A 922746-nucleotide genomic window follows, 5' to 3' on the forward strand; every position below is an offset into this window, starting at 1 on the left:
GCACGGCGGCGACCGCGATCAGGAAGATCACGCCCAGCGCCGCGCCGAGCCCGTAGTCGCCCTCGGCGATTCCGCGTTGTACGAGTACCTGGGTGATGGTGTACGTGTCGTAGCCGGGCCCGCCGCCGGTGAGGGTGAACGGCAGGTCGTACACCCTGAGGCCGTTGATGAGCAGCAGGAACTGGCTGACCGTCATGGCCGGCGCGAGCAGCGGCAGGGTGATGCGGAAGAACTGCTGGCGCGGTGTGGCCCCGTCGATGGTGGCGGCCTCGTAGTAGTCCCGGGGGACGGACTGCAGGTAGGCGAGGTAGAGGACGGCGTGCCAGCCGGTCTGCGCCCAGACCCCGACCACGATCACCGAGACCTTGGCCAGGGTGTTGTCCGACAGCCACGGCACCGGGCCGACTCCGAAGAGGCTGCCCAGTACGGAGTTGATCACCCCGGAGGACAGTGGCGACAGGACGAACGTCCACACCAGGCCGAGGATCGCCATGCTGGGCACGGCCGGGAAGGAGAACGCCGCACGGACCAGACTGCGGCCGGGGAAGCGGCGGTTGAGGATCACGGCGAGCGGGATGGCCAGGACGGTCACGATCAGGGTGGTCGCCACCGCGTACAGCAGAGTGAAGCCCAGGCCGGTCAGCACCGAGGGGTCGCTGAAGATCTGCCGGTAGTTCCGCAGCCCGACCAGGTGCCGGGTCGGTGAGGAGCCGCTGTAGTCGGTGAAGCTGTAGTACACCGACTCGGCGAGCGGCACCAGGAACAGCACCACCAGCACGAGGGCGATCGGCACCAGGAACGCCTGCGTGGTCAGCTGTTCGCGCAGCCGGCGGCGGGTGGGGCGGGCCCCGCTGGGCGCGCTGCCGGCGCGTGCCCGGGTGGGGAGGGCGGAGGTCTGTATGGCCATGAGGGCTGTCGCTTCCCGCTTACTTCGCGTCCAGCTGCTTGAGCTTCTTGTCCAGCGCGGCCGGAATGTCCTGGGGGTTGACCGACCCCTGGACCATCTGCTGCATCTGGGTGTTGAACTCCTGGATGAGCTCGTTGGAGTGGCGCGGCCAGGCGACGACGGGGAGGTAGATCTTGCCGGAGCGGGCGCCGAGGGCCTGGTTGGTGATGCTTTCGGCGAAGCTCGGCGTGTAGTTGTTGGTGGTGGTGATCGCCCCGCTGGACTTGCCGTACGCCTTGACGGCGTCGGGGGTCGCCAGGAACTCGAGGAACTTCAGGGCGGCCTCGGGGTTCTTGGCCTTGGGGTTGATCGCGTAGCCCGGGCTGGCGGCACCGGTCCAGTAGCTGGTGCCCGGGACTATGCCGGGGATGGCCTCGGTCTGGAAGGACAGGTGGGGGGCGCTCTTCTGGACCGTGGGCACGTTCCAGGTGCCGGCGCCGAACATGGCCACCCGTCCGTTGGCGAACTCGCTGACCACCTGGTCGCTGGTCAGACCCAGCACCGCCTTGGGCGTCAGCTTCTCGGTGTACAGCTTGCAGTAGGCGACCAGCGGTTCGGTCCAGGTGTCGGCGAAGGTGGTCTTGCCCGCGAAGATGTCCGCGTCCGGGAACACGCCCTTGCTGTCGAAGTACCCGCCGAGCAGGCCCCAGAGTGCCATGAAGTTGCCGTCGTGGGCGGCGTCGTAGTAGGGGGTGATCCCCTTGTCCTTCAGCTTGCGGCACAGCTTCAGGAACCCGTCCCAGCTGTCCGGCAGCTTGTCCGCTCCGACCTTGGAGAGCAGCTCCTTGTTGTACATGATCCCGCCGGCCCAGGAGGAGATCGACAGTCCGTACACCTTGCCGTCGACCGTCATGAAGTCCTTGTTGGCGGAGTTCATGGGCTCCAGGGACTTCTGGCCGGTCAGGTCCTTCACGAAGCCGCCGCCGACCAGCTGCTTGTCCTCGGCCGTGAGGATGAAGACGTCGGCGCCGGTGTGGGCCTGGAGGCGGGTCTGCAGGGTGGAGACGTACTGCGGGACCGGCGGGGCGTAGGAGAAGGAGACACCGGTGCCGGTCTGCTTGGTGAACAGGTCCAGCACCGGCTTCATGACCGTCTGCGTGTCCCAGGAGAAGAAGGACACGGAGCCCTTGCCGCCGACGCCGCTCGCCGCGGTGCTGGTGGAGCAGGCGGAGGTGCCCAGCGCGGTGCCGCCGAGGACGGCGGCCATGAGGCTGCCCTGCACGAAGCGTCGTCTGCTGAGCTGGGGGGTGCTGTTGTCGTTGTGGTTGATGGACATGGTGGTTCCTCTCGGGGAGCGCGCGGGGGGCGGGGTGACGGTGTGGTGCGCGCGGGTGTGGCGGTACGGGTGTCAGGGCCAGGCGGGAGGCCAGGGACGGGGGCCATAGGCGTCAGGGCCGGGGCAGGGCGTGGAACGGAACGGTGTCGCGGTCGAGCAGCAGCTGGTCGCCCTGGGCGGTGAGCCGGGCCAGCTGCACCACGGAGCGGCGCTGCGCCGGTCCGCCGCCGTCCGGAGATTCCGGGTCCCGGTCGGGGTGGGTGAAGTAGAAGATCCAGGCCGCGTCGGGTCCGGCGACGACGTCGGCGTGGTGTCCGACGCCCTGGTCGTCCGCACGGGTGCCGGATCCGCCGAGGATGCGGCCGGCCCGGGTCCAGTCCTCCAGGTCAGTGGAGCGGAACACGTCCTGGCCGTCCCAGCAGTCCACGATCATCCAGTAGCGTCCGTCCAGCGCAAAGACGTTGGGTCCCTCGTGCGGCCGGTGCTCCAGCACCGGGCCCCGTACCCGCCAGTCGTACAGGTCGGGTGAGTCCGCGGCCCAGGTGTGCGAGCCGTGGGCCTCGTCCTTGTACCACATGCGCCAGCCCGAGCCGTCGGGCAGCGGGTGGACGCAGGCGTCGATGACCTGGCGTGAGCTGAGTGGCACTGGTCCGGCGCGGACCCAGTGCCACAGGTCGCCGCTGGTGTAGTGCAGGATTCGCCGGTCGTGACCTTCCCAGCGGTCCGGCACGCCTCGGATGTAGCTGACGTACATGTGGAACACCCCGTCGGGCGCCCGCACGATCTCCGGGGCCCAGAAGGTGTTGGTGCCGGGCTCGAACGGGAGGCTGTCCAGCACGCCGCGGTAGAGCCAGTCGCGGCCGTCCGTGCTGGTCGCGACGCCGATCGCGGTGCCGTGCACCCAGGCGACGCCTGGCGCGGACACGTCGGAGCGGCGCTGTGTGTAGAACATCCACCACTGCCGGCCGTCGTACTGCACGACGGGATCGGTCGGGCCCGCGTGGACGGGGTCCTCGTACAGGGGCGCCGGGGCGGGGGCAAGGGAGGCCATGACGACCTTCTTCTGCCGGCGACAGCCGGCTTCGTCGGGAGGATAGGCCGAACGAACCGGATGAACCGGGTGTTACGGCTGGGTGAAGCGGGATCAGGATGTCCGTCAGGTACATCGTCGTCAACCCTCTCCGGTCGGTCCTTTTTCAGACCGACATCAAATTGCCCCCTGAACATCTCTGGCGCGTTCGTGATCTCCGCAGGTCACAGCCGCACATTTCGTCACATCCTCCAGTCCTGGGCCGTGCTGCAATGAGGTCTGCCGTGCGTCACCGGAATACCCACCCTTTGACAACGATGAATCTGCGGTGCGAAGCTCGCCTCACCCCACCCCTGCAGACGAGGAGACAGGCCCCGTGCCTCAGAGCGTCCACCGCGATCACGAAGCCACAGGTACGGCACAGCCGGCCCTCGGTGCGGGGCCCGAACGGCCCGCCGGCTACCTCTTCGCCTACTTCGCCGGCGAGCACCGCCCCGATGGCGAGCGGATCCGCTTCGCGCTCTGCGACACCCCCCGCATGGACCGCTGGACGGAACTCACCGGTATTCCTCCGCTCGCTCCCGCGCGCGGAGGCGCGCGGGATCCGTTCCTGGTGCGGGCCGCGGACGGCAGCGGGTTCCATCTGCTCGCCACCGACCTGCGCATCCACGGCAGCGCGGGCTGGGAACAGGCGATCGCCCACGGCAGCCGCGACCTGCTGGTGTGGAGCTCGGCGGACCTGCGCGGCTGGGACGGGCCGCACCGGGTCGAGGTCATGCCGGAGCAGGCCGGGTGCGTCTGGGCGCCCGAGGCCGTCCACGACCCGGGCCGGGAGGAGTACCTGGTGTTCTGGGCCTCCACCGTCTACCCGGACGACGACCCGGGGCACGAGGGCCCGTCGTACCAGCGCATGTATTGCGCGGCCACCAAGGATTTCCGCACATTCGGCGCACCACGAGTGTGGGTCGACAAGGGGTATCCCGTCATCGACTCCACGGTCGTGGAGCACGATGGCTGGTTCTACCGGTTCACGAAGGACGAGAGGCTGCCCGGCACGGCGGATGCCCCGGATGCCAAGTTCGTCTTCGTGGAGCGTTCCCGGGATCTCACCGCCCCGGACTACGAGCCCGTCGCGCAGGGCGTGGGCCGCGGCGCCGAAGGGCTGCCGGGGCTGGCGCACGCCGAGGGGCCGATCGTGCTTCCGGCACCCGACGGGCGGGGCTGGCTGCTCCTGCTGGACGAGTTCCTCGGCCGCGGCTACGTGCCCTTCCGGACCGACCGCCTGGACAGTTCCGTGTGGCTTCCCGCGGCCGACCCGGGGTTCTGCGTGCTGCCTCCAGGGCTCCGCCACGGGTCGCTGCTGCCGCTCACCGAGGCCGAGTGCGGCGGGCTGCGCAGTCTCGCCTCGGCCGGAGTCTAAGGTTCGGTCATGTCCACGATGCATGACGTGGCCAAGCGGGCCGGGGTGTCACTGAAGACGGTCTCGCGTGTGGTCAACGGCGAGCCCAACGTCAGCGAACAGACCCGGTTGAAGGTCGGCGCCGCCATAGCGGAGCTGGACTTCCGGCCCAACTCGGTCGCCCGCAACCTGCGCACCGGCCGGATCGACCTCGTGGGACTCGCCCTGCCCCACCTGTCCCAGCCCTACTTCTCCTCGCTCGCCGAAGAGATCATGCGGGAGGCGGAACGCCATGGGCTCACGGTGCTGATCGAACTCACCGAAGGAGACGCCGAGGCCGAACTCGCACTGGTTCGGGAGCACGGTCCGCACCTGGGCGGGCTGCTGATGTACCCGGTGGGTTTGTCGGACGCACAGGCCCTGACCGTGGCACGTACCGTGCCGACGGTGTTCGTCTCCGAACGTGCCTACGACGCGCCCGTCGACCGGGTCGCGATGGCCAACCAAGAAGGCGTCCGGGCCCTCGTTGGGCACATGGTGTCGCTGGGATACACCCGGATCGCGGCTCTGGGTGCCGACCACACCGGCCAGCCCGAGCGGGCTGCCGCCCACCTGCGTCTGGAAGGCTACCGGGACGGGCTGCGCGACGCCGGCCTGCCCTACGTCCCCGACCTGGTCCTCGAAGTGGGAACCCCTCACTGGAACCGCCAGGAGGGAGCCACGGGCATGCGTCGGCTGATCGAAAGTGGCATCCCCTTCGACGCCGTGGTCGCCTTCGCGGACGCCCTGGCGCTCGGTGCCCTGCACGCCCTGCAGGAAGCGGGGGTGAGGGTCCCGGCAGAGGTGGCCGTCGCCGGGTTCGACGACACGGACGACGCCCGGTACGCCCACCCGTCGCTCACCTCCATCGCCCCCGGCAGGGCCCAGATCGCACGAGAAGCCCTGGCCCTGCTGAACGACCGCATGAACGGTACGGTCGAGCGGGATTCCGGACGGCTGGTCGTCGCCGACCACCAATTGACCGTCCGTGAATCCACTCTGGGAGGGATGGCGGCATGGGGCGGAGCGTGACCATGCGTACCGTGGCCGAAAGGGCGGGCGTGTCGACGAAGACGGTCTCCAACGTCATCAACGGCACCGGCTCCTTCAGCCCGGAGACGGAACACCGCGTCCGCGCGGCCGTCGAGGAACTCGGCTACCAGATAAATCCCTTCGCCCGCGGTCTGCGTTCGCAGCGCACCGGGACCATCGCGCTGGTCCTCCCGAACGTCTACCAGCCGTTCAACGCGGAGCTGGCCGAACAGGTCATCCGGGCTCCGGAGACCCAGGGACTGAAAGTGGTGGTCGAGACCACCCGCGGAGACGCCGAGCGTGAACGAGCCGTCCTGTCCACATCCCACAAGGAACTCGTGGACGGGGTCATTTACGTGCCGCAGGCCCTCACTCCCGAGGAGTACCTGCCCCTGCCCCTCACCCAGCCCACCGTCGTCCTCGGCGAGCGCCCCGCCCAGGCGGCCGGGATGCATCTGGACTACGTCGAGATCGCCGACGAGCAAGGCGCGCACGTGGCCGTCGCCCACCTGCTCGCCCAGGGCCGGCGTCGTATCGCTGCCCTGTGCGAACAGGCGGCGCCGCGCGCCGGGGATCGACGTCTGCACGGCTACCGCAAAGCTCTCGACGACGCCGGGGTCGCCTACGACGACTCGCTGGTGATCGGCGTGGACAACGCCGATCTGTGGTCCTCCGGCGCCGGTGCGGTGGCCCGTCTGCTGCGCACCCGCGTTCGCTTCGACGCCCTGTTCTGCTACAACGACGTGGTCGCCATCGGCGCGCTGTCGGTCCTGTGCCGAAGCGGCGTCCGCGTCCCGGACGACGTGGCCCTGGCGGGTTTCGACGACATCGAGGCGGCCCGCTTCGCCTCACCGCCCCTGACCACCGTCGACCCGCTGCGCGAGTCGATCGCCCGCAAGGCCGTGTCGCTCCTGCGCTCCCGCATGGACACGGAGGACTTCCGGGATCTCCCCGGCCGCTGTGAGGGCGCCGGGTTCGTCCTGCGCGTGCGCCGGTCGTCCTCGGCCTCCTCGGACTGCTCCGGTGCAGACTGAGCGGACAGGTGCCGTTTCGCCGGCGCGGTCGCCGACGTCCAGTGCCCCTTTGGGCGCGGCCGACGTATGTCGACGACTGGTCTCGAGGCGAGTCTCTGAGCGTTGGAAGGCGGCAGGGGGGTCCGCTGAGCCCGCCTCGGGGCGCCTATGCTCATCGGTGTGCTCGCAGCGGAACCGGCTGGGCCCGTCCATCCGGGACGCGTTCGGGACGCAGGTTGGACACAAGGATCGGAAAAGGCCGACAAGGGTCGAGAAGGGCTGAGGCGCCAAACCTCGTCTGACCTGGGAAAACGACCAAGATGGGCACTGATCGACAAGGGTCGCCAAGATCCTCGAAGGATTCATAATCCGTCGGCCGTGGGTTCGAGTCTCACCCGCCCCACCTGTGCAGGTCTCTGACCGGCGGGAACGTTCATTTTTGGGTGTCGGATCGTCAACTTTGCGTGAACGGACTGAATCCGCTGCTCGTGGGTTTGGAGCCGGGCGGTGCTCGGGGGAGCTCCAACCCCTCTGACCTGCGGCTGAGTAGATGATCGAGGGTGTCGCTCGCGGTCACGGCGACTGCCTTGAGGGCCGATGCCCAGACCGAGGGGCCGTACAGGGGCCGGGACGGCGCAGACGTGTCCAGGCCGACGGTGTCTCGGGGTCGATTCGTTGTCCCATTTGACGGTGGTGCAGTCTGGGGGCAGCCATCCACGGGGCGGCCGGTTGAGCATCGGGCCGGTGGCGGAGGCAGTGCTGATACCGGCGCGGCGGGTGCGCGGACGTGGGTAGGGCGACGTCGGCTGGTGTCTGCGCTGTGGAGAGCCTGTCGCTGCTGAGGAAGTGTCCCGGCGACGGCCGAGGGGCAAGGAAACGGCCCGAAGAGGAAACGGCCCCGGTGGGGTTACTCGACCCTCTCTCGTATGGCCCCCTCGCCCGGGCGGCGGGACCGGCATGCGGGCCCGTCACCGGTGCGCCATGCCCAGCTCGCCGGTGTACCGGCCGAGGCCGTCATCGGCGGTGGGGCGGGGGCGAACAGCTGCTCCTGGCGGCGAGGGTGCTGGGCCTGGCGCCCGTCACTGCACCGGTGCTCGGCGGTGCCGTCCTGTCGGTCGGGAGCTGGCGGGCCGTCTTCGTCGTGCTCGCGATCATCGGGGTCCTGCTCTTCCTGGCCGCGCTGTTCGGTGTCAGTGAGTCCCTGCCTCTGGAGCGGCGCCAGCAGGGCGGGGTGGTCACCGGGTTCCGGGCCATGGGCCGACTGCTCGGCCACCGCGCGTTCGTCGGCTGCATGCTGGCTCAGGCGTTCAGCGCCGCGGCGCTCTTCTCGTACATCGCCGGCTCCAGCTTCGTCTTCGAGAACCTGTACGGCGTGTCCGCCACGCGGTGCAGCCTGATCTTCGCGACCAACGCGGCTGGCATGGTGCTCGCAGGCCGGACCTTCGGGGCCCTCTCCAAACGCCTGCCGGTGGGCGGCCTGCTGGCGGCCGGGGCCGCTGTGGCGCTCGCAGGCACGAGCGCCATGCTCTGTGCCGTACTCGCGCTGGCGTTCCTGAGTCGCCCCTTGCGGACCCACGGCGCACTGCCATGGGAGCGAGGCGCCACCGACTCCTGAGGCGGCACCCGGCAAGGGCAGGCAGGACAGGGCGATCCACTCATGGCAGTCGGCCAGCCGCAGGTCCCCCTCCACACGGAATCTGCCGGTACGGCAGCGACGAGAACAACCGCCAGGCAGTACTGGACAACAACTGCCTGTGTGCCCGCTGTCGGCCCAGATGAGGGCCAACAGGTAGTGTGCGCCTGCCACTTGCTCAAGCAGCACCGGGCGGCCGTGCGGTCACAGACGGGCGTGACATCACTCCCAGCAGCAGGCCGAGGGTGCCGGCCACGGCATGCCCTTTACGGCGCGGTGCCGTCCCTGTCCGTGAGATGTCCGGGCAAGCCCTCCGGCTCTGGGTGTCGGCGGCTGAAGACCCCGCTGACCAGGGATGCCGTCGTCCAGCGGAACCTCAGGGTGCCCATGCCCGACGGGACGGTGCTGCTGGCCGACCGGTGGGCGCCGCGAAAGGTCTGCGACGGCCTGTCGGCAGCCCTGATCCGCACACCGTACGGCCGTCGAGGTCCCATGGTGGCGATGTCGGCTCCGCCCCTGGTCGAACGCGGCTTCCAACGGCACCGGCCGCATCATGGCGCCGTACGTGCGCCGTCAGTGGAGCTCGTGGCGTTCTTGTCCTCGGACACGGTCAGCTTTCCACCGGCGCGGTCTACGACCTCAGCGGCGGACGGGCGGCCTGTTGAGACCGCTCGTGCGGGTCCTCCGGGCCGCGCTCGACCAGATCTGCGTCGCACAGATCCTCGCCCCGCAGCCCCCGGGCGGCACTGCTCATGTGCTGTCCGGCGTGGTGTCTTGGGTCGGTTCGGCCCTATTCGTTGAAGGCCTGACCTGCGGCAGCATCCGTAGGGGTCCTGCCGAGCCGCCTCAGGCAGGCCACATGGAGGGGATCGCCGACCGGGTAGGGGAGCCGTCTGCCAGAGGTCGTGGGCGGCGTAACGCCCCTCTGGTAGCGGGTCACGGCGGTGAGATGCCCCCCCGGCGGCGCATACCGCTTCATCGGGAGGCCAGGCTCCGGAGGACTGCTGAGGAGACCGAGGTGGGCAGGGCGCTCAGGGTACGGACCAGTGCGGTGGTCGCCCAGGGGAAGTACGCCTGTGCCGGTTCCTTCTCCAGAGCGCGTACGACATGGCGTGCCGCGCGCTCCGTGCTGACCTGGAAGGGTTTGGGCAGGCTGTCGGCGTTGACCCGGTCGGTCGCCACGAAGCCGGGGTGGATGCTGGTGAACCGGATCCCCTTGGGCGTCAGTTCGACGCGCGCGGCGTCGATGAGCGTGCGGGCGGCCGCCTTCGCGGCGGAGTAGGGGCCTTGGCGGGGGATGCCCATGAGCCCTGCCAGCGAGTTGGTGTGGGCGATCAGGCCGCCGTGCGTCTGGTTTCCCAGCTGTGCGATCAGCGGGATCAGGTAGTTGACGACGACGTCGTAGTTCAGCGCCCTGATCCGTGCCACGTCTGCCACGGTGACGTCGTCCATCGACATGTCCGGTCCCTGGCCGGCGTTGAGCAGGGCGATGTCGATCGAGCCGTACTCGGCGACGGCGGCCGCCACCACGTCGGCGGACGCCTGCGGGTCCAGGGCGTCGGCGGGAATGTCCAGGCAGGTGCTCCCGGCCGCTCGTACGTTCTTCGCCAGGGCTGCCAGTTCGGGGGCGCGTCGTGCCGTGACGACCAGACGGTTGCCACCGTGGCCGAGCCGGCGCGCGACCTCCGCGCCGATCCCTGATGAGGCGCCGACGATCAGAACCGTCCTGCCCGTGATGCTTGCCATGGTGTTCCTTCACATGCTGCCGTGGTGGTTCCGCACGGAGGGGGCAGCCAGACCGTCGTCGGCCCTGCCGGGAATTGCAGTCGGTTCGAGGTCGTCCCCTTTTTTCGCGCCGGAGCGACTGTGAGGAACTGACCTTGGCACGCCCCTATGACGTCATCATGATCGGTCTCGGCGGTATGGGCAGCGCCGCCTACCATCGCAGGCGGGTTCGGGAAGGTCCTCGGGCTGGAGCGCTTCCATCCCCTCTCTCGGCTCCAGCCACGGCGGCTCGCGCATCTACCGCCAGAGTTGCGCCGTGGCCTCAGGCTACGGACCGTTGCTCCTGCGCTTCCGCTAGTTGTGGGACGCACTGGCCTCGGACTCCGGCTGGACGTGTTCTCGACCACCGGAGGATTGGTTGTCAGTGCGCCTGACAGCCCCATGGTCGCAGGAAGTGTGCGCAGCGCCCGCGATTGCGGACTGTCTCACGAGATGCTCGACAGTGCCGAGATCCGTCGCCGATGGCGGATAGGACGACCGGGCGAGGTGCTGGAGGCGCTGCGCCGCCAGCGCGACGAGGTGCCCAGCCCGGGTTATGCGACCGCTGGCTGCGAACTGAGGGAAGGCATTGCTTGGGGCATCCGCCTGACTCGGCGAAGGGGCCGCCCTTGGTGCTGGTTCGGGTGTCGGGGCTGGGGTGCGGTGGGGGACGGTCGCGCCACAGGACCGGCTGGCCGCTGGGGAACCGAGAGGGCTCAGCAGGGGTGCCGGTGTCGGCTCGTGGGTGCCCGGAGCCTGCTGGGACCAGCAGGAGTAGGGCAGCGGACGCCTCGTCCGGTGGTGGGCCGCGGCGCCGGAGACCGTGACGCCCGCCAGGAGGGTGAACGTGCCGACACAGATCGCGAGTGGTCGCAGCCACCTGTGCGGGGGAGGCATGTCCCTCTCGCGGTCTGCGCCGAGCTGGTACGTCCCACGTCGTGGAAGAGAGCTTCCTTCCGTATCGGTTTCCGCATCAAAGGCGGGCGGCATGGTCCACGATCCCTGTGTCGCTGAGGTGCAACGCGTTCGCGGTCACTGTTCGGCGGCCTCTCGTGCGATCTGCTCGAACTGGGCGCCCATGGCCTCGGCCAGCGCCTGGGCGGCGGAGAGCGGGCGCACCATCACCGTGAAGTCGTCGATCCTGCCGTTCTCGTCGAAGTGGAGGAGATCGCAGCCCTGGAGCTTCTTGCCGGCGACGGTCGTGGTGAAGACGAAGACATAGTCGCGGCCGTCGGGCCCCGCGATCTCACGGATGTACGTGAAGTCCTCGAAGACGCGGAACACACCACGCAGGAACGCGGCGGTGATCGCCTTGCCCGAGTACGGCTTGAAGGCGATCGGGCTGGTGAAGACGACGTCGTCGGCCAGCAGGCCGACCACGGCGTCCATGTCACCGCTCTCGACGGCCTTGCGGAACGGATGCATAGACACCTCTCATACTCAACAATTTGAATAGTCTGCTTTGGGAGAGTAGGACGGGTGACCTCTCACTGTCCATAGATTTAGGTAAGGTCATTAGTCAACTAGTTGACTAGTGTCAGTAGTGCTAGCGTGTGCCCATGGCATTGCGGAACGCGGTGATGGCCGCGCTGCTCGAGGGCGAGGCGTCCGGCTACGACCTTGCAAAGGGATTCGACGCGACGGTCGCCAACTTCTGGATGTCGACGCCCCAGCAGCTCTACCGGGAGCTGGAACGCATGGAGGCCGAAGGGCTGGTCACGGCCCGCCTCGTCGAGCAGGAGCGACGCCCCAACAAGCGACTGTTCTCCTTGACGGAGACCGGGCGTGAGGCCGTACACGCCTACACGACCGGGCCTTTGGGCAAGCCGGCGGTGATCCGGGACGAGTTGATGGTCAAGGTGCAGTGCCTGGACGCGGGCGACATTCACGCGGTCCGTAAGGCCATCACCGAGCGCGTGGAGTGGGCGACCGTCAAGCTGGCCCGGTATGAGCGGCTCCGGCAGCGCCTGCTCGACGGGCGCTCCGAGGAGGCCTACTTTGCCGAGGCCGAACGTATCGGCCCCTACCTCACCCTGCTACGCGGCATGTCGTTCGAACGGGAGAATCTTCATTGGGGGGGAATCGCGGTGCGCAGGCTGGACCAGCGTGCGGCCGCTCTCCAGGCGAACCCGGCCGGCCCGGCGACAGACGCGCGTGACGACTAAGGGTCCGGCAGGGCTGCAAGGGCCAGCCGAGTCCTGCGCGTGTTGAAAAAGGGCGGTGGAATCCCAACAGGACAGCCGCAGCACGGGTGCCGCTTTCCTTGGTCGCCTTCACTCGGCGATCAGTCCCGATGAAGGCTCGTTGGGAGCGCCCGACGCGCTCCACGCTGACAACCCCACCGTGCCCCTGAGCGCCCCACCGATGCACGGAACGCGCCTGCCCCGAGTGTGTGCCCGGTGCCCCCGTGCAGCACCCGATCCCGGTTTGCCGGACCGGGGTACGCGACGCTGGCCTTGCCAACCCTTCGTATGCTTCAATCCGAATGTTCAGATGTCCAACATTTGGAGTTGTGATGGAAGGATTGCGGCAGCCACGCCGGGCGTCGACTCTGGCCGCACAGGTTGCGGACCAGCTGCGGGAGCAACTGGCTTCCGGGCGGTGGCCGGTGGACACCCGTATCCCGGGTGAGCAGGAACTGGCCGAGATGCTCCAGGTGAGCCGGAACACCATTCGCGAAGCATTGCGGGCGCTGGTGCACCTCGGTCTGCTGGAGGCCCGGGTCGGCGATGGCACCTACGTCCGGGTGACCAGCGAGTTGGAGGCGGTCCTGCTGCGGCGCACGGCCACCACGCCTCCGGCGGACGTATTGGAACTGCGGGCGGTGCTGGAGGAGCATGCCGCCGGCTTGGCCGCCGAACGGCGGTCGGAAGCGGATACCGCCCGGCTGCGGGAATTGCTGGCGGCGGCCCGCGAGAGCAACCACTCGGGGGAGATGGCGCAGATAGCGGCCGCCGATGGAGCTTTTCACCTGGCCGTCGTGCAGGCCAGCGGCAATGAGTTGCTCGCGGAGGTCTACGAACATCTAGGCGGTGCTCTGACTGCCGTGCTGACAGCGCTCCCGTGGGACGGCGACGTCGCCGCCGAACATGACCACTGGCATGGTGCACTGGTCGACGCGATCGGTGCCGGCGACGCGGTCGCTGCCCGCTACGCGGCTTCCATGCTGGTGCGAGTCACAGGCCGGCTGAGCGCGGAGGCCGCCGCTGAAAAGGGCGGTGCGGTGGGAAGCGGTCGTCATGCGGGTGCATGACCCGCGCGACGTGTCGGGTAGGACGGGCAGCGCTGTGTCGAGGGGCGCCCTGCCAGGTGTGTGGCTGCTGGTGGGCGTTGTGCTTGTCGCGGCGAACCTGCGTGCCGCACTGACCGGGGTGGGTCCACTGCTTCCCGGCATCGAGACGTCGACCGGCCTGTCCGGCACCTGGACCGGACTTCTCAGCACCCTGCCGCTGCTCACCTTCGCCGCCACCTCACCGCTGGTCGGACGGACCGCCCACCGGCACGGTGCGCCTCGCGCCCTGGTCGTCTCGCTGGCCGTGCTGGCGGCCGGGCTGCTCCTGCGCTCCCTGCCAGGGGTGTTCTTCCTGTTTGCGGGCACGGTCGTTGTCGCGGCAGCGATCGCCTACGGCAACGTGCTGTTGCCCTCCGTCATCAAAAGCACCGTGCCGGAAGACCGGATCGGGCAGGTGACCGGCCTCTATGTCACCGCGATGGGCCTGCTTGCCGCCATCTCTTCCGGAATCTCGGTCCCGCTGGCAAATCACCTGCCCGGGGGATGGCGTACCGCGCTGGCGTGCTGGGCCGTACTCGCCGTGCTGGCCTTCGGAGTCTGGATCCCGCTGTACCGGCGCACCGGCCCCGCGGCGGCAACGCCTGTCTCGCGGGCGCGCATCCCCTGGCGTTCCCCCTTGGCCTGGCAGGTCACCCTGTTCATGGGGCTGCAGTCCCTCGGCTTCTACACCACGATCGCCTGGCTGCCCAGCATTGTGCATGATCACGGAGTGGGAGAGACCGCCGCCGGGTGGCAGTTGTTCCTCTTTCAGATCGTCGGTCTCGTCTCCAGCAGTGCACTTCCCGTCCTTGCCCGCAAATGGACGGACCAACGACTCTTGGCGGCGGCTGCCTCGGTGATCGTCGCGGCGGGCTTCGCGCTGCTGGCCGTGGCCCCGCAGTTGGCCGTCGTGTCCTGTGTGCTCACGGGCCTGGGTGGCGGAGCGTGCCTGGTCCTGGCCCTGACTTTCCAGGGCCAGCGGGCGGCGGACGCCTCGCAGGCAGCGGCGCTGGCCTCGATGGCCCAGTCCGTCGGCTACCTGGTGGCAGCCATCGGACCACTCCTCCTCGGCGCACTGCACGACCTCACCGGCGGATGGACGCTCCCCCTTCTGCTCCTGGTCGCGCTCACGCTCGCCCAGGCCGCCGTCGGAGCAGGCGCCGGCCGCGACCTGCGCCTGGACACACCTTCCCAAGTTCCCACCCCTGTACGGATCGGAGACTGACTGTCATGACCATGACTGCGCCCTTCAGTTACCTGGACACGCCGACGGCAGCCCCGCTGTCGATCACCGAGCTGATGCCCGGCGCCTACAACCTCCTGGAATACGCTGCCGTCACAGCGGGAGAGCAGGTGCTGGTCCTGGCCGAGCACGGCACCGATCCGGTGGTCATCCAGGCCATCGCAGCGGCGGCCGCCTACCGCAACGCCGAGGTGCACGTGCTGTCCGTACCGCCCTTCAGCGCCGGCGGATGGGATCGCTCGACGCCCTCACCGGTGCCCTCCTCCGCCCATGCCGCCGCCGACGTGGTGATCTCACTGACCTGGTGGGGGGAGGTGCACACCGCCCGACTGTTCTTCAACGAGATCGCCAAACAGCAGGCCCGGTTCGTCTCTCTGCACCAGACGGCCACGGCCTCGGCCCTGGCCACCGGGGCGCGGTTCCCGCTTGAGCTGTACTTCGCACTGGAGACCAAGGCATACGCCCAGATCTCCGCGGCGCAGGAGATCAGGGTCACCACCGCACTGGGCACCGACGTGACCTTCCGCGACTTCACCACGGGGACGCCGGTGAGCGGCCACTCCAGCGCCCCCCTCACCAACGGCATGTGGCGGCCCTTCCCCTACGGAGGCGCCAACTTCTCCCCCGACCAGACCGCCGGCGTGGTCGTCATCGAGGAATCCACCGTCACCGGCGTCCCCGCCGAACAGACCACACTGGAGCTGGAAAACAACCGCGTCACCGCCATCCACGGCAGCACGGCGGCCGCCGAACTGCGGCGCTACGCACCGGACGGCTACTACATGCGCCACGCGCTCATCGGACTCAACCCCAAGGTCCGCGTGGCAGGTGGTACCCAGTTCGAACGTGAGAAGCACGCCGGCGCCTTCTACTTCGGCATCGACGGCCTGACCCCGCAGGGCGAAGTCGACCGCGCGAACCCCGGCCACGCCCACTGCGACTGCCAGTTCGACCAGCCCACCATCACCCTCGACGGTCGGCCCTTCGTCGACAACGGCTACCTCCTGCTCCTCGACGACCCCGAAATCCGCGAGCTGGCTGGGAAGTTCGGCCCCGCCGACATCCTTCTCGATCCCAACCCGCGCCTCGTCCTGCCGCCCCGCTACAGCCGCTGACCACAACGGGGGGGGTGACCCCGGCCAACTCGCTTGCAGACCGTTTGCCAGGCGGCAAGTCGCTCGGATGTGTTGTGGCGACCCTGTGGCCTGCGGTCCTCTGCGGTCCTCTGCGGTCATGCCCCGTGGCGAGGGTCGTCAGCTCCCTGATCACAGCGTGGCGCGCAGGTGGCTGACCGTGACGAAGTGGTAGCCCTCGGCGGTGAGGGTGCGCAGGATCTGCGGGACGGCGGCGACGGACGTCGGGTGGATGTCGTGCATCAGGACGACGCTGTTGCGCCGAGCCTTGGCGATGACCTTCTGAGCGACCTTGGCGCTGTCCTGGTACTTACCCCTGATCGCGTCATGCGGATGCCCCCACTGGAGCTCTCCCGTTCCCCCCGTCATGTCGTGACCGACTGCCTCAGCCGGCTCCGTACGTGTGGCCGCATAGCGACGGCCAGGGTGAGGTGCATCACAGAGAGCTGGCATGACCGACCGTTCGCATGCTTCAATCTAGATGTTCAAATGTCCAACATTTGGAGGTGTGATGGAGGGGATGCGGCAGCCGCGTCGGGCGTCGACTCTGGCCGCGAGGTTGTTGCCGACCGGTGCGTTCGCGACCGACGAAGACCAACATTCCAGCCGCCTCTGATTCACCCGAGCTGCCTCTCCTGCGGTTCGGGCAGCGGCCACAAAGCACAGATCTCGCGCGTCGGCATGCGGAACGCCGCGTCACCCGGTGGGTACGCCGATCACGACGTACCGAACCCCTTGCCCTGCCACCGCCGAGCCCAGCTCACGTCAGCGATGGGCCGGTTCAGGACGGCTCGACGGTTTCGCGGTCACACCGCGACCACTGGCCCGGTCCCTTTGGGACTGGCTCGGAACACACTGAACTCACTCCGGAAGGATGCCATGCGCAACACCACTCATCGCGTGAAGCTCGCGCTAGCTGCAGGGCTAGCGACCGCGGCTCTCAGCGTCGGCCTCGTCCTCATTGCCGGATCCGGCACAACCGCTGGGGCGGCCCCGGTGCCCCCACCGCTGCCGACCGGCTCGGTGGTACCCGCACCGCCCCGGTGAACGCCGGAGGTCCTGCACATCTCCTCGGAACGCGCCGGCCTAGGAGGAGGCGCGAGGGGAAGCCGAAGTGCCAGCCGGGCCCGGCACTTCGGCTGGGAATCGTTCCGGCACTCGGTTCGGCCTGTGATTGATCGAGGGCCCACCGCTGGTTGGATCCGCCGTGGCAGGTCCACAGGACTGCTTGCGTGCCGTTGGCGGTTCCGATGTCGTATGCGTCCAGGCAAAGCCCCCAACCGGGCGCTGTGATGGTGCCATTCGCGTCTTCTTCTCAGCGGTAGCCTTCGATCGTCATGAGTCCCCGTCAGCTTGCTGACGGGGACTCTGTGTGGTGGGGGGTCTTTTCTGGGGCCTTGAACCCACGGCCGGGTAGTCAGCGTGATGCCCAACTCGTCATCGCGGGCTGCACCCGTACTCCAGAAGACATGGCTGAGCGTCGTCACTATCCCAGCGATCTGTCCGACGCCCGCTGGGAGTTGGTCGAGCCGATCCTGACCGCCTGGCGGGCCGAACGCCGCGGCTGGGAACTGGACATCGGCCGCCCCCAAACCATGACCTGCGCAGTCTCCTGGACGCGATCCTCTACGTGAACTGCACCGGGATCCCCTGGCGGTTCCGCCCGCCCGAAGGCCGGGAGGACGAACCCAGCGCATGCGTCATCGACTCGCAGAGCATCAAGACCTCTGCCAACGTCCCCGCGGCCGGCCAGGGCATCGACGTCGGCAGGAACTCCGTGGGCCGCAAGCGGGCATTGTCATCGACACTCGGCCCGCTGTTGGCGGTGCTGGTCACGGCCGCGAGCGTGCAGGACTCCGTCGCAGGCCAGGCGCTCATCGAGAAGGTGGCCGCAGAGCAGAGGATTCATGGTCCTGCCCCGCCACTGGACCGTCGAGCGCACTGGGCTGGCTCATGAGGAAAACGCCCCAATACCCCTCTGTCTGCGCTGTACCGCGCAGACAGAGGTTAAAAGAGAAGCCAAGAGCCTGTTCTCATGCGACGGAGAGGAAAGGCCTCTTCCGTCGTTGCGAGGGTCAGGAGGTGGCGGCCCTCCGGGCCGGACCCGTGGTCACGGCCCGTTCGGTGTCGGTCAGCAGTGATCGGTCAGACGCGGGTCCACTTCTGGTTGGCCGCACCGCCGCAGTCCCAGATCTGGACCTTGGTGCCGTTGGCGGTGGCGCCGCCATTGACGTCGAGGCACTTACCGGAGTGGACGGCCGTGATGGTGCCGTCGGTATTGAGGCGGAACTGCTGGTTGGACTGGCCGTTGCAGTCCCAGATGTTCACGGCGGTGCCGTTGGCGGTGGCGGCGCCGACGACGTCCAGGCACTTGGCGCCGCCGTAGACCCGCAGCTCGCCCGCGCTGGTGCTGGTGAACCGCTGGTTGGCGGCGCCGTTGCAGTCCCAGATCCCAGCGAGGGTTCCGTTGGCCTGGGAGCCGCCGGTGATGTCCAGACAGCGGCCGGAGCCCTGGCCCTTCAGCGAGTAGGTGCTGCTGGGCGGCGTCCCGCCGCCGGAGACCACGTACATCGCGGCGCCGTGGGCGGGGACGGAGGCGCTGATGGCGCCGCTGGTCGTGCTGGTGGTGTGCGCCCACAGGTCGCGTACCGAGTAACTGGACGCCGAGCCGAGGCCGATCTGCGTAGCGGAAGTGGAGACGGTGGCCGTGCCGTTGCCGCGGTTGAGGAGGACCACTGCGACCGAGCCGTTGGCCATCGGCTTGGTCCACACCTCGGTGTTGCCGTTGTCGACGATGCGGTTGCCCTGTCGGCCGCCCCAGTCCTGGTTGACCCCGATGACCTCGGTGTTGGTCAGGATCGACTTGGTGGCGGCGCTCATGGTGCGCAGGTCGTTGCCCGCGATCAGAGGCGCGTTGAGCAGCGCCCAGAGGCTGAAGTGGGCTCGGGACTCGGTGTCGGACAGGCCGTTCCCGACCTCCAGCATGTCCGGGTCGTTCCAGGCGCCGGGGCGGGAGAAGCCCGCCCAGCCGGGCTGGGCGTCCAGGATGCCCATCACGGAGTTCCAGTTGGCCTGGATGTCGCCGGTGTTGCGCCAGGAGTTGCCGGTGGCGGGGCCCCAGGTGCCTACCTGGTCCTGGCCCCAGTTGCAGAGGGCGAAGAGGATGGGGCGGCCTGTCCTGGCGAGAGCGTCGCGCATGGCGGTGTAGCGTTCCTGGCCGCTGCGGCCTTGGTGGTCACCGCAGTTGTCGTACTTGAGATAGTCGATGCCCCAGGACGCCCACAGGTTGGCGTCCCGCTGCTCGTTGCCGAGGCTGGCGGGGTAACCGGCGCAGGTGGTCAGGCCGGCCGACGAGTAGATGCCGAGCTTCAGCCCCTTGCCGTGCACGTAGTCGGCGACTGCCTTCATGCCGTTGGGGAACTTGACGGGGTCCGGGACCAGGTTGCCGCGGGCGTCACGGTTCCGTGTCGACCAGCAGTCGTCGATGTTGACGTACTCATAGCCCGCTGCGGCCATGCCGCTGGAGACCATCGCGTCGGCGGTCTGCCGGATCAGACGGTCACTCACCTCGCAGCCGAAGCTGTTCCAGTCGTTCCAGCCCAACTGCGGGGTACGGGCAAGGCCGTTGTCGAGTGCCAGAGCCTGGGGGGCGGATAAGAGTGCGATAGGTATCGCGGCGGCGACCAGGGCCGCCGACAGCACCGCGCGGATGAGTCTGAGCATAGGTTTCTCCTCGATCGGTCGTGCGTATTCGAGGGCGTCGAGCGTGGGCTCGAGCCCGTTGTGCGCCGATGGCAGATGTCGTCCCCGATGATGCTGTTGTATGCGGTGACCGGCAGGTTGAACTGGGCGGTTGGTGCCTCAATGAAGCTGCCGCGTCAGTTCGGCACGGCAGGTCTGTCGGTGGCCCAGCGTCAGGCCGTTGAGGCAGACGGCGCGGGATGAGCCGGAGGAGTCAGTCCGAGCTGTTATGAGGGCCGGTGCCCCGTGCCGTTTGCGACGCGTGCTGGAATGTGACCGAGTCGGCCGTCGCCGCTGCGGACGCTGCCGGTCACTGGTCGCCGAGACGCGGCTGAGGCTGATCGGCAGAGCGGCGCGGTACCGAGCGTCACGCGTCGGACAGGCATACGACGATGCAAGCGGCGAACGACCATGCCCAACCTCCAGTACGCAGATCTGAGGGTTGCAGAGTTACGGGCCCACTCCTTCCGCCTCCGGTCGGGTTCAGTTCCTCGCTATCGGACGGTCCAGTGCTGGTTGGATCCTCCGTTGCAGTTCCCAAGGACGGTCTGGGTGCCGTTCCCGGTGCCGCCGTTGCTCGTGTCCAGGCACAGGCCGGATGGGACGCTGGTGATGGTGCCGTTGGCGTTGACGTTCCAGCGCTGGTTCTGCCCGCCGTGACAGTCCCAGATGATGACCCGGGTGCCGGCGGACGTTCCCGAACCCTCGGCGTCCAGGCACTTGTTGCTGTACACGCGCAGTTCACCGGCGCCGGTGCGCGCCCACTTCTGACTGGGCCGGTCCGTGCAGTTCCACAGTTGGGCCTGGGCGCCGTTGGTCTGCGACGAGTTCGCCACGTCCAGACAGCGACCGGAGCCGGCGCCGACGATCTGCCCGCCGCTCGGCGGGGTGGTCGATCCGCCGGGCGGCACGTACGGGCACTTGGTCTGGGACCGGGAGACCCCACTGCTGTCCGCCAGCGACGGGCACAGGAACTGGGTATAGCGGGTGTCGTTGTCGACGAAGATCTTGAGCCAGGGGATCGTACGGCGCGTCACGTTCGAGTTCCCCCAGGTGGGGAAGCCGTGGCCGCCGCTGGTGAGCTCGATGTAGGCGCTCTGCGTGGCGGCCGGCATGCCGCCGTACAGCCCGTTGAGGTAGGACGGGGTGACCGTGCCGTCGTCCCGTGCGCCCATGATCATCGTGGGCACCCGCAGGCTGGACAGGTTCTGTGAGGGGGAGAAGGGCGCGAGCGGCAGGGCCGCCTTCAGCGACGGCCGGCGTTCGGCCGCGCTGATGGCGCCGCCACCACCCATTGAATGGCCTATTACGCCCAGCCGGTTGGGATCGACCCGGTCGCGCACCGGGCTCTTCTGAGTGAGGTAGTCCAGCGCGGCGAGCAGCTGGGTGCCGCGAGCGGTGTCGAAGTCGTTGGGGCTGTTGGTGTCGATGCCGATGACGACGAACCCGAAGGACGCCAGCCACGGCCCCATCCACGCGCCTTCGGCAGACCACCGGGCGGTGTAACCGGGCACGGCCGCGACCGCACCCCACGTGCCCAGAGAGGTGTCCGTCGGGTAGTAGATCTTCCCGCCGTTGAAGCCGTTGCCGGGCGGCACGGTCACCTCCGCGGTCGCGAACGTGCCCCGCTGGGCCGCGACGCTGCTCACCGTGGGAGCCGGGCCTCGCTCGTACGGGTTCGCCGCGGTCGACGGCGATTGCGCCGACGCCGGTTGGATCGCCACCAGTGCGGTGATCAGGCCGGTTACGGCCGCGACCACGGCTGCCTTCCACGTGACCGTCCTGCTGTCGGATCTCGTAGGGCGGGTGGGGGTGTCGCCGGACACCGGGACGTCGGTGATGCTTGAGTGCATCGTCCTGTTCCTCCATACCTTTGTCGTGGCTACGGGAGTCGCGCCGAACGGGCGACGGCTCGCGTATGGCGTGCGCATGACATACATAGGTCGAGTTGCGTCACTGGTAGAGCCGGGGAACGGCCGGGGGAGTGGTGCCCGTGGCGCCGGTGGAGAAGACCGCGGCCTCCTTGGCGGTGGTGACGATGCCGTTCGATCCGTTGAACAGGCGTCGGCCCCAACTGGTGAGCTGGTTGGGGTCGAAGTCGGTGACCAGGTCCAGGTACTGCACATCGCTGCTGTTGCCGCTCCACGACCAGCCCAGATAGCCGAGGTGGAGCCGCTCGGCGGCGGCCAGGATGGCGTCCTCGTCGGGGTTGCCGTCGGAGTGGTTGTGGCCGAACTCTCCGACCACGATGGGGAGTTTCGCGGCCACGAAACGGTTGAGGTAGTCGTTGACCTTCGCGGCTGTGTTGAAGACGCCGTACATGTGGACCGAGAACACCGTGTTGCGGTCCGGGTCGGCGGCGAACACCGACCCGGCGTTGTCGCGCATCGTGAACGCCCAGTCCTGGCCCCAGTTGGGTGCGTCCACCATCAGCGTGTGGTTGAAGCCGGCGCTCCGCAGCTTCTGGACGGCTGCCTTGGTGTCGGCCGTCCACCGCGTGTAGTTGCTGTTTCCGAACGGCTCGTTGCCGATGTTGACGATGACGTACTTCTCCTGGCCGGTCAGGACACTCTTCAGGCTGATCCAGTAGTCGGCGGCGCGGGACAGGGTGGTCGCGCCGCTCTGGTCGCCGTAGCCCGTGGTGTCGTGGACTTCGAGGACGCAGATGAGCCGGTTCTGCTTGCACTGGGAGACGACGTTGGCCACGTCGGCGGCGCTGTTGCGAGTCCAGCGGTCACCGCTGGCGAGGACGACGCGGACGGTGTTGGCGCCCTTGGTCTTGATGTGGGAGAGGGAGTTGATCCGGTTCGGGTACCAGGTGTGGGCGTGGTTGACGCCCCGCATCACGAAGTCGTTGCCCGACGCTTCCAGGAGTCGGCCGTTCTGGACGCGGAAGCCGGTGGGCGCGGCCTGGGCCGGGGTGGCGAGACCGAGCAGGGGGACGAGGAGACCCAGGAGAGCTGCCAGGACGGCGGCCGTTCGTGGGGCGGTTCGCGTGCGGAATCTCATGGCGGCTCCAAGAGGGGAAGGACCGTGTGCTCAGGAGGCGGTGGCTCGTGCCGTGCAGCTGACGGCGGCGGTGCGGGTGCCGGTCGTGACGTGGGACGCGGACGTGCTGCTCATCGTCCTCGCGCCCTGGTGGTCGCCCTTTCAGGAGGAGACGGCCCCGAGGGCGGCCGGGCAGGCGGGACCACCGTTGTCCGGGCCGCTCGGCAACGCCTTCAGAGGAGAGCGGCGAGGGCGGGATACCAGCGGGCGGCGATCTTCGTGTTGCCGGAGGTGGACGGGTGTACCCCGTCGTAGGTGTCGCCTGAGGTGTTGAAGCCCGTCCACTGGTCGACCGCGGTCACCGTGGAGCGGCTGGTGCTCGTCGCCCGGGCCCAGCCGGGGATCCGCGCATTCAGGTCGACCACTCGCCGGGCACAGCCGGTGCAGTTGGTGGGGTTCATCGGAATGATCTGTGCGACGAGAATCTTCATGTTCGGGTTCGACGCCCGCATCTGTGTCACCAGCTTGGTGTAGGCGGTGAGGATGCGGTCGGGCGCGATGCTGCTCCAGACGTCGTTCGTACCGAAATGCATGACAACGATGTCGGGACGGGTGGCCGAGAGGCGGGCGGGAAGCAGGTTCTGGTTCGCCACGTTGGTCACGAGCTCACCGCCGTGGCCCTCGTTGTCGCTGTCGAACGCCTGGGGGCAGCCCTGCTGGCTGAGAGTGCCGACGAAATCGATGTTCGAGTGACCGGCACTGCGCAGACGGTTCCACAGCACCGAGCGCCAGCAGCCGGGGGAGCCGGTGATCGAGTCACCCAGCGGCATGATGCGTACCGGGGCAGCTGCGGGGGCGGCAGAGGCCGCGGGCGCGAGGGTCACGCCAAGGGCGAGCAGAAGCAGAGTCAGAAGAATTTGGAAGAACGGTAAGTGCGGGGTGATGCGCATGCCAGTCCCTTCCTGTGTGAGCGCTCTGAGAGATCTGGTCCGGTGGCTGCCCGCCTCGCCGCTGACATACCTGCGCGCGACGTCAGCGCGCCTGGTTCGTGCCTACCACTGGTCAGATGTGCGGGGTACAGGCAGTGCAGACGCTGGGGCGAGGCGGGTGGGCACGGTGTTCCCGAAGAAGCGCCCAGGGTGCGGGTCTGGTTGTCGGCGGTGTTCTGGCAGGCCGGCGCGGTGCGGTACTGGGTGTCAGGGGGCGGCGTGGTGGGGCGCGTGCCGGTCAGTGCGACATTGGTGACGCCGCCGACCAGTCGGCCTCGGGGAAACGGATCGTTGCTCTTCGCGGTGGTGGCGTGATGCCGAGGGGTGCGCCGGTCACGATGGCCTCCGATGCGTGGGGGTGCCGAGTGAACCGGTGCCCCTGAGGGCCGGACGGTGATCATTCACTCAGATGAGCATGGGAACGCTCCCATGGAGCCTAGAAAGGCGCCGAGGCGCCGTCAAGGAGTCTGTCGAAACTTGGCGTTCGACCATGCTCGAATTCGTGACTTCGGTCGTATGCGCTGATTGCCGGGCCGTCGCATGCTCTGGAAACTGCGTGAGGCGCCGACTATTGAACGATCCCAGTGAGCGAGTCGTCAGAGTTGCTGATTCACGTGTACTCGTAACGCCGTCCTGTTTCAACCCGTTCAGTCTGTGAACATACGTAACACCCGTGATCAACTGAGGCGGATCTGCCGACGGACCGGGCCGTCAGTCGGACATGGAGCGGCTTCACCGCCGCTGGCCCACTGCATCGCCCACGCCGATGGCCGATTGCGCACCGCCCGGTATGTCTCTTGTGCGGCCGGCGCGCGCAAGGAACCGCGTACAGCGCCAGTTCCCCGCCGCCTGGGTCACCGGGGACGATTGTCCGCCGGCAACGGACAGGCGGCGGGTCATGACTCCTGCCAGCGGGCAGGTTCTATGCTGTGGTCCGCGGCCATCAGCTGTTCTTCTGTCTTCACGCACCGATGATCACTGGTGGCCGTACGCATGCCCGGGCGACCCAGCCAAAATGGTGTGTCGGCAGGCATGGTCTTCCAGCGGATCACAGAGCCTCGAGAAATCCATGATCTTGGAAGTTCGCGCCTGTCAGGGACACACATGCGGCGTTAAGGCAAATTGAGTAAGCCGAGCCAAGCGCACACCCCTATTTACCCAGGTCATCCATATTTCCCTCCTGTGGGGGATGATCAATCCAAGTAAGTCAAGCCTTACTTTTGAATGGTTTCGACCGCATAGTGGTGGCTCGAACCGAGAGGAGCCCCCTGTTGTCGCAGGTGAACGACCCCGCTGTGCGCCAGGTCGAATTGGAACGAGCTCATGTGACTGCCTCGTACGAACTGCTCACCGAGCGGCTCTCCGAGGCGCGGGCGCACCGGGCGGATGCACTCAGGGCTCCGGCCGAGAGCGCCGGTGAGGTACACGAGCGAGAGGTCGCCGCTGAACGTCTGGCCAAGGAGATCGGTCGGCTTGAGGGCGCCGAGAACGGGCTGGTTTTTGGCCGCATGGACTGGTCGGACGGCACCGCTCTGCGTATCGGACGGATCGGACGGCAGACGGAGGCCGACGAGCTGCCCCTGCTCGTGGACTGGCGTGCGAGCGCGGCGCGGCCTTTCTACGAAGCGACGCCGGTTCACCCGATGAACCTGCGGCGGCGTCGGCATCTGCGCCTGGCGGATCACACAGTGGTCGCGGTGAGCGACGAACTGCTGGACGGCTCCGCCCCGACTGCCGAAGACATAGTGGGCGACGGCCCGTTGACCGAGGCCCTTTCGGCACGGCGTACGGGCCGGATGCAAGCGGCCGTCGCAACACTGCAGGCCGAGCAGGACGGGATCGTTCGCTCCGCGCACCGCGGGGTGACGGTGGTGCAAGGCGGGCCCGGCACGGGGAAGACCGTCGTCGCCCTGCACCGGGCGGCGTATGTCCTGTACGCGTTCCCGCGCGCCGCGGAGCAGGGTGTCCTGGTGGTCGGGCCGAACGCACGGTTTCTCGACTACATCTCCCAGGTCCTGCCCTCGCTCGGCGAGAACGACGTCGTCCTGGCGACCTGCCAGGAACTGGCCGGAGTGTTCCCGGACGCGGTGGAGCCGTTCGATGCGGCGCGTCTCAAGGGCAGCTCCGTCCTCGCTGACGCTCTGGACAGTCTGCTGCGCGTCCACCAGGCTCCGGACGGTGACTTCACTCTGCGGGTCGGACAGGATGTGGCTCACCTCTCGGGCGAGAGAGTCGCCGCGGCACGCGACGTCGCCGTGGCGACCGGGCTGGGGCACAACCCGGCGCGCCAGGTGTTCAAGGAGCTCCTGGTCGACGCCGTCACCGATGCGCTGAAACGCAATATGGGCGACCTCCTGGAGCAGATCGATGCCGAGGTCACCCAGCTGACGGGCAGGAACCTCGACCGGTTCACGGCGGCCGACCTGCGCCACGGCCACGACGGCGCAGCCGTCTCGGGACCGGCCGACGAGTTCGACGCGGACGCTGTCCGGGCCGATCTCCTCGACGACGCCCAGGTCGACCGAGCAGTGGAGGTGCTGTGGCCGCGGCTGGTACCCGTTGACCTCGTGAGGGCTCTGCTGATGGACCCCGTCTCTCTCGCCGAGCATGTGCCGCGACTGACCGCGCACGAGCGGTCAGGTTTGCTGCGGAGTCCGGACGACCCGTGGACGGATGCCGATGTGCCGCTGCTGGACGAGGCGGCGAGCCTGATCGACGGCCCGCCGGAGCGGACGTACGGGCATGTCGTCGTCGACGAGGCACAGGAGTTGACCGCCATGCAGTGGCGAATGATCGTCCGCCGCTGCCCGGCAAGGGCGATGACGCTGGTGGGCGATTTCGCCCAGGCCGGTCCGGTCGCGACAGCACGCGACTGGAAGGAGGCATTGAGTCCGCATGTCGGCCCGCGGTACAAACTCCACAGCCTGACCGTCAGTTACCGAACCACGCAGGAAATCCTGGAGAGTGTGCGAGACCTGCTCGCGCGGATCGCTCCGGACCAAACTCCGACACGCTCACTGCGACATGGTGAAACTCCTCGCACCGTGACCACATCTCCGGACGGGCTGGTCGCCACCCTCGCCCAGGAGATTCGTGCCCAGAACACCGCCCACCAAGGGGAGCTGCTCGGGGTGATCTGCGCGGATACGAGGGTGGGCGAGCTGATGGCCGCGGGCATCGCGCAACTCGCACGTATCGTGCCGGCATCCAAAGCGCGCGGTCTGGAGTTCGACGGGGTCGTCGTCATGAGCCCCGCGGAGATCGTCGCAGCCCGCCCCGGCGGGGAGAGGGACTTGTACGGGCCCTGACCCGGGCCACCAAGAGGCTCTGCACGATTGCCGTCCAGCTCGCCTGACGGATCACCGTCCGCTTCCTAGCGCGCATGCGCCACGGACATGCGCAAGCACCGCAAGCACCAAGACAGAGAAGGTGGCATGGCAAAGGACTTCGACGCCCCACGCAACGACGGCGTCATCGACAACCTCGAGGAGCTCAAAACCCGCAGCACGTCCACATCCGCTTCCGCCATTGACGTCGACGAGTTCGAGGCCGCCGAGGGCCTCGAACTGCCCGGCGCTGACCTCTCGAGTGAGCAGCTGACCGTCCAGGTACTTCCGCCGCTGGACGATGAATTCGTCTGTACGGCCTGCTTCCTCGTGTACCACCGTAGCCAACTTGCCGGCGGAGGCAGCGCTTTCCGTATCTGCCGTGACTGCGACCAGCCCTGACATCACAACGACTAGTAGCGCTTCGTTACGTTGAGTGATCTCGGCTGAGCGTGGGCAGCATTCCGGAGTGAGGCGCTGAAGCGAAGGACCGGTCGAGCTGTGCCAGCAGTATGCGGTGGCCACCTGTGACCGGCCCCCGTCGCACATGTCCATGGTTGCCGGGCGGGCGATGACGAGCAGGCTTCACCAACCCTGGGCGGCGCCCAGGTGCCGGCGGACCGGTCGTCAGGCCGGGTTCGACGTGCCGGTGACGACGTCCACCGCATGGCGGCGGTGGGCGGCGAAGAGCGGGAGGGCGGCCCGGGCGTCGCGGGCGCGCAGAGCAGCGGCCAGCGCAAGGTGCTCCTGGGGAATGCAGCCGAGGTAGCCCTCGGTGCTGAGGCCGATGCGGGTCAGCAGGAACAGGTGGACCTGGCAGCGGATGGTCTCCCAGGCCGCGACGAGACGCTGGTGGCCGGTGGCGGCGAACACGGCGTCGTGGAAGGCGATGTCCAGGCGGACCATGGCGTGCGGGTCCGCCGTGCGGTCCATCACGCCGGCCGCCTTCTCGATGGCCGCGAGGCCCTCGTCCGAGGCGTGCGCGATGACCTGCTGGACGGCGAGATCCTCCAGTGCGCCGCGCAGGCTGTCGAGCTCGGCGACATCCTCTGCGGACAGCGTCGTGACCACGGTGCCCCGGTGCCAGGCGCAGTGCACGAGCCCCTCGCGCTCCAAAACGCGCAGAGCCTCACGCACCGGACCCCTGCTGACCTGCAGCACGCCGGAGAGTTCGACCTCTCGCAGCGGTGCCCCGGGGGCGTATGCACCGCTGAAGATCGCCTCCCGGATCCGGTCGGCGACCTCGTCGGCCAGTCCGCGACGGCGGGCGGGGGCCACCGCACGATCTCCTGTGGCTTGCGTCTTCTCCATGTCGTGATGTTAACATTCCATCGTTGTCGCAATGTCAACATTGCGACAACAGGAGGCCGGTCGTTCGTCCAATCAGGAGAGAGGCGTTTCCCGTGAAGGTGTTCCAGATCGGTGCCGCCGGAGGTGTCGGCAGGAGGCTCGCCGGCCTGCTGTCCGAGCGCGGCGACGAGGTGAGCGGCATGCACCGCAGCCCGGCCCAGGCCGACACGATCCGCGCGACCGGTGCGACGCCGGTGACCGGCGACCTGATCGCCGACTCTGTGGACGAGCTCGCAGGCAAGCTCGCCGGGCACGACGCAGTGGTGTTCTCGGCCGGCGCCCACGGAACCGGCATGGACAAGACCACGCTCATCGACGGCAAAGGCCTGGAGAAGGCAGCCGCCGCGGCCGAGACCGCCGGAGTCCCGCGCTTCGTCCTCGTCTCCGTGTTCCCCGACGCCCTGCGCGGCGAGGGAGCGTCCGAGGGCTTCGAGCACTACGTCAAGGTCAAGAAGAGGGCCGACGTCCATCTCACCCGCACCGGCCTCAACTGGGTGATCGTCCGCCCCGGCACGCTGCTGGACGGACCGGGTACCGGGCGGGTCACCGCCGGGCCCGCCGTCGAGTACGGCGACGTACACCGCGACGATGTCGCCGCGTTCATCGACGTCGCCCTGCACGAGCCCGCCCTCAGTCGCGTCATCGTCGAGCTGACCTCCGGCGACACCCCCGTCGCAGACGCGGTCGAACGCCTCGCCTGAGCCCGGCGCTCCTGCCCACCCCGCATCCCCACCAGAGAAGGGCAACCACCTTGACTGTGATCGATTCCTACAGCCACGGCGTCTCGGGCGAGCGCGAGTTCGGCTTCGCCCAGGCCATCAAGGTCGACCACACGATCTATGTCTCGGGCCAGCTCTCTCACGACGACGAGGGCCACTTCCTCTACCCGGACGACTTCGAGGCCCAGACCGCGCAGGTCTTCGCCAACTTCGAGAAGGTCCTCGCCCACTACGGCGCCACCCGCAACCAGGTCGTCTCCGAGACCCAGTACATCGTGGACCTGCCGAAGTACAACAACGCGATGGCGGCCGCCAACCTGGCCTACTTCGGCGACCACCGCCCCACCAGCAGCACCATCGGCGTCGCCTCGCTGTTCTTCCCCGGCCAGCTCATCGAGACCAACTTCGTCATCGACACCCGTCTGCCCGCCTGATGGCACGGCGTACTGGAGCTCGGTCTTCACCAGCTCCGCAGACGCGATATGGGCCGTCGTCCGGCGCTTCAACGGCCTGCCCGACTGGCACCCGGCCATCCGGGCGAGCGAGATCGTCGGGGGCGGCAACGGGCTCACCCCCGGTGCGGTCCGGGTCCTCACCGGGGTGGACGGCAGCATCTACCGGGAACAGCTCGTGGCGCTGGACGACGCCGACCGGAAGCTGAGTTACGAGATCGTCGAGGCGCCGCTGCCGGTCCGCGGCTACCGCTCGACGCTGCACGTCCAGCCCGTCGCCGACACCGGTGGCGCCTTCTTCAGCTGGCACGCCACCTTCGATCCGGCCGAGGGCACCACCGCTCACCAAGCCGTCACGGTCCTCGAAGCGGCCTACGCCCCGGCCATCGCAGGCCTCCACACGATCATCGCCTGACACCGGACGGCAGCCGCCCCGTCCGATGACATCGAACACCGATCACGAAAGAAGCACCCCCCGTGAGTTCCCTGTTCACCCCCCTCACCCTGCGTTCCCTTCAGATACCCAACCGGGTGTGGATGTCCCCGATGTGCATGTACTCCGCCGCCCCCGAAGGCCCGGACACCGGTGCGCCGACCGACTTCCACCTCACCCACCTGACCTCCCGCGCCGCCGGCGGCGCGGGCCTGGTCATGGCCGAGGCCACCGGTGTGCGCCCCGACGGGCGCATCAGCCCCTGGGACCTGGGCCTGTGGAACGACCGCCAGCAGGAGGCGTTCACCCGCATCACCGCGGCCATCAAGGCCCACGGCGCCGTCCCGGCCATCCAACTCGCCCACGCCGGCCGCAAGGCGTCGGTGGACAAGCCCTGGCTCTCCGACCGATACGTGCCCGAGGCCGAGGGCGGCTGGCAGCCCGTCGCCCCCAGCGCCATCGCGTTCGGCGGACTGGCTGTCCCGCACGAGCTGACCGTGGAGGAGATCCAGCAGCTTGTCCGGGACTTCGCGGACTCCGCGCGGCGCGCGTTGGCCGCCGGATTCCAGGTGGCCGAGGTGCACGGCGCCCACGGCTACCTGATCAACTCCTTCCTCTCCCCGGCGTCCAACCACCGCACCGACGCTTACGGCGGCAGCTTCGAGAACCGCATCCGCTTCGCCCTGGAGGTCGTCGACGCCGTCCGCGCGGTGTGGCCCGAGGACCTGCCGGTCTTCTTCCGCACCTCGGCCACCGACTGGCTGACCGAGAATCCCGAGGACGAGCGCGTGGGCTGGACCGGGGACGACACCGTCCGCCTCGCCAAGGAACTCCAGGCCCACGGCGTCGACCTGCTCGACGTGTCCACCGGCGGCATGGTCTCCGACGCCAAGATCGTCGCCGGACCCAACTACCAGGTGCCCTTCGCCACCCAGGCACGCCAGGCCACCGGCATCCCCACCGGCGCCGTCGGCATCATCACCGAGCCGCAGCAGGCCGAGGACATCCTCACCAGCGGGCAGGCCGACGCGGTCCTCCTCGGCCGTGAACTCCTGCGCAACCCCTACTGGCCACAGCACGCCGCGCTCGCGCTCGACGCCGAGCCGACCTGGCCGGACCAGTACGCCTATGTCGTCAAGCGCCGCAAGCGCTGACCCCCCGCAATCTCATCGCTGCCGCCGTGCTGTCCCGACAAGACAGCGGCGTGCCGATCTATCTCACCGGGAGATTCCCGTGAACCACCTTCAGGGCAAGGTCGTCGTCATCACTGGCGCCTCCTCCGGTATCGGCGCCGTCAGCGCCAAGGCCCTCGCCGCCCGCGGCGCCAAGATCGTCGCCGCCGCCCGCGGCCAGGAGGACCTCGACCAGCTGGTCGCCGACATCAACAAGGCCGGCGGCACCGCCGTCGCCAGGCTCACCGATGTCGCCGACGCTGCCGACATGGAGGCGCTCGCCGACTTCGCTGTCGAGCAGTTCGGCCGGATCGACGTCCTGGTCAACAACGCCGGCCTGATGCTGTTCTCCTTCTGGAAGGACGGCGCGATCGACGACTGGAACCGGATGATCGACGTGAACATCCGCGGCTACCTCAACGGCGTCCACGCCGTCCTTCCGGTCATGCTCCGCCAGAAGTCCGGCCACATCCTCAACATGGACTCGGTCGCCGGCCACCAGGTCGGAGACGGCGCCGGTATCTACAGCTCCACCAAGTTCTTCGTCCAGGCCATGACCGAATCCATGCGTCGGGAACTCGGCGTCCGCGAAGGCATCAGGGCCTCCACCATCAGCCCCGGCGTCATCAACACCGGCTGGGCCGACAAGGTCACCGACCCCGCCGGCCGAAAGGCGGCCCAGGAACTGAACGAGGTCGCCATCAGTCCGCAAAGTGTCGCCGACGCCGTCGTCTACGCCCTCGACCAGCCCGCCGACGTCACCGTCAACGACCTGATCATCTCCCCCACCCGCCAGAACTGGTAAGCGCCAGGCACTCCACGCCGCACGGAAGGAACCCCAGACCCATGTCCGCTCTCGCCTCCCCTATCCCCCGCTTCCACCTCGCGGTCCCGGTCGACGACCTGGACGCCGCCCGCCGCTTCTATGGCGAGACGCTCGGCCTGGAGCAGGGCCGCAGCGCCGACACCTGGGTGGACTGGAACCTGCACGGCCACCAGTTCGTCACCCACCTCGCTCCGGCCCGCACCGAACAGGTACACAACCCGGTCGACGGCCACGACGTGCCCGTACCGCACTTCGGGCTGATCCTGACCATCGACGCTTTCCACCGGCTCGCCGACCGGCTGCGCGCCGCGGACACCGCCTTCGTCATCGAGCCCTACGTGCGCTTCGCAGGCGAAACCGGCGAGCAGTGGACGATGTTCCTGCTCGACCCGGCCGGCAACGCCCTGGAGTTCAAGGCGTTCGCCGACGACTCCCAAGTGTTCGCCACGCCATGACGCCGGGACCCTGCGGCGCGCCCCGGTCGTGAACTGGCAGGTATCCCAGCTCTTAACGGGCTGGTGGCTCAACGACCGGGACAGGCGTAGCACGGATCCTCGGCCAAGAGGCCGCCGCTTGCCCCTGATCCACGTCTCAACCAACCCGGCGCAAGCGCGCCGCAACCTCAGACTGGAGACACAACATGTCGAAACCGACCTATGTCGCTGACCACATCGCAATCACCGAAGTGCTGGAAAAGTACAACCAGGGCGTAGCCAAGGCCGACAGCTCGATCATGAAGCCCGCGTTCGCCGAAGAGGCGACGATCTTCGGCGTGGAGAATGGCAAGCTCTCCGGCGGTGCGATCACGGCCCTCTACCAGGGGATCGACAGGGATTTCCGCCCCTCGCCGGAAGGCCGCGCCGTGATCGCCTACATCAACGTGACCGGCACTGCAGCCAACGCGCGTGTTGATACCAACGATGTCTCCGGCCTGTGCTTCACCGACTACTTCAACCTGCTGAAAGTCGATGGCACGTGGACCATTGTCAGCAAGATCTACCACGTCAACGACGCGCCGAAATCGTAGCCGCGCACACGGCCGGGCGTGCATGAGCTTCCCCCCCCTCGCGGTGGACGTGTGGCGTGAGTTGACCTTGAGGTTGCCGGGAAGGAACCGTCCAGGCCGGCAGCACACCCGCCGCAGTTCCGTCAGAGCGTGAGCGAAGCCGGCGAGCAGTGGACGATGCTCCTGCTAGACCCGGCGGCAACGCGCTGGAGTTCAAGGCGTTCGCCGACGACTCCCAAGTGTTCGCCGCCTGACATCTTCTGTGGTCGGTGGAGGGCTTTCGGAGGGGCTGCCCGCCTATCCCATTGGGCAGCCCCTGTTTCATAGGTGGCCGCTCATGAAACACCCACCCGCCCGGCGCTCCACCTGCGGCGAGCGTGTTTCATGAGTTGTTACAAGCGGTTAGACGCCTGAAACACCCTCACAAAACAGTTTGGGGTCGTGAGTGACGACTTCAAGCGCGTGGAATCGCACGACTGCCCGATGTCCACCTGCGCCGCCCCAGCGGGCTCCCCATGCCGGACCGGGAAGGGCAAAGTGACCATCCAGTACCACACCGCGCGCTTCCGACTCGTGTCCCAACTCGCCAAGAAGCTCAGCGTCCCGCGCGAAGAAGGGTCAGCACCCGTCACCGGCGACCGTCATGCGGATGCTCCGCGAACGTGGCGAGCAGGCCGTGGTCTCGACAAGCGCATGGCCCTGGTCGGACGGCCGCAGGAGGCGCTGATGGCGCGACTCATCCGTGCCCGACCAGCACACTTCCCTTTTTGTCTATATGAGACTTTAAAGTGCATACTGTTGTATTCGGCATGTTTCTTCTACGGTCGGAAGCGACAAGAACCCCACTGAACGACAGGGATGATCTTTCGTGTCCGCACATCTTTTTGACCCGCTCACGATCCGCGACGTCACCTTCCGGAACCGGATCGCCATGTCCCCGATGTGCATGCACTCCGCGGACGCCCAAGGGCGCGCCACCGACTTCCACACGGTGCACTACGGCGCGCGTGCACTGGGCGGTGCCGGCCTCGTGATGCTGGAGACGGCGGCGGTACTGCCCAACGGGCTGATCGGGCCGGGTGACCTCGGCATCTGGAGCGACGACCACGTCGCGGGCCTGTCGGGCATCGTCGAGGTGATCCATCGTTTCGGCGCCAGGGCCGGCGCCCAGATCGGCCACGCGGGGCGGCAGCTCGGCGTGGAGTCCGAAACCGCGGTGGCCCCCTCTCCCATTCCCTTCAGCGACGGTTCACGCGTTCCCCAGGAGCTTGGCGTCGGGGACATCAAGGAGGTCATCGAGGCGTTCCGGACTGCGGCGGCACGGGCGAAGGCTGCCGGATTCGACGTGCTCGAGGTGCACACGGCGCACGGCTTCCTGCTCAACGAGTTCCTCTCACCTCTGGCCAACCACCGCACGGACGAGTACGGAGGAAGCCGGGAGAACCGCTACAGGATCGTGCGGGAGACCATCGACGCGGTGCGCGGCGAGTGGGACGGCCCGCTATTCGTCCGCGTGTCCTCGACCGACTATGCGGAGGGCGGGAACGTTCCGGAGGACTTCGTCACCTACGGCAGGTGGATGAAGGAGCAGGGCGTCGACCTGATCGACGCCTCATCCGGCGGCATCGCCCCGGTGAAGGTGCAGTCCTACCCGAACTACCAGGTGCCCGCCGCGGATCTGATTCGCAGGGAGGTGGGAATCAAGACCGGTGCTGTCGGCCTGATCGAGAGCGGTCGCCAGGCCGAGGAGATCCTGCAAAACGGCCGCGCCGACATCGTGCTGGTCGGCCGGGAGATGTTGAAGGACCCCTTCTGGGCCCGGACCGCCGCGGACGAGCTGCGCGCCGCCATCGAGGTCCCGTTGCAGTACACCCGCTACGGGTCGGCCTGGCAGCGTTCGCAGCCCCCGCTGCCCGCCGCGCCGATGGACGCCACGGTCTCCTAGCCGGTTCTGCCCTGGCCCACAACCACCCCGGGGCAAGGGCACCGAACTCGTCGCGGCCGCCCGGGGCCGGGGCGGCTGAAGCGCTCCCGGCGCCGGGCGGCGGACCGGCCCTGGGCCCGGAGGGGATGCCCCGCCGGGCACGAGATACTCGACAAGGCAGCACGACTCGGAGGTGCCCCATGCCGCGGACGCGACCGTTTGACGACCTGCCAGGCTGCGCGATGGAAGCAACAGTCAAGATCATCGGCGGGAAGTGGAAAGGTGTGATCCTTTTCCATCTGCTCGAGGGGACCATGCGGTTCAACGAGCTGCATCGCCAGGTGCCCGGCATCGCTCCGCGCCTGCTGACCAAGCAACTGCGTGAGCTGGAGGAGGACGGTCTGGTGCAGCGAACTGTCTACCCGGTCGTCCCGCCCAAGGTGGAGTACGCCTTGACCGAGGAGGCACGCTCGATGGAGCCGCTGCTGATCGGACTCAGCAACTGGGGTGAGCAGTGGTTGGCCCGACGTGGCATCGTCCTGCCGGATCCCAAGGACGCGCAGGAGGAACCCTCCTCCGCCACGCCGTCGGCACCGCCCGAGGCTTAGCTTGACTCCGTCGGGAATCCTGAGGTCTTCCGGTGCGGGTGCATGATCAGCAGGCAGGCTCACTGCCGTGGTGCAGTTCGACCCAGCTGGTGAGGCGCACGTTGTCCGTCCGTTCCCGTCCCGGTGAGCAGATCCCTCCTGACTGTGCGGGTTGCTCGGGCGAGCAACCCGAAGGGAACGACGGCGATGCGGGTGAGAAACCGCCTCGACGGGTGTGGCACGACGAGGACTTCGCCGACTGGTACCCGCGTGACGGCCGACCCGGTCTCTCGCCTGCTCAGCTGGCCACCGCCTGCTTCTGCAATTCCTGCTCGGCCTGTCGGACCGACAGGCTGCCGAGGCGGTGCGCTGCCGCAGCGACTTCAAGTACGCCCTGGCCATCGAACTGGACGATCCCAGCTTCCACCACAGCGTGCTCGCCGACTTCACCGGCGGCAAGGGTGTGCGCCTGGCCTTCGACCCGATCGCAGGCCCCGGCGTCGAAACCCTCGCCCAGGGCGTCGTCCCCAGCGGATACCTGGTTGTCTACGGCGCTCTCGACCCGCGCACCACCCCGCTTCGCAGGCAAGACCAGCCTCGCGCTCGCCGACGAGAGAATGCGGCCCCGGTGGTGCAGATCGTCGGTGTCGAGGTGTTCGCCAGCAGGGTGGCGCCCGCAGTTCTCCGGTGAGGACGGCCTGGGGCTCCCTGCCGGCCAAAGCGGCGGCCGGTCAGGCGGCGTTGACGCGGCCCGGCACTGCCAGCAGGCGCTGGGCGGGATCGGGTTCACCGCTGAACACCCGCGGCACCGGCACCTGCGCCGGGCCGTCGTCATGGACGGACTACTGGGCAGTGCACGGGAGCTGCCCCGGCTGGTGCAGCCGTGACTCACCAGGGCAGCGGACCGTCGGCGTCGAAGTAGCCCCCGGTCGGGCCGTCGGGACCGATCTGCGCCAGGCGGACGATGATCTCGGCGCCCTGCTCGACGGTCTGCGTGCCGGTGTTGTCGTTGAGGTCCGTCTTGATGAAGCCGGGCTCGACGGAGTTGATCCGCATGTCCGGGAATGCCTTCGCGTACTGCACGGTGAGCATGTTGACCGCGGTTTTGGACGCCGGGTAGGCGATGCCCGGGTAGAAGTGCGTGGGATGCTCGGGGTCGGAGAGGTTGGTCAGCGAGGCGAGGCCGCCGGTGACGTTGACCACGACCGGTGCGGCCGAGCGCTGCAGCAGGGGCAGGAAGGCGTGGGTGACGCGGACGACGCCGAAGACGTTCGTCTCGAAGGTGTTCCGCATCTGGTCGGCGGTCACGGTCTCGGCGGTGGGCACACTGTGGGCGTCGGCCCTGCTCGCGATTCCGGCGTTGTTGATCAGTACGTCGAGGCCGCCGTCGCCCGCGATGGTCTTGGCGGCGGTCTCGACCGTGGCGTCGTCGGTGACGTCGAGGAGGACGAACCGTGCGCCCAGCTGCTCGGCGGCCCGGCGTCCGCGCTCGGCGTCGCGGGCACCCACGTAAACCGTGTGACCTGCGGCGATGAGCTGGCGGGCGGTCTCGTGGCCGAGGCCCTTGTTGGCTCCGGTGATCAGTGTTGTCGTCATGCGTCCAGCCTCCGGCGCCGCGGCACGATCAGCCAGAAGCCCCTTCTTCCTGGGACTACGAGTACCAGGCACATGCGCGGCCGACGGTGTTCACTGGGCGCATGACCGCGACGGAACTCGGACAGGCACTGCGGCGCTGGCGCGACCGGGCAGCCCCGCACGCGGCGGGCCTGCCCTCCGGCGGACACCGGCGCGCGGCCGGTCTGCGGCGCGAGGAGCTGGCCCTGCTGGCGGGGATCTCGGCCGACTACATCACGCGCCTCGAACAGGGCCGCGCGGCCAACCCTTCCGGGCAGGTCGTCGAGGCGCTGGCCCGTGCGCTGCGGCTATCGGGGGACGAGCGGGCATACCTGTTCGGGCTGGCGGGGCTGATTCCGCCCGGTCCCGACATGGTGCCCGGGCACATCACGCCCAGCGTCCAGCGGCTGCTGGACCGGCTCGTCGACGCACCCGTCGCGGTCTCCGACGCGGCCATGACGCTGCTGCTGGCCAACCCGATGTACGCGGCGCTGATGGGCGACCCGTCCGGCCTGCGCGGCGTGGAACGCAACGACGCGTGGCGCACCTTCATGGATGTGCCGACCCGGGTGCGGCATACGCCCGAGGAACGCAGCGCCTGCGAGGCCGGCATGGTCTCCCAGCTACGGAGGACCGCCACCCGCTATCCGGCGGACCGCCAACTGCGGCACCTGATCGCGGAGTTGCGTACAGACAGCGAGCGGTTCGCCGAGCTGTGGGACGCGGGCGCTGTGGGACGGCTCGAAGCCTGGCACAAGACGATCGAGCATCCGCAGGTGGGCCTGCTGACGCTGGACTGCGACCTGCTCCAGCTGGAGGAGAGCGGCCTCTACATCCTCGTCTACTCGGCCGAGCCGGGCACCGGGGCCGCCGAGAAGCTGGAGCTGATCTCGGTGGTCGGCACCCAGAACCTGGTCGAGTAGTGCCTGCTTGAGCATCTTCTTCATCTCGTCAGCTTCGCGAGGATCGGGTATCCGCTGAGTGCGTTGCCGCGCCCGGTCTGGTGGATCAGCAACCTGCACCACTCCATAGCCAAGGGCCCGCATACCTCCCCCTCCACCACGTCTCCTTCGAGCTGCGCGGCATCGGCGAGTACATACGCGGCTCCGGCCGCGTGATCCGGGCCGGCTTCCAAATGATCTGGGACACCACATGGCGGGCGACAACACCTTCACCTACTACCTCGACCCGCAAGGCAACACGGTCAAGTACACGACGGAGTTGGAGCCTGGCACCCGCCCGTCTGTGATTTCTCGCAGCCCGAAGTCACTGACCAGTAGGGCACCCTCTCCCGCGTCGTCGAGGAGACGCGACGGCGGGCGAAGCACGCGCGGGTGCTCCTGGTCGACTACCTCACGGTGATCGGCCCCGACACCCGATCCAGCCGCGAAACTCCCTTCGACGAAGCCACCTTGGAGGAGTTCCGCCGACTGGGCGACCAGGTCGCCGAAGTCTTCGCCCGCACGGCGACCCGCACTGGTGCGGAGCTCGTCACCGTGGGAAAGCGCAGCCGCGAGCACGCTCTCGGATCGGCCGAACCATGGGTGACCGGACTGTCGGAACGCCTGCGCGGCTCCGCCCTTACGGGCGCGTTCCACCCCACCGGCGCCGGAATGCGCGCCGTGGCGGACGCGATTGCCGAGCACCTGAAAGGACCAGGGCTCGCTTGACGGTCGCGGGAGATTGTTGACGGCCCGATCACATCTACGACGGGTGTCGGTCGTTGTACGGGCCTGGGTGGAAACCGGAACCCCTAGGTGGCGCATCCGGCAATTGCGCACCTGCACGCCCTCCTCACCGGCCACGGCCAGGAGATCGCCCCTAACCGGTGCTCCACCGTCCAGTCTTCGTCGGCGGCGTGCTCGGCTGTGATGGTTGAGGGGCCGGGTGTGGTCACGACCTGGTAGATCTCGCGGGCGAGGTACCGCTTGAGCCAGCGGATGACTCCTTCTTGGAGAGGCACTGCGTGGTGCGGTGCTGCTGCTTGGTGCGCTCGTCCCAGCGCAGTCGGCACAGGACGATGCGGTAGATGGCCGAGTTGGCTCCTTGGTCGCCGCCCTGGTTGAGGCGGTGGCGCTGGATGCGGCCGGAGGAGGCTGGCAGTGGCTCGACGCCGCAGAGCATGGCGAAGGCGGCCTCTGAGCGCAGTCGCCCGGGGGTCTCACCGGCCATGACCAGCAGTTCCTGGCGACGTCCGTACCAACGCCGTTCGGGGCGAGCAGGGCCGAAGCGATCTCGGTGACCAGCGGGGTGATGAGCTCATCGAGCTCCTCGCCGAGTCGCTGATGGCGGGGCAAGGGTCCGCAGTGCGAGCCTGGCCGCGGCGACCGGCTCGCCGACCCGCTTCGCGTCCGGCCATGAGGCGGCGCACGGAGGGATCAGCTGCCGGTCGCTCAGGGCCCGCAGAACGCCGCGTAGTTCCTCCGGCGCCGTGATGATGAGTGTTTGCATCTGTACTGACATGTCAGCGCGTTGGCGGATCGCACTGCGGCGGGTGATGCGCAGGCTCCGCAGGGCATCACCCGGCCGTCGCGCTGCTTGAGTATGCCGGTGCGGCACTGGGCGAGGGCGGCGCGAGCCGCCGCCTCGGCGTCGACCGGGTCGGACTTGCCCTGCCAGCGGCGGGCGTTGCGGTCCGGGCGGTCGATCTCGACCACCGCGACGTACTGCTCGCGCAGGTGGCCGGCGAGTCCGGCCTCGTAGGCGCCGGTGCCCTCCACTCCGACCAGCACCAGGGCGCCGAACGAGCGGAGCCACGCCAGGGGTTTGCGATAGCCGGCGGGGCGGGGCCGACAGATCCCGTTGAGGACCCAGGGTCAGTCAGGCGGTGGGTCAGACCCCGCCGGGAGACGCTCATGAACATACTCACTGTCAGGCGGGGTCGGGTATCCAGCTGCCGTGGAAGCCGAGCGGTACGCGCGTCGGCAGGTGCACGGTGGCGATCGGGGCGCCGGTGAAGTCCTGTCCGGAGAGGATCACCAGGTCGGTGGCACCCCGCTCGGGGTCGAAGACGTAGGCGAGGACGTAGCCGTCGTCCTCCGTCCGTGCGTTCTGCGCGGGCACGAAGTACGCCTCACTGGTGTAGTGACCGGTGCCGAAGGTGCGGACCGTGGTGGTCTGCCGGTCTAGGTCGTGCTTGATCAGTGAGTCGCTGAACGCGTCGACGGGCAGGCCGTCCAGGGTGCCGGCCGGACCCATGTAGCGGATCAGGTCCAGGGTGACCGCGGAGTATCCATAGCGGTAGGCGCCGGTGACGACGGCCGGACTGACCACGGGGAACTCCTGCGGGTGGTCGTCGAGGCGCGTCTCGGTGACCTTCCCGGTGACCGTGTCGATGACCCAGCGGTCGAGCGTGGGAAAACTGTTGCCCATCAGCTCGGCCCCCGCGAACATCCGCGGGTAGCGCACGACGTCGACCACGACCGTGTCGCCCTGGTCGTAGGCGTTGAGGGTGTGGAAGACCCAGCACGGATTGACATCGAACCAGCGCACCTCGGTGCCGCTGCGGGGCAGCAGGCCGATGCGGCCGCCGCGGGCCTCGTTCCAGTTCATCGGGAACGCGTTGCCGGAATCTGCGGCAGCCTGGCTGAAGGTGACCGGGAGGTCGTACAGCACGGCGTACCTCTGGGTCAGAGCGAAGTCGTGCATCAAGGGCGCGTGCGGAGCGGGGATGGCCACGCGGCGCACAACCTTGCCGAGGGGGGAAACGACCAGGTAGGTCAGCGTGTCGCCGCCGATGACGTAGGTAACGGCGTGCAGTTCTCCGGTGGCGGGGTCCAGCTTGGGGTGGGCGACAAAGCCGTCGCGCAGGGTCCCGTCGAAGTCGCAGGCTCCCACGGTGTCCAGGTCGTAGGTGAGTTCGTAGGGCCGGGAGCCGCCTTCGACCAGGGCGAAGGTGCGGTTGGCGTGGCCGATGACGTGGGTGTTGGGTCCGGCGTCCACGCGGCGCATGGAGGCGCCGGGGCGGGGCTGTTCGCCGAGTGCCTCGGCGACGCGCGCCGAGCGCACCCAGCGGTTGCGGTACCACTCGGCCTTGCCCTCGCGCAGTCGTACGCCGTGCACCATGCCGGTTCCGGTGAACAGGTGGAGCCGGGGCTCGTCGAGGTTCAGGGGGTTGGGGCCGTTGCGCAGGTAGCGGCCGTTGAGCTCGGGGGGGATGGTGCCGGTGACCGGGAGGTCGAAGGAGGTGACCTCCTCGGCGACAGGCGTATAGGCGCCCTGGAAGCCGTTCTTGGGGTTCATTGCAGTCCTCTCACGATGGCGTGTCGTCCGGCGCTGGCGAGCCGGGCTCCGTACAACAATCACAATACTCAAGAATATGAGTAGTAGCGAAGCAGAGTAGAGTGTGAGCGTCGACACCTCGCCGACGCCCCACAGGGGCCCCGCGGCGCGACACGGACAGGAGGCCGACGACCATGGCTCTGCGACACGCGGTACTGGCCGCGCTACTGGACGGCGAGTCCAGCGGCTACGAACTGGCCAAGACGTTCGACGCGGGGATGGCCAACTTCTGGCACGCGCTGCCCCAGCAGCTGTATCTGGAGCTGGCCAAACTGGAGAAGGACGGCCTGATCCAGGGGCGCGCCGTGGTCCAGGAGACCCGTCCGACCAAGCGGCTCTTCTCGGTCACCGACGCCGGCCTCGCTGAGCTGGAGCGCTTTGCCGAATCCAGCGCCAAGCCGGCCTTCATCCGCGACGACCTTCTGGTCAAGGTACGGGCCGTGGACAGCACGTCCGCGACGGTCGTGATCGAACAGCTCGAAGAGCGGGCACTCATCGCCGCAGCCAAGATCGACATCTTCGACAGGTATATGGAACGCCAGCGCGGCGACGCCGATGAACACGCATTCCTCGAATCCGGCGACCGGATCGGACCATACCTGACCTGTCTGCGCGGCCTCCGCTACGAACAGGAGACGGCCGACTGGTGCCGACAGACCGCTCAAATCCTCCGCGAACGATGCCGGGTCAACGCCGACACGTGACCATGGTGCTGGCGCCCCCAGCGATAGCGCGCCGTCGACCTCATTGAGACACCCTTCATTCCTTTCTTCGCCCGCCCGTGCGGCATGTCAAAAAAGGTATTAGACATATACTTGAGTATCTGGAGGAGGTCATGGAGGCGGCCGCACGCTTCCGCGCCGCCGTCGAGACGGGCGAACGCAACGCACTGGAAGATCTGTTCACCCAGGACATCCGCTTCTGAAGCGCGGTGAAGTTCACCCCTTTCAAGGGCAAGCCCATGGTGCTGGGTCTGTTCAACGTACTGCTGCGCACGCCTGGTTTGCTGGGCTGCCCTCGGCAGACCTTCCGCGAGCAGGTCCCCGGACTGTTGGAGCGGTACCAGCGCCGCGTATTCCGCCTGGCCGGCCAACTCGGCTTCATGGCCAAGGAGTGAGCAGAACGGATGCCCGCCTGTCGCGACGCCCTGCCGTCGCGATCTCCCGCTCGTCCGACTGCGCGTCGCGGCTGCCCCTGGCGCCGCGGCGCGTGCCAAGAAGCGGTCGTCATGCGGGGGAATGACCCGCGCGACGTGTCGGGTCGGCCGAGGAGCGCTGCGTCGGGCGCCCGGTCCGGGGTGTGACTGCTGGTGGGTGTCGTGCTCGTCGCGGCGAGCTGCGGGCCGCACCGACCGGGGCGGGTCCGCTGCCCCCGGCATCGGGACATCGACCGGCCTGTCCGGCACGTCGACTGGACTGCTCAGCACCCTGCCGCTGCTCACTTCGCCGTCACCTCACGCACATCACCACGGTCCACCCCGCGCCCTGGTCGTCTCGCTGGCCGTGCTGGCGGCGGGGCTGCTCATGCGCTCCCTGCCAGGTCTGTTCTTCCTGTTTGCGGGCACGGTGGTGGTCGCGGCCGCGATCGCCTACGTGCTGCTGCCCTCCGTCATCAAAAGCACCGTGTCGGAAGAGGTGGAGGGGACCGGCACGCTGGTGACGCAGCGGATGTTGTCGCTGATCAGCCCGGTCATCACCGCGACCTGAGTGTGCTCGAGGCCGCGCCGTCCATCGGGCAGGGCGCAGTGAAGTCGTGCGAGGAGGGCCTCCAGGACGAGGTCTGCGGACTCGCAGGCTGCCAAGGCCACGCGCTGGAACTGCACGAGCCGCCGGACCGGCTGGACCGCACCGGCGACCTCCTGCCGCACGTACAACTGGACTACCGTCTCGCCGTGGACGGAGCCGGTGTCGGAGACTCTGACAGGAGTGCGCAGCAGGCCGTCCCGCACCTCCGCCTCACCGATGTACGCGATGTCGAACGACGTGTACGACAGGCCGTGACCGAAGGCGAGCAGCGGACTCTGGTCGGTCAGGTCCGCGTACCCGTAGGTGTTTCGCCGCTGGGGAGGTCGTACCCGCTGCCATGTCGGTGGCAATGGTAGGCGGGGATCTGGCTGAGGTGACGGGGGAGGTGCCGGGCAGCTTTCCACTGGGATTGGTCTCGCCGAACAGAACCGACGTGATGGCCCCTCCGGCCGTCTCGCCGAGCAGCGGCGCAACTAGGACCGCGTTGGACGCCCGGGTCACGTGGTCCAGGAGCAGCGGACGTCCGGAAACCACCACGGACACCACCGGCCGCTCCGTGCTGCGGCGCCAGACAGGTGACCACCTGGACGATACGTTGGGGCTGGTGCGCGCGCCCGGCGCCAGAGCCACCGCGGCCGTCGCCCTCTCGTAGTAGGTCGGTTCGGGCTGCCGATGTGTCGAGGTCCCCGCGGTCCCGGGCGCGAATTCACCGACCCCATCCGCCAGGCGGACCGGATAGCCGACTGGGGGAAGTCAGTCCCCGCACACCGAAGGGAGCGCCCGGAGTAGCCCCTTCACATGCAGCCGGTCCAGCTTATGGCCGTAGGCGGCTCGAACCGCCGCGACCTCCAGCCGCGGCTCGCACGACGGTGAGGTCCGCGGTCGTGCGGTGTCCTTCAGGGCGGCGAGCAACTCGGCGGTGATGCGGTCCAGTTGGGGCCGGACCTCCTTCACCAAGTCCGGCCGCTCGGTCGGGCGCAGCTCCGGGTGGGCGGCCCAGCGGGCGTACAGCCCGCGCTGCACCAGCTTGTTCGCCTCGATCTGGTCCCGGAAGACGGCCTGCGCGGCCTGCGGATCGAGGCCGAGCCCGACCGCCCGCGCAGCGACGTCGTCCAGGATCTGCTCCTCGCGCACCGGGTCGTCGATCGGCTTGTCGGTGCCGTACTTGGCGGCGGCGACCTTGTCGGCCAGCAGCAGCCGCTCAGCGAACAGATTGGTCAGGGGCATGAGGTCGCCCGTGACGGCGGGCGCGGGTATGGACGCCGGGCTCTGCGCGACGGCCGGCACGACACCGGTACCGGAGAGCAGCACCACGGCGGTGGTGGCGACCAACACGGATCGCATACGTCCGATTCGCACGGGACGTGTCCTTTCGGTGGGGGGTGTCGGCACCGTACCGCGGTGCTCATGCTCCCAACGTCCCGGTCCCAGGACGTTTGCCAAGTCTTTGATCATGGATCGGTGCTGGTCAGATGAGGGTGCATCGGGCCGACGGCCACTCGTGCGGGGGACCGTTTACAAGGCACGGCAGGGCGCTGCGCCGTGCCGGAAGAGCCCGCTCCTACCGCCCGCGAGATGCCGGGCATTGCGCCCGGCCGGGCGGTAGTCGGACCTCTCATCAGCGTCTCCAACGGAGCCTCCCGGCCTCGGTGACACCACCCCCAGGTCATCCCTGCGACAGGGGGGAACAGTCATGCCGGGCCCGGAGGCCAGCGGCCCTCTTGCAGGACCGCGAAAGAAGATAACTGTGAGAGTTGTTCTGCGGCCCGGGATGGGTTGCTGCCAGGCTCGGCGTTCGTGACCGGCATGACTCGCAAAATAACTGGCGTCCCGTCAGGGGCTGCCGTGCCCCCGAGATGTCTGTCGGACGCGGGCGTCGGCCTGGCCCACCCGTTGGCTTGATCAGCAGCTTGTCCGCCGCCTCACGGCGTGACTCATCACAGTTCCGCCACGTGGTGACTCCACCCAGGCCGACGCCGACCACGGCCATCCGCCCGGAGGAGAACAACAAACGCGTGACCATGCTTGCAGAACACGTCGACGGCGTCATCGGAGTCGATACTCACCGCGACACCCTCGCCGCAGCAGCCATCAGCCCCATCGGCGCCCTCCTGGAGACCACCGACGCCCCCGTCCACGACCGCGGCTACCAGCGCCTTCTCGACTTCGCCCGCTCGCATGTGCCCGGCCGCCGCTGCTGGGTACTCGAAGGCACCGGCAGCTTCGGCGCCGGCCTCGCCGCCTTCCTCGAGGATGCCGGCGAACGCGTCATCGAGGTCTGCCGCCCCAAGCGTCCGCCGGTCCGCGGCGGACGCAAGATGGACATGCTCGGCGCCATCCGCACAGCCCGCGAGGCTCTGGCCACCGAGCACGTCATCCAGCCCCGCAAACGCGGAGAACGCGAGGCCATGCGCGTGCTGCTGGCCACCGGTAAGGCGCCGTGCACGCCTCCACCGCGGCCATCAGGGCCAGGGCTCCGGGCGCTGCCTGGACATCACTGGCGGCTCCCAGGCCAACGGAGCCCTCGCCGCGATCTGGGACTGCAACGGCGCCGCCAACCAGCGGTTCACCAGCACCAGCTCGGGCGAGCTGCGGGTCTACGGCGGCGCCAAGTGCCTGGACGTCGTCGGCGCCGCTTCCGCCAACGGCACCGCCGTGAACATCTGGGACTGCAACGGACAGTCGAACCAGCAGTTCCGCCTCAATACCGACGGCACCATCACGGCCGTCCACTCCGGTAAGTGCCTCGACGTCAATGGCGGCGCCACCGCCAACGGCACGAAGGTCCAGATCTGGGACTGCGGCGGCACAGCCAACCAGACGTGGACCCGCGTCTGACCGATCGCCGCTGACCGACACCGTCCGGGCCGAGACCTACGGGTCCGGCCCGGACGGTCCCCTCCTGATCCTGGAAATGGCGGAAGGGTTTCGTACTCCACCGCATGAGAAGGCACCATCACGGCGCCGGTTGAGGCCTTTGCCTGGACACGTTGAACTCCGGCCCTCGATAAGCGCGTTGAGCTGGGTGACCTCCTCGTCGAGAGCCATCACCTCCCTGGCCAGGGCGTGGACCATCTTCGCGGCGTTCTTTTCCCCGGGAACGGCGGTGGACTGGGCTTCGGCGGCGGTGACAGCAGCTTCTGCGGCGGTCCTGGCGTGGTTGGTGACGCGGACGCCGTGGTTCTTCAGCCAGGTGGCCAGCCGGGCCCGGCCGATCCGGCGCAGGGCGGCAGGCGTCTCGTAGCCGGTCAGCAGGATGAGGGCGGTCTTGGACTCGCTGTAGTCGAAGGCCCGTTCCAGGGCAGGGAAGTACTCCAGCATCTGCGAGCGGAGCCGGTTGATCGCCCTGGTGAGGTCGGCCGACAGGTCCATCCGGCGGGCGGTGAGGATTTTCAGGTCGACCGCGATCTCGCTGGTCTCCTGGATCCTGGGTGACAACTCCGGGTGCTGGTCGCGCAGCAGCACGATGACACGCTGCGCAGCTCCGGGGGCGGTGCTCACGGTGCCGGAACTTGCGGTGCTGTCCAGGGATGATACGGGTATCCGTTCAATTCAGTCTTGCAGCGTTCGAGTACCTCGAACATGCCCGCCTTGACCTTGTGCGTCTCACGGTCGTAGTGGTGGCGGAACCAGTCGCGGCGGTCCACGTCGGCAGTCTCCCTCTGGGCTTGCTCAACTCGGCGCGGAATCCCAACATAGACCTCGGGACGCATCGCCCTACTGGTGAAGCCGAGCTTCGGGTAGCGGTGGCGCAGATCCATGTCACGGACCCAGTTGCGCGCTGTGCGCCCGTTCTTCCATCGATTGCAGTCATCGCACGCTGGCCGCGAAGTTCCACCAGATGTCTGCTCCCCGCTCTGCCACCGGCCTCTCATGATCGAGCGTGGTAGCGCGCGACCGTCCGCAATAGACACAGATCCCACGGTGTGCGGTCAGGGCCATGAGCCATACCCACGTCGGCTGAACTCCACGACTACCACGCGGTGTTGCCGTTTGCACCGTAGCAACGCCCCCCATTGTGCTGTCAGGAACCGGGGAGCGATCTTACTGATCGTTTCAGAATGAGTTGAGCTGCGGGTCTTGTGCTGGACGATCTTGGTCGGCAGGGTGTCCGAGTGCGCGCTGATCTTGTTCCGGACGACCTGTGGGAGCGGGTGGCTCCGTTGCTGCCGCCCGCTCCCGAACGACGCCACCGGCATCCCGGGCGGTTGCGTGTTCCTGACCGAACCGCACTCGCCGGCGTCCTGTTCGTGCTGCGGACCGGTGTCGCCTGGCGGGACGTCCCGGCGGAGACCGTGGGCTGTTCCGGCGTGACGGCCTGGCGCCGGCTGCGGGACTGGACCGAGGCCGGCGTCTGGCCACGCCTGCACGCCGCCCTGCTGACCGAGCTTCGCCGCGCCGACCTGCTGGACCTGGACCCATGGTGGCGTGCGAAGCGTGGTGTTGTTCACTGCCCGAGCATGGCGCGCCGGGTGTGGGCCAGGATGCAGGCCCCCGCGGAGGACAGGGCGAGGGCGGACCGTGGATGGTTGGCGAGGGCCAGCAGCGCCCCGGGCAGCGCAAGCCGTTCGTACAGGTGGAGTTCGGTGGCCACCCGGAGCCGGGAACGGTGGTGGGTGCGCGCCAGGATGAGGCAGCCGAGAGCAAGGAGGGCCCCGCTGCCGGTCAGCCCGAGGAATACGGGAGCGGGCGCACGGTCCAGGGTTGTCGGCGCCACCACTGTCAGGACGTAGCAGGCGAGAGCACAAATCTCCCTGCCTGGTCCTCCGCAGTCTCTCCCAACTCCGCCCGGACCTCCGCCGGTGCCGCATGCACTTCACGCCACGGCACCACCCACCCGGCCAACGGTGGCCGCAACAGCAGACCCAGTGCGACTCGCATCACATCAAGTGCCCCCATGGCAACAATGTCTGATGCGTCAGATACTGTCTTGTCAGATGAATGGCTCGCGTCAGCGGACCCCATCCTCGACCGGACAGCGAAGAGTCCTGATGAGCACACTCGAATTCACCGGCCTCGATCTGGACTTTCCGGTCGTCAGCAAGAACAGGACCGCCACTCTCGTCAACAGCGAGCAGGAGGCACTGCCGACCGACGCCGGGCTCACCCCCGCCGACGGCCACCGGCTCGCCTCCGACCTCCTCGACTCCGGCAAGCCTCACCGCCGGTCTGAGGCGCAGACCGTACGAGACCACCGGCTTCGCTGCTCCCGTTCCCACCCTCCCGGCCGAGGCGGTCCGTCGCCCGTGCACCAGGAACACCCCTGCCCCCACGCAGAAAGGGTTACCCCAGTGACCAGCCTTCCCAGTCGACGACGACTCCTAGCTACCGGAGCGGGCGCCGCGCTCGGCCTCGGCACGCTCGGCACTACCGCGTCCCCCGCCTCGGCCACAGCCGCACACGGCGCCGGCGCCGAGGAGACCAAGACCCTCGACGAGCTGTACCAGGCCGCCATCGCCGAAGGCGGCAAGCTCGTGATCTACGCAGGCGGCGACCTCGCCAACTCGGGCAGCGGTGCCGCCGCCCGGACCGCCTTCCGCCAGCGATTCCCGCAGATCGACCTCAACCTCATCGTGGACTACAGCAAGTACCACGACGTTCGCGTGGACAACCAGTTCGCGACCGACACCCTGGTACCCGACGTGGTGCAGTTGCAGACGCTGCACGACTTCACCCGCTGGAAGCGCCAGGGGCGGCTGCTGCACTACAAGCCCGCCGGCTTCAGCAAGCTCCACAAGAAGTTCAAGGACCCGGACGGCGCCTGGGTGGCCGGCATGGTCATCGCCTTCAGCTACCTGTACGACGTAGCGGCGGCCGGGGCCGACGCGCCGCAGACGCCCCTGGACCTGGTCGACCCGCGCTGGAAGGGCGCCATCGCCTCCTCCTACCCGCACGACGACGACGCGGTGCTCTACCTCTTCGCCCTCTACGCCGAGACCTACGGCTGGGACTGGGTGGCCGACTTCGCCGCCCAGCAGCCGCAGTTCGCCCGCGGCACCTTCTCCCCCGGCACCGCAGTCGCCAGCAAGGAGAAGATCATCGGCGTCGGCGCGGGTGGCAACCCGCTCGCCACCAGCCCGAACCGCTGGATGATGACCGACGGGCACCCGTTCATGGCGTGGGGACAGCGAATCGCGATCCTGAAACAGGCCGCCAACCCCACGGCGGCCAAGCTCTACCTCAACTGGCAGCTGTCCACCGAGCGTCAGACCTCCAACAGCTGGTCCGTGCGCACGGACATCGCGCCGCCCACCGGCCTCAAGCCGATCTGGGAGTATCCGAACGCCAACGTGGACGGGTTCCCTCGCTTCATGGAGGACCGGGCCCAGGTCGAGCGGCTGAAGCAGACCTTCGCCCTCTACTTCGGCGAGGTCAAGGGCGACCCGACACCGGGCTGGCCCGGCCTGCACCCGGGCGCCTGACCCTCCATCAGGCCCCGTACGTGGCGGATTCGACGGCCTGTCACACGGCGTGGTCGGATCGCAGCCAGCAGCGACGCGGGCGCGCCGTACGCTGGCCATAGCTCGCGCTCACCAGGTACGGGGTCCTGGTTCCAGCGACCCCCGCTGGCCATCGTCGAGTTACTGATCGTTTCAGAATGAAGTTCATTGTGGGGCTTGGCAGTTGGGTGTTGTGTCGGCAGGATTTGTTGGGTGTCTGCTGATCTTGTGCCTGATGACCTGTGGGAACGTGTGGCCCCGTTATTGCCTGCTCGTCCGCCCAGGCGGCGCCGGTATCCCGGGCGGTTGCCTGCAGATGACCGGGCTGCCCTGCGGGGCATCGTCTACGTGTTGTGCAAGGGCGTGAGCTGGCGGGACGTTCCGGCGGAACAGGTCGGCTGCAGCGGGGTGACGGCCTGGCGGCGTCTGCGGGACTGGACCGAGGCCGGCGTCTGGCCGCAGCTGCATGAGGTGCTGCTGGCCGCGGGTCTGCTGGACATGGACGACGCTGCGATCGACGGCTCGCACGTCCGGGCGCTCAAAGGGGGGATCACACCGGACCTTCGCCGGTCGACCGGGCCCGGCCCGGCAGCAAGCACCATTTGATCGTCGACCGGCACGGCACTCCGCTGGTCGTCGCGCTGACCAGCGGGAATCGTCACGATGTCACTCAGCTGATGCCCCTGCTGGACGCGATACCCCGCATCCGCGGTGTTCGAGGTCGGCCACGTCACCGACCAAGCCGACTGTTCGCCGACCGCGGCTACGACTACGACAAGTACCGTCGTCTTGTCCGGGCCCGCGGCATCACCCCGAAGTTCGCCCGGAAAGGCACCCCGCACGGCTCCGGGCTGGGGAAGACCCGCTGGGTCGTCGAGCGGACCTTTGCCTGGCTCCACCAGTTCAAGCGACTCCGCATCCGCTACGAGATACGCGCCGACCTCCACCTCGGACTCCTCCAACTCGCCTGCAGCATCATCTGCTTGAGACGACTCCGAATCGCATTCTGAAACGATCAGTTAGCGCCGACAGCTGACAGTCCAGTGATTGAGGAGAGTCTCCGCCTGCTCGCGAGGCGGGGTGTAGCTTCCGTGTGCGGGCAGATCCTCTACTTCCAGTACCCATCAAAGTCCGGGTACCTCAACCGGTCCACACGCATGTTCGGATACGCCCCCCAAGCCGGCCGAGTGGAGCTCACCGCCGAACAGCTGAATTTGGCGTGCTGGGAGTCTTCTGGTCGTGCTTGCCGGAGCCGCCGAGCGTGGGTGGAGCCGCCAAATGCTGCCGGTGGTCAGTTTCGGGTTGGTCATATCCCCGTGATGGCGATCACTACTGACAGGCGGGGAGTGAGATCGCTCCACCTTTTCGTATGGGCACGACCATCTCACGCAGCGGAAGCTGGTGGGGGCGTGATGTTGAGTTTGTGCGCCCCACCAGGGGTGATGTCCGCTGACGATCCTGCTGGCTAATTCCGTGCCCAGCGGGGCTGACGGCTCGTTGGTCAGGACAGCAGCGGCCGATTTGGCGTTCCCGGTCGCGGGTGGGGTGTGGAATGTCAATGCAGCCGAGGCCGTGGCCGAAGGTGCCTGAGCTGACCGCGCAGGTGGCGCGGGCGGTGGCGGTACGGGGCCCGTACCCGTTGGCGATGCGGGTCCGTGACGAGCTGGGCGAGTTGTTCGGGACGCCGAGTTTGCCGAGGCGTTCGAAGCCAGAGGACGGCCAGGCTGGTCACCAGGCCAGCTCGCGCTGGTGACGGTGTTGCAGTTCGCCGAGAACCTCACCGACCGGGCGGCAGCGCATCGGGTGCGGTACGGCATGGACCTGAAATGCGCGCTCGGCCTTGAGCTGGATGATCCCGGGTTCGACGCATCGGTGCTGTCCGAGTTCCGCACGCGGTTGGTCGAGCACGGGATGGAGGAGAAGGTGCTCGACCTGCTGCTGACCGCGCTCAAGGACCGGGGCCTGGTGAAGGCGGGAGGCAGGCAGCGCACTGACTCCACCCGCGTGCTGGCGGCAGTACGCGATCTGAACAGGCTGGAGCTGGCCGGGGAGACGCTGCGGGCCGCGCTGGAGACGCTTGCCTGCGCGGCCCCGGACTGGCTGACCCAGGCGGTGCCCGTTCGGGAATGGGCCGAACGCTATGGCCCACGGATTCACTCCTGGCATCCGCCGGCTTCCACGAGCAAGCGCGAGGAGATTGCCCTGGTCTACGGCCGGGACGGGTTCGCGCTGCTGGAGGTGGTGCACGCCCCAAACGCGCCGGCCTGGCTGCGTGAGCTCCCGGCGGTGCAGGTCCTGCGCACGATATGGGTGCAGAACTACCACCGAGCCGTGACCGAGGCCGGGACGGAGGTGAAGCGGCGGGAGAGCAAAGACCTCCCGCCCGGCAGACTGCGGCTGGCCTCTCCATACGACACGGACGCGCGCTACGGCCTCAAACAGGGCTCCTGGTGGACCGGCTACAAGATCCACATCAGTGAGTCCTGCGACGAAACTGATGACCAGGACTCGGCTTCCGGCGGCCAGGCGACGATCCCCGGAGCCGACGGACCGCCGCCGCGCTTGATCACTGGCATCGCGACCACCGACGCCACAGTGACCGACGCGGAAATGACCGAACCGGTCCATCACATGCTCGCCGCACGCGATCTCCTGCCCGCCGAGCACTTCCTCGACTCCGGTTACGCCTCCGCCGAGTTGATCGTGGGCATCAAGAAGAACTTCGGGATCACGCTGGTCACCCCGGTCCTGATGAACAGCTCACCCCAGGCGCGTGCCGGCGCCGGATTCGACCGCACCGCGTTCACCATCAACTGGGACAAGCGGCAGGCCACCTGCCCACGCGGGGACACCAGCACCTGGTGGAGCCCCGCCCCCCTGCGCGACCAAGGCCATCGTCATCAAATTCGACAAGGAGACATGCCGCCCCTGCCCGGTGCGCGACCAGTGCACCCGCTCGAAGACCGGCGGCTGGACCCTTTCCCTGCAACCCCGCGAGGTGCAAGAAGTCCTCGACCATGCCCGCCTCCAGCAGGGCGACGAGCAGCGGCGAGCCAAGTACGCAACCCGCGCGGGCATCGAGGGAACCATCCACCAGGCCGTCGCGGTCACCGGGATGAGACGTGCCCGCTACCTCGGCCTCCAGAAGACCCACCTGGAGCACGTCCTCTCCGCCGTTGCGCTCAACCTCATCCGCCTCGATGCCTGGTGGAACGGCCACCCGCTCGACCGCACCCGCGTCAGCCACCTTGCCCGCCTCGACAAAGGCGCACACCGAGGCGCGGGCGTCGACACGGGTTCACCGCAAGAGGTTGGTCTGCTTCTTCGAGTGGCTGGCGGCGGTGCCCACGGAGACGGCGTTGGCGGTGACAATCACGGTGATGGCCAGGCACGATGCCACACCGAGGTGCTGGTCGAGGACGAGCATGCCGATCAGAGCGGCGAACACCGGGTTGACGCTCATGAAGATCCCGAAGAAGCGGGCGGGGACCCGGCGCAGCGCGAGCAGGTCGGCGAGAAACGGCACTGCGGAGGACAGCACACCGGCAGCCAGCGCGCACAGCAGGGCGCCGACGGTGGGCTGGTGGAGCCACAGGACCGCAGCGCCGAGGGGCAGGTAGAGCAGGCCGGAGACGGCCGCGGCGGCGGCCGATCCCTGCAGCCCGGGCAGGCGCTCGCCCACGGTGCGGTTGAGCAAGATGTAACAGCCCCAGCAGACGGCGGCGATCAGGGCCAGGCCGATGCCGAGATAGTCCGTGCTGGGCCGGGGGCGGGTGAGGACCACCACGCCCACCGCGGCGGCGAGAGCACAGGCCAGATCGATACGCCGGCGAGAGCTTGCCAGCGCCACAGCGAGCGGGCCGAGGAACTCCAGAGTGACCGCCAAGCCGAGCCCGATCCGGTCGATCGCCGCATACAGCGTGAGGTTCATGGTCGCGAACACCGCGGCAAGGCCAAGGACCGGACGCCACTGCGCGGCGGTGAATGAACGCAGGTTCGGCCGGCCGGCGCTCAGCAGCACCACGGCGGCCACCCACTGGCGCACCGCCACCACTCCCGCCGGCCCCAGCACCGGGAAGGCGAGCGCGGCTATTGATGCTCCGACCTGGTTGGACAGGCCGCTGCCCATCATCAGCGCCGCCCCGGACCACCGGGGCGACGACGACTGCGCCGCGGCGGCCGAAGTCTCTGCGCGAGCTTCGAGCGTCATGGCACGACCATCCGCCAGACCGACGCATACGCAAAATGCATCCGAACCCCCAGCTATACGCTGGACGTATGGATGGTCGTACGGAACTGGAGCTGCGGCACCTGCGTTGCCTGGTCGAGATCGTCGACACCGGCAGCTTCACCGACGCCGCGATCGAGCTGGGCGTCTCCCAGGCCGCGATCTCCCGCACACTGCTCGCACTGGAGCGCATCCTCGGCGTGCGACTGCTGCACCGCACCAGCCGCACTGTCACCCCCACCACCGCAGGCGTGCAGGTTCTCGCCCGCGCCCGGAATCTCCTGGCCGACGCCGACGAACTGGTCCACCAGGCCACCACCGGCCACACCCGGCTGCACATCGGCCACGCCTGGTCCGCGATGGGCCGCCACACTGCCGAGTTCCAGCGCCGCTGGCACGACCGCTACCCCAACATCGAACTCCACCTGATCCGCCACAACACCCCCACCGGCGGCCTCGCCGAGGGACTGTGCGACCTGGCCGTCCTCCGCACCCCCGTCGACACCCGCCGCTACGCCCACGCCCTCGTGGGCCACGAACGCCGCTACGTCGCCCTCGCCTCCGACGACCCATGGACCAGACGTCGCAGCATCCGCCTGGCGGAGATCCGCGAGCGCACCCTAGTGGTGGACCGCCGAACCGGCACCACCACCTTGGAACTGTGGCCCGAAGACGCCCGCCCCGCCGTGGAGTACACCCGCGACGTCGACGACTGGCTCGCCACCATTGCCGCCGGCCGCTCTGTCGGCGTCACCCCGCAGGCCACCGTCGCCCAGTACCGCCGCGACGGCATCACTTATCGCCCCCTGCGCGACGCTGTCCCTGTCCCCGTCCACCTCATCTGGGGCCGACAGGACCCCCACCCGGCCACCCACGCCGCCGTCGCCCTGCTCACTGACCTCTACCGCGAAGACGCCTGAACGCAAGCTCGGTGCACAGATCGGTGCGGCAGGCCACGGTTCGATGCGACGGGACAGAATCGACGGCCAGCACTGAACAGTTCAGTGCGCTACTGAACTACCCACTGAACTGTTTCGTGCGCAACTGAACTACTCGCTGCGGTTCAACACACCTTCCGTCACTTCTTCTCCCGCCCCGGCAGGAACTCCTGCACCTTCGCCTTGAGTCCCTGCTTGACCATGGACCCGCGGTCAGCGTCGCCCTTGAGGACGGAGGCGGCCGTGGCCTCCATCTGGTCCCAGGTGGCGTGCGGCGGGATCGGCGGCACGGCCGGGTCGGTGAGGAACTCGATCACCGCGGGACCGTCCGCCTCCAGACCGGCCCGCCAGCCCGCCTCGACGTCCTCCGGCTTCTCGACCCGGATCCCGGTCAGACCCAGCGAACGGGCGAAGGCCGCGTACTGCACGTCCGGCAGCTGCTGCGAGGGCAGGAAGGACGGAGCGCCCTCCATGGCCCGCATCTCCCACGTCACCTGGTTGAGGTCCTGGTTGTTCCAGACCGCGACGATCAGCCGCGGGTCCTCCCACAGGTCGCGGTACTTGGCCGCCGTGATCAGCTCCGCCATCCCGTTCATCTGCATCGCGCCGTCGCCGACCAGCGCGATCGCCGGCCGGTCGGGGTGCGCGAACTTCGCTCCGATGGCGTACGGCACAGCGCAGCCCATCGTCGCCAGCGTCCCGGACAGCGAGCCGCGCATCCCGGGCCGCATCGTCAGGTGCCGCGCGTACCAGTTCGCCGTCGACCCCGAGTCGGAGCTGACGATCGCGTCGGACGGCAGCAGCGCATCCAGGACGTGCGCCACGTACTCCGGGTTGATCGGGTCCGCCGACTGCTGGGCCCGGCCCTCCATCACGCCGCGCCAGCGCGTCACGTTGTCGCACACCGTCTCGTACCAGTCGCGTTCGCCCCGCTCGGCGTCCAGCATCGGGATCAGCCGCTGAAGGGTCGCCTGCGCGTCGCCGACGAGATTCACCTCGTAGGGGTACCGCATCCCGACCATGTGCGGGTCGATGTCGATCTGCACGCCCCGCGCCTTGCCGAACTCCGGCAGGAACTGGGTGTACGGGAAGGAGGACCCGATGGTCAGCAGGGTGTCGCAGTCCCGCATCAGCTCGTACGACGGGCGGGTGCCGAGCAGGCCGATCGATCCGGTGACGTACGGGAGTTCGTCGCTCACGGCGTCCTTGCCGAGCAGCGCCTTCGCCACGCCCGCGCCGAGCATCTCCGCGACGCGTTCCACCTCGGCCCGCGCGCCGGCCGCGCCCTGGCCGACCAGGATCGCGACCTTGTCGCCGGCGTTCAGGATCTCGGCGGCCCGGCGCAGGGAGTCCTCGGCCGGAACCGCCGTCCAGGAACTGCGGTCCAGGCTGGAGGGCACCATCTTGAACTCGTGGGTGGGCGCCGAGTAGTCGAGCTCCTGCACGTCGCCGGGGATGATGACCGCCGTCGGGCACCGGCGCGCGTACGCGGTGCGGATCGCCCGGTCCAGCACGTTCGGCAGCTGCTCGGGCACCGTCACCGTCTCCACGAAGTCGGAGGCGACGTCCTTGTACAGCGTGTGCAGGTCCACCTCCTGCTGGTACGAGCCGCCCATCGCGGTGCGGTGCGTCTGTCCGACGATCGCCAGCACCGGCACGTGGTCCAGCTTGGCGTCGTACAGCCCGTTGAGCAGATGGATCGCACCCGGCCCCGAGGTCGCCGCGCACACGCCGAGACGACCGCTGAACTTGGCGTACCCGACCGCCTGGAACGCGGACATCTCCTCATGCCGGGACTGGACGAAACGGGGCTGGTTGTCGGCGCGCCCCCAGGCGGCGAGCAGGCCGTTGATGCCGTCGCCGGGATAGCCGAAGACTTGCTCCACACCCCACTCGCGCAGCCGCTGGAGGACATGGTCGGAGACCTTGATGCTCATGTACGGACCTCCCGGACATAGAGATGGGCGACACACGCAGCAGCCTTACGAGTCACCCTGCCCGCCCGCGGAAAACCTGCCCGGTGTTTGCCGCCGGGGGCCGGGGGCAGGCGCAGCCCCAGTGCTTCGGACCGGAGGCACGTCCGTGGGAGTGGCCGCTCGTCAGCCCCGGACGCGCCTGCCCGAACCCCGGACGCGCTCCCACGGTGACCGTTCCACCACCGGCAACCCAGGGAGTTGCGACGCGTATGCCCACTCATGTGAGCGCGAAGCACCACCCGCACCACCCGCACCACGACGCACCCGACACGACGACCGCCTTCCGTGAGCTCGCCGAGCTTCCTCCCGGGCCGCGGCGCGACACCCTCCGTGACGAGATCGTCGAGGCGTGGCTGCCCATGGCCAACCGCATCGCCGGCCGCTTCCGCAACCGCGGCGAGAACCTCGACGACCTCCGTCAGGTCGCGGCCCTCGGCCTGGTCAAGGCCGTCGACCGCTACGCCCCCGAGCGTGGCAACGCCTTCGAGAGCTACGCCGTCCCCACCATCACGGGCGAGATCAAGCGGCACTTCCGCGACCACATGTGGACCCTGCACGTGCCGCGCCGGGTTCAGGACCTGCGCAACCGGGTCCGCGTGGCCGGCCAGGACCTGGCCCAGACCGTCTCCGGGCGTCGGCCCACCGTCGCGGAGATCGCCGAGCACGCGGACATGAGCGAGGAGGACGTCCGTGTCGGCATGGAAGCCCTGGAGAGCTTCACCGCGCTGTCCCTGGACGCGGAGCTACCCGGCAGCGAGGACGGGTACTCGCTCGGCGACGCGCTGGGCTCGCCCGACCCGGCCCTGGACATGGTGGTCGACCGGGAGGCCGTGAAGCACCGGCTCGCCGTGTTGCCCGAGCGTGAGCGGGCGATCCTGTACATGCGTTTCTTCGACGACATGACCCAGAGCCGGATCGCCGAGCAGCTGGGCATCTCGCAGATGCACGTGTCCCGGCTGATCAGCCGGTGCTGCGGGCGGGTGCGCCAACAGGTGATGAAGGACGCCGACCGGTAGCGCTTCGCCTGCTTCGATGATCTCGGCCCTGCACGGTCCCGCCGAGTAGCCCGAGGCGTCTGCTCGGCCGGTGGCGCTGGTCGTCCGAGGGCGCTCCTCGTGTCACCCGCTCGGCGGTCCGCGTCCCGCGAATGGTGGCCGGCCGCGCGCGGCCCGGCGGTGGGCGGGCTGTGATGGCTGCGGGGGCACGACCGCCGTGTCCCCGCAGTCGGCCGAAGGAGTACACCCCATGCGCCGCAGCGCACGTGCCCTGTCCGCCGCCGTCCTGGCCGGTGCCGTCATCGGCCTCGCCGTGCCGGTCGCCTTTGCCGAACCGACAGCGGGACCGGCCGCGGAGCAGCCGGTCGCTGAGCAGCCGGCCGAGGAACCGGTCGCTGAGCAGCCGGCCGAGGAACCGGTCGAGGAGCAGCCGACCGAGGAACTGGCCGCGGAGCAGCCGGTCGCGGAGTCGGGCGAGGAGCAGCCGGCCGAAGAGCCGGTCGAGGGACCGGTCGCCGAGTCGTTCGCCGGGACGGCCGCGGAGGTCAGCCCGAGCAGCGTGTCCCCGGGCGGCAACGTCACCGTGTCCGTCTCCTGCGATCCGACCGGCGGCTCCCCGCCCGAGTCGATCACCGCCACCTCGCAGGCCGTCGACTCGGGCAGCGTCCAACTGGGACTGGTCTCCGGCAACGACGAGGCGGCCGGGCCCGCCTACAAAGGCACCGCCCGTATCGCCCCCGACGCGAGCGTCGAGGACGGCGCGGACGCCGCCGGCAAGGAATCCCCGTGGACCGTGGACGGCACCTGTCCGACGGCGCCCGGCGGACACGGCAAGAAATGGAGCGCCCCGTTCACCGTGAACCGGGGGAGCGGCACGCCGTGCACCGAGTCGTACGGCAGCTCCTGCGGCGGCGCCCGCCCCTGCACCGAGGCACAGTCGCAGACCGACCCCTGTCACGGCGCCGTCCAGCACGGGGTGCGGGCGGGTGAGGGCGGCGCCTTCACCGACTCCCCGCCCGCGCTGGTCGCCGGCGGTCTGCTGATCGCGGGCGCGCTCGGCGCCGCCGTCCACCGCCTGCGCCGCAAGGAGCCCGCCACCGACGACTGACCCTTTCCGCCGCCACCGACGACTGACCTTCTACGCCGACGCCGAGCTGACGCCCCCAACGCCCCCGACGCCGAGCCGAAACCCCCGACGGCTGACCCTCCCTCGTGTGATCCGCGCAACCCGCATCGGCGCCCATTGCACCGCGCCACCCTGGGTACTCACAGCCCGAGGGCACGACCCGCCCCACACGACCCACCCCACGAGCCGGCGGCCACGCCGGCCACGACCCACGGACGAGACGAGCAGCCCCACCGGCCCGGCAGACCCCATCGGGCCCCATACGGAGGTACGGATGCCGCGGACGGAACCGGAAGGCCACGGACCCGTCCGTTTCGGCCCGCCGATTCCCGAGGACGGGCTGCCCGTGCTGCCCGAACTGTCCGCCGTGCTCGCCGCCGCGGCCGACCACCCGGGCAGCGAGCCCGTCGGCGGCGGGCCCGCCCTGCTGGCCGCCGCCCGCGGCTACTGGGACCGGCGCGGCCTGTCCACCGGCCCCGACCGGGTGGTCGCCGCTCCCGGCGCCCCCGCCCTGCTGCTCGCGCTGACCGCCGCGCTCGGCGGCGACGTCCTGGTGCCGCGACCGTGCGCCGCCTGGTGGGCGCCGTACGCCCGTCTGCTGGGACGCCCCGTCTTCCATGTGCCGACCCCGGCCGAGTGCGGCGGTGTCCCGGACCCGTACGCCCTCCTGGAGACCGTGCGCCGGGTCCGGGCGGAGGGCGGCGACCCGCGGCTGCTCGTGCTGTCCGTCGCCGACGACCCCACCGCCACCGTCGCCCCGCCCGAACTGCTGCACGAGACCCTGGAGGCCGCCGTCGGCGAGGGCCTGCATCTGGTCAGTGACGAGACCTGGCGGGACACCCTGCACGACCCGCACGCAACCGTGCTGCTCAGCCCGGCCGAGATGCTGCCCGAGCAGGTCACCCTCGTCACCGATCTGGCCGGCGCGCTGCTCCCGACCGGCTGGCCGGCCGCCGTCGCGCGTTTCCCCGCGGGCGAGGCGAACGGCGACGGCCTCCACGCGCGCGTGCGCGACATCCTCACCGCGCTCGGCGCCCGCGTCGCCACACCCGTGGCCGCCGCGGCCGCGTACGCCCTCGAAGAACCCGAACCGGTCACCGCACGCCTGAAAGCCGCCGTACGGCTGCACGCGCGCGTGGCCGCCGCCGCGCACACCGTCGTCGTCACCGCGGGAGCCGTCGCCCGGCCCCCGCAGGCCGGCCGTCACCTCTACGTCGACCTCGACCCGCTGCGGCCGGCGCTCGGCGCGCACGGCGTGGGCGACGCCCAGGAACTGGAGGACTTCCTCACCGCCCGGCTCGGCATGCCCGCGCCCGGCGGCCACCGCTTCGGCGACGACCTCGGGGCGCTGCGCGTGCGACTGTCCACCGGTCCGCTGCTGGGCGGAGGTACGCACCAGGAGCGCGCGGAATGCCTCGATGCCCACTCGCCGTTGGAACTGCCACACGTGCACCGCGGGTTGACCCTTCTGGAATCGGTCTTCGACGATCTCCGCGACGACGCTCAGCGATGGGAGTCTCCTCGATGACGCAGCAGTCCGAGTCGAGCGCGAGCATGCCCACCAGGGAAGCCGACGCTCCGGCGGCCTCGCCTCCGTCGCCGTCTTCCCCGCCGTCGTCTCCTTCGCCTCCTTTCGCGCCGCTCGCCGCGCCCAGACCGCTGGGCGAACGCCGGGTGTGGCCGCGGACCTTCCACGACCGGCTGACCGCCCCGCTGCCCGGCCTCAAGTCGATGGCCCGCTTCGCCCGCGAGGGCTCAATCCGTCCCGGCCGCGAAGGCCTCGCCGACATCCCCAGGCTGCCCTTCGAACCGGGGCCGCCGCCCCGGGTGGACGCCCGTACGGTCGCCGTCTCCTGGGCGGGGCACGCCAGTTGGGTCGTCCAGATCGGCGGGCTGACCGTCCTCACCGACCCGGTCTGGTCCCGCCGCATCCTCGGAACCCCGGCCCGCATCACCCCGGTCGGCGTCGCCTGGAGCGAACTGCCGCCCGTCGACGCGGTCGTCATCAGCCACAACCACTACGACCACCTGGACGCGCCCACGCTGCGCCGACTCCCGCGCGAGACCCCGGTGTTCGTCCCCGCCGGACTCGGCCGCTGGTTCCACCGGCGCCGGTTCACCAACGTCACCGAGCTGGACTGGTGGGAGGCGGCCCAACTGGACGGCGTCCGCTTCGACTTCGTCCCCGCGCACCACTGGTCCAAGCGCAGCCTCACCGACACCTGCCGCACGCTGTGGGGCGGCTGGGTCCTCACCGCCACGGACGGACACCGTGTCTACTTCGCGGGCGACACCGGATACGGCCACTGGTTCGCCCGTATCGGACAGCGCTATCCCGGCATCGACCTCGCCCTGCTGCCGATCGGCGCCTACGACCCCCGCTGGTGGCTCAGTGACGTCCACTGCGATCCGGAAGAGGCGGTCCGCGCCGCACAGGACCTCGGGGCCCGGCGGATGGCGCCCATGCACTGGGCGACGTTCGTGCTGTCGGCGGAACCGGTACTGGAGCCGCTCGCCCGGGTCCGGGCGGCCTGGCAGAAGGCGGGCCTGGCCCGGGAGAACCTGTGGGACCTGCCGGTGGGCGGGTCAAGGATCCTCTAGGCCTTCGCGGGTCGGCGGATCCTCTTCCACACGCTCGGCGCCGCGCTGATCACCACGGTCAGCGCGACCGCCGCGACGACGCCCTCCCACGGCTCGCGGAACAGCGAGCCCCCCAGTATCCCGATCACCTGATACGTCACCGCCCAGGCCAGGCACGCCGGCAGATTTCCCCGGGCGAACCTCCGCATCGGCCACTCGGCCATCAGGCAGGCCAGCATCACCGGGATCCGGCCGGCCGGCACCAGCCGGGACAGCACCAGTACCGCCACCCCGTGGTCGGCGAGCTTGCCCTGAGCCTGCGTGAGCCGTTCCTCCGGCGCGCGCGAACGGATCGCCTCCAGCCAGCGCGAGCCGTTCTTCGACTTCATGCCGCGCCGCCCCAGCCAGTACAGAGCCATGTCACCGAGGAACGCGGCCGTCGACGCCGTCACGAACACCAGCGCCAGCGTGAGCGGAGCGGTCTGATGGAAGGCCACCACGGCCGCCGAACTCACCAGCGCCCCCGTCGGCACCACCGGCACCAGCGCCCCGATCAGCACCAGCAGGAACAGCGACGGATAGCCGAGCGCCTGCTGTGCGGACGCGGTCGGCACGGCCGCCGGGACCGCGGCGAGCCAGCTCACCGGGCGCCCCCCAGCCGGACGCTCTCCCCGTGCCCGAGCCGGTGCACCGCCACCCGCGGCGCGTGCGCGGCCGCGAGCCGGACGAACTCGTCGCCCGGCGTGTGGAACTCGTGCGGGCGCACGGCGTCCATCCCGATCGGCCAGTACGTGCCGTAGTGCACCGGCACCGCGCAGCGCGGCGCGATGCGGGCCAGTGCCTCCGCGGCCCGACCCGCGTCCAGATGCCCCTCGCCGAGGTACGGCCCCCAGCCGCCCACCGGCAGCAGCGCCACGTCGACCGGCCCGACCTCCTTCGCCATCTCGTCGAAGAGACCGGTGTCCCCGGCGAAGTACGTGCGGGCCTCGCCCTCGACGACATAGCCGAGCGCGGGGGAGCGGTGCGGCCCGAGCGGCAGCCGCCGCCCGTCGTGCCGGGCCGGCACGACCCGCACCACCAGGTCCCCGACCCGGATCTGGTCCCCGGGCGCCACCTCACTCAGCCGGAGATGGGTGAGCCGGCGCAGCCCCGGTACCGCACGTGGTGCGCCCCGGGGTACGAGCAGGCGCGTGCCCGGTGCGAGCCGCGTCAGCGACGGGACGTGCAGATGGTCGGCGTGCAGATGGGAGACCAGCGCCACGTCGGCCCGCCAGGCGCCGGGCGGGGGCAGCGCGCCGCGACGGCGTCGCAGATGCGCCAGCCGCCTGGTGAACAAAGGGTCGGTGAGCACGCGGATGTTCGAGTCCGTGACCGTGCAGGTGGCGTGACCCCACCAGGTGATCTCCACCGGCACCTCTTTGCCTCCTTCGCGCGACTCCCCCGAAGGGTACGGGCAGGAGTAGGGTCGGCGGCGAAACCCGGAGGTGAGGGGGGACTCCATGGGACAGGTAAGAGGTGCCGTCGGCACGCCTTTACCGCTGCGCGTCACCGCCATCGCGAGCCTGACGCCCCTGGAGGAGCTCGACGACGACCCCTTCCTGGTGGACTCCCGCAGCCAGCACGCGATGTGCGCCCGCTGGGCCGCCGAGCGAGGCCACGTCGTCACCCGCGAACTCCTCGTGTGCGCACTGCGCCCCGACCACGGCGTCCTGTGGGAGGGCGTGCGGCCCGGCCGTGACCTGTTCGTCGCACCGAGCATGCGGGTGCTGCGCTGCGCGCTGGCGTCGGTGGACGAGTTCACCGCCGAGTGCGCCCGACGCGGGGTGCGGGTGGAGATCGTCGGTCACGCGGAACCCTCGTACGACGCCCAGATGAAGGCGCGGGTGCACCGGCGGCTGTCGATGCCGACGGCCGGGTACGACGGGCGATAGCACGGCCGGAGGCGCCCGCTCCGCGAAAACCGTATGACAGTCTTGGCTCAGGGCCCGCACCGACGACGGGCCAGGGACGTGAGGTGTGCGGGGCGTGCGATCAGGGCGTTGGCGGCGGGTTGCCAGTCAGATCGGGCGAAGCATCGCGGTGTGGATGGTCTCCACCCTCACGATGCTCGTACTGGCGGGCATCCTGCCGGACTTCAGGCTCCAGTCCGCAGACGGCGACAGCGCCACCCGTATCGCCGTCACCGCCGCGTTCGGCGCCGGCGCCTTCGGTCTCCTGTCCGCTCTCGTCTGGCCCCTTCTCGTACGGCTGCTGCTGATGGTGCCCGCCCTCGTGCTGGGACTGCTCGTGTTCTTCCTCAACGGCGCGCTGCTCCTGCTCGCGCTGCGGCTGAACCCCACCGAGCAGGGCGACGCCGCACCGGAGACCGCGGTCGTGGTGGCCGCCGTGATGTCCGCCGTCGCCTCCGCGACCGGCGCCGCGCTGGCCGTCCGCGACGACGACGCCTACCGCCGCCGCCTGTACCGCCTCGCAGACCGCCGCCGATCCGGCCCGGCCTGCCCCGCGGCTCCCGGCACCGTCTTCGTCCAGCTCGACGGGGTCGGCCATGACGTGCTGCTCGACGCCGTCGACAAGGGACTGATGCCCACCGTCGCCCGCTGGCTCGCCACCGGCATCGGTGTCGGCGTCGGTACCGGACGCGGACCCACCCATCGGCTCACCCCGTGGCGCACCGACTGGTCCAGCCAGACCGGCGCCAGCCAACTCGGCATACTGCACGGCAGCAACCACGACATCCCCGCCTTCCGCTGGTACGAGAAGGACCGCGGGGAGGTGATGGTCTGCAACCGCCCGACCAGCGCCGCCGAACTCCAGCGCCGCGCCGTCGAGGCCACCGGCGACGCCGGACTGCTCACCCTCGACGGGGCCAGCCGCGGCAACCTGTTCTCCGGCGGCGCCGACGAGCAGGCCCTCGTGCTGTCGATAGCGGCCCGCCGCAGCCGCGAGACCCGTTCCAGGGCGGGTTACTTCGCCTACTTCTCCGACCCGGCCAACGCGGTGCGCACGGCCATGTCCTTCGTCGCCGAGGTCGGGCGTGAGATCGGCCAGTCCAGCCGGGCCCGCGCGCGCAAGGTGCGGCCCCGGGTGGGGCGCGGCGGCCTCTACCCGTTCGTCCGCGCCTTCGCGACCGTCGTCGAACGCGATGTCGTCGTGGCCGCCGTGACGGGCGACATGCTCGTCGGACGCACCGCCGTCTACGCCGACCTCGTCGCGTACGACGAGGTCGCCCACCACTCCGGGCCGGTCAGCCGGGACGCCGAGAAGGTCCTCGAACGCCTCGACCGCTCCCTCGCCCTGATCCAGAACGTCGCCGAGCACGCCCCTCGCCCGTACCGGATCGTGGTGCTGTCCGACCACGGGCAGAGCCCCGGCGAGACCTTCCGCACCCGCTACGGCCTTACCCTCGGCGACCTGGTGCGGGCCGGCTGCGGACTGCCCGTGCCGCGCCGGGCGCGGCGCACCCACAGCGGCACCGAGGCCCGCGCGGCCGTGCGCGCGGCACTGCGCCGGCCGGTCGAGGAGGGCGCCGAGCAGTACCGGCCGTCGAGCAGCCGCCGCTCGGAGCCCATCGTGCTGGCCTCCGGCAACCTGGGCCTGGTCTCCTTCCCGGACGTGCCGCACCGGATGAGCAAGGAGGAGATCGACGCCCGCCACCCCGCCCTGCTGACGACCCTCGCCAACCACCCCGGCATCGGCTTCCTGCTGGTGCGCAGCGAGGAGCACGGCGGGGTCGTCCTCGGTCCGTTCGGCGCGCAGATCCCGCTCGACGCACTCGACGAGAACCCCGGCCCGCTCGCCGACTTCGGGCCCGGCGCCGCCGACGCCGTCCGCCGTACCCACTCCTTCCCGCACACCGCCGACATCATGGTCAACTCCTGGTACGACCCGTCCGAAGGCGAGGTCCTCGCCTTCGAGGAGCAGATCGGCTCCCACGGTGGTCTCGGCGGCGCCCAGGCCAAGGCCTTCCTGCTGTCGCCGCTGGCCCTGTCGGAGCCCGTCGAGGACGGCGCGGACCTCGCCGGAGCCGAACACATCCACCATGTGCTGCGCCGCTGGCTCGAGGAGACGAACGGCCCCCAGGTCCCGCTGACCGAGCTCGAGGAACGACGGGCCGCCTGACCGCACGCCAGCGCGCGTGGGCCGGTCCTTCGCGTGAGCTGAGCGGGAGTGTGATCGGATGGTGCCGTAATCCCGTAACCGGGACCATACGAAAGGAATGACCGTGGCCACCACGCGCTCCGCACACACCGTCTGGGAAGGCAACCTGCTCGAGGGCAACGGCGTTGTCACCTTCGACTCCTCCGGCGCCATCGACGAACAGCCGGTGACGTGGGCTGCCCGCACCCAGGAAGCGAACGGCAAGACCAGCCCCGAGGAGCTGATCGCGGCCGCCCACTCCAGCTGCTTCTCCATGGCGTTCTCGCACGCCCTCGCCGGGGCCGGCACCCCGCCCACCAAGCTCGTCACGTCCGCCGACGTCACCTTCCAGCCCGGCGAGGGGATCACCGGCATCCACCTCACCGTCGAGGGCACGGTGCCGGGCCTCGACGAGGACGGCTTCCTCGCCGCCGCCGAGCAGGCCAAGGTCAACTGCCCGGTCAGTCAGGCCCTGAAGGCCGTACCGATCACGCTGTCGGCGAAGCTCGCCTGACCGGCACCCCGGACGGGACATCCGCCGGACGCCCCACGCCGGGGTCGTCCGGCGGATGCGCCGACTGGTGGGTGCTTCGGATGGTCGGTGCTTCGACCGGTGGACGTGCCCGGCCGGTTCACGGACACCGGCCCGGGTAAGTAGCTGACGGCGGTGGACGGACGGGGCGTTGGAAGGACTGAGCGGTGGCGGGAACCTCCAGCGGGACGACGGTGCTCGACTCCGCGACCCGTGAACTCACCCGCGCGGTCCTGCTGTTCAGCCTCGACGGCCGGGCCCGCCCGCGCGGCACCGCGTCCGGCGTGCTGGTCGACCGGCTGGACTTCGGCCGTTTCGAACCCCATCTGAGGTCCAGCGAAGCGGTCCTGCCCGTGCCGATCCTCACCGTGCACCTGGCCCCCGACGAGCTGCGGCCGCCGGACGGCGACCACGGCCTCGCCCTCGCCGCCGCCGAACTCCTGGTCCTCGCCACCCCGCGCGGCGATGTGACCCTCGTCGTGGACTGCGGCTTCGCCGCGGACACCGCGCCCGACGCCCTCGCCGCCTGGCTGGCGGACACCTGCTTCGACCGCCGGCGCATCCGGCTCGGCGACCGGTCGCTGCTGGACGTGGTCAACGAACGGCTCGCCCTGCCGACCCCCCTCACCTACGGCCAGAACGTCCACCAACTCGTCTTTCCCGGCGGGCGGTTGCTGCGTGACCTGCTGAGCGCGGACCTCGCCGACGCCACCCGCAGGCCCGCCCTGCTGAACGACATCGTCTACCGCGGCCGGCTGCCCGCGCATCGCACGTCCGACGCCGAGGACACCCTGCCGCCCAACCTCAGGAACCAGGGCGTCACGCTCTCCGCGCACGGCCGCGGCGTCTCCGTCCAGGCCGGCTGGGCCCCGCACGTCGAGAACGGCCTGATCCTGGTCGCCGTGGGCATGGTCTCCGCCCTCGCGGTGCTCCAGCGCACCCGGCTCGCCGCCTTCGAGACCATGCGCGCCAACGAGCGGGCCCCCATGACGGACTCACCGTACGAGGTCCGCTCCCTCATCTCCCGGCTGTCGGCCGGGGTGAACGAACTCCAGCTGGACCTGGCCTTCGGCGTCGAGGCGTACGTGGACAGCCTGCTGATCCCGGAGATGCTGATGGAGGCCTTCCAGTCCTCCCTGCGCGACACCCTCGGCATCCGCGACAGCCTGGAGAACTCCGCGCGCATGGTCGAGCGGCTGACCTCCGTCATCAGCGCCCGCTCCGCCGCCCTCGACGCGGAACTCGCCGAGCGCGACGACCGCCGTGACCGGACCGTCTCCGGCCTGGTCGCCGCGGCCACCCTGATCGCGCTGCCGCCGACCCTGCTGCTGACGTACTTCGGGGTCAACGGCACGAACGTGCACGCCGACCGCTCCATCCTCGACCTCGACACCTACGGCACCGCGTACGCGCTGGCCTGGCTTCCCTTCGTGGTCCTCGGCGTGATCGGATACGTCCTGCTCCGGAGGGTCAGCAGACGTTCCGGCTCCCTCCTGTCCCCGTCCGACGGCCGGCCCGCCCCGGTGCCCGCGCCCCGATCCCCGTCCGGGAGCTGACCCGCCGATGTCGCGACGACCCGCCGTGTCCGCACACCGAGGCGGATCCGAACACGCCGGCGCCGCCACCCGGGAGGCGTACGAGGACGCGATCCGCTCCGGCGCCGAGTACGTGGAGTTCGACATCCGCCGTACCGCGGACGGTGTTCTCGTCGTCTACCACGACGCCCGGGTCGGGCCCGTCGGCCCGCCCCTGTCGACGATCACGCACGCCGAGCTCTGCGAGCGGGCCGGATACGCCGTGCCGGTCGTGGAGGACATCATGTCCTTGATCGCCGGGAAACTGGCCGGGCACCTGGACCTCAAGGAGGTCGGGTACGAGCGCACCGTGATCGACCGCGCGATCGCCCTGCTCGGTACCGACGGCTTCGTCGCCACCACTCTGGAGGATCGTTCCGTCGCCGCCATCGCGCGCGGCTTCCCCCAGGTGCGCACGGCCCTGTCGCTGGGCCGCGACCGGAGGGAGATCGCTCCGGCCCGCCTCGCGGCCACCCGGCTGAGCGAGCTGCTGCCCATGCGGCGGGTCCGTGCCTGCGGAGCCGCCGGGGTCGCCGTGCACCACCGGCTGGCCCGCGCGGGTGTCCTGCGCGAGGCGGCCCGGCACGGCCTGTTCAGCATGGTGTGGACGATCAACGAGGACTTGCCGATGCGGGCGTTTCTGGCCGACCCGCGGGTCGACGTCCTGGTCACCGACCGCCCTCGGCGCGCCCTCGCCCTGCGCGGCGGACGGCACGACGAGCGCCCGGCTGGGTACCCGTCCTCCTGATCCGGGGTATCTGTCCCTTGACAGAAGCCACCCATTGACAAGGGCGCACTCAGGTTTTCTGCTGGAGTGCGGAGGCTCCCTGGTGCGGCGGAAGGGAACAGCGATGGGACGTGCGGTCGGAATCGATCTCGGGACCACGAACTCGGTGGTGGCCGTGCTGGAAGGCGGCGAACCCATGGTCGTCGCCAACGCGGAGGGCGCCAGGACCACACCGTCTGTGGTGGCCTTCGCCAAGAACGGTGAGGTGCTCGTCGGGGAGGTCGCCAAACGGCAGGCCGTGACGAACGTGGAACGCACCGCCCGCTCGGTCAAGCGGTACATGGGCGACTCGAACTGGCGGTTTCCGCAGGAGGGCTCGATCGACGGCACCCGCTACCGGGCGCAGGAACTGTCCGCGCGGGTGCTGCAGAAGCTGAAGCGGGACGCCGAGTCCTACCTCGGCGAGGACGTCACCGACGCCGTGGTCACCGTGCCGGCGTACTTCGACGACAGCCAGCGGCAGGCCACCAAGGAGGCCGGGGAGATCGCCGGCCTGAAGGTCCTCAGGATCATCAACGAGCCGACCGCCGCCGCCCTCGCCTACGGCCTCGACCGGGGCGAGGAGCAGACGGTCCTCGTCTTCGACCTCGGCGGCGGCACCTTCGACGTGTCGCTGCTGGAGATCGGCGACGGGGTCATCGAGGTGAAGGCGACGAACGGCGACACGCACCTCGGCGGGGACGACTGGGACCAGCGGGTCGTCGAGCACCTCGTCAAACGCTTCAAGGGGCAGACCGGCGTCGATCTGGGCAACGACAAGATGGCCCTGCAGCGACTGCGCGAGGGCGCCGAGAAGGCCAAGATCGAATTGTCCAGCTCCTCCGAGACGACGATCAACCTGCCCTACATCACCGCCTCCGCCGAGGGCCCGCTGCACCTCGACGAGAAGCTGACCCGCGCCCAGTTCCAGGAGCTCACCGCCGACCTCCTCGACCGCTGCAAGACCCCCTTCCACCAGGCGGTCAAGGACGCCGGCATCAAGCTCGCCGCGATCCACCACGTCATCCTCGTCGGCGGCTCGACCCGGATGCCCGCCGTCACCGACCTGGTCAGGGAGCTCACCGGCAAGGACCCGCACAAGGGCGTCAACCCCGACGAGGTCGTCGCCGTCGGCGCGGTCCTCCAGGCCGGTGTCATCCGCGGCGACGTGAAGGACGTCCTGCTTCTCGACGTCACCCCGCTGTCCCTGGGCATCGAGACCAAGGGCGGCATCATGACGAAGCTCATCGAACGCAACACCACGATCCCCACCCGCCGCTCGGAGATCTTCACCACCGCCGCCGACAACCAGCCCTCGGTGGGCATCCAGGTCTACCAGGGCGAACGCGAGATCGCCGCGTACAACAAGAAGCTCGGCGTCTTCGACCTCACCGGCCTGCCTCCCGCCCCGCGCGGCGTCCCGCAGGTCGAGGTCGCCTTCGACATCGACGCGAACGGGATCATGCACGTCTCCGCGAAGGACCTCGCCACCGGCCGCGAACAGAAGATGACCGTCACCGGCGGCTCCGCCCTCCCCAAGGACGACATCGACCGCATGATGCGCGAGGCGGAGCAGTACGCCGAGGAGGACCGCGGCCGCCGGGAGGCGGCGGAGACCCGCAACCAGGCCGAACAACTCGTCTACCAGACCGAGAAGTTCGTCCGTGAGAACGAGGACAAGGTCCCCGCCGACACCCGGACCGAGGTCGAGTCGGCGGTCGCCGACGTCAGGCAGCTCCTGGACGGCGACGCCGACACCGACGCGCTGCGCACGGGCGTCGAGAAACTCGCCTCCGTCAGTCAGAAGATGGGCCAGGCCATGTACGCCCAGGCCCAGCAGACCCCGACGGAGGGCACCGCAGACGGCCCGCACACCTCATCGCAGGACGACGAGGGCGTGGTCGACGCGGAGATCGTCGACGACGAGAGGGACCAGGGCCGCAAGGGCGGCGGCGAGGCCTGAGACCTGTCCGACGGGGTGCGGACGGCGACCTCGCGTCAGGGGGGCGTCGTCCCGGTGGGCGTGGTCGGCAACGCGGCGCACACGGCGTTCAGGACGGCCGCGTACGGCGTGCCGAAGGCGGTGAGCCGGGCGCGCAGTCGCTCCAGGCCGCCTCGGTGCTCGGTGAGCAGGCCGGTGTCGCCGGTGCGGGCCGTGAACTCCAGTACCGAGGGCAGGAAGTCGGGCAGTTCCTCGCCGGCGAACTCCAGGCCGTGTTCCCGGAAGACCTCCCTGAAACGGTCCAGCGCCATGCCGCGCCGCCAGGTGCCCTCGTCCCGCCACCAGGTCAGGTACAGGCTGTGCGGGTTCCTCATGTCGAGGCCGCCGAGGACGCCGAAGACGCGGCCGTAGTGCGCGGCCAGTTCCGGCGCCGGAGTCACCGCCGCGTGGTCGGTGAACTCCCGCAGCTGCGGGGCCGCTTCGCGCAACAGCGGCAGCCGGGCCCGGAGGTCGTCGTCCGGATAGGTCAGGCACAGTGCCGCCGCCTGATACAGCACAGCGTCCGAGGGCATCAGGCCTCCTTGACGTCGTCCGCGGTCCGCCGCCGGCGCGGCAGGTGGACGAGCGGCGTAGGCGGCGTGGGCGGTGTCCTGGAGTCGGTCCCGCGCTCCCTTGCTGGATCGGGCTGCTTCGAACATAGGGCGGGGCGGGGGAGCGCACCTGCTGACGGCACCCGTACGGGTCAGGGCGTGCGGGCGTGCGGGCGCGTGGGCGGGCCGCTCGCGCGGCGTCAGAAGTCCTCGCGGCGTTCCCTGAGAAGCTGCTTCGTGCGCTCCGCCGACGCCGCCCGCGTCGACATGTGGTCCAGGACCTCCAGATGCGTGGCGACCTCTTTGCGGGAGTCCAGGTAGAGGGCGCCGGTGAGGTACTCGGTGAAGACCATGTCGGGCAGTTCCGGCTCGGCGAAGCGGAAGAGGGTGAACGGCGCGTACGTGCCCGGGTGCGGGCCCTCCTCGAACTCCGCGACCTGAAGGGTGACCCGGTCGCTGTCGGCGAGCCGCACGAGCTTGTCCAGCTGGTCGCGCATGACCTCGCCATGGATGCTCACCGGCCGGCGCAGCACCGTCTCGTCCATGATCACCCACAGGTGCGGCGGGTTCGGCCGCTCCAGCAGCCCCTGCCGGGCCATCCGCAGCGACACATGCCGGTCGATCGTCCCCGGCCCCGTCTGCCCGATCGTCCCGGCCTCCAGCACGGCGCGCGCGTAGTCCTCGGTCTGCAGCAGACCCGGCACGAAGTGCGGCTCGTAGGAGCGGATGATCCCGGCGGCGCCCTCCAGGCTCACGTACATGCTGAACCACTCCGGCAGCACGTCATGGAACCGCTGCCACCAGCCGGGCTGGTTGGCCTCCTCGGTCAGCGCCACGAACGCGGCCGCCTCGTCCTCGGCGACGCCGTACGTCTCCAACAGGACCTGCACGTACGGGATCTTCAGCGCGACGTCGGCCATCTCCATCCGCCGTACGGTCGCGGGGGCCACCCGCAGCACCTGCGCGGCCTCCTCGCGTTTGAGGCCGGCCGCTTCCCGCAGTTCCCGCAGGCGTCTGCCGAGCACCACCTGGCCCACGGTGGGAGCAGGACGCCGCTCACTCACGCAACGCCTCCCCTGCGCGTCGAAGTCCGGATGCAGTGTGTCATGTTCCGCTTCCTGTCTCATCAGTCTCTCCGGACGGGAACCGAGGCACACGCACCACGGGTGCCGATTTGCGGCGGCGGGCCCCTTACCTCCGGGGTAATCGACGCTCTCCGCGGAGCACGGGATCGTGGTGACACCGGGTTCCGGGCCGGCGCACTCCGGTCCGGGATCCGAGTTCCAGCCACCGCCCTACTCCGGCATACCGACCTGAGGTGTCGTCAGGGAAGCAGCGAGTGAAGGTACTTGACCGTCGCCGGGTCGGCCGGGAGGAACGTCTCGATGGCCAACTCGGCGACGGTCACGTCCATCGGGGTGTTGAAGGTGGAGATGGAGGAGACGAACGACAGCGTCCGTCCCTCGTGCTCGATCCGCATCGGCAACGCGAAACAGAGGCCGGGCTCGGCCGGTTGACCGGCCTCGTCGTCCTCCTCCGGCACCGGGTACGCGGACACCTCGTCGTACAGCGCCCGCAGCCGCTCGGAACGGCGCAGGGCGATGTGCCGCCCCATCTGCGCGAGCAGATGCCCGCGCCACTCACGCAGGTTGCGGATGCGCGGTGCCAGGCCCTCCGGGTGGAGGGTCAGCCGCATCGCGTTCAGCGGCGGGGCGAGCAGGGACTCCGGGACGCCGTCCAGCAGCATGAGGATGCCCCGGTTGGCCGCGACGACGTTGTACAGCGCGTCGACCACCAGCGCCGGGTAGGGCTCGTAGCCCTGGATGAGACGCTCCATGCCCTCGCGCAGGGCCTCCAGCGCAGGGTCGTCCAGCGGGGTCTCGGGGTAGCGGGGCGCGTATCCGGCCGCAAGGAGCAGCGCGTTGCGCTCCCGGACGGGCACCTCCAAGTGCTCGGCCAGCCTGAGCACCATCTCCTCGCTCGGCCGGGAACGGCCCGTCTCGATGAAGCTGACGTGCCGGGCCGAGGAGTCCGCCCGTAATGCCAACTCCAGTTGACTCAACCGCCGTTCCTCCCGCCAGGCCCGCAGTAACGGGCCGACGCCCCGGTCCGTGGGGGCGGTGCCGGGCGCGGGGTCACCGGACGCGACAATGGTCATACGGACGACCGTAGCCGAGGAACGGTCGCCAGGAGCCGAGTCGCCGGCAGTCGAGGAGTGAATGCGTGAACGGGCCATGGACCTTGGAGACCGCTGCGGTCCACCGCGCCAGGGTGCGCGGTTGTCTGCTGGGAGGGGCGATCGGAGACGCCCTCGGCTACCCGATCGAGTTCTCCTCCCTGGACCGGATCCGCGCGTCCCACGGTGAGCGCGGAGCGACCGGGTTCGTGCCCGGCGCGCACGGAGTGCGGGGCCTGATCAGCGACGACACGCAGATGACCCTGTTCACCGTCGAAGCCCTCGTCCAGGCCCAGGAACGCGAACGGGAGAAGGGTATCGGCGGCGGCTGGCCCCTGCTGCTGCGCCGGGCGTACGAGCGGTGGCTCGAGACCCAGACCAAGCCCGGCCCGGAACAGACCGCACCGCACCCGGGCGACGCCCACGCCGGCGGTCTGGTCACCGAGGCCTGGCTGTACTCCCGCCGCGCCCCCGGCAACGCCTGTCTGTCCGGGGTCGCCCAGATGTACGCCCCCGACCCGTGGCTCGCACTCGACGGCAGGCCGGGCCAGGTCAACCCCGACTCGAAGGGCTGCGGCACGGTGATGCGCTCGGCCCCCTTCGGCCTGGTCAACTCCGCCGAAGCGGCCTTCGCCATGGCCGCCCGCGGTGCCCAGATCACCCACGGCCACCCCACCGGCTACTACGCGGCGGGCGCGTTCGCCGCGGTCGTGGCGCACATCGTCGCCGGGGACTCCCTGGAGGGCTCGGTCCTGCGCGCCCTGCGTGAGCTGGAGCGCCACCCCGGGCACGAGGAGGCCTCGGCCGCGCTGCACAGGGCCGTCGACCTGGCCGCCCTGGGAGCTCCGACGGCCGAGAAGGTCGAGTCGCTCGGCGCCGGCTGGGTCGCCGAGGAGGCCCTCGCCATCGGCGTGTACTGCGCCCTCGTCGAGCCCCATGTCGAGCAGGCCCTGCTGCTGTCCGTCAACCACTCCGGCGACAGCGACTCCACCGGCTCCGTCTGCGGCAACCTGCTGGGCGCCCGGCACGGCGACGTAGGGCTGCCGCACGCATGGGTGGCACAGGTCGAGGGACGTGACCGGATCGCCGCGCTGGCGGACGACCTCGCGGCTGCGGGGTCCCACCTCTGAGGGGGTACCCCTGCTGCGGGGGTGTCCGCGCCTGAGCTTCGGGAACCCGTCTGACCAGGGCCGAAGCGGCCTGGCTGTGGCACGCTGGACAAGCACCCGGAACCCAGGAAGGAGCGAGGCCATGCCCGTGGAACCGCTGTCGCAGAAGGAGATCGAGGACCGGCTCGCGGAACTGCCCGGCTGGTCGGTCGACAGCGACCGCCTCACCCGGTCCTACCGGCTCGGCACGCACGTCGCCGCGGCCGCGATGGTCGTCCACATCGCCCAGGTCCAGGACGAGCTCGACCACCACTCCGATCTCACCCTCGGCTACAACACGGTGTCCCTGAGCGTGAACACGCACAGCGCGGGCGGCACCGTGACCGAGCTGGACTTCGCGCTCGCCCACAAGGTGCAGGAGCTCGCCCCCGCCCACGGAGCCCAGTGACGGCGGTGCTGGACTACGACAAGGAGGCCGACGTCTACGACGTCACCCGCGGCGGCGAGCCCAGAGCCGCCGCGGCCGCCGACGCGGTGCTCGGCTTGATCCCCGACCACGCCCGGCGGCTTCTCGACGTCGCCTGCGGCACCGGGATCGTGACCCGACGGCTCGCCGCGGCCCGCCCCGGCCTACGGGTGACGGGCGTGGACCTGACGTACGGAATGGCCCGGACGGCCGCCGAACGCCTGCCCGGCGCGGTCGTCCTCGCCGACGGCAGGCGGCTGCCGTTCCCGGACGGAGCCTTCGACGCCGTCACCGGTGTCTGGCTGCTGCATCTGCTGGACGGTCCCGGCGACGTCCGCACGGTCGTCGCCGAGTGCGCCCGCGTGCTGCGGCCGGGTGGCGCGTACGTCACCACCGTCGACAAGGCCGCCGCACACGACGTGGGCAGCGACATCGACGCGGTCCTCGCGCCGCGCCCGCGCCGGCCGGCCCAGGACGCCACCGAAGCCGTCGCGTCGTATGCGGTCGCCTGTGGACTGGACCCGGTCGGCCGGGCCCGCTTCCCGGGCGTCGGTCAGGGTCGCAGCCCGCGCAGTACGGTCGCGGACCTGCGACGCGGCTGGTTCACCCGGCTCCCGCCCGGCGCCCCGCTGACCGAACGGTTCGCCGCGCGGCTGGCGACGCTCCCCGACCAGGACCGGCGGCGCGCCGATCCGGAGTTCAGGGTGCTGGGCTTCCGCAAGCCCGACCGAAGTCCATGAACCGTGCTGAGGCTGCTGGTCGACCGGCCTGATCCGCGGAGCCGTTCGGCCGCCTAGGCCTCCGTCGCGAGGGTCAGGAGACGGCGCAGCTGTACCACCCAGACGACGACTGCGGCCAGGGCGATGGAGACGACAGCCGTGGCCATGCCGGCCCGGATGCCGACGGACACGGTGATGCTGCCGGCAACCAGGGCGCCGAGCGGAACTCCCAGCCCCGAGGAGAGCATGCGGCGGGTGGTGTTGACCCGGCCCTGCAGCTCGGAGGGCGTGACCTCCTGGGAGTAGGTCATCGTGTTCACCAGCACGACCAGGTAGGCCGTCCCCCACACCGCCAGCGCCACCAGCGAGACCCGCCAGTCGGTGGTGAGCACGACGACGAGTCCGAGGAGCGCGCCGATCGGCAGCACCCCGAGGAGCAGCGGGAAGGCATCGAAGCGCCGTCGCAGCCGGGGAAGCAGCAGGGATCCGCCGATGCCGCCGGCGCTCCACGCCATGTAGAGCAAACCGATGCGACCGTCGTCGGATCCGTGGATACCGAGGACACGGTCGGCGAAGACGACGAGCTGACCGACGATGGCGCCGCCGGAGAACGACTGGAGCGTGCCGACCACGGTCATGGTCCGCAGCGTCGGATGACCGGCCAGGAAGCGGAGGCCCTCGGCCATCGATTCCCGGAAGCCCGGTCGCTTGCCTCCCGAACCGGCGGGCTGGGAGGCGACGTTGGTGACCGCCCTGATGAACAGGGCGGAGCAGGCGAAGCTCAGGGCATCAAGGGTGAGCGTGCCCACGGGGTTCATCAGCCCGATGAGCGCGCCCGCGACGGCGTTGCCGGCGATGCGGACTACGGTCTCCGCGCCGTAGATCGAGCTGTTGGCCTGGGCGAGTTGGTCCTTGCCGACGATGTCGGGGACGAGACCGTACACACCGGCGTCGAAGAAGAGCGAGAGGCTGGAGGAGAGGAACGCGACCACGACGATGTGGGTGACCGTCAGGAGGTCCAGCGCCCAGGCGGCCGGTATGGAGGCGAGGCTCAAGGCACTCAAGCAGTCGGTCACGATCATCAGGGTGCGCCGGTCCGTGCGATCCGCGACCGCACCGGCGATCAGGCCGAAGGCGAGGTAGGGCAGTGTTCCGGCAGCCGCGACCAGGGAGACCAGGACGGGTGACCGGCTCTCCTGGAAGACCAGGACGGGCAGTGCGACGGTGGTGATGGCAGATCCGAGGCCGGACACGGCGCGGGAGAGCCAGAAGTTCCGGAATCCGGTGATCCGCCGGAGCGGACGGGGTGGGGTGGTCGACATGGCGTTGTCTGTTGATCTCTCTGCGTGGGACAGGGGAGGGCGGGCGGGAAGATCAGTCCGGGGAACGGGGGGAGTGGTTCAGACGAGTTCCTGTGCCAGGTGGGACAGGAACTTCGGCAGCGGGCCGGGGTGGAGCACCTGCAAGAACCGGCTGGCCCTGGTGAGCACCACGCAAAGGTCGCTGAGGCCCCTGGCGGAGCCGTCCAACATGCCTTGGGCTTCGGCCACGATCACCGAGTCGAACTCCAGCCCCTTGGCCTGCTCGCGGGCGAGTTCGGTCGGCAGAGGCGGTTTTTCACGCGAGGAAGAGGTCATAGTGGACTCCATGGCGAAGGGCCGGCGGGTGACGTGGGCCCGTCGGTGGGCATGCCGCGGGGCCGCGGCGGGTGAAGTGGCAGGACGGCCACCGGATGGGCCTGGTGCCGGACGTGGAACAACAAAAATGGTCGACACCCGCCCGGCCGGGGCCGGGGATGTCGACCGGAAAAGACGCGCTCCCGTGCGGGAGATGGCGGATGATGCTGGGACCCGAGGGTGCTGGACGTTGACGTCCGCTGTGTGAGTCGCCCTGGGAGAGGATCCTGAGATCCAGGACCGGAAGGATCATAGCAGGGGGTGCGAGGAACTCGTCGAGGTCGACGTGGCGGACCCGCTCCACGCCTCGGGGCCTTCGCCGAGAAGTCGAGCCGCGGCGGCCGCTGTTCGTCGGCCTCGGCGGCGCCCGGCTGGTACCCGCGGGCCGACGAACCGCGCCGTTCCTGCCGGCGGTCGCCGACGCCGTGTGGAACAACCGGGTCCCGCGTGTCGTGTACCGGCGTTGGCGCGAACCCGCCGATGTGGAGCGCCGATTGGAGTCGTACGGGCTCGTGCTGAAAGCGGGCCGCTGGTACGTGGTCGCCGGCCCGGGTCCTCGCACGTTCCGCGTCGATCAGATCCTGCGACTCGTCGCTTCCCAGGACGAGTTCACGCGCCCCGACGACTTCGATCTGGCGGCCTACCGGACCGCCTACCAGCGTGACTTCCATGACCGGCTGTATCAAGGCAAGACGGTGGTACGTCTGGCGCCCGGCGTGCCACTCCCGACGGCCGTAAGGGCGAACGGCCGTACCGAGCCGAACGGTTGGACCGTGGTCACCGTCCCCATCGAGTCCGTCGACCACGCGCACGCCGAGTTCCTGCGTCCGGGCACCGGCGTCGAGGTCCTCGATCTGCCGCCCGAGCTGCGTGATCGGATCGCCGGGACGGTCGCCGAATTGGCCGGAAGACACGGCAACCCGGGCCAGCACGGCGACGACTGACAGGGAACGGAATCCGTCCGTCCCCCCAGTCCAGGAGGACCGCCCCGTGCAGCACCCGCAGCCGCACCGGCACTCGCAGCCGCATCCGCACTCGCACCCCCAGCCACCCCCGCACCCCGAGCCGCGTGCGCTCGGGCACCGCAGACGCCGCGTGCTCCTCGGCGCGTTGACCGCAGCCACGGCCCTCGTCGGTGCCGGACTCACCACGCTCACCACCCCCGACACCGCCGAGGCGGCCACCGCCCGCCAGGTCGAGAAGCTCGACCGCGGTGTGGTCAGCGTGCACACCGACGCCGGCAACCTGGTCAGCTGGCGCTGGCTCGGCACCGACCCCGGCGACGTCTCCTTCAACGTCTACCGGGCGGGCACGAAGGTCAACTCCACGCTGATCACCGGCTCGACGAACTACTTCCACTCCGGCGCGCCCGCCCAGGCCGACTACACGGTCCGCGCCGTCGTCGGTGGTGTTGAGCAGGCCGACTCCGTACACGCCGTCCAACTCCGCACCGGCTACAAGGACGTTCCGATCTCCCCGCCGGCCGGTGGCACCACCCCGGACGGCGTCGCCTACACCTACGCGGCCAACGACGCCTCCGTCGCCGACCTCGACGGCGACGGCGCCCTCGACTTCGTCCTCAAGTGGCAGCCCACCAACGCCAAGGACAACTCGCAGTCCGGCTACACCGGCAACACGATCGTCGACGGCGTCAAGCTCGACGGCACCCGCCTGTGGCGCGTCGACCTGGGCCGCAACATCCGCTCCGGCGCCCACTACACACAGTTCCAGGCGTACGACTACGACGGCGACGGCAAGGCAGAGGTCGCCATGAAGACAGCCGACGGCACGGTCGACGGCACCGGCGCGGTCATCGGCAGCTCATCCGCCGACCACCGCAACTCCAGCGGCTATGTGCTCTCCGGCCCCGAGTACCTGACCATGTTCAACGGCCAGACGGGCAAGGCGATGCAGAGCGTCGACTACGTCCCGGCCCGCGGCACGGTCTCCTCCTGGGGCGACTCGTACGGCAACCGCGTGGACCGCTTCCTCGCCGGCACCGCCTATCTGGACGGGGCCCGCCCGTCCCTGATCATGGCCCGCGGGTACTACACCCGGACGGTCATCGCCGCCTGGGACTGGCGGGGCGGCGCCTTCACCCGCCGCTGGACCTTCGACACCAACTCCTCCAGCAACAGTGGCAAGGGCTACGACGGTCAGGGCTCGCACAGCCTCTCCGTCGGGGACGTCGACGGCGACGGCAAGGACGAGATCGTCTACGGCGCGATGGCGGTCGACGACAACGGGAACGGCCTGTGGACGACGAAGACCGGGCACGGCGACGCCCAGCACCTAGGCGACCTCGACCCGTCGCACGCCGGGCTGGAGTACTTCAAGGTCTCGGAGTCGACCAGTCAGCCCGCCGAGCTGTACATCAACCCGGCGAACGGCACGGTCAACTGGAAGCTGGCCGCCTGCTGCGACAACGGCCGTGGGGTCGCCGGTGACATCTGGGCGGGCAACGACGGAGCCGAGGTCTGGTCGGCCTCCGACACCTCGATCCGCGACGAGGCGGGCGCGACGAAGGGCCGCGAACCGTCCTCGGCCAACTTCCTCTCCTGGTGGGACGGCGATCCCGTCCGTGAACTCCTCGACAACACCCACATCGACAAGTACGGCACCTCGGGCGACACCCGCCTGCTGACCGGGTCCGACGTCCACTCCAACAACAGCACCAAGGCGACCCCGTCCCTGTCGGGGGACATCCTCGGCGACTGGCGCGAGGAGGTCGTCTGGCCGACGTCGAACAACACGGCCCTGCGGGTGTACTCCACGCCCATCGAGACCGGCACCAAAATCACGACCCTGCTGCACGACCCGATGTACCGCACGGCACTCGCCTGGCAGAACACCGCGTACAACCAGCCCCCGCACCCGAGCTTCTTCATCGGCAACGGCATGGCGACCGCACCCCGGCCGTCGGTCTACACCCCGTGAGCTGCGGAAACACTCACAAACGAGCTTAAGGCGAGGCGGCCTTCCGATAAGTCCGGAGGGGTCAGTTCGGAGGGTCGCCTCAGCGTTGATCGTCGATCTCCTGGGAGGAGAAGGGGAGATCCATTTCTGCGGCCCCCTCTTCGGCGTTGTCCGCCTCCGGCAGCCGGCCGGCCATGAACCGACCGATCGCGGCACGGGGTCTTGTCGCTAAGCGCCGGTGGCTTCGCCCACACCCGGCGGTTCCGGCAACCGTGGCGGGTTGAACAACCGCTGGGCCTTACGGGCGTTCTCCTCCCGCATCGCCGTCAGCCACCGCCACAGATCCAGCGGCTCCAGACCCGGACATGCCAAGCGGTGCGCTATCCGGCACGCCATGCCCGGCGCCGGCTCGGCATCCCCCGCGTTCCAGGCAACGCCATTCTCGTCGACCATCCACCGCTGCCCCGGCGGCACGAAGTGCGACGGCAGCACCTCCACGGGATCCAACGGCTCAAGCAGCACCCACGCATCCGTATACGTGGGGAACCGATCGGCGTTCAGCCCGCACTCCGGACAGATCGGCGGCGCCGGCGGAGCAGGAGCATTCGCCCCCACACGCACAGCCTCCGCCCGGTCCTCGATCACCTCGCGCTGATCCCAGTACGCCTTGTCCAACCCAACGACCGCGTCGCCCAAATGCCCCATACTGACAGAGTCCGCAGGACAACGGCCGGTCCAACAGAGCGCCAACCGGACGGGACCCGTGCGTCCACGCGGGCACGGAGCGGCAGCCGAGACACCTCGGGACCACCCGCGGCACGCCGGTCCCAACCGCGGAGGCCGGACAGGCGGTGTAGACACGTCGACGCCCCGGCCCACAGCGGGGTTCGCATCGCCGGCCCAAGTGAAAACGGTCCGTTCGCGGTCCGTCAATCGCAGGTCGGCCCGGCGATCAGCCGTGAATGGTGTTGAGGACCGAGGCAAGCTTTTCGGGCGCACTGATCATGGCCATGTGACCGGTGTCGAGATCGACGACGTCGGGCCGAAGCAGCGCGATGGATCGCTGTTGGAGTTCCTCGACGTAGCACTGGTCCCGTGTGAGGTGCACGTACGTCCGGGGGATCTCGCGTCCGTAGCCGCTCAGGTCCACGGGCTCGCTCAGCAGGGCGGCCGAATCGTCGGCGAGCAGGTTCAGGGTGGACTCGGTGGTCGCCTCGTCCATGTCGTTGCACAGCATGGCGGCGGCGCCCTCGCGGGTCTGGTGGTAGACGCCGCCGGCGATGGACTGCTCCACCAGACCCCGCACTTCGGGATCGATCTGGTCAAGCACCCGGGATCTGTCCGTCGGCACCACGGCCGACACGAGGACGACATGGCGGATCCGGTCGGGTATGAGGTCCAGGACGCGCGGGATCGTGACTCCCGCGAAGGAGTGACCGACCAGTACGACGTCCCGCAGGTCCTTCGCCTCGACGTCCTCCCGGACCGCGTCGGCGCAGTCCGCGAGCGTGACCGTGGCCAGGTCGACTTCGGCCCTGCTCCCGCGCCCCGGAAGATCGACTGCCAACGCCTCCGCACCGAGATGGGGCATCAGCTCGTCCCAGCAGTTCGCGCCGAAACTCGCACCGTGGATGAGAACGAACGCCATGGTCGACCTCCTCGTCAACGACTGTGACCGAACCTTAAGTGAATTCAGTTTTGTTGGCGAGGTGTGCGGCAGAGCGAATGAGAACGCCGAGTCGATTCGTCATGAACACGTTTTCGTTACGAGATCTCCATATGTGCGCCTTCTCGGGGATGATTCACCCTGCGACAGCACCATCCCTGGGGGGACCATGAGTCAGCACGTCACGCCGCCACCGATGCCGGGCTTCCCGCCGCCACCGCAGCAGCCGCAGCCGCCGCAGAAGAGGGGACCCGCCAACGCGATCGTCCTCGGATCCGCCGCGGCAGTGATCGTCGCCATCGTCGCCACCGGCGTCGCGGTGGGATCCGGCCTCGACGACGAGGCGAAACCCGCCCCCACGGTCACCGTCACCAAGACCGTGTCCGCCGACGAGGCCGCTGCCGCGGCCGAGGACGCCTCCGAGGAGCCGGCCGCCGAGGAACCCGCCGCGGAGGCATCCGACGACGGCGTCCACGCGCTGGACGACACGGTCACCTACGAGAGTGACGTGGAGGTCAGTCTCTCGAAGTTCTCGCGCGGAGTCTCGGGCGAGTACGCGTCACCGGAGAAGACGTCGTACGTGAAGTTCACCGTGAAGGTCGTCAACGGCGGCGACAAGACCCTCGATGCCACCATGCTGACGGTGAACTGCTCCTACGGCCAGGACGGGAGCAGCAGCGAGTCCATCTTCGACAGCGAGGCGGGCCTCGACGGCGGCCCCGACACGAAGGTGCTGGCCGGCCGGTCCCTCAACGTGCCGTGGGGCTGCGAACTCCCCAAGGGCGAGAAGCTGTTGCAGGTCGAGGTCGCTCCCGACTTCGACTCCGAGACGGCGATCTTCACCGGCAGTGTGAAGTAGGGCCCCCGGATCAGGCCCGATTCGCCGCGGAGCCCCCGTCCGGTCCCGTGCCCGGACGGGGGCGCCCACGGCCTCAGTTCACCGCGCAGTTGCGGTCGCCCAGCTTGAACGCGGTCGGTTTCGGGTTCGTCCCCGACCAGCTTCCGGTGAAGCCGAAGCCCACCGACGAACCCGCCGCCACGGTCCCGTTCCAGCCGACGTTCTTCGCCGTCACCGCCGTACCGGACTGCGCGGTCTCGGCGTTCCACGCCTGGGTGACCTTCTGGCCGTCCGTGAAGGCCCAGCCCAGTGACCAGCCGTTCCAGGCACTCGAACCGGTGTTGGCGAGCTGCACGTCCGCCTGGAAGCCGCCGGACCACTGATTGGTGACCTTGTACGTCACCGAGCAGGCACCGGTGGGAGTGGGGTCGGGGCCCGGCCCCGGATCCGTTCCGCCGCCGGTGTCCGAGCTGTCGCCGTAGATCACCCCGCGGCCGTTCGTCGACACGTACACCCGGCCGTACACCCGCGGGTCACCGGTGATCGCCGCACCCGTCCAACCCCACTGGTGGGCGTCGTCGTTGATACGGGTCCAGGTCGCGCCCTTGTCGGTGGAACGGAAGATGCCGCGGACCCCGCCGATCTTCGCGCTGGTGTACAGCGTCTGGTACGACGCTCCCGTGGCCGCCTTGCCGAAGCCGATGGTGTCGGCCTGCTCGACACCGGAGAGCTTGGTGAAGGAGGCGCCGCCGTCGGTCGAGTGCCACAGTCCGTACGCGCCGTCGCTCGCCCCGCCGGCCAGCCACACATCGCCCTTCGTGCCGGGCAGCGCCTTGAAGCGCACGCTGTCCCCGCCGGGCAGACCGGTCGCGGAGGAGGCCGTGAAGGTGGCGCCGCCGTCCGTACTGACGTAGAACTTCCCGGACTTGAAGCCGTAGAAGGTCTTCGCGTCGACCCGGTCGGACTCGACGAGCGCGCCCGCCGGGATACCACTGGATGCCGCCCACGAGGTGCCGAAGCCGGTCGCGTACTGCACGCCGGCGCCCTCCGGACTCCACACGAACCGGCTGCCGTCGGCCGCCGCGGCGACCGTGCCGCCGCCGCTCACGCCCGAAGGGTCGGTCCCCGCGAACCAGTTCGCCCCGTTGTCCGTCGAGAACGCGACGTGCGGACCGGAGTCGAGGTTGCCGACCCGCACGACGGTGTTCGGGGTGGCCTCGGCGAAGTCCAGGCTGGTGGTCGTGGTGAAGTTCGGCGAGGTGAACATCATCGACGGGACCTTGGTCAGATCCGTGTGCCGGAAGCCGCCCACGTCACCGAGCGCGCTGAGCAGCGGGGCGCCCGACGAGGGAGAGGCCAGGTCGTTGACAGCCGTCTCCTCCAGCCCCTGCACCATCGGCCTGATGGTGAACTTGCTTCCGGCGTCCCAGTTGGTGAGGTTCTCGGTGCCGTACACCGTCGCGCCCGTCCCGTACATCATCCGGGCCGAGTTGAACGGGTCGATCTCCAACGCCTCGGTCATCCAGCCGAGTTTGGGCGCCTCCTCGGGCGGCGAGGGGTTCGCGCCCCAGGTCAGCCACGGCGAGGACGACACGTCCATGGTGTAACGGTTCGCGCGGGTGGGGTACGACGTGTAGTCCCACGCCTTCGTCCAGGTGCCGCCGCTGTCCGTGGAGCGGAAGATCTGGGTGTCCGGCCACCAGGAGCTGTACGCGGTGGCCATGACCGTGCCCGGCTTCTGCCGGTCCACCGTCAGCCCGCTGAACCCGTAGTAGGTGTCGGCCTCGGCCACCGGGCTGATGTTCGTCCAGGTGCCGGTCGCGGTCGCGTACCGCCACAGCTGCCCCTTGCCGCCGTCGTACGGCCCGCCCTTGTCGCTGTACGCCAGGTAGAGGTAGCCGTTCTTGGCGTCCAGGACGCCCTTGTGCGCGAGGTAGCCCGTCGGCTGTCCCGCGAGCCGCGTCCACGTCGCGCCCGCGTCCGTCGACCGGTAGACCGCGTTGTCCTTGTCGGCGACCCCGACGTAGATCGTCTTCGTCGCCGCGCCCGAGGTGCCCGTCGACTCGTCGAAGGTGACCCACACGATGCCCTGGTTGTCGCTGGCGTAGCCGCTCGTGTCGCTCGGATCCTGCTGGTAGTTGCCGACGTTGGGGAAGTTCGTCACCTGCGACCAGGTGACACCGGAGTCCGTCGACCGCCACAAGCCCTTGCCGCTCGGCGCGCCCAGGTACAGCACGCTGTTCCTGTTCGGGTCGATCGCGAGGCGCTCGCCCATGCCCCGGCCGGGCATGTTTCCGCCCAGCTTGAACGGCAGGTCCGTCTTCTGCCAGCTCGCACCCCGGTTGGAGGAGCGCACGACCGCCCCGTTCCCCGGGTCCCAGCTGTTGGTGTACGTGCCGACCGCCGCGTACACCTTGTTCGGGTCGACGGAGTCGGAGGCCAGGCTCACCACGCCCGTGTGCCCCCAGTTGTCCCAGCCCACCGAGTCCAGCAGCGGGGTCCAGGTCTTCGTCGACTCCTGCCAGCGGTAGGCGCCGCCGATGTCGGTACGGGCGTACGCCAGGTTCTTCTCGGCCCGGTTGAAGACGATGCCGGGGACGAAGCCGCCGCCGTCGACGCGGGCGTTCTTCCAGGTGTAGGTGTCGGCGGCGATGGCCGCTCGCTCGGGGCCGGCGGCGAGCGCGGGCGGCGTGCCCGCCAGCAGACCGGCTGCCAGTGCCAGCACGGCCGTGAGAATACGGGTTCTTCGCACGGTGGGGGACCTTCCTTTCGGGAGGGCCGTTCAGGAGGGGAGCGTGCGAGGACCGGGCGGCCCCCAGTGCGGGAGGGGGCCGCCCGGCCAGGTGGCCCCGTCGTCAGGTGACGAGACCGCGTACGCGAAGCTTTCAAGCGCCCCGTAGGGGCGCGGGGCTGCGTCCATATGCGGCTCCGCCGCGCGGGCGCGACAAGCCACAACGGACCCGGACGCAGAACCACCGCCCAACCCGCGGAGCGCCCGGCGGGGCTATTCGAGAAGCTCCGCGTACGAGCCCATGGCCAGGGCGATGTCCGCCTGGGCCCAGAACCGGTGGTACGTGAAGGAGGGCGCGGCTCCGCCCGCCAGGTAGGCCTCGATCTTCGACCAGGCCGGGTCGTCCTCGTAGAAGGAACGGATGGACTCGAAGGTCGACGACGAGTTGATCGCGTCGCCGTTGGGCATGGTGCCGGTCCAGCCGCTCGGGACGACCACGGGGTCGTCGAAGCGGTTGTAGTCGGCGCGGGTCTCCGGGACGGCGATGCCCAGGCTGTCCTGGTGGTTCTTCCACATGCCGTCGAGGAGCGCCTTGGCGGTCGTCGCCGCCTGGGTGTCACCGGAGCGGTCCGCGTAGTACGTCAGGGTCTTGGCGTACGCGGCGGCCACACCGACGTCGTTGGTGTAGTCGGCGACGGTGACGTGCAGGCCGCTGTTGGCGCCCGGGCCGGCGGCGTTCCAGGTGTCGGGCTGGCCCGACCACTGGAGCGTCGACGGGATCAGATAGGTGCCGTCCGGGTTGACCGTGGTCTTGGACAGCGCCCAGTCGACCCACTTGTCGAGGACGACCTTGGCCTTCGCGTCACCCGTCTGCTGGTAGTACTCCGCCACCCGCTCCATCGACCACGCCTGGAAGCCGAACCACTGGTTGGACGGCGGGTCGTGGTAGACGGGCTGCTGGTCGTAGTACATGCCGTAGAACGTCGACTTACCGGTCGGCGGGGTCGCGTACCGGCCCGCCCAGCTGTTGGTCGCACCGCCCGCGATGGCGCCCTCGTTCGACTGCAGCCAGCGGTAGAACTCCAGTTGCCGGTCGAGTGACTTGGCCCAGTCCGCCTGTCCCGTCGCCGACTTGGGCTTCAGGTCGGCGTAGGAGCTCAGCGCGTAGGCGGCGAGGGGGTTCTGGTAGCCGCCGTGGGTGTGGCTGGAACCGATGCGCCAGGCCCAGCCCGCCGAGGTGTCGGTGGCGCCGCCCCACGCGTAGTACCAGGACATCAGGTACATGGAGGCGTCCTTGCCGGTGCCGGCCGGGCAGGTCGACGGTCCGACGCAGTTGCCGACCTTCTTGAAGTACTTGTCGTACATCGAGTAGCGCAGGTAGTCGCCCATCTTCGCGGCCTTGCCGACGGTCGCGGAGACGGCACTGCCCTTGCCCTGCTGCTTGGCCCAGATGTCGGCCCAGTAAGCGGCCTGCACGGCACGCGCGTCGGCGTCCGGGGCGTTGGTGAACTTCCACTGCTTGGAGTAGGAGGCGTCACCGGTGAACAGGTCCAAATACCCGTTCTTGCCGCCGTACTTGAAGGCGTCGCAGGTCGGCTGCGGCACCGTCTCCCACACCGACTCCTGCGCACCGCGCTGGAAGGTGTTGATGTACGACGGTCCGGTGTCCGTCGGGCCCGCCTCGCACTTGCCCGGCGAGTTGCCGTAGCCGTAGACATTGTCGACGTCCTGCAGCCAGTGCATGCCGTAGACGTCGTCCGTGCCGTAGGCGCTCTTCAGCTCACCGGCGATCGGGTCCGAACCGACCGAGACCGACCCGTCGAGCTTCGCCGGGTACTCGTTCGGGGTGTCCAGCTCGGGCGCGTAGGTGGCCGGCTTCGAGGCGTTGTAGAAGGAGTTCGTCGGCTGGTCGGCGTGGGTGGGAATCATGTACTTCTCCATGATGTCCCAGGCGCCGTTGAACTTCGTCCAGTCGCCGGTGACCTTTCCGTACATGGCCTGGAGCCACAGGAGGTAGCTGTACGCCTCCGAAGTGGTCTGGTGGCCGTTGTCCGGCGCCTCCACGATCAGCGTCTCCACCGAGTGGTAGGGAATGCCCTCGGGGGAGAAGTAGCCGCTGGCCGGGTTGGTGATCTTGCCGTACAGCTCCAGGAACCGGGCGTCGTACTCCTTCGACGCCGCGATCTGGGTGACCGTCACCGAGGCCTTGCCGTGACCGGTGGCCGTCGACTCGAAGGTCGCCGCGCCGGTCCCGGACGAGTCCGCCGTGATCGTCACCTTCTGCGCGGTGCTCCAGTTCGACGGCGTGAAGGTCAGTGACGCCCCGCCGGTCACCGTGAGGCCCGAGTTGCCGGTGGTGCGGGCGGTGGTCACGCTCACGTTGGCGGACGGCTGCGTCGACAGCTTCACGTCGTACGTGGCCGTCTTGCCCTGCTGGACGGCCAGTTGATTGGTCGAGGCCACCACGGTGGGACCCGAGGCGACCGTGATGCCGACCGGCGTGGACTCCGCGGACGCGCCCAGGCTGTCGTACGCCTTGGCCAGCAGCGAGTGACTGCCCACGGCCAAGCCGGAAGCGGAGAACGAGTAGGGCGCGCTCGTGTCCGTGCCGAGGAGCGTGGTGTTGTCGTAGAACTCGACCTTGCTGATCGTCGCGCCGTCCGCGGCTGCGGCGGTCGCCGCGAGCGGGACCGCGCCGCCCTGTGTGTAGACCGCGCCCGCGGTGGGGCTGGTCAGCACGGTGATCGGCGGCTGGTGCGCGCCCGTGCAACTGGTGCCGTTGACCGCGAAGTTGGTCGGGGCGGCGTTGGTGCCGCTGTACGTGAACTGCGCGCCGGTGGACACGGCGGCACCGGCCGCGATCTTGGCGTTGTAGCCGGCGTTCTTCGCCGTGATCGTCTGGCCGGACTGGGACCAGGTGCCGTTCCATCCGTTCGTCAGCTTCTGGTTGCCGGTGTAACCGTAGGTCAGGGTCCAGCCGTCGATGGCGTCCGTGCCGCGGTTGGTGATCGTCAGTTCCGCGGTGAAGCCGGCGCCCCAGTCGTTGGTCTTGTAGTCGACGCTGCACTGAAGTGCCGCCGCCTGAGCAGGAGTTGAACCCGCACTCAGCATCGTGAACGGAAGCGCGAGGGCCGCCATGACAGCGGTCCACATACGCCGAGCGGCCCGGCGTCTCTTTGTGGGGGGCATGTGCTGGTTCCTCCTTGCGGCTCGGAGAAGTCAAGGCTTGAACCAGTGGGAGCGCTCCCATAGTGAGGACGGGTGTGGTAGGGGTCAAGACGCTTGAAGAGTCGAAAAGATTCGACAATAAGTGTTGAGGGAAAGTCAGTGACTCCTCTGTTCTTTGCCGTCACTTGGCGCTACCTTCCTTGACACCAGTGGGAGCGGTTCCATCAGTCGACGCGTCCGTCACGATGCGCCTGATCTGCAAGGAGTCGCTCATGCGACACCCCCCGCGTTCAGTACTTTTAGCCGTCACCGGTGCGGCCGCCCTCCTCGGGTCCGTGACGGTGCCGGCGGTCACGGCGTCCGGAGCCGTCCCTGCCTGCACGGTGGAGTACTCCGTCACCAGTCAGTGGGACACCGGCTTCCAGGGCGCCGTGAAGATAACCAACAACACGGCTGCCATGAGCGGTTGGAACCTCACCTTCGACCTCGCGGGCGGCCAGAAGGTCAGCCAGGGCTGGAACGCCAAGTGGTCCCAGTCCGGCACGACGGTCACCGCCGCCAACGAGACCTACAACGGGCAGTTGGGCAGCGGCGCGAGCGTCAGCGCCGGGTTCATCGCGTCCCGGTCGGGCGGCAACGCCGTACCGACGACCTTCAAGCTCAACGGCACCATCTGCAACACCGACTCCGGACCGACCGACCCGACGGATCCGACCGATCCGCCGGACCCCGGTGACGGCACGGCCCCTGTCCTGCGCGTCTTTGGCAACAAGCTGGTGGACGCCGCGGGCACGACCCGCCGCATGCTCGGCGTGAACCGCTCGGGCGGCGAGTTCATGTGCGTGCAGGGGCGGGGCATCTGGGACGGCCCGGTCGACGACGCCTCGGTCAGGGCGATCGCCGACTGGAAGGCCAACACCGTCCGTATCCCGCTGAACGAGGAGTGCTGGCTGGGCCTTTCCAACATCCAACCGCAGTACGCCGGCGCCAACTACGTCAACGCGGTCAAGGACCTGGTGGCGAAGGTCAGGGCGAACGGCATGACGCCGATGCTCGAACTGCACTGGACGTACGGCCAGTACACCGGCAACTCGTCCGGCTGCTCCGACGTGCACGCCAGCTGCCAGAAGCCGATGCCCGACATGCAGTACACACCCTCCTTCTGGACGTCGGTGGCGAACACCTTCAAGGATGACCCGACCGTCGTCTTCGACCTGTTCAACGAGCCCTACCCGGACCGCGCGACCTCCACGACCACCCAGGCGTGGCAGTGCTGGCGGGACGGCGGCACCTGCCCCGGCATCGGGTACCAGGTGGCCGGCATGCAGGATCTCGTCGACGCGATCCGGGCCACCGGCGCCAGGAACCTGATCCTGGCCGGCGGACTCGCCTACTCGAACGACCTGAGCCAGTGGCTCGCGTACAAGCCGACCGACCCGGCGGGCAATCTCGCCGCCGCCTGGCACGTGTACAACTTCAACACCTGCTCGAACGAGAGCTGCTGGAACTCCACACTCGCCCCGGTCGCAGCCCAAGTGCCGCTCGTGGCCGGGGAGATCGGCGAGAACACCTGCTCACACGGTTTCGTCGACCAGGTCATGAAGTGGTTCGACGACCGTGGCCTGTCCTACCTGGGCTGGACCTGGAACACCTGGAACTGCGCCACCGGCCCGTCCCTGATCTCCAGTTACGACGGTACCCCCACCGCGTACGGAATCGGGCTGCGTGATCATCTGCGCGCCCTGCACGGCTGACACCCGCAACCGAGAGGGAACCCGCACTCATGAGTCGTACCAGAACCGCGTTGCTCGCCGCCCTGGCGCTGGTCGCCGGGGCCTCCGGGACGGCGTTCGCCGTCGCCGGTGACGTCGATGTCGCCGCCGTCCCCTGCACCGTCGACTACAAGGTGCAGAACCAGTGGGACACCGGCTTCACCGCCAACGTCACCGTCACCAACAACAGCACGGCCAAGTCGAGTTGGTCGGTGAAGTGGGCGTACGCCGGCAACCAGAAGGTCACCAGCGGCTGGAGCGCCAAGATCAGCCAGAGCGGCACGGGCGTCACCGCGGCCAACGAGAGCTACAACGGCTCGCTGGCCACCGGCGGCTCGGTCAGCTTCGGCTTCCAGGGCACCTACAGCGGCACCAACGCGATCCCCGCCACCTTCACCCTCGACGGTGTGACCTGCAACGTCGACGGAGGCGGTCCCACCGACCCGGGCCCGACCGACCCGGGCACCCCCTCCAGCAAGGTCGACAACCCCTACAGCGGCGCCAAGGTGTACGTGAACCCGGAGTGGTCCGCGAAGGCCGCGGCCGAGCCGGGCGGCAGCCGTATCTCCAACCAGCCGACCGGTGTCTGGCTGGACCGGATCGCCGCGATCAACGGTGCCAACGGAGGTATGGGCCTTCGTGCCCACCTCGACGAGGCACTGAAGCAGAAGGGCTCCGGCGAACTCGTCGTCCAGCTGGTGATCTACAACCTGCCCGGACGTGACTGCGCCGCCCTCGCCTCCAACGGCGAACTCGGCCCGACGGAGATCGACAAGTACAAGACGCAGTACATCGACCCGATCAAGACGATCCTCGCCGACTCCAAGTACGCCGGGTTGCGGATCGTCACCACCATCGAGATCGACTCGCTGCCCAACCTCGTCACCAACACCGGTAGCCGGGTCACCGCCACCCCGCAGTGCGACGTGATGAAGGCCAACGGCAACTACCAGAAGGGCGTCGGCTACGCCCTGAACAAGCTCGGTGACGTGCCCAACGTCTACAACTACATCGACGCCGGGCACCACGGCTGGATCGGCTGGGACGACAACTTCGCCCCCAGCGCGGCGATCATGAAGGAGGCGGCCACCTCCGAGGGCGCCACCGTCAACGACGTCCACGGCTTCATCACCAACACGGCCAACTACAGCGCCCTGAAGGAGACCAACTTCACCATCAACGACAACGCGGGCGGCAAGTCGGTCCGCGAGTCGAAGTGGGTGGACTGGAACCGGTACGTCGACGAGCTGTCGTTCGCGCAGGCCTTCCGCAACCAGCTGGTCACCACCGGCTTCAACTCCGGCATCGGCATGCTGATCGACACCTCCCGCAACGGCTGGGGCGGCACCGCTCGGCCCGCAGGACCGGGCCCGACGACGGACGTCGACGCGTACGTCGACGGCGGCCGCTACGACCGCCGCCTCAACACCGGCAACTGGTGCAACCAGTCCGGTGCGGGTCTCGGTGAGCGCCCGAAGGCCAGCCCGGCCGCCGGGATCGACGCGTACGTCTGGATGAAGCCCCCGGGCGAGTCCGACGGCTCCAGCAGCGCCATCCCGAACAACGAGGGCAAGGGCTTCGACCGCATGTGCGACCCGACGTACACGGGCAACCCGCGCAACAACAACCACATGTCCGGCGCCCTGCCGAACGCCCCGATCTCCGGGCAATGGTTCTCGGCCCAGTTCCAGGAGCTGATGAAGAACGCCTACCCGGCGCTGTAGCGCCCTGAGGCGATGCGCCGGGGCCGGCTCTCGCGGGCCGCACCCCGGCGCATCGCGAACCCCGGTCCATGGTCCCGGTCCGGCTGCCTGGTGCGGCCGGGCGCGGGCACCTCTTTCTTGCCGTGTCGGCAACAGCGGTGGCCCTCGCGCGGTGCGTCGGCGCACCCTGGCCGTAGCGCGACGAGAGGCTGACCACCATGGCACACGCACACCACGCCCACGCCACAGGCCACGATCAGGACCACCAGGCCGGCCACGATCATGGCCACGTTCACGGCGGCACCGACATCGACTGGAGCGAACACGCTCCGATGCTGGAGTCGCAGGCGGAGCTGTTCACCCCCCTGTACGAGCGGGCTCTGGCATGGCTCGGGCACAAGCAGACCGAGCCCGGGCTCATCGTGGACGCGGGCAGCGGACCCGGGGTCGTGTCCTGCCTGCTCGCGGATGCCTTCCCCGGCGCCCGGGTCGTCGCCGTGGACGGCGCCGAGCCGCTGCTGGAACGGGCCGGTGCCCGGGCCGCCCGGCTCGGCGTCGCCGACCGCTTCGGCACCCTCGCCGGTGAACTGCCCGGCGTGCTGGACGAGTTGGACTACCCGGCCGACCTGCTGTGGGCCAGCCGTAGTCTGCACCACCTCGGCGACCAGCGGGCCGCGCTCGCCGCCTTCGCCGCGAGGCTCGCGCCCGGCGGCACGCTCGCGCTGCTGGAGGGCGGCCTGCCCGCCCGCTTCCTGCCCCGTGACATCGGCATCGGCCGACCGGGACTGCAGGCACGGCTGGACTCGCTGGAGGAGGAGTGGTTCGCGCGGATGCGCGCGGACCTGCCCGGCGCCGTCGCCGAGACCGAGGACTGGCCGGCGCTGATGGCCGCCGTGGGTCTGCGGCACACCGGCACCCGCAGCTTCCTGCTCGACCTGCCCGCCCCCACCACCGACCGGGCCCGCGCCTACGCGGCCGCCGTCCTCTCCCGCCTGCGCGACGGCTTCGGCGACCGTCTCGAGGCCACCGACCGCGCCACCCTCGACCGACTGCTCGACCCCGAGGACCCGGCGAGCGTGCACCGGCGGCGGGACGTCTTCGTGCTGGCGGCGCACACGGTGCATACGGCGGAGCGTACGGGCTGAGGCTCATCGCCGGCATCCGGCACCTCCGTCGGCCACCCGGTGACCTCCGTCGCCCTTGACTTCGAGAGCGCTCCAACTGATGGACTCCCGGCATCCGTTGAGCACGTCGAGGCACCACGGGGGACCCATGGCCGACACCCACGACACTCCGGTCGCGCTCATCACCGGCGGCGGCAGCGGCATCGGCGCCGCGGTCGCCCGGCGACTGCTCGACGCCGGCCACCGAGTGGCCGTCACCGGCCGCGGCGAGGCACGGCTGCGCGGCTTCGCCGCGGAACTCGGCCACCCGGACGGCCTGTTGACGTTCGCCGGCAACGCGGCCGACTACGACGACGTACGCTCGGCGGTCGACCGTACGCTCAAGGAGTTCGGCCGGCTGGACACGGTCGTCGCCAACGCCGGGTTCGCCACCCATGACTCGGTCGCCACGGGTGACCCCTCCGGCTGGACCGAGATGGTGCTGACCAACGTAGCTCGGCCCCGCGCTGCTCATCCGCGCCTCGATCGACGCGCTGAAGGAGACCCGGGGCCGGATCGTGCTGGTCGGCAGTGTCGCCGGATTCGTGCACACGCCGGGCAACCTCTACGGGGCGACGAAGTGGGCGGTGACCGGTCTGGCCGAGAACACCCGCCGTGAGGTGACCGAGTTCGGGGTGGGCGTGACGCTGATCGCACCGGGCCGGGTGGAGACCCCGTTCTGGGACAGCTACGGCAGTCTGCCGCCCGGCCATCTGCTCACCGCCGACCAGCTCGCCGACTCGATCGTGTGGGCCGTCGGGCAGCCCGCCGGCGTCGACGTCAACACGGTCGTCGTACGACCGATCGGGCAGCCCAACTAATCGATTCCGGCGGTCAGTTGTCCCGCAGGAACTGCTGCGCGAGGCGGTCGCCGAGGGTGACCGCCGCGCTGTGGTTCTCGATGGGGGACACCTGGGAGTTCTTGAACAGGATGTAGGTCACCCCGGAGTCGGTTCCGCCGGTCTCCGGGTCCGGGTCGATACCGAGGGCCTTCGCGGTGGCGTACGAGGCCTCGCCGATGATCTTCGTGGGGCCGGTGTCGCCGACGACGGCGTACTCGACCTTGTTGTTGTAGATCACGGCGACCACGCCGCCGCCTTTTATGCCGGCTCCGGCGTAGTTCCAGATGCTGCTGGAGCTGGGCACGACGACGTACGGCAGCGCATCGGCCTTGAGCGGCTTGCCGTTGGACTGGTGGAACGCCGTGTCGTCCTGGTACCAGGGGTCGGTGTTCTCGTTGCAGTTCGAGGTGCGCTGACCGTCGCAGTCGATGTCCATGTCGGCCTTCCAGAACACCGCGCCGTTCTTGCCGCACACGGGGACCGTGGCCGAAGCCTCGTCGTCGGTCCGGTACTTGCCGCTGGAGATCTGCGAGCAACCCGTCACCTTGGCGAGCAGGTCGGCCGCGCCGACCGTGCCCTCCTGGACGGATGCCGGTGAAGGGGTGCCGGTGGCGGTGGCGGTGGCGGGGAGCGTTCCGGCGGTGAGCAGGGCGGCCGAGCAGGCCACGGAGAGGGTCAGTGGTCGCATACGCACTGTGGGGGACCCTTCTGTTAGGAAAGTTTCCTTACCTGGCGCAACCAAGGTGCCCGCTCAACATGACCGCGTCAAGCCTGGGGTGGGGGATGCGTAAGTGTGGGGGGTGATTGCGCCAGCCGCACGGAAGGGAGCGGCTCTGCTGTCGCGTCCACCCTTCGACGCCCTGGCGCCGGGGGAGCGGTCGACGCTCGCGCGGCAGGCGGGCTGTGCGTTGATCCTGGTGAGAGCCTACGGCACCACAACGAACGGCGCGCCCCGGACGCCGCGGGAGAGCGGGTCGGGGCGCGCCGGCGCCGATAAGGGCGAGGAGACGGTCAGGCCATGTTGAACGTCGACGGGTCCGGGCCCAGGCGCCGGTCCTCGTTCAGGGCACTGATCGCCGCGAGGTCCTCGGTGTCCAGGCTGAAGTCGAAGACCTCGATGTTCTCCTTGATCCGGGACGGCGTCACGGACTTGGGGATCACCACGTTGCCGAGCTGGAGGTGCCAGCGCAGCACGACCTGGGCCGGAGTGCGGTCGTGCTTCCGCGCGATGGCCACGATCGCCGGGACCTCCAGGAGGCCCTTGCCCTGGCCCAGTGGCGACCAGGCCTCGGTGGCGATGCCCTGCTCGGCGTGGTACTCGCGGGCCGCGGCCTGCTGCAGATGCGGGTGCAGCTCGATCTGGTCGACGGCCGGGACGACGGACGTCTCGGCGATCAGCCGCTCCAGGTGCTCGGGTTCGAAGTTGGAGACACCGATCGCCCGGATCCGGCCGTCGGTGTGCAGCTTCTCGAACGCCTTGTAGGTGTCGACGTACAGGTCCCGGGACGGAGTGGGCCAGTGGATCAGGTACAGGTCCACGTAGTCCAGGCCGAGCTTCTCCAGCGAGGTGTCGAAGGCGCGGAGCGTGGAGTCGTACCCCTGGTCACTGTTCCAGAGCTTGGTGGTGACGAAGAGGTCCTCACGCGGGACGCCGGAGGCGGCGATGGCCTTGCCGGTGCCCTCTTCGTTGCCGTAGATCGCCGCTGTGTCGATGCTGCGGTACCCGGCCTCCAGCGCGGTGGTGACCGCCTGCTGCGCCTCGTCGTCCGGCACCTGCCAGACGCCGAAGCCCAGCTGGGGCATCTCGACGCCGTTGTTCAGGGTGATCGGGGGGACGTTGCTGCTCACGAGCTCTTGATCCTTACGGTTGTCGTCAGATGGCACTCCCATCGTCAACGATCACGGGCCGTGATGCATTCCTGACCGCGGAATCCATCTGAATCCATCTGGGATCCAGCGGAGCTGACTGATGAGTCAGTTTCAGGAGTACGGGACTGTCCGGAGATTGGCCGGAAACGCATCCGACGTCTTCGGTCCGGACCATTGACCATGCCGCCTTGTGCCGCAACTCTGTATGGCGCCGTCGAACGAGTCGCTGAACTCAGTGCACCCATGTGAACGCCGCGCTGTCCTGGACTTTCCACGCCCCCATCTTCCGGAAAGCGGGTACGCACCCGTGAACAAGACCATGACGCCGACCGCGTAGACGGAGGCTCCCGTTCACCAGACATCGGATGAAAGGGCCCCGGCAGGCCGGGTCCTAGTCCCAGGGCCCCAGGCCCAGGGTTCCCCTCGCAAGGCCTTTGTTCGAAAGGGAGGAACATGAGACGCCGACGCATGCCCGCGGCGCTGACGGCCGTCGCCCTGGCCGCCGTCACCCTGTCCGCTCTGCCGGCGGCCGTCCCGTCCCCGGCCGCGGCCGTGAGCGCGCGGCCCGCGGACCGCCCGGTGACGGCCCCCGACTGGTCCGTGGCCCTCGTCGACTCCACCACGGCCCGCTACACCCCGAGCACCATCGGCGGCTGGTCCTACCCGGTCGGCCTCTACCTCTACGGCCAGTACCTCACCTACCGGCGCACGCACGAGGCCCGCTACCTCACCTACATCAAGGACTACGTCGACCGCTTCGTGAAGAGCGACGGCACCATCGACCAGCCCTTCAACAGCCTGGACAGCATGCAGGCCGGCCGACTGCTGGTGATCCTGCACCGCGAGACCGGCCAGGACCGCTACCGCGAGGCGGCGAAGAAGATCCGCGACCGCCTGAACACCTATCCGCGCACCGCCGACGGCGGTTTCTGGCACGCCGACACCGCCAGTCGCGCCAACCAACTCTGGGCGGACGGCGTCTACATGGTGAACCCGTTCCTCGTCGAGTACGGCAAGGAGTTCGGCGACAGGGCGTACGCCGACGACGAGGCGGCCAAGCAACTCTCCCTCTACGGCAGCCACCTGCAGGTCGCGAACGGGCTGCTGAGGCACGCCTACGACGAGTCGAAGACCGTGAGCTGGGCCGACCCGCAGACCGGGCTCGCCCCCGAGCACTGGTGCCGGGCCGTCGGCTGGTACTCCATGGCGATCACCAACGTGCTCGACGCGATCCCCGCCGACCACCCCCGCCGGCCCCAACTCCTCAAGATCTTCCGGAGACTGGCGGCGGGTCTGGAGAGGTACCAGGACCCGGCGACCGGACGCTGGTTCCAGGTGATCGACAAGGGCGGCCGCGACGACAACTGGACCGAGACGTCCTGCTCCAGCATGTTCACCTACGCCCTCTCGCGCGGGGCCCAACGGGGCTATCTGGACCCGCACTACAGGGCCGTCGCCCGGCGCGGCTACCAGGGGGTTCTGGCAAAGCTCTCGATCGGCGCGGACGGCCTCACGAACCTCGCCGACATCTCCGTCGGCACGAACGTCGGCGACTACGCGTACTACATCGCCCGCACCCGGGCCGCCAACGACTTCCACGGGCTGGGTGCCTTCCTGATCATGAACGAACAACTGCGAGGTGATTAGTGTCATGAGCACATCCAGAAGGAGACTGCTGGGTGCCGCGCTCGGCGGCGCTGCGGGAGCCGCGGTCGGTCTGCCGGCCGCGACCTCGGCGCACGCGGCCTCCTGGCAGCAGAAGTGGGCGCCGTCCGCGAGCGGTGACGGGATGGGTGCCTTCGAGACGATCGAGGACGACCGCGCGGACTCGCACACCGCCGGACAGCCGCACATCTACACCACCGGCAACAACTGGCGCTTCAACATGCACACGGTCGACCGCGACACGTCGACCGACCGGCAGCGACAGGAGGTCACCGGTCTGCGCACCGGCAGCAGCAGCTACCTCAAGTGGACCCAGGGCCAGACCTGGCGGGTCACCTACTCCATGTACATCCCGAGCTCGCTGAAGGCGACCACCACCTTCACGCACATCATGCAGATGAAGCAGCCGGGCGCCGGCAGCTCGCCGATCGTCGTGCAGTCACTGCGCCGGGTCAACGGCAAGCAGACCATCGAGCTCAAGCTCGCCATCGACGACATCCTCATCGGCCGCACCGATCTGGACCCCCTGCACGACAAGTGGACCGACGTCGACTTCCAGATCAAGGTCGGCAACGGCTCGGCGGGCTCGGTCCGCTGGATCCTCAAGAGCGGCGGCTCGACCGTCATCGACGCGTCGAAGTCCGGCGTCGACACCTTCCTCGCCGACCGCGTGCGCCCGAAGTGGGGCATCTACCGCTCCCTCGGCGACACCTCCGGATCCCTGCAGAACACCTACCTCCTGCTCACCAATCTCCGCGGCTACCAGCTCGCGTGAGGAGCGCCCCGATGAAACCCCCCACCGTTCCCCGGCGCCGCGCCGCGGGGATCGTCCTGTTCGCCCTCGCCGTGGTCCTCGGGCTCACCCATCCCGGCGCCCTCGCGGCCCCGCGGACCGCCCCCCGCGCCGCCGCCGTCCACGACGTACGCGAGCACGGCGCCGAGGCGAACGGCTCCATCGGCGACACGCCCGTCAAGCCCCTCGACCTGGAGAGCCCCCGCCAGCAATTCCTCCGCAACTCCGTCGGCGGCCTCTTCCTGCACTGGGGCCTGCGCACCGCGCCCGCCCACACCAGCTGCACCGACTGGGAGAACGACGTCACGAACGGCGGCTGGAGCCCCGACTACTGGGTGAAGGAGGCCCAGAAGCTGCACACGCAGTACCTCGTTCTCGCCTCGTTCCACAGCCGCCTCGGCTATGCCCGCGCCTGGCCGTCGAAGATCCCCGGCTCCTGCTCCACCAAGCGGGACTTCCTCGGCGAACTCGTCACCGCCGCGAAGGCCAAGGGGATGAAGGTCATCCTCTACATGACCGACGACCCTCAGTGGCACGCAGAGGGCGGCCACGAGTGGCTCGACTCGGCCGCGTACTCCTCGTACAAGGGCAAGGACGTCGACCTGACCACCCGGGACGGCTTCGGGCAGTTCAGCTACGACAACTTCTTCGAGGTCATGGACCGCTACCCCGACCTCGGCGGCTTCTGGATCGACAACGACAACGCGTACTGGGAGAGCAACAACCTCTACGCGCAGATCTACCAGAAGCGCCCGAACTACACGATCAGCAACAACAACGAAGACACGCCGATCATGGACATGATCAGCAATGAGCAGAAGACGGGGATGACGCCGGCGTACGACTACCCCCAGGCGGTCTACACGGCCCAACCCCGCCTCACGGAGGCCGACTTCAAGCTGCCCTCCACCGGCGCCTGGTGGTACGGCGGCACCGACCCGACGGTCGACAAGATGCTCACCCTCGGCCGCCTCGTCACCAACGCCGGCTCGTCCGTGAAGGCGCTGATGGCCGAGACCGCGCAGGTCGACGGCAAGTTCCCGGCCAACCAGGCCGCCTTCAACACCTTCGCCGACTCCTACCTCGACCCCATCTGGGAGTCCCTGCACGGCACCGAGGGCGGCGGCTACATGTACGGCGGCCTCAAGCCCGGCTTCTGGAACGACGGCGCGCACGGCGTGACCACGATCAGCAAGACCGACCCCGACCGCCAGTACATCCACGTCCTGACCCCGCCGAGCACCAGCACCCTGCGCATCCGCGACAACGGCTACCGCATCGCCTCGGTCACCAACCTCCGTACGGGAGCGGCGGTCTCGTGGTCGCAGTCGGGCGGCGTACTCACCCTCACGGGCCTCGGGAACTGGGACCCGTACGACACGGTCTTCAAGGTCACCACGGCCGGCCGGCAGGGCATCCTCTCCGGCGTCAAGGTGAGCGCGAGCGCCTCGGCGAGCGGTCACACGGGCTCGGCCGCCGGCGACGGCGACCACCGCACCTACTGGGACAACAACAAGACCCTCCCGGCGAACCTCACCTTCGACCTCGGCAGCTCGAAGAAGGTCCAGTACCTCGGGCTCAACCAGCGCGAGGACTCCGTCGCCTACGCCCGCTCGGACACCGAGCAGTCGGCGCGGATCAAGGACTACAAGGTGTACCTGAGCACCGACGGCTCGACCTGGGGCAGCCCGGTGAAGACCGGCCAGCTGCCGAGTCGCCGCGGCATCCAGGGCATCGACCTCACCGCCGCCAAAGCCCGCTACGTCCGTCTCCAGGTCGACTCCACCTGGGCCGCGTCCACCGACACGACCCGCTACCAGCGGCTGCGGATCGACGAGGCGTGGATCGGCACCTCGTACGCGACTCCCGCGAAGAGGGGACACTCATGACAGGCATCACCCGCATCACCCGCGTCAGATCACTGGTCGTGGCCCTGATCGGGCTGCTGATCGCCTCGGCCGTCCCGTTACTGGCCGCCGCCCGACCGGCCGCCGCCTCCGACAACGGCCAGTCCGTGCGGCCCGCGATGGGCTGGAGCAGCTGGAGTTTCGTCCGCCGCTCGCCGACCGAGGCGAAGATCAAGGCCCAGGCCGACGCACTCGTGTCGAGCGGCCTCAAGAACCACGGCTTCGTCCACATCAACCTCGACGACTTCTGGCAGAAGTGCGACGACAACGGCTTCGTCGTCGACTCCTACGGCCGCTGGGCCGTCGACACCGCCAAGTTCCCGTCCGGCATCAAGGCGCTGGCCGACTACATCCACTCCAAGGGCCTGAAGTTCGGCTTCTACGTGACCCCCGGCATCGCCAAGAACGCCGTCACCAAGAACACGCCGATCGAGGGGACCTCGTACCACGCGAAGGACATCGCGGACACGTCGAAGACGGAGAAGAACTACAACTGCAAGAACATGTACTACATCGACTACGCGAAGCCGGGCGCGCAGGAGTTCGTGAACTCCTGGGCGCGCCAGTTCGCCTCCTGGGGGGTCGACTACCTCAAGATCGACGGAGTGGGCAGCCAGGACATCCCCGACGTCCAGGCCTGGGACAAGGCGCTGCGCGCCACCGGACGGCCCATCACCTACGCGCTGTCCAACAACCTTCCGATCGCCAACGCCACCACCTGGAAGAAGCTGGCGAACAGTTGGCGCACGCAGGGCGACGTGGAGTGCTACTGCGGCCCCGGCTCCAACGGCAGCGGCTATCCGCTCACCGACTGGTCGCACGTCTCCTCCCGCTTCAACTCGGCGGCCTCCTGGCAGCCGTACGCGGGTCCCGGCGGCTGGAACGACCTCGACTCCCTGGAGATCGGCAACGGCGACCGGGTGGGCCTCACCGCCGACCAGCGCCGGTCCCACTTCACCCTCTGGGCGATGGCCGCCTCGCCGCTGCTGCTCGGCACCGATCTGACCGACCTCGACCCGGTCGACAAGGCGATGCTGACCAACGACCGGCTCATCGGAGTCAACCAGGACGGGGTCGCCGCCAAGCGGATCGTGAACAGCGGGGTCAAGCAGGTCTGGAGCAAGAAGGAGAGCGACGGCCAGTACGTGGTGGCCCTGTTCAACACCGGTACGTCCGGCAACGCGACGGTCGCCGTGGACTGGTCGCAGGTGGGCTTCACCGGCTCCGGTGACGTCACCGACCTGTGGTCCGGCTCCCACAAGGGCGTGATCGCCGACTCCTACAGCGCGACCCTGCGGCCCGGCGAGACCCGGCTGATCCGCGTGAAACCCGTCAACTCCCTGAAGAACGCGGCCGCTTCACCGGGCATGGCGGTCGCACCCTACGAGTACCTCGGCTGGGGCAACCCGCCGAACCCCACCTCGGTGATGTCGGCGACCGGCGTCAGGTGGTTCACGCTCGCGTTCATCCTCTCCGACGGCGGCTGCAACCCGAAGTGGGACGGCACGCGCCCGCTGACCGGCGGCACCGACCAGTCGAGGATCGACGCGATCAGATCCGCCGGCGGGGATGTCATGGTCTCCGTCGGCGGCTGGAGCGGGACCAAGCTCGGCGAGAAGTGCTCCAGCGCCTCGGCGCTCGCGGGCGCGTACCAGAAGGTGATCGACGCGTACCGGCTGAAGGTCCTCGACATCGACATCGAGAGCACCGAGTGGTCGAACGCCACCGTGCGGCAGCGTGTGGTCGACGCGCTGAAGACCGTGAAGGCGAACAACCCCGGCCTGAAGACCGTCATCACCTTCGGCACCACCACCAGCGGCCCCGACTCCACCGGCGTCGACATGATCAAGCGGGCCGCGAACTCCGGCCTGGCGAACGACGTCTGGTGCATCATGCCGTTCGACTTCGGCGGCGGCACCACGAACATGGGCACCCTGACCACGCAGGCCATGGAGGGGCTCAAGGCACGGGTCAAGTCGGCGTACGGCTACAGCGACACCACCGCCTACGCCCACATCGGGCTGTCCTCGATGAACGGCAGGACCGACGACTCGGGTGAGCGCGTCCGCGTCGCCGACTTCGAGACCATGCTCGCCTACGCCCAGCAGCATCACATCGGGCGCCTCACCTACTGGTCCGTCAACCGTGACCGCGCCTGCGGCTCGGGCACCGACGGCGACGCGTGCAGCGGCGTCTCGCAGCAGCCGTACGACTTCCTCAAGGTCTTCACCCGGTACACGGGCTGAGGGGACACCATCATGAAGCGACCCACCAGAACACTGGCGTGGGGCCTCCCGCTGGCCCTCGCCGTGCCGCTCGTCGGCCTCACCGGGGGCAACGCCCTGGCGGCCACCGACTACCAGGCCGAGGACGCCACCATCTCCCAGGGCGCCGTGGCCACCAACCACACCGGCTACACGGGCACCGGTTTCGTCGACTACACCAACGTCAAGGGCTCCTTCGTGGAGTTCACGGTGAGCGCGACCGCCACCGGGACCTCGTCGTTCGCCCTCCGGTACGCCAACGGGACCGCCACCGACCGGCCATTGGACATCTCCGTGGGCGGCGCCGCGGTCGCCTCGGGCGTGTCCTTCCCGGCCACCGCCGACTGGGACACCTGGGCGACAAAGACCGTGAACGTGCCGCTGAAGGCCGGGTCCAACAAGATCCGCGCGACCGCCACCACCGACTCAGGGGGCCCCAACCTGGACCGCGTCAGCGTCGCGGCGGCGGCCGACAGCCAGGCGCCCACCCGCCCCGGTCAGCCCAGTTGTTCGGACATCGGCGAGAACGGCCTGACCCTCACCTGGGGCGCCGCCACGGACAACGTGGGCGTGACGGCATACGACATCTACGAGCACGGCAACAAAATCAGTGAGGCACCCGGGAGTTCGGTCTCCAAGGCGTTGACCGGCCTCACGCCAGGCACGACGTACAACCTCACCGTCATCGCCCGGGACGCGGCCGGCAACACGTCCTTGGCCGGCCCGGTCGTCGACTGCACGACCAGGCCGAGCTCCGACACCACACCGCCGACCAGACCCGGGACGCTGTCCGCGGCCGGCATCACGTCGAACAGCGTCGACCTGACCTGGGGCGCCTCGACGGACGGCCGGGCGGTCGTCGCGTACGACGTGCGCAGCGACACCACGGTCTACAAGACGGTCACCAGCGGTACGTCGACCACCCTCACCGGGCTCGCCTGCGACAGCCCGTACGCCCTGAACGTCGTCGCACGCGACGCGGCGGGCAACGTGTCCCCGCAGAGCAACACCGTGAGCTTCACGACCAAGGCGTGCGCCACCGACGGCGGCGTCCCGTCGTCCGTCGCCACCCTGTCCACGGGCTGGACGATCCCATGGGGCACCTCCTGGTTGCCCGACGGACAGTCTGCCCTGGTCACCGAGCGGGACGACTTCCGCGTCTGGAAGGTCACGAAGGCCGGCGCGAAAACCCAGGTGGGGACCGTACCCGAAGCCGTCACCACCAACGGCGAGGGCGGCCTCCTCGGCGTCGCCGTCGACCCCAAGTGGGCGACCAACCACCACGTCTACTTCATGCACACCGCGTCCGAGGGCAACCGCGTGGTCCGCATGACGTACGACGGCACGAAGCTCGGCGACTACACGGTGCTGCTCCAGGGCATCAAGAAGAACCGCTATCACAACGGCGGCCGCCTCGCCTTCGGCCCCGACGGCTACCTCTACGTCTCCACCGGCGAGGCCCAGACACCCGACCTCGCGCAGGACAAGAACTCCCTGAACGGCAAGATCCTGCGCATGACGGCGGACGGGAAAGCCGCCCCCGGCAACCCGTTCGGGAACTACGTCTACAGCTACGGCCACCGCAACCCGCAGGGCCTCGCCTTCGACCGCAACGGCCGGTTGTGGGAGGCGGAGTTCGGCAACAGCTCCAAGGACGAACTGAACCTGATCAAGCCGGGCGCCAACTACGGCTGGCCGACCTGCGAGGGCAACTGCAGCGTCTCGGGGATGACCAACCCCAAGGCCACCTGGAACGTCTCCGAGGCCTCGCCCAGCGGTATCGCCATCGTCCGCAACGTCGTCTACATGGCGTCCCTGCGCGGCGAACGCCTGTGGCGGATCCCGATCAACGGCGACAACGAGAGCGTCGGCACCCCGACGGCGTACTACGTCGGCACCTACGGACGCCTGCGCACGGTCACCAAGGTGCCGGGCGCCGATCAGCTGTGGCTGTCGACCACCAACAGCGACAACAACGGAGGTGAGGCGGACGGCGCGGACAAGATCTTCCGGGTCGGCATCAACTAGGCCCGGTACAGCGCCTCGACCTCGCCCGCGTACGCGTTCTCGATGGCCTTGCGCTTCAGCTTGAGGGACGGGGTCAGCAGACCGTGCTCCTCGGTGAAGGGCTGGGCCAGGATACGGAAGGTGCGGATCGACTCGGCCTGCGAGACCAGGGTGTTGGCGGCCACCACCGCCCGCCTGACCTCGGTCTCCAGGTCGGAGTCGCGCACCAGTTGGGCCGCCGACATCTGCGGCTTGTTGCGCATCGTCAGCCAGTGCTCTACGGCTTCCTGGTCCAGGGTGATCAGGGCGGCGACGTACGGGCGGTCATTGCCGACGACGATGCACTGGGCGACCAGCGGATGGTCACGGACGCGCTCCTCCAGCGCGCCGGGCGACACGCTCTTGCCGCCCGAGGTCACCAGGATCTCCTTCTTGCGGCCGGTGATCGTGAGGTAGCCGTCCTCGTCGAGGGAGCCCAGGTCGCCGGTGGCCAGCCAGCCGTCGTGCAGCGCCTCGTCGGTGGCCTTGGGGTTGTTGAGATAGCCCTGGAAGACGTTGTCGCCGCGCAGCCAGATCTCGCTGTCGTCCGCGATGTGCACGGTCATGCCGGGGATGGGCTGCCCGACGGTGCCGAAGCGGGTGCGCTCCGGCGGGTTGGCGGTGGCGGCGGCGGTGGTCTCGGTGAGCCCGTAGCCCTCGTAGATGTGCACGCCGGCGCCCGCGAAGAACAGGCCGAGCCGCCGGTCCATGCCCGAGCCGCCGGTCATCGCGTGCCGGATGCGGCCGCCCATCGCCGCTCGCATCTTGGTGTAGACGAGTTTGTCGAAGAGTTGGTGCTGCACCCGCAGACCCGCCGAAGGACCGGGCCCGATGCCCCACGCCTTCGCCTCCGTGGCCTCCGCGTACTTCACGGCGACCTCGACGGCCTTCCCGAACGGCCCGGCCTTGCCCTCCTTCTCCGCTTTACGGCGGGAGGCGTTGAAGACCTTCTCGAAGATGTACGGCACACCCAGGAAGAACGTCGGCTTGAACGCGGCCAGGTCGGGCAGCAGGGCGGCCGCGCTCATCTGCGGCTGGTGGCCGAACTTCACCTTGCCGCGGATGGTGGCGACCTCCACCATCCGTCCGAAGACGTGCGCGAGCGGCAGGAACAGCAGGGTCGCCGCCTCGTCGCCCTTCTTCGAGTGGAACACCGGCTCCCAGCGCTTGATCATCGTGTCCGCCTCGTACATGAAATTCCCGTGCGAGACGACACAGCCCTTGGGGCGGCCGGTGGTGCCCGAGGTGTAGATGATCGTGGCGACCGAGTCGGGGGTGACCGCCTGCCGGTGCCGGTGCGCCACCTCGTCGTCGATGTGCGCGCCGGCTTCGTACAGCTGCTGCAGGGCGCCCGAGTCGAGCTGCCACAGCTGACGCAGCTGCGGCAGCCGGTCGATGACCGTGGCGATCGTCATCGCGTGGTCCTCGTTCTCCACGATCGCCGCCGTGCACTCGGCGTCGTACAGCATCCAGAAGCACTGCTCCGCCGAGGAGGTGGGGTAGACCGGCACCACCTGGGCGCCGATCGTCCACAGCGCGAAGTCGAAGAGCGTCCACTCGTAGCGGGTGCGCGACATGATCGCGACCCGGTCGCCGAAGCGGATGCCCTGGGCGAGCAGGCCCTTGGCGAGGGCCAGGACCTCGTCGCGGAACTCCGCGGCGGTCACGTCGCGCCACTGGCCGTCCTCGTTCTTTCGGCCGAGCGCGATATACAGAGGGTCTTCCTGGGCATGTTGGAAGACGACATCGGCCAGACCGCCCACCGGCGGTGCCAACGCCAACGGAGGGTTGGTGAACTCGCGCAAACCCCGCTCCCGGCTTCTCGTGGCGCTCCCCGCAGCGCGGTGAAAGCTACCCCACCCGGACACAGGGCGGGAGGGGGGTCGAACACGAGCAGTGCTCACACAGGCAGCTGTCAGTGACGCGAAATGCGCTCACATGGGGAAGGGTCGGACAGAAAGCTGACGGTTCAGTAAGTTTCGGTCCCGCAATCTCCACCGAATCTGTACGACCCGATTACGCCCCTCTGTCCTGTTGGCAGGCCCTCTCGGAGGGTGCGCGGCGGCCCCCGCGTCAGCGCGTGTCCCCTCTTCCTTCAGCGCCCGGACGGCCGCATCCGTCACCGGGCCCAGGCCGCCACGGTCGGCCTGACGGGGGCCGCACCAGTGCCTCGGCGGTCACGGCCGTGGGACCGGTCACCACCGCTGCCCCGACAGCACATCTAGACCCCCCGTCGCTGCAGGCGTTCCCCGCCCGCCAGGATCGCCGCCGCCAGGGCGTCCGCCGCGCCCTGGGCCGAGGTGCGGCGGCGGCCGTGGACCAGGACGAAGTCGACGCTGCCGAGTTCCGGCAGCTCTGCTCGCTCCGGTGCCCGCACCAGGCCCGGCGGGATCAGTCCCCGGGAGTGAGCCATCACGCCGAGGCCCGCGCGGGCCGCCGCGATCAGGCCGTTGAGACTGCCGCTGGTGCAGGCGATGCGATAGGCCCGGCCCTGCCGTTCCAGGGCCTCCAGGGCGAGCGCACGGGTGATGCCGGGCGGTGGGTACACGATCAGCGGCACCGGACGGTCCGCGTCCAGCCGCAGCCGTTCCGCGCCGATCCACGACAGCTCGTCGCGCCACACCAGGCGGCCGTGCGGGTCCTCGGGGCGCCGCTTGGCCAGCACCAGGTCCAGTTTTCCCGCTGCCAGTTGCTCGTGCAGCGTGCCCGACAGTTCGACCGTCAGCTCCAGGTCGACCTCGGGATGGTCGTAGCGGAAGCCCTCCAGGATCTCCGGCAGCCGGGTCAGCACGAAGTCCTCCGACGCGCCGAAACGCAGTCTGCCGCGCACCCTGGTGCCCGTGAAGAACGCCGTCGCCTGCTCGTGCACCGCGAGGATCCGGCGGGCGAAGCCGAGCATCGCCTCGCCGTCCTCCGTCAGCTCCACCGAGTGCGTGTCCCGGCTGAACAGCTGCCGCCCAGTGGCGTCCTCCAGACGGCGCACGTGCTGGCTGACGGTGGACTGGCGCAGGCCGAGGCGCCTGGCGGCCTGCGTGAAGCTGAGCGTCTGGGCCACCGCGAGGAACGTACGCAGCTGGGAGGGGTCGTACACCACCTCAGGCTATCGCGGAACATGATGACAGTCAGAGTGGTATGCCGGATTCCCGATCAAGGGTCGAGAGAGGACGATGGAAGGGGCCCTTCCGGGCACAAGCAACGGGCACAGGCAAGTGGGCCCTTGTGGGCACGAGTACAGGACAATCAGCAAGTGGAGCACCGTGAAACGCCTGCGATGGCCGAGTTGGATGCCGATCGACCCCTACATCCTGCTGCTGCTCGGGACGGTGGGCCTCGCGGCCCTGGTCCCCGCGCGCGGGACGGGTGCCGACGTGGCCTCCGGCGCGTCCACGGCCGCCATCGCCTTCCTCTTCTTCCTCTACGGCGCCCGGCTGTCGACCCGTGAGGCCCTGGACGGGCTCAAGCACTGGCGGCTCCATGCCACGGTGCTGGCGTGCACGTTCGTCGTCTTCCCGCTGCTCGGACTGGCCGCCCGCGGACTCGTGCCGGTGTTCCTGACCCACCCGCTCTACCAGGGCCTGCTCTTCCTCACCCTGGTCCCGTCGACCGTCCAGTCGTCGATCGCCTTCACCTCCATGGCCCGCGGCAACGTGCCGGCCGCGATCTGCGCGGGCTCCTTCTCCTCCCTGGTCGGCATCGTCGTCACCCCGCTGCTCGCCGCCGCGCTGCTCGGCAGCGGCACCGGAGGGTTCTCGGCCGACTCGCTCCTGGAGATCGTGCTCCAGCTGCTGGTGCCGTTCCTCGCGGGGCAGCTGCTGCGCCGCTGGATCGGAGGGTTCGTCACGCGGCACAAGAAGGTCCTCGGCCTGGTCGACCGCGGATCGATCCTCCTCGTCGTCTACACCGCCTTCAGCGAGGGCATGGTCCAGGGCATCTGGCACCAGGTGAGCCCCGTCCGGCTGGCCGGTCTGCTGGCCGTCGAGGCCGTCCTGCTCGCCGTGATGCTCGCCCTGACCTGGTACGGCGGCAAGGCGCTGGGCTTCGGCCGGGAGGACCGGATCACGATCCAGTTCGCGGGCTCGAAGAAGTCCCTCGCCTCCGGGCTGCCGATGGCGAGCGTCCTGTTCGGCGCGCAGGCCTCGCTGGCCGTGCTGCCGCTGATGCTCTTCCACCAGATGCAGCTGATGGTGTGCGCGGTCATCGCCAAGCGCCGCTCGCGCGACGTGCCCGAGGAGGTCACACCTTCGGCGCCGGGCGCAGCGTCACGAACCGCGGTCGGTACAGGGACACGTTCCGATTGAGCTGCGCCGCGGCGCCGGTGGGCTCCAGCCAGTTCACGTCGTAACTGAGCACCAGCCGCCCGCCGTCGCTCAGTTCGGGGTGCGCCTGCGGGTTGTACGCGGCGACCTGGCCGGGCGGCAGCGCGGGGGTGAAGCCCTTCGCCGGGCCGTGCCAGGGACCGGTGGGGGAGCAGGCCCAGTACGAGGTCACCGTGGTCAGCCCCCGCGTTCCCGCGGCCATCGTGAACAGGAGATACGTACCGCCCCGGCGCACCACCGAGAACGCGCTGCCCACACCAGTGCGCCGTCCGTCCCCGAGCACGGCACCCGGACGGGCGCGCGCCGCCCAGGCGGAGCCGTCCCAGTACTCCCAGGCGGCGGGATCGCCGAGCCCGCCCGCGGGCACCCGCGCCACGTACGCGTGCGAGGTGGGCCGGGACGCGGCCTGACCGTCGTCGCCGCCGAAGACGTAGGTCCAGCCGCCCCGTTCGACCAGCGTGGTACCGAAGAGCACCCGCCGGGACGGATCCTGGACGAGCCGCTGGTCGAGCACCTCGACGACGGACTCCACCCGCAGGCCGGGCAGCGAGAGCGTGGCGACCTCGGTGGCGGTGGGCACCCCGAACACCCACGGCGCCGCTCCCGCCGTCCGCACCCACAGCAGCACCCGCAGAACCCGCTCCGAGGAGCCGGGGGAGCGGGGCTCGACCCGCGCCGCGACCGGCCAGCGCCACTGGTGGGGGCCCGGATCGGGGAAGAGAGGGGCGGGGAGCGTGCTCTCCAGCCGGCCGTCGCGCATCACGACGGCCGAGTTGCGTACCAGGGGCGCGGTGCCGTCCCGCCAGGCGTAGGACTCGCCGACCGGGTTGGGCGGGCCGTGCACCTGGCCCAGGTAGGTGTCCGAGAACAGCCACAGCAGCCGGCCGTCAGGCAGTCGCACCGAGTGGGTGCCGTCGCCGCCGGTCCAGTCGTCGGCCCGGGTGGCGTCGTCGCCGTAGCGGGCGAACTCGGTGGTGAGACGGTCGTCCGCGGACGACGCGCCGACGGTGTGCGGAGCGCAGTCGTCGGCCTTGCGCCGATCGTCGTCGGGGAAGGCGCGGAGCAGCACGGCCGCGAGAGCCAGGGCCAGCAGTATGCCGAGCCCGGCTCCCGTCCGCTGTCGCGCTCGTGTGTCCTCGGGCACCCTCCGGGACGTTAGTGGCTGTCCTCCATCTGGTCCATGGGCAGCCACCGGACGGTGTTCGACACGGGCGCCCTGTCGGCGCCGCGTTGCGCGTCGGTGCTCGCCCCGCTGTCACCGGCCGAACGGGACCAGTTCACGGGCCTGTTGATCCGGATGTCCGGTACGGAGGGCTGACGGCGACTAACGTTCCGTCATGACCGCACCCCGCACCGCCGATTCCGGCCTCGCGCTCGATCCCGCGCGCACCGCCCTCGTACTCGTCGACCTGATGGAACGCATCGTCGCGCTGCCGCTCGAACCCCGCAAGGGAACCGAAGTCCTCGCCGTGGGCGCGGAGTTGGCCGCGACCTTCCGGGCGAGAGGTGCGCACGTGGTCGTGGTGCGTGTCGAGCGTCCCGGCGTCCCCGAGCAGCCGCCCGGCAGCGGACTGGTGCCCGGTCTGGCACAGAAGGGCGACGTCGAGATGGTGAAGCGGACCATCGGGGCCTTCCACGGCACCGGCCTGGACGAGCGCCTGCGCGAACTCGGCGTCAGCACACTCGTGTTCGGCGGCATCGCCACCAACCTCGGTGTCGAGTCCACCGCCCGCGCCGCCTCGGACCTCGGCTACGACCTCGTCTTCGTCGAGGACGCCATGGCGGCACTCACCGCCGCCGAGCACGAGGCGTCGGTACGGCTCGACTTCCCGCGCCTGGGCACGGTGGTGACGGCGGCCGAGGTGCGCTTCGTCCGAAGCGCCTGACCCGGGCCCGACACCCGGGTTGAGGCGGGGCCCCCGCGGCGCAGGGGGCGCTCCCCGCCGTTCGGGGCCCCGCCGCCGTGTCGCGGGGGGAACCGGTCAGCCCTGGGCGGCCGCGGCCCGCAGGGCGATACGGTCCTCGCCCGCGTACACGTTCATGGAACTGCCCCGCAGGAATCCGACCAGGGTCAGGCCCGTCTCGGCGGCCAGGTCCACGGCCAGGGAGGAGGGCGCGGACACCGCCGCGAGCACCGGGATGCCCGCCATCACGGCCTTCTGCGCCAGCTCGAAGGACGCCCGGCCCGACACCAGCAGGATCGTGCGGGACAGCGGCAGGTCCCCGTTCTGCAGGGCGCGGCCGACCAGCTTGTCGACCGCGTTGTGCCGGCCCACGTCCTCCCGGACGTCGACCAGCTCCCCCTCCTCGGTGAACAGGGCCGCCGCGTGCAGACCCCCGGTCCGGTCGAAGACCCGCTGGGCCGCGCGCAACCGGTCGGGGAGGCTCGCGAGCAGTTCCGGGTCGACACGGACCCGGGGAGTGTCGGAGATGGGCCAGCGGGCCGTCGTACGGACGGCGTCGAGGCTCGCCTTGCCGCACAGTCCGCAGGACGAGGTGGTGTAGACGTTCCGCTCCAGCGTGATGTCGGGTATCTGGACGTCCGGCGCCGTCCGCACGTCCACCACGTTGTACGAGTTCGCCCCTCCCCCACTCTCGGCTCCGCTCGAGCGGGAGGGGCCCCCACCCGTCGCGCCCGCGCAGTACACGATGTTCAGCAGGTCGGACGCGGCGGCCAGCACCCCCTCGCTCACCAGGAAACCGGCGGCGAGCGCGAAGTCGTCGCCCGGTGTGCGCATCGTGATCGCCAGCGGTTTGCCGTTCAGCCGGATCTCCAGCGGCTCCTCCGCGACGAGCGTGTCCGGGCGGCTGGAGACCACGCCGTCCCGGATCCGGATCACCTTGCGTCGTTCCGTGACTCGTCCCATGTCCTGATCAGCCCCGGTTCTGTACGTGCTGGTAGCCGAAACGGCCCTTGATGCAGAGATTGCCGTGGGTCACCGGGTTGTCGTGCGGTGAGGTGACCTTCACGATCTCATTGTCCTGCACGTGCAGCGTCAGGTTGCAGCCCACTCCGCAGTACGCGCACACCGTGGTCGTCTCGGTCTGTGCCGACTCGTCCCAGGTACCCGCCGCCCGCATGTCGAACTCCGACTTGAAGGACAGCGCCCCCGTGGGACACACCTCGATGCAGTTGCCGCAGTAGACGCACGCCGAGTCGGTGAGCGGAGCATCGTGCTCGACGGCGATCCGGGCGTCGAAACCACGTCCCGTGACGGAGATCGCGAAGGTGTTCTGCCACTGGTCGCCGCAGGCGTCCACACACTTGTAGCAGAGGATGCACTTGTCGTAGTCGCGCACGTAGAGGTCGTTGTCGATCTTCGGTTCCTCGTTCAGGCGGGCCGCGTCCGGGCCGAAACGGTCCGGCTTCGCCTCGTACTCCTTGATCCACTCGGCCACCCGCGGGGTCGTCGACAGGTCGACCGAGGAGGCGAGCAGCTCCAGGACGATCTTGCGGCTGTGCCGGGCGCGTTCGGTGTCTGTGCGCACCTCCATACCGGGCTCCGCCGTGCGGGAGCAGGCCGGGACGAGGGTCCTGGACCCCTCGACCTCGACGACACAGACACGGCAGGCGTTCTTCGGGGTGAGGGTGTCGCCCTGGCAGAGGGTCGGGATGTCCTTCCCGGCCGCCCGGCAGGCGTCGAGGATCGTCGAACCCTCGGGCACCCTGGCCTCCTCCCCGTCGATCGTGAACTCCAGCAGACGGCGGGGGATCCCCAGCGGTGTCACGGTCATACGGCGGCTCCTGCGTGACGATGAGCGGTCATTCGAACGCCCCCAGACGGTCGATGGCGGATTCCACGGCGTTCCACGCGGTCTGCCCGAGACCGCAGATGGAGGCGTCGCGCATCGCGCGGCCCACCTCTCTGAGCAGGGCGATGTCATCGGCCGCGGCGGCGCCCGTGCGGTCCGCGATCCGGTGCAGCGCCTCCTCCTGCCGCACGGTCCCGACCCGGCACGGTACGCACTGCCCGCACGACTCGTCCCGGAAGAACTCGGCGATGCGGAGCAGCAGACGGGGCAGGGGGACCGTGTCGTCGAAGGCCATCACCACCCCCGAACCGAGGGTGGCGCCCGCCTCCCGGGTGCCTTCGAAGGTGAGCGGTATATCCAGTTCGTCCGGCCGTACGAAGCCACCGGCCGCCCCGCCGAGCAGCACCGCCCGCAGCCCCGCGCGCACCCCGGCCAGCTCCAGCAGCTCGCCCAGCGTCGCACCGAACGGCAGCTCGTAGATCCCGGGCCGCTCCACAGTGCCCGACACGCAGAACAGCTTGGGCCCGGTGGAACGCCGCGTGCCGATCGCCGCGTACGCCGGGGCGCCCATCGTGAGGACCGGCAGCACGTTGACCAGCGTCTCGACGTTGTTCTCGACCGTGGGTTTGCCGAACAGGCCCTTCTCGACGGGGAAGGGCGGCTTCGAGCGCGGTTCGCCACGGTGGCCCTCGATCGAGTTGAACAGGGCGGTCTCCTCGCCGCAGATGTACGCGCCCGCGCCGCGCCGGATCTCGATGTCGAAGGCGTAGCCCTGACCGAGGACGTCGTCGCCGAGCAGACCGCGGGCGCGCGCCTGGTCGAGGGCGTGCCGCATCCGGCGGATCGCCCGCGGATACTCACCACGGAGGTAGAGGTAGCCCTGGTGCGCGCCGGTCGCGTACCCCGCGATCGTCATCGCCTCCACCAGGGCGTACGGATCGCCCTCCATGAGCACCCGGTCCTTGAAGGTGCCCGGCTCGGACTCGTCGGCGTTGCACACCAGGTAGTGCGGGTGGTCGGGCTGGGACGCCGTCGCCTGCCATTTGCGGCCCGTGGGGAAGGCGGCGCCACCACGCCCGACCAGGCCGGAGTCGGTCACCTCGCGGATCACGCCGGCGGGACCCAGCTCGAAGGCCCGGCGCAGCGCGGTGTAGCCGCCGTGGGCGCGGTAGTCGTCGAGCGACGACGGATCCACGACGCCGACGCGCCGCAGCAGCGTCAGCGCCGGGTCGCCCGCCTGCGGCACCGCCATCGCCGCCGCCGGCTCCTCGGGTGCCGAGTCGGGTGCGCTCGCGGCGAGGACGGCCTGCTCCACGGTCGCCGGCGCCGAGACCGCCGTACGCACCGGATCGCCGGCCCTGATCGCGAGCGCCGCCGGAGCCCGTTCGCACAGCCCCAGGCACGGGCCGCGCTCCACGGAGACACCGCTGCCGAGACCCAGCCGGGACTCGATCCCGGCGCACAGCTCGGACGCCCCGGCCGCCGCGCACGCCAGGTCCGTGCACACGTGCAGCACGGTCGCGGGCCTGGGTCCGACGGAGAACATCGCGTAGAACGTGGCCACCCCGTATGCCTCTGCCGGCGGCACCGTCAGTCGTCGGCACAGATAGTCCAGGGCGCCCTCGCTGATCCAGCCGATCCGGTCGTTGATCGCGTGCAGCCCCGGCAACAGCTGGTCGCGGCGGTCCCGGGCCGCGCGGCCGCCACGGGCCCACCTCAGGTCGGCGGCCCTCATCTCGTCGCGGTCGGCACCCTCCCAGGAGGAGTCGGGCGGGCCCAGCAGCGCGTCGACCGCCGCCCTCTCCTCGTCCGTCGGTTTGCTGTCACCGAAGTGCAGGTCCACTGCCTCACCTCACGTAGGTCACGACCGGAAGCTTCTCGATGCGGATCGCCGACGCCTTGAACTCCGCCGTCCCCGCGATCGGGCAATTGGCCTCGATCGTCAGCTGGTTGGTGTCCACCTCGTCGGGAAAGTGCATGGTCATGAAGGCCAGCCCGGGACGCAGGGCGGTGTCGATCCACACCGGCGCGACGACCGCGCCGCGCCGCGAGCTGACCCGCACCTCCTCCCCGACGACGACTCCGTAGCGTTCGGCGTCCTCCGGGCACAGCTCGACGAACTCGCCGCGCCTGAGCGGGGAAGCGAAACTCCCGCTCTGGACACCGGTGTTGTACGAGTCGAGCCGTCGGCCGGTGGTCAGCCGGATCGGGTACTCCTCGTCGGTGAGGTCGACCGGCGGATCGTGCTGGACGAGCCCGAAGGGGGCGGGCCGGCCGCGTTTCGCCGGGTCGGACTCCCACAACCGGCCGTGCAGATACGTCGGTTCGATCCTGTCGGTGTCGGGGCAGGGCCACTGGATGCCCTGGTGCTCCGCCAGACGGTCGTACGTCATCCCGTAGTGGTCCGGGGAGACCGAGCGCAGCTCGTTCCAGACGGCCTCGGAGTCGGCGTACTTCCACTCGTGGCCGAGCCGTGCGGCCAGCTCGCAGATGATGTCGATGTCCTCGCGCGCCTCGCCGGGCGGGGTGACCGCCCGGCGGACCCGCTGAACGCGCCGCTCGCTGTTGGTGGTGGTGCCGTCGGTCTCGGCCCATCCCGCGGTGGCGGGCAGGACGACGTCCGCCAACTCGGCCGTCCTGGTGAGGAAGATGTCCTGCACGACGAGGAAGTCCAGCTGCCTCATGCGCCGTACGGCCTGCTCGCTGTCGGCCTCCGACTGTGCCGGGTTCTCGCCGATGCAGTAGACCGCCCTGAGCGTGCCCTCCTCCATCGCCTCGAACATCTCGGTCAGGTTCATGCCGTAGTGGGGCTGGATGACGGTGTCCCACGCGGACTCGAACTTCAGCCGGGTGCCGGGGTCGAGGATGTCCTGGAAGCCGGGGAGACGGTTGGGGATGGCGCCCATGTCGCCGCCGCCCTGCACGTTGTTCTGCCCGCGCAGGGGCTGCAACCCCGAGCCGTACCGGCCGACGTGCCCGGTCAGCAGGCAGAGGTTGATCAGGGCACGGACGTTGTCGGTGCCGTTGTGGTGCTCGGTGATGCCGAGGGTCCAGCACAGCTGGGCGCGTTCGGCGCGGGCGTAGGCGTGCGCCAACTCGCGGATGGCACGCGCCGGTACGCCGGTCACCTTCTCGGCGAGCGACAGCGTCCACGGCTCGACCAACGCCTCGTACTCCTCGAAGCCGGCGGTCGCCCGCTCGATGAACGCCTCGTTCGCCAGGCCCGCGTGGATGATCTCGCGGCCGATCGCGTGCGCCATCGGGATGTCCGTGCCGACATTCAGGCCGAGCCAGCTCTCCGCCCACTCGGCGGTGGACGTCCGGCGTGGGTCGACCGCGTACATGCGGGCGCCGTTGTGGACGCCCTTCAGAACGTGCTGGAAGAAGATCGGATGCGCGAAGCGGGCGTTGGAGCCCCACATCACGATGACGTCGGTGTGCTCGATCTCCTCGTACGAGGACGTTCCGCCGCCCGATCCGAAGGCGGCGGACAGACCGGCGACGCTCGGGGCGTGACAGGTCCGGTTGCAGGAGTCGACGTTGTTGGTGCCCATCACGACGCGGGCGAACTTCTGCGCCACGTAGTTCATCTCGTTGGTGGCGCGGGCGCAGGAGAACATCCCGAACGCGCCGCGCGCCGCCTCGATGCCCCGAGCCGCCCGGTCCAGGGCCTCCTCCCAACTCGCCTGCCGGAACGGCTCGTCGCGCGAGTCCCGGACCAGGGGGTGGGTGAGCCGGGTGTAGGTCTTCGGGGTTCGGTCGCGTTTCCTCATACGACGCTCCTCATGCGGCGCTCCTCAGCGCGAGCAGGTCCGAGATGGCGTGCACGGTGCGCAGGGTGGGCACCTGGACGCCGGTGATCTCCGCCAGTTCGACGACGGCCGCGAGCAGCACGTCGAGTTCCAGCGGCTTGCCGCGCTCCAGGTCCTGGAGCGTGGAGGTGCGGTGGTCGCCGACCCGTTCGGCGCCCGCGAGACGGCGCTCGATGGAGACACCGACCTCACAGCCGAGGGCCTCGGCGACCGAGAGCGTCTCGGCCATCATGATCTCGATGACCTTTCGGGTGCCGCCGTGCAGGCACATCTGCCGCATGGTGGCGCGGGCCAGCGCGCTGATCGGGTTGAAGGAGATGTTGCCGAGCAGCTTGAGCCAGATGTCGTTGCGCACCTCTGGCTCGACCGGGCACTTCAGACCGCCGGCCCGCATGGCCTCGCTGAAGGCCAGACAGCGTGCCGAGATGCTCCGGTCGGGCTCGCCGACCGAGAACCGGGTCCCTTCCAAGTGCCGTACGACACCAGGCCCTTCGAGCTCGGTCGCCGCGTAGACCACGCAGCCGATGGCCCGTTCGGGCGCGAGCACCGCACTGACCGCGCCGTTCGGGTCCACGCTCCCGACGCGGTGGCCGTCGTGGGGGCCGCCGTGCCGGTGGAAGTACCACCAGGGGATGCCGTTCTGAGCGGCGACCACCGCGGTGGAGTCGTCGAGGAGAGGCTCGATCAGCGGCCCGCACGCCGCGTACGAGTTGGCCTTCAGGCCGAGGAAGACGAAGTCGACGGGCCCGATCTCGGCCGGGTCGTCGGTGGCGTGGGCGCGGGCGGTGAAGTCGCCACGCGGGCTGAGCACTTGTACTCCGTGCTGCCTCATGGCCGCCAGATGCGGTCCACGGGCGACGAGATGCACGTCGGCGCCCGCGCGGTGGAGCGCGGCACCGACATAGGCGCCGATGGCTCCGGCGCCGAGCACTGCGACTTTCATGCGAGGAAGCTCCGTTCGGTCGAGGGTACCGAGGAACTGTCGAATCATGTCGACGAAATATTGTCTACAGTATGGAAGTTGGGGCAGCAAGGGTTCGCGCAGGACCGGGTCCGTCAAAAAAAGCGGTGAGATGCGAGCGTTGACCGACTCGATCGCATTCGTCGTGCGGACGAGGCGGCGGATTTCGGTGTCGAACCGCGGGAACGGAGTGATCGCCGGATACCTCCGGCCCACGCGACGGCGAACTCGGCCAGCCGGTCCAGGGAGGCCTCGCCGGTCGGCGCGGTGTGAACGGGCTTGAGGAGCCCCGCGATCCTGTCCCGGTCCTGGCGGCCGCACAGCGGAAGGCGATCGCAGCAGGTGGTGCCCCACACACTTCTGCACGATCGGCTTCGGCCGGACCGTCTCCGCCGCTTCGGGCAGGCCGACGGGCCGGGCCCAGGGCAAGGGCCTGCGCTCGACCGGCGAGGGCGGACTGCCGCGGCAGCTGACCAAGCGGCTGCCGGAGTCCGCTCTCGAGGGCGTCGACCTCCGATCACCTCGGCTGTGGCAAGCGCGATCCGGCCGACGGGGACATCGGCAACTCCCCTAACGGCAAACGCTCCAAGACCATCCCGGCCCCTATGGGGCGGTGGGGATTACCGTGCGGCGGGGACTGTCTTCAGTCGTGATCAAACCTGGGCTCGGGCCCCGGGTGGAATGCCGGTCCGGTAGGACGTCGGTGTGACGCGTGCGTCGTCTTCGTCGCGGCCATGCCGTCGAGGAGAAGGTGCAGGATCTGCTGCAGCTCTTCCGTCAGTGACCCGGTCGTGTCCGACGGCCGGCTGGCCCATCGGTAGAGGGCTCCGAGGTAGACGTCACGCAGAACGTTGCCGACGCCGATGGGTGACATGCCAGGGTTCAGCTCTCCCTGGTCCATCCCACTGACGACGATCTTGGCGAACACCTCCGCGACATACGGCTCCTCGAGGATCGGCCGGCCCGCCTTCACCCAGGCGGTGAGCATGGCGGTGGTGAGTCGCGGTTCCTCCTGGTTGATGCGAATGAGGACCGCCATGCACTGCTGAAGCCGGGCGATCGAGCTGGGCGTGAAGGTGCTGCTGTCTTCCAGGCCCGTCACGAGCGCGGCGCGCCTCCTTTCTCCCCATGCGCCGATGATGTCTTCCTTGCGCTGGAAGTAGTTGAAGAAGGTGCCACGTGCCACATCGGCCCGCTCCGCGATCTCGTCGATGGATGTCTGGTCGTATCCCTTCTCTACGATGAGCTCGACTGCGGCCAGGTAGAGACGTTCTCTGACCCGTTGCTTGTTGCGTTCCCTACGGCCGACCGGCGGCGGCGTCGTTGTCGCGTCCGAGTCCATTCCGTCCCTCCTGTTCGTGATGAGTTCGCCATATGGACGGTGGATTTTTTATACCACGGTGCAAGTTTGAATGCTGCCCCAGCTATGGCCCCGTGTCTGCCCGTGCGTCGTGCTGTGCGAGGCCCTCGCACAGGACGGCGATGCTCTCCGCACCCAAGAGCCGGCCGGCGGTGATCTCTGTGCCGTGGCTGCGGTGCAGGCGCTGCCGGAGCTTGGAGGCCATGAGCGAGTCGAGACCGAGTTCGCGCAACGACCGCCGCTCGTCGATGTCCGACGCCGGCATGCCCAGCAGCGCCGCGGAGTACTCGAGGAGGGCCTCCGCGGCACCGCCGGAGCGGGGGTGGGACGGGGCCCCGGAATCGTCGGGGGCAGCCCGCTGAAGTGTGGTCCGCGCAGCAGGAGGCGATGCGGCGGGGCGCAGGAGGCCGGTGAGGAAGCCGATGCCGAAGGGCTCCGCCACCTTTCTGACCAGGCCGGTGAGCGGCGCCGCGCACTGCTCGGAGACCGCCGAGACGAGCGCGGAGACGTGTGCCAGCGGCGTGTTCGCCGGGGACGTCCGCGCGAGGCGCCGCAGGTGGATTCCGGAGAAGCGCGCCAGGACGCGACGGTCCGGTGAGATCAGGAGAACATCGGTCACCAGTGAGGCCCCACCGTTCCCGGGTCGTACGGTGCTCACACTCCAGAACTCAGGCTCCAGCTCCGCGTAGAACCGGACCGAGTCGAAGGACACGGGAACGCAGCCTGCGTCCTCGCCGCCGGACGTGGCTCCTGTTCGGGCCGCCAGAAGTGGCAGCAGGCCCGTCTCCCAGCCGACGCGTGGCAGGGTCCTCGTCGGCCGTACGAGGGCCACGGCCTCGCCGTCGCGTCGCCACAGGTGCTCCACGGCCCGGAACGGCTCGGCGATGTCGTACCCCTGACGCCGCGCGAAGGATGTGAAGTCCTGTCCGCCCAGATAGTCCCGGCACCGTGCGAGAGCGGTGTCGAGGGCGTCCGAGGCCACGGGGGCGGCATCGTCGGTGTCCGCGACGACGACCCGGCCGGAAGCACAGAGGACGGGGTCGGGGACACCTGGGACGGAGGCTCGCACCGTCACCTCGCGGGCGTGGTCCGGGGACCCTTCCAGGGCCACCCGGAGGGTCGTGCCCCCCGCCGCGTCGACGGGTACGTGGGCGTCGCCCAGCCGCACGTCCCGTAGTTCGAACGATGTGCCGCGACCGGTCTCCCGCGCCGTGTCCAGCATCGCCTCGAGATACACGACGGGCGGCACGGGCGCGACCCCGTGGAGCGCCACGCCGTCACCCCAGTCGGCGGTCGCGGCCCAGGACGAGAGGTCGATCCGCCGGAACCGGGAAGCGCCGGACCGGCGTGCGGTCACCGGGTCGGCCGTCTCGCGTCGGTACGGCACCGCGTCCCAGGCGTACGTGGGTAGCGACGGCAGGTGCCGTGGGCCGCCGCCGTACCATCGCCGCCAGTCCACCCGCCCGCCCTGGGCGAACAGCCGGCCGGCCGCCCGGGCCAGTGCGGCGGGCTCGTCGCACGCGCGGTGCAGCGAGGCCACCGAGGAGGCGTCGATGTGATCGCCGCCCAGCGTGTCCTCCATGGCGGCGACGAGGACCGGATGGGGGCTGACCTCGAGAAAGACGCTCTGCGTCTCGTGGCCCACCTTCCGAACGGTGTCGGCGAACCGTACGGGGCGGCGCAGGTTGTCGATCCAGTACTCAGCCGTCAGCTCGGCGCCCTCGACCTCGCAGCCGTACACGGTGGAGACCATGTCCGCCGCGCCGGACACGGGGGAGAGGCCGTGCAGTTCCTTCACCAGGTCGTCGCGCAGGGAGTCCATCTGCGGCGAGTGCGAGGCCACGTTCACCTTCACCGGGCGGCACAGGACGCCGCTCTCCTCCAGTTCGGCCCGGAGGGCGGCAAGGGGCGCGGGGTCGCCCGCGAGGACGGTCGTCGTCGGGGCGTTCTCGACCGCCACGCACACCGCTTCCCCGTAGGCCTCGGTGTACTGCCGCGCCCGGGCGGCCGACAGCTCGACGGCGAGCATGGCGCCCTGTCCCGCCGTACGCTGCATCAGCCGGCTGCGCCGGCAGATCACGGCGGCCGCGTCGTCGAGCGAAAGAGCGCCGCAGACATGGGCGGCGGCGACCTCCCCCATGCTGTGGCCCATGCACCGACTGGGCTCCACGCCACGGTCGCGCCAGGCGGCGGCGAGCGCCACCTGTACGGCCCACAGGGCGGGTTGGACGACGCTCACGTCAGTGGGGAACTCGTCGCCGGACGTCAGCCGTTCCACGATCGACCAGCCGAGTTCCCTGCGCACGGCCCGGTCACAGGCGTCCAGTGCGGTCCGGAAGGCGGGCGAGGAGCGGTACAGGCCCCGGCTCATGCCGGCCCACTGCGAGCCCTGCCCCGAGAAGACGAACACAAGGTCCTTGTCACCCGACAGACCTGCCTCCCCCGTCCCTCCGTCGGGGAGGGTCTCGCCGGCGGCGAGGGCGCGCAACCGCCGCGACAGGGAGTCGTGGTCGTCGCCCACGACCCACAGCCGGTGCGGATGGGCGTCGCGCCCGGTGGCCACGGCGGAGCAGAGGTCGCCGAGCCGGTGATGGCGCCCGGCCCCGGACGGGCCGAGGTGGTCCGCGTAACGCTCGGCCAGGCGACGGAGGGAGCCGGGTGTGCGCGCGCTGAGCACCAGCAGATGGGGCCCGGTGTCCGTGGCGCGGCCCGGGGTGTCGGGCGTGGACTCGGGGACGTGGGCACCGACGACGGCATGGGCGTTGGTCCCGGACAGGCCGAAGGAGCTCACGCCGAGCAGGGCGCGGGAACCGGCCGCGTCCAAGGGCCGGTTGCGGGTGACCACACGAACCGGGAAGTCGTCCTGCGTGAGCAAGGTGTGCGGCTCGTCGAGATGCAGCGACGCGGGAATGACGCCGTGCCGCAGGATCAGCGCCGTCTTGATCAGTCCGGCGACGCCGGCCGAGGCCTCGGCGTGACCGAGGTTGGTCTTGACCGATCCGGTCAGCAACGGCCGGCCCGCCGGCCGGCCCGGCCCGGCCGCCTCGGCGAGTGCCTGGAGCTCCACGCCGTCCCCGACGTTCGTTCCGGTGCCGTGCGCCTCGACGTAATCGAGTTCCGAGGGATCGACGCCGGCACTGTTGCATGCCTCGCGCACCATGTCGGCCTGGCCCTGAGCGGAGGGACGGATCAACAACCCGCTGGCCGCACCGTCGTTGGTGACCGCGCTGCCGAGCAGGACCGCACAGACGGGGTCGCCGTCCCGGAGCGCGTCATCCAGGCGTTTGAGCACCACCACGCCCACGCCCTCGCTGCGCACGAACCCGTCGGCGCGGGCGTCGCCGAACCGGCAGCGGCCGCCGGGGGAGAGCATGTCTCCCTGGGAATAGGCGATGGCGTCGTGCGGGGACAGGATGACGTTGACGCCCGCGGCGATGCACAGGTCGCTCTCGCCGGTGAGCAGACTCTGCCGTGCGGCGTGCACGGCGACCAGCGACGAGGAGCACGCGGTGTCCAGAACCACGCTCGGCCCGCGTAAGTCGAAGGCGTAGGAGATGCGGCCGGCTGTGACGGCGCGCAGACGGCCGCCCACCATGCCGCGCACATCCGGCTCGTCGGCCCGGGGGTCGGTCTCCGCGTGTTCGGCTGTCGCCTGCCCGACAAACACACCGCCCCGGCTGCCCGCGATCCGGGAGGGGGGTATCCCGGCCGACTCCAGGGCTTCCCATACGACGTGCAGCAGGAGCCGCTGCTGCGGATCCATGGCGAGTGCCTCCACGGGCGAGACGCCGAAGAAGGCCGCGTCGAAACCGAAGGGGTCGGTGAGGAAGCCGCCGTGCCGGGACACGGTTCGGCCGGGGGTCATAGGAGTGACGTCGTGGCATTCGCCGACGTCGAAGCGCTCCCGTGGGACCGGGGTCACGGTGTCGGTGTTGGTCACGAGAGCGTCCCACAGCTCGTCGACACTCTCGGTCCCCGGGAAGCGGCACCCCATGCCGACGATCGCGAGGGGTGTCGGGCTCGACAGGTCGGTACTCATGGGCGTCTCCAGGCTCAGTCAAGGTCGATTCAGATGATCGATCGGTCGCGATACAAAAATACACTCGCGACCATTATTCGCCTGGAGTGTTCGCATGCTCTCCACGAGGACTGGGAGTGACGCAGTCATAGGCGCCCGTTTTATTCATATTTGAGGAGCTATGCTCCTCGAAAAAAACTTAGACTTGCGTTCATAAGTACGCTCGTGTTTATTCTTGACCCCCAGTTTCCGAAGTGGGTAAGGGGAAGGCTGTGGATATCGCCCAGATCGTTCAGCTGATGGGCGACGAGGAACTGGCGGCCTATCAGTTCCTCGTCGCGTCCGGCGGAGCCAAGCTCGAGAGACTAGCGAGCAGTCTTGGGTGGGGCGCGGGCCGGGCGGAGCGTGTGCTGTCCAGTCTGGGGAAGATGAAGCTGGCGCGATCCGAGGCGGAGGGCCGTAGCGACTGGGTCGCGGTCCACCCGGAAACGGCCAAGCTCCAGTACGCCAAGCCCCTCTCGGGCGCCATCGACGCGTGGCAGGCTCAACTGGACGGGATCCGCGAGCAGCTCAACGCGCTGTCCAACCTCTGCGCCGACGACACGGAGGCCGGAGGGCTCAGCCCTGTGGTCACCATCGAGGGTGTCTCCGACCTCCGCGAGGTGCTCGAGGGCTGCGCGGCACGGTGTGCCGAGGAGGTGTTCGCCGTACAGCCCTTGGGGCGGGGAGCACCGGCCCTCGCCCGCGATGTGGTCTGCGAGGACTCCGGAGTACTGACGTCGGCGGTCGAGGTGCGGGTGTTGCTCCCGCATCTGTCCCGCTACGACGCGGACGTGCGCGAGTGTGCCGAACGCATCTCGACGTCGGGAGGTGAGGTCCGGACAACCGCCGCGTCCTTGCCGCCGCTGATCGTCTTCGACCGCTCCGTGGCGTTCCTGCTGGACGGCGAGGACACGGACAAGGCGCACATGGTGAGGCATGGAGCCCTGGTGGAGTTCATCGTGCACATGGTGGTGAGCGCCTGGGCGACGAGTGTGGTCTTCCAGAGGACGGGCGGCAGCAACCGGCTCCCGGAGTCGCTGACCCAGGAGACGAAGACTGCGATCGTTCAACTGCTCGCCGCCGGCTACAAGGACGAAGTGGTGGCCAGGCGCTTGGGCATCGGTGTGCGGACGTGCCGGAAGTACATCGCCGAGATGTTCGGTGACCTGGGCGCGCAGAGCCGGTTCCAGGCCGGGTGGATGGTTCGTGACCACATGCTCGCGCCAGGCCGCGAGAAGGCGGCGGATCACAACGTGGCCTGAGGGAACGGCGGATCCTTCCGCGCCGCCGGTGCCGTGGCGGCGACTCGATGGAGTCGCCGCCCACTTGCCTCTCCTCCGTACGCTCGGATCAGCGTGCGAGGACCGCGCTCAGGGCTGCCGTCAGTTCACCCTCAGGATCGTCGACGGCCTTCTTGGCGCGCCAGGCCACGACGGCGTCGGGGCGTATCAGTGTGGCGCCGGTCGGTTCGACGCCGTAACGGTCGCACCAGGTGTGGGCGCTGTCGACGAAGCGGTCCCCCAGCCGGTACGCGGCCAGGGTGACTCCGAGATCTCGGGCGACCTTTTCGGCGGCGGCGACCCACTCGGTGGCCTCGTGCCCCGCCAGGAACACGAAACCGCGACCGAGCAGGTCATGCGTGGAGAACTCACGCAGGCCGTCGGAGAGGACGACGTGCGGGGCCCGTCCCCCCGGGCGGCCGGTGGGGTTCCACGGATCCTCCTGGAGGCTGCCGTCGTCGTCGGCCTCGATGCGGACCGCGGGGGAGTGGTACCGGGAGCCCAGGAATTCCTTGGGCATGGGGATGGGGGCGTCGGGATCGGCGGGGTTGTAGCTGGCGGGGACCCGGCCTTCGGAGATCTTCGCCAACTCGAGTTCGCGCTCGAGAGTGATGTTGACGATGGGGCGGCGCTCCATCTCGTACGTGTCCAGCAGGTCGGGGCCGGCCTGCCCGGTGAGAACCAGGGACAGCCGCCAGGACAGGTCGTAGGCGTCTTGGATGGCGAGGTTGCCGCCCTGACCTCCGTTGGGTGGGCAGGCATGCGCGGAGTCTCCGGCCAGGAAGGCGCGGCCCTCGCGGAACCGCTCCGACAGTTTGTGGTTGATGGGGAAGAAGCGGGCGTTGACGAAGGTGACGTCGATCTCGGGGTCGCCAACGGCGCGGCGGATCCGCTCCAGGCAACGCTCCTCGGTGAAGTCCTCCGGCGTCTCACCCCGCTCGGGGAAGTAGTCGACCCACAGGGTGTGCCGCTCCGAGCCGTCCAGGATGAAGCTGGATCCGCTGCCCGGCATTCCGATGACCTCGACCGACCCCTTCTTCACGTACCGGGTCAGGTCGGCCTCGAAGGTGATGATGTACATGTGGCCGATGGTTCCGCCGCCTTCGACGGGGATGCCGAGCATGTCGCGGATCTGGCTCGTGTTTCCGTCGGCGGCGACCAAGTAGTCCGCCTCGACCACGTACTCGCGGCCCGTGGCCGCCTCACGAAGGGTCGCGGTGACCTTCTCCTCGTCCTGGGTGAGGGAGACCAGTTCGGTGCCGGGGCGCAGGTCCGCGCCGGCCTCCTCGGCGCTGACCCGGAGGATCTCCTCGACCTGGGCCTGCGACACCCAGGCCAGCGGCGGCACCGACGACAGCTCCTGCGGGTCGGGCTGCCCGGCCTCCGGGTCGAGGAAGCGTCGCTCCGGGTCGGTGAGGGAGGTGCCGTGGCTCATGCGGGGCCACTGTGCCTCCCCCATGGCGCTGCGCAGTCGCCGGGCCACGCCGGGCAGTGTGTTGAGCAGTTCCTGAGAACGGGCGTTCAACCCCCATGCCTTCGGCAGCGTGCCGGGGCTCGGTCGCCGCTCCACCAGAAGCGGGCGCACGCCGCGTGCGGCAAGGCCCAACGCGGTGGTTAGTCCCGTGTAGGCGCCACCGACGACGAGTACGGGAACTCGCTGGACTGACATGGAATGTGCCTCCGTTACTGCTGTTTTCAGAGCCGGGTCGGAAGAGCGTCGGATATGGAGCCTTTTCTCGCCGCGGTTGTGCAGCAAGTTGTCAGGCATGTTCTTGCACGACTGTGCCCAGCGTGCTGCGGAAATCCGTCAATGCCAGACTGCCGTTCCGGATGGGCAGTCGGCCACCACGTCGGAGTGCAGAAAGCTGTGGTGCAGCTTGTTGCACAGTCGAAACCCGGGGCAGTGCGCGTTAGTATCGCAGCGCTACGTCCCGAGGATTATCCCGGCGTAAGTCGTCTCCCATTTGTCTGATTCCGCGGCGTCTCCGGCCAGGAATCCGGGCGCCACATTCACATCTGCCGTGGGAAGGAATACACGCGTGCTCTCGTATGCCTCGCACACCCCCGATTCGATCGCCCGGATACCGGGCTCGAAAAGCCTGACCAACAGAGCTCTTCTGCTGGCCACCGCCGCCACCGGTGTCAGCCGCCTGGGGGCCCCGTTGGCCAGTGACGACACCGTCGCGTTCCGGGCGGCAGTGGAGGGACTGGGCGCTCAGGTGGACAGCGGACCGCTGGACGCCTACTGGGACGTGTCCGGAGTCGGCCGGGGGCCTGTCGGCCCGGCCCGGCTGTGGTGTGCGGATGCGGGCACCGCGGGGCGGTTCCTTCCTCCCTTCGCCGCCACCGGGCAGGGCACCTTTCTCCTCGACGGCTCCGCGCAGTTGCGAGCACGCCCGCAAGGGCCGTTGCTCGACGCGCTGTCGCGGATCGGGGCCAAGGCGAGCGCCGGTCCGGGCGGCGGTCTGCCCTTGGTGATCGAGGCCGGTGGTCTGGACGGTGGCGAGGTCGCGGTGGACTCGTCGATGAGCAGCCAGTACCTCAGCGGGCTGCTGATGGCGGCGCCCCTGATGCGACGCGGACTGGTGGTACGGGCAGCGCAGTTGGTCAGCCAGCCCTACATCGACATGACGTTGACCCTCATGAGCCGCTTCGGCGCACGGGTCCATGCGCGGGGTGACGGTGGCTTCATGGTCGAACCGGGTTCGTACGCCGCCATCGACGTGGCGATCGAACCGGACGCGTCGACCGCCTCGTACTTCTTCGCCGCCGCCGCTGTGACCGGGCAGTCCGTGACGGTGCCGGGCCTGAACACCGACAGCCTGCAGGGCGACCTGCGATTCGTCGACGTTCTGGAGCGGGCCGGTGCCCACGTGAACGTGGGCCGGGCCGCGACCACGGTGACCGGGAGCGGTGGCCTTCGCGGCGGATTCACCGTCGACATGGGCGAGATCTCGGACACGTTCATGACCCTCGCCGCCATCGCCCCGCTGGCGGACGCCCCCATCACCATCCGTGGAATCGGCCACGCGCGGCTCAAGGAATCCGACCGGATCGCGGCCGTCGTGGCCAACCTCACGGCATGCGGAGTTCGGACGCAGGAAGGTGCCGACCGGGTCACCATCCACCCAGGTCCTCTCCGCCCCGTACGCGTCTCCTGCCGACGGGACCACCGGATCGCCATGGCGTTCTCAGTCCTTGGACTCGCCGTTCCCGGGGTGATCACCCTGGACGATCCGCACTGTGTCGCCAAGACGTTCCCGGGATTCCACAACGAGATGCGGCGGCTGTTCGCCCATTACGAAGTCCCCGTCGGCGCGGCCGACATGACGAAGGAGCACCTCTGACATGAGCAGGTTGCGCTGGCTGACCGCGGGGGAGTCCCATGGCCCCGCACTCGTGGCGACGCTGGAGGGTCTTCCCGCCGGCGTGCCGATCACCACGGAGATGGTGGCGGACCACCTGGCCCGGCGTCGGCTCGGTTATGGCCGTGGTGCGCGGATGAAGTTCGAGCGTGACGAGGTCACGTTCATCGGCGGTGTGCGGCACGGCCTCACCCTGGGTTCCCCGGTCGCGGTGATGGTGGGCAACACCGAGTGGCCGAAGTGGGAGCAGGTGATGGCGGCCGACCCCGTCGACCCCGAGATCCTGGCGGGCCTGGCCCGCAACGCCCCGCTGACCCGCCCTCGGCCCGGCCATGCCGACCTGGCCGGTATGCAGAAGTACGGCTTCGACGAGGCCCGGCCGATCCTGGAGCGCGCTTCCGCGCGGGAGACGGCGGCCCGGGTGGCGCTGGGCGCGGTGGCCCGGTCGTATCTGAAGGAGACGGCCGGGATCGAGATCGTCTCGCACGTCGTGGAGCTGGCTGCGGCGAAGGCGCCCTACGGTGTCTACCCCGAGCCGTCCGATGTGGAGAGGCTGGACGCCGATCCGGTGCGGTGCCTGGACGCGGATGCGTCGAAGGCGATGGTCGCGGAGATCGACCAGGCCCACAAGGACGGCGACACCCTCGGCGGCGTGGTCGAGGTGCTCGCCCACGACGTCCCTGTCGGCCTCGGTTCGCATGTGCACGGGGACCGCAAGCTGGACGCCCGGCTCGCGGGTGCCCTGATGGGCATTCAGGCGATCAAGGGGGTGGAGATCGGTGACGGCTTCGAACTGGCGCGGGTGCCGGGCTCCAAGGCACACGACGAGATCGTCAACACTGACGAGGGGATCCGGCGTACCTCTGGCCGTTCCGGCGGCACCGAGGGCGGGCTGTCCACCGGTGAGCTGCTGCGGGTGCGGGCCGCGATGAAGCCGATCGCGACCGTGCCGCATGCCCTGAAGACCGTGGACGTGACCACCGGTGAGGCGGCGGCCGCACACCATCAGCGCTCGGATGTGTCCGCGGTTCCGGCGGCCGGCATCGTCGCCGAGGCGATGGTGGCGCTCGTCCTGGCGGACGCGGTGGCGGAGAAGTTCGGCGGCGACTCGGTGCCCGAGACGCGTCGCAACGTGCGGTCCTACCTCGACAACCCCGTGATCCGATGAGCGGGCACGGCCGTCGGGCAGCCGTGCTGGGCTCGCCCGTCGCTCACTCGCTGTCGCCGGTGCTGCACCGTGCCGCCTACGCGGAGCTGGGGCTCACCCACTGGTCGTACGACCGGTTCGACGTGGACGAGACAGATCTCCCCGGCTTCTTCGACACGCTCGGGCCGCAGTGGGCGGGACTGTCGCTGACCATGCCCCTGAAGCGCGCGGTGATCCCGCTGCTCGACGGGCTCAGCGCGACGGCGCGTTCCGTCGAGGCGGTCAACACCGTGGTGTTCACCGAGGACGGTGAGCGCCTGGGCGACAACACGGACATCCCCGGGATGGTCGCCGCACTGCGGGAACGCGGTGTCGAACGGGTCGGCTCGGCCACGATCCTCGGCGGCGGAGCCACCGCTTCGTCCGCGCTGGCCGCCCTGGCCGGGATCTGCGCCGGCGAGGTCGTGGCGTATGTGCGCAGTGCGCGTCGTGCGGACGAGATGCGGGAGTGGGGTGAGCGGCTCGGTGTCGACGTCCGTACGGCGGACTGGGCGGACGCGGCGCGGGGACTGTGCGCGCCACTGGTGGTGTCGACCACGCCGGCGGGGGTGACGGACGCCCTCGCCTCAGCGGTGCCGCAGGCGCCCGGCACGCTTTTCGACGTGCTCTACGACCCCTGGCCGACCGCGCTCGGGGCGCGTTGGTCCGCGCTCGGCGGGGCCGTGGTCAGCGGACTCGACCTGCTGGTCCACCAGGCGGTGCTGCAGGTGGAGCGGATGACCGGCCGTGTCCGGGCTCCGCTGGACGCGATGCGGAGGGCCGGTCGGGCCACGCTCGGTCTCGGAGCGATGCGTCCGAAGGCCGTCCTGGTCGGGCCCATGGGCGTGGGCAAGTCCACGGTCGGGCAGCTGCTGGCGGAGCGACTCGGGGTCGGCTACCGGGACACCGACGACGACATCGTGCGTGAACAGGGGCGGACCATCGCGGAGATCTTCGCCGACGAGGGCGAGCCGGGCTTCCGCGCGATCGAGAAGCGGGCGGTGCGGCGGGCACTGGCCGAGCACAACGGTGTCCTGGCGCTGGGCGGCGGCGCGATCCTGGACGCTGACACGCGCGCCGCGCTGGCCGGCCTCAGCGTCGTACAGCTCTCGATGGACGCCGACGAGGCGGTTCGGCGGGCAGGGTTGAACACGGCGCGGCCCCTGCTGGCCGTCAACGCGCGTGAGCGGTGGGAGGAATTGATGGAGGCGCGGCGGCATCTCTACGCCGAGGTCGCCCGAGTGGTCGTGGCCACGGACGGCCGCAGCACCGAGGAGGTCACCCAAGCCGTCCTCGACTCACTGGAGTAGCCGAAGACCGCAACAGCCGAAGAACCCCGCGCACGCGTCGGGCGTGCCAGGCCGGTGCCTGGCACGCCCGACGCCGTCCTCAGCGTCGCGGCAGCAGGGTCGCCGCGCCCAGCGCGTTGGCCACCAGCAGGCCGGCGCCGAGCAGCAGGCTCTCCCGCATCCCCGGCGCGAAGTCGCCCGCGAGGAGCGCCCCGAAGACGGCGATGCTGAGCGCTCCGCCCGTCTGGCGGCTGGTGTTGAGCAGAGCGGCCGCCGTGCCGGCGCGTTCGGCGGCGACACTGTCGAGCATCAGGGAGGTCAGCGCCGGCATGGCGAGGGCGCCGCCGATGCCCAGCGGAATCATCAGCAGGGCAGTCACCCACGGGGGTGTGCCGGTATCTACGGCGGCCAGCCCGCCACTGCCCGCCGCGGTGATCAGCAGCCCTGTGACGACCACCTTCCGCGGGCCGTAGTGGGAGACCGCCCGCGGCGAGAAGTAGTTGAAGAAGGCGGTGACCACCGCCATCGGCACGAACATCAGCCCGGCGGAGAACGCCGACTGCCCCCGCTGCTCCTGGAAGAAGAGGCTCAGCACGAACACACCGCCGTAGAAGCCGGCGTTGCAGGCGAAACCCGCGACGACCGGCACGCTGACCCCGCGCTGCCGGAACAGCTCCAGCGGCAGCATCGGCGCGCGCCGCCGCGCCTCGACGGCCACGAAACCGGCCCCGGCCACCACCGCGGCCCCGGACGCGGCCAGCACCGTCGGGGTGAGCCCGTGGTGCCCGCCCTCGATCACGGCGAAGGTCAGCGCGGCCAGCGCCACGACCGCCGTCACCTGTCCCGGCAGGTCGAACTTGACCTGGAGGCGCGGGGAGCGTGCCGCTCGCATCAGGGTCAGCAAACCGGCAAGCCCGGCAGGCACGTTGAGCCAGAACACGGCACGCCAGCTCCACTCCGTGGTGAGCAGCCCACCCAGGACAGGCCCCGCGGCGATGGCCACCGCGCCACCGACCGTCCACAGGGCGATGCCGCGGGCCCGCGCGTCCGGATCGGGGAACGCCTGCCGGATCAGCGCCAGCGAGGTGGGCACCATCATCGCTGCCGCGCTCCCCTGCACCACTCGCGCCGCCGTCAGCGCGCCGAGCGTCGGCGCCACCGCGCAGGCCAGCGAGGCGAGGGTGAAGACAACGATCCCCCAGCCGTACGCGCGCCGCGCGCCGACCGCGTCCGAGAACGCGCCGGCGGAGAGCATCAGCGCCGCGAACATCAGGGTGTAGCTGTCAGCGACCCACTGGAGCCCGGACAACGAGCCGCCGATGTCGTGCCCCACGGCGGGCAGCGCCACATTGACACCGGAGACGTCGAGTGTGATCACGAAGAAGCCGAGGACGGCGGCGACCAGAGCCGCGGTGGCCGAGCCCGACTGCCCCGGCTCCCCCCGTATACTCGCGCCCTCCTTGGTTTCCGCGCCTGTCCCGGACTGCTTCACGCTCATCGGGAAATGCTCCTTACTGGTCATGCCTGTCGGGACCTGGAATCGGACCTGAAATCGGTCGCACGGATCGGTCGTGGAATCAGTTGTGGGTGCGGTCATGGATCGGCTCTGGGCGACACACATGGACTTCGGATACGGAAAACGGGGATGGAGCCAGCGTGCCCGGCGCGCGCGGCCTCAAGCAGACCGAGCCGTCGAAGGGGTCTAGGGCCTGTCCAGAGTGATGCGGTAGGTCTCGTGCGGGGTCTGGATGTCGTTGCACGTCAGTTCGCCGGTGGCGCCGCGGTAGGCGCCGGTGCCACCGGTGACGGCCATCCGCACCGTGTCGGCGCCCTTGGTCCACAGGGACTGCGCGGTGATCTGCCCGTCCGGCAGTTGCACCGACAGGACACAGTTGGTGGTGATCTTCTCGCCGTCCAGCTTGGTCACCTGGCAGGAACTGCCGTCCTGACCGACCTGCTTGCCGTCCTGGAAGAGCTTGTCGGCGTAGACGAACTCGTCTCCGACGCTCAACCCGTGCTTGCCGACATCGGTCTTCACCACCCCGTCGTTGCTCACGGCCAGGTCGATGACCTCCTCGGACCTGGCCTGCGCCGGAACGGTGAGCACGGCGGACACTCCCAGTGCCAGCACCGTGGTCCCCACAGCACTGAACAGGGCGAACTTCTTCTGCGACATGAGAGGAACTCCTCGGTCACGCACCACGCCCATCGCGGTGCTTCGGTTTCTTCAGGTGTTGTCGGCGAACCCGGCGGCGCGTCGCAGCGCCCCGGTCTCGATGAGGCCGATCACCGCCTCGATGTCCTGATCCAGCCGTCGATCGTGAGTCACGAAGGCGCTGTGCTCCCGGATGAGCCCGTGCACCGCCTGGATGGCCGGTGACGCCTTCTCGACGCCTCGCAGATCGATCGCCTGGGCAAGGGCGAGCAGATGGATGGCCGCCACTTCACGGACCAGGCCGCCCACGGTGCGCGCGTCACGCGCCGAGATGGTGCCCATGCTGACGACGTCCTGGTTGTGCGCCTCCGTGGAGCGCGAGAACACCGACACCGGCCCTGTCTGTTTGAGGGCTTCGGCGGTGACGGCCGAGGCCGCTATCTGCATCCCCTTGAACCCGTGGTGCAGCCCCGCCTGGGGATCGTCCGCGTGGCGTGCGACGACCAGGTTGGGCGGCAGCCCCTCGTTGAACTTCTCGTCCACAACGAGCGCGAGTTGACGGTCCATCAGGTTGGCCAGGCCGGCCACCGCGGTCTTCAGGCTGTCCATGGCCTGTCCGACATGGCCCGCGTAGAAGTTTCCGCCGAGGTGGAGTCCGGACTCGTCGACGTCGAACAGGGGGTTGTCGGTGGCGGAGTTGATCTCGGTGTCGAGCCAGCTCTCCGCCCATTCGAGAGTGTCCCGGGCGATGCCGATGATCTGCGGGGCGCAGCGCACCGAGTACTTGTCCTGGATCCTCTCCTTCAGCTGGAGGTAGCTCCGCCCGGCCGGCTTCTCGCGGCGTACCAGGATGTCGTCGAAGGACGTGGCGAGCCGCGACCCCGCCAGCAGGGTCCGGATGACCTCGGCGGAGCGGACCTGGCCGTCGTGCGGCTTGACGGCGTGGACGAAAGGATGCAGCGCGGAGGCGTTGCCGTGCAGAGCCTCCAGCGTCATGGCCGTCGCGAGTTCGGCGACGAAGGCCAACTCCCGCGCGTCCCAGGCGGCGAGGACCGCGTACGCGGCGGCGAAGGAGGTTCCGTTGATCAGCGCGATGCCCTCCTTGGGCGCGAGCCGCACTGGCGCGATGCCCTCGTCGCGCAGGGCGTCGATCGCCGGACGCACGGTGCCGTGGTGCAGGACCTCCCCTTCGCCGATCAGCGCCGCGGCCAGGTAGCACAGCGGTACGAGATCACCGCTGGCGCCCAGCGAACCGCGTTCGGGGATCAGCGGCAGAACGTCCCGGCTCAGGCACTCCAGCAGGGTCGACACCGTCTCCGGCCGGATCGCCGAGACACCCTTCGCCAGCGCGTTGGCCCTGATGATCATGGTGGCCCGGGCCACCGTCGGTACGGCCGCCGGTCCCACGCCGTTCAGGTGGTAGAGCACGAGGTTGCGCTGGAGTTCGTGCGCCTTGTCCGGCGAGATCTGCCGGACGCAGCTGTCTCCGAAGCCCGTGGTCACGCCGTAGATGGGGATCTCCTGGGCCAGCAGCGTCTTCTTGAGGCCGACGGAGGCCCTCATCCGCTCGACGGCCTCGGCACCGAGCGTCACCCCGGTGTCGCCGGCCCCACCCCGCGCGGCCGCGGCGACCGCGCGGGGTGACAGGCCGGTTCCGTCGAGTTCGAGAGGCCGGGCCGTGGACATGTGCGGCATGCGTACTGCTCCTCCCCACACCGAGGGAAGCGTCCCTAGTAGACGCCCTCGATCAGCTTCTTGCCGTCCACCTCGGCGACCGGACGAACGTTGCGCAGGGAGTCCCCGACCGCGGTGGGGCTGGGGACCCGTGTGGCCAGGTCGCGTTCGAGGCTGTTGGGCACGAGGCCGTACCTGGTGAGGTAGTTCATGACCACGGCCCCTTCCGATCCGAACTCGACCGGTCGGCCGGAGGAGGGGTCGACCACGCGGTAGAAGACGTAGGGGGCGTACGAGTCGAAGACCATGTCGCCCGTGCCCTCCGGGTCGGGGCGTTGGACCGTGCCACTGAGGACGGAGGTGCTGCCGTACGACCCGCGGAACCGCGTCTTGGGGAAGAGCTCCGTGGACAGGTAGTCCAGGGTGTCGGGGTCCATGTGCGCTCCGGTCCAGATCACCAGGCGCACCTTCTCCTCAATCAGCGCGCGGAGCGAGGCCCGTTCGGCCAACTGGGCGAGCAACGGAGGCGTCGTGATCAGGAACGCGATGTCCTGCGACCGCAGGACCAGTTCGGCCTGGTCGACGAGGTGGCTGACGTAGGCGCCCGCGCCGGCGGTGTCACCGGCGGCGATGAGGCGCTTGACCCAGCGGGGGTCCAGGTCGATGGAGAACCGGATCCCGCCCCTGGCCTGCGCGATCCTCCGGGAGTACTCGCCGAGCATGTGGGGGCCGCTGGGGGCCACGGCCAGCGTGTGCCCCTGGCCGTCGTCGGTGTAGTGGGAGTTCTCCCACGCCATGTACTGGTCGAACCAGTTCTCGAACATCAGGAAGCGCTTGGGAGCCCCGGTGGTGCCTCCGCTCTCGTAGACGGCGGACACCTTCTCGGTCGAGTCCAGGCCGCGGGGGATCAGGTCCTCGACCGGGACGTCCCGGAGCTCGTCCACCAGGTTGGGAAACCTCAGCAGGTCGTCGACGCACCGCACGTCCTCGACCGGATCGAAACCCAGCCGGTCGCGGCGCTCCAGCCAGTACCGGGAGCCCGTGGCCGGTTCGAAGTGCCAGCGCATCATGGCTCGGACGTGCGCGTCGGCTTGTTCGCGGGCGTTCATGGCAGTTCACCGTGCTTTCTCGTTCTCGAGTGGACGGGAGGAAGGAGGCGGGTCGTCAGACGCCGTGGTGCGAACCGCCGTTGAGCTGGAGAATCTGCGAGGTGACATAGCCACCGGGCTGTGAGCACAGGTAGAAGCCGAGCTCCGCGACGTCCACCGGATCTCCCGCGCGTCCCAGCGCGGTCTGCCGGACGAGCATGGTCTCCCGCGCGGCCGGGAGGCGGCCGCCGAAGAGGTCGGTGTCCGCGACGTATCCCGGCGCGATCGCGTTGGCGCTGATGCCGCGCGACCCCAGGCGCGTAGCGAGGGTGTGGACGTACGAGTGGAGGGCCGCCTTCGCGGCGCCGTAGCCACCCGTCCCGCCGGAGCCCCGGTAGGCGGCGATGGAGCTGTAGAGCACGATGCTGCCGCCGTCGGCCATGAGGGGCAGCAGGCCCTCCACGGCGACGACCGAGGTCGTGACGTTCGCCTGGTACGCGTCCTGCCATTCCGTCAGGACCGACTTCACGTCCTGCGCGTCAGTGCCTTCGGACTGCGGGACCGCGCCCGCGCAGCACAGCAGCCCGCTGACGGGAAGTCCCGTCGCCCTGACATGGCTCTGGAGGACCTCTGCCGACCCCGCGGCGGACATGTCGAGGGCGAGCGGCTCGACGTCCGCTCCCGGCACGCTCGACTCGATCTCCTCCACCGCCTGTGAGAGGCGCTTCTCCTGACGTGCGATCAGGAGCACCTTGTCGTTGTTCTCGGCGAACCGCTTCGCTGTGGCCTTGCCGATGCCGGCGCTCGCGCCGGTCACCACGATCAACCTGGACAGAGTCGAACACTCCAATGATGTGTTGTTTCGAATGATGTCTGCTTCAGAGGTGCGGAGCGGATTTCACCCGGAGTCGGGCGAGAGCTCCGCGAAAAGCGCGTTCCGGTCCGGCTTTCCGGTGGAAGTCCTCGGGATGTCCGCCAGTTCCACGATCTGCGACGGACTCGGGAAATCCCGGAGAGCTGCCCTGATGTCGGCGACGCCCACCGCGTTGCCCCGGTCGGACCAGAAGACCACGTATCCCTCGCCGGCGAGCGAGTCGTCGGGCAGGGGCAGCACGACGCATTCCGCCTGCGGCAGACGGGCGTTCAACTGCTCGTCGACCCTGGTGAGATGGACCTTGACCCCGTTCACCTTGATCAGGGAGCTGCTGCGCCCGACGAGCCGGAAAGCACGCGGTCCGGTGAATTCCACCAGGTCACCGGTGGCCCACTGGGTGAGCGGTCGCGTCCCGCGCTCCGGGCGGGCCAGGCGCGGGCCACGGATCACCAGGTCCTCCGGCCCTCGCGCCGGTGCGTCGGCGTCCCGTACGAAGGACACGTCGGGGAAGGCCTGCCAGGGACCCGCGTCGCTCCCCTCGGGGTGCAGAGGCCGGTGGGCGAGGCCTCCGGTCTCGGTCGACCCAAGGATCTCGTGCGCCCGGAGCAGCGGAGCGGATCGGCGGACGAGTTCGTGAGCCGCGGGCGGCGGGGCCGCCGAGCTGTGCAGGGCGACGACGGAGCTCGCGCGTTCCAGCACCGGCCGGCTACGGCGCAGCAGGTCCCAGGCCATCGGGATACAGACGGCCAGGACCCGCTCGCCGGGGGAGACCGGCAGGGGCGCGAACGGGTCGGCCCACGCATGGTGGACGGGGACGCCCGCCATGCGGGGCAGCCACTGACCGAACAGCGCGCCGAACAGGTGCTGGGTCGGGGCGTAGTTGACGACGCGATCGACCGGGCCGACCAGCTGCGTGCCGATCAGCTCCACCTCGCGCTCCATCTGGCGGGGGAGCCGGAACCAGCGTCGCGAGACTCCCGTGCTGCCGGAGGTTTCGAAGCGGATCTCGTCGTGGCGGCCCTCGTCCCGGGACGCGTGCGTACGAGCCACGGTCGCCGTCATGCCGCCATGTCCTCGACGCGCTCGCGCACGTAGTCCGTGGTCCGGCCGAGCGTGCTGAACCAGTAGCGCACGTCGTCGCCGACGAAGTCGACCTCGATGCCGAACTCGCCCTCGACGGCGTTGACGTACTCGAGGGCCGCCAGGCTGTCGAAGCCCGGCAGCGCGTCCGACAGATCCGCGTCCGCGGCCAGCGCGCGGGCGGCGTCGCCGAAGCGCTTCTCGAGGACCGCCCGGACGCGGTTGCTGATCTCGGTCTGGTCGATGGTGTGCATGGGGGGAACCTTTCTTTGTCAGCGGCCGGCCGGTAGCGGGTCGCCGCTCGTCATCGACCCCGACTCCAGGTAGAACACCTGGTCGGGCTGGGTGGGTTGGAACCGGACCGTCAGGTGGGCGCTGTCCGTGTCGAGACCGAGCGCCTGCCCGATCTCCTCGGCCATCGAGGCCCGGTACGCGTGGTCGCGGTCGGGATGGATGTGGCACACGACGGACGCCCACCGGGCGTGCTTGTCCTGGCCCGTGTCGTTCTCGTAGGTCGTGAGCGGCATCCCGCCGGCGAAGTACTCCATGGGTTCCGCGGTCCGGAAGGAGACCACGACGTGCGCTGCGGCGGAACCGTGCGCGGCCATCCACCGGGTGAGGCGCAGCGCGGCCTTCAATCGCGCGGAGGGGGTCATCGGGGTGCTGGTCACATCGACGGTCGGCAAGATCGCGTGCCTTTCACGAGAGGGTCAGCGGCGGCAGGGCGTGCCGTTCCGGCGACAGCCGCAGGTCCAGACGCCGTCCCAGGCAGTCGGCGAGCGGGCCCCCGCTCGTGGCCATCAGGGGGGTCCAGGCGAACCCGGCGTCCGCCGTGCGCACGCTGTCCAGGAACTTCGCCAGGTGGTCGGCGTCCCACTCGAGGCCGAACGTGTCCGCCGCGAGCACGGCTTCGTAGGTGCTCAGCAGGTCGGGGACCCGGTTGCCCTCGTTCGCGTATCCGCCGCCGCGGACCCGGTGCCGGGCGAGGGCCTCACCGACGAGGGCGCCGTCCGCCCCGACCGCCCGGTGCTGCGCCCGCAGCGCCTGCAGGGTGGCCCGCAGTGTGGACCCGCCGCCGGGCACGTTGGCGTACTGGCCGGGTGCCGTCTCGCAGGAAGCGACGTACTCGGCGATGTCCCGCAGGTGGCCGGTGACGGAGTCCCCGCCGATCCGGTGGAGGATCTCGGCGGCGGCGGCCGTCGACACCATGTCGGACGCGCGGCCCTCCCAGTAGCCGAAGCCGCCGTCGGGGTTCTGGATGGTACCGGTGAGCCAACCCGCGATTCGGGCACGGGCCGGGGCGTCCTCGTCGAACGCCCCCGCAGAAAGGGCCCAGAGCGTGCACCGCACCTCACTCCCTCGACCCGGCATGTACATGATGCCGTCCTCGTTGGGCAGCATGCAGCTCTCCGTCCACCGCAGGGCCTCGCGCTCCCCGGTTTCCGAGAAGTGGCCGGCCATCAGGTGGGCAGAGGTGGTGAGGACGTCCGAGGCGAGGTCGGGGGTGCGATAGGTGAAGCCGCCCTGTGCGGTCCGGAAGGACAGCACGGTTTCGACCACCCCATCGGCGATGTCGTCGAGCTCGGCGCCGAGTTCCCTGAGTGCTCCCACCCCGCAGAACGCGGCCCACACGTCCGGCACGGGATAGCCGTGCCACCGGGTGAACGACTCCTCCGGCCCCAGCCTGGACAGGATCCAGGCGACGCAGCCCGCGGGGTCCCGCGGGGTCTCGTCGAGGCGGCTCAGGGCACTGGTGGCCCGGAACGTCGCCCACAGACAGTCCGACTCGTCGCCCTCCTGGAAGGTGAACCCGCCGGCCGCGCTCTGCCGGCCCCTGAGCCAGCTCGTGAGCCGCTCGCGGTCCCACGGCAACGGACCCTCTCCGCCGGTGGCCGTGCGCCAGGCGGTGATGGCGTAGTAACAGGCCCGCACGTCGGACGCGCCGCCCTTCGCGTGGGCCGGACTCCAGGCCAGTCCACCGTCCTCCGCCTGAAGCGCCGCCAGCCAGTCGAACAGCGCCTGAGGCGGCTGCTCGCCGTAGATCTCCACCAGAGTGCGTACGGCGTAGTAGGTGGCCCACACGTCCGACGCCTGACCGGGAGTCATCGCGAACCCGCCGTCCGGGTGGGCGGAGCTCCACACCCACGCGGAGCTCGACCTGCGGACCGTGCCACGGCTGTCGGCCGGCAGATCGGCCAGGGCCTGGGTGCAGTAGTAGGTGGCCCAGGCGTCGGAACTCATGCCGGCCGACCACGCGAATCCGCCGTCGGAGTTCTGCCGGGAGGCGAGGAAGCCGGCGACGGTCTCGGGGGACGGCAGGTCGCCGACACGGCCGAGCCAGCGGAGGGTCCGTACGGCTGCGTACGTGCACCACAGATCGGACTCCCCGGAGACCACTCCGGACGACCTCAGCAGAGTGTCGTACGTCATGCCGGAACCACCTCGTCCACGACCCGGAAGTTGGACCGCTTCCAGCTCTTCTGGGAACCACCGCTCTTCGTCGTCACCGGCAGCCGGTTGACGAACCGGACCTCGTCCCACCGGAAGCCGAGGCGTTCGTCCGTACGCTGCTGGATGAGGTCGTTCTTCGCGGACTCGGCGTCCCGGTCGGTGCCCGGGTCCCGCTCCAGCAGCAGCCGGGCCCAGGCGCCGCGCTCGTCGACCTCGATCAGGTAGCCCATGACGTCGCGGCCCGCGTAGACGACGCCTTCGAGGTCGCGGGTGCGGACCCGGCTGCCCTTGATCTCGGTCCCGTCGCTGCCCCGGCCGTGGACTGTGACCACCGGGGTGTCCTCACCGCAACGGCAGCCGTCCGTCAGGGACACCTCGTCGCCCATGTCGAGGCGGAGCAAGGGGCGGGCGTCGTTGTTGAGCGGGGTGACGACGAGCCGGCCCTCGCGTCCGGCCTCGGCGGGCGTGATGCCGTCCTCGTCCGCGATCTCGAAGTAGTTGGCACCGCGCAGCAGGTGCAGCCGGTCGTGCGCACAGCACGCGGCCAGCGTGCCGCTCTCGGTGCTGCCGTAACTCGCGTCGTACGCAAGCGCGTTCCACCAGTGCCCCGCCATCGTGCGCAGTTCGGGGGTACTCACCTCGCCGAGCAGCATGAGGAGTTCGACGGACTCGCTCAGCCGGTCCAGCAGGCCGCGCCTCTTGACGATCTGGGAGAACTCCAGGAGCACACCGGGCGCCACGAACAGCACGGTCGGCCGGAAGACCTCCCACAGTCCGACGATGCGGTCCCAGTCGGAGATCCCGGTGGTGTACGGGTAGGCCTTGACGTGGGGAATCCCCAGGAACTCGCAGACGCCGACCATCAGGTCGGCCACCGGCACGATGTCCGAGGGCAGCAGGATCAGGGCGCGGTGACCGCTGTCCGCCAGCATGCCGCGCCAGGCCTCGGCGACGGACACGGTGTTGGCGATCATGTCCTGGGCGGTGCGTGGCGTGGGCGTGGGGGTCCCGGTCGTCCCCGTGGTCTGGTAGTACTTCAGACCCGCGTCGACCGGTACCCGCAGGAAGTCGAGGGGCCGGGACTTGAGGTCGTCCTTGGACGTCGCGGGCAGGTCGAGGAACGCCCGCGACGAGAACGCGTCGAGCGAGGCGTAGGCGGACGTCTGCTGCGCACGCTGCCAGGTCTCGGTCAGCTTCGACGTGTAGTAGGCGTCCTCGGAAGGGGATGCGCGGCGGTGAGCGGTGACCTCCTGCTGTATCCGCTCCATGAAGTCGAGGTCGCTCCTGGTGTTGATCTTCACTTGGCACTCCTTTTCTCGTTCGCGTCGGTCTGGGCCAGCCCCCTGGCGCGCATCAGGAACTCGCCGAGGAATCCGTCGTGCGGGACGTCCGGATGGGTCCACGAGGTCGGCAAGCTCCGGTACACGTTGGAGACCGAGGTGAGATCCGAGGCCGCGGCGACCAGTTCCAGGTCCTCGGTGTGCAGCGACAGCACCAGTGAGTCGTCGAGTACGTCCGTCGCACCGCGCTCGAACGGGGCGATCCACACGCACGGGAAGGGCATCTCGTACGACAGCAGCGGGTCCTTCGGGGACGCCAGTTCCACGACCGCCGGCGTCACGGTCGACAGGGAGCCCTCGCCACCGAGCCGCTCGACCCTCGGTGCCAGATGCACGATCGCGTCCTGCGCCCGGTTCATGACCGCTGACGCCAGCCGCTCGGCGTCGGCCTCCGGCATACACGGCAGAAGCGCCTCGTCGTCCAGGGGGCGGGCCGGTGCCACCTTGCCCAGCGCGGTGGCCAGTTCGGCGGCGAATCCCGACGGATCGTCTTCGACCAGCACGCCGGTGGTCGCGGTGCACGCGGTCCCCGCGTGATGGAGCGCGCCCGTGCGGGCGAGTTCGAGCCCGGTGTGCCGGTCCGCGTCGGCAGTCACGACCAGTTTCGAGCGGCCCGGGCCCTGCGGCCGGATGTCGGCGCGGCCCCGGTACGTGTCCACGACGTCCTGGCCGCCATACACCATGGCGAGATCAGAGCGCTCGATGATCAGATCCGCCGTCGCGTGGTCGCAGGGCGCCACGACCAGCTGCGTCGCCGGCACCCCGGCCTCCCGCAGCGCGGTGACGAGGCGGAGCGGGGTGAGCGGGTCCCGGTTGGAGGGGCGGACGACGACCCGGTAGCCGAGTGCCAGTGCCTCCGGCCACATGGCGTGGACCCCCGGGCTGTTGCCGGCCGCGTGCACGGCGAAGACGTCACCGGTGCGGCGCCACGCGGCGCCCGCCGGCGGCGCGTCGGACACGGCGGTGCCGACCGGGGCGCAGCCCGTGGGCCGGGCCGCGGACGGCATCCTTCCCACGTCGCGCAGGGTCGCCGTGATGAGCCTGTCGCACTCGCGCACGATGGGAACGGGTGTGCCCGTCAGCTCCGCCACTCGTTGCTCATGTGCTTCCAGATCGTCTCCCAGGATCACCTGGCTCTCGAAGACGTCGGCCGCCTTCCTGAGAACCTCCGCCGTCTGAGCGAGGGGCAGAGGCCCGCTCACGCGCAGCTGATCGATCCAGTGGGAGACGACCAGACCCGGGACCGACGCCAGTTCAAGTGCCGGGTTGCCCGAGGCGTCCGTCACGGTGGTGCGGTTCCGCGTCCGATAGGGCCCGGTCGGGCCCAGCGCGGGGATGTCCGGCATGGTTCGCTCTCCTGTTCCTTCCGGCGAGTCACGGGGCCTGGGGTGATGAGTCGCTCAGCGGGTGGCGGTCGGCGCGGCGCGTCGCCTGCGGGTCGCGGCCGCGAGGTCCCGCAGCACGTCGACGGTGGCCTCCCAGCCCATGCAGGGGTCGGTGACGCTCTGGCCGAACTCGGGCTCGTCGAGGCCGAGTTCCTGGCGCCCGGGGAGCAGGAAACCCTCCAGCATGACGCCGCGGACGTCCGTGCCGCCGGTCGCGACCTGGGCCCCGATCTCCCGGGCGACCAGGGCCTGCCGGACGTGGTTCTTGCCGCTGTTGCCGTGGCTGGCGTCGATGACCAGGCCGGTCGGCAGCGCGGCCGCCTTCAACCGGCGCGCCGTCTCGCGCACGTCCTCGGCACGGTAGTTGGGCCGGTCCGACGCGCCCCGGAGCACCACATGGCAGTCGGGGTTCCCGCTCGTGCGCTGGGTGACCGTCCCGCCGTCCGGGGCGATGCCGAGGTAGGCGTGGGAGGCGGCCGCGGACCGGATGGCGTCGACGGCAACGCCCACCGAGCCGTTGCTGCCGTTCTTCATGCCCACGGGCATGGGCAGACCGCTCGCCAACTGCCGGTGCACCTGGCTCTCCACGGTCCGTGCGCCGATGGCACCCCACGAGACCAGGTCGGCCAGGTACGCCGGAGCCGCCGGGCTCAGCCACTCCGTCGCGATGGGCAGCCCCAGTTCGGCGACCTCCAGCATCAGCGTCCGGGCCGTGCGCAGCCCCAGATTGAGATCCAGGCTGCCGTCCAGTCCCGGGTCGGTGAGCAGCCCGGTCCATCCGACCGTCGTGCGGGGCTTCTCGACGTACACCCGCATGACCACCGCCAGGTCGTCGGCGAGGTCGTCGGCCAGTTCAGCCAGGGACTTCGCGTACTCCAGACCGGCGTTCACGTCGTGGATCGAGCACGGGCCGACCACGACGAGCAGACGGTCGTCGTCACCGCTCAGCACACGGCGGGTCATCCGACGGCCGGCGCTCACCGAACGCGCCGCGTCCGCGGTCAGCGGAAGCGCGCTCAGGAGCTCCGCAGGGGTGCTCGCGAGGTGCGTACGGCATTGTCCACCGATGCGCTCCGGCGTCACTTGTTCGGTCAGGGAATCGGGTTGTGCTTCGGTCGGCATGTGAAGACTCTGCATCGTTCCTCAATTCGTTCTGCTCAGCGCAGAAATCGTGCGTCGGCAACGAATCATCCGGGTCTACCCGGATCCCTCGAGTGCCCATTCCGAAAGGCCGATCGGACTGGCACGGAGATGGTGATTTCGCGGTACAACCATCCGGCTGGCACATGAATTACCGTGCCGCATCCGCAAGTCGGGCCGCCACCTGTGCCGCGTGCAGCATGTTGTTGTGCACCTAGCTGCATCGGGGTGCGTGACGCTCGCCACCCGCGGTCTCGGGCGAGGTGACGTCTTGGCGCAAGGCACATTCCTGCCCTCGTCGTCCTCGGCCGGACGGCGCCCCCTCCATCCGCTGTCGGCCGTGTAAGGAGCGAGGGAAACCGGTCGGTCTGACCGTTCGGCGCGTCCCGGGTACCGTTCATCGCATACGGTCGACGCGCCGACTTTTCAACTCTCCACCGACTTCCTAACGTTGGGGATCATGAGTCCCCCAGTCGCACCCCCCGGGTGGAGCCGGTGGCTGGTTCCGCCTGCCGCCCTCTCGGTCCACCTCTCCATCGGCCAGGCCTACGCCTGGAGTGTGTTCAAACCGCCCCTCGAATCCGCCCTCGGCCTCAGCGGCACGCAGAGCGCGCTGCCCTTCCAGCTCGGCATCGTCATGCTGGGCCTGTCCGCCGCGTTCGGCGGCACGCTCGTGGAGCGCAACGGTCCGCGCTGGGCGATGACCGTGGCGCTGATCTGTTTCTCGTCCGGCTTCCTGCTCTCCGCCCTCGGCGCGGCCACCGAGCAGTACTGGCTGATCGTCCTCGGCTACGGGTTCGTCGGCGGCATCGGCCTCGGCATCGGCTACATATCGCCGGTCTCCACGCTGATCAAGTGGTTCCCGGACCGGCCCGGCATGGCCACCGGCATCGCCATCATGGGATTCGGCGGCGGGGCGCTCATCGCCTCGCCGTGGTCGGCCCAGATGCTGGAGTCCTTCGGCAGCGACAGCTCGGGCATCGCGCTCGCGTTCCTCGTCCACGGGCTCACGTACGCCGTGTTCATGACCCTGGGCGTGCTGCTGGTGCGGGTGCCGCGCTCCGAGAAGCCGGTCGAGGGGGCGCCGAGCGCCCTCGCGGGCCCGCAGGTCTCGGCCCGCAACGCCGTGCGCACCCCGCAGTTCTGGTGCCTGTGGGTCGTGCTCTGCATGAACGTCACCGCCGGCATCGGCATCCTGGAGAAGGCCGCGCCGATGATCACGGACTTCTTCGCGGACACCTCGACCCCCGTCACGGTGTCGGCCGCGGCCGGCTTCGTCGCCCTGCTGTCGGCGGCCAACATGGCCGGCCGGATCGGCTGGTCGTCCACCTCCGACCTGATCGGCCGCAAGAACATCTACCGCGTCTACCTGGGCGTGGGCGCCGCGATGTACGCGCTGATCGCGCTGTTCGGCGACTCGTCCAAACCGCTGTTCATCCTGTGCGCGCTGGTGATCCTTTCCTTCTACGGCGGTGGGTTCGCCACCGTCCCCGCCTATCTGAAGGACCTCTTCGGGGCCTACCAGGTCGGCGCGATCCATGGCCGGCTGCTCACCGCCTGGTCCACGGCCGGAGTCCTCGGGCCGCTGATCGTGAACTGGATCGCCGACCGGCAGGAGGAGGCGGGCAAACACGGCTCGTCGCTGTACGGTCTGTCCTTCGTCATCATGATCGGCCTGCTCGTCGTCGGTTTCGTGGCCAACGAACTCGTCCGGCCCGTCCATGTCCGTCACCACATCCCCGCGCCGAGGCAGGAGGCCGCCGATGTCCAGCGACAGCAGTCAGAGTCCGCCTGACCGGCGGGGGCTGATCGCCCTCGCCTGGCTGTGGGTGGGGGCACCGCTCGCCTACGGCGTCTACGAGCTCGTACAGAAGGCGACCCAGCTGTTCACCGGGTAACCGTTCGGGAAGTGTTCGGGCGTCCGAGGGGATGACGGAAGCTGACAACCCCGGCGCCCGTTTCCTGTTGCATCACCTGCCGTCATACCCGCGAGTCACTGACCAGACTGGTGAATCCCGCTACCTGAGGCAACGAGGGGGATCCACCCATGAACGGCTCGCGCATCACTGCCGTCGGCCACTACCAGCCCGCCAAGGTGCTCACCAACGAGGACCTGGCGGGCATGGTCGACACCAGTGACGAGTGGATCAGGAGCCGGGTCGGCATCCGCACGCGCCGCATCGCAGGCCCCGACGAACCCGTCGACGAGCTGGCCGCCCACGCCGCCGCCAAGGCGCTCGCGACGGCAGGCATCACCCCCGGCGACATCGACCTGATCCTCGTCGCCACCTCCACCGCCATCGACCGCTCCCCGAACATGGCCGCCCGTGTCGCCGCCCGGCTCGGCATCCCCTCGCCCGCCGCGATGGACATCAACGTCGTCTGCGCCGGTTTCACGCACGCGCTGGCAACCGCCGACCACACCGTCCGCGCGGGGGCGGCGACCCGCGCGCTCGTCATCGGCGCCGACAAGATGTCCGACGTGGCCGACTGGACCGACCGCACCACCTGCGTGCTCGTCGGCGACGGTGCGGGGGCCGCCGTCGTGGAGGCGGCGGCACCGGGGACGGAGCCCGGGATCGGTCCCGTGCTGTGGGGGTCCGTACCCGAGATGGGGAACGCGGTGCGGATCGAGGGGCAGCCCGCGCGGTTCGCGCAGGAGGGACAGAGCGTCTACCGGTGGGCCACCACCCGGCTGCCCCCCATCGCCCGCCAGGCCTGCGAGCGGGCCGGACTCGTCCCCGCCGACCTCGCCGCGGTCGTCCTCCACCAGGCGAACCTGCGCATCATCGAACCCCTCGCCGAGAAGATCGGCGCCGTGAACGCCGTGGTCGCCCGCGATGTCACCGAATCAGGCAACACGTCGGCCGCCAGCATCCCGCTCGCGTTCTCCAAGCTGGTGGAGCAGGGCACGATCTCCGCGGGGGACCCGGTGCTGCTCTTCGGCTTCGGCGGGAACCTGTCGTACGCCGGGCAGGTCGTGCGCTGCCCCTGAGCGCCATGTGAGTACCACGGCACGTCGAGGTGTGACGAGAACGACTCCCCGATTCCCTGGCCCCTGTGAGCCGTAGACTGTAGACGAAAGACAATCGATACTGGGTGTCCGATGACACCGGCTTCACAGCTGTGGTGCACGGCCCGCCGAGGAGGGGGACCGCGATGCTGTCGACAGGACTGCCGCAGGGTGCAGTGCCCAAGCTCGAACGACCCGGCCCGCTGCGCGACCGTGTCTACGAGGCGCTGCTCGAACTCATCACCACCCGTGCGCTGCAGCCCGGCCAGCATCTCGTCGAGAGCGAACTCGCCGGCCACCTCGGGGTCTCCCGGCAACCGGTGCGGGAGGCGCTGCAGCGGCTGAACACCGAGGGCTGGGTCGATCTGCGGCCCGCCCAGGGCGCCTTCGTGCACGAGCCCACCGAGGACGAGGCCGACCAACTCCTCACCGTACGCACGCTGTTGGAGGCCGAGGCGGCCCGGCTCGCGGCGGCGAACGCGGACAGCGCCGGCGTCTCCGCCCTGGAGGAACTGTGCGCCGAGGGCGAGCGGGCGGTCGCCGCGGACGACGTGGACGGCGCGGTCGCCATGAACGCCCGCTTCCACGCCACGATCATGGAGCTCGCCGGCAACGCGGTCCTCGCCGAACTCGCCGCGCAGGTCGACCGCCGGGTGCGCTGGTACTACACGCCGGTCGCGCGGCAGCGCGGCAGGGAGTCCTGGATCGAACACCGGAACCTGATCGCCGCGATCGCCGAGCGTGACGGGCAGCGCGCCACCGAGCTGATGCGGGAGCACACGGAGCACACGCGCCGCTCTTACCACGCGCGTCAACGGGCGTAGGTTCCATGGGCGTTGGCCTAAGTGTGGTTGCCCCCGTGAGGGCATGCCTACGGGTGTGTGACCGCGCCGTTGCGCCCAGGGGGGTGTAGGAAGCCACCCCAGCTCCGGCCGGCGCAGCCGTGCTACGCGACCTTGGGGCCGCAGCGCATCCCGATGTACACGCACCCGGTGCCGTCCTGCAGCGTGGAGAAGACCACGGGCATGTAGTCCTCGCTGAACGCCGCCCCCACCCCCGTACCGGCGAAGACCGTCTCCGTCACCGGCACCAGATCGATCTCCAGTGGTTCGGAGAAGTCCTTCATGCCGTCGACGAACTCATACACCATGTGCCCCGCACCGTCCCGCTCGGTCACGGTGATGACCACGCCCTCGCGCCGGTACGTGCCGACGAGCGGCGCGAAGTCGACCACGGGAGGCTTGGCCGGCGGGGTGAAGGCGTCCGGCATCGTCACCCCGACCAGTTCGGCGAGGAGTTCCCGGTAGAGCGCCGCGTACAGCTCACGCGCACCGCCGCCGTTGGTGAGCAACGCGACCGCGACACCCGCCGACGGGACGACGCGCAGATAGCCGTACTGCCCGATGGAGGCGCCGTCGTGGCCGTAGCCCTGGACGCCGTTCCAGTCGTAGAGGGTCCAGCCCAGGCCCCAACCGTCCGCGCTGACCGACCACTTGTCGGGGGAGTCCACGACCCGGCGCTGCATCAGCGCGACGGTCTCCTCGGAGAGCACCCGGGTACCGTCCTCCGCCACTCCGCCCGCGAGGTGCATCCGCGCGAGCCGTGCGAGGTCCCCGGCCGTGGCGATGACCCGGCCGTACGGGCCCGCCGAGCGCGGCATCAGGTCCCAGGACGGCGCCGGGTCCGGCTCCTGGCCCGGCTCACCCAGGTGGCTCATCGCCGCGCGGAACCGCAGCGCCTCCTCGGGCAGCGTCATCGTGTGGTCAAGGCCGAGCGGGGTGAAGAGCAGGTCCTTCAGCGCCTCGTCCCAGACCTTGCCGGTCACCACCTCGATGATGCGGCCGAGCACGTTGTACCCGATGCTGCTGTACGAGAGCGCCTCGCCGGGCGGGCAGTCGAGCGCCACGCCCTTCGCGGCCTCGACGTACTTGGCGAGGCAGTCGTCACCGCGCCCGCTGTCATGGGTGAAGTCGCAGGTGAGGCCGCTCGTGTGGCTGAGCAGCCGGCGCGTGGTGATCGCCCTGGCCACCTCGGGGTCGGCGACCGAGAACTCCGGCAGTACGTCCACGACTGGTGCGTCCAGGTCCAGTTGGCCCGAATCGGCGAGCTGCATGATCAGGGTGGCGGTGTAGACCTTGGCGATCGAGCCCATTTGGAAAACCGAGTCGGTCGTCGCCTCCACGCCCGTTCCGCGGTGGAGCACGCCGCTGGCCAGCTCGTGGACGGCCCCGTCGACGAGGACCGCCAGCGACGCAGCCGGTACGTGGTGCTTGGCGCGCAGCTCGTCGAGCCGGGACTGCCAGTGGGCGAGGTCCAGTTTCCGGCCCGCCGAGTCCCGGGTTCCCCACTCGCCCTTGGCGTCCCAGTTGCCCTGCTCGTCCCAGCTCACGTTCTTCGACATGTCTGCTCCCACCTGATGCGTACATCGTTCTCTCGATGCGAACACTGTACGCATGTTGGAACGACGTACGCAAGGTGCGTACGGCGTGCGCTACCGGGGGAATCCCTGAGTTACGTCAGTAGGCGGCCAAGGTCCCGACACAGGAAGAACCCCCTGACCACAGGAACAAGAGCTCAGTAGAGGTTCGGAGAACTCACGGGATGTCGCACAGACCACAGGGGTCCTCCAACTCCGCCTACGGCGTCTGGGGTTTCCCCCTCCAGCGCGGACGCGCGGCCGCGATCCGCCAGCTTGTCCTCCAGGCCCTGTGGTCGCCTGCATGCTCGGCTATCACGACGACACCACCGCTCTACTCGCTGCCGAGGCTGGAGGAACCTGGCGCCACTATGCCCCCGGCGACCACTCACGGTGAGCACGGCCTCCACATGCTGCTGAATAGGCGACTCACGATTACGCGAGGTTGCCAGTTTCATGCCCCCGTAGGTCCAGCGGTGTGTGCCCACTCCCGTAGGCCCACGGCTGTGCGCCCAACCCGGTAGGCCCACGAGTGCCGGCCGCCTGCCCCGGCGTCTCGCCGTTCAGGAAGTCCGTGTGCGGTAGCCGGCGACCGCGTTGCCCGTGTCGGCGGTTTCCGCCGGCCGGCCGGAGAGCAGGACGAACCGATTCCCCGCCCGCACCAAGGCGCGTGGTCCTCCGCAGAGCCTTTGTCCTGTGAGTGGAGAAAGTTGGCACCAATCTGTGCACAGCTTCTTCCCAGGTTCGGCAGCCGCTGCTACGTTCCCCTCGAAAGCACAACAGCAGGCGGCCGATTGAGGCGGGGAGGGGTCAGTGAGACGCATGACGGCACGACCCGCGAACGCCCACCAGGCCCGGCTGCTGAAGCTGCTGCGTGACGCCGGCCCCAACTCCCGGGCACAGCTGGGAGATCAGGTCGACCTCTCGCGCTCCAAGCTGGCCGTGGAGGTGGACCGGCTCCTGGAGACCGGCCTGGTCGTGGCCGACGGACTCGCCGCCTCGCGCGGCGGCCGCCGCTCCCACAACATCCGGCTGGCTCCGGGCCTGCGATTCCTCGGCGTGGACATCGGCGCGACCTCGGTCGACGTCGCCGTCACCAACGCCGAGCTGGAGATCCTCGGTCATCTCAACCAGCCCATGGACGTCCGTGAGGGCCCGGTCGCGGTCTTCGAGCAAGTCCTGTCCATGGCCGCGAAGTTGAGGGCGTCGGGGCTCGCGGAGGGTTTCGACGGCGCCGGAATCGGCGTCCCGGGACCGGTTCGCTTCCCCGAGGGCGTACCGGTGGCTCCGCCGATCATGCCTGGCTGGGACGGCTTCCCCGTGCGGGAGGCGCTCAGCCAGGAACTCGGCTGCCCGGTCATGGTCGACAACGACGTGAACCTGATGGCGATGGGGGAGATGCACGCGGGCGTCGCACGCTCCGTGGGTGACTTCCTCTGCGTCAAGATCGGCACCGGCATCGGCTGCGGCATCGTCGCCGCCGGTGACGTCCACCGCGGGACGACAGGCAGCGCCGGCGACATCGGGCACATCCAGGCCGTGCCCGACGGACGCCCCTGCGCCTGCGGCAACCGGGGATGCCTGGAGGCCTACTTCAGTGGGGCCGCCCTGGCCCGGGACGCCACGGAGGCGGCCCAGCAGGGGCGTTCGGCGGAACTCGCGACGCGACTGGAGGCGAACGGCGGCCTCACCGCCGTCGACGTCGCCGCCGCGGCCGCCGCGGGTGACGCCACCTCGCTCGACCTGATCCGTGAGGGCGGCGACCGCGTCGGTCAGGTCATCGCCGGCCTGGTCTCCTTCTTCAACCCCGGCCTGGTGGTGATCGGCGGTGGGGTGACCGGCCTCGGCCACACCCTGCTCGCCGCGATCCGCACCCAGGTCTACCGCCAGTCACTGCCACTCGCCACCGGCAACCTGCCCATCGTGCTGGGGGAGTTGGGTCCCACCGCCGGAGTGATCGGCGCGGCCCGCCTCATCAGCGACCACCTGTTCTCACCCGCCTAGCCGCAGGCGACGCGCGGCCGCACCAGCGCGTCCCGTACGGCACACCAGTACGGCGCCCTGCTTTGCCCTGCCTGAAAACGCCTGTCCCGCAGGCACCCTGAACCGGCCCGCACGCCCGCCGAGGGGAACCACATGGCACCAGAACCATCGCTGCTCAGCATGTCCGGCATCACCAAGTCGTTCCCCGGAGTCCGGGCCCTCGACGGCGTCGACCTCGACGTCCAGGCCGGCGAGGTGCACTGTCTGCTCGGCCAGAACGGGGCCGGGAAATCCACGCTCATCAAGGTCCTGGCCGGCGCCCACCAACCGGACACCGGCACCATCCGCTGGCGCGGCGAGGACGTCACGCTCCGCTCGCCGATCGCCGCCATGCGTCTCGGCATCGCCACGATCTACCAGGAACTCGACCTGGTGGAGCACCTCTCCGTGGCCGAGAACGTCCACCTCGGCCATGAACCCACGGCCGCCGGGTTCGTCGTACGGGGCAAGGCCGCCCGATCGTCGACGGCGGCTCTGCTCAAGCGACTCGGGCACCCGGAGATCGATCCCACCCGGCTGGTGGGGCGGTTGTCGGCGGCGCAGCAGCAGATCGTGTCCATGGCCCGGGCGCTCTCGCACGACGTACGGCTCATCGTGATGGACGAACCGTCCGCCGCACTCGACCCGGACGAGGTGGACAACCTGTTCAGGATCGTCGGCGACCTCACCGCCGACGGTGTCGCCGTCGTCTACATCTCCCACCGGCTGGAGGAGATCCGGCGGATCGGCGACCGGGTGACCGTGCTCAAGGACGGGCGGGCCGTCGCCGGCGGGCTGCCCGCCAGGTCGACGCCGACCCGCGAGGTGGTCGCGCTGATGACCGGCCGCAACGTCGAGTACGTCTTCCCCGACCGGCCCGTGTCCGCCCCGGAGGCCGCCGCGGTCCTGGAAGTCGAAGGGCTGGCCCGGGAAGGCGAGTTCGAGCCCCTCGACCTGCGGGTACGGCCAGGGGAGATCGTCGGTCTCGCCGGACTCGTCGGCTCGGGCCGCTCGGAGATCCTGGAGACGATCTACGGCGCCCGCAAACCCACCGCCGGTCGCGTCCTCGTCGACGGGCGAGCCCTGCGGCCCGGCAGCGTGCGCGCCGCCGTCCGCGCCGGACTCGGACTCGCTCCGGAGGAACGCAAGGCGCAGGCGCTGCTGATGCTGGAGTCCGTCACCCGCAATGTCTCCGTCTCGTCCATGTCCCGCTTCTCGCGCGGCGGTTGGATCGACCGGGGCGCCGAACACGGGGCGGCCCGGGCCGCGACCCGCGAACTGTCGCTGCGGCCCGACAACCCGGACGTGCCGGTGCGCACGCTGTCCGGCGGCAATCAGCAGAAGGCCGTCCTTGCCCGCTGGCTGCTGCGCGGCTGCCGGGTGCTGCTGCTCGACGAACCCACCCGTGGCGTCGACATCGGCGCCCGCGCCGAGCTGTACGCCGTCGTGCGCCGACTGGCGGACGAGGGACTCGCCGTGCTGCTGGTCTCCAGCGAGGTCCCCGAGGTCCTCGGCCTCGCCGACCGTGTCCTGGTGCTGCGCGAGGGCCGCGTCGTCCACGCGGCGCGCGCACGCGACCTCGACGAACACCGAGTACTCGACCTGGTCATGGAAGGAAGCCCGGCGACATGACGCAGCCCGTCTCCCCGCCCAGGGACAGCGCCGACAAGGTGCCGTCGACGACCGAACCCCCGGCGTGGCGTTCCCTCGCGTTCCGCGCCGACGTGCGCACCCTCTCCCTCCTCGGCGTGCTCGCCGCGCTGATCGCCATCGGCGGCATCACCAAGCCCGACGCGTTCCTCGACACCCGCAACCTTCAACTCGTCCTCACCCAGGCCTCGGTGATCGGTGTCGTCACCGTAGGAATGACCTTCGTCATCACCTCCGGGGGCATCGACCTGTCCGTCGGCGCGATCGTCGCCCTCTCCTCGGTGTGGGCGACCACGGTCGCCACCCAGGAGTACGGCTTCGCGGGCATCCTCTTCACCGCGGTGCTCGTCGGCGTCGGGTGCGGACTGGTCAACGGCCTGCTGATCGCGTACGGCGGGCTGGTCCCGTTCATCGCCACCCTCGCCATGCTGGCCTCGGCCCGCGGACTGGCCCTCCAGATCACCGACGGCCGCACCCAGATCGTCACCATCGACGGCGTCCTCGACCTCGGCGAGCGCGAGTCCTATGTGCTCGGCGTGCCGCCGCTGGTGATGGTGTTCGCGGTCGTGACGATCATCGGCTGGCTCGTGCTGAACCGGACCACCTTCGGGCGCCGCACCGTCGCCGTCGGCGGGAACGCGGAGGCGGCCCGGCTCGCCGGCATCGACGTCCGCCGCCAGCGGCTGTACCTCTACCTGCTGTCCGGGCTGTGCTGCGGCATCGCCGCCTTCCTGCTGATCATCCTGTCCGGCTCCGGCCAGAACACCAACGGCAACCTGTACGAACTCGACGCCATCGCGGCCGCGATCATCGGCGGCACGCTGCTCACCGGGGGACGCGGCACCATCACCGGATCGGTTCTCGGCGTCCTGATCTTCATGACGATCACCAACATCTTCGCCCTGAACAACCTGCAGAGCGACGTCCAGCAGATCGCCAAGGGCGCGATCATCGTCGTCGCCGTGCTGGTCCAGCGCCGTACCGCGAGCACGACCTGAGGAAAGGGTTCATCGCCATGCCAGAGCCGCTCACGAACCGCTTCACCAGTCGCAGAGGACTGCTCTTCGGGACCGCCGCCGTCTCGGCCGGTGCCCTCCTCACCGGTTGCACCAGCAACGAGTCGAAGGACGACGAGCCCGCCGCGAACGACCGGCCGGCCGCCGACGACAAGCCCGGGAAGGCGGTCACGATCGGCTTCGCCGGCCCGCAGGCCGACCACGGCTGGCTCAACGCCATCAACGACAACGCCAAGAAGCGGGCCGAGAAGTACTCCGACGTCACCCTGGAGATCACCGAGGGCTCGAACGACACCGCCCAGCAGATCGGGCAGATCGAGACCCTCATCAACAAGAAGGTCGACATCCTGGTCATCCTGCCCGCCGACGGCAAGGCACTCACCCAGGTCGGCCTCAAGGCGATGCGCGCGGGCATCCCCGTCGTCAACCTCGACCGGGTCTTCAACACCCCGCAGGCGTACCGCTGCTGGATCGGCGGCGACAACTACGGCATGGGCCTCAGCGCCGGCAACTACATCGGCGAGAAGCTCAAGGGGAAGTCGAACGCCCGGGTCATCGAACTGGCCGGCCTGGACAACCTGGAGCTGACCAAGCAGCGCACCCAGGGCTTCGACGACGCGTTGAAGAACTACCCCAACATCAAGAAGGTGGCCCGCCAGGCCGCCGACTTCACCGTCGAGTCCGGACAGGCCAAGATGGCCCAACTCCTGCAGGCTCAGTCGAAGTTCGACGCGCTGTGGAACCACGACGACGACCAGGGCGTGGGCGCGCTGCGCGCCATCGAGCAGGCCGGACGCGACGACTTCCTGATGGTCGGCGGGGCGGGCGCGCTGTCCGCCTTCCAGGCCATCAAGCAGGACAACGGCGTCCTGAAGGCGACCGTCCTCTACCCGCCGACCATGTCCGCCTCCGCGATCGACCTCGCCCGGGCCCTCGGCCAGTCCAAGGGTGCGAGCGGCCTCGCCGAGTTCGAGATCCCCTCGTCGATCACGCTCTACTCGGCGGTCGTCGACAAGAGCAACGTCGACCAGTACATGTCCACCGGCTTCAAGTGAGGCGTCCCGCCGAAGGAGCCCGGTTCATCGACGGACCGGGCTGCACCCCCCACCGCGCCACGACGACGAGGAGGACATCGCGTATGGCAGAGCCGCAGCAGTCAGAAGGGGCGGGGGCGACGCGCCCGGAGACGGCCCAGGCACAGCGTCCCCAGAGGCCTGCGGCCGAGAAGCCGTCACTCCGTGTCGGCATGATCGGCTACTCCTTCATGGGCGCCGCCCACTCCCAGGGCTGGCGCACCGCGGGCCGGGTCTTCGACCTTCCCCGGCGCCCGGTCCTGTCCGTGATCTGCGGGCGGAACGAGACCGCGGTCCGGGCGGCGGCCGACCAGCACGGCTGGGCGGCGGCCGAGACCGACTGGCGGGCCCTGCTGGAACGGGACGACGTCGATCTCGTCGACATCTGCACCCCCGGCGACAGCCACGCGGAGATCGCCCTCGCCGCGCTGGCCGCCGGCAAGCACGTGCTGTGCGAGAAGCCCCTCGCGAACACCGTCGAGGAGGCCGAGACGATGACCGCCGCGGCCGAAGCGGCGTACCGGCGAGGTCAGTTGGCGATGGTCGGCTTCAACTACCGGCGCGTGCCCGCCACCGCGCTGGCCCGCTCCATGGTCGCCGAAGGCCGTCTCGGTGCGCTGCGACATGTACGTGTGACGTACCTTCAGGACTGGTTGGTGGACCCGCAGTTCCCCCTCACCTGGCGGCTGCGCAAGGAACTCGCGGGCTCAGGTTCGCTCGGTGACCTCGGGGCGCACATCGTCGACCTCGCCCAGTACCTGACGGGTGAACACCTCGCCGGAGTCTCCGCGCTCACCGAGACCTTCGTCCGGGAACGCCCGCTGCCCGGCGGACCGACCAGCGGCCTGGCCGCCGTCTCGGCCACCGGCACCGGGCAGGTCACCGTGGACGACGCCGCCGTGTTCACCGGCCGCTTCACCTCCGGCGCCCTCGCCTCCTTCGAGGCTACCCGCTACGCCACCGGCCGCAAGAACGCCCTGCGGATCGAACTCAACGGCGAACGCGGCTCGTTGGCCTTCGACCTGGAACGCCTCAACGAACTCTCCTACCACGACGGCACGGAACCCGGAGCGCACGCCGGCTTCCGCCGCATCCTGGTCACCGAACCCGAGCACCCCTACCTGGAGGCCTGGTGGCCACCGGGCCACGGCCTCGGCTACGAGCACACCTTCGTCCACCAGGCCCGCGACCTGGTGCACGCGATCGACGAGGGCCGCCGCCCCGAACCCTCCTTCGCCGACGGGCTGCAGGTGCAGCGCGTGCTGGCGGCCGTGGAGGAGAGCGCGGAGAAGAACTCCGTCTACACACCCGTCGCGAGCTGAGGAGGCGTACGCACATGCCACGCAGATTCACCCTGTTCACCGGTCAGTGGGCGGACCTCCCGCTCGAAGAGGTCTGCCGCCTGGCCCGCGACTTCGGCTACGACGGGCTCGAACTCGCCTGCTGGGGCGACCACTTCGAGGTCGACAAGGCGCTCGCGGACCCCTCGTACCTCGACTCGCGCCATCAACTGCTCGACAAGTACGGACTCAAGTGCTGGGCGATCTCCAACCACCTGGTCGGCCAGGCGGTGTGCGACGCCATCATCGACGAACGTCATCAGGCGATCCTGCCCGCCCGGATCTGGGGCGACGGCGAGGCGGAGGGCGTCAGGCAGCGGGCCGCCGCCGAGATCGCCGACACCGCCCGGGCCGCGGCCGCCTTCGGCGTCGACACCGTGATCGGCTTCACCGGCTCCGCGATCTGGCACCTGGTCGCCATGTTCCCGCCCGCCCCCGAGTCGATGATCGACCGCGGCTACGAGGACTTCGCCGAGCGCTGGAACCCCATCCTCGACGTCTTCGACGCCCAGGGCGTTCGCTTCGCGCACGAGGTCCACCCGAGCGAGATCGCGTACGACTACTGGACAACGCACCGTGCCCTGGAGGCTGTTGGTCACCGGCCCGCCTTCGGCCTCAACTTCGACCCCTCCCACTTCGTGTGGCAGGACCTCGACCCGGTCGGCTTCCTGTGGGACTTCCGCGACCGGATCTACCACGTCGACTGCAAGGAGGCGCGCAAGCGGCTCGACGGCCGCAACGGCCGCCTCGGCTCCCATCTGCCGTGGGGCGACCCACGCCGCGGCTGGGACTTCGTCTCCGCGGGCCACGGAGACGTCCCCTGGGAGGACGTCTTCCGGATGCTGCGCTCCATCGACTACCAGGGCCCGGTCTCCGTGGAGTGGGAGGACGCCGGCATGGACCGGCTCCAGGGCGCCCCCGAGGCACTGAAGCACCTCAAGGCATTCGACTTCGAGCCGCCGTCGGCTTCCTTCGACGCGGCGTTCGGCGGCAACGACTAGACCAACACCTCGTTTCCTTATGTGAGTTCCGGGGTGACGGCGCACCCCGGCGCAAGGCACCCGCATGGAAAACCGGCCCCTTCTGGAGGCACCCGTGCACACGAACGAAGGCAGCACCAGCACCGACAGGAACAAGACCCACAGACGACGACTGTCCTTCCGTAAGACGGCCGCCCTGCTCAGCGGGGCCCTGCTGGCGGGCGCGTCCCTCACCCTCACGGCACCGCAGGCCGGCGCAGCCGTCACCGGCCCGGCCGAGGCGCCCGCCGATCCGGCCGCGGCGGCCGAGAACTTCCAGCAGGTCACCCTCGCCAAGGGCGAACCGGAGGTCGGCGAGGCCATGTCGCTCGCCGTCCTCCCGGACCGCTCCGTCCTGCACACCTCGCGCGACGGCGAGCTCCGCCTCACCGACGCGGCCGGCACCACCCGTCTGGTCGGCAAACTCGACGTCCACTCCCACGACGAGGAGGGCCTCCAAGGCGTCGGCGTCGACCCGAACTTCACAGAGAACCGTTTCATCTACCTCTACTACGCGCCCCCGCTGGACACCCCGGCCGGTGACGCGCCCGAGACCGGCACCGCGGCCGACTTCGCCCCCTTCGACGGCGTCAACCGGCTCTCCCGGTTCGTGCTCAAGGCCGACGGCACCCTCGACAACGCCAGCGAGAAGAAGGTCCTCGACATCCCGGCCTCCCGCGGCCTGTGCTGCCATGTCGGCGGCGACATCGACTTCGACGCGGCGGGCAACCTGTACCTGTCGACGGGCGACGACACCAACCCCTTCCAGTCGGACGGCTTCACGCCCATCGACGAGCGGGACGGCCGCAACCCCGCCTTCGACGCCCAGCGTTCGGCCGGCAACACCAACGACCTGCGCGGCAAGATCCTGCGCATCAAGGTGAACGCCGACGGCTCGTACGCGATCCCCGACGGCAACCTCTTCGCGCCCGGCACGGACAAGACGCGGCCCGAGATCTACGCGATGGGCTTCCGCAACCCGTTCCGCTTCAGCGTCGACAAGAAGACCGGCATCCTCTACGTCGGTGACTACGGCCCCGACGCTGGCGCGGCCGACCCGGCCCGCGGACCGGCCGGCCAGGTCGAGTTTGCCCGTGTCACCGACCCGGGCAACTTCGGCTGGCCGTACTGCACCGGCGACAACGACGCCTACGTCGACTACGACTTCGCCACCAAAGCCTCCGGCGCCGCCTTCGACTGTGCCGCCCCGAAGAACACCTCCCCGCACAACACCGGCCTGACCGACCTCCCGCCGGCCCAGCCTGCCTGGATCCCGTACGACGACGGATCCCTGCCCGAGTTCGGCACCGGCTCCGAGTCCCCGATGGGCGGCCCGGTCTACCACTACGACCCCGCGCTCGACTCGCCCGTGAAGTTCCCCGAGGCCTACGACGGCGACTTCTTCGCCGGGGAGTTCGGCCGCCGCTGGATCAAGCGGATCAGCAGCGACGACAACGGCACCGTGCAGTCGATCAACGACGTTCCGTGGACGGGCACCCAGATCATGGACATGGCCTTCGGGCCGGACGGTGCGCTGTACGTGCTCGACTACGGCCTCGCCTGGTTCGGCGGCGACGAGAACTCGGCCCTGTACCGCATCGAGAACGCCACCGACGGCTACTCCCCGGTCGCGCAGGCCGCGGCGAGCCGCACCTCGGGCCAGGCACCGCTGAGGGTGAGCCTCTCCTCCGCGGGCACATCCGACCAGGACGGCGATGCCCTCACCTACAGCTGGGACTTCGGCGACGGCGGCAAGTCGACGGCGGCGAACCCGACGCACACGTACCGGAAGAACGGCACCTACACGGCGACCCTGACCGCCAAGGACCCGTCCGGCCGCACCGGCAGCGCGAGCGTGCAGATCGTGGTGGGCAACACCGCGCCCAAGGTCACTCTCGAACTCCCCAAGGACGGCGCGCTGTTCAGCTTCGGTGACGCGATCCCCTTCAAGGTGAAGGTCACCGACCCGGAGGACGGCACCATCGACTGCTCCAAGGTCAAGGTCAACTTCGTCCTCGGCCACGACAGCCACGGACACCCGATCACCTCGGCCGAGGGCTGCACCGGCACTCTCCAGACCAGCGCCGACGGCGGCCACGACGACGACGCCAACATCTTCGGTGTCGTCGACGCCGAGTACACCGACGGCGGGGGCGGTGGCCAGGCCTCGCTCACCACGCACGACCAGAGCGTCGCCCAGCCCCGGCACCGTCAGGCCGAGCACTTCGGCGACTCCTCCGGCGTCTCGGTCATCGCCAAGGACACCGCGCACGGCGGCAACACCGTCGGCGACATCAACAACGGCGACTGGATCTCCTTCACGCCGTACGTGCTGAGCAATGCCAAGAAGATCACCGCACGCGTCTCCTCGGGCGGCGCGGGCGGCACCCTGGAGATCCGCGCCGGTTCCGCGCGCGGCACCCTGCTCGGCAAGGCGACCGTCCCGGCGACCGGCGGCTGGGACACCTTCCAGGACGTCACCGCCAATCTTTCCCGCGCCCCCAGGAGCACGACCACGCTGTTCCTGGTCTTCAAGGGAAGGGGCACCGGAGCCCTCTACGACGTGGACGACTTCGTCTTCACCACGAGCTGAGAGGAGGTGATCCTCATGCGCTCAACCGGGCGCTTCAGTACGGCGGTTGTGGGCGCGGCCCTGCTCCTGGGCTGCGTCTCGCAAACCGCGTCATCACAACCCGCCGGCGCACAGCCTGCCTCCTCGGAGGTCGCGTCCTCGGGGGCCGCCTCCTCGGAGGTCGCGGACAGCGCGAGGGTGCTGGTCTTCTCCAAGACGGCCGGCTTCCGGCACGACTCGATCCCCGAAGGCGTCGCGGCGGTCAGGCAACTGGGCGAGACGGGCGGCTTCAAGGTCGACGCCACCGAGGACGCGGGCGCGTTCACGGCGCGCAACCTGCGGCGGTACGACGCGGTCGTCTTCCTCTCCACCACGGGAGACGTCCTCGGTCCCGCCCAGCAGCGTGCCTTCGAGGGGTACATCCACCAGGGCGGCGGCTACGTCGGCGTCCACGCGGCCGCCGACACCGAGTACGACTGGGAGTTCTACGGCGGCCTCGCCGGCGCCTACTTCCAGTCGCACCCGGCGATCCAGTCCGCGACGGTGACCGTCGAGGACGGCGCGCACCCGGCGACCTCGGGGCTCCCGCGGGCCTGGGAACGCACCGACGAGTGGTACAACTACCGCTCCAACCCCCGGGAACGGGCCCACGTCCTCGCCTCCCTCGACGAGTCGTCGTACACCGGCGGCACGATGAACGGGGATCATCCGATCGCCTGGTGCCAGACCTACCAGGGCGGCCGCGCCTTCTACACCGGCCTCGGTCACACGAAGGAGTCCTACGCCGAACCGGCGTTCCGTCGGCACCTGTTGGGCGGAATCCGGTACGCGGTCGGCGAGGCCCAGGCGGACTGCCGGCCGGAGACCGGATACCGTCCGCTCTTCGACGGCAGCCAGGGCTCCCTCTCCGCCTGGAAGCAGGCAGGCCCGGGCTCCTTCACCCTTGACGCCGACGGCACGCTCACGTCGTCCGGCGGGATGGGCATGCTCTGGTACGCCGACCGCGGCTTCGGGGCGTACTCCCTGAAGCTCGACTGGAAGACGGCCGGCGCGGCGGGCGACGACAACTCCGGGGTCTTCGTGGGCTTCCCGCCCTCCGACGACCCGTGGTCCGCCGTGAACAACGGCTACGAGATCCAGATCGACGCCACCGACGTCCCGGAGAAGACCACCGGGTCCGTCTACGGCTTCCAGTCCGCGGACCTGGGCAGGCGCGACCGGGCGCTCAACCCGCCGGGGGAGTGGAACACGTACGAGATCCGGGTGGAGGGCGAACGCCTCCGCGTCTGGCTCAACGGCGTGAAGATCAACGATTTCACCAGCACCGATCCGGCCCGCAGCCTGGCTGACGGACACATCGGCATCCAGAACCACGGAGCCGACGACCAGGTCGCGTTCCGCGACATCCGGATCAAGGAACTGCCCGCGAAGTCCCCGGCACGCACGGCTTCGCAGGGCGAGTGAGCGACGGCGGGCGGGGGACGCCGGACCTCCGCCCGCCGTCATCTTCCCCACCTCGGAGTGCCCACGTCGTGGGTCGTGCGTCGTGGGTCATGCGTCGTGTGTCGTACGTCGTGTTCGAGAAGGAGGCTGCCCATGTCCGCGTCCGTTTCCGCACCACGCGTCGGTGTCTGGCTGATCGGCGCCCGCGGCTCCGTCGCCACCACCGTCGTGGCGGGCTGCGCCGCAGTGACGGCGGGCCTGCACCCGCCGACGGGCCTGGCCACCGAGACTCCCGCGTTCGCCGACAGCGGCCTGCCGCCGCTGGACTCGCTGGTCTTCGGCGGCCATGACACGGTGGATTGCCCGCTGCCCAAACGCGCGGAAACGCTCGCAGCGGGCGGTGTTCTGCCGCCCGGCCTCGTGGAGGCGGTTCAGGCCGAACTCGCCGCCGCCGACCGGGAGATCGCACCGGGCGGCCCGCTCCCCGGCGACACGCGGAGCGAGGAGGAACTCATCGCCGCCTTCGCCGCGGACCTACAAGACTTCGTACGACGACACGGACTGGCGCGGACGGTGGTGGTGAACGTCGCCTCCACCGAGCCTGTGGCCACCGGCCAGTCCCTGCCCCCGAGTTCGCTGTACGCCGCGGCCGCTTTGCGCGCGGGCTGCCCCTACGTCAACTTCACCCCCTCCACCGGACTGCACCACCCCACGCTCGCGGCCCGGGCGGCGACCAGCGGGCTGCCCTACGCGGGGCGCGACGGCAAGACCGGCCAGACGCTGCTGCGCTCGGTACTGGGCCCCATGTTCGCGCAGCGGGCCCTCGCCGTCCGCGCCTGGTCCGGCACCAATTTGCTGGGCGGCGGCGACGGAGCCGCCCTCGCCGACCCGGCCGCCGCCGCGGCGAAGAACGCGGGCAAGGAGAGGGTGCTGGCCGACACCCTCGGCACCGTCCCCGAGGGCGACGTCCACATCGACGACGTCCCCGTGCTCGGCGACTGGAAGACCGCCTGGGACCACATCGCCTTCGACGGGTTCCTCGGCGCACGCATGATCCTCCAGACCATCTGGCAGGGCTGCGACTCGGCCCTGGCCGCCCCCCTGGTCCTCGACCTGGCCCGGCTGACCGCCCGCGCCCACGAACAGGGCCTGACCGGACCACTGAGCGAACTGGGCTTCTACTTCAAGGACCCGGTGGGCAAGGGTCCGGCGGCGCTGGGCGAACAGTACGCGGCACTTCTGGGATTCGCGGAGCGGTTGCGGGGCGGAGGCTCCGGTCCGCGTCCTCGGGAGCGGGCCGGAGAGATCCCGGGCCCGGCGGCGGACGAGCGGGGGGAAGCCTGATGGGCGGCCGGACCGAACCGGAGCCCGGACACATGAACGGCGCCGTCCGGCCGATCGACTCCGCCGGCCCCAACGGCCCGCCCGACCCGCCACCTGCCGAGAGCCTGAACGACGACGGGTCGGACGCGCCGGGCGCACCCTCGGACGGTGGCGCTGGGACCGGTGTCCCGGACGCACTCCCGGCTGGTGCGGATGGGGTGGAGGTGCCGGTCGCACCGGCAGGTGTAGCGGGGGCGGGTGTCCCGGTCGTACCCCCGGCCGGTGATGCCGGGTCGGACGCGCCGGTCGCGTCGGCCGGTGTCGCCGGGTCGGACGCTCCGGTCACGTCGGCCGGTGTCACTGGATCCGGTGGTCCGGTCACACCGACCCGCGGCACCCGATCGCACGCCTCGGTCTCCCCGGGCGCCCCCGCCGGGCGGGGCGGCGCCGGGCCCTCACAGAGGGCCGGCCGGGCCGACGCCTGGGCTGCACTGCTGCGCCTCCCGGCCTTGTTCACCGTCCCCGGGGACGCCCTGGCGGGTGCTGCCGCGGCAGGCGCACGAGCCGATTCCCGTACCCTGCTCGCCATCTGCTCCTCCCTGTGCCTGTACGAGGCGGGCATGGCCCTCAACGACTGGGCCGACCGGGCCGAGGACGCCGCCGAGCGTCCGCACCGTCCCCTCCCCTCCGGCCGGATCCGTCCGACCGCGGCCCTCACGGCAGCCTGCGCCCTCACCGGCGCGGGCCTGTCCCTGGCAGCCTGCGCCGGCCGGCCCGCCCTCGCCGTGGCGGCTCCGCTGGCCGCGACCGTCTGGGCGTACGACCTCGCTCTGAAGCACACGCCGGCAGGCCCCTTCGCCATGGCGACAGCGCGTGGCCTCGACCTGCTGCTCGGCGCCGCGGCGACCACGGGAACGAGGGGGAAGGGCAAGGCAAGGGGCACGACTCGTCGTACCGGCACCGGCAGGAAGCCCGCTGCGACCGTCGGCACCAGGGGCACGGCCGGAGCCGGAAGGAACACCGCGCCCTCCGCCGTACCGTCGGCTGCCGCGAGCCGCGTGCGCCGCGCCCTGCCGTCCGCCGCCCTGCTGAGCACGCACACCCTCGCCGTCACCACCGTCTCGCGCAGGGAAACCCAGGGCGGCTCACCTCTGGCTCCCCTCGGCGCCCTGGCCACGACCGCGTTACTCACGCGACTCCTGGTACCCCCGACCACCGGGCCGAGCGACAGGCCCGACGGCAGGGAGGGCACCAGGTCCGGCACCCTCGAGCCCGCTGCCGTCGGCACCCTGCGCACCGCTCTGGCGACCACTCTCGCCACCTCGTACGCCACCACCGCTGCCCGCCCCTACTTCCACGCCACCCTCAATCCGTCACCCCCGCTCACCCAACGAGCCGTCGTCGGCGGCATCCGCGCCATGATCCCCCTCCAGTCCGCCCTCGCCGCCCGCTCCGGCGCGACCGTCACCGCGCTGCTCACCGCGGCCCTCGCCCCACTCGCGGCGCGATTCGCGAGGAAGGTGAGCGTCACATGAACTCCGAGCCCCTCCACCCGACGAACGGCGCGGGTCCCGACACCACCGCCCTCCGCTTCGGCTACGGCACCAACGGCCTCGCAGACCTCCGACTCGACGACGCCCTGCCCCTGCTCGCCGACCTCGGCTACGACGGCGTCGGTCTGACCCTCGACCACATGCACCTCGACCCGCTCGCCCCGGACCTCCCGGCCCGCACCCGTCGCCTCGCGCACCGGCTGGACCAGCTCGGCCTGACGGCTACCGTCGAGACGGGCGCCCGCTATGTCCTCGACCCGCGCCGCAAACACGGGCCCTCCCTGCTGGACCCCGACCCCGACGACCGCGCCCGGCGCGTCGACCTGCTGATCCGCGCGGTCCGTGTCGCCGCCGACCTGGGCGCCCACGCCGTCCACTGCTTCAGCGGGACCACCCCGACCGGCACGGACGAGGACACGGCATGGAAGCGCCTGGCCGAGGCGCTCGCCCCGGTCCTGGACGCGGCCACCAAGGTCGGCGTCCCCCTCGCCGTGGAACCCGAACCAGGTCACCTCCTCGCCACCCTCGCGGACTTCCACCGGCTCCGCCGTACCCTCGGCGACCCCGAGCCTCTCGGCCTGACCCTCGACATCGGCCACTGCCAGTGCCTCGAACCGCTGCCGCCCGCCGACTGCGTACGCGCCGCCGCTCCGTGGCTGCGTCACGTCCAGATCGAGGACATGCGCCGCGGCGTCCATGAACACCTCCCCTTCGGGGACGGGGAGATCGACTTCCCGCCGGTGCTCTCCGCCCTCGCCGCCACCGGCTACCAGGGCCTGACCGTCGTCGAACTGCCCCGCCACTCCCACGCGGGCCCTCACTTCGCCGAACTCTCCCTTCCGTATCTCCGTCACGCAGCCGCGCCCTCACAAGGGAGCACCCCATGACCCGAGCGCACGCCCACCCGGCGTCCGAGGCGGTCGGCATCCAGGGCACCACCCTCGCCCGCACCCTGCCGTCCGACCTGCACGACCAGGTCGTCGCCGGCCTCGACGAGGCCGCTCATGCCTGGTTGGAGCAGGCACTCGGTGAGGCCGCCGCCCGCCCCCGCACCAACGGGCCCATCTCCGTGTGGGAGCTCCGGCTCGCCGAAGCCGGACGCCGCTGTGGCCCGGAGTACGCCGACGCCGTCCGTGTCCTGATCCTCGACGCGGCCCGCGCCGACCCGGACGCCCTCTCCCGCGTCTACGCCCAGGGCACCGCCGCCGAACGCCGTGCCGTCCTGTACGCACTGCCCCACCTGGTGCCCGGACCCGAGGCGCTCCCGCTTGTCGAGGACGCCCTGCGCACCAACGACACCCGGCTCCTGGCCGCCGCCGTCGGCCCCTACGCCGCCCGGCGCCTGCCTGCCCACGCCTGGCGGCACGCCGTCCTGAAATGCCTGTTCACGGGCGTGCCCCTGGTGGAGGTGGCCGGCCTGGACCACCGCGCCCGCGCCGACACGGAACTCGCCCGCATGCTCCACGACTACGCCGCGGAACGCACCGCCGCCGGCCGCCCCGTCCCCGAAGACCTGCGCCGCGTCCTGGCCCTGACCGGCCCCACGCCCACGCCGCCCGCCGACCCCGGCACCCGCGGCCTCGACGGCAAGGAGTCCTGATGCGCCTCTTCGACCCCCACATCCACATGACGTCCCGCACCACCGACGACTACGAGGCCATGCGAGCCGCGGGCGTCCGCGCCGTCGTCGAGCCGTCCTTCTGGCTCGGCCAGCCCCGCACCTCGCCCTCCTCCTTCTTCGACTACTTCGACTCGCTGCTGGGCTGGGAGCCCTTCCGGGCCGCCCAGTACGGCATCGCCCACCACTGCACGATCGCCCTCAACCCCAAGGAGGCGAACGACCCGCGCTGCGTCCCCGTCCTCGACGAACTGCCCCGGTATCTCGTCAAGGACCAGGTGGTGGCCGTCGGCGAGATCGGCTACGACTCGATGACCCCGGCCGAGGACACCGCCCTCGCCGCGCAGCTCCAGCTCGCCGCCGACCACCAACTGCCGGCCCTGGTCCACACCCCGCACCGCGACAAACTCGCGGGCCTGCGCCGCACCCTCGACGTGATCCGGGAATCCGCCCTGCCGCCCGAACGGGTGCTGGTCGACCACCTCAACGAGACCACCGTCAAAGAGGCCAGGGACAGCGGCTGCTGGCTGGGTTTCTCCGTCTATCCCGACACCAAGATGGACGAGGAGCGGATGGTGGTGATCCTCAAGGAGTACGGCCCCGAGAAGGTGCTCGTGAACTCCGCCGCCGACTGGGGGAGAAGCGATCCCCTCAAGACCCGCGGCGTCGCCGACGCCATGCTGGCGAGCGGCTTCGGCGAGGACGACGTCGACCAGGTGCTGTGGCGCAACCCCGTCGCCTTCTACGGCCTCAGTGGCCGCCTGATCCTCGACGTGCCGGACACGTCCGGCACCCACGAGGGCAACTCCGTCCTGCGCGGAGGGGAGTGAGCGATGCGCTTCCGGCACCCCGACGGCAGCATCGTCCACCTCGCCTACTGCACCAACGTCCACCCCGCCGAGACCCTCGACGGCGTCCTCGCGCAACTGCGCGACCACTGCGAACCCGTGCGCCGCCGCCTCGGCCGCGACCGGCTCGGCATCGGTCTGTGGCTCGCCCGGGACGCGGCGCACGCCCTCGTCAGCGACCCGTCCGCGCTGCGGCGACTGCGCACCGAACTCGACCGACGCGGCCTCGAAGTCGTCACCCTCAACGGCTTCCCGTACCAGGGATTCGGCGCCGAGGAGGTCAAGTACCGCGTCTACAAACCCGACTGGGCCGACCCGGAACGCCTCGACCACACCACCGCCCTGGCCCGCGTCCTCGCCAAACTTCTCCCCGACGACGTCACCGAGGGCAGCATCTCCACCCTCCCGCTCGCCTGGCGCACCGCCCACGACCAGCGCACCGCACAGGCGGCCCGCACCGCCCTGCTCACCCTCGCCGAACGCCTCGACGCCCTGGAGGAGCTGACCGGACGCTCCATCCGCCTCGGTCTGGAGCCTGAACCCGGCTGCGTCGTCGAGACCACCCACGACGCCATCACCCCGCTGACCGCGATCGCGCACGACCGGATCGGCATCTGCGTCGACACCTGCCATCTCGCCACCTCCTTCGAAGACCCGGACACCGCCATCGACGCACTCGTCGAAGCAGGCATCCCCGTCGTCAAGTCCCAGCTCTCGGCCGCCCTGCACGCCGAGCACCCGCACCTGCCCGAGGTCCGTGCGGCCCTCGCCGCGTTCGACGAACCCCGCTTCCTGCACCAGACCCGCACCGCCACCGCCGCCGGCCTGCGCGGCACCGACGACCTCGGTGAGGCCCTCGCCGGCGACACCCTCCCCGAAGGGGCTCCCTGGCGCGCCCACTTCCACGTCCCCCTGCACGCGGCCCCCGCCGCGCCCCTCACCTCCACGCTCCCCGTCCTGAAGACCGCCCTGACCCGGCTCGTCGGCGGCCCGAACCCCCTCACCCGCCATCTGGAGGTCGAGACCTACACCTGGCAGACGCTCCCGCCCGAGCTCAGGCCACGCGGCCGGGCGCAGCTCGCCGACGGTATCGCCGCCGAACTCGCCCTGGCCCGCGACCTCTTGACCGACCTCGGCCTGAAGGAACTCCCATGAGCAGCCCCGCCTCTCCCGGTGCCGAAGGCGACACGTCCGCCCGGGCCCACCCCGACGCCGACACCGAGGGCGGCGCCAAGCACCCCGTGCCCCTCCTCGTCCTCGACATCGTCGGCCTCACCCCGCGTCTCCTCGACCACATGCCCCACCTCAAGACGCTCGGCCAGTCCGGCTCCCGCGCGCCCCTCGGCACCGTCCTGCCCGCCGTGACCTGCGCGGCCCAGTCCACCTTCCTCACCGGCACCCACCCGTCGGAGCACGGCATCGTCGGCAACGGCTGGTACTTCCGCGAACTCGGCGACGTACTCCTGTGGCGGCAGCACAACGGTCTGGTCGCCGGGGACAAACTCTGGGACGCCGCCCGTCGCGCGCACCCCGGCTACACCGTCGCCAACATCTGCTGGTGGTACGCGATGGGCGCCGACACCGACATCACCGTCACTCCCCGTCCGATCTACTACTCCGACGGCCGCAAGGAACCGGACTGCTACACCCGGCCCGCGGCCCTGCACGACGAACTCACCGACACACTCGGCACCTTCCCCCTCTTCCACTTCTGGGGACCCGGCGCGGACCTGGTCTCCAGCCGCTGGATCATCGACGCGACCCGGCACATCCTGCGCACCCGCCACCCCGACCTGGCACTGTGCTACCTCCCGCATCTCGACTACGACCTGCAGCGCTTCGGCCCCGACGACCCGCGCTCCCTCAAGGCGGCCGCCGACCTGGACGCGGCCCTCGCCCCGCTGTTGGACGACGCCCGAACCGAGGGCCGTACCGTCGTCGCGCTGTCCGAGTACGGCATCACCCGCGCGGACCGCCCCGTCGACATCAACCGCGCCCTGCGCCGCGCCGGCCTGCTCGAGGTGCACACGCAGGACGGCATGGAATACCTCGACCCGATGGCATCCCGCGCCTTCGCGGTCGCCGACCACCAGATCGCCCATGTCTACGTCCGCAGGCCGGAAGACCTGGACGCGACCAGGGACGCCCTCGACGGACTGCCCGGCATCGAGCAACTGCTGGACGACGAGGGCAAGAAGGCCCACCACCTCGACCATCCGCGCGCGGGCGAACTCGTCGCCGTCGCGGAACCGGACGCCTGGTTCACGTACTACTACTGGCTCGACGACGACCGCGCGCCCGACTTCGCGCGACTGGTCGAGATCCACCGCAAACCCGGCTACGACCCGGTCGAACTCTTCATGGACCCGCTCGACCCCTATGTGAAGGTCAAGGCGGCGACGGCGCTGGCCCGCAAGAAACTCGGGCTGCGTTACCGCATGGCGGTCGTGCCGCTGGATCCCTCACCTATTCGCGGCAGCCACGGCCGCCTCCCGGCGAGCGACGACGACGGTCCGCTCCTCATCTGCTCCACCCCCCACGCTGTCGACGGCCGAGTCGCGGCCACCGACGTGAAAGCACTGCTGCTCCACCTGGCCGGTCTGTCCTGACCGGTCCGACCCGTCTGTCCCGACTGGTCACAAGTGAAGCACTCACCACTGACAACGCCCTCCGACACCGAGGAGTTCCACGCATGAGCCGCACCTCCCAGACGGATCCCGAACTCACCCACCGCCTCACCCGACGCGGCATGCTCGGCGTGGCCGCGGGCGCCACCGCCGCCGCACTGCTCGGTGCCGCAGCCTCACCTGCCACGGCAGCCACCGCCGCCGACACCTCCGCCGCCGGCCGTGGTCGTCCCGTCCTGCCGCCCGGCAGACTCGGCATCCAGCTCTACAGCCTGCGCGACAAGGTCTCCACGCTGGGCTTCGCGCCCGTCTTCGCCGAACTGGCGAAGTACGGCTACGACGAGGTCGAGTTCGCCGGGTACACCCAGGGCTCGGCGGGCCCGATCACGCTCGCCCAGCTCAAGCGGCTGGCACGGAACCACGGTCTCAATCCGATCGGCAGCCACGTCGGCTACTACGCCGACGACCCGAACGCCTACACCTTCGCCCAGAACCTCACCAAGGTCCTCGACGACGCCCAGGCGCTGGGTCTCAAGCACATAGGCACCGCCTCCGGCCCGTTCCGCTACGGCTCCACGGTCGACGCGTGGAAGCGGGCGGCCGAGGAGTTCAACACCTACGGCGCGGCGGCGCGGGCGCGCGGCATGAAGTTCTACCAGCACAACCACTCGGAGGAGTTCTCCTTCGCCACCGACAACCCCAAGGTCCGCCTCTACGACGTGCTGCTCGCGGAGACCGACCCCGACCTCGTCTTCCTGGAGATGGACATCTTCTGGGCGTATTCGGGCCAGTTCCGCTTCTCGAAGCGGCCCGACGGCACCCCCGCCCCCTTCGAGCCGCTCGACTACGTCCTCGAGCAGCCGGACCGCTACCCGCTCTTCCACGTCAAGGACGGCGTGAGCGACCCGGCGAACCAGTACGGCTACCGGATGACCGACGTCGGTGACGGCGACATCGACTACCAGCGGTTCATCTCCGCCGTGACCCGGCTGCGCGGCGAACGCCTGGCCCACCACTGGCAGGCCGAGCACGACAACCCGACCGAGTCCCTCACCTTCGCACGCCGTTCGAGCGCCCACCTGCACTCGTTGCGGGAGAAGTGCTGACGGGAGGGTGAGCACGACGTGAGGAGGCCCTCCCCGCATCGGGGAGGGCCTCCTCACGTGGGCGACGGATCAGCCGGTCGGCTGAGGTTCCGCGGAACTGGCGACCCCGGATGTCCTCCCCGGCTGCCGCAGCAGCAGCGCGAGCGCCGCCGCCACCATCGACACACCGCCGGCCAGCGCGTACGCGCCGTTGTAGCCCCAGGCCGTGACCACCATGGAGCCCAGACCGCCGCCGAACAGACCACTGATCAGCTTGCCGCTGTACACCAGCCCGTAGTTGGTGGCGTTGTAGTTCTCCCCGAAGTAGTCCGGCGTCAGGGCCGCGAACAGCGGATAGAAGGCGCCGCCGCCGAAACCGGAGAGGAACGCGAAGAACAGGAACAGCCCTTCACTGCGGACGTCACCGGCCCAGATCACGCCGAACTGCGCCAGCCCGAGGACCACGATGACGAACACCAGGGTGGGCTTGCGGCCCCATCTGTCGGACAGCCAGCCCACCACGCCGCGCCCGACGCCGTTGATGACCGCCATGACACCCATCGACGACGCGGCGACCAGCGGTCCGAACCCGACCTCCTTGGCGAAGTCGACCTGGAAGGAGATTCCGAAGATCGACACACCGGCGGTCAGCACGATGGACAGCCACATGAGCGGCAGCATTCCCGTCCGGATGGCCTCCTTGGGCGTGTACTGCCGTACTGCCGGAGGGTTCTTTGCCAGGCTCGTGGCGTTCTTCCGGTCGCCGGAGAACGTCAGGGGGTCGACCTCCGCGGGCCACCAGTTCTTCGGCGGGTCCTTGAAGAAGAAGGCGCACGCGAAGACCACGATCACGATGTAGCAGCCGATGAGGTCCAGCACCCGGTGGTAGTTCGCCGTGTCGAAGCCGTAGTTGAAGATGAAGATGAACGGCAGCGACCCGTACGCGAACCCGCCGTTGACGAAGCCGGTCCTGGCGCCCCGCCGCTCCGGGAACCACTTGCCGACCATGTTGATGCAGGTCGCGTAGACCAGCCCGGCGCCGACACCGCCCACGACGCCGAACCCGAGGATCGCCAGCCACACGTTGTCCATGTGCGACAGGGCGAGGAACCCGACGACACACATGAAAGAGCCGGCGTACATCGCCTTGCGGGCCGTCAGGATGCCCTTCTCGCGCAGCCAGCCCGCGGGGAAGGCGATGCCGGCCTGGAAGAACACCCAGACGCTGAGGATCCAGAAGGTGTTGCTCTGCGTCCAGCCGTGGGCGTGGGACAGGGTGTCCTCCGCCGAGCCGTACGCGTATTCGAAGACGCTGATGGCCATCATGGCGATCCACGGCAGGTACACCATGAGTGTGCGGGAGTGACCGAGGATGTCCCGATCGGTCTCGCCGATGCGGTAGACGCGGCCGTGCGCGTCGGTCACCTCACGGTAGGGACGGTTCGCGGCGCCGTACTGTGCCGAGCTGTTCGGTGCGACGGGGTCAGCCGTCATGTCACGCCATCTCCTCGCCGAGCGGTTGCGGGTTGGGTACGACTCGCCGGGCCTTCGGCCTGCCCGGTGCTTTCAGGAAGAGCGCCAGAACCGCGGAGGCCAGCCCGACGGAGCCCGCTATGACGAACGCGCCCTCGTAGTCCCACGCGTCGACCACGACCGCGCCCACCCCGGATCCCACCAGGCCCGAGATCAACTTCGAGCTGTAGACCATTCCGTAGTTGGAGGCGTTGTTGTTCTCGCCGAAGTAGTCCGCCGTCATGGCGGCGAACAGCGGGAAGATCGCCCCGCCGCCGAAGCCGGAGACCATCGAGCAGAACAGGAAGAACGGCATGCTGCCCATCTGGCCGGAGACGAGCACTCCGAACTGCGCGGTCCCCAGTACCAGGCACACGATGATCAGTGTCCTGCGGCGGCCGACCCTGTCGGAGATCCAGCCGATCACACCGCGTCCCGTGCCGTTGACGATGGCCTTCAGGGACATCGCCGTGGCCACGATCCCGCCCGCGAAGCCCATGTCCTTGCCGAACGGCACCTGGAAGGCGATGCCGAAGATGTTGATGCCGGCGGTGCACAGCAGACAGAACCACATCATCCACAGGACGGGTGTGCGGGAAGCCTCCTTCGGTGTGTACTGCTTGACCGCCGGCGGGTTCTTCTCCAGTGCCCGGCGGATCTTCGGGTCGTCGGTCAGCCTGAGCGGGTCGACGTGCGCGGGCCACCAGTTCTTCGGCGGGTCCTTGAAGAACCACCCGGCGAACGCCACGACGGCGCAGCAGATCAGGCCCACCGTCACGAGGACACCCTCGTAGTTGCCCAGGTCCATGTACGAGGTGAACAGGAACACGAAGGGCACCGAGCCGTAGGCGAAGCCGCCGTTGACCATGCCGGTCTTGCCGCCCTTGCGCTCCGGATACCACTTGCCGACCATGTTCACGCAGGTCGCGTAGACGAGACCGGCGCCGATGCCGCTGAACATGCCGAAGCCGAGGTAGGCGACGATCACGTGCGGCGCGAACGCCAGCGAGAGGTAGCCGCAGATCGTGCCCAGCGCGCCGAGCATCATCGCGTACCGCGCCGGAAGCCTCCCGCTCTCCCGCAGCTGTCCGGCGGGAAAGGCGACGGCGGCCTGGAAGAACACCCAGACGCCCATCAGCCAGAAGATGTGCCCACTGTTCCAGAGGTGGGCCGCGTGCAGCGTGTCCTCGGCCGACGTGAACGCGTACTCCGAGGAGCTGATGCCCAGCATGCCCATCCACGGGAAGAGCACCATGGTCCATCGCGGCCGGCCCATGATGTCCCGGTCGGTCTCGCCGATCCGGTACACCCGGCCGTTGCGGTCCGTCACCTCCCTGTAGGGGACGGACGTCGAGAAGTCGGTGGTTGTCATGTGTTGCACCCCTTGCGTCGAAAGTGCCGGCCAGCGCCCCCTGTCCCATGCCTTTCGTGTGCGCTCGGGTCCCGGGGCGGGCCGACGCGCACCGTCGGCCCGCCCCGCGTTCACCTACGTCATGAACCGCCCCCCAACAAGCCGGCCGCTCGCGCCCACCTGTACTTCGCGCCGAGGACGGCCACCGGCTTCTCCGTCGTGTACGGGTATGCCACGACGCCTCGTTCGTAGAGGTACTGGCAGGCCTCCTCGACCTCGACGTCGCCCGCGAGCGAGGCCACCACGGGCTTCTCGATGCCGCGCTCCCGGAACTCGGCCACCACGCGCGCGGTGAGCTCCGCGAAGACCATCGGGGGAGTGACGATGGTGTGCCAGTAGCCGAGCACCAGCGCGTGGATGCGCGGGTCCTCCAGTCCCAGCCGGATCGTCGCCTCGTATGTCGACGGCGGCTCGCCCCCGGTGATGTCCACCGGGTTGCCCGCGGCCCCGAACGGCGGAATGAACTTGCGGAACGCCTCGTCCAGATCCCGCGGGATCTCCATCAGCGACAGCCCGTTGTCGGTGACCGCGTCCGAGAGCAGTACGCCACTGCCGCCGGCGCCCGTGATGATGACGATGTTGTCGCCCTTGGGTGCGGGAAGAACCGGCAGCCCGCGCGCGTACTCCAGCATGTCGTTGAGACCGGGCGCCCGGATGACACCGGCCTGCTTCAGGATGTCCTCGTACACGGCGTCGTCGCCCGCCAGCGCTCCGGTGTGCGACCCGGCGGCCTTCGCCCCCGCCGCCGTACGCCCCGCCTTGAGGACGACGACCGGCTTCTTCGGCACGGTCGCCCGGGCGGCCTCCACGAAGGCGCGCCCGTCCTTGAGGTCCTCCAGGTGCATCGCGATGCACTCGGTGTGCGGGTCCTCGCCGAACCAGGTCAGCAGGTCGTCCTCGTCCAGGTCCGACTTGTTGCCCAGACCCACGATCGCCGACACACCCGTCTTCGTGGTGCGCGCGAAGCCCAGGATGGCCATGCCGATGCCGCCGGACTGCGAGGTCAGCGCGACCCCGCCCTTGACGTCGTACGGGGTGCAGAACGTGGCGCACAGGTCCTGCCACGTCGAGTAGTAGCCGTAGATGTTCGGACCGAGCAGCCGTACGCCGTGCCGTTCGGCGATCGCCACGATCTCCGCCTGGAGTTCGTGCTCGCCGGTCTCCGCGAAACCGGAGGGAATCAGTACGGCGTTCGGGATCCCCTTGCGTCCCACCTCCTCCAGGGCCGCGGCCACGAACTTGGCGGGGATCGCGAAGACCGCCACATCCACCTCACCGGGAACGTCCGTGACACTCTTGTACGCCTTGCGGCCCAGAATGTCATCGGCCTTGGGGTTCACCGGATGGATCTCGCCGGCGAAGCCACCGTCGACGAGGTTGCGCATCACCGAGTTGCCGATCTTGCCCTGCTCGTTGGAGGCACCGATCACGGCGACCGCGCTCGGCTGCATCAGGCGGCGCATGGACGTGAGGATCTCGTCGCGGGTGTACTTGCGGCGGGCCGGCGGCTGCGACTCGGCGAGGATGACCCGGATGTCGGCGGCGACGGCACCCTCCGGCGTCGCGATCACCGGGTTGAGGTCCACCTCCGCGATCTCCGGGAAGTCCGCGACGAGTTGGGACACCCGCCGGATCTGCTCGGCGATCGCCCACCGGTCCACGGCGGGTGCGCCGCGCACCCCGCGCAGCATCTCCGCCGACCGGATCGAGTCCAGCATGGACAGCGCCTCGTCGGCGTCGACGGGCGCGAGCCGGAACGTGATGTCCTTGAGGACCTCGACCAGCACCCCGCCGAGCCCGAACGCCACGACCTTCCCGAACGTCGGATCCGTCACCGCACCGACGATGACCTCCTGCCCCTTCGGCAGCAGCTCCTGGACCTGTACACCCTCGATGCGGGCGTCCGCGTCGTACGCGCGCGCGTTGTCGACGATCCGGTGGAAAGCGGCCCGTACGTCCGCCGCCCCCTCGACACCGACGATCACGCCACCGGCGTCGGTCTTGTGCAGGATGTCCGGGGAGACGATCTTCATCACGACCGGTCCCCCGAAGCGCGCCGCGTACGCCACCGCCTCGTCGACGTCGGTCGCCAACTCCTCGCCGGGTACGGCGATCCCGTACGCGTCGGCGATCACCTTGCCCTCGGGCGCGGTCAGCGCGGTCCGTCCCTCGACCAGTACGGAGTCGAGGAGCGTGCGCACCCTCAGGGCGCGGTCTTCGGCCATCACGTCAGATCACTCCGTTCGACTTGAGCAGGCGCAGCTCCTCGTCGCCGAGACCGAGCTCGCCGACGTAGACCTCTTCGTTGTGCTCGCCCAGCAGCGGTGAACTGGTCACGTCCACGGGGGAGTCGGAGAGCTTGAGCGGGCTGCCCACCGTCCGGAACTCGCCCCGCTCGGGGTGCGGCACGGTGACGACCATCTCGTTGGCGACCAGCGACCGGTCCTCGATGATCTCCTTTGTGGACAGGATCGGCCCGCACGGGATGTTGTGCGCGTTGAGCTTCTCCAGCACCTCCCACTTCGGGAGCGTGGCGGACCACTCCTCGATCAGCTGGAACATCTTGCCCAGCTTGGGCAGCCGCGCCTCCGGGGTCGCCCACTCGGGGTCGTCGGCCAGCTCGGGCCGGCCGATGAGCTCGCTGAGCGGCCGCCAGCCGACGGGCTGCACGATGACGTACACGTAGTCGTTGGGGCCGCCCGGCGCGCACTTGACCGCCCAGCCGGGCTGACCGCCGCCGGACGCGTTTCCGGACCTGGGAACCTCGTCGCCGAAGTCGTCGTTGGGATATTCAGCGAGCGGGCCGTGTGCCAGGCGCTGCTGGTCGCGCAACTTCACCCGGCAGAGGTTGAGCACAGCGTGCTGCATGGCCACATTGACCCGCTGACCGCGCCCGGTGTTCTCCCGCTGGTACAGCGCCGCGAGAATCCCCGCCACGGCGTGGACGCCCGTGCCCGAGTCCCCGATCTGGGCCCCCGTCGCCAGCGGCGGCCCGTCCTCGAAACCGGTCGTCGCCATCGACCCGCCCATCGCCTGCGCGACCACCTCGTACGCCTTGAAGTTGGTGTACGGGCCGTCCCCGAACCCCTTGATGGAGGCATAGACGATCCGCGGATTGATCTCCTGGATGCGGTCCCAGGTGAAGCCCATGCGGTCGACCGCGCCCGGTCCGAAGTTCTCGACCATGACGTCGGAACGCCGGATCAGTTCGGTGAGGATCTCCTTGCCGCGCTCGGTCTTGGTGTTGAGGGTGATGCTCCGCTTGTTGCAGTTGAGCATCGTGAAGTAGAGGGAGTCGACGTCCGGGAGGTCGCGCAGCTGCTTGCGCGTGATGTCACCGGTCGGCGCCTCCAGCTTGACGACGTCCGCGCCGAGCCAGGCGAGCAACTGGGTCGCGGAGGGCCCGGACTGGACGTGGGTCATGTCCAGGACGCGGATGCCTTCGAGAGCCTTGGGCGGTGTTCCCGTCGTGCCGGTCATGGCGGCCACCTCACTTGTACATGGTCTGGTTCATGGTTCCGGGGGCGTACGCGTCCGGGTCGACCCAGACGTTGATCAGCGACGGCTTGCCCGACTCACGGGCGCGCCGCAGTGCCGGTCCGATGTCGGCGGGGTCGCGGACCTCCTCGCCGTAACCGCCCAGCATCTGGGCGAACTTGTCGTAGTGGACGTCGCCGAGGGTGTTGCCGACCCGCTGGCGCTCCTGGCCGTACTTCTGGGCCTGGCCGTAACGGATCTGGTTCATGGAGGAGTTGTTGCCGACGATGCCGACGAAGGGGAGGTCGTAGCGGACGAGGGTCTCGAAGTCCCAGCCGGTGAGGGAGAAGGCGCCGTCACCGAAGAGGGCCACCACCTCCTTGTCGGGCCGCGCCTGCTTGGCCGCGAGCACGAAGGGGACGCCGACGCCGAGCGTGCCGAGCGGGCCCGGGTCCATCCAGTGGCCCGGCGACTTGGGCTGCACGACCTGACCGGAGAAGGTGACGATGTCGCCGCCGTCGCCGATGTAGACGGAGTCCTCGGTGAGGAAGTCGTTGATCTCGCTGACCAGGCGGTAGGGGTGGATCGGCGAGGCGTCGGACTTCAGGCTGGGCAGCCGCTTCTCGATCGCGGTCTGCTCGGCGGCCCGCAGCTCGTCGAGCCACTCCTTGCGCCTGGACGCCCCACCGTTGATGCGCCCGGAGGCCGCCTCGGCCACCGACTTCAGCACCAGGCCCGCGTCGCCGACGATCCCGAGGTCGATGTCGCGGTTCTTGCCGACGGTCCGGTAGTCGAGGTCGATCTGTACGACGGTCGCGTCCGGAGACAGCCGCTTGCCGTAGCCCATACGGAAGTCGAAGGGCGTACCGACGATCACGATGACGTCGGCGTTGGAGAAGGCGTACCGGCGCGACAGCTGGAAGTGGTGCGGGTCGCCCGGCGGCAGGGTGCCGCGGCCCGCGCCGTTCATGTACGCGGGGATGTTGAGGGTGCGTACGAGGTCGATGGCCGCCTCGGTGCCCCGGGTCGTCCACACCTGGCTGCCCAGCAGGATCGCCGGCTTCTCCGCGTGCACCAGCAGGTCGGCGAGTTTCTCGATCGCCTCGGGGTCGCCTGCCGAGCGGGTCGAGGCGCGGTAGGCGCCCGTCTTCGGCACGCGCGCCTTGGCCACCGGCACCCTGGCGTCGAGGACGTCACGAGGGATCTCCAGGAAGGAGGGGCCGGGCGCGCCGTGGTAGCACTCACGGAACGCCATCGACACCATGTCCGCCGCCCGGGCCGTGTCCGGCACGGCCGCCGCGAACTTGGTGATCGGGGTCATCATGTCGACGTGCGGCAGGTCCTGCAGGGACCCCATCTTGTGCTGGGTGAGCGCCCCCTGACCGCCGATCAGCAGCATCGGCGACTCCGCGCGGAAGGCGTTGGCGACGCCGGTGACGGCGTCGGTCGTACCGGGACCCGCGGTGACGACCGCGCAGCCGGGCTTGCCGGTGAGGCGCGCGTAGCCGTCGGCGGCGTGGGCGGCGACCTGTTCGTGACGGACGTCGACTACTTCTATGCCCTCGTCCACGCAGCCGTCGTAGATGTCGATGATGTGGCCGCCGCACAGTGTGTAGATGCGATCGACCCCCTCTGCCTTCAGGGCTTTGGCAACGAGATGACCACCGGAAATCAGGTCCTGGGTGTCGTCGGGCATGGCGAAGTCCTGTCCCTTCGTAGGGGGTTGGAGCACTCTCGCGGTACATTGCATACAGTCGACGAATACTGTATGAAGCTTGTTATCCCGCATCCGGTGGGTGGTGTCCAGGGGGCGTGCGGCACTTTCAGTCATCGGAGTTCGGCCTCGCGATGACTTTCCAGACGGGAGCCGAGATGGACCTGTACGAACATCAGGCAAGGCAACTCTTCGAAGAACACGGCATCCTGGTGCCGCGGGCGGAGGTCACCGACTCGCCCAAGGAGGCGCGCGAGATCGCCCGCAGGCTGGGCGGGCGCGTCGTGGTGAAGGCCCAGGTGAAGACCGGTGGTCGGGGCAAGGCGGGCGGTGTCCGACTCGCCGCCGACCCGGCCGCCGCCGAGCTCACGGCACGTCAGATCCTCGGCATGGACATCAAGGGCCACACGGTCCGCACCGTCATGCTCGCCCAACCCGTGGACATCGAGACAGAGTTCTACGTCTCCTACGTCCTCGACCGCGCGGTCGGCCGCTTCCTCGCGATCGCCTCCGCGGAGGGCGGCATGGACATCGAGGAGGTCGCCGCCGGCCGGCCGGACGCCGTCGCCCGTGTCCACATCGACCCGGCCGAGGGAGTCACCTCGGCGAAGGCCGCAGAGATCGCCCAGGCGGCCGGACTGCCGCCGCGGACCGTCGACGTCCTCGTACGCCTGTGGGAGGTACTGGTCCGCGAGGACGCCGTCCTGGTCGAGGTCAACCCGCTCGTCCGGACCCGGCAGGGACAGATCCTCGCCCTCGACGGCAAGGTCACCCTGGACGACAACGCACGCTTCCGGCAGGCGCGTTGGGGCGACGACGGCACGGCGCACGACGACCCGCTGGAGGCGGCCGCCGCCGCCAAGGGCCTCACCTACGTCAAGCTCGACGGCGAGGTCGGCATCATCGGAAACGGCGCCGGCCTGGTCATGTCGACCCTCGACGTGGTCGCGGGCTGCGGCGCCCGCCCCGCCAACTTCCTCGACATCGGCGGCGGCGCCTCCGCCCGGATCATGGCCGACGGGCTGTCCGTCATCATCTCGGACCCCGCCGTGAAATCCGTCCTCGTCAACGTCTTCGGCGGGATCACCGCCTGCGACGCCGTCGCCGACGGCATCGTCCAGGCACTTCAGAGCGTGCGGTTGACCAAACCGCTCGTCGTCCGCCTGGACGGCAACAACGCGGCGCGCGGCCGCGCCATCCTCGACGAGCGCGCCCACCCGCTGGTCCAGCAGGTCACCACCATGGACGGCGCCGCCCGCCGTGCCGCCCAACTCGCCATCACAGCCTGAGGAGACGGGACATGGCGATCTACCTGACCAAGGAGAGCAAGGTCCTCGTCCAGGGCATGACCGGCGGCGAGGGCATGAAGCACACCCGCCGCATGCTCGCGGCCGGCACGAACGTCGTCGGCGGCGTCAACCCGCGCAAGGCGGGGCGCACCGTCGACTTCGACGACCGTGCGGTGCCGGTCTTCGGGTCCGTCGCCGACGGCATGCGGGCGACCGGAGCGGACGTCACCGTCGTCTTCGTGCCGCCCGCCTTCGCCAAGGCCGCCGTCGTGGAGGCAGCCGACGCGGGCATCGGGCTCGCCGTCGTCATCACCGAGGGCATCCCGGTCCACGACTCCGTCGCATTCACGGCGTACGCGAAGCGCAACGGCACCCGCGTCATCGGCCCCAACTGCCCGGGCCTGATCACCCCCGGCCAGTCCAACGCGGGCATCATCCCCGCCGACATCACCAAGCCGGGCCGTATCGGACTGGTGTCCAAGTCCGGCACGCTCACCTACCAACTCATGTACGAACTCCGCGACATCGGCTTTTCGACGTGCGTGGGCATCGGCGGCGACCCGGTCGTCGGCACCAGCCACATCGACTGCCTCGCCGCCTTCCAGGACGACCCCGACACAGAACTGATCGTCCTCATCGGGGAGATCGGCGGCGACGCGGAGGAACGAGCCGCCGCGTACGTCCGCGCACACGTCACCAAGCCCGTGGTCGGCTACATCGCCGGCTTCACCGCGCCCGAGGGCAAGACCATGGGACACGCGGGCGCGATCGTGTCCGGCTCGTCCGGCACCGCGCGGGCCAAGCAGGAGGCGCTGGAAGCGGCCGGCGTCCAGGTGGGCGGCACACCTACGGACACGGCCCGACTGGTGCTCGACCGACTGAACACCGAGCGTGACACCACCAGGAGTTGACGTGGGGTGACTGTCCCGCACCAGCCGACATCACTACCTTCCTCCCTACGATCGTCAGCGCCCGCCCGAGCGCCCCGTCGTCCACGCTCGTCGAGCGACCCGTGCGCACGACGAGCCATGCACCCCCGCCCCCGACCGTGCACCGTGAGCGGAGCTAAACGATGGCACCCACTCCCGCCCCGAACACCCACGCCGAAGCCCAAGTCCCCACCCTCACCCTCAAGTCCGGCACCTCCTGGGCCGACGCCTGGCACCGCTGCCTCGCCGTCGCCCCCGAGGCCTTCCGGGACGACCGTGTCCTCAACCTCTGGGGCTCCGTCTGGCGGGCCGAGGGACGCACCCTGCCCTCCACCAGTCCGGTCGACGGCAGTCCGATTGCCGGCCCGCCGCGACTGGACGAGGCCACCGCCCGACAGGCCGTCCGCGCCTCCCTCGACCAGCACCGCGCCTGGCGCCACATCCCCCTCGACGAGCGCCGCGCCCGCGTCGCCGCCACCCTCGACGCCCTCACCGAACACCGCGAACTGCTCGCCCTGCTGCTCGTCTGGGAGATCGGCAAGCCCTGGCGGCTCGCGCAGGCGGACGTCGACCGGGCCATCGACGGTGTGCGCTGGTACGTCGACGGCATCGAGCCCATGCTGGCGGGCCGGGTTCCGCTGGACGGCCCGGTGTCCAACATCGCCAGCTGGAACTACCCGATGAGCGTGCTCGTTCACGCAGTGCTGGTACAGGCATTGGCAGGCAACGCGGTCATCGCCAAGACCCCGACCGACGGCGGTGTCGCCTGTCTGACGCTGGCCTGCGCGCTCGCCGCCCGCGAGGGGATTCCCGTCACCCTGGTCAGCGGCAGCGGGGGCGAGCTGTCCAAGGCGCTGGTGCGCGCACCGGAGATCGGCTGCGTCTCCTTCGTCGGCGGTCGCGACACCGGCGCCGCGGTGGCCACGGCCGTCGCCGACCTGGGCAAGCGACACGTACTCGAACAGGAGGGACTCAACACCTGGGGCATCTGGAACCACACGGACTGGGACGCGCTCACCGCGGTCGTTCCCAAGCTCTTCGACTACGGCAAGCAACGGTGCACGGCGTACCCGCGCTTCGTCGTCCAGCGGCAACTGTTCGACGAGTTCCTGGCCGCCTACCTCCCGGCGGTCCGCACCCTGCGCGTCGGTCACCCGCTGGCCGTCGAGAAGCCTGACGACCCGTACCCGGAGCTGGACTTCGGACCGGTGATCAACGCGGCCAAGGCCAAGGAACTGCACGACCAGGTCGCCGAGGCCGTCGAGCGCGGTGCCGTCCCCCTGCACCGGGGCCGACAGCGCGACGCCCGGTTCCTGCCCGGACAGGACACCTCGGCGTACGTCCAGCCGGTCACGCTCCTGAACCCGCCGCCGTCCTCCCCGCTGCACCACGCGGAACCGTTCGGCCCGGTCGACACCATCGTCCTGGTCGACACGGAGGCGGAGCTGCTGGCCGCGATGAACGCCTCCAACGGCGCGCTGGTCGCCACCCTGTGCACGGACGACCGGGCGACCTTCGAACGGCTGGCCCCGCAGATCCGCGCGTTCAAGGTCGGCCACGGCACACCGCGCTCGCGGGGCGACCGCGACGAACTGTTCGGCGGGTTCGGCGCGTCCTGGCGCGGCGCGTTCGTCGGCGGCGAGTTGCTGGTGCGTGCCGTGACACGGGGCCCGGCGGGGGAGCGGCTGCCCGGGAACTTCCCGGACTACCACCTCATGCCGTGAGAAACCCGATCGTCAGCCGTGCCGCATACCTCTGTCGGTGGGTCGGCATGGCTGACGATCAGTGCCGGAGCACTGGTGGGATCCCCCACGACGAACCGCCGACGCGTCGCCTCAACCGATGCCCTGCCGGTCCGGCCGGAGGGCGAAGGCACGGTCCGCGGGCGCCGGAGTGTGGCGCTCGACGGCCTGCGCGAGCAGCGCCCGATGCCGCAGCAACGGTGCCCGCCGTTCCTCGGGGGCGAGAAGGGCCAGATCGTCGAGCCCGGCCAGCAGACGCCGTGTGACCTGCGGGCTCCCCACGGCGCAGCCCCGGATCTCGGTGAACCCCAGATCCACCAGATCGGTCCAGCCCGGCACCGGCTGCACCAGCCGCACCTTGCCCCGCCGGTCCCGGTGCAGCGACGCGTCCAGCGGGCGCCGGGACACCGCGGCGAGGAACTGCACGATCCGGTCCAGGGCCTGTACGGCGGTCGTCGGGTCGTTGACCGCGGGGGAGAGGGCCCGCAGCGCGATGTCGGACAGTTGGCGCAGCCCGAAGCCGAGGTCCTGGTGGAAGGTCCGCTCCACCCCCACGGACACCGTGTAGCGCAGGGCACGCCGGGGCGGCGTCCGGCCGCCGTGGACCGCCAGGACGGGCGTCCCCGGGACGACGAAGTCCCCGATCCGGGGGATCAGCCGCAGCACGACCTCGTGCTGCCGGGCCGTGCGCACCAGCCGCGCGATGTTCACGTCCCGCAGCACCCCGGCCCGCCCGTCGTGCGCGATCCATCCGGTCACCGGCCCCAGCGCCCCCTCGTCCGCGGACGTACCCACCGGCATCGTCGCGGCGACCCGGAAGGACTCGCCGACGATCCGGTCGATCACGTGACTGATCCTCATCAGCCCCAGCGTCGAGTTCACGTACATCACGAACAGCAGCAGGCTCAGCCCCACCATCGCGACGGTGACGCCCGACTGCACCAGCGGGACCGAGGTGACGCGCCGGGGGTCATCTTCGCTGCCGTACGCCGTCAGGACGAGCAGCGTCAGCACGAAGGTCGCCAGGAACACGGCGAACGTGGCCTTGGTGATCCGGCTCCGTACGAAGATCCGTACCACTCGGGGACTGAACTGGCCGCTCGCCATCTGCACGGCGACCAGCGAGATGCTGAAGACCACGCCGATGAAGGTCATCATCGCGGAGCTCACCGTGGTCACCACGGTTCTCGCGTCGTTGGCGAACTTCAGCAGCTCCTCGATCGTGTCGTACTCGTGCTCGTCCTGAAGGGCCCTGACGAGTGCGGCGTCGATCTCCGACGCCACCGCCCACACGACGACGACGCACAGCATGGCCGCGGCGGGCGCGAACCAGAACGTGTCCCGCAGATGTTCCCTGAGCGGAGACAGCGCCCGTGGTCGGCGTCCCGCTGCCGGGCCGTGCGTAACCATCCAGTCGCTCATGGTGAGACCTTAGGGTCACCGCCGCCGCCCGTCCGGGAGCGCCGCTCGCGCGACGGAAACGCAGGTGAAAGGCACTCCGAAAGCTTGGTATTGTTGTCCATGTCGCCGCGGGGAACACCCCCGTCCAGGCGACGGACACCTGGTCCGGGTGGCGGAATGGCAGACGCGCTAGCTTGAGGTGCTAGTGCCCTTTATCGGGCGTGGGGGTTCAAGTCCCCCCTCGGACACAAGCAACAGTCACTGACGTTACGCAGACGAGGACCCCGGCCTTACGGTCGGGGTCCTCGTCGCATGTCGCATGGATCAGTGATCATTCTTCGGATTGCTGCGCCTCGACGACCCCCACCGTCGTCGCATCCGAGCCGTCCGGCGCCGAGGCCACGACCGTCGCGCCCGCCCCATTTGTTGCCATCCGGCCCGGTCGGACATCGAACGCGCAGGCCTCCCCCGCGACCAACGTGCCGCACCGCACCGGCTCACCGTCTCCCCGGGACGGACGGGCCGTCAGGAACCCGTCGCGGAACGGCACGAACACCCCGGCCAGCCGCCCGCCCTCCAGCCGGGGGAGTCGTGACCAGAAGCCCCAGGGGGTCGCCGCCTCGACCGGGCCTGCGGTCGCGCCCACCCCGATCTCCATGGTCAGCCGCGTCGACTGCCCGGGAGTAAGGTCCTGAAGGGGGCCCAACGTCTCGCACTCCACGACCCGGTCCAGGGGACGCAAGCCCCCCAAGTGCTCCAGAGGTGCGTCCAGCGGATGCTCCAGCCACACCTCGACCCGCGAGTCGGCGTCGGGGTAACGGGCCGCGGGGGACACCTCGAACCGCTGGGTCAGCGTGCCCTGCGGAGCGACGTGCGCCAGCCACCCGGCGGCGTCGGGGAAGCCCACCTTGCCGACCACGTCCTGGTGCGGGACGTGCAGCGTGCCACGGCCGGTGCGGTGCACGTGCGGGCGGCCGGTGCCCGCGATCAGATCGACCGTCTCCGGACGCCCCGAACCGGCGGTTCCCACGTAGACACCGCCCGCGGGGTAGGACCCCGGAGCCGTGCCGGCCAGCTGGGTCACGTTCCACACCGCCCACCGGCGGGGCCGGTCCGACTCGTTGGTCAAGGTGTTCTCGAGCGTGAAGACCGTCCGCCCCGCGGTGACCTCGACGCGGCGCTCGACGCACAGCCCCGTCCGTGGCTCGACTCCGCTGGTCATGACCGCCTGGGCGGTTCGCCCCCGGACCGTGAGCCGCAGCTCGTACGGACCTGAGTCCAGGACCGGGTCCGGCGGGCCCGCCCACTGGTCGGGCCCGTCCCAGCCCTGCGGTGCGGGCCAGGTCTTGTCGCCGCCCCAGTTCAGCCAGGCCGACATCGGACCGTCGTGCGGGACCGGCCGGACACCGGGGCGCGGGCGCAGACCGGCGTCCAGCAACCGTCCGTTGCGGTACAGGAATTCGCGGCCGTGCAGCGTCAACGACAGGAGCCGGCCGCCGAGCGCCGGCACGACGGTGACCTGTATCGCTCCGGCGTCGAGGCGGACCAGTTCATAGGGGCCGACCGTGCTGCGGACCGCCTCCACCCCGTCTCCGCGCAGCGCCTGGTCGTTCGTCCGCTCAGTCATCGAGATCCGGCACCAGGACGACCTTGCCGCGACCGGCACCGGCCGCGAGCCGGAACGCCGTGTCCGCGTCGGAGAGGGCGAACCGGTCGCTGACCACGCTCTCCGGTCGCATCCCCCAACGCACCAGGCTGCGCGCCAGCTCCGACATGGCGGGCAGAGAGGTCACCCAGGACGCGTAGATCGTCACCTGCTTGTGCAGCAACGGATCCGACACTTCGGTCTCCAGCATGCCGCCTTCTCCCACCAGCGACAGCCGGCCCCACTCGGCGATGTGCTCGATGGCCGTGGAACGCCCCGGGCGGCTTCCCGAGCAGTCGATCGCGGTACTCGCGCCCCGGCCGCCGGTCAGCTCCGCGACGACCGGGCCGGCCTCCTCGGGCGCCACGGTGGCGTCGAACACGCCGAGGCCGTCCGCCCACGCACGCCGTTCCTCGGACAGCTCGACCCCGATGACGCGCCGGGCGCCGCGGCCGCGGCCGATCATGCCGGCGGCCAGCCCGACCGGTCCCAGGCCCACCACCAGCAGGTCGTCGTCGCCGCTGACGTCGATCCGGCGGATCCCCTCGTAGGCGGTGCCGAAGCCGCAGGCGATCAGCGCGCCGTCGACGAAGCTCAGCTCATCCGGGAGCGGGATCAGCGTCGACTCGTCGGCGACGAGGTAGTCGGCGGCGGCGCCGTCGCGCTGCCAGCCGTAGGCGGCCCGCTCCGGGGAGCCGCAGTTGATGAAGTAACCGCGGCGGCAGGCGTCGCACCGGCCGCAGCCGGCGATGTGGTACACCACCACCCGGTCACCGACACCGAACGCGCGCACTCCGGGTCCGATGGCCACCACGGTCCCCGACGGTTCATGACTGGCGATCACACCGCGGTAGGCGGGACCCTCGACGCCCCGGTGCGTCTTGTGCTCCCGGTAGATGTAGCCGATGTCGCTGCCGCAGATGCCGGCCGCGCCGACCCGTAGCAGGACCTGCCCCGGGCCGGGCTCCGGCACCCCGACGGAGCGCACCGCGGCGGTGCTGTCCCCGGGGAGATAGACGCCGCGCATCTCGGCGGGCAGAGAGGGTGAGGTGGGGGTGCTCATGACGATCCCTGAAGGTGTGGCGGACGTACGGAAGTACGGGAGAACGGACGGCTGTTCATGACACGCGCATGGTGTTCCCCCGCCTGCTGATGATCACGTTGGCGAGGACCGCGGCGACGATGATGGCGCCGCGTACGACGTTCTGCAGGAAGGGGTTGACGCCCAGCAGCACCAGGCCGTTGGCGATCACGCTGATGAAGATGACGCCGAGCATCGTCCCGATCAGACTCCCGCGCCCACCGGCCAGGGCCGTGCCGCCGATGACCACGGCGGCGATCACGTCGAACTCCAGCCCGGCGGCGGCGCCGCCGTTGCCCGAACCCAGCCGGGCGGCCAGGAGAATGCCGGTCAGCGCGGCCAGCACGCCGGTCGTGGCGAACAGCAGGACCCTGATGCGCCGGATCGGGATGCCGGCCAGTTGAGCGGCCGCGGCATTGCCGCCCGTCGCGTAGACGGAACGACCGTAGGCGGTGCGGCGGGCTATGAACCAGAAGACGAAGAAGAGCACGATGAAGACGACCGCCGGAGTGGGCACTCCCAACACCTTGCCGCCGAGGCTGTCGACGAAGGAGGAGGCGGGCAGCGGGACGGGCAGCGCGTCCGTCGCATACAGGGCGAGGCCGCCGAGCGCGCTCCACAACCCGAGCGTGGCGATGAAGGAGGGCACCGCGAACCGGGCCCGCAACCACCCGGCGAAGGCCCCCCACAAGATGCCCGCCACCAGGGTGAGAACCAGGGCCCCGGCGATGCCCAGATCCCAGTCCGAGGCTCCCTTGGCGAAGATGACCGACGCGAAGGCCACGGCCGGGCCGACACTGATGTCGATCTCCCCGGCGATGATCACCAAGGTCACTCCGAGCGCGGGAATGCCCACGCTCGCGGCGTCGCGGAGGATGCCCAACTGGTTCTCGGTGTCGAGGAACCCCCCGGCACTGGCGCTCAACGCGACGTACAGCACGACGATGGCGGCGAGCAGCCCCAGCTCGTTGAGGTGGAGCAGGTGCCGGGAGGCCGCGGCGCCCTTGGCGGAGGACCCGTCGGGCTTGTGGGTCACAACGGTCGAAGTAGACATGGGTTCCTCACACTTCCACTGCCATGGTGGCGGCCATGATGTTGTCCAGGGTGATGTGGGGGGCGGTGAACTCGCGGTTGATCCGCCCCCCTTGCAGCGTCACGACGCGGTCGCACACCAGGGGCAGCTCCTCCAGCTCGCCGGAGACGAAGACCACGGCTGCTCCGTTGCCGGCCAGTTCGCGGACCAACCGGTAGATCTGCTGCTTCGCCTCGACGTCGACGCCGCGGGTCGGCTCGTCGAGCAGGAGGATGCGGCTGCGGGCGTGCAGCCACCGTCCGATCACGACTTTCTGCTGGTTGCCACCGCTGAGGTTGACGATCGGCGTGGAGAGCCGGGGCGTCTTCACCGACAGTCGCTCCACCAGGTCGTGTCCGGCGCGCTCGGCCAGGGCGGGCGAGATGCTGCCGCGCCGGCTGACACCTCCGAACCACGACATCGTCATGTTCTCCCCCACGCCAAGCATCGGGACGATGCCCGCCCCCTTGCGGTCCTCCGGGGTCATGCCCAGGCCGTGTCTCTTCATCGCCGCGGCCGTGGGCCGGGCGACTCGGGTCCCGTCCACCTCGATCACCCGCTGCGCCCGGGGCTCGAATCCGGCGATGGCGCGCAGCAGTTCGCTGCGCCCGGAGCCGAGCAGGCCGCCGATGCCGAGCACTTCGCCGGCGTAGAGGTCGAAGTCGACCCCGTGCAGTTTCGGCGGCAGTTCCAGGCCGCGCACGGACAGCAGCGGGGTGCGGGCCCGGTCCACCGTCCGGGGTTCCAGCGCTGCGGCCTCCTTGACGGTGGTGCCCAGCATCAGGGCGACGATCTGCGCCGTCGTCGCGTCCCGCACGTCGACGGTGTCGATGACCCGCCCGTCCCGCACGACGGTGACGCTCCCGGCGACCTGGCGGATCTCGTCCAGCCGGTGGCTGACGTAGATGACCGCCACACCCGAGTCGGCGATCCTGCGCACGGCCGACAGCACCGTGTGGGCCTCTTCGGCCGCCAGCGCACTGGTGGGTTCGTCCAGGATGAGCAGCCGGGGGCGGCGGCGCACCGCCCGGGCGATCTCGATCAGTTGTTGCTCCGCCAGCGGCAGCGTGCCCACCAGCGCATCGGGATCGACGGGGACCGCCAGCTCGCCGAGGACCTCGGCGGCCTCGCGTCGCATGCGCCGATAGTCGATCCCGGCGGAGCCGCGCCTGGGCCATGCGTTGAGGAAGAGGTTCTCGGCGACGGTCATCTCGGGCACCAGGCTGAGTTCCTGATACACCGTGGCCACACCGAGTTCGGCCGCGCGGCGTACGCCGCCGTCGCCCAGCGGCTCTTCGCCGATGACCACCCCACCGGCGTCGGGCGTCTCGACCCCGGACAGCAGGCGGATGAGGGTGGACTTGCCGGCGCCGTTGCGGCCGAGCAGGGCCCGTACCTCGCCACGGTGGATGGTGAAGTCGACGGAGTCGAGGGCGCGGACGCCGGGGTATTCCTTGCACAGCCCGGTCGCGGTCGCCACCGGGGGGCCGGCCGGGCGGCCCGGCGCGGGGTCAGCTGAGGTCATCGGGTCTCCACGTGTGCGGTGGGGAAAGCGGATTCGGTCCTGGCCCCGGCGCGCGGCCGGCCACGGCCCGAGTGCCGGTCACGGCAGGCCGCCGGCAGCCGTGATGGTTACGGCAGGCCGTCAGCGTGCGTGGCGAGCCACTTCCGTGCCTGGCCGGGGGTGGAGTACAGCTCGACCGGTGCCGCGACGATCTGAGAGCTGAGCTTCTCGCCGCTGATCACCTGTGCCGTCGTGTCGGCGGCCATCTTTCCCACGACCCGCCCGGAGATGTCGACATCGGCCTTCAGGATCCGGTTGTCGACCAGCTCGCGGGCCAGGTCGGTGGTCATGTCGCTGCCGAAGACCACGGTCTTGCCGGTGAGGCCGTGCTGGCGGACGGCTCGGACGGCCCCCATCGTCGCGCCGCCGGACTCGCCGTAGAAGGCGTCGAGTCCGTGATGCGCGGTCAGTACCCGCTCGGCGACCTGGACCGCGGAGTCGATGGTCGTGCCCTGCTGGTTGGCGACGATGCGGGCCTGGGGAAGCTGGGCGGACAGTGCCTTCTGGAAGCCGGCCCGGCGCTGTCGGCAGACCTCTACCGTTTCGCAGTTGATGACGCCGATCCGAGGGGCGGTGATGTGGCGGGAGACGAAGTACTCCGCGGCCTTCGCCCCGGCCAGCTCCCCGAACTTGACCGGGTCTCCCAGGATCCAGGCGCTGACGTACTTGCGGGTTGCCTCGTCGGTGAGGCAGGTGTTGTAACAGATCACCTTGACGCCGCTGTTGTGGGCGAGCTTGACCGCGGGGATCGAGGCGGTGGTCGAAACCGGTGACATGACCAGTGCCTTCACACCCGCCGAGCTCACCGTGTCGACGAACCTGCTCTCCTTCGAGGCATCGCCCTGAGCATTGATCTCGAGGATCTGCACGTCCTCGCCCAGTTCCCGCGAGGAGTCCAACATGCCTTTGCGTACGCCCGCGTAGTAACCCTGGGCATCCATGTAGACCAGCCCGACGCGTCCGCCCTCACCCACGCGGCCGCCGCATCCGGTCGCAGCGATCCCTGTCAGGACCAGTGCGAAGACCCCGATGGCGTTGCGTGCCCGATGCCTGGCCAACTTCATAGCAACACTCCAGACCGAAGGGGGTGACCACCGCAAAGAGTGCAGATCGGGGCACTGCGGCGGGTGCTCCGAGTATGAGCAGCGAGTTTCAGCCACGTCAAGAATAAATACTAATTAATGTTTTTACGTCGGGGTCGTTGGCTCCGCAGATGCCGAAGCGCCGAGGTAGACGCGTGACGCCACCGCTAATTCGGTTGACCGGAGCGGCGCGGTGCGGGCTGAATACCGGACATGGCCGACATCGAGGGCGCGTACGACGATCTGTTCACGGCAGTGCCGAACGCGCTGTCCGACCTGCTGGACGCCGGAGACGTGGGGGGTTCGGTCGCCGTCTTCGTGGACGGCGAGCCGGTGGTGGACGTGTGGGGCGGGTTCGCGGACGCGGACCGTACGGTCCCCTGGCAGCGGGACACGATCGTCAACGTCTATTCCGTGACCAAGACGATGACGGCCCTGTGTGCCCTGATCCTGATCGACCGCGGCGAACTCGACCCGGACGCGCCGGTCGCACGGTACTGGCCGGAGTTCGCCGCGGCGGGCAAGGACAAGGTGCTCGTGAGGCATGTGCTCTCGCACACCGCGGGCCTGCCCGAGCTGGACGGACCACTGATCGCGGCGGACCTCTACGACTGGCCGTCCGTCACGGCGCGCCTCGCCGCCCAGGCACTCCGGTGGGAGCCCGGCACGGCGGCCGGATACCACTCGCTCACCCAGGGATTCCTGGTCGGCGAGGTCGTTCGCCGGATCACCGGCCGGGGAGTCGGTGCGTTCCTCGCCGACGAGGTCACCGGGCCGTTGAGCGCGGACTTCCACATCGGGCTGGCCGCCGAGCACGACCACCGGGTCGCCCTCACGGTCCCGCCTCCGTCGCGGGACGAGGACTACACTGCGAGCGCGCCGGGCGGCGGGCCGGCTCCCAAGGCAGGACAGGGGCTCCGGGTCCGTGACGGCAACAGCGTGGCCTGGCGCCGCGCGGAGATCCCCGCGGCGAGCGGCTTCGGCAACGCCCGCTCCGTCGCGCTCGTACAGTCGGTGATGGCGTGCGGGGGAACCCTGCGTGGTGTTTCGCTGCTGTCGGCGTCGGGCTGCGAACGCGCGTGGCAGGAACAGTTCGCGGGGGAGGACCGCTCTCTGGGTATGCCGGTGCGCTGGGGTCTGGGGTACGGCCTGTTCGGCACCACCTACGGCTGGGGCGGCTGGGGCGGCTCGCTCGTCATGATCGAACCCGAGTCCAGGATGACGGTGGCGTACGTGACGAACCAGATGCGCGAACCGGAGGACGACACCCGGGGTCTGGACATGCTGATGGCCGCCTATGACGGACTCCAGGGCCTGCGCGCCTGACGTGTGCTTTCCAGTCCACGACACCCTTCGCGATCGGACGATCGGTGACGATCAGTAGGCTCGTGGGTGTGGACGACATCCGGGTGGTGCTGATCGGCGGGACGTCGAACGTCGGCAAGTCGACCGTCGCCCAGGCAGTGGCGGGACGGCTCGGGTTCGCGTACAGGTCCACGGACCTGCTGGCCCGGCATCCCGGCCGCCCCTGGCGGACGCCGGAGCGGGAGGTGCCGCCGCACGTGGCCGAGCACTACCGGTCCCTCGACGTCGATGAACTGATCGTGTCGGTCCTCGATCATTACGAGCGGCTGTGGCCCCGCATCGAGGACCTGATCACGCTCCACGCGGCCGGAACGGGTTCAGGAACGGGCCTGGTTCTGGAGGGTTCGGCGCTGTGGCCCTCCCGTGTCGCCGAGGTGACGGTCCCACGGGCGGCAGCCGTCTGGCTCACCGCCGACTCCGCCGTCGTACGCGAGCGTGTGCACAGGTCCGGCCACTACGCGACCGCGACGGCGGAGGAACGGCATCTGATGGACAAGTTCCTTGCCCGCACGGAGCGTTACCAGACCCTCATGACCCAGTCCGTGGACCGCCTGGGCCTGCACCGCGTCGACGCGGGCCTCGGACGGTCGGTCGCGGAGCTGACGGACGCGGTGCTGGCGGCCGTAGGGGGCGGTTGACGCCAGGAATGCGGGGGAGGCCGGAGCGCGGAGAAAATACCGCGCTTCATCCCTCCCCGGTTCCCTACACTCGTCACGGATCACGCACCGCCCACCACATCGGGCCCGCGTGCGCAGACGAGGCAGACCAGCGAGGGGAGACCGGCCGTGTGCTACCGCACCGCTGTTGTCGTTCCCCTCTCCCTCCACGAGGTGATCCTCGTGTCTTCGTCCGTCCGGTGCCCGCTGCGCGGCCGGCATCGGATGCCCGTGACGACCATCTGACCGACACCATCAACGCCTGTGAAAGCAGCTTGTGTTGACGGTCGGTCACGGCACGCCTCGACGTGCCGTCACAGACACGCCGTACGGGAATCGCGCCGCCCTGTCACATCTCGTCCGAAAGGCCCCGGGCCGTGCGCACCAACCTCAACGCCCTCACCGTCGTCCGCAACCTCGGCATCCTCGCCCACGTCGACGCCGGCAAGACCACCGTCACCGAGCGGATCCTGTACGCCACCGGCACCACCCACCGGCGCGGCGAGGTCCACGACGGCACGACCGTCACCGACTTCGACCCGCAGGAGCGCGATCGGGGCATCACGATCTTCGCCGCGGCCGTGAGCTGTGCCTGGGACGGTCACCGGATCAACCTGATCGACACCCCGGGCCACGTCGACTTCGCCGACGAGGTGGAGCGTTCGCTGCGGGTCCTGGACGGCGCGGTCGCGGTGTTCGACGCCGTCGCGGGCGTGGAGCCGCAGAGCGAGTCGGTGTGGCGGCAGGCCGACCGGTACGGCGTACCGAGGATCGCCTTCGTCAACAAGCTGGACCGGGCGGGCGCCGACCTCGACACGGCCGTCGCCTCGATCCGGGAGCGGCTGCACCCGGCCCCGCTCGTCGTGCAGGTGCCCATCGGCGCGGAGGACGGGTTCACCGGTGTCGTCGACCTGCTCCGGATGCGCGCGCTGACCTGGGACGGAGATGGTGACACGGCCACCGATGGGCCGGTTCCGGACGCCCTGCACGAGGAGGCGCTACGGCGACGCCGGCTCCTGGAGGAGGCTGTCGCCGAACGCCATCCGGCCGCGCTGGAGGAGTTCTGCGACCGGGAGACGCTCTCCGCCGCGACTCTCACCGCAGCCCTGCGGGACCTCACCCGCAGCGGCGACGGCGTTGTCGTGTTGTGCGGCTCGGCCTACCGCAACCGGGGGATCGAACCGCTGCTCGACGCCGTGGTGGCGTATCTGCCGTCCCCGCTTGACGTGCCCGCCGTGCGCGGCACGCTCGACGGAACGGAGCAGGAGCGGGCCGCGGATCCGCACGCGCCGTTCGCTGCACTGGCGTTCAAGGTGCACGCCACCGCGACGGGACGGCTGACCTACCTACGCGTGTACTCGGGAACGATCGGAAAGGGGGACACGGTGCTGGACGCGAGCGCGGGGCGGACCGAGCGGATCGGGCGGATCCTGCGGGTGCGTGCCGACCGGCACGCCCAGGTGGACCGGGCGATCGCCGGGGACATCGTCGCCGTGGTCGGGCTGAAGTCGGCCCGGGCCGGCTCGACCCTGTGCGCGCCGGGTGCTCCGCTGGTCCTGGAACCGCCGACCGTGGCCGATCCGGTCGTCTCGGTGGCGGTCGAGGCCCGGGGGCCCGCCGACACGGACCGGCTGGCGTCGGCGCTGGCGCGGCTGGTCGAGGAGGACCCGTCGCTGGTGGTCCGCACCGACCCGGAGACCGGCCAGACGGTGCTGTCCGGCATGGGTGAACTGCATCTGGAGGTCGCGGTGGAGAAGGTGCGGCGCGACCACGGGCTCGCGGTCGCGCTGGGCCGTCCGGGGGTGTCCTACCGGGAGACGGTCGCCCGAGGGGTGTCCGGTCTGGTCCACCGGCACGTCAAACAGGACGGCGGTGCGGGGCAGTTCGCGCAGGTCGTCATCGATGTGGAGCCGCTGGAGGAGATCATGGGCTTCGAGTTCCGTTCGACGGTCGTCGGCGGGCGGGTGCCGCAGGAGTACGTCCGCGCGGTCGAGGCCGGCTGCCGGGACGCCCTCGCCGAGGGGCCGCTCGGCGGGCATCCGGTGACCGGGCTGCGGGTCACCCTCACCGACGGGGCGACCCATGTGAAGGACTCCTCGGACATGGCGTTCCGTACCGCGGGCCGCTTCGCCCTGAGGGAAGCACTGAGCGCCTCGACGATGACCCTGCTGGAACCGGTCGTCGAGGTCACGGTCACCGTCCCCGAGGATGCCGTCGGCACCGTCCTCGGCGACCTGGCCGCACGCCGTGGCCGCGTCTCGGGCTCGGTCACGCGGGCGGGCGCCGCGGTGGTCACCGCCACCGTGCCGCTGGCCGAACTCTTCGGCTACGCGACCCGGTTGCGCAGCCGAACCCAGGGCCGCGGCACCTTCACGACCCGCCCGACCGGTTACGCCCCGGCGCCGGCCGCGACGCCGACGCGATAACGGCGTCGGGCGGGACCAGCGGTAGGGCCTCATCCGGGCGGGGCGGCCCCACCCCATCCGGGCGGGGCCGCCACCTCGGGCGCTGTCACGGAAACGAGACCACCTCGGACGGCACCGTCGATGCCCTCGAAGTCGGCGCAAAAAGGTTCTCCGGCACACCGAACCTCTCCCGGGCATCGCGCATCTTCAGGTGCGTAGGCGCGCACTGACCTCGCGCGCCGATTCGTATTCGAGGGGAACCTGAAACTTCATGAAGAGCAAGCTCACCGCCGTGGCTCTTGCGGCCGTTGTCGTCGCGGGCACTGCCGCTGCCGCCGTCCCGGCCTCGGCCGCTTCCGCCAAGGCCGAGCCGACCCGCTGCCACACCGCCGATCTGAAGGCCGGCTTCGCCACGGGGGGTGACGCGAAGCCGGAGATGGGGCAGACCGAGAGGCAGACCCAGGCGTACATCTGGTTCACCAACCAGAGCGAACGCACCTGCACCCTGACCGGGTTCGCCGGTGTCGACATGGTCGGCGCTCAGGCGACCGACGGTACCTGGTCGCTGGTGCGCTCCTCCAAGGCGCCCGTAAGGATGATCCTGGAGCGTGGGGACACGGTGGACTTCAGCATCAACCTGCTCCCGGTGGCCAATACCACGCCGCAGAAGGAGAAGTTCGTGCCGGCGAAGTTCCTGGTCACCCCGCCGAACGAGACGGAGCACTTCACCCTGAAGTGGCCGTTCGGCGGCCAGATCCTCAAGCAGGACGGCGCCACCCACCCGGCCACCTACCTCAACCCGATCGGGATGTAACCAACTGGACAGCCCCTGAGCGTCCCCCAGCATCGCTGGGAACTGGATGCCGTCGATCAGCTGCCGCCGGTTCCGAACCGGCGGCAGCCCGGGCTTCCCGCCCATCGGTATCCGCAGCTCGGGCGCGGCCCATGGGTCGTCCGTCAGATCTTCACGCACCACGAACCAAGACCATCCCGCAGCCTTGCGCCAAGCGCGCCCCGACAAAGGTGTGCAACCTTCGGGCCGGCTCGGCTGTCTTCCGTGAAGCCGGACATTCATGGACTTGGGGGAACAGGATGAAAAGAAGCAAAGTATGGGTGGCCGCGGCCCTGGTGACCGCCACGCTGGGCGCCGTTGCGGTGCCGAGCGTGGCCGTAGCGGCCCCCGCCCCGCGTGCGGCGGCCGCCTGTCCGACCGGCTGGGGCAGCCTCGACAAGGTGGACTGGTCCAGCACGTCGGGCGAGTACATCACGAATGCCAGGACCGGACGTCAGGACTGCTATGACCGGTTTGTCGTCGACGTTCCGGGTGCGTCCGCCGACCAGCTCGGTTACACCGTGCACTACGTCGACGAACTGGTCCAGGACCCGGCCGGCACCCGCATCCCGGTCAGCGGCGGCGCCATCCTGGAGGTAATCGTCAGGGCGCCCGCCTACGACTCCGGCGCCCCCACCTACCCCGGCCAGGCGGGACAGCCCCTGCCGGGCGTGAACCTCACCGGGTACCGCACCTTCCGCGACGCGAAGTTCGCCGGCTCTTTCGAGGGCCAGTCGCAGTTCGGACTCGGGCTCCGCGCTCGTCTGCCCTTCAGGGTGTTGCAGTTGGACGGGCATCTCGTGGTGGACGTGGCCCACACCTGGTGAGCCAACCACCGCTGACCGGCGCCGCCACATCTGACTGCCAGGCCTGACCGGCCGCCTGGCATACGTGGCGGCGTCACCCGCAGCCCGGCCCTGATGTCAGCAGTCCCTGAACTCAGGCGACTGATTCAGCACCTGCGACCGCACCGACGTGAATCGCCCGTACGTCTCGACGTCCCGTGACTGAGGTCGGAAGGCCGCCACCCGGTGGCAGTTCTGGAAGGCGAGGGCGATGCCGAAGTGGCGTTCCAGGCTGCCGCGGATCGCGTCGCTGGCCAGGGCGCGCAGCAGTTGTCCGCGTTCCCGCTCGGACGGGGGCGGGGTCTGGTTGTCGGTGAACTCCGCGTTTCCGTCGCGGAGTTCGGTGGCGAGGGAGGCGACCAGGTCGTAGGCGTAGGGGAGGGAGGTGCGGACGGTGTCCACGAAGTCCTCCTCGCGGATGTCGCCTTGCTCGGCTTCGGCGAGGAGCTTGGGGGAGACGTCGAGAGACATGGGTGGGCTTCCTGTTCTGTGGGCCTGAGGTCTGGGGTGCCGTGCGGTGAGGGGTCAGGCGAGCGCGGCGGGGCCCGGAACGAAGTCCGGGTCCACCTGGGTGGCGAGGTCGAGGCCGGTGGTCGCGTCCGCCCAGGCCCGCGCGTTGCGCAGGTGGAACTCGACGGCGTGTCCGTGCAGGGCCGCCCAGTCCCGGGGGTGGGAGTCCACGGTCTCCCGGAGGACGTTCAGGGCGTGCCGGTTGGTCGGCTCCAGGGTGTCCAGGCCTGCCTCGGCCCGGCCCTGTTCGGCCGAGCGGACCCAGGGGGAGTGGACGAGGTGGGTGAGGAGGTCGTCGCCGACCTGTTCCTTCAGGAAGAGCAGGTCGTCCTCCCCGGTGACCTTGTTGCCGACCACGGCGATCCGGATGCCGAACTCCTGGGCGTGGTCCCGGTACTGGCGGTAGACCGAGACTCCCTTGCGGGTCGGCTCCGCGACCAGGAAGGTCAGGTCGAAGCGGGTGAACAGGCCGGAGGCGAACGCGTCGGCGCCCGCCGTCATGTCGACGACGACGTACTCGCCGGGACCGTCCACCAGGTGGCTGAGGTAGAGCTCCACCCCACCGAGCTTGGAGTGGTAGCAGGCCACCCCGAGGTCGCTCTCGTCGAACTCGCCCGTCACCATCAGCGGCACCTCGCCCGCGCGCCGGACGTGCCGCGTGTGCACCTCGTCGTCGCCGAGCAACCTCAGCAGACGCGAGCCACGTCCGGGCGGCGTGGTCTTGATCATCGCCTCGCGGGAGGCGATGCGCGGGTTGCCGCCCCGCAGGTAGTCCTTGATCCGGTCCAGGTGGGTGCCCAGGGGCGGGGCGTCCAAGGGGCCGTCGTCGTGGCCGAGTGCCTCGGCCAGGTGCTGGTTGATGTCGCCGTCGATGGCGAGGACCGGTGCGCCGGAGCGCGCCAGGTGCCGGGAGAAGAGCGCGGACAGGGTGGTCTTGCCGCTGCCGCCCTTGCCCACGAACGCGATCCGCACTACCGCACCGTCTTTCGCACCGTCTTTTTGAAAATGGATGTCATGTCGGTAGGTTGTAGGGGTCTCGGGTGACGGGTGTCAAATCGCCTGGGAGTTGCCCGCCGACCATCGACCCCGTGATCACTCCGAAGGCTTAATGCATATGATTGGCAAGTGCGTAACTACTGCATCAGGGCGGCAGGCCCGGACGACCTCGACGGTGCGCGAGCCGTGATGCTCGACACCGTCTACCGCGACTTCGGTACCGGCTACGTGCCCCGCTGGCATCGCGACATCATCGATCCGGCCGCCGCCTACCTCGCCCCGGCCCGCCACACCCTCCTCGTCGCCCTCGACCCGGACGAACACACCGTCGTGGCCACCGCCGCTCTCGACTCCCGCGGCCCCGTCCATCCGCCCAACCCGCGCCACATCGCCGAGCGTTATCCCTCCGGCGCGACCGCGCAGCTTCGCCGGGTGTACGTCCGCCCCGAGCACCGCCGGCGCGGCCTGGCCCGACGCCTGGTCGACGAACTGCTCGTCTTCGCCGCCGCGGACGGCGACTACCGCGCCGTCTATCTGCACACCGACCCGGCGGTCCCGGGTGCCGAACCCTTCTGGCGTTCGCTCGGAAAGGCCGTGCATGACGAGCGTGACGACCCTCGCGGCAGCGGGGTCCTCCACTTCGAGATCCCGATAGGACGGTGAACGGCGTGCGACGCCGCCACATACTCGGTTCCCTGCTGTTCGCCCCGCTCCTCACCGCCTGCTTCGCCTCCTCCGGCGGTGACTCCTCGGGCGACTCCTCGGGCGGCGCGAAGGACGGCTCCCGGCTGCGGGCCGCGCTCGCGTTCCCGCCGACCGAGAACCTCTCGCCGTACGGCGCCGACGCCACCATCCTCAGCCGCCTCGGCGTCACCGAGGGTCTGACCGCGCTGGACGCCAACGGCGTCGCCGCCCCGGCGCTCGCCGCCTCCTGGCGCCGCGAGGGCGACCGCACCTGGCTGTTCACCCTGCGCGAGGCCACCTTCCAGGACGGCTCGGACGTCACCCCGGCCGCGGTCGCCGACGCGCTGACCCACGCCACCGACGCCAAGCCCGCGCCCGCCGCCCTGTCCGGCGTCACCCTCACCGCCAAGGCCCACGGCGGCACAGGGGTCCGGATCACCACCGGCGCCCCCGACCCCGTACTGCCCCTGCGTCTGTCCAGCCCGAGCCTCGCCGTCCTCTCCTCGAAGGCCTACGACGGCAAGGGCCGCGTCGACCCGGTCGGCACCGCCACCGGCCCCTTCGAACTCACGAAGGTCAGCGGATCCACGTCCGCCACCCTCGACCGCTACGACGACTACTGGGGCGGTCGCGCCCAGGCCTCCGGCGTCGACGTCCGCTTCATCGCCGACGGCACCGCCCGCGCGAGCGCCCTGCGCACCGGCGAGATCGACCTCGCCGAGGCGATCCCCGTCGCGCAGGCCGCCACCCTCGACAAGGCCACCCGCAAGGAGACGGCCACCACCCGCACCACCAGCCTGCTGCTCAACGCGAGGTCGGGCCCCTTCGAGGACCCCGAGGTGCGCGCCGCCGCCCGCCGGGCCGTCGACACCTCCGCCCTCGCGAAGGGCGTCTACGAGGGACACGCCGACCCCGGCGCCGGCATCTACGGACCCGCCGTGACCTGGGCCGAGGGCAAGCGGCAGCAGCCGGTCGGCAGGGCGAGGGCCGCGACCCCCGACGGCACGAGGATCACCCTCGCCACCTACGACAACCGGCCCGAACTCCCCGAGGTCGCGCAGGTGTTGAAGCAGCAGCTGGAGAAGGCCGGGTTCCGGGTCACGCTGGAGGTGCGCGAGTACTCGCGGCTGGAGAGCGACGCCCTGGACGGGAAGTTCGACGCCGTCGTCCTCGCCCGCAACACCCTCGTCGACACCGGCGACCCGCTCGCCGTCCTCGCCAGTGACTACACCTGTGAGGGTGGCTTCGACATCGCCCAGCTCTGCGACCGGGACGTCGACCGGGCCGTGGCGAAAGCCGAGGGCATCGCCGACACCGCCGAACGGCAGGACGCGGCCATGACCGCCGAGGCCGCGATCCTCGGCACCGACGCCGTGGTCCCGCTGGTCCACCAGCGCGTCATCACCGGCGTCGGCACCTCGGTCAGCGGCGTGCTCCTCGACCCGTACGAGCGCACCCTCCTCGGCACCGGAACGCGGCGCTGATCCATGCGACGGCACCTGGCCACGCCCGTGTGGCGGGCACTGCTCGCGGCCGCCCTGGTGTGCGGCATCGGCCTGCTGCCCTGGCTGACCCGTACCGACCCGGCGCTCACCGTCCTCAAGGCACGCTCGGCCGACCGCGACCCCACCCCCGAGGTCCTGGCCGACATCCGCGCCCAACTCGACCTGGACCGGGGCCCGTTCTCCCTGCTCGGACAGTGGCTCGGCGGACTGTGGCACGGGGACGCCGGCCGGTCGTGGCTGTCCGGCGACGAGGTCGCCCCCGCCGTCCTCCAGGCCCTCGGGGTGTCCCTGCTGCTGATGACGGTGGCCTTCGCGGTCGCCGCCGTCACCGCCGCGCTGATCTGCGCCCGCACCCTGTGGCTCGGTGCGCACCGGCGCCTCGACGGGCGGCGCGCGGGAGGCAGCGGCTCGGCGGTCCTCGCCGCGCTGCCCGAGTTCCTCACCGCGTCCGTCCTCGCCACCATCGTCGGCGTCCAACTGGGCTGGCTGCCCGCCCTCGGCTGGTACGGCCCCCAGTGGACTGTGCTGCCCGCCCTCGCGCTCGGCCTGCCCGCAGGCGCCGTCATCGGACGGCTCCTCGACGACCTGCTGCCCGGCGCCCTCGCCGAACCCTGGGCGCTGGCCGCCACCGCACGCGGACTGCCCGGGCGGCGCGTCGCCCGCCAGGCGGTACGCCGCTGTCTGCCCGGACTGCTGCCGAACCTGGGCCTGTTCGTGGTCGGCCTGACCGGCGGGGCGGTCGCGGTGGAGCAGATCTTCGACATCCCCGGACTCGGCCGCACCACCCTCCAGGCCGCCCTTGCCCAGGACCTGCCCGTCCTCCAGGCCGGCACGCTGGTCATGGTCCTGCTGGCGGCCGTGACGGCAGGGCTGGCCTCACTCGCCACCCGGCTCCTGGCCGGCCCCGCGCTGCGCGACGGCGCGCTGCCCTCGCTCCACCGGCCCGCACCACCGGCCCGCCGGGTCCTGCCGTACGTCCACGGCGGGCTCCTCGTCGCCGTCGTCGCGCTCGGTCTGCCCCGCGATCCCCTCGCCCTCGACACCGGCGAACGCCTCCGACCCCCGTCCGGGGCCCACCCGTTCGGCACCGACGCGCTCGGCCGGGACATGCTCGCGCGAGTCGCGCACGGCGCCCTCGACACCCTTCTGCTCGCCCTGGCGATCGGCGCCGCCACCCTGCTCGGGGGTGTCCTGCTCGGGCTGCTGCCCAGGCTGTCCGGACCCCTCGTCGACACCGTCAACGCGGTACCGCCCGTCCTCCTCGCCCTGCTGGTCACCGCCGTCGTCGGCAGCGGACCCGGCACCCCCGCGCTCGCCGTGGGCGCCGTCGCCTGGGCGCCCCTCGCGGCGCACGCCTCCGCGCTGCTGCGGCAGGAACGCGCCGCCCTCCATGTGACCGCCACCCGGGGCCTCGGCGCGGGCCGGTGGCACCTCCTGCGTCGCGACCTGCTGCCCGCCGTCCTCCCGCCGGTCACCCGCCACGCCCTGCTCCGGCTGCCCGGCATCGCGCTGGCCCTGGCCTCGCTCGCCTTCCTCGGACTCGGCGCGCAGCCGCCCTCCCCGGAATGGGGTCTGCTCCTCGCCGAGAACCAGCCCTACGCCGAACGCGCCCCCTGGGCGGTCCTCGCCCCCGCCGCCTTCCTCGCCCTGCTCGGGGCGTTCGCGGTGAGCGCGGCGGGCGGCGTACGGGTGCCACGCCGGCGGACGGGATCTCGTGCACCCGCGATCGCACCCGAACAACCGTCCCCCGCAAGGGAGTTGGTGGGAACACGATGACGTCGACATCGGTCGTTCCGGGCAAGGCGTCCAGGGAACGCACCCGGCTCTCGCCCCTGCTGCGGCTGCTGATCCTCACCCAACTCGCCTTCAACGTCGGCTTCTTCGCCGTCCTGCCGTTCCTGTCCGAACACCTGGGACAGGCGGTGGGGATGGCGGGCTGGCTGGTCGGGCTGGTGCTCGGGCTGCGGACCTTCAGCCAGCAGGGACTGTTCGTGGTGGGCGGGGCACTGGCGGACCGGTACGGCATCCGGCCGGTGGTCCTCGCCGGGTGCGCGCTCAGGATCGCCGGGTTCGCCTGGCTCGGCTTCGCCGAACGGACATGGACGGTCATCGGTGCCGTCCTGCTGATCGGGTTCGCCGCAGCGCTGTTCTCGCCGGCTGTGGAGTCCGAGGTCGCCCGGCAGGCGGTGGCGTGGGAGGACGCGGGCGGCGGCCCCCGTACCCGGGTACTGGCGCTGTTCACCGTCGCCGGACAGGCCGGGGCGTTCGTCGGCCCGCTGCTCGGCGCGCTGCTGCTGTCGGTGGATTTCCGGACCGTGTGCCTGGCCGGAGCCGGGATCTTCGTGCTCGTCCTCGCCGGGCACGCGTGGCTGCTGCCGCAGCGGATTCCGGGGCGGGCCCGCGTCGAGGTCCGGGGCGGCACGCGGCTGTTGCTGCGCAACCGGCGCTTCCTGGCGCTGTGCTGCGGATACGGCGCCTACCTGCTCGCCTACAACCAGCTCTACCTCGCCCTGCCCGCCGAGGTGGAACGCGCGGCGGGTTCGCAGGCGCCGCTGGCCTGGCTGTTCGCCCTGTCCTCGCTGCTGGTGGTGACCGCCCAACTGCCCGTCACCCGCTGGGCGGGAAGCCGCCTGACGCTCCGCCGGTCCATGGCGGCCGGCCTGCTGCTGGTCGCGGCCGGGTTCGTCGTCGTGGGCGCCGCCCGGCCCGCCGGATGGACAGGCACCGCGGGGCTGCTGCCCGCGGCGGGCTTCGTCGTCCTGCTCACGCTCGGCCAGATGCTGGTCGCCCCGGTCGCCCGTGCCTGGGTTCCCGACCTCGCCGAGGAGGGCCGTCTCGGCCTGTACACGGGGGCGCTGTCCTCGGTCTCAGGTCTGATCGTCCTGGTCGGCAGCGCGGCGACGGGCACCTTGCTCGACAGCGGGCTGCCGGGTGCGGTGCCGTGGCTGGTGCTGGCGGCCGTGCCGGCCGCGGCGATCGCGCTGCTGCCGGGCCGACGGACGGACCGGCCCGGCCGATAGGGTCCGCGGCATGGATACCCAGGACGTCCGGGTGGAGATCGCCCGGGAGGCGGACCAGGAACTCGTCGACGCCTTCGGCCGGATGCTGCCGCAGCTGTCCTCGACCGCGACGCGCCTCGACCTCGCGGCGGTCGGCACCATCCTGAAGTGCGACACGAACACCGTGCTGGTCGCCCGCACCGCCGACACGATCGTCGGCACCCTGACACTGGTGATGTTCCCGGTGCCGAGCGGACTGCGGGCCCGGGTGGAGGACGTGGTCGTCGACCACGCGGCACGCGGCCACGGAGTCGCCGGGCTGCTGACCCTGGAGGCCCTGCGGCTGGCCCGGGAGGCGGGGGCACGGACCGTCGACCTCACCTCGCGACCCGACCGGGCCGCGGCGAACCGGCTGTACGAGCGGCTGGGATTCCGGGCCAGGCAGTCCACCGTGTACCGGGTGCCGCTGCGGGGCTGACGGTTCAGGAGCCGACCGGGTGCTTGCCGTAGGGCAGCCGGTTCAGGAGCCGACCGGGGCCCGCCGTACGCCAGTCGGTTCGGAGTCCACCCGGTGCCCGCCGTGCGACCGAGGGTTCAGGAACCGACCGGATGCCCGTCGTGGGCCCGTGGGTTCAGGACGCCACCGGCTCCCGCTCCGTCACCAGCTCCAGCATCTGTGCCACCGCGACCTCCTGTGACCGGTACGTCCGCCGCAGCCACAGGATGTCCCGGCCGAACGACCAGACCAGCAGGGCCAGGGCGACGGCGACGACCCCGAACGTCGCCGGGTACGGCAGGAGGTTCGAGGCGGCCAGGAGGAGCAGGACGCCCTGGAGGGCGGCCACCGTCTTGCGGGCCATGCTCGGGGGAAGGGGCGCGTTGAGCCAGGGAAGGGCGCGGGCCGCGGCGACGAAGGCGTACCGCATGGTGCCTATGAGGAGGACCCAGGGGCCCAGGGACATCGAGAGGTAGACGCTGAGCACCAGGATCAGGAACGCGTCGACCTCCATGTCGAACCGCGCGCCCAGCGGGGTCGACGTGCCCGTGCGGCGGGCGACCTTGCCGTCGACCCCGTCGAGTATCAGGGCCACCGCCGTCAGACCGACGAACAGCGTGACCGGCGGTGAGCTCTCGACGGAGTCCGCGACCAGCGCCGTGACACCGCCGACCAGCGTCGCCCTGCCGAGGGTCACCCGGTTCGCCGGGCCGAAGGAACGCGGCCGGGAGCGGTGCAGAGCCCGGGAGAGCACCGCCCAGGTGGCGACGGCGAAGGCGAGACCGGTCAGCCAGCCCGCCGGCCCCATGCCGATCGCCGTACCGAGCAGGGCCAGCAAAAGGATCTGCAGGCCCGCTCCCACCGCGGTCTCCTGCTGGACCAGCCTTGCTTCGTAAGTGTTGTTCAGGGCCACCGCACATTCCTCCGGCCAGATGACAGAGTCGATCAAGGACGCGTACTGTGCGCGACCTGTGCACACCTCGGTACGTGAACCGCTTCCCGATCGTTCAGGAGGATGCCGATGAAGCGCACCGCGCGTGCTTTCTGGCTCAGCTCACCCGGCCACGGCGAGATACGTGACCTGACCCTGCCCGACCCCGCCGCGGGCGAGGTGGTCGTCCGCTCGCTGTACTCCGGGGTCAGCCGGGGCACGGAGACCCTGGTGTTCCGCGGCGGGGTGCCGGAGAGTCAGTACGCGGCCATGCGGGCACCGTTCCAGGAAGGCGACTTCCCGGCACCGGTGAAGTACGGCTACCTCAGCGTCGGACTGGTGGAGGAGGGCCCCGAGGCACTGGTCGGCCGGACCGTCTTCTGCCTTTACCCGCACCAGACGCGGTACGTCGTCCCGGCGGAGGCGGTGACCGTCGTACCGGCGAACGTGCCCGCCCGACGGGCCGTCCTCGCCGGGACCGTCGAGACCGCCGTGAACGCCCTGTGGGACGCGGCCCCCCTGGTCGGCGACCGGATCGCGGTCGTCGGCGGCGGCATGATCGGCAGCTCGGTGGCCGCCCTGCTGGCCCGCTTCCCCGGCGTGCGAGTCCAGTTGGTGGACGCCGACCCCGCCCGGGCCAAGACCGCCGAGGCCCTCGGCGTCGACTTCGCCACCCCCGCCGAGGCGCTCGGCGACTGCGACCTCGTCGTCCACGCAAGCGCCACCGAACAGGGCCTGACCCGCGCCCTCGAACTGCTGACCGCCGAAGGCACCGTCCTCGAACTGAGCTGGTACGGCGACCGGCAGGTCAGCCTCCCGCTCGGTGAGGCCTTCCACTCCAGGCGCCTGGTCATCCGCAGCAGCCAGGTCGGCTCCGTCTCCCCGGCCCGCCGCTCCAGCCGCAGTTACGCCGACCGGCTCGCCCTCGCGCTCGACCTGCTCGGCGACCCGGCCCTGGACGCCCTCGTCACCGGCGAATGCGGGTTCGAGCAACTGCCGGACGTGCTGCCCCGGCTGGCCTCCGGCGAGATCCCCGCGCTCTGCCACCGGGTCCGTTACGACGAGCACACGTGACACACAGGTTCAATCCCGTTACGACAGGGGTGCCTGACCTGAGAAAAGAGTGAGAGTCGACTGAACAAGGGGAAGCGAAGAGCCGTACTACACGGCATCCCCCGGCAGGGATCAGCGGGGGGACCAGACGCGCCGCACCTGGAGGGTCGTCCGTTGTTCAGCATCACCGTCCGCGATCACATCATGATCGCCCACAGCTTCCGCGGCGAGGTCTTCGGCCCCGCGCAGCGCCTGCACGGAGCGACGTTCCTTGTGGACGCCACGTTCCGGCGCGAGCAGCTGGACGACGACAACATCGTCGTCGACATCGGACTGGCCACACAGGAACTCGGGGCCGTAGTCAGCGAGCTGAACTACCGCAACCTCGACAACGAGCCCGACTTCGCCGGAATCAACACCTCCACGGAGTACCTGGCGAAGGTCATCGCCGACCGGATCGCCGAACGCGTCCACAAGGGCGCGCTCGGCGAGGGCGCCAAGGGCCTGGCGGGCCTCACCGTCACGCTGCACGAGTCGCACGTCGCCTGGGCGAGTTACGAGCGTGCCCTGTGACCGACACGACGATGGAGCGGACCACCGGGCTCGGCTACGTGCCCGTGCAGCACTCCGCCCTCAAGAACGCGGAGATCATCCCGATGTCCCTGCGCTCCGTGCACTTCGTCCTGCCCGGCGGCGTGGACGACCCGGCCGCCCCCAGCGGCGGCAACGCCTACGACCGGCGCGTCAGCCTCGACCTGCCCGGCTTCGGATGGCAGGTCCACAAGCACGCCGTGGACGGCAGCTGGCCCAGACCGGGAGGTGCCGCCCGCGCGGAACTCGCCCGGGTGCTGCGGGAGCTGCCGGACGGCGCGGTCGTGCTGCTGGACGGGCTGGTCGCCTGCGGGGTGCCCGAGATCGTCGTCCCCGAGGCGGAACGGCTGCGCCTGGCCGTCCTGGTCCATCTCCCGCTCGGCGACGAGACGGGACTCGACCGGGCGGTGGCGGCGGACCTCGACGCCAGGGAACGCGCGGTGCTGCGGGCCGTCCCGGCCGTCATCGCCACCAGCGACTGGGCCGTACGCAGACTCGTCTCGCACCACGGTCTCGCCCCCGAGCGGGTCCATGCCGCCGCCCCCGGCGCCGACATCGCCCCCCTCGCCTCCGGCACCGACGGCGTCTCCCGACTGCTGTGCGTGGCCGCGGTGACCCCGCGCAAGGGACAGCACCGGCTGGTGGAGGCGCTGGCCACGGTGACCGACCTGCCGTGGAGCTGCGTCTTCGTCGGCGGACTCGGGCACGACCCGGAGTACGTCGCCGGACTGCGAACCCTGATCAGCGAGTACGGCCTCCAGGACCGCCTGCACCTCGCGGGCCCCCAGTCCGGTGCCGCACTCGACGCCAGCTACGCCTCCGCCGACCTCATGGTCCTCGCCTCCTACGCCGAGACCTACGGCATGGCGGTGACCGAGTCGCTCGCCCGCGGCATCCCGGTGCTGGCAACGGACGTCGGCGGGCTCGCGGAGGCCGTCGGGCGGGCGCCCGACGGAGGTGTGCCCGGCATCCTCGTCCCGCCGGAGGACCCCGCCGCCCTCGCCGCCGAACTGCGCGGCTGGTTCGGCGAGGCGGACGTACGACGTCGCCTGAAGGCCGCTGCCCGCGGCCGACGGGCCGCCCTCGGCGGTTGGGCGACCACGGCACGCAGCCTGGCCGGAGTACTGGGCCGACTGCCGAACGAACCCAGGAGGGCGGCATGACGGAGACGGCGATGACCAAGCAGGCGGGGACGATTCCGACACAGCCCGGCCCCCGCGAGGCGGCCGGGGGTGCCGGAGCCGGAGGAGCGGCCGAGGTGGCGAACACCGTGATCGCCGGTGCGGGCCCCACCCTCGGCCCCGGCGAGCGGCCCACCGTGCGGCTGCGGGACGCTGGCCCCGACGATCCGCCGCGGTACGCCCCCGAGTGGCTGGAGTTGCGGGAGGGGGCCGACGCCGCCGGGCGGTCGCCCGACCTGCTCGACCCGCTGCGGATCCGGCTCGCGAACCTGCCCGGGAAGGCCGGTCTGGTCATCCACGACCTGGGCTGCGGCACCGGCTCGATGGGCCGCTGGCTGGCCCCCCGCCTGGACGGCGCCCAGCACTGGATCCTGCACGACCGCGACCCCTACCTCCTGCACTTCGCCGCCGTCGCCTCCCCGCGGTCCGCCGCCGACGGCAGCCGGGTCACCGTGGAGACACGGCGCGGTGACGTCGCCCGACTGACCACGGACGTCCTCGCCGGCGCCTCGCTGGTGACGGCCTCCGCGCTGCTCGACGTCCTCACCCGCGAGGAGATCGACGCCCTCGCCGCCGCCTGCACCAGCGCCGGCTGCCCGGCCCTGCTGACCCTGTCGGTGGCCGGCCGGGTCGACCTCACCCCCTCCGACCCGCTGGACGCGGAGATCGCCGAGGCGTTCAACGCCCACCAGCGCCGCGACGGGCTGCTCGGGCCGGACGCGATCACCGCGGCGTGCGAGGCGTTCTCCGAACGCGGCGCCACGGTACGGCTGCACCCGAGCCCCTGGCGGCTCGGCCCCGCCGAGTCCGCGCTGACCGCGCAGTGGCTGCGCGGCTGGGTCGGCGCGGCCGTCGAGGAACGGCCCGAGCTGGCACCGCGCGCGGAACGGTATCTGCGCGAGCGTCTCGCGGCCTGTGAGGCGGGGGAGTTGCGGGTCGTCGTGCACCACAGCGACCTGCTGGCGCTGTCCCGGCCGACGACCGGCGGGGAGTCATGAGCGTGGAGACGGTGGGCGTGTGGGCGGCCCGGCTCACTGTCGGCCCGCGTGCGAAGAGCGCCGAGCCGCGCGAAGAGGCCGCCGAACCGCGTGCGGGGAACATCTCCTCGCGCGAGCGGGACACCACATCGGGCGAGTCGAACGCCGAACCTGCCGATCGGCAGGGGCAGTCGGTCCGGCGGTACGGCGGCCCGGTCGAGGTCTTCGCGCTCCCCGCCGGGGCGCGTGTGCTCCCGCCGGAGGACCTCGCGGCCCGCAGGAAGGTGCTCGCCGCCCGCACCGACGCCCTCGCCGCCCGCGACGAGTTGCTCGCGGCCCGGGCGGAGGGGCCCACCGCCGCCGGCGGGGCGCCGGCCGCGCGGACAGGTGCGGCCGTCTCCGAGACCCGGATCGGCGTGATCGTGGCCACGGCCAGGCCCGAGGCAGCGACTCCGGGCACGCCCCGGTGGCGGAGCGCCCTGCGCGGCGTCCTGGACCGCGTCAACTCCCGTGCCGTCCGTACCCACTTCGGCACCGTCGCCGGCGTCGTCATCCTCGCCGTCCTGCTGTGGCGCATGGGCACCGGCGTCTTCCTGGACGGACTGCGGCGCATCGACGCGCCGACCCTGCTGGTGGCCGTAGGCATCGGGCTGCTCACCACCGTGTTCAGCGCCTGGCGCTGGGCCCTGGTGGCCCGTGGCCTCGGAATCAGGCTGCCCCTGGCACCGGCCGTCGCCGACTACTACCGGGCGCTGTTCCTGAACGCCGCCCTGCCCGGCGGTGTCCTCGGGGACGTCCACCGGGCGGTCCGGCACGGGCGGAGCACCGGTGACCTCGGCCGCGGGGTCCGCTCCGTCGTCCTCGAACGGGCCGCCGGACAGGTCGTGCTGGCCGTCGCGGGCGCCGCCGTCCTGCTGACCATGCCCTCGCCCGTACTGGCCGACGCCCGGCACCTCGCCCCGCTGATCGGCCTCGCCGCGCTCGGCACCCTGGCGGTCGTCCTGGCCCTGCGCATGAACCGCGCCCCCTCCCGGCGCGGACGCGCCCTGCGGGCCGGCCTGGCCGAGGCGCGCGAGGGACTGCTGTCCCGCCGTAACTGGCCCGGCGTCGCACTGTCCTCGGCCGTGGTCCTCGCGGGCCACCTCGCGATGTTCGTCGTCGCCGCCCGCGTCGCCGGGACCGGCGCCTCCGTCGCCGTACTGCTGCCCCTCGCGATCCTCGCCCTGCTCGCGATGGGGCTGCCGCTGAACGTCGGCGGCTTCGGCCCCCGCGAGGGCGTCACCGCCTGGGCGTTCGGCGCCGCCGGCCTCGGCGCGAGCAGCGGGCTGGCGGTCGCGGTGGTGTACGGAGTGCTCAGCTTCGTGGCCGCCCTGCCGGGCGCCCTCGTGCTGGTCGCCCGGTGGTACACCGGCCTGCGCGGCACGGACGCCGGGACGGAAGACGTCGCCCGGGAACCGGCCGCGACGGTCGTGGCGGTTCCGGAACCCCGCCGCGCGCCGGACGACGACTACCCGCGCTCGTCCACCGCGGTCCTCGCGGTGCCGTCCGCGGACGTGAGCAGCGAGAAATACGTCGCGAAGGAATCGGCGAAGCCCGCCAGCAGTTCCTTCCCCTTTTCCGCGGAACCCAGGGAAGGACGGCCAATGACGCCCGAATCGGTATAGGCGGACATTCCGACGGTGAGCAGATGACGGCGGTCGTCCGCGACGAAATCGGCGGACTCGTAACCGGGTCGGACCATTTCGGGATGGGCGTGCAGCAGGATGGAGGTTTCGATTTCCCCCGCATGCATGTCGGTGAGCAGCGAAGTCGCCACCCCGGCCCGCTCCCTGGCCGCCTCCCAGTCCTCCGGGGCCGGGAAGAGCGCCATCCGCTCACCGCGTGCGGAGGACTCCTGAACCACATTGCCCAGGACGTAGTTCCCGCCGTGCCCGTTGACCAGAACCAGGGCCTCGACGCCCGAGCGGCGCAGCGACGCCGCGATGTCCCGTACCACCGCGTGAAGGGTCACGGAGGAGATGCTGACGGTTCCCGGCCAGGCCGCGTGCTCGTGCGAGCAGGCGATGGTCACCGGCGGAAGGAGGTGCACCGGGTACGCGGAGGCGATCTCCCGGGCTATGGCGCAGGCGACGAGCGTGTCGGTCGCCAACGGCAGGTACGCACCGTGCTGTTCGAAGCTCCCGACGGGAAGGACGGCCACCTGGGTTGAGACGCCCGCGCCTCGCGTCCGTACGTCTTCGGTAGTGTCCGCCGGCACCAGACCGTACGCCGCCGACCGTATTCCCGAACCACTCATCTTTTCACGGCCTTTCGTCTCTGCTTAGGAACCAGATCATGACAGATAAAATTGGCGTGCTCGGCAAGAAGTCGCCGCAGCGCACGGGTGTGGAACGCGTCGTGAATGCCCCGCTGCCCACCGTCTACGGGAAATTCCAGGCGGTCGGCTACCTCGATCACGATCGTGGCGAGGAACAAGTGGCCCTGGTCTACGGCGAGATCGGCACGGACGATGTCCTCACCCGTCTGCATTCCGAGTGCCTGACCGGTGACGCCTTCGGTTCCCAGCACTGCGAGTGCGGCGACCAGTTGGCCTCCGCGCTGCGCGCGGTCGCCGCGGAGGGCCGCGGCATCGTCGTCTACCTCAGGGGACATGAGGGCCGGGGCATCGGCCTGCTCGCCAAGCTGCGGGCGATGGCGCTTCAGGCGGAGGGCCTGGACACCGTGGAGGCGAACCTGGCGCTCGGTCTGCCGGTGGACGCCCGCGACTACGGCGTCGCCGCCGAGATCCTGCACGACCTGGGCGTGAACTCGGTCCGCCTGATGTCCAACAACCCGCGCAAGCGCGAGGCGCTGGTGCGGCACGGCATCCAGGTCGCTGAGACGGTGCCGCTACTGATACCGCCGTGCGAGAACAACATCACCTATCTGCGGACGAAGCGGGAGCGCCTGGACCACCACCTGCCCCATCTGGACGCGGTGGTCAGCTCCTCCTGAGCCCGGGCCCGGTGGCGGTCGGCCGGTGTCGCTCCGGTGCCGACCGCCGCGCCCGCAGGGAGCGTCGCACCCGAGCCGGGTCGCCGAGCGGGTGCGGGCGGCGGTCCTTGCGGGAAGCATGGGGGAGCGGAGCACACGCGGCGGCGACGAAGGGAACACGCAGTGAGCGACGACATCCACTTCCTCGCCGCCGAGCGGGTCGCCGAACTGCTGGATCCCGACACGGCGATCCGGTCCCAGCGGGCCGCGTTCACCGCCCTCGGCGACGGCGCCGCCGACCTGCCCGGCAAGATCATGCACCCGAGCCGCTTCGACGACAGCGTGGTCTTCTCGTACGTCTCCCGGCTGTCCGCGGACTCCGGGGCCGTCGCCAAGTTCGGCAGCGTCAACCCGGGCAACGCGGCGAGCGGACTGCCGACCGTGCACGCCGTCGTCACCGTGCTCGACCCGGCGACGGGCCGACTCGCCGCCGTCATGGACGGCACCACGGTGACCACCCTGCGCACGGCCGCGGCGAGCGCCGTAGCCCTCGACGTCCTGGCCGGTCCCGACGCGGCCGACCTGGCTGTTCTCGGTTCGGGCACCCAGGCCCTCGCGCACACCCGGGCGATCGCCCGGGTGCGGGACCTGAAGTCGGTGCGTCTGTGGAGCCCGACCCCACGACACCGAGCCCGCGCCGCCGACACGCTCGCCGCCGAACTGGGCCTGCCCGTCGAGCCGGTCGCCACCGCCGAGACGGCCGTGACCGGGGCGTCGCTGGTCGCGGCCTGCACGCTCAGCACCACGCCCGTGGTGCGTGGCGAATGGCTGGCACCCGGGTGCACGGTGGTCAGCGTGGGGTCCTTCGAACCCACCCGGCGCGAGGTGGACGCGGAGGTCGTACGACGGGCCCTGGCGGACGGGGCCGTCGTCGTCGACGACCCGGCGACCGCGGCCGAGCACGCGGGACCGGTCGTGGACGCCCTGCGGGAGGGCCTGCTGACCCCCGAGAGCCTGGTCCCCCTGGGTGCGGTCCTCACCGGGCGGCGCACGGCCCGCGACGGTCCCGGGGACATCGTCTACTACAACAGCGTCGGCCTCGGCGTCCAGGACGCGGCCGCCGCCTGGGCCGTCGTCGAGGCGGCGCGGCGGGAGCGCCGGTGACCGCGCGCGCCGGGGTCGTCGTGATCGGCGGCGGGGTGATGGGCACGAGCATCGCCTGCCACCTGGCCCGTGCGGGCGTACCGGACGTGGTGCTGGTCGAGCGGGACGAACTGGCGTCCGGGTCCACCTCGAAGGCCGCGGGCGGGGTGCGGGCGCAGTTCTCCGACGAGCTCAACATCCGGCTCGGGGCACGCAGCCTGGAGGCCTTCGCCCGCTTCGAGCAGGACACGGGGCACGACATCGGGCTGCACCGGGTCGGTTACCTGTTCCTGCTGTCCACGCCCGAGGAGGTCGCCGCGTTCGAGGCGGGCGTACGTCTCCAGAACTCCCTCGGCGTGCCCAGCCGCATGATCGACCCTGCCGAGGCCCGCGGACTCTCCCCGCTGATCAGCACCGACGGGCTGCTCGCCGCCGCGTTCTCACCCGACGACGGGCACTGCACTCCCGAGTCCGTCGTCCACGGCTACGCGGCCACCGCCCGCCGGCACGGCGCCCGGATCCTGCGGCACACCGAGGTCACCGGCATCGAGACGCGGGGCGACACCATCACGGCGGTGCTGACGGCCCGGGGCCGGATCGCCACCGACACGGTGGTCTGCGCGGCCGGCGCCTGGTCGAAGGCGGTCGGCGCGATGGCCGGGGTGGACCTGCCGGTGGAGCCGCTGAGGAGGCAGATCGCGGTCACCGAGCCGGTCGGGGGACTGCCGCCGGACCTGCCCATGACCATCGACTTCCACAGCGGCCTCTACTTCCACGCCGAGGGACCCGGCCTCCTCGTGGGCATGTCCGACCCGGACGAGCGTTGCGGCTTCGCCACCGACACCCACGACCGCTGGATCCCCGGCCTGTGCGCGGCCATGGAACACCGGGCCCCCGCCCTGCTCGACCTGCGTCGCACCGGCGGCTGGGCCGGCCTGTACGAGATCACCCCGGACCACAACGCGCTGATCGGCGAAGCGACTTCGGTCTCCCGTTTCCTGTACGCCACCGGGTTCTCCGGCCACGGCTTCCTGCAGGGGCCGGCCGTCGGCGAAGTCGTCCGCGACCTGTACCTGGGCCGCGAACCCTTCGTGGACGTCAGCCCGCTCGGCGCCGGCCGGTTCGCGGCCGACGCTCCGCGTCCCGAGGCCAACCTGGTGTGACCGGGGAGCGCCGGTTCCTGGTGCCGCGGCAGGCACTAGCCGGTGACCGCCTCGTGGACCAGCCGTTTGAGGTCCGGGAAGAGCGCGAGGGACCGCTTCGGCCGTAGCTGCGTCATGAACTGCACGGTCAGGTCCCGGGTCGGGTCCACCCAGAACGTCGTCGTCGCCACGCCGCTCCAGCCGAACGTGCCCAGGCCGGCGGGCGCCAGGGTGCGGGACGGGTCGGTGACCACGGAGACACCGAGGCCGAAGCCGACGCCGTCGTTGCCGGCTTCGTCGTGCGCGGGTTTGCTGCCGACCGCGCGCAGGTCGGCGCCGCCCGGAAGGTGGTTGGAGGTCATCAGGTCCACCGTCTCGGGGGCCAGAAGGCGGACGCCGTCGAGTTCGCCGCGGCGGCGCAGCAGTTCCATGAAGCGGTGCACGTCGTGCGCGGAGGCCGCCAGGCCGCCGCTGCCGGACAGGAGGCGGGGCCGGCCGCGCAGCGGAAGGCCGGGGATCGGCTCGATACCGCCGCCGTCGGCGTCCCCGTACAACTCGGCCAGTCGGCCCACCTGTTCGGGGGCGACGTGGAAGCCGGCGTCGGTCATCCCGAGCGGGCCCAGGAGCCGCTCGGCGAAGAACGTGTCGAGCGGCTGTCCGGACACCACCTCGATGATCCTGCCCAGCACGTTGGAGGCGACGGAGTAGTTCCACTGGGTGCCCGGCTCGTACTGCAGCGGCAGACTCGCGTACACGTCGACCGTCTCCGCCAGGTTCGAGCCCGGTATCACCGACGACTCCAGGCCTGCCTGGCGGTAGAGGGCGTCGACGGGGTGGCTGTGGTAGAAGGCGAAGGTCAGGCCCGCGGTGTGGGTCATGAGATGCCGTACCCGTATCGGTCCGTCGGCCGGGCGGGTCACCATGTCGGCGCCGGAGCCGCTCACGTGCACCCGCGGCTCGGCGAAGGCCGGCAGATGACGCTCGACCGGGTCGTCCAGCGACAGCCGGCCCTCCTCGACCAGGAGCAGCGCGGCGACGGCGGTGACCGGCTTGGTCATGGAGTAGATCCGCCAGATCGTGTCCGGCTCGACCGGCAGACCGGCCGCGATGTCCCGGCGGCCGTGGGTCGTGAGGTGGGCGACACGTCCGCCGCGGGCGACGGCCACGAGGAAGCCGGGCAGGCGGCCCTCGTCCACGTAGTGGGCGACATGCTGGTCGAGGCGGTCCAGTGCCTTCGCGTCCAGCCCGACCTCGCGGGGCTCCACCTCTTGCCGCAGCTGTGCCATCGTTCTCCTTCGTCACCGTTCGTCGAGGTGCGGTCCGGCATACCCAGCCGGGACGACCTCAGACATCATCGTCGCGCAGGAACAGACGAACGGGGCCCCGCATCCCCAAGATCGTCGGCAGTGTCACAGAGATCATCGACCGCCCCGGCGGCACGTCCCGGCAGCAGGCCACCGACAGCCGCACCGGCCACGGCCACCGAGGCCAGGACCACGAGCGGCAGCGCGCGCCCACCGCCGGCCCCCATGAGCACGGTCGCGGCGGCCACCCCGAGCGTCGGCCCCACGTTCATCGCCGTCTGCTTGGCCCCGCCCGCCACGCCGGCCGACTCGACGGCACTGTGCCGTACGACGACGTGGGTCGCGGCCACCATCACCGTGCCGAATCCGGCCCCCAGCAGCCCGAAGCCGGCACACAGCGCCAGGGTGCCCGAGGCCCGGATCAGCAGCAGGATCCCGAGGGCGAGTACGGCCATCGCCGTCACGGTCGTACGACGGGCGCCGGCGCGCGGCAGAAGGACGGCGCCGGCGGGCGCGGCGGCCACCATCATGACCGCCAACGGCAGGCTGCGCAGGGCACTTTGGAAGGCGTCGAGGCCGAGGGTGTACTGCAGGACGTACGCGCCGACGAACAGCGTGCCGTGCAGGGCCGCCGAGGCCGCGACGAGAATACCGAGCGCCGAGCCCACGGTCGCCGAACCGACCACGTCCGGCGGGAGCAGCGGGCTCGCGGTGCGCCGCTCGTGCCGGACGAACGCGGCGGCCGCGACCAGCACCGCACCGGCCTCGCCCGCCGTCGTCCAGCCGGCGTCCGGGAGCGCGACGAGGGTGTGGACGAGGCCCGCCAGAGTCAGCGCGAGCAGCAGCGCGCCGGGCACGTCGAGACGAGCGGCAAGGGTCTGCTTCGGCGCCTGCCTGGACGGGAGTTGACGCGGCCCCTGCCCCGCCATGGCCCAGCGGTGCCCCGGCCCGCACAGGGCGAGCCCGCCGAGGACGACGGCGGGCGCCACATTGAGGAAGAACACCGACCGCCAGCCCGGCCCGGCCACCAGAGCACCGCCGACCACCGGACCGACGGCGGCCGCCACCCCGATGGCGGCGGTCCGTACGGCAATCGGCTTCCGCAACCGGTCGGGCGGGTACGCGGCACGCAGCATCCCGAGCGTCGCGGGCTGCAACAACGCCCCGAACACGCCCTGTACGACCCGCAGTCCGATCATCCAGCCGATCCCGGACGCCAGGCCGATACCGGCCGACGCGGCCCCGAAGCCGAGCATCCCCACCGCGAAGAGCCGCTGGTGCCCATACCGGTCGCCGAGCCGCCCCGAGAACACCAACAGGCTGGCCACCGCGATCAGATAGCCGGTGCTCGTCCACTGCACCTGGGCGAACGACGCCCCCAGAGCGCGCTGCAGAGCGGGCTGCGCGACAGTGAGGGCCGTACCGTCCAGAGCGACGATGACCGCCCCGACCACGCTGGCCGTCAGCGCGAGACGACGGTGAACGGTCATCCGGTTACCTCCGGACCCAGATGGGCGTTCAGGACGGTGTGCAGCAGCGGGCCGAAGTCGTCGGCATCGGTGGCGAGTTGGAGGCTGCCCCAGCCCCACAGCTGGGCGGCGCCGTGCAGGTTCGCCCACAGCGCGCCCGCGACCAGCCGGGCGTCGGCGTCCGGACGGGCCCGGCCGACCAGCTCCACCAGGCGCGCGAACAGCGGAAGGCTGGTGTCCCGCAGCCCCAGATGACCGCTCTCCAGCAGATCATGACGGAACATCAGCTCGTACATGCCCTGGTTGTCCAGCGCGAACTCCAGATAGCAGCGCCCCAGCGCCGTCAGCTGGACGCGCGGGGCGGCGGTACCGTCACCGGTCGCCTCGGTCGCCTCGGTCGCCTCGGTCGCCTCGGTCGCCTCGGTCGCCTCGGTCGCCTCGGTCGCCTCGGTCGCCTCGGTCGCCTCGGTCGCCTCGGTCGCCCGCGCCGCCAGCGCGTCGAATCCGCGCCGGGCGATGGCCGACAGCAGCTCCAGGTGCGTCGGGAAGTAGCGACGCGGCGCCCCGTGCGAGACACCCGCCCGGCGCGCGATCTCCCGCAGTGTGAGCGCCTGGGCGCCCTCCCGCGCGACGAGTTCCACCCCGACATCGACCAGACGGGCACGCAGCCCGGGTTCGGACTCATCCCTTTCAGCCATAGACAGTGTCTACCAGGTGGTCGTAGACACTGTCTACCGGGAATGTGCGGGGCGTCCGGGCAGGTTGAGAGACGTATGACTCAGGACGCGAAGGACGCCCAGGACCCGGCACCGGACGCACTGCTCCGGTTGCTCTCCGACGGCCACGGCGGGGTGCTGGTGACCCTCAAGCGTGACGGCCGGCCCCAGCTGTCGAACGTCAGCCACGCCTACTACCCGGACGAGCGGATCATCCGGATCTCGATCACCGACGACCGCGCCAAGACCCGCAACCTGCGCCGCGATCCGCGCGCCTCCTACCACGTGACCAGCGCCGACCGGTGGGCGTACACCGTCGCCGAGGGCACGGCCGAGCTCTCGCCCGTGGCCAAGGACCCGCACGACGAAACCGTTACCGAGCTCGTCCGCCTCTACCGCGACGTCCAGGGTGACCACCCGGACTGGGACGACTACCGGGCCGCCATGGTCCGCGACCGTCGCCTGGTGGTGCGGTTGAAGGTGGAGCGGGCGTACGGGATCCCGGCGCGCGCCGACCAGGGCTGAAACTCTCCCGCCGGTCACTGCGGGCGGCGGGATCCGCTGACCCCGCGTCCAGCGAACGCCGGAACGGAGACCTAGGTCCCGGGGCGCAGGACGGACGGCCGATGGTCCCGCGATCAACGGCTGCCTAGGCTGCGAACACGTCACCACCCGTGAGGCGCCACGAGGAGAGGTCACCATGCCCGTCAACGGCCGCAGTCACATCCGTATCGCCCGTCCGTCGCGGGACCTGGCCGCGGCCGAGCGGTTCTGGACCGAGGGGCTCGGGCTGGACGTCGTCTGGCGGGCCGAGGGCGGGGCCGAACCCGGCGAGCACGACCTGCTGATGCTCGGTCTGCCCGACGCCGGCTGGCACCTGGAACTCGTGCACGAGTCCGCCCGCCCCGTCGAGCCCCGGCCCACCGAGGAGGACCTCCTGGTGATCTACGTCGACGGGCCCGTGCCGGATGACCTGGTCGCCCGGCTGGAACGGCACGGCGGGAAGCGGGTCGCGTCGCCCAATCCGTACTGGAACGAGTGGGGCGTCACCGTCGAGGACCCGGACGGCTATCGGCTGGTGCTGTGCCGACGGTCCTGGTCGAACTCCTAGCGCCCGGCTCTCCCGCCCACTGCGAGGGGCCGCCCCGGCCGTCCCGGCTCGACCGTCAGTGGTGCGCAGTACGGTCCTGTCATGGCAGCCACTTTCGATCTCACGCTCGACTGCGCGGACGCGGTCCTCGTCGCCGCGTTCTGGAAGACGGCCCTGGGGTATGTCGACGAGCCGCCACCGGCCCCCTTCAGCACACGCGAGGAATGGCTCGCGCAGTTCGACCTGGCGGAGGACGACTCGGCGGACGACGGTGCCTGGCTCTGCGACCCGGACGGTGTCGGCCCCCGCCTGTCCATCCTGAAGGTGCCGGAGCCGAAAACCGCCAAGAACCGCCTCCACTTGGACATCCGGGTACCGGGCCACGGCAGCCCCGAGGAGCGATGGGCGCGGGTCAGGGCGGAGTCCGAGCGTCTGGTGGAGGCGGGCGGCACAGTCCTCGCCGAGGCCGACGAACACCACGTCGTCATGGCCGACCCGGAGGGCAACGAGTTCTGCGTGGCGGCGGCCTCCGCCTGACTCGTCCTGGGGCACACCGCCACGCCTGGACCGACCTGGGGCCCACCGGCACCCTGCACCAAGGGGCCAACGGGCCGAACAGGTCAGGCCGACACCTTCTCGGGCCGCGTCTCCTCGCGACCACCGTGCTCACCCAGCCGCTCCGTCGGCACCGTGTGGGTCTCGCGCGCCGTGAGGACGGCGATCACCGGCGGGACGCACAGCGCAGCCGTGAACAGCGCGACCGCCGACCAGTCGTCGCCGTCCGGACCCGCGATCTGGGCGGCGAAGGTGACCGCGAACCCGGCCACGGCGAAGCCGATCTGCGTGCCGATCGCCATGCCGGACAGCCGGACCCGGGTGGAGAACATCTCGCCGTAGAAGGACGGCCACACACCGTTCGCGGCGCTGTAGACGACACCGAAGGCGACGATGCCCAACACGAGGATCAACGGGTAGTTGCCCGTGGAGATCGCCCAGAGGTAGGCGAACATCGCCACCGCACTGCCGGCCGCGCCGATCAGGTACACCGGGCGGCGGCCGACGCGGTCCGACAGCGTGGCCCACAGCGGGATCGCGCCGAGCGCGACCAGGTTGGCGAGCGCGCCCACCCACAGCATCGAGGAGCGGGACATGCCGACCGAGTCGCTGGTGGCGTACGACAGCGCCCACACCGTGAAGATCGTGCTGACCGAGGCGATGAGAGCACCCGCGATCACCCGCAACACGTCCGCCCAGTGCTCGCGCATCAGGATCACCAGCGGCATCCTGACGACGCCCTCCGAGGCGGTCTGCTGGGCGAAGACCGGCGTCTCCTCCAGACGGCGGCGGATGACGAAGCCGACGACGGCGACCGCGACGCTCAGCCAGAACGGCACGCGCCAGCCCCAGGACAGCAGTTGGTCGTCGGGCAGCGCGGCGACGGGAATGAAGACCAGGGTGGCGAGCAGTTGCCCGCCCTGCGTACCGCTCAGGGTGAAGCTGGTGAAGAAGCCACGCCGGTCCGGCGGCGCGTGTTCCAGGGTCATGGAGTTGGCGCTGGCCTGCTCACCGGCCGCCGAGATGCCCTGCAGCACCCGGCACAGGACCAGCAGGACCGGGGCGAGCGTGCCGACCTGGTCGCGGGTGGGCAGACAGCCGATGAGGAAGGTCGACAGGCCCATCAGGATCAGCGTGAAGACCATGATCTTCTTGCGGCCGAGCCGGTCCCCGTAGTGACCCAGGAAGAACGCGCCGACCGGACGGGCGGCGTACGCGACGCCGAACGTGGCCAGCGACAGCAGGGTCGCGGTGGCCGGGTCGGACTCGTCGAAGAACACGTCGGGGAAGATCAGCGCGGCGGCGCTGCCGTAGATGAAGAAGTCGTAGTACTCCAGAGCGCTGCCGATCCAGGCCGCCAGGGCGGCTTTCTTCGGCTGGCCGGGTGGTGCTGCGGGGACGGGCACGGCGTGCTCCTTCGGGGCTCCGGCTGAGGGGGAGTGAGCGGCGGGGAGAGGGCCGGATCGCGGCTAATTAACCCACTGGGTAGTTAGTGGCGGTGGGTGGGATGTTGCGCTCACGTTTCCCGGGTGTCAAGGGGCCCTGTCGAAGGATCTTCCTCCCCGCGGCGGGGGATCAGTCCGTCGCGCGGTCGGCCGTCAGGTACGCGATCACCATGTCGCCGAGCATCGCGCGGTAGTGCTCACGCTGGGCGGGATCGACCAGGTCACGTCCGAACAGGGCGCCGAAAGTGTGCCGGTTGGCGACCCGGAAGAAGCAGAACGAGCTGATCATCGCGTGCAGGTCCACGGCGTCCACGTCCGCCGTGAACAGACCGGACTCCTGCCCCGACGCCAGGATCCGGCGGATCACGTCGAGCGCGGGCGAGCCGATCCTGCCTAGCTTCTCCGAGGCCGCGATGTGCTCCGCCCCGTGGATGTTCTCGATGCTCACCAGGCGGATGAAGTCCGGGTGCCGCTCATGGTGGTCGAAGGTGACCTCGGCCAGCCGGCGGATGGCCGCGACCGGGTCCAGATGCTCGACGTCGAGCTGCTGCTCGGCCGCGCGGATCACCGCGTACGCCCGCTCCAGGACGGCCGTGAACAGCTGCTCCTTGCCGCCGAAGTAGTAGTAGATCATCCGCTTGGTGGTGCGGGTGCGGGCGGCGATCTCGTCCACCCGGGCCCCGTCGAAGCCGGCCCGGGCGAACTCCTGGGTCGCCACGTCGAGGATCTCGGCCTGGGTGCGGGCGGCGTCACGGATGCGCCCGTTCGGTCGTGCCGGTTCTTCGACGCTGGTCATCGGGTTCCTTCGCGCGAGGTGCCAGTGCCGAGATTCTAGAAGGCGGGGCGTCGCGCCGGTTCCGCGTTTCCCGGCCGAGGGCTTCCCGTGGTTCCGCGACCCTGATATAGCTAACGTACTAGTTCGTACATTACTGAGCCGCTCAGGAGGTCGCCGGTGCCGTCCCAGCACAAGGACTCGTATCTCGTCGGACTGATCGGCTCCGGCATCGGCCAGTCGCTCAGCCCCGCGCTGCACGAGCGCGAGGCGGATCGTCAGGGCCTGCGCCACCTGTACCGGATCATCGACATCGACACCCTGGGCGTCGGCCCCGAGGCGGTGGGCGATCTGCTGCGGGCAGCCCGTGACCTGGGCTTCGACGGGCTCAACATCACACATCCGTGCAAGCAGCACGTCATCCGGCACCTGGACGCGCTCGCCCCGCAGGCCGAGTCCCTCGGCGCGGTCAACACCGTCGTCTTCGAGGAGGGCGGCCGGGCCGTCGGCCACAACACGGACGTCACCGGCTTCGCGGCGTCCTTCGCGCGCGGTCTGCCCGACGTGGCACTGGAGCGGGTCGTGCAGCTGGGCGCCGGCGGCGCCGGTGCCGCGGTCGCGCACGCCATGCTCACCCTCGGCGCCGAACGGGTCACCGTCGTCGACGCGCTGCCCGAGCGGGCCGCCGCTCTCGCCGACTCGCTGAACCAGCGTTTCGGAGCGGACCGGGCCACCTCCGCCACCCCGGACCGGCTCGCGGACCTGCTCGCCCGGGCCGACGGGCTCGTGCACGCCACCCCCACCGGCATGGCCGCCCACCCCGGGCTGCCCCTCCCCGCCCAGCTCCTGCACCCCGGGCTGTGGATCGCCGAGGTTGTCTACCGCCCGCTGGAGACCGAACTGCTGCGCACCGCCCGCGCGATCGGCTGCGCGACCCTCGACGGCGGCGGGATGGCCGTCTTCCAGGCCGTCGACGCGTTCCGGCTGTTCACCGGCCGGGAACCCGACAGCACCGCGATGCTGGCGGACTTCGCCGACCTCACCGGGGCCGTGAAAGCCCACCCGTAGCGGACCTGCGGAGAGCCACAGGGACCTTCAGAGAAACAGAGGTACCGACGTGCGTACGTCCATCGCCACCGTCTCCCTCAGCGGATCCCTCACCGAGAAGCTCACGGCCGCCGCCCGGGCCGGCTTCGACGGCGTCGAGATCTTCGAGAACGACCTGCTCGCCAGCCCCCTCACCCCCGAGGAGATCCGCGCCCGCTGCGCCGACCTCGGTCTCACCGTCGACCTCTACCAGCCGATGCGCGACATCGAGGCCGTGCCCCGGGACGAGTTCGGACGCAACCTGCGGCGCGCCCGGCACAAGTTCGAGCTGATGGGCCGCCTCGGCGCCGACACCGTCCTGGTCTGTTCCAGCGTCTCCCCGCTCGCCCTGGACGACGACGCGCTCGCAGCCGGGCAGCTGAGCGAACTGGCCGACCTGGCACAGGACTTCGGCATCCGGGTCGCCTACGAGGCGCTGGCCTGGGGACGGCACGTCAGCACCTACGACCATGCCTGGCGCATCGTCAGGACGGCCGGTCACCCCGCCCTCGGCACCTGCCTGGACAGCTTCCACATCCTGTCCCGGAGCTCCGACCCCAAGGACCTCGAAGGCATCGCGGACATCCCCGGGGAGAAGATCTTCTTCCTCCAGCTCGCGGACGCCCCGCTGCTCGCGATGGACGTCCTCCAGTGGAGCCGCCACTACCGCTGTTTCCCCGGCCAGGGCGGCTTCGACATCGCCGGGCTCCTGCGCCACGTCCTGAGCACCGGCTACGCCGGCCCGCTCTCCCTGGAGATCTTCAACGACGTCTTCCGGCAGGCCGAGGCGGGTCCCACGGCCGTGGACGCCCGGCGTTCGCTGCTGGTCCTCCAGGAGACGGTGGGCATCGCCGCACCGCCCGCCCCGGTCGTGCCCACGGGAGTGGCCTTCGCCGAACTGGTCACCCCGGACGCCGAACCTGTCTCCGCCCTGCTGGGCGCGCTCGGCTTCGCCCGCACGGCACGGCATCGCAGCAAGCCCGTCGACCTGTGGCAGCAGGGCGAGGCCCGCGTCCTGGTCAACACCGGCACGCCCGTACGCCGTGACGGCACCCACCTCGCCGCGATCGGACTGGAGTCACCGGACCCCGCGGCCGCCGCCCGCCGCGCCGAGGCACTGCTCGCCCCCGTGCTGCCCCGCCGTCGCGGCCCCGCGGACGCCCCGCTCGACGCGGTGGCCGCGCCCGACGGCACGGAACTGTTCTTCTGCGCCACCGGCCATCCCGAACTCCCGGACTGGCGGGCCGACTTCGAAGGCGTCGAACACCCCGAAGCCGCCCACGACGTGTCCGGCGTCGACCATCTCGCCCTCACCCAGCCCTGGCACCACTTCGACGAGGCGGCCCTCTTCCACCGCAGCGTGCTCGGGCTCCGGGCCCAGGAGAGCGTCGACGTCGCCGACCCCTACGGACTGCTGCGCAGCCGCGCCGTCACCACCCCCGACGGCAGCGTGCGCATCGCCCTGTCGGTCGGCGCGGCCCCCACCGACGACCCCGTCCACGCCCAGCACATCGCGCTCGCCACCGACGACGTGATCGCCGCGGCCCGCCGCTTCGTCGACGCCGGTGGCCGACTGCTGCCGATCCCCGCGAACTACTACGAGGACCTGGCGGCCCGGTACGAGTTCGCCGACGGGGAGCTGGAGACGTACCGCGAACTCGGCATCCTCTACGACCGGGACGCGTACGGCACCTTCCGCCACTGCTACACCCGCACCGTCGGCCGGGTCTTCTTCGAACTCGTCCAGCGTGACGGCGGCCACCGGGGCTACGGCGCCCAGAACGCGCCCGTGCGGCTGGCCGCCCAGCACGCGGTCAGGCGGCTCACTGGCGGCTGACGGTGCGGGTCACGCCGGCGAAGACCGTCGTGGCCAGGATCCAGCCGGCGATGACGAGGGCGTACGACAGCGTCTGGTACCAGCCCTCCGGGGCGAACGCGCCCTCCTGCCCGAAGGAGATCACCGGCAGCAGCAGGTCGAGGGTGTAGAACACCGCGTCGAAGTCCGGTGCCTCGGACGGTTTGAGCGGACGCGGGTGGTGCAGGGCGTAGGCGAGCGAGCCGACCGCGAGCAGCGACAGCAGCCAGCCGCAGGCGCGCAGCGGGCGGAAGCCGTAGCCGACGGTGGCGTCCTGGACATGGCCCCACAGCCGGCCGTACCAGGGCAGCGTCCTGCGATGGCGGCGCTGCTTCGCGAGCTGGACCAGTCGGGCCGCGCGGTCGTCACCGATGCGCACGTAAGAGGCGGTCAACTGCTCGTAGGAGTGCGGGACATAGCCGTCGCCGTCCCGCTCCAGCATCGGCAGGCGACGTTCGGCGGGCTCGTGAGGGGTGAGCGTCGTGTAGACGAGGTCGTTGAGCAGCACCTCGTGCGGCACGACCTCCGGTTCCAGGAAGAGGACGTCCGTCTGGGTGCGGCGCAGGTTGAGGGTGCCCTCCATGGGGGTGCCTCTGCGCAGCCACAGCTCCCCTATCGTGCAGCTGCTCGCCCGCAGCGCCGCGTCGCCGGGGTTCACCAGATGCGCGTACGACAGGTCGAGGCGACCTGCGACCCGGGCGCCCCGCAAACCGATCCAGCCCCGCACGCGCGCGTTCCGCATGAGGACGTCGCCCTCCACGGTGAGGGTCTCGGCGTCGAGGACGGGGTGCCCGGGGCGGCTGAGCCGCGCCTCGTTCAGGTTGACCGATCCGGCGACATGGGCACCGTTGAGCCGCATCTCGCCGTCGATCCGCAGCCCGGGAGCCCACACGTCGTCGCCGGTGGTCATCTGGTTCAGCTGGAGCACCGGCTCCGTGGCCTCCCCGACCACGAGGTGGGCGCGTTCCATGAACAGGGCGTTCGCGATCTGGGCGCCGCCGAGCCGCACCGGTCCGCGCACCACACAGTCCGACATCCGCAGGACGCCCTCCACCCGCAGCGCGCCGGCCGTCAGGCCGGGCAGGACGGAGGAGCTCAGGTTCAGCTGCCGCAGCCGGGCACCGTACAGCTGGGGGACTCCGGCGAAGTGACAGTGGCTCAGCCGTACGGCGTGGTCACAGGTCCCGTACCGCAGGTCGAGAGTGCCGGTGATCCGGGCGCCCGACAGTTTCAGGGCGGGTATCTCCCCGTCCACCCGCGGCCCGTTGAGCAGCAGAGCCCGCAACACGGCCGCCCGGACGGTCCGTTCGGGACCCCACTCGCGGCCCTGGGCCATGTCCTCGTCGTCCGCCTCGCGGAAGTTCACGGACTCGCCGCGCGGAAAGGCACGCCACACCCGCAGTTCGGCCGGGGTCAGGTTGTCGATCTCCATCAGCGGGGACTCTGACGCGCCCACGGCGGGCTGTCAACCACGGGAAAGCCGGCCCGAGTAGGCACTCGGGCCGGCTTCTGTCACTGCCGCTGTGCTACGGCCGGGTGTTCCACTCCGCGATGACCGGCCGGTCATGCTCCGTCGACAACCGGCTGACGGTGCCCGTGGCGAGCTGGAACAGCCGCCCCTCGGCCGGGGCCAGACCCAGCCGACGGGCCGTCACGACCCGCAGGAAGTGGCCGTGAGCCACCAGGATCACATCGCCGTCGGGGAGCGCTTCGTCCACCCGGGCGAGCACCCGGTCGGCGCGCCGGCCCACCTCCTCGGGCGACTCGCCGGGGCGGCCCTCAGGGCCGGGCGGGACTCCGTCGGTCCACAGGTACCAGTCGGGACGGGTGCGGTGGATGTCGACGGTGGTGACACCCTCGTAGCCGCCGTAGTCCCATTCATGCAGGTCGGGGTCGGGTACGGCCCCGGTGACGCCCGCCAGTTCGGCGGTGCGTATCGCGCGGTCCAGCGGGCTGGTCAGCGCGCGGGCGAAGGTCCGCGACGAGAGGAGCGGAGCGAGGGACTTGGCCTGTTCCTCGCCGCGCCGGGTGAGGGGCAGGTCGGTCCAGCTGGTGTGCTGTCCCGATCTGCTCCACTCCGTCTCACCGTGGCGGACCAGCAGAAGGTCCCCCACGGCGCGCCTACTTCTTCGCCGACTCGACGGCGTGGCCGCCGAACTGGTTGCGCAGCGCCGCGATCATCTTCATCTGCGGCGAGTCCTCCTGACGGGACGCGAACCGCGCGAAGAGGGAGGCCGTGATCGCCGGGAGCGGCACCGCGTTGTCGATGGCGGCCTCGACGGTCCAGCGGCCCTCGCCGGAGTCCTGCGCGAAGCCCTTCAGCTTCTCCAGGTGCTCGTCCTCGTCGAGGGCGTCGACGGCCAGGTCGAGCAGCCAGGAACGGATGACCGTGCCCTCCTGCCAGGAGCGGAAGACCTCGCGCACGTCGGTGACCGAGTCCACCGACTCCAGCAGCTCCCAGCCCTCGGCGTACGCCTGCATCATGGCGTACTCGATGCCGTTGTGGACCATCTTGGAGAAGTGCCCGGCGCCGACCTTGCCCGCGTGGACATAGCCGTACGGGCCCTCCGGCTTCAGCGCCTCGAAGATCGGCTGGAGCCGGTCGACGTGCTCCTTGTCGCCGCCGACCATCAGGGCGTAGCCGTTCTTGAGGCCCCACACGCCGCCGGAGACGCCGGCGTCGACGAAGCCGATGCCCTTGGCGCCGAGCTCCTCGGCGTGCTTCTCGTCGTCGGTCCAGCGGGAGTTGCCGCCGTCGACCACGGTGTCGCCCGCGGACAGCAGGTCGCCGAGTTCGTCGACCACGGACTGGGTGGCCGCGCCGGCCGGCACCATGACCCAGATGGTGCGCGGGGCTTCGAGCTTGTCGACCAGTTCGGCCAGGCTGCTCACGTCGGAGACTTCGGGGTTGCGGTCGTAGCCGATGACGGTGTGACCGGCGCGGCGGACCCGCTCGCGCATGTTCCCGCCCATCTTGCCGAGGCCGATGAGGCCGAGTTGCATCGCTGTCATGTCACTTCACTTCCTTGAGGCCGCGGTAGGCGGCCACGAGAGCGGCGGTGGAGGAGTCGAGGCCGGGTACGTCGGTGCCTTGGGTGAGGGCGGGTTCGACGCGCTTGGCGAGGACCTTGCCGAGTTCGACGCCCCACTGGTCGAAGGAGTCGATGTTCCAGACGGCGCCCTGCACGAACACCTTGTGCTCGTAGAGCGCGATGAGCTGGCCCAGCACCGACGGGGTGAGTTCCCTGGCCAGGATCGTGGTGGTGGGATGGTTGCCCTGGAACGTCTTGTGCGCCACCAGCTCCTCGGCCACACCCTCCGCGCGTACCTCGTCGGGGGTCTTGCCGAACGCCAGCGCCTGCGTCTGCGCGAAGAAGTTCGCCATCAGCAGGTCGTGCTGCGCCCGCAGCCCCTCGCTCAGCCCGTCGACCGGGCGGGCGAAACCGATGAAGTCCGCCGGGATCAGCTTGGTGCCCTGGTGGATCAGCTGGTAGTAGGCGTGCTGCCCGTTGGTGCCGGGCGTGCCCCACACCACCGGCCCGGTCTGCCACTGGACCGGGTGCCCGTCCCGGTCCACCGACTTGCCGTTGGACTCCATGTCCAGCTGCTGCAGATACGCCGTGAACTTCGACAGGTAGTGGCTGTAGGGCAGCACCGCGTGCGACTGCGCGTCGTGGAAGTTGCCGTACCAGATGCCCAGCAGGCCCAGCAGCAGCGGCACGTTGGACTCGGCGGGCGTGTTGAGGAAGTGCTCGTCGACGATCCGGAAACCGTCCAGCATCTCCCGGAAACGGTCCGCCCCGATCGCGATCATCAGGGACAGACCGATCGCCGAGTCGTAGGAGTAACGACCCCCCACCCAGTCCCAGAACTCGAACATGTTCGCCGTGTCGATGCCGAACTGGGACACCTTCCCCGCGTTCGTCGACAACGCCACGAAATGCTTCGCGACAGCCTTGTCCTCACCGAGGCCGCCGGGGCCGTTGAGCAGCCAGTCGCGGGCCGAGGTCGCGTTGGTGATCGTCTCGATCGTGGTGAACGTCTTCGACGCGACGATGAACAACGTCTCCGCCGGGTCCAGGTCGTGGATGGCCTCGTGCAGGTCGGCCCCGTCCACGTTCGACACGAACCGGAAGGTCAGCGACCGGTCGGTGTACGCGCGCAGCGCCTCGTACGCCATCGCCGGACCCAGGTCCGAGCCACCGATACCGATGTTGACGACATTGCGGATCCGCCTGCCGGTGTGCCCCGTCCACTCACCCGAACGCACCCGCCCGGCGAAGTCACTCATCCGGTCCAGCACGGCGTGGACCTGCGGCACCACGTTCTCACCGTCGACCTCGACCACCGCACTCGCCGGAGCACGCAACGCCGTGTGCAGCACGGCCCGGTCCTCGGTGATGTTGATCCGGTCACCGCGGAACATGGCGTCCCGCAGCCCGAACACGTCGGTGGCGACGGCCAGTTCCTGCAGCAGGGCCAGCGTCTCGTCGGTGACGAGGTTCTTGGAGAAGTCGACGCGCAGGTCCCCCACGCGCGCGACGTACCGCTCCGCGCGCCCGGGGTCCGCCGCGAACAGGTCACGCAGATGCGCGTCCCATTCGGCGCGGTGGTCCGCCAGGGCGGTCCACTCCGGCCGCCGGGTGAGGACCGGGGCGTCGGAGGGGGCGGAAGGGTCGGAAGGGGCGTCAGACATGAGAAGGAATCTCCTTGGTGCCCTCGCCGCGCAGGGCGACGGCGTACATCTCGTCCGCGTCGAGGCGCCGAAGCTCCTCGGCGATGAGTTCGGAAGTGGTGCGGACCTTCAGCGCGAGGGTGCGCGAGGGCTGGCCGGGCAGGGTCAGCGTGGCCAGCGGGCCCTCGGGGCGGTCGATGACGATCTCGCCGTTCTCGGTGCCGAGGCGCACGGCCGTCACCACCGGTCCCGCGGTCACGACCCGGTCGACGGTGACGCCGAGGCGGGCCTCCAGCCAGCGGGCCAGCAGTTCCGCCGCCGGGTTCTCCTCCTCGGCCTCCACGGCCGCCGAGTTCACCTTGACCCGGGCCTGGTCCAGGGCCGCGGCCAGCATCGAGCGCCACGGGGTCAGCCGGGTCCAGGCGAGGTCGGTGTCGCCCGGCGCGTAGGAGCGCACCCGGGTCCTGAGCACCTCCAGCGCGTTCTCCACCGCGTACAGGTCGGTGATCCGGCGCTGGGCCAGCGCGCCCAGCGGGTCCTTCGCCGGGTTGTCGGGCGCCGCCACCGGCCACCACACCACGACCGGGGCGTCCGGCAGCAGCAGCGGCAGGACGACGGAGTCGGCGTGGTCGGACACCTCGCCGTAGGTCCGCAGGATCACCGTCTCGCCGGTGCCGGCGTCGGCGCCCACCCGTACCTCGGCGTCGAGGCGGGAGCTGGTGCGGTCGCGCGGGGTGCGGGCGTGCCGCTTGATGACGACCAGGGTGCGCGAGGGGTGCTCGTGCGAGGCCTCCTCGGCCGCCTTGATCGCGTCGTAGGCGTTCTCCTCGTCCGTGACGATCACCATCGTCAGGACCATGCCCACGGCCGGTGTGCCGATGGCGCGGCGACCCCGCACCAGCGCCTTGTTGATCTTGCTTGCCGTGGTGTCGGTCAGGTCGATCTTCATGGCCTGCGCCAGCTCCGTCCGTCTCGTGCGAGCATCTCGTCGGCTTCCTCGGGTCCCCAGCTGCCGGACGCGTACTGCGCCGGACTGCCGTGGTTCGCCCAGTACTCCTCGATCGGGTCGAGGATCTTCCAGGACTCTTCCACTTCCTGGTGGCGGGGGAACAGGTTGGCGTCGCCGAGGAGGACGTCCAGGATGAGGCGCTCGTACGCCTCCGGGCTGGACTCCGTGAACGACTCGCCGTAGGCGAAGTCCATCGACACGTCCCGGATCTCCATCGAGGTGCCCGGCACCTTGGAGCCGAAGCGGACCGTCATGCCCTCGTCGGGCTGGACGCGGAAGACGATCGCGTTCTGCCCGAGCTCCTCGGTGGCGGAGGAGTCGAAGGGGGAGTGCGGGGCCCGCTTGAAGACGACCGCGATCTCGGTGACCCGGCGGCCCAGCCGCTTGCCGGTGCGCAGGTAGAAGGGGATGCCCGCCCAGCGGCGGTTGTCCACCTCCAGCTTGATGGCCGCGTAGGTGTCGGTCTTCGACTGCGGGTCGATGCCCTCCTCCTGGAGGTACCCGGCCACCTTCGCGCCGCCCTGCCAGCCCTCCGCGTACTGCGCCAGCACGGTGTGCTCGCCGATGTCCTCCGGAAGCCGCACCGACTTGAGCACCTTGAGCTTCTCGGTGAGCAGCGAATCGGCGTCGAAGGCGATGGGCTCCTCCATGGCGGTCAGGGCCATGAGCTGGAGGAGGTGGTTCTGGATGACGTCACGGGCGGCGCCGATGCCGTCGTAGTACCCGGCCCGGCCGCCGATGCCGATGTCCTCGGCCATCGTGATCTGCACGTGGTCGACGTACGACCGGTTCCAGAGCGGCTCGTACATCTGGTTGGCGAAGCGCAGTGCCAGGATGTTCTGGACGGTCTCCTTGCCGAGGTAGTGGTCGATGCGGAACACCTGGTCCGGCTCGAACACGTCGTGCACGAGCGCGTTCAGCTCACGGGCGCTCTTCAGGTCGTGCCCGAAGGGCTTCTCGATGACCGCCCGCCGCCAGGAGCCCTCCGGCGCGTCGGCCAGCCCGTGCTTCTTCAGCTGCCGGACCACCTTCGGGAAGAACTTCGGCGGGACGGAGAGATAGAAGGCGTAGTTGCCGCTCGTACCGCGCGAGGCGTCCAACTCATCGACGGCGGAACGCAGTTGCTTGAACGCGGTGTCGTCGTCGAAGTCGCCGGGGATGAACCGCATGCCCTCGGCGAGCTGCTGCCAGACCTCCTCGCGGAACTCGGTGCGCGCGTGCTCGCGGACCGCGTCGTGCACGACCTGCGCGAAGTCCTGGTCCTCCCAGTCCCGGCGGGCGAACCCGAGGAGTGAGAAGCCGGGCGGCAGCAGACCGCGGTTGGCGAGGTCGTAGACGGCCGGCATCAGCTTCTTGCGGGACAGGTCACCCGTGACGCCGAAGATGACGAGCCCGGACGGGCCGGCGATCCGCGGCAGTCGGCGGTCCTGGGTGTGCCGGAGCGGGTTGGACCAGTCGGCGGGCGGTGCGGCCGGGAGGGTGGTCACGGCCTCGGCCGCCTCGGACAGTTCGTTGCTCATTCCTCGTCAACCCCCTTGCTGTTAAGGGACTTCGTCACGGCGTCCAGCAGCTCCTGCCAGGCCACCTCGAACTTCGCGACACCCTCGTCCTCCAGCTGCCGCACGACCTCGTCGTACGAGATCCCGAGCCGCTCCACCGCCGCGAGGTCGGCGCGGGCCTGGGCGTAGCCGCCGGTGATGGTGTCGCCGGTGATGTCGCCGTGGTCGGCGGCGGCGTTCAGCGTGGCCTCCGGCATGGTGTTGACCGTGCCGGGGGCGACCAGGTCGTCGACGTACAGCGTGTCCTTGTACGCCGGGTCCTTCACCCCGGTCGAGGCCCACAGCGGACGCTGCTTGTTGGCCCGGGCGCCGCCGAGGGCCGTCCAGCGCTCACCGCCGAAGACATCCTCGTACGCCGCGTAGGCGAGCCGCGCGTTGGCGAGGGCGGCACGGCCCTTCAGCGCCAGGGCCTCGTCGGTGCCGAGCAGGGTCAGCCGCTTGTCGATCTCGGAGTCGACACGGGAGACGAAGAAGGAGGCCACGGAGTGGATCCCGGAGAGGTCCAGGCCCTTCGCCCGGGCCTTCTCCAGGCCGGCGAGGTAGGCGTCCATGACCTCGAGGTAGCGCTCCAGGGAGAAGATCAGCGTGACGTTGACACTGATGCCGAGACCGATGACCTCGGTGATCGCCGGGAGACCGGCCTTCGTCGCCGGAATCTTGATCATGACGTTCGGGCGGTCCACCAGCCAGGCCAGCTGCCTGGCCTCGGCGACGGTGGCCCGGGTGTCGTGGGCCAGCCGCGGGTCGACCTCGATGGAGACCCGGCCGTCCCGGCCGCCGGTCGCGTCGTACACCGGCCGCAGGACGTCGGCGGCGGCACGCACGTCGGCGGTCGTCATCATGCGCACGGCCTCGTCGACCGTGACGCCCCGCACGGCGAGGTCGGTGAGCTGCTCCTCGTAGCCTTCGCCGGAGCCGATGGCGGACTGGAAGATGGACGGGTTCGTGGTGACGCCCACCACGTGCCGTGTCCGGACGAGTTCGGCGAGGTTGCCGGACTCGATCCGCCCGCGGGAGAGGTCGTCAAGCCAGATGGATACGCCCTCGTCGGACAGGCGCTTGAGTGCTCCCGCGGTCGCGGTCGCTTCGGTCACTGTGATCATCTTCTTTCTGGCGATCTGATCAGCCGCGGGCGGCGGCCGGGCCGGTGGTCGAATCGAGCACGGCCCGGGCGGTCGCGGCGACGTTCTCGGCGGTGAAGCCGTACTCGGCGAACAGGGTCTTGGCGTCGGCGGAGGCGCCGAAGTGTTCGAGGGAGACGATGCGACCGGAGTCCCCCACGAACCGGTACCACGTCAGACCGATCCCCGCCTCGACCGCGACGCGGGCCTTCACCGACGGCGGCAGGACACGGTCGCGGTACTCCCGCGACTGCTGCTCGAACCACTCGACCGACGGCATCGACACCACCCGCGTGCCGACCCCCTCGGCCTCCAGCCGCTCCCGCGCGCCGACGGCGAGTTGCACCTCGGAGCCGGTGGCGATCAGGACGACGTCGGGGGTCTCGGTGGAGGACTCCGCCAGCACGTAACCGCCGCGCGCCGCATCCGGGTTCGGTGCGTACGTCGGTACGCCCTGGCGGGTGAGCGCGAGGCCGTGCGGGGCCGGGTCGGTGGCGTGCCGCTTGAGGATCTCGGCCCAGGCGATCACGGTCTCGTTGGCGTCGGCCGGGCGGACGATGTTCAGGCCCGGGATGGCGCGCAGGGACGCGAGGTGCTCGACCGGCTGGTGCGTGGGCCCGTCCTCGCCGAGACCGACGGAGTCGTGCGTCCAGACGTAGGTGACGGGCAGCTGCATCAGCGCGGACAGCCGGACCGCGTTGCGCATGTAGTCGGAGAAGACGAGGAAGGTGCCGCCGTAGATACGGGTGTTGCCGTGCAGGGCGATGCCGTTCATCTCCGCGGCCATGGAGTGCTCGCGGATGCCGAAGTGGATGGTGCGGCCGTACGGGTCGGCCTCCGGCAGCGGGTTGCCCTCCGGCAGGAAGGAGCTCGTCTTGTCGATCGTGGTGTTGTTCGAGCCGGCCAGGTCGGCGGAGCCGCCCCACAGTTCGGGGATGACCGCGCCGAGCGCCTGGAGCACCTTGCCGGAGGCGGCGCGGGTGGCGACGGCCTTGCCCTGCTCGAAGACCGGCAGGGCGTCCTCCCAGCCCTCGGGGAGCTGACCGGCGACCACGCGGTCGAAGAGCTTCGCGCGCTCCGGCTGGGCGCCGCGCCACTTGTCGAGCTGCTTGTCCCAGGCCGCGTGCGCCTCGGCGCCCCGGTCCAGGGCCTGACGGGTGTGGGCGAGGACGTCGTCGGCGACCTCGAAGGTCCGCTCCGGGTCGAAGCCGAGGAGGCGCTTGGTGGCGGCGACCTCGTCCTCGCCGAGCGCGGAGCCGTGCGCGGCCTCGGTGTTGCGGGCGTTGGGGGCGGGCCAGGCGATGACGGTGCGCATCGCGATGATCGAGGGCCGCCCGGTCTCGGCCTGCGCGGCCCGCAGCGCCGCGTGCAGCGCCTGGACGTCGATGTCGCCGTCCTCGCCGGGCTCGACACGCTGCACGTGCCAGCCGTAGGCCTCGTACCGCTTCAGCACGTCCTCGGAGAAGGCGGTCGCGGTGTCGCCCTCGATGGAGATGTGGTTGTCGTCGTAGAGGAAGACCAGGTTGCCGAGCTTCTGATGGCCGGCCAGCGAGGACGCCTCGGCGGAGATGCCCTCCTCCAGGTCGCCGTCGGAGACGATCCCCCAGATGGTGTGGTCGAAGGGCGAGGTGCCCTCGGGGGCCTCGGGGTCGAACAGGCCGCGCTCGTAGCGGGCCGCCATCGCCATGCCGACGGCGTTGGCGACGCCCTGCCCGAGCGGCCCGGTGGTCGTCTCGACGCCGGCGGTGTGCCCGTACTCGGGGTGACCGGGCGTCTTCGACCCGTGCGTCCGGAAGGCCTTGAGGTCCTCGAGCTCCAGCTCGTACCCGGCGAGGAAGAGCTCGGTGTAGAGGGTGAGCGAGGTGTGTCCGGGGGACAGCACGAAGCGGTCACGGCCCGTCCACTCCGGGTCGGCCGGATCGTGACGCATCACCTTCTGAAAGATCGTGTACGCGGCCGGGGCCAGGCTCATCGCGGTGCCGGGGTGGCCGTTGCCCACCCGCTGTACGGCATCCGCCGCCAAAAGGCGGGCGGTGTCGACGGCACGCCGGTCGAGTTCGGTCCATTCGAAGCTGTCCGGTGTCTGCGTGCTCATCTTCAAGAAGTCCTCGATCGGAGCGGGGTAGCCGGTCTGACGCGTTCAAACTTAAAAGTCTGACTTTTACGAGGGAAGGTCGAGGTGTGTCAGCCTGTGGTGAAAGTGGGACACCGGGCGCGTGATCGAGGCGGCACGAGAAGGACATGGTGGACAGAACCATCCAAGCCGGAGACGGTGACGGCGACATTGACGCGATCAGAACGTTCCCCTTCCCGGTCGAGTTGAGTGTCGGAGGTGTCGGCGTGCAGGTCGGCCCCATGGGAACCGGCCGTACCTGGCACGCCGACGCGCCCCTGCACCGCGTCCACCGCATCGACTTCCACGTGGTGATGTTCTTCGACGGCGGCCCGGTGCACCACATGATCGACTTCGCCCAGTACGAGGTGACCGCCGGCGACCTGCTGTGGATCCGCCCGGGGCAGGTCCACCGCTTCTCGCCCACCAGCGAGTACCGCGGAACCGTCCTGACCATGCAACCCGGCTTCCTGCCCCGGGCCACGGTCGAGGCCACCGGGCTCTACCGCTACGACCTGCCGCCCCTGCTGCACCTCGACGAGCCCCGGTCGGTCGGCCTGCGCGCCGCCCTCGCCCAACTCCAGCGCGAGTACGAGGACACGACCCTTCCGCTGAGCGTGCACACGTCGGTCCTGCGCCACACCCTGACGGCGTTCCTGCTGCGCCTGGCCCATCTCGCGTCGAGCTCCGCGGAGGCCACCCGGCAGTGGTCGGACACCACGTTCACCCTCTTCCGCGAGGCGGTCGAGAAGGACTTCGCCACCAACCACAGCGTCAGCGCGTACGCCGACGCCCTCGGTTACTCCCGCCGCACCCTCGTCCGCGCCGTCCGCGCCGCCACCGGCGAGACCCCCAAGGGCTTCATCGACAAACGCGTCGTCCTGGAGGCCAAACGCCTCCTCGCCCACACCGACATGCCCATCGGCCGGGTAGGCGCCGCCGTCGGCTTCCCGGACGCGGCCAACTTCTCCAAGTTCTTCCAGCAGCACACGGACATGACACCGGCGGTGTTCCGGTCGGAGCTGCGCTGAGCGGTGCCGGCACGCGTCGGCACGGACCTGTCGGCACGGAGAAGGGGCCCCACGCGCGCGTGGAGCCCCGGTGCGGAAGTCGCCGATCAGTGACCGAAGTTGAACCAGTTCACGTTCACGAAGTCGGACGGCTGGCCGCTCGTGAAGGTGAGATACACGTCGTGCGTCCCCGTCACGGAGCTGATGTTGGCCGGGACCGTTCTCCAGGACTGCCAGCCGCCCGTGCTGGCGAGGGCGAAGCTGCCGACGGGGGTGGCGGTACGGCTGTCCAGGCGGACCTCGACCAGGCCGCTGGCGCCGCCCGACACTCCGCTCGCGACCCGGGCCACGAACTGCCTGGCCGCCGTGGAGCCGAAGTTGACGCCCTTGTAGAGGGCCCAGTCGCCGTTGGCGAGAGCCCCGAGGTTCTGGCCGCCCCCCGTGTCGGACGTGGTCTCGGTGGTCGTACCGGACTGGGTGTCGTACGACTCGGCCTGGATGGTGCCGTAGGCGTCACGGTTGCCGGCGGGCGGGGGAGTGGTGCCGCCCCCGCCGGACGACAGCACCTGGACGTAGTCGACGACCGTCGGGGCGCCGGAGCGGGTGTCACCGTCCAGACCGCCGCCGAAGGCATCCGGGAAGGCGCCGCCCATCGCCACGTTCAGGATGACGAAGAAGCCGTGGTTGGTGGCGTTGGTCCAGGTCGTCGCGTCCACTTGGTTCGCGGTGACGGTGTGGTAGTTGACGCCGTCGACGGAGAAGCGGATCGCCTCCGGGCTCGCCGAACGGTCCCACTCCATCGTGTAGGTGTGGAAGCCGGACTGACAGGTCGTGTTCGGGCAGGCGGTGGAGTTGCCGAGGCCCGTGGTCTCGTTGCAGGGGCCGCCCGGGTTGCTGCCGCAGTGCATCGTGGCCCACACGGTGTTGCGGCCCTGGACGTTCTCCATGATGTCCAGCTCGCCGACGCTCGGCCAGTTCTGGTAGTTGCCGCGGTAGGGCGCGCCCAGCATCCAGAACGCGGGCCAGTACCCCTCGGCGGCGGTGCCGGTGACGTTCGGCATCTGGACGCGGGCCTCGACGCGCAGCTTGCCGCCCGAAGGGGGCTGGAAGTCGGTGCGGTTGGTCTCGATGCGGCCCGAGGTCCACTTGCCGGCCGCGTCGCGCAGGGGGGTGATGCGCAGGTTGCCGTTGCCGTCGAGTGAGACGTTGCTGGTGCTGTTCGTCATCGTCTCGACCTCGCCGGTGCCCCAGTTGGCGGGGCCGCCCGGATACGAAGTCCCGGTCGCATACTGCCAGTTGGAGGTGTTCACGCCGGTGCCGGCACTGCCGGTGAAGTCGTCGAGGAAGACCTGCGTCCAGCCCGCCGGGGGCGTGGGCGCGGCGGCGTCGGCGGACGGCGAGGCGACCGCGGCGGCCGCCGCGGCGAGCCCCAGCGTGCTGACGACGGCGACGAGTGCCCGTCGAAGCGGGCGGCGCCGTCTGCGGGGTGTGCCGGAGCTGTCATTCATGGGGGGCCTCTCGGGTGCGAGGGGAATGCGCGGGTGCCTACGAGAGCCCTGCCCCACTGTCTTGAGAGCGCTCTCACGGCGCGGCCAATGTGCTCCTCGTCACCCCGGGCGTCAAGACTTGAAACAGGTAAAGTCCTTGCGTCGCAGGTGACTTCAACGAAAAAAGACGGCGAGCGGTTCTCACCGGTGCGAGGGGTGCCCTCCGGCCCCCCTCGACCCGCTCCGGGGCCGGCTTTCGTCGGGCTGCCATCCCAGCGCCCTGGAGATCCCGCGCGCCGCGAGCCGCACCGCCGGGACGAGTGCCGGCACCTGGGCGTCCGCCTGGGGCACCACGACCGACACCGCCGCGACGAGCGTGCCGCCCGGTCCGCGCACCGGCGCCGCCACCGACAGGGCGTCCTCGGTGACCTGACGGTCGCTCACCGCCACGCCCGAGCGCCGCACCTCGGCCAGCGTCCGGCGCAGTAGTCCGGCGTCGGTGAGGGTGTACGGGGTGAGGGAGGTGAGCGGGCCCGCGCAGTACTCCTTCTGGAGTTCCGGATCGCCGTACGCGAGCAGGACGAGTCCCACGCCGGTGACGTGCAGCGGCCAGCGGGCGCCGACGCGGATGTGCACGCCGACCGACGAACGGCCCGCGATCCACTCGGTGTAGACGACCTCCGCGCCGTCGCGCACCGCCAACTGCACGTTCTCGTGCGTGGCTTCGTACAGGTCCTCCAGGTAGGGCAGCGCGGCCTGGCGCAGCGCGAGCCCGCGGGGCGCCAGGGCGGCGACCTCCCACAGGCGCAGTCCGACGTGATACACGCCCGACTCGTCCCGCTCCAGGGCGCCCCACTCGGTGAGGGCGCCGACGAGCCGGTGGGTGGTGGTCAGGGACAGTCCGGCCCGGCGGCTGATGTCCGTCAGGCACAACGCCGGGTGGTCGTGGTCGAACGCGGCGAGGACCGACAGCAGCCTGTCGGGCGCGGAACGCCCCGCCTGCGACAGGGCGGCGTCGGCGGTCGTCGGCACGGTGTCACCCCAGCCCGGTCTCGGCGATTCTCTGCAGCAGCGAGTGGAGCACGTCGCGCTCGGCGGGGTCGAGGGGCTGGAGCAGCTCGTTCGTGACCCGCAGTCCGGCCTCGTCCGTGTCGCGCAGGAAGGCGCGGCCGTCCGCGGTGAGGACGACGATGCGGCTGCGCCGGTCGTCGGGGGAGGGGCGGCGCTCGGCGAAGCCCAGCTTCTCCAGGTCGTCGACCAGTCCGACGATCGCGCTCGGGTCGTAGCCGAGGGAGGTGCTCAGTTCGCGTTGCAGCACGCCCTCCGACGTGGCGAGGAAGCGCAGCAGCGCGTAGTGGCGCAGGCGCAGACCGGACTCCTGGAGGGAGGAGTTGAACAGCTGCCCCGAGCGCAGTCCGAGCCGGTAGAGGAGGTAGCCGGTGTCCGCGTGCAGCCCACGCATCCACGGCTCGTAGGCGTCGATCGGAGCGGGGCCCGCGGCGGGCGGCGTCGGGTGCGGCTGGCGGGCGATGGCGATCTCCCTGGTCGGGGCCCCGGGCGGGGCGTGGTGCGTGGTGCGTCGGTGTGCCGATCGGGTGTGCCGTTTTCGGCCTCGTGTTTCGGCGTCGGCGTCGTGCGCCGGTCTGCTGTCGCGTGCGTCGTGGGTGGTGCGTCGTGCCTGGTGCTTCCAGTCTGGCGCACAAGCCGGGTCGACAACAACTATTGACGTCAACAATTATTGCTCTTAGCTTCGATCTCGTGGCCGCGTCACGCTGCCATCAAGCGCACCAAGCCGCATCACTCGCGTCAGTTTGTGAAGGGACCCGCCCGTGCCCAGCATCGATCTCACCGGCAAGGCCGCCGTCGTCACCGGCAGTGGCCGGGGCCTCGGCCTCGCCTACGCGCACGCCCTGGCCGCCCACGGCGCCTCCGTGGTCGTGAACGACATCGACGAGGCCGTGGCCGAGCAGGCCGTGAAGTCCATCACCGCGGCCGGCGGCACCGCCGTCGCCGAGGTGGTCCCGGTCGGAACCACCGAGGCCGCCGACCGGCTGGTGGGCCGCGCCGTCGAGGAGTTCGGGCGCCTCGACGTCCTGGTCACCAACGCCGGCATCCTGCGGGACAAGGTGCTGTGGAAGATGACCGACGAGGACTTCGACGCGGTGATCACCACCCACCTCAAGGGCACCTTCACCTGCGCCCGTGCCGCCGCCGTCCGGATGCGCGAGCAGGGCGAGGGCGGAAGCCTGATCCTGGTCGGCTCCCCGGCCGGGCAGCGCGGCAACTTCGGTCAGACGAACTACTCCGCGGCCAAGGCGGGCATCGCCGCGATGGCCCGCACCTGGTCCATGGAACTGGGCCGCGCGGGCGTCACCGTCAACGCGATCGTGCCGGTCGCCGCGACCGCGATGACCGAGACCATCCCCGCCTTCGCCCCGTACATCGAGGCCATGAGGAACGGCGAGCCGCTGCCCGCCTTCCTCCGCAAGGGCGAGGGCTTCGGCACCCCCGAGGACTGCGCCGCGATCGTCCCCTTCCTCGCCTCCGAGGCCGCCCGTGGCATCACCGGCCAGGCCATCGGCATCGGCGGCGACAAAGTGGCACTCTGGTCGCATCCGCAGGAGATCAGCGCGGCCTACGCAGACGGCGGCTGGACCCCTGAGACGCTGGCGGACGCCTTCCCCACGTCGGTCGGCGCCGAACTCCAGACGGTCGGCATCCCGGCCCCCAAGTTCCCGGAGGCCTGACCATGACGACCCTCAATGTCGAGGATCTCGTCGCGATCGACGTCCACACCCACGCGGAGGTGTCCTCGAAGGGCCACTCCTCGCTGGACGACGACCTGCACGAAGCCTCCTCCGCCTACTTCAAGGTCGAGGGGAAGCGGAAGCCCACCCTGGAGGAGACGGCCGCCTACTACCGCGAGCGGAGGATGGCCGCCGTGATCTTCACGGTGGACGCGGAGTCCGCGACCGGCACGGCGCCCGTCCCCAACGAGGAGGTCGCCGAGGCGGCCGCCGCCAACGCGGACGTGCTCATCCCGTTCGCCTCCATCGACCCCTTCCGGGGAAAGGCAGGGGTCAAGCAGGCCCGCCGCCTGGTCGAGGAGTACGGGGTGAAGGGCTTCAAGTTCCACCCCAGCATCCAGGGCTTCTTCCCCAACGACCGGTCCGTGGCGTACGAGCTCTACGAGGTGATCGAGGAGACCGGCACGATCGCGTTGTTCCACACGGGCCAGACCGGCATCGGCGCCGGAGTGCCCGGCGGGGGCGGGATCCGGCTGAAGTACTCCAACCCCCTCCACGTGGACGACGTGGCCGCCGACTTCCCGCATCTGAAGATCATCCTGGCGCACCCGTCCTTCCCCTGGCAGGACGAGGCCCTCGCCGTCGCCACACACAAGCCGGGCGTGCACATCGACCTGTCCGGCTGGTCGCCGAAGTACTTCCCGCCGCAGCTGGTGCAGTACGCCAACACGCTGCTCAAGGACAAGGTCCTCTTCGGCTCCGACTTCCCCGTCCTCACCCCCGACCGCTGGCTCGCGGACTTCGAGAAGCTGTCGATCAAGGACGAGGTCAAGCCGAAGATCCTCAAGGAGAACGCCGCCCGCCTGCTCGGGCTGACGAAACCGTAAGGGGCGTCACGATGCGCAACGAGGGACTGGGGTCGTGGCCCGCACGCCGGGCCCGCAAGACCCCGCACCGCACCGCCCTGGTCCACGGTGAGCAGTCGACGGACTACCGCACGCTGCACACCCGCACCACCCGCCTCGCGCACGCCCTGCGCGCCCGGGGGGTCCGGCGCGGCGACCGCATCGCCTACCTCGGCCCCAACCACCCCTCCTACCTGGAGACACTGTTCGCGGCGGGCACCCTCGGCGCGGTCTTCGTCCCCCTCAACACTCGCCTCGCCGGCCCGGAGATCGCCTACCAGCTGGCCGACTCCGGCGCCAGGGCCCTCGTCTACGGACCCGCGTTCCAGGGGCTGGTCGCCGGACTGCCGGGCAACAGCGACGTCCGGACCTACGTCGAAGTCGGCGCCGAGTACGAGCAGGTGCTCGCCGAGGCGCCGGCCGAGCCGATCGACGAGCCGGTCGCGCCCGACGACACCTGCATCATCATGTACACCTCGGGCACGACCGGCCGCCCCAAGGGCGCGATGCTCACCCACGGCAACCTGACGTGGAACGCGATCAACGTCCTCGTCGACACGGACCTGATCGCCGACGAACGCGCCCTGGTCTCCGCCCCGTTGTTCCACACGGCCGGCCTCAACATGCTCACCCTGCCGGTGCTGCTGAAGGGCGGCACCTGTGTCCTGGTCGAGGCCTTCGACCCGGAGGCCACCTTCGACCTGATCGAACGGCACCGGATCACCTTCATGTTCGGGGTGCCGACGATGTTCGACCAGGTGGCCCGGCATCCGCGCTGGAAGGACGCCGACCTGTCGTCGCTACGGATCCTCACCTGCGGCGGCTCCCCGGTGTCGAGCCCGCTGATCGCCGCCTACCAGGAGCGCGGGCTGACCTTCCTCCAGGGCTACGGCATGACGGAGGCGGCACCCGGCACGTTGTTCCTGGACGCCGAACACGCCGTGAGCAAGGCGGGCTCGGCCGGGGTGCCGCACTTCTTCAGCGACGTGCGGGTCGTCGGGCCGGACCTCGCTCCGGCGGACGTCGGCGAGACCGGCGAGGTCGTGGTGCGAGGGCCGCACGTCATGCCCGGCTACTGGGGACTGCCCGAGGAGACGGCCGCGGCTTTCGCCGACGGCTGGTTCCGCAGCGGGGACGCGGCCCGGACCGACGAGGACGGCTATGTCTTCATCGTCGACCGCATCAAAGACATGATCATCTCTGGCGGGGAGAACATCTACCCCGCCGAGATCGAGGACCTGCTCCTCTCCCACCCCGACATCGTCGAGTGCGCGGTCATCGGCGTGCCCGACGACAAGTGGGGCGAGGTGCCGCGCGCGGTGGTCGTGCCGCGCGCGGACTCCTCGCTGGACCCCGACGAGGTGCTGGCCGCGCTGGCCGGACGCCTCGCCAAGTACAAGATCCCGAAGTCGGTCGTCCTCGCGGACGAACTCCCGCGCACCGCCTCCGGCAAGCTCCTCAAGTCCCGGGTGCGCAAACGCTTCGGCACCGACTCCCAGTGAAGGAAAGCCATATGAGCATCACCGTGAACGGCATCGACGAGCTCAAGAAGCTCGCGGGCACCGACCTCGGCGCGAGCGAGTGGATCGAGGTCACGCAGGAACGGATCAACACGTTCGCCGATGCCACGGGGGACCACCAGTGGATCCACGTGGACCCCGAGCGCGCGAAGGAGGGCCCGTTCGGCGCGCCCATCGCCCATGGATACCTGACGCTTTCCTTGTTCATCCCGCTGTTCACCGAGCTGCTGGATGTCGAGGGCGTCTCGACGAAGGTCAACTACGGGCTGAACAAGGTGCGTTTCCCGTCCCCGGTGAAGGTTGGGTCGAAGATCCGGCTGGTGGGGAAGCTGGCCTCGGTCGAGGATGTGCCGGGCGGTGTGCAGATCACCGTGGACGGCACCATCGAGATCGAGGGTGGCGCGAAGCCCGCGGCCGTGCTGCAGAGTCTGTCGCGCTTCTACGCGTAGCGCTCCGCGGATGGCGCCATGAGCGCTGTAGGGGTGCGTGACGGTGGGGACCTGCGGGCCGCTTGTGGCTGCTCGCGCCCACGCGGCGGGGCCGCATGTCGATGCGGCCCCGCGCCCCTTACGGAGCCCTCCTCAGTGGCCCACCACGTCCACGAAGATCGGGTTCGAGTAGAACCACGTGTCGGCCCACGGGTCGCCGTCTCCGGGCACGTGGGGGATCGGGCCGTGCGGGTCGATGGAGGCGCCCAGGTAGCCGGCGCCGTTGCGCTTGCCGTCGCTGCCGCGGAGGCGGACGTAGAAGGACTCGTCCCCGGCGGTGACCGGGATGCGCAGGGTGTACGTCCCCTTCCGGCCCGAGACGTCCTTCGTCTGGACGACCTTCGTGTCGGGAGCCTTCCAGGTGTCGCGGTCGGCCACTGGGCCGCGCACCGCGCCCCGGATCAGGTCCACGTGGGCCAACTCGGGCAGGATTCCCTGGGTGTTGGGCCGCGAGGTGGTCGTGACGGTGACGTTCAGGGTGAGCTTCTCGCCCTTGCGGACCCGCACCCGGCCGCCCAGGGTGACGCCCCTTCCGTGGTCGCGGTCCCGCGTCAGCCGCACGTCGAGTCCGTCGAGCAGATGCCCGTGGTCGAGCCAGACCCGGCCCGCGCGCAGGCCCGCCATCACCGACCGGTAGCCGTAGCGGGTCACGCCCACATGGGTGCGGCTGAACTGGCCGGGCCAGAAGTCGCCGCCGGGCTGAGGGGAGTCCGTGTTCACCGGGTCGGGGATGTGGCCGGTGTTGTCGAAGTTCTGGCCCGGCAGCCAGTCGCCGTTCTTCCAGGTGTCGAAGACGACGCGGTGCACGTCCGAGTTGGTGGTGATGGTGAACAGCTTGCCCTCGGCGAGCATCGAGTCCCACATGCCGCCGACGGTCGCCGTCATCCAGTCGAAGCCCCCGTACAGGACGTACGCGTCCTCCGCATAACCGGGCCAGGAGTTCACCGACGGCTTGTTGGTGTACTCGCCTCGCTGCGAGTCGGGTCCCTCCCAGCCGGGGATGCCCCCGCCCTGGGCGCCGGGCGCCCCCTCCATCCCGATCATGATCTCGGGCGCCGCGTCCCGCCAGTTGCGCATCTCGTGCGGTGAGTCGATGCCCAGCCGCAGTGGGTGGTTGGCGAGGACCAGGACGTCATCCACGTAGCCCGAACGCCGTTGGTCGGCCAGCCACTTGATGGCCTTCACGGCGTGTGCCTCGTTGCGGGCCGTGTTCGGGTTGTCGGCGGCGCCGTCGGTGTAGTTGAGCAGCTTGCCGTCGTACGCGAGCTCGAACTGCGTGAGCAGGTCCACCTCGTGCGGGCCGGGCGGCGAGAAGATCGTGCAGTGCTCGGCGGCCGGGATGTACCACTCCAGGCCCTGGAAGATCAGCTGACGGGGGTTCTCCGCCCGTGCCTTGAGGATCTCCTGGTGCTCCAGCGCGGCGCCGTAGTAGGCGTGCCCGAAGTTGGAGTGCTCGTTGAAGACCATCCAGTCGAGGCCGTACTTGGCCGCCGCGGTGGCCAGTTGGGAGAACGTGTACTTCGCGTCGTGGCTGTAGACGGAGTGCACGTGGTGGTCGCCGACGAGGTAGGCGAGGCCGGGGTCTGCGCCACCGAGCGCTCTGTCGTCCGCCGTTGCCGCCACCGCGGGCGTGGCCGCCGAGCCGAGAGCGAACGCCGCGCCGAACAGGCCCGCGCTGCGCAGGAGCCCGCGCCGGGAGACGCCCTGCGCGTCGAGGTCGGAAGGGGGGACGGACGGGTCGGCCCAGGAGGGAAGCTGCTGATCGGTCATCGTGCCTGTCCTCTGCTGATGCTGCTGATGCTGCTGATTCAGTGGTTCATGAACGAGGTGACGGGCAGTGCCCGTTCGACGATCCGGACGTCGCCGAGCCGTCCGTGCAGGATTTGGTCGATCTTTCCGGCGTACTCGTAGCCCCCGAGCAGCCACGGCAGCCCGACAGAGGTGATTCCGACGGCGGTGGCGTGCGGATTGCGGGCGACGGGGCAGCCCTGGACGTACATCGTGGTGTGGGAGCCGTCGTTGACGACGGCGACGTGCCACCACACCTCCCGGGCTGTCTCGTCGCCCCAGTTCGTGGCGATGCCCTGCTGGTTGAGTGGGCGGACGGCCCACTGCGGGCCGGGCCCGTCGGACAGGGAGAGCGTGGCGAGCGGCTCGTCGGGGTCGTCGGCGGTCTTGCCGGCGGCGCCGCCCGTGCCCGTCCGGCTGACCAGTCCCGACCAGGCGTTGTGGTCGGGGTCCCAGTCGGCCGGGACGCGGTAGAAGGCCTCGATGGTGTAACCGGCCTTGAATGTGGCGGAGTTGAGGGGAGCGCCGTCGACCGTGCGCAGGTAGGCGCCCTTCAGCGGCGACTTGTAGCCCTGGAACTCCAGGCTGCCGTGGCCGGGCTGGTCGGGGTGGTGGTCCGAGGACCAGCCGAGCGTGCCCCCGCCCACCGACACCAGGGTGAGGTCGTTGCCGCGGCCGGACAGGTCACGGACCGTGCCGGACGCGGGTGACTCGAAGCGCCAGTACGCGACCGTGCCCGGGAGCAGCATCTTCGAGACGGGGCGGGCCGGGCGCGGGGTCACCGGGGCGAAGCCGGAGAAGCGGTCGGCGAAGTCGATGTCGACGGAGAACCGGTCGGCGTCGCCGCTCAGCTCGATCTCCTGTCGCTCCAGCTCGTTGAGCCCCTTCGCGGCGCGGCCCAGGATCCACGGGGAGACCGTCTCGACGTCGATGACGTCACGGTCCAGGTCGAAGTGGTAGAGGCGGATCATCGCCGCGCCGCCGAAGTACCGGTTCTGGTAGTTCGTCAGGTGCAGGTGGACGTCGTTGCCCGCCGCGTTCTTGCGCGTGGCCCGGCCGGCCGGCCAGTAGTGCCCGTTGAGGGTGAGGAAGATCTGGTCGTGGTCCGCGATCAGCTGGTCCCACAGCTGCTGTCCGTAGTCCGACAGGGTGTCGTCCTCGACGACCAGTTCGTGCGTGGTGAGGACGACGGGTGTCTTCGGGTGCTGGGCCAGGACACCCTTGGCCCAGTCGTAGCCCTTCGCCGACAGGCGCCAGTCCAGCGCGAGCACCATCCACTCCCGGCCGGCCGCCTTGAAGAGGTGGAAGGTGTTGTAGCCGTCCGGGGAGGCGCCGCCGAACGTCGGCTTGTCCTGGAACCGCTGCGGCCCGAAGGTGTTCAGGTACGGCGTCGGGCCCCGCTGGTCGTCGGTCGACGACTTCACGTCGTGGTTGCCGGCCAGGACGCTGTAGCCGACGCCGCGCCGGTCCAGCAGGCCGAACGCCTCGCTGATCGCGGTGACTTCCGCCTGGGCGCCGTTCTCGGTGAGGTCGCCGAGGTGGGACAGGAAGACGATGTTCTCGTCCTTCCCGTGCTCCAGGAGGTAGCGCAGGGACGCCTCGATGGGTGCCTTGTCGATGCTCGGCCCGTCGAAGAGGTACTGCGTGTCGGGCATGACGGCGAGCGTGAATCGGCGGCTGTCGGGATCGGGCCGCCAGCTCGCCTCGGAAGCCGGCGCCGCCTCGGCGGCCGTCGGCAGCGCGAGGCCGGCCGTGGCCGCAGCGCCCAGCAGCGCGGTCGCCCGCAGGAAACCGCGTCTGCCGGCACCGGCCTGCGAGGCCTCGCCCTGGTCGTGATCATGCGAAACGCACACGTGTGCTCCGTAACACTGCGTAAAGGTGACAGAGGAGGCGTGGGGGGCTAGAGGGCGCGCAGGGTCCAGCTCCAGCGATGGGTGCCCGGTGCGACGAGGAAGGAGGGTGAGGTGTCCGGGCCGCACGAGGCGGTGCCCAGGCCCCGGTGGGCGGCGTCGAGGTGGACGACGCAGCCGGACCGTGGAACGAGTTCGTCGTGGTGGGCCACGGAGGTGAGGTCCTCGGCGCGGTAGCGGGTCACCGAGACCTGGCGCGGCTCGTCGAGCGCCACCGTCAGGCCGGTGGCGTCCGGTGCCGTAAGGGTGAAGCGCCGTACGCCGTGCCGCCCACCGCTCTCCTGCGGACGCAGGTAGGGGGTGAACAGCTCGTCCACGGGTACGGAGTGATGGCCGACCGGTGCCCCGAAGGCGCGGTCCGGATACGACTCCCAGGGGCCCTGCCCGTACCACTCCATCAGGTCGAGCCCCGGGACCGTCTCGAACACGGAGCCGACCCGCGCCACATCGGTGAGCGCGTCCGGCAGTTCGGCGGCCTCCTCGACCTGGATGCCGCCCTCGACCGGGGTGAACACCTGCGTGTGCCGGATGACACCGGCGGCAGCGGCGTACTCCGCGGACACCGTGACGCGGCCGTCCGCCCGGCGCACGTCGACGACCTTGCGTACCAGCGTGTCGAGCCCCCAGGACCGCCAGCGAGGTGCCATCCCGCCGAGTTCGTCGTTGTCGGTGGGCGCCCGCCACAGCGAGAGCGTCGGGGCCGAGGTGAGCAGCGGGTGGAGGAGCAGGCCGTCGCCGTCGACCTCGACGAAACGATCCTGCACCGCCGGGGCGGACCTTGCCGGAGCGGCCGCCCGCAGCCGTACCTGCGGAACACACATCACCGTCCCGCGCGGCGCCCACGGCTCGTCCCCGGCGGTGGTCACGCGCAGGGTCAGCCACGCCTCCCCGCCGTCCTCGGGCAGGTCGAAGGGCAGCGGCACCGCCGCGGTCTCGCCGGGCCGCAGATCGGGCAGCTCGGCCGGCGCGGTCAGGGTGCCACCGTCGGCCAGGGACAACCGCCACTCGGCGGACAGCCAGTCCAGGCCGCGGAAGTGCTGGTGGTTGCCGACGACGATGCCCTCGTGCCGGAAGCACTCCAGCCGTACCGGCGCCGCGAGCTCCCGGTGCTCGTACATCACGGGCTTGGGAGTGCGGTCCGGGAAGACCACCCCGTCGGCGATGAACGCGCCGTCGTGGATCGCCTCGCCGAAGTCGCCGCCGTACGCCCAGCGGTGTCCGGGCGCCGCGACACCGTTGTCATAGAGCCCGGCGCCCCCTCGCCCGACCGGTCTGCCGTCGTTCACACGCTGAAGGATTCCGTGGTCCCAGAACTCCCAGATGAAGCCGCCCTGAAGACCTGGGGTGGACTCGATGGCCGCCCAGTGATCGGCCAGCGTGCCGTTGCTGTTGCCCATCGCGTGGGAGTACTCGCACTGGATCAGCGGCTTGGTCTGCTCCCCGGACAGCGCGTGCGCGACGCAGTCCTCCAGCGGCGCGTACATGGGACAGGCGATGTCGGAGGCGAGCTCCGGGTCGGCCCAGCCGAGCTTGGCGGCGCCCTCGTACTGGATCGGCCGGGTCGGGTCGTGGCGGCGCACCCAGCCCGCCGCCGCGTCGTGGTTGGCGCCGTAGTCGGACTCGTTGCCCAGCGACCACACGGTGATCGAGGGGTGGTTCTTGTCCCGCAGCACCATCCGGGAGACCCGGTCGACGAAGGCGTTCAGATAGCGCGGGTCGTCGGCGATCTCGTGGGCGTGGTCGTGGGACTCGATGTCGGCCTCGTCCACCACGTAGAGACCGAGCTCGTCGGCCAGGTCGTACAGCGCCGGGTCGTTGGGGTAGTGGGAGGTGCGGACCGCGTTGAAACCGAAGCGCTTCAGCAGCGCCAGGTCCGCGCGCATGTCGTCGTACGTCACCGTCCGCCCGGTCAGCGGATGGAAGTCGTGCCGGTTGACACCCCGGATGTACACCCGCTCCCCGTTGACCAGCAGGTCCCGGCCGACGATCTCGACGTCGCGGAACCCGATCCGGTGGCGCGAGGTGTCGGCGACCGTGCCGTCGGCGCGGTGCAGCCGCACGGTCAGGTCGTACAGCTCGGGCTCCTCCGCGTTCCAGGTGCGTACGTCCGCCACGGTGGTCAGCAGCCGCGCCTCGCCGAGGAAGTCGGACACCCGCTCGTCCTCGGCGTTGGCCCGGTCGAACTCGCCGTCCTGGGCGAGGAGATGACCGTCCAGCTCGCCGCTGACGTACCACCCCCGCGGCAGCGCCCCGCCCGCGTCCCGCACCTGGCAGTCCACCCGCAGGTCGCCGTACCGTCCCGCGCGCACGGTCACGTCCGCGAGCCGCAGCGGGTCGGTCGCGTACAGCAGCACCGACCGCGTGACACCGCCGTGCCACCACTGGTCCTGGTCCTCGATGTGCGAGGCGTCCGACCACTTCACCACGGTCAGCCGTACGGTGGCCCGCTCGCCGGGGCGCACCGCCTCGGTCAGGTCGAACTCGGCGGCCAGACGGGAGTCCTTGGAGATGCCCACCGGGCGCCCGTCGACATGCACCAGCAGCACGCTCTCGGCGGCCCCGACCTGGAGCACGATCCGCCGCCCGGCCCACTGGGCGGGCACGTCCACCGCACGCTCGTAGACGCCCGTCGGATTGGCGGCGGGCGTGAGCGGAGGGAACTGCGCGAACGGCATGCGGACGTTGGTGTACTGCGGAAGGTCGTCCGTGCCCTGCGTCGTCCAGACACCGGGGACGTACGAGGACGACCAGTTCTCCCCCAGTGGCGCGTCCGGCGCCGGCAGCAACTGGAAGCGCCAGTCGCCGTCCAGCTTCAGCGCGCCGACGCGACGGTCGACGGCGTTCATCGGCAGTCGGCGCCAGGAGGTCACCTCGGGGGTCTCCCAGGGGCGGAGCGCGAACAGTGGGTCCGTCACTTGATGGCCCCCTTGCCGAGGTCACCGATGATCTGCTTGGCGCCGACCGCGAACACGATCAGCAGCGGGATCAGGGCGAGCAGCGCACCGGTCATCACCATGCCGTAGTCGGTGGTGCCGTGGACGCCGTTGAGCTGCGACAGCGCGACCTGGAGGGTGACGTTGTCCGGGTTGGTCAGGGCGATCAGGGGCCACGCGTAGTCGTTCCACTGGGCCATGAAGGTGAAGATGCCGAGGAAGGCGAGGCCCGGGCGGACCACGGGAAGCGCCACATGCCAGTACTGGCGCAGGAAGTGCGCGCCGTCGATCCGTGAGGCGTCCAGCAGTTCGTCGTGGATCGCGCTCTTCATGTACTGCCGCATCCAGAAGATGCCGAACGCGTTGGCCGCCGCCGGCACGATCAGCGCCGTCATCGAGCCGATCCAGCCGACCTTCGCCATGATCACGAACTGCGGGATGATCGCCATCTGCGTCGGCACCATGAAGATCGCCATCAGCAGGACGAACAGCGCCCTGCGGCCCGGGAACTCGAACTTGGCGAAGACGAACGCGGCCAGCGAGTCGAAGAACAGGACCAGGAAGGTCACCGCGCACGCCACCAGCAGCGAGTTGAACATCGAGCCGAAGAAGTCGATGTTGTCGAAGAGGCTGCGGATGTTCTGCAGGAAGTGCGAGCCGGGCAGCAGCTTCGGAGGGTAGGAGAAGATCTCGGTCGACGTGTGCGTCGACATGACGATGGCCCAGTAGAACGGGAAGGCCGACAGCAGCAGTCCGATGACGAGGACCGCGTGCAGCGCGATGCCCCGGCGCCGGGAACCCCGGATACCCCTGGAGTCTTTGGTGTCCTGGACGGATGCCATGGTGTTCCGGCCTCCCTAGTCTTCGTCCCGGCGCTGCACCAGGCGCCAGTTGATGATCGAGAAGATGACGACGACGAGGAAGATGCCCCACGCCACGGCGGCGCCGTAGCCGAAGTCGTTGTTGTCGAAGGTCTGCTGGAAGAAGTAGAGGACCATCGTCCGGCCCGCGTGGTCCGGACCGCCGGAGAACGTCGAGTCGTTCGAGGTGTTCTGCAGCAGCACCTGTGCCTCGGTGAAGCTCTGCAGGCCGGTGACCGTGGAGACGACGAGCACGAACAGCAGGGTCGGCCGCAGCATGGGCAGCGTGATCCGGAAGTACGTCTGCACGGGCCCGGCGCCGTCCACGCGCGCCGCCTCGTACAGCTCGCTCGGGATGGTCTGCAGACCCGCGAGGAAGATGATCGCGTTGTAGCCGACCCACTGCCAGGTCATCAGCGTCGCGATGGCGACCTTGATACCCCACGGAGTGTTCAGCCAGGCCACCTGATCCAGCCCGACAGCCCGCAACAGGGCGTTCACCAGGCCGAAGTTGGTGGAGAACACCGAGCCGAAGACGATCGCGATCGCCACCACCGAGGTGACGTTCGGCAGGAAGTAGGCGAAGCGGTAGACGTTCTTGAAGCGGACCGCCGAGTTGAGCAGCACGGCCGTGATCATCGCCAGGAAGATCATGGGGAAGGTGGCGAGCGCCCAGATGATGATCGTGTTGCCGATCGAGCTCCAGAAGTCGCTGTCGCTGACCAGGTACCGGTACTGCGACAGGCCCGCCCACTCCATCGAGCCGAGGCCGTCCCAGCGGTGGAAGGAGAGGTAGAGGGAGAAGCCGACGGGGACCAGACCGAAGGCGAGGAACAGCAGATAGAACGGGGAGATCGCGGCATACAGGTGCCAGTACTTGCGCCACCCCTTCTTCGGCCGCGTGACGGGCGGTTCCGCCAGGACCACGGGGGGCCTGTCCAGCGCGGGAACGGTGGCCATCAGTAGCTCACCCCCAGGTGCTTCGCGATCCGCCGGCACTTGCTCATGGCGTCACTCCAGGCCTTCTTCGGGTCCTTGCCGAGGACGCCGACGTTCTTGATCTCGTCCTTGATGGGCTGCCCGAGCGCCACGTCGAACGGGCTGTTGTAGGCGACCACGATCTTCTGCGCGGCAGGACCGAAGACATCCGTCGTCACCTGGCCGCCGAAGAAGGGGTCGGCCTGGCGCAGTTGCTTCAGGCCGTACGAGGCGGGAGTGGACGGGAAGAGTCCCGCGTCGACGTAACCCTGGGCCTGGTTGGCCGCGTCGAGCATCCAGGCGATGATCTCGAAGGCCCGCTCGGGCTCCCGGCATGCCTTGGTGATCGACAGGAACGAGCCGCCGTTGTTGGAGGGCCGCACGGGCATGTCGGCGATCCGCCACCTGCCCTTGGTCTTCGGCACGCCGTTCTTGAGGTCGTAGGTCGCCCAGGAGGCGCCCAGCTGGCTGGGCAGCTTGCCGGACTCCACCGCCGAGAGCTGGTCCGGGGTGCCGGTGACCAGGTTGGAGACGAGCCCCCGCCGCTTGGCCTGAACGGCCAGCGCCCACGCCGCCCGCACATGCTCCTGGTCGCCGATGAAGGCGCGGTCCTTGTCGACGTACCGCTTGCTGCCCTGCTGCACCACGTTCTCGAAGACGCTGCTGACGTCGGTGAGCAGGGAGGTCCCCGGAACGCGCTGCTTGAGCTGCTCGCCCGCCGCGAAGAACTTCTCCCAGGTGTTCAGCTCCCGGGACACGTCGGCGGGCTCGTACGGCAGTCCCGCCTTGCGGAAGACCTCGTACTGGTAGAGGTGCGCGACCGGACCGCAGTCGATCGGGAAGCCGATCATGGTGCCGTCGTCGGCGATGCCCTGTTGCCACTTCCAGGGCAGATACTGGCTCTTGTACCTGTCCGCGCCGAGCGTCCGCAGGTCCACGAACTGGTCCGCGTTGGGCAGGTAGGACGCCATGTCCTCGCCCTTGAGGCCCGCGATGTCGGGGACGTGGGCGCGCCCGGCCATCGTGGTGATCAGTTTGGACCGGTAGTAGCCGCCGATCTTGACGGCCTTGAGGTCGACCGCGCTGTCGTAACGGGCCTTGGCCCCGCCGATGACCGTGTCGCCGAGGCCGCCGTCCCAGTACCACAGGACCATGTTGCGGCCGGTCGAGCCGGTCGGAACGGCACAGCCGGACGCCAGGCCGCCGAGCGCCGTGGCGGCCGTCCCGGCCAGTCCCGCGCGCAGCAGGCCTCTACGTGAGAGCCGCACAGCTCCCACCCCTTTCGGATCTGTTCAGTACGTCGCGTGTGGGGGGTCAGTGCTACCGGGCCGGCGGGGTGACGGGGGCGTACCGCAGGGGAGGACCGGGGTCCTCCGGCAGCCGCTCCGCCAGGAAGCCGTACGCCCGCTTCAGTTCGGGGTCGGTCAGGGCGCGCCACCAGCGGTCGACGCCGTACCAGCCGGGTGCCGCGAGGGCGCCCCCGTGGTGCCCCACGGACAGTCCGGCCGCCAGTACCGCGAAGCGCAGCCGTTCCTCCAGCGGCCAGCCTCCGAGCGAGGCGGTGACGAAGCTCGCACCGAAGACGTCCCCGGCGCCCGTCGCGTCGAGGACGTCCACGGCGAGAGCCGGCACGTCCGCGTACTCGCCGGTCGTCTGGTCGACCGCGACCGCGCCGTCCCCGCCTCGTGTGACCACGGCCACCGGGACCAGTTCGGAGAGGGTGCCGAGGGCCGCGACTGCGCTGTCGGTCCGGGTGTAGGCCATCGCCTCGGTCTCGTTGGGGAGGAAGGCGTGGCACAGGGCGAGCTGGTCCAGGAGGGCGGTGGACCACTCCTGGGTGGGGTCCCAGCCGACGTCGGCGTAGATCTGCGTGCCGTTCGCGGCGGCCTTGGCGAGCCAGGCGCGCGGTTCGGCCTCCAGATGCACGAGGGCCGTGCGGGCCTCCGGCGGGTCGCCCATCAGGGCGTCCTGCGAGTACGGCGGCTCCTGGCCGTGCGTGACGAGGGCCCGGTCGTGACCGTGCGCCAGCGCGACCGTGACCGGAGTGTTCCAGCCGTCCGCGACACGGGAGAGCGTGAGGTCGACGCCCTCCTGGCCGGCGAGGACCTCCTGGCAGTACGCGCCGTAGTAGTCGTCGCCGAAGACCGTGGCCAGGGAGGTCCTGAGGCCGAAGCGGGAGGCGGCGACGGCCAGGTTGGCGATGCCGCCCGGCCCGCAGCCCATGCCGGCCGTCCAGATCTCCTCGCCCGGTGTCGGCGGCTTGCCCAGACCGGTGAGGACGAGGTCGTAGAAGAGCAGCCCGGTCAGCAGCACCTCGGGCCGGTCGTCGTGCACGTGAACGTCCTCTCATCCGGAGAGCTCGTCAAAACTCGTCAATTCGGTGACCGGAATCGTCCGCTGATCCGAGAGATTGGTCAATACCCGAGCAGAACTGAGCATGGAAATGATTGAAGATGACGAGTAGTGTTCACGTCGTGCTGGCAGAACGACGACATCAACTCATCCTGCGGGCCCTGCGCTCCGGGGGCCCCGCGGCCGTGACCGATCTCTCCGAGCAACTGGGGGTGAGCCCCGCGACGGTCAGGCGTGACCTGGTCAAACTCGAGGACGACGGCCTGCTGACGCGGGTGCACGGCGGCGCCGTGGCCGACGAGGGCGACCAGCCGTTCGCCGAGGTCGCCGAGGTGCGCGTGGCTCAGAAGGACGCCATAGCCGCGCGGGCCGCCGCCATGGTCGCGGACGGTCAGTCGGTGCTGCTCGACATCGGCACCACCGCCTACCGACTGGCCCGGCAGCTGCACGGCCGCCGGCTCACCGTGATCACCAGCAACCTGGTGGTCTACGAGGAGCTGGCGGACGACGAGGGCATCGAACTGGTGCTGCTCGGCGGCATGGTCCGGCGCGAGTACCGCTCCCTGGTCGGCTTCCTCACCGAGGACAACCTGCGCCAGTTGCACGCCGACTGGCTCTTCCTCGGCACCAGTGGAGTGCGCCCCGGTGGGCAGGTGATGGACACGACGGTCGTCGAGGTCCCGGTGAAACGGGCCATGATCAAGGCCAGTGAGAAGGTCGTCCTGCTCGCCGACTCGGCGAAGTTCCCGGGCACGGGCATGGCGAAGGTCTGCGGTCCCGAGGACCTGGACGCGGTGGTGACGAACGCGCCGGTGAACCCGGCGACGCTGGCCTCACTGGAGGAGGCCGACGTGGACGTGGTGACGGCAGGGGAACCAGGGGACAACGGAGAGGCGGGCGCGGCGTGAAGCTGACGATTCTGGGCGGTGGCGGGTTCCGGGTGCCGCTCGTGTACGGGGCGCTCCTCGGGGACCGCGCCGAGGGCCGCGTCACCCATGTCGTGCTGCATGACCTGGATTCCCGGAGGCTGTCCGCGGTGACCCGGGTGCTCGCCGAGCAGGCCGCAGGGGTACCCGACGCGCCCGAGGTGAGCGCCACGACCGACCTCGACGAGGCGCTTCGCGGCGCCGACTTCGTCTTCTCCGCGATCCGCGTCGGCGGCCTGGAGGGCAGGGCGAACGACGAGCGGGTGGCGCTGGCGGAGGGCGTCCTCGGCCAGGAGACGGTCGGCGCGGGCGGCATCGCGTACGGACTGCGGACCGTCCCCGTCGCCGTGGACATCGCCCGCCGGGTGGCCCGCCTCGCCCCCGACGCCTGGGTCATCAACTTCACCAACCCGGCAGGACTCGTCACCGAGGCCATGTCCCGCCACCTCGGCGACCGGGTCATCGGCATCTGCGACTCGCCGGTCGGCCTCGGCCGCCGTATCGCCCGCGTCCTCGGCGCGAATCCGGCCGAGGCCTGGATCGACTACGTCGGCCTCAACCACCTCGGCTGGGTCCGCGGCCTGCGCGTGGCCGGCCGGGACGAGCTCCCGCGTCTGCTCGCCGACCCCGACCTGCTGGGCTCCTTCGAGGAGGGCAAGCTCTTCGGTGTCGACTGGCTGCGCTCGCTGGGCGCGATCCCGAACGAGTACCTGCACTACTACTACTTCAACCGGGAAGCCGTCCGCTCCTACCAGCAGGCCGACAAGACCCGCGGCGCCTTCCTGGCCGACCAGCAGGCCCGCTTCTACGAGGAGATGAAGCGCCCCGACGCGGCCGCCCTGACCGCCTGGGACCGCACCCGCGCCGAGCGCGAGGCCACCTACATGTCCGAGAACCGGGAGACGGCCGGCGCCGGCGAGCGCGACGCCGACGACCTCTCCGGCGGCTACGAGAAGGTGGCCCTCGCCCTGATGCGGGCCATCGCCCGCGACGAGCGCACCACCCTGATCCTCAACGTCCGCAACCAGGGCACCCTCTCGGTGCTCGACGAGGACGCCGTCATCGAGGTCCCCTGCCTGGTCGACGCCAACGGGGCCCACCCGGTCGCCGTCGCCCCGCTGCCCGACCACGCCACCGGCCTGGTCTGCTCGGTCAAGGGGGTCGAGCGCGAGGTGCTGGCCGCGGCCGAGTCGGGCTCCCGCGCGACGGCTGTGAAGGCGTTCGCGCTGCATCCGCTGGTCGATTCGGTCAATGTGGCCCGCAGACTGGTGGAGGGCTACACGGACGTCCACCCTGGCCTGGCGTACCTTGTGTAAGCGCGCCTGGTAAGCGCTTTCTGGCCTTCGGGCTCTCCCCCCTCCCTGGCTTCCCGTTTTCTGGAGATCTGCATGCACGACGAACGCCGCCGGATCGAGGAGCGCGTCGAGCGCGTCCACACCCAGCGCATCAAGCCCGCGATCTACGCGGCCACCGTCCCCTTCGCGGTCGAGGCCTGGCAGGCGCCGGGAGAGCCGGTCCCCTTCGAGGAGGCCGCCGCCGCGCCCTACGAGCCCTTCGCGATGGACACCCCCTGGGGTCCGCCGTGGGGCACGACCTGGTTCCGGATGCGCGGGCAGGTGCCCGCCGAGTGGGCGGGAAGGCGCGTCGAGGCCGTCATCGACCTCGGCTTCGTGGGCGACTGGCCGGGCAACCAGGCCGAGGCGCTGGTCCACCTCACGGACGGGACACCGCTCAAGGCGGTCAACCCGCTCAACCAGTACGTGCCGATCGCCAACCCGGCGACGGGCGGCGAGACGATCGACTACCTGGTCGAGGCCGCCTCCAACCCGGACATCCTCGCCGACAACTTCTCGAAGACCACCCAGCTCGGTGACGTCCTGACCGCCGGCGACAAGCCGCTGTACACCTTCCGGTGCGCCGACATCGCCGTCCTGGACGAGGAGGTCTGGCACCTCGACCTGGACCTTCAGGTACTGCGCGAACTCATGGTCCACCTCCCCGAGCACGAGCCGCGCCGCCACGAGATCATGCACGCCCTGGACCGGGCCATGGACACCCTCGACCTGGACGACGTCCCCGGCAGCGCCGCCGCCGTCCGCGAGGTGCTCGCCCCCGTCCTCGCCAAGCCCGCCCACGCCAGCGCCCACACCGTCTCCGGTGTCGGCCACGCGCACATCGACTCCGCCTGGCTGTGGCCGATCCGCGAGACCAAGCGCAAGACGTCCCGCACCTTCTCCAACGTGACGTCCCTGGCCGACGAGTACGAGGACTTCATCTTCGCCTGCTCGCAGGCCCAGCAGTACGAGTGGGTGCGCGACAACTACCCGAAGGTGTGGGCCCGCATCCAGGACTCGGTCAAGAAGGGCCAGTGGGCGCCGGTCGGCGGCATGTGGGTCGAGGCCGACGGCAACCTGCCCGGCGGCGAGGCCATGGCCCGCCAGCTCATCCACGGCAAGCGGTTCTTCATCGAGCACTTCGGCGTCGAGACCAAGGGCGTCTGGCTGCCCGACTCCTTCGGCTACACCGCCGCCTACCCGCAGCTCGCCAAGCTCGCCGGCAACGACTGGTTCCTCACGCAGAAGATCTCCTGGAACCAGACCAACAAGTTCCCCCACCACACCTTCTGGTGGGAGGGCATCGACGGCACCCGCATCTTCACGCACTTCCCGCCCGTCGACACCTACAACGCCCGCTTCAGCGGCGAGGAGATGGACCGCGCCGTCCGCAACTACTCGGAGAAGGGCGGCGGTTCACGCTCGCTGGCCCCCTTCGGCTGGGGCGACGGCGGTGGCGGCCCCACCCGCGAGATCATGGAACGGGCGCGCAGGCTCGCGGACCTGGAGGGTTCACCGAAGGTCGTCGTGGAACACCCCGACGACTTCTTCAAGGCCGCCAGGGACGAGTACCCGGACGCCCCCGTCTGGAACGGCGAGCTCTACCTGGAGCTGCACCGCGCCACCTACACCTCCCAGGCCCGCACCAAGCAGGGCAACCGGCGCTCCGAACACAAGCTCCGCGAGGCCGAGTTGTGGGCGACGACGGCCGCGCTGCACGCGCCCGCCTACGCGTACCCGTACGAGAAGCTCGACCGGCTGTGGAAGACCGTCCTGCTGCACCAGTTCCACGACATCCTGCCCGGGTCGTCGATCGCCTGGGTGCACCGCGAGGCGGAGGCCGAATACGCCCGGGTGGCCGAGGAGTTGGAGGCACTGACCGCCGAGGCGGTCGCCGCGCTGGGCGCCGGAGGCCCCCGCGTGCTCAACACCAGCCCGTACGACCGCTCCGACGTGGTCCGCACGGCCGACGGCGCACCGGCGTACGTGGAGGTGCCCGCGAGCGGCAGCGCGCCGCTCACCGACGCCCAGCCCCCGCAGCCGGTGAAGGCCGCGGGGCGGATCCTCGACAACGGTCTGGTCCGGGTCGAGGTCGCGGCGGACGGCACCCTGTCGTCCGTACGCGATCTGCGGGCCGGCCGCGAAGTCCTCGCCGACCGGGGCAACCTGCTCCGCCTGCACACCGACCTCCCGAACTACTGGGACGCCTGGGACATCGACAAGCACTACAAGAACCGCTACACCGACCTGCTGGAGACGGACTCGGTGGCCGTCGTCGAGGAGGACCCCCTGCTCGGCGCGATCCGCGTGACGCGCTCCTTCGGCAAGGGCTCGACGATCACCCAGACCATCACGGTCCGCGCCGGCAGTCCCCGGATCGACTTCGACACCGAGATCGACTGGCACGAGGCCGAGAAGATCCTCAAGGCCGGCTTCCCGGTGGACGTCCGGGCGGCGCACTCCTCCGCGGAGATCCAGTTCGGCCACATCCAGCGACCCACCCACACCAACACCACCTGGGAGGCGGCCCGCTTCGAGGTCTCCGGCCACCGCTGGGTGCACATCGGCGAGCCCGGCTACGGCGTCGCGGTCATCAACGACTCGACGTACGGCCACGACGTCACCCGCACGGTCCGCGAGGACGGCGGTACGACCACCACGGTCGCCCTCAGCCTGGTGCGCGCCCCGCGCATCCCGGACCCCGAGGCCGACCAGGGGCTGCACCGGTTCAGGTACTCCCTGCTCCCCGGCGCGAGCATCGAGGACGCGGTCGCCGAGGGCTACGCCCTGAACCTGCCGCTGCGGGTGGCGGACACGGCGGGCGCCGCCGAGCCGGTCGTCTCCGTGGACGGGGAGGGCGTGACCGTCGAGGCGGTCAAGCTCGCCGACGACGAGTCCGGCGACGTGGTCGTCCGCCTCTACGAGTCCCGCGGCGGACGCGGCCGGGGCGTGCTGCGCACCGGGTTCCCGCTGGCCGGCGCCCAGGTCACCGACCTGCTGGAACGCCCGCTGGAGACCGCTGACGTCGCCGCCGACGGCACGGTCGCGGTGACGCTGCGCCCCTTCCAGGTGCTGACGCTCCGTCTGGCACGCGGCACCACCAGCCGGTAGCACCACCAGCCGGCAGCACCGGCATCCGGGGCGGGCGCGCCCACCGCGCCCGCCCCCTCGGTCCCCCGACTTTTCCCCGAGTGGCTTGTCCTGTAGAGGAGTTCAGCCGTGCCCATGCAGCAGTGGTTCACCGACGCCAAGTTGGGGATCTTCGTCCACTGGGGGATCTACGCCGTCGACGGCGTCCAGGAATCCTGGTCGTTCTACGACGACATCGTCCCGCACGACCAGTACATGTCCCAGCTCGACCGCTTCACCGGCGCCCAGTACGACCCCAAGGCCTGGGCCGACCTGTTCGCCCGGGCCGGCGCCCGGTACGCCGTCCTCACCAGCCGCCACCACGACGGCGTCGCCCTGTGGGACACCGCGTACGGCGACCTCAACCTGGGCCGCGACTACATCGGCCCCTACGCCGACGCCCTGCGCGAGAAGGACCTCAAGGTCGGCCTGTACTACTCGCACTCCGACTGGAACCACCCCGACTACGCCTCCACCCGCAAGCCGGGCCGCCCGCCGGAGCAGGAGGACAACCGCTACTCCGAGGTCGCGGCCGAGTTCGAGGACCTGGCTGCCTGGGAGCGCTTCATCGCCTATCGCGACGGCCAGATCCGCGAACTGGCCTCCCGCTACCGGCCCGACCTGATGTGGTTCGACGGCGAGTGGGACCGCAGCGAGGAGCAGTGGCGCATCCCCGAACTCGCCGCGCTCATCCGCTCCCACTCGCCCGACGTCGTCTTCAACGCCCGCATGCTCAGCGAGGGCGACTACGCCACCCCCGAACAGGGCGCTCCCATCGAACCCCCGGACGGGCCCTGGGAGTTGTGCCTGACGATCAACGACTCGTGGGGCTACCAGCACCACGACCACAACCACAAGTCGCTCAGCCAGCTGATCCGCTACTTCACCGAGACCATCGGCGGAGGCGGCAACCTGCTCCTCGACGTCGGCCCGACGGAGGACGGCACCATCCCCGAGCCACAGGTCGAGCGCCTCGAAGGCCTGGGGGAGTGGATCCGCAGGCACTCCGCGGCCGTGTACGGGACGGTGCGCGGGCTGCCGGCCGGCCACCACTACGGCCCCAGCACCCTCTCCGCCGACCGCCGCACCCTCTACCTCACCCTGTACGACATCCCGCGCGCCGAGATCGGCGTACGCGGCCTCGTCACGCCGGTCCGCAGGGTCACCGTCCTCGGCACCGGCACCGAACTCGCCCACCGTGTCGTCGGCGGACTCCACGAGGCCGTCGGTGTGCTGTGGATCGACCCGCCGACCGCGGCCGACCTCGACCCGCACGCCACGGTGCTCGCGGTCGAACTGGACGGAGAGCTGGAGCTGTACCGGGGGTCGGGCCGCTTCTGAACCGAGAGCCACCCGGCCTCGGCGAATTGGCCCATGATGTACGACAGCCCGGTGTGGCGGGAGGCGCTCGACGCCCGCGGCTGACCTGCCGCGGGCCCCGGCGCCTCGACGGTGCCGGGGCCACGCGCCACGGCCTAGAGAGGCAGGGCGCTCGCCGCCGTCGGCCTGACCGACGAGTCGACGTGAGCCGGTTCCATCGGCGCCCGCTCCACCGTCGGAGACAACGACTGCTGCGGAATCGACACCCCGCGCAACGGCCGAGGCCCCGACACCACCGTGTAGTCCTGCCCCAGGAACGGCGGAGCCATCTCCCCCGGATCCTCGCCGAGCGCCAACTGCACTGCGGCCCATGGGACGTTGACGCCACAGAGGGACAGCTGGTGCAACCCGCCCGCCGGGCGGGTGTTGACGTCCATCAGGACCGGCGTGTCGCCGAACATCCGGAACTGGATGTTGGACAGGTAGTGCAGCCCGAAGCCCTCCGCGATCCGTCGCGCCGGCTCGAGCCACTGCTCGGCGAGCGTGAATCCGCGACGACGGCCGTTCTTGGTGCGGCCGATGGACAACCGGATCCGGTTGTCGGGTCCGGTGAGGCAGTCGACCGACACCTCCGGCTGCTCCAGGCGCGGCATGACCAGCCAGTCCACCGGCTCGTCGGACTGCTTCAGCGCTTCCAGCACCAGGTCGAGCGGGACGTACGGGCTCGGGAAGCCGTTGAGCTGCGTGAGGGAGAAGGGGGTGCGCGTGATGACCCGGAAGCCCACCCCGCCCGCGCCGGACGCGGGCTTGAAGCACGCCTTGTGCCCGCCGGCCTCCAACTCCTCGACGGCCGCGACGAGTTCGTCCGCCGACCGGGCTCGCCACCACGGCGGCACCGGGACCCCGATCGCCTCGACGGCTTCGTAGGCGATCACCTTGTCGTGGAAGACGGCCACGGCCTCCGGCGGCGGGGCGAGCAGCGCCGTCCCGGCCGCCTCGAAGTCGGCGCGGTGCGCCACGATCGCCGACTGGTGCAGCCGGGGCACGAACACGTCGATGCCGCGTCGCACGCACTGGTCCAGGGCGTACTCCACGTACCCGGCCGGGGACAGACCGTCCGGCTCCAGGTCGGCGGTGTCGGCGGCGGCCAGGACGGGGGAGTCGGCGTCACCGTGGGTCGCATGGATCTCGACGGCCCGGTCGCTGGGATTTCTCCGCAGCTGATCCATGAAGAACACGTTCTCCGCGTACGTGCGGTTGAGCCAGACGCGTACGCGAGAGACCATGCAGGCCGCCTTTCAAGGTTCGCGGGCAGGGCGGAGCACGCCCGTGCCCGGGCAGGGTGATCGGAGGTACACCAAACCGCCCCCGTGCGAAGGGACGTTGTGGCGGTGGTGTTGGGGCGATCATACGGCTTCCGAAGGGGCACGCGTGCAACGTGCGTGTTACGGATTGGCCGATCATGTGGACACTGATCATGCCGGGCGGGTAACACCGCTGGTCCAAGGCGTGCGGAAGGCCGCGGCACGAGACGCGGCCTTCGGACACGAGGACCGCGGCCGCGCGGGTGGACCACGGACCGGCGCGCCGCCGGACGGCCGACCGGACCCGCCGACCGGCCGACCGGAGCCGCCCTTGTCGTCGGACCCGCGGATATGTTCTCGTGGTCACATTCGCGAGCCCCAAGGAGGCGAGAGGTGACGTCGACGGTCGGCGGTACCGGACAGCTGCTGGCCATCAGTGACCTGCACATCGGCTACCAGGAGAACCGCGAACTGGTCGAACGGATGCGGCCGGAGACCGACGACGACTGGCTGCTGGTGGCCGGCGACGTCGCGGAGACCGTGGCCGACATCCGCTGGGCGCTGAAGACGCTCGCGGGCCGCTTCCGCAAGGTCGTCTGGGCGCCGGGCAACCACGAACTGTGGACCCACCCCAAGGACACCGTCACGCTGCGTGGTGTCGCTCGCTACGACCACCTCGTCGACGTCTGCCGGGAACTCGACGTGACGACACCCGAGGACCCCTACCCCATCTGGAACGGCCCCGGTGGCCCGGTCGCGGTGGCCCCGCTCTTCCTGCTGTACGACTACAGCTTCCTGCCGGCCGGCTGCTCGACCAAGGACGAGGGACTCGAGTACGCGCACGGCACCGGGATCGTCTGCACCGACGAGGCCCTCCTGCACCCCGACCCCTACCCGAGCCGCGAGGCCTGGTGCCGGGCCCGGGTCGACGAGACCGAACGCAGGCTCGCCGCGCTGCCCGACCACCTGCCCACCATCCTCGTCAACCACTACCCGCTGGACCGGCACCCCACGGACGTCCTGTGGTACCCCGAGTTCGCCATGTGGTGCGGCACCCGGCTCACCGCCGACTGGCACCGCAGGTTCCGCGTCGAGACCATGGTCTACGGTCATCTGCACATCCCCCGCACCACCTGGCACGAGGGCGTCCGCTTCGAGGAGGTCTCGGTGGGCTACCCCCGCGAGTGGCGCAAGCGCACCGAACCACCGGGGCGGCTGCGGCGCATCGCTCCGAGGAAGGTCGGGGCGCTGTGATCGAGGAACTGCTGCCGGGCTCGGTGGTGACCGTGGAGGCGTACGGCCACGACGAGCCCGAGAACACGATGCTGTACCCCGAGGAAGAGGCCGTCGTGGCCCAGGCGGTCCGCAAGCGGCGCCGCGAGTTCGCCGTCGTGCGCTCCTGCGCCCGCCGAGCCATGGAGAAGCTCGGCGTGCCGCCCCATCCCGTCCTGCCCGGGGAGCGCGGCGCCCCGCAGTGGCCTGCCGGACTGACCGGCAGCATGACCCACTGCGACGGATACGGCGCCGCCGCCCTGGTCCGCGCCACCGACCTGGCCTCCCTCGGCATCGACGCCGAACCCGACGGGCCGCTCCCGGACGGCGTCCTGGACGCCGTCGCCCTGCCCGCCGAACGGACGCGCCTGCTCCGGCTCACCCACGACCACCCCGCCGCCCACTGGGACCGGCTCCTCTTCAGCGCCAAGGAGTCCGTCTACAAGGCGTGGTTCCCCCTCACCCAGCAGTGGCTCGACTTCTCCGAGGCCGACATCGAGATCGGCGTCGACCCGGGCGAGCCGCTGCGTGGCTCCTTCCGCGCCGAACTCCTCGTCCCCGGGCCGCTGGTGGGCGGCCGACGGCTCAGGTTCTTCGACGGCCGCTGGGCCGTCGGGGGCGGACTGGTGGCGACGGCCGTCACCGTGCCGCACGACTGACGGGCGGCACGACTGACGTGCGGCACGACGGGCTTCTTCGTGCGTTCCGGACCCGCGGCACCTACGGCTCCGGCGGGCACCAGGTGTGCAGCAGCCGGAAGAACGCCTCCTCGTTACCCGTCAGCCCCGCCTGAGCCAGGGCCTGTTCCGCCTCGGCGAGCACGGCCGGCGGAACGACGGGTGGTCGGCCGGCGTCCGGCGGGCCGGGCGCCACGTCGAAGGCCGCCCGCACCGTGTGCAGCAGCCGAAGATAGGCCTGGACGGCCGTGCGCTCGCGGTCGGTCAGTACGGCGGTGTGCATCGGGCGGCTCTCCCCAGGTCGACTGCATCGGTCACGCCGGACACGGCGGCGCACTTCCAGCTTGCCGCCCGCCACTGACAATCCGACCCCGCCGCACGCCGGTTCGCCCGCTTAGCGGAGGCGAAACCTCACCGAAATCCCCGGCGGGAATGCGCCTCTACGCTGAAGCGAAGGGCTTTCGGCCGCTCCCCGGCGGCCCGCGGAACAGGAGGCGAGTACGTGGTCGACGCCCCGCGACCGCGCCCGGCGCGCACCGTACGGCTGCGTCCCGTGGACGACGCGGAACTCCAGCTCCGGCACCGCGTCGTGCACGGCTACCGGCGCGCCTTCCGGATGGCCGGCGAAGGCCCGGTGCTGGTGCTCATCCACGGCATCGGGGACTCCTCCGCGACCTGGACCGAACTGATCCCCGATCTCGCCCGCACCCATACCGTCATCGCCCCCGACCTGCTCGGCCACGGCGCCTCCGACAAACCGCGCGCCGACTACTCGGTGGCCGCCTACGCCAACGGGGTGCGCGACCTGCTCACCGCCCTCGGCATCGAGTCCGCGACCCTGGTCGGACACTCGCTGGGCGGGGGAGTGGCCATGCAGTTCGCCTACCAGTTCCCCGAGCGCACCGAACGGCTCATCCTGGTCAGCGCGGGCGGAGTGGGCCGCGAGGTCAACCCCGTGCTGCGGCTGGTCTCGCTGCCCGGCGCCCATCTGATGCTGTCCACGCTGCGGCTGCCCGGGATGCGGCTCCAGGTCGGCCTCGCCGCCCGGCTGATGAGGCTTCTCGACACCGACCTCGGCCAGGACGCACCGGAGTTGCTCACCCTGGTGGACGCGCTGCCGGACGAGACCTCCCGCAACGCCTTCATCCGCACCCTGCGCGCGGTCGTCGACTGGCGCGGACAGGTCGTGACCATGCTGGACCGCTGCTACCTCACCGAGGGGATGCCGACCATGCTGCTCTGGGGCGACCGGGACAGCGTGGTGCCGGTGCGGCACGCGTTCGGGGCGCACGAGGCGATGCCGGGCAGCCGGCTGGAGATCTTCGAGGGCGCGGGCCACTTCCCGTTCCACAGCGACCCGGCCCGTTTCGTCGCCCTCGTCGAGGAGTTCACCACCGGTACGGATCCCGCCGACTGGAGCCGTGAGCACTGGCGCGACCTCCTGTGCGAGGGCCGCCCCACCGCCGCGGGCCACCCGGACGACACCCGTGATCGGTCGAGGGAACGCGACCTGCGGGAAGTGAGCGAACGCAGCGCGACCTGACCCGCACCGTTGGTGCGTCTCCCTGCCGATGCGCGCGGTTCTCCGCGGATCAGGACTCGGGCCGCTTGACGCTCTCCAAGAGCATGTCCAGCCACTCCGCGACCTTGTCGCGGTGCTGGTCGGTGGGCAGCTGGGCGGCCCGCCAGGCGATCCCGCGGACGCCGTGGTCCTGCAGCAGCCGCTCCAGCGGGTCGTCGAGCGCCGCGGCCGCCTCCCGTTCGGCGAGCTTCTGCAGCAGCTCCTGCTCGGTGCGCTGGAGGGCGCCCGCGAGCGCCTCGGGGTCCTCGGCCGTGAGGAAACCCGCGTGCACCCGGAAGAAGCGCTGGATGGCGTCGCAGTGCTCCATCGTGGGGCGCCGGTCACCGTTGATGAGCGCGCCGGCCTGCTGCCGGGACATCGCCGCGCCGTCGGCGATCTCCTGCTGGGTGTACTTGCGGCCGTTGGGCTTGAGCCGGGTGCGCCGCAGCAGGTCCAGGCGTTGCAGGAACCGGGCCTGCACATCGGGCTCACCGGCGGGCCGGCCGCCCAGCAGGGCCTTGACCACGGGTTCCGGAACACCGGAGGCGACGGACAGCCCGCGGGTGTCGAAGACCTCCGCATGCGGTACGCCGAGCCGGTCGGCCAGTGCGGCGACTCGGCCGACGACAGCCGACAGCACAGCCGACGCCACGTCGCCGGGACCCTCGAAGCCGACCGACACCGACAGATCTCCTAGGTCTCTCACAGGCTTCTCACAAGCGGATGCCGTGAACTTCCCGGAGAGTAGCCGGTTGTTCGAACTCACATCCAGGTCTCGCCACAACTGTGTCCAATTTCAGCCGTCAACAGGCATGAAATGCCACGATAGTTGACACCGCTCGCGTCGGGGAAGCAGGATCAAGGGCGCCGCGTGAAGGCCGCAGAGGCAAGAGGGGTGACCTCCCGATGGCATATCAGGCAGGTGGGCAGCGGTCCGTACCGCGACCCGTCCCCGAAGGGCCTGAGGCCCGGACGTATCTCCAGGACTACGCCACCCTCCTGGAAGCCGTCACATTCCCGTCCGTCGTCCTCGACCACCGCTGGGACGTCGTTCTCGCCAACACCGCTTTCGCGTCACTCTTCGGTGGCGTGGGTCCGCACCCGACGGCCATGCCGGGCGACAACTTCCTCAGATTCGTCCTCTTCCACCCCGACGCGAGCACCGTCCTCGCCGAGCACGAGTCGCGCTGGTGCCTGCCGACGCTGGCGCACTTCGCCGCCGCCGTGGAGCGGCACGGCCACGACCACGCCCTGCAGTCCATCCGCCGGGAGATTGCCCAGGACCCGATCATGGACGCCGCCTACCGGCACGGACTGCCGCACTGGATCCGCGCGGTCGGCGAGCAGGCCGTCGAGCACGACGGCGCGGTCCGCCCGCTGGTCCATCCGGACCCGCGCTGGGGCGCCACCGACTGCCGGATCGTCGACGAGACTCCGAAGGCCCTGAGGGACATGGGCTACACCCGGCTGACGCTGGTGCTGCGCCCCGCGCGCCGTCCGGCATCCGCGACGCGGCGGGCGGTGCGTCCGCGCCGTGCGGCGGGCCACCTCAGCGTGGTGCCCGCCCCCGAGGTCTGACAGGCACCGCCGGCGTTCAGGTCGCCGACGGTGCCTCGTCAGCAGGCCCCGGGCCCACCGGCCGCCAGCTCGTCCGTCGCCGTCGCGTGTCGTGTGAGGACGTTCCCTGAGAGGGAGACATGTGACATAGTACTGGCGTGAGCAAGCGACTGACCTGCGATGTCGTGGTCGTCGGCGCCGGAATGGTGGGCGCGGCCTGCGCCCTGTACGCGGCTCGTGCGGGCCTCGACGTCGTCCTGGTGGACCGCGGTCCGGTCGCCGGCGGTACGACCGGCGCGGGGGAGGGCAACCTCCTGGTCTCCGACAAGGAGCCCGGCCCCGAGCTGGACCTCGCCCTGCTGTCCGGCCGACTGTGGCACGAACTCGCCCAGGAACTGGGCAAGTTGGTCGAGTACGAGGCCAAGGGCGGAGTCGTGGTGGCCTCCTCGCCCGGTGGGCTGGCCGCGCTGGAACTGTTCGCCGCCGGGCAGCGCGCCGCCGGAGTCGTCGCCGAACCGGTCGCCGGCGACGCGCTGTACGCCCTCGAACCCCACCTGGCGCCCGGCCTGCCGGGCGCCGTCCACTACCCCCAGGACCGCCAGGTGATGCCCGCCCTGGCCGCCGCCCACCTGGCACGCGCGTCCGGCGCCCGCCTGTTCACCGGTCGGACCGTGACCCAGGTGCTGCGCACACCCGACGGAGCGGTACGCGGAGTGCGCACCGACGGAGGTGACATCCACGCCCCCGCGGTCGTCAACGCGGCCGGCACCTGGGGCGCCGAACTGGCCGCCCTCGCCGGGACCCACCTCCCCGTCCTCCCGCGCCGCGGCTTCGTCCTGGTCACCGAACCCCTGCCGCGCCTGGTCCGCCACAAGGTGTACGCCGCCGACTACGTGGCCGACGTGGCCAGCGACTCGGCGGCGCTGCAGACCTCCACGGTCGTCGAGGGCACCGCGGCCGGGCCCGTCCTGATCGGCGCGAGCCGCGAACGGGTCGGCTTCGACCGGACGTTCTCGCTGCCGGCCGTCCGGGCGCTGGCGGCGGGAGCCACCCGGCTGTTCCCTTTCCTCGCCGACGTCCGCGCGACGCGCGCCTACCTCGGCTTCCGCCCGTACATGCCCGACCACCTTCCCGCCGTCGGCCCCGACCCGCGCGTCCCCGGGCTCCACCACGCCTGCGGACACGAGGGCGCGGGCATCGGCCTGGCCACCGGTACCGGGCACCTCGTCGCCCAGGCACTGACCGGACGGCCTCCCGAGCTGGACCTGGCCCCCTTCCGTCCGGACCGTTTCACCGAGGAGGCCGCGTGAGCTCCCCCCTGGACCTGGCCCGCGCCCGGCCGGGCCCCGCCTTCACCGTCACCCTGGACGGCCGTGAGATCCAGGCGCTGCCCGGCCAGACCGTCGCCGCCGCGCTCTGGGCCGCGGGCGTCACCTCCTGGCGTACCACCCGGGGCGGGGCCCGCCCGCGAGGGATCTTCTGCGGCATCGGCGTCTGCTTCGACTGCCTGGTGACGGTCAACGACCGCCCGAACAGGCGCGCCTGTCTGGTGCCATTGCACCCGGGTGACGCGATCCGCACCCAGGAAGGGACCGGGCACGATGACTGAGCGACCGTCTCTCGCGGTGATCGGCGCCGGCCCCGCGGGACTCGCCGCCACCGTCGCCGCGGCGGCCCTGGGAGTCCGGGTCACGCTTCTCGACTCCGCGGCGGAGGCGGGCGGGCAGTTCTACCGGCAGCCCGCCTCCGCACTGCGGGCCGGCCGTCCGCAGGCCCTGCACCATCAGTGGCGGACGTGGGAAGGGCTGCGGGGCGGGCTGGACGCACAGGTGGCAGCGGGCACCGTCCGGCACCTGGCGGACCATCATGTCTGGCTGGTCGAGCGGCGGACCTCCCCGGGCGCCGAGGGGTTCACCGCGCACGCCCTCCTCGGACCCGGGCAGGAGGAGCCCGTGGAGGTACGCGCCGACGCCGTCCTCCTGGCGACCGGCGGCTACGAGAAGGTGCTGCCCTTTCCCGGCTGGACCCTCCCCGGTGTCGTCGCCGCGGGCGGCGCCCAGGCCATGCTCAAGGGCGCCCTCGCGGTGTCCGGACGCACCGCCGTCGTCGCCGGGACCGGACCGCTGCTGCTGCCCGTGGCGACCGTGCTCGCCGCGGCCGGGGTCCGGGTGGCCGCGCTCGTCGAGTCCGCCGACCCGAAGGCGTTCGTACGGCACTCCCGCGCCCTCGCGGCGCAGCCCGGCAAGGCCGCCGAAGGCGCCCGGTACGCGGCCGGGCTGCTCCGGCACCGGGTGCGCTCCCTCGTCCACCACACCGTCGTGGAGGCGCACGGCACCGAGCGGCTGGAGGCGGTCACGGTCGCCGCGCTCGACTCCACGGGACGGGTGCGGCCCGGCACCGGACGCCGCATCCCCTGCGACACCCTCGCGGTGGGCCACGGCATGCTCCCGCACACCGACCTCGCCGAGACCCTCGGCTGCCGTCTCGACGGGCTGAAGGTGCTGGTCGACGAGGAGCAGCGCACCGACGTTCCCGGCGTGTGGGCGGCGGGCGAGACCACCGGCATCGGCGGCGCGGCTCTCTCCCTCGCCGAGGGACACATCGCCGGCCGCTCCGCCGCCGCCCGCCTGCACGGCACCGCACCCGACCCGCGCGCGTGGACCGCGGCCGCGAAGTCCCGTGCCCGGCTACGGGAGTTCGCCGCCGCCCTGGACGACGTGTACGCGCCGCCCGCCCACTGGGCCGACCAGGTCACCGACGACACCGTCGTCTGCCGCTGCGAGGAGGTCACCGGCGGCGCGGTCCGCGAGGCCGTGACCGAACTGGGCGCCGGCGACCTGCGGACCGTGAAGCTGCTGACGCGGGCCGGGATGGGCTGGTGCCAGGGCCGGGTGTGCGGGCCCGCGGTCGCGGGACTCGCGGGATGCGCGCTCACCCCGTCCCGGCGGCCGTTCGCCCTCCCGGTGCCCCTGGGTGTGCTGGCCCACGCCGGGGAGTCCGAGAACGACGATCAGTAAAATGTCACACTCTACGGAGAGGGAACCCCAGATGACCGCCACCGACCTCCGCCCCTGGCGCGGCGTCCTCGTCGCCACCGCACTCCCGCTGCGCGACGACCTCTCCGTCGACCACGACGCGTACGCCGAGCACTGCGCGTGGCTGATCGAGAGCGGCTGCGACGGGGTCGTACCGAACGGCTCGCTCGGTGAGTACCAGGTACTCACCCCCGAGGAGCGGGCCAGGGTCGTCGAGACGGCGGTGGCGGCCGTCGGCGGCGCACGTGTGATGCCCGGCGTCGCCGCCTACGGCTCCGCCGAGGCCCGTCGCTGGGCCGAACAGGCCCGCGACGCGGGCTGCCGGTCCGTGATGCTGCTGCCACCCAACGCCTACCGTGCCGACGAGCGGTCGGTGCTGGCGCACTACGCGGCGGTCGCCGAGGCCGGCGTGCCGATCGTGGCGTACAACAACCCCATCGACACCAAGGTGGACCTCGTGCCGGAACTGCTCGCCCGCCTGCACGGCGAGGGGTACATCCACGCGGTCAAGGAGTTCTCGGGGGACGTCCGCCGCGCCTACCGGCTGGCTGAACTCGCCCCGGAACTGGACCTGTTGATCGGCGCCGACGACGTCCTGCTGGAGCTCGCCATCGCGGGCGCCAAGGGCTGGGTGGCCGGCTACCCGAACGCGCTGCCCGCGGCGAGCGTGGAGTTGTACCGCGCGGCCACCGAGGGCGACCTGGGCACGGCCAAGAAGCTGTACGAGCAGCTGCATCCCCTTCTCCGCTGGGACTCCCAGGTCGAGTTCGTGCAGGCCATCAAGTTGTCCATGGACATCGTGGGCCGATACGGCGGCCCTGTGCGCCCGCCCCGCGTCCCGCTGTCGCCGGACCAGGAGGGCGTCGTCCGCGCCGCCACCGAGAAGGCCGTCGCCGCCGGACTGACCTGAGCCCGCCCGCGCCGGACCGACCTGAGCCGGCAGCTTGCCGCCGGACCGACCTGAGCCGGCAGCTTGCCGCCGGACCGACCTGGAGCCCTCGCCCGCGTCATCCCGGACCACCAGGAGCGTCATGCGCAGCAAACTCGTCCTGCACGCCGTCGACTCGCACACCGAGGGCATGCCCACCCGGGTCGTCACCGGCGGCATCGGCACGATCCCCGGCGCGACCATGAACGAGCGGCGGCTCCACTTCCGTAAGCATCGCGACGACATCAAGCAACTCCTGATGAACGAGCCGCGCGGGCACTCGGCGATGAGCGGCGCCATCCTCCAGCCGTCCACCCGCCCCGACTGCGACTGGGGCGTCGTCTACATCGAGGTCTCCGGCTATCTGCCGATGTGCGGGCACGGCACCATCGGGGTGGCGACCGTGCTGGTGGAGTCCGGGATGGTCGAGGTCGTCGAGCCGGTCACCACGATCCGGCTGGACACCCCGGCCGGGCTGGTCGTCGCCGAGGTCGCGGTGGAGGACGGCGCCGCCACGGCGGTCACCCTCACCAACGTCCCCTCCTTCTCCGTCGCCCTCGACCGCAGGATCGCACTGCCCGACGGACGCACAGTGACATACGACATGGCATATGGCGGCAACTTCTACGCCATCCTGCCGCTCGACCAGTTCCACCTGCCCTTCGACCGGGCCCGCAAGGACGACATCCTCCAGGCCGGCCTGTCCCTCATGGCGGCGATCAACACCGAGGAGGAGCCCGTCCACCCGGAGGACCCCACCATCCGCGGCTGCCACCACGTCCACCTGATCGCCCCAGGCGCCACCGCCCGCCACTCGCGGCACGCGATGGCGATCCACCCGGGCTGGTTCGACCGCTCGCCCTGCGGCACGGGCACCAGCGCACGCATGGCGCAGCTGCACGCGCGCGGGGAACTGCCCCTGCACACCGAGTTCGTGAACGAGTCGTTCATCGGCACGCGGTTCACCGGCCGGCTCCTCGGCACCACCGAGGTGGCCGGCCGCCCCGCGGTCCTGCCCAGCTTCACGGGCCGCGCCTGGATCACCGGCACCGCCCAGTACCTGCTCGACCCGACCGACCCGTTCCCGGCGGGGTTCGTCCTGTAGACCTCGGCGACAATGACGAGTACCGCATGACATTGCACAGCAAGGAGACCTCCCATGGCCGCTGAGCGCACCAGCGCCCCCACCGCGGCTGCCCCGGCCCTGCCTTCCCTGGGCGGCAAGAAGCACAGCTACCGGGAGCGGGTCGCCGACGCCCTGCGGGCCGCGCTGATCGCCGGCGAACTGCGGCCGGGTGAGGTGTACTCCGCGCCGACGCTCGCCGCCCGCTTCGGTGTCTCGGCGACGCCGGTGCGCGAGGCCATGCTGGACCTGGCCAAGGAGGGGCTGGTCGACACCGTCCCCAACAAGGGGTTCCGGGTCACCGCGGTCTCCGAGAAGCAGCTCGACGAGTACACCCACATCCGCGCGCTCGTCGAGATCCCCACCGTGGTGGCCCTGGCCATGACGGCCGAGCCGGTCTCGCTGGAGGCGCTGCGCCCCGCGGCCCGGGAGATCGTGCAGGCCGCCGTGGCCGGCGACCTCATCGCGTACGTCGAGGCCGACACCCGTTTCCACCTCGGTCTGCTCGCCCTCGCCGGCAACGCGCACCTCGTCGAGGTCGTCGGCGACCTCCGCAAGCGGTCCCGGCTCTACGGCCTCACCGCCCTCCTGGAAGCGGGGCGACTGCTGGCATCCGCCGAGGAGCATCTGGAACTCCTCGACGCGCTGACGGCCCGGGACCAGAACGCGGTGCGTGAGGTGATGACCCGTCACCTCGGCCATGTACGCGGTCTGTGGGCGGCCGGGCGACCCGCTGCTCAGTGAGGTGGAGGCAGGTCCTTCCCCGCGGTCTCGGCCGCCACGGGCGCCCCGCGCTTCGCCGCCTGGATCTGCTCGTACACATGGGTCCGCAGTTCGGCGAAGCGTGGATCCACCCGGGTGTGCAACTGGTCGCGCTCGTCCGGCAGATCGACCTTGAGCTGTTCCCGCACGACCGTGGGCGAGGCGGACAGCACGACCACCCGCTCGCCCAGGTAGACGGCCTCGTCGATGTCGTGGGTGACGAACAGGATCGTGATGCCGCGCTCCCGCCACAGCCGCCGTACCAGGTCCTCCAGATCGGCGCGGGTCTGGGCGTCCACCGCCGCGAACGGCTCGTCCATCAGCAGCACCCGAGGCTCGTACGCCAGCGCCCGGGCAATGGCGACCCGTTGCTGCATGCCGCCCGAAAGCTGCCAGGGGTATGCCCCGGCGGCGTCCGCGAGACCCACCGAGTGCAGTGCGTCCGCCACCAGCTCCCGGCGTTGCGCCTTGCTCAAGTCCTTCTGTTTCAGCGGTAGTTCGACGTTCTGGCCGACCCGCATCCAGGGGAACAGACTGCGGCCGTACTCCTGGAAGACGAAGGCCATCCCGGGTGGCGGCCCGGTCACCTCGCGCCCCTCCAGGAGAACCTGGCCCGCCGTCGGCGCGAGCAGGCCGCCCATGCACTTCAGCAGGGTCGTCTTGCCGCAGCCCGACGGGCCGACGAGACAGACGAGTTCGCCCGCGTCGACGGTGAAGGTGAGATCGCGCACCGCCTCCACCCGCCGCCCGGATCCCTCGTAGACCTTCTTCAGGCCGCGTACGTCGAGCATGCCCTGCCCTTTCCAAGAGGTCACCGGGACCGCCGGGTGGAGTCACGCAGACCGTGGTACCAGCCGAGCGCCCGCCGCTCGACCAGTTGGAACAGCACCGACAGGAGAAAGCCCAGCAGGCCCAGCACCAGGATCCCGGTCCACATGTCGGGGATCGCGAAACCGCGCTGGAACTGGACGACGGTGAAGCCGAGCCCGCTGCTGGCCGCGAACATCTCGCTGATGACCATGAGGATGATGCCGATGGACAGTGCCTGGCGCAGACCCGCGAAGATCTGCGGGCTCGCCGAGCGCAGCACCACGTGCCTGAGGCGCGCCGCGCCCGTGATGCCGTACGAGCGGGCCGTCTCCGCCATCACGGAGTCCACCGCCCGTACCCCCTCGACGGTGTTGAGCAGGACCGGCCACACACAGCCGCTCGCGATCACCACGACCTTCATCGTGTCGCCGATGCCCGCGAACAGCATGATCACCGGGATCAGCACCGGCGGCGGCACCGCCCGCAGGAACTCCAGGACCGGTTCGCACACCGCCCGCACCCGCCGGTAGGAGCCGATGACCGTGCCGAGCGCGACACCGGCCACGGCCGCCGTCGCGTAACCCCCCGCCAGCCTGAGCACGCTGGGCAGCGCGTCCGTGCGCAGTCGCTCGGCCGTCCAGACGTGCGGGAAGGTCTTCAGGATCGTGCGCAGCGGCGGCCAGTACACGTCGGTGCTGCTGTCGGACGCCGCCCACCACACGGCGAGCAGGACGGCGGGCAGGGCGACCGTGAACGCCAGGCGCAGCAGGAAACGCCTCACACCGCCACCTCCCCGCGCACCGACTGGTGCCAGGCCAGGGCCCGCCGCTCCACGGACCTCGCACCCACGTTGATCATCAGCCCCAGCAGTCCGGTCACCACGATCAACGCGTACATGTCGGGCACCGCCTGGGAGTTCTGTGCGATCGCGATCCGGGCACCCAACCCCGGTGACCCGATGACGAGTTCGGCGGTGATGGTCAGGATCAGGGCGACCGCCGCCGCCAGCCTGAGGCCCGTCATGACGTAGGGGAGTGCCGTCGGCCAGAGCACGTACCGGATCCGCGCCCAGGGGCCCAGACCGTACGACCGTGCCGTCTCGTCGGCGACCGGGTCGACGTCCTGGACGCCGTACAGGGTCTGGATCAACACCTGCCAGAACGAGGCGTACACCACCAGCAGGAGCACCGAGCGCAGTTCGTTCCCGTACAGCAGGACCGCCAGCGGGATCAGCGCGACCGACGGAATCGGGCGCAGGAACTCGATCGTCGAGGCGGACGCCTCCCGCAGATACGGCACGACGGAGATCACGACGCCCGCGACGATCCCCGCGCAGGCCGCGATGGCCAGGCCCACCGCCCAGCCGGTGAGTGTGTCGCCGAGCGCCGTCCAGAAGGCCGCGTCGGAGAGTTCGTCGCCGAGGGCGCCGGCGATACGGCTGGTGGGCGGGAAGTAGGCCTCTTTGACCAGGCCGATCCGCGGTGCCGCCTCGCCCAGTGCGAGGAAGGCCGCGAGTCCGGCCGTACCGAGTGCGCTGTTCGCACCCTTCACGGCAGCAGCTTGTCCAGGTCCGGCGCCGACTTGAGGAGGCCGTCCTCCTGGCCCAGCTTCGCCAGCGCCTCGATGGACGCGCGGTTGGGCTCGGCCGGCCACTTCGGCAGCGTCACCTGCTCCAGTACCGCGGCCGGGATCTTCGTGTACGTCGTGACGATCGCGCGGACCTCGTCCGGATGCGCGTCGGCGTAGGCGAGGGACTCCGCGGTGGCCTCCTGGAACTTCTTCACGACGTCCGGGTTCTTCTGAAGGTACTGCTGCGAGGTGAAGTACAGGGCGACCGTGAGGTCCGGGGCGACGTCGATCAGGGGCGAGGCGATCTCCACGCCGCCCTGGCTGCGGACGGTGGCGGCCGCCGGTTCGACCACACTCACGGCGTCCACCTGCCCTTGGTCGAGGGCCGCCGGCATCTGGTCGAAGGCGAGCTCGACGAACTTCACCTTGTCGGGATCGCCGCCCGCGGTGCGCACCGCCGCGCGCACCGCGGTCTCGTTGATGTTCTTGAGGGTGTTGATGGCGACCTTCTTGCCCTCGAGCTCCTTCGGCGACTTGATGGCGCTGCCCTTCTTCACCATGAGGGCGTTGAAGTCCTTGCCCCGTAAGCCGGTTGACGCGATGCCGTTGGCGACCGCCTTGACGGGCACGTTGTTGGACCGGGCGACCATCAGGGACGTCACGTTGCTGAAGCCGAACTGGAACTGGCCGCTGACGACACCGGGGACGATCGCCGCGCCGCCCTGCGCGGTCGAGATGGCCAGCTTCAGGCCGTGTTTCTCGTAGAAGCCCTTCTTCTGGCCGAGATAGACGGGAGCCACATCCACGATGGGGATGAGTCCCAGCTCGACCGTGGTGGTCCCGCCGGACGAGGCGGCCTTGCCCGACGGATCGGAGTCGTCGGACGAACCACAGGCCGCCGTGGAGAGAAGGAAGGTCCCGACCGCGAGACCGGCGAACAGACGACGCATGGCTCCTCCTGTACAGACAACGGTGTTCCGACAGGTTGTGCGCACACCGCACAGTAGTGCTCACAGGGTGTGCAGGGAACCTAGAGCCGGCTGTCCGGCACGGTCAATGGGCATGGCTGACAGGGTTGTTGACAGTCGGTCGGCGGCTCGACCGCCTCGGCGGACGACCCGCGGGTCACAGGTCCAGCTGTCACAGGTCGAGCACGAGCCGCTTCCCCCGGCAGCGGGACACGCAGATGAGCATGGTCTCGCCGGCTTCCCGTTCCTCGTCGCTGAGCACCGAGTCCCGGTGGTCCGGGGTGCCTTCGAGGACGTCCGTCTCGCAGGTTCCGCACGTTCCCTCGGTGCAGGAGAACAGCACCTCGACGCCGGCCGAGCGCACGGCGTCCAGTACCGACACGTCCGCCGGGACGCTGAGCGTACGGCCGCTGCGGGCCAGCTCGACCTCGAACTCGGTGTTCCCGCCGAGTACTTGGGCCTTCTGCTGGAAGCGTTCGACGTGCAGCGCCGAGGCCGGGCACCGCTCCTCCACCGCGGCCAACAGCGCCTCGGGGCCACAGCAGTAGACGAGGGTGCCCTCGGGCAGGTCGTCGAGCACCGAGGCGAGGTCGAGCAGTCCCGACTCGTCCTGAGGGGCGATCGTGACGCGGTCGCCGTACCGGCCCAACTCCTCGGTGAACGCCATGGACCGGCTCGTCCGGCCGCCGTAGAGCAGGCTCCACTCGGCGCCCGCCGCCTCGGCCACGGCCAGCATCGGCAGGATGGGGGTGATGCCGATGCCGCCCGCGACGAAGCGGTAGGACGGCGCGGGCCGCAGTGCGAAGTGGTTGCGCGGACCGCGCACCCGGACCTTGTCGCCGAGCACCAACTGCTCGTGGACGTACGAGGATCCACCGCGGCCGTTCGGCTCGCGCAGCACCGCGACCCGCCAGGCCGCCCGGTCCGCGGGATCACCGCAGAGCGAGTACTGCCGCTCCAGGTCCGGGCCGAGGACCACGTCGACATGGGCGCCCGGCTCCCAGTTCGGAAGTTCCTCGCCCAGCGGGTGCCGCAGGGTCAGGGCGAGCACGCCGTCGGCGGCGAACTCCCTGCTCTCGACGACGAGTTCGGCTTCGTACACGCTCATGAGTCGTTTCCTCGTACCTGGTGGCCTTCCGGGTGGCCGAGCATCCACTCCCACATCTCGACCGGGTCCTGGGCGGTGTGCTCGGCCCCGCAGTGGCAGGTGCCGTGCAGAACGTCGGTGCCCGGAAGCCAGTCGATGCGGTAGACCTCGCGCGGCCCTGTCGACGACAGCCTGCTCACAGGACCTTCTCCACGGGCTTGTCGCCCTCCTCGACCAGCCGGGCGAGGATGCGGCGGGCGGCCAGGCCACCGGTGTCGATGTTGATGCTCAGCTCCTGGTAGCCGGTGCGTTCCGAACCGAGCGTGCGCTGAAGGAGGTTGAGCGCGTCGACGTCCTGCATGACCACCGTGTGGTTGTTGCCCCGCAGGAACTCGGTGACCTCCTCGTCGTCGGTCGCCCAGTCCCGCGAGACCATCCAGAAGTCGTACACCTTGCCGTCGGCGGACGGCGTGATGGCGTACGTGATCTCGGTGTGGAAGCCGTTCGGGTCGCTGCCGTCCGCCTCCGGGACCACACCGACCGGCGCGATCCGGCTGTGCAGCAGATACAGGCAGGGCGCGTGGTACTCGATGTCCTGCCACCGGGTGATCCGGCCCTCGATCCCCGTCGAGCGGGCGTAGAACGGCGGGCACTCGGCGTCGTCCATGTGCCGGCTCACCCGCACGATCCCCGCGCCCTCGTCCACCTCGGTGGTGATCGGCGTCTCCGCGACCTCGGGGGTGCCGATGTAACCACCGTGCAGATAGGTCTCGTGGGACAGGTCGAGGAGGTTGTCGACGAGGAGCCCGTAGTCGGCGTCGATGGGCTCCATGCCCCGGACGGTCGTCCAGCCGGGGGAGTCGAGGTGGCGGGCCCGCGGAATGGTCTGCGGGTCGGCGAGCGCCGGGTCGCCGATCCACACCCACACCAGGGAGTCCTGCTCGACGACCGGGTAGGAGGTGACCCGGGCGGTGCGCGGGATCCGCTTCTGCCCCGGCACGTACACGCACGCGCCGGTGGTGTCGTACGTGAAGCCGTGGTAGCCGCACACGATCCGGTCGCCGTCCAGCCGGCTCTCGGACAGCGGGTAGCGGCGGTGCACACAGCGGTCGTGCAGGACGACGGGAGTCCCGTCCTCCTCGGTCCGGTAGAACACCAGCGGCTCACCCAGAATCGTCCGACCGAGCAGTTCCTCGCGCCCGACCTCGTGACTGTAGGCGGCTACGTACCACTGGTTCCTGGCGAAGGCGGTGGTGTGCGGCATGGGTGCGGCTCCCGTCTCTGGTGGTGCTGGCATCGTCGAGGAGGGCGTCACAGGGCCGCAATGCCTCTTCCGTCTCGCGGAAGGGGTTCGGAGGACCCGCTGGTCGGCAGGCCGTGTCCGGGTTCTGGTGGGGGTGCGTTCACTGAGAGGCCGTCAGGGACTCCCGCATCGCGTGCGCCGTGGTGGTCGCGTCGTAGCCCTCGGGGACGCCGGGGACCAGGATGATGTCGCCGACGATGTGGCGCGAGCGCAGCGGTGCGATCTCCTGGTAGGCGGGCGAGTCCCACCAGGAGCGCGCCTCGGCGATCGAGGGGAAGCCGATAATGACGACGTGCCCGGGCCAGCTGCCCTCCTTCGCCTCGTGCTGGGCGCCGTGCACGAGGAAGCGGCCGCCGTAGGGGGTGAGGGTCACGGTGATGCGCTCGATGTACTCGGCGATCTCCGGATGCGGAGCGGCCTCCTGGAGATGGGCGATCGCGTAGGCGGACATGGTGTCCTTCCTTCGGGGCGGGGTCTGTACGCCGACGATCGTGACACCCGGACCACCACGGGTCGATGACCTCACAGGTAAGCGGCCCCGCCGCCGCGTGCTACTTCTGCGCGGCGGCTGCCGTACGGGTCGGCTTGCCCAGGGCCCAGAAGAGGACGCCGAGGAGCATGAAGGCGGCGAGCGGGACGGCCTCGGTCAGCAGGTACTCCCAGCGCTCGCCGTGACTCCAGCCGTCCGGCGCGTAGTCGGAGCCGAACCAGTGGTCGCCGAGCCCGGGAGCGACCAGCTGCACGCTGGCGAACAGGACGAGCACGGTGAGCACCGTGCTGATGGTGCGGGGGAAGGGCGCCCGGTAGGGCCGGGGGACGTCCGGGGCCTTGCGGCGCAGTACCGCGAGCGCCGGGAAGATGCCCAGGTAGCTGACGAGGGTGGTGGAGACGGCGAGCCCGAGGACCGCGCCGAAGAGCTTGGCGGCGCTGCCGTCGGTCAGTTCGTGGGCCAGGACCAGGACGAGGGTGGAGACCACCCCGCTGAGGATGTTGACCCGTACCGGGGTGCCGAACCGGCTGGAGATGACGCCCAGGAAGCGGGGCGCGGCACCGTCGTAGCCGGAGACGGCGAGGGCGCGGTCGGAACCCATGACCCAGGTGACGCCGGAGGACAGCACCGTGAGGATGAACAGGATCGCGGCGAGGTCGCCGAGCAGGCTGCCGGCGCCGCCGAGCGTGGCGGTGCCGTCGGCGGCGACATGGCCGCCGTACACGGTGAAGACCTGTCGGATCGCGTCGATGAAGCCGCCGAGGCCGGTGATGGCCTTGACCGGCAGGACGAGCAGGATGCCGAGGATCGGCAGGGCGTAGAGCAGTACGGCGAGGGCCGCGCTGCGGAAGATGGCGAAGGGCACGTCCTTCTGGGCGTCGGTCATCTCGTCGCCGGCGGTGTTGGGCAGCTCGAAACCGACGTAGTTGAACATCAGGACGGGCACCAGGCCGACGAATCCCACATAGGTGGGGGAGAAGTCGCCGAGCCCGAATCCGTGCAGGCCGTGCCGGATGCCGTAGATCACGACGGTGAGGGTGAACAGGCCGAGAAGGAGGAAGCGGCTCCAGGCGCCGATGGTGGGGATCCACTTGCCGACGTCGAAGGAGAGGATCGCGGCGAGCACGCCCACCCAGACGAAGACGAGGGTGAAGACGTAGAAGGCCGGAGTGCTCAGGTCCTTCCCGCCGTTGAAGAAGGTGGTGTAGGCGGTGACGGCGGAGACCGAGAGGGTGCCGCCGAGCCACACCGGATTGGTGATCCAGTACAGGAAGTTGTTGACGGCGCCGGCGAGCCGTCCGAAGGCCCGGCTGGTCCAGATGTAGGGGCCGCCCTCGTCGGGGAACGCGGCCCCGAGTTCGGCGGTCAGCAGCGCGGAGGGCACGAAGAAGACGACGGCCAGCACGATGAGCCAGGTGAACGCCTCGGCACCGGACGAGGCCACGGTGCCGATGGTGTCCACGCCGACGATGGTGCAGAGGAGGAAGAACAGGATGTCGAAGCGGCCGAAGTGCTTGCGCAGTTTCTGCCGCTCCGCCTGTGCTGCTGCCGGCGTGCCGGCCGACTCGAACGCTATCTGGCCAGCGGTCACCGAGTTGCTCCTGGTGCTCGTGGTACGGGCGGGATCCGGCCCATAATCCGCTGATGCCGTAAAAGCGCACAAGTGTTCATGTACAAGTCTTGACCATCACTTCTCCGCCTGATCGGGCGGCTGACGAGGCTCTGAAGCCCCGTCCTCGATTTCGCTACATCTTCCGAAATTATTCGGGACGGCTCCGTGCACATGGCCGAAATGCATCCCTCGTAGCTTCGCTCGCAGGTCCCCAGGACCGAAAAAGCAACTTCCCCCGAAATCCCCCACCGTCCTCAGCGCCTCCATGAGACAGGAGCCCAAGGTGCCCAATCTCTCCCGACGCGGTGCCCTGAAGGTGACCGCCGGACTGGCCGTTCTCGGCACCCTCGGCCTGACGGGCTGTGGGCGCGAGGACGCCACCACCGCCGCCAAAGCCTCCGCCCGGCCGGTCGACGCCTCCCCGGCCACCGGCACCGTCGACGTCTGGGCCGCCCAGGGCGACGCCGATGTGCTGGAGAAGGTGATCAAGCCCTTCAAGGCCGCGAACCCCGACCTCACCGTGAAGGTCACGCTGATCCCGAACGCCGACTACTACACCAAGCTGCAGTCGGCGATCGCGGCGGGCAAGGGGCCCGATGTCGCCCAGTTCTTCCCCGAGTCGCAGGCACAGTTCCTCGACCCGTCGATCCTGCGGGCCGTACCCGACGGGCTCGTCGACCCGGACGGCTTCTTCGAGAGCCTGTGGGCCGCCGGCGTGGTCGACGACGTGGCCTACACGGTCCCCTGGTACGCCTACACCTACGCGCTCGTCTACCGCTCCGACCTGGCGAAGAAGGCGGGCGTCGAGGCGCCGGCCACCTGGGACGAGATGGTGCCGTTCTTCAAGGCCCTCCAGGGCGCCGGTGCCAAGCACGGTCTCGGTGCCGACAACGGCTGGGACATCTTCAACGGCCAGGACGTCGCGATGTACGCCTGGCAGGCCGGCGGCTCGCTCCTCACCGGGGGTAAATGGACACTCGACACCCCGGCGATGGTCGACGCGCTGAAGTACAACGCGTCGTTCTTCACCTCGGGCATAGCCGACACCGCCACCCCCACCTTCCTCGACGCGCAGCCGTACTTCGTCAGCGGGAAGACCGCCACGATGATTACCGGCCCGTGGGTCGTCGGCCAGCTCGACACCGCCGCGAAGAAGGACGGCTGGACGGAGTCCCATGTCGCCACCGCCCCGCTGCCGGCCGGGTCGGCGGGCGGCGTCTCCTTCTCCGCCGGGGGCACCTGGGGCGTGCTCGCGGGCGCCGGCAACGCCGACGCCTCCTGGAAGCTCGTCCGGTACATGGCGCAACCGAGCACCCAGGTCGCGCAGTTCAAGGCGTACAGCTCACTGCCGGCGGTGATCCCCGCCTGGGACGACCCCACGATCAAGAACCAGCCGCTCTTGGCCGCCTTCCTCACCCAGCTCAAGAAGACCAAGGCGTTCCCGCAGGTCAGCACCTGGCAGCAGGTCGCGACCCGGATCGGCAAGGAGATGGAGGCCGTCGCCAAGGGCACGGCGACCGCCGAGAAGGCCGCCGCGAACATCCAGTCCTACGCCGACAGCCTCGGCACGGGCACGAAGTGAGCTGCCGATGACCACCACCCTCGTCCCCGGACCCCCGCGCGGCGCACCGCGCTCCCGGGGGGCCCGCCGCACCGCGGTCGCCTGGCTGTTCCTGGCCCCGTTCGCCGTCGTGTTCCTGCTCTACACGGCGATCCCCACCGTCGCCGCGCTCGGGTTCAGCCTCACCGACCTGCGGGGCACGGACCTCAGGCATCCGCTCGCGGTCGACTTCACCGGCCTCACGAACTTCGTCCGGCTGTTCCAGGACACGACGTTCCTGCGCGACATCCTGAACACCGCCCTGTTCGTGGCCGTCGGCGTGCCGCTGACCATGGCCATCGGCTTCGTGCTGGCCCTCGTACTGAACTCCGGCATCCGCCGGCTGCGCGGCACCTTCCGCACCCTGTTCTTCGCGCCGGTCGTCACCAACGTCGTGGCGGTCGCCCTGATCTGGCAGTACGCCTTCCAGGCCGACGGCACCGTCAACAAGGCGCTCGGTGCCGTCGGCCTCGCCGGACCGAACTGGCTGGACGACCCGAACCTCGCCATGCCGGTGGTCATCCTGCTCGGGGTGTGGCGCAACTTCGGCACCGCGATGGTGCTGTTCCTCGCCGGTCTGCAAGCCGTACCGGAGGACGTGTACGAGGCCGCCTCCCTCGACGGGGCGGGCCGGTGGCGGCAGTTGAGGCACATCACCGTGCCGCTGCTGCTGCCCACCACCCTGATGGTGTCGGTGCTGCTGACCGTCTTCTACCTCCAGGTCTTCGACGAGCCGTACCTGCTCACCAACGGCGGCCCGCTCGGCTCCACCGAGTCCGTGGCGCTGTATACCTACCACCAGTTCGGGGCCGGTGAGTTCGGGATGTCCTCGGCGGCGTCCTTCGTGATGCTCCTGATGGTGGCCCTGGTGAGTCTTGTCCAGTTCCGGATGCTGAGGCCCCGCTCATGACCACCGTCGCCGCACTGCGGAACGCCGAAACCGCCACCGACCGGACCGCCCGGCCCCGCCGCTCCGTCGCCCGGCCGCTCCTGTACGGCGCGCTGGCGCTGTGCGCGCTGCTCACCCTGCTGCCCTTCCTCTGGGTGATCAGCGGCTCGCTGCGCAGCCTCGCCGAGATCCGCTCCGACCCCGGCGCCTGGCTCCCGCATCACGTCACCCTCGACAACTTCGTGCGGCTGTTCAGGACCGAGGGGTTCGGGCAGTTCATGGTGAACAGCGTCGTCGTGGCGGTCATCGTGGTGGCCGGCAACATCGTCGCGGCGTCGGCCGCCGGCTACGCCCTCGCCAAACTCGACTTCGCCGGCAAGCGGATCGCGTTCGGCGCGGTCATGGCGGCCATGATGGTGCCGTTCACCGCGGTGTTCGTCACCCAGTTCGTGATCACCGTCGACCTGGGTCTCGCGGACACCCTCACCGGTATCGCGCTGCCCGGCGTGGCCACGCCGATGTCCGTGTTCATCATGCGGCAGTACGCCGCGTCGATCCCCGACGAACTGCTGGAGGCGGCCCGGATCGACGGCGCGGGCGAGTTCCGGATCTTCTTCCGGATCTTCCTCCCGCTGGCCGGCCCCGCTGTCGCGACGATCACGATCATGTCGTTCCTCACCTCGTGGAACAACTTCATCTGGCCGCTCATCGTCGCTCAGAGCATGTCCAGCTACACCCTGCCGGTGGGCCTCGCCGCCACCAGCCAGGCCGCCGCCCACGTCACGGACTACGGCCTGACGCTCGCCGGCGCGCTCGTCGTGATGCTGCCGGTCCTGCTGCTCTTCCTGTTCCTGCAGCGCTACTTCGTGCAGGGCGTCTCCGGAACGGGAATGCGGTGAGCGTGGTGAACGTGGTGAACTCCCTCGACGCACCGGGCGATCCGGTCACAGTGCGCGCCCCCGCCGGGCAGATCATCGGCCGCCGCAGCCGTCGGACACGGCGTTTCCTCGGCATCCCCTTCGCCGAACCCCCCGTGGGCGCACGGCGGTTCGCCGCGCCCGTGCCGCGCGGCCGGTTCCGGGAGCCGTACGACGCGTCCCGGCACGGGCCCACCGCCCAGCGGGTGCCGCTGTTCGCCACGACCACCGTGCCGGAACCGTCGGTCCCGGGCGACGACATCCTGAACCTCGCCGTCGTCGCCCCGGACCGGGACGACGACCGCGGGCCCTTCCCGGTCCTGGTGTGGATCCACGGCGGCGGGTTCCTGGCGGGCAGCCCCGCCAGCCCCTGGTACGACGGCCGCGCCTTCGCCCGCGACGGCGTCGTCTGCGTCACCGTCGGCTACCGGCTCGGAGTGGACGGGTTCGCCGTCCTGGACGACGTCCCCACCAACCTCGGGCTGCGCGACCTGCTGCTCGCCCTCGACTGGGTGCGGGAGAACATCGCCGCGTTCGGCGGTGATCCGGACCGGGTCACCGTGGCCGGGCAGTCCGCCGGGGGCGCGGCCGTGCTCGCGCTGCTCTCCTCACCGGCCGGCCGCGGCCGATTCCAGCGGGCGGTCAGCCTGTCCGGCGGGTTCTTCGAAGGGGGCGCAACGCCCGGCTTCCTCGGACGGCTCGGGGAACGGCTCGGCGTTCCGGCGACACGGGCCGGGTTCGCGGGCCGTGACGTGACGGAGATCCAGCGGGCCGTCCTCGACCTGCGGGACGAGGGGGGCGTCGGCGACGAACTCATACTCGGCCCGTTCGTCGGGGACGACCTCCTGCCGGTGCCCGTCGCCGACGGACTGGCCGTGCACGGGCACGATGTCCCCCTGCTGATCGGCGCCACCGGGGACGAGTTCGACGCCGGACCCTCCGATCCCGCGAACGACACCGCACGCGAGAGCGGCGCTCGCGAGGCAGGCAGCCGCGAGGCGGGCACCCGCCTGACCGACACCCTGTTCCGCGCGGCCTGCCCGCGCACCGCGGCCGCCCGCCGCACCGCCCGCGCCGGCACCTGGCTGTACTCCTTCGAGTGGCCCTCACCCGTGCTGGGCGGCGCCGCGCACTGTGCCGACCTCCCGTACTTCTTCGACGTGCTCGACGCCCCGGGCACGGCCGAGGCGCTCGGCCCCAACCCGCCCCAGGAACTGGCCACTTCGATGCACGCCGACCTGGTCGCGTTCCTCCACGGCGAGGAACCGGCCCGGGCACGGGCGACCGGCGCGCTCGGCGATCCGGCGCGTGAGTACGGCCGTCCCGGCGCGCCCCTCGTCGCCGACACCACGGGCGTGTACGACCCCGTCGTCCGCACGGCGTCCGGGGCGGTGAAGGCATGCTGATGGCAGGGATGAACCAGAGCGCCGTCCGACGCGTCAACACCTCGGTCGTCCTGCGCGCCCTCGCGGTGTCGGCCGGACCGACGACCCTCACCGCGCTCGCCGAACAGGCCGGCCTCTCCCGGCGCACCATCGAACTCATCCTGGACTCGCTCGTCGAGGCCGGCTGGGTGGCGGAACTGGACCGGGTGCCGATCAGCGGCTCCGCCGGGCGCCCCGCCCGACGCTACGAACTGCGCGCCGAACACGCCCTGTTGGCGGCCGTGTACATCACCACCTCGGACGCGTCCGCGGTCGTCGCCGACGTACGCGGACGTATCCTCGGCCGGGCCCGGGGCCCGCTGCGCGCCTACCAGGACCCGCAGGTCACGCTCGACGACGCGGCGGCCCTCGTCCGGGAGGCGCTCGCCGACGCGGGCGGCTCCGCGGACCGACTGCGCGCCGGCGCGGTCGCGGGCGGCGGCGCGATCGACGACGAGGGCGTCGTACGACGCCTGGTGCACACCACGCACTGGGAAGGCGTGCACCTGCCCGAGGAACTCAACCGGCGCATCCCGATGCCCTGGTTCGCCGACAACGACTCCAACCTCGGTGCCCTCGCGGAGCGTTGGCGCGGCGTGGCAGGCGACCACGACAACATGGTGTGGGCGATCCTCGGCAACCGCACCGGCCTCGGCATCCTCATCCGGGGCGCCGTGCATCGCGGCCTCGACGGCGCCGCGGGCGAGATCGTCGAGGCCCGCTCGATCCCGACCGTCTCGGTCGAGAACCACCCCGTGGCCTGGCTGAGCTCACCGGACCCGGCCAGGCGGAGCGTCGCCCTCGACCGGTTCGCGGCCGCCCGGGAAGGCGACGCCCAGGCACTCGCCGAGGTCGACGAGTTCGTGGAGAACATCGCGTCGATCCTCACCCTCCTGTCGTGGACGGTCGCACCGTCGCTCATCGTGCTCGGGGGAGGCCTGGAGGACGCGGCCGACGTGCTGCTGCCCCGGGTGCGGGAGGCGATGCGCGACGCCCGGACCCCCGCGATCGAGCTGCGCGCCACCTGTCTGGGCCGCGACGCCGCCCTGGTCGGCGCCGTCAAGCTGGCCCTCGACCGTATGGACACGGAGCTGTTCGGCCCCCTCGTCCCGCGCGCGTGAACACCTACGCCGAAGTCCCCGCCGCGCCCCCGTGCGTCCCCCCGCGGCCCGACCCCTGGAGTCCCACCGTGACCCACACCCCCCACACCGACGTCCTCATCGTGGGCAGCGGCATCATGGGATCCCTCGTGGCCCGGAGGCTGCGCGACGGCGATCCCGCGCTGCGCATCACCATGGTCGACGGCGGCAGCGCGATCGGCGAGGCCCCCGGACTGCACCTGCACGACCTGGACGACCCGGCCCTGTGGGCGCGCTACAACGAACGGGTCGCCACCGGCGTCCAGGGCATGTACACGGGCGCCGAGGTGGTCCGGGAGGTCGCGGACCGCCTCACCGACCTGACACCCGGCATGTTCCACGCCCTGGCCTTCGGCGAGGACGCCGAGGCGATGCCCGCGACGGCGCTCGCGTGGAACGCGGGCGGCATGGGCGTCCACTGGACGGCCGCGACACCGTGGCCCGCCGGGGACGAGGTCTTCGACTTCGGCGACCCGGCCGGCTGGGCGGCGGACCTCGACACCGCGCGCCGCCTGCTCGCCGTCAATCCCTCCGCGATCGGCCCGACCGAGGTCGGGAACCTGGTCCTCGACGTCCTGCGCCGGCGCTACGGCGGCCTCGGGCCGGACGACCGGCGGCCCCAGCCGATGCCCATGGCCGTCACCCCGACACCGGCCGGCCCGATGCCCCGCACCGCCCCGGCGACGATCTTCCCCACCCTCGCGACCGGCGGCGACCCGGCGTTCACTCTGCTGACCGGCACCCTCGCGACGTCCCTGCTCGTCTCGGACGGCCGGGTCACCGGCGCCCGGCTGCGCCGCGTCGCCGACGGCGCCGAGTCGGAACTGCGCGCGGACACCGTCGTCGTGTGCGCCGACGCCCTGCGCACGCCCCAACTGCTCTTCGCCTCCGGCATCCGGCCGCCCGCGCTGGGCCGGCACCTCAACGAGCACGCGTTCATCACCGCCCGGGTCCTGCTCGACCTCGACCGGTTCGGCATCGGCCTGGACGCCCTGCCCCTGCCGCGCCCCGGCGAGTTCAGCACGGACTCGCTCTGGCTGCCGCAGAACGGGGCGGCGCAGCCCTTCCACGGCCAGATCATGAACCGCACCTACATCGACGAGGAGGGCCGGCCCCTCGCCCACTCCGTGGGCCTGTCGCTGTACGCCCCCGTGGTCTCGCGCCCCGACAACCGGCTGGTGTTCTCCGAGACCGAGACCGACCTCGCCGGGATGCCCCGGATCACCGTCGAGTTCGGCTACGGCGACGCCGACCGCGCCCTGATCGACCGGGCCCTCGACGAAGTCCGGTCGCTGGCAGCGGAGTTCGGCCCGTTCGATCCCGCGACCGAGAGCGCCCTGCTGCCGCCCGGCTCGTCCCTGCACCAGACTGGCACCGTCCGCTGCGGCCCCGCCGACGACGGCACCAGCGTGTGCGACCCGGACGGAAGGGTGTGGGGCCACGACAACCTGTACCTCGCCGGCAACGGCGTGATCCCCACCGCGATGGCCGCCAACGTCACCCTGACCGGCGCGGTGACCGCACTCCGGGCCGCCCGGGCCGTGTCCGCCCGCACCACAGCACTCGCCGCGAACTGACCAGGAGACCCATCGATGATCGACATCGCGAAGGAATACCGCGTCGCCCTGCCGGCGTGGATCGACGACGAGCTGGCCGACGTGCCCGCTGCCCTCCCCGGCCGCGAGGACCGCATGCGTCTCGTGCACCGGCTCGCCGACCGCAACTGGCGCGAGGGCAACGGCGGTCCGTTCGCGGCCCTCGTCGCCGAGCGGGACACCGGCCGGATCGTCTCGGTCGGCGTGAACGTCGTCCTCGCCTCCGGCGTCTCCAGCGCCCATGCCGAGGTCGTCGCACTGGGCCTGGCCCAGACGGCGACCGGCGGCTGGGACCTGGGCGGCGCCGGACTGCCCGTGCACGAACTCGTCGTCAACTGGCGTCCGTGCGTGCAGTGTTACGGCGCGACCCTGTGGTCCGGCGTCCGGAGCCTGGTGGTGGCGGGTCAGGGACCGGAGCTGGAGGAGATCACCACGTTCGACGAGGGCCCGCTCGGCGCGGACTGGGCCGAGCAGTTCGAGGCACGTGGCATCGAGGTCGTGGGGGACGTGCTCCGCGACGAGGCCCTCGCGGTGTTCCGCGACTACCGCGAGGCCGTCGACACCGCCGCCGGCATCGTCGTCTACAACGCCCGCGGAGGTGCCGCATGACGACGCCCCGTTTCGCGACCGACATCATCACCTTCTACCACCCCGAGTTCTGGGGGCTCGAGTCCGCGGACGCCGTACGGGACTGGGCTCTCGCCCACCCCGGCCGCTTCTGGGAGCGGGTGATGGCCGTCTTGGCCGACACCGGGTTCACCGGTGTGGAGTTGACCTTCGCCCCGGGCGACCTCGACTCCGCGCTGCGCGCCTTCGGCAGCGCACCCGCCTTCCGCCGCGAACTCGCCGCCCGGGGCCTCTCGGTCGTCAGCGCCTTCGTCGCCGGCAGCGACGCCCCCGACTGGCGGCACGGTGACAACCTGCCCGCGATCGTCGCCGACGCCGAACGCCGCGCAGGCTTCCTCGCCGACGTCGGGGCGGACCTCCTCGTCGCCGGCCTGCCCATGCGCACGACGTACGGTCAGCGGCCGCCCTTCTTCGTCGACGCCGCCTACATGGCCCGCATGGCCGACATCGCCCATGTCGTAGGCGAGGCGGTCGCCCGGCAGGGCGTGAAGCTCGCCTTCCACACCGAGTCCCACAGCACCCTCTGGTACGAGCGGGACATCGACCTCTTCATGGCGCTCACCGACCCGCGCTACGTGTGGCTGTGCCCGGACTCCTGCCACATCGCCCTCGGGGGCGGGGACCCGGTGGCCGTCGCGCGCCGCCACACCCCGCGCATCGCCCTGGCGCACTGGAAGGACGCGGTCAAGCCCATCGACGTCGCCCTCACCATCGACGAGACGATCTACGCCCGGCAGCAGCCGTACATGACCGCACTGGGCACGGGCATCGTCGACTGGCGGGGCTGGGCCGAAGCGATGGCGCGCACGCCCGGCGCGGGCACCGTCCTCATCGAACTGGACGAGGCGGCCGACCCCGTGGCCGCGCTGCGGGCGGGGAAGGCCGTCGCCAAGGAGTGGACGATGCCCTCAACGGCGTAGCTCCGTGTGCGCCGTCTCCGGCAGCCGCAGATACACCAGCGAGGACACCAGGCAGAGGACGGCGACGTACCAGGGGAACAGGCCCGCGTGGCCGGTCTCCTTGAAGAGGGTCCCGACGTACGGTGCCGTGCCGCCGAAGAGGGCGACCGTCAAGGAGTAGGGGAAGCCGATGCCGGCCGCCCGCACCCGGGGCGGGAAGATCTCGGCGTTGACCGCCGCGCTGATCGAGGTGAAGCCGGTCAGCAGGATCATGCCCGCGCACTGCACGAGCAGCAGGACCACGAAGGAGTCGCGCAGGGAGTGCAGCAGCGGGACGCTCAGGAGGGCGAAGCCGAGGCCGAAGAAGAGGAGCAGGGGGCGGCGGCCGAAGCGGTCGGAGAGCAGTCCGCCGAGCGGCTGGAGCAGGCCGAAGAAGGCGAGCGAGATCGTGCCCGCGAGCAGGGCGTCCGACTTGTCGACGCCCGCGTTGAGTTCGGCGTACGTCGGCAGGTACGAGGTCCACGTGTAGTAGGCGATGGTGCCGCCCGCCGTGATGCCGCAGATCAGGAGGGACTCGCGGGGGTGGCGGCGCAGCGCCTCCAACAGGCCGGGGCGCGGCGCCTGTTGCTGCTCGGCGCTGCGGGTCTCCTGCGCGCCCTGCCGGATCCAGAAGCCGACCAGGCTGAGTACGGCCCCGAGGACGAAGGGGATCCGCCAGCCCCAGCCGTTCATCTGCCCGTCGCTCAAGGTGTCCACGAGCAGGGTGGCGATCCCGGACGCGACGAGCTGACCGGCCGTGGTCGACACGTACTGGAAACTGGAGAACAGCCCGCGCCGGCCGGGCCCCGCCGACTCGACCAGGAAGGTCGTCGAGGCCGCGAACTCGCCGCCCACGGACAGGCCCTGGAGCAGCCGCGCGAGCACCAGGATCACCGGGGCGAGGACGCCCACCGCCGCGTACGTCGGCGTCAGCCCGACCAGCAGACTGCTGCCGCCCATCAGCAGAATGGTGACGGTGAGCGCGGCGCGCCGGCCGTGCCGGTCCGCGACGGTGCCCATCAGCAGTCCGCCGACCGGCCGCATGAAGAAGCCCACCGCGAACACCGCGAACGTCGACAGCAGCGGCACCAAGGAGTTGTCCGCGCTCTTCGGGAAGACCTCGGCGGCGATGTAGGTGGCCAGGAAGGTGTAGGCGTACCAGTCGTACCACTCCACGGCATTGCCCACGGAGGCCGCGAGGAGCTGGCGTACGGGCCGTTTCGTCGGGGTGGACGGCGACGTGTGTGTCTCTGTCATGATCGCGACCATCCCCCGCTCCGGCGTCGGCACACCTCTCGTACCGACGACTTTCACATCAGCGACACCAGACCCTTCCCTGACGTTTGGTGGGCTTGGGAAGCTCGCACCGCGCGCATGCGCTCACGTTCCGGCCATCCGCACCCCAGGATGAGAGGCACCCACCATGCCCGAAGTCAATCGGCGCAGATTCCTCCAGCTCGGGGGCGCCACCACGGCCTTCACCGCGCTGTCGAACAGCATTCAGCGCGCGGCCGCCCTTCCGGCGAACCATCGCACGGGGAGCATCGAGGATGTGGAGCACATCGTCGTCCTGATGCAGGAGAACCGTTCCTTCGACCACTACTTCGGTTCGCTGCGGGGCGTCCGGGGCTTCGGCGATCCGCGGCCGGTGATCCGGCCCGACGGCAGGACGGTGTGGCACCAGTCGGACGGCACCAAGGACGTCCTGCCCTTCCACCCCGACGCCGACGATCTGGGCCTGGCCTTCATCCAGGACCTACCGCACGGCTGGAACGACGGCCATGCCGCGTTCGACGGGGGCGCGTACGACAGGTGGGTGCCCAGCAAGGGGTCCACGACCATGGCGTACCTGAACCGCAAGGACATCCCGTTCCACTACGCGCTCGCCGACTCCTTCACCATCTGCGACGCGTACCACTGCTCCTTCATCGGCTCCACCGACCCGAACCGCTACTACATGTGGACGGGCTACACGGGCAACGACGGCACGGGCGGCGGTCCGGTCCTCGGCAACGACGAGGTCGGCTACGGCTGGACGACGTACCCCGAGCGCCTGGAGAAGGCCGGGGTCTCCTGGAAGATCTACCAGGACGTCGGTGACGGCCTTGACGCGGACGGCAGTTGGGGCTGGATCAACGACGCCTACCGCGGCAACTACGGCGACAACTCGCTGCTCTACTTCAACCAGTACCGGAACGCCAAGCCCGGCGACCCGCTGTACGACAAGGCCCGCACCGGCACCGACTACACCAAGGGCGAGGGCTACTTCGACCAGCTCAAGGCCGACGTCAAGGGCGGCAGGCTGCCGCAGATCTCCTGGATAGCGGCCCCCGAGGCCTTCACAGAGCACCCCAACTGGCCCGCGAACTACGGCGCCTGGTACATCGCCCAGGTCCTGGACGCGCTGACCGCCGACCCCAAGGTGTGGGCGAAGACCGCCCTGTTCATCACGTACGACGAGAACGACGGTTTCTTCGACCACCTGGTCCCGCCGTTCCCGCCCGCCTCCGCCGACCAGGGCAAGTCCACGGTCGACGTGGGCCCGGACCTGTTCAAGGGCGACTCCAGCCATGTCGCCGGGCCGTACGGTCTCGGTCAGCGGGTGCCGATGCTCGTGGTCTCGCCCTGGAGCAAGGGCGGTTACGTCTGCTCCGAGACGCTCGACCACACCTCGATCATCCGGTTCATGGAGCGCCGCTTCGGTGTGCACGAGCCGAACATCTCGCCCTGGCGGCGGGCCGTCTGCGGCGACCTGAGCGCCGCGTTCGACTTCTCCCGCTCGGACACCCGTCCGGTCGCGCTCCCGGACACCGACGGCTACGAGCCGCCGGACCGTGACCGCCACCCCGACTACGTGCCGACTCCGCCCGCCCACCCGGCGCTGCCCCGGCAGGAGCGCGGTCTGCGCCCCGCCCGCCCGCTCGCGTACGCGCCGCGTGTGGACGGTTCGGCGGACACGGCGAACGGGAAGTTCACCCTCGCCTTCGCCTCCGGAGCGAAGGCGGGTGCCGCGTTCCTGGTCACCTCCGGCAACCGGACCGACGGACCGTGGAGTTACACCACCGAGGCCGGCAAGAGCGTTTCGGACACCTGGAACTCGGCGTACTCGAAGGGTTCGTACGACCTGACCGTGCACGGTCCGAACGGCTTCCTGCGCGCCTTCAAGGGGTCGAACAAGGCGGCGGGACCCGAGGTCACCGCGCGCCACACCGGTGACGACGTCGAGCTGACCTTCACCAACAAGGGCTCCGGCACGGCCCGGTTGAAGGTCACCGACGGCTACGGCGGCCGCGCCAGGACCTTCACGGTGCGGGCCGGCACCGCCGTGACGCACACCTTCGACCTCGTGGCGAGCAGGCGCTGGTACGACCTGACCGTCAGCTCCGAGGCCGACCCGGCCTTTGTGTGGCGGTTTGCCGGACATGTCGAGAACGGGCGTCCCGGGGTCAGTGACCCGGCCGTCACAACGGAGTAAAGCCTGTGTGGAGCGGCCTGCTGGGGCTGGCCGGAAACCGATGGCCCCGGGGTAGTGTGCCCCGGTGACCACGCAATCGAACACTCCTGCAGGCTGGTACCCCGATCCGCACGGGGCGGCCCAGACGCTCCGTTACTGGGACGGCGCGCAGTGGACCCAGCACACCAATCCGGACCAGCAGCAGGCGGCGCAGGGCCGGCCGGTGCAGCAGGCGGCGCCGCAGATGCCGCAGCAGCAAGCCGGTCCGGACCCGCGTGTGCAGCGCCAGGTGCAGCAGCAGGCCGGGGTCGCGGCGAGCGGCCCCGGCGGCGGCACCCTGTTCAGCGAGCCGGTGCTCGTGGTGAACCAGAAGGCCAAGCTGATCGAGCTGACCAACGAGTACACGGTCATGGATCAGAACGGCAACCAGCTCGGCTCGGTCGTCCAGGTCGGGCAGAGCGCGCTCAAGAAGATCCTGCGCTTCGTCGCCAGCATCGACCAGTTCATGACGCACAAGTTGGAGATCCGCGACACCTACGGGCAGCCGGTGCTGCTGCTGACGCGGCCGCGGAAGTTCCTCAAGTCGCGGGTCGTCGTGCAGCGTCCGGACGGCTCGCCGGTGGGTGAGATCGTCCAGCAGAACATGATCGGCAAGATCAACTTCGCGCTGAACGTGAACGGCCAGCAGGTCGGCGCTATCAAGGCGGAGAACTGGCGGGCCTGGAACTTCGCGATCGTCGACCACACCGAGAACGAGGTCGCCCGGATCACCAAGACCTGGGAAGGCCTCGCCAAGACGATGTTCACGACCGCGGACAACTACGTCCTGCAGATCCACTACCAGCTGCCCGAGCCGCTGCTGAGCCTGGTCGTGGCGACGGCGTTGACCGTCGACACCGCGCTCAAGCAGGACTCGCGCGGATTCGGCTGAGCCTGTCGCTCCGGCCGGGCACGCGCCCGGCCGGAGCCATGTTCGCAGTGGGAGCGATGTTCAGAGCGGTGTGAGGTGTCCTGGCGTCGCCTGCCGGGGAACCAGCGCCGGTTCGACCGTCGCCGTCGTCGGCTCCAGCGCCAGCACCGCCGCCACGGGGTGGTCGTCGTCCACAGGTTCCACCGGGCGGCCGTCCTCCGCGACGTGCGGTGTCGCCCGGGTGAGCAGCAGCACGCCCCACGACGCCAGTCCCGCGCCCGCCAGCGCCAGGAGCACGCCCGCGGCGCCGCCCTGCAGTCGCTCGCCGAGCAGGGCCAGCCCGATCGCCGCGGCGGCCGTCGGATTGGCCAGGGTCACCACCGCGAGCGGGGCACCGAGGCCGTCCCGGTAGGCGGTCTGGGACAGCAGCAGTCCGCATGTCGCGAAGGCGGCGACGAGCAGTGCGACCCCGATCACCTGCACGCCCAACAGCGACTCCGTGTGGTCCGTCACGGCCACCGTCACCGTCTGGGTGAGCGCCGAGGCGACTCCGGACGCGAAGCCGGACGCACTCGCGTGCCTGAGGCCGGGCCGGGCTCCCGGCCGCGCCAGCACACCGATCAGGGTCGCCGTCACGCCCGCGACCGCCAGCGCCTCGCGCACGCTCAGCACTCCCTCCGGGGCCGGCCCGGACGCGGTGACCAGGATCGCGGACAGGCCGACCAGGGTGAGCGCGGTACCCCGCCACTCCGCCGCGGCGACCCGCCGTCCCGCGATGCGCGCGCCCAGGGGCACCGCCGCGACCAGGGTGAGTGCGCCGAGCGGCTGGACCACGGTCAGCGGACCGTACTTGAGGGCTACGACGTGCAGCAGCGCGGCCGACGCGTTGAGCCCGACCGACCACCACCAGGCGCCCGACCCCAGCAGCCGCAGCAGGCCCGAGCCCGGGTTGCGGGAGGCGAGTCGTTCCTGGGCGACGGCCGCGCCGGCGTAGGCGACGGCGGAGAACAAGGACAGGGTGACGGCGAGCAGGGTGGCGTTCATCGGCCCGCTCCGACCAGGGCGTTCTCGTCGACCGGTACGAGTCTCTCGGGCACGCGTCCTGCGGTCGTGGCCGTCCGGTGCGGCAGGTGGATCACCGCGAGCGCGAGAGCGAGCAGGACACCGGCCGCGAGCGCGTCGAGCCAGTAGTGGTTCGCCGTGCCGACGATCACCAGCAGGGTCACGAGCGGGTGCAGCAGCCACAGCCACCGCCAATGCGACCGGGTTGCCACGATCAGGCCGATCGCCACCATCAGCGCCCAGCCGAAGTGCAGCGACGGCATCGCCGCGAACTGGTTCGACAGGTGGTCGGTCCGCGGCGGACCGTACACCGAGGGGCCGTACACCCGGGCGGTGTCCACCAGGCCGGCCTCGGCCAGCATGCGCGGCGGGGCGAGCGGGAACATCAGGTGCGTGACCAGGGCGGCGGCGGTGAGCGCGGCCAGGACGCGGCGGGCCCACACGTAGTGGGCCGGGCGGCGCAGATACAGCCAGACCAGGAACGCGACGGTGGCCGGGAAGTGGACGGTCGCGTAGTAGGTGTTCGCGACGCGCGCGAGCGTGTCGCCGTGCAGCAGCAGGGACTGTACCGAGCCCTCGCCGGGCAGGTGGGCGGCCCGCTCCAGGTCCCACACGCGGTGGGCGTCGCGGAAGGCCTCGGCGGTGTGGCCCGTGGCCAGTTGTCGGCCGAACTTGTAGACGAGGAAGAGACCTGCGACGAGCAGGAGCTCACGGACGAGCGGCGGCCGGGCTACAGCGTCCGGATTCGCTTCTGCAGGCTCGGTGCGGGCATTCATCCCCCGGCCCCTTCGCTGACGGTGGTGCGAGTGCCGTGCCGTACGAACTGATTGCTCGTCGAGCACGCGGAACTCATCGGTACGGGTGCGTACCGAAACGCCAGTGTACCGATACGATGGCGTATCGGTACACTGGCGTATCGATTGACGTACGACACACTGGAACGCGAGCGTTGAGGTCGCCGGACCGAGCGAGGAGACGAGCAGATGACGTCGCAGGCCGCGGAAGGACCGGAGACGGCTGCCGCATCGCGCCGCTCCAAGATCACGCCCGAGCGTGAGAAAGAGTTCTTCGACGCCGTCCTCGAACAGATCCGTGAGTGCGGGTACGACTCCCTGAGCATGGAGGGCGTCGCCGCCAGCACACGCTGCAGCAAGTCGACGCTGTACCGGCAGTGGCGGACCAAGCCCCAGTTCGTGGCGGCGGCCCTGCGCGCCAACCGGCGGGTGCGCTTCACCGGCATCGACACCGGATCGCTCGCCGAGGATCTGCGCGAGGCGGCCCGGGCGGCGGGCGCCTGGTCGCTGAACGACACCAAGCTGGTGCACGCCCTGGGTCACGCCGTCACCCAGGACGACGAGCTGGCTCAGGCGTTGCGCGAGGCCATCGTGGAGCCGGAGATCGCCGCGCTGCGGGAGATCCTCCGGCGGGCCGTCGAGCGGGGCGAGGTCGCCGCGGATCACCGGGCGCTCGAGTACGTCCCGGCGCAGATGTTCGGCGTCCTGCGCGCCCGGCCCGTCCTGGAGGGAACGTACGCGGACCCGGACTACATGGTCCGCTTCGTCGAGGCCGCGGTGCTGCCCGCGCTGGGCCTGCCCGGCGGATCAGGCGGCGGTGAGGCACCGTCGACCGAGCAGTCCGCGTCCGGGGCCTGATCCACCGGACAGGCCCCAGGCGTGACCTGAAGCCCAGGCGTACCTGAGACCCAGGCCGCCGTCCACGGGATGACTGGACGGTGACCTGCTCGCGCCGCCGTGGGGACGGGGGCGGCGCGCAACCCCGGCCGGGTGGGGTGCCTCTTGAGCGGAGGGGCGCTCCACCCGGCCGTTTCGTGTCCCGGGAACGATCAGACGTCCTGGCCGTTGCCGCCGCCCTTCGACACCTTGATGCCCTTGGTGACGTCGTCGAGGACGGACTGCTTCTGGTCGACGTCCACGCCGAAGCGGACGACGACGATCTGCTGGGCGTCGGCGGGGGAGGGGAAGGCCAGCGACTGGACGTACCCGTCGGAGCCCTTGCTCGTGACCGCCTTCCAGCGGACCAGGTAGCCCTTCTGCCCGGCCACGGTCACCGCCTTGGACGCCAGCACGTCGTGCGAGGTGATCTCGCCGTAGCCCGAGCCGTAGGACTCCTTGGCATTGGCCGAGATGTCGGCCTTCGCCACCTCCTCGGCCGTGGCCCCCTTGGTACGGAGCGCCAGCGCGGGCGCGGAGTACGCGCCGCCCTTCGTGCACTTCTGGGAGGTGTCGCCGGGGCAGTTGTAGGAGTCCTTCGACGTGAGCTGCGCGCCGACCGAGAGCTCCTGGCCGTACCAGCCGTCCGGGATCGGCAGGCTGATCCCGTCGACCGCGTCGGTCACCGAGCCGCTCTCGATCTTCGGTGCCTCGGACTGGTCGGGCGCGGGAGACCCGTCGGGCCGGGGCGACTGGCCGCCGGAGCCGCCCGAGCCGCCGGACCCTCCCGAGCCGCCGAAGGGGCCGCCCGGGCCCGGCCGCGAGTCGGCGGTGTCACTGGCCCCGCTGTCGCCGCTGGACAGGGCGTACACGCCCACGCCTATGCAGGCCAGGACCACGACCGCCGCACCCACGGCGATGCCGGCGCGCAGCCCGCGCCGTGAGCCGCTCGGTGGCTGGGCCGGGTACGCCGGGTAGCCGGGGTACCCGGGATGCTCCGGGTACGGCCCCACGGCCGGCGCCTGCGGCGGGGGACCCCATGCGGCGGCCGATCCCGTCGGACGGGTCTGGTCCGTCCATGCCTTACCGTCCCACCAGCGTTCGGTGGCGGGAGCGTCATCTGTCTGCCCCGGGTCGGGATACCAGCCGGGAGGAGTCGCCTGCGTCATGCCCCCACCGTATGAGCACTCGGTGAAAGAGGGATGAGAGGGACCCCGGTCGGCCCGTTTCCGGCCGAGATCAGTCCGGTACGAGCCGCACCGGACACTTGCTCCTGGGCAGGGGGCCTCTCCTCCGGCAGTGAAGGCCTTCTCCCTCCCGTGAACGGGCATTCCTGACTGCTGGTCAGGTTTCATGGCCGCTGGTCACGGGCAAGGCGCGTCGACCGCCGTACCCGACGTCACCCGTCACGGCAACAGGTGCCCGGACCGGGCTCCGCTTCGGCGGCGGTACGGCTACGCTCGAGTTCTGTACGCCGTTCGGGCGACGTTGGGGAGGTTGGGGGATGACGGAGGTACAGCCCACGACGGCCGTCTCGGCCGCCCTGTGGGAGCGCGACGCGGAAGTCGACTCCGTCGTACGGGCGGTTCGGGACCTGCGCGCGGACAGCGCCTCCTCGGGCAGGCTGCTGGTGATCCGGGGCGAGGCCGGCTTCGGCAAGACGGCCCTGCTCGCCGAGACCCGCCGCATCGCCGAACGGCTCGGCTGCACGGTGTGGTCGGCGCGCGGCGGCGAGACCCTCAGGTCCGTCCCCTTCAACGTCGTACGTCAGCTGTTGCAGCCCGCCCTGGTGTCGCTGATGCCGGAGGAGATACGCGAGTACCTCGGCGACTGGTACGAGATCGCCGGCCCCGCCCTCGGCCTCACCGAGCCCGGCGAACGCCAGGCCGACCCGCAGAACGTGACCGACGGACTGGTCGCCGCGGTGCGCCGGCTGGCCCGGCGCGACTGGCCACTGGTGCTGCTGATCGACGACGCGCACTGGGCCGACCAGGAGACCCTGCGCTGGCTCGCCGCCTTCGCCGAGCGCCTCGACGACCTGTCCGCGCTGGTCGTGGTGGCCCGCCGCCCAGGCGAGGTCAGCGGCGAGAGCGCCCGGCTCCTCGACGCGATCGCGGACACCGCGGGCGCCCCCGCCACCACCCTGAGCGCCCTCACCCCGCAGGCGACCGCCGGCCTCACCCGCGCCACCCTCGGCGACCACGCCGACGCCCCGTTCTGCCGGGAGGTGTGGGCCGTCACCGACGGCAACCCGTACGAGACCGTCGAACTCCTCGCCAAGGTGCGCGACAGCGGGCTGCAACCCTCCGAGGGCGCGGCGGGCGAACTGCGCGCCCTGAACCGCGCGGCCCGCGGCGGCGGTCTCGTCGCCCGCCTGGAGGAACTCGGCATCGACGCCACCCGGTTCGCCTGGGCTGCGGCGATCCTCGGCACCGACATCTCCGTCGACCTGGTGGCCAAGCTCGCCACCCTGAGCCGCGCCGAGGCGGTGCGCTGTGCCGAACTGCTGTGCAGCGCCCGCATCCTGACCACGTCCGACCCGGCGAACGCCCAAGTGGACGACGGTGACCTGGAGTTCGTCCACCCGCTGATCGCCACCGCCGTCTATGCCTCCATCCCGCCCGCCCTGTGCACCGCGATGCACGGCATCGCCGCCCAGGTCGTCACCGACTCCGGGCGCGGCGCGGCCGCCGCCGCCCGTCACCTCCTCCAGGTCCACCCGGACGACGACAACGAACTCGTCGAGCAGCTGCGTGAGGCCGCCCGCGACCACCTCGCCGTCGGCGCCCCCGACGCGGCCCGCCGCTGCCTCGAACGTGCCCTGCTGGAACCCCCGTCGCCGGACGTGCACGCGCGGGTGCTCTACGAACTCGGCTGCGCCACCCTGCTGACCGCGCCCGCCCGGACCATCGACCACCTCCAGACCGCGCTCGCCATGCCGGGCCTGGACGACGCGGAACGCGTCGACGCCGTCTTCCGCCTCTCCCAGGCGCTCTTGCACAACGACCAGCTGGAGGAGGCCGTCCGTACGGTCGAGACGGAGGCCGCCCGGCAGGTGTCCGGGCCTGCCCGGATGCGGCTGCAGGCCGTGCAGTACATGTGGGAGGGCATCCACGCGGGCGAGACGGCCTCCCCGGGACGCTCGCAGCGTCTCGCCGAACTCGCCAGGACCTGCGCCGGCCGGGACAATGCCGAGCGCGCCCTGCTCATCCTGCGCGGCTTCGACGCCATGACCCACGGAGAGAACGCCGAGGAAGTCGTCGAACTGTCCGACCGCGCCCTGGTCAACGGCCTGCTCGCACCCGGCCTCGGCTGGACGGACACCGAGTGGGGCGTCGAACTCCCCATGATGCTGGCCTCCTCGTACGCCTACACCGACCGACTCGACCGCGCCGAGAGCCTGTTCACCCAGGCCCTGCGCGCCTACGAGTCGTCCGGCTGGAGCGGCGGCCACCTCGCCCTGGCGCACGCCTACGTCGGTCTCGGACACCGCAGGCGCGGCCGGCTCAGGGAGGCGGAGGCGTCCCTGCGCGAGTCGCTGCGCATCGCCGAACGCGTCGGCCGCGGGCTGCCGCTGTACTGGTCGGCGACCTGCAACCTCGTCGACACCCTGCTCGCCCGCGGCCATGTCGACGAGGCCTGGTCGATCGCCGAGCAGTACGGCTTCGCCCCGCCGTACCCGTCCACGATCGTGCTGCCCGACCCCCGCTCGGTACGCGGCCGTCTCCTGCTCGCGGTCGGCCGCACAAAGGACGGTGTCAACGAACTGGAGGCCGCCGAGAAGGCAGCGGCCGCGCGCGGCCACCACAACCCGGTACTGGTCCCGTGGGCCGTCGACCTCGCCCGCGCCCTCGCCGTGGAGGACCCGGGCCGCGCTGCCCGGCTCGCCACCGAGGCCCGCCGGCACGCCGAGCGCTTCGGCACGGACACCGCCATAGGCGAGGCCCTGCGCTGCGCGGCCGCCCTGGAGACCGGTCAGCGCGCGGTCCGGCTCGCCGGGCAGGCGGTCACCTATCTGGAGGCCTCGCCCTGCCAGTACGAACACGCGGCGGCCCGCGTCGAGTACGGCATCCTGTCCCGGTCGGTCACCGAACTCGACCGGGGCCTGGCACTGGCGCATTCCTGCGGGGCGGACGGGCTGGCGGACCGGGCGAGCGCGGCGCTGGGGGCCGTGCGCGGGCTGCGATAGGTAACTGGGCAGAGGGACGGGCGTGTTGACGAGGTGCTCCTGACACCATGACCGCCAGAGGCACACCGCGGCCCGCCGTCCGGGTCCGGCACCGTCGAGGTCACCCCGCGGTGCCGTCCTCCTCCGCCAGCACCCGTTGGGCCGTCGCGAAGGCCGAGTTCGCCGCCGGGACCCCGCAGTACACGGCCGTCTGGAGCAGCACCGCGCCGATCTCGTCCGGTGTGAGCCCGTTGCGCCGGGCCGCCCGCACATGCATGGCCAGCTCGTCGTAGTGGCCGTGCGCGACCAGCGCCGTCAGTGTGATCATGCTGCGCTCACGGCGGGTGAGGGTCTCGTCGGTCCAGATCTCGCCCCACGCGTAGCGCGAGATGAAGTCCTGGAACCGTGCGGTGAAGGGCGTCTGCCGGGCCTGCGCCCGGTCCACGTGGGTGTCGCCGAGCACCTCACGCCGCACCTTCATGCCCCGCGGGGCGGGCCCTCGGAGGTGGGCCCGCAGCGCTGTCAGCACTGCCTCCGGGCACTGCGCGGGCGCCAGGTGCGAGGCGTCCGGAAGCTCGACGAGCGTGGCGCCCTCGACCGCGTCCGCGATCTCCCGCAGATGCGCCGGCGGGGTCGCCGGGTCCTGTCGGCCCGCGACCAGCAGGGTCGGTGCGGCGATGTGGTCCAGCCGGTCCCGCAGGTCGAACGCGGCCAGCGCGTCGCAGCAGGCGGCGTACGCCTCCGGGTCGGCGTTCCGGTGGTCGCGGACGAGGTCCGGCACGGTGAACCCGGGCGTGAACCAGCGGGCGTCGGCGCCCTCCGCGAGCCACTCCACGCCCTCGCGCCGGACCCGCTCGGCCCGCTCCTGCCACGGCTTCGCGCCGTTGAAGTGGGCCGAGGAGCAGATCACCGCCAGCGACGCCACCCGCTCCGGATGGTGCACGGCCAGATGCAGTCCGACCGCGCCGCCCAGGGAGACGCCCGCGTACGCGAACCGGTCGACACCGAGGGAGTCGGCGAGCGCCAGCACCAGGTCGGCGAGGTCACCGACGCTCGCGCCCGGCCCGATCAGGTCGGCCGCGGAGCCCCCGTGCCCGGGCAGGTCCCAGCGGACCACCCGGTGGGTGACGGACAGCTCGGGGGCGACCTTGTCCCACAGGGCGTACGACGTACCCAGTGAGGGCCCGAGCAGCAGTGGGGGAGCGGTGGCGGGCCCCTCCGTACGGTGGTTGAGAAGTTCGGCGGTCAACGTCGCTCCAGAGCACGGTCGGTGAGGGCTGCGGCGGCACCCGTGTAGCGGGCGGGGTCGGTGAGCCGGTCGAGGTCGAGGTCCTTCAACTCCGGTTCCTCGGCAAGGAGTTCACGCAGAGTCCGGTGTTCGCCGTAGGTCCGCCGGGCGAGGTCGGTGAGCAGCTCCTTGGCGCGGGCCCGGCCGAGCAGCGGCGCCAGCTCGGCGGACAGGCGCTCGGAGACGACCAACCCGTGGGTGAGGCCCAGGTGTTCGCGCATGGCGTCGGCGTGGACGCGTAGCCCTTCGGTCAGTTCGGCGGTGTCGCGGGCCGCGCCGCCGACCAGCCGGAGCAGGTCCCGCAGCGGCTCCCACTCGGCGTGCCAGGCGCCGGCCGGCCGCTCGTCCAGAGCCGCCAGCGACCCGTACAGCGTGGCGGCGAGCTGTGGAGCGCGCCGGGCCGCGGCGGCGACCAGCGTGGACCGCACCGGGTTCGCCTTGTGCGGCATGGCCGACGAACCGCCGCCGCTGCCCTCCGTCACCTCGGCGATCTCGGTGCGGGAGAGGGTGAGCACATCCTCGGCGATCTTGCCCAGGGCTCCGGCCGCGAAGGCGAGACAGCCGGCGAGGTCGGCGATCGGAGTGCGCAGGGTGTGCCAGGGGAGCCCGGGCTCCCGGAGACCGAGTTCACGGGCATAGGCCCGCGGCAGCGCGGCCGGGTCCGCCGCGCCGTACGCCTGGAACGCGGCCAACGTACCGGCGGCACCGCCGAGTTGGGCGGGCAGGGCGTCCCGTACGGCCGTCACCCGGTCCCGTGCGTCCAGCGCCAGGGACCGCCAGCCGGCCGCCTTCAGCCCGAACGTGGTGGGGACGGCGTGCTGGGTCAGCGTCCGGCCCGGCATCGCCGTGTCCCGGTGTTCGGCGGCGAGGCGGGCCAGTGCCCGCTCGGTGCGGCCGAGTTCGTCGAGGACGAGGGCCAGCGTGCGCCCCGCCACCAGCATGGTCGCCGTGTCCATGATGTCCTGGCTGGTGGCGCCCCGGTGGACGAACGGGCCGTACTCCTCGCCGACCGCCTTCGTCAGATCGGCGACCAGTGGGATGACGGGGTTCCCGCCGGCCCGTGCGCGTTCCGCGAGCGACCGTACGTCGAAGCGGCCGGCGTCGGCCGCCTCGGTCACCGCCGTCGCGGCCTCGGCCGGCGCGAGCCCCCGCGCGGCCAGAGTGCGGGTCAGCGCGGCCTCCGCGTCGAGCAGCGCCTGGAGGAACGCGTGGTCGCCGGTCGTGGCCGCGGCGGGGGAGCCCGCCCACCCGGGGGCGAGCAGGCCGGCGTCCGGTGGGGCAGATGTCACTGGAACTCCAGGAAGACCGTCTCGCCTTCGCCTTGAAGGCGGATGTCGAAACGGTACGTGCCGTCGCCCTGCGCGGCGGCGATCAGCGTGTCGCGCCGCTGAGCGTCCAGTCGCGTGAGCAGCGGGTCCCCGGCGAGCGCCGCGTCGTCGCCCGGCAGGTAGATCCGGGTGTACAGATGCACCAGCAGCCCGCGCGCGAACACGCACACGCTGAGGTACGGGGCGCTCTGCCCGCGGGCGCCGGGCCAGAGGGTGCGCGCGGACCAGTGGCCGTTGGCGTCGGTCTGGACGCGGCCCCAGCCGGTGAACTCCACGCCGTTGCGGCCGAGGAAGCCGCCGCTCGCCGGGTCGCGCCGCATCGAGCCGTCCACCGTCGGCAGGTTGCCGTCCGGGTCCGGGCCCCACAGCTCCACGAACGCGTCCGGCAGCGGGTTGCCCTCGCCGTCGTACACGTACCCCTGTACGGCGATGGTGTCCGGGTGGCCGAGCGGGGCGATGTCGCCGCCGCCGGGAAACGGCAGGGCATGACCGTAGAACGGGCCGACCGTGTGCGACGGGGTGGGCAGCACGGTCTCCGGACGGCTTGTGTCGATCCGTGTCATGGCAGGTCAGCGTCCTTCTTCGATCCAGGTGGCGTTCGGGCCGTCGAGCACGATGTCCCAGTGGTAGCCCATCGAGAACTCCGGCACCGACAGGCTGTGGTCGTACGTCGCGACCAGCCGCTGCCGGGCGGTGTCGTCCGTCACCGACTGGATGATCGGGTCGTACGGGAACAGCGGGTCGCTCGGGAAGTACATCTGCGTCACGAGCCGCTGGGTGAACGCCGAACCGAACAGTGAGAAGTGGATGTGGGCCGGCCGCCAGGCGTTGACGTGCTGGCGCCACGGGTACGGGCCCGGCTGCACGGTGGTGAACCGGTAGAAGCCGCTGTCGTCGGTGAGCGTGCGGCCGACGCCGGTGAAGTTGGGGTCCAGCGGGGCGTCGTGCTGCTCGCGCTGGTGTGCGTAACGGCCGGCCGAGTTCGCCTGCCAGATCTCGACCAGTTGGCCCCGGATCGGGCGCCCGCCGCGGTCCAGCAGCCGGCCGGAGACGGTGATGCGCTCGCCGATCGGCTCGCCGTTGTGCTGCCGGGTGAGGTCGTTGTCGATCTCGGTGACGTCCCGCTCCCCGAAGGCGGGGGAGGACAGCTCCACCAGCTCCGGGTCCTTGCTGACGTCGATTGCGATCGGCGGCTGCTTCGGGTGCCGCAGCACCGAGGAGCGGTAGGGGGCGTAGTCGCGCCGCGGCTGGTGCTCGACGGGGGCGCCCTCGGCGATCCGCTTCTCGTACGCGGCGTGCTCGGCCGCGATCTCCAGGTCGATGTCGTGTTGGGTCAGAGGCATGGGGCTTCCTGGGGGTCGGGCGGTCTCGTCGAGCATTTAGTCAGGGCACTGATTATTTACTTCACGCTGCCACCGGAGGGACGCGACGTCAATACCCAGCAGAAGTACCAGCTCTGCTCATGTGTAGTAGCCGCCGAGCATTGCAGACAGCAGAGTCGCTGCCCGGTATTGTTCAGTACACCAACGAATTGGTCACCAACGAATACGACCTCGGGAGCGCACATGGGCGCGGTGGACCTCTCCACCCACCCCGGGCACCTGGCCCGGCGGCTTCAGCAGGCGCACTACCTGTTGTGGAACACGATGGTCTCCGAGGAGATCACCTCTCCGCAGTTCGCGGTCCTGAACGCGCTGGTGGCAGAGCCCGGCCTCGACCAGCGCACGGTGGGGGAGCGGGTCGGCCTCGACCGCTCCACCATCGCCGAGGTGATCAGCCGCCTGGGCCGGCGCGGACTGCTCGACAAGGCACGTGACGCGCGGGACGGCCGGCGCTTCCTGCTGCGCCCGACCGACGACGGGCTGCGCACCCACAGCAAGCTCACCCTGCGCACGGCCCGCATGAACCAGGTGTTCCTGGCCCCGCTCTCGGCCGAGGAGCAGACCGTCTTCTTCGACCTCATCCGGCGGGTCTCGGACGCGGCTGAGGGGCTCCGCAACCCCACGGAACCCCTCGCCGCCCGGCCCTGAGGTCTCGCGGGCGGCTCAGGCCTTGGTGAACACCACCCACACCTGACCCTGGGCGAAGTTCACCGGCTTGCCGTCCGCCGTCGTGAAGTCCGTTCCGTCAGCGGCCGAGGCGCGCTTCCAGTTCACGTCGTAGGCCTGTCCGTCGCGCAGCACCTCCGCCTTCCCCGAGCCGACGGTCTCGGTGTACGGCGTGTTGTTGCCGAGGAAGTCGTGGAAGGCGGACCCGCGTACCTTCACGTGCTGCACGACGACCGTGGCCGGCGCCATGCGCTTCCCGTCGGTCGTCCTGGCCGGTTTGCCGTCCATCGAGACCAGCCAGCGGGCCTGGTCTGCGGACCAGGTGAAGGTGAAGCGGGCCGCGGGGTAGCGCACGGTCCGCGACTTCTCGGGCTGTCCGCCCCCGGGTGCGGCGCCGTAGTGGAAGCCGGTCGTCAGCGCGTCGGCGCCCGGTGCGGAGGAGAGCAGCTTGTTCGGACGAAGGTAGAGGTTGTGCGGGGCCGGCTTGTCGGTGCCGCGGTAGTAGGCGCCGACCACCTTCCCGGGCGTCTGACCGTCCAGCGGGGCCTTGTTGATCAGCGGCATCAGCCTGCTCTGCGCCCCGGAGAAGGCGAGCGTCGGTCGCTCGAACTGGCGCAGCAGCTCCAGGTCCGACTCGCGTGCGCTGCGCACGGGTCCTGTGGCCTTCGGCAGCTTCGTCGCGTACACCGCCATCAGCCGGCTCAGGCCGCCCTCGACCTGCTCGGCGTACACGATGTCAGCGGAGTTCAGGCCGGTCTGCGGTCTGGCCGCCGCCGCGTTGTCGATCTTCACGGCCAGGGGGGAGTCGCCGCCTCGCCCGCTCTCGGCCGGGCTGGGGCTCTGGCTCTGCCGGGGCGGCGGCTTGCCGCGGTTGTCGTCGACGGAGTCGCGCCCCCCTGTGCAGCCCGCCGCCAGCGAGGCCGTCACCGTGGCGGCCAGCAGCGCCGCTGCCATGGCGGTGCGGCGCGTGTGTGCCTTCTGCCCCATACTCACCGTGGCCACCCGTCTCGTGTCATTTCTTGTGCGCTTATACGTTCATTGTGCCCATACCCGCCCGATTCTGATGGCGCGCGTCCAATGGGCCGATCGGCCCAGGCCTGACGGTTCGTGGTGAGGGACTCGGGTACCCGGGCCGCACCGCAGACCGAGGACCCGGACACGTCCACGTGACTCAGGGAGTGGTGATGAAGGCAGTGACCTGGCAGGGCAAACGGGACGTACGGGTGGAGAACGTGCCCGATCCGAAGATCGAGGAGCCGACGGACGCCGTCATCCGCGTCACCACCAGCGGGCTGTGCGGCTCCGACCTGCACCTCTACGAGGTGCTTACCCCCTTCATGACACCCGGCGACATCCTTGGTCACGAGCCCATCGGCATCGTCGAGGCGGTCGGCGCCGGGGTTCCGGACCTCGCGGCCGGCGACCGGGTGGTCGTCCCGTTCCAGATAGCGTGCGGCAACTGCTGGATGTGCATCACCGGCCTGCCCACCCAGTGCGAGACCACCCAGGTCGCCAGCGAGGGCATGGGGGCCGCCCTGTTCGGCTACACCCGCCTGTACGGCGCCGTGCCGGGTGCGCAGGCTGAGTACCTGCGGGTGCCGCAGGCGCAGTTCGGCCCGATCAAGGTGCCGGAGGGTCCGGCCGACGACCGGTTCGTCTATCTCTCCGACGTACTGCCCACCGCCTGGCAGGCGGTCGCCTATGCCGACGTACCGCAGGGCGGCAGCGTCGCCGTACTCGGTCTCGGGCCGATCGGCGACATGGCCTGCCGCGTCGCCCAGGTGCGCGGCGCCGGACGGGTGTTCGGTGTGGACCTGGTGGACGAGCGGCTGCGCCGGGCACGGGAGCGGGGCGTGGAGACGTACGACATCAGGAGCTTCGACAGTGAGAAGGAACTGGTCCAGGCGATCCGCGACGAGACGGACGGACGCGGACCGGACGCGGTGATCGACGCCGTCGGCACCGAGGCGCACGGCAACGCGGCGGCCAAGCTCGCCCAGCAGGCCGCGGCCCTGCTGCCGCGCAGGATCAGCGGGCCGTTCGCGGAACGCTTCAGCATCGACCGGCTCGGCGCCCTGCACACCGCCATCGAGCTGGTGCGCCGGGGCGGCACGATCTCGCTGTCCGGCGTCTACGGCGGCATGGCCGACCCGCTGCCGCTGCTCACCGTGTTCGACAAGCAGATCCAGCTCCGGATGGGCCAGGCCAACGTCCGCCGCTGGAGCGACGAGATCATCCCGTACCTCACCGACGAGGACCCGCTCGGCGTCGACGACTTCGCCACCCACAGGCTGCCGTTGACTCAGGCCCCGCACGCGTACGAGATGTTCCAGCGCAAGGAGGACGGCGCGGTCAAGGTGCTGATGACGCCCTGAGCTTCTCAGGGACCGCCGAGGATCTCGGTCAGGTCATAGCGCACCGGCTCCTCCAACTGCGCGTACGTGCAGCTCTCAGGCGTCCGGTCGGGGCGCCAGCGGCGGAAACGGGCCGTGTGCCGGAAGCGCGCGCCGTTCTCCATGTGGTCGTACGCCACCTCGGCGACCCGGTCCGGCCGCAGCGCCACCCAGGACAGGTCCTTCTTCCCGGACCAGCGGCTGGGCGCGCCGGGCAGCCGCGCGCTCTCGTGCGCCGCCTCCTCGGACCAGGCCGCCCAGGGGTGCCCCGCCGCATCGTCCAGGCGCAGGGGCTCCAGTTCCTCGATCAGCTCGGCGCGCCGCTTCATCGTGAAGGCGGCGGACACGCCCACGTGCTGGAGGGCGCCCCGCTCGTCGTACAGACCGAGCAGCAGCGAACCGACGACCGGGCCGCTCTTGTGTAGGCGGTAGCCGGCGACGACCACGTCCGCCGTCCGTTCGTGCTTGACCTTGAACATGGCGCGCGCGTCCTGGAGGTAGCGCACGGACAGCGGCTTGGCGATGACCCCGTCCAGACCGGCGCCCTCGTACTCCTCGAACCACTGCCGGGCCACCTCGATGTCGGTCGTCGACGGCGCCACGTGCACGGGCGGCGCAACCCCGGAAAGGGCTGAGACCAGCAGTCCCCGGCGGTCGCTCAGGGGTACGTCCAGCAGCGACTCGTCCGCCAGCGCCAGCAGGTCGAAGGCGACGAACGACGACGGTGTCCGCTCCGCCAGCATCCGCACCCGGGAGTCCGCCGGGTGGATCCGCTCGGTCAGCGCGTCGAAGTCCAGATGCCCCTCCCGCGCGATGACGATCTCCCCGTCCAGGACGCAGCGCTCGGGCAACCGCTCCTTGAGCGCCTCCACCAGCTCGGGAAAGTACCTGGTCAGCGGCTTTCCGGTACGGCTGCCCAGTTCGACCTCGGTCCCGTCGCGGAACACGATCGCCCGGAACCCGTCCCACTTCGCCTCGTACTGCATGCCCGGCGGGATACTCGCCACCGACTTGGCGAGCATTGGCTTCACGGGTGGCATCACCGGCAGGTCCATGCTCCGAGCATAAGCGGCGTATACGGCGCTTTCGACTCGTCTACGTAGTCCATGAAATCCCCGGTCAGTCGCCGTCCGTCTCTCTCGCGGCATCACGTCTGTGAGACGTGTGTGAGACGGAATGGCCCCGGCTCGGTGACGCAAACACCGGCCACGGCCTGAGTCCGCACACCTGAACTGACCAGGAGTCAGACCTGTGACGAACCGTACCGTCACCCTGCCCACTCTCGACCGTGGATTGCGGTCAGGACTGTGACGGTGCCTTCTAGGCCAAGGCCCTATCGGGACACGCTCCGCCGGCCCGGTGGCCGTACGCGTCGCTCCGGCCGGGCCGACAGCTCAAACACAAGGCACAAGCAACCAGCCGGAGTACGAGTCAGGCCACGGCCGAAACGACACGCCATCATCCTCGCAGCCCGAGTAGTTCTTCCGGTTCTGTGTCCCGGTGCGCCGCCGGGTGCGGATCAGCGTGCCGTCCAGCAAGACCACCCCGCCACCCTTCCGGGCGATCTTCTTCAGGGCCCGCTCCAGGCGCGGGCGGCTAACAGGCCCACGACCTCTCTGACCCACCGGGTCACGGTGGTGCGGTGTATCCCGTTGCCGCCGGCCAGGTCGCCCGGCCGCTGGTCACAGCGCAGCAGCGCCAGCACGATGGCGGCGATCTTCCCTGCGGGCAGGGCCCGCCACCGCGAGCCGATCTTCTTGCGGTGGCCGCGTATCAGGTCGGCGAGCCGGGCCGGGCCGACGGCGGCCCGCACGATCGCCAGGATCTTGCGGTAGTCAGCGGGCATGGGCCGAACGCCGACTCCCTCCGCCGTGCCGGGCTTGGGCAGCAGCAAGCGGTCAGGGTCAGGATTCCTGGACGACCTCGTTCCTGCCTCGGGCCGCATCCTCTCAGTGGGCGTCGGTCTCCGGCTCGGGTCGGGGGAGCTCGTCGAGGTCGAGGGTGAAGGTGCGGCCGTCGGCGAGGGGGATGGGGAGTTTGCCGGTGCCGTATGCGTGGGTGTGTGCCGCGATGTAGCCGGATCCGGTGGGCTGGGTGTGCAGGACGACTTCCTGTGCGTAGGGGTCCACGATCAGGTAGATCGGGATCCCGTAGCGGCCGTACTTGGCGGTGCAGTCGTCGTAGTCCTTGCGTGCGGAGGGGGTCGAAACGACCTCGGAGATCAGCAGGACGTCCTCGAAGCTGTAGCGCTTGCCCTCCTTGCGCGCGTCCTCGCGCAGGATGGCGAGGTCGGGAGCGGAGTTCTCGTCGGCGGGGAAGTCGATGTAGACGTCGGAGGTGACCTTCGCGTGACGGCCGAGAGCGAGAGAGTCGATCTGCATCGACCTGATGGTGCTGGAGTGCTCTTCGCTCTGCGGGGTCATGATCACCTTTCCGTCGGCCCCGAACAGGACCGTGTACCCCTTGGGGAACTCGGTGTGCATGATCGAGTCCACGCTCATGGAGGGCTCCTTCCCGTGTGTCGTCATGATACCGGGGACAGAGCCGCCCCACGGGTGGACTTCCGTGGCGTGCGACGCACCACAGGGGCGCCCGTAAGTGTTCGGACCCAGCAGGTGGCGTTGGGTGACGTCAGGGACGACGAGCGCCATCCGGGGTGGCCACGGCGTGGCCGGACGCCTTTCGACGGTGCAGTGCGAGATACCGGCGTCTGGTACGACGCATACGGTCTGATCAGGAACAACGGCATCTGGCGGCATGAGTCGTCACCAAGGCTGGCCGAACTGGATGAGCACCAGGTCCGCCGCTACCCCGCGTGGGTCCGCGCGATGCCGGCCCACGCCTTCCTCGCCGTCGTCCGCGCCGACGAACACGCACACCGACCCACGCCGGACGACCTGATCCCGTTGTCCTGCAACGAGAAGCTGCCGCCTGTTCACCGCGCTCGTCGTCCGACCCTGTCCTTGCCGAGGATCTCGTCCGTGCAGGTCAGGCCGCATGCTGGTACCCGTGGAGGGTGCCGCCGAGGCGGTCGCGTCGTCGTATGTCGAGGTGGGCGATAGCGTCCGGGGCGCTGATCGGCGGAGGCAGGGGGTGCAGTGATCGGGCGTTGGCGATGCCCTGGTGGGGCCGGTGGGAGTTGTAGTGCTGCTCGAACTCGCGCAGGGCGTGGAGCAGATGGTGCTGGTTCCAGATCAGGGTGCGGTCCAGCAGTTCGCGTCGGCAGGTCTGTACCCAGCGTTCCGTGAGCGCGTTCATGCGCGGTATCCGGACGCCGGTCAGCACGACGTCGATCCCCGCGTCCTTGAGGACGGTGTCGAACAGGGCGGGGTACTTGCCGTCGCGGTCCCGGATGAGGAACCGTGCCCGGCAGCCGGTGTCCTCGAGGTCCATGACGAGGTTCTTCGCGGCCTGTGTCACCCAGGAGGCGGTCGGGTAGGCGGTGGCGCCCAGGATGCGGATGCGCCGGCTGGCGCGCTCGAGCACGGCGAACACGTACAGCCGCGTCCCGGACAGGGTGATGGTCTCGAGGAAGTCGCAGGCCGGCAGGGCATCGGCCTGGGAGCGCAGGAAGCCGGCCCAGGTCGTTACGGCGCGTTCGGGTGCCGGGCCGGTCCCGGCATCCTTCAGGATCTCCCACACGGTGGAGGCGGCCACCTGCACGCCCCGGGCGAGCAACTCGCCGTGGATGCGCCGATGTCCCCATCCGGGATTCTCCCTCGCCAGGCGAGCGCAGCACCGTATCGGGGCGCACCAGCAGCCGCACCTGGCGCAGCACCTCCGTCGGCAACCGGCGCAGCAATGCTGCCAGGAACGCGCGATCGCCCGGGGTGAACCGCACTCTCCGGCCGTCGAGTTGGCGCTCCAGTCCCCCGATCTGATGGCGAAGAGCGAGGATCTCGGCGTCCTTGCCATGGTCGCTCATCGGCAGTAGGCGCAGCAGGGCGAAAACGTTCGTCACACCCAGATAGGCCAGTCGCAGCAGCACGGTCGTTCATGTTCCCGCAGTTCCCGGCACGCCTCCACACCGCCTCCCACCAGGGCGGATGAGGTTCTCGGCAGGGGCAGAGTTGCAGGACTACGCGGAGCACGATCCCGCCAGCCGAGACCTCCAGCCGTCCGTTGAACTCGTCGACACTCATGGTCCCGAAGCTGTCATCGCCGCCGTCGACGCGCTGACCGACGAGAACAAGGCCGAGGTGACGGTCTCCACAGCGCACAAGGCAAAGGGCCGGGAGTGGCCCGAAGTCAGAATCGCCGACGACTTTCCCCCGCCGCCCGACAGTGACCAGCAGGACGCAAGCGGCCGCCCGATCCCAGAAGCGGTGAGCGATTCGGACGCACGCCTCGCCTACGTCGCCGTCACTCGTGCCCAGCATTAACTGGACCTCGGGGGCTCGCATGGATCGAGAGTCATCCATCTGCTGTCGACGGCCCGGAGGAGCCGAACCACACAGCTGCTCCGCACAAGCTGCTGGTCCAGATGCTGGCGGCCGTGCCCGACGTCGATCGGCACCGCGCGCGGGACACCGCCCGCGTGATCGCGCGCGCGATCGTCGAACGCGCCGAAGGACAGTATGTGCGCACTCTCGGGCAGCTGGGCTTCATTGAGGAGGAGGTCACCAGCCTTGACGACCGGGTGCTCGACGCTCTGGTCGTCCACGGTGACGACACCGTGATCGCCAAGCGCGTCAGCGAGTATCTCGACGCCGGCGCCGACCACGTCGTGATCTCGGCACCGGCCGCCTACCTGGGGGCCGTGACGGACCATTACGAACGCCTGGCTCCGGCCGTGCTGGCATCCTGACCGACATCGGACATCGGACATCGGACATCGGACATCGGACATCGCAGCGCATCCTCTGGGTCCGGCGGCCCTTGCGGACCCCACCAGACCGACACGGTGGAGGCCAGACACATGCGCAGAGTCCCCACAGGCCGCTCTCCGTTGGAGAGCGACGGGCCCGTCGACCACCGTGGCGTGTTCCTGTCCCGACGGCAAAGGGCTTAGGTCAGGCAGATGCGCGGCTGCTTGGCTTGGATCGCCGGGTCCGACGTCATCATCGACTGCTGCGTCCCCGAGTCGCGGCACCGGGAGCTCCGCTGTCCGCGCCTGTTGTCCTGCTCGGGGCAGGCGGAGCAGGACGGAGGGCTATATTCAGAAGGTGATCGACAAGGACGAGCACACCCCTGACTCCGAAGGGCAGCGGAAGCGCCATCGGCGCTCGGCTGATCCTCGCCGACGGCACGATCCGGAACGCACCCGCCAGAGCATCATGGACGCGGCGAACGAGGAGTTCGGCAAACACGGCTTCAAGGGGGCACGTGTCGAGCGGATCGCCGCCGCGGCCGGAGTGAACCATTCGCTGATCACCTATCACTTCGGCAGCAAGAAGGGCCTCTACGATGCCCTCACCGAGCGCTGGATCACCAAGGGCGCGACCATGATGGGCGGCGCGGAGCCGTTCGCCGAGATCGTCCGGGACTACGTGCGCTGGGAACACGACGACAAGGTGCCGATCATCCGCACGCTGGTCCGCGCTGAACTCGACGGCAAACCCCCTCCTCCCGAGGCATGGGCGAACCGTCTGCTCGACGTCGTCGCCGAAACCCGGAAAAGGCAGGACAGGGGCGAGATCCGCGCCGATCTCGATGTCGGCGCGTTGACACTCGCGTTCTTCGCCGCGGCGATAGCGCCGGAAGTGTTGCCGCAGCTCGCCGCCACCGTCACCGGCACCGATCCGGCCTCCCCCGAGTTCCTCGACCGCTACGCCGAGCAGCTGGCGCGGGTGATCTACGCGCTCGCCGAAGCCCCGGGAAGCGGGACCGGGTCGGATGATCCCCCTCGGGGCATCGATGAGGCGCAGGACAGGGATCGGCCCGGCAGCTGACGGAGCCCCGGCTGTACATGGGTCGGCTGGGCTTCCACCTGTCCATGTGCCCCACCCCTGCGTGCACGACGGCGTGTTTCGGGTGCAGCAGGCGGCCCACAGCATCCGGTCCGGCGGCTGTATCTGCTGGGCGGTAACGCGGGGACCCCGTTCACAGGGTGGCGAACGTGCCGTGTTCGGACTTCGATGTGCGCACCCGTGGTGCAGGCCGGGAACTCGGCCGGCCTGCCCAGTGCGAGGCCGACCAGCCGATGTCCAGGGCCGCGGCAGGCGACCACCGCCTCCGTCCACGCCACGCCGGCTGAACGGGGCGTGCCGGAACGCTTTTCGTTGAACGGAATGTGCCGTATCACCGCGAGTGGGAGACATGCACTATGGCCGGTCAAGGGACTGCGCCGCGACCCGGCCGCGGGGGCAGCTGCGCCGTTCGCCATGTGGGCGGCGCTCGGTCTCTCCCGAAACTGAAGCCGGGGCCCGGCGCAGGAGCACCGGTCGAAGGGTCGGGGATGCTGAGCGGGCAACGCTCACGGGCATCTCCGGCCCGCGGAAAAGGAGTTGTGTCATGGCGGGACGTCTGGTGGGAAGAACTGCCGTGGTGAGCGGTGGTAGTGCCGGGATCGGTCAGGAGATCGCCCGGACGCTGTCGTCCGAGGGTGCCGACATAGCGGTCGCCGATGTGGATGCAGCGAACGATACTCAGGGGCTTGTAGAGGGCAACGGCCGCCGGTTCTTCAGCACGAAGGTCGACGTCTCCGACGAGGCGCAGGTGAATGCCTTCGCCGCGGAGGTCCGGTATGCGCTGGGCCGGGTCGACATCGTCGTGAACAACGCGGGCATCGTGCCCTTCGGCGACATCGACGACGTGACGTTCGAGCAGTGGAGCCAGACCTTCGCGGTCAACGTGAACGGAGCCTTCCTGATGGTCAAGGCTTTCCTCGGGGACCTCAGGCAGTCCCACGCCGGCCGGGTGATCAACATAACGTCCGGGAGTTACTGGGTGAGCCCGCCGCCGTTCGTCGCGTACGTCTCTTCGAAGGGCGCCCTCAACGGGCTCACCTACGTGCTGGCGGCGAACCTGGCGAAACACGATGTCACGGTCAACGCGGTCGCCCCCAGTCTGGTCCCGACCGCCAAGGCACTGCAGAGCGCCGGCGAGGACTTCTTCGACATGACCGTACAGATGCAGAACCTGAAGCGGCGACAGACCCCTGCGGACGTCGCCAACACGGTGGCCTTCCTCGCCACCGACGAAGCCGCGTTCATCACCGGCCAGATCCTGGCCGTCGACGGAGGACTCACGCGCCGTTGACGGCACGCTCTCGGATGGTGCCCGTCTGCAAGCCAAGTTCTGGGACCACCGTCTGCCGCGACGTCGCGGACGGTCGGTCCGCCAACTGCTCGCCGCCAAGCCCTCGCGGACGGGTCCAGGTGGCGGATGATCCGTCCTGAGGGCGGCGGCCGGGCGCCGGACGACAGCCATCCGGGCGGCTGACGGCGCGTCGGCTGCATGTGGGCAGTCAGCCGGCCGTCTCCGTCCGGCATCCAACCCGCGTGATCGCCGCCTGAACGACGAACGGCGTGACGTCGGGGACGCAGACGATGTGCATCTCCCGCAGACAGCCGACGACCGTCATTGCGTCGCATCGCCGCACAGTGACGTCGAATGCCTCGCTCCCGGTGATCCGTCCCACGCGGGCCGTGTGCTGGCGGAAGGCATCCACACCGTCGATGCGTCCTACTGGGGAACGCACGACGATGCGATCGCGGGTGCAGCAGACGGCGCACGGCATCCGGTCCGGCGGCCGTGGCTTCGAGCCGTCCGGCTTCCGCTGGCTCGACGGTGGAGGCACCTCGGCCGGCTGGAAGGCGAGGATCTCGCTTCGTCGGTGACGGAGTACTGACCGAGCAGGGATCGCAAGGGCGTTGGTGGGTCTGTGTGTGGCCTTCGTCGAGGAGGTCAACGGCCTCGTGGCAGCCCCACTCAGGTGAAGGAATCGGCCCGCCCCGCAAGGTGGTGAGGGCGGGCCTGGTGGACCCGCTCTCACCACCTTCTGCCGGGGGGCTTCGACAGCCGCCCCTCCCGGGGCCGTTCTCTGGCTGACGCCTGCGGATCAGTGCCCTGTCGGGGCCGGTACCTCAGCCCTTTCCGGTCCGGTGTCACCGGGCTGGGCGGCCGGCGTCCCGCCAGGGTCCTTGTCGTCGGTGAGCTTCTTCTCCGGGAGGATGAAGGCGAGCACCAGGCCGAGGGCGAACACTGGGACCAGGTAGCGGAATACCGGTGTCAGGGCGTGCTGGTAGGCCAGGACGACCGCGTCCTCGATCTTGCCCGGGAGCGAGTGGACCAGGGCCGGGGTGAGCGAGTGGGTGTCGCCCACGGTCGCGGTGGCGTCGGTGGGGAGGCGGTCGCCGAGCTGGTTGGTGAGGCGGTGGGCGAACAGTGAGCCGACGGACGCGGTGCCGAGGGTGGAGCCGATCTCACGGAAGAAGTTGTTGGCGGAGGTCGCGGTGCCCACGGCGGAGGCGGGGAAGTCGTTCTGCACGGCCAGAGTCAGGGGCTGCATGGTCAGGCCGAGGCCGGCGCCCAGCAGGAACACGTACAGGCAGACCATGACGAGTGCAGTCCCGGTGTCCAGGGTCGACATCAGCAGCGCGGCGACGCACACAAGAACCGTGCCGACGATCGGGAAGACCTTGTAGCGCCCCGTACTGCTCATCAGCCGTCCGGACGGGACCGCGGCGGCCAGCATGCCGACGACCATCGGGATGAGCAGCAGCCCGGACTCGGTCGCGCTGACGCCGTAGACCATCTGCAGGTATGTGGGCAGGTAGCCGAGGATGGCGAACATGCCGATGCCGACGACCAGGAGCCCGATGAGGGTGGCGATGTTGAAGATCCGGCTGCCGAACAGCCAGAGCGGGATGATCGGCTCCGCGGCACGGCGCTGGGAGAGGAAGAACAGGACCCAGGTCAGCAGGCCGCCGATGGCCATGCCGATGATGAGCGGGTCGGACCAGGCGTACTCCGTCCCGCCCCAGGTGGTCACGAGTACCGTGCAGGTCACTGCGGCGGCCATGAGGGCGAAGCCGATGTAGTCGAAGGCGACCTCGACGGCCCGGCGTGGCAGGCGCAGGGCGAACGCGCCGACGGCGAGGGCCACGGCGCCGACCGGCAGGTTGATCCAGAAGCACCACCGCCAGCCGACGCCGTCGGTGAACCAGCCTCCGAGCAGCGGTCCGACGACGGAGGAGAGGCCGAAGACGGCACCGATCGGGGCCATGTATTTCGCGCGCTGCCGCGGTGGTACGAGGTCGGCGATGACCGCCTGCGAGGTGATCATCAGTCCGCCGCCGCCCAGACCCTGTACGGCGCGGCCGATGATCAGCATGGTCATGTCCTGCGCCGCGCCCGCGACCAGGGAGCCGGCGAGGAAGAGGGAGATACCGCTGAGGAACAGCGCCTTGTGGCCGAGCAGGTCGCCGAGTCGGCCGTAGACGGGCATGGCGACGGTGGCCGCCAGGATGTACGCGGTGGTCACCCACGCCATGTGGTTCACGCCGTGCAGCTCGCCGACGATGGTCGGCAGCGCGGTGCTGACGATCGTCTGGTCCAGGGACCCGAGCAGCATCGCGGCCATGAGGGCGGAGAATATGAGGCCGAAGCGTTCAGGCGTGCCGGAGGAGTTGTCCGCCTCCACGGCCGGGGTCGAGTCACTCACGAAGGGCTCCAGAGGTGAATGAGTGAGGGGGAGGGAGCGCGTGACGGCCATGGCCTCGTGACGGCCGGAACGACACACGCATGATCGGGTGAGGGGCAAGGCGGCGAACAGGGTCGGCACGTCGTCCTCCGGCCGCTGCTGCCCGAGCCGCGGTTCGGCTGTCCCGGCCTGCAGACCGGGACAGCCGGCCTGAGCGCGACCTCACCCTTCGGTGCAAGTACCACCCCGGAGCTGCCCGGCCCCTCGGCCGCGACATGCCGGCAGTTGCTGCGAACGACTCGTCCTGCTCACCGAACAGCAATCGCTTTTGTACGTCAGTGGGTTGAAGCTACGAACTCACGGCGAAGCAGGTGTCGGTGAGTTCTTCGGACAGGGTCCAGAGGCGCTTCGCCGCCGCCGGGTCACTCGCGGCCGCGGTCGGGCTGACCAGGGTCGGGCCGCCGCGCATCCCAGAGATGCCGTCCGGCCCGACGTAACTCGCGCCGGGAAGATCCTGGGTCGCGGCGAAGAGCGTCGGCAGGGCACCGGCCTCGGCATCCTGCGCCACCATCCGTATGAATATGCGCAGCACCGGTTTCGGGGCGCGTAGCAGTTCTGTCGCCGCGAGTCCGGGATGCGCGGAGAGAGCACGCACAGGTGAGTCGATCTCGCTGAGCCGTCGCTGCAACTCCAGTGTGAAGAGCAGGTTCGCCAGTTTGGACTGGGCGTATGCCCGCCGGGGGTTGTACGCGCCGCTGAGGTACAGGTTGTCGAAGTTGATTCCGCTCACCCACCGGTGCGCAGCGGCGGAGACCGTCACGACGCGGTCGGTGATGTGGGGGAGCAACAGATTGGTGAGCGCGAAGTGGCCGAGGTGGTTGGTGCCGAAATGCGTCTCGAAGCCGTCCTTGGTGCGCCCCTCGGGCGCCATCATCACGCCCGCGTTGTTGATCAGCAGGTCCAGATCGCCGTCCCAGGACGCGGCGAACTGACGCACCGACGAAAGGTCGGCGAGGTCGAGGTGGCGGACCTCAGGGCTGCCAGGAACCGTGGCCGCGGCCTGCCTGCCCTTGTCGAGGTCGCGCACGGCGAGTACCACGTGCGCGCCCGCCTTGCCCAGCACCTGGGCTGTGGCGACGCCCAGACCGCTGTTCGCACCGGTGACGACTGCGGTGCGGCCGGTCAGGTCGGGCATCTGGCTGATGGTCCAGGTACTTTTCATAGGGCCAATGCCGGGGCGATGGGCACATTCCTTGTCACTCGGCCATTTTTGACAGGGCTCGCCGAATGCCGCCAGCGAATCTTTCGGTCATCGAAATCCCAGAGGGCGAGAAAGGTCAGGCGTTGGCGGGAAGGCGCCGCGAGATGGCCTCTGCGGCCCTGTGCACCTCGGGTGCCAGCCGGTCCACTTGTTCCGCTTCCGGTGCCAGTAGGCCGAGCGCCGCGACGAACCGGCCCTCGCAGTCAAAGACAGGCGCGGCCACCGATGTCGTTCCGACCGTCAGCTCACCCCGCGAGTATCCGACCTGCGCGGCCCGCACCCCGGCCACCTCGGCCGCCAGCCGACCGGGACCGGCGATCGTCCGGGCGGTGTACCGGCGAAGCGACGCGGCCTCCAGGACGGCGCGTACGCCCGGATCTTCGCAGTAGGCCAGGATCACCTTACCCACGCCGGTGGCATGAAGGGGGAGGCCGCCGGCCACCTCCGCCACATTCACGACCGCCCGCGAACCGATGATCTTCTCGACGCACACGGCCTCGTGATGGCCGGCGACGGCCAGCTGGACCACCGCGCGGGTATGGCCCGCGAGCGACTGCATGACCGGGCGGGCCGCGTAGCGCAGGCCACGCTGTCGCGGTGCGGCGCAGCCGAGTTCCCACAGCCCGATCCCGATTTGGAGGCTACCGTCGTCGTTGCGCTCCAGGGCGCCCTCGGCTATCAGCTCGCGTGTCAGCCGGAAGGCGGTCGCCGCCGGGATCCCCGACCGGCGCGCGAGTTCCGTGAGGGTCAGGGGGGTAGGGCTGCGCCGGCAGGCGTGCAGAATCGCGAAGACGCGGCTCGTGCTACTGCGGCCCGGTTCGTTTGCGATTGGCATGATTCTGCTGACGCCCTCTCAGATTGTCGATCCAAGCCCCCGGCGCCGGTGATCGGCCTTGGAAAACACGGGCGCGACGATGGCGCGGATACGTTCCCGGGATCACCGAGGTTGCCCCAGCCGTCGGTGACCTCGGTGTCGGGCTCGGCGTACTGGACGTCGATCGGCACCGCGCGGGCATCCGTCGGAAGTAGGAGCCGGCCTAGTCCGTCAGGAGCAGATCCGAGGCGCGATCACCGAAGTGCCGCGGTGAGTCTCAGAGCAGTACCTAGTCGTAGCGGGTGAGAAAGTGCACGCCGGGACGCGGCTGGGACACCGGGCAGCGGTCGCGGGCGTCGGCGAGCCGGGCCGCGGGATCGGCGTGGTGGGCGGGGTCGAGCGGATCATAGGGGCGAGGTGCGGGAGAGCCATGGTCACGTCCTCACTTATGGGTTGTCGTCCGGGCAGGGGCAGGGGCAGGGGCAGGGGCAGGGGCAGGGGCAGGGGCTCCAGCTCCGAGGCGCTTGAGTTTGATGACGGGGAGTCGATGATTGACGGCCACGGCGGTTGCCGTACCCCCGTCATGGCGCCATCTCAGCAGCGCACTGCGGTCGTCCACCGATCCGGCGAGGACTTCGGGGGTTCCGGTGAGGGGGAGTTCGCCGTTGATCTTGATATCGAGTCCGGACTGCTCGGTCCAGAAGTAGGGGTCCGGCCGGTACGGACGCGCCGACTCGCCGTGCAGCAGGCTTGTCGCGGCCATACGGCCTTGCTCAACGGCGTTGGTCCAGTGGGGAGTCCGGCGTCCCTGGCGAGATACGACGTCTCCGGCGGCGACGATACTGGGGGCGACGCGGCAGCACGCGTCGGCGACGAGGCCGCCGCCGGCGTCCAGGGCCAGGCCGGAGTCGTCCAGCCAGTCGGTGTTGGGCACATCACCGGCAGCGCAGACGATCACGTCGGCCGTCAGGACCGACTCTCCGCAGCGCACACGGTGTTCGTCGAGCACTTCGACGCCGTCCGGTGCGACCCGGATCCGTATGCCGTGGTCACGGGCGGCCGCGACGGCGAGATCGGCCAACCACCGCCCGAGCAGCCTGAACAGCGGCGGTACGAAGTCGACGACGGTGACTTCCAGGCCGAGGGCACGGCAGGTCCCGGCGACCTCCATGCCGAGGAAGCCACCGCCCAGCACGATCACGCTGTGGGCCGAGGCCAGCCGGGCGGCCAGGGTCGAGGCGTCGTCCAGGGTGCGCACCACCAGGTCGCTGTCGCCGGTGAGTCGGCGTGCCCGGGCACCGGTGGCGATCACCAGCCCGTCGTACGGTAGGTCGGTGCCGTCGGCCGTTGTCACCAGACGGCGGTGCGTATCGAGCCGCACGGCCCGTGCTCCGGTACGGAACTCGATGCTCTCGCTCGGGAGCGGCAGCATCGCCGAATCCACGGGCTGACGGCCTGCCAGCACGCCTTTTGAGAGGGGAACGCGCGAGTAGGGCGGATGAGGCTCCTCGGAGAGCACGGTCACCTGGCCGTCGTAGCCCTCGGTACGCAGGCTCTGCGCCGCAGTGACCGCGGCGATGGACCCACCGACCACGACGATCCGTTTCACGGCTGCACCTTCAGTGCTGCGACGGGACACACCCGAACGGCAGCCGCGACGGCACTCTCGTGCTCCGCGTCCACCTCGTCACGCGTCAGGTGCAACTCACCCTCGTCGTCGAGCCGGAACACCTCGGGCGCGGTCTGTTCGCACAGTCCGTGGCCCTCGCAGCGCTCGAAGTCGACCACGATCCGGGTCATCTCACGGTCCTTCCATGCCTACGGTGACGGGAAGCGAGGCGGTGGCGGTCGCACCGCCGGGCTGGTTCGAGGCCTGCCGGCCTCATGGGGGGCGACGCCGCCCGCAGTGCGAGCTGCCGACGTGGTCCGGTGGATGTCGGACACGCAAGGGCCCGCCGCGTGGGAGTGGGGCGAAGGACCGCTCGATCGGACTGGGGATGAGGGCGGCGTCCCTAATTCAGGGAAGCCCGCATGACGTTGCCTTTCGTCGGGCGACATCGTGGATTTCCGCCTGTGAGGCCCCCCGACCTCTGCTGAAACCGCAACGTAGCACCCAGATGTCGCTCTGATTAATACCTTCGACAAAAGTTTGTCAGAGTGATTTCACGCATCGGCGGTGCGCAGGCACCAAGCCCAACTGGCTGTCCGCCTCGGTTCGGTCCGCCCACGTGTTCCGCTGCGGATCGAGAGGCATGGCTGCCGCGCCCGGAGCCGCCTTGGCCGCGTGAACTCGGCCCATGCGCCGACGGCGAGGTCGTCACGGCCCTGTCGGTCGTCAGCCGCGGGGCGCGCCCGCTGGGCCGAGATGACGGTTGGTGACTGACGGCGCCGCCCTTCGGCCGGCGCTCGCGGGCCACCGGCAGTAACCGTAGCGTTCTGACAAAATTTTGTCAGAGCTGCTCAACGAGGCGAGTCGCGGTGTTACGTTGTTTGCGACGCGGAAGCAGGGCGGGCGATCGGGCCCCGCCCGACGGCGCCGATCTTTCGGTGTCCCGTCCTCTGTCAGAGCGGGACGACCGCGGAACCTCACCATGAGGGAACACAACTGCGTACTGGTCGGTGCTGAAGCGGCTCGGCATGTGCTGCCACTCGGGTACCGGCCGGGCTGCGGCAGCCCGAAGGCAACCCCACCATCACCGTCGGTGCCGAGATATGTGCCGCCTGACGACTCTTCAGTGAACGAACCGGACGTGAATCCGGTGACCCGCCTGGAAAGGGAACGATATGAGGGAACCGTTGAGCTACGAGATCGCACGCCGGGCCGCGGATGCGGTCCTTGCCGCGGCGCGTGCCGAGTCAGCGCGAGTCAGCGTCTCTGTGACCAACCGGAGCGGTATCACGAAGGTCATACTCGCTGACGACGGCGCCGGACCGATCGCGGTCGAGACCTCTCGGCTCAAGGCATACACGGCCGCGGTGATGGGCGTATCGACTGCCGACTTCGCCAAGTTCGCCGCGGAGCCGATACTGCAGGCGTGCCCGCCCCATCTGGTGGACAGCCAGCTGCACCCGGTGCCGGGGGGATACCCGATCGTCACGGACGACGGCGAAGTCATCGGCGGCATCGGGGTGGGCGGAGCCCATGGGGAAGTCGACGCCCGCATCGTGAGTGAGGGGCTGAAGAGCATTGCTGACCTGCTGGCTTGAGGGATGAGCGACTGCGGAGCAGAGGGTAATCGAGGACGTCGTCGTGGGCCGGGGCATCGCACGTGATGTGCCCTGGACCTGGTGACGGAAGGGATGAATCGCGTTGACCGCCAAGGTGCACCGTCGGCTGCCACGCCCAGCCGAGCTTCGTGAGCTGTTGCGCCCCGCTCCGATCCGGCTCAACGGCACGGAGCGGGGGTTGGCGCGAGCGGCGTCCGTCGCCGACCTCCGTGCTCTCGCGCGACGACGGGCGCCCAGGGCGGTCTTCGATTTCGCCGACGGAGGGGCCGGCGTGGGCGAACTCGCGCTGCGTCGGGCACGTGAGACGTTCCGGCGCCTGGAGTTCCATCCTTCGGCGCTCCGGGACGTCTCCCACGTAAGCGCGGAGACGATGATCCTCGGCAAGTCGTCTGCTCAGCCGTTCGTGTTCGCTCCCACCGGCCTGACGCGCATGATGCACACCGGAGGGGAACGAGCCGTCGTCGCCGTCGCCGAGCGGGCCGGGATTCCCTACGCCCTCTCCATGATGGGCAGCACCTCGATCGAGGACACCGCGGCGGCCGGCCCTCAGGCGCGGAAGTGGTTCCAGCTGTTTCTGTGGCGTGATCGGAGCCGGGTCAAGGAACTGGTCGACCGTGCGGCCGCGGCTGGGTTCGACACGTTGATCCTCACCGTGGACACCCCGGTCGCCGGGACTCGGCTGCGTGACGTGCACAACGGGCTCACCGTGCCGCAGCAGCTCACGTTGCGCACCTTCGTCAACGGAGCCCTTCATCCCCGCTACTGGTTCGACCTGCTGACCACCGAGCCACTCACCTTCGCCAACGTGGCTGCCTCCGAGGGCACGGTCGCCGACCAGATCGACCGTGTCTTCGATCCCGCCATCACGGTGGCCGACCTCGAATGGCTCCGCGGCCACTGGCAGGGTAGCCTCGTGGTCAAGGGCATCCAGTCGGTGTCCGATGCCCAGCGGGTGGTGGACGCCGGCGCGGACGGCGTCGTGCTCTCCAGCCATGGCGGGCGGCAGCTGGACCGCGCTCCTGTACCCGTCGAGTTGGTCCCGGCAGTGCGCGAGCGGTTGGGCGGGCGGGCCGAAATCCTGGTCGACAGCGGTATGACGACCGGTGCTGACATCGTGGCCGCCCTGGCGCTGGGCGCCGACGCCGCGCTGGTGGGTCGGGCCTTCCTCTACGGCCTGATGGCCGGCGGTCAGCGCGGGGTCGCTCGGGCCGTGGAGATCCTGTCGAGTGAGGTCGTCCAGACCATGGCATTGCTCGGGGTCAACAGCGTCACCGAACTACGGCCGGAACACGTCTCGATCCGCTTCCCCTGAACACGCGCGCGAGCGCGCCAGGCCCTTGGAGGCGCCGACCGAGCCGCTTTTGCGGCCTCTCCGACGGGTACGGCCCACGTTGCGACCGCGCGCCCCCTCGTCCGGTCCGACAGGCCACCCCTGCGCCGGCCGGCGCGACCGAGTGGTTCATCCGCCCGGTCGGTCCGCCGCGTCGCCGCCCGGCCCTGACGCCCTCGTGGACCGGGCGACCGTCTGCGGAGGCCGGGCCGGCCGCCTGCGCGGCAGACAGGACGGCCTCATTCGAGTCCTGAGTGCGACCCACTGACTGAACATTTTTCGTCAAGCTCGGTAGAGAGTAGTGAGAGTATGGCCAACGAGATCAGTGCCCCCAGCGCCGACGGCGTCCCGTCTGACGGTGAGAACGTCACCGTGGCCGGGATGAACGCGTATCTGTCCCGCCCGCCGGAGGCATCCACAGGCGGTATGTTGCTGCTGCCGTCGATCACCGGGATCTCGCCGCAGCTGCGCGAGTTCGCCGACGGCCTGGCCGCCGCCGGCGTCACCGCGTTGTCCTGGGACATCTGGCGCGGTCGGCCCGGCAGCGATGACCCGGCACAGATGGAGACCCAGTTTCAGTGGGCGTCGGAGCTGGATGACGAGTCCAGCCTGACCGAAATGGGCAAGCTGCTCGACCACATGTTTGACGAGCTGGGTTGCCGACAGGTCGGTGTGATCGGCTGGTGTATCGGCGGCCGGTTCGCGCTGCTGTTCGGTGGAAGGGACAGCCGGCTGGCGAATGTCGTCGCCTATCACCCCACCGTGCCGGGCTCCCCGGCACCGAACCACACCCTGGATGCCACCGAGTTCACCGCCCGGATCGCCGGGCCTGCCATGATGCTCTATCCAGGCGCGGACGAGGTGGTGCCGGTGGAGAGCTTTCACCGGCTGCAGGACGCCCTGAACTCGCGGACCACCGGGCCGAGCATCGCCCATGTATACCCCGGGGCCGGGCACGGCTTCACCGCCCGCGCACTGCACGGCAACCCGGTCAACAAGGCGGCCACCGACCTGTCCTGGCCCCAGGTCATCGCGTTCATCCGCGCCACCACCCTGGTCTGAGCGGTCCCCTTCCCGCGCCGATGACCGAGCCCCCTTCCGCGGATCTGCGGAAGGGGGCTCGGTCCTGCGGTCATGTGGATCAGCCGGAGCACGGCCTGGCGAACGCCCCGCACACCTCGTGGCCGTACAGCGCGCGGTCGGCCACGACGTCCTCTACCGGAGTGCTCCCGACGTCACGGTGACGGGGAGGCTTTCCAGACCCCGGATGACGTTGTTGAGGTGCCGCCGTGGCGGGCCGTCCAGTTGGATCACCTCCACGTGATCCAGTAGCGCGGACAGGATCGCGCCGCCCTCCACCCGTGCCAGTCCCTGGCCGGCACAGGCGTGCACGCCGGAGCCGAACCCGACGTGGTCCATCGGCGCTCTGTTGATGTCGAACGTGTCCGGCTCCGGCCACTTGCGCGGATCCCGATTCGCCGAACCGAACAACATCGCCACCTGAGCCCGCGGCGGGATCGTGACACCGTCGATCTCGACCGCCCGCGTCGTGCGGCGGAAGAACGTCTGCACCGGTGACTCGACACGCACGACCTCGTCGAAAGCGGAACGGAGCAACGTCCGGTCGGCGCGCAGGGTCGTCCAGGCGGTCTGGTGCTCGGCGAACAACCACAGGGCGCTGCTGATCGCGTTGATCGTCGTGTCCATGCTCGCCACCAGGTACGCGCGCAACAGCCGTCCCACCTGGTGCTCCTCGATCACGCCCCGGTCGGCCGCCTGATACAGCGCCTCGCCCCAGCCACCTGGGGCCAGGTCGTCGCGGTTCATCATCGAGATGAGCTCGTCGAGCAGCCGTTCGGAGACCTGCACCGACGCCGTCGTCCGTTCGTTGAGGGGGCCGAAGGTGTTGAAGAACGCGTCGGCGAAAACGAGCACCTCGTCCCGGGCGCGCAGGGGCATCCCGATCAGATCCGCCACCACCGTCAGCGGGAACACGCGCGCCAGATCACTCACTACGTCGAATGAACCGCGGGCCACCACGGACTCGACCAGTTCCGTCGCGCGTCGGCCGATGTCGTCCTTCAGGCTCGCCAGCGCACGCGGGGCCAGGCTCTCCGACAGCACCGAGCGCAGCATGTCGTGTTCCGGTGGGTCCGTCGCCAGCACACCGCCCCGGCGTGCTTCGTTCAGCGACGGCTCGTAGCCCACGCTGTCCACGGAGGAGAACCGTTCGTGGTCGCGCAGCGCGGCCCGTACGTGTTCGTACCGGGGCAGGGCCCAGCAGTCGTAGCGCTCCAGATACACGGCGGCGCCCGTCTCCCGCAACACCGCGTAGGCGGGGTAGGGATCGGTCAGGACATCGTCGGCGAAGATGTCCATGTCGGACACCGGAGTAGCGGCCGTAGTCATCGTTGACTCCCCATCATTCATCGCGGTGAACCGCATTCACTCGTGTGTGCAGCTTCGTTTCGACCCGCCTGCCCACAGGCCGGTGGCGCGCCGGGCGTGGCAGGCCTGGATGGGCAGAGGGTGTGCAGAGCCCGGGTACGGCTCGACTGCGCTGTGACGCTCCTGTCGACAGGGAAGCGGCGTGCCTGCCTCAGGCGCCGATCATGTTGAAGCCGCCGTCGGCGTTGAGGTAGACACCGGTCATGTGGGAGGCGTCGTCGGTGGCGAGGAAGAGGGCGGTGCCCGCGAGTTCGGCCGGGCCGGGGATGCGGCCCATCGGGGTCTTGGCGGTCATGTCCTCGCGGCGGCCGGACTTCCAGTCCGCCCGCCCCAGCAGCGTCTCGGTCTCGATGAAGCCGGGTGCGAAGGTGTTGACCCGTACGAAGGGCGCGAAGGCCTGGGCGTAGGACTTGGTGATGCCGAGGATGCCGTACTTCGCGGCGGCGTACTGCGGCGCCCGCGCGCTGCCGCGCACGATCACGGTGGACCCGATGTTGACGATCGAGCCGTGGCCCTGGTCCAGCATCCGGGAGCCGATCTCGTGTGTGCAGAGCATGGTTCCCTTGATGTCCACGGCGAGTACGTGGTCGATGGACTCCTCGGTGAGGTCCCGCCAGGACATCTGGTCGCCCGCCACGTCACCGACGTTGTTGACCAGCACGTCGAGGCCGCCGAACTGGAGGAAGACCTCCTCGGCCATGCGGATGACGTCGGCGTGGACGGCGATGTCGGCCTGCACGGTGAACGCCTTGCCGCCCGCCTCCTTGATGCGGGCGACGGTCTTCTCGGCACCGGCGGCGGAGCTGCGGTAGTGGACGGCGACGCGGGCGCCCTCCTGGGCGGCGCGGACGGCGATCTCGGCGCCATAACCGGTGCCGGCGCCGGTGACCAGGACCGTGCGGCCTTCGAAACGGCGGGGGATGGGCATGGGGGGCGGGGTGTGGTCGGACATGCGGGTCCTTGTCTGCGGTGGTCGGACGCGGGTTTCCGGGGGAGGAGTCGCAGAGGCAGCCGACGGGCTGCGCGGCTCTCAACTCCCCGACGGCCGCTGGGCGGGGCCGGTGAAATGCTGGCGGATCTCGCCGATGCCCTCGATGCGGCTGACGAGTTCGTCGCCTTCGGTGAGGTAACGCGGCGGGTTCATGCGGTTGCCGACGCCGGCCGGGGTGCCGGTGAAGACCAGGTCACCGGGGAAGAGTGGCAGCACGGCCGAGAGCCGGGCGATGAGCTCCGGCACCGGGAAGATCATGGACTTGGTGCGGTCCTGCTGGACGACCTCGCCGTTCAGCAGTCCGGTGATCTCAAGGTCGTCGGGGTCGTCGAGTTCGTCCGGGGTGACCAGGACGGGGCCGATGGGGCCGAAGCCGGGGAAGGACTTGCCCAAGCTGAACTGGGCCGGCTTTCCCTGGAGTTGGGTGACACGTTCGGAGAGGTCCTGACCCACGGTCAGGGCGGCCACCGACTCCCAGGAGTGGTCCTCGCTCACCCGGTACGTCTCTCGGCCGACCACGGCGACGAGTTCGACTTCCCAGTCGACCTTGCCCGGGGGGAGGGCGACGCTGGTGTGCGGACCGGTGACGCAGGCCGGGAACTTGGTGAAGACGAGCGGTTCCTCGGGTGGAGTGAAGCCCGCTTCCGCGGCGTGCGGTGGGTAGTTGAGGGCGACGGCGAACACCTGGCGGGGGCGAGGCACCGGCGCGCCTAGCGCGGTCGGGTCGACCGGGATGTCGTACGCCTCCTCGGGCAGCCCGGCCGCCCAGTCGCGTAGGCGTGGCCAGTCCTCAAGCAGTGCCATCGGGTCGGTGGGTAGTTTGCCCTGTGATGACCAGCGGACGTTCGCGGCCCGGTCGCCGCTGACCACGACGGTGTGGCCGTCCAGGACGCCGAGCCTCACCAGTCCACCTTCTCCGGTACGGGGGTCCCGTGCCCCTCCTGCCAGCTGACGATGGGGGTACGCAGAACGCCGAGGTGCTCGACTTCGGCCTCGACGACGTCGCCGGGCTTGAGGTACATGTCCGGGTCGCCGCTGAAGCCCGCCACGCCCTGGACGGTTCCGGTCGTGATGAGGTCGCCGGCGCTGTAGCTCTGAGGGGAGTGGTAGGCGACCAGGTGCGGGATGGAGACCGACATGCGGCTGGTGCTGGACTTCTGCCGGACCACGCCGTTGACCCGCAGTTCCATGTCGAGGTTCTGCGGGTCGGGGATCTCGTCGGCCGTGACGATGTACGGTCCGACCGGGCAGAAGGTGTCGATGGCCTTGCAGAAGGAGAAGACGCCGGACTCCATCTCGCGGCGCTGGATGTCGCGGGCGGTGATGTCGTTGAAGACGACGTAGCCGGCGATGTGGTCGGGCGCGTCGTCGACGCCGAAGAACTTGCCCGGCCTGCCGATGACGACGGCGATCTCCAACTCGTAGTCCAGCTCGCTGGTCAGGTGCTCCGGGTAGATGACCGGCTCCTCCGGGCCGACGATCGCGTCGACGTTCTGGAAGAAGACGATGCCCTTGTGCATGGGGTGCGACCAGTCGACGTTCTTCGACTCGTCCTCGTGCTCACGGAAGTTGCCGGAGGTGTGGAAGAACTTCTTCGGCACGATCGGAGCGCGCAGCGTCACGTCGTCCAGCCGCAGCCGGTCACCGGTCTCCGAGACCTTGCCGTCGCGCTCGAAGTACTCCCGGGTGCTGCGGACTTCGAGGGGCAGCACGAGGCGTTCCTCCAGTTCCAGCCTGCCGACCCGTCCGTCGTCGAAGGTGATCAGCTTCACGGTTCTCTGCCTACTTTCGTAGAATGAAAGCTATATTCACTGTATGAACGTAAATTGAGTATTGAAGGGTCACCGCGGACTGTCAAGGCGCTGCCGGCGGCTGAAGCCCGCGGTCAACGGGCCCGGGAGTGCTTCCCTCACCCAGGAAAACCCGCAGCTGGAGAGCGAGCATGGAGTAGTAGCCGACCAGTGTCGTCAGCTCGAACACGCCTCGCTCTCCGGTCGCGGCCACGGCGTCGGCGTACTCGTCGTCGTTCAATGTGCCGCGCCGCAGCAGTGCCCTCGTCGCCCGCAGGGCAGCGCGCTCGGTCGGCTCGGTGAGTTCCGGCATCCCGCCGGCCCGCAGTGCGGCCATCTCCGATTCGGCCAGGCCGGCGCTGGTGCGGCCGACGGCTTCGTGGGCTTCCCGCTCGAAGGCGCTAGCGAAGTGGGCGGCCACGGCGAGGATCGCCATTTCCCGCACGCGATCGCTCAGCGAGGAGCTGTAGCGCACGGCCGCGCCGAGGGCCTGCGTCGCGAGACCCACCGGGGGGCTCAGCAACATGGCGTTGAAGGGGCCGCGCAACCACCCCTCCCGGTCGGTCAGGGGGAACGCCTGCGGCCCCGAGGCGCGGGCGCCGCCGGTGATGGCCCGATAGACCTCGGCCTGCTCCTCGTCCAGTTCACCGGGCAGCAGCCCGCCCAGTCGCACTCCCATGTCCGTCCTCCTGGTTGCCCCATGGCGGGTGAATCTGATGCTGACTTCCATACAATGAAAGTGGACCGGGTTCCTCTTGGCGCCCACTGTGCCCAGCAGACAGAAAGCGAGACCTTTCGTGCCGCCGCGTGAAAAGCCGACCGACTCCCTGCCCGCCGACGGCCCCGCGGCGTCCAGACGCAGCTACCACGTCGAGGCACTGGCCAAGGGGTTGCGGCTGCTCGGGCAGTTCTCCGAACAGCGGTCGTCGATGAAGCTGACGGACATGGCCGCCGAGGCCGGTGTGCCGTTGCCGACGGCCTTCCGGATGGCCGCCACCCTGGTGACCGAGGGCTTCCTGGAGCAGCTGCCGGACGGCGCCTATCGTCCGGCCCCCAAAGTCCTCACGCTGGGCTTCGCGGCGTTGCGCGGCATGGACGTGGTGGAACTCGCGGACGGGCCGCTGCGCCGGCTCGCCGCGGCGACGGGTCAGACGGTCAACCTGGGCACCCTGTCCGGCGACCAGGTGCTGTACCTGATCCGACTGCGCAACAACGACCTGGTGACCGCGAACATCCAGGTGGGCTCGCGGCTTCCTGCCGTCAACACCTCCATCGGAAAGGTCCTGTTGAGCGGTCTGGACGACGCCGAGCTGCAGGAGCGCCTCACCGAGGAGTCCTTCACCGGGGCGAACGGCCCCAACGCGATCCGGTCGTCGGCGGAGCTGCGGCCGGTCCTGGCGCACATTCGTGAGCGGGGCTGGGCGGTGCAGGACGAGGAACTCGCCTACGGGCTGCGCTCGGTGGCCGCGCCCCTGCGTGACGCCTCCGGTTCGGTGGTGGCAGCGGCCAATGTGGCGGTCCCCGCGATGGGGTTTCCCGTCACGCGACTGCTCGACGAACTGCGCCCGCGCCTGCTGAACACCTGTCAGGAGATCACGCGGCTGCTCGGCGGAAGGTGAGGGACGAGGCAGCCCGCTGTGCCGTCCGGTCCGGTCGGCTCCTGGCTCAGACGAGTGTGCGGCCACCGTCCACATAAAGCACCTGCCCCGTGACGAATGACGCCCGCGCCGAGGCGAGGAACAGCACGGCGCCGACCACGTCCTGCGGGGTGCCCAGACGCCCGGCCGGGACCAGACTGAGCATCTCCTCGCGCATCCCCGGCCTGGCCAGGTACTCGCGAGTCAGTTCCGTCTCCGTGTAGCCAGGGGCGACCGTGTTGACGGTCACGCCGTCGGCGGCCCACTCCCGGGCCATCACCTTCGCCAGCTGGTCCAGTCCGCCCTTGGTCGCGGCGTAGGGGGCATGGTGCGGGTGGGCGAGCCGGGAGGAGACCGAGGAGAAGAACACCATGCTCCCGCGCCCGGCCCGGCGCATCAGACGTCCCGCCGCCCGCCCGGTATAGAAGGCGCTGGACAGGTTCAGTGCGAGGATCCGCTCCCATGTCTCGTCCGGTGTGTCGACCACCGCCCGGCGGTCGTTGGTTCCCACCGCGTGCACCAGCACGTCCAGCCCGCCGAGCGCGTCGGCCGCCGCCCGGACGGCTTCATCACAGCCCGTCGAGGTCGTGACATCGGCCGGAATCACGTGCACATCGATGTCCGCGAGCGCCGGATCGTCCCGCAGGGCCTTGAGCTTGGCCTCGTCCACGTCCACGACGGCCAGGTGCGCCTCGGCCTCCGCAAGTCCTCGGGCGCAGGCGGCGCCCAGGCCACCGGCCCCTATGACGAGCGCCCGACTGCCTTCCAAGCCCAACCACGTCACGGCAACTCCCCTTCCTTTTGTAGAATGAAAGTAACTTTCATAGCGACGGTGGCGCTTCCGTGATGCGATGTCCATTGCGGGAGTACGACCCACCGCCGACCAGGCGTAATGCTGCGTGATCCCGGCGTGGAGAGGAACACCCCCTTTCGTTGATTGAAAGCGGTGTCCGGCACGGAACGGGACAGCCGGGCCGGCGCCATGGAGGCGAGCCGCCGCTTGGGCCGGTCGACACCCGAAGCTTGCAGGGCCGCACGAAGGACGCGCGGCGGCTTCGTGCTCGTGAGAGGTCGGTATGCCGGTCGGCGGCGGTGCGAATCCGGAGGCATCGGACTGGGCGTGGTCGTCATGGGTGGGGCGAAAGGTGGGTGGCCGTCCTCACCGGCAACCTCTCACGCCTCGGCTCAAGTTGCTCGAAGGCTGAGCTGTCTGCCGGATCCGCGACGGCGGCGGAGTGGTGCGGTGGCCCGATGACGTGCGGTGTCCGGCTCCCGCCGCCGAGCGAGGCACCTCCCTGCCGACCGGGCGGCCCCGCGCCGAGGGCGTCAGTGCGGCGGAATCAGCCGTCGCTGTGGTTGGGCGAGCGGCTGGGGCTGGTGCCGGGAGACCTTGGCGAGCAGACGCGCGAGGGTGAGCTCCTCGTCGGGAGTCAGGTGCTCCAGCCAGCTCTTCTGGCGATGCGTGGTCCACCAGTGCAGGAACTCGTCGATGGCGGTCTCGCCCTGCTCGGTGAGGGCGATGACGAGCATGCGTCCGTCGTCGGGCTGGGGCGTGCGGGTGAGGAGGCCGGCCCGTTCCAGGGTGTGCAGTGCCGAGGTGACGCTCGCGGTGGAGATGCTCAGCAGGTCGGCGAGTCTGCGCGGGGACATCGGACCGTCGTACTTGAGCGTGGTCATCAGCCGGAAGCCGGCGAAGGTCAGCCCGGCCGGGCGGGCGAAGTTGGTCTCGATGTCGCGTTCGATCCTCTTGGCGACCCGGACCAGGTTGAAGCCCACCGACGCGGACGCCAGGTGCGGGTCGACGTCGGGCAGGTCGAAGCCGGAGGCGGCGGCCAGACGTTCGCCGTGGCGCTGCGCGGCCGGATCTTGTGTCACGGGCACCACTCTGCCTTCGTCACCAGCACCCTCACAAGGGACTCACACTTCATTTCCTGCCCGCCAGTGTCTTGACATATCGGTTTTGGTGGCCTTCTACTGCACCCAAGTCGCTAGAAGTCTAGCAATCTTTTCGGAGGTCATCCATGACAGCGCCGTCCACGCCCTCCCCCGGCCGCACGGGCATGCGGTTCCCCGACCAGCCGATTTACTCAGGCTGGTCGACCCCCTCGCGCATCGAGGCCGACATCTTCGAGATCGAGGCCGACGGGGAGATCCCCCGCGACCTGCGCGGCCGCTACTACCAGATCGCTCCCGACCCGGCCTTCCCCAACCGCACCGGCGACGACCTTCCCTTCAACGGTGACGGCATGCTGCGCATGTTCACCTTCGCCGACGGCCACGTCGACTACCGCAGCCGCTACGTGCAGACCGAGAAGCTGAAGCTGGAACGCGCCGCCCGCCGTTCGCTGTTCGGCGCCTACCGCAACCCCTACACCGACCACGTCACCGTGGCGGGCAAGAACCGGGGGGCGGCGAACACGAGCGTCGCCTTCCACGCCGGGAAGCTCCTGGTCCTGAAGGAGGACGCCCGCCCCACGCGGATCGACACCGACTCCCTGGAGACTTACGGGGATTGGGACTTCGACGGTGGGGTCAGCAGCCCGACCTTCACCGCCCATCCCCGCGTCGACCCCGTGACGGGTGAGATGTTCGCCTTCGGGTTCGAGGCGAAGGGCCTGGCCAGCCGGGACATCGCGTACTACGTCCTCGACGCCCACGGCAAGGTCCTGCACGAGGTGTGGTTGGAGGCCCCGTACACCAGCATGATCCACGACTTCGTCGTCACCCAGGACTATGCGATCTTCCCGGTGATGCCCAACGCCGCCGACCTCGACCGGATCAAGGCGGGTGGGCCCCACTGGCAGTGGGACCCGTCCAAGGAAACCTGCCTCGGAGTGATGCCGCGCTACGGCACCGCAGACCAGATCCGCTGGTACCGCGGCCCGGCCCGGTTCACCTACCACTTCTTCAACGCCTACAACGAGGGCACCACGATCCACATCGACGGCTGTGTCGCAGAGGCTCAGCCAGCCCCGTTCCTGTACCCCGACACGGTCCCATATGACGTCACCAAGGGCGTGTCCAGGATCACCCGCTGGACGGCCGACTACGCGGCCGACGACGGCAAGGGCTTCGAAGAGCAGGTACTTCAGCCGGAGTTCGCCGAATTCCCGCTCATCGACGACCGGGTGGAAACGGGTCGGCACCGCATCGGGTTCACGGGGGCGCGTGTCATCGGTGACGAGCACAAGAGCGCTGACGGCATACAGTCCCTCAACACGATCATCCGCTATGACTTCGACAAGCAGCAGGCCACCGGACAGTACGTCCTGCCCGAACACTTCACCTTCCAGGAGCCGGTGTTCGTGCCCCGCGGTGACGACGCCCCCGAGGGCGACGGTTATCTCCTGGCCCTGGCCAACAACTGGACCACGATGCTGAACGACCTGCTCATCCTCGACACCGCCGATCTGGCCGCCGGTCCTGTGGCCACTCTCCACCTCCCCCTCCGCCTGCGCGCCGGCATCCACGGGACCTGGGTCCCCGAGTACCTCATCCAGGCCGGCTGATCCGGCGGAACGGCGAAGACCGTCTCTACGCGGTCCAGGACCCGGCCGCACCTGAGCATTACCTGCGGGGCAGCTTCCGCACCTGTGAGGAACCGGTTACGCGTTCTTGGCCGTAGCCCCATCCCGCGTGACGAGCCGGTCGACAGGATGCCGGGCGCCATTTTGTGGCGGCCCACCCTGATCCACTCGAAGGTGAACCGCCCCGGATACCGGTCGCTGACCACGCACATCCACGACGAGGACGGCGACCACCTCGACTCGGACACCGCGTTCGCGGTCAAGCCGTCCGCGGTCCGCACCTTCATCTCCCGCACGGCCGACGATCCGGGCCGTCCCACCGGCGTCTGCGGCCCGTGGTCCTCGGTCGAGTACGGCCTCGTTCTGACACTGTCGCAGCCCTCGCACCCACCACCATCAAGGAGCAGTAGCGCCGATGGACACCATCAGCACCCCCCAACCCCAAGCCGCCACCCCGGCCGCGATCGCGTCGGAGCCGGACGACGGCACCCAACGGCTGCTGATCGGCGGCCAGTGGAGGACGGCCGAGGGCAGCCGCACGACCTTCACCCTCAGCCCCATCACTGAGGAGCCCTTGCAACCCGTCGCGGCGGCGTCGCGGGCCGACGCCGCAGCAGCGGTGGAGGCGGCCCACGCGGCGTTCGACGACTGGTCGCACACCTCTCCCGCCGAACGGCGAGCGATCCTGTCGCGCGCGGCGGACCTGCTGGAGGAACGCGCTCCCTCGATCGCCGCCGGCATGACCGAGGAGAACGGTGCCGCGGCCTCCTGGGGCCACTTCAACGTCCATGTCGCCGTTGGCATCATGCGTGAGGCAGCCGTGCAGGCCTACGGCCTGATCGGCGAGGTGCTGCCCTCCGACGTCCCGGGGCTGCGGGCCACGGCCGTGCGCCGGCCCGTGGGGGTGGTCGTGGGCATCGCGCCGTGGAACGCCCCGCTCATCCTCGGTGTCCGCGCCATCGCATGGGCCCTGGCCTACGGCAACACCGTCGTCCTCAAGGGATCCGAGGAGTCGCCCCGCACACACGGCGCGATCGTCGCCGTCCTGCACGACGCCGGCATGCCCGACGGCGTGGTGAACCTGATCACCAACGCCCCCGAGGACGCCGCCGAGATCGTCGAAGAGCTCGTCGTCCACCCGAGCGTCGGCGCCGTAAACTTCACCGGCTCCACCCGGGTCGGCCGGATCATCGCCCAGAAGGCGGCCACCCACTTCAAGCGGACACTGCTGGAACTGGGCGGCAAGGCACCGCTGATCGTCCTCGACGACGCCGATCTCGACGCCGCCGCGGCCGCGGCATCCTTCGGCGCCTTCATGTACCAGGGCCAGATCTGCATGTCGACCGAGCGGATCGTCGTCGACCGGTCCGTGGCCGATGCCTTCACCGAGCGACTGGCCGCCCGCGCCAAAGCCCTGGTCACCGGCGACCCAAGGAACCCGGACACCCAGGTCGGCCCCGTCATCAACCGCCGCTCCCTCGCCCACCTGCGCGCACTCCTGGACGACGCGGCCGAGCTCGGTGCGCTGATCGCGGCCGGCGGCGGCTTCGACGGCCTGGTCCACCAGCCCACCGTCGTCACCGGCGTCACCCCCGAGATGCGCCTGTACCACGAGGAGTCGTTCGGCCCCGCGGTGAGCGTGGTCGTCGCGGACGGCGTGGACGACGCCCTCCGCATCGCGAACGACACCCCCTATGGCCTGTCCGGCGCGGTGTTCGGCAAGGACGAATCCCGTGCCATGTCCGTGGCCGAAAGGCTGCACACCGGCGTCGTCCACGTCAACGGCGCCACCGTCCACGACGAGGTGCTGATGCCCTTCGGCGGCGTCGGCGACAGCGGCTGGGGCCGCTTCGGCGCCCGCGCGGCATTGCACGAGTTCACCGATCTGCGCTGGGTCACCCTCTCCCAGCAGCCGCGCCACTACCCGATCTAGCAAGGAGATTTCCGCACGTGACGAACCTGATCAGTCCTGACATGACGGAACGCCTGGCGATCCGCGAACTGCTCGAGAACTGGGTGCTGTGGCGGGACGCTGCGGACTGGGACCGCTTCCGTGAGGTGTGGCACCCCGAGGGCCAGATGATGGCCACCTGGTTCCAGGGCACCGGCGAGGAGTTCATCCAGGTCAGCCGCGAGGGCTTCGACCGAGGCGTACGCATCCTGCACTTCCTCGGCGGCACCACCGTCGAGATCGGCGGCAGCCGCGCGGTGGCACAGACCAAGATGACCATCTCCCAGCGTGGCGAGGTCGAGGGTGTCGTGTGCGACGTGGTGTGCACCGGCCGCTTCTACGACTTCCTCGCCAAGCACGACGGACGCTGGACCATCGTGCTGCGCCAGCCCATCTACGAGAAGGACCGGCTGGACCCCGTCAGCATGTCCACCGGCCCCGATCTCGACCCCGAGCTGCTCGCCGCGTTCCCTGAGGGCTACCGGCACCTCGCCTACCTCCAGAGCAGGATCGGCTACCCGGTCAAGCCCGACATGCCCGGACTGACCGGCCCCGAAGTCGAGGCCCTGTACGCCCGAGGGGCGGCCTGGCTCGACGGCTCCGCGTCCGCGCTCCTGTAGTACCGCCGGGTCACCGCGACACCGGTGCCGGACTGACACGGCACGTCCACGACGGACGTCCGTGGCGCGCCCTCGTAAGGCCAGAAGGCCTCCCGCACACGTCGCCTCCGGCACCGGACCGGCGGAACCGCAGGCGACGCCGGGCGGCCGGACAGAGGCCGCCCCGTGTGCGACGCGCACGCGGGCCGCGTGCGAGCTCGACTCCCACCCCGCACTGTGCGGCGCAGACGCCACATCGAACCATTTCGCCGGTGTGCCATCACCGGCCTCATCGAGGACTGATGTAGTTGATACCCAACGTCGCGTCGTCACCTTCCCGTTCCTCAACAACCAAGCCGCCGGCACTGAGCACCGGCACACTCGTCGCCGCTTGCGCCGCGGTCTTCATCGCAACAGTCGGCATGGGCCTGCCTGCCGCGATCACCGGCGTCATGCAACAGACACTGCACGCGTCCGGCCCCCAGCTGTCCTGGATCAGTGAAGCCTTCCTGGTGCCGACCGCGACGCTGGGCCTGACGTTCGGCGTACTCGGCGACCTCTACGGGCGCAAGAGAATTCTCGTCGGCGGTGCGGCCCTGATGGCGATCGGCTATACGGTCTGCGCGATCGGCGTCTCGGTGCACGCCCTGTATGTGGGGCAGGCGCTCTCCGGTATCGGCGCCGCGGCCCTGTTCGCCTCGTCACTCGCGTCGATCACCGCCGCGACCCCGGAGGCGGCCGAGCGGGCGCGCGGGCTGGCGGCCTGGACGACCGCGCTGTCCGCCGGCGTGCTGGTCGCTCCTGTGCTGTCCGGCGCCGTCGTCGAGTTCACAGCGTTCCGCTGGGCCTTCGTGGCGGCGGGCCTGTTCGCCGCCATCAGCCTCGCACTCAGCCTCGTGTTCGCCGCTGACTCCCGCGCGCCGCAGGGCAGATCGCTGGACCTGCCCGGGCAGGCGACCATCACGGTGGCCATCCCGGCCCTGCTCTTCGGAGTCATCCAGGGTCCGACGTCGGGCTGGGGATCACCTGCTGTGGTGACCGCCTTCGTGCTCGGCGTCGTGTTCCTGGCCGCGTTCCTGGTCATCGAGGCCAGGTCGACGTCCGCGATGCTGAAGCTGGACGTGTTCCGGATCCCCGCGTTCTCCGCCGCGGCTGGCGTCGCGGTGATCGGGATGTTCGGCTCTCTCGGCGGGGCGTACGGGCTGAGCGTCCGGCTGGGGGTGATCCAGCACCGGAGCCCCTTGGAGTCGGCATGGCCGTTCGTGGTGATGCAGGGCATCACACCGCTCATGGGGCCGCTGCTGGTGCGCCTGCTCGGCAAGGTCGCTCCGCGGGTGATGCTCGCCGCCGGTCTGGTCCTGACCGCGGCGGGGCAGCTGTGGCTGGCGTCGCTGCCCGTGAGCGACACCAGTCTGCTGACCATGACCCCGGCGCTCATCCTCAGCGGCATGGGCTTCGGCCTCCTGATCGGGGCGCTGACCGCCGCCGCGGTGAACACCGTGCCGATCGAACTCAGCGGGATGGCAAGCGCAGTCACGACACTGCTGCGCGGCTTCGGCCAGGCGCTCGGCCCGGCCATCATCGGCACCGTGGCGCTGACCTCGGCCGGGACCGCGCTGGCCCAGGCCCTGCCCCACGCCGGTCTGGCCGCCGCGCAGCAGCACGCGGTGCAGGCCGTCGCCGCCGAGGGAGGCCCGCTCGCCCTGGCCTCGGCGCCCATGGGACCGCGGGTCGGCGCGCTGGTGACGGAGGCGCTGGCACATGGCTACAACCTCGGGTTCCTGGTGAGCGCCCTCGCCTGCCTGGTGGCCGCCGCGATCAGCGTGCTGTTCCTGCGCGGCGGCCGTAGCTTGGACCTGGCCGTCCCCCTGCCCTGAGCAGTGCCGCGCGCACCCCGCCGCTGTGCTCGGCGGCCGTGGCCCTTCCGAAGAGGGCGACGGGCGGGCGGCGTGGGCCCGCCGGATCCCCCTCGGAGACCGCCAACGGTTAGCGGCGGCGGCCGAGCAGCAGCCCGCCGGCGACCAGGGCCGAGGCGAGACCGAGGAGGCCGACCGCGTAGGCCATGCTGCCGGCGGCCGATTCCAGGCCGATCAGGACGAGCGGGCAGATGAACTCGCCCGCGAAGAAGGCGGCCGTCCACAGGCCGGTGCCGCGTCCCCGGTCGGCGTAGCTGAGCCTGGACATCGCGATGGTCAGCAGTGAGGGCAACAGCATGCCGGTGCCGAGGCAGTTGAGCACCGCGCCGACGACCACGATCACCGGGCTGTTCGCCAGGGCGATCACCACGAAACCGGCCCCGCACAGGGCGAAGACCAGGGGCAGCCTGCCGGCCGCGCCGCCGGACAGTCTGGTGAAGGCGATGGAACCGACCACGGTGGCGGCGCTGGCGAGCGCGGTGGCCAGGCCGATGACGCCGGTGGACTTCACGCCCAGGTCGTCGAGCAGGTAGGACATCTCGACGGGCACGGTGTAGAAGACCATCGCGCCGAACACGGTCAGTGCGCAGATGCCCGCCATCCGGCGAACGGGGAACGGCCGCTTCTCGCCCGTGGGTTCTTCGGCTTCCTCGACGCCGGCCGGCCTGGGCTTGGACAGGGTGATCGCCATGACGGGGGCCAGCAGCAGGCCCACGGCGTAGATCCAGAAGGGAGCGCGCCAGCTCGCCGAGCCGAGGGCGCCGCCGAGGACGAAGAACGCGGTGGCGGAGACGGAGGCGCACATGGTCTGCAGAGCCAGGTAGCGGTCGCGCGTCCGACCGCTGTAGTAGTCGCCGATCAACGTGGTGCAGCAGGTCATGATGGCCGCCTCGGTGATGCCGACCAGCACCCGGCTGATCACGATGGCGCCGAGTGAATTCAGCCACAGCGGGGCGGTACCGAGCAGCGCGTACACAATCGTCGCCACGACCAGCAGCCGTACCCGGCCGAGGCGGTCCACGATGACGCCGGCGAAGGGGGCCAGCAGCGCGAGCGCGAGCGCGGGGATGGTCAGGACGACCGGGACGAGGGTCTTGACTCCCGGCACGGCAGCGAAGTGTTCCTGCATCTTCGGCAGCACCGGCGCGAGAAGGACGGCGCCCAGCACCGGCAGACAGCTGCCCGCCATCAGGAGCACGGCGCGCAGCGGCCCCGTGTTCTCGGTACTCGGGCGGAGGCTGTCGGCGGGCGCGGGCGGGGAAACGGGTCTGGACATGCCGGACTCCACGGGTGGTGGCAGGGGTGCGGCGCAGAACCGCTGCGGTTTGGCCACGCAGCGGGGCACCGGCGCACCAGAGGGGACGCGCCCGGAACAGTGGGCGTCGGGGACTGCCCCGACTATGAGTCAGGCCGTTCCCGGCGACTACCCCTCGCGTGATCGCACTGCCGGATCCTCGTCATCCGTGCCGCGGATAGGGGCTGCCCGCACGGCCGACGCCACGCGGGCGGCCGTGTCCCGCAGCCAGATGTGCCCGGCGTCGTGGGTGTGGACGGGGTGCCACCACAGCGCCTCGCGCAGGGGGACCGTCTCGTAGGGCGGCGTCATGATCCGAACCGGCGCGGTGCCGCGCAGACGTTCGGCGAGGAGCGCCGGGACCAGGGCGATCCGGTGGGTGCCGGCGACCAGAAAGGGCAGCACCGTGAAACTGTCGACGGAGACGCTCACCCGCGGTTCGATGCCGAGCATGCCGAGCTGGTGGACCGCCGGGCTGTCGTAGGCACGCAGATATGTCACCCACGGCAGCCGCGCCAGGTCGTCGTGGGAGAGACGGTCGCCCACCTCGGGGTTGTCCTCGGCGACGAGGAAGACCCAGCTGTCCTCGTACAGCTCTGTGGCGGGGAAGTCGCTGATGATGCCGTGCGGCATGACCACACTGTCCAGGGTGCTCAGTACGGCACCGGTCGCCTCCGTGATGCCGGCCGGGATCTGGACGAAGCGCACCCGGATGCCGGGCGCCTCACGGTCGAGGATCCGGGTGAGCTCGGCCCCGAAGACGGCCACCGAGTAGTCGCTGACGCCGAGGGCGAATTCGCGGGACTCCGTCGCCGGATCGAAGTCGGCCTGGCTGGTGAAGAGGCGTTCCAGCTGGTCGCAGACGGTGGAGGTGCGGTCGAGCAGTACTTGGCCGAGGGCCGTCAGTTCGTAGTGGCCGCCGACGCGGTCGAGCAGGTCGTCGTCGAAGTGCCGGCGCAGCCGGGCGAGCGCGCCGCTCATCGCGGGCTGGCTCAGACCGATGCGCCGGCCGGCCCTGGTGACGTTGCGCTCCTCCAGCAGGGCGCGCAGGGCGACGACGAGATTGAGATCAAGGCTTGCCAGGTTCACGGCGGGCACTCCAGCGGGCGAAAGCGGCGGCACGATAAGTCTGACGGATGGCCGTCATCCGAATAATCGATTTCCCTTATCGCAAAGGGTGCGGCCAGATTAGTCCCATCGCAATCAGGAGGACACGTTCGTGAAACCCGCAGCCACGTCCGTCCCTTTCGCCGGACCTTTTGCCCTCGGCACCCTCTCCGCCCCTGACGGGGTCCCGTTCCCCGCTCTCGTCACGCCGGACGGCAGCGCCCTCGACCTGCGCGCCGCCCTCGGTGAGCATGAGCTGACGATCCGCGCGCTCCTGGAACGCTGGGACGAGGCCGCGCCCCGCCTGCAGGTCCTCGCGAGGGACGACAAGGCCGTCTGGCAGCCTCTTGAGGTCCTGCGGGTGCACGCTCCGGTGGAGCCCCGGCAGGTCTTCCAGTCGGGTGCGAACTACCGGCAGCATGTGATCGACCTGGAGGTCGCCCACCGCGCACCGGACGACCCCCGCACGGTCGAGGAGGCCCGGGAGGAGATCGCCGCGCTCATGGACCGGCGGGCGGCCGAGGACCTGCCATACGTGTTCATCGGCCTGCCCGGCGCGATCACCGGGCCGTACGACGACGTACACCTTCCCGACTGGGCCGAAAAGCCGGACTGGGAACTGGAGTTGGTCGCCGTCATCGGCAAACCCGCCTACCGGGTGTCCACGGGCGAGGCGCTGGAGTACGTCGCCGGCTACACCATCGCCAACGACCTCACGGACCGGGCCACCGTCTTCCGCCGGGACATGCCCGCCATCGGCACGGACTGGCTGCGCAGCAAGAACGCCCCCGGGTTCACCCCCCTCGGCCCGTGGATCGTGCCCGCCGAGTCGGTCGCCGACCCGGGCGATCTGCGGGTCACGCTCAAACTCAACGGCGACACCATGCAGGACGAGTCCACCAAGGACATGCTCTTCTCAGTCGCCAGGCTGGTGTCGTACATCTTCCGGACTTCCCAACTCCTGCCCGGCGACCTCGTGTTGACCGGCAGCCCGGCCGGCAACGGCATCCACTGGGGGCGCCTGCTGCGCGACGGCGACGTCATGGAGGGGTCCATCACCGGTCTCGGCGTGCAGCGCACCCGATGCGTGTCCGAGGAGACGGGTTCATGAACCGGAACGACCCCGAGGGCGCGATCGCCGAGGCTGCCAGGAAGTACTCCAACTGGGGCCGCTGGGGCGAGGACGACGTGCTCGGCACCCTCAACTTCCTCGACGAGGGCAAGCGCCGTGAGGGCGCCGGCCTCGTCCGGCGGGGCGTGAGTTTCTCGCTGTCGCAGCGGTTCGACATGGACGGCCCGCAGAAGGGCTGGCGGCGCCGCACCAACCCGGTGCACACCATGCTCGACACCGGCACCGACGCCGCCCTCGGCAACCAGGGCTTTCCGCACGGCATCGGCGGCGCCGACGACGTGATCGCGATGCCGCTCCAGTGCTCCACCCAGTGGGACGGCCTGGGGCACATCTTCGACCACGGCAAGGCGTGGAACGGCCGGGCGGCCGAGAAGGTCGTCACCTCCGACGGCGACCTGGTCACCGGCATCGAACACATGGCTCCGCACGTCGCCGGGCGCGGCGTGTTGCTGGACGTCGGCCGCGTGATCGGCGACGGCGGGGAGCTGCCCGACGGGTTCGCCGTCACCGAGGAGCACCTCACCCAGACCGCCGCCGCCCACGGTGTGCGGGTCGGCCGCGGGGACATCGTCGTGGTACGCACCGGACAGCTCAGCCGGGTCCGCCGCGAGGGCTGGGGCGACTACGCGGGCGGTCCGGCACCCGGCCTCTCGTTCACCACGGCCGACTGGCTGTACTGCACGGAGATCGCCGCGATCGCCACCGACACTTGGGGCTTCGAGGTCCGGCCAAACGAGTTCGAGCACGCCTTCCAGCCGCTGCACCAGGTCGTCATCCCCAACATGGGCCTGCTGATCGGCGAGATGTGGGACCTCGACACGCTCGCCGCGAACTGCGCGGCCGACGGCGAGTACGAGTTCTGGCTCACCGCCGCCCCCCTCCCGATCACCGGAGCCGTCGGCTCTCCCGTCAACCCGATCGCCGTCAAGTAGCCCTCGCCCAGAGCAACCTGAGGAACAAAGGACTTCCCCCATGAGAACGCCCCGCACCGTCCTGGTCGTCGGCGGCGGATCGGCCGGCAACGCAGTCACCATCCTGCTGCGCAGGGCCGGACTGACCGTCGACCTCATCGAGGCCAAAGAGGACTGGAACGCCACCGCGGGTTCCGGCATCACCGTGCAGGGCAACGCCCTGCGGGTCCTGCGCGAACTGGGCGTGTGGGAGCAGGTGCGGGCCTCCGGGTTCGGCTTCGGATCGCTCGGCATCACCGCCCCGGACGGCACCGTCCTGCATGTCGCCGAGGACATCCGCACCGGCGGTGACGACCTGCCCGCCACCGTCGGCATGCAGCGCCCGCAGTTGCAGCGCATCCTCATCGACGCCGTCCGGGCGAGCGGCGCCTCGGTGCGGCTCGGCACCCGCGCCGAGAGCTTCGACCAGGACGCCGACGGCGTGCGGGTGCGTTTCACCGACGGCAGCGAGGGCCGCTACGACCTGGTGATCGCCGCGGACGGCATGGCATCGAGCACACGAGCCGCGATCGGCATCGCCGACCGTCCCGTGCCGACCGGTATGGCCATCTGGCGCATCGCCGCTCCTCGTCCTGACGGCCTGGAGCGCACCGACCTCGCCTACGGCGGCCCCGCCTACATCGCCGGCTACTGCCCCACCAGCCGGGACACCATCTACGCCTACGCGGTCGAGGCCAACCGCGATCGGGCGTCCATACCCCCCGAGAGCTACGCCGACGAGATGCGCAACCTCGTGCAGGGGTACGGCGGCCACTGGACCGAGATCGTCAAGCACATCGACGATCCGGCAAAGGTCAACTACACGTGGTACCACCGGCTGCTGGTGGAGGGCTCCTGGCACCGCGGACGGGTCGTGCTGATCGGCGACGCGGTCCACTGCTGCCCGCCCAGCCTGGCTCAGGGCGCCGCGATGTCCCTGGAGGACGCGCTCGTCCTGGCCGAGCTGCTCACCGGCACCGACGACTGGGACGACCGGTTGTTCCAGACGTACTACGAGCGCCGCATCTCGCGGGTGCGCCCGGTGGTGGACGCCTCCATGCAGATCGGGCAGTGGCAGCTCGACGGGGTGCGTGACGCCGATGTGCCCGGCCTGGTCAACCGCATGTCGACCATGCTCAGGGACCTGCCGTGACCTCCCACCCGCCACCTGGCCACCAGCCCACGACGAGCGCTGACCCGTACCCGTGGCCAACGGTCGATGTGCACGCCCACGTCCTGCTGCCCGCGATCGAGGCCCTGGTGGACGGCTCGCCGGGTCTCGCCGAGGCTAGGGCGCTCGACGCCCGCCGCAACGGACCGGCCGCGCTGGCCGTCAACGGGCCCATGGTGCGCGAACGGATCCCCCGGCTCACCGACGCCGGTGTGCGGCTGGCCGCGATGGACGCCCAGGGAGTCGGTGTGCAGCTGGTCAGCCCGTCCCCGTCGCACTACCACCACTGGACGGACGAGGCGATCGCCGACAAGGTGTGCCGACTGGCCAACGAGGGCACGGCTGCCCACTGCTCGGCCGCACCGGACCGGCTCAAGGGGCTGGGCCTGGTCCCGCTGCACCACCCCGACCTGGCCGTCCCGGCACTCGAACACGCCCTGGAACAGGGCCTGTTGGGCGCGGAGATCTCCAGCCACGCCCCGGGCCGCGAGCTGTCCGACCCGGCCTACGAGCCGTTCTGGCGGCGGGCCGAGGAAACCGGCGCGGTGCTCTTCCTGCACCCGTTCGGCTGCACCCTCGACGAGCGGCTGGACCGGTGGTACCTGTCCAACACCGTCGGCCAGCCCACCGAGAACGCGGTCGCGCTGTCCCACCTCATCTTCTCCGGGGTCCTGGACCGCCATCCGGGACTGAAACTGATCGCGGCGCACGGCGGCGGCTACCTCCCCACCCACATCGGGCGCGCCGACCATGCCTGGTCCGTCCGCGCCGACGCGGGCACGGACTGCGCCCAGCTGCCCAGCAGCTACCTCAAGCGGCTCTACTTCGACTCGCTCGTCCACGACCCCCACGTCCTGCGCGCGCTCATCGCCGCCGCGGGCGCGGACCGGGTCCTGCTCGGCTCCGACTTCCCCTTCGACATGGGCCCCGACGACCCCGTCGGGGCACTGCGCGCCGCCCACCTGCCCGAAGCCGGCTTCCACGCGGTACGCGGGGGCAACGCGGCAGCGCTGCTGCGGCTCACCTGACCCCCACGCTCGCCTGCCCCCACAGGAGGAAACCCATCATGAGTGCACGCCTGCTGACCCACCTCCGCCACGTCGACCTCGCCGTACCCGACTACGACAAACAGCTCGACTTCTATGCCGGTGTCTGGGGCCTGACCAAGGTCGCCGAGGACTCCGGCATCTCCTTCCTGGCCGCCGAGGGCAGCCCGGAGCAGTACGTCGTCCGGCTGCGCAAGGCCGAGGAGAAGCGCCTCGACCTCGTCTCCTACGGCGCCGCGAACCCGGCCGACGTGGACACCCTCGCCGAGCAACTCCTCGCGGGCGGTGTGCAGTTGATCTCCCAGCCGGGCAAGGTCGACACCCCCGGAGGCGGCTACGGCTTCCGCTTCTTCGACGTCGACGGCCGCACCATCGAGGTCTCGGCGGATGTCGAGGCCCGGCAGCACCGCAGGATCGAGGAGAAGGAGTCGATCCCGGTCAGGTTGAGCCACGTCGTCCTCAACTCCCCGGATCTGAACCGCACCCGGGAGTGGTACGAGCGTCACCTCGGCTTCCGCCTGACCGACACGCTCAGCTCACCTCACATGGGTGAGGTCATGCACTTCATGCGGATCTCCAACCAGCACCACTCGATGGCCGTCGCGCAGGGCCCGCACACCTCCGTGCACCACGTCTCCTTCGAGATGCGAGGCATCGACGAGTACCTGCGCGGCACCGGACGCCTGCTGCGGGCCGGAGTCCACAAGGTCTGGGGCCCCGGCCGGCACACGGCGGGCGACAACACCTTCACCTACTTCCTCGACCCGCACGGCAACACCGTCGAGTACACGACCGAGCTGGAGGTCGTCGACGAGGACACCTGGCACCCGCACGTCTACGACTTCTCCCAGCCCGAGGTCGCCGACCAGTGGGGCACGGCCAACCCGATGAACGAACTCGTCGCCAAGGAGTCGTTCAACGACGTCGACCGCGGCGTGTTCGTCGCCCCGCCGGTCTGATCCCCCTCCATTTCCGGGGGCGCGGCACGTCCTGTCCTGCCCTGGCTGCCCGCCGCGCCCCCGGGTCTTCCCGCCCCCGAGAACCCCGTATCCCAGAGCCTGGAGCCGCACATGCGTTTCGCCGCGTACGAGCACCGACACCAGCGCCAGGTCGCCGTCGTCGGCGAGGACGGCCACCTCCACCCGGTCCCCGGCGAGCGCACACTCACCGAACTGATCACAGCAGGCGCCCTCTCCGAAGCGGGAGCCACGGCCCTCGACGCCCCGGCCGGACCGCACGTCTCCCAGGTGCGACTGCTGCCGCCGCTCCGCCCGGCCTCCATACGGGACTTCGTCACCTTCGAGGAGCACGTCGAGGGCGTACGACGCTCGGTCGACGGGGCGAGCGGGGTCCCGGAGGCCTGGTACACAGCGCCGACCTTCTACTTCACCAACCCCCACGCCGTGTTCGGACCGTACGACGACATTCCCATGCCCCCGGGGTCCCAGGTTCTGGACTTCGAGCTCGAAGTCGCCGCCGTCGTCGGCCGCGAGGGCCGCGACCTCACCCCCGAGCAGGCCCGTGAGCACATCGTCGGCTACACGGTCTTCAACGACTGGTCCGCGCGCGACCTCCAGTCCGCCGAGATGACGGTCGGCCTCGGCCCCTGCAAGGGCAAGGACACCGCCACCACCCTCGGCCCATACCTGGTCACCGCCGACGAACTGGCGCCGTACCGGGACGCGGAGGGCTTTCTGCGGCTGGCCCTGACCGCCGAGGTCAACGGGCACGTGGTCGGCAAGGACCTGCTGTCCAACATGAGCTGGACCTTCGAGGAGATGGTCGCCTACGCCTCCCGTGGCACCCGGGTTGTGCCGGGCGACGTCCTGGGCTCCGGCACCTGCGGGAACGGCGGCTGCCTCGCCGAGCTGTGGGGACTGCGGGGCGAGCGGACTCCGCCGCCGCTGGAGCCCGGCGACACCGTCTCGCTCACCGTCGAAGGCATCGGCACGCTCACCAACACCGTCATAGCCGGTGTCGATCCCGTACCCCTGCCGGCCGGCCGGCGCCACAGCCGGGAGCGGCCATGACGGACCTGTACCCCAAGAGGCTGCTGGGCAAGGTGGTCGTGGTCACCGGCGCGGCTCGCGGCCAGGGCGCTGCCGAGGCCGAGACACTGACCCGCGAGGGCGCCCGGGTGATCGCCACCGATGTGACCGAGGCACCCGGCTGCCGCCGTCTCGACGTCACCAGCGAGCAGGACTGGGCCGATCTCGCCACCGAGTTGAAGGAGGCGTACGGGCAGGTCCACGGCCTGGTCAACAACGCGGGCATCACCTGGCGGGCCCGGCTTGGTGATGTACGCCCCGAAGACTTCGACCGCGTCCACGCCGTCAACGTCACCGGCCCGCTGCTCGGCATCCAGCACCTCGCCCCACTCATGCCGCCCGGCGCCTCGATCGTCAACGTCGGCTCCTCCGCCGCGCTCACCGCCCATTACCCGGTGGCGTACACGGTCAGCAAGTGGGGCCTGCGCGGGCTGTCCCAGACGGCCGCGCTGGAACTCGGACCGCGCGGAATCCGCGTCAACACGATCCACCCCGGCTACATCGAGACCGAGATGACCGACTCCGCCGCCCCCGCCTTCCGCGAGGCCAACATCCGCGAGACCCCGCTCGGCCGCACCGGCACCGTCGACGAGGTCGCCCCACTGATCGTCTTCCTGCTGTCGGACGAGTCGTCGTTCATCACCGGCGCGGAGATCGCCGTCGACGGCGGCCTCACCGCGCACGGCGGAGCCAAGTCCGTCTCGGACGCCCTGCGACCGGAGACGCCATGACCGACACCCTGGGCCGTGCCGCCACCAGAAAGGACCTTCGCAAGTGAACAAGGTCAGCATCAGCGCCGCGGAGGCGGTCGCCGACATCACGGACGGCGCCTCGCTGGCCGTCGGGGGCTTCGGCCTCAGCGGCGTACCCGAAGTCCTCGTCCGGGCTCTGTACGCACAGGGCGCGGACGGTCTGAAGGTCGTCTCCAACAAGTGCGGAGTCGACGGCCGCGGGCTGGGCGTGCTGCTGGCCGCGGGCCGCATCGCCCGGGTGACCGGCTCCTATGTCGGCGAGAACAAGGAGTTCGCCCGCCAGTACCTGGTCGGCGAGCTGGAGGTGGAACTGGTCCCGCAGGGCACGCTCGCCGAGCGGCTGCGCGCGGGCGGCGCGGGCATCCCCGCCTTCTACACCTCGGCCGGCGTCGGCACCCAGGTCGCCCGGGGCGGACTGCCCTGGCGGCATGCGGCCGACGGCCCGGTCGCCGTGGCCTCGCCGCCCAAGGAGACTCGCGACCTCGACGGCCGTACCTACGTCCTGGAGCACGGCATCACCACCGACTTCGCCCTCGTACGAGCCTGGCGCGGCGACCGGCACGGCAACCTCCTCTTCCGCCAGGCCGCAGCGAACTTCCACCCGCTCGCCGCCATGGCCGGCCGCGTGACGATCGCGGAGGTCGAAGAGCTCGTGGAGCCGGGCGAGTTGCGGCCTGACGAGATCCACCTGCCCGGCATCTACGTCCAGCGGGTCGTCACGCTCACCGCCGAAGAAGCCGCCGACAAGCACATAGAGAAGAGGACCGTCCGCGTATGAGTAGGCCCATGGGCTGGACCCGCGACCAGATGGCCGCCCGCGCCGCCACCGAACTCACCGACGGCTCCTACGTCAACCTCGGCATCGGCCTGCCCACGCTGATCCCCGGCCATCTACCGGCCGGCGTAGAGGTCGTGCTGCACTCCGAGAACGGCATCCTCGGCACCGGGCCCTACCCCACCGAGGACGAGGTCGACCCTGACCTGATCAATGCCGGCAAGGAAACCGTCACGGTGCTGCCCGGCGCCAGTTTCTTCGACTCCGCGCTGTCCTTCGGGATGATCCGCGGCGGGCACATCGACACCGCCGTGCTGGGCGCCATGCAGGTGTCGGCCGCAGGCGACCTGGCCAACTGGATGATTCCCGGCAAGATGGTCAAGGGCATGGGCGGCGCCATGGACCTGGTCCACGGCGCCCGACGCGTCATCGTCCTGATGGAACACAAAGCCAAGGACGGCACCCCCAAGATCGTCGGGGAATGCTCCCTGCCGCTGACCGGCGAGCGGTGCGTCCACCGGGTCATCACCGACCTCGGCGTCCTGGACGTCACGCCGACCGGCCTCGCGCTCGTCGAAACGGCCCCCGGGGTCACCGTCGAGGACATCCGCGCCCGCACCGGCGCGCCGCTGCACACCGACGCCGTCACGGCCGCCTGCTGATCCCCCCGTCCCTTCATCCCGCACGGAGCCCCGAGATGACCGTCTTTCTCACCGACGCCGACGTCAGAGCCGCCTTCGACTGGGCCGACGCCATCGCGGCACTGCGCAGCGCCTACGCCGCACCGCCCGACGAGTCCCGCTTCCCTGCCCGCACGATGGCTCGCGGAGACGGCCTGTGGCTGCGCACCCTCAGTGGCGTGCCCGGCGACGGAGGCCCCATGGGGGCCAAGCTGATCGCCGCCTCACCCCGGCACCGGCGCGCCTCGTATCTGATCCCGTTGTTCGACCAGGAGAGCATGGAGCTGACGGCGCTCCTGGACGGCCACTCCATCACCGGTTTCCGTACCGCCGCCACCTCGGCGCTCGCCGCCGACCTGCTCGCCCCTGCCGGCCCCCTGCGGGTGGCTGTGATCGGATCCGGCTTCGAGGCGCAGAACCACGTCCGTGCCCTGGCGGCGACGCGCACGCTGTCGTCCCTCACGGTGTTCAGCCCCAACCCGGCCAGCCGCACCCGCTTCACCCGGGAACTCGCCGATCTCGGGCTGCCGCTCGCCACCGCGGAGAGCCCCGAGGCGGCCGTCGCCGAAGCCGACCTGGTGATCTGCGCGGCCCGCTCCCGCGACGAGCAGCCGACCCTGCGGGAGGCTCCGGCCGGAGTCACGGTCGTGTCGATCGGGTCCACCCTTCCCGAGCAGCGCGAACTGGCGACCGAGGTGATCGCCCGCGCCGAGGTGATCGTCGCCGACATGGTCGAGGAGGTCACCGAGGACACGGGAGACCTGATCGCGGCGAGGAAGGCGGGCGTCGATCTCGCCGGAAAAGTGATCCCGCTCGCCGACGTCGTCTCCGGTCGTACACCCGGCCGGCCGGCGGACGACCCGGACGCGGTCGTGATCTACAAGTCCGTCGGTTCGGCGGCGCAGGACCTCGCCGTCGCCGCGATGTGCGTCCGGCGGGCCGCCGAACTGTCCCTGGGCACCGAACTGCCCGTCACCATCTCCCCAGTCTCGAAGTGAGCGACCCCGTGAGCCCCACCGTGAGCAACGCCGTGAGCAGAGAACTCGACGACCCGTCCCTGCTGAAGAGCGCCGCGTACGTCGACGGCACCTGGATCACCACCGACGCCACCCTCGCCGTACACAACCCGGCCACCGGCGACCTGCTGGCCGAAGTGCCGCTCCTGGACCGGGCGCAGACCGCCGCGGCGATCGACGCGGCGCACCGCGCGCTGCCGGCCTGGCGGGCACGCCCGGCCAAGGAGCGGTCCCGGCTGTTGCGGCGCTGGTTCGACCTGGTCACCGAGCACGCGCAGGACCTCGCCCGGCTGATCGTCCTGGAGGAGGGCAAGCCGTACGCGGAGGCCGTCGGCGAGGTCGCGTACGCGGCGTCGTTCCTGGAGTGGTTCGCCGAGGAGGCCAAGCGCATCCGGGGTGACGTCATGGAGGCGCCGGAAGCCTCGCGCAGGATCGTCGTCCTGAAGGAGCCGGTCGGTGTGTGCGCGGCGATCACCCCGTGGAACTTCCCCGCCGCGATGATCACCCGCAAGGCGGGGCCCGCGCTGGCCGCGGGCTGCACGATGGTCCTCAAGCCCGCCGAGCAGACCCCGCTGACCGCCCTGGCGCTCGCCGAACTCGCCGACCAGGCGGGCATCCCGGAGGGCGTGTTCAACGTGGTCACCGGTGACCCGCGCGAGATCGGCCCCGAGCTGACGGGCAACCCACTGGTCCGCAAGATCACCTTCACGGGCTCCACCGAGGTCGGCAGGCTCCTGCTGGCCCAGGCGGCGCAGACCGTGAAGAAGACATCGATGGAGCTGGGCGGCAACGCGCCCGTCCTCGTCTTCGACGACGCCGACCTCGACGAGGCGGTCGAGGGCCTGATCGCCACCAAGTACCGCAACACCGGCCAGGCGTGCATCAGCGCCAACCGCGTCTACGTACAGGACGGGATCCACGACGCGTTCGCGAAGAGACTCGCCGAGCGGGTCGGCGCCCTGGCTGTCGGCGACGGCTTCGACGAGGGCGTCCAGCAGGGCCCGCTCATCGACGAGGACGCGGTGGCGAAAGTGGAGTCCCACGTCGCCGACGCGGTCGCCCACGGGGCCGTGGTCCTGCACGGGGGCAGGCGCCACGCACGGGGCGGCCTCTTCTACGAGCCGACCGTGCTGACCGGCGTCACCGCCGAGATGGCCGTCACCCGCGAGGAGACCTTCGGTCCGGTGACCCCGCTGGTGCGGTTCACCGACGAGAGCGACGCGGTCCGCATGGCCAACGACACCGAATTCGGCCTCGCCGCGTACCTGTTCGCCAAGGACGCCGAGCGCGTCTGGCGCGTCGCCGCCGCCCTGGAGGCGGGCATGGTCGGCATCAACACCGGCCTGATCTCCAACGAGACCGCCCCCTTCGGAGGCATCAAGCAGTCCGGCATCGGCCGCGAGGGCTCGGTCTACGGCATCGAGGAGTTCCTGGAGCTCAAGTATCTCGCCTGGGAAGGCGCGAAGACCCCCACCTCCGCCCCCGAAGCCGCCTGATCACACCGCAAGGAGCACACCATGGCCCGCTACACCCGCGCCGAAGCCCGCGACTGGGCACGCGAGAACCTCGTCGGCGTCGTCAACTGCACGATCCCGTCCTTCACGGCCGACCTGAAGGCGATCAACGAGAGGGCGATCCGGCACGACACCCGCCTCGCCATCGAGCACGGCTTCGTGGGCACCCTCGGCGTCTCGGAGGTCTCCATCCAGCTCCCCGAGTACCTGGACTTCCTGCGCGTCATCAAGGACGAGGCCGGCGACCGGCTGCTGCTCACCCACCACGCCAGCTGGAACAACCTGGAACAGAACATCGAGGCCGTGAAGGGCGCGGAGGAGGCGGGCGCCGAACTGGTGCTGCTGTCGTACCCGCCGAACTTCTACCCCGAGTCCGAGCAGGAGATCTACGACTACACCAAGGCCCTCTGCTACGCGACGAACCTCGGCGTCATGCTCTTCCCGATGTACCTGTGGGGTTTCAGCCCGCGCATCCACCCCTCCGACATCCCCGTACGCCTGATCCGGCGCCTGCTCGACGACTGCCCCAACATCGTCGCCATCAAGGCCGAGGGCGGCTTCCCCAGCATCCAGAGCGTCATCGAGTGCCACCGCCACTTCGGTGACGAGGTCGTCATCTCGATGCCCATCGAGGGCGAGCTGATCCCGCTGTCGCAGATCATGCCGCTCCAGTTCTCCGCCACCAGTGACCACGAGTACTACGGCCCGATGATCCCGCGCGTCTTCCAACTCCTTCGTGAGGGCAAGTACGACGACGCCGCCGACATCTACTGGCAGCTCCACCCGGCCCGCAAGATCAAGGGGGGGCTCGCCCCGGCCCTGCACGGCGGCGCGTTCATCAACCGCCAGGCATGGAAGTTCCAGGGCTGGCTCCAGGGCTACAACGGCGGCCCCCTGCGCATGCCGACCCAGCGCATCCACGACGCCCAGATGAACGCCCTGCGCAAGGGCCTCGTCGACGCGGGCCTCGAACCAAGCATGGACCCGTTCCGCGAGTTCTTCATCGGCCGCAACCCGGCCTGAGCCGCCGGAGGCTGTCGTGCCCCCGCCGCGAGCCGCCTGCGGCGGACGCCCCCTCCGATGCCGGAGTGAGCGCCACACCCCTGCGTGGGCATGATCCTTACCTGACGGTCGCCCAGTCGACCGTTCCGGCGGCGTGCGGCCGTCTCCCGGAGGCGGGACATCACTGACCGCGTCCCCAGGATTGCCTCTCGTCACATCGGTGGGGAGGACGGAGCGACGCGACGAGTCCGCTTTCCTCCCTACCTCCTGCACGTCTCCTGGGACCGGATCGAGGACCACCTCGAGGTCTTCCCCGCCACCCCACAGGCCACCAGGCTCGCGGACCTCATCGCGACCTTCTTCGCCGAGGCCCCCCAAGTGATCCACTTCGCCGACGAGGAGGTCTGACCTCCGACCCGCGCGACCGGGAATCCTTCGGGCGCCGGCGCGACGCGCCCACGCCATCTCGCCTTCGTCCACCTTGTCCGCCACGACATGCGGGGAGATATCGCCTGAAGATCGCGTACATACCACCGACGCGGTGGTGGAGAGCTTCTACTTCGTGCGGGACATCGAACGCACGGTGGAGGAACAGGAGGCCCGACCGGCTTTCTCACCGCCCTCGGCCAGACGTGTGTGTCGACGTCGTCTCTCCGGTAATGCGGGAGCAGACGCCTGCTCCCGCCCGCGGATCCGTACCGGCCGGGGTCTCGGTCAGGGGATCAGGACGATCTTGCCGCGGGTGTGCCGCTGCTCCAGCTCGGCGAAGGCGTCGGCGACGCGGTCGAGCGGGTACGTAGCGGCGATCGGGATCTCGACGGTCCCCGAGGCGACCAGATCGACCAGCTCCACCAGGATCTCGCGTGCGGTCGCGTTGTGGCGGCCGTCGGTCCGGGCGCCGATTTCCGCGGCGCGTTCCATGGCGACGGTGGTCTGGATGCGGTCCGGCTTGATGCCGAGAGCGACCGCGAGGTCGAGGTACTCGGGTCCGTAGAGGTCGATGAACGCGTCGATTCCGCCCGCTCCCGCCGCCTGTTCGAGCCGTTCGCGAAGGCCGGTCCCGTACGGCACCGGGATGACGCCGTGCTGGTCCAGCCACTCGGCGTTGGCCGCCGAGGCGATGCCGAGCACGCGTACGCCCCGACCGGTGAGCAGCTGCACGAGGAACGAACCGACCCCGCCCGCGGCGGCGGAGACCGCGACGGTCTCGCCGGGCTGGACGGCGACGGCGCGGGCGGCGGCGTAGGCCGTGGCGCCGACCATGTGCAGGGAGCCCGCCACCTCCCAGCTCATCTGCGGCGGTTTGGCCACCAGCCGGTCCGCCGGGACAGTTAGGAGTGTCGCGTGAGTGCCCGCCGTCGGCGTCCAGCCCAGTACCTCGTCGCCGATGGCGAGTCCGTCGACCTCGACACCGACGGCCGTGACGACGCCGGCGAGGTCGCTGCCCTGGCCGGAGGGGAAGTCCACCGGGAACAGATGGCGGGCCACGCCCGAGCGGAGCATTCCGTCGAAAGGGTTGATGGCGGCGGCACGCACTTCGACGACGACTTCCCCGGGCTCCGGTTCGGGCATCGGGACATCGGTGACGTAGAGCACGTGACGATCGCCGTACCGCTCGAAGCGCACTGCGCGCGCCGTTCGGGACATGTTTTCTCCATGGGGTGCTGGGCGGCCCGCGGCGGGCCGGGTAGGGCTGGTGGTTTCGTGCACGGTGATGTGGGGGAGCAGCAGGGTCATGCACTTGTCGCTGGTGGCGGCGCCGTCAAGGGACGATGACGGTGTTCCCGGTGGCGTGGCCGGCGCGGGCCTTGGCGACGATGGCCGGGGCGTTGGCGAGCGGGACTTCTGTGTCGATGCGGACGCGCAGTTCCCCGATGGCGGCGAGTTCGGTGAGGTTGTCAGCGTCTCGGCGGTGGGGCTGGCGGAGAGGTTGACGCCGTGGATGCCGCAGGCGGCCAGGGCCTCGGGATCCGTGGCGTAGTTGGTGCTGACCAGGGTGGCACCGGGGCGGGGCAGGCCGGCCATGGGGCCGATGTCGCCGCCGGTCGGGGTGACGAGGTCAACGACGGCGTCGATGCCCTCGGGGTGCACCGGGATTTCGCCGGGGCCGGGCTCGGGCAGGTCGACGAACTCGGGCTGGGCTGCGAAATCCGTGACGACGACGGCCTCGTGCCGAATGCTTTCTGTGCTGGTGGGAGACCGTTCCGGGCGTCAGACCGCCAGGCTCGCCATCGGTGCGAGGGCGATGGTGTGGTGGGTGTGCTGGACCTTGGCGTGCAGGTAGCGCAGGTTGCTGGGAGTGGGGTGGACGCCGGTGGGGACGGTCCGGGCGACCGGGAGGCCGAGGCCGCGCAACTGCCGTGCCTTGTCAGGGTTGTTGGTGAGCAGGTTCAGATCGGTGATGCCGAGGGCGGTGAGCATCTGGGCGGCGGCGGTGTAGTCGCGAGCGTCCTCGGGCAGTCCGAGGGCGAGGTTGGCCGCGTAGGTGTCCAGGCCCGCGTCCTGCAGGGCGTAGGCGTCGAGCTTGTTGTAGAGGCCGATGCCGCGGCCTTCCTGGCGGAGGTAGAGCAGGATGCCACCAGTGGCGGCGATGCGTTCCACCGCCTCGCGCAGCTGGGGACCGCAGTCGCAGCGCGCGGAGCCGAAGACGTCACCGGTGAGGCATTCGGAGTGCAGACGCACCAGCGGAGTAGCAGCGGCGGCCGGGTCTCCCAGGACCAGGGCGACATGCTCGGCGCCGTCTGCCAGGCCGTGGAATGTGATCACCTCGGCGGTCACCTGGTAGCCGTCCGAGAAGTTCAGCGGAACACGGACCCGGGTGCGGACGGTGGCTGCGGCGGTGCTGGTGGTCATGGCCTCTCCCGTGGTTTGTCGTATTGTTCAAATTGGAACGCGCCACTCACGATAAGTTCGAATTTGAACAACAAGGGGAGGCGTGACGTGGGTCATACGCGTTGGCTGAATGACGAGGAGAAGCGTGCGTGGACGGCCTTCACCACGGCGCACGCGCTGCTGTACCGGCGAATCGAGCAGCGGGCCAAGCGAAAATTCGGGCTGTCCGGCTTGCAGTACGAGATCCTCGCCCGGCTCAGCGATGCCCCGAACCGGGAGCTGCGGATGGCGGAGCTGGCCGGCGCCCTGGTCAACTCCAAGAGCGGACTGACCTATCAGATCGGGCAGATGGAGAAGGCGGGACTGGTGCGTCGGCGCTCCTGTCCCAGTGACGATCGCGCGGTTTTCGCCGTACTCACCGACGAGGGCATGGCTCTGCTGGAGCGTGCGGCACCCGACCACGTGGAGCTGGTCCGGGAGCTGCTCTTCGATGTGCTCACGCCCGACCAGGTGCGAGCGCTCGCCGACGGTCTCGGCGAAGTGAGCCGCCGTATGGCCGCGGGACCCGGCGAAACTCGTGCCGCGGCCGACAAGACCGCATGCTCGGGTGCCGGTGCCGAGGTCACTGCCGACCTCGGCACCTGACGGGCGCCTCAGCGTTCCATGGGCTGTCTGACGAGCATCATCGGTTCCTACGCTCCTCCCGATAAAAGCGCGGATCGCGCGATTCACGTGGAGGAACCACATGACGGTGGACTTAAGGGCTGGCTGACCATGACGAGCCGCTGATCGGCGGGAAGCCCATGTTGATCTCGACGGAGGCGTTCGACGCCGTCAACGCGGCGACCGGCGCCCGGCTCGCGACGCCCGTGACGCAACGGTCCGCACTGCTGCTTGCCGGCCTTCGCCAGTTCCATGGCCCAGGTGCGGACCATCGCGGCGATGCCCGTCTACGCGGCCGCTTAGTTGGTGTGGCCGAAGTTGCCGCGCTGCCCGGCCGGGGATCCGGCCACGAGGGTGCGGCCGCCCTCGCCCTGCTCGCGCCACGCGTACCGCGGCGGCGCGGACGCACGTGAAAGTGCCGCTCAGGTGGACGTGCTGGACGGTGTCGAAGTCGTCGTCGGACATCTTCTTCCACGGCGCGAGGTCACGCAGCACGCCCGCGTTGGCGACCATGACATCGAGCCGTCCGAACTCGGACACGGCCCGGTTCACCAGAGCGTCCGGGGCCTTGCTGGTGCCGACGGCCACGACCTCGGCGACCGCGCGGCCCCCTTGGTCGGAGATCTGCTCGACGGCCGCGTCGGCGTCCACGTCGTTGATGACCACCGAGGCGTCGGCGGCGGCCGGCGCGCGGGCGTAGGCGAAACCGAGACCGCGTCCGCTGCCGGTGACTACGGCAACCCGGAAAAGTCCCATGGGCGGTTCCTTGAGGAGACGGGGAGAAGTGGGTGAGAAGCGGCCGGGCGGCGCTGCGCAGGGAGTGCTCGGCACCCGAGGAGTGCTCGGCTTTGCTGCTGCAGGGATGAGGCGGGCTTGACAGCCTCAGAGCACGACGTCGAGCCGGTCCGGGCGGCGGACCATTGCACGTGGTGCCGGCTGCCAGGAGTAGTCCGGGGCCAGACGCATCCCCGGGAAGCGTTCGGCCAGCCCTTCGACCAGCAGACGCGTTTCCAGGCGGGCCAGCGGTGCGCCCAGGCAGGTGTGGATGCCGTACCCGAACGTCGCCAGTGTCGCCTGCCCCGGCTCGCGGTCGACCGAGAACGCGGCCGCGTCGGCACCCCAGGCGTCCTCGTCCAGCTCGACGACGTGATGTTGGTGATCGGTCCCGCCCCGGACTCCGATGTCCGCCATCGCGATGTCCGCGCCCTCCGCCGCGAGCCTGTGGGCGATCTCCTGCCCGATGCCCGTTCTGCCCCCGGTCACGACGGCCGTCCTGCCCGTCAGCCTCCCAGCCATGAGTCACCACTCCTCCCGGGCAGCCACGGCAAAGCCGTCCTGCAGGGATGGCGCGCTGGGAGACCGCGAATCAGCGGCGGCTTGTTCGTCTAATGAACATGACCGTTGAGCATGATGGGGATCACTCCTAGCTTGACGCTGCTCGGCCGATCGCCACCGCGCCGAGCAGCCTCCTGAATCGGGTCCGGTGGATGGGCGACGCGGAGACGCTCCGCGAGGCCCAGGGGCGGTCCGGCAGCGGTGTTGCCGGACCGCGACAAAAGCACCCACAGCAGGGTCCGGCAGCGGACGCCGGTTCCCACAGCAGCGCTTTGCACCAAGGAGTCGTCGCGATCATGTACTCCACCAGTATCCGCCTCACCATCGTCCAGGGAATCAGCCCGCTGAAGGCCTCCGTCGCCTGCCTCTTCTTCGGAGGCATCGGCCTCGTGCAGTTGCCGCTCACCTCCAAGATGCTCGAGCGGTACACCCCCCGGTGGGTGCTCTTCACCGGCCTGGTCCTCATCGGCGCCAGCGGGCTGGTTCGCGGGCGTTCCGACGAGCGATCGGACACTGACCGCAATCGTCGGGCCGTTGATCCTCGCGGGCGTCGGCTCGGCGCTCGCCTTCGCCGCCATCAGCGCGGTCGCGTCAACACGTTGCCCAACCACCTCGCCGGCATGGCAAGCGGTGCCACGAGCACGTTCCGGGATCTCGGGTTCGCGCTCGGCCCCGCGATCATGGGCGCTTTCGCGCTGAGCCAGGCCGCCAAGGAGATTTCCCGCAACCTGGCCGACAATCCGAGCCTGAGCAAGGCCTACGTGGCTTTCCAGGCCGCTCCGGCCCATGCTCCCGCGGATCAGGAACCGCAGCTGGAGGCGGCGGAGCACGCCGTGGGCTCGGGCCCGCTCGGTGCCAACTCGGTGCCGGGCAGCATCACTTCGCCGGACGGGCAGGTCATCCCCTTCAACCCGCTCAAAAGGACGTCGCTTTCCACGCCCTCAGCAGCAGTTACTCCCTGGCATTCGTGCTCGGTGGCGTGGCCGCTCTGGTGGCAGCGGCCCTCACCCTCGTGGGCGGGCACGGTGGCGTCGACCAGGCTCATCTCGACAACGACCCGCACACCCTCGACGGCTGACCCCCCGACGAACACGTCGGCGCCGGGACAACCAGAGTATCCGCCGCGACTCCTCGAAAGCGGTAGTTGCGGCCGGCCATGACGTACAAGAGACAACGATCAACAGACACACTCGGACAGGAGTCGCATCATGACCACGACACACCCGGGGACGAGCGGGAACCACGTCCGGACACCGGCCACGGTCACCGAGGCGGAGGACGCGTGGCTCGTCGCGATCACCAAAGGTGACGAGGAACAGCGTGCACTCATGCTCCCCGACTGCGTGATCGTCCACGGCCCGGTCGGGAACGTCCATGAACGCGAGCGTTTCCTCGGCTACAACGCGTCCATGGGAGCCACGGTCGAGGCCGAGACCAGCGAGGTGACCTGTCGGGAGCGAGGGGGACGGGCCATCGTGACGTGCTTCCAGAAGATGCGCATCCGGCGCCTGCCCAACCTGCCGCCGTTCCTGGTTCAGGCCGTGGCCACCCGGGTGTGGTTCTCGACCGACGAGGGATGGCGCCTGGGCCACATGCAGCTCTCCCGGCGGCAACCGCCGGCATGACGCGCATGACGTGCCGGTTTCCTCGCCCCGCGAGAGGTCACGAGGTGCGAATGGAGATGCCCGGCCGCCAGCCGAGGCTCCTGGACAATCCCAGTCCGCTCGCGACCAGCGAGGGAACGGCCGCCTGCAGTTTGATCGAGCCCGCGGCCACCACGACGGAGAGGGCCGCGACGACTTTGCCGCGGCCGTCGACGATGCGCGTCGCGACCGACTCGGCCCCTTCGCTCAGCTCTTCCTTGACGACCACCGTTCCCGTCGAGCGACAGGACGCCAGCTGGCCACGGAGTTCGGCCGGGTCCACGATCGTTCTGGGAGTGAAGCGTCGCAGTCTTCCGGCCAACACCTCATCGATGAACGCCGGACTGCTGTGGCTCAGCAGTACCTTGCCGACGCCCGAGCAGTGCAAGGGCAGAAGGCCGCCGACCTGCGATGTCAGACCGACGGCGTTGACGGCAGACAAACGCTCGATGATCACGGCCTGGTCGCCCTGGAGGACAGCCAACTGCACATGCTGGCGCAGCGCCGTGTACAGGTCCTCCACGAACGGCTGCGCGGCGCTGCGCAGCGTCTCGGCGCGTGGTGCGAGGGTCCCAAGGCGCCACAGTGGCAGGCCGATCGCGAAGCGGTTGTCGCTGGTGCGTTCCAGCGCGCCTGCCTCCACGAGTTCGAGCGTCAGGCGCCTGGCGGTGGCGTACGGCATGCCGGTGCGCCGGACCAGGTCGGCCAGGGTCAGCTCGCTGTTGTTGGGGTCAAAGGCGAACAACAGATCCCAGAGCCGGGAGCTGACAGTGCGTCCTGGCTCGTTCGCACGAGGCATGGGCCTCTCCTTCATCCTGCGTGGCGCCGGTGACTCTACCTTCTATGTTCGTTGGATGGATGAAGCTGTTCTTTCAGTGCTTACGTTGCCGGACTCTTGCAGGCAGCCAGTCACCACCTCGCCAGAGGCCAACGGGAGTGAAAGAGCATGATGACTACGGAAGCAGGCCCCAGGATCGCGATCCTCGGTGGCGGCATCGGAGGCCTCGCTGCCGCGGCCTTCCTCCGCGACCAGGGCTTCCACAGTGACGTCTACGAGCAGGCCGCAGCCCTCACCGAGGTCGGTGCCGGCCTGGTGATCGCCCCAAACGCCGCCCGCCTGCTGCGGCGTCTCGGCGTGCTGGACCGGTTCATCGAGCGCGCGGTGCAGATGGAGATCGGCTGGGAGTTCCGGCGCTGGGAGAACGGCGCCGTCCTCTCCGCGGAGAACCTCCAGGACGGGTGCAAACGCCTGTACGGCGAGCACACCTACACCGCCCACCGCGCCGACCTGCTGAATGCCTTGAGGTCGGCCGTCCCCGAGCACTCGCTCCATCTCGGCAGGCGCTGCGTCTCGGTCGAGTTCGATGGCGACCAGGCGGTGCTGCGGTTCGAGGACGGCGAAACAGTTCGCCCGGACATCCTCATCGGTGCCGACGGAGTCCACTCACGCGTGCGTAGCGCGATCGTCGGGCCGACTCAGACCAGGGAGTCGGGCATCTGCGCCTTCCGGGCCCTCGTGCCCGCGAGTAAGGCGCCCGAATTCGCCAGGAGACGCGCCCAGACCCTGTGGATCGGCCCCGACCACCACCTCGTGCACTACCCGGTCTCCGGCGGGGAGTACGTCAACCTCGTCGCCTTCGCACCGGCCGGCGCGAGCAGTGTCGAGTCGTGGACGGCCACCGCGACGCTCGGGGAACTTCTCGACGAGTTCGACGGTTGGGATCCGCGTCTGGTGGAGCTGATCAGGTCGGCCGAGACACCGGGACGCTGGGCGTTGCTCGACCGCGAGCCCCTCGACAACTGGAACCGCGGCAGCGCGACCCTGCTGGGTGACGCGGCCCACCCGATGTTCCCGTTCTTCGCCCAGGGCGCTGCCCAGGCGATCGAGGACGGCGCCGTCCTGGCCCTCTGTCTCGCGGAGGACCCGGACAGCCCGTTGGCGGCGCTGGGACGCTACGAAGAACTCCGTCGACGCCGCACGGCACGTCTGCAGGAGGTGTCGCACGGAAGGTCCCACATCAACCACCTTCCGGACGGCCCCGAGCAGCAGGCCCGCGACCTGGCGTACTCGCAGGCCGACCCACTCAGGGCGAACGGCTGGATCTACGAGTACGACCCCGAGGTCGCCGTCACGGCCTCGGTGTGAGTTCCCCGACGCTCCGGCCCGGCGGGCCCGGTCGACGGGTCTCGACCTTCCCCGTCGAACAAGGCGTTGACCATCCAACGAACACGGCCATTGCCGTCCCCCGGGCCACACCCGAGACTCCGGTACGGACGGCCCGCGACATGGCCCTGTTCCAATCCCTGAGTACGTCCCGAAGGGCGGATCACCCAATGGCACCCGCAACCGGTAGTGGGCTCGTCGTGCGAACTCTGCAGCGAGCCGGAGTCAACGTCGCCTTCGGCCTGAACGGAGCACACGTCGACGGCATCTTCCAGGACGCCCTGGACGCGAAGCTCCGCATCGTCGACGTCCGCCACGAGATGAACGCCGGCCACGCGGCCGAGGGCTACGCGCGGGTCACCGGGGACCTCGGTGTCGCCGTCGTCACGGCCGGTGGCGGCTTCACCAACGTCCTGACCTCCATCGCAAACGCCCATCTGGACCGGACCCCCGTCCTCTACATCGCCGGCTCCGGCCCCCTCGAGACGGACCAGATCAACGACCAGCAGGCCGGCTTCGACCAGGTCGCCATGGCGGCCCCGGTGACCAAGTTCGCGCACCGCGTCACCCGTACCGAGCTGATCCCTCGCCTGGTCGCCCAGGCGATCCGCATCGCGCAGTCGGAGCCCAAGGGCCCGGTGCTCCTCGACATTCCCTGGGACGTCCTGCGCCAGCAGGTCGACGCGGAGGATGTCGAGGACTACCGCCTCGACATCGACGGCACCGGCATCGCCCCCGCCGGTGGCGTCGACCGGATCATCGAGGCGATCGCCGCAGCCCGGCGGCCGATCGCGGTGGTCGGCAAGTCCTTCGTCACCGCCGAGGCACGGGCCCACTTGCACGAGTTCGCCGCGCGTACGGGAGTGCCCCTCTTCTCCGACTGGGAGGGCCTCGGGGCGATCGTGGGCTCCGAGCAGCACGTCGGTCTCGTCCAGACCCTGGCCACCGTCCCCGAGGAGGAGCGGCCCGACCTGGTCCTGTTGTTCGGGCTGCGCTTCGGACTGGCCACCCAGTTCGGCACGGGCAAACTGCTCCCGAAGGGCGCGCGGATCTTCCAGATCGACCCCGACGGCCGTGAGCTCGGCCGCCTCCAGGAGGTCGAACTCGGCATCCAGGCAGACCCGGTCGGCACGCTCGGCCTGCTGAACGAGCGAGTGGGCGACAGCCCCGTTCCCGCCGGCCGCGACGACTGGCTCACGACCCTGCGGGACGTCTCGGACACCCGCCGGTCCGCACTCGCCGCCGAGACCGAGGAGCACGAGGACGCCGCGATCCACCCGTACCTCGCGGTCCGCACGATCGCCGAGAGCGTCCCCGACAACGCCACCGTGGTCGTCGACGGCGCCCTGACCGAGCTCTGGCTCTCCGAGACCATCGCCCTCGCGCCGCTGGCCCACTACCTCGGACACGGCTACCTCAGCTCGATGGGCAGCAACTTCGGAGTGGCCCTGGGAGCGCAGTACGCCACCCCCGACAAGGCGACGATCCTCGTCACCGGCGACGGTGCCGTCGGCTACAGCCTCGCCGAGTTCGACGCCCTGGTACGCGCGGGCCTCCCGGTCGTCGTGATCGTCCTCAACAACCAAGCCTGGGGCGCCACCCTGCACACCCAGCAGTTCCTCTTCGGGCAGGACCGCGTCACCAACAACCGCCTGCAGAACGGCTCCTACAGCGGCGTGGCACGGGCTCTCGGCGCGGACGGCGTCGACGTCACCGAACTCGACCAGCTTCGCCCGGCGATCGAGGCCGCCCTGGCGGCAGGACGGCCGACGTGCATCGACGTCCGCGTGAGCCTCGCGCCCGTTCCTCCGGAGGAGCGCGTCCTGAACGGCGGAGCTCCGTTCGGCGGCATCGAGATCGACGCATGAACTGCCACTCCTGAACTGCCACTCCTGATCCCCCACGAAGGAGAACCATGAACGACACGACTGATGCCGGAAGCAGCGACGGGGCCGTCGAGGAACGGCGTCGGCGTTTCCTCGGAAAGAACTGTCTCGTCACCGGCGGCAGCAGAGGCCTGGGTCTGGCGGCCGCACAGGCCTTCGCGCGCGAGGGTGCACGCGTGGTCATCATCGCGCGGGACCCGGAACAGCTGAAGCTCGCGAGCGATCTGATCGGCGAGGGCACGATCGCCGTGGCGGCCGACCTCTCCTCGGTGGCCGGCATCAAGGCCGCCGTCGCGGAGGTCGCCGCACAGGTCGACCACCTTGGTGCCGCCTTCCTCAACGCCGGGCAGGCGGGCATCAAGCGCCTCGACGACATGGACGAAGCCACCTGGGACATGGTGTTCGACACCAACGTCAAGGGCTCGTTCTTCCTCATGCAGGGGCTCAGGCCCTTGCTCGCACCCGGCGGGGCCGTCGTCTTCTGCGGCTCGGCGGCCGGTCGAAGGGCCAGCGCGGGAACGTCCGCCTATGGGACCAGCAAGGCCGCGCTGGAGCACCTGACACGCATCCTCGCCGCCGAAGTCATCGGCGACGGGATCCGGGTCAACATCGTCATTCCGGGCGGCATGAACACCGACATCGCGGCACGTACGACGGGCCTTCCGCCCGGCGGAGCCGAGGCATTCCGGGAGCGGGTCAGGCTCAGCACTCCCATGCTCCGAGAAGGAGAACCGGACGAACTCGCCGACGCAGTGCTCTTCCTGGCCTCATCCGAAGCCGGCTACATCACGGGCGCGGCCCTCCCGGTGGACGGCGGCGCCACCGGCTTCACCCGCCCGTCGGCATAGAGACCAGCGAGGACAACCACCATGGAGTTTCCCTTCGGTCAGCCGACCGACGCCGTCATTCAGTTCGCGTACACGGTTCCCGACCTCACGGCCGGGATGCGCTGGTGGACCGACGAACTCGGTGTTGGGCCCTGGTTCGTGAACGGGAGGATCGGCGGCGAGGGCTCCACCTACCGGGGTGAGCCGGGGAAGGCCGAGTTCACCCTCGCCCTCGCCTTCTCGGGGCACATGATGGTCGAGCTCATCCAGACCCTCGACAAGGAGCCTTCCATCTACAAGGACGCCTACGAACATCATGGCTACGGCTTCCATCACGTCGCCAAGGCCGTGCCGAACGTCAAGGAAGAGGTCGAACGCCGTGAGGCGAGCGGAGCGTCGGTGCGTTTTCACGACCGGGCCCCAGGGGGTGAGGTCTTCTTCCTGGACACGGGTGAAGACGCCCCGGGGATGATCGAGCTCGTTCAGGACAACGAGACAACGCGGGGCATCTTCACCTCCGTCTGGCGGGCATCGGTCGGCTGGGACGGTTCGCGACCTGTGCGCGACTTCACGGAGTTGCTGCCGGCCTGACCAATGGGCCGGGTGTCGAGGTGCGTGCGCGACGAAAGCGCTCCGACGGTCTGGAACGCCATGGCAGTGACGACTCACCCTGGGTGTCGTACCGCTTCGGACCGACGGTCCTCGCGGCGAGGGCGACCGGAACGACCTGGTCGGGCTCCTTGCCGACGACTCCCGGATGGAGCATGTCGCCGGCGGCCCGTTGCGCCCCCTGGAGCGCCTGCCCGTCGTGCTCGCCCACAGCACCTCCGATCGGGCGGCCGGCGTATGCCGACTCGCCCCGGACCGGTTGGCGTTCGCCCTGGAGCACGTGGACGCGCGACCGGGTGAGTCCGTCACCCTCGTCCCGTTCGCCGGCATCCACGACTCCCGCTACCACCTCTACTTCCCCCTGGCGGAACCGGAACGCCTCCAGGAACGGCGGGCGGAGCTGCGCGCGGTCGACGAGGCGGCACTCGCGCTGCACGATCGCACCGTCGACACCGTTGCCGCCGGCGAGCAGCAGCCCGAAAGCGACCACCGGTTCCTGGGACACGACACGTGGTCCGGCCTCACCGACGGGCTGAGGTGGCGGGCCGCCACCGGATGGTGGTCCTACCGCCTGGCAGACCGGGACGGTGCCGCCACCGGCATTCAGGTGACCCACCTCTCGGACGGAAGCGCGGGCCGACCCGGGTGCTGGTCGACGGACAAGCACTGGGCACGATCAGGCCCTCCCCGGATTGCGAAGGCGCGGAAATCTCCAAGGTGTTCCCGCTCGACACGGACCGTCCCGCCGGACCCGTCAAGGTTCGATTCGAAGTGGCCGGCCCCGCAACCACTATCCGGCTGCGCGAAGTGCGCCTGGTCCGCTGACGTGAACGCCGGCCGCATGACTCTCATGGCGGGAGGCACGCCGGCTTCGCGCGCCCCCACCCTCGCCGCCGCTCCGGCCGTCACCGGCCGTTTCGATCCTGCCCCGGCCCCCGTCGAGGCGGGCCCCTGCCAGGCCGGCACGCCGGGTCGCCTTGATCCTCCAGCCCGGGGGAGTCACATCGACTTCCCCCGGGGCGCAGCCCGGCGAGAGTCGGAGCGGCGCCAGGCCGCCGACTCCGGCGTGGCGTTCCGGCAGCCGGACGTCGTCGGCGACCAGACGGCCATTCTGAAGCGGCACGCCGCCCGCGTGGCAGGACCTGCCTCCTCGGCCGGAGCCGCAGGCAGGTCAAACGCCCGTCGGGGCGAGGACGATGTCGAAGCGGACCCGGCTCCACGTGCCGTCGATGACGCGCCCGTCGGGTGTCGGTGTACCGGCGTGCTGCTGTTCGAACCGCTTGATCAGGGAGTCCTTCACGCCGAAGACGGTGTCCTTGCGGCCGATGGGGTCGCCCTCGGGGAAGATGTGGGTCACCAGCGTGCGTGCCCCTTCGTGGGACACCATGAAGTGCAGGTGGCTGGCGCGCAGTGGTGAGCGGCCGACCGCGTCGAGCATCTTGCCGACGGGTCCGTCGTCGGGGATGGGGTACGGCGTCGGGGTGAGGCCCCAGAAGCGGTAGCTGCCGTCGGCCGCGGAGAAGAGGTGCGCCCGGCCGGCGCGCTTGCCGGCCTCGTACTGCACGTCGTAGAGCCCGTCCTCGTCGGCTTCCCAGACCTCGATGAGCGCACCGGCGAGCGGGGTGCCGTCGGTGTCGGTGACGGTGCCCTCGACCCAGCAGGGCTCACCGGGGGCACCGAAGGCCAGGTCGTCGCCGAGTTCGATGGCGGGGGAGTCCTCGACGAAGAACGGCCCGAAGACGGTGGCCTCGGTGGCGCCCTGGTAGGCCTGGTTGTTGACGTTGATCGTCTGCATGCTCGCTCCGAGGGTGTCGGAGAGCAGGATGAACTCCTGCCGGACCTCGTCGGTGATGTGGCCGGCCCTGGTGAGGAATTCGATCGCCGTCCCCCACTCCTCCTCGGTCAGCCGGACCTCGCGGATGAAGGAGTGCAGGTGCTTGACCAGTGAGGTCATGACCTCCTGCAGTCGGGGGTCCGGGCAGGCGTCGAAGGAGGCCACGACGTTGTCGACGAGTTGCTGCTCGACCGCCTGCTGCTCCGGCGACACCTCGCGGCAGATGGCGCCGTGCGCATCCGCCCGGACCGAGCCGGGGTTGACGTAGGTAGCCATGACGGCCTCCTTCAGTTGATCGGGCAGCCGGCCCACGCCGCCTTGAGCAGCGCGGTCAGGTTCTCGTCCGTGACGGGCGTGGGGTTGTTGGCCGGAATCGCCTGCGTGATCGGCCCCAGCGCCTTGGCGATGCCGTCCTCGGGCATGCCGTAGTCGCGCAGCGCCCTCGGCGCGTCCAGCGCCTCGCGCAGGGCGGCCAGGCCGGCGCCGGCCTTCCGGGAGCCGAAGGCCTGGGCGATACGGGCCTCCGCCTCGGGGGCGTGCGGGGCGTTGAAGGCCAGCACGTAGGGCAGCACGACCGCGTGGGTCTGTGCGTGCGGGAGGTTGAACATGCCCCCGAGGACGTGGCAGATCTTGTGATGCATCCCGGAGCCGGCCGAGGCGAACGCGACCGCGGCGAGGTAGGCGCCGTACAGCGTCTGCTCGATGCCCTCGACGCCGGTCGAGTCGTCGGCCACCGCTGGCAGCCCGGTCGCCAGTGCGCGGATGCCCTCCTGCGCCAGCGCCCGGTCGATCGGGTCGGCACGCGGCCCCCACATGGAGTCCATGCAGTGCGCCATCGCGTTCAGGCCGCTGGCCACGGTCATGTCGCCCGGCAGCGTGGTCAGCAGGCCGGCGTCGTAGACGACCGAGGCGGGCAGCACCTTGTTGTCCACGCCGGTGGTCTTGGTCTCGCCTTCGGTCAGGCCCCACACGTTGGTCGCCTCGGAGCCCGCGTAGGTGGTGGGCACCGCGACGATCGGCAGCCCGGTGGTCAGCGCCACCGCCTTGGCCAGCCCCGTGGTCGAGCCGCCGCCGACGCTGACCAGGATGTCCGCGCCCGCGTCGACCGCCGTCCGGAGGGCTCGCCCGGCGACCTCGACCGGTACGTGCATGACGACCTCTTCGTGACGCAGGACGACCGGGATCTCCTGGGCGATCGGGTCGGCCAGTTCCTTCTCGCGGTTCGACGCGATCAGCATGACCTTGGAGCCGCCGAGGGCCTCGACCTCCGCGGCCACGGCGGAGGGCGACTCCCCGGCCGCGAACACCACCCGCTGGGGAAGCGTTTCGTGTGTGAACTTCATCGGGCCTCCGCCAGCCATTGCTTGCCTTCACCGTAGAGCTGCTCGACCGCTGTGCCGGTGAGGCCGGGAAGTCCGTCCTTCACCGTGAAACCCGCCTTGGTCTGTAGGTAGGCCAAGTGCCGGTAGCCGGTCGGGAACCGGTTCAGGAGTTCGGGGTCCAACGTCAGGGAGGCAGCGGGGTCGACGACGTCGAGCCGGTCCTTCTCGTAGACCGGCTGCCGGCGCACCAGGGTCCAGCGACCCTCGTGGCGGGAGAGGAAGTCGTAGAAGCGGCCGGTGCACACGACATCGACCTCGACACGGTCGACGCTCGCGCGCTGATTGATCGTCATCTTCGTCTGGGCGACGGCCCGGTCGCCGACGATGTCCGCGGTGTGGCCGCCCAGGAAGTGCAGGATGCTGACTCCGTTCTCGAAGCCCTCACGGCTGGCCTTGATGAAGTCGGTGGCGCTGCCCTGGAACCAGGTGGCGCTCATCCAGCCGTCACGCGGATGCCAGACCGTGGCGAAGCGGCCCCAGTCCCCGGCATCGCGCCACAGCGCCCAGTTCTCGATGAGCCGCCGTATCTCGTGGCGGTCGTTGTGGGCCTGCGACATTGTTGACTCCTCGGAGGGGTGGACATGCTGGTACAGGGGCTCGTCAGACGGACCGGAAGAACTCCTCCAGCTCGCGGTCGAGCCGCTGGAAGGCCTCTGTTTCTCGGGCGTCCGCCAGCCATGCCGCTCCCACCGCCGGGCTGAAGGCCGCGGCAAGCCCCCACAGCCATGGGAGCAAGGGCCGGGGACGCGGCGCACGCCGTGTCACGTGCGCCGTACGACCTCGCCGCATGTCAGATGGGGTAGTGGCGGGATCCCGACTGGATCGTGATCCAGCGCAGCTCGGTGAACTCCTCCAGCGCGGCGCGGGACCCGAACCGGCCCCAGCCGCTGGCGCCGACACCGCCGAACGGCATCTGGGGTTCGTCGTGCACGGTGGCGCCGTTGATGTGGCAGATGCCCGACTTGATCCGGCGGGCCACGTCGAGCGCGGTGGCCGCGTCCTTGCCGAAGACCGCGGCGGAGAGCCCGTACTCGGTGTCGTTGGCCACCGTGACGGCTTCGTCGGTCGAATCCACCTCGATGATCGAGACCACCGGTCCGAAGGTCTCCTCGGTGTAGATGCGCATGTCCGGCGTGACCCCGCGCAGCACGGTGGGGTGCACGAACAGGCCGCCGGCCGTGCCGCCCGACAGGACCTGCGCACCCTTGGCGCGGGCGTCCTCGATCAACTCGACCACGTGGTCGCGGGCGGCGGTGTGGACCAGCGGGCCGATCTGTGAGGTGGGGTCGCTCGGGGGTCCGACGACGAGCTTGGCGGCACGCTCGGCCAGGCGGGAGGAGAGCTCGTCGGCGACGGTCCTGTCCACGATGACGCGCTCGGTCGACATGCAGATCTCGCCCTGGTTCATGAAGGCGCCGAAGCTGGCCGCGGCGGCGGCCTCCTCCAGATCGGCGTCCGGAAGGACGAGGAAAGGTGCCTTGCCACCGAGTTCGAGCACGACACGGGTGAGGTGGCGACCGCCGAGTTCGCCGATGATGCGGCCGACCCGGCTGGACCCGGTGAAGTTCACGCGCGTCACGGCGCGGTGGGCGATCAGCGCCTCGACGACGCTCGGACCGTCCTCGGGCGCGTTGCTGATGAGGTTGACCGCTCCGGCGGGCACGCCGGCGTCGTGCAGCACCTGGACGATGGCGGCCTGGGTGAGCGGCGTCTGCTCGGAGGACTTCAGCACCACGGTGTTGCCCCACACCAGCGGCCACACGATGGAGCGTACGCCGAGGATCAGGGGCGCGTTCCACGGTGCGATGCCGACGACGACGCCGACCGGCTGACGTACGCCGAGGGCGGTGAGGCCGGGCACGTCCGACGGGATGACCTCGCCGACGGCCGCGTAGGCCTGGGCCGCCGCCTCGACGAGCATGCCCTTCGCGACGTGCACGTTGAAGCCGCACCAGGGGAGGGTGGCGCCCATCTCGCGGCTCATCGTGGCGACGATGTCGTCGGTGCGCTCGCCGAGCAGGACGGCGGCCCGCTCCAGAACCGACCGGCGCGCGGCCGGCGGGAGGCTCGACCACTCCGGAAGGGCGGCCGCAGCCGCGTCCACAGCGAGGTTGACGTCCTCGACGGAGGCGGCCGCGACCCGCGCGATCGGCTCACCGGTGAGGGCCTCGGTCGTATGGAAGTAGCGGCCGTCCCTGGCCGCGACGTGCTCGCCCGCGATGAGGAGGTCGCTGGTCCGAACCGCGCCGGACGTGGGTGCCTCGGTCTCAGTGGCTGACATGTGGTGCCTCACCTCTACGACAGCGGCGGTCGCCGCACGAAACCTTCCGGTGGAACTCTCCGCCCCCGGCGTCACGCTCTGAACCCTCATGTCCGTTCATCGAACAGTGGCGTGAGGGTTCAGGGCGTGCGGCCTTCCCGGGCCTCGTGTTTCTCGTGTCTCAGCCCGGCGGCATGCGCTTGGCCTGGTGCAGGTGCGCCAGGCGCCAGCCCTCCGCGGTCTCCTCCCACACCCGCGTCACCGCCTCCTGGACCGGGAACGGCGGGAGGTTCTCGTCGAAGACGATGTGCATCTCCTGGAGGCACGTGGTGATCGCGGTGGTGCCGTGCACCGTGATGCTGAGATTCTCGGCCTTCGCGAAGACGTGGCGGCGGCGGGTCCAGGTGAAATGGGCGAAGGTCTTGCCGTCGTCGATCTTCCCGACCGGGCCGTGGACGCCCCGGAAGTCCGCCAGCAGGAGTGCGGTCATCGCTTCTTCGCCCTCGGTGAGAGCCACGAGCCAGGCGGCTTCCGCCTGCTCGACCGCCTCGATGGTGCCGGTGGGTGCTGTCGATGTGGTGGACGTCGTTGACGTCATAGGTCCAGCTCCAGAATCGGTGAGTGTGCTCGTGATGAGCACGTGGTGAACATGCCGTCGGCGCGCTCACGGTCGGTCAGGATGTCGTCGCGGTGGTCGGGCTCGCCGGCGAGTACGCGGACGATGCACTCGCCGCAGATTCCCTGCTGGCAGGAGTAGGGGGCGTCGACGCCGGCCGCGAGCAGGACATCGAGGACGCTCTCGCCGTCCTTGATCTCGAACTCGCCGCCGGTCTTGGCGAGCCGCACCGTGAAAGCCCCGCCGGCCGTGTGGGCGGCGACGTCCTCCACGGGTGCGAAGCGCTCCTTGTGGATCGCTTCGGAGGGCCATCCCGCTTCGAGAGAGTACGAGATCACGAAGTCCATGAAGCCGCCGGGACCACAGACGTAGACCACCGTGTCGGGGTCGGGCGGGCCGATGTCGGTGGCGGTGCTGAATCGCTGGTCCTCGGGGCCGTCGTCGAAGTGGAGCCGAACGCGGGGGTTGTGCTCCAGCTCGTCGGCGAACGCCGAGACCGCCCGGCTTCGGGCGCAGTAGTGCAACTCGTACTCCGCGCCCCTGGCTTCGAGCTCGTGCGCCATGGCCAACAGGGGAGTCACGCCGATACCGCCGGCCACCAGCACATGGCGACGTGCCTCGTCCGAGACCCCGAACCTGTTCCGCGGCAGGGAGATCCGCAGCCTGTCGCCCTCGCGGAGCCGGTGCATCCCCAGCGAGCCGCCGCGCGACGCCGTCTCGGCCAGCACTGCCAGCCGGTACCGGGTGCGGTCGTGCGGCGGCCCGCACAGGGAGTACTGGCGGACCAGTCCGGCGGCGTCGTCCACCAGTACGTCCACGTGGGCACCGGCGGCGAACTCCGGGAGCTCGGCGCCGTCGGGACTGACCAGTTCGAGCACCACGACCCGGGCGGTCGCGTCGCGCCGGGCGGCCACGATGGTGTCGAGCCACTCAAAGCTCATCATTCTTGCTCAGACACCAGCCGCGGCCGGGGCGTCGGCGTCGCCGCCCGCAGGACGCTTGCCGAGGGTGAAGAGGCCGGACTCGGCGCGGTGGACCACCGACGGGTCGCGGACGATGTTGATCGGGTCGCGCCCGGCCTCGACGTCGTCGACCATCGCGAGCAGCAGGCGGCGCAGCATGACGACACCGCGGTCCTGGGTGGCCAGGGTCTCCTCGGAGTCCAGGGTGATCGCTCCCTGCGAGCCCTGGGCCTCCGCGTCACCGGGGAACCTCTGGCGCTCCTCGTCGGTCAGCTCGTGGTTCTGCTTGCCGTTCTGCGTGATACCGAAGGCGAAGCGGACCACGCGCTCGGGATCGTTCGTGCGGATCGAGAAGAAGAGCCGGTGGCTGGTGTCGTCGGAGGGCACGACCCACAGCAACTGGTCCGGCCGTTTGTCGGGGGTGACGGTCACGAAGTCCGGCAGGCCGAAGACGTTGGGAAGGAACTGCTCCATCGTGAAGCCGAGCTCGGTGACCTCGCCGTCCTCGCCCTCGACCTCGAGTCGCTGGGTCTGCTTCAGGCCGTGGTCCGTGCGCTCGTACGTCAGACGCTCGGCGATGGTGGCCGGGTCGAAGAAGTTCTCGGGGTAGCCGAAGGTGCCGGTGCCCATCATCTGGTATCCACTGTGCGTGGAGTGGAGCCAGGTGACGTGCGACGGGTCGGCGGAGTTCTCGTAGAGGTTGAGCCAACTGAAGTCCGACGGCATGCCGGTGACCGCCGCGTGGGGAACCGGCCAGCTGGCGAGGTACTTCTCGTCCTCCGCCGGGTTCTCCAGCGCGTCGTAGCGGGGGAGCTCGGGCTTGAGCTCGGGCGGGCCCATGTAGACGAAGACCAGGCCGTAGCGCTCCTCGACGGGATACCACGGCTGACGGGCGGCGTCGCGCCTGCGCCCCAGGGCCGGCTCGCAGGCCTGCTCGATGCAGCGGCCCCGGACGTCGAACTTCCAGCCGTGGTAGCAGCAGCGGATGCCGTCGTCCTCGACGCGGCCGTAGAAGAGGCTGGCGCCGCGGTGGGTGCAGCGCTCGATCACGACGCCGGGGTTGCCCTGCCCGTCCCGGAAGACGACCAGGTCCTCGCCCAGGACGCGGGTCTTCTGCGGCAGGGCGCCGGCGATCAGCGTTTCGGAGCTGGCGACCGGGTGCCAGTAGCGGCGCAGCGCCTCGCCCATGGGGGTACCGGGTCCCACCTCGCGGAGGCGGGCGTTGTACGAGGGCTTCGGGCGGCCGTAGGCCGTGCCGGTGTCGACCTCTGAAGTGGTGGTCATCGTTCTGTCTCCCGTGCGGCTCGGGTGCACAGCGGATGGAGCAGGCAGGGCTGTGGGGAAACACCTGCGAGGGACACCTTCGTGTGCGACCTCAAATAGGATTGTTAATTCACATTCGCATTTAACCTGCGAGTGCGTCAAGGGTCAGGTTCAGGTGCTCGCCGGCCGGGGAAGTGGTCGGTCGACAGAAGGCCTGGTGGCGCGGAACGGCGGCCAAGCGCACCGCTGATGGTGGTCCGGCGACGCCGCGTGCTGGGCCTGCCGGAGGGGATGTTGACGGCGTATACGCTGGTGCGGTGAGTATCGAACCGTCGCTCGATCTGCCGCCGGCGCAACAAGCACGCAGCCGACTGACCCAGCAGCGGATCCTGGAAGCAGGCACGGCCCTGCTTGAAGAGGGCGGCACCGAAGCGCTCACCGTCGCGGCCGTCGCTTCCCGGGCGGGGGTCTCGGTGGGCAGCGTCTATCGGCGGTTCGGTGACAAGGACCGTCTGATCGCGGCGTTGCAGCACGACATGATCGACCAGTTCCGCGCCGACATCGTCCGCCGCTTCACGCCGCTGCGCGCGGATCCGGCCGCGCTCGTCGCCTCGGCGGTCACCGGACTCACTGAGACGTTTCAGGCGCACGAGCGCCTGATGCGCGTCTTCCTCGCCGCGGGCGCCACCGATCCCGCGGTCGCCCGGGTCGGCTCCGAGGCCGCCATCGACGCCGTCCGTGTCTTCCGACAGTTCCTGGAACCGATCATGTCGATGATCGACGCGCCGGAGCCGGAGGTGCGCGTGGATGTCGTCTATCGCTTGATCTACGGGACCTGCCAGAACCGTGTGCTGTACGGCGAACTCTTCGAGTCCGACCGCCCGCTGACGTGGCGTCAACTCACTGATGAGTTGGTGAACGTCGCCTGCCGGTACCTTCTCGGGGTGTCAACGCAGTGAGCTCTGCCGTGGCCTGCGGTTCGGCCGTGAGCGGTGTCCCGAAAGGCAAGTTCGTGGCCTTCGCTGCGTCCCCACAGATGCAGGTGGCGCCTCCCCACCTGGTAGATGCCAACCTTCTGCCGGTCGCCGGCGGCGTGCCGATCGTGACGGCCGACGGGGAGGTCATCGGCGCGATCGGCGTGGGCGGGGCGGGCGACACCACGGACGACCGCATCGCGCAGCGGGTTCGTGATTCGGTTGCGAAAGTCGTCGCGTAGGGCTTCCGATTGGTTGGCGCGGCCGCTGTATTGAGGGTTGCTGCCGCCGTCGCGAGCTGTGGGTCCGGCTGATTTCTGATGCAGGGCCCCCGAAGGAGACCAGTTCAACGCGCTCGTGGGCGTCTCAGAACATCGCCTGGATGATCCCCACGGTGCGGGCCAGGTGCGGCTCGGAGCGTTCGGCGCGGTGGGCGACGGCCAGTTCCACGCGCGCGCCGGCCCCGGCCAGCGGTAGGTAGGCGACGCCGTCGAGCGCCAACGCGGTCACCGGTTCGGGCACGACCGCGACGCCGAGGCCGCCGGCCACGAGCGTGATCAGTGTCGAGGTTTCGCCGACCTCGTGGCGGATGCGCGGCTCCACACCGGCGTCCCGCAGAAGGCTCAGCACGACGTCGTACATCACCGACCGGCGATCGGCGGAGTGCACGATCAGGTTCGCACCGGCGAGGTCCGCGGCACTCAGGCGCTTCCGGCGGGCGAGCGGGTGGTCGGCCGGTACGGCGACGACGAGCCGGTCCCGGCGCAGGGTGTGCACGGTGAGGGAGAGGCCGGCCGCCACAGGGCGCAGCAGCCCGACGTCGATCGCGCCGGTGCGCAGTGCCTCGACCTGGTCGGGTGCGAGCATCTCGCCGCGGAAGGAGAAGTCGACGCCGGGAAGCTCCTCCGTGAGCCGCCGTGAGAGCGCGGGCAGGAGGCTGTACGTCGCCGAGCCCACGCAGCCGATCGCGAGGTGGCCCACCGAGCCGGCGGCGACGAGTCGTGCGTGCTGGGCGGCCCCGTCGACGTCGGCGAGGATCCCGCGCGCCCGCTCCAGGTAGGCCCGGCCGGCCTCGGTGAGGTCGACGCGGCGTGTGGTGCGGTGGAGCAGCTGTACGCCGAGTTCGGCCTCGAGCTGGCGGATCTGCTGGGACAGCGGCGGCTGGGCCATGTGGAGCCGCTCGGCGGCGCGACCGAAGTGGCGCTCCTCGGCCACCGCCACGAAGTACCGCAGGTGACGCAGATCCATATGTCGTCCATATCAATTGGCTCGGATATGCGTACTTCAGAATATCGCGGCCGGGGATTAGCGTGCCTGCCATGAGTGCTTTCCTCTACTCCGCCACCCGCACGCCGTTCGGCCGCTACAACGGCGCGCTGGCCGGCGTCCGCCCCGACGATCTCGCCGGCCGCGATCACCTCGACGCTGGCCCGGGTGCCGGGTCTCGACCCCGCCGCGATCGACGACGTGGTGTGGGGCAACGCCAACGGCGCCGGCGAGGAGAACCGCAACGTCGGCCGCATGGCGGCGCTGCTCGCCGGGCTCCCGGTGAGCGTGCCCGGCATCACGGTCAACCGGCTCTGCGGCTCCAGCCTCGACGCGGCGATGACGGCCAGCCGCACGATCGAGTCCGGCGATGCCGAGGTGGTGTTGACCGGCGGCGTGGAGTCGATGACGCGGGCGCCGTGGGTGCTGCCCAAGTCGGCGAAGCCGTTCCCGGCCGGTGACGTCACCGCGGTCTCGACCACGCTCGGCTGGCGGCTGGTCAACCCGCGCATGCCGAAGGAGTGGACGGTCAGCCTCGGCGAGGCCAACGAGCAGCTCCAGGAGCGCTTCAACATCTCCCGCGAGCGGCAGGACGAGTTCGCCGCCCGCTCCCACCAACTCGCCCACCAGGCTTGGGAGTCGGGCTTCTACGACGACCTGGTGGTGCCGGTCGAAGGCGAGGGCCTGGCCCGCGACGAGGGCATCCGAGCCGGATCCACGCCCAAGGTGCTGGCCGGACTCAAGCCGGTCTTCCGTACCCCGGACCAGGGCGGCACCATCACCGCGGGCAACGCAAGCCCGCTCAACGACGGCGCCTCCGCGGTGCTGCTGGGCAGCGAGAGTGCCGGGGAAACGATCGGGACCGACCCGATCGCCCGCATCGCCGGCCGCGGCGTGATGGCGCTGGAGCCGCAGGCCTTCGGCTACGCCCCGGTCGAGGCCGCGAACCGTGCGCTGGCCCGGGCCGGGATCGGCTGGGACCAGGTGGGCGCGGTCGAGCTGAACGAGGCCTTCGTCGTGCAGTCGCTCGCCTGCCTCGACGCGTGGAAGGTCGACCCCGCCATCGTCAACCAGAAGGGCGGCGCCATCGCGATCGGACACCCGCTGGGCGCCTCGGGCGGACGCGTCCTCGCCACGCTGGCCAAGGTGCTGCGCGAGACGGGGCAGCGTTACGGTGTCGCCGCGATCTGCATCGGGGTCGGTCAGGGACTGGCCGTCGTACTGGAGAACTGCGATGTCACGGGGGAGGGTCGGTGAGCCGGGCGGAGATTGTCGAGAGCGCGGATGCGGCGGTCGCCGGTATCGAGGACGGCTCCACCGTTCTCGTCGGCGGCTTCGGCCTGGCCGGGATGCCGTTCGATCTGATCGACGCGCTGATCCGGCAGGGTGCGAAGGACCTCACGATCGTGTCCAACAACGCCGGCAACGGTGACGTCGGGCTGGCCGCGCTGCTGGCCGCCGGCCGGGTGCGCAAGGTGCTCTGCTCCTTTCCGCGCCAGGCCGACTCCTGGGTCTTCGACGGCCTCTACCGCGAGGGGAAGATCGAGCTGGAGGTGGTGCCGCAGGGCAACCTCGCCGAGCGGATGCGCGCGGCCGGTGCCGGTATCGGCGCGTTCTACTGCCCGACCGCGGTCGGCACGCCGCTGGCCGAGGGCAAGGAGGAGCGTGAGATCGACGGCCGGAAGTACCTGCTCGAGTACCCCATCGGGGGCGACTACGCGTTGATCGGCGCGCACGTCGCGGATGCGATGGGCAACCTCGTCTACCGAAAGACGGCCCGTAACTTCGGACCGGTCATGGCCACGGCCGCGACGACGACCATCGTCCAGGTCGGCGAGGTCGTCGAGCCCGGGAAGCTGGACCCCGAGGCCATCGTCACTCCGTCCATCTACGTCGACCGGGTCGTCCAGGTGAAGGCCCGTCAGTACACCGTTCAGGGGGCACGATGACCACCACGTCGACCACCACGCCGAGCGGCCAGGCGTACGGCGGGGCGCCGAGGAGCACCGACCACCGGCTCTCGATGGACGAGCTGGCGGCCGTCATCGCACGCGACATCCCGGCCGACGCCTTCGTCAACCTCGGTATCGGCCAGCCCACCAAGATCGCCGACCACCTGCCGGCCGACTCCGGGGTGGTGCTGCACACCGAGAACGGCATGCTCAACATGGGCCCCAAGGCCGAGGGTGACGCGGTAGACCCCGACCTGACCAACGCCGGCAAGGTCCCGGTGACCGAGCTGCCGGGGGCGGCGTACTTCCACCACGCCGACTCCTTCGCGATGATGCGCGGCGGGCACCTCGATGTCTGCGTCCTCGGGGCCTACCAGGTCGCCTTCGACGGCGACCTCGCCAACTGGCTGACGGGCAAACCTGATGACATCCCCGCTGTCGGCGGCGCCATGGACCTGGCCATCGGCGCCAAGGACGTCTACGTGATGATGACGCTCTTCACCCGCTCCGGTGAGCCCAAGCTCGTACCGCAGTGCACCTACCCGCTCACCGGCATCGGCTGCGTCAGCCGCGTCTACACGGACTGCGGCGTCTTCGACGTCGGTCCCGACGGGGTACGAATCCGGGAGACGTACGGCGTCGGCGCCCACGAGCTCGCGGAGCGACTCGGCATCACGCTGTCTTAGACCGTGCCCTTGCTGGCGTGGCCGTTGACCCGGTATGGGGCCGTGAACGTGGAGCTGGATCGTGCCGGACGGTTTGTGGGATATCGCGAGGCCGCTGCTCCCTGAGGTACGGGCCGGCCACAAGGCGGTGGAGCGGCCGACTCCCTTGATAAGACGCTGTTCGCAGCCATCGTCTACGTGCTGGTCAGCGGGGGCAAGGTTGGCGGCACCTTGCCGGCCGCCGTACGTCTCGGCGAGTCTCGGTAGCGTCGGCGCGGGAGCGACCTCGGCATGTGATCGTATGCTGAGTCGCGTATCTTTTTCGGACAAGTTCCGATGCGACGCCCGTAGCGAATAGGCCGCTGAAAGACCGCAGCTGGGCGGCATGGCCCGGACCGGGCACACCACGCCCACAGGACCCCGCCGGCACATTCACCGGAACACCTGCGCAGCTCACCAAGCCATCCACGGAGGAGCCGGAAACATCGTGACCCGCATACTTGTCATCGGCGGCGGGGTCGCCGGTACGACGACGGCCCTGGCCCTGCACAAGGCAGGCTTCGACGTCTCCGTGTACGAGGCACACCCTGACTCGGCCGAAGACATCGGCGCCTTTCTCACGCTGGCGAGCAACGGTATGCGAGCCCTCGCTCAGATCGACGCCTCCGCCGCGGTCACCGCGGCCGGTTTCCCGCTGACCTCGCTCCGCGTCCTCGACGGCACGGGCACCGAGGTCGCGCAGAGGCTGCTCGGCGAGGCTGACAACCCCGTCCTCCAGTACCGGTGCCTGCGTCGGGGCGAACTCAACGCCGCCCTGCAGAACGAGGCCGCCCACCGAGGCATCGACATCCGGCACGGCGCCTCGCTGGCGTCCGTCCAGGACGGCCCCGACCGCGTCACCGCACACTTCACCGACGGCAGCACCACGACCGGCGACCTACTCATCGGCGCCGACGGCCTGAACTCCACCGTCCGCCGGACCATCGCCCCGGCCACACAACCGTGCTACGCGGGCGAGTGCGTGTTCTACGGCTACAGCACCAACACGTCCCTGGTTGAGGAGGCTGACGACGAGCGCATCACCATGGTGCGCGGCAGTGCCGCCGCCTTCGGCTACGCGGTGTCGCCCGGCGGGCAGACGTACTGGTTCACGCGCGTGACCGGAGAACGCCTGACCGCCGACGAGATCGCGCACGGCATGCCTGGCCAGTGGCGCGACCTGCTCCTGCCGCTGCTGCGCGACGATGCCACCGCGGCCGCCGGCATCGTCGCGGCCACCACCGACGACATCCTCGTCACCAACGCCACCGAGATACCGACCGGCGCACCCTGGCGCTCAGAGCGGATGCTGCTCCTCGGGGACGCCGCTCACGCGGCCTCCCCGGCGACCGGGCAGGGCGCCTCGATGGCAATGGAGGACGCTGTCATCCTCGCCAAAGCACTCCGGTCAAAAGTGGATGCCGCCGCTCGGGTAGCGACAGGACGACACCGGCCGGGATACGCGTAGTCCCTGGTGCGCCGCCACGCGCACCGCCGCACCACTATGGCGCCGAAGACGGCCGTCGGCAGTCGCTGACGCACCGCCTCCCGGCGGGACGCACGGGGGGCCCATCGCCTATAGCCGGCGGCCGCCGCGCCGCGGGGCCCGCTCCTGGCGCGTCGCACGCAGAGCGAGGTGGATATGTGCCCCGCCCGTACTGCGAGTGGAAGGCGCTGAGTTGCGATCGGCACACCCACGGCCGTGGGCATGTACAAGCGCATTGTGGCGGTGGTTCATACCGCGGCATCGAGGTCGGCGGCGGACCGCACCAGTGCGGTCATCAGCCTGATGGCGTCGGCCGTGGAAAGGCCGTTGCTGCGGACCACGGACCGCCACGTGCTGAAGGCCATGGCGTGCCGGATGGCCACGTCGAACAGCGAGCGTTCCACGACATGCGAAGCCGGCGCCGTCTCCCCTGCCGCAGCATCGGCCGACAATCCGTAGCCGGCGCTCGCCGTGGCCGCGGCCTGATCCATGTACGCCAGGTAGGAGTCGAGGCTTCGTTCGGCCAAGGGGACCGTCGGGGCGTCGCGTAACACATTGGACAGCATCGGCTCCACCTGCTCGTAGAACTCGTAGAGATCACCCAGTGCTGCCGCGAGTCGTTCCTCCGGCGCTGCGATCTCCTCCCACCGCGCGGTTTCCGGCCATGGGTTGCGGTTCCAGTACTCCATGCGGGTCTCTCGGCCGGGGAGGCGCGTCGACGCCGGCCTCGTCACCACCACGAAACCGATCCGGCTTTTGACACCTCACCACAAGGCACGTGCCGAACCGCCCCGGCTCGAATGAAGACTCCGGACAGTCCAAGATCTCTACCGAACCCAGGTCGGTCTCGGCGGGTCCGTCTGTAGCGCCGACGAGGACCGCGCGCTGGCCGTGGTGCGCCGCGTCCGCACCGGCACGATCGGGCTCAACTACTACACCCTCGATCTCGGCGCGCCGTTCGGCGGCTACAAGGACTCGGGTATCGGCCGCGAACTCGGTCCGGAGGGGATCATGTCGTGGCGAATCCGGTGGCGACGGTCATCAACGCGGCGATCCACCCGGTCGACCCATCACCGCGGGCCACCTCCGTCACCGCCTCGACAGCGGTGCGCAGCGTCGCTTCGTGCCCGCCGTACCGCTTGGGCACGAGCAGGCGGAACACGCCGGCGTCCGCCAGAGCCTTCATCACCTCCGGGGCCACACGACGCGCGTCGGAGCCCTGCACAGCGTACTCGCGGATCAGCCGGACCAAAGCAGTGGCGCGGCCCACGAGCTCTGCGTCGGGGCTGTCGAAATCCGAGGTTGTGGCGATGGCGACATTGTCATGGGTGCCTCTCTCGTATCGCGTCGTGAGTCCGGCGCTGAGCAGGCCTGGTCAGCTGCGGTACGTAGGACCTGGAACTACGTAGTGGATACGTGCTTATCCGAATGCGGGGGGCGGCTGGAGGGCGGAGTGTGGAGCCCACCTACAGGTACTCATGCGGAAATGATGTGACCACGATGATCGGTCGGGACCCCGAAAGCCGTGGGAATCCAGGGTGCACTCAGTCATCGACGGTTCCTGGCGCGGCCGCACAGCTGCCGCCCACACGCGCCGACAACCTCCACTGGGTACGGGTTTCTGAGAACGCGGAGGCGCAGCTTCACGCCAAGGATCGTTCTGTCCAGCGACGGAGGATGACCATGGAACTGCGTGAGCTCGAGTGGTTCACCACCCTGGCCCAGACCGAGCACATGACGGAAGCTTCGCTGCGTCTGAACGTCAGCCAACCGACGCTGTCACGAGCCTTGGCCCGGCTTGAGCGCAAGGTGGGGGTGAAGCTCTTCGACCGCCACCGGAACGGGTTGCGGCTCAACAAGTACGGGGAGATCTTTCAGGCCCACGCCGTGCGGGCCATGAATGAGATTGACAGAGGTGAGGAGCGGATCGCCGCTCTGGTGGATCCGGAGCGAGGTTCGGTTTCGCTCGGTTTCGTGCATTCTTTCGGTGGATGGCTGATACCGGACCTCTTGAACCGCTATCGCAAGCACGCCCCGAGCACGTCGTTCGAGCTCCGCGGTGGCGCCTGTGATGACGTCGTCGACGACGTACGCCAAGGAGGTATCGACATCGGCTTCGTGGCTCCCGAGCCGGTCGCGGACGATCTCGACTGGATCCCGCTGGGCCGCGAGGATCTGTGCCTTGCTGTTCCGCCGGGCCACGCGTTCGAAGGTCGCGACCATGTGGCGATCGCTGATCTGGCGCATGAGCCGATGGTCGCACTCAGGGCCGAGTTCGGCCTGCGCCAAGTTTCGGACCGCCTGTGCCGAGAAGCAGGGTTCAGTGCACGCGTCGCGATCGAGGTGACCGAGCTCTCCACTCTCCACGCTCTGGTGGCAGCGGGGATGGGGGTGGCTGTCGTGCCCGCGCCAAGGCCAGGGCACACCTCTGGGCCCGCGATCCGCGGCATTCCGTTCAGTGACCCCACCGCGTTTCGGCCCTACGGCGCGGTCATCCGGCGGGGTGGCCCGAGCGGCCAGGCCGCGAGGCGCTTCGTGAGCTTCGTTGCGAGAGGCTCGGCGCACGCGTCGCAGTCGGAGCGATCGCCAGGCGAAGGCACTCGGAGGGGAGTGCTTACGGCAGTAGGGAACTCCTGATTCGTGCAGGTCAGCTCCGCCAGCGACTGCCAAAGTCGCCCTAGTGTGGTCCCGCTTCTCAAACTGGTCGGGCTGGACGCCGCCGCTGACCTGAGCGACCGGCGGCAGGCTGGAGTCCTGCCCGACCAGAGGGCCAGGCACCCACCGGTGCGTGCAGACGGGTTTGCCCATGTGGCACGTCGGCGGAGAATGGCCCTTATGAGCAGGCACGCAGCCACCTTTCGAGCACCCGCGCCCCCGTTGACCGATCTGTTCGGGCGGGAGCGCGACCTAGCCGCTGCTCGCGACCTGTTCTCCTCCAGCCGCCTCGTCACGCTCACCGGTCCGGGCGGAGTGGGCAAGACCTCCTTGTCCGCCGCGATGTCGACCACCCTCGATCGAGCATTTACAGAGGGGACATGGTTCGTCGAGCTGGGCGCTCAACGCAGTTCGGACACCGTCGCCGAAACGGTGGCGAAGGACCTTGGGCTGAATGCCCTACCCGCCATGGACGCCGAGGAGCAGCTCCGCCGCCACGTGGCCGGCCGCTCGATGCTCCTGGTCCTGGACAACTGCGAGCACGTGCTCCCCGGTTGCCGACGACTTGTGTCCTCACTCCTCACCGCCTCGAGCGAGCTGCGTGTATTGACCACCAGCAGAGAGCCGCTGCGGGTCCGGGGCGAGCGCGTGATCACCGTCCGCCCTCTGGCCGTACCTCCAAAGGACCGGGAAGTCAGCGTAGGTGAGTTGCGCGCCTGTCCGGCCGTGGCCATGCTCGAAGCCCGGGCCAAGGCCGTCAACGACCAGTTCGAGATCACGGAGCGCGAGACGGCGGCGGTCGCGGAACTGGTCGCGCGCCTGGACGGGATGCCGCTGGCCATCGAACTCGCTGCCGCCAGACTGAGGTCCCTGTCGGTCCATGAGCTGCTGGACCGCATCAACGATCGATTTGAACTCCTGAATCGCGGCGACCCAACAGCGACACCACATCACCACTCGCTCGACGCGCTGGTGCGGTGGAGCTACGACCTTTGCTCCCCGGACGAACAACTGCTCTGGGCGAGACTGGGCGCTTTCAGCGGTAGCCCCGATCTTGCGGGGATCCAGGCTGTGTGCGGGTTCGAGCCACTGGAAGGCACCAAGCTTCTCGACGCGCTCGACGGCTTGGTTTCCAAGTCGATCCTCCTCCCTGAGCTGACGCGGGGAGAAATGCGGTACCGGCTTCTTGAAACGCTGAGAGAGTTCGCCTTGGAACGCGCCCGCGAGAGCGAGGACCACACCCGCTCTCGAAACGCGCACGTGGAGTACTACCGGGCTTGGGCGGCGCAAACGGCGAGAAGCTTCTTCGGTCCCGGCCAGGTCGATTCCCTCCAGCGGCTGGAGTCCGATTTCGCCAACCTCGAGCTCGCTTTCAACGGTCTCCTCCAGGACCCCGGCCGTTCCCGTGACGCACTGGAGCTCGCATCGAGCCTTCGCTTCTATTGGATCACCGGCCATCTCCGCCAAGGCCGACGCTGGTTGGAGAGGGCTCTTGCCGCGGACACCACCGAATCCGTCGAACGTGGCAATGCACTCTGGGCATTGGCGTCGGTCGCGGCACTCCACGGTGAACTGCCCAGTGCCCAAGACCTTCTGAGGAAGGCCGACGAGATCGTGCGCTCGGTAGAGGACCCCAGACTGGCCACGCACCTTGCCACATGGACGGGTCAGACCGCCCTGACCTCAGGAGATCTCGAGCCCGCCCGGGAAGCCTTTGAGGTGGCCTACAAGGGACACACGGATCTGTCGGACGCAGAGGGTCTGATGATGACCCTGTTCATGCTCGGGTTCGTCAGGAGCGCCCTGGGAGACCACCAAGGGGTGTCGGCGCCTGCCGGGAAGCCATCAGCCTGAGCGAGAGCTTGGGCGAGACGTGGGGCCGCTCCTACGCTTTGTGGGCGTTGGCCTTCGACGCCTGGACGCGTCAGGCTTTGGACGACGCCAGTGAGTTGGCCAGGCAGAGCCTTGAGCTCAAACGCGAATTCCGGGACGACCTCGGCACGGCACTCGTCATCAACCTGATGGCTGGAATAGCCCTGGACAACCGCGACCCCAAGAAGGCGGCCAAACTGCTCGGGGTTGTCGCAGCACTGTGGACCGTGCTGGATACCGGGACCGGGGCTTTCGGCCCGGTGCTGGGCTCGCGGTACGAAGAGATTACGCGCGCCGCACAAGACCGACTCGGGGAGGGGGCGTTCCAACGCGTCTACGAGAGCGGACGGCGTTTGGAGCCGGGGCCGCAAATGAGCTTGGCACTTGGCTGTGCCGACATCGCGGAGAAGGGGCAGGCAGACGCGACGCCTGCGGCCGACCTGCTCACTCGAAGGGAGAGGGAGGTCGCGTCATTGCTCGCGGAGGGCCTGACCAATCGTGCCATTGCCACGAAGCTGGTGCTCTCCCCGAGAACGGTCGAGGTTCATGTCGAACACGTTCTCGGAAAGCTCGGTTTCCGCTCCCGAACCGAAGTAGGCGTGTGGGCGGCCCAGGCACTCCAGGAGAAGGAATGAATCCGTGCGCCGCAGGTTTCGGGCTACCGCGGCATTAGTGGGATGTCCAGTCTGGTGCGGAGCGCGTCGGTGGTGATGCCGTATGTCTCCCGCACTGTGGCCCCAGAGGGCCGAGCTCGAAGGCGGTGAGGTCGGTACAGACCTGGCTGACGCCCGATGCCGGTGAGTGGATATGTGCACCTGGGTAACAGCTTGGGCGCGCCGGACGTCGTGAAGAGCGTCATCATCACGTAGACGTCCTTGGCTCCGATCGCCAGGACCGAGCACCTGCTCGATCGCATGGGCGGCCAGGCCGTTGGGCCGGTCGCCCGCGAGCGCGAGGGTGCCGTTCAGCCGCCCGAACGGCGCCCACGGCTGCGTAGACGAGCGCGCTCATGACGCGTCGGAGGGTGCCAGCACGATGTCGAACCTGACTCGTGACCAGTCCCCGTCCACCGGGCGGCCGTCGGGGGTCGGGGTGCCTGCGGGTTGACGTACGAAGTCCTTGACCAGTGACTCCTTCACGCGGAAGACGGTGTCTGTGCCGAGTAGTTCGTCACCGCGCACGAAGATGTGCGTCACCAGTCGGCGGGTGCCCGGCGCGGTCACCATGAAATGCAGGTGCGAGGCGCGCATGGGCGACCTGCCGGCCGCGGCGAGCATCCGGCCGACGGGGCCGTCGTGCGGAATCGGGTACGGCGTGGGCGTCACCGCCCAAAAGCGGTAGCCACCGTCCTCATCGGTGAAGAGATGGGCCCGCGCGGCCACACGGTCGTCGTCGTACTGCACGTCGTAGAAGCCGTCGTCGTCGGCCTCCCACACTTCGATGCGCGCGCCAGGTACGGGTTTGCCGTCGGTGTCGATGACGGTTCCCTCGACCCAGCATGGCTCCCCCTTGGCGCCGAAAGCGATGTCACCGCCGTTGTCGATGCGCGGGGAGCCCTCGACGAAGAACGGCCCGAAGACGGTGGCCTCCGTGGCATCGCCGTACGCCTCGTTGTTGATGGCGATGGTCTGCATCGAGGCGCCCAATACGTCGGAGAGCAGGATGAACTCCTGGCGCGTGTCGTCGGTGATGTGGCCCACCGCGGTGAGGAACTCGATGCCCGTGTTCCACTCTGCCTCGGTGAGCCGGACCTCGCGCAGGAAGGCGTGCAGATGGCTCACCAGCGAGCGGAGGATCTGGTCGAGCCGGGGGTTCTCGCAGTCGTCGAACGAGCGCAGTACGCGCTGGACGAGGTCGTCCTCGCGGGCACGCTGCTCGACGGAGAGTTCATGGGTGAGTGTCATCGGGACTCGCTTCCGTGGATCCTTGTGTGTGTTCACGACGGCACATCCCTCGCCTGGTCTGGAAAGGGCGTCGCCGCACCGCACGACCGCCTAGCTGGTGCTGATCGCGGCGCCGACGAGCTCCATCCCCGTGTCCCAGGCCCCCTTGCCCCTCAGCATCGTGCGTAGCTCGACGAAGAGGGAGCGGTGCTCGAATGCGAGGACGCCCACCAGTTGGTCATCGCGGCCGTAAAGGACGATCGAGCCATCGTCGGTCCGCCGGAGGAGAGTCCTCTCGTCTCTGCCGAGGAAACCGGCGAACTGTATCCGCACATCGTGCTGATCGGACCAGAAGTAGGGGACGGCGGCGCAGACCTCGGTGCTGCCGCCGACGACCGATCGCGCCGCGTTCAGCCCGGCGATGCGGCCGTGTTCGGCGGCGTTCGTCCAGTGCTCCAGTCTGATCTGGGTGCCGTAGCGAGGGTTGAACCAGCGGGCGACGTCGCCGGCCGCGAAGACGCCTTCGTGTGCCCTCAGAGTCGCGTCGCAGACGATGCCGTTGCGGAGGATGAGCCCGGACGACTCCAGCCATCCGGTCGAGGGCCGCGCTGCGCCACTGACGACGATCACGTCGGCCGGCACCTGTGCCCCGCTGCTCAGCCGCAGGAACCGGCCACGCCCGGCCTCGAGGACGTCGACGACCCCGTCACCGAAGTACTGCGGTACCCCTGCCACCTCGTGTAGGGCGGCGTACGACTCCGTCACGAACGCACCGAAACGGCCCAACGGCTGAGGAGAAACATCGATCAGCGAGACGGCGCGGCCGCTTCCCTTGAGGGCCGACGTCACCTCACCACCGATGAAGCCCGCTCCGACGACGGCGACGGACACCGATGTGCCGGCCAGCGCGGCACGAAGCGAGAGAAGGTCCTCCCATCGCCTGAGTGCGACAACCCTCGGTCGGCCGGCCAGCAGCGCGGGGACGACGGGGTCGCAGCCGCAGGCGAGAACGAGCGCTCCGAACGAGATGCTGCCCCTTTCCAGGTGAAGCTCCCGACAAGAGGCGTCAAGGCCGACTGCTCGGGTGCCCAGCCGGAAGTCCACGCCTTGGTCCCGCAGCCTGGCGACCGAGCGCAGACTCACCGCGTCGAGGCCCACCGGCTGGGTGAGCGCCGCCTTCGACAACGACGGACGGTCGTAAGGTGGATGCGCCTCTTCGCTGATCACCGTGATCGTGAGTTCTCGTGCGGCCTTTGCGACGGCTTCAGCCGCGCGCAGCCCGGCCACTGAGGCGCCGACGATGACGACGTCCCGGGACAGCGTGCCGCTCACTTCGGGGATGCCTCCGCCTTGGCCGCCCGGCGGCGTTCGCCGCCCGCCGGCTCGGTGGTGCAAGAGTTGAGCACGAGGTCTCCTCCGGTCGGTGAACCTAGTGCGTTCATCCTGCGGCGTCGGCTGCGTGATGTGAACGGGCGGATTCTTCAGGAGCTCTATGCAGCAGGCGTATCAGGTCACGCGGACAGGCGCGTGCTCATGGAACGGTGATGGGGAGGGGGACGTTCGCCTCGGCTTTCGGTCGTCCCTGCCTGACGGAAGAGGCCACGTACGGTGATGACAGTGACCCGGCGCTCGCGGCGGCTCAGTCGGCCCACTCGCCGATCTTCTCCGCGCCGAAGAGCTCGGCGAACCTTTCGGCGATGGGGGTCACGTCCCGTCCTTCCTCCACACGAGGCCCAGTGGCAGTTCAGGCCAGCCCTCAGCGACGGGAATCCGGTCCACGTCGGGCCGGTGGGCAGCCATCTCGTCGCTCATCACCGATACGCCGAGACCGCCTGCGACCCGAGTCGCCGCGGGCTGCACCCCCGGGACGGGGATGATCTTCGTGGGGCTCCCGCCCGCGGAGGCGAAGTTGGTCGTGCCGTGGCCAAGATCATCGTCTCGGGTGTCCGGGGCGTTCCCGGAACCGACGCCGGTGTCACCGCCGGCAAGGCCCACGGCGTCTACCCGCACGCGCTGACCCCGCTCGCCGAGTCGGGGCTGCCGACCCGTGACGTCCTGCGGTCCGCGACCACCGAGGCCGCTGAAGCGGTGGGCCGGGCCGGACGCAAGGGTGTCCTGCGCTCCTGCGCGGACGCCGACCTCCTCGTAGTCGGCAGTTCCCCGCTCGACGACATGTCCGCGGTCACCGATATCCGTGCGGTCTACGGGGCAGGCCACCAGGTCCGCTGTTCCCGCCGGGTGTCAGCGGCCATCGGCGTCGCCACCCGGCACTCATCACAGCCACCGACATCGAGGTCCTGAACGGCGACTACGATGCCCGCACGCTGGCCGGCTTTTGCGGCTAGGAGGTCGGCTGGGGCGAGCTCGGCCCGCGACTCGCCGATGAGATCACCGTACTGCTCGCCGCCAAGCAGACCTCCGTCCAAGAGCCCGTCGTGACGTGCCGACAGCGGCAAGTAGCCCCCTCACCGCTCTCCTGCCCGGAGCACGCGCGGGGCACCAGCCGGTGTCGCTCTCACGTACCCTGCCCACGAGCAGCCCATGTCGAGGTGATCACAACATGATTGAAGAAGTGAGATTCAAGAGCGTCGTCGGCCCCGAACTGGCCGGAGCGATCGACCTGCCGGACGGCGAGATCCGAGGCTGGGGAATCTTCGTCCACGGATTCACACTAGGCAAGAACTCGCCGGCCGCCTCGCGCGTCAGCAAGCAACTGGCACGCGAGGGGATCGGAATGCTGCGCTACGACTGTGAGGATGATCAGGTGCCGCTTCGAGCGGTGGCCTGACTCGCGCTACGACTGGCCTCGTGCCCTGAGTGTTGATCTGTCGGCCACCGCCCGGAGCGGTACCCTGATCTCGCTGGGCGGGCGGCAGGCGGGCCGCGTGGTTGCCCACCCGGACGGTTCGTACACGGTTTGTTATGTGACCGTGCACGGGGAGTCCGCAGCGCCCGGCCGGTGCGCAGGCACGTGACCAGTTCCCGCTTGAGCGCGCCACGGCCCTCGATGAACAGCGCCTGGTAGATCGCTTCGTGGCTGATGCGCATGGACTCATCATCGGGGAAGTCGGCATGGAGACGGTGCGAGATCTGCTCCGGGCTCCATGCCGTCGCCCATCGTCTGTCCTGGCGGTGCGGCTTGTTCAGCCCTTTCCATGCGGGCGTCCTGGGTCCGGGGACGATCGTGTTGTCGGGGCGGCGGACGCTGCCGGCGAGCCGATCCTGCACGTACTCACGCAACCTGTCGTTGTCTGTGAGCTTCGCGGTCTTCGGGCGCTTGGCGGCCTGCTGTGCTTTCCACTGGGCGACCGTCGCGCGGTACTCCTGCTTGCCGCTGCGCGTGGCGGCGTTGCGGCGCAGTTCGCGGGAGATCGTTCCGGGGTCACGCCCCAGGGCGCGGGCGATCTCGCGCACGCCCTTGTTCATCGCCCTGAGGATCGCGATCTCCTCGCGCTCCTCGAACGCGAGGTACCGGCCCGTGGGCTCGGCCAACGAGATCGGAGGCATGCCGCCAGCGTGACGAAACCACCTCGCACCCACCGGCCACGACACGCCGACCGCCAACGACGCCTCCACCGTCGTGACCCCCGTGGCGATCAGCCGCCAGAACTGGCGCTGCACGACTCGAGACGGATCAGGCCGCCCCGGCGAACGCATCGCCGGCCGCAACGCACGATCAGCGCGCCACTGCCGACGCCGACCCTCCGGAACATCGCTGGTCTTCAAACTCCAGTCCGCCGTGGCCACGTCGCACACCTCCGAGATCAAAGTGTTGCGACGACCAGTTGAATCCACCCTGGGCTCCGTGGTCGGTGTGCATGACCGCCCCGGAGAGGCTGCCGCGGGTCCGTTCGGCGGCGGACAGGGCGTCGGTGACGAGGTCGGTGCGCATGTGGTTTGCGATCGCCCAGCCGGCCAGGCGGCGTGAGGCGAGGTCGGTGCGCATGTGGTTTGCGATCGCCCAGCCGGCCAGGCGGCGTGAGGCGAGGTCGATGACGGTGGCCAAATACAGGAACTTCCCGCCGTCCAGCGGGAGATAGGTGATGTCGCCGACGTACTTCGTGTTCGGCTCGCTGGCCGTGAAGTCGCGGCCGATGAGGTCCGGGGCCTTCGCCGCGGCCGGGTCCGCAACAGTGGTGCGGTGTCTGCGGCGCAAGCGCACGCCCGCCAGACCGGCACCCCGCATCACCCGCGCTATCCGCTTGTGGTTGACGCGCTCGCCCGCCTCGCGGAGTTCGGCCGTGATCCTGGGGACGCCATAGGTGCCGTCCGACTCGCGGTGCACGGCCCGTATCCGGGCGGCGAGGCGGGCGTCGGCCGCCTGCCGGGCGGCCCGGTCCGCGGCCGTCCGACGCCAGTAGTAGAAGCTGGAGCGGGCGATGCCCAGGATGGTGCACAGCCGCTTCACGCCGTAGCGGCGGTGGTGGTCGGCGACGAACTGGAAGCGGTTCACCAGCGCGTCTCCCCGGCGAAATACTTCGCTGCCTTCCGCAGGATCTCGCGCTCTTCCTCCAGCTCACGGACCTTCTTCCGCAGAGCGGCGTTCTCCGCCTCCAACGGCGTCGGCGGCTCGGTCGGCACCTCCGCCCGGCGCCCCCGGGGCCGGCTCGCACCGGCTGCCCGGACCCAGTTGCGCAGGGTCTCGGGGTTGATCCCCAGATCGGCGGCGACCTGCCTGATCGTCACCTCGGGCCGCGACTGGTACAGCGCGACCGCGTCCGCCTTGAACTGCGGCGGATAGTTCTTCATGACCACGAGATGTCCGTTCTCAGATCCTCAGGATCCAGTGTCTCGTGTGTCCAGGATCAAGGGTCAAGGCCCGTCCCGCCAGCCCCCGGCTTCCTGGATCTCCCCGGCGTGGCTGCGGGCCGTCCCGTCCCGCTCCCCGTACTCCTTCAGGCACGACGGATCCGCGATCTCCAACTGCTCGGCCAGATATTCAGCCACCTCCGCCGGCACCTGCCGCGGGTCCGGCATGAACCGGCCCAAGTACCGCACGCTCGTGAGCTGGACCGCGTACCCGAGCCGATTGTGCGCACGCCGCTTGGCCTGCACCGCCTCCCGGTCCGCGTCGTCCAGAAAGAAGTACCGCTCCAACTCCGTACGGGACGGCGCCCCGACAAACGCGCCGTACTCAGCCTGCTCACCCGACAGAAACTCGACTGCCACAACAACCCTCCGAAGATCGACACCAGCGACCCACGAAGGCTCCGACACGCAATCACCCCAGGTCAAAGCGTCAATCAACGCCAAGAGGGCTTAGCGCACGATCTGACATGGATGTTCCTCAAGCCCCGGTCAGGCCGCTGTGGCTTGCTCTCGCTCGACGAGGATGCCGTTTTCGAACGTGGCGCCGGCGCGGACCAGGGCGACGAGGTGGGCGCCGGTGACCGCGCGCCAGCGGGCCTGGGCGGACTCGACGAGCTTGAACACCATCGCCAGGGCCGCGGCCGGGCTGCCGGCGCCGCGGGTGACCTTGGTGCGGAGTTTGACGGTGGAGAACGTCGATTCGATGGGGTTCGTGGTCCGCAGGTGAACTTCATTGGCGGCGTCCTCCACGAGTACGAACATGCGGCATGACCTGTACGGACGGGGATTCAGCAAGGCAACCCACGGTTGACATGATGATGTAGTCATGGTGTCATCGAGTCATGTTGTACAAGACTCCGGCGTTGGACGCCGACGACCGCCGCGTCCTGGCGGAGATCGAGGAGATGCGGCACAAGCTGCGGCATCAGCTGCGTGCGCAGCCACGGTGGTCGGGGCAGCTGCGGCGAAACCTGACGGCGCGGGCGATCGCCGGGTCGAACACGATCGAGGGCTACGCCGCGACCGTGGACGATGTCGAGGCGCTGATGGCCGGCGAGGAGCCGCTGGAGACCGCAGACCGTACCCGGGTGGAGCTGGAGGGCTACCAGCGTGCGATGACCTACATCCAGGCCCTGGCGGATGCCGGGCCGGAGTTCCGGTACGACGCGGGCCTGCTTGGCGGACTGCACTTCATGCTCCGGGGACACCACCTTGACAAGCGCCCAGGCCGCTGGAGGGACGGGCCGGTGTATGTCACCAGCCCCGACGACCCGCTCGTACCCGCCTACACCGCCCCCGATAGCGAACACGTGCCGGGGCTGGTGACGGAGCTGATCGACTGGCTCAATGACGGCGACCTGGACGCGCCCGTGCACGTGCGCGCATCGATGGCGCATCTGAACCTGGTCAACGTCCACCCGTGGAAAGACGGAAACGGGCGCATGTCCCGCGCCTTGTCCACGCTGGTGTTCGCCCGGGAGGCCGAGCAGATGCTGCCGCCGGAGTTCTCCAGCATCGAGGAGTGGCTGGGCCGCGGTCAGAACACCTACGCCTACTACCAAGTCCTCCAGCAGGTCGGTGGCCCGAAGTGGAGTCCCGGACGCGACACGCATCCGTGGATCCGGTTCTGCCTCGGCGCCCACCACCGCCAGGCCCAGCAGGCCCAGCGCCGCACCGACTTGCTTGCCCGCGCCTGGATCAACCTGGGCGAGGCCACCGCCGCTGACGGTCTGGACGAACGCGTTGTCTACGCCCTGCTTCCCGCCTTCTGGGGCTCAAAGGTACGCCGCACCGTCTACCAGCAGGACGCCGACCTTTCCGACCAGCAGGCCATCCGCGACATCCGCGATCTGGTCCGCATCGGCTGGCTGGCCCCACACGGTAAGGCCCGCGCCCGTCACTACGGCCCTGGTCCGCGCCTGGACGCCGCCCAACAGGAGGTCCGCCAGTCCTTGGAGCCGTTCGCCGACCCCTACCGGCGCAGCTGATCGTCGGTTTGCGCGACCGGTTCGCCGACGCAGCGGGTACGACCACCGTCCGGGTCCCTCCCACCTCCTTGCCGCTCGCTCACCGCCGACAGACGCAGCAGAGCGAACGCATGCGCCACGCACAGGCAGGCCAGTCGCATCAGCACGATCGATCATGCCGCCGCGGCCGTCGGCAATCACGCCAGAGCACCGACCCGAGCGGCCAGCGTCAAGATCCTATATACCCCGCGAAGCGGCGCCGGGACCGAGGGCGAGGAATGCAGCCTCCTCCGCGGTCGTCGCCCGAGGGGTGCGGTCGGCTTCGTGCCGTAGAGAGGGGGTGCCAGTGACCTCGGCCCACTGAGCAAAGGCACGGGCCTTGCGCTCGAGCAGTGTGGCGCGGAGCGCCAGGTCAGGTTCCGTGTGCTGCTGGTAGGCGCGGAACGCATCCCCGAGGTCGATGAGTTCTTCGCGCAGCGCATCGGGCTGCGGGTTGTCGGGGACGATTCGCTGCGCGATCTTCCCTCTCTTCCTCGTCCCCTGGGATGTCCCACAGGCGGCGATAGAAGCACCCCCCGGCAAACAGTGACAGGAATGTGAGACGCGATCCCCCACATGGAGCAAAAAGAGCGCCTCTGACCTGGGCATTAAACTTGATCACTAGAATCTGCATCCGATTCTGCCCTTGCCCGTCCTGGAATGCCCGGTGTGCGGGGCTTGCGAGGTACGCCTACCGTGTCTCGCATGGGTGCAGCGGTGGAACTGGAGGCGGGCGGCCGGACCGTACGGCTGTCCAGCCCGGACAAGGTCTTCTTTCCCGAGCGCGGCTTCACCAAGCTGGACCTCGCCCGCTACTACCAGGCCGTCGGTCCCGGCATCCTGCGCGCCCTGCGCGACCGCCCCACCACCCTGGAGCGCTACCCGGACGGTGTGGCAGGCGAGTCCTTCTTCCAGAAACGGGCGCCCAAGAACATGCCCGACTGGATCCCCACCGCCCACATCACCTTCCCCAGCGGCCGCAGCGCCGACGAGATGTGCCCCACCGAGGAGGCCGCCGTGCTGTGGGCCGCCCAGTTCGGCACGCTCACCTTCCACCCCTGGCCGGTGCGCCGCGGCGACGTCGACCGCCCGGACGAACTGCGCCTCGACCTCGACCCGCAGCCCGGCACCGACTACGACGACGCCGTCCGCGCCGCCCACGAACTGCGCGCCGTCCTCGACGAGTTCGGGGGACTGCGCGGCTGGCCCAAGACCTCCGGCGGCCGGGGCCTGCACGTCTTCGTCCCCATCGAGCCGCGCTGGACCTTCACCCAGGTGCGGCGCGCCGCGATCGCGGTCGGGCGGGAGATGGAACGCCGGATGCCGGACCACGTGACCATCAAGTGGTGGAAGGAGGAGCGGGGCGCCCGCATCTTCGTCGACTACAACCAGACGGCCCGGGACCGCACCATCGCCTCCGCGTACTCGGTACGGCCGCGCCCGCACGCGCCGGTGTCGGCGCCCCTGCGCTGGGAGGAGGTCGGCACCGCCCGTCCCCGGGACTTCGACATCGCGACCATGCCCGCGCGGTTCGCCGAACTCGGCGACGTGCACGCGGACATGGACGACCACCGCTTCTCCCTGGAAGCGCTGCTCGACCTCGCCCGCCGCGACGAGCACGACCACGGGCTGGGCGACCTGCCGTACCCGCCCGAGTATCCGAAGATGCCGGGGGAGCCCCTACGGGTCCAGCCGAGCAGGGCGAAGAAGGGGGCACCCCTGGCGGCGGACCCGCCCGAGGCACCCCCTTCGGGGCCTACAGCTCCTTGACGCGGATGTCCCGGTACGAGACCACGTCCGTGGTTCCGTGCACCTGGAGCCCGATGTAACCGGAGGCGAACCGTCGCCCGTCCGTGCCCGGGTCGTCCGAGCGGGCCGGGGTGAAGTCCTGACCGCCGACGTTGTCGAACTCGTTGATCAGCACACCGTTGCGGTAGACCGAGTAGTGCTGGTCGACCACCCGGATCTCGTAGTCGTTCCAGGTGCCCTTCTGGGTGACGCCGGCACCGGCGAGCCCCACCCGGTCGAAGCCGTAGACCGACCCCGTCTTGTACATGTCGCCGTCGGGACGGTCGAACACCTGCACCTCGTGCCCGTACTTGATGGCGGCCCACTCCGGCCGCGACTCCTCCGGGTGGTCGAGGACCCACGGGAACCGCACGAACACACCGGAGTTGGCGTTGCCGGTGCCCGGAGCGTCATCACGCCACTGGAGCTTGAGCGAGAAGTCGCCGTACCTGCGCTCCGGGAACCACAGCATGCCCAGCCCGTCCCGCGTGGTGCCCGAGGTGATCGACCCGTCCGGGTTCTGCGCGAACGAACCGCCGCCGACCTGCTGCCACTTGGCGAAGGACTCCGCCGTGCCGTCCAGGATCGTGCGGTATCCCTCGGTCTGGCCGGGCTTGCCGAGCCCCGAGTCGCGGGCCGCCTGCTGGATCGCGTCGTACTCGCGCTGGTCGAGTGCCCCCTCCTTGAGCAGCTTGTCCAGGACGGTCTTCACATGCTTGAGGAACAGCGCGTGGGACGTCCACTCCTTCTCGTCCTCGACCAACTCGCCTATCCGGCAACGATTGTTGGTCACCCGGTTGCGCACACCCGAGTCGACCGTACCGACGATCACCGTCAACCGCTCGTCGAACTCGGGGCAGTTGGGAGCGGGCACTGAGCCACCGGCCACCACCATGAAGCTCACCGTGCGGGCGGCGGAGGTGTTGCCGGCCTTGTCGCTCGCCCGGTACGCCACGGTGTGGGCACCCACGCGATCGACCACCACGGGAGCCGTGTACGCCAGGTACGGTCCGGCGTCGAGCGAGTACTCGATCCGGTCGACCCCCGAACCGCCCTCGTCCGTCGCGCTCACGGTCACCTTGGCGCTGCGGACGTACGCCCCGCCGGAGTTGCGCGTGCCGTCGACGGACACGCCCGTCACCGGCGCAGTGGAGTCCTGCGGGGCCGCCGCGACCACCGTGAACTGCACGCTCTTCTCGGCGGACACGTTGCCCGCCTTGTCGGTGGCCCGGTAGCGGACGGTGTGGGCGCCGACCTGGTGCACCATCACGGGGGCGGTGTACGGCTGCCAGACACCGGACCCGACCGCGTACTCGACGGTGTTGACCCCGGAGCCGGTGTCGGAGGCGCTGACGGTGACCGTGGCCATGTCGACGTAGGTCCCGTCGGCGTTCCGCTCACCGCTCACCGTCGCCGAGGTCTCCGGCGCCGTCGTGTCGTCGGAGGACGGCGCGACGACCGTGAACTCGACGCTCTTCTCCGCCGACACGTTGCCGGCCTTGTCCGTGGCCCGGTAGCGGACTCTGTGACTGCCGACCTGGTCGACGACGACGGGCGTGGTGTACGGCAGCCACTCACCCGTGTCACCGACCGCGTACTGGACGGCGTCGACACCCGAGCCGCCCTCGTCCGTCGCGCTGACCGCCACGCTCGCCGAGCCGACGTACTCGCCCTGCGTGTTCTGCGCCCCGGTGACCTGCGCGGCCGTCGCCGGCGGTGTGGTGTCCTCGCCGCCGCCCTCGGTCACCACGAGGATGCCCTGCATCTGACCGTGGCCGGGGATCGTGCAGTGGTAGAAGTAGCGGCCCGGGGTGAGGGTGACCTCCGCGGTGTAGCGGCCGCCCTGGGCGTCGTTCGGGTTGGCGAGGATGTTCAGCTGGACGTCGCTGTTGAACTCGGGGTCCGACGTCGCGAAAGTCAACGTGTGCGGCATCCCGATGGTGTTGCCGGTGGCCACGCTGTTCTCGAAGACGATCGTCGCCGCGCCCGCCACCGCCGTCACCGGCGCGGAGGTGTACTTGGTGATGTCGTCGCCGGCCGTCCAGGTGAGGACCTGGGCCGCGGCCTGCTCCTGGGACTGCCGGGTCTGCCCCGCCGCGGGCAGCGCCTGCAGCCCGAGCATCACCAGCAGCGCGGCCAGCACAGCCATGAAGATTCTTCGTCTGCGTGTCACTGCGTCCCCCTCGCCAGCTGATCGGCGGCCGGAGTGGGCCCGCCGCCCGTGTAAGTGACCCGCCACAGCGCCGACTTGGCGTCCGAGGTGAAGAAGCCGCGGCCGTAGTCGAGGACGTACAGCGCGCCGTCCGGACCGAACTTCCAGTCCATGAGGTTCTTGATGCCGTCGTTGCCGATCGGCACGATCTTCTTCAGGGACTCCGAGTGGACCGGCAGACCGCCGTCACCGTGCGTCTTCGGGTCGGTGATCACGGCGTCGCGCGGTCGGTCGGCGTCGTAGAAGTCGCCGACGAACCACTTGCCGTCCCAGTAGGCGGGCCACTTCGTCGCGCTGGTGCTCGCCGCGTCGTAGCGGTAGACCGGCCCGTTCATCGCGGCCTGTCCGCCGCCCTTGAGCCACGGCAGCAGATAGCGGGCCTCCTCCTGCTTGTACGAGGGGATGCCGTTCGCGTCACGCGGGAAGTCGGGTGCGCCGCCCTGGGGCGAGTACCAGATGTTGTTCCCGGTGACCGGCGGCACGTTGACCAGACCGTCGTTGTTCGGCGACTCGTTCTTCGGGTGGTCGCAGTCGTACCAGCCCAGCGGCTTCGACGGGTCCGGCAGATTGCGGTCCCGGTAGGGCTGCTTGTTGCCCATGCAGTACGGCCAGCCTCGGTTGCTCGCCTTGGTGATCACGGCGAAGGTGTCGTACTTGGCGGGGCCCCAGGTCGTCGACGGCGCGCTCGCGTCCGGGCCGACCCAGCCCGCGTACAGGGTGTCCGTCTGCTTGTCGACGGAGATGCGCGCCGGGTTGCGGACGCCCATCACATAGATCTCACCGCGCGTCTTGCCGCCGCCCTCGTCGGTCTCCCTGCCGGTGAAGAGGTTCCCGTCGGGCAGCGTGTACGTGCCGTCGGGCTCCGGGTGGATGCGCAGGATCTTGCCGTTGAGGTTGTTGGTGTTGCCGGCCGTGCGGCGCGCGTCGGCGAAGGAGACGCCCTTGTAGTTGGGCTGCGGGTTGTTGCCGGAGTAACCGTCGCTGAAGCCGCTGGAGTTGTTGTCGCCCGTGGCGATGTACAGGTTGCCCTTGGAGTCCCAAGCCATCCCGCCGCCCGAGTGGCAGCAGCTGTGCACCTGCACCGGCCACTTGAGCAGCACCTTCTCGCTGCTCAGGTCCAGCTTGTTGGTGGCGAGGTCGAAGGTGAACCGGGAGACGCGCCGCTCGGCCATCCGGGTGTCGCGGTTGAGCCCGGAGTGGGGCGTGTAGTGCAGGTACACCCAGCCGTTCTGCTCGAAGCGCGGGTCGAGCTCGATGCCGAGCAGCCCCTCCTCGACCTTGACCAGCTCGTCGCCGCCGCCCTTGTTGCCGAAGACCGTCAACTCGCCGGCCGGCGTGACCTTCTTGGTCTTCGGGTCGTAGACATGGATCTGGCCCTTGCCCTTGCCGATGTCCGGGTTGTTCCAGTCGGTGATGACGGGCTGGGAGGAGTCGGCGCCGCCCCGGCCGATATAGAACACCCGGCCGTCGGGCGCGGTGACCAGGCCGTGCGGCTCGCCGATCTGGTCGTTCAGCCCGGGTTTGTTTGGCTGGGTGAGCCGCTCCGCCTTGTAGTTGCCGTTGATCGTCGCCTTGCAGTCGGCCTGCGCCAGCCGGGTGGTCCACAGCAGCGCGCCGCGCAGGTGGGCACGGAAGTCCGTCTCGTCGTACGACGACGCCGTACCGCCCATGCCGGTGTAGAAGGAGCGCCCGCCGTCGTAGTCACGGCACCAACTCACCGGATGATCGGCGCCGTTGGCGCTCGCACCCGGTTGGTACGTCGACTCGCGCACCCGGGCCACGGTGTGCACGTCGCCCGAGGGGTTCTTGGCCCAGTTGAACCACTGGTCGGGGCGCTTCCACTGGACCGGCAGGTCCTTGCCGGCCGGGTGCTTCCGGTCTCCGACCTCAACCGTCGCTCGCTGTACGGCGGTTGGGCTGGAGGTGGCCGGGCGGGCGCCGACCAGTCCGGTGAACCAGTCCGAGTACGGCTCCGCGCGGGCCGCGTCATGGAGGCCGACGAAACCGCCGCCGGCCTCCATGTAGGCCTCCAGGCCCGCCTCCTGCTCCGGGTCGAGTACGTCTCCGCCGCCGGTCAGGAACACGATCGAGTTGAAGCGGCCCAGTCTCGTCTCGTCGGTGAAGACCGAGGCGTCGCTCGTCGCCTCCACCTTGTAGCGCTGGTTCGCCGGACCGGTCAGCCCGATCTTCTCGATCGCCTCGATCCCGGCGTTCACGACGGGGGACTCGTCCCCGGCCGCCGCGGATCCGTGGAAGATCAGTACGCGTACGTTCGAGCCACCGGGCGGTGACTTCGCGGACATCGTTGTCAGGGGCGGCTCCGGGTCCGGGCGCGCGTTGGCGCTCGGTCCCGACAGCAGTCCGGCGGCGACGGCCCCGGTGGCCACCGTGGCCACCCAGGCCCGTCTTCTGGTGTTTCTCGCGCCTGCGGTACTCAACCCTCGTAAGTGCATGGGCGCCTCCTCCGTCACGGCCACAGCGCCAAGGAAGCTAGACCCGTTTGCGCGGCTCGCCCATACCTATGACCGGAAAAGCACGAACTTTGTCCTGAATGTGGATAAACTGCCGCGAGGCCGCTACGGTCGCACAGGTTCATCACAGGCACTGCTCCGCAAGTTCCGTCTCACGGTGGGGAGTTCCGCATGGACAGACGTCGCTTCAACCAGCGGGTGCTGCTGGGCGGCGCAGTCGCCGCGACATCGTTGTCCCTCACGCCCGAGGTGGCGAGTGCCGGCTTACCGGCTTCGACCGCCCCGGCAGGGGGCGAGGTCAGACACATCAAGCTGTACGCCGAGAAGTTGGCCGACGGGCAGTTGGGCTACGGCCTGGCGAAGGGGAAGGCGACAGTCCCCGGACCGCTCATCGAGATCAACGAGGGCGACACGCTGCACATCGAGTTCGAGAACACCCTCGACGTGGCGGCGAGCCTGCATGTGCACGGCATGGACTACGAGATCACCAGTGACGGCACGAAGCTGAACAAGAGCCACGTCGAGCCGGGCGGCACCCGCACCTACACCTGGCGCACCCATGCGCCGGGCCGGCGCGCGGACGGCACCTGGCGGGAGGGCAGCGCGGGCTACTGGCACTACCACGACCACGTCGTGGGGACGGACCACGGGACCGGTGGTATCCGCAAGGGTCTCTACGGGCCGGTGATCGTCCGCCGCCAGGGCGACGTGCTGCCGGACATGACCCACACGATCGTCTTCAACGACATGATGATCAACAACAAGTTCGCCCACTCCGGCCCGAACTTCGAGGCCACGGTGGGTGATCGGGTCGAGTTCGTGATGATCACGCACGGCGAGTTCTACCACACCTTCCACATGCACGGTCATCGCTGGGCGGACAACCGCACGGGCCTGCTCACCGGGCCCGACGACCCCAGCCGGGTCGTCGACAACAAGATCGTGGGACCCGCCGACTCCTTCGGCTTCCAGCTGATCGCGGGGGAGGGTGTCGGAGCGGGCGCGTGGATGTACCACTGCCATGTCCAGAGCCACGCCGACATGGGGATGGTGGGGCTGTTCCTGGTGAAGAAGAAGGACGGCACGATTCCGGGGTACGAGCAGCACGACCATGGCTGACGGCTCTCGGCCAAGCGGACGCGGTGCTCGGGCCGGCGTGTCCGCGAGGCCCTTCCGGTAGCCTCGAGAGCGCTCTCACGCCGGTGCTGCGGCCGGGACTATCCTGAGCGGCACCCACCGACGAGGAGCCGCAAGTGACCGAGACCGTGCCGCGCCCGACGCTGGAGGCCGTGGCCGCACTGGCCGGGGTCTCGCGGGCCACCGTCTCCCGTGTGGTCAACGGCGCTGACGGGGTGCGGGAACCGCTGGTCGAGCGGGTCCGGCGGGCGGTCGAGGAGCTCGGGTACGTTCCCAACCAGGCAGCCCGCAGCCTGGTGACGAACCGCCACGACGCGATCGCCGTGGTCGTCGCAGAACCGGAGACCCGGGTCTTCGCCGACCCCTTCTTCGCCCTGCAACTGCGCGGCATCAGCAAGGAGTTGACGGTCCACGACAACCAGCTGGTGCTGCTGCTCACCGAGGGCCGCGACGACCACGCCCGGGTCGGCCGCTATCTCGCCGGCGGCCATGTCGACGGGGCTCTGGTGTTCTCGCTGCACCTCGACGATCCGCTGCCCGGACTGATCCGCCGGGCCGGCGTCCCGACCGTCTTCGGAGGCCGCCCCGGCTGGGACGACGGCAGCGGCGACGGCGTGGTGTACGTCGACAGCGACAACCGGGGTGGCGCCCGCAAGGCCGTATGTCATCTCGTCGGTCTCGGGCGCACCCGCGTCGCCCACATCACCGGCCCCCTGGACCAGACATCGGCGGCGGACCGGCTCGACGGGTTCCGGGACGTCGTGCCCGACAGCGACCCGCGGCTCGTCGTGAACGGCGACTTCACGCCGGCCGGCGGTGAGCGGGCGATGCGGGAACTCCTCGACCGCCGGCCCGACGTGGACGCCGTGTTCGCCGCCAACGACCTCACCGCCGCCGGGGCCCTGCGGGTGCTGCGCGACCGGGGGCGGAGGGTGCCCGACGACGTGGCCGTGATCGGCTTCGACGACATGCTGCCCGTCGCCGAACAGACCGATCCGCCGCTCACGACGGTCCGTCAGGACATCGAGGAGATGGGCCGGTTGATGGCCCGGTCGTTGCTGCGCGGCCTCGGCCACCGCACCACCGCGCAGGAGGGCGACACGCCGGCCGGTGTCGTCCTGCCGACGACACTGGTTCGCCGCGCCTCGGCGTGACCCCCGGCCGGCGCCGCCACCCCTACTGCTGCCGGGGCGGCGAGCTCTTGATCACCGCGAAGCGGGCGCCGTACGGGTCGGCGAGTTCGGCGATCCGGCCGACATCCTCCAGGTCGGTCGCCGGCAGGCGGACCGTGCCGCCCTCGTGTTGCGCCGTGCTGACCGCTCTGTCCGTGTCCGGGACCTCGAAGTACGGCAGCCAGGTCCCGGACGTCGCGCTGGTCGGGTCGTCCTCCAGCGGGACCATGCCGCCGAACATGGCCTCCGGCTCGGTCCCCCGCGGGTGGACGGTGGTGTAGGTGCCCCCGGCGAAGGTGACGGCCGAGGTCTCCCAGCCGAACAACGCGTTGTAGAACCCGGCCGCCGCCGGCAGATCCCGCGTGTACAGCTCCAGCCAGCACAGCGAACCAGGGTCCCGTACGACGTCCAGGCCCTTGTTGGCCGCGGGCTGCCAGATGCCGAACGCGACCCCCGCCTGGTCGGCGAGGATCGCCACGCGGCCCTGGTCCATGACGTCCGTCGGCTGCATGAGCACCGAGCCGTGCGCCTGCTCGGCCGCCTTCGCGGTCGCGTCCGCGTCCGGTGTCTGGAAGTACACGGTCCAGGAGGGCGGGCCCTGTTCCGGGGTGGTCTGCATACCGCCCGCCGCTGTGCTGCCGTCGAGCTGGAAGAAGCCGTAGCCGCCGGCCTCGGGTCCGCCCGGCCTGAACCGCCAGCCGAACAGGCCGGCGTAGAAGGAGGAGGCGCCGTCGATGTCGGGTGTGCCGAGATCGAGCCAGTTCGGAGCGCCGGTGACATAACGGGTGGTGAGCATCGCTGCCCTCCTTTGAAGGGTCCCGTTGCCTGCACTGCCGAGTCTCGCACCGCCCACTGACAACCGCTCGGGGTTCAGCGGACGCGATCGGGCACCCTGGGTGACCGGCCGATCTCGGCTTGTCGTACCGCGTTCCGCGCGCCGCCGTGCGCCGGGGTGCCCGGCGGGGTCATCATCGGTCGGCCGGAGGTCGTGGACGCGGCGTTGATCCCGCGTTGATGGAATGTTTTTCGCCGCCCGGCACGATCTCGCCCATGCACATCGACACCATCACCCCGGCCGATTCCACCTGGCAGACCCAGGCGCTGTGCGCGCAGACCGGCGCGGCGTTCTTCTTCCCCGAGCCGGGCAGCTCGGTAAGCGAGGCGAAGCGCATCTGCGGCATGTGCGAGATGCGCTCCGCGTGCCTGGAGTACGCGCTGGTGAACGACGAGCGCTTCGGCGTGTGGGGCGGCCTGTCGGAGAAGGAACGGCTGCACCTCAGGCGCAGCACCCGACCGTGACCGGCCGACGTCGCGTGCGCCCGCGGGGTTCCTGCGACGATCCGGCCCGCGGCTCTCGTACGAACCGGCTCTCGCACGGCCCCGGCACTCGTACGACCCCGCACGCGGCGGGACGTGGTGCCGGGTCGGTCTCGCCCGCGCCCGGCAGACCGAAGGGCCCTCGTACGGCCATGCCGTGAGGGCCCCGTCGGGCAGCAAGCGGGTCGTCAGGCGTTCGCGCGGGCCGCCATCCGCTCCTTGCGCGCCGCCAGCTTCGCGTCGAACTTCGACGCCTCCGCGTCCAGGCCGCTCATGTACAGGCCGAGTTCCTCCTGCGCCTTGAGGCCCTCCGGGCCGAGCCCGTCGATCTCCAGGACCTTCAGGAAGCGCAGCACGGGCTGGATCACGTCGTCGTGGTGGATGCGCATGTTGTAGATCTCGCCGATCGCCATCTGCGCGGCGGCCCGCTCGAAGCCGGGCATGCCGTGGCCGGGCATGCGGAAGTTCACGATCACGTCGCGGACCGCCTGCATCGTCAGGTCGGGCGCGAGCTCGAAGGCCGCCTTCAGCAGGTTCCGGTAGAAGACCATGTGCAGGTTCTCGTCGGTCGCGATGCGCGCCAGCATGCGGTCGCACACCGGGTCGCCGGACTGGTGACCGGTGTTGCGGTGCGAGACACGCGTCGCCAGCTCCTGGAAGGCGACGTAGGCCACCGAGTGCAGCATCGAGTGCCGGTTGTCCGACTCGAAGCCCTCGGCCATGTGGGCCATGCGGAACTGCTCCAGCTGGTCCGGGTCGACCGCACGCGAGGTGAGCAGGTAGTCGCGCATCACGATGCCGTGCCGGCCCTCCTCCGCGGTCCAGCGGTGCACCCAGGTGCCCCAGGCACCGTCACGGCCGAAGAGCGAGGCGATCTCGTGGTGGTAGCTCGGCAGGTTGTCCTCGGTGAGCAGGTTCACGACCAGCGCGATGCGGCCGATCTCGGTCACCTTGGACTGCTCCTTCTCCCAGGCCTGGCCGTCCTCGAAGATGCCGGGGAAGTTGCGGCCGTCGCTGAACGGCACGTACTCGTGGGGCATCCAGTCCTTGGCGACGTTCAGGTGCCGGTTGAGCTCCTGCTCGACGACTTCCTCCAGCGCGTACAGCAGCCGGGCGTCGGTCCAGGCCGAGGACGAGCTGCCGAGGTGAGGGGAAGTGATCGTCACGGGTACTCCAGGGGACGTGGAACAAGTTCGGAAGCGTCCGGCGAGCGGTGCCGGTGTGGTACCTACGGAATCGTAGGCTACGTATCCGTAGGTTACGAGACCGTAGGTTAAGAGCGGTGTAAAGATCCCTGATCAGCCGTGTTTACGGGGCATGACAGACACGCCCGGGAGTCGCAGGTCCGGGGCCGAATGAGTACCGGAATCACCCGTTCAGGCATACAGTCCGCGCATCCGGACCGAGAGGCATGTCACACAGCCTTCGAGCTTCTCGAACTCGCTGATGTCGACCACGACGGGTTCGTGGCCGAGATCCGCGAGCAACTCCGCGGTCTTCGGCGCGCTCGCCGCCATCAGCAACTTGTCGCAGCCCAGCAGTACGACGTGTGCGCCGGACTCCTCCGGCACGGACAGGAAGCGCGGGAACAGCGACGGCTTGTCGACCTTGGGGATGTGCCCGATCACCGTTCCGTCGGGGAGGGCCGTCACTGACGACTTCAGGTGCAGCACCTTGCTCACCGGCACCGCGACGACCCGCGCCCCGAGCGGCTCGAAGGCGGCCCGCACCTGCTGGACACCGGCGGCGTTGGTGCGCCCGCCCCGGCCGACGTAGATCGTGTCGCCGATCTTCAGCACGTCACCGCCGTCCAGGGTGCCCGGCTCCCAGATCCAGTTCACCGAGCAGCCCAGACGTGCCACGGCCTCCTCGACGCCCATCGTCTCGTCCCGCCTGGACTCCGCGCCGGGCCGGGTGATCAGTGCGACGTTCCGGTACATGACGACCGTGTCCTCGACGAAGACCGAGTCCGGGCAGTCGTCGACCGGGTCCACCTCGATGGTCTCCCAGCCGTGCTCGCCCAGGGCCCCGACGTAGGCCTCCCACTGTTCGAGCGCGAGGTCGAGGTCGACCTTCTCCCGCTCGATGTGCGTCACCAGACCTTCGGCGAGGCGTGGGCTGGGGCGGCGGACGAGGGCCTTCTTGCTGGGCACGAGGGATCTCCGTATCGGCGGCTGTCGAGGCGCCCGTGGAACGGCGTCGATCAGCCATCATGCAGCGCCCGCGCGCACGGGCAAAACCCTCGGTGTCAGGCTGTGGCCCTCCCCATAGGGTCCGCCATGATCGACTTCCGGTCTTCGAGGAGCGCGGCGCGGGCCCCCTCGAAGATCACCCGGCCGCCGTCCCCGCCGTCGTCCCCTCTCCCGCAAGGGTGTTGAAGTCGCAACCGTCCGAGGTCAGGAGGGATACCAGTCAGGTTCCGCCGTGATGTCCTCCAGCTCTCCGTCCTCCATCAGCAGTCGGCGGGTGATGCCGATCGACTCGAGGAACGGCAGGTCGTGACTGGCCACGATCAGCGCGCCCTCGTACGACTCGAGGGCGGTCGTCAGCTGCCGCACGCTCGCCATGTCCAGGTTGTTGGTCGGCTCGTCCAGCATCAGCAGCTGCGGCGCGGGCTCGGCCAGCATCAGCGCGGCCAGCGCCGCCCGGAAGCGTTCGCCGCCGGACAGAGTGGCCGCCTTCTGGTCGGCGCGGGCGCCCCGGAACAGGAAGCGCGCCAACCGGGCCCGGACCCGGTTGTTGGTGGCGCCCGGCGCGAACCGGGCCACGTTCTCGGCGACGGTCAGCTCGCCGTCGAGCACGTCCAGCCGTTGCGGCAGGAAGCGGAGTGGTACCTGGGTCCTCGCCTCGCCGGAGACCGGCTCCAGCTCCCCGGCGATCGTCCGCAACAGCGTCGTCTTGCCCGCGCCGTTGCGCCCGATCAGCGCGATCCGCTCCGGACCGCGCACATCGAAGCCACCTGCCACCCGCGCGCCGTACGCCAGCTCCAGATCCAGGAGAGCGAGGACGGTACGGCCCGGCGGTACGGCCGTGTACGGCAGTTCGACGCGGATCTCGTCGTCGTCCCGTACGGCCTCCACCGCCTCGTCGAGCCGCTCCTTCGCGCCGGCGAGCCTTTCCTCGTGCATGATGCGGTGCTTGCCCGCGGACTCCTGTGCCGCGCGCTTGCGTGCCCCCATGACGATCTTCGGCTCGCGCTTCTGGTCCCACATCTTCTGGCCGTAGCGCTTGCGCCGGGCCAACTTGACCTGGGCGTCGATCAGTTCACGCTTCTGCTTCTTCAGGTCGTGCTCCGCGACCCGCACCATCCGCTCGGCGGCCTCCTGTTCGGTGGCGAGCGCCTCCTCGTACGCCGAGAAGTTGCCGCCGTACCAGGTGATCTCCCCGGCGCGCAGATCGGCGATCTGGTCGACCAGGTCCAGGAGTTCGCGGTCGTGGCTGACCACGACCATGACGCCAGGCCAGGACGCGACGGCCCCGTACAGCCGTCGGCGCGCGTACAGGTCGAGGTTGTTGGTGGGTTCGTCGAGCAGCAGGACGTCCGGTCGGCGCAGCAGCAGTGCGGCCAGCCGCAGCAGTACCGACTCGCCGCCCGACACCTCGCCGACGGTGCGGTCCAACTCGATGTGTCCGAGCCCGAGTTCACCGAGGGTGGCGAGGGCTCGCTCCTCCACGTCCCAGTCGTCGCCGACCGTCTCGAAGTGCTCCTCGGACACGTCACCGGCCTCGATCGCGTGCAGCGCGGCCCGCCGCGCGGCGATGCCGAGTGCCTCGTCGACCCTCAGCGTGGTGTCGAGCGTGACGTTCTGCGGCAGGTAGCCGACCTCGCCCGCGACGCGGACGGCGCCGTCGGCCGGGAGGAGCTCGTGGGCGATCAGCTTCAACAGGGTTGATTTACCTGAGCCGTTGACACCGACGAGGCCGGTGCGGCCGGGGCCGAAGGCGACATCGAGGCCGTCGAAGACGGCGGTGCCGTCGGGCCAGGCGAAGGCGAGGGAGGTACAGGTGATGGAAAGAGGCATACGGGGTCTCCGCGGTTGCTCGAAGCGATCAGGGGCAAGCGCGTATCGAGACACCAGCGACCGACGGGGAGGGAGTCCCGGGGCATGAGAGGGGGCCCTGTCCGGAGAACCGGAGGACGGCTCGACGCCGAGGTCGCACACAGCGCACACACCTCAGGTGTGTGACGTGGTGTCTCAGAACCTCAGACGAGCAACGTCCTTCTCCTATCGACGGCAACAGAACCGCTGACCACCGTATGAACGGCCCTGACGGCTGTCAACGGATTAACGTGAGCCCCGACCTCACCGCCCCAAGGAGGCCCCGTGTTGCACGGCTCGCTCTCGCTGCCGGCCCGGCTCTGCCTGCTGGCCTGGGACACCGGGACGGCGGACGTCTCCGGCGCCGCCCACCTGCCCCCTCTGGTCCGGGCCGGCGCCCTCACCGAACTGGCCCGGCGCGGCCTGCTCACCGACGACGACGGCATCGCCACGCCGGCCGACCTGGACACCGACACCGGGGACCCGGTCCTCGACGGGCTCCTGGAACTGGTCCGGGAGTCCCGGCCGCACCACTGGCGGACGTGGGTGGCCCTGCGGGCGCGGATCACCCTGGACGCCGTACGGGAGCAGCTGACCGCCGACGGCTGTCTGCGCGCGGAGAAGCGACGGGCTCTCGGGGTTTTCCCGACCGTGGAGTACGTCCTGGACCGCCCCGCCGTGGTGGAGGCGCTGCGCACGGAGACGCGGGCGGCGCTGCTGGGGCCGGTTCCGGTCGCGGAGCTCTCCGAACGCGACGCGGCCCTCGCCGCCCTCGCGGACGCCGCCAGGCTGCTGTCCGGCGACGAGCACCCACCGGGGCGTCTCGAGGAACTCACGGAACACGGCGGGGCGGCGGCACCCGTGCTGCGGACGGTCGTCCGGGAGGTGCGTACGACGCGGGCGACGGCCGTCGCTCACTGAGCCGCACGCCGCGGGCGCCGACAAGACCTTCGCCCCCGGGGCCGTCGACCCGGGGTGTTGAAGCTCGTTCAGCAGGCGTCCCGCATCAGCTCCGCCAGGTCGTGGTCCAGGTCCAGCTGCAGATGCTCCAGACCGACCGGCACCAGCTCGGCGGTCGCCTCCAGGAACCTCCGCAGCTCGCCCGAGCGGACGTGCACGACGGCGGTGCCCTCGGGGGCGTGGAACTCCAGGACGGTGCGGTCGTAGCCGTACGGCCGCACGCGTACGTCGCCCTGGCCCTCGGGTCCCTGGAGTCCGGCGTTCAGCAGCTCGCGGCTGAACGTCCAGCAGACCTCCACGCCCTCCAGGGTGGCCGGGGCCGGGAAGGTCATCCGGACGGCGAACGGGTCGCGCCGGTCGTAGTGGAGTGTGGCGGGGATGCTCGACATCCGTGGCGCGGCGGCGACGAGGCGGGCCTCGACGGGCTGATCGATGACGATGGACAACGCCTTGCTCCCTTGTGACGGCGGGAAGGACTTCCGGGGATGAGGCCGGGCAATGGAAGAGACGCCGGAATGGCTCAATCCGTGCACACGAACATCGAGTGACCTCTGTCACCGTGTTCATTCACGGAAGTGACCCAGCTCATCTCGTGGGCCCTGAGGGGCACTTGTGGCGAGTACGGCAAACCCGTACAGGGTGGACGCGGTCCTCTGGACCGGCACCCCGCGGTGGGCTAGCTTCGCCCGCCATGAGGCGCTTGGGGAACACGCGACGCACGACACGCACGACAGGCACGAAACGTACGAGCCGGGCCACCGCGGCGGGGGCGGCCTGTGCGGCGGCACTCGCCGTCCTGACGGCGGTACCCGCCCAGGCGCAGGCACCGGACAGCCGGACCCAGCAGAGTCGGACACCGCACTGGGATCTCAAGGACACCGGCAGCCCCCAGGTCCGTTTCCGGGGCCTCGCGGCCGTCGGCCGGAGCACCGCGTGGGTCGCCGGAACGCAGGGCACCGTGCTGCGTACCACCGACGGCGGGGCGAGCTGGCGGAACGTCTCGCCGCCGGGCGCCGCGGAGCTGCAGTTCCGGGACATCGAGGCGTTCGACGCACGGCGGGCCGTGGTGCTGGCCATCGGCGAGGGCGAGGCGTCCCGCGTGTACCGCACCGAGGACGGCGGCGCGACCTGGACCGAGTCCTTCCGCAACGCCGACGCCAAAGCCTTCTACGACTGCCTCACCTTCTTTGACCGACGCCACGGTCTCGCCATGAGCGACCCGGTGGACGGGAAGTTCCGCATCCTGTCGACCGGTGACGGCGGCCGTACCTGGAAGGTGCTGCCGAGCGCCGGGATGCCGGCCGCGCAGGAAGGGGAGGCCGGGTTCGCGGCGAGCGGCCAGTGCCTGGTCTCCTCCGGCCCCCGGGACGTGTGGCTGGCCACCGGCGGGGCCGCACGCGCGCGTGTGCTGCACTCCGCCGACCGCGGGCTGACCTGGACGGCCTCCGACACGCCGATCCCGGCGGGCGACCCGGCCCGTGGTGTCTTCGCGCTGGCCTTCCGCGACCGCACGCACGGTCTCGCCGTGGGCGGCGACTTCAACGCGGACCAACCCTCTCCGAAGGCCGCGGCCCGCACCGGCGACGGCGGCCGTGCCTGGCAGCCCGCCGCCGAGCCGCCGCCCGCCTACCGCTCCGGCGTCGCCTGGCTCCCGCACAGCCGCACCGCCGCCCTCGCCGTGGGCCCGACCGGCACGGATCTGACGACGGACGGCGGCCGCACCTGGCGGACGTTCGACACGGGCTCGTACGACACCGTCGACTGCGCCTCTGACCTGGGATGCTGGGCGGCTGGCGAGAAGGGACGGGTGGCCCGCCTGGAAAACTGAGCGCCGACGGTATGCCGTAAAGGCCGGGATCCGGGTACCCGTCCACCGAACCTGAGAGGAGTGAGCGGACATGCCCAGTGGTTCCAGCTCCAAGCGGGAACGCCAGTACGAGCACATCAAGGAGAGCGCTCAGGACCGGGGTGAGAGCGCCGGGCGCGCCAAGGAGATCGCCGCGCGGACGGTGAACAAGGAACGCGCCCGGTCCGGCGAGTCGAGGACCGCCAGCCGCACCTCCACCGAGGACATGTCTTCCGGCAGGCGCGGCGGCCGGCGGTCGGGCAAGGGCGCCCAGGGTCCCACGTACGACCAGCTCTACGAGGAGGCCAAGCAGCGGGGCGTCAAGGGCCGTTCGGACATGAACAAGAGCCAGCTCAAGCGCGCGCTGGGCGCCAAGAGCTGACGTCTCAGCCGAGGGTCTCGCGGTACCGCTCGAGCGCCGGGGCCGTCTTCGTCGCGGTGAACTCGGTGATGCGGTACTCGCACACACCCGCCACGACGAACGGGTCGCCCGCGGCGACCTGCTCGACCCGTGCGCGATCCTCCGCGACGGCGAGGATCACCCCGCCGTCGCGGGGGTTCTTGCGCCCGGACGCCAGGAACACACCCTGCTCGTACTGCTCGTCGAGCCAGGCGACATGCGCCTCCAGCACGGCGTCGACGGCATCGAGCGGGGCGGTGTAGGTCAGCTCCAGTACGAACATGATCACGACCCTACGCCGCCCGGCACCCGGGTCGTAGGCTCGTGCCCATCATGACGACCGTGCGCATTCCCGCGGGCTGGCCCGCGACCGAGGACGAGGCCCGCGCCGTACAGGACGAACTGCGGGGGCGGGTGGTGCTCGACGAGCAGGGCCCGCCGCCCGGCGCCGGCCGGGTGACCGGCGTCGACGTGGCCTACGACGACGAGCGCGACCTGGTCGTGGCCGCGGCCGTCGTCCTGGACGCGTCGAGCCTCGTCATCGTCGCCGAGGCCACGGCCGTCGGCCGCGTCTCCTTTCCGTACGTGCCCGGTCTGCTCGCCTTCCGCGAGATCCCCACGGTCCTGGCCGCCCTCGACAGGCTGCCGTGCCCGCCCGGTGTTGTCGTCTGCGACGGCTACGGCCTCGCCCACCCGCGTCGCTTCGGCCTCGCCAGCCACCTCGGCGTCCTGACCGGACTGCCCACGATCGGCGTCGCCAAGAATCCCTTCACCTTCGCCTACGACGATCCCGAAGCCCGGCGCGGCAGTGCGTCCCCGCTGCTCGCCGGCGGAGAGGGGAGCGGCGGAGAGGGGAGCGGCGGAGAGGAGGTCAGCCGCGAGGAGGTCAGCCGCGAGGAGGTCGGCCGTGCTCTGCGCACCCGGGACGCCGTCAAACCGGTCTTCGTCTCCGTCGGGCACCGCATGAGCCTCGACAACGCCTGCGCCCACACCCTCGCGCTGGCCCCGAAGTACCGTCTGCCGGAGACGACCCGCAGGGCCGACGCTCTGTGCCGCGCGGCACTCCGGGACGCGACTGCCTGACGGCAGTCCTGGCAAGTCAGTCCTCGGCCCAGTCAGTCCCATCGGCCCGGCAGTCCCAGGGACCCCAGGACTTCATCTGAGTACCGCGTCTGAGTATCCGTACGGATGCCGGGCCCCCGTCCCGGTCGGCAGGCTGTGCCGCATGACGACGACGCACCGAGCTCCCAAGCCCCTTTCCGACCCGACCCGGCCCGTCGAGCGCGCGGTGACGGGTGCGCTCGTCCTCGCCGTGGCGATGGGGCTCGCCTGGATCGGCGGGATGATCTACACCGTGCTCGGATGGTCGCTGTAGGCCGGCGGCGGGGCCTGTCCGGCGCACCCCGCCGCCGACGCAGGGCATGGGACCTGTCCTAGCGGGTCGCCGCCACCCGGAAAGTGATCCCCGCCGACCGCAGCCGTTCGATCAGCGCGTCGCCCATCGCGACCGTCGTGGTGACCTGACCGGCGCTCGGCGGCAGGTCGTCGAAGGCCAGGGAGAGCGCCGCCTCCGCGAAGATCTTCGCCGTCTCGCCGTACCCCGGGTCCCCGCCCGCGACCTCGGTGAACACGCGCCGGCCACCCCCCTCGCCGACGAAGCGGATCCTGAACCAGCTCTTCGCGCGCTTCTCGGGGCCGGGTCCTTCCCCCGGCTTCAGCCGGTCGGACAACCAGCGCCGGGCGGACGGCAGTTGGGCCGCCGCGAGCAGCGCGCCCACCGCGGCGACCCCGCCCACCGCGACCGGCAGACGCCGGACCGCCGCGTACTGCCGGTAACGGAAGTCGGGCCCGTAGCGCTCCAGTGCCGTCGCGGACCGACGCACGATCTGCGGGTCGATCGTCGGCAGCGGCAGCGCCCAGGCGTCGACCTCCGGAGCGAACCGGGGCGCGCCGGCCGGGGCACCGGCCCGTCGGCCGACCAGGCGGGGCTCGTGCCGCCCCCGGTCCCGCGCGGCGGCCAGTACCTGTCGCCCGCGCGCGAACTGGTTGAGCGCCGAGGCGAACGTACCGCCCGAGAAGGCCGCGTCCGCGCTCACGAACCCGTCCACCGTGAGGGGCACTCCCTCCGGCAACTGCCGGACCGTGAAGTACACGCCCAGATCGTGGGGTACCGAGTCGAAACCGCACGCGTGCACCAGCCGGGCGCCCGTCTCACGCGCGCGTGCGTCATGACGGACGTACGTCAGGTCCACGAACTCCGGCTCACCCGAGAGGTCGAGATAGTCCGCGCCGGTGTCCGCGCACGCGGCGACGAGGTCCTCGCCGTACGTCACATAGGGGCCCACCGTCGTCGCCACCACGCGCGCCTGCTCGGCGAGCGCGCGCATCGAGGCCGGGTCGGACACGTCCGCCCGCAGCACCCCGACCTCCGCGCCGCCGGGCAGCCGCTCGCACAGCTCCCGGAGCTTCGCCTCGCTGCGGCCGGCGACCGCCCAGCGCAGTCCCTCGGGCGCGTGTGCGGCGAGATACTCCGCCGTCAGCGTCCCCACGAAGCCGGTGGCTCCGAAGAGGACGATGTCGTACGGACGGTCTGTCCCGTTCAGCCTGCTCATGACACCCCTCGGTCTGGCCTGCGTGCCGTTGTCGGTGGCCGAGGCTAGCGTGATGAGGGTGCGGTCCGGCCAGGAGGCCGCCACACTCGACTAAGCGCTTGCTCGCTTGGCCTTGTGCCCGGTGCGACGTCTTCTTAGCATCGCTGGCGTTACAGCAGTTGTGTCACGACCGTGGGGGCTGAATGGCAACGACGCCAGGGCAGGGTCCGCTCAGCGGCGTACGGGTGGTCGAACTGGCCGGCATCGGGCCCGGCCCGTTCGCCGCCATGCTCCTCGCCGACCTGGGTGCCGACGTGGTGTGCGTGGACCGGCCCGAGGGGTCCGGACTCGCGATCGACCCGGCATACGACATCACCCACCGCAACAAACGCTCGGTGATCGTCGACCTGAAAACGGCGGACGGCCCGGCCCGCGTCCTCGACCTCGCCGAACACGCCGACATCCTCGTCGAGGGCTACCGCCCCGGAGTCGCCGAACGTCTCGGCGTCGGCCCCGAGGCCTGCCACACCCGCAACCCGAGGCTCGTCTACGGCCGGATGACCGGCTGGGGCCAGGACGGCCCCCTCGCCCCGCGCGCCGGCCACGACATCGCGTACATCGCCCTCACCGGCACGCTCGGCATGATCGGCGCCCCGGGCGAGCCCCCGGCCGTCCCCGCCAACCTGCTCGGGGACTTCGCGGGCGGCTCCCTCTACCTTGTCGTCGGTGTCCTCGCCGCCCTCCACCACGCCCGCGCCACCGGCACCGGTCAGGTCGTCGACGCCGCCATCGTCGACGGCACCGCCCACCTCTCCGCGATGATCCACGGCATGCTCGCCGCCGGCGGCTGGCAGGACCGGCGCGGCGCCAACCTCCTGGACGGCGGCTGCCCGTACTACGGCACCTACGAGACCGCCGACGGTGGGCACATGGCGGTCGGCGCCCTGGAACCCCAGTTCTACGACCTGTTCCTGCGGCTGCTCGACCTCCAGGACTTCGCGGAGGCCCGCAAGGACTGGACCCGCTGGAGCGAACTGCGCGAGGCGGTCACGGCCCGGTTCAGATCCCGCACCCGCGACGAGTGGGTGGACGTCTTCGAGGGCACCGACGCGTGCGTGGCGCCCGTCCTGTCGCTGCGCGAGGCCCCGCACCATCCGCACCTTGCCGCGCGCGGCACCTTCGTCGACCACGGCGGCATCACCCAGCCCGCACCCGCGCCCCGCTTCTCGGCGACGCCGACCACCGTCCGTACCGGCCCCGCACGACCGGGCGCCGACACCGCGGACGTGGCGCGCGACTGGGACGTACCCGACCTCTTGAACGGCCTCGAAGCGAAGGGTCTCGAATGAAACGGGACCGGGCCCGCACCGACGGCCGCATCCGGACCATCTACGGCGGGACGACCGAGATCATGAAGTCGATCATCGGCCGTTCCCTGCTGGGCTGACCCTCCCCGAAAGGCTGGACCTGTGAGCACCGAAGCGTACGTGTACGACGCGATCCGCACCCCGCGCGGCCGCGGCAAGGCGAACGGCGCCCTGCACGGCACGAAGCCCATCGACCTGGTCGTCGGACTCATCCACGAGATCCGCGACCGTTTCCCGGACCTGGACCCGTCCGCCGTCGACGACATCGTCCTCGGCGTCGTCAGCCCGGTCGGCGACCAGGGCTCCGACATCGCCCGCACCGCGGCCATCGCCGCCGGGCTGCCGGACACGGTCGCCGGCGTACAGGAGAACCGCTTCTGTGCCTCGGGTCTGGAGGCCGTCAACATGGCCGCCGCCAAGGTCCGTTCGGGCTGGGAGGACCTCGTTCTCGCGGGCGGCGTCGAGTCGATGTCCCGGGTGCCGATGGCCTCGGACGGCGGCGCCTGGTTCAACGACCCGATGACCAACCTCGCCGTCAACTTCGTGCCCCAGGGCATCGGCGCCGACCTCATCGCCACCATCGAGGGTTTCTCCCGGCGGGACGTCGACGAGTACGCGGCCCTCTCGCAGGAGCGCGCGACCACCGCCTGGAAGGAGGGCCGCTTCGACCGGTCCGTCGTCCCGGTCAGGGACCGCGGCGGTCTCGTCGTCCTCGACCACGACGAGCACCCGCGCCCGGGCACCACCGCGGACTCCCTCGCGAAGCTGAAGCCGTCCTTCGCGGACATCGGCGACCTCGGCGGCTTCGACGCCGTGGCCCTGCAGAAGTACCACTGGGTCGAGAAGATCGACCACGTCCACCACGCGGGCAACTCCTCCGGCATCGTCGACGGCGCCTCGCTGGTCGCGATCGGCTCCCAGGAGGTCGGCGAGCGCTACGGACTCACCCCGCGCGCGCGGATCGTCTCGGCCGCCGTCTCCGGCTCCGAGCCCACCATCATGCTCACCGGCCCCGCCCCCGCCACCCGCAAGGCCCTCGCCAGGGCCGGGCTGACCATCGACGACATCGACCTCGTCGAGATCAACGAGGCCTTCGCGGCCGTGGTACTCCGCTTCGTGAAGGACATGGGCCTGTCCCTCGACAAGGTCAACGTCAACGGCGGCGCGATCGCCCTCGGCCACCCGCTGGGCGCGACCGGCGCCATGATCCTCGGTTCGCTCGTCGACGAACTGGAGCGCCAGGACAAGCGGTACGGCCTCGCCACCCTCTGCGTCGGCGGCGGCATGGGCATCGCGACCATCGTCGAACGCGTCTGAACCCCAGCGGCTTTCAAGAGACTTCTACGGAGACCCTCGCCATGACTCAGAGCACCACCATCCGCTGGGAACAGGACCGCACCGGTGTGGTCACCCTCGTCCTCGACGACCCGAACCAGTCCGCGAACACCATGAACGAGGCGTTCCGCGACTCCCTCGCGGTGGTCACCGACCGCCTGGAAGCCGAGAAGGACACCGTCCGGGGCGTCATCTTCACGTCCGCCAAGAAGACCTTCTTCGCCGGCGGTGACCTGCGCGACCTCATCCGCGTCACGCCCGAGACCGCGCAGGAGCTGTTCGACGGCGGCATGGCGATCAAGCGGAACCTGCGCCGCATCGAGACCCTTGGCAAGCCGGTCGTCGCCGCGATGAACGGCGCCGCCCTGGGCGGCGGTTACGAGATCGCCCTCGCCTGCCACCACCGCATCGCCCTCGACGCGCCCGGCGCCAAGATCGGCTGCCCCGAGGTCACCCTCGGCCTGCTCCCCGGAGGCGGCGGCGTCGTCCGTACGGTACGCCTGCTGGGCATCGCCGACGCCCTGCTGAAGGTCCTCCTGCAGGGCACCCAGTACAGCCCACAGCGCGCCCTGGACAACGGCCTGGTCGACGAAGTGGCCGCCACCCAGGAGGAGTTGCTCGCCAAGGCCCGTGCGTTCATCGAGGCCCACCCCGAGTCCCAGCAGCCCTGGGACAGGCCGGGGCACCGTATCCCCGGCGGCACCCCCGCCCACCCCAAGTTCGCCGCGAACCTGCCCGCCTTCCCGGCCACCCTGCGCAAGCAGACGGGCGGTGCCCCCTATCCCGCCCCGCGGGCCATCCTGGCCGCCGCGGTCGAGGGCTCCCAGGTCGACTTCGAGACCGCGCAGGTCATCGAGGGCCGCTACTTCGTCGAGCTGGCCGCGGGCCAGACGTCGAAGAACATGATCCAGGCCTTCTTCTTCGACCTCCAGGCCGTCAACTCCGGTGCCAACCGGCCGAAGGGCGTCGAACCGCGCAAGGTGCGCAAGGTCGCCGTCCTCGGCGCCGGGATGATGGGCGCCGGGATCGCCTACTCGTGCGCCCGCGCCGGGATCGAGGTGGTCCTCAAGGACGTGTCCCCGGAAGCGGCCGTCAAGGGCAAGGGCTACTCCGAGAAGCTGTGCGCCAAGGCCGTCTCCCGGGGGCGTACCACCCAGGACAAGGCCGACGCGCTGCTGGCCCGCATCACGCCCACGGCCGACCCGCAGGACCTGGCCGGCTGCGACGCGGTCATCGAGGCCGTCTTCGAGGACACCTCGCTCAAGCACAAGGTGTTCCAGGAGATCGAGCACGTCGTCGCGCCGGACGCGCTGCTGTGTTCCAACACCTCCACCCTTCCCATCACGGCACTCGCCGAAGGTGTCGAGCGCCAGGGCGACTTCATCGGACTGCACTTCTTCTCACCGGTCGACAAGATGCCGCTCGTCGAGATCATCAAGGGGGAGCGCACCGGCGAGGAGGCCCTCGCGCGCGCCTTCGACCTGGTCCGGCAGATCAGGAAGACACCGATCGTCGTCAACGACTCGCGCGGCTTCTTCACCTCGCGCGTCATCGGGCAGTTCATCAACGAGGGCGTGGCGATGGTCGGCGAGGGCATCGAGCCCGCGTCGGTGGAACAGGCGGCGGCGCAGGCGGGCTATCCCGCCAAGGTCCTCTCCTTGATGGACGAACTGACGCTCACACTCCCGCGCAAGATCCGGGGCGAGACGAGGCGGGCGGTCGAGGAGGCGGGCGGCACCTGGACGGCCCATCCCGCCGACGCGGTCATCGACCGCATGGTCGACGAGTTCGGGCGCACCGGACGCGGCGGCGGTGCGGGGTTCTACACGTACGGGGAGGACGGCAGGCGGACCGGGCTGTGGCCGGGACTGCGCGAGCACTTCACCCGCGAGGGCGCCGAGATCCCCTTCGTGGACATGCAGGAACGCATGCTCTTCTCGGAGGCCCTCGACACCGTCAGGCTCCTCGAGGAAGGCGTCCTCACGTCCGTCGCCGACGCCAACATCGGCTCGACCTTCGGCATCGGGTTCCCCGGCTGGACCGGCGGTGTCCTCCAGTACGTCAACGGCTACGAGGGAGGCCTGCCCGGCTTCGTGGCCCGCGCGAGGGAACTCGCCGAGCGCTACGGGGAGCGGTTCACGCCGCCCGCGCTTCTGGTGGAGAAGGCGGAGAGGGGGGAGACCTTCAGCGACGGGAGCTGACCTTGCGGAGGGGGCGGGTGCGGGCGGCGCATCGCACCCGCTCGTGGGCGTGACCTCGCACTCGCTCGTGGGCGGGACGACCCGGCATCCGTCCGTGGGCCTGATCGGCGCCCTTACATGGGCGTGCCGCCGCGCCCGTCCGCCTGAGACCGGACGCCCTCAGGCTGACCGGCCCACCGACGGTGACTCCGGGGCGCCCGACGAACCGGGTGGGAGCAACTCGCGCAGCTCCTCCTTCAGCGACCGCTGGAAGGCGGTCAGCAGTGCCTGCAACACCAGAGGGTGCATGTGCTCGGACAGCGACCTCACCTCCCGTGCCTCCCGCTCGGACACCTCGTCGCGAAAGAGCCGCGCCAGCTCGTGGGCCGCCGCGCGCGAGTGCTCGAGGAGGACCTTGCGCGAGGCGAGGATCACCTCCTGCGACAGCGGTACGTCGAGCAGCTGGACGCCGAGCCGGAGCAGGCAGAGGTCGGCGCGGTAGTTGTCGGCCTCCGGCACGATCACGTCCATCGCGACGAGTCGCTCCACGTCCTCGTCGCTCAGCTCCCGGCCCGCCCGCCGCGCCAGCTCCTCCCGCGTGGCCGTCCGCACCGCGTCCGGCGCCCATGAGGCCACCACGGCCCGGTGGATGGCGAGGTCGTGCGCGCTCAGCCCCGGGGGCAGCTGCTCCAGATAGCGCTCGATGGCAGCCAGCGTCATGCCTTGCTGCTGCAACTCCTCGATGAGCGCGAGCCGTGCCAGATGCTCCCGGCCGTAGTGGCCCACCCGCCGTGGACCGATCAACGGCGGGGGCAGCAGACCCCTGGTGCCGTAGAAGCGGACCGTGCGGACCGTGACACCCGCCCGCGCGGCCAGCTCGTCGATCGTGAGGGTCGGCTCCTCGGCCTCGGTCGTCATGTGCAGCAGTATCGCTGTCCCACCAAGGGTGTGAAACCTCTTCCGCACCCTTGACGACCATGTTCACCGTCCTCCCGACGATCACCTCATGACCACCTCATCACCAGCCCATGACCACCCCGATGACCATGTGCAGGTTCCGTTGTGTGACGTGTGCCATCGCGTGCGGTGCGGTTTGCGGGGAAGGCGAGCCCTCGGTCCGCGTCGCTGCCCAGGGCGCGGGCCAAGGCACGTCCGGAGACCCGAGCGAGACCCGCAGGGGCGCACCAGAGAGTGGAATCACCGTGAGCAAGGACGCCGCGCAATCGGCACAGGCCGCCTCCCGCACCGACGTGGCCCAGGCGCCCGCGGACGCGGGCGACGCCGGCTACAGCAAGGACCTCAAGGCCCGCCACGTCAACATGATCGCCATCGGCGGCGCGATCGGCACCGGACTCTTCCTGGGCGCCGGCGGCCGTCTGCACGACGCGGGCCCAGCGCTCGCGCTGGCCTACCTGGTCTGCGGAGTCTTCGCCTTCTTCGTGGTCAGGGCGCTCGGTGAACTGGTCCTCTACCGCCCCTCCTCCGGCTCGTTCGTGTCGTACGCGCGCGAGTTCCTCGGCGAGAAGGGCGCGTACGTCGCAGGCTGGATGTACTTCCTGAACTGGTCGACGACCGGTATCGCCGACATCACCGCGATCGCGCTCTACACGCACTACTGGAGCCTGTTCACCGACATCCCGCAGTGGGTGCTCGCGCTGGTCGCCCTCGCGGTGGTCCTGGTGGTGAACCTGGTCTCGGTGAAGTACTTCGGCGAGATGGAGTTCTGGTTCGCGATCATCAAGGTCGCCACCCTCGTCGGCTTCATGCTGATCGGCATCTTCCTGCTGGCCACCCAGCACGAGGTGGGCGGACAGACGCCGGGCGCGAGCGTGATCACCGACAACGGCGGTGCGTTCCCGCACGGCATGATGCCCGTCGTCCTCGTGATGCAGGGCGTGATCTTCGCGTACGCCGCCCTGGAGCTGGTCGGTGTCGCCGCCGGCGAGACCGCCGAGCCGGAGAAGGTCGTCCCGCGCGCGGTGAACTCGATCATGTGGCGCGTCGGCCTCTTCTACGTCGGTTCGGTCGTCCTCCTGGCCCTCCTCCTGCCCGGCTCGCTCTACACGGCCGACGAGAGCCCCTTCGTCACCGTCCTCTCGAAGATCGGCGTCCCGGCGGCGGGCGACGTGATGAACCTGGTGGTCCTCACCGCGGCCATGTCGTCCCTCAACTCCGGCCTGTACTCCACGGGCCGCATCCTGCGCTCCATGGCCATGGCGGGCTCGGCGCCGAAGTTCACCGCCCGGATGAACCGCAGTCAGGTGCCGTACGGCGGCATCCTGCTGACCTGCGCGGTGTGCGTGCTCGGCGTCGGCCTGAACTACCTCATGCCGAGCCAGGCCTTCGAGATCGTGCTGAACATCGCCTCGCTCGGCGTCATCAGCACCTGGGTCATCATCATGATCTGCCACCTGGTCTACGTCCGCCGCGCGCGGACGGGCCTGGTGACCCGCCCCTCCTTCCGCCTCCCGTTCAGCCCGGTCACGGAGATCACCACGATCGCCTTCCTCCTGGCCTGCCTCGCGATGATGTGGAACGACCCCGGTGTCGGCCGCAAGACCCTCTTCCTCGTCCCCGTGATCGCCCTCCTGCTGGTCGGAGGATGGTTCGCCGTCCGCCGCCGGGTGTCGGAGACAGCGGACAGGGAGCTGTCGGACTTCTCGAAGTAGCGGGTCGCCAAGGAGCGGGTCGCGAAGTGGCGGGTCGCCGAGGGCGGGTCGCCAGGAGCCCGTCGCGGAGCAGCCATAAGGGGGCCGCAGATGGGTATGCTCCCTTAGAGTGACCGCTCGCGTTCGCACCGTGATCGCGCGAGGTCAACGGCGTGCGGGAACCCACGGAGGCGATCATGGCCACCAGTTATTGGTTCAACGTCCTGGACTACGGTGCGACCGCCAACGGCGTCACCGACGACACCAGCGCGATCCAGACCGCGATCAACGCGGTGCCTTCCTCCGGCGGAACGGTCGTCTTCCCGGCGGGCACCTACAAGATCTCCTCCGCCTTGGTGGCCCGCTCCAACCTGATCCTCCAGGGTGTCAGTGACGGCTCCTCGGTGATCGCGCAGAGCAGCACCACCGCCCATGGCCTGAGCGGCTCGGACATCACGCGGCTGACCGTCCAGGATCTCACCGTCCAGGGACCGGGAAGCGGGAGCGGCAAAGGGATCGTGCTGACGCGATCGGCGAACCCCGCGACCGTCTCCCTGGCGTTCTCGCGGGTGACGGTGAAGTTCTTCGGCAACACCGGAATCGACCTGTCCAACCCGATCGTGTCCACGTTCACCGGCGTGACCTCGGCCAACAACGGGAACCACGGCTGGGACATCCACGGTGTCTCCGGAGGTGCGGCAGGCACCAGTTGCTCGTTCGTCTCCTGCTACGCCGACATCATCACCAACGCCGGCTTCCGTCTCGACACGATGGCCTACTGCTCCTTCGTCGGCTGCGCCGCGGACCACTGCGGCATCGGCTACGAGGTGACCGGCATCGGAAGCCAGGCGATCAGCTTCACCGGATGCGGCGCCGAGTCCGCGGTCAACCGCGGCACCGGATACGACGGCTACAGCTGGAAGATCAACGCGGCGATCGGGGTGGGCCTGTTCAACCCCTTCACCTACAACAGCCCCAACGTCAGCATCTGGGTCACCGGCGGAGCCCGAGGGGTCACCATCCTCGGATTCGCCGAGAACACCCCCACCGGCGCGGCGGTCAACTCCATCAAGGTCGACTCCGGCTGCTCGGCCACCCTCGGCGACTTCAGCAACGTGGAACCCCTGTCGCTGGCGGGCAACACCAACATCATCAACGACACCGCCGGCGGCACCGTCGCCACCGGGTTCGTCTACGGCGCGGACTCCGCCTACTACGAGGGCAGCGTCTCCTCCGGCACCGCGCCGACCTCGGCCGACCATCTGACGCGCAAGGACTACGTCGACGCCAAGGTCAACCCCGCCCCCGTCACACTCGCCGACGCCCCCACCATCGCCACCAACGCGGCACTGGGCAACCTCTTCCGCGTCACCCTCCAGGGCAACCGGACTCTGGGCACGCCCACCAACCCCACCAACGGCCAACGCGTCACCTGGGAACTCATCCAGGACGCCACCGGAAACCGCACCCTCGCCCTCAGCTCGGTCTTCGTCCGGGGCACCACCATCCCGACGGTCACACTCACCACGACGGCCGGGAAACGGGACTTCCTCACCGCGATCTACAACGCCACCACGAACAAGTGGTACGTGATCGACTTCGTCAAGGGCTTCTGACCAGCAAGGACGTGGGCCGGCCGCAACATCCACTTGCCGGGTGGTCTTCGCCGGGGGCATGCTCGAGGTAGGCCGACTGTAGGGCACGACCGTCGTACAGCGGCAAATGAACCAAGCCGGACGGGCCGGTTCGGGCCCCGGAGCGGCGGTGCCGCGGCGCTTGGACGAGGACAGCCTCCTCATCGACGTCACGAGTTCGCCTGCCGCCCTTCGCCCGCGCACCCCGACGTCCAGCGGGAGCAGGTATCCGCTCCCGTGGGCGTCGCGAGGGATTCGTCCTGGCCGATGGGCGTTGCGGGATGTTCAAGGTGTCACTGGCGAGCCGTCCGACGGGGGGACACGCGCGGCGCAAAGCCTGGGGGCACGCGTTCGTGCACCATCATAGGGAGTTGACCCCCGACGGGCAGACCCTGCCCGGGCACATACCGGACCTACGCGGTGTCGGACCCGGACGGATCGTCGTGCTGGTGCCCGCGCACAACGAGGAAGATCTCATCGCCGAGACCCTCCAGTCACTCGCGGCCCAGACCAGGCCGGCGGACGAGGTCATCGTGGTCGCCGACCGATGCACCGACCGCACCGTTCAGATCAGCGCGGCCCATGGCGCGAGGGTCGTCGAGTCGGTCGGGAACACGCAGGCCAAGGCAGGTGCCCTCAACCAGGTCCTGGTCCAGCTACTGCCTCGGCTGTCCGACGACGACGCGGTCCTGGTCATGGACTCCGACACCTCCTTGACCCCCGAGTTCATCGCCCGGGCGACTCGCCGCCTGCATGAAGAGCAGCCCGGTTCCGCGCCGCTCGGCGGTGTGGGCGCGGTCTTCTTCGGCTACCCCCTGCGCGGGCTGGTCTGCCACGTCCAGGACAACGAGTACGTGCGCTATGCACGTGAACTCCACCGTCGCCACAGCCGAGCCGACGTCCTGACCGGCACTGCCTCCCTGTATCCGGTCAAGGCCCTGCGTCATGTCCGCCGAGCGCGCGCGGCGGGCGAACTGCCCAGGGGCGAGGACGTCTACGACGTGGAGTCGCTGACCGAGGACAACGAACTGACCCTCGCGCTCAAGCACCTGGGATACCGCTGTGTGTCCCCCTGTGCCTGCATCGTGGGCACCGAAGTCATGCCCACCTGGTCCCGGCTCTACTACCAGCGGCTGCGGTGGCAACGTGGCGCTCTGGAGAACCTCAAGGCCTACGGCTTCACCCGTGTCCTGCTGCCCTACACCTGCCGGCAGCTGCTCACCTACATGAGCGTGGCCTTCGTCCCCTTCTTCCTCACCGTCCTGCTGTACACCACCCTGACCAAGGGTTTCCCCGGCGTGCCGTTGTTCTGGTTGGCCATCACCAGCATCGCGGCCTTCGAACGAGTCTGGGCGGCCAAGAGCGGTGGCTGGAAGGCCTTGGTGCTCGCCGGCGCGATCGTGCCGGAAGTCCTCTTCGACCAGTTCCTCAACCTCGTCTACGCGAAAGCGCTCGTCGACGTACTGAGCGGCTCCGCCGCCACCTGGGAACAAGCACGCACCCGTCACAGACGCAGACAGGAGCTGCTGGTCACCACGCTCGGTCTCGTCCTTCTGCTCGCCGGTGTCGTGGGCCTGGCATTCGCCTGTATGGCGCTCGCTATCGCGTGGACCTTGATCGCGATTTTCGTGGTGTCCGGAGTCACCGCGGCCGTCATCCGCCTCAGCCGTCTCCACCCCCTCGGTCTGCTGCTGGCCCTGCCCAGCGGCGAATCGAAGCACGGCGAGATGCCTCCCTGGCATCAGCCAGGGAGGATGGCGCACACGGCGTGAGGCGCCGGCACAGAGAGCTGTCCCGGCACACGGGAGGAACCACTCGCCTACCGCTCGTGCACGTCGTTCGTCGCCGCGATCTTCTTCCATGACTTCGGCGGTACGCCGGCCACCGCGGCCCCCGCGACAAAGACGCCGCGCGCCGCGGACACCGTCGGCTTCGACGGCTGGAACAGCCAGGTGTCGAACAGCGGTCCCAGCGGCTTCCCGGACACCTGCTCGGCGTACGTCCGGAAATCGGCGACCGACGCGTTGCCGTAGGCGTACTTCTGCGGCCACCCCTTCAGGACGGTGAAGAACGACTCGTCCCCGATCTCGTTCCGCAGCGCCTGAAGGGCCAGCGCGCCCCGGTCGTAGACCGCGGCGTGGAACTGGTTCTCCGGGCCGGGATCCCCGGGCTTCACCGTCCAGAACGGGTCGTCGGCAGGGTGCGAGGCGTACACGTGGTCGGCGAGTTCCTGTGCCGTGCCCTCGCCCTCGTGCTCTGACCACAGCCACTGCGCGTACCGCGCGAAACCCTCGCTGATCCAGATGTCCTTCCAGCCGGAGACGGACACCAGATCGCCGTACCACTGGTGGGCGAGCTCGTGCACGACCACGGAGGTGTTCGACCCGTTCGCGAACTGCCGCGGGCTGTAGAAGGGCCGGGTCTGCGTCTCCAGCGCGTACCCGGTGGTCACGTTCGGCACGTACCCGCCGAGCGCGTTGAACGGATACGGCCCGAAGTGCCCGGTCAGCCAGTCAGCGATCTCCCCGGTCCGCTCGACACTCGCCCGAGCCGCGCCGTCGTTGTCACCGAGGTCCTTGCTGTAGGCGTTGACGACCGGGATGCCGCTCTCGGTCGTGCCGGTGGTGATGTCGAACCTGCCGACGGCCAGCGTCGCCAGATACGTGGCCTGCGGCTTGTTCGACCGCCAGCTGTACCGGGTCCAGCCGGCTCGCGAACTCGTGGACTGCAGCGTGCCGTTGGAGATCGCCTGGGTGCCGTCCGGAACCTGCACCGAAACGTCGTAGGTGGCCTTGTCGAGGGGGTGGTCGTTGCTGGGGAACCACCACCAGGCCGCCTCGGGCTCGTTCGCCCCGACACCGCCGTCCGGAGTCCGGTGCCAGCTGGTGAAGCCGTACGCCTGCTTCGACGAGGGCACCCCGCTGTAGCGCACCACGACGGTGATCGCCGTTCCCTTGGACAGGGGCGTCTGCGGCGTGATCTCCAGCTCGTGCTCTCCGGAGGTCGCGAAGGACGCCCTCTCACCGTTGACCCGCACCTCGCCGACGTCCAGCAGGAGGTCCAGGTCGAACCGGGACAGGTCCTGCGTGGTACGGGCCAGCAGGGTCGCCGTGCCCTCCAACTCGTCCGTGTCCGGCTGGTACTTCAGCCGCAGGTCGTAGTGGGAGACGTCGTATCCGCCGTTGCCGTAGTCCGGGTAGTACGGATCGCCGATCCCCGGGGCGCCGGGGGTGTGACTCGCGGCCGATGCCGGGATCGCCAGCAGTACGGTCGCCGCGGCGACAGCGCCCGGCGCGAAGAATCTGCGGTGCACGAAAGCTCCAAGTCGTAGGGGCACCAAGTCTGTTCGCAGCCTATTCAGTCCCTGTGAGCCCTGGCCTGTGCACGGCCACCCCTGTCACACGAATGCCATTCGGCCGTCATGAGCCTCTTCCCGGAAGCCCCTTGCACACCACCCGCGCGTGATTGCCCTCTTCTGCACGGGAGTTGACCGATGTACCGTCCCGCGCATGCCGACACCCATGCGCCTCACGACCTGGAGATCGCTCGCCTCGGTGGCCGTCGCAGCCCTGACGGCCGCCCTCCTCACCCCGGCCGTGGCCCACCCGGCCCCGCGCGAGAGCCGGCCCGTCTACTCGTACGAGAACGCCGTCCGCGAAGCCGTCTGGGTGGACACCGGACTCGACGGCGACGGCGACGGGAGGACCGACCGCGTCGCCGCCGACATAGTCCGCCCGCGCGAACCCGCCCAGCAGGGCCGCAAGGTACCCGTGATCATGGACGCCAGCCCGTACTACTCCTGCTGCGGGCGTGGCAACGAGAGCCAGCTCAAGACCTATGACGCCCAGGGCAACGTCGTCCAGGCGCCGCTGTTCTACGACAACTACTTCGTGCCGCGCGGCTACGCCTTCGTCGGTGTCGACCTCGCCGGCACCAACCGTTCCGACGGCTGTGTGGACGTCGGCGGACGCTCCGACATCCAGTCCGCGAAGGCCGTCGTCGACTGGCTGAACGGCCGCGGCAAGGCCTACACCACCCGCACCGGCAGCACCCGCGCCGAGGCGACCTGGACCAACGGCCGAACCGGCATGATCGGCAAGAGCTGGGACGGCACCATCGCCAACGGCGTGGCCGCCACCGGCGTCAAGGGCCTGAAGACCATCGTGCCGATCAGTGCCATCTCCACCTGGTACGACTACTACTTCTCCAAGGGCGCCCCCCTCTACGACTCCGGCCCCGACTGGCTGTCCGACTACGTCGACAGCCCCGACGCCCGCGCCAGGTGCGCCACCGTCCAGCAGAAACTCGTCGACGGGGCCCCGCGCACCGGTGACCTGACCGGACTGTGGGCCGAGCGCGACTACATCAAGGCCGCCTCGAAGGTGAAGGCGAGCGTCTTCCTGATCCACGGCATGCAGGACCTCAACGTCCGGATGCAGCACGTCGGTCCGTGGTGGGACGCCCTCGCGAAGAACGGCGTCGAGCGCAAGATCTGGCTCTCCCAGACCGGTCACGTCGACCCGTTCGACTTCCGCCGCGCCACCTGGGTCGACACCCTGCACCGCTGGTTCGACCACGAACTCCTCGGCTACGACAACGGCATCGACCGCGAGCCGATGGCCGACATCGAACGCCACCCCGACCAGTGGGTCACCTCGACGGCATGGCCGCCGCGCGGCACCGGCGCCACGACCCTGCGCCCCGCCGAAGGCGGCCAGGAGGGCGCCGGCACGCTCGGCCTGCGCAAGGGCACCGGCACCGAGACCTTCACCGACGACCCGCAGCTGAGCGAGACCGACTGGGCCGCCCGGATCGACAGCTCGACCCCGGACAAGGCGGGCTTCACCACCGGACCGCTCACCCGGGACCTGCGCCTGTCCGGTTCCTCCAAGGTCACCGTCACCGCCACCCCGACCACCTCCACGGCCCACCTGTCCGCCGTCCTGGTGGACCTCGGCCCCGACACCATCCGTGACTACGGCGCCGCCGGCGAAGGCATCAGCACGCTCACCGACCGCACCTGCTGGGGCGCGAGCACCACCGGCGACAGCGCCTGCTTCAAGGAGACCCGGGCGAAGACCACCGCCGTCGACCAGACGGTCGTCAGCCGCGGCTGGGCCGACCTCGGCAACCACGCGTCCGCTGCGAAGGGCCGTCCGCTCACCCCGGGCAAGGCGTACACCATCACCCTCGACCTGGGCGCCACCGACCACGTCGTCCCGGCCGGACACCGCCTCGCCCTGATCGTCGCGGGCACCGACAAGGACCTCATCGACCCGCCGTCCACCAGGCCCACGCTCACCCTCGACCTGTCCCGCACCTCGGCCCGCGTCCCGTTCGTCGGCGGAACGGCCGCCTTCGCCCACGCCACCACCGGCTCCATGACCGCGGCGCCCGAGGCCACCACCCTCGACGGCGTGACCGCGCCGCGCGGCACCCAGCGCATCCCTGGAGGAGGCCGATGATCCGCGCCCTGACCCTCACGACCGCGGCCCTGGCCGCCTCCCTGGTCGCGGTGCCGGCACCCGCCACGGAGGCACCGCCCCGCACCGGATTCGAGCAGTCGCACGGCGCCCGCTGGACGTCCCAGCCCGAGGAACAGAGTTTCCTCGCCGCCGTCGACCGGGCGAGCGCACGTGTCTCCGTCACCCCCATCGGGACGACGAAACAGGGCCGCCCCCTCCAACTCGTCCGGATCGGCGCCGGGCACGCCCCGAACAAGGTGCTGCTCATGTGCAGCCAGCACGGCGACGAACCGTCCGGCCGAGAGGCCTGCCTGACCACGATCCGCGACCTGGCGTATGCGAAGGACCGCCCGACCCGACGGTTCCTGGAACGCACCACCCTGCTCGTCGTCCCGACCGCCAATCCCGACGGCCGCGCCGCAGACACTCGCGGCAACAGCGACGGAATCGACGTCAACCGTGACCACCTCGCCCTGAAGACCGCCGAGGGACGCGCGACGGCCGCGGTCATCCGGGACCAACGCCCCGACCTGATCTACGACTTGCACGAGTACGGAGCCACACCCCCGTACTACGACAAGGACCTCTTCGACCTGTGGCCGCGCAACCTCAACACGGACGCGGCCGTCCACGACGAGGCCGAGACCCTGTCCGAGGCCTACGTCCGCCCCGCCGCGCGCGGTGCCGGGTACTCGACCGGCACGTACGGCATCTGGACCGACCCCGACACCGGCGAGCCGATCCGGCAGGTCGCCGGGGACGGGCAGGAGCGCATCCTGCGGAACATGTCCGGCGTCAAGCACGCGCTCGGCCTGCTCATAGAGAGCCGGGTCGAGCCGCTCGCGGACGTCACGGAGGCGGCCAACAACCGACGCCGGGTCGACTCCCAACTGGCCGCCCTCAAGGGCCTGGTGCGGTTCACCGACGAACGCAGGACCCGGGTCGAGACGGTGACGGACTCGGCCCGGCGCGCCGGTCACACCGACACCGGACCCGTCTACCTCGGCGGCGCCGACAACGATCCGCCGGAACCGGCCGAGGTGATCCAGGACCCGCCCTGCGGCTACCGGCTCACCACCGACCAGTACGCCGAGGTCAAGGACGAACTCGCCCTGCACGGAGTGCGGACGAAGGGCACCTACGTCCCGCTCCGCCAGTCCCTGCGCGCCCTCGTCCCGCTGCTCCTCGACGAACGCGCCCCGTACCACCTCACGGCCGCCGAGGCGGTCACCGACTGCTGACCCGCCCACGGGCCTTACGCGTAGGAGGCGGCGGTCAGTTCCGCCGCCTCCTACGCGCATCCCCCGGGCGCCCGCCCAGGCGAGCGCCTCGTCCAGGTCCGCCTCGCCCTCTACCCCTTCGACCATGCGTACGCCGGTCACCGACCGTTCGACCGGATCCCGCGTCCGCACCCGCCGATCGCGCGGCGGCGTCATCCCCCATCACACCGCCGACCACCACGACACCGGCCTCCAGCTCGCCCTCCACGCGGGGACTTCGGCGGAATACGTCATGCCGTGCTCATACTGGTCCCGGTCTGGGGATACTCACAGCATGTCTGCCGCATACGCGACCTTCGGCCTGGCACCGGCGATGCGTGCCGGTGGAGTCCTCGCCGACGGTGGCTACCAGGTGCACCGGGACTTCGTGGACTTCATCGTCGACGGACGCCCGCTGCTCTTCCAGCTCTCCGACCTCGACGCCGTCTCCCCACTCGCCTCCGACGTCCCGCCCGCGATCTTCACCGCCCAGGTCCGCAGCCTGCTCCTGGAGACCGGGGCGCCGCTGCCCGACGGCCGCTACGTCGTCTACGGCTGCCCCGAGTGCGAGGACCTGGCGTGCGGTGCCGTCACCGCCGTGATCGAACACGACGGTGACGACTTCGTCTGGCGGGACTTCGCCTGGCAGACGGACCAGCGCGCCGACCTGGAGCTCAACGGCTACCACGGCATCGGCCCGTTCCGTTTCCGCGGCGCCGAGTACCGCTCCGCGCTGGCCGCCCTGCTGGACGGTGCCGCACCCGACGCGCACCGCCGCCGGGTCCTGCTGATCGGCGCCCGCGTCGCCCTGTTGGCCAAGCTCGCCGCCGCGCTGCGCACCATCGGCATCGGCGCCGACATCACCCGCGACGCACAGGATGTCCACGCCGACGAACTGCGCGGCTACGGCGCCGTCGTCTTCGGCCGCGCGATCACCCAGGAGGAACGTGCCGCCGTACGCCACTCCTTCGCACAGGCCGGCGTCGAGGTCGCCTACGTGGACGGCCTCGCCCCGATCGTGCCCCTCCTCGTCGCCCAGATCGAGCACGCCCTCGACCGCGGCCCGGCCGAGCGGCGCCGCCTCACCCGCCTGGTCGCCGCCGACGGCGAGGCGGGCGTCGAGGTCACCTCCCCGTGCCGGGTCCGCCTCACCGCGTACCGCCTCGACCGCCTCTACCGCACCCACACTCACGAGCTCTTCGACGGTGTCCTGGAAGCGGGCAGCCACCGGATCGCCCTGGACGCCAAGGCGGTGAAGGGGGAGTCCTTCGTGGTGGCGCGGACCTCGGGGAGTGTCCTGGTGGAGGCGATCGCGCACTGAGAACCGGGGCGCGGGCCGCCGAGGACGCACATTAGGATCGGCGGTCTGATGACTGCCACTCTCGTCGCCAAGAACCTCACCGCCGGGCACGGCGACCGCTCCCTGTTCGCCGGGCTCGACCTCGTCGTAGCGCCCGGTGATGTGATCGGGCTGGTCGGAGCCAACGGCGCCGGAAAGTCCACCCTGCTCAGGCTGCTCGCCGGGCTGAGCACGCCGGAGGAGGGGGAGCTCAAGCTGTCCCCGCCGACGGCGACCGTCGGGCATCTGCCGCAGGAGCCGGAACGCCGGCCGGGGGAGACCGTGCGGGAGTTCCTGGCCCGACGCACCGGCGTGGCCGAGGCCCAGCGGGTGATGGACGAGGCCACCCAGGCCCTCGTCGACGGGGCACCGGGCGCGGACGACGCGTACGCCACGAGCCTGGAGCGATGGCTCGGCCTCGGCGGCGCCGACCTGGACGAGCGGGCCGAGGAGGTCGCCGACTCGCTCGGCCTGACCGTGGACCTGGACCAGCCGATGACGGCCCTGTCCGGCGGCCAGGCCGCCCGAGCCGGACTGGCCTCGCTGCTCCTGTCCCGCTACGACGTCTTCCTCCTCGACGAGCCGACCAACGACCTCGACCTGGACGGCCTGGAGCGCCTCGAACGCTTCGTGAGCGGGCTGCGCGCCGGCACCGTCGTGGTCAGCCACGACCGGGAGTTCCTCACCCGCACGGTCACCAAGGTCCTCGAACTCGACCTCGCACAGCAGCAGATCACTCTGTACGGCGGCGGCTACGAGGGCTATCTGGAGGAGCGGGACGTGGCGCGCCGGCACGCCCGCGAGGACTTCGAGGAGTACGCCGACAAGCGGTCCGCGCTGGAAGGGCGCGCCCAGATGCAGCGCTCCTGGATGGACAAGGGCGTCAAGAACGCACGGCGCAAGGCGGGCAACGACAACGACAAGATCGGCCGCAAGTTCCGCAGCGAGGCCAGCGAGAAACAGGCCTCCAAGGCCCGGCAGACGCAGCGCATGATCGAGCGTCTCGACGTGGTCGAGGAGCCCCGCAAGGAGTGGGAACTGCGCATGGAGATCGCGGCGGCCCCGCGGTCCGGCTCGGTCGTCGCGACCCTGCGGGACGCCGAGGTACGGCGCGGCGACTTCGTGCTCGGGCCGGTGTCCCTGCAGATCGACTGGGCGGACCGGATCGCGGTGACCGGCGCGAACGGCTCGGGCAAGTCCACCCTGCTGGGCGCCCTGCTGGGCCGTGTCCCGGTGGACGCCGGCTCCGCCTCCCTCGGCTCCGGGGTCCTGGTCGGCGAGGTCGACCAGGCCCGGAAGCTGTTCCACGGCTCGGAGTCCCTGCTGGACGCCTTCGGCGCGGCCGTCCCGGACACCGAACCGGCCGAGGTCCGCACCCTCCTGGCCAAGTTCGGCCTCAAGGCGGAACACGTCCTGCGTCCGGCCTCGACCCTCTCCCCGGGCGAACGCACCCGGGCCGCGCTGGCCCTGCTCCAGGGCCGGGGCGTCAACCTCCTGGTCCTCGACGAGCCGACCAACCACCTCGACCTGCCGGCCATCGAACAACTGGAGTCGGCGCTCGACTCCTACGAGGGCACGCTGCTCCTGGTGACCCACGACCGCCGGATGCTCGACGCCGTCCACACCACTCGGCGTCTGGAGGTGGCGGCGGGGAAGGTGACGGAGCGCTGACCTACGGGGCGGCGCGACGTGTGAGGTCGACATGACGGCCCCCTACGAGGGGACCGGGCCCGGACTCCGGCGACGCCGGAGTCCGGGCCCGGGCGCTCAGCGCCGGCCCTTGTTCGGGTCGGTGAGCCCCGCGCGGCGCAGGGCGTCCGCCATCGCGCTGTTGGCGGGCGGCGGCGCCTGACGCGAGCCACCGCCGCCACCGCCACCGCGGTTCTGCCGCTGCTGCGGAGGACGCCCGCCCCGCTGCCGCCGCTCGCCCCCGCCCGAGCCCTGCTGCCGCTCCTGCGGAGCCGCCTCGTCCTCGAGCCGCAGCGTCAGCGAGATCCGCTTGCGCGGGATGTCGACGTCGAGGACCTTCACCTTGACGATGTCGCCCGGCTTCACCACGTCCCGCGGGTCCTTGACGAACGTCTTCGACATCGCGGAGACGTGCACCAGCCCGTCCTGGTGGACACCGACGTCCACGAACGCCCCGAACGCCGCCACGTTGGTGACCACACCCTCCAGGATCATCCCGGAGGCCAGGTCGGCGAGCTTCTCGACACCGTCCTTGAAGGTGGCCGTCTTGAACGCGGGCCGCGGGTCGCGTCCCGGCTTCTCCAGCTCCTTGAGGATGTCCGTCACGGTCGGCAGACCGAAGGTGTCGTCCACGAACTCCCGCGCCTTCAGCGAGCGCAGCACACCGGTGTTGCCGACCAGCGAGGCGACCGCCTGCCCGGACGTCTTCACCATCCTCCGCACCACCGGATACGCCTCCGGGTGCACGCTGGACGCGTCGAGCGGGTCGTCGCCGCCGCGGATACGGAGGAAGCCCGCGCACTGCTCGTACGCCTTCGGGCCCAGCCGTGCCACGCCCTTCAGCTGGGTGCGCGACTTGAAGGGCCCGTTGGCGTCGCGGTGCGACACGATGTTCTCGGCGAGCCCCGAGGTGATGCCGGAGACGCGGGACAGCAGCGGGGCCGAGGCCGTGTTGACGTCGACACCGACGCCGTTCACACAGTCCTCCACCACCGCGTCCAGCGAACGCGACAGCTTCACCTCGGACAGGTCGTGCTGGTACTGGCCGACCCCGATGGACTTCGGGTCGATCTTCACCAGCTCGGCCAGCGGGTCCTGGAGCCGGCGCGCGATCGACACGGCTCCGCGCAGCGACACGTCCATGTCGGGCAGCTCCTGCGAGGCGAACGCGGAGGCCGAGTACACCGAAGCGCCCGCCTCGGACACCATCACCTTGGTGAGCTTCAACTCCGGGTGCTTGGTGATGAGTTCACCGGCGAGCTTGTCGGTCTCGCGGGACGCCGTGCCGTTGCCGATCGCGACCAGCTCGACCGCGTGCTCCTTCGCGAGGCGCGCCAGCTTGGCGATCGCCTCGTCCCACCGGTTCGCCGGGACGTGCGGGTGGATGACGTCCGTCGCGACCACCTTGCCGGTGGCGTCGACGACGGCGACCTTCACGCCCGTACGGAAACCCGGGTCCAGGCCGAGTGTGGCGCGGGTGCCGGCCGGCGCGGCGAGCAGCAGGTCGCGCAGGTTCGCGGCGAAGACGTTCACCGCCTCGTCCTCGGCGGCCGTGCGCAGCCGCAGCCTGAGGTCGATGCCCAGGTGCACGAGGAGCCGGGTGCGCCACGCCCAACGGACGGTGTCCTGCAGCCACTTGTCACCGGGACGGCCCCGGTCGGCGATGCCGAAACGGTGCGCGACCATTCCCTCGTACGAGGACGGCCCGGGCTGCTCGGAGGGCTCCTCCGGCTCCAGGACGAGATCGAGGACCTCCTCCTTCTCGCCGCGCAGCATCGCCAGGACGCGGTGCGAGGGCAGCTCGGTGAACGGCTGGGAGAAGTCGAAGTAGTCGGCGAACTTGGCGCCCGCCTCCTCCTTGCCGTCCCGGACCTTGGCGGCCAGCCGCCCCCGCACCCACATGCGCTCGCGCAGCTCGCCGATCAGGTCGGCGTCCTCGGAGAACCGCTCGGTGAGGATCGACCGGGCGCCGTCGAGGGCGGCCTGCGGATCGGCGACGCCCTTGTCGGCGTCGACGAACGCGGCTGCCGCGGCGAGCGGGTCCACGCTCGGGTCGCCGAGCAGCCCCTCGGCCAGCGGCTCCAGGCCCGCCTCGCGCGCGATCTGCGCCTTGGTGCGCCGCTTCGGCTTGAACGGCAGGTAGATGTCCTCCAGGCGCGCCTTGGTCTCGGCACCCCGGATCCGCGCCTCCAGCTCCTCGGTGAGCTTGCCCTGCTCGCGCACCGACTCGAGGATCGCCGTCCGGCGCTCCTCCAGCTCCCGCAGATAACGCAGCCGCTCCTCGAGCGTGCGCAGCTGCGCGTCGTCGAGCATCTCGGTCGCTTCCTTGCGGTAGCGGGCGATGAAGGGAACCGTGGAACCGCCGTCCAGCAGCTCCACGGCAGCCTTGACCTGCCGCTCCCGTACGCCGAGTTCCTCGGCGATCCTGCCTTCGATGGACCCTACTTCGATGGATCCGGGTGTCGTCACGATCCCGTACCGCCTTCTCCACTGGGGTTGCGCGGCAATTGTGGCAGGTGGCACCGACACCTGGGGATCAGGGCGGTCTCCCGGCGGGCCGGGAGGGGCCGCCGCCCGCGGCGTGTCGCCGCGGGCCCGGCGAACGTTCCGGGACTCAGGCCCGGCGGGTCGAGCTCGACGCGCCGCCGAAGAGGCGGGCCAGTGCCCGGAAGGGCAGCGTCACGACGGTGGCGATGGCCCCACCGATCTGGCGCAGTACGTCTGCGATCGCACGGAACACGAGTTTCCCCTTTCCTCTCCCGGCCACCACGACCGGGAGGAAGCGGGTACCTCGCGAACGGCCGGGCATGCTTCGCAGCCGTGACAGAAATGATCAGCGCTTGCCGAGCAGGTCCGCCGGGAAGGCGCCGGCGGCGAGCGCGGCGCGTGCGAAACCCGTGCCGAGCTCGGTCAGGCGCGCCACGCCGTCCGCGCCCAGGTGCTCGTACGGGGCCCGGTCCAGCCGGTCCGTCTCCCGCTCGATCTCCTCGCGCAGCGCGAGCCCGCGCTCGGTCAGTTCGCCGTCCTCGTCCAGCAGGCCGCGCCCGAGCAGCCGCCCGGCCGCGGCGTCCCACTCCTCCCGGGTCCAGCCACGGGTGTCGGACACCCACTTCGGCGTCATGCCCTTGCCGGTCGCCGTGTGGGTGACCACGGCCTCCAGGCCGTCGAGCTCCGCGGACACCAGAACGGCGAGGTGCCCGTCGCCCCGGTGTTCGCGCAGCAGGGTGGCCGTGTGCCAGTAGGCAAGGTGCGGCTCCTTCGGCACCGGCAGGTCGGCGTGCGCGGAGTACAGCGGGCGACCGCCGCGCGAGCAGGCCTCGGCGGCGCGCAGGGCCAGACCGGCGGCCTCCGCCATCTCCTTCGACGTCACCGCCTCCTCGCCCAGCAGACGGCGCAGCGTCGCGTCGACGGCACGCGCGCGTGCCGCCAGGACCTGCTCGGGCGTGGCGGTCTCCCACACCGCGGGCACGTGCCGGGCCACCAGCTCGTGCTTGTAGTTGTAGAACGCCGCCGTCACCGCGCCGGCCCCGACCGGCCCCAACGCGGCCGCCCGTACCGCGAAGTTGACGGCCCGCGGGTGCGTGACACCGATCGCGCCCAGCTCCCGGCCCAGGTCGGGGGAGAAGTAGTGCGTCGCGTGCAGGGAGTTGAGGACGTTGTGGCAGCGGCGGCCGGCGCGCGGGTCCAGGGCAACGGTAGTCATGACGTGCAGGTTACCGACCGGTCGGTACCTCTTCCAGGTCCAGGGCCGGCTCCAGGTCGAGGTCGAGGCCGAGGTCCTGATCCTGGAGCTGTCGGATGGCAGGAAAGGTGGGCTCTTCGTCATTGCGGCCATCCTCGTGTCCCCGAAGAATCGTGTGCATGGCGCAGCGAACCGTTCTCGTCGTCCTCTTCGACGGCGTCCAGAGCCTGGACGTCACCGGCCCCCTGGAAGTCTTCGCCGGTGCCGAGCAGCACACCCCGGGCACGTACCGCCTCCGCACGGCCGCCATGGACGGCGCCCCCGTGCGCACCTCCAGCGGCCTGACCCTCGTACCGGACGAGGCCCTCGACAACGCACCCGACCCGCACACCCTGCTGGTGCCGGGCGGGCAGGGCACCAGCGGCCCCGACCGGCGGCTGACCGACTGGCTGCGCGACCACGGCCCACGCGCCCGGCGTCTGGTCTCCGTGTGCACCGGGGCCATCCGGCTCGCCGAGGCCGGACTGCTGGACGGCTGCCGCGCCACGACCCACTGGGCGTACTGCGACCGGCTAGCCCGCGACCACCCGGCCGTCGAGGTGGACCCGGACCCCATCTACGTGCGCGACGGACACGTCTCCACCTCCGCCGGCGTCACCTCGGGCATCGACCTCGCGCTCGCCCTGGTCGAGGAGGACCTGGGCCGGGACGCGGCCCTTGCCATAGCCCGCCACCTGGTCGTCTTCCTGCGCCGACCCGGCAACCAGGCCCAGTTCAGCGCCCAGCTCTCCGCCCAGACAGCCCAGCGCGAGCCGCTGCGGGAAGTCCAGCAGTGGATCACCGAGCACCCCGCCGCCGACCTGACCGTGGAGTCCCTCGCCGAACGCGCCAGCCTCTCGCCCCGTCACTTCGCCCGGGCCTTTCGCGTCGAGACCGGGACGACCCCCGGCCGATACGTCGACCGGGTCCGGCTCGAACACGCCCGCCGCCTCCTGGAGGACACCTCCGACGGCGTCGAGGAAGTCTCCCGTGCCAGCGGTTACGGCACCCCCGAGGCCATGCGCCGCGCCTTCGTCAAGACCCTCGGGGCAGCCCCGGCCGAGTACCGCCGCCGGTTCCGCCCCGCCGCCCGCTGATCGCCCACTGGAAGGAAGCAGATGCAGATCGCCATCGTCCTCTTCGACCGCTTCACCGCCCTGGACGCCGTCGGCCCGTACGAGACCCTGGGCCGCCTCCCGGACGCGGAGACCGTCTTCGTGGCCGAGCGGACCGGCCCCGTGCGCACCGACACGGGCAACCTCGCCCTCACCGCCGACAAGACGCTCGCCGAGGTGCCGAGCCCCGACATCGTGGTCGTGCCCGGCGGGCCCGGGCAGACGCCGCAGATGGAGAACGCCACCCTGCTGGACTGGCTGCGCACCGCCGACGCCACCAGTACCTGGACGACGTCCGTGTGCACCGGCTCCCTGCTGCTCGCCGCGGCCGGACTCCTCGCGGGCCGCCGGGCGACCTCGCACTGGCTGGCGCTCGACTTCATGCGGACGTTCGGGGTCGAGCCGACGCAGGAGCGGGTCGTGTTCGACGGCAAGTACGTGACCTCGGCCGGCGTCTCCTCCGGCATCGACATGGGGCTGACCCTGCTCGGCCGGATCGCCGGCGACGAACACGCGCGGGCCGTACAGCTGTTGACGGAGTACGACCCGCAGCCGCCCTACGACTGCGGATCCCCGCGCAAGGCCCCGGCCCACCTGGTCGAGGAGTTCCGCTCCAAGAGCCGCTTCATCCTGACGTAGGCACGCTCCAGGTGAAGCGTGGCTGTCTGCGCTCCAGGAACGCGGCGACACCCTCGGCGGTGTCGCCGCTGCCGCGTGCCTGACCGGCCCAGTGGGCGTCCCGGTCGGTGCGCCCGTCCGCGAACTCCTTCGCCGCGGCCTGCGTCAGCTGCGAGCGGGAGACCAGGACCCGGGTGAACTCCGCGACCCGCTTGCCGAGTTCACCCGCGGGCAGCACCTCGTCCACCAGACCCGAGCGCAGTGCCCGTTCCGTGTCGATCAACTCCCCGGAGAACAGCAGGTACTTGGTCGTCGCCGGGCCCACCAGCGACACCAGCCGCCGGGTGGAGGACGCCGCGTACACGATCCCGAGCTTCGCGGGCGTCACCCCGAACAGCGCGCCCTCCTCGGCGAACCGCAGATCGCAGGCCGCCGCGAGCTGCGACCCGCCGCCCACACAGTGTCCGCGCACCGCCGCCAGCGTCGGCTTCGGGAAGGCCACGAGGGCCTCCTCGGCGCGCACCGCCAGCCCCTGCGCCTCCTGGGGCGACCCCTGGAGCGTGGAGATGTCGGCGCCCGCGCAGAACGTCCCGCCCTCACCGGCCAGCACCAGCGCCCGTACGTCCGGATCGGCCGCGAGCGCGTCGAGCAGCGGCGGCAGGGCACGCCACATCTCGGCGGTCATCGCGTTGCGCTTGGCCGGGTGGTGGATGACGACGGTGGCCACCGAGTCGGCGACACCGTGCAGCAGCTGGGGCTCCATGCGCCGGATGCTATCCAGACGCCGAGCAGCTGGGCGGAGAGGGTGGCCCAGGCCGTGCGGAACGAATCGGGCGAGGTCGCCGCCAAACGCGTACCGCCCGATTAGTTCACGAAGGCGACGTGAAGGGGACAAAAGTGGTCCCATGTCCGTCGCCGGAGTAAGTCAACGGTCGCAAACACTCGATACCCGCTGACTTCTGTTCAGGTCACCGGGCGGGGGAGCCGGTTCCCAACACTCAAGGTGTGGTGACAGTCGAGCGCAAGGGTGGCGACCGGACGATGGACGACCATGGGCGCGGGTCCGCCTCTCGCCCAGTAGACGGGGCGGACGAGCCCCTCGACCCCGGGCCGCCGGATCCGCTGCCGTACGAAGGCGTGTGGCGGTTCACCGCGCCCGCCGCCGACGCCTCCGTCCCGCAGGCGCGGCACGCCGTACGGGATCTGCTGTACCGCCAGGGCGTGCCGGTCTCGGAGGACCTGGCCCAGGGGGTGCTGCTGATCGTCTCGGAGCTGGTCACGAACGCCGTGCGGCACGCGGCGGTGCTGTCGCCGACGCTCGCCGTGGAGGTCGCCGTCGGCGCCGAGTGGTTGCGGGTGTCCGTGGAGGACAACCACCCCTACCGGCCGACCGCCCTGGAGACCGACCACGGTCGGACCAATGGCCGCGGCCTCCTGCTGGTGCGCGAGGTGACCCGGGAGGCGGGCGGGGTGTGCGATGTCGAGCACACCGCGAGTGGCGGCAAGGTGATCTGGGCCGCGCTGCCGCTCGGACCCGCGCCGCTGCGGTAGGGCCCGCTCACCAGCCGGCGGAGGGCCCCGTCAGCTCCCTGACCGCGGGCCGGGCCGCGTCCAGGACGGTCATGAACCAGGACGAGAAGGTGTCCTTCGCGTGCCGCTCGGCCAGCTCGGCGGGGGTCACGAAGGCCGTCTCGCCGACCTCCTCCGGGTCCGGCCGCGGCGAGGACTGCACCAGCCCGACGAAGAGGTGGTTGTACTCCTGCTCCACCAGGCCCGAGTCCGGGTCCGGGTGGTTGTAGCGGACCGTGCCCGCCTCGGCGAGCAGCGACGGGGAGACCCCGAGCTCCTCGTACGTCCGCCGGGCCGCCGCCGCGAAGGGGGCCTCGCCGGGATAGGGGTGCCCGCAGCAGGTGTTGGACCACACGCCGGGGGAGTGGTACTTGCCGAGCGCCCGCTGCTGGAGCAGCAGTCGGCCGCGCTCGTCGAAGAGGAAGACGGAGAAGGCGCGGTGCAGCTGTCCCGGCGGCTGGTGTGCGGCGAGCTTCTCCGCGGTGCCGATCGTCACACCGTTCTCGTCGACCAGTTCCAGCAAGATCGCGTCTGCGGTGCCGTTCGACGGAATGTGCGTCGCGGTGGCAGGTGTGATCGGCATACCCATCCTTCACTTCGGTCTTCGCGCCCCAAGTGTGCCGTACGAATACGACACTCCCGGCAGTGGTCGTGCCCGGCGCGGCGGCCACGGAATCGCTCGGGAGGGGCCTGTGGGCATGAGGGCACCAATGTGCACCGGATCGCTGCATTCCGTCAGAACGCGCATATCACCGGCCGAACTGGCGTTTTAGTGGCACAGCCGGGCCTCGTGCCGCGCGTGCCCGACCGGCTCCAGCTGGAAGGTGCAGTGCTCCACGTCGAAGTGGTCGCCGAGGCAGCCCTGGAGCTCGTGCAGCATCTTCTCGTGGCCGATCGCGTTGAGCACGTCGGAGCGCACCACCACATGGGCCGACAGCACCGGCATCCCGGAGGTGATCGTCCACGCGTGCAGGTCGTGGATGTCCTCGACGCCGTCCAGGGCCAGTACGTGGGCCCGGACCTCCGCGATGTCGACCCCCTTCGGGGCGGCCTCCAGCAGGACGTCGAGGGTCTCGCCCAGCAGCTTCCAGGTGCGCGGGACGATCATCAGGCCGATGACCAGGGAGGCGATCGGGTCGGCCGCCTGCCAGCCGGTGGTCAGGATCACCGCGGCCGAGATCAGCACCGCGAGTGAACCCAGCGCGTCAGCCGCGACCTCCAGGAACGCGCCGCGCACGTTCAGGCTGTCCTTCTGACCGCGCATCAGCAGCGTGAGAGAGATCATGTTCGCGACCAGACCGATCAGGCCGAACACGATGGTCAGTCCGCCCTCGGTGGCGGCGGGTGTGACGAACCGCTCGATGGCCTCGTACAGCACGTAGCCGCCGACTCCGAGCAGGAGCAGACAGTTGGCGAGCGCGGCGAGGATCTCCGCGCGGGCGTACCCGAAGGTGCGCCGGTCGCTCGGCGGCAGGTTGGCGAAGTGGATCGCCAGCAGTGCCATGCCCAGGCCCAGCGCGTCCGTCGCCATGTGGGCCGCGTCCGCGACCAGGGCTAGCGAGTCGGCGACCGCACCGCCGATGATCTCGACCACCATCACGGTGAGCGTGATCGACAGCGCGACCCGTAGCCGCCCGCGGTACGCCGCGGTCGCCGTGCCGCCGGCCGGCGGACCGTGCGTGTGCCCATGATCGTGCCCAGCCCCCATGAGAAGCGCCTCCTGTAGTCGGTCCGGGAACACAGTGAACTACGGGTGGGGGGTATCCGGCAACGCGGCACTGAACACCGTTGTCATGTGCCGTGACCTGCGGAAACGCTACGCAGGTCAGGCGGTGCGCCGACTCAGCGGCCGTGGCGCAGCAGCCATCCCCGCCACGCCGACTCGACCATCTCCTCCACCCCGCGCCGCGCCGTCCAGCCGAGCGCCTCGGCGGCCCGTGCGGCCGAGGCGACCGCGCGGGGCGCGTCCCCGGGGCGCCGGGCCTCGACGACGGGCGCCCGCCGGTCGCCGCTCACCTCGCCGATCACCGTGATCAGCTCGCGCACGGACACGCCCTCACCGCGCCCGATGTTGACGGTCAGATCCCCATGCGCGGCGTCCCCGGCCAGCCGCCGGGCCGCCGCGAGATGGGCCTCGGCCAGATCCGCGACGTGAATGTAGTCACGCACGCAGGTGCCGTCCGGCGTCGGATAGTCGTCGCCGAAGATGCGCGGGGCATCGTCGCGGGTGAGCCGGTCGAACACCATCGGGACGATGTTGAACACCCCGGTGTCGGCCAGCTCCGGCGCGGCGGCGCCGGCGACGTTGAAGTAGCGCAGGCACGTCGTCGCGATGCCGTGCGCCTCGCCCGCGGCCCGTACCAGCCACTCCCCGGCCAGCTTGGTCTCGCCGTACGGGTTCACCGGGGCGCACGCGGTTTCCTCCGTGATCAGGTCCACGTCGGGGTCGCCGTACACGGCGGCCGACGAGGAGAAGAGGAAACGCCTGATCCCGGCCTCGGCGACCGCCTCCAGGAGGGTGGCGAGACCGCCGACGTTCTCCCGGTAGTAGTGGGTCGGCCGGGCCACGGACTCGGCGACCTGCTTGCGTGCGGCGAGGTGCACCACCCCCGCCACCGCGTGCTCGGCGCACACCCGCTTCAGCAGGCCGGCGTCCAGCGACGACCCGTGCACGAGCGGAACGCCGTCGGGGAGTCGCGCGGGGACCCCGGCCGACAGGTCGTCCAGCACGAGGACGCGCTCGCCGGCCTCGGTCATGGCCCGTGCCACATGTGCCCCGATGTACCCGGCACCGCCGGTGATCAGCCAAGTCATGGTCGCCCACCCTATGCCTAGGCCCCCATGTCGGACGCAATGTCCCGGATGTCCGGTCTGTGGGCGCAAGTTTGTGGGCGGGCCCGCGATCCACGATGATGATCGCGGCGAAGGCCGGGGGAGACGACGTTGATCGGCGCCTGAACGGGCGGTGAACGTGGTCTTCCGGGCATCCGATAGCCTCAGCCGACATGCCGCCCGCCTGGTAAAGCCACGCGACGCCACAGGGCGCCCCCACCATGCACATGCCCGGCGCCCGCGCGTCGGCACCCAGGGAGTGAGTTCGGTTGTCGACCGCCATCCTCACCGGTCAGCCGGTCCCCGGATCGTCGATCGAGGGCGATCTGCGGTCCCTCGGTTTCGACGTTCGGATCGCCTCGGACGCCGCTGAGGCCGAGACCCTCCTCGCCCAGGTCCCCGGTGACCAGCGGGTCGCCGTGGTCGACGCCCGCTTCGTTGGCCACGTGCACGCGCTGCGCCTCGGTCTCACCGATCCCCGCTTCCCACTCGCCGCGGTCGCGGGTGCCGTGACCGCCCAGCCGGCCGGCCGCCAGGCCCTGACCCGGGCGGTGGCGCGCGAGAACTCCGCGGGCGGCGGTACGGCCCTCGCCGTGGACAGCCTTGCCGACCGCATCGTCACCGCACTCGACGCCGATGGCACCGCCGTGCACCGCCCCGAACTCGGCCGCCTGGTCGCCGCCGTGCCCGTCGATCCGCAGGCCGGCAACGAGGCCCGGCAGGCCGTCGCCGCCGTCGACGACGAGGCGATACGCCTCAAGTCGGCCGTGAAGGCCCGCGACGGCTTCTTCACCACCTACTTCATCAGCCCGTACTCCCGCTACATCGCCCGCTGGTGCGCCCGCCGAGGCCTGACCCCGAACCAGGTCACCACCGCCTCCCTGCTCACCGCCCTGATAGCCGCGGGCTGCGCGGCCACCGGCACACGGGGCGGCTTCGTCGCGGCGGGCGTGCTGCTGATCGCGTCCTTCGTCCTGGACTGCACCGACGGCCAGCTCGCCCGCTACTCCCTCCAGTACTCCACCCTCGGCGCCTGGCTGGACGCCACCTTCGACCGGGCCAAGGAGTACGCCTACTACGCGGGCCTCGCCCTTGGAGCAGCCCGGGGCGGCGACGACGTATGGGCACTGGCCCTGGGCGCCATGGTCCTGCAGACCTGCCGGCACGTCGTGGACTTCTCCTTCAACGAGGCGAACCACGACGCCACCGCGCTCGGTAAATTGTCGCTGGCCAGCCCCACGGCGGCCCTCTCCGACAAGCTCGACAGCGTCGGCTGGACGGTGTGGATACGGCGGATGATCGTCCTGCCGATCGGTGAGCGCTGGGCGATGATCGCCGTTCTGACGGCGGTGACCACTCCTCGTATCACCTTCTACGCGCTGCTCATCGGCTGCGCGTTCGCGGCTACCTACACCACCGCGGGCCGGGTGCTGCGGTCGCTGACCCGCAAGGCACAGCGCACGGACCGGGCGGCGCAGGCGCTGGCGGACCTCGCGGACAACGGGCCGCTCGCCTACCTCGTGGCACGTGCCACACGCGCCCGGCTCGGCGCCCCGCTGCTGGTGGCACTGGCGGGGACGGCCGTCCTCGCCGTGGCCCTCTTCTCCGGGGTGACCTGGGCGCCGGTCGCGGGTGCCGTCGTGTACACCGTCGCTGCCGGCCAGGCGCTGTACCGCCCCCTCAAGGGCTCCCTCGACTGGCTCGTCCCCCCGCTCTTCCGGGCGGCCGAATACGGCACCGTCCTGATCCTGGCGGCCGAGGCGGACGTGCAAGGGGCCCTTCCTGCGGCTTTCGGCCTGGTGTCGGCCGTCGCCTACCATCACTACGACACGGTGTACCGCATCCGCGGCGACGCCGGAGCACCCCCGGCCTGGCTGGTGCGCGTCATCGGGGGGCACGAAGGGCGGACGCTGCTCGTCGCCGTCCTGGCCGCGGTGCTCACCGCCTCGCAGTTCACGGTCGCGCTCACGGTCCTCGCCGTGGCCATCGCCCTGGTGGTGCTCGTCGAGAGCATTCGTTTCTGGGTGGCTGCCCACAAGGGTGGCGCGCCCGCCGTACACGATGAAGGAGAACCCGCATGATCGGCCTCGTGCTGGCGGCCGGCGCCGGACGGCGTCTGCGCCCCTACACCGACAGCCTTCCCAAGGCGCTGGTGCCGGTGGGGCCCGCGGGCATAGAGGGCGAACCGACGGTCCTGGACCTGACCCTCGGCAACTTCGCCGAGATCGGTCTGACCGAGGTCGCGATCATCGTCGGCTACCGCAAGGAGGCCGTGTACGACCGCAAGGCGGCCCTCGAGGAGAAGTACGGCCTCAAGCTCACCCTGATCGACAACGACAAGGCCGAGGAGTGGAACAACGCCTACTCCCTGTGGTGCGGACGGGACGCCCTCAAGGACGGCGTGATCCTCGCCAACGGCGACACCGTCCACCCGGTCTCCGTCGAGAGGACGCTGCTCGCCGCCCGCGGCGACGGCAAGAAGATCATCCTCGCCCTGGACACGGTGAAGTCCCTCGCGGACGAGGAGATGAAGGTCGTCGTCGATCCCGCCAAGGGCATGACGAAGATCACCAAGCTGATGGACCCGGCCGAGGCGACCGGCGAGTACATCGGCGTCACCCTCATCGAGGGGGACGCCGCCCCCGAACTGGCCGACGCGCTCAAGACGGTCTGGGAGACCGACCCGCAGCAGTTCTACGAGCACGGCTACCAGGAACTCGTGAACCGCGGCTTCCGTATCGACGTTGCGCCGATCGGCGACGTCAAGTGGGTGGAGATCGACAACCACGACGATCTCGCCCGCGGACGGGAGATCGCGTGCCAGTACTGACCCGGCTCATTCCCTCCCCGCTCGTCGTCGACATCCGCCCGGGTGCCCTCGACGACCTGGGGTGCGTCCTCGCCGATGAGCGCATCTCGCACTCCGGCAAGCTCGCGATCGCCGTCAGCGGCGGCTCGGGCGCCAGGCTGCGGGAGCGGATTGCCCCCACCCTGCCCGGCGCCACCTGGTACGAGGTCGGCGGCGGCACGATCGACGACGCGGTCCGGCTGGCGAGCGACATAAAGGCCGGCCACTACGACGCGGTCGTCGGTCTCGGCGGCGGGAAGATCATCGACTGCGCCAAGTTCGCGGCGGCACGCGTCGGCCTCCCCATGGTCGCCGTGGCCACCAACCTCGCTCACGACGGCCTGTGTTCACCGGTCGCGACCCTCGACAACGACGCGGGCAGCGGCTCGTACGGTGTGCCGAACCCGATCGCGGTGGTCATCGACCTGAACGTGATCCGTGAGGCGCCCGTCCGCTTCGTGCGCTCCGGCATCGGCGACGTCATCTCCAACATCTCCGCGGTCGCCGACTGGGAGCTCGCCAACCGCGTCAACGGTGAGAAGGTCGACGGCCTCGCCGCGGCGATGGCCCGCCAGGCCGGCGAGTCGGTGCTCCGGCACCCGGGCGGCATCGGGGACAACGGCTTCCTCCAGGTACTCGCCGAGGCGTTGGTCCTCAGCGGTATCGCCATGTCCGTCTCCGGTGACTCGAGGCCGTGCTCCGGGGCCTGCCACGAGATCCACCACGCCTTCGACGTGCTCCACCCCAAGCGGGCCGCCGCCCACGGCGAACAGTGCGGACTCGGCGCGGCCTTCGCGATGTACCTGCGCGGAGCCCACGAGGAGTCGGCCTACATGGCCACGGTGCTGCGCCGGCACGGGCTGCCGGTGCTGCCGGAGGAGATCGGCTTCACCGCGGACGAGTTCGTCCATGTCGTGGAGTACGCCCCTCGGACCCGGCCCGGCCGGTACACGATCCTCGAACACCTCGACCTCAAGACCGAACAGATCAAGGACATCTACGCCGACTATGTCAAGGCCATCGGTAGCTGAACTACGACCGGTCGTCCACCCCGCGGGGGTGAAGGACCGGCGCAGCGGTGAGCACTGGATGGGGCGCCTCTACATGCGTGAGGTGTCCCTGCGGGTCGACCGCTACCTGGTGAACACCAGGGTCACGCCCAACCAGCTCACGTACCTGATGACCGTCTGCGGTGTCCTCGCGGCCCCGGCGCTCCTGGTGCCGGGGATCCCGGGGGCCGTGCTCGGCGTGGTCATGGTCCAGCTGTATCTGCTGCTGGACTGCGTCGACGGCGAGATCGCACGCTGGAAGAAGCAGTACTCCCTCAACGGCGTCTACCTGGACCGGGTCGGCGCCTATCTGACCGACGCCGCGGTGCTCGTCGGCTTCGGTCTGCGCGCCGCCGACCTGTGGGGCTCCGGGCGGATCGACTGGCTGTGGGCCTTCCTCGGCACGCTGGCCGCGCTCGGCGCGATCCTGATCAAGGCCGAGACCGACCTGGTCGGCGTGGCCCGCCACCAGGGCGGGCTGCCGCCGGTCAAGGAGGCCGCGTCCGAGCCGCGTTCCTCCGGGATGCAGTTGGCCCGCAAGGCCGCCGCCGCGCTGAAGTTCCACCGGCTGGTGCTCGGTATCGAGGCGTCCCTGCTGATCCTCGTCCTGGCGATCGTCGACCAGGCGCGCGGCGACCTGTTCTTCACCCGGCTCGGCGTCGCCGTGCTGGCCGGCATCGCCCTGCTCCAGACCCTGCTGCACCTCGTGTCCATCCTCGTGTCGAGCAGGCTGCGATGAACGCGGGCCTGAAGGTCGGCGCGGTGATCATCACCATGGGCAACCGCCCCGACGAGCTGCGCGCCCTGCTCGACTCGGTCGCCAAGCAGGACGGCGACCGGGTCGAGGTGGTCGTGGTCGGCAACGGCTCGCCCGTCCCGGACGTCCCCGAGGGCGTCCGGACCATCGAGCTGCCGGAGAACCTCGGCATCCCCGGCGGCCGCAACGTCGGCATCGAGGCCTTCGGCCCCGGCGGCGGCGACACCGACATCCTGATGTTCCTGGACGACGACGGCCTCCTCGCCGGCCACGACACCGCCGAGCTGTGCCGAGAGGCCTTCGCGGCCGACCCCAAGCTCGGCATCATCAGCTTCCGCATCGCCGACCCCGACACCGGGGACACCCAGCGCCGCCACGTCCCGCGTCTGCGCGCCGCCGACCCGATGCGCTCCTCCCGGGTCACCACCTTCCTCGGCGGCGCCAACGCCGTACGTACGAAGGTCTTCGCCGAAGTCGGCGGACTGCCGGACGAGTTCTTCTACGCACACGAGGAAACCGACCTGGCATGGCGGGCCCTCGACGCGGGCTGGATGATCGACTACCGGTCCGACATGGTGCTGTACCACCCGACGACCGCGCCCTCGCGGCACGCGGTCTACCACCGCATGGTCGCCCGTAACCGCGTCTGGCTCGCCCGCCGGAACCTGCCCGCGCTCCTGATCCCCGTCTACCTGGGCGTCTGGATGCTGCTCACCCTGCTGCGGCGCCCCTCGCGGTCCGCCCTGAAGGCGTGGTTCGGCGGATTCCGGGAAGGCTGGAGCACGCCGTGCGGGCCGCGCAGGGCCATGAAGTGGCGTACCGTGTGGCGGCTGACTCGACTGGGCCGGCCCCCCGTCATCTGACAAGCTCGTATCCGACAGCAACCGGGCCGTACCGAGGCCCCGGGCCCGCACCGGGCCCCTCGGCCCATGGCATGCCCGCACAGGCTGCGCATCTCGAACACGAAAGTTTCCACTAGTGAGTGAGACAACGCACGACGGCACGGTCGCGGTGAGCGCGCCCGCGCCCGCCGACGAGGGCCTCACGGCGGCACAGCTCGCCGCCAAGCACGGACTGACCGTGAGCGGCGCCCGGCCCTCCCTCGTCGAGTACGTCCGCCAGCTCCGGGACCGGCGCCACTTCATCCTCGCGTTCTCGCGGGCGAAGCTGACGGCCCAGTACAGCCAGGCCAAGCTCGGGCAGCTGTGGCAGGTGGCCACCCCGCTGCTGAACGCGGCCGTGTACTTCTTCATCTTCGGCGTCATCCTGGACGCCGGGCGTGGCATGCCGCGGGACGTGTACATCCCGTTCCTGGTCACGGGCGTGTTCGTGTTCACGTTCACCCAGAGCTCGGTGATGGCGGGCGTCCGCGCGATCTCCGGCAACCTCGGGCTGGTCCGCGCGCTCCACTTCCCGCGCGCCTCGCTGCCGGTCTCCTTCGCGCTGCAGCAGCTCCAGCAACTGCTGTTCTCGATGATCGTGGTGTTCGTGGTGGTGATCGCCTTCGGCAGCTACCCGGACCTGTCCTGGATGCTGATCGTCCCGGTGCTCGCCCTGCAGTTCCTCTTCAACACCGGCCTGTCGCTGATCATGGCCCGCGCGGGCGCCAAGACCCCCGACCTCGCCCAGCTGATGCCGTTCGTGATGCGTACCTGGATGTACGCGTCCGGCGTGATGTTCTCCATCAAGATCATGCTGGAGGACAAGCCGGCCTGGATCGCGAACGTCCTGCAGTGGAACCCGGCCGCGATCTACATGGACCTGATGCGCTTCGCCCTCATCGAGGGCTACGGCTCCGAGAACCTGCCCGACCACGTGTGGGCGGCCGCGGGCGGCTGGGCCGTGCTCTTCGCGCTCGGCGGCTTCGTGTACTTCTGGAAGGCGGAGGAGAGGTACGGCCGTGGCTGAGAACATCGAGGACGCGCGAATCCCCACCGTCATCGCGGACGAGCTGCACATCGTCTACCGCGTCAACGGCGCCAAGACCGGCAAGGGCAGTGCCACCGCGGCCCTCAGTCGCATCGTCAAGCGCGGCGAGGAGCGCGGGGTGCGCAAGGTGCACGCCGTCAAGGGCGTCTCCTTCGTCGCCTACCGCGGCGAGGCCGTCGGCCTGATCGGCTCCAACGGCTCCGGCAAGTCGACCCTGCTCCGTGCCATCGCCGGCCTGCTGCCCGCCGAGAAGGGCAAGGTCTACACCGACGGCCAGCCCTCCCTGCTCGGCGTCAACGCGGCCCTGATGAACGACCTCACCGGCGAGCGGAACGTCATACTGGGCGGGCTGGCCATGGGAATGTCCCGCGAGCAGATCAAGGAGCGCTACCAGGAGATCGTCGACTTCTCCGGCATCAACGAGAAGGGCGACTTCATCACCCTCCCGATGCGCACCTATTCCTCCGGAATGGCAGCCCGTCTCCGCTTCTCCATCGCCGCCGCCAAGGACCACGACGTCCTCATGATCGACGAGGCGCTGGCCACCGGCGACCGCAAGTTCCAGAAGCGCTCCGAGGAGCGCATCCGGGAGCTGCGCAAGGAGGCCGGCACGGTGTTTCTCGTCAGCCACAACAACAAGTCGATCCGTGACACCTGCAATCGCGTCCTGTGGCTGGAGCGCGGCGAGCTGCGCATGGACGGTCCGACCGACGAGGTCCTCAAGGAGTACGAGAAGTTCACGGGCAAATAGCCCACACGCACCCGGGCGAAAGAGACCGTCCCGCTTCCCAGGGCCCCGCCGGAACTGCTCCGGCGGCCCTCCGCGTCTGCAAAGGAAACGTCAACTTCGGCCCGTCTTGGGAATCTTGGGACCAATCGGTGTGTTGTTGTGATGTGCAGGACTCCCCAGTGAACCGCGCCGCGTTGTACAACGTAAGCTGTACCGGTCCCGAAACGCGGCAAGTGGGGCGATAATGCACGACACCTTGCGCCAGGGCCACCGTGCGAACGGTCGGGCGGCGTGTCCGAAATAGTGCGCATTGGGTCGGCGGTGTAGAACGGGAGATGTGACGGCAATGGCTACGGAAACTCCCCAGCTCCACGCAGCGTGTGCCGTCCCCGCTCAGGGCAGCCGGCGATGACGGGAACCGGCGCGATCCGCCCCGGCACGGCGGAACGGGGCACGCTCGACAAGGCCGCCGCGGAGAACTTTCCCGTGGCCCCCTTCTTTCTGCCCCGAGCCTGGCGAACCGACCTCATGGCCGTCTACGGCTTCGCCCGTCTGGTCGACGACATCGGTGACGGCGACCTCGCACCCGGTGGCGCCGACGCCCGTCTGCTCGGCGTGTCGCCCGCGGTGGCCGAGGACAGGATGACACTGCTGGACGCCTTCGAAGCCGACCTTGGCCGCGTCTTCGACTCCACCCCGCGCCACCCCCTGTTGCGCCGTCTCCAGCCGACCGTCCGCCGCCACGCGCTGACCCCCGCCCCCTTCCTCGGCCTGATCGCCGCGAACCGCCAGGACCAGTCGGTCGCGCGCTACGAGACCTACGACGACCTCCTCGCGTACTGCGAGCTGTCCGCCAACCCCGTCGGCCGCCTGGTCCTCGCCGTCACCGGCACCTCGACCCCCGAGCGGATCCGCCGCTCCGACGCGATCTGCACGGCCCTGCAGATCGTCGAACACCTCCAGGACGTCGCCGAGGACCTCGGTCGCGACCGTGTCTACCTGCCCGCCGAGGACATGAAGCGCTTTCACGTCGAGGAAACGGATCTCGCCACGAAAACCGGGGGCGCGTCGGTGCGCGCGCTGGTTGCATACGAAGCGCAACGCGCCCGCGACCTCCTGAATGAAGGCGCCCCCCTCGTGGGTAGCGTCCACGGCAGGTTGAAGCTGCTGCTCGCAGGGTTCGTGGCGGGAGGAAGGGCGGCGCTCCGAGCGATCGCCGCCGCCGAATACGACGTACTTCCCGGCCCGCCCAAGCCCGGCAAGCTCCAACTGCTGCGCGAGGTGGGCGTCACTCTGCGAGGAGAGGGGTGATCCGGACCGTGGAGTCGGAACCACACGTGTCCGCACCGGTACTCGCCGCCTACAGCTACTGCGAGACCGTCACGGGGCAGCAGGCCCGTAACTTCGCGTACGGCATCAGGCTGCTGCCGACGCCCAAGCGGCGTGCGATGTCGGCGCTGTACGCGTTCTCCCGGCGCGTCGACGACATCGGCGACGGCGCGCTGCCGGACGAGGTCAAGAGCGAGAGACTCGACGACACCCGGGCGATGTTGGCCCGGGTCCGCGACGGCGGGGTCGACGAGGACGACACCGATCCCGTCGCGGTCGCCCTCGCCCACGCCGCCGATGTCTTCCCCATCCCGCTCGGCGGCCTGGACGAGCTGATCGACGGCGTGCTGAGGGACGTGCACGGCGAGACCTACGAGACCTGGGACGACCTGAAGGTGTACTGCCGCTGCGTGGCGGGCGCCATCGGGCGACTGTCGCTCGGGGTGTTCGGTACGGAATCAGGGGCGCGCGGCGTGGAACGCGCCCCGGAGTACGCCGACACGCTCGGACTCGCGCTCCAGCTCACCAACATCCTGCGGGACATCCGCGAGGACGCCGAGGGCGGGCGTACCTATCTGCCCGCAGACGACCTCGCCAAGTTCGGCTGCTCGGCCGGCTTCAAGGGGCCGAAACCACCGGAGGGCGCGGACTTCGCGGGCCTCGTGCACTTCGAAGTGCGTCGGGCCCGCGCCCTTTTCGCCGAGGGCTACCGGCTGCTCCCCATGCTCGACCGGCGCAGCGGCGCCTGTGTCGCCGCCATGGCCGGCATCTACCGCCGCCTCCTGGACCGGATCGAGCGCGACCCGGAAGCCGTGCTGCGCGGCCGGGTCTCGCTGCCCGGGCGGGAGAAGGCGTTTGTGGCCGTGCGTGGCCTGTCCGGCCTGGACGCCCGGCATGTGACCCGTATGACCGTCAGGAGGCGCGCCTGATGGACAATCCGGTCCAAGGTGATGCCACCGGTGAAAAGCGACACGCAACCCTCCGGTGGGCTACGGCGTCCCTGACTGCGACGACTGGCCGTGCACCGTTCGACCTGTACGGCGGCCGAGCACGGGAGGGGGCACGATGACCGACGGCACGCGTTCCGACGAGCCGCTCGCGGCCCCGCCTGGACACTCCGGGTCGAACGCCGTCGTGGTCGGCGGCGGACTCGCCGGGATCACCGCCGCGCTCGCGCTCGCCGACGCCGGGATCCGGGTGACGTTGCTCGAAGGCCGGCCACGCCTGGGCGGGCTCGCCTTCTCCTTCCAGCGCGACGGACTGACCGTCGACAACGGACAGCACGTCTACCTGCGCTGCTGCACCGCCTACCGCTGGTTCCTGGACCGGATCGATGGCGCGGCGCTGGCCCCGCTGCAGGATCGTCTCGACGTGCCCGTACTCGACGTCGACAGGCCCGAAGGGCGGCGGCTCGGCAGGCTGCGGCGCGACGCGCTGCCGGTGCCCCTGCATCTGGGGCGCAGCCTCGCCACGTATCCGCATCTCTCGCTCGCCGAACGTGCCAAGGTCGGGCGTGCCGCGCTCGCGCTCAAGGGGCTCGACCTCGCCGATCCGGCCCTGGACGCCCAGGACTTCGGCAGCTGGCTGACCGCGCACGGTCAGTCGGCGCGTGCCGTCGAGGCCCTGTGGGACCTGGTCGGGGTCGCCACCCTCAACGCGGTCGCGGGCGACGCCTCGCTCGGGCTCGCCGCGATGGTGTTCAAGACCGGCCTGCTGTCCGACCCGGGCGCGGCCGACATCGGATGGGCGCACGTCCCGCTGGGCGAACTGCATGACCGGCTGGCCCGCAAGGCGCTCGACTCCGCGGGCGTGCGTACCGAGGTCCGAACACGCGTCACCTCCATCTCTACTGACGAGAACGGGACTTGGAGCGTTCAGGTTCCCGGCGAAACGCTTCGGACGGACGCGGTCGTCCTCGCCGTACCGCAGCGCGAGGCCCACGATCTGCTGCCCGGCGGGGCGCTCGACGACCCCGAACGGCTGCTGAGGATCGGCACGGCGCCGATCCTCAACGTCCATGTCGTCTACGACCGGAAGGTGCTGGACACACCGTTCTTCGCGGCCCTCGGCACCCCGGTGCAGTGGGTGTTCGACCGGACCGGGGCATCCGGGCTGCGGCAAGGGCAGTACCTGGCTCTCTCGCAGTCGGCCGCACGCGACGAGATCGACGAGCCGGTCGCGGTCCTGCGCGAGCGCTATCTGCCCGAGCTGGAACGGCTGCTGCCCCGCACCCGGGGTGCCGAGGTGCGGGACTTCTTCGTGACCAGGGAGCGTACGGCGACGTTCGCGCCCACCCCCGGCGTCGGGCGGCTCAGGCCCGGCGCCCGCACCAAGGCACCCGGCCTCTACCTGGCCGGAGCGTGGACCGCCACAGGGTGGCCCGCGACCATGGAGAGTGCGGTCCGCAGCGGAGTGAGCGCGGCGGACGCCGCGCTCGGAGCTCTGGGCCGGCCCCGTCCCCGCCGTCTCTTCGCGTTCGAGGAGGCGGCCCACCGCATCGTCCCGGGGGGCAACCCCCAGGCCCCCGGCCGACAACCGGAGGGGACCGGCGTCTCACTGCGAGGTGAGGCCCGGTGAAGGTCGATCAGCACGGCACGGCAGGTCCCCGCACCTCCGGTACCGCGACAAGAGGAGAGACTGTGCCCACTGTGCCCCCGGCCGAGACGGCCGCTCGGAGGACCGCGGTGGACGTGACCGCGCTTCTGGAGCGCGGCCGGACCCTGGCCACACCGGTGCTGCGGGCGGCCGTGGACCGCCTGGCCCCTCCCATGGACACCGTCGCCGCCTACCACTTCGGCTGGATCGACGCCCAGGGCAACCCCGCGGACGGCGACGGCGGCAAAGCCGTACGGCCCGCCCTCGCGGTGCTCTCCGCCGAGGTCACCGGCGCCGCGCCCGAGACCGGCATCCCCGGCGCGGTCGCCGTCGAGCTGGTCCACAACTTCTCCCTGTTGCACGACGACCTGATGGACGGCGACGAACAGCGCCGCCACCGCGACACCGTCTGGAAGGTGCACGGCCCCGCCCAGGCCATCCTGGTCGGTGACGCCCTGTTCGCCCTCGCCAACGAGGTCCTCCTGGAACTCGGCACGGCCGAGGCGGCCCGCGCCACCCGCCGCCTCACCACCGCCACCCGCGCGCTGATCGACGGGCAGGCGCAGGACATCTCCTACGAGCACCGCGACCGCGTCAGTGTCGAGGAGTGCCTGGAGATGGAGGGCAACAAGACGGGCGCCCTGCTGGCCTGCGCCAGTTCCATCGGAGCGGTGCTCGGCGGCGCGGACGACCGCACCGCCGACGCGCTGGAGAAGTACGGCTACCACCTCGGCCTCGCCTTCCAGGCCGTCGACGACCTCCTCGGCATCTGGGGCGACCCGGTGTCGACCGGCAAGCAGACCTGGAGCGATCTGCGCCAGCGCAAGAAGTCCCTGCCGGTCGTGGCCGCGCTCGCGGCGAGCGGTGCCGCCGCCGAGCGGCTCGGCGAGCTCCTCGCCGCCGACGCCAAGAGCAGCGACTTCGAGAACTTCTCCGAGGAGGAGTTCGCGGCCCGCGCCGCCCTCATCGAGGACGCGGGCGGCCGCGAGTGGACGGCCGAAGAAGCCCGCCGTCAGCACACCATCGCCATCGGGGCCCTGGACGCCGTTGACATGCCCGACCGGGTACGGGCGCGGTTCACGGCGCTGGCCGACTTCGTCGTCGTACGAAAGAGATGATCACTATCGGTCGAATAGCCCTCGCGTAGTCGCCGGCCGGTGTTGCGAGGAGAAGCGCACCGGCCGACGGCGGACCCACAGCAGACGCACCGTATGCACACTGCACGAAGGGGAAGCCATGACAGCGACGACCGACGGAAGCACCGGGGCCCTGCCGCCCCGCGCTGCCTCGGCCAGCGAAACCACCACGATCTCCGTGACGGCGGGGGTACGGGACGCCGCCGTACGCGCCGCACAGCGATCCACCGACTTCCTGCTGTCCCGACAGGACGCCGAGGGCTGGTGGAAGGGCGACCTGGAGACCAACGTCACGATGGACGCCGAGGACCTGCTGCTGCGGCAGTTCCTGGGCATCCGCGACGAGAGGACGACCCAGGCCGCCGCGCTCTTCGTCCGCGGCGAACAGCGCGAGGACGGTTCCTGGGCGAGCTTCTACGGCGGGCCGGGCGAACTCTCCACCACCATCGAGGCGTACGTCGCCCTCCGGCTCGCCGGGGACGCACCCGACGCCCCGCACATGGCGAAGGCCTCCGCCTGGATCCGCGAGCGCGGCGGAATCGCCGCCGCCCGGGTCTTCACCCGGATCTGGCTGGCCCTGTTCGGCTGGTGGAAGTGGGAGGACCTGCCCGAACTCCCGCCGGAGCTGATCTACTTCCCCACCTGGGTACCGCTCAACATCTACGACTTCGGGTGCTGGGCCCGGCAGACCATCGTCCCGCTGACGATCGTCTCCGCGAAGCGGCCGGTGCGCCCCGCGCCCTTCCCGCTCGACGAACTGCACACCGACCCGGCCGTCCCCAACCCACCCAAGCCCCGGGCGCCCGTGGCGAGTTGGGACGGCGCCTTCCAGAGACTCGACAGGGCCCTGCACGCGCTGCGCAGGGTCGCACCGCGCAAGCTGCGCAAGGCGGCGATGAACTCCGCCGCCCGCTGGATCATCGAGCGGCAGGAGAACGACGGCTGCTGGGGAGGCATCCAACCGCCGGCCGTGTACTCGGTGATCGCCCTGCACCTGCTCGGGTACGACCTCGAACACCCCGTGATGCGCGCGGGACTCGAGTCGCTGGACCGGTTCGCCGTCTGGCGCGAGGACGGGGCCCGGATGATCGAGGCCTGCCAGTCGCCGGTCTGGGACACCTGCCTCGCGACCATCGCGCTCGCCGACGCGGGGGTGCCCGCCGATCACCCCCAACTGGTCAAGGCCGCCGACTGGATGCTCGGCGAACAGATCGTCCGGCCCGGAGACTGGTCGGTGAAACGACCCCAACTCCCGCCGGGCGGCTGGGCGTTCGAGTTCCACAACGACAACTACCCGGACATCGACGACACCGCCGAGGTCGTTCTCGCGCTGCGCCGGGTCAAGCACCACGACCCGGAGCGGGTGGAGAACGCCATCGGGCGCGGGGTGCGCTGGAACCTCGGCATGCAGTCCAGGAACGGCGCGTGGGGCGCCTTCGACGTCGACAACACCAGCCCGTTCCCCAACCGGCTGCCGTTCTGCGACTTCGGGGAGGTCATCGACCCGCCGTCTGCCGACGTCACCGCGCACGTGGTGGAGATGCTGGCCGTCGAGGGGCTCTCGCACGATCCGCGCACCCGGCGCGGCATCGAGTGGCTGCTCGCCGAACAGGAGCCGGACGGCTCGTGGTTCGGACGGTGGGGCGTCAACTACGTCTACGGCACCGGATCGGTGGTGCCCGCCCTGGCCGCGGCCGGCCTCCCCGCCTCCCACCCGGCGATCCGACGGGCGGTGGCCTGGTTGGAGAAGGTGCAGAACGACGACGGCGGCTGGGGCGAGGACCTGCGCTCCTACCAGCACGTCAAGGACTGGAGCGGACGGGGCGCCTCCACCGCCTCGCAGACCGGATGGGCGCTGATGGCGCTGCTGGCGGCGGGGGAGCGGGACTCCAAAGCCGTCGAGCGTGGCGTCGAATGGCTCGCGAGCACCCAGCGGGAGGACGGTTCCTGGGACGAGCCGTACTTCACCGGCACCGGCTTCCCCTGGGACTTCTCGATCAACTACCACCTCTACCGACAGGTGTTCCCGCTCACCGCCCTCGGCCGGTACGTCCACGGAGAGCCGTTCTCCGGGGCCGGAGCCGGCTGATGAGCACCCAGCCCGCTTCGGCCCCGCTGCTGATCGCCTGCGCGCTCGGCATCGAGCACCTCGCCCTGCGCAGCGGCGACCGCGGCGGCGCCGACGGGCCGGTCACCGTGCTGCGCACCGGCATGGGACCGAAGGCGGCCGAGCGGGCCGTCACCCGACTGCTGGCGGACCCCGCGCTCGACGGGGCCGCCGTCCTGGCCACGGGCTTCTGCGCCGGGCTGGCCCCCGGTATGCACCCCGGTGACCTGGTCGTCGCCGAGGAGACCCGGGATCCGCGCGGCGCCGTGCCGTGCGTCGGCACCGACCTGCTCGTGAAGGAGCTGGTACGGGCCCTTCCCGGGCGCACCGTCCACACCGGACCGCTCACCGGTTCCGATCACGTCGTCCGCGGTCACGAACGGTCGGATCTGCTCGCGACCGGAGCGATCGCGGTCGACATGGAGTCCGCGGCCACGCTCCTGAGCGCCGTGCATTCGGGCGAGCGCCCGGTTGCGGCCGTCCGGGTGGTCGTGGACGCTCCAGAACATGAACTCGTCCGGATCGGCACGGTGCGCGGTGGAATATCAGCTTTCCGTGTACTTCGCTCGGTCCTTCCCGCTTTCTATGAATGGCACCGTTCCTTGCTGCTCCCCAGGAGGTGAGCCAGATGGCCATGCCGCTGCGTCAGTCCATCAAGGTCGCTACATACTTGGCTGAACAAAAGCTTCGCAAGCGGGACAAGTTCCCTCTCATCGTGGAGCTGGAACCCCTCTTCGCGTGCAATCTCAAGTGCGAGGGCTGCGGCAAGATCCAGCACCCGGCCGGGGTACTGAAGCAGCGGATGCCGGTGGCGCAGGCCGTCGGGGCTGTTCTGGAGTCCGGTGCGCCGATGGTGTCCATCGCCGGCGGTGAGCCGCTGATGCACCCTCAGATCGATGAGATCACACGGCAGTTGGTGGCGAAGAAGAAGTACGTCTTCCTCTGCACCAACGCCATGCTGCTCCGCAAGAAGATGGACAACTTCAAGCCCTCTCCCTACTTCGCCTTCGCCGTGCACATCGACGGGCTGCGGGAGCGGCACGACGAGTCGGTGGCGAAGGAGGGTGTGTTCGACGAGGCCGTGGAGGCGATCAAGGAGGCCAAGCGGCGGGGCTTCAGGGTCACCACCAACTCGACCTTCTTCAACACCGACACCCCGCAGACCATCGTCGAGGTGCTCAACTTCCTCAACGACGACCTCAAGGTCGACGAGATGATGATCTCGCCCGCCTACGCCTACGAGAAGGCGCCCGACCAGGAGCACTTCCTGGGCGTGGAGCAGACCCGCGAACTGTTCAAGAAGGCCTTCTCGGGCGGCAATCGGCGCCGCTGGCGGCTCAACCACTCCCCGCTCTTCCTGGACTTCCTGGAGGGCAAGGTCGACTTCCCGTGCACGGCGTGGGCGATCCCGAACTACTCGCTCTTCGGCTGGCAGCGGCCCTGCTACCTGATGAGCGACGGGTACGTGCCGACGTACCGCGAACTCATCGAGGAGACCGACTGGGACAAGTACGGCCGCGGCAAGGACCCGCGGTGCGCCAACTGCATGGCGCACTGCGGCTACGAGCCCACCGCCGTGCTGGCCACCATGGGGTCGCTCAAGGAGTCGCTGCGGGCCATGCGCGAGACCGTCAACGGAAACCGCGGGTAGCGCCGTGACCGCCGTTTCCCTGGGCGTCCCCGAGGTGCCGGTCCGGCCGATCGCCGAGCGGCGCGCGTCGCGGCGGATCCAGGTCGGGCCGGTGGCGGTCGGGGGCGGGGCCCCGGTGTCGGTGCAGTCGATGACGACGACCCGTACGTCCGATGTCGGCGCCACCCTTCAGCAGATCGCGGAACTCACCGCGTCCGGCTGCCAGATCGTCCGCGTCGCCTGCCCCACGCAGGACGACGCGGACGCCCTCGCGACGATCGCGCGCAAGTCGCAGATCCCGGTGATCGCCGACATCCACTTCCAGCCGAAGTACGTGTTCGCCGCGATCGAGGCCGGCTGCGCGGCCGTGCGGGTCAATCCCGGCAACATCAAGCAGTTCGACGACAAGGTGAAGGAGATCGCGCGAGCGGCCAAGGGGCACGGCACCCCGATCCGGATCGGGGTCAACGCCGGATCGCTGGACCAGCGGCTGCTGCGGAAGTACGGCAAGGCGACCCCCGAGGCGCTCGTGGAGTCCGCCCTGTGGGAGGCCTCGCTCTTCGAGGAACACGGCTTCCGGGACATCAAGATCTCGGTGAAGCACAACGACCCCGTGGTGATGGTCAACGCCTACACACTGCTGGCGGAACAGTGCGACTACCCGCTGCACCTGGGGGTCACCGAGGCCGGCCCCGCCTTCCAGGGGACGATCAAGTCGGCGGTGGCCTTCGGGGCGCTGCTCAGCCGGGGCATCGGCGACACCATCCGGGTGTCCCTGAGCGCACCGCCCGTCGAGGAGGTCAAGGTCGGCATCCAGATCCTGGAGTCGCTGAACCTCAGGCAGCGGCGGCTGGAGATCGTGTCGTGTCCGTCCTGCGGGCGGGCCCAGGTCGACGTCTACAAACTGGCCGACCAGGTCACGGCGGGCCTGGAGGGCATGGAGGTGCCGCTCAGGGTCGCCGTCATGGGCTGTGTGGTGAACGGCCCGGGCGAGGCGCGGGAGGCCGACCTGGGCGTCGCCTCCGGCAACGGCAAGGGGCAGATCTTCGTGAAGGGCGAGGTCATCAAGACCGTCCCCGAGTCGAAGATCGTGGAGACCCTGATCGAAGAGGCGATGAAGATCGCCGAACAGATGGAGCAGGACGGCGTCGCCTCGGGGGAGCCGGCCGTCACCGTGAGCTGAACAGCACGGACCGATAGGGGGCCTGACGTGACGATTCTGGAGAACATCCGGGGACCACGTGACCTGAAGGCGCTGTCCGAGGCGGAACTCGGCGAACTGTCAGAAGAGATAAGGGAGTTCCTGGTGCACGCGGTCGCCAGGACCGGCGGACACCTCGGGCCCAACCTGGGCGTGGTGGAACTGACCATCGCGCTCCACCGGGTCTTCGAGTCACCGGTCGACCGCATCCTGTGGGACACCGGTCACCAGAGCTATGTGCACAAGCTGCTGACAGGTCGTCAGGACTTCTCCAAACTGCGCGGCAAGGGCGGCCTGTCCGGTTACCCCTCGCGCGAGGAGTCCGAGCACGACGTCATCGAGAACAGCCACGCCTCCACCGCGCTCGGCTGGGCCGACGGACTCGCCAAGGCCCGCCAGGTGCAGGGCGAGGAGGGGCATGTCGTCGCGGTCATCGGCGACGGCGCGCTGACCGGCGGCATGGCCTGGGAGGCGCTCAACAACATCGCGGCCGCCAAGGACCGGCCGCTGATCATCGTCGTCAACGACAACGAGCGGTCCTACGCGCCGACCATCGGCGGCCTCGCCAACCACCTGGCCACGCTGCGCACGACCGACGGCTACGAGAAGGTCCTGGCCTGGGGGAAGGATGTACTGCTGCGGACCCCGCTGGTCGGTAACACCGTCTACGAGTCGCTGCACGGCGCCAAGAAGGGCTTCAAGGACGCCTTCGCCCCGCAGGGCATGTTCGAGGACCTCGGCCTCAAGTACGTCGGCCCGATCGACGGCCACGACCTCAAGGCCGTCGAGTCGGCGCTCAGGCGCGCCAAACGCTTCCACGGGCCGGTGCTGGTGCACTGCCTCACCGAGAAGGGGCGCGGCTACGAACCCGCCCTGGCGCACGAGGAGGATCACTTCCACACCGTCGGAGTGATGGACCCGCTCACCTGTGAGCCGCTCACGCCGACCAAGGGGCCGTCCTGGACCTCTGTGTTCGGCGACGAGATGGTGCGGATCGGCGAGGAGCGGGACGACGTCGTGGCGATCACGGCGGCCATGCTGCACCCGGTGGGGCTCGGCACGTTCGCGGCCCGCTTCCCCGACCGGGTGTGGGACGTGGGCATCGCCGAGCAGCACGCGGCCGTCTCCGCGGCCGGCCTCGCCACGGGCGGACTGCATCCGGTCGTCGCCGTGTACGCGACGTTCCTGAACCGCGCCTTCGACCAGCTCCTGATGGATGTCGCCCTGCACCGCTGCGGCGTCACGTTCGTGCTGGACCGTGCCGGGGTGACGGGCGTCGACGGGCCCTCCCACAACGGGATGTGGGACATGTCGATCCTCCAGGTCGTGCCGGGCCTCAGGATCGCCGCGCCGCGCGACGCCGAGCAGTTGGCGGCCCAGCTCCGGGAGGCCGTCGCGGTGGACGACGCGCCGACACTGGTCCGCTTCCCGAAGGAGTCGGTGGGACCGCTGATCCCGGCGGTCGACCGGGTGGGCGGCATGGACGTCCTGCACCGCGCGGACCGTCCCGAGGTGCTCCTGGTCGCCGTGGGCGTGATGGCACCCGTCTGCCTCCAGGCCGCCGAGCTGCTGGAGGCCCGGGGCATTGGCTGCACCGTCGTCGACCCCCGTTGGGTCAAGCCCGTCGACCCGGCGCTTCCCGGCCTCGCCGCCGCGCACCATCTGGTCGCCGTCGTCGAGGACAACAGCCGCGCCTCCGGCGTGGGCGCAGCGGTGGCGCTCGCCCTGGGTGACGCCGAAGTCGACGTCCCCGTACGGCGGTTCGGCATCCCGGAGCAGTTCCTCGCGCACGCCAAGCGGGGCGAGGTGCTCGCCGACATCGGCCTCACTCCTGTCGAGGTCGCCGGACGGATCGGCGCGAGTCTGGCCGTCAAGGCAGCGATCCTGCCCGCCCAGAACGCGGGTCCGGCCGTCCAGGAACCCTCGTCCAGGGCAGAACAGGGACCGTCGTCCAGGGCGAAGAAGGAAGCGCCGTCCAAGGAGAAACAGGAATGACAACCGCGGAATCCGCGTCGCCCTCCTCGGCTGCCGGGAAGTTCGACCTCGGCGCGTTGCTGGCCGAGCGCGGAGCCGAGCGCTACGAGCTGCACGCCAAGTACCTGAACCACCAGCTCCCGCGCATGCTGCACACCATCGGCTTCGACAAGGTCTACGAGCGGGGTGAGGGCGCCCACTTCTGGGACGCGGACGGCAACGACTACCTGGACATGCTCGCCGGCTTCGGGGTGATGGGTCTGGGCCGCCACCACCCCGTCGTCCGCAAGGCGCTGCACGACGTCCTGGACGCCCAGCTCGCCGACCTGACCCGCTTCGACTGTCAGCCGCTGCCCGGGCTGCTGGCCGAGAAGCTGCTCGGCCACAGTCCGCACCTGGACCGGGTGTTCTTCGGCAACAGCGGGACGGAGGCGGTCGAGACCGCGCTGAAGTTCGCCCGCTACGCCACCGGGAAACCCAGGATCCTGTACTGCGACCACGCCTTCCACGGCCTGACCACCGGATCGTTGTCGGTCAACGGCGAGGACGGCTTCCGGGACGGCTTCGCCCCGCTGCTGCCCGACACGGCCGTCCCGCTCGGTGATCTCGACGCCCTGGCACGGGAGTTGAAGAAGGGCGACGTCGCCGCGCTGGTCGTCGAACCCATCCAGGGCAAGGGCGTGCACGAGGCACCACCGGGCTATCTGCGGGCCGCCCAGGAACTGCTGCACCGGCACAAGGCGCTGCTCATCGTCGACGAGGTGCAGACGGGACTGGGACGCACCGGCGACTTCTACGCCTACCAGCACGAGGAGGGCGTCGAACCCGACCTGGTGTGCGTGGCCAAGGCGCTGTCGGGCGGTTATGTGCCGGTCGGCGCCACCCTCGGCAAGGACTGGATCTTCAGGAAGGTCTACTCGTCCATGGACCGGGTGCTGGTCCACTCGGCGAGCTTCGGGTCAAACGCGCAGGCCATGGCGGCGGGACTGGCCGTGCTGTCCGTCATGGAGAACGAGCAGACCGTCGCCGGCGCCCGGGCCACCGGCGACCTGCTGAAGTCCCGGCTCTCGGCGCTGGTCGACACGTACGAGCTGCTCGCCGACGTCCGCGGCCGGGGCCTGATGATCGGCATCGAGTTCGGAAAGCCCAAGTCACTGAAGCTGCGCAGTCGCTGGACCATGCTGCAGGCCGCACGCAAGGGACTGTTCGCGCAGATGGTGGTCGTCCCGCTGCTGCAACGCCACCGCATCCTCACCCAGGTCTCCGGCGACCACCTGGAGGTGATCAAGCTGATCCCGCCGCTGGTCATCGGGGAGGAGGACGTGAACCGGTTCGTGGACGCCTTCACGGACGTGATGGACGACGCGCACAGCGGCGGCGGGCTGATGTGGGACTTCGGCAAGACGCTGATCAAGCAGGCGGTGGCCAACCGATAGAGCGAGCCCGGGGAGGCGGGGGCCGGGAGCCGGGGTGCCGGCGGGGCTTCCCGTACGGACGGAGAAGGGGGCTTTTGCCTCTGAGACAAGAAATTTGCCGCAGAGGCAAGCCCGCGGCTCAATGGAGGCATGAGCCCTCCGGAAGCCGACAACGAGCCGTCGTCCGGGCCGGTCGCCGACCTGCCCGCGGTCGCACCACAGCTGCGTGCCCTGCGCCGACGTGCATCCCTCACCCTGGAGGCCGCCGCACGGGCCGCCGGACTGTCGCCCGCCCACCTCTCCCGGCTGGAGACCGGGCAGCGTCAGCCCTCGCTGCCGATGCTGCTCGCGCTCGCCCGAATCTACGGCACGACGGTCTCGGAGCTTCTCGGCGAGACGGCCGCGGAACGGGACGCCATCGTGCGTGGGGCCGACATGGAACCGACCGCGGCCGGCGGCTGGACCTACTGGCAGGCCGGCGCGTCCGGCCGCGGCATGCAGGCTCTGCGCGTCCATGTCCCGCACGGCTCCCAGGGCGACATCGTGCGGGTGCACCCCGGTGAGGAGTGGCTGCATGTCCTCAGGGGGCGGCTGCGGCTGCGCCTCGGGGACACCACGCACCGGCTCGCACCGGGTGACAGCGCGCACTTCGACTCGCTGACCCCGCACCGCATCGCCGCCCAGGACCCCGACGGGGTCGAGCTCCTGTTCGTCCACACCCTGCTGCAGAGCCCCACGGCCACACTGTGCCTGGGCCCCACCCCTGGAGACATGCCATGACTGACATGGAGGAGAAGTTCCCTCGCGCCCTGTGGGTGCGCCTCATCATCTACATCGCGGTCGGCCATGTGTTCGCGGCCTTCATCTACTTCCTGTTCGAGCTGGGCGCCAAGCAGTGACCTCTCGGGCGGTCACGCCTGGCGGGGTGAACTCGCAGGCGGAAGTACTCAGTCCAGCAGTCGCTCGCGCAGCCGCTCCCGGATCTCCGGCGTGACTCCCACGCCCTTCTCCAGGTAGGTGTCGACCTCGCCCCAGGTCTCCTCGATCGTTTCGAAGGCGGCGCTCAGATACTCGGCGCGGGCCTCGAAGAGGGGACTGAGCAGCTCCATGACCTCGGGGGAGTAGGCCGAGGCGGAGCTGCCGCTGCGCCGCACCTTGTAGCGGCGGTGCTTCGCGTTCGACTCCAGGTAGTCGGCGAGGATCGCCTCCCGCTCGACGCCCACGGCGAGCAGTGTCACCGCCACGGACAGACCCGCGCGGTCCTTGCCGGCCGCGCAGTGCATGAGCGCGGGGACACTGTCCTCGGCCATGGAGCGCAGCACCAGGGAGTGTTCGGCGGTGCGCTCCTTGATAATGGCGCGGTACGAGTTGATCATCCGGTCCGCGGCCCTGCCGTCGCCCAGGGTCTCGCGCAGCTCGTCGATCCGGCCGTCACGGACCATCGTCCAGAACTCGCTGCCGTGGGCCGGATCCGTCAGCGGAAGGTTCACATTGCGCACGCCCGGCAGCTCGACGTCGGGACCCTCCAGCTTCTGGTCGGCCGCGTTGCGGAAGTCGAAGATCGTGTGCAGGCCCAGGGAGGCGAGGAACGCCGCGTCCTCCGCGGTCGCGTGCGCGAGGTGACCGCTGCGGAACAGCACCCCGGGCCGCACCCGGCGGCCGTCCACGGTCGGCAGGCCCCCGACGTCACGGAAGTTGCGCACTCCGGACAGCTCGGGTTCGGTCGACGGGGCCTGCTGGGTCACGGGGGCTCCTCCCAATCGGTGCCGTCGACGCGGCTCGACGGCGGGCACCCACCCGACGATACGACATGGCTTCGTAGGGCACGCAGTTGTCCACAGACGTTGCGTCGAGGGCTCGCCGACCTCGATGATGTTGATGCTTGAGTGCACCTGTTCGTGTCTGTTCGTACCTGTGAGGGACAAAATGCTGGAGATCGCCGACAACGGCCGCACGTGGATTCTGTCCGGGCCGACCAGCAGTTACGCCGTCCACCTCACCGAGGACGACGAACTGCTGCATCTGCACTGGGGGCCACGGATCGCGTTGGCCGACGCCGAGGCCCTCGCCGTACGCCCGCTGCCGGACTACTGGCCCTTCGAGTCCCCGCTCGACGGACGCGAGGAGTACCCGGTCGAGGGCGGCCCCCGCTTCGTCCGCCCCGCCCTGTCGGTGCGCACGGACGAGCGGCGCGGCACCGAGTGGGTCTTCGAGGCGTACGAGAGTGGCGGGGACGACGAGCTGCGGCTCAGATTCCGCGACGGCGGCCTCAGGATCACCCTGCACCACCGCATGCGGCACGACGTCGTGGAGCGCTGGGTGAGCCTGGACAACGAGGGTCCCGCCGTGGAGCTCCTGCGCGCCGACTCCGCGACCTGGACCCTGCCCGACCGCGAGACCGGCTGGCGGCTGTCGCACCTGCACGGCCGCTGGGCCGCGGAGTCCCAGCTCGTGCGCGCACCCCTCACCTACGGCGAGAAGGTCATCGGCAGCCGCCGCGGCCACACCGGGCACCAGCACCTGCCGTGGGTCGCGCTCGACACCGACGCGACCGAGGAGCGCGGCGAGGTCTACGGCTGCGCCCTCGGCTGGTCCGGGTCCTGGCGCATCGCCGTGGCCGAACTGCCCGACACGCGCGTGCAGATCACCGGCGGCGCGGGGTACGACGACTCCGGCCTGCTCCGTCTGGAGGCCGGGGAGTCCTTCACCGCCCCCGTCTTCGCCGGCCTGTGGAGCGACGCCGGCTACGGCGGGGCGAGCCGCGCCTGGCACGCCTACCAGCGGGCGTACGTCATCCCGGACGCGGACCGGGACCGGCCGGTGCTGTTCAACTCCTGGGAGGCCACCGAGTTCGACATCTCCGAGGAGCAGCAGGGGGAGCTGGCCCGCCGGGCCGCGGCGATCGGCGTCGAGCTGTTCGTCATCGACGACGGCTGGTTCGGGAAGCGGACGAGCGACCGTGCGGGGCTCGGCGACTGGACGCCCAATCCCGACCGCTTCCCGGGCGGGCTGAGGCCCCTCGCCGACTCCGTGCACGCCCTCGGCATGCAGTTCGGCATCTGGGTCGAGCCGGAAATGGTCAATCCGGACAGCGACCTCTACCGCGCCCACCCGGACTGGGTTCAGTACCAACCAGGGCGAAAGCGGACGGAACTGCGCAACCAGCTTGTGCTGAACCTCGCGCGCGAGGACGTCCAGGAGTATCTCTGGGAGCGGCTGCACGGGCTGCTCTCCAGCGCCCCGATCGACTATGTGAAGTGGGACTTCAACCGCTGCTTCACCGACGCGGGCTGGCCCGACGACGCCTACCCGCAGCGCCTGTGGGTCGATCACGTGAACGCGCTGTACCGCCTGTTGGACCGGCTGCGCGAGGCCCACCCGGGCGTCGCCTTCGAGTCCTGCTCGGGCGGCGGCGGCCGGATCGACCTCGGTGTCATGAGCCGAACCGACCAGGTGTGGACCTCCGACAACACCGACCCGCTCGACCGGCTCGCCATCCAGCACGGATTCAGCCAGATCCATCCCGCGCGCGCGATGGCCGCCTGGGTCACGGACAGCCCCAACACCCAGCTCAACGGCCGGGTCAGCACCTTGCGGTTCCGGTTCGTCAGCGCCATGGCCGGGGTGCTCGGAGTCGGCGGGGACCTCGCCGAGTGGACCGAGGAGGAACTCGCCGAGGCCCGCGACTGGGTGACTCTCTACAAGGAGATCCGTCCGCTCGTGCAGCGTGGCGACCTCTATCGACTGCGCCCGCCGGAGGGCGGATCGAGCGCGGTGCAGTACGTGCTGGGTGACGAAACGGTCGTCCTGGCCTGGCTCCAGGCGCAGCGCCACGGCGAGCCGGTACCGGCGCTGCGGCTGCGCGGACTCGATCCGGCGGCCTCGTACGAATGCCGTGAAACGGGCGAAGTGCACCGCGGGGCCGTGCTGCTGCATCACGGACTGCGGACCGGCCTCCGGGGTGACCTCGATGCGACGGTTCTCCGGCTGCGCCGCATCTGAGAGTTCTGCCCGAATTGGCGGCTTCATTGCAACTCGGCCTGAAATAAGGCGACCTGGGGGGCGGTGCGTGAGGAGCGTCATATTCGTGACCGTGCGTCGCCCGTCATGTTCACGTAATTCTTATGCATTTCAAGGGAATTAGAGTGTGGGCGATCTTTCGATTTACTGAGGGTGACCGGTAATTCCCATGAGGGATCAACGGAAACGCATTTGCATGCAACCTTCCGCTTGTCCCTGTGCGTCTTAGTCGCTTACGTTCGCCACCGATCCGGACGGACGCCCAATCCTGCCGCCGCCCGGGGCCAGCCCACACTCACCCGTACACGGCAGGAGCGGGGGACCCACAGGTACAACCGCCTGTTTCGGTTCTCCGGAACAGGCTTGGGGTTAAGTCGTACTTCGGTATGGCCGGGCATCTCCAGTCCGCACCCGACAGCTCACCTCGCAGGCGCCGGAGAGGAATTCGCCATGCCCGCGAAGGGTAAGCATCGCCAACCGAAGAACCAGCGCTTCGCCCGTTCCATCGCCGTCGCCGGAGCCGGCGGCGCCGCACTCGCACTTCCACTTCTGGGGGCCACCGGCGCCTATGCGGCGAGTCCCCAGTCCGTTTCCGAGAATGCCGTTCAGTCGTCAGTTCCGACTGCCGCCAAAAAGTCGGTGGCCGCGCGGACTTCGGGCGTGAAGACCTATGTGGTGCGGGCGGGTGACTGTCTCGCGAAGATCGCCGATGAGCAGAACGTCAGCGGAGGCTGGCAGAAGCTCTACGCCGACAACCGTGAGGCCGTCGGCGGCAATCCGTCGCTGATCCATCCCGGTCTGAAGCTCACGATCGGCAAGAAGGCCACGACGGGTGCCGGGAAGACCGAGTCGTCGGCCTCCTCGTCGAAGCCGAAGCCGAAGCCGAAGGCGCAGTCGTCGTCTTCGTCGGCGTCCTCGTCGCAGAAGTCGCAGCAGTCGACGGTGGCCGCTCAGAGCGTCGTGACCACCAGTACCGCGAACGGCTTCACCCTCCCGGTCAGTGGCGCCGTCATCGGCACGGGTTACCACGTGGCGGGCAGCATGTGGGCCAGCGGCTACCACACCGGTGTCGACTTCATCGTTCCGACCGGTACCCCGCTCAAGGCCGTGGGCGCGGGCACGGTCGTCTCCGCGGGCTGGGGCGGCGCGTACGGCAACCAGGTCGTCATCAGGCTGGCCGACGGCTATTACGCGCAGTACGCGCACCTGTCCGCGCTCTCCGTCTCCAGCGGCCAGACCGTGACCGAGGGCCAGCAGATCGGTCTCTCCGGCGCGACCGGCAACGTGACCGGCCCGCACCTGCACTTCGAGATCCGCACCACGCCGGACTACGGCTCGGACGTGGACCCGATCGCCTACCTCCGCTCGAAGGGTGTCTCGGTCGGCTGACGCCGCCCTCGCGACCACCTGCCCGACACGCTGCCGAAGGCCGGACCCACGATCCCCGGGTCCGGCCTTCGGTATGTCTGGGTGCGTCCCAATATGTTTTGGATCCTTCCCGGCCGATCCGTGATCGTCGCATTGCGGCCCTGTGGCGAAAGAGCTCGGTACGTCGACAGAGTGCAGGCGTGGAGGGCACAGTGAACTCCGCTTCTGTGCAAGCGCTTTCTCCCCGCCGAATCCGTCGACCACCAAGCCCGTGACCGAGCACGTGACGGAGCCCATGACCGATCCCGTCACCGCACCCGTCCGCTTCCCGGAAGGAGCCGTCTCCCGTGACGACCACGCGTAGAGCCTTCGCGACCCTGGCCGCCGGAGCCGCAATGGCCGCCCTCGCCCCGGCGGCACACGCGAACGCCTCGCCCCGCCGCCGCCTGATCGCCCACGACGACTTCCGTCACGGCCTCGGCCGATGGGCCGTGGAACTCGAGAAGGGCGGCACCGTCACCGCCTCCCGCGGGATCCTGGAGGTCGACGTGCCCGCCGGTGCGACCGTCTGGTTCAAACAGCGGCTCGAAGGGCCGTACGTCCTGGAGTACACCGCCACACCGGTGGCGGAGGGCGGGGTCAACGACCGGGTGTCGGACCTCAACAACTTCTGGAACGCCATCGACGTCCGTTCCCCGGACGACCTGTTCGCCACCCCTCGGGGCGGTGCGCTCGCCGAGTACGACTACCTCAAGACGTACTACGCCGGATACGGCGCCAACACGAACACCACGACCAGACTGCGGCGCTATGTCGGCGAGGCGGGCGTGCGTCCGCTGGTCTACGACTACACGGAACCGCTGCTGGTGGCGAACCGGCCGAACCGGGTCCGGATCGTCTCCGACGGCTCGACCGTGCGGTGGTGGAACAACGGGCGGCTCGTGTTCGACCTCACCGACCCCGAGCCGTACACGAGCGGGCATTTCGGTTTCCGCACGACCTGGAGCCACTTCCGGATCTCCGGATTCCGGGTGTGGCGGTTGCCGCCTCAACAGCGATGACGAGAAGGCTATTCCTGGCTTGACCAATCCTTGAACGGTGGCTTATCTCACCGCACGTCAACCCTTTCCTACGGTCGCGTAGCTCACATCCCAAGGTGAATCATGGGCCGATGTGGCAGACGATTCGAAGAGTGACAGCAGATCAGTGATCGGGTCGTACGTGGCGGTGGGGGACAGCTTCACCGAGGGCGTCGGCGACCCCGGCCCCGACGGGGCGTTGGTCGGCTGGGCGGACCGGTTCGCGGTACTGCTCGCCGACCGGCGGCCCGAGGGCGACTTCCAGTACGCGAACCTCGCCGTGCGCGGGAAACTGCTCGACCAGATCGTGGCGGACCAGCTGCCGCAGGCCATGCAACTGGCCCCGGAGCTGGTCTCCTTCTGCGCGGGCGGCAACGACATCCTGCGACCCGGCACCGACCCCGACGAGGTCGCCGAGCGTTTCGAGCGCGCGGTGGTGCAACTGAAAACCGTCGCGGGCACGGTTATGGTGACGACGGGGTTCGACACCCGCAACGTGCCCGTGCTCAAGCACATGCGCGGCAAGATCGCCACCTACAACGGGCATGTGCGGGCGATCGCCGACCGGTACGGCTGTCCGGTGCTCGACCTGTGGTCCCTGAAGACCGTTCAGGACCGCCGGGCCTGGGACGGCGACCGGCTCCACCTCTCGCCCGAGGGCCACACGCGTGTGGCGCTGCGCGCGGGACAGGTCCTCGGCTTGGACATCCCGGCCGACCCGGACCAGCCCTGGCCGCCGCTGCCGGCGCGCGGCACCCTGGAGATCCGGCGGGACGACGTGCACTGGGCGCGGGAGTACCTGGTGCCGTGGATCGGACGCCGGCTGCGCGGGGAGTCGTCGGGGGACCATGTGACCGCCAAGGGCGCGCTGTCGCCGGACGACATCAAGACGCGGATCAGCTGGGTGGCTTGAGGAACGCGGTGCCCCGGTCCGCCACAACCCACGGGTTGTGGCGGACCGGGGCACCGCGTCCGCGTGGCGGACCCGGCGCGCTCACGTGGCTGTCGTGCGGCGCGGCCCTACGTCGTCAACGCCTCCCGCACCAGCCCCAGTTCCCGGGCCACCGCCTCGTCCACCCACTCCTGCGCCCGCGCCCGCGGGACGGCGCCGTCGTAGGACGTCAGTTGTACGGCGAGACCGTCGAGCAGGGCCGTGAGGCGCAGGGCCGTGCCGGCCGGATCCGGACACGCGAACTCCCCCGAGGCCACGCCCTCGGCGATGACCTCGGTGAGCGCGGCCTTCCACTGCCGGTCGAGGTCGCGCGTGACCTCCCGCAGCGCGGGCTCGCGCAGCGCCGCCGCCCAGCCCTCGATCCACAGCCGCCAGCCCTTGGCCTGGCCCGTCGGGGCGTACCAGCGCACGGCCGCCCGCAGTCGGCGCAGCGCCGTGGTGCGGCGGCCGAGCAACTTGCGCAGCTGGGCGAGGTCGTCCTCGGCCGCGTAGGTGAAGGCGGCGGCGACCAGCTTCTCCTTCGTCGAGAAGTGATAGAGCACCAACGCGTTGCTCACGCCCAGGGCCGAGGCCACGTCGGCGATCCTGACCGCCACCACGCCCCGCGCCTCGATCTGCTCGACGGCGGCGCGCAGCAACTCCTCGCGCCGCTCCGTCACGCTCAACCGCACTCTCGTCACGCGGTCACCCTAAGCCGTCGCCGTGGGCGGCGGCGGAGGGAGGCTGATCGCCCGAAGGGTTCGGCCCGAAGTCACCGGTACCACCCGAAGCGCTCGGTGATCACCGGCAGCCGGTCCGCGACGATGGCGTGTGCCGCCGCCCGCGGAGTCGTCCCGTCGGCCTCCGCGCGGGACAGCATCTGCTCCACCAGCGCGCGCATGGAGCGGCGGGTGTGGGTGAACGCCTCGTCCGCGGCGGGGCCGATGTCGCCGAACAGGGTCCACCACCACCAGGCGTTGGTCCCGGAGTTGACGACCACGTCCGGCAGTACCGTCACCCCGCGCGCGGCCAGCGACTCCTCGGCCTCCGGCAGGACCGGCATGTTGGCCGCCTCGACGATCCAGCGCGCGGTGATCCGCTCCTGGTTCGCGGCGTCGACGGCGTACGAGACCGCCGCCGGCACCAGTACCTCCGCGTCCGCGCTCAGCCACGCGTCACCGGGCAGCTCACGGTCGCCGGGACGCAGGGCCGTGCGGTCGACGGTCCCGTGGGCGTCCCGCGCGGCGAGCAGGGCCTCGATGTCGAGGCCGGCCGGGTTCGCGAGGGTGCCCTTGATGTCGGCGACGGCCACGACGGTGAGCCCCGCGCGCGTGAGGAAACGTGCGGTGGCCCCGCCCATGGTGCCCAGGCCCTGAACGGCGACCCGGGTGCCCGTGTGCGGGACACCGGCCCGGTCCAGGGCCGCGAGGGCCGACTCCGCGACGCCGCAGCCGCCGACCAGTTCGCCGAGCCCGATCCCGTCCACCTCGATGGCGAACGCGTCCGCGAGTCGCCGCCGGGCCGCCCTCTCGTCGTCGAGCAGCGGATACACGGCCTGAATGGACGACACGAGCCCCGCCTCGGCAGCGGCCCGGTCCACCAGGTCCTGGGTGAGCCCGAGGTCCTCGCCCGTGGTCCAGACGCTCTCGATGTACGGACGCATGGCCCGCAGGTACCGGACCAGAAGCTCGTACGCCCCCGGATCCAGGGGATCGCAGTCGATGCCGCCCTTGGCGCCGCCCAAGGGGACGTACCGGCCCTCCGGGTTGTAGTGCAGGGCCTCCTTCATGGTCATCCCGCGTGCCAGACCGGCCGCCTCGTCCAGGGTGCAGCCCGCACGCATCCGCAACCCGCCGCTGGAGACACCGCGCACCAACCGGTCGACGACCAGGAAGCCCTGGCGTCCGGTGACGTGGTCGGTCCAGACGAGCGACATCAGGGCGGTGGTCACGCGGTCTCCTCGGGGATGACGAACCTCAGGGGCCGCAGGACGGATCGCTGCGGGTGTTACTGAATGATCGGTCAGTATCCGGACGGAGTTCGCACCCTGTCAACGCACGCCGGATCACCGGCGGTAACCCGGTTGTCGGCGGAGCCGACCATAATGGAACGCCTCACCGACTCCACCTGGAGGTACACCGTGACCGGTTTCCGTTCCCCGAGCTCCGGGCTCCGCGCGCTGCGGCCCGCGGCCTTCGGTGCGGACCCGAGCGGTGAGCGCCTGGCGCGCATCCGCAGATCGCCCCACTTCAAGGACGGGGTCTTCCAGAATCCCGGCGGAACCGCCCGGACCCGGCCCTCCGGTTCGACGCTTGAGTTCGCGAAGCTCTTCTTCGACAAGGACGAGCGCGCCCGCCGAGCCCCCAAGGGCACGGTTCCGGTCCACGCGACCACGCTCGCCGACATCGCGAAGCCCCCCGCCACGGGGCTGCGGCTGACGTGGATGGGGCACTCCAGCGTGCTCGCCGAGATCGACGGACGGCGTGTGCTTTTCGACCCCGTCTGGGGCGAGCGCTGCTCCCCGTTCCCCTTCGCCGGTCCCAAGCGCCTGCACCCCGCGCCGCTCCCGCTGGCCGCCCTCGGCCCGGTCGACGTCGTCGTGATCTCGCACGACCACTACGACCATCTGGACCTGCCCACGATCAGGGCGCTGGCCGGTACCGACACCCTGTTCGCGGTGCCGCTGGGCGTCGGTGCCCATCTGGAGCACTGGGGGGTGTCCGCCGACCGGCTGCGCGAGCTGGACTGGCACGAGGCCACCAAGATCGGCGGGCTCACCCTGACCGCCACCCCGGCCCGCCACTTCTGCGGGCGCGGCCTGCGCAACACCCAGCACACGCTCTGGGCCTCCTGGGTCGTCGCCGGGGACGAACACCGGATCTACCACAGCGGCGACACCGGCTACTTCGAGGGCTTCAAGGACATCGGCGCCGAGCACGGCCCGTTCGACGCCACGATGATCCAGATCGGCGCCTACAGCGAGTTCTGGCCGGACATCCACATGACCCCCGAGGAGGGCATGCGCGCCCACCTCGACCTCCAGGGCGGACAGCCGCACGGTGTGATGCTGCCGATCCACTGGGCGACCTTCAACCTGGCGACGCACGCGTGGACCGACCCCGGCGAGGGCACCGTCGCCGCGTCTGTGGCGACGGGTTCCCCGATCGCGCTGCCCCGGCCTGGTCAGCCCTTCGAGCCGACCGGCGAGAGCGTTCCGGCCGACCCGTGGTGGCGGGGTGTGGCGCTCGAACCGGTGGGCGGTTGGCCGGTGGCCCAGGCGCTCGGCGACGCGGTCGCCGAGGTGACGATCAGGACCTCGAGCGATTCGGCGGCCGGAGATCAGGCCAAGGCCGATACAGCGAGTGACATGTCCAAGGGGCCGGGCGAGGGCACCGGAGACCCCGAAACCGTAGCGGCGGGCTGACCGCGGAAGCGGTTCGGACGGGCGGTGAGGGCCGGGGAGCAGCGAGCTCCCCGGCCCTCACCGCTTTTTCGTGACCGCTTCTGAACAGGTGCGATCGAACATTTGTTGTTCATCGGCCCTTCCTCGCGCCACTTATCGGCCTGTCGTACGAAGCCTCATACCAGAGCGGGACGCTCAGCGTGCGAGTTTGTCAACTGCCCACCGCACATGATGCGCTGCCGACTACTGTCAGTGTCCGTCGGGCGACGCAGGGCCGAAGAGTTCGGTTCTCCCGACCGACGCCCGCATGCGCGTGCCCACGACACGCATACCGACATGCGCTCCCTGGCAACCAGGACCGACGGACCAGTACGACGAGGACACCGATGTCTCACCTCCGCGCACCGGCCGCCCGCGCAGACCGCCGTGAGGGCGGGCGGCACGGTCGGCCGGCCGCCCGCGCCGTTCCCGCGCTGCCCGAGACGCACATACGGCCCCAGCTGCTGCGTCTCGCCGTGCTGCCGCCCGTCGCCGCCGCCCTCAGCGGCTGCGCCGCGGTCCTGTTCACCGTGCGCTCCACCGGAGCGCGGCCCAGCCTCCCCCTGTGGGGCGTGCTGGGCGGCGCGGTCTCGGTGACATGCGTCGGCATCCTGGTCGCCGCCGTGGCCGCCGACCGCGCGGCCCGGTCCGTCAGTGACCGGATCGGTGCCCTGCGCCGCAGCAGCGCGCGAGGCGAGGCCGATCTGCGAGCCCTGGTCGACACCCTGCGCCGGGGCGAGGCGCCGCCCTCGCGCAATCCGCGCGGCGGCCCGCCCGAGGACGCCGACGACTTCGAACTCCTCGCCGCCGACCTGACCCGTGCGCACGACGGGGCCGTCACCGCCGTCGTCCAGGCGGCACAGCTCTCCAGCCAGGCGGGCAGCGAACAGAAGCTGGAGGTCTTCCTCAACCTCGCTCGCCGACTGCAGTCGCTGGTGCACCGCGAGATCTCGATCCTCGACGAGCTGGAGAACGAGATCGAGGACCCCGACCTCCTCAAGGGCCTCTTCCACGTCGACCACCTCGCCACCCGCATCCGCCGGCACGCCGAGAACCTCGCCGTACTCGGCGGTGCCGTCTCGCGGCGGCAGTGGAGCAACCCGGTCTCCATGACCGAGGTGCTGCGCTCGGCCATCGCCGAGGTCGAGCAGTACTCCCGGGTCAAGCTCGTGCCGCCGATCGACGGGGAACTGCGCGGTCACGCCGTCGCCGACGTGATCCACCTGCTGGCCGAACTCGTCGAGAACGCCACGGTGTTCTCCGCCCCGCACACCCAGGTACTGCTGCGCGCCAACCTCGTCACCTCAGGGCTCGCCGTCGAGGTCGAGGACCGCGGACTCGGCATGCCCGTCGGCGAGCAGAGCCGGATGAACGCCCTGCTCGCCGACCCCGATCAGGTGAATGTCGCCAGCCTGCTGGCGGACGGCCGCATCGGTCTCTTCGTCGTCTCGCAACTCGCCAAGCGGCACGGTATCCACGTCCGGCTGCAGACCAACATCTACGGCGGGGTCCAGGCCGTCCTCGTCGTGCCGCAGGCCCTTCTGGGCGCGGCGCCGGGCGCCCTCGGAGCCGTTCCGCAGCCGCCGGACGGCCGGCCGGTGTCGACCGGGCCCGCGGGTCCGGCGATGCCGCCGCGACAGACCGGGCCCGAGGGGACGTATCGGGAGGTGCCGGTCGCACGAGGTGGTGCGTCGCCCGCACCGCCCTCGCTGCCGTCCGCCGGGCAGCGCCCGCAGCAGTCCGCCTCGGCGGGGGAGCGGGGGGCTGGGCGGACGATGGGGGCGGGATCGGCGTCGACCTCCGTGTCGGGGTCGGCCTCGGGCGCGGCTTCTGGGACGGCGTCAAGTCTGGGCGGGGCGCCCGGGGCGGCTTCGGGGCCTGGGACGCGAACGGGTGCGGGTGCGGATTCCGCTGCGGGTGCGGGGGGCGGCGGCGGTTCGGTTCCGGGTTCAGTTCCGGTTCCGGTTCCGGGTTCGGGTTCGGGTTCGAGTTGGAACGGCGGTGGGCCTGCCCCGCTTCCCGTGCGCGGGGCGCGCAGGGGGCGGCATACTCCCGCAGAGGCCGTGCCCGGCATCAGGCCCGAAGACCGGCCCCTCGTGGCGGAGCACACGGCCGCGCCGCCGACCCCGCGTGCCGGCGCCGTACGCGGCACCATGGGCAAGCCCCAACTGCCCCGGCGCCGGGCTCAGGAGCACATCGCGCCCCAACTGCGCGACGGCCCGGCGCCGCGCCAGGACTCGGAGGACTCGGCCGGTCACGACCCGGGCCTGATGGCGGCCTTCCAACGCGGGATCGGCCTCGCCGAGGCGCAGCAGCACCTGAAGGCGGCGCCCGACGATACGACTACTTCCATGGCGTCGACCCACACGGCGTCGACCCACACGGCGTCGACCCACACGGCGTCGACCCACACGGCGCCGACCCACACGGCGCCGACCCACACGGCGCCGACCAACATGGGGCCGGTAGACACGGCGTCGCCCTACACGACCTCGCCCTACACGACCTCGATCCACACGGCGTCGCCCCACAGGGCCTCGACCCACACGGGGCCAGTCGACACGGGCACGGCCCACATGGCGCCGACCGACAGGCGGCTGACCGACGAGGGGCTGACCGAAGTGGAACTGACCGGCGTGGGGCTGACCCGCATCGAGCCTTCCGGTATGGCGCCCTCCGACATGTCCGACAGGGTGCCTTCCGACACGTCGTCCCCCGACAGGTGGGCCTCGGGCACGCGGTCGCCCGACATGGATTTCGGCCACACGGGTCCAGCCGATGGAGTGTCCTCGTACCACGCGGACGCCACCGACATGACTCCAGCGCCTTCCATGGACGTACGACCCCTGCATCCGCTCCCCACGGACCAGGCCCGCATAGCCGAGGCGCGCTACCCGCACGCGCCGGCGTACCGCGAAGCGCGGGCTGCGCGCGGCAGCGGGGACGTGCCCGGTCATGACCTCGACCTCGATCACCGCACCCGGCACGACGGGAGCGCACCCGCCGGATGACCACCCCCGCGTTCACCCCACCCCCCAGCGCTCCCGCAGACCTTCGTACCTCAAGGAGTCGATCCACCATGGCGAGCGAAGCGCCGACCGGCCAGGTATCCGATCTCGACTGGCTGATGAGCGGCCTCGTGCAGCGCGTACCGCACACCACCAGCGCGGTACTCCTCTCCTGCGACGGGCTCGTGAAGTCGGTCCACGGCCTCGACCCCGACAGCGCCGACCACATGGCAGCCCTGGCCTCCGGCCTCTACTCCCTCGGCCGCAGCGCCGGCGTCCGCTTCGGCGACGGCGGACACGTCCGGCAGGTCGTCGTCGAACTCGACTCGACCCTGCTGTTCGTGACCACCGCCGGTTCCGGTACCTGTCTCGCCGTGCTGGCCGGCCGCGAGGCCGACGCGGCGGTGCTCGGCTACGAGATGGCGATGCTGGTCAAGAGCGTCCGCCCCTACCTGATGACCGCGCCCCGACAGCACGCCGTCGAACCCACGGCGATGAGGCCTTGAGGGTGGCGACGGTCGGCGACGGGCCCTGGCTCGACGACGCGGCCGGGCGGCTGGTGCGCCCCTTCACGGTCAGCAACGGCCGCACCCGGCCCAGCATCGCGCTCGACCTCCTGTCGCACGTGATGGCCACCGGAGCCACCCCCTTCGGCTACCTCGGCCCCGAACACGCCGAGGTGCTCGACATGTGTCGCGCACCCGTCTCGGTCGCCGAGGTGGCCGCCCACCTCAAGCTGCCGGCGGTGGTCACCAAGGTGCTGCTGTCAGACCTCGTCGACTGCGGGGCGCTGACCACCAAGCCCCCCGAGTTCCACCACAACCCGACTGACCGGGCCCTTCTGGAGGCAGTGCTCGATGGACTACGACGACAGCTCTGACCCCTTCCCCACCGCACTGAAGATCCTGGTGGCGGGAGGGTTCGGAGTAGGCAAGACGACCCTCGTGGGCGCGGTCAGCGAGATCGCCCCGCTCAGCACGGAGGAACTGCTCACCACGGTCAGTGCCGCGACCGACAACCTCGAAGGCATCGAGAACAAGGTCGAGACGACCGTCGCCATGGACTTCGGCCGCATCACCCTCGACCCGGAACACGTTCTGTACCTGTTCGGCACACCCGGACAGGAGCGGTTCTGGTTCATGTGGGACGAGCTGTCCGAGGGTGCTCTCGGGGCGGTGATCCTCGCCGACACCCGCCGACTGGAGGAGTGCTTCGCCGCCGTCGACTTCTTCGAACAGCGTGGCCTCGGCTTCATCGTCGCGATCAACGAGTTCGACGGCTCGTACCGCTACGACCCGGAAGAGGTCCGCGCCGCCATCGACCTCGCCCCGGAGATCCCGGTCGTCCGCTGCGACGCCCGGATCTCCAGCTCGGGGGTGCAGACCCTGCTCACCCTGGTACGGCACCTCATCGCCCACAGCCCGGCGCCCGCACCGAGCCACGGCGCCCACATGTGACCCCCGCACACCCCGCAACGGAGCCGCATATGACGTACATCCACAGCGACGGAGCCCGCCCATGAGCTACGACCTGCCCCGCCCGGCCGGTCGACTGCTGCTCACCCCCGAGGACAAGGAGGCCCCCGCCCGCGCCCGGCGGCTGGCCCTGCTGGGCCTGGGGGAACACCCGGAACCCGCCCTCGACGCCTTCGCGCACCGCCTCGCCGAGCGGGTCGCAGCGCCGTACGCCATGGTCAACTTCATCGGCGAGCAGCGGCAGTTCTTCGCGGGACTGCGTGTTCCGGAAGCCAGACCCCGTGCGACCACCGACGAGGCCAAGCCGGAGATCGGCCGCTTCATGGAGCGCGACCATGGGTTCTGCCCCCATGTGGTGGTCCGGCGCAAGGCGCTGGTACTGGAGGACGTCCGCGACTATCCGCGGTTCGCCGGCAACCCTGTCGTCGACGAGTTCGGCATCCACTCCTACCTCGGCGCTCCGCTCATCGACACCACAGGGATGGTGCTGGGCACCGTGTGTGTCGCCGACATCGAGCCACGGGCCTGGGGAAAGGCCGGCCTGGAGAACATCAAGTCGACAGCGGCGGACCTGGTGGCCCGACTGGAACCGCCCGCGGCGGAGACATTCGCACGGTGAACGCCGTGGTCCTCCGGCTGCGTGAGGAGACGCCTGTGACCGCGCGACGAGACGACGGCGGCCGGGCCGCATGCGGGACGACAGCCGTGTGCATGTCCGCCCCGCAGCCCGCCGGCCGAGCGTTCAGTTCACCAGGACGGTCCGGCGGCCTGCGTTGAGAGCGATCCGGCGGCGTGCGGAGCGGGGCAGGGCGGGCACCACGACCGTGCGTGCCTTCGTCACGCGCCTCGCCAGATGTTGTCGAAGGCCGCGTCCTCGATGGTCCGCCGCTGCCGCACGGCCTCCAGTTCCGTCACCGCGTCGCCGACCGCGGCCAGCACGGCCTCGACCGCGTCATCGCCCGGACCCGGCACACCGTCGTCGGACGCGTCCTCCGGGATCCCGGCCGCAGTGGTCGACTTGTCCGCGATCCCGACGGCGGCGGTCAGCGCGGCGAAAACGGGGTCGCCCGAAGCCTGGCGTGCCTCGGCGTGGCGCCGGGCCGGCGAGTCCGTCGGCGACCTGCGATCGGTCTGGCCCCGGAACCGGCGACCGCGCACCCGTACGAGCAACCCGTCCGTCTCCAACGCGGCGAGGTAGGCCGAGGAGAGCCCGCGCCCCCGTCGCCACAGCCAGTCCTCGGTCGACTCGTAGGGTTCCTGCCGGATCAGCGAGGACGCGGCCTCGTCCAGCAGACGATCGCCCGATGCCGTAGTGATGCCGGGCACGATTCGGTCGCCGTCGATTTCGACCGACCGGGTCTCGATGAGGTCGATCAGTTCGGCCCCCGCGAGTGCCAGTGACAGGTCACCGGATGCCACGGGTGCGTCGGGCGCCACGCCCAGGGCGACGATCTGCAGGTCCCTTGCTGTGCTCATGATGGCTCCCCGTCCGGCGGCCGTCCCTCAAAGGCCGAGTGTCGCACGATCACGACCACGAGGGATCGGGGGCAGCCGCGGAAGGGCGTGAAGGAAAGCTGTGGCGCCGCTTAAGAAATCCTCGATGGACCGGGGCGCCGCCGTACGGAAGATTGCTACGCGATTCCACCCCTCTCCCCGGACGCGGGCTTCTTCGGCATGCCCGCGGCCCCGGGGTCTCACCTCAGGAGCCGTAGCGTTGAAGGCGCTGGTCAAGCAGAAGGCGGAGCCCGGGCTGTGGCTCGTGGACGTCCCGGAGCCCGCCGTCGGACCCGGCGACGTACTGATCAAGGTGCTGCGTACCGGCATCTGCGGAACCGACCTGCACATCCGGTCCTGGGACGGCTGGGCGCGGCAGGCGATCCGCACCCCGCTCGTCGTCGGGCACGAGTTCGTCGGCGAGGTCGTCGAGGCCGGGCGGGACGTCACCGACATCAAGGCGGGCGACCGGGTCAGCGGCGAGGGCCACCTGGTGTGCGGGAAGTGCCGCAACTGCCTGGCCGGACGGCGGCACCTGTGCCGGGCCACGGTCGGCCTCGGCGTCGGCCGCGACGGGGCGTTCGCCGAGTACGTGGCGCTGCCCGCCGCCAACGTGTGGGTGCACCGCGTCCCGGTCGACCTCGACGTCGCCGCGATCTTCGACCCGTTCGGCAACGCGGTGCACACCGCGCTGTCCTTCCCGCTGGTCGGGGAGGACGTCCTGATCACCGGCGCGGGTCCGATCGGGCTGATGGCCGCCGCGGTGGCCCGCCATGCGGGCGCCCGCAACGTGGTGGTCACCGACGTGAGCGAGCAGCGGCTGGAGCTCGCCCGCAAGATCGGCGTGAGTCTCGCGCTCGACGTCACGCGGGCGACGATCGCGGACGGGCAGCGGGAACTGGGACTGCGCGAGGGCTTCGACATCGGACTGGAGATGTCGGGCCGCCCCGAGGCCCTGCGCGACATGATCGCCAACATGACGCACGGCGGCCGGATCGCGATGCTGGGCCTGCCGTCCGAGGAGTTCCCGGTGGACTGGGCCCGGATCGTCACCTCGATGATCACCCTCAAGGGGATCTACGGCCGGGAGATGTTCGAGACCTGGTACGCGATGTCGGTCCTGCTCGAAGGCGGGCTGGACCTCGCTCCCGTCATCACGGGCCGGTACGGCCACCGCGACTTCGAGGCGGCGTTCGCCGACGCGGCGAGCGGGCGCGGCGGCAAGGTCATCCTCGACTGGACCGCCTGAACCATGTGACCTCCTTCCAGACTCCCCTTCCGGACTCCCACCAGCGCGAGCACCTCAGGAGCTTTTCGATGTTCGACTCCGTGCGCGACGACCTGCGCGCCACCCTCGACGAGATCCGCGCCGCCGGTCTGCACAAGCCCGAGCGCGTCATCGACACCCCGCAGTCCGCCACCGTCGGCGTGTCCGGGGGCAGCCGGCCCGGCGAGGTCCTCAACTTCTGCGCCAACAACTACCTCGGCCTCGCCGACCACCCCGAGGTGATCGCCGCCGCCCACGCCGCCCTGGACCGCTGGGGCTACGGCATGGCCTCCGTACGTTTCATCTGCGGTACGCAGGAGGTGCACAAGGAACTGGAGGCCCGCCTGTCGTCCTTCCTCGGCCAGGAGGACACGATCCTGTACTCCTCCTGCTTCGACGCCAACGGCGGCGTGTTCGAGACGCTGCTGGGTCCCGAGGACGCGGTCGTCTCCGACGCGTTGAACCACGCGTCGATCATCGACGGCATCCGCCTGTCCAAGGCCCGCCGTTTCCGCTACGCCAACCGCGATCTCGCTGACCTGGAGCGGCAGTTGAAGGAGGCGCAGTCCGCCCGACGCCGGCTGATCGTCACCGACGGCGTCTTCTCGATGGACGGCTATGTGGCCCCGCTCCGCGAGATCTGCGACCTGGCCGACCGTTACGACGCGATGGTCATGGTCGACGACTCCCATGCCGTCGGTTTCGTCGGCCCCGGCGGGCGCGGCACCCCCGAACTGCACGGGGTGATGGACCGTGTCGACATCATCACCGGCACCCTCGGCAAGGCGCTCGGCGGAGCCTCCGGCGGATACGTCGCCGCCCGCGCCGAGATCGTCGCGCTGCTGCGCCAGCGCTCTCGGCCGTACCTCTTCTCCAACACCCTGGCCCCGGTGATCGCCGCTGCCTCCCTGAAGGTGCTCGACCTGCTGGAGTCGGCGGACGACCTGCGCGTGCGGCTCGCGGAGAACACCGCCCTGTTCCGCCGACGGATGTCCGAGGAGGGCTTCGACGTGCTGCCCGGCGACCACGCGATCGCACCCGTGATGATCGGGGACGCGGCGCGGGCCGGACGCCTGGCGGAGCTGCTCCTGGAGCGCGGTGTGTATGTGATCGGCTTCTCCTACCCGGTCGTACCGCAGGGGCAGGCCCGCATTCGCGTGCAGCTGTCCGCCGCGCACTCCACGGGGGACGTGAACCGCGCGGTCGACGCGTTCGTGGCCGCGCGGGCGGAGCTGGAGGGAGAAGAAGCGGGGGACCGGGAGACCGAGGGGAAGGGCTGACCGGCCTCGGCCGACCGGACATATTGCGATAATCGTTCGCATGATCGAAGCGCGGCGGCTCCACATCCTTCGTGCGGTGGCCGACCACCGCACGGTGACGGCGGCTGCCGCCGCGCTGTACCTCACCCCGTCGGCGGTCTCGCAGCAGCTGGCGGCCCTGGAGCAGGAGACCGGCCACCGGCTGGTCGAGCGCGGTGCCAAGGGGGTACGGCTGACTCCGGCCGGTGAGATCCTGCTCGACCACACCCACGCCGTCCTCGCCCAGCTGGAGCGGGCGGAGGCCGAGCTCGCCGCCTACGGCTCGGGCGAGGCCGGCACGGTCACGGTCGCCTCGTTCGCCACGGGCATCGCGCTGGTGGTCGGTCCCGCGATGGCCCGCCTCGCCGGAACCGCGCCCGGCATCCGTATCCGCGTCCAGGACGCCGAGGGCGACGCCAGCCTGCCGATGGTCCTCGACCGGCAGGTCGATGTCGCGGTCGCCGTCGAGTACCGCGGGGCTCCGCCCGCCGACGACCCCCGCCTGGTCCACGTTCCGCTGTACGCGGAGCCCTTCGACGCCGTCGTCCCGGTCGGTCACCGTCTCGCCGACGTCGACGAGGTGCCCCTCGCCGAACTGGCGAAGGATCCCTGGATCGGCCCCTACCCCGGCAACCCCTGTCACGACGTCGTGGTCCTCGCCTGTGAGAGCGCGGGCTTCCAGCCCCGCCTCGAACACTCCTCGGACGACTTCCGAGCGGTGGTGGCCCTGGCGTCGGCGGACGCGGGCGTCGCCCTCGTCCCGCGCTCCGCGCTGCGCGGCATGGACCTCACGGGCGTGGTGGTGCGCCCCGTCGACGGGGTCGCGCCCACCCGCCGGGTGTTCGCGGCGGTGCGACGGGGAGCGGAGGAACACCCTCTGATCCGTCCCGTGCTGGACGCGCTGGCGGACGTGGCCCCGATGTAACCCGCCCGTTTCATTTCCGGGATAGCGTCCCTGATATGAAACAGGGCATCCAGGAGAACGGCCCAGTCGTGAGGTCGGCCGCAGATCCGGCCGCGGATCCGGTCGACACCCGGCTCGGCGCCCGCCTCGCCGAGCTGCGGACCGAACGAAACTGGACACTGGGGGAGTTGGCGGAGCGCAGCGGGGTGAGCCGGTCGACTCTGTCGCGGGCCGAGCGGGCGGAGATCAGTCCTACCGCCTCGCTCCTGAACCGGCTGTGCCACGTGTACGGCCGGACCATGTCCCAGCTGCTCAGCGAGATCGAGGCGGAGCCGGCGCTGCTGGTGCGGGCCGCCGAGCAGCCGCGGTGGGAGGACCGGGCCTCCGGGTTCGTACGACGGTCCGTGTCCCCGCCGCACTCCGGGCTGCGCGGCGAGCTGGTGGAGGGGCGGCTCGCCGCGGGCGCCGACATCGGCTACGACCGGCCGCCCGTACCCGGGCTCGAACAGCACATCTGGGTGCTGGCCGGCGAGCTCGACGTGACTACGCGGGACGTCGAACACCACCTCGGCACGGGGGACTGTCTGCGGATGCGGGTCTGGGGCCCGACCCGCTTCCGGTGCGCCGGCCCGGACGAGGCGCGGTATGTGCTGGCGGTGGTGCTGCCGTGATCGTGACCCGGCTGGAAGTGGATCAGCTGGACGCGGATCAGCTGGACGCGTGCCTGTCGGACGCGGGCCGGCTGGAGGCGCATGGGCGGCTGAACGCGCACCGGCTGAGGGACGCTCGACCGGACGCAACCGTCGAGCAGTTGGCCGACCTGCTGGTCGACACCGTCGACGGCGGCGCCTCGATCGGGTTCCTCGCCCCGCTGGACCGGGCGGCCGCCGTCGCCTGGTGGAAGGCGCGCGTCGTCGCGGCCGCCACCGGGCAACTCGCCGTGTGGACGGCACGCGACGGGGACCGCCTCGTCGGCACGGTCACGCTGGCCTACCCGGACAAACCCAACAGCCGCCACCGCGCCGAGCTGGTCAAGCTGATGGTGCACCGGGACGCCCGCGGCCAGGGCCTGGGCCGCGCGCTCCTGGCCGTCGCCGAGCGGGCCGCGACCGAGGCGGGCGTCACCCTCCTCCACCTGGACACCGAGACCGGCAGCCCCGCCGAGCGTCTCTACCGCTCGGCGGGCTGGACGATGGCCGGTGTGATCCCCGACTACGCGGCGAACCCGTCCGGTGTGCTGCGGCCGACGACGCTCTACTACAAGCACGTCGGTACCCGCCCCGAAGCCTTGGCGGGCGTTCTCACCAGGTGATTGTCAGTGGGAGCCGCTACGGTGCCTGTCATGCCGGATGCCGAAGACGTACGACGGATCGCCCTGTCCCTGCCGGACACGACGGAGAAGGTCGCTTGGAGCATGCCCACGTTCCGGGTCGCGGGGAAGATGTTCGCCACGCTGCCCGAGGACGAGACCTCCCTCGCGGTGCGCTGCCCGAAGGAGGAACGCGGCGAACTGGTCCTGGCGGAGCCGGAGAAGTTCTGGATCGCTGATCACGAGGCGCAGTTCGCCTGGGTGCGGGCCCGCATCTCGGCCCTGGAGGAGGACGAGCTGCGGGACATCCTCGCCGACTCCTGGAGGCAGGCGGCGCCCTCCCGACTCCTCGAGGCCTACCCCGAGTTGGGACTGCCGACCGGAGACTGAGACTCCTCGGGCGTTGTCAGTGCCGCCTGCCATGATCCGGGAAGAGCGTGGGAGCCGGGGCGGAGGGGGCCTCGGCTACCCGCCACGTCCGCCACGGGAGAAGAGCTGACCGTCAAGAGTGGTCGCGGACAAACGGGTGCGCGACCACGGACCCGAGTGCGGTATTGTTTCCATGCACGCTCGGCCAGGGGAAACCCCAGGTCAGACGGGCATCGGGACGTGGCGCAGCTTGGTAGCGCACTTGACTGGGGGTCAAGGGGTCGCAGGTTCAAATCCTGTCGTCCCGACGGTACGAAGGGTCTTCGCAGGCACCAGCCTGTGGAGGCCCTTTTTCGCGCGGCCCGGGTCCGGCTTCCTCGCCTCCGGGTCCGCGACGCGGATCGCCCTCAACGCCCTCCGCATCCACGGCGGTTACGGATACTCGGCCGAGTACGACGTCGAACGCAACCGTCGCCGCGGTCCCGAAGGGCCCAAGGAGCGGTCGCTCACATCGCCGCTACCGCGGGATGAGCCGGATATGGCGGATGACCTTGCGGTGGTGGGTGTAGGCGATGTGGAGGGCCCCGTCCGGTGTCTGCGTCACCGAGGGATACGACAGTTCCCGGTTGAGGCCGTCGCGGGAGTTGTTGGTGAGGCAGTGTCCGTCGCCGGTCACGAGGTCGGCGCGCAACGGCCAGCTGAGGCCGCCGTCGGACGAGAGGGCGAGGCTGAGCGGGGCGCGCGGGGCACCCCAGAACGCGGTCGACGGCGCCTGCCGTACCGCCGTGGGCGCCGAGCCGCCCGGGGCCTTGGGGTCGGCGAGCCCGCCCGTGTCGTCGAGCTCGTCGTAGAGGGAGACGCGGCGGGCGGTCGCGTCGGCGGCGCTGCTGTGGTTGTAGACGAGGGCCAGGCGGCCGTCGGCCAACGGGGCGTACTGGATCGAGGAGTTGTTGTTCGGCAGATCGAGCGGTTCCGGCTCGCTCCAGGTGTCGCCGTCGTCCAGCGACACGGACCGGTGCACGGCGTCGGCGCGCCGGCTGCGGTAGAGGGCGAGCAGGGAGCCGTCCGGCAACTGGTGGACGTTCATGTGGACCAGGCCCGTGGAGCCGGGCACGGGCTGCTCGGACCAGGTGCCGCCCTCGTCGTCGCTGATCATCACGGCGCTGGTGTCGAGGTCGCCCGACCACTTCTCGCCGGGAGCGGTCCGGCAGCGGAAGACGGGCAGCAGCAGACGGCCGGTGGGCAGGACGACGGGTGGCTGACGGACGAAGACGCCGCCGACGCCCGGGGCCGCGGGGAACAGGGTGCGGGTCGCCTCCCAGGTCGTGCCGTGGTCGTGGCTGACGCGCAGCCGTACCTCGGCGGTGTCCTGGTCTCCGCCTTGCTGTGCGGTGTGCAGCAGCCACAGGGCACCCGAAGGCGTGGGGAAGAGCACGGGGTTCTGCTCGGAGCGTGTCGGGTCGTCCGAGAGGCGGACCGGCTCCGTCCATGTCGTGGTGCCGGGTACGAGGCGCGAGAACCACACGCTGATGTCCGCCATGCCTTCCTGCGTGCCGCCGAACCAGACGCAGCCGAGGTCCCCGCCGGGCAGCACGGTGAGGTTGGCGGCGTGGCTCTGCACGGTCGGTGCGGGCAGCGTGGTGTCGGTGCGGTCGAAGGAGTCGAGGAGTCGGTTCGTCACAGTGCCTCTCCAGAGGTCCGGGCAGCGGCCAGGTGCCCGCGGGCGGTCTGCTCCAGGTGCACCAGGTCGCAGGCGACGGTCGCGAAGGTGAAGCCCTCGGCGAGGCGCTTGGCGGCGCTCGCCCCGTCCGGGTTGTGGATGCCCGAGGCGATTCCGGCGGCGGCCGCCGCCTCGCGTACGGTGCCGAGCGCGGCCTCGAACTTGTCGGCCAGGGTAGGGTCCGTGGACGAGGCGCCACCGAGGGCGATGCGCAGGTCGGAGGGGCCGACGTAGACGCCGTCGAGGCCCGGCGTCGCGCAGATCGCCTCGACGTCGGCGAGTCCTTCGGCCGTCTCGATCATGGCGAGGACGACCGTGCTGTCGTGTGTGTCGGCCGGGTCGGGGCCGATCCTCAGCGCCGAGCGCATCGGGCCGTAGGAGCGTCGGCCGTGCGGGGGATAGCGGACCGCGGCGACGGCCTCGGCGGCCTGCTCGGCCGTGTCGACCAGCGGCACGATCACTCCGGTCGCGCCCGCGTCGAGGGCACGGCCGATCGGGGCGGGGGCATTGGCCTCCACCCGGACCAGGCCGACGGCCGTGGAGCCCCGGCTGTCGATCGCGAGGAGGTTGTTGAGCATGCCGGAATAGCCGAACAGGCCGTGCTGGGCGTCCAGCGCGACGTAGTCGTAGCCGAGGCGGGCGATGCGTTCGGTGGCCACGGGCGCGTCCATCAGGCACCAGTAGCCGAGCAGTTGCTCGCGGGCGCGCAGGGCGGCGGTGAACTCTGCGGGGGTCATGGGTGGTTGTTCCTTCACAGGGGCACAGGGGCACAGGGGCACAGGGGCACAGGGGCACAGGGGCACAGGGCGCGGGGGCTTCGAGGACCCCTACAGGATCAGCGGTTGTAGGCGGGCATGGGGCCGCGCAGGCCCGCGCCGACCTCGTCGCAGGCGGCGGTGACGTCGGCGGGCAGCGGTCCGGCCTGCGCGGCGACGAGGTTGGCGCGCAGGTGGCCGGTCCGGGAACCGCCGAGCAGCAGGGCGTCGGTCGAGTCCCGGTCGAGGAGCCAGCGCAGGGCCAGTTCGGCGAGCGGGATGCCCGCGCCCTCTGCGACACGGGTCAGTTCGGCGACCGCGTCGAACAGACGCGGGTCCCAGTAGCGCTGCCGGTACATGTCCGCGAGCCGGGAGTCGCCGAACCGTCCGCCCTCGGGGGCCTTCTCGTAGCGGTGCCGTCCGGTGAGGAGGCCTCCGCCGAGCGGGTTGTAGACCATGGTGCGCAGACCGGTGACGGCGGCGTACGCCGCATACTCGACGTATTCCTCCTCGATCCGACGGGCGAGGAGATTGTGCAGCTGCTGGGCGACGACCGGGCGTGGGGCGCCCACCTCGTCGGCGACGCGCACCAGTTCGGCGATCTGCCAGGCCGCGTGGTTGGAGACGCCGAGCGCGAGGACCTTCCCCTCGGCGACGAACTCGGCGACGGTGGCGAGGGTTTCGGCGAGGGGTGTGGTCCGGTCGGGCTGGTGCAGATAGAAGAGGTCCACGCGGTCGGTGCCGAGGCGTTTGAGGCTGCCGTCCAGGGCGGCCCGCAGGCCGAGGGCGGACAAGGGGGCGTGCTCCCCCTGGTCGGGGTGCGGCATGCCGGCCTTGGTGGCGAGCACGATCCGGTCGCGGTGGGCGGGCAGCAGCTCGGCGAGGATGCGTTCGCTCTCGCCGCCGGCGTAGCCGTTGGCGGTGTCCACGCCGGTGATGCCGGCCTCCAGCGCCGTCGCGAGCATGTCCGCGGCGCCCGCCCGGTCGACGGTGTCGCCGAACGTCATGGTGCCGAGGACGAGCCGCGACAAGGGCACGGGCACGTTCGGCAGTTCGATGCCGGTGGTCACTTGCCGGTTCCTTCCGGTGAGACGGTGTGGGGGGTGTGGGGTGTCTGGGCCGTGTGCGGCTCCGGTGCGGTCGTGGCCGGGGCCGGGGTCCGGGTCGGGGTCGAGGCCGCCAGGGTGCGGGGTTTGAGCCCCCTGATCGCCGTGGGGTCGAGGGCCGCGCGGCGCAGCGAGCGGGTGTAGGGCTCGACGGGGGCGGCGAGCACGTCGGCGGTACGGCCGCGCTCGACGACCTGCCCCGCCTTCAGGACGACCACGTCGGTGCTGATCTCGCGCACCACGCCGAGATGGTGGGCGATGACGATGTACGTGATGTCGGTCTCCTCCCGCAGTTCGCGCAGCAGATCGAGGACCTGGGCCTGCACGGACACGTCGAGAGCCGAGGTGGCCTCGTCGCAGACCAGCAGGTCGGGCTCCGAGGCCAGGGCGCGGGCGATGCCGATGCGCTGACGCTGCCCGCCGGAGAATTCGTCCGGCCGTCGTTCCAGTGCCGTGGCCGGCAGTCCTACGCGGTCCAGCAGCCCGGCGGCGCGGCGGCGCCGTTCGGTCCTGTCCTTCACGCCCGCGACGCGCAGCGGTTCGGCCACGATCTCCAGGGCGGTCAGGTGCGGGGCGAGGGATCCGTAGGGATCCTGGAAGACCATCTGGACGCGGCGCCTGAGCGGCCTCAGGCGTCGCTCGGGCAGCGTGGCGAGGTCGGTGCCGTCCAGCACGATCCGCCCGGAGGCGGGCTTGAGCAGTCGTACGATCGCGCAGGCGATGGTCGACTTGCCGCTGCCCGACTCGCCGACGACGGCGAGCGAGCCGCCCCGGGGCACGCTGAAGCTGACGTGGTCGACGGCGCGTACGGTGCCGGACGGCGTGGGGTAGTCGACGACGAGGTCCTCGACGTCGAGAAACGCCGACGCGTCAGCCACGTCGGTCGCGTCCGGTGTCGCTGCTGGGCTCATCGGGCTGCTCCCTGTGCGCTGTGGTCGTCGAGCCCGTCCTCGTCCCAGGGGCCGAGGCTCGGGACGGCCGCGAGGAGTTTCCCGGTGTACGGGTGTGCGGGCCGCTCGACGATCTGCTGGGCGGGCCCGGACTCGACGAACCGGCCCTCCTTCATGACGTGGATGCGGTCGGACACCAGCCGGGCCACGCCGAGGTCGTGGGTGATCATCAGCATGCCCACGCCGGTGCGTTCCTGGAGTTCCATCAGCAGGTCCAGAACGCTCGCCTGGACGGTGGCGTCCAGGGCGGAGGTGGGTTCGTCGGCGACCAGCAGCCGCGGTTCGGCGGCCAGCGCGACGGCGATGAGGATGCGCTGGAGCATGCCGCCGGAGAACTGGTGCGGGTATGCCTTCCAGCGGGTCTCGGGCCTGCTGATCCGTACCTGGTCCAGCAGGTGGGTGCCGCGCTCGCGGGCCTCGGCCCGGGACAGGCCGGGGTGGCGCAGCCGCAGGGCGTCCCCGAGCTGCCGCCCGACCGTGTGGACGGGGCTGAGCGCGGTCATCGGGTCCTGGGGAATCAGGGACACGGTGCGGCCGCGCACCCGCCGGGCCGCCTCGGGGTCGGCGACGACGTCCTCGCCGGCGATGCGGGCGGTGCCGGACAGCACGGCGAGTCGTTCGGGCAGCAGCCGCAGCACGCCCATCGCGGTGGTGGACTTGCCGGAGCCGGACTCCCCGATGAGCGTGACGGTCTCGCCGCGTCCGACGGTGAAACTCACGCCGTCCACGGCGCGGACCACGCCACGATGGGTGAGCAGTTCGATCTGCAGGTCCTCGACCTCCAACAGGGCGCTGGAAGACGGCGAGGTGTCGCGGGTCATGGCTCAGGCTCCCTTCGCCGGCTTCTTCGTACGGATGCGGTCGCGCAGGCCGTCTCCCATGAGGTTGACGCCGACCACGAGGATGGCGATGACCAGGCCGGGAAGCGTGACCAGCCACCAGGAGGTGGTGATGTAGTCCTGGCCGTCGGAGATGATGCGGCCCCAGGTGGCGAACGGGCGCTGGGGCCCGGCGCCCAGGAAGCTGAGGGCGCTCTCCAGGAGCACGGCCTGGGCGAGCAGCAGCAGGACCACCAGGCTCGCGGGGCGCAGGATGTTGGGAATGATGTGCCGCCCGAGCACGGACCAGCTGCGCATGCCGAGCAGACGGGCGGCCGCCACATACGGTTTCTCGCGTTCGACGAGGACCAGGGAGCGGGTCAGCCGGGCCACTTCCGGCCACTGGGCGATCGCGATCACGCAGGTGATGACGGTGACCGACGGGCCGAAGAGGGCGACGACGAGCAGCAGCATCATCAGCAGGGGCAACGCCAGTTGGGCTTCCAGGAGTCGGCTGACGACCGTGTCGATCCAGCCCCCGAAGTAGCCGGCCGCCGAGCCCGCGGCGATCCCGATGACGCCGGAGACCAGGACCGCGAGGATGCCCACGGACAGCGACACCTGGCCGCCGTGCAGGATGCGGGAGAGCAGATCGCGTCCGAGCTGGTCGGTGCCGAACACGTGCCCGTCGGTGAGCGGCGGCAGCCGGCGCCCCGCGAGGTTCTGGGCGTCCGGGTCCGGCAACGGCAGCAGGCTCGCGAGGGCCACCGGAAGGGCGACCAGCGCGGTGCACAGGGATCCCGCCCACAGCTTGAAGCGGGCGCTGCGCCGCTGCCTGGTGGCGGTGGCACGGGCCAGGTGCTTCGCGGTGACCGCGCTGGGCCGGGCGGTGCCGTCGGTCGGGGTGAGCGTGGCGGACATGTCAGGCCGCCTTTCCGAGTCGTACCCGCGGATCGAGAAGCGGGTAGGCGAGGTCGACCAGGAGCTGGACGAGGATGGCGAGGGTCGCCGTGACCAGGACGGTTGCCTGGATGAGCGGGTAGTCGCGGGTCTCCAGGGCGCGGACGACGAGGGAACCGACCCCTGGCCAGCCGAAGACGACCTCGACCACCACGACTCCGTTGAGCAGCGCCGCGAAGCGGGTGCCGACCGCGGTGACCAGCGGGACGGAGGAGTTGGCGAGTGCGTAGCGCCAGGTGAGGGCACGTTCCGAGACACCGCGGGAGCGGGCCACGGTGATGTACGGCGAGGCGAGCGCTGTGGTCATCTCGCGGCGTACGAGCCGTGAGACGAGGGCGAGTTGGAGGGTCGCGATGGTGACGGTCGGCAGGACGAGGCCGCTCCAGGACGTGAAGCCGGAGGCGGGCAGCACAGGCAGCAGCACGGCGAAGACGGTCAGCAGCATCACGCCGGTCCAGAAGTCCGGCATGGACTGTCCGGCGATGGTCAGGACGTTGGCTCCGAGTTCCCGCGAGGTGTCGGCGCGGCGGGCCATCCACACCCCCAGTGGGACCGCGACGGCCACGGTGACGGCGATCGCCGCGACGGAGAGCGTGATCGTGTACGGCACGCGGTCCAGGACCACGCTGAGGGCGGAGTCGTGGAAGGAGTAACTGGTGCCGAGGTCGCCCCTCAGCAGGTCGCGCAGGAAGACCCCGTACTGGGTGATCAGCGGTTTGTCGAGGCCGAACTGGGCGCGGATCCGCTCCAGGTCGGCGCTGGTGGCGCTCGGTGGGGCGTATGCGGAGGCGGGGTCTCCAGGGGCGAGCCGGACCAGCACGAAGACCGTGGAGAGGGTCAGGAAGACGGTCAGCAGGCTCTGACCGAGACGGCGGGCGAGGTACTTCGTCACGGCTCAGCCCTCCAGCCGTACGGCGGTCAGGTCGTAGGAGTTGACCGGCAGCAGCCGGATGCCGTCGACGCGGCCACGGCGGGCGAGGACGGTCTTCGGCACGAAGGCCCACATCGCCGGCCAGGTGTCCCAGACGGCGTGCTGGGCGGCGGCCAGCTTGCGGTCACGGGCGGCGGGGTCGGTCTCGGTCGCCGCGTCGGACAGCCGTCGGGCGATGCTCGGGACGACGTAGCCCATGAACGCGTCGCCGGTGCGCTCGTCCTCGGCCGTGCCCGCGTACATCGCCTGCAGCATGGTGACGGCCTGGCCGGTGGGGCCGGGGAAGCCGTTGCCGATGACGTCCCAGTCGCCGCCCTTGCCCTGGCGCCACTTGAGGATGTCGCCGCCGGGCTCGAACTGTCGCAGGTCGGCGCGTACACCGACCTCCTTCAGCATCTCCGCGACGGCCTCCATCACGGAGGCGTCCGCCGCGAACTCGCCCGACTCCCAGATGATTTTGATCCGCAGTCCGTCGGCGCCCAGGGATCCGAGCAACTGCCGTGCCCGTGACGGGTCGTGGGCGTAGCGGCCGGTGCGTTCGGCGCCCTTGAGACTGAGGGGGACCACTCCCTGGGCCTGCTCGGCCGAGTCGGTGAGCACGTCCCGGACGAGGGACTCGCCGTCGATGGCGTACGTCAGTGCCCGGCGCACCCGGGCGTCGGCGAGCGGGTGCTTCCTCGGCTTGCGGAAGTTGTAGAAGAGCTGGCAGATCCGCACCCCGGAGGTCTGCTCCAGATGCACGCCGGGCAGCCCGGTGAGCTGTTCGGCGGAGTCGGGGGTGATGGTGTCGATGACGTCCAGTTCGCCGCTGCGCAGGGAGACGACCCGGCTCGACTCCTCCGGCACGAAGCGGACCCGGACCCGTTCGACGGGCGGCCGCCCGCCCCAGTACCCCGGAACACGGGCCAGGGTGTACTCGCCCGCGCCGCTGTTGGCGCCGGCCACCCGGTAGGGGCCGGTGCCGACGCCGGAGCGGAGTTCCTCGGGCCGGTTGTCCTTCGCCGGGGTGATGAGGATGTTGGCCATCAGCCGGTCCAGAACGGGCACCGGTTCGCGGGTGTGGAGCCGGAAGGTGCGCTCGCCGGTCGCCTCGACCTCGGGGAGTTCGGGGAACAGGCCGAGGATGAACGAGCCGGCGACCTCTCCGTACATCCGCACCGCGGTGGCCACGTCGTCGACGGTCACGGGCCGGCCGTCGGAGTAGCGGATCCCGTCGCGCAGGCGGACGCTCCAGGTGGTCGGTGCGGTCATCTCGAACCGGTCGGCGAGGACCAGTTGGAGTCGCATGTCCGGACCGATGGCCGTGAGGGCCTGGCGCACCGCCCGCTGCACGGTCACCGCGGCGTCGAACTGGTTGAGCTTGTTGTCCAGGCTGACCAGCGAGCGGTTCAGCCCGAGCGTGAGGGTGCCGGGGCCGGGGGCGCCGGTGGGGCCGGCGCAGGCGGCCAGTGGGGAGAGAGCGAGACCGGCGCCGCCCGCGGCGCCCCAGCGCAGCAGGGTGCGACGGCTGGGCGTCTCACTCGGGGGAGTTCGGGTCATCGTCGACCTCTCGGGGTTTTTTGTGCGGCGACCGGCTCGGGACGGCGTCCGGTCCCGCAGGACGCCGTCGGTTGCCGTCGGTTTCTGTCGCGCCGGAAACCGTTCCATGGTTGCGCGAATCACGCAAGAGGTCTCGCGCACATCGCGCAGGTTGTGCCATCATCGAGTGTCGAGGCGGCCCCGCGCGCCTCCTTCGACTACAGGTCCACTGCAGGTCCACCAAGGGTCCAGGAGGATGACGTGTCTTTCCCCGAGCCCGCGCCCTGCGCCGTCCGCGGTGAGCGGCCGCCGCGAGGTGTCCTCGCCCTCGCCGACGACCTGTCCGGGGCGGCGGAGACCGCGGTGGCGCTCGGTGTGACGGGCCGGATCGTGCTCGGTCCGGCCTCTTCGGACCGGCAGCCGGACGGCGAGGCCGTCGTCGTCGACCTCGACTGCCGGTGCCTGCCCGCGGCCGAGGCGGCCCGCCGGGTACGCGAGGCCCTGCGAGCCGTGCCCTCGGACGTTCTGGTGCTGAAGAAGGCCGACTCGCTGCTGCGAGGCAACCTCGCCGCCGAGACGGCCGCCTGCGCCGACGGCGCCGAGGGCGTCGTCGTCGCCACCGCCCTGCCCGCCATGGGCCGCACGGTCCGCGGCGGTGTCGTCCATCTCGACGGCGTCCCCCTGCACACCACGGACGCCTGGCGGGCGGAGAGCGACGCACCCCCGCCGTCGATCTCCGCCGCGCTCGGGGACGCCCGTACGACCCTCGTCCCGCTGGAGGCGGTACGGGGCGACGCGCTGCCCGCCGCACTGCGCGCGGCGATCGCGGCCGGACACCTTCCGGTGTGCGACGCCGAGACGGACACCGACCTGGACCTGATCGCCCGGGCGGCGCTCGCGTGCGGGCCCGGTGTCCGCCTGATGGGCACGAGCGGCCTCGCCGCGTCGGTCGGCCGCGCGCTGAGGCGTACCGAGGGGGTTTGGGCACCGACCACGGCGGGACAAGGGCCTCCGGCTCCGGCCGGGCGACTCCGGCAACGGCCCCTCCTGGTGGTCGTCGGCACCGCCGATCCCTCCGCACCTGCGCAGATCGCGCAACTCACGGAGCTCGGTGCACGCCATGTAAACCTGCACCCCGACACCCTGGCCTCCGACACCCTGGCCTCCGACGCCCTGTCAACTCCGGCCGCACCGGGTCCGTTTGACAACGTGTCGGACGGTGTCACCGTCCTCAGCATCGACAGCGGCCCGGGCATCCGGCCCGGTTCGGCCCGCCGCCTGGTGTCCGGACTCGCCCGCCTCGCCGCCGACCGCGCGGGCGAGTCCGACCTCGTCCTGACGGGCGGTGAGACCGCCCGCCGCGTCCTCGACGCGCTCGGTGTTCCGCACCTGGCGCCCCTCGGCCAGATACACCACGGCGCCGTCCACGCACTCACACCCGACGGACGCCATGTCGTCACCCGGCCCGGCAGCTTCGGCGACACCGACTCCCTGCTGCGGATCGCCACGGCGCTCCGGCCGGACCTCCCTCACCCCCCACCGCAAGGAGACCTCCCGTTGAACGCGACCCCGACCGCCGACGCCCACCGTTCGCTGCCGCTCATCGCGGTGACCATGGGGGACGGCGCGGGCATCGGCCCCGAGGTGATCGTCCCGGCGCTGCTGCACCCGGACACCCTCGCCCGCTGCCGTCCCGTCGTCATCGGTGACGCCGAACGGCTGCGGCAGGCCGCCGCGATCCAGGGTGTCGACTGCGACATCGTCTCCGTGACCGCCCCGGGCGAGGCCGAGTTCCCGCCGGGCCGGGTCAACGTCGTGGACCTGGACCTGCTGCCCGCCGACCTGCCCTGGGGCCGGTTGTCCGCCCTCGCCGGCGAGGCCGCCTACCAGTACGTACGGGTGGCCGCGGACCTTGCGCTGAAGGGCGCCGTGCACGGCATCTGCACCGCACCGCTCAACAAGGAGGCCCTGCACTCGGCCGGGCATCTCTACCCGGGCCACACCGAGTTGCTGGCCCACCTCACCGGCGTGGACGAGGTGTCGATGATGCTGTCCACACCCAAGGTGAAGGTCATTCACGTCACCACCCACATCGGCCTGATCGACGCCGTACACCGCATCGAGCCGGGCCTGGTCGAGCGCACGGTGCGCCGCGGCCATGAGGCGATGGTCCGGGCCGGTGTCGTGAAGCCCGTCATCGGCGTCTGCGGCATCAACCCGCACGCGGGCGAGAACGGACTGTTCGGCTACGGCGAGGAGGAGGAGAAGATCGTCCCCGCTCTCGAGGTGCTGCGCGCGGACGGCATCGACGCCCGCGGTCCCCTCCCGGCCGACACGGCCTTCTTCCTCGCCGGGCGCGGCGACTACGACCTGATCGTCGCGATGTACCACGACCAGGGGCACGGCCCGGTGAAGGTGCTGGGCATCGAGGCGGGTGTCAACCTGACCGTGGGACTGCCCGTCATCCGCACCTCGGTGGACCACGGAACGGCCTTCGACATCGCGGGCAAGGGCGTGGCCGAGGCCGGTAGCATGGTCGAGGCCGTGCGCCAGGCAGCCGAGATGTCGTCCGTACCGGTCCGCTGAGACCGCCACTCGCAGTCCGCGCAGAAAAGGACTCCACGACAGATGTCTCCCCTCGGATCCAAGGCCCGGCGTGAACGGATCCTGCACGTGGCCACCACGACCGGCCTCACCAGCGTCGAGGAGCTGTCGCAGCGCTTCGGCGTCACGGCCTCCACGATCCGCCGGGACCTCGCCAGGCTGACCGCCGACGGCCGCCTGGCCCGGACCTACGGCGGCGCCATGGCGCTGACCGCCCACCCTGAGGCGTCGCTCAGGCAGCGTACGGGCGAGGCGTTCGAGGCGAAGCGCGCCATCGCCCGCCGGGCCGCCGCCGAAGTGCGTGCCGGTGAGACCGTGCTGCTGGACGCCGGATCGACCGTGGGCGCCCTCGCCCACGAACTGCGCTCGGCGAAGGAACTGACGGTCGCGACCACGGGGCTGACCGCCCTGCAGGAACTCTCCGACGTCGAGACGGTGCACGTCGAGTGTCTCGGCGGCACTCTGCGACCCCTGAGCCAGGGCTTCGTCGGTCCGCTGACCGAGGCCGCACTGGAACGGATGACCTTCGACCGGGTCTTCCTCGGCACCGACGGCATCTCGCCCGAGCACGGCATCTGCGAGGCCGACCTGCGCCAGACGCGGCTGAAGGAACTGATGGCCCGCCGCGCCGACCACGTCTACGTCCTCGCGCACGCGGCGAAGCTCGGCCGCCGCCCCTTCCACGCCTGGGCGAAGCTCCCGGCCGGCTGGACCCTCGTCACCGACGACGGCGCCGACCCGTCGATCGTGGCCGAGTTGCGCGGACGCGGCGTCGAGGTGGTACTGACCGAGGTGGCGCCGTCCACCGAGCCGGAGCACACGGCGTCCTCATGACCTCCACGACGCGGCGCGCCCTGGTCACCGGCGTCAGCTCGGGGATCGGCAAGGCGATCGGTGCTCGCCTGCTGCGCGAGGGCTGGCAGGTCACCGGGATCAGCCGTCGCCGTCCGGTGCCCGCGCCGGGGCTGACCTGGCTCCCGGCGGATCTGACCGAGCCCACCGAGCTGGTCCGGATCCTCGACGGCGTACCCGCCCCCGACGCGGTCGTGCACGCCGCCGGGCTCCAGCGCTCGGCACCGCTGGGCGAACTGTCCGCCGACGACGGCGAGTTGATGTGGCGGGTGCACGTCCAGGCCGGCACGATCCTTGTCGACACCCTCGCCGACCGGCTGCCCGACGGGGCCCGCGTGGTCCTCGTCGGCAGCCGCACCGCGGCCGGCGTGCCCGGCAAGAGCCAGTACGCCGCGACCAAGGCCGCGCTGCCCGCGCTCGCGCGCTCCTGGGCCGCCGAGCTGGCCGGCCGCGGCATCACCGTCAACGTGATCGCCCCCGGCCCGACGGACACGCCGATGCTCTCCGACCCCGGCCGCGCCCGCACGCCTCCGGCGCATCCGCCCCTCGGCCGGTTCGTCTCCCCGGACGAGGTCGCCGGCCTGACCGCGTTCCTCCTCGGGCCGGACGGCGGCGCGATCACCGGCCAGCAGCTCGTCCAGTGCGCCGGGGCCTCGCTGTGACGGCCTGAACGGCGCTCGCGTCGTCAGACTCCTCAGACTCAGTCCACGCAGCCCACATGCGCCAGCGCCTGCTTCAGCAGCACCCCGTGGCCGCCCGGCATCTCGCTCTGCACCGCGGGGGACAGGGCCTCCTGCGGGCTGAACCAGACCAGGTCCAGGGCGTCCTGCCGGGGGCGGCAGTCGCCGGTGACCGGGACCACGTAGGCCAGCGACACCGCGTGCTGGCGCGGGTCGTGGTACGGCGTGACGCCGTGGGTCGGGAAGTACTCGGCCACCGTAAAGGGCTGCAGGGAGGTCGGCACGTGCGGGAGGGCGACCGGGCCGAGGTCCTTCTCCAGGTGGCGCAGCAGGGCGTCCCGGACGCGCTCGTGGTGCATCACCCGACCGGAGACCAGGGTCCGGCTGACCGTCCCGTCCGGACCGATGCGGAGCAGCACTCCGATGCTGGTGACTTCGCCGCTGTCGTCGACGCGCACGGGCACCGCCTCGACATACAGGATCGGCATGCGGGCGCGCGCCATCTCGAGCTCGTCGGAACTCAGCCAGCCGGGCGTGGTATCGGTCATGTCAGACATTGCTTGATCATACTTTCAGGAGGTGGCGGGAAAACGGTAGACCTGGTGAGCGTTGTCACCCGACGCCCATACGGCGATCCGCAGCGCGTCCGGCAGGCTCAGCTCGTCGGCGTCCACCCGGTCCTGGAGCAGACCGGCGAGGCCCTGTCGGAAGGCCAGCGCGCCGAGGTGGTAGAACTCGGCCACACCGTAGGCGTCGGAGCTGTACAGCAGTTTGCGGAACGGGGTGATCTCCAGCGCCTCCGCCAGGATCGCAGAGGCCCGGGCGGGGCCGACATGGTGCAGCGTGAGACCCACGTCGAGGTACACCTGCTCGAACACCGCCGACAGATAGGCGGCCTGCCGCTGGTACGGCCAGCAGTGCAGCAGCAGCACGGGGATCGTTCCGGCGGTCAGGTGCAGCCAGTCCGTCAGGTGGGTGGGATCCACCCGGTGCAGCCGGATGTCGGCGTCGCCGAACCCGGTGTGCAGCTGGAGCGGCAGCCCCAGGTCCACGGCGGTCCACAGCAGATGCCGTACGAGAACCGGATCGGCCAGTCGGCCCCCCGCGGCGAGCCAGCGCCGGGCCGCCTCGGTGACCGCCGGGGCCGGGGGCCGTACGGGATCCAGGTCGAAGCCGGTGCGATAGGCGGCGACCGACTTCACCGCCACCACCCCCGGCTCTCGCACGGCCCGCTCCGCCGCCGCGCGGAACGTGTCGGCGTACGCGTCCGGTTCGACTCCGTCGGCGGCCACCGTCTCGGCGACGCTCTCCAGCCGTACCACCTCGTACGCGGTGGCGTCGGCGGCCCGCGCCACCTGCTGTGGTGTGCTGAGGGGGACCGGCGTGTAGCCGGTGTCCACGCAGAACACGCCGGTGCCCGCGGCGGCCAGGAAGCGGCGGTTCACCTCGGGGGCGCCGAGTTCGGCCCGGCGGGCGAGGTACACGTCGGCGGGGGCGTGGCGCGGCAGGTCGAGGAGGGGAGCGCAGTGGCGGCGCACGGCCACCCCGGCCGGCCTGTCGAAGGGCGAGATTCCCGGCCAGGGCTCGCCCTCGGTGAGCAGCGACTCGAAGGCCCGGCGGTCCAGGTCGTCCGTCGCCACTCCGTGGCAGTGGTGGTCAACCAGCCGCACGGTGGCGAGCCTCTCGTGGACGGGCCCCGCGCGCACGTCAGTACGTCCACCGGTACGCCGCGGCCACCCGCTGGTCGTCCAGCCCGTGGACGGCGGCGATCTCCCCGAGACGTACGGCGGTCACCGCGTCGGCGAGGACCGGGCCCAGCGCGTCCCGCAGCCGGGCGTCCTCGCGGAACTCCTCGACCGCCTCGTCCAGCGAGGTCGGCAGTCGGCGCACACCGCGGGCCGCGGCCTCCTCGGCGTCGAACCGGGCCGGGTCCCCGGTGATCTCCTCGGGCAGCGGGGCCGAGGACGTCACCCCGTCCAGGCCGACGGCGATCAGACAGGCGAGCGCGAGATACGGATTGGCGGCCAGGTCGACCGGCTTCACCTCCAGGTTCGCGGCCTGGTCGCGTACGCCCGACATCCCGGTGATCACCCGTACCGCCGCCTCCCGGGTCTCGCGGCCCCAGGCGGTGAACACCCCGGCCCACTGCGACGGTTTGAGCCGGAGGTAGCTCGCCGGGCTCGGCGCCGTCACCGCGGTGAGCGCGGGCAGATGGGCTAGGACTCCCGCCGTGAACGACTCGGCCTCCTCCGTCATGCCGTGCCGCCCCGGGCCCGAGGAGTGCAGGTTGACGCCGTCACGCCAGGCGGACAGGTGGACGTGGCCGCCGTTGCCGACACCCTGGGCGAAGACCGCCGGGGAGAAGGAGACGGCGAGGCCGTGCCGGGCCGCCACCGCGCGGACGGTCTGCCGCACCAGCACGCTCCGGTCGGCCGCCGCCACCGGATCGAGCGCGCCCACGGACACCTCGAACTGCCCGGCCGCGTACTCGGGATGGAGCTGCTCGACCTCTACGCCCTGCTCGGCGAACGCGGCCAGCAGGTCGGCGGTGTAGTCGCTGAGCTCGACCTGCCGGGTGGCGCTGTACGCCGGTCCCGTCGTCGCCGGCACGAAGTCACCGCCGGCCGGCCCCTGGCCCACGGCCCACTCGACCTCGATGCCTGCCCGGAAGGTGAGGCCGTGCTGTTCGGCCGCCTCCCGGACGATCCGGCGCAGGACGGTCCGGCCGCACCCCGGATGAGGCTCGCCCTCCTGGGTGATCCGGTCGACGGGCGCCCACGCCCAGCCCGGCTGCCCGACCAGCATCACCAGGTGGTCCAGGTCGGGATACAGCCGCAGATCGCCGTCCGGCGAACCCAGCACGTCCGTGGTGACGATCGAGTCGTTCGCCAGGAAGGTGTCGAACACCGGGGACATGCCGACACCCCAGGCCGCCGCGGTGGCGAGCCGGGCCGTCGGGACGGTCTTCACCCGGGTGACGCCCGCGGTGTCGACGTAGGCGAGGACGATGCCGTGCACGCCCCGCCCGGAGAGCTCCCCGGCGAGCGCCGCGGCCCGTTCGACGTCCCCGGGACGTCCGCCGGGGACGGGGTCGGCAAGCGTGGTCATATGTCCTCCTCGACGAGCCCGGCCGGACCCGTGGCCGGGTCGGCGCCTGCGTCAGGGTTTCACGGCCACCGCGCCGAACTGCGGTACCACGACGGGGGAGTCGGGCTCGGCACGCCACTGCGAACACGACACCAGTCCCGGCTCCAGCAGCTCCAGGCCCTCGAAGAAGGCGGCGATGTCCGCGCGGCTGCGGGCGGTGATCGGCGGTGTGGCGTTCTCGTTCCAGAACTTCATCGCCGGGATCTGGCCCTCGCCGCCGAGATCCGCGTCGAAGGTGGGGTGGGTGAGGGCCAGGTGGCTGCCGGCCGGCATCGCCGCCATCACCCGGCGGGCGATGTCCCGGGCCTCCTCGGCGTCCAGGACGAAGTTGAGAATGCCCAGCATCATCACGGCGACCGGCTTGTCGAAGTCCAGGGTCCGCGCGGCGCGTTCGAGGATGGCGTCCGGGTCGTGCACATCGGCGTCGATGTAGTCGGTGACGCCGGCGGCGGTGCTGGTGAGCAGGGTGCGGGCGTGGACCAGCACGATCGGGTCGTTGTCGACGTAGACGATCCGCGATTCCGGGGCGATCCGCTGGGCGATCTGATGGGTGTTGTCGACCGTCGGCAGCCCGGTGCCGATGTCGAGGAACTGCCGTATGCCCTGTTCCTCGGCGAGAAACCGCACCGCGCGGCCCAAGAACCAGCGGTCGGCGCGGGCGATCTCCCGGATGATCGGGAACATTCCGGCCACGTGGGCCCCGACCTGCTGGTCGACCTCGTAGTTGTCCTTGCCGCCGATCCAGTAGTTCCAGACGCGCGCGTTGTGCGCCACACCGGTGTTCAGCCTCGCCGACGTGTCTGTGGGTGTGTGGCTGTCGCTCACGTCCGTGCTCCTTCTCGCGCCTGCCGCCGTCGCCGTCATTGTGCCGTCCGATGATCAGCTCTGTCCCAGGAACGGCCGGAGCGGTGGGAGGTCGCGGAAGGCGGTGAGAGGCGGTCGTGGGAGGGGAGGGAGACGAAGGCGACGGCCGGGCGAGGTGCGGGAGACGGTCAGTCGACGGGCGGTCAGTCGATCTCATACGGGTCCGGGGCCGGTGTCCGGCCGGCCAGCACGTCCGTCAGACGCGGGGTGCCCTGCTGGACCGCCCGCTCGACGGAGTCGTCCTTGCCGCCGTCGGGTCCGCCGCCGGTCACGGTGATCGCGTCGCTGCCGACGCGTACGACGGCGACGTCCAGGGTGAGCGTGGTGGGCACGTCGTCCGCGGTGCCCTGCACGACCACCTGCAGTCCCTGCCGGGCGTCGCCCTCCTTCGGCACCGGGGTCTCCGTCACCTGGACCGTGCGCTTGTCGCCCGCCGAGTCGGTCGCGGTGAACTCGTCGCACTCCGTCGGCAGGGACTTCAGCCAGTCCAGGGAGTCGTCCAGGGCGGCCCGGTCGTAGGCGGCGACCTGGTAGAGCAGCCGGGAGTCGCCCTCCTTGAAGCCGGTCAGCGCGGATGCGCCCGACGGCTTGCCCAGCAGATCCTCGTCGTAGAGCGAGTCGAGCAGCTTCTGGCAGTCCGCGGCGTCGGCCTTGGCGGTGAGGAAGTCGGCGACGTCCACCTTGCCGGCCAGCAGTTTGTCGCGCCAGGACGCGGCGTCGGCGACCTTCGTCCAGTCGTCCTCGATGTCGGCCTCGGTGATCAGCGCGGCCCGTGCTCCGGCGTCGGTGAGACGGGCTCCGGAGGCGGGGGGTGACGTCGCGGCGAGGGGGGAGGCGGCCCGCGACGCGTCCGCGACGGGCGACTCGGCGGCACCCGATCCCTGCCCACCACTGTCGCCGTCCGAGCAGGCCGACGCGGTCAGCAGCACACCCGCCGCCAGGGCCGACGCGAGGAACCGGACGGCGGGGGCACCTCCCGTGACGGTGCGGCGATGGGCGCGGGACGGACGAGCGGTCATGACGGGACGCCTCCAGACATCGACAGATGCCCCCAGCGGACCACCGGCCCTCGTGGCACACCAGCGCACGGGCCTGTTCGGGTGAGCGGACCGCCATGGACGGCGGCGACTCGAACGCCCCGCCCGGCATGCCCGACCGCGCCCCCGCTACGAGACTGTCCTACATACGGCTGCGGCCGCACACGACACTGTCCGCACGCGCACCGTCCACAGACGACATCGTCCGCACCCGGCCCCCGGACCCCAAGGAGCGGTCATGCTGCCCGGATTCCTCACCAGGGCGGTCGAGGCGCTGTTCGACCGCGAGGGCCGCTCCCTCCATCTGAGGGCGGCAGGCGGCGCGCTGATCGTCCTCGTGGTCGTGATGCTCATCGGCTCATGGGCCGTGATCGCCGCCGAACAGGGCACGAAGAGCGCCAATCTGACGACCTATCCGAGAGCCATCTGGTGGTCGGTCGAAACCGCGACCACCGTCGGATACGGCGACTTCTACCCGGTGACCCTGTGGGGCCGGATCGTCGGCGGGGTGATGATGGTCGTCGGCATCACCACGTACGGCATAGTCACCGCGGCCCTGGCCACCTGGTTCGTGGGCAGGGAGGGCAAGCGGCGCGGCCGGATCGCCCACGAGGTCGGTACGGACCTCCACGCCCTGCACGAGCGCTTCGACCGTATCGAACGGCTGCTCGCGGGTCGGCCGAAGGACGACTGAGGCGGCGTCAGCTCGGGCTCACGTCACGACCTGAGCGGATCGTGGCCGATCGTCATCAGGAGATGCCGGCGGCGCGTCTCCTCGGCCTCGGGCTCGTTCTCCACGCCACTCTGCTCGGCGACGGTGTCCACGACGTCGTACATCACGCGGACGTCGTCGTCGGTGAGATCCGTGCGCCGCTTCTGGAGGATCTCCAGAACGTGCTGCCCCGTGGGCGTGCCCGCGTGTTCTGGCAGCGGCTCCGTGCTCTCGTCGGCGTCACGCACCCGCAGCCAGGCGGCCAGTTCCTGCGAGGTCATGTTCACCGCGCGGTGGAAGCCCTCCCACAGCGCGTCCATTTCGAGGGCGTCGGTCATCAAGTGCCTCTTCTGTGCTACGAGTTCGGACCGGGGGTGGGACCGGGCGGCCGGTCAGTCGTTCCTGGGCCAGTTCTCCGCGTCGAACATCCAGCGCTGCTTCTCCAGCTCGGCGGTGATGGTGATCAGCAGGTCCTGGGAGACCGGGTCGGCCTTGTCGGTCGCCTCGATGCGCTCGCGCAGTCGCCCGATGGCCGCCTCCAGGGCCTCGACCATCACCTGGACGACGTCGGTGTCCCGTACCCAGCCGTCCTTCGGGCTCGGCAGGGTGAACGCCGACGCGATGGTCTCGGGCCGGCCGTCCGGCGGCAGCCCGAGCGCCGCCGCTCGCTCCGCCACGGTGTCGGAGAACTCGCGCGCGGCCGTCACCACTTCGTCGAGCTGCAGGTGGATCGACCTGAAGCGCGGTCCCACGAGGTTCCAGTGGGCCTGCTTCCCGATCAGGGACAGCCCGACAAGGTCCACCAGAGTGCTCTGCAGCGCGTCCCCGACCACCTGCCGGGCGGAATCGGGAATCGTGCTCTTCACGACAGTCATACGGTGCTTCCCCTTCTGGCGTCGTCTCCGGCCGAACGGAGCAGCGCGTCCCGTTCCTCCTCGCAGGTCCCGCCCCACACGCCCGAGGTCTGCCCGCAGTCCAGCGCGAACGCCAGACACTCGGGGATCACCGGGCAGCGGGCGCAGACCCGCTTCGCGGCCGCGATGTCTCGCAGCGCAGGTCCGGTCGTGCCCACGGGAAAGAACAACTCGGGGTCCTCTCCCACGCAGGCAGCGCTGCGCAACCACTCCATGGCAGCGCGGGTGCCCACCGCGAACCGGTGCAAACACCTCGCGGCGACGCCTCGCGGGTGCTGTCTCAGCTCGTGAGCACCTCGTCCACGAAGCGAGTCACGTCCGCGAAGACCGTCTCCCGGTCCGTCTCGTGGAACACCTCGTGCCGGGCGCCCGGGCGGAGCCGCTCGGTCAGCCGGCCGCCGCTCAGCGACTCGACGCCGACCCGGCTGCCGGCCAGCGGCACGAGGCGGTCCTCCTCGCCGTGCAGCCACAGCAGCGGCAGCCGTCCCACGTCACCGGCCTTGGAGGCGGTCTCCAGGGTCCGCGCGAACGCCTCCAGCGTCGGCCGTTTCATCGGTCCGTGCCACACCAGCGGATCCGCCGCGTAGGCCGCGCCCACCGCCGGATCACGGGAGAGCGCGGCCGGGCTGATCGGGGTGTCGGGGATCTCGTCCAGGGCCAGCAGCCGCCCCGGCAGCTCCCACGCGCCGATCACCGGCCCGGACAGCACCAGCGCGGTGAGCGTGTCGCCGTGGCGCTGCGCGTAGCGGGCCGCGATCAGGCCGCCCATGGAATGCCCGACCATCACCACCGGTACGTCGGGATACGCACTCCGGGCCGACCCGGCCACGGTGTGCACGTCGGTGACCACGTCCTCGAAGTCCTCGATCAGTACGCGCTCGCCCGCCGACCCTCCGTGACCGACGTGGTCCGGGCCGAACACGGCCGCTCCGTGCCTCACGAGGACCTCGGCGAGCTCCTCGTACCGGCCGATGTGCTCGCCGTACCCGTGGACGAGGAGCGCGACGTACCGGGGTCGCTCGGCCGGCCACTCCCGTGCGCTGATCGCGCCCCGGGTCCCCGGCAGGACGTGCTCGCGGGAGTCGGTCATGTCTCCTCCGAAGGGGGTCGGTGCGGCTCCTCGGGATCTTCCCAGGGGCCGGCGGACGGGTCCATACGACGCTGCCGCACCGGATGCGGGAGCGGCGCCCACACCCACAGGCCACCTGGCGAGACGCTCCTTACGGGCCTCGGTTCCTTGCACATAGCATCGGTGTTCGCATGAACACGATGACCCTCTGGCACATCACCGGCTGGGAGTTCGCCGCCCTCGCCTTCGCCGCCCTGCTCGTCGGTTTCTCCAAGACCGCCGTCAGCGGGGCCAACACCGTCAGCCTGGCGGTCTTCGCGGCCGTCCTGCCCGCCCGCGCTTCCACCGGCGTCCTGCTGCCGGTGTTGATCGCCGGCGATGTGCTCGCGGTGCTCACCTACCGCAGGCACGCCCACTGGCCCACGCTGTGGCGTCTGTTCCCGGCGGTCGCCGTTGGTGTGGTCGCCGGCACGCTGTTCCTGATGTGGGCGGACGACGGGATCGTCCGCACGTCGATCGGCGCGATCCTGCTGCTGATGGCCGGGGTGACGGTGTGGCGCCGTCGCACGGCCGACGCGCAGGAGGAGCCGGACACCGTGGCCAACCGGGCGGGCCGCGTCAAGGCCCGCTCGTACGGCGTCCTCGGCGGCTTCACCACGATGGTCGCCAACGCCGGCGGCCCGGTGATGTCGATGTATCTCCTTTCTGCGGGCTTCCGCAAGCTCGGCTTCCTCGGGACCTCCGCCTTCTTCTTCCTGATCGTCAACGTGTCCAAAGTGCCCTTCAGCGTCGGCCTCGGACTGATCGACGGCCACTCGCTGCTCCTCGACGCGGCGCTCGCCGTGTTCGTCGTGCCCGGGGCGTTCATCGGCAAGTGGGCCGTGAACAGGATCAACCAGCGCTTGTTCGAGCAACTGGTGATCGCGGCGACGATCCTGGGCGGCCTGCAACTGCTGCTCCGCTAGGACCTGTCCGACAGAGGCCCCGCGTCCAGGACCTCGTAGGCTCTCGCCATGTCCACGCACGTCCTCATCCTCGGTGGCACCGCCGAGGCCCGTGAGCTGGCCGCCGCGCTGGTGACGCGTCGCGATGTCCGTGTCACGACCTCGCTGGCCGGGCGCGTGGCACGTCCGGGGGCGATCACGGGCGAGGTCAGGATCGGGGGCTTCGGCGGAGCGGACGGGCTGGCCGACTGGCTGCGCGAGCAACGCGTGGACGCCCTCGTCGACGCCACCCACCCCTTCGCCGAGTCGATCACGGCGAACGCGGCTCGGGCCGCCGCGGCGACCGGTGTCCCGGCGCTGGTGCTGCGCCGGCCCGGCTGGCACCCCGGCCCCGAGGACCGCTGGCACCCGGTCACCTCCCTGGCCGTCGCTGCGGACCTGCTGCCCCGACTCGGCCGACGCGTGTTCCTGACCACCGGACGTCTGGGCCTGGCCGCCTTCGCCCACCTCGCGGACCTGCATTTCGTCGTACGGTCGGTGGAACTGCCCCGGCCGCCGATGCCGCCGCGCACCGAAGTGCTCCTGGCCCGTGGACCGTTCACGGTGGCCGACGAGACGGCCCTGCTGTGCGACCACCGCATCGACGTCCTCGTCACCAAGGACAGCGGGGGAGGGGCCACGGCCGCCAAGCTCACGGCCGCACGCGAACTGTGCCTGCCGGTCGTGGTCGTACAGCGCCCGCCCCTGCCGGAAGCCGTGACCACCGTGCCCGACGTGGCGGGGGTCCTGGGGTGGCTGGGCCTCGACCGGCCTTGACCGAGGCCCGGCCGGCGCCGGACCGGGAGTCAGCCCCGGGGACGCCTGCGCAACAGATACGTGTCCATGATCCAGCCCTTGCGCTCCCGGGCCTCCGCGCGCAGTCGCTCGATACGGGGAGCGGCCTCGGCGATCGGGCCGGCGGCGAGGATCTCGTCCGGCGTGCCTATGTAGGCGCCCCAGTAGATGTCGATGTCCTGGTCGGCGTACCGGAGGAAGGCCTGGTGGGCGTCGAGCATCACGACCACGTCGTCGACGCCCTCGGGGAAACCCTCGGCGAGCCGTCGGCCGGTGGTGATCTGCACGGGCCGGGCGACCCGGTTCAGTCCGGTGCGGTGCCGGGCGACCAGCGCCGAGACGCTGCTGATCCCGGGCACGACGTCGTACGCGAAGTCCACCGTGCCCCGGTCGAGGATCTCGTCCAGGATCCCGATCGTGCTGTCGTACAGCGCGGGGTCGCCCCACACCAGGAACGCGCCGCTCTCGTCCTCGCCCAACTCCTCGGCGATCAGCTGCGCGTAGATCTCCGCGCGGGCGCTGCGCCAGTCCCCGACGGCGGGGGAGTACGCGGCTCCGCCCGCGGCCCGGTCGCGCTCCGGATCACGCGCCTCGACCACGCGGTACGTGCCCTGCGGCACATGTGCGTCGAGCATGTCCCGGCGCAGCCCCACGAGGTCCGCCTTCACCTCGCCCTTGTCCAGGACGAAGAACACGTCCGTGCCGCGCAGCGCCTTGACCGCCTGCAGGGTGAGCTGGTCGGGGTCGCCCGCGCCGATACCGATGACATGAATCTTTCGCACGCCCCGAGTCTGCCCCACCCCACTGACACCGCGGACACCGCGTCCATGCCGGTCCCCGCGGCGCGGTGGCGGGTGGTCCGCTCTTCGACGGATCGTGCCGGGGCGGGTGACCAGATGCGGGCGGGTCCACGCCGCTTCCGGGCGTGGCGTCCGCACAGCCCCCGGGCACAGCCCGGGGCAGGCGACGGCGCTGCCGTGGCTACGACACCCCCCGCGCCCCCCGCAGCCGCGGCGCCCGATCCCGCGCGTCCACGCTCTCGCCGTCCCGCTCCACGGCCTCCGCCAGGTCCCGCGCCCACGCCGTCAGCCCTGTCAGGTCCATGTCGTACGGTCGGCGGCGCCCGGTGGCCGACGCCCACTCCGCAAGTGCGCCCGCGCCGCGCCGCAGCAGCCGGGCGCCGCCCGTCACGTTGCCGCGGGCCGCGTGGGTGAGCCCCACGGCGAGCTGGGCGAGGGCCCGCCACAACGCGCGTTCGTCCTCGGGCCCCGACTTCCAGGCGTCCTCGAACACCTCGTGCGCGTGGAACGGCTTCCCCGCGTCCAACAGCGACTGCGCCTCCGCGACGCTCTCCTCCGGGGCCCGGACCACGCCCTCGGGCTGCCGGGCGACCCCGTCAGAGCCGTACGGCAGCGGCCGCCCCAGCCCGTCCCGGGGCCGGGCATTGCGCGCCCGCCCCTCGTCGTCCCGGTCCCGCGCGCCGACCTGCCGTCCTGCGGATGCACTGCCCATACGTCGATTGTCCCGCGCCGGGCACCGACGGCCGCGACCGCCCCACGCCCTCCCCCATCGAGGAGGCCCCCGACGTGCGGTAAAGTTCTGTCCGCGCGTTCCCACGGCTCACCGTGGGAGGCGCACCGGGACGTGGCGCAGCTTGGTAGCGCACTTGACTGGGGGTCAAGGGGTCGCAGGTTCAAATCCTGTCGTCCCGACTTTACGAAGTCGCAGGTCAGGGGCCGTTTCAGAGGAGATCTGAAACGGCCCCTTGATCATGCTCGGGGACCGGTCGGGGCGCGAACCGGAGTGTCGGCTTTCTCGCCTCTCTTACGCAGTACGAGTGAATGAACCGACGGTTCCGTTCAGGGCCGGTCGCAGGTCCTTAGGGTTCCTGAATGGATTCAGGGGCTGTGGGGGAGGCCCCGCGGGCGGAAGGCGCACCGATGTCGGTGTTGGGGAAGTCGCCGGACGTGCTCAGGCGCCGGCCGGGCCGCTGCCATCGGGCAGGGGCACGGACTTGGGGTGCGGCCGGCGTGGCATGTCTCGTGGGTATGGCATGTCTCGTGGGAACAGCGCTGACGTTCGGCGGGCTGTGGGCGGTCGGGAGCGGGACGGCGCGGATGACGGCTTTCGGGCCGTCCACCGGATGCTGGGGGTTGGCGGCCTCCGTGATGCTCCGGGCGAGGGGAACGAGCGGACGGGTGCGGACGCGTCTGCTGCTGTTGGGGGGTTCCGCGGTAGCCGGAGGTGTGTACCGGGGAGCGGTCGCCGTGCTGTCGGCTCAGCCTCCGGCTTCGGGACGGGACGCGCCTTCGCTGCTGGGTTCGGTGGCGGTCACCGGAGTGACGCTGACCGTCGGCCTGGGGATGGCCGGTCTGGTGGTCGCGGCCGATGCCGGTACAGGCCGGCACGTGTTGCTGCGGCGCGTGCTCGACGGGGCCGTCACGGCCGGGGTCGTGTTCATGACGGGATGGGTACTGCTGCGGGGGGCTGGTGACGGCTGGCGGCTGGGGACGGGGATGGTCGGTGTCCTGTGGGCCGCGGAAGTCGTGTTCCTCAGTTTCCTGTTCGCCCTGCGCCGTCTCGTAATGAACGACCAGAGAGCCACTTTGTGGGTCGGGATCGCCGGGCTGTCCCTGATGCTGATCGGCGACACCCTGCGACTTTCGACGGCAGGCCCGCACGGCCCCGAGGTGATGTCCTGTCAGCTGGTCGACGCCTGCGTCACCGCGGGACTCCTGGTGGTCGCTGTCGGCCCTTGGGCGCCCGGCGGGGCGAGCGCCCTGGGTACCGCACAGCCCGCGCTGCGATGGGGGATGGAGGGTGCGGCGGCGTTCATTCCCCTGACGGTGTGCACGGCCACGGCGCTGGGATATGTGCTGGCTCCGCCTGCCGGAGACCCGGTGCCGCTGCTGATCGGCGGAACGGCACTGCTGAGCCTCTGGGCTCGCCAGAGGTTGCTGCCGAGGGAGAACTCCAGAAACGACGACTGAGTCCTCGTGCGGCTGCCCTTCTCGTCTGTGCGGAAGGGGCTTGCCGGCCCGGGCGGCGTCATCCGCCACCATCGAGGTCGGTACGCCGGCGGACTACCCGGAGTTCGTGGCCGAGAAGTTGGATGTCGTACAGCTTGCCCCGAGCGTTGTCGAAGGGGCGGTGGACGACCATCATCAGCTGGTCGTCGAAGGTGTGGAACAACATGCCGTGACCGCTGTCCTGTCTGAGCAGCGGCCGGTGCTGCTGCCACGGCCCCGCGATGTCGCCGGATGCCGAGACGGCGTAGGTCTGTACATAGCCGCCGCCAATGGTGCCGTCCTGGCCGACCGCGTTCTTCTCGTAGGTCGACCACAGCATGAGCAGGGAGCCGTCAGGGGCGTGGTGCACCTGCGGGCCGTCGGTGACATAGGGCGGGAGCTGATGCGGTACGCCGCCCGGGATCTGCTCGTTGAGCCAGAAGGCGTCCGAGGCCTTGAACAGGAAGATCGGATCGCCGATCGTCCGCGACAGGTCCGAAGCCAGCCGGATCGCTTCCATGGTTCCGTCGATGGTCTGCAGCCACTCGTGCGCGTACACCATCCACGGCTGCCCGGACGGGTCGACGTAGAGCGTGCCGTCGAGGGTCATGAGGTTCTCGGGCGGGGTCGGGCGTGAGGGGTCGATGACGGTGAAGGGGCCCAACAGCGAGTCGGACACGGCGGTGATCGTGCCGCGCATGTGGTTCGAGAGCTGGAACGGCGTGCCCCATTGGCCGGGAGGCGGGACCGGAAGCACCTTGTCCTGGTCGTGCAGCGTGGTGAACAGGTAGTACCTGCCGCCCCATGGGTGCACCTCCGGCGCCCATCCGCCGTCGGTCGCCCAGATTCCCTTCTGCTCGGCGGTCAGGAAGACCACCACGGGACGCATCCAGTCGCGCAGGTCGTGGCTGCGGTAGACCATCGTGCCGGTGCCGTCCACGCCCGATACGGACGGGTCGTTGGACGTGTAGAGGTAATAGGTGCGGGTCTTCTTGTCGGCGACGATGAACGGATCGTGCAGCGGCATCTCGGGAAGCCGCATCGCTTCGGTCTCAGCCACGGTCGAAGAATACGTCGACGTGGTGTCGACGTTGTGTCGGCGGGGTGCGGCAACCGGGAGGGGACCGAGGCGGCCATGTCCCAACTGCCGCACCGCCTCTTCCCCTTCGGCGAGGAAATCGGTCGCGCCCCGTGAGGTGAGCCGTTAACTTGCGCCTGAGCGCAGGGAGATACGGGACGCGGCGGCAGGGGAGCCAGGCATGGACACCGAGGGCGCGCGGACCGACCGTCTGGGCTTGCTGCTCGACCAGTTCGACCACGCCAGGGAGATGGCCCAGGCGCGGCTGACGGGGCTCGGCGACGAGGAGTACCTCTGGGAACCGGTGCCCGACTGCTGGTCCATCCGGCGCCGGGGCGAGGCGGTGACGCCCAGGGCGTTCGGGCCGGGCGAGTGGGTGCTCGACCTGGGCGCCTCGCAGATTCCGGCGAACGAGTACGCCGAGGTCGACCGGCAGGCGGCCGGCGGCATGACCGTCGCCGAGATCGCCGACGACTGGAGCGTGAGCGTCGAGCGGGTCGAGCAGATCCTCGCCGGTACCGCTGCGCCGGAGGCCGACGACGTGCCGGTCACGACCATCGCGTGGCGGCTGGGGCATCTGCACTTCCACTTCGCGGGCCCCTGGGAGTGGACCTTCGGCGAACGTCGGCGGGAGCCGAAGCTGCTGGTCGACTTCACCCCCTCCGCCGCCCTGGCGCTCGAGCGGTTCTGGGAGCTCATCGACCGCTGGCGCGACAGCGTCGCCACCGTCACCGACGAGCAGCTCGACATGGTCGGCTTCTCGCAGTACCCGTACAGCAACGACGCCGATTACCCGTACATCTCCGTGCTGGCGGGGGCCAACATCGAATTCATTCATCACATGGCCGAGATCGCGTTGCTCCGCGACCTGTGGCGGGCCCGCTTCACCAAGGGCGGGTAGGCCCCCGGCACGGCGTCCTGGCAGGTCGGCGCCGGGGCCAGACGCTCAGTAGCGTGCCGCGACGGCCGTCAGATAGCCGCGCAGCATGGTCTTCGCCTCGTCGAGGAGGGCCGCGTCGCCCTCCGTGTCGCGGCGGAACGCCTCCTGGGCGAGCGCGTCGGCGGTGAGGATCGCGGCGTGGCAGGCCCGGGCGAGCGCCTCGTCGTCGGTGGCGAGGCCGAGGGCGAGCAGGATCCGGCGGATCCCGTCGGCCATCCGGCGCTTGTGCTCGCGGTCCGCGGCCCGGGTCCGCTCGGTCAGGCCGCTGCCGAACCAGAGGGCGCGGAAGCCGTGTTCGGTGCGGTAGATCTCGGCGTACGCGTCGACGAGGACATCGACCGGGTCGTGCCAGCGCTCGGCGGCCGCTGCCCGGACGAGGTCGTCCATCACGGCTTCGAGCTTCGCGAAGTAGCCGGCCGCCAATGCCTCGATGATCGCGCCCCGGTCGGGAAGGTACTGGTACAGCGACCCCACCGACACCCGCGCCTGAGCCGCGATCCGGGTGGTGGTGAGCGCCTCGACCCCCTCGTCGACCAGCACCCGTTCGGCGGTCTCCAGGACCCGCGCCAGCCGCGCCCTGCTGCGGGCCTGCTGGGGCGTACGCCGGAGGGAGGCGAGACCTGCCGCCCGGCCGAGGTCCGTGGTCGGCTCGTTCACGCGACAACGACCTCCAAATGTGAACGTGACATTGTTTCATGTTTAGGTTAGCGTCGCGCGCATGACCGACTCAAGCTCGGCGCTGGGCGAGGAGCGGGCGGCCGTGGCCGCCGTGTGTCGCCGGCTGGGGGCCGAGGGCCTGCTCATCGGTACGGCGGGGAACGTCAGTGTGCGTGCGGGGGAGCGGATCGCGATCACCGCCACCGGCGCGGTGCTCGCCTCGCTGACCCCGGACCAGGTGACCGTCGTCGATCTCGACGGACAGGTCGTGGCCGGCACCCTGCGTCCGACCTCGGAGCTGGACCTGCACCTGGGCGTCTACCACCGCTACGGCACCGGCGCGGTCGTGCACACCCACGCCCCCATGGCCACCGCCCTGTCCTGCGTCCTCGACGAACTCCCCTGCCTCCACTACCAGTTGCTCGCCCTCGGCGGCACCGTGCGGGTGGCGCCGTACGCCACCTTCGGCACCCCGGAACTCGCCGAATCGGTGCTCGCGGCACTCGAGGGCCGCAGCGCCGCACTGATGGCCAACCACGGCTCGCTCACCCACGCGCCGACGCTCGACAAGGCAATGGAGCACGCGCTGTTGCTGGAGTGGGCCTGCGGTGTCTACCAGCGCGCGGCGGCCCTGGGCCCGCCCCGCGTCCTCGACGAACAGCAGCAGCTCGCGGTGATCGAGGCCGCGCTCGCAAGGAACTACGGCACCACCCAACCCGTATCACCCGAGCAGGAGGGACCCCGATGAAGGTCGTCACGATGGGCGTGCACGTGCTGGACGTACTGGTGCGGCCGGTGGAGGAGATTCCCGAGGGGCAGGGCGCCACGCTGGTCGACGACATCCGGATGACCGCCGCCGGAACGGCCGGCGGCACCGCCCTCACCCTCGCCAAGCTGGGCGCCACGGTCCGTACCGCCGGCGCGATCGGTACCGACCCCACCGGTGACCTGCTGGTGCAGCTGCTCAACAGAGCGGGAATCGACACCGAGTTGCTGGTCCGCCGCGTCGACACCTCCACCTCCGCGAGCGTCCTGCCCATCCGCCCCAACGGCGACCGGCCCTCCCTCCACCTGCTCGGCGCCAACGTCACCTACGGCCTCGACGACGTGCCCTGGGACGCCATCGCCGAGGCCACGCACCTGCACCTCGGCGGCCCCGAGCTGATCGGCGTCGACGTCGCCGCGCGCATCCTGGCGTACGCCAAGGAGCACGGTGTGGTCACCTCCATGGACCTGCTCGCGCCCGGTGTGCTCGGCAGCTTCGACCAGATCGAGGAGGCGCTGCCGTACGTCGACCATCTGCTGCCCAACGACGACCAGTTGCTCGGTTTCACCGGCGAGGACGACCTGATGGCAGGCGCCCAGAAACTCCTGGCCGCCGGCGTCGGCGTGGTCGCGGTGACACGCGGCGGCGACGGCGCGCTGCTCGTGACCGCCGAGGGCACCGAGACGGTTCCCGCCTTCGCGATCGACGTCGTCGACACCACCGGGTGCGGTGACGCGTTCTCCGCGGGCTTCCTGCGCGGGATCAGCCTGGACCGCACCCCCCGTGAGGCAGCCGTCCTCGGCTCCGCGGCGGCGGCGCTGGTGGCGCAGGGGCTCGGCAGCGACCACGGCGACTTCGACCTCGCCGAGGCCGACGAGTTCTCCATGGTGCAGAAGACCCACTCCTGAGCCGCCCCTGACCCACGACCGCCCGGTGCCGGGCGCTCGGGGGACACCGAAACCGCAGGTGACCCCCGAGCGCCCGGCCCGTGATGGTAGAAGCGGGTATGACCAACTCGTACTCCGCCTCCCTCCCGGCAGGCCCCCGATGACCGCCGGTGTCGACACCCCCGACGGCCGGGGCCGCACCGGACTCGACCGCACGGGCCGGGACCTGACCGGCAACCCGCGCGTCAAGGTGCGGGACGTGACCCTGCTGTCCAGTCACTGGTACGTCGAGCGCGCCACCACCTTCGACTACCAGCACGCCGACGGCACCTGGAGAACCCAGCAGCGCGAGACGCACGACCGCGGCAACGGCGCCACCATGCTGCTCTACGACACCGAACGCGAGACCGTGCTGCTCACCCGGCAGTTCCGTTTCCCGGTGTACGTCAACGGACATCCCGACGGCATGCTGGTCGAGACCCCCGGCGGGCTCCTCGACGACGAGGACGAGCACCCGGAGATCGCCGTGCGACGGGAGGTCGTGGAGGAGACCGGGCACACCATCGGCGAGGTCCGGCACGTCTTCGACGTCTACATGAGCCCCGGTTCGGTCACCGAGCGCGTCAGCTTCTACGCCGCCGCCTACGGGCCCTCGACCCGCACCCACGAAGGGGGCGGCCTGGACGAGGAGGGCGAGGACATCGAGATCCTCGAACTGCCCTTCCGCCGGGCCCTGGAGATGATCCGGACCGGGGAGATCGCCGACGCCAAGACGATCATGCTGTTGCAATGGGCCGCACTGGAAGGGCCGTTCGCCGACTGAGCCTCCCAACCCCACGCGCGCAACCCTGACTTGAACCACTGATAACCTGACCGGCCCTCTACGGTGCCTCTACGGTGAAGGACTCCTCGTGACCCTCGGCATGGCGCTCGTCGACCGCTCCTCCCGCGCTTCGACGCGGGAGCGGTAGCCTCTCCGGCCCGAGCCCCGGGCCGTCGGCCGACCCACCCGTGCCACGGCACGGGCGGTCACCCCTGCCGCGGCCCGGACAACCGCCCATGCCCGCCATGGGCGTTCGCCACACCCCTCGTCGAAGTGCTCTTCGTGCCCCGCACGTTCCTTCACGAGGAGTACACCGTGTCCACCATCCACTGGACCGAGGACCACACCACCCACGCCACCCGCTGGCACTCCGAGAGCCACACCCCGCCGCCGCGCCGGATCGTCGTCGCCGACGACAGCCTGCGCGCCGCCACCGCACACCGCCTGGCCTGCGAGGGCACCGCCCTGCTGTGGCGGGGCGACTTCCAGGGCGCCCGACAACTCCTGAACGCCATGGGCCGCCGCGTCGACCGCACATCCCACGCGCCGGGGAACGATCCGCTGGAGGCCTTCCACCTGCACCGCCGGACCCGGGCCCACCGCGCCCGGGTCCTCGGCAGGCTGCTCGTCCAGCTGGAGGACGGCCACACCCTGAACCTGCGCCGGGCACCCGACGTACGCGAGGCGTGCGCGGCGGCCTACGGTCCGTCGCGCGGCCCCGTGGTGATCTCGCTGCGGGAACTGCTCGGCGTGCTCGGCGCCTGGCAGTGGCGGCTCAAGGGCGTGGCGGTACCGGCCCTGAAGGCCCGAGTCCACCCGCACTACGGGGTGTTCGCCCCGGTGCGCGGTGAGTACGTCGATCTCGTCGCCCTAGCTCCCGTCCGCGGCCGTACCGCCTTCGACCTGGGCACCGGGACGGGTGTACTGGCAGCCGTCCTCGCCCGGCGCGGGTTCGCACAGGTCGTGGCCACGGACATCAGCCCGCGCGCCCTGGCCTGCGCCCGTGACAACGTACAGTGGCTCGGCGTCGCCGCGCGCGTCACCGTGACCGGACCGGCCCTGTACCCGGACGGCCGCGCCGACCTCGTCGTCTGCAACCCGCCGTGGCTGCCGGGGCGGCCCTCCTCGGACCTCGAACACGGCGTCCACGACCCCGACTCCGCCATGCTCCGCGGCTTCCTCGACGGGCTCCCCGCCCACCTCACCCCCGGCGGCGAGGGCTGGCTCGTCCTCTCCGACCTGGCCGAACACCTCGGCCTGCGCACCCGGGACGACCTGCTCACCCTCATCGACAAGGCGGGCCTGCGCGTCGCCGACCGGCTCGACACCCGCCCGAGGCACCCGAGGTCACGGGACCCCCGCGACCCCCTGCACACCGCCCGCGCGGCCGAGGTCACCTCCCTGTGGCGGCTGACCGTGCGGTGACGTCGAGGGTCGAGGAACGAGGGCTCAGGGTCTGACCAGCAGCTGGAAGTCGAAGGCGTACCGGGACGCGCGGTAGATGTGCGTCCCGTACTCGACCGGGCGGCCCGTGTCGTCGTACGCGGTGCGCTGCATGGTCAACAGGGCGGTGCCCTCGCGTTCGTCGAGGAGGTGGGCCTCGTCGGCGGTGGCGCTGCGGGCGCCGACGGTCTGGCGGGCGCTGTGCAGGGTGATGCCGGCGGTGCGCAGCATGCGGTAGAGGCCGGTCGACTCCAGGCGGGCGGTGTCGAGGTCGAGCAGGCCCGCGGGCAGGTAGTTGCACAGGTAGGCCACGGGCTGGCCGTGCGTGGAGCGCAGCCGCTCCAGGCACGTGACCTCGCTGCCCTCGGCGACCCCGAGGGCGGCCGCCACGTCGGCGGACGCGGCGACGTCCTCGTTGCGCGCCACCCGGGTCGCGGGTCCCTGTCCGGCCGCCTCCAGGTCGTCGTAGAGGCTGCTGAGTTCGAGCGGGCGCTTGACCTGGCTGTGCACCACCTGGGTGCCGACCCCGCGACGGCGCACCAGCAGTCCCTTGTCGACCAGGGACTGGATGGCCTGGCGGACCGTCGGACGGGACAGGCCGAGGCGTACGGACAGGTCGACCTCGTTGCCCAGGAGGTTGCCGGGGGCGAGGACACCGTGCTCGATCGCCGCCTCCAACTGCTGGGCGAGCTGGTAGTACAGCGGCACCGGACTGCCGCGGTCCAGCGCGAAGTCCAGGGAGCTGAGCGCGGGGGCGGTCACGGCACGTGGGGTGCTGCCGGTCTTCGCCATCTCTGATCTTGCGCGGGTATCCCCGGCTTCAGCCGGGGAGGGAAACGCATTTCCGGAGCCGCGCAGCGGCGTAGTACGCTGCGTGTCTGCTTCGGCAGCGGTCAGGGCTTGGCCGTCACGAGACTCGTTGTGGTCAAGTGAGAAGCCCCCTCGTTTACGTGGGGGAGGAGTCACGGACGTACCTTCCTCGAAGAAGTGCGCGTCGGAAGCGGGGCTTCACAGGTGGTGGCGGCGGGTGGCGACCTCGCGGTCGTACTCCTCGCGGGCCTCTACGGCGGCCGCGCGGGACGCGGTCTCAGCCACCGGCACGTCCCACCAGGCCTCGGCCGGGGGAGCGCTCGGACCGCCGGTGCCGGTCTCGACGTACACACACGTCGGACGGTCCGAGGCGCGGGCCGTGCCCAGCGCCTCGCGCAGCTCCCGGATGGTCTTGGCGCGCAGTACGTCCATGCCGAGGCTGGCCGCGTTCGCGGCGAGGTCGACGGGCAGCGGGGCGCCGGAGAAGGTGCCGTCGGCGGCCCGGTAGCGGTAGGCGGTGCCGAAACGCTCACCGCCGACCGACTCGGAGAGGCCGCCGATGGAGGCGTAGCCGTGGTTCTGGATCAGGATCAGGTTGACCGGCAGGCCCTCCTGGACGGCGGTGACGATCTCCGTCGGCATCATCAGGTACGTGCCGTCGCCGACCAGCGCCCACACGGGGGTGCCGGGCGTGGCCTGCTGGACGCCGATCGCGGCTGGGATCTCGTAGCCCATGCAGGAGTAGCCGTACTCCAGGTGGTACTGGCGCGGGCTGCGGGCCCGCCACAGCTTGTGCAGGTCGCCGGGGAGCGAGCCGGCCGCGTTGATCACCACGTCGTCGTCGCCGACGACCGCGTCCAGCGCGCCGAGCACCTGCGTCTGGGTCGGTACGGCGTGCTCGTCGTCCGCGCGGTAGGCGGCCGTCACGAGCTGCTCCCAGCGCTCCTTGCCGGCGCCGTACTCGGCCTCGTACGCGGGGTCCACCCGGTGGCCGTCGAGGGCCGTGGCGAGCGTTTCCAGGCCGGCCTTCGCGTCGCAGACGAGCGTCCGGGCCGCCAGCTTGTGGGCGTCGAACGCGGTGATGTTGAGGTTCAGGAAGCGGACGCCCGGGTGCTGGAAGAGGGTGCCGGAGGCGGTGGTGAAGTCGCTGTAGCGGGTACCGACGCCGATCACCAGGTCCGCGGTGCGTGCGATGTCGTCGCACACCGCGGTGCCGGTGTGGCCGATGCCGCCGAGGTCGGCGGGGTGGTCGTGGCGCAGCGAGCCCTTGCCCGCCTGGGTGGAGGCGACCGGGATGCCGGTGGCGTCCACCAGGGCCCGCAGAGCGGCCTCGGCCTCGCTGTGGTGCACGCCGCCGCCCGCGACGATCAGCGGGCGTTCGGCGGCCCGGATCGCGCGTACGGCCTCGGCCAGTTCGGCCGGGTCGGACGTGGGACGCCGTACGTGCCACACCCGGTCGGCGAAGAACTCCGCCGGCCAGTCGTACGCCTCCGCCTGCACGTCCTGCGGCAGGGCGAGGGTGACCGCGCCGGTCTCGGCGGGGTCCGCCAGCACCCGCATGGCGTTCAGCGCCGAGGGGATCAGGGCCTGAGGCCGGGTGACCCGGTCGAAGTAGCGCGAGACCGGGCGCAGGGTGTCGTTGACGGACACGTCCGCCTCGGTCGGGTGCTCCAGCTGCTGGAGCAGCGGGTCGGCGGGGCGGGTGGCGAAGTAGTCGCCGGGCAGGAGCAGCACCGGCAGGCGGTTGACGGTGGCGAGGGCCGCGCCGGTGACGAGGTTCGTCGCGCCCGGTCCGATGGAGGTGGTCACCGCCTGCGCGGAGAGACGGTTGAGCTGGCGGGCGTGACCCACCGCCGCGTGCACCATCGCCTGTTCGTTGCGGCCCTGGTGGAACGGCATCGCGTCCTCGCCCGCCTCCAGGAGCGCCTGGCCGACACCCGCCACGTTGCCGTGGCCGAAGATGCCCCAGGTCCCGGCGATCAGCCGGTGCCGTACGCCGTCCCGCTCGGTGTACTGGACGGACAGGAACCGCACCAGCGCCTGGGCGACGGTCAGGCGGACGCTCGTGGGTTGGCTCATCGGGGACCTCACTGGGAAGGAGCGGTGCAGAGGGGCGGGCGGGGGCCGACGGGCCGCTCGGACCAGGTGTCGCGGATCCGGGCGTGGTCGGGGTGATCGGGGTGGTCACGGATCAGCCGGGCCCGCTCGGGCTCCGGTCCGGGATGCCGGCGCTCATGGCAGGCTCCGGTCAGGCCGTCGCGCTCGGGGCCGTGGCGCCCGGGTCCGTGGGGTGCGGCGGGGCGGGCAGCGGTCGCGCGGCGCGTGGTTCCGGTACGCCGGCGAGCAGGTCCTCGACCTCGGGGCCCGTCGGCATCGCGGAGGAGCAGGCGAGGCGGGAGGCGACCAGGGCGCCCGCCGCGTTGGCGTACCGCATGACGTTCGGCACCTCCCAGCCGGACAGCAGGCCGTGGCACAGCGCGCCGCCGAACGCGTCGCCCGAGCCGAGCCCGTTGACCACCTCGACCTCAACCGGCGGGACCTCGACCGTCGTACCGTCCCGGTGGACGGCGAGCACGCCCTGCGGGCCCTGTTTCACCACGGCCAGTTCGACGCCCGCCGCGAGCAACGCCTCGGCGCACGCCCGCGGTTCGCGGACACCGGTGGCGATCTCGCAGTCGTCGAGATCGCCGACGGCGACGGTGGCGTGCCCCAGTGCCTCGACGTAGTACGGGCGGGCCTCCTCGGCGTCGGCCCAGGCGGTGTCGTTCCACAGGGCCGGCCGCCAGTCCAGGTCGAAGACGGTCGTCCCGGCCCTGCCGCGGGCCTTGAGGGCGGCGAGGGTGGCCGACCGGCTCGGTTCCCCGCTCAGACCGGTGCCGGTGATCCAGAGGATCCGGGCCGACCGGATGGCGAAGTAGTCCAGCTCGTCGGTGTGGATCTGCAGGTCAGGGGCGCTCGGGCGGCGGTAGGAGTACAGCGGGAAGTCGTCCGGCGGGAAGCTCTCGCAGAACGTCACCGGGGTCGGCAGCCCGTGCACCGGCGTCACCCAGCGGTCGTCGACGCCGAACTCCGTGAGTCTCTGGTGGAGGTAGGTGCCGAAGGGGTCGTCGCCAGTGCGGGTGATCACGGCGGAGCGGCGGCCGAGCCGGGCTGCGGCGACCGCCACGTTCGCCGCCGAACCGCCGAGGAACTTCCCGAAGCTCTTCACGTGCGCCAAGGGCACTCCGGACTGCTGCGGGTAGAGATCAACTCCGATACGGCCCATACTGATCACGTCGAAGTGCTGGGCTGAACCTGCCATGCGCGACGCTCCTCGGTCCGGGCTGGGGAAGCGGGTCCCGCGGGACCCGCTCCCCCCAGGTGTAGGACTCGAAGGGCGACGCTGTCAATAGTTTGTACTTACATTCGGACCTGCTTGTGAAATGATGTCTTAACAAAGTATTGACAGCGGCCGTGTCAAGGGATTGGATCCCGTCCCAGCGCAGTAGTCGCTTTTCGCGGCGAACGACCCGGAACTCTCCAGGTCCCGGGCCCCCTCGGATCCTTGTGATCCCTTCCCTTTCCCGACGTTCTCCCGTCGCACAGTGAGGTGCTGGAAAGATGGACCGCTCTTCCCGCTTCCGTTCCCGCAGAGTCGTACCCGTCGTGGCGGTGGCCGCGGCCGCGGCCCTCACCCTCGCAGGCTGCTCCAGCAGTTCCGGTGGCAAGAAGGCCGAGGAAAGCCAGTCGGGCGCCGCCGCGGGCAAGGCCACCACCCCCCGGATGACCGTCGCGCTGGTCACCCACCAGGCACCCGGCGACACCTTCTGGGACATCGTCCGCAAGGGCGCACAGGCCGCCGCCGCCAAGGACAACGTCAAGCTGGTCTACTCGGCCGACCCGAACGCGGGCAACCAGGCCAACCTGGTGCAGAACGCGATCGACCAGAAGGTCGACGGCATCGCCATCACCCTCGCCAAGCCGGACGCCCTCAAGGACGTCGTGAGCAAGGCGAAGGCCGCGAACATACCCGTGGTGGGCCTCAACTCCGGTGTGAGCGACTGGCAGAAGCTCGGCCTGATGGAGTTCTTCGGCCAGGACGAGACCGTCGCGGGCGAGGCCCTCGGCAAGCGGCTGAACGAGGCCGGCGCCAAGAGCACCGTCTGTGTCGTCCAGGAACAGGGCAACATCGGCCTCACCCAGCGCTGCGACGGCGTGAAGAAGACGTTCAAGGGCAAGACCCAGACGCTCTTCGTCAACGGCGCCGACATGCCGTCCGTGAAGTCGACGATGACCGCCAAGCTCAGCCAGGACAAGTCCATCGACTACGTCGTGACCCTGGGCGCCCCCTTCGCGCTGACCGCGGTGCAGTCGGTGTCCGAGTCGGGCAGCAAGGCGAAGATCGCCACCTTCGACCTCAACAAGGAACTGACCGGAGCCATCGACCAGGGAACCATTCAGTTCGCCGTCGACCAGCAGCCCTACCTCCAGGGCTACCTCGCGGTGGACTCCCTGTGGCTCTACAAGAACAACGGCAACTACAGCGGTGGCGGTGAGCAGCCCGTGCTGACCGGCCCGGCCTTCGTCGACAAGACCAACGTCGACAAGATCGCCGAGTTCGCCGCGAAGGGCACTCGGTGAGTGGTATGACCCAGCAGGCTGAGCCGGCGGTGACCGCACCGCCGGCCCCCGGCCCGAAGCAGTCCGACGGCCGCACCTCGCAACGCCCCCTGGCGCTACGGCTGTTGGCCCGCCCCGAAGTCGGTGTCTTCCTCGGCGCGGCCGCCGTGTACGTGTTCTTCCTGATCGCGGCGCCGCCGGTGCGCGAGGGCAGCGCGATGTCCACGATCCTGTACCAGTCGTCGACGATCGGGATCATGGCCCTGCCGGTCGCGCTGCTGATGATCGGCGGCGAGTTCGACCTGTCGGCCGGTGTCGCGGTGATCACCTCGGCGCTGACCGCGAGCATGCTCGCCTACCAGCTGACCCTGAACGTGTGGGCGGGAGTGTTCGCCGCGCTGATCGTGTCGCTGGCGATCGGCTTCTTCAACGGCTGGATGGTGGTCAAGACCGGCCTGCCGAGCTTCCTCGTCACACTGGGCTCCTTCCTGATCCTCCAGGGCGTGAACCTCGCGGTCACCAAGCTGGTGACCACCAACGTGGCCACCGACGACATCAGCAGCATGGACGGCTTCGACCAGGCGAAGAAGATCTTCGCCTCGTCCTTCCAGGTCGGCGGCGTCACGGTGAAGATCACCATCGTGTACTGGCTGGTCTTCGCGGCGCTTGCCACCTGGGTGCTGCTGCGCACGAAGTACGGCAACTGGATCTTCGCGGTCGGCGGCAACAAGGACAGCGCGCGGGCCGTCGGTGTGCCGGTGACCTTCACCAAGATCTCCCTGTTCATGCTCGTCGGCTTCGGCGCCTGGTTCGTCGGCATGCACCAGCTGTTCACCTTCAACACCGTGCAGTCCGGTGAGGGTGTGGGCCAGGAGCTCATCTACATCGCCGCGGCGGTCATCGGCGGCTGTCTGCTGACCGGCGGCTACGGCTCGGCGATCGGGCCGGTCTTCGGCGCCTTCATGTTCGGCATGGTGAACCAGGGCATCGTCTTCGCCGGCTGGAACCCCGACTGGTTCAAGGCCTTCCTCGGCGTGATGCTCCTCGGCGCCGTCCTGATCAATCTGTGGGTCCGACAGTCGGCGACCCGGAGGTAACCCCTATGACGACCAACAAGACCGGTACGCACGGAGCCGTCCTCGCGGACACCGAGCCCGAGCAACAGGACGCACCGCTCGTCGAGTTGCGGGGTGCGGGCAAGGCCTACGGGAACATCCGCGCCCTGCACGGCGTCGACCTGACGGTCCGTCCCGGCCAGGTCACCTGCGTGCTGGGCGACAACGGCGCCGGCAAGTCCACCCTCATCAAAATCATCTCCGGGCTGCACCAGCACACCGAGGGCGACTTCCTCGTCGACGGCACCCCCGTGCGGTTCTCCACCCCGCGCGAGGCCCTCGACAAGGGCATCGCCACGGTGTACCAGGACCTGGCCGTCGTTCCGCTGATGCCGGTGTGGCGCAACTTCTTCCTCGGCTCCGAGATGACCAAGGGCCCCTGGCCGGTACGCCGTCTCGACATCGAGGCGATGAAGAAGACCGCCGACCAGGAACTGCGCAACATGGGCATCGTCCTGGACGATCTCGAGCAGCCCATCGGCACGCTCTCCGGCGGCCAGCGCCAGTGCGTGGCCATCGCCCGCGCCGTCTACTTCGGCGCCCGCGTCCTGATCCTGGACGAGCCCACCGCAGCCCTGGGTGTCAAGCAGTCCGGCGTGGTGCTGAAGTACATCGCCGCCGCCCGCGACCGCGGCCTGGGCGTCATCTTCATCACCCACAACCCGCACCACGCCTACATGGTCGGCGACCACTTCAGCGTCCTGCGCCTGGGCACCATGGAGCTGAACGCCTCCCGCGACGAGGTCAGCCTCGACGAGCTCACCAACCACATGGCCGGCGGCGCCGAACTCGTTGCTCTCAAGCACGAGTTGAGCGCGGTACGCGGCGTCGACGTCGACGAACTCCCCGGAGAGGGGGACCTGCCCACCCCCACGCCCGCCTCCGCCACCACCGTCGGCGAGAAGAAGGCGTGAGATGGCGTCCCCGCTCGACCGCATCCGGGTCGGGTCGGTGGACAGACGGAACCTGAGGGTGTCCGCGGGCAGGTTCCTCACCGGCCTGCACCGCGGCCCCTCGGTCCGGGAGTCGAGACCTGGGAGGGCGTGAGCAGGGTCGTAGCGCTCACCCCTGGGTTCCTGAGGTCCTGCGGCGCCTGACCATCCCGAAGGGACGATCATGACCCAGCGTGACCCGCTCGGAATCGCAGTCATCGGTACCGGAAGAATGGGCGCCGACCATGTGCGCCGGATCCAGCAGCTCACCAGCGGAGCCCGGGTGACCGCCGTCGTGGACGTCGACGCGGAACGCGCCAAGGCCGTCGCGGCCCTTGCCGACGGCTGCACGGTCCACACCGACCCGGCCGCCGCGATGGCTTCGGCCGACGTCGACGCCGTCCTGGTCGCCTCCCCGGGCCCCGCCCACGAGGCGGCCCTGCTGGCGGCCTTCGCGCACGACTTTCCCGTCCTGTGCGAGAAACCGCTCACCCCGGACGCGGCCTCCGCGGCGCGGGTCATGGAGGCGGAGGTGAGCCTGGGCCGACGCCGGGTCCAGGTCGGCTTCATGCGGCGCTACGACGCCGAGTACATGAAGCTCAAGTCCCCCTTGGAGACAGGCCAGTTGGGCCGCCCGCTGATGCTCCACAACAGGCATCGCAACGCGGCCGGCCCGCCCTGGTTCACCAGCGACATGCTCATCAGCGACTCAGTCGCGCACGAGACGGACGTGACCCGCTGGCTGCTCGGGCACGAGATCACGGCGGTCACCGTGCTGCGTCCGCGGCCGTCGGCGAACGCGCCCGACGACTTGCAGGACCCCCAGTTCGTCGTCTTCGAGACCGACGGCGGCGCGATCGTCGACGTCGAGATGTTCGTCAACTGCGGCTTCGGCTACCAGGTCCAGGCCGAAGTGGTCTGCGAACGCGGCACCGCACGCATCGGCGACGGCCACGCCATGGTCACCCACATGGCCGGCCGCTGGGGCGGCACCATCGCCCAGGACTTCACCGAACGCTTCGCCGACGCCTACGACCGCGAGATCCAGGCCTGGGTCGACGCCACCCGCCGCGGCGAGGTCACCGGCCCGAGCGTGTGGGACGGCTACGCGGCGGCGGCGGTGTGCGAGGCCGGTGTGCGGTCGCTGGAGGAGGGCGGCCGGGTCGAGGTGGACCTGGTCGACCGGCCCGCGCTGTACCGGGGATGACGGTCCGTCGACTCTCCTGAAGACCCCGCTGACGGCATTCCTGGCCGGGTGATGGCAGTGGGCCGGGGGAATCCCCCCGGCCCACTTTCCGTCTTTCGTGAGAGCCCCCGGCCCTCAGTCCGCGAGCGTGGTGCGCGGCCGAGGCTCGAACCCGGCCGCCCGGTAGCAGCCGTCGATCAGCGCCATCGTCGCCACCGCGTCGTCCGCGCCGAGCGGCAGCGCGGTGCCCTCGCGGACACCTGCCGCGAACGCCTCCAGCTGGTACGCGTACGACGACCGCGTACCGAGCCGCTCCGTCCGCTCACCCTCCGCCGTCCGCACCACGACCCGGTCGTCCCGCTGCGGCAGCACGAAGTTCGGCGCGCTCGCCTCGCCCCGCGAACCGACGATCCGGCAGCTCATCTCCAGCCGGTCGTACGCCATGTGGCAACGAGCCGACGCGGTGGCCCCGCCCGGAAACTCCAACTCGGCGTCCAGCCACTCGTCGACTCCGGGCGCCCCCGCCCGCTCCCCGCCCCGCGCGGAGCCGAGCCGTGGTGCGCCGCCCGCCCAGGGGGCCAGCATCCGCACCGCGTGCAGGCTGTAGCAGCCCAGGTCCATCACGGCGCCGCCGGCCAGGGGCAGCGACCAGCGGGGGTCGGAGTCGTCGGGCGCCGGTATGGCGACCATGGTCTCCACCCGGCGCAGCTCCCCGAGTTCACCGCTTCGCAGGATCTCGTGCAGGCGCCGGGTGACCGGGTGGAAGAGGTAGTGGAAGCCCTCCATGAAGACGGTCCCGGCCTTCACCGCCGCGTCCCGTACCTCGGTGGCCTCCTCGGTGTTGCTCGCCGACGGCTTCTCCGTCAGGACGTGCTTGCCCGCCGCGAGGGCGGCCAGGTTCCACGGTCCGTGCAGGCCGTTGGCGAGCGGGTTGTAGACGACGTCGACCTCGGGGTCGGCGAGCAGTTCGGCGTAGGAGTCCGCCACCCGCTCCACCCCGTGGGCCGTCGCGAAGGCCTCGGCGCGGGACCGGTCGCGGGCGGCCACCGCGACCAGGCGGTGGCCGGTCTCCCGGGCCGGGTCGACCAGGGAGCGTTCGGTGATGCGTGCCGCGCCCAGTACTCCGATACGCAGGGGTTCCCGGCCCGGTCCGCTCATGCCTGTCGTACCTCCTGGATGGTGACGGGGCGGTGCTCGTGCAGCGACAGGGTGCAGGCGTCGGCGATCCAGCCGGCCTCCAGGGCGTCCTCGATCGTGCACGGGGAGGGCCGGGTGCCGGCCACGACCTCGGTGAACGCGGTGAGTTCGGCACGGTAGGCCGTGGTGAAGCGGTCCATGAAGAAGTCGTGCGGGGTGCCCGCCGGGAAGGTCACGCCCGGCTCGACCGAACGCAGCGGCAGCTTGTCCTCCAGGCCGACGGCGATGGAGTCCGTGAAACCGTGGATCTCCATGCGGACGTCGTAACCCCGGGCGTTGTGGCGGGAGTTGGACACCACCGCGATGGTGCCGTCGTCCAGGGTGAGGATCGCCCCGGTGGTGTCGGCGTCGCCCGCCTCCTTGATGTAGTCGGCACCCCGGTTGCCGCCGACCGCGTACACCTCGGTCACCTCCCGGCCGGTCACCCAGCGGATGATGTCGAAGTCGTGCACCGAGCAGTCCCGGAAGATGCCCCCGGAAGCGGCGATGTACGCGGCCGGCGGCGGCGCCGGGTCCAGCGTGGTCGACCGGACGGTGTGCAGCTTGCCCAGCTCACCGCTCTGCACGGCGGCCCGGGCGGCGACGAACCCGGCGTCGAAGCGGCGGTTGTAGCCGATCTGGATCGGCACGTCCGCGCCCTGGACGGCCTTGAGCACCTCGACGCCCTCGCGCATGGTCTTCGCGACGGGCTTCTCGCAGAACACCGGCACGCCCGCCTCGACGGCGGCCAGGATCAGCGCGGGGTGCGCGTCGGTGGCCGCCGCCACGACGATGCCGTCCACCCCGGCCGCCAGCACGGCCTCGGGGGAGTCCACGACCTCACCGCCGAACCGCTCGGCGGCGGACTTCGCGGCGTCCGCGAACGGGTCGGTCAGGACCAGCGACTCGACCGCGTCGAGTCCGGAGAGGGTTTCGGCGTGGAAGGCGCCGATACGGCCGAGGCCGAGGATTCCGATGCGCATGAGGGTGTTGCTCCTTGGGTGCGGCTGCGTGAGCGGTTGTCGAAGGGGAGGTCGTCGTGGGGGAGGGTCAGTCGAGGCCGCCGAGGACGTTCTGGTCCCAGTCGATCACCGAACCGGTGACGACTCCGGACCGCTCCGACAGCAGGAAGACGACGAAGTCGGCGATCTCGTCCGGCTGCCCGAGCTTGCCCATCGGCAGTCGGGCGGCGGCCTCCTCGCGCCAGTCGTCCCCGGCGCCGTGGAAGGCCTTCTGCGTCGCGTCCTCACCCTCGGTCGCGGTCCAGCCGATGTTCAGGCCGTTGATCCGCACCCGGTCGAAGCGGTGCGCGTGCGCCGCGTTGCGGGTCAGGCCGATCAGCCCGGCCTTCGCGGCGACGTACGGGGCGAGGAACGGCTGCCCGCCGTGCGCGGAGGAGGTGATGATGTTGACGACCGTGCCGGGCGCCCCCCGGCCCACCATGTCCGCGACGGCTGCCTGCATGGCGAAGAACGGGGCCTTGAGGTTGATCGCGATGTGCTGGTCGAACAGCTCGGGCGTGGTGTCGAGGAGCGTGCCCCGGGAGGTGAGGCCGGCGGAGTTCACCAGGCAGTCGACCCGGCCGTACGCCCCGACCACCTCGGCCACGGACTCCTTCGCCTGCTCCGCGTCCGCCAGGTCGGCCCGTACGAACATCGCCTTGCCGCCGGCCGCGGACAGCTCCGCCACCAGCGCCTCACCGGGCTCCGGGCGCCGCCCGGTGACGGCGACCCGCGCCCCCTCCCGGACCGCGGCCCGGGCGATGGCGGCGCCCACACCCTGGCTGCCGCCGTTGACGAGGACGACCTTGTCGTCGAGAAGTCCCATGAGTTCCAAGCCCTTTCAGCTGTCGCGCCGTACGGCGCCGGCCCGCAGCTCGTCGCGCAGAGCCCGCGGGGTCCATCCCTGTTCCAGTGCCCGCCGTACGACGTCCGCCTGGGAAGGCGGGGCCAGACCGTCGACCGGCGGGTCACTGTCGAGGTTGGTGGGGAACGGGTAGCCCTCGGCGCTCGCCGCGATCACCCGCTCCAGCCACTCCTCGCCCACGCCGTCGGCCAGCCGCCTGCGCAGCACCGGGAAGACCGCGTTGGCCACCGCCTCCCGGTCCACCGTCTCCATCGCCCGGCCGAAGGGCGAGGACACCTGGAGCAGGTTGGCGATCCGCCGTACGTCCATCGTGCGGTTCGTGCCGGCGGCGTGGAACAGCGCCGGGTTGAAGAAGGCGGCGTCGCCCTTGGCCAGCGGGAGCTGGACGTGGTGCGCCTTGAAGTACGCCTGGAACTCAGGAAGCCGCCAGGCGAGGTAGCCGGGCTCGAAGGTCTGCGAGTACGGCAGGTACAGCGTGGGGCCCGACTCCACGGGCATGTCGCAGTGTGCCACCGCGCCCTGCAGCGTGAGCGCGGGCGAGAGACGGTGCACATGCCCGGGATAGGCGGCGGCCCTCTCGTTGGAGAGGAACCCCAGGTGGTAGTCGCGGTGCACCGTCTGCGCGGCGCCACCCGGGTTGACCACGTTGACCTGGGAGGTCACCTGGTAGCCCGGGCCCAGCCAGGCGGTCGAGACCAGCGCCAGGATGTCGTTGGCGTAGTAGTCGGCGAACGCCTCGGGGTCGTAGAGGGCCGCCTTCTCCAACGCGTTCCACACCCGGTCGTTGGCGCCCGGCGCGGCGAAGTGGTCGCCCGCGTCGGCCCCCGAGGCCCGCTGCTCGGTGATCAGCGCGTCGAAGACACCGGTGAGCCGGTCGACGACGGCCGGGTCCGGGAAGGCGGCCCGGAAGACGACGATGCCGGGGCCGTCCGTGAGGGCGTGGACCAGCTCGGCCAGCACCTCACGGGTCGCGCCCGCCGCGCGCAGCCGCTCACTGTCGTAGACGAGGACGTTGTCCTCCACGGCCGAGGCGTGCGGATGGTCGGCGAGGTCCGTCGTGCGTTCGACTTGTGAGCGGAAGACGTCGAGATCACAGTCCTGCTCGGTCAGCCAGGCCCGATGCTGAGCGGCGGTGAGGGACATCGTCGTCCTTCTTTCGGTCACGGGATGCGACACGGATCCGGTCGCGAAGGAGCGACACGGCTCTGTCATTCTTGTCAGTACAAACCCCTCGAACAACCAGCGGCAAGCCATCAAAAACCCCTCAAGGAGCCGTCGGTGGGCCACCCCTTCCCGATCCGGGAGATCGCACGTCAGGCGGGCCTGAGCGAGGCCACCGTCGACCGGGTCCTGAACGGTCGCGGCGGGGTGCGGGAGAGCACCGAACGTGAGGTCCGTCAGGCCATCGAGGACCTGGACCGGCAGCGCACCCAGGTCAGGCTGGTCGGACGCACCTTCATGATCGACATCGTGATGCAGGCTCCGGAGCGGTTCTCCAGCGCCGTACAGGCCGCCCTGGAGGCCGAGCTGCCGTCCCTGCACCCGGCGGTCGTGCGCTCGCGCTTCCACTTCCGCGAGACCGGCCCCGTGGAGGAACTCACCAGGACCCTGGACCGGATCGCCCGGCGCGGCTCGCAGGGGGTGGTGCTCAAGGCGCCGGACGTCCCCGAGGTCGCCGCCGCCGTCGGCCGGCTCGCGGAGACGGGCATCCCCGTCGTCACCCTCGTCACCGACCTGCCCTCCTCGGCGCGCCTCGCCTACGTCGGCATAGACAACCGGGCCGCCGGAGCGACCGCCGCCTACCTCATGGGCCAGTGGCTCGGCGACCGCCCCGGCAATGTGCTCACCAGCCTCAGCAGCGGCTTCTTCCGCAACGAGGAGGAGCGCGAGATGGGCTTCCGCAGCGTGATGCGCGCCCGGCACCCGGAGCGCACCCTGGTCGAGATCGCCGAGGGACAGGGGCTGGACGCCACCCAGTACGACCTGGTCCGGGCCGCGCTGCGGCGCGACCCGGACATCCGCGCCGTCTACTCGATCGGCGGCGGCAACATAGCCACCCTGCGGGCCTTCGAGGACCTTGACCGCGAGTGCGCGCTCTTCGTGGCACACGACCTCGACCACGACAACACCCGCCTGCTGCGCGAGCACCGACTGTCCGCCGTCCTCCACCACGACCTGCGCCAGGACATGCGCGAGGCCTGCCACATCGTGATGCGCGCCCACGACGCCCTGCCGCCGGCCGGCCCGACACTGCCGTCGGCGATCCAGGTGGTCACGCCGTACAACATGCCGACCCAGGCGACGGCCGGGTGAGGCGCGGCCGCCGCTCTCAGCGCGTCGGCACCGGTGTTCCGGCGCTGCGGTAGAGGGAGATGCCCAGGGCCAGCAGCCAGTAGCTGAGGACGGCCCCCACCAGCGCGGTGGTGCCCCAGCCGTTCGCCGCGTAGAAGTCGGCCGGGGTGTTGCCGAAGAACAGGGACGGCACGAAGACCACGTTGATCCCCGCGAGGACGTACGCCGACCGGCCGGTCCAGCGCGGCAGCAGCCGGGTGCGGGAGACGGCGTATCCGAAAGCGGTCAGGTTCGCGGGCGTGTGTGCCGACGTATCGAAGCCTGACGGCCCCGGGGCCTGCCGCCGCTGGGCCGGAGCACCGGATCGGGGTGGCGCTGGGGGCACTCACCTTGGGTGTACGTCCACCCACGTCCCGCTCTCGGCGGACCGCGCCATGGCGTCCAGTACGGCGGCACTGTGCACGGCGTCGGCGAGTGTGGCCCCGTGCGAGGTGTCCTCGGCGATCGACCGGAGGAAGCGGTACGCCTCGACGACCTTCAGGTCGTCGTAGCCCATCGCGTTGGCGGCTCCGGGCTGGAACGCGCCGAACTCGCCGTCGCCCGGGCCGACGTACACCGTGCTGACCGGCTGGTCCTGGTAGCGGTCGCCGCGGCTCACGCCGAGTTCGTTCATCCGGCGGAAGTCCCAGAACACCGCGCCCTTGGTGCCGTGCACCTCGAAGCCGTAGTTGTTCTGCTCGCCCACCGAGACCCGGCAGGCCTCCAGAACGCCGCGGGCTCCGGAGGCGAAGCGCAGCAGACAGTTGACGTAGTCCTCGTTCTCCACCGGGCCGAGTTCGCCGCCGGAGGCACGGCTGTGGCCGGCGGTGACCCCGGTGGGACGGGCCCGCTCCGGTACGAAGATCGCCGTGTCGGCGGTGAGGGAGGTGATGTCGCCGAGCAGATGGCGGGCCAGGTCGGCGCCGTGCGAGGCCAGGTCGCCCAGCACTCCGCTGCCGCCCCGCTCCCGCTCGTACCGCCAGCTCAACGCCCCCTCGGGGTGCGCCGCGTAGTCGCTGAACAGGCGGACGCGGACATGGGTGACCGTGCCGATGTCACCGGAGGCGATCAGTGACCGGGCCGTCTCGACGGCGGGCGCGTTGCGGTAGTTGAAGCCGACCGCGCCCTGGACGCCCGCCTCGGTGACCGCGTCGGACACCGCCCGGGCGTCCGCCACGGTGAGACCGACCGGCTTCTCGATCCAGATGTGCTTGCCGGCCTCGGCCATCGCCACACCGATCTCGCGGTGCAGGAAGTTCGGGGCGGTGATGCTGACGGCCTGGACACGCGGATCGGCGGCGACCTCCCGCCAGTCGCGGGTCGTCGAGGCGAAGCCGAACTGAGCGGCGGCCTCCTCGGCTCGGCCGGGCACCTCCTCGGCGACGGTCACCAGCTCCGGGCGCAGACCGAGCAGCGGGTAGTGGTGCGGGACCCGGGCGTACGCCTGGGAGTGCACCCGGCCCATCCAGCCGAACCCGACGACGGCGACACCGAGCGTATCCACCATGAGCCCCTCTTTGGACCGGTCCATTTCCTTGCCCGACCCACCCTGGGCGGCACTCCACCAGGTGTCAAGCCCCTTCACCTGCCCGTCGCTCGCCCATCGCCCACCCTTCGCTCGTCCTTCGCTCGCCTTTGACAACGCCGATGGGCCATGGAACGGTCCAGGACATGAGACAGCCGACGATCCGGGACGTGGCCGAGCGGGCCGGTGTCTCCAAGTCGCTGGTCTCGCTGGTGCTGCGCGGCTCCGACCAGGTACGGCCGGAGCGGCGGGAGGCCGTGCTGCGGGCCGTACACGAACTCGGCTACCGCCCGAACGCCGCCGCCCGCAGCCTCAGCGAGCAGCGCACCCGCACCGTGGGCGTACTCCTGAACGACCTGCGCAACCCCTGGTTCGTCGACCTCCTGGACGGCCTGAACTCGCTGCTGCACGACCACGGCCTGCACATGCTGCTGGGCGACGCCCGCCTCAACCGCCGCAGCGGCCAGGACCTCACCCGGCCCTTCCTGGACCTCCAGGTCGACGGCCTGGTCGTGGTCGGCACCCTCCCCGACCCGGCCGCGCTCGGGCCGGTCGCCGCACGCATGCCGGTCGTCGTCGCGGGCGCCCGTGAGCCGGTGCCCGCCGGGGTGGACGTCGTCGCCGGAGACGACGAGCGGGGGGCCCGGCTGGTCACCGAGCACCTCATCGCGCTCGGCCACCGCCGCATCGCGCACCTCGCGGGCTACGGAGCCGTCGGCGAACTGCGCCGGCGCAGTTTCGAGGCGGTGATGCGCGCCCACGGCCCGGCCGGCCAGGCGCCCGTCGAGGCCGGCGACATGACGGAGGAGGGCGGCTTCCGTACGGCCGTGAGGCTGCTGAGCCGACCCGAACGGCCGACCGCCGTCGTGGCCGTCAACGACATCGCCGCCGTCGGCGCGCTCTCGGCCGCCGAGGAACTGGGCCTGCGCGTTCCCGAGGACCTGTCCGTCACCGGCTACGACAACACGAGCATCTCCCGGCTGCGCCACCTGTGGCTCACCACCGTCGACAACGCGGGGCACGAGGTCGGCCGACGCGCCGCCCGCTGCCTCCTGGACCGCTTCGACGGGGCCGGGGGAGCGGGCCGGATCCAGCTGGCCACGCCGGCCCTGGAGATCCGCGGAACGACGGCACCGCCGCGGACGGGCGGCGTGCCGGACCCCGCGACCGCGACCTGATCCGCAGGACAGACCTTGGGATGGGGTGACCGCGTACGCGTGGGCGAGAGAGGGCCACCGGTACGCACGCCGGGCAACGCGACGCCGGGCGGCCTCCCTTGGTGAGGGAGGCCGCCCGGCGTCCGGTCAGGCGCGTCGGTGTCAGGCCTTGGCCGCGGTGACCTCCGCGGGCTGCGCCGGGCCGTCCGTGGGCGCGGCGGCCCCGGCCGGGCGGTGCTTCGGGATGAAGGAGGCGACGGCGAAGGCCAGCAGTGCGGCGCCCGCGCCGATGGCCAGGACCACCTTGAAGCCGTTCTCGGAGGGCAGGGCGTAGTCGCCGAAGTCCGTGGTCATCTGGGCCATGATCACGCCGGCGATGGCGCTGGCGAAGGAGGTGCCGAGGGACCGCATCAGGGTGTTGAGGCTGTTGGCCGCACCCGTCTGGGACGGGTCCACGGCGCCCATGATCAGGGCGGGCAGGGCGCCGTAGGTGAAGCCGATACCGGCGCCGATGATGCAGGAGACCAGGACGAGGTGCCAGACCTCGCTCATCAGGAGGATGTTCAGGCCGTAGCCCGCCGCGACGATCAGCGCGCCGATCAGCAGGGTGACCTTGGGTCCCTTGGCCTTGGTGATCCGGGCGGACACGGCGGACATGACCATCATCACCAGGCCCTGCGGGGCCAGCACCAGGCCGACGGTCAGCATCGACCTGCCCAGGCCGTAGCCGGTCTGCTCGGGCAGTTGCAGCAGCTGGGGCAGGACCAGGGACATCGCGAACATCGAGAAGCCGAGGGCGATCGAGGCGAGGTTGGTGAAGAGCACCTGGGGCTTGGCGGTGGTGCGCAGGTCGACCAGCGGCTGCTTGGCCTTCAGCTCCCACCGGCCCCAGGCGGCCAGGATCGCGACGGCGGCGACACCCAGGCTCAGCGTCGTACCCGAGGTCCAGCCCCAGTCGGCGCCCTTGGACACGGCGAGCAGCAGCGACACCAGACCGGCCGACAGACCGAGCGAGCCGACGAGGTCGAAGCGGCCGCCGACGCGGGGCGACTCGGGAACGAACATCAGGACCAGGAGGAGGGAGACGATGCCGAGGGCGGCGGAGGTCCAGAAGAGGATGTGCCAGTCCCAGTTGTCCGCGATGAACGCGGCGGTGGGCAGGCCGAGGGCACCACCGACGCCGAGGGAGGCGCTCATCACCGCCGTCGAGCCGGCGAGCTTGTCGGAGGGGACCGTGTCTCGCAGGATGCTGATGCCCAGCGGTACGACGGCGGCCGACAGGCCCTGAAGAGCGCGGCCGACGATCATCGGGACGAGGGAGTCGGCGAGCGCGCAGACCAGTGAGCCGGACACCAGCAGCAGGATGCTGACCATCAGCATCCGCCGCTTGCCGACCATGTCACCGAGCCGGCCGACGACCGGGGTGGCGACGGCGGCGGCGAGCAGGGTGGCGGTGACCGCCCAGGCGGTGTCGGACGCCGGGGCGTCCAGGAGCTTGGGCAGCTCCGGGACGATCGGGATGACCAGGGTCTGCATCAGCGAGACGACGATTCCGGCCAGGGCCAGTACCGCCACCACGGCGTTCGCCTTCGGCGGGGCGGACTTCCCCGCTCCGGCGGGTCGGGCAAGGGCGTCGGACATGGCAAGGCCTCCAGCAGAGAGATACGGGGGAGCGGGGATGCTTGACTTAGGCAAGCATAATCGTGTTACTTGAGTCAAGCAAATACTTCCCGATTCTCAAAGGTGCTCACATGACGGCAGAGTCCCCCGCGGCCGCACTCGCTGCGGCCCCCGCAGTCGTCCCCGCGGCCATTGCCGAGATCGAGGGTGCCCTCACTCGCGTCGCCTATCTGGCCGGCCGCTCCCGCCAGCACGAGCGACTGATGGCGGTGGCGGGGTTGACGCTGGACCGTGCGGCCGTGGCCATCCTGCGGCACATCTCCGAGAGCGAACCGCAGCGTCCGGGAGTGCTGGCCGTACGGCTGTCGGTGGAGGCCTCTCATGTCACCCGGCAGCTGCGGCAGTTGGAGCGAGGAGGGTATGTGGTCCGGGTCCCCGATCCGGAGGACCGGCGGGCCCAGCGCGTCCAGCTCACCGAGGTCGGTATGGCGGCGGTCGAGCGCATACGGGAGGTGAGCCGCCTGGGGATGGGGATGGCTCTGGCCGAGTGGTCCGACGGGGATGTCGAGCAACTCGCCGTGCTCTTCCGGCGGCTCGTTCATGACTTCGTCGCCCATGCGGAGGACCGGCTGGAGGTCCCGCCCGACTCCTGAGCGGAACGGCGGACAAAATTGTTGACAATGTTGTCTGGCTAGATTTAGGTTCGACAGGCACTCACTCAGGGAGGGCGCAATGCCGAAGGAAGCCAGTCCGAGCACCGGAGAGCAGGCCAAGCAGCATGCGCTCGCGCAGCTGCGGCAGGCGATCCTGCACGGTGACATGGCACCGGCACAGCGGCTGGTGGAGAACGAACTCGCCGAGCAGTTCGGTGTGACACGGGCGAGCATCCGCGCGGCACTGATCGATCTGGAGGCCCAGGGCCTCGTCGAGCGGATCCGCAACCGTGGCTCGCGGGTGCGGGTGGTGACCGTGGAGGAAGCGGTCGCCATCACCGAGTGCCGCATGGTCCTCGAAGGGCTGTGCGCGGCGAAGGCGGCCACCCTGGCCGACGACGACCAACTGGCCCAACTGACGGACCTGGGTACGGCGATGGCCAAGGCCGTGGCCGACGGCGAGCCGGTGACCTACTCCGACCTCAACCACGAACTGCACGCCAGGATCCGGGAGTTCTCCGGTCAGCGGACGGCCCTGGAGCTGCTGGAGCGGCTCAACGCCCAACTGGTCCGCCACCGCTTCCAGTTGGCCCTGAGGCCGGGACGTCCGCAGCAGTCCCTGGGGGAGCATCTGGCGATGATCGAGGCGATCAGCGCCAGGGACCCACGGGCGGCCGAGACGGCCGCCCGTGCCCACCTCACCAGCGTGATCGAGGCGCTGCGCGACTGAGCCGCGCGAGGCGGGCGCACACCTGTCCACCCCGGCGAGCGAGCCGAAGGGGTGAGCCGGTGACGAACGCACGACCGCGCCGCGGCCCGAAGGGCCGAGCACGGTCCGGGCTCGACACCGGCTGGAACGCCCCAGGGGCGACCCGCCCGAACAGAGAGCGATTCGAGCCATGACGCACGCAGGCGCCGCGCCCGCCACCCCACGATCGACACTCGTCATCACCGCGCACGCCGGGGACTTCGTATGGCGGGCCGGCGGAGCCATCGCCCTGGCCGCCTCCCGCGGGGAGAAGGTCACCATCGCCTGCCTGACCTTCGGCGAGCGGGGCGAGTCCGCCAAGGCCTGGCGCGAGGGCAGGCAACTGGACGAGATCAAGGCGATACGCCGGGACGAGGCAGAACGCGCCTCCGCCACCCTCGGTGCCGAGGTCCGCTTCTTCGACGCCGGCGACTATCCCCTCGTGGCCACCGCCGAGTTGACCGACCGGCTCGTCGCCCTCCACCGCGAGACCCAGCCCGACATCGTGCTCACCCACCCGGTCGAGGACCCGTACAACGGCGACCATCCGGCCGCCAACCGCATGGCACTGGAGTCCCGGATCCTCGCCCAGGCCATCGGCTACCCGGGGGAGGGCGAGATCATCGGAGCCCCGCCGGTCTTCTACTTCGAGCCGCACCAGCCCGAGATGAGCGGGTTCAGGCCCGAGGTCCTGCTCGACATCACCGAGGTGTGGGACACCAAACGCAAGGCGATGGAGTGCCTCGGCGCCCAGCAGCACCTGTGGGACTACTACACCGACCTCGCCGTGCGCCGGGGCGTCCAGCTCAAGCGCAACGCGGGCCCCAACCTGGGGCTGGCCCACAAGACGATGGCCGAGGCGTACATGCGTCCGTACCCGCAGATCGCGAAGGAGCTGGCGTGAGCGAGTTGAGGTGCGGCGGAGGCGGGGGAGCCGGGGAACGAAACGGAGTGGGCCCGTGGCCGCGGCGGAGCCGAGGCGGAGCTCCACGGAAGGAGGAAGCATGAGCGGCGTGATCGTCACCAACCCGCCGAAGGCCGATCCGAAGGACGTCGAGGCGCTCGCCGGGTTCGGCGTGGCCACCGTCAGCGAGGCGCTGGGCCGAACCGGCCTGCTCGGGCCGGAGATCCGTCCCGTCCAGCAGGGCGTACGAGTCGCCGGCGCCGCCGTCACCGTGCTCAGCTGGCCCGGGGACAACCTCATGATCCACGCGGCCGTGGAGCAGTGCGGTGAGGGCGACCTCCTGGTCGTCACCACCACCTCCCCGTCCACCGACGGCATGTTCGGCGAGCTGTTCGCCACCGCGCTCCGGCAGCGGGGCGTGCGCGGCCTGATCATCAACGCCGGTATCCGCGACACCCAGGAACTGCGGGACATGGGCTTCCCCGCCTGGTCCCGGGCGGTCTCCGCGCAGGGCACCGTCAAGGCCACCGGGGGTTCGGTCAACGTCCCGGTCGCGATCGACGGACAGGTCATCCGCCCCGGCGACGTGATCCTGGCCGACGACGACGGCGTGGTGGTCGTCCCGCGCGAGCGTGCCCGCGCCACCGTGAGCGCCTCGGAGGCCCGGGAGGCCAAGGAGGCGGGAGCCCGTGCCGCCTTCCTCGACGGTCAACTGGGCCTGGACCGCTACGGGTTGCGCGAGACACTGCGACGTCTCGGCGTGCGGTACCAGACCCACGAGGAGTACGAGGGGGAGCGGCCGTGACCCGCGATTCCGACGGGGTGCGCTGCCTGCTGATGCGGGGCGGCACCTCCAAGGGCGCCTACTTCCTCGCCGACGACCTCCCCGCCGAACCGGCCTCGCGCGACGCGCTGTTGCTGCGCGTCATGGGCAGCCCGGACGAGCGGCAGATCGACGGCCTGGGCGGCGCCCACCCGCTCACCAGCAAGGTGGCCGTGGTCGCGCCCTCGACCGCCCCGAATGCCGACGTGGACTATCTGTTCCTTCAAGTCGGCGTCGACAAGCCTGAGGTGAGTGACCGTCAGAACTGCGGGAACATCCTCGCCGGGGTCGGCCCGTTCGCCGTCGAGCGCGGGCTCGTGCCGGCGGGGGAGGAGCGGACCTCCGTCCGTATCCGCATGGTCAACACCGGTGACCACGCGACGGCGACCTTCCCGACCCCCGGCGGCCGGGTGCGCTACACCGGGGACGCCGAGATCTCGGGCGTGCCCGGGACGGCCGCACCGGTCGTGATCGAGTTCCCACCCGGCGCCGGGAAGCTGCTGCCCACCGGCAACGTCCGGGACGAGATCGACGGCACGCCGGTGACCTGCGTGGACAACGGCATGCCCACGGTCCTCGTCGAGGCCGCCTCGCTCAAGGTCTCCGGCTATGAGCCGCCCGCCGAACTGGAGGCCGACCAGGAGCTGGCCGACCGGCTGCGCGTGATCCGTCTGGAGGCGGCCCGCCTGATGGGCCTCGGTGACGTCTCGAACGCCACCGTACCCAAGCTCAGCCTGCTCGCCCCGCCCCGCGAGGGGGGCGCGATCACCACCCGCACCTTCATTCCGGTGCGCTGCCACCCGTCGATCGGGGTGCTGGGCGCGGCGAGTGTGGCGGCCGGCCTGCGTATCGACGGCGGTGTGGGCGCGGACCTCGCGGCACTCGACGCCGACAGCGACCGTGTTCGCATCGAACATCCCACCGGTTTCCTGGACATCGAGAGCAGCCTCGGGACCACTCCCGCCGGCCTGCCCACCGCCCGCCGTACCGCCGTGGTCCGCACGGCCCGCAAGATCTTCGACGGCCTCGTCTTCCCCCGGTCCGCCGAGACGGCAGAGATCCCCCCGCACCCCCAAGGAGGCCAAGGATGACTCCGCCGCTCGGCGACATCGCCCATGTCGGACACGCCCAGTTGTTCACCCCGGACCTGGACGCCAGCGTCGCCTTCTTCACCGATTTTCTCGGCCTCACCGTCAACGGTCGGAACGGCGACACGGTCTACCTGCGGACCTTCGACGACTACGAGCACCACAGCCTGGTGCTCACCGCCCGTGAGCAGCCCGGCCTCGGCCGGCTCGCCCTGCGCACCTCCAGCGAGGCGGCCCTCGAGCGCCGTGTCAAGGCGGTCGAGGAGGCGGGCGGCACCGGCCACTGGGCCGAGGACGAGCCGGGCCTCGGCAAGCTGTACGTCACCACCGACCCGGACGGCCACGAGCACGCCCTGTACTGGGAGAGCGAGCACTACCGGGCCCCCGAGGAGCTCAGGCCGGCGCTCAAGAACCAGCCGCAGGCCAAGCCCAACCGGGGCGTGGGCGTACGGCGTCTGGACCACATCAACTTCCTCGCCGCCGACGTGCTCGCCAACTCCGAGTTCCAGCAGGACGTGCTGGGCGCCCGGCCCACCGAGCAGATCCGGCTGGACACGGGCACGGTCGCGGCGCGCTGGCTGACGTACACGAACAAGTCGTACGACGTCGTCTACACCTCGGACTGGACCGGCAGCGCCGGGCGGTTGCACCACATCGCCTTCGCGACCGACACCCGCGAGGACATCCTGCGCGCGGCCGACCTCGCGATCGACAGCGGCGTGTTCATCGAGACGGGCCCGCACAAGCACGCCATCCAGCAGACGTTCTTCCTGTACGTCTACGAGCCCGGCGGCAACCGCATCGAGCTGTGCAACCCGCTCACGCGGCTCGTCCTGGCCCCCGACTGGCCGCTGATCACCTGGACCGAGGAGGAGCGGAAGAAAGGGCAGGCCTGGGGCCTGAAGACCATCGAGTCCTTCCACACGCACGGGACGCCACCGGTCGCGTAACGCCCCCTGTCACCCTCTTACGCCTCACCCCGGAACTCAATTGTCGATGAGATTGTTGACAAAAACGTTGACGTCCATCGGTGCCCGTCTCTAGCGTCGGGGGACCCCGCTCGCACGAGAGGAATACAAGGATGTCCTCCTCCCCCGCCGCGTCCGCCCGCGGCAGCAGACTGGCCCTGCTGGTCGTCGGCCTGTGCTGGCTGGCCGTGCTCTTCGACGGCCTCGACATGTTCATCTACGGCTCGGTGCTGCCGCACCTGCTGGAGACGAAGACCTTCGGCCTCACCCCGGACACCGCCGGCGACCTCGGCAGCTACGCCACCTTCGGCATGCTGGTCGGTGCCCTGACCGCCGGCACGATCGCCGACCGGGTCGGCCGCAAGACGCTGATGGTCGCCTCCGTGACGCTCTTCTCGCTGGCCTCCGGGGTGTGCGCGACGGCGGACAGCGTGGCGGTCTTCGGCCTCGGCCGGACCCTGGCAGGCGTCGGCCTCGGCGGCCTGCTGCCCACCGCGATCAGCATGGTCTCCGACTACGCCCCGCGCGGCCGCGCCGCCATCGTCATAGGCCTCCTGATGACCGCGCACCACGCGGGCGGCATCCTCTCCGCCTATGTGGCCAAGTGGCTCGTCGACCCGGTCGGCTGGCGGGCCGCCTTCTGGGTCTGCGTGCTCCCGCTGCTCTTCGCCCCGGTGCTCGCCAGGTTCCTGCCCGAGTCGCTGAGCTTCCTGGTCGCCAAGGGCCGAACCGACGAGGCCCGCACGCTGGCCGACCGCTACGACGTCGAGCTTCCGGCCGCGAAGTCGGGCAAGCGGGGCGCGGCCGACCGCTGGACCAACCTGGTCGACCTCTTCCGTGGCGGCGAGTGGATCCAGACCCTGCTGTACTGGCTCGCCTCCTTCGGCGGCCTCCTCCTGGTCTACGGCGTCGCCACCTGGCTGCCCACCCTGATGCGGGCCGAGGGCTACGAACTGGGCTCGGCCCTGTCCTTCGTGGTCGTCTTCAACCTCGGCGGCATCGTGGGCATGCTGGTCGCCGGGCGAGCCGCGGACCGCTTCGGAGCCCCGCGCATCTCGGCGATCTGGTTCGCCCTGACCGCCGCCGGGGTGTTCCTGCTCAGCGTGCACATGCCGATGAGCGTGACCATGGTCGTCGTCTTCCTGACGGGCGTGTTCCTCAACAGCGCCCAGACGATGATCTACGCGACGGTGTCGATCCGCTCCCACGCCGACAACCGTGCCACCGCGGTCGGCTGGACCTCAGGCATGGGCCGCTTCGGCGCCGTCTTCGGGCCCTGGCTCGGCGGCCAGTTGCTCGCCGCGGGCAACGGCGACTGGGGCTTCACCGCCTTCGCGCTCGCCGGAGTGTCGTCCATGGTCTTCATCGGCATCGCCGCGGTGCGCGGTTCCAAGGAAGCGTCGAGGGGCGGCGCCGATCAGGAACTGGTCAGCGCGCACTGACCACCCCGATGGGGCGGCGCCGTGGTGGAGATGGAGGTGGCGCGGGCCGGGCGGGGATCCCGGTGGCGCCGAACGTGTGGCGCGAACTCACCGAGAACGCCGAGAAGTCAGGCATCGTCCCCGACCGCGCCGACCACCTGAACGGACCACCAGGGCCGGATGCCGCCGACCGTCCCCCGAACGGCCCGCGGCATCCGCTGCCTCACGGGTGCACGGCCTCCCGCACATGGCGTGCGATCAGCGTGTACGTCTCCCTGGCCTTCTCGTCGTCCGAGCCGTCGTAGCCGTGGTCGGCCCCCGCCACGTCGTGGTGCCCGAGCAGGGACCCCGTCTTCCGCAGCCGGTCGGCGTAGTTCGCCGCCTCCGTCCGCAGCAGGTCGTACTCGGCCGTGACGACGAGGGCCGGGGCGATGCCTGTCAGGTCCGCGGTGTCCGAGGGGTGGGCGGGCGACACCAGCCGGTCGGTCCGCAGCCGCGCGTCCGGGACGTACGAGGTGTCGAAGATGTCGGCCATCCAGGGCCGCAGCACCGGCCGGGCCACGGCGGCGCGCTTGGACCTGGCACCGGTCGCCAGGTCCAGCGGGGGGTAGTGCAGCACCTGGAGGGCGATCGAGGGGCCGTCCTCCTCCAGCGCCTGCCGGGCCACGGCCGCCGCGAGCCCGCCACCGGCGCTCTGCCCGCCCACCGTGAGCCGGTCGCCGTCCCAGCCCTGCTCGGCGCCGTTTTCGGCCACCCAGCGGACGATCTCGTAGGCCTGCCGGGGCGGCGCAGGGAACGGGTGCTGCGGTGCGACCACGTAGTCCACGTTGATCACCACCACCCCGGCTTCCGCCGCCAGGAAACGGCACAGGGGGTCGTCGAGTTCGGTGAGCGCCACGACGTAACCGCCGCCGTGGAAGTTGACATGCACGGGCGGGGCGGTCTTCGCGGTCTGCTGGGAGATCTCCTCGGAGGTCTTCCCGGCGGCTGTTGCGGGCGCGGGCAGATACACCGTCGCCCGGGCCGGCGCGATCGAAGTCGGGATGGTCAAGTCCCGTACCGTGCGCGGGAATTCGGGAAAGCGTGCGTGCGAGGCCGCCGCGGAGCCGCGGCCGCCGGAGCGCCGGTCGGCGAGCGCGGTCATGCGTTGCATCGCCTTGGCGGCGAGGGTGGCCACCGTCGGCCGGGCAAGGAGGGACATGTGACCGAACTTACTTGCGTCAGGCAATAAGAAACCAGACAGGTCTCATACCGAACTGATCTCAGTGCCTGGCGCGCACGCCGTCGAGAGCTACGCAGAGCACCCGATCGCGCTGGGCGTCGTCGTCGAAGGCGGTGCCGGTGATGCCCGCGACCATCCGCAGCAGGTCGGAGAAGCCCATGTCGGTGCGTGCCGCGCCCGCCTTCTGGGCCCGTTCGAACAGCGGGCCGCCGGCCGCGTACATCGACTCGCGGCACGCGGCGAAGATCTCCGACTCGTCGTTGAGCGCCTCGCGGACGGCCCGCTTGGTGACCATGTAGCCCGCGAACCGGTCCAGCCAGGCCGCCAGGGCTTCCCAGGGGCCCCGGTCGGCGACCTCCTCGGCGACCTGGCACAGGGCGTTGACCTCGTCCGCGTAGACACTCTCGAAGAGGTGGCGGCGGGTGGGGAAGTTCCGGTACAGCGTGCCGATGCCGACGCCCGCGCGCCGGGCGACGTCCTCCAGGGAGGCCTCCGCGCCGTGCTCCGCGAACGCGTCGCGGGCGGCGGCCAGCAGGGCGTCGTAGTTGCGGGCGGCGTCCTTCCGGTGCGGTCGCCGGGACGCGACGATCTCGCTGACGGGGAACGACTGGGCGGTCACGGCTGCCTCCCGGGCGGGGACGAGGTTGAAGCGGAGGTACGCCTCCGCTACAGTGGAGGGGTACCTCCACTTTAGCAGTGCGGGGTGCGCTCGCCGTGGATGCGTGCGGCCGCACGCATCGGCGACGGGACGACACCCCGCAGTCCCGTTCCCGTACTGACCGCGGGCCCGCGCGTGCGTCGCCCGAGGGTCCACCACCTTTCCGCGACCGCTCACCACGGCCGTCCCCGTGGCGCCCCCGGCGCACTCCGGGCCCGCACGACCGTGGGTCGAGGCTTCGGCCGCACCCCGTGTTCGGAGAGGCACCTCCCATGCCCAGCAAGTCCACCCGTCTCACCTTCGCCGTCCTCGCGGCCGGCGCCGGTGTGTTCTCCATGCTGCAGTCGCTGATTGCGCCGGCCCTGCCGACCGTCCAGCACGCGCTGCACACCTCCCAGTCCACCGCGACCTGGGTGATGACCGCCTATCTGCTGTCCGCCTCGATCTTCACCCCGATCCTCGGCCGGGTCGGCGACCTGATCGGCAAGAAGCGCACCCTCGTCGCCGTTCTGATGACCGTGGCGGTCGGCTGTCTGCTCGCCGCGCTCGCGCCGAGCATCGGCGTCCTGATCGTCGCCAGGGTCGTCCAGGGCGTCGGCGGCGCCTTGGTCCCCCTCTCCTTCGGCATCATCCGGGACGAGTTCGCCCCCTCGGAGGTGGGCGGCAGCATCAGCAACCTGTCCGCCGTGATCGCGGCGGGCGGCGGCGTCGGCATGGTCGCCGCCGGACCCATCGTCACCGCGCTGGACTACCGGTGGCTGTTCTGGATTCCGGTCGCCATCGTGACGGCCGCCACGATCATCGCCGTGCGATACGTACCCGAGTCGCCCACCCGGGCGCAGGGGCAGGTCAACTGGCTCGGTGCCGCACTGCTGTCGGCCTGGCTGGTCGCCCTGCTGCTGCCGCTCAGCCAGGCGGCCGTGTGGGGCTGGGGCTCGGCGCGGGTGCTCGGTCTGTTCGCCGCCGCGGTCGTCCTGTTCGCGCTGTGGCTCGCCGCCGAGGCCCGCTCCCGCACCCCGCTGATCGACCTGCGGGTCATGCGCCTGCCGGCCGTGTGGACCACCAACACCGCCGCGTTCCTCTTCGGCGCCGGCATGTACGCGATCTGGTCCTTCCTGCCCGGTTTCGTACAGACCCCGTCGTCGGCCGGGTACGGCTTCGGCGCGAGCGTCACCGCCACCGGACTGCTCATGCTGCCGATGCTGATCGCGATGTTCCTCTCCGGCGTGCTCAGCGGCCGACTGGAGCCGGTCCTCGGCGCCAAGGTCCTCCTGACGGCCGGCGCCGCGCTCGGCGCGCTCGCCTGCGGCATCCTCGCCCTCTGGCACGACGAGCAATGGCAGATCGCCCTCGTCGCGGGACTGTTCGGCCTCGGTATCGGCCTCGCCTTCGCCTCCATGGCCAACCTGATCGTGGGCAGTGTCCCCGCCGACCAGACCGGCGCGGCCACCGGCATGAACGCCAACATCCGCACCATCGGCGGCTCCATCGGCGCCGCGGTCACCAGCGTCCTGGTCACCGGCCGCCTCCAGCCCTCCGGCCTGCCGTACGCCTCCGGCTACACCCACGGCTTCACCCTGCTCGCCGTGCTCTGCCTGGCCGCGGCGCTGGCCGCGCTGCTGGTGCCGGTCCGGCCCGGCGGTCGTGTGACGGGCCGCCCCCTCGCCGCGGGTGACGCCGCCGCGGAGGCGCAGGTGGCCGCGGCTCCCGGCGCGCGCGGCTGACGTACGCGTATGGGGTAGGGTTGACCCGCGCGCTCACACGGGCGACCGTGCGAGCGCATCGGGACGTGGCGCAGCTTGGTAGCGCACTTGACTGGGGGTCAAGGGGTCGCAGGTTCAAATCCTGTCGTCCCGACTTTACGAAGTCGCGGGTCCGGGGCCGTTTCAGAGGAATCTGAAACGGCCCTTGATCATTTTTCGGGACCGGTTCGGGGCCCGTTGAGGACCAGCGCACTTGACGGGCTGTAGCGCACCTCGACCCGGTCGACGTGCGCCGTGCGACCCCCGTTGACTTGCCTGCTTTCCGCACCGGTCGGCACCGCCCGCGACTTCCCGGCGGCCACCCCCGAGAACCTGCCGCCTACTCCGCCCGGCGCTCTCGTCCTAGATGCCCGGCGGTCGAACTCGGTAGGCCTGTTTGGGTTATTAGATACGATATGTGCTTGATCTTGCTTTATGTGCCACTTAGTGTTCGCCGTGAGGGAACCGCTGCGCGGTCCGACCGCGCCACTGTCCGGAAGCGAGGTGTGGAGCGCGTGCACCCGACGTGCGGCTGCCGGCCCGTTTCAGGCCAGAAGGGACGTCCCAGAAGGACGCGTTGGCTGCGGGCGTTCGCCGTACTGCCGTTGCTGGCGTCAGCGCTCGCCGCTTGTGGCAGCGACGAGGGTTCCGGTAGGCCCACCCTCAACTGGTACAACTTCCCCGACGACTCCGGTGCGCTCCAGAAGGCGGCCGACCGGTGCAGCCAGGCGTCGGGCGGCCGCTACAGGATCAGCTACAACAAGCTCCCGCGGGCCGCGGACGGCCAGCGCCAGCAGCTTGTCCGCAGGCTCGCCGCCGAGGACGACTCGCTCGACATCCTGGGCCTGGACGTCACCTGGGCGGCGGAGTTCGCCGAGGCTCGCTGGATCCGGGAATGGACGGGGGCGGCGAGGCGGCAGGCCATCAAGGGCACCCTGCGCGTACCGCTGCAGACCTCGACCTGGAAGGGCAAGCTGTACGCCGTCCCGTACAACACCAACACCCAGCTCCTGTGGTACCGCAAGGACCTGGTGCCCACCCCACCCAGGACCTGGGCCGAGATGCTGGACATGGCCGGCGCCCTCGCCCGGCAGGGCAAACCGCACTTCGTGGAGATCCAGGGCGCCCAGTACGAGGGCCTGACCGTCTGGTTCAACACGCTGATCAACAGTGCGGGCGGCTCCATCCTCAACGCGAGCGCGACCGAGCCCTCTCTCGGCCCTCCTGCTGTGCGGGCCGCGGCGGTCATGCGTGATCTGGCGAAGTCCCCGGCCGCGGACCCCTCCCTGCCCAACCAGATGGAGGACCAGAACCGCCTCGCCATGGAGTCGGGGGCGGCGGCGTTCGAGCTCAACTACCCGTTCGTCTATCCGTCGATGAAGGCCAACAACCCCGCACTGTTCAAGAACTTCCGCTGGGCACCGTACCCGCGGGTCGACGCCAACCGCCCGGCGAGGCCCACCATCGGCGGCATCGATCTGGCCGTGAGCGCCTACTCTCGCCACCCCGACCTGGCCTTCGAGGCCGCCCTGTGCCTGCGCAACCGGGAGAACCAGCTCACCGCCGCCCTCGAGGGCGGCCTGCCGCCCACCCTGCGCGCCCTGTACGACGAGCCCGCTTTCATGAAGGCGTACCCCTTCTCCCGGGAAGTGCTGGCCGCCCTGCAGTCGGCGAGCGTGCGCCCGATCACTCCGGCCTACCAGAACGTGTCGATCGCGGTCTCCCACACGCTGTCTCCGCCGTCCGGGATCAAACCGGAGAGCTCGGTCAACACCATCAGGGAACAGATCGACGATGCCCTGCGATCCGAGGGTGTGATCCCGTGAACCACCACCTCCCGCACCACTCCGTCAGTCTGCGCCGCGGTGCGCGGGCCTCGTCCTCGGAAGGCCCGAGATGAGCACGCGGGCACAACCGGCCGGAACCCCGCCGCCCGAGGCGGAGACGGAGCAGGCGGGGCCGGACCGGGCGGCACTCTCGGCGGGCGCCCGGCAGGAGCGGCGGCTCGGCTGGCTGCTCTGCGCGCCCGCCGTCGTCGTGATGATCGCCGTGACCGCCTACCCCATCGGGTACGCCGTCTACCTGTCCCTCCAGCGGTACGACCTGCGCTTCCCAGGACAGGCGAAGTTCGTGGGCCTGAGCAACTACGGATCGGTGCTGTCCTCCCCGTTCTGGTGGGACGCCTTCTGGGTCACGGTGTTCATCACCGGCGTGTCCGTGATCATCGAACTGGCCCTCGGCATGGCGCTCGCCCTGGTGATGCACCGGACGATCTTCTGGCGCGGCACCGTGCGCACCGCGGTCCTCATCCCGTACGGGATCGTCACCGTCGTCGCCGCCTTCTCCTGGCAGTACGCCTGGACCCCGGACCTCGGGTACCTCGCAGAGCTGCTGCCCAGCGGCGACGCCCCGCTGACCGAGCAGTGGCCGGCCCTGTGGCTGATCGTCCTCGCCGAGGTGTGGAAGACGACGCCGTTCATGGCCCTGCTGCTGCTCGCGGGTCTCGCCCTGGTCCCCGAGGAGACCCTGAAGGCGGCCATGGTCGACGGTGCCACGCCCTGGCAGCGCTTCGTCAAGATCATGCTGCCGCTGATGAAGCCGGCCATCCTGGTCGCGCTGCTCTTCCGCACCCTGGACGCCTTCCGCATCTTCGACAACATCTACATCCTGACCGCGGGGGCACAGGGGACCGGCTCCCTGTCGATCCTCGGTTACGACAACCTGTTCACCGCGCTGAACCTGGGCATCGGGTCGGCGATCTCGGTCCTGATCTTCATCTGCGTGGGGATCATCGCCTTCGCCTTCGTCAAACTGTTCGGCGCGGCGGCACCCGGTGCGGAGGTGAAGCGCTGATGGCCGCCGTGGGAAGGACGCACGCAGCCCGATGGGGCGTCGTGAACGTGGTGGTGGTCCTGTACGCACTGTTCCCGGTGTGGTGGATCGCCGCGCTGTCGTTCAAGAAGCCCAGCACCCTGACGGACGGCGACTACATCCCCAGGGAATGGACCTGGGAGAACTACAGCGGGATCTTCAAGACCTCCGAGTTCACCCGCGCACTGATCAACTCGATCGGTATCGCCCTGATCTCCACGGTGATCGCCGTGGCGCTTGGCACCATGGCCGCCTATGCGGTGGCCAGGCTGCGCTTCCCCGGCAAGCGGGTGCTCATCGGCATGTCACTGCTGATCGCCATGTTCCCCCCGATCTCCCTGGTGTCACCCCTGTTCAACATCGAGCGGATCATCGGGATCTTCGACACCTGGATCGGGCTGATCATCCCGTACATGACCTTCTCGCTGCCGCTCGCGATCTACACCCTGTCGGCGTTCTTCCGGGAGATCCCCTGGGATCTGGAGAAGGCCGCCAAGGTCGACGGGGCGACGCCCGCGCAGGCCTTCCGGAGGGTGATCGTGCCGCTGGCCGCGCCGGGCGTGTTCACCACGGCGATTCTCGTGTTCATCTTCTGCTGGAACGACTTCCTGTTCGCGATCTCGCTGACGTCCACCGAGTCCGCGCGCACGGTGCCGGCCGCGATCGCGTTCTTCACCGGGAGCTCCCAGTTCCAGCAGCCCACAGGGTCGATCGCCGCCGCCGCTGTGGTCATCACCATCCCGATCATCGTTTTCGTCCTGTTCTTCCAGCGGCGGATCGTCGCCGGACTGACCTCCGGGGCAGTCAAGGGGTGAACGGGCCGACCGCGGCAGACCGGCCACCGGTCCGAGACACCGACCGCAGGGCTCGGAACCGAAAGGCATGAAGGCAAGGAGGCACCATCCATGGCCGAGATCATCCTCGAGGGAGTGACCAAGCGCTTTCCCGACGGGGCCCTCGCCGTGAAGGACGTGGACCTCGAGATCGCCGACGGCGAGTTCGTGATCCTGGTAGGGCCGTCGGGCTGCGGCAAGTCCACCACCCTGAACATGATCGCCGGACTTGAGGACATCACCGAGGGCACCCTGCGCATCGGAGAGCGAGTCGTCAACGACCTGCCTCCCAAGGAACGCGACGTCGCCATGGTGTTCCAGAGCTATGCCCTGTACCCGCACATGAACGTCCGGGAGAACATGGGGTTCCCGCTGCGCCTGGCCAAGGTGGACAAGGACACCATCAACGCCAAGGTGACGGAAGCCGCCCGGATCCTCGACCTCACCGAGCACCTGGACCGCAAGCCCGCCAACCTCTCGGGTGGTCAGCGCCAACGGGTGGCCATGGGGCGGGCGATCGTCCGTGATCCCAAGGCGTTCCTGATGGACGAGCCGCTGTCCAACCTGGACGCCAAACTCCGGGTGCAGATGCGCACTCAGATCTCCCGGCTGCAGCGGCGCCTCGGCACCACCACCGTGTACGTCACCCACGACCAGACCGAGGCGATGACGCTCGGTGACCGCGTCGTGGTCATGAGACAGGGCCTGGTCCAGCAGATCGGCACACCTGCCGAACTGTACGACTGGCCGCGCAACATCTTCGTCGCGGGATTCATCGGCTCCCCGGCGATGAACTTCCTGAACGCCACGTTGGAGGGCGGTGCCCTGCGCTCGCCGCTGGGCGACCTGACTCTCGACGGCCGTACGAGGCAGGAGCTGGAAAGGCAGAACGCGCCCCGCGAGGTCATCGTCGGGCTACGACCGGAGGCATTCGAGGACGTGGCCGTGTCCCACGACCGGGACCGGACGGGCCCGGTCTACACCGCCACCGTGGAGGTACTGGAGTCGCTGGGCTCCGACGTGTACGTCTACTTCACCGCGGAGGGCGGGCCCGCGAGGACCACCGAACTGGAGGAGCTCGCCAAGGACTCGGGCCTGCGCGATACCGGCGCCGACGCCGATCACATCGTGGCCCGCCTGGACGCCGCCACGCGCGCCCGCGAGGGCGAACCGGTAGAGCTGCAGGTCGACATGGCCAAGGCCCACGTGTTCGACCCGGCCACCGGAGCGAACCTCACGCATCCGGTGCGGGCGGACTGACGAGGCACCACACGGGGCACGATCCGCATCCATGTATCGGCAACTCAAGAGGCAGCCGGTGTAGGGCCCTCTTCTGAAGCGGCCTGGAACCCAGTTCGGGGACCACGCGGTGTGCGCGACGGTGCACGGTGATGTTCGGCGCACATCGATGGACGGACGGTGGCCGGCTCGGTGGCGGGACCCGCGACTCCGGTCCAGCCCGAGAAGTCCGCAGACCTGCTGGCGGTGCGGCGGCACGTCCGCCCGAACGGTGTGCCTCCGCCGTCGAGCCGTCCGACGAGCCAAGTCGGTCCACAACCTTGACGCAGGCCACCCATGTGCATCCGCATCGTGTGTGTTTGCCGTCGCGTCGGCTGGAAAGGGGCTCTGTAGTCACCAGAGGCGACAATCCGGTGGATAGTGGCCAAAGCTAGAAAAGAGGAGGTTCGATGTCGTCGAAGCGACGTCGCAAGAAGAGGGCCCGCCGCAAGAACGGCGCGAACCACGGTAGCCGTCCGCAGTCCTGAGGAAGTCCTGCGGGCGCGCCGACGCAGACGCATTCGGGTGGGTGGCAAGTGCCACCCACCCGAATGCGTTCGCAGGTACGGTACGGCCAGTTGGGCAGGACGACGAAGCGGACTGTGCCGGCGAGGCCGGAGGCGCTGAGATAGACGGTCTGCTCGGTGAGCATGCTGGGGGAGGACTGCACCAGATGCAGGACGAACACCGCGGCGCTGGTCACCAGGCCTCGAACTCGGGATCGTCGCGATGCGCGTCGGCCATGGACAGGCACCGGCCGCGCTCTTCCGCCGGCTGCGGTGAGCAGGCCCTACGACCTCAGCCGCCCGGAACCGAGGAGTCGTACGCATAGAACCCGCGACCGCTCTTGCGTCCGAGGTGGCCGGCGGCGACCATGCGGCGCAACAGGGCGGGGGGCGCGTAGAGCGGCTCCTTGAACTCCTCGTACATGGACTCGGCGACGGCCTGGGCGGTGTCCAGGCCGATGAGGTCGAGCAGGCGGAGCGGGCCCATGGGGTGGGCGCAGCCGAGTTCCATGCCCTGGTCGATGTCGTCGGGGCGCGCGGCACCGGACTCCACCATGCGGACCGCGCTGAGCAGGTAGGGAACGAGGAGGGCGTTGACGACGAAGCCGGAGCGGTCGGGTGCCTGGATGGGCTGCTTGCCGAGCGCCGCGGCCAGGTCGCGGGTGCGCTGGATCGTGTCCGGGGCGGTGGTGAGGGCGGGGATGAGCTCGACCAACTGCTGCACCGGCACGGGGTTGAAGAAGTGCATGCCGATGACCTGGCCGGGCCGTTCGGTCACGACAGCGAGGTCGACGATGGGGATCGACGATGTGTTGGTGGCCAGGACCGCCGCCGGGTCCTCCAGCGTCTTGTCCAGCTTCTGCAGGATGTCGGTCTTGATGTCGCGGTTCTCGGCGACGGCCTCGATGACGAACTGGCGGTCGGCCAGGTCGCCGAGGTCGTGGGTGTAGGAGAGCCGGGCGAGGGCCTGTTCGCGTTGCTCCTCGCCGAGTTTGCCGCGGCGCACCGCTCGGTCGAGGGACGCGGTGATACGGCGGCGGCCTGCCTCGACCGCGTCGGGGGTGGCTTCGGCGACGCGGACGTCGATGCCGCTGCGGGCGGCGACTTCGGCGATGCCGGAGCCCATGAGGCCGCAGCCGACGACGCCGAGACGGGTGACGGGATCCATCTGTTGTCCTGTTCGTTGGGTCAGACGTTACGGCGGTACTGGCCGCCGACCTCGAAGAACGCGTCGGTGATCTGCTGCAGTGAGCAGACCCGGGCGGCGTCCATCAGGACGGCGAAGACGTTCCCGCCTTCCATCGCCGCGTCCTTGAGGGCGGCCAGGGCTGCGTGGGCCGGCTCCTGGTGGGAGGCCTGGTAGGTACGCACGCGCTCCAGCTGGGACTGCTTTTCGTCCTCCGTGGCGCGGGCGAGTTCGATGGTGCCGGGTTCGGCGGTGTCCGCGTGCGGGTTGCGGAAGGTGTTGACGCCGATGATGGGCAGGGTGCCGTCGTGCTTGCGCTGCTCGTAGAGCATCGACTCGTCCTGGATACGGCCTCGCTGGTAGCCCGTCTCCATGGCGCCGAGCACACCGCCGCGTTCGCTGATCCGCTCGAACTCCTGGAGGACGGCTTCCTCGACCAGGTCGGTGAGTTCGTCGATGACGAAGGAGCCCTGGAGGGGGTTCTCGTTCATCGCGAGGCCCCACTCCCGGTTGATGATCAGCTGGATGGCCAGGGCCCGTCGGACGGAGTCCTCGGTGGGGGTGGTGACGGCCTCGTCGTAGGCGTTGGTGTGCAGGCTGTTGCAGTTGTCGTAGATGGCGATGAGCGCCTGGAGGGTGGTGCGGATGTCGTTGAAGTCCATCTCCTGCGCGTGCAGGGAGCGCCCGGAGGTCTGCACGTGGTACTTCAGCTTCTGGGAACGGTCGCCCGCGCCGTACTTCTCCTTCATCGCGACGGCCCAGATGCGCCGGGCGACGCGGCCCAGGACGGAGTACTCGGGGTCCATGCCGTTGGAGAAGAAGAACGACAGGTTGGGCGCGAAGTCGTCGATGCGCATGCCACGGGCCAGGTAGGCCTCGACGTAGGTGAAGCCGTTGGCCAGGGTGAAGGCGAGCTGGCTGATGGGGTTCGCGCCGGCTTCGGCGATGTGGTAGCCGGAGATGGACACCGAGTAGAAGTTGCGGACCTTGTGGGCGATGAACCACTCCTGGATGTCGGCCATCATCCGCAGGGAGAACTCGGTGGAGAACAGGCAGGTGTTCTGGCCCTGGTCCTCCTTGAGGATGTCGGCCTGCACCGTGCCGCGCACGTTCGCCAGGGCGTGTGCGCGCAGTTCGGTCGCCTCCTCCGGTGAGGGGTCGCGGCCCTCGGCGGCCCGGAAGCGGTCGTTCTGCTGGTCGATGGCGGTGTTGAGGAAGAAGGCCAGGATGGTCGGCGCGGGCCCGTTGATCGTCATCGAGACCGAGGTCGTCGGCGCGACCAGGTCGAAGCCGTCGTAGAGCGCCTTCATGTCGTCGAGCGTGGCCACCGAGACGCCGGAGGTGCCGACCTTGCCGTAGATGTCGGGGCGTTCGTCCGGGTCACGGCCGTAGAGGGTGACGGAGTCGAAGGCGGTGGACAGGCGGGTGGCCGGCTGGCCCTCGGAGAGCAGCTTGAAGCGCCGGTTGGTGCGGAACGGGTCACCCTCGCCGGCGAACATCCGTGCCGGGTCCTCGTTGTCGCGCTTGAAGGGGAACACCCCTGCGGTGAAAGGGAAGTGGCCGGGCAGGTTCTCCCGGCGCCAGAACCCCACGAGTTCCCCGTGGTCGGTGAAACGGGGCAGCGCGACGCGGGGGATCTTGTTGCCGGAGAGTGACTCGCGGGTCAGCTTGGTGCGGATCTCCTTGTCGCGGACCTTCACCACCTGCTCGTCACCGGAGTAGGCGGCGATGACGGCGGGCCACTTCGCTATCTGCTCGCTGATGTCCTGCGGGAGCTGCCTGTGGGCGTCGTCTAGCAGCGCCTGCACGTTTCCGGCGTCGGAGCCGGCCTCGACGAGCTCGCCCTTGACCGACTCCAGGCGCTGCACCCGCCGTGCCGCTTCGGCCAGTTGACCGGTCGCGGTGTGGTAGGCGTGGACGGTGTCGGTGATCTCGGCGAGGTAGCGCACCCGGTCCGCCGGCACCACCTGCCGGATGCCGGAGGAATGGCGGACGTCGACCGGCGCCAGGGCACCCTCCGACAAGGGCAGCCCCTTCTCGGCGAGCACGGTCTTCAGGTGCTGGTGCAGGGCGGTGACGCCGTCGTCGTTGAAGGTCGCCGCCGACGTGCCGTACACCGGCATGTCCTCCGGCCTCATGCCGAACGCCTCGCGGTTGCGGACCAGTTGGCGGCCCACGTCGCGCATCGCGTCCTTGGCTCCGCGCCGCTCGAACTTGTTGATCGCCACCACGTCGGCGAAGTCGAGCATGTCGATCTTCTCCAGCTGCGAGGCGGCACCGAACTCCGGCGTCATCACGTACAGCGAGGTGTCGACGAACGGCACGATCGCCGCGTCGCCTTGTCCGATACCCGGCGTCTCCACGATCACCAGGTCGAATCCGGCGGCCTTCACCACGCCGATCACGTCGGACAGGTGCTCGGGCAGCTCGTGACTGCCACGGGTGGCCAGGCTCCGGAAGAACACCCGGCTTCCGTCGAGGGAGTTCATCCGGATCCGGTCACCGAGCAGCGCTCCGCCACCACGGCGTCGGGTCGGGTCGACCGCGATCACCGCGATCCGCAGTTTGTCCTGCTGGTCCACACGGAAGCGGCGCACCAACTCGTCGGTCAGCGACGACTTCCCCGACCCTCCGGTGCCGGTGATGCCGAGTACCGGAACCGGCCGGGCGGTGGCACCCAGTTGCTCCAGGAAGTCCTTCGGCAGCTTGCCGAGTTCGGCGCCGGTGATGGCGCGGGCGATCGCGAACCGGTCGCCGGCCAGCACGGCGGACGCGTCGGCGGGCTTGCCGTCCCACAGGTCGAAGTCACAGTCCCGCACGACCGAGTTGACCATCCCGGCGAGGCCCATCCGTTGCCCGTCCTCGGGAGAGAAGATGGTCACCCCGTTCCCGCGCAGCCGGGTGATCTCCTCGGGAACGATCACGCCGCCGCCACCGCCCACCACACGGACGTGGTCCGCTCCCTGCGCGCGCAGCGACTCGACCAGGTACTCGAAGTACTCGACATGTCCGCCCTGGTAGGACGAGACCGCCACACCGTGGGCGTCCTCCTCCAGTGCCGCGTCCACGACCTCCTGTACCGACCGGTTGTGTCCCAGGTGGATCACCTCGGCGCCCTGGGACTGGAAGATCCGCCGCATGATGTTGATCGACGCGTCGTGCCCGTCGAACAGGGCGGACGCGGTGACCAAGCGGACAGGATGTACGGGACGGTGCAGGTCGCTCATCGGGGCCTTCCCGGACAGATCGGGGGAGCTCTGGCTCTAGAGATAGTAGGACGTCCTAGTAAATAGCAGAAGGTGATGACCATGTGACCAGAAGCACAGAGGTGGCGTGCGGGCAGGTGAGGGCGCCGGACCTGCGGTGAGAGTCAGGGGTGGGTGATCATCGCCAACCTGTGGATCGGCACCCCGGCAGCCTGGTCGTGCACCGCGGCGGTCTGGTCAGGAGGCTTCGAAGGCGCCGAGGTCCGGTGCCTGCCCGCTGTAGGGCAGGCCGACGTCGACGCCCTTGTTGATCAGCGCGCTGTTCGCCGCGAGGCGGAGGTTGGGCAGCACGGGCATGCCGCCGTCGGCTGCGCGGGGCGCGTCCCAGCCGGACGTCGACACACTCCGGAACTGCGCGTCGGACAGGCTGATGCCCAGGTTCCAGGAGTTGGACGTGGCGTTCGTGCCGGTCATGTTCGACGTCAGGGTGCCGGTGTAGGCGATGTTGTTACGGAGGTTTCCCCGGCCGACGGCGGCGCCGTTCGCGTCGACTCCGAGCATGTTGAAGTCGGGGCGGTTGCCGTAGCCGGTGTTGTTGAAGAAGTCGTTGGCGAGCGGGTGGTGGTTGGCGTAGAAGCCCGCCGCCTTGTTGGCGAAGGCCACCGACGTGCGGACGGTGTGCTTGACGGCCCCGGCGTCGTAGTCGCCGCCGTAGCCACCCGCCTTGAAGCCGCTCCCGTTGCCGGCTCCCGTGGTCGTGCCCGGTACGTACCCGTTCCGCCATGCCCAGGAGTTCTCGATGGTCACGGACGAGTAGGCGCTGATGAGATCGAACCCGTCGTCGGAGTTCCACCACGCGCGACAGCCCCGGAACACGTTCCCGGGACTGCCGGCCGAGATGTGCGCACCGAATCCGTCCGCGTTCTCGCCGGCCCCGCCGGAGCTGTTGAGATCGTAGTTGTCATGTGAATCCGAGTTGAGAACGAGATTGCCGCCGCCCTTCTGGATGAACAGGCCCGGCCCCATGTGGTGATGGGAGTCGAGCTGTTCGAACGTGTTGTTGCTTCCCGAGATCCAGATCCCCCAGGACTCGTGGTTCAGCTTGTTGTTCTGCGGCACGCCGGTGACCTCCAGCCCCTTGAGGTGGAGCCAACTGCCGGTGACGTCGAAGCCCTTGATCCGGCAGTCGTCCGTCATGCCTGAGAAGTCGAAGACGGGCTTTTCCCCGGGGTGGGCGAGGTAACGGATCGGACTGCCTGAACTGCCGCTCTTGTTCAGGGTGATCGCGTCGACTCTGTCCGTCTGGCTCTTGCAGGCGTTGATCCCGCGGGTGTAGGCGTACGTGCCGCCCCGGAAATACACCGTGTCCCCTGCCTCGACGACGGTCTGTGCATGGGCGATCGACGCCCAGGGAGCGGACTGCGTTCCCGCGGCGGTGTCGCTGCCGCTCGGGGCGACGTAGTAGACCTTTCCGGCCGCCGCGTTGTGCATGGCCGCCGCGCTGTGCATCGCCCCCGCGCTGTCCGCGGCTGCCGCGCTGCTCACGGCCGCCGGACCGGGGGCGGTGGCGACGGGGCTCAGGAGGAACACGGCGGTCGCGATCACAAGGCCAGGTGTCACGCTCAGGGCAGGTTTCACGGCTCGCTCCAGATGGCTGAGGATGTTCCTGGCGCGGCTGACAACGGTTCGCCTCAGTCGGTCGGCCAACCGCACCGGTCGGACGGGTTCAGCGGAAGCCGTCCATGGCGGCCGTGGGGCGTCGGGTGCTGTCGTCCCAGGCTGAGCTGTTGTAGCTGTTGAACGAGGGGTAGCCCTCCGGCTCCCAGAAGAAGGTGCCCAGGCCGCCGAAGCCCTGCAGTCCGGTGATGAACGCCCGCAGGGAGTCGCGTACCTGGGTGGGTTTGCCCACCGGACCGCCGTACTCCACCTGCATGACCGGCTTGCCGTAGCCGGACTGGATGGTCTTCATGTTGGCCAGCACCCCGGGCACGTTGCCGCCCTGCGCGTACGAGGACAGGCCGGTGATGTCCCACTTCCCGCCGTTGTCCCGGTAGGCGTCGAGGAAGTTCTGGACGCCGGTGAGGTTCTGCGGCTGGGCCAGATGCACCAGCACCGGGGTGGCCGGGAAGACCTGCTTGGACATGTCGTACGCGGCGTTCAGCAGGCCCGTCATCTGGTCCGGGCGGCTGAGGCTGCCGATCGGTTTGCAGATGCCGGAGTTGGACTCGTTGCCGATCTTCACCCAGGCCGGCGTCACGCCGTAGTACTTGATGATGTTGCACGAGTGGTAGACGTAGTCGTACATGGCATCGCGCATCTGGCTGTAGTTCATGCCGGCCCAGGCCGCCGGCGGGTTCTGTACACCGGCCGAGTTCCAGGTGTCGCCGAAGTGGAAACCGATGAGGACTTGTAGTCCGGCGTCCTTGGCCCGCCGTGCCAGCCGCGCGGTCTCCTCGATGCCGCAGTGCCCGTTGGCCGGATCGCTGGAGGGGTTGACCCAGGTCCGCAGGCTGATCGCGGTGATGCCGTACCCCTTGAGGATGGTGAACAGGTCCTGCCGCACTCCGGCGTTGTTGTTCCAGTAGTAGCCCTGCGCCTCCATCTGCGGCATCCAGCTGATGTCCGCGCCCCGGACGAATGTCGCGGCGTGTGCCTGCGTGGGGGCGACGCCGGCGCCGAGCACCGCCGTTCCGGCGCCGGCCGCGGCGCCCAGCAGTACCGTTCGGCGGCGCACACCGGCCGGTCGTTGCTCAGGTCCTTGTCCCATGTCCACTTTCCGCACCTCTCGCGCATGACGAACGACGGGTTCATGACAACTTTGGATAGGGCGGGTTCTCGAGGCGGTTCTCTCCGAAGCGGCAGTTGACCAGCCGAGGTGACTGGCCGGTCCTCGGCGACTCGCTGAAGCGTTGCGGCACACGTGACTCACCAAGCAACAGAATGCTTCACAATGCTGCGCTTGGGCGCACCAAGTGTCAATGGAAAACGTCAGGTTGAACCGTGACGGCACACACTCCGACGTGGTGGCGAGAGAGGTTGCTCAGCCCCGGGCGGCGGCTCCGCAGGAGGACCTGATGATCAGGCGGGGCTGGATGAGCAACTGGCGGACGGGTACGGCCGACGGGTCAGTCGCTTCGAGGCGGTCCAGGAGGAGCCGCGCTGCCTGCGCGCCGACCTCGTGCTTGGGTGGCGCCACCGCCGTCAGGGGCACATCGGCCAAGGAGGCTATCTCGTCGTCGTAGGCGATCAGCGCGAGATCGTCCGGCGTACGCAGACCGTGGGCGCGCATCCGCCTCATCAACTCGATCGCGTCGTGGTCGGAGTGCACCAGTGCGGCCCGAGTGCCGTCATCCAGGCACTCCTTGACGAACCGGTCGTAGAGCCGGGTGGCCTCCTCGGGTTCGAGCCTGGGGCGCCCGCTGTCCAGGACAGGCGCGCCGGAGGCGAGGTCCAGGCGCCGTACGGCCGCCTCGTACCCCTCGCGGAGCAGGGGTGCCGTGGGGCTGCCGTTGGTGAACAGCCCCACCCGGTCGTGACCAAGGCCCTTGAAGTGACCGACCGCGCCGAACGCGCCCTGTCGGTGATCGGTGGCCACGAACTCGCACGGTGCGTAGCGGTCGTGCGGCTGACGTTCCATCAGTACGAAGGGGAGTCCGCCGGCCCGCAGTCGTTCGAGCTGTTCCTGAGGAAGGGTGTGGCCCGTGGCGGAGGCCACCAGCAGCCCGGTCGCGCCGGACGCGGCCAGCTCCGAGATCTGCTGAGCGTCGTTCGGGTACGTGTAGTCGCTCAGGCCGATGACCACGCGGACGCCACGTTCGGCGGCCACCGTCTGCACTCCGGCGACGACCCGCGGGTAGTAGTAGTGCGCCGACGGGACCAATACCCCGACGGTCGGTGCCGACGTCGGCCTGGCGCCGGCGCGGAGGACGGTCGGCGGCGCGGGTACCGGCCGTGGCTCGGACGGCTGTCCGACGAGGTGGGAGGTGGCCGGCACGGCGCCCCCGCGGACCCTGGTCACCCGGCCTTCGGCCTCCAGGTCGAGCAGATCCCGCCGGATGGTGGCGCGTGAGACGTTCAGGCGCGCGGCGAGTTCGGTGACCTTCAGTCCCTCGCATGCCTCCAGCTCCCTGACCAGGAGTTCATGCCGCTGCGCAACGAGCATCTCCGACACGGCCCCCCTGTGAGCAGATGTGAAGCATTCTAACGCGCGCACCTCAACTGCCGCCCGGTAGCGGCCTTCTACAGCTCTCGGCCACCCGCCCCTCCTCGCTGCTTGGCTGAGAAAAACGCGTGGACTGCCCGGCAGCCGTCGCAGGACACTGCGGTTTCGCCGCATATGGCGGGGTGCCGTACGAGATCATGGGGTGGGGATGGGATCGTCGGAATCGCGCGAGACCCGCTGGAGCAGGGGCTCCGTGCTCCTCGCACTTCGTTACTACGGACGGGAGTTGGTCCGGCTCCGGTGGCTGACGGTGCCCGCCATGCTGCTGTCCGCGGTGGGCAACATCGGCCTCAACTACGTCGCACCGCTGATCGTCGCGAAGCTGGTGGGCCGCATCGCCGACGACCCCGGTATCGCCGTCGGCGCCACGCTGCCCTACGTCCTCGGCTTCGCCGGGGTCCTGCTGCTCGCGGAGGCGCTGTGGCGCTTCGGCCTGCACTGCCTGAACCGTCTTGACGCCCACGGCATCGAGCACTTGTACGTGATCGGCATGGACGAGCTGTTCGCCAAGGACGCCGCGTTCTTCCATGACAACTTCGCCGGGTCCTTGACCAAGCGGGTCCTGAGCTTCGCCTCCCGCTTCGAGAACTTCATCGACACCCTGACGTTCCAGGTGGTGGGAAGTCTGGTGCCGTTGGCGTTCGGGTCGGTGGTGCTGTGGCGGTACGAACCGCTGCTCGTGGCCGGGCTGTTGGCGATGATCGCGCTGACGGCCGGGTGCGTGGTGCCCCTGGTCCGTCGCCGCCAGGCGCTCGTCGACCGGCGTGAGGAGGCGATCGCCCGGGTGTCGGGCCATGTCGCCGACAGCCTGATGAACATGGACACGGTCCGGGCGTTCGCCGCCGAGGAACGCGAGGCCGCGGAGCACCGGTCCCGGGTCGCGGCGTCGCGGCGGCTCACGCTGAGGGCATGGGCCTACGGCAACCTGCGCATCGACACGCTGGTCGCGCCGATGTCCGTACTGACCAACGTGCTGGGACTGCTGCTCGCGGTCGCGCTCGGTGGGGGCAGGCTCGGGGTGGAGGCGGTCGTGGTGGCCTTCACGTACTACACCAACGCGACGCGGATCATGTTCGAGTTCAACCAGATCTACCGTCGGCTGGAGAGCTCGATGACGGAGGCCGCGCAGTTCACCGAGCTGCTGCTGACGCCGCCGACCGTGCTCGACCCGGCATCGCCCGAGCCACTCGCGTCCCGGGCCGCCGACGTCCGCTTCGACCGGGTGAGGTTCGCCCACGCGGGAGCGGAGCCGCTCTTCGAGGGGCTCGACCTGGCGGTGCCCAGCGGGGCGAGGATCGGTCTCGTCGGCCGGTCGGGCGGGGGCAAGACCACGCTCAGCCGGCTGTTGCTACGCATGACGGACATCGACGCCGGCCGGATCCTCATCGGGGGCCAGGACATCAGCAGGCTGCGCCAGGCGGACCTGCGCAGCATGATCGCCTACGTGCCGCAGGACCCCGCGATGTTCCACCGCACCCTGCGGGAGAACATCGCGTTCGCCAGGCCGGACGCCACCGACGCGGAGATCCGCCGCGCGGCCGAGGCGGCACACGTCATGGAGTTCGCCGAGGCGCTGCCCGACGGCTTCGACACCATGGTGGGCGAGCGGGGCGTCAAGCTGTCCGGCGGACAGCGTCAGCGCGTCGCACTCGCCCGGGCGATCCTGCGCGACGCGCCGATCCTGCTGCTCGACGAGGCGACCAGCGCCCTGGACTCCGAGAGCGAGATCCTCGTCCAGGAGGCGCTGTGGCGGCTCATGGAAGGGCGGACGGCGCTGGTGGTGGCACACCGACTGAGCACGGTCGCCGGCATGGACCGACTCGTCGTCCTCGACCGCGGACGGATCGTCGAACAGGGCACACACCAGGAGCTGCTCGCCTCGGACGGCGCCTACGCGAAGCTCTGGCAGCACCAGTCGGGGGGCTTCCTCGACGACAGCCCCGCGCGGGCCGACCAGCGGTGAACGTGAGCCCGGCGGGTGACTGAGCCGCGCACCAGGTGATGCACCGCACCCACGACACGCAGGCGCCGCCGGGGTGGCCGCGGCCGGAGTGTGCCCGCCCTGTGGACGCCCCCTTGACGCCGGCCCGCAGCAGATCGACACTCCAGAAGGGAATCCTAGTGAAAAGGTAGGGAAGTATGGGGCGCCTTGAGTCGGTGACCGGCCGCGTGAGCCGTACGTCTCGACCGTCCCCTCTTCTGACCTCCCGCCGTCACATCGATCTGCTGCGGGTCTGCAGCGCGATCAGCCCCCTGGTCTGAGCCCGCGCCACCCCTGCGCACCCGCCCCACCCGGCCCGCACGCTCGGGTGGCCGCCGGCCGCTCACGGCCCGACGACGCTTCCGCCGCGCGTACGTCTGCGCATTCAACCCCGGGGAGATCCATGTCCGTCACACCGCTCGCCGCCGTCCCGCCGACCCACTCCGCCCCCGCGTTCCGCGGCCGGATCGGCCGGGACGCGCGCAGTGGCCACTACGCCGTGCCCCGCCGCTATCGCCTCCACCTGTCACCCGTCTGCTCCGACGGCCTGCGCATCGCCGTCGTGCACGCCCTCCTCGGTCTCGCCGACGCCTGTCCGGTGACCTGTCTGGACGCCGTGCCGGACAGCCCCGACGGCGGTCACTCCGTGCTGCGTCCGCTGTACGACGCGAGCGCGCACCGGTACACCGGCCCGGCCGTCGGGCCGGTGCTCAGCGACGACTGGTCCGGACGGATCGTCAGCACCCACGCCCCGGACATCACTCGCGACCTGGCCCGGCACTTCGGCGCAGGACGACCCGCGCTGTACCCGTGCGGGACGGAGAGCGAGATCGAGGCCGTCGAGCGGATGTGTGCCCGGGACGTCAACGAGGCCGCGCAGCGCGCGGGCCGGGCCGGTGCCGACGCGTCGGAGCGGGAGGCCGCGCTCGACACACTGCTGGCCGCGCTCGGCGTGCTGGAGCGACGGCTGGCCTTCCAGGACCACCTGATCAGTGACCATCTCACCGTCGCCGACGTCGAGTTGTGGGTCACTCTGGTGCAGCTGGACACCGTGCACCGCAACCACCTCGACGCCGCCGCGGTGCACCGCGTCGCCGGACACCACGCCCTGTGGGCCTACGCCCGCCGCCTGGCCGCCCACCCGGCCTTCGGCCCCCTCCTCGACCTCGACGGCATCGCCCGTCGGCACCACGCCCACTGCCGGGGCCTGGAAGCCGCCGGAGCGGCCGTGCAGATTCTCGACTGGGCGGCCCACATCCGCAGGCCGTAGCCGTTCCACTTGCTGGACCGGCGTTGACATGTGTTCTGGCGTTTGTCTTAACTTACGACCAGAACGGTCATGAGCGTCAGCGACAAGCCCTGGCTTGCTGACCGGCAACCCTCGCACGCGGTGGGGTGCCCCAGGTGACGACCGGACCGACGAAGTTTCGGTAAGCGCGAGGCCCACAGGGCCGGAAGTGTGACGGTGACGCCATGTACGCAGCTCCCAGGACGGCAGCGCGCCGCCCGCAGGGCTGCGTACCGTCGTACGCGACCCTCCTCGTCGCCGACCGGACCGTCGATCTGCTGCGCGTGAACAGCGCACTGTGTACCGCACCGGGCCGTGCCCGCTGTCGGGGCTGACCTCCTTCTCCCAGCCCCCGCGTTCCTGACGAACACCGCCCACTCGGTGTGCCGTTGTCCGCCCAGCCCCCGGTTCCCGTGCGTTCCCGTGTGTCGTGTCCCCGCCGCAGAGCGGCCGTGCGCGCACGCGACGTTCGCCGCGTCCGGGGGGTATCGACTCCGCCGGAGCCCCTCCATGAGTGAACCCCCAGGCGTCGCCGTGTCCCTCGCCGAGGCACCGCCGCCCGCTGACGTCCCGTCACCTCGCCTCGCGGCACAGCGAGTTCTGCCGCTGCGCCGCCCGGGCCGCTGGATCGCCACCGCGGTCGTGCTGGTCCTGGCGGCCCAGTTCGTCCACGGACTGGTGTCCAACCCGTTCTACCAGTGGGACCGTTTCGGCTACTGGTTCCTGCGGCCGACCATCCTCGACGGGCTCCTCATCACCCTCGAAGTCGCCGCCTACAGCGCGGTGTTGGGCCTCCTCGGCGGCATCCTGCTGGCCCTCGCCCGGCTCTCGCGCAGCCCGGTGCTCCGCGCGGTCAGCTGGACCTACATCTGGGCACTGCGGTCGACCCCGCTGATCGTGGTGCTGCTGTTCCTCTACAACTTCAGCGCCCTGTACCAGACACTCAGCGTGGGCGTCCCCTTCGGACCGGCCTTCTTCACCTTCGACGAGTCCCGGCTCGCCACCGACATGGTCGTCGCCGTCATCGGGCTCAGCCTCAACGAGGCGGCGTACGCGGCCGAGGTGGTCCGCGGCGGCATCCTCTCCGTCGACCAGGGCCAGCACGAGGCGGCCTCCGCGCTCGGCCTGCCGAAGGGCTACCAGTTCCGGAAGATCGTCTTCCCGCAGGCGCTGCGCTCCATCACCCCGAACTACGTCAACCAGTTGATCGGCCTCGTCAAGAGCACCTCGCTCGTCTTCTACGTGTCCCTGCTCGACCTGTTCGGCGCCGCGCAGACCATGGGCGCCACCTACCCCGGCGACATCGTGCCGCTGCTGCTGGTCGTCACCGTCTGGTACCTGATCCTCACCAGCGTCGTGTCCGTCATCCAGTTCTACGTCGAGCGGTACTACGCCCGGGGCGCCACCCGCACCCTGCCGCCGACGCCGTTGCAGAAGCTGCGGGCCGGTCTCACCGACCTGCGGGACTGCATCCGCCGGGAGGCCGCCGTATGACCACCGAGACGCTGAAGAGCGCGGCCGCCGCCGTCGAGGTGCACGACGTGCACAAGTGGTACGGCGCCCACCGGGTGCTCGACGGGGTCGACCTGACGGTGCGGCCCGGCGAGGTCACCGTGATCCTCGGCCCGTCCGGTTCCGGCAAGTCCACCCTGCTGCGGGTCATCAACCACCTGGAGAAGCCGGAGATCGGATACGTCAGCGTCAACGGCGAGCTGATCGGCGTACGCCGGCAGGGCGAGCGTCTGAAGGAGCTGAGCGAGCAGTCCATCCTGACCCAGCGCAGTCGCATCGGCTTCGTCTTCCAGAACTTCAACCTCTTCCCGCACCTGACCGTGCTGGACAACGTGGCCGCCGCCCCGGTGGCGACCGGGAAGCTCGGCAAGGCCGAGGCACAGAAACTCGCCCGCGAACTCCTGGACCGGGTCGGTCTGGCCGACAGGGCCGCCGCCTACCCGCGGCAGTTGTCGGGCGGACAGCAGCAGCGTGTGGCCATCGCCCGCGCCCTGGCGCTGCGTCCCGGCGTCATCCTCTTCGACGAACCGACCTCCGCGCTCGACCCCGAACTCGTCGGTGAGGTGCTCGGCGTCATCAAGGACCTGGCCAGGAGCGGCACCACCCTGGTGATCGTCACCCACGAGATCGGCTTCGCCCGTGAGATCGCCGACCGGGTCGTCTTCATCGACGGCGGCCGGATCGTCGAACAGGGCCCGCCCGCCGAGGTACTGGACACACCGCGGCACGAGCGGACCAGGGACTTCCTGAGCAAGGTGCTCTGACCCGGCCGGCGCCTGGAAAGCACCGCTCCTCCCACACCACCGTCACCACCCTCTGAACGACAAGGACAGCCATGCCCACCCAGATCTCCCGACGCAGCCTGATACGCGGTATCACCGCGGCGACCGCCGTCACCGCCCTTGCCTCCGGGCTCGCCGCCTGCGGCGGTGACAGCGACGCCGCCACCAGGACCGACGCCGCCGGCACGGTCACCGTGGGTCAGTTGTCCAACGGCGCGGCCAAGGAGACCACCCTGAAGGTCTCCGAGGTGAAGTCCATCAGCGCCGAGCTGCCCGCAGCGCTGAAGAAGAGCGGCAAGCTGGTGATCGGCTCCGGCACGCTGCCCTCCGGCGCTCCGCCGCTCGGCTTCGTCGGAGACGACCAGAAGACCATCACGGGCGCCGAGCCCGACCTCGGGCGACTGGTGGCCGCCGTCTTCGGGCTCGAGCCCGAGGTGCGCCGGTCGACCTGGGAGAACCTGTTCATCGGCCTCGACAGCGGAAAGGTCGACGTCGGCTTCTCGAACATCACCGACACCGAGGAGCGCAAGCAGAAGTACGAGTTCGCCTCCTACCGGAAGGACGATCTCGCCTTCGAGGTGAAGAAGGACAACACCTGGAAGTTCGACGGAGACTACGAGAGCCTCGCCGGCAAGACGGTCTCCGTCGGCAACGGCACCAACCAGGAGAAGCTCCTGCTGGAGTGGAAGGCGAAGCTGGCCAAGGAGGGCAAGAAGCCCCTCACCGTCAAGTACTTCCAGGAGACCAACAGCATCTATCTGGCGCTGAGCAGCGGCAAGATCGACGCCTACTTCGGCCCCAACCCGAACCTCGCCTACCACGTGGCGAAGACCGCCAAAACGCCCCAGGCGACCCGTATCGCGGGTCAGTTCTCCGGTGCCGGCGAGACGCTCCAGGGCCTGATCGCCGCCACCGCGAAGAAGGACAGCGGACTGGCCAAGCCCCTCGCCGACGCCATCAACCACCTGATCGAGAACGGTCAGTACGCCCAGTGGCTCAAGGCCTGGAACCTCTCCAACGAGGCCGTCGCCAAGTCCGAGGTCAACCCGCCCGGGCTGCCTGTCGACAACTCCTGATCAACCGTCATATCAGCGCTACCACATGTCAGTCGACTGAGAAGGGATGCCGCCTCCGTGGCCCCACAGACCGACGTCCGCGGAGGCGGAGCCCCGCCCGCGCTCGACACGTCCCTCCTCGACAACGCCGTGTGGGCGGCGCTCGACGGCCCACACGCCCACCTCGCCGAAAGGGTCGGCCTGGCCGCCCGCTACCCCGCCGACGTGTACGCCTTCGCCGGCCTCGCCGATCCGCTGGACCCGGCCGCCTGGGCCGACCTGCACACGCTCGTCGGCGCCGGGGCCGTCGTACGGATCAAGCCGGTGGAGCAGGTCCCCGACGGGTGGGAGGTGGTCGGCGGCGGGGTGGGCGTCCAACTGGTCGACACCGCGCTGCGGGCCGAACCCGCGCCCGAGGCCGTACGACTCGGGCCGGACGACGTCCCCGAGATCCTCGACCTGGTCGCCCGCACCAGACCGGGCCCGTTCCTGAAGCGCACCGTCGCACTCGGCACCTACCTGGGCATCCGGGAGCGGGGACGGCTGATCGCCATGGCCGGCGAACGGCTCCGGCCGCCCGGCTGGACGGAGATCAGCGCGGTGTGCACCGATCCGGACCATCGCGGCCGGGGCCTGGCCACCCGGCTGGTGCGCGCGGTCGCCGCGGGCATCCGTGAACGCGGCGACACCCCGTTCCTGCACGCCGCCGCCGACAACGCCACCGCGATTCGGCTCTACGAGTCGATCGGTTTCACGCTGCGCCGCCGCTCGCCCATCCTCGTGGTCCGCAGCCCAGGAACATCCAGGCAGGCGGGCGCGTTGTGACTCACGACGAGATCCGCGAGGCACCTCGACGCGCCCAGGGGCGCGTCGGCGCGACCGGAGGAAGGAGGCGACGGCCGTGACCCGCACACCGCACGCCGTCCACCTCCACTCCCGGCCCCACATCGATCTCCTGCGCGTGGCCGGCGCGCTCTGTTGCTCCTGACCCACTCCCAGCGTCAGGCCGTGACCCGGTCCCCCTGCCCGGGGACCCTCTCGCCCCGTTCTCTCACCGTCTGCGCACCGCCGTCCCCCCGTTCCCGGCGCGGGCCGGTGATCTCGTACGGACTCCCAGGAAGGCACCGACCCTTGTCCTCAGTACCCTCCTCACCCAACTCACCCTCGTCTCCCTCACCGTCCTCTCCGCTGCACCTCGCCGTCGCCCTGGACGGCACCGGCTGGCATCCGGCGTCCTGGCGTGAGCCGGTGGCCCGGCCCCGGGATCTGCTCACCGCCGGTTACTGGGCCGACCTGGTCGGCGAGGCCGAGCGCGGCCTGCTCGACTTCGTGACCTTCGAGGACGGTCTGGGCCTCCAGTCGTCCCACTTCCTCGACCCGGACGAGCGCACCGACCAGGTCCGTGGCCGCCTGGACGCGGTCCTGATCGCCTCCCGTGTCGCCCCGTTGACCCGGCACATAGGTCTCGTCCCGACCGTGGTGGCAACCCACACGGAGCCGTTCCATATCTCCAAGGCGATCGCCACCCTGGACTATGTGAGCACCGGCCGAGCGGGCCTGCGGGTGCAGATCACCGCCCGCCCGAACGAGGCCGCGCACCTCGGCCGCCGCACGATCCCGCGCATCGAGGGATACGACAGCCCGGAGACCCGCGACCTGGTGAGCGACCTCTTCGACGAGGCCGCCGACCATGTCGAGGTGGTCCGTCGTCTCTGGGACAGCTGGGAGGACGACGCGGAGATCCGGGACGTCGCCACCGGCCGCTTCATCGACCGCGAGAAGCTGCACTACATCGACTTCCAGGGCGGGCACTTCAGCGTCAAGGGCCCCTCCATCACTCCCCGCCCGCCCCAGGGCCAGCCGATCGTCAGCGCCCTCGCCCACGACACCGTCCCGTACCGTCTCGTCGCCCGGCAGGCCGACATCGGCTATGTCACCCCGCACGACAGCGAGCAGGCCCGCGCGATCGTCGCCGAGATCCGCGCCGAGCAGGAGACGGCCGGCCGCGCCGACGACCTCCTGCACATCTTCGGGGACCTGGTGGTCTTCCTCGACGACGACCCGGCCGAGGCAGCCGCCCGCCGGGAACGCCTGGACGCCCTCGCGGGCGAGCCGTACCTCAGCGACGCCCGCGTCTTCACCGGTACGCCCGCCCAACTCGCCGACCTCCTACAGGACTTGGCGTCGGCCGGACTGACCGGCTTCCGGTTGCGCCCCGCCGTCGCCGGCCACGACCTCCCGGCCATCACCCGGGGCCTGGTCCCCGAACTCCAGCGCCGTGGCGCCTTCCGCCGCTCGTACGAGGCCGACACCCTGCGCGGCCTGCTGGACCTGGCCCGACCCGCCAACCGCTACTCCCGCGTCGCCTGAGCCGGAAGGACCGAAGACCCATGAGCAAGCCGCTGAAGCAGATCCATCTGGCCGCCCACTTCCCGGGTGTCAACAACACCACCGTCTGGAGCGATCCCGAGGCCGGCAGCCACATCGAGTTCAGCTCCTTCGCCCACTTCGCGCGGACCGCCGAGCGCGCCAAGTTCGACTTCCTGTTCCTCGCCGAGGGGCTCAGGCTCCGTGAACAGGGCGGCAAGATCTACGACTTGGACGTGGTCGGCCGTCCGGACACCTTCACCGTCCTCGCCGCGCTCGCCGCCGTCACCGAGCACCTCGGCCTGACCGGCACCATCAACTCCACCTTCAACGAGCCCTACGAGGTCGCCCGCCAGTTCGCCAGCCTCGACCACCTCTCCGGAGGGCGCGCCGCCTGGAACGTGGTCACCTCCTGGGACGCGTTCACCGGTGAGAACTTCCGCCGCGGCGGCTTCCTCCCACAGGGCGAGCGCTACTCACGGGCGAAGGAGTTCCTGGCCACCGCGCACGAACTCTTCGACTCCTGGCAGGGCGACAAGATCCTCGCCGACCGGGCGAGCGGCACCTTCCTGCGCGACGCGAAGGCCGGGTCCTTCGTCCACACCGGCCAGCACTTCGACATCCACGGGCAGTTCAACGTGCCGCGCTCCCCCCAGGGCCGACCGGTGATCTTCCAGGCGGGGGACTCCGACGAGGGCCGCGAGTTCGCCGCCTCCGACGCCGACGCGATCTTCAGCCGGTACGCCACCCTCGAGGAGGGCCAGGCCTTCTACACGGACGTCAAGAACCGCCTCGCCAAGTACGGCCGCCGCCACGACCAGCTGAAGATCCTGCCCGCCGCGAGCTTCGTGCTCGGCGACACCGACGGCGAGGCCGAGGAGATCGCCAAGGAGGTCCGCCGACAGCAGGTCAGCGGGGCCACCGCCATCAAGCACCTGGAGTTCGTCTGGAACCGGGACCTGTCGTCGTACGACCCGGACGGACCGTTGCCCGACATCGACCCGGACCTCGGCGAGCACCACATCGCCCGCGGCCGTGCCCAGGTGCGCATGTACCGGGACCCGCTCGCCACCGCCCGCGAGTGGCGGGAACGCGCGGCAGCCAACAACTGGTCCATCCGCGACCTGGTCATCGAGACCGGCAACCGCCAGAACTTCGTCGGCTCCCCGACCACCGTCGCGAAGACCATCAACGACTACGTCCAGGCCGACGCGAGCGACGGCTTCATCCTCGTCCCGCACATCACCCCGACCGGCCTCGACACCTTCGCCGACCAGGTCGTCCCGCTGCTCCAGGAACAGGGCGTGTTCCGCACCGAGTACGAGGGCCCGACGCTGCGCGACCACCTCGGTCTCGCGCACCCGGACGACGCACGGGGCGAACGGGCGGCATCGTGACGTTCCTCCGCAGGCGCGGCTGAACTTGCCACGGCGGGGGTACGCCGGGCACGCCCCTCGAGGTGACGTGCCCGGCCGTTTCCCCGGCGACGCGCCCCCGCCGGTCCCTTCGCACCCAGCCTGCGGACCGGCGGGCAGAGCACGCCCGGACGTCAGCCGCTCACGGCGTCGACGAGGCCGGCCAGGGCGTGGGCGAGGCGGCCGAGGCCCGGCCCGGCGGGCCCGCCCGGCTCGCTCATGTACGTGTCCCGGCGGATCTCCACCATCAGCGCGCTCACCCGGGGATCCCTGCCGTAGAACTCCAGCGGCACATAGGCCCCGCCGAACGGGCTGTCCAGTCCGATCTCCCCGAACCCCGCGAAGGCCTCCTGGGCAGCGCCCAGCAGTGCGCCCGGGGTGTGGAAGGAGTCCGTGCCCAGACAGACGGGTGGCCGGGGCCCGTCGCCGTGCAGCTCGTAGGGGAGCGCTTCGGTGGGATAGGAGTGGACGTCGATGACGACGGCTCGCCCGGTGGCGGCCAGTCGTCCGGCCACGGCGTCCGTCATCGCCCGCGCATACGGCCGGAAGTACCGCGCGACCAACGGCTCGGGGTCGGTGTCCGCCGACCGCAGCGTGGCGCGGTGCGTGGTGCGTGTGTACACCGCGCCCATCCCCACGGCGAGCATCTCCTCCCGTTCGTCCGGAAACCGCTCGGGATCCACCACCAGCCGGGAGAGCCGGTTGACGAACCGCCAGGGAACGATGCCGGCCAGGGTCGCCGCCGCCGCGGCCAGCTCGGCGGTGTGCGCGTCGACGATGTGGTCGAGCTCCCCCTCCAGCTCCGTGTCACCGAGCAGGATGCCGGCCCGCACGTCGGCCGGTATCTCCCGCGCGGAGTGCGGCACATGCAGGATCACCGGCGACGTCCCGGCACCGGGCAGCAGCTCGTAGGACGGTGCGGCGGAGGTCATGAGGGCTGCTCCCGGGGCGTTGTCAGTGGTCGTGTTGCACGATCAAGGTCCCACAGCCGTGGCTGCCCGGCGGGCCGTGGCGAGTGGGACGCAGGCGTCCGGAACACCGCCCTCGCCGGTCCACACGGCGGTGCCGCCACACGGCTCCGCCCCGGCCGGGCGGATGCCGGCCGGGGCGGAGTCACCCGATGCCCCCGCGGGGCCCCGGTGTCAGCTCAGGGACGCCAGCGCCTCGTTCCACGTGGTCGACGGGCGCATGACCTTCGCGGCCTTGGCCGGGTCGGGCTGGTAGTAGCCGCCGATGTCGGCCGGCTTGCCCTGGACGGCGTTCAGCTCGTCGACGATCTTCTGCTCGTTCGTCGCGAGGGTCTCGGCGAGCGCGGCGAAGGCCTTCGCCAGGTCCGCGTCGTCGGTCTGCTTCGCCAGCTCCTGCGCCCAGTACAGGGACAGGAAGAAGTGGCTGCCGCGGTTGTCGATGCCGCCGACGCGACGGGCCGGGGACTTGTCCTCGTTGAGGAAGGTCGCCGTGGCGCGGTCGAGGGTGTCAGCGAGAACCTTGGCGCGGGTGTTGCCGGTGACCGTCGCCAACTGCTCCAGGGACGGGACCAGCGCGAAGAACTCACCGAGCGAGTCCCAGCGCAGGTAGTCCTCCTTGACCAGCTGCTGGACGTGCTTCGGCGCGCTGCCGCCGGCGCCCGTCTCGAACAGACCGCCGCCCGCCATCAGCGGGACCACCGACAGCATCTTGGCGCTGGTGCCCAGCTCCAGGATCGGGAACAGGTCGGTCAGGTAGTCACGCAGCACGTTGCCGGTGACGGAGATCGTGTCCTCGCCGCGGCGGATGCGCTCGACCGACAGCTTGGTCGCCTCGACCGGGTTGAGGATCCGGATGTCCAGGCCCTCGGTGTCGTGCTCCGGCAGGTACGCCTGGACCTTGGCGATCAGGTTGGCGTCGTGCGCACGGGTCTCGTCCAGCCAGAACACGGCCGGGCTGCCGGTGGCGCGGGCGCGGGTGACGGCCAGCTTCACCCAGTCCCTGATCGGGGCGTCCTTGGTCTGGCAGGCGCGGAAGATGTCACCGGCGGAGACCGTCTGCTCGATCACCGCGTTGCCCGCCTGGTCCACGAGGCGGACCGTGCCGGTGGTGGGGATCTCGAAGGTCTTGTCGTGGCTCCCGTACTCCTCGGCCTTCTGCGCCATGAGGCCGACGTTCGGGACCGAACCCATCGTCGACGGGTCGTAGGCACCGTTGGCACGGCAATCGTCGATCACGGCCTGGTAGACGCCGGCGTACGAGGAGTCCGGCAGCACCGCGAGGGTGTCGGCCTCCCCGCCGTCCGGGCCCCACATGTGGCCGGACGTGCGGATCATGGCCGGCATCGAGGCGTCGACGATCACGTCGGACGGCACGTGCAGGTTGGTGATGCCCTTGTCCGAGTCGACCATCGCCAGTGCGGGGCCCTCGGCGAGCTCGGCGTCGAAGGAGGCCTTGATCTCGGCGCCCTCGGGCAGAGCCTCCAGGCCCTTGTGGATGCCGCCCAGACCGTCGTTCGGGGTGAGGCCGGCCGCGGCGAGCGTCTCGCCGTACTTCGCGAAGGTCTTCGGGAAGAAGGCGCGCACCACGTGACCGAAGATGATCGGGTCGGAGACCTTCATCATCGTGGCCTTCAGGTGCACGGAGAACAGCACGCCGTCCGCCTTGGCCTGGGCGATCTGCGCCGTGAGGAACTCCCGCAGCGGGGCCACGTGCATGACGGAGGCGTCGACGACCTCGCCCTCGAGGACCGGTACGGACTCGCGCAGGACGGTGGTCGAGCCGTCGTCGCCGACCAGCTCGATCTTCAGCGCGCCGGCCTCGGAGATCACCACGGACTTCTCGGTGGAGCGGAAGTCGTCGACACCCATCGTCGCCACGTTGGTCTTGGACTCGGGGGTCCAGGCGCCCATGCGGTGCGGGTGGTTCTTGGCGTAGTTCTTGACCGACGCGGGGGCGCGGCGGTCGGAGTTGCCCTCGCGCAGGACCGGGTTGACCGCGGAGCCCTTGACCTTGTCGTAGCGGGCCTGGATGTCCCGCTCCTCGTCGGTCTTCGGGTCGTCCGGGTAGTTCGGCAGCGCGTAGCCCTGGCTCTGCAGCTCGGCGATCGCGGCCTTGAGCTGCGGGATCGACGCCGAGATGTTCGGCAGCTTGATGATGTTCGCCTCGGGCGTCTTGGCGAGTTCGCCGAGCTCCGCCAGGGCGTCCGGGATCCGCTGGTCCTCGGTGAGGTACTCCGGGAACAACGCGATGATGCGCCCGGCCAGCGAGATGTCACGCGTCTCCACGGCGACACCCGCCTGCGAGGCGTACGTCCGGACCACCGGCAGGAAGGAATACGTCGCCAGGGCCGGGGCCTCGTCAGTGTGCGTATAGATGATGGTCGAGTCAGTCACCGGGTGCTCCGCTCCACGTCTGCAACATTGCTCGACATCAAGATATCTCGTGGTCGCCCCGGTCTCGACAGTGGTCCTCGGGTACTTCTCGACACAGTCCTCCGAACTGGACGCAGCCTGCTGAGGACGCCCTGCATCTCCGAGGCAGCAGGGGCAGCAGAGGGCGGCAGGGGCAGCAGAGGCAATCGAGGCGGCTGAGGCGTCTGAGGCAACCGAGGCGTCCGGTCTTGTGGTCATGCACTGTGATCGCCCTTTGACCGACGGCCGGACCCGACCACCCGGCCGTCCAAGCGAAAGCGGACCATGAGATATCGCACCAGAGTGACGGCACCGGCCACCGCCCTGATAAGCGCCGCCACGGCGCTGACCGTGGGATCTGTCGCCCACGCCGCCCCGGCGGCCTCCTCCCCGGGTGCCGAGACCCTCGGAGACCCCGTCTTCCCGAGCCTCGGCAACGACGGATACCGCGTCTCGGCGTACACCCTCGACTTCGCGTACGACGCCACGACCAAGCTGGTCACCGCCACGGCGGCGCTGGAGATCCGCACCACCCAGGCCCTGAGCCGCTTCTCCCTGGACGCCCTCGGCCTGGACATCACGTCCGTCCGCGTCGCGGGCCGTGGGGCCGACTTCGAGCAGGTCGGCGAGAAACTGCGGGTCACGCCCGTGCGCAGCCTGCCGGACCAGTGCGGGGCCACCGTCGTGGTGGCGTACACCGCCGACCCGCGCCGGTCCCTCGCGCACACCGCCTGGGTCGCCACACCGGACGGTTTCGCGATCTGCCCCCAGCCGGACTCGGCGCACACCGTCTTCCCCTGCAACGACCACCCGCAGGACAAGGCGGCGTTCACCTTCCGCATCACGGTGCCCAGCGGCCTGCGCGGGGTCGCGAGCGGCCTCCTCGTGAGCACCGAGGCCCTCACCGACGGCCGGACCGCGTACACCTACCGCTCGCGTGAGCCGATGGCCACCGAACTGGTGCAGATCACGGTCGGCGACTACGTCGTCAAGGACCGGCAGGGCCCCGGCGGACTGCCCCTGAGGGACGTCGTGCCGACCGCCCGCGCGAGTGCCCTGGAGCCGGCGCTCTCGCTCACCTCCGGGCAGATCAGCTGGATCGAGCAGCGGCTCGGCGCGTTCCCCTTCGAGACGTACGGGCTGCTGCCCTGCAACTCCGACGCCGCGAACGCCTTCGACTTCACGGGTCTGGAAACCCAGACCCTCACGCTCTACAAGCCGAACTTCCTGCTCCAGGACGAGTCGAAGATCGGCTCGCACATGATGCACGAGCTGGTCCACTCCTACTTCGGCAACAGCGTCAGCCCCGCCACCTGGGCCGACCTGTGGCTGAACGAGGGCCATGCCGACTTCTACGGGCTGCTCTACCGCTACGAGCGCGGCTGGACCGACTCCCTCGGGCTGACGACCATGGAAGCCCGTATGAAGGACACCTACGCGCGCGGCGACCAGTGGCGCAAGACCTCCGGGCCGGTCGCCTCGCCGAACGCGACGAACCTCTTCGACAGCCAGCGCTACCTCGGCGGCGTCCTGGTCCTGTACGCGCTGCGGCAGTTGATCGGCGAGGCCGCCTTCGGCTCCGTCGAGCGCGCCTTCCTGGACCGGTACCGCAACTCCGCGGCATCGACGGAGAACTACGTCACCGTCGCCTCGGAGGTCTCCGGCCAGGACCTGTCCGGCTTCCTGCGGGACTGGCTGTACGGCACGAAGACCCCGCGGATGCCCGGCCACCCGGACTGGACGGTCACCCCGGCGCCCGCGTCGCTCGTCGCGCCGAGGGGCCGGACGAACGGGCACTACCACGACAACTCGGCCACCCTGTAAGGGATCAGCCGGGACGGGGGCCGGCCGGGACGGGGGCCAGCCCAGACGGGGCCCAGCCGGGACAGTGGCTCAGTCGAGCCGGGCGGAGGCGACTTCGCTCGGCTCGGTCTCCGCGCCGCGCTGCTGCGGGATCACCACCGCGCCCTGTTGCAGGGCCACCGTCCGCGCGGGCGCCGGAATCCGGATGCCCTCATCGCGGTAGCGCCGGTGCAGTCGCTTGATGAACTCGTGCTTGATCCGGAACTGGTCACTGAACTCGCCGACGCCCAGGATCACCGTGAACCCGATCCTGGAGTCGCCGAAGGTGTGGAAGCGGACCAGCGGCTCGTGATCGGGGACCGCGCCGGTGATCTTGGTCATCACCTCGGTGACGACCTCGCAGGTGACCCGCTCGACGTGCTCCAGGTCACTGTCGTAGGCGACCCCCACCTGCACCAGGATGGTCAACTGCTGCTCGGGACGCATGAAGTTGGTCATGTTCGTCTTGGCGAGCTCCCCGTTGGGGATCACGACCAGGTTGTTGGACAGCGCGCGCACGGTCGTCTGGCGCCAGTTGATGTCCTCGACGTAGCCCTCCTCGCCACTGCTCAGCTTGATGTAGTCACCGGGCTGGACGGTCTTGGAGGCGAGGATGTGGATGCCGGCGAAGAGGTTCGCCAGGGTGTCCTGAAGGGCCAGGGCGACCGCCAGACCACCGACACCCAGGGCCGTGAGCATCGGCGCGATGGAGATGCCCAGCGTCTGCAGCACCACCAGGAAGCCGATCGCCAGCACCAGCACCCGGGTGATGTTCACGAAGATCGTGGCGGATCCGGCGACCCCGGAGCGGGACTGGGTCACCGTCCGCACCAGGCCGGCGACGACCCGGGCCGACGCCACCGTGACGACGAAGATCAGCAGCACGGTCAGGGTCTGGTTGACCGTGTGCTGGACCGCGGAGAGCAGCGGCAGGGCCGCCGCCGCGGACGCCGCACCGCCCGCGATCGCGGCCCACGGCACCACCGTGCGCAGCGCGTCCACGATGACGTCGTCGCCGCCCCAGCGGGTGCGGTCGGCGTGCTTGCCCAGCCAGCGCAGCAGCATGCGCAGCAGGAACGCCGCCAGCAGACCCGCGGCCAGGGCGATTCCCGCGATGACCAGGTCGTCCACGGTGAGGGCTCGCTTCACCGGTCACCCCCGGCGAGGAGGACTGCGGCGAAGGCGTTCACCGACGGCCGGATGTGAAGTTGCGTCACGTTGCCACCTGCTCGATTCCGATGTGCGATCGCGCGGGCCGACTGGCCCCCCGTGGCCCGCGCGACCGCTCATCCTGCCGTATCCGCACAGGAGTTCGTGCCTGGACGGCCGCCGGGGGAGTGGTTTCAGACGATTTCCTCGGCCGGTCGGGCCTGTTCCCGCCGGTGCGGATCCCGGTGTGACGCGGGCGCCGGTCAGATCACCTTCAGCCGTACCAGGGCGCCCAGCGTCAACGCCCCCGGCACCAGCGGGAGCCAGACGGTGATGATCCGGAAGGCCAGAACCACGGCTGTCGCGACCGCGGCCGGGCCGCCCGCCGCCACCAGCGCCACGACCAGCGCCGCCTCCACCGAGCCGATCCCGCCTGGCGTGGGCACCAGCGCGACGGCCACCGTCGCCGCCAGGTACGCGACCGCCATGTGCGCCGCCGGCACCGGCAGCCCCAACGCCTGCCCGACCGCGGCCAGCACGGTCGCCTGCAACGCGGGGAACGCGAACGAGCCGCCCCACAGGGCGAAGGCCCGCGCGGGCCGGGTGTGCACCGAGCGCGCCTCACCGAAGGCGGTACGCAGGAAGGAGCACACGGCCGTACGCAGTCGTCGTACGCACGCCAGCACCCCCGCGGCGACGACCAGAGCCGCGCCGATCACCAGCAGCAGCGGGCCGACCGCCCCGTCCGGGAGGAGCGGGCCCAGCCGCAGCGCGTCGGGGAACACGAAGAGCAGCACGGCGAGCAGGCTCAGCCGGCCGACCGTCTCGGCCAGCATGTACAGGGCCAGCGCGGCGGAGGAACGGGCGAGCGGAAGCCCGCACACCGTCATGAACCGCAGGTTGACCGCGCTCGCGCCCAGCCCGGTCGGCAGCAGATGGTTGGCCGCGCCCGCGGCGAACTGGGTGGCCAGCAGCCGCCGCTTCGGCAGCGCCTCGACGACGGCACCCTGCCGGGTCAGGGCGGCGGCGACCCAGGTCAGACACGTGGCACCGATCGCCGCCACCAGCCAGGGCCACTGGGCGTGCCGCAGATGGCCGAAGCCCTCGGCGAGCACCGACCGGTGCTGGACCGCGACGACGGTGACGAGCAGGAGCGGAAGCAGACACAGGATCTGACGCATCCGACGGATCGGGACGCGGCGGGGGAGCCGTCCCTCGGGGATGTCGGGGATGTCAGGGCGTTCGGATCGTTCGGAGAGGTCGGAGAACTCGGGGAAGTCGGGGCGGTCGGGGATCTCGGGGATCTCGGGGATCTCGGGGAGGTGTACCGCTGTCACAGTCGGAGAGGTTTCCCATCCCGTGCCAACTGCGGGTTGCGGAAGCGGGGACAAGGTCTTACGTACGGTCATCGGATCCTTCGCACGGACGGGCAGCGGGGTTCCCTTGACCTCAAGCAAGCTTGAGGCTCTACGGTCCTCCCTATGAGCATGGAGACCACAGCCTGGACACAGCTGCACAGTGTCATGAACGCCGAGCAGGAACGACGACCCCTGGCCCGCGCGACGCTGCGCCGCATCGGCGCGTTCGCCCGCCCGCACCGCCGCCGTATCGCGCGGTTCGTCGCCCTCGGGGTGGTGACAGCGCTGCTCGCCGTCGCGACCCCGGTCCTCGCCGGACGGGTGGTGAACGCGATCGTGAAAGGCGACGACGAGGGCACCGTGGTCCGGCTGGCCCTGCTCATCGCGCTGATCGCGGTCGCGGAGGCAGCGCTCGGCATCCTCGGCAGACGCCTGTCGGCGACGCTCGGGGAGGGACTCATCCTCGATCTGCGGACCGCGGTGTTCGATCATGTGCAGCGCATGCCGGTCGCGTTCTTCACACGCACTCGTACGGGTGCGCTCGTCTCCCGTCTCAACAACGACGTCATCGGCGCCCAACGCGCCTTCAGCAACACCCTGTCCGGAGTGGTCAGCAACCTGGTCACGCTGGTCCTCACCCTCGCCGTCATGCTCACGCTCTCCTGGCAGATCACCCTGCTCGCGCTGGTGCTGCTGCCGGTGTTCGTGATCCCGGCACGGCGGATGGGCAGCCGGATGGCCCGGATGCAGCGCGAGGCGGCGGCACTGAACGCGGCGATGGGCACCCGCATGACCGAGCGTTTCTCCGCACCCGGCGCCACCCTCGTCAAGCTCTTCGGCCGTCCGGAGCAGGAGTCGGAGGAGTTCGCGGTCCGGGCTCGCCAGGTGCGGGACATCGGCGTACGGACGGCCATGGCCCAGTCCGTTTTCATCACTGCCCTGACCCTGGTGTCGGCCCTGGCGCTGGCCCTCGTCTACGGCCTCGGCGGCTGGTTCGCCCTGCGCGGCACCCTCGACCCGGGCGCCGTCGTGGCCCTCGCCCTGCTCCTGACCCGCCTGTATGCCCCGCTCACCGCTCTGGCCGGCGCCCGCGTGGAGGTGATGAGCGCCCTCGTCAGCTTCGAGCGGGTCTTCGAGGTGCTCGACCTGAAGCCGCTGATCGAGGACAAACCGGACGCCCGCGAGGTCCCCGAGGGCCCGGTGGCCGTCGAGTTCGACCAGGTCCGCTTCGGCTACCCGTCAGCTGACAAGGTCTCGCTCGCCTCCCTGGAGGAGGTGGCCGCCCTCGACACCCGGGGCGGCGCCGAGGTCCTGCACGGCATCTCCTTCCGTGCCGAACCCGGCCAGACCGTCGCCCTCGTCGGCTCGTCCGGCGCCGGCAAGTCGACCGTCGCCCAACTGCTGCCGCGGCTGTACGACGTCGACGAGGGCGCCGTCCGGGTCGGCGGTGTCGACGTCCGCGACCTGAGCGCGCTGTCCCTGCGGGAGACCCTCGGCATGGTGACCCAGGACGGTCACCTCTTCCACGACACCGTGGGCGCCAACCTCCTGCTCGCCCGCCCCACGGCGACGGAGGAGGAGCTGTGGGACGCCCTGCGCCGCGCCCGCCTGGACGATCTCGTACGCTCCCTGCCCGACGGCCTCGACACCGTGGTCGGCGAACGCGGCTACCGGCTCTCCGGCGGTGAGCGCCAGCGGATGACCATCGCGCGGCTGCTGCTGGCCCGTCAGCGCGTGGTCATCCTCGACGAGGCCACCGCCCATCTGGACAACACCTCCGAGGCGGCCGTCCAGGAGGCGCTCACCGAGGCGCTGGAGGGCAGGACGGCCGTCGTGATCGCCCACCGGCTGTCCACCGTCCGCAGCGCGGACCTCATCCTGGTCGTCGAGGCCGGCCGGATCGTGGAACGCGGTACGCACGAGGACCTGCTGGCCCTGGACGGACGGTACGCGCAGCTGTACCGCACGCAGTTCGCGCAGAAGCCGGGTGAGGTGACGCAGATCGCGTCGGAGGACGGGGCGGCGGCGTAGCCACGGGCGCGCCGCCGAACCTCAGCCGGTCCTCGTGACCTTCACGGAGAGGTCGTTGTCGACGGTGTAGTAGGGATGCACGGAGGCACCCCCGACCGTGACCGTCGGATAGACGAACACCTCCTTGCGGTCCGCCACGTCGTCGAGGAGCCTGGCCATCCGGATGGGAGACGCGTCCGGCCCGGGCTGCACGAAGGCGTCCCAGATGCCGCTCCCGGCGTCCGCTCCGGTGGCCAGCTTCTCGTAGCCGACGGTGAAGGAGAAACTCCGGCCGTCGTCCTGGGCCCGTGGTTCCAGGAGGTGTACGGCACCGTCGCCGCCCCGCCGACGCAGACGCACCACGGCTCCTTTGCCTAGCGAGGCGCCGTGCAGGCGGGCGCCGACGGTCATCGACCGGTCGGTGACCTCGATGCCCGCGGTCTCCGCGTGGGCGGTGCGCCGCCAGGCCCGTATCGCCAGATGGCCGTCCTTGGTCACGTACGGAATCCGGACGGCGAGAGGTGACTGCCGGTCACGAAGATGTCCGTCGACGAGGACCCGTAGGTCGCGCGGCCCCGGTAGCAGACGCAGCCGCCGGGATCCGGAGTCCTGGAGGAGGAAGAGGTCCCACCGGCCCTCCGCGAGAACGGGCCGGGTGTCCAGGACGGCACGTCGGCGGCCGTCGTCGGCCGGCTCCAGGTCGAGGACGTGGAGGGTCTTCTCCGGCTGTCCCTTCTTCGGGCGCAGCCGGAGCAGCAGCCGGCCGGCCTCCGACGGCAGCGACGGCAGGTCGAACGTGATCCGGCCGTCCGTGTCGACCGCGCAGCCGACGCGTGGCCGCGCCTCGGGTTCCGTGTCCACCGCTGTCCCTTCCGTACCTTTCATTCCTTCCGTTCCCCTGCTCACCGCTGCCCCCTTCGTACGACGCGCAGCGCGCTGCCCGCCGCCGTGATCGCGTTGTCGCGAGCGGCGAAACCCTTGCTGACCAGGACCCGGTGCACGCGGTCGCGTTCCTGGACGACCGGTCGTCCCGCCCTTCTCGCGGACACCGCCTCGGCCAGCAGACGCTCGGCCTGTTCGACCACCGGGCCGGGGGCGAACCGCCGCGCGTTCTTCAGGGCCGCACGGCCCATGCGGCGGCGGTGCTCGTCGTCACGGACGAGTTCCAGCAGAGCCGCGCCCATCGCCTCACGGTCCCCGACCGGTACCAGCCGGCCGTCGACACCGTCCTCGATGATCTCGCCGGGTCCGTGCGGGCAGTCGGTGCTCACCACCGGCAGGCCGCAGCGCATGGCCTCGACGATCGTCATCCCGAACGGCTCGAAGTTGGAGCCGGCCGCCCCGATCGAGCCCTTGACCCACTCCGCCTCCATGGGCGCCACCGCACCCATCAGGAAGACGTTGTTGTACAGGCCGAGCTCCGCTATGAGCCCCCGCAACCGGTCGTGCTGTTCGCCCTTGCCGTATATGCGCAGCTGCCAGTCGGGGTGTTCGGCGACGACCATGGCGAAGGCCTCGATGAGCAGGTCGTACCGCTTCACCGGGACCAGCCGGCCGGCCGCGACGACGACCTTCGCGGTGCCGTCCGCGGCCGGCAGCCCGGGATCCGGCACGCTGTTCGCAAGGGCCTCCACCCGTACGCCGGGCAGTCTCATCTTGCGCCGGTAGGCGGCGGCATCCGCCTCCGTCACCGTGGTGAGCGCGTCCAGCCGACGGTAGGCGCCGCGTAACGCGCCCCGCAGCCGGGGTGAATGGTTGTCCAGGGTGAGGTGCTCCTGCCCGACGCGTGCGACATGTCGCGGAGCCTGGAGCGCGAGATGCACATTGAGTCCGGGCCGGGTTCCGATCACCACGTCGGCGTCGATCGCGGCGAGGCACTCGCCGATTCGCTGGTCGGTCAACTCGCTGTACTGCCCGTACCGGTACTCGGAGCGGGGGAACACCTTCGCCGGTCGGAGATGTGACGGGTGTTCCTTCTCCTGCCTGAGGTCCACCAGCGGCCGCAGCGAGACCCTCGGGTCCAAGGTGAAGTTCGGGTGCTCGCGGTGCCGCAGCACGGAGACGATCTCCACGTCGTGGCGCTCGGCGAGGGCCTGCGCCAGATTGAAGGTGGTGGTGATCGTGCCTCCGATTCCATAGGCGTTGTGGAGCAGGAAAGAGATCTTCATAGTGGACTGGACCATGCGAACTGCCGCACGGTTGCTTCTCGTTACCACTTCGTAGCGCCCACGGACCAGGCCGGCTTCCTGGCCCGTCCTCGGGCGCGGGCAGGACGTCGGGGTCCCGGCGTGGGCGCTAAGGGCCCGCACGTCGCGTCAGGACAGTGCGAGGCCGTCCAACTTGCCCGCCTTGGCGTCGTCGACCAGGTTGGAGAACTGGTCGAAACTCATCTGGACGCGCTGGCCGAAGTCGTCGGTCAGGATGATCCGCTGCTCGGCCGGAGCGTTCGGGTCGACGAAAAGCTGGGGACAGCCGCAGTCGCACTCTCCGCAGAACGTGGCTACGGGTCGCAGTCCGCTGGTGTCGGTCATGGTGCTCCACCTCCGTGGGCATGGGCCGCGGCGCGTCGGCGTCCGGTGCCGACGGTCGCGAGGACTGTCCGGGGGATACCCGGCGGCAGGGATGCGGACGCGCGTTGTCGGTGGGCGCGGGAGGCGCGGCGGGCGGCGACTGTGCGCTCGTGCTCCGTCGGCCGCTTCCATTGCTTCCAATTCATCCGGTGAGGCGGGAACTCAACGGGGTCCGTGTCCGACTCGTAAGGAGGAGGCAGGTCTGGCGGACAGGACGCGGGCGGTGGTACGTATGCGCAGCCGAGGAGAGAGCGTCTCGGGCCGCGTGGCAGCATCGGCTGGTGTGAGTGCGTCCCCGGAGGTCCGGAGCCTGCGCGCGGCGGTGTTCGCCGTGTTGTGTGTGCTGCTCGCCGCCGCGGGACACGCGCTGGCCACGGGCGCGGCCCCGCCGGTGTGGATGCAGGTCGCGAGCGGCGTACCCGTCTTCCTGGCCGGTTGCGTGCTCGGCGGGCGGGAACGGTCACTGGCCGGCATCGGTGGCGGGACGCTGACCGTCCAGGGCGGGCTGCACGTCGTGTTCGACGCCGCCCGCCCGCATGCCGTGCTGGCCATGCAGGGAATACGCGTCTCCCACGCTCATGCCCAAGCCCACGCCCATGCCCACCCTCATGCCCTGACGCCGCACGCCACCGCCGCCCATGTCGGGGCGGCCGTCGTCCTGACCTGGTGGCTGCGGCGCGGTGAGGCCGCGTTGTGGTCGCTGCTGCGGTGGGCGGTCGCGTTCGTACCGGGGCTCGCCGCCTGGTGGCAGGTGGCGAGAGGGGCGCGGGGCGGACCTGTCGTGCCGCGTCCGGTACGTCGAATCGCCGGGGAGACCTGGCCGTCGCGCCGGCTTCGGCTGCGGTACGCCGTACACCGGCGCGGACCGCCGAAGGGGATGTCGTACGTCATCTGACCCCGACATCCCTTCCCCAGTACGGAGATCGACCCACCCATGTCCACCACACGCACCGCCCTGCGCCGCGTCGGCCTCGTCACCTCGCTGGCCGCCGCCGGAGTCCTCACCGCCGCCGGCGTCGCCTCCGCGCATGTCACCGTCCACCCCGACAGCTACGCCAAGGGCGCCACCGACGGCGTCCTCACCTTCCGGGTCCCCAACGAGGAGGACACCGCCGACACCACCAAGGTGCAGGTCTTCCTGCCCACCGACCACCCCGTCCTCGGTGTGCTCGTCTCCCCGCACGACGGCTGGACCGCCAAGGTGACGAACACGAAGCTGAAGACGCCGGTCAAGACCGACGACGGCACGATCACCGACGCCGTCTCCGAGATCACCTGGACCGGTGGAAAGATCCGGGCCGGCCAGTACGAGGACTTCGACGTCGCCTTCGGTCAGCTGCCCGACACCACCGGCCAGTTGACCTTCAAGGCACTGCAGACGTACTCCGACGGCAAGATCGTCCGTTGGATCGACGAAGCCGAGTCGGGCGGCGAGGAGCCGGAGAACCCGGCGCCGGTCGTCAAGCTCACGGCCAAGGTCGCGGAGGGCGAGGGTAGTAGCGCCTCGACCACCTCTTCCGGGGTACCGAAGAGTGCCGACGGCTCCACCTCGGCCGCGTCCGACAGCGACTCGACGGCCCGCGGGCTCGGCATCGCCGGGCTGATCGTGGGCCTGCTGGGGCTGGCCGCGGCGGTGTTCGCCGTTGTGCGCGGCCGGTCCGCCGGATCTCGGGGCGAGTAGAGCCGCGTTGCCCTGCCGGCGGTGACCCGCCGGCGGGGCAGCGGCCAACTCCACCGGGACGGCCGCTCGGCGCGTTCCGGCGTCGTGCCGTGTCCTGGATCACATGCCGTGTACTGAGTGCAGGCCTGGGGAGATTTCCGTACCACGTATGACGAGCGACGTCCGGATGCGAGGATGAGGCGCCATGACAGCAGGGTGGTGTTCTCGCACGCTACGGGCCGCGGTGTTCGCGGCTGTCTGTGTGCTGCTCGCCGCCCTGGGCCACGTCGTGATGTCCGGCCGTCACGTGCCCGCATGGGCGCTGGCCGCCGGGGTGGCCGTGACCGGTCTGGCGGGCTGGTGCCTGGCGGGCCGTGAGCGCGGGCTGCCACTGATCGTGACCGTCGTGGTCGCCGCCCAGACGGCGTTGCACTCGGCGTTCTCACTCGCCCAGCCGGCGAGCGCGGCTCCCATGGGACACGGCATGGAGTCCCTGAACGCGCGGTTCACAGGCATGGGTTCGACCGACGTGGGCCCGCCGGACATGGGCCCGCCGGACATGGGCCCGCCGGACATGGGCCCGCCGGACATGGGGGCGATGAATACGCACTCCATGACCTCCATGGATATGGGTCACATGGACGTGGGCCACATGAGCCACTCGGGCTCTTCCCTGGTCGGCTCGTCGTCGTTCGGCATGCTCGCCGTCCACCTGCTGGCCGCCCTGCTGTGCGGGCTGTGGCTGGCATACGGCGAGAAGGCCGCGTTCCGGATCCTGCGGGCCGTGGCCGGATGGCTGGCTGCCCCGCTGCGGCTGCTGCTCGCGCTCCCCGTCACCCCGGACCGCCCGCGCGTCCGTGCGCGCCGACGCCGCTCGGACCGGGCGCCGCGTCTCCTCCTCGTCCACGCGATCACCTCTCGGGGTCCGCCTCTGGGGACCGCTGTCGTCTGAAGACAGTCGGTACCCCGAGGCCGCCCCGCGCGCCTCGGGCATCGGCCGTACGCCCACACAGGTGTCGTCGTACGGCCTTCTCCCCACTCACCGGACCGCACCGTCCGCGCCCTCGTGCGCCGCCGGTGCGGATCACGGATGACGAGAAGGACACCAAGTGATCACTTCTGTCCTGCCCACCTCGCGCGACGAAGGCCGCAACGGCGAAAACGGCGAGAGAACGGCATCGCTCGACGAGTCGATAACCGCATGGGCCCTCGCCGCACGGGGCGGTGACGCGAACGCGGTGGAGCACTTCGTCCGTGCCCTGCACCGCGACGTCCAGCGGTACGTCGCCCACCTCTGCGGCGACCCCCAGGCCGTGGACGACCTCGCGCAGGACACGTTCCTGCGCGCGCTGGGCAGCCTGCACCGGTTCGAGGGCCGTTCCTCGGCCCGCGCGTGGCTGCTGTCCATCGCCCGCCGCGCGGTGATCGACAGCTACCGGCACGCCTCCGCCCGGCCCCGCCTGTCCGACGTACCGGACTGGCAGTTGGCCGTCGAGAACGCGCAGCCGCGGGATCTGCCCGGCTTCGACGACGGCATCGCCCTGCTCGATCTGCTGGCCTCCCTTCCGGACGAGCGCCGGGAAGCCTTCGTCCTCACCCAGATGGTCGGCCTGCCGTACGCGGAGGCGGCCGAGGCCGGCGACTGCCCTGTGGGCACGGTCCGTTCACGCGTGGCCCGCGCCCGGGCGACCCTGATGGATCTTCTCGACGAGGGCGACACCTCCCACGCCCCGCCGGTCCTTCGGTGACCGCGACGGTCGTTCGGCGGTGCCCGGACTCCGGTACCGCCGCAGCCGTGGTCCGACGTAACGTACGAGTGTGGACGTGGCAGAGACGACGATCGTGGAGCGTGTGCGGATGGCCGACGGGAACACGATGTGCCCGCAGCGGGTGGCCATGGAACACGTCACCAGCCGCTGGGGCACCCTGGTCCTGATCGCGCTGCTCGACCGCTCCTACCGCTTCTCCGAACTGCGCCGGGAGATCGGCAAGGTCAGCGAGAAGATGCTGACCCAGACCCTGCAGACCCTGGAGCGCGACGGCCTGGTCCACCGCGACGCCAAGCCCGTGATCCCGCCCCACGTGGACTACAGCCTCACGGACCTCGGCCGGGAGGCCGCCGAACAGGTCCGCGGCCTCGCGCAGTGGACGGAGCGCCGGATGGCGGCGATCCAGACCGCACGCGAGAAGTACGACGCCGCGAAGGCGTGACCATCGAGCAGGGGAACCGGGACTGAGCCGGTTCCCCACACCACTGTGCGGTGCCAGTCGAGGCTCCTTCTTGGGCAGGCACCTGCCATCCCGTGGAAGGTGCGGTTCTCCTAGGAAGATCACGGCCTTCTCCCGCCGGCGAAACCACGGCAAGTTCGCAGGTGAACGTTCCGTCGACGGGGTTTCTGCCCCGACTGGGCAAGGAGGATGCGGTGACTCGGACAGCTTCGGAGACCACAGAGCAGGGCGGCCGGAAGGTCGTACTCGTCACGGGTGCCACCAGCGGCATCGGCGAAGGCATCGCCAGGCGGCTTGCCGCGGAGGGCCACCATGTGGTCGCGGGTGCGCGTCGGGAGGATCGGCTGGCCGGGCTGGCGGAGAGCGTCCGAGCTGACGGCGGCAGCATCGACGTACGCCGTCTCGATGTCACCGACCGGGCCGACGTGGCCGGGTTCGTCGACGAAACGGTCACTGCTCGCGGGCGCATCGACGTGATGGTCAACAACGCCGGCGTCATGCCGCTGTCGCGGCTCGACTCACTGCTGGTGGACGAATGGGACCGGATGGTCGATGTCAACGTCAAGGGGCTGCTGCACGGCATCGCCGCGGCCATGCCGCACTTCCAGCGCCAGAGGAGCGGGCACTTCGTCACCATCGCGTCGATCGGCGCCCATTCCGTGGTCCCCACGGCCGCTGTGTACTGCGCCACGAAGTACGCGGCCTGGGCGATCACCGAAGGGCTGCGGCAGGAGGCTGAGCCGTTCGTCCGGGTCACCACCGTCTCACCTGGTGTCGTCGAGTCCGAACTGGCCGACACCATCACCGAACCCGGAGCCTCGGCGGCGATGAAGGGCTACCGCTCGGCTGCCGTCTCGCCCGATGCCATCGCTCGTGCGATCTCCTACGCGATCAGCCAGCCCGCCGATGTCGACGTCAACGAGTTGGTCATCCGGCCTGTGCGGCAGCGCCCGTAGCGGCGCCGACATCGGCAGTGCCGTGGCGCCGGCCTGCGACCGGGCAGCGGTTCAGGCAGTGGCGCGGTCTTCTGGGTAGTCGGCGCTGAGAGTGACATCTCGCCAGGCGGTGAAGTGGGTCTTGAGGGTGTCGAGCCGGGACATGGCGACGTCAAGGGCGGCCCTGCCCAGGAGGAGTCGCAGCGGGGGATTCTCGGACAGCACCGCTTCGATGATGGCTGCGGCGGCGCGTTCGGGGTCGCCGGGCTGGCGCCCGTAGCTGTCCAGGGTGCTCTTGCGGCGGGTGCCGGCGGTGTCGGCGTAGTCGTCGATGTGGGTGGCCGACTGGCGCATGGAGGGGCCGGACCAGTTGGTGCGGAAGGCCGCCGGCTCCACGATCGTCACGTTGATGCCCAGCCCTGACACCTCGGCCGCGAGGGACTCGGAGAGTCCCTCGACGGCGAACTTGGTGGCGTGGTAGTAACCCGTGGCGCCGAAGGCGGCCAGGCCTCCGAGGGAGGAGATGTTGACGACGTGGCCGCGGCGACGGGCGCGCATTCCCGGCAGAACGCGGCGCGTGACATCCACGAGGCCGAAGACGTTCGTGTCGAACAGGGCGCGGATCTCGTCGTCCTCGCCCTCCTCAAGAGCGGCGAGATAGCCGTAGCCCGCGTTGTTGACCAGTACGTCGATGTGGCCGAAGGTCTCCCGAGCGGCCTCGACGGCCTTCTCGATCTGCTGAGCATCGGTGACGTCGAGAGCCAGGCCGAGCGCCCGGTTCTCGTGGTGGGCGACGATGTCCGCCACTGTCCGCGGATCGCGGGCGGTGACCACCGCTCGCCAGCCCCGGTCGAGAACGGCGTGGGCCAGGGCACGGCCGAGTCCGGTCGAGCAGCCCGTGATGAACCAGACGGGCGTCGAGTCGACGGATACAACAGGCATGGGGGATATGTCCCTTCAAGGGGGTGGGTCATTGGGTGAGCCGCCACCCCATATGGGCGCGGCGGACTCCAGGAACGGACTCCCGGCAACGGACTCCCGGCAACGGAATCCAGGGAACGGAATTAGGGGAAGGAGACGGCCGCAGCGCGTCAGTCGCCCGTGGCGGTGTCCTGCCGCACGGAATCCGGGACGTGTGCCGTCCTGGTCGCGGTGAGGCTGCCGAGCAGGGACAGGGCGTGGGCGGAGGGACTGCCCAACTCGGCCTGGTAGACGACGAGTTGTTGACCCGGCGCGCTGTTGATGGTCAAGGACTCGTAGTCCAGCGTGAGTTCCCCGACGACCGGGTGCCGGAAGCGTTTGGTCTCATGTCTCTTCTGGCGGATGTCATGACGTGACCACAGCGTGCGGAACGCCTCGCTCTTGAGCGACAACTCGCCCACCAGCTCGATCATCTGCGGGTCGTCGTAGTCGGTTCCCGCCGCCTCGCGCAGGCCGCCGACCGTGTTGGCGGCGACCCGGTCCCAGTCCGGGTAGAAGTCCCGGGCGTCGGGGTCGAGGAAGACGAGCCGCATCAGGTCGCCGCTGTAGGTGTGGCCGGCGAACAGGGCACCGCCCAGGGGGTTGTGCGCCAGCACGTCCATACAGCGCCCCAGAATCACGGCAGGTGTGCCGTCCCAGCTGTCCATCATCTGCACCAGGGCGGGGCTCACCCGCTGACGCCGGGCGTTCCTGCGGGTACCCCCGGGCACGGGCCTGGCCAGCCGGTGCAGATGGGCCATCGCGTCGTCGTCCAGCAACAGCGCCCGGGCCAGCGCGTCGACCACCTGTACCGAGGGGTTCCTCTCGCGGCCCTGTTCCAGGCGCACGTAGTAGTCGGTGCTCAGTCCGGACAGCATGGCGACCTCCTCCCGGCGCAGGCCCGCCACACGGCGGTGGCCGATCACGGGAACGCCCTGCTCCTCGGGCTGCACAAGGCCACGCCGAGCTCGCAGGAACTGTCCCAGAAGGTTGTCGCCGTCCATGCACTCGACAGTAGACCCGCGCCACATCCCATGGAGCGGCGCAAGGTGGCCGCGATACTCCTAGGCTCGTCGGACTCAGGCCTGCGGCTGTCCGAGTCCGTTCGCGCCGGACGTCATGTCCTGGGTGCCGATCACGGAGAGAAGTTGGAGCTGGGCGGCGCCCTCGGTGCCGGGTGGGGCGCTGAACCACAGCAGACGCTGACGTCCGTCCTCGCTGAACAGGCTGTGGCAGTCGAGCTCGATGACGCCCAGCGCGGGGTGCACGATGCGTTTGTGGTCCGACCGTCTCAGGGCGACGTCGCGGGTGTCCCACAGGTCGGCGAACTCCTGGTTGCGCCGTCGTAGCGCGGCCACCATCTCGTGCACCTCGGTGTCGTCGCCGCGCCGTGCGGCGACCGCCTGGAGGTCGGCGACGAAGACCCGCGAGTGGTGGGGGTGGTCCTCGGCCGGGTAGAGAGAACGGGCGCCGGGGTCGGTGAACCAGCGGTGGACGAAGCTTGCTTCGGGACCGCGCACCGCCGGGGGCCGACCGATGAGCGCGGCGGCCAGGTGGTTCTGGACGAGGGTCTCGTGCAGGTCGGTGATGACCTGGGCGGGGGTGGTGGTGAGCTGGTCCAGCAGGCCGAGCAGGGCCGGTTGCACATGCGCGGTCGGGCCGTGCGCGGCCGGGGGGACGCGACGGCCGGCGAGATGGAACAGGTGGTCCCGCTCGTCGCCGTTCAGACGCAGCGCCCGGGCCAGGGCGGCCAGCACCTGAGCCGAGGGCTGGGTACCGCGGCCACGTTCCAACTCGGTGTAGTAGTCGGCTGACAGCCCCGCCAGTTGGGAGACCTCCTCGCGTCGCAGTCCGGGCACCCGGCGCCGTGGACCCGTGGGCAGGCCGACGTCGGACGGCCGTATTCGGTCGCGCCGGGACTTGAGGAACGCGGCGAGTTCGGTGTGGTTCACGCCCCCATCGTCACTCGCGTCGGCGTCCTGAGCCAGGGGGTGCCAACCCCTGGGTGGAGACAGCCCTGGCTGGCGCGGCAGCACGGGCCCACGCTGGAGACACAAGCAGGGAGCAGCCGGTGACAACGCCGATGCCCCCGCCACGATCCACCCGTCGTGGCACTCCGTATCCGGCATCTCGCAGGAGTCCCCATGTCGAACCAGGAAACCGCGCCGACTCGCGCCGCACTCGACGACCACCCGGACCGACCCCGCGTCGCCATCGTCACCGGCGGCTCCCGGGGTATCGGCCGCGAGACGGTGAGCCGGCTGGCCGCCGACGGATTCGCCGTCGTGGTCGGTTACGCGGGCAACCGCGATCTGGCCGAGGCCGCCGTCAAGGAGGTCACCGCCACCGGTGGCCGGGCGGTCGCCGTCCAGGCCGACGTCGCCGACGAGCTGCAGGTGGCCGCGCTGTTCGACACCGCCGAGTCCGAGTTCGGCGGCGTCGACGTGGTCGTCCACGCGGCCGGCCGACTGTACCTGTCCCCGGTCGCCGACCTGGATCTGGCCGAGTTGGACGCGGTGCACCGCACCAACATCCGCGGAAGCTTCGTCGTCGCCCGGCAGACCGCGCGGAAGATCCGCAGCGGCGGGACGATGGTCACCTTCTCCACCTCCGTGGTGGGCCTCGCCTTTCCGGGCTACGGCGCCTACAGCGCCAGCAAGGGTGCCGTCGAGGCGCTCACGATGATCCTCGCCCGCGAGCTGCGCGGCCGGGACGTCACCGTCAACGCCGTCGCCCCCGGGCCCACCGCCACCGACCTGTTCCTCGAGGGCAAGGACGAGGAGACCATCGCCCGCCTGGCCGCCCAGTCCCCGCTGGAACGGCTCGGCACCCCCGCCGACATCGCCGAGGTCGTCGCCTTCCTCGCCTCGCCGGCCGGCCACTGGGTCAACGGCCAGGTCGTCCGCGCCAACGGCGGCATCATCTGACCCACCGCGCCGCTCGCGCCACAGACCCTCACCACAGGCAGCTCCCTCTGACCCCCATTCCAGAAAAGAGAACCACCATGCCGTTCGCCAACTTCAAGGTCATTGCCGGCACCCTCGACGAGAAGCAGAAGGAGAAGATCGTCACCCGCACCACCGAGCTCTACGTGGAGATCTACGGGGAACGGGCCCGCGCCAACACCATGGTCCTCGTCGAGGAGGTCACCGACGGCGGCTGGGGCATCGGCGGCAACGTCCTGACGCTCGCGATGCTCGAGCAGACGCCCGATGCCTGAGGACCAAGGCATGAGGACCAAGATCGGCAGTCCACCCCCATGCCTGACCGGCTTGATCACAGGGGCAGCTCGACGTCACCCCAGGGCCTGGCTCACGTCTGCTCCGCGAGGGGGCGCGCCGTCCCGCCCGCACCCTCGTGTCCTGCGGTCTCCTCCGCTCCCGGTGCGCGGGGAACCGCCCCGACCAGCAGGGCGCCTATGACACCGGGTACGGCGAGTGCGTAGAAGTTCCACTGGAACGCCAGCCCGGCTCCGATGATGAGCCCGAGCAGCGGCGGGGCGAGCATCGAGCCGAGGCGGCCGAATCCCAGCGTCCAGCCCATCGCCGTGGCTCCCATGCGCACCGGATAGTGCTTGGAGACGTACGCGAGGACGAACGACTGTGTGCCCATCGCCCCGACGCCGCCCAGTGCGACGGCGGCGTACAACACCGTCGTGGGCAGTCGCAGACTGAGCAGGAGGACGGCCACGCTGGACACGAGGTAGGTCGTGGTGATGATCGGCTTGGAGCCGAGCCGGTCGGCCGCCATGGCGATGAGAAGCGTGCCGACGACGGCTCCGATGTTGAACACGAGGAGGAAGCCGAGAGAGGAGCCCGCTGAGTAGCCGGCGCGGCGCATGATCTCCGGGAGCCAGGTGTTGAAGCCGTAGATCATGAACAGGCACAGGCACGTCATCACCAGGAAGCACAGAGTCGCCACGACATAGCTCCGCGAGAAGAGGGCCCGTACCGGCGACATGTTCTCCGAGCCGCCGGACGGGCTGTGCTCCGACGCCGGTACGACTTGCCGCGTGTCGTCCGAGGTGATGTCCCAGCGGTCGGCCACCCGCTCCGCGTCGGCGTGCCGCCCCTTCGCCCGGAGGAACGTGATCGATTCCGGCAGGAACCTGATGGTCAGCGGCAGGACGAGGAGGAGCGGGAGGAGGCCGAGCAGGAACATCGCCTGCCAATCGAACCGTGGCATCACGAAGATCGCGGTGAGAGCGGCGATGATGCCGCCCACGGGGAAGCCGCTGAAGAGGATCGCGAAGACCAGGTTGCGCGTCCTGGGGTGCGAGTACTCGCCCACGAGCGCGCTCGCGGTCGGCAGCACGCCGCCGAGACCGAGGCCGGCGAGGAAGCGGAAGAGGCCGAACACCTCCGGAGAGGTGGCCGCCGCACACAGGCCCGTCATCAGCGAGAACCAGATCAGGCAGCCGATCAGCGTCCTGCGCCGGCCCAGGGTGTCGGTGAGCGTGCCGACGGTCGTGGCTCCGATGAGCATCCCGATGAGGGCGAAGGAACCGATCAGGCCGGCGCCGGCGGGAGTGAGGGCCCACCCGGGTTCGTGGAGCAGGGACGGAATCACCGCGCCGTAGACGACGACGTCGTACCCATCGGCTACGACGGTGATCCCGCAGATCGCGAGTACCAGCAGTGTCACCGGGGGCCAGGTGACACTGCCACGACTTCCTCTGCGACTGCTTTCGTGCATGACGATTCCTCTCACATGGCTGTGCTGTTGCGGTGAGGGTTCTCTCGCTCGGGTGCGGCGTGGGTCTTGTGGTGGCGGTCGGCCGGCTCCACCCCGGACGCACATGCGGAGGCGAGGACGGCGGCTCTCCCCGATGTCCTGGCGGCATCGGCTGGTACTCGCCTCGCCACCGCTAAGTGTGCACACTGCTACAACCATGTAAAGGGTTACGTGCAGGAAATGGCGCTATATTTTCTGATTATACGCAAAGCGGCGCTGTATGTGTATGCACATGCGCCGCACTTCCGCCCCGGTTACCCCGGTGAGGCGGACGCGTGCATCGCTGCGGAGTCCGCGAGGTATGAGCTCAATGGATGCTAGGAATGATCGACAATCAGAGAATCAATGAACCGCGCGGACAAGCTGCTCCCGCAGCCACGCGCGCCCAGGGTCGGTGGCGCCGCGCGGGTTCCACACCAGATCGATTCCGAGGGTCGGCAGGGGGACCGGCGATTCCATGACGCGCAGCCCGTGCCGTGCCGCCAGATGGTGAGCCAGTCGGCGCTGCAGCAGCGCGATCATGTGTGTGCCGCTCACCACCGGAGGGATCATCAGGAAGTCGAAGACGACCATCCGCACGTCGAGATCGGGAATCATCCTGGCGAGGGCCTGCTGGCCACCGACTCGCCCTCCCTCCCACTCGAACACCGCGTGCGGCAGTCGGGAGAGGTCGTCGACGGTCAGCGTCGCGCCGATGCGGTCGTTGTCCGCGTCCGCGACCAGGACCCAGCTTTCGTTGTAGAGCCGCTCCCTCGGCAGTGTGGTCGGCATGGTGTCCGGCAGAAGTGCCACGTCCGCGGTCGCCTCGCTGCGGGTGAGGTCCATCGCCGACTCGGGCGCCTCCAGGTGCAGCCGAACACCGGGGGCGGATTCGGCGACCGTGGCGTTCAGAAGGGGGAGGACCGTCAGAGCCGAGGCGCTGGACGCGGCGATGCGGAAAGTGCGTTCGGAGGTTGCCGGGTCGAACGTCGGCGGGGCGAGCACCTGGCTGGTCGCGGTCTCCAGGATCAGGTTGAGCGGTTCGATCAGCGCGCCGGCCCGCGTCGTGAGCACATACTGTCGGCCGACCCGGACGAGGAGTTCGTCCCCGAGCGTGCGCCGCAGCCGCTGCAGTGCGTTGCTCATGGCCGGCTGGGTCAGTCCGACCGCCTGGGCGGCACGAGTGACACTGCGGTGCTCGAGCAGGGCGGCCAGCTGCGGGAGCAGGTTGAGGTCAATGCGGTGCAGGCCGTACACGGGGCCCACGGGCCGAGAGTCACTATTCACGATGCCTATATATCGCATAGACAACAATAATTCGACTGATTCTCGACCAGCTACTACCGTCCTGGCTGTCGCCACTCACGGCTGCGTTCACTGCCGCGATCATCGCCGGCGTAAGCCGTGCAATCCGGTGCAACGGAGGTCTTCGATGCCGACAACCGAGACGGATCAGCGTGAGATCCGCCAGCTCGTCGAGAACTGGGCGCTGTGGCGTGACGCAGGCGACTGGGAACGGTTCGCCACCGTATGGCACCCGGCGGACGGCTGGATGACAGCCACCTGGTTCCAGGGCCCGGCGGCGGACTTCATCGCCGTGAGCCGGGAGGGATTCGACAACGGGGTCAGCATTCTCCACTTCCTCGGCGGGCACACCGCCGACGTGGTGGGTGACCGCGCGATCGCCCAGACCAAGATGACCATCAACCAGCGGGCCATGGTCGACGGGGTGGAGGTCGACGTCGTCTGCACGGGACGCTTCTACGACTTCTGCGCCCGCCACGACGGCGCGTGGAAGATCGTGCGCCGACAACCGATCTATGAGAAGGACCGCCTGGACGTGGTCGATCCGTCCGCGTCCCTCGACCTGGATCCGCGGCTGCTGGGCCGCTTCCCGGCCGGCTACCGGCACCTCGGCTACCTGCAGACCAAGGCCGGCTTCACGGTGAAGGACGGGCTGCCGGGCCTGACCGGTGAGGTCGTGCGACGTCTCTACGACGAAGGGGCGAAGTGGCTGGCCGGTTCCGGCACCCCGGGCGACCCCCACTGACCCGCTCTCCCTTCCCGGACCTGCCCGGAACGCACCTCGTCCCTCCTGCCTGTCCTGCCCCATGCCCCGACGCCCCGATGACCCGAAGGAACGCTCCGCATGCAAGGCTCAGAAAGTTCCGTCGATCAGAGACGTGCCGACGACACGGTGACCGGTGCGGGCGTGCTCCCCGCGTTGAACGAGCTTCCGCTGAACGGACTTTCCCTGAACGCACTTCGCGTGCCGGGCGAGCCCGCGCGACGGCTGGCCGTGGGTCTCTTCCCCGGCGCGGGCGCCGTCCACCTGTACCACGCCCTCGACTCCGGGTACTTCCAGCAGGCGGGACTGGAGGTGAACCTCTTCGAGGTCGTCTCCTCAGACCAGCAGATCGGCGGCTGGAACGACGGCGACTACGACATCATGCACACGTCTCCCGACCACCTCCTGCGCGGACTGCTGCGGCGGGACCCGGTGGCCGTCCAGGCCGAGGGCATGGGCGAACTCGCCGTGCACCGGCGTCCCGGCCCACCGTCGCCGACGGACCGGTGGGCGGTCGACAACGCGCGCAGCGCCTTCGCGTTCGTCCTGCGTGCCGTACTGGCCGATGTCGCCGACTCGCCGGTCGACGACAGTCAACTCGTCGCGGTGGGCGGCGCTTTGCAGAGGTTCCAGGTCCTGTCGACCGGCGCTGTCGACGGGACCACGCTCCATCCGCCCTTCGACGTCCTCGCCACGGAGAAGGGATACCCGCGTCTCGGTGGCCACCTCCAGGTGGCACCGGACATCCTCACCGGAGTGGTGGTGGTTCCGCGCACGGTGGCCACCACGCCGCACATCCGTGCCTACCTCGAGGTCTGCCGCCTGAGCACGGCGGAGCTACTGACCTCCGGTGCGTCGGGCATAGAAGCGGCTCTTGTACGGCACGGCCTGCCGAAGGCCGTCGCCCGGGCCGCGGCGCCCGGCCTCCTCGGGACCGCGGGACTGTCCACCTCACCCGACGTGACCCTGCGCGGCATCGAGGCGGTCGCCGACCTGCGCCGCCGCTTCAGTCCGGCCTGGCAGCCCCCCTGCCCGCTCCAGTCGCTGATCGGTCCCAGCCCGGAGCACTGAGGTGGGCCAAGAGCGAGTGGACTGACATTCTCGCGGGCCTGCGCTCTGGTGAGTGGATACAGTGAAGCCCCCCTCGCGGTGAATCCTCAAGGGGGATGCGGCGGGGTCACTGCTCCTTGCCACTTCCGCGTACCGCAGCTGCATACACCTGGGTAGACTCCGGGCATGAGCAGGCGGAGGGGCGAGACCCCTGAGGAAGCACGGCCGACGGACGACGGAAGCGATGCGTCGCAGGTTCCGTCCACATCGTCGGGCGGAACGCCCGAACCGGCCTCGGGCGGACGCCGACTCGCCCTCGACGTCCACGGACGCCTGCGGGAGATGATCCTCAGCGGTGAACTGCCCCCGGGGTCCGCACTGCTCCAGGCCCAGATGGCACGGAAACTCGGCGTCAGCCGCACGCCGATGCGTGAGGCGTTCCGGCTGCTCCAGGAAGAAGGGCTCATCGACGCACAGCCCGACCAGCGGGCGAGGGTGCGGGCCGTGGATCCCGAGGACCTGGACGGCGTCTACGGAGCCCGCATCATGCTCGAAGCGCTCGCGGTGAGCGTGACGGCCAAGTCGCTCGCGCCGGGGGACCTGGAGCGCATGGGCGAAGCGCTGAAGCGCATGCAGGACCGGGCGGGCGACGACCGCCCGGACGAGTGGCATGCGGCGCACAAGGAATTCCACCGCATCGCGACGAAGTCGGTGGGACCGCAGTTGCAGCGCATGCTCGTGTCGCTCGGCGAGCACAGTGAGCGCTACGTCCGGCTGGCCCAACTGGGAGTACACAGTTCCTGGGCCCGCGCGAACTCCGAGCACGAAGCGCTGCTGGAGGCGCTGCGGCTGAGTGACCAGGACGAAGCGGTACGCGTGATCGCGCGTCACCTCGCGCGTACCGCCCTGAACGTCCTGGCGGACATCGCCCCGGAGTACGAACCCGCGGCCACGCGCACCGCGTTGGGGATCGCCGGCAACGGTCAGTCCTGACGTCAGGTCTGCCGGGCGGGCGGCTGGGGACGGAGCCTGGGGGCGACGGTGAAGCATCGTCCCTAAAGCCCCCCGACCGACCGAAGACCGGGTCTTTACGCGCCGCGCCCCAGCCCCCTCTTTACGCGTCCCAGTCCCCGGGCCCCTGAGTGAGTGCCACCCGACCGAGGTTGTCGTCGTCCTCCATGTAGCGGTGCGCGTCGGCGGCGCGGGCGATGGGGAAGGTCCGGTCGACGACGGCGCGGAATCCTAGCTCGACCTGAGTCCACAGCGCGTCGACCGAGGCGGCGTTTCCGGTGCGTACGCCGATGATGCGGTGGCAGGCGGAGTACAGGTGCCGCAGATCGACCTGGACCCTGCCGCCGAGGAACGCACCGGAGGTGACCACGGTGCCGCCGTGGGCCAGGGTGTCGAGGGTGGCGTCCCAGATGGCCGGGTCACCGAGGTTGTCGACGGCGATGTCCACGCCGTGACCGCCGGTGGCCTCGCGCACGCGGTCGACGAAGTCCGGGGCGGTGGAGTCGAGTACGACATCGGCGCCCGCCGCGGCCAGTGCCTCGCGCTTTTCCGGCGAGCGAGAGGTGGCGATGGTCCTCGCACCGAGGTGCTGAGCGTAGGCGGCGGTGGTGGAGCCGAGGGCGGAGGCGGCGCCCTGCACGAGTACCCACTGCCCGGGGCGCAGGCCCGCCTGGGCCAGCTGGTTGGCGGCCACCGCGCCGACGAGCGCCAGGGAAGCCGCCATCGCCGCCGGAATGTCGTGGGGGACCCCGTGGACGTTGCGCGCGGGTACCGCACAGTACTGGGCGTACGCACCGGGGCGATGGGTGCCTATCACCCCCAGGTCGGGACAGACCTCCTCGCGGCCCTCCACACAGAAGGCGCAGGCGCCGCACGCGACCGCGGGAAACACGGCCACGCGGTCCCCGACCCGGATGGAGTCCACACCGTCTCCCAGCGCGGCGACGACGCCCGAGTGGTCGGCGCCCAGCACGTGGGGCGGCTGGATCTTGGCGTAGGGGTGGTTGCCGGCGCGGGCCGTGAGGTCGAGCAGTCGGCCGATGCCGACCGCGGCGACCTGTACGAGGACCTCGCCCGGGCCGGGGCGGGGGATGTCGATCGTGGCCCGTTCCAGGACGTCGGGCGGTCCGAACCGGTTGAACACCATGGCCCGCATCTCATCGGGCACCGGCAGCAGGTCCGGCCAGCCGAGTTCCGTAGCCGTGTTGTTCATGACGCCACCACCGTGTTCTCCAGGCGGCCGACCCGCTCGATCTCGACGACGACCTCGTCCCCGGCGGCCAGGAACTCTCCACGTGGCATTCCGACGCCGGCCGGTGTGCCGGTGAGGATGACGTCCCCGGGCTCGAGCCGGGTGAGGCGGCTGGCCGCCGCGACCACTTCCGGTATCGGCACCATCATCTGTGCCGTCGAGGAGTCCTGCTTCACCACACCGTTGACGGTCAACCGGATCCGCAGGTTCTGCGGGTCGGGGACCTGCCAGGCGGGAACGAGTCCGGGGCCGAGAGGGCAGAACCCGTCCTGTCCCTTGTGGCCGACCCAGTCGTACGCGAACGGTTCGCCCACGGGCTTGGCGGCGGTGACCCGGTCCCTGGCCGAGATGTCGTTCGCCGCCAGGTAGCCGGCCACGTGGTCGAGGGCCCGCTCGGGCGAGAGGTCACGGCCGGGGCTGCCGATTACCACGGCGAGTTCCGCCTCCCAGTCGACACGTGCACCCGGGTAGGAGGGCAGCGGCACAGGGTCTCCCGGTCCCGTCACGGTCGTCGTGGGCGGCTTGAGGAAGAAGAACGGATCACCCAGCTCCTCCGGCGGCTCGACGCCCATCTCGGCACAGTGGTCCCAGTAGTTGGCGCCCGCGCAGAGCACCTTGCCGGGATACGTGAGCGGGGGCGCGAGCCGGGCGTCGGCGATGACGTCCGCAACCGCCGGGGTCCAATCCCGCAGCAGCGGAGCGAGAGAGCCCCATCGGCTCAGCACCTCCATCATCGACAGGCCTTCCGTCCCGGGCGGCCCCTGGACGACGCTCCCCCCGACGCTCACACCGACGGCGAGCTTCTCCGAGTCGTCGACCCGGTACTGCACAAGCGACCATTCAGGAAATTCCATGTAATCCTCCGACACGCGACTCTCTGAGGGCAAGCGAACCATAGTGCATACACATGGACCTCGGAAGGGGTGGCCGGGCGCTTCAAGATGCTCGGCGGCGAGAGATGATGACGTGATCCATGAGTCCATGGCGCAAAAGCTTCCGCTTGACACTAGACGCATCGCTCGACAGGTGTACACACTTAAAGAGGTGTGATGCGTGAGGGACGCGGATCCACCGGAACCATGAGGAGTACAGAATGTTGCGTGTCAAAGGTCTCCTGCACTACGGCCTCCAAGTGCCCTCGCTGGATACGGGCGCGAGCTTCTACCACGCGTTCGGACTGGAGACGGCGGAGCGCGGCAACGCCGTGGTGATCCGTTGCGACGGCCGGGAGCAGGACCAGACGGTGCTGATGGAAGGGCCGGTCAAGCGGCTCCAGCACGTGGCCTTCGCGGTGGAGCCGGACTCCCTGCCGGAGTGGCAGCGCCACATCGAGGGCATGGGGCTGAAGCTGCTGGACGCGCCGGCCGAGGTGCCCGGCGGACTGTGGTTGCGGGATCACGAGGGCAACCTGATCAACCTCCGTGACGAGGGGATCGCCTCCTGGCGCGAGTTCGGCACCACGGACGCGCAGGACGCCAACGTCGGCGACCGCGTCCGGCGGGTCGATCAGGCCCGCTGGCACAACGCCGACGAGAAGCCCCGCCCCCAGCGCCTGGGGCACATGCTGATCTTCAGCTCCGACCTGGTCGCCTCGGAGGCCTTCTACGCCCGCACCCTCGGGCTCCGTCTGTCGGACCGCATCCCCGGCATCGCCACGTTCATGAACTCGGGCCCCGGCGATCACCACGTCTTCGGTTTCGTCCCGGCGGCCCACCCCGGCCTGCACCACTCCAGCTGGATGGTGTCCGACATCGACCAGATCGCCATGGGCGCGCGGAACATGTCCGCCGCGGGCCACTCCAAGGGCTGGGGCCTGGGGCGCCACACCCTCGGCTCGAACCTCTTCCACTACATCCAGGACCCCTGGGGCAGCTGGATCGAGTACTCCAGCGACATGGACCGCATCACCGAGGACTGGAAGCCCAACGACTGGGACTGCCCGGCCGCAGTCTGGAGCCCCGAGATGCCGGGCGACTTCATCACCAACCAGGAGGAGAAGCCCGCCTGAGCGCTGTCGTCCTCGCGCAGACCCCCGTGCCGTCGGCCGCTGTCGCCCCTCAGGGCGCAGCGGCCGTTCGGCTACGAGGTACCTGCCCGGACCGGATCAGCCTGAGGACTGCACTGTCCCGTCATTCCGACCCGTACGACTGCTGCGCTCGCCCGACTCCCGCCGGGGGACGCCAGCCGAGCCTGCGGGACACGGCCAGACCGGAGGCGATGACCGCCGGCCGTACCGTCCGCAGATCCACCGAACCGGCGCTCACGACGACCGACAGGGCAGCGACGACCCTGCCCTCGTCGTCGAGCACACGGGTGGCCACCGAGTCGGCGCCGGATGTCGCCTCCTGGAGGACGACGGCCACCCCGGTCTCGTGGCATTCGTCCAGCTGTTCCAGCAACCGTGCGGGATCGGTGATGGTGCGGTCGGTGTACGCGGACAGACCCTGTGCGATCACCTGCTCGATCAGTTCGGGACCGGCGTGGGCCAGCAGCACCTTGCCGACGCCGGAGCAGTGCAGCGGCAGCCTGCCGCCGATCCTCGACATGACGTCCACCGCGCTGCCCGCCGACAGCCGCTCGACGAGCACGGCTTCGGTGCCTTCCAGCACCGCGAGCTGGACGTGCTGCCGCAGCGCGGTGTGCAGGTCGTCCATGAACGGGAGGGCGACGGTACGCAGGGGAAGACTCAGCGGTGCCAGTGTGCCCAGCTGCCACAGCCGGATGCCCACGGTGAACCCTCCGTCCCGTGCCCGCTCCAGCGCTCCCGCCTCGACGAGTTCCAGCGCCAGCCGGCGCACCGTGGCATGGGGCAGTCCGGTCTCCCGGGTCAGGTCGGCCAGGGTGAGGCGCGACCGGCCGGGCCGGAACGCGAAGAGAACGTCGAGCAGCCGCGAACTCACGCTGCGACCGGGCTGACTGGTGCGCGGCATCAGTCCTCCACCACCAGGGGCGGCCACGAAAAGGTGCTGTCCATTGAATGAACATAGCGCTTTCGGAGCCGTCAGGACGTCGGCCAGGATCCAGGTCAGCAGGGCGCCAGCCCTTGAAAGACAGGAGTGGATCCATGCCCACCCAAGTGCCCGGCCCGCGGATCGCCATCATCGGGGGCGGCATCGGCGGTCTGGCCGCCGCGGCCTTCCTGCGCCGCGCGGGACTGACCGCAACCGTCTACGAGCAGGCCCCCGCGCTCGGCGAGGTCGGCGCCGGACTCGTCGTCGCCCCCAACGCCGTGCGGCTGCTGCGCCGCCTCGGTGTCATGGAACGACTGCTGCGCCGTGCCGTACCGCTCGACTGGGGCTGGGAGTTCCGCCGCTGGGCGGACGGCGGTGTGCTGTCGGTGGAGAAGCTGAGCGAGGTGTGCGAGCGGCTCTACGGCGAGGGCACCTACGTCGTTCACCGGGCCGACCTGCTCGACGCGGTCAAGTCGGCCGTACCCGGCGACTGGATCCGCCTGGGCGCCCGGTGCACCTCGATCGACGAGAGCCCGCACGGAGTGCGACTGAGCTTCGCCGACGGCGGTCGCGTCGAGGCGGACGTCGTCATCGGCGCCGACGGCGTGCACTCCGTCGTCCGCGGCACGGTCGCCGAGCCCGCGCCGCCGGAGTACTCCGGTATCTGCGCCTTCCGCACCATCGTGCCCGCCGACGCGGCGCCCGACTTCGCCCTGCGCCCGGCCCAGACCCTCTGGCTCGGCCCGGGACGGCATTTCGTGCACTACCCGATCAACGGCGGACAGGGCGTCAATGTCGTCGCCTTCGCCCCCGCCGGGGACTACACCGACGAGTCGTGGAGCGCGACGGCCACGATCGAGGAATTCCAGGCCGAGTTCGCCGGCTGGGACCCGCGGGTGACGGACCTCATCGCCGCCGGCGGCGTCCCCGGCCGTTGGGCCATGCTGGACCGGGCGCCGCTGCGGCACTGGAGCCGGGGCCGTGCCACCCTGCTCGGGGATGCCGCCCACCCCATGTTCCCCTTCTTCGCCCAGGGCGCGGCCCAGTCCATCGAGGACGCCGCGGTGCTGGCGCGCTGCCTGGCCGAGTCGGCCGACGATCCCGAGCAGGCGCTCAAGAGTTACGAGGCAGTACGCATCGAACGCACCACGCGCCTCCAGCAGATCAGTCACGCCCGCCGCGACATCAACCACCTGCCCGACGGCCCCGAACAACAGGCCCGCGACACGGCACTCGCCGGGTCCGACCCTCTGGTGGGCAACGGCTGGATCTACGGCTACGACGCCGAGGATGTGCCCACCTCGTGACCCGGTCCGCCTGCCCCGTCAGGGGAAGTGCGGTTCCGTAGTGTTTCTCAGCAAGCCCGCCACCACTGGAGGTACGTCATGCCCGGCACCGACGAAGCGGCGAAGGCCATCACCACCGCGGCCGTCGACAGCTTCCGCGACACCCCGGACCCCCGGCTGCGTGAACTGCTCCAAGGGCTCGTCCGGCATCTGCACGGTTACGTCCGTGAGCTGCGCCCCACGATCCAGGAGTGGGAGTACGCCGTGGAGTACCTCACCGCCGTCGGGCAGACATGTGATCCCACCCGACAGGAATTCATCCTCCTCTCCGACGTGCTGGGTGTCTCCATGCTGGTCGAGACGGTGAACGAGCAGGGCGGCGGCACCGAGAGCACGGTCCTGGGGCCGTTCCACGTCGTGGAGTCCCCGAAGCGCGAGAGCGGCGACAGCATCGATCTCATGGGCACCCAAAAGCCCTGTGTCGTGTCGCTCCGCGTCACCTCGGCGGACGGCAGCCCACTGGCCGGGGCGAGCGTCGACGTCTGGCAGTGCACCGAGGACGGCTTCTACGACGTGCAGCAGCCCGACGTCCAGCCGCCGGGCAACGGACGTGGTCTCTTCCGGACCGACGACGAAGGCCGCCTGTGGTTCCGCACGGTGGTGCCGAGCCACTACCCCATTCCGACCGACGGCCCGGTGGGACTCCTGCTCGACGCCACCGAGCGGCACCCGTACCGCCCGGCCCACATCCACTTCATCGTCGACGCCGACGGCCACCGACCGCTGACGACGCACATCTTCGTCGCCGACAGCCCCTACCAGGACTCGGACGCCGTCTTCGCCGTCAAGGAGAGCCTGGTCGTCGGTTTCGCGCAGGTCGACGACGAGCAGAAGGCCCACGACTACCGGGTCACCGCCCCGTTCCGCATGGCCGAGTTCGACATCAGCGTCGAGCCCGAGACGAACAAGGACGCCCGATGAACACCCCGCTCGACTTCCGCTACCAGGCACTCCCGATGCGTGTGGTGATGGGCCCCGGAGCCCTCGACCGGCTCGCCGACGAGGTCGACCACGCCGGCCTCAAAAGGGTCATGGTGCTGTGCTCGCCCGGACAGCGGGAGCTCGCCGAGACGGTCGCCGGCCTCATCGGCGCCCGCGCGGCGGACATCCACCCCCACGCCCGCATGCACGTGCCCGCCGAGGCGGCGGCCGGGGCCCGCAGGCGCGCGAAAGAGGTGAACGCGGACGGCTGCGTCGCCGTCGGCGGCGGCTCCGCGATCGGCCTCGGGAAGATCGTCGCCCTCCAGTACGGCCTGCCGATCATCGCCGTACCGACGACGTACGCCGGGTCCGAGATGACGCCGGTGTGGGGTATGACGGAGAACGGCGTCAAGCGCACCGGCAGGGATCCGCGCGTCCTGCCGGTCTCGGTGCTGTACGACCCCGCGCTCACCGTGACCCTGCCGGCGGCCATCTCCGTGACCAGCGGTATGAACGCGATCGCGCACGCGGTGGAGGCCCTGTACGCGCCGGACGCCTCCCCGGTCATCGACCTGATGGCCGAGGAAGGCGTACGGGCGCTGGCCGCCGCACTCCCGGACGTCGTGGCCGACGGCGCCGACCTCGACGCCCGAGCCCGCGCCCAGTACGGCGCCTGGCTGTGCGGCGCCTGTCTCGGGGCCACCACCATGTCCCTGCACCACAAGCTCTGCCACGCTCTCGGCGGCACCCTCGACCTGCCGCACGCCCCCACCCACACCGTGGTGCTCCCGCACGCCCTCGCCTACAACCAGGACGCGGCGCCCAAGGCGGCGGCAGCGCTCGGCCGCGCCCTCGGTACCTCCGCCGATCCGGCCACACATCTGTGGGACCTCGCCGGCCGGCTGGGTGCCCCACGCTCCCTGCGGGAGCTCGGCATGGCCGAGAGCGACATCGACCGGATCGTCCAGGTCTCGCTGGCCAACCCCTACGGCAACCCCCGCGAGGTGACCGCGGAAGGCCTCCGTCATCTCCTGAGCGCCGCCTGGTCCGGGCAGCCCCCGACCTCCTGAGACAGCGATGCGCCCGGGCCGCCAACTGTGGCGGCCCGGGCGCATCGCCGTGCGGCACCGTGGGCGAAGCGGTCACGCCTTCCGCGTGGGCTCGCAGGGGGCGCCGCCCGTCATACGGACTCCGCGCGTGCCGAGTCGCCGCCGGTGGTGCTCACCTCATCGCACCTCCCGCGCGTACGGCGCGACGGCGATCCGGTCGATCAGCGGCGCGTAGCGGGAGCGGAGCAGAACACCGGGGAAGGTGTCCGAGGCGTAGGTCGTGCCGTCGAAGTTCGGCAGTTCCTCGGAGCGGAAGGTGATGGTGTTCTGTCCCTTCTTCAGGCGGACCGGGACGGTCAGCTCCCAGAAGTTGTTCTGGTGGAAGGTGTGCGGGAAGCCGACGCGCTGCGTCTCGCCGCCGTTGACGCTGATGTCGGCGTGGCGGGCGAGCGGGTCCGGGTTGTAGTGGGTGGCCGCGGACTGCTCGGGGTTGGAGTAGCGGATGCGCAGCGCGAACAGGCCGGTGCGGTCGGCGGCGACATCGAACGTCGCGGTGTTGCCGTTGCGGGGCTCGCCGCCGATGCCGGTGATCGCCGTGCCGGCCGTGGCCAGGGAGAGCGGGGTCAGCGTGGCCGAGCCCGCGAGCTCGGCGTCGCCCGCCTCGTAGGTACGCGCCTTGAGGGTGCCCTGGCTGGGAGTGACGGTGAGACGGTCGACGAGGGTGGTGGACGAACTCCCGGTCACCGTCACCTTGTTGACGCCTCCCGAGAGGGAGACCGCCACCTTGCCCCCGCCCTTGGCCAGGCGCAGGACGTCGTGCCCGTTGACGGAGAGCCGGGCGCCCGTGCCGCCGAGGGCGTCGACGTCGAGGGTGGCCTCGCGGTCGGCGGGGGAGTAGACCCAGAACGTGGCGGTCTGGTCCTTCTTGAGCTGGACCGCGCCCGAGCCGCCGGCGGGCGTGCCGGCCTGCTTCGGCAGGTTGTAGACGGGCTGTGCCCCGCCGGCCGGCCAGGCCAGCTCGCCCTCGTACACCTGGATGCCGGCCGACGCCTCGGGGAGCGAGAGGGTGAGCCGGTCGACGATGGCGTCGCCCTTGGTGACGCGTTTGCCGTCGGCGCTCTTCGCGGCGAGCGTCAGGGTGTGCTTCCCCTTGGTGAGCTTCACCTTGGTGTCGGTGTGGTCCCACACCGCCCACTTGTAGCCCAGCGGCAGGTACAACTCCTGCTCGCCGTCCGCCTTTCCGTCCACCCGCAGGAAGACGTTGGTGGGTCCCTGATCCTTCACCTTGTCGAAGGTGTTGAGGGAGTTGGCGAACGTGCTCAGGTCGTAGGTGCCGTCCTCGGGCACGTCCACGGTGAAGTCGAGGGTGACGTCCGAACCGGTACGCAGGCCGCCCACGTCGTAGCCGCCGGAGGTGTAGAACTTCGATACGTCGCTGGTCGACCCCTCCGGGCCGTTCTTGGAGTAGCCGGAGCCGGTGTGGGCGGCGTCCTCCGCCTCGTAGGAGCCCTGCCAGCGCACGGGCGGTGACTGCGTGCTCTTCGCCTTCCCGGCCGGGCTGAGGACGATCTCGTACGCGGAGGACTCCTTGAGCTTCGGCAGGGCGCCGTCGCCGAAGTCGACGGCGACCGTGCCGTCGTCACCGACCTTCAGGTTCGTCTCCGTGAGCAGCTTCGGGCCCGAGTTGTCGCCGACCTGTCCGCTCCACTCGATCTCCCGAACCCAGGCGTGCACACGGCTGCCGAAGAGCTTCTTCGGGACGTCCGCGAAGGTGATGTGTCCCTTGCCGGTGGACCCGCCGAAGACCAGCCGTGCCTGCTTCTTCTTCTCGTCGAGGGTGGCGACGCCCTGCATGGTGTAGTTCTCGCCCGGGAACGGCGGGTTCACCGTCACGGTGTGCCCGCTCATCGAGGCGTACGAATTCAGCAGCCACCACTGCCCGTTGCCGCGGTTGGACTGCACCGCGGAGTCGGAGAGGTTGCCGTCGATGTTCCAGTACGCGATGTCGGCGTCCACCTTGGACTCCTCGATGGCGGACACCCACTGGATCATCTGGCCGGGCACCGAGGTGTGGTAGTTGAACGCGTACTCGTTGATGTTGATGGGAAGTTGGGTGCCCTCCCGGTCGGTTCCCTTGAACAGTTCCTTCTCCCAGACCCGGTACTTGGCGACGCTCTCGCGCACCGCCTCCGGGTGGCTCAGCTCGTGCCAGGTGATGACGTCCGGGAGGGTGCCGGCGGCCAGGGCGTGCGTGAGGAAGCCCTTCACCTGGTCGTAGAGGACGCTGGTGTTGGGGCCGGCTATGCGGGCGCTGGGCATCTTGCCCTTGATGAGCTTGTAGGCGGCGTCCCAGGCGGCGAAGTAGTCGTCGGGGTCGTTGAGCCAGCTGACCTTGTTGTAGCTCCACTCGCCAGTGCCGAACATGTTGCCCTCGGGCTCGTTGAACGGCACGAAGACGATGTTGTCCTGGTACTGCTCGGGGAGTTGGAGAACCTGGTCGACCTGCTTGGCGATCTTCTCCTCGTAGAGCTTGAGCTTCTCCTGGGGGGTGGCGCCCGGCCACTCGTACGGGAAGCCGCGGTGGATGTCGGTCATGTAGATGTACACATCACCGTCGGTGGAGTCGGCCAGCGGCTTGACCACGTCCAGCGCGTCGGCGCCGGGGTGCTGCGGGCCGTCCTGCGCCTTCGTGGAGACGGTGCGCAGGCCCATCCCCTCGATGAGGTTGTTGGTGGGCACGTCCGGTCCGTACACGCCGTAGAGCGTGCCGGAGGCGCCGCCGTGGAACGCGCCGGTGTCCGAGCCGAGGTCGACGGTGAGCTGGCCCTCGCGGACCACGGTGACGGTCGCCCGCACCGCGCGCCCGGCCGCCGTCCCGGCCACGGTGAACGTGCCGGGCCGCGCGTACTTGTCGGACGGTACGGCGTCCCAGGTGATGGGCATGTCGCGGTCGTAGCCGTCGGAGAAGGAGGAACGGACACCGGCAGGGAGGGTGGGTGCGGTGCCGCTGGTGGTACGGACAGCGAAGGATGTCTGTGAGAGCTCCTGAAGGGTCGGCAGTTTCCCGACCGTTGCGGCAACCTGCTCGGGGCTGAGCGCCGAGTGCCACACCGTGAAGTCGTCGATCGCGCCCTTGAGCAGCGGGTCCGGGTAGAACGACTTGCCGATGTACCCGGCGGCCGTGGCCGAACTGTCCAGCAGTTCCTTGGCCTTGACGGTTGTCTTCGCGGAGGAGACCGCCACGCCGTCGAGGTAGGTGGTGACCCGGCCGGCGGAGGTGTCGAGGGTGACGGTGACGGTCCGCCAGGCGTCGGCCGGCAGTGGCGCGTAGCCGGAGACCTGTGCCTCCGCGCCCCCTGAGCCGGTGGTCAGCGCGGTGCGCAGCACGCTGCCGTTGTTCGGGGTCGTGAAGAGGTACTTGGTGGTGTCGGTGCCCAGATCGAAGATCCGCTGCCAGGACGACGTGTCCCCGCTCCACTTCACGCGGGCCGAGACCGTCAAGTCGCTTGCGTCGCCCAGCACTTCGCGGGGCAGTCGGACGTACGCGCCGTCGGAGGTGGGTGCTCCGCCGGGCAGGGCCAGCGCCTTGCCGCCGTCCGGGCCCGCGACGGACTGGGCGGTGGAGCCGTTCATCAAAGTCGCCGTCAGCCCGTTGCCGGAACTGTCGGTGATCTGGCCCGAGGCGAGGTCGTCCTGGTCGAAGGTGTAGTGGGCGGCGGGCTGGGGCGTGTCGGCCGCCTGAGCGGGGGCGGCCGGTGCGGCCAGCAGGCCCGCACCGAGAGCCAGTGCCAGGGCGGCCGGGGCCCGGCGCCGGGCGGATCTGTCAGCGGATGGCATGGATTGCGTCCTCAATCCTTGAGTACGGGGGTCTCGGCCGGCCCTGCTCCGTCGGCTGCCCGTCTGCATGCCGTCTCCACGGTGGAGGGAGCGAGGTGGCGCGAACCGGTTCGATCGCCGCGCCGCGGCGGGCAGGGGACAGCTTCTGGACAGCGGGGTTGGCGGCCCCGCGTTCCGGGGGAGGGTGCGGAACAGGCCCATGGCAGACGGAAGGATTACTTCATCGAACCGGTTCGGGGAAGCTAGCACCGGGAAACCCGGCCAACAATCCCTCCGACTCAAGAATCTCGCGATCCGTCCGCGGATACGGAAAGTGCGGTCAGGGGTGTTGACAGGCGTGGGGGCACTTCCTACCTTCACTTCACGCGAACCGGTTCGACGGCCGGCCCTCGCTCCCCGCCCCGTCCCACCCCCTCACGACCGGAGACCGCCTCTCACTCCGAGGTGTCGAACCGGTTCGATCAAGGAGCCGCCGTGAACATCGGTGAGATCGCCCGGCGGGCCGGTGTCTCGCGCAGCACCGTGTCCTACGCGCTGAGCGGCAAACGCCCGGTGTCTGACGACACCCGGCGGAAGATCCAGCAAGTCATCGACGAGCTGGGCTACCGCCCGAACGCCAGCGCCCGGGCCCTCGCCAACGGCCGGACCAGCACGATCGGCCTGGTGTTCCCCCCGGCCGGGAACCACTACACCGGCATGCAGCTGGACTTCATCGGCAGTGTCGTGGAGGCTGCCGCGGCCTACGACTACGACGTGCTGCTGTCGCCGAGCGGTGTGGACAGCGACCGCTCCTTCCAGCGGTTGCTGGGGGAGCGGCGGGTCGACGGCGCGATCCTGATGGAGATCAAACTGGAGGACGACCGGGTGGACCACCTGGCCGCGCTGGACTTTCCGTCCGTCGCCATCGGCCGCACCGCCCATCCGGAGGGCGGCTGGTGGGTGGGCCTGGACCACACCGCGCTGGCCGCGGCGTGCGTCCACCACCTGGCGGATCTCGGCCACCGCCGGGTCGCCTTCGTCAACCGGCCCGAGCAGCTGCTGCGGGCCGGGTACGAGTCCGCGCACCGCGGCCTGGACGGCTTCACCAAGGCCGCGGCCGAACGCGGGCTGACGGTCCGGACCTACTGCTGCGGCGACGACGCGGCGTCAGGCCAGGCATGTCTCGAACAGATCCTGCGCGACGACCCGGGCACCACGGCCCTGGTCACGCTGAACGAGGCCGCTCTGGGCGGTCTCTACCGGGGGCTCGCCCAGGCGGGCCGCCATGTGCCGCGCGACTTCTCCGTCACCGGAGTCGTGGCCGGCCGGTGGGCGGAGACGGTGACCCCGCAGCTCACCGCGGCCGACGTACCCGCGGAGGAGATGGGCCGGCACGCCGTCGAACTGCTGGTGGAGCGGCTCGACCATCCCGACGCGGCACCCCGGCACCACCTCCTCGTGCCGCCCATCTCCCTGCGGGCCAGCACCGGGCCCGCGGGAGCCACGCCCACCGCGGACGCCGAGGCCGCCACGACGCCCTGACCACACCCGCGTAACCCTCCTCCTCCGTCTCCTCCTCACCGCACCGGACGCTCGAACCGCTCAACCGTGCCGTTCGCTGTGCCCGGTCCCTCCTCGCCACCGCGTCTCCCCTCGACACCGCGTCCCTCCTCGCCACCCGTGCCCTCGGCACCGGCATGCCAAAAACGAAGGAATCCCGCAATGAACAGCTCCTCCAGACAGCGCCGTCTGACCGCCGCGGTCCTGACCGCCCTGGCCGTGGCCGTCAGTGCCACCGCCTGCTCCTCCGGTTCGGGGAGCACCGACGCCGAGGGCGGCGGCAGCGGGACGTACACCATCTGGGACCCGTACCCGCAGTTCGACAAGAGCTCGGCCTGGGTGAAGCTGCTGGACCAGTGCGGCACCAAGGCCGGCGTGAAGGTCAAGCGGACCGCCTTCGACACCAGCGACCTCGGCAACAAGACACTGCTGGCGGCCCAGCAGGGCAATTCGCCGGACGTCCTCATCGTCGACAACCCGGTGGTGTCGACCCTGGCCGAGGCGGGAGTGCTCACCACGACCGAGGACAGCAAGCTGGACACCTCGAAGGTCGACCCCAACCTGCTCGCGGCCGGCCAGTCGGGCGGCAAGACCTACGGCACGCCCATCGGCGCCAACACCCTCGCCCTCTACTACAACAAGAAGGTCCTCAAGGCCGCGGGCGTCGACATCACCTCGGTGAAGGACTGGAAGTCGCTGACGGCGGCGCTGGAGAAGGTCAAGAAGGCGGGCAAGAAGGGGATCACGTTCTCCGCGATCGGCACGGAGGAGGGCAGCTTCCAGTTCCTTCCGTGGCTCTGGGGCTCGGGCGCAAAGCTGACCGAACTCGACTCCTCCCAGGCCGTGTCCGCCCTCTCCCTGTGGAAGGACTGGCTGAAGAACGGCTACGCCCCGAACTCGGTGCTCAACAACACCCAGACCACCAGCTGGCAGGAGTTCACCAGCGGCGACTACGCCTTCGCCGAGAACGGCACCTGGCAGCTCGCGGGCGCCAAGAAGGCCGGCCTCGACTACGGGGTGCTTCCCGTCCCCGGCGCCACGGGCGGCAACGCCGCGGCCCCGACCGGCGGTGAGTTCGTGACCCTCCCGGTCCAGCAGGACACCGGCCGCTACACCACCACCCAGAAGCTGGCGACCTGCCTGACCAGCACCGACAACCTCTACGACACCGACACCACGCTGTCCTACGTGGCCCCCACCAGCGAGGTCCAGGACAAGCAGGTGGCCGCGAACGCCGAGTTGAAGCCGTGGGTCGACGCGGTCAAGGCGGCCAAGGGCCGCACCAGTGACGACCTGGGCACCAAGTACCCCAAGATCTCCGAGCAGATGTGGAAGGCCGTCCAGTCCGCCCTGAGCGGGTCCAAGTCACCCAAGGACGCGCTGACCGCGGCCCAGTCCGCCGCCCAGTAGCCCCACCTCAAGGGTCTTGATGAACCACACGACACAGCTGCCGGAGCACCTGCCCGCGCGCGTCCGGAAAGGGGCGGCGACCGCCGCCCCGCCCCCGGCCCGCGGCCAAAAACGCCGCCGGCCCACCTCCCAGCAGTGGGCCGCCTGGGCCTTCCTCGCCCCGGTGACCCTCTATCTCGCCCTCTTCTACGCCTATCCGCTCTACCGCAACCTCGACCTGAGCCTGCGCAACTACACCGTCCGCTCGTTCGTGCAGGGCGACGCGCCCTTCACGGGCCTGAAGAACTACCGGACCGTCTTCGACGACCCGACGTTCGCTCCGGCGCTGCTGCACACCGTGGTGTTCACCGCCGTGTGCCTGGTCTTCCAGTACGCGATCGGCCTGGCCCTCGCGGTCTTCTTCAACCAGCACTTCCGCCTGTCGGCGACCCTGCGCGCCCTGTTCCTGGTGCCGTGGCTGCTGCCGCTGATCGTCTCGGCGTCCACCTGGTCGTGGATGCTCAACAGCGACTCCGGCATCGTCAACGCCGCCCTGCACGCCCTCGGCATCGGGCCGGTCAACTGGCTGACCTCGCCGTCCTGGTCGCTGGCCTCGGTGATCATCGCGAACATCTGGATCGGCGTCCCCTTCAACCTGGTCGTCCTCCACAGCGGCCTCCAGTCCATTCCCGCGAGCCTGTACGAGGCGGCCTCCCTCGACGGGGCGAACGCCTGGCAGCGCTTCTGGCGCATCACCTTCCCGCTGCTGCGCCCGGTCTCCGCCATCACCCTCCTCCTGGGCCTCGTCTACACCCTCAAGGTCTTCGACATCATCTGGATCATGACCAAGGGCGGCCCGGCCGACTCGTCCACCACCTTCGCCACCTGGTCCTACCAACTCGGCTTCGGCAACCTCCTGCCCGCCTTCGGCCCGGGCGCGGCCGTCGGGAACCTGCTCGTCGTCGCCGCCCTGGTCTTCGGCCTGGTCTACGTCCGAGTCCAGCGAAAGCAGGCGCTGTCATGAACCGAAGCACCGGTCGCCCGTGGTGGAAGACGGCCGTCGGTCTGCTGCTGACCGGCGTCATGCTCTTCCCGGTCTACTGGATGGTCAACGTGTCCTTCACCCGGGACCAGGACATGCGCAAGAGCCCGCCGGACCTGCTGCCGGTCCACGGCACCCTGGCCGGCTACCGGGCCGTCCTCGACCAGCAGCTGCCCTACCTCGGCACCAGCCTGGTCATCGGCCTCGGCACCGTCGTACTGACCGTGGCGCTGGCCGCTCCCGCGGGCTACGCACTGGCGAAACTGCGCCCGCGCGGCGGGGGCGTGCTGAGCTTCGTCCTGCTGGCCGCCCAGATGATCCCCGGCATCATCATGGCGATGGGCTTCTACGCCATCTACCTCAGCCTCGGCCTGCTCCAGTCGGTGCCCGGCCTGATCGTCGCCGACTCCACCCTGGCGGTCCCGTTCGCGGTGCTGATCTTCACCGCCTTCATGTCCGGTATCCCCAGCGAGTTGATCCAGGCCGCGCAGGTGGACGGAGCGAGGGCCCTGCGCACCTTCTGGTCCGTCGTGCTGCCGATGAGCCGCAACGCCGTCGTCACGGTCTCGCTGTTCGCCTTCCTGTGGTCCTGGTCCGACTTCGTCTTCGCCAGCACCCTGGTCAACGGCGGCGCCAACGAGCCGATCACCCTCGGCATCTACCACTACATCGGCAACAACAACCAGGAGTGGAACGCCATCATGGCCACCGCCGTCGTGGCGTCACTGCCGGCCGCGGTGATCCTCGTCCTCGCCCAGCGCTATGTCGCCGCCGGTGTGACCGCCGGAGCCGTCAAGGACTGAGGCCGTCCCGCCCCACCCCGTCACGACCGAGCCGCCTGTGTGTCAGCCGGCCGACGTCCCCTGCTCCAGAAACGAGTCAGCGTCATGACCGCCGCCCGACCTGGTCCGGCCTTCTCCGTCCACGACATCCCGTTCAGTACGCACGGATCCTGGTTCGGCATCTCGCCCGTGGTGTCGGAGAAGACCCGTGCCGAGGACCTCCACCTCGTCTCGCACCAGAACGGCATGCACGCCGTCCTGCGCCTGGTCCCCCTGGCCACGGCGACGGGCGAGCGCGCCGACACCCGCGTCGAGGCGACACCGGGCCTGCTCAGCTGGATCAGCGGGGACGGGCGGGTCGATCTCGCCTACGAGTCGCCGGACACCGTACGCCTGCGGGGGACCGGCCTGAGCATGGGCGTCCGGGCTGCCGCGCGGGTCCTGACCCCGTTCAGCGGCACCTACTTCTTCCACGACCCGGCAGCGGACGCGTACGTGTTCACCTCGTACGAGACCGGCCGCCGTTACCGCGTCACCGTACGCTCCGGCACCGTCGCCGACACGGCCGGAGCACAGGGCCTGGGCAGCGGCGACCGCGGTCTCGCCGTGACCGCCGGGGCGGACGGAGAGTGGGAGATCGCGATCGAGGAACTCGACACCGCCCGCCCGCGGTACGCGTCCTCGGTGACCTTCGACGACATCGTGGAGTCCGCGCGGGGTGCGTTCGCGGCCTTCGTCGACGCCGTGGCACCCTGGCGCTCCTCCGCCACCCCGGCGGCCGAACTCGCCGCCTACGTCGTCTGGTCGGCGACCGTGCGGCCGACCGGCCTGGTCACCCGGCCCGCCGTGCTGATGTCCAAGCACTGGATGGACAAGGTCTGGAGCTGGGATCACTGCTTCAACGCCCTTGCCCTGGCCCCCGGTTGTCCCGACCTGGCCCTGGACCAGTTCGCCCTGCCCTTCGACCACCAGGACGACAGCGGCGCCCTGCCCGACTCGATCACCCACTCCGAGGTCCTCCACAACTTCGTCAAGCCGCCCATCCACGGCTGGGCCTTCGGCCACCTGCGCCGCAGGCTGCCGACGCCTCCCGGCCAGGAGGAGCTTGCCGAGGCCTACGACCGGCTGGAACGCTGGACCGACTTCTGGCTCACGGCGCGGCGCGCACCCGGCGCCGGGCTGGCCCACTACCAGCACGGCAACGACAGCGGCTGGGACAATGCCACCACCTTCGACCCCGAACGGGTCGTCGTCACCGCCGACCTGGCCGCCTTCCTCGTTCTCCAACTGCACGAACTCGCCGACCTGGCAACCGAGTTGGGCAGACCGGACGAGGCGCGCCGATGGACGCGGGCGGCCGGGGAGATCCAGACGGCGCTCCTTGACCAGCTCTGGACGGGAGACAGGTTCGTCGCCCAAGGGGTCGCCACCGGGGACACCTGGAGCAGCTCCAGCCTCCTCGACCTCATGCCGATCGTGCTGGGCGAGCACCTGCCCGAAGAGGTCGGCAGTACGCTGGCCGACCACATCAAGGCCCACCTGACGCCGTACGGCCTGGCCACCGAACTGCCCACCTCACCGCACTACCTCGCCGACGGCTACTGGCGCGGCCCCATCTGGGCCCCCGCCACCGTCCTCATCGAGGACGGCCTGCGCCGCGCCGGCTACGACCGGCTGGCCGACGAGATCAGCGCCCGCTTCCGCGCCTTGTGCGAAACCCACGGCTTCGCCGAGAACTTCGACGCCGTCGCCGGCACGGGCCTGCGCGACCGCGCCTACACCTGGACCGCCAGCAGCTACCTCCTGCTGGCCGAAGCGCACGCACACCGGGACGGCCGCTGAACTGCCGCCTCCCGCACAGCCCCGGGACCCATCGGGACCCGGTAGGTCCCCTCGTTCCCGGCAGGCGTGGCCGTGCGGCATCCACTGCCGCACGGCCACGCCTGCTTTTTTGCCCAGCGCCGAGACTACGGCACCTTCATAGGTATCAAACGTTTGAATGGAAGCAGCCTATTGAACTACTCTGAGGTCCATGACTCGGACCCTTGCTTTGATAACGGGCGCCTCCTCCGGCATCGGCGCCGCGTACGCCCGCCTCCTCGCGGACGACTCGGACTTCGTCCTGGTGGCCCGCCGCGCCGACCGGCTGGAGGACCTGGCCGACGAACTCCGTAAGTCCGGTGCCGCCGTGGAGACCCTTCCCGCCGACCTCGCCACCCGCGAAGGCATCGCCACGGTGACGGAACGCTTGAGTGCCGGGGACGTCCGCCTCCTGATCAGCAACGCCGGTGTCGGCGGCTACGCCCCGCTCATCGACGTCGACCCGGCCGAGATCGACGACCTGCTCACCCTCAACGCCGAGGCACATGTCCAGCTCGTCCGCGCCGCACTCCCCGGCATGCTCGCCGCCGACGACGGCACCATCGTCACTGTCGCCTCGCTGCTCGCCTTCAGCGCCGGACAGGCCGGCCCACGCCCGCCCCGCCGCACCCTGTACGCCGCGGCCAAGGCCGCCCTCGTGGCCTTCACCCGCACCCTGGGGCACGAACTCGCCGACACCGGGATCCGCACGCAGGTGGTCTGCCCCGGCCCGGTGGCCAGCGAGTTCCACCAGGGCGTGGGACAAACCGTCCCCGTCGTCATGGCCGCCGAGGACGTCGCGCGAGCCAGCCTCACCGGGCTCCGCCTGGGCGAGACGATCTGCGTCCCGGGCCTGGAGGACCAGTCCGCGGCACTCGACGCACTGCTCGCCGCCGAAAGCGCCGTACTGTCCGGCGGCCGCCGTTCGGACCTCGCCTCCCGCTACCGGCAGCCGCTGCCGCAGTGAGCCTGCGCAACCCGGAGAGCCAGCGTCCAACCAACGAAACGGAGATCGATATGGGCAGGTTCAACGCGCGGGAAGTCGGGTTCCTGCAGGAACACCTCCTTGGGCGACTCGCCACCTCGGGCAAGTCGGGCAAGCCGCATGTGGTGCCCATCAGGTACCACTTCGATGCCGAGCACGAGGTGATCAAGATCGGGGGGCGCTCCCTGGAAGGACGTGGCCAGGAGCGGCTGTACGTCCGTCACCTCAACGTCAACCCGCAGGCGGCATTGGTCGTCGACGACGTACTGGATGAGCAGACGTGGCAGCCGCGCGGCATCCTCATCAAGGGGGCGACGGTCCTGCACACGGAGGGTGGCGAGGTGCTGGGGCCGGGGTTCGGTCCCAACTGGGTCGAGGTGGTACCCGACTTCGTCACGTCCTGGGGCATCGACACCCCGGCCCTGTAGCCCACCGTTCCTGACAAGGACTGAGTCTGGAGCCGCGGGGCCGGGGGAAACTCCAGCCCCGTCCAGCCTCCGTTCGGCTGCTACTTGTCGACCAGCGACATGTGGTGCTCGTTGTAGCGGTCTCCCCGCACCCCGACCCGGCCGGCGAGTTCGTTGAGGTCGGACAGTTCGTCGGCGGAGAGCGGCAGCTCGGTCGCGCCGATGTTCTCCTCGACGCGGGCGATGCGCCGCGTTCCGGGAATCGGGACGATCCACGGATGCTGGGCGAGCAGCCAGGCGAGTGCGACCTGCCCCGGTGTGGCGTCCTTGGCCTGCGCGAGCGTCGTGATGTGTTCGACGAGAGCCTGGTTCGCCGCACGATTCTCGGCCGTGAACCGTGGAATGGTCGTTCGGACGTCGCCGTCCGCGAACGACGTCGAAGCGTCCACGGCCCCGGTCAGGAACCCCTTGCCGAGCGGGCTGAAGGGCACGAACCCGATTCCGAGCGCCGCGCACGTCGGCAGGACCTGGGACTCGGGATCTCGGGTCCACAGCGAGTACTCGCTCTGCACCGCCGCGACCGGGTGGACCGAGTGAGCACGGCGGATGGTCTCCGCACTGGCCTCCGACAGCCCGAAGCAGCGGACCTTGCCCTCCTGCACGAGCTCGGCCACCGTGCCGGCGACGTCCTCGATCGGTACCTGTGGGTCGACGCGGTGCTGGTAGAACAGGTCGATGGTCTCCACTCCGAGCCGTTCGAGGGAGGCCGTGGCGACGGCACGGATCTGCTCGGGCCGGCTGTTGAGGCCGACCGACGCACCGTCCTCGATGCGGAATCCGAACTTCGTGGCGATCACCACCTGGTCACGGACCGGAGCGAGGGCCTCTCCGACGAGCTCCTCGTTGACGTAGGGGCCGTACACCTCGGCGGTGTCGACAAACGTGACCCCGCGGTCCACGGCCCCACGGAGCACGGCGATCATGTCGCTTCGATCGCCGGGGTTCGGGCCGTAGCTCTGGGACATTCCCATCGCGCCGAGACCGATCGCGGAGACTCGCAGGTCTTGCCCCAGGGTTCGGGTGTGCATCTTTTCTCCATCCGGTGTCGTTCATGGTGCTCGATGTGGGATCGAGCGTGCAGGCTGAGCGAAGTGGTGTCCGACGAGCCGGGCTGCCGTGGCCCGAGCCGCGGGCTGGGGTCTCCGCGCCGATCACCGTCGGGCGGCGACCGACAGGGACCGCCGGACGATGACGGCGGCGGCCCCCTGGTTTGGTGCGCGGGATCGCGGCAAGGTGCGAAGCTGTGCGTGTGCAACGGGAGCCGAGCCGGGACGAACTGGGAGCCTTCCTCAAAGCGCGCCGTGCACAGCTGAGCCCTGGAGAGGTCGGACTGCCCGACACCGGTGAGCCGCGGCGTGTTCCCGGTCTGCGTCGTGAGGAAGTCGCCCGGCTGGCAGCGATCAGCACCGATTACTACATCCGGCTCGAACAGGGCCGCGTTCAGGCGTCCGAGGCGGTCCTCGACGCCCTCGCGCAGGTGCTCCGCCTCGACGGCGACGAGCGCGAGTACGTCCTGACCCTCGCGGGGAAGAAGACCGCCTTGCCCAGGGCCAACAGGGGCGCTCGGCAAGTGGTCCAGCCGCAGATGCGGCACCTGCTGGACGACCTGACTCTCACGGCGGGGTTCGTCATCGGCTGCAACACAGACCTTCTGGCGTGGAACGCCATGGCCGCCGCTCTGGTCATGGACTTCGGGCGCATCCCCGAGGCTGAGCGCAACTACGTACGACTGCTGTTCACCGAGCCCGCCATCCGGGTGCTGTACACGGACTGGGAGGACATGGCCCGACTGGCCGTGTCCCACCTGCGCATGGACAGCAGGCGAAACCCTCACGACCCTCGGCTGACGGCGCTCGTCGAAGAGCTCTCCGTACTCGATCCGCAGTTCCGGCTGTGGTGGACCTCGCACGATGTCGCCGTGCGGGCCGGCGGCAGCAGGCTGCTTCGGCATCCGGTGGTGGGCGACCTGACATTCGAGCGGTCCACCTTCACGTGCGCGGAGGATCCCGAACAGCACCTCGTCGTGTGGACCGCCGAACCCGGCAGCCCGACCCACCGGGCCTTGCGTTCGCTGGCTGCCGGGATCGAGAGGGCACCGGAGGGAGCGGACGGCGTCGCCTGACGCGTTCACCGCGCTGTCCCCAGGAGCAGGCGGTTGGCGTTGGCCGTGGTGAGGGAACGCCACGTGGTCCCCGCCACCGGTGACTCGGCCGCGTCGATCGCCGCGATATGGGCGTCGGCCAGCGGGGGAGGGGTCCAGCAGTAGTCGCTGCCGAACAGCACGCGGTCCGGATCGACGAGCTTCAGCAGCGCGGGGACCTGGCGTGGGAAGGCTGTGCCCGCCATGTCGTAGTACAGCCCGCGTAGTTGCTGCACGGCATCGAGGGAGGGTGACTGCTCCGAAGGCAGGAACAGCCTCATGAACTCGTTGATGCGGTCGGCCAGGACGGGTACCGCGCCACCGCAGTGCGGAACGATCACCCGCATGTTCGGATGACGCGTCAGGACGCCCGCCATCACCAGGTCCGTGACGGTACGGGCCGTGTCGAAGATGTACTCGACCATCGGCCGCGGCCTGCCGAGTGCGGACTGTTCCCAGCACACCGGTGAGGTGGGGTGCAGGAAGACCACGGCCCGGCGGCGGTCGAGTTCCGCGAAGACCGGGTCGAGACGCTGGTCGCCCAGGTACACACCGTGCGTGTGCGTCAGCAAGGCCACGCCGTCGGCGTCGAGTTCGTCGAAGGCGAAGGCGATCTCGTCCAACGAGCCGTCCACGTCCGGCAGGGGGAGCGACACGAAATTGCCGAAGCGGCCCGGGTGGTCCCTGGTCAGCTCGGCGGTGTACTCGTTGACGCGCCGGGCGAGGAGACGGGCGGCCTTGTCGTCGCCGAAGTGCACGCCGGGGGACGACATGGAGAGCATCGCGGTCTCGATGCCGTTGCGGTCCATCAGGTCCAGGTGGGTTTCCACGGACCACGTGGGCCAGTCGCCCATGCCGTCGGGGTGGGCGTGGCCCGCCGCGGTCGCCTGCTGGACGTAGAAGTCGGGAAGGAGGTGGGCGTGGACGTCGATGAGACCGGAGGACATGGCAGGGGTTTTCCTTCTGTTGGGCCTTGCGCGGAGACCGGGCGTCGGACTCGGCTCACTCCACCTGTTCGCGTCCGGCCAGCCGCACCTCTTCGTTGTCCAGGGCGGCCTGGAGCCGACGCAGCACGGTGTCGTCGATCTCTCGCTCGTCGCGCAGACGCACGACCGTCGCGCGTTTGTGGGCGATGAGGGCGAGGCGGAGGTCGGTGTAGTGGCGGTTGTGGAGGAGGGCGGGATCGTCGTCGGTGCCCGCGCCCTGGGCCCTCGCGGTGGCCAGGCGCGCTTCGTACTCCTGGCGCAGCCACTCCATCGCCTTCGGGGTGGTGCCCAGTTCGGCGGCGAGTTGCGGCAGTGCCTCGATGGCTTCCTCGGTCGCCCTGGTCTCGGCGAGGACCTGTTCGTCGTCGACGGACGTGTCGCGCGGCAGCCGGGCCCAGCGCACCACGCGCGGCAGCAGCAGCCCCTGCACCACGAGGGTCACCACGATGACGCCGGAGGTGACGAAGACGATGAAGGCACGGTCGGGGAAGGGCTCACCCGAGTCGAGGGTCTCCGGCACCGAGAGCGCCACGGCGAGTGACACCGCGCCCCGGAAGCCCGCGAACCCGCTGACGGTGCGCGCCCGGTGACTGATGCGGCGCAGCCGTTGCTGCGGACGCCGGTCGATCACGCGGATCAGGTAGGCGGAGGAGAACAGGAACGCGAACCGGACGACGATCAACACCACGCTGACCACCGCGACCGCGGTCAGGGCGTCCTGGAGGTCGGACCGGTTCAAGTGGCGCAGTGCGTACTGGAGTTCCACTCCGACCAGAACGAAAAGCGCGCCGTTGATGATGAAGGTGAGCAGCGGCCAGAAGGCCAGCGCCTGGCGACGATGCTCGGCGCGGATGAGGCTCGGAGCCACCTGGGCCATGATCAGCCCGCTGACGACAACGGCGAGGACACCGGAGGCGTGGATCAGCTCCGCGAGCAGATATGCCGTGAACGGCGCCAGGATCATGACGAGATTGCCCAGCAGGGGATCGTCCAGGCGGCGTCGCAGATTCATGTTGACCCAGGCGACCGCCCCGCCGACCGCGGCCCCGCCGCCGTAGGCCAGGAGGAACAGCGCGCCCACGTGCGGGAGGGTGAGGTGTTCCTCGCCGACGGTGAGACCGACCGCCAGGCCGAAGATGACCAGTGCGGTGCCGTCGTTGACGAGGCTTTCGGCACGCAGCACGGTGACCTGGCGGCGCGGCAGGGAGCGGGCCAGGACGCCGACAGCTGTCGCGTCGGTCGGAGCCACCGCCGCGCCCAGCGCCCACGCCGGCCCCCACGGCAGCCCGAGCGCGTGCCCGGCGACCGCCACGGCTCCCGCGGTGAGGATCACCAGGACCGTGCTGAGCAGGACGATGCCCCGCAGGTTCGAACGGATCTCCCGCAGGGACGTGGTGAGGCTCTCCCAGTACAGCAACACCGGCAGGAAGAGCAGCAGCACTACGTCCGGCGGCAGTTGAGTCTGGCGCACGGCTGGGACCAGTCCCAGAAGAGCACCCACGACAAGCAGCACGACGGGGGGTGCGACGCTGAAGCGCTGTGCCACGACCTGGCCGACCAGCACAGCCACACCCAGCAGCACGACGAGTTCCAGACCGAGCATGGCGCCTACTCCTGTGTCGGGCGGACTACTGGCGGGAGTTGAGCCGCCACCACCGGGAACGTCCTGCTCATCTCGGAACCAGCTTCAGCGTCGTCGACCGTGCCGCCACCATGGGGTCGACGTACGCGCCGCCGAAGCGGCCGTACTTGGTGCGGTACGCCGTGTCGACGCGGTCGTTGATCTCGGAGTCCGCCACCTCGACGAAGGTGACGTCCTTGTCGACGCCGCCGGAGCGGATGTGCCCCGCATGGCTCGCGCGGGCCGTGCGCCACCAGCCGCCGTCCGTACCCCGGAAGGAGCGGACGTACAGGTCGTCACCGTCGCGGACGACCCAGATCGGCACCGGCCCCCGCAGGGTGCCGTCACCGCGGCGCGGCGCCATCTCCAACTCGTCGGCCTCGGCGATGCGGTTGAGGTCGTCGCTGGTCCAGGTCGTCATCGGTGATTCTCCGATCTTTTGGATCCGGTGAGGGCGGATGGAAACTCGTCAGGGTCGTCGGTCCGGCCTCAGGAAGCGATTCGCCTCTGCCGCGACGGTGTGACGGGGTTGCCGCTGGTCGGTGCCGGCGGTGGTGGGCGCCGCGACCGGCGCCCACCACCGCCGGGGCTTCAGGTCACGGACGCAGCAGCGCCTTGATGGCGCGACGCTCGTCCATGGCCTTGTAACCTTCGGCGGCCTCGTCCAGGGACAGGGTGAGGTCGAAGACCTTGCCCGGGTTGATACGCCCGCTGAGGACGCGCTCGATGAGGTCGGGAAGGTAGGCCCGCACGGGAGCGGGACCACCACGCAGTCCGACGTGGGAGAAGAAGAGCTGCTGGCCGTCGATCTGCACGTCGTGCGGCATGCCGACGAAGCCGACGTTGCCGCCGGGGCGGGTGGACAGCAGGGCCTGGTGCATCGACTCCTGGGTGCCGACGCACTCGAGGACCGAGTCGGCGCCGATACCGTTCGTCAGTTCCTTGACGCGGGCGACGCCTTCCTCGCCCCGCTCGGTGACGATGTCGGTCGCACCGAACTCCAGGGCCAGCTTCTGCCGGGAGGCGTGCCGGCTCATGGCGATGATGCGCTCGGCGCCCAGTTCCTTGGCGGCGATGACACCGGACAGGCCCACCGCGCCGTCTCCGACGACCACCGCCGTCGCACCGGGCCTGACCTCGGCCGCCCTGGCGGCGTACCAGCCGGTGCCCATGACGTCGGACAAGGCCAGCAGGTCCGGGATCAGTGCCTCGGCCGGCTGCTCCGGGGTGGCGACCAGGGTGCCGTCGGCGAGGGGGATGCGGACGTACTCGGCCTGGCAGCCGTTGGGGAAGTCACGGTGCCGGCAGTTGGTCTGATAGCCGGCCCGGCAGTTCGCGCAGGTGTTGTCGGAGGCGATGAAGGAACCTATGACGAACTGGCCGGGCCTGACGGTCGAGACGTCACTGCCGACCTCCTCGACGATGCCGACGTACTCGTGGCCGATCGGCTGCGGCTCGGGGACCGGGTTGATGCCCCGGTAACTCCACAGGTCGGAGCCGCACACGCAGGTGGCGACGGTACGGATGACCGCGTCCGTGGGCGCCGCGATCTTCGGCTCGGAGACGTCTTCCACCCGGATGTCCCCGGGGCCGTGAATGATGGTTGCTCTCATGATGCTTTCCCCGGTCTTGTCAGGTGCGTGGTGGCGTCAGGGGCGGGTGCGGGTGCTGACGCGCGGCCCGTGGTACTCGTCGTCCGCGACGTGCTCCAGCCAGGTGGTGTCGTCCGTCTCCCACAGGGCGAGGTGGACCATGAACTGGTCGGGCGCGGCACCGTGCCAGTGCTCCTCGCCCGGGGGCGTGTGGATGACGTCGCCGGGATGAGCCTCGATGATGTCGCCGCCACGCGACTGCACCAAGGCGATGCCCTCGACGATGTAGAGGGTCTGTCCCAGGAAGTGGGAGTGCCACGCGGTGCGGGCGCCGGGAGTGAACCGGACCATGTTGGCCCGCAACCGGGAGGGGTCCTCGCCGCGGTGGATCACGTCGGCGTAGGCGTCGCCGGTGAACCATTCGGCAGGGAGCTTCATGGTTGGGGGCTGCTTCAGCAGTTCCATGTGTGTGTCCCTTGGCGGTGCTGCCGCCAGACGGCAAGGCGGCGGTATGTGGGGGGAGTTGGGGATGAGCCAGTGCTGTGAGGTGCGGGCGGTCAGGAGACGCCTCAGCCGGACTGGTCGGCCTTGTCCACGATCTCCTTGAGCTGGTTCATCGCGGTCATGGCGTTGGGCCAGCCGGCGTAGAAGGCCAGATGCGTGATCGCCTCGATCAACTCGTCCTTGGTCACGCCGTTCTCCAGCGCCTTGCCGAGGTGGAAGCCGATCTGGTCGTTGCGGTACAGAGCGGCGAGAGCCGTGACGGTGACCAGGCTGCGGTCGCGCGGGGACAGACCCGGCCGCTCCCAGATGTCGCCGAACAGGACCGTGTCGGTCACCTCCGCGAGCTTGGGGGCGAATTCCTGGATCGCCGGCGGCGCGAACTTCTTCCGTTCGGACATGGGTGGTGCTCCTAGCATGTGTTCAGGGGATTCAGGCCGCCCGGCCTTCGGCCGGCGGCCGAGATACTCACCGAAGAACGAGGTGGGCTTGGCTGACTCCCTCGTGCTCTCCGTGGGCCGGTCCTGGCCGTCCGCCTTCGACCCTGCCACCATCATGCGAGGCCGCAAAGGGGAGAATTCCATCCTGGGAACGGCTTATCCAGGGGAGGAATCCTTACCCCTCTCGCGAAGACCGAGCGGTGCGAGACTGGCCGTCATGACCAGCGACGCGCATCTGAACGAGCTGGGAGAATTCCTCAAGGCGCGGCGGGCCGAATTGAGCCCCCGCACCGTCGGCCTGCCCGACTCCGGTGGCCCTCGGCGTGTGCCCGGCCTGCGCCGGGAGGAGGTCGCCCAGCTCTCGGGGATCAGCACCGACCGCTACACGCGGTTGGAGCAGGGACGTGCCTCCGTGCCGACGCCGGTGCTCGCCGCCCTCGTCCGTGTCCTGCACCTCGACGACGACCAGCGGGACCACCTGTTCGCGCTGGCCGCAGGAGATGAGTGCGCGCCGCGCCGCCGACCGGCGCAGAAGGTCCAGCCGCAACTGAGGCGTCTCCTGGACGAACTGACCGCCACCCCCGCGCTCATCCTGGGTCGGCACATGGACATCCTGGCCTGGAACGCTCTATCAGCCGCTCTGCTCACCGACTTCGAGCGGGTTCCGGAGAAGAAGCGCAACTACGCCCGCCTGGTCTTCACCGACCCCGGCTTCCGCGAGCTCTACCTCGACTGGAGGACGATCGCCCGGAGCTGCGTCGCCCACCTGCGAGTGGAGGCCGCCAAGTGCCCCGGCGACCCGGGATTGGCCGCACTCGTCGGCGAGTTGTCGGTGGCCGACGCCGATTTCCGACAGTGGTGGGCCGGCCGTCCCGTGGTCGGCCTGAGGGTTGGCACCAAGAGACTGCGCCACCCGGTTGCCGGCGATCTCAGTCTCGACTGGGACAGCCTGAGCTCCACCGCCGACCCGCAACAGCAGCTGGTGATCATGACTCCTGAGCCGGGGACCCCGTCACATGACGGACTGCGCTTCCTCGCGTCGTGGACCGCCGACCCGTACCAGCGGGCACGGGATGCGACAGCCTGATCGAAACGGGGCACGCGGTTCACGTCCTGCTGTCGGCTGCGCCGCCGGGAACGGCTGGAGGAGGCCTACGCGACGGTGTCGGACGCCGTCCGCTTCTGCTCCGCGGCCCAGGAGGCCAGGAGGCGCAGCCCGTCGTGGGACGGGGAGCCGGGTTCGGCGTTCCAGACGATGATGTGCTGGTCGGGGTCCGTGCCACACGTGAGCGTGTTCCAGTCGAGTGTCAGCTCGCCCACCACCGGGTGACGAAGCTTCTTGACGCCCTTGCCCCGCATCGCGACGTCATGCTCGGTCCACCACTCCCGGAACTGTGCGTCGCGGGCGGAGAGCTCCTCGACCAGAGCGGTGAGGCGCTGGTCGCCGGGGTAGCGCGCGCTCTCCATGCGCAGCTGGGCGATGGCGAGCCGGGTGACCTCCTCCCAGTCGGCGTACAGCTCGCGCATCCAGGGTTCGGTGAACAGCAGCCGGACGAACACGCGCTCCTGCTCCGGGTAGTGCCCGAAATCGGTCCACAGGGCGGCGGCGAGCTGGTTCCAGCCCAGGATGTCGGTGCGTCGGCCGATGACGAAGGCCGGGGAGGCGGTGAGATCGTCCAGCATGCGCTGCAGCTGCGTGTCCACCTGCTGGCGATCGCCTGACGTGGGCGGGCGCGTCCTCTCCTTCGCCGCGAGCTCGAAGAGGTAGATGCGCTGGTCCTCGTTCAAGCGGAGAACCTGGGCGATCTCGTTCAGGAGGGGAGCCGACGCCTGCAGACGGCCCTGCTCGATGCGCGTGTAGTACTCGGTGCTGATCGCGGCGAGAAGAGCCACTTCCTCACGGCGCAGACCGCTCACACGCCGCCGTTGCCCGCCGCGGAGTCCGACCTCGGAGGGACTGAGCTCGGCACGGCGGGCCTTGAGGAACTCACCCAGCTCGTTCAGATGGGGGCTGCGGTTCATGATCTCCAGCCTTGCACAGAATCCCGGCGCTGTGAGGGGGAGGGATCCTGCCTACGTTGGCTTGGCTGATGTACGAAAATGATACCGGTCCCGACCCATACGACGGCAGGCGGAAGGGGACTCGGCGGCCGGAGTGCGTACCGGGCCGCCGAGAGAGCGCCGGGGTCGGTGTCAGCTCAGTGCCTTCAGTACTTCCTGTGCCAGCGGGACCGCCGAGCCCGGGTTCTGGCCGGTGTACAGGGTGCGGTCGGTCTCGACGTGCGGGGCGAACGGCTCTGTCTCGCGGTAGTCCGCGCCGAGTTCGCCCACGAGGCGGTCCTGCAGCAGCCACTTCGCGCGGTCCGCGAGGCCGTTCAGCTTCTCCTCGGCGTTGGAGAGGCCGGTCAGACGGTAGCCGGCGAACGGGGACGTCCCGTCCGGGCCGATGGTGGCCAGCAACGCCGCGGGGCCGTGGCACACCAGGGACACCGGCTTGCCCGAAGCGAGCCACTCGGTGAGCAGCCTGCCGGACTCCGCGTTGTCCGGCAGGTCCTCCATCGGGCCCCAGCCGCCGGGGTAGAACACGGCCACGTAGTCGTCGATGTCCACGTCCTCGATGCGCAGCGGCTGCGCCAGCTCGGTCGCCTCGCGCAGGGCGGTGCGCATGCGCTGCGCGCCTTCCTCGCCGCCGTTGAAGTCCGCGGTGAGGCTGAGCGCATCCGCTGTGGGCGGTATACCGCCGGGTGTCGCCGCCGCGATCTCGTATCCGGCCTCCTTGAAGACCTGGTACGGGCCGATTGCTTCCTCGGCCCAGAAACCGGCCGGCTGCCGGGTTCCGTCGGCCAGCGTCCAGTGGTCGGCCGCTGTGATCACGAAGAGGATCTTCGCCATGGGGTGGTCTCCTAGTCGGGGGTCTCAGCCCTTGAGGGCTTCCTGGAGGACGTGGCTGTCGGCGGCCTGCCGCATGCTGACGGCCTTGCCGTCACGGACGGTCCACAGGTGGATGAACCGGACGTCGGCCTTGTTCCCGGTCTTCGTCTCGGCGTGGTAGTGCCCGTACACGAAGACGTGGCTGTCGTCGTCCGCGTAGAACTCCTCGGGCACCGCGCCGAACGACTCGTAGTTCGGCATCGTCTTGCCGAAGAAGTCCTTCGCCACGCTGTCCCAGCCGTGGTAGACGCCGCTGTTCGGAAAGCCCGGGGTGATGTCCCAGACGAAGTCCGGGGCCATGACCTCCTTCGTGACCTCGGGCGCCATTCGGGATTCGTAGACCCGGCGGATGAGGGCGAGGTTCGGGGAGTCGGACATGGGTGCTCCTTGCGGGGGCGATCGGATAAGGGAAAGAAAGACCTGTGATCAGGCGGCGAGGGCGGCGCGCCCGGCGCGGAAGATCGCGGCCTGGCGCGCGACGCGCGCACCCAGGTGCTCCGCGGTGGCGATGTCCGACGTGTGGACCGCTTCCGGACCGGCATCGGTCGGGCTCTGGGCGCCGGCACCCATGAAGAAGCCCAGCCGGTTGATGTCGTCCTCGCTGCCCGTGCTGGAATCCCAGCCCGGCAGCAGACCCAGGCTGATCCAGTGCATGCCGTGCTGGGCGGCCAAGGTGGCGAAATAGCCCAGGGTGGAGGACTTGTCGCCGCTCTTGGCGCCGGAGTTGGTGAAGCCCGCGGCGAGCTTGTCCACCCAGACATGGGAGAACCAGCGCCTGCTGCTGGCCTCGGCGAACGCGTGGAAGGCCGCGGAGGCGGTACCCATGTACGTGGCGGCACCGAAGACGATCGCGTCGGCGGCGTCCAGCCGCGCCCACTGCTCGTCGGTGATGGTGTCGACGGAGATCGAGACGACCTCGGCGCCGGCTCCCGCCGCGCCACGCGCCACGGCCTCGGCGACGACGGCCGTGTGGCCGTAGCCCGAATGAAAGGCAACGGCGACTGTGGGGCGGCCGGAAGGGGACATGGTGATCGGGCTCCTCGAATGTATTTGCTCAGTTCGTGACCAAGCCTTGCACCGGAAGAGCGCGCTGTGAGGGGGAAGAAATTTTCCCCTGCCTACCGTTCAACCCGTAGGCCACCCTGGTTCCGGCCGGGGCACGTCGCCGCCTGGGCGCCACGGCCGCCCGGACGAGGTCATCGCTTTGATTCCTGAGTCTGGACGGATGACCTCTAACCGTGCCGGAGCAGTGCCCGGCTCAGTGGTTGTGGTCCCAGGTTTCGGCGGCACTAAAGGACGGCAAAGAACTCCACCATCTTGGTGATCGCTTGATCCACGTACTCGGGCACGTCGTACATCGCGATATGAGTCGCACCGTCGACGACGAACAACTCCTTCGGCCCTTTGGAAAGCTCGTAAGCCTGGTCGCTGAACACCTTTGTGTCCGCCCTGCTCCCTGCGATGAGGAGCATCGGTTGGGTCAGCAGTTCTGGAATTTGGTCGAACGCCGAGAAGGCGAACATCTTGTCCATGCTGGTCAGCAGGAAGCGGCCCTTGGAGTTGGGATGTTGACCTCGGGGCGTCCTGTAGTAGTCGTATCCTTCGCGCAGGAGGTCCGGTGTGTTTTCGTCGATCTCCGCCAGAGTTTCCGGGACAAACGGGGCGTAGAGAGGTGCGTCTCCTCTTGCTTCCGCCGTGCGCTGCTTGGCAACCATTTCCAGCGTTCCGATCTGCTCGGCCACCGGGGACATATGCCCCAGAAAGCCTCTGGAGCCTTCGCCCATGGGGGCTGCGCTGACGGTGGCTACTGCCTTGAAGCGACGTTCGGTCTGCGCCACGCTGATTGCATAGCCGCCCCCGGCGCAAATGCCGAAGACTCCCATTCGTTCGGAGTCGACGAACGGAAGAGTGGTGAGAAAGTCGGCTGCGCAGCGGGCGTCTTCCACCCTGGTCGTCGGGTCTTCCAAGAGGCGAGGTTCGCCGCCACTTTCTCCCTGGTAGGAGGAGTCGTATACCAGGGTGACAAATCCCTGCGCAGCGAGCCTCTTGGCGTAGGCTCCGATGGTCTGTTCCTTTACTCCTCCGGCCGGATGAATGCCGACGAGAGCAGGATATTTTTCGTCTTCCCTGAAGTCGTCCGGCAGGTGAAGGTGCCCAGCAATTTCCACTGCCTTGTTCCTGAAGGAAACAGTTTTGACCATGGTTCCTGCCCTTTTCTCGGCCTTGGCCCGCCGTCGGGCGGTCCTTCCGTCATGATTCGCCGGAGCCGAGAAGATGTCTACTCATGGTGAGGGGGAAGAAACTTTCCCCTGGATGTCAATTTCGGGGTAAGGGAGTCGCCCCTGGAAGGGAGGCGCGGGCCGCTCGTAGAGAATTGCCAAGGGCCTCGATCATGGCGAGGGGCCCCGACGCCCGGCTCATTCCTCAGGCGCGTTCCACAGCTCGCTGAGTTCCGCCCAGTGCGGGGCCGGGCCCTGTAGACCAGTGGGGTCGTCGACGGCCGAGGTGCGCAACCCGGCGAGCACCAGGTCCAGGTAGCGCAGGTGGAGCGCGGCGGCACGCTCACCGGTGACGGGAATCCGTGCGCTGAGGTGTTCGAGCAGTAACGGGATGTCCGCGGAGGTGAAGTCGGCACGCAGCACCCTGGCCCGGTGCGCGCCTCCCACCAGGTCGTCGAGGACGGCCTGGAGCCGGGCGGCGGCGGCCGTGACCTCGTCCGTGGCCGGCAGTCGGCCGCCGACCAGGGGGAGGAGCGGACCGCCCGCCCCCTGGGCCGACAGCGCGTCCCGCAGGAAGCGGGCGAAGGCCGACCAGGGTTCGGGCTCCTCGGCGAGAGCCGTGCGTGCCTGGGTGACGAGCTGTTCCATCCCCACGATCCGCATCCGCTGAGCCAGCAGCTCCTTGCTGGGGTAGCGGCGGTACAGACTGCCCATGCCGATTCCGGCTCGGCGGGCGATCTCCGAGACGGGGGCGTCCCAGCCGCGCTCGGCGAAGACCTCGCGCGCGGCCTGTATGAGGCGGGCGTCGTTGCGGTCCGCCTCCCGTCGGCGGCCGCGTGGCCTACCCGTGTGCGTGTCACCCATGGCGAAGCATTCTTCCCTACATGCGTGCCACGCCGAGCCCACCGTCCACGGTGAGAATCTGGCCGGTGACGAACCCTGCCTCCTCCCCGGCCAGCATCGCGATCGCCCGGGCGACATCCTCCGGTTCCGCGACCCGCCCCAGCGGGGTGTTCTCCGCCAAGCGCCGCTGGATCTCCTGCGGTACCCCGGCGCTGCCCTCGGTGCGGACGAAGCCCGGTGCCACGACGTTGACGTTGATGCCGAGCGGACCGGCCTCGTGGGCGACGAAGCGGGCGAAGGTGTTCAGGGCCGCCTTGGCGGTGCCATGGTGAGCCATGCCCGGGACGGACGGACCGTCGGCCACGGCGCTGGAGACGTACACGATCCGGCCCTGCCCCTGGGCGCCCATGATCGCCAGCGCCTGCTGGGTCAGGGTGTAGACGGAGGCCAGTTCGCCCGTCAGCTTCGTGTGGAAGTCGTCCCAGGGGAGAGTCTGGATCGGTGTGGGGGTGAACTGGGGGGCGGCGTTGCAGACCAGGACGTCGAGGCGCCCCTCGACCGCGGTGCGCCGCAGCAGCTCGACCGCCTGCGCGGGGTCGCGTACGTCGCCCTGCACGGCGACGGCCTCGCCGCCGTCGGCTTCGATGTCCTTGACCACCTGCTCGGCCGATCGACGGTCCGAGAAGTAGTTGACGGTCACGCGGTATCCGCGTGCTGCGAGCTCCCGCGAAGTAGCCGCGCCTATTCCCCGGCCGCCGCCGGTCACCAGGGCCGTCGGCCTGGGTGTCGTGTTCATTTGTCCTCCGTGTCCGCCGGAACGATGCGTGCTACACCGAATTTATCGGAGCGGAGCGCTCCGTTCAAATCTGCTCCGTCGACCGCCCGGGACATGGGCGCTGTCCCAGGTCGCAGACGGTCGCAGGCGGCCGGAGGCGGACACCGACGGCTCAGCCGATACGCGTCGGAGTGTGCAGAACCCTCGCGTGTCCGACGCGGCGGATCGGACCGGTGAGGTGGACCGTGCCGGTGAGCCGGATGTCGGTGCTGGAGGTACCGAGCATGACGGTGATCTCGCCGGGCTCGACGATGCGGTGCAGATCGGGTCCGGTGTAGGCGAGGCGGTCGGTGTGCAGGCGGAAGGTGACCCTGCGCTGTTCGCCGGGGGCGAGGTGGACACGGGCGAAACCCGTCAACTGGGTCACCGGGCGGGGGAGTTGGGCGACGGGGTCAGCGGTGTAGAGCTGGACGACCTCGGAGCCGGGGAGGTCGCCGGTGTTGCGGACCAGGCAGCTGATGTCGACCTCGCCGTCGGTGGGGATCTCCTCGGCGCTCAGTTCGAACCCCTCGTACGCGAACGTCGTGTACGACAGTCCATGCCCGAAGGGATGGGCCGGCGTGGGGTCGAGGTTGCTCACGCCCTGGGTGTTGCCGCCGAGCGGGGCGTGCAGGTAGGTGCCGGGCTGGCCGCCCGCCGTCCGAGGGATCTGCACCGGCAGTTTGCCCGACGGGTTGATGCGTCCGGAGAGCACTCCGGCAAGGGCCGGGCCGCCCTCCTCGCCGGGGAAGAAGGCCTGCACGACGGCGGCCGCGCGGTCGGCGTAGGCACCCAGCGCGTACGGGCGGCCGGAGACGACGAGAAGCACGACCGGGGTGCCGGTGGCCAGCAGGGCCTCGACGAGTTCGTCCTGGACGCCCGGCAGGGAGAGGCCTTCCGCGTCGCAGCCCTCGCCGGAGGTGCCGAGGCCGAAGAGGGCCGCGCGGTCACCGACCACGGCGACGCAGACGTCCGCACGCCGGGCCGCTTCCACCGCCGCGTCGAATCCGCCGCGGTCGATGTCCTTGACGGGGCAGCCCTGTTCGTACGCGACTCGGGTGCCGGGCAGTTCCGTGGCCAGGGCGCCCAGCAGTGTGCGGGCCTCGATGCCGTTGTCGTGGCCGGGGTGGTGGGGGAGGACGTGATTGGGAAAGGAGTAGCAGCCGAAGAAGGCGTTGGCGTCGTCGGCACACGGCCCGATGAGGGCGATGGATCGGGTGTCCGGAGCCAGGGGGAGGAGTCCGTCCCGGTTGTCGAGCAGCACGATGCTCTGCTCGGCCAGTTCGCGGGCGATCGCCCGGTGCGCGGGCGGGTCGAGGTCGACGGGGCCCTCGGGGGTGATGTCCGGATCGAAGTCGGCGTCCAGCAGCCCCAGTTCGATCTTCTGCCGCAGTACGCGGCGTACGGCCCGGTCGACGAGGTCCGCCGAGACAGTTCCCTCGCGGACGAGTTCGGCGAGGGGCTCGCCGTAGCAGAGGGTGTCGGGGAGTTCGACGTCGATGCCCGCGGCGAGGGCGCGGGCGCCTGCCTCGCCCTCAGTGGCGGCGATGCGGTGCATGGTGCGCAGGAAGGCGATGGACCAGTAGTCCGAGACGACCGTGCCCTCGAATCCCCAGTCCTCGCGCAGCAGTCGGGTGAGCAGGGAGGCGTCGGCCCCGGCCGGCACGCCGTCCACATCGGCGTACGAGTTCATGACCGAGCGGGCGCCGCCCTCCCGTATCGCCGTCTCGAACGGCGGCAGGATCACGTCGGCGAACTCCCGCGGGCCCATGGAGACGGGTGCATGGTTGCGGGCGGCCTTCGAGGCGGAGTAGCCGGCGAAGTGCTTGAGGGTGGCGATGATCCCGGCGCTCTCCAGGCCGCGCACATAGGCCGTGCCGGTGGTGGCGACCAGGTACGGGTCCTCGCCGAGGGTCTCCTCGACGCGGCCCCAGCGGTAGTCGCGTACGACGTCGAGGACGGGGGAGAGGCCCTGGTGGACGCCGACCTGGCGCATGCTCGTGCCGATGGCGTGGGCCATGCGTTCGACGAGTTCGGGGTTGAAGGCGGCCGCCCAGGCGAGGGCGGTGGGGAAGACGCTTGCGTGGTGGGTGGTGAAACCCGTCAGGCACTCCTCGTGGGCGATGGCGGGGATACCGAGCCGGGTGCTGCCCATCAACTCACGTTGCAGAAAGGCGAGTTGCCGCGCTCCCTCGCGTGGCTCGACGGGCTTGGTGCCGAACGGGCGGGTGAGGTGGCCGAGTCCGTCCTTCCTGGCCTCGGTGAAGTCGGTGTGGCGGGCGAAGACGTCCTGCATCGGTGCGACGTTGCCGCTGACCCGCTCGACGCCTGGCCAGGCGCTGCCGAGCTGGGCGAGTTTCTCCTCCAGGGTCATCTCCGCGAGCAGGGCCTCGACCCTGTCGTCACGAGGGCAGGCCGGATCGGCCCAAGGTGTGGTCATGATGCGTTCCTCGGGGTGGTGTGGGGCGCGGGGGATTCAGGAGTGGGTGGACGGCGGGGCGGTCGAGGCCCGCACCACCAACTGGGTGGCCAGCTCCACCCGGTGACTGTCCAGGGGCTCGCCGGCCGCGAGGCGCAGCAGCGTGCGCAGCGCGGCACGGCCGATCTCGATGAACGGCTGCCTGACGGTGGTCAGGGGCGGGGCGGAGGTGCGGGCCGCGGCGGTGTCGTCGAAGCCGACGACACTGACGTCGTCCGGCACCCGCAGCCCGTGGACACGGGCGGCCTCGATGACGCCGAACGCCTCCAGATCGTTGCCGGCGAACACGGCGGTGGGCGGCTCGTCCAGGGCGAAGAGTTCCAGGGCTGCCTGGTAGGCGGGTTCGAACCGGAAGGCCCCCCGCTTGATGAGCCGGGCATCGGGGGTGAGGCCCGCGCCCGTGAGCGCGGCCTGGTAGCCGTGCAGGCGGGCGGTGTTGCAGACGGCGTCGTGCCGGCCCTCGATCATCGCGATCCGCCGGTGGCCGAGCTTCAGCAGGTGCTCGGTCGCCGCCATGCCGCCGCTGAAGTTCGTCGCGCCGATGCTCGGCACGCTCTCGTCCGGCACGTTCATCGGGTCGATGAGCACGAGCGGGATGTCGTGCTGGGCGAACTGCGCCCGCTGCCGGGCGGTCAGCTCGGACGTCACCAGGATGACGCCCTCCCGCCCGGCATTGGTGATCTTCCGGGCCCAGGCGGCGCCCAGCGGGTCGTCGGGCGCCGTACCGATGACGACATCGACCCCGGCCTCGGACGCGGCCTGAGTCACACCCTGCGTGATCACCAGGTTGTTGGGGTTGACCAGCTGGTCGAAGGTCAGGTCGATCGTGCGCACCGGCGACTGCGCGCCGCCCGGCCCGCGAGCCACGTAGTCGTGCTCGACCAGCAGCCGCTCGACACGCGCCCGGGTCTCGGGTGAGACGTCACTGCGGCCGTTGACCACCTTGGAGACGGTGGCCACCGAGACCCCGGCCGCCTCGGCGATGCCGGTCAGGGTCGTCCGCTCGACGACTCTCTTCGCCATGCTGATCCTTTCGCTGGTTTACGGGGAAGGTAGCGCAAGGTTTCGCGAGGTTCCAGTGCTGGGGAAACGTAAAAATTTCTGGTCCCCGACACCTTGACCGACGACGACACCGCACCTAATTTGTCGGCCAGAAAACGCAGAGGTTTCGAAAAGTTTCGAGCCGCGCTCACAGCATCCGACGAGCCCGACGAGCCGTCCAGCGCGATCGAACCTCTGAAGAGCCGAAGGAGCTCACGATGACCCCGAGAATGCCTTCCCGTGCCCTCATCACCGCCTCGGCGGCAGTTCTGACCCTCACCCTCGCCGCCTGCGGAAGCAGCGGGCGCACCGCGGGCGGCGGCAGCGGAGACGGCACGTTGGCCTGGGCGCTGACCCAGGGGTCGGAGGCGACCTTCCGGGCCTCGGCCACGGAGTGGAACAAGGCGCACCCGGACAGCGAGATCACCTACCAGTACTTCCAGAACGACCCCTACAAGCAGAAGCTGCGTACCGCGGTCGGCGCCGGCAACGGTCCCGTGCTCTTCGAGAACTGGGGCGGCGGCGGGCTGAAGAGCTACGTGGACGCGGGCAAGGTCGCCGACCTCACCTCCGATCTCGACGCCGATCCCGAGTGGAAGAACCGCATCTTCCCCTCGGTGCTCAAGTCCGCGACCTTCGACGGCAAGGTCTACGGCATGCCCGTCAACGGCGTGCAACCCGTGGTGCTCTACTACAGCAAGGAGCTGCTCGAGCAGGTCGGCGCCCAGCCGCCGAAGACCTGGGACGACCTGCTCGCGCTCGTGAAGAAGCTCAAGGCGGAGGGCGTCGCCCCGATATCCATGGGCGGCGCTTCGAAGTGGCCGGACCTGATGTGGCTGGAGTATCTCGTCGACCGCGTCGGCGGACCGGAGACCTTCGCGAACATCGCCGCCGGCAAGACGGGCGCCTGGTCGGACCCGGCCGTTCTCAAGGCCGCCCAGATGATCAAGCAGCTGGTGGACGCGGGCGGCTTCGCCAAGGGCTTCACCTCCGTCTCCGCCGACACCGGCCAGGCCGAGGCCCAGCTGTACACCGGCAAGGCCGCGATGATCCTCCAGGGCAGCTGGGGGTACGGCACCATCAACACCGGCTCGCCGAAGTTCGTCTCCGAGGGTCACCTGGGCTGGACCGGCTTCCCGGCTGTCGCCGGCGGCAAGGGCGACGCGACGAACATCGTCGGCAACACGGCGAACTTCTTCTCGCTGTCCGGGAAGGCGAGCGCCAAGGAGAGGAAGACGGCGGTGTCGTACCTCAAGGACGGCGTCTACAACGACACCTACGTCGACAGCCTCCTCAAGAACGGCGACGTCCCGCCGGTGAAGGACCTGGACACCAAGCTCAAGGCCACGGACAACGCCGACTGGACGACGTACGTCTACCACCTCGCCCGCGACGCCAAGAGCTTCCAGCTCTCCTGGGACCAGGCCCTCACCCCGGAACTCGGCAACGAACTGCTCACCCACCTCGACCAGCTCTTCCTCGGCCAGATCAGCCCGGAGCAGTTCTGCGCGCAGATGGACAAGGCGGCGGCGAAGTGAGCAGTGCCGGCGTCTCCAAGGCGCCACCGCACGCGTCCCGTGCGAGCGTCACCGACGCCCCGTCGCACGCGTCCCGGGCAGGCGGCCCGCCCTTCCTCATGGCCCTGCCCGCCCTGCTGCTCTTCGCCCTCTTCGCGCTCGTACCGATGGCGATCGTCGTCTACCTCAGCTTCACCCGCTGGGACGGACTGGGAAGCCCGGCGTGGGCGGGAACCGACAACTGGCGTACGGCGCTGACCAGTGACGTCACCCGGCACGCCCTCTGGCTCACCGCCAAGATGATGGTGTTCTCCTGGGTCGTGCAGACCCCTATCAGTCTCCTGCTGGGCGTCTTCGTCTCCGGCAAACAGCGCTACCGCGCCCTGCTCGCCGTCTTCTACTTCGTCCCGCTGCTCATCTCCACGGCCGCGATCGCCGTCATCTTCAAGAACCTGCTCGACCCCAACTTCGGCCTGGGGGCGGCCCTCGACCTGCCGATCCTCGGACAGGACTGGCTGGGCGACCCCCAACTGGCCTTCTACGCCGCCGTGTTCGTCATCGCCTGGCAGTTCGTGCCGTTCCACACGCTGCTCTACCAGGCCGGAGCCCGGCAGATTCCGGCATCCCTGTACGAGGCCGCCTCGATCGACGGCGCGGGCCGGCTCAAGCAGTTCTGGCACATCACTCTGCCGCAGCTGCGCTACACCATCGTCACGTCGTCGACGTTGATGGTCGTCGGCTCGCTCACCTACTTCGACCTCGTCTTCGTGCTCACCGGCGGCGGCCCCGGCTACGCCACCCGCATCCTGCCGCTCGACATGTACATCACCGGGTTCCAGAGCAACCAGATGGGCCTCGCCAGCGCCATCTCCGTGGTGCTCGTGCTGGCAGGACTTCTGCTCTCCCTCGCCCTTCTCCGGTTCTCCGGCTTCAACCGGATGCGCAGCCAGCAGGCAGGAATGTGATGTCCGCGCTCTCCCACGCCCCGTCCACCGACTCCCAGGCCCACCCGACACCGACAACCGCGGGGACACCCGGCCGCCTGGCCCGTCTGCGCGGCACCAACCCCCTCGGTGCCCTGGGCGGTGTGCTCTGGCTGGTGGTCGTCCTCGTCCCGGTCTACTGGGTCGTCGTCACCAGCCTGCGCACTCGCGAGGGCTTCTTCGACGCCAACCCGCTCGCCCTGCCGACCAGCCCCACCCTGGAGAACTACCGCCTGGTCCTCGACAGCGGCTTCACCCACTACCTCCTCAACAGCGCTCTGGTCACCGTCGGCGCCACGCTGCTGACCCTCGTGGTGTCGTTCCTGGCCGCGTATGCCATCGTCCGCGGCACCAGCCGGGCGCTGCGCTGGGCGTTCAGCGTCTTCCTGCTGGGACTCGCCATCCCGCTGCAGGCCACGATCATCCCGGTGTACTACCTGATCGCCAAGGCTCAGATGTACGACACCCTGCTCGCGATCGTGCTCCCGTCGGCGGCGTTCGCGATCCCGCTCACGGTGATCATCCTGGTCAACTTCCTGCGTGACATCCCCGACGAGTTGTACGAGTCCATGCGCGCGGACGGCGCCGGCCACTGGCGGATGCTCTGGAGCCTGGCCGCGCCGCTGTCGCGCCCCGCCCTGATCACGGTCACGATCTACGACGCCCTGAACGTCTGGAACGGTTTCCTCTTCCCGCTGATCCTGACCCAGAGCCCCGACAAGCGGGTCCTGCCGTTGTTCGTGTGGAGTTTCCAGGGCGAGTTCACGATCAACATCCCGGCGATCCTGGCCGCGGTGGTCCTCTCCACGCTGCCGATCCTCGCCCTTTACATCCTCGGCCGCCGCCAGCTCATCAGCGGGCTCACGGCAGGCTTCGGCAAATGAGGGACCTCTTTGCCGGAGACGGGGCGGCGGAGGTGTTGTCGACACCAGTGGACGGGAATGTGCCCCTCCGATACAGAGTTGGTTACTGACATGAGCGACGTAGTAGTAGCAGGCGCATACGGCGGTCCCGAGGTCCTGTCGGTGATCGACGAAGCAGTTGCGGAGCCCGGGCCGGGCCAGGTGCGCATCGCGGTCCGTGCGGCCGGCGTCAACCCCTTCGATCAGAAGGTGTACAGCGGCGTCTTCGGGACCGATCCCGCGAACCTGCCCCTACGGCTCGGGGCCGAGGCGGCGGGCGTGGTGATCGCGGTGGGCGCCCAGGCGAGCGGCCCCGCAGGTCCGGTCGAGGTCGGCGACGAGGTGATCGCCTATCGGGCGTCCGGCGCGTACGCCGCCGAACTCGTCGTGCCGGCCTCGTCGGTGGTGCCGAAGCCCGCCGGGTTGTCCTGGGAGGAGGCCGGCGGGCTGATGGCCGCCGGTGCCACCGCCGTACACGTCCTCGAGGCGATCGGCGTGGGCAAGGACGACGCGGTGCTGATCCACGGCGCCGCCGGAGGAGTCGGCCTGATGGCCGTGCAGCTGGCGGTGGCGCGCGGCGCCACTGTCCTGGCAACGGCAAGCCCGGCCAAACACGACCTGCTGCGCGACCTCGGAGCGATCCCGATCGCGTACGGGCCCGGCCTGGCCGACCGGGTACGCGCGGCGGCACCGGAGGGCGTCCACGCGGCAGCCGACCTGGTGGGAACCGACGAGGCGGTGGACGTCTCCGTGGAACTCGTGGCGGACCGTTCCCGCATCGCCACCATCGCGGGCTTCGCGCGTGGGGCCCAGGCGGGCATCAAGCTCCTCGGCGGCTCGCCCGGCGCCGATCCGGGCACGGACGTCCGCGCCGCCGCCCGCCTACAGCTCACCGAGGCCGTGGAGGCAGGGCGACTGAGGGTCCTGATCGCCGGCAGTTACCCGCTTCGCGAGGCCGCTGCCGCCCATCGCCAGATCATGACCGGTCACACCAGCGGGAAAATCGTCCTGCTGCCGTAACCCCACCGGACCGTGCCTTCGGCCGACGTCCGTTCACGGACGCCGAAGCTCCGGTCAGCAAACCGAGGCGGCTGTGTCCCCTGCTCTGTGTCCTCTGCTCTGTGTCCCCCTCCCACGGAGCAGGGGGCACAGCCATGTCCCTTGACTGTGATTGCCCCCAGGCCGGTTCGGCTCGCTGTCTACACTCAGTTGAGACGAGCTGAACACATCAGAGGAGCCCGGGATGCCGCGGAACCGCCAACAGATCCCCCGTGAAGAGCGGGCGGGTGATCTGCTAGCCGCGGCCACCGAGCTTTTTCTCGCCAAGGGCTACGACAAGACCACCATGGCGGACATCAGCGCCGCCGCCGGGGTGGCCAGGGGCAACGTCTACTGGTACTTCGACTCGAAGGACGACATCTTCGCCGCGGTGATGGACCGGATGCTCAGCCGCGAGATCCGCACCCTCAACGCCGAGCAGGCGGGCGCCGACCCACTGAGCCGGCTGGTGCGCGGGCTGTCCGACATGCGCTATTCACGGCCGCTGCACCAGGCCATGCACGACCGACTTCCGCATTCCGAGGCGGTTCGTGCCGCCCACAACACCTTCCTGGACTGGATCGTCGGACTGGTCGACGAGGTCATGGCCGAACACGGCCTCGACGGCGCCCCCGACATCGATGCCGCGCTCCTCCGTGATGTCGTGGTCGCCGTGTTCGAAGGCGCGAACGTGCCCAACGACCGGAACCGACCGGCCCACGAGATGATCCGTTTCCTGATGGAGTCCGTCCTGGCCGGGCGTTCACCGGTCAGGAAGGCATGACGCCGGACGCTGCGCGTCAGAGTTGGCGAGTACCGGCTTTCGCCGGGACAGCCTCGGTCACCATGACCGAATCAGCGGCCGGATTCCCGCTCTCTGCTGCCCCGCGCAGCCGGTCGAGCACCGCGACGGGGTCGGCGGGAGCCTGCTCGCCCCGCCACCCGACGTGTCCGTCGGGGCGGACCAGTACCAGCGGCCGCTCGTAGAGCCTCGCCCCGGCCGGATCGGCAAGGGGCAGCACCGTCAACGGCACGCCCCGCCGGCGCGCGGCCTTCACCAGCGGGGACGGGTCCGCCGTCCCCGAGACCACGAGCACGAAGCCGCGGCCGAAGTGGTCGAGCACCGAGCTGCCGTCGGGCAGCCGGACGTGCGGTGCCCGGCAACCGGGCCAGGTGGACGGGACGTAGTCGTCCGGCTCGTCGGGCGGCTCCGGGGTGCCGTCCGGCACGCAGATCGGGGAGCCGCCGTAGCGGTATCCGAGCTGCACGCCCGTGCAGCGGAACTCCTTGCCCCGCCACCTGCGGATCATCTCGCCCATCTCACCGCGGGCCCGGTCGCCCTCCGCGTCCGCGCGGCCGAGTGCGGCGTCGGGCGCCAGCTGGGAGTCGGACCTCCAGTTGCTCGATGCCTCCGTGACGTTGCGGACGGCGATCGGCCGCCGCTCCAGTTCGTAGCTGTCGAGCAGCGCGGGGCCTCCCCAGCCCTGGAGGACCGCGGCGAGCTTCCAGCCGAGGTCGACGGCGTCGCCGATCCCGGTATTGGCACCGAAGCCTCCCTTGGGCCACAACAGATGCGCCGCGTCACCCGCGAGGAACACCCGTCCCGCACGGTAGCTGCCGGCCACGACGCAGTGCCCGCTCCAGGGCTGGGCGGCGAGTATCTCCACGTCGATGGGCGCACCGACGGCTTCATGCACCCAGGCGACCGCGTCCCCGGGCTCCGGCTCCTGCTCGAGATAGACGGAGAGCCGCCACTCGTCCACTCCGTTGACCACCGTGACGTACGGCCTGCGCGCCGACGACAGCGTGTGGATCTGCACCGCCGGGCCGCCCAACCGCTCCCGGAGCAGGTCCGACAGGTGCGGCGCGCGGAAATGCACCGCGAAGTTCTGGCCCTGCGCGAACATGCCCTCGAACTCGACGCCCAGGGCCCGCCGGACGCTGCTGCGGCCACCGTCACAGGCTACGAGGTAGTCGCCGGCCAGTGTCTCGGAGGCGCCGCTCTCCAGGTCACGCACGACGGCGAGGACACCGTCGGAGTCCTGCTCGAACGTCTCCAGGCGTGTGGCGAACCTGATCTCGACCGAGGGCAGACCTCGCGCCGTCCGTTCGAGCAACGGCAGGAACGAGAACTTGGAGAGGAACGCGGGGCCCTCCGGCGTCAACGGGCCGTACGTGCCGGGAGATCGGTTCGTGACCCCGTAGTCGAATTCGGCGAGTACGTGTCCCGTCACTGACGTGGCGAACACCGTCCGGTGCGGATAGTCCGTGGGCGGTGCCGACTCCGCGCGCGCCCTTTCCGCGCAGCCCCAGCGCCGAAGGTGCTCCATGGTGCGGGAGAAGATCGCCTCGCCCGCCGGGAAGGGCACGCGGCCGTCGCCCTGATCGATCACCGTCACCGGCACACCACGCCACCCCAGCTCGATCGCGAGCGAGAGACCCACGGGTCCGGCCCCCACGACCAGGACACGCCGCGATCCAGCTCTCTTGTTGCGGTCAGACACAGGGGACCTGCCTTCCTCAGCACGGCTTGGATCAGTCGCGACCCAACCTCTTGAACCCGAGTCAGAATTACACGCCCAGAGCGTTCTGTGGAAGAGCATGACGAACGGACGCCTATCGACAAGATAGGTGCGGTGCTACGCTTGACCCCGGTTCAAGAGATGGGAGCGACGTCGTGGTGTCTCCGGCCGATCGAAGCGATGCTGTGGGCCACTGTCGTGCCTTGGCCGTCAGCTACCACCGCGACATCGACGGTGGCCGCGCCACCGCCGGGATCGGCGCTTTCGCCGACGACGCGGAGTTCGAGGCGCACGGCCGGGTCTTCCGCGGGCGTGAAGAGATACTCGGGTTCCTCAAGGCACGAGAGGCCGACACCGGACGGCAGACCGTCCATGTGCTCGCCAACGAGGTCGCCACCGCCCAGGACGACGAGGACAACGGAAGCGGCGACAAGCGGGTCGAGTTGCAGAACATGGTTCTGCTGCACGTCCGGCAGCCCGACGGCGCCTACGTCTTGGACCGCGTCCTCAACACCGTCCACCGGTTCCGCCACTCGGGCGGACGGTGGCGGATCACGCACCGCACATCGAGGCCGTTGCACCCCACCGTCTGACGGGCAAGGAGGCCCCCACGATGACGACGACCCCCCAGAGCACGGCCGCCCCCGCGGCCACCGAGACCCAAGCCGTCGCGCTGCAGATAGCCGAAGTCGTGCTCAAGACCGGCCGCTACGACGACATGGCCGCCTTCTACACACACGTACTGGGACACGGCCCGTTCTACGAGCGGACCCCGGACCCCGATGCCCCGCCGCGTCCCGCGGGGATGCCCGAACGGGCGGTCGACGTCCGACTGGGCTTCTTCCGTGTGCATGATGCCCCGCACACTCAGGTCCTCGCGCTGTTCGGCATCGACAGCCTGATCGGGACCGACGCCTCCGGGCCGGGGCTGCATCACTTCCAGTTCGGTGTCGGCTCGCTGGGCGAACTGGTCACCCAGTTCGAGCACATGGCGTCCATCGGCGCCCGCCCGCACCGTGCCGCCAACCACGGCCAGGCCACCAGCTTCTACTACCGCGACCCGGACGGGAACATCGTCGAGTTCTCCTGCGCCAACTTCGCCACCATCGAGGAAGAGGTGGCCTTCATGTCCGGGCCCGTCTTCGCGGCGAACCCCTCCGGCCTGGAGCTCAACCCCGATCGCTTCGTCACCCGCTACCGTGCCGGTGACCCCGAGGACGAGCTGCTGCGCCTCGACAACCAAGCGGTGGCCCTGTGACCAGGCTCGTCAGCACTGCCAAGGGAATCGGCAGGCTGGAGGACGACGGCGAAACCGTCGCCTTCCTCGACCTCGACGCGACGGACATCGGTGCCGCCCTCCAGGCCGGCATCGACCTCACCGCCATCGCCACGGCTGCGGTCCGTGACCGTGTACCCACGGCCCAGGCCCAGCTCATCGCCCCCCTCCCGAGACCCTCCAAGATCTGGGCAGTGGGTTACGCCTACGCCGGCCACCGCACCGAGGTGGGGTACGCCGGCACGGCGGAGGATCCGGTCGTCTTCCTGAAGGCTCCGTCCTCGGTGATCGGCACGGGAGAGCGGATCCGTTTCCCGAAGGTGGCTCCGGACGAGGTGGACTACGAAGGCGAACTCGCGGTCGTCATCGGCAGGCGCGCCACCGACGTCTCGGAGGCGGACGCGTACTCGTTCGTCGCCGGCTTCACGATCTGCAACGACGTCAGCGCGCGCGATGTCCAGAAGGGACGCGTTCCCGGCCGGGCCGCCAACGTCACCGCGGCCAAGAGCTTCGACACCTTCACCCCCATGGGCCCCGCACTGGCCACCCTCGACGAGTTCGCCGACCCCGATGACCTGCACCTGCGCACCTGGGTCGGCGGCGAGCTGCGCCAGGACGCGCGTACCTCCCAGCTCATCCACCCGGTTTCCGCGCTGGTCTCCTACCTCTCGCGGCAGACCACCCTCGAACCCGGCGACGTGATCGCCACCGGAACCCCGGCCGGGGTCGGGCACAAACAAGGCCTGTTCCTACGGACCGGTGACGAGGTCCGGATCGAGATCCAGGGCATCGGCACCCTCGTGAACACCTGCGCCTGACGCGCGGAGGTCAACCTGAGGACGCCGGAGCCGTGGCGGCGTCGAGTCAGAAAACGTCAATTCTGGCGGCCGTCGCAGGTGCGACGGCCCAGTAGCAGGAGGCAATCAGGTGAGCAGCGACCCCAAGAGCAGTTTCGGCGGCGGAAACCCGTGGGACCACATCCAGCCGTGGGACGAGGAGATGTTCGGGAAGGAAGTCCACGACAGCGACCTGCAGAACAAGTGGGGGACCGCCGTGTCGATCGCCGGCGGGCTGCCCTACATCTGGAGGGAGCTGGCCCGGCCGATCTCCGAAATCGTCTACGGTCTCCTCGAACTCCGTGCCGGGGACAAGGTCCTGCTCATCGGCGAGGGCATCGCCCCCGCGGGGTGGGTGGAAGACATGCGGGAGATCGTGGGACCGGACGGCGTCGTGGATGAGGTGGAGATCATCCACGACGGGCGGAAGGCGGTCTTGGGCCGGCTCCCCGGACGGAACGGCCAGACCGGCTGCTGGCGCTGGGACTACGCCGACTCGAAGGCCGACGAGGAGTACGACTGCGTCGCAGTGCTCCAGGCGACCCAGCACAGCGACGACTGGGAGGAGGCGGCCAGGGACCTGCTGCGCGTGATGAAGCCGGGCCGCCGCATCGTGCTGGCCGAGTCGGTCCTGAAAGGGCCGACGTTCACCGCGCGCATCAACTCGGACGTCCATCTCCGGCAATGGTTCGACAAGCTGTTTCAGCAGGTCCCGGTGGCAGACATTCCCTACTGGTCCGGCGAGGAGGTCCGCGAAGCCTTCGGGGACACGGTCGACAGCCCGCAGCTGATGGAATGGCGCGGCATCGAGATGTTCTGGGGACGAAAGAAATAGCAGGCAGCAACGATCGAGCCGAAACCCCGATCGTGCCCTGACCCCGATCCCGCCGAACTCCGAGCAGTGGGATCCGCTGACCACCTGAGCCGCATTACGCGACGCAACCCAGAACGAGGAGGTTGCCGTGAGTGTCAACGAGGACCTCATGGTCATGGCATCGGACCAGCCGCTGCAGAGCGTCGTCCGCGACGAGCACCTGCTGCTGGCGCCGCCGCATCCGTCCAAGGTGCCCATGAAGCTGTGGGACGAGCACCCGCCCCTGACCGTGGTGCATTACCCGCAGGAGTACCAGGAAGAGGCGTACGCCCCGCCACGCGGTGTGTACGAGAACGACGAGATCCGCGTCGAGTGGCAGAAGCTGGACGGCCGGCAGCCGTTCTACCACCGCAACTGCGACGTGGACGAGCTCTGCTACCAGATCGCCGGCGAGCGCACCCTGATGACCGAACTCGGCGTGGTCGAGCACCGGGCAGGCGAGTTCTCCCGCATCCCCCGGGGCGTGGCCCACGACAACTACAGCCGGGCCGCAAGCCACCTGCTGTTCTACATCCCCGCGCCGGTCGCCGAGCTGGTACCGGCTCAGCGCGAGTCCCAGGCGGTGTTCCCGCCGTTTCCCGGCTGGCAACCCGCACCGGCCAACGAAGCCGTCAGCTGGAACCTGGGCACACCCGGTCGTGACATCACCATCTTCGGGGTCGATGAACAGCGACTGCTCGAACACGTTCACAGCGACGACCGCCGGATACAGGTACTGCGCCCCGATCGTGGCCAGGACACCACCTGGCTGTACGGCACCGAGCGCATCCGCATCGGCCTGGTCACCACCGTGCCCGGCGGTGAACGCCGCTACCGCCGCACTCTCGATGCCGACGAGATCCAGTACCAGGCCAACGGCCACCGCACCCTGATCACCCAGCACGGCCTCGTCGACCTCGAGCCCGGCGATTTCGTGCGCATCCCGCTCGGAATCTCGCACGCCAGCGTCTCGACCGAGGCGGGCGACTACGTCAGCCTGCTCTCGCGCGGCGAGGTCCCGCAGGTCGCCAAGACCTCCCGTACCGCCGAACCCTACTCAGCCGAACGGCTCGCGGCCCTCGACGCGGAGGTCCACTCATGACCACGATGCTCGCCCTGCGCGCCCAGCGCGACGCCAGCACCCTCGTCCTGGAGGACATCCCCGTCCCCGAGCCCGGTCCGATGGACGTCGTCGTGCGGGTCGCATCGGCCGGCCTGGCCCCGGGCATCATGCACCTTCTCAAAATGGGTGCGTTCAAGCATCTGCCCACCACCCTCGGCTTCGAGGGCGCCGGCACCATCGCCGCCGTCGGCAGCGACGCCACCGGCGTCCACATCGGCGACCGGGTCCGGGCGCACACCTTCCTGAACTGCCGCACCTGCATCTACTGTCGTACCGACCGCGACATGATGTGCCCGCAGCAGTCCATGATGGGCTACGCCGCCTTCAACGATTCCGCGATGCCGCTCTACGACGAGTACCACAACGGCGTGCTCGCGGAGTACGTGCGCCTCCCGTACTGGCTGGTCGACCCGCTGCCTCAATCCATCAGCTTCGACGTCGCGGCCAAGGTGCACACCCTGGCCAACGCCGTACGCGCGTTCAAGTGGGCCGAGCTGCCGATGGGATCCACCGTCGTCGTCACCGCCGCGACCGGTGCCATGGGCACCGCGACGGTCAAGCTCGCGAAGCACTTCGGTGTCGCCGACCTCATCCTCGTCGGCCGCCACAGTGACCGGCTCAAGGCCGTCGCGGAACTGTCCGGTGGCATCCCGGCCACCATCGTCGCCCTGGACGAACTCCCCGATGACTGGGCAGCCGCCGGCGCACTCGCCGACCGACTGCGCGAACTGGCACCCGGCGGAGCACACGCGGTCCTCGACTACGTCCCCGACGGGCCGGTCACCGGTCAGGTCATGGGCGGGCTCGCGGCCGGCGGCGCACTGGTGCACATGGGAGGCAACCGCACCCCGCTGCCGCAGCCACCGTTGGCACTCATGCTGAACATGTGGCGGTTCATCGGCACCCGCGCCTGTACCCGCAACGACGCGCTGGAAGTCCTGCGCCTGCTGGAGACCGGCGCCCTCACCGCTGATGAGCTCATCACCCACCGGTTCCCGCTCAGCGACGTGATGGGGGCCGTCGACGCCGTAAAACGCCGCGACGAACCCATGTGGATGCCCGTGATCAATCCCTGATCCGCGGCACGAGTCCATCAGCGTGCTCTGCGGAGCCATCGAGGATCCAGTGAGAGGAAACCGGAAAGTGTCCGAAACCGAAGCCGTACGCAGCGAAGAGCCGCCCTTGCTCGCGGTGATCGGGGCGGCCGGGCTCTGTGGTTCGTACCTGTTGGAGGCGGCGCGGCGGTCTCCGTTCAGGGTCCGCGCAGTGGTGCACGGGCCGGCGGGCCGTGAACGGGTGGCCGCCCTGGGCGCCGACGAGATCGTCGAGGCCGATCTCGCGGAGCCCGACTCAGTCCGCCAGGCGGTGAAGAACGCCGACTCCGTGTTCATGATCCCTCCGGCGTTCCACCCGGAGGAGGATGCCTTCGCGACCAGGGCACTCGAGGCGGCCGAGCACGCGGGCGCGCGCCGGTTCGTGTACCTGTCCGTCCTCCACCCGCACACCCCGGGGCTGCGTCACCACCTGCGCAAGGCGAACGCCGAGGCCACCGTGCGGGGTTCGGATCTGGAATGGACGATCCTCCAGCCCTCGATGTTCGCCCAGATCGTCCTGTCGACGTGGGGAAGGGCTCCCGCCGGGCAGGTCGACGTGCCGTTCGACGTCCATCACCGGTTCTCCTTCATCGACCTGCGTGAACTCGCGGAAGTCGGCGTCAAGGTGCTGTCCGAGCAGGGCCACGACTCGGCGACCTACGAGCTGGCGGGACCCACCACCACGCCCGCCGAGGCTCTGCGCATCGCGGGCCGTGCACGAGGTGTGGAGCTCGAGGCGAGGACGGTCGACTGGGCGGAGGCGCCGCTCCCGCCAGGAGTGGCCGACGATCCGTCCCGGGGCCCCGACATGCGTGCCATGTGGCAGGACTACGACCGGCACGGCCTGCGCGGCAACAGCAATGTTTTGCGGATGCTGCTCGGCCGTGACCCCGCGTCCTTCGAGGAAGCGGCCGCCGCGTTCGCCGCGCGAGGCTAGTTCGCTCTTTCTGGTCAACCGCTCGGGGAGCTCACGGGCCGTAGGGCGTGGAGGACGGTGTCGACGATCTGTTCGGCCAGTCCGTCAGGGAGGTCGGGTTCGGGGCGCGCGAACGAGCGGATGAGCAGGGGGCCGACGAACAGGTCGATGGCCAGCTCCGGGTCGACGTCCGTACGCAGTTCCCCGTTCTGCCGGCCTCGCCGGAGGATCTCCAGCCCGAGGTCGCGGCGGGGAGTGATCACGTCGGCATGGTAGGCGGCCCATATCTTGGGGCTGCTTCTCATCTGGGCGTGCGCGTTGTGCAGGATCGCCGAGGAGCGGCCGGCCAGACTGCGTTGGCGCAGTGACTCCAGCAGAACGACCAGGTCGTCCCGCATCGACGTACCGGGGAGTTCGCGCTCGGCAGGCTCAGCGGCGCGCATGACGTCGACGAAGAGATCCTCCTTGTCGCTCCAGCGGCGGTAGATGGCAGCCTTGCCGACGCCGGCGGTGCGGGCGATGCGCTCGACGGAGAGATCGGCCAGCGGGACGCCGTCCTCTAGAAGCTTCATCACCCCCTCCAGGATGGCCTGTTCCACGGCCTCGCTACGGGGACGACCGCGGGTGGGTCCGTACGACGGCGGACGGCTCTCGGCACGGCTCATGACTTTCCGTCCTTTCGCTCGCGGTGCGCCGATGAAAATCGCGCGGTCCGCGTTGGGGGTCGGTCCCCGGAGCGGCACTTACTTGTTCCTGGTGACCTGTGTCCCGCTCAGCCTGTCCATGGACTGGGCCATGATGCCGGGAGGATGCCGGGAGCGGCGCGCGATCTCCGCGGCGGACACCCCCGGCGTCCAGAGGACCTGCCGCAGAACGTTGTGCTGCTCGGTCTGCTTGACATCGCCGACGAACTCGCCCGGCAAGTGCCGCCGAGGCTGAATTCCTGGCCGGTCGGTGGCCTGGTTGGGCTGATCCTCGGTTCCGATCCGAGCCCCCTGCGCCGACCGACAGTGACGGCGACAATGAGCGGCGACGGGTTCGAGGGCTTGGGGGGCAGGATGCTGACCGGGATCGTGATCGACGCGCTGGATGTCACGCGCATGGACCGCTTCTGGCTGGACGTGACGCGAGGTCTGACGGTTGGCCTGCAGTTGCGGTTCGTGCCGACTGCGAAGCCGAAGACGGAGCACAAGAACAGGCTTCACCTCGACCTGGCCGGGGGGCCGGACTGGGAGGCCGAGGTGGCGCGCATGCTCACCCTCGGTGCGACGCGGGTCGACATCGGCCAGGGAGATGTCCCGTGGGACGTGCTGGCCGATCCGGAGGGCAACGAGTTCTGCGTGCTGCGCCCCGGACACCCCGGCGTGCTCGCCGACTCCGGCCTCGTCGCCATCTGTCTTGACGTCGCCGAAGAGGACCGCTCCGCACAGTGGGCCTTCTGGCAGTCCCAGGCCGACTGGCAGGTGGTCGAGTCCCACGACTGGGGCCTCCGGCTGCGCCGGAGGCCCACGAGCACGGTCTCGCTGGTGATGGGACCGCCTGCGGCGCCGAAGGTGGCGCGGAACAGGCTGCGCCTGGAGGTCACCCATCGCGACTGGGAGCCCGGCGAGTTCCTCGACGCCGGCGGAAACGAGTTCCACGTCACGTGCTGACCGCTCTGGATGGACGTCGAAGACTTTCCGAGCGCATCACCGCCGGAGGGTTCGAATCAGTGTCTGGATAGCCGTTGGCCTGTCGGAAATCCGTCGCAAGCCTGCTCCGCATGTCGGTTCTCCAGGTAATGGAGGGTCTGGCTGGCATTGAAGGTGGAAATGGCCGGAACCTGTCTGTACTGCAAGTCGAGTGCGGCATCGCCGTGCCAACAGGGAGAGTTCTGTGAGTGCTACCCACCAGGTGAACGGCCACCGAGAACGGCAAGTGGCCACGCTGGTCATGGCCTGTGTCGGTATGTTCGTCGCCTATCTGCCGGTGACCACCGTCTCGGCGAGCCTGCCCGCCATCCAGAGCGCATTGCACGCGTCGACGTCCCAACTGACCTGGGTCTCCTCCGCGTTCCAGCTCCCCATGGCCGCTCTCATCCTGACCGCCGGGGTCTTCGGCGACGTACACGGCCGCAAGAAGGTGTATCTGGCGGGCCTCGCGATGGCCGGCGTGGGAGCCGCCGTCGCGCTGTCGGCGCAGTCGGTCGAGGTCGTCTGGATCGGCCAGGCGTGCGCCGGACTGGGCGCCGCCGCTCTGCTGCCCTCGACGCTGGCGCTGATCAGCCACGCCGTATCCGACCCGCGCAAGCGCGCCACGTTCGTCGGGCTCTGGGCGGCGTCCCTGATGACCGCGCTGGCCGTCGGGCCGTTGATCGCCGGTGTGATCCTCGACCACACCACCTGGCGTTGGATCTTCCTGCCGACCATACCGGTGGCGGTCATCACCCTGGCAGTCGCGGCACCGCTGGTGAGCGACTCCCGCGCTCCCGGTGAGCGCCGACTGGACTGGCCCGGCCAGATCACGGCAGCGGTGACGATCACCGCGCTGGTCTACGGCGTCATCGAGGGCGGTGCCGCATCGTTCACCGAGGGCCGGGTGATCGCGGCCCTGTCGCTGGCGGCGGTCGGTGCAGTCGCCTTCGTCCTGCTGGAGCGGCGCAGCCCCAGCCCGATGCTGGACCTGTCGCTGTTCCGCAGTGCGGCGTTCAGCGCGACGACCCTGATCGCCATGATCACGTTCCTGGGGCTGATCGGCTTCTTCTTCGTCCTCAGCCTCTACTTCGGCATGGTGCAGCACCTCGACACCCTGCACGCGGGGTACCGGCTGCTGGTCGTCTCTGCGGTGTCCCTCGTTGTGGGCGCGCTGGCAGGCCGCCTGATGCACCGGATTTCGCCACGAGTCATGATCACCGTGGGCCTGCTGGCCACAGCCGGCGCGCTGCTCGCCCTGACCGCGATCGACGCGGGGACCTCCTTCGGTCCGCTGGCCTGGCGGCTGGCCCTCCTTGGCCTGGGACTCGGCCTGGTGATCACCCCGATGACCGCCACCGCCGTCGCGTCGGTGCCTCATCACCTGGCCGGCATGGCGTCGGCGGGCAACAACGCCTTCCGGCAGGTCGGCGGGGCTCTTGGCCCGGCCGTCCTGGGCACCCTGCTGACGACGAAGAGCACCGACTCCCTGCCCGGCCACCTCCGGGACGCCGGCGTCAGCGGACCGGTCGCGCATCGGATCACCGGCGTCGCGGACGCCGACGGTCTGGGAGCGGTGGCCGGGATGAACCTCGGCAAGGACACCGGCCGGGCCATGGGCGCGTTGGGTGAGGCCTTCCTCGACGGCCTCTACCTGTGCCTGATCGTGGCCGCCGGCCTGGCCCTGCTTGCCGCGCTTGTGGGCGCCGTACTGCTGCGAACTCCGCGGTCCAAGAGCTCTGTCGCCGCTGCTGCGGATCATTCGGCGCCTGTGACCGCCGAGGCTTCCGTCGAGTCCGAGTCCGAGTCCGAGTCCGAGTCCGTGTCGGAGCGGGAGCCGGTGTTGGTCGGTGCCCATGCTCAGGGACGGTCGGGGGAGTCCGGGCAACGGGCGGGCGCGGTCGGCTTCGCCGGCGGCGGTGACACGTTCGTCCCTGACAGTGGCTCGGGTCCCGCCCTGTACGGCCGGATACTCGGGACGGCGGGGGAGGCGGTCGAAGGAGCCACGCTGACACTGATCTCACTGGGCGGGCGACAACTGGGCCGGGCCGTGGCGCATTCCGAAGGCCGCTACCGGCTGGACGCGCCGAGCGCCGGATCGTACGTCCTGATCGCGGCGGCGAAGGGCCACCAACCGCAGGCATCCACCGTGGTGGTGGGTGAGGAGCCGCTGTCCCACGACGTCCTTCTGTCAGCCAACAGCGGGCTGGTCGGCACGGTGGTCACCGCCGGGGACGGGGTGCCCGTGCAGGGGGCGACGGTGGCGGTGACGGATGTGCGAGGAGAGGCACTGGCCGCTGAAACGACCGACGCAACCGGCGCGTTCGCGTTCGGCGAGCTGCCGCAAGGCGAGGTCACGGTGGTGGTGAACGCGTCCGGATTCCGGCCCGCCGCTCTGCCGGTGCGGGTGTTCGGCCCTCGACTCGCCCGTCTGGACGTGGCGTTGTGGCCGGGAGCGGTACTTCGGGGCACCGTGCGGACGGGATCCGATCGCCGGGCATTGACCGACGCGCGGGTCACGCTCGTGGACAAGGCGGGCAACGTCATCGGCACGGCGACCACCGGGCCGGACGGCGGCTATGCCTTCACCGACCTGGACGCCGGGGACTACTCGGTGATCGCCAGTGGCTATCCGCCGGTCGCGGCACCGGTGTCCGTGGACGGGCCGGGGCTTGAGTTCGATGTGGAGCTGGCTCATTCGGAGCGCTGAGCGGGCAATCCGATCGGCAGCCTCCGGCTGAGAGCCAGTCAGTGGTTCGTACCGGTCCGGCCCCGCCCGGGGCACGGAGGGCCCGGACCGGTACGGGGCGCGTCCGTGGGGACGGGAGAGCGCCCGCGCGCGTGGTCCGGGACTCACTCCCCCCGGGTCCCGGACCACGACGTGACAACGCGGACAGGCTCACAGGGGGGTGCGGTCAGCGGTTCGGTTCGTACGTGAGTTGTTTGACCTGGCGCAGGACGAGGGCCGACTCGACCGCCTGGATGCCGTCGAGGGCACCGATCCTCTCGCTCAGGTAGGTGTAGAGCTCGTCGGAGCTTGTGAATTGGGCGGAGACGACGATGTTCTCCTGGCCGGTGGTGGCGGACACGAAATCCACTTCCTGGTGCGCGGCGATGCTGGCGCCCACGTCGGCCAGTGCACGGGGCGTCACGGTGAGCCAGAGCATGACGCTGACGTCCTGTCCGAGGGACACGTGGTCGTACTGCACATCGAAGTACAGCGCGCCCGTGGAGCGCAGGGTCTCGAGCCTCCGTTTGACCGCCGACTCCGACTGGCCGGTGGCCTTGTGCAGGTCGGTCACGGTGGCCCGGCCGTCGTGGCGGAGTACGGCGAGCAGCGCCTCGTCCGCCGCGTCGGGAATGAGGTGGGCGTCGAGCGGGACCGGATCCGGCAGGCGCAGAGCGGACTGCTGTTCGGGGGTGAGGGCGTGGGACTTGTTCAGCCAGCCGAGTGAGCCGCCGTAGAAGGAGTGCAGGAGGCAGTGGGCGGTCACCCTGATGATCTGGCGGGTGCGTTGGAGCCGACCGAAGAGCAGTTCGTCCCTCTCCTTTCGGCTGCGGGGCTTCATTCCGCAGACGACCTCGGTGCCACCCGAGATGAGGTTCACGTAGAGGGTGTCGGGGCGTCTGGCGAGGGCGTCCGCGAGGTGCTCCGCCACGTCCGGGATGCAGTGCAGTCGTACGATCCACGTCTGCCGGCCGAACCGGTTCTCGTCCGTCATGCCGAGAACGCGCACGTTGACGGTGTTGTGCAGCCTCCGGTATCGCCGGGCCACGGTCTGGTCGGAGACTCCGAGGACGGCGGCGATACGGCTGAACGGGGCGCGCCCGTCGAGCTGCAGCGCCTGCAGAATCTGGAGGTCGAGGGGATCGAGTGTCGGCGGGCCCACCGGCTCATGCCTCCCGGACCACGTCGGCCACCTCGTCGAGCAGTGTCCTCAGCTGTGCGGCCTTGTCGGGGCCCAGCTTCTCGGCGATCCGCTGTTCGATCCCCACGATCACGGCGTCGGCATCGCGCAGGGAATCGAGGCCGGCGTCGGTGAGGTGCAGCTCCTGCACATGGCCGTGGCGCGGGTGCGGTCGGCGTTCCAGTTGGCCCCGTTCCTCCAGGCGCGCCACCTGGGAGGCCACCGCCTGCGGGGTGACGTTCAGGCGGCGGGCCAGTTCCGCGCCGGTCAGGCCGGGATCGCTGTGGACGGACATCAGCAGGGTGTACTGCGCGGCCGCGATGCCCAGCGGTCGCAGCCGCTGGTCTTTCCGGGCCTGCACCGCCCATTCCGCCCGGCGCAGCGCCCAGGTCACCCGGCCCAGTGCGTTGGCAGCGATGAGCCGCTCGTCATCGTGTGTCACGCCGCGAGAATACGGCACCTGGGTGCGCATCAAGTACCTGACAGTAGCCAACCAGCTGAAGGCTTTGGGGTTCGCCTCCAGCCCTCCCAACGGTTCACCACGGAGGCCGCCACTTGAGAGGGTGACTTTCAGTCGGCGGGGCGCACGTTCACTCCTCGCGAACCGTCTCGGCGACCCGGTTGAGCAGCGACCGCAGTTGCGCGGTCTCCTTCGGGCCGAGACCACCGGTGATCTGCAGCTCGATGTCGGCGATCACTTTGTCGGCCGCGCGCAGCGCCTCCCGCCCGGCGTCGGTGAGGTGCAGCTCCTGCACATGCCGGTGGCGCGGGTGCTCGCGTCTCTCCACCTGTCCGCGGTTCTCCAGGCGTGCGACCAGGGAGGCGACGGCCTGGGGGGTCACGTTGAGGCGGCGGGCCAGCTCGGCGCCGGTCAGCCCCGGATCGGCGTGCACCGAGATCAGGAGCGTGTAGTGCGGGGCTGCCAGGCCCAGCGGGCGCAGCCGCTGTTCCTTGAGCGTCTGCACTGCCAGTTCCGCGCGGCGCAACGCCCACGTCACCCGGTCAAGGGCGTTGAGCCCGACGGGCTCCTCGTTGTCAGGGGCGTCAAGCCCGAGGGGTTCATCGTTGGTTCGTTTCACGCGAGAAGGATACGGCACTTCATGACTATCAAGCATTTGACAGTAGCCCAGCGTTTGGCGAACACTGGATCCATGACTCGAACCATCGCTTTGATCACTGGCGCCTCCTCCGGTATCGGCGCCGCCTACGCTCGACTCCTGGCGGACGACCACGACCTCGTTCTGGTGGCGCGACGGGCCGACCGGCTCGCCGACCTCGCCGAGGAACTCAGCGCCCATGGAGCAGCCGTCGAGGTGTTGCCCGCCGACCTCATGACCCACGACGGCATCACCGCCGTCACCGACCGCCTGGCCGCCGGGGATGTGCGCACGCTGATCAGCAACGCGGGCGCCGGCGGCTACGCCCCGCTCGCCGAGGTCGAGTCGGCCGACATCGACCGTCTGCTCACCCTCAACGCCGTCGCCCCCGTCCGGCTGGTCCACGCGGCACTTCCCGGAATGCTCGCGGCGGGCGAAGGCGCGATCGTCACTGTCGCCTCGCTCCTCGCCTTCAGCGCGGGGGTCACGGACCCGCGAGCACCTCGGCGCACCCTGTACGTCGCCGCGAAGGCTGCCACTTTGGGCTTCACCCGCACCCTCGCCGCCGAACTCGCCGACACCCCGGTCCGCGTCCAGGTGGCGTGCCCCGGCGTTGTGGCGACGGAGTGGAACAGCGGCGCCGGCCACAACATCCCCTGGGCGATGTCGCCCGAGGATGTGGCGTCGGCCAGCCTGGCCGGGCTGCGCCTGGGTGAGACCGTCTGTGCCCCCGGTCTGGAGGGTCAGGACGCCGCCCTGGACGCCTTGCTCGCCGCGGAGGCCGCTTTTGTCGCGGGTGGCAACCGGCCCACGCTCGCGGCTCGCTATACGGATCAGTGAGCTCGGGCTGCCGTGACTGGCGGGTGGGTGCTTGTCGGCCTGGCCCGCCACTCTCTTGGCGTCAAGTCATGAGAAGTAGCGCCGGGAATCATGCTTACCCCCCTGCTATTGACTGGATCAGTGCTCCCTACCTAACTTGGCTCTAGTTCAAGAGCGGGAGGACGGCCTTCGAGCCGTCGCTGAAGTCATTCACGGCGCGCACCCGCTCTCACACAGCGGCCCTTCGCCGCGCCGAAGACCGCGTCCGCCACCTGCCACACCCTCCGGGTGCCGTTCGGGCGCAGGCGGTCGTAACACAGTGGGAGAGACCCGTGACCAACAACATTCCGACGATCACGCGTGATGGAGTCATCGGACAGGACGGGAACGAGGTAGTCACCGTCGACCAAGCCACCGGGGCCGAGCTCGCCCGGTACCCCGTGGCCGGCGAGGAAGAGGCGGCCGCGGCCGTCGCTGCCGCCCGCTCGGTCGCCGGGGCCTGGTGGGACCTCGGATTCGAGGGCCGCGCGGAGCGGCTGCGCGCGTGGCGGCGGGAGATCGCCGTGAGCGGTGAGGAGGGGGCCGCCCTCATCCACGCGGAGAACGGCAAGCCCACGGACGACGCCCGCAGTGAGGTGCTGTCCACCCTGCAACACCTGCTGTTCGCCATTTCCAACGCCGAGCGCGTCCTGGGGCGCCGGGACATCCCGGCCGGCCCGGTGGCGTCCAATCAGCAGGCGTGGGTCGAGTACCGCCCCTACGGCGTCGTCGGCGTCATCGGTCCGTGGAACTTCCCCCTGATGACCCCGGGCGCCATCGTCATCAACGCGCTCACGGCAGGCAACGCCGTCGTCCTCAAGCCCAGCCACGTCACACCGGGCGTCGGGGAATGGATCGTCCGGACCTGGCAGCGCGCGGTTCCCGACTTCCCGGCAGTCCTCCAGCACCTCAACGGGTTCGGGGCCACGGGCCAGGCGCTCATCGGCGCCGGCCTGGACAAGCTCGCGTTCACCGGCAGCGTCGCCACGGGGAAGACGGTCGCCGCCCAGTGCGCGGCGACCGTGACCCCCATGCTGCTCGAACTCGGCGGCAACGACGGCGTCGTGGTGGCCGAGGACGCCGACCTGGACGAAGCCGCCAAGCACGTCGTCTGGGGCGCTCTGCAGAACACCGGGCACGGCTGCATCAGTCTCGAAGTGGCCTACGTCGTCGAGTCCGTCCACGACACCTTCGTCGAGAAGGTCACCGACCTTGCCGGGAAGGTGCGCGTCGGCAGCGACGAGAACGCGCAGATCGGCCCCGTTCCGCTGGCCAGCCAGATCCCGATCATCCGGGACCACATCCAGGACGCACTCGCGCACGGCGCGACCGCCACGGTCGGCGGCCTCGAGACGGTGACCGGTGACCGCTACGTCGCCCCCACCATCCTCGTCGACGTGGCTCCCGACGCCCTCGCGGCCACGGAGGAGACCTTCGGGCCGACACTGGCCGTCGTCAAGGTCGCCGACACCGAGGAGGCCGTCGCACGGATCAATGCCAGCCAGTACGGCCTGGGCAGCGCCGTGTTCAGCCGCGACCGCGGTGAGGAGATCGCCCGCCGCCTGCGCGTCGGAATGACCAGCATCAACGACGCCCTCGTGTTCTCGATGAACCCCGCGCTGCCCTTCGGCGGCCGAGGTGACAGCGGGTACGGGCGCAAGCACGGCGAGGAGGGACTCCGCGAGTTCGCCTACCCGCACTCCTTCTCCGCCAAGACCGGCCCCGCCCAGTTCTCGGCTTCGACCTTCGACCGGCGGCCCGGCGCGATGGCCGGAGCCCTCGCCGCGGTCCGCGACAGGATCCTGGCCGAGGGCGACAAGAAGACCGCCTGATCAACCGGCGGCCGGGGGTGCGGTCCGGTCGGGGCCGGTCGGGGCGTCCATCCCGATACGGACCGGTCACTGACCGGCTTGGCACCAGGTCCGAGAGGGGGCACTCTCCCTCTCCCTCGGCCCCGGCCCGCCGCCGGACGCGGCCCGCCGATGGTGCGAGCCGACCACAACCATCCGATGCCCTGACCGCCGACACGCCCCAACCGCCGCGGATCGCAGGGCTGTCGGACCACCCACGGGAACGACGCGCACCTTCGGGGAGCGCGACAGCCATTGGCAGGACCCCGGCCATCACCCGCGCACCATCGAGGGAGAGTGGACATGTCCGACGACCGTCCCTTCCAAGCCGTGACTCCGCCCGCCGATCCCCGCACCAAGCCTCCTGCCGAGGCCACCCGGCGCAGATTCATCGCCGCGACCGCCGCTGCCTCAGGAGCCGCCGTGGTCGGCGGTCTGGTCGCGGGCTCGCCCGCGTCGGCAGCCGAGGCCGCGCCTGGCAACCGTGTCTCCACCGCGGCCGGCGGCGCCGGCCGAGCCGACCACAACCAGCCGACACCGGGTCCGTCGACACGAACCCGAGCCGGCGGCTCGAAGCACCATCGACCCACTTCGGAGGCAAAAATGCGCATCGTGGCCGTGGAAGAGGCGTTCTCCGTTCCTGGAGCCATCCGGCAAGAGGCAGCGATCCGTCAGCGCATGGAGGTGCCGGAGGCGATCAAGCAGGAGTGGTTCCGGCGCCTGGACGATCTGACCGAGCTGCGGCTGGCGGACATGGACGCCAACGGCGTCGACGTCCAGGTCCTCTCGTATTCCACGCCGGGTCTGGAAGTGATCGAGGATCCGGCGGAGGCGGTGGCCGTCGCGCGGCGGGTCAACGACTTTCTGGCCAAGGCGGTCGCGGGTCATCCGAACCGGTTCGCGGGCTTCGCGGTCCTTCCGCTGCAGGACCCGAAGGCCGCGGTCGTGGAGCTGCGCCGGGCGGTGAAGGAGCTCGGGCTCAAGGGCGTGCTGTACAACGACCATGTGCGGGGGCACTACCTGGACGAGCCGCAGTTCAGGCCGGTATGGGCCGAGCTGGAGCGCCTCGGCGTGACGCTGTATCTGCATCCGGCTGTCATTCCGGCCGACAACTGGCGTGTCTTCGACGGATATCCCGTGCTGGTCGGGCCGTCCTGGGGCTGGACCGCGACGGTGGGTGCCCATGCGCTCCGGCTGATCTACGGCGGTGTGTTCGACGAGTTCCCGGGCGCCTCGGTGACGTTGGGGCACATGGGCGAGCTGCTGCCGTTCCAGATGGCCCGGCTCGACAGCCGCTACGACCAGGTGCCCGCCGAGCACAGGGTGCAACACCTGCCCTCGTACTACCTGCGGAACAACGTGTACGTCACCACCAGCGGAGTCATGTCGCATGCCGCGCTGCTCGGAGCCGTCCATGCCGTCGGTGTCGACCGGGTGCTGTTCTCCATCGACTACCCGTTCGAGTCCAGCGCCGAGGCGGTGGAGTTCCTGCGTACCGCACCGTACGCACCGGCCGACCTCGCGCGCATCGCGCACGGCAACGCCGAACGCGTTCTGGGCCTGTGAACGACCGACAGTCCGCGTAGTCCCGGTAGTCACGCTTTCTCTTCACCCGCAGTGCGATCAGAGGAGCCACGATGCCCAAAGCAGTGCGATTCGCGGAGTACGGGGGCATCGACGCACTGAACGTGGTCGATGTAGACCGGCCCGAGCCCGGTGAACGTCAGTTGCTCGTCAAGGTGGTCGCCGCCGGGATCAACCCGGGCGAGGCCGCGATCCGGCAGGGGTTCCTGCACGACAGGTTTCCCGCGACGTTCCCGTCGGGCCAGGGCAGCGACCTCGCCGGGATCGTCGAGGAAGTCGGCGCGGGAGTCACCGGATTCGCCGAAGGTGACGAGGTGATCGGCTTCACCCACAACCGGGCCAGCCACGCCGAGTACGTGGTGGTGGAGGACGACCAGCTCATCCACCGACCGGCGGGTGTCCCCTGGGAGCAGGCCGGCGCGCTCTTCGTCGCCGGAACCACGGCGTACGCGGCGATACACGCCGTCAAGGTCGAGCGTGGTGAGACGGTCGTCGTCTCCGCGGCCGCCGGAGGGGTGGGCTCGCTCGTCGTACAACTCGCGCGGCACGCCGGGGCCACCGTCATCGGTCTGGCGAGCGAGCCCCACCATGCATGGCTCACCCGGCACGGAGCGATCCCGCTGACCTACGGAGAGGACGTCGGCGAGCGGGTCCGCGCCGCGGCCGACGGCACGGTCGACGCCTTCATCGACGCCTTCGGCGCTCCCTACATCGAACTGGCGCTGGAACTCGGCGTGCCCGGTGAACGGATCAACACGATCATCGACTTCGCGGGCGCGGCGAAGCACGGCACCAAGGCGGAGGGCTGCGCGGCGGCGGCAAGGGCCGACGTCCTGCGAGAACTTGCCACGCTGATCGCCGATGGTGATCTGGACATCCCCATCGCCCGTGTCCACCGGCTCGAGGAAGTCCGCGAAGCCTTCCGAGAACTGGAACGTCGCCACACGAGGGGAAAGATCGTGCTCAAGCCCTGACGGACCCGCATCCCTGTTGACGAACGAAGTCCGCGTCCCTGGGGTGAGCCGGGCAGTGCGGGCCGGGGCCGTGGGTGTGCGCCGCCTTCGTTCACAACCCCTGACCGATGTCCCGCGCGGCCGCGAGCAGCGGCTGCGCCAGGTCCGCGAGTCGTGCGCGGGTGCAGCGGACGGACGGAGCCGCCACGGCGACGGCGGCCACGGCGGTACCCGTGCGGTCGCGCACGCAGGCGCCGACGGCGTGCACTCCGCGCTCGCTCTCCTGGAGGTTGAGGGCGTAGCCGTGGCGGCGCACGGACACCAGCTCGTTCATCAGGCTCTCGAAGTCCTTGGGAGACCGGGCCCGGTCCCCGGGGAGCCCGTTGGGGTAGAGCGCCCGGACCCGGTCCGCCGGCAGTACCGCGAGCATGGCCTTGCCGCCCGAGGTCGCGTGCGCGGGCAGCAGCGTGCCGGTGCGGAAGCTGACGCGCAGCGCCTGGGGGCCCTCCACGCCGTCCAGGAAGCGGGCTCCGTTGCCCTCGAGCACCATCAGGTGGGTCGTCTCACCCACGGCGTCCGCCAGCCGTCGCAGGTGCGGGTGCGCGATGGTGATCAGGTCGGGGGGCGGGGCCGACTGGCTTCCCCTGATCGCCTGCAGAGCCGGCCCCGGCCGGTACACCTTGTGGCGGTCCTGGGCCGCGAATCCCTCGAAGACGAGCATCGCCAGGATCCGGTGAGCGGTCGAGCGCGCGACGCCGAGCCGGTCGGCCACGTCCATCACTCGCAGCTCGTCGAGCTCGTGCAGCAGCCGGACGACGCGCAGGGCGTTGCCGGCGGCGCTCACCGGATACGAAGGGCTGGGCGAAGGGTCCGCTGAGTTCTCCATAGAGGAATCCTACGCCTCAAGGATTCCGGTGAGGGGAAACGGCGGCGTAGCGTCAGGGACAGCGCGGAACGATGCGCGCCTTTTCTGGCGGTCGCCGAACACACGACGTGGAGGTTTCCGTGACCGACACCACCAGCGAACAGACCGAGCACAAGCTGCTCGACGAGCTGTACGCGGATTTCGAGGACGCGGGCCTGATCCCGCTGTGGACGCAGGTGGACGGCCTGATGCCGATGTCGCCGCAGCCCGCCGCGGTCCCACACCTGTGGCGGTGGGCGGAGCTGCTGCCCATCGCGCAGCGCTCCGGGGAGCTCGTACCCGTGGGGCGTGGCGGTGAGCGCCGCGCCATGGCGCTGTCCAACCCCGGTCTTCCGGGCCTTCCCTACGCCACGCCGACCCTGTGGACCGCGATCCAGTACCTGGGTCCGCGTGAGGTCGCCCCCTCGCACCGGCACAGCCAGGGAGCCTTCCGGTTCGTGGTCGAAGGTGAGGGCGTGTGGACCAACGTCGACGGCGACGCGGTGGCGATGCGGCGGGGTGACCTGCTGCTCACGCCGAGCTGGGCCTTCCACGAGCACCAGAACGTCACCGACCAGCCGATGGCCTGGCTCGACGGCCTCGACATCCCGCTCGTCTCTCAACTGGACGCCGGCTTCTTCGAGTTCGGCCCCGACGAGCTCTCCACCCGTGCCACTCCCGAGCGTTCGCGCGGCGAGCGACTGTGGGGCCACCCCGGGCTGCGCCCGATGGGTCTGCCCGACCAGCCCAACTCCCCACTGGGCGCCTACCGTTGGGAGCACACCGACGCCGCCCTGACCGCCCAGCTGGAGCTGGAGGAGGAAGGCGTACCCGGTGTGCTCGAACCCGGGCACGCCGGAGTCCGCTTCTCCAACCCCACCACCGGCAAGGACGCCCTGGTCACGATGCGCACCGAGATGCGTCGACTGCGGGCCGGTACGCGGACCGTCCCGGTGCGCTCGGTCGGCTCCGCGGTCTGGCAGGTGTTCGACGGCGAGGCGGTCGCCCATGTCGGCGACAAGGTCTTCGAGATCGCCAAGGGCGATCTGTTCGTCGTCCCGTCCTGGTGCGAGGTCTCCCTCATCGCCCGTACCCAGGTCGACCTTTTCCGTTTCAGCGACGAGCCCGTCTACGAGGCCCTGGGCCTCGCCCGCACCTCCCGAGGAGAACACAAGTGAAGCTCGCCACCATCCGGGTCAACGGCAGCACGCGCGCCGTCCGCATCGACGACGACAAGGCGGTGGACCTGGGCGAGAGCGACCTCGTGGCCTTCCTGCGCCACGGCGACTGGGCGGCGCGTGCCGCGGACGCCGACGGCGAGACGTACGAAGGCGCCCTGGACTACGCCCCCGTCGTCGCCGCACCGGAGAAGGTCGTGTGCGTCGGCCTCAACTACCGCACGCACATTCTGGAGATGGGCCGCGAACTCCCCTCGCACCCCACGCTGTTCAACAAGTACGCGCGGGCGCTGGTCGGCGCGTACGACGACGTGACCCTGCCCGCCTCCTCCACGCAGATGGACTGGGAGGCCGAGCTCGGCGTCGTCATCGGGGCCGAGGTCCGGCACGCCGACCCGGAGCAGGCGCGGGCCGCGATCGCCGGGTACACCGTGCTCAACGACGTCACCGCCCGCGACTGGCAGTACCGCACCACCCAGTGGGACCAGGGCAAGACCTTCGAGGCCACCACCCCCATCGGGCCGTGGCTGGTGACCGCCGACGACCCCGCGGTCTCCGCCCAGGGCCTGAGCCTGTCATGCGAGGTCGACGGTGACACGGTGCAGAAGGCCGACACCGGTGACCTCGTCTTCGACCCGGCCACGCTGGTCGCATACCTGTCCGAGATCATCACGCTGGTTCCGGGTGACGTGATCGCCACCGGCACTCCGGGCGGGGTCGGCCATGCCCGCAAGCCCGCCCGCTATCTGCAGGACGGTTCGCTCCTCGTCACCCGTATCGAGGGGATCGGTGAGACCCGCAACACCTGCCGCCGGGAGACGCGGTGAGCGCACGTCCGGTCGCGACGCCGGAGTGGGCCGCCAAGGGCACGGCGGCCTTCGAAGCCGCCGTGCACTCGCTGACCGACCCAGGATTCGCCAGGCCCTCGTACCTGCCGGGCTGGAGCCGGGCCCACATCGTCGCCCACGTCGCCCGCAACGCCGATGCGCTCGTCAACCTGCTGACCTGGGCGCGTACCGGTGTCGAGTCGCCCATGTACGCGAGTGGCGACCAGCGTGCGCGCGAGATCGAGGAGGGCGCCCGGCGGCCGGCCGAAGAGCTGCGTACGGAGCTGCTCGCGGCCGACAGCCGTCTCGCCGCGGAACTCGCCGCAGTGCCGGACGAGTGCTGGGAAGCGACCGTCCGCACCGCGCGAGGCCGTGAGGTGCCCGCATCCCAGGTGCCCTGGATGCGGGCGCGCGAGGTGTGGGTCCACGCCGTCGACCTGAACATCGACACCAGCTTCGACGACGTCCCGCACGACGTGTGCGCCGCGCTCCTCGACGACGTGACCGCCGCCTTCCGGGCCCGCCCGGACTGTCCCCCCGTCGAACTGCGGGCCGAGGACGCCGACCGCACCTGGCTCCTGGGCGCGCCCGGCGGCGCGGAGCCGGTCGTGGTGAGCGGTGACGTGGCCAGCCTGACCGCCTACGCGACCGGGCGCCCCGTGCCCGGCCCTCTGTACCCGACCGGCGGGGGATCCCTGCCGAAGCTGCCCGCGTGGCTGTGAGCGCGAAGGAAAGACGATGAAAGTTGCCTGCATCGGCGCGGGACCCGGCGGACTGTTCTTCGCCACGCTGCTGAGGCGGAGCCGCCCCGGCACCGAGGTCGTGGTCTTCGAACGCAACCGCCCCGACGACACGTTCGGCTTCGGAGTGGTCTTCTCCGACGCCACACTCGACGCCATCGACGCCGCCGACCCGGTTCTCAGCGAGGCGCTGGAGAAGCACGGCAGGCACTGGGACGACATCGAGGTCCGCGTGCACGGCACACGGGAGCGCGTCGGCGGCATGGGCATGGCGGCGGTGAACCGCAAGACGCTGCTGAGCCTGCTGCAGGAACGGGCCCGCGCCGAGGGCGTTCAGACGCGTTTCCAGCACGAGGTCCACGGCCCCGCCGAACTGGACGACTTCGACCTGGTCGTCGTGTGCGACGGCGCCAACAGCCGTTTCCGCACCCTGTTCGCCGACGACTTCGGACCGACCGCCGAGATGGCGAGCGCGAAGTTCATCTGGTTCGGCACCTCGTACATGTTCGACGGGCTCACCTTCGTCCACCAGGACGGCCCGCACGGCGTCTTCGCCGCCCACGCCTATCCGATCAGCGACTCGCTGAGCACCTTCATCGTGGAGACCGACGCCAACTCCTGGGCAAAGGCCGGTCTCGACGCCTTCGATCCGTCGACCCCGCCCGGCGCCAGCGACGAGAAGACCAAGGCCTACCTGGAGAACCTGTTCGGCGAGCAGATCGACGGGCACCCACTGGTCGGCAACAACTCCCGCTGGGCCAACTTCGCCACCCGCAGGGCCCGTTCGTGGCGACGCGGGAAGTGGGTGCTGCTGGGCGACGCGGCACACACCGCGCACTTCTCCGTCGGGTCCGGCACCAAGATGGCCATGGAGGACGCGGTCGCGCTGGCCGAGGCGCTGGGGGAGGCGTCGCACAGCGTGCCGGAGGCACTCGAGCTCTACGAGGAGCGCCGCCGCCCCAAGGTGGAGAAGATCCAGAACTCGGCGCGGCCCAGCCTGTCGTGGTGGGAGCACTTCGGCCGCTACGTCCGCACCCTCGACGATCCGACACAGTTCGCCTTCCACTTCCTGACCCGCAGCCTCCCGCGCGGCAAACTCGCCGTGCGCGACGCTGCGTACGTGGATCGCGTCGACGGATGGTGGCGGCAACACCACGAGACACCGCCCCTGGAGACACCCTTCAGCGCCGGCCCGTTCCGGCTTCCCTCGCGCCGTGTGACGGCCGGCGAGGAATTCCTGACCGGAACCGACGGCACCGACATCCCGATGGTCCCGTTCAGCGCTCAGTCGTCCGGCGCAGGCGTGTGGATCGACGCTCCGGACACGGAGGAGGGGTTGCCGCTCGCCCTCGACCAAGTGCGTGAGGCGGCGGAGGAGGGCGTTCCGCTGATCGGCGTACGCGGCGGTACGGCGCTGACCCGCGTGCTGATCGCGGAGGAGGCCCGGCTCGCGCACGGCCTGCCCGCCGCGATCACCGGCCCGTACGACGACGACACCGCGACCTCGCTGTTGCTGTCCGGCCGCGCCGACCTCGTGGGAGGCACCAAGTGACCGTCCTGGAACCGCTGTTCGCACCCCGCGCCATCGCCGTACTCGGCGCCTCCGTCACACCCGGCAAGCTCGGCGCGGCGATGACCGACTCCCTGGCTTCCTTCCCGGGGCCGGTCATGAAGGTCAACTCCGGCCGCCCCGACCCCGACCGGGGCTTCTTCCCCACCATCGGCGCGGCGGCCGAAGCCCGGGGCAGCACGCCGGACCTGGTCGTCTCCTGCATTCCGGCCGCGGTGACCGCCGACGCCCTGCGCGAGGCGGCGGCCGCAGGAGCCCGCGCCGCCCTCGTGTGCGCCGGCGGGTTCGCCGAAGCCGGCGGTGACGGTGCGCTGTACCAGCAGGCGTTGGCCGAGGTGGTGCGGGACACCGGCATCCGTGTCCTCGGGCCGAACACCTCGGGCTTCCTGGCGCCCCACCGGCGGCTCACGGCCAGTTTCGTTCCGGGTGTGGCCGATCTGGAACCGGGTCCGGTGGCGGTCGTGGCCGCGAGCGGCGGCGTGAACCACGCGCTGGCCTTCGCCCTGGCCGAGGCCGGCGTCGGCCTGCGCCTGGGGGTCGGGCTGGGCAACAGCCTGGACGTCACCCAGGCCGACGTCCTCGACCACCTTGCCGAGGACGACGTCGTACGGGCCGTCGCCCTGCACGTGGAGACCGCCGCGGAGGGCCGCCGCCTCACCGACGCCGTACGCCAACTGACCGATCGTGTCCCCGTCGTGGCCCTGGTCGTGGGCCGCAGCGACATCGGCGACTTCGCCCGCTCCCACACGGGCGCTCTGGCCACCTCCTGGCGGGTGACCAGGACGGCCCTGCGCCAGGCCGGTGCCGTCCTCGTCGACGACGAACGCGACCTCGTCGACGCCGTCACCGCTCTCAGCCGTGTACGGCTCCCGGCGAACGCCCGCCCAGGGATCGGCCTGGTCACCGCACAGGCCGGACCCGGACTGCTGCTCACCGACGACCTGCGCTCCCACGGCATCCAGGTTCCGCCCCTGGTCGAACGGACGGTGAAGGAGCTGCGCGAGCTGCTTCCCGCCCTCACCTACCTCAACAACCCCGTCGACACCGGCCGCCCCTCGCCCGCGCTCACACAGGTCGTGGAGCGGGTGTCGGAGGATCCCGGCATCGACGTCACCGCCGTGTACGGCCTGCTGGAACCCACCGCCGTGGACCTCCCGGCAGCGCTGGCCGCCGCCCGCACCGCCACCCCACTCGTCGCCGTCGTCGGTGGACCCGTGGAGCAGGCACGGCAGACCCGCCGGGAACTCGGCGAAGCCGGCATTCCCTGCGCGGCCACACCGGCCTCCGGATCGACCATGGTGCGCGCGCTCGTCGAGGACGCGGCGGCCCGCACCCGCCCGGAGGCCACCGCCGTCACCGCGCCCGGTGCACCCACCCTGCCCCCGCCGGGCCCGGTCGACGAGCACACCGCCAAGAGCGTCCTCGCGGACCTGGGCATCCGTACGCCGCTACGGCGCGGGTGCGCCGACCCCGCCGCAGCGCACGCGGCTCTCGACGAGCTCGGCGGACCGGTCGTCGTGAAGATCCTCGACGCGGCGATCCTGCACAAGACGGAAGTCGGCGGGGTCCAGGTCGGCATCCGCACGCACCAGGAACTCGACGACGCCCTCGCCCGCATGCCCGCAAGCCCCGCACTGCTGGTCGAGCAGATGGCGCCCGCCGGCCCCGAACTCATCGTCGGCGTACGCCGCGACCCGGTCTTCGGCCCCGTGCTGGCTCTGGGCGCCGGGGGAACGGCCGCCGACATCCTCGGCGACGTCTCCCTGCGCCTCGCGCCGCTGTCCGCGCACGAGGCCGGCGCCATGCTCGACGAGCTCGCCACCCGCCAGATGTTCCTCGGCGCGCGCGGCGCCACCCCGGTCGACCGCGCGCGACTCACCCACGCGTTGCTCGCGCTCTCCTCCCTCGCCGCCGACAACGCCGTGGCCGAGTGCGAGATCAACCCCCTGCGCGTCCTGCCCGACGGCGATGTCGTCGCCCTTGACGCCGTACTGCTGCTGCGTGACCCCCGGGATCAAGGAGGATCCGACGATGCGTGAGGGATTCGTCCCCTGGCCCAAGGAGGCGGCCGATCGCTACCGCGAGGCCGGGTACTGGCGTGGGAGGCCGCTCGGGTCGTACCTCCACGAATGGGCCGAGACCTACGGAGATGCGGTGGCCGTCGTGGACGGCGACACGCGCTTGACCTACCGTCAACTCGTCGACCGAGCCGACGGGTTGGCGTGCCGACTGCTGGACTCCGGCCTGGGCCCCGGTGACGCGATGCTCGTCCAGCTGCCCAACGGCTGGGAGTTCGTCACGCTCACCCTGGCGTGTCTGCGGGCCGGCATCGCTCCCGTGATGGCGCTGCCCGCGCACCGCGGCCACGAACTGCGCTACCTGGCCGCACATGCCGAAGTCACCTCGATCGCCGTACCGGACCGACTCGGCGACTTCGACCACCAGGCTCTGGGGCGGGAGGTCGCCGAAGCCACGCCGAGCGTACGACTGCTGCTCGTCGCGGGCGGCACGGTCGGCACCGACGCCACCGATCTGCGCGCGCTGGCCGAACCGGCAGACGACCCGGCCGCCGCACGGGCCCGGCTCGACGACATCGCCCCGGACAGCGCCGACATCGCCGTCTTCCTGCTCTCCGGCGGTACCACCGGACTGCCGAAACTCATCACCCGCACCCACGACGACTACGAGTACAACGCGCGGCGCAGCGCCGAGGTGTGCGGCCTCGACTGTGACACCGTCTACTTGGTGGCCCTGCCCGCCGGACACAACTTCCCCCTGGCCTGCCCGGGGATCCTGGGCACCCTCATGAACGGCGGCCGCGTGGTCCTGGCCCGCACCCCGCACCCCGACAAGGTGATACCGCTGATGTCCGACGAGGGCGTGACGGCCACCGCGGCCGTGCCCGCCGTCGTCCAGCGCTGGATCGACGCCGTCGCCTCCGGCCGCCACGCCGCCCCGCCCGCGCTGCGGTTGCTCCAGGTCGGCGGCGCCCGCCTCGCCCCCGAGGTCGCCCGCCGCGCCGAACCCGTGCTCGGCGGCACCCTCCAGCAGGTGTTCGGCATGGCGGAGGGGCTGTTGAACTACACGCGCCCGGACGACCCCGACGACATCAAGATCGAGACGCAGGGCCGCCCCATGTGCCCCGACGACGAGATCCTCGTCGTCGACGCCTCCGACGATCCCGTACCCCCCGGAAGCATGGGCGCCCTCCTCACCCGCGGCCCGTACACCCCCCGCGGCTACTACCGGGCCGACGAGCACAACGCCCGCGCGTTCACCCCCGACGGCTGGTACCGCACCGGCGACGTCGTCCGGTTGCACCCCTCCGGCAATCTCGTCGTCGAAGGACGCGACAAGGACATGATCAATCGGGGCGGCGAGAAGATCTCCGCGGAGGAGGTCGAGAACCTCGTCTACCGTCTGCCGGGTGTCGCCCGTGTCGCCGTTGTCGCGAAGCCCGACCCGGACCTGGGGGAGCGGGTGTGCGTGGCCGTGGTCGTCGAACCGGGTGCCGACCTGACCCTCGAATCGGTCCGCGCCGCACTCACCGCGATGCAGGTGGCCCGCTACAAACTGCCCGAAGACCTGCTGGTCGTCGACGAGTTGCCGCTGACGAAGGTCGGCAAGATCGACAAGAAGCGTCTGCGGGACATCGTCCGAAGCGAGGCAGACCCGGTCGAGGCGGTCTGACCGCGCGTCCGACGCGAGAAGGAGGGGATCGATCGCACGTCGGGAGGTGGCCTCAGCTCCGGTTCGTCGGGCGGTGGCCTCAACTCCCGTTCCCCATACGGCGGGTGGTACGGAAAGTCCCCGCGGTGGCGGTCTCGGTGGTGCCGTCGGGGAAGACCACCCGTGCGGTGGTCGCGGGCGGCACGTCGACGGTGATGGTCAGCTCGTCGCCGGTCGTTCGCCACTCGACGGCGATCGTGCCCTGCGGGGAGTCGTGCGTGCCCCGGGCCCACCGCAACGACGGGTGGGGGACCGGCGCGACCTCGAACGACTCCCAGGCGACCGACCCCGGGGTCTGTCGTAGCCCCAGCGCGTGGGTGTGCAGGAAGCGGATGACGGCTCCCTTGCTGTAGTGGTTCAGGGAGTCGTGGGCGTCTCCGTTCTCGTCAACGCCCTCCCAGTCCTCCCAGATGGTCGTCGCGCCGCGGTCGAGCATGTACAGCCAGGACGGTGCGCTGCGCCGGAGAAGCAGCTCGTACGCGATGTCGGCGTGCCCGGTGTCGGCCAGGACGGGGAGCAGCTCGCCGGTGGAGAGGAAGCCGGTGCCGAGGTGGGTGCCGGCGGCGCGGATCAGCTCGACCAGGCGTGCGGCGGCGGGCGCGCGCAGCTCGTCGGGGACGAGCCCGAGGGACAGAGCGCGTACATAGGCGGCCTGGGTGTCGCCCCTGGTGCGTCCGTCGGGGGTGAGGAACTCGGTGCGCCAGGCGTCACCGACGCGCTCGGCGGTCTCCGCCCAGCGGGTTGCGTCCTCGGTGCGGCCCAGCACCCCTGCGACGTCGGCGAGGGTCGACGTCGAGCGGTACAGGAACGCCGTGCCCACCTCGCCCTTGTCCGCCATGAACCAGGCGATCGGGTTGGTCTGGACCGGGTCGATGCGGGTGCCGTCGGTCGCCTTCTCCTTCGGCTCGGTCCATTCGCCCCAGTGGAAGGAGCCGTCCCAGAGATACCGCTCGTGCGGGAGAGGCTCGGCCGAACGTTCGATCCGGGACGGGTGGCGGGCCGTGCGGGCGGTCCGCAGCGCCCACTCGACCCAGCGGACCATCGACTCCCAGTGCTCGGCGAGGACCTGTCGGTCGCCGTAGCACCGGTACAGCTCCCAGGGGACGGCGACGATCGCGTCGCCCCATCCGGCCGAGCCGGTCATCAGGGCGAACTGGTCGTCGAGGTGGTGCTTGATGCGGCGACCGTCGGGCGAGAAGTTGGCGATCCGGCCGTCGGGCAGCTGGTCGTCGCGGACCGAGCGAAGCCATTTGCGGCTGAAGCCGAGGACGTCGTACAGACGCGTGGCGGTCGGAGCGAAGACCTGGTAGTCGCCGGTCCAGGCGAGACGTTCACGGGTCGGGCAGTCGGTGGGGACGTCGACGGCGTTGCCGCGGAAGCTCCAGTCCGCGATCTCGTGCAGCCGGTTGAGGTCGCGGTCACTGCATGCGAAGGTGCCGGTGCGGCGCAGGTCGGTGTGCACGACGCGCATCGTGATGCTCGTGGGGTCGAGAGGGGCGCCGTCGCGGCGGATGCGTGCGTACCGGAAGCCGTGCACGGTGTGGCGTGGCTCGAACGTCTCGCCCCGGCCCGCGGAGACGGCCTCGTCGCGCTGGACGAACGCGATCGGGTCCTCGCCGGGACGCACGGAGTCCAGGTGAGCAGTCGTCAGATCGCCGTCGGAGCCGACGTGTTCGCCGTAGTCGACGACGGTGCGGGTGCCGGCCGGACCGAGGTCGTCCAGGGTGATCCAGCCGGAGGCGTTCTGGCCGAAGTCGGCGACCCAGACCCCGTCCTCCAGCTGTTCGACGGATCGCGGCGGACGGGAGTCGACGACGCGTACGGGCGGTGCGGGCGACCAGTCGATCGCGGGAGCCTCCACCTGGTCGACGAGGACCGGTCGTTCGGCCCCCGGCTCGCTGCGGAAGTCGGTGGTCTGCCCGTCCATGAGGTCGGCCCGGGTGATGGCCGACCGGGCACTCGTCCAGGTCTCGTCGGTGCGCACGATCTGGCGTGTGCCGTCCTCGTACGCGATGTGCAGCTCGGCCCGTGCGCCGAGCACCGTCCCCCATTCGGCCGGGCGGCGGAACGCCCCGACCTGGCCCCGGTACCAGCCGTCGGAGAGGACGATCTCGATCAGGTTGCCGCCCTCCTCGACGGCGGCCGTGACGTCCGACGCCTGGGCGTAGAGCGTGCGGTCGTACGAGGTGGACCCCGGCGACAGTTCGGCGGTGCCCGCCCGCTCGCCGTTCACGTACGCCTCGTACACGCCGAGCGCCGTCGCGTACAGCCGCGCCGAGCGCACCCCGGGCCGTACCGCGAACCGTGTCGTCAGGGTGTGGGCCGGGCGCCTGCCATATCCGGGGTCGCCGGATTCGGGCGGCGATATCCAGCGCGCCTGCCAGTCGTCGTCGAGGAGGCCGACCTCGAACGTGTCCCACTCCGACCACAGGCCCCGGCTCTCCGTGCCGCGGGCCCGGACCCGCCAGGCCACCCGCCGACCGCTGCGGAGCGCCGTCCAGGGCCACGGGAGGAACCGATGCGTGCCAGGGGCGGTCGTCACCGCTGGTTGCGGCTCGCCGTCGACGGTGCATTCCAGCTCATGTCCGGCCGCGTGTCCCGCGTCCGACGGTGGCTTCCACGACAGGCGGGGAGCGGGGCCCGACACGGCGAACTGGTCACCGCCGCTGTCGATGCGCAGGTCATACGGTGCGTTGCTCATGCTGTGCTTTCTCGGAGTCGATGAACTGTGTTGTCACAGCCGGGCCGTGCGCTGTCGAAGGGCCCTACTACCGGACCGATTTGACCTTGAACTTGATGATCAGACCGCCGACCAGGGCGAGGACCGCGCCGCTCAGGTAGAGCTGGGTGTAGTTCTTGTCGCCGCCGTCGGTGACGCCGATGGTGATGACGAGCGGGGCGATCAGCGGGGCTATGGCGCTGGGGATCTTCTGGGCGAACGCGACGACCGCGAGATAGCGGCCGGCCTGGGCCCGGTCCGGCAGGACGGCGAACACGATCGCCTGGTCGACGGCGCTGAACACGGCGATGGCGAGTTGCATCAGCACCGCGCCGACCACGAGCTGGGGCAGCGAGTGGGCGAACGCCTCCGTGACGGCGCCGACCACGAAGACCGCGGAGCCGATCAAAGTGAACAGCTTGCGCCTGCCGAGCTTGTCGGACAGGAAGCCGCCGCCGATGGCGCCGCCGGCTGCCGCCAGCACTCCGATGGTGCCGATCGTCGCCACGACACCGGCGACCTCCTTGACGGGCAGGTCGAGCCGCTGGGCGTAGAAGAACGTGCCGAAGGTGGTGTTGGAGTACAGGCCCATGAAGAAGACGAAGCGGCCGAGCCAGTTCCAGCCGAAGTCGGGGTACGTCCGCGGATTGAACCAATAGCTGGCCATCAGGCCCTTGAGGGTCACATCGCTGGTGTGGACGAGGGCACGGGAGTCCCCCTCCGGCTTGACGAGGGGGAACGCCACCAGCATGGCGGCTCCGAGGAGGCCCGGGACCAGGAACACCAGAAGGGTGCTGGAGGCCACTGTGTACGCGATGCCGATACCGATCACCGGTGCGATCTGGCTCGTGACGCTGGTCCAGGCCGAGATACGGCCGCGCTGCTCCTCGGGGACCCGGTCGGCCTGGATGTTCTGGATGGCCTGACTGGCCGTCGACCAGCCGACCATGCCGACCACCCACGAGAGGCCCACCAGCAACACGCTGGGCGCGGCGGCGATACCGAAGAGCGCGACGGCACCGAGAACCGTACCGACGATCATGAACGGGGTCCTGCGGCCGAAGCGGGACCGCTTCCGGTCGCTCCAGAAGCCGATCAGGGGACTGAGGACCAGATAGACGAACTGGGCGGACCCGGTGACGTACCCGAGCAACTCCTCACGGCCGGGGGCGAGATCGGAGATCCGCACCGCCAGTGAATAGGAGAGCGGCACCATCAGGGCCAGTGAGGACCCGAAGTTCGCGATCATCATCCAGGAGATGTAGGCCGTGCCGACCTTCTCCAGCGGCGGGGCCTCGATCTCGGGGGCGGAGGTCTCGGCCGCCACCTCGGGGACGCCCGTTGTCGGACCTGTCGGACCTGTCGGCTCCTCACCCTCACCCTTCGCCGACTCGGGCGGCGGAGGCCCGGCCACGCTGATGTCGCGATCGTTCTGAAGCATGAGGACTCCTTCGTCTCATGAGTGCAAGGTGGCGCGGCAGTCGGTGGGAGACGGCACACGCGCTGGAGAAGGAATCCGTCGAACCGCCGAAGGCCCACGGCGGATCTCGGATCTCGGATCGGGGAGAGCGGATCGGGGAGAAGGGGAGAGCGGATCGGGGAGAAACGTCATCCGTCCGCGGTCTGGCCGGGCTTGCGACCGCCCAGGCCGTGCCAGCGGCCACGGAGGGCGAACGCGGCCGTCTTGGGCCTGCGTTCGCGCGTGAACACGCCCTTCTTGTTGCCGTCGACGCGGTGGATACCGGCCGAGGTCTGGAAGTCGGCGAAGTTCCAGACGTGTTCGCCGACGAACTCGGGGATGCGGTCGAACACGCGGTGGTACATGGCGAGGTAGTCGCTCTGGTACTCCTCGCTCCACGGGGTGTCCCAGACGGAGTGCAGGCCGGGCTGGGTGTCGGCGCCGTACTCGGACATCATGAGCGGCTTGCCGAAGCGCGCCGCCCAGCCGCGGAGGTCCTGTTCCAGGGCCTGCTCGGCGGTCGCGAGGTCGCCGGTGAACAGGTACCAGCCGTAGTAGCGGTTGATGCTCAGTACGTCGAACAGGTCGCCGATCCGGTCGTTCTGCGACGTGGCGAACATGACCGCGGAGTAGGTGAGGGGGCGGGTCGGGTCGAGCTTGCGGGCCAGCTCGACCAGCGGCTCGAAGTACTCGCGGGCACCGTCCTCGTTGGAGGCGGGTTCGTTGGCGAGGGACCACATCACCACGCTCGGGTGGTTCCTGTCCCGCTCGATCAGCTCCCGCAGGTGCTCGGCGTGGACGTCGCGCGTTGTCCCGCCGAAGTTCTCCGGCGCGAAGGTCGGGGTCGGGGCCTGTCCGGTGAGACCGCCCATGACACCCAGGTTGAGGCCGACGGCGGCGGTCTCGTCGATGACGACGATGCCGTGCCGGTCGGCGAAGTCGAGCACCTCCTCCGCGTACGGGTAGTGCGAGGTGCGGAAGGAGTTGGCGCCGGTCCAGTCGAGGAGCTGGAAGTCGTGGACCAGGTAGGCGTCGTCGTGGCCCTTGCCTCGGACGGGGGTGTCCTCGTGCTTGCCGAAGCCGGTGAAGTAGAACGGGTCGCCGTTGATGAGGAATTCGGTGCCGCGCACTTCGACGGTGCGCACGCCGAAGGGCTGGGTGTAACTGTCGACGGGTTCTCCCACAACGTTCTCGCCCTCGTCGACCAACTCCACCACGAGGTCGTAGAGATAGGCGGCGCCGGGCTGCCAGAGGGTGACGTCCTCCATGCGGAGGGTGCCCTCGGGGCCGTGTGCCTCCGCCACGGTCCGGCCTGCCTCGTCGACCGCGCGCACCCGTGTGGCGATCACGTCGGCGGCTTCGCCGGAGATCTCCACGCGGTACTCGACGACACCGGCCGCGCCGTCCCGTCCGGTGACGACCGTGACGTCCTCGACATGGGTCGGCGGGGTGCTGCACAGCCGGACCGGACGCGCGATGCCCGCGTAGTTGTAGAAGTCATGCAGGTACGACTGGTGTTCGCGGCCGTCGGGGCCGGAGGTGACGGTGCCGGGCGGGATCGTCACGTTCGTCAGCCGGTTGTCGACGCCGACCGTCAGCCGGAACTCGGCGCCGGGGCGGACGATCCCGGTCAGGTCCGCCTCGAACGGTGTGTAACCGCCGGTGTGTTCGGCCACCAGCCGGTCGTCCACGTAGACCTGCGCGGCGTGGGTGACGGAGCCGAAGCGCAGGACCACCCGCTCGCCCGCCCAGCCGCGCGGCACCCGCACCTCGCGCTGGTACCAGACGACGCCGACGTGGTCACGGATCTCCGCGTCCACGAACAGGTCGTTGTAGCTGGCGGGGACGGGGGCTTCCAGGGGTGAGGAGAGCCGTGACGTCCACGGAGTGGCGCCGGCGCGGGTGTCGAGCGCGAACCGCCACAGGCCGTCGAGGCTGACGACGTCCCGGGTGGAGCTGGTGCGGGGGAAGAGCATGGGGCTCCTACGCGTGGTTGCCGGGCAGTGGCCCGAGGAGGACGGAGGTGGGGGCGTCGCGGATCAGATCGTTTCGCCGGCGTCCGCGAGGAGCGTGCTCCCCGTCATGAAGGCCGAGAGGTCGCTCGCGCAGAACAGCACCACGCGGGCGATGTCGTCGGGGACGCCGAGGCGACCGAGCAGGCTCGGCCGCATCACGGACATGATGTCCCCGGCGTCCGCGGGGGCCCCGGCAGCTGCGGCTGCCGCCGCCATGTTGCCTTCGGTCGGCACGTACGTCGGTGCGACGCCCAGCACGCGAATGCCGAACGGCGCGAATTCGAGGGCGAGTTGCCGGGTGATGCCGCGCGCCGCGTGCTTGGAGCCGACGTAGGCGGCGAGCCCGGGGGCCGTTCCCCGAAAGCCGGCCGTGGAGACGACGTTCACGATGACGCCGCCGCTTCCGGCCGCGCGGATCCGGCGGGCGGCCTCCCGGGATCCGAGGAAGACACCGCGCGTGTTCACGGCGAACACCTCGTCCCAGGTCTTCTCGGACATCTCCAGCGCGGGAACGCTGGGGAAGACACCGGCGTTGTTGACCCAGATGTCGATCCCGCCGAACTCCCGGACCGCCAGATCGGCGGCTCCGGCGACGCTCACGGTGTCGGTGACGTCCACATGGGCGGCCGCCGCGCAGCCCGGGCGGCGGGCGTTCAGATCCATGGCGACGGCGGCGGCGAGCCCGTGCTCGATATCGGCGACGAGTACGTCCGCGCCTGCCTCGACCAGGCGTTCGGCGATGGCCCGGCCCAGTCCGCGGCCCGCGCCGGTCACGACGGCGCGCCGCCCGGTGAGCGAGACGAGCTCGGCCAGGGACCGGGACGAGACGTCGGGTACGGATACCTGCACGATGTGTCCTTCCGGTGGCGGGGCGGTCAGTTGCCCGCGCGGCGGGCGGTCTCGCCCAGCCAGGCGAGGCTGGGCTTGGGGCGGCGCTCGAAGGTCTCGCGGTCGACCTCGACCAGGCCGAAGGTCGGCTCCCAGTGGCCCCACTCGTAGTTGTCGAGCAGGCTCCAGTGGAGGTAGCCACGTACGTCGACGCCGTCGCCGTCGGCGATCGCCGCCTCGAGATGCTTCAGGGCCTCGCCGGTGTAGGCGATCCGGCGGGTGTCGTCGCCGGTGGCGATGCCGTTCTCGGTGACCAGGATCGGCATGCCGCCGGTGACCTCGGCGGTGTGCCGCACGGCGATGCTCAGGGCGTCGGGCCGGTAGGCGGTGCCGACGAGTGTGTTGTCCGGGTCCTGCGGGTGGGGCTCGACGCCGTCCTGGCCGACCCACTGGCTGGAGTACGACTGCACGCCCACGAAGTCGTCTCCGCGCGACCCCTCCAGGTACAGGTCCTCCCAGATGTGATCCAGCTCCCGCTTCCTCTCCTCGGCCCCCGGCCGGGCGACGAAGGCGCGGTTGGCGACCGTCCAGCCGACCTTGGCGCCGGTGCGCTCGCGCATGACCTCCCGGACGGCGTGGTGTGCCTCGACCAGCCGCGCGCCGATCCTCACGTCCGGGGCCGGCAGCGGCGGCCGCGGACCCTCGTTGTCGAGGGTGGGGCTCTGCCACTCCCCGGCCGCCTGCTGGTTCTGCATGGCCTGAGCCATGCCGATCATGATGGCCAGCATGTTCGGCTCGTTCATGGTGACGACCCACTCGACGCCGTCGAGGATCGGGGTGACCGCCTCGGCGTATGCCCGAAACCGCTCAACGGCGCGGTCGCCGAGCCAGCCGCCCTCCTGGGCGAACCAGAGCGGGCTGGTGAAGTGGTGCAGGGTCACGACCGGTGTCAGGCCGAGCTCGAAGGCCGTCTCGATCATGCGCCGGTAGTGGGCCAGTTCCGCCCGCGACACCATGCCGGGGACGGGCTCGACGCGGGCCCACTCGATGCCGAAGCGGTACGCGTTGAGCCCGGCGTCGGCCAGCAGTCGCATGTCCTCGCGGTAGCGGTGATAGCTGTCGCAGGCGTCACCACTGCGCTCCATGCCCGGCATGCGCCCCTCGTTCGCCCAGAAGTCGCTGTTGAGGTTGTTGCCCTCGATCTGGTGCGGCGCGGTGGAGGCTCCCCAGAGGAACCCGGGAGGGAATTCGGTAGTCATCGGCGGCTTTCCTGGGTGTCGGTGGTCGGGGCCTGCTGGCGTTTGCGCCACGACCTGGCCGTTCGGACGCGGTGGGCAACGGCCTCGGCTTGATGAGCGGCGGCCGCGGCGCGAGCGCCGGTTCGGCAAGTGCCTGACCTGCGAGCGCCAACACTTACCACGTGGTTGGTTTTAATGCGGACCGTAGACCGGGATCGCAAGGGCAGGAAGACTGTCGCTCTACTTCGTGATCAGAACGTTATCTGGCGGCGTCTTGGCCAGTGGGAAGCGAGCGCACTGTGAGCAGGCGGTCGGCTTGTCGGCATGGGTGAGTCGCACCGCGTCGGGGGAACTCGTGGGTCGTCGCGTGGAATTGCCGCGTAACTGCCGGGTGGAACAGTCACGGGGGACGCGAGCGGATCGGCGACGCCGGCCGCGAGCGAGATCCTCAGGTGGTCCGCGAGGCAGTCCGCGAGGTCGTGTGCGAGCACCCGCAGAGCGTCCGGCGCGCGCCGCACGGTCATGAGCTTGGGCCGCGGCCGGTGGTCCAGCGGGGGCGCCGCGGCGCCGAGTTGGGCGGCTCTCAGCTCACTCGTCGGAGTCGGAGTCCGAGTCGGCCTGGTCGAAGAGCAGGCGTACGAAGTCGGTGACAGGCCCGACGATGTCGAGGTCCGGGGCGAGGACCCACTGCAGCTGGAGCCCGTTGAGCACGGCATGGAAGAGGACCGCCGCGCCCTCGGGGCTGACGCCCTCGCGCAGCCTGCCGCGTGTGGCCTCGTCGTGGAACCCCTCGGCGAACTGGGCGCGCCCGCGTTCGTAGCGTTCGACGAAGTAGGCGTGGGCGGGATGATCCGGCCGTGAGGCCGCCGCCGCGAGCTCGATCCACAGGCGCATCAGCTCGGGCGCCATCTGGTGGTGTCGGATGAGCTCGGCGAGGTAGGGCCCTAGTTGGTCCGGGCTGTCGACCTGTTCCAGGCCCTGCTGCCATTCTTCGGCATCGCGCTCGGCGAGTACCGCGGCGAGGACTTCCTCCTTGTTGCGGAAGTGGTGCAGGAGGCCGGCATGGGTGATGCCGGCCCGCTCCGCGATGTCGCGCAGGGACGCTTTGGCGTAGCCGTTCTCGGCGAAACTGTCGCGCGCGGCGCGTACGATCTCCGCTCTGCGGGCCGGGGTCTTGGCATACGGCCCACGCGCTCCTGCCTGACCCACGGTGCGCTCACTCTCCTCGACGAGTTCGGTCCAGCGCAGTGGCTGAGCCTTTAAAACCTACCACATGGTTGGTATTTATCGGCTCGCGGTGGACGGTCGCACTTACCGTACGGGGCCAGGACGTCATCGCATGGGGCTGACTCCGTAAGCACGGGGAGTCAGGTCGCATGTCGACGTGCCACTTCGCCGGCGCGCTCCGGCCGGGCCGCGCTGAGCATGGTGTCCGAGCCGAGTGTCATGACCGCTCCGGAGCCGAACCCGGCCGCGACCAGCCCGGGTAGTTGTTCTCCGCGCCGAACACACCGAACGCGACCAGTGCGGCGGCGAGCAGCAACAGAGCTCCGGACAGGCCCCGTTGGGGACCGCGTCGCGCGCTCGGTCTGCGAGCGAGCGCGGCACCGGCCGCATTGGCCACGGCCAGTGGGGTCATGGCGAGTCCGTCCTGGAGTGGCGAAGAACCGTCGGCCAGTTGCAGCCGGGCCTAGGGTCAGGAGCGCGCCCCACCGTCCTGTTGCCGCGGACCTCAGCAACAGCCTGCCGTGTGCGCGCTCGTGGCCGCCGCCGTCGTCGCTGCGGGGGTGGCGGCCTGCTGGTCCTGGGAGATGCGGCCGCGCAGCATGGTCTCCACGATCTTCATGAAGCGCTGTGCTCCGGAGGTGCCCACGACGAACGGGTTCTCGCGACCGTTCGGCGCACCGCGCAGCTCCTCCATGCGCTCGAGGCCGTAGTCGACGAAGCCGTGGTTGCTCAGCTCGACGTCGACCCCGGCCCGTTTCATCCGGGAGGCGAAGGTGAGGGCGGAGGAGAGGTAGGCCTCCTTGCTCGCGGTGGCGGTCGGCGGGTTGGTCCCGCCCCACAGCATCGCGGTGTGGGCGCGGCCCTGCCGACGGGCCGGGAAGATCGGCGAGACGGTGCCGGGAGTGTGGCCCGGCGTGTGGTGGAGTGTCACGGTGGTGCCGCCCAGCGTCAGCTTCTGGCCGTCGGCGATGTCCAGGTCGCGGGTGGGCGCGTTGGCCGGGGACGTGGAGGCGAGGAGGTCCCAGTCGGCCGGGGCCATCATGACCCGGGCGCCGTACTGGTCGGCCAGGTACTGGGCGCCGCCGAAGTGGTCGCCGTGGCCGTGGGTGACCACGACGTACTTGATCGTCGACGGGTCGGCCCCCACGTCGCGCAGTCCGGAGACGATGTACTGCTCTGCCTCGTCCGGTGTGTCGAGGGCGTCGATGAGGATGATGCCGCGTGGCGTGAGGATCGCCGTGGCGGACACAAAACCGACGCTGAGCACGGCGACGTTGTCGAAGATCCGCAGCGGCGCGGGAGCGGGCGGCCTCGGCGGGGTGTAGCCGGCGGTGAGCCCGCTGACCAGGCTCTTGAGGACCGGGTTGTCGCCGGCCAGTTCGGCGGCGCGGTCGAAGTACTCCTGTGCGGTCGGGTCCGCGGACGCCGAGGTCTCGGCGGAGGCGTACTCGGGAAGCAGCGAAGCCGCGCCGGCGGTGACCGCCGCGGCGGCGCCGAGCTGCCAGAAGCGGCGGCGCGTCAGGGCTCCGTGGGGGCGGCCTGCGGTCGACGCCGGGCGGGTGGGGTCGGTTTGCGGCTTGTTCATGCGGGGCTCCTCAAGGTGGAGGGGTGGGGGGAGGGGCTGGTTTTGTCGGTTCGTCAGGCGGTCACGACCGCCTGCTCGTCCTTCTCGCCGGCTTCGGCGTCACTCAGCGGCACACCCTGGGGTTCTTTCAGGAAGAAGGTGACGGCGAGCCCGATCACCGTCACCGCCGCGAGGTAGACGCCGACGGAGTACACGGTGCCGGTGCCGGCCTGCAGGGCTTCGGCGATCATGGGGGCGAAGGCGCCGCCGAGGACGGCTCCGACGGCGTACGACAGCGCCGCACCGCTGTACCGGACGGCCGTCGGGTACAGCTCCGCGAACAGGGCGGCCTGAGGACCGTAGGTGAGCCCCAGGCCGATGCTGTAGAGGACGAGCGCCACCACGACGAGACCGGCGTTCGCCGTGTTGAGCAGCGCGAAGAACGGGAACATCCAGGCGAGTTGGATGACGAAGCCGATCCGGTAGACGCGCAGGCGGCCGAGCCGGTCGGACAGCCGGCCACCCGCCAGGGTGCTGGCCAGCCAGCCGACCGCGGCGACCATCACACAGATCAGGATCAGCGTCGGGTCCATGTCCAGGTGGTTGACGGCGTAGCTCTGGACGTAGCCGCCGGTGGTCATGTAGCCGACGGCGTTGTTGGCGGCGAAGAGCAGGGCACCGGCCACGACGAGGGGCCAGTGGTGCTTGAACAGCACGGCGATCGGGGCGCGCGATCGGCTCCCGGTCTGCTTCAGCTCCTGATAGACGGGGCTTTCCTCGACCTTGCGTCGGATGACGAACCCGGCGGCGACGAGGACGACGCTGAGCAGGAAGGGGATGCGCCAGCCCCAGGCGAGGAACTGGTCGTCCGTGGTGAGAGCGGTGACGGCCGCCAGGGCGCCGTTGGCCAGCAACAGGCCCAGCGGTGCGCCGAGTTGGGGGTAGGAACCGAACCGTCCGCGCTGTGCCGCGGGTGCGTGCTCCACCGAGATCAGCGCGGCGCCGCCCCACTCGCCGCCGGCGGACAGCCCCTGGAGGATCCGCAGGAGGACGAGAATGATCGGGGCGCTCGTGCCGATGGATGCGGACGACGGCACGAGGCCGATCAGGGTGGTGGAGACGCCCATGAGCAGCAGGGTGGCGATCAACATCGCGCGGCGGCCGAGCCGGTCACCGAGGTGGCCGGCGAGTGCGGCTCCGACCGGCCGGAAGAAGAAGCTGATGCCGATGGTCGCGAAGGAGATGACCAGCGAGTCCTCGCCGAGCCCGTCGAAGAACTGGCTGCTGAACACCAGTCCCGTGCACAGGGCGTAGATGAAGAAGTCGTACCACTCGATGGTGGTGCCCGCCATGGCGGCGAGCGCGACGGTGCGGTGCTGACTCTGCGTGCCGGATGCCTGAGCGGATGGGGACATGGGGAGTCCGATCGTCGTCGGGGCGTCGTTGGCCCGGGGGAGCGGGGAGCGGGGGAGCCGGGGGGTCAGACGGCGTAGTCGGGGGCGATGCGGTCGATCCTGCGGCGCAGTGCGTCGAACAGGGTCCTGCCCGCCTCCGTACGGTCGCCCATCTGGAAGGACTCCTTGGTCGAGCGCACCGCCGCCTCCCGGCTCACCGGGGTCAGCGGCTGCCCGGACTGCTGGGCGGCGAGCTGGATCTCGCAGGCCCGTTGCAGAGTCCACAGGGCGGCGAAGGCGGCGGGGACGGTCGGCCCCATCGCCAGCAGGCCGTGGTTGCGCAGGATCATCAGGTCGCGCTCACCGAGGTCGGCCACCAGCCGTGGCTTCTCCTCCGGGTCGACGGTGATGCCCTCGAAGTCGTGGTAGGCGACCATGTCGTGCAGTTGGGCGGCGTAGAAGTTGTCCGGGTCCAGCCCGCCGCGCAGACAGGCGACTCCGGTGCCGGCGGTGGTGTGGGTGTGCATGATGCAGTGCGCGTCGGACCGGTTGGCGTGGATCACCGAGTGGATCAGCAACCCCGCCTCGTTGACCGGCCAGTCCGAGTCCGACAGGACGTTGCCGTCGAGGTCGATCTTCACCAGGTTCGACGCGGTCACCTCGTCGTACATCAGGCCGAACGGATTGATCAGCAGGTGCCCCTCCTCGCCGGGCACCCGGACGGTGATGTGGTTGAAGATCATCTCCACCCATCCGAGGTGGTGGAAGACGCGGTAGCAGGCGGCGAGTTCGAGCCGCGCCCGCCACTCCGCATCGCTCATGTACGCCGGTTTCGCCGTGCTCGTCGGGGTGTCCAGAACGGTCACTGCCGTGCTCCTTGTTTGCTGCGTGGGCATCGCCGGTATCGGGTGCCGGTCTCGGTGTGCAGGAGCATGGGTGCGCGACCGCTCGGGAGCCAATGTCGGGCTCGACAGTGAATCCGGTCAGGTGGTGTCCGATGCGACATCAGTCGGTCGGAGGCGGCTCCGACAGGCCGGCAAGCGCCGTCAGTTCCAGTGTCAGCAGAAGGCGCCGTGTCGGATCGGCGAGCGCCACGTCGAAGAGTTGCTCGGCCCGGCGCAGCCGCAGCCGCAACGTGTTCTGGTGAATGTGCAACTCGGCGCTGGACGCGGCGACATCGCCGAAATGCCGCAGATAGCTGAGCAGCGTGGCGCAGTAGTCGGTGGCGTGTTCGGCGTCGTGCGCCCGCAGGCGTTCCGCGATGCCGGTGCGCAGTTCGGCGTCCTCGCGTACGGCGCCGACGAGCCGCCGCAGCACCAGCTCCGGCCGCAGGTCCTCGGCGTGGTGAGCGCCGGGGCCTGCGCACCGCTCCCGGAGGTGGTCGAGGGCGGCGTCGATGTCGCGGCGGGCCGCGAGCAGGGCGGAGGTCGTCCCGACCGTGGGGGAGTCGACCGCGGTGAACGAACGGTGCAAGCTGTGCCGGGCCCGGTCCAGGAGGTGGTCCAGCAGGACCCCGGTGGACACGGAGCCGGAACCGGCGGTCGGCAGCAACACGTAGACACGGTCGTCGAGCAGGGCCGCCGCCGGTTCGTACCCGAGGGAGCGGCCGTCGAGGACGGCCAGGTCCAGCGCCCGAAGCAGAGCGGCGCGGCGTCGAGCCGCGGTACCGGCTTCCCACGACTCCTCGTCGCCGCGCTTTCGTACCGCCTCGGCCAGCCCGATCAGCACGGCGGGAAGGCGGACTCCGCCGGGCGGGTCCGCCTGCCCCGACCGGCCCTCCAGTGCGTGACGCAGGGCGCGGTCGCGGCTCTCCTGCTCGGCGTCGACCTGGCGGCGCAGCGCCAGCATGTGCAGCGCCGCGACCCGGGCCGCCTCCTGGAGGGTGGGCCCGCAGTCGGAGGCCGCGGTCTCGTCGGGAAACGCGACCCAGAGGGAACCGAGCACGTCCTCGCCCGCCCTGATGACCACGGCCGTGCGCGGCAGATCCCCGGCCCGGTGCCGGGGTACGACCGTGTCGCTCACCCACACCTCCCGGTCCAGGTGATCGGCGAGCGCGTCCTCGGGCACCCGCCTGCCCAGGATCCCGCGCCGCCGGGTCTCGTCGATGGGCTGGTCGGGCAGGTTCGAGTAGGCGACCACCACCTGCTGTGTGTCCATGATCGCGACAGCGCCGCCGACGATGCCGGCGACCGCGTTGGCCAGGGAGAACAGGTCGCCGCCCGTCGCCCCACCGCTCGGTTCCGCAACCGCCGCGCGCGCGGCCAGGATGGTGGTGACCAGGCGCTGCACACGCGTCCACGGCACCTGCGGATCGACGGCCAGGACGGGGACGCCGGCCCCGTCGACCTGCGCCGACACCTCCGGCGGCGGGGGAGCGGTGCACTTGACGGCGAGTGCGCAGGAATGGTCCGCCGCCGTTCGAAGGGCCGCGCCCAACGCGTCACGGTCGGCGATGTCCACACCGACCCCGAGCAGCAGATGCCCGGGCGCGGTGGTCCCGAGTGCCTCCGGAGAGTCCAGCAACTCGGCGCCCTTGACGTGCCATTCAGCATCACCGCCATCGGACAGCAGGCTGATGACACCGCCTCGCAGTGCCTCGACGAGCTGCTCGAGGGGCATCGCGGTCATGGTGGCCCTCCGTTCACGGTGATGTCGGAATCTACATCACACAACCTCCGTGAGTGTAGGTACCGACATTGTTGCGGGCCGCGAGGCGGCGCATGCTCGCTGCGAACGGCCACACCGGCCCGTGGCCACACCGGCCCACGATCACACCCGCAAAGGAGGCGTGACGGCGTTGTCGCATTCACCCGCATCCCCACCGCACAGCCGCCCACCTCGGATCACCGTCGTGGGCCCGGGTGCCGTCGGCGCCACCCTCGCCGGGGCGTTCGCCGCCTCGGGAGCCGAGGTCTCCCTGCTCGGACGGCCCGGCCCGCACCTCGACGCAATCGCCGCGCAGGGGCTCCTGCTGTGTGGCCGGGAATCGGGAGTCGGCCGCGAAACAGGAGGCGAGGTCCGCCATCGTTTCCCCACGGCTCACGACGCAGCGCGGCTCCCCGTACCGGACCTGGCCGTCGTCTGCGTCAAGAGCCAGTACCTGCTCCCGGCCATCCGCGGTATCCGCACCTGGGTCGAGCACGGTGTGGACGTGCTGGTCGTGGCCAACGGAGTGCCCTGGTGGCTGCCGTCCACCGCCGAGCGCACCGGGGAAGACCCCGTGCTGCGATCGGTCGACCCCGACGGGGAACTGCTGCGGCTGCTGCCCGCCGAGCGGGTGATGTCCGGTGTGGCGCACTTCAGCAGCGCCGTCGAGGGCCCGGGCCGCGTGACACACCTCAGCGGTGACAGGCTGCTCTTCGGCGACCCGACAGGCGGGATCTCCGACCGCGTCCACCGGTGCGCCGCGGCCCTCTCCGCAGGTCCAGTCCGCCCGGAACCCAGCGCGGACATCCGCCGGGACATCTGGGAAAAGCTGCTGGGCAACGTCAATCTCAACCCCGTCAGCGCACTCACCGGTGCCACCGTCCTCGACATCCTCGACGACCCCGACGTACGGCAGGTCTGCGCCGCCATGTTCGACGAGGCAGCGGCCGTCGGTACGGCACTGGGCATCAAGAGCGCCATGACGGCCGACGAACGGCTCGACATCGCCCGCGAGCTCGGCGCGTTCCGCACCTCCATGCTGCAGGACGCGGACCGGGACCGGCCCCTCGAACTCGACGCGATCGTCGGTGCCGTACGCGAACTCGCGCGCCGCACCGGTGTGCCGTCCCCCTCCCTCGACGCGGTGCACGGACTGCTCGCCCTGCGCGAGCGCGTTCGCGGCCACGGCGAGTCGTCCGCCAGGTGAAGGAGCCCCGGTGCCACACCCCTTGGGGAACGCCCCATCGAAGATCATCGCCGTCCACCTCAACTTCCGCAGCCGCGCCAAGGAGCGCGGCCGGACCCCCGCTCATCCCTCCTACTTCCTCAAACCGCCGTCGTCGCTGGCCGGCACCCAAGAGGTGATCGTCCGGCCGCGCGGCTGCCAACTCATGGGCTTCGAAGGTGAGATCGCCCTCGTCATCGGCTCACGGGCCCGGCAGGTGCGGCCGGAGGACGGCTGGCGCCACGTGCGCTGGGTGACCGCCGCCAACGACGCGGGCGTGTACGACCTGCGGTACGCCGACCGCGGCTCCAACCTGCGCTCCAAAGGCGCGGACGGCTTCACCCCGATCGGGCCACGGCTGCTGGACGCCACCGAACTCGACCCCGGCGCACTGCGGTTGCGGACCTGGGTCAACGGTGAGCCGGCCCAGGACGACACGACCGACACCCTGCTCTTCCCGTTCGGCGAACTGGTCGCGGACCTGTCCAGACTGGTCACCCTGGAACCCGGGGACGTGATCCTCACCGGCACACCGGCCGGCGCCTCGGTGGTCGAACCGGGCGACGTGGTCGAAGTCGAGGTCGGCGACGGCCGGTTGAGCACCGGAGTGCTGCGCAACCCGATCGCGTCCGCCGAACACGACCTGGAGCCGTGGGGCGCGCAGCCCAGGACGGACCGGGCCGAGGAGGAGTCGGCGTACGGATCCACGTACGTCCCCGAGCCGCTACTGGACGAGGCACTCGCCCGCGGTCTCCGCTCGGTTGCCGTGGCGACGATCAGCGCGCAGTTGCGGCGGCGCGGCCTGCCGCACATGTCCGTCGACGGGGTGCACCCCGCCACGCGCGGCACCCGCATGGTGGGCGTGGCACACACCCTGCGCTATCTGCCGCTGCGCGAGGACCTGTTCGAGAAGTACGGCACCGGCATGAACGCCCAGAAGAGGGCGATCGAGGAACTCCGGCCCGGACATGTGCTGGTGATGGACGCCCGACGGGACACCTCCGCCGGAACGCTGGGCGACATCCTCGCCCTGCGTGCCCAGCAGCGCGGCGCGGCCGGGGTGGTGACCGACGGAGGGCTGCGGGACAGCGCGGCCGTCGCCGCCCTCGGACTGCCCGTGTTCCACGGCGGAGCCCACCCGTCGGTGCTCGGCCGCCGTCACGTCCCGTGGGACACGGGCGTTCCGGTCGCCTGCGGCGGAGCGCTGGTCCAGCCCGGCGACCTGATGGTCGGTGACGACGACGGTGTCGTGGTCGTCCCGCCGGAGCTGGGCGGAGAGTTGATCGCCGACTGCCGGGAGCAGGAGCGGCAGGAGCGGTTCATCACCGAACAGGTGGCCGGCGGCGAGAGCGTCGACGGTCTGTATCCGCTGGGTCCTGCCTGGCGGGATGCCTATGAGAACTGGTGCAAGGGAGAGAACAGTGAAGTTCCGTAGCGACCCGTCCACGATCCGCGGCTCGATCGCCCCGGTCGTCACCCCCTTCACGGCCGAGGGCGCCGTCGACCACGAATCCCTGCGGGAGCTGATCCGCTTTCAGCTGGAGTCCGGGTCGCACGGCATCTCGCTGGGCGGCTCGACCGGTGAGCCCAGTGCCCAGTCCGTCGCCGAGCGGATCGCGGGGATGCGTACCGCGGTGGAGGAGATCGGGGACCGGGTGCCGTTCCTGCCCGGCACCGGCTCCCACAAGCTGGACGAGACCCTTGAACTCACCGCCTCAGCCGAGGAGTTGGGCGCGGACGCGGCTCTGGTCATCACGCCGTACTACGCCCGCCCCACCCAGGAGGCCCTCTACACCTGGTACGCCACGGTGGCCCGGGAGTTCCCGGACCTGCCGATCGTCGCCTACAACGTGCCCTCCCGCACGGCGGTGGACATCGCGCCGGAGACGGTCGGGCGGCTGTTCACCGACTTCGAGAACTTCGTCGGGGTGAAGGAGACGACGAAGGACTTCGAGCACTTCTCCCGCGTGTTGCACGCCTGTGGACGCTCGCTGCTGGTGTGGTCCGGGATCGAGCTGCTGTGCCTGCCCCTGTTGGCGCTCGGCGGCACCGGTTTCGTCTCGGCCGTGGCCAACCTGGCCCCGACCGCGGTGGCGCGGATGTACGAGCTGTGGGAGGCGGGTGACTTCGAGGCCGCCCGCGACCTGCACTACCGGCTGCACCCGCTGGTCGACCTGCTGTTCGTGGAGACCAATCCGGCACCCGCCAAGTGGGTCCTCGCCCAGCAGGGCCGCATCGCCTCCGCTCACGTCCGCCCGCCGTTGACGACGCCCACCGAGGCGGGCCTGACGAAGATCCGCGCGCTGCTGGCCGAGGGCGGCGACCTCACCGCACGGATCGGAGCGTGACCATGAGCGTGAGCATCGAGAACCTGCCTCCCGTCATCCGGCACTGGATCGGCGGCGAGTTGGTCGACAGCGCCGACGGGCGGACGTTCCCCGTGGCCGATCCGGTGACCAACACGCCCTACGCCAAGGCCGCGGCCGGCGGCCCGGCCGACGTCGAACGGGCGGTCGCGGCCGCCAGGTCCGCCTTCCCCGCCTGGTCGTCCCTCGGCAACCGGGAACGCGCGAACGTGCTGAACCGTATCGCGGACGCCGTCGAGACCCGCCACGAGCGGCTGGCGTCCTTCGAGTCGTACGACACGGGACTCCCCATCACCCAGGCCCGCGGCCAGGCCCGGCGCGCCGCCGAGAACTTCCGCTACTTCGCCGACGTGATCGTCGCCCTCGGCGAGGAGTCCTTCCGGCAGGGTGACGAGCAGTTCGGTTACGTGGTGCGCAAGCCGGTCGGCGTGGCCGGGCTCATCACGCCGTGGAACACCCCCTTCATGCTGGAGAGCTGGAAGCTGGCCCCGGCCCTGGCCTCCGGCTGCACGCTGGTCCTCAAGCCCGCCGAGTGGACCCCGCTGTCCGCCTCTCTGTGGCCGGAGATCTTCGCCGACGCAGGAGTGCCCGACGGGGTGGTCAACATCGTCCACGGCATCGGCGAGGAGGCGGGCCAGGCACTGGTCGACCACCCGGACGTACCGCTGATCTCCTTCACCGGATCCACCGACACGGGCCGCCACATCATCAGGTCGAGTGCCCAGCACCTGAAGACCACCTCGATGGAGCTGGGCGGCAAGTCCCCGGCTGTCGTCTTCGCGGACGCAGACCTCGAAGCCGCCCTCGACTCGGTCGTCTTCGGGGTGTTCTCCCTCAACGGCGAGCGCTGCACGGCCGGTTCACGCGTCCTGGTGGAGCGCCCGGTGTACGAGGAGTTCACCCGCCGTCTGGCGGAACGGGCGGACGCCGTCCGGGTCGGACCGCCCTCCGACCCGGCCACCGAGGTGGGCGCGCTGGTCCACCCCGAGCACTACGAACGCGTCCTGAACTACGTCGAGATCGGCAAGAAGGAGGCCCGCCTCGTCGCCGGCGGCACCCGGCCGGCGCATCTGGCGGACGGCAACTACCTTCAGCCGACCGTCTTCGCGGACGTCGACCGTGACGCCCGCATCTTCCAGGAGGAGATCTTCGGCCCCGTCGTCGCCGTCGCCCCCTTCGACGACGAGTCCGAGGCGATCGAGCTGGCCAACGCCACCCAGTTCGGTCTCGCCGCCTACATCTGGACCTCGGGCCTCAAGCGGGGCCACCGCATCGCGCACGCCGTCGAGTCCGGCATGGTCTGGATCAACTCCCACAACGTACGGGACCTGCGCACCCCCTTCGGCGGGGTCAAGGCCTCCGGCGTCGGCCGTGAAGGCGGCGCGCACAGCATCGACTTCTACACCGAGTCGAAGATCGTCCATGTCGCCCTCGGCGATGTGCACACTCCCCGCTTCGGAGCCGCCCGATGACCCGCGCGCACCCGGACGCCCCGGACGTCGTCCGCTCCGCCTACGCCCAGCTGGCCGTCACCGATCTCGCCGCATCCCGCTGGTTCTGGGTCGACATGCTCGGTTTCCACGTCCAGTACGAGGACGCCGGCACCCTGTGCCTGCGCGGCACCGACGAGCTGACCCACCACTCCCTCGTCCTGCGCAGGGGCGACCTCGCGGCCCTCGACCACATCGCCTACCGGGTCCGCACCCCCGAGGACGTCGACAAGGCGGAGAAGTTCTTCACCGGCCTCGGCCGACCGGTGCGGCGCGTCCAGAAGGGCGACGGCACGCCCGGTGTCGGCGACGCCGTCCGCGTCATCGACCCGCTCGGCTTCCCCGTCGAGTTCTTCCACGACATCGAGCACGCCGAACGCCTCATCCAGCGCTACGACCTGCGCCACGGCGCCGAGATCGCCCGCCTGGACCACTTCAACATCTGCACCCCCGACATCCCCGCCGCCTACGCGCACTACAAGTCGCTCGGGTTCGGCTGCTCGGAGACCATCGAGGGTGACGAGCACGAGCTGTACGCGGCCTGGATGTACCGCAAGCAGACCGTCCACGACGTCGCCTTCACCTGCGGCGCCGGACCCCGCCTGCACCACCTCGGCGTCGCCACCCACGAATCCCACCAAGTCCTGCGCGCGGCAGACCTGTTCGGCTCGATCCGCAAGGAACACCACATCGAACGCGGCCCCGGCCGGCACGGCGTCTCCAACGCCTTCTACCTCTACCTGCGCGATCCCGACGGGCACCGGGTGGAGATCTACACCTCCGACTACTACACCGGCGACCCCGACCACGAGACGTACCGCTGGAACGTCCACGACGACCGCCGCCGCGACTTCTGGGGCAACGCCGTCATCGAGTCCTGGTACAAGGAGGCCACCCCCGTCCTCGGCCTCGACGGGAGCCCCCAGCTCGTCTCCGACGCCGTGCTGGACGAGTCCGCCGCGCAGGTCGGCGCGGACGGCCTCGGCTGACCCGCCGACGTACGGGGTGTACTCGGCGTCAGGACGGGACGCGGTGCGGTTCTCGGACGACGACGACACCTCCAGGCGGGACGAAGACCGTCCCCGTGACCGGGGCGCCGGTGAGGAGCTCCACCCCCATGGCGTGAGCTTCGGCTCCCTTTCCGGGTGTGGTCGATGAGGAACAGGAAGTCGGCCTCCGCGCCGCGGCGCCGGACGACCTCGACTCCGGCGGGCACCTGGTGTTCGGGAGCGACGCCGGCGTCCTGGCGGATGCGGTGGAGCAAAGTGGCCAGGGTGTCCTGGTCGGGGTGGGTCGCCAGATACCAGGCGATCCCGTTGCCGTATTCGTGGCGAGTGACGGCGGGCAGGCCGGTCAACGGGCCGTCGGCGTACGAGACGACGTCCAGCGCGCCGGCCGTCATCCAGTGGACGGACGTGAACGTCGACGACCAGCTCTGGAAGATCGTCCGCATCAACTGACCGGCCACTGACCCCGTCCACAGAGCCTCCTGCCGGCGCAGGGTCGCATGGTGACCCGCGTGTCAGGAGGCCCTGTGTCGTTCGATGCCGGGCCGGGAATCTTGGCTGGTCAGGAACTTCCTTCTGGGTAAGGCGGATGTGTTGGGCGCCCAGTGCTACGGCGAGTTGGGCAGGTGCGGGGAGCGGAGCACGAGCAGGGTGATCTCGCTGGGGGCGAGGACGCGGAACGGCGGGCCCCAGAAACCGGTGCCGCGGCTGGTGTAGAGGAGGGTGCGGGTGCCGTGGTGGCTGAGGCCGGCGAGGGCAGGCTGGTCGATGCGGACCAGGTGGTGGAAGGGCCAGATCTGGCCGCCGTGGGTGTGGCCGGAGAGTTGGAGGTCGATGCCGTCGGCTGCCGCCCGGTCGACGAACTTGGGCTGGTGTGCCAAGAGCAGGACGGGTAGGTCGGGGTCGGCGCCGTTCAGGGCTCCGGCGAGGTGGGCGCGGTGGCCTGCCAGGCCGGAGGACTCGGCGGTGACGTCATCCACGCCGGCGACCACGAGGGTGTCGCCTCCGCGTTCGAGCAGCAGATGGCGGTTGCGCAGCGGCTCCCAGCCCAGCTCGCCCATCAGGTCGACCCAGCCCTGGGCCTCGCTGTAGTACTCGTGGTTGCCGGTGACGTAGACACGGGCCCGGGTGGCCCGCACGGTACCGAGTGGGACGGCCTGGGCGCGGCGGCGTTCGGCCGTGCCGTCCGCGATGTCGCCGGTGTGGCAGACCAGGTCGGCTTCCAGGGTGTTCACCGTCTCGCACACCCGCGCCGACCAGCGAGTGCGATCGAGCGGGCCGTAGTGGGTGTCGGTGATGAGAACGACGCGAAGACCGTCCAACCCGGCACCCAGCCGTGGGAGTTGCACGTCGAGTCGGCGCACGCGCGGCACCCGGCGGGCTTCGGCGTACCCCCAGGCGAGCAGTACGGCGGTGGTGCCGAGGACGGCCCACGTGACGATGCGGGCCCGGTCCTGACTCTCGCCGACGTCGGCCACGGTCAGGGCGAGCCGCAAGAGGACGCCGAGCAGAACGGACCAGGTGAACAGAACCCAGCTGGTGCCCAGCAGGGTGTCACCGACGATCGCCGCCCGGTCCTGCTGGCGTCGGCCGTGGCCGCGCATCATCGCGAGCGGCATGCCGACGAGGCCGAGGGCGAACAGGGCGGTGCCGGCGAGCGTGACAGGCAGCGGCCAGTGTTGGCCGGTGTGCAGAAGCACCCCGTACGGCACGGCCCACAGCAGGACGGGGGCGACCAGGGGGAGGTAGCGCATCAGGCGGTGCAGTCGGCTCTGCCGTGGCGCTCGCGCTTCACTGTCGGCGGGTCGGGTGTCGCTGGTGTCGGTCACGCTTCCCCTCACAAACCAGGCTGCCGTCCCGCGCACTGTATCCGGTCGCTCTCGGGCCGGCCGGACCGGCGTTCATGGCCGCGGACCCTTGGGGCGAAGGGTTCTCCGCGGGACGGCAAGACGTTGCCGCAGACACCTCCCTTGGCATGAGCCGCGATCAGAGCGCCACTGAAAAGATCACCAACTGTGCGACCCGGGCGGGCTCGGCCTTTCGCCGAGCCCGCCACGCCGGCTCCATACCGGAGCCAGACTCGTGTCACGCCGTCAGCGCTGGCGTGTCAGCAGACCCGGACGGTAGGGCAGGAGACCGTAGTCGCCGCCGGAGTTGGGGCTGCGCCCCTGGTAGAGCAATTGCAGATTGCAGGGATCGACGGTCATGGTCTGATCGGCGCCGGCGCGGATCAGTTCGCCGTGGCTGATGTCGTTGGTCCAGGTGGCGCCACTGTTGGCCTTGCCGGCGAAGGGATTGCTCTCGGTCGCGGCCTGGGGTGTCCATGAGCCGTTCAGACTGGTGGCCGTGAACGAGCGGAAGTAGCGGCCCTGCGAGCCGATCGCCTCGACGATCATGAGGTAGCGGTTCTGGCCCTGGAGCTTGTAGACCTGCGGGGCTTCGAACAGGTTGTTCGTCGTATCGCTCATGACCACTGTCGAGGTCGAACCGAAGCTGCCCGGGAAGTTCCCGATCGGCATGCCGGCCCGGTAGATCTTGCCGTTGTCACCGGCGAAGAACAGGTACATGTTCGTCCCGTCACCGATGAGTGTCTGGTCGATGGGTCCTGTTCCGGAGCCGGAGATGCTTCCGGAGAAGAGCACCTGCTGGGATGACCAGCCATTCGGGTTGGTGGGGTCGCTCGACGTCCGGTAGGAGAAGGCGGTCCCGCCCCACTGGTAGGCGAGCACCCAGATGTTCTTCGGCGCGAAGTAGAAGAGCGTGGGCGCGACGGTGGAGGACGACATCGTGTTCTGACTGGCCGAGGCCATCTCCGACCAATTGGTGAACGGGCCGAAGTTCATCGAACCCCAACTCGTCCCCGTGTCGTGCGTCGTCGCATAGACGAGTTGCCTGCCGTTGTAGGGGACGACGGTGAAGTCCTTGAGCGAGACCCATCCCTGCTTGGGCTGCGCCAGCGCGCCCGTTGATGTCCAGCGATAGGTCGACGGAAGATCGCACGGGCCGGAGGTGTCGCCGCCGACCTTGACGAGCTGCCACTGCTGGTTGGTGCCGCCCCAGTCGTCGTACTGGACGATGTTCGCGCTGTCGGCGGTGGAGGCGCCCTGCACTTCGAGAGCCTTGTTGCTGTGGCGCGAGACGAGCCTCACGTAGCCGTCCGAGCTGTCGGCCAGTCGCCACTGCTGGTTGGTGGCGTTCTGGTCGGTCCACTGGACGATCGAGCCACCGTTCGCGGTGGACCAGTTGTGGACGTCCAGCACCTTGCCCGAGTGGCGGGACTTGATGCGGTAGTAACCGCCCCCGGAATCGACGAACTGCCACTGCTGTTGGGCCTGGTCGTTCCTGGACCACTGAGTGATGCGGGCGCCGTCGGCGCTCGCCATGTTGTAGAGGTCCAGGGCCTTGCCGCTGTTGCGGTTGACCAGCACATACGAGGCGTTGGGGTCTACGGTCGCCGCGCCGGCGGGCTGGGCACCGAGGAAGGTGGCCACGAGCAGCAAGGGCGCAAGGACGGCGAGCAAGCGTCTTGGACGGACCGGGGACGGGTGGCGAAACCACATCAGAGGGTCTCCTTTGGGGGTGGGGGTGAGGTGACCCGATGAGCCGCGGAGCGGACGTGCCGGGCAGGCGCCAATCTCGAAACATTCGAAGAATTCCCGGATGCTTTGACGCCACAAGCTAGGAATGTGGGGCCCTCTGGTCAAGGCCTGTCGCCGATCTGTCCACAAACAGCGCCTCCGCGGCACCGGGGGTTCGCCGTCCGGCTAGCCGGGATCCCAGAAAGTTTCGGGCGAGGAACGGAAATTTCTGCGGGGAGTATTGACGATGCATCGTCAATACCTCAATCATCCCTGTCTAAGAGCCCGGCCATAGTTCGAGATCGAACCACGTCGGCCCTGAGCAGTCTGTGCTGCACGGCAGATCCACGCACAGCCGCACGACAGATCCACGCACCACAGCACCTGCGCCACCCCGTCTCGTTCCGGTGAGGTTCGCACCAGCGCATCCCGGCTCTTCGCGCAGTTGGAGAGGTACGCGACGCCGCGTGGCGGTCCCCCGGCTGAGCCGCGACGGAGTACCCCCATGCCTGTGCCGCAACAACCGCCGCCGCCCCGCCGTACGCGCTTCAGTCCTTCCATGTTTTCTACCTTGGAGGCACAGTCATGGGCTCGTATGCCCTTCCCAGACCCGTTGTCCGCCGGAAGATCCGCGGCCTGCTGTTGGCGCTGGTCGTCGGCGTCCTCGGTGTGGTCGCCGCACTGGTCACGCCGCCGGCCGCACACGCCGCCGAGAACACGCTCGGCGCCGCGGCGGCGCAGAGCGGCCGCTACTTCGGCACCGCCATCGCCTCGGGCAGGCTGGGCGACTCGGCGTACACGACGATCGCGGGCCGTGAGTTCAACATGGTGACGCCCGAGAACGAGATGAAGATCGACGCCACAGAACCGCAGCGGGGCCAGTTCAACTTCACCGCCGGTGACCGCGTCTACAACTGGGCGGTACAGAACGGCAAGAAGGTGCGCGGCCACACCCTGGCCTGGTACGCCCAGCAGCCCGGCTGGATGCAGAGCCTCAGCGGCAGCACGCTGCGGCAGGCGATGATCGGCCACATCAACGGCGTGATGGCCCACTACAAGGGCAAGATCGCCCAGTGGGACGTCGTGAACGAGGCCTTCGCCGACGGCGGTTCGGGAGCCCGGCGCGACTCCAACCTGCAGCGCACCGGCAACGACTGGATCGAGGTCGCGTTCCGCACCGCGCGCGCCGCCGACCCGGCCGCCAAGCTCTGCTACAACGACTACAACGTCGAGGACTGGAACTGGGCCAAGACCCAGGCCATGTACTCCATGGTCCGAGACTTCAAGCAGCGCGGCGTGCCGATCGACTGCGTCGGCTTCCAGTCGCACTTCAACAGCGGCAGCCCCTACAACAGCAACTTCCGCACCACCCTGCAGAACTTCGCCGCCCTCGGCGTCGACGTGGCCATCACCGAACTCGACATCCAGGGCGCCCCGGCCACGACCTACGCCAACGTGACCAACGACTGCCTGGCCGTCCCGCGCTGCCTCGGCATCACCGTCTGGGGTGTGCGCGACACCGACTCCTGGCGATCGGAGCAGACGCCGCTGCTGTTCAACGGCGACGGCAGCAAGAAGCCCGCTTACACCGCCGTCCTGAACGCACTCAACGGCGGCACCTCCACGCCCCCTTCGGACGGCGGAACGATCAAGGGCGTCGGGTCGGGCCGCTGCCTGGACGTGCCCAGCAGCAGTACCACCGACGGCACCCAGCTCCAACTGTGGGACTGCAACAACGGTACCAACCAGCAGTGGACGTACTCCGCCGCCGGTGAGCTCAGGGTCTACGGCAACAAGTGCCTGGACGCCGGCGGCACCGGCAATGGCACCAGAGTCCAGATCTACAGCTGCTGGGGCGGCGACAACCAGAAATGGCGCCTCAACTCCGACGGATCCATCGTCGGCGTCCAGTCCGGCCTCTGCCTCGACGCCGTCGCGAACGGCACCGCCAACGGCACCCTGCTCCAGCTCTACTCCTGCTCGAACAGCAGCAACCAACGCTGGACCCGCGCCTGAGGGGACCTACCTCAACGCGTACTGGAACTTCAGGTGAGGTGATCGGCGCCAAGCGCGCGCTCCTGCCACTGGATCGCTTCGGCGGACCAGAACGAACACCCGCGCCCGGCACGGCGGCCCGTCGCCGGACGCGGGTTTCGCCATGCCGTCACATAGGCCTGACCAGGGACAAGACATGGGATGGATTGCGTTCCTTCTGGGCGTGTCATGTCTATTGACAGTGTGAGAGGCCTGTGGAATCACTATCGACATGGGATGTCTGAGGGGTTCCTGTGGGTGCTCTCGGGTGCCTTGGCTCCCTTCGAACAGGCACGGCACTCTCTGTCCCCTTCCCCCACACAGTCAAGGAACAGAATGCAGCCTTCATCCGTTTCGCCCTGGGGCCCCGCGGCTCTTGGACGACGCTTACCGGCGGCCGCCGCCGCATGCGTGATGGCACTGCTGACCATGCTGCTGGCCACCGCGCCGACATGGTCGGCGCCTAAGTCGGCGGCGCCCCTGGTGAGTTCGGCGTCGGGGCGGTGCATGGACGTCCAGGGCAACGTCGACACGCCGGGAACGGCGTTGGACATCTGGGACTGCAACGGCCAGCGCAACCAGGCGTTCGAGTTCACGTCGGCGGGCGAACTGAGGACGATGGGCGGCACCCGGTGCGTGGACGCCTACGACGACCGGACGGCTCCGGGAGCTTCGACAGTCATCCGGTCGTGCGACGGACGGTCGACCCAGATGTGGCGACAGAACTCCGACGGGTCCGTCACCGGTGCCCGGTCCGGCTTGTGCCTGGACGTCAACGGGGCCGGCACGGCCAATGGCACCGCGGTCATCCTGTGGACCTGCAACGGCCAGGGCAACCAGAAGTGGAGCACCCGGACACCTCCGCCCTCGCCCGGCGGGTCGGGCCCGTGCGACATCTACTCCGCGGGCGGTACGCCGTGCGTGGCCGCGCACAGCACGGTGCGGGCGCTCTACGGTTCGTACAACGGCGCCCTGTACCAGGTCAGGCGCTCCTCGGACAACGCGACCAGGGACATCGGCGTGCTCACACCCGGCGGCGTCGCAGACGCGACGGCGCAGGACTCGTTCTGCGCGGGCACCTCGTGCGTGATCACGGTCGTCCGCGACCAGTCCGGACGCGGCAACGACCTGTGGTATCAGGGGTCGGCCCAGGTCCCGGGATCGACTCAGAGCAGCCCCGCGAAGGCGACCTCCGAGTCCCTGACCGCCGGGGGTACCAAGGCGTACTCGCTGTACATCAATCCCGGGAACAGCTACTGGCGGGACGGCCACCTGACGGGTGTGCCGACCGGTGCCGCACCCGAAGGGGCGTACATGGTCACCAGTGGCACCCATGTCAACGGCGGCTGCTGCTTCGACTACGGCAACAGTGAGACGACCCGGAAGGCCGACGCCGCCGGGGCGATGGACGCGATCAACTTCGGTACCCAGTGCTGGTTCGGCGGCTGCGCCGGCAGCGGTCCCTGGGTGCAGGCCGATCTCGAGTGGGGCCTGTACTCCGGTGGCAGCCAGTCCTGGAACACCAACCAGCGGGCTTTTCGCAGCAAGTTCGTCACCGCGATGCTGAAGAACAACGGGACGTCGAGGTTCGCACTCAAGGGCGGCGACGCGCAGTCCGGTGGCCTGACCACCCTGTGGGACGGCGGGCTTCCCGGCGGATACAGCCCCATGAAGAAACAGGGAGCCATCGTCCTGGGGAGCGGCGGCGACTGCTGCAAGCCGGGCGGCGGCGCGAACCTGAGCGCCGGCACCTTCTACGAAGGGGCGATGGTCGCCGGTTACCCCTCCGATGCGACGGACAACGCGGTGCAGGCCAACATCGCCGGAGCCGGCTACCGCTGAACCCCTGTCACCGGTGAGGGGGCGCGGCCTCCGGCACGTCTGAAACACCGCCGCGAGGCCGCTACGCCGCCGTGCATGTGTTCTCCCGCAACTCGACCCAGGAGTCGATGAATCATGCCCAGTACCACCGAGAGAGACGGGCGACTGCGGCCGCTGTCCGCGCTGCCGTCCTTGCGCGGGACCCTGGCGCTCACGTTCTCAGTCGTGCTGCTCGCCGCAGTCGCCCCCCTCCTCACCCTCGGCACGGCGCAGCCCGCCGCCGCGCTGGGCAACGGGCTCGCGCCGACCCCCCAGATGGGTTTCAACGACTGGAACGCGTACGGCTGCAATGTCTCCGAGTCGCTGATCAAGTCCACCGCGCAGGCGATGCACACCAACGGCATGCAGGCGGCGGGCTACTCGTACGTCAACATCGACGACTGCTGGATGACCCACAGCCGTGATTCCGGCGGCCACCTGGTGCCGGACCCGGCCAAGTTCCCCAGCGGCATCAAGGACACCGCGGACTACGTGCACTCGCTGGGCCTGAAGCTGGGGATCTACGAGGACGCGGGCACCGCGACCTGTGCGGGGTATCCGGGCAGCCTGGGGCACGAGACCACGGACGCGCAGTCCTTCGCGTCGTGGGGTGTTGACTATCTGAAATACGACAACTGCAACAACGCCGGGGTGCCGGCACGGACCCGGTACACCACGATGCGGGACGCCCTGGCGGCCACCGGCCGGCCGATCCTGTTCAGCCTGTGCAACTGGGGCCAGGAGAACGTGTGGACCTGGGGCGCGGACGTGGGCAACAGCTGGCGCACCACCGGGGACATCAGCCCGACCTTCTCGAGCATGCTGTCGATCTTCCACAGCAACGTGGGACTGGCCTCCTACGCCGGCCCTGGCCACTGGAACGACCCGGACATGCTGGAGGTCGGCAACGGCTCGATGACGGCCACCGAGAGCCGCAGTGAGTTCAGTCTGTGGGCGGAGATGGCCGCGCCGCTGATCGCGGGCACCAACATCCCCTCAGCCAGTGCGGACACCTTGGCCACGTTGACCAACTCCCGTGTGATCGCGGTCGACCAGGACCCCCTGGGCAGACAGGGCACCATGGTGTCCTCCTCGGGCGGCCTGGACGTGCTGGCCAAGCCCCTGGCCAACGGGGACGTGTCGGTGGCGCTGTTCAACGAGACGGGCTCGAAAGCGACCATCACCACCACCGCGGCCGCGATCGGGAAAACCGGGGCGTCCGCCTACACCCTGACCGACCTGTGGTCGGGCGCGTCCTCGACCAGCGTCGGCACGATCAGCGCCTCGGTGCCGGCGCACGGCACGGTGATGTACCGGGTCGCGGGCGGCACCAGCGGCGGCGGCAGCAGCGTGACCGGTGAGCTGCGCGCGGTGGGAGCGGGCAAGTGCCTGGACGTCCCGAAGTCCACCACGACCGCAGGTACCCAGGTGGAGATCTGGAGCTGCAACGGCGGGGCCAACCAGATCTGGACGCATACCGCCTCCCACCAGCTCACCGTCTACTCCGGCAGCGGCCAGGTGTGTCTGGACGCCTACAACAACCAGACCACCCCCGGCACGAAGGTGGAGATCTGGCCGTGCAACGGCCAGACCAACCAGCAGTGGACGCTGAACTCGGGCGGCACGATCACAGGCGTCCAGTCCGGCCTGTGCCTGGACGTCGCCGGAGCGGCCGGCGCCGACGGAGCCCTCGCCGAGCTGTCTACCTGCGACGGCAGCAGCAGTCAGCGGTGGACGCTGGGATGAGTCCCTTCCGCGGCTCAGCGGGGCAGGCCCGCAGGCCTGCCTCATGGGGGCGGCCGGGCGCCTTCGCACCGACCACTGGCAGCTTCGGCGCCGCCGTCCGGCGGCCTGGGCACTGAGGAGGTCTTCATGCGCAAGTCAGTCACCGATCGCCGCCGAAGGCGATGGAAAGCCGTGCTCCTCGTCGCCCTGGTGATGGCCGTGGCCGCGTTCGGTACACCGGCGTTCGCCAAGTCCCCACGGACCGGCACGACCGCCGCCGCCCACCGGGCGGCCCCGTCACCGAACGCCTCCGCGGCGGACGCGTCACTTCCGTGCGACATCTACGCGGCGGGCGGTAAGCCGTGTGTGACGGCGCATGCCACCACCAGGGCGCTGTTCGCGTCGTACGACGGGCCGCTGTACCAGATCCAGCGGTCCTCCGACCACAGCTACCGCGACATCGGAGTTCTCAGCGCGGGCGGGTACGCCGACGCGGCTTCCCAGGTCTCGTTCTGCTCGGGCACGTCGTGCACGATCACGAAGATCTACGACCAGACCGCCATGCACAACGACCTGCCGATCTCCTGGGGCGGCTTCTGGAAGGGACCCGGGCCCAACGGATCCGACGTCGGGGCGGACGCCATGGCCCTGCCGGTGACCGCGGCCGGCCACCAGGTCTTCGGTGTCAAGGTCAAGCAGGGTGTCGGCTACCGGATCGACCACGCGAAGGGCGTGGCCACCGGTTCCCAGCCCGAAGGCATCTACATGGTGACGTCGTCGAACTACACCAACCAGTGGTGCTGCTTCGACTACGGCAGCGGCGAGAACTCCCACACCGACACAGGCAACGCCACCATGAACGCCATCTACTGGGGCAACGCCTGCTGGTTCAACGGATGCACCGGCAACGGCCCATGGGTCGAGGCCGATCTGGAGAACGGCATGTACCACACCAACACCGGCTCCAACAAGGACCCCAACAACACCGGCGTGCACTACCCGTTCGTCAGCGCGTGGCTGAAGAACAACGGCACCAGCAATTTCACTCTCAAATACGGCAACGGCAGCAGCGGCGGCCTTACCACCACCTTCTCCGGTCCCTTGCCCAACGGGTATTCACCGATGAAGCTCGACAGTTCGGTCCTGCTCGGCACCGGGGGCGACAACAGTGTCTCGGGTACCGGCGAGTTCTTCGAAGGCGCGATGACGGCGGGCTACCCCTCCGACGCCACCGAGAACGCCGTGCAGGCCGCCATCACCGCCGCCGGCTACGGGGTGGGCAGCGGCGGCGGTAGCACGACGGGTGCACTGAGAGCGGTGGGCGCGGGCAGGTGTCTGGATGTGCCGGGCGCGTCCATGGCGCCGGGTACGCAGACCCAGATACAGGACTGCACCGGCGCGGCGAACCAGACCTGGTCGAAGACCGCCGCCCAGGAGCTCACCGTGTACTCCGGCGGCAACCGGCTGTGCCTGGACGCCTCGGGCCGCGGCACCAGCTCCGGTACCAAGGTCATCACCTGGACCTGCAACGGCCAGGCCAACCAGCAGTGGAACGTCAACACGGACGGCACCGTCACCAACGCCCAGTCCGGCCTGTGCCTGGACGTGACTGGCGCCGCCACCGCCAACGGCACCCCCGTCGAACTGTGGACCTGCAACGGGGGATCCAACCAGCGATGGTCACTGGGCTGACCCCCTGAGGGACCCGTCACCCGGCGCCAGGGCGGCACCCGAGCACCGCCCCGGCGCGTCACCGCACCCCACCGCATCACACGCGCCGCGGCGCAGCGGCGCCGAACCGCAGGAGGATCGGATGAGGACGAGAGCGAGACCCGGCCGTCTGGTACTGCTGGTCGGCATCGTCCTGGCACTCGTGCTGCCGCTGCTGTCGACGGCCACGAGCCAGGCCGCCGCGGACAAGTCGCTGAGCGTGCACCTGGCGTCCACCCGCGGGCCGTCGACCGGCGTGGGGGAGGGGTTCCTCTACGGCATCAGCGAAGACGGCAGCCGGCCGGTGGACCAGTTCATCCAGCCGCTGGGGATCAACGCCTTCCGCGGCGGTGGGTGGTTCTCCGGCGGCTGGATCAGGGACGGCTACCAGTACGGCTCGGCCACCCGGGCCGACGTCGACTCCATCGTCGCGCAGGCGAAACGGCTCACCCGGCCGCCCTATCACGCGCAGTACCAGGTGCTGGTGAGCGACATCTACGGCGCGAACGGCGGCCAGCCGTCGAACACGAGGTACCCGTGCGACAACGGCGACTGCTCCAACTGGGTCAGCTTCATCGACTCCACCGTGGGAGCGCTGCAGGCTTCGGGGCTCACGTTCTCCTACGACATCTGGAACGAGCCGGACATCTCCGCCTTCTGGACCCGGGGTGTGAACAGCGCCCAGTACTTCCAGATGTGGGACACCGCCTACCGGGAGATCCGGCGCATCGCCCCCGGGGCGCAGATCGTCGGGCCGTCACTCGCGTTCACCCCGGAGCGCAACCCGGGTGAATGGCGGACCTGGCTCGCGCACGTGAAGGCGGCCGGGACGGTGCCGGACATGATCGCCAACCACAACGAGGGCGATGTCGACGACCCGGTCACCGTCGCGCGGACCCTGAACAGCGCCCTGACCGCGGCGGGTATCGGTCCGCTGCCGCTGTCCTCGAACGAGTACCAGCCGGCCGATCGGCAGACTGCCGGGGTGACGGCGTGGTATTTGGCGCGGTTCGCGCAGTCCGGGTACACCAACGCGATGCGCGGCAACTGGGTGTGCTGCGTCACCCCGAACCTGACCGGAGTCCTGACCCAGAGCGGTGGCAGCTGGCAGCCGACCGGCAACTGGTGGGCGCTTCGGGACTACGCCGACATGACCGGCACCCTCGTCGACACCTCCGGCCAGGCCGGCTCGACGGCGATCTCGGCCTCCGAGGACTCCGCGAACAAGCGCGCGGTGGCGGTCATCGGCGACTCGAACGGGTACACAGGCGCCGCGTCCGTGACCTTCGACGGGCTGTCGTCCGTACCCTGGCTGGCGAACGCCGACAGCGTGCACGTCACCGTGCACCGCATCCCGGACCAGTCGCCGCTCGGCGCCCCACAGACGGTGTACGAGCAGAACGTGAGCACCTCGGGCGGCTCGATCACCGTGCCGATCACGTTCCAGGGCGCGCACGACGCGTTCGCCGTCTATCTGACACCGGCCTCGTCCGGGGGCGGCTTCCCGGACGGCTACCACCAACTGGTGGTAGCCGGCAACAACCTGTGCATGGACGTGTACGGCAACTCCGGCAGCGCAGGCGCCGCGATCGACCAGTGGACCTGCAACGGGCAGGGCAACCAGCAGTTCCGGTTCGTGCCCGCCTCGGGCGGCTACGGCGAACTGCGGGCCCAGAACTCGGGTCTGGACGTGGCGGTGGCCGGCAGTTCCACGGCGGCGGGCATCCCGGACATCGTCCAGCAGGCCCCCGGCGCGGCGGCCGGCAGCCTCTGGCTGCCCCTGCGGCAGTTCGACGGCTCCTACGCCTTCCAGAACAAGAACAGCGGTCTGTGCCTGGACGTCTACGGCGCCGGCGGCAACCTGGGGCAGCAACTGGACCAGTGGCAGTGCAAGAACATGCCCGGCACGAACCAGGACTTCATCCTCCGCTGACGGCGGCTCAACGGACGCCGGCCAGAGCGACCTCCGGCCACCGTGCAGCCACGGCTACCACGAACAGCACAGCCATTGCGCCCGATGGCCAAACCCCCCGGCGGCCACGGGACACCTCCTACCTGTGAAAGGAACCCACCGTGTCAGCATTCAGCCGGTTGTTCCGGCGCATGCGCGCCCCGACGGCCGTGCTCGCGGGCCTCCTCCTGACCGCCGGCGGCATCGTGAGCACGGCAGCCGCGCCGGCCCAGGCCGCCACCTCCATCACGATCAACGGCGCGTCCGGCGGCCGGACCTTCGACGGCGTCGGCGCGATCAGCGGCGGGGGAGGCAACAGCAGACTCCTGATCGACTATCCCGAGCCCCAGCGCGGCCAGATCCTCGACTACCTGTTCCGGCCCGGCTACGGCGCCTCCCTGCAGATGCTCAAGGCCGAGATCGGCGGTGACACCAACTCCACCTCAGGGGCCGAGCCCAGTCACCAGCACACCCGGTCCGACCTGAACTGCAACCGGGGCTACGAATGGTGGCTGATGGAGCAGGCCAAGGCGCGCAACCCGGACATCAAGCTGAACGGGCTCGCCTGGGGCGCGCCCGGCTGGCTCGGCGGCGGCAACTTCTGGTCCACCGACACCATCAACTATCTGCTCTCGTGGCTGGGCTGCGCCAAACAGCACGGGCTGAGCATCGACTACCTCGGCGGGTGGAACGAGCGAGGCTACAACGTCTCCTGGTACCAGCAGCTGCGAGGCGCGCTCAACAGCAACGGCTACGGCAACGTCAAGATCGTGGCCGCCGACTCGGACTGGTCCGTGGCGAACGACGTCAACTCCAACCAGGCGTTCGCCGCCGCGGTGAGCGTCATCGGCACGCACTATCCCTGCGGCTATCGGTCGTCCCAGTCCAACTGCTCGGTGCCGTCGGCCGCCACATCGTCCGGCAAGCCGTTGTGGGCGAGCGAGAACGGCTCGGACGACTACGACGGGGGAGCGCAGGCCGTGGCCCGCGGCATCAACCGCGGATACATCGACGGACGGATGACCGCGTACTTCAACTGGCCGGTGGTCGCCGCGCTCACACCCAACCTGCCGTACCCCACCATGGGTCTCGCCCTGGCCTCGCAGCCGTGGTCCGGCTCCTACTCGGTCGGCAAGAACACCTGGGTGATGGCACACACCAGCCAGTTCACCGCCCCGGGGTGGCGGTATCTCGACGCCTCCAGCGGCTACATCGGCGGCAACCGCGCCAACGGAAGCTACGTCTCACTCAAGTCCCCCAACAACTCCGACTACTCCACGGTCATCGAAACGATGGACGCCGGCAGCGCCCAGACGCTGAACTTCAACGTCACCGGGGGGCTGTCCAACAAAACCGTCCACGTCTGGTCCACCGACGTCAGATCCAACAACCCGGCCGACCACTTCGTGCACGCCACGGACATCACCCCGTCCGGCAGCGGTTTCAGCCTGACCGTACAGCCCGGCCACATGTACACCCTGACCACCACGACCGGACAGGGCAAGGGCACCGCCACCGGTCCCGCCCGGGGCACGCTGAAGCTGCCGTACGGCGACTCCTTCGACGGCAACGCCACCGGCACCGAGGCGAAGTACCTCATGGACTGGCAGGGCGCCTTCGAGGTGGTGGGCTGCGGCGGCGGCCGTGGCGGCAAGTGCGTGCGCCAGATGAGCCCGCAGAAGCCGATCACCTGGGACGCGCTGACCGATCCGCACGCCCTGCTCGGTGACGTGAGCTGGGGCAACTACACCGTCTCGTCCGAGGTGATGCTCGAGCAGCCCGGATACGCCGAGTTGATCGGCCGTGCGGGCGGACACGACTACGACCGTACCGGAGGGCAGAACGCCTACCGTCTGCGGGTGAGTGACACCGGGGCCTGGTCGATCCTGAACTCGAACACCAACGGCAGCGTCGCCACCTTGACCCGCGGGACGACCGGCGCGCTGGGCACCAACCGGTGGCACACCATGGCCCTCACCTTCTCCGGCACCGCGATCACCGCCGTCATCGACGGCGCCACGGTGGGTACCGTGAATGACCGCACCTGGGCCGCCGGGCAGATCGGCTACGGGACCAGCCAGGGCGAGACGGCGCAGTTCGACAACCTGTCCATCACGCCCGGCAGCGGCGGAAACGACGGCGGCACGACCGGCGCGATCGTCGGAGTCGGTTCCGGCCGGTGCGTGGACGTGCCGAACCAGTCGCAGACAGCCGGCACCCAAGTGGATCTGTGGGACTGCAACGGCGGCAGCAACCAGCAGTGGACGAACACCTCGGCCGGTGAGTTGCGGGTCTACGGGAGCGACTGCCTGGACGCCGCGGGCCAGGGCACCAGCCCCGGTACCAAGGTGGACATCTGGGACTGCAACGGCGGCAGCAATCAGAAGTGGACGATCCACGCCGACGGCACGATCACCGGTGACCAGTCCGGCCTGTGCCTGGACGCCACCGGCGCGGGAACGGCCAACGGCACCTTGCTGCAGCTGTGGACCTGCAACGGAAGCAGCAACCAGAAGTGGACGCGCGACTGATCCGGTGACCGGCTGACGACCACCGGCTCCCTCACCACCTCCGTCAATTTCCCGAGAGGCTCCCAGATGTCTTCCTCTTCCCTGCCGCTCAGCCGGCGCCGACTGCTGGCGGCGGCCGGCGCGGCCACGGCCTTCGGCCTGCTGCGGTTCGCCCCCGAGGCGGCCGCGACCGACGGTCCCGGAAGCTATACCGCGAGCTGGTCCTCCGTGGACCAGCACCCCCCGGCCCCGGCGTGGTTCCAGGACGGCAAGTTCGGCATCTACTACCACTGGGGCGTCTTCAGCGTCCCCGCGTTTGGGAACGAGTGGTATCCGCGCAACATGTACATCGGCGGCTCGGCCGAGAACAACCATCACAAGGCCACCTACGGCGACCCCTCGGTCTGGCCGTACAACAACTTCATCGACGGCGCCCGCGACAAGGCCGGCAGATTCGTTCAGTTCGCCCCGAAGCTGGCTTCCCAGGGCGGCAACTGGGATCCGGACGCCTGGGCGCGGCTGTTCAAGGCCGCGGGGGCCAAGTTCGCCGGCCCGGTCGCCGAGCACCACGACGGCTTTTCCATGTGGAACAGCCGCTCCAACCCGTGGAACTCGGTCCAGCACGGCCCCGGACTCGACCTCGTGGGGCTGCACGCGCAGGCCATCCGCGGGCAGGGGCTGAAGTTCATGGCCTCGCTGCACCACGCCTACCACTTCACCGGCTTCTACGACAACGTGCCGTCCCAGTCGGACCCGAGGCTGCGCATCCTCTATGGCCAGCAGGGCTCGGCCGCGGAGAACAAGCTCTGGTACGACAAGCTGGTCGAGGTCATCGACGGCTACCAGCCGGATCTGGTCTGGCAGGACTTCAACCTGCACCTGGTGGAGGAGTCCTACCGGCTCCAGTTCCTCGCGCACTACTACAACCAGGCGGTCGCGTGGAACAAGGACGTGGTCGCGACCTACAAGGACGGCCTCAACAACAGGGGCGAGGTCTTCGACTTCGAGCGCGGCGGCCCGGCAGGGCTGCTCACCCCCTACTGGCTGACCGACGACAGCATCTCCTCCTCCAGTTGGTGCTACACGGTGGGCATCGGCTACTACTCGACGCAGGCACTGCTCCACTCGCTGATCGACCGGGTCAGCAAGGGAGGCAGCATGCTGCTGAACATCGCCCCGATGGCCGACGGCACCATCCCCTCCGGGCAGCAGTCCATCCTGCTCGCCATGGGGGACTGGCTCGGCCGTTTCGGAGAGGCGGTCTACGGCACCCGCTCCTGGGCCAGTTACGGCGAGGGTCCCACCAAGATGGGCGGAGGCTCGTTCAGCGGACCGGTGGCCGGCAAACCGCAGGACATCCGGTTCACCCGCAGCCGGGACAACAAGGTCCTGTACGCCACCGCCCTGGGCTGGCAGGGCGGCACCATGACCATCACGACGCTGAACTCGAACCAGATCAACCTCAGCAGCCTGACGGGCGCTCAACTCCTGAACAACACGGCCGGTTCCTACATCAACCTGCCCGCACCGGCCCAGGACGCCTCGGGCCTGCACCTCACCATGCCCTCGTCCAACCCGCCGTTCAGCGCCCTGGCGTACACGGTCAAGCTCACCTTCTCCGGTGAGATCCCCGTCCTGGGCGCGCCGGGCGGCTCCACGACCTGGGTGAAGATCGCCAACGTGGCCGGCGGACTGGTGCTCGACAGCGGGGGCGACGTCGCCTCCGGCTCCAACCTCAAGCAGTGGAACTACGACGGGAGCACCAACCTGCAGTGGCAGCTGATCGACCTCGGCAACGGCTACTACCGCATCATGAACCGCACCAACGGCATGGCCGCCGACAGTTGGGGCAACTCCGCCAACGGCGCTCCCGCCCGCCAGGAGGCGTGGAACGGCGGCAACAACCAGCAGTGGTCGCTGGGCAGCCTCGGCGGCAACCGCTACCAGATCGTCAATCGGGGCACCGGCACCGCCCTTGACGGAAGCGGCAGCACCACGGCGGGCTCGACCACGGTGATGTGGACACCGAACTCCAGCACCAACAACCAGTGGACCATCACCGGGGTCTGAACCGCACCCCGCCCATCCCTCGACTACGGAAGAAGGCGTGTATGAAACGCAAACCGCTCTTAATGTCCATCGTGGCCGCGGTACTTCTCATCCTGGCGACTGCGGGCACCTCGTTCAGCAGCGCCCTCCACGCGCCCGCGTCGGCCACGACCACCGGCGCCGTCCGGGCGACCGCCGGCTGCGGCAAGGCCCCCGGCCTGACGAGTGGTACACACACCATTCAGAGCGGCGGCCAGACGCGCAGTTACATACTGCGGGTCCCTGCCGGCTACGACCGCAACCACCCCTACCGGCTGATCTTCGGTCTCCACTGGCGGGGCGGCACGGCCAACGACGTCGACTCCGGCGGAAGCGACGGGTACAACTGGTCCTACTACGGCCTGCGGCGCCTGGCGGACAACGCGAACAACAGCACGATCTTCGTCGCCCCCCAGGGCAACGGCAACGGCTGGGCCAACCCCGGCGGCCAGGACGTGGCCTTCGTCGACGCCATGGTCAGCCAGATCGAAGCAGCCCTGTGCGTCGACACCACCCAGTTGTTCGCCACCGGCTTCAGCTACGGCGGCGGGATGTCGTACGCCCTCGCCTGCTCCCGGGCGACGGTCTTCCGCGCGGTCGCGGTCTTCTCCGGCGCGAACCTCAGTGGGTGCAACGGCGGCACTCAGCCAATCGCCTACATGGGTCTGCACGGCCTGAGGGACAACGTGCTGCCCATCTCGGCAGGACGGGAACTGCGCGACACCTTCGTCCGGAACAACGGCTGCACCCGTCAGAACCCGCCCGAGCCGCCCAACGGTAGCCTGACGCACACCATCACCACCTACTCCGGATGCAGGTCCGGATACCCCGTCGTCTGGGCCGCGTACGACGGAGCGGGCCACGACCCCGGTCCCATCGACGGTTCCACCGGTTCCGGCTGGCGCACCTGGACGTCGGCAGCGGTGTGGCAGTTCTTCACACAGTTCGGCTCGAACCCGCAGCCGCCGCAGCCCTCCGGCAACCAGAAGATCATCGGCCAGCCGTCGGGGCGGTGCCTGGACATCAACAACTCCACCACGGCCAACGGCACGCAGGCACAACTGTGGGACTGCAACGGTAACTCCAACCAACGGTGGACCCACACCGCCGGAAAGCAGCTGGTTGTCTACGGCAACAAGTGCCTCGGCGTCGGACAGGCAGCGGGCAACGGCACCCCGGCGGCGATCTGGGACTGCAGCGGGCAGGCGGACCAGCAATGGAACGTCAATCCCGACGGCACGCTCACAGCAGCGCAGTCGGGGCTCTGCCTGGACGCCGGCGGCCAGGGGACCGCCAACGGGACGAAAGTCCAGCTGTGGAGTTGCTCGGGCGGTGCGAACCAGCACTGGCGCCTGGAGAACTGAACGCGAGCCTGAGGTTGCCTGGAGGGGCAAAGTTCCCTCCAGGCAACCAACTTGGTCGCTCTATCGGTCCCTCTAGAAGAACCCAAGTTTCTTCGGGGAATAGCTGCAAAGAATGTTCTTCGTCTCATGGTGGTACACGCGCCGTGCCCGCGCGACCTGCGGAAACGGGACTGCTGTCGGCGGCGGGCGCCGACTTGGTCCGGGAATGGTCCGGATCTTGGTGTCCAACACCCGACTTTGAACATCCATCCCTGAAGCCGTTGCTCTCGCGCTCAACACCAGGTCCCGCAAATCGCTCGGCTGGAGGACACCCGCCGAAGGTCTTATCGCCTCAGGAAGCCGGTGTTGCGCCGACTGGTTGAGTCCAGGGAGTACGCCTCACGGAAGTTCCACGGGGCCTGCCGCCGGCTAGGCGGTTTTCCAGTCCATGGGCCGGGTCGGATCCTCGAGAGCGAGCAGGGGGGCGCAAAGATGAACTTCCGTGCTTCAAGTGATAGTTGGTCCGCTCTACGAAGCAATGTGCGTTTGTCGCTTCTGTGCTAGCGTCCTTGGCCACTGCTACGGAGTTGCGCAAGGGGGCGCGCTGGTGGCGGTACCTCTGGGGGACGGGGATGAGCAAGCAGCGTGTACCTCAACGGCTGCTCCACGATGCCGTGATCGTCGTACCGGGCATCATGGGCAGTGCACTGAAGGACGCGGAGAGCGGCAAGCAGCTGTGGGGCGTCAGGAAGCTTTTCCAGTACTCGGCGCGGATGCACACCGACCGACTGCGGGCGCTGGCCGTCTCCGACGAAGAGCGTGCGGGAGACATCGGGAGGATCGAGCCGACCGGCCTGTTGAACGTCGCCGATTCTCTGCCCGGGCTCGGCTCCGCACAGCCGTACAATCAGCTGGTCAAAGAGCTGCGCCGGACGGCCGTGCACCGCAGCGCGGTCCTGGCGTTCCCCTACGACTGGCGCCTGTCGGTCGCATACAACGGGGGCCTGCTGGCGGACGCGGCCCGTCGTCACCTCAAGGCCTGGCGTGAGCACCCCGCCCACGCTCACTACCTTTCCGGCCGGCCCGAGGCGGGACCGGCCCGGATCCTGTTTGTCGCCCACTCCATGGGCGGCCTTCTTGTACGGGAGCTTCTCTGCCATGGGAGCTTCCGGGACGACATCCGGGCCGTGCTGACCGTCGGCACCCCCTTCAGTGGCTCGGTGAAGGCGGCCATCATGCTCAACTCCGGCAAGGGAGGGCCGCTTCTCCTGCCACCCGCTGACCTGCGTGAGTCGGTCCCGACGATGCCGGGACTGTACGACCTACTGCCCTCCTACCGCGCGCTGGACATCGGCGCCGAGATGCGGGTGCCGACCGCCGATGACCTCGTGGCGCTGGGCGGCCGCCGCGACCTGGTGCAAGAGACCCTGCACTGGCGGGAGACCAGGCAGAGCACCATGCTTCCCGACCACAGCATGGTGGTCGGCTTGGGCAAGCGCACCCTGCAGAGTTACCGCATGCAGTCGGACAGAGCCATCGGCCAGCGGTTCATGTTCGTACGGGACCGTTCCGACGACCGTGTCCTGCTCGACACCCAAAAGCGCCCGCGGACCGAGGACCGCAAGGGCGACGGCACCGTGTACCAGTTCGCCGCGCATCTCAGGGGCGGCAACGCGCAGCCCGTCACGGTCTTTCAGGAACACGGGGCCCTTGCCCGCAGCCGCACTGTCATCGACTTGGCGTGCGGCATGCTGCGAGGGATGAGACACCCCGACGAACTGGGCTCGATGCTGGGTGAAGGCGGGTTCGAGCTGGAAGTGCCCGAGTGGGTCGAGCCCGGCGTGCCCTTCACCGTCGAGGTGTCCGGTTGGGACGGAGCCCTCGGGCTGCGGTGCACGGCCACTGAGGTCAGCGGGCTCGGTGAGGTCGTCCACCTCGAGCTGAGACCGGTGCCCGGAGAGGAAGGGCGGCTGGTGGCGAGATGTGCCGTCTCCCGGCCGGGACTGTACGAGATCGAAGTGGTAGGCGGAAGCGAGCCGGTGACCCGGCTCGTGCTCGTCGTGGCTTCGGAGCAGCACCTCTGACACCATGGCCCAGCACTTCGACTCGGAGCACGATGACGTGGATCTGTTTGCCATTCACACCCTCCCGGTGGGGCGGGTGGTCGGCTTCGGCGACGACGACGAGGACGACGAGACGATGGCGGACGAGGCTGCCCTCGCCGAGGCGGTCCTGCGGCGGATGAGCGGGCGTGCCGTCGAGCCGGTGTTCGCCGGTACTTCGGTGCGGTCGTTGGCCGAAGCCGACGAGGCGCTGGCGCACTGGTCCGGGGAACACGGGGATGACGAGCCGCAGCCGTCGGTTCTTCTGTGGGTCGGCCACGGCTGCATGACGCCGATGGGATCCGTACTGCTCGTGCCGGGCGCCGAGAAGCGCGACGGCAACGCCCGGGTGACGCCCGACATGGTCGCCCACCATGTCCACAAGGAGCAGGAGAGACGTCTGCACGATGAGAGACTCTGGGCGATCGTGGTGTTCGAGGCGTGCAATTCTGAGTACTTCGCCCTGGATGTGGCACGGCGATTCAATGGCGCGGGGCAACCTCGGACCCAGTCGCTCTTGCTGATCGGCACGGGCAGGGGAGCGGCGCAGGGCTATCTGGGGACGTTCCGTCGCGTTCTCGAGAGTTGGGTCGACAACAAGACCGCGATCGACAAGGTCTTCACCCTGAGAGACCTGCAGAAGCACTTCTCGGACAACGGTTGCCATGCCGAGCTCGTCGGAGAAGATGCATGCGACGAGCTCCCTCTGGTGCTGCGCGACCGAGTGCCGCTCGCCGGTGCCATCACCGTCGCCGAGCAGCGTCGGTTGCAAAGCAACTTCGACCATGCGCCCGAGGAACATCCGCACCTGCAGGGCCCGGACACGGCGGGCTTCCTCGAGCTGGTCCACCATTTCACCGGCCGGGCCAAGGACTTACGAGCCGTCGACTCATGGTGCGCTGATCCCGGAGGGGCCGACGTACTTGCCGTCACGGGCGTGCCCGGTGTGGGGAAGTCCGCACTCCTCGGCGAGACGGTCATGCGATGGTCCCGCCGCAGGGTGGGCGGCCGGGACCGAACGGGGCCCGTCGCGGGCTCCGCCGGAACCGGCGTCCCAGGCGGGCATCCCGGCGTCAACGAACCCCGTCGCCTCGCCGCCGTGCTGGCGCTCACCGGCAGCACGCCCGCCGATGTCGTTCGGCAACTGGCCGACCTACTCGCTGTGAGGGTCGACGGATCCGACAGGGCCGGTTCCTCCGCAGGCGGTGAACCGGCCGACGCCGTACGCCGCCGCCTGGCCGAATTGGCCGATCCTGGCGGCGGCACTGGTCCTGGCACGAATGCGCGGACGCCGACCGGGGCGCTGATCGTGGCCGATGCGTTGGACGAGGCCAGGGATCCGCTCCGCGTGGCTGCCCTGCTGCGGGACCTGACCACGATCCCTGGTGTCCGGCTCCTGATCGGTACCCGGCCCTCCTCGTTCTGGTCCGCTTCAGGAGGCTGGGCAGAGGAGACAAGCGGTCGCGTCGACCTGCTGGAGGTATTGGGCACCGGGACCGGACACGCCGATGTGCTCACCCTTGAACCCGATCCCACAGCGGTCCGTGAGTACACCGAACACCACATACGCCGGATTCTCCGCGAACGCACCCCCGCCGGGGAGGCGGACTGGCACGAGGCGGTCGCCCACGAGGTGGCCGAGGTGGTTGCAGACCACGTGGGCAGAGGAGCATGGCAGTTCCTCCAGGCTGCTCTGGTGGTCCAGGAGATCGAGGAGCGGCCCACCGTCGCGTCCACCGCGTCGGACACGCGGGCCGCCCTCGGTCCGCTGCTCGAACGAGACCAGAAGGGTCTCTTCGGAGCCGCGGTCGCGCGCATAACCGCGGGACTTGCCGTGGCCGAACCGTTGCTGCGCGCCCTCGCCTACGCGCATGGCCGCGGTCTGCCCCTCGCGGATGGCATCTGGACACAGGCGGCGGCGGGCATTGCCGGAGCCGACGACCGAGTCGACGACCATCAGCTGAGACTTTTCCTGAGTCGCGCTGCGGCCTACGTCCTGCTGGACGGGGAGGACCGGCGCAGCGTGTACCGGCTGGCGCACCGCACCTATGCCGAGCAACTGCTCGCCGACGCCACTCCGGGCGGCAGATACGCGATGTTCGTGGCCCTGCTGGATCTGGCGGCGGAGCAGGCCGACACCGGGCTGCCGCTCAGCCCGCACCTTGCCGCCAGGCTCGCGGAGTACGCCGCCGACTGTGGTCCGGACGGATGGGCGGCGCTGGCCGCGCGGCCAGCCGTCGTCGACCGACTGGCGCCGGCCTCGTTGAGCACGCTGGCACTCACCCCCGGGCCCGGCACCGGAGCCACGTCCGCCCAACTGCCGGTCGGGGTGCTGGGAACGGTCGCGTCGGCGCACCTGATCAAGGAATCCGCGCCGGACGATCGGCCGGGCCTGCGCCAGCTCGGCGGACTGCGGGCCGCCGGGGTCCTGCACGAGGCGGGGCCCGGAGCCGCCTGGGAGGTGTGCTGGGGGCGGATGCGGCGCGTGCCACTGCATCTGCGAGTCGGCGCCGACGCCGCGGTGACCGCACTGGTCGCGCGCCCCGACGCGACATGGCTGGTGACCGGTTTCCTCGACGGAACGGTCGTGGTGTGGGAACCGTGGAAAGAACACGGCCCTGTCGTGCTGCTGCGGGGGTGCGACAAGCCGGTGAGCGCGCTCGCCGCACACGGCTCGGCCAGCGTCAGCGAGGAGGCGGCCGATGGGCCCGCCGGGCCGGGAGTCCTGGCCGTCGCCCACGACAACAGGACACTTCAACTGTGGGACACCGACGCGGAGCATCCGCAGCCCTTGGCGACGTCGTCCGCCGAGCTGGTCACGGCCATGGTGGCCATCCCCGACGGCACGCGACGCTTCGTCGTCGCCGGTGAGGCCGGGTACCTGGCGCTCCTCGGCCCGGGCGGGGAGTTGTGTCCAACGGCGGAGTCCCCCGCCTCCACCGACGTCGTGGGGCTGGCCCTGGCCTCCGGCACCGATGGAAATCAGCTCGTCGTGGCGGCCTACCGGTGTGGACTCCTGGGGCTGTGGGAGGTTGGCGGAGGGGCGCCCTCGCTGGTGCACCAGCTGCGTGCGCGTACGGAGTTGTCGGGTCTGACGCGCGTCACGGACCCGGGGGCAGGCGCCCGGCTCGTCACCGCGTCGGACGACGGTCGCCTCGCCCACTGGAGAGTGAGTCCGCTCGACCGCGGACCGCGCATCATGCCCGAGGCGGAGGGCGAAGGGCCCGAAGCCACGGACGGCGCCAATCGGGTGTTGGCCGCCCTGCCGGTGTCCGCGGAACGCAGCGTCCCGGTTCTCGGCGACGCGCGCGGCGTTGTACGTGTCGTGAACTCGCCCGCCGAACCGGGACACCCGCAGATTCTTGAGGCCTCGACAGCATCCGGGGCGATCAAGGCGATCGGCGCGTTGCGGGGACCGCAGAGCGGACGCGTCCTGGCTACGGCCGCGGAGCGTGACTGCACCGTGCACTTCTGGGATCCGTCAGCCGTCGCGGGCGCGGGTGCCGCACTGGTGGACATCCCCTCGGCGGTCAGCGGACTGTGGTGCCACGTCCTGGCCGACGGCACGGAAACCCTCGTGGTGGCGGAGCAGTGCGCTGGACGGACGACATTACGGACGCTGCGCGCGGCGGACGGCAAAGAAGTGCCGGAAGCGTCATTACCCGACAGCCTGTCTGCCGCAGACGCCGACGAAGGACAGTCGTTCCTCCCCCCGGGTGCCGACGACCAGCACTCGCGCATCGTCGGTTGCGTCACACTCCACGGACTCGTCCCCGCTCCCCGCGGAACCGAGACGAAGGTGACTGCCGGCCGTGAAGGCACGGTTGTGGTGTGGCGAAACCGGCAGGGATCCGGCTGGAAGCCGGTCCGCCGTATACGGCTGGGGGCTCCCTGCCTCCGGCTCACGACGCTGTCTGAGGGACGGCTCGCAGTCGCCACGGACGACGGGGTCCTGGTCTTGAGGATCAATCCTGTCGCGTGGCCGGTCAAGGGCAGGGGCACGGAGGAAACGCATGTATGACGAACTGCCGCCGGAGTACCTGAACGACCTGCTGAACGACCTGTTCACCGGCAAGACACCGGCGCACGGCCGATATGTGCTCGTGGACGGTGTCGAGGAGCTGATCAAGGGCCGGGTGATCCACTTCGTCCTGCGGAACAAGGACCACGCCACCGACGTCCGGGAAGTGACGCTCTTCCTCGATGTCGACCAGGCGGGTAGCGACCTGTGGGACCACGAAGTGCGCAACCTCCTCCGTCTCAAGATGCTCGGGCACCCGGCGCTGCCGGAGATCGTGGTCGGCGGATTCGACAGGACCTGGCGGGTCGCGTTCATCATGACCCGCCTGGAAGGGATGCCCCTCGCCCAGGAGTGGGAGTCCGTGGTGAACGAGTGGGCCAAGACCCACCCTGTGGTGGCGTTCGAGCAATTCAGCCTGCTGGCGGACGCGCTGAGCCAGTTGCACGGAACACGCATCGTGCATCGGAACCTGACTCTGGCGGCCGTCCGAATCAGCTCGGTGAACCAGAATCCGGCCCGTGCCAGGCTCTCCCTGGCACGGTTCGAGCTGAGCGCCCTGCTCAACAATCTGCTTCACTCGGTGCAGGGGCCGAACAGCCGAGCGAAGCACGACGAGGCCGTGCAGGCCCTCTTCCTCACCCCGCCGACCGGTGTCACGAAGGCCCACCATCTGGCCTACCTGGCACCGGAGAACCATCCCTCGGTCTTCTGCGACGTTCAACTGCGCCGCCTGGACCATGGCAGTACCGACGTCTTCGGGCTTGGCGTGCTGGGATGGGAGCTCTTCGTGGGCTCTCTGGAGGACATCCTCGCCAAGGAGTGCGCCGCGGTCGAGCGTGCCGAGGGCGAGGAACTCCCCGGGGCGCTCGCCCGGCTGCACGCCGGGATGCGGCGTCAGCTCACTCTCTCCACCAAGGTGCCCCGCACCCTGCGGGACGCGCTGCTCGAGATGCTCGACCACTCGCCCACGGGCCGCAGCACCTCCTTCCAGGCGTCGGCGGCTCTTCAGTTGCACTGGGCGGACATCTGCACGGCGCTGGATCCTGCGCCGCAGGACACCCGGCCCCGGCTGCTGGCTTTCATGCCCGACCAGTCCGTGGTCACGATCTACAAGAAGCGCGGCTGGACCGACCACAGCCCGGACACCCCGCAGGGCTGTCAGGAACTGCAGGCCTTCCTGGAGGAAGAACTGCGGGGGGCCGAGCTGGTGCACTGGCACGGTGGTGCGGTCGGCTTCGTGCCGGGGGATCCCCGGTCGCTAGCCGAGGCCGAATGGGTGCTCGTCGGGCAACAGGCCGTGTGGTTCTGTGCGTTCCTCTACCGCCAGACGATCATGGGGCGGCGCACCGAAACCCGCACCGACACACTGGTCATCAAGTACCTCGCGGACAAACGGTTCGCGTCCGAGATCGTGGCGACCAGGCCCAAGCGACGCGTCGGCAAGGTGGACCTCGTGCCGTTCCGCCTGGGCCAGCCGCTCGACGACCAACAGCAGGACCGGCCGTCCTGGGCAGAGTTGACCAAAGCGGTCCAGAACAGCGAGCGGGACGAGCAGGACGCCAAAGTCCAGGAGATGCTGCGGGCCGTGTCCTTCATGCTGGACTACCAGGCTGTGGCGCTGCGGGCCCGCCAATACCCGTACCTTCTTCGCAAGACGAAAGACGGCCGACTCGTACTGACCCACGACAAGGGCAGGGACCGCAGTTGGCGGCACGGCGACGAACTGCTCACCGCGTACTGCTCCGACGCCAGGCGCAGGCCGGCGCTCGGGGACTTCGCCAAGGAACTCCTCGCGGAGGACGGCAGGGCGATGATCTCCGTGGTGGACGACCGCCCCAGTCCCTACTTCGGCAGCGGCTCTGTGGCCTTCCACGTGCGGGAACGCCTGGACACCGACTCCATCGTCGTCGAGTCGTCACACGGGGACAAGAAGCCTCCGGAGAAGGGCTGGCTCAGGCCGCTCGGGGACCTCGGCACCGAGGTACAACTGCGTAGGGAGACGCGAGGACTCGCCTCGCTGCGTCAGAAGGCGGGCCTGGCGAGTGTTCTGCACAGCCCGTCCTCCATAGAACTGCGCAGTCGGCGTGCGGCGACGCTGCACATCCCGGCGCTGCCCAATGAGAAACCGCTGCGGGGGAAGGCCCCGGAGATCATCGCCGACATGCTGAGGCTGCACCCTTTCTACGCCCTTCAGGGGCCGCCCGGCACGGGCAAGAGCACCGTGGTCGCCCACGCGCTTCGTGACTTCCTGCGGACGGAGCACGGAGCCCGGGTGCTGGTGAGCGCGCAGTCGAACGACGCCCTGGATCAGTTGGCGGGAAAGTGCGTCGAACTACTGAAGCCGGCGATCGAGGACCAGTCCATCCTGATACTCCGGGAGCTGTCCCGCAGAAGGGACGTCACGGATCTGCCCAAGGCGTTGCGTGGTTTCACTGCGGAGGCGATCGCCGAGGACCTTGTCGAGCGTATTCGCAAACGTGTCGAGGAGGGTCCACAGACAGGGCTCAACGCCTCGGAAGTGAAGCTGATGCACCGGTGGGGCAGCGTCGCCAAGGAGAACATGTTCGAGCTGATGGAGCGTATCCGGGTCGGCGCCGACATCGTCCTCGCGACCTGCTCGATCGCGGGCACCCTGACCGACGAGGTCCGCGACCCCGCTGACGTCTTCGACTGGGTCATCATTGAGGAGGCGGCCAAGGCGTGGCCCACGGAGATCATCATGCCGCTGGTCCTCGGAGTGCGCTGGACCCTCGTCGGTGACCATCTACAGCTCGGACCGCACCGGGCCCAGGACGTCAAGGCCTTCCTGGACAGCCTGGCCCCGCACCGGGACGAGCGCATCGAGCTGCACTACGCGGCCCGCGAGAGCTACACCGGCTTCATCCAGATGTTCGCCAAGTTCTTCGACGCCAGGGGCGCGGGCCAGCGCGCCAACGCGTCGTGCCCGGTGGACACCCTCGACACGCAGTTCCGTATGCACCCGGACATCGCGCAGCCCTTCGCCCGAGCCTTCTACCCCGGCAGTGACGGCACGGGCACCTTCCTCGTACCCGACCCAGAGATCAAGGAGTTCCACAAGGCCACCAAGCCCGACTACGTGAGAGGCGCGCCCCTGGTCTGGCTGGACACCTCCCAGCACGCGAGCTGCGGGGACGCGGGGTACTGGTGGAACTCCGGAGAGGTTGCCATCATCCGCCAACTCGTGCGTGACCTCGGTCTCGAGGACGACAAGGATCCCAAGAAGCTCAGTGTGCTGACTCCCTATCGCCGACAACTCGAAGAACTGGACCGTGGGTTCCTCGAGAAGAGGGTGCATACGATCCACTCGTTCCAGGGCGGCCAGGCGAAGACGGTGATCGTCTCACTGGTCCGCAGCACCGAGCGGGGCCTCGACCCCCGGCAGAACGTGGGGCATGCCGCCCAGCCCGAAGTCGTCAACGTGATGCTGTCCCGGGCCCAGCAGCTGCTGATTGTCGTAGGCAACCTGCAGCACTTCGAACGCCATGGCGGAAAGGACTGGCGGACGGTGATCGAGACCTTCCGCGAGGTGGGCAGGATCGTCGACGCCGTGACGGGGGAGATCGTGTCCGATGCCGTAGACGGACAGAGGGCGTCCGATGCCTGAGACCGTTGTTGTCGCGATTCCCTGCCGTGTCATTACGCTTCGGATGGAACTCGGCGCGGAGGACGGTGCCTCGACCCTGGAGGACCTGGTGCTCCGGGCGGTGGCGGCCGGTCGTAGAACCGTCAGGGGACTGGGGGAGCTGTTCTGCCTGCCCAACAGGCTCATGCTCGACGTGGTGCACGGTCTGTGGAGCCGAGGGTTCCTCGCAGTCGACTTCACCACGAACACGCTCGAGAACACCCAGGCCGCCCAGTCGGTCCTCGGCGAGCATGACGGGGAGAGTACGGTCCCCGTCACCGTGAAGACACACAAGTTCCTGTTCGACCCGGTGACGGCGTCCGTTGCCCTGCTGCACCGGAAGGGCATGGACCGGGTCCCGCAGGGGGCCGCTGCAATGCCGCTCGCCCGGGGAATATCGGAGACCGACATCCCGCAGAGGGACCTGCTGCGCGCGGTGCGGGAAGCCGTCCGCACCGACCAACGACAGGGCGGCCTGCGTCAGCCGGTCTTGAACGTGTCCTTCGCCAACCCACTGCTCAGTCCGTCGGAGGCCGTCCACTGGAACACCGTGGAGGTCGTGGTGAACCGGGACCCCACCACGGGGCAGGTGACAGCCGCCCCGGTGCAGATGCCACAGGGCTGGGGCAGCCGCGCCGTGCAGCTCTTCCAGGCGAGAGTGCGCGAGCTGGTGCGCACTCGGCCCGAGAGCAGGTTCGTGCAGCAGTTGCTGTCCCGGCAGGTACTAGAGGTCGTCCCGCCCGACAGCCTCCGCTCGCTTCTGGTCGGTCTGGACCGGCTGGCGGAGGGCCTGAACACCGTCCCCTTCGAGCAGTTGCCGACCCGGCACCACGAGCTCTGCGCGAGAGCCGGCCAGGCGATGGACCACCTAGCGGAGGCGCGGCGCGCGGGGTGCTCCGTGCAGCGGGTGGCCGCCGGGGCGGGCGTCAACTGGGTCGTGACCCATCTGGTCGAGTCTGCGGCACACCAGGTCGTTCTCGCGGTGCCGCACATCACCTACAACGCGCTGCACCAGGTTCTGCCCTCACTGGAACTCGCTGCGAAGCGCGGCGTCACCCTCGTCTTCCTGTGGGGGAGCCACCGGACGGCCAAGCTGGAGGGAAGAGTCGCCACGGCGCTGTTCGACCTCCAGGCGCGCTTTCCCGGCAATGTGCTGGTGGAGGCACGCAGCAGCTCCTCTTCGGCCTCGGCGGTCATCTGTGACGACCGGTACGCGTACGTGGGATCCCGCAGCGTATTCGGCGAGGACACGGGGGCCGGAGTCCTGGTGGAGCCCACCGAGGGCACCGACGAGCCGCCGAGTTGTGTGACGGACCTGCTCAGCTGGGCCAAGCGGACCTACCCGTACTGGGAAACGGCGAGCAGGATCGCCCTCCTGCCGACGGACTTCGAAAGGCGGCAGCGGGTCACGGAATCCCCGGCGAACGCGAGCAGTCGGCAGCGCGACGTCTCGCTGCCCGAGCTGACCGAGACGTGGAAGGAGGACGAGGTCGAGTACCGCTCCAAGTGGTCGGCGGCGTGGGGCCGGGTGCTGCGCGAGCTCATGGACGCGGTGGAGGCGGTGTACCGCGGCGCCCCGGTCGTGAGAGCCGTCTGGGACGGCATGTATGTCGATCTCGTGCAGAGCGCCATCGGCGGCGCCACCGAACGCCTTGCCGTCACCGACGACTCCGCGGAGAGCGAGGCGTGCACCGATGCGCTCGGTCAACAGCTCCTCCGTCTCAGGGATCAGGGCGCCGCGGTCCACCTCCAGCACCCGGTGCTCAAGGACGGGCACCAACCTGCGAGGGCCTATGCGGAGCTGCTCAAACGTCTGAACACGGAGCGGACTCTGCGCAACACCAAGGCCCAGGCGCGGGCTGTGCTGTCAGACCACGAGACGCTCGTCGGCAGCTACCGTCCCCTCGGCACCAGATCCGTCAACCCGGCGCGGGGTCAGGCTACCACCGAGCTCGGGCTGCACATCATGAACTCCGACTTCACCGCCGACTTCGCCCGAGAACTGGGCATTCCCGACTGGTTCGGGGGTGGCGACGACGACCTCGAGGCCCGACCGAACTACCTGCCGTCCCTGCCCTCGCTCTCCTCGATTCCCGTCGTCTACGACGAGTGGACGCTGCTCGACGACCGCCTCGCGGCCGGTACATCGCCCGAACGACTGCGCAGGGAATCCGCCGCCTTGCTGTCCCGCTCGGCGGACGGCGGGCCAAGGCGCCGCCAGTGGGAGCTTTGGCTCCTGTACGACGCGTGGCAGCGGCACGCCTTCATGGAGGCGTACCTGCTGGCTCCGTTGCTGGGTGACAGGGAGTCCATGCCGGTGGACCTGGCGGCCGTGGCCGTGCCACTCGAACACGGCCCACTCGGCGAACAGCTCTACTACAGCGCCCTCGAACTGTCGAACGCTCCGTACGAGCACCGTACGGTCGTCCTCGTGGGTGCAGTCGCGGAGATGCTGCTGCACGGCGGCGACGTCGGCCTGACGGTCTGGGAGGAGACGTTGGCCGGCAGTGGCAGCAGGCTCGGCGACGGGCTGCCTACGGCCTGGCTCCGCCTGGCGGGTCAGGCGGCGGAGTGCTTCGCCGGTGAACGGGCCCCGGTGCCGCTCCAGGACATCAACGCCTGGGCCGAGAGACAGGAGCGCTCGGTCACCCTGCAGCTGGACTGGGAGCGGCTTGTCGCCGACGCGAGGGATTTCGAACGGGCCGACCATCGCTTCAAGTTCCAGGACGGGCAACGGATGCACCGCGCGATGTTCCGGCCGGGAGGCGTGTTCGCCGACGTCCTGGCCATGGCGGACAAGGAGGCCACGGTCGACTTCCGGACGCGGACCGCCGCCGTACTGCCTCGTACGGCCTTCGACGCCCGCGTCTACATGGACCAGCTCGCGACGGATCTGGGCGTCCGGCAGGTCGAATGGAGCCACCACCTGACCTACGCGCGGCGGGTGGGCCAGGTCATGGCGGAGGCGCGTCGCCTCGCGGCGCTCTCGGCGGCTGAGCCCGAGGTGGAGACTGCCGGTTCCGGACCCGCGATGCTCCCGATTCTCACGCCCGGCCAGCGGGCGCTCGCCCGGTTCCTCGACCACGAGTGGCACAACCTCCTCGAAGAGGCGGACAGCCTGGGAGAGCCGGCCCGGTATCCGGCGAAGGCACTGCTGAGCGAGCTTGCCGCCATGCCGGTGATCGGAAGGGACGACAGGTGAGCGGAGTACCAAGAGACCTGCTGGAGACATGGCCCGGAAGATTCCGATTCCCGGATGTGCTGGTCGCCCTGACGGAGGGGCAACACGCGGATGGCATGGGGCCGGACGACGGGGGGCCGTCCCGGCCCCCCGCTGATGAGGTGGACGGCGGAGCGCTCGCCACTGCCGTGCTCGCGCACATCGGGGGCATGCCGGCCCGCGCGGCGTTCGACGCCCTGCTGGAGCGGGGGGAGCATGACGTGGCCGAGCGTCTGTTCGAGGTCTGCGCGGAGTTGCGTGAACGTGACGGCGCGATTTTGGCCAGGAAACTGGAGTCCGCTCGCGTGGGCAGCGCGGAAGTGGTGCGGCAGCGCATCACGAGACTGTCCCGACGCGCGGAGGCCGCGGGGGTACCGTTCGAGCAACCTGACACGGCGGCCCTGGTCGGACGTTCCCGCTCGCGCGTCGCTGCCGCCGAAGACGTACTGGTCTCCCTTGAGCGAGAACTCGATGCGCAGGTGGACGCCCTTGCCCACGAGTTGGAGCAACGCATCACAGAGCAGGAGCAGGGGCAGAAACAGGAACAGGAACAGGAACAGGCGGTTGACGAAGGCTTCGCCGCCGCACGTGTGCGGGCGCTGCTCGCGGCCGGCGAACTGGTCACCGCCAGAGCGCTCCTGAACCGGGAGCCCATCGGAGTCCTCATTCCGGAGGCAGTTACGCCGCTCCCTGTGTGGGACAGGGACTGGGCGCCCGAAACGCTCCTGGAGTACCACCTGGACCCCGTGGTGCGCCGGCCGCCGGAGTTTGCTGCCTGGCAGGCTGCCGACGACGATGCCAAAGCGTTGCTCGCAGCGTTCGACCGGCTGTCCCGCGAGCCGTCTCGCGAGGCTGCGGAGGGCTTCGCGAACACGCTCGGACGTTTCCTCGGAGCCTCGGGCAAAGGGGCCGAGGGGAGCCGTGTGGGCGGGGGCTATTACACCTACTTCGACGGCCTGTTCAGCAGTGAGCCGTTCTCGGGGCTGCGCCCGACGGGACGGGTCGACCTCTACGTCGCCGACCCGGAAGTTACCACAGTGGCGGCGGAACTCGCTGCGCAGGGCCCCATCGTGGCGGTCGGTCCCGGCCTGGTGGTCACCGGTTACACCGACCGTCAGACCGTCGGCGTCCTCTGCCTGCGCGACCTGCTCAGGCTGGCCGTGCTGCGCACCGATCGGCGGGCCGGACTGCTGGGGATCCTCGCCGGGCAGTGGCCCGTCGAGGCGTTCATCGGCAACAGCCCGGCGGCGCTCGGCAGGGTCCTCGGCGACGACGCCGACGTGGCCTGGCGGACCCTGCGGTGGATTACCCGCCTGTCCCTGCACGGCGGTGCTTCCATGGTCCAGGTGATGGAGAACTGCACCGGCATGGAGCCCGAGCTCCTGTGGGTGATGCTGCGGTACGCACAGGCGGCGACCGTGCCCGCCACGCAGGATGGACTCTGGGTCGCTGAGACGGGCGGCTGGCGCGGGGACGAGGCGCTTGTCCACGCGCTGCGGGCCGAGTTGCTGGCCCGCTGCGGAGAGCAGGCGGCGCAGGCCGCGTGGTGGGCGTCCCTGACGGTCTGCGACACGGAGGACGGATGCCTCACACGTGAGGACCTTGCGGACAGCGCCGAGCTCTGCTCGACCTGGACGGCCGCCAAGGCCCAGGTGCTGGCGGGGGCGGAGACACTCGTGGCGCGCGGTCTGCTCGAGCTCGTGCGGCGGGACGCGGAAGCAGTACCCACAGCGCCGGAAACCGCTGATGTCTCGGCGGGCGAGGAGGACAGCACCTGTCTGCGGGTGCCGCTGAGTGGAGTCGTGCGGGCGCTGATTCCCATGGCGGAGCGGGAGTTGACGGGCTTGCTGGAAGAGATGGAGCGGGCCGAGGGCAGCGACCTGATGGAGGGCGACACCGCTTCGGCCGGGGACGATTGCCCGCCCACGTTCCCGGGCTGGACGACTTGGCACCGCAACCGCTTCGCTCCCGTACCTTCCTACCTCAGATACATCGAGGCGGAGACGCAAGGTGCCGACGCCGACGAACTGGCCGCCGTAGCGGTACTGGCGGACCGGGAGCTCCACCAGAATTCTCCCGACGATCTGGTCGCCGGGTCGGTGTCGGAGAACGCGGACCTGGGGGCTGTCCTGGCGGCCCTCGCCGCGGAGTGCCAAGAGCAGTATCCGACGGTCCGTCTGGATCTCCGCTGCCCCGAGCGGTTGGGGGTCGCGGTGCCGGAGCCCGTGTTGCGCGCCGTGCTGTATGAGGTGATGGACAACGCTGCGGAGGTGGTGGCGGGCCGGGGCGACGGGCTGATGCAGGTATCGGTGGTGCTGGAGAGTCCCGAGGTGTTGGTAGAGGTGCGGGACAACGGCCCCGGGCTGCCGGCCGACGTACGTGCCCGGAGGATCTTCCAACCGGAGTGGACCACCCGAGGCTCAGGCCGCGGGTGGGGGCTGCACCGTGTGAAGAGATTCCTGCGGGCCCTGGAGACTCTGACGGTGGAGACGGACGCGGATGTCCTCACCTCCTCCCACCCGGCTCTGACAGGCGCTGCCCTTCAGCTCGTCCTGCCGGAACACGAGGCTGACCCGCCCTCAGCGACGTAGCTCCGTCCGTGACGTCTCCGGCAGGCATGCCCACCGGCTTTTTCGCACGCCGGGAGGCTCTTCGTAATGTGGATGTGGCGATCGGTGCCGTGGGACAGCCGGGCGAGGACGACCGAAGGACACCCTGGGCGGGAGTCTGGTTCGTGACTGGTCCGGGGACAGTCCTCGTGCAGGTCGACCATCGACCTGAGGCAGCCTGTTGCTTACCCAGAGTGACTCCGGTGTCGGACTGCCTGGAGCGTAACGGCGCCTCCAGGCAGCCGACTTGAGGCTCTAGAAAAACCCAAGTTTCTTCGGACTGTATGAAACAAGAATGTTCTTCGTCTGCTGGTAGTGCTCCAGCATCATCTTGTGTGTCTCACGCCCGATCCCCGACTGCTTGTATCCGCCGAAGGCGGCGTGCGCGGGGTAGGCGTGGTAGCAGTTCGTCCAGACGCGGCCGGCCTGGATCGCCCGGCCCGCGCGGTAGGCCGTGTTGATGTCCCTGGTCCAGACGCCCGCACCGAGCCCGTACAGCGTGTCGTTGGCGATCTTGATCGCGTCGTCGAAGTCGTCGAAGGACGTCACCGAGACCACCGGACCGAAGATCTCCTCCTGGAAGATTCGCATCCTGTTGTCGCCCTCGAAGATGGTCGGCTGGACGTAGTAGCCGCCCTTCAACTCACCGTCGTACTGGACGCGTTCACCGCCCGTGAGGACCTTCGCGCCCTCCTGCCGGCCGATGTCCAGATAGGAGAGGATCTTCTCCAGTTGGTCGTTGGAGGCCTGGGCGCCGATCATCGTGTCGGTGTCGAGGGGGTGCCCCGGCTTGATCAGCTCCGTGCGTGCCACCGCCGCCTCCAGGAACTCGGCGTATTGGCCGCGCTGGACCAGCGCCCGGGACGGGCAGGTGCACACCTCACCCTGGTTGAGCGCGAACATGGTGAAGCCTTCAAGCGCCTTGTCACGGAAGTCGTCGTCGCTTGCCCATACGTCGTCGAAGAAGATGTTGGGCGACTTGCCACCGAGTTCCAGGGTGACGGGCTTGATGTTCTCCGAGGCGTACTGCATGATCAGCCGCCCCGTCGTGGTCTCGCCCGTGAACGCCACCTTCGCCACCCGCGGGCTGGACGCCAGCGGCTTGCCCGCCTCCGCGCCGAAGCCGTTGACGATGTTCACCACGCCGGGCGGGAGCAGGTCTGCGATGAGGCTCATCCAGTAGTGGATGGACGCCGGGGTCTGCTCGGCGGGCTTGATGACGACCGCGTTGCCCGCCGCGAGGGCGGGGGCCAGCTTCCATGTGGCCATCAGGATGGGGAAGTTCCACGGGATGATCTGCGCGACGACGCCCAGCGGTTCGTGGAAGTGGTACGCCACCGTGTCGTCGTCGACCTCCCCGAGTGAGCCCTCCTGCGCGCGGATCGCTCCCGCGAAGTAGCGGAAGTGGTCGATGGCGAGCGGGATGTCGGCCGCCAGCGTCTCCCGGACGGGCTTGCCGTTCTCCCAGCTCTCCGCCACCGCCAGGGGTTCGAGGTGTGCCTCCATCCGGTCGGCGATCTTCAGCAGGATGTCGGCGCGCTCGGTCACCGAGGTCCGGCCCCAGGAGGGGGCGGCCGCGTGCGCCGCGTCGAGTGCCTTCTCCACGTCCGCCGCGGTGCCGCGCGCGACCTCCGTGAACGGTTGACCGTTCACGGGGGACGGGTTCTCGAAGTACTGTCCGCGGGCCGGTGGCACGTACTCGCCGCCGATGAAATGGTCGTAGCGCGCCTGGTAGGAGACGGTCGCGCCCTCGGTTCCGGGCGCCGCGTATCGGGTCATGCCGGTCTGCCTCCCTCAGAAGCGCTGCCCGCCGTTGGGCAGCTCTCGGTCCGAGGCTAGGAAGCGGGAGGTTGCACATACGTTGCGTGGCCGCCGCCCACACGGAGCCCGGGTCACGGAGCCCGGGCAACGGAGCCCGGGCAACGGAGCCCGCATCGCCCGGCCGAGGTCGCGTGAACCGAGGTCGCGTGAACCGAGGTCGCGTGAACCGAGCGTCCGTTCAGGGCGCCGTAGGACGTGACCACGCGGCCGGCGCCGCCAACTCGGACTCCAGTGCCGCCAGCCGCGCCCGGACCGCCGCCGTCGGCCGCACCGTGGCGAGCGCCCGCCATACGTCCAGGTCGTCCTCGCCCCACGGAGCGTGCGCCCAGTCCGCCAGCAGGTCGGGATCCCGGCGTGCGATCAGCGCCGAACGCAGGCCGTCGGCGAGGCGCCGGCGCAGCCGCACCACCGCCGGTGCCTGCGAGCCGGGCAACAGCGGACCCGCGTACGCCGTCGCCGCCGCCGTCACGGCGCCGGCCTCCAACCGCCGTTCGACGACGGCGACATCCGACTCGACCGGCACGGTGAGCCGGTAGGGACGCGACGCGAGCAGACCCGGACCCAGCATTCGGCGCAGCCGGGCCAGTTCGGCGCGCAGCGTCACCGGCGTCACCGACTCGTCCTGGTACAGCGCGCACAACAACTCGTCGCCGCTCAGCCCCTCCGGCCGGCCGGCCAGCAGCACCACGATCTCGCTGTGCCGACGGCTGAGCCGGATCCTGCGCCCACCGGCGCACAGCTGTGCCTCGTCGCGGCCCAGCGCGCTGAGCTCCGGCATGTCGACCGCGGGCTGCTCGGGCAGCTGCAGCGCCAGCTGGGACTCGGCGGCCCGCGCCACTGCCTGTACGAACCCCAGGCTGTGCGGATGCGCCAGGCCGTGGCCGCCGGTGATGTCGACGGCCCCGAGCACCCGCCCGGAGCGGGGGTCGTGCACCGGAGCCGCCGCGCAGGTCCAGGGCTGCACCCGCCGGATGAAGTGCTCGGCCGCGAACACCTGTACCGGCCGGTCCACGGCGACCGCCGTGCCCGGCGCGTTCGTCCCGACCGCGGTCTCCGCCCACCGCGCCCCGGGGACGAAGTTCATCCGGTCCGCCTGGCGGCGGGTGGCCGGATGACCTTCGACCCACAGCAGCCTGCCGTGCGTGTCGCACACGGCGAGCAGGTGCTCGCCGTCCGCGGCGAACGTGCCCAGCAGCTCACGGAACAGCGGCATGACCCGCGCCAACGGGTGCTCGGCCCGGTAGGCGCCGAGGTCACCGTCCGAGATCTCCACGTTCGCGGTGCCGTCGGGCCCGACCCCGGCCCGCGCCGAACGCCGCCAGGAGTCGGCCACCACCGAACGCACCGGACGTGGCACGGTGCCCGCCTCCGTGAACGTCTCGTGCGCGCGCAGCAGCATCCGCACACGCTCGGCGGGGTCGGCCCCCGGCTCCAGGGCCACCCAGGGTTCGGACAACTCGGCCTCCCCGAAAGGCGAACTCATGGGGACATCGTCACTCCGGGTACGCGCGCGGACAACCGTTTCGACCGTGGTCCCGAACGCCGGGCCGGGACCGCTAGTGGTTCCGCAGCGTCGGTCAGGCGAGGTCGACCAGATACATGTAGCGGTCCCAGTCCCAGTGGGGGCCGGGATCGGTGTGGTCCGCGCCCGGTACCTCGTAGTGTCCGATGATGTGTTCCCGGTCCTTGGGAATGCCGTAGTTGGCGCAGATCGCGGCCGTCAGTCTCGCCGACTGCTCGTACAGCGCGTCGGTGAAGTAGGCGGGCTGGTCGACCCAGCCCTCGTGTTCGATGCCGATGCTGCGGGTGTTGTAGTCCCAGTTCCCCGCGTGCCAGCCGATGTCGGCCTCGCGGACGCACTGCGCGACATGACCGTCCAGCGATCGGACGACGTAGTGCGCGGACACCTGTGTCTGCGGATTGCGGAAGATGGCCAGCGTGTCGGCGTACGTCTCCTGGGTGACGTGGATGACCACGAAGTCGAGGGGATAGGAGGCGGGACGATCGGAGACCGTGTAGTTGGACGCGACCGCAGGCTGCCATTCGGCCGACGGGTAGTCGACGGCCCGGCCCTGCGCTCGGGCGAGCGTGTCGGGCAGCAGCGCGGTCGGGAGGGCGGCGAGGGCGGCGCCCTGCAACAGCCGTCGCCTGCTCGGGAACGATCTTGCGCGTTCCATACGGAGTGCCTTTCGAAGGTGGTGGGGGAATTCACTCGTGGGCAAGGGGCACGCGCAGCCTCGTAGCGTCGCCGCTGCCTGCCGAAGCCGGGCGTGCACCCTCGGTGAGTTTCGCGCTCGGGCGGCCGTTCCTTGCGGATCTTGGCCACGCGGGTGTGGTTGGTGTCGCACACGCCGGCCATGTGACCTCCCGACGTGTGCCCCGGCAGGTGACCCCGCCGACATGTGATCCCTCTTCAGCTGGACCCGGCCGCTGTCCACGACGGCTGCGCCCTGCGTGAATCACGGTACGGCGCTTGTCCGTTGGGCGGCGGAGCGTCGTGTGCCGCGGTGGACGGCGGCACGGTTGTGGAAAACCTGCTCACCCGGACGAGGGAAGCCGCCGCGGATCGGTGGTGGGTGGTTGGGAGGTGGGTGGTCCGGCCCGAGCCGGCGAAGTCGCCCAGCCATCAGGCCCGTTCGGCCACCACCGCCGGATCGTCCAGCACCGCCCGCACCACCGAGTGCGCGGCCCCCAGCAACGGTCCCTCGGAACCCAGCCGTGACACGGACACCGGGCAGGCGGGCCCCGCCGTGCGTCGGGCCAGCTCCTCCCGCAGCGTCGGCAGCAGCCAGGGCGCCAGTCCCGCCAGCGCTCCGCCGAGCACGACGCCCTCGGGATCCAGCAGGTTGACCGCCCCGGTCAGCGCGATCCCGAGCGCCTCTCCCGCATCCCGCAGGGCATCCCGTACGTTCTCGTCCCCCTGCGTGGCCCGCTGCGCGAGCAGCCCCACGCGGTCCTCACCCGGCTCCAGACCGGCCGCCCGCAGCACCGCCTCCTCACCGGCGTACTGCTCCAGGCAGCCGCGTCCGCCGCACGGGCAGTCCGGCCCGTCCGGATGGACCGGCACATGCCCCAACTCGCCCGCGAAACCCCGGGTTCCGTGCAGCAGGCGGCCGTCCACGACGACCGCGGCACCGATGCCGATCTCGGCGGACACATGCAGGAAGTCGCGTGGGGTGCCGCCACCGAGCCAGAGTTCGGCGAGGGCACCGAAGTTGGCCTCGTTGCCCACCGTCGGCGTGAACTCGGCGGGCAGCAGGGCACCGAGGTCCGTGTCGTGCCAGTCGAGGTTCGGGGCGCGTACGACGGTCCGGGCGTCACGCGCCACCAGACCGGGCACGGCCACGGCCAGCCCAGCGGGCCACAGACCCTCGCCCTCCGCCTCGGCGACGACCCGGCGCACCAGGTCGGTGAGCTCCACGATCACCGGTTCGGGGGAGCGGCCCCGGTTCGCGCCGTACCGCACCGCCCGGGCCCGTACCTCTCCGCGCAGGTCGACCGCGCACACCGCGAGGTGGTCGACGCCGATCTCGGCGCCGATCCCGGCCGGTCCGCGCCCGCTGACCGCGAGCGCCGATCCCGGCCTGCCCACTCGTGCGGGCCGCTCGGGACCGAGTTCCTCCAGCAGTCCCGACCGGATGAGTTCGTCGACGAGGCTCGACACCGCGGCGCGGGTGAGACCGATGCGCGAGGCGACGGTGGCGCGGGACAGCTGTCCCTCGGCGCTGACGGCGTGCATGACCCGGGCGAGGTTGCGCCGCCGCATGCCGGCCTGGGTGTCGGGCAGCGCACGCCCGGGGCCGGCCGGGCGGGCCTCGTGCAGCGGTGCGGTCATGCCTCCGTGCGTCCTCGGTCGGTGGTGTCCGGCGGTCGGTTGACGGCCGGGTCCGCACGTCGACTGTCGTGCGTCACAAGGTGTCCGTCAGCTCTGGCCCGTCCCCCGCTCCAGCAGCGGGGCCGCGTCGGAGAGTACCCCGGAGATCCTGGCCAGGGCCGTCTCGTCCCGCTCCACGGCGTCGAGCACCGGCCCGGCTGCCGTGTTCCAGCGTCGGGCGACCGCGCCCGGGTCCTCGCCGGTCAGCAGGCCGGCGGCCTGGGCAGCGGCGCCCAGCGCGACCAGTTCCTTTGCCTCGGGTACCTGAACGGGGCGCCCCGACAGCCGTCGTACGGTCTGCTGCCAGGCCGTGCCCCGGGCGCCACCGCCGATCAGCAGCAGCGGGGTCGAACGGTCGGCGTCCTCGTCGAGGACCAGGTCGAGCGCACCGAGCAGCGCGTGGACGGCGCCGTCGTACGCGGCCTGCAGCAGCTGGCCGCCGGTCGTGTCGTGGCGCAGGCCGTGCAACAGCCCGGAGGCGTTCGGAAGGTTCGGGGTGCGTTCGCCGTCCAGGTAGGGGAGGAGGGTGACGTCCGCCGTCGGCTCCACCGCCTCGCGGTCCAGGCCCAGCAGCGCGGCTACACGGTCCACGGCGAGTGTGCAGTTCAGGGTGCAGGCCAGCGGCAGCCAGTCGCCGTGGGCGTCGGCGAAACCCGCCACGGTGCCGGTCGGGTCGGTGGGTCGGTGTTTGGACACCGCGTAGACCGTGCCGGAGGTGCCCAGGCTCAGCACGGGGGTGCCGGGGCGCAGGCCCAGCCCGAGCGCGGCGGCGGCGTTGTCGCCGGTTCCGGGAGCGACCAGGGTGCCCTTGGCGAACGGCAGGTCGTGACCGTCGCGCACCGTACCGGCCACCTCACCGGGGCGCACCACACGAGGCAACAGGGCGGGATCGAGCCCTACGTGGCTGAGGATCTCGTCGTCGTACGACTCGGTCGCCGACGCCCACCAGCCGGTGCCGGAGACATCGCCGCGATCGGTCGTGCCCTGGCCGGTGAGCCGCTCGGTGAGGTAGTCGTGAGGCAGGCGGACGGCCTTGGTGGCGCGGAGGTTCTCCGGCTCGTTCTCGGCCAGCCAGGCCCACTTCGTGACCGTGAAGGAGGCTGCCGGAACGGAGCCGACGCGTTCGGCCCAGAACTTCGCGCCGCCGAGCTCCTCGGTCAGCCGACGAGCCTGCGGCGCCGAGCGCACGTCGTTCCACAGCAGGGCCTCACGCACCGGATCCCCCTGTGCGTCCAGCGTGACCAGGCCGTGCTGCTGCCCGCCGATCGACACCGCGGCCGCCTCGCGCGCAGCGTCCCCGCACTGGCGCAGTGCCTCGCCCAGGGCGTGCCACCACTGGCGGGGGTCGCTCTCGCGGCCGGCCCCCGAGGACACGGTGTGCGGAGCCTGTCCGTGGGCCACCACCCGTCCGGTCGACGCGTCGACGACCAAGGCCTTGGTGGACTGTGTGGATGTGTCCACACCGACGACGAGCGGACCCTCGGATGCTGACATCGGGCTCTCCCTAAGTGCGGCTCATGACTCTCACTGCGTTCGCGTCTCTGCCTGAAGACATCCCGCGGACATCTTGTCCCTTCCCAGAGACGCGTCGGCATACTAATTTGTAAATCGCCATGACGAAATAGTCGGCAGCAAGCAGTCGCAAGCAACAAGGAGCCGCGGCATGAACTACCAGCCCACCCCCGAGGACAGGTTCACCTTCGGCCTGTGGACCGTCGGCTGGCAGGGACGGGACCCGTTCGGCGACGCCACCCGCCGGGCCCTCGACCCGGTCGAGTCGGTGCAGCGCCTGGCCGAGCTCGGCGCCCACGGAGTGACCTTCCACGACGACGACCTGATCCCCTTCGGGTCTTCCGGCACCGAGCGCGAGGCGCACATCAAGCGCTTCCGTGAGGCTCTCGACGCGACCGGCATGAAGGTGCCGATGGCCACCACCAACCTCTTCACGCACCCCGTCTTCAAGGACGGCGCGTTCACCGCCAACGACCGCGACGTGCGCCGCTACGCCCTGCGCAAGACGATCCGCAACATCGACCTCGCGGCCGAGCTCGGCGCCGAGACCTACGTCGCCTGGGGCGGACGTGAGGGCGCCGAGTCCGGTGGCGCCAAGGACGTACGCGACGCCCTCGACCGCATGAAGGAGGCCTTCGACCTCCTCGGCGAGTACGTGACCGAGCAGGGCTACGACCTGCGCTTCGCGATCGAGCCCAAGCCCAACGAGCCGCGCGGCGACATCCTGCTGCCCACGGTCGGCCACGCCCTGGCGTTCATCGAGCGCCTGGAGCGCCCCGAGCTGTACGGCGTCAACCCCGAGGTCGGCCACGAGCAGATGGCCGGGCTGAACTTCCCGCACGGCATCGCGCAGGCACTGTGGGCGGGCAAGCTCTTCCACATCGACCTCAATGGCCAGTCCGGCATCAAGTACGACCAGGACCTGCGCTTCGGCGCCGGGGACCTGCGTGCCGCCTTCTGGCTGGTCGACCTCCTGGAGAGCGCGGGCTACGCGGGCCCGAGGCACTTCGACTTCAAGCCGCCGCGCACCGAGGACCTCGACGGCGTGTGGGCGTCGGCCGCGGGCTGCATGCGCAACTACCTCATCCTGAAGGACCGCGCGGCCGCCTTCCGTGCCGACCCCGAGGTCCAGGAAGCCCTGCGCGCCTCGCGTCTGGACGAACTGGCGCAGCCCACCGCGGCCGACGGCCTCAAGGCGCTGCTCGCGGACCGTACGGCCTTCGAGGAGTTCGACGTCGAGGCGGCCGCCGCGCGCGGGATGGCCTTCGAGCGGCTCGACCAGCTGGCGATGGACCACCTGCTGGGAGCGCGGGCCTGACCGCACGCGCGCGTGCCGCCGGTCCTTGAGCGGCCCGCTTCGAGCTCCCCGCACGGAATGTGGCGGAATCATGCCGTCCATGGCATGAGGCCGTATCAACGTCCGTGCGGGGGGCGCGACATGCCCGGATCGGAGCGACTCTGGAGGGTATGGGCATGCCGCCGGTACCCCCTCGACCGCCCGGACCGCCGGACGACACACCGCCTCCGGGCGGCGGTTTCGGACCGCCTCCTGACGGCTACGGCCACCCTGGACCGCCTCCTGACGGGTATGGCCACCACGGGCCGCCTCCTGACGGGTATGGCCACCACGGGCCGCCTCCTGACGGCTTCAGCCACCATCCACCGCCTTCGTACGGCGGTTCGCCTCCCACTCAGCCCCTGAGGCCGACCGGCGATCCGGGCGGCCCCAGAAGGCGGCGCGGCCCCCTCTGGGCCCTTCTGGTCTTGATCGCGGCTGCCGTAGCGGTCGTCGCGCTGGTCCTCATGGAGTCGGGGAGCGACGATTCGCCGGAAGAGCAGCCGCCCGCCGGGAGCAGCGCCGGCACCAGCGACTCTCCGGCGCCGTCGTTCCGCCTGCCGACCGACATGCCCAGCGGACTGCCCAGCGATCTGCCGTCCGGGTTCCCGACCGAGCTGCCGAGCGACTTTCCCAGCGGACTCGAATCTCTGTTCCCGTCACTGGCCGACGAGCTCCCGCAGCCATGAGCCGAAGAGCGCGAAGGGGATGTCAGCGAGTCTCTTCCCCTTCGGCACGCTCGATTTCGGCAGGCTCGATGTCCGCACGCCCGATCGAGGCCAACGCCGTCGCCGGGTCCTGGGCCGCGGTGCCCGCCGGCACCCAACGGCCGCGTTCCTTCCGGTACGGCCACCAGCGGCCGTCCCGTCCCAGGCGCAGCTGGCGCGGTGAGCCGACGACCGTCCAGCGGTTGCTCGTCGCCCGCAGTGTCGGCCGTTCGTCGTCCTCCCAGGCCGAGTCGAGAGCGGCACGCGCGCGGGCGAGCGTTTCCCCCTCCACGGTCCACTCCTCCTCGTACACGGACAGGGCCGTCACACCGCCGTACCGCCAGGCGCGCACGGCATGGGCCAGTTGCTCCCTGCCGCGCCCGGACCCGTCGGCGAGCCGGTCCGCGACGGCCTTCGCCGAAGCGACGCCCTTCGCCAAAGCGACGGCCTTCGCCGACGCGGCGCCCGCAGCGAGGCGGACGGCGTCCTGGGCCACCGTCAACTCCGCTTCCGGAACCTGGGGTTCCGACCGCACCCTGAGCGCGTCGGCGAGCAGACGATGAGCCTCGACGGCGGTCCTGGCGGCCAGGAACTCCAGGGCTGCCGGATCGATTCCGGGCGCGGGCCGGGCCTCGGTGTCCAGGGACGGCGGTACGCCCGGCTCCGCGGAAAGTTCGGGCACGGCGGGTAGCGGCGGCAGGATGCCCCCGGCCGCGTACGCCTCCGCGGCGTCCAGTCCTGGCGGCTCGGCACTCTCCTGGACGGGGGCGTAGCTGCGCTCCTGGAGGGCGTCCAGCAGGGGACGTTCGGCGCGTCCTCGCATCAGCAGCAACACGAAGGGGTCCTGGTCCAGCAGCCGGGCCACCTGATGGCACAGGGCCGTCGTGTGCCCGCAGTGGTCCCAGGCGCCGCAGTCGCACTCGGGCTCCAGGTCACCGATCCCCGGCAGCAGCTCGATCCCCTCCGCGGCCGCGTCCTCGACCAGATGCGGGGGCATGTCGCGGTCCAGCAGCGCGGCGACGTGTCCCGCGCGTTCCACGGCCATGTCGGCAAAGCGGTCCCACTGCTCCTCGGACAACTCCGCCAGCAGGACGTCGGCCCGGTGCACCGTACCGTCATGGTCATGAACGACGGCCGTGATACGTCCCGGGCGCACCGACACCGTGCCCACCGCTCCCGAGCGCGCGAGCCTTCGGCCCGTCTTCACCTGCGCGGAGTCCAGTGCCGTGTCGGCCAGCGCCTTGAGCCAGGCCTGTCCCCACCACGACTGAGCGAAGCCCCGGCCGTGCGCGGGCGGCAACGCGGCGAACGTGCGCTCCAGATGTTCGTCCGCGGTCATCGTCCGTCCCCTCGCAGCTCGACCAGATCGGCCAGTTCCCCGTCCGTCAGTTCCGTGAGCGCCGCCTCGCCCGCGCCCAGCACGGCATCGGCGAGCTCCTTCTTGCGGGCCAGCATGTCGGCGATGCGGTCCTCGATGGTCCCCTCGGTGATCAGCCGGTGCACCTGCACGGGCCGGGTCTGGCCGATGCGGTAGGCGCGGTCGGTGGCCTGCGCCTCGACCGCCGGGTTCCACCAGCGGTCGTAGTGCACGACATGCTCGGCCCTGGTGAGGTTCAGCCCCGTGCCCGCCGCCTTCAACGACAGCAGGAAGACGGGGACCTCGCCGTCCTGGAAGCGACGCACCATCGCCTCGCGCCCGGGGACCGGGGTGCCTCCGTGCAGGAACTGCGAGGCCACGCCGCGGGCCGCCAGATGCTGCTCGATGAGGCGTGCCATGCGGACGTACTGCGTGAAGACCAGGACACCCGCTCCCTCGGCGAGGATGGTGTCCAGGAGTTCGTCCAGGAGCTCCAGCTTCCCTGAGCGTCCGACGATCCTCGGTCGGTCCTCCTTGAGGAACTGCGCCGGGTGGTTGCAGATCTGCTTCAGGCCCGTCAGCAGCTTCACGATGAGTCCGCGGCGCACCATGCTGTCCGCGCCGGAGATCTCCGCGAGCGTCTCTCGCACCACGGCCTCGTAGAGACCGGCCTGTTCCGTGGTGAGCGACACCGCGCGGTCGGTCTCGGTCTTGGGCGGCAGTTCCGGGGCGATCCCAGGATCCGACTTGCGGCGGCGCAGCAGGAAGGGGCGCACGAGGCGGGTGAGCCGCTCCGCGGCGGCGGGGTCCTGGCCGCCCTCGACGGCCTGCGCGTACCGGGTGCGGAACGTGCCGAGCCGGCCCAGCAGGCCCGGGGTCGTCCAGTCGAGGATCGCCCACAGCTCCGACAGGTTGTTCTCCACCGGGGTTCCGGTGAGCGCCACGCGCGCGCGTGCCTCGATGGAGCGCAGCCGGCGGGCGGTGTCCGAGTACGGGTTCTTCACGTGCTGGGCCTCGTCCACCACGACCAGGCCCCAGTGGACGTCGGCGAGCCGTTCGGCGTCCAGGCGCATCGTGCCGTACGTGGTGAGTACGAACTCCCCGTCCGCCAGGGCGTCCAGACTGCGACGCGCACCATGGAAGCGGCGCACGGGCGTGCCGGGCGCGAACCTCTCGATCTCCCGCTGCCAGTTGCCCATCAGGGACGTCGGACACACCACGAGGGTCGGCCCGGCGCAGGCCGCGTCGGTCTGCCGGTGCAGATGCAGTGCGATCAGCGTGATCGTCTTGCCGAGCCCCATGTCGTCGGCCAGGCAGCAGCCCATGCCCAGGGACGTCATCCGGGCCAGCCAGCTCAGGCCGCGCACCTGGTAGTCCCGCAGCGTGGCGTCGAGCGCGGCCGGCTGCCCGACCGGCTCCTGCGCCTCGGGGTCCGTGAGCCGTTCCCGCAGCGCCGCCAGCCACCCCGTGGGATGAACGTCCACCCGGCGGCCGTCGACCTCCGTGGAGCCCGTCAGCGCCGCGCCCAGCGCGTCGATGGGGGTCACCTTGCGGTCCTGCTGGGTGCGGGCCCGACGCACCTCCTGGGGATCGACGAGGACCCACTGGTCTCGCAGCCGCACCACGGGGCGGTTGGCCTCGGCGAGACGGTCCAGCTCCTCGCGTGTGAGTCGCTGGTCCCCCAGTGCGAACCGCCAGTTGAAGGCGAGCAGGGCGTCGGCGGACAGGAACGACGGCGTGTCCGAGGAGATGCTGTCCGGTCCCGGCCCGTGGTCCGGCGGACCCACCACCGCGCGGGCGGTCAACTCGCGGGCCAGCTCCTTCGGCCAGTGCACCTCGACTCCGGCGCCGGTAAGGGCCTGGGTGCCCGCACCGAGGAGTTCGGTGATCTCCTCGTCGGCGAGGTCGACGGCCTCCGGCACGGTCGCCGAGAGCAACGGCGTCAGGGGCGGCCAGGCCCGTGCCGCGCGGCGGAGCGCGAGCAGGGCGTCCATCCGCGCGCGCGGACCGAAGCCGTCGCCCGCGCCCGCCGAGTCCTTCCACACCTCGGCGGCGTCCGCGACGAGCGCCGGATCGCTCACGCTGTGCAGTTGCGGAACGGCTCTGAACGCCAACTCCGCTTCGTCCTGCGCCTCGGCGGCCAGACCGGACACCTCGACCCGCAGTGAGAGCCGCACGCCGGCGTCGTGACCCGCGGCGACATCCGCCGCCCACGCACGCTGCCCGGGCAGGTGCTGTGGCTCCCGCGCCGCATACGCGGGGCCGCCGGTCACCAGCGGGGCCGCCGGAGAGCGGGGCAGGGAGTCGGCGACCGCGTCCAGGAAGGCGCGCAACAGCCGCTCGGGATCGGGCAGCCGCGGCGGCCCGGCGCCGTCCACCGGTACGGCGTGCGCCTCGGGCGGCATGGCGGCGGCTAGCCGGCGGACACGCTCGACGTCCTCCGCCCCCAACGGCCCCACGCGCCAGGCGTCGTGATCGTCCTCGGACAGGCCGGGCAACAGCAGCCCGCGAGCGAGGAAGTGCAGGGCGAGCACGCTCGCCGTCCCCCAGAAGAGGGTCCCGCGGTCCGCGTGGACGACGGCACGCGCGCGCGTGAGCACCGGCACAGCGGCACTTACGGACAGCCGGACGGCGGGCACGATCACCCGCTCGACTCCCTCGCTGCCGGGGAGCACCACGGTCAGGTCCTCGACCGGGCCCGACGCCACTCCGGGCGGGGCGCTGCCGTCCGGCCGCCAGAATGCGAGGGTGCCGGTACGGGCCGGGTCTCCGGGCACGAACACGGCGCAGCAGGTGGCCAGTTCGGAGAGCTGGGACGGTGTTGCCGGGGAAATCCTCTGCACAACTATGTCGTATTCCTCAAATTTGACTACCGAGTCAGAGTCGCCGAGGATACAGCACTCGAGCGGCCTTCCTGGCAAGGGTTGACCGCGACCTGGGTCACTTCGCGGTGGGGTGGCATCAGCCCCCCTGCCACGCGGTGCTGGCCCCCGCAGCTACACGGGGGGTGCCCTCATGGTCGCCGTATGTCACCAACGCGTACGTTTCCTCAGGTCAGCGCGTTTTCCTGAGAGAGCCGGAGCTCCGACATGCCCCAGACCACGCCACCCCTCGCACTCCGACCACGGGACACTTCTGGCCCGCCGCCGGCCTCGAGCGAGTTCACGCCCTTACTGCGCGCGGTCAAGAGCCAGGGCCTCCTGCGACGCCGATCCGGCTGGTACGCGCGCGTCATCGCCCTCAACGCACTCGCCCTGACCGGCGTGGTCACAGGCATCGCCGTGCTCGGCGGCTCCTGGTGGGTTCTGCTCCTCGCCCCCGTGCTCGCCGTACTCGGTGCGCGTACGGCCTTCATAGGCCACGACGCCGGGCACGCGCAGATCACCGGCGACAAGAGGGCCGGCCGCGTCATCGGCCTCGTCCACGGCAACCTGCTGCTCGGGATGAGCTTCTCCTGGTGGAACCACAAGCACAGCATGCACCACGCCAACCCCAACCACATCGACAAGGATCCCGACGTCGCCGCCGACGTCCTTGTGTTCACCGGCGAGCAGGCGAAGGAACGGACGGGCTTCCGGCGCCGGCTCACCCGATACCAGGCCTGGCTGTTCTTTCCGCTCACCCTCCTCGAAGGGATCGCCCTGAAGATCCATGGCTTCCAGGATCTGCGCCGCCAGCCGCCGGGGGAGCGCCGGGTGGAGGCCGTACTGCTGGTCGGCCACCTCGTCGGCTACGCGACGCTGCTGCTCACATCGATGCCGCCCGGTCGGGCCCTGGCGTTCGCCGCCCTCCACCAGGCCCTCTTCGGTCTGCATCTGGGGCTGTCCTTCGCACCCAACCACAAGGGCATGGAGATGCCGGACACCAACAGCGAACCCTGGGGGCACCTGCGCCGCCAGGTGCTCACCTCGCGCAACATCCGCGGCGGCATCGTGACCGACTGGTTCCTCGGCGGACTCAACTACCAGATCGAGCACCACCTCTTCCCCAGCATGCCCCGCCCGCATCTGCGACTCGCCCAGCCCCTTGTGCGCTCCCACTGCAGGGAATTGGGTATCACCTATGCGGAGACCGGGTTCGTCGACTCCTACCGGCAGGCCCTGCGCCACATGCACGAGGTGGGGGAGCCCCTGCGGGCCGGCTAGGGGTGCCTGTCAGGGATGTCTCAGGGGCATCTCAGGGTCACGGTCCGGAACCGTGGGAGGCACGGACCCGTTCTTCTGGACAGAGAGCGGCCGTGGCCGCGAAGGAGGCGACGCACATGTCGAAGAACGCGAAGATCGCCGCAGGAGGTGTGGCGGTCGGGCTGATCCTGCTGATCTGGCTGCCCTGGTGGGCCGCGCTCCTGATCATCCTGGGAGTCCCCGCGGCCGCATACCTCACGCTGGACCCCTCACAGCGGCGCAGGCTGCGCCGTGTTTCCCGCAAGGAGCTCCGCCGCTGACGACCGGTCGCGCCCGGACCGGCCCCGCGCGGGAGCCGGCAACATCGCCGCTCACGGACCGGCCGACGGCATGGTCCGCGAGCGGCGGACTGTCGGACCACAGCCGGTCCGGCCAGGGCCGTACCGCCCGTCGAGGTGCGTACCGGCCGCTGGGGCGCGACCGGCCGACACGCCTCACAGCGGACGTACGGCCATCTTGTCGAGTGCCTCGAGCAGGCCGGGCAGCTCCGGCCCCCGGCCCACCGGCAGGACCTCGCCGGGCTCGTCGTCGAGGAGGACGAACGCGATGTCGTCGGTTCGCGCCACGAGCGACCAGCCGGGACCGTCGGCGCGCAGGGTCCGCGCATCCCCAGGGGCGAACGACGACCTGACCCGGCCGAGCGGCGGCGGCGCGTCCACGTAGGCACGCGCCTCCGCGAGGACGCGCCGGATGCCACTGTGGCCACCCTGCGTCCGGTCCTGCCGCGGAACCTGCCCGCTTCCGGTGTCCCCTGAGGAGGCGCCTTCCTCGGGAGCATCGGCGGACTCGCCGTTCCCGGAGGCGGGGGTGTCCCCTCCGCCCGGGCTCGGGAACTCCGCGTCGTCGAGCTGCTCCCGCCAGATCGCCCACTGGAGCGCGATCTCGTCGGCGCCCAGCCGTCGCTGCGCCGGTCCCCACCTGGAGGTGTCCGGCGGCGTCAGCGGGGCAGAGTCCGCGACCTCGGGGCCCGGATCGTGCGGCGCCGGGACGCCCGGGGCCGCCACGGCGACCGCCAGCGGCCAGCCGGGCAGCGCGGCGACCACCGTGCGCTCGTCGGGCGACAGGTCGTGCTCCATGCCGCAGTCCCAGGACGCGATGGCGACGGCGACCAGCGACACGTCGTCGACGACGACCGTCCACCTGGAGCCGTCGCCGTCCTGACCGAGCACCAGACCGTATCCGTCGGCCATCGGCGCGAGCCCCAGCGCCGCGCAGGCCTCCGGATAGTCGTCGCCCAGCACGCTCGGGAACTTCGCCGGCGTCAGCAGCACCGCCGTCAGCACATAGAGCGCGTCGTCCGCGGCGGCGACGGTGTCCTCGTCCGTCCCGGCCATCCCAGCCTCCCCATCGGTTCGTCCAAGCGCGCACCCTAGTGCGCCCGGAAGGCGCTTGTCACGATTCCTCTGCTCGACGGGAGCTGCGGTTTTCCGGCCGGACGGGGCGAATCGACCATCCGTCGCCGACACGTCAGGCCGCCGGGAGCCCCAGCAGGGCGCGTGCCACCGTTCGAGGCGACTCGTCCCGCTCCCTCGCGAGTGCGATCACGGCCCGGCATGCCAGCTCGTTCACCCCGAACGACAGGGCCTCCGGGGACACCCAGCCCGCTGCCTCGTCGATCCGTTCCTGGTCGTCCTCCGTGCAGGCCGAGACATAGGCGGCCGCGGCCTCGAACAGGTTGTGCGAGCGAACATCCCGGCCGGTCTTCGCCTCGGTGCGCAAGGCGTTGCGGAATCTGGCACCCGACTCGCGGACCCTGCCCCACATACTGACCACCTTCCCCCTCGGTTGCCCTCTTGGTTGCCCTGACTGGTCGTGCATCTCCTGCTACTCACCGTAGAGTTGAAGCTTCGGTGGCAGAAGGGGGACGGCGCGGTGAAGCGCTTCGCGCGGCTCGAACAGATCCGGAGGATGGACCCGGAGAAAGACGCCCTGGAGATCTATCGCCTCTCCTCCGCGTACGAGTTTCCCTGGGACTTCACCCGCGCACTGGAACTGGCCCTGTACCGCACCTACGCCGTGCCCGGCATCGGCCGGCTGCTCGCCGAGACCACGGAGCTCACGGACCGGCCCCAGAAGCGCTACGACGACACGACACTGCTCCTCGACGCCATCGTCGAACACGGCTTCGGCAGTGAACAGGGCCGTACCGCGATCCGCCGCGTCAACCAGATGCACCGCAGCTACGACATCAGCAACGACGACATGCGGTACGTGCTCTGCACGTTCGTCGTGGTTCCCAGGCGCTGGATCGACGCCTACGCCTGGCGCAGGCTGTCCCGCCACGAGATCGTCGCGTCCGCCGTCCACTACCGCACCCTGGGGCGGCACCTGGGCATCAAGGACGTGCCGGGGTCCTACGAGGAGTTCGAGACCTGCCTCGACGCCTACGAAGAGGCGCACTTCGCCTGGGACGAGGGCGCGCGACGGGTCTCGGACGCCACGCTCGCCCTGATGGCCTCCTGGTACCCGCGCCCGCTCGCCCCCGTGTTGCGCGCCTCGACGCTCGCCCTGCTCGACGAACCGCTCCTGAAGGCCTTCCGCTACACACCTCCGGGCCCTGTCACCCGCGACCTCGTCCGCAGCGCGGTCCGGATGCGGGGACGAGCGGTCCGGCTGCTGCCACCCCGCAGGGCGCCCCATCACGCGCGGCAGAACTGGGAGATCAAGAGCTACCCGAACGGTTATCGGCTGGAGGACCTCGGCACCCGCCCCGTCCCGGGCGTGCGGGGCTGTCCGGTACGCCACGCGGGCCCGTCGGCGGCCGTCTCCACCGACTTGACCGACTGACCGCCTGCCAGGCCGACGGACGCGGCCCTCGCGGTCCCCGGACGAAGGCCGTCAGCCCTCGCGGACGGCCAGGGCCAGGAACCGGTCGTCCGCGTCGACGTACGAAGTCATGCGCCACCCGGAACCGGCAAGCAGTGGACGCAGGTTGGGCTCCGCGCGCAGATCCTCGGGCGTGATCCGCCGACCCTGGCGAGCGGCCAGCGCCGCCCTGCCGATCGGGTGGAACAGCGCCAGCGTCCCGCCGGGACGCACCACGCGCCCCAACTCCCGCAGATTCTCGGCCGGATGCGCCAGATGGGAGACGAGCCCCGCCCCGAACACGGCGTCGAGCGACTGAGAGCGCAGCGGCAGCACGGCCACGTCGGCGAGCACCAACTGCCCGTCGCGGTCCCGACCGGCCCGTACGGCGGCTTCCAGCATCGCCGGGGTCAGATCCACCCCGACGACCACTCCCGAGGGCCCCACGGCCGCTCGGAGCGGCGTCAGGGCGCGCCCGGTGCCGCAGCCGGCGTCGAGCACGCGGTCTCCGGCACGCAGCCCGAGGTCCGCGACCGCGGCGGCGTAGGCGGGGCCGTCATCGGGAAACCGCCTGTCCCAGTCGGCGGCACGGGCGGTGAAGAACTCCTGCACATGTGTGTGGTCGTCGCTCATGTCCCGCATGATCCCTCACCGACACGGATGACAGCCGGGTGCACATGTTCGAGCGTGCCGCGATCGTTCAGCTACACCTCTGCGCCAGATTCCAGCAGCTTTCGAAAGGTGCCCCCTCTGTGCGCCCCTGCCCCGACTAGCGTCCCGGGGCCATGGGACACCTGGACCACGCAGCCCTCGGGTGGCTGACCCCCGTGCTGTCGTACGTGATGGCCTGCATAGGCGCCGCCCTCGGGCTGCGCTGCACCGTCCGCGCGCTCGGCGCCACCGGACGATCGCGCCGGAACTGGCTGATCACCGCCGCCTCCGCGATCGGCACCGGGATCTGGACCATGCACTTCGTGGCCATGCTCGGCTTCAGCGTCAGCGGCACCGACATCCGCTACGACGTGCCGCTCACCATCGTGAGCCTGCTTGTCGCCATGCTGGTCGTCTGCGCCGGCGTCTTCGCCGTCGGTTACGGCCGCGACCGCACCCGCGCCCTCTTCCTCGGCGGGCTCACCACCGGGCTCGGCGTGGCGAGCATGCACTACCTGGGCATGGCCGCGGTACGCCTGCACGGCGATGTCACGTACGACCCCGCGCTCGTCGGGCTCTCCGTCCTGATCGCGGTGGTCGCGGCGACAGCGGCCCTGTGGGCGGCCCTGAACATCAAGTCACCCGTCGCCGTCACCCTCGCCTCCCTGATCATGGGGGCGGCGGTGAGCAGCATGCACTACACCGGCATGTTCGCGGTGAGCGTGCGCGTCGCCCCTTCGGGGGCAACCCTGCCCGGGGCCACGGCGATGCAGTTCATCTTCCCCCTCGCCGTCGGCCTCGGGTCCTACCTCTTCCTGACCTCGGCCTTCGTCGCGCTGTCGCCGACCACGGGGGAGCGTCAGGCCTCCGCCTCGGCCCAACGGCCGGTCGAGAGCGCGGCCTCCTAGCGGCATTCCGGACCCGCCCCGCCCGCACGGGCACGCCCCGACAAACTCCCGAGCGAAGAGGCCATGCGTACACCGCGTAGGACCCCCGAAGCCGGCGGCGAGACGCCGCACCAGCCCTCCGTGCGCGGCCGTCGCGCGCACGCCGGACCGCCCGCCGATGAACACCCGGACGAACCTCTGGGCGCGATACCGGACGACGCTCCCGCGTACGGGGGACGCTGGCGCATCCGTCCGCGGACGGTGCGAGCCAAGATCGTCTGTCTGCTGATGGTCCCGGTCGTCTCGCTGCTCGCCCTGTGGGCGTACGCCACCGTCTCCACCGCCCAGGACATTGCCAGGCTCCGGCAGCTGCAGCGCGTGGACACCGCGATCCGCACCCCGGTCGCGGAGGCCGTGGCCGCGCTCCAGACCGAGCGGGCGGTCGCCGTCCGCTACGCGACCGACCCGTCGGCCGGGCGGAGCGGCGACCTGAAGAACCTCGGCCTGCGCACCGACCGCGCTGTGGCGAAACTCCGGCTCGGCGACGGCAACACCATCGCCGACAGCGAGGAACTGCCCGTCGGCGTGGCGCGACGGCTCGAGACGTTCGTCACCGGCGCCGAGGGGCTGACCTCACTGCGCACCGCCGTACTCGACCACCGAGCGGACTGGCACGAGACGTACGGGCGGTACACGAGGACCATCGCCGGTGCCTTCGGTGTGGGGGGTGCCCTCACCGGCATCCAGGACGCCGAACTCGGCTCCGACGCGCGCGTGCTGCTGGAGTTCTCCCGCGCGGGCGAGGCGCTGGCCCAGGAGGACGCCGTCCTGGGCAGCGCACGCCTGGCCGGCGGGCTGTCGGGGGAGAGGCTGCGGCTGTTCACCGGCGCCGTCGACACCCGCCGTGCCCTCACCGAGTCCGCCGTGGCCGACCTGCGCGGCTCCGAACGCGCCTCCTGGCGCGACCTCGCCGGGGACAGCTCCTACGCCACCGTCGGCGCCACCGAGGACAGAGTCCTCGACGCGGGTCCTGGTGGCCGGGCGCTCGCCGCGGCACCACAGGCCGCCTGGGAAGACGCGCACGCGCGTGTGCAGGACGACATGCGGACGATCGAGGGGGACGCGGGACGCGAAGTCTCCGACCGGGCCGACCCGTTCACCCGCGGTCTGCTCACCCCGGCCGGCGCCGCCGTCCTCCTCGGCCTCCTCGCCGTCGCCTCCTCCCTCGTGATCTCCGTCCGTATCGGCCGTGGTCTGGTCGTCGAGTTGGTGAGCCTGCGCAACAGCGCCCTGGAGATCGCCCGCCGCAATCTCCCCGAGGCCATGCGGAAACTGCGCGCGGGCGAGGAGATCGACATCGAGGCCGAGGCACCGCCCGGACCGCCCGCGGAGGACGAGGCCGGCCAGGTCGCCGAGGCGCTCGGCACCGTGCACCGTGCCGCGCTCAGGGCCGCCGTCGAGCGCGCCGAACTCGCCAGCGGCATCTCCGGCGTCTTCGTCAACCTCGCCCGCCGCAGCCAGGTCCTGGTCCACCGTCAACTCAGCCTCCTCGACACCATGGAACGCCGTTCCGACGACCCGAACGAACTGAGCGACCTGTTCCGGCTCGACCACCTCACCACCCGGATGCGGCGGCACGCCGAGAGCCTGATCATCCTCTCCGGCGCCGCGCCCGGCCGCGCTTGGCGCATGCCGGTCTCCCTGACGAACGTGGTCCGTGCGGCCGTCTCCGAAGTCGAGGACTACGCGCGCGTGGAGGTACGCCAACTGCCCGACGCGTCCGTCACCGGCGCGGCCGTCGCCGACCTCACCCACCTCCTCGCCGAGATCATCGAGAACGCCGCCCAGTTCTCGCCGCCCCACACCCGCGTGCGGGTCACCGGCGAGCCCGTCGGCAACGGCTACGCGGTCGAGGTCGAGGACCGCGGCCTGGGCATGGGCCAGGAGACCCTGGCCGAGGCGAACCGGCGCATCGAACAGTCCGAGGCCCTCGACCTGTTCGACAGCGACCGCCTCGGGCTCTTCGTGGTGAGCAGGCTCGCCGCACGGCACGACATCAAGGTGCACCTGCGAACCTCGCCCTACGGCGGCACCACCGCGGTCGTCCTGCTGCCCACCGCGCTGCTGCACGCCGGATCGACGGAACGTGCCCCTCACAGGTCGGCGGACGCGGAACGGCGGGCGGAACACGAGTACGCGCGCGTGCCCGCCGCCGCCCAGCATCAGGAGTCCGCGCCCGCCTCGGCCGACCGACCCGCACTGGTCGCTCCCACACCCGCCGTGGCCCGCACCACCACGGAGCGCCGGGCCACGGCCGACGACCAACCTCCCGGGACGGGTCGGGCCACCCCGGATTCGCGGGCCACGGCAGACAACCCACCTCCCGGAGCCACCACCTTGCGTCTGCACCGTCCTCCGGACGACCTCGACGACGGCCCCTCGGACGACCCTCGTGACGGCTCCTCGCAGGACTCCGACGACCTGCCGCGCCGGGTACGGCAGGCCAGCCTCGCCCCGCAACTGCGGGAGCGGGCGGCTGAGGAACCGGCGCGGGCTTCCGCCACCGGGAACGACGAGAGACGCACCCCCGAACTCGTCCGGGACCGCATGGCGGCGTACCGCGACGGATGGGCCCGCGGCGGCGGCAGGCGGCCCGGCCGCGATGCCACCCCGGATTTCACAGCGGGCAGTCACAGCAGCGAAGGAGGCCCCGCATGATCCAGGACCCGAGCACGAGAGCCGCCCAGAGGTCCGGCGAACTCGACTGGCTGCTGGACGACTTGGTGGTGCGCGTGAGCGAGGTGCGGCACGCGGTCGTCCTGTCCAACGACGGACTCGCCGTGGGCTCCTCCACCGGCCTGCACCGTGAGGACGCCGAGCATCTCGCCGCCGTGGCCTCCGGATTCCACAGCCTGGCCAAGGGCGCGGGCCGGCACTTCGGGGCCGGAGGCGTGCGCCAGACCATGGTGGAGATGGACGACGGCTTCCTGTTCGTGGCCGCCGCGGGCGACGGCTCCTGCCTTGCCGTCCTCACCGCGGTGACGGCGGACATAGGACTGGTCGCCTACGAGATGGCACGGCTGGTCAAACGCGTCGGCGAGCACCTGTACACGGCGCCCCGCACGGGTGCCCGGCCTTCCGCCGCCGGATGAGGCCACAAGGCGGTCCACTCAGATGACCGAGGACATGACGGACGCCATGCGCGAGCAGGGCAGCCAGTGGTACGACGGCGAGGCCGGGCCCCTGGTGCGCCCTTACGCCATGACGGGCGGCCGCACCAAACCCGGCCCCACCGGGGTGCGTTTCGACCTGATCGCCCTCGTCACGCTGGACCCTGGCGCGCCCGGCTTCGAGGACGACGCCGCGCTCGGGCCGGAACACCGCGCCCTGGTCGACCTGTGCCGCACGGAGACCCAGTCGGTCGCGGAACTGGGCGCGGGCGCCGATCTGCCCGTAGGCGTGGTCAGGGTCCTCCTCGGTGACCTCCTGGAGCTCGGCCTGGTCACCGTCAGCCGTCCGGTGCCGCCCGCGCAGCTGCCCGACGAACGAATCCTGCGCGAGGTGATCGAAGGACTGCGGGCTCTGTAGATATCGAAGGACCGCGGGCGCTGTGGAAGAAGGTTCACCACTGCCCGGACTCGTACGACGCCGACTTGACCCGGCCCTCCCGAGAGAAGTGATCGATGGTCTCCGAGCACTCCGACGCCCAGGATGACGACACGACCGCGCTGGCCTTGAAGATACTGGTCGCCGGCGGATTCGGCGTGGGCAAGACCACCCTGGTCGGTGCCGTCAGCGAGATCCGGCCGCTGCGCACCGAGGAGCTGCTCAGCGAGGCGGGGCAGTTGGTGGACGACACCGACGGCGTGGACCAGAAGGTCACCACGACGGTCGCCATGGACTTCGGACGGATAACCATCCGCTCCGGCCTGTCTCTCTACCTGTTCGGCACCCCCGGCCAGGACCGTTTCTGGTTCCTGTGGGACGAGTTGTCGCAGGGTGCCCTCGGAGCGGTGGTCCTCGCCGACACCCGCCGCCTGGAGGACTGCTTCCCCGCGGTGGACTACTTCGAGCACCGGCACATCCCGTTCGTGGTGGCCGTCAACTGCTTTGCCGGCGCGCGGTCCTACGGAGCCGAGGACGTCTCGCGCGCCCTGGACCTGGACCCGGGCACACCCGTGGTCCTCTGCGACGCCCGTGACCGCGACTCGGGGAAGGAGGTGCTGATCAGGCTGGTCGAGTACGCCGGGCGGATGCACACCGCCCGGCTGCTCGACTCGGTGGGATGACCCGCCTCCGGGGGCCGGCGGCCGGGCCCCGGGACGGGCGGTGTACTCAGTCGGCGACGGCCCTCTGCGCCAGAACCTTGTCGATCGTGACGCGGACGAGCAGTTCGCCGGGGACGCCGTTGCGGGCGCCGAACTCCTCGGCCCGCTCCTCGCCCATGTACCGCGCCCCGATACGGCCGGCCCAGTGCCGCACCTCGTCGAGTTCCTCGATCACCCGGGCGCGGCCCTGGAGCACCACGTAGTCGAAGGGCGGCCGGTCGTCGTCGACGCACAGCGCGACCCGGCCGTCCCGGGCCAGATTCCGCCCCTTCACCGTCGTCTTACCGGTGTTGAACACCACCTCGTTCCCGTCGAGCAGGAACCAGATCGGTGCGATGTGCGGGCGCCCATCGGCCCGTACTGTCGACAGCTTCTCGGTGCGGGTGCCGTGCGAGACGAACTCCCGCCATTCGGTGTCGGTCATGTTCTCTGCCATGCCCCCATCCTCCTTGCCCGGACGCCGGTCGTGGGGAAGGCTGGCGAAGAGAGATCCTCCGGCCAGGGAGGAGACGTCACACGGGGAGACGGGAACGATGGCGCAGAATCAGGGACTTGGCTGGCTGCTGGACGACCTGACCGAGCGGGTGGAGCACGTACGGCACGCTCTGGTCCTGTCCAACGACGGGCTGGTGACGGGGGCGAGCACGGGCCTGCGCCGCGAGGACGCGGAGCATCTCGCGGCCGTCTGCTCCGGGCTGCACAGTCTGGCCAAGGGCTCGGGACGGCACTTCGGGGCGGGTCAGGTGCGCCAGACCATGGTCGAGTTCGACGACGCGGTGCTGTTCGTCACCGCTGCGGGCACCGGCAGCTGCCTGTGTGTGTTCAGCGGCGCGGAGGCGGACATCGGTCACATCGCCTACGAGATGACGCTGCTCGTCAACCGGGTCGGCGAGCACCTGGCCGTGGACGCCCGACAGCCCGAGCGAAGCCCGGCATCGGAGCTCTGACCTGCTGTTTCGATGTTCCCAGTGGAGTTATCCACAGGCTCGGCAGGCGGCGGGCCGGACCGGCTACGGTTTGTGTCACGGCGAGCGCACACAGCGTGAGCACTGACTCCACGGGGGAGACCGGACATGCCGACCGACACCATCACGAAGCCACGCGACCTTTCCTATGCGCCGAGCCGCGCTGCCCGTGAACTGAGCCTGAAACGAGGCGAGTTCGACCTCGCCGTGCACCTCGGACACATCCGCACGCTGCCCGACGAAGGAGGCGGAGGCCGACGCGTCCCCCGCTCCGAGGTCGAGCGGCTGCATTCGAGCGAGGACTTCCCCGAATCCTTGCGGAAGCGGGTGAAGACCGTGGGAGCCGCGGAGGGCGCGGCTGTCATGGAGGTGAGCCCCGGCCGTTTCACCCGCCTCGCCCGGCTGGGCATGGTGGCGCCGGTGACCTTCTACCTCAACCGATACCGCGCCGTGGTCTGGCTCTATCTGGCCGAAGAGCTACGGGAGTTCGCCGCCGCCGAGGCGCACATCCCGCTGCTCAACGCCCGGATGGAGGCCGGACTGCGCGACCTGCTGGGCGAGGGCCTGGATCTGCGCCCCCGTAACTGGCGCGCACGTCACCTCGGTTTCTTGCTGCGACAGACCGAGGACCCGTGGGAGCAGGCCGGGGCGGTGGCCGCCTTCCTCGATCCCGTCCAGGTCGCGGAGATCGTCCCGGACCCCTATGAGCGCTCCCACATGAACCGTTTCCGACCCGGGCCGCCCGCCCACGGCGTGCCCGGCTCACCCGCCGCGCAGCTGACCGAGCGGATCATGACCGCGGAGTACCCGGACGAGATCGGCTGGTTCAGGGCCGAACTGGCGGCGGAGGTGGCGGCGGCGCGCGAGCACCGGCCCGCCCCCCGTCCCGCTCCTCGCCCCGCGCCGAAACAGCCCCATCCGGCACCGGAGCAGGCCACCGCCGTGCCCGCCGGACCACAACCGTCCCGCGGACTGTTCGGCCGGCTGCTGCGCAGAAACCACCGGCCTACAGGGCTCTGAACAAGCCCTCCTGGACGACCGACACCAGCAGCCGCCCCTCCAGGTCGTAGATCCGGCCGCGGGCCAGCCCGCGTCCACCCGTGGCGATCGGCGACTCCTGGTCGTACAGGAACCACTCGTCCGCGCGGAACGGGCGGTGGAACCACATGGCGTGGTCCAGTGACGCCATGTCGAACCCGCGCGGACCCCACAGGGGTTCGACCGGGATGCGGACGGCGTCCAGAAGGGTCATGTCGCTGGCGTAGGTCAGCGCGCAGGTGTGCACCAGCGGATCGTCGCCCAGCGGCCCGACCGCACGCATCCACACCGCGCTGCGCGGCTCGGCGCCCTTGACCTCCTCGGACGTCCAGCGGAGCCGGTCCACATAACGGATGTCGAACGGCTGACGCCGGGCCATTCGCTCCAACTGCTCGGGCAGCGTGCCCAGATGCTCGCGGATCTCGTCCGTGACCGTGGGCAGCGACTCCGGAGCCGGAACCTCGCGGGCCGGCGGCAGTTGGTGCTCGAAGCTCGCCTGTTCAGGTTTGTGAAAGGAGGCGGTGAGATTGAAGATCGTGCGGCCCTGCTGCACCCCGGTGACCCGGCGGGTCGTGAAGGACCGCCCGTCCCGCACTCGCTCGACCTGGTACACGATCGGCACACCGGGCCGACCGGGACGCAGGAAGTACGCGTGCAGCGAGTGCACGGGACGGTCGCCCTCCGTGGTGCGGCCCGCGGCGACCAGTGCCTGGCCGGCCACCTGGCCGCCGAAGACACGCTGCAGCGACTCCTGCGGGCTGCGGCCGCGGAAGATGTTGACCTCGATCTGCTCGAGGTCGAGCAGATCGACGAGCTTCTCGGCCGGATTCGTCATGGGTTGGATTCTCCTGTGCTCACAGCTGTCCGACGTCGGTGACACGAACGATCGCACGGCCCTCGGCGTCGGAGGCCGTGAGGTCCACCTCCGCGCTGATGCCCCAGTCGTGATCGTCGTTCGGGTCGTCGAAGATCTGGCGGACCCGCCACAGGGCGTTCTGCGGCTCCTCCTCGATCAGCAGCAGCTTGGGACCGCGGGCGTCGGGCCCGGTGCCGAGGTCGTCGTACTCGTCCCAGTACTTGTCCATCGCCTCGCCCCAGGCATCGGCGTCCCACCCGGACTCCGCGTCCATCTCGCCGAGCTCTCCGACCTGATCCAGGGCGGCGAGTTCGACACGGCGGAACATGGCGTTGCGGACGAGGACACGGAAGGCGCGCGCGTTGGTCGTCACGGGCTTGACCTCGTCGGCCTTCTCCTGGGCCTCCTCCGCGGTCATCTCCGCCGGGTTGGCGAGCTGCTCCCACTCGTCCAGCAGGCTGGAGTCGACCTGGCGCACCATCTCGCCGAGCCACTCGATCAGATCCTGAAGATCCTCGGACTTGAGGTCGTCCGGGACGGTGTGGTCGAGGGCCTTGTAGGCGCCGGCGAGATAGCGCAGCACGATGCCCTCGGTGCGGGCCAGCTCGTAGTGGGACACCAACTCCGTGAAGGACATCGCCCGTTCGTACATGTCACGGATGACGGACTTCGGGGACAGCGGATGATCGCCCACCCAGGGGTGGCTCTTGCGGTACGTGTCGTACGCGTGGAAGAGCAACTCTTCCAGGGGCTTCGGGTACGTGATGTCCTGGAGGCGCTCCATGCGCTCCTCGTACTCGACGCCGTCCGCCTTCATCGCGGCCACGGCCTCCCCGCGCGCCTTGTTCTGCTGGGCGGCGAGGATCTGCCGCGGATCGTCCAGCGTCGACTCGACGACGGACACCATGTCCAGGGCGTAGGACGGCGACTCCGGGTCGAGAAGCTCGAACGCGGCGAGCGCGAAGGTGGACAGCGGCTGGTTCAGCGCGAAGTCCTGCTGCAGGTCCACCGTGAGGCGCACGATGCGGCCTTCGGCGTCCGGCTTGTCGAGCTTCTCCACGATCCCGCCGTCCAGGAGCGAGCGGTAGATGGCGATGGCGCGGCGGATGTGCCTGAGCTGCTGCTTGCGCGGCTCGTGGTTGTCTTCCAGAAGGTGCCGCATCGCCTCGAAGGCGTTGCCGGGCCGGGCGATCACCGACAGGAGCATGGTGTGCGTCACCCGGAAACGGGACGTCAGCGGCTCCGGGTCGGAGTTGATGAGCTTCTCGAAGGTGCTGTCCGTCCACCCGACGAAGCCCTCGGGCGCCTTCTTGCGGACGACCTTCCGGCGCTTCTTCGGGTCGTCGCCCGCCTTGGCGAGCGCCTTTTCGTTCTCCACCACGTGCTCGGGAGCCTGCGCGACGACGTAGCCCGCCGTGTCGAAGCCCGCCCGCCCGGCACGTCCGGCGATCTGGTGGAACTCACGGGCGCGCAGCGTGCGTACGCGAATGCCGTCGTACTTGGCCAGCGCCGTGAACAGCACGGTCCGGATCGGCACGTTGACGCCGACACCGAGGGTGTCCGTGCCGCAGATGACCTTCAGCAGACCGGCCTGGGCGAGCTTCTCCACCAGACGGCGGTACTTGGGCAGCATGCCGGCGTGATGGACGCCGATACCGTGCCGCACGTACCGGGAGAGATTCCGGCCGAACTTGGTGGTGAAACGGAAGTTGCCGATCAGGCCGGCGATCTGGTCCTTCTCCTCGCGCGTGCACATGTTGATGCTCATCAGCGCCTGCGCCCGCTCCACGGCCTGCGCCTGGGTGAAGTGCACGATGTAGACCGGCGCCTGTTTGGTGTCCAGCAGTTCGGTCAGTGTCTCCGTGAGCGGAGTGAGCCGGTACTCGTAGGACAACGGCACGGGACGGGTTGCCGAGCGGACCACGGACGTCGGCCGACCGGTGCGCCGCGTCAGGTCCTTCTCGAACATCGCGACATCGCCGAGGGTGGCCGACATCAGGATGAACTGCGCCTGGGGAAGCTCCAGGATCGGGATCTGCCAGGCCCAGCCGCGGTCCGTCTCCGCGTAGAAGTGGAACTCGTCCATCACGACCTGGCCGACATCCGCGTGCCGGCCGTCCCGCAGGGCGATCGAGGCGAGCACCTCGGCCGTGCAGCAGATGACCGGGGCGTCGGCGTTGACGGACGCGTCGCCGGTCAGCATTCCGACGTTCTCCGTGCCGAACATCTTGCACAGCTCGAAGAACTTCTCCGACACGAGCGCCTTGATCGGCGCCGTGTAGAAGGTGACCTCGTCACGGGCCAGTGCCGCGAAGTGCGCGCCCGCGGCGATCATGCTCTTGCCGGAGCCGGTGGGTGTCGACACGATCACGTTCGCACCGGAGACCACCTCTATCAGCGCCTCCTCCTGGTGCGGGTAGAGCGTGAGACCTCGCTCCTGGGCCCACGACTCGAAGGCGTCGTAGAGGGCGTCGGGGTCGGCGGTCGGCGGCAGCTGATCGATGAGGGTCACCCACCCATCTTGCCTGCCCTCCTGTCCGATGGGGGAATCGGCTGCGGGCGCGAAGATCGCGAACGCTACGCTGTGTCGCCGACGGCGTGTCAGCGCGCCGCGTCAACTGGGCAGCGGCACACGAGGAATGGGGCGGACACCGGCCATGATGGGACCAGCACACTCACTGTCGGGGGCCGCAGCCTGGCTGGGCGTCGGCGCGGCAGCCGCAGCGACCGGGCACACGATGCCCTGGCCGGTCCTCCTCGCCGGAGCTCTGATCTGCGCCGGAGCCGCGCTCGCCCCGGATCTCGACCACAAGGCCGCCACCATCTCGCGGGCCTTCGGACCCATCTCCCGCGGACTGTGCGAGATCGTCGACAAGCTCTCCTACGCCGTCTACAAGGCCACCAAGAAGCAGGGCGATCCGCGTCGCTCCGGCGGGCACCGGACCCTCACGCACACCTGGTTGTGGGCCGCGATGATCGGCGCCGGCGCCTCGGTGGCGGCGATCACCGGTGGTCGCTGGGCCGTGCTGGCGCTCCTGTTCGTGCACATGGTGCTGGCCATCGAAGGTCTGTTGTGGCGGGCGACCCGTGGCTCCAGTGCGGATGTCCTGGTCTGGCTGCTGGCCGCGACCAGCGCGTGGATTCTCGCCGGCGTCCTGGACAAGCCGGGCAACGGCTCGGACTGGCTGTTCGCGGCGCCGGGCCAGGAGTATCTGTGGCTGGGGCTGCCGATCGTGCTGGGTGCGCTCGTGCACGACATCGGGGACGCGCTGACGGTCTCCGGGTGCCCGATCCTGTGGCCGATCCCGGTCGGCCGCAAGCGGTGGTATCCCATCGGTCCGCCGAAGGTCATGCGCTTCCGGGCGGGCAGCTGGGTCGAGCTGAAAGTGCTGATGCCGGCGTTCATGCTGCTCGGCGGAGTGGGCTGCGCGGCGGCGCTCAACTTCATCTGAGCGGGCCGCGCCGCGCGATCGCCGTCCGCACGGGCAGGGGCTCACGATCCTCCGGTATCGCCACCGGGGACTCACGTCCCGCCGGATCCCTGGCCGGCCCCGCCTCCGTAGCGGCGTTCGAACTGGGCGACGCGGCCTTCCGAGTCCACTGTGCGGGCCCTGCCGGTGTAGAAGGGGTGGCTCTCCGAGGAGATCTCCACGTCCACGACCGGGTAGGTCTCGCCGTCGTCCCACGCGATGGTCCGGTCGCTGGTCGCGGTGGACCGGGTGAGGAAGGCGTAACCGGCGGAGCGGTCGCGGAAGACGACCGGGTGGTAGTCGGGCTGCTTGTCCTGCTGCATGGATCCTCCTTGTGCGGCGTCGGCCGGGCGGCCCGCGGCACGGGACCGGTGGGGTCATCCGGCCCCGGTCTCCTCGTCGACGATGTGTATCGCTGCCTCCTCGGCGGACGCGGCGGCGCCGTCGATACCCACGTCCGTGGCGACCAGCGCGCTCTCCTCGTCCTCGTGTGCCCCCTCGTCCGGCGCCACGAGACGGCCGGAGCGGGCCGTCCCGACCTCCTCGTCGAGGAGTTCCCCGTCGGTTCCGTCGCAGTCACCGATGCCGTCGCCGTCGGGCTCGAGCAGGTCGGGACGCTCCTCGGCGAGCCGCTGGTCCAGCGTCTCGCCCATGTGGCGCTCCGCGGCCGTCACACCCGTGTGCTCCACCGCCCAGGGCCGCTCCGGAGGCGACCAGCCCCGGTCGAGGGGATCGCCGACTCCGTCGTTCTCCAGGGTGTCCTCCGCGTCGAGCAGCCCCGCGTCGTCCTGGATCTCGGATCCGTCGGGCTGGTAGACGTCGTCTCCCCATCCGTCGGCGCTGTTCACGGGTACCTCCAGGTGATGGAACCGGGCTCCTTCTCCCCGTGGCCGGCGGCGGACCGCAGACGTACGGTGCACAAGCCGCGCTCGTCGGTGAACCGTGCGGTTCGCGAACGCTCCCCGAGCCGGTGCCGTTATCCAGCCTTCCACTCGACTTCGGCACCGCGCAACGGCACGGGCACGGTCCGGGGACCACTCGCCCCCGGACCGTGCCCGCCCCCGCCCCCGCGCCGCCCCCGCTCCGGTGGAGCCGCGCCGTCACCCGTGCCAGGACCGCCACAGCGCCGCGTACGCTCCGTCGGCCGCGACCAGCTCGTCGTGGCTGCCCAGCTCGCTGATCCGGCCCCTCTCCACGACGACGATGACGTCCGCGTCGTGGGCGGTGTGCAGCCGGTGGGCGATCGCGACCACCGTGCGGCCGTCGAGGACCCGGGCCAGCGACCGTTCCAGGTGGCGGGCCGCTCGCGGATCGAGCAGGGAGGTCGCCTCGTCCAGGACCAGCGTGTGCGGGTCGGCCAGCACCAGCCGGGCCAGGGCGATCTGCTGTGCCTGGGCGGGAGTGAGCGCCAGCCCGCCCGAGCCGACCTCGGTGTCCAGGCCGTCGTCCAGGGCGCGCGCCCACCCGTCGGCGTCCACCGCTCCCAGCGCCGCCCACAGCTCGGCGTCGGTCGCCGCGGTCCGGGCGAGGAGCAGGTTGTCGCGCAGGGAGCCCACGAAGACGTGGTGCTCCTGGTTGACGAGGGCCACGTGCGAGCGGACCCGTTCGGCCGGCATCCGGGAGAGCTCGGCGCCGCCCAGGGTGATCCGGCCGTCCCGGGGCGCGTAGATCCCGGCGAGCAGCCTGCCCAGCGTGGACTTGCCCGCGCCGGAGGGGCCGACCAGCGCCAGCCTGGTGCCGGGGGGGACCTCCAGGGACACCTCGCGCAGCACGTCCACGCCTTCGAGGTAGCCGAAGTGCACCCGGTCCGCGTGCACGTCCCGTCCCTCGGGTGCCACCGCCTCGTCACCGGCGTCCGGCTCGATGTCCCGGACACCGACCAGCCGGGCCAGCGACACCTGGGCCACCTGCAACTCGTCGTACCAGCGCAGGATCAGCCCGACCGGGTCGACGAGCATCTGTGCGATCAGCGCACCCGTGGTCAGCTGCCCGACGCCGATCCAGCCCTGCAGCACGAACACACCGCCGACCATCAGCACCGAGGCGAGGATCATCACATGGGTGGTGTTGACGATGGGGAAGAGCACCGACCGCAGCCAGAGGGTGTACCGCTCCCACGCCGTCCACTCCTTGATCCGCTGCTCCGACAGCGCGATGCGGCGGGCCCCGAGCCGCTGGGCCTCGACGGTGCGCCCGGCGTCCACGGTCTCCGCGAGCGCGGCGGCGACGGCGGCGTACCCGGCGGCCTCCGAGCGGTAGGCCGCTCCGGCCCGTTTGAAGTACCAGCGGCAGCCGGCCAGCAGCAGCGGTACGGCGAGCAGCACGGCGGCCGCCAGCGGCGGCGCGGTGATCACCAGCCCGCCCAGCAGCAGCACCACCCACACCACGCCGATCGCCAGCTGCGGCACGGCCTCCCGCATCGCGTTGGACAGCCGGTCGATGTCGGTGGTGATCCGGGACAGCAGATCGCCCGTCCCGGCTCGCTCCAGGACTCCGGGCGGCAGTCCGACGGACCGGACCAGGAAGTCCTCGCGCAGGTCGGCCAGCATCCGCTCGCCGAGCATCGCCCCGCGCAGCCGCACCTCTCGTACGAACACCGCCTGGACGGCCAGCGCGCACAGGAACAGTCCGGCCGTCAGCCCCAGGTGGAGTTCGCGGGCCCCGTCCGACACCCGCTCCACGAGCCCGCCCAGCAGCCACGGGCCCGCCATCGAGGCGACCACGGACACCGTGTTGACGGTCATGAGGAGCAGGAAGGCACGGCGGTGCCGGTGGAACAGTTCGGCCACGTAGGCGCGGACGGTCGCGGAGGCGCCGATGGGCAGGGTGTTCGCCGTCGTCGGGGCCGCCGGGTCGTACGCCGGGGGAGCCACGCCGATCATGCTGTCTCCTCGATCTCTTCCAGTGCGTCCAGTACGTCGGCGGCGTCCAGTGCGCGGCCCGCGGACGCCACGTCCCCGGTGGCAGGCACATCGCCCGCGTCCAGCACGTCGTCCCGCTTCGAGCCGGTTGTTCTCTGCCCCAGCCGGGCGGCCTCCTCCTCGGTCTCGCGGGTCACCACGGCCCGGTACCGGGGCTCCTTGTGCACCAGCTCGCGGTGTACCCCGACCGCCACGACCTCGTGCTCGTGCACGAGCACGACCCGGTCGGCCCGGTCCAGGAGCAGCGGGGAGGAGGTGAACACGACGGTCGTCCGCCCGGTGCGCAGCTCTCGCAGCCCGTCCGCGATCCGTGCCTCCGTGTGCGAGTCGACGGCGGAGGTCGGCTCGTCCAGGACGAGCACCTCCGGGTCCGTCACCAGCGACCGGGCCAGCGCGAGCCGCTGGCGTTGGCCGCCGGACAGGGACCGACCGCGTTCTGTGATCCGGGCGTCCATCGGGTCCTCGGCGTCGATCGACCCCTGCACGAGGGCGGTCAGGACGTCCCCGCACTGTGCGGCCGCCAGTGCCGCTTCGGCGCCGACGTCGCCCGAGGCGGGCACGTCGAGCAGCTCACGCAGGGAGCCGGACAGCAGGACCGGATCCTTGTCCTGGACGAGGACGGCCGTGCGGGCGGAGTCGAGCGGCAGGTCGTCGAGCGGCACACCGCCCAGGAGGACCGACGCGCCCTCGTCCGAGGGGTGGCCGCCCAGTCGCTCCGCCAGCAGTCCCGCCGCGTCCGGGTCGCCGCACACCACGGCGGTGAATCGGCCGGCAGGTGCCAGCAGACCGGTCGCCGGGTCGTACAGGTCGCCGGACGGGGTCTCGGCGGGGCGCGAGCCCCCGGTGTCGGTGGCGCGCTCCAGCGACAGCACGCGCGCGGCACGCCGGGCCGACGGGCGGGAGAAGGAGTAGGCCATCGCGATCTCTTCGAAGTGCCTCAGCGGATACGTGAGGAGCATCACCGAGCTGTAGACGGTGACCAGTTCACCGACGTCGATCCGGCCCTCCCGAGCCAGGCCGACGCCGTACCAGACGACCCCGATCAGCAGCAGTCCGGGCAGCAGTACCTGGATCGCGGAGATCAGTGACCACATCCTGGCGCTGCGCACGGCCGCGTGACGGACCTCCTGGGAGGCGCGGCGGTAGCGGTCGAGGAAGAGGTCCTCGCCGCCGATGCCGCGCAGGACGCGCAGACCGGCCACGGTGTCCGAGGCCAGTTCGGTGGCGCGCCCCGCCTTCTCCCGCTGGATGTCGGCACGCCGGGTCGCCCGGGGCAGCAGCGGCAGCACCGCCAGGGCGAGGAGCGGCAGGCCCACCGCGACGACCACGCCGAGCGCCGGCTGGTAGACGACCAGGCCGACGCAGACCAGCACGAGGGTGACCGCCGCCGCGGTGAACCGGGAGACGGCCTCCACGAACCAGCCGATCTTCTCGACGTCGCCCGTGGAGACGGCCACGACCTCGCCGGCCGCGACCCGTCGGGTCAGCGCCGAGCCCAGCATGGCGGCCTTGCGGGCCAGCAACTGTTGGACGCGCGCGGCAGCCGTGATCCAGTTGGTGATTGCCGAGCGGTGCAGGAAGGTCTCGCCGACCGCGTTGCCGACGCAGCACACCGCGAGCAGGGCACCGGCGAGGGCGAGCCGGGAACCGGAGTGGTCGACGACGGCCTGGACGGCCAGGCCGACACAGAACGGCAGTACGCAGACGGACCCGAAGTGAAGCAGCCCCCAGGCCAGCGACTTGAGCTGCCCTCTCAGCTGGTTGCGGAAGAGCCACCACAGGAATCGGGGACCCGAACGCGCGTCCGGCGTACCCGGGTCGGGGTACGGAAGGTCTTGAATCTGCATGACGTCCCAGTGGCTCGTGTCAGGGGGTGGGGGGACCGCGAACGGCGGCAACAAGCCGTGAAAGGTTCGCGTCGCGGCGTGGTCGGAAGCAACCGGTTTTCCGTCGCGGCGAACAGAACCGGCTGCCCGCGATGCGACCATGGGGCAATGCGGAGTGGTGATGCATGGCGTGCCGCGGTCGCGACGGCGGCCCTGGGGGCCCTCCTGATCGCGCTGCCGGGCTGCGGCGGACCGGGCCCGGAAGGACGTGGCGGCACGGAGACGGGAGCCGCGGGCAACCCGGCCGACTCCCGCCAGGACACCGACCCGACACGCATCCCCGATGTCGGCGACCGACTTCAGCGGCGGATCTCCGCCGACACGCGCCAGGTCGTGGCGGTCTACGGCGAGGGCAGGAATTCTGCCGAGTCGACCGTCGTCCTCTACACCAGGCACGGCGCCACCTGGGAACGCACCGGCAACTGGCCCGCGCACAACGGCAAAAGGGGCTGGACCACGAACCATCACGAGGGTGACCACCGCAGCCCCGTCGGTGTGTTCACGCTCAGCGACGCGGGCGGTGTGCTGCCGGACCCCGGGGCCCGGCTTCCGTACACCCGGTCCGCCGCCTTCGCGGCCCCGCGTTGGTGGGCCAGGTCGTACTGGCACGACTTCGACTACGTCATCGCCATCGACTACAACCGGGTGAAGGGCGCCCCGCCGAACGATCCGGTCCGCCCGCGGGGGCAGTCCGAGGGCGGCGGGATCTGGCTGCACATGGACCACGGCAGCGGCACGTCGGCGTGCGTCAGCCTGCCCAGGTCGGCGATGCGGTATCTGCTGCGCACCCTTGACCCGGAACGGCATCCCGTGGTCGTCATGGGGGACAGGGCCGACCTGAAGGCCTGACGCTCGGGGGGAGGCCTCATTGCGGAGGGTGCCCGACTGGCCGTAGAACACCGGCCATGAAGAGACGGATCACCATGTCCATGCTCGCCGGAGCGACCCTCCTGGCGAGCACCCTCCTCGGGACGAGCCGGGCCCAGGCGGCTCCGGATCAGGCGGAACCGGCCCAGGCGGCCCCGGCCCTGACGCAAGCGGCTCTGGCCCCGGCCGAGTTCGGGACCGACTGGCACGACCCGGTCACCGCGGCACCGCCCGTCGAGAAGCCCGCCGGAAAGTCCTGCCACGTCACCCTCGCCGAGGCGCAGTTCCGTGACTTCACGCCGTACAAGGGCTCCTACACGCCCCCCGACGGCTGCGGCGAGCGCTGGAGCAAGGTGGTGCTCCGGTTGGACGGAAAGGTCAAGGGACGGCAGTTCGACCGGCTCGGCTACGTCCATGTCGGCGGCGTCGAGATCCTCCGTACGTCGACGCCCCAGCCCTCGCCCGACGGCATCGAGTGGTCCGTCGAGAAGGACGTCACGCGCTACAGCGACACCTTCCGCCGCAGCCAGGACGTCGAGATGCTGATCGGGAACGTCGTCGACGACACCTACACCGGCGTCATCGACGTGAAGGTCTCGCTCACCTTCTACGCGGGAAGGTCGCAGGCCCCGGCCCCGGACCGCGTGCTGACCCTCAAGGACAACACGCTCACCACCCCGCGCAACAGCGAACGCATCGTCGCCGAGGTGTACGCCACCGGTTCCGGCGGCGGCTGTGAGGAGTACTGGTACCTGACGGTGCCCGACTCGGCCCCGTACTCCTGCCAGGCCGCCGGCGGCCCCTACCGCGAGGTCCAGCTCAAGGTCGACGGTCGCCTCGCCGGGATCGCCGCGCCGTTCCCGACCGTGTGGACCGGCGGCTGGTCCAACCCCTTTCTCTGGTACGTCGTTCCGGGACCGCGCGCCCTGGACATCAAGCCGATCGAATACGACCTGACGCCGTTCGCCGGGATTCTCAACGACGGCCGCCCGCACCGGGTCGAGGTCTCCGTCGTCGGCGTCCCCGAGGGACAGAGCGGCTGGAGCACCCCGGTCAACGTCCTCGTCCACCAGGACGCCAAGAGCACGCACGTCGGCGGGAAGCTCACCGTGCACAAGAGCGCGGACCTCGTGAACTCCTCCACGTACACGCCGGGTTCGGACCATCGGGTAGCCACGGAGGGTGGTCATCGGCTGACCGTCGCCGGATACGTCGACACCTCGCACGGGCGAGTTGCGACCACCGTCCGTCGTGTCCTCGCGAACACCTCCTCGCACCGCTGGACCGACGGCGAGACCGTCGACTCCCTGGACGCCACATGGGCGGACGACGAGTCGGTCACCGTCGACGGGCGCGGACCGGCCCGTACGACGCACACCCGGCGGACGTACACGATGGACGGCACCACCACGCTCGGAGCCGCCGACCGGTTGAGGACCGTGCTGACCCTCGGTGACCGTGCCGCGGTGACGGAGTCACGCGAGGGCCGACGCACCGCGTGGACGCGGTTCGACGACACCTACCAGGGCGACGCGACGTACACGGCGAACGTGCCCCGCGACCAGCGGCACGCGGTCGGTACCACGAGCGAGCGCTATCGGATCCACGGACCGGCCCGGTGCTACGACCGCTCTCTGAGGACCGTTCAGGGAGTGCTCATCGGCAATCACCGAGGCTGCTGAAGGCAGTTGTGTGCGATGCGTCACAGGAGTGCGTGATTTACGCGAGTGAAACACCGTGGTCTTGTGCGGAATCAATGACACCCCCAAAGTGAACGGCACGGAATCCGCTTTCCGTATCGCAGAAGTCCCCCCCAGGCTTCTGGGTACCGCCGTCCCCCCTCAAGGAGTGCCCGTGCCACCGTCCGTCCCGTCCCTGCCGCGACGCGTCGCACGCATACTGCGTACCTCTCTCTTCGCGCAGGTCGCCTGCGCGCTCGTACTCGGAATCGTCGTCGGGAAGCTGTGGCCGGACGCGGCCACGGAACTCCAGCCGCTCGGCGACGGTTTCACCCGGCTCATCAAGACGATCATCTCCCCCCTGGTGTTCTGTGTGGTCGTCGTCGGCATCGCCAAGGCCGGTGACCTGAAGGCGTTCGGCCGGATCGGACTCAAGGCCCTCGTCTGGTTCGAGGTCGCGAGCACCCTCGCCCTGCTCATCGGGCTGCTCGCCGCCAACGTCGTGCAGCCCGGCTCCGGCATGAACGTCGACCCGTCCCAGCTCGACACCTCGGCGGTCGAAGCGAAGACCGGGGGCGGATCGCTGCCCTCCACGACCGAGTTCGTCCTCAACGCGCTGCCGCAGAGTTTCATAGGCGCCTTCGCCGAGAACGAGCTTCTGCAGGTGCTGATCCTGGCCTGTCTGGTCGGTGCCGCGCTGCTGCACCTCGGCCACACCAAGGTGCCGAAGGTGCTGCCCGCCGTCGAACAGGCGCAGGAGATCATCTTCGCGATCGTCGGCTTCATCATGCGGCTCGCGCCGATCGCGGTGTTCGGCGCGATGGCCTTCCTGATCGGGCAGTACGGACTCGGCGTGATCGAGACCTACGCCAAGCTGATCATCCTGTGCTACGCCGCCGCCGCGCTCTTCCTCGTGCTGCTCGGCGTCGCGCTCAAGGCGGTCACCGGGCTCAGCCTCTGGAAGTTCGTCCGCTACATCCGCGAGGAGATGCTGCTCGCGCTCGGCACCGCGTCCACCGAGTCGGTCATGCCGCGCGTGATGCAGAAGCTGCGCCGGGCCGGTGCCCGCGACGACGCGGTGGGCCTGGTGCTGCCCACGGGCTACTCGTTCAACCTCGACGGTGCCTCGCTCTACCTGTCCATCGGCACGCTGTTCATCGCCCAGGCCGTGGGCGTGGACCTGAGCCTGAGTCAGCAGATCACCGTGGTCCTGGTGCTCATGCTGACCAGCAAGGGCATGGCGGGCATTCCCGGTTCGGCGTTCCTCGCCCTGTCCGCGACCGCCTCCTCGCTGGGGGCCATCCCCGCCGGCGCCGTCGCCCTGCTGCTCGGTGTGGACCGCATCATGGACTCGATGCGCGTCGTGACGAATCTGCTCGGCAACTGCGTCGCCGTCTTCGCCGTGTCCCGCTGGGAGGGCGCGCTGGACGCCGACAGGGCGAGGAAGGTCCTGAACGGCGAGATCGTGCCGACGGACGACGACGAGGGCGGGCCGACCGTGCCGGAAGCGGACGGCGGCAAGGGCGCGCCGTCGGCGGCGAAGGCGCAGGTCGCCGACGTCCCGGTGGCCCCGGTCGCGGCCGACCCCGACGGCAAGCTGGCGGCCGTACCGGCCCAGTCGGTCAAGGAACCGGCCCCAAAAGCCGACTGACGACCACGACAGGACGGGCGGCGGCCCCTGCTCCAGCAGTGCGGAGCGGGGCCGCCGCCCGTTTCGGGCTTTCCGCGCGCGTAGTCCGGCGGGCCCTTCCGCGTTTCCCGAGTGCGGCTCAACCGCTCAGCAGGTCCGCCCCCGCTCCGGCACCCCGTCGACCGCCCCCTCCACCAGCGTGTCCAGCAACCCGCCGAGCAGTTCCCGCTGTTCGCTCGTCAGCGGCGCCAGGATCTCCTCCGCGGCCAACCTGCGCGCGCCGTGCAGCTCCAGCAGGGCCTTGTGTCCGTCGTCGGTGAGCTCGATACGGATCACCCGGCGGTTGGTCGGGTCCGGCACCCGGCGCACCTTGCCGCCGACCTCCAACGCGTCGACGAGTGTCGTCACGGCCCTGGGGACGACCTCCAGCCGTTCGGCGAGGTCCGCCATCCGGGGCGGCGCGTCGCAGTGGGCGAGGGTGCGCAGCAGCCGGGACTGGGCCGGAGTGATGCCGAGGCCGCGCTGCGCCAGATGGCGCTTCTGGATGCGATGCACCCGGCGGGTCAGCCGCAGCAGCTGATCGGCGAGCGGGCCGTCGGAATCGGGGGTGGTCATACGGGAACAATATCAGGACCAAGCTCATTGTGAGTATAGGTAACAATGAGCTATGCTCCATGAATCCTCATCGCCTCACCCTCCGTAGGAGCCATGCCCCGAGACCACATCAACTGGACACCTTCTCCAGGCACCTCGACCGAACAGCCCCGGCAGGTGCGCCGCATCCTCAAGCTCTTCAAGCCCTACCGTGCCCGACTCGGCATCGTCGGCCTGCTGGTCGGCGCCGCGTCCCTGGTCACCGTGGCGACCCCGTTCCTGCTGAAGGAGACACTGGACGTCGCCATCCCCGAGGGCCGCACCGGCCTGCTGAGCCTGCTCGCGCTCGGCATGATCCTGAGCGCCGTCCTCACCAGCGTCTTCGGTGTGCTGCAGACCCTGATCTCCACCACGGTCGGCCAGCGCGTCATGCACGACCTGCGCACCGCGGTCTACGGCCGCCTCCAGCGCATGTCCCTCGCCTTCTTCACCCGCACGCGCACCGGCGAGGTCCAGTCCCGCATCGCCAACGACATCGGCGGCATGCAGGCCACCGTCACCTCGACCGCCACCTCCCTGGTCTCCAACCTGACCAGCGTGGTCGCCACGATCATCGCGATGATCGCCCTCGACTGGCGGCTGACCGTCGTCTCCCTGGTCCTGCTGCCGGCCTTCGTGTGGATCAGCCGCCGGGTCGGCAACGAACGCAAGAAGATCACCACCCAGCGCCAGAAGCAGATGGCCGCGATGGCGGCGACCGTCACCGAGTCGCTGTCGGTCAGCGGCATCCTGCTGGGCCGCACGATGGGCCGTTCCGACTCGCTCACCCGGTCCTTCTCCGAGGAGTCGGAGGAGCTGGTCGACCTCGAGGTGCGGTCGAACATGGCCGGACGGTGGCGCATGGCGGTCATCTCGATCGTCATGGCCGCCATGCCCGCGGTCATCTACTGGACCGCCGGTCTCACTCTCCGGACGAGCGGCCCCGAGGTCTCCATCGGCACCATCGTCGCGTTCGTCTCACTCCAGCAGGGTCTGTTCCGCCCCGCCGTCAGCCTGCTGTCGACCGGAGTCCAGATCCAGACCTCGCTGGCGCTCTTCCAGCGCATCTTCGAGTACCTCGATCTGCCGATCGACATCACCGAGCGCGAACAGGCGGTCCGTCTCGACCCCGTCAAGGGCGAGGTCCGTTTCGAGAAGGTCGATTTCCACTACGACAGCGACAAAGTCAGCGAGAAGGGCAGCGAGAAGGGCGGCGGCGACAGCGACAGGGGCGCGGCCGGCGCGATCCTCGACGGCATCGACATCACCGTCCCCGCGGGCAGCAGTCTCGCGGTCGTCGGCCCGACCGGTGCCGGCAAGTCCACGCTCGGCTATCTGGTGCCGCGGCTGTACGACGTGACGGGCGGCCGGGTCACCCTCGACGGGGTCGACGTGCGCGACCTGGACTTCGACACCCTCGCCCGGGCGATCGGCGTCGTCTCCCAGGAGACGTACCTCTTCCACGCCTCGGTCGCCGACAACCTGCGCTTCGCCAAGCCGGACGCCACCGACGCGGAGATCGAGCAGGCGGCGAAGGCGGCCCAGATCCACGACCACATCGCCTCCCTGCCCGACGGATACGACACCGTCGTCGGCGAGCGTGGCCACCGCTTCTCCGGCGGTGAGAAGCAGCGACTGGCCATCGCCCGGACGATCCTGCGCGATCCGCCGGTGCTGATCCTCGACGAGGCGACCAGCGCCCTGGACACCCGCACCGAACACGCCGTCCAGGAAGCGATCGACGCCCTCTCGGCCAACCGCACGACGATCACCATCGCGCACCGGCTGTCCACCATTCGGGCTGCCGACCAGATCGTGGTTCTGGACTCCGGGCAGGTGGCCGAACGGGGCTCGCACGAGGAGCTGTTGGCGCGGGACGGGCGGTATGCGGCCCTGGTTCGCCGGGACGCCCGACTGGAGCCGACAAGCTGACGATATGTCGAATTTGTCGGATTTGTTGGTATTGACGGGTTACCGTGCCCGCATGCACATGAACACTCCGCCACGGAGCATGATCCGACTGACGCGCCGGGGCCGTCTCGCCCTGATCGCGATCGGGGCCGTCGTGGCCGGCACCGCCGTGGCGGTGCCGCTGCTGACCCTGGACGGCGAAGAGGAGAAGAAGCCCACCGCCCTGGTCGTCCCGGAGGGCTGGCGCGCCGGCCAGGTCTACGACGCCGTCGACAAGGCCCTCGCCCTGCCCGCGGGAACCACCAGGAAGTCCCTGCGCAAGGCCAACCTGAGGCTGCCGGTCGACGCGGAGGGCAACCCGGAGGGCTACCTCTTCCCGGCGACGTATCCGCTCAAGGAGAAGGCGACTCCGGAGCAGATGCTGGCGTTCATGGTCGACACCGCCCACAAGAAGTTCAACGGCGCCCCGATCGCGGCCGGCGCGCAGCGCAACGCCATGAACGTCTACCAGGCCGTCACCATCGCGAGCATCGTCCAGTCCGAGGCCGCTTCCAAGGCCGACATGGGCAAGGTGGCCAGGGTCGTCTTCAACCGCCTGGAGCGTGGCATGCCGCTGCAGATGGACTCCACCATCAACTACGCGCTCAACCGCTCCACACTGAAGACCACCGAGGCCGACACCCGGATCGACAGCCCCTACAACTCGTACCAGCGCATGGGTCTGCCGCCGACCCCGATCGCGAACCCGGGGCAGGACGCGATGCGCGCCGCGATCAGCCCGCCCCCGGGCGACTGGCTGTACTTCGTCACGGTCAAGCCTGGCGACACGCGCTTCACGGCAGACTACGCGGAGCACCAGCGCAATGTCGCCGAGTTCAACCGGCTCCACCGGCGGAGTCCGGCCACCACCGGCTGATCACACACCGACGGTTGTCGTCCGTCATCGCCGATTGATCGGTCACCGCGGTTGACCGGCCACCGCCGGCCGTCCGGGACATCACGCGGCGACGCGCTCCTCGGACAGCAACCGCCTGATGTCCCGTACGGCCGCACGTCCCGCCCGGTTGGCGCCGATGGTGCTCGCCGACGGGCCGTAGCCGACGAGGTGGATCCGCGGATCGGCCACCGCGCGCGTGCCCTCGACCCGGATCCCGCCGCCCGGCTCGCGCAGCTTCAGCGGCGTCAGGTGGTCGATGGCGGCCCGGAACCCGGTCGCCCACAGGATGACGTCGGCAGGCACGCGACGGCCGTCGTTCCACGCCACGCCGTCGGGTGTGATCCGGTCGAACATCGGCAGCCGGTCCAACACCCCGTCCGCGATCCCCTGCCGGATCGCGTCGTTGAGCGGAAGCCCCGTCACCGACACGACACTCTTCGGCGGTAGTCCCTGGCGCACCCGCTCCTCGACGAGCGCGACCGCGGCCCGGCCCACGTTCTCGTCGAAGGGCCCCTCACGGAACACCGGCGGCCGCCGGGTGACCCAGGTGGTGGCGGCCGCGTAGGGGGCGATCTCCAGCAGATGCTGGGTGCCGGAGGCGCCCCCGCCCACCACGACGACCCGCTGCCCGGCGAACTCCTCGGGACCGGCGTAGCGCGCGGTGTGCAACTGGCGTCCGAGGAAGGTCTCCTGGCCCGGGTAGCGCGGCCAGAAGGGCCGGTCCCAGGTCCCGGTCGCGTTGATCAGCGCCCGGGTCGCCCAGGTTCCGTCGGAGGTCTCGACGAGCAGCCGGCCGCCCTCGCCCTCCCGCACGGCACGGACCTCGACGGGCCGCCTGACCCGCAGGTCGAAGGCGCGCTCGTACCTGTCGAAGTACTCGGTGACGACCTTGGCGGACGGCCTGGCCGGATCGGCGCCGGTGAGTTCCATGCCGGGCAGGGCGTGCATCCCGTGCACCTTGCCGTACGTCAGCGACGGCCATCGGAACTGCCAGGCACCGCCGGGGCCGGGGGAGTGGTCGAGCACCACGAAGTCCCGGTCCGGCTCGTACCCCGTGCGGCGCAGGTGATAGGCGTCGGCCAGTCCGGCCTGCCCGGCGCCTATGACGACCACCTCGACCTCGCGCGTGTTGTTCACGGTTCTACCAACAGCGCGAAGCCCGTGGATCTTCCCGTGCGGTCAGCGCCCGCTGCCCACGAGGAACGGCCGGCCGGCGGTCGTGGGCTCGACCAGCCCACGGGACGCCAGCTCGGGGATCACGCCCTCTCCGAACCAGTACGCCTCCTCCAGGTGCGGATACCCGGAGAGCACGAAGTGCTCGACGCCCAGCGCGTGGTACTCCTCGATCAGGTCCGCGACCTCGGCGTGACTGCCGACGAGCGCGGTGCCCGCGCCGCCGCGCACCAGACCCACGCCCGCCCACAGATTCGGATGGATCTCCAGCTCGTCACGCGAGCCGCCGTGCAGGGCCAGCATCCGCTGCTGGCCCACCGACTCACTGCGGCCGAGCGCCGCCTGCGCCGCCGCGACGCTGTCCGCGTCGAGGTCGTCGAGCAGCCGGTTCGCGGTGGCCCAGGCCTCGGCCGCCGAGTCGCGCGAGATGGTGTGCAACCGGATCCCGAACCGGACCGTGCGGCCCTCCCGCTCGGCGAGCGAGCGGATCCAGTCGATCTTCTCCTTGACCTGCGCGGGCGGCTCGCCCCAGGTCAGATAGACGTCGGCGTGCCGTGCGGCGACCGGCCCGGCGGCGGCGGAGGATCCGCCGAAGAACAACTGCGGCACCGGGTCCGGCGGCAGCGCGGTCAGCCCGCCGTCGACCTGGTAGTGCGTGCCGTTGAAGTCGTACGGCTCACCGCGCCACACCCCGCGGACCACCGACAGGAACTCGTCCGTGCGTTCGTAGCGCCGGTCGTGGTCGAGCCGGTCGCCGAAGCGCCGTTGCTCGGTCGAGTCGCCGCCCGTGACGACGTTCAGCAGCAGCCGACCGCGCGTGACCCGCTGATAGGTGGCCGCCATCTGCGCGGCGAGGGTGGGCGAGATCAGCCCCGGCCGGAACGCCACCAGGAACTTGAGCCGCTCGGTGTGCTGCGCCAGCGCCACGGTCGTCAGCCAGGCGTCCTCGCACCAGGTGCCGGTCGGGGTGAGCACCGCCTCGAAGCCCAACTGCTCGGCCGCCTTGGCGATCTGGGCCAGGTACTCGATGTCGGGCGCACGCACCCCGCGCACCGGACCGGACCCGTTGGAGGCGTACGCGTGCCGGTCGACGAGCGTCCGGCCGTCGCCGCCCGTCGGCAGGAACCAGTGGAGACGGACGGTCATGAGGTCTCCTTGAAGACGCGGGGGGCGGTCGTGGACGCCGGCAGCTTGCCGTTGAACCGCGGGTCCACGAACCGGGAGAAGTCGACCTTGCGCGGGATCAGCTTCAGGTCGGTGAAGGTGTCGGCGATCTCCTGCTCGGAGGCGATCAGCGGCTTGTCGACCGCGACCGGAACTCGGGAGGCGTTGGTGAGCTTCACCGCGTCCAGTGCCACCTGGTACGGCAGCCCCGTCTCCTCGGCCCACACCTTGGCCCACTCCTCGGGGTGGTCGTACACCCAGTCGTAGGCGCGGCGCAGCCGGTCCAGGTAGTCCTCGACGGCGGCCGCCTTCTTCTTGTCCCGCAGTGCGGCGGGCGCGGCCACCTGGAAGGTGAGGCCGTTGGTGATGCCGTCGCCGGTCGTCAGGACGCGGCCCGTCTTCGCCTGGAGCACCTGCGAGGTGTACGGGTCCCACACCGCCCACGCGTCGACCTTCCCGGAGGTGAACGCGGCCAGCGCGTCGGCCGGCTGGAGGTACTTGACCTTCACGTCGCTCAGTTTCAGCCCGGCCTTCTCCAGGGAGGCGACCAACTGGTAGTTCGCGGAGGAGCCCTGGGCCACGGCGATGGATTTGCCCTTGAGCTCCGCGGGCTTCGACAGCTTCGAGTCCTTCGGTACGAGGATGGCGTCGCCCTTGGACGTGCCGTGCCAGGCGGCCACCACCGTGATCTTCGAGTTGGCGCCGGCCGCGAAGACCGGGGGCGTGTTGCCGACCCCGCCGATGTCGACGGCGCCCGCGTTGACGGCCTCCAGGAGTGGTGGTCCTGAGGTGAAGGTGGACCACTTGATCTTGTAGTCCAGGTTCTTGAGTTCACCGGCGGCCCGCAGGATGGCTTCCGAACCACCCTTCTGGTCACCGACGTTGAGCGTGAGCGAGCCCGACCCGTCGGTGTCGCCGCCGGTCGAGGCCGCCGAGTTGCCGCCGCATGCGGACAGGAGCAGGGCGAGCGGGAGAAGCAGTGCGGCGGGTGCGAGGCGTCGTCGCATGACGGATCCGTTCTGTGGGGCTGGGGCTGGGGCGTGGAACAGGGGGTTGAGGTGTGTGGCCGGGGAAAAAGAGGCGGGGCAGGGAGGTTGGTCCGCGGGTCCCTGAGAGGGAAGGCGGGTGGGGTCAGGCGGCTTCGGCGGCCGTGTCGACTCCGAGGCGCTCCAGCAGTCCGGCGCGCAGTTCGGCGAACCGCGGGTCGGTGATGTCGCGCGGCCGGTCCAGGTCGATCCGCTGCTCGTGGGCGATGACACCGTCGTCCATCACCAGGACGCGGTCGGCGAGCAGAACGGCCTCCTCGACGTCGTGCGTGACGAGCAGGACCGCGCAGCCACGCCGCCGCCACAACTCGCCCACCAGACGCTGGGCCTTGATCCGGGTGAGCGCGTCGAGCGCGCCGAACGGCTCGTCGAGCAGCAGCAGATCGGGCTCACGGACCAACGCCCTTGCCAGTGAGGCACGTTGGGCCTCGCCGCCGGAGAGCGTCTTGGGCCAGGCGTTGGAGCGGTGGTCCAGGCCGACCTCTTCGAGGGCCCGGTCGGCGAGGGCGCGGTCGGGCCTTCCCGGCAGCCCGAGCAGCACGTTGCGCCACACCTTCTTCCACGGCATCAGCCGGGGCGCCTGGAACGCGACGGCCTTGCGGCGCGGGACGAGGACCGTGCCCTCGATGTCACGGTCGAGACCGGCGAGGATGCGCAGCAGTGTGGACTTGCCGCAGCCGCTGCGACCGAGCAGGGCGACGAACTCGCCCCGGTGGATGTCGAGTCGCAGATCGTCGATGACGGCACGGCCGTCGAAGGAGCGGGTCAGCCCCTCGACCCGGACGGCCTGGGAGCCTGAGGACGCCGGATGCGCGGGATGCGCCGAGGACGCCGGGTGCGCCGGAGATGCCGAGGCCGCCGGAGCCGCCAGGGATGCCGAGGACGCGTCGGACGTCTTGGAGTGCTGGGACACCTGGGGGCTCACCGGCCGGTGAATGTCGGTCGCCATTGCAGCAGCAGCCTTTCGAGGGTACGGACGACGAAGTCGGCCAGCAGGCCGAGGAAGGCGTAGACGATCAGGCAGACCACGATCACGTCGGTCCGCAGGAAGTCCCGTGCCTGCACCATCAGGAACCCGATGCCGGAGTCCGCGTTGACCTGCTCGGCGAAGACCAGCGCGAGCCACGAGATGCCCAGGGAGTAGCGCAGGCCGGTCATCGCCCCGGGCAGCGCGCCCGGCAGGACGACGTGCCGCACGAGCCCCCACCGCGACAGCCCGAGGGACTCCCCGGCCTCGATCAGCTGGGAGTCCACACCGCGGATGCCGGCGTACACGTTGAGGTAGAGCGGGAAGGTCACGCCGAGGGTGATGATGGCGATCTTCGGTGCCTCACCGATGCCGAACCAGATGATGAACAGCGGGATGAGTCCCACGAAGGGCACGGTCCGCAGCATCTGGACGGGAGCGTCCACGAGGTCCTCGCCGATCCGGAACAGGCCCGAGATCAGGGCGAGTCCGGTGCCGACGACGATGCCGAACAGCAGGCCGACCGCCACGCGCTGGAGTGAGGTGCCCATCGCGGAGGGCAGCGAGCCGTCGGCGATCAGATCCCGGCCCACCTCCGCGATCCGCCCCGGTGCGGCGAGCACGTCGGGGGTCAACACGCCGGTGCTGCTGAGGAGTTGCCACAGCGCCAGCAACACCAGCGGACCGGTGGTGCGACGCAGCCAGCGGGGAACGCGGGTGCGGCGGGTGGAGCTGGGGGCGAGGGGCTGGAGGTCGAGGGGAGACCGCTCGGCGGCGTCGGGCTCGGCGGGAGGGTCGGCGGGAGAAGATGCCGATATTTCAGAAATATCGGGTTCTGTAGAGCCGGGCGGGGCGTGGCTGATGCTCATGAGTGCTCCACGGGCAGGAGAGCGGCCGGTGAGGTACGCCCAGGCGCCGCGACGTCTCAGGAGTGACCAGGACGTGTGGGTGCGGCGGCGCGGATCGGACGACCGTCAGATCCGGATCGGGCGAGGAGAAAAGCGAGGAAGCGAGAAAAGGGCGTCAGCAGCCGCGGCGACACGCGGCGGAGGCCACCCGCAGCAGGTCGATGTGACCGCGCGTGGTGAGCATGGCTGAACGCAACATGCGGCTGAAAGTAGCCAGGTGGCGTGGCCACGGTCAATGGTGTCTCGCGGAGTGGGACATCCGTATCGGGTGATGGTCGGCCGGAGGGTGTGAAGCGTCATGTGCGGGTGAGGATGGGAGGTATGTCAGATGTCTTCACCACCCGAGTCCTGAACGTGGCCACCGGTTCCACGGAGCGGATCGCCGACCTCACGGGCGACTGCGAGGCCTTCCTGCGCGAGGTGGCCGCCGGACGCGACGGCCTGCTGAACCTTTTCGTCCCGCATGCCACGGCCGGTGTCGCGATCATCGAGACGGGCGCCGGCAGCGACGACGACCTCCTCGCCGCCCTGCACACCATCCTGCCCGCCGACGACCGCTGGCAGCACCGCCACGGCAGCCCGGGCCACGGCCGCGACCACGTCCTGCCCGCCCTCGTTCCCCCGCACGCGACGCTTCCGGTGGTGGGCGGGCGGCTGGAGCTCGGGACATGGCAGTCGGTGTGCCTGGTGGACACGAACGGAGACAACCCGAACCGTCAGGTGCGGCTGAGTTTTCTCGGCGGTTGAGTTTTCTCGGGAGTTGAGCTTTGTCGAAACGGCGAGCCGGACCCGACAACTCCCTCACGCGGCAGGCCGACCCCCTGGGTTCCCCCACGGGAGCCGGCCGTTGCGCTGCCCGGCACCGTCCCGTACAGGGACTCAGCTGCCGGGCTCCTCCCACGTCAGGCCGTCCTCCGAGGCCACCAGGCCGCCCGGCCGCACGGGTGACTCGTTCTCCAGTGGGCCGCCGAACACACCGCGTTCCTGGAGGACCGCGCCCTCCTGGAACACCTGACGCACGGTGGCGGACTCGAACAGCGGGTTGCGCAGGTCGTCGGAGTCCGGAAGCCGGCCCACCGCCTCGTCGAGCCCCGAGGAGGCCGCCGCGAGACGGGAGCCGGCCGCCGCCGGGCCGCCGAGGGAGGCGTCGCCGGAGGCCAGGCCACCCACCAGGTCCACGAACGCCTCCAGCTCCGTCGACCCGACGTGGGTGACCTTGCGCGCCTTCCAGAAGTACGACCGCTCGTCCTGGTGCATGTCGTAGAACGCCACCAGGAACTCGTGGAAGAGGCCGTACTCGTGCCGGTAGCGGGCCTCGAACTCGTCGAACAGGCGGTCCTCGGGGAGCGTTCCGGCGAGGGCGCTGTTGAGGGACCGGGCCGCGAGCAGGGCGCCGTACGTGGCGAGATGCACGCCGGAGGACAGGACCGGGTCGACGAAGCAGGCCGCGTCACCGACCAGCACCATGCCGGGCCGCCACAGCCGGGACTTCCAGTACGACCAGTCCCGGCGCACCCGGACCCGGTCGTACGGCGCCTCGGTGGCCTGGGGCACCCCGTGCAGGAGGTCCCGGACCTCGGGGCACGCGTCGATCAGCCGACGCCAGGCAGCCGCCGGGTCCCGCTGGATCTCTGCGGCGTTCTCCCGGCTCACGACCGCTCCGACGCTGGTGAGGTCGTCCCGCAGCGGGATGTACCACAGCCAGCCCTCGTCGAAGGCGGCGCAGAAGATGTTGCCGTCGTTCGGTCGCGGCAGCCGGGCGCCGCCGGCGAAGTAGCCGAACACCGCGAGGTTGCGGAAGAACTCGGAGTACGTCCGCCGACCGCCGACCTCGCCGTGGATCCGGCTGCCGTTGCCGGAGGCGTCCACGACATGGCGGGCCCGCGCCTCGCGGACCTCGCCGCCGGGCCCGGCCCAGCCGACGCCCCGCACCCTTTCGTCGTCGGCGAGCACGCCGGTGACGCGGCAGCCCTCGCGGACGTCCACGCCGACCCGGCGGGCGTTGTCCAGGAGGATCGCGTCGAACCGGGACCGCTCGACCTGGTAGGCGTACGAGGTCGGGTCGGCCAGCCGGGGAGACAGCGCGAACGAGAACTGCCACGGGTCCGGGTTGCGGCCCCACCGGAACGTTCCGCCCCGCTTCGGCTTGAAGCCCGCCCGGGCCACTTCGTCCTCGACGCCGAGGATGCGGCACACCCCGTGCACGGTGGAGGGCAGCAGCGACTCGCCGATCTGGTAGCGCGGGAACGTCTCCTGTTCCAGGAGGAGGACACGGTGGCCGCGCAGCGCGACGGCGGTGGCGGCGGTGGCACCGGCCGGGCCGCCGCCCACGACGACGACGTCGAACTCCTCCGACGCCGTCTGCTCATCGACGGGATTCACTGGTCTCCTTCCGTGGCCGGCGCCGAGCGCGCGTCCGGTTGGCCGAGCGAGCCGATCCAGGTGCGCACCGCCGCCGCCGTTGTCGGGGCGTGGTCCTGAAGGAACGAGAAGTGGTCGCCCGGAACGTCGACGACGGTGTGCGGAAGCGGCCACGACGTCGGCCACTCGTCGGGGTCCGCGCCCGCCGCCATCGTGGGGGTCGGCTCCGTGGCGCGGACCAGCAGGGTGGGGGTGCCGACGGGTTCCGGCTCCCAGCCGAGGAACATGCGGGTGTACGCGCCCAGTGCCGCCACCCCGCTGTCCTCGTCACCGGTGAACTGGTCGCCGCCCAGCCGGGGCGCGATGACGGCGGGCAGCGACAGCAGCCAGTCCTTGTCGTTGTTGCCGTCGTCGATGAGGTACGTGTCGAGCAGTACCTGTCCGACGGGAGCCGACCCCATGGCTTCGAGTCGTCGGGTCACGGCGTGCGCGGCGGCGCCTCCGGTGCAGACGCCCACGACGACGAAGGGCCGGTCGCCGACGTGCCGGAGCACCGTCTCGGCGTGGGTCAGGGCGAGCGTCTCCCGGTCGGCCGGTACGGCCCCGCCCGCACCGACGCCGGGGTGCGGGAGTTCGAGGACGTCGAGGTCACCCTGGAAGCAGCTGTGGAAACGGGCCCACTCCCCGCCCGGGGCGGCGAACGGCGGGTGGTACCCGGTGAAGACCACCAGCACGGGGCGGTCGCCGGACCCCTCGGCGCGCCGCAGCGGAGGCAGGGCGTGCGCCGGGCTGTCGTCCGGGCCGTACGTCGGCACCGCCCAGGACGCCGTGACCAGCATGTGCATCGCGGCGGCCACCTGACCGGCCTCGCAGACCCGCCGGTAGAGCGAGGACAGGGTCTGCGCGGGCCGGTCCTGCACGGAGGGCGGCCCCGACCCCGGTTCGTGCCTCGGGTGCTTCTCGTGCTCCTCGGGGTTCGCGGGCAGGTCCTCGGGCAGGTCCTCGGGCAGGTCGTCGAGCAGGCCCAGCACATGGCGGGCCAGTTCGTGGGCCGTCGGGTGCTCGAACACCACGGCCGCGGACAGTCTGAGCCGCAGGGCCATGCTCAGCCGGTTACGGACCTGCACCGCCATCAGCGAGTCGAAGCCCAGCTCGGCGAAGGACCTCCCGGCCGGCAACGCGTCGGCGTCCGGGTGGCCGAGGACGGCCGCCACGTCGGCGCGCATCAACTCCGCGAGCGCGTCGACCCGTTGCGCGACCGGCAGCCCGGCGAGCACCTTCCGCCAGGCTCCCGGCTCCCACGGCTGCTCCGCACCGGGCGCGGATCCGGCCCCGGCGCCGGGCGTCCCGGTCCCCGCAGCGGGCCTGCGCGGGCGCACCACTCCACGCAGCGGCGCCGGCAAGGGCCCCGGGGCGTCCCGGAGACCGGCCCGGTCCAGCAGGACGGGCGCCAGCACGGGCTCGTCCACATGTAGCGCTGCGTCGAACAGGGCCAGGCCTTGTTCCACCGAGATGGTCCGGAGCACGTCGCCGTACTTCCCGTCGCGCTCCCGGAGTTGCTCCCCCGCCATGCCCCCGCCGGAGTTCCACGGCCCCCACGCCAGCGAGAGCGCGGGCAGCCCCAGCGCGGTGCGGTGGTGGGCCAGGGCGTCCAGGAAGGAGTTCGCCGCCGCGTAGTTGCCCTGGCCGGCCCGTCCCAGCAGCCCGGACGCCGACGAGAACAGGACGAACGCCGACAGATCCAGGTCCCGGGTCACCTCGTGCAGGTGCCAGGCCGCGTCCGCCTTCGGACGGAGCACCGTGGCCATCCGCTCGGGAGTCAGAGCGGCCAGTACGCCGTCGTCCAGCACCCCGGCGGCGTGCACCACGGCGGTCAGCGCGGGTTCACAGCCCTTGACCAGCTCGGCCAGCGCGGCACGGTCGCCCGCGTCGCAGGCGACGACCCGCACCTGTGCGCCCAACTCCGTCAGCGTGTCGCGCAGTTCCCGCGCCCCAGGCGCCCCAGGTCCGTGTCGTCCGGTCAGCAGCAGGTGTCGTACGCCGTGCGAGGTGACGAGATGGCGGGCGAGCTCCGCGCCCAGCGCGCCCGTACCGCCGGTGATCAGCACGGTGCCGTCCGCACCGAACCGGTCGGAGCCGCGCCCCGTGGACCCGGTGGCGCTCACCGAGGCCAGTCGCGGAACGGTCAACTGCCCCGAACCTATGGACAGTTGGGGCTCACCGGTGGCCACCGCCGTGGGCAGCAGCCGCAGGGACCCGGGCAGCCCGTCCACATCGACGAGGACGACCCGCCCGGGCAGCTCCGACTGTGCCGTACGCATCAGCCCCCACACCGCGGCGCCGGCCAGATCCGGCTCCGGCGCGAAGGCGTTCCGCGTCACCACCACCAGACGGGCGCCCGCGGTACGCGGGTCGTCCTGCCAGTCCTGCACCGTGCGGAGCACCCTGCCGGTCAACTCGTGTACGGCGGTCAACGGATCGGCGGCGGTGGCCGGATGGACGGCCGTGACGACGACGGCGTCCGGGTCGGTCGTGCCGGTGCCGGTGCTTGTGCTTGTGATCTCGGGTAGCGATGCGCGCAGGTCCAGCCCATCCGGACCCACGAGCTCCCAGGACCCGGTGTCCGCGCGGGATGCGCCGCCGTGCGGATCGGCCGTGATCCAGTCGGGCCGCAGCAGCGCGTGCCGTACGACGTCGTGCGCCGCCGGGGACGGCAGTTCGCGGGTGGTCAGGGACGCCACCTCCGCCACCGGTCGGCCCGACGGGTCGGCGAGCGTCACCGAGACCGTGTCCGGCCCGCCGCCGGGGGAGACCCGTAACCGGACCCGTACCTCCGACGCGCCCGCCGCGTACAGCCGTACGCCGTTCCACGCGAACGGCACGCGGACCGCGCCGGATTCGGCACCGCTGAGCAGGGGCGCGTGCAGTGCCGCGTCCAGCAGCGCCGGATGGATCCCGAACCGGCGGGCGTCCGACGACTCCGTCTCGGACAGCCGTACCTCGGCGAACAGTTCGTCACCGCGCCGCCAAGCCGTCCGTACCCCTCGGAAGGCCGGCCCGTAGGCGAGGCCACCGTCCGCGAGGCTGTCGTACGCGTCGGCGAGGTCGACCTCCGTCGCGCCCCTCGGCGGCCACACCGACAGTTCCGTCGGTGAAGTCTCCGTCGGGGCAGTCTCGGTCGTCGGTCCGATGAGCCCCATGGCGTGCCGGGTCCAGGCGGACTCGGGTCCGTGGACAGTGGACCCGGCGGCGGACTCGTCGGACCGCGCGAAGACGTCGACCTGGCGTCGGCCGGAGTCGTCCGCTCCGCCCACCACCACCTGGACGCGTACGCTCCCGACCGCGGGCAGGGCGAGCGGGGCCAGGACCACGAGTTCGTCGAGTGCGCCGCCTCCGGCCTCGTCGCCCGCGCGAACGGCCATCTCCACGAACACCGTCGCGGGCACGAGGACGGACCCGGCGACCACATGACCGGCGAGCCACGGGTGGGTCGTGAGGGAGAGCAGACCGGACAGCACCGTCCGGTCCGTGCCCGGCACGGTGAACGCGGGGCCCAGCAGAGGATGACCGTGGGCGGCCGCCTCGGGGGCCGGGGTGCGAGGCGCCTCGAGCCAGTACCTCCGTCGCTGGAAGGCGTACGTCGGCAGGTCCACCCGCCGTGCCCCGGACCCCTTGAACACCACGGGCCAGTCGACACGCGCCCCGCGCACATGGAGGCGGGCCACGGCGGACACCAGTGTCTCGGGCTCGGGCTCGCCGCCGCGCGTACCGGCCGCGCACAGCGGACCAGTGCCGTCCGGAGTGCTCAGACAGTCCTCGGCCGCCGCCGTGAGCGCGGCACCGGGGCCGATCTCCAGGAACGCCGAGACCCCGTTGCCCTCGAGCCATCGAACGGCGTCGGCGAACCGCACCGGCCGACGGGCGTGCCGTACCCAGTACTCCGGGGAGCACAGCTCCGCCGCCTCGGCCGGACGACCTGTCAGGGCCGAGACCACGGGGATCCGCGGCGGCCGGAAGTCGAGTCCCTCGGCGATGCGACGGAAGTCGTCGAGCATCGGCTCCACCAGCGGCGAGTGGAAGGCATGACCGACCCGCAGACGTACGATCCTGCGGCCGCGCGCCTCGAACCGGGCCGCGACGGCCAGCACCGCCTCCCGGGCGCCCGAGATCACCACCGAGCGCGGGCCGTTGACAGAGGCGATCTCCGGCCGGTCGCCTTCATCGGCGGCGCCCGCGAGCGCGGCGAGCACCTCCTCCTCCGTCGCGTCCAGGGACACCATCGCCCCGCCCGCGGGCAGACCCTGCATCAGCCGGCCGCGGGCCGCGACGAGCGCCGCCGCGTCGGGCAGGTCCAGTACGCCGGCCACATGGGCGGCGGCCAGTTCCCCCACGGAGTGGCCGGACAGGAAGTCGGCACGCACACCCCAGGACTCCAGCAGCCGGAACAGCGCCACCTCGAAGGCGAACAGGCCTGCCTGCGTGAAGTCCGTACGGTCGAGCAGGGCGGCCTCCGGCGTACCGGGCGCGGCGGACAGCACCGGACCCAGCGGCCGTTCGAGACGGTCGTCCAACTCCCGGCAGACGTCCTCGAAGGCAGCGCCGAAGACCGGAAACGTCGCGGCCAACTCCGCTCCCATCCGGGCACGTTGGGATCCCTGGCCGGTAAACAGGAAAGCCGTGCGCAGTCCCGGGTCGGCGACGGCCCGCATCGAGCCGACGGTGTCCCGGCCCTCGGCGAGCGCGATCAGCGCGGCGCGGGTGCTGCCCTGGTCGCCGGCCGGCACCATCGCCCGGTGGGTGAGCGCCGACCTCGACACGGCCAGGGAGAAACCGACGTCGGCCGCCGAGAGGTCGGGCCGGGTGGAGAGACGGCCCGCGAGCTCGCGGGCCTGGGCCCGCAGGGCTGCCTCGTCGGCACCGGAGAGCAGCCAGGGCAGCGGCACCGCCACCGGGTCCGACACCTGTACCGGCACGGGTGCCGGCGGCGCTGCGGTTCGCGGTCCGGAGTCAGGCGGTCGAGGCGCCTCCTCCAGGATCACGTGCGCGTTCGTCCCCCCGATGCCGAAGGCCGACACACCGGCCCGGCGCGGACCGGCGTCCGTCGCCGGCCAGGGGCGGGCCTCGGTCAGCAACTCCACCCGCCCGGCGGACCAGTCGACGTGCGGGGTGGGCGTCTCGGCGTGCAGGGTCCGGGGAAGCTCCTCGTGCCGCATGGCCTGCACCATCTTGATGACCCCGGTGACCCCTGCCGCAGCCTGGGTGTGCCCGAGGTTGGACTTGACCGAGCCCAGCCACAGCGGCGGCCGGTCCTCGTCGCGCCCCTGGCCGTACGTGGCCAGCAGGGCGCCCGCCTCGACGGGGTCGCCGAGCGTGGTCCCGGTGCCGTGGGCCTCCACCGTGTCCACGTCCTGCGGTCGGAGTCCCGCGTCGGCCAACGCCGCGGTGATCAGGCGTTGTTGGGCCTGTCCGTTGGGGGCTGTCAGTCCGTTGGAGGTGCCGTCGGAGTTGACCGCGGAGCCGCGCAGCACGGCCAGCACCGGGTGACCGTGGCGGCGGGCGTCGGACAGCCGTTCCAGCAGCACCAGTCCCGCGCCCTCGCCCCAGGCGGTACCGTCCGCCGCCGTCGAGAACGACTTGCAGCGGCCGTCGGGCGCGAGTCCCCGCTGGCGGCTGAACGCGGTGAACGGCTTGGGTGTCGCCATCACCGTGACCCCGCCGGCCAGGGCGAGCGAGCACTCGCCGGAGCGCAGTGCCTTCGCCGCCCAGTGCAGCGCGACCAGGGAGGACGAGCAGGCGGTGTCGATCGTGATCGAGGGTCCGCGCAGTCCGTACACGTAGGAGACCCGCCCGGAGGCCACGCTGCCGGCCGAGCCCAGGCCCAGGTGGGCCTCCAGCTCGTGGTGGGTGAAGCGGGCGGAGTAGTCGCCGTACATCACGCCGACGAACACCCCGGTGTCGCTGTCGCGCACGGTGGCCGGGTCGATTCCGGCCCGCTCCCAGACCTCCCACGAGGTCTCCAGGAGCAGCCGCTGCTGGGGATCCATGGCCAGCGCCTCGCGCGGCGAGATCCCGAACAGGCCCGCGTCGAACTCGGCGGCTCGATGCAGGAATCCGCCGCTGCGGGTGTACGAGGTACCGATCCGGTCCGGGTCGGGGTCGTACAGCGCGGCCAGGTCCCAGCCCCGGTCGGTGGGGAAGTCCGAGATCGCGTCCCGGCCCTCCGACAACAGCCGCCACAGGTCCTCGGGGGAGTCGACATCGCCGGGACAGCGACAGCCCATCGCGACGATGACCACCGGATCGTCGTCGGGTTCCGCTGCGCGCACCTCGGGCGACGCGGTGGTCACCGGGGTGAAGAGGTCCTCGTGCACCCGCTGGGCCAGCGCGGCCGGAGTGGGGTGGTCGAAGACCAGCGTCGAGGGCAGCGGCAGTCCGGTCGCCTCGCCGAGGCGGTCGATAAGCGTGACGGCGCCCGCGGATGTCAGCCCGAGATCGGTGAAGGGACGGTCGCCGTCGAGCTGTTCGTACGGTCCGCCGCCGCAGACCGCCGCCGTCTCCTCCAGTACCGCCGCCCGCAGCGCCCGCTCCCGGCCCTCCGGCGGCAGGGACAGCAGCCGTAGGCGCAGGGACCCGTCGGTCGTCGTCGTGGCGGAGGCGTGTGCGGGGGCAGGGGGCGTGGGCCGGGCCAGTTCCGGGAGGACCGCGTGGCGGGCGATCTTGCCCGATGCCGTACGCGGTACGGCCGCGATCTCCAGGATCTCCACGGGCAGCTTGTACGCGGCCAGTCGGGCGCGGCACTCGGACAGCACCTGCCTCGCGTCCACGCCGTCCGGCCCGGCCACGACGTACGCCACCGGGACCTCGCCGAGGACGTCGTGCGGCCGGCCCACCACCACCGCGTCCCGCACGCCGGGACAGCGCAGCAGAGCCTGCTCGACCTCCGTGGGATGGATGTTCTCCCCGCCGCGGATGATCAGTTCGCTGACCCGGCCGGTGAGGGTGAGATGACCGTGTATGACGCGCCGGCCGAGGTCTCCGGTGCGGTACCAGCCGTCCCGCAGCGCGGCCTCGGTCTCCTCGGGCCGGTGGTGGTAGCCGGTCATGAGGCTCGGCCCGCGTACCCAGATCTCGCCCTCGGCTCCGTCCGCGACATCGTTGCCGGAGCCGGGGTCGACGACCCGCACCTCCATGCCGGGAATCGGAGGTCCGCAGGAACCGTCGATCCTGGGCCCGTCCGGACGGTTCACCGCGATCATGCCGCAGGTCTCGGTGCTGCCGTACGCGTCGAGGAGCGGCGCCCCGAGCATCTCCTCGACCTTGTGACGCAGTGTCGGCGCACTGGGCGCGCCCGCCACGACACAGGTCCGCAGGCGCGTGGGGAGCACGGTCTCACCGGCCGACGCCGTCAACTGGTGGTACGTGGCGGGCACCCCGGCGAGGACCGTGTAGGGGCCGCCCAGGGCCGGACGAGGTGCGCGGAGTTCTTCCCACAGGCCGCCGGGCGGGAGGTGGCCGCCGCTGATCCGGGCGCTCGCGCCGACGGCGGTGACGCCCAGGATCGCGAAGGAGTGCCCGAAGCTGTGGAACAGCGGGAGCGGCCACAGCACCCTGTCCTCGGACGAGAGCCCGAAGAGCGGCGCGTAGCAGGCCGCCACCGACCACAGGGCGGCCCGCTGGGTGGACAGCACGCCCTTGGGGCGGTGGGTGGTGCCGGAGGTGTAGAGCATCCAGGCCGGCTCGTCGAGCCCGAGGTCGTCCCGGGGCGGTGCGGACTGCTCGGTGCCCGCGACGTCCTCGAAGAGGACCGCGCCCTCGGGCGGGTCCACGGGGTCGGAGTGCGGATCCACCGGATCTGAGCGTGGGTCCGTAGGGGCGGAGTCCTCGCTGGTGACCAGGACGCGCGTCAGGCGGTGCCCGGCGCCCAGGCGGCGCAGCCGGGCGAGATGCCTCGGCTCGGTGACGAGGACCGAGGCGTCGCTGTCCTCGAGGAAGTGGGTGAGTTCCGCGTCGGACGACCGGGGGTTGAGGGGCACGCCGATCGCCCCTGCCCGGACGGCGGCGAGAACGCTCTCCACCATCTCCACGCGGTCGCCGAGGCAGATCGCGACCCGGTCGCCGCGCCGCAGCCCGGTCCCGGCGAGGTGGGCGGCCAGCCGGCCGGTGCGCCGCTCCAACTCGGCGTAGGTGACGGTGCGATGGCCGTCGGCGAACGCCACGCGTGACGGTGACGTCTCGGCGTGCGCCTTCAGCAGTTCCGGTAACGGTCGGATCAGCTCATTGTCGTGCGTCAAGTTCCCGCCCCAGGCACAGGCGGCGGCACGCTCGCCGCCGCACTCCTCGTCGATCAACGATCTCCGAGCCTACGGGCCGATGGGCCGAGTGATCGAACGTTTCCGCGATGGACGGCGTTCCCCTGCCCCGAGTTCAGACCTTGAGGCCGTCGGTGAACGGTGTGACCGGGCGCGTCCGGCGCTCGCCGTCGACGGTGATGTCCACGGCCTCGTTGTAGAAGGCGAGGAGCCCCTGCACCGCGGCCACCGGCGGCAGCGGGTCCGGGTAGCTCCAGACGATGTTCCGCGGGACGTCCCCCGGACCGGTCCAGGTCCAGTAGCGGGCCGTGCCCTTGTAGGGGCAGCCGGTGCTGTGGTCGGTGGGCTCGAACAGGTCGAGTCGGACGTCCTCGCGGGGGATGTAGTACCGCGTCGGCAGGCTCGTCTCGTAGAGCAGCACCGGCCGGTGGGTGTCCGCGACGAGCAGACCGCCGACCTCCACCTGGACGTGCCGGCCGCTGGGGAGGGCGTCGACGCGTTTGTGCGGGTCACGGGGGTGGATGAAGATCTCTTCCTCCTCCTCGTACCAGTGGTCGAGACCGCTGTCCCAGTGCCTGAACCATTCGAAGGCGATGTGACCGGCCAGGTCGTCGGCGGGGAACGTCCAGGCGGCGTTCTCGACCACGACTCCGCCGATCGCGAGGTCGTAGAAGACATGCGATCCGGTGTGGCTGCCCACCGGGGGCCGCTCGGCCGGGCGCAGCAGATCCTCGCGGACCTCCTCGCGCGGGAAGGCGTACAGCGGTACGGGCACGCCGGGTTCCCAGACGAGCACCGGGTGCCTGCTGTCCACGACGGTGACATCGCCCTTGCGCCCGCGCACCCAGCGTTCACTGGGCTCCCACAGGAGGCCCTCCGGAGTGCTGCGGATGCTCTGCCCTGCGGGATGAACGGTCATGGTCCGGTCTCCTTCGGCTGGCCCAGGAGGTGCCGAGTCCTGCCCCTGACCCTTCCATGATGGCTCACCGGGCGCCGGGAGCGAGCCGATGTCGAACACGCCGTGCGGGGCATCCGCGAGTGGCCTCAGCGAGGTGCAGTGGCGGCCCAGGTGTCGTCGTCCGCGGTGAGTAGACGGACGGTCTCCGCGCGCGGGGGCATGACGGGAACGTCGTCCCTGGTCCGCAGTGCGGCGGCGGCAGCGAGGTGGCCGAGGCGCAGCCGGGAGCGTTCGTCGCGGGACTCCAGCACTCCGGCCAGGTAACCGGCCGCGAACGCGTCGCCCGCGCCGACCGGTTCGACCACCCTGGTGGGCACGGCCGGCACGAACGTCCGCATGCCGCCCGCGTACGAGGTCGCGCCGTGCTCGGCGTCCTTGACCACCACGACGGAGGCGGAGTCGAGCAGGTCCGCGACGTCGTCCGGGCGTGCGGTGCCCCACAGCGCCTCGGCCTCGTCCCGTCCGACGAACACGATGTCGGCGGCACGGGCGAGCGTCAGCAGGGTCGGTCCGGCGTCCGCGGTGCCGTCGCGCCAGAGCGCCGGGCGGTGGTTGACGTCGAAGGAGACGGCCGGCCCACGCGTGGCGTCGTCGCGGCCGAGGAGCAGTGCCTCCAGCAGCTGTGCGCAGGTGTCGGAGATGGCCGCGGCGACACCCGACAGGTGCACGATCCGGGCCCGGCGCAGGGCGGGATGCCGGGCCAGATCGGGTCCCATCCCGCTAGCGGCCGATCCGCGCCGGTAGTAGTGGGTGCGGGTGTGGTCCGGACCGGGGTCCTTGAAGTAGACCCCGGTGGGACGTCCGGGATCGGTCTCGACGCCGCTGACGTCCACGCCGCGCGCGGTGAGTTCGGCGAGGATGCGACGGGCGAACGGGTCGTCGCCCAGGCGGCTCATCCAGGCGGCGCGGTGTCCGAGCCCGGCCAGCCCGCAGGCGACGTTGGACTCGGCGCCGCCGATGCCCAGGGTGAGCGCGGGCTGCTCGGCGAGCGGGCGGGCGTCCGGTGGGCTGAGCACGGCCATCGTCTCGCCGACGCACACGACGTCGGGCGTCTGTTCCTGGTGGTCGACGGTGAGGTGAGGGGGCGGCACGGGTTTCTCCTGGCGGACGGTGCGTGAGCGGGTACGGGACGGCGTGGGGGCCCAGGGGGGTGGGGCGTGGTGCGGGCCGGCGCAGGACGTAGCGCCTACGGAGCGGCAGGCGCGTACCGCCTGACCGGCCACGCCTGACCGGCCACGTCGGGCCACGTCGGACGGGCCGCGACGGACAGGCCCGCCGACGTCAGGCGTCACACGCAGACGTCAGGCGTCGGTCAGGCGCAGCATCACCTTGCTGCTTCCGCTGCCCGGATCGGCGGCGACGGCGAGCGCCTCCTCGGCTCGTTCCAGCGGGAAGCGGTGGGTGATCAGCGGGGTGACGTCCAGGCCGTCCCTCAGGGCGCGCAGAGCGTCGTCGATCTCCTCGACGAAGCGGTACGAGCCGATCCAGGTGATCTCCCGGGTCACCAGGTCACCGAGAACGGCCGGCGCGGCCGTACCGGGCAGGTTGCCGACCTGGACGAGGGTGCCGCCCCTGGCGGTGGCCCGGAGCACCGGCCCGAGCGCGGCGGGGGCGCCGGACGCCTCGAAGACCACGTCCACGTCCTCGGGCAGGGAGGCGCCGGCGGACAGGTCGCGGGTCTCGTCCGCGCCCATGGCGCGGGCGACGGCGAGCGAGGAGGACGACAGGTCGGCGGCGACGACCGTGCCCGCGCCGCGGTGCCGGGCGGCGGCGACGACCAGGGAGCCGATCGGGCCGCAGCCGTTGACCAGCACGGTCCGGCCGCGCAGTTCGGGGACCCGGCCCACGGCGTGCAGGGCGACGGCCAACGGCTCGGCGAGGGCGCCCTGTTCGGTGCCGACGCAGTCCGGCAGGGGCCGGATCTGCCGCGCGCCGACCGTCCGGTACTCGCTGAACCCGCCGTCGGTGTGCGGTTCGAAGGCCGCCGAACCGAAGTAGCGGACGTGCGGGTAGAGGTTGGTGCGTCCGGCGATGCGCTCGGGGAGTACGCCGTCGCCGACGAGTTGGGCCGGGTGGACGGTGACCGGCTGCCCCTCGTGGAGGCCGGTGACCCCGGCGCCGAGCGCGGCGATCCGGCCGGCGACCTCGTGCCCGAGCACCAGTGGGTGCGTGAGCGCGGCGGTTCCGGACGCACCCTTCTTCCAGTACGCGATGTCGGACCCGCAGATCCCGCCCCACTCCATGGCCAGCAGCACCTCACCCGCGCCGGGCAGCGGCCGGGCCCGTTCGTCGACGCGAACGTCGCCGGGACCGTGCACCACCACCGCTCTCATCCGCTGGTCTCCGGCTGCCGTCCGCATGGGGGCTCCTTCGGTGATCGTGGTCATACGGCGTCCTCCAGCCGGACCAGGTCGCGGCCGCGGGTCTCGGGCGCGAGGTACGCGCTGACGCAGGTGATGAGGGAGTAGACGATGAGCATGGCCGCGATGGGCCACCAACTGCCGGTGACCGCCGTGAGGGTGGCCGCGAGGACCGGACCGATCGCGGTGGCGAGGATGCCGCCGATCTCCTTGGCGAGCGCGAGCTGGGTGAACCGGGTGCGGGAGCCGAAGAGTTCGGCCATCGTGACGCTCTCCAGGGAGAACAGACCGAGGACTCCGACGTTCAGGCCGAGGACCATGCCGAGCATCACGCCCGGGGTCGAGCCGGAGGTGATGAGGAGCATCACGGGGAAGGCGAGGACAGCGGTCAGCAGCGAGAGCACGAGGTAGACGACGCGGCGTCCGAACCGGTCGCCCAGCAGGCCGATCACCGGCACGGTGGCGAAGCCCAGCAGGGAGCCGTACACGATCGCGTCCGTCGGGACGGACCGGCCGACCGCCAGGTTGGTGGAGATGTAGCCGACGAGGAACGTCTGCATCAGCCCGGAGTTGCCCGCCTGGCCGAAGCGCAGCCCCAGGGCGAGGAAGAACGCCTTGCCCTTCCGCTGGCGGATGCCGGCCGCCAGGACGCTGCCTTCCTGTTCGTCCGCCGTGGCGATCGCGGACTCGACCTCGTCACGGGCCAGCGCCACACCGTCCACCACGTCCGGGCGTTCCTCGAAGACCGGGCTCTCCTTGAGGCTGCGGCGCAGCCAGACCGCGAAGATCATCAGCACGAAGCTCAGCAGGAACGGCAACCGCCAGCCCCAGGAGAGCAGTTGGTCCTCGCTGAGCACCACGAGCAGTATGGCCCACAGACCGGAGGCGGCCAGCGTCCCGGAGTTCGTGCCGAGCGACACCAGCGAGGAGATCAGGCCGCGCCGCCTCACGGGCGCGTACTCGGCCAGCATCACGGTCGCCCCGGCGATCTCGGCACCCGCGCCGAAGCCCTGCACCAGGCGCAGCGCCACGAGCAGGATCGGCGCGAGGATGCCAATGGAGGCGTACGTGGGCAGGGCGCCGATGAGGGTGGTGGAGGCGCCCATCAGCAGGATCGTGAGGAACAGGACCTTCTTCCGGCCGATCCGGTCGCCCATCCGCCCGAAGTAGACGGCCCCGGCGAGCCGGGCGACGTACCCGACGCCGTAGGTGGCCATCGCGGCGATCAGCCCGATGGCCGGGCTGACGTCCGGGAAGAAGATCTTGTTGAAGACGATCGCGGCGGCCAGCGAGTAGAGCTGGAAGTCCATGAACTCCATGGCGGTGCCGAGCCAGCCCGAGACGGCGGCCCGGGTCAGATCTCTTGTGGTGCGTTCGGCGGCAGGCGTCTGCTGAGCGGCCATGACGCTGTCCTTCATCGTGAACTCCGTTGTTCGGGGACGGTAGCGAAGCTGTGCCAACAGGGGAGGGAGGGAGAGGGGAAGGGGAGGGGAACTCAGATCTCGATGCGTCCCGCCCGAAGGGCGGGGAGCCGGTCCGCGACGGCGCCGGTGAGGGCGTCGTCGTCCGCCAGGTCCGCGGCGCCGAGGACGCGCAGCAACGCGCGTACCGTCTCCGCGGGGCGGGTCGCGGGCCCCCAGCAGGCGGCGAGCGCCCCGGCGGCGGGATCGGCGGGCGCGTCGTCCCGGCCGGTGCCGTGGACCCAGGCGGCCAGGGCGAGTTCGAGGACCGGGGTGCTCAGGCCGCGGGTGCGCAGTTCGCGCAGGGCGGGCAGCCAGCGCTCCGTGATCTTGACTGATCCGTCGGCGCCGATCTGCCGCAACAGGTGCCGCATGGCGGGATTGCGGAAACGTACGACGAGGTCGTCGGCGTACGCGACCGGGTCCGGGCCGCGCGCGGGGAGGGTGGGGGAGACCTCCGCGCACAGCGCCCGGACGAGGCGCTCGCCCCAGTCCGCCGCCATGGTGTCGGCGATGGTCGCGAGTCCCGCCGCCGTGCCGAGGTAGGCCAGGGCGGAGTGGGAGCCGTTCAGCAGCCGCAGTTTGGTGAGCTGGTAGGGCGCGACGTCGGGGACGAACAGGGCGCCGTCGAGCTCCCAGGGCGGCCGGGGCGCGGTGAAGGAGTCCTCCAGCACCCACTGCCGGTACGGCTCACCGGTCACCGGGAGGGCGTCGTGCACCCCGAGCGCGGCGACGGCCGCCACCTGGTCGGCGTCGCTCGTCGCGGGCACGATCCGGTCCACGACCGTCGCGGGGAAGGCGACGGTGTCGGACATCCGGTCCAGGATCTCCGTACGGTCCGGCCAGGGGGAGGCACGGACGAAGTCGTGGACCACCCGGGCCAGCGCGACGCCGTTGCCCGCCATGTTGTCGCAGGACACGACCGAGATCGGGGGCGCGCCCGCGCGCATCCGGGCCGCGAGTCCGGCGGCGAGGCGCCCGACCACCGTGCCGAGGGGCCCGTCGGGGTCCGCCGCGAGGTCGGCGGCGACGGCCGCGGACGCCGTGTCCAGGCCGCCGGTCGAGGTGGAGCGGTGGTAGCCCTTCTCGGTCACGGTGAGGGTCACCACCGTCACCTCCGGGGCGACGAGCAGGGCGTCGACGGCCTTGGCGTCGGGCGCCATGGCCAGCGCGCCGACGACCGCGCCCGCGACCCGTGTGCGGTGTCCGTCCGGACGGCGCTCGGTGACCGAGTACAGGCAGTCCTGCCGCCGCAGCGCGTGTACGGTCTCCGTCGATCGGGGCGCGACCGCGGTGATGCCCCAGGGCTCGCCGGAGCGGGCGGCGGCGTGCTCGGTGTACACCGCCTGGTGCGCCCGGTGGAAGGCGCCGATCCCGAAGTGGACGACGCGGGGGCGCAGTTCGGCCGGGTCGACGGCGGGCCGCAGCTCCTCGGCGAGCCGGGGCAGCGCCGCGCGGTTCAGGGCGTCGGCGCTCACCAGTCGTGCACCGAGCCGTCGAGGCGGCGGGCGACCGGGAGATAGCGCCGCCGGTACGGGAAGCGTTCGGCCGCCTTCTCGTCGTACTCGACCCCGAGGCCCGGTTCCTGAGACGGGTGCAGCATGCCGTCGGCGAAGGTGACCCCCGTACGGAACACCTCCGCGGTCTCCTCGGGGTGGCCCATGTGCTCCTGGATGCCGAAGTTCGGCACGGCGATGTCGAGGTGCACGGCGGCGGCCATGCTGACGGGGGAGAGGTCGGTCGCCCCGTGGGAGCCGGTGCGCACCTGGTACAGCGCGGCGAGGTCGAAGATCCGCCGCAGGTGGGTGATGCCGCCGGCGTGCACGACGGTGGTGCGTACGTAGTCGATGAGCTGCTCGGTGATCAGGTGCTGGACGTCCCAGATCGAGTTCATCACCTCGCCGACCGCGATCGGCGTCGTGGTGTGCTGCCGGATGAGCCGGAAGGCCTCCTGATTCTCGGCCGGGGTGGGGTCCTCCATCCAGAACAGCCGGCAGCTCTCGACGCTCTTGCCGAACCGCGCCGCCTCGATCGGGGTCAGCCGGTGGTGCACGTCGTGCAGCAGATGGAAGCCGAAGCCGAAGCGTTCCCGCACGGCTTCCAGATAGGTCGGCGCGAAGCCGAGGTAGGCCTCGGTGTCCCACGGCTGCTCGTCGGGCAGCTCGGTCGCGGCGGGCTCGTACACCGTGCCCTTGCGCACCCCGTACGTCCCCCCGACGTCGGGCACGGCCGCCTGCGCGCGTACGGCCTTGTAGCCCAGCTCCAGATAGCGCTCGACGTCGTCCAGCAGGGAGGGCACGTCGGTGCCGCTGGCGTGCGAATACACCAGCACGCCGTCCCGGGAACGGCCGCCGAGGAGCTCGTAGACCGGGAGGCCGGCCGTCTTGCCCTTGATGTCCCACAGTGCCGTGTCGACCGCGGCGATCGCCGTCATGGTGACGGGCCCGCGCCGCCAGTAGGCGCCCTTGTAGAGGTACTGCCACATGTCCTCGATGCGGGCGGGGTCCCTGCCGACCAGCAGGGGGGCCACGTGGTCGCGCAGATAGCTCGCGACGGCCAGCTCACGGCCGTTGAGGGTGGCGTCGCCGAGTCCGGTCACCCCGTCCGTGGTGGTCACGCGGAGCGTGACGAAGGTACGGCCGGGAGAGGCGACGAAGACCTCGACACGTTCGATTGTGCTCACAGCGGCTCCTTGCCCATAGCGGCTCCTCGGTCGCGGAGTACTTGTATACAAGCATCTGTCGCGCAGTACGGCAATACTTGTGCCGCCGCTCTACGTACGATGGGCCCATGGCTCAAACCAACGGGCGGCGGACGAGTCGGCGCGACATCTACCTGAAGTTGCGTCAGCTGGTCCTGACCCTCGAACTCGCCCCGGGCGCCGCCCTGTCGGAGAACGAACTAGCCGCGTCCCTGGGCGTCAGCCGCACACCGGTGCGGGAGAGCCTGATCCTGCTGGCCCAGGAGGGCCTGGTACAGGTGTTCCCGAAGATCGGGTCGTTCGTGTCCCGGGTGGACCCGGCGCAGGTCGCCGACGCGCAGTTCCTGCGGGAAGCGGTGGAACTCGCCTCCCTGGACGACCTGCCCGGCGCACTCGACCCCGCGCTCGTCGAGGAACTGCGGGACAACCTGAAGCGCCAGCGGCGGGCGAACCTCGACCTGGAGGAGTTCTTCGCCCTGGACGAGGCCTTCCACCACGGACTGATGCGACTGAGCGGCCACGGCGACGTCTGGACCACGGTCGCCGCCGCCAAGGGCCACCTGGACCGGGCCAGGCGCCTGGGCCTGCACGAGAACGTGTCCCCGGCCGTGTTCGCGGGACAGCACCACGAGATCCTCGACGCCGTCGTCGGGGGCGACGTCCCGCTCGCCCGCACCGCCATGCGCACCCACCTGCGGGCCGTCTTCAGCGACATCGAACGCATCCGCGCCCACTCACCGGAACTGTTCGCCGCCGACGCCTCGACGGTGCCGGTGCGGCGCAACGTCGTCGTCTGGGAGTGACCGTCCCGGACCCAGCCGTCGAGTGGTGACGGTCAGGGCACCGGCGTACGGTCGAACGGTGGATGCCACCGTTCCCCCATGCGTCACGGGGGCGTGAGCCCTCGAGAGACGGCACACCATGAGCAGCAGACCACAGCCGACCTCCGCACCGCAGACCACCACCCGGGAACCGGGGGGTGGCGGAAACGCGATGGCCCTGCTGGTCATCGCCTCGTGTCAGTTGATGGTGGTCCTGGACATCACCATCGTGAACATCGCGCTGCCGGACATCCAGCGCTCCCTGGACTTCTCCACGACCAGCCTGGCCTGGGTGGTCAACGCCTACACCCTCACCTTCGGCGGCCTGCTGCTGCTCGGCGGCCGCACCGGCGACATCCTCGGCAGACGGCGCGTGTTCATCTTCGGCGTGCTGCTGTTCGCGCTCGCCTCCCTGCTCGGCGGATTCGCCCAGAACGAGGCCCAACTCCTCGCCGCACGCGCCGTCCAGGGCGTCGGCGGCGCCATCGCGTCCCCGACCGCCCTCTCCCTGGTCAGTACGACCTTCCGCGAAGGCCCCGAACGAAACCGCGCCTTCGGCGTGTTCGCCGGTGTCTCGGCGGGCGGCGGCGCGATCGGGCTGCTCGCGGGCGGGATGCTCGTGGAGTGGCTGAACTGGCGGTGGGTCCTGTTCGTCAACGTCCCCATCGGCCTGCTCATCGCCCTCGCCACGCCCCGCTACATCAGGGAGTCCGAACGCCACCCGGGCCACTTCGACATCGCCGGTGCCCTGACCTCCACCGTCGGCATGGTCCTGCTGGTGTACGGGTTCATCAGGGCCGCCCAGGAGGGCTGGCGGGACGCGCTCACACTGGCCTCGTTCGCCGGGGCCGTCATCGTCCTCGCGGTCTTCATCCTGATCGAGCGCAGGTCCAAGCAGCCCATCACACCGCTGCACATGTTCGCCGACCGCAACCGTGCCGGCACCTACGGCATCATGCTCTGCCTCGCCGCCGCGATCTTCGGCATGTTCTTCTTCCTGACCCTCTTCGTGCAGGGCGTGCTGAACTTCAGCCCGCTGGCCACCGGGTTCGCCTTCCTGCCGGTCAGCGCGGTCATCGCGGTCGGCGCCGCGCTTGCCTCCCGGTTCCTGCCGACGTTCGGCCCCAAGCCCTTCATGGTGGTCGGCGCGATCCTCGCCGCCGGGGGCCTGGCCTGGCTGACCCTGACCGACGTCCACTCCACCTACGCGGGGAGCGTCCTCGGCCCATTCCTCGTCTTCGCCCTGGGCATGGGCATGGAGTTCGTCTCGCTCACCCTGATGGCCCTGTCCAACGTCTCGACCCGGGAGACCGGCGCGGCCTCCGGGCTCCTCAACGCCACCCAGCAGGTCGGCGGCTCGCTCGGGCTGTCCATCCTGGTCACGATGTTCGGCACGGCCAGCACCAACGAGGCCGAAAAACAGGTGCCGAGTTTCCTGTCCCAGGCGACCCCCGCCGAGCGCCTGCGCTTCCGGCAGACCGGTCAGCTTCCGAGTCCCTGGTCCGACGAGGTCCTCACCTCCGGGGTCTCGGCCGCCTTCGTCGGGGCCGCGATCTTCGCCGCGATCGCCGCGCTGATCGCCCTCCTGGTCATCCAGGTCCGCCCCTCCGATCTGGAGCGTCTGAAGGGCGGGGCGGGGCCCGGACCGGTCTGAGTGGCACTTCTTGCCCGTGACATTCCTTCGACACATTCCTTCGACGTGACCCTGGTCTCATGGCAGGGTCGGGGTATAGCCGGGACCATGGTGTTTTCCACCGGCAGGCCGAAGGGAACGGGAATGCTCCGCAAGGTACTGGTCGCCAACCGTGGTGAGATCGCGATTCGCGCTTTCCGCGCCGGATACGAGGTGGGCGCGCGGACCGTCGCCGTCTTCCCGTACGAGGACCGCAACTCGCTGCACCGGCTCAAGGCCGACGAGGCCTACGAGATCGGTGAACCGGGGCATCCCGTACGGGCCTACCTCTCCGTCGACGAGATCATCCGCGCCGCCCGCCAGGCCGGCGCCGACGCCGTCTACCCGGGCTACGGCTTCCTGTCCGAGAACCCCGAACTCGCGCGCGCCTGCGAGGAGGCGGGCATCACCTTCGTCGGACCGAGCGCGCAGATCCTGGAGCTGACGGGCAACAAGGCGCGCGCGGTGGCCGCGGCCCGCGCGGCCGGTGTCCCGGTCCTGGGCTCCTCGGCGCCCTCCAGCGACGTGGACGAACTGGTCCGCGCCGCCGACGACATCGGCTTCCCGGTGTTCGTGAAGGCGGTCGCCGGCGGAGGCGGGCGCGGTATGCGCCGTGTCGAGGAGCCCGCGCAGCTGCGGGAGTCCATCGAGGCGGCGGCCCGCGAGGCGGCATCCGCGTTCGGTGACGCCACCGTCTTCCTGGAGAAGGCGGTCGTCGAGCCCCGGCACATCGAGGTGCAGATCCTCGCCGACGGCCAGGGCAACGTCATCCACCTCTTCGAGCGGGACTGCTCGGTGCAGCGCCGCCACCAGAAGGTGATCGAGCTCGCGCCCGCGCCCAACCTCGACCCGGATCTGCGCGACCGGATCTGCGCCGACGCCGTGCGGTTCGCCCGGGAGATCGGCTACCGCAACGCGGGCACCGTGGAGTTCCTGCTCGACCGCGAGGGCAACCACGTCTTCATCGAGATGAACCCCCGCATCCAGGTCGAGCACACGGTCACCGAGGAGGTCACCGACGTCGACCTCGTCCAGGCGCAGTTGCGCATCGCGGCCGGCGAGACCCTGGCCGACCTCGGACTCTCGCAGGAGACGGTCACCCTGCACGGCGCCGCCCTCCAGTGCCGGATCACCACCGAGGACCCCGCCAACGGCTTCCGCCCGGACACCGGCCGGATCAGCGCGTACCGCTCGCCCGGCGGCTCGGGCATCCGCCTCGACGGCGGCACCACCCACGCCGGTACGGAGATCAGCGCGCACTTCGACTCGATGCTGGTGAAACTCAGCTGCCGGGGCCGGGACTTCACCACCGCGGTCAACCGCGCCCGACGTGCCGTGGCCGAGTTCCGCATCCGCGGCGTGGCCACCAACATCCCGTTCCTCCAGGCCGTCCTCGACGACCCGGACTTCCAGGCGGGCCGGGTCACCACGTCGTTCATCGAGCAGCGGCCCCATCTGCTCACCTCCCGGCACTCCGCCGACCGCGGCACCAAGCTGCTCACCTATCTGGCCGACGTGACGGTGAACAAACCGCACGGCGAGCGGCCCGACCTGATCGACCCGAGCAGCAAGCTCCCGCGGATCGCCGACACCGAGCCCGCCGCCGGTTCGAAGCAGAAGCTCACCGAACTCGGGCCCGAGGGCTTCGCCCGCTGGCTGCGCGAGTCGCCGACCATCGGCGTCACCGACACCACCTTCCGGGACGCCCACCAGTCGCTGCTGGCCACCCGGGTCCGTACGAAGGACATGCTCGCCGTCGCCCCGGTCGTCGCACGCACCCTGCCCGAACTGCTCTCCCTGGAGTGCTGGGGCGGCGCCACCTACGACGTCGCCCTCCGCTTCCTCGCCGAGGACCCGTGGGAGCGCCTGGTCGCCCTGCGCGAGGCCGTCCCGAACATCTGCCTGCAGATGCTGCTGCGCGGCCGCAACACCGTGGGCTACACGCCGTACCCCACCGAGGTGACCGACGCCTTCGTGGAGGAGGCCGCGCACACCGGCATCGACATCTTCCGGATCTTCGACGCGCTCAACGACGTCGGCCAGATGCGCCCCGCCATCGACGCCGTACGCGCCACCGGAACGTCGATCGCCGAGGTCGCCCTCTGCTACACCTCCGACCTGTCCGACCCGAACGAGCGGATCTACACCCTCGACTACTACCTCCGCCTGGCCGAGCAGATCGTGGACGCGGGCGCCCACGTCCTCGCCGTCAAGGACATGGCGGGCCTGCTCCGCGCCCCGGCCGCCGCGAAGCTGGTCTCCGCCCTGCGCCGCGAGTTCGACCTGCCGGTGCACCTGCACACCCACGACACGTCGGGCGGTCAGCTCGCCACCTACCTCGCCGCCGTCCAGGCCGGCGCGGACGCCGTGGACGGGGCGGTGGCGTCCATGGCGGGCACCACCTCCCAGCCGTCGCTGTCGGCGATCGTGGCCGCGACCGACCACTCCGAGCGGCCCACCGGACTGGACCTGAGGGCCGTCGGTGACCTGGAGCCGTACTGGGAGAGCGTCCGCAGGATCTACGCCCCCTTCGAGGCGGGCCTCGCCTCGCCCACCGGCCGCGTCTACGACCACGAGATCCCCGGCGGCCAGCTGTCCAACCTGCGCACCCAGGCGGTCGCGCTGGGCCTCGGCGACCGCTTCGAGGACATCGAGGCGATGTACACCGCGGCCGACCGCATCCTCGGCCACCTCGTGAAGGTCACCCCCTCGTCCAAGGTGGTCGGCGACCTCGCCCTGCACCTCGTCGGCGCCGGAGTGACACCCGACGAGTTCGAGGCGACACCCGACAAGTTCGACATCCCGGACTCCGTCATCGGGTTCCTGCGCGGCGAGCTGGGCACCCCGCCCGGCGGCTGGCCGGAGCCGTTCCGCAGCAAGGCGCTCCAGGGCCGCGCCGACGCCAAGCCCGTACCGGAACTGACCGCCGAGGACCGCACCGGCCTGGAGAAGGACCGGCGCGCCACACTCAACCGGCTGCTGTTCCCCGGCCCGACGCGCGAGTACGAGACCCACCGTGACACCTACGGCGACACCAGCCTGCTGGACAGCAAGGACTTCTTCTACGGCCTCAGGCCCGGGAAGGAGTACGCCGTCGACCTGGAACCGGGTGTCCGGCTCCTGATCGCGCTGGAAGCCGTCGGCGAGGCCGACGAGCGCGGCCTGCGGACCGTGATGTCCACCCTGAACGGTCAACTGCGGCCGATCCAGGTGCGCGACACCGCGGCCTCCTCCGACATCCCCACCACCGAGAAGGCCGACCGCGCCAACCCCGGCCATGTCCCCGCGCCCTTCGCCGGAGTGGTGACCCTCACGGTCGCCGAGGGGGACGAGGTCGACGCAGGGGTCACCGTCGCGACCATCGAGGCGATGAAGATGGAGGCCGCGATCACCGCCCCCAAGGCCGGCCGGGTCTCCCGGCTGGCGATCAACAAGATCCAGCAGGTGGAGGGCGGCGACCTGCTCGTCGAAATCGCCTGAGGTACGCCGGCGGGCGGCACCGCGTCGGAACGGTGCCGCCCGCTGCCACATCGGCTCCACGACCTTCTGTTGACGGGTGACGGCGGTCGCCTCCGCCTGTGCGAAGTCTTGACGTGTACTGGACGCAATGGCTTCATGGGAGCGCTCCCATATATCTGTCGATGCAGAAGTTTCCTGGCGCTCACCCCCTGGAGCCGCAGTGAGAACAACAAGAAGCACGACACGAGAGAACTCCTTAGCCGGGCTGTTGGCCGGCCTCGCGACCCTCGTCGGGCTCGTCGTCCTCGGTGTTCTGTGCCCGGCCGTCGCCCAGGCGCAGTCGCCCCTCACCCAGGCGCAGTCGCCCGCGACCAAGGCCACCGGCCTCCACATCAGCGACGGCCGGCTGGTCGAAGGCAACGGCAACGACTTCGTCATGCGGGGCGTCAACCACGCCCACACCTGGTACCCGAACGAGACGCAGTCGCTGGCCGACGTCAAGGCCCTCGGCGCCAACACCGTCCGCGTCGTCCTCGCCGACGGCCACCGCTGGACCGCGAACAGCGCCGCCGACGTGACCGACGTCATCGCCCAGTGCAAGGCCAACCGGCTCATCTGCGTGCTGGAGGTGCACGACACCACCGGCTACGGCGAGGAGGCCGCCGCCGGCACGCTCGACCAGGCGGCCGACTACTGGATCGGCCTGAAGGACGTGCTGGCCGGCCAGGAGAACTACGTCATCATCAACATCGGCAACGAGCCCTGGGGCAACACCAGCCCCGAGGGCTGGACCGCCCCCACGATCGCCGCGATCCAGAAGCTGCGCGGCGCCGGTTTCCAGCACACGATCATGGTGGACGCGCCCAACTGGGGCCAGGACTGGCAGGGCGTCATGCGCGCCAACGCCAAGACCGTCTACGACGCCGACACCACCGGCAACCTGATCTTCTCGATCCACATGTACAGCGTCTATGACACCGCGGCGGAGATCACCGACTATCTGAACGCCTTCGTCGACGCGAAACTGCCCCTTCTCATCGGCGAGTTCGGCGGTCCCGCCGACCAGTGGGGCGACCCCGACGAGGACACCATGATGGCCGCCGCCCAGCAGTTGAAGCTCGGCTACCTCGCCTGGTCCTGGAGCGGCAACACCGACCCGATCCTCGACCTGGCGATCGACTTCGACCCGAGCCGGCTGAGTTCCTGGGGCCAGCGCATCTTCAACGGCGTCAACGGCATCGCCCAGACCTCCAAGGAAGCCACGGTCTTCGGCGGCGGCAACCCGGGTGACACCCAGGCCCCGACGACTCCCGGCACCCCGGCCTCCTCCGCCGTGACGGCCACCTCCGCAGCCCTCACCTGGGGCGCCGCCACCGACAACGTCTCAGTCACCGGCTACGACGTCGTCCGGGTCAGCGGCACCTCGGAGACCAAGGTCGCCTCCTCGACCACCAACTCCGTGACCGTGACCGGACTCACCGCCGGCACCTCGTACACCTTCGCCGTCTACGCCCGGGACGCGGCCGGCAACCGGTCGGCCCGCTCCGCCACGGTGAACGTGACCACCGGGAGCGTCCCCGCCGGGACCTGTTCCGTCGGCTACCGCGTCGTCGGCGAATGGCAGGGCGGTTTCCAGGGCGAGATCGCGATCCGCAACACCGGCACCACCGCCATCAGCGGCTGGAAGCTCGCCTTCTCCTTCGCCAACGGCCAGACCGTCGCCAACATGTGGGGCGGGACCGCCACCCAGAGCGGCGGCTCGGTGAGCGTGACCCCCGCTTCCTACACGTCCACCATCTCCGCGGGCGGCTCGGTCACCGTCGGATTCATCGGCACCAAGGCCGCGACCAACACGGCCCCGACCACCTTCACCCTCAACGGCAGCGCCTGCTCCACCACCTGACGGGTGGTAGCCCTGCCCACGGGGGTCGCGCCTCCGCGGGCAGGGCGTACAGCCCGACCTCAGGCTCTGGTCGCGGAGTTCCGGGAGCCCGCCCCGCCACCGGCCGGCGATGGCAGAAAAAAGTCGTCCGCGTTCTCCGACGTGCTCATGGCCCGGCGGAGCGCCCCACCGGTCCGGCCTTCGCTCCGGCGAACCAGGTGCGTCCGTCGACTCGCGCGGCGCCCGGTCGGGTTCCCCCGCGTCGAGCAGCACGGCCGCGATGTCGGCGACCTCGGCGACCGCGCTCGGCGGGGCGACCGGCGCACGCGTCAGTTCGGCCTGCGCCCCGTCCAGGATGCGTTCGCGATCGTGTCGCGCGTCCGAGCGCAGGGCGCGCGCCCATCTTCTGCGGCACTGATCCTCTTCGCGGTCTCGCGTCCGAAACCGGTCCTTGCTGACCAAACATCTGTCCACTACGTTCGGTGTTAGCGGACAGTTGTCCGCTTGAGCGCACTCTAGGGTCGGACCCTCGCCCCGACCCACCCCGGATACGCGAAAGAAGACTGATCATGGCTCCAGCCCCCGCGACGACATCCAGTGCCGTCACTTTGAAGATCAACGGCGAGAAGCACACGTTGTCCGTCGACCACCGCACCACCCTGCTCGACGCCCTGCGCGAGCGCCTCGACCTGACCGGCACCAAGAAGGGCTGTGACCAGGGGCAGTGCGGGGCCTGCACGGTTCTGCTCGACGGTCGCCGGGCCGTGTCCTGTCTCCAACTCGCCGTGGCCGCCGAGGGACGCGAGATCACCACCATCGAGGGCATGGCCGAGGGGGACCGACTGCACCCCGTGCAGCAGGCGTTCCTCGACCTCGACGGCTACCAGTGCGGCTACTGCACGCCGGGCCAGATCTGTTCGGCCGTCGCGGTGATCGAGGAGCACGCGGCCGGCTGGCCGAGCGCCGTCACCGACGACGTCAGTCCCGAGGCCGGGCCACCACCCCTGAGTGCCGAGGAGATCCGGGAGCGGATGAGCGGCAACCTGTGCCGCTGCGGCGCGTACGTGTCGATCGTCGAAGCGGTCGCCCGCGCGGCCGGCAACGCGACCACGGAGGCGACGGCATGAAGGAGTTCGACTACCGGCGCGCGCACGACGTCTCCGGCGCCCTCGCCCTGCTCGACGCCGACCCGGAAGCCCGCTTCCTCGGCGGCGGCACCAACCTCGTCGACCTGATGAAGACCGGCGTGGAACGTCCCGCCCGGCTCGTCGACGTCCGCGAACTCCCCCTGGACCAGATCGAGGGGACGGCGGACGGCGGCCTGCGCATCGGCGCGACCGTCACCAACAGCGACCTCGCCGCCCACCCCGACGTCCGCCGCCGCTACCCGGCGTTGACGCAGGCGGTCCTGGCCGGCGCCTCCGGGCAACTGCGCAACATGGCCACCGTCGGCGGCAACCTGCTCCAGCGCACCCGCTGCGGCTACTTCGCCGACCTGGCCAAGCCCTGCAACAAGCGCGTCCCCGGCAGCGGTTGCCCCGCCATCGCCGGCGAGCACCACAACCATGCCGTCCTGGGCGCCTCCGACCACTGCGTGGCCACCCACCCCTCCGACATGGGCGTGGCGCTGGCGGCCTTCGACGCCGTCGTCTGCTACGAAACGGCGGACGGGCCCGGCGAGTTGCCGCTCGCCGACTTCTATCGGCCCGTCGGCGACACCCCGCATCGGGAGACGGCCCTGCCGGCGGGCGCGCTGATCACCGGCGTCACCCTGCCGCCCGCCCCGGTGGCCGCCCACTCGCGCTACCGCAAGGTGCGCGAGCGTGCCTCGTACGCCTTCGCCATCGGGTCGATCGCCGCCGCCCTCGACGTGCACGACGGTGTCGTACGCGAGGTGCGCCTCGCGTTCGGAGCCGTCGCCTCCCGGCCGTGGCGCGCCCGGACGGCCGAACGGGTACTGACCGGTGCTCCGGCCGACGCCGAGACCTTCGCCGCCGCGGCCGACGCCGAACTGGCCGCCGCGAAGCCGCTGCCGCACAACGGATACAAGGTGACCCTCATGCGCAACCTCGTGGTGGCCGTCCTGACCGAACTCGCCGAGGAGGCCGCACGATGACCACCGCTCCCACGGCGCGCAAGAACGCTGTCGGCACCGCCCACACCCGTGTCGAGGGCCGGGACAAGGTCACCGGAGCCGCCCGCTACGCGGCGGAGATCCCGTTCGCCGAACTCGCCCACGGCTGGCTGGTGTCGTCCACCGTCGCCCGCGGCCGGATCCGCTCGGTGGAGGACGGTCCCGTCCTCGCCATGCCGGGCGTGGTCGCCGTCCTGCACCACGGCAACGCCCCACGTGTCGAAACCGGTTATGTCGGGATGCTGGGCGTCCCGGACCCGACCGCCGCCGTCTTCCAGCACGACCGGGTGCCGCACCTCGGCTGGCCGGTCGCGCTGGTCGTCGCCGACACCTCCGAACAGGCGCGGGAGGCCGCCGAGGCGCTGGTCGTGCACTACGAACAGGAGCCGCACGACGTCGACTTCTCCGGCGAGCACCCCGACGCGTACCCGGTCGACAGCCACGGGCCGGCGGTGGCCGAGAAGGGCGACCTGGACGCCGAACTCGCCGCGTCCGCCGTCGTCGTGGACGCCGAGTACACCACCCCGGAAGAGCACCACAACCCGATGGAGCCGCACGCGGCCACCGCCCGCTGGGACGGCGGCCGGCTCGAACTCGTCGACTCCAACCAGGGCACCTTCTGGGTCGCGAGCGAACTCGCGAAGATGTTCTCGCTCGACCCGGCCTCGATCCGGGTGCGCTCCGAACACGTCGGCGGCGGCTTCGGCAGCAAGGGCGTCCGCGCCCACCAGGTGGCCGCCGTGATGGCCGCGACCGAACTGCACCGCCCGGTACGGGTGATCATGACCCGTCGGCAGATGTTCTCGCTCGCCGGCTACCGCAGCCCCACCCGGCAGCGCCTGCGACTCGGTGCCGACGCCGACGGGCGGCTGCGCGCGCTGGAGCACCGCTCCCTGAGCGCCACCTCCACCGTGCACGAGTTCATCGAGTCGGCCGCCGGCCCGGCCCGGACCATGTACGACGCCGACGCCCACCACACCACCAACCGGCTGGTACGGCTCGATGTGCCGACCCCGACCTGGATGCGCGCGCCGGGCGAGGCACCGGGGTCGTTCGCGCTGGAGTCGGCGATGGACGAACTCGCCGAGAAGTGCGACCTCGACCCGATCGAACTGCGTGCCCGCAACGACCCCCGGACGGGCCCGGTGTCCGGGCTGCCCTTCAGCGGACGCAATCTGATCGCCTGCTTCCGGGAAGGCGCCCGCAGGTTCGGCTGGGACGACCGTGACCCGCGCCCCGGCCTGCGCCGCGACGGCCGCTGGCTGCTCGGCACCGGCACGGCGGCTGCCTCCTTCCCGGCGGGTGCCGGCCCCTCCACGGCGGCCGTGACGGCGGAGGCGGACGGCACCTTCACCGTGCGGGTCAACGCCGCCGACATCGGCACCGGCGCCCGGACCGCGCTCACCCTGGTCGCCGCCGACGCCCTGGTGACCGCACCGGAAAAGGTCCGGGTGCGGATCGGCGACAGCGACCTCGGCCCCGCGTTCATCGCCGGCGGGTCGATGGGAACCCGCTCGTGGGCCTGGGCGGTCACGATCGCCGCCGAGGAACTGCGGGAGCGGCTCGCCCTCGGCGCGGACATCCCGGCCGAGGGGATCACCGTACGGTCCGACACCACGGAGGCCATCGGAGCGCTGGCCCAGAAGGAACGGCACTCCTTCGGCGCCCAGTTCGCCGAGGTCGCCGTGGACCCCACCACCGGCGAGGTCCGGGTGCGCCGCATGCTCGGCATCTTCGCGGCCGGCCGGATCGTCAACCCGCTCACCGCCCGCAACCAGTTCGTCGGCGGCATGACCTGGGGCATCTCCATGGCCCTGCACGAGGAGGCGGTCCGCGACCAGGCATCCGGCGGCCACTACGGCGCCGACCTCGCCGGCTACCACGTCGCCGCCCACGCCGACGTCCCGGCCATCGAGGCGGACTGGATCGACGACCCGGACCCCGACGACCCGGTCGGCATCAAGGGCATCGGCGAGATCGGCATCGTGGGCGCGGCGGCGGCCGTCGCCAACGCGGTCTGGCACGCGACCGGCGTACGCCACCGGGACCTGCCGATCAGGCCCGACCGTGTCCTGCTGGCGGGCGGACATGCTTGACATCGCGGAAGAGCTGCACCGCTGGGCCGATGAGGGGCGCGAGTTCGCCGTGGCCACCGTGGTGGCCGTCGGCGGCAGCGCCCCGCGCGGCCCCGGCGCGGCCCTCGCCGTCGACGGCGAGGGCACGGTGATCGGCTCGGTCTCCGGAGGCTGTGTGGAGGGCGCGGTCTACGACCTGTGCGAGCGCGCTCTCCACACCGGCGAGACGGTCCTCGAACGGTTCGGCTACAGCGACGAGGACGCCTTCGCGGTGGGCCTGACCTGTGGCGGGGTCATCGACATCCTGGTCACACCGGTCCGCGCGGACGCGCCCGCGCGGCCGGTGTTCCGGTCCGCGCTGTCGGCCGTCGCCGGGGGTGCGTCGACGGCCGTCGCCCGAGTGGTACGAGGCCCCGCCGAACTCCTCGGCACGGCCCTGGTGGTGCGCCCCGACGGGTCCTACGAGGGCGGACTCGGCGGCCCCGACGCACTGGACGCGACGGCCGCCGCCGAGGCCCGGGCCCTGCTGGACGTCGGCCGCACCGGCACCCTTGACCTGTCGGCGAGCGCAGCGAGATGGGGGTCCCCCCGGACGGAGTCCGGGGGAGGCTCGCGCTGCCCCGGAGGCCTGACCCTGCTCGTCGAGTCGAGCGTGCCGGCGCCCCGCATGATCGTCTTCGGCGCGATCGACTTCGCCGCGGCGCTCGTGCGTGCCGGGAAGTTCCTCGGCTACCACGTGACCGTGTGCGACGCCCGGCCCGTATTCGCCACCCGGGCCCGCTTCCCCGAGGCCGACGACATCGTGATCGACTGGCCGCACCGCTATCTGCGGGGCACCGCGACCGACGCGCGCACGGTGCTGTGCGTGCTCACCCACGACGCCAAGTTCGACGTGCCCCTGCTCACGGAGGCCCTGCGGCTGCCGGTCGCCTACGTCGGCGCGATGGGCTCCCGCCGCACCCACCTCGACCGGGAGCGTCGGCTGCGCGAAGTCGGCCTGACCGAACGGGAGTTGGCCCGGCTGCGGTCGCCGATCGGCCTCGACCTGGGCGCCCGTACGCCGGAGGAGACCGCGCTGTCCATCGCGGCGGAGATCGTCGCGGTCCGGCGTGGCGGTACCGGCGCACCGCTGACCGGCTCGGGAACGCCGATCCACCGTGCCGAGCCGACCGCTCCGGCGTCGCCGGTCGGCGCGACGCGGACCCGGACGGCACGGGGACGAGGCCGAGCCGTCGAGCGCGCAGCACCGCGCTGACGCGGTACTCGTAACGGCGCCGCCGTTCGCCGTTCCAGAGTCCGGTCGAGCGACAGCGACGTTCTCGGACGTACCCCGGCACACGGGCGCCTGTGCGCACGAGGCGGGGGACCGGGCCGCGGCGGTCACCCGGCGCGGCCCCGCAGATTCCGTAGATTCTGTATGGGCCGCCGACGCGAGGACGGCGGCCCACCCGGGCCTTCGAGCGGAGCCGACGTTCTCGCGCCCGGGCCGGGCGATCGCCAACGGCGCCTACTGGGCGGGGGCGTCCACGCCCGGCGCGTACCCGGGGTCCGGGTTGAACACCGGGTGGTAGCTCTCCGGCGGCGCGAGATAGGTGACCGGAAGGCCACCGGTGTCCACGACGATCTGGTCCACGGCGATCGCCGCGTCCACCATGAACAGCCGCAGGACATGCTCGCCGGGTTCGGCGACCGTCACGGTGGCGGTCAGCTTCTCGACGCCCTCCTCGACGTTGCGGGCCCAGGCGTCCCCCCGGTTGCCGGTGGCGATCGCCTGGCCGGACAGCACGGCGGCCGGCTGGTCGTCGAGGGCGACCGCCACCCGACGCAGACCGCGCTCGTCCAGGGAGGGCAGCCGGAACACGGTCACGGCGAAGCTCCCGACACTCGCGAAACGCACCCGGTACCGCAACTCCGGGGCCCGGCTCGCGAAGTCCCCGGTGACCGGCGCCGCGGTCGAGGGGACCGCCTCGACGGCGCCCGTACGACGCCCCAGCCCGCGCACGGTCCGCCAGCGGGCCCCGCCGCGCGCCACCCGCCGCTCGGTGTGCACGGCGTCGATCGACACATACCCGTGGGCCTCGACGAACCCGCGTGCCCGACGGCGGGCCCGTTCCCCGTCGTTGACCACCCGCAGCGGCACCTCGACACGCCGCCCGGCCCCGCCGACGGTCACCGTGGCGCTGTGCCTGCCCTCGGGCACCCGCGCCCAGTCCACCTCCACCCACACCCGGGCCTGCTCGGTCAGTGAGCCGCCCGCCGCACTCAGCCGCACCCAGGGGTGACTGGCCTCGGCCGTCCAGTCCATCGCCAGGAAGCCGGTGTTGAAGACGTCCACGAAACGCCGGTCGCGGGTGAACGAGCAGAACGACAACGGCCGGTCGGTCCCGGTCTCGTTGCCCTCGGCGGCGACGCCCAGCCCGGAGCTCTCCTGCCGGGCGATCCGGGTGACGGCCGGCCGGCCGGGAGCCTTCGGGATCTGCGAGGGGTACGGGTTGACGATCCCGTCCCACTTCCCGCCCGCCACCTCGGTGTTGTACCGCTTGGTGATCGCCGCCTCCTCGGCGTGGGCGGCCTCGGCCAGGTCCGCGAAACGGTTGGTCCCGGCCCCGCGCCCCTGGCGGACCGCGAGCGCGTTGCGGTCGGCCCAGTAGTACTTCAGGTTCATCAAGTACGCCCCGTGCACCGGGTATTCGACGAGCTCGTAGAAGGCGTCCCGGTAGGCCTCGGGCAGCGTGGCGCCCAGGGCCCGGGTCCGTCCCAGCAGCCGGTCGTACGCCGCAAGTCGGCGTCCCGCCTCGTCGCCGTGGTGCACGACGGAGAACATCTGGCGGTCGATGAACTCCGGTCGCCGCTCGGCAGCGAGACGGTAGTACTCGGTGCGGATCGCGGTGATCTCCCGCCCGTGTCGCCGCCCGAACTGCCGCCCGTACCACTCGGCCAGGAAGTCCTCGACGTCGTCGGCGCTCCACCGGTCCACGTCCCAGGCCACGTCCATGGCGAAGGACAGGCCGGTCTCGATCGACTTGAGGTCACCCACGTTGAAGATCCACATTCGGTCGACGCCGTGCTCGTACACCCGGCGCAACTCCTGCCAGACCTTCGCGATCTGGGTGGTGTCCAGCCACAGGTAGCTGCGCGGACGACCCCAGTAGGAGAGGTGGTAGTAGATGCCGTTTCCGCCCGGCCGGTCGCGCTCCGTCCCGTTCGGCAGCTGGCGCATGTTGCCGTGGTTGTCGTCCGGCCAGATCAGCGTGACGTCCTCGGGAACCCGGACGCCCGCGTTGTACAGCTCCAGCACTTCCTTGTACGGGATGAAGATCTGCGGCTCGGCCGCCGCACCGACCTCCTCGGTGAGGATCCGGCGCTGGTCGGCGATGATGTCGTTCATCACCACGACCTTCTCCGCAACGGTGGTCGCGTACTTCGTCTCCAGCGCGCTGTCGTGCAGACCGCGCATGCCGAGCGTCCAACTGCTCTCGTAGGCCGAGTTCTGTCTCGCCCGGGCTCTCCAGTAGTCCGAGATGACACCGGGGTTCACCGTGTAGTCGTACACCGGCAGGCTGCCGTCCGGACCACGGTGCTCGGCGGCCCACGGGTCCCACTCGTGGACGCCGTTGCGCAGCAGGGCCTCGGGGTGGCTGGAGCCGACGACGATGCCGTACTCGTCGGCCAGTTCGGGGTTCTCCCGGTGCTTGTTGAAGAAGTCCGAGTACGGATGCATGGCGGGCCACAGGTAGTTGGCCTTCAGGCGCAGCAGCAGCTCGAAGACCCGCTTGTACGTCTCGGGCCCGATGTTCTTGTCCGGCTCCTGGGTTCGGGCGGACCAAGTGGTCAGGTTCTGCTCGTCGTTGATGAAGACGCCCCGGTAACGGACGGACGGCTCGGACCGCTTGAGGGGGCCCGCGGGCACGGTCACCGTGTCGCGGTGTTCGACGGGCACGTCGGCCCACCAGTACCAGGGTGAGACCCCGATGCGCTCCGAGGTGTCGTACACGCCGTAGATCGTGCCGCGCCGGTCGCTTCCGGCGATCACCAGGGCGCGTTCCACCCCGGGCAGCGGACGGTCCACCACCTGGGTCACGGACGCCTCCCAGCGCCCCTTCACCCCGGAGACGTCCAGACGCCGGTCGGCGACCAGCCGGTCGATCACCGGGCTCGCGCCCAGGGTGCCCACCACGACCAGCAGCGCCGCCCGTTCGGGCAGGGTGTGCCGCAGTTGGGGGCGGACGCCGGTGACTCGTTCCACGTCCGCCTGGAGGTCCCCGGCGGCGCGGATCACGGCGGGGTCGTCCGCCGCGTCCACGAACAGGTCGACGGCGGCGCCGCCCCGGGCCAGCGGGAACGCCGGGCGCCCCGACGGCGCGGCCTCGGCGATGGCGGGTAAGGCCGCCGGGAGCAGCGGGGCGACTCCGACGGCGGCCATGCCGCGCAGGAACGACTTGCGGGTGGGCGGCTGCGGCGGAACCTGGGGTTCGTGGTGCGGCACGAGACGCTGCCTTTCCGCGCCGGCCCGCGACGGCTGAGGGTGCGGGCCGGCGGCGGAGCCGAGCGCATGAACGGTGGAGAGGTGGCCGAAGAGGGGGAGGACGGCTGTGGTACGCGTTGGCATGGTCAGGCCAGAAAGCGCTTGCTATGCACCCTAGGTCAGGCACGGAGGGGGCGTCCAGAGGTGTGCGTGAGAGGGGTGAGGCCGGAAGGGGGCAAGGGGGGAGCGAGGGAATTGGGCGGCCACAGATCGGCGTGTGGGGGCACCGGCGGCGCTCGGAAAGCGGCGGCACTCGAAAAACGGCAGTGCTCAAAAACAGCGGGCCGGGCGCGCGCAGGGTCGAGGTGAACCCGCGCGGCCCGGCCGGCGTGACGTGCACGACGCCTTGGCGGCGCCCGGTCTCAGGCGGGGCGCACCGCGCCGCGGATCGCCGACTCGCCGGCGTGGAAGACAGACTCTTCGCGGATGTAAGACCCGGGGCCCGGCGCGTGGATCATCGTGCCGTTGCCGACGAAGAGGCCCACGTGACTGAGGTCGTCGAAGAAGAAGATCAGGTCCCCGACCCGGACTTCGGCGAGCGGGACCGCCGTGCCGACGGTCGCCTGCCCCTGCGCGGTGCGTGGGAGGCCGACCCCGGCGGCCTTCCAGGAGGCCTGGGTCAGCCCGGCCGCGTCGTACGATCCCGGCCCGGCCGCACCCCACACGCACGGCCGGCCGATCTGGGCGCGGGCGAAGGCGACCACCTTGGCGGCCTTGAGGTCGTACCCCGCGTCCGCCGCCTGGCCGGCCGGAACGGGCGCGACGGGGGCGGGCACGGGGATCGGGTCGACGGGTGCTGTGGTGGCGTACGCGGGGGCCGGGGTGACGGGGAGACCGGGCGGGAAGCCCTGGTCGGTCGGCAGGCCGGCGGGGTACGCGGAGGTGGCGTTGCCCGGAGTGAAGGTGGCCGCGGCGGGCGGGTTGGTGGCGTACGCGGGGGCCTGGGTGTGGGGCAGGCCGGGCGTCGGGGTTACGGGCACGACATGTGACGGCGTGAACGCGGGGTCGACCGTGAGACCGGGGGCGAGTGCGGTGGCCGGTGCGGTCATCGCGTTCGTGGCGTATGCGGAGCCCGGGGCGGCGGCCGCATCGGGTGTGGGTACGAAGGCGGGGCCGACCGGGCCGGGGGCGGGCATGGGGGCGGGGTCGGTCGGCAGGTTCGCACCGTACGCGGGGGCCTGGACGGTGGGCAGGCCGGACGTGGTCGTGAAGGCCGGGTGGTCGACCGGGAGGCCCGGGGTGAGCGCGGGGGCCGGGTCGGCGGTCAGGGGGTTGACGAACGTGGGGTCGGCAGTGACCGGCAGGTCCGCGGCCGGCGCGTAGCTCGGAGCGGCCGGCAGGTTCGCGGACGGCGGGTAGCTCGGGGTGGTCGGCAGATCCGGGGTGAGGTCGGTCTGCGGGAGGAGCTGCCACTGGGTGCCGGTCTGCGCGAAGTCCGGTTCCGCGGGAGCGGGCCAGGTGGCCTCGGCCGGCCGGGACTCGATCGCCGTGAGCGGCGTGCTGAGCTGCGCGGAGCGGTGGGCGGCCAGCAACTCGCCGGCCCGGGCGAGCTTTTGCTGGTTGCGCTGCTTGGTGGCCCGCAACGGCGACGATCCGGAGTCGGCGGCGGGTACGGCAGGCGCGGTGGACGCGGCGGACAGCGCCCTGGGGGCATCCTGCGAGGGCTCCGCGGCGCTCGGCAGCGCCGGAACGGATCGGGCGGTCAACTCCGGGGCGGACCCGGCGGTCAGCTCCGGGACGGCCCGGTCTGGCGTCCTCGGCCCTTCGAGGGCGTTGGCCGGCCGCTCGGCCGGGCGGGGCGGCCGGGTCTCTGGCGGGCGGGTCGGACGGGCAGGCGTCCGGCCGGACGGCAGGACGGCAGGGGTGGTCGGGCCCAGCTTGGTGCGGGCCACGTCGAACCACTGCCGGGCGACGTCGGTGAGCGCGGGAGCGGCGGTTTCACGGGCGTTGCCGGTGGCCGGACCGGCGCCGCGACGATCGGCACTCGCGGGCGCCCCGCCCCGCTGGCGCGGGATCGCCGCCGCCCGCGTCGCGTTGTAGTTCCCCGTGTCGGTCTCGGCACGGTCGTAGAGGCTGTTGACCCGCTGCTGGACCTCGTCGCGGCTCGGGGCGTCGTCTCCCGTGGCGGCCGCCGCGCCCGCCGTCTGCGAGAGCAGGGCCACGGAGGTGAGGGCCGCCGTCGCCAGCGCGGAGTTGCGCATACCCGGGAGACCGTTTCCGCCGGGGCGCGAGGTTCGTTCCGGCGCCATGGGGGCCGTGCTCCTTCCGTGCTCGGGCACGCGACTCGGCGGGTTCGCCGGAGGGAGTCGTGTGGCCCATGAGCCAACTTAGCCAACTTGTGTGACTAGTGTGAAGATTGAGGAGTCAAATGTCCGATACGTGGCTGTGACCTTCGTCCCTCTGTGCTTGCAGGGGGCATGAATGTGTCATCTCCTACGTGCTCGTTGTCGCCACGCCTCGTAGTGATCGAGCACAGTCTCCTCGATCGGGCGGTAGTTGAGGCCCAGTTCGTGCACGCTTCTGCTGTTGTCCACCCGGAACCGGATGCCGAGGTGCTTGCGGATGTAGTCCTGGGTGAGCCCGAACGCCGGGCCCAGGACCCGCACCGGCCAGTGCGGCAGGGCGGTTCGGGGGAGGCGCGGATCGCGGGGATACCGGGTCCGGATGATCCGTGCCATCTCGTGGAAGGACGTCATCGTCGGCGCCGCGACGATGTAGCGGCCCTTCGCGTCGGCGTGCTCCGCCGCGGCGATGTGCGCGTCGGCCACGTCCCGTACGTCCGCCGTCGTGAAGCTGAAGTCCGGGGCACCGTAGAAGAAGTAGCCCTTGAACAACTCCTCCAGCAGGAACAGGCTGCCGGACTCCGAGGCGGGGGCGAGCGAAGGGCCCAGGATCAGGCCGGGGTTGACGGACACCATGCGCCAGCGGTCCTGGGCCGCCTCCGCCTCCCACGCGGCCTGTTCCGCGACCGCCTTCGCGTAGTGGTAGGGATTGTTCTCCACCGTGCTGGTGGTGTTGACGTACTTCTCCGACAGCACCTGATCGTCCATCTCCAGGACGTCGGCGTAGTCGCCGAAGACCGCGCCGACGGTGGAGGTGAACACCAGCCGTTCGACCGTCGGCGTCCGCTCCACGCTCGCCAGGACGTTGCGGGTGCCGAGCAGTGCGGGATCGACCATGTCCCGGCGGCCGTCCTTGATCTTCTCCGGCATGAAGAACGGCGACGCCACGTGGAAGACCACCCGGCAGCCGGTCATCGCCTCGTCGAAGGATCCCTCCCGCAGCAGATCCGCCTCGAACAGGGTCAGCCGGTCGGGAAACGCCCGCTGCATCTGCCGCAGCGGGCGCGCCTTCGCCATGTGCGTGACGCTGCGTACGGTGGCGTGGACGCGGTGGCCCCGCTCCAGCAGCCGTCGCACCAGATGGCTGCCGACGAATCCGCTGCCGCCGGTCACCAGCACGGCCGTTTCCCCGATTTCGCCCACGCGTGCGCTCCTCAGTCACGGTCACCGCTCCGTCCGAGGGCGCGACGATCCGCGCCCTCGGACAGGGTCGGGCATGTACCTTCCGAAAGGGAATGGCACGGGAAGCCAGGCCTCCACGTATCCCTCGGTCACGTATCTCTCGGTCCACTCGTCCTCGTCGAGGACGGAGTTCGTCACGTGCGGGCCACCCAGGTCGGAGGGGAGCTGCGGCGCCGACTTACCCCAGGTGAACGCGGCGTCGTGCGTCGGTCAGTCGCGAACCTGGGAGCCGTTCCCAACCGATCCCGCCGGCTATGAGCAGCTACTCGACTGGCTGCGTTCACATGGCGAGGTTCTGGCGGTGGGCATCGAGGGCACCGGCGCCTATGGGGCCGGGCTCGCCCGTTTCCTGACCACACAGGGTGTCACCGTCATCGAGGTCGACCGCCCCGACCGCAAGGCCCGGCGAGACAACGGCAAGTCCGACCCGGTGGACGCCTACGCCGCCGCGACCGCCGTGCTCTCCGGCCGGGCCTCGGGCATCCCGAAGACCCGTAACGGGATCGTGGAGGCCATCCGCACCCTGCGGGTGGCCCGCAGTTCGGCCGTCAAGGCCCGTACTCAGACCCTCAACCAGATCCGCGCCCGCATCATCACCGCCCCGGCCGGGGTCGAGAAGCTGCGTGGCCTGGCAACCGGCGACCTCATCGACACGCTGGACCGGTCCCGGCCCGCGAGCCGTCCCCGAGCCGCAGTCGGTCCGGGACACCGCCGCCGACTCGGCGACGTAGCACCGCTCGCCGATCTCGCTGTCCCCGCCTATCGACTGCTGCCGTTTTCGCTTGGCCAGACGCTGACCTTCGCTTGCCTCCTCGGCGAACAGCCAGGGGCAGTAGTCGAAGTGACGCACGGACGGTTCGGTTCGCTGATCCATGCACCGCACGTTAGTGACCTGGGCCGACGCGCGGCGGCGCGACCGCGGTCACCTGCCGCGGACACGGCGGCGGGATCGGTCGGCGCGGCTCCGGCCGGCCGCCCGCGCGGCGGGAGTTCGGCCCACAGGGGGAGTTCCGGCGCCGGGTTGGCTAATCTGCACGGTTGACTTCCTCCCCCTCGTAAACGAGGGGGATTCCTACGGCTCGTGCCGTGGGGATTCCTGCTTCGTCGCCGACTGCCCGCCCGGAGTTCTCCGTTGAGGTCTTACACCAGCTCCACAGGCTGTCACCGTCAGTCCGACGGCCAGCAGGTTCTTCGCTGCGTTCACGTCCCGGTCGTGGGTCGTTCCGCAGCCGCAGGTCCAGGTGCGTACGTGCAACGGCATCCTGTCCTGCAAGGTGCCGCAGGTGGAGCACAGCTTGGAAGAGGGGAAGAAGCGGTCGACCACGATCACTTCCCGCCCGTACCAGGCGGCCTTGTACTCCAGCATGCTTCGGAACTGCGACCATGCCGCGTCACTGACGGCGCGAGCCAGACTCCGGTTTTTGACCATGTTGCGCACGGTCAGATCCTCGATCACGAGCGTTTGGTTCTCACGCACGAGACGAGTGGTCAGTTTGTGCAGCCCGTCACGCCTGCGGTCGGCAATACGGGCGTGGACCTTGGCGGCCTTCCGCCGGGCCTTGGCCTGGTTGTTGCTGCCCTTGGTCTTCTTCGCCAGGCGGCGCTGGGCCAGGGCGAGCCGTGCACGGTCACGGCGCTCGTGCCGGGGATTGGCGATCTTCTCCCCGGTCGACAGGGTGAGGAGGTGGTCCAGACCGACATCAATGCCGACCGCGTTGCCGTTGGCCGGGAGGGCCTGGACGGCGGGGTCCTCGCACAGCATCGAGACGAACCAGCGCCCGGCCGCGTCCTGGGACACGGTCACCGTGGACGGCTTCGCCCCCGCGGGGAGAGGACGCGACCAGACGATGTCCAGAGGCTGCTCCATCTTGGCCAGCATCAGCTTCCCGTCGCGGAAACGGAAACCGCTGGTGGTGTACTCGGCGGACCTGCGGGACTTCTTCTTCGACTTGAAACGCGGGTACTTCGCCCGCTTGCCGAAGAAGTTGGTGAACGCCGTCTGCAAGTGCCGCAAGCACTGCTGGAGTGGGACCGAGGACACCTCGTTGAGGAACGCCAGTTCCTCGGTCTTCTTCCACACCGTCAGCATCGCCGACGTCGCGTTGTAGTTCACCCGTTCCTGACGCGCCCACGCCTCGGTACGGGCCGCGAGCGCCATGTTGTAGACCTTCCGCACGCACCCGAACGTGCGCGACAGCTCGGCTGCCTGCTCGTCCGTGGGGTGGAAGCGGTACTTAAACGCCCGCTTCACATGCGTCGTGGCCACGCTCACAAACTAGCGCCGCCACAGGTAACGATCAAATCCGCAGGTCAGAGCACGGTCTCTCGCCCTGACGGCGAAACCCCGCCCCGTGCCCTGCTCCGCAGGGCTTTCGTCTCCTCCCCCGGCTGAAGCCGGGAGTATCCACGAAAGGACTCTGATGACCACCGACCTGACCCTGCTGCCGCGTGTCGCCTATCGCGGACAGGAGGTCACCGCGCCCCGGCTCCGCGGCCTCCTCGCCCTGCTCGCGGGCGACCTGCGCACGGGCTGCAGCACCGAGCGGCTGGTGGCAGGGCTGTGGCCGGAGGAGTTGCCGGAGCGGCCGGGAAAGGCGTTGCAGGTCCTCGTGTCCAGGGCGCGGGCGCAGCTGGGCGCCGACGTCATCGCCAGCACGCCGACCGGATACCGGCTCACCCTCGCCCAGGACCAGGTCGACAGCTCCGCCCTGCTGCTGCACGCCGCCGAGAGCACGGACCGGGCCCGGTCCGGGGACCACGCCGGATCGCTGGCCGAGGCCGAGACCGGGCTCGCGCTGTGGGAGGGCACACCTGACGGGGCCGGCGACACCGACGACCCGGTGGCCGCGTTGCGCGCCGAGCGTGCCCCCGTGCACGGCACGCTCGTCCGCGCGCGGGCGCTGGCGCTCGCCCGGCTGGGGCGGCACGCGGAGGCGGCCGGGCCGCTGGCCGCGCTCGCCTCGGCGCATCCCCGCGACGAGGAGGTGCTCGCCGAGGTGCTGCGCGGCGAAGCGGCGACGGCGGGCCCCTCCGCAGCACTGACGCGGTACGAGGCGTACCGCCGTGAGCTGCGCGAGACGCTCGGTACGGACCCGGGCGCCGGGCTCAAGGCCGTACAGCGGGAGCTGCTGCGCGGGGAGACGCCCGCGGTCAGACACGGCGTGCCGCACGAGCCGAACCCGCTCCTCGGCCGGGACGAGGACATCGCGGCGGTGGAGCGACTGCTCGGCGCCTCCCGCGCCGTCACCGTCGTCGGCCCCGGTGGCCTCGGCAAGACCCGGCTCGCGCACGCCGTCGGCCGCCGGGCCGAGCAGCCCGTGGTGTATTTCGTGCCGCTCGCCGGCGTCACCGCGGACGAGGACGTGGCCGCGGAGGTGTCCTCCGCGCTCGGCGCGGGTGAAAAACGGCACGGCGCCGCGAGCGGCCCCGCCGCGGCCGACCCGGTGTCCGGCATCCTCGGCGTGCTCGGCTCCGGGCCCGCCCTGCTGGTCCTTGACAACTGCGAGCAGGTCATCCGGGGCGCCGCCGACCTCGTACAGTCCCTGGTCTCGTCCTCGAAGGACCTGCGGGTTCTCGCCACCAGCAGGGGGCCGCTGGGCCTCACGTCGGAGGCGGTGTACGCGCTGCCGGAGCTCGGTCTCGGCACCTCGGTCGAGCTGTTCACGCAGCGGGCCCGGGCCGCCCGGCCCGGCGTGGAGCTGCCGCCGGACGCGGTGGCCGAGCTGTGCCGCCACCTCGACGGGCTGCCGCTCGCCATGGAGTTGGCCGCGGCGCGGGTGCGCGCGCTGTCGGTGCCGGAGATCGCCCGCCGCCTCGGCGACCGGTTCGCGCTGCTGCGCGGCGGGGCGCGGGACGCACCGGAGCGCCACCGCACGCTGCACGCGGTCGTGGATTGGAGCTGGAACCTGCTCTACGAGGAAGCCAGGGCGGCGCTGCGCATGCTGTCCGTCTTCCCCGGCGGCTTCTCCGGCGAGGCGGCGGAGCAGGTCCTCGGCGAGGACGCGTTGCTTCTGCTGGAGCAGTTGGCCGATCAGTCGCTGCTCACCGTCGCCGACACCCCGGCCGGCGTGCGGTTCCGGATGCTGGAGACCGTACGGGAGTTCAGCGCGGCCCGGCGTGCGGAGGCGGGCGAGGACGAGGGGGCCGTCGGCCGGTTCCTCGCCTGGGCGCGGGCCTTCGGGGTCGCGCACCACGACTGGCTCCTCGGTTCGCAGCCGGGGACCGTCTGGGAGCGGATCAGGGCCGAGCAGGACAACCTGGTGTCGGCCCTGCGGTACGCCCTGGCCCGCACGGACGGCCCCACCACGGCTGCCCTCACCGCCGTCCTCGCCGCCCTGTGGTCCACCGGCTCCAACTACCCCCGCCTCACCGCCCTCGCCGCGGACACCGGTCCGCCGCTGTCGCACTACTACCCCGACCCCGAATACGTCGAAGTCGCCCGCGCCGCCGCCGTGTTGTGCACAGCGAGCCTGTTCATGGGCTTCGGCCCGCACGCCGTACGCCAGCTCGTCACCCTCCGGCGGCTGCCCCCGGCCCCGCCGGACACGCTGCTGCGCGCCATCGCGATCGTGCTGAGTGCGGTCCCTGAGATGCTCCCTCCCGACTACGACGTGCTGCGGGGGCTCTGCGAGAGCGAGCAGCCGCTGCTCGCCGGCGTCGCCGAGGGCGTCGCCACCTACGTCTGGGAGTACGAGCAGGACATCGACCGCGCGCTCGCCTCGGCTCGCGGGATCATCGCCGCACTGGCGCCGGTCGACACTCCGTTCCTGCAGGTCATGGGCCATGCTCGGCTGAGTGAGCTGTACATGCAGACGGAGCAGGGCGAGGCCGCGTACAGGCACCTCAAGGCGGCGCTGGAGGAGCTGCCGCGGCTCGGCGACGAGCACGACAGCATCGGTATCCGCTGGGGCCTCGTCCTCGCCTGCCTGCAGCGTGGCGACCCCGACGAGGCCGAGTACTGGCTGCGGCAGGCGGAGGGCGAAAACAGACCGCAGAAGGACGACTTCTACAGCCCCGACTTCGGCGGGCGCGCCGAGATCGCGCTCGCCCGCGGGCTGACCGAGGTCGGGCTCGGCCTGTGGCGCGGCTCCCTGGAGCGGATGCCCGCGGTCGGTTCGCAGGGCGGCGACCCCTTCTTCGACCGGTGGGCGCTGCAGATCCAGGCGGCGGTGGTGACGGCACACGCGCACGCCGGCCGTCTCGAACTTGTCGCGGGGCCGGTCGACCGGCTGCGTCAGGCGCTGCGGACGCAGCTCTCCGCTCCGTCCGGCGCGCCCACGGAGCTCCCCCTGTTCGGGACGGTGCTGCACGCGCTGGGCATGGCGGGGCTGGCGTCCGGTGACGCCACCGCCGTACGGATGATCGCGCTGGCCGAACGGCTGCGGGTGCTGCGCGAGTTCCAGCCGACGATGTCCCGTGACCGCGCCCGGCAGGCGGTCGAGGCCGCCGGGGACGCTGCCAGGGCGGCGTACGCCGACGCGGTGTCGGAATACGCCGCCCTGGGCCGGGACGAGCTGCGGGACGCGGCCCGCGCTGTCATGGCGGTTACTTCGGGTCGCGGTTGAACAGCGAGGTCGACCAGCGGTAGCCGAGCGCGATCAGGGCGACGCACCAGGCGATCGCGATCCACCCGTTGTTGCCGATCTCGGTGCCGAGCAGCAGGCCGCGCAGGGTCTCGATGGCGGGCGTGAAGGGCTGGTACTCGGCGATCGGCTGGAACCAGCCCGGGATCGCGTCGATGGGGACGAAGGCGCTCGAGATGAGCGGGAGGAGGATCAGCGGCGTCGCCATGTTGCCGGCCGCCTCGGGGTTCGGGCTGGCCATGCCCATCCCGACCGCGATCCAGGTGAGCGCCAGGGTGAACAGCGCGATCAGCCCGAACGCCGCCAGCCACTCCAGGGCCGTGGCGTCCGTGGACCTGAAGCCGATGGCCACGGCGATGGCACCGACGAGGACCAGGCTGGCGAGCACCTGCAGCACGCTGCCGACGACGTGCCCGACGAGCACGGAGCCGCGGTAGACCGCCATCGTGCGGAAGCGGGCGATGAGGCCCTCGGTCATGTCCATGGAGACGGAGATCGCGGCCCCGATCACGGTGGAGCCGACGGTCATCAGCAGGAGGCCCGGGACGACATAGGCGATGTAGGCGGAGCGGTCCGCGCGGCCGCCACCGATGCCCGCGCTCATCGCGTCGCCGAAGATGTAGACGAAGAGCAGCAGCAGCATGATCGGCGTGAGCAGCAGGTTCAGGGTCATGGACGGGTAGCGCCGCGCGTGCAGCAGGTTGCGGCGCAGCATCGTGGAACAGTCGCGTACCGCGAGGGACATCCGGGTCGGGCGGGCGGAAGCCAGGGGGGCGCTCATCGGACGGTCTCCTTGGGCTGGTTGGGGACGTCGGTGCCGCCGGTCAGGGCGAAGAACACGTCGTCGAGGTCGGGGGTGTGCACGGTCAGCTCGTCCGACTCGACGCCGGCCGAGTCCAGCCAGTCGAGGATGGCGCGCAGCTCGCGCTGGCTGCCGTCGCTGGGGATCTGCAGCGACAGCGCCTCGTCGTCCCTGGTGACCTCGCGCAGGGCGACGGCGGCGGACTGGTACGCGACCGGGTCGGCGAACCGCAGCCGCACGTGCCCGCCCGGGACGATCCGCTTCAGCTCGTCCGGGCTGCCCTCGGCGGCGATCTTGCCGTCGTGCAGCACCGCGATGCGGTCGGCGAGCTCGTCGGCCTCCTCCAGGTACTGGGTGGTGAGGAAGACGGTCACCCCGTCGGAGACGAGCTCGCGGATGATCCCCCACATGGTGTGGCGGCTGCGCGGGTCGAGGCCGGTGGTCGGCTCGTCGAGGAAGATGATCCGCGGGCCGCCGACCAGCGTCATGGCGATGTCGAGGCGGCGCTTCATGCCGCCGGAGTAGGTCGAGACGGGCTTCTTCGCGGCCTCCACCAGGTCGAAGCGCTCAAGGAGTTCGGCGGCGGTGCGGCGGCCCTCGCCGCGGGGGAGGTGGTGCAGGTCCGCCATGAGGAGCATGTTCTCCTCGCCGGTGATCAGGCCGTCGACGGCGGAGAACTGACCCGTGACGCCGATCGCGGCGCGCACGGCCTGCGGGTCGACGGCCAGGTCGTGGCCGCCGACGCGCAGGTCGCCGGCGTCGGCGGTGATGAGGGTGGAGAGGATCTTGACGGCGGTGGTCTTGCCGGCACCGTTCGGGCCGAGCAGGGAGAAGACGGTGCCGGCCGGCACCGCCAGGTCGATGCCGTCGAGGACCGTCCTGTCCCCGTACGCCTTGCGCAGCCCCTTGGCCGCGATGGCGGGTGAGTGCGATGTCGTTGTCGTCATGCCGCAGAGAGTGCGGCAGGGCGCATTCAGCGCGGTTTCACGACGCTTTCAGCGCCCTGGAACCGGGCGGCCGTGCCCACGTGCTCCCGCCCGTGGAGTGATCTGCCTCACAAGCTGTCACAGCGATCGATCAGGCGGTGTCTTGATGCCGAACCCCTGGAGACGGAGGAGACACCATGACTGAGAACATCGACAAGACCGCGACCATGGACAAGACCGAGAACATCGATGTGGTCGTGATCGGCGGCGGATACGCCGGCGTCATGGCGGCCGACCGCCTGACACAGCGCGACGACGTGACAGTGACTCTGATCAACCCGCGCCCGACCTTCGTCGAGCGGATCCGCCTGCACCAGCTGGTGGGCGGTTCCCACGACGCGGTCGTCGACTACCGGGAGGTCCTGGCGGAGGGCGTCCGGCTGGTGGTCGACACCGTGACCCGGATCGACGCGGCCGAGCGCAGAGTGAGCCTGGCGACGGGCGGCACGGTCGGCTACGACTACCTGGTCTACGCGGTGGGCAGTGGCAGCGCCGACCCGAGCGTGCCCGGGGCGGCGGAGTTCGCCTACCCGATCGCCACCTTCGAGGAGGCCGGGCGGCTGCGGCCGGTCCTCGACGCCACGCCCGCGACGGCCGCGGTGACGGTCGTCGGAGCCGGCCCGGCCGGCATCGAGACCGCGGCCGAGCTGGCGGAGGAGGGCCGTGACGTGACCCTGGTCTGCGGAGAGGTACTCGGCCCGTACCTGCATCCTCGGGGCCGACGCTCCGTTGCCAAGCGGTTCGCCGCACTCGGGGTGACCGTGCTCCAAGGCCCCGACGCGACGGTGACGGCTGTGACACGCGAGGCCGTCCGGCTCAGTGGCGGCCGTGAGCTGCCGAGCGAGGTGACCATCTGGACCACCGGATTCGGCGTGCCGGACCTGGCCGACCGCAGCGGGCTGAGCACCGACCCCCTGGGTCGCCTGCTCACGGACGAGACCTTGACGAGCGTCGACGACGCACGCATCGTCGCGGCCGGTGACTCCGCGGCACCGTCGGGCCTGCCCCTGCGGATGAGCTGCCAGGCGGCGATGCCGCTGGGCGCGCGGGCGGCCGACACGGTGCTCAGCCGGATCGACGGGGAGCAGCCGTCGACCCTCAACCAGGCGTTCGCCGGCCAGTGCATCAGCCTGGGCCGACGCGCCGGCATCTTCCAGTTCGCCCACCGGAACGACATCGCGCTGTGGTTCCACATCGACGGCCGCCCTGGCGCGAAGCTCAAGGAGTTCGTGTGCACGGGCATCGTCAAGCACCTGGCCGGCGAGGCACGCAAGCCGGGTTCGTACCGCTTGCACCGCGTCTCGGGAGGTGCCAAGCGTCGGGAAGCGCTGCAGGCCAAGCGCGCTGAGGCGCCGGCCGCCCCCGAACAAAACAGCCCAGCTCTGAGTATCTGAGCAACGGACCGTCGGCGTCTCGGCCTGTCACAACAGTGCGCCGCCCGGTGTCCTCATGCCGGAGGGCTTCCCGAGAAGCCGGAGCCGCCTGCGCAAGGCAAGGAGAGAACCCGTGAACCTCACTCTGTGGATCGCCACCGGACTGCTGGCCGCGGTCGCCCTGGTCGGCGGCCTCACCAAGGCGTTCGTACCGAAGGAGAAGCTCGCCGTTCAGCACGGCGGGGAGTGGACCCAGGACGCCGACGTCGGCTTCGTCAGAACACTCGGGGTCCTCGAGATCCTGGCCGCGGTCGGCCTGACCCTGCCGGCCGTGCTCGACATCGCACCGGTCATGGTGCCGGTGACCGCAATCTGCTGGGTTTTGCTCATGGCAGGCGCGATGATCACCCATGGCCGCCTCGGCCAGTTCATGTTCGTGCTGCTGAACTCGGTCTACCTCGCGCTTGCCGTCTTCGTCGCGTGGGGCCGCTTCGGCCCGCAGCCTTTCACCGGCTAGCGGCAACCAAGGGAAGGGCTACCAATGAAAGGGGTCGAGACATGAGCGACCACTCCACCGATCCGGCGACCGAGACGTTCGTCGCCCACCGGAACCTGCTCTTCACCGTCGCCTACGAAATGCTCGGATCGGCAGCCGACGCGGAGGACGTCCTCCAGGAAACCTGGCTGCGATGGGTCAAGGTCGACTTGGACCAGGTACGCGACCAGCGTGCCTACCTGGTCCGGATCACGACCCGGCAGTCCCTCAACCGGTTGCGCAGCATGAGCCGCCGCAAGGAGGCGTACGTCGGCCCCTGGCTGCCCGAGCCGCTGCTCACGGCGCCGGACGTGGCCGAGGACGTCGAGCTCGCCGAGAGCGTGTCGATGGCGCTCATGCTCGTCCTCGAAACGCTGTCGCCGACCGAGCGCGCCGTCTTCGTGCTGCGCGAGGCCTTCGACGTCAGCTACGAGGAGATCGCGGCCGCCGTCGACAAGAGCCCCGCGGCCGTACGCCAGATCGCCCACAGGGCCCGTCGGCATGTCGAGGCCCGCCGTCCTCGCGAGGTGGTCTCCGCGAGCGAGACGCGGGCGGCACTGGAGGCGTTCCGGCGCGTACTCGAGACCGGGGACCCGCAGGGTCTGCTTGACGTGCTCGCCCCAGAGGTCGTCCTCATGGGCGACGGCGGCGGCATCAAGCAGGCAGCGCTGCGGCCGATCACCGGCGCCGACAAGGTGGCCCGCTTCATGATCGGCGGTCTCGGCAAGAACGAGCGCCCGATCACCGTCACTCCCACCGTGGTCAACGGCAGCCCGGCACTCCTCGTGCGCCTGGACGGGGAGATCGACGGCGTCATGGCGATCCGTCTCGAAAACGCCCGCATCACCGGCCTCTACTACGTCCGCAACCCCGAGAAGCTGTCCCGTCTCGAGTCCGAGACCCCGCTCACCCTGCGATGAGCGGAGCCACCGGGTGGCCGGCCCGCGCGTGCGCCGCGCGTGCGCTGTGGGGAAGAGCGTCGCTCACCGTCCCGGCAGGCCGCCCGGTCGGACCAGTCCCGTCCTGATCGCGACGGTGTGCGGAGGTTCGCGCCAACGGGATGGTGTACGGCGGTTCGCGCTGCGAGTGACCGTCGTAAGACGTCCCGCGCGCCGAGTGACGGTGCCGGGAGCGGGCGGGGCAGCGCGCCGGGGAGGTCCGCCCGCCCCCGGCGAGGAGACGGCACGGACCTGGCCGGCCCCGACACCCTGGGCGCCCCCGGCCACCCGCGCCGCCGTGCCCGGCCCGCCCTGACCGTGTGGACGTCCGGCCGGGGCAGCCGCCCCGGGACGCGGCGTCACGTGCCCGGCTCACGCGTAGAGCAGTGGCCGGGCACGGAGCACTACCCCCGCCCGGGGCACCCGCGACGCGTCATCCGTCTCGTCGAGGCCTGCGCGCGTCCCCTCACCAGCGCGGGAGCCTGAGCTCGTACTCCGGCTGGATCCGCTGCATGTATCCGGTGTCGTCACGGCCGCGCATCCCGGAGTCCACGTACCGCCGGTGCAGCCGCTCCAGCGCCTCGTGGTCCAGTTCCACACCGAGGCCCGGGCCGGTGGGGACCTTGACGGCGCCGTCGCGCAGCTCCAGCGCGCCGGGGACGATCACGTCGTCCGCCGAGTTCCACGGGTAGTGCGTGTCGCAGGAGTGGTCGAGGTTCGGGATGGCGGCGGCCACGTGGGTCATGGCGGCGAGGCTGATGCCGAGGTGCGAGTTGGAGTGCATGGACAGCGCGAGCCCGAACGCCTCGCAGACGGCGGCCAGTTCACGGGTGCGGCGCAGCCCGCCCCAGTAATGGTGGTCGGTCAGCAGGACCTGGATCGCGTTCTGCTCGATCCCGGGCCTCAGATGCTCCCAGGCGACCACGCACATGTTGGTCGCGAGCGGCAGCGGCGAGTCCTTCGCGACCTCCGCCATGCCGGGGATGCCCCCGGTCGGATCCTCCAGGTACTCCAGTACGTCGGCGAGTTCACGGGCTACGTACTTCGAGGTCTCCACCGTCCAGGCGGCGTTGGGGTCCAGCCGCAGCGGCTGCCCCGGGAACGCCTCCGCCAGTGCCCTGATCGCGGCGATCTCCTCGTCGGGCGGGAAGGCGCCGCCCTTGAGTTTGAACGACCGGAAGCCGTACCGCTCCTGCATCAGCCGTGCCTGCTCGACGATGCCGGCCGGGTCCAGGGCCTCGCCCCAGTCGTCGCCGATTGCCGCGCGGCCGTCGAGGGCGGGGTGCTCGGCCCACTTGTAGAAGAGGTACGCGGCGAACGGCACGGAGTCGCGGACCGCGCCCCCGAGCAGGTCGCTGACCGGGCGCCCGAGCAGCTTGCCCTGCGCGTCGAGGCAGGCCACCTCCACCGCGGAGGTGGTCCAGCCCCGTTCGTGGGAGCTGGGCACCGTCGGCAGCAGGGCGGCGTCGATCGCGGCCGCGACGGCCGTCGTGTCGAAGACGTCCATCCCGATGACCGTCTTCGCCGCCGCCTGAAGTCGTTCCAGCCGTGTGGTGCCGCCCGTCGACTCACCGAGCCCCACCGTGCCGTCCTCCAGCACGAGTTGGAGGATCACGCGCAGCGCGAGGGGCTCGTGGACTCCGTTGGAGTTGAGCAGCGGCGGGTCACCGAAGGCGATCGGGGTGACGATCAGTTCGCGGATCCTCGTGTCACCGGCGGTGCTCATGCGGCGATCACCTCCAGGCCGTGCTCGAGAAGTTTCGCGAGCCGGGCGACGTGCTCGGGCGTCGGGTCCAGCAGCGGCGCCCGTACCCCGCCCACGTCCAGGCCGCGCAGCGTCACACCGGCCTTGACGAGGGACACGGAGTAGCCGGGGACCTCGTCACGGAGGGCGACGAGCGGGCCGTAGAACTCGTCGAGCAGTGTGTTGACGAGCGTCTCGTCGCCCTCGGTGAGCGCCGTGTGGAAGGCCAGAGCGATCTCCGGAGCGAAGGCGAACACCGCGGAGGAGTACAGGTCGACGCCGACACCGCGGTAGGCCGGCGCGGTCATCTCGGCGGTGGGCAGGCCGTTGAAGAACTGGAAGTCCGCCCCGCCCGGCACCGCGCGCACCGCGCGAACGATGCGGTGCATCCGCTCGATGTCGCCGATGCCGTCCTTGAGACCGACGACGTTCGGCAGGGCGGCGAGCTCGGCGGCCGTCGAATCGGTGAGCCGGGCGGTGCCGCGCTGGTAGAAGACGACGGGCAGGCGGGTGGCGGCGGTGACCTCCTCGACGTACCGCACCAAACCCTGCTGCGGGGCGCTCACCAGATACGGCGGCAGCAGCAGGATGCCGTCGGCGCCCGCCTGTTCGACGCGGGCCGCCTGGTCGCGGGCGACCGGCGTCGGGCCGCCCGCGGCGGCCAGGACCGGCACCCGGCCCGCGGTCGCCTTGACCGCGACCCGCGTGGCCCGCTCGATCTCGTCGGACGTCAGCGCGTGGAACTCGCCGGTGCCGCAGGCGACGAACACACCGCCCGCGCCCGCGGCCACACCGGCCTCGATGTGCTGGGCGAGCCGTCCCTCGTCCAGTGACCCGTCGGCGGCGAACGGCGTGACCGGAAAGAACAGCACTCCGTGGAACTTCATGTCTCCCTCGTAACTGCGAGTGTGTGTGGGGGGTGGGATCAGCGGGGTCAGCCCTTGGTGGCCCCGGCCGCGATGCCGGTGACCAGCGAGCGCTGGAGGAGCACATAGACGATCAGGCTGGGGACGAGGGCGATGACCGCACCGGCGAGCACCACCCCGGAGCCGACCTCGGGGTCGGTGCGCAGGATGGACAGGGCGACGGTGACCGTGTAGTCGGTGGGGTCCTTGGAGGCGATCAGGGGCAGCAGGTACTGGTCCCAGATCATCACGAAGCCGAGCACGCCGGCCACACCGAGGGCGGGCTTGCACAGCGGCAGGACGACCTGCCACAGCATCCTGAACTCGCCCACGCCGTCGAGCCGGGCGGCCTCCTCGATCTCGGTGGGGATGTCCTTCATGAACTCGGTCAGGAGCATCACGGAGAAGCCCCAGGCACCGAGCGGCAGGATCACGCCCCAGGCGGTGCCCTTCAGATCCAGGCCGACCACCGGAACGTGACCGAGGACCAGGGACAGCGGGATCGCGATGACCTCCTCGGGAAGCATCATCGTCAGCATGAACAGGGTCAGTATCAGCGCCTGGCCACGGAACCTGTGCCGGGCCAGCGCGTACGCGGCGAGTACCGACACCGCGAGCTGGAGCAGCAGCGCGCCGCCCGCTATGACGAGGGAGTTGGTGAAGTAGTCCCAGATCCCGCGCTCGCCCGCGACCTTGAAGTTCTGCAGCGTGCTGTCGTGCGGGAGGAAGGACAGCGACGAGCCGCTGGCGTGCGTGGTGAAGGCCCCGGAGAGGATCGTCAGGAACGGCGCCGCGAACACGCCGAGCGCGATCGCGCACAGCAGGATCCTGAGTCCCCAGGCGACACCCGGCCGGTCGCTCCAGCCGAGCGCGGTGTCGAAGCGGGCGGGGGTGGCGCGCCGGGACCCGGCGGCCCTGCCCGTCGCGGCGGCCGGAGCCGGTGTCCGGACGGGGTCGATGGCGGGTGCGCTCATCGCACGTCTCCCCTCTTGCGGAAGTAGTTGACCGTGACGGTCAGCAGCAGGGTCACGCAGAGCAGCACCACGGAGGCCGCGGAGGCGCCGCCGATGTCGTTGCGGGTGAAGCCGAGCGTGTAGGCGCGGGTCATCCAGACCTCGGTGGACCCGGCCGGGCCGCCACCGGTGAGGACGAACACCTCGGTGAACACGCGCAGGCCGCGGATCGCGGCGAGGGTGAGGACGATGCCCAGCGCCGGGCGGATCGCGGGCAGTGTCACGTAGCGCAGCCGCTGCCAGAGCGAGACGCCGTCCATCGCGGCGGCCTCGTACAGGGTCCGGTCCACGCCGGCGAGACCGGCGAGGATGATCACCATGTTGTAGGGGGCGAGCATCCAGACGCTCATGACCATGGTCGCCCACAGCGCGGTGTTCGGATTGTCGAGGAACGGCGTGGGCCCGAGGCCGAGGAAGCCGAGGCCGTGGTTGATCAGACCGTCGGAGGTCGGGTAGTACAGCAGCCGCCACATCTCGCCGACCACGGCGGTCGCCGTGACCACCGGCAGGAAGACGGCCGTACGCATGATCTTCAGGGACCGGGCCTGGCCTTCGAGGAGCAGCGCCAGCAGAAAGCCGACGAGGATCGCGCCGAGGGACTGGCCGAGACCGAGGAGGAGCGTGTGGCCGATGGCGTCCTGGAAGCGGTGGTCGGTCAGCACCCGGGTGTAGTTGTCGAGGCCGACCCACTTGTCCCCGAGGAAGGGCCGTACCTCGAAGAAGCTGAGCCAGACGCCCTTGCCCATGGGCAGGAACTTGAAGACCAGTGCGAGCAGCAGACCCGGGGCGAGGAACACCCAGGGAAGGACGGCCTTCTTGCTGAGGACCCGGGCTCTGCGCGCCACGGGCGGTGTCACGGTAGCGGTCATTTCAACAGGTCCTGGTCCTTGAGGTCACCGGCGAGGGTGTCGTTGAGTTCCTTGAGGCTCGAACTGACGTCGCTGCCGCAGTACGTGAAGATCGCGTTGAGGCTGTCCGCGGTGTCCTGCTTGATCGGGGCGAAGTCGGGCGCGTTCGGGAACTGCTCCGAGGCGTGCTCGTACGCCTTCTGCACGACGCTCCAGCGGGCGTCGTCGCGCACCTTGGCGGCGTCCAGCGTGGAGTTGACGGGGATACGTACGACGGGCTGGTGGCCGTCGACGCTGGTCATGGCGATCTTCTGGCCCTCGGGGGAGACGAGGAACGCGCCCAGGGCCTGCTCCTTCGCCGTCTTGCCGGTCTTTGCGCCGAAGTAGACGTTCTCGCCGTCGGCCAGCACGTCGGACCCGGCCGGGCCCGCGGGGGCGGCCACGACCTCGTACTTGTCCTTGCCGACCGTGCCGTCGAAGGTGGTCATGTTGTAGGGGCCGGTGAGGTACATGCCGGCGTTGCCGTCCTGGAAGTTGGTGGCGTTGCCGGTGATGGCCGTGAGCGCTCCCGGCTGGATGACACCGTTGTCACCGCAGAAGAGGTTGTCCTTCATCCAGGTGACGGTGCGCACGGCCGCCGCCGAGTCCATGGCCGGTCGGTAGCCGCCGTTGCCGTCCGGTTCGATGATCTTCGCGCCGCCCTGCCAGAGGTAGCTGGCACCCCACCAGGCGGCGTAGCCGTTCTGGGCGCTGCCGGGGACGACCATGCCGTAGGTGTCGGCCTTGCCGTCGCCGTCGGGGTCCTTGGCGGCGAAGGCCTTGGCGACGGTGAGCATCTCCTGCCACGTCGTGGGCGCCTGGAGGCCGAGCTCGCGCAGCCAGTCCTTGCGGATCATCAGGGTCATGGCCTGGCGGGAGTACGGGATGCCGTAGTGCTTGCCGTCGAGGCCCACGGTGGACGACCAGCTCTTGTCGGTGATCTGGTCGCTGCCCGCGATCGACTCGGGATCGATGGGCTTGAGCAGGCCCTGGCTCTGGTAACTGCCCATCAGGGCGGTGTCGTTGATCATGACGTCGGGCAGATCCTTGGTGGACGCCCGGCTCTGGAGCTGCTGGTCGAAGTTGACGACCGGCTGGTAGTCGATCTTGATCCCGGTCTTCTTGGTGAAGGCGGCGAACACGCGATCGTAGGTGGCGGCGTCGTCCGGATTGCTCCGGGTCCACACCTCCAGCGTGTTCGGGCCTCCGCCGCCGGCACTGTCGGAACCGGAGCCACAGGCCGCTGTTCCGAACGTCAAGCCCGCGACGGTGATCGCGGCAGCCAGGCGGCGACGTCGTCGGCGATCGCCCATGGACACTCTCCGTTCATATCCGTGAACTTGCTTCACGAATCTAAATGAGGGCCCAAGCTACGAATCGTTTCTTCCGCATGTCAATACATGGCCGAAACATTTCACCGGTGCCACACCTTGGTGAGGGGTGATCTTGGTGCGCAGGCGGCCCGGGACGGGGTACGCGCCAGGCATGTGGCTGGATCTCTCTGCGGCCGACCTGCTCGGGTGCACACTGCTGAACGTGTACAGCAACCTTCCCTGGTACCTCCGAGAACTCCACGCACCCGCCGACGGCACGCCGACCGCGCCCGTCGGGACATGGCTGGATACGGCATGAACCGCCGCAGGACGCTCGACGGCGACGAGGGGCCCTGTGCCGTGGCGGCGCGGCTCACGGGGCGTCCGGCGCATGACGTGCGCCCGCTGTCCGGGGCGCTGGCCGAAGTCGCCCTCGACGACGGGCGGTCGGTGGTGGTCAAGCGGGGCGAGGGCCCCGGCGCGGTGCGGGCCGAGGCGGCGGGGCTGCGCTGGCTGGCCGAGGCCGGAGCGGTCCGGGTCCCCGCCGTGCACGGTGACGATCCGCGCTGGCTGGTGATCGACCGGGTTCCCGAGGGACGGCCGAGCGCGGCTGCAGCCGATCGGTTCGGCCGGGACCTGGCCGCCCTGCACACCCTTGGCGCACCCGCGTTCGGCGCCCCACCGCCCGGCGGTCCTGAGGACGCGTACATCGGACGCGCCCCGATGCGGAACATCGACGGTGGCGACTGGCCCGACTGGTACGCCGAGCACCGGGTGCTGCCCTACCTGCGCCTGGCTGTCGACGCCGGCACCGTGCGCCCCGCCGAAGCAGCCGTGATCGAAGAGTTCTGCGCGCGGCTGCCGGAGTTGGCGGGCCCGGCCGAACCGCCCGCCCGGCTGCACGGCGACCTGTGGAACGGCAACGTGCTGTGGGGCGCCGACGGCCATGTGTGGCTGATCGACCCGGCCGCACACGGCGGCCACCGCGAGAGCGACCTCGCGATGCTCCACCTCTTCGGCTGCCCCCACCTGGACCGGGTGCTGGAGGGATATCAGGAGGCGGCGCCGCTCGCCGACGGCTGGAGGGACCGAATCGGGCCGCACCAGCTCTTCCCGCTCCTGGTGCACGCCGCGCTCTTCGGCCGCGGCTACGCCGAACAGGCCCTCGCGGAAGCGCGATCGGCCCTGGCGCGCTGACCTGCCGGGTGGTCCCTGGGGCGCTGAGCTTGCGGGTGGCCCCGCCGGGCTGACCAGCCGGGGGGGGGGCGGGGGCTTGACCCGCCGGGCCTCTTCGGCGGGCGGGGCCGGCCGGGACCCGGTCGGCAAGACCGAGTAGAACTCGGTCGGAAAAGCCGGCGGAACTCGGTCGCCCCCGTCGCGCAAAACCCGGTCGGTAAGGTCGGCAGAACTCAGTTGCCAAGGCCGGGCAGGACCCGGTCGGGAAGGCTGGCGGAACTCAGTCGCCGAGGCCGGCCAGGGTCAGGTCGGAAAGGCCGGGCAGGACCCGTCGGAAGGTCAGGAGGGCTCGGGCCGCTCGGCGTTCTTCTGCTTGATGCGGGCCGTCTCCTTGCGGACCTCGGCCTGCGTGGCGCGCTCCTTCTCCAGCCAGTCCGGCTGCTCCTCCCGGAGCTCCTCGATCTGCTCGGTGGTGAGCGCCTCCGTGACTCCGCCGCGGGCCAGCCCGGCGATGGACACCCCGAGCCTCGCCGCCACCACCGGGCGGGGGTGCGGGCCGGTGCGCCGCAGCTCCCGCAGCCACTCGGGCGGGTTCGCCTGCAGCTCGTTCAGCTCCGTGCGGGTGACGACGCCCTCCTGGAACTCTGCGGGGGTGGCCGGGAGGTACACACCCAGCTTCTTCGCCGCGGTCGCGGGCTTCATCGTCTGGGTGCTCTGGTGCGACTTCATGGTGTCCAGACTATCGACCGCGCGCGAGGCCTCCGACCACGACGGGTAGCCTGGCGAGGTGACAGGCTCTGCGGCATCCCCTTCGTTCCGGCTCGCGTACGTCCCCGGGGTGACCCCCGGCAAGTGGGCGCGGATCTGGAACGAGCGGTTGCCCGGCACCCCCCTGGAGCTCGTCGCGGTCCCGGACGCCGAGGCACCCAGTGTCTTGCGCGACGGCGGCGCGGACGCGGCGTTCGTACGGCTCCCCGTCGACCGTACGGTCTTCAGCGCGATCCCTCTGTACACCGAGACGACGGTCGTCGTGGTCCCCAAGGACCATGTCATGACGGCGGTGGACGAGGTGTCGTGCGCGGATCTCGCCGAGGAGACCGTGCTGCACCCTCTGGACGACGTCCTGGACTGGGAGCGACCGCCGGGGGAGCCCGCCTTCGAGCGGCCGGCCACCACGGCCGACGCCGTCGAGCTCGTAGCGGCGGGCATCGGCGTCCTTGTCGTCCCCCAGTCCGTGGCCCGTCTGCACCACCGTCGCGATCTCACCTACCGCCCGGTCGTCGACGCCCCTCAGTCCGAGGTCGCCCTCTCCTGGCCCGAGGACGCGACCACCGACCAGGTCGAGGACCTCATCGGCATCGTCCGGGGCCGTACCCCGAACAGCACCCGGGGCCGCGCCAAGTCCGCGAGCGAATCAGGCGCCGAGCGCAAGCGCGCCGAGAAGGGAACGGCCTCGTCCCGCAAGTCCGCCGGGCAGAGCTCCCGGGGCGGCGCGGGGGGCTCCGCGGGCGCCCGGGGCGGTACGGGCCGCACCGGTGGCGGACGTTCCGGCTCCGCCGGCGCCCCGAAGGGCACCCGACGGGGCAAGCCACGCCGCCGGTCGTAGGTGCCGGAACACCGCGGTGAAATGGTCCGCTGACGTGTCGGTCTCCGGATGTGACAGTCCGCGGATGTGATGGTCGGCGGATGCGCGTGAGCGCCCGCCCTCGGACCTCCTACCCGGCCGATCCCGCAGCCGTCCGGCACCGTGAGTGTGGTCAACGTTCCCGGAATGCGGCAATGCGTGCCGCCGTCCGGTCGAGCATCATGGTCGTGGGGGAGCGCAGGACACTCGGTGCCGGGCCGACGAAGGGCCACCGCACCGGGGTCCTGCACAACAGCCGTGCGGATCAGCGCGCGTAGGACGCCTTCCGTGCCGTCCGCACCACCTGGTCGCCGTCGGCCCGCCCCAGCAGCCCGGCGGACACCCACGAGTCCACCGTGGTCCGTACCCGCGAGACCAGCGCGTCCTTGTTCCGGAACGGCGCGGCGGCCCAGACCTCGTCGAGCAGGGTCGTCCCGTCGGTCTTCGTGGGGTTGGCCACACCGGAGTCGGTCGCGCCGAAGACGATCCGCGGTTCGGACCGGCGGAAGTAGGCGTGGGTGGGATCCTCGGTCCCCTCGAAGAACGGCGCGAACTCCGTGCCGTCGAGGGTGTGGTGGAGCGGTTCGCCGCTCACCGGGGTCAGGGAGGGCAACAGGTCGCCGGAGAGGCCGGCGTTGCGGTACAGGCCGAACCGCAGGTGGTCCGTCGCCGAGTCGCGGGCGACGAGGTTGACCGGCCCGTAGAACAGGGTCTGCAGCGAGGGGTCGTCGAGGGCCTTCTCCACGCGCAGCCGGAAGGGCATGGCGACGCGTACGGTGTCACCGGGACGCCACGTCCGGGAGACGGTGAAGTAGCTGCCCGGCGTCGGAGTGCCGGGCACCGCACGCCCGTTGACCGTCACCAAGAATCCGGCGGTCGCCCAGGACGGCACCCGCAGCCGCAACGCGAAGGCCGCGCGGCTGCCCCCGATGGTGAGGGTGCTGCCCTGCTCCCTCGGGTAGTCGGTGGTCTGGGTGACCGTGACGCCCTTCTCCGCCCAGGTCAGTTCGGACGGGCTGTACAAGTTGACGTACAGGGCGCTGCCGTCGGCCGTCCTGAAGTACACCGAGTCCTGGTACTTCGTGGCGCTCTCCATGCCGGTGCCCTCGCAGCAGGTGGTGCCCTGCTTGGGTGTGTAGTCCCGGACATGACCGGGCGTCAGGCCGATGAAGTACGTGACGAGCGGCTTCTCCGCGTCCGCCTTGTCCTGCTTGGAGCCGAGCACCTGGTTGTAGAGCGCCCGCTCGTAGTAGTCCATGTACTTAGGGGACTGCTCGTGGAAGAACAGCATCCGGCTGAGCTTCAGCATGTTGTACGCGCAACAGGTCTCGGCGGTCGCCGAGTTGATCGTCCCCGCGATCACCCCGGAGGCCTTCCAGAACTCCGTCGTGCTGGTGCCGCCGATGCCGTACATGCGGCCCGGTACGACCATGCCCCAGAAGTTCTTCGCTGCGGTGAGATAGCGCTCCTCGCCCGTCGCGTCGTACAGCCGGACCAGCCCGGTGAAGATCGGGATGTGCTGGTTGGCGTGCAGACCGTCGAGGATGTCGGTGTTCGCCGCGCACGCGTCGATCAGCTTGTCGAGGTCGAACAGCCGGGCCAGCGCGAGGTGTTCGGCCTTGCCGGACAGCGCGTGCAGATCGCAGACGGCCTCGACGATGCCACCGAACTCGCCGCTGGAGAAGATGCCCCACATGCGCTGCAGGGTGGTGGCGGGCAGCTTCGACAGCCGGGAGTACATCCAGTCGCACATGCCCGACGCCAGGTCGAGGGCCCGGGCGTCGTCGGTGGCGGTGTGCGCGTCGAGCAGACCTCGCAGGATCTTGTGCGCGGTGTAGTAGGGCGCCCACACCTTGGTGTAGTCGGGGCCGGTCATCGACTCCAGCTGGATGAACTGCGTCTCCGGGTACGCCGCGAGGAACCCGGGATGGCTGGGCGCGCCCCAGGTGCGGCGCAGGGTGGCGGTGAGGTCTCTGCCGGAGGCATCCGCGAAGGTCGACCCCTCGGTCTCGTCGAAGGCGTACGACGCGAGGTCGCCCGGGCCCGTCGGGACGTCGGCGGCCCGGCTGTCCTGCAGGCCGCCGATCTCCGCGGCGGTGAGGGCACGCGACCAGACGTTGAACTCGTCGAATGCGCCCGCGAAGACGGGGTCGGCGGGGTAGTTGGAGCGGCCGAGCCAGTTGTTGGTGAGGGCGCCGAGGGCCGCCGGGGTGACAGACATGGACGTGTTCCGCGCGACGGCGGTGCCGTCGACGTACAGGGTGCCCGTGCCGCCCGCGAGCGTCACCGCCAGATGGCTCCACCGGTTCAGCGGCAGCGGGGCCGTGCCGTCGAGGCCCTGCTCGCCGGCGCCGCCGCCGGTGGTGATGGCGAAGCGCGGCACGCCGTTCGCGTTGCGCGCGGCCAGGTACAGGTAGCGGGTGGTGCCGTCGCCGAAGTCGAACACCCGGGCCCAGTCGGCGGCGTGCGTGGGCCTCACCCAGACGGACAGGGTGAGGGTCGAGGCGCCGCCGAGCACACCGGAGGGGAGGTCGACGTACTGGTAGGAGCCGCGGACCTGCTCCGCCGCCGTCCCGAACCTCCCCGGGCCGCTGAGCACGCGCGGCTCGTGGCGCAGTGCCTCGCGCACCTCGGTGAGCGCCTCGACGACGGTGCGGGTCTTGTCGATGAAGACCTGCTCGCCGGTGCCGGCGTACGCCTGCGACAGCATGGTGAGGAAGTGACCGGTGTAGTGCCCGCGGAGGTTGCCGTTGGCCTCGCCGTCCAGCCCCTCCCAGCCGCCAGGCGCGATCGCTCCGCCGGTGGAGAGACCGGCGTTGGCGCGGAACGCCTGCACGAGTCGGTTCACGTCGTAGCCGCGCGCATGGTCGAGCATCAGCTTCCGTTTGTCGGCGAACAGCCCCTGACCGAGCGTCACTTCATCGAGCGCGAACGGCTGTACGGTCCACACGGATGGTGCCTCCGAAGCCGCGGCGACGGCCCGGCCGCTCGCCGCATACGAGATCGCGGGCGTCACCGCGGCGATCGCCGCCGCCTGGAGAAGGTTCCGTCTGGAGAAGGGCGGTGCCATGTGTACGCCTCCACGAGTCCATGTTTCCACGGGTGTTCACGGGTACCGAGATCGTTCGAGATAACGAACGACGTGCGGATGATCGACCAGACGATAGGGAGGGGACGGGAGAGCGTCAACGGGGCGGGAGTGTCCAGTTCCGGCCGTTCACCGCGTGCTTGGCGGTCAGGCCGCCGACGCCGTGCGCACCAGCCAGTCGTACGCCGTCCGCGCGGTGAACTCGGCCTGCCCGCCGGGCAGGAGCAGATCCGCGGTGGCGAACTCCGGGGCGCCGGCCTGGGCCGCGATGTACGGCACGGCGACGCAGCGCATCCCGGCCGCGTGCGCCGCCAGGGTGCCCGGGGCCGCGTCCTCCAGCACCACGCAGCGGGCCGGGGCCGCGTCGAGCCGGCGGGCCGCCTCCAGGAACACGTCCGGCGCGGGCTTGCCCCGGGCGACCTCGTCGGCAGACACGGCGGTGCGCAGATGCGCGTCCAGGCCCGTGCCGGCCAGGACCGCTTCGATGGCCTCGGGAGACGAACCCGAGGCCACGGCCATCGGGACGCCGTCCGACGCCAGCAACTCCACGAACGTGGCCATCTCGGGGTACACGCGCGTGGAGGCGCGGGCCAGCTCCAGATACAGCCGGTTCTTGGCGGCGAAGAGCTCGTCGGCGGAGGCTCGCAGACCGTACCGGTCCTTCCAGACGGCGACTGTCTCCAGCGTGCTGATGCCGACGAACCGCTCGTGGTCCGACCAGGTGTAGTCCGTGACGCCGTAGGCGGAGAGAACCTGCCGGCCCGCTTCGTAGTAGTTCGGCTCGCTGTCCACGAGCGTTCCGTCGAGATCGAAGATGACCGCGGTGTTGCCGAGATTGCTCATGACGCCAGGATGTCAAAGGTCATTTCCGAGCTGCTCGCCCGATCGACTCCACCAGGGGCAGCAGCCGGTACGGGACGCGCTCGCGCAGGGCCACCTCGGTGCGGGTGCGGACGACTCCCGGAAGGCTGATCAACTTCTGGATCACGTCCTCCAACTGCGCGTTGTCGCGCGCCACGACCCGCGTCAGCAGATCACCGCCACCCGTGATCGAGAAGGCCTCGACGATCTCCGGTACGGCGGCCAGCGCGTCGCCCACGTCGTCCAGATGTCCCTGGGTGACCTCGATGTGCACGAACGCCAGGACGGGGTGGCCGAGCGCGGCGGGGGAGAGGGACGGGCCCGTGCCGGTGACCACCCCGTCCCGCTCCAGCCGGTCGAGGCGGGCCTGCAGGGTGCCGCGGGCGATCCCGAGGACACGGGCGTACTCGCGCACGCTCGTCCGGGGCTGCTCCAGCAGCAGCCGCAGAATCCGGGTGTCGAGCTCGTCCACGGACATGCTGTCCGCCTCCTTGTGCTTGGTTCGTGGCTCGCCCGGTTCGTCGGGCGGCCTGCCATTTCCTTGGCCTTGCCTGGTGTATTCGGCTCGCCTGGTCCGTTGGCTCGTCGGTGGACGCGCCGGAATCAATGGGACTGTGCCAATGGTCCAGCATTTCAGACGTCACTTGAGCCAGCAGGGTCCATAGTGCTCTGATTGGCCGGTCGATGGCGCTGCGGATCTCGCGGGCGCCTTTCTCATGCCGGGGGGGCCGAAGGGCCCAAGGGTCACGAGGGACGCTGAGTGCGGCTTCCGCCGGGTCCGGTCGCTACCGAGACGGCGCTCCGGAAGGCAGGCAGGCAGCTGGGGCACGTTCGTGCGCAGCAGTCACCGCACACATTCAGCCAGGGATGACAGGGCGACGGATCAGGTGCCGTCCGGCAACTGCGTGCTGCTGTCGGGCTTGAAAAGTGCACGCCGGCCAGGCCGATCACCCGACCTCGATGATCCGTACCACGTCCTCCAGCAGCCGGGTCTCGGTCTCTCGCACCCGGGTCAGGAACTCCAGGCCACGTGCGGCCTCATCGGCGACCCGTTTGGGTTCGGGTGGGAGAAACAGCATGCGGAGACTGAACTCCCTTACCTGACAGTCCAGTTCGCGGTAGGCGTTGAGAGTGCCGGCCAGCGGCTCGTGCAGGGCGCAGGCGTCGGCCAGGTAGGTGAGGCGACGCAGGACCATTCCCTTGTGTTCGGAGAGCAGATGCAACATGCGGTAGTCCAGACCCGCCGTCCCGTCCTTCACCTGGGCGAGGTGGAGGACGAGATGGTCGTACGTCTTCACCCCGTCCTTGTTTTCGAGATCGGCCGGGACCGGTGCCCGCACGGTGGGAGCAGACCACCAGGTTCCGGTGTCCTGGGTCTCACGGGGCGTGCCGGCGAGGTAGTCCTGGAGGGCGCGGGCCAGGCGGGCAGGGCTGAAGCGGTGCGGGATCGGGCGGGGCCTCAGAAGCTGGAGGGGGCTGCGGACTTCCGAACGCCCCTCGTGGGCGGCCCCCTTCGCCTGGCGGAAGGCCCTGGCGAAGTCGTCGTAGGAGATGCGGAGTTCGCGGAAGACGCGGGGTCTGCCGCCGAACCCCACCACGTCGACCTCCCGTCTCCGGTCGTCGTATCCGAATACGAGGTACTCGTGGAGCCGGACGAATGGCCGGCCGCGCAGATGGTCGTCGTCGACGAAGACGGTGCAGTGGTGGCCGGCGGAGATCCGGTCACGGATCAGGTCGATGACCGACGGTCCCGCTGCAGAGACGGCGGCCCAGTCGAGGGTCCGGCACTCCAGGACCTCCGGATAGCCGAAGGAATCGGCGAAGTCGAGGTGCGGTTGCTCGCCGCTGCTCGGGGAGTGATCCGAGTGGAGCTGGACGTAACGCTCCAGGTACCAGGGGAAGGTGTCCTCGTGGGCCAGGGCCACGCACAGCGGGAGGGCACCGAAGAGGTAGCAGGTGTACTCCCGCTGGACGATGGTCTTCAGGCAGGGCACGGCGGGCTCCCCGGAGTCAGGAGAACGTACGGACGACGTCCCGGACCCGCGCCACGGTGTCGCCGTAGGTCCCGAAGTGGGCCAGCACACTGAGGTGTTCACGCAGGTGCAGCAGCGGCATGCGGTCGCGCCAGCCGTCGGGCAGGGAGGAGATCTCCTCGTAGGCGCGGAAGAAGCGGTCCGGCGGAGGATCGCAGCAGTACATCATGCTGAGGTCGGACTCGGCCCACATCCAGCACACCGCCGGGTCGAGGAACACGGGTTCGCCGGCCGGGTCCGCGACGATGTTCGCGCGCCAGAGGTCTCCGTGGTTGAGCACGCCGGGAGACATCGGGACGAGCTGCGGAAGGCGTTCGCAGATCCGCTCCAGCCCCGCCAGGTCGGCCGGTTCGAGGGCGCGGCGGACCTTGGGCTCGCGCAGGTAACGGCGGATTCGGTGCTCGGCGAAGAACTCGTGGCCGTCGTCGGCCCAGCCGTTGACCTGGGGAAGCAGGCCGAGCCATCCGTCGGTGTCCCAGCCGAACCGGTCGCCGCGCACCGTGTGCAGGGTGGCGAAGGTCCGGCCCGCGGCCTCTCAGAACTCGTCGGTGTCGGGCCGGGGGTGCAGGGCCTCCATGAGGAGGTGGTGCGCACTCACCTCGAACACCTGGGGAGTACGGATGCCCGCGCGTTCATGGAGCGCCCTGAGTCCGGCCGCCTCCAGCGGGAACAGGTCCGGCGGAGCGTCGACGGATCCCTTGAGGACGTACGCCCTTCCGTCGGCGAGGGTCAGCCGCCAGACGTCGTTCACCGCGCCGCCGGAGAGCGGCTCGGCGACGGCCACGTCCGGGACGACGTCACTGGGCAGGCTCTTCCAGCGGGTGTTCACGCGATCAGCTCCGACAGGGCGTTCCACAGGGTGCGGGCGGAATGGAACATGGCGAACATGATCCTGTCGTCGGGGAAGGTGACGGCGAACCGCTGCTCGAGGTCGACCACTATGTTGACCGCCGTGAGCGAGTCCAGGCCGTAGTCCGCGAGGGGTGTGTCGTGGTCCAGGGACCGGTCGGCGGGGAGGCCGAGGTTGGTCTGGAGGATCTTCTCGAAATCCTTCTCGATATCGGTGGGCTCACTACCTGTGGGCTCAATATCGGTGGGGCGCTGCATTTTCCGTCCTCCTCAGACGATCAGCATCGAGTCGCCGAACTCATTGAAGAGGTAGCCGTTCGGCAGGACTTCCTCCCGGTACACCCGCAGTAGTTCCGGCGCCCCGGTGAAGGCGGAGGTGAGACGCAGTTCGGAACTCTGCGGCATGTGGAAGTTGGTCAGGAAGGAGTCACACACCTTGAAGCGGTGGCCTGGGCCCAGGATCAGGTTGGTCCAGCCGGACCCCGGCCAGCGGCTAAAGCGTGTTGCAGAAGGCCGGTCGGCAAGCGGCAGACACCACGGACGCCCGATCCGCGGCCCGTCCCCACCCCGCTCCCGCACTACTTTCAGCAACCGCTCGGACTGCTTCATCCGCAGTCCCGTGAGCGCCTCCACCCACGTGGCGCCCAGCGTGGGCGCGTCGCGCTCAGATCGCACACGGAGTCGTGCTGCCCAGGCCTGGGGCAAGCCTGGTCCATTGGCCTGCCATCGGTCGACCTCTGGGCTGATCAGTTGTGCCATTGGCACAGTCGACGGGACGACAGTTGAGCCATTAGGCCACGAGGTGGTTATCTTTGCCCTATCCATATCCATGTATTTGCGGCGCCGCGTAGCGCCGGACGGCGACGAGGCCGGGTCCGGACCGCGGTGCCTTCTTCGTGCCTGCTTGTTGTCCGCCACTCGGGACGACCGTGGGCAGGACGCGTACCCACGTGAGGGGGACGGCGCACCGCCGTGAAGAGGATGTTCGTGGCTCCGGACCCGGGGCGCTTGAGGCTGTGGAACGCGACCCGCGCTGTTATCGGTGTCGCTGCCGCCGTCGCCGTTTCCGAACTCTGCGGGCTCTCGTTCACCGCATCGATCACCGGAGGGCTCGCGGCACTGCTTGCCCTCTTCACGGTCACCGATGCGACGGTCCGTGACCAGCGGATCACCGCCGCCCTGCTTCCCATTGCCGGATTCCCCGTGCTGGCGCTTGCCACCACACTGCGCGGCATCACCCCGGCCCGTGACGCCGCGTTTTTGGCCGTCGTCTTCTGTGGCGTCTATGCCCGCCGCTGGGGCCCGCGGGGGCACGCGCTCGGGATCTTCGCGTTCATGAACTTCTTCGTCGCGCAGTTCCTGCACGCGGTTCCCACTCAGCTGCCCGAGCTGTACACCGCCGTGGGCCTTGCCCTCTTCGCGGCGGGCGCCACGCGCTTCGTGCTCTGGCCCATCGAGCGTCACACCCCACCCGCGGCAGCCCCGCCGGCCTTGCCCGGCATCGGACTGGCGCGGGCCACCACCCGGCAAGCCTTCCAGGCCACTGCTGCCTCGACTCTCGCGCTTCTGGTCGGGCAGCTGCTCTCCGAAGAGCGCTGGTACTGGGCTGTCGGTACTGTCTGGTGGATCTTCGTCAACACGGCTTCTCGCGGCGAAACCCTGGTCCGCGGTTTCCGCCGGGTCTTCGGAACCGTGATCGGTATCGCCGTCGGCCTGCTGGTCGCCATCCCGCTGCACGGCGCGCCCGCGCCGACGGCCGCCCTGGTTGCCGTCTGTGTCTTCGGCATCTTCTACACCGCCGCCGTCTCGTATTCCTGGATGATGCTGGCAGTGACGGTCATGGTCAGCTTGCTATATGGCCTGCTGGGCGTGCTGGACCCCAGCTTGCTCGGGCTCCGTCTTGCAGAGACCGGTGTGGGCGCGCTGTGTGCCGCGCTGGCCGTGGCCCTCGTCCTGCCGGTCACCACGCACGCCACGAACGATGCCTGGATCCAGCGGACACTGCACAGCGTCCACGCGGCCACCGCCGAAGCGACCGCTCGCCTCGCTGGAGACCCGAAGGGCGACCCTGCCCCGCACGCCGCCGAACTGGACCTGCTGCTCGGCCGGGTACGGATGGCACTTGCCCCGTTGATGCACCCTTTGACTCCCTTCCGTGCTCGGAAAGCCCGTGCCCGCCAGGTCATTGAGCTGCTTGACGACTGCGCTCGCGAAGTTCGGGGTCTGATGTCCGTTGCCGCCGATCCTGTCGCGTCGCACGACGCTCGTCTGGCCGCTGCCTGCTGGCGGGTCGAGGCAGCGGTGGAAGCACTCACTGTCAGCGACCTGGGGCGCAGGCGAGTGGCGTCCACTCGCGGCGAGTTGCCTCAGCAGGACGAGACGGAGTCGGCCCTCGTGCACCTGCGAGGCTTGGAGAAGGCACTGTCGGAGCTGGCGATGCCGCTTGGGTCGTCTCCTCGTCCTCCGCTTGTTCGTTCCTGAACGGGAGGAAGAGCGTCGGCCTACGGTCCAGCGCTCTCTGCCGGACGGCTCATAGCCGCTCGTTGAGGATCTTGACTAGGGTGCCGTCCGGCAAACCGCCCCCTGGTCTAGACCTCATGTGATCGGCTGCTACCGTCGCCCCACGGCACAGGACCGAGAGGGGACCGCGGTGGCACACGGCGACAGGCGGGGACGGCGGGCCTTCATCGGGTCCTTCACGGCGGCCGGAGGCCCGGGCATCGTGACGGCGGCCGTGGCCGAGGACAGCGGCGCGTTGACTCTCCTGAGCAGCCTGGACGGCCTGCTCGACCCGTCCTATCTGGCCCTCGCCCCAGGCGGGGGCACGCTCTACGCGGTGAGTGAGACCGCCGAGGGCGCGGTGGCCGCTTACAGGGTGAACGGTGACAAACTCGAGCCGGCCGGCCCGCGGGTGCCGATCGACGGGAACGGCCCCACCCACCTCGGCGTCCACGCCGGTCACGTCCTCACCGCCAACTACGGCTCAGGCAGCGTCACCGCCGTCCCCCTCCGTCCCGACGGCACCCTCGCGCCCGCCCCGTCAGGAGTGTTCCGGCACACCGGTTCGGGCCCGCACACGCTCCGCCAGCAAGGCCCGCACGCCCACCAGGTCCAGCCCGACCCGAGCGGCCGCTGGATCGTCAGCGTCGACCTCGGCACGGACTCGGTGCGGGTGTGCACGCTGACCGACGGCGGCCTGGTACTCCACCGGGAGACCGCGCTGCGGCCCGGCTCCGGCCCCCGCCATCTGGCCTTCCACCCGGACAACTCGCGCGCCTACGTCGTCAACGAACTCACCCCGACCGTCACCGTCTGCCGTTGGGACGCCGCGGACGGCACACTGAAGCCGCTGTCCGAGACACCGGTCCTGCCAGGCACCCCGGCCGGTCACGCCTATGCCTCGGGGATCGTCGCCTCGCCCGATGGGCGCTTCGTGTGGACCGCGACCCGGGGCGAGGACGTCCTGTCGACGTTCGCCGTCGAGGGCGAGACGCTACGGCTGCTCGGTACGGTCCCCTGCGGCGGCCACTGGCCCCGGGCGCTCACCGAGGGGGGCGGGTTCCTCTACGTCGCCAACGAGCGCTCCGGCGACGTCGCCTGGTTCGCCGTCGACCCGACGACCGGACTGCCGCGCTTCGAGGGCGCGGTCGAGGTGGCCGCCGCCTCCTGCGTGGTCATCGGCTGACCCGCTCACCCCGACCGCATGGCGAAGGGCCCGCTCCAGTGGGAAGCGGGCCCTTTCGCCGTACGGTCGTGCGGTGCGCCTCAGCGGACCGGCGCGCCCTGAGGCTGCGGCGGGGCGATGCCCAGCGCGGTCGTGTACTTGGCCAGGGCGAGCTTGCCGATCGCCGGGTAGGGTCCGAGCGCCTCCGCGGCCGAGCAGCCGACCTCCCTGGCCGCCTCCTCGATCAGGCCCGGGTCGATCTCCGGCCCTATCAGATACGGCGCGAGCGCCAGCTGCTGCGAGCCCGAGGAACGGAGCTGCTCGGCGACGGACGCGATCGAGCCGTCCTGGTCGAGGGCCGCCGCCATCACCGGCACGGCCAGGCGCGCGGCGAGCAGCATGCCGGTGATCCCGGCCGCCTGCACGGCCTCGTCGCCGCCCACGGAGGCCAGGATGATGCCGTCCGCCGCGGTCGCCACGGTGAACAGACGGGCACGGTCGGCGCGGGCCAGACCGGACTCCGACAGCCGCACGTGCAGCGCCTCGGCGAGCAGCGGGTGCGGGCCCAGCACATCGGTCAGGTCGGCCGCCACCCGGCTCTCCATCACGGCCTGGCGGACCCGGCGCAGCAGCGCGCTGTCCGGACCGGCCAGCAGTGGCACGACGACCGCCACCGGGCCGTCGGGCTCCTTGACGTCCAGTCCCGCGGCCTTGGCCTGTGCGTACCGCGCGGTGCGCTCCTCCGCAGCGTGCGTCAGCACGGCCTGCAGCGTGGGGAACTCCGCGTCGTCCCCGTCGAGGTACCCGATCCGGGCATCCAGGCCGGGGAGCTCGGAGCGCGCGATGCTCACGACCTCGTCGGCGAGACTGCGCGTGGCGATGCCCGGGGTGCCCGGAACCGCGAGAACAAGCGCGGGGGCGCCCTCGGGAGCCGCCAGAGGCTCGGGTCGGCGGTGCCGCCCGGGCTGGCGAGGTCGCGGCATTCGTACTGGCAGGCCGGACGCGGGTCCAGTGGGGGAGCTCATGGCGTCGCATGTTACTGGTTTCCGGGGCTCCCCTGTTCGGGGAGGGTGCAGGTGCGCGGTATCCGTCCTGTTTTGTCGGATGAGTTACGTACGGTTCAGAAGTGATCAGCGGATATGCCGCCCGCGGTTGCGCCCTTCGTGGTAACCACGGACAGCATCGTCTCGTCACCCGGCAGAGTGAGCGAACCGGTGGCCAGAGCCGTCGCGATACGGACCGAGCCCCGCAACGGATCCCCCTCGGCCACCACCTGCCGTGCGTGCGGCAGCCGCCTCGTCAGCTCCTCCGCCAGCGGTACGACCAATGGGTCTCCCAGCTTGGACAGGCCCCCGGTGAGCGCGACCAGGGGTTCGCCGTCGGACGGACACACGGCAGCCGCGGAGTCGGCCATGTGCCGGGCGGCGGCGCGCAGGATCCCGGCGGCGACGGCGTCGGTGTCGGCGCAGTCGGCCACCCGGGGCGCGAAGGCGGCGAGCACGGCGGGCCGGTCGGCGCGCGGATACAGCTTGCCGGGGAGTTGCCGGGCCGGGCCGAACACCTCCTCGGCGCAGGCCAGCAGCCGCGCGGAGCCGTCCTCCCGTCCGTCGTGGGCACGCAGGGCGGCCTCCAGCCCGGCCCGCCCGATCCAGGCACCGCCGCCGCAGTCGCCGAGGAGGTGCCCCCAGCCGTCCGCCCGGCGCCAGCACGTCAGGTCCGTGCCGATCGCGATCAGACCCGTGCCCGCGGCGACGACCGCGCCCGGCCGCGCGCCCAGGGCGCCGGTGTAGGCGGTGACGGCGTCGGCCACGAGCGCGACCGTACGGACACCGAACTCCTTCGCCAGGGCGCCCGGGAGTTCGGCACGCAGTGCCTCGCCCAGGGTGGCGAGGCCGGCGGCACCGATCACCGCCGTATCCAGCCCGTCGACACCCGTCTCGGTGATCAACGCGCGCGCCAGGGGCACCAGTTGCTCCATGAAGTGCGCGGGGTCGATGCCGCGGGCACCGGTGCGCACCGGCTCCCGGGACTCCCGTTCCGCCCGCGGGGTCTCCCTCGCGGTACCGACGACCACGCGAAGACCGGAGCCGCCGGAGTCGACGGCAAGGAGACCGTCCCCCGCACCGGTCACGGCAGGCGCCCGTCCACCGGCTGCCCGCCCTGTCCGGTCAACAGGTCGTCAGCCCGGCTGAAGGGACGGGAGCCGAAGCAGCCGCAGTCGGCGTCGATCACTCGATGCAACAGCTCCCCTCCGTCCTGATGACTGGCTGCACGACCTGCTGGAGCAGCTCGATGACCTCGATGAGGAGGAAGAGTAGCGCCGCGTGTGCCGTCCGTGTGCGGGGGCCACCGTTTGTGCGGGACCCCGGTGTGTGCCAGTAGGGTGACGCGCTGTGGCACCACGACCCTTGCATGAACTTGTTGAAGCGGGCTGGGCGAAGGCTCTGGAACCTGCGGCCGAACGTATCGCCGCGATGGGGGACTTCCTCCGGGCCGAGATAGCCGCGGGCCGGACCTACCTTCCGTCCGGAGCGAATGTGCTGCGGGCCTTCCAGCAGCCCTTCGACGACGTTCGCGTCCTGATCGTCGGTCAGGATCCCTACCCCACGCCGGGGATGGCCATCGGGCTGAGTTTCGCGGTGGCGCCGGAGGTGCGTTCGTTGCCGGGGAGTCTGGAGAACATCTTCCGGGAGCTGCATACGGACTTGGGGCTGTCCAGGCCGTCCAACGGGGATCTGACGCCGTGGACCCAGCAGGGGGTGCTGTTGCTGAACAGGGCGCTGACGACGGCGCCCCGCAAGCCTGCCGCGCACCGGGGGAAGGGGTGGGAGGAGGTCACGGAGCAGGCGATCCGGGCGCTTGTGGCGCGAGGCAAGCCCCTGGTGTCGATTCTGTGGGGGCGTGACGCGCGTAATCTGCGACCCCTGCTCAGGGATCTTCCGGCGATCGAGTCCGCCCACCCGTCACCGATGTCGGCGGACCGTGGTTTCTTCGGGTCACGGCCGTTCAGCCGGGCCAACGACCTGCTCGTCAAGCAGGGTGCCCAGCCGGTCGACTGGCGACTGCCGTAGGTCATGACCTTCGCAGCGGCCGAGTCTCCCGCTGTACTCCGGTGAGCGGTCGTACGTCCTGGAGGATTCCGGGGTTTGCGCCTGTCACGTGAACGTCTCGGCATTCGACCCAGGGCCGTGCCGTCACCCAGCGGTCACGAGGCCGCCTACGCGGGCGCCGCGCCGCTCTGTGCCGCCTTGCGGTGGCGCGCGGACAGGCGGGAGCCGGACTCGCGGCGGGCCGCGCGGCGCAGGAGGGGCACCGCGAGGAGGAACCCGAGGACCGTCCAGGCGGTCAGGACCAGGGCGACCATGGGCAGTTCCGAGGAGCCGGCCGCCTCGGCGGTCCGTGCCGTGTCGGGGAGCAGGGCCGAACGCAGGCCCTGTGCCATCCACTTGAGCGGGAAGACCGCGGCCACCTGCTGGACCGGAACGGGCAGCGAGGTGATCGGGAACACCGTTCCGGAGGTGAAGAGGAGCCCCATCGTCGGCAGCATGACCAATGCCAGCGCCTCGCGGGGGTTGGGCAGTACCGCTCCTACGGCCGCGCCCAGCGGTACGACGGCGAGCAGTCCGAGCGTGGTGACCCATGCCAGGGTCAGCCAATCGCCCGGCCCGCGCGGCAGTGGCCCGTCCGCCAGCAGCGCCGCGGCCGCCAGGAGCAGGGCCAGGGTGGCGACCGCCGTGACGACCACCAGCAGACACTTGGCGACGAGGTAGGCCGGTATCCCACCAGGGGTGGCGCGCAGCCGCAGCAGGGCGCCCTCCTCCCGCTCGGTCACGAGTATCTGCGGGAAGTTGACCAGCCCGATCTGGAACAGCAGGTAGGCGGCGAAGCCCGCCAGCACCAGATGAGCCATGGGAGTCCGGGTACCGGGCACGTCGTCGCTGACGTACGCGGCGATGAGCAGCGCGACGACCACATTGGTCAGGTGGCCCGACATCTCCTTGCCGTTGCGCAGGAGGTGCCGCAGTTCGATGCAGCCGCGCCGGAGCCCGGCACGCGGCCAACCGTTCGTCATGGGTGTCCCCTTCATGCGGCCTGTGTCTCCCCGTCCTCGTCCGCGTACCCGTACGTGCCGTCGGCGTCCTGGTGCACCATGTGCAGGTAGGTGTCCTCCAGCGTCGGGCGGCGGACTTCCAGGTCGGCGATCGGGCCGTCCGCGTGCCGGTGGAGTTCCCAGACCAGCCGTGAGGGGTCCTCGGTGCGTTCGCGGCGGGGCGTCCCGTCGTCGGCCGTCCAGCGGACCTCGGCCTGGGCGGCGGCCCGCCGGGCCAGTTCCGCGGGTGTGCCGCAGGCGCGGATCCGGCCGCCGACCAGCATGGCGATCCGGTCGGCTAGCCGCTCGGCCTCCACCAGGTCGTGGGTGGTGAGCAGAACGGTGACGCCCTCGTCGCGGGCCAGCCGTTCGACCAGGACGTGGAACTCGTGCCGCGCCTGGGGGTCGAAGCCGGTGGTCGGCTCGTCCAGGAAGAGGAGTTCGGGGCGGCCGACGATGCCGAGCGCGACGTCCAGCCGCCGGCGCTGGCCGCCGGACAGCCGGCCCACCTGCCGGCCGGCCTGGTCCGTGAGGCCGACCAGGGCCAGCAGTTCGGCCGGGTCGCGCGGGTCGGGGTAGTACGTGGCGAAGTGCGTCAGCAACTCGGAGACCCGCCAGCGGGGGTGGTCGCGCCAGGCCTGCAGCACCAGTCCGATCCGGCCGCGCCACGCGTCGTCGCCCCGCTCCGGGTCCGCACCGAGGACGCTCACCTCACCGGAGGAACGCCGTCGGAAGCCCTCCAGGATCTCGACCGTTGTCGTCTTCCCGGCGCCGTTGGGTCCGAGGAGCGCGAAGACCTCGCCGCGGTGGATGTCCAGATCCACGCTGTGGAGGACGTCGATGTCGCCGTACGTCATCGTCACGTCGCGCGCGTGGACGACGGGATGGGCGGGTGTGGGCTTCGGCGTCATCGTCCCGCCCCCGAGTCGTGTCGCTGTCGTGCCGGAGTTTCTGTCGGCGCCGGAGGACCGGCGCCCTCGACGATCGCCCGGAGCGCCGCGACGTGCCCTTCGAAGGCGGTTCGGCCGCGGTCCGTCAGCCGTACCCTGGTGCGCCGCTTGCGTCCGCCGCCCTCCTTGTGAAGCTCCAGATATCCGGCCTCCTCCAGGGTGTGCAGCTGTTTGGAGAGCGCGGAGTCGCTGAGCGAGAGGCTGTCGCGGACGAACGCGAAGTCCGCCCATTCGGTGGCGGCGAGCAGCGCGACCACCGACAGCCGGGTGGCGGGGTGGATCAGCTCGTCGAAGCCGGCGGGGATGCTCATCGGTCCGCCCCCGCGTCGGCTGCTCCCGTGCCTGCTGTTCCCATGCCTGCCGCCTGTGTGCCGCGGTCCCGCGCCGACCCTGCCGCCCAGCGGCTCGTCGGCCCGACGAACAGCACGAACACCGTCGCCGAGACCGTGGCCTGGATCAGACTGGCGGACATCGGCTCCAGCGAATCGAGCAGCCGGCCGGACAGCAGGGTCGTCCCGCCGGTCACCACCGCCCCCGCGACGAAGGTGCCGAGCATCCGCCGGGTGCACCGGGTGTGGTGCAGGCGCACCCGGCTCCGGCGGTTGTGGAGCACGGCCAGCACGCTCAGCAGCGCGACGTACGCGGCGATGGCCAGCCCCACGCCCCACCCGGGCAGGTCCAGGCCCAGACCGGCCAGGAAGAGCCACATGAGCGCGGCCGTGGTCCAGAGGGCACCCGAGCCGCCCGCAGCGGACCGCTCGACCTCGTCGTACACCCGCTCCTGCGGCACCCGAATGCGCTGCAGGTCTCTCCATGCCTGTTCGGCGTCCACCGGCGTGCTCACGTCCCTCGTCCTCCAGTCTCCGCTTTACTTTCCCACCAGGAAAGTTATCTTGGACTTTCCTGATAGGCAAGTCGGCTTCCGCCGGTGCCGGTGCCGGCACCGGCGGGAACGGGAAGAGGGCTCATGCAGAAGGACCTGCTCATCGTCGAAGACCTGCTCCTGGTGATGTTCGACGACTCGTCGGGGGCGATCGCGGTGGGCCGGCACCCTGTAATACACCCTGGGCGGCGCGGTGCTGGTCGAGCTGGCCCAGGCCGGCCGCGTCAGGGTCGACGAGCAGGACAAGGGGCTGAACGGGCTGCGGGTGCACGCCGTCGCCGGTGAGCCGTTGCCCGAATCCCTGCTCCGGGCCGCAGAGATGGGTGGGTGCGACGGACCCTCCCTGAACCCCTTCCGCTGCCTTTAGCGTCGAGTCATGGACGAGGAACAAGTGGTCGCGGACCTGCACAGCCGGTGGGTGTTCGGCTGGGAGCGCAACGAGGGGGACGCGCCGTTCGAGTTCCGGCGCATCTTCGACGAGTTCTACGACTTCAGCTCTCCGGACGTCCGCCTCTACGACGACTTCGACCCCGAGCAGCGGGTGGCGACGACAGCCGCCGGGTACGGCTCGATCTGGGAGCCCGCTTTTCACCTGATGGTTTCCGCGCATCATGCGGTCGATGACGGTCCGCACGTCGTCACCGGCCACGATCTGGCCGCGTCCACTCTGACGTTCGTAGCGCGGATCACCATGCCCGACGTCACCACGGACATTCGCACCACGACCTCGCTGGTCTGGCGCCGAACGCCGGACGGCTGGCGGATCGTCCGCGAACACAACTCGACCAAGGTTCTGCCCGCAGGGGCTCTGGCCGGGGTGCTGTCGGCGCAGGAGGCTCCCTGACCCCGTGCGCCGGTTCGGGCACAGTCAGGCGGCCGCTGCGGCGGCCGCCTCGGCCTCACCGGTCACGCTGAACTGTTTGCGTCTGACTCGCGCGCGATTGCCGCTGTCTCCTGTCACCAGCAGCCCAGCCGCCTGGGCGGTGGCCCGGAGCCGTGGCCGGCTCTCCTTCGATGTCGCATGGCGCCGAGAACGCCTCGCCAGGCACCTCGATGACCGGTCTGGTCAAGGCCGGAAGGCAGGCCGACCGGTAACCGCCTCGGGCTCATTCGACCACCGCGGCCCGTACGCACAGCACGTCCGGCAGGTGCGACGCCAACTGCCGCCAGCTGTCGCCGTCGTCGGCCGACGCGAACACCTCGCCGTTGCGGTTGCCGAAGTACACGCCGGCGGGGTCGGCGTCGTCCGTGCACAGGGCGTCCCGCAGCACCGTGCCGTAGTGGTCCTCCTGGGGCAGGCCCGCCGTCAGCGGCTCCCAGCTCCTGCCCGCGTCCGCGGTCCGGAAGACCCGGCAGCGGTGATCGGCCGGCACCCGGTCCGCGTCGGCGTTGATCGGGAACACGTACGCCGTGTCACCGCGGTGGGGGTGTGCCGCCGCCGCGAAGCCGAACGTGGACGGCAGGCCCCCGCCGATGTCCGTCCATTGCGCGCCCGCGTCATCGCTGCGATACACACCCCAGTGGTTCTGCAGGTACAGCCGGTCCGGGTCCGCCGCGTCCCGGGCGACCTTGTGCACGCACTGGCCGAACTCCGGGTTCGGATCCGGCAGGAACACCGCGGAGACACCGGAGTTGGACGGCTCCCAGCTCGCGCCACCGTCCTTCGTACGGAAGACCCCGGCCGTCGACACGGCCACCGTCACCGCGCGCGGATCCCGTCTGTCGGTGAGCACGGTGTGCAGGCCCTCTCCGCCGCCGCCCGGCACCCACTTGGACCGGGTGGGGTGCTCCCACAGGGGGCGGACCAGCTCGAAGCTCTCGCCGCGGTCCTCGGAGCGGTACAGCGCGGCCGGTTCCGTGCCCGCGTACACCACGTCCGGCTCCGCGGCCGCCGGGTGAAGCTGCCAGACGCGCTCCAGCGAGGCCTTCGTGTCCTGCGGGAACCTGACGGCGGGCTGTGCCGGTTCCGTCCAGGTCCGGCCCAGGTCGTCGGAGTGGAACACCGAGGGGCCCCAGTGCGCGCTGTCGCCGCCGGCGAGCAGCCGCGGGCGGTCTCCCCGGGTGTCGATGGCGACCGAGTACACCGCCTGCGCGTTGAAGTAGGGGCTTTCGTCGAACTCCCAGGCGCCGTCCCGCCTGCGCCCGATGAACAGGCCTTTGCGTGTGCCCACGGCGAGCAGTACTTCGGTCATGCCGATCACCTCCGCGACGTCTTTGTCCCAGACATCCGCCAGTTTGCACCCCACCACTGACAGTCACCCCTCGGAGACGCTTCACCGCAGGTCAGCGCGGCGATGACAGCCCGGCGGGGCGGCTTGTGGGCCCCCGCGGAAGGTGCCGCGCGAGAACGGGGGAGGCGTGCGGCCGTCGAATCGGGAAACCCGCCGTGAGCATCCAGGACGTGGCTCCCGTATGGGAGGGCGGTCCGGCATGTTCGTGCGCTCTTGAGGAGGATGCCTGCGATGGCGTTCCGTGGTCCGAAGGTGTGGCTGTGGCGCTGGCGGCGCAATCCGCTCAAGCGCCGTGCCGACGCGGTGGAGGCGTGGGTCGTGCTCGGCGCCTGGGCGCTCACCGTTCTCGCCGGTGTGCTCGCCGGTCTGGGTGTCGCCCGGACCGTCGAGCACGGCTTGGCCCGGGAACGTGTCGAGTGGCGTCCTGTCGTGGCGCACCTCACCGAACAGGCACCGGGAACGGCGGCGTCACACTCCAGGGCGTCCAGTGGCGAGCAGGTGTGGGCCAAGGTGCGCTGGACGGTGCCGGACGGCTCCGCGCACACCGGACAGGCCCGGGTCGACCCCGGCAGTGCCTACGGGACCCCGGTCACCGTCTGGACGGATCCGCAGGGGCGGCTGGTGACGAAGCCCGCCAGCGTCGCCGAGGCCCGGCTGCGGGCCGCCATGATCGGCGGCCTGCTGGGGGTCGGTGCCGGGGTCGTGCCCTTCGTCGGCGGACGGGTGCTGTGCGGTCGCATGGAACGCCGCCGCATGGACCAGTGGGACGCCGAGTGGGCACGGTTCGGCCCTCTGTGGGGGCGCACGACGGGCTGAGCGCGGGAAGGCCTCGGGGCCTCGGGGGGCGTGCTCGTGACCTTGCTCGGCGCTCGCGGCCCGCCCGGCGTCCCGGCGTCCCTGTGTCAGTGTGTCCGTGATCCCGCCGATGTCCGAGCGACAAGGCCCGACACGGCACAGCATGGCCTGACACGGCACAGGTCGGCACGGCACGACACGGGTCGCCACCGCATGGCTCGGCACGACACGGCCACGGCTAGATACGGCTCCCCGCTGCCTCCTGGCCCGCCAGCGCCTCCCGGCACAGCCGCAGCAGCCGCTCGTCCTTCGGGATGTCGTGGCTGCCGTGGCCCCCCGGCCTCGCCAAATGGCGTCGTCGGGAGGACAGTTCTGCTGTCAGCAGGTCGCTCAGCGGCGCGGCGGCCGGCCCCATCTCGCTCAGGCACTCGGCGATGGTGCCGCGCGTGTGCGGGTGTTCCTTCCAGGCCGACCGCAGCACCGGAAGGACGGGCACCGCGTCCGCGTCGATCCGCCACAGGGCGCGCGCGGCGCTCACCCGCTCACACGGGTGAGCGGACTGAATTCCGCGGCGCAACGCGTCCGGTGCCGGACGGGCCGCCGGACCCATCCGCGCCAGCACCTCCGCGGCCGCCCGGCGACGACGGTGATCCTCTTCCTCCAACTCCCGCAGCAGGACCGGCCGTACGACGGAAGCGTCCGCCGCCACCTCCCACAACGCACCCGCCGCCGCGTTCGCGTGCTCGGTGTCGAGCAGTCGCCGCAGCGCCGGTACCGCCTCCCGCGCCGCGGGACCGAACGTGCCCAGCGCGCGGACCACGTCCGCCACGTGCGGGTCGTCCGGGCGGAGTCCGGCGGGCACCGTGCCGCGCACCAGACGCATCACCTCCGGCAGGGCCTCCCGGTCCCCCAGAGCGAGTACCGCCGACAGCAGGGGTACGGCCAGGGCCGGGGCTCCGGGGGAGTCGACGGGTATCTCACCCAGCCTGCGCCGCACCACGGGCGCGAGTGCGGTGGCCGCCCCGCCGAGATGGCCGAGCGCCTGCCCCAGATCACCGGGTACGACCGGCCCCGCCAGAACCTCGGTCAGCGCCGGCACCGCCCGTGGATCCCCGCTCCGGGCAAGGGCTCTGAGCGGACCGCCGAGCGCGGGTGTCCCACGACGCCACCGACGCACCCACAGGTCGGGCCGGGAGGCCACCAGCGCGGCGAGACGGTCGGCGGCGGGCGCGGCCAGGTCGAACAGATCAGTGAGGACGGACACGGCGGCGTCGCGCACCCCGCCTTCCGCCGCGCCCAGTTGGTCTCCGACCAGGGTCACGAGCCCCGTGTGGTCGCCGCGCCACTCGCGCAGCAGTCCGGCGGCCATCCACAGGGCGTTGCACCGGTCGGTCGGCTCCGGACTGGTCAACTGCCCGTCGAGGAGAGCGGTCCGGTCGGCCACCCGGTCGTCCAGCGCGGTGTGGACGGAGCGCAGCAGCTGCGAGCCCTCCTCGTCCGACGGCCACAGCCGCCACAGGCGGCCGACGAGCGTGTCCGTGCCGGGGCTTCCGCCCTCCGCCGGCCATGTGCTCCGCCGCGCGGACCGCTCCCTGAGCAGGCGCACCGCGAGAGGCACCGGGTCGGCCGGGGCCCGGCCGGGCGCGCAGCTCATGAGCTGGCCCAACGCCGCGAGCCGTAGCCCCGGCCCGTACGGCGGAGCGCTCTGCGCCACCAGCAGCTCCAGCGCCCGGTCGGCGTGCGCGGGGTGCCGTCGTACGAACAGGCCGAGGCTCTCGGTGAGGGCGATCAGAACCCGGTCGTCCCGCTCCACGGTGATCCACTCCCGCAACAGCCCCAGCACCCGATCCGGTTCGTCGAGGAACCGCACGAGTGCGCCCGCGGCCGCCCCGCGCACCGAGGCGTCGGCGTCGTCGGCCAGCCGGACGAACGCCTCCGCGCCCGCACGGATCGCGGCCCCGGCCGACCGACGGACCCCGCAAGGACCGTCCGCCCCGCCCGCGGTCCCTTCGCCGCCACGACCACCGACACTTGCGCCCTGCTGTCCCGCGAACTCCCGGCCTGAGTCCTCCCGGTCGGCCTCGTCGCACCCGATGCTCACCAGCAGTTCGACGATCCCGCCCCGCTCCGGCACGGCCTCGCTCCCGGCGAGCGTGAGCAGAAACGGAACGCAGGCGAGCGTCGAGTCGTACACCGTGCCCTGGTGGTGCAGTGCCCCGTACATCCGGTCCAGGGCGCCCTCCCGCTCGGTCGGGTCCGGCGAGGCCAGCCCTCGCAGCAATCCGGGCACGTCCTCCGCACTGCCGTACGCATGCCGCAGCGCGGCCCAGTCGACCTCGTCGATCCCCGTGAACACGTTGTCCCTCCCCAGGCGAAGTGCCAACTGATCGTGAGTCTGCACCACGGGACTGACAACCAAGCGGAATCGGGAGGTGACAATGCGCGAACCGACGAAAGAGGCCCCTTCGGGCAGGGAGTCAGTGACCGAAGGGCAGCGCACGCGCCAGGATCGCGTCCAGGTCGGCGGAGTCGGGAAGCGTGCCGAAGGCGTGCCCCCAGTCGCCACCGAGCCGGGTCGCGCAGAACGCGTCGGCCACGGCGGGCGGGGCGTGCCGGACCAGGAGGGAGGCCTGCAGGGCCAGGGCCATCCGCTCCACCAGCCGCCGCGCACCCACCTCCGAGGCCTCCGCCAACTGCCCCTTCAACCGGGCCACCGCCGTGTCCAGCCGGGCGTCCGCACCCCGCGCCAGGGCGAGTTCGCCGAACAGGGCCTCGGCGGCCCCGGACTGCCGCCGCAACGCACGCAGCACGTCCAGCGCGTTGACGTTGCCCGAGCCCTCCCAGATCGACAGCAGGGGAGCCTCGCGGTAGTGCCGGGGCATGCCCGACTCCTCGACGTAGCCATTGCCGCCGAGGCACTCCAGGGCCTCCGCGGTGAAGGCCGGGCCCCGCTTGGTGACCCAGTACTTGCCCACGGCGGTCGCGATCCGGCGGAACGCCGCCTCACCGGCGTCCCCGCGTACCGCCCGGTCGGCCGCCCCGGCCAGCCGCAGGGTGAGCGTCGTCGCGGCCTCCGACTCCAGCGCCAGGTCGGCCAGGACGTTGCGCATAAGCGGCTGGTCGAGCAACCGAGCCCCGAACGCGCTGCGGTGGCGCACATGATGTCCGGCCTCGACGAGTGTCTTGCGCATCAGCGTGGCCGACATCATCACGCAGTCCAGGCGCGTGCAGTTGACCATCTCGATGATCGTCTTGACGCCCTGGCCCTCAGGGCCGACCAGCCAGGCCACGGTCTGGTCGAACTCGGGCTCGGAGGAGGCGTTGGACCGGTTGCCGAGCTTGTCCTTCAGCCGCTGGATGCGGAAGGTGTTGCGGCTGCCGTCAGGCAACACACGCGGCACCAGGAAGCACGAGAGGCCGCCCGGGGCCTGTGCCAGCACCAGGAACACGTCGCACATCGGCGCCGACGTGAACCACTTGTGCCCGCGCAGCGTGTACACACCGGGCTCCGCGGTGGGCGTGGCCGCCGTCGTGTTGGTCCGCACGTCCGAGCCGCCCTGCTTCTCGGTCATCCCCATGCCCGCCAGCAGACCGCGTTTCTCGGTCGGCACCCGGAGTTCCGGCTCGTAGAGGCGGCCGGTGAGCAGGGGCTCGTAGACCTTCGCGAGGTCCGGCTCCTTGCGCAGTGCGGGGATCGCCGCGTACGTCATCGACGTCGGACAGCCGTGCCCGGCGTCTGTGTGCCCCCATGCCAGTCCGCCCGCCGTACGCGATACGTGGGCGCCGGGCCGGGCGTCCGCCCAGGGCGCGCCCGCCAGCCCCTCGGCGACGGCGGCCCGCATCAGGTGGTGCCAGCTCGGGTGGAACTCGACCTCGTCGACACGGTGGCCGTACCGGTCGTGCGTGCGCAGGACCGGCTCGTGGGAGTTGGCCTGTTCGCCCCACTCCTGTGCCTCGACACTGCCGGCCCTGAGCCCGAGCCGCCGGATGTCCTCCTCCGCCCAGGCGGCCCCCTCCCGGCGCAGTCCCTCCAGCAGGGCGCCGTCGTCGGACGCGTCGTACGGGGCGAGGGGAGGGGGCTGGTTGGTGACGTCGTGGGTGGCGGACCGTTCCTGCGCGGGTGTGGAGACCATATGCCCATGTTGCACTCTCGATACGGTTGTGGCAATGATGCAATACGAGGACGCCCGTACAGTACGTGACCATGCGGAGGAACGTGTCGGAGCAGCCCGGTGAGGTCGACCTGCGGTCGCTGTCCGCCCGGTCGGTCGTGCTGAGCCTGCTCCTGGGCGCCCATCCATCGGAGCTTCCGGTCAAGGACCTGGTCCGTGCGGTGGAGCCCTTCGGCGTCGGGGAATCCACGCTGCGGGCCGCGCTCAGCCGGATGGTGGCCGCCGGCGATCTGCGGCGGACGGACTCCGTGCACCGCCTCAGCGACCGTCTGCTCGCGCGGCAGCGCCGTCAGGACGACGCCGTACACCCCTCCACGCGCGCGTGGAACGGAGACTGGGAGATGGTGGTGGTCACCGCGACCGGCCGCGGCCCCGCGGAACGCGCCGACCTGCGCGCCCGGTTGACCGCGCTCCGGCTCGCCGAACTCCGCGAGGGAGTCTGGCTCCGGCCCGCCAACCTCAGCCGAACGCTCCCGGACGACCTCGACGACGTGGTCCAGCGCTACGAGGCCCGTCCCGACCGACCCGCACCGGAGCTGGCGGCGAGCCTGTGGCCCCTGGAAACCTGGGCGGACACGTCCCGGGCGCTGCTCGACCACGTCACCCACGTCGCCCGCGCGGACCGGCCCGCCGACCGCCTCACCGCCTTCGCGGCCGTCGTACGGCATCTGCTCGGCGATCCCGTCCTGCCGCCCCCACTCCTGCCGGCGGACTGGCCGGGCACGGATCTGCGCACCGCGTACACGGACTACCAGGAGGAGCTGGCGGACACGGTGCCCCAGGTCGCGCGGGGCACATGACGAGGCGGCCGTACGAAGCGCCGTGCAGGGACGCTTCGTACGGCCGCATCTCACCTCACCTCACGCGGATCACTTGTAGGTGATGTCCGAGGTGGAGTACTTGCAGTAAGTGCCGTCCGGGTTGGAACCGTTCGTGGTCGGCTCCTTGCCCGAGTTGTTGCCGATGTACTTCTGGCACGGGACGATCTTCTTGCTGCTGTCTCCGACGATCGTGATGCCCCTCAGGGTCGCGCTGTCGCCGTAGTTGGTGTTGATGCCGACGAGCTTGCTGCCCTTGTAGGTCGCCTCGATGGTGTTGAGGTTGATCGTCCGCTTGTACTGGGTCGAGCAGTTGCCGCAGGAGCGCACGAACGTGCCGAAGTTCTTCACGGCGAAGTTCGAGATGTTGAGTGTCCCGGCGCCGTTGAACTGGAACACCTTGTCGCTGGCTTCCTTCGCGCCACCACCGGAGATGGTGTACACGTTCGAGGACGAGGAGCCGCGGAAGGTGGCCGCGTCCTCGCCGACGTCCTCCCACCACACGTTCTGCAGCGTGCAGCTGGCCTTGCAGTGGATGCCGTCGGCCGCCGGGGCGCCGATGATGACGTTCTTGAGAACGGCGCCGGCCGCCAGTTCCAGGATCGGTCCCTGGTCCTCGTCCTGGTTGTCGCTGCCCAGGGCGCCGCTGCCGTAGAGGCGCTTCATCCCGTAGTCCTTGGTGCCGGACACCGAGATGGTGGAGGAGACGGCCTGGCTGCCGTTCGCGGTGGGCCAGGTGGCGGCGGCCGCCGGGGTCAGGGCTCCGCTAGTCATGATCATGCCAACCGATAAGCCGAGAGCGGCCATCGCGCCGGTCAGTGCGCGCGTGCGGACGCGCGGACGAGATGAAGAAGTCATGTCCCGATTCCTTCTTCCTGCGTGGGGGACGGTAAGAGCTTTCCAGTGCCCGCAGCGCTCGTCGCCTGGGCGGCGAGGGGCGAGGCGTGCTTGGGGGAGCTGTAGGGCGGGGTGGTGAAGGTGTCGACCCGACCGACCTCGGTGGCGGCCCCACCCAGGTCGATTCCGCGCGGGTTGGCGCATCCGTGGTGGTCGCCGAAACCCATGGGGGAGGTCTCGGCGGCCCCGGCCGCCTGCGGTGCGGACGGGTCGGTCACCCTCGTGAGGGTGGCCGCGTCGGCTACCGGGGTGGATCTTCGCGTGTGTGCACGTGGGGGACGAGTACGCATGTGGGGTGCGTTCCCTTCGGTGGTGCCTGCGGTGCCATGTTGGTCATGTACTCGAATGTTGTTCGTCATGCTGAACGCCGCGCGGCACAGTGTGACCATGTGGAGCCAAGGCGGCCCCGGTCGGTCACACTGCTGAACGGAACGTAGAGGGCAAGCGCTTTCTAGTCAACGCTTTGCGCAGACGGTATTCGGCCACCCCTGGCGGCGCCACGAGCGAATTCTTTCGAGGCGTGGGAGCGCTTCCATGGCGACCATGCCCATGCCACGATGCTCGGCGGAAGCTTCCCTTCGGAGAAGGCGAGTCGATGGCGCCTCCACGTCTGCGCACGTTCATCAGCGGGCTCGTCCTGGTGTTACTCGCGGTGGGTCTGACCGCCCTGACCCCCGGGCCCGGCGGTGGCCGGCGGCTCCGGGGTCGATGGGCGGGGTCAACTGCCCGACTCCTTCAGCTGGTCCTCGTCCGGGCCGCTGATCAGTCCCCGGCCGGACGCCACTCACCCGATCGTCTCGGTGAAGGACCCGACGGCCAGGGCATGGACCCGGCCGCGACCGGTGACTACTCCCAACTGCCCTGGCGTCTGGCCCTGTTGACCCAGACCAACTCCTCCTGCTGACCGGTCACCGCTTCCTGAACCACTGCCACCGACCACCGTCGAAGCAACGCCGTACCACGTCCCCAGAGTCGACCAGGAAGGGACAAGGACGTGCCCACCACCCCCCGCACCACCGCGCGCAGACCGCTGCGTTCGGTACTCGTGGCGCTCCTCGGAGCGCTCGTGCCGCTGCTCGTGGCCACCGTGCTCACCGCTCCGGCGGCCACGGCACGCCCCGCCAAGGCCGCCGCGGCCCTGACCGAGGTCACCGACTTCGGCACCAACCCCAGCAACCTCCAGATGTACCTGTACGTACCGGACAACGTCACCGCGCACCCGGCGGTCGTGGTCGCCGTCCACTACTGCACCGGCTCCGGGCCGGCCATGTACTCCGGCACCGAGTGGGCCTCGCTGGCCGACCGCTACGGGTTCGTGGTCGTCTACCCCTCGGTCACCCGCGCCAGCAAGTGCTTCGACGTGTCATCGCCCCAGGCGCTCAAGCGCAACGGCGGCAGCGACCCCGTCGGCATCAAGTCCATGGTCGACTGGGTCGCCCGCACCTACGGCGCCGACACGTCGAAGATCTTCGCCACCGGGATCTCCTCCGGCGCGATGATGACGAACGTCCTGCTGGGCGACTATCCCGACGTGTTCGCCGCGGGCGCCGCCTTCGCCGGCGTTCCGTTCGGCTGCTTCGCCACCACCAACGGTTCCGAGTGGAACAGCGAGTGCGCGAACGGCACGATCTCCCACACCCCTCAGGAGTGGGGCAACCTGGTTCGCGCCGCCTACCCCGGCTACACCGGCCCCCGGCCGAGGATGCAGACATGGCACGGCACCGAGGACGACGTGCTGCGCTATCCCAACTTCGGGGAGCAGATCAAGGAATGGACGAACGTCCTCGGCGTCAGCCAGACCCCGGCCGCCACCGACTCGCCCGTCTCCGGCTGGACCCGCACCCGATACGGCTCCACCGGTGACCGCGCCGCCGTCGAGGCGATCAGCCTCCGGGGAGTCGGCCACAACGTCTACGGCTCCGGCATGGCCGCCCGCGCGCTCACCTTCTTCGGGCTCGACAGCTCGGGTCCCGCGCCCCAGCCCCAGCCGGGTGGCTGCACGGTGACGGCGTCGACCAACGCCTGGAGCACCGGCCTCACCGGTTCGGTGACCCTGACCAACACCGGTACGACGTCGGTCAACGGCTGGAAACTCGGCTTCACCCTGCCCTCGGGCCAGACCATCACCAACGGCTGGGGCGCCACCTACGCCCCGGCGTCCGGGTCGGTCACGGCGACGAACGCCGGGTACAACGGGACGATCGCCCCGAACGCGAGTGTGACCATCGGCTATCAGGCGAGCCATTCGGGCAACAGCGCGGCCCCGACCGCGTTCACGCTGAACGGAACGTCCTGCACGTGAGCTGAACGCCGAGCAGGGGGTGACCTCGGATGCGGGCCCCGAGGTCACCCCTTGCTCGGTTGCTCTTCCTGGCTCACACGGACCGGTGGTACTGGTCCGGCACCTGCGTCTCGGCCCCCAGCTCACGCGCCGCGAGGCGGGCCCACGACGGGCTGCGGAGCAGTTCGCGGCCCAGCAGAACCGCGTCGGCCTCCTCGTTGGCCAGGATCTTCTCGGCCTGTTCGACCTCGGTGATCAGGCCGACCGCGGCGACCGGGAGAGCGGTCTCGGCCTTGACGCGGGCGGCGAAGGGCACCTGGTAGCCCGGACCGGTCGGAATGCGCACCCCGGAGGCGTTGCCGCCGGTGGAGACGTCGAGCAGGTCGACGCCGTGGGCCTGGAGGTCACCGGCGAGGCGGACCGTGTCGTCGGCGGTCCAGCCACCGTCCTCCAGCCAGTCCGTCGCCGAGATCCGGAAGAACAGCGGCTTGTCGTCCGGCCACACCGCGCGCACGGCGTCTACGACCTCGAGAGCGAGGCGGGTGCGGTTCTCGTAGGAGCCGCCGTAGGCGTCGGTACGGTGGTTGGAGTGCGGGGAGAGGAACTCGTTGATCAGGTAGCCGTGGGCGCCGTGGATCTCGACGACCTCGAAGCCGGCGGCCAGGGCCCGGTCGGCCGCGTCCGCGAACTGACCGACGATCTGCTTGATCTGATCGACAGTCAGCTCGGTCGGGACCGGGTGCCGTTCGTCGAACGCCAGGGCGCTGGGCGCCAGCGGCTGCCAGCCGCCCGCCTCCGGCGCGAGCGGTGCGCCGCCCGTCCAGGTGCGGTCGGTCGACGCCTTGCGGCCGCTGTGCGCCAGCTGGATCCCGGGCACCGTGCCCTGGGAGACCAGGAAACGGGTGATCCGGCGGAACGCCTCGACCTGGGTGTCGTTCCAGAGGCCGAGGTCGTACGGGGAGATCCGTCCCTCGGGGCTGACTCCGCTCGCCTCCACGAGGATCAGTCCCGTGCCGCCGGCCGCGCGTGCCGCGTAGTGCGCGAAGTGCCAGTCGGTGGGGGCGCCGGTGTCCGGCCCCTCGGAAGCCGCCGAGTACTGGCACATCGGGGGCATCCAGACCCGGTTCGGGATGGTCACGTCGCGCAGGCGGAAAGGCTGGAAGAGGGCGCTCATGGGGTGCTGCTCCGATCGTCGCGGGTCCAATGGACGGCTTGTACGATAGGCATCGTAGTACGGTGAATGTCAAACTACGAGAGGTCTCGTACAATGGGCGTTCCCGAGTGAGTGGAGCCGCCGTGACCACCCCCGCCGTCAGCAGTCGCGACCTCCCGCACCCGGCGCGCGAGGAGATCCGGCTGGAAGCCGTGCTGCACGCCCTCTCCGACCCCATGCGGTTGCGGATCGTGCGAGAGCTCGCCGCCGAGCGCGACGAGCTCTCCTGTTCGTACTTCGACCTGCCCGTCACCAAGTCCACGACCACCCACCACTTCCGGGTGCTGCGCGAGGCCGGGGTGATCCGGCAGGTCTACCGGGGCACGGCCAAGATGAACGGACTGCGCCGAGGTGACCTGGACGACCTCTTCCCGGGACTTGTCGACGCCCTGCTCGGCGCCGCCACCCGGCAGGCCGCCCGCCTAGGCGGCTGACTGTGCCGGGTCGGCCGCCGGGGCTGAACGCGCCTTCGCCGGAAAGTGGTTGAAGAGGAGGTTCAGCACGATCGCCGTCAGGCAGCCCGCGCTGATCCCGCTGTTCATCACCGTCTGGAACCAGTCCGGGAACTTCTCGTAGATCGTCGGCACGCCGACCGGCAGCATGCCCATCGCCACCGAGACGGCCACCACCGTCAGGTTGTGGTTGCCCTTGAAGTCCACCTGGGCCAGTGTCCTCAGGCCGCTCGCCGCCACCGTCCCGAACATCACCAGGCCCGCGCCGCCCAGCACCGGCGCGGGCACGGCCGCGACCACCGCGCCCAGCTTCGGCAGCAGCCCCAGCAGGACGAGGATGCCGCCCGCGGCGGCCACGACCCAGCGGCTACGGACGCGGGTCATGCCGACCAGGCCCACGTTCTGCGCGTACGCCGTGTACGGGAACGTGTTGAAGACGCCGCCCAGAACGGTCGACAGGCCGTCGGCGCGCAGGCCGTCCGACAGTGAGCGCGGCTCGACCTTCCGGCCGGTCATCTCGCCGACCGCGACGAGGTCGCCGGTCGTCTCCGTCATCGTCACCAGCGCCACCACCAGCATCGAGATGATCGCCGACGCCTCGAAGGTGGGCGCCCCGAAGTGGAACGGCGTGCTGATCCCCACCCAGTCGGCGTCGCCCACCCCGCCGAAGTCCGTGAAGTCGAACGGCACCGCCACCGCCAGGCCCACCACGATGCCGATCAGCACGGCGATTCGGCTCAGGAACGACGGCGCGAACCGCTGCACGCCCAGCACCACCGCGAGCACGAAGGCCGCGAGCGCGATGTTCCTCGGTGCCCCGAAGTCCTTCGCCCCGGCGCCGCCCGCGACCCAGTTCCCCGCCACCGGCAGCAGCGAGATGCCGATGATCAGGATCACGGTGCCGGTGACGAGGGGCGGGAAGAACCGCAGCAACCGTCCGAAGACCGGCGCGAGCAGCATGATCGCGAGCCCCGCGACGATCACCGAGCCGTAGATCGCGGGCAGGCCGCCCCCGGTCGTGCCGATCAGCACCATCGGCGACACGGCCGCGAACGTGCAGCCCTGCATGATCGGCAGCCGCACGCCGAACCGCCAGAACCCGATGCACTGGATGAGCGTGGCGATCCCGCACACCAGGAGGTCGGCGGTGATGAGATACGCCAGGTCCGCGGCCGACAGCTTCATCGCACCGCCGACGATCAGCGGAACGGCCACCGCGCCCGCGTACATCGCGAGCACGTGCTGCAGGCCGAAAACGGCCAACTGCCGTACGGGCGGGACCTCGTCGACGGGATGCACGGGTGCGGTCGTTGCCATGGACACTCCAGAGCGGCGGGTGGCTGGGAACAGTCGGTCAGTACGGGACCGTAAGGGGCTTGAACAGTTTGTTGATGTCGGCGGTATTGCCGATCTGTGTCATGCCCACCCAGTTGTCCGCCACGCCGCTACGGAGTCATCGACCGCGCCGCTGTCTGCAGCGATTCCCAGTCCGGCAACTTGGCCACGCTCCGCCCCAGTGAGGCCCCCAGCTCCGCCTCGGCCCGTTCGATCGCCTGCCACCCCGTCCACTCGACCGGCTGGATCCCGTCGGCCCGCAGTGCCGTCAGGGGGTCGCCGGGGAGGTCTGCGGATGCGAGGGCGGGGGCGTCCTCCAGCATCGAGGTCACCGTCTCCTTGGCGCACGGCCGGTTGGTGCCGATGACGCCTGTCGGGCCACGCTTGATCCAGCCGGCCACGTACTCGCCGGGCGCGACCACGCCCTCGCGCAGGACCCGGCCGGCCAGCTGGGGCACCGTGCCGCTCGCCGGGTCGAACGGCAGCCCCTCCAGGGGAACTCCGCGGTAGCCCACCGAGCGCAGCACCAGCTGGGCCTCGATCACCTCGAAGCGGCCCGTCCCCGTCACCCCGCCCCGTCCGTCCGGCACCGTCCGCTCGAAACGCACCGCCCCCACATGTCCTTCGTCGGCCAGGAGTTCCACCGGCCGCAGGAAGAACCGCAGCCGGATCCGACGGGCCGCGGCCGGTGCGGCCGGGGCGTTCGCCCAGCCCCGCAGCACCTCGACGTTGCGGCGCTGCGCGGCAGGCAGCGCGGCGGGGTCCTGGTAGGCCGGATCGAGCGCCAACTCCTCCTCATCCACGGCCGCTTCGGTGCCCGGAAGGGCGCCCAGCTCCCGCAGCTCCTTGGTGGTGAAGCGGGCCTGGGACGGGCCCCGCCGCCCCACCATCTGGATGTCGGTCACCTGGCTGGAGGCCAACGCGGCCAGGGGCGCCTGCGGCATGTCGGTAGGGTTCAGTTCCGCCAGGCCCCGGGCCAGCATCCGGGTGACGTCCACGGCGACGTTGCCCACGCCGATGACCACCGCGGAGCGGGCGCCGACGACGAAACCGTCGGCGGCCGAGTCGGGATGCGCGCTGTACCAGGACACGAACTCCGTCGCCGACCAGCTGCCCGGCAGGTCCTCTCCGGGGATCCCCAGGTGCCGGTCGGTGGCGGCGCCCACGCAGTACACCACGGCGTGGTACAGCTCCCGCAGTCGTGTGGCCGGTACCCCGCCGGGGCCGACCTGGACGCCTCCGAGGAAGCGCACCCGTTCGTGTTCCAGGACCGTCCGCAGGGTGTTCTGCAGCGACTTGATCTTCTCGTGGTCCGGCGCCACGCCGTACCGGACCAGGCCGTAGGGACACGGCAGCCGGTCCAGGACGTCGACCAGCACCTCGGAGTCCTGCTGGACCAGGCTCTGGGCGGTGTAGCACCCGCTCGGCCCGGACCCGACCACGGCGACTCGGAACACGGCGGAACTCCTAACCCGAGGGATCCATGGAGCCACTCTTCCAGGATCGCACTGTCACCGCGCCACTGACAGGGGCCGTGCGTGGTACGGGCGCGCGTGTCCGTGCGGATGGAATGTGATCATGCGGTTACGTTGCGTGTGTGCTAGAAGCATCCTTTCTTAATCTTTCTGATCGTTGTCCGGCCGACGGCATCGTGTCCGTGTGGCCCGCGTGGGAAGTGCGGGAGGACGGGGGCGTGACGTCGTGGTTCGACGTCCGGCTGGAGTTCACCGACGGCGCCGGGGTCGCCGCGCTCGCCGCGGTGTCCGAAGGGGGCGTCTCGATCGAGGACGTCCGGGCCCGGCCGGGGCTGTCGCTCGACGATCTGGCCGAACTCGCGGACTGGGTCGAGGGGCCTCTCTTCGAGGCCTGTGGTGGCGGACCCGGGCCCGCCGCGAAGGCGGCCGGGTCGCGTCGCGCCCGTCCCGCGTGGCCGCGTGGCATCGAGGGGCGTCGGCTGGTCGCGCAGGAGTACCGCGCGGCCCAGCTGGAGGGGGACGACCCCGTCCTCGCGGTGATGTGCGCGACCGGGCACAGCCGCCGCAAGTCCCTCAGGCTGATCGCGCAGGCGCGTGACGCCGGTCTGCTGACGCCACGTCACACGCGGTGCTGAGTTGGGCCGTTGGCCGGCCAGGGGTCACGGCATGGCCCGCATCCGGGTGATCTCGCTGGTCTGCTGGGCGATCACGTCGTCGGCCATCTCCTCGATCCGTACGTTGTTGCCCTGCGCCTTGACGTCCGTGGCCATGGTGATCGCGCCCTCGTGATGGGTGATCATCAGGGTGAGGAAGAGCTGGTCGAAGGCCTTGCCCCGGGCGGCTTGAAGTTTCTTCAGTTGCGCCTCGGTCGCCATACCGGGCATCACGGTGTGCTCGTGCCCGCCGCCCTTCTCGTCCTCGCCGTGTTCCGTCAGCCAGCCCCGCATGGTGCTGATCTCCGGCCCCTGCGCGGCGGCGATCCGCTCGGCGAGCCCCTTGACCTTCGACGACTGCGCGCGCTTCGGGGCCAGTTCGGTCATCTCCAGTGCCTGTCTGTGGTGCTCGATCATCATTCGGGCGTAGCCGACGTCCGCCGTGTTGGGGGTGTCGTCGTCGACGCGCTGGGCCTGTGCGTCCTCGGCGGACATCGTGCGGTTCGCCTCGCCGGGCTTGCCGGGCACCAGCACCGAGGGGGCGGTCGCCGAGGCCGGCTTCGGGTCCGGACCGGAGTCACAGGCCCCGAGCCCGAGCACGGCCAGGGCGACCAGTGCGGTGGTGGCGAGGGGTGCGCGCGACTCGCGGCGTAAGGGCACAACGACCTCCTGTGGCAGGCGGGATGAGGGGCACCTCGTGAGTGCCGATGACCGTCCTAGCACGCTCCGGCGCGTGACTGATCGAAAACCTTCATTACAGGCTCGTTGCCCACTGTTGATATGGGCATGGCTAAGACGATACTGCGTGGTGCGTGAACCGTTCACACCGAACGGATCAAGGGAGGGAACAGTGATCCTGTTAAGCAATCCCCGAACCCGGCGCAGACGCCTGGGAGTTGGGGCGGCTGCCGTCGGCCTGCTGGCCGCGCTTCTGACGGCGGCTCCGGCGGCCGCGACCCCCGACCCCGGGGACGCGCCCGCGAAGAGCGAGGGCGTGTCCAAGAGTGTCGAAGCAGAGGTCCGGGCGGCGATCGCGGAGGACGAGATCCCGGCCCCGGACCAGATCGTCCACTCGGCCAACATCAAGCACCTCGCCAACGTCCCCAAGGACGTTCTGCCCGGCACCAACTCGGACCTCGCCTTCCAGGGCAAGTACGCCTACGCCGGCAACTACGACGGCTTCCGCATCTTCGACATCAGCAACCCGAAGACGCCGAGGACCGTCTCCCAGGTCCTGTGCCCGGGCTCGCAGAACGACATCACCGTCTCCGGCAACCTGCTGTTCCTGTCCACGGACTCCTCGCGCAGCGACAGCAGTTGCAACAGCACCACGCAGCCCGCCACCGAGAAGTCGTCGTGGGAGGGCATGAAGGTCTTCGACATCAGCGACAAGACCAACCCGAGGTACGTCGCCGCCGTCGAGACCGCCTGCGGCTCGCACACCCACACGCTGGTGCCCGAGCGCAGGAACGTCTACCTCTACGTCTCCTCGTACTCGCCGAGCGCCACCTACCCCGACTGCCAGCCGCCGCACGACGGCATCTCGGTCATCAAGGTGCCGCGCAACGCCCCCGAGAAGGCGGCGGTCGTGAACTTCCCGGTGCTCTTCCCCGGTGAAGGCCCGGACGGCGGCGGAAACCCCGGCGCGCCCACCAACCCGGGTGTCTCCAAGACCACCGGCTGCCACGACATCACCGTGCTGCCCTCGAAGGACCTGGCGGCCGGTGCCTGCATGGGCGACGGCATCCTGTTCTCCATCAAGGACCCCGCGCGTCCGAAGGTCATCGACCGGGTGCAGGACAACGTGAACTTCGCGTTCTGGCACTCGGCGACCTTCAACCAGAAGGCCGACAAGGTCGTCTTCACCGACGAGTTGGGCGGCGGCGGTGCGGCCACCTGCAACGCGGCGACCGGCCCGAACCGCGGTGCGGACGGCATCTACGACGTCGTCGGCAGGGGTGACCACCGCAAGCTGGTCTTCCGCAGCTACTACAAGATCCCGCGCCACCAGGCCGACACCGAGAACTGCGTGGCCCACAACGGCTCGCTGATCCCGGTCAAGGGCAAGGACCTCATGGTCCAGGCGTGGTACCAGGGCGGCGTCTCCGTCTGGGACTTCACCAACTCCTCGAAGCCCAAGGAGATCGCGTACTTCGAGCGGGGCCCGCTGAGCGTCGACACGATGACGACCGGCGGTTCCTGGTCGGCGTACTACTACAACGGCTACATCTACTCGAACGACATCGCCAAGGGCTTCGACGTGCTGAAGCTCGACGACCGTCGCACCGACCCGGCCAAGCGGGTCCGGCTGGGCGAACTCAACGTCCAGACACAGCCGGATTACTTCGACTGACGGTCCCCGCCGCATTCCGGCGCGGGCCCGGTCGCGAAGAATCTCGACAGGTCGGTGTCACCGGTCCCGCCGGACGCCATGGAGGTGTCCGGCGGGACCCCCTGCTCCCAGTCGATCCGGTAGCGCTGGAACAACTCGGCGCGCAGCGTCGGCACGGGCATCGGTGCGCCGGGCACCAGTGCCGCGTAGACCGCGCCCATGAGCAGCGCGCGCAGCATCGGGTAGTCGGCGTCGACGTCCTGCGAGCCGCCACGGGCCACGGTGTCGCGCAGCAGCTCGGCCAGGCGCCGCTGCTCCGGGCACGGCATGAACCCCTCGTCCTGCAGCAGCCCGGCCATGTGCTGGCGCATCAGCACGGGCCGGTCCCGTGCCAGCCCCAGGATCGCGTCGATGGCCCGGGCCATCCGCTCCCGGCCGTCCAGGGTGCGAGGCTCGCGCTCCAGCGCCTCCTCCAGCGTGCGGTGCATCAGCCGGTGCACGGCGGACTGCACCAGCGTGCGTTTGCCGGGGAAGTAGTACGAGACCAGTCCGCGCGCTGAGCCGGCCCGGTCCGCGATGTCGCCGAGCGTCGTCGCCTCGTACCCGCGCTCGCTCACCAGCTCGACCGCCGCCTGCAGAAGCCGCTCCCGGGAACGCCGCCGCAACTCTTCATTGACCGAGGCGCTGCGCGGGGACATGCTGTAACTCCTGCGTTGACTGGCTGCCAGCCAACTATACTCAAGGCGTCCGGACCGGTGCCCGTGAGGGCGCGGTCGGGGCTGCCGTCTGCCCTGGGCGACGCGGGGGATCGTCCAGGGTGGGCGAGCATCGCGCCCGGGTGGTGGCCTTGGGCTACTTTCCGGCGGCTCTCGCCACTCGGCTGCGGCCCGGCCGGGCTGGGTTTCCTCTCGGACGGCGGGGCCGGGCCTCGCGCAGAAGTCAGCCGACCAGGCCGAGCACCGGCCGCAGCCCGTCCGGTCGCTGCGTCACCGGCAGATGGTCCACGAAGTGGACCCCGCAGCCCAGAGCTGTCGCGCCGCCGTCCGCGCGCCGGTCGTCGCCGACCATCAGGACGTCACGAGGATCGGCGTCGAGTGCCGCGCAGGCCGTCGCGAACAGCCGTGGGTCCGGCTTCTGGATGCCGTGCTCGTACGACAGCACATAGGTGTCGATGTACGGGTCGAGTCCGTGCTCGAGGAACACCGGGCGCAGATCCCAGCCGATGTTGCTGACCACGCCCACCCCGATCCCACGCTCGCGCAGCGTGCGCAGCACCTCGGCGGCGTCGGGATACGGGGCCCAGGCGGCCGGGGTCATGTGCCGGTCGTACAGCGCGTCGTGCAACGCGGGGTCGGGCAGCGGTACTTGGCGGGCGAGGCCGGTGTACGCGGCCCGGTGCAGGTCGGCGCTCTTGTCGCGGATCTCCCAGAGCGGGGCGAGCTCGTCGGGGACCGGACGTATCGCATTTGCCCCGCCGGGCAGTGCGCCGACGCTCTCCAGATCCTGCGCGGCCCGCAGCAACTCGGGCTCGGGAAGGGCGAGTCCAGCCTGCGTCAGGACAGCTCGCAGCCACGATTCACCGGACTCGATACGGAAGAGGGTCCCTGAGAAGTCGAACAACACGGCAGCCATGGAGTGATCCTACGAGGCCGGATTTCCCGCCGGCGGGGTGTCCGGCCGCCAACGCAGGTGGGCCAGTACCGCCAGGGCCACCGTCAGCGCGCCCAGAAGCCAGCCGCCGAGCACGTCCGTGGACCAGTGGACGCCGAGCCAGATCCGGGTGAGGCCGACGCCGACGACGGAGAGCACGCAGAGGGTCAGGACCGTGCTCCACAGGGCGCGGCCCGCGCCGTGGCGGTGCAGCAGCCACAGGAGCAGACCGCAGACGACCGTGGCGGTCATGGCGTGGCCCGAGGGGAAGGCCGCGAAGTGGGCCGTGTCGACGGGGTCGGGCCAGACCGGCCGGGCCCGCCCGACCGCGGTCTTGAGCACCTGCTGCACCAGCGTGCCCAGCGCGCAGGTGGCGGTGAGCCACCCGGCCGTCCACCAGTCCGCGTGCCGCCACACCAGCCACACCACGACGACCGCGCACAGGAGGCGCATCGCCCACGGGTCCCAGATCCAGTCCGTCAGGATCCGGAACGTGTGGGTGACACCGCGTTCGTCCACCGCCCAGCGGTGGGTGGTGCGGGCGATGTCCTCGTCGAGGGTGATCAGGGGAGGCCATTCCACCGCGACCAGCACGAGGAGCAGCGTGGAGCACAGCGCGAGGACGCCGGCGGCGCGGGCGGCGGTGCGGTGCGCCGGCGGGCGGGGCGGGGAGTCGACGGGCGGAGTGTGCATGGTGCGATCCTCGCCGAACTGTGGGGCGTGAGGCCAATCCCGGGCGAGATCAAGCCGATGCCTAGGTGATCTCGGTGCGCCGCCGGGGTGTCCTCGCGGTTCGGGCGGGCCCGGGGGAGGCGTCCTGTCGGTCACCCCAGTGCGCGTAGCCCCGGCACGAACGCCACCAGCACCGGGACGACCGGAACCAGCGCGGCGGCCGCGGTCAGCCTGAGCCGGCGGGCCGCGGTGAACCGGACCGGGGGAGCGAGCAGACGATGCACCCGCCGGGGCAGATGGGCGTGCGGGGCCGGGGCGGGGCCGAACACGCCCCGGTCCTCGTTGAGTTCGACCAGGGCGAGCGCCGTGGTCAGTCGGCCGAAGCGGCGGGACGCCATGTCGTCCGCGGCGAGTTCGACCAGTCGATGCATCTCGTCCCGGAACGCGGCGAACACCGGAACCTGCGGAAACCCGCCGGCCAGGGCGGCGGAGCAGTGCAGCAGCCAGTCGTGCCGGGCCTGGGCGTGTCCCTCCTCGTGTGCGGCGAGAGCGTCCAGTTGCCGCCCCTTCAGACGGCGCAACGCGGCCGTGGTGACGACGAGCCGCGGCCTCGCCCCCGCCAGCCACCAGGCGTCGGGCCGCTCGCCCTCCAGCACCACGAGCCGGCTGCCGGGCTCCTCACCGGGCAACAGCGGTGCCCGGACGAGGAGTTCGCCCTGCCGCCGCCTGCGTCGGGCCCGCGCGCGGACCACCTCACGCACCAGCATCGCCGCACTCCACATTCCGCCACAGGCCAGTGCCACGGCGGTGGTCGCGGCCCACGGGCCGGCCGTGCCGAGGGTGTAGGCAGCAACGACGGTGTTCGGCGCGGGCGCGAACACATGGCCGCGGACCGCCTGCCAGGCCACCGCCGCGCTGAGCGTCATCGACAACGCGCAGCACACCAGGACGGCCGCCACCGCGCACTGCCACACCCACAGGGCGAGGACGGGCTCGTGGTCCGCCCAGTCGGCCCGGGCGAGTAGCCGCGGAGCGACGACGGCGGTCAGGGCGCCGAGCAGCAACAGTGCCGCGGGGAGCATCATGGGAGCAGACTATGAGCGCGACACCGCTCACAGGTACGGCCCCCGAGGCCGAAGTGGCGCAGGCAACGGTTCGTCCGTCGTGCCGGGCCGGCGCGTCAGAGCGTCAGCAGCATCGTCACCATCGCGATCCCCATCGACAGCCGGCACGCCCTTGCCAGCTCCGGCCGGTCCCCCCACCCCACGGTCTCGCCTCCGCCGCCGGCCGGGACCAGCCGTACGCCGGACAGCAGGACGTACCCCGCGAAGTAGAGCAGCAGAGCCCCGGTCACCAGCGGCACCCCCGCGCCGCCGTGGCCGCCGTGCCCTTGCGGGGAGACGGCCATGACCGCGGCCATGTAGACCATGGCCAAGGCCCCCATGAGGTGGTGCAGGTGATGTGCGCCGGCCCGCGCCGCCCACAGGGCGTGCAGCGCGGCCGCGCCGAACACCAGGGCATAGGCGGGCCAGGCCCAGGACGGCGGGGTGAACACCGCCGCCGGTACGGCCATCGCGGCCATGCCGAAACCCATCAGCGCCTCGCCACCCGCGGCCCGGCGCTGCGCCTCGACGCCACTGCGCATCCGCCGCAGGCAGTACGCCCCGGCCGCCGCGCACAGCACCACCAGCAGCCAGCCGGACGAAGCCGGTCCGTGCACGCCCACCTCCCCGCTCGGCGGTGCTCGTCGATGCTCGACGGTCGGTCAAGGAATGCCCCCGTCCCTCGGCGCGCAAGCGGGCGCAAGGGGGTATACGGGGAGCATTCGACGGAGCACGGCAGGTCAGAGAGTATTTTTTACGAGTAAAACACCTGCTAAGCTTCTACCTCATGAGCCGTGCGACCCCAACCTCCGACACCCAGCCCGCCCGACGCCTCCCGCTGGCCGGTGTGCTGCGCCTCGGCCGGCCTTCCGACATCTGGTTCAAGCCCGCCCTGAGCGTGGTCGTCGCGGTCGCCCCGCCCAATCTGACCCTGCTGGCGCTCGGTCGGCTCGACCTGGCGATGTACGCGATGGCCGGGGCCCTGTGCGCGCTGTACGCCCACAACCGCCCCTACGCCGCTCGGGCCCGCGCCCTGGCCTGGGTCGTGCTCGGCATGCTCGGCGGTCTCGCGGCCGCGCTGGTCACGGCCTCGCTCACCGGCAGCGCCGTCGTCCTGGTGACCGTCGGCGCCGTCCTGGCCGCCGTACAGAAGACGCTGTGCGACGCCACTCGCGTGGGGCCGCCCGGCAACGTGGTCCTCACCTTCATCAGTTCCGCCGCGCTGTTCGCTCCGCAGACCCTCGGCCAGGTCCCCGGCCACCTGGCGCTGGCCGCGGGGACGGGCGGATGGGCCTGGTTCGTCGGCATGGCGCCCGGGCTGCTGCGCCCGCACGGTCCCGAGCGCCGCGCCACCGCACACGCCCTGGACGCGGCGGCCGCCCACGCCGCCACCAGCGGCGGCGGCGACGCACACGCGAAGGCCCGCGCCGCCGCGGCCGCCGCCGTACAGGCCGCCTGGCAGAGCCTGTTGTCCGCCGGTGGCCGCACCACGACCCGGCGCGCCCTCGAACGGCTCCTCGTCCGTGCCGAGGTCGCCCTCGCCGCCCCCGCCGACACGGACCCGCGGCGGCTGCGCGCCTGGGCCCGCGACCTGCGCGGCACCGGACCGGTCCCACCAGTGGCCGAACGACCGGCCGAGACCGCCGAACTACTCGGCGTCGACGCCGAACTCGCCGCCCCGGCCCGCCCGTGGTGGACCCGCCTCGGCCCGCTGACCCCGCTCGCCCTGCGTACCGCCCTCGGCTGCGCCCTCGCCGGCTACGCCTCCCTCGCGCTCGGTGTCGGCCGCCCCTACTGGGCCCTGGTCACGGCCGCCTCGCTCTACCAGGCGAACCTCACCCTCACCTGGACCCGGGGCGTCCAGCGCGTGGTCGGCAACCTCGTCGGCGTCCTCCTCTTCGCCGCGGTGGCTCCACTGGTCCATCTCGGCCCGGCGGCGCTGGTCCTGTGCTGCCTCGCCTTCAACTTCGGGGCGGAGGCGCTGATGAGCCGCAACTACTGGCTCGGCAGCGTCTGCGTGACCCCGATGGCGCTGCTCATCACCGAGTTCGCCGGCTTCCAGCAGCCCGGACAGCTGATCGTCGAGAGGGCCGTGGACACCCTCGTCGGAGCCCTGGTCGGCCTCGCCGCGGCCGTCGCCGTCACCAACCGCCGCGCGGGTGACCGCGTCGGGCACGCGCTGACCGGCGTCGAGCGTGCCCGCGAACACGCCGCCCGGCTCCTGGCCGAGCCGGACCCCGCCCCGGGCGCCCTCGAAGCCGCCCGGCGCGGCCTCTCCGCCGCCCTGCTGGAGCTGCGCGGCACGGTGGAGGCCGCGTCCGGCGAGTGGTGGCAGCGTGCTCTGCCGCACGAGAGGGTCGTGCGCGCCGAACAGTCCGGACACCGTACGCTCGCGGCGACGGTTCGGCGCCAGGGGCTGCACCTGGACCGGCACACGGACACGACGGAGGGCGTACGGCCATGACGGCGACCGGTGGAGGGCCGATGACGGCACAGGACGCGACCAGGAGCGACACGGTCTCCGCGGTCGTACGGCAGTGGCAGGCCGTCCACCCCGATCTCGACACCGGCCCCATGGAGATCATCGGCCGGGTCAACCGCTGCGCCGCCCTCCTCCAACAGGCCGAGGACGCCCCGCTGCGCCGGGCCGGCCTCAGTCGCCCCGAGTTCGACCTGCTGGGCGCGCTGCGCCGCACCGGCCACGAGCTCACCCCCGGCGAACTGGCCCGCGAGACCTTCTCCTCGGGCGCCGCCGTCACCAAGCGCCTCAAGGCCCTGACCGAGCGCGGTCTGGTCGAGCGGCGCGGCGACACCCGCGACCGCCGCGTCGCACACGTCCGTCTCACGGACGCCGGACGCGATTTGGTCGACGGCATCCTCCCCGAACAGCTCGCCTACGAGACCTCCGTGCTGTCGGGAATCGACCCGGCCCATCGGGACGAACTGTCCGACCTGCTCGCCGGGTTGCTGAGCCGGCTGGAGGGCCGCCTCGGAGCGCCACGCCCCTGAGTTCCCTCCGGTGCCCCCCGGCTCCGCAACTTTCGAAGCCTGCGTGCCATTGACGCGGCCGACGTGCCCTTCTTACGTTCGACCAGGCCGGTTCGGATCATCGACTGGCGTACGACATGCCGGACGAAGGATGAGGCCGTGACAACCGAAGACCCCGCCGCCCCCGTTTCTGATCGGCTCACCGGCACCTCTGATCGGATCGTCATCGTTCCCGACCGGCTCACCGTCGACCTCGGAGCCGAGACGGGCCCCTTCCACGGGGGCGCGAGCGGCACGCTCTACGGCCTGTACGGCGACGGAGTGCCCAGTCGCGAGGTCGTCGAGGGCATGTACGTCCGCACAGTCACGACCAAGGCCCAGGACGGCATCCAGCATCCGGGTGCCGACGCGCTGGAGATCCTCCCGTCCTTCGTCGCGGCGGGCGGCCAGGACGTGTACGTCTACCTGCCCGACCACTACCGAGGCTTCCCCTACGAGTGGCCCGGCGCCACCGGCGAGGAGCGGCTGGCCGGATTCCTGGAGGTCGTGCGCCGCCAGGTCGAACACGTCCTGACCCTGGGCGCGTACCGGTCCCATGTCGTGTACGTGCCGTTCAACGAGCCCGAGGGCAACATGTTCGGCGAGGGGGAGTGGAGCTACGACCGGACCTCCTGGCGCACCGACCCGCGGCACTACTTCGCGGCCTGGCAGCAGGCGTACCACCTCATCAAGACCCTCGACCCCCGGGCGCGGATCGCCGGACCCAACACCTGCATCCTGTACCCCGAGGTCAGGGACTTCCTGGAGTTCGCCAAGGCCCAGGACGTGCTGCCCGACGTGATCACCTGGCACGAGCTGTCCTCGCCGGCCGAGGTCCGCACGAACGTGGCCAAGTACCGCGAGATGGAACGGGAGTTGGGCATCGGACCGCTGCCGGTCAACCTCAACGAATACGCGCACAATTTCCACGTGTCCGTCCCCGGCCAGATGGTGCAGTGGATCTCCGCGATCGAGGAGTCGAAGGTCGACGCCGACCTGGCGTACTGGAACATCGCGGGCAACCTCAACGACTCGGCCGTCGAGGCGGGCAAGGGCAACGGCCAGTGGTGGCTGTTCAACGCCTACGGGCAGCTGACCGGCAACACGGTCCGGGTCACCGCCCCGCGTCCCAACGTGCAGTACACGCTGCAGGGCCTGGCCGCCCTGGACCGGGACAAACGGCAGGCGCGGGTGCTGTTCGGGGGCGCGGCCGGCGCGGCCGACATCGTCTTCGAGGGCGTCGACCCCGACCTCTTCGGGACGGCCGTGCACCTGCGGATCCAGGAGATACCGTGGACGGGCCAAGTGGGCGTCTGTGCCCAGCCGTCACTGCTGCGGGACGAGGAACTGCCCGTCGTGGACGGCCGGGTGACCCTGCCGGTGTCCAAACTCGACGCGATGTCCGCCTACCAGGTCATCCTGGCGCCGGGCGGCAACGGAGCCCCGATCGCGCCGCCCCAGGAGGACCGACGGCGGACGTACGAGGCCGAGGACGCCACGTACACGGGCGGCGGCTACTCCCGGAACGGGCCCGAAGGATCCCCGGCCGACGTCGACCGGTTCGCCACCTCCGGCGGATATCACGTGGGCGGCCTGCGCACGGGATCCGACGGCGTGCTCGCCTTCGACATCGAGGCCCCGCGCGAGGGCACGTACGAACTCCGGGTGTTCGCCAACTCCTACAACCAGGCCGAGCTGGTGCGCGGGCACGGGCCCACCAACGTCTTCCTTCGCGTGGATGGCGAGAACCCGCGCGAGCTGCTGCTTCCGCTCGGCTACAAGTGGGCGGTGTGGGGGCACACCGACACCCGCGTCGAGCTGACCGCGGGCAGCCACCGTGTCACCCTCGCGGCGCGGGACCCCGAACTCGGCGCCACCAAGGGGGACGCCGTCGTCGACAGGCTGGACCTCGTACGGTGCGACGACGACACCACCGCGCTGTACGAGGCCGAGTACGCCGCACTCGGCGGCGGGACGGCCGTCAGCTACGCGCACCGCGGAGCCTCGGGGCCGGGAGCCGCGGTGCTCCCCAGGGGCGGCACCGTCACCTTCTGGGTGCACGCGGACGACGACGGCGAGGCGAGCGTCACCGTCGACGTACTCGGCCCCGGTCAGGGCCTGCTGAGCGTCAACGGCGAGGACGTCGGACGCGTCGAGCGGGGAGCCGTGCCGCTCTTCCTCACCGGAGGCGTCAACAAGCTCACGGTCACCGGGAGTTCGGAGCGCATGGTCGTGGACCGGCTGCGCGTCGGCCCGTCGCGCGGACTGCTGCCCAGCGCCGTGTACCCGGCCGAGGAGGGCCTCCTGACCGGCACGGCGAAGGTGACCGGGTACTCGCACGCCACCGGCGGCAAGGCGGTCGACGGGATCGGCGGCGGCTCCGGCAACGCCCTCACGCTCACCGTGTCGGCCGAGCGGGCCGGACGCCACGCACTGACCCTCCGCTACGCCAACGGCGAGCAGGCGCCCGCCACCCACTACAACCCGGACCCGGTCTGCCGCCACGCGGACGTCTGTGTCAACGGGGCCGACCCGCACCGGGTCCTGTTCCCCACGACCTTCCACTTCAACAACTTCTGGAACCTCTCGGTCCCCGTCACCCTGGAGCCGGGCGCCAACACGATCACCCTCACCGCCGACGAACTCCCGGACTTCGACGGCGCGACACGCAACCCGCACGGCCAGCGATCCGCCCACGCCCCCGTCATCGACCGGGTGACGGTGACGCGATTGTTCTGACGCCCGGGTCCGGACACGCCGCCCCGGCGGACCTCGGCGGCGTGGCGACCGCCCGCGCCCTCCTTCTCAGTCCTCGTCCGGCGAGCGGTACACCCCGAACATCGCGCCCTGCGGGTCCCGCAGCACCGCGATGCGACGGCCCCCCTGGAGGGAGGTGGGTTCCATGAGGGCGGTGCCGCCCGCCGAGGTCGTGGTACTCGCGGCCGTGTCCACGTCGGCGACCGCGAAGTACGGCAGCCAGTGCGGTGGCACCTCGGGCGGGAACTTGTCGTCCATCGTCACCATGCCGCCGAAGTCCGCGCCGTCGAGGCCCCACTGCGTGTAGTGCTCCGAGGCGTTGACGCTCCAGCCGAAGACCGACGGGTAGAAGGCCCGGGCCTGCTCGGGGGCCCGGGTCATCAGCTCCACCCAGCCCAGTGAACCGGGCGCGTTGAACAGCCCGGCGCCCGGGAAGGAACGGGCCTGCCACAGCTGGAAGGCCGCTCCGGTCGGATCGACGGACACCGCGAAACGGCCCACGTCGAACACGTCCATCGGGCCGACCAGAACGGTGCCGCCCGCCTCCGTGATCTCCCGGGCGGTGGCGTCGGCGTCCCGCACGGCGAACGACACGTTCCACGCGACGGGCTGCGACTCCTGGTACAGCGGGGCCAGGGCGGCGACCGCGGCGTCGCCGAGGTGCGCGATCGTGTAGCCGCCCGCCTCCTGGCGCGCATCGGTCTCGGGGCGCCAGCCGAACAGCTCCGTGTAGAAGCGCTTCGCCGCCTCCAAGTCGTTGGTCCCCAGTTCGGTCCAGCAGGGACCGCCGGTCACCGGCTTGTCGAGCTTCATGGCGTTCCTTCCGAGTGCCTCGAGACCGTGTGGGCGAAGCCCCCTCTCAGCACGCTATGCCCCGGTCCGTGTCCCGGCCATCCGGCTGTGAACCGGCGACTCAGATACTGGGCCGGTACCGCAGCGGATGGTCCGCCGGCACCTCCACCAGCACGATCCGCGTCCCGTCCGGATCCGCGATCCACATCTCGACCAGCCCCCACGGCTCCGTCACCGGGGGCCGCACGATCTCGACGCCCTTGCCCCGCAGCTCCTCGTGAGCCGCGGCCACGTCCGCGACCTGGAGCCACAACCGCATCGCCGGCGACGGCGGCACCTCGGACCGCCCGGACACCTCCAGGAACCCGCCGCCGAGGAAGTAGACGGTTCCGCGCTCCGGCCCCTCCCCGAACTCGCGGTGGACGGCGAGCCCCAACTGCTCGCCGTAGAAGACACGGGACCGTTCCGGATCAGTGGGCCGCAGCAACGTCCGGCCGCTCAGTACGTGCACCATGCAGCAAGAGCGTAGTGGTGCCGCCCAGCGGCGTTACCCTCATCGATGCCCGTGCCGTGCCCCGCCGAAGAACCGGAGATCCGAGCCATGGAGACCGCCGCCACCCGACTGAGCTTTCGTGACGCCACCGACGCCGACGTGGACGTCCTGGTCGCGCTGATCGAGTCGGCGTACCGCGGGGACTCCAGCCGTACCGGCTGGACCACCGAGGCGGACATCCTCGAAGGGCAGCGGACCGACCCGCAGGGCGTGCTGGACGTCATCAAGGCGGCCGACAGCCGGCTGCTCACAGTCGAGCGCGAGGGCCGGATAGTCGCCTGCTGCCAGCTCGAACACCGCGGCGACCACGCCTACTTCGGGATGTTCGCGGTCAGCCCGGCCGTCCAGGGCGGCGGCCTCGGCAAGGTGATCATCACGGAGGCGGAGCGACAGGCCCGCGAGACCTGGGGCGCCACCGAGATGCACATGACCGTGATCTCCGTACGCGAGGACCTCATCGCCTGGTACGAGCGCCGCGGCTACCGCCGTACGGGAAGGATGACCCCCTTCCCGTACGGCGACGAGCGTTTCGGCATTCCGCAGCGTGACGACCTGGAGTTCGAGCTGCTGGTCAAGGAGCTCGCGTGATCCTTACGGCGGTCGCCTGACCGTCACGCCGTGAAGCGGCCGATGCGCCTGATCTCCGGATAGTCGGTGGTCGCGCCGTCCAGCTCCAGGGCCCGCACCAGCCGCAGCTGTTCCTGTGTGTTCACCACCCAGCCGATGATCCTCAGGTCCGCCTTGCGCGCGGCCTCCACGGTTTCGAGGGTGAGGCGGCGGATGTTGAGGCAGACGGTCGCGGCACCGGCCTCGACAGCGCGCTCCACGATGTCGGTGCCGTAGCGGCTGCCGATCAGCGCGGTGCGCACCCCCGGCAGCAGCCGGGTGATCTCGGCGATCGCCTCGTCGTGGAACGAGGACACCTCCACGCGGGCGGTCAGGTTCCGCCGGTCCAGGACCTCGGCGAGCGCGCGGGCCGCCGCCAGGTCCTTGATCTCGGCCTGCAGCGGCAGTTCTACGGCGTCCAGCACCTCCTCGAACACCGGGATCCGCTCGCCGAGCCCGGCGTCCAGCGCGCGCAGCTCGTCGAGCGTCCGCTCGGCGATCGGGCCGGTCCCGTCGGTCGTACGGTCCACGTCGGCGTCGTGCATCACGACGAGCGCGTCGTCCTTGCTCAGATGCAGATCGAGTTCGATGACATCGAGGCCGGCCTGTTCGGCGGCGACGAAGGATCTCAGGGTGTTCTCGGGCTCGACACCCATGACTCCCCGGTGCCCGATGGTGAGGAAGTTCAACGTTCGACTCTCTTCCGTCGACGGCGGCTCGGCACGCCGCGCAGACCTGGCCGGAGGGCTGCGCGGGCGGATTTGCAGCCTATCGGCCCCGCCCCGCGATGAACCCGCCCCTGCACGGGGAGCGATGCGCGAAGCATAAGTAGCTGCCGCCCGGGTATCTGGCAGGAAAATATTCCGTGATGATGGGGGGTAGGCAGGATAATTTCCCGAGCCCCCACTTGCTGACCGAAACCATATGTGTATACGGTCGTCCTACGCGAGGTTCTCCCGTGGAGGGTGAGACATGACGGAAATTCTTGTGCAGACGGCTTCGGGGGAACAGGTTCCTCCCGCGACCAGGGTGGTGGAGCACCCGGCGTGGCCCGTGCTCAAGGATGCCGTGGAGCAGATCCGGCCATGGCAGTCCAAGGACGGGTCGATCGACTTCCTGGCCGAGGGCGCCCCGGACCCGGCCGACGCCGAACGCGCCGTCCGGCGGGTCGTCGACGCCGTGGAGGAGCTGTCGCCGCTGCTCGGGCACGACGTCGCGTACCACCGGGCCCTCGTGAAGGACCTGCGCCGCTGGTCCGACGGTGGCTTCGAGGTGCCTGACTTCCTCGACTCACTGCTGGCCTTCCAGCCCGCCGGGAACCGCGCGGACGGCCTCCAGCACCTGGTCGTCTTCCCGATGTACACGCAGAACGGCAACCCGGACCGCAACCTCGAAGCGGTCGTACTGCGCATGGTCTGGCCCGACTGGCTCGCCGAACTGGAGCGGACCCGCTACGACAACCCGCTGTTCTGCGGCATCAAGTTCGAGGACTTCACGTCCGGATACGACACCAACTCGGCCGTCCTCTTCCCGGAGACCATCGCCGTGCGCGAGGCCCCCGAGCGGTTCAGCTGGGGCGGCATCTTCTGCGACCGCGAGGCCGCGCGCTTCCGCCGCGTGACCGACGCCGCCGTCGACGTCCTGGGCCTGGAGCTGCCCGAGGACATCGCCGCGATGGTCCACGACCAGAAGCGCTGCGAGGAGGCCTTCGTGCTGTGGGACATGGTCCACGACCGCACCCACAGCCACGGCGACCTGCCCTTCGACCCGTTCATGATCAAGCAGCGCCAGCCGTTCTGGATGTACGGCCTCGAAGAGCTGCGCTGCGACCTCACCGCCTTCAGGGAGGCCGTGAAGCTGGCGGCCGACGGCGTCCCGCAGGCCCGTGACGTGCAGTACGCCGTGCTGTTCGACCGCATGTTCCGCTTCCCGGTCACCGGTGAGCGGGTGCGCAACTACGACGGCCTCGGCGGCCAGCTCCTCTTCGCCTACCTGCACAAGCACGACGTGGTCCGCTGGACCGACAACAAGCTGTTCATCGACTGGCAGCGCGCGCCCCAGGTCACCAACCAGCTGTGCGCCGACATCGAGAAGCTGTACCGCGACGGCATCGACCGCCCCAAGCTCGTCCACTGGTTCGCCGGATACGAGCTGGTCTCCACCTACCTCGCCCCGCACCCGGGCTCCCGCTGGGCCAAGGGCCCCGACGCCCTCGACCTGAGCCAGCCGCCGCGAAAACTCGTCGATGACGTGCTTCCGGACGAGTTTCCGCTGAGCATGTTCTATGAGGCCCTTTCCAAGAAGCTGAAGAAGGTGATCGCCTCCACCAGGGGCATCACCGCGGAGAGCGCCGAGCGGATCGCCGCGTGAGCGACCGCGATACCAGGACCACTGCTCAGGAGGCGAAGACCATGGGGAACGGGGCTCTCAGCGGTGCGGTGATCGCGGTGGCCGGCGCGGGCGGACCCGCCGGGCGTGCGACGCTGCTCAGGCTCGCCGAGGCGGGGGCGACCGTCGTCGGTGCGGACAATGATCCCGAGCGGCTGGCGGAGGCCGTGGACGCGGCCCGCTACAGCGCCGGCGGCGCCACGGTCACCGGCGAGACGGTCGACCTGCTCGACCTGGAATCGACCCTGGAGTGGGCCGCCCATACGGAGAAGGAGTTCGGCCGGGTCGACGGCGTGGTCCACCTCGTCGGCGGCTGGCGCGGCAGCGAGACCTTCGCCAAGACCAACCTGCACGACTGGGACCTGCTGGAGATGCTGCTCATCCGCACCGTGCAGCACACCTCCCTCGCCTTCCACGAGGCGCTGCAGAGCAGCGACCGCGGTCGGTACGTCCTGATCAGCGCCGCGGGCGCCAGCAAGCCCACCGCGGGCAACGCCGCCTATGCGGCCGCCAAGGCCGCCGCCGAGGCGTGGACGCTCGCGCTCGCCGACTACTTCGCCAAGGCGGGCGCCGCCGAGGGAGCTCGCGGAGCCACCTCCGCCGCTGCCATCCTGGTGGTGAAGGCGTTGGTGCACGAGGCGATGCGCGCCGAGCGCCCCAACGCGAAGTTCGCGGGGTTCACGGACGTCAAGGACCTGGCCGAGGAGATCGTCGGCGTCTGGGAGAAGCCCGCCGCCGAAGTGAACGGAAAGCGTCTGTGGCTGACCGAGAAGCCGTGATCCGACAAGCTGTGAACCCCCCGAAGACCGACGCTCGCCGTCATCACGACCCTGAGGCCCGCGGTTTCGCCAGCGACAACTACGCCGGCGCCCACCCGGAGGTGATGGCCGCCCTGGCCCTGGCCAACGGCGGCCACCAGGTGGCGTACGGCGAGGACGACTACACCGAGAACCTCCAGAGCGTCATCCGGAGCCACTTCGGTCCTACGGCGGAGGCGTTCCCGGTCTTCAACGGCACCGGCGCCAACGTCGTCGCGCTCCAGGCGGTCACCGACCGCTGGGGCGCGGTGATCTGCGCCGAGAGCGCGCACATCAACGTCGACGAGGGCGGCGCTCCCGAGCGCATGGGCGGCCTGAAGCTGCTCACCGTGCCCACACCCGACGGCAAGCTCACCCCCGAGCTGATCGACCGGCAGGCGTACGGCTGGGAGGACGAGCACCGTGCGATGCCGCAGGTCGTCTCGATCACCCAGAGCACCGAGCTCGGCACGCTCTACACGCCGGACGAGATCCGCGCGATCTGCGACCACGCCCACGCGCGCGGGATGAAGGTCCACCTGGACGGCTCGCGGATAGCCAACGCGGCGGCGTCCCTGAACGTGCCGATGCGGACGTTCACCAACGCGGTCGGCGTCGACATCCTCTCCTTGGGCGGCACGAAGAACGGCGCGCTGTTCGGTGAGGCGGTCGTCGTCCTCGACCGGGACGCCGTCAGCCACATGAAGCACCTGCGCAAGCTGTCCATGCAGCTCGCCTCCAAGATGCGCTTCGTGTCGGTGCAGTTGGAGGCCCTGCTCGCCAAGGACCTGTGGCTGCGCAACGCCCGCCACGCCAACGAGATGGCCCAGCGGCTGGCCGAGGGGGTCCACGCCGTGCACGGCGTGGAGATCATCCATCCGGTGCAGGCCAACGGCGTCTTCGCCAGGCTCCCGCACGACGTGAGCGAGCGCCTGCAGAAGAGGTTCCGTTTCTACTTCTGGGACGAGGCGACGGGCGTCGTGCGCTGGATGTGCGCCTTCGACACGACCGAGGACGAGGTGGACGCGTTCGTGGCCGCGCTGAAGGAGGAGATGGCGCACTAGCTCTTGCATAGATATGCGGTCACTCGAAAAGTCATTGACTGTCGGGTGATCGCATTCCTATGCTCTGCGGACATGGAGCTGATCCAGGACACCCCCGACCTGTCCGCGTACTTGGCCGCGGACGAGGCCATCGACCACCATCATCCGCTGGTGCGGGAGACCGCCGCCCGCCTGGCCAAGGAGGCGATGGACTCGTATGCCTATGCACGGCTTGCCTTCGAGTTCGTGCGCGACACCATTCCCCACTCGCAGGACTCGAAAGACCCGCGCGTCACCTGGCGGGCCTCCGACGTCCTGGCACAGGGCACGGGCATCTGCTACGCGAAGGCCCACGCGCTGACGGCCCTGCTGCGGGCCGAGGACATCCCGACGGCGCTCTGCTACCAGCGCCTGCTGCAGGACGACGGCGTCGGTCACGCCGTGCACGGTCTGGTCGCCGTGCGCTTCAACGGGGCCTGGCACCGCCAGGATCCGCGCGGCAACAAGCCCGGTGTGGACGCCCGATTCTCGCTCGACGGCGAACGGCCGGCCTGGATCCCTGACCCGAATTCCGGTGAGGTGGACTATCCGGTCCTGTACGCCGAACCGCACCCGGATGTGCTGGGCGCCCTGAAGGCCGCACCGGACCGGCCCTCCCTGTGGAAGACGCTCCCCACCGCACTCCGAGGCAGGTCATGACCCTGTCCCGGACAGTGTCGGAGGAGGTGGGCGCCCGCGGCCCGGGCATGCCCGTCGTTCTCGAGGCGCACGGACTCGTCAACGGGCCGGACGCTGAGGGCAGTTCGGCACTCCTCAACAGTGCGGCCCGCAGTCCCGGATCACCGGGCATCCGCTAGTCGGGCAGGCGTGGAGCGCGGGGCTCAGTGCGCCTCGGCCGCACGGACCTCTTCCGGGGTCGGGGCGGTGCCGCCGAGGTGGGCCGGCATCCACCAGGTGTCGTTCGCGTCCTTGGGGCGCACCGGGTAGGCGCGCTGGGCGGCCTCCAGGAGTTCCTGGACGCGCTCGCGCACCTGACGGGTGATCACGCCCGCGTACTTGTCACGGGAGGCCTCGATCGCCTCGCCCACGCGGATGGTGACCGGGGTGTGGCTGCGCTTGAAGTTGCGTGGGTGGCCCTTGGTCCACAGCCGCTGGGTGCCCCACAAGGCCATCGGGATCAGCGGGACGCCCGCCTCCTGTGCCATGCGTGCGGCGCCCGACTTGAAGGACTTGAGGGTGAAGGAGGGGGAGATGGTGGCCTCCGGGAAGACGCCCACGATCTCGCCGGACCGCAGCGAGTCCAGGGCGTGCGCGTACGCCGTCTCACCCTGCTTGCGGTCCACCGGGATGTGCTTCATCCCGCGCATCAGCGGGCCCGAGATCTTGTGCCGGAACACGGACTCCTTCGCCATGAACCGCACGAGACGTTTCTGCGGAAGCGCCGCCAACCCGTCGAAGACGAAGTCCAGGTAGCTGATGTGATTGCTCACCAGCACGGCACCGCCCGAGCGCGGGATGTTCTCCGAACCCTTGCAGTCGATCTTGAGGTCCCACGCCTTGAACAGGGCCTGGGCGAAACCAACGACGGGACGGTAGACAAGCTCTGCCATGGACGGTGTGGGCCCTTCCTTCTCTGCCTGGGAAGGCGAATCCAGGCCGAAGTTACGCAGCCGTAGGTTTACGGCATCTCGCAGATCGTGCCCCAAGAACGGGCGGGGAGCCAGTCCTGGTGCCTGTCGGCGGCGAGATTCTCGTCACGTCCACCCGTGATCCACCACGGGCTTTTAAGACGCCTTTACTCCGCGCGTACGGTCGCCCGCCGAACAAGCAGGTACATCTCGCATCCGAGGCAGTAACCGAACGTGGCATTGAGGAACGCCGCCGCCAGCGCCGCGCCGGTCGCCGCGAGTCCCAGCCAGTCCGGGCCCAGCGTGTAGCCGACGAGGCCAACGCCCGCGAACAGAAGGCCCACTGCCTGCGCGAACCGGGGCGGCTCCGGCGCCTCGAACTCGGTCGGCGGCCCGAGCCGGGGCCGCACAGCGCCGCGGAAGAGCCAGCCGTAGGGTGAACGCCCCACGCCGCCCGCCGCACCCAGCGCGAACGCCAGCGTCTGCCAGGCCAGCAGCCACGCACTGCCGGTGATCAGTACGACAGCCAGCACGACGGTCGTCACGGCCGCGCCGAAGCGTGGCCCTCTCACATCGATGTCCATGGGAATGAAGCATTCCGCATCGGTAACGGTTCAGGGCGGCGGGAATCTTTGCGGTCTTGTGAACGCTGCTGCAGACGATGACCGGACTTGTGGTGTGTGTGGCGGTGCTCGCTGCGGCGAGTGCCTACGGAGTGCTGCATCGGCGACGGAGCGGGAGGATTCGGGTGCGCGGGCGCGACGACGGAAAGCGGCTCGGCGCGGCGGAACTTGGCGGGCGGCTCGGTGAGCGCGCCACCCTCGTCCAGTTCTCGAGTGCCTTCTGCGCCCCCTGTCGGGCGACCCGGCGGGTCCTGGGCGAGGTGGCCGACCTGGTCCCGGGTGTCACCCATGTCGAACTCGACGCCGAGGACAACCTCGACCTCGTCCGCGCACTCGACATCCTCAAAACCCCGACCGTGCTGGTCCTGGACGCCGACGGCCGGATCGTCCGACGTGCCGCGGGCCAGCCGCGCAAGGCCGACGTGATCGCGGCGTTGGGGGAGGCGGTGTGACGCCCGTCGCACAGGGCGTGAGGCATCTCCCATATACCGGGACGTACTTGACTGCGCCTACCACCTATCGTCAGCCTGACCGTATGCCTTCGGAACTCCTTCTCTTCGGGCGGGTCCACGTCGATCTGGCCCGCACCGCGAGCGCGCGCTGTCCGAGCTGTTGAGCAGCCACGGACGCCCAAGCCACTTCTCGCAGAAGGACACTTCCATGACGGCCACGCCCGGCCTCGGCGCCACTCGGCTCGCCTCGCCCGACCTCCTGCGTTCCGTCTTCCGGCGGCACGCGGCGGGAGTCGCCGTGATCACCGCGCGCGGTGACGCCGGCCCGGTCGGCTTCACCGCCACCTCCCTCACCTCCGTCTCCGCCGACCCACCGATGCTCTCCTTCGGTATCGGCACCGGCGCCTCCAGTTGGCCCGCGGTGTCCGAGTCCGGGCATGTCGGCGTGCACATACTCGGCGAGCACCAACAGGACCTGGCCGCCACCTTCGCGCGCAGCGGAGCCGACCGCTTCGGCCCGGCGACCCGCTGGCGCGAGGGCCCCGAGGGCGTGCCTGTTCTGGACGACGTGTCGGCCTGGCTGGTGTGCCGGGTCGTGGCGCGGGTTCCGGCCGGCGACCACCGCATCGTGCTGGCCGAGGTCGTCCTCGGCGACCCCACCGGCCCCGGACGCCCGCTCCTCTATCACCAGGGGCGCTTCCACGGGCTGGGTGACTGAACGGCCCGGCCGGACCCTCCGCTGCTGCGAAGGTGTCGAGTTCCGATTACGCTGCGTTGCGAAGGTCACAGTTCAAAGCGCTTGCTCAGCGGGAACGAACTGGGTGTACTGACGAGTAATATTTCGTTCGGAGCGTGGGTCGCCCCGACCGGGATCGGCCGCTTGTGGCGCCTATGCTGCCTGCAAGAGGCAGCCGAAAAATGACGATGCAGTAGGAGAGCCGGCGTGAGCTTGAGGATCGTTGTCACTGTGAAGTACGTGCCCGACGCCACTGGCGACCGGCACTTCGCCGATGACCTGACCGTCGACCGGGACGACGTGGACGGTCTGCTCTCCGAGCTGGACGAGTACGCGGTCGAGCAGGCGCTGCAGATCTCCGAGAACTCCGACGACGACGTCGAGGTCACCGTACTGACCGTCGGCCCCGAGGACGCCAAGGACGCGCTGCGCAAGGCGCTGTCGATGGGCGCCGACAAGGCGATCCACGTCGAGGACGACGACCTGCACGGCACCGACGCGATCGGCACCTCCCTGGTGCTGGCCAAGGCCCTCGAGAAGGCCGGTTACGACCTGGTGATCTCCGGCATGGCCTCCACCGACGGAACCATGGGCGTCGTGCCCGCGCTGCTCGCCGAGCGTCTCGGTGTCCCGCAGGTGACCCTGCTGTCCGAGGTCTCCGTGGAGGACGGCACGGTCAAGGGCCGCCGTGACGGCGACTCCGCCACCGAGCAGCTGGAGGCGTCCCTCCCCGCCGTGGTGTCGGTCACCGACCAGTCGGGCGAGGCGCGTTACCCGTCCTTCAAGGGCATCATGGCCGCCAAGAAGAAGCCGGTCGAGTCCTGGGACCTGTCCGACCTGGACCTGGAGGCCGAGCAGGTCGGCCTGGAGGGCTCCTACACGGTCGTCGACTCCGCGACTGAGCGCCCGGCCCGCACGGCCGGCACGATCGTCAAGGACGAGGGCGAGGGCGGCAAGCAGCTCGCCGAGTTCCTCGCGAGCCAGAAGTTCATCTGAGCTCGACGTCGCTGACCGCCCCTCATCTCATCCAAGCAGGAGAGCATTCCCATGGCTGAAGTCCTTGTCTACGTCGACCACGTGGACGGTGCCGTCCGCAAGCCCACTCTGGAGCTGCTGACCCTGGCCCGCCGGGTCGGTGAGCCGGTCGCCGTCGCGCTGGGCAACGGCGCCGCCGACACCGCCGCGACGCTCGCCGAGCACGGCGCGGTGAAGGTCCTCACCCACGACGCCGCCGAGTACGCCGACTACCTGGTCGTCCCGAAGGTCGACGCGCTGCAGGCCGCCGTCGCCGCCGTCTCCCCGGCCGCCGTGCTGGTCCCCTCCTCCGCGGAGGGCAAGGAGATCGCCGCCCGCCTCGCGCTGCGCATCGGCTCCGGCGTCATCACGGACGCCGTCGACCTGGAGGCCGGTGACGAGGGTCCGGTGGCCACCCAGTCGGTGTTCGCCGCGTCCTTCACCACCAAGTCCCGCATCGCCAAGGGCACCCCGGTCATCACCGTCAAGCCCAACAGTGCCGCCGTGGAGGCCGCCCCGGCCGCCGGCGCCGTCGAGGCGCTGGACGTCACCTTCTCGGCGCAGGCCACCGGCACCAAGGTCACCGCGCGCACCCCGCGTGAGTCGACCGGCCGTCCGGAGCTGACCGAGGCCGCGATCGTCGTCTCCGGCGGCCGTGGCGTCAACGGAGCGGAGAACTTCTCGATCATCGAGGCCCTCGCCGACTCCCTCGGCGCGGCTGTGGGCGCCTCGCGTGCCGCGGTGGACGCCGGCTGGTACCCGCACACCAACCAGGTCGGCCAGACCGGCAAGGCCGTCTCGCCGCAGCTCTACATCGCCAACGGCATCTCCGGTGCCATCCAGCACCGCGCCGGCATGCAGACCTCGAAGACGATCGTGGCCGTCAACAAGGACGCCGAGGCCCCGATCTTCGACCTCGTCGACTACGGCGTCGTCGGCGACCTCTTCGACGTCGTCCCCGCGCTGACGGAGGAGATCAAGACCCGCAAGGGCTGATCCCCGCCGCGCCGTACGAGGCCCCCGCGACCGTCCCTGGGTCGCGGGGGCCTCGGCTCATCCCAGGGTCAGCGACGCCTGCACCGGCAGGTGGTCGCTCGGGAACTGGCCGTCACGCTCGAAGATGTTGACCGACGCCCGGTGGGTCGTGACCCCCGCGGTGGTGAGGATCCAGTCGATGCGGTCGCCGTCCGGCGTCAGCGGCTGGTAGCCGTGGAAGGTCGCGTAGAGCCTGCTGCGCTCGGCGGCCGTGTCCCAGGTGTCGACGAGTCCGGTGCCCAGGAGGGTGTCGTAGGCCTCGCTCTTGTGGGCCGCCGCGTTGAAGTCGCCGGTCACGATGGACGGTAGGGCCCGGTCGAATTTCGCGATCCGGTCACCGACGAGGGACGCGGAGCGCGCGCGTGCGTACGGGCTCACGTGGTCGAAGTGGGTGTTGAGAACGTAGAACTCACGTCCGCCGTCGTGCAGATCGCTGAACCGGATCCAGGTGACGATGCGGGGGAGGCGGGCGCCCCAGGTGTTCGAGCCGATCACCCTGGGCGTGTCGGAGAGCCAGAAGGTGTCGTGCTCGGTCGGCGTCAGGCGCCGGGTGTCGTAGAAGACCGCCACGGCCTCGTCGTGGCTGCCGCCCTCGCGGCCGGTGCCGATCCAGTCGTAGTGCGGTCCGAGGTCGGAGCGGATGTCGAGCAGTTGCGGGTAGAGGCCCTCCTGGGTGCCGATCACGTCGGGTGCCTCGCGGCGCAACAGCTCGCGCATCACCGGACGGCGGGCCGCCCAGCTGTTGGGCTCGGTGGTGCTCGCGAAGCGCAGATTGAACGTCATGACCTCCAGACGGCGGGTTCTCGGTTTGGCCGCCGAGGTCGGGACCGTGCCCAACAGCGGGACGGTCAGCGCGGTGGCCACCGCCGATCTCATGCCCATGCGACGCGTCATGCTTGAGTTGTGCCCCATGTGATTCCCTCCCCAGAGATCAGGATGAAGGTGCGAGCCGAAGTGTGAAAGGGGGCACAGAGGTTCCCGGGAGCGGCAGTGAACGCTGTGGATCAGGGCACGGGCGGGGTGTTGACCGTCGGGAAGCCGCACGGATAACTTCGATCTACGGATTGTTGATTCCGTAGAGCGGAAAACAGGAGGGTGCGGAATGAGTCAGGGCCGGCAGGAGCAGGTGGCGACGAGCCTCGCGGGAGCCGTCAGCGAGGAGATCAGCGCCTCCCTCGCGCCGGTCGACGCCGAGCTGGAGCGCCGTTACCCCGGGGACCCCGGCACCCGCCAGCCCGTCCACACGGTCTACGTCCCCGGCGACGTGTTCGCCGCCGGCACCGTCCGCTCCTGGGGCGACCAGGCCCTCGCCGCCCTCGACGAACACGCCCCGAGCGCCGAGTCCCTCGCCGCCGTCCTCGGTCTCTCCGACGAACTCGCCGAGCCGGTGTACTCCCGCGTCCGCGCCAAGCTGGAGCAGGAGCCCATCGAGGACCTGCGTGTCGACTTCGAGGACGGCTACGGACCCCGCCCGGACGCAGAGGAGGACGAGACGGCGGCCCGCGCGGCGCGGCTGATCGCCCAGGCGTACCAGGACGGCACGGCGGCCCCGTACATGGGCATCCGCATGAAGTGCATGGAGGCACCCGTCCGCGACCGCGGCATCCGCACCCTGGACATCTTCCTCACCGGCCTGATGGAGGCCGGCGGTCTGCCCGCCGGGCTGGTGCTGACGCTGCCGAAGGTGACGTATCCCGAGCAGGTCACCGCCATGGTGCGGCTCCTGGAGGCCTTCGAGAAGGCGCGCGGGCTGGAGCCCGGCCGGATCGGCTTCGAGATCCAGATCGAGACCAGCCAGTCCATCCTCGCCACCGACGGCACCGCCACGGTCGCCCGCATGATCCAGGCCGCCGAGGGCCGTGCCACCGGCCTCCACTACGGCACCTTCGACTACAGCGCCTGCCTGGGGGTGTCCGCCGCCCACCAGGCCAGCGATCACCCGGCTGCCGACCACGCCAAGGCGATCATGCAGGTCGCGGCCGCCGGAACCGGCGTACGCGTGTCGGACGGCTCGACGAACGTCCTGCCGGTCGGCCCGACGGCGAAGGTCCACGACGCCTGGCGGCTGCACTACGGCCTCACCCGACGCGCCCTGGCCCGCGCCTACTACCAGGGCTGGGACATGCACCCCGGCCACATCCCCACCCGGTACGCGGCCGTCTTCGCCTTCTACCGCGAGGGCTTCGAACAGGCCGCCGCCCGCCTCACCCGCTACGCCAACCGCACCGGCGGCGACGTCATGGACGAGCCCGCCACCGCCAAGGCCCTCAGCGGCTACCTGCTGCGCGGCCTGGACTGCGGCGCCCTCGACATCGCCGAGGTCGCCCGCCGCAGCGGCCTGACCCGCGCGGACCTCGAGGGCTTCGCGGCACCGAGGCGAGCCGACCTGACGGTCTCCGCGAAGTAGCGGGCCTGTTACAGCCGCATCCGTTCGCCGGCGCTGTCACTCCCGCCCCGTAGTCTGTACGGCAATTCACGGACGTGTCAGAGGAACGGGGCGGCGGTGTCTTCGGGGGAGCACGAACGGGCGGACGAGGTCGGGAGGTTGCTGGCCGGGCGCTATCGCGTGGTGGCACAGCTCGGGCGTGGCGGCATGGGTGTGGTCTGGCGGGCCGTCGACGAGGTGCTCGGGCGTGAGGTCGCCGTCAAGGAACTGCGCACCTACACCGACGCCGACGGGCCCGAACTCGCCGGTCTGCGGCTGCGGATGCAGCGTGAGGCCCGTGCGGCGGCCCGGGTGCGCCACCCCGGAGTGGTGGCCGTGCACGACGTGGCCGAGGTCGACGGACGTCCGCTGATCATCATGGAACTGGTGGACGGCCCCTCGCTGGACGGCGTCCTGCGCGAGCGCGGCACGCTCGACCCGCGCGAGGCGGCCGGTATCGGCGCCGAGGTGATGGACGCGCTCGTCGCCGCCCATCGTGCGGGCGTACTGCACCGGGACGTGAAGCCCGGCAACATCCTGCTCGACCGCTCGGGCCGCGTCGTCCTGACCGACTTCGGCATCGCGAAGGTGGAGGACCCGGGCGACGGCTCGGCCACCCATCTCACCCGCAGCGGCGAACTCGTCGGTTCGCTGGACTACCTTGCCCCCGAGCGGGCCCAGGGGGCGGACCCGGGCCCCGCCTCCGACATCTGGGCCCTCGGTGCCACGCTGTTCGCGGCCGTCGAGGGTTCCTCCCCGTTCCGCCGTACGTCCACGTTCTCCACGCTCACCGCGATCGTCACCGAGCCACTGCCGGAGCCCCGCCGCGCCGGCCACCTCGGCCCCGTCCTGAGGCGACTCCTCGACAAGCGTCCGGAGTCCCGTCCCGGTGCCGAGGAAGCCCGCGACCTGCTGCGGGCCGTGGCGGACACGGCCGGCACGGACACGCCGACGACGACGTTGCGCGGGTCGGTGGATCCGGCGCCCGCGCGGACGGAGACGGGGCGGACGGAGACAGAGCGGACCGAGACTGGGCCGACGGAGCGGAGTGTGCCTGCGGCACCGCCGGGGTTCGGACCGGTGGAGCCGGTGGGACCGGGCGGACCGGCCGGGCGGGAGTTGGAGGCTACGGGGCAGGGTGCGCCGGGGGAGCAGGGAACCCCTCTCCCCGCACCGGGAGCACCGGCGGCGCACGGGACCGGCGGCCCCGGGGCAACTGGACCCACGGTTCACGGCGGGCCGACGAGCCACGGCGGTCAGCCAGAGACGACCGGCCGATCAGAGGCGACCGGCCAGCCAGAGACGACCGGTCAACCGGACCCCACTGAACAGATCGGGGTCCCCGGGCAGGCGGGTCCCACCGGCCGGGCCGGCCACACCGGTCACCCGGGCCCCGGAGTCCCGCCCGGGCCGCACGCGCACGGCTTCGGAGCGCCCGCCCCCGCGGGATCGGAGCCCGCAGCCACCGGCCCCATGTCCGCCTCCGGCCCCTCCGCCTCCGGTCCCACCCGACGCAAGGCCGTTGTGCTCGCCGCCGCGGCCGCGACCGTCGTGCTCGTGGCCGCCGGGGCCACCGTCGCAGTCCTGGACCTCACGGGCGATGCCTCGGCCGACAACCGGCCCACGGCGTCGGTCACCTCCGCCGCGGCCTCCGCCGCCGCAGACCGTGCCGACGCCGAGCGTTCGGACTCCCCCGAGCCCACCGACCAGGGCGACGGCAAGAATCCGACCGCGACACAGTCGCCCGGGGCCGAACCCGGCACGGAGACCGCGGACCGGGCCACCACCTCGTCCCCGGCCAAGACCTCGGGCAGCGGCACCACCACCGGCGGCGGCACCTCCGGTGGGTCGTCGGACGGGGATTCCGGCGACGGCGGCACGACGGGCGGTGGCGGCACGGGCGGGGGAGGCACGGAGACCACGCAGGCCCCCGCCTGCCACTCCATCGGCGGCGGCAAGTACAACTGCGAGGTCTGGCGCACCGCCGATTCGTACACCGACTCCGGCGCCGAGGCCGGCGTCCTCAACGCGGGGACCAACTACTTCTACTGCCAGCAGAACCTGGGCCGCCGCGAGACGTACGGCCAGTGGACCAACGTCTGGTGGGCGAAGACCGACGATGACAGCGGCAACACGAACGTCTACGTCAGCGACGTCTACATCAAGGGCGGCGACAACGACTCCCCGATACCCGGACTCCCGGTCTGCTGAACGAGGACCGAACGCCGAAGACATGGAGGTCTCACCGCGTCCACGGTCGGCCGAACACGCCCGCGACATCGCCGCAGGCGGCCTCCTCAGCCCCCGCCCTCCGTGTACCGCTCCAACCCCGAGGTCGTCACCAGCTTCTCGTCCTTGAACAGCCGCGTGCCCTGCTCGCACAACCGCCGATCGGCCCGCGCCCGGGCGCAGAACTCCTCCGGGGTGATGCCGAAGAGTTCCCTCAACCGGGCGGATCCCACGAGGAGTTCGCTGAGCAGGGACCGCTGGCCCGGGTGTGTGCGAGGCACGCCGGTGCCGTCGTGCAGGACGCCGTGGCGGTTGACGTACGCGTACACGCCAGGCAGCGTCACTCCGGGCGCCGGCTCGACGCGCACCTCGGGCGCGGGCAGCCAGGCGCGGTGGAAGTTGCCGTTCGGCAGCGGCACCCCTTCGCTCGCGTCGACCACCGCGAGTTGCTCGTCGTCGAGCCAGGTGACGAACAACTCCCGTACCACTCCCGGCGCGTCGAAGGGGGACGCGGACACGTACCCCAGGCGGCTGACGTGTGCGGAGACCCCCACGTCGAGGCCGGTGACCCGGGCCCTGACCATCGGAATCGGCGATGTGATCCCGAACTCGGCCATCTTGTGCCGCAGTTGGGCCGGGCTGGCGTTGGAGCCGACGGCCAGGACGGCGGTGCGGTCGGGGTGCACGAAGACGTCGAGGGGCAGCAGCCGGTCACCGTCGAGGAGTCCGGAGTCCCGCGGCCACCCGCCCGGATAGAGCAGCGGATGATCGCGCGGCGCCTCGGCCAGGCCCAATGCCTTCAGGGTGAGATCCTTCATGGGCCGCTCAGTCCGTCGGTGGCAGCTCGCCAGAGCCGCGGGTGATCAGCCGGGTCGGCAGCTCGATCCGCTCCGGGGTGAGCAGGGTGCCGTCCAGTTGGCGGAACAGCCGCTCGGCGGCCGTACGGCCGAGGGTGGCCGCGTCCTGGGCGACGACGGTGACCCCGGGCCGCAGCAGATCGGCCAGCTCGATGTCGTCGAAGCCGACGAGGGCGACCTGCCGCCGGTGTTCCGCCAGGACCCGGATCACGGTGACCGTCACCCGGTTGTTGCCGGCGAAGACGGCGGTGACGGGGGAGGGGCCGGTGAGCATCTCCTCGGTCGCCCGGCGCACCCGCTCGGGATCGGTCACGCCCAGCGACATCCAGGAGTCCTCCACCGTTATCCCGGCGTCCTCCAGGGCGGCCCGGTAGCCGCGCAGGCGCTCGGCGGAGGTGTGGATGCGGGGCATGTCGCCGATGAACCCGATCCGCCGGTGTCCGTGCGCGATCAGGTGAGCCACGCCGTCCCGGGCGCCGCCGTAGTTGTCCGAGACGACGACGTCGGCGTCGATGTGCCCGGCCGGACGGTCCACGAACACCGTCGCCACGCCTGCCTTCAGCTCGGGCTCCAGATAGCGGTGGTCGTCACCGGCGGGGATCACCACCAGCCCGTCCACCCGCCGTGCGCACAGTGCCAGCACCAGCTCCCGCTCACGCTCCGGGTCCTCCGCGCTGGAACCGTTGATGAGCAGGGCGCCGTGGGCTCGGGCCACCTCCTCGACCGCGCGGCTGAGCGGGCCGTAGAACGGGTCCGCGAGGTCCTCCAGGACCAGGCCGATGCTGGCGGTGCTGCCCTTGCGCAACACGCGCGCGCTGTCGTTGCGGCGGAAGCCGAGAGCGTCGATCGCCTCCTGGACACGCCGCTCGGTCTCCGTCGTGACACCGGGCTCACCGTTGACCACGCGCGAGACCGTCTTCAGCCCGACGCCGGCCCGCGCGGCCACGTCCTTCATGGTCGGGCGATTGCCGTAGCGGTTTCCGGCGAGGCGCTCGGCGCGGTGGTGGGTCTCGGGCACGCTGCGGGTTCCTGTCCTGTCGTCCACGGGGGTGCGGCGGTTCATGAGGGGACGCACGGTTCGTGAGGGGAACGTGGCGGTCCATAATTTCGTATGAGGATGTGGCGTCGAGCATAGAGCCTGGACAACGTTGTCAGATGCGAGAGACACTGTCCAGTGCAATCTCCGGCCTGCGCCCCACCGCGAGACCGGCCTGCGTTCCCGCATGGTTGCCCGCACACTCTTCATGGCTGTTCCCAAGGTTGTTCCGATGTCTGACGGGGAGATCCGACACTGATGCACACCGACCTCGTGGCCGCGCTCGACATCGGCGGCACCAAGATCGCCGGGGCGCTGGTGGACGGCCACGGCCGGATCCAGGCTCGCGCGCAGCGCGCCACGCCCGCCCGGGAAGACGGCGACACCGTGATGCGGGCCGTCGAGGAGGTGCTCGCCGAGCTGACCGCGTCGCCGCTGTGGGGGCGCGCCATCGCCCTCGGGATCGGCAGCGCGGGCCCGGTGGACGCCTCCCTGGGCACGGTCAGTCCGGTGAACGTGCCGGGCTGGCGCGACTATCCGCTGGTCCAGCGAGTGAAGGCGGCGGCCGGGGGGCTGCCCGTCGAGCTGATCGGGGACGGTGTGGCGATCACGGCCGCCGAGCATTGGCAGGGCGCCGCCCGTGGGCACGACAACGCGCTCTGCATGGTGGTGTCGACGGGAGTCGGTGGCGGCCTGGTCCTCAACGGCCGACTGCACCCCGGCCCGACCGGCAATGCGGGTCACATCGGCCACATCAGCGTGGACCTCGACGGTGACCCGTGCCCGTGCGGTGCGCGCGGCTGCGTGGAGCGCATCGCGAGCGGCCCCAACATCGCGCGCAGGGCGCTCGAGAACGGCTGGCGGCCCGGCCCGGACGGGGACACCTCCGCCGCCGCGGTGGCCGCCGCCGCCCGGGGCGGCGACCCGGTGGCCGTGGCCTCCTTCGAGCGGGCCGCCCAGGCGCTGGCCGCCGGCATCGCGGCCACCGCGACCCTCGTCGAGATCGACATCGCCGTCGTCGGCGGCGGCGTGGGCAAGGCCGGCGACGTGCTGTTCGGCCCCCTGCGCAAGGCCCTGAGCGACTACGCGACCCTGTCCTTCGTGCGGCACCTGCGGGTGGAGCCCGCGCAGATGGGCACGGACGCGGGGCTGGTCGGCGCGGCGGCTGCGGCCCTCGCCCGGCGGGTCGCCCCGGCGGCTGTCTGACGGAATTCGGCAGGATCGTCTCACTCGATCGGCCCGGCGGACCCATGTGGGTCGGCCGGGCCGTTTCATTCGCCGACGACCTTCTTTTGAACACGTTCAAATAAGTGCGCTAGGGTTGCCTCGGACAAGGGGGAAGCCCATGAAGATCGTGATACCCGGCGGAACCGGGCAGGTCGGCACCATCCTGGATCGAGCGCTGACGGCGGCGGGCCACGAGGTCCTCGTCCTGACGAGGCGGCCGGAACGGGAACGCGAAGTCGCCTGGGACGGCGAGACGCCGGGGCGGTGGGCGGAGGAGATCGACGGCAGTGACGTCGTGATCAATCTGGCCGGGCGCAGTGTCAGCTGTCGTTACACCGAGGCCAACCTGAAGGCGATGATGGACTCCCGGGTTCGCTCCACGTCGGCGGTGGGCGAGGCGATCGCGGCCGCGACGAGGCCGCCCCGGGTCTGGCTGCAGATGAGTACGGCCACGGTCTACGCCCACCGGTTCGACGCGCCGAACGACGAGCGGACGGGCCTGCTCGGCGGCACCGAACCCGGTGTTCCGGACTACTGGGCCCACAGCGTCGAGATCGCCACCCACTGGGAACGCGCCCAGGAGCTGGCGGCGACCCCGCACACCCGCAAGGTCGCCCTGCGCTCCGCCATGGTGATGAGCCCGGACCGGGGCGGTGTCTTCGACGTGCTGTCGTGGCTGACGCGTCTCGGCCTCGGTGGCCCGGTGGCGGGCGGCGCCCAGTACGTGTCCTGGATCCACGACCGGGACTTCGTCCGCGCGGTCGACTTCCTCGTCGACCGGGACGACCTCCACGGCCCCGTGAACCTCGCCGCCCCCGCGCCTCTGCCGCAGCGTGCCTTCATGCGCGCCCTGCGCTCCGCCTGGAATGTTCCGGTAGGTCTGCCGGCGACCCGGTGGATGGCGGAACTGGGTGCTTTCGCGTTGCGCTCGGACACCGAGCTGCTGCTGAAAAGCCGCCGTGTCGTCCCCGGTCGGCTGCTCGACGCCGGCTTCGCCTTCGAGCACCCCGCGTGGCCCGAGGCCGCCGCCGACCTGGTCCGACGGCGGCGCGGCGACTCCAGGTCCGTCGGGTCCGCGGGCCGGGCCCCTCACCCCGGGCGTCCGGCGCTGTCCCGATCACCCAGACGCGGGGCGTGACTCCGAGGGCGTTCGCCAGTTGAACCCGGCATGAAGAAGCGCAGCATGCTCGCCATCGCCTCCCTCGCCACCGGCTTCGTCGTCGCGGCCATCACCCCGTCCCACGCCGTGAGCGGGGAACTCGCGGACCTCGACGTCGACAAGACTCTCAGCACCCTCGACCACACCATCGCCCCCGACAGCAACATCGTGGACGAGCGTGGCCCCGTGCAGAACGGCTGACGGGGCCCGACCCAGGACGTGGCGCCGGTGCCCCCGACGGGAGGGGGCACCGGCGCCCGTCTGTGCGCCCTCTACTGCGGCTGGTTTCCGTGGCAGGGTGGAGCGGGCAAGCCTCAGGGGGCCGGCTGAAGAGGGGGAAACGTGATCGTCTGGATCAACGGCGCGTTCGGTGCGGGGAAGACCACCACCGCACGGGAACTGATCGAACTGATCCCGAACAGCACGCTCTTCGACCCCGAGGTCATCGGCGGAGGACTCACGCACCTGCTGCCGCCCAAGCACCTCGCCGAGGTCAACGACTTCCAGGACCTGCCGATCTGGCGACGACTCGTGATCGACACGGCGGCCGCGATGCTCGCTGAGCTGGGCGGGACCCTGGTGGTCCCGATGACCCTCCTGCGCCAGGACTACCGGGACGAGATCTTCGGTGGTCTGGCCGCACGCCGGATCGCCGTCCGGCATGTGCTCCTCGCACCGGCGGAAACGATCCTGCGTGAGCGCATAGCCAGACGCGAGGTCCCGCCGGGCCTCCCGGACGGGGAGATACGCATACGGCAGTGGTCCTACGACCACATAGACCCGTACCGATCCGCTCTCGCCTCCTGGCTCACGGCGGACGCGCACCTGATCGACACCAGCGCCCTCACACCGTACGAGACCGCCTCGCGGATCGCCGAGGCCGTCAGCCGCGGCACCGTGCCCGTCTGCGACATCGTGCAGACGCCCGAGCCGACCGCCGAGACGATCGCCGCGGGTGTCCTCCTCTTCGACGAGCAGGACCGGGTGCTGCTCGTCGACCCCACCTACAAGGCCGGCTGGGAGTTCCCCGGCGGTGTCGTCGAACCCGGTGAGGCTCCGGCCCGCGCCGGCATGCGCGAGGTCACCGAGGAGACAGGCATCCGCCTCGACGACGTACCCCGCCTCCTGGTCGTCGACTGGGAGGCGCCCGCGCCGCCCGGTTACGGCGGTCTGCGCCTCCTCTTCGACGGCGGACGCCTGGACTCCACCGAGGCCGGTCGCCTCCTGCTGCCGGGGCCCGAGCTGCGCGACTGGTGCTTCGCCTCCGAGGAAGAGGCCGCCGACCTGCTGCCGCCGGTCCGCTACGAGCGGCTGCGCTGGGCCCTGCGGGCGCGGGAACGCGGGGCGGCGCTGTACCTCGAAGCCGGGATCCCGATCGGCTGACCCGTCGTGGGAGCCCCGCCGCGCTCTGGTGCCGGCGGGGCTCCCACGGGTACGCCCATGTGGTGCGGAGCCAGGTGCGTACGGACTGTCCGGCGCTTCCGTGCACCGCGCGCCGGCCAAGAGTGCGTCGCAATACCTCTATGTCAGAGCTAACGAAACGTCTCGCTCTCGTCAACTCTTGGCAACCTCCGCAAACAATCACTTTTCCGCCCCTGTACCGCCTTGACCAGGTCGGCGAGGCGTTGCGACAGTCCGCAGAGTCTTCACGGCGCCGACACCGGCCGCCGTCCAGGCCTTTCGCCCAGGGGCCCGTCCCCTGACGCGTCCCTTCCCCCGGCGACCGCGGCCACCCCGCGGCAGCCCCAGCTCACCTCCGGGACGTCCGTACGATGACCACGCAGCATCAGCCGGTCCAGAACGCCACCGGCACCACGCCCGAGGCGGACGAACCGGCCGGAGCCTCCCCAGCCGCCGCGCCCGCCGTCGCCGGACGCTCGCCGACCCGCATGGCCTGGAACCGGATCAGGCGGGACAAGGTCACCTTGGCCGCGTTCGTGGTGACCGTCCTGTTCATCGTGATCGCCTTGCTGGCTCCGGTGCTCACCGCGCTGACCGGCTGGGGGCCCATCACCCCGGACGGCCGGGCGATCGACCCGGACACCGGCAACTTTCCCTACGGATCGCTGGGCGGCATCAGCCTCCACCATCTGCTGGGTGTCGAACCGGGCACGGGATACGACCTGTTCGCCCGGGTCGTGCACGGCCTGCGCACCTCGCTCCTCGTCGGCTTCGCCTCGGCCGCGCTGTCCACCGTCGTCGGTGTCGTGGCCGGACTCGCGGCGGGCTACTCCGGCGGCTGGGTCGACTCGGTGCTGTCACGTGTCATGGACGTGATGCTGGCGTTCCCGCAACTGCTGTTCATCATCGCGCTCACCCCGGTCATCCAGAACGCGCTACAGACCAACGAACACGGCGGCACCGACGAGAACCTGCGGCTGCTGGTCCTGGTCCTCAACATCGCGGCGTTCGCCTGGGCCTACACCGCCCGCCTGGTCCGGGGCCAGGTACTGTCCCTGCGCGAGCGGGAGTTCGTCGACGCCGCGCGGATCATGAGCGCCGGCCCGGGGCACATCCTCTTCCGCCAACTGCTGCCGAACCTGTGGGCGCCGATCCTGATCTCCTTCGCGCTCGCCGTCCCGCAGAACATCACCACCGAGGCGGCCCTGTCCTACCTGGGCGTCGGCGTCGTCCCGCCCAACCCGGACTGGGGGGCCCTGTTGTCGGACGCCTCCCAGTACTTCCTGCAGGACCCGATGTACCTGTTCATCCCCGGGGTCCTGCTGCTGATCCTCGTCCTGGCTCTCAACCTCCTCGGAGACGGAGTCCGCGACGCCCTCGATCCTCGCGCCGCGCGCACCTGACGCGACCGGCCCCGAGCACCGGCCGGCGGGTCCTGACACGGACCGACGAGCCGAGCACGTACAAGATCGGAGTTTCCTGATGACGCGCAGAACGCGCACGTTCACGCTCACGGCGACCGCCGTGGCCATCGCCCTGGGGGCCACCGCCTGCGGGGGCTCCTCCAGCAGCACCGGCAGCGGCTCCCCGTCGAAGGGCGGAACGCTGACGATCCTCGACGACGCGGACTTCAACCACATCGACCCCCAGCGGACGTACACCACCGAGGGGGCGAGCATGGACTACGAACTCGTCCGCACCCTCACCGGATGGGACGAGACGGGGCCCCAGCCCAAGCTGGTCGGCGACCTGGCCACCGACACGGGAACCTCCAGCAAGGGCGCCACGGTGTGGACCTTCCACCTGCGCCACGGGATCAAGTGGCAGGACGGCACCGCGGTCACGGCGCAGGACGTCAAGTACGGCGTGGAGCGGGCGTTCTCCCCGGACATCAACGGCGGCCCGCCGTACGCGAGTCAGTGGCTGGTCGGCGGCGACTCCTACAAGGGCCCGTTCAAGGGACAGCAGCTGAGCTCGATCCAGACTCCGGACAAGTACACCCTCGTCTTCCACCTCGACCAGCCGGTCGCCGACTTCAACGAGACGACGGCGATGACCGGGTGGTCGGCGGTGCCCAAGGCACACGACACCGCCTCGACGTACGACACACACGTCTGGTCCGACGGGCCGTACATGATCAAGTCGTACAGCCACGGCAAGGAACTCGTCCTCGGCAGGAACAAGCACTGGAGCCGGTCGACCGACCCGATCCGCGAGCAGAACGTCAACGAGTTCGACGTGAAGTTCGGACAGGACCAGTCCGCCATCGACCAGCAGATCAAGTCCGACGCCGGAACCGCCCAGACCGCGATCACCCAGACGCCGATCGCCGGTTCCGACCTGACGACGTTCGCGAACGACCCGTCGCTGAAGTCGCGCTTCTACAAGATCCCGGCACCGGGCATCAACTACATGGCGATCAACACCGGCCGGGTCAAGGACATCAGGGTCCGCGAGGCGATCGAGGACGCCGTCGACAAGACCACCGTCCGCGGGGCCTTCGGCGGTTCGGTCTACGGCGACTACGCGTCCACGGTGCTGCCTCCCGGCATCGACGGCCACAAGAACTTCGACCTCTACAGCAGCAACCCCGCCGGTGACCTCACCAAGGCCAAGGCGCTGATGAAGCAGGCCGGCAATCCGAAGCTCACCATGTCGCTGTCGGTGGAGAACATCCCCACGCAGGAGCACTTCGCCGACGCGGTGAAGACCTCGCTCGCGAAGATCGGCATCACGGTGAACATCAGCCCGCTCGACAAGAACAACTACTTCAGCATCGTGAACAACGTGAAGAACCAGTACGACCTGACCTGGGGCGACTGGATCGCTGACTGGCCGAACGCCTCCACCGTTCTGCCCACCCTCTTCGACGGACGGCAGATCAAGAACCTTCCGCAGTCCAACCAGGACCTGTCGTACCTGAACGACCCGAAGGTCAACGCGCAGATCGACAAGATCGGCAAGATGACCGACATCAACCAGCGCAACGCCGCCTACGGGGCCTTGGACGAGCAGATCCTCAAGGACGCCGGCGTGGTCCCGCTGATGTACATGAACATGAGCGATGTGGGTGGCACCAAGATCGGTGGTGTCATCGACGACACGATCATGGGCGAGCCCAGCCTCGTGCACGCCTACGTCAAGAGCTGACGCTTCCTCTCCGGCCCGCCGGCGCGCTCCGGCCGGCGGGCACCCCACTCACGTCAGGGTCCAGCACGACATGCTGCGCTACCTCGTCCGACGCCTGCTGGCAGCGGCCATGATCCTGCTGGTGATCACCGCGATCACCTTCGTCATCTTCTACGCGCTGCCCTCCAACCCCGCGCTCCTGGCCTGCGGGAAGACCTGTTCGCCGTCCCGGCTGACGGAGATCAGGCACTCCCTGGGCCTCGACCAGAGTTTCGTCACCCAGTTCTGGGAGTTCTTCAAGGGGCTCTTCGTCGGCCGTGACTACGGCGACCAGAGCGTGCGCGTGCACTGCGGCGCGCCGTGTCTCGGCCTCTCCTTCCAGACCGACACACCGGTCCTCACCACCCTGCTGGACGACTTCCCGGCGGACCTCTCGCTCGGTCTCGGCGCCGCGGTGGTCTTCCTGGTCCTGGGCGTCGGCCTCGGCATGGTGGCCGCGGTCCGCAGGGGCCGGGCCGCCGACAAGGCAGCGGTGGGACTGGCGCTGGTCGGCGTCTCCGTGCAGATCTACTTCATCGGTCTGCTGCTGCTGTTCCTGTTCGTCGACAAGTGGCAGGTCCTGCCCGCGTCCGGCTACACGCCGATCACCCAGGATCCGTCCGCCTGGTTCCAGGGGCTCATCCTTCCCTGGGCCACGCTGGTCATCGTCTACCTCGCGATGTACACCCGGCTCACCCGCTCCTCCATGCTGGAGGTCTTCGCCGAGGACTACATGCGCACCGCCCGCGCCAAGGGGCTGCCGGCCGGCAAGGTCGTCCTCAAACACGGGTTGCGGGCCGCGATCACCCCGATCATCACCATCTTCGGCATGGACGTCGGCTCCCTGATCGGCGGCTCCGCGGTGATCACCGAGTCGGTGTTCGGCATCAACGGCGTCGGCAAGCTGGCGGTGGACTCGGTGCAGAACTCCGACCTGCCGGTCATCCTCGGCACCACGCTCTTCGCCGCCACGTTCGTGGTGATCGCGAACGTGGTCGTCGACGTCGTGTACGGCCTCGTCGACCCCCGTGTACGCCTCGCCTGAGACCCGACAGCCGCGTAAGGAAAGCCCAGTGTCCCTGCAGACCTCTCCACAGCCCGCGGACCTCACGCCCGCCCCCGAATCCTTCCTCGACGTACGGGACCTGAGGGTGCACTTCCCCACCGAGGACGGCGTCGTCAAGTCCGTGGACGGTGTCTCCTTCACGCTGGAGAAGGGCCGCACCCTCGGTATCGTCGGCGAGTCCGGCTCGGGAAAGTCGGTGACCTCGCTGGCCCTGCTCGGCCTGCACAAGGGCACGCGTGCCCAGGTCTCCGGTGAGATCCGGCTGGAGGGCCGGGAGCTGGTCGCCCTGCCGGAACGCGAGATGCGCGGGTTGCGCGGCCGGACGGTCTCCATGATCTTCCAGGACCCGCTGTCCGCCCTGCACCCGTACTTCACCGTCGGCGCCCAGATCGCCGAGGCCTACCAGGTGCACCACAAGGTCTCCAAGAAGGAGGCCCGGGACCGCGCGGTCGAGATGCTGAAACGGGTCGGCATCCCGCAGCCGGAGCGGCGGGCGAAGGACTATCCGCACCAGTTCTCCGGCGGTATGCGGCAACGCGCCATGATCGCCATGGCGCTGGTCTGCGACCCCGAACTGCTCATCGCCGACGAGCCCACCACCGCCCTCGACGTCACCGTCCAGGCGCAGATCCTGGACCTGATCCGTGACCTCCAGGAGGAGTTCGGCTCCGCCGTCATCCTCATCACGCACGACCTCGGCGTGGTGGCCGACATCGCCGACGACATCCTGGTGATGTACGGCGGCCGACGCATCGAGTACGGCACCGTCCGGGACGTCCTCAAGCACCCTGAACACCCCTACACCTGGGGCCTGTTGGAGTCGATGCCGCAGATCACCGGTGACGTGGACCGTCGGCTGAACCCGATCGCCGGCCAGCCGCCGAGCCTGATCAACCCGCCGGGCGGCTGCGCCTTCCATCCCCGCTGCACCTACAAGGGCTGGGTGGGCGACGGGCGTTGCTCGGTCCAGCCACCCGAACTGCTGGCCGTCTCCGGAACCGACCGGCATCTCGCCGCCTGTCACCTCACTCCGCAGACCAAGGACGAGATCCGCGGCCGCAGGGCCGCCGGGGCCGCGCAGTGAGGGCGGCGGACGAACAGGAGCATGCCGTGAGCACCACCGAGCCCCTTCCCGCAGAGCAGGGCGTTCCCGCCGTGGCGCCACCGGCCGGTGAGAACCTGCTCGAAGTAACCGGGCTGCAAAAGCACTTCCCCATCCGGCACGGCGTCGTGTTCCAGCGCCAGATCGGTGCCGTGCACGCCGTCGATGGCGTCGACTTCACGGTCGGGGCCGGTCGGTCGCTCGGGCTGGTCGGGGAGTCCGGCTGCGGCAAGTCGACCACGGGCCGCCTGGTCACGCGGCTGCTGGAACCGACCGCCGGCACCGTCGTGTTCGACGGGGAGGACATCACCCACACACCCGTGACCCGCATGAAGGAGGCTCGCCGCAACCTCCAGATGATCTTCCAGGACCCGTACTCATCGCTGAACCCACGGCACACGGTCGGCACCATCGTGGAGACGCCGATGCGGCTCAACGGAATCAACCCGCCCCAGGGACACAGACGGCGGGTCCAGGAACTGCTGGAGACGGTGGGCCTCAACCCCGAGCACTACAACCGCTACCCCAACGAGTTCTCCGGCGGGCAGCGTCAGCGCATCGGCATCGCCCGTGCCCTCGCCCTCAGGCCCAAGCTCATCGTGGCCGACGAACCCGTGTCCGCGCTGGACGTGTCCATCCAGGCGCAGATCGTCAACCTGCTCCAGGACCTCCAGCGGGAGTTCGGTATCGCGTTCGTCTTCATCGCCCACGACCTCGCGGTCGTACGCCACTTCTGCGAGCGCGTCGCGGTGATGTACCTCGGCAAGATCGTCGAGGTCGCCGACCGGCAGACGCTCTACACCCGGCCCCGGCACCCGTACACCCACGCGCTGCTGTCCGCCGTCCCGGAGGCAGACCCGGACGGCATCCGGCGCCGGGAACGCATCCGGCTGGCGGGGGACGTCCCCTCACCGGTCGATCCGCCCTCCGGCTGCCGGTTCCGTACTCGCTGCTGGAAGGCGCAGGACCGGTGCTCGACCGAGGAGCCGCCGCTGGTCCGTGTCGAGGGGAACCCCGAGGGCCATCTGACCGCCTGTCACTTCCCCGAGGAGCCGACGATCGTGGGACGCGAGGAGGACATCGTCCTCAGCAGCTGATCACCCGGGTAGGGCGTGTGTCTGCTCTCCTGCTCGAACCGCCGGTTGAAGTCGCCCACCAGTACGGCGAGTGGGGCGTATCGGGAGATGAGTTCGGCGGCGGCCCGCGGGATGCCCTCGGGTCGCTTGCCGTCGGCGCAGGCGCGGATGAACTCCTCGCGCTCGTCCCTGCCGAGGCCGTACTGGTCGACGACCAGCCAGTGGACGAGGTAGGAGAAGGCGTAGGCGCGGTCGTAGGGGCGGTGCCGGTCGAAGAAGTCGCGCTCGTCCGCGGAGAGTTGGAAGCGGGACGAGAGGGACAGGCCGTAGTCGGTCAGACAGAGCCGGTTCCCGTCGGTGAGGATGTTGCCGAAGTGGGCGTCGAGGTGCAGGAGCCCTTGCTGGTGCAGGAACCCGGTGACGGCGTCGAGGTCCCGCTCCACGAGGGCGCAGGCGGAGTCGGCCTGGTCCGTGCGGAGCCGGGCCGCGAACCAGTCGTGGAGGGTGTACGGCATGTACTCCAGGAACAGCGTCAGACTCGCGGTCGCCGTGCGCCGGCCCTCGATGCGCTTACGCATCCCCGGTGATCCGCCCCAGTAGGCCACGGCCCGTTCCACGTCGACGAGTTCGTCGGGGAGCGGTTGGGGTGTGTCGGGCAGGACCCTCCAGTGGTGCAGGAGGGGAAAGCCGGGGAAACGGCCGGACAGCACCCAGTTGGTCGTCATCTCGTGCACGGCGAGTTCGCGCCAGGCACCGAAGCCGGGGCTGCCGACGGCTCCGATGCCGTAGTGACAGAAGGCCGGCAGGTCGAAGAGGTTGGCGGTGGAGCGGACGTGGTCCGGGCGGCGCTCAATGTCGGTGAGCGGCACCCGCTTCACGAAGACCTGTGTGCCGTCGACCTCCAGGAGTGTCGACCGTCCGCCGATCCCGGCACCGGCCGGTGTGCCCGAAGCCACCAGGTCCGCCAGTTCGCGGTCGCTGTGGAAGGCGAGTGAGGTGGCGAGATCGGCGTGGGCGGTGAGGCGCGTGGTGGACGGCATGTCCCCATGGTCAGCCCCGGGAGCCGTAGGTGTCCGCCGTTTCCCGCAGCGCGGCCCCGGCTCGGCCTATCACCGGGGCGCCGTGACCGAAACAGGCCACGTCAGCGTCGAGTGCGGCGAGCCGGTGGCAGGCGGCGAGGACCTGGGAACGGTCGAGGTTGAACACGCCCGGGATCACGCTGCCGTCGACCGGCGAGGCGGCGATCGTGTCCCCCGTGAACAGCACGCCGTACTCCGGGAGATGGAGGGCGATGCTGCCGTCGGTGTGCCCGGGGACGTGGACGACCCGAGCCCCGCCCCCGAAGTCGAGTGCGTCGCCGTCGGACACCTCGGTGACCTCCGGCGGGCGCACATAGTCTCCACGGGGGAGGTGCCGTACGGCCTCGGCGTGCAGGTGGCGCTCCCAGTCCTCCAACACCGGTGACGGGCCCGGGACTTCACCCCGTACCGCAGGAGCGTCCAGGTGGTGGGCCAGCACCTCCGCACCGGTCAGCGCGGCCAACTCGCCCGCGCCGCCCGCGTGGTCCTCGTGGAAGTGGGTGAGCACGATCCGGCGCACGCGACCCTCGGCGTATGCGGAGATCGCCGCTGCTGAGCCCGCGGGTCCGGCGTCGATCAGCGTCAGGTCGTCGCCGTCGCGCCAGAGATAGGCCTGGCCGACCGGGAAGCGCAGGAGATGGAGACGGGGGAGAAGCTCTACTACGTCCATGGGACGACCGTAGAGAGGGCCCCCGCCCGCAGGCGAGGGCCCTTAGCTGTGGGCAGAGCGGTCAGAGGGCCGCGTAGGTGCGCAGGAACAACGCCTCCGCCACCGACAGGCGCTCCAGTTCCTCGGGGGACACGCTCTCGTTCACCGCGTGGATCCGGGCCTCCGGCTCGCTCAGACCGATCAGGAGGATCTCCGCGCGCGGGTACAGGGCGGCGAGGGTGTTGCACAGCGGGATGGAGCCGCCCTGGCCGGCGAACTGCATCTGCCGGCCCGGGTACGCGACCGCCATCGCCTCGGCCATCGCCGCGTACGCCGGGCTGGTCGTGTCCGCGCTGAACGGCTGTCCCTGCCCGATCTGCTCGGTGGTCACCCGGGCGCCCCAGGGGGTATGTGCCTCCAGGTGGGCCTGGAGGAGCTTGGTCGCCTCCACGGCGTCCACGCCCGGCGGCACCCGCAGGCTGACCAGCGCGCGGGCGCTCGCCTGTACGGACGGGGTGGCGCCGACGACCGGCGGGCAGTCGATGCCGAGAACCGTGACGGCGGGGCGCGCCCAGATCCGGTCGGCGACCGTACCGGAGCCGATCAGCTCGACGCCGTCCAGCACATGGGCGTCCTGGCGGAACTGCTCCTCGTCGTACCGCAGCCCGTCCCACCGGGACTCGGTGGTGAGTCCGTCGACCGTGGTGGAGCCGTCTTCCGCGCGCAGCGAGTCCAGGACGCGGATCAGCGCGCCGAGCGCGTCGGGGGCGGCGCCGCCGAACTGGCCCGAGTGCAGGTTGCCCTCCAGGGTGTCGATCGCCACCCGCACCAGGGTCATGCCGCGCAGCGTGGAGGTGACCGTCGGCAGCCCGACCCGGAAGTTGCCCGCGTCGCCGATGACGATGGTGTCGGCCTCCAGCAGGTCGGGGTGTTCCTCGGCGTAGCGCTCCAGACCGCCTGTGCCCATCTCCTCGGAGCCCTCGGCGATGACCTTCACATGCACCGGGACGCCGCCGTTCGCCCTCAGCGCGCGCAACGCCAGCAGGTGCATGATCACGCCGCCCTTGCAGTCGGCGGCGCCGCGCCCGTACCAGCGGCCGTCCCGCTCGGTCAGCTCGAAGGGCGGGGTGGCCCAGGCGGTCTCGTCCAGGGGCGGCTGCACGTCGTAGTGGGCGTACAGCAGGACCGTCTTCGCGCCCTCGGGGCCGGGCAGGTAGCCGTACACCGACTGCGTGCCGTCGGGGGTGTCGAGCAGGGCCACGTCCTGGAAGCCCTCGGCGCCGAGCGCGGCGGCGACCCAGCGGGCGGCGCCCTCGCTCTCGCTCCTGGGGAACTGGTCGAAGTCCGCCACCGACTTGAAGGCCACCAGTTCGGTGAGCTCCGCCTTCGCCCTGGGCATCAGCGAGGCGACGGTCTCGGCGACCGGATTCGACGACATGGGCACGCTCCTTGTGGGTGCGACGTTGTACCAGTGAGTGCCGTAGATCCTCCCACAGTGGGCTGCGGCGACGTCCGCCGTAGGATGCGGAGGGACAGGTGCGGCAGCGGTTTGATCGGGAGCAGTAGACCATCGTGAGCAGCGAGAACTCTTCGGCGGACGACTCTTCGGCGGGCGACGGGCAGCGGGTGTGGGACGTCGTCGTGGTGGGCGCGGGCCCCGCGGGCGCCTCGGCGGCCTACGCGGCGGCAGTCGCGGGACGCCGCGCGCTCCTGCTGGAGAAGGCCGAACTGCCCCGGTACAAGACGTGTGGCGGCGGCATCATCGGCCCCTCGCGCGACTCCCTGCCACCCGGCTTCGAGCTGCCGTTCCGGGACCGCGTGCACGCGGTCACCTTCTCGAACAACGGCCGCTTCACCAGGACCCGCCGCTCCCGGCAGATGCTGTTCGGGCTGATCAACCGGCCCGAGTTCGACCAGCAGTTGGTCGAGCACGCGCAGAAGGCGGGCGCTGAACTGCGCACGGGTGTCACCGTCCAGCGCGTCGAGCAGCACGGCTCGTCCGTGCCGGACCGGCGCACGGTCGCGGTCGTCCTGCAGGGCGGCGAGACCGTGCTCGCGCGGTCCGTGGTCGGCGCGGACGGCAGCGCGAGCCGCATAGGGGCTCATGTCGGCGTCAAGCTCGACCAGGTGGACCTCGGCCTGGAGGCGGAGATCCCGGTGCCTCAGACGGTCGCCGAGGACTGGAAGGGGCGGGTGCTCATCGACTGGGGGCCGATGCCCGGCAGCTACGGCTGGGTGTTCCCGAAGGGCGACACGCTGACGGTCGGGGTGATCTCGGCGCGCGGCGAAGGGGCGGCCACCAAGCGGTACTTGGAGGAGTTCATCGGGCGCCTGGGTCTGGCCGGGTTCGAACCGAGCATCTCCTCCGGCCACCTGACCCGGTGCCGTGCCGACGACTCGCCGCTGTCGCGCGGGAGGGTGCTGGTGTGCGGGGACGCCGCCGGGCTGCTGGAGCCGTGGACCCGTGAGGGCATCTCGTTCGCGCTGCGCTCGGGCCGGCTCGCGGGGGAGTGGGCGGTGCGGATCGCGGAGGCGCACGACGCGGTGGACACCCGCCGTCAGGCGCTGAACTACGCGTTCGCGATCAAGGCGGGGCTCGGCGTCGAGATGAGCGTCGGCAAGAGCATGCTGACGCTCTTCGAGCGGCGTCCTGGCCTGTTCCACGCGGCCCTCACCGGCTTCCGTCCGGCCTGGAAGGCGTTCATGGACGTCACGCGCGGTGCCACGTCACTGGGCGAGCTCGTCCGCGTGCATCCGCTCGCCCAGCGTGCGCTGACCGCGATGGGCCCGCGGCCCGCGGACGCCTCGGGAACCTCGGGAACCTCGGGCGGCGAGGTCACTTCGTGACCGTGATCCGGAAGACCGGGTGGTCGCCGGCGGCCGCGACGAGTTCCTCGTCGGTGGACTTGGCGGTGACGCCCTTGAAGTACTGGTTGACCTCCCAGCCCCACTTCTCCAGGTAGGTCCGCAGGATCGGGAGTTTCTCCGCGTCGGGAACCTCCACCACGGTGAACGCGCGCACCTTGCGGCCCACTCGCAGCTCCCCGCCGCCGGCCGCCCGCATGTTGCGCACCCACTGGGAATGGCCGCGGGCCGAGACGAGGTACTGCCCGCCCTCGTAGGTGTGTGGGTTGACCGGGATGCGCTGCATCTGTCCGCTCTTGCGGCCGCGGACCGACATCTCGGCCGTCCCGGCGAGGCTGAATCCGTGCCGGGCCAGCCAGCCGATGACGCTGTTGAGCCGGATGGCCATCGGGCTGCCCTGGAGGTAGTACGGCGACGATGTCGACATGGTGACTCCCACGTGTTCGAGAGAGCGGAGCTCTCACCGCTTCCGAGAGCACTGCTCTCGCTTGAGAACAGTGTGTACGAGATCGGTGCTCCAAAGCAAGAGCAGTGCTCTCTTTTGTGTGCACTGCTCTGATTTCATGGGACACTGAGCCGTATGAGCAGCAGCACCCCAGGCGGCGCCCGAGCCCGCGCCCGGATCGAAGTCACCGCCGCCCTCAAGGACGAGGCGCGCAGACAGCTCGCGGCCGAAGGCGCCGCCAAGCTCTCGCTGCGTGCCGTGGCCCGCGAACTCGGCATGGTCTCCTCCGCGCTGTACCGCTACTTCCCCAGTCGCGACGACCTGCTCACCGCTCTCATCATCGACGCCTACGACTCCGTCGGCGAGCGCGCGGAAGGGGCGTACGCGGATGCCGCCGACGCGGGGCCCGTCCGGCGCTGGTCTGCGGTGTGCGAGGCCGTGCGCACCTGGGCGCTCGAAAGTCCGCACGAGTACGCGCTCATCTACGGATCGCCGGTGCCCGGCTACACCGCGCCGCAGACCACGCTCCCGGCCGCCTCCCGGACCGGCCTCGTCCTGATCGCCATCGTCCGCGACGCGCACCAGGGCTCCGGTCTCGCCATGACACCGCTGCCCGCCGAACTGCGGCCCGAGGCCGAGCGGATCGCCGCCGACTTCGCCCCCGACCTCCCGCCGGAGGCGTTGGCGGCGCTCGTCGCGGCCTGGGCCGAGCTGTTCGGGCTGATCGGGTTCGAGCTCTTCGGACAGTTCAACCGGGTCGTCGAGGACCGCGAGCCCTTCTTCCGGCACGCGGTGACCCGCCTCGCCCACAGCGTGGGGCTGGTGGACACCCCCCAGGGGTGAGCCGCCGGAACGGGCGGGGCGGGCCCGGCGTACTTCGCCGGGAGTACGTGTGATCACCGCGCTCGGCGGACGCCACCGGGACCGGTGGGCGTCTAGCGTGGCCGTCATGGACGAGCACGAGAAGTCCGCAGGCGGCAGCGGGCCGCCCCGGTGGTGGCGCAGCGGGCCGGCGTGGTGGAACCGCTGGGACGAGCGGGAGCGAAGTGGCCGGTGGCCCTGGCTCTCCACCCTGCTGCTCACCGTGTTCGTGCTCGTCGGCTCGACCTTCGCGGCGCACGTACAGGAGAGCGAGCGGGCGGCCCTCACCCCGTTCGCGCGGCTGCTCCTGGTGGTGGCCTCGGTGCTGCTGCTGTGGCGGCTGCGGTATCCGGTGGTCGTCGTGTTCGGCACGGCGGCCGCGGCGATGGTCTACCTGGGCGCCGGATACCCGTACGGGCCGGTGTTCCTGGCCGTCGCCCTGGCCTGCTTCAGCGCCGTCGTCTCGGGGCATCGCAGGGCCGCGTGGGCGGCGTTGGGGATGCTCTGGGTCGGGCACGTCCTGGTGGCGCACTGGCTGTACCGGTGGCTGCCGCCCTCCGGGGACCCGGCCGCCTCCTGGGGCGAGGAGATCGTGGTCGCGACCTGGGCGGTGGCGATCGTCGCGGTGTCGGAACTCGCCCGCACCCGACGTGAGCAGTGGGCCCGCGAGCGGGCCGAGCGCGCCCAGGCGGCCCGTCGGCGCGCGGACGAGGAGCGGCTGCGCATCGCCCGTGAGCTGCACGACGTCCTCGCGCACAGCATCTCGGTCATCAACGTGCAGGCGGGCGTCGGCCTCGCGCTGCTCGACACCGACCCGGAACAGGCGCGCACGGCGCTGACCACCATCAAGGCGGCGAGCAAGGAGGCGCTCGGCGAGGTCCGTCAGGTCCTCGACACGCTGCGCACGCCCGGAGACGCGCCGCGTGCGCCGGCCCCCGGCCTGGACCGGCTGCCCGAGCTGGTGGAGCAGGCGGCGGGCGCCGGCCTCACGGTCGAGGTCGCGGGCGAACCGCCCCGCCTCGCGCCCGGGACGGACCTCGCGGCCTTCCGTATCGTCCAGGAGGCCCTCACCAATGTCGTACGGCACTCAGGTTCACGGCACGCGCGGGTGCGGCTCGATCACGACGGCGGGGCGCTACGGCTCCGTATCGACGACGACGGACCGGCGACCGGGGCCGAGGCGGGCGGCAGCGGCAACGGTCTGGCCGGAATGCGGGAGCGTGCCGCCGCCCTGGGTGGCACGATCGAGGCGGGCCCCCGCGGCGACGGAGGGTTCCGGGTGCTGGCGGTGCTGCCGTCGAAGGTCAAGGAGGAGGACCGGTGATCCGTGTGCTGCTCGCCGACGACCAGTCACTGGTGCGGGCCGGCTTCAGGGCGCTGCTCGACGCCCAGCCGGACATCGAGGTGGCGGGGGAGGCCTCCGATGGTGAGGAGGCGCTGCGTGAGGTCCGCGAACTGCGCCCCGACGTCGTCCTGATGGACATCCGCATGCCGCTCCTCGACGGCCTGGCCGCGACCCGGCGCATCACCGAGGACACGGCGCTCCAGCAGGTCAAGGTGGTCATGCTCACCACCTTCGAACTCGACGAGTACGTCTTCGAGGCGATCCGCTCGGGCGCCTCCGGATTCCTGGTCAAGGACACCGAACCGGAGGAACTCCTGCGCGCCGTACGGGCGGTGGTCGGTGGCGACGCGCTGCTCTCACCCGGCGTCACCCGGCGGCTGATCGCCGAGTTCGCCGCCCGCTCCAAGGAACCGGCCGCCGCCGACGCCCTCGCCGAACTCACCGAGCGGGAGCGGGAGGTGATGGCCCTGGTCGGCATCGGCCTGTCCAACGAGGAGATCGCCCGCCGTCTGGTCGTCAGCCCGCTCACCGCGAAGACCCACGTCAGCCGCACGATGGTCAAGCTGGCCGTCCGCGACCGGGCCCAACTCGTCGTGCTGGCCTACGAGTCGGGGCTGGTGCGCCCGGGCTGGCTGGGCTGAGGCGCCGTCCGGAAACGGACCAGCACGCTGACGACCCGGGCGAGGAAGATCACGGGCGCGAGCACCAGTCCGGCGCGGACCAGCAAAAGCTCCACCGTGTCCGGCAGTTCGAACAGCAGCGCCGGACCGGCCACGGCCCCGAAGAGGACCGCCGCCGCGAACACCGCGCTGCACAGCGCGTACCCGATCTCGACGGTGATCGCGTCCCGCTCACTCTGACCGCGCCGTCCCCCGTAGGTCTCCATCCCGGAAGTCTCACAGCCGTGCGCCCGGCGGGCAAGCAGGCCCCGCCGGGCGCACGGCATCGAAGACGGCCCCCCTAGTCGCGTACGGGAACGCGCTCCGTCTCCGTGTCTTTCAGGGTGGACTTGGCGACCACGACGGACGGCTGTGCGCGTCGCGTGGTCCGCAGACCGGTGAGAGTGATCAGCAGCCCGGCCGCGGCGACCACCGTCACCACGACCAGTCCGGGCCGGTAGCTGTCGAGGACCGCCTGCGGGGTGGCGTTCTCGGGGGCGCCCGCGGTCACCACGGCCGTCACGATCGCGAGGAAGATCGCGCCGCCCACCTGCACCGAGGTGTTGAGCAGCCCTGAGACCATGCCCTGCTCGTGGTCCTCGACGCCGTTGGTGGCCTGGATGTTGAGCGACGGGAAGACCAGGGCGCAGGCCGCGCCGATGAGCAGCATCGACGGCAGGATGACGGCCGCGTACACGGGGTCGAGGTCGACGCGGAGGAAGAGCGCGTACCCGACGACCATCAGCGCGAAGCCCGCCGCGATCAGCCGCTGGGTGCCGTACCGGTCGACGACGGAGCCGACCTTCGTCGAGGACAGTGCCACCAGCGCGCCCGCGGGCAGGAAGGCGAGCGCTGTGTGCAGCGCCGACCAGCCGAGCAGGGACTGCATGTACAGGGTGACGAGGAACTGGAAACCGACGTACGAGCCGAAGAAGGCCATCGCACCGAGCTGGGCCCGGATCTGGGTGCCGGACCGCAGCACGCCGAGCCGGATCAGCGGGCCCGCCGAGCGCCGCTCGACCCGGACGAAGACGGTGAGCAGGACGGCGACGGCCAGGAAGGACAACAGGGTGCGGGCCGAGGTCCAACCGACCTCCGGTGCCTGGACGACGGTGAAGACCAGCAGCAGCATCGAAGCGGTGCCGAGAATGGCGCCGGGGATGTCGTAGCCGTTGTGGTCCTTCTCGCGGGCGCTGCGCGGCAGCAGCTTCAGTCCGGCGGCCAGGGCGATCAGGGCGATGGGCGCGGGCAGCAGCATGGTCAGGCGCCAACTGGCCTCGGTGAGCAGGCCGGACAGTACCAGGCCCATCGAGAAGCCGGTGGCCGCGCAGGTGGTGTAGATGGACAGGGCGCGGTTGCGCAGCGGGCCCTCGGGGAACGTCGTGGTGATGATCGAGAGGCCGGCCGGTGCGGTGAAGGCCGCGCTCAGGCCCTTGATGAAGCGGCTGGCGATCAGCAGCGGGCCCGAGTCGACGAGCCCTCCGAGCAGCGAGGCCAGCGCGAAGACACCGAGGGCGATCAGGAAGACCTGGCGCCGGCCCAGCAGGTCGGCGGTCCGTCCGCCGAGGAGCAACAGGCCGCCGTAGCCGAGGATGTAGCCGCTGACGATCCATTGCAGGGTCGAGGTCGACAGGCCGAGATCGGCACCGATCGACGGCAGGGCGACGCCGACCATCGACACGTCCAGCGCGTCCAGGAACATCGCGGCGCAGAGCACCAGCAGGGTGCCCCACAGCCGGGGTGTCCAGCGGACCGTCGGGGACGCGGCCGCGGAGGTGGTGAGCGGAGAGGTCATGGCGTAAGAGGCTACATGCACCTGCATCGAATGCAAACGCATTTAATTCTGGTGCAACAAATTCTCTTCTCTGCTACGGTGCGCCCATGGCGGCGAAGAAGGCCGAGCGTGCGCTCGCGGAGCAGTGGCGGGAGATCCTGGCGCTGCATGCGCGCACCCAGTGCGAACTCGACCGCGCACTGCATCAACACGGCTTGTGCGGAAGCGACTTCGAGGTACTCGACGTCCTGTCCGAGGGGAGCCCCGTGGACGGCGTGTGCGCGTATCGCGTGCAGGAGATCTCCGAGCGGGTCCACCTCAGTCAGAGCGCGCTGTCACGGTTGATCGCCCGGCTGGAGAAGGACGGGCTCGTCGAGCGCGCGATGTGCGCGGAGGACCGGCGGGGCGTGCGGGTGGCGCTCACGGAGAAGGGGCGCGCGCTGCACGGTGACGTGCTGCCGGTCCAGCGCGCGGTGCTGACGAGGATGCTGGCTTCGAGCTGAGCGGGGCTCAGGTCACGGCCGACTTCTCACGCCACAACTCGGCGACCGAGGCGTCACCGGTCACGGCGGAAAACGGCTGCCGGTTCCACAGTGCGAGATACAACTCCGCGACGGGTCCGGCCACTTCACAGTCGGCGTCCTCGCCGGGTCCGGCATCGCCCCGCTCCGCCACCGGCGGCTCCTGCGACAGCCGTACGGTCCACACGGCACGGTCCGCGTCCGTCGCCCGCACCCGCAGAACCCGGGGCTCCGGTGTGCGCACCCCGCTCTTGGGGCGGGCGTGGAAGCCGAGCAGCAGTTCGTCGATGCCGTCCGCCGCGAAGGCGGGGCCGATCTCGGTGGGGGTGCCGCCCCTGGCCGACTCGGCGTCGAAGCGGTGCACGGTCGTCTCGTGCGCCTGCCGACGGGCCCAGAACGCGAGCGGCGACGGGGCCGGCAGGAAATGCCAGCACCGGACGTCGGGAGAGGCGGTGGTGAGCGTGTCGACGAGCCGTCCGTGTCCCTCCCGGAACCAGGTGAGCAACGCGGCGCCGTCCAGGTCGGGCAGGCCTCCGTCGGGGTGGTAGGAGGTGTGGCCCTCGGCGACGAACGCCGCCGCCCAACGGTGCACCATGCCCGTGTGTCGCAGCAGATCGCTCACCTGCCACTCCGGGCAGGTCGGCACCTTCGCGTCGGTGCCGGCCTGCTCGGCGGCGTCGGCCAGCGACCGGCCCTCCCGGCCCAGGATCGCTACGAACTCGGCAGTCTCCATGGGGTGAGTGTGCCGGATGGAGCGTGCTCCAGGGGGCCTTCAGGGGGATGCCGTGCCTGGTGACTGGTCGCGGGTCTCTGGTGGTCGGCCAGTGCTCAGGCGGGAGGTCCCGGGGTCTGCCCGGCCGGGGGCGCGGGGCGGACGGCGAGGCTGATCACGGTGGCGACCGCCGCGAGCACGGCGACGCTGGTCAGCGCGACCGGAAGGGAGAACCAGTCGGCCATGAATCCGATGGCGGGTGGTCCGAGCAGCATGCCGCCGTAACCCAGCGTGGAGGCGATCGCGACTCCGTCCGGGCCGGCCAGCGTGCCGGCGCGTTCCACGGCGACGGGGAAGAGGTTCGCGAGGCCGAGCCCGGTGATCACGAAGCCGACGAGCGCGCCCCACAGGAAGGGGGTGAGCGCGGCGAGCAGCATGCCGACCGCAGCGGTCGTGCCGCCGACCACCAGGGTGCGTGTCTGGCCCAGACGTTCGAGCAGCCGGGTGCCCGCCAGGCGGCCGATGGTCATGGCGAGCGCGAAGCAGGAGTAGCCGACAGCCGCCGCGCCCGGTGTGGCGTCGAGGTCCTGTTCCAGGTGCAGGGCGCTCCAGTCGGCCAGGGCTCCCTCGCCGTAAGCCGTGCACAGGGCGATCAGACCGAAAGTGATCACGAGCGCGCGGGTGTGGGGTCCCAGGCGGCGCGGCGCGGACGTCGACTGCGGCGCGTTCTCCGGTGGCGGCGGGGGCTGGATGCGCAGCAGCGTGCGGCCCGCGAGCATGGTGACGAGCAGTCCGATCGCGGTGAGGCCGAGCAGATGTTGCGTGGGGGACAGCGCTCCGGCGACCAGCGCGCCCAGTCCGGCGCCGACCATGCCGCCGAGACTGAACGCGGCGTGGAAGCTGGGCATGATGGGCCGCCGCAGGGTTCGTACCAGGTCGACTGCGGCGCTGTTGAACGCGACGTTTATCCCGCCGTACGCGCTGCCGAAAACCAGCAGCACGGCGCCCAGTGCGAGCGCTGAGTGGGTGAGCGGGGGCAGGGCGACGCTGAGGGAGAGCAGGACGGCGCAGATGACGGTGACCTGGTGGTTGCCGTAGCGGCGGCAGAGGCGGCCGGTGAGCGTCATCGTGACGACGGCGCCGGCGGATACGCCGAGAAGGGCGAGACCGAGGGTGCTGGCCGAGGCGCCGGTCTGGTGCTTGATGGCGGGGATACGCACGACCCAGCCGGCGAAGATGAACCCGTCGAGGGCGAAGAAGACAGTGAGGGCGATGCGGAGCCGGGTGAGGGAGTCGCCCGGCACGGCGTTGTGCGTTCGGGCTTTGTTTATTAGCGGCACAAAATCAGGCTATGAGGGAGCCGTATCTCGAGCAAGGGGGTTGAGGGGACGCCAGGTCGCGAGAGCCCTCGGCCGGTGAGTGTGAAGCGAGGCGGCGCGGCGCCCGTATCGCACTGTGGCCCACGGTGCCGGGGCGGGTGCTCGGTCGCGTGCCGGAGGTGCGTAGCAGTCGCCCGCCGCCCGTCCGGCCGTTGGGCACGTACGGGGCGGAGTCCTCTACCCGCGGCTCGGGCGATCCTCCAACTGTAGGGCCAACCGAGTTCAGTTCGATTGCGCAGTTCGATTGCGAGTCCAGATTCCTGCCGCGGGGCGACAAGGCTTCCGACGGGTTACGGGGTGCCGGGCGCTCGCTTTCATGGGCGGGCCTTGCGCTCATGGCCCGTGCCAGAGCGGCGGTCGGCAGTGGGCATGCCGACGCGAGTGCGACACCGGGGCAGGAAGGAACGACTTCGCGCGCATCGCCCCGCGCGCGCTATGTACACGCAGCGTGCCCGTTGCAAGAACCTCCCGTGACGACCGCTCGGGAGCGACCCCTCACCCGAAGGGCCGGCCTGCACGGTGGCCAGAGGGCGAAAACGGGCATGGAGCGGCCAGTGGCCGACTGTCGAGGCCACTGTCGCTGGTCGGAGCTACTGCGCCCTGCGTTACGCCGTACCCATGCCCGAGGCGGATGTGTGCCCCTCCTCGGGCGGGAAGCTGTCGTCATCCCCGAAGCCCGGCGCCTGGAAGGGGTTCGTCGCCGGAGGAGGGGATGCGGCAGCGGCAGAGTGCGGCGCCGTTTCCGGCGCGGAGAACAGCGAGGTGAGGTCGATGAGAAGTCTTCCAATCGTTACAGGGGCAGGGAGCAGTTCTGGCGTGCTCTGACCGGCACAGTGGCTTCAGAGCTTGCTCATCTTGGTGTAGGGACTCATGATTCGCTGTTGCATCGAACCGAAGTCCACGAGCACCGCGATGCCTTCCTCGACGGCGATCGCCCGGCCGAGGCCGTAGATGTCGTGTGTGACCCGGTCTCCGACGGCGAACTGCTTGGGAGTCGGCGTGGCCGGGGCCTTGAAGGGGCTGGTTGGCAAATAGCGCTTAGGTGCAGCTGGCTTTGTCATCCCCTCCAGTATGCGCCTGTGCGTAGCACGGTGGGACAGAGCGGTCGGCTCAGGGGCGCATACTCCGTGCTTGCCGCTTGCCGATCTCGCGCTCTGTGGCTGTGGATGTGCACTGAATGTGCCGGTTCCGCCCGAGATGCGACGTAGGGAGAACGAGCGATGTCCGCCGTTGGTACCGCGTGCGGGCTGTGGTCGGGCGTGAGCGACGCATGCCCCGGGCGGAATGCGGCGGCGCGACCAGGATCGCCGATGTCTTCGGAGGACGACTCACGCTGGACGGAATCGTGCTCCTGTCACAGTTCACGCGGTCGACCCGGATTCAGTTCGTGACGCGTTGACTCTGCCGCCCGCTCAGGTGGCTGCATCGTTCGACGCGGCTGACGCCCGGGCGCCGACCATCCAGCAGGCCGCGGTGAAGCGGACCTCCGTGCCCTGCACGAAGGTGTCGAACGCGGCGCGGACCGTTTCGACGATCTGTGCTCGGGTCCGCTCGTCCGTCTCGGGCAGGATCAGACCGAGAGGTCCGAACCGGGTGAAGTAACCCACCAGTTCCTTCTCGGGCAGAGTGCACGCCACGTCGACCGGCTGGACGTCGATCCCGGCCCACCCGCTCTCCGTCAGGATGCGGTGGATCCTGCCCGGGTCCGCGAAGGCGAACTGCCCCGGCTGGTCCGGTCGTCGGGCCGGGAGTTCCGGCAGGAACGGTGCCGCGGCGCGTTCGGCCGTGGTCATGAACGGATTCTCCGCAGGGCCGCGCCACGTGATGAACCGGAGCCGGGCCTCGTCCCGGGCGGCGCGGCGCAGATTCGAGAAGGCGCGGACCGAGTCCTCGAAGAACATGACGCCGAAGCGCGAGATGACGGCGTCGAAGGCGGCGGGTTCGAACGCGTGCTCCTGGGCGTCGGCCTGGATGAAGGACACAGGCGCGTTCGCCTGCTCGGCACGCGTCCGGGCGGCGGTGATCATGGGTTCCGAGATGTCGACGCCGACGCAGCCGCCTGCCGGACCGAGCCGCTCCGCGACGGCCAACGTCGTGCCGCCGGTGCCGCAGCCGACGTCGAGCACGTTCTCCCCGGGTTCGGCGGCCACCGCTTCGACGAGCAGGTCCTCGAAGGGCTTGAGGAGCCCGTCCAACAGCGCCTGCCCCTCCACCCAGGCGTGACCGGCGGGCCCCTTCCAACGGGCTGCCTGTCCGTCAGTGGCTCTGCGCGCGTTGTCCATGATCGCCTCCCGTGCTTGCCTTCATCGTGCCGAGATGACGGCGTGCTACTTCAAGTCGACTTGAGGCCAAGAGGATGACAGACCTGGATCTGGATATCGCCGAGGTGGCTCAACTCGCCGGGGTTCCCGCCTCGACGCTGCGGTTCTACGAGGAGAAGGGGATGATCACCTCGGTCGGCAGGCGGGGCCTGCGCCGACAGTACGATCCCGGCGTGCTGGAGCGCCTGGCGCTGATCGCGTTGGGGCGGACCGCCGGGTTCTCGCTCGATGAGATCTCACGCGTGTTCGCACCGGACGGACAGCCGCACCTGGACCGCCGGATGCTCGTGGCGAAGGCGAAGGCGAAGGCGAAGGCGAAGGCGAAAGCGAAAGCGGAGGAACTGGACCGCAGAATCCGTGAACTGGGCGTCCTGCGTGACTCCTTGCGGCACGCCGCTTCCTGCCCCGCGCCGCGCCACATGGCGCGGGTGCGTCGGTTCAGCGGTTCAGGTAGGCGAGTTCGGCGAAGTGCCGCTGGTAGGCGTCCAACAGGCGCTTGGCGACGGCGTACGAGTCGATCAGCGGGTGGATGGTCAGTGCCTTGACCGCGTGGGCGCGGTCGCCGGTGGTGGCGGCGTGGATGACCGCGCGCTCGACCGCCTTGACCGCGCACACCAGGCCGGTGCCGTGGTCGGGCAGCGGGGCTCCGGAGATGGGGCGGGCGCCGTTGGCGTCCACGTGGCAGGGGGCCTCGATGACGGCGTCGTCGTCCAGGACCGGGATCCGGCCGCGGTTGCGGACGTTGAGGATGAGGGTGGCGCGTTCGTCCAGGGCGATGGCACGCATGAGGGAGAGAGCCACCTGCTCGTATCCGCCGGATTCCAGGTCGCACGAGTCCCGTTCGCCCATGCCGACGGCCTCGCGGTTCTCGGCCATGTAGGTGGTCTCGCGCTCCAGACGTGTGGCGTCCCAGGCGTTCCAGGCCGCGCGAGGTGCGGGCGGCTCGGCGTGGGCGATGCCCATGGCGTCGTAGAAGCGTTGCTGCTGGGAGTGGAGGAAGGCACCGCGGGTCTGCTCGGCGGCGCGCGCGGAGTCGACCGACTCCCGGTTGAAGTAGTAGTAGTGCAGGTATTCGTTGGGCAGCGCGCCGAGTGTGCGCAGCAGGTCCGGGCCGAAGAGCTTGCCCTCCTCGAACGAGGCCAGTGCGGCCTCGTTCGCGAACAGGGAGGGCAGCAGGTCGCGGCCGTCGACGTGCAGGCCGCACAACCAGCCCAGGTGGTTCAGGCCCACGTAGTCGAGGCGGGCGCGGGCCGGATCGGCGTCGAGCGCCCCGGCCACCCGGCGGCCGAGACCCACCGGGGAGTCGCAGATCCCGATCACGCGGTCACCGAGGTGGGCGGTCATCGCCTCGGTGACCATGCCGGCGGGGTTGGTGAAGTTGATGACCCAGGCGTCGGGCGCCAGGGCGGCGATGCGACGGGCGATCTCGCGGGCCACCGGGATGGTGCGCAGCCCGTACGAGATGCCGCCCGCACCGACGGTCTCCTGGCCCAGCACGCCCTCCTCCAGGGCGATCCGCTCGTCCGCCGCTCGTCCGGCGAGCCCGCCGACACGGATGGCGGAGAACACGAAGTCGGCTCCGGTGACCGCCTCGTCCAGGTCGGTGGTGATCGTGACGACGGGCGGGTCACGGTGCCCGGCGGACTGGTCGGCGAGGACCTTGCGGATGGTCGTCAGCCGGGAGGCGTCCAGGTCGTACAGGGTCACCTCGGTGACCCGTCCTTCGCCGTGGTCGCCCAGCAGCGCCCGGTAGACCAGCGGAACCCGGAAGCCACCGCCGCCCAGGATCGTCAGTCTCATACTTCGACCACCTCGACTCCCGCCTCGCGCAGTCGGCCGCAGGTCTTCTCGTCCGCGGACGCGTTGGTGACCACCACGTCCAGTTCCTCGGGCCCGCACACCCGGGCCATTCCGGTGCCGGGGAACTTGCCCGCGTCCGCCAGCAGGACCACCTGGGCGCTGGCTGCGATCATCGCCCGTTTGACGGGGACCTCGACGGCGGTGGTGTCCAGCACCTGGCCGTCGGGGCGGATCCCGCTGGTGCCGAGGAACAGTCGGTCGGCGTGGATCTGCCGCAGGTTGTCCTCGGTGAGGAAGCCCACCAGTGAGCGGTAGTCCCGCCGGACCACACCGCCCAGCAGGATCAGCTGGACGGCCTTGTCGTCCTGGAGCTCCTCGTAGACGGCCAGATTGCTGGTGATCACCGTCAGGGACCGGCCGTGCAGATGGCGGGCCACCCGGTGGGCCGTGGTGCCGATGTCGAGCAGCACGGTCTCGCCGTCCCTGACGAGGTTTGCGCACCATGCGGCCAACGCGTCCTTGGCCTCGACCCGGACCGCGGCCACGTCGGCGAACGGGTCGTCCTCGTCGTCGACGGGGGCGGCACCGCCGTAGACCCGCTTGAGCAGGCCCTCGTCCTCCAGTTGTGCGAGGTCGCGGCGGATGGTGGCCTGACTCGCTCCGACCGTTTCGGCCAGAGAGACGACCGTGGCGGGCCCGCCCGCGCGCAGGGCGCGCAGGATCAGCTGATGTCTTCGGTCAGGGAGCATGCGGCAGACCATACTCGCCAACCCGCCAAACTCAAGCAAAGTCGCGCATGAATGTCTCGATTCATGCTTGACCCTTGTCAAACCTGCTCACCGGGTGCACTCTCTTGCGTAATTCGGAGCCCAGGTCCGGACCCCACTCCGGTCGGCCGAAGCAGACCAACGGCGCATTCCGCCGCCACGGACGCATCGGCACCGTCTGAGAGGACCCGGTCGAACACCCCGGGTGGCTGAAGAGTTCAACCCACGCCGACGCTCTCCGGCCACCCGGCCCCCGCCGCTCCCCTCGTACTCCCACGACTCACAGGTCCTTGCTGGACATGCCGAAAACTAGGAGAAGATCGTGGACCTTTCCCGCAGACGATTCCTTCAGGCCGCCGTACTGACGGCCGCCACGGCCGGTGCCACCGCCGCGTGCGGTGGCGGCTCCGGGTCGAGCGGCAGCAAGGACAGCAAGAACCTCACCCTCTGGTACTGGTCCGGTGGCCTGAGCGACAAGGTCGTCGCGGACTCCAAGAAGCACTTCTCCGACATCAGCCTCAAGACCTCCGTGGTCGGCGGCGACTTCAAGACCAAGCTGCTCACCGGCCTGAGGGCCGCGCAGTCCGCCCCGGACATCACCGGCATCAAGGGCGAGGACATCGCCTCGTTCCTGCCCAACGCCAACCGCTTCATCGACCTGAAGACCGTGGGCGCGGACAAGCTGGTCCCGCAGTACCTGTCGTGGAAGCTGAAGCAGGCCACCAGCCAGGACGGCAAGCTCATCGGCTTCCCGATCGACATCGGCCCCTGTGCCACGTACTACCGCGAGGACCTCTTCGCGAAGGCCGGGCTGCCCACCGACCCGGCCAAGGTCTCCTCCGAGCTGGCCTCCTGGGACGACTACTTCCAGGCCGGCGTCGAGCTGCACAAGGCGATACCCAAGACCTACCTGGTCAACAACATCGGCTCGGTGTTCTCGATGGCCATCGGCCAGGGCAGCAAGCGGTTCATCGACGAGGACAACAAGTTCATCGGCGACCAGGACCACATCCGCGCCGCCTGGCTCACCGCCGTGAAGCCCTACACCCTCGGCATCGACGCCAAGATCAACGACAACACCTGGAACGCCGCCATCAGCGGAGGCACCCTGGGCACCGAGATCGGCGCCGCCTGGCACGCGCTGGACATCAGCAACGCCGCCCCGGGCACCAAGGGCAAATGGCGGGTGGCGAGCCTGCCCGGCGGGCCGTCCAACCTCGGCGGGTCCTTCCTGGCCATCCCCGCGACCAGCGGCAACCCCGAAGAGGCCTTCAAGATCATCAGCTGGATCCTCAACCCGGAGAACCAGGCCCGCGGCTTCACCGACGCGGCCCTGTTCCCGACCGCCCCTGCCGCGTACAAGCTGCCGGCACTGACCGGGGGCGACGCCTTCTTCGGCGGCCAGAAGACCATCGAGATCTTCGGCCCCGCGGCCGAGAAGATCCCCAGCGTCTTCGAAGCCCCCGCCGACGCGGCGGTCTCCGCTCCCTACTTCAGCGAGCTGACCAGCATCGAGGCCAAGGGCAAGGACCCCGACCAGGCCTGGAAGGACGCGGTCAGCCAGGCCAAGCAGATCGCCCAGCGTCAGGGAGTGAAGTGACATGTCGTCAAGCCCGGTAGCCGGGCCGGCCCCCACCGGGCCGACCCCCGGATCCGACGCCGGGCCCACCGACCGGCCGACCCCGGACCGCCCGCGCGGTCCGGGGCGGCACGGCCGCCGGGTCCGGCCGGTGTCGGCCGGGACGCCACGCGGGCCGCGGCGGCGGACCGGCAGGTACTGGCCGCAGTACCTCGCCATCTCGCCGTACTACCTGCTGTTCTCGGTCTTCATGCTCTTCCCGGTGCTCTACACGGTGTATCTGGCGTTCCAGAAATGGGACGGCATCGGGGACATGCACTTCGTCGGGTTCCAGCAGTTCCGTTTCCTGTGGGACGACCCGGTGTTCTGGCTGTCCGTCCGCAACACCCTGTTCATCTGGGTGCTGTCCACCGTGCCGATGCTCTTCCTCGCCCTGGTGCTCGCGGTGCTGGTGAACTCCACCAAGCGACTCACGGCGTTCTACCGGGTCGCCCTGTTCATCCCCAGCATCACCTCACTGGTGGCCATCGCGATCTTCTTCGGCGCGATCTTCAGCAACAACTTCGGCCTGATCAACGCCATCCTGAGGTCGCTGCACATGTCGGCCGTGCCATGGATGAGCAACGAGTGGACGATCAAGCTGGTGATCGCGGCGCTGATGACCTGGCAGTGGACCGGCTACAACGCCATCATCTATCTGGCCGGCCTGCAGGCGATCCCGTCGGAGCTCTACGAGGCCGCCAAGATGGACGGGGCCAGCCCGGTACGGATCTTCTTCTCCATCACGATCCCGCTGCTACGGCCCATCATCCTGTTCACCGTGGTGATCTCCACCGTCACCGGCCTGCAGAGCTTCACCGAGCCCCAGGTGCTGTTCGGCAGTGAGGCGTCCACCAATCCCAACTCCGGCGGTCCGGGCCAGGCGGGACTGACCACGCTCCTGTACTTCTACCACCAGGCCTTCGACAACAACGACTTCGGCTACGGAGCCGCGATCGTCTGGGCGTTCTTCCTGGTGATCCTGCTCATCGTCCTCATCAACTGGCGCCTGGTGCAGCGAAAGGACCGACGGCCGTGAACAGCCAGAACCGCAACCGGCTCCGGGGGCTGAGCGTCCACCTCGTCCTGATGACAGGTGTCGTCATCTCCGTGTTCCCGTTCTACTGGATCGTCGTCATGGCGACGAACACCTCGCAGGACATCTACCGCTATCCGCCGAAGCTGTGGTTCGGCGACAACCTGACGACCAACATCCAGCACCTGTTCGACAAGATGGACTTCTTCGGGTCGATGTTCAACACGATGACCGTGGCTGTCTGTACAACCCTGCTGGTGCTGTTCTTCGACTCGCTGGCGGCCTTCGCCTTCGCCAAGTACGACTTCCCCGCGAAGAAGTTCCTGTTCGGTCTGCTGCTGTCGATGTACATCCTGCCGACCCAGCTGGCGATCATCCCGCAGTACGAGATCATGGTGCAGCTGGGCTGGCTGGGCACGCTCAAGGCGCTCATCGTGCCCGCCGCAGCCAACGCCTTCGGCATCTTCTGGATGCGCCAGTACACGACCAGCAGTGTCCCCGACGAACTGCTGGACGCCGCCCGGATCGAGGGTGCCGGGTTCTTCCGCCTGTACTGGCACGTGGTGCTGCCGTGTGTCCGCCCTGCCCTGGCGTTCCTCGGCATCTACACCTTCATCGCCGCCTGGAACGACTACATCCTGCCGTTGGTGATGCTGGTCAACCCGGACCGCCTCACTCTCCAGGTGGCGCTGGCACAGCTGTACGCCGGCCACTCCACCGACTACAGCATGGTGATGTCCGGAGTGCTGCTGTCGGTGATCCCGCTGGTGCTGGTGTTCACCTTCTTCGCCCGCGGGTTCATCGCCGACGCCACCAAGGGCGCCCTGCGCTGAACCCGTGGCCCGCGGGGCGTCGGGTCACCCCGCGGGCCGGCCGCGGCACGTCGAGGTCGAGGGCGACGCGACACGTCGCCCTCGACGCGGTACGGCTACCCGACTCGCCGCACACCCGCCTGTGGTCCCACCTCCTGTCACCGACGCGGCCTGTCGCCGTCGTCGATTACCGTCGTGATCGCCTCGACGAGGTCCCGGTCGGCCGCCACCCCCGGCCGCGCCCGAGCACCGACAGGAGCTTCCCGTGACGTACGACGTAGCCGCCCTCCGCGCGCAGTTCCCCGCCCTGAGCGCCCAGATCGCCCACTTCGACGGACCCGGCGGCACCCAGACACCCAGGCCCGTCATCCAGGCCATCGCCGACGTGCTGGCGCAGCCGCTGTCGAACCGGGGCCACATCACGCCGGGGGAGCGCAACGCCGAGACCGTCGTCTCCGAGAGCCGCCGGGCCATGGCGGATCTGCTGGGCACGGACCCGACCGGGATCGTCTTCGGCCGCAGCGCCACCCAGCTCACCTACGACTTCTCCCGCACCCTCGCCAGGACGTGGTCGCCCGGCGACGAGGTGATCGTCACCCGCCTCGACCACGACTCCAACATCCGCCCCTGGATCCAGGCCGCCGAGCAGGCCGGTGCCGTCGTGCGGTGGGCCGACTTCGACCCCGCGACCGGCGAGCTGACCGTCGAGGACATCCGCGCCGTGCTCTCCGAACGGACCCGCCTGGTCGCTGTCACCGCCGCCTCCAACCTGATCGGCACGCGGCCCGCGACCGCCGTGATGTCCCGTGCGGTGCACGAGGTGGGTGCGCTGCTCTACGTCGACGGCGTGCACTACACCGCCCACTCCCTGGTCGACATCGAGCAGCTCGGCGCGGACTTCTTCGTCTGCTCCCCGTACAAGTTCCTCGGCCCGCACCACGGCGTCCTCGCCGCCCGCCCGCGGTTGTTGGAGAGCCTGCACCCGGACAAGCTGCTGCCCTCCACGGACGTCGTCCCCGAACGCTTCGAACTCGGCACGCTGCCCTACGAGTTCCTCGCGGGCACCCGCGCCGCGGTCGACTTCCTGGCCGGCCTCGACGCGAGCGCCACGGGTACCCGCCGTCAGCGGCTGGCCGCCGCCTACGCGGCGCTGGAGGCGCACGAGCGGCTCCTGCGGGGGCAGATCGACAAGGGACTGTCCGCCCTGGAACAGGTCACGGTGCACTCCCGGGCTGCCGACCGGACCCCCACCGTGCTGCTGACCTTCGAGGGACACAGCACGACGGACGCGTACCGCTTCCTGGCGGACCGCGGTGTCCAGGCGCCCGCCGGAACCTTCTACGCCCTCGAAGCGTCCCGTCGGCTCGGCCTCGGGGACTCCGGTGGCCTGCGCGTCGGCCTCGCGCCTTACAACGACACCGAGGACGTCGACCGGCTCCTGACGGGTCTGTCGGAGTTCCTGCGCGTGGGATCTCGCGTGTCGGGGTGACGGGCTCGGTCAGCCGGCCGAGGCGTCGCCGGTCGCCCGCGGGCTCAGACGGAGGGTGAGGATCTGGAACGGGCGCAGCCGCAACCGGGCGGCGCCGTCCGTCACCTGATGACTCGTGGTGTCGTCGAGGGGGCGTTCCAGCAGGTCCGTCGCCGTCGCGGAGGCGAGGGGGAACCCGGTGGTGAGGGTGGCGCGGGCACGGACACCGAGGGCCTCGTAGAGGCGGACGACGACATCGCCCGACCGGTCGTCGGCGAGCTTCACGGCCTCGACGACCACCCCTTCGTGGTCGACCGAGACCAGGGGAACAACGGGCGTGCTGCCCGGCAGCGCGCGCTCGGGCAGGTTCAGGTGGTAGCCCTCACGGACGGCGTCGGCGATGCCGACGCCCACCACCAGGGCGTAACTGAACCGGTGGGTGCCCTGGTCGGCGTCAGGGTCGGGGAAGCGGGAGGCACGCAGCAGGGAGAGCCGGACCGTGGTCGTCGTCCCGCCGTCGGACCGGACGTCACGGGTGACCTCATGGCCGTACGTCGAGTCGTTGACCAGCGCGGCACCCCAGTCACGCTCGCCGACGTGCAGGAAGCGGTGGGCGCAGATCTCGAACTTGGCGGCGTCCCAGCTGGTGTTGGTGTGGGTCGGGCGCTCGACGTGTCCGAAGGGGATCTCGGCGGTGGAGTGCGCGGCGCGTACGTCCAGCGGGAAGGCGGCCTTGAGCAGCTTCTCCCGCTCGTGCCAGTCGACCACGGTGTCGATCAGCAACCGCCGCGAGCCGACCGGCAGGGTCAGGGTCTGCTCGATGCGGGAAGCCCCGAAGGCACGGACGACGCGGACACCGCCGTCGGCCGCGGTGACCGACTCGGTGTCGGTGAGGTCACGCACGGTGTTGCGGTAGAAGACGTCGATGTCCCAGGCGTCCCACTGGTTGGGGAAGTCCTGGTGCAACTGGAGCAGGTTGGCCGCCGTGCCGGGCGCCAGCGCCTCGCGGTCGGCGGTCAGGTCGTAGGCGGAGGTGACCAGGCCCTGGCGGTCGACGGTCACCCGGACCAGGCCGTTGTCCAGGACGAAGCCGTCACCGTCCGCGACGGGCGGCACGGGCGTGTCGCGCTCCTCGGTGCGCAGCGCGGCGCCGAGCGCCGGGACGCCGCCGCGTGCGTGCGGGGCGGCGTTGAAGACGACCGTGCCGCCGGCGGGCCCGGCGAGGGCCTGTTGGGCGTCCCCGACGATCCGCTCCAGCTCCCGGGCGACGGCGGCGTACGTCTCCTCGGCCTCCCGGTGCACCCAGGCGATCGAGGTGCCCGGCAGGATGTCGTGGAACTGGTGCAGCAGCACCGTCTTCCACAGCCG

Annotated in this window: 782 protein-coding genes, 4 tRNA genes, 32 pseudogenes and 2 riboswitches (2 of these 820 cut by a window edge); of the genes and pseudogenes, 447 read left to right on the forward strand and 371 right to left on the reverse strand. The window is 70.4% G+C overall.

All coding sequences use genetic code 11. The features are described 5' to 3' along the window. The 3 genes from OHA64_RS38945 to OHA64_RS38955 all read right to left on the reverse strand — a co-directional run. Positions 1-907: the 5' portion of a carbohydrate ABC transporter permease gene (locus OHA64_RS38945; protein WP_405621470.1), read on the reverse strand. 50 nt of this gene lie to the left of the window's left edge; the window shows 907 of its 957 coding nt (coding positions 1-907); its start codon is at positions 905-907; its stop codon lies beyond the left edge, outside the window. Positions 908-926: 19 nt separating this feature from the next. Further along, positions 927-2222: an ABC transporter substrate-binding protein gene (locus tag OHA64_RS38950; RefSeq protein WP_405621472.1), complete on the reverse strand. Its 1296-nt coding sequence runs from the start codon at positions 2220-2222 to the stop codon at positions 927-929. A gap of 112 nt (positions 2223-2334) precedes the next feature. Continuing rightward, a complete protein-coding gene (locus tag OHA64_RS38955) occupies positions 2335-3273 on the reverse strand; it encodes a glycosyl hydrolase (RefSeq protein WP_405621474.1) in 939 nt (312 codons plus the stop codon). Between the two features lie 355 nt (positions 3274-3628). On the opposite strand from OHA64_RS38955, the gene OHA64_RS38960 reads away from it, so the two are divergent. From OHA64_RS38960 to OHA64_RS38975, 4 genes are all read left to right on the forward strand, one after another. Beyond that, entirely contained in the window at positions 3629-4672 is a 1044-nt protein-coding gene (locus OHA64_RS38960) for a glycoside hydrolase family 43 protein (RefSeq protein ID WP_405621476.1), read from the forward strand. A gap of 9 nt (positions 4673-4681) precedes the next feature. Next, positions 4682-5722 carry a LacI family DNA-binding transcriptional regulator gene (locus tag OHA64_RS38965; RefSeq protein ID WP_405621478.1) on the forward strand — a complete coding sequence of 347 codons (1041 nt, stop codon included), beginning with the start codon at positions 4682-4684 and terminating at the stop codon, positions 5720-5722. Positions 5723-5724: 2 nt separating this feature from the next. Beyond that, positions 5725-6756: a LacI family DNA-binding transcriptional regulator gene (locus tag OHA64_RS38970; RefSeq protein ID WP_405624295.1), complete on the forward strand. Its 1032-nt coding sequence runs from the start codon at positions 5725-5727 to the stop codon at positions 6754-6756. Positions 6757-7795: 1039 nt separating this feature from the next. Next, on the forward strand, positions 7796-8350 hold the full coding sequence (locus OHA64_RS38975; protein ID WP_405621481.1) for an MFS transporter: 555 nt from the start codon (positions 7796-7798) through the stop codon (positions 8348-8350). A 649-nt stretch (positions 8351-8999) separates the two neighbouring features. Here OHA64_RS38975 and OHA64_RS38980 read toward each other — a convergent pair. The 3 genes from OHA64_RS38980 to OHA64_RS38990 form a co-directional block, all read right to left on the reverse strand. Further along, positions 9000-9122 carry a hypothetical protein gene (locus OHA64_RS38980; RefSeq protein WP_405621483.1) on the reverse strand — a complete coding sequence of 41 codons (123 nt, stop codon included), beginning with the start codon at positions 9120-9122 and terminating at the stop codon, positions 9000-9002. Positions 9123-9343: 221 nt separating this feature from the next. Next, positions 9344-10114 (reverse strand): SDR family NAD(P)-dependent oxidoreductase, encoded by a 771-nt coding sequence (locus OHA64_RS38985; RefSeq protein WP_405621485.1) that lies wholly within the window; start codon positions 10112-10114, stop codon positions 9344-9346. Between the two features lie 1050 nt (positions 10115-11164). Next, a complete protein-coding gene (locus OHA64_RS38990; RefSeq protein WP_405624296.1) occupies positions 11165-11557 on the reverse strand; it encodes a nuclear transport factor 2 family protein in 393 nt (130 codons plus the stop codon). Between the two features lie 134 nt (positions 11558-11691). Between OHA64_RS38990 and OHA64_RS38995 the strand changes: the two genes are divergently transcribed. The 4 genes from OHA64_RS38995 to OHA64_RS39010 all read left to right on the forward strand — a co-directional run bounded on the left by OHA64_RS38995 (position 11692) and on the right by OHA64_RS39010 (position 15761). After that, positions 11692-12297, forward strand: coding sequence for a PadR family transcriptional regulator (locus OHA64_RS38995; protein ID WP_405621487.1), 606 nt, complete (start codon positions 11692-11694; stop codon positions 12295-12297). A 350-nt stretch (positions 12298-12647) separates the two neighbouring features. Continuing rightward, complete coding sequence (locus OHA64_RS39000; RefSeq protein WP_405624297.1) at positions 12648-13385, forward strand: FadR/GntR family transcriptional regulator; 738 nt, start codon at positions 12648-12650, stop codon at positions 13383-13385. Between the two features lie 70 nt (positions 13386-13455). Beyond that, positions 13456-14628 carry a CynX/NimT family MFS transporter gene (locus OHA64_RS39005; RefSeq protein ID WP_405621489.1) on the forward strand — a complete coding sequence of 391 codons (1173 nt, stop codon included), beginning with the start codon at positions 13456-13458 and terminating at the stop codon, positions 14626-14628. Positions 14629-14633: 5 nt separating this feature from the next. Further along, positions 14634-15761, forward strand: coding sequence for a hypothetical protein (locus OHA64_RS39010; RefSeq protein WP_405621491.1), 1128 nt, complete (start codon positions 14634-14636; stop codon positions 15759-15761). A gap of 150 nt (positions 15762-15911) precedes the next feature. Here OHA64_RS39010 and OHA64_RS39015 read toward each other — a convergent pair whose 3' ends face one another. Both OHA64_RS39015 and OHA64_RS39020 read right to left on the reverse strand, forming a co-directional pair. Then, entirely contained in the window at positions 15912-16148 is a 237-nt protein-coding gene (locus OHA64_RS39015) for a hypothetical protein (protein ID WP_405621493.1), read from the reverse strand. A 589-nt stretch (positions 16149-16737) separates the two neighbouring features. Then, complete coding sequence (locus tag OHA64_RS39020; protein WP_405624298.1) at positions 16738-17073, reverse strand: RICIN domain-containing protein; 336 nt, start codon at positions 17071-17073, stop codon at positions 16738-16740. Between the two features lie 175 nt (positions 17074-17248). Between OHA64_RS39020 and OHA64_RS39025 the strand changes: the two are divergent. Further along, positions 17249-17676 (forward strand): annotated as a pseudogene (locus tag OHA64_RS39025) (transposase); the annotation flags it as partial. A 248-nt stretch (positions 17677-17924) separates the two neighbouring features. On the opposite strand, the gene OHA64_RS39030 reads toward OHA64_RS39025, so the two are convergent. The 4 genes and pseudogenes from OHA64_RS39030 to OHA64_RS39045 all read right to left on the reverse strand — a co-directional run. Continuing rightward, the gene (locus OHA64_RS39030) at positions 17925-19502 is read right to left on the reverse strand and encodes a ricin-type beta-trefoil lectin domain protein (protein ID WP_405621495.1); all 1578 of its coding nucleotides are present in this window, start codon (positions 19500-19502) and stop codon (positions 17925-17927) included. A gap of 512 nt (positions 19503-20014) precedes the next feature. After that, entirely contained in the window at positions 20015-21373 is a 1359-nt protein-coding gene (locus tag OHA64_RS39035; RefSeq protein ID WP_405621497.1) for a ricin-type beta-trefoil lectin domain protein, read from the reverse strand. A 100-nt stretch (positions 21374-21473) separates the two neighbouring features. Next, a complete protein-coding gene (locus OHA64_RS39040) occupies positions 21474-22529 on the reverse strand; it encodes a glycoside hydrolase family 5 protein (RefSeq protein ID WP_405621499.1) in 1056 nt (351 codons plus the stop codon). Positions 22530-22568: 39 nt separating this feature from the next. After that, positions 22569-23458: pseudogene (locus tag OHA64_RS39045) on the reverse strand (SGNH/GDSL hydrolase family protein); the annotation flags it as partial. Positions 23459-24822: 1364 nt separating this feature from the next. Here OHA64_RS39045 and OHA64_RS39050 point away from each other — a divergent pair. Then, positions 24823-26852, forward strand: a pseudogene (locus OHA64_RS39050) (HelD family protein). Between the two features lie 79 nt (positions 26853-26931). Next, positions 26932-27225 (forward strand): DUF4193 domain-containing protein, encoded by a 294-nt coding sequence (locus OHA64_RS39055; RefSeq protein WP_405621501.1) that lies wholly within the window; start codon positions 26932-26934, stop codon positions 27223-27225. 225 nt (positions 27226-27450) lie between these two features. Here OHA64_RS39055 and OHA64_RS39060 read toward each other — a convergent pair whose 3' ends face one another. Next, a complete protein-coding gene (locus tag OHA64_RS39060) occupies positions 27451-28134 on the reverse strand; it encodes a GntR family transcriptional regulator (protein WP_405621503.1) in 684 nt (227 codons plus the stop codon). Between the two features lie 92 nt (positions 28135-28226). Between OHA64_RS39060 and OHA64_RS39065 the strand changes: the two genes are divergently transcribed. The 10 genes and pseudogenes from OHA64_RS39065 (at position 28227) to OHA64_RS39110 (ending at position 35983) form a co-directional block, all read left to right on the forward strand. Then, positions 28227-28874: an NAD(P)H-binding protein gene (locus OHA64_RS39065; protein WP_405621505.1), complete on the forward strand. Its 648-nt coding sequence runs from the start codon at positions 28227-28229 to the stop codon at positions 28872-28874. Positions 28875-28924: 50 nt separating this feature from the next. Beyond that, on the forward strand, positions 28925-29326 hold the full coding sequence (locus OHA64_RS39070; protein ID WP_405621507.1) for a RidA family protein: 402 nt from the start codon (positions 28925-28927) through the stop codon (positions 29324-29326). Between the two features lie 43 nt (positions 29327-29369). Beyond that, a pseudogene (locus tag OHA64_RS39075) lies at positions 29370-29759 on the forward strand (SRPBCC family protein); the annotation flags it as partial. A 62-nt stretch (positions 29760-29821) separates the two neighbouring features. Further along, positions 29822-30931 (forward strand): NADH:flavin oxidoreductase/NADH oxidase, encoded by a 1110-nt coding sequence (locus OHA64_RS39080; protein WP_405621509.1) that lies wholly within the window; start codon positions 29822-29824, stop codon positions 30929-30931. A 79-nt stretch (positions 30932-31010) separates the two neighbouring features. Further along, positions 31011-31754 carry an SDR family oxidoreductase gene (locus OHA64_RS39085; protein ID WP_405621511.1) on the forward strand — a complete coding sequence of 248 codons (744 nt, stop codon included), beginning with the start codon at positions 31011-31013 and terminating at the stop codon, positions 31752-31754. 41 nt (positions 31755-31795) lie between these two features. After that, positions 31796-32230, forward strand: a complete 435-nt coding sequence (locus OHA64_RS39090; protein ID WP_405621513.1) for a VOC family protein — start codon at positions 31796-31798, stop codon at positions 32228-32230. 185 nt (positions 32231-32415) lie between these two features. Further along, positions 32416-32802, forward strand: coding sequence for a nuclear transport factor 2 family protein (locus OHA64_RS39095; protein ID WP_405621515.1), 387 nt, complete (start codon positions 32416-32418; stop codon positions 32800-32802). A gap of 847 nt (positions 32803-33649) precedes the next feature. Beyond that, the gene (gene namA / locus OHA64_RS39100; protein ID WP_405621517.1) at positions 33650-34726 is read left to right on the forward strand and encodes an NADPH dehydrogenase NamA; all 1077 of its coding nucleotides are present in this window, start codon (positions 33650-33652) and stop codon (positions 34724-34726) included. A gap of 221 nt (positions 34727-34947) precedes the next feature. Continuing rightward, positions 34948-35313, forward strand: a complete 366-nt coding sequence (locus tag OHA64_RS39105; protein WP_405621519.1) for a winged helix-turn-helix transcriptional regulator — start codon at positions 34948-34950, stop codon at positions 35311-35313. A gap of 343 nt (positions 35314-35656) precedes the next feature. Further along, positions 35657-35983 carry a hypothetical protein gene (locus tag OHA64_RS39110; protein ID WP_405621521.1) on the forward strand — a complete coding sequence of 109 codons (327 nt, stop codon included), beginning with the start codon at positions 35657-35659 and terminating at the stop codon, positions 35981-35983. A gap of 197 nt (positions 35984-36180) precedes the next feature. Here the strand turns inward: OHA64_RS39110 and OHA64_RS39115 are convergent, their stop codons facing one another. Continuing rightward, the gene (locus OHA64_RS39115; RefSeq protein ID WP_405621523.1) at positions 36181-36888 is read right to left on the reverse strand and encodes an SDR family oxidoreductase; all 708 of its coding nucleotides are present in this window, start codon (positions 36886-36888) and stop codon (positions 36181-36183) included. Between the two features lie 101 nt (positions 36889-36989). Here OHA64_RS39115 and OHA64_RS39120 point away from each other — a divergent pair, with 101 nt between their 5' ends. The 3 genes and pseudogenes from OHA64_RS39120 (at position 36990) to OHA64_RS39130 (ending at position 38576) form a co-directional block, all read left to right on the forward strand. Continuing rightward, entirely contained in the window at positions 36990-37829 is an 840-nt protein-coding gene (locus tag OHA64_RS39120) for a helix-turn-helix transcriptional regulator (protein ID WP_405621525.1), read from the forward strand. Positions 37830-37913: 84 nt separating this feature from the next. Further along, positions 37914-38183 (forward strand): annotated as a pseudogene (locus OHA64_RS39125) (oxidoreductase); the annotation flags it as partial. Positions 38184-38240: 57 nt separating this feature from the next. After that, complete coding sequence (locus OHA64_RS39130) at positions 38241-38576, forward strand: hypothetical protein (protein ID WP_405621527.1); 336 nt, start codon at positions 38241-38243, stop codon at positions 38574-38576. Positions 38577-38799: 223 nt separating this feature from the next. Here OHA64_RS39130 and OHA64_RS39135 read toward each other — a convergent pair whose 3' ends face one another. The 3 genes from OHA64_RS39135 to OHA64_RS39145 all read right to left on the reverse strand — a co-directional run bounded on the left by OHA64_RS39135 (position 38800) and on the right by OHA64_RS39145 (position 41148). After that, on the reverse strand, positions 38800-39078 hold the full coding sequence (locus tag OHA64_RS39135) for a transposase (protein ID WP_405621529.1): 279 nt from the start codon (positions 39076-39078) through the stop codon (positions 38800-38802). Positions 39079-39299: 221 nt separating this feature from the next. Next, positions 39300-39638: a hypothetical protein gene (locus OHA64_RS39140; RefSeq protein ID WP_405621531.1), complete on the reverse strand. Its 339-nt coding sequence runs from the start codon at positions 39636-39638 to the stop codon at positions 39300-39302. Positions 39639-39777: 139 nt separating this feature from the next. After that, positions 39778-41148, reverse strand: a complete 1371-nt coding sequence (locus OHA64_RS39145; protein ID WP_405621533.1) for a carotenoid oxygenase family protein — start codon at positions 41146-41148, stop codon at positions 39778-39780. A 173-nt stretch (positions 41149-41321) separates the two neighbouring features. Here OHA64_RS39145 and OHA64_RS39150 point away from each other — a divergent pair, with 173 nt between their 5' ends. Next, complete coding sequence (locus OHA64_RS39150) at positions 41322-41891, forward strand: PadR family transcriptional regulator (protein WP_405621535.1); 570 nt, start codon at positions 41322-41324, stop codon at positions 41889-41891. 131 nt (positions 41892-42022) lie between these two features. After that, positions 42023-42304, forward strand: a pseudogene (locus tag OHA64_RS39155) (hypothetical protein). 471 nt (positions 42305-42775) lie between these two features. Here the strand turns inward: OHA64_RS39155 and OHA64_RS39160 are convergent. The 4 genes and pseudogenes from OHA64_RS39160 to OHA64_RS39175 all read right to left on the reverse strand — a co-directional run bounded on the left by OHA64_RS39160 (position 42776) and on the right by OHA64_RS39175 (position 45304). Further along, entirely contained in the window at positions 42776-43282 is a 507-nt protein-coding gene (locus OHA64_RS39160) for a fibronectin type III-like domain-contianing protein (RefSeq protein WP_405621537.1), read from the reverse strand. A 64-nt stretch (positions 43283-43346) separates the two neighbouring features. Beyond that, positions 43347-43562 (reverse strand): annotated as a pseudogene (locus OHA64_RS39165) (hypothetical protein); the annotation flags it as partial. A 123-nt stretch (positions 43563-43685) separates the two neighbouring features. After that, a complete protein-coding gene (locus OHA64_RS39170; RefSeq protein ID WP_405621539.1) occupies positions 43686-44276 on the reverse strand; it encodes a chorismate mutase in 591 nt (196 codons plus the stop codon). A gap of 593 nt (positions 44277-44869) precedes the next feature. After that, complete coding sequence (locus OHA64_RS39175; RefSeq protein ID WP_405624452.1) at positions 44870-45304, reverse strand: hypothetical protein; 435 nt, start codon at positions 45302-45304, stop codon at positions 44870-44872. On the opposite strand from OHA64_RS39175, the gene OHA64_RS39180 reads away from it, so the two are divergent. Beyond that, a complete protein-coding gene (locus OHA64_RS39180; protein WP_405621542.1) occupies positions 45186-45770 on the forward strand; it encodes an RICIN domain-containing protein in 585 nt (194 codons plus the stop codon). The two genes, OHA64_RS39175 and OHA64_RS39180, sit on opposite strands and share 119 nt — an antisense overlap. A gap of 36 nt (positions 45771-45806) precedes the next feature. Here the strand turns inward: OHA64_RS39180 and OHA64_RS39185 are convergent, their stop codons facing one another. Together OHA64_RS39185 and OHA64_RS39190 are read right to left on the reverse strand one after the other, a co-directional pair. Next, on the reverse strand, positions 45807-46433 hold the full coding sequence (locus OHA64_RS39185; protein ID WP_405621545.1) for a hypothetical protein: 627 nt from the start codon (positions 46431-46433) through the stop codon (positions 45807-45809). After that, positions 46430-46693, reverse strand: a complete 264-nt coding sequence (locus OHA64_RS39190) for a hypothetical protein (RefSeq protein ID WP_405621548.1) — start codon at positions 46691-46693, stop codon at positions 46430-46432. Before OHA64_RS39190 ends, OHA64_RS39185 begins: the two co-directional genes overlap by 4 nt. A 354-nt stretch (positions 46694-47047) precedes the next feature. Between OHA64_RS39190 and OHA64_RS39195 the strand changes: the two are divergent. Further along, positions 47048-47350 (forward strand): annotated as a pseudogene (locus OHA64_RS39195) (transposase); the annotation flags it as partial. Positions 47351-47379: 29 nt separating this feature from the next. On the opposite strand, the gene OHA64_RS39200 reads toward OHA64_RS39195, so the two are convergent. Further along, complete coding sequence (locus OHA64_RS39200; protein WP_405624453.1) at positions 47380-47649, reverse strand: hypothetical protein; 270 nt, start codon at positions 47647-47649, stop codon at positions 47380-47382. Positions 47650-48223: 574 nt separating this feature from the next. On the opposite strand from OHA64_RS39200, the gene OHA64_RS39205 reads away from it, so the two are divergent. From OHA64_RS39205 to OHA64_RS39220, 4 genes and pseudogenes are all read left to right on the forward strand, one after another. Then, positions 48224-49354: an ABC transporter substrate-binding protein gene (locus OHA64_RS39205; protein WP_405624299.1), complete on the forward strand. Its 1131-nt coding sequence runs from the start codon at positions 48224-48226 to the stop codon at positions 49352-49354. A 231-nt stretch (positions 49355-49585) separates the two neighbouring features. Beyond that, positions 49586-50382 (forward strand): IS5 family transposase gene (locus OHA64_RS39210; RefSeq protein ID WP_405621551.1). Its coding sequence is split into 2 segments (ribosomal slippage): positions 49586-49913 and positions 49913-50382, totalling 798 coding nucleotides; the frame shifts between segments, so codons are not numbered across the junction. 745 nt (positions 50383-51127) lie between these two features. Next, positions 51128-51241 (forward strand): annotated as a pseudogene (locus OHA64_RS39215) (transposase); the annotation flags it as partial. A gap of 1066 nt (positions 51242-52307) precedes the next feature. Then, positions 52308-52511 (forward strand): annotated as a pseudogene (locus tag OHA64_RS39220) (transposase); the annotation flags it as partial. Between the two features lie 159 nt (positions 52512-52670). Here the strand turns inward: OHA64_RS39220 and OHA64_RS39225 are convergent. Then, positions 52671-53582, reverse strand: coding sequence for an EamA family transporter (locus OHA64_RS39225; RefSeq protein WP_405621554.1), 912 nt, complete (start codon positions 53580-53582; stop codon positions 52671-52673). A 68-nt stretch (positions 53583-53650) separates the two neighbouring features. Between OHA64_RS39225 and OHA64_RS39230 the strand changes: the two genes are divergently transcribed. Further along, positions 53651-54520 (forward strand): LysR family transcriptional regulator, encoded by an 870-nt coding sequence (locus tag OHA64_RS39230; RefSeq protein ID WP_405621556.1) that lies wholly within the window; start codon positions 53651-53653, stop codon positions 54518-54520. 158 nt (positions 54521-54678) lie between these two features. Here the strand turns inward: OHA64_RS39230 and OHA64_RS39235 are convergent, their stop codons facing one another. Then, positions 54679-56475, reverse strand: coding sequence for a thiamine pyrophosphate-requiring protein (locus OHA64_RS39235; protein WP_405621557.1), 1797 nt, complete (start codon positions 56473-56475; stop codon positions 54679-54681). A 248-nt stretch (positions 56476-56723) separates the two neighbouring features. On the opposite strand from OHA64_RS39235, the gene OHA64_RS39240 reads away from it, so the two are divergent. From OHA64_RS39240 to OHA64_RS39255, 4 genes are all read left to right on the forward strand, one after another. Then, positions 56724-57530: an RNA polymerase sigma factor SigF gene (locus OHA64_RS39240; protein WP_405621559.1), complete on the forward strand. Its 807-nt coding sequence runs from the start codon at positions 56724-56726 to the stop codon at positions 57528-57530. A gap of 229 nt (positions 57531-57759) precedes the next feature. Continuing rightward, positions 57760-58617, forward strand: coding sequence for a hypothetical protein (locus OHA64_RS39245; protein WP_405621562.1), 858 nt, complete (start codon positions 57760-57762; stop codon positions 58615-58617). A gap of 292 nt (positions 58618-58909) precedes the next feature. After that, a complete protein-coding gene (locus OHA64_RS39250) occupies positions 58910-60163 on the forward strand; it encodes an aminotransferase class I/II-fold pyridoxal phosphate-dependent enzyme (protein ID WP_405621565.1) in 1254 nt (417 codons plus the stop codon). Continuing rightward, positions 60160-61236: an MBL fold metallo-hydrolase gene (locus OHA64_RS39255; RefSeq protein ID WP_405621567.1), complete on the forward strand. Its 1077-nt coding sequence runs from the start codon at positions 60160-60162 to the stop codon at positions 61234-61236. Before OHA64_RS39250 ends, OHA64_RS39255 begins: the two co-directional genes overlap by 4 nt. On the opposite strand, the gene OHA64_RS39260 is transcribed toward OHA64_RS39255, so the two are convergent. Both OHA64_RS39260 and OHA64_RS39265 read right to left on the reverse strand, forming a co-directional pair. Beyond that, on the reverse strand, positions 61233-61859 hold the full coding sequence (locus OHA64_RS39260; protein ID WP_405621570.1) for a DedA family protein: 627 nt from the start codon (positions 61857-61859) through the stop codon (positions 61233-61235). The genes OHA64_RS39255 and OHA64_RS39260 overlap by 4 nt on opposite strands. Then, positions 61856-62629 (reverse strand): MBL fold metallo-hydrolase, encoded by a 774-nt coding sequence (locus tag OHA64_RS39265; protein WP_405621572.1) that lies wholly within the window; start codon positions 62627-62629, stop codon positions 61856-61858. Before OHA64_RS39265 ends, OHA64_RS39260 begins: the two co-directional genes overlap by 4 nt. Positions 62630-62714: 85 nt before the next feature. Here OHA64_RS39265 and OHA64_RS39270 point away from each other — a divergent pair, with 85 nt between their 5' ends. The 6 genes from OHA64_RS39270 (at position 62715) to dnaK (ending at position 70187) form a co-directional block, all read left to right on the forward strand. Next, positions 62715-63146, forward strand: coding sequence for a hypothetical protein (locus OHA64_RS39270; protein ID WP_405621575.1), 432 nt, complete (start codon positions 62715-62717; stop codon positions 63144-63146). A gap of 85 nt (positions 63147-63231) precedes the next feature. After that, a complete protein-coding gene (locus OHA64_RS39275) occupies positions 63232-65334 on the forward strand; it encodes a phage holin family protein (protein WP_405621578.1) in 2103 nt (700 codons plus the stop codon). 103 nt (positions 65335-65437) lie between these two features. Next, positions 65438-65866, forward strand: a complete 429-nt coding sequence (locus OHA64_RS39280) for an OsmC family protein (protein WP_405621580.1) — start codon at positions 65438-65440, stop codon at positions 65864-65866. A 185-nt stretch (positions 65867-66051) separates the two neighbouring features. Then, positions 66052-67440 carry a hypothetical protein gene (locus OHA64_RS39285; protein WP_405621583.1) on the forward strand — a complete coding sequence of 463 codons (1389 nt, stop codon included), beginning with the start codon at positions 66052-66054 and terminating at the stop codon, positions 67438-67440. A gap of 7 nt (positions 67441-67447) precedes the next feature. Continuing rightward, positions 67448-68206: a glycerophosphodiester phosphodiesterase family protein gene (locus OHA64_RS39290; RefSeq protein WP_405621585.1), complete on the forward strand. Its 759-nt coding sequence runs from the start codon at positions 67448-67450 to the stop codon at positions 68204-68206. Between the two features lie 103 nt (positions 68207-68309). Then, a complete protein-coding gene (dnaK, locus tag OHA64_RS39295) occupies positions 68310-70187 on the forward strand; it encodes a molecular chaperone DnaK (protein ID WP_405621588.1) in 1878 nt (625 codons plus the stop codon). A gap of 35 nt (positions 70188-70222) precedes the next feature. Here dnaK and OHA64_RS39300 read toward each other — a convergent pair whose 3' ends face one another. The 3 genes from OHA64_RS39300 to OHA64_RS39310 form a co-directional block, all read right to left on the reverse strand. Then, entirely contained in the window at positions 70223-70738 is a 516-nt protein-coding gene (locus OHA64_RS39300) for a nitrate reductase molybdenum cofactor assembly chaperone (RefSeq protein WP_405621591.1), read from the reverse strand. Positions 70739-70956: 218 nt separating this feature from the next. Then, a complete protein-coding gene (locus tag OHA64_RS39305) occupies positions 70957-71820 on the reverse strand; it encodes a helix-turn-helix domain-containing protein (protein WP_405621594.1) in 864 nt (287 codons plus the stop codon). Between the two features lie 260 nt (positions 71821-72080). Then, the gene (locus OHA64_RS39310; RefSeq protein ID WP_405621597.1) at positions 72081-72914 is read right to left on the reverse strand and encodes a helix-turn-helix domain-containing protein; all 834 of its coding nucleotides are present in this window, start codon (positions 72912-72914) and stop codon (positions 72081-72083) included. Between the two features lie 65 nt (positions 72915-72979). Between OHA64_RS39310 and OHA64_RS39315 the strand changes: the two genes are divergently transcribed. From OHA64_RS39315 to OHA64_RS39325, 3 genes are all read left to right on the forward strand, one after another. Next, the gene (locus tag OHA64_RS39315; RefSeq protein WP_405621599.1) at positions 72980-74062 is read left to right on the forward strand and encodes an ADP-ribosylglycohydrolase family protein; all 1083 of its coding nucleotides are present in this window, start codon (positions 72980-72982) and stop codon (positions 74060-74062) included. 121 nt (positions 74063-74183) lie between these two features. Further along, positions 74184-74489 carry a 4a-hydroxytetrahydrobiopterin dehydratase gene (locus OHA64_RS39320; protein WP_405621602.1) on the forward strand — a complete coding sequence of 102 codons (306 nt, stop codon included), beginning with the start codon at positions 74184-74186 and terminating at the stop codon, positions 74487-74489. Positions 74490-74494: 5 nt separating this feature from the next. Further along, positions 74495-75247: a class I SAM-dependent methyltransferase gene (locus tag OHA64_RS39325; RefSeq protein WP_405624300.1), complete on the forward strand. Its 753-nt coding sequence runs from the start codon at positions 74495-74497 to the stop codon at positions 75245-75247. Between the two features lie 53 nt (positions 75248-75300). On the opposite strand, the gene OHA64_RS39330 is transcribed toward OHA64_RS39325, so the two are convergent. Further along, the gene (locus tag OHA64_RS39330) at positions 75301-76548 is read right to left on the reverse strand and encodes an MFS transporter (RefSeq protein WP_405621604.1); all 1248 of its coding nucleotides are present in this window, start codon (positions 76546-76548) and stop codon (positions 75301-75303) included. Between the two features lie 78 nt (positions 76549-76626). Next, positions 76627-76863 (reverse strand): hypothetical protein, encoded by a 237-nt coding sequence (locus OHA64_RS39335; RefSeq protein ID WP_405621607.1) that lies wholly within the window; start codon positions 76861-76863, stop codon positions 76627-76629. Positions 76864-77354: 491 nt separating this feature from the next. Between OHA64_RS39335 and OHA64_RS39340 the strand changes: the two genes are divergently transcribed. Both OHA64_RS39340 and OHA64_RS39345 read left to right on the forward strand, forming a co-directional pair. Beyond that, positions 77355-77846 carry a helix-turn-helix transcriptional regulator gene (locus tag OHA64_RS39340; protein WP_405621609.1) on the forward strand — a complete coding sequence of 164 codons (492 nt, stop codon included), beginning with the start codon at positions 77355-77357 and terminating at the stop codon, positions 77844-77846. Between the two features lie 46 nt (positions 77847-77892). Further along, entirely contained in the window at positions 77893-79839 is a 1947-nt protein-coding gene (locus tag OHA64_RS39345) for a rhamnogalacturonan lyase (protein WP_405621612.1), read from the forward strand. Between the two features lie 207 nt (positions 79840-80046). Here OHA64_RS39345 and OHA64_RS39350 read toward each other — a convergent pair whose 3' ends face one another. Together OHA64_RS39350 and OHA64_RS39355 are read right to left on the reverse strand one after the other, a co-directional pair. After that, entirely contained in the window at positions 80047-80514 is a 468-nt protein-coding gene (locus OHA64_RS39350; RefSeq protein ID WP_405621614.1) for a DUF6083 domain-containing protein, read from the reverse strand. A 256-nt stretch (positions 80515-80770) separates the two neighbouring features. Next, a complete protein-coding gene (locus tag OHA64_RS39355; RefSeq protein ID WP_405621616.1) occupies positions 80771-81466 on the reverse strand; it encodes an alpha/beta fold hydrolase in 696 nt (231 codons plus the stop codon). Between the two features lie 187 nt (positions 81467-81653). On the opposite strand from OHA64_RS39355, the gene OHA64_RS39360 reads away from it, so the two are divergent. After that, complete coding sequence (locus tag OHA64_RS39360) at positions 81654-82343, forward strand: hypothetical protein (RefSeq protein ID WP_405621618.1); 690 nt, start codon at positions 81654-81656, stop codon at positions 82341-82343. Between the two features lie 73 nt (positions 82344-82416). Here OHA64_RS39360 and OHA64_RS39365 read toward each other — a convergent pair whose 3' ends face one another. Both OHA64_RS39365 and OHA64_RS39370 read right to left on the reverse strand, forming a co-directional pair. Next, entirely contained in the window at positions 82417-85074 is a 2658-nt protein-coding gene (locus OHA64_RS39365; protein ID WP_405621620.1) for a cellulose binding domain-containing protein, read from the reverse strand. 252 nt (positions 85075-85326) lie between these two features. After that, positions 85327-88242: a glycoside hydrolase family 48 protein gene (locus tag OHA64_RS39370; protein WP_405621622.1), complete on the reverse strand. Its 2916-nt coding sequence runs from the start codon at positions 88240-88242 to the stop codon at positions 85327-85329. A 251-nt stretch (positions 88243-88493) separates the two neighbouring features. On the opposite strand from OHA64_RS39370, the gene OHA64_RS39375 reads away from it, so the two are divergent. The 4 genes and pseudogenes from OHA64_RS39375 to OHA64_RS39390 all read left to right on the forward strand — a co-directional run bounded on the left by OHA64_RS39375 (position 88494) and on the right by OHA64_RS39390 (position 93680). After that, positions 88494-89975 (forward strand): cellulase family glycosylhydrolase, encoded by a 1482-nt coding sequence (locus tag OHA64_RS39375; RefSeq protein ID WP_405621625.1) that lies wholly within the window; start codon positions 88494-88496, stop codon positions 89973-89975. 29 nt (positions 89976-90004) lie between these two features. Beyond that, on the forward strand, positions 90005-91717 hold the full coding sequence (locus OHA64_RS39380) for a glycoside hydrolase family 6 protein (RefSeq protein WP_405621628.1): 1713 nt from the start codon (positions 90005-90007) through the stop codon (positions 91715-91717). Positions 91718-91914: 197 nt separating this feature from the next. Further along, the gene (locus tag OHA64_RS39385) at positions 91915-92841 is read left to right on the forward strand and encodes a class I SAM-dependent methyltransferase (protein ID WP_405621630.1); all 927 of its coding nucleotides are present in this window, start codon (positions 91915-91917) and stop codon (positions 92839-92841) included. Between the two features lie 127 nt (positions 92842-92968). Then, a pseudogene (locus OHA64_RS39390) lies at positions 92969-93680 on the forward strand (SDR family oxidoreductase). 13 nt (positions 93681-93693) lie between these two features. Here the strand turns inward: OHA64_RS39390 and OHA64_RS39395 are convergent. Further along, entirely contained in the window at positions 93694-94395 is a 702-nt protein-coding gene (locus OHA64_RS39395; protein ID WP_405621633.1) for a glycoside hydrolase family 75 protein, read from the reverse strand. Between the two features lie 317 nt (positions 94396-94712). Further along, positions 94713-95549 carry an aldo/keto reductase gene (locus tag OHA64_RS39400; RefSeq protein WP_405621635.1) on the reverse strand — a complete coding sequence of 279 codons (837 nt, stop codon included), beginning with the start codon at positions 95547-95549 and terminating at the stop codon, positions 94713-94715. Between the two features lie 474 nt (positions 95550-96023). Here OHA64_RS39400 and OHA64_RS39405 point away from each other — a divergent pair, with 474 nt between their 5' ends. From OHA64_RS39405 to OHA64_RS39425, 5 genes are read left to right on the forward strand one after another with little or no spacing between them, the layout of a single operon-like run. After that, positions 96024-97217, forward strand: a complete 1194-nt coding sequence (locus OHA64_RS39405) for a glycoside hydrolase family 105 protein (RefSeq protein ID WP_405621637.1) — start codon at positions 96024-96026, stop codon at positions 97215-97217. Between the two features lie 4 nt (positions 97218-97221). Continuing rightward, entirely contained in the window at positions 97222-98010 is a 789-nt protein-coding gene (locus OHA64_RS39410) for a Tat pathway signal sequence domain protein (protein ID WP_405621640.1), read from the forward strand. Positions 98011-98021: 11 nt separating this feature from the next. Then, positions 98022-99917 (forward strand): discoidin domain-containing protein, encoded by a 1896-nt coding sequence (locus OHA64_RS39415; protein ID WP_405621642.1) that lies wholly within the window; start codon positions 98022-98024, stop codon positions 99915-99917. Further along, positions 99914-102181, forward strand: a complete 2268-nt coding sequence (locus OHA64_RS39420; protein WP_405621644.1) for an alpha-galactosidase — start codon at positions 99914-99916, stop codon at positions 102179-102181. The genes OHA64_RS39415 and OHA64_RS39420 overlap by 4 nt, the downstream gene beginning before the upstream one ends. A 12-nt stretch (positions 102182-102193) precedes the next feature. Then, positions 102194-104227 (forward strand): PQQ-dependent sugar dehydrogenase, encoded by a 2034-nt coding sequence (locus OHA64_RS39425; protein ID WP_405621647.1) that lies wholly within the window; start codon positions 102194-102196, stop codon positions 104225-104227. Here OHA64_RS39425 and OHA64_RS39430 read toward each other — a convergent pair. Beyond that, entirely contained in the window at positions 104224-106050 is a 1827-nt protein-coding gene (locus OHA64_RS39430; protein WP_405621650.1) for an AMP-dependent synthetase/ligase, read from the reverse strand. The genes OHA64_RS39425 and OHA64_RS39430 overlap by 4 nt on opposite strands. Before the next feature lie 416 nt (positions 106051-106466). Further along, a complete protein-coding gene (locus OHA64_RS39435; protein WP_405621653.1) occupies positions 106467-107336 on the reverse strand; it encodes a LysR substrate-binding domain-containing protein in 870 nt (289 codons plus the stop codon). Between the two features lie 193 nt (positions 107337-107529). On the opposite strand from OHA64_RS39435, the gene OHA64_RS39440 reads away from it, so the two are divergent. Further along, complete coding sequence (locus OHA64_RS39440; protein WP_405624301.1) at positions 107530-108543, forward strand: bile acid:sodium symporter family protein; 1014 nt, start codon at positions 107530-107532, stop codon at positions 108541-108543. Here OHA64_RS39440 and OHA64_RS39445 read toward each other — a convergent pair. Beyond that, complete coding sequence (locus tag OHA64_RS39445; RefSeq protein ID WP_405621655.1) at positions 108479-109705, reverse strand: DUF4185 domain-containing protein; 1227 nt, start codon at positions 109703-109705, stop codon at positions 108479-108481. The genes OHA64_RS39440 and OHA64_RS39445 overlap by 65 nt on opposite strands. 36 nt (positions 109706-109741) lie before the next feature. On the opposite strand from OHA64_RS39445, the gene OHA64_RS39450 reads away from it, so the two are divergent. Beyond that, positions 109742-109879 (forward strand): hypothetical protein, encoded by a 138-nt coding sequence (locus OHA64_RS39450; RefSeq protein WP_405621658.1) that lies wholly within the window; start codon positions 109742-109744, stop codon positions 109877-109879. Positions 109880-109898: 19 nt separating this feature from the next. Beyond that, positions 109899-110447: an isochorismatase family protein gene (locus OHA64_RS39455; protein ID WP_405621660.1), complete on the forward strand. Its 549-nt coding sequence runs from the start codon at positions 109899-109901 to the stop codon at positions 110445-110447. A 96-nt stretch (positions 110448-110543) separates the two neighbouring features. On the opposite strand, the gene fdhD is transcribed toward OHA64_RS39455, so the two are convergent. The 7 genes from fdhD to OHA64_RS39490 form a co-directional block, all read right to left on the reverse strand. Continuing rightward, positions 110544-111428 (reverse strand): formate dehydrogenase accessory sulfurtransferase FdhD, encoded by an 885-nt coding sequence (gene fdhD / locus OHA64_RS39460; protein ID WP_405621663.1) that lies wholly within the window; start codon positions 111426-111428, stop codon positions 110544-110546. A 7-nt stretch (positions 111429-111435) separates the two neighbouring features. Continuing rightward, positions 111436-112296: a 2Fe-2S iron-sulfur cluster-binding protein gene (locus OHA64_RS39465; protein ID WP_405621665.1), complete on the reverse strand. Its 861-nt coding sequence runs from the start codon at positions 112294-112296 to the stop codon at positions 111436-111438. Positions 112297-112324: 28 nt separating this feature from the next. Then, entirely contained in the window at positions 112325-114157 is a 1833-nt protein-coding gene (locus OHA64_RS39470) for an NAD(P)H-dependent oxidoreductase subunit E (RefSeq protein WP_405621667.1), read from the reverse strand. 4 nt (positions 114158-114161) lie between these two features. Beyond that, positions 114162-116087, reverse strand: coding sequence for a molybdopterin oxidoreductase family protein (locus OHA64_RS39475; RefSeq protein WP_405621670.1), 1926 nt, complete (start codon positions 116085-116087; stop codon positions 114162-114164). 10 nt (positions 116088-116097) lie between these two features. Further along, positions 116098-117069, reverse strand: coding sequence for a 2-dehydropantoate 2-reductase (locus tag OHA64_RS39480; protein WP_405621672.1), 972 nt, complete (start codon positions 117067-117069; stop codon positions 116098-116100). A 661-nt stretch (positions 117070-117730) separates the two neighbouring features. After that, positions 117731-118429 (reverse strand): TetR/AcrR family transcriptional regulator, encoded by a 699-nt coding sequence (locus tag OHA64_RS39485; RefSeq protein ID WP_405621675.1) that lies wholly within the window; start codon positions 118427-118429, stop codon positions 117731-117733. Between the two features lie 82 nt (positions 118430-118511). After that, entirely contained in the window at positions 118512-122486 is a 3975-nt protein-coding gene (locus OHA64_RS39490) for a type I polyketide synthase (RefSeq protein ID WP_405621677.1), read from the reverse strand. 251 nt (positions 122487-122737) lie between these two features. Here OHA64_RS39490 and OHA64_RS39495 point away from each other — a divergent pair, with 251 nt between their 5' ends. Further along, entirely contained in the window at positions 122738-123769 is a 1032-nt protein-coding gene (locus OHA64_RS39495) for a hypothetical protein (protein WP_405621679.1), read from the forward strand. 88 nt (positions 123770-123857) lie between these two features. On the opposite strand, the gene OHA64_RS39500 is transcribed toward OHA64_RS39495, so the two are convergent. After that, entirely contained in the window at positions 123858-125456 is a 1599-nt protein-coding gene (locus tag OHA64_RS39500) for an FAD-dependent monooxygenase (RefSeq protein ID WP_405621682.1), read from the reverse strand. Positions 125457-125826: 370 nt separating this feature from the next. On the opposite strand from OHA64_RS39500, the gene aroA reads away from it, so the two are divergent. The 4 genes and pseudogenes from aroA to OHA64_RS39520 all read left to right on the forward strand — a co-directional run bounded on the left by aroA (position 125827) and on the right by OHA64_RS39520 (position 129648). Further along, positions 125827-127134 (forward strand): 3-phosphoshikimate 1-carboxyvinyltransferase, encoded by a 1308-nt coding sequence (gene aroA, locus OHA64_RS39505; RefSeq protein WP_405621684.1) that lies wholly within the window; start codon positions 125827-125829, stop codon positions 127132-127134. Between the two features lies 1 nt (position 127135). After that, positions 127136-128320 (forward strand): chorismate synthase, encoded by a 1185-nt coding sequence (aroC, locus tag OHA64_RS39510; protein WP_405621687.1) that lies wholly within the window; start codon positions 127136-127138, stop codon positions 128318-128320. After that, positions 128317-129135: pseudogene (locus OHA64_RS39515) on the forward strand (shikimate dehydrogenase); the annotation flags it as partial. The gene aroC and the pseudogene OHA64_RS39515, both read left to right, overlap by 4 nt. 42 nt (positions 129136-129177) lie before the next feature. Continuing rightward, complete coding sequence (locus tag OHA64_RS39520) at positions 129178-129648, forward strand: shikimate kinase (protein ID WP_405624303.1); 471 nt, start codon at positions 129178-129180, stop codon at positions 129646-129648. 79 nt (positions 129649-129727) lie between these two features. On the opposite strand, the gene OHA64_RS39525 is transcribed toward OHA64_RS39520, so the two are convergent. The 12 genes from OHA64_RS39525 to OHA64_RS39580 all read right to left on the reverse strand — a co-directional run bounded on the left by OHA64_RS39525 (position 129728) and on the right by OHA64_RS39580 (position 142796). Continuing rightward, entirely contained in the window at positions 129728-131125 is a 1398-nt protein-coding gene (locus tag OHA64_RS39525) for an MFS transporter (protein ID WP_405621689.1), read from the reverse strand. Between the two features lie 204 nt (positions 131126-131329). Continuing rightward, positions 131330-131803 (reverse strand): allene oxide cyclase barrel-like domain-containing protein, encoded by a 474-nt coding sequence (locus OHA64_RS39530; protein ID WP_405621691.1) that lies wholly within the window; start codon positions 131801-131803, stop codon positions 131330-131332. A gap of 51 nt (positions 131804-131854) precedes the next feature. Beyond that, positions 131855-133477 carry a histidine ammonia-lyase gene (hutH, locus tag OHA64_RS39535; RefSeq protein ID WP_405621693.1) on the reverse strand — a complete coding sequence of 541 codons (1623 nt, stop codon included), beginning with the start codon at positions 133475-133477 and terminating at the stop codon, positions 131855-131857. A 35-nt stretch (positions 133478-133512) separates the two neighbouring features. After that, the gene (locus OHA64_RS39540) at positions 133513-134565 is read right to left on the reverse strand and encodes a phenazine antibiotic biosynthesis protein (RefSeq protein WP_405621695.1); all 1053 of its coding nucleotides are present in this window, start codon (positions 134563-134565) and stop codon (positions 133513-133515) included. A gap of 55 nt (positions 134566-134620) precedes the next feature. Continuing rightward, on the reverse strand, positions 134621-135364 hold the full coding sequence (locus OHA64_RS39545) for an SDR family NAD(P)-dependent oxidoreductase (protein ID WP_405624305.1): 744 nt from the start codon (positions 135362-135364) through the stop codon (positions 134621-134623). A gap of 78 nt (positions 135365-135442) precedes the next feature. After that, on the reverse strand, positions 135443-136480 hold the full coding sequence (locus tag OHA64_RS39550) for an acyl-CoA synthetase (protein ID WP_405621697.1): 1038 nt from the start codon (positions 136478-136480) through the stop codon (positions 135443-135445). Further along, entirely contained in the window at positions 136477-136752 is a 276-nt protein-coding gene (locus tag OHA64_RS39555) for an acyl carrier protein (protein ID WP_405621699.1), read from the reverse strand. The genes OHA64_RS39550 and OHA64_RS39555 overlap by 4 nt, the downstream gene beginning before the upstream one ends. An 18-nt stretch (positions 136753-136770) precedes the next feature. Continuing rightward, a complete protein-coding gene (locus OHA64_RS39560) occupies positions 136771-137184 on the reverse strand; it encodes a hypothetical protein (protein WP_405621701.1) in 414 nt (137 codons plus the stop codon). 13 nt (positions 137185-137197) lie between these two features. After that, complete coding sequence (locus OHA64_RS39565) at positions 137198-138928, reverse strand: prenyltransferase/squalene oxidase repeat-containing protein (protein ID WP_405621703.1); 1731 nt, start codon at positions 138926-138928, stop codon at positions 137198-137200. Beyond that, complete coding sequence (locus tag OHA64_RS39570) at positions 138925-140250, reverse strand: phenylacetate--CoA ligase family protein (protein WP_405621705.1); 1326 nt, start codon at positions 140248-140250, stop codon at positions 138925-138927. The genes OHA64_RS39565 and OHA64_RS39570 overlap by 4 nt, the downstream gene beginning before the upstream one ends. Beyond that, on the reverse strand, positions 140247-141635 hold the full coding sequence (locus OHA64_RS39575; RefSeq protein WP_405621708.1) for an aldehyde dehydrogenase family protein: 1389 nt from the start codon (positions 141633-141635) through the stop codon (positions 140247-140249). The genes OHA64_RS39570 and OHA64_RS39575 overlap by 4 nt, the downstream gene beginning before the upstream one ends. Positions 141636-141689: 54 nt before the next feature. Beyond that, positions 141690-142796 (reverse strand): 3-deoxy-7-phosphoheptulonate synthase, encoded by a 1107-nt coding sequence (locus OHA64_RS39580; protein ID WP_405621711.1) that lies wholly within the window; start codon positions 142794-142796, stop codon positions 141690-141692. 478 nt (positions 142797-143274) lie between these two features. On the opposite strand from OHA64_RS39580, the gene OHA64_RS39585 reads away from it, so the two are divergent. The 4 genes from OHA64_RS39585 to OHA64_RS39600 all read left to right on the forward strand — a co-directional run bounded on the left by OHA64_RS39585 (position 143275) and on the right by OHA64_RS39600 (position 146651). Continuing rightward, positions 143275-144609 carry an OFA family MFS transporter gene (locus tag OHA64_RS39585; protein ID WP_405621714.1) on the forward strand — a complete coding sequence of 445 codons (1335 nt, stop codon included), beginning with the start codon at positions 143275-143277 and terminating at the stop codon, positions 144607-144609. Beyond that, positions 144578-144712, forward strand: a complete 135-nt coding sequence (locus tag OHA64_RS39590; RefSeq protein WP_356776527.1) for a hypothetical protein — start codon at positions 144578-144580, stop codon at positions 144710-144712. The genes OHA64_RS39585 and OHA64_RS39590 overlap by 32 nt, the downstream gene beginning before the upstream one ends. Before the next feature lie 149 nt (positions 144713-144861). Next, entirely contained in the window at positions 144862-145809 is a 948-nt protein-coding gene (locus OHA64_RS39595; RefSeq protein ID WP_405621717.1) for a beta-ketoacyl-ACP synthase III, read from the forward strand. Between the two features lie 164 nt (positions 145810-145973). Beyond that, positions 145974-146651 (forward strand): GntR family transcriptional regulator, encoded by a 678-nt coding sequence (locus tag OHA64_RS39600; protein ID WP_405621720.1) that lies wholly within the window; start codon positions 145974-145976, stop codon positions 146649-146651. A gap of 122 nt (positions 146652-146773) precedes the next feature. Here the strand turns inward: OHA64_RS39600 and OHA64_RS39605 are convergent, their stop codons facing one another. After that, complete coding sequence (locus OHA64_RS39605) at positions 146774-148228, reverse strand: serine hydrolase domain-containing protein (RefSeq protein ID WP_405621723.1); 1455 nt, start codon at positions 148226-148228, stop codon at positions 146774-146776. 837 nt (positions 148229-149065) lie between these two features. Here OHA64_RS39605 and OHA64_RS39610 point away from each other — a divergent pair. The 16 genes from OHA64_RS39610 (at position 149066) to OHA64_RS39685 (ending at position 169453) form a co-directional block, all read left to right on the forward strand. Further along, positions 149066-150247: an ROK family protein gene (locus tag OHA64_RS39610; protein WP_405621726.1), complete on the forward strand. Its 1182-nt coding sequence runs from the start codon at positions 149066-149068 to the stop codon at positions 150245-150247. Positions 150248-150379: 132 nt separating this feature from the next. Next, on the forward strand, positions 150380-151897 hold the full coding sequence (locus tag OHA64_RS39615) for a sugar ABC transporter ATP-binding protein (protein ID WP_405621729.1): 1518 nt from the start codon (positions 150380-150382) through the stop codon (positions 151895-151897). Then, positions 151894-152913 (forward strand): ABC transporter permease, encoded by a 1020-nt coding sequence (locus OHA64_RS39620; RefSeq protein WP_405621732.1) that lies wholly within the window; start codon positions 151894-151896, stop codon positions 152911-152913. Before OHA64_RS39615 ends, OHA64_RS39620 begins: the two co-directional genes overlap by 4 nt. Positions 152914-152930: 17 nt before the next feature. Then, on the forward strand, positions 152931-153986 hold the full coding sequence (locus OHA64_RS39625) for a substrate-binding domain-containing protein (RefSeq protein ID WP_405621735.1): 1056 nt from the start codon (positions 152931-152933) through the stop codon (positions 153984-153986). Positions 153987-154069: 83 nt separating this feature from the next. Then, positions 154070-155326 (forward strand): Gfo/Idh/MocA family protein, encoded by a 1257-nt coding sequence (locus OHA64_RS39630; RefSeq protein ID WP_405621738.1) that lies wholly within the window; start codon positions 154070-154072, stop codon positions 155324-155326. 14 nt (positions 155327-155340) lie between these two features. After that, positions 155341-156345 (forward strand): sugar phosphate isomerase/epimerase family protein, encoded by a 1005-nt coding sequence (locus tag OHA64_RS39635; RefSeq protein ID WP_405621740.1) that lies wholly within the window; start codon positions 155341-155343, stop codon positions 156343-156345. Positions 156346-156439: 94 nt separating this feature from the next. Further along, positions 156440-158956 carry a PQQ-dependent sugar dehydrogenase gene (locus OHA64_RS39640; protein ID WP_405621742.1) on the forward strand — a complete coding sequence of 839 codons (2517 nt, stop codon included), beginning with the start codon at positions 156440-156442 and terminating at the stop codon, positions 158954-158956. A 15-nt stretch (positions 158957-158971) separates the two neighbouring features. Then, positions 158972-160399: a ThuA domain-containing protein gene (locus tag OHA64_RS39645; protein WP_405621744.1), complete on the forward strand. Its 1428-nt coding sequence runs from the start codon at positions 158972-158974 to the stop codon at positions 160397-160399. A gap of 132 nt (positions 160400-160531) precedes the next feature. Continuing rightward, positions 160532-161722, forward strand: a complete 1191-nt coding sequence (locus tag OHA64_RS39650) for an inositol-3-phosphate synthase (protein WP_405621746.1) — start codon at positions 160532-160534, stop codon at positions 161720-161722. A gap of 470 nt (positions 161723-162192) precedes the next feature. Beyond that, positions 162193-163236, forward strand: coding sequence for an SCO3242 family prenyltransferase (locus OHA64_RS39655; RefSeq protein WP_405624307.1), 1044 nt, complete (start codon positions 162193-162195; stop codon positions 163234-163236). Beyond that, complete coding sequence (locus OHA64_RS39660; protein ID WP_405621748.1) at positions 163233-164141, forward strand: sugar phosphate isomerase/epimerase family protein; 909 nt, start codon at positions 163233-163235, stop codon at positions 164139-164141. Before OHA64_RS39655 ends, OHA64_RS39660 begins: the two co-directional genes overlap by 4 nt. Further along, entirely contained in the window at positions 164138-164854 is a 717-nt protein-coding gene (locus OHA64_RS39665; protein WP_405621750.1) for an EboA domain-containing protein, read from the forward strand. The genes OHA64_RS39660 and OHA64_RS39665 overlap by 4 nt, the downstream gene beginning before the upstream one ends. Then, positions 164854-165702 carry a TatD family hydrolase gene (locus OHA64_RS39670; protein WP_405621751.1) on the forward strand — a complete coding sequence of 283 codons (849 nt, stop codon included), beginning with the start codon at positions 164854-164856 and terminating at the stop codon, positions 165700-165702. The genes OHA64_RS39665 and OHA64_RS39670 overlap by 1 nt, the downstream gene beginning before the upstream one ends. A gap of 3 nt (positions 165703-165705) precedes the next feature. Beyond that, entirely contained in the window at positions 165706-166875 is a 1170-nt protein-coding gene (gene eboE / locus OHA64_RS39675) for a metabolite traffic protein EboE (RefSeq protein WP_405621753.1), read from the forward strand. Then, positions 166872-168329 (forward strand): nucleotide pyrophosphatase/phosphodiesterase family protein, encoded by a 1458-nt coding sequence (locus OHA64_RS39680; RefSeq protein WP_405621755.1) that lies wholly within the window; start codon positions 166872-166874, stop codon positions 168327-168329. The genes eboE and OHA64_RS39680 overlap by 4 nt, the downstream gene beginning before the upstream one ends. Before the next feature lie 83 nt (positions 168330-168412). Further along, complete coding sequence (locus OHA64_RS39685) at positions 168413-169453, forward strand: sugar phosphate isomerase/epimerase family protein (protein ID WP_405621757.1); 1041 nt, start codon at positions 168413-168415, stop codon at positions 169451-169453. A 69-nt stretch (positions 169454-169522) separates the two neighbouring features. On the opposite strand, the gene OHA64_RS39690 is transcribed toward OHA64_RS39685, so the two are convergent. The 5 genes from OHA64_RS39690 to OHA64_RS39710 form a co-directional block, all read right to left on the reverse strand. After that, a complete protein-coding gene (locus OHA64_RS39690; RefSeq protein WP_405621759.1) occupies positions 169523-170926 on the reverse strand; it encodes an OFA family MFS transporter in 1404 nt (467 codons plus the stop codon). Between the two features lies 1 nt (position 170927). Next, entirely contained in the window at positions 170928-172316 is a 1389-nt protein-coding gene (locus tag OHA64_RS39695; RefSeq protein WP_405621761.1) for an OFA family MFS transporter, read from the reverse strand. 119 nt (positions 172317-172435) lie between these two features. Beyond that, positions 172436-174580, reverse strand: a complete 2145-nt coding sequence (locus OHA64_RS39700; RefSeq protein WP_405624308.1) for an acetate--CoA ligase family protein — start codon at positions 174578-174580, stop codon at positions 172436-172438. 4 nt (positions 174581-174584) lie between these two features. Next, positions 174585-175835, reverse strand: coding sequence for a formyl-CoA transferase (gene frc / locus OHA64_RS39705; protein ID WP_405621763.1), 1251 nt, complete (start codon positions 175833-175835; stop codon positions 174585-174587). Positions 175836-175845: 10 nt separating this feature from the next. After that, positions 175846-177528, reverse strand: coding sequence for a thiamine pyrophosphate-binding protein (locus OHA64_RS39710; protein WP_405621765.1), 1683 nt, complete (start codon positions 177526-177528; stop codon positions 175846-175848). Positions 177529-177704: 176 nt separating this feature from the next. On the opposite strand from OHA64_RS39710, the gene sucC reads away from it, so the two are divergent. From sucC to OHA64_RS39725, 3 genes are all read left to right on the forward strand, one after another. Then, complete coding sequence (gene sucC / locus OHA64_RS39715) at positions 177705-178835, forward strand: ADP-forming succinate--CoA ligase subunit beta (RefSeq protein ID WP_405621767.1); 1131 nt, start codon at positions 177705-177707, stop codon at positions 178833-178835. 11 nt (positions 178836-178846) lie between these two features. Next, positions 178847-179746: a succinate--CoA ligase subunit alpha gene (gene sucD / locus OHA64_RS39720; RefSeq protein WP_405621769.1), complete on the forward strand. Its 900-nt coding sequence runs from the start codon at positions 178847-178849 to the stop codon at positions 179744-179746. Positions 179747-179907: 161 nt separating this feature from the next. Beyond that, complete coding sequence (locus OHA64_RS39725) at positions 179908-181488, forward strand: aldehyde dehydrogenase family protein (RefSeq protein WP_405621770.1); 1581 nt, start codon at positions 179908-179910, stop codon at positions 181486-181488. A gap of 111 nt (positions 181489-181599) precedes the next feature. On the opposite strand, the gene OHA64_RS39730 is transcribed toward OHA64_RS39725, so the two are convergent. Beyond that, a complete protein-coding gene (locus OHA64_RS39730) occupies positions 181600-182928 on the reverse strand; it encodes a DUF2254 domain-containing protein (RefSeq protein WP_405621772.1) in 1329 nt (442 codons plus the stop codon). 142 nt (positions 182929-183070) lie between these two features. Between OHA64_RS39730 and OHA64_RS39735 the strand changes: the two genes are divergently transcribed. Beyond that, positions 183071-183155: transfer RNA gene (locus tag OHA64_RS39735), tRNA-Leu, on the forward strand. An 83-nt stretch (positions 183156-183238) separates the two neighbouring features. Here the strand turns inward: OHA64_RS39735 and OHA64_RS39740 are convergent. The 5 genes from OHA64_RS39740 to OHA64_RS39760 all read right to left on the reverse strand — a co-directional run bounded on the left by OHA64_RS39740 (position 183239) and on the right by OHA64_RS39760 (position 189333). Then, complete coding sequence (locus OHA64_RS39740) at positions 183239-184534, reverse strand: DUF4380 domain-containing protein (protein WP_405621774.1); 1296 nt, start codon at positions 184532-184534, stop codon at positions 183239-183241. Then, positions 184527-185615: a zinc-binding dehydrogenase gene (locus tag OHA64_RS39745; RefSeq protein ID WP_405621776.1), complete on the reverse strand. Its 1089-nt coding sequence runs from the start codon at positions 185613-185615 to the stop codon at positions 184527-184529. The genes OHA64_RS39740 and OHA64_RS39745 overlap by 8 nt, the downstream gene beginning before the upstream one ends. Positions 185616-185670: 55 nt before the next feature. Continuing rightward, positions 185671-186687, reverse strand: a complete 1017-nt coding sequence (locus OHA64_RS39750; RefSeq protein WP_405621778.1) for an ABC transporter permease — start codon at positions 186685-186687, stop codon at positions 185671-185673. A 7-nt stretch (positions 186688-186694) separates the two neighbouring features. Beyond that, positions 186695-188230, reverse strand: a complete 1536-nt coding sequence (locus tag OHA64_RS39755) for a sugar ABC transporter ATP-binding protein (protein ID WP_405621780.1) — start codon at positions 188228-188230, stop codon at positions 186695-186697. A 107-nt stretch (positions 188231-188337) separates the two neighbouring features. After that, positions 188338-189333: a substrate-binding domain-containing protein gene (locus OHA64_RS39760; RefSeq protein WP_405621782.1), complete on the reverse strand. Its 996-nt coding sequence runs from the start codon at positions 189331-189333 to the stop codon at positions 188338-188340. 231 nt (positions 189334-189564) lie between these two features. On the opposite strand from OHA64_RS39760, the gene OHA64_RS39765 reads away from it, so the two are divergent. The 5 genes from OHA64_RS39765 (at position 189565) to OHA64_RS39785 (ending at position 195436) form a co-directional block, all read left to right on the forward strand. Next, complete coding sequence (locus tag OHA64_RS39765; protein WP_405621784.1) at positions 189565-190677, forward strand: serine hydrolase domain-containing protein; 1113 nt, start codon at positions 189565-189567, stop codon at positions 190675-190677. Positions 190678-190745: 68 nt separating this feature from the next. Further along, the gene (locus OHA64_RS39770; protein WP_405621786.1) at positions 190746-191354 is read left to right on the forward strand and encodes a hypothetical protein; all 609 of its coding nucleotides are present in this window, start codon (positions 190746-190748) and stop codon (positions 191352-191354) included. A 395-nt stretch (positions 191355-191749) separates the two neighbouring features. After that, complete coding sequence (gene fusA, locus OHA64_RS39775) at positions 191750-193798, forward strand: elongation factor G (protein ID WP_405621788.1); 2049 nt, start codon at positions 191750-191752, stop codon at positions 193796-193798. Between the two features lie 250 nt (positions 193799-194048). Next, on the forward strand, positions 194049-194591 hold the full coding sequence (locus OHA64_RS39780) for a DUF4232 domain-containing protein (protein WP_405621790.1): 543 nt from the start codon (positions 194049-194051) through the stop codon (positions 194589-194591). A gap of 278 nt (positions 194592-194869) precedes the next feature. Continuing rightward, positions 194870-195436, forward strand: coding sequence for a hypothetical protein (locus tag OHA64_RS39785; protein WP_405621792.1), 567 nt, complete (start codon positions 194870-194872; stop codon positions 195434-195436). Positions 195437-195532: 96 nt separating this feature from the next. Here the strand turns inward: OHA64_RS39785 and OHA64_RS39790 are convergent, their stop codons facing one another. After that, on the reverse strand, positions 195533-195925 hold the full coding sequence (locus OHA64_RS39790; protein WP_405621794.1) for an SCO5389 family protein: 393 nt from the start codon (positions 195923-195925) through the stop codon (positions 195533-195535). Between the two features lie 54 nt (positions 195926-195979). Next, the gene (locus OHA64_RS39795) at positions 195980-196936 is read right to left on the reverse strand and encodes an ATP-binding protein (protein WP_405621796.1); all 957 of its coding nucleotides are present in this window, start codon (positions 196934-196936) and stop codon (positions 195980-195982) included. A gap of 153 nt (positions 196937-197089) precedes the next feature. Between OHA64_RS39795 and OHA64_RS39800 the strand changes: the two genes are divergently transcribed. From OHA64_RS39800 to OHA64_RS39820, 5 genes are read left to right on the forward strand one after another with little or no spacing between them, the layout of a single operon-like run. Continuing rightward, positions 197090-197623, forward strand: a complete 534-nt coding sequence (locus OHA64_RS39800) for a GNAT family N-acetyltransferase (RefSeq protein WP_405621798.1) — start codon at positions 197090-197092, stop codon at positions 197621-197623. Next, positions 197620-199128: an ABC transporter substrate-binding protein gene (locus OHA64_RS39805; RefSeq protein ID WP_405621800.1), complete on the forward strand. Its 1509-nt coding sequence runs from the start codon at positions 197620-197622 to the stop codon at positions 199126-199128. The genes OHA64_RS39800 and OHA64_RS39805 overlap by 4 nt, the downstream gene beginning before the upstream one ends. 3 nt (positions 199129-199131) lie before the next feature. After that, on the forward strand, positions 199132-200925 hold the full coding sequence (locus OHA64_RS39810) for an ABC transporter permease subunit (protein WP_405621802.1): 1794 nt from the start codon (positions 199132-199134) through the stop codon (positions 200923-200925). Beyond that, positions 200922-202169, forward strand: a complete 1248-nt coding sequence (locus tag OHA64_RS39815) for an MDR family MFS transporter (RefSeq protein ID WP_405621804.1) — start codon at positions 200922-200924, stop codon at positions 202167-202169. The genes OHA64_RS39810 and OHA64_RS39815 overlap by 4 nt, the downstream gene beginning before the upstream one ends. Positions 202170-202179: 10 nt before the next feature. Beyond that, positions 202180-202626, forward strand: a complete 447-nt coding sequence (locus tag OHA64_RS39820; protein WP_405621806.1) for a GNAT family N-acetyltransferase — start codon at positions 202180-202182, stop codon at positions 202624-202626. Between the two features lie 154 nt (positions 202627-202780). Here OHA64_RS39820 and OHA64_RS39825 read toward each other — a convergent pair whose 3' ends face one another. Beyond that, positions 202781-203557: a CDP-alcohol phosphatidyltransferase family protein gene (locus OHA64_RS39825; protein ID WP_405621807.1), complete on the reverse strand. Its 777-nt coding sequence runs from the start codon at positions 203555-203557 to the stop codon at positions 202781-202783. Between the two features lie 108 nt (positions 203558-203665). Here OHA64_RS39825 and OHA64_RS39830 point away from each other — a divergent pair, with 108 nt between their 5' ends. The 5 genes and pseudogenes from OHA64_RS39830 to OHA64_RS39850 form a co-directional block, all read left to right on the forward strand. Beyond that, positions 203666-204649, forward strand: coding sequence for a zinc-binding alcohol dehydrogenase (locus OHA64_RS39830; protein ID WP_405621809.1), 984 nt, complete (start codon positions 203666-203668; stop codon positions 204647-204649). A 153-nt stretch (positions 204650-204802) separates the two neighbouring features. After that, positions 204803-205201 carry a 6-pyruvoyl trahydropterin synthase family protein gene (locus tag OHA64_RS39835; RefSeq protein ID WP_405621811.1) on the forward strand — a complete coding sequence of 133 codons (399 nt, stop codon included), beginning with the start codon at positions 204803-204805 and terminating at the stop codon, positions 205199-205201. Positions 205202-205212: 11 nt separating this feature from the next. Continuing rightward, positions 205213-206382, forward strand: a complete 1170-nt coding sequence (locus OHA64_RS39840; RefSeq protein WP_405624310.1) for a glycosyltransferase family 4 protein — start codon at positions 205213-205215, stop codon at positions 206380-206382. Further along, positions 206379-207398 carry a trans-aconitate methyltransferase gene (locus OHA64_RS39845; RefSeq protein ID WP_405621812.1) on the forward strand — a complete coding sequence of 340 codons (1020 nt, stop codon included), beginning with the start codon at positions 206379-206381 and terminating at the stop codon, positions 207396-207398. The genes OHA64_RS39840 and OHA64_RS39845 overlap by 4 nt, the downstream gene beginning before the upstream one ends. Positions 207399-207952: 554 nt before the next feature. Then, positions 207953-208696 (forward strand): annotated as a pseudogene (locus OHA64_RS39850) (lysylphosphatidylglycerol synthase transmembrane domain-containing protein); the annotation flags it as partial. 188 nt (positions 208697-208884) lie between these two features. Here OHA64_RS39850 and OHA64_RS39855 read toward each other — a convergent pair. Beyond that, the gene (locus tag OHA64_RS39855; protein WP_405621814.1) at positions 208885-209673 is read right to left on the reverse strand and encodes a creatininase family protein; all 789 of its coding nucleotides are present in this window, start codon (positions 209671-209673) and stop codon (positions 208885-208887) included. 38 nt (positions 209674-209711) lie between these two features. Between OHA64_RS39855 and ribA (OHA64_RS39860) the strand changes: the two genes are divergently transcribed. From ribA (OHA64_RS39860) to OHA64_RS39870, 3 genes are all read left to right on the forward strand, one after another. Further along, the gene (gene ribA / locus OHA64_RS39860; protein ID WP_405621816.1) at positions 209712-210371 is read left to right on the forward strand and encodes a GTP cyclohydrolase II; all 660 of its coding nucleotides are present in this window, start codon (positions 209712-209714) and stop codon (positions 210369-210371) included. A 162-nt stretch (positions 210372-210533) separates the two neighbouring features. After that, the gene (locus OHA64_RS39865; protein ID WP_405621818.1) at positions 210534-211514 is read left to right on the forward strand and encodes an ornithine cyclodeaminase family protein; all 981 of its coding nucleotides are present in this window, start codon (positions 210534-210536) and stop codon (positions 211512-211514) included. Further along, complete coding sequence (locus OHA64_RS39870; protein ID WP_405621820.1) at positions 211511-212656, forward strand: NAD(P)/FAD-dependent oxidoreductase; 1146 nt, start codon at positions 211511-211513, stop codon at positions 212654-212656. The genes OHA64_RS39865 and OHA64_RS39870 overlap by 4 nt, the downstream gene beginning before the upstream one ends. A 35-nt stretch (positions 212657-212691) precedes the next feature. Here OHA64_RS39870 and OHA64_RS39875 read toward each other — a convergent pair whose 3' ends face one another. The 3 genes from OHA64_RS39875 to OHA64_RS39885 form a co-directional block, all read right to left on the reverse strand. After that, the gene (locus OHA64_RS39875) at positions 212692-213921 is read right to left on the reverse strand and encodes a serine hydrolase domain-containing protein (protein WP_405621822.1); all 1230 of its coding nucleotides are present in this window, start codon (positions 213919-213921) and stop codon (positions 212692-212694) included. Between the two features lie 65 nt (positions 213922-213986). Further along, a complete protein-coding gene (locus OHA64_RS39880) occupies positions 213987-215429 on the reverse strand; it encodes an MFS transporter (protein ID WP_405621824.1) in 1443 nt (480 codons plus the stop codon). After that, entirely contained in the window at positions 215426-216064 is a 639-nt protein-coding gene (locus tag OHA64_RS39885) for a TetR/AcrR family transcriptional regulator (RefSeq protein WP_405624311.1), read from the reverse strand. Before OHA64_RS39885 ends, OHA64_RS39880 begins: the two co-directional genes overlap by 4 nt. Between OHA64_RS39885 and OHA64_RS39890 the strand changes: the two genes are divergently transcribed. The 4 genes from OHA64_RS39890 (at position 216012) to OHA64_RS39905 (ending at position 217751) form a co-directional block, all read left to right on the forward strand. Then, positions 216012-216185, forward strand: coding sequence for a hypothetical protein (locus OHA64_RS39890; RefSeq protein WP_405621826.1), 174 nt, complete (start codon positions 216012-216014; stop codon positions 216183-216185). The genes OHA64_RS39885 and OHA64_RS39890 overlap by 53 nt on opposite strands. Next, positions 216182-216649, forward strand: a complete 468-nt coding sequence (locus OHA64_RS39895) for a PPOX class F420-dependent oxidoreductase (RefSeq protein WP_405621828.1) — start codon at positions 216182-216184, stop codon at positions 216647-216649. The genes OHA64_RS39890 and OHA64_RS39895 overlap by 4 nt, the downstream gene beginning before the upstream one ends. Before the next feature lie 175 nt (positions 216650-216824). After that, positions 216825-217235: a VOC family protein gene (locus tag OHA64_RS39900; RefSeq protein WP_405621829.1), complete on the forward strand. Its 411-nt coding sequence runs from the start codon at positions 216825-216827 to the stop codon at positions 217233-217235. Between the two features lie 81 nt (positions 217236-217316). Next, positions 217317-217751, forward strand: coding sequence for a VOC family protein (locus tag OHA64_RS39905; protein ID WP_405621831.1), 435 nt, complete (start codon positions 217317-217319; stop codon positions 217749-217751). Between the two features lie 83 nt (positions 217752-217834). Here OHA64_RS39905 and OHA64_RS39910 read toward each other — a convergent pair whose 3' ends face one another. Together OHA64_RS39910 and OHA64_RS39915 are read right to left on the reverse strand one after the other, a co-directional pair. After that, positions 217835-219175: an MFS transporter gene (locus OHA64_RS39910; protein ID WP_405621833.1), complete on the reverse strand. Its 1341-nt coding sequence runs from the start codon at positions 219173-219175 to the stop codon at positions 217835-217837. Between the two features lie 169 nt (positions 219176-219344). Continuing rightward, entirely contained in the window at positions 219345-220010 is a 666-nt protein-coding gene (locus OHA64_RS39915) for a TetR/AcrR family transcriptional regulator (protein WP_405621835.1), read from the reverse strand. A gap of 156 nt (positions 220011-220166) precedes the next feature. Between OHA64_RS39915 and OHA64_RS39920 the strand changes: the two genes are divergently transcribed. Next, positions 220167-221054: a shikimate dehydrogenase gene (locus OHA64_RS39920; protein ID WP_405621837.1), complete on the forward strand. Its 888-nt coding sequence runs from the start codon at positions 220167-220169 to the stop codon at positions 221052-221054. Between the two features lie 49 nt (positions 221055-221103). Continuing rightward, the gene (locus OHA64_RS39925) at positions 221104-222909 is read left to right on the forward strand and encodes a bifunctional sugar phosphate isomerase/epimerase/4-hydroxyphenylpyruvate dioxygenase family protein (protein WP_405621839.1); all 1806 of its coding nucleotides are present in this window, start codon (positions 221104-221106) and stop codon (positions 222907-222909) included. On the opposite strand, the gene OHA64_RS39930 is transcribed toward OHA64_RS39925, so the two are convergent. From OHA64_RS39930 to tkt, 8 genes are all read right to left on the reverse strand, one after another. After that, positions 222896-224359 (reverse strand): membrane-associated oxidoreductase, encoded by a 1464-nt coding sequence (locus OHA64_RS39930; RefSeq protein ID WP_405621841.1) that lies wholly within the window; start codon positions 224357-224359, stop codon positions 222896-222898. The genes OHA64_RS39925 and OHA64_RS39930 overlap by 14 nt on opposite strands. 94 nt (positions 224360-224453) lie before the next feature. Further along, complete coding sequence (locus OHA64_RS39935; RefSeq protein ID WP_405621843.1) at positions 224454-225041, reverse strand: histidine phosphatase family protein; 588 nt, start codon at positions 225039-225041, stop codon at positions 224454-224456. Between the two features lie 7 nt (positions 225042-225048). Further along, the gene (gene gnd, locus OHA64_RS39940; protein WP_405624313.1) at positions 225049-225930 is read right to left on the reverse strand and encodes a phosphogluconate dehydrogenase (NAD(+)-dependent, decarboxylating); all 882 of its coding nucleotides are present in this window, start codon (positions 225928-225930) and stop codon (positions 225049-225051) included. A 10-nt stretch (positions 225931-225940) separates the two neighbouring features. Continuing rightward, complete coding sequence (gene pgi / locus OHA64_RS39945; RefSeq protein WP_405621845.1) at positions 225941-227623, reverse strand: glucose-6-phosphate isomerase; 1683 nt, start codon at positions 227621-227623, stop codon at positions 225941-225943. Then, entirely contained in the window at positions 227616-228551 is a 936-nt protein-coding gene (gene opcA / locus OHA64_RS39950) for a glucose-6-phosphate dehydrogenase assembly protein OpcA (protein ID WP_405621847.1), read from the reverse strand. The genes pgi and opcA overlap by 8 nt, the downstream gene beginning before the upstream one ends. Continuing rightward, positions 228548-230131, reverse strand: coding sequence for a glucose-6-phosphate dehydrogenase (gene zwf / locus OHA64_RS39955; protein ID WP_405621849.1), 1584 nt, complete (start codon positions 230129-230131; stop codon positions 228548-228550). The genes opcA and zwf overlap by 4 nt, the downstream gene beginning before the upstream one ends. After that, the gene (gene tal, locus OHA64_RS39960; protein WP_405621851.1) at positions 230128-231273 is read right to left on the reverse strand and encodes a transaldolase; all 1146 of its coding nucleotides are present in this window, start codon (positions 231271-231273) and stop codon (positions 230128-230130) included. Before tal ends, zwf begins: the two co-directional genes overlap by 4 nt. Before the next feature lie 19 nt (positions 231274-231292). Beyond that, complete coding sequence (gene tkt, locus OHA64_RS39965; protein ID WP_405621853.1) at positions 231293-233386, reverse strand: transketolase; 2094 nt, start codon at positions 233384-233386, stop codon at positions 231293-231295. Positions 233387-233532: 146 nt separating this feature from the next. Here tkt and OHA64_RS39970 point away from each other — a divergent pair, with 146 nt between their 5' ends. Next, the gene (locus OHA64_RS39970) at positions 233533-234435 is read left to right on the forward strand and encodes a helix-turn-helix domain-containing protein (RefSeq protein ID WP_405621855.1); all 903 of its coding nucleotides are present in this window, start codon (positions 233533-233535) and stop codon (positions 234433-234435) included. 86 nt (positions 234436-234521) lie between these two features. Here OHA64_RS39970 and OHA64_RS39975 read toward each other — a convergent pair whose 3' ends face one another. The 3 genes from OHA64_RS39975 to OHA64_RS39985 form a co-directional block, all read right to left on the reverse strand. Next, positions 234522-235922: a glycoside hydrolase family 16 protein gene (locus tag OHA64_RS39975; RefSeq protein ID WP_405621857.1), complete on the reverse strand. Its 1401-nt coding sequence runs from the start codon at positions 235920-235922 to the stop codon at positions 234522-234524. A 180-nt stretch (positions 235923-236102) separates the two neighbouring features. Continuing rightward, positions 236103-236933, reverse strand: coding sequence for an IclR family transcriptional regulator (locus OHA64_RS39980; protein ID WP_405621859.1), 831 nt, complete (start codon positions 236931-236933; stop codon positions 236103-236105). 4 nt (positions 236934-236937) lie between these two features. Continuing rightward, positions 236938-237363 (reverse strand): MarR family winged helix-turn-helix transcriptional regulator, encoded by a 426-nt coding sequence (locus OHA64_RS39985; RefSeq protein ID WP_405621861.1) that lies wholly within the window; start codon positions 237361-237363, stop codon positions 236938-236940. A 367-nt stretch (positions 237364-237730) separates the two neighbouring features. On the opposite strand from OHA64_RS39985, the gene OHA64_RS39990 reads away from it, so the two are divergent. The 4 genes from OHA64_RS39990 to OHA64_RS40005 are packed head-to-tail and all read left to right on the forward strand — an operon-like array spanning position 237731 to position 241522. Continuing rightward, positions 237731-238648: an SDR family NAD(P)-dependent oxidoreductase gene (locus OHA64_RS39990; RefSeq protein WP_405621863.1), complete on the forward strand. Its 918-nt coding sequence runs from the start codon at positions 237731-237733 to the stop codon at positions 238646-238648. A gap of 2 nt (positions 238649-238650) precedes the next feature. Next, positions 238651-239535: an amidohydrolase family protein gene (locus OHA64_RS39995; RefSeq protein WP_405621865.1), complete on the forward strand. Its 885-nt coding sequence runs from the start codon at positions 238651-238653 to the stop codon at positions 239533-239535. An 11-nt stretch (positions 239536-239546) separates the two neighbouring features. Next, the gene (locus OHA64_RS40000) at positions 239547-241055 is read left to right on the forward strand and encodes an acyl-CoA synthetase (protein ID WP_405621867.1); all 1509 of its coding nucleotides are present in this window, start codon (positions 239547-239549) and stop codon (positions 241053-241055) included. 11 nt (positions 241056-241066) lie between these two features. Continuing rightward, positions 241067-241522: a MaoC family dehydratase gene (locus tag OHA64_RS40005; RefSeq protein WP_405621869.1), complete on the forward strand. Its 456-nt coding sequence runs from the start codon at positions 241067-241069 to the stop codon at positions 241520-241522. Positions 241523-241654: 132 nt separating this feature from the next. Here OHA64_RS40005 and OHA64_RS40010 read toward each other — a convergent pair whose 3' ends face one another. From OHA64_RS40010 to OHA64_RS40040, 7 genes are read right to left on the reverse strand one after another with little or no spacing between them, the layout of a single operon-like run. Further along, positions 241655-243331, reverse strand: coding sequence for a PHP domain-containing protein (locus OHA64_RS40010; RefSeq protein WP_405621871.1), 1677 nt, complete (start codon positions 243329-243331; stop codon positions 241655-241657). Between the two features lie 38 nt (positions 243332-243369). Next, the gene (locus OHA64_RS40015; RefSeq protein ID WP_405621873.1) at positions 243370-245202 is read right to left on the reverse strand and encodes a LamG-like jellyroll fold domain-containing protein; all 1833 of its coding nucleotides are present in this window, start codon (positions 245200-245202) and stop codon (positions 243370-243372) included. 47 nt (positions 245203-245249) lie between these two features. Continuing rightward, the gene (locus OHA64_RS40020; protein ID WP_405621875.1) at positions 245250-248174 is read right to left on the reverse strand and encodes a glycoside hydrolase family 2 TIM barrel-domain containing protein; all 2925 of its coding nucleotides are present in this window, start codon (positions 248172-248174) and stop codon (positions 245250-245252) included. Then, positions 248171-249034, reverse strand: coding sequence for a carbohydrate ABC transporter permease (locus OHA64_RS40025; protein WP_405621877.1), 864 nt, complete (start codon positions 249032-249034; stop codon positions 248171-248173). The genes OHA64_RS40020 and OHA64_RS40025 overlap by 4 nt, the downstream gene beginning before the upstream one ends. Before the next feature lie 15 nt (positions 249035-249049). Further along, entirely contained in the window at positions 249050-250012 is a 963-nt protein-coding gene (locus tag OHA64_RS40030) for a carbohydrate ABC transporter permease (protein ID WP_405621879.1), read from the reverse strand. Beyond that, the gene (locus OHA64_RS40035) at positions 250012-251298 is read right to left on the reverse strand and encodes an ABC transporter substrate-binding protein (protein WP_405621881.1); all 1287 of its coding nucleotides are present in this window, start codon (positions 251296-251298) and stop codon (positions 250012-250014) included. Before OHA64_RS40035 ends, OHA64_RS40030 begins: the two co-directional genes overlap by 1 nt. 52 nt (positions 251299-251350) lie before the next feature. Next, on the reverse strand, positions 251351-252364 hold the full coding sequence (locus OHA64_RS40040) for a carbohydrate kinase family protein (RefSeq protein WP_405621883.1): 1014 nt from the start codon (positions 252362-252364) through the stop codon (positions 251351-251353). A 140-nt stretch (positions 252365-252504) separates the two neighbouring features. Here OHA64_RS40040 and OHA64_RS40045 point away from each other — a divergent pair, with 140 nt between their 5' ends. The 4 genes from OHA64_RS40045 (at position 252505) to OHA64_RS40060 (ending at position 259112) form a co-directional block, all read left to right on the forward strand. Beyond that, the gene (locus OHA64_RS40045; RefSeq protein WP_405621885.1) at positions 252505-253290 is read left to right on the forward strand and encodes a DeoR/GlpR family DNA-binding transcription regulator; all 786 of its coding nucleotides are present in this window, start codon (positions 252505-252507) and stop codon (positions 253288-253290) included. Then, a complete protein-coding gene (locus OHA64_RS40050) occupies positions 253287-254624 on the forward strand; it encodes a 6-phospho-beta-glucosidase (RefSeq protein WP_405621887.1) in 1338 nt (445 codons plus the stop codon). Before OHA64_RS40045 ends, OHA64_RS40050 begins: the two co-directional genes overlap by 4 nt. A 72-nt stretch (positions 254625-254696) precedes the next feature. Next, the gene (locus OHA64_RS40055; RefSeq protein ID WP_405621889.1) at positions 254697-257753 is read left to right on the forward strand and encodes an alpha-mannosidase; all 3057 of its coding nucleotides are present in this window, start codon (positions 254697-254699) and stop codon (positions 257751-257753) included. 108 nt (positions 257754-257861) lie between these two features. After that, complete coding sequence (locus OHA64_RS40060) at positions 257862-259112, forward strand: alpha-L-fucosidase (protein ID WP_405621891.1); 1251 nt, start codon at positions 257862-257864, stop codon at positions 259110-259112. Between the two features lie 134 nt (positions 259113-259246). Here OHA64_RS40060 and OHA64_RS40065 read toward each other — a convergent pair whose 3' ends face one another. Continuing rightward, on the reverse strand, positions 259247-260377 hold the full coding sequence (locus OHA64_RS40065; protein ID WP_405621893.1) for an ATP-grasp domain-containing protein: 1131 nt from the start codon (positions 260375-260377) through the stop codon (positions 259247-259249). Between the two features lie 411 nt (positions 260378-260788). Here OHA64_RS40065 and OHA64_RS40070 point away from each other — a divergent pair, with 411 nt between their 5' ends. After that, positions 260789-261649 carry a metallophosphoesterase family protein gene (locus tag OHA64_RS40070; protein WP_405621895.1) on the forward strand — a complete coding sequence of 287 codons (861 nt, stop codon included), beginning with the start codon at positions 260789-260791 and terminating at the stop codon, positions 261647-261649. Continuing rightward, positions 261646-262326, forward strand: coding sequence for a 4'-phosphopantetheinyl transferase (locus OHA64_RS40075; RefSeq protein ID WP_405621897.1), 681 nt, complete (start codon positions 261646-261648; stop codon positions 262324-262326). Before OHA64_RS40070 ends, OHA64_RS40075 begins: the two co-directional genes overlap by 4 nt. Before the next feature lie 61 nt (positions 262327-262387). Here OHA64_RS40075 and OHA64_RS40080 read toward each other — a convergent pair whose 3' ends face one another. Then, positions 262388-262627: a hypothetical protein gene (locus OHA64_RS40080; protein WP_405621899.1), complete on the reverse strand. Its 240-nt coding sequence runs from the start codon at positions 262625-262627 to the stop codon at positions 262388-262390. A 219-nt stretch (positions 262628-262846) separates the two neighbouring features. Between OHA64_RS40080 and OHA64_RS40085 the strand changes: the two genes are divergently transcribed. After that, on the forward strand, positions 262847-263887 hold the full coding sequence (locus tag OHA64_RS40085; protein WP_405621901.1) for an alpha/beta fold hydrolase: 1041 nt from the start codon (positions 262847-262849) through the stop codon (positions 263885-263887). 49 nt (positions 263888-263936) lie between these two features. On the opposite strand, the gene OHA64_RS40090 is transcribed toward OHA64_RS40085, so the two are convergent. Then, the gene (locus tag OHA64_RS40090; protein ID WP_405621903.1) at positions 263937-264587 is read right to left on the reverse strand and encodes a helix-turn-helix domain-containing protein; all 651 of its coding nucleotides are present in this window, start codon (positions 264585-264587) and stop codon (positions 263937-263939) included. Between the two features lie 224 nt (positions 264588-264811). Here OHA64_RS40090 and OHA64_RS40095 point away from each other — a divergent pair, with 224 nt between their 5' ends. From OHA64_RS40095 to OHA64_RS40125, 7 genes are all read left to right on the forward strand, one after another. Then, complete coding sequence (locus OHA64_RS40095; protein WP_405621905.1) at positions 264812-265483, forward strand: hypothetical protein; 672 nt, start codon at positions 264812-264814, stop codon at positions 265481-265483. A 137-nt stretch (positions 265484-265620) separates the two neighbouring features. Further along, positions 265621-266772 (forward strand): NAD(P)/FAD-dependent oxidoreductase, encoded by a 1152-nt coding sequence (locus OHA64_RS40100; protein WP_405621906.1) that lies wholly within the window; start codon positions 265621-265623, stop codon positions 266770-266772. Continuing rightward, a complete protein-coding gene (locus OHA64_RS40105; RefSeq protein WP_405621908.1) occupies positions 266769-267071 on the forward strand; it encodes a (2Fe-2S)-binding protein in 303 nt (100 codons plus the stop codon). The genes OHA64_RS40100 and OHA64_RS40105 overlap by 4 nt, the downstream gene beginning before the upstream one ends. Then, a complete protein-coding gene (locus OHA64_RS40110; protein ID WP_405621910.1) occupies positions 267064-268479 on the forward strand; it encodes an FAD-dependent oxidoreductase in 1416 nt (471 codons plus the stop codon). The genes OHA64_RS40105 and OHA64_RS40110 overlap by 8 nt, the downstream gene beginning before the upstream one ends. A gap of 31 nt (positions 268480-268510) precedes the next feature. Then, the gene (locus tag OHA64_RS40115; RefSeq protein WP_405621912.1) at positions 268511-269407 is read left to right on the forward strand and encodes a dihydrodipicolinate synthase family protein; all 897 of its coding nucleotides are present in this window, start codon (positions 268511-268513) and stop codon (positions 269405-269407) included. Between the two features lie 121 nt (positions 269408-269528). Next, positions 269529-270530, forward strand: a complete 1002-nt coding sequence (locus tag OHA64_RS40120; RefSeq protein WP_405621914.1) for a proline racemase family protein — start codon at positions 269529-269531, stop codon at positions 270528-270530. Positions 270531-270584: 54 nt separating this feature from the next. After that, entirely contained in the window at positions 270585-271292 is a 708-nt protein-coding gene (locus OHA64_RS40125; RefSeq protein ID WP_405621916.1) for a GntR family transcriptional regulator, read from the forward strand. On the opposite strand, the gene OHA64_RS40130 is transcribed toward OHA64_RS40125, so the two are convergent. The 9 genes from OHA64_RS40130 to OHA64_RS40170 form a co-directional block, all read right to left on the reverse strand. Further along, positions 271286-272101, reverse strand: a complete 816-nt coding sequence (locus tag OHA64_RS40130) for an ABC transporter ATP-binding protein (RefSeq protein WP_405621918.1) — start codon at positions 272099-272101, stop codon at positions 271286-271288. The genes OHA64_RS40125 and OHA64_RS40130 overlap by 7 nt on opposite strands. A gap of 20 nt (positions 272102-272121) precedes the next feature. Then, the gene (locus OHA64_RS40135; protein WP_405621920.1) at positions 272122-272901 is read right to left on the reverse strand and encodes an ABC transporter permease; all 780 of its coding nucleotides are present in this window, start codon (positions 272899-272901) and stop codon (positions 272122-272124) included. Then, positions 272898-273671, reverse strand: a complete 774-nt coding sequence (locus OHA64_RS40140; RefSeq protein ID WP_405621922.1) for an ABC transporter permease — start codon at positions 273669-273671, stop codon at positions 272898-272900. Before OHA64_RS40140 ends, OHA64_RS40135 begins: the two co-directional genes overlap by 4 nt. Further along, a complete protein-coding gene (locus tag OHA64_RS40145; RefSeq protein ID WP_405621924.1) occupies positions 273668-274639 on the reverse strand; it encodes an ABC transporter substrate-binding protein in 972 nt (323 codons plus the stop codon). The genes OHA64_RS40140 and OHA64_RS40145 overlap by 4 nt, the downstream gene beginning before the upstream one ends. Before the next feature lie 190 nt (positions 274640-274829). Continuing rightward, positions 274830-275765 carry a PDR/VanB family oxidoreductase gene (locus OHA64_RS40150; protein ID WP_405621926.1) on the reverse strand — a complete coding sequence of 312 codons (936 nt, stop codon included), beginning with the start codon at positions 275763-275765 and terminating at the stop codon, positions 274830-274832. Then, positions 275762-275944, reverse strand: a complete 183-nt coding sequence (locus tag OHA64_RS40155) for a hypothetical protein (RefSeq protein WP_405621928.1) — start codon at positions 275942-275944, stop codon at positions 275762-275764. The genes OHA64_RS40150 and OHA64_RS40155 overlap by 4 nt, the downstream gene beginning before the upstream one ends. Further along, positions 275941-277008 (reverse strand): Rieske 2Fe-2S domain-containing protein, encoded by a 1068-nt coding sequence (locus OHA64_RS40160; protein ID WP_405621930.1) that lies wholly within the window; start codon positions 277006-277008, stop codon positions 275941-275943. The genes OHA64_RS40155 and OHA64_RS40160 overlap by 4 nt, the downstream gene beginning before the upstream one ends. 139 nt (positions 277009-277147) lie before the next feature. After that, entirely contained in the window at positions 277148-277498 is a 351-nt protein-coding gene (locus OHA64_RS40165; protein WP_405621932.1) for a DUF1330 domain-containing protein, read from the reverse strand. A gap of 100 nt (positions 277499-277598) precedes the next feature. Further along, on the reverse strand, positions 277599-279128 hold the full coding sequence (locus OHA64_RS40170) for an APC family permease (protein WP_405621934.1): 1530 nt from the start codon (positions 279126-279128) through the stop codon (positions 277599-277601). Positions 279129-279432: 304 nt separating this feature from the next. Here OHA64_RS40170 and OHA64_RS40175 point away from each other — a divergent pair, with 304 nt between their 5' ends. The 8 genes from OHA64_RS40175 (at position 279433) to OHA64_RS40210 (ending at position 288260) form a co-directional block, all read left to right on the forward strand. Further along, positions 279433-280731 (forward strand): extracellular solute-binding protein, encoded by a 1299-nt coding sequence (locus OHA64_RS40175; protein ID WP_405621936.1) that lies wholly within the window; start codon positions 279433-279435, stop codon positions 280729-280731. Positions 280732-280738: 7 nt separating this feature from the next. Then, positions 280739-281659, forward strand: coding sequence for a carbohydrate ABC transporter permease (locus OHA64_RS40180; protein ID WP_405621938.1), 921 nt, complete (start codon positions 280739-280741; stop codon positions 281657-281659). Then, complete coding sequence (locus OHA64_RS40185) at positions 281656-282537, forward strand: carbohydrate ABC transporter permease (RefSeq protein WP_405621940.1); 882 nt, start codon at positions 281656-281658, stop codon at positions 282535-282537. Before OHA64_RS40180 ends, OHA64_RS40185 begins: the two co-directional genes overlap by 4 nt. Next, a complete protein-coding gene (locus OHA64_RS40190; RefSeq protein ID WP_405621942.1) occupies positions 282534-283961 on the forward strand; it encodes a carboxylesterase family protein in 1428 nt (475 codons plus the stop codon). Before OHA64_RS40185 ends, OHA64_RS40190 begins: the two co-directional genes overlap by 4 nt. Beyond that, positions 283955-285100, forward strand: a complete 1146-nt coding sequence (locus tag OHA64_RS40195) for an ROK family protein (protein WP_405621944.1) — start codon at positions 283955-283957, stop codon at positions 285098-285100. Before OHA64_RS40190 ends, OHA64_RS40195 begins: the two co-directional genes overlap by 7 nt. 68 nt (positions 285101-285168) lie before the next feature. Further along, on the forward strand, positions 285169-286695 hold the full coding sequence (locus OHA64_RS40200; protein WP_405621946.1) for a GMC oxidoreductase: 1527 nt from the start codon (positions 285169-285171) through the stop codon (positions 286693-286695). Positions 286696-286710: 15 nt separating this feature from the next. Then, positions 286711-287322: a nucleoside deaminase gene (locus tag OHA64_RS40205; RefSeq protein WP_405621948.1), complete on the forward strand. Its 612-nt coding sequence runs from the start codon at positions 286711-286713 to the stop codon at positions 287320-287322. Then, positions 287319-288260 carry a sugar phosphate isomerase/epimerase family protein gene (locus OHA64_RS40210; protein ID WP_405621950.1) on the forward strand — a complete coding sequence of 314 codons (942 nt, stop codon included), beginning with the start codon at positions 287319-287321 and terminating at the stop codon, positions 288258-288260. The genes OHA64_RS40205 and OHA64_RS40210 overlap by 4 nt, the downstream gene beginning before the upstream one ends. On the opposite strand, the gene OHA64_RS40215 is transcribed toward OHA64_RS40210, so the two are convergent. Then, positions 288249-289547 carry an MFS transporter gene (locus OHA64_RS40215; protein WP_405621952.1) on the reverse strand — a complete coding sequence of 433 codons (1299 nt, stop codon included), beginning with the start codon at positions 289545-289547 and terminating at the stop codon, positions 288249-288251. The genes OHA64_RS40210 and OHA64_RS40215 overlap by 12 nt on opposite strands. Positions 289548-289701: 154 nt before the next feature. Here OHA64_RS40215 and OHA64_RS40220 point away from each other — a divergent pair, with 154 nt between their 5' ends. Beyond that, complete coding sequence (locus OHA64_RS40220) at positions 289702-291753, forward strand: phosphocholine-specific phospholipase C (RefSeq protein ID WP_405621954.1); 2052 nt, start codon at positions 289702-289704, stop codon at positions 291751-291753. A gap of 64 nt (positions 291754-291817) precedes the next feature. Then, positions 291818-292663 (forward strand): phospholipid scramblase-related protein, encoded by an 846-nt coding sequence (locus OHA64_RS40225; protein ID WP_405621956.1) that lies wholly within the window; start codon positions 291818-291820, stop codon positions 292661-292663. Between the two features lie 60 nt (positions 292664-292723). Here the strand turns inward: OHA64_RS40225 and OHA64_RS40230 are convergent, their stop codons facing one another. Further along, a complete protein-coding gene (locus OHA64_RS40230; protein WP_405621958.1) occupies positions 292724-293686 on the reverse strand; it encodes a hypothetical protein in 963 nt (320 codons plus the stop codon). Next, entirely contained in the window at positions 293683-294480 is a 798-nt protein-coding gene (locus tag OHA64_RS40235; protein WP_405621960.1) for a phosphatase PAP2 family protein, read from the reverse strand. The genes OHA64_RS40230 and OHA64_RS40235 overlap by 4 nt, the downstream gene beginning before the upstream one ends. 207 nt (positions 294481-294687) lie before the next feature. Here OHA64_RS40235 and OHA64_RS40240 point away from each other — a divergent pair, with 207 nt between their 5' ends. After that, a complete protein-coding gene (locus OHA64_RS40240) occupies positions 294688-295356 on the forward strand; it encodes a TetR/AcrR family transcriptional regulator C-terminal ligand-binding domain-containing protein (RefSeq protein ID WP_405621962.1) in 669 nt (222 codons plus the stop codon). A gap of 191 nt (positions 295357-295547) precedes the next feature. Here OHA64_RS40240 and OHA64_RS40245 read toward each other — a convergent pair whose 3' ends face one another. Further along, positions 295548-296543, reverse strand: a complete 996-nt coding sequence (locus OHA64_RS40245) for a DUF2510 domain-containing protein (protein WP_405621964.1) — start codon at positions 296541-296543, stop codon at positions 295548-295550. Between the two features lie 335 nt (positions 296544-296878). On the opposite strand from OHA64_RS40245, the gene OHA64_RS40250 reads away from it, so the two are divergent. Next, positions 296879-299563 (forward strand): ATP-binding protein, encoded by a 2685-nt coding sequence (locus tag OHA64_RS40250; protein WP_405621966.1) that lies wholly within the window; start codon positions 296879-296881, stop codon positions 299561-299563. 100 nt (positions 299564-299663) lie between these two features. Here the strand turns inward: OHA64_RS40250 and pcaD are convergent, their stop codons facing one another. The 4 genes from pcaD to pcaH are packed head-to-tail and all read right to left on the reverse strand — an operon-like array spanning position 299664 to position 303501. Then, positions 299664-300791 carry a 3-oxoadipate enol-lactonase gene (gene pcaD / locus OHA64_RS40255; protein WP_405621968.1) on the reverse strand — a complete coding sequence of 376 codons (1128 nt, stop codon included), beginning with the start codon at positions 300789-300791 and terminating at the stop codon, positions 299664-299666. Next, positions 300788-302119, reverse strand: coding sequence for a 3-carboxy-cis,cis-muconate cycloisomerase (gene pcaB / locus OHA64_RS40260; protein ID WP_405621970.1), 1332 nt, complete (start codon positions 302117-302119; stop codon positions 300788-300790). The genes pcaD and pcaB overlap by 4 nt, the downstream gene beginning before the upstream one ends. After that, positions 302116-302721, reverse strand: coding sequence for a protocatechuate 3,4-dioxygenase subunit alpha (gene pcaG / locus OHA64_RS40265; protein ID WP_405621972.1), 606 nt, complete (start codon positions 302719-302721; stop codon positions 302116-302118). Before pcaG ends, pcaB begins: the two co-directional genes overlap by 4 nt. A 6-nt stretch (positions 302722-302727) precedes the next feature. Further along, positions 302728-303501, reverse strand: a complete 774-nt coding sequence (gene pcaH / locus OHA64_RS40270) for a protocatechuate 3,4-dioxygenase subunit beta (RefSeq protein WP_405621974.1) — start codon at positions 303499-303501, stop codon at positions 302728-302730. Between the two features lie 222 nt (positions 303502-303723). On the opposite strand from pcaH, the gene OHA64_RS40275 reads away from it, so the two are divergent. After that, on the forward strand, positions 303724-304188 hold the full coding sequence (locus OHA64_RS40275; RefSeq protein WP_405621976.1) for a MarR family winged helix-turn-helix transcriptional regulator: 465 nt from the start codon (positions 303724-303726) through the stop codon (positions 304186-304188). Positions 304189-304203: 15 nt separating this feature from the next. On the opposite strand, the gene OHA64_RS40280 is transcribed toward OHA64_RS40275, so the two are convergent. Continuing rightward, positions 304204-305193, reverse strand: a complete 990-nt coding sequence (locus tag OHA64_RS40280) for a DUF3048 domain-containing protein (protein WP_405624315.1) — start codon at positions 305191-305193, stop codon at positions 304204-304206. Positions 305194-305390: 197 nt separating this feature from the next. Here OHA64_RS40280 and OHA64_RS40285 point away from each other — a divergent pair, with 197 nt between their 5' ends. Further along, positions 305391-306581 (forward strand): zinc-dependent alcohol dehydrogenase, encoded by a 1191-nt coding sequence (locus tag OHA64_RS40285; RefSeq protein WP_405621978.1) that lies wholly within the window; start codon positions 305391-305393, stop codon positions 306579-306581. Between the two features lie 5 nt (positions 306582-306586). Here OHA64_RS40285 and OHA64_RS40290 read toward each other — a convergent pair whose 3' ends face one another. The 3 genes and pseudogenes from OHA64_RS40290 to OHA64_RS40300 form a co-directional block, all read right to left on the reverse strand. After that, entirely contained in the window at positions 306587-307654 is a 1068-nt protein-coding gene (locus tag OHA64_RS40290; protein WP_405621980.1) for an ATP-dependent DNA ligase, read from the reverse strand. Between the two features lie 414 nt (positions 307655-308068). Continuing rightward, positions 308069-308385: pseudogene (locus OHA64_RS40295) on the reverse strand (IS5/IS1182 family transposase); the annotation flags it as partial. A 163-nt stretch (positions 308386-308548) separates the two neighbouring features. Continuing rightward, positions 308549-309100, reverse strand: coding sequence for a Uma2 family endonuclease (locus OHA64_RS40300; RefSeq protein ID WP_405621982.1), 552 nt, complete (start codon positions 309098-309100; stop codon positions 308549-308551). Between the two features lie 249 nt (positions 309101-309349). Here OHA64_RS40300 and OHA64_RS40305 point away from each other — a divergent pair. Beyond that, a pseudogene (locus tag OHA64_RS40305) lies at positions 309350-309661 on the forward strand (hypothetical protein); the annotation flags it as partial. Here the strand turns inward: OHA64_RS40305 and OHA64_RS40310 are convergent. Continuing rightward, positions 309588-310587: pseudogene (locus OHA64_RS40310) on the reverse strand (integrase core domain-containing protein). The pseudogenes OHA64_RS40305 and OHA64_RS40310 sit on opposite strands and share 74 nt — an antisense overlap. An 82-nt stretch (positions 310588-310669) precedes the next feature. Between OHA64_RS40310 and OHA64_RS40315 the strand changes: the two are divergent. The 4 genes from OHA64_RS40315 (at position 310670) to OHA64_RS40330 (ending at position 313799) form a co-directional block, all read left to right on the forward strand. Beyond that, positions 310670-310981 (forward strand): 3'-5' exonuclease, encoded by a 312-nt coding sequence (locus OHA64_RS40315; RefSeq protein ID WP_405621984.1) that lies wholly within the window; start codon positions 310670-310672, stop codon positions 310979-310981. Positions 310982-311082: 101 nt separating this feature from the next. Beyond that, positions 311083-311406: a hypothetical protein gene (locus tag OHA64_RS40320; RefSeq protein WP_405621986.1), complete on the forward strand. Its 324-nt coding sequence runs from the start codon at positions 311083-311085 to the stop codon at positions 311404-311406. A gap of 358 nt (positions 311407-311764) precedes the next feature. Continuing rightward, positions 311765-312490 (forward strand): TetR/AcrR family transcriptional regulator, encoded by a 726-nt coding sequence (locus OHA64_RS40325; RefSeq protein WP_405621988.1) that lies wholly within the window; start codon positions 311765-311767, stop codon positions 312488-312490. A 562-nt stretch (positions 312491-313052) separates the two neighbouring features. Beyond that, positions 313053-313799 (forward strand): SDR family NAD(P)-dependent oxidoreductase, encoded by a 747-nt coding sequence (locus tag OHA64_RS40330; protein WP_405621990.1) that lies wholly within the window; start codon positions 313053-313055, stop codon positions 313797-313799. Between the two features lie 208 nt (positions 313800-314007). Here the strand turns inward: OHA64_RS40330 and OHA64_RS40335 are convergent, their stop codons facing one another. Beyond that, a complete protein-coding gene (locus tag OHA64_RS40335; protein WP_405621992.1) occupies positions 314008-314241 on the reverse strand; it encodes a hypothetical protein in 234 nt (77 codons plus the stop codon). 4 nt (positions 314242-314245) lie between these two features. Between OHA64_RS40335 and OHA64_RS40340 the strand changes: the two genes are divergently transcribed. Beyond that, positions 314246-314380, forward strand: coding sequence for a hypothetical protein (locus OHA64_RS40340; protein ID WP_405621994.1), 135 nt, complete (start codon positions 314246-314248; stop codon positions 314378-314380). Positions 314381-314601: 221 nt separating this feature from the next. Here OHA64_RS40340 and OHA64_RS40345 read toward each other — a convergent pair whose 3' ends face one another. From OHA64_RS40345 to OHA64_RS40365, 5 genes are all read right to left on the reverse strand, one after another. After that, a complete protein-coding gene (locus OHA64_RS40345) occupies positions 314602-316206 on the reverse strand; it encodes an MDR family MFS transporter (protein WP_405621996.1) in 1605 nt (534 codons plus the stop codon). Between the two features lie 328 nt (positions 316207-316534). After that, entirely contained in the window at positions 316535-317407 is an 873-nt protein-coding gene (locus tag OHA64_RS40350) for an oxidoreductase (protein WP_405621998.1), read from the reverse strand. 115 nt (positions 317408-317522) lie between these two features. Next, a complete protein-coding gene (locus OHA64_RS40355; protein ID WP_405622000.1) occupies positions 317523-318281 on the reverse strand; it encodes an IclR family transcriptional regulator in 759 nt (252 codons plus the stop codon). 421 nt (positions 318282-318702) lie between these two features. Further along, entirely contained in the window at positions 318703-319869 is a 1167-nt protein-coding gene (locus OHA64_RS40360; RefSeq protein WP_405622002.1) for an NAD(P)/FAD-dependent oxidoreductase, read from the reverse strand. Continuing rightward, the gene (locus tag OHA64_RS40365) at positions 319866-320060 is read right to left on the reverse strand and encodes a ferredoxin (RefSeq protein ID WP_405622004.1); all 195 of its coding nucleotides are present in this window, start codon (positions 320058-320060) and stop codon (positions 319866-319868) included. Before OHA64_RS40365 ends, OHA64_RS40360 begins: the two co-directional genes overlap by 4 nt. Positions 320061-321056: 996 nt before the next feature. Here OHA64_RS40365 and OHA64_RS40370 point away from each other — a divergent pair. From OHA64_RS40370 to OHA64_RS40380, 3 genes are all read left to right on the forward strand, one after another. Next, the gene (locus OHA64_RS40370; protein WP_405622006.1) at positions 321057-321467 is read left to right on the forward strand and encodes a heme-binding protein; all 411 of its coding nucleotides are present in this window, start codon (positions 321057-321059) and stop codon (positions 321465-321467) included. A gap of 103 nt (positions 321468-321570) precedes the next feature. After that, on the forward strand, positions 321571-322800 hold the full coding sequence (locus OHA64_RS40375; protein ID WP_405622008.1) for an alpha-hydroxy acid oxidase: 1230 nt from the start codon (positions 321571-321573) through the stop codon (positions 322798-322800). Positions 322801-323127: 327 nt separating this feature from the next. Further along, a complete protein-coding gene (locus OHA64_RS40380) occupies positions 323128-323880 on the forward strand; it encodes a dienelactone hydrolase family protein (RefSeq protein WP_405622010.1) in 753 nt (250 codons plus the stop codon). Positions 323881-324033: 153 nt separating this feature from the next. On the opposite strand, the gene OHA64_RS40385 is transcribed toward OHA64_RS40380, so the two are convergent. The 5 genes from OHA64_RS40385 to OHA64_RS40405 all read right to left on the reverse strand — a co-directional run bounded on the left by OHA64_RS40385 (position 324034) and on the right by OHA64_RS40405 (position 328726). Then, positions 324034-325227, reverse strand: a complete 1194-nt coding sequence (locus tag OHA64_RS40385) for a cytochrome P450 (RefSeq protein WP_405622012.1) — start codon at positions 325225-325227, stop codon at positions 324034-324036. Between the two features lie 190 nt (positions 325228-325417). Next, positions 325418-326194: an SDR family NAD(P)-dependent oxidoreductase gene (locus OHA64_RS40390; protein WP_405624318.1), complete on the reverse strand. Its 777-nt coding sequence runs from the start codon at positions 326192-326194 to the stop codon at positions 325418-325420. Positions 326195-326296: 102 nt separating this feature from the next. Further along, positions 326297-327160, reverse strand: coding sequence for a fumarylacetoacetate hydrolase family protein (locus OHA64_RS40395; protein ID WP_405622014.1), 864 nt, complete (start codon positions 327158-327160; stop codon positions 326297-326299). Then, positions 327157-328029: a fumarylacetoacetate hydrolase family protein gene (locus tag OHA64_RS40400; RefSeq protein ID WP_405622016.1), complete on the reverse strand. Its 873-nt coding sequence runs from the start codon at positions 328027-328029 to the stop codon at positions 327157-327159. The genes OHA64_RS40395 and OHA64_RS40400 overlap by 4 nt, the downstream gene beginning before the upstream one ends. A gap of 82 nt (positions 328030-328111) precedes the next feature. Continuing rightward, complete coding sequence (locus OHA64_RS40405; protein WP_405622018.1) at positions 328112-328726, reverse strand: carboxymuconolactone decarboxylase family protein; 615 nt, start codon at positions 328724-328726, stop codon at positions 328112-328114. A 118-nt stretch (positions 328727-328844) separates the two neighbouring features. On the opposite strand from OHA64_RS40405, the gene OHA64_RS40410 reads away from it, so the two are divergent. Continuing rightward, positions 328845-329666 carry an IclR family transcriptional regulator gene (locus tag OHA64_RS40410; protein ID WP_405622020.1) on the forward strand — a complete coding sequence of 274 codons (822 nt, stop codon included), beginning with the start codon at positions 328845-328847 and terminating at the stop codon, positions 329664-329666. Between the two features lie 46 nt (positions 329667-329712). On the opposite strand, the gene OHA64_RS40415 is transcribed toward OHA64_RS40410, so the two are convergent. Together OHA64_RS40415 and OHA64_RS40420 are read right to left on the reverse strand one after the other, a co-directional pair. After that, positions 329713-330468, reverse strand: a complete 756-nt coding sequence (locus OHA64_RS40415) for an SDR family NAD(P)-dependent oxidoreductase (RefSeq protein WP_405622022.1) — start codon at positions 330466-330468, stop codon at positions 329713-329715. Positions 330469-331010: 542 nt separating this feature from the next. Further along, positions 331011-331559, reverse strand: coding sequence for a MarR family winged helix-turn-helix transcriptional regulator (locus OHA64_RS40420; protein WP_405622024.1), 549 nt, complete (start codon positions 331557-331559; stop codon positions 331011-331013). A gap of 146 nt (positions 331560-331705) precedes the next feature. On the opposite strand from OHA64_RS40420, the gene OHA64_RS40425 reads away from it, so the two are divergent. From OHA64_RS40425 to OHA64_RS40435, 3 genes are all read left to right on the forward strand, one after another. Next, positions 331706-333193, forward strand: a complete 1488-nt coding sequence (locus OHA64_RS40425) for a carotenoid oxygenase family protein (protein WP_405622026.1) — start codon at positions 331706-331708, stop codon at positions 333191-333193. Between the two features lie 433 nt (positions 333194-333626). Continuing rightward, positions 333627-335144 (forward strand): aldehyde dehydrogenase family protein, encoded by a 1518-nt coding sequence (locus OHA64_RS40430; protein WP_405622028.1) that lies wholly within the window; start codon positions 333627-333629, stop codon positions 335142-335144. Between the two features lie 17 nt (positions 335145-335161). After that, positions 335162-335782: a nuclear transport factor 2 family protein gene (locus OHA64_RS40435; RefSeq protein ID WP_405622030.1), complete on the forward strand. Its 621-nt coding sequence runs from the start codon at positions 335162-335164 to the stop codon at positions 335780-335782. A gap of 268 nt (positions 335783-336050) precedes the next feature. Here the strand turns inward: OHA64_RS40435 and OHA64_RS40440 are convergent, their stop codons facing one another. After that, positions 336051-336215, reverse strand: a complete 165-nt coding sequence (locus OHA64_RS40440; RefSeq protein ID WP_405622031.1) for a hypothetical protein — start codon at positions 336213-336215, stop codon at positions 336051-336053. Here OHA64_RS40440 and OHA64_RS40445 point away from each other — a divergent pair. After that, entirely contained in the window at positions 336214-337638 is a 1425-nt protein-coding gene (locus tag OHA64_RS40445) for an MFS transporter (protein WP_405622033.1), read from the forward strand. The two genes, OHA64_RS40440 and OHA64_RS40445, sit on opposite strands and share 2 nt — an antisense overlap. Before the next feature lie 109 nt (positions 337639-337747). Here OHA64_RS40445 and OHA64_RS40450 read toward each other — a convergent pair whose 3' ends face one another. After that, positions 337748-338953, reverse strand: a complete 1206-nt coding sequence (locus OHA64_RS40450; RefSeq protein WP_405622035.1) for an MFS transporter — start codon at positions 338951-338953, stop codon at positions 337748-337750. Between the two features lie 147 nt (positions 338954-339100). Continuing rightward, positions 339101-340060 (reverse strand): LysR family transcriptional regulator, encoded by a 960-nt coding sequence (locus OHA64_RS40455; protein ID WP_405622037.1) that lies wholly within the window; start codon positions 340058-340060, stop codon positions 339101-339103. A gap of 130 nt (positions 340061-340190) precedes the next feature. Between OHA64_RS40455 and OHA64_RS40460 the strand changes: the two genes are divergently transcribed. From OHA64_RS40460 to OHA64_RS40515, 12 genes are all read left to right on the forward strand, one after another. Beyond that, the gene (locus OHA64_RS40460; RefSeq protein ID WP_405622039.1) at positions 340191-341189 is read left to right on the forward strand and encodes a fumarylacetoacetate hydrolase family protein; all 999 of its coding nucleotides are present in this window, start codon (positions 340191-340193) and stop codon (positions 341187-341189) included. Then, the gene (locus OHA64_RS40465; protein ID WP_405622041.1) at positions 341186-342142 is read left to right on the forward strand and encodes a cyclase family protein; all 957 of its coding nucleotides are present in this window, start codon (positions 341186-341188) and stop codon (positions 342140-342142) included. Before OHA64_RS40460 ends, OHA64_RS40465 begins: the two co-directional genes overlap by 4 nt. 40 nt (positions 342143-342182) lie before the next feature. Next, the gene (locus tag OHA64_RS40470; protein WP_405622043.1) at positions 342183-343313 is read left to right on the forward strand and encodes an FAD-dependent oxidoreductase; all 1131 of its coding nucleotides are present in this window, start codon (positions 342183-342185) and stop codon (positions 343311-343313) included. After that, a complete protein-coding gene (locus OHA64_RS40475) occupies positions 343310-344359 on the forward strand; it encodes an amidohydrolase family protein (protein ID WP_405622045.1) in 1050 nt (349 codons plus the stop codon). The genes OHA64_RS40470 and OHA64_RS40475 overlap by 4 nt, the downstream gene beginning before the upstream one ends. A 38-nt stretch (positions 344360-344397) precedes the next feature. After that, the gene (locus tag OHA64_RS40480; RefSeq protein ID WP_405622047.1) at positions 344398-345336 is read left to right on the forward strand and encodes a VOC family protein; all 939 of its coding nucleotides are present in this window, start codon (positions 344398-344400) and stop codon (positions 345334-345336) included. Between the two features lie 111 nt (positions 345337-345447). Beyond that, positions 345448-346407: a fumarylacetoacetate hydrolase family protein gene (locus OHA64_RS40485; protein ID WP_405622049.1), complete on the forward strand. Its 960-nt coding sequence runs from the start codon at positions 345448-345450 to the stop codon at positions 346405-346407. Beyond that, positions 346404-347156 carry an SDR family NAD(P)-dependent oxidoreductase gene (locus tag OHA64_RS40490; protein ID WP_405622051.1) on the forward strand — a complete coding sequence of 251 codons (753 nt, stop codon included), beginning with the start codon at positions 346404-346406 and terminating at the stop codon, positions 347154-347156. Before OHA64_RS40485 ends, OHA64_RS40490 begins: the two co-directional genes overlap by 4 nt. A 43-nt stretch (positions 347157-347199) precedes the next feature. Beyond that, the gene (locus OHA64_RS40495) at positions 347200-347955 is read left to right on the forward strand and encodes a CoA transferase subunit A (protein ID WP_405622053.1); all 756 of its coding nucleotides are present in this window, start codon (positions 347200-347202) and stop codon (positions 347953-347955) included. Positions 347956-347963: 8 nt separating this feature from the next. Next, positions 347964-348614 (forward strand): CoA transferase subunit B, encoded by a 651-nt coding sequence (locus OHA64_RS40500; protein WP_405624319.1) that lies wholly within the window; start codon positions 347964-347966, stop codon positions 348612-348614. A 35-nt stretch (positions 348615-348649) separates the two neighbouring features. After that, positions 348650-349630, forward strand: coding sequence for an ornithine cyclodeaminase family protein (locus OHA64_RS40505; protein ID WP_405622055.1), 981 nt, complete (start codon positions 348650-348652; stop codon positions 349628-349630). Between the two features lie 20 nt (positions 349631-349650). Continuing rightward, a complete protein-coding gene (locus OHA64_RS40510; protein WP_405624321.1) occupies positions 349651-351144 on the forward strand; it encodes an NAD-dependent succinate-semialdehyde dehydrogenase in 1494 nt (497 codons plus the stop codon). Between the two features lie 21 nt (positions 351145-351165). Next, the gene (locus tag OHA64_RS40515; RefSeq protein WP_405622057.1) at positions 351166-352185 is read left to right on the forward strand and encodes a dihydrodipicolinate synthase family protein; all 1020 of its coding nucleotides are present in this window, start codon (positions 351166-351168) and stop codon (positions 352183-352185) included. A 693-nt stretch (positions 352186-352878) separates the two neighbouring features. Here OHA64_RS40515 and OHA64_RS40520 read toward each other — a convergent pair. Then, the gene (locus tag OHA64_RS40520; protein ID WP_405622059.1) at positions 352879-353811 is read right to left on the reverse strand and encodes an NADP-dependent oxidoreductase; all 933 of its coding nucleotides are present in this window, start codon (positions 353809-353811) and stop codon (positions 352879-352881) included. An 88-nt stretch (positions 353812-353899) separates the two neighbouring features. Between OHA64_RS40520 and OHA64_RS40525 the strand changes: the two genes are divergently transcribed. Beyond that, positions 353900-354145, forward strand: a complete 246-nt coding sequence (locus OHA64_RS40525; protein WP_405622061.1) for a hypothetical protein — start codon at positions 353900-353902, stop codon at positions 354143-354145. A 230-nt stretch (positions 354146-354375) separates the two neighbouring features. On the opposite strand, the gene ribA (OHA64_RS40530) is transcribed toward OHA64_RS40525, so the two are convergent. Beyond that, a complete protein-coding gene (ribA, locus tag OHA64_RS40530) occupies positions 354376-355017 on the reverse strand; it encodes a GTP cyclohydrolase II (protein WP_405622063.1) in 642 nt (213 codons plus the stop codon). An 87-nt stretch (positions 355018-355104) separates the two neighbouring features. Between ribA (OHA64_RS40530) and OHA64_RS40535 the strand changes: the two genes are divergently transcribed. Further along, entirely contained in the window at positions 355105-355641 is a 537-nt protein-coding gene (locus OHA64_RS40535) for a MarR family winged helix-turn-helix transcriptional regulator (RefSeq protein WP_405622065.1), read from the forward strand. 308 nt (positions 355642-355949) lie between these two features. Here the strand turns inward: OHA64_RS40535 and OHA64_RS40540 are convergent. Continuing rightward, positions 355950-356415 (reverse strand): annotated as a pseudogene (locus OHA64_RS40540) (SDR family NAD(P)-dependent oxidoreductase); the annotation flags it as partial. 126 nt (positions 356416-356541) lie between these two features. Beyond that, a complete protein-coding gene (locus OHA64_RS40545) occupies positions 356542-356955 on the reverse strand; it encodes an SDR family NAD(P)-dependent oxidoreductase (RefSeq protein WP_405622067.1) in 414 nt (137 codons plus the stop codon). Positions 356956-357146: 191 nt separating this feature from the next. Here OHA64_RS40545 and OHA64_RS40550 point away from each other — a divergent pair, with 191 nt between their 5' ends. Then, positions 357147-358154: a hypothetical protein gene (locus tag OHA64_RS40550; protein ID WP_405622069.1), complete on the forward strand. Its 1008-nt coding sequence runs from the start codon at positions 357147-357149 to the stop codon at positions 358152-358154. 48 nt (positions 358155-358202) lie between these two features. Further along, positions 358203-358619 (forward strand): nuclear transport factor 2 family protein, encoded by a 417-nt coding sequence (locus OHA64_RS40555; protein ID WP_405622070.1) that lies wholly within the window; start codon positions 358203-358205, stop codon positions 358617-358619. Between the two features lie 37 nt (positions 358620-358656). Here the strand turns inward: OHA64_RS40555 and OHA64_RS40560 are convergent, their stop codons facing one another. Then, positions 358657-359436, reverse strand: a complete 780-nt coding sequence (locus tag OHA64_RS40560) for an IclR family transcriptional regulator (RefSeq protein WP_405622072.1) — start codon at positions 359434-359436, stop codon at positions 358657-358659. Positions 359437-359583: 147 nt separating this feature from the next. On the opposite strand from OHA64_RS40560, the gene OHA64_RS40565 reads away from it, so the two are divergent. The 5 genes and pseudogenes from OHA64_RS40565 to OHA64_RS40585 form a co-directional block, all read left to right on the forward strand. Continuing rightward, positions 359584-360783, forward strand: a complete 1200-nt coding sequence (locus tag OHA64_RS40565) for an FAD-dependent monooxygenase (protein WP_405622074.1) — start codon at positions 359584-359586, stop codon at positions 360781-360783. Between the two features lie 188 nt (positions 360784-360971). Continuing rightward, positions 360972-362669, forward strand: a complete 1698-nt coding sequence (locus OHA64_RS40570) for a thiamine pyrophosphate-binding protein (RefSeq protein ID WP_405622076.1) — start codon at positions 360972-360974, stop codon at positions 362667-362669. Positions 362670-362716: 47 nt separating this feature from the next. After that, complete coding sequence (locus tag OHA64_RS40575) at positions 362717-363535, forward strand: SDR family NAD(P)-dependent oxidoreductase (protein ID WP_405622078.1); 819 nt, start codon at positions 362717-362719, stop codon at positions 363533-363535. Positions 363536-363556: 21 nt separating this feature from the next. Continuing rightward, complete coding sequence (locus tag OHA64_RS40580) at positions 363557-364105, forward strand: VOC family protein (RefSeq protein ID WP_405622080.1); 549 nt, start codon at positions 363557-363559, stop codon at positions 364103-364105. A 166-nt stretch (positions 364106-364271) separates the two neighbouring features. Further along, positions 364272-364688 (forward strand): annotated as a pseudogene (locus OHA64_RS40585) (DUF6805 domain-containing protein); the annotation flags it as partial. A 606-nt stretch (positions 364689-365294) separates the two neighbouring features. Here OHA64_RS40585 and OHA64_RS40590 read toward each other — a convergent pair. The 8 genes from OHA64_RS40590 to OHA64_RS40625 form a co-directional block, all read right to left on the reverse strand. Beyond that, positions 365295-366233, reverse strand: a complete 939-nt coding sequence (locus OHA64_RS40590) for a dioxygenase (RefSeq protein WP_405622082.1) — start codon at positions 366231-366233, stop codon at positions 365295-365297. Between the two features lie 11 nt (positions 366234-366244). Beyond that, positions 366245-367300, reverse strand: a complete 1056-nt coding sequence (locus OHA64_RS40595; RefSeq protein ID WP_405622084.1) for a maleylacetate reductase — start codon at positions 367298-367300, stop codon at positions 366245-366247. Continuing rightward, positions 367297-367896, reverse strand: a complete 600-nt coding sequence (locus OHA64_RS40600) for a nuclear transport factor 2 family protein (protein ID WP_405622086.1) — start codon at positions 367894-367896, stop codon at positions 367297-367299. The genes OHA64_RS40595 and OHA64_RS40600 overlap by 4 nt, the downstream gene beginning before the upstream one ends. Positions 367897-367939: 43 nt before the next feature. Next, complete coding sequence (locus OHA64_RS40605) at positions 367940-368104, reverse strand: hypothetical protein (protein WP_405622088.1); 165 nt, start codon at positions 368102-368104, stop codon at positions 367940-367942. A 25-nt stretch (positions 368105-368129) separates the two neighbouring features. Continuing rightward, entirely contained in the window at positions 368130-369620 is a 1491-nt protein-coding gene (locus OHA64_RS40610) for an aldehyde dehydrogenase (protein WP_405622090.1), read from the reverse strand. A 160-nt stretch (positions 369621-369780) separates the two neighbouring features. After that, positions 369781-370197, reverse strand: a complete 417-nt coding sequence (locus OHA64_RS40615; RefSeq protein WP_405622092.1) for a nuclear transport factor 2 family protein — start codon at positions 370195-370197, stop codon at positions 369781-369783. Next, positions 370194-371156, reverse strand: coding sequence for a PDR/VanB family oxidoreductase (locus OHA64_RS40620; protein WP_405624322.1), 963 nt, complete (start codon positions 371154-371156; stop codon positions 370194-370196). The genes OHA64_RS40615 and OHA64_RS40620 overlap by 4 nt, the downstream gene beginning before the upstream one ends. Before the next feature lie 9 nt (positions 371157-371165). Continuing rightward, complete coding sequence (locus OHA64_RS40625; protein WP_405622094.1) at positions 371166-372461, reverse strand: Rieske 2Fe-2S domain-containing protein; 1296 nt, start codon at positions 372459-372461, stop codon at positions 371166-371168. Positions 372462-372634: 173 nt separating this feature from the next. Here OHA64_RS40625 and OHA64_RS40630 point away from each other — a divergent pair, with 173 nt between their 5' ends. Both OHA64_RS40630 and OHA64_RS40635 read left to right on the forward strand, forming a co-directional pair. Then, a complete protein-coding gene (locus tag OHA64_RS40630; protein WP_405622096.1) occupies positions 372635-373399 on the forward strand; it encodes a TetR/AcrR family transcriptional regulator in 765 nt (254 codons plus the stop codon). A gap of 26 nt (positions 373400-373425) precedes the next feature. After that, positions 373426-373656, forward strand: a complete 231-nt coding sequence (locus OHA64_RS40635; protein WP_405622098.1) for a heme-binding protein — start codon at positions 373426-373428, stop codon at positions 373654-373656. A 124-nt stretch (positions 373657-373780) separates the two neighbouring features. Here the strand turns inward: OHA64_RS40635 and OHA64_RS40640 are convergent, their stop codons facing one another. Continuing rightward, positions 373781-374662, reverse strand: a complete 882-nt coding sequence (locus tag OHA64_RS40640; protein WP_405622100.1) for a LysR substrate-binding domain-containing protein — start codon at positions 374660-374662, stop codon at positions 373781-373783. Between the two features lie 71 nt (positions 374663-374733). Here OHA64_RS40640 and OHA64_RS40645 point away from each other — a divergent pair. The 5 genes and pseudogenes from OHA64_RS40645 (at position 374734) to OHA64_RS40665 (ending at position 378804) form a co-directional block, all read left to right on the forward strand. Then, positions 374734-375937 (forward strand): annotated as a pseudogene (locus OHA64_RS40645) (thiolase family protein). Continuing rightward, on the forward strand, positions 375934-376629 hold the full coding sequence (locus tag OHA64_RS40650) for a 3-oxoacid CoA-transferase subunit A (RefSeq protein ID WP_405622102.1): 696 nt from the start codon (positions 375934-375936) through the stop codon (positions 376627-376629). The pseudogene OHA64_RS40645 and the gene OHA64_RS40650 overlap by 4 nt, the downstream one beginning before the upstream one ends. Then, positions 376626-377318 carry a 3-oxoacid CoA-transferase subunit B gene (locus tag OHA64_RS40655; RefSeq protein ID WP_405622104.1) on the forward strand — a complete coding sequence of 231 codons (693 nt, stop codon included), beginning with the start codon at positions 376626-376628 and terminating at the stop codon, positions 377316-377318. Before OHA64_RS40650 ends, OHA64_RS40655 begins: the two co-directional genes overlap by 4 nt. Before the next feature lie 58 nt (positions 377319-377376). Further along, positions 377377-377510 (forward strand): annotated as a pseudogene (locus OHA64_RS40660) (IS5/IS1182 family transposase); the annotation flags it as partial. A gap of 274 nt (positions 377511-377784) precedes the next feature. Beyond that, a complete protein-coding gene (locus tag OHA64_RS40665; protein ID WP_405622106.1) occupies positions 377785-378804 on the forward strand; it encodes an FAD-dependent oxidoreductase in 1020 nt (339 codons plus the stop codon). Positions 378805-379070: 266 nt separating this feature from the next. Here OHA64_RS40665 and OHA64_RS40670 read toward each other — a convergent pair whose 3' ends face one another. Continuing rightward, positions 379071-379511, reverse strand: a complete 441-nt coding sequence (locus tag OHA64_RS40670; protein ID WP_405622108.1) for a hypothetical protein — start codon at positions 379509-379511, stop codon at positions 379071-379073. A 202-nt stretch (positions 379512-379713) separates the two neighbouring features. Between OHA64_RS40670 and OHA64_RS40675 the strand changes: the two are divergent. After that, positions 379714-379782 (forward strand): annotated as a pseudogene (locus tag OHA64_RS40675) (aldehyde dehydrogenase); the annotation flags it as partial. Between the two features lie 49 nt (positions 379783-379831). Here OHA64_RS40675 and OHA64_RS40680 read toward each other — a convergent pair. Further along, positions 379832-380092 carry an acyl-CoA dehydrogenase family protein gene (locus tag OHA64_RS40680; protein WP_405622110.1) on the reverse strand — a complete coding sequence of 87 codons (261 nt, stop codon included), beginning with the start codon at positions 380090-380092 and terminating at the stop codon, positions 379832-379834. 413 nt (positions 380093-380505) lie between these two features. On the opposite strand from OHA64_RS40680, the gene OHA64_RS40685 reads away from it, so the two are divergent. The 3 genes from OHA64_RS40685 (at position 380506) to OHA64_RS40695 (ending at position 383984) form a co-directional block, all read left to right on the forward strand. After that, a complete protein-coding gene (locus tag OHA64_RS40685) occupies positions 380506-381459 on the forward strand; it encodes a LysR family transcriptional regulator (protein WP_405622112.1) in 954 nt (317 codons plus the stop codon). 240 nt (positions 381460-381699) lie between these two features. Continuing rightward, positions 381700-383331: an ATP-binding protein gene (locus OHA64_RS40690; RefSeq protein ID WP_405622114.1), complete on the forward strand. Its 1632-nt coding sequence runs from the start codon at positions 381700-381702 to the stop codon at positions 383329-383331. 47 nt (positions 383332-383378) lie between these two features. Next, positions 383379-383984: a response regulator transcription factor gene (locus OHA64_RS40695; RefSeq protein WP_405622116.1), complete on the forward strand. Its 606-nt coding sequence runs from the start codon at positions 383379-383381 to the stop codon at positions 383982-383984. Positions 383985-384356: 372 nt separating this feature from the next. Here OHA64_RS40695 and OHA64_RS40700 read toward each other — a convergent pair whose 3' ends face one another. Both OHA64_RS40700 and OHA64_RS40705 read right to left on the reverse strand, forming a co-directional pair. Further along, positions 384357-385253 carry an intradiol ring-cleavage dioxygenase gene (locus OHA64_RS40700; protein ID WP_405622118.1) on the reverse strand — a complete coding sequence of 299 codons (897 nt, stop codon included), beginning with the start codon at positions 385251-385253 and terminating at the stop codon, positions 384357-384359. A gap of 90 nt (positions 385254-385343) precedes the next feature. Beyond that, a complete protein-coding gene (locus tag OHA64_RS40705; RefSeq protein WP_405622120.1) occupies positions 385344-386564 on the reverse strand; it encodes an NAD(P)/FAD-dependent oxidoreductase in 1221 nt (406 codons plus the stop codon). A 279-nt stretch (positions 386565-386843) separates the two neighbouring features. On the opposite strand from OHA64_RS40705, the pseudogene OHA64_RS40710 reads away from it, so the two are divergent. The 3 genes and pseudogenes from OHA64_RS40710 to OHA64_RS40720 form a co-directional block, all read left to right on the forward strand. Continuing rightward, positions 386844-387410, forward strand: a pseudogene (locus tag OHA64_RS40710) (amidohydrolase family protein); the annotation flags it as partial. Positions 387411-387467: 57 nt separating this feature from the next. Beyond that, a pseudogene (locus OHA64_RS40715) lies at positions 387468-387658 on the forward strand (FMN-binding glutamate synthase family protein); the annotation flags it as partial. Between the two features lie 134 nt (positions 387659-387792). Then, positions 387793-388020 carry a hypothetical protein gene (locus tag OHA64_RS40720; RefSeq protein WP_405622122.1) on the forward strand — a complete coding sequence of 76 codons (228 nt, stop codon included), beginning with the start codon at positions 387793-387795 and terminating at the stop codon, positions 388018-388020. 125 nt (positions 388021-388145) lie between these two features. Here the strand turns inward: OHA64_RS40720 and OHA64_RS40725 are convergent. The 4 pseudogenes from OHA64_RS40725 to OHA64_RS40740 form a co-directional block, all read right to left on the reverse strand. Beyond that, a pseudogene (locus OHA64_RS40725) lies at positions 388146-388739 on the reverse strand (transposase); the annotation flags it as partial. Positions 388740-389031: 292 nt separating this feature from the next. Further along, positions 389032-389987, reverse strand: a pseudogene (locus OHA64_RS40730) (IS3 family transposase); the annotation flags it as partial. A gap of 66 nt (positions 389988-390053) precedes the next feature. Continuing rightward, positions 390054-390401: pseudogene (locus OHA64_RS40735) on the reverse strand (DUF4158 domain-containing protein); the annotation flags it as partial. Positions 390402-390530: 129 nt separating this feature from the next. Beyond that, positions 390531-390782 (reverse strand): annotated as a pseudogene (locus OHA64_RS40740) (IS256 family transposase); the annotation flags it as partial. 101 nt (positions 390783-390883) lie between these two features. On the opposite strand from OHA64_RS40740, the gene OHA64_RS40745 reads away from it, so the two are divergent. Both OHA64_RS40745 and ligD read left to right on the forward strand, forming a co-directional pair. Beyond that, positions 390884-392029, forward strand: coding sequence for a Fic family protein (locus tag OHA64_RS40745; protein ID WP_405622124.1), 1146 nt, complete (start codon positions 390884-390886; stop codon positions 392027-392029). Between the two features lie 723 nt (positions 392030-392752). Beyond that, positions 392753-393817: a non-homologous end-joining DNA ligase gene (gene ligD, locus OHA64_RS40750; RefSeq protein WP_405622126.1), complete on the forward strand. Its 1065-nt coding sequence runs from the start codon at positions 392753-392755 to the stop codon at positions 393815-393817. Here the strand turns inward: ligD and OHA64_RS40755 are convergent. Both OHA64_RS40755 and OHA64_RS40760 read right to left on the reverse strand, forming a co-directional pair. Further along, positions 393804-395984, reverse strand: a complete 2181-nt coding sequence (locus OHA64_RS40755) for an OmpL47-type beta-barrel domain-containing protein (RefSeq protein ID WP_405622128.1) — start codon at positions 395982-395984, stop codon at positions 393804-393806. The two genes, ligD and OHA64_RS40755, sit on opposite strands and share 14 nt — an antisense overlap. A gap of 20 nt (positions 395985-396004) precedes the next feature. Beyond that, a complete protein-coding gene (locus OHA64_RS40760) occupies positions 396005-398500 on the reverse strand; it encodes a ThuA domain-containing protein (protein ID WP_405622130.1) in 2496 nt (831 codons plus the stop codon). A 189-nt stretch (positions 398501-398689) separates the two neighbouring features. On the opposite strand from OHA64_RS40760, the gene OHA64_RS40765 reads away from it, so the two are divergent. Beyond that, positions 398690-399637 (forward strand): multicopper oxidase domain-containing protein, encoded by a 948-nt coding sequence (locus tag OHA64_RS40765; protein ID WP_405622132.1) that lies wholly within the window; start codon positions 398690-398692, stop codon positions 399635-399637. Between the two features lie 134 nt (positions 399638-399771). Further along, entirely contained in the window at positions 399772-400809 is a 1038-nt protein-coding gene (locus OHA64_RS40770) for a LacI family DNA-binding transcriptional regulator (RefSeq protein WP_405622134.1), read from the forward strand. Between the two features lie 22 nt (positions 400810-400831). Here the strand turns inward: OHA64_RS40770 and OHA64_RS40775 are convergent, their stop codons facing one another. Beyond that, positions 400832-401623 carry a VOC family protein gene (locus tag OHA64_RS40775; RefSeq protein ID WP_405622136.1) on the reverse strand — a complete coding sequence of 264 codons (792 nt, stop codon included), beginning with the start codon at positions 401621-401623 and terminating at the stop codon, positions 400832-400834. A 254-nt stretch (positions 401624-401877) separates the two neighbouring features. Between OHA64_RS40775 and OHA64_RS40780 the strand changes: the two genes are divergently transcribed. Further along, positions 401878-402126, forward strand: coding sequence for a WhiB family transcriptional regulator (locus OHA64_RS40780; RefSeq protein ID WP_405622138.1), 249 nt, complete (start codon positions 401878-401880; stop codon positions 402124-402126). Positions 402127-402332: 206 nt separating this feature from the next. Here OHA64_RS40780 and OHA64_RS40785 read toward each other — a convergent pair whose 3' ends face one another. The 3 genes from OHA64_RS40785 to OHA64_RS40795 all read right to left on the reverse strand — a co-directional run bounded on the left by OHA64_RS40785 (position 402333) and on the right by OHA64_RS40795 (position 406166). Further along, positions 402333-403310 (reverse strand): acyl-ACP desaturase, encoded by a 978-nt coding sequence (locus OHA64_RS40785; RefSeq protein ID WP_405622140.1) that lies wholly within the window; start codon positions 403308-403310, stop codon positions 402333-402335. Positions 403311-403520: 210 nt separating this feature from the next. After that, positions 403521-404297: a dimethylargininase gene (gene ddaH, locus OHA64_RS40790; protein ID WP_405622142.1), complete on the reverse strand. Its 777-nt coding sequence runs from the start codon at positions 404295-404297 to the stop codon at positions 403521-403523. A gap of 243 nt (positions 404298-404540) precedes the next feature. Next, positions 404541-406166: an ABC-F family ATP-binding cassette domain-containing protein gene (locus OHA64_RS40795; protein ID WP_405622144.1), complete on the reverse strand. Its 1626-nt coding sequence runs from the start codon at positions 406164-406166 to the stop codon at positions 404541-404543. Positions 406167-406469: 303 nt separating this feature from the next. Between OHA64_RS40795 and OHA64_RS40800 the strand changes: the two genes are divergently transcribed. Beyond that, positions 406470-407105: a GPP34 family phosphoprotein gene (locus OHA64_RS40800; RefSeq protein ID WP_405622146.1), complete on the forward strand. Its 636-nt coding sequence runs from the start codon at positions 406470-406472 to the stop codon at positions 407103-407105. 68 nt (positions 407106-407173) lie between these two features. On the opposite strand, the gene OHA64_RS40805 is transcribed toward OHA64_RS40800, so the two are convergent. Then, complete coding sequence (locus OHA64_RS40805) at positions 407174-407590, reverse strand: SsgA family sporulation/cell division regulator (protein WP_405622148.1); 417 nt, start codon at positions 407588-407590, stop codon at positions 407174-407176. Between the two features lie 245 nt (positions 407591-407835). On the opposite strand from OHA64_RS40805, the gene OHA64_RS40810 reads away from it, so the two are divergent. Both OHA64_RS40810 and OHA64_RS40815 read left to right on the forward strand, forming a co-directional pair. Next, positions 407836-408972: a WD40/YVTN/BNR-like repeat-containing protein gene (locus OHA64_RS40810; protein WP_405622150.1), complete on the forward strand. Its 1137-nt coding sequence runs from the start codon at positions 407836-407838 to the stop codon at positions 408970-408972. A 70-nt stretch (positions 408973-409042) separates the two neighbouring features. Then, the gene (locus OHA64_RS40815) at positions 409043-409372 is read left to right on the forward strand and encodes a plasmid stabilization protein (RefSeq protein WP_405622152.1); all 330 of its coding nucleotides are present in this window, start codon (positions 409043-409045) and stop codon (positions 409370-409372) included. Positions 409373-409376: 4 nt separating this feature from the next. Here the strand turns inward: OHA64_RS40815 and OHA64_RS40820 are convergent, their stop codons facing one another. Continuing rightward, positions 409377-409673 carry a YciI family protein gene (locus OHA64_RS40820; protein ID WP_405622154.1) on the reverse strand — a complete coding sequence of 99 codons (297 nt, stop codon included), beginning with the start codon at positions 409671-409673 and terminating at the stop codon, positions 409377-409379. Between the two features lie 50 nt (positions 409674-409723). Here OHA64_RS40820 and OHA64_RS40825 point away from each other — a divergent pair, with 50 nt between their 5' ends. Next, positions 409724-410473 (forward strand): endonuclease V, encoded by a 750-nt coding sequence (locus OHA64_RS40825; protein WP_405622156.1) that lies wholly within the window; start codon positions 409724-409726, stop codon positions 410471-410473. Positions 410474-410615: 142 nt separating this feature from the next. Continuing rightward, a complete protein-coding gene (mmpA, locus tag OHA64_RS40830) occupies positions 410616-410765 on the forward strand; it encodes a morphogenic membrane protein MmpA (protein WP_405622158.1) in 150 nt (49 codons plus the stop codon). Positions 410766-410823: 58 nt separating this feature from the next. On the opposite strand, the gene OHA64_RS40835 is transcribed toward mmpA, so the two are convergent. Next, positions 410824-412002, reverse strand: coding sequence for a saccharopine dehydrogenase family protein (locus tag OHA64_RS40835; protein ID WP_405622160.1), 1179 nt, complete (start codon positions 412000-412002; stop codon positions 410824-410826). A gap of 182 nt (positions 412003-412184) precedes the next feature. Here OHA64_RS40835 and OHA64_RS40840 point away from each other — a divergent pair, with 182 nt between their 5' ends. The 3 genes from OHA64_RS40840 (at position 412185) to OHA64_RS40850 (ending at position 416884) form a co-directional block, all read left to right on the forward strand. Beyond that, on the forward strand, positions 412185-413330 hold the full coding sequence (locus tag OHA64_RS40840; protein WP_405622162.1) for a CaiB/BaiF CoA transferase family protein: 1146 nt from the start codon (positions 412185-412187) through the stop codon (positions 413328-413330). Positions 413331-413450: 120 nt separating this feature from the next. Next, positions 413451-414665 (forward strand): acetyl-CoA C-acetyltransferase, encoded by a 1215-nt coding sequence (locus OHA64_RS40845; protein WP_405622164.1) that lies wholly within the window; start codon positions 413451-413453, stop codon positions 414663-414665. Between the two features lie 41 nt (positions 414666-414706). Further along, positions 414707-416884 carry a 3-hydroxyacyl-CoA dehydrogenase NAD-binding domain-containing protein gene (locus tag OHA64_RS40850; protein ID WP_405622166.1) on the forward strand — a complete coding sequence of 726 codons (2178 nt, stop codon included), beginning with the start codon at positions 414707-414709 and terminating at the stop codon, positions 416882-416884. A gap of 159 nt (positions 416885-417043) precedes the next feature. Here the strand turns inward: OHA64_RS40850 and OHA64_RS40855 are convergent, their stop codons facing one another. Further along, positions 417044-417781, reverse strand: coding sequence for a MerR family transcriptional regulator (locus OHA64_RS40855; RefSeq protein WP_405622168.1), 738 nt, complete (start codon positions 417779-417781; stop codon positions 417044-417046). A 284-nt stretch (positions 417782-418065) separates the two neighbouring features. Between OHA64_RS40855 and OHA64_RS40860 the strand changes: the two genes are divergently transcribed. From OHA64_RS40860 to OHA64_RS40870, 3 genes are all read left to right on the forward strand, one after another. Then, positions 418066-419532 carry an amino acid permease gene (locus tag OHA64_RS40860; RefSeq protein ID WP_405622170.1) on the forward strand — a complete coding sequence of 489 codons (1467 nt, stop codon included), beginning with the start codon at positions 418066-418068 and terminating at the stop codon, positions 419530-419532. Positions 419533-419708: 176 nt separating this feature from the next. Further along, positions 419709-421127 (forward strand): glycosyl hydrolase family 28-related protein, encoded by a 1419-nt coding sequence (locus tag OHA64_RS40865; protein ID WP_405622172.1) that lies wholly within the window; start codon positions 419709-419711, stop codon positions 421125-421127. A 389-nt stretch (positions 421128-421516) separates the two neighbouring features. Then, positions 421517-422917 (forward strand): glycosyltransferase, encoded by a 1401-nt coding sequence (locus tag OHA64_RS40870; RefSeq protein WP_405622174.1) that lies wholly within the window; start codon positions 421517-421519, stop codon positions 422915-422917. A 47-nt stretch (positions 422918-422964) separates the two neighbouring features. Here the strand turns inward: OHA64_RS40870 and OHA64_RS40875 are convergent, their stop codons facing one another. Then, positions 422965-424458, reverse strand: coding sequence for a M1 family metallopeptidase (locus OHA64_RS40875; protein ID WP_405622176.1), 1494 nt, complete (start codon positions 424456-424458; stop codon positions 422965-422967). A gap of 196 nt (positions 424459-424654) precedes the next feature. On the opposite strand from OHA64_RS40875, the gene OHA64_RS40880 reads away from it, so the two are divergent. The 4 genes from OHA64_RS40880 to OHA64_RS40895 all read left to right on the forward strand — a co-directional run bounded on the left by OHA64_RS40880 (position 424655) and on the right by OHA64_RS40895 (position 430879). Beyond that, positions 424655-426610, forward strand: coding sequence for a Xaa-Pro dipeptidyl-peptidase (locus OHA64_RS40880; RefSeq protein ID WP_405622178.1), 1956 nt, complete (start codon positions 424655-424657; stop codon positions 426608-426610). Continuing rightward, positions 426607-427851 carry a M14 family metallocarboxypeptidase gene (locus OHA64_RS40885; protein ID WP_405622180.1) on the forward strand — a complete coding sequence of 415 codons (1245 nt, stop codon included), beginning with the start codon at positions 426607-426609 and terminating at the stop codon, positions 427849-427851. Before OHA64_RS40880 ends, OHA64_RS40885 begins: the two co-directional genes overlap by 4 nt. Positions 427852-428164: 313 nt before the next feature. Continuing rightward, positions 428165-429190: an oxidoreductase gene (locus tag OHA64_RS40890; RefSeq protein WP_405622182.1), complete on the forward strand. Its 1026-nt coding sequence runs from the start codon at positions 428165-428167 to the stop codon at positions 429188-429190. 48 nt (positions 429191-429238) lie between these two features. Beyond that, entirely contained in the window at positions 429239-430879 is a 1641-nt protein-coding gene (locus tag OHA64_RS40895) for an ABC-F family ATP-binding cassette domain-containing protein (protein WP_405622184.1), read from the forward strand. 96 nt (positions 430880-430975) lie between these two features. On the opposite strand, the gene OHA64_RS40900 is transcribed toward OHA64_RS40895, so the two are convergent. The 3 genes from OHA64_RS40900 to OHA64_RS40910 all read right to left on the reverse strand — a co-directional run bounded on the left by OHA64_RS40900 (position 430976) and on the right by OHA64_RS40910 (position 434600). Then, entirely contained in the window at positions 430976-433366 is a 2391-nt protein-coding gene (locus tag OHA64_RS40900; RefSeq protein WP_405622186.1) for a Tex family protein, read from the reverse strand. A gap of 145 nt (positions 433367-433511) precedes the next feature. Next, positions 433512-433637: an LPFR motif small protein gene (locus tag OHA64_RS40905; RefSeq protein ID WP_267889763.1), complete on the reverse strand. Its 126-nt coding sequence runs from the start codon at positions 433635-433637 to the stop codon at positions 433512-433514. Between the two features lie 93 nt (positions 433638-433730). Next, positions 433731-434600 carry an SCO6745 family protein gene (locus OHA64_RS40910; protein WP_405622188.1) on the reverse strand — a complete coding sequence of 290 codons (870 nt, stop codon included), beginning with the start codon at positions 434598-434600 and terminating at the stop codon, positions 433731-433733. A 158-nt stretch (positions 434601-434758) separates the two neighbouring features. Here OHA64_RS40910 and OHA64_RS40915 point away from each other — a divergent pair, with 158 nt between their 5' ends. Further along, a complete protein-coding gene (locus OHA64_RS40915; RefSeq protein WP_405622190.1) occupies positions 434759-435715 on the forward strand; it encodes a GlxA family transcriptional regulator in 957 nt (318 codons plus the stop codon). A gap of 21 nt (positions 435716-435736) precedes the next feature. Continuing rightward, complete coding sequence (locus OHA64_RS40920) at positions 435737-436372, forward strand: DJ-1/PfpI family protein (protein WP_405622192.1); 636 nt, start codon at positions 435737-435739, stop codon at positions 436370-436372. On the opposite strand, the gene OHA64_RS40925 is transcribed toward OHA64_RS40920, so the two are convergent. Further along, positions 436359-437114 carry an enoyl-CoA hydratase/isomerase family protein gene (locus OHA64_RS40925; protein ID WP_405622194.1) on the reverse strand — a complete coding sequence of 252 codons (756 nt, stop codon included), beginning with the start codon at positions 437112-437114 and terminating at the stop codon, positions 436359-436361. The two genes, OHA64_RS40920 and OHA64_RS40925, sit on opposite strands and share 14 nt — an antisense overlap. Positions 437115-437392: 278 nt before the next feature. Between OHA64_RS40925 and OHA64_RS40930 the strand changes: the two genes are divergently transcribed. Continuing rightward, complete coding sequence (locus OHA64_RS40930; RefSeq protein WP_405624323.1) at positions 437393-437902, forward strand: ATP-binding protein; 510 nt, start codon at positions 437393-437395, stop codon at positions 437900-437902. 7 nt (positions 437903-437909) lie between these two features. On the opposite strand, the gene idi is transcribed toward OHA64_RS40930, so the two are convergent. The 3 genes from idi to galE all read right to left on the reverse strand — a co-directional run bounded on the left by idi (position 437910) and on the right by galE (position 440734). Then, complete coding sequence (gene idi / locus OHA64_RS40935; RefSeq protein WP_405622196.1) at positions 437910-438503, reverse strand: isopentenyl-diphosphate Delta-isomerase; 594 nt, start codon at positions 438501-438503, stop codon at positions 437910-437912. Between the two features lie 186 nt (positions 438504-438689). Next, positions 438690-439628, reverse strand: a complete 939-nt coding sequence (locus tag OHA64_RS40940; RefSeq protein ID WP_405622198.1) for a cation diffusion facilitator family transporter — start codon at positions 439626-439628, stop codon at positions 438690-438692. Between the two features lie 134 nt (positions 439629-439762). Continuing rightward, the gene (gene galE, locus OHA64_RS40945) at positions 439763-440734 is read right to left on the reverse strand and encodes a UDP-glucose 4-epimerase GalE (RefSeq protein WP_405622200.1); all 972 of its coding nucleotides are present in this window, start codon (positions 440732-440734) and stop codon (positions 439763-439765) included. Positions 440735-441021: 287 nt separating this feature from the next. Between galE and OHA64_RS40950 the strand changes: the two genes are divergently transcribed. The 20 genes from OHA64_RS40950 (at position 441022) to OHA64_RS41045 (ending at position 462351) form a co-directional block, all read left to right on the forward strand. Continuing rightward, positions 441022-442833: a DUF5941 domain-containing protein gene (locus OHA64_RS40950; protein WP_405622202.1), complete on the forward strand. Its 1812-nt coding sequence runs from the start codon at positions 441022-441024 to the stop codon at positions 442831-442833. Then, the gene (locus OHA64_RS40955; RefSeq protein ID WP_405622204.1) at positions 442830-443582 is read left to right on the forward strand and encodes a sugar phosphate nucleotidyltransferase; all 753 of its coding nucleotides are present in this window, start codon (positions 442830-442832) and stop codon (positions 443580-443582) included. The genes OHA64_RS40950 and OHA64_RS40955 overlap by 4 nt, the downstream gene beginning before the upstream one ends. Continuing rightward, positions 443570-444631 carry an iron-containing alcohol dehydrogenase family protein gene (locus tag OHA64_RS40960; RefSeq protein ID WP_405622206.1) on the forward strand — a complete coding sequence of 354 codons (1062 nt, stop codon included), beginning with the start codon at positions 443570-443572 and terminating at the stop codon, positions 444629-444631. Before OHA64_RS40955 ends, OHA64_RS40960 begins: the two co-directional genes overlap by 13 nt. Beyond that, positions 444609-445388, forward strand: a complete 780-nt coding sequence (locus OHA64_RS40965) for a CDP-alcohol phosphatidyltransferase family protein (protein ID WP_405622208.1) — start codon at positions 444609-444611, stop codon at positions 445386-445388. The genes OHA64_RS40960 and OHA64_RS40965 overlap by 23 nt, the downstream gene beginning before the upstream one ends. Then, positions 445385-446269, forward strand: coding sequence for a glycosyltransferase family 2 protein (locus tag OHA64_RS40970; protein ID WP_405622209.1), 885 nt, complete (start codon positions 445385-445387; stop codon positions 446267-446269). The genes OHA64_RS40965 and OHA64_RS40970 overlap by 4 nt, the downstream gene beginning before the upstream one ends. A 115-nt stretch (positions 446270-446384) precedes the next feature. Then, positions 446385-447314, forward strand: a complete 930-nt coding sequence (locus tag OHA64_RS40975; RefSeq protein ID WP_405622211.1) for an ABC transporter permease — start codon at positions 446385-446387, stop codon at positions 447312-447314. Then, complete coding sequence (locus OHA64_RS40980) at positions 447307-448086, forward strand: ABC transporter ATP-binding protein (protein ID WP_405622213.1); 780 nt, start codon at positions 447307-447309, stop codon at positions 448084-448086. The genes OHA64_RS40975 and OHA64_RS40980 overlap by 8 nt, the downstream gene beginning before the upstream one ends. Before the next feature lie 387 nt (positions 448087-448473). Continuing rightward, a complete protein-coding gene (gene hpnC, locus OHA64_RS40985; RefSeq protein WP_405622215.1) occupies positions 448474-449376 on the forward strand; it encodes a squalene synthase HpnC in 903 nt (300 codons plus the stop codon). Then, positions 449373-450323 (forward strand): presqualene diphosphate synthase HpnD, encoded by a 951-nt coding sequence (hpnD, locus tag OHA64_RS40990; RefSeq protein WP_405622217.1) that lies wholly within the window; start codon positions 449373-449375, stop codon positions 450321-450323. Before hpnC ends, hpnD begins: the two co-directional genes overlap by 4 nt. Beyond that, positions 450323-450463 carry a DUF6380 family protein gene (locus tag OHA64_RS40995; RefSeq protein ID WP_405622219.1) on the forward strand — a complete coding sequence of 47 codons (141 nt, stop codon included), beginning with the start codon at positions 450323-450325 and terminating at the stop codon, positions 450461-450463. Before hpnD ends, OHA64_RS40995 begins: the two co-directional genes overlap by 1 nt. Further along, the gene (hpnE, locus tag OHA64_RS41000; protein ID WP_405622221.1) at positions 450460-451971 is read left to right on the forward strand and encodes a hydroxysqualene dehydroxylase HpnE; all 1512 of its coding nucleotides are present in this window, start codon (positions 450460-450462) and stop codon (positions 451969-451971) included. Before OHA64_RS40995 ends, hpnE begins: the two co-directional genes overlap by 4 nt. Positions 451972-452042: 71 nt before the next feature. Continuing rightward, on the forward strand, positions 452043-453107 hold the full coding sequence (locus OHA64_RS41005; RefSeq protein WP_405624324.1) for a polyprenyl synthetase family protein: 1065 nt from the start codon (positions 452043-452045) through the stop codon (positions 453105-453107). A gap of 118 nt (positions 453108-453225) precedes the next feature. Further along, positions 453226-455214: a squalene--hopene cyclase gene (shc, locus tag OHA64_RS41010; protein ID WP_405622223.1), complete on the forward strand. Its 1989-nt coding sequence runs from the start codon at positions 453226-453228 to the stop codon at positions 455212-455214. Continuing rightward, positions 455214-455855 (forward strand): 1-hydroxy-2-methyl-2-butenyl 4-diphosphate reductase, encoded by a 642-nt coding sequence (locus tag OHA64_RS41015; protein ID WP_405622225.1) that lies wholly within the window; start codon positions 455214-455216, stop codon positions 455853-455855. The genes shc and OHA64_RS41015 overlap by 1 nt, the downstream gene beginning before the upstream one ends. 5 nt (positions 455856-455860) lie before the next feature. Next, on the forward strand, positions 455861-456883 hold the full coding sequence (hpnH, locus tag OHA64_RS41020) for an adenosyl-hopene transferase HpnH (protein WP_405622227.1): 1023 nt from the start codon (positions 455861-455863) through the stop codon (positions 456881-456883). A 4-nt stretch (positions 456884-456887) separates the two neighbouring features. Continuing rightward, positions 456888-458045: a flavodoxin-dependent (E)-4-hydroxy-3-methylbut-2-enyl-diphosphate synthase gene (ispG, locus tag OHA64_RS41025; protein ID WP_405622229.1), complete on the forward strand. Its 1158-nt coding sequence runs from the start codon at positions 456888-456890 to the stop codon at positions 458043-458045. A gap of 27 nt (positions 458046-458072) precedes the next feature. Next, positions 458073-460058, forward strand: a complete 1986-nt coding sequence (gene dxs / locus OHA64_RS41030) for a 1-deoxy-D-xylulose-5-phosphate synthase (RefSeq protein ID WP_405622231.1) — start codon at positions 458073-458075, stop codon at positions 460056-460058. Beyond that, positions 460055-461473, forward strand: coding sequence for an aspartate aminotransferase family protein (locus OHA64_RS41035; protein WP_405622233.1), 1419 nt, complete (start codon positions 460055-460057; stop codon positions 461471-461473). Before dxs ends, OHA64_RS41035 begins: the two co-directional genes overlap by 4 nt. A 129-nt stretch (positions 461474-461602) precedes the next feature. After that, positions 461603-462232: a helix-turn-helix domain-containing protein gene (locus tag OHA64_RS41040; RefSeq protein ID WP_405622235.1), complete on the forward strand. Its 630-nt coding sequence runs from the start codon at positions 461603-461605 to the stop codon at positions 462230-462232. After that, positions 462229-462351, forward strand: a complete 123-nt coding sequence (locus OHA64_RS41045) for a DUF6126 family protein (RefSeq protein ID WP_405622237.1) — start codon at positions 462229-462231, stop codon at positions 462349-462351. The genes OHA64_RS41040 and OHA64_RS41045 overlap by 4 nt, the downstream gene beginning before the upstream one ends. Before the next feature lie 48 nt (positions 462352-462399). Here OHA64_RS41045 and OHA64_RS41050 read toward each other — a convergent pair whose 3' ends face one another. Further along, entirely contained in the window at positions 462400-463197 is a 798-nt protein-coding gene (locus OHA64_RS41050) for a tyrosine-protein phosphatase (protein ID WP_405622239.1), read from the reverse strand. A gap of 181 nt (positions 463198-463378) precedes the next feature. Between OHA64_RS41050 and OHA64_RS41055 the strand changes: the two genes are divergently transcribed. The 4 genes from OHA64_RS41055 to OHA64_RS41070 all read left to right on the forward strand — a co-directional run bounded on the left by OHA64_RS41055 (position 463379) and on the right by OHA64_RS41070 (position 468832). Beyond that, a complete protein-coding gene (locus OHA64_RS41055; protein ID WP_405624325.1) occupies positions 463379-465454 on the forward strand; it encodes an alpha-galactosidase in 2076 nt (691 codons plus the stop codon). Between the two features lie 304 nt (positions 465455-465758). Beyond that, positions 465759-465918, forward strand: a riboswitch (cyclic di-AMP (ydaO/yuaA leader). 4 nt (positions 465919-465922) lie between these two features. Continuing rightward, positions 465923-466861, forward strand: a complete 939-nt coding sequence (locus OHA64_RS41060; RefSeq protein ID WP_405622241.1) for a peptidoglycan DD-metalloendopeptidase family protein — start codon at positions 465923-465925, stop codon at positions 466859-466861. Positions 466862-467187: 326 nt separating this feature from the next. Beyond that, positions 467188-467901: a DUF6250 domain-containing protein gene (locus tag OHA64_RS41065; RefSeq protein ID WP_405622243.1), complete on the forward strand. Its 714-nt coding sequence runs from the start codon at positions 467188-467190 to the stop codon at positions 467899-467901. Positions 467902-468046: 145 nt separating this feature from the next. Continuing rightward, on the forward strand, positions 468047-468832 hold the full coding sequence (locus tag OHA64_RS41070) for an SGNH/GDSL hydrolase family protein (RefSeq protein ID WP_405624326.1): 786 nt from the start codon (positions 468047-468049) through the stop codon (positions 468830-468832). 107 nt (positions 468833-468939) lie between these two features. Here OHA64_RS41070 and OHA64_RS41075 read toward each other — a convergent pair whose 3' ends face one another. Next, positions 468940-469551: a TetR/AcrR family transcriptional regulator gene (locus OHA64_RS41075; protein ID WP_405622245.1), complete on the reverse strand. Its 612-nt coding sequence runs from the start codon at positions 469549-469551 to the stop codon at positions 468940-468942. Positions 469552-469622: 71 nt separating this feature from the next. After that, on the reverse strand, positions 469623-470801 hold the full coding sequence (locus OHA64_RS41080) for a Glu/Leu/Phe/Val dehydrogenase dimerization domain-containing protein (protein ID WP_405622247.1): 1179 nt from the start codon (positions 470799-470801) through the stop codon (positions 469623-469625). Positions 470802-470990: 189 nt separating this feature from the next. Here OHA64_RS41080 and OHA64_RS41085 point away from each other — a divergent pair, with 189 nt between their 5' ends. The 6 genes from OHA64_RS41085 to OHA64_RS41110 all read left to right on the forward strand — a co-directional run bounded on the left by OHA64_RS41085 (position 470991) and on the right by OHA64_RS41110 (position 477394). Continuing rightward, a complete protein-coding gene (locus tag OHA64_RS41085) occupies positions 470991-472274 on the forward strand; it encodes an MBL fold metallo-hydrolase (protein WP_405624327.1) in 1284 nt (427 codons plus the stop codon). 365 nt (positions 472275-472639) lie between these two features. Next, on the forward strand, positions 472640-475303 hold the full coding sequence (locus OHA64_RS41090; protein ID WP_405622249.1) for an ATP-binding protein: 2664 nt from the start codon (positions 472640-472642) through the stop codon (positions 475301-475303). Between the two features lie 68 nt (positions 475304-475371). Beyond that, complete coding sequence (locus OHA64_RS41095; protein ID WP_356768754.1) at positions 475372-475806, forward strand: roadblock/LC7 domain-containing protein; 435 nt, start codon at positions 475372-475374, stop codon at positions 475804-475806. A 2-nt stretch (positions 475807-475808) separates the two neighbouring features. Further along, positions 475809-476180, forward strand: coding sequence for a DUF742 domain-containing protein (locus OHA64_RS41100; RefSeq protein ID WP_405622251.1), 372 nt, complete (start codon positions 475809-475811; stop codon positions 476178-476180). Continuing rightward, entirely contained in the window at positions 476158-476757 is a 600-nt protein-coding gene (locus OHA64_RS41105) for a GTP-binding protein (protein WP_405622253.1), read from the forward strand. The genes OHA64_RS41100 and OHA64_RS41105 overlap by 23 nt, the downstream gene beginning before the upstream one ends. A 61-nt stretch (positions 476758-476818) precedes the next feature. Beyond that, positions 476819-477394 (forward strand): GAF domain-containing protein, encoded by a 576-nt coding sequence (locus tag OHA64_RS41110; RefSeq protein ID WP_405622255.1) that lies wholly within the window; start codon positions 476819-476821, stop codon positions 477392-477394. A 218-nt stretch (positions 477395-477612) separates the two neighbouring features. On the opposite strand, the gene OHA64_RS41115 is transcribed toward OHA64_RS41110, so the two are convergent. Then, positions 477613-478251, reverse strand: coding sequence for a GPP34 family phosphoprotein (locus OHA64_RS41115; protein ID WP_405622257.1), 639 nt, complete (start codon positions 478249-478251; stop codon positions 477613-477615). 238 nt (positions 478252-478489) lie between these two features. On the opposite strand from OHA64_RS41115, the gene tdh reads away from it, so the two are divergent. The 7 genes from tdh to OHA64_RS41150 all read left to right on the forward strand — a co-directional run bounded on the left by tdh (position 478490) and on the right by OHA64_RS41150 (position 483724). After that, positions 478490-479518 carry an L-threonine 3-dehydrogenase gene (tdh, locus tag OHA64_RS41120; RefSeq protein WP_405622259.1) on the forward strand — a complete coding sequence of 343 codons (1029 nt, stop codon included), beginning with the start codon at positions 478490-478492 and terminating at the stop codon, positions 479516-479518. Positions 479519-479586: 68 nt separating this feature from the next. Further along, the gene (locus tag OHA64_RS41125; protein ID WP_405622261.1) at positions 479587-480816 is read left to right on the forward strand and encodes a glycine C-acetyltransferase; all 1230 of its coding nucleotides are present in this window, start codon (positions 479587-479589) and stop codon (positions 480814-480816) included. A 40-nt stretch (positions 480817-480856) separates the two neighbouring features. Then, positions 480857-481759: a LysR family transcriptional regulator gene (locus OHA64_RS41130; RefSeq protein WP_405622263.1), complete on the forward strand. Its 903-nt coding sequence runs from the start codon at positions 480857-480859 to the stop codon at positions 481757-481759. Between the two features lie 35 nt (positions 481760-481794). Next, positions 481795-482409: a helix-turn-helix domain-containing protein gene (locus OHA64_RS41135; protein ID WP_405622265.1), complete on the forward strand. Its 615-nt coding sequence runs from the start codon at positions 481795-481797 to the stop codon at positions 482407-482409. 89 nt (positions 482410-482498) lie between these two features. Further along, positions 482499-483050: a GNAT family N-acetyltransferase gene (locus OHA64_RS41140; protein ID WP_405624329.1), complete on the forward strand. Its 552-nt coding sequence runs from the start codon at positions 482499-482501 to the stop codon at positions 483048-483050. Between the two features lie 30 nt (positions 483051-483080). Further along, complete coding sequence (locus OHA64_RS41145; RefSeq protein ID WP_405622267.1) at positions 483081-483437, forward strand: MmcQ/YjbR family DNA-binding protein; 357 nt, start codon at positions 483081-483083, stop codon at positions 483435-483437. A gap of 213 nt (positions 483438-483650) precedes the next feature. After that, positions 483651-483724, forward strand: a tRNA-Pro gene (locus tag OHA64_RS41150). 209 nt (positions 483725-483933) lie between these two features. On the opposite strand, the gene OHA64_RS41155 is transcribed toward OHA64_RS41150, so the two are convergent. From OHA64_RS41155 to OHA64_RS41190, 8 genes are all read right to left on the reverse strand, one after another. Then, positions 483934-485097: an exo-alpha-sialidase gene (locus tag OHA64_RS41155; protein ID WP_405622269.1), complete on the reverse strand. Its 1164-nt coding sequence runs from the start codon at positions 485095-485097 to the stop codon at positions 483934-483936. Next, entirely contained in the window at positions 485094-485873 is a 780-nt protein-coding gene (locus OHA64_RS41160; protein ID WP_405622271.1) for an HpcH/HpaI aldolase/citrate lyase family protein, read from the reverse strand. The genes OHA64_RS41155 and OHA64_RS41160 overlap by 4 nt, the downstream gene beginning before the upstream one ends. Before the next feature lie 98 nt (positions 485874-485971). Then, positions 485972-486961 carry an aldo/keto reductase gene (locus tag OHA64_RS41165; RefSeq protein WP_405622273.1) on the reverse strand — a complete coding sequence of 330 codons (990 nt, stop codon included), beginning with the start codon at positions 486959-486961 and terminating at the stop codon, positions 485972-485974. After that, positions 486958-487908, reverse strand: coding sequence for an ABC transporter ATP-binding protein (locus OHA64_RS41170; RefSeq protein ID WP_405622275.1), 951 nt, complete (start codon positions 487906-487908; stop codon positions 486958-486960). The genes OHA64_RS41165 and OHA64_RS41170 overlap by 4 nt, the downstream gene beginning before the upstream one ends. Next, on the reverse strand, positions 487905-488768 hold the full coding sequence (locus tag OHA64_RS41175; protein WP_405622277.1) for an ABC transporter ATP-binding protein: 864 nt from the start codon (positions 488766-488768) through the stop codon (positions 487905-487907). The genes OHA64_RS41170 and OHA64_RS41175 overlap by 4 nt, the downstream gene beginning before the upstream one ends. 3 nt (positions 488769-488771) lie before the next feature. Beyond that, complete coding sequence (locus tag OHA64_RS41180; protein WP_405622279.1) at positions 488772-489686, reverse strand: ABC transporter permease; 915 nt, start codon at positions 489684-489686, stop codon at positions 488772-488774. A 1-nt stretch (position 489687) separates the two neighbouring features. Then, positions 489688-490617: an ABC transporter permease gene (locus tag OHA64_RS41185; protein ID WP_405622281.1), complete on the reverse strand. Its 930-nt coding sequence runs from the start codon at positions 490615-490617 to the stop codon at positions 489688-489690. 3 nt (positions 490618-490620) lie between these two features. After that, positions 490621-492195 carry an ABC transporter substrate-binding protein gene (locus tag OHA64_RS41190; protein ID WP_405622283.1) on the reverse strand — a complete coding sequence of 525 codons (1575 nt, stop codon included), beginning with the start codon at positions 492193-492195 and terminating at the stop codon, positions 490621-490623. Between the two features lie 240 nt (positions 492196-492435). Between OHA64_RS41190 and pdxA the strand changes: the two genes are divergently transcribed. From pdxA to OHA64_RS41205, 3 genes are read left to right on the forward strand one after another with little or no spacing between them, the layout of a single operon-like run. Next, positions 492436-494760 carry a 4-hydroxythreonine-4-phosphate dehydrogenase PdxA gene (pdxA, locus tag OHA64_RS41195; protein WP_405622285.1) on the forward strand — a complete coding sequence of 775 codons (2325 nt, stop codon included), beginning with the start codon at positions 492436-492438 and terminating at the stop codon, positions 494758-494760. 42 nt (positions 494761-494802) lie between these two features. After that, the gene (locus OHA64_RS41200; protein WP_405622287.1) at positions 494803-495612 is read left to right on the forward strand and encodes a DeoR/GlpR family DNA-binding transcription regulator; all 810 of its coding nucleotides are present in this window, start codon (positions 494803-494805) and stop codon (positions 495610-495612) included. Next, complete coding sequence (locus OHA64_RS41205; RefSeq protein ID WP_405622289.1) at positions 495609-496292, forward strand: SDR family NAD(P)-dependent oxidoreductase; 684 nt, start codon at positions 495609-495611, stop codon at positions 496290-496292. The genes OHA64_RS41200 and OHA64_RS41205 overlap by 4 nt, the downstream gene beginning before the upstream one ends. 38 nt (positions 496293-496330) lie before the next feature. Here the strand turns inward: OHA64_RS41205 and OHA64_RS41210 are convergent, their stop codons facing one another. The 5 genes from OHA64_RS41210 to OHA64_RS41230 form a co-directional block, all read right to left on the reverse strand. Further along, a complete protein-coding gene (locus OHA64_RS41210) occupies positions 496331-496858 on the reverse strand; it encodes an NUDIX hydrolase family protein (RefSeq protein ID WP_405624330.1) in 528 nt (175 codons plus the stop codon). Between the two features lie 24 nt (positions 496859-496882). Next, the gene (locus OHA64_RS41215; protein WP_405622290.1) at positions 496883-498016 is read right to left on the reverse strand and encodes an amidohydrolase family protein; all 1134 of its coding nucleotides are present in this window, start codon (positions 498014-498016) and stop codon (positions 496883-496885) included. 1 nt (position 498017) lies between these two features. Further along, on the reverse strand, positions 498018-499418 hold the full coding sequence (locus tag OHA64_RS41220; protein ID WP_405622291.1) for a glutamine synthetase family protein: 1401 nt from the start codon (positions 499416-499418) through the stop codon (positions 498018-498020). A gap of 51 nt (positions 499419-499469) precedes the next feature. Further along, on the reverse strand, positions 499470-500282 hold the full coding sequence (locus OHA64_RS41225) for an SAM-dependent methyltransferase (protein WP_405622292.1): 813 nt from the start codon (positions 500280-500282) through the stop codon (positions 499470-499472). A 182-nt stretch (positions 500283-500464) separates the two neighbouring features. Then, on the reverse strand, positions 500465-501340 hold the full coding sequence (locus OHA64_RS41230) for a hypothetical protein (protein ID WP_405622293.1): 876 nt from the start codon (positions 501338-501340) through the stop codon (positions 500465-500467). A gap of 256 nt (positions 501341-501596) precedes the next feature. On the opposite strand from OHA64_RS41230, the gene OHA64_RS41235 reads away from it, so the two are divergent. Next, positions 501597-502052, forward strand: coding sequence for a potassium channel family protein (locus OHA64_RS41235; RefSeq protein ID WP_405622294.1), 456 nt, complete (start codon positions 501597-501599; stop codon positions 502050-502052). Positions 502053-502075: 23 nt separating this feature from the next. Here the strand turns inward: OHA64_RS41235 and OHA64_RS41240 are convergent, their stop codons facing one another. From OHA64_RS41240 to OHA64_RS41255, 4 genes are all read right to left on the reverse strand, one after another. Continuing rightward, positions 502076-502408 (reverse strand): DUF3140 domain-containing protein, encoded by a 333-nt coding sequence (locus OHA64_RS41240; protein ID WP_405622295.1) that lies wholly within the window; start codon positions 502406-502408, stop codon positions 502076-502078. Positions 502409-502462: 54 nt separating this feature from the next. Further along, positions 502463-502945 carry a Dps family protein gene (locus OHA64_RS41245; RefSeq protein WP_405622296.1) on the reverse strand — a complete coding sequence of 161 codons (483 nt, stop codon included), beginning with the start codon at positions 502943-502945 and terminating at the stop codon, positions 502463-502465. Beyond that, positions 502942-503199 (reverse strand): WhiB family transcriptional regulator, encoded by a 258-nt coding sequence (locus tag OHA64_RS41250; RefSeq protein WP_405624331.1) that lies wholly within the window; start codon positions 503197-503199, stop codon positions 502942-502944. Before OHA64_RS41250 ends, OHA64_RS41245 begins: the two co-directional genes overlap by 4 nt. A gap of 65 nt (positions 503200-503264) precedes the next feature. Beyond that, positions 503265-504074, reverse strand: a complete 810-nt coding sequence (locus OHA64_RS41255; RefSeq protein ID WP_405622297.1) for an alpha/beta hydrolase — start codon at positions 504072-504074, stop codon at positions 503265-503267. A 170-nt stretch (positions 504075-504244) separates the two neighbouring features. On the opposite strand from OHA64_RS41255, the gene OHA64_RS41260 reads away from it, so the two are divergent. Continuing rightward, entirely contained in the window at positions 504245-505018 is a 774-nt protein-coding gene (locus tag OHA64_RS41260; protein ID WP_405622298.1) for a sulfite exporter TauE/SafE family protein, read from the forward strand. A 48-nt stretch (positions 505019-505066) separates the two neighbouring features. After that, on the forward strand, positions 505067-505813 hold the full coding sequence (locus OHA64_RS41265; protein ID WP_405622299.1) for a cobalt-precorrin-6A reductase: 747 nt from the start codon (positions 505067-505069) through the stop codon (positions 505811-505813). A gap of 29 nt (positions 505814-505842) precedes the next feature. On the opposite strand, the gene cobF is transcribed toward OHA64_RS41265, so the two are convergent. Together cobF and OHA64_RS41275 are read right to left on the reverse strand one after the other, a co-directional pair. Next, positions 505843-506613: a precorrin-6A synthase (deacetylating) gene (gene cobF / locus OHA64_RS41270; protein ID WP_405622300.1), complete on the reverse strand. Its 771-nt coding sequence runs from the start codon at positions 506611-506613 to the stop codon at positions 505843-505845. 199 nt (positions 506614-506812) lie between these two features. Next, positions 506813-507343 carry a DUF309 domain-containing protein gene (locus OHA64_RS41275; protein ID WP_405622301.1) on the reverse strand — a complete coding sequence of 177 codons (531 nt, stop codon included), beginning with the start codon at positions 507341-507343 and terminating at the stop codon, positions 506813-506815. A 126-nt stretch (positions 507344-507469) separates the two neighbouring features. Between OHA64_RS41275 and OHA64_RS41280 the strand changes: the two genes are divergently transcribed. Both OHA64_RS41280 and OHA64_RS41285 read left to right on the forward strand, forming a co-directional pair. Then, a tRNA-Pro gene (locus OHA64_RS41280) sits at positions 507470-507543 on the forward strand. 486 nt (positions 507544-508029) lie between these two features. Next, entirely contained in the window at positions 508030-508821 is a 792-nt protein-coding gene (locus OHA64_RS41285) for a hypothetical protein (protein ID WP_405622302.1), read from the forward strand. Positions 508822-508879: 58 nt separating this feature from the next. Here the strand turns inward: OHA64_RS41285 and OHA64_RS41290 are convergent, their stop codons facing one another. After that, on the reverse strand, positions 508880-509881 hold the full coding sequence (locus tag OHA64_RS41290; RefSeq protein ID WP_405624332.1) for a glycoside hydrolase family 43 protein: 1002 nt from the start codon (positions 509879-509881) through the stop codon (positions 508880-508882). A gap of 217 nt (positions 509882-510098) precedes the next feature. Here OHA64_RS41290 and OHA64_RS41295 point away from each other — a divergent pair, with 217 nt between their 5' ends. Beyond that, entirely contained in the window at positions 510099-510818 is a 720-nt protein-coding gene (locus tag OHA64_RS41295) for a DinB family protein (RefSeq protein WP_405622303.1), read from the forward strand. Positions 510819-510863: 45 nt separating this feature from the next. On the opposite strand, the gene OHA64_RS41300 is transcribed toward OHA64_RS41295, so the two are convergent. Then, positions 510864-511514, reverse strand: coding sequence for a TetR family transcriptional regulator (locus OHA64_RS41300; protein ID WP_405622304.1), 651 nt, complete (start codon positions 511512-511514; stop codon positions 510864-510866). A gap of 61 nt (positions 511515-511575) precedes the next feature. Between OHA64_RS41300 and OHA64_RS41305 the strand changes: the two genes are divergently transcribed. From OHA64_RS41305 to OHA64_RS41320, 4 genes are all read left to right on the forward strand, one after another. Beyond that, on the forward strand, positions 511576-512262 hold the full coding sequence (locus OHA64_RS41305; RefSeq protein ID WP_405622305.1) for a class II aldolase/adducin family protein: 687 nt from the start codon (positions 511576-511578) through the stop codon (positions 512260-512262). Continuing rightward, a complete protein-coding gene (locus OHA64_RS41310; RefSeq protein ID WP_405622306.1) occupies positions 512259-513188 on the forward strand; it encodes a carbohydrate kinase family protein in 930 nt (309 codons plus the stop codon). Before OHA64_RS41305 ends, OHA64_RS41310 begins: the two co-directional genes overlap by 4 nt. 139 nt (positions 513189-513327) lie before the next feature. Further along, positions 513328-513990, forward strand: coding sequence for an NUDIX domain-containing protein (locus OHA64_RS41315; RefSeq protein WP_405622307.1), 663 nt, complete (start codon positions 513328-513330; stop codon positions 513988-513990). Between the two features lie 315 nt (positions 513991-514305). Next, entirely contained in the window at positions 514306-515415 is a 1110-nt protein-coding gene (locus tag OHA64_RS41320; protein WP_405622308.1) for a methyltransferase, read from the forward strand. A 24-nt stretch (positions 515416-515439) separates the two neighbouring features. On the opposite strand, the gene OHA64_RS41325 is transcribed toward OHA64_RS41320, so the two are convergent. The 3 genes from OHA64_RS41325 to iolC form a co-directional block, all read right to left on the reverse strand. Further along, positions 515440-516225, reverse strand: a complete 786-nt coding sequence (locus OHA64_RS41325; RefSeq protein ID WP_405622309.1) for a GntR family transcriptional regulator — start codon at positions 516223-516225, stop codon at positions 515440-515442. Positions 516226-516441: 216 nt separating this feature from the next. Further along, positions 516442-518322: a 3D-(3,5/4)-trihydroxycyclohexane-1,2-dione acylhydrolase (decyclizing) gene (iolD, locus tag OHA64_RS41330; protein WP_405622310.1), complete on the reverse strand. Its 1881-nt coding sequence runs from the start codon at positions 518320-518322 to the stop codon at positions 516442-516444. 169 nt (positions 518323-518491) lie between these two features. After that, a complete protein-coding gene (gene iolC, locus OHA64_RS41335) occupies positions 518492-519544 on the reverse strand; it encodes a 5-dehydro-2-deoxygluconokinase (protein WP_405622311.1) in 1053 nt (350 codons plus the stop codon). A gap of 299 nt (positions 519545-519843) precedes the next feature. Here iolC and OHA64_RS41340 point away from each other — a divergent pair, with 299 nt between their 5' ends. The 4 genes from OHA64_RS41340 to OHA64_RS41355 all read left to right on the forward strand — a co-directional run bounded on the left by OHA64_RS41340 (position 519844) and on the right by OHA64_RS41355 (position 524096). Then, entirely contained in the window at positions 519844-520863 is a 1020-nt protein-coding gene (locus OHA64_RS41340) for a sugar ABC transporter substrate-binding protein (RefSeq protein WP_405622312.1), read from the forward strand. A gap of 5 nt (positions 520864-520868) precedes the next feature. Beyond that, a complete protein-coding gene (locus tag OHA64_RS41345; RefSeq protein WP_405622313.1) occupies positions 520869-521939 on the forward strand; it encodes an ABC transporter permease in 1071 nt (356 codons plus the stop codon). A 5-nt stretch (positions 521940-521944) separates the two neighbouring features. Then, positions 521945-522871, forward strand: a complete 927-nt coding sequence (locus OHA64_RS41350; RefSeq protein WP_405622314.1) for an ATP-binding cassette domain-containing protein — start codon at positions 521945-521947, stop codon at positions 522869-522871. Positions 522872-523073: 202 nt separating this feature from the next. Next, positions 523074-524096 (forward strand): Gfo/Idh/MocA family protein, encoded by a 1023-nt coding sequence (locus OHA64_RS41355; RefSeq protein ID WP_405622315.1) that lies wholly within the window; start codon positions 523074-523076, stop codon positions 524094-524096. A 114-nt stretch (positions 524097-524210) separates the two neighbouring features. Here OHA64_RS41355 and OHA64_RS41360 read toward each other — a convergent pair whose 3' ends face one another. From OHA64_RS41360 to OHA64_RS41375, 4 genes are all read right to left on the reverse strand, one after another. After that, positions 524211-525233, reverse strand: coding sequence for a Gfo/Idh/MocA family protein (locus OHA64_RS41360; protein ID WP_405622316.1), 1023 nt, complete (start codon positions 525231-525233; stop codon positions 524211-524213). Beyond that, complete coding sequence (locus tag OHA64_RS41365) at positions 525230-526234, reverse strand: Gfo/Idh/MocA family oxidoreductase (RefSeq protein ID WP_405622317.1); 1005 nt, start codon at positions 526232-526234, stop codon at positions 525230-525232. Before OHA64_RS41365 ends, OHA64_RS41360 begins: the two co-directional genes overlap by 4 nt. Before the next feature lie 67 nt (positions 526235-526301). Beyond that, positions 526302-527078, reverse strand: a complete 777-nt coding sequence (locus tag OHA64_RS41370; protein ID WP_405622318.1) for an SDR family oxidoreductase — start codon at positions 527076-527078, stop codon at positions 526302-526304. 15 nt (positions 527079-527093) lie between these two features. Then, positions 527094-528260, reverse strand: a complete 1167-nt coding sequence (locus OHA64_RS41375) for a phytanoyl-CoA dioxygenase family protein (protein WP_405622319.1) — start codon at positions 528258-528260, stop codon at positions 527094-527096. A gap of 135 nt (positions 528261-528395) precedes the next feature. Between OHA64_RS41375 and OHA64_RS41380 the strand changes: the two genes are divergently transcribed. Continuing rightward, the gene (locus OHA64_RS41380) at positions 528396-529430 is read left to right on the forward strand and encodes a LacI family DNA-binding transcriptional regulator (RefSeq protein WP_405622320.1); all 1035 of its coding nucleotides are present in this window, start codon (positions 528396-528398) and stop codon (positions 529428-529430) included. A gap of 16 nt (positions 529431-529446) precedes the next feature. Here OHA64_RS41380 and OHA64_RS41385 read toward each other — a convergent pair. Both OHA64_RS41385 and OHA64_RS41390 read right to left on the reverse strand, forming a co-directional pair. Then, a pseudogene (locus OHA64_RS41385) lies at positions 529447-529698 on the reverse strand (hypothetical protein); the annotation flags it as partial. 96 nt (positions 529699-529794) lie between these two features. Continuing rightward, positions 529795-530955, reverse strand: a complete 1161-nt coding sequence (locus OHA64_RS41390; RefSeq protein ID WP_405622321.1) for a Gfo/Idh/MocA family protein — start codon at positions 530953-530955, stop codon at positions 529795-529797. Between the two features lie 164 nt (positions 530956-531119). Between OHA64_RS41390 and OHA64_RS41395 the strand changes: the two genes are divergently transcribed. Beyond that, entirely contained in the window at positions 531120-532151 is a 1032-nt protein-coding gene (locus OHA64_RS41395) for a LacI family DNA-binding transcriptional regulator (RefSeq protein WP_405622322.1), read from the forward strand. A 141-nt stretch (positions 532152-532292) separates the two neighbouring features. Here OHA64_RS41395 and OHA64_RS41400 read toward each other — a convergent pair whose 3' ends face one another. Then, complete coding sequence (locus OHA64_RS41400) at positions 532293-533771, reverse strand: MFS transporter (RefSeq protein ID WP_405622323.1); 1479 nt, start codon at positions 533769-533771, stop codon at positions 532293-532295. A gap of 110 nt (positions 533772-533881) precedes the next feature. Here OHA64_RS41400 and OHA64_RS41405 point away from each other — a divergent pair, with 110 nt between their 5' ends. The 7 genes from OHA64_RS41405 to OHA64_RS41435 all read left to right on the forward strand — a co-directional run bounded on the left by OHA64_RS41405 (position 533882) and on the right by OHA64_RS41435 (position 540376). Continuing rightward, positions 533882-534403 (forward strand): MarR family winged helix-turn-helix transcriptional regulator, encoded by a 522-nt coding sequence (locus tag OHA64_RS41405; protein ID WP_405622324.1) that lies wholly within the window; start codon positions 533882-533884, stop codon positions 534401-534403. 79 nt (positions 534404-534482) lie between these two features. Further along, on the forward strand, positions 534483-535133 hold the full coding sequence (locus tag OHA64_RS41410) for a GntR family transcriptional regulator (RefSeq protein ID WP_405622325.1): 651 nt from the start codon (positions 534483-534485) through the stop codon (positions 535131-535133). A 169-nt stretch (positions 535134-535302) separates the two neighbouring features. Next, entirely contained in the window at positions 535303-536055 is a 753-nt protein-coding gene (locus tag OHA64_RS41415; RefSeq protein ID WP_405622326.1) for a PIG-L deacetylase family protein, read from the forward strand. A gap of 100 nt (positions 536056-536155) precedes the next feature. Beyond that, on the forward strand, positions 536156-536860 hold the full coding sequence (locus OHA64_RS41420) for a 4-carboxy-4-hydroxy-2-oxoadipate aldolase/oxaloacetate decarboxylase (RefSeq protein ID WP_405622327.1): 705 nt from the start codon (positions 536156-536158) through the stop codon (positions 536858-536860). A 32-nt stretch (positions 536861-536892) separates the two neighbouring features. After that, positions 536893-537969, forward strand: coding sequence for a 4-oxalomesaconate tautomerase (locus OHA64_RS41425; RefSeq protein ID WP_405624333.1), 1077 nt, complete (start codon positions 536893-536895; stop codon positions 537967-537969). Then, positions 537966-538916: a catechol 2,3-dioxygenase gene (locus tag OHA64_RS41430; RefSeq protein WP_405622328.1), complete on the forward strand. Its 951-nt coding sequence runs from the start codon at positions 537966-537968 to the stop codon at positions 538914-538916. Before OHA64_RS41425 ends, OHA64_RS41430 begins: the two co-directional genes overlap by 4 nt. A 131-nt stretch (positions 538917-539047) precedes the next feature. After that, positions 539048-540376 (forward strand): MFS transporter, encoded by a 1329-nt coding sequence (locus OHA64_RS41435; RefSeq protein ID WP_405622329.1) that lies wholly within the window; start codon positions 539048-539050, stop codon positions 540374-540376. A gap of 202 nt (positions 540377-540578) precedes the next feature. Here the strand turns inward: OHA64_RS41435 and OHA64_RS41440 are convergent, their stop codons facing one another. Further along, positions 540579-541556, reverse strand: a complete 978-nt coding sequence (locus OHA64_RS41440) for an alpha/beta hydrolase fold domain-containing protein (RefSeq protein WP_405622330.1) — start codon at positions 541554-541556, stop codon at positions 540579-540581. A gap of 61 nt (positions 541557-541617) precedes the next feature. Beyond that, the gene (locus OHA64_RS41445; protein ID WP_405622331.1) at positions 541618-542196 is read right to left on the reverse strand and encodes a TetR/AcrR family transcriptional regulator; all 579 of its coding nucleotides are present in this window, start codon (positions 542194-542196) and stop codon (positions 541618-541620) included. Between the two features lie 311 nt (positions 542197-542507). Between OHA64_RS41445 and OHA64_RS41450 the strand changes: the two genes are divergently transcribed. From OHA64_RS41450 to OHA64_RS41480, 7 genes are all read left to right on the forward strand, one after another. After that, on the forward strand, positions 542508-543959 hold the full coding sequence (locus OHA64_RS41450) for an MFS transporter (protein ID WP_405622332.1): 1452 nt from the start codon (positions 542508-542510) through the stop codon (positions 543957-543959). A gap of 59 nt (positions 543960-544018) precedes the next feature. After that, positions 544019-544092 (forward strand) — tRNA-Pro (locus OHA64_RS41455). A gap of 490 nt (positions 544093-544582) precedes the next feature. Beyond that, complete coding sequence (locus OHA64_RS41460; RefSeq protein ID WP_405622333.1) at positions 544583-545803, forward strand: ABC transporter substrate-binding protein; 1221 nt, start codon at positions 544583-544585, stop codon at positions 545801-545803. A gap of 70 nt (positions 545804-545873) precedes the next feature. After that, complete coding sequence (locus tag OHA64_RS41465) at positions 545874-546830, forward strand: carbohydrate ABC transporter permease (RefSeq protein ID WP_405622334.1); 957 nt, start codon at positions 545874-545876, stop codon at positions 546828-546830. Continuing rightward, positions 546830-547663 carry a carbohydrate ABC transporter permease gene (locus OHA64_RS41470; RefSeq protein WP_405622335.1) on the forward strand — a complete coding sequence of 278 codons (834 nt, stop codon included), beginning with the start codon at positions 546830-546832 and terminating at the stop codon, positions 547661-547663. The genes OHA64_RS41465 and OHA64_RS41470 overlap by 1 nt, the downstream gene beginning before the upstream one ends. A gap of 90 nt (positions 547664-547753) precedes the next feature. Next, the gene (locus tag OHA64_RS41475; RefSeq protein ID WP_405622336.1) at positions 547754-548941 is read left to right on the forward strand and encodes an ABC transporter ATP-binding protein; all 1188 of its coding nucleotides are present in this window, start codon (positions 547754-547756) and stop codon (positions 548939-548941) included. Between the two features lie 428 nt (positions 548942-549369). Next, on the forward strand, positions 549370-549447 hold the full coding sequence (locus OHA64_RS41480; protein WP_374104540.1) for a 50S ribosomal protein bL37: 78 nt from the start codon (positions 549370-549372) through the stop codon (positions 549445-549447). Positions 549448-549757: 310 nt separating this feature from the next. Here the strand turns inward: OHA64_RS41480 and OHA64_RS41485 are convergent, their stop codons facing one another. The 5 genes from OHA64_RS41485 to OHA64_RS41505 all read right to left on the reverse strand — a co-directional run bounded on the left by OHA64_RS41485 (position 549758) and on the right by OHA64_RS41505 (position 558019). Next, complete coding sequence (locus OHA64_RS41485; protein ID WP_405622337.1) at positions 549758-550633, reverse strand: 3-hydroxybutyryl-CoA dehydrogenase; 876 nt, start codon at positions 550631-550633, stop codon at positions 549758-549760. 20 nt (positions 550634-550653) lie between these two features. Continuing rightward, complete coding sequence (icmF, locus tag OHA64_RS41490) at positions 550654-553878, reverse strand: fused isobutyryl-CoA mutase/GTPase IcmF (protein WP_405622338.1); 3225 nt, start codon at positions 553876-553878, stop codon at positions 550654-550656. A gap of 216 nt (positions 553879-554094) precedes the next feature. Then, on the reverse strand, positions 554095-555495 hold the full coding sequence (locus OHA64_RS41495; RefSeq protein WP_405622339.1) for a right-handed parallel beta-helix repeat-containing protein: 1401 nt from the start codon (positions 555493-555495) through the stop codon (positions 554095-554097). 88 nt (positions 555496-555583) lie between these two features. Then, the gene (locus OHA64_RS41500) at positions 555584-556624 is read right to left on the reverse strand and encodes a glycosyl hydrolase 53 family protein (protein ID WP_405622341.1); all 1041 of its coding nucleotides are present in this window, start codon (positions 556622-556624) and stop codon (positions 555584-555586) included. Between the two features lie 273 nt (positions 556625-556897). Further along, a complete protein-coding gene (locus tag OHA64_RS41505; protein ID WP_405624334.1) occupies positions 556898-558019 on the reverse strand; it encodes a substrate-binding domain-containing protein in 1122 nt (373 codons plus the stop codon). 208 nt (positions 558020-558227) lie between these two features. Here OHA64_RS41505 and OHA64_RS41510 point away from each other — a divergent pair, with 208 nt between their 5' ends. The 11 genes from OHA64_RS41510 to OHA64_RS41560 all read left to right on the forward strand — a co-directional run bounded on the left by OHA64_RS41510 (position 558228) and on the right by OHA64_RS41560 (position 568461). Further along, entirely contained in the window at positions 558228-560042 is a 1815-nt protein-coding gene (locus tag OHA64_RS41510; protein ID WP_405622342.1) for an ABC transporter ATP-binding protein, read from the forward strand. Positions 560043-560218: 176 nt separating this feature from the next. Continuing rightward, positions 560219-560341: a putative leader peptide gene (locus tag OHA64_RS41515; protein ID WP_405622343.1), complete on the forward strand. Its 123-nt coding sequence runs from the start codon at positions 560219-560221 to the stop codon at positions 560339-560341. A 122-nt stretch (positions 560342-560463) separates the two neighbouring features. Further along, positions 560464-561330 (forward strand): glutathione S-transferase C-terminal domain-containing protein, encoded by an 867-nt coding sequence (locus OHA64_RS41520; protein ID WP_405622344.1) that lies wholly within the window; start codon positions 560464-560466, stop codon positions 561328-561330. A 65-nt stretch (positions 561331-561395) separates the two neighbouring features. Next, a riboswitch (SAM riboswitch) is annotated at positions 561396-561503 on the forward strand. A 30-nt stretch (positions 561504-561533) separates the two neighbouring features. Next, positions 561534-561683: a hypothetical protein gene (locus OHA64_RS41525; protein ID WP_405622346.1), complete on the forward strand. Its 150-nt coding sequence runs from the start codon at positions 561534-561536 to the stop codon at positions 561681-561683. Positions 561684-561858: 175 nt separating this feature from the next. Then, the gene (locus tag OHA64_RS41530; RefSeq protein ID WP_405622347.1) at positions 561859-562842 is read left to right on the forward strand and encodes an amino acid ABC transporter permease; all 984 of its coding nucleotides are present in this window, start codon (positions 561859-561861) and stop codon (positions 562840-562842) included. Next, on the forward strand, positions 562839-563624 hold the full coding sequence (locus OHA64_RS41535; protein ID WP_405622349.1) for an amino acid ABC transporter ATP-binding protein: 786 nt from the start codon (positions 562839-562841) through the stop codon (positions 563622-563624). Before OHA64_RS41530 ends, OHA64_RS41535 begins: the two co-directional genes overlap by 4 nt. A gap of 71 nt (positions 563625-563695) precedes the next feature. Beyond that, positions 563696-564718: an ABC transporter substrate-binding protein gene (locus OHA64_RS41540; protein ID WP_405622350.1), complete on the forward strand. Its 1023-nt coding sequence runs from the start codon at positions 563696-563698 to the stop codon at positions 564716-564718. A gap of 57 nt (positions 564719-564775) precedes the next feature. Then, a complete protein-coding gene (locus tag OHA64_RS41545) occupies positions 564776-565522 on the forward strand; it encodes a GNAT family N-acetyltransferase (RefSeq protein WP_405622351.1) in 747 nt (248 codons plus the stop codon). Between the two features lie 76 nt (positions 565523-565598). Beyond that, positions 565599-565685, forward strand: a complete 87-nt coding sequence (locus OHA64_RS41550; protein ID WP_405624335.1) for a putative leader peptide — start codon at positions 565599-565601, stop codon at positions 565683-565685. A gap of 143 nt (positions 565686-565828) precedes the next feature. Continuing rightward, positions 565829-567067, forward strand: a complete 1239-nt coding sequence (locus OHA64_RS41555; protein ID WP_405622352.1) for an LLM class flavin-dependent oxidoreductase — start codon at positions 565829-565831, stop codon at positions 567065-567067. Between the two features lie 20 nt (positions 567068-567087). Further along, positions 567088-568461, forward strand: a complete 1374-nt coding sequence (locus tag OHA64_RS41560) for an NtaA/DmoA family FMN-dependent monooxygenase (protein ID WP_405622353.1) — start codon at positions 567088-567090, stop codon at positions 568459-568461. A 152-nt stretch (positions 568462-568613) separates the two neighbouring features. Here the strand turns inward: OHA64_RS41560 and OHA64_RS41565 are convergent, their stop codons facing one another. Continuing rightward, a complete protein-coding gene (locus OHA64_RS41565; protein ID WP_405622354.1) occupies positions 568614-569411 on the reverse strand; it encodes an N-formylglutamate amidohydrolase in 798 nt (265 codons plus the stop codon). Between the two features lie 210 nt (positions 569412-569621). After that, positions 569622-571841 (reverse strand): NADP-dependent isocitrate dehydrogenase, encoded by a 2220-nt coding sequence (locus OHA64_RS41570; protein WP_405622355.1) that lies wholly within the window; start codon positions 571839-571841, stop codon positions 569622-569624. 303 nt (positions 571842-572144) lie between these two features. Between OHA64_RS41570 and OHA64_RS41575 the strand changes: the two genes are divergently transcribed. Then, positions 572145-573683, forward strand: coding sequence for a M1 family metallopeptidase (locus OHA64_RS41575; protein WP_405622357.1), 1539 nt, complete (start codon positions 572145-572147; stop codon positions 573681-573683). Positions 573684-573752: 69 nt separating this feature from the next. On the opposite strand, the gene OHA64_RS41580 is transcribed toward OHA64_RS41575, so the two are convergent. Both OHA64_RS41580 and OHA64_RS41585 read right to left on the reverse strand, forming a co-directional pair. Next, a complete protein-coding gene (locus OHA64_RS41580) occupies positions 573753-574850 on the reverse strand; it encodes a mechanosensitive ion channel family protein (RefSeq protein WP_405622359.1) in 1098 nt (365 codons plus the stop codon). A gap of 263 nt (positions 574851-575113) precedes the next feature. After that, positions 575114-576259 carry a YbhN family protein gene (locus OHA64_RS41585; protein WP_405622360.1) on the reverse strand — a complete coding sequence of 382 codons (1146 nt, stop codon included), beginning with the start codon at positions 576257-576259 and terminating at the stop codon, positions 575114-575116. Between the two features lie 78 nt (positions 576260-576337). Between OHA64_RS41585 and OHA64_RS41590 the strand changes: the two genes are divergently transcribed. After that, positions 576338-578239 carry an ABC transporter ATP-binding protein gene (locus OHA64_RS41590; RefSeq protein WP_405624336.1) on the forward strand — a complete coding sequence of 634 codons (1902 nt, stop codon included), beginning with the start codon at positions 576338-576340 and terminating at the stop codon, positions 578237-578239. A gap of 21 nt (positions 578240-578260) precedes the next feature. On the opposite strand, the gene OHA64_RS41595 is transcribed toward OHA64_RS41590, so the two are convergent. The 3 genes from OHA64_RS41595 to OHA64_RS41605 form a co-directional block, all read right to left on the reverse strand. Beyond that, positions 578261-579079: a transferase gene (locus tag OHA64_RS41595; RefSeq protein WP_405622361.1), complete on the reverse strand. Its 819-nt coding sequence runs from the start codon at positions 579077-579079 to the stop codon at positions 578261-578263. Between the two features lie 41 nt (positions 579080-579120). Beyond that, positions 579121-580386, reverse strand: a complete 1266-nt coding sequence (locus OHA64_RS41600) for a glycosyltransferase family 4 protein (RefSeq protein ID WP_405622363.1) — start codon at positions 580384-580386, stop codon at positions 579121-579123. A gap of 147 nt (positions 580387-580533) precedes the next feature. Then, the gene (locus tag OHA64_RS41605; protein WP_405622364.1) at positions 580534-580749 is read right to left on the reverse strand and encodes a hypothetical protein; all 216 of its coding nucleotides are present in this window, start codon (positions 580747-580749) and stop codon (positions 580534-580536) included. A gap of 322 nt (positions 580750-581071) precedes the next feature. On the opposite strand from OHA64_RS41605, the gene OHA64_RS41610 reads away from it, so the two are divergent. The 6 genes from OHA64_RS41610 to OHA64_RS41635 all read left to right on the forward strand — a co-directional run bounded on the left by OHA64_RS41610 (position 581072) and on the right by OHA64_RS41635 (position 585633). Beyond that, the gene (locus tag OHA64_RS41610) at positions 581072-581683 is read left to right on the forward strand and encodes a hypothetical protein (RefSeq protein WP_405622365.1); all 612 of its coding nucleotides are present in this window, start codon (positions 581072-581074) and stop codon (positions 581681-581683) included. A gap of 39 nt (positions 581684-581722) precedes the next feature. Further along, a complete protein-coding gene (locus OHA64_RS41615) occupies positions 581723-582469 on the forward strand; it encodes a YcnI family protein (RefSeq protein ID WP_405622366.1) in 747 nt (248 codons plus the stop codon). Positions 582470-582653: 184 nt separating this feature from the next. Next, positions 582654-583400, forward strand: a complete 747-nt coding sequence (locus tag OHA64_RS41620; protein WP_405622367.1) for a hypothetical protein — start codon at positions 582654-582656, stop codon at positions 583398-583400. Between the two features lie 157 nt (positions 583401-583557). After that, positions 583558-584196, forward strand: coding sequence for a sigma-70 family RNA polymerase sigma factor (locus OHA64_RS41625; RefSeq protein WP_405622369.1), 639 nt, complete (start codon positions 583558-583560; stop codon positions 584194-584196). Positions 584197-584305: 109 nt separating this feature from the next. Next, positions 584306-584659: a winged helix-turn-helix transcriptional regulator gene (locus tag OHA64_RS41630; RefSeq protein ID WP_405624337.1), complete on the forward strand. Its 354-nt coding sequence runs from the start codon at positions 584306-584308 to the stop codon at positions 584657-584659. A 212-nt stretch (positions 584660-584871) separates the two neighbouring features. Next, a complete protein-coding gene (locus OHA64_RS41635) occupies positions 584872-585633 on the forward strand; it encodes an SDR family oxidoreductase (RefSeq protein ID WP_405622370.1) in 762 nt (253 codons plus the stop codon). A 51-nt stretch (positions 585634-585684) separates the two neighbouring features. Here OHA64_RS41635 and OHA64_RS41640 read toward each other — a convergent pair whose 3' ends face one another. The 3 genes from OHA64_RS41640 to OHA64_RS41650 form a co-directional block, all read right to left on the reverse strand. After that, a complete protein-coding gene (locus OHA64_RS41640) occupies positions 585685-586554 on the reverse strand; it encodes an oxidoreductase (RefSeq protein ID WP_405622371.1) in 870 nt (289 codons plus the stop codon). Positions 586555-586703: 149 nt separating this feature from the next. Further along, on the reverse strand, positions 586704-587576 hold the full coding sequence (locus tag OHA64_RS41645) for a helix-turn-helix transcriptional regulator (RefSeq protein ID WP_405622373.1): 873 nt from the start codon (positions 587574-587576) through the stop codon (positions 586704-586706). A gap of 75 nt (positions 587577-587651) precedes the next feature. After that, on the reverse strand, positions 587652-588524 hold the full coding sequence (locus tag OHA64_RS41650; RefSeq protein ID WP_405622375.1) for a helix-turn-helix transcriptional regulator: 873 nt from the start codon (positions 588522-588524) through the stop codon (positions 587652-587654). Positions 588525-588716: 192 nt separating this feature from the next. Here OHA64_RS41650 and OHA64_RS41655 point away from each other — a divergent pair, with 192 nt between their 5' ends. Together OHA64_RS41655 and OHA64_RS41660 are read left to right on the forward strand one after the other, a co-directional pair. Then, a complete protein-coding gene (locus OHA64_RS41655) occupies positions 588717-589499 on the forward strand; it encodes an SDR family oxidoreductase (RefSeq protein ID WP_405622376.1) in 783 nt (260 codons plus the stop codon). 77 nt (positions 589500-589576) lie between these two features. Beyond that, entirely contained in the window at positions 589577-589792 is a 216-nt protein-coding gene (locus OHA64_RS41660; protein ID WP_405622377.1) for a tautomerase family protein, read from the forward strand. A gap of 92 nt (positions 589793-589884) precedes the next feature. Here the strand turns inward: OHA64_RS41660 and OHA64_RS41665 are convergent, their stop codons facing one another. Next, the gene (locus OHA64_RS41665; protein ID WP_405622379.1) at positions 589885-591267 is read right to left on the reverse strand and encodes an MFS transporter; all 1383 of its coding nucleotides are present in this window, start codon (positions 591265-591267) and stop codon (positions 589885-589887) included. A gap of 381 nt (positions 591268-591648) precedes the next feature. Beyond that, positions 591649-592551 carry a LysR family transcriptional regulator gene (locus OHA64_RS41670; protein ID WP_405622380.1) on the reverse strand — a complete coding sequence of 301 codons (903 nt, stop codon included), beginning with the start codon at positions 592549-592551 and terminating at the stop codon, positions 591649-591651. Between the two features lie 166 nt (positions 592552-592717). Between OHA64_RS41670 and OHA64_RS41675 the strand changes: the two genes are divergently transcribed. The 3 genes from OHA64_RS41675 (at position 592718) to OHA64_RS41685 (ending at position 595396) form a co-directional block, all read left to right on the forward strand. Further along, a complete protein-coding gene (locus OHA64_RS41675; protein ID WP_405622381.1) occupies positions 592718-593335 on the forward strand; it encodes a nuclear transport factor 2 family protein in 618 nt (205 codons plus the stop codon). Between the two features lie 99 nt (positions 593336-593434). Next, positions 593435-594424, forward strand: coding sequence for an ABC transporter substrate-binding protein (locus OHA64_RS41680; RefSeq protein ID WP_405622382.1), 990 nt, complete (start codon positions 593435-593437; stop codon positions 594422-594424). A gap of 165 nt (positions 594425-594589) precedes the next feature. After that, positions 594590-595396 carry a GntR family transcriptional regulator gene (locus OHA64_RS41685; protein WP_405622383.1) on the forward strand — a complete coding sequence of 269 codons (807 nt, stop codon included), beginning with the start codon at positions 594590-594592 and terminating at the stop codon, positions 595394-595396. Positions 595397-595517: 121 nt separating this feature from the next. Here OHA64_RS41685 and OHA64_RS41690 read toward each other — a convergent pair whose 3' ends face one another. Both OHA64_RS41690 and OHA64_RS41695 read right to left on the reverse strand, forming a co-directional pair. After that, positions 595518-596627: a zinc-binding dehydrogenase gene (locus OHA64_RS41690; protein ID WP_405622384.1), complete on the reverse strand. Its 1110-nt coding sequence runs from the start codon at positions 596625-596627 to the stop codon at positions 595518-595520. Then, entirely contained in the window at positions 596624-597520 is an 897-nt protein-coding gene (locus OHA64_RS41695; protein WP_405622385.1) for a fumarylacetoacetate hydrolase family protein, read from the reverse strand. The genes OHA64_RS41690 and OHA64_RS41695 overlap by 4 nt, the downstream gene beginning before the upstream one ends. A 239-nt stretch (positions 597521-597759) precedes the next feature. On the opposite strand from OHA64_RS41695, the gene OHA64_RS41700 reads away from it, so the two are divergent. After that, positions 597760-598674: a VOC family protein gene (locus tag OHA64_RS41700; RefSeq protein WP_405622386.1), complete on the forward strand. Its 915-nt coding sequence runs from the start codon at positions 597760-597762 to the stop codon at positions 598672-598674. A 121-nt stretch (positions 598675-598795) separates the two neighbouring features. On the opposite strand, the gene OHA64_RS41705 is transcribed toward OHA64_RS41700, so the two are convergent. Continuing rightward, positions 598796-599596 (reverse strand): IclR family transcriptional regulator, encoded by an 801-nt coding sequence (locus OHA64_RS41705; protein ID WP_405622387.1) that lies wholly within the window; start codon positions 599594-599596, stop codon positions 598796-598798. 134 nt (positions 599597-599730) lie between these two features. Here OHA64_RS41705 and OHA64_RS41710 point away from each other — a divergent pair, with 134 nt between their 5' ends. From OHA64_RS41710 to OHA64_RS41720, 3 genes are all read left to right on the forward strand, one after another. Beyond that, on the forward strand, positions 599731-600924 hold the full coding sequence (locus OHA64_RS41710; protein ID WP_405622388.1) for an FAD-dependent monooxygenase: 1194 nt from the start codon (positions 599731-599733) through the stop codon (positions 600922-600924). Positions 600925-601002: 78 nt separating this feature from the next. Continuing rightward, positions 601003-601884: a dioxygenase gene (locus tag OHA64_RS41715; RefSeq protein ID WP_405622389.1), complete on the forward strand. Its 882-nt coding sequence runs from the start codon at positions 601003-601005 to the stop codon at positions 601882-601884. Continuing rightward, positions 601881-602954, forward strand: a complete 1074-nt coding sequence (locus OHA64_RS41720) for a maleylacetate reductase (protein WP_405622390.1) — start codon at positions 601881-601883, stop codon at positions 602952-602954. Before OHA64_RS41715 ends, OHA64_RS41720 begins: the two co-directional genes overlap by 4 nt. A gap of 156 nt (positions 602955-603110) precedes the next feature. Here OHA64_RS41720 and OHA64_RS41725 read toward each other — a convergent pair whose 3' ends face one another. Further along, positions 603111-606770 (reverse strand): LamG-like jellyroll fold domain-containing protein, encoded by a 3660-nt coding sequence (locus OHA64_RS41725; protein ID WP_405622391.1) that lies wholly within the window; start codon positions 606768-606770, stop codon positions 603111-603113. 474 nt (positions 606771-607244) lie between these two features. On the opposite strand from OHA64_RS41725, the gene OHA64_RS41730 reads away from it, so the two are divergent. The 7 genes from OHA64_RS41730 to OHA64_RS41760 all read left to right on the forward strand — a co-directional run bounded on the left by OHA64_RS41730 (position 607245) and on the right by OHA64_RS41760 (position 614795). Further along, complete coding sequence (locus OHA64_RS41730) at positions 607245-608291, forward strand: LacI family DNA-binding transcriptional regulator (protein WP_405622392.1); 1047 nt, start codon at positions 607245-607247, stop codon at positions 608289-608291. A 180-nt stretch (positions 608292-608471) separates the two neighbouring features. Continuing rightward, positions 608472-609719, forward strand: coding sequence for an extracellular solute-binding protein (locus OHA64_RS41735; protein ID WP_405622393.1), 1248 nt, complete (start codon positions 608472-608474; stop codon positions 609717-609719). A gap of 19 nt (positions 609720-609738) precedes the next feature. Beyond that, positions 609739-610722 (forward strand): carbohydrate ABC transporter permease, encoded by a 984-nt coding sequence (locus OHA64_RS41740; protein ID WP_405622394.1) that lies wholly within the window; start codon positions 609739-609741, stop codon positions 610720-610722. Beyond that, on the forward strand, positions 610719-611543 hold the full coding sequence (locus OHA64_RS41745; protein ID WP_405622395.1) for a carbohydrate ABC transporter permease: 825 nt from the start codon (positions 610719-610721) through the stop codon (positions 611541-611543). Before OHA64_RS41740 ends, OHA64_RS41745 begins: the two co-directional genes overlap by 4 nt. 84 nt (positions 611544-611627) lie before the next feature. Then, positions 611628-613364, forward strand: a complete 1737-nt coding sequence (locus OHA64_RS41750) for an amylo-alpha-1,6-glucosidase (RefSeq protein ID WP_405622396.1) — start codon at positions 611628-611630, stop codon at positions 613362-613364. A gap of 190 nt (positions 613365-613554) precedes the next feature. Continuing rightward, positions 613555-614349 carry an SDR family NAD(P)-dependent oxidoreductase gene (locus OHA64_RS41755; RefSeq protein ID WP_405622397.1) on the forward strand — a complete coding sequence of 265 codons (795 nt, stop codon included), beginning with the start codon at positions 613555-613557 and terminating at the stop codon, positions 614347-614349. Positions 614350-614399: 50 nt separating this feature from the next. Next, positions 614400-614795 (forward strand): pyridoxamine 5'-phosphate oxidase family protein, encoded by a 396-nt coding sequence (locus OHA64_RS41760; RefSeq protein ID WP_405622398.1) that lies wholly within the window; start codon positions 614400-614402, stop codon positions 614793-614795. Between the two features lie 80 nt (positions 614796-614875). On the opposite strand, the gene OHA64_RS41765 is transcribed toward OHA64_RS41760, so the two are convergent. Beyond that, positions 614876-615862 (reverse strand): aldo/keto reductase, encoded by a 987-nt coding sequence (locus OHA64_RS41765; protein WP_405622399.1) that lies wholly within the window; start codon positions 615860-615862, stop codon positions 614876-614878. A gap of 221 nt (positions 615863-616083) precedes the next feature. Here OHA64_RS41765 and OHA64_RS41770 point away from each other — a divergent pair, with 221 nt between their 5' ends. Next, positions 616084-616956: a helix-turn-helix domain-containing protein gene (locus tag OHA64_RS41770; protein ID WP_405624338.1), complete on the forward strand. Its 873-nt coding sequence runs from the start codon at positions 616084-616086 to the stop codon at positions 616954-616956. Between the two features lie 5 nt (positions 616957-616961). Here OHA64_RS41770 and OHA64_RS41775 read toward each other — a convergent pair whose 3' ends face one another. The 6 genes from OHA64_RS41775 to OHA64_RS41800 form a co-directional block, all read right to left on the reverse strand. Further along, a complete protein-coding gene (locus OHA64_RS41775; protein ID WP_405622400.1) occupies positions 616962-617921 on the reverse strand; it encodes an amidohydrolase family protein in 960 nt (319 codons plus the stop codon). Positions 617922-617976: 55 nt separating this feature from the next. After that, complete coding sequence (locus OHA64_RS41780; RefSeq protein ID WP_405622401.1) at positions 617977-619563, reverse strand: Na+/H+ antiporter; 1587 nt, start codon at positions 619561-619563, stop codon at positions 617977-617979. A gap of 67 nt (positions 619564-619630) precedes the next feature. Then, positions 619631-620002 carry a DUF2255 family protein gene (locus tag OHA64_RS41785; RefSeq protein WP_405622402.1) on the reverse strand — a complete coding sequence of 124 codons (372 nt, stop codon included), beginning with the start codon at positions 620000-620002 and terminating at the stop codon, positions 619631-619633. Positions 620003-620177: 175 nt separating this feature from the next. After that, positions 620178-621194: a zinc-dependent alcohol dehydrogenase family protein gene (locus tag OHA64_RS41790; protein ID WP_405622403.1), complete on the reverse strand. Its 1017-nt coding sequence runs from the start codon at positions 621192-621194 to the stop codon at positions 620178-620180. 36 nt (positions 621195-621230) lie between these two features. Next, positions 621231-621638: a cupin domain-containing protein gene (locus tag OHA64_RS41795; protein ID WP_405622404.1), complete on the reverse strand. Its 408-nt coding sequence runs from the start codon at positions 621636-621638 to the stop codon at positions 621231-621233. Between the two features lie 104 nt (positions 621639-621742). Beyond that, positions 621743-622075 carry a carboxymuconolactone decarboxylase family protein gene (locus tag OHA64_RS41800; protein WP_405622405.1) on the reverse strand — a complete coding sequence of 111 codons (333 nt, stop codon included), beginning with the start codon at positions 622073-622075 and terminating at the stop codon, positions 621743-621745. A gap of 256 nt (positions 622076-622331) precedes the next feature. Here OHA64_RS41800 and OHA64_RS41805 point away from each other — a divergent pair, with 256 nt between their 5' ends. Beyond that, complete coding sequence (locus OHA64_RS41805) at positions 622332-623201, forward strand: helix-turn-helix transcriptional regulator (protein WP_405622406.1); 870 nt, start codon at positions 622332-622334, stop codon at positions 623199-623201. A gap of 65 nt (positions 623202-623266) precedes the next feature. On the opposite strand, the gene OHA64_RS41810 is transcribed toward OHA64_RS41805, so the two are convergent. From OHA64_RS41810 to OHA64_RS41850, 9 genes are all read right to left on the reverse strand, one after another. After that, a complete protein-coding gene (locus OHA64_RS41810) occupies positions 623267-624136 on the reverse strand; it encodes a helix-turn-helix domain-containing protein (protein ID WP_405622407.1) in 870 nt (289 codons plus the stop codon). A 171-nt stretch (positions 624137-624307) separates the two neighbouring features. After that, entirely contained in the window at positions 624308-625006 is a 699-nt protein-coding gene (locus OHA64_RS41815; protein WP_405622408.1) for a type 1 glutamine amidotransferase domain-containing protein, read from the reverse strand. 24 nt (positions 625007-625030) lie between these two features. Further along, positions 625031-625423 (reverse strand): nuclear transport factor 2 family protein, encoded by a 393-nt coding sequence (locus tag OHA64_RS41820; protein WP_405622409.1) that lies wholly within the window; start codon positions 625421-625423, stop codon positions 625031-625033. Positions 625424-625471: 48 nt separating this feature from the next. After that, positions 625472-626071 carry a flavodoxin family protein gene (locus OHA64_RS41825; RefSeq protein ID WP_405622410.1) on the reverse strand — a complete coding sequence of 200 codons (600 nt, stop codon included), beginning with the start codon at positions 626069-626071 and terminating at the stop codon, positions 625472-625474. 263 nt (positions 626072-626334) lie between these two features. Beyond that, positions 626335-627321, reverse strand: coding sequence for an alpha/beta hydrolase (locus OHA64_RS41830; protein ID WP_405624340.1), 987 nt, complete (start codon positions 627319-627321; stop codon positions 626335-626337). 141 nt (positions 627322-627462) lie between these two features. Continuing rightward, a complete protein-coding gene (locus tag OHA64_RS41835) occupies positions 627463-628128 on the reverse strand; it encodes a TetR/AcrR family transcriptional regulator (RefSeq protein ID WP_405622411.1) in 666 nt (221 codons plus the stop codon). 16 nt (positions 628129-628144) lie between these two features. After that, a complete protein-coding gene (locus OHA64_RS41840; RefSeq protein WP_405622412.1) occupies positions 628145-628903 on the reverse strand; it encodes an SDR family NAD(P)-dependent oxidoreductase in 759 nt (252 codons plus the stop codon). A gap of 151 nt (positions 628904-629054) precedes the next feature. Continuing rightward, positions 629055-631361, reverse strand: coding sequence for a glycoside hydrolase family 3 N-terminal domain-containing protein (locus OHA64_RS41845; RefSeq protein WP_405622413.1), 2307 nt, complete (start codon positions 631359-631361; stop codon positions 629055-629057). A 36-nt stretch (positions 631362-631397) separates the two neighbouring features. Beyond that, positions 631398-632423: a LacI family DNA-binding transcriptional regulator gene (locus OHA64_RS41850; RefSeq protein ID WP_405622414.1), complete on the reverse strand. Its 1026-nt coding sequence runs from the start codon at positions 632421-632423 to the stop codon at positions 631398-631400. 236 nt (positions 632424-632659) lie between these two features. Here OHA64_RS41850 and OHA64_RS41855 point away from each other — a divergent pair, with 236 nt between their 5' ends. The 5 genes from OHA64_RS41855 (at position 632660) to OHA64_RS41875 (ending at position 637665) form a co-directional block, all read left to right on the forward strand. Then, positions 632660-633979: an extracellular solute-binding protein gene (locus tag OHA64_RS41855; protein WP_405622415.1), complete on the forward strand. Its 1320-nt coding sequence runs from the start codon at positions 632660-632662 to the stop codon at positions 633977-633979. 98 nt (positions 633980-634077) lie between these two features. After that, positions 634078-634923 carry a carbohydrate ABC transporter permease gene (locus OHA64_RS41860; RefSeq protein ID WP_405624341.1) on the forward strand — a complete coding sequence of 282 codons (846 nt, stop codon included), beginning with the start codon at positions 634078-634080 and terminating at the stop codon, positions 634921-634923. Further along, complete coding sequence (locus OHA64_RS41865; protein ID WP_405622416.1) at positions 634923-635825, forward strand: carbohydrate ABC transporter permease; 903 nt, start codon at positions 634923-634925, stop codon at positions 635823-635825. The genes OHA64_RS41860 and OHA64_RS41865 overlap by 1 nt, the downstream gene beginning before the upstream one ends. A gap of 90 nt (positions 635826-635915) precedes the next feature. Then, a complete protein-coding gene (locus OHA64_RS41870) occupies positions 635916-636863 on the forward strand; it encodes a zinc-binding alcohol dehydrogenase family protein (RefSeq protein WP_405622417.1) in 948 nt (315 codons plus the stop codon). A gap of 223 nt (positions 636864-637086) precedes the next feature. Continuing rightward, positions 637087-637665: a TetR/AcrR family transcriptional regulator gene (locus tag OHA64_RS41875; RefSeq protein WP_405622418.1), complete on the forward strand. Its 579-nt coding sequence runs from the start codon at positions 637087-637089 to the stop codon at positions 637663-637665. A 16-nt stretch (positions 637666-637681) separates the two neighbouring features. Here OHA64_RS41875 and OHA64_RS41880 read toward each other — a convergent pair whose 3' ends face one another. Next, positions 637682-639484 carry an FAD-dependent monooxygenase gene (locus OHA64_RS41880; RefSeq protein ID WP_405622419.1) on the reverse strand — a complete coding sequence of 601 codons (1803 nt, stop codon included), beginning with the start codon at positions 639482-639484 and terminating at the stop codon, positions 637682-637684. A 104-nt stretch (positions 639485-639588) separates the two neighbouring features. On the opposite strand from OHA64_RS41880, the gene OHA64_RS41885 reads away from it, so the two are divergent. The 7 genes from OHA64_RS41885 (at position 639589) to OHA64_RS41915 (ending at position 645522) form a co-directional block, all read left to right on the forward strand. After that, positions 639589-639996 (forward strand): nuclear transport factor 2 family protein, encoded by a 408-nt coding sequence (locus OHA64_RS41885; RefSeq protein WP_405622420.1) that lies wholly within the window; start codon positions 639589-639591, stop codon positions 639994-639996. 20 nt (positions 639997-640016) lie between these two features. Then, positions 640017-640661, forward strand: a complete 645-nt coding sequence (locus OHA64_RS41890) for a VOC family protein (RefSeq protein ID WP_405622421.1) — start codon at positions 640017-640019, stop codon at positions 640659-640661. Next, positions 640658-641497 carry a fumarylacetoacetate hydrolase family protein gene (locus OHA64_RS41895; protein ID WP_405622422.1) on the forward strand — a complete coding sequence of 280 codons (840 nt, stop codon included), beginning with the start codon at positions 640658-640660 and terminating at the stop codon, positions 641495-641497. Before OHA64_RS41890 ends, OHA64_RS41895 begins: the two co-directional genes overlap by 4 nt. A gap of 109 nt (positions 641498-641606) precedes the next feature. Beyond that, positions 641607-642350, forward strand: coding sequence for a hypothetical protein (locus OHA64_RS41900; protein WP_405622423.1), 744 nt, complete (start codon positions 641607-641609; stop codon positions 642348-642350). A gap of 127 nt (positions 642351-642477) precedes the next feature. Beyond that, entirely contained in the window at positions 642478-643470 is a 993-nt protein-coding gene (locus OHA64_RS41905; protein ID WP_405622424.1) for a hypothetical protein, read from the forward strand. Then, positions 643467-644567: a zinc-binding dehydrogenase gene (locus OHA64_RS41910; protein WP_405622425.1), complete on the forward strand. Its 1101-nt coding sequence runs from the start codon at positions 643467-643469 to the stop codon at positions 644565-644567. The genes OHA64_RS41905 and OHA64_RS41910 overlap by 4 nt, the downstream gene beginning before the upstream one ends. A gap of 67 nt (positions 644568-644634) precedes the next feature. Further along, positions 644635-645522, forward strand: a complete 888-nt coding sequence (locus OHA64_RS41915; protein ID WP_405622426.1) for an SDR family oxidoreductase — start codon at positions 644635-644637, stop codon at positions 645520-645522. Between the two features lie 14 nt (positions 645523-645536). Here OHA64_RS41915 and OHA64_RS41920 read toward each other — a convergent pair whose 3' ends face one another. Both OHA64_RS41920 and OHA64_RS41925 read right to left on the reverse strand, forming a co-directional pair. After that, complete coding sequence (locus OHA64_RS41920) at positions 645537-646166, reverse strand: TetR/AcrR family transcriptional regulator (RefSeq protein WP_405622427.1); 630 nt, start codon at positions 646164-646166, stop codon at positions 645537-645539. A gap of 78 nt (positions 646167-646244) precedes the next feature. Beyond that, positions 646245-646424, reverse strand: a complete 180-nt coding sequence (locus OHA64_RS41925; protein WP_405622428.1) for a hypothetical protein — start codon at positions 646422-646424, stop codon at positions 646245-646247. A 99-nt stretch (positions 646425-646523) separates the two neighbouring features. Here OHA64_RS41925 and OHA64_RS41930 point away from each other — a divergent pair, with 99 nt between their 5' ends. Next, on the forward strand, positions 646524-647153 hold the full coding sequence (locus OHA64_RS41930) for a VOC family protein (RefSeq protein WP_405622429.1): 630 nt from the start codon (positions 646524-646526) through the stop codon (positions 647151-647153). Positions 647154-647433: 280 nt separating this feature from the next. Beyond that, entirely contained in the window at positions 647434-649881 is a 2448-nt protein-coding gene (locus tag OHA64_RS41935) for an MFS transporter (RefSeq protein ID WP_405624342.1), read from the forward strand. Between the two features lie 205 nt (positions 649882-650086). On the opposite strand, the gene OHA64_RS41940 is transcribed toward OHA64_RS41935, so the two are convergent. The 3 genes from OHA64_RS41940 to OHA64_RS41950 form a co-directional block, all read right to left on the reverse strand. Beyond that, entirely contained in the window at positions 650087-651061 is a 975-nt protein-coding gene (locus OHA64_RS41940) for an Lrp/AsnC family transcriptional regulator (protein WP_405622430.1), read from the reverse strand. 4 nt (positions 651062-651065) lie between these two features. After that, positions 651066-651521, reverse strand: a complete 456-nt coding sequence (locus tag OHA64_RS41945; RefSeq protein ID WP_405622431.1) for a MarR family winged helix-turn-helix transcriptional regulator — start codon at positions 651519-651521, stop codon at positions 651066-651068. A 148-nt stretch (positions 651522-651669) separates the two neighbouring features. Continuing rightward, positions 651670-652158 (reverse strand): MarR family winged helix-turn-helix transcriptional regulator, encoded by a 489-nt coding sequence (locus tag OHA64_RS41950; RefSeq protein ID WP_405622432.1) that lies wholly within the window; start codon positions 652156-652158, stop codon positions 651670-651672. A gap of 72 nt (positions 652159-652230) precedes the next feature. On the opposite strand from OHA64_RS41950, the gene OHA64_RS41955 reads away from it, so the two are divergent. The 4 genes from OHA64_RS41955 (at position 652231) to OHA64_RS41970 (ending at position 657442) form a co-directional block, all read left to right on the forward strand. After that, the gene (locus tag OHA64_RS41955) at positions 652231-653016 is read left to right on the forward strand and encodes an SDR family NAD(P)-dependent oxidoreductase (protein ID WP_405622433.1); all 786 of its coding nucleotides are present in this window, start codon (positions 652231-652233) and stop codon (positions 653014-653016) included. 311 nt (positions 653017-653327) lie between these two features. Further along, positions 653328-654866, forward strand: coding sequence for an aldehyde dehydrogenase family protein (locus OHA64_RS41960; protein WP_405622434.1), 1539 nt, complete (start codon positions 653328-653330; stop codon positions 654864-654866). A gap of 321 nt (positions 654867-655187) precedes the next feature. Then, on the forward strand, positions 655188-656450 hold the full coding sequence (locus OHA64_RS41965) for an amidohydrolase family protein (protein WP_405622435.1): 1263 nt from the start codon (positions 655188-655190) through the stop codon (positions 656448-656450). 71 nt (positions 656451-656521) lie between these two features. Continuing rightward, a complete protein-coding gene (locus tag OHA64_RS41970; RefSeq protein ID WP_405622436.1) occupies positions 656522-657442 on the forward strand; it encodes an NADP-dependent oxidoreductase in 921 nt (306 codons plus the stop codon). A 91-nt stretch (positions 657443-657533) separates the two neighbouring features. On the opposite strand, the gene OHA64_RS41975 is transcribed toward OHA64_RS41970, so the two are convergent. Then, complete coding sequence (locus tag OHA64_RS41975; RefSeq protein ID WP_405622437.1) at positions 657534-658307, reverse strand: IclR family transcriptional regulator; 774 nt, start codon at positions 658305-658307, stop codon at positions 657534-657536. Between the two features lie 71 nt (positions 658308-658378). On the opposite strand from OHA64_RS41975, the gene OHA64_RS41980 reads away from it, so the two are divergent. The 6 genes from OHA64_RS41980 to OHA64_RS42005 are packed head-to-tail and all read left to right on the forward strand — an operon-like array spanning position 658379 to position 666330. After that, positions 658379-659503 (forward strand): cupin domain-containing protein, encoded by a 1125-nt coding sequence (locus tag OHA64_RS41980; RefSeq protein ID WP_405622438.1) that lies wholly within the window; start codon positions 658379-658381, stop codon positions 659501-659503. Next, a complete protein-coding gene (locus OHA64_RS41985) occupies positions 659500-660330 on the forward strand; it encodes a fumarylacetoacetate hydrolase family protein (protein WP_405622439.1) in 831 nt (276 codons plus the stop codon). Before OHA64_RS41980 ends, OHA64_RS41985 begins: the two co-directional genes overlap by 4 nt. Continuing rightward, a complete protein-coding gene (locus tag OHA64_RS41990) occupies positions 660327-661052 on the forward strand; it encodes a maleylpyruvate isomerase family mycothiol-dependent enzyme (RefSeq protein WP_405622440.1) in 726 nt (241 codons plus the stop codon). The genes OHA64_RS41985 and OHA64_RS41990 overlap by 4 nt, the downstream gene beginning before the upstream one ends. Positions 661053-661068: 16 nt before the next feature. Further along, the gene (locus OHA64_RS41995) at positions 661069-662622 is read left to right on the forward strand and encodes an FAD-dependent monooxygenase (RefSeq protein ID WP_405622441.1); all 1554 of its coding nucleotides are present in this window, start codon (positions 661069-661071) and stop codon (positions 662620-662622) included. After that, entirely contained in the window at positions 662619-664679 is a 2061-nt protein-coding gene (locus OHA64_RS42000) for an acetate--CoA ligase family protein (protein ID WP_405622442.1), read from the forward strand. Before OHA64_RS41995 ends, OHA64_RS42000 begins: the two co-directional genes overlap by 4 nt. Beyond that, entirely contained in the window at positions 664672-666330 is a 1659-nt protein-coding gene (locus OHA64_RS42005; protein WP_405622443.1) for a (2,3-dihydroxybenzoyl)adenylate synthase, read from the forward strand. Before OHA64_RS42000 ends, OHA64_RS42005 begins: the two co-directional genes overlap by 8 nt. Positions 666331-666409: 79 nt before the next feature. Here OHA64_RS42005 and OHA64_RS42010 read toward each other — a convergent pair whose 3' ends face one another. From OHA64_RS42010 to OHA64_RS42060, 11 genes are all read right to left on the reverse strand, one after another. Beyond that, a complete protein-coding gene (locus OHA64_RS42010; RefSeq protein WP_405622444.1) occupies positions 666410-669070 on the reverse strand; it encodes a family 78 glycoside hydrolase catalytic domain in 2661 nt (886 codons plus the stop codon). Positions 669071-669137: 67 nt separating this feature from the next. Continuing rightward, entirely contained in the window at positions 669138-670529 is a 1392-nt protein-coding gene (locus OHA64_RS42015; protein ID WP_405622445.1) for an MFS transporter, read from the reverse strand. Between the two features lie 167 nt (positions 670530-670696). Beyond that, a complete protein-coding gene (gene uidA, locus OHA64_RS42020) occupies positions 670697-672523 on the reverse strand; it encodes a beta-glucuronidase (protein ID WP_405622446.1) in 1827 nt (608 codons plus the stop codon). A 63-nt stretch (positions 672524-672586) separates the two neighbouring features. Continuing rightward, entirely contained in the window at positions 672587-673411 is an 825-nt protein-coding gene (locus tag OHA64_RS42025; RefSeq protein WP_405622447.1) for an SDR family NAD(P)-dependent oxidoreductase, read from the reverse strand. Positions 673412-673437: 26 nt separating this feature from the next. Then, positions 673438-674649 carry a glycoside hydrolase family 1 protein gene (locus tag OHA64_RS42030; protein ID WP_405622448.1) on the reverse strand — a complete coding sequence of 404 codons (1212 nt, stop codon included), beginning with the start codon at positions 674647-674649 and terminating at the stop codon, positions 673438-673440. A 567-nt stretch (positions 674650-675216) separates the two neighbouring features. Continuing rightward, a complete protein-coding gene (locus OHA64_RS42035; RefSeq protein WP_405622449.1) occupies positions 675217-675837 on the reverse strand; it encodes a TetR/AcrR family transcriptional regulator in 621 nt (206 codons plus the stop codon). 235 nt (positions 675838-676072) lie between these two features. Next, positions 676073-676267, reverse strand: coding sequence for a hypothetical protein (locus OHA64_RS42040; protein WP_405622450.1), 195 nt, complete (start codon positions 676265-676267; stop codon positions 676073-676075). A 93-nt stretch (positions 676268-676360) separates the two neighbouring features. After that, positions 676361-677440 (reverse strand): MBL fold metallo-hydrolase, encoded by a 1080-nt coding sequence (locus tag OHA64_RS42045; RefSeq protein ID WP_405622451.1) that lies wholly within the window; start codon positions 677438-677440, stop codon positions 676361-676363. Between the two features lie 53 nt (positions 677441-677493). Then, positions 677494-678834 (reverse strand): MFS transporter, encoded by a 1341-nt coding sequence (locus OHA64_RS42050; protein ID WP_405622452.1) that lies wholly within the window; start codon positions 678832-678834, stop codon positions 677494-677496. 65 nt (positions 678835-678899) lie between these two features. Continuing rightward, positions 678900-679679, reverse strand: a complete 780-nt coding sequence (locus OHA64_RS42055; RefSeq protein WP_405622453.1) for a class II aldolase/adducin family protein — start codon at positions 679677-679679, stop codon at positions 678900-678902. 139 nt (positions 679680-679818) lie between these two features. Further along, the gene (locus OHA64_RS42060) at positions 679819-681441 is read right to left on the reverse strand and encodes a PucR family transcriptional regulator (RefSeq protein WP_405622454.1); all 1623 of its coding nucleotides are present in this window, start codon (positions 681439-681441) and stop codon (positions 679819-679821) included. Between the two features lie 223 nt (positions 681442-681664). Between OHA64_RS42060 and OHA64_RS42065 the strand changes: the two genes are divergently transcribed. Genes OHA64_RS42065 through hpaD form a run of 5 tightly spaced genes read left to right on the forward strand, consistent with a single transcriptional unit; the run spans position 681665 to position 687529 of the window. Continuing rightward, entirely contained in the window at positions 681665-682666 is a 1002-nt protein-coding gene (locus tag OHA64_RS42065) for a ketopantoate reductase family protein (RefSeq protein WP_405622455.1), read from the forward strand. A 10-nt stretch (positions 682667-682676) separates the two neighbouring features. Then, on the forward strand, positions 682677-684119 hold the full coding sequence (locus OHA64_RS42070) for a fumarylacetoacetate hydrolase family protein (protein ID WP_405622456.1): 1443 nt from the start codon (positions 682677-682679) through the stop codon (positions 684117-684119). Further along, positions 684106-685032, forward strand: a complete 927-nt coding sequence (gene dapA, locus OHA64_RS42075) for a 4-hydroxy-tetrahydrodipicolinate synthase (RefSeq protein ID WP_405622457.1) — start codon at positions 684106-684108, stop codon at positions 685030-685032. Before OHA64_RS42070 ends, dapA begins: the two co-directional genes overlap by 14 nt. 2 nt (positions 685033-685034) lie before the next feature. After that, positions 685035-686522 carry a 5-carboxymethyl-2-hydroxymuconate semialdehyde dehydrogenase gene (hpaE, locus tag OHA64_RS42080; protein ID WP_405622458.1) on the forward strand — a complete coding sequence of 496 codons (1488 nt, stop codon included), beginning with the start codon at positions 685035-685037 and terminating at the stop codon, positions 686520-686522. Next, a complete protein-coding gene (gene hpaD / locus OHA64_RS42085; protein ID WP_405622459.1) occupies positions 686519-687529 on the forward strand; it encodes a 3,4-dihydroxyphenylacetate 2,3-dioxygenase in 1011 nt (336 codons plus the stop codon). The genes hpaE and hpaD overlap by 4 nt, the downstream gene beginning before the upstream one ends. Positions 687530-687831: 302 nt before the next feature. Here the strand turns inward: hpaD and OHA64_RS42090 are convergent. The 3 genes and pseudogenes from OHA64_RS42090 to OHA64_RS42100 all read right to left on the reverse strand — a co-directional run. After that, a pseudogene (locus tag OHA64_RS42090) lies at positions 687832-687993 on the reverse strand (beta-galactosidase trimerization domain-containing protein); the annotation flags it as partial. A 162-nt stretch (positions 687994-688155) separates the two neighbouring features. After that, on the reverse strand, positions 688156-689376 hold the full coding sequence (locus OHA64_RS42095) for a metallophosphoesterase (protein ID WP_405622460.1): 1221 nt from the start codon (positions 689374-689376) through the stop codon (positions 688156-688158). Between the two features lie 264 nt (positions 689377-689640). Then, positions 689641-691107, reverse strand: a complete 1467-nt coding sequence (locus OHA64_RS42100; protein WP_405622461.1) for a non-reducing end alpha-L-arabinofuranosidase family hydrolase — start codon at positions 691105-691107, stop codon at positions 689641-689643. Between the two features lie 603 nt (positions 691108-691710). Between OHA64_RS42100 and OHA64_RS42105 the strand changes: the two genes are divergently transcribed. From OHA64_RS42105 to OHA64_RS42165, 13 genes are all read left to right on the forward strand, one after another. Next, positions 691711-693141, forward strand: coding sequence for an endo-1,4-beta-xylanase (locus OHA64_RS42105; protein WP_405622462.1), 1431 nt, complete (start codon positions 691711-691713; stop codon positions 693139-693141). A 432-nt stretch (positions 693142-693573) separates the two neighbouring features. Further along, entirely contained in the window at positions 693574-695001 is a 1428-nt protein-coding gene (locus OHA64_RS42110) for an arabinofuranosidase catalytic domain-containing protein (protein ID WP_405622463.1), read from the forward strand. 114 nt (positions 695002-695115) lie between these two features. After that, positions 695116-696765 carry a glycoside hydrolase family 27 protein gene (locus OHA64_RS42115; RefSeq protein ID WP_405622464.1) on the forward strand — a complete coding sequence of 550 codons (1650 nt, stop codon included), beginning with the start codon at positions 695116-695118 and terminating at the stop codon, positions 696763-696765. 126 nt (positions 696766-696891) lie between these two features. After that, a complete protein-coding gene (locus OHA64_RS42120) occupies positions 696892-698436 on the forward strand; it encodes an arabinofuranosidase catalytic domain-containing protein (RefSeq protein WP_405622465.1) in 1545 nt (514 codons plus the stop codon). A gap of 121 nt (positions 698437-698557) precedes the next feature. Next, positions 698558-700387, forward strand: coding sequence for an RICIN domain-containing protein (locus tag OHA64_RS42125; RefSeq protein ID WP_405622466.1), 1830 nt, complete (start codon positions 698558-698560; stop codon positions 700385-700387). A gap of 140 nt (positions 700388-700527) precedes the next feature. Beyond that, positions 700528-702936: a ricin-type beta-trefoil lectin domain protein gene (locus OHA64_RS42130; protein WP_405622467.1), complete on the forward strand. Its 2409-nt coding sequence runs from the start codon at positions 700528-700530 to the stop codon at positions 702934-702936. A 66-nt stretch (positions 702937-703002) separates the two neighbouring features. Further along, positions 703003-704985: an alpha-L-fucosidase gene (locus OHA64_RS42135; RefSeq protein WP_405622468.1), complete on the forward strand. Its 1983-nt coding sequence runs from the start codon at positions 703003-703005 to the stop codon at positions 704983-704985. Between the two features lie 62 nt (positions 704986-705047). Next, positions 705048-706367: an RICIN domain-containing protein gene (locus OHA64_RS42140; RefSeq protein ID WP_405622469.1), complete on the forward strand. Its 1320-nt coding sequence runs from the start codon at positions 705048-705050 to the stop codon at positions 706365-706367. Positions 706368-706978: 611 nt separating this feature from the next. Then, complete coding sequence (locus tag OHA64_RS42145) at positions 706979-708430, forward strand: lipase/acyltransferase domain-containing protein (RefSeq protein WP_405622470.1); 1452 nt, start codon at positions 706979-706981, stop codon at positions 708428-708430. Between the two features lie 37 nt (positions 708431-708467). Continuing rightward, positions 708468-712469, forward strand: a complete 4002-nt coding sequence (locus OHA64_RS42150) for a hypothetical protein (protein WP_405622471.1) — start codon at positions 708468-708470, stop codon at positions 712467-712469. Further along, complete coding sequence (locus tag OHA64_RS42155; RefSeq protein ID WP_405622472.1) at positions 712462-716094, forward strand: AAA domain-containing protein; 3633 nt, start codon at positions 712462-712464, stop codon at positions 716092-716094. The genes OHA64_RS42150 and OHA64_RS42155 overlap by 8 nt, the downstream gene beginning before the upstream one ends. 43 nt (positions 716095-716137) lie before the next feature. Further along, positions 716138-719314: a hypothetical protein gene (locus OHA64_RS42160; RefSeq protein WP_405622473.1), complete on the forward strand. Its 3177-nt coding sequence runs from the start codon at positions 716138-716140 to the stop codon at positions 719312-719314. Between the two features lie 140 nt (positions 719315-719454). Beyond that, positions 719455-721923 carry an ATP-binding protein gene (locus OHA64_RS42165; protein WP_405622474.1) on the forward strand — a complete coding sequence of 823 codons (2469 nt, stop codon included), beginning with the start codon at positions 719455-719457 and terminating at the stop codon, positions 721921-721923. A gap of 273 nt (positions 721924-722196) precedes the next feature. On the opposite strand, the gene adh is transcribed toward OHA64_RS42165, so the two are convergent. The 5 genes from adh to xylB all read right to left on the reverse strand — a co-directional run bounded on the left by adh (position 722197) and on the right by xylB (position 729130). After that, complete coding sequence (gene adh / locus OHA64_RS42170; protein ID WP_405622475.1) at positions 722197-723720, reverse strand: aldehyde dehydrogenase; 1524 nt, start codon at positions 723718-723720, stop codon at positions 722197-722199. 220 nt (positions 723721-723940) lie between these two features. Next, positions 723941-725245: a GAF domain-containing protein gene (locus OHA64_RS42175; protein WP_405622476.1), complete on the reverse strand. Its 1305-nt coding sequence runs from the start codon at positions 725243-725245 to the stop codon at positions 723941-723943. A 94-nt stretch (positions 725246-725339) separates the two neighbouring features. Beyond that, on the reverse strand, positions 725340-725939 hold the full coding sequence (locus OHA64_RS42180; RefSeq protein ID WP_405622477.1) for an N-acetylmuramoyl-L-alanine amidase: 600 nt from the start codon (positions 725937-725939) through the stop codon (positions 725340-725342). Between the two features lie 449 nt (positions 725940-726388). After that, entirely contained in the window at positions 726389-727597 is a 1209-nt protein-coding gene (locus tag OHA64_RS42185) for an ROK family protein (protein ID WP_405622478.1), read from the reverse strand. 87 nt (positions 727598-727684) lie between these two features. Beyond that, the gene (xylB, locus tag OHA64_RS42190; protein ID WP_405622479.1) at positions 727685-729130 is read right to left on the reverse strand and encodes a xylulokinase; all 1446 of its coding nucleotides are present in this window, start codon (positions 729128-729130) and stop codon (positions 727685-727687) included. A gap of 169 nt (positions 729131-729299) precedes the next feature. On the opposite strand from xylB, the gene xylA reads away from it, so the two are divergent. Together xylA and OHA64_RS42200 are read left to right on the forward strand one after the other, a co-directional pair. Further along, a complete protein-coding gene (gene xylA, locus OHA64_RS42195; protein ID WP_405622480.1) occupies positions 729300-730466 on the forward strand; it encodes a xylose isomerase in 1167 nt (388 codons plus the stop codon). Between the two features lie 446 nt (positions 730467-730912). After that, positions 730913-731173 carry a hypothetical protein gene (locus tag OHA64_RS42200; protein ID WP_405622481.1) on the forward strand — a complete coding sequence of 87 codons (261 nt, stop codon included), beginning with the start codon at positions 730913-730915 and terminating at the stop codon, positions 731171-731173. A 22-nt stretch (positions 731174-731195) separates the two neighbouring features. Here the strand turns inward: OHA64_RS42200 and OHA64_RS42205 are convergent, their stop codons facing one another. Together OHA64_RS42205 and OHA64_RS42210 are read right to left on the reverse strand one after the other, a co-directional pair. After that, the gene (locus OHA64_RS42205; protein WP_405622482.1) at positions 731196-732530 is read right to left on the reverse strand and encodes an SWF or SNF family helicase; all 1335 of its coding nucleotides are present in this window, start codon (positions 732528-732530) and stop codon (positions 731196-731198) included. Then, entirely contained in the window at positions 732527-735391 is a 2865-nt protein-coding gene (locus OHA64_RS42210) for an SNF2-related protein (RefSeq protein ID WP_405622483.1), read from the reverse strand. The genes OHA64_RS42205 and OHA64_RS42210 overlap by 4 nt, the downstream gene beginning before the upstream one ends. Before the next feature lie 246 nt (positions 735392-735637). Here OHA64_RS42210 and OHA64_RS42215 point away from each other — a divergent pair, with 246 nt between their 5' ends. Both OHA64_RS42215 and OHA64_RS42220 read left to right on the forward strand, forming a co-directional pair. Then, positions 735638-736693 (forward strand): fatty acid desaturase family protein, encoded by a 1056-nt coding sequence (locus OHA64_RS42215; RefSeq protein WP_405622484.1) that lies wholly within the window; start codon positions 735638-735640, stop codon positions 736691-736693. A 116-nt stretch (positions 736694-736809) separates the two neighbouring features. After that, entirely contained in the window at positions 736810-736992 is a 183-nt protein-coding gene (locus OHA64_RS42220) for a hypothetical protein (protein ID WP_405622485.1), read from the forward strand. Positions 736993-737166: 174 nt separating this feature from the next. Here OHA64_RS42220 and OHA64_RS42225 read toward each other — a convergent pair whose 3' ends face one another. Next, on the reverse strand, positions 737167-738066 hold the full coding sequence (locus OHA64_RS42225) for a hypothetical protein (RefSeq protein ID WP_405622486.1): 900 nt from the start codon (positions 738064-738066) through the stop codon (positions 737167-737169). 133 nt (positions 738067-738199) lie between these two features. After that, positions 738200-738496, reverse strand: coding sequence for a hypothetical protein (locus OHA64_RS42230; protein ID WP_405622487.1), 297 nt, complete (start codon positions 738494-738496; stop codon positions 738200-738202). Between the two features lie 108 nt (positions 738497-738604). Between OHA64_RS42230 and OHA64_RS42235 the strand changes: the two genes are divergently transcribed. Next, positions 738605-739519: an oxygenase MpaB family protein gene (locus OHA64_RS42235; RefSeq protein ID WP_405622488.1), complete on the forward strand. Its 915-nt coding sequence runs from the start codon at positions 738605-738607 to the stop codon at positions 739517-739519. Between the two features lie 51 nt (positions 739520-739570). Here OHA64_RS42235 and OHA64_RS42240 read toward each other — a convergent pair whose 3' ends face one another. Continuing rightward, entirely contained in the window at positions 739571-740170 is a 600-nt protein-coding gene (locus tag OHA64_RS42240; protein ID WP_405622489.1) for a class I SAM-dependent methyltransferase, read from the reverse strand. 152 nt (positions 740171-740322) lie between these two features. On the opposite strand from OHA64_RS42240, the gene OHA64_RS42245 reads away from it, so the two are divergent. The 5 genes from OHA64_RS42245 to OHA64_RS42265 all read left to right on the forward strand — a co-directional run bounded on the left by OHA64_RS42245 (position 740323) and on the right by OHA64_RS42265 (position 745364). Then, a complete protein-coding gene (locus OHA64_RS42245) occupies positions 740323-741096 on the forward strand; it encodes an MHYT domain-containing protein (RefSeq protein ID WP_405622490.1) in 774 nt (257 codons plus the stop codon). 63 nt (positions 741097-741159) lie between these two features. Further along, the gene (locus tag OHA64_RS42250; protein WP_405622491.1) at positions 741160-743793 is read left to right on the forward strand and encodes a nitrate- and nitrite sensing domain-containing protein; all 2634 of its coding nucleotides are present in this window, start codon (positions 741160-741162) and stop codon (positions 743791-743793) included. Then, the gene (locus OHA64_RS42255) at positions 743790-744227 is read left to right on the forward strand and encodes a roadblock/LC7 domain-containing protein (RefSeq protein ID WP_405622492.1); all 438 of its coding nucleotides are present in this window, start codon (positions 743790-743792) and stop codon (positions 744225-744227) included. Before OHA64_RS42250 ends, OHA64_RS42255 begins: the two co-directional genes overlap by 4 nt. A gap of 22 nt (positions 744228-744249) precedes the next feature. Next, a complete protein-coding gene (locus tag OHA64_RS42260; protein WP_405622493.1) occupies positions 744250-744663 on the forward strand; it encodes a DUF742 domain-containing protein in 414 nt (137 codons plus the stop codon). 95 nt (positions 744664-744758) lie between these two features. Continuing rightward, positions 744759-745364, forward strand: coding sequence for a GTP-binding protein (locus tag OHA64_RS42265; RefSeq protein WP_405622494.1), 606 nt, complete (start codon positions 744759-744761; stop codon positions 745362-745364). Positions 745365-745410: 46 nt separating this feature from the next. Here OHA64_RS42265 and OHA64_RS42270 read toward each other — a convergent pair whose 3' ends face one another. Then, on the reverse strand, positions 745411-745839 hold the full coding sequence (locus OHA64_RS42270; RefSeq protein WP_405622495.1) for a PPOX class F420-dependent oxidoreductase: 429 nt from the start codon (positions 745837-745839) through the stop codon (positions 745411-745413). 97 nt (positions 745840-745936) lie between these two features. Between OHA64_RS42270 and OHA64_RS42275 the strand changes: the two genes are divergently transcribed. Both OHA64_RS42275 and OHA64_RS42280 read left to right on the forward strand, forming a co-directional pair. Continuing rightward, positions 745937-746350: a roadblock/LC7 domain-containing protein gene (locus OHA64_RS42275; protein WP_405622496.1), complete on the forward strand. Its 414-nt coding sequence runs from the start codon at positions 745937-745939 to the stop codon at positions 746348-746350. 126 nt (positions 746351-746476) lie between these two features. Then, positions 746477-747388 (forward strand): DUF6397 family protein, encoded by a 912-nt coding sequence (locus OHA64_RS42280; protein ID WP_405622497.1) that lies wholly within the window; start codon positions 746477-746479, stop codon positions 747386-747388. On the opposite strand, the gene OHA64_RS42285 is transcribed toward OHA64_RS42280, so the two are convergent. Further along, the gene (locus tag OHA64_RS42285; protein WP_405622498.1) at positions 747375-748241 is read right to left on the reverse strand and encodes an acyl-CoA thioesterase; all 867 of its coding nucleotides are present in this window, start codon (positions 748239-748241) and stop codon (positions 747375-747377) included. The genes OHA64_RS42280 and OHA64_RS42285 overlap by 14 nt on opposite strands. 19 nt (positions 748242-748260) lie before the next feature. Further along, the gene (locus OHA64_RS42290; RefSeq protein ID WP_405622499.1) at positions 748261-750774 is read right to left on the reverse strand and encodes a DEAD/DEAH box helicase; all 2514 of its coding nucleotides are present in this window, start codon (positions 750772-750774) and stop codon (positions 748261-748263) included. A gap of 145 nt (positions 750775-750919) precedes the next feature. Between OHA64_RS42290 and OHA64_RS42295 the strand changes: the two genes are divergently transcribed. Further along, positions 750920-751714, forward strand: a complete 795-nt coding sequence (locus OHA64_RS42295; RefSeq protein ID WP_405622500.1) for a metal-dependent hydrolase — start codon at positions 750920-750922, stop codon at positions 751712-751714. Between the two features lie 71 nt (positions 751715-751785). Here the strand turns inward: OHA64_RS42295 and OHA64_RS42300 are convergent, their stop codons facing one another. The 4 genes from OHA64_RS42300 to OHA64_RS42315 all read right to left on the reverse strand — a co-directional run bounded on the left by OHA64_RS42300 (position 751786) and on the right by OHA64_RS42315 (position 756500). Beyond that, on the reverse strand, positions 751786-752055 hold the full coding sequence (locus OHA64_RS42300) for a type B 50S ribosomal protein L31 (RefSeq protein WP_405622501.1): 270 nt from the start codon (positions 752053-752055) through the stop codon (positions 751786-751788). 54 nt (positions 752056-752109) lie between these two features. After that, positions 752110-752580, reverse strand: coding sequence for a DUF5709 domain-containing protein (locus OHA64_RS42305; RefSeq protein ID WP_405622502.1), 471 nt, complete (start codon positions 752578-752580; stop codon positions 752110-752112). Between the two features lie 252 nt (positions 752581-752832). Further along, on the reverse strand, positions 752833-754614 hold the full coding sequence (locus OHA64_RS42310; protein WP_405622503.1) for an ABC transporter ATP-binding protein: 1782 nt from the start codon (positions 754612-754614) through the stop codon (positions 752833-752835). Continuing rightward, entirely contained in the window at positions 754611-756500 is a 1890-nt protein-coding gene (locus tag OHA64_RS42315; protein WP_405622504.1) for an ABC transporter transmembrane domain-containing protein, read from the reverse strand. The genes OHA64_RS42310 and OHA64_RS42315 overlap by 4 nt, the downstream gene beginning before the upstream one ends. Positions 756501-756647: 147 nt before the next feature. Here OHA64_RS42315 and OHA64_RS42320 point away from each other — a divergent pair, with 147 nt between their 5' ends. From OHA64_RS42320 to OHA64_RS42330, 3 genes are all read left to right on the forward strand, one after another. After that, entirely contained in the window at positions 756648-757388 is a 741-nt protein-coding gene (locus OHA64_RS42320; RefSeq protein WP_405622505.1) for a hypothetical protein, read from the forward strand. A 56-nt stretch (positions 757389-757444) separates the two neighbouring features. After that, positions 757445-759088, forward strand: a complete 1644-nt coding sequence (locus OHA64_RS42325) for a peptide-N4-asparagine amidase (RefSeq protein WP_405622506.1) — start codon at positions 757445-757447, stop codon at positions 759086-759088. 172 nt (positions 759089-759260) lie between these two features. Further along, the gene (locus OHA64_RS42330; protein WP_405622507.1) at positions 759261-760736 is read left to right on the forward strand and encodes a cation:dicarboxylate symporter family transporter; all 1476 of its coding nucleotides are present in this window, start codon (positions 759261-759263) and stop codon (positions 760734-760736) included. A gap of 126 nt (positions 760737-760862) precedes the next feature. Here OHA64_RS42330 and OHA64_RS42335 read toward each other — a convergent pair whose 3' ends face one another. Next, positions 760863-761330, reverse strand: a complete 468-nt coding sequence (locus tag OHA64_RS42335) for a MarR family winged helix-turn-helix transcriptional regulator (RefSeq protein WP_405622508.1) — start codon at positions 761328-761330, stop codon at positions 760863-760865. A 93-nt stretch (positions 761331-761423) separates the two neighbouring features. Here OHA64_RS42335 and OHA64_RS42340 point away from each other — a divergent pair, with 93 nt between their 5' ends. Then, the gene (locus tag OHA64_RS42340; RefSeq protein WP_405622509.1) at positions 761424-763280 is read left to right on the forward strand and encodes an ABC transporter ATP-binding protein; all 1857 of its coding nucleotides are present in this window, start codon (positions 761424-761426) and stop codon (positions 763278-763280) included. Between the two features lie 52 nt (positions 763281-763332). Continuing rightward, positions 763333-764175, forward strand: coding sequence for an endolytic transglycosylase MltG (mltG, locus tag OHA64_RS42345; RefSeq protein ID WP_405622510.1), 843 nt, complete (start codon positions 763333-763335; stop codon positions 764173-764175). Between the two features lie 81 nt (positions 764176-764256). On the opposite strand, the gene OHA64_RS42350 is transcribed toward mltG, so the two are convergent. The 6 genes from OHA64_RS42350 to OHA64_RS42375 form a co-directional block, all read right to left on the reverse strand. Next, positions 764257-765333: an NAD(P)-binding domain-containing protein gene (locus OHA64_RS42350; RefSeq protein ID WP_405622511.1), complete on the reverse strand. Its 1077-nt coding sequence runs from the start codon at positions 765331-765333 to the stop codon at positions 764257-764259. Between the two features lie 42 nt (positions 765334-765375). Then, positions 765376-766515 carry an LLM class flavin-dependent oxidoreductase gene (locus OHA64_RS42355; protein WP_405622512.1) on the reverse strand — a complete coding sequence of 380 codons (1140 nt, stop codon included), beginning with the start codon at positions 766513-766515 and terminating at the stop codon, positions 765376-765378. Next, positions 766512-767540 (reverse strand): ABC transporter substrate-binding protein, encoded by a 1029-nt coding sequence (locus tag OHA64_RS42360; RefSeq protein ID WP_405622513.1) that lies wholly within the window; start codon positions 767538-767540, stop codon positions 766512-766514. The genes OHA64_RS42355 and OHA64_RS42360 overlap by 4 nt, the downstream gene beginning before the upstream one ends. A 124-nt stretch (positions 767541-767664) precedes the next feature. After that, positions 767665-768528, reverse strand: a complete 864-nt coding sequence (locus OHA64_RS42365) for an ABC transporter ATP-binding protein (protein ID WP_405622514.1) — start codon at positions 768526-768528, stop codon at positions 767665-767667. After that, positions 768501-769415, reverse strand: coding sequence for an ABC transporter permease (locus OHA64_RS42370; protein WP_405622515.1), 915 nt, complete (start codon positions 769413-769415; stop codon positions 768501-768503). Before OHA64_RS42370 ends, OHA64_RS42365 begins: the two co-directional genes overlap by 28 nt. Before the next feature lie 154 nt (positions 769416-769569). Then, positions 769570-769653, reverse strand: coding sequence for a putative leader peptide (locus tag OHA64_RS42375; RefSeq protein WP_351276907.1), 84 nt, complete (start codon positions 769651-769653; stop codon positions 769570-769572). A 122-nt stretch (positions 769654-769775) separates the two neighbouring features. Between OHA64_RS42375 and OHA64_RS42380 the strand changes: the two genes are divergently transcribed. Further along, positions 769776-770201: a YjbQ family protein gene (locus OHA64_RS42380; RefSeq protein ID WP_405622516.1), complete on the forward strand. Its 426-nt coding sequence runs from the start codon at positions 769776-769778 to the stop codon at positions 770199-770201. 132 nt (positions 770202-770333) lie between these two features. Here OHA64_RS42380 and OHA64_RS42385 read toward each other — a convergent pair whose 3' ends face one another. The 8 genes from OHA64_RS42385 to manD all read right to left on the reverse strand — a co-directional run bounded on the left by OHA64_RS42385 (position 770334) and on the right by manD (position 787585). Then, positions 770334-771836 carry a tryptophan 7-halogenase gene (locus OHA64_RS42385; RefSeq protein ID WP_405622517.1) on the reverse strand — a complete coding sequence of 501 codons (1503 nt, stop codon included), beginning with the start codon at positions 771834-771836 and terminating at the stop codon, positions 770334-770336. Further along, positions 771833-780106: a type I polyketide synthase gene (locus OHA64_RS42390; RefSeq protein WP_405622518.1), complete on the reverse strand. Its 8274-nt coding sequence runs from the start codon at positions 780104-780106 to the stop codon at positions 771833-771835. Before OHA64_RS42390 ends, OHA64_RS42385 begins: the two co-directional genes overlap by 4 nt. Positions 780107-780239: 133 nt before the next feature. After that, positions 780240-781043 carry a DUF427 domain-containing protein gene (locus OHA64_RS42395; RefSeq protein ID WP_405622519.1) on the reverse strand — a complete coding sequence of 268 codons (804 nt, stop codon included), beginning with the start codon at positions 781041-781043 and terminating at the stop codon, positions 780240-780242. Positions 781044-781168: 125 nt separating this feature from the next. Continuing rightward, on the reverse strand, positions 781169-782173 hold the full coding sequence (locus OHA64_RS42400; protein ID WP_405622520.1) for a sugar kinase: 1005 nt from the start codon (positions 782171-782173) through the stop codon (positions 781169-781171). 210 nt (positions 782174-782383) lie between these two features. Further along, positions 782384-783469, reverse strand: coding sequence for an L-idonate 5-dehydrogenase (locus OHA64_RS42405; RefSeq protein ID WP_405622521.1), 1086 nt, complete (start codon positions 783467-783469; stop codon positions 782384-782386). Continuing rightward, complete coding sequence (locus OHA64_RS42410) at positions 783466-784860, reverse strand: MFS transporter (RefSeq protein WP_405622522.1); 1395 nt, start codon at positions 784858-784860, stop codon at positions 783466-783468. The genes OHA64_RS42405 and OHA64_RS42410 overlap by 4 nt, the downstream gene beginning before the upstream one ends. Positions 784861-784937: 77 nt before the next feature. Continuing rightward, positions 784938-786380 carry a mannitol dehydrogenase family protein gene (locus OHA64_RS42415; protein ID WP_405622523.1) on the reverse strand — a complete coding sequence of 481 codons (1443 nt, stop codon included), beginning with the start codon at positions 786378-786380 and terminating at the stop codon, positions 784938-784940. After that, entirely contained in the window at positions 786377-787585 is a 1209-nt protein-coding gene (gene manD, locus OHA64_RS42420) for a D-mannonate dehydratase ManD (RefSeq protein WP_405622524.1), read from the reverse strand. The genes OHA64_RS42415 and manD overlap by 4 nt, the downstream gene beginning before the upstream one ends. 107 nt (positions 787586-787692) lie before the next feature. On the opposite strand from manD, the gene OHA64_RS42425 reads away from it, so the two are divergent. The 8 genes from OHA64_RS42425 (at position 787693) to OHA64_RS42460 (ending at position 800901) form a co-directional block, all read left to right on the forward strand. Further along, positions 787693-788406 (forward strand): GntR family transcriptional regulator, encoded by a 714-nt coding sequence (locus OHA64_RS42425; RefSeq protein ID WP_405622525.1) that lies wholly within the window; start codon positions 787693-787695, stop codon positions 788404-788406. 190 nt (positions 788407-788596) lie between these two features. Continuing rightward, on the forward strand, positions 788597-790078 hold the full coding sequence (locus OHA64_RS42430; protein ID WP_405624343.1) for an MFS transporter: 1482 nt from the start codon (positions 788597-788599) through the stop codon (positions 790076-790078). A 123-nt stretch (positions 790079-790201) separates the two neighbouring features. Further along, positions 790202-793576, forward strand: coding sequence for a pyruvate carboxylase (locus OHA64_RS42435; RefSeq protein WP_405622526.1), 3375 nt, complete (start codon positions 790202-790204; stop codon positions 793574-793576). Positions 793577-793775: 199 nt separating this feature from the next. Next, positions 793776-795458, forward strand: a complete 1683-nt coding sequence (locus OHA64_RS42440; RefSeq protein WP_405622527.1) for a cellulase family glycosylhydrolase — start codon at positions 793776-793778, stop codon at positions 795456-795458. Positions 795459-796006: 548 nt separating this feature from the next. Next, complete coding sequence (locus OHA64_RS42445) at positions 796007-796564, forward strand: 2Fe-2S iron-sulfur cluster-binding protein (protein ID WP_405622528.1); 558 nt, start codon at positions 796007-796009, stop codon at positions 796562-796564. Further along, on the forward strand, positions 796561-797553 hold the full coding sequence (locus OHA64_RS42450) for an FAD binding domain-containing protein (RefSeq protein WP_405622529.1): 993 nt from the start codon (positions 796561-796563) through the stop codon (positions 797551-797553). Before OHA64_RS42445 ends, OHA64_RS42450 begins: the two co-directional genes overlap by 4 nt. Then, positions 797550-799667 (forward strand): xanthine dehydrogenase family protein molybdopterin-binding subunit, encoded by a 2118-nt coding sequence (locus tag OHA64_RS42455; RefSeq protein WP_405622530.1) that lies wholly within the window; start codon positions 797550-797552, stop codon positions 799665-799667. The genes OHA64_RS42450 and OHA64_RS42455 overlap by 4 nt, the downstream gene beginning before the upstream one ends. Next, complete coding sequence (locus tag OHA64_RS42460) at positions 799660-800901, forward strand: XdhC family protein (protein WP_405622531.1); 1242 nt, start codon at positions 799660-799662, stop codon at positions 800899-800901. The genes OHA64_RS42455 and OHA64_RS42460 overlap by 8 nt, the downstream gene beginning before the upstream one ends. Before the next feature lie 252 nt (positions 800902-801153). Here OHA64_RS42460 and OHA64_RS42465 read toward each other — a convergent pair whose 3' ends face one another. The 3 genes from OHA64_RS42465 to OHA64_RS42475 form a co-directional block, all read right to left on the reverse strand. After that, on the reverse strand, positions 801154-804069 hold the full coding sequence (locus OHA64_RS42465) for a glycosyl hydrolase 115 family protein (protein ID WP_405624344.1): 2916 nt from the start codon (positions 804067-804069) through the stop codon (positions 801154-801156). Between the two features lie 464 nt (positions 804070-804533). Next, a complete protein-coding gene (locus tag OHA64_RS42470; RefSeq protein WP_405622532.1) occupies positions 804534-806420 on the reverse strand; it encodes an NlpC/P60 family protein in 1887 nt (628 codons plus the stop codon). A 177-nt stretch (positions 806421-806597) separates the two neighbouring features. Further along, positions 806598-807656, reverse strand: coding sequence for an NAD-dependent epimerase/dehydratase family protein (locus OHA64_RS42475; RefSeq protein WP_405622533.1), 1059 nt, complete (start codon positions 807654-807656; stop codon positions 806598-806600). Positions 807657-807729: 73 nt separating this feature from the next. Between OHA64_RS42475 and OHA64_RS42480 the strand changes: the two genes are divergently transcribed. After that, positions 807730-808737, forward strand: coding sequence for a transposase (locus OHA64_RS42480; RefSeq protein ID WP_405622534.1), 1008 nt, complete (start codon positions 807730-807732; stop codon positions 808735-808737). A gap of 30 nt (positions 808738-808767) precedes the next feature. On the opposite strand, the gene OHA64_RS42485 is transcribed toward OHA64_RS42480, so the two are convergent. Further along, positions 808768-809961, reverse strand: coding sequence for an RNA-guided endonuclease InsQ/TnpB family protein (locus OHA64_RS42485; RefSeq protein WP_405622535.1), 1194 nt, complete (start codon positions 809959-809961; stop codon positions 808768-808770). 154 nt (positions 809962-810115) lie between these two features. Here OHA64_RS42485 and OHA64_RS42490 point away from each other — a divergent pair, with 154 nt between their 5' ends. Further along, positions 810116-813259, forward strand: a complete 3144-nt coding sequence (locus OHA64_RS42490) for an ATP-binding protein (protein WP_405622536.1) — start codon at positions 810116-810118, stop codon at positions 813257-813259. On the opposite strand, the gene OHA64_RS42495 is transcribed toward OHA64_RS42490, so the two are convergent. Next, complete coding sequence (locus tag OHA64_RS42495) at positions 813240-814058, reverse strand: ABC transporter permease (RefSeq protein WP_405622537.1); 819 nt, start codon at positions 814056-814058, stop codon at positions 813240-813242. The genes OHA64_RS42490 and OHA64_RS42495 overlap by 20 nt on opposite strands. Next, positions 814055-815026 (reverse strand): ATP-binding cassette domain-containing protein, encoded by a 972-nt coding sequence (locus tag OHA64_RS42500; protein ID WP_405622538.1) that lies wholly within the window; start codon positions 815024-815026, stop codon positions 814055-814057. The genes OHA64_RS42495 and OHA64_RS42500 overlap by 4 nt, the downstream gene beginning before the upstream one ends. Before the next feature lie 176 nt (positions 815027-815202). On the opposite strand from OHA64_RS42500, the gene OHA64_RS42505 reads away from it, so the two are divergent. The 3 genes from OHA64_RS42505 to OHA64_RS42515 all read left to right on the forward strand — a co-directional run bounded on the left by OHA64_RS42505 (position 815203) and on the right by OHA64_RS42515 (position 817893). Next, positions 815203-816459 (forward strand): NAD(P)/FAD-dependent oxidoreductase, encoded by a 1257-nt coding sequence (locus OHA64_RS42505; protein ID WP_405622539.1) that lies wholly within the window; start codon positions 815203-815205, stop codon positions 816457-816459. Positions 816460-816571: 112 nt separating this feature from the next. Then, entirely contained in the window at positions 816572-816955 is a 384-nt protein-coding gene (locus tag OHA64_RS42510; protein ID WP_405622540.1) for a DoxX family protein, read from the forward strand. Positions 816956-816996: 41 nt separating this feature from the next. Beyond that, the gene (locus OHA64_RS42515; RefSeq protein ID WP_405622541.1) at positions 816997-817893 is read left to right on the forward strand and encodes an RNA polymerase sigma-70 factor; all 897 of its coding nucleotides are present in this window, start codon (positions 816997-816999) and stop codon (positions 817891-817893) included. Between the two features lie 484 nt (positions 817894-818377). Here OHA64_RS42515 and OHA64_RS42520 read toward each other — a convergent pair whose 3' ends face one another. Genes OHA64_RS42520 through OHA64_RS42540 form a run of 5 tightly spaced genes read right to left on the reverse strand, consistent with a single transcriptional unit; the run spans position 818378 to position 823773 of the window. Beyond that, on the reverse strand, positions 818378-819637 hold the full coding sequence (locus OHA64_RS42520) for a glucarate dehydratase family protein (RefSeq protein WP_405622542.1): 1260 nt from the start codon (positions 819635-819637) through the stop codon (positions 818378-818380). Next, on the reverse strand, positions 819634-820542 hold the full coding sequence (locus tag OHA64_RS42525; protein ID WP_405622543.1) for a 5-dehydro-4-deoxyglucarate dehydratase: 909 nt from the start codon (positions 820540-820542) through the stop codon (positions 819634-819636). Before OHA64_RS42525 ends, OHA64_RS42520 begins: the two co-directional genes overlap by 4 nt. A gap of 47 nt (positions 820543-820589) precedes the next feature. Next, entirely contained in the window at positions 820590-821534 is a 945-nt protein-coding gene (locus tag OHA64_RS42530; RefSeq protein WP_405622544.1) for a carbohydrate ABC transporter permease, read from the reverse strand. Then, the gene (locus OHA64_RS42535) at positions 821531-822442 is read right to left on the reverse strand and encodes a carbohydrate ABC transporter permease (RefSeq protein WP_405622545.1); all 912 of its coding nucleotides are present in this window, start codon (positions 822440-822442) and stop codon (positions 821531-821533) included. Before OHA64_RS42535 ends, OHA64_RS42530 begins: the two co-directional genes overlap by 4 nt. Beyond that, the gene (locus OHA64_RS42540) at positions 822439-823773 is read right to left on the reverse strand and encodes an ABC transporter substrate-binding protein (RefSeq protein WP_405622546.1); all 1335 of its coding nucleotides are present in this window, start codon (positions 823771-823773) and stop codon (positions 822439-822441) included. Before OHA64_RS42540 ends, OHA64_RS42535 begins: the two co-directional genes overlap by 4 nt. 315 nt (positions 823774-824088) lie before the next feature. Here OHA64_RS42540 and OHA64_RS42545 point away from each other — a divergent pair, with 315 nt between their 5' ends. Next, positions 824089-824970 carry a fructosamine kinase family protein gene (locus OHA64_RS42545; RefSeq protein WP_405622547.1) on the forward strand — a complete coding sequence of 294 codons (882 nt, stop codon included), beginning with the start codon at positions 824089-824091 and terminating at the stop codon, positions 824968-824970. Between the two features lie 318 nt (positions 824971-825288). Here the strand turns inward: OHA64_RS42545 and OHA64_RS42550 are convergent, their stop codons facing one another. Beyond that, positions 825289-825678, reverse strand: a complete 390-nt coding sequence (locus OHA64_RS42550) for a DUF5997 family protein (RefSeq protein WP_405622548.1) — start codon at positions 825676-825678, stop codon at positions 825289-825291. Positions 825679-825736: 58 nt separating this feature from the next. On the opposite strand from OHA64_RS42550, the gene OHA64_RS42555 reads away from it, so the two are divergent. Next, entirely contained in the window at positions 825737-826555 is an 819-nt protein-coding gene (locus tag OHA64_RS42555; protein WP_405622549.1) for a LysR family substrate-binding domain-containing protein, read from the forward strand. 283 nt (positions 826556-826838) lie between these two features. Here the strand turns inward: OHA64_RS42555 and OHA64_RS42560 are convergent, their stop codons facing one another. The 8 genes and pseudogenes from OHA64_RS42560 to OHA64_RS42595 form a co-directional block, all read right to left on the reverse strand. Next, on the reverse strand, positions 826839-829643 hold the full coding sequence (locus OHA64_RS42560) for a beta-L-arabinofuranosidase domain-containing protein (protein ID WP_405622550.1): 2805 nt from the start codon (positions 829641-829643) through the stop codon (positions 826839-826841). A gap of 165 nt (positions 829644-829808) precedes the next feature. Continuing rightward, positions 829809-830504: an HAD family hydrolase gene (locus OHA64_RS42565; protein ID WP_405622551.1), complete on the reverse strand. Its 696-nt coding sequence runs from the start codon at positions 830502-830504 to the stop codon at positions 829809-829811. Positions 830505-830523: 19 nt separating this feature from the next. Further along, positions 830524-831000: an Lrp/AsnC family transcriptional regulator gene (locus tag OHA64_RS42570; RefSeq protein WP_405622552.1), complete on the reverse strand. Its 477-nt coding sequence runs from the start codon at positions 830998-831000 to the stop codon at positions 830524-830526. Between the two features lie 469 nt (positions 831001-831469). Then, positions 831470-832516: a hypothetical protein gene (locus OHA64_RS42575; RefSeq protein ID WP_405622553.1), complete on the reverse strand. Its 1047-nt coding sequence runs from the start codon at positions 832514-832516 to the stop codon at positions 831470-831472. 16 nt (positions 832517-832532) lie between these two features. Continuing rightward, a pseudogene (locus OHA64_RS42580) lies at positions 832533-833411 on the reverse strand (fructosamine kinase family protein). Continuing rightward, the gene (locus tag OHA64_RS42585) at positions 833381-833662 is read right to left on the reverse strand and encodes an acyl carrier protein (protein ID WP_405622554.1); all 282 of its coding nucleotides are present in this window, start codon (positions 833660-833662) and stop codon (positions 833381-833383) included. The pseudogene OHA64_RS42580 and the gene OHA64_RS42585 overlap by 31 nt, the downstream one beginning before the upstream one ends. Positions 833663-833674: 12 nt before the next feature. Further along, positions 833675-833935, reverse strand: a complete 261-nt coding sequence (locus OHA64_RS42590) for an S-adenosylmethionine:tRNA ribosyltransferase-isomerase (protein ID WP_405624346.1) — start codon at positions 833933-833935, stop codon at positions 833675-833677. Next, positions 833918-834013, reverse strand: a pseudogene (locus OHA64_RS42595) (IS5/IS1182 family transposase); the annotation flags it as partial. The gene OHA64_RS42590 and the pseudogene OHA64_RS42595, both read right to left, overlap by 18 nt. 372 nt (positions 834014-834385) lie before the next feature. Here OHA64_RS42595 and OHA64_RS42600 point away from each other — a divergent pair. Next, complete coding sequence (locus OHA64_RS42600; RefSeq protein WP_405622555.1) at positions 834386-835885, forward strand: FUSC family protein; 1500 nt, start codon at positions 834386-834388, stop codon at positions 835883-835885. A 169-nt stretch (positions 835886-836054) separates the two neighbouring features. Next, entirely contained in the window at positions 836055-837089 is a 1035-nt protein-coding gene (locus OHA64_RS42605; RefSeq protein WP_405622556.1) for a lactonase family protein, read from the forward strand. An 80-nt stretch (positions 837090-837169) separates the two neighbouring features. On the opposite strand, the gene OHA64_RS42610 is transcribed toward OHA64_RS42605, so the two are convergent. The 3 genes and pseudogenes from OHA64_RS42610 to OHA64_RS42620 form a co-directional block, all read right to left on the reverse strand. Then, positions 837170-838093, reverse strand: coding sequence for a sirohydrochlorin chelatase (locus OHA64_RS42610; RefSeq protein ID WP_405622557.1), 924 nt, complete (start codon positions 838091-838093; stop codon positions 837170-837172). 95 nt (positions 838094-838188) lie between these two features. Beyond that, the gene (locus OHA64_RS42615) at positions 838189-839199 is read right to left on the reverse strand and encodes an N-acetylglucosamine kinase (protein WP_405622558.1); all 1011 of its coding nucleotides are present in this window, start codon (positions 839197-839199) and stop codon (positions 838189-838191) included. Beyond that, positions 839196-839297 (reverse strand): annotated as a pseudogene (locus tag OHA64_RS42620) (uracil-DNA glycosylase); the annotation flags it as partial. The pseudogene OHA64_RS42620 and the gene OHA64_RS42615, both read right to left, overlap by 4 nt. A 164-nt stretch (positions 839298-839461) precedes the next feature. On the opposite strand from OHA64_RS42620, the gene OHA64_RS42625 reads away from it, so the two are divergent. After that, positions 839462-840139, forward strand: coding sequence for a uracil-DNA glycosylase (locus tag OHA64_RS42625; RefSeq protein WP_405622559.1), 678 nt, complete (start codon positions 839462-839464; stop codon positions 840137-840139). Positions 840140-840285: 146 nt separating this feature from the next. On the opposite strand, the gene OHA64_RS42630 is transcribed toward OHA64_RS42625, so the two are convergent. Genes OHA64_RS42630 through OHA64_RS42645 form a run of 4 tightly spaced genes read right to left on the reverse strand, consistent with a single transcriptional unit; the run spans position 840286 to position 842952 of the window. Beyond that, positions 840286-841140 carry an ABC transporter permease gene (locus tag OHA64_RS42630; protein ID WP_405622560.1) on the reverse strand — a complete coding sequence of 285 codons (855 nt, stop codon included), beginning with the start codon at positions 841138-841140 and terminating at the stop codon, positions 840286-840288. An 11-nt stretch (positions 841141-841151) separates the two neighbouring features. Continuing rightward, complete coding sequence (locus tag OHA64_RS42635) at positions 841152-842069, reverse strand: ABC transporter ATP-binding protein (protein WP_405622561.1); 918 nt, start codon at positions 842067-842069, stop codon at positions 841152-841154. After that, positions 842066-842419 (reverse strand): transcriptional regulator, encoded by a 354-nt coding sequence (locus tag OHA64_RS42640; RefSeq protein ID WP_405622562.1) that lies wholly within the window; start codon positions 842417-842419, stop codon positions 842066-842068. Before OHA64_RS42640 ends, OHA64_RS42635 begins: the two co-directional genes overlap by 4 nt. Then, complete coding sequence (locus tag OHA64_RS42645; protein WP_405622563.1) at positions 842416-842952, reverse strand: hypothetical protein; 537 nt, start codon at positions 842950-842952, stop codon at positions 842416-842418. The genes OHA64_RS42640 and OHA64_RS42645 overlap by 4 nt, the downstream gene beginning before the upstream one ends. 232 nt (positions 842953-843184) lie before the next feature. On the opposite strand from OHA64_RS42645, the gene OHA64_RS42650 reads away from it, so the two are divergent. Together OHA64_RS42650 and OHA64_RS42655 are read left to right on the forward strand one after the other, a co-directional pair. Beyond that, positions 843185-843358: a hypothetical protein gene (locus OHA64_RS42650; protein WP_405622564.1), complete on the forward strand. Its 174-nt coding sequence runs from the start codon at positions 843185-843187 to the stop codon at positions 843356-843358. 9 nt (positions 843359-843367) lie between these two features. Further along, complete coding sequence (locus OHA64_RS42655) at positions 843368-843835, forward strand: YybH family protein (protein ID WP_405622565.1); 468 nt, start codon at positions 843368-843370, stop codon at positions 843833-843835. A 262-nt stretch (positions 843836-844097) separates the two neighbouring features. On the opposite strand, the gene OHA64_RS42660 is transcribed toward OHA64_RS42655, so the two are convergent. After that, positions 844098-845183: a WD40/YVTN/BNR-like repeat-containing protein gene (locus tag OHA64_RS42660; protein WP_405622566.1), complete on the reverse strand. Its 1086-nt coding sequence runs from the start codon at positions 845181-845183 to the stop codon at positions 844098-844100. A 270-nt stretch (positions 845184-845453) separates the two neighbouring features. On the opposite strand from OHA64_RS42660, the gene OHA64_RS42665 reads away from it, so the two are divergent. Beyond that, complete coding sequence (locus OHA64_RS42665) at positions 845454-846038, forward strand: hypothetical protein (protein WP_405622567.1); 585 nt, start codon at positions 845454-845456, stop codon at positions 846036-846038. 217 nt (positions 846039-846255) lie between these two features. Here the strand turns inward: OHA64_RS42665 and OHA64_RS42670 are convergent, their stop codons facing one another. Both OHA64_RS42670 and OHA64_RS42675 read right to left on the reverse strand, forming a co-directional pair. Next, positions 846256-848373 carry a HEAT repeat domain-containing protein gene (locus OHA64_RS42670; protein ID WP_405622568.1) on the reverse strand — a complete coding sequence of 706 codons (2118 nt, stop codon included), beginning with the start codon at positions 848371-848373 and terminating at the stop codon, positions 846256-846258. Positions 848374-848494: 121 nt separating this feature from the next. Further along, positions 848495-850150, reverse strand: a complete 1656-nt coding sequence (locus tag OHA64_RS42675) for an acyl-CoA dehydrogenase family protein (RefSeq protein WP_405622569.1) — start codon at positions 850148-850150, stop codon at positions 848495-848497. A 71-nt stretch (positions 850151-850221) separates the two neighbouring features. Between OHA64_RS42675 and OHA64_RS42680 the strand changes: the two genes are divergently transcribed. Further along, a complete protein-coding gene (locus tag OHA64_RS42680) occupies positions 850222-850989 on the forward strand; it encodes a PaaX family transcriptional regulator C-terminal domain-containing protein (RefSeq protein ID WP_405622570.1) in 768 nt (255 codons plus the stop codon). 69 nt (positions 850990-851058) lie between these two features. Here OHA64_RS42680 and OHA64_RS42685 read toward each other — a convergent pair whose 3' ends face one another. Both OHA64_RS42685 and OHA64_RS42690 read right to left on the reverse strand, forming a co-directional pair. Next, positions 851059-851865 carry a pectate lyase gene (locus OHA64_RS42685; protein WP_405622571.1) on the reverse strand — a complete coding sequence of 269 codons (807 nt, stop codon included), beginning with the start codon at positions 851863-851865 and terminating at the stop codon, positions 851059-851061. Further along, a complete protein-coding gene (locus tag OHA64_RS42690) occupies positions 851862-852122 on the reverse strand; it encodes a hypothetical protein (RefSeq protein ID WP_405622572.1) in 261 nt (86 codons plus the stop codon). Before OHA64_RS42690 ends, OHA64_RS42685 begins: the two co-directional genes overlap by 4 nt. A 377-nt stretch (positions 852123-852499) precedes the next feature. Here OHA64_RS42690 and OHA64_RS42695 point away from each other — a divergent pair, with 377 nt between their 5' ends. Then, positions 852500-852808: a hypothetical protein gene (locus OHA64_RS42695; RefSeq protein WP_405624454.1), complete on the forward strand. Its 309-nt coding sequence runs from the start codon at positions 852500-852502 to the stop codon at positions 852806-852808. Between the two features lie 90 nt (positions 852809-852898). Further along, complete coding sequence (locus tag OHA64_RS42700; RefSeq protein ID WP_405622573.1) at positions 852899-854206, forward strand: PHB depolymerase family esterase; 1308 nt, start codon at positions 852899-852901, stop codon at positions 854204-854206. Between the two features lie 73 nt (positions 854207-854279). Here the strand turns inward: OHA64_RS42700 and OHA64_RS42705 are convergent, their stop codons facing one another. Then, positions 854280-855359 (reverse strand): NADH:flavin oxidoreductase/NADH oxidase, encoded by a 1080-nt coding sequence (locus tag OHA64_RS42705; protein WP_405622574.1) that lies wholly within the window; start codon positions 855357-855359, stop codon positions 854280-854282. 122 nt (positions 855360-855481) lie between these two features. Here OHA64_RS42705 and OHA64_RS42710 point away from each other — a divergent pair, with 122 nt between their 5' ends. After that, positions 855482-855832, forward strand: coding sequence for an ArsR/SmtB family transcription factor (locus OHA64_RS42710; RefSeq protein WP_405622575.1), 351 nt, complete (start codon positions 855482-855484; stop codon positions 855830-855832). Here the strand turns inward: OHA64_RS42710 and OHA64_RS42715 are convergent. Both OHA64_RS42715 and OHA64_RS42720 read right to left on the reverse strand, forming a co-directional pair. Then, the gene (locus tag OHA64_RS42715; protein ID WP_405622576.1) at positions 855821-857167 is read right to left on the reverse strand and encodes a nucleobase:cation symporter-2 family protein; all 1347 of its coding nucleotides are present in this window, start codon (positions 857165-857167) and stop codon (positions 855821-855823) included. The genes OHA64_RS42710 and OHA64_RS42715 overlap by 12 nt on opposite strands. A 128-nt stretch (positions 857168-857295) precedes the next feature. Beyond that, on the reverse strand, positions 857296-858642 hold the full coding sequence (locus OHA64_RS42720) for an FAD-dependent oxidoreductase (protein ID WP_405622577.1): 1347 nt from the start codon (positions 858640-858642) through the stop codon (positions 857296-857298). A gap of 194 nt (positions 858643-858836) precedes the next feature. On the opposite strand from OHA64_RS42720, the gene OHA64_RS42725 reads away from it, so the two are divergent. Next, a complete protein-coding gene (locus OHA64_RS42725) occupies positions 858837-859295 on the forward strand; it encodes a DUF6214 family protein (RefSeq protein WP_405622578.1) in 459 nt (152 codons plus the stop codon). Positions 859296-859319: 24 nt separating this feature from the next. Here OHA64_RS42725 and OHA64_RS42730 read toward each other — a convergent pair whose 3' ends face one another. Further along, positions 859320-859973: a DUF305 domain-containing protein gene (locus OHA64_RS42730; protein WP_405622579.1), complete on the reverse strand. Its 654-nt coding sequence runs from the start codon at positions 859971-859973 to the stop codon at positions 859320-859322. Between the two features lie 190 nt (positions 859974-860163). Between OHA64_RS42730 and OHA64_RS42735 the strand changes: the two genes are divergently transcribed. Further along, complete coding sequence (locus OHA64_RS42735; RefSeq protein WP_405622580.1) at positions 860164-861666, forward strand: LVIVD repeat-containing protein; 1503 nt, start codon at positions 860164-860166, stop codon at positions 861664-861666. Here OHA64_RS42735 and OHA64_RS42740 read toward each other — a convergent pair. From OHA64_RS42740 to OHA64_RS42760, 5 genes are all read right to left on the reverse strand, one after another. Next, positions 861654-862343 (reverse strand): TetR/AcrR family transcriptional regulator, encoded by a 690-nt coding sequence (locus OHA64_RS42740; protein WP_405622581.1) that lies wholly within the window; start codon positions 862341-862343, stop codon positions 861654-861656. The genes OHA64_RS42735 and OHA64_RS42740 overlap by 13 nt on opposite strands. Positions 862344-862584: 241 nt before the next feature. Further along, positions 862585-863277, reverse strand: coding sequence for an HAD family hydrolase (locus OHA64_RS42745; protein WP_405622582.1), 693 nt, complete (start codon positions 863275-863277; stop codon positions 862585-862587). Between the two features lie 9 nt (positions 863278-863286). Beyond that, a complete protein-coding gene (locus tag OHA64_RS42750) occupies positions 863287-863988 on the reverse strand; it encodes a phosphatase PAP2 family protein (protein ID WP_405622583.1) in 702 nt (233 codons plus the stop codon). 131 nt (positions 863989-864119) lie between these two features. Next, entirely contained in the window at positions 864120-865052 is a 933-nt protein-coding gene (locus tag OHA64_RS42755) for a M56 family metallopeptidase (RefSeq protein WP_405622584.1), read from the reverse strand. Between the two features lie 95 nt (positions 865053-865147). Beyond that, a complete protein-coding gene (locus OHA64_RS42760) occupies positions 865148-865687 on the reverse strand; it encodes a DUF5134 domain-containing protein (protein WP_405622585.1) in 540 nt (179 codons plus the stop codon). Between the two features lie 170 nt (positions 865688-865857). On the opposite strand from OHA64_RS42760, the gene OHA64_RS42765 reads away from it, so the two are divergent. From OHA64_RS42765 to OHA64_RS42775, 3 genes are all read left to right on the forward strand, one after another. Then, positions 865858-867534 (forward strand): FUSC family protein, encoded by a 1677-nt coding sequence (locus tag OHA64_RS42765; protein ID WP_405622586.1) that lies wholly within the window; start codon positions 865858-865860, stop codon positions 867532-867534. Next, the gene (locus tag OHA64_RS42770; protein WP_405622587.1) at positions 867531-868079 is read left to right on the forward strand and encodes a MarR family winged helix-turn-helix transcriptional regulator; all 549 of its coding nucleotides are present in this window, start codon (positions 867531-867533) and stop codon (positions 868077-868079) included. Before OHA64_RS42765 ends, OHA64_RS42770 begins: the two co-directional genes overlap by 4 nt. 198 nt (positions 868080-868277) lie before the next feature. Beyond that, positions 868278-870836, forward strand: a complete 2559-nt coding sequence (locus OHA64_RS42775) for a cellulosome protein (RefSeq protein WP_405624347.1) — start codon at positions 868278-868280, stop codon at positions 870834-870836. Positions 870837-870902: 66 nt separating this feature from the next. On the opposite strand, the gene OHA64_RS42780 is transcribed toward OHA64_RS42775, so the two are convergent. Together OHA64_RS42780 and OHA64_RS42785 are read right to left on the reverse strand one after the other, a co-directional pair. Beyond that, entirely contained in the window at positions 870903-871667 is a 765-nt protein-coding gene (locus OHA64_RS42780) for a VOC family protein (RefSeq protein WP_405622588.1), read from the reverse strand. 100 nt (positions 871668-871767) lie between these two features. Next, the gene (locus OHA64_RS42785) at positions 871768-872160 is read right to left on the reverse strand and encodes a VOC family protein (RefSeq protein WP_405622589.1); all 393 of its coding nucleotides are present in this window, start codon (positions 872158-872160) and stop codon (positions 871768-871770) included. Between the two features lie 87 nt (positions 872161-872247). Between OHA64_RS42785 and OHA64_RS42790 the strand changes: the two genes are divergently transcribed. After that, the gene (locus OHA64_RS42790) at positions 872248-872787 is read left to right on the forward strand and encodes a GNAT family N-acetyltransferase (protein WP_405624348.1); all 540 of its coding nucleotides are present in this window, start codon (positions 872248-872250) and stop codon (positions 872785-872787) included. A gap of 23 nt (positions 872788-872810) precedes the next feature. On the opposite strand, the gene OHA64_RS42795 is transcribed toward OHA64_RS42790, so the two are convergent. Further along, positions 872811-873494: a glycerophosphodiester phosphodiesterase gene (locus OHA64_RS42795; protein WP_405622590.1), complete on the reverse strand. Its 684-nt coding sequence runs from the start codon at positions 873492-873494 to the stop codon at positions 872811-872813. A gap of 283 nt (positions 873495-873777) precedes the next feature. On the opposite strand from OHA64_RS42795, the gene OHA64_RS42800 reads away from it, so the two are divergent. From OHA64_RS42800 to OHA64_RS42815, 4 genes are all read left to right on the forward strand, one after another. Then, entirely contained in the window at positions 873778-875175 is a 1398-nt protein-coding gene (locus OHA64_RS42800; RefSeq protein WP_405622591.1) for a DUF6421 family protein, read from the forward strand. Positions 875176-875216: 41 nt separating this feature from the next. After that, on the forward strand, positions 875217-875972 hold the full coding sequence (locus tag OHA64_RS42805) for an SDR family NAD(P)-dependent oxidoreductase (RefSeq protein ID WP_405624349.1): 756 nt from the start codon (positions 875217-875219) through the stop codon (positions 875970-875972). Positions 875973-875983: 11 nt separating this feature from the next. Beyond that, the gene (locus tag OHA64_RS42810; RefSeq protein ID WP_405622592.1) at positions 875984-877054 is read left to right on the forward strand and encodes a threonine aldolase family protein; all 1071 of its coding nucleotides are present in this window, start codon (positions 875984-875986) and stop codon (positions 877052-877054) included. A 72-nt stretch (positions 877055-877126) separates the two neighbouring features. Continuing rightward, the gene (locus tag OHA64_RS42815; protein ID WP_405622593.1) at positions 877127-877732 is read left to right on the forward strand and encodes a transglutaminase family protein; all 606 of its coding nucleotides are present in this window, start codon (positions 877127-877129) and stop codon (positions 877730-877732) included. 182 nt (positions 877733-877914) lie between these two features. Here OHA64_RS42815 and OHA64_RS42820 read toward each other — a convergent pair whose 3' ends face one another. Both OHA64_RS42820 and OHA64_RS42825 read right to left on the reverse strand, forming a co-directional pair. Next, entirely contained in the window at positions 877915-878643 is a 729-nt protein-coding gene (locus OHA64_RS42820) for a lysophospholipid acyltransferase family protein (RefSeq protein WP_405622594.1), read from the reverse strand. Between the two features lie 185 nt (positions 878644-878828). Next, complete coding sequence (locus tag OHA64_RS42825) at positions 878829-879245, reverse strand: DUF4395 domain-containing protein (protein WP_405622595.1); 417 nt, start codon at positions 879243-879245, stop codon at positions 878829-878831. 77 nt (positions 879246-879322) lie between these two features. Here OHA64_RS42825 and OHA64_RS42830 point away from each other — a divergent pair, with 77 nt between their 5' ends. From OHA64_RS42830 to OHA64_RS42845, 4 genes are all read left to right on the forward strand, one after another. Then, positions 879323-879736, forward strand: coding sequence for a TlpA family protein disulfide reductase (locus OHA64_RS42830; RefSeq protein WP_405622596.1), 414 nt, complete (start codon positions 879323-879325; stop codon positions 879734-879736). Between the two features lie 208 nt (positions 879737-879944). Beyond that, the gene (locus OHA64_RS42835) at positions 879945-880454 is read left to right on the forward strand and encodes a flavin reductase family protein (protein WP_405622597.1); all 510 of its coding nucleotides are present in this window, start codon (positions 879945-879947) and stop codon (positions 880452-880454) included. Between the two features lie 225 nt (positions 880455-880679). Continuing rightward, a complete protein-coding gene (locus OHA64_RS42840) occupies positions 880680-881468 on the forward strand; it encodes an electron transfer flavoprotein subunit beta/FixA family protein (protein ID WP_405622598.1) in 789 nt (262 codons plus the stop codon). A 51-nt stretch (positions 881469-881519) separates the two neighbouring features. Next, positions 881520-882482 carry an electron transfer flavoprotein subunit alpha/FixB family protein gene (locus tag OHA64_RS42845; RefSeq protein ID WP_405622599.1) on the forward strand — a complete coding sequence of 321 codons (963 nt, stop codon included), beginning with the start codon at positions 881520-881522 and terminating at the stop codon, positions 882480-882482. Between the two features lie 57 nt (positions 882483-882539). On the opposite strand, the gene OHA64_RS42850 is transcribed toward OHA64_RS42845, so the two are convergent. After that, a complete protein-coding gene (locus OHA64_RS42850; protein WP_405622600.1) occupies positions 882540-883415 on the reverse strand; it encodes an endonuclease/exonuclease/phosphatase family protein in 876 nt (291 codons plus the stop codon). 208 nt (positions 883416-883623) lie between these two features. Between OHA64_RS42850 and OHA64_RS42855 the strand changes: the two genes are divergently transcribed. Next, positions 883624-884928 carry a DUF6986 family protein gene (locus OHA64_RS42855; protein ID WP_405622601.1) on the forward strand — a complete coding sequence of 435 codons (1305 nt, stop codon included), beginning with the start codon at positions 883624-883626 and terminating at the stop codon, positions 884926-884928. 96 nt (positions 884929-885024) lie between these two features. Then, positions 885025-887157: a protein kinase domain-containing protein gene (locus OHA64_RS42860; RefSeq protein ID WP_405622602.1), complete on the forward strand. Its 2133-nt coding sequence runs from the start codon at positions 885025-885027 to the stop codon at positions 887155-887157. An 86-nt stretch (positions 887158-887243) separates the two neighbouring features. On the opposite strand, the gene OHA64_RS42865 is transcribed toward OHA64_RS42860, so the two are convergent. Both OHA64_RS42865 and OHA64_RS42870 read right to left on the reverse strand, forming a co-directional pair. Next, the gene (locus OHA64_RS42865) at positions 887244-887993 is read right to left on the reverse strand and encodes a hypothetical protein (RefSeq protein WP_405622603.1); all 750 of its coding nucleotides are present in this window, start codon (positions 887991-887993) and stop codon (positions 887244-887246) included. 7 nt (positions 887994-888000) lie between these two features. Beyond that, complete coding sequence (locus tag OHA64_RS42870) at positions 888001-889050, reverse strand: LacI family DNA-binding transcriptional regulator (protein ID WP_405622604.1); 1050 nt, start codon at positions 889048-889050, stop codon at positions 888001-888003. 276 nt (positions 889051-889326) lie between these two features. On the opposite strand from OHA64_RS42870, the gene OHA64_RS42875 reads away from it, so the two are divergent. From OHA64_RS42875 to OHA64_RS42915, 9 genes are all read left to right on the forward strand, one after another. After that, entirely contained in the window at positions 889327-890274 is a 948-nt protein-coding gene (locus OHA64_RS42875) for an ROK family protein (protein WP_405622605.1), read from the forward strand. Between the two features lie 139 nt (positions 890275-890413). After that, entirely contained in the window at positions 890414-891433 is a 1020-nt protein-coding gene (locus OHA64_RS42880) for a TIGR01777 family oxidoreductase (RefSeq protein WP_405622606.1), read from the forward strand. Between the two features lie 30 nt (positions 891434-891463). Next, entirely contained in the window at positions 891464-891655 is a 192-nt protein-coding gene (locus tag OHA64_RS42885; RefSeq protein WP_405622607.1) for a hypothetical protein, read from the forward strand. 141 nt (positions 891656-891796) lie between these two features. Further along, positions 891797-892837, forward strand: a complete 1041-nt coding sequence (locus OHA64_RS42890) for an NUDIX domain-containing protein (protein ID WP_405622608.1) — start codon at positions 891797-891799, stop codon at positions 892835-892837. Positions 892838-893226: 389 nt separating this feature from the next. Further along, positions 893227-894258: an ABC transporter permease gene (locus OHA64_RS42895; RefSeq protein WP_405622609.1), complete on the forward strand. Its 1032-nt coding sequence runs from the start codon at positions 893227-893229 to the stop codon at positions 894256-894258. 79 nt (positions 894259-894337) lie between these two features. Next, entirely contained in the window at positions 894338-896005 is a 1668-nt protein-coding gene (locus OHA64_RS42900; RefSeq protein WP_405622610.1) for an ABC transporter substrate-binding protein, read from the forward strand. A gap of 70 nt (positions 896006-896075) precedes the next feature. After that, the gene (locus OHA64_RS42905; protein WP_405622611.1) at positions 896076-897068 is read left to right on the forward strand and encodes an ABC transporter permease; all 993 of its coding nucleotides are present in this window, start codon (positions 896076-896078) and stop codon (positions 897066-897068) included. 28 nt (positions 897069-897096) lie between these two features. Next, positions 897097-898173 (forward strand): ABC transporter ATP-binding protein, encoded by a 1077-nt coding sequence (locus tag OHA64_RS42910; protein ID WP_405622612.1) that lies wholly within the window; start codon positions 897097-897099, stop codon positions 898171-898173. Between the two features lie 26 nt (positions 898174-898199). Further along, complete coding sequence (locus OHA64_RS42915; RefSeq protein WP_405622613.1) at positions 898200-899288, forward strand: ABC transporter ATP-binding protein; 1089 nt, start codon at positions 898200-898202, stop codon at positions 899286-899288. Here the strand turns inward: OHA64_RS42915 and OHA64_RS42920 are convergent. The 3 genes from OHA64_RS42920 to OHA64_RS42930 all read right to left on the reverse strand — a co-directional run bounded on the left by OHA64_RS42920 (position 899228) and on the right by OHA64_RS42930 (position 902433). After that, positions 899228-900307 carry a protein kinase family protein gene (locus OHA64_RS42920; protein WP_405622614.1) on the reverse strand — a complete coding sequence of 360 codons (1080 nt, stop codon included), beginning with the start codon at positions 900305-900307 and terminating at the stop codon, positions 899228-899230. The two genes, OHA64_RS42915 and OHA64_RS42920, sit on opposite strands and share 61 nt — an antisense overlap. A gap of 10 nt (positions 900308-900317) precedes the next feature. Further along, positions 900318-901016, reverse strand: coding sequence for an MBL fold metallo-hydrolase (locus OHA64_RS42925; protein WP_405622615.1), 699 nt, complete (start codon positions 901014-901016; stop codon positions 900318-900320). 61 nt (positions 901017-901077) lie between these two features. Beyond that, entirely contained in the window at positions 901078-902433 is a 1356-nt protein-coding gene (locus tag OHA64_RS42930; protein ID WP_405622616.1) for a dipeptidase, read from the reverse strand. A gap of 134 nt (positions 902434-902567) precedes the next feature. On the opposite strand from OHA64_RS42930, the gene OHA64_RS42935 reads away from it, so the two are divergent. Next, positions 902568-903842, forward strand: a complete 1275-nt coding sequence (locus OHA64_RS42935; protein WP_405622617.1) for a geranylgeranyl reductase family protein — start codon at positions 902568-902570, stop codon at positions 903840-903842. On the opposite strand, the gene OHA64_RS42940 is transcribed toward OHA64_RS42935, so the two are convergent. Then, entirely contained in the window at positions 903832-904287 is a 456-nt protein-coding gene (locus tag OHA64_RS42940; protein WP_405622618.1) for a nitroreductase family deazaflavin-dependent oxidoreductase, read from the reverse strand. The genes OHA64_RS42935 and OHA64_RS42940 overlap by 11 nt on opposite strands. Positions 904288-904440: 153 nt before the next feature. On the opposite strand from OHA64_RS42940, the gene OHA64_RS42945 reads away from it, so the two are divergent. The 3 genes from OHA64_RS42945 (at position 904441) to OHA64_RS42955 (ending at position 907152) form a co-directional block, all read left to right on the forward strand. Next, positions 904441-905148 carry a TetR/AcrR family transcriptional regulator gene (locus tag OHA64_RS42945; protein ID WP_405622619.1) on the forward strand — a complete coding sequence of 236 codons (708 nt, stop codon included), beginning with the start codon at positions 904441-904443 and terminating at the stop codon, positions 905146-905148. A gap of 106 nt (positions 905149-905254) precedes the next feature. Then, complete coding sequence (locus tag OHA64_RS42950; RefSeq protein WP_405622620.1) at positions 905255-906490, forward strand: sensor histidine kinase; 1236 nt, start codon at positions 905255-905257, stop codon at positions 906488-906490. Beyond that, positions 906487-907152 carry a response regulator gene (locus OHA64_RS42955; RefSeq protein WP_405622621.1) on the forward strand — a complete coding sequence of 222 codons (666 nt, stop codon included), beginning with the start codon at positions 906487-906489 and terminating at the stop codon, positions 907150-907152. The genes OHA64_RS42950 and OHA64_RS42955 overlap by 4 nt, the downstream gene beginning before the upstream one ends. On the opposite strand, the gene OHA64_RS42960 is transcribed toward OHA64_RS42955, so the two are convergent. Continuing rightward, on the reverse strand, positions 907113-907397 hold the full coding sequence (locus tag OHA64_RS42960) for a DUF6332 family protein (protein ID WP_405622622.1): 285 nt from the start codon (positions 907395-907397) through the stop codon (positions 907113-907115). The two genes, OHA64_RS42955 and OHA64_RS42960, sit on opposite strands and share 40 nt — an antisense overlap. Positions 907398-907471: 74 nt before the next feature. Then, positions 907472-908965 (reverse strand): MFS transporter, encoded by a 1494-nt coding sequence (locus tag OHA64_RS42965; RefSeq protein ID WP_405622623.1) that lies wholly within the window; start codon positions 908963-908965, stop codon positions 907472-907474. 86 nt (positions 908966-909051) lie between these two features. Between OHA64_RS42965 and OHA64_RS42970 the strand changes: the two genes are divergently transcribed. After that, positions 909052-909447 (forward strand): MarR family winged helix-turn-helix transcriptional regulator, encoded by a 396-nt coding sequence (locus OHA64_RS42970; protein WP_405622625.1) that lies wholly within the window; start codon positions 909052-909054, stop codon positions 909445-909447. Between the two features lie 7 nt (positions 909448-909454). On the opposite strand, the gene OHA64_RS42975 is transcribed toward OHA64_RS42970, so the two are convergent. The 4 genes from OHA64_RS42975 to OHA64_RS42990 all read right to left on the reverse strand — a co-directional run bounded on the left by OHA64_RS42975 (position 909455) and on the right by OHA64_RS42990 (position 913838). Next, on the reverse strand, positions 909455-910198 hold the full coding sequence (locus tag OHA64_RS42975; RefSeq protein WP_405622626.1) for a maleylpyruvate isomerase family mycothiol-dependent enzyme: 744 nt from the start codon (positions 910196-910198) through the stop codon (positions 909455-909457). A gap of 95 nt (positions 910199-910293) precedes the next feature. Continuing rightward, a complete protein-coding gene (locus OHA64_RS42980; RefSeq protein WP_405622627.1) occupies positions 910294-911481 on the reverse strand; it encodes an MFS transporter in 1188 nt (395 codons plus the stop codon). Between the two features lie 914 nt (positions 911482-912395). After that, positions 912396-912617, reverse strand: coding sequence for a hypothetical protein (locus OHA64_RS42985; RefSeq protein ID WP_405622628.1), 222 nt, complete (start codon positions 912615-912617; stop codon positions 912396-912398). A gap of 351 nt (positions 912618-912968) precedes the next feature. Further along, positions 912969-913838, reverse strand: coding sequence for a class I SAM-dependent methyltransferase (locus OHA64_RS42990; protein ID WP_405622629.1), 870 nt, complete (start codon positions 913836-913838; stop codon positions 912969-912971). Between the two features lie 74 nt (positions 913839-913912). Between OHA64_RS42990 and OHA64_RS42995 the strand changes: the two genes are divergently transcribed. After that, entirely contained in the window at positions 913913-914422 is a 510-nt protein-coding gene (locus OHA64_RS42995) for a helix-turn-helix domain-containing protein (RefSeq protein WP_405622630.1), read from the forward strand. Here OHA64_RS42995 and OHA64_RS43000 read toward each other — a convergent pair. Continuing rightward, positions 914316-915677, reverse strand: a complete 1362-nt coding sequence (locus tag OHA64_RS43000) for a 6-phospho-beta-glucosidase (RefSeq protein ID WP_405622631.1) — start codon at positions 915675-915677, stop codon at positions 914316-914318. The two genes, OHA64_RS42995 and OHA64_RS43000, sit on opposite strands and share 107 nt — an antisense overlap. Beyond that, on the reverse strand, positions 915674-916426 hold the full coding sequence (locus OHA64_RS43005; RefSeq protein WP_405622632.1) for a DeoR/GlpR family DNA-binding transcription regulator: 753 nt from the start codon (positions 916424-916426) through the stop codon (positions 915674-915676). The genes OHA64_RS43000 and OHA64_RS43005 overlap by 4 nt, the downstream gene beginning before the upstream one ends. 340 nt (positions 916427-916766) lie before the next feature. Here OHA64_RS43005 and OHA64_RS43010 point away from each other — a divergent pair, with 340 nt between their 5' ends. The 4 genes from OHA64_RS43010 (at position 916767) to OHA64_RS43025 (ending at position 921399) form a co-directional block, all read left to right on the forward strand. Then, positions 916767-918044, forward strand: a complete 1278-nt coding sequence (locus OHA64_RS43010; protein WP_405622633.1) for an extracellular solute-binding protein — start codon at positions 916767-916769, stop codon at positions 918042-918044. A gap of 1 nt (position 918045) precedes the next feature. Beyond that, complete coding sequence (locus OHA64_RS43015; RefSeq protein ID WP_405622634.1) at positions 918046-919101, forward strand: carbohydrate ABC transporter permease; 1056 nt, start codon at positions 918046-918048, stop codon at positions 919099-919101. Then, a complete protein-coding gene (locus OHA64_RS43020; RefSeq protein WP_405622635.1) occupies positions 919098-919931 on the forward strand; it encodes a carbohydrate ABC transporter permease in 834 nt (277 codons plus the stop codon). Before OHA64_RS43015 ends, OHA64_RS43020 begins: the two co-directional genes overlap by 4 nt. A gap of 244 nt (positions 919932-920175) precedes the next feature. Continuing rightward, on the forward strand, positions 920176-921399 hold the full coding sequence (locus OHA64_RS43025) for a cysteine desulfurase-like protein (protein ID WP_405622636.1): 1224 nt from the start codon (positions 920176-920178) through the stop codon (positions 921397-921399). Positions 921400-921408: 9 nt separating this feature from the next. Here OHA64_RS43025 and OHA64_RS43030 read toward each other — a convergent pair whose 3' ends face one another. Next, positions 921409-922746, reverse strand: partial view of an alpha-mannosidase gene (locus OHA64_RS43030; RefSeq protein WP_405622637.1) — the 3' end only. Its footprint extends 1740 nt past the window's final position; only the last 1338 of its 3078 coding nucleotides appear in the window; its start codon lies beyond the right edge, outside the window; its stop codon occupies positions 921409-921411.

The sequence above is a fragment of the Streptomyces sp. NBC_00076 genome (assembly GCF_045041235.1).
Taxonomy (GTDB): domain Bacteria; phylum Actinomycetota; class Actinomycetes; order Streptomycetales; family Streptomycetaceae; genus Streptomyces.

Excerpts from the sequence above, each read along its gene's own strand:
- OHA64_RS38950 (WP_405621472.1), bottom strand. The coding sequence starts at position 2,222 with ATGTCCATCAACCACAACGACAACAGCACCCCCCAGCTCAGCAGACGA.
- OHA64_RS38955 (WP_405621474.1), bottom strand. The coding sequence starts at position 3,273 with ATGGCCTCCCTTGCCCCCGCCCCGGCGCCCCTGTACGAGGACCCCGTC.
- OHA64_RS38965 (WP_405621478.1), top strand. The coding sequence starts at position 4,682 with ATGTCCACGATGCATGACGTGGCCAAGCGGGCCGGGGTGTCACTGAAG.
- OHA64_RS38970 (WP_405624295.1), top strand. The coding sequence starts at position 5,725 with ATGCGTACCGTGGCCGAAAGGGCGGGCGTGTCGACGAAGACGGTCTCC.
- OHA64_RS38980 (WP_405621483.1), bottom strand. The coding sequence starts at position 9,122 with ATGAGCAGTGCCGCCCGGGGGCTGCGGGGCGAGGATCTGTGCGACGCA.
- OHA64_RS38985 (WP_405621485.1), bottom strand. The coding sequence starts at position 10,114 with ATGGCAAGCATCACGGGCAGGACGGTTCTGATCGTCGGCGCCTCATCA.
- OHA64_RS38990 (WP_405624296.1), bottom strand. The coding sequence starts at position 11,557 with ATGCATCCGTTCCGCAAGGCCGTCGAGAGCGGTGACATGGACGCCGTG.
- OHA64_RS38995 (WP_405621487.1), top strand. The coding sequence starts at position 11,692 with ATGGCATTGCGGAACGCGGTGATGGCCGCGCTGCTCGAGGGCGAGGCG.
- OHA64_RS39000 (WP_405624297.1), top strand. The coding sequence starts at position 12,648 with ATGGAAGGATTGCGGCAGCCACGCCGGGCGTCGACTCTGGCCGCACAG.
- OHA64_RS39010 (WP_405621491.1), top strand. The coding sequence starts at position 14,634 with ATGACCATGACTGCGCCCTTCAGTTACCTGGACACGCCGACGGCAGCC.
- OHA64_RS39015 (WP_405621493.1), bottom strand. The coding sequence starts at position 16,148 with ATGACGGGGGGAACGGGAGAGCTCCAGTGGGGGCATCCGCATGACGCG.
- OHA64_RS39030 (WP_405621495.1), bottom strand. The coding sequence starts at position 19,502 with ATGCTCAGACTCATCCGCGCGGTGCTGTCGGCGGCCCTGGTCGCCGCC.
- OHA64_RS39035 (WP_405621497.1), bottom strand. The coding sequence starts at position 21,373 with ATGCACTCAAGCATCACCGACGTCCCGGTGTCCGGCGACACCCCCACC.
- OHA64_RS39040 (WP_405621499.1), bottom strand. The coding sequence starts at position 22,529 with ATGAGATTCCGCACGCGAACCGCCCCACGAACGGCCGCCGTCCTGGCA.
- OHA64_RS39055 (WP_405621501.1), top strand. The coding sequence starts at position 26,932 with ATGGCAAAGGACTTCGACGCCCCACGCAACGACGGCGTCATCGACAAC.
- OHA64_RS39060 (WP_405621503.1), bottom strand. The coding sequence starts at position 28,134 with ATGGAGAAGACGCAAGCCACAGGAGATCGTGCGGTGGCCCCCGCCCGC.
- OHA64_RS39090 (WP_405621513.1), top strand. The coding sequence starts at position 31,796 with ATGTCCGCTCTCGCCTCCCCTATCCCCCGCTTCCACCTCGCGGTCCCG.
- OHA64_RS39095 (WP_405621515.1), top strand. The coding sequence starts at position 32,416 with ATGTCGAAACCGACCTATGTCGCTGACCACATCGCAATCACCGAAGTG.
- OHA64_RS39105 (WP_405621519.1), top strand. The coding sequence starts at position 34,948 with ATGGAAGCAACAGTCAAGATCATCGGCGGGAAGTGGAAAGGTGTGATC.
- OHA64_RS39115 (WP_405621523.1), bottom strand. The coding sequence starts at position 36,888 with ATGACGACAACACTGATCACCGGAGCCAACAAGGGCCTCGGCCACGAG.
- OHA64_RS39120 (WP_405621525.1), top strand. The coding sequence starts at position 36,990 with ATGACCGCGACGGAACTCGGACAGGCACTGCGGCGCTGGCGCGACCGG.
- OHA64_RS39135 (WP_405621529.1), bottom strand. The coding sequence starts at position 39,078 with ATGGCCGGTGAGACCCCCGGGCGACTGCGCTCAGAGGCCGCCTTCGCC.
- OHA64_RS39145 (WP_405621533.1), bottom strand. The coding sequence starts at position 41,148 with ATGAACCCCAAGAACGGCTTCCAGGGCGCCTATACGCCTGTCGCCGAG.
- OHA64_RS39150 (WP_405621535.1), top strand. The coding sequence starts at position 41,322 with ATGGCTCTGCGACACGCGGTACTGGCCGCGCTACTGGACGGCGAGTCC.
- OHA64_RS39170 (WP_405621539.1), bottom strand. The coding sequence starts at position 44,276 with ATGCGATCCGTGTTGGTCGCCACCACCGCCGTGGTGCTGCTCTCCGGT.
- OHA64_RS39180 (WP_405621542.1), top strand. The coding sequence starts at position 45,186 with ATGCCGGCGAACGCGTCATCGAGGTCTGCCGCCCCAAGCGTCCGCCGG.
- OHA64_RS39190 (WP_405621548.1), bottom strand. The coding sequence starts at position 46,693 with ATGGATCTGCGCCACCGCTACCCGAAGCTCGGCTTCACCAGTAGGGCG.
- OHA64_RS39225 (WP_405621554.1), bottom strand. The coding sequence starts at position 53,582 with ATGACGCTCGAAGCTCGCGCAGAGACTTCGGCCGCCGCGGCGCAGTCG.
- OHA64_RS39230 (WP_405621556.1), top strand. The coding sequence starts at position 53,651 with ATGGATGGTCGTACGGAACTGGAGCTGCGGCACCTGCGTTGCCTGGTC.
- OHA64_RS39235 (WP_405621557.1), bottom strand. The coding sequence starts at position 56,475 with ATGAGCATCAAGGTCTCCGACCATGTCCTCCAGCGGCTGCGCGAGTGG.
- OHA64_RS39240 (WP_405621559.1), top strand. The coding sequence starts at position 56,724 with ATGCCCACTCATGTGAGCGCGAAGCACCACCCGCACCACCCGCACCAC.
- OHA64_RS39245 (WP_405621562.1), top strand. The coding sequence starts at position 57,760 with ATGCGCCGCAGCGCACGTGCCCTGTCCGCCGCCGTCCTGGCCGGTGCC.
- OHA64_RS39250 (WP_405621565.1), top strand. The coding sequence starts at position 58,910 with ATGCCGCGGACGGAACCGGAAGGCCACGGACCCGTCCGTTTCGGCCCG.
- OHA64_RS39255 (WP_405621567.1), top strand. The coding sequence starts at position 60,160 with ATGACGCAGCAGTCCGAGTCGAGCGCGAGCATGCCCACCAGGGAAGCC.
- OHA64_RS39270 (WP_405621575.1), top strand. The coding sequence starts at position 62,715 with ATGGGACAGGTAAGAGGTGCCGTCGGCACGCCTTTACCGCTGCGCGTC.
- OHA64_RS39290 (WP_405621585.1), top strand. The coding sequence starts at position 67,448 with ATGTCGCGACGACCCGCCGTGTCCGCACACCGAGGCGGATCCGAACAC.
- dnaK (WP_405621588.1), top strand. The coding sequence starts at position 68,310 with ATGGGACGTGCGGTCGGAATCGATCTCGGGACCACGAACTCGGTGGTG.
- OHA64_RS39300 (WP_405621591.1), bottom strand. The coding sequence starts at position 70,738 with ATGCCCTCGGACGCTGTGCTGTATCAGGCGGCGGCACTGTGCCTGACC.
- OHA64_RS39310 (WP_405621597.1), bottom strand. The coding sequence starts at position 72,914 with ATGACCATTGTCGCGTCCGGTGACCCCGCGCCCGGCACCGCCCCCACG.
- OHA64_RS39320 (WP_405621602.1), top strand. The coding sequence starts at position 74,184 with ATGCCCGTGGAACCGCTGTCGCAGAAGGAGATCGAGGACCGGCTCGCG.
- OHA64_RS39330 (WP_405621604.1), bottom strand. The coding sequence starts at position 76,548 with ATGTCGACCACCCCACCCCGTCCGCTCCGGCGGATCACCGGATTCCGG.
- OHA64_RS39335 (WP_405621607.1), bottom strand. The coding sequence starts at position 76,863 with ATGACCTCTTCCTCGCGTGAAAAACCGCCTCTGCCGACCGAACTCGCC.
- OHA64_RS39355 (WP_405621616.1), bottom strand. The coding sequence starts at position 81,466 with ATGGCGTTCGTTCTCATCCACGGTGCGAGTTTCGGCGCGAACTGCTGG.
- OHA64_RS39360 (WP_405621618.1), top strand. The coding sequence starts at position 81,654 with ATGAGTCAGCACGTCACGCCGCCACCGATGCCGGGCTTCCCGCCGCCA.
- OHA64_RS39370 (WP_405621622.1), bottom strand. The coding sequence starts at position 88,242 with ATGCCCCCCACAAAGAGACGCCGGGCCGCTCGGCGTATGTGGACCGCT.
- OHA64_RS39375 (WP_405621625.1), top strand. The coding sequence starts at position 88,494 with ATGCGACACCCCCCGCGTTCAGTACTTTTAGCCGTCACCGGTGCGGCC.
- OHA64_RS39380 (WP_405621628.1), top strand. The coding sequence starts at position 90,005 with ATGAGTCGTACCAGAACCGCGTTGCTCGCCGCCCTGGCGCTGGTCGCC.
- OHA64_RS39385 (WP_405621630.1), top strand. The coding sequence starts at position 91,915 with ATGGCACACGCACACCACGCCCACGCCACAGGCCACGATCAGGACCAC.
- OHA64_RS39405 (WP_405621637.1), top strand. The coding sequence starts at position 96,024 with ATGAGACGCCGACGCATGCCCGCGGCGCTGACGGCCGTCGCCCTGGCC.
- OHA64_RS39410 (WP_405621640.1), top strand. The coding sequence starts at position 97,222 with ATGAGCACATCCAGAAGGAGACTGCTGGGTGCCGCGCTCGGCGGCGCT.
- OHA64_RS39415 (WP_405621642.1), top strand. The coding sequence starts at position 98,022 with ATGAAACCCCCCACCGTTCCCCGGCGCCGCGCCGCGGGGATCGTCCTG.
- OHA64_RS39420 (WP_405621644.1), top strand. The coding sequence starts at position 99,914 with ATGACAGGCATCACCCGCATCACCCGCGTCAGATCACTGGTCGTGGCC.
- OHA64_RS39425 (WP_405621647.1), top strand. The coding sequence starts at position 102,194 with ATGAAGCGACCCACCAGAACACTGGCGTGGGGCCTCCCGCTGGCCCTC.
- OHA64_RS39440 (WP_405624301.1), top strand. The coding sequence starts at position 107,530 with ATGCCGATCGACCCCTACATCCTGCTGCTGCTCGGGACGGTGGGCCTC.
- OHA64_RS39450 (WP_405621658.1), top strand. The coding sequence starts at position 109,742 with ATGGGCAGCCACCGGACGGTGTTCGACACGGGCGCCCTGTCGGCGCCG.
- OHA64_RS39455 (WP_405621660.1), top strand. The coding sequence starts at position 109,899 with ATGACCGCACCCCGCACCGCCGATTCCGGCCTCGCGCTCGATCCCGCG.
- fdhD (WP_405621663.1), bottom strand. The coding sequence starts at position 111,428 with ATGGGACGAGTCACGGAACGACGCAAGGTGATCCGGATCCGGGACGGC.
- OHA64_RS39465 (WP_405621665.1), bottom strand. The coding sequence starts at position 112,296 with ATGACCGTGACACCGCTGGGGATCCCCCGCCGTCTGCTGGAGTTCACG.
- OHA64_RS39475 (WP_405621670.1), bottom strand. The coding sequence starts at position 116,087 with ATGAGGAAACGCGACCGAACCCCGAAGACCTACACCCGGCTCACCCAC.
- OHA64_RS39480 (WP_405621672.1), bottom strand. The coding sequence starts at position 117,069 with ATGAAAGTCGCAGTGCTCGGCGCCGGAGCCATCGGCGCCTATGTCGGT.
- OHA64_RS39485 (WP_405621675.1), bottom strand. The coding sequence starts at position 118,429 with ATGGACTCGGACGCGACAACGACGCCGCCGCCGGTCGGCCGTAGGGAA.
- OHA64_RS39490 (WP_405621677.1), bottom strand. The coding sequence starts at position 122,486 with ATGAGTACCGACCTGTCGAGCCCGACACCCCTCGCGATCGTCGGCATG.
- OHA64_RS39500 (WP_405621682.1), bottom strand. The coding sequence starts at position 125,456 with ATGTCAGTCCAGCGAGTTCCCGTACTCGTCGTCGGTGGCGCCTACACG.
- aroC (WP_405621687.1), top strand. The coding sequence starts at position 127,136 with ATGAGCAGGTTGCGCTGGCTGACCGCGGGGGAGTCCCATGGCCCCGCA.
- OHA64_RS39520 (WP_405624303.1), top strand. The coding sequence starts at position 129,178 with ATGGGCGTGGGCAAGTCCACGGTCGGGCAGCTGCTGGCGGAGCGACTC.
- OHA64_RS39525 (WP_405621689.1), bottom strand. The coding sequence starts at position 131,125 with ATGAGCGTGAAGCAGTCCGGGACAGGCGCGGAAACCAAGGAGGGCGCG.
- OHA64_RS39530 (WP_405621691.1), bottom strand. The coding sequence starts at position 131,803 with ATGTCGCAGAAGAAGTTCGCCCTGTTCAGTGCTGTGGGGACCACGGTG.
- hutH (WP_405621693.1), bottom strand. The coding sequence starts at position 133,477 with ATGCCGCACATGTCCACGGCCCGGCCTCTCGAACTCGACGGAACCGGC.
- OHA64_RS39540 (WP_405621695.1), bottom strand. The coding sequence starts at position 134,565 with ATGAACGCCCGCGAACAAGCCGACGCGCACGTCCGAGCCATGATGCGC.
- OHA64_RS39550 (WP_405621697.1), bottom strand. The coding sequence starts at position 136,480 with ATGACGGCGACCGTGGCTCGTACGCACGCGTCCCGGGACGAGGGCCGC.
- OHA64_RS39555 (WP_405621699.1), bottom strand. The coding sequence starts at position 136,752 with ATGCACACCATCGACCAGACCGAGATCAGCAACCGCGTCCGGGCGGTC.
- OHA64_RS39565 (WP_405621703.1), bottom strand. The coding sequence starts at position 138,928 with ATGACGTACGACACTCTGCTGAGGTCGTCCGGAGTGGTCTCCGGGGAG.
- OHA64_RS39575 (WP_405621708.1), bottom strand. The coding sequence starts at position 141,635 with ATGCCGGACATCCCCGCGCTGGGCCCGACCGGGCCCTATCGGACGCGG.
- OHA64_RS39580 (WP_405621711.1), bottom strand. The coding sequence starts at position 142,796 with ATGCCGACCGAAGCACAACCCGATTCCCTGACCGAACAAGTGACGCCG.
- OHA64_RS39585 (WP_405621714.1), top strand. The coding sequence starts at position 143,275 with ATGAGTCCCCCAGTCGCACCCCCCGGGTGGAGCCGGTGGCTGGTTCCG.
- OHA64_RS39590 (WP_356776527.1), top strand. The coding sequence starts at position 144,578 with ATGTCCAGCGACAGCAGTCAGAGTCCGCCTGACCGGCGGGGGCTGATC.
- OHA64_RS39595 (WP_405621717.1), top strand. The coding sequence starts at position 144,862 with ATGAACGGCTCGCGCATCACTGCCGTCGGCCACTACCAGCCCGCCAAG.
- OHA64_RS39600 (WP_405621720.1), top strand. The coding sequence starts at position 145,974 with ATGCTGTCGACAGGACTGCCGCAGGGTGCAGTGCCCAAGCTCGAACGA.
- OHA64_RS39605 (WP_405621723.1), bottom strand. The coding sequence starts at position 148,228 with ATGTCGAAGAACGTGAGCTGGGACGAGCAGGGCAACTGGGACGCCAAG.
- OHA64_RS39610 (WP_405621726.1), top strand. The coding sequence starts at position 149,066 with ATGACGGCACGACCCGCGAACGCCCACCAGGCCCGGCTGCTGAAGCTG.
- OHA64_RS39615 (WP_405621729.1), top strand. The coding sequence starts at position 150,380 with ATGGCACCAGAACCATCGCTGCTCAGCATGTCCGGCATCACCAAGTCG.
- OHA64_RS39620 (WP_405621732.1), top strand. The coding sequence starts at position 151,894 with ATGACGCAGCCCGTCTCCCCGCCCAGGGACAGCGCCGACAAGGTGCCG.
- OHA64_RS39625 (WP_405621735.1), top strand. The coding sequence starts at position 152,931 with ATGCCAGAGCCGCTCACGAACCGCTTCACCAGTCGCAGAGGACTGCTC.
- OHA64_RS39630 (WP_405621738.1), top strand. The coding sequence starts at position 154,070 with ATGGCAGAGCCGCAGCAGTCAGAAGGGGCGGGGGCGACGCGCCCGGAG.
- OHA64_RS39635 (WP_405621740.1), top strand. The coding sequence starts at position 155,341 with ATGCCACGCAGATTCACCCTGTTCACCGGTCAGTGGGCGGACCTCCCG.
- OHA64_RS39645 (WP_405621744.1), top strand. The coding sequence starts at position 158,972 with ATGCGCTCAACCGGGCGCTTCAGTACGGCGGTTGTGGGCGCGGCCCTG.
- OHA64_RS39650 (WP_405621746.1), top strand. The coding sequence starts at position 160,532 with ATGTCCGCGTCCGTTTCCGCACCACGCGTCGGTGTCTGGCTGATCGGC.
- OHA64_RS39660 (WP_405621748.1), top strand. The coding sequence starts at position 163,233 with ATGAACTCCGAGCCCCTCCACCCGACGAACGGCGCGGGTCCCGACACC.
- OHA64_RS39665 (WP_405621750.1), top strand. The coding sequence starts at position 164,138 with ATGACCCGAGCGCACGCCCACCCGGCGTCCGAGGCGGTCGGCATCCAG.
- OHA64_RS39670 (WP_405621751.1), top strand. The coding sequence starts at position 164,854 with ATGCGCCTCTTCGACCCCCACATCCACATGACGTCCCGCACCACCGAC.
- eboE (WP_405621753.1), top strand. The coding sequence starts at position 165,706 with ATGCGCTTCCGGCACCCCGACGGCAGCATCGTCCACCTCGCCTACTGC.
- OHA64_RS39680 (WP_405621755.1), top strand. The coding sequence starts at position 166,872 with ATGAGCAGCCCCGCCTCTCCCGGTGCCGAAGGCGACACGTCCGCCCGG.
- OHA64_RS39685 (WP_405621757.1), top strand. The coding sequence starts at position 168,413 with ATGAGCCGCACCTCCCAGACGGATCCCGAACTCACCCACCGCCTCACC.
- OHA64_RS39690 (WP_405621759.1), bottom strand. The coding sequence starts at position 170,926 with ATGACGGCTGACCCCGTCGCACCGAACAGCTCGGCACAGTACGGCGCC.
- OHA64_RS39695 (WP_405621761.1), bottom strand. The coding sequence starts at position 172,316 with ATGACAACCACCGACTTCTCGACGTCCGTCCCCTACAGGGAGGTGACG.
- OHA64_RS39700 (WP_405624308.1), bottom strand. The coding sequence starts at position 174,580 with ATGGCCGAAGACCGCGCCCTGAGGGTGCGCACGCTCCTCGACTCCGTA.
- frc (WP_405621763.1), bottom strand. The coding sequence starts at position 175,835 with ATGACCGGCACGACGGGAACACCGCCCAAGGCTCTCGAAGGCATCCGC.
- OHA64_RS39710 (WP_405621765.1), bottom strand. The coding sequence starts at position 177,528 with ATGCCCGACGACACCCAGGACCTGATTTCCGGTGGTCATCTCGTTGCC.
- sucC (WP_405621767.1), top strand. The coding sequence starts at position 177,705 with ATGGACCTGTACGAACATCAGGCAAGGCAACTCTTCGAAGAACACGGC.
- sucD (WP_405621769.1), top strand. The coding sequence starts at position 178,847 with ATGGCGATCTACCTGACCAAGGAGAGCAAGGTCCTCGTCCAGGGCATG.
- OHA64_RS39725 (WP_405621770.1), top strand. The coding sequence starts at position 179,908 with ATGGCACCCACTCCCGCCCCGAACACCCACGCCGAAGCCCAAGTCCCC.
- OHA64_RS39730 (WP_405621772.1), bottom strand. The coding sequence starts at position 182,928 with ATGAGCGACTGGATGGTTACGCACGGCCCGGCAGCGGGACGCCGACCA.
- OHA64_RS39740 (WP_405621774.1), bottom strand. The coding sequence starts at position 184,534 with ATGACTGAGCGGACGAACGACCAGGCGCTGCGCGGAGACGGGGTGGAG.
- OHA64_RS39745 (WP_405621776.1), bottom strand. The coding sequence starts at position 185,615 with ATGAGCACCCCCACCTCACCCTCTCTGCCCGCCGAGATGCGCGGCGTC.
- OHA64_RS39750 (WP_405621778.1), bottom strand. The coding sequence starts at position 186,687 with ATGTCTACTTCGACCGTTGTGACCCACAAGCCCGACGGGTCCTCCGCC.
- OHA64_RS39755 (WP_405621780.1), bottom strand. The coding sequence starts at position 188,230 with ATGACCTCAGCTGACCCCGCGCCGGGCCGCCCGGCCGGCCCCCCGGTG.
- OHA64_RS39760 (WP_405621782.1), bottom strand. The coding sequence starts at position 189,333 with ATGAAGTTGGCCAGGCATCGGGCACGCAACGCCATCGGGGTCTTCGCA.
- OHA64_RS39765 (WP_405621784.1), top strand. The coding sequence starts at position 189,565 with ATGGCCGACATCGAGGGCGCGTACGACGATCTGTTCACGGCAGTGCCG.
- OHA64_RS39780 (WP_405621790.1), top strand. The coding sequence starts at position 194,049 with ATGAAGAGCAAGCTCACCGCCGTGGCTCTTGCGGCCGTTGTCGTCGCG.
- OHA64_RS39785 (WP_405621792.1), top strand. The coding sequence starts at position 194,870 with ATGAAAAGAAGCAAAGTATGGGTGGCCGCGGCCCTGGTGACCGCCACG.
- OHA64_RS39790 (WP_405621794.1), bottom strand. The coding sequence starts at position 195,925 with ATGTCTCTCGACGTCTCCCCCAAGCTCCTCGCCGAAGCCGAGCAAGGC.
- OHA64_RS39810 (WP_405621802.1), top strand. The coding sequence starts at position 199,132 with ATGCGACGGCACCTGGCCACGCCCGTGTGGCGGGCACTGCTCGCGGCC.
- OHA64_RS39815 (WP_405621804.1), top strand. The coding sequence starts at position 200,922 with ATGACGTCGACATCGGTCGTTCCGGGCAAGGCGTCCAGGGAACGCACC.
- OHA64_RS39820 (WP_405621806.1), top strand. The coding sequence starts at position 202,180 with ATGGATACCCAGGACGTCCGGGTGGAGATCGCCCGGGAGGCGGACCAG.
- OHA64_RS39830 (WP_405621809.1), top strand. The coding sequence starts at position 203,666 with ATGAAGCGCACCGCGCGTGCTTTCTGGCTCAGCTCACCCGGCCACGGC.
- OHA64_RS39840 (WP_405624310.1), top strand. The coding sequence starts at position 205,213 with ATGGAGCGGACCACCGGGCTCGGCTACGTGCCCGTGCAGCACTCCGCC.
- OHA64_RS39845 (WP_405621812.1), top strand. The coding sequence starts at position 206,379 with ATGACGGAGACGGCGATGACCAAGCAGGCGGGGACGATTCCGACACAG.
- OHA64_RS39855 (WP_405621814.1), bottom strand. The coding sequence starts at position 209,673 with ATGAGTGGTTCGGGAATACGGTCGGCGGCGTACGGTCTGGTGCCGGCG.
- ribA (WP_405621816.1), top strand. The coding sequence starts at position 209,712 with ATGACAGATAAAATTGGCGTGCTCGGCAAGAAGTCGCCGCAGCGCACG.
- OHA64_RS39875 (WP_405621822.1), bottom strand. The coding sequence starts at position 213,921 with ATGGCACAGCTGCGGCAAGAGGTGGAGCCCCGCGAGGTCGGGCTGGAC.
- OHA64_RS39880 (WP_405621824.1), bottom strand. The coding sequence starts at position 215,429 with ATGACCGTTCACCGTCGTCTCGCGCTGACGGCCAGCGTGGTCGGGGCG.
- OHA64_RS39895 (WP_405621828.1), top strand. The coding sequence starts at position 216,182 with ATGACTCAGGACGCGAAGGACGCCCAGGACCCGGCACCGGACGCACTG.
- OHA64_RS39900 (WP_405621829.1), top strand. The coding sequence starts at position 216,825 with ATGCCCGTCAACGGCCGCAGTCACATCCGTATCGCCCGTCCGTCGCGG.
- OHA64_RS39905 (WP_405621831.1), top strand. The coding sequence starts at position 217,317 with ATGGCAGCCACTTTCGATCTCACGCTCGACTGCGCGGACGCGGTCCTC.
- OHA64_RS39915 (WP_405621835.1), bottom strand. The coding sequence starts at position 220,010 with ATGACCAGCGTCGAAGAACCGGCACGACCGAACGGGCGCATCCGTGAC.
- OHA64_RS39930 (WP_405621841.1), bottom strand. The coding sequence starts at position 224,359 with ATGGAGATCGACAACCTGACCCCGGCCGAACTGCGGGTGTGGCGTGCC.
- gnd (WP_405624313.1), bottom strand. The coding sequence starts at position 225,930 with ATGCAACTCGGCCTCATCGGCCTCGGCAAGATGGGCGGGAACATGCGC.
- pgi (WP_405621845.1), bottom strand. The coding sequence starts at position 227,623 with ATGTCTGACGCCCCTTCCGACCCTTCCGCCCCCTCCGACGCCCCGGTC.
- opcA (WP_405621847.1), bottom strand. The coding sequence starts at position 228,551 with ATGAAGATCGACCTGACCGACACCACGGCAAGCAAGATCAACAAGGCG.
- zwf (WP_405621849.1), bottom strand. The coding sequence starts at position 230,131 with ATGAGCAACGAACTGTCCGAGGCGGCCGAGGCCGTGACCACCCTCCCG.
- tal (WP_405621851.1), bottom strand. The coding sequence starts at position 231,273 with ATGATCACAGTGACCGAAGCGACCGCGACCGCGGGAGCACTCAAGCGC.
- tkt (WP_405621853.1), bottom strand. The coding sequence starts at position 233,386 with ATGAGCACGCAGACACCGGACAGCTTCGAATGGACCGAACTCGACCGG.
- OHA64_RS39970 (WP_405621855.1), top strand. The coding sequence starts at position 233,533 with ATGGTGGACAGAACCATCCAAGCCGGAGACGGTGACGGCGACATTGAC.
- OHA64_RS39975 (WP_405621857.1), bottom strand. The coding sequence starts at position 235,922 with ATGAATGACAGCTCCGGCACACCCCGCAGACGGCGCCGCCCGCTTCGA.
- OHA64_RS39985 (WP_405621861.1), bottom strand. The coding sequence starts at position 237,363 with ATGCGTGGGCTGCACGCGGACACCGGCTACCTCCTCTACCGGCTCGGA.
- OHA64_RS39995 (WP_405621865.1), top strand. The coding sequence starts at position 238,651 with ATGACGACCCTCAATGTCGAGGATCTCGTCGCGATCGACGTCCACACC.
- OHA64_RS40000 (WP_405621867.1), top strand. The coding sequence starts at position 239,547 with ATGCGCAACGAGGGACTGGGGTCGTGGCCCGCACGCCGGGCCCGCAAG.
- OHA64_RS40005 (WP_405621869.1), top strand. The coding sequence starts at position 241,067 with ATGAGCATCACCGTGAACGGCATCGACGAGCTCAAGAAGCTCGCGGGC.
- OHA64_RS40010 (WP_405621871.1), bottom strand. The coding sequence starts at position 243,331 with ATGACCGATCAGCAGCTTCCCTCCTGGGCCGACCCGTCCGTCCCCCCT.
- OHA64_RS40025 (WP_405621877.1), bottom strand. The coding sequence starts at position 249,034 with ATGGCATCCGTCCAGGACACCAAAGACTCCAGGGGTATCCGGGGTTCC.
- OHA64_RS40030 (WP_405621879.1), bottom strand. The coding sequence starts at position 250,012 with ATGGCCACCGTTCCCGCGCTGGACAGGCCCCCCGTGGTCCTGGCGGAA.
- OHA64_RS40055 (WP_405621889.1), top strand. The coding sequence starts at position 254,697 with ATGCACGACGAACGCCGCCGGATCGAGGAGCGCGTCGAGCGCGTCCAC.
- OHA64_RS40065 (WP_405621893.1), bottom strand. The coding sequence starts at position 260,377 with ATGGTCTCTCGCGTACGCGTCTGGCTCAACCGCACGTACGCGGAGAAC.
- OHA64_RS40080 (WP_405621899.1), bottom strand. The coding sequence starts at position 262,627 with ATGCACACCGCCGTACTGACCGACCGCGAGCGCACGGCCGTCCAGGCC.
- OHA64_RS40095 (WP_405621905.1), top strand. The coding sequence starts at position 264,812 with ATGGCATATCAGGCAGGTGGGCAGCGGTCCGTACCGCGACCCGTCCCC.
- OHA64_RS40110 (WP_405621910.1), top strand. The coding sequence starts at position 267,064 with ATGACTGAGCGACCGTCTCTCGCGGTGATCGGCGCCGGCCCCGCGGGA.
- OHA64_RS40115 (WP_405621912.1), top strand. The coding sequence starts at position 268,511 with ATGACCGCCACCGACCTCCGCCCCTGGCGCGGCGTCCTCGTCGCCACC.
- OHA64_RS40120 (WP_405621914.1), top strand. The coding sequence starts at position 269,529 with ATGCGCAGCAAACTCGTCCTGCACGCCGTCGACTCGCACACCGAGGGC.
- OHA64_RS40125 (WP_405621916.1), top strand. The coding sequence starts at position 270,585 with ATGGCCGCTGAGCGCACCAGCGCCCCCACCGCGGCTGCCCCGGCCCTG.
- OHA64_RS40130 (WP_405621918.1), bottom strand. The coding sequence starts at position 272,101 with ATGCTCGACGTACGCGGCCTGAAGAAGGTCTACGAGGGATCCGGGCGG.
- OHA64_RS40145 (WP_405621924.1), bottom strand. The coding sequence starts at position 274,639 with ATGCGTCGTCTGTTCGCCGGTCTCGCGGTCGGGACCTTCCTTCTCTCC.
- OHA64_RS40150 (WP_405621926.1), bottom strand. The coding sequence starts at position 275,765 with ATGAGCGTGTACGAAGCCGAACTCGTCGTCGAGAGCAGGGAGTTCGCC.
- OHA64_RS40160 (WP_405621930.1), bottom strand. The coding sequence starts at position 277,008 with ATGCCGCACACCACCGCCTTCGCCAGGAACCAGTGGTACGTAGCCGCC.
- OHA64_RS40165 (WP_405621932.1), bottom strand. The coding sequence starts at position 277,498 with ATGTCCGCCTACGCGATCGCCCATCTCCAGGAGGCCGCTCCGCATCCG.
- OHA64_RS40180 (WP_405621938.1), top strand. The coding sequence starts at position 280,739 with ATGACCACCACCCTCGTCCCCGGACCCCCGCGCGGCGCACCGCGCTCC.
- OHA64_RS40185 (WP_405621940.1), top strand. The coding sequence starts at position 281,656 with ATGACCACCGTCGCCGCACTGCGGAACGCCGAAACCGCCACCGACCGG.
- OHA64_RS40195 (WP_405621944.1), top strand. The coding sequence starts at position 283,955 with ATGCTGATGGCAGGGATGAACCAGAGCGCCGTCCGACGCGTCAACACC.
- OHA64_RS40205 (WP_405621948.1), top strand. The coding sequence starts at position 286,711 with ATGATCGACATCGCGAAGGAATACCGCGTCGCCCTGCCGGCGTGGATC.
- OHA64_RS40210 (WP_405621950.1), top strand. The coding sequence starts at position 287,319 with ATGACGACGCCCCGTTTCGCGACCGACATCATCACCTTCTACCACCCC.
- OHA64_RS40215 (WP_405621952.1), bottom strand. The coding sequence starts at position 289,547 with ATGGTCGCGATCATGACAGAGACACACACGTCGCCGTCCACCCCGACG.
- OHA64_RS40220 (WP_405621954.1), top strand. The coding sequence starts at position 289,702 with ATGCCCGAAGTCAATCGGCGCAGATTCCTCCAGCTCGGGGGCGCCACC.
- OHA64_RS40230 (WP_405621958.1), bottom strand. The coding sequence starts at position 293,686 with ATGAACGCCACCCTGCTCGCCGTCACCCTGTCCTTGTTCTCCGCCGTC.
- OHA64_RS40235 (WP_405621960.1), bottom strand. The coding sequence starts at position 294,480 with ATGAATGCCCGCACCGAGCCTGCAGAAGCGAATCCGGACGCTGTAGCC.
- OHA64_RS40240 (WP_405621962.1), top strand. The coding sequence starts at position 294,688 with ATGACGTCGCAGGCCGCGGAAGGACCGGAGACGGCTGCCGCATCGCGC.
- OHA64_RS40245 (WP_405621964.1), bottom strand. The coding sequence starts at position 296,543 with ATGACGCAGGCGACTCCTCCCGGCTGGTATCCCGACCCGGGGCAGACA.
- OHA64_RS40250 (WP_405621966.1), top strand. The coding sequence starts at position 296,879 with ATGACGGAGGTACAGCCCACGACGGCCGTCTCGGCCGCCCTGTGGGAG.
- pcaG (WP_405621972.1), bottom strand. The coding sequence starts at position 302,721 with ATGACACGGATCGACACAAGCCGTCCGGAGACCGTGCTGCCCACCCCG.
- pcaH (WP_405621974.1), bottom strand. The coding sequence starts at position 303,501 with ATGCCTCTGACCCAACACGACATCGACCTGGAGATCGCGGCCGAGCAC.
- OHA64_RS40275 (WP_405621976.1), top strand. The coding sequence starts at position 303,724 with ATGGGCGCGGTGGACCTCTCCACCCACCCCGGGCACCTGGCCCGGCGG.
- OHA64_RS40280 (WP_405624315.1), bottom strand. The coding sequence starts at position 305,193 with ATGGGGCAGAAGGCACACACGCGCCGCACCGCCATGGCAGCGGCGCTG.
- OHA64_RS40285 (WP_405621978.1), top strand. The coding sequence starts at position 305,391 with ATGAAGGCAGTGACCTGGCAGGGCAAACGGGACGTACGGGTGGAGAAC.
- OHA64_RS40290 (WP_405621980.1), bottom strand. The coding sequence starts at position 307,654 with ATGGACCTGCCGGTGATGCCACCCGTGAAGCCAATGCTCGCCAAGTCG.
- OHA64_RS40300 (WP_405621982.1), bottom strand. The coding sequence starts at position 309,100 with ATGAGCGTGGACTCGATCATGCACACCGAGTTCCCCAAGGGGTACACG.
- OHA64_RS40320 (WP_405621986.1), top strand. The coding sequence starts at position 311,083 with ATGCTGGCGGCCGTGCCCGACGTCGATCGGCACCGCGCGCGGGACACC.
- OHA64_RS40330 (WP_405621990.1), top strand. The coding sequence starts at position 313,053 with ATGGCGGGACGTCTGGTGGGAAGAACTGCCGTGGTGAGCGGTGGTAGT.
- OHA64_RS40340 (WP_405621994.1), top strand. The coding sequence starts at position 314,246 with ATGCGATCGCGGGTGCAGCAGACGGCGCACGGCATCCGGTCCGGCGGC.
- OHA64_RS40350 (WP_405621998.1), bottom strand. The coding sequence starts at position 317,407 with ATGAAAAGTACCTGGACCATCAGCCAGATGCCCGACCTGACCGGCCGC.
- OHA64_RS40355 (WP_405622000.1), bottom strand. The coding sequence starts at position 318,281 with ATGCCAATCGCAAACGAACCGGGCCGCAGTAGCACGAGCCGCGTCTTC.
- OHA64_RS40365 (WP_405622004.1), bottom strand. The coding sequence starts at position 320,060 with ATGACCCGGATCGTGGTCGACTTCGAGCGCTGCGAGGGCCACGGACTG.
- OHA64_RS40380 (WP_405622010.1), top strand. The coding sequence starts at position 323,128 with ATGGCCAACGAGATCAGTGCCCCCAGCGCCGACGGCGTCCCGTCTGAC.
- OHA64_RS40385 (WP_405622012.1), bottom strand. The coding sequence starts at position 325,227 with ATGACTACGGCCGCTACTCCGGTGTCCGACATGGACATCTTCGCCGAC.
- OHA64_RS40390 (WP_405624318.1), bottom strand. The coding sequence starts at position 326,194 with ATGCCCATCCCCCGCCGTTTCGAAGGCCGCACGGTCCTGGTCACCGGC.
- OHA64_RS40405 (WP_405622018.1), bottom strand. The coding sequence starts at position 328,726 with ATGGGAGTGCGACTGGGCGGGCTGCTGCCCGGTGAACTGGACGAGGAG.
- OHA64_RS40425 (WP_405622026.1), top strand. The coding sequence starts at position 331,706 with ATGACAGCGCCGTCCACGCCCTCCCCCGGCCGCACGGGCATGCGGTTC.
- OHA64_RS40430 (WP_405622028.1), top strand. The coding sequence starts at position 333,627 with ATGGACACCATCAGCACCCCCCAACCCCAAGCCGCCACCCCGGCCGCG.
- OHA64_RS40445 (WP_405622033.1), top strand. The coding sequence starts at position 336,214 with ATGCAACAGACACTGCACGCGTCCGGCCCCCAGCTGTCCTGGATCAGT.
- OHA64_RS40440 (WP_405622031.1), bottom strand. The coding sequence starts at position 336,215 with ATGACGCCGGTGATCGCGGCAGGCAGGCCCATGCCGACTGTTGCGATG.
- OHA64_RS40450 (WP_405622035.1), bottom strand. The coding sequence starts at position 338,953 with ATGTCCAGACCCGTTTCCCCGCCCGCGCCCGCCGACAGCCTCCGCCCG.
- OHA64_RS40465 (WP_405622041.1), top strand. The coding sequence starts at position 341,186 with ATGAACCGGAACGACCCCGAGGGCGCGATCGCCGAGGCTGCCAGGAAG.
- OHA64_RS40470 (WP_405622043.1), top strand. The coding sequence starts at position 342,183 with ATGAGAACGCCCCGCACCGTCCTGGTCGTCGGCGGCGGATCGGCCGGC.
- OHA64_RS40480 (WP_405622047.1), top strand. The coding sequence starts at position 344,398 with ATGAGTGCACGCCTGCTGACCCACCTCCGCCACGTCGACCTCGCCGTA.
- OHA64_RS40485 (WP_405622049.1), top strand. The coding sequence starts at position 345,448 with ATGCGTTTCGCCGCGTACGAGCACCGACACCAGCGCCAGGTCGCCGTC.
- OHA64_RS40490 (WP_405622051.1), top strand. The coding sequence starts at position 346,404 with ATGACGGACCTGTACCCCAAGAGGCTGCTGGGCAAGGTGGTCGTGGTC.
- OHA64_RS40500 (WP_405624319.1), top strand. The coding sequence starts at position 347,964 with ATGGGCTGGACCCGCGACCAGATGGCCGCCCGCGCCGCCACCGAACTC.
- OHA64_RS40505 (WP_405622055.1), top strand. The coding sequence starts at position 348,650 with ATGACCGTCTTTCTCACCGACGCCGACGTCAGAGCCGCCTTCGACTGG.
- OHA64_RS40515 (WP_405622057.1), top strand. The coding sequence starts at position 351,166 with ATGGCCCGCTACACCCGCGCCGAAGCCCGCGACTGGGCACGCGAGAAC.
- OHA64_RS40520 (WP_405622059.1), bottom strand. The coding sequence starts at position 353,811 with ATGTCCCGAACGGCGCGCGCAGTGCGCTTCGAGCGGTACGGCGATCGT.
- OHA64_RS40525 (WP_405622061.1), top strand. The coding sequence starts at position 353,900 with ATGCACTTGTCGCTGGTGGCGGCGCCGTCAAGGGACGATGACGGTGTT.
- ribA (WP_405622063.1), bottom strand. The coding sequence starts at position 355,017 with ATGACCACCAGCACCGCCGCAGCCACCGTCCGCACCCGGGTCCGTGTT.
- OHA64_RS40545 (WP_405622067.1), bottom strand. The coding sequence starts at position 356,955 with ATGGCTGGGAGGCTGACGGGCAGGACGGCCGTCGTGACCGGGGGCAGA.
- OHA64_RS40550 (WP_405622069.1), top strand. The coding sequence starts at position 357,147 with ATGGGCGACGCGGAGACGCTCCGCGAGGCCCAGGGGCGGTCCGGCAGC.
- OHA64_RS40555 (WP_405622070.1), top strand. The coding sequence starts at position 358,203 with ATGACCACGACACACCCGGGGACGAGCGGGAACCACGTCCGGACACCG.
- OHA64_RS40560 (WP_405622072.1), bottom strand. The coding sequence starts at position 359,436 with ATGCCTCGTGCGAACGAGCCAGGACGCACTGTCAGCTCCCGGCTCTGG.
- OHA64_RS40565 (WP_405622074.1), top strand. The coding sequence starts at position 359,584 with ATGATGACTACGGAAGCAGGCCCCAGGATCGCGATCCTCGGTGGCGGC.
- OHA64_RS40570 (WP_405622076.1), top strand. The coding sequence starts at position 360,972 with ATGGCACCCGCAACCGGTAGTGGGCTCGTCGTGCGAACTCTGCAGCGA.
- OHA64_RS40575 (WP_405622078.1), top strand. The coding sequence starts at position 362,717 with ATGAACGACACGACTGATGCCGGAAGCAGCGACGGGGCCGTCGAGGAA.
- OHA64_RS40580 (WP_405622080.1), top strand. The coding sequence starts at position 363,557 with ATGGAGTTTCCCTTCGGTCAGCCGACCGACGCCGTCATTCAGTTCGCG.
- OHA64_RS40590 (WP_405622082.1), bottom strand. The coding sequence starts at position 366,233 with ATGGCTACCTACGTCAACCCCGGCTCGGTCCGGGCGGATGCGCACGGC.
- OHA64_RS40595 (WP_405622084.1), bottom strand. The coding sequence starts at position 367,300 with ATGAAGTTCACACACGAAACGCTTCCCCAGCGGGTGGTGTTCGCGGCC.
- OHA64_RS40600 (WP_405622086.1), bottom strand. The coding sequence starts at position 367,896 with ATGTCGCAGGCCCACAACGACCGCCACGAGATACGGCGGCTCATCGAG.
- OHA64_RS40610 (WP_405622090.1), bottom strand. The coding sequence starts at position 369,620 with ATGTCAGCCACTGAGACCGAGGCACCCACGTCCGGCGCGGTTCGGACC.
- OHA64_RS40615 (WP_405622092.1), bottom strand. The coding sequence starts at position 370,197 with ATGACGTCAACGACGTCCACCACATCGACAGCACCCACCGGCACCATC.
- OHA64_RS40620 (WP_405624322.1), bottom strand. The coding sequence starts at position 371,156 with ATGAGCTTTGAGTGGCTCGACACCATCGTGGCCGCCCGGCGCGACGCG.
- OHA64_RS40625 (WP_405622094.1), bottom strand. The coding sequence starts at position 372,461 with ATGACCACCACTTCAGAGGTCGACACCGGCACGGCCTACGGCCGCCCG.
- OHA64_RS40640 (WP_405622100.1), bottom strand. The coding sequence starts at position 374,662 with ATGGATCTGCGTCACCTGCGGTACTTCGTGGCGGTGGCCGAGGAGCGC.
- OHA64_RS40655 (WP_405622104.1), top strand. The coding sequence starts at position 376,626 with ATGACCACCACGTCGACCACCACGCCGAGCGGCCAGGCGTACGGCGGG.
- OHA64_RS40670 (WP_405622108.1), bottom strand. The coding sequence starts at position 379,511 with ATGGAGTACTGGAACCGCAACCCATGGCCGGAAACCGCGCGGTGGGAG.
- OHA64_RS40685 (WP_405622112.1), top strand. The coding sequence starts at position 380,506 with ATGGAACTGCGTGAGCTCGAGTGGTTCACCACCCTGGCCCAGACCGAG.
- OHA64_RS40700 (WP_405622118.1), bottom strand. The coding sequence starts at position 385,253 with ATGACACTCACCCATGAACTCTCCGTCGAGCAGCGTGCCCGCGAGGAC.
- OHA64_RS40720 (WP_405622122.1), top strand. The coding sequence starts at position 387,793 with ATGATTGAAGAAGTGAGATTCAAGAGCGTCGTCGGCCCCGAACTGGCC.
- OHA64_RS40745 (WP_405622124.1), top strand. The coding sequence starts at position 390,884 with ATGTTGTACAAGACTCCGGCGTTGGACGCCGACGACCGCCGCGTCCTG.
- ligD (WP_405622126.1), top strand. The coding sequence starts at position 392,753 with ATGGGTGCAGCGGTGGAACTGGAGGCGGGCGGCCGGACCGTACGGCTG.
- OHA64_RS40755 (WP_405622128.1), bottom strand. The coding sequence starts at position 395,984 with ATGGCTGTGCTGGCCGCGCTGCTGGTGATGCTCGGGCTGCAGGCGCTG.
- OHA64_RS40760 (WP_405622130.1), bottom strand. The coding sequence starts at position 398,500 with ATGCACTTACGAGGGTTGAGTACCGCAGGCGCGAGAAACACCAGAAGA.
- OHA64_RS40765 (WP_405622132.1), top strand. The coding sequence starts at position 398,690 with ATGGACAGACGTCGCTTCAACCAGCGGGTGCTGCTGGGCGGCGCAGTC.
- OHA64_RS40775 (WP_405622136.1), bottom strand. The coding sequence starts at position 401,623 with ATGCTCACCACCCGTTATGTCACCGGCGCTCCGAACTGGCTCGATCTC.
- OHA64_RS40780 (WP_405622138.1), top strand. The coding sequence starts at position 401,878 with ATGCACATCGACACCATCACCCCGGCCGATTCCACCTGGCAGACCCAG.
- OHA64_RS40795 (WP_405622144.1), bottom strand. The coding sequence starts at position 406,166 with ATGCCTCTTTCCATCACCTGTACCTCCCTCGCCTTCGCCTGGCCCGAC.
- OHA64_RS40810 (WP_405622150.1), top strand. The coding sequence starts at position 407,836 with ATGAGGCGCTTGGGGAACACGCGACGCACGACACGCACGACAGGCACG.
- OHA64_RS40815 (WP_405622152.1), top strand. The coding sequence starts at position 409,043 with ATGCCCAGTGGTTCCAGCTCCAAGCGGGAACGCCAGTACGAGCACATC.
- OHA64_RS40820 (WP_405622154.1), bottom strand. The coding sequence starts at position 409,673 with ATGTTCGTACTGGAGCTGACCTACACCGCCCCGCTCGATGCCGTCGAC.
- OHA64_RS40825 (WP_405622156.1), top strand. The coding sequence starts at position 409,724 with ATGACGACCGTGCGCATTCCCGCGGGCTGGCCCGCGACCGAGGACGAG.
- mmpA (WP_405622158.1), top strand. The coding sequence starts at position 410,616 with ATGACGACGACGCACCGAGCTCCCAAGCCCCTTTCCGACCCGACCCGG.
- OHA64_RS40835 (WP_405622160.1), bottom strand. The coding sequence starts at position 412,002 with ATGAGCAGGCTGAACGGGACAGACCGTCCGTACGACATCGTCCTCTTC.
- OHA64_RS40840 (WP_405622162.1), top strand. The coding sequence starts at position 412,185 with ATGGCAACGACGCCAGGGCAGGGTCCGCTCAGCGGCGTACGGGTGGTC.
- OHA64_RS40850 (WP_405622166.1), top strand. The coding sequence starts at position 414,707 with ATGACTCAGAGCACCACCATCCGCTGGGAACAGGACCGCACCGGTGTG.
- OHA64_RS40855 (WP_405622168.1), bottom strand. The coding sequence starts at position 417,781 with ATGACGACCGAGGCCGAGGAGCCGACCCTCACGATCGACGAGCTGGCC.
- OHA64_RS40865 (WP_405622172.1), top strand. The coding sequence starts at position 419,709 with ATGGCCACCAGTTATTGGTTCAACGTCCTGGACTACGGTGCGACCGCC.
- OHA64_RS40880 (WP_405622178.1), top strand. The coding sequence starts at position 424,655 with ATGCCGACACCCATGCGCCTCACGACCTGGAGATCGCTCGCCTCGGTG.
- OHA64_RS40885 (WP_405622180.1), top strand. The coding sequence starts at position 426,607 with ATGATCCGCGCCCTGACCCTCACGACCGCGGCCCTGGCCGCCTCCCTG.
- OHA64_RS40890 (WP_405622182.1), top strand. The coding sequence starts at position 428,165 with ATGTCTGCCGCATACGCGACCTTCGGCCTGGCACCGGCGATGCGTGCC.
- OHA64_RS40895 (WP_405622184.1), top strand. The coding sequence starts at position 429,239 with ATGACTGCCACTCTCGTCGCCAAGAACCTCACCGCCGGGCACGGCGAC.
- OHA64_RS40910 (WP_405622188.1), bottom strand. The coding sequence starts at position 434,600 with ATGACTACCGTTGCCCTGGACCCGCGCGCCGGCCGCCGCTGCCACAAC.
- OHA64_RS40915 (WP_405622190.1), top strand. The coding sequence starts at position 434,759 with ATGGCGCAGCGAACCGTTCTCGTCGTCCTCTTCGACGGCGTCCAGAGC.
- OHA64_RS40920 (WP_405622192.1), top strand. The coding sequence starts at position 435,737 with ATGCAGATCGCCATCGTCCTCTTCGACCGCTTCACCGCCCTGGACGCC.
- OHA64_RS40925 (WP_405622194.1), bottom strand. The coding sequence starts at position 437,114 with ATGGAGCCCCAGCTGCTGCACGGTGTCGCCGACTCGGTGGCCACCGTC.
- OHA64_RS40930 (WP_405624323.1), top strand. The coding sequence starts at position 437,393 with ATGGACGACCATGGGCGCGGGTCCGCCTCTCGCCCAGTAGACGGGGCG.
- idi (WP_405622196.1), bottom strand. The coding sequence starts at position 438,503 with ATGCCGATCACACCTGCCACCGCGACGCACATTCCGTCGAACGGCACC.
- OHA64_RS40940 (WP_405622198.1), bottom strand. The coding sequence starts at position 439,628 with ATGGGGGCTGGGCACGATCATGGGCACACGCACGGTCCGCCGGCCGGC.
- galE (WP_405622200.1), bottom strand. The coding sequence starts at position 440,734 with ATGACTTGGCTGATCACCGGCGGTGCCGGGTACATCGGGGCACATGTG.
- OHA64_RS40955 (WP_405622204.1), top strand. The coding sequence starts at position 442,830 with ATGATCGGCCTCGTGCTGGCGGCCGGCGCCGGACGGCGTCTGCGCCCC.
- OHA64_RS40965 (WP_405622208.1), top strand. The coding sequence starts at position 444,609 with ATGTCAAGGCCATCGGTAGCTGAACTACGACCGGTCGTCCACCCCGCG.
- OHA64_RS40970 (WP_405622209.1), top strand. The coding sequence starts at position 445,385 with ATGAACGCGGGCCTGAAGGTCGGCGCGGTGATCATCACCATGGGCAAC.
- hpnC (WP_405622215.1), top strand. The coding sequence starts at position 448,474 with ATGACGGGAACCGGCGCGATCCGCCCCGGCACGGCGGAACGGGGCACG.
- OHA64_RS40995 (WP_405622219.1), top strand. The coding sequence starts at position 450,323 with ATGGACAATCCGGTCCAAGGTGATGCCACCGGTGAAAAGCGACACGCA.
- hpnE (WP_405622221.1), top strand. The coding sequence starts at position 450,460 with ATGACCGACGGCACGCGTTCCGACGAGCCGCTCGCGGCCCCGCCTGGA.
- shc (WP_405622223.1), top strand. The coding sequence starts at position 453,226 with ATGACAGCGACGACCGACGGAAGCACCGGGGCCCTGCCGCCCCGCGCT.
- OHA64_RS41015 (WP_405622225.1), top strand. The coding sequence starts at position 455,214 with ATGAGCACCCAGCCCGCTTCGGCCCCGCTGCTGATCGCCTGCGCGCTC.
- hpnH (WP_405622227.1), top strand. The coding sequence starts at position 455,861 with ATGGCCATGCCGCTGCGTCAGTCCATCAAGGTCGCTACATACTTGGCT.
- OHA64_RS41035 (WP_405622233.1), top strand. The coding sequence starts at position 460,055 with ATGACAACCGCGGAATCCGCGTCGCCCTCCTCGGCTGCCGGGAAGTTC.
- OHA64_RS41040 (WP_405622235.1), top strand. The coding sequence starts at position 461,603 with ATGAGCCCTCCGGAAGCCGACAACGAGCCGTCGTCCGGGCCGGTCGCC.
- OHA64_RS41045 (WP_405622237.1), top strand. The coding sequence starts at position 462,229 with ATGACTGACATGGAGGAGAAGTTCCCTCGCGCCCTGTGGGTGCGCCTC.
- OHA64_RS41055 (WP_405624325.1), top strand. The coding sequence starts at position 463,379 with ATGCTGGAGATCGCCGACAACGGCCGCACGTGGATTCTGTCCGGGCCG.
- OHA64_RS41060 (WP_405622241.1), top strand. The coding sequence starts at position 465,923 with ATGCCCGCGAAGGGTAAGCATCGCCAACCGAAGAACCAGCGCTTCGCC.
- OHA64_RS41090 (WP_405622249.1), top strand. The coding sequence starts at position 472,640 with ATGTCTCACCTCCGCGCACCGGCCGCCCGCGCAGACCGCCGTGAGGGC.
- OHA64_RS41095 (WP_356768754.1), top strand. The coding sequence starts at position 475,372 with ATGGCGAGCGAAGCGCCGACCGGCCAGGTATCCGATCTCGACTGGCTG.
- OHA64_RS41105 (WP_405622253.1), top strand. The coding sequence starts at position 476,158 with ATGGACTACGACGACAGCTCTGACCCCTTCCCCACCGCACTGAAGATC.
- OHA64_RS41110 (WP_405622255.1), top strand. The coding sequence starts at position 476,819 with ATGAGCTACGACCTGCCCCGCCCGGCCGGTCGACTGCTGCTCACCCCC.
- OHA64_RS41115 (WP_405622257.1), bottom strand. The coding sequence starts at position 478,251 with ATGAGCACAGCAAGGGACCTGCAGATCGTCGCCCTGGGCGTGGCGCCC.
- OHA64_RS41125 (WP_405622261.1), top strand. The coding sequence starts at position 479,587 with ATGTTCGACTCCGTGCGCGACGACCTGCGCGCCACCCTCGACGAGATC.
- OHA64_RS41130 (WP_405622263.1), top strand. The coding sequence starts at position 480,857 with ATGATCGAAGCGCGGCGGCTCCACATCCTTCGTGCGGTGGCCGACCAC.
- OHA64_RS41135 (WP_405622265.1), top strand. The coding sequence starts at position 481,795 with ATGAAACAGGGCATCCAGGAGAACGGCCCAGTCGTGAGGTCGGCCGCA.
- OHA64_RS41145 (WP_405622267.1), top strand. The coding sequence starts at position 483,081 with ATGCCGGATGCCGAAGACGTACGACGGATCGCCCTGTCCCTGCCGGAC.
- OHA64_RS41160 (WP_405622271.1), bottom strand. The coding sequence starts at position 485,873 with ATGACCCCCGCAGAGTTCACCGCCGCCCTGCGCGCCCGCGAGCAACTG.
- OHA64_RS41170 (WP_405622275.1), bottom strand. The coding sequence starts at position 487,908 with ATGAGCCCAGCAGCGACACCGGACGCGACCGACGTGGCTGACGCGTCG.
- OHA64_RS41175 (WP_405622277.1), bottom strand. The coding sequence starts at position 488,768 with ATGACCCGCGACACCTCGCCGTCTTCCAGCGCCCTGTTGGAGGTCGAG.
- OHA64_RS41180 (WP_405622279.1), bottom strand. The coding sequence starts at position 489,686 with ATGTCCGCCACGCTCACCCCGACCGACGGCACCGCCCGGCCCAGCGCG.
- OHA64_RS41190 (WP_405622283.1), bottom strand. The coding sequence starts at position 492,195 with ATGACCCGAACTCCCCCGAGTGAGACGCCCAGCCGTCGCACCCTGCTG.
- OHA64_RS41200 (WP_405622287.1), top strand. The coding sequence starts at position 494,803 with ATGTCTCCCCTCGGATCCAAGGCCCGGCGTGAACGGATCCTGCACGTG.
- OHA64_RS41205 (WP_405622289.1), top strand. The coding sequence starts at position 495,609 with ATGACCTCCACGACGCGGCGCGCCCTGGTCACCGGCGTCAGCTCGGGG.
- OHA64_RS41210 (WP_405624330.1), bottom strand. The coding sequence starts at position 496,858 with ATGACCGATACCACGCCCGGCTGGCTGAGTTCCGACGAGCTCGAGATG.
- OHA64_RS41220 (WP_405622291.1), bottom strand. The coding sequence starts at position 499,418 with ATGACCACGCTTGCCGACCCCGTCCCCGGCGGACGTCCCGGGGACGTC.
- OHA64_RS41230 (WP_405622293.1), bottom strand. The coding sequence starts at position 501,340 with ATGACCGCTCGTCCGTCCCGCGCCCATCGCCGCACCGTCACGGGAGGT.
- OHA64_RS41235 (WP_405622294.1), top strand. The coding sequence starts at position 501,597 with ATGCTGCCCGGATTCCTCACCAGGGCGGTCGAGGCGCTGTTCGACCGC.
- OHA64_RS41240 (WP_405622295.1), bottom strand. The coding sequence starts at position 502,408 with ATGACCGACGCCCTCGAAATGGACGCGCTGTGGGAGGGCTTCCACCGC.
- OHA64_RS41245 (WP_405622296.1), bottom strand. The coding sequence starts at position 502,945 with ATGACTGTCGTGAAGAGCACGATTCCCGATTCCGCCCGGCAGGTGGTC.
- OHA64_RS41250 (WP_405624331.1), bottom strand. The coding sequence starts at position 503,199 with ATGGAGTGGTTGCGCAGCGCTGCCTGCGTGGGAGAGGACCCCGAGTTG.
- OHA64_RS41255 (WP_405622297.1), bottom strand. The coding sequence starts at position 504,074 with ATGACCGACTCCCGCGAGCACGTCCTGCCGGGGACCCGGGGCGCGATC.
- OHA64_RS41260 (WP_405622298.1), top strand. The coding sequence starts at position 504,245 with ATGAACACGATGACCCTCTGGCACATCACCGGCTGGGAGTTCGCCGCC.
- OHA64_RS41265 (WP_405622299.1), top strand. The coding sequence starts at position 505,067 with ATGTCCACGCACGTCCTCATCCTCGGTGGCACCGCCGAGGCCCGTGAG.
- OHA64_RS41275 (WP_405622301.1), bottom strand. The coding sequence starts at position 507,343 with ATGGGCAGTGCATCCGCAGGACGGCAGGTCGGCGCGCGGGACCGGGAC.
- OHA64_RS41290 (WP_405624332.1), bottom strand. The coding sequence starts at position 509,881 with ATGCGGCTTCCCGAGATGCCGCTGCACGATCCGTTCATCGTCGCCGAC.
- OHA64_RS41295 (WP_405622303.1), top strand. The coding sequence starts at position 510,099 with ATGGACACCGAGGGCGCGCGGACCGACCGTCTGGGCTTGCTGCTCGAC.
- OHA64_RS41305 (WP_405622305.1), top strand. The coding sequence starts at position 511,576 with ATGACCGACTCAAGCTCGGCGCTGGGCGAGGAGCGGGCGGCCGTGGCC.
- OHA64_RS41310 (WP_405622306.1), top strand. The coding sequence starts at position 512,259 with ATGAAGGTCGTCACGATGGGCGTGCACGTGCTGGACGTACTGGTGCGG.
- OHA64_RS41315 (WP_405622307.1), top strand. The coding sequence starts at position 513,328 with ATGACCGCCGGTGTCGACACCCCCGACGGCCGGGGCCGCACCGGACTC.
- OHA64_RS41325 (WP_405622309.1), bottom strand. The coding sequence starts at position 516,225 with ATGGCGAAGACCGGCAGCACCCCACGTGCCGTGACCGCCCCCGCGCTC.
- iolD (WP_405622310.1), bottom strand. The coding sequence starts at position 518,322 with ATGAGCCAACCCACGAGCGTCCGCCTGACCGTCGCCCAGGCGCTGGTG.
- iolC (WP_405622311.1), bottom strand. The coding sequence starts at position 519,544 with ATGGCAGGTTCAGCCCAGCACTTCGACGTGATCAGTATGGGCCGTATC.
- OHA64_RS41340 (WP_405622312.1), top strand. The coding sequence starts at position 519,844 with ATGGACCGCTCTTCCCGCTTCCGTTCCCGCAGAGTCGTACCCGTCGTG.
- OHA64_RS41345 (WP_405622313.1), top strand. The coding sequence starts at position 520,869 with ATGACCCAGCAGGCTGAGCCGGCGGTGACCGCACCGCCGGCCCCCGGC.
- OHA64_RS41350 (WP_405622314.1), top strand. The coding sequence starts at position 521,945 with ATGACGACCAACAAGACCGGTACGCACGGAGCCGTCCTCGCGGACACC.
- OHA64_RS41355 (WP_405622315.1), top strand. The coding sequence starts at position 523,074 with ATGACCCAGCGTGACCCGCTCGGAATCGCAGTCATCGGTACCGGAAGA.
- OHA64_RS41360 (WP_405622316.1), bottom strand. The coding sequence starts at position 525,233 with ATGAGCGGACCGGGCCGGGAACCCCTGCGTATCGGAGTACTGGGCGCG.
- OHA64_RS41365 (WP_405622317.1), bottom strand. The coding sequence starts at position 526,234 with ATGCGCATCGGAATCCTCGGCCTCGGCCGTATCGGCGCCTTCCACGCC.
- OHA64_RS41370 (WP_405622318.1), bottom strand. The coding sequence starts at position 527,078 with ATGGGACTTCTCGACGACAAGGTCGTCCTCGTCAACGGCGGCAGCCAG.
- OHA64_RS41375 (WP_405622319.1), bottom strand. The coding sequence starts at position 528,260 with ATGTCCCTCACCGCCGCTCAGCATCGGGCCTGGCTGACCGAGCAGGAC.
- OHA64_RS41390 (WP_405622321.1), bottom strand. The coding sequence starts at position 530,955 with ATGGTGGATACGCTCGGTGTCGCCGTCGTCGGGTTCGGCTGGATGGGC.
- OHA64_RS41395 (WP_405622322.1), top strand. The coding sequence starts at position 531,120 with ATGAGACAGCCGACGATCCGGGACGTGGCCGAGCGGGCCGGTGTCTCC.
- OHA64_RS41400 (WP_405622323.1), bottom strand. The coding sequence starts at position 533,771 with ATGTCCGACGCCCTTGCCCGACCCGCCGGAGCGGGGAAGTCCGCCCCG.
- OHA64_RS41405 (WP_405622324.1), top strand. The coding sequence starts at position 533,882 with ATGACGGCAGAGTCCCCCGCGGCCGCACTCGCTGCGGCCCCCGCAGTC.
- OHA64_RS41410 (WP_405622325.1), top strand. The coding sequence starts at position 534,483 with ATGCCGAAGGAAGCCAGTCCGAGCACCGGAGAGCAGGCCAAGCAGCAT.
- OHA64_RS41415 (WP_405622326.1), top strand. The coding sequence starts at position 535,303 with ATGACGCACGCAGGCGCCGCGCCCGCCACCCCACGATCGACACTCGTC.
- OHA64_RS41420 (WP_405622327.1), top strand. The coding sequence starts at position 536,156 with ATGAGCGGCGTGATCGTCACCAACCCGCCGAAGGCCGATCCGAAGGAC.
- OHA64_RS41425 (WP_405624333.1), top strand. The coding sequence starts at position 536,893 with ATGCGGGGCGGCACCTCCAAGGGCGCCTACTTCCTCGCCGACGACCTC.
- OHA64_RS41430 (WP_405622328.1), top strand. The coding sequence starts at position 537,966 with ATGACTCCGCCGCTCGGCGACATCGCCCATGTCGGACACGCCCAGTTG.
- OHA64_RS41435 (WP_405622329.1), top strand. The coding sequence starts at position 539,048 with ATGTCCTCCTCCCCCGCCGCGTCCGCCCGCGGCAGCAGACTGGCCCTG.
- OHA64_RS41440 (WP_405622330.1), bottom strand. The coding sequence starts at position 541,556 with ATGTCCCTCCTTGCCCGGCCGACGGTGGCCACCCTCGCCGCCAAGGCG.
- OHA64_RS41450 (WP_405622332.1), top strand. The coding sequence starts at position 542,508 with ATGCCCAGCAAGTCCACCCGTCTCACCTTCGCCGTCCTCGCGGCCGGC.
- OHA64_RS41465 (WP_405622334.1), top strand. The coding sequence starts at position 545,874 with ATGAGCACGCGGGCACAACCGGCCGGAACCCCGCCGCCCGAGGCGGAG.
- OHA64_RS41470 (WP_405622335.1), top strand. The coding sequence starts at position 546,830 with ATGGCCGCCGTGGGAAGGACGCACGCAGCCCGATGGGGCGTCGTGAAC.
- OHA64_RS41475 (WP_405622336.1), top strand. The coding sequence starts at position 547,754 with ATGGCCGAGATCATCCTCGAGGGAGTGACCAAGCGCTTTCCCGACGGG.
- OHA64_RS41480 (WP_374104540.1), top strand. The coding sequence starts at position 549,370 with ATGTCGTCGAAGCGACGTCGCAAGAAGAGGGCCCGCCGCAAGAACGGC.
- OHA64_RS41485 (WP_405622337.1), bottom strand. The coding sequence starts at position 550,633 with ATGGATCCCGTCACCCGTCTCGGCGTCGTCGGCTGCGGCCTCATGGGC.
- icmF (WP_405622338.1), bottom strand. The coding sequence starts at position 553,878 with ATGAGCGACCTGCACCGTCCCGTACATCCTGTCCGCTTGGTCACCGCG.
- OHA64_RS41500 (WP_405622341.1), bottom strand. The coding sequence starts at position 556,624 with ATGGGACAAGGACCTGAGCAACGACCGGCCGGTGTGCGCCGCCGAACG.
- OHA64_RS41505 (WP_405624334.1), bottom strand. The coding sequence starts at position 558,019 with ATGCTCGTTGCGCAGCGGCATGAACTCCTGGTCAGGGAGCTGGAGGCA.
- OHA64_RS41510 (WP_405622342.1), top strand. The coding sequence starts at position 558,228 with ATGGGATCGTCGGAATCGCGCGAGACCCGCTGGAGCAGGGGCTCCGTG.
- OHA64_RS41515 (WP_405622343.1), top strand. The coding sequence starts at position 560,219 with ATGGGGCGCCTTGAGTCGGTGACCGGCCGCGTGAGCCGTACGTCTCGA.
- OHA64_RS41520 (WP_405622344.1), top strand. The coding sequence starts at position 560,464 with ATGTCCGTCACACCGCTCGCCGCCGTCCCGCCGACCCACTCCGCCCCC.
- OHA64_RS41525 (WP_405622346.1), top strand. The coding sequence starts at position 561,534 with ATGTACGCAGCTCCCAGGACGGCAGCGCGCCGCCCGCAGGGCTGCGTA.
- OHA64_RS41530 (WP_405622347.1), top strand. The coding sequence starts at position 561,859 with ATGAGTGAACCCCCAGGCGTCGCCGTGTCCCTCGCCGAGGCACCGCCG.
- OHA64_RS41535 (WP_405622349.1), top strand. The coding sequence starts at position 562,839 with ATGACCACCGAGACGCTGAAGAGCGCGGCCGCCGCCGTCGAGGTGCAC.
- OHA64_RS41540 (WP_405622350.1), top strand. The coding sequence starts at position 563,696 with ATGCCCACCCAGATCTCCCGACGCAGCCTGATACGCGGTATCACCGCG.
- OHA64_RS41560 (WP_405622353.1), top strand. The coding sequence starts at position 567,088 with ATGAGCAAGCCGCTGAAGCAGATCCATCTGGCCGCCCACTTCCCGGGT.
- OHA64_RS41565 (WP_405622354.1), bottom strand. The coding sequence starts at position 569,411 with ATGACCTCCGCCGCACCGTCCTACGAGCTGCTGCCCGGTGCCGGGACG.
- OHA64_RS41575 (WP_405622357.1), top strand. The coding sequence starts at position 572,145 with ATGAGATATCGCACCAGAGTGACGGCACCGGCCACCGCCCTGATAAGC.
- OHA64_RS41585 (WP_405622360.1), bottom strand. The coding sequence starts at position 576,259 with ATGACCGTACGTAAGACCTTGTCCCCGCTTCCGCAACCCGCAGTTGGC.
- OHA64_RS41590 (WP_405624336.1), top strand. The coding sequence starts at position 576,338 with ATGGAGACCACAGCCTGGACACAGCTGCACAGTGTCATGAACGCCGAG.
- OHA64_RS41600 (WP_405622363.1), bottom strand. The coding sequence starts at position 580,386 with ATGAAGATCTCTTTCCTGCTCCACAACGCCTATGGAATCGGAGGCACG.
- OHA64_RS41605 (WP_405622364.1), bottom strand. The coding sequence starts at position 580,749 with ATGACCGACACCAGCGGACTGCGACCCGTAGCCACGTTCTGCGGAGAG.
- OHA64_RS41615 (WP_405622366.1), top strand. The coding sequence starts at position 581,723 with ATGTCCACCACACGCACCGCCCTGCGCCGCGTCGGCCTCGTCACCTCG.
- OHA64_RS41620 (WP_405622367.1), top strand. The coding sequence starts at position 582,654 with ATGACAGCAGGGTGGTGTTCTCGCACGCTACGGGCCGCGGTGTTCGCG.
- OHA64_RS41630 (WP_405624337.1), top strand. The coding sequence starts at position 584,306 with ATGGCCGACGGGAACACGATGTGCCCGCAGCGGGTGGCCATGGAACAC.
- OHA64_RS41640 (WP_405622371.1), bottom strand. The coding sequence starts at position 586,554 with ATGCCTGTTGTATCCGTCGACTCGACGCCCGTCTGGTTCATCACGGGC.
- OHA64_RS41645 (WP_405622373.1), bottom strand. The coding sequence starts at position 587,576 with ATGGACGGCGACAACCTTCTGGGACAGTTCCTGCGAGCTCGGCGTGGC.
- OHA64_RS41655 (WP_405622376.1), top strand. The coding sequence starts at position 588,717 with ATGTCGAACCAGGAAACCGCGCCGACTCGCGCCGCACTCGACGACCAC.
- OHA64_RS41660 (WP_405622377.1), top strand. The coding sequence starts at position 589,577 with ATGCCGTTCGCCAACTTCAAGGTCATTGCCGGCACCCTCGACGAGAAG.
- OHA64_RS41665 (WP_405622379.1), bottom strand. The coding sequence starts at position 591,267 with ATGCACGAAAGCAGTCGCAGAGGAAGTCGTGGCAGTGTCACCTGGCCC.
- OHA64_RS41675 (WP_405622381.1), top strand. The coding sequence starts at position 592,718 with ATGCCGACAACCGAGACGGATCAGCGTGAGATCCGCCAGCTCGTCGAG.
- OHA64_RS41680 (WP_405622382.1), top strand. The coding sequence starts at position 593,435 with ATGCAAGGCTCAGAAAGTTCCGTCGATCAGAGACGTGCCGACGACACG.
- OHA64_RS41685 (WP_405622383.1), top strand. The coding sequence starts at position 594,590 with ATGAGCAGGCGGAGGGGCGAGACCCCTGAGGAAGCACGGCCGACGGAC.
- OHA64_RS41690 (WP_405622384.1), bottom strand. The coding sequence starts at position 596,627 with ATGAACAACACGGCTACGGAACTCGGCTGGCCGGACCTGCTGCCGGTG.
- OHA64_RS41695 (WP_405622385.1), bottom strand. The coding sequence starts at position 597,520 with ATGGAATTTCCTGAATGGTCGCTTGTGCAGTACCGGGTCGACGACTCG.
- OHA64_RS41700 (WP_405622386.1), top strand. The coding sequence starts at position 597,760 with ATGTTGCGTGTCAAAGGTCTCCTGCACTACGGCCTCCAAGTGCCCTCG.
- OHA64_RS41705 (WP_405622387.1), bottom strand. The coding sequence starts at position 599,596 with ATGCCGCGCACCAGTCAGCCCGGTCGCAGCGTGAGTTCGCGGCTGCTC.
- OHA64_RS41710 (WP_405622388.1), top strand. The coding sequence starts at position 599,731 with ATGCCCACCCAAGTGCCCGGCCCGCGGATCGCCATCATCGGGGGCGGC.
- OHA64_RS41715 (WP_405622389.1), top strand. The coding sequence starts at position 601,003 with ATGCCCGGCACCGACGAAGCGGCGAAGGCCATCACCACCGCGGCCGTC.
- OHA64_RS41720 (WP_405622390.1), top strand. The coding sequence starts at position 601,881 with ATGAACACCCCGCTCGACTTCCGCTACCAGGCACTCCCGATGCGTGTG.
- OHA64_RS41725 (WP_405622391.1), bottom strand. The coding sequence starts at position 606,770 with ATGCCATCCGCTGACAGATCCGCCCGGCGCCGGGCCCCGGCCGCCCTG.
- OHA64_RS41735 (WP_405622393.1), top strand. The coding sequence starts at position 608,472 with ATGAACAGCTCCTCCAGACAGCGCCGTCTGACCGCCGCGGTCCTGACC.
- OHA64_RS41740 (WP_405622394.1), top strand. The coding sequence starts at position 609,739 with ATGAACCACACGACACAGCTGCCGGAGCACCTGCCCGCGCGCGTCCGG.
- OHA64_RS41745 (WP_405622395.1), top strand. The coding sequence starts at position 610,719 with ATGAACCGAAGCACCGGTCGCCCGTGGTGGAAGACGGCCGTCGGTCTG.
- OHA64_RS41750 (WP_405622396.1), top strand. The coding sequence starts at position 611,628 with ATGACCGCCGCCCGACCTGGTCCGGCCTTCTCCGTCCACGACATCCCG.
- OHA64_RS41755 (WP_405622397.1), top strand. The coding sequence starts at position 613,555 with ATGACTCGGACCCTTGCTTTGATAACGGGCGCCTCCTCCGGCATCGGC.
- OHA64_RS41760 (WP_405622398.1), top strand. The coding sequence starts at position 614,400 with ATGGGCAGGTTCAACGCGCGGGAAGTCGGGTTCCTGCAGGAACACCTC.
- OHA64_RS41765 (WP_405622399.1), bottom strand. The coding sequence starts at position 615,862 with ATGCACACCCGAACCCTGGGGCAAGACCTGCGAGTCTCCGCGATCGGT.
- OHA64_RS41775 (WP_405622400.1), bottom strand. The coding sequence starts at position 617,921 with ATGTCCTCCGGTCTCATCGACGTCCACGCCCACCTCCTTCCCGACTTC.
- OHA64_RS41780 (WP_405622401.1), bottom strand. The coding sequence starts at position 619,563 with ATGCTCGGTCTGGAACTCGTCGTGCTGCTGGGTGTGGCTGTGCTGGTC.
- OHA64_RS41785 (WP_405622402.1), bottom strand. The coding sequence starts at position 620,002 with ATGACGACCTGGACCAGCGACGACCTCAACCGCATCGCCGAGGCCGAC.
- OHA64_RS41790 (WP_405622403.1), bottom strand. The coding sequence starts at position 621,194 with ATGAGAGCAACCATCATTCACGGCCCCGGGGACATCCGGGTGGAAGAC.
- OHA64_RS41795 (WP_405622404.1), bottom strand. The coding sequence starts at position 621,638 with ATGGAACTGCTGAAGCAGCCCCCAACCATGAAGCTCCCTGCCGAATGG.
- OHA64_RS41800 (WP_405622405.1), bottom strand. The coding sequence starts at position 622,075 with ATGTCCGAACGGAAGAAGTTCGCGCCGCCGGCGATCCAGGAATTCGCC.
- OHA64_RS41805 (WP_405622406.1), top strand. The coding sequence starts at position 622,332 with ATGACCAGCGACGCGCATCTGAACGAGCTGGGAGAATTCCTCAAGGCG.
- OHA64_RS41810 (WP_405622407.1), bottom strand. The coding sequence starts at position 624,136 with ATGAACCGCAGCCCCCATCTGAACGAGCTGGGTGAGTTCCTCAAGGCC.
- OHA64_RS41815 (WP_405622408.1), bottom strand. The coding sequence starts at position 625,006 with ATGGCGAAGATCCTCTTCGTGATCACAGCGGCCGACCACTGGACGCTG.
- OHA64_RS41820 (WP_405622409.1), bottom strand. The coding sequence starts at position 625,423 with ATGTCCGACTCCCCGAACCTCGCCCTCATCCGCCGGGTCTACGAATCC.
- OHA64_RS41825 (WP_405622410.1), bottom strand. The coding sequence starts at position 626,071 with ATGTCCCCTTCCGGCCGCCCCACAGTCGCCGTTGCCTTTCATTCGGGC.
- OHA64_RS41835 (WP_405622411.1), bottom strand. The coding sequence starts at position 628,128 with ATGGGTGACACGCACACGGGTAGGCCACGCGGCCGCCGACGGGAGGCG.
- OHA64_RS41840 (WP_405622412.1), bottom strand. The coding sequence starts at position 628,903 with ATGAACACGACACCCAGGCCGACGGCCCTGGTGACCGGCGGCGGCCGG.
- OHA64_RS41845 (WP_405622413.1), bottom strand. The coding sequence starts at position 631,361 with ATGACCACACCTTGGGCCGATCCGGCCTGCCCTCGTGACGACAGGGTC.
- OHA64_RS41850 (WP_405622414.1), bottom strand. The coding sequence starts at position 632,423 with ATGGCGAAGAGAGTCGTCGAGCGGACGACCCTGACCGGCATCGCCGAG.
- OHA64_RS41855 (WP_405622415.1), top strand. The coding sequence starts at position 632,660 with ATGACCCCGAGAATGCCTTCCCGTGCCCTCATCACCGCCTCGGCGGCA.
- OHA64_RS41860 (WP_405624341.1), top strand. The coding sequence starts at position 634,078 with ATGGCCCTGCCCGCCCTGCTGCTCTTCGCCCTCTTCGCGCTCGTACCG.
- OHA64_RS41865 (WP_405622416.1), top strand. The coding sequence starts at position 634,923 with ATGTCCGCGCTCTCCCACGCCCCGTCCACCGACTCCCAGGCCCACCCG.
- OHA64_RS41870 (WP_405622417.1), top strand. The coding sequence starts at position 635,916 with ATGAGCGACGTAGTAGTAGCAGGCGCATACGGCGGTCCCGAGGTCCTG.
- OHA64_RS41875 (WP_405622418.1), top strand. The coding sequence starts at position 637,087 with ATGCCGCGGAACCGCCAACAGATCCCCCGTGAAGAGCGGGCGGGTGAT.
- OHA64_RS41880 (WP_405622419.1), bottom strand. The coding sequence starts at position 639,484 with ATGCTCTTCCACAGAACGCTCTGGGCGTGTAATTCTGACTCGGGTTCA.
- OHA64_RS41890 (WP_405622421.1), top strand. The coding sequence starts at position 640,017 with ATGACGACGACCCCCCAGAGCACGGCCGCCCCCGCGGCCACCGAGACC.
- OHA64_RS41910 (WP_405622425.1), top strand. The coding sequence starts at position 643,467 with ATGACCACGATGCTCGCCCTGCGCGCCCAGCGCGACGCCAGCACCCTC.
- OHA64_RS41920 (WP_405622427.1), bottom strand. The coding sequence starts at position 646,166 with ATGAGCCGTGCCGAGAGCCGTCCGCCGTCGTACGGACCCACCCGCGGT.
- OHA64_RS41930 (WP_405622429.1), top strand. The coding sequence starts at position 646,524 with ATGAGCGGCGACGGGTTCGAGGGCTTGGGGGGCAGGATGCTGACCGGG.
- OHA64_RS41935 (WP_405624342.1), top strand. The coding sequence starts at position 647,434 with ATGGCCTGTGTCGGTATGTTCGTCGCCTATCTGCCGGTGACCACCGTC.
- OHA64_RS41955 (WP_405622433.1), top strand. The coding sequence starts at position 652,231 with ATGACTCGAACCATCGCTTTGATCACTGGCGCCTCCTCCGGTATCGGC.
- OHA64_RS41965 (WP_405622435.1), top strand. The coding sequence starts at position 655,188 with ATGTCCGACGACCGTCCCTTCCAAGCCGTGACTCCGCCCGCCGATCCC.
- OHA64_RS41970 (WP_405622436.1), top strand. The coding sequence starts at position 656,522 with ATGCCCAAAGCAGTGCGATTCGCGGAGTACGGGGGCATCGACGCACTG.
- OHA64_RS41975 (WP_405622437.1), bottom strand. The coding sequence starts at position 658,307 with ATGGAGAACTCAGCGGACCCTTCGCCCAGCCCTTCGTATCCGGTGAGC.
- OHA64_RS41980 (WP_405622438.1), top strand. The coding sequence starts at position 658,379 with ATGCGCGCCTTTTCTGGCGGTCGCCGAACACACGACGTGGAGGTTTCC.
- OHA64_RS41995 (WP_405622441.1), top strand. The coding sequence starts at position 661,069 with ATGAAAGTTGCCTGCATCGGCGCGGGACCCGGCGGACTGTTCTTCGCC.
- OHA64_RS42005 (WP_405622443.1), top strand. The coding sequence starts at position 664,672 with ATGCGTGAGGGATTCGTCCCCTGGCCCAAGGAGGCGGCCGATCGCTAC.
- OHA64_RS42010 (WP_405622444.1), bottom strand. The coding sequence starts at position 669,070 with ATGAGCAACGCACCGTATGACCTGCGCATCGACAGCGGCGGTGACCAG.
- OHA64_RS42015 (WP_405622445.1), bottom strand. The coding sequence starts at position 670,529 with ATGCTTCAGAACGATCGCGACATCAGCGTGGCCGGGCCTCCGCCGCCC.
- uidA (WP_405622446.1), bottom strand. The coding sequence starts at position 672,523 with ATGCTCTTCCCCCGCACCAGCTCCACCCGGGACGTCGTCAGCCTCGAC.
- OHA64_RS42030 (WP_405622448.1), bottom strand. The coding sequence starts at position 674,649 with ATGACTACCGAATTCCCTCCCGGGTTCCTCTGGGGAGCCTCCACCGCG.
- OHA64_RS42040 (WP_405622450.1), bottom strand. The coding sequence starts at position 676,267 with ATGACCCCACTGGCCGTGGCCAATGCGGCCGGTGCCGCGCTCGCTCGC.
- OHA64_RS42045 (WP_405622451.1), bottom strand. The coding sequence starts at position 677,440 with ATGAACAAGCCGCAAACCGACCCCACCCGCCCGGCGTCGACCGCAGGC.
- OHA64_RS42050 (WP_405622452.1), bottom strand. The coding sequence starts at position 678,834 with ATGTCCCCATCCGCTCAGGCATCCGGCACGCAGAGTCAGCACCGCACC.
- OHA64_RS42060 (WP_405622454.1), bottom strand. The coding sequence starts at position 681,441 with ATGACCGCGATGCCCCTCGAGCAGCTCGTCGAGGCACTGCGAGGCGGT.
- hpaE (WP_405622458.1), top strand. The coding sequence starts at position 685,035 with ATGAGCGTGAGCATCGAGAACCTGCCTCCCGTCATCCGGCACTGGATC.
- hpaD (WP_405622459.1), top strand. The coding sequence starts at position 686,519 with ATGACCCGCGCGCACCCGGACGCCCCGGACGTCGTCCGCTCCGCCTAC.
- OHA64_RS42100 (WP_405622461.1), bottom strand. The coding sequence starts at position 691,107 with ATGTGGTTTCGCCACCCGTCCCCGGTCCGTCCAAGACGCTTGCTCGCC.
- OHA64_RS42105 (WP_405622462.1), top strand. The coding sequence starts at position 691,711 with ATGGGCTCGTATGCCCTTCCCAGACCCGTTGTCCGCCGGAAGATCCGC.
- OHA64_RS42110 (WP_405622463.1), top strand. The coding sequence starts at position 693,574 with ATGGCACTGCTGACCATGCTGCTGGCCACCGCGCCGACATGGTCGGCG.
- OHA64_RS42115 (WP_405622464.1), top strand. The coding sequence starts at position 695,116 with ATGCCCAGTACCACCGAGAGAGACGGGCGACTGCGGCCGCTGTCCGCG.
- OHA64_RS42120 (WP_405622465.1), top strand. The coding sequence starts at position 696,892 with ATGCGCAAGTCAGTCACCGATCGCCGCCGAAGGCGATGGAAAGCCGTG.
- OHA64_RS42125 (WP_405622466.1), top strand. The coding sequence starts at position 698,558 with ATGAGGACGAGAGCGAGACCCGGCCGTCTGGTACTGCTGGTCGGCATC.
- OHA64_RS42135 (WP_405622468.1), top strand. The coding sequence starts at position 703,003 with ATGTCTTCCTCTTCCCTGCCGCTCAGCCGGCGCCGACTGCTGGCGGCG.
- OHA64_RS42140 (WP_405622469.1), top strand. The coding sequence starts at position 705,048 with ATGTCCATCGTGGCCGCGGTACTTCTCATCCTGGCGACTGCGGGCACC.
- OHA64_RS42145 (WP_405622470.1), top strand. The coding sequence starts at position 706,979 with ATGAGCAAGCAGCGTGTACCTCAACGGCTGCTCCACGATGCCGTGATC.
- OHA64_RS42155 (WP_405622472.1), top strand. The coding sequence starts at position 712,462 with ATGTATGACGAACTGCCGCCGGAGTACCTGAACGACCTGCTGAACGAC.
- OHA64_RS42160 (WP_405622473.1), top strand. The coding sequence starts at position 716,138 with ATGGAACTCGGCGCGGAGGACGGTGCCTCGACCCTGGAGGACCTGGTG.
- adh (WP_405622475.1), bottom strand. The coding sequence starts at position 723,720 with ATGACCCGATACGCGGCGCCCGGAACCGAGGGCGCGACCGTCTCCTAC.
- OHA64_RS42175 (WP_405622476.1), bottom strand. The coding sequence starts at position 725,245 with ATGAGTTCGCCTTTCGGGGAGGCCGAGTTGTCCGAACCCTGGGTGGCC.
- OHA64_RS42180 (WP_405622477.1), bottom strand. The coding sequence starts at position 725,939 with ATGGAACGCGCAAGATCGTTCCCGAGCAGGCGACGGCTGTTGCAGGGC.
- OHA64_RS42185 (WP_405622478.1), bottom strand. The coding sequence starts at position 727,597 with ATGACCGCACCGCTGCACGAGGCCCGCCCGGCCGGCCCCGGGCGTGCG.
- xylB (WP_405622479.1), bottom strand. The coding sequence starts at position 729,130 with ATGTCAGCATCCGAGGGTCCGCTCGTCGTCGGTGTGGACACATCCACA.
- xylA (WP_405622480.1), top strand. The coding sequence starts at position 729,300 with ATGAACTACCAGCCCACCCCCGAGGACAGGTTCACCTTCGGCCTGTGG.
- OHA64_RS42205 (WP_405622482.1), bottom strand. The coding sequence starts at position 732,530 with ATGACCGCGGACGAACATCTGGAGCGCACGTTCGCCGCGTTGCCGCCC.
- OHA64_RS42215 (WP_405622484.1), top strand. The coding sequence starts at position 735,638 with ATGCCCCAGACCACGCCACCCCTCGCACTCCGACCACGGGACACTTCT.
- OHA64_RS42220 (WP_405622485.1), top strand. The coding sequence starts at position 736,810 with ATGTCGAAGAACGCGAAGATCGCCGCAGGAGGTGTGGCGGTCGGGCTG.
- OHA64_RS42225 (WP_405622486.1), bottom strand. The coding sequence starts at position 738,066 with ATGGCCGGGACGGACGAGGACACCGTCGCCGCCGCGGACGACGCGCTC.
- OHA64_RS42230 (WP_405622487.1), bottom strand. The coding sequence starts at position 738,496 with ATGTGGGGCAGGGTCCGCGAGTCGGGTGCCAGATTCCGCAACGCCTTG.
- OHA64_RS42240 (WP_405622489.1), bottom strand. The coding sequence starts at position 740,170 with ATGAGCGACGACCACACACATGTGCAGGAGTTCTTCACCGCCCGTGCC.
- OHA64_RS42245 (WP_405622490.1), top strand. The coding sequence starts at position 740,323 with ATGGGACACCTGGACCACGCAGCCCTCGGGTGGCTGACCCCCGTGCTG.
- OHA64_RS42250 (WP_405622491.1), top strand. The coding sequence starts at position 741,160 with ATGCGTACACCGCGTAGGACCCCCGAAGCCGGCGGCGAGACGCCGCAC.
- OHA64_RS42255 (WP_405622492.1), top strand. The coding sequence starts at position 743,790 with ATGATCCAGGACCCGAGCACGAGAGCCGCCCAGAGGTCCGGCGAACTC.
- OHA64_RS42260 (WP_405622493.1), top strand. The coding sequence starts at position 744,250 with ATGACCGAGGACATGACGGACGCCATGCGCGAGCAGGGCAGCCAGTGG.
- OHA64_RS42265 (WP_405622494.1), top strand. The coding sequence starts at position 744,759 with ATGGTCTCCGAGCACTCCGACGCCCAGGATGACGACACGACCGCGCTG.
- OHA64_RS42270 (WP_405622495.1), bottom strand. The coding sequence starts at position 745,839 with ATGGCAGAGAACATGACCGACACCGAATGGCGGGAGTTCGTCTCGCAC.
- OHA64_RS42275 (WP_405622496.1), top strand. The coding sequence starts at position 745,937 with ATGGCGCAGAATCAGGGACTTGGCTGGCTGCTGGACGACCTGACCGAG.
- OHA64_RS42280 (WP_405622497.1), top strand. The coding sequence starts at position 746,477 with ATGCCGACCGACACCATCACGAAGCCACGCGACCTTTCCTATGCGCCG.
- OHA64_RS42285 (WP_405622498.1), bottom strand. The coding sequence starts at position 748,241 with ATGACGAATCCGGCCGAGAAGCTCGTCGATCTGCTCGACCTCGAGCAG.
- OHA64_RS42295 (WP_405622500.1), top strand. The coding sequence starts at position 750,920 with ATGATGGGACCAGCACACTCACTGTCGGGGGCCGCAGCCTGGCTGGGC.
- OHA64_RS42300 (WP_405622501.1), bottom strand. The coding sequence starts at position 752,055 with ATGCAGCAGGACAAGCAGCCCGACTACCACCCGGTCGTCTTCCGCGAC.
- OHA64_RS42310 (WP_405622503.1), bottom strand. The coding sequence starts at position 754,614 with ATGATCGGCGTGGCTCCCCCGGCGTACGACCCGGCGGCCCCGACGACG.
- OHA64_RS42315 (WP_405622504.1), bottom strand. The coding sequence starts at position 756,500 with ATGCAGATTCAAGACCTTCCGTACCCCGACCCGGGTACGCCGGACGCG.
- OHA64_RS42320 (WP_405622505.1), top strand. The coding sequence starts at position 756,648 with ATGCGGAGTGGTGATGCATGGCGTGCCGCGGTCGCGACGGCGGCCCTG.
- OHA64_RS42325 (WP_405622506.1), top strand. The coding sequence starts at position 757,445 with ATGAAGAGACGGATCACCATGTCCATGCTCGCCGGAGCGACCCTCCTG.
- OHA64_RS42335 (WP_405622508.1), bottom strand. The coding sequence starts at position 761,330 with ATGACCACCCCCGATTCCGACGGCCCGCTCGCCGATCAGCTGCTGCGG.
- OHA64_RS42340 (WP_405622509.1), top strand. The coding sequence starts at position 761,424 with ATGCCCCGAGACCACATCAACTGGACACCTTCTCCAGGCACCTCGACC.
- mltG (WP_405622510.1), top strand. The coding sequence starts at position 763,333 with ATGCACATGAACACTCCGCCACGGAGCATGATCCGACTGACGCGCCGG.
- OHA64_RS42355 (WP_405622512.1), bottom strand. The coding sequence starts at position 766,515 with ATGACCGTCCGTCTCCACTGGTTCCTGCCGACGGGCGGCGACGGCCGG.
- OHA64_RS42360 (WP_405622513.1), bottom strand. The coding sequence starts at position 767,540 with ATGCGACGACGCCTCGCACCCGCCGCACTGCTTCTCCCGCTCGCCCTG.
- OHA64_RS42365 (WP_405622514.1), bottom strand. The coding sequence starts at position 768,528 with ATGGCGACCGACATTCACCGGCCGGTGAGCCCCCAGGTGTCCCAGCAC.
- OHA64_RS42370 (WP_405622515.1), bottom strand. The coding sequence starts at position 769,415 with ATGAGCATCAGCCACGCCCCGCCCGGCTCTACAGAACCCGATATTTCT.
- OHA64_RS42375 (WP_351276907.1), bottom strand. The coding sequence starts at position 769,653 with ATGTTGCGTTCAGCCATGCTCACCACGCGCGGTCACATCGACCTGCTG.
- OHA64_RS42380 (WP_405622516.1), top strand. The coding sequence starts at position 769,776 with ATGTCAGATGTCTTCACCACCCGAGTCCTGAACGTGGCCACCGGTTCC.
- OHA64_RS42395 (WP_405622519.1), bottom strand. The coding sequence starts at position 781,043 with ATGACCGTTCATCCCGCAGGGCAGAGCATCCGCAGCACTCCGGAGGGC.
- OHA64_RS42405 (WP_405622521.1), bottom strand. The coding sequence starts at position 783,469 with ATGACCACGATCACCGAAGGAGCCCCCATGCGGACGGCAGCCGGAGAC.
- OHA64_RS42410 (WP_405622522.1), bottom strand. The coding sequence starts at position 784,860 with ATGAAGGACAGCGTCATGGCCGCTCAGCAGACGCCTGCCGCCGAACGC.
- OHA64_RS42425 (WP_405622525.1), top strand. The coding sequence starts at position 787,693 with ATGGCTCAAACCAACGGGCGGCGGACGAGTCGGCGCGACATCTACCTG.
- OHA64_RS42430 (WP_405624343.1), top strand. The coding sequence starts at position 788,597 with ATGGCCCTGCTGGTCATCGCCTCGTGTCAGTTGATGGTGGTCCTGGAC.
- OHA64_RS42435 (WP_405622526.1), top strand. The coding sequence starts at position 790,202 with ATGCTCCGCAAGGTACTGGTCGCCAACCGTGGTGAGATCGCGATTCGC.
- OHA64_RS42445 (WP_405622528.1), top strand. The coding sequence starts at position 796,007 with ATGGCTCCAGCCCCCGCGACGACATCCAGTGCCGTCACTTTGAAGATC.
- OHA64_RS42450 (WP_405622529.1), top strand. The coding sequence starts at position 796,561 with ATGAAGGAGTTCGACTACCGGCGCGCGCACGACGTCTCCGGCGCCCTC.
- OHA64_RS42455 (WP_405622530.1), top strand. The coding sequence starts at position 797,550 with ATGACCACCGCTCCCACGGCGCGCAAGAACGCTGTCGGCACCGCCCAC.
- OHA64_RS42460 (WP_405622531.1), top strand. The coding sequence starts at position 799,660 with ATGCTTGACATCGCGGAAGAGCTGCACCGCTGGGCCGATGAGGGGCGC.
- OHA64_RS42465 (WP_405624344.1), bottom strand. The coding sequence starts at position 804,069 with ATGGCCGCCGTCGGAGTCGCCCCGCTGCTCCCGGCGGCCTTACCCGCC.
- OHA64_RS42470 (WP_405622532.1), bottom strand. The coding sequence starts at position 806,420 with ATGGCGCCGGAACGAACCTCGCGCCCCGGCGGAAACGGTCTCCCGGGT.
- OHA64_RS42480 (WP_405622534.1), top strand. The coding sequence starts at position 807,730 with ATGTACCTTCCGAAAGGGAATGGCACGGGAAGCCAGGCCTCCACGTAT.
- OHA64_RS42490 (WP_405622536.1), top strand. The coding sequence starts at position 810,116 with ATGACCACCGACCTGACCCTGCTGCCGCGTGTCGCCTATCGCGGACAG.
- OHA64_RS42495 (WP_405622537.1), bottom strand. The coding sequence starts at position 814,058 with ATGAGCGCCCCCCTGGCTTCCGCCCGCCCGACCCGGATGTCCCTCGCG.
- OHA64_RS42500 (WP_405622538.1), bottom strand. The coding sequence starts at position 815,026 with ATGACGACAACGACATCGCACTCACCCGCCATCGCGGCCAAGGGGCTG.
- OHA64_RS42505 (WP_405622539.1), top strand. The coding sequence starts at position 815,203 with ATGACTGAGAACATCGACAAGACCGCGACCATGGACAAGACCGAGAAC.
- OHA64_RS42515 (WP_405622541.1), top strand. The coding sequence starts at position 816,997 with ATGAGCGACCACTCCACCGATCCGGCGACCGAGACGTTCGTCGCCCAC.
- OHA64_RS42520 (WP_405622542.1), bottom strand. The coding sequence starts at position 819,637 with ATGAGCACCGCCGGTGACACGAGGATCCGCGAACTGATCGTCACCCCG.
- OHA64_RS42525 (WP_405622543.1), bottom strand. The coding sequence starts at position 820,542 with ATGAAGTTCCACGGAGTGCTGTTCTTTCCGGTCACGCCGTTCGCCGCC.
- OHA64_RS42530 (WP_405622544.1), bottom strand. The coding sequence starts at position 821,534 with ATGAGCGCACCCGCCATCGACCCCGTCCGGACACCGGCTCCGGCCGCC.
- OHA64_RS42535 (WP_405622545.1), bottom strand. The coding sequence starts at position 822,442 with ATGACCGCTACCGTGACACCGCCCGTGGCGCGCAGAGCCCGGGTCCTC.
- OHA64_RS42540 (WP_405622546.1), bottom strand. The coding sequence starts at position 823,773 with ATGGGCGATCGCCGACGACGTCGCCGCCTGGCTGCCGCGATCACCGTC.
- OHA64_RS42545 (WP_405622547.1), top strand. The coding sequence starts at position 824,089 with ATGAACCGCCGCAGGACGCTCGACGGCGACGAGGGGCCCTGTGCCGTG.
- OHA64_RS42550 (WP_405622548.1), bottom strand. The coding sequence starts at position 825,678 with ATGAAGTCGCACCAGAGCACCCAGACGATGAAGCCCGCGACCGCGGCG.
- OHA64_RS42560 (WP_405622550.1), bottom strand. The coding sequence starts at position 829,643 with ATGGCACCGCCCTTCTCCAGACGGAACCTTCTCCAGGCGGCGGCGATC.
- OHA64_RS42565 (WP_405622551.1), bottom strand. The coding sequence starts at position 830,504 with ATGAGCAATCTCGGCAACACCGCGGTCATCTTCGATCTCGACGGAACG.
- OHA64_RS42570 (WP_405622552.1), bottom strand. The coding sequence starts at position 831,000 with ATGTCCGTGGACGAGCTCGACACCCGGATTCTGCGGCTGCTGCTGGAG.
- OHA64_RS42585 (WP_405622554.1), bottom strand. The coding sequence starts at position 833,662 with ATGCAGCGCCCCACCGATATTGAGCCCACAGGTAGTGAGCCCACCGAT.
- OHA64_RS42600 (WP_405622555.1), top strand. The coding sequence starts at position 834,386 with ATGTTCGTGGCTCCGGACCCGGGGCGCTTGAGGCTGTGGAACGCGACC.
- OHA64_RS42610 (WP_405622557.1), bottom strand. The coding sequence starts at position 838,093 with ATGAGCTCCCCCACTGGACCCGCGTCCGGCCTGCCAGTACGAATGCCG.
- OHA64_RS42630 (WP_405622560.1), bottom strand. The coding sequence starts at position 841,140 with ATGACGAACGGTTGGCCGCGTGCCGGGCTCCGGCGCGGCTGCATCGAA.
- OHA64_RS42635 (WP_405622561.1), bottom strand. The coding sequence starts at position 842,069 with ATGACGCCGAAGCCCACACCCGCCCATCCCGTCGTCCACGCGCGCGAC.
- OHA64_RS42640 (WP_405622562.1), bottom strand. The coding sequence starts at position 842,419 with ATGAGCATCCCCGCCGGCTTCGACGAGCTGATCCACCCCGCCACCCGG.
- OHA64_RS42655 (WP_405622565.1), top strand. The coding sequence starts at position 843,368 with ATGGACGAGGAACAAGTGGTCGCGGACCTGCACAGCCGGTGGGTGTTC.
- OHA64_RS42660 (WP_405622566.1), bottom strand. The coding sequence starts at position 845,183 with ATGACCGAAGTACTGCTCGCCGTGGGCACACGCAAAGGCCTGTTCATC.
- OHA64_RS42665 (WP_405622567.1), top strand. The coding sequence starts at position 845,454 with ATGGCGTTCCGTGGTCCGAAGGTGTGGCTGTGGCGCTGGCGGCGCAAT.
- OHA64_RS42675 (WP_405622569.1), bottom strand. The coding sequence starts at position 850,150 with ATGGTCTCCACACCCGCGCAGGAACGGTCCGCCACCCACGACGTCACC.
- OHA64_RS42680 (WP_405622570.1), top strand. The coding sequence starts at position 850,222 with ATGCGGAGGAACGTGTCGGAGCAGCCCGGTGAGGTCGACCTGCGGTCG.
- OHA64_RS42685 (WP_405622571.1), bottom strand. The coding sequence starts at position 851,865 with ATGACTTCTTCATCTCGTCCGCGCGTCCGCACGCGCGCACTGACCGGC.
- OHA64_RS42695 (WP_405624454.1), top strand. The coding sequence starts at position 852,500 with ATGGCGCCTCCACGTCTGCGCACGTTCATCAGCGGGCTCGTCCTGGTG.
- OHA64_RS42705 (WP_405622574.1), bottom strand. The coding sequence starts at position 855,359 with ATGAGCGCCCTCTTCCAGCCTTTCCGCCTGCGCGACGTGACCATCCCG.
- OHA64_RS42715 (WP_405622576.1), bottom strand. The coding sequence starts at position 857,167 with ATGGCAACGACCGCACCCGTGCATCCCGTCGACGAGGTCCCGCCCGTA.
- OHA64_RS42740 (WP_405622581.1), bottom strand. The coding sequence starts at position 862,343 with ATGTCCCCGCGCAGCGCCTCGGTCAATGAAGAGTTGCGGCGGCGTTCC.
- OHA64_RS42745 (WP_405622582.1), bottom strand. The coding sequence starts at position 863,277 with ATGGCTGCCGTGTTGTTCGACTTCTCAGGGACCCTCTTCCGTATCGAG.
- OHA64_RS42750 (WP_405622583.1), bottom strand. The coding sequence starts at position 863,988 with ATGCACACTCCGCCCGTCGACTCCCCGCCCCGCCCGCCGGCGCACCGC.
- OHA64_RS42755 (WP_405622584.1), bottom strand. The coding sequence starts at position 865,052 with ATGATGCTCCCCGCGGCACTGTTGCTGCTCGGCGCCCTGACCGCCGTC.
- OHA64_RS42765 (WP_405622586.1), top strand. The coding sequence starts at position 865,858 with ATGAGCCGTGCGACCCCAACCTCCGACACCCAGCCCGCCCGACGCCTC.
- OHA64_RS42770 (WP_405622587.1), top strand. The coding sequence starts at position 867,531 with ATGACGGCGACCGGTGGAGGGCCGATGACGGCACAGGACGCGACCAGG.
- OHA64_RS42780 (WP_405622588.1), bottom strand. The coding sequence starts at position 871,667 with ATGAAGCTCGACAAGCCGGTGACCGGCGGTCCCTGCTGGACCGAACTG.
- OHA64_RS42785 (WP_405622589.1), bottom strand. The coding sequence starts at position 872,160 with ATGGTGCACGTACTGAGCGGCCGGACGTTGCTGCGGCCCACTGATCCG.
- OHA64_RS42790 (WP_405624348.1), top strand. The coding sequence starts at position 872,248 with ATGGAGACCGCCGCCACCCGACTGAGCTTTCGTGACGCCACCGACGCC.
- OHA64_RS42800 (WP_405622591.1), top strand. The coding sequence starts at position 873,778 with ATGACGGAAATTCTTGTGCAGACGGCTTCGGGGGAACAGGTTCCTCCC.
- OHA64_RS42805 (WP_405624349.1), top strand. The coding sequence starts at position 875,217 with ATGGGGAACGGGGCTCTCAGCGGTGCGGTGATCGCGGTGGCCGGCGCG.
- OHA64_RS42815 (WP_405622593.1), top strand. The coding sequence starts at position 877,127 with ATGGAGCTGATCCAGGACACCCCCGACCTGTCCGCGTACTTGGCCGCG.
- OHA64_RS42820 (WP_405622594.1), bottom strand. The coding sequence starts at position 878,643 with ATGGCAGAGCTTGTCTACCGTCCCGTCGTTGGTTTCGCCCAGGCCCTG.
- OHA64_RS42825 (WP_405622595.1), bottom strand. The coding sequence starts at position 879,245 with ATGGACATCGATGTGAGAGGGCCACGCTTCGGCGCGGCCGTGACGACC.
- OHA64_RS42830 (WP_405622596.1), top strand. The coding sequence starts at position 879,323 with ATGACCGGACTTGTGGTGTGTGTGGCGGTGCTCGCTGCGGCGAGTGCC.
- OHA64_RS42835 (WP_405622597.1), top strand. The coding sequence starts at position 879,945 with ATGACGGCCACGCCCGGCCTCGGCGCCACTCGGCTCGCCTCGCCCGAC.
- OHA64_RS42845 (WP_405622599.1), top strand. The coding sequence starts at position 881,520 with ATGGCTGAAGTCCTTGTCTACGTCGACCACGTGGACGGTGCCGTCCGC.
- OHA64_RS42850 (WP_405622600.1), bottom strand. The coding sequence starts at position 883,415 with ATGACGCGTCGCATGGGCATGAGATCGGCGGTGGCCACCGCGCTGACC.
- OHA64_RS42855 (WP_405622601.1), top strand. The coding sequence starts at position 883,624 with ATGAGTCAGGGCCGGCAGGAGCAGGTGGCGACGAGCCTCGCGGGAGCC.
- OHA64_RS42865 (WP_405622603.1), bottom strand. The coding sequence starts at position 887,993 with ATGAAGGATCTCACCCTGAAGGCATTGGGCCTGGCCGAGGCGCCGCGC.
- OHA64_RS42875 (WP_405622605.1), top strand. The coding sequence starts at position 889,327 with ATGCACACCGACCTCGTGGCCGCGCTCGACATCGGCGGCACCAAGATC.
- OHA64_RS42880 (WP_405622606.1), top strand. The coding sequence starts at position 890,414 with ATGAAGATCGTGATACCCGGCGGAACCGGGCAGGTCGGCACCATCCTG.
- OHA64_RS42885 (WP_405622607.1), top strand. The coding sequence starts at position 891,464 with ATGAAGAAGCGCAGCATGCTCGCCATCGCCTCCCTCGCCACCGGCTTC.
- OHA64_RS42895 (WP_405622609.1), top strand. The coding sequence starts at position 893,227 with ATGACCACGCAGCATCAGCCGGTCCAGAACGCCACCGGCACCACGCCC.
- OHA64_RS42900 (WP_405622610.1), top strand. The coding sequence starts at position 894,338 with ATGACGCGCAGAACGCGCACGTTCACGCTCACGGCGACCGCCGTGGCC.
- OHA64_RS42905 (WP_405622611.1), top strand. The coding sequence starts at position 896,076 with ATGCTGCGCTACCTCGTCCGACGCCTGCTGGCAGCGGCCATGATCCTG.
- OHA64_RS42920 (WP_405622614.1), bottom strand. The coding sequence starts at position 900,307 with ATGCCGTCCACCACGCGCCTCACCGCCCACGCCGATCTCGCCACCTCA.
- OHA64_RS42925 (WP_405622615.1), bottom strand. The coding sequence starts at position 901,016 with ATGGACGTAGTAGAGCTTCTCCCCCGTCTCCATCTCCTGCGCTTCCCG.
- OHA64_RS42930 (WP_405622616.1), bottom strand. The coding sequence starts at position 902,433 with ATGTCGTCGAATCCGGTCGCCGAGACCGTCGCCTCGCTGATGCCCAGG.
- OHA64_RS42940 (WP_405622618.1), bottom strand. The coding sequence starts at position 904,287 with ATGTCGACATCGTCGCCGTACTACCTCCAGGGCAGCCCGATGGCCATC.
- OHA64_RS42945 (WP_405622619.1), top strand. The coding sequence starts at position 904,441 with ATGAGCAGCAGCACCCCAGGCGGCGCCCGAGCCCGCGCCCGGATCGAA.
- OHA64_RS42950 (WP_405622620.1), top strand. The coding sequence starts at position 905,255 with ATGGACGAGCACGAGAAGTCCGCAGGCGGCAGCGGGCCGCCCCGGTGG.
- OHA64_RS42960 (WP_405622622.1), bottom strand. The coding sequence starts at position 907,397 with ATGGAGACCTACGGGGGACGGCGCGGTCAGAGTGAGCGGGACGCGATC.
- OHA64_RS42965 (WP_405622623.1), bottom strand. The coding sequence starts at position 908,965 with ATGACCTCTCCGCTCACCACCTCCGCGGCCGCGTCCCCGACGGTCCGC.
- OHA64_RS42970 (WP_405622625.1), top strand. The coding sequence starts at position 909,052 with ATGGCGGCGAAGAAGGCCGAGCGTGCGCTCGCGGAGCAGTGGCGGGAG.
- OHA64_RS42975 (WP_405622626.1), bottom strand. The coding sequence starts at position 910,198 with ATGGAGACTGCCGAGTTCGTAGCGATCCTGGGCCGGGAGGGCCGGTCG.
- OHA64_RS42985 (WP_405622628.1), bottom strand. The coding sequence starts at position 912,617 with ATGACAAAGCCAGCTGCACCTAAGCGCTATTTGCCAACCAGCCCCTTC.
- OHA64_RS42990 (WP_405622629.1), bottom strand. The coding sequence starts at position 913,838 with ATGGACAACGCGCGCAGAGCCACTGACGGACAGGCAGCCCGTTGGAAG.
- OHA64_RS42995 (WP_405622630.1), top strand. The coding sequence starts at position 913,913 with ATGACAGACCTGGATCTGGATATCGCCGAGGTGGCTCAACTCGCCGGG.
- OHA64_RS43000 (WP_405622631.1), bottom strand. The coding sequence starts at position 915,677 with ATGAGACTGACGATCCTGGGCGGCGGTGGCTTCCGGGTTCCGCTGGTC.
- OHA64_RS43005 (WP_405622632.1), bottom strand. The coding sequence starts at position 916,426 with ATGCTCCCTGACCGAAGACATCAGCTGATCCTGCGCGCCCTGCGCGCG.
- OHA64_RS43015 (WP_405622634.1), top strand. The coding sequence starts at position 918,046 with ATGTCGTCAAGCCCGGTAGCCGGGCCGGCCCCCACCGGGCCGACCCCC.